We start from the raw sequence: 922,746 nt of genomic DNA, 5'->3' as shown, positions 1-922,746 counted from the left end.
GTGAAGATTTTGCTCAGCCATACCGGAGCAGGAACCCGGCGTCGTACCCGGGCGGCACCTCCGGGACCCGGCAACCACCCTGCCTGGCGGCCGGCCGGTGGCGAAGCATCAGGGCCGATCCGATCCCGAGCCGGACAGGACAAGCAGGCAGGCAGGCAGGCAGGCAGGTGGCTTGCCCGAGCCGGTGGGCAAGCCACCTGCCTGCGCCTTTCGGGGGCCGGGCAAGCCCACGGGCAAGCGTGTGCGAGGAAGGCGCATGGCATTGGCCTGAAGAGGAGAGGCGTCAGGACCGGAACGTTCTTCCTCGTTCGGGATCTCCACCCACCCGGACACACCGACCCGTCGTTACTGCGCGCGAGGGGCCGGTACGGACGGCGGGCTATCGCCGCGCCGGCCTGCAGCCGGACACCGCAACGACGGCCGGGGCGACCGGGGGCCGAGGGCACGGGCACGCACGACGAGCCGCCAGGCTCCGGCGGTCGCCGGTGCCCGGGATGGAGGTGGCCTCGGCGATGGCGGGTGGGTGGGTGGGTGGGTGGGTGGGGTCAGGGGGCGGCGAACAGGGTGGGGAAGGTGGGGGCCAGCCAGGGGCGGCGGCCCCAGGCGAGGACCTTGCCGCGGGTGAGGGCGGCGGTGGCGGTGTGGCGGCCCAGCGCGATGAGGAGGAAGGCCACCGGTTCGGTCAGGATCGTGCAGTCCGGGCGGCGCGGTGGTTGCGGGGTGACCACGGCGGCGCCGTCGGTGAAGGTCACCGCGAAGGCGCCGAGGCCGCGCACCCGTAGCCGGTAGCAGGCGCTGTGGCCGGCCGCGGCACGGGTGTCCACCACCCTGGGCATGGCGGTGCGCAGAAATGGCATCGTCAGCCCGGCGCGGTGGCGGTCGACCGGGTGCGGCCGCCCGAGGGCGACGGCGATGTCGTAGAGGTGGCCGAGCATGTGGGTCAGCAGGTAGGCGCCGAGGGTGTCCAGGTCCATCGGGCCGAGCGGGGTCAGTACCGGTTCGGTGCCGCTGCGCGGGCGGGCTGCGGTCGTGAACTCCCGTGCCCAGTAGGCGATCTCCCCGGCGAGGACGGCCGGGCGCCGCTCGGGCCGCTCGGCCAGTGAGGCCTGGTTCGCGGCGGCCAGCGAGCCGGCAGTGCCGTCCCCGTAGGGCCGCTCCTCGCCTGCGGCCAGGGCGGCCATCAGCTCGTTGGCCATCGCGAGGTGCGCGGCGGCCTCGGCGACCGTCCACTCGGCACCGGGTATCGGGATGTCGCCGTGGGCGCCGGCGAGCAGGGCGGGGGCCTCGTCGCCGACCGCGGCCACTGCCTCGAAGAGCGCGGTGCGTGCGGCACCGGCTGAGGGCTGGGGGAACGTCATGGTGGTGAAGACTGGCCCACCCTCACACTGCTGTCCAGACCTGCGGCCCGCAGCGCAGCGTGATGCCGCGCGGGGCGCCGGGGGCCCCGCGCCGTGCAACCGGGGCCCGCGCCGCTGGTGCGCGGCGCGGGGCGGGTGGGCGGGGGCGCGTTGCGGGCCGTGGGCGGGTCAGGACTGGCGGCGCAGGCGGCGGGCGAGCGGGAGCGCGGCGGTGCCGAGGGCGGCGGAGGCGGGCACCGTGTCGGCGGCGGGCTTGGCGGTGGTGTTCCCGGGGGCCTGGGCGGCGGCGACCTTGACGGTGCTGCCCTGGCTGCGGGTGGTGGTGCCGCGGAACGGGGTGGCGCCCCCGTTGACGAACAGGCACGGGTCGATCGAGGTCGCGCCCGGCGGCGTGGTCGCGTCGTAGGACACCCGCACCCGGGTCACCGTGGTCTTCCCGGCGCCGATGGAGGAGTCGCGGCCCTGCAGGTAGACGCCGGGCCTGTCGTCCGGGATCCCGTCGAAGACCTTCTCCGGCGTGGTTCAGCTGCCGTCCGCCTGGCGGACCTGGACGGTGGCGTGGGGTCGACGAACAGGACGTTGCCGAGGTTGGTGTACGCGGATGGGGTGGGGTTGGCCAGCACCGCGTCGAACTCGATCGGCGCCCCGCCGGCGATCGCCGTGGCGGGCACGTGGGCCAGCGAGCTGCCGATGGGGTCGACCGTGATCGTGCTGACCTGCTCGCCCAGGTTCTCCCCCCGGTTCCCGGCACGGTCAGGCGCGAGCTCAGGGTGATGGCGCGAAAGCCCCCGTTGCTCGCGCCGGCGTGCGCAAGGCCCATCGGGGCGCCGATGCGCACGTCCAGCTTCCCGCTCGTGCCGGCCGCGACCGCGGTGGCGCCGGTCATGCCGTGGCAGGTGGCCTGGTCACCGCCTGGGTAGAAGTCCAACGGGACCGACTTCCAGATGCCGTCCGCCGGGTCCTTGTAGTCGATCGTGATCGCGTGCGGCGGCGTGCCGGCCTCGGTGGAGGTCTGCAGCAGGAGCGCGTACGAGGTGTCCTCGGTGCCGGTGTTGGTGATGGTCTCGGTGAACGCGACCGGCTGCCCGGCGAAGCCGACCGCCGCCGGCGCCTGGACGCTCAGCGCCCCGGCCTGCGCGTCGTGCAGGGCCTGGGCGGAGGCCGTGGCAGCGGCGGTCGACGGCGCGACGGGAACGGCGGGCCGTCTGCGCCGGGAGGGCGAGCGAGCCAAACTCGGGGTTCGACTGCGCCGGAAAGGCTGGACGGATGACGTGTGTGAGCGAGTCGGTGAGCGGCCGGGACGCGCGCCTGTGAACCCTTGCGGTCCACGGGCGGAGCATCGCCCCGCCGGAAGGTGGCCCCCTTCCGCGCCTGTCATCTGACCAAGACGCGCAGCCCCGTCGGGTTGCAGAGGGATCCGAGAATTTTTTCGGACCCTCGAACCGGGGCGGGGCTGCTTCGTTCAGCCGGCGCCGGTGACCAGGGCGGTGGCGGCCTCGGTGAAGGCGCGCACGCGGGCGGCGGGGTCGCCGCCGCGGCGGATCAGGCCCCATTCGAGCGGCGGCGCGCCGTGCAGGGGGACGTAGGCGACATCCGGGCGCGGGTAGTAGCGCCGGGCGTGGGCCCCGACGGGCAGGACGCCCCGCCCGGCGGCGACCAGGGTCAGCGCCTCGGCGACGGTCTCGGCCGACGGGCCTGGTGCGGCGGCGTCGGCCGACGGGCCTGCCCGGTCCGCGGGTGGCGCTTCCACGGGGGCGCCGTCCGGCAGCCGTACCACCGGCACCGCCGCCAGGTCCCGGACCGAGGCGCCGTCCGGGCGGTCGAAGAGGTGCCCGGCGGGGACGGCGAGCATCCGGGCCTCGCGCACCAGGACCGGACCGGCGGCGATGCCCTGCCCCGGCGCGGACAGGGGCACGAGGGACAGGTCCACCTCGCCCTCGCGCAGCCAGCGGACCGTCTCCGTCATCCGCGCCTCCCGCAGCACCACCTCGCAGCCGGGCGCCCGCTCCCGGAACAACTCGACCACCCCGACGAGGAGTTGGCCGGCGGCGGCACCGGCGTAGGCGACCCGCAGCGTGCCGGACAGGCCCCGCCCGGCCTCCACGGCCCCCTGCAGCGCGGCCCCCACCGCCTCCCAGGCCGGCCCCAGCTCCTGCGCCAACCTGCGGCCGAGCGGCGTGAGTTCGACCCGGCGGCTGGTGCGCTCGAACAGCGCCGCCCCCACCCGCCGCTCCAGCTTGCGGATGGTCTGGCTCACGCGCGCGGTGGACACCCGCAGCCGCTCGGCGGTGCGCCCGAAGTGCAGCTCCTCCGCGAGTGCCAGGAACGCCTCCACCTCGTACCGCTCGATCACACGCCACCCCGTCGTTAAGCCCGAGTTCACGATCATTGCGCAGACGGCCGTTGTTCGCCAACGATCACGGCGGGAGAGTGGGGGACGTCGAAGCCGAACTCCCCCACCCCGCGGAGGACATCATGACCGCCCACCCCCTGCAGGCGCTGGCCGCGCAGCCCGGCGACACCGCCGCCGTCGTCGCCGAACTGCGCGACCGCGCCGAGATCACCGACGCCCTCCACCGCTTCGCCCTCGGCCAGGACCTGAAGGACCGCGAGCTGTTCGCCTCGGCCTTCACCGCCGACGCGGAACTGGACTTCCGCCCCGCCGCCGCCCGCTGGGGCGCCGAACCGCCCCTGATGACCGGCCGCGACACCATCGTCGACACCATCCTGGCCATGTTCACCGGCCGGGTGGACACCACCCACCAGGTCACCAACCCGCGCATCGCCGTCGACGGGGACACCGCCCGCCTCACCGCACTCGTCGAGGCCCAGCACCTGCTCACCGACGGCTCGGGCACCCACGCCCTGCTCAAGAACCCCTACACCGTCGATTTGGTCCGTGGCGACGGCGGCCGCTGGCTCGTCCACCGGATGCGCATCGACAACAGCTGGCTCACCGGCGACCCCACCGCCGTCTTCGGCGCCTGAACGGTGACCGGAAGCCGCGGTCGGCCGCCGGCTGCCGGCCCGTAGGAATCGGCGCGGCGCCGGCGGGACGGTGATCGCCGGCGACGGCGGCCGGTGACTGCGGCCGGGGCTGGGGAGCCTGCTCCGCCCGACTGATCCCGGGCGATAAGCGTACGATCCGTATCCCTGCAGGTCGGCGCGGTGTGTCTGACGAGCTGTGAGGTCCGCTCGGGCGGTGGCAGCGCTTGCGGGGGGTGACGGCGCATGGCTGTCTGAAGTCGTGGCGAGGCCGACCGGCGCCGCCGCTTCATTTCCTGGATATCCGTGGAGGATCTTTCCCATGCGTGCTCTCAAGCGTGTTCTGGCCGTCAGTGCTCTCACCGTCCCGCTCGTGATCGGCTGCGCCGGTCTGGCCTCGGCCCAGGAGGGCCTGGACGCGAACTTCGGCAAGGGCTACTTCACCGCGAACCAGAACGGCGCCGGCGTCGCGGCGGTCGAATCACACGTCGGCCCCGACGGCATCTCGCACGCCGACTTCTGGATCTTGGCCGACGACAACGGAGTCACCGGCTCGTTCACGGGTTCCGGCGCCACCTGGAACAACGGCTGACGAAACCGCGGCACCGGGCGGGCGGGAGCGGTCACCCGCCCTGCCCGACCAGGCGGCCAGGCCCCGGCGGGCGTCCTGAGGATTCCTCAGGACGCCCGCCGGGGCCCGTCTGCGGGGCGGCCGTGGGGTCGGCCACGGGGTCGGACCTTCAGACCTTCAGGCCGTGGCGGGTGACGTACCAGAAGTGGAAGGCGAACAGCCCGCCCAGCACCGCCAGCCACTGCAGCGAGTTCACCAGCGGCACCAGGTCCACCGGCAGAGTGGAGGCCAGGACCACCCGGATCACGGCGTCCACGGCGAACCCGAGGCCCCAGACCGCGGTCAGGGTCCGCAGGTGGCGGCGGAAGGCCGCGTCGTGGTCCCAGCGCCCCACCCACTCCTGGGCGCCCGCCTCGCCGATCTTGGCGGCGACGATCGAACGCGCCGCGGTCAGCATGAACGGGCGCTGCGTGGCCAGGGTGCCCAGCACCCAGATCCCGAGCACGCCGAACACCCAGCTGTCGCGCACCAGCAGCACCCGGGGGCTGCCGCTGACCATCGACATCAGCGCACCGACGACGATCATCAGCAGCGTGAAGACCGGCATCACCTCGATCCGGCGGCTGCGCACCATGCCGAGCACCAGCCACGGCACCAGCAGCAGGCTGCTGACCAGGAGCGCGGCCCACTGGCTGAGGCCCACGCCCTGCAGGACGTAGAAGCCGCCGAGCGGCAGCGCGAGTTCGAAGACCAGCGACTTGACCAGTGCGCGCTTGGCGGCGCGGGACTTGTGGGCCTTCTGGTCCGCGCCCGGTGCGGACGCGGCGGCCTGCGGGCCGGTCTCCCGGTCGGTGTCCTGCTGGGTGTCCTGTCCGACCTGCTTGTTCACGATCTCCCCCATCACGCTCGCCCCTCCCATGACTGCCTCTGCCCTGTCCTGTGTGACCTGCTGATCCGGGTGTGCCGCTACGGTTCGGCGCGGGTGGCCCGGTCGAAGGTGTCCGCGAGTTCGCGGCCGGCCTCGGCGACGTCGAAGGTCGGATCGCCCACCCAGCGCATCACCACGGCGTCGATCGCCCCGCGCAGCGCGACGAGCATCAGCCGGGGGTCGAACTCCCGGAACTCGCCCGCCTCCTGGGCTGCGCGGACGGCCTGCTCCTGGCTCTCCATCAGCTGCTGCACCGAGGCCTGGTAGCCCACGTTGGTCGGGTCGTCCCCGCCGAGGTTGGGCAGCACCTCGATCAGCGCCTTCAGGTGCTGGGGGCAGACCGTGAGCAGTTCGACGTTGGACTCGATGAACGCCCGCAGCCGCTCCCGTGCGCCCTCGGCCGCGCCGACCCTGGGCGCCATGAAGCCGGCGGTCACCCTGGTCACCTCGGCGACGACCTCGTGCATCAGGTCGTCCTTGCCGGCGAAGTGGTACGAGATCATCCCGGTGCTGCTCAGCCCGGCCTGCTTCGCGATCCGGCTGAACGAGGCCTTCGCGTAGCCCAGTTCGGCGACCACTTCGATGGCGGCCTGCACGATCTGCGCCCGGCGCCCCGTCTCGGTGAACGTCCGACCCATCCCCACGCCTCCTTGCCCCTGCGAGCAAGCTCTTGCTCGCCTGAGCAAGACTCTAGGGCAGTTTGCTCGCCTGAGCAAGAACTTGCCCGCGCGAGCAAAAATCTGGGCGTGCGGGGTGGTGCGGTGCAGTGCGGGGCTCGGGGTCGCAGTGGTGATACGCGGGGCGACCAGGGCGACCAGGGCGACCAGGGCGACCGTACGGCGAGGCGGAGGGCACGGCGGGGGGCGGAGGGCCGGGGGGAACGAGGAGGGCCGGGCGGGCGTGCGGGGATTCCGCGCGCCCGCCCGGCCCCCGGCCGGTGGCGTGTCAGGCGACCCGGCGCCACGCGCTCCAGCTGCCGTCCGCGGAGTGGAAGCGGGACCACAGGCCGCCGTCCGTGCCCTTCGCGCCGACCTCGAACTGGCCGAGGCCCACGTCGGAGGCGATGATGCCGACCCCGCCGACCAGGTAGCCGCCCAGGGACGACCAGGCACTCTTCTTGCCGGACGCGCTGCTCGAACGCGTCCACACGGCGTGGTCGGTTCCGATCACGAAGGCCTGCCGGCGGCCGTCCCGGTAGGCGTACTCCACGATGCCGGGCTGACCGTACTCGGCACCGCAGAGGTACTCGCCGCCCCAGGTGGGGCTGACGCAGTGCATCGGCTCCGCCACCGCGTCGGCGGGCGCCGCCGTCAGCGCGACACCGGCGAGAACGGCGGCCGCCACCGCCGTCTTGATCTTCTTCACGGGTACTCCTCAGTCGGTACGGACCGAAGCCGCCCGTCCGGCGGGCGGCCCCCTCACCTGAGGTGACGGGCGTCCGGAATCGACGGGTTCACCCGTGCCGCCGGCTGCGTGGGCAGGACGCGGGCGGGGCGGACGAGGGCGGCGAGGAGCGGGGGCAAGGCGGGACGGGGAGCGCGGTCCTGCCGCTTGACCCGCGCCGCACCCGCTCCCGCGAAGTGCGCCGGGATCACCAACTCCCCTTCTGCTGCCGCCCGTTCCAGCACCTTCAGCCGGCTGGCCGCCGCCCGGACCGGATCCAGGCAGAAGCAGCTGCTGCACGAGGGTGCTCCAGCTGCACGGGCGAGTGCATCAGGTCCCATTCCGCCCACCGCCGCGGGTCCGCCCCGCTGCTGGTGCGTGCCGCGGACCCGGCCGCCGGGTCGAAGAACGCCCGGTCCGCCGCCGGCATCCTCACTGCGCGCGCGGGACGAAACCTGCCAGGTCCAAGCTGATGATCGCATTCATGTCGGCTTCCTCTCGCCCCGCTCCGCCTGGGAGCACCCCGTTCACGGGCCGGTGGGGCGTCAGTTCCCCAGGGCGCGGGGGCCGGGGCACGACGGGCGAGGACGGGGGCTCGGGAGTGCGCCGGCCCAGCGGTGGAGGGCGGCTTCGAGGTCTGCGGCCGCGTCGGCGGTGCGGCCGGTGTCGCAGGCCCAGGCGACCACCCCGTCCGGGCGGACCAGCACGCCGGCCGGCGTCGCGGCACCCGGGTCGGCGACGGCGCTCACCCGCCCCTTCCAGGCCTCGGCGAGGCGGGCGAGCGCGCCGTCCGGGGTGCGGTCGAGCAGCAGGAAGCCGCCGCCGTGGCCGTGGTCGGCCAGCCGGGAGCCGTCCCCCAGCCACAGGTCGGGGGCGCAGCGGCCGACCAGGGGGTGGCTGCCGGGCAGGTCGACGCGCTGGGTGACGCCGGAGATCTGCTTGACGGCGTGGGTCGCGCCGTCCGGGGTGGCGAGCAGGTCGGCGAGGACCTGCCGCAGGGCGGCCGACGCGGCGTCCCCGCGCATCACTGCGGTCTGGGCCCGCGTCCAGTCCAGTACCCAGGCGCCCAGGGGGCGGCGTTCGGCGTCGTAGCTGTCGAGCAGCCCCTCGGGCGCCCATCCGGCGACCACGGCGCCGAGCTTCCAGCCCAGGTTCATCGCGTCGCCGACCCCGAGGTTGAGCCCCTGGCCGCCGAACGGCGAGTGCACGTGCGCGGCGTCGCCGGCCAGCAGCACGCGGCCCGACCGGTAGGCGGCGGCCTGGCGGGCGTTGTCGCTCCAGCGGGTCGCGGCGCCGCGCAGCGCGGTCAGCGTGACGTCGGTGCCCGAGACCCGGCGCAGGACGGCCTGCAGTTCGTCGAGGGTGACGGGTGTCGTACGGTCGGCGGGCGGGCGGGCGAACTCCACGGTGGCCACCCGCCCGGGCTGCGGCCCGCAGCGGTACGCGCCCCGGGCCGACCACGTCCATCCGTCGGCGAGCTTCTCCGGGTCGGCGATGTCGACGAGCGCCGCGTGTCCGGTGAGTTCGGGGTCGGTGCCGGGGAAGGCGATGCCCGCGAGGCGGCGTACGGTGCTGCGCCCGCCGTCGCAGCCGACCAGCCAGCGGCTGTGCACCGGGCCGGCGGTGGTGGTGGCGAGGACGGCGTCGCCGGTGTCCTCCAGCCCGGTGACCTCCACCCCGCGGCGCACCGGGACGCCGAGCCGTGCGACGTGGCCGGCCAGCAGTTCCTCCAGTTCGCGTTGCGGGACCATCCGCGCTGCGTCGACCGCGGTGTGCGCGGCGAGGTCGGGGTCGGTCCAGTCGACGAGGCCGGGGTCGAGGACCATCCCGGCGAAGTGCCCGGTGAAGCGCGGCTCGCCCGCCGGCCGGCCGGCACCGGGGCGCAGGCTGTCGGCACCGGGGCGGGGGCCGTCGGCCGGGTTCGCGAAGGGCCCCGTCCGGGCGAGCAGGTCCCGGTGCACCCGTTCGGCGGCGGGCAGCAGGCCGCGGCGGTCGAGCGCCTGGGCCGTCGGCACGTTGATCGCCCCCGCCTTCATGCCCGGGTCGGGCTCGGCCAGCCGTTCGAGCACCTGCACCCCCACCCCGCACAGCGCCAGTTCCGCGGCGAGCACCAGGCCCACCGGCCCGGCTCCGACCACGGTCACCTCCACGTCCGTGGCGGTGCCCGTAGCAGTGTCGGTGGCGGTGGCGGTGTCCGCGTGGTGGTTCATCGGCTTCATGACGAACAGTGTTCCATAAACGAACAGCGTTCACTACGGCTCGGCGGCAGCCCGGTGGAGGACGGGGAGGGGCCCGGGCCGGTGCCCCCTGCCGCCGGCTGCCGGGGCGGCGTCAGGCCCGGGCGGCGGCCTGGCGGGTGCGGCGGGCGAGGCGGTGGAGGCGCTGGACGGCGACGAAGCGGTGCATCCGGTCGGCCAGCGTCAGACGGTACTTGAGGCGCAGCTGGGTGTTCAGGCCGGCGAGGCGGTCGGGGCCGATGGCCCGGAGCAGTCGGCTGACGTGCTGCTGGTAGGTCTCGCGGTAGTCGCGGTCGCCGTCCGGGACGGTCCAGAAGAACATCGGGATCTCCTCGACCAGGCAGTTGCGGTCGTAGGCGCGCAGGTGGTCGGCGAACACCGGCTCGGGGCGGGCGAGCAGCCATTCGCGGACCAGTTCCATCGAGCGGACCCGGTCGATGAGGCCGCGCGGGTCGGTCCTCTTCTGGGTGATGGACAGGTCGCCGTCCTCGCGCACGCGCCAGTGGTAGATCGGGTCGGCGAGGACGTCGACGCGTTCGGCGAGGAAGTGGTGGGGCACGCTGACCGGCGCGTCCTCGTACAGGATGCCCTCGGGGTAGAGGATGCCCGCGGCGTCGAAGAAGGAGCGCCGGTAGACCTTGTTCCAGGCGGTGCGGTCGGTGACCAGGGCGGGCAGTTCGCTGACGTGGGTGCGCAGCCGGGTCTCGCGGAACGGGCGGCGGTGGGCGTGGGAGGGGGTGAGGCCGGTGGTGCGCAGGCGCATCGCGTTGCCGGTGGCGAAGTCGGATCCGGTCTCGTCCAGCGTGCCGATCATCAGCTCGTACGCGTGCGGGGGCAGGGTGTCGTCGCTGTCGACGAAGGCGAGGTAGGCGGTGCCGGGGGTGAGGTGGCGCCAGCCGGTGTTGCGGGCGGCGCCGAGGCCCTTGTTCTCCTGGCGGACCAGCCGGAAGCGCGGGTCACGGTCGGCGTAGGCCGCGGCGATGGCGGGGCCGTCGTCGGTCGAACCGTCGTCGACCATGACGCATTCGAAGTCCTCGAAGGTCTGGGCCGCGATCGAGTCCAGGCATTCCCGGAGGTAGCGCTCGACGTTGTAGATCGGGACGACGACGGACAGGCGCGGGGCCATCGGACGGCCTTTCGCTCAAGCGGCGGACGGGCCGGACGGACCGGGCGGGTGCGCGCCGCCGACGGCCGTCACCGGCAGTGGCCCGAATGTAGGGACAGCATACGGCTGTTGGGCGAACGCGCAGTGGCGTCGAGCCTGCCGGGCGGTGGAGCAGGCGTGTCCTGCGTCAACCGCACGGGAACGGCGTCAACCGCGTGTGAACGGCTTCGCCCGTGCGTGGGAGGCGTCTTCCTATAGTGGGCGCCATGACCGACCCGCGCCCCACCTCGGCCTTCCACGCGGCCAACGCCGACCCCGCGCTCACCGACCGGTTGACCGCCGCGCTGGACGTCCAGGCCGGCAATCCCGGTGTGCGGCGGCTGCGCGCGTGGGCGCACGAACGCCTCGCCGCGCGCCCCGGCGAGCGGGCGCTGGACGTCGGCTGCGGCACCGGCTCGGAGACCCGGGTGCTCGCGGCGGCGGTCGCCCCGGGCGGCACCGCGACCGGTCTCGAACCCCACCCGGGCCTGCGCGCGGTCGCCGAGCGGCGCGCCGCCGAGGCCGGCAGCCCGGCCCGTTTCCTGGACGGCGACGCGCTCGCGCTGGCGCTGCCCGATGCCGGGGTGGACGTGGTCTGGTGCGAGCGCGTCCTGCAGCACCTGGACGATCCGGAGCGGGCCGTCGCCGAGATCGCCCGGGTCCTGCGCCCGGGCGGGCGGGTCGCCCTGCTCGACACCGACTGGTCCACCTTCGTCCTGCACCCGGCCGCCCCGGAGGTCCGTCCCGCGCTGGCCTCGGTCGCCCGGGCCGCCGCCGCCACCCCGGACGCCGGGCGCAGCCTGGCGCTCTGGCTGGCCGGGGCGGGGCTGGCCGTCGACGAGCTCGGCGCCGACGTCCTCGTGCACGATCCGCGCACCGTCAGCCGGCCGATCGTCCAGGGGCTCGGCGCGGCGGCCCTCGGGCGGGGCCTGATCACCGAGGAGCAGCGCGAGCGGCTCCTCGCCGGCTTGGAGGCCGCGGCCGGACAGGGCGCCTTTCACCTGTCGGTGACGATGTTCGCCGTCGTCGCCCACCGGCCCGGCTGACCGGCCGTCCGCCCGGCCGGCCCCGCTGAGCGGCTGCCTTCCCGGCCCGAGGGGGCACGGGCCGGGCGGACGGGCCGGTGGGCGGAGGCGGTGGGCGGGCCGGTGTCAGAGCGGGTCCCCCAGCGGGCCGAACCTCTCCTCCAGGTTCTCGGCCCAGTGGGCGGCGAAGTCCGGCCGGGTGCCGTCGGTGTCGGTGAAGCCGTACTCCCGGTACAGGCCCCAGGTGGCCAGCGCCTTCCCGGTCTTGGCCATGACGTTCGGGTCGGCGGCCAGGGCGGCCACGGCCCGGCCCAGGTAGGCGGGGCTCTCGGAGTGGGCGAAGTCCGGGTCCTGTGCCGCGCCCTCGCGCCAGGTCTGCTCGGTGACGCCGAAGTGCTCCAGGACGGCCTCCGAGCGCAGGAAGCCCGGGGTGATCGCGAGGGCCGCGACGCCGTGCGGGGCGAGTTCGGCGGCCTGGGCGACGGCGAGGCGGATGACCGCCGACTTCGCCAGGTCGTAGAAGAAGGAGCCGCGGTAGCGGGCGGTGTTGCCGTCGGTGACCTCGACGACCAGGCCGCTCCCGCGGGCGACCATCAGCGGCAGCGCGTACCGGCTGGTGATCACATGGGTGTCCACCGCCTGGCGCAGCAGCCGCAGGCCGGTGTCGAGGTCCTGCTCCCACAGCGGGTGGTTCCAGTCGGTCAGCGGGTCCGCGCCCCAGACGGAGTTGACCAGGACGTCCAGGCGCCCGTCCTGGTCGGCCGCGATCCGCTCGACCAGGGCCCGGACCTCCTCGGGGCGGCTGTGGTCGGTGCGCACGGGGATGCCCAGGCCGCCGGCGCCGGTGATGCGGGCGGCGGTCTCCTCGATGGTCTCCGGGCGGTCCAGGTCGGAGCGGGCGCCCGTGCTGCTGCGGCCGGTGACGTACACCGTGGCGCCGGCCGCGCCGAGTTCGACGGCGATGCCGCGCCCTCCGCCCCGGGTGCCTCCGGCGACCAGGGCCACCTTTCCGGCCAGCGGGCGCGTGTCGGTCGTCATGAATCCTCCGGGGTGTCGGCGGGGAGCGGCTGGAGACGGGGCGAGGGGTGGGACGGGCGGCGGGGGGACGGCCGGTGGGGCGGGCGGTGGGGGGAGAGCGCGGCGTCGAGTTCCCGGCGCAGCCGCTGCCCGAGGGTGCCTTCGCGTTCGAGGGCCCAGGTCAGGCCCGCGCCGGCGGTGACCGCCTGCACGGTGCGGGTCAACGCCGGGACGTCCGTTGCAGCGCGCAGCTCTCCGGTGTCGGCGGCCTGCGCCAGCAGGTCGCCGATCGCCCGTGCCTGGGCGTGGTGGACGGCCAGCGCGCGCTCGTGGAGCTGCGGGTCGGCGAGGTCCGCGCACAGGAAGGCCAGGTGGTTGGCGAAGGCCTGCGGCGTGGCCAGCTGCGCCGTCGCCTCGGTCAGCAGCTCCGCCAGGGCGGCGAGGGCACCGTCGGGCGTGCGGCGCACCCGCCCGATCAGCTCGTCGGCGTCCCGGACGGACTGGTCGGCGAGCGCCAGGAGCAGCCCGCGCTTGGAGCCGAACCGCTGGACGAGGGTGCCCGGGACGACCCCGGCCTCGCCCGCCACGGCGGCCAGGGTGAGCCCGGCGGGCCCCACCCGGCCCATGACCCGTGCCGCCGCGCGCAGGATCACCACGTCGTCGACCCCTCGGGGGCGTCCCATCGTCGTCACCTCGTTAATAAATGGCTGTTCATTTATTAAACACCGGGCACCGGGCGGCGGGCAATGCAGGGGCAGGACAGGGACGGGCCAGGAGGCGGGACGGGGGCAGGCGGGGTGGTGAATTAACCCGGATGGAGTAGTTTTGTCGTGCTCCACCCGCCGTACCCTCGCTTCCAGCAGACCATCGAAGGACCGTGCGAGCGGGCCACCAGGCGATGAGGTGATGGACATGCAGCAACCGTTGAGCGGAGACGTGCCGGAGTCGGCTTCCGAGGTCCGGCGACAGCTCTACACCGGATCGGAGCGCCCCTTCGACCCGGAGGACCTCGTGATGGCGTCGGGCCGCGACGTCACCCCCGAGCGTGTCGCCTGGGCGAGGCAGCAGATCGAGCAGAAGGGCGCCGCCGCCCTGGAGCGCTACCTCCCCTGAACCCACCACCCCCGAAGGGCCCGGCCCGCCCGCCGGGCCCCCGGGCGGGCACCCACCGCGAGCGGGCATCCGGCCCCCGCGCCGCCGGCGCCGGGACCGGCCGCCGGCGCCAGGGTCGATTGTCAGTGCGAGTGGCGATGATGATGCCCATGAACGACGCCGCTCTGCTCACCCCCGGCGACTACGCCGACGCCGTCACCGCCGCCGTCCGGGCTGCCGCCGCCTACTACACCGACGGCGCCACCCCGCTCGGCGACGACGAGTACGACGCCCTGCTGCACACCATCGCGGCCTACGAGCAGGCGCACCCGGGCCAGGCGCTGCCGGACTCCCCCACCGGGAAGGTCGCCGGCGGCGCGGTCGAGGGCGACGTGCCGCACAGCGTGCCGATGCTGTCGCTGGACAACGTCTTCTCCGCCGAGGAACTCACCGACTGGGCGGCCGGGCTGGAGCGCCGCCTGGGCCGCCCGGTGGACGCCTGGTGCGTGGAGCCCAAGCTCGACGGCCTGGCCGTCGCCGCCCGCTACCGCGCCGGGCGCCTCCACCAACTGATCACCCGTGGCGACGGCCTCGCCGGCGAGGACATCAGCCACGCCGCGGACGCCGTCCTGGGCCTGCCCGCCGCGCTCGCCGAGCCCGTCGACGTCGAGCTGCGCGGCGAAGTCCTGCTCACCCGCGAGCAGTTCGAGCACGCCAACGAGGTGCGCACCGCGCACGGCGCCGTCCCCTTCGCCAACCCGCGCAACGGCGCCGCCGGCACCCTGCGCGCCAAGGACCGCCCGTACCGCGTCGAGCTGACCTTCTTCGGCTACGCCGCCGTGGGCCTGGACACCGCTGCGGGCCCGGACGGCGAGCTCACCCACAGCGCCCTCCTGGAGCGCCTGGCCGCGCTCGGGGCCAACACCGCCGCCACCACCGCCGCCCACCCGCTGCGCTGCGCCACGCTGGAGCAGGCGCAGCAGCGCATCGAGGAGATCGCCGCGCTGCGCCCGGCCCTGCCGTTCGGCATCGACGGCGTCGTGGTCAAGGCGGACGCCGCCGCCGACCAGCGCGACGCCGGTTCCGGCTCGCGCGCGCCGCGCTGGGCCGTCGCCCGCAAGCTCGCCGCCGAGCACAAGGTCACCCGGCTGCTCGACGTCGAGTGGAACGTGGGGCGCACCGGCATCATCGCCCCGCGCGCGGTCCTGGAACCCGTCGTCATCGACGGCGTCACCGTCACCTACGCCACCCTCCACAACCCCGCCGACATCACCCGACGCGGCCTCATGCTCGGCGACCGGGTCTTCGTCTACCGCGCCGGGGACGTCATCCCGCGCGTCGAGGCCCCGCTCGTCGAGGAGCGCACCGGCGACGAGCGTCCCATCGCCTTCCCCGAGTCCTGCCCCCGCTGCGGCGACGCCATCGACACCGGCGAGCAGCGCTGGCGCTGTGCCCGCGGGCGCAACTGCCAGGCCGTCGCCTCGGTGGTCTACGCGGCCGGCCGCGACCAGCTCGACATCGAGGGCCTGGGCGGCACCCGCGCCGTCCAGCTCGTCGAGTCCGGTCTGGTCGCCGACATCGCCGACCTGTTCTCGCTCACCCGCGAGCAGCTCCTCGGCCTGGAGCGCATGGGCGACACCAGTACCGACAACCTGCTCGCCGCGATCGAGACCGCCCGCAGCCGTCCGCTCAACCGGGTCTTCTGCGCGCTCGGGGTGCGCGGCACCGGGCGCACCATGTCCCGCCGCATCGCCGCCCACTTCGGCTCCATGGCCGCGATCCGCGCCGCCGACGCCGAGACGCTGGCCGCGGTGGACGGGATCGGGGCGGAGAAGGCCCGGGTCATCGTCGCCGAACTCGCCGACCTGGCACCGCTGTTGGACCGGCTCGCGGCCCGGGGCGTGGGCACCGCCGTCACCGCCCCGCAGGCGCCCGGCCCCGCAGGCGCCGGTGACGCTTCTGGCGGCGCTTCCGGCGAAGGCCCGACGCCGGCCGGGACGGCCGGGCCGCTCACGGGCGAGGCCGTCGTCGTCACCGGCAGCATGACCGGCCCGCTCGCCGCGCTGTCCCGCAACGAGATGAACGAGCTCGTCGAGCGCGCGGGCGGCAAGGCCTCCTCGTCCGTCTCCAAGCGCACCACCCTGCTCGTCGCCGGCGAGAAGGCCGGCTCCAAGCGGGCCAAGGCCGAGGAGCTCGGCATCCGGATCGTCACCCCCGACGAGTTCGCCGCCCTCGTCGCCGACCACCTGCCCCGGGGCTGACGGACGGCCACCCTGTCCCCGGCCCGGTTGACGCGGCGTCAGCCCGGCAGGCCGGGTCGGCGCAACCACGGGGAGGCCGGCGGGAACAGCGGGGCTCGGGGCGGAGGTCGGCCGGCCGGGTCATGGAGGGACCGGGGCCGTCTCCCGCGGGTGTCGGCCACATGCGCCTGGCCAGTGCCGCCAAGGCGTTCAACGGCGCGGTCGCGCTGCGCCTGGTGGACTGCGGACTGCTCGGGCTGGACGACACGCTCGCCGAGCGGCTGCCCGCGCTGCCCGCCGCCTGGGGCACGGTGACGCTGCGCCAGCTGCTGAACCACACCAGCGGTCTGCCGGACTACAGCGACGCGCCGCGGTTCGTCGACCTGATCCGCGCCGACCCGCACCACGTGTTCGACTCCCGCCGCCTCCTGGACTTCGTCGCCGGGCACACCGGCAACACCGCGGGCTACACCCAGCTGGGCGCGGGCACCCCGGACGGGCGCCGCAGCCTCACCGTCTCCGTCACCACGCAGGTCGACCAGGCGGGCAATCCGGACCTGCTGGCGCACCTGCGCGCGGTCGAGGAGGACTTCGTCTGCGCGCTGCCGGCCGACTGAGGACGCCTGAGGGGGCCGCAACGCCGCAGGGGCGGAAGTCGAATCGACTTCCGCCCCTGCGAATCGGAGCGCCGGGCCCGAATCGAACGAACCCCTCCCACTGAAAGTGGGCGTGCTACCGCTGCACCACCGACGCCTGCTCCGGCAGGTCCCCGACCGCTTTCGCGATCTTGTCCCGCCGACAGGAAGAACGTACCAGTCCATGATCGGAAGACGGAAATCGGCGGCCGGCCCGCTCCCGGCCGCCCCCCTGCCCGCCGTCGCACCGTCACCGCCCCCTTACGCTCTGGCAAGTCGCCGCAGGGCCGCCCGGCGCCGCCGGGGCCGGGCCCCGGCGGCGGGCCGCAGGAAGAACGCGCAGGAGGGAGTAGGGAGCGTGGGCGCGAGGACGGCGACTGTGTTCCGGGGCGAGGACGTGCCCGCGAAGGAACGGTTCGACTGCTGGCGGGAGCTGATCGGGCGGACCAGGGACAGCGAGATGACCAGTGCTCACGCCGACCACTTCGAGGCGGAGATGCGCCGGCTGGAGCTGGGGCCGGTGACCCTCCTGCGGTCCTCGTTCCCGCCCTCGCGCTTCCGGCGCACCGCCGCCATGGTGCGGCGTTCGGACCCGGGGGTGTACCACCTGACCCTGGTCCTCGACGGGGGCCTGTCGCTGGCGCGCGACGACCGCGAGCCCACCGCCGTGTTCGGCGCGGGAGAGCTGTACGTGCTCGACAGCTCCCAGCCCTACGACGTGCGGGGCCTCGGCGTGCGCACCGCCGGGCGGGGCCCGCGCCGGGTCGAAGCGGTGGGCGTCGACTTCCCCGTGTCCGCGCTGCCGCTGCCGCCCCACCGGCTGCACGACCTGATGGGACGCGGCTTCTCCGGGCGGGAGGGCACCTGCGCGCTGCTCACGGACTTCATCGTCGGCCTGGACCGGCAGGCCGCCCTCCTCGGACCGACCGAGACGCCCCGCCTGGGGACGGTGCTGGTCGACCTGGTGGCCGCCTGGCTGGCCCGGGAGCTGGACGCCGAGGCCGAAGTGCCGGACGACGCCCGCCAGCGCGCCCTGGTGGAGAACGTGCGGACCTACATCCGCCGCAACCTGCACGACCCCGAACTGACACCGGCCGTGATCGCCGCCGCCCACCACGTCTCCCTCAGCTACCTGCACCGCCTGTTCACCCAGCACTCCCAGGGCGAGACCGTCGCCGCCTGGATCCGCGGCCGGCGCCTCGACCAGGCCCGCCGCGACCTGGCCGACCCCGCGCTGCGCACCGTGCCCGTCCACGCGCTCGCCGCCCGCTGCGGCATCCCCCGCCCCTCCGACTTCAGCCGCGCCTTCCGCGCCGCGTACGGGCTCTCGCCCAGCGAGCACCGCCGCCGGGCGCTGTGCGAGCCCGCGCACGGGTAGCCGCGAACGGGTAGCCGGGCACGGGCGGACGGGCACGCACGGGCGGGTGGCCGGGCGCGGGTGAAGCCACGGTCGGTGGACGCATTGCCAAGGGAGTGTCGACGCAGTGCCAACACGACGGGGCCGCGGCCTGGCATCGTCCACGGGGGACGGGTCGGCGGCCCGGCACGCCACGGGGGAGCGTGCCGGGCCGCCGGTCTCGGTGCCCGGAGGCGGAGGCGGATCAGCCGCCGGCGGCCGGCGGCCTGCTCGCGGGGGCCTGTGCTGCGGCGTCCTCCCTGGCCCAGGCGCCGATGCCGAGGCGGCCGGTGGTGCCCAGGTCGAGTTCCGGGGTGACCATCACGGGAGCCGCACCGGGGGTGGCACGGACCCGGACGTAGGGGACGTTCACCGGGGTGCCGGCCTCGGTGGTGTTGCGCCACACCAGGGTGGCTCCGGCACCCTCGCCCGGGCGCAGCGCGATCTTCTGCGGCGGCTTGTCCGCGCCGGTGCCGGTGGCGATCTCGGCGCCGCCGGAGAGCAGTCGGACCCCGTCGACCGGCCGGTGCCCCTGGTCGAGGAGTTGCAGGGTCGGGTAGCCGTCGAGGGCCACCGTGGTGGTGCCGCAGTTGCGCAGGTGCAGGCCGACCACGCGCAGGCCCATGGCGGCGTCGCCCTGGTCCGCGTACAGGCGCAGGCCGGAGGGCGGGCAGGGGCCGTCGGGCCGGGGGGCTTCGGCGCTGGGGACGCTGCGGACCTTGAGGATCTTCACCTGCGGTGCGGTGCCCGGCTTGGCCGTTGCGGGGCCGGGGCCGGGTGCGGTCAGGTCGAGCCGTCCCTTCTCGGTGGCGCCGGGGGCCAGTGCCGTGACGGTCCGTGACAGGTTGCCCGGTCCGCTCGCCTGGTCCGGGGTCCGGGCGAACAGCACGGTGATGTCGGAGGGTTCGGCGCCGGGGTTGGTCACCTCGTACTCGGCGCAGGCCGGGCCGACGGCGGTGATCCGTACGCCGTCCTGGGCGGGGCCGGCCGGCTGCGGCGCCCCGCACGGCCCGGTGCTGCCGGAGGCCGTCGGGGCGCCGGCGGCCCCGGCCCGCGCGCTCGTCCCGCTCGTCCCGGCCGTCTGAGTGCCGCAGCCGGTGAGCAGGACGGCGGCGAGGGCGGCGACGGCGGTGGCGGCCGGGGCCGCCGGGGCGGGACGGCGGGCCGTCAGCGTTCTGGTGGGCTTCTCGAACTGGCGCATCGGCCGAGTCGATCACGCTTCGTGCCCGAACGGCTGTGAGCCGGGCCACTCCCCCTGCAACAGCTCTGCAATGGTCCGGGCCCGCCCCGGGGCGGGGCGGGCCGCTGAGGGCGGGCGCTAGGAGCGGTAGCGGTAGCGGATGCGGCCGCGGGTGAGGTCGTAGGGGCTGAGCTCCACGAGGACGCGGTCGTGCGGGAGGATCCTGATGTGGTTCTTGCGGACCTTGCCGCTGATGTGGGCGAGCACGGTGTGCCCGTTGGGGAGTTCGACCCGGAAGGTGGCGTTGCGCAGGCACTCGGTGACGGTGCCTTCGACTTCGATGCCGTCTGTTGTCTTGGTCATGTCTCTCACCTCTTCGTTCGTGGCGTGTCGGGGGTGCGGCGGGGTGTGGCGGGGTGCAGCGGTGGTGACGGTGCGTCAGGGGTGGACGAGTTCGAGGGTGGCGCCCGCGCGGCGGGCGCCGATGGCCTCGAACAGGGCGGTGGCGGCCGTGTTGGACTCCGCCACCTCGGCCCAGGCCGTGGCGGTGCCGTTGCGGTGCAGTTCGCCCAGGGCGTGGGCCAGCAGGGCCCGGGCGATGCCGCGGCGCTGGTGGTCGGCCCGTACGGCGAGCATCCCGATCCGGGGCTGGCGGGGCAGCGGCGCGATGCGCAGCAGCCCGACGTACCGGCCGTCCTGACGGGCCACCGCGTACTGCGAGGGGTCGAGCACGGTGGTACCGGCCGGGCGGGGAGGGATCTGGGCCGGCATGGCCGGCCAGCCGACGCCGGCCTCGACCTCGGCGTGGATGACGCGGTCGAGGTCGCGCAGCGGGCCTTCTTGGGCCTCACCGGCGGGCACGATGGTCACCCCTGCCGGGGGGCGTGCCGCGTCGAGGCCGGTGGCCTGCGGGTCGGTGGGCACGAGGTGGCCCCGCTCGCGGCGTACGGGCGTGAAGCCGGCCCGCTGCCAGGCGGCTGTCGTCTCGTGGTCGGCCTCGTCGGTGACGGCGTGCAGCGGGGCCGGCAGGTCGGCCGTCATCGTGGCGGCGATGCGGTCGAAGACCGCGTCGTGCCATGCGTCGATGCTGACGAACAGCCGGCCGTCGGGGCGGTGGGCGGCGTCGCCGTGGCCGACCACGTGGTCGTCCTGCACGGCGTGCCACTGGGTGTCCGAGAGTCGGGTGACCACGAGGGGGTGGCCGCCGGTGCCCGGGGTGGAAAGGGAAACGTTCATGGCGGTGCCTTTCGGGAGTGCCTGGTCTGAGGCGCTCCCGGGCGACACCTGAGTCAGTCGCCCGCCGTGGTGGAGAGGGGGAGCACCCACACGGATACAGCCTTCATGGGTCTCACCTCCTCGCGTCGTCTTCACGGCTGCGCTGACCGTAGCAGGCGCCGGTGCGCGGGCCCAAGCGATTTAACGGGCCCCGGGTGGGTCAGTAGCGCAGGGCGGCGGCGATCCGGCCGCTGTCGGCGAGGGTGTCGTCGGGGACGAAGGCGACCTTGGCGCCGGTGTCGAGGGCACGTTCGATCACCTCGTCGACGATGTCCTCGCGGACCCCGGGCCGGCCGGCCTCGTCGGGGACGAGGTGCTCGCCGTCGTCGCGGACGGTGGCGCGGTAGTTCTCCTCGACCAGCAGCCGTTCGACCCGGCCCTGGCCGGCGGCCTGCCAGACCTCGTCCAGGCCGGCCGCGTACGCCTTGCCGCCGCGGGCCCGGTCGAGCAGGGCGAGGGCGTCGGCGGCCTCGCGTTCGGCGTGGGCGCGCACGGCGGGTGCGACCACCTTGCGGACGGTCTCGGCGTCGGCCTGGGCGAGGCCGCCGTGCGGGATCTGCGCGGTGGCCTCCCGGGCGATCGGCCCGGCGGCGTCCAGCAGGGCCAGGGCGGCGGCCTCGCCGACCACGTACAGCGGGCGGGGGTCGTCGGCGAGCAGCTTGCCGAGCTCGGTCTCGGCCCGGCGCAGGAAGGTCTTGGTCTCCTCGTCGCGGAAGGTGCTGGGCGTGTCGCCGATGCGTTCCTGCCGTTCGGGGTCGGGGTTCTCGTTCACGCGCACCAGCGGGAAGCCGTTGCCGGTCCGCTCGGCGACCCGCTCCTCGGTGCCGCCCCACACCGCCACCCGGTCGGCGGCGATCGCGACCACCCAGTGGGGGCGCTCGGCGGCGTGGGCGGCGACCAGGTTGCGGGTGAGGAAGGTGTCGGACACGACCACCCGGGCGGGGGCGGTGCGCCCGAGTGACCAGACCTGGTGCTCGCCGGGAGCGGCGAGGATCGCCAGCCCGTCCTCGGCGTGTACCAGGTCGACTTCGGCCAGGGCCCGGTCGAGCTGTCCCAGCACGTCGATCCGGTCGGCGCGGGAGACGTCGGGGTCGGCCTGGACTCTCTCCTTCGCCTCGGCCAGCAGGTTGCGCAGCCGGACCGGGTCCTGCGCGTCGTCCGGCTCCCGGCGGTGGGTGGGCATCAGGATCGACACCGCCGGATAGGGCCGGGGCCGGCGCAGCTCGGCGAGGACGGCGGGGCTGAGGGCGGGGTGCATGGAGAGCCTTTCCGAGGGCGGGTTTTGGTCTTCTGTGCGTGGGCGCGCGGGGTCGGGGGGCCTGTCCTGACGCACTGGTCCCGAATTGTTCTCAATGTATCGATCTGAGGGGGTTATGGCGCCGCCGGGATCGGTGCCCGAGCCAGTCGGGCGAGTTAGTTGCATGAGCGGTCTATGGGCCTTGGCTGGTATTTTGCTTGATGGCTTATCCTGGGAGCGCAACCCTTCGGGAAGGAGGCGGCCCATGACCGCCACGGACCCCGCACTCACCGCGCTGGCCAGCGGCTGGGGCGCCCTGTCCCTGCTGCACGGCAGGATCGAGTCGCACATCGAGCGCGCCCTGCAGTCCCGGCACGGCCTGAGCGTGCGGGAGTACTCGCTGCTGGACGTGCTCAGCCGCCAGCACGACGGGGAGGGCGGGCACCTGCAGATGAAGCAGGTCGCCGACGCGGTCGTGCTCAGCCAGAGCGCCACGACCCGCCTGGTCACCCGCCTGGAGGACCGCGGCCTGCTGGCGCGCTACCTGTGCCCGACCGACCGGCGCGGCATCTACACCGACGTGAGCGAGGCCGGCCTGGAGCTGCTGGCGCAGGCCCGTCCGACCAATGACGCCGCCCTGCGCGAGGCGCTGGAGCAGGCCGCCGGCAACCCCGAGCTGGTCCCGCTGGTGCGGGCGGTGGAGGCCGTGGACGCCGCCTCCCCCCGGCGCTGACCCGGCCCCGCTCCCCGACTCCCCCGCTCCCCGACTCCCCCGCCGGCCGTCGCCGGCCACCGATCACCGACCGGGCCCGATCCCGTTCCGCCGCCACCGCGGCGCGGACGGGGTCGGGCCCGGTCGCATGTCCCGGCCCCCGCCGGCCATCCCCGCTTGGCCGCCCCCGCCGACCGACCCGACCCACGCGCGGCGCGTGCCCGCTACCAGCTTTTGCACTTATCGCGCGTCTGCAACTATTGTCTGAGCACGCAAGGCGCTCACTCAAGCAATCACAGAAGGGTCGGGCCCATGCCTCTCGCTCTCCTCGCCCTGGCCATCGGCGCATTCGGGATCGGGACCACCGAGTTCGTGATCATGGGCCTGCTGCCCCGGATCGCCGACGACTACGGCGTCTCCATCCCCCACGCCGGCCTGCTGGTCACCGGCTACGCGCTCGGCGTCGTCCTCGGCGCACCGCTGATGACCGTCCTCGGCACCCGGATCGGCCGCAAGACGATGCTGATGCTGCTGATGGGCCTGTTCACGGCCGGCAACCTGCTCTCCGCACTCGCGCCCGACCTCCCGCTGATGCTGGCCGGGCGCATCGTGGCCTCGCTCGCCCACGGCGCGTTCTTCGGCATCGGCTCCGTCGTCGCCGCCGACCTGGTCGCCCCCGAGAAGAAGGCCGGCGCCATCGCCACCATGTTCACCGGCCTCACCGTCGCCAACGTCGTCGGCGTCCCGCTGGGCACCTTCGTCGGCCAGGCCGTCGGCTGGCGCACCACCTTCGTCCTCGTCGCCTCGCTCGGCGTCGTCGGCCTGCTCGGCATCGCCCGCCTGGTGCCCGACCTGCCGCGCCCCGAGGGCGCCCGCCTGCGCCCGGAGCTCACCGCCTTCCGCAACCCGCAGGTCCTGCTCGCGATGGCGATGACCGTGCTCGGCTTCGGCGGCGTCTTCGCCTCGATCACCTACATCGCGCCGATGATGACCCACGTCGCCGGCTACTCCGACGGCGCCGTCACCTGGCTGCTGGTGCTGCTCGGCATCGGCATGTTCCTCGGCAACCTGCTCGGCGGCCGCTTCGCCGACCGCAGGCTGATGCCGATGCTGTACGCCTCGCTCGGCGGCCTGGCCCTCGTCCTGGCGCTGTTCACCCTCACCGCCCACGACAAGGTCCTCGCCGCCGTCACCCTCCTGCTCGCCGGCGCCCTCGGCTTCGCCACCGTCCCCCCGCTGCAGAAGCGGGTCCTGGACCAGGCCCACGGCGCCCCCACCCTGGCCTCGGCCGTCAACATCGGGGCGTTCAACCTCGGCAACGCGCTGGCCGCCTGGCTCGGCGGGGCCGTCATCTCCGCCGGCCTCGGCTACACCGCCCCGAACTGGGTCGGCGCCGCCCTCGCCGCCGCCGCCCTCGCCCTGGCCCTGTGGTCCGCCGCCCTGGAGCGCCGCACCCCCTCCCGGACGACCGCCCCCGCGGCCGCGGCGCCCGCCCCCGTTCCCGTCCACCACTGATCCGTTGCACTGACCGGCCCGCCGCACTGACCCGCCGCGCTGAATCCCCTCGCCGAATCCCCCTCCCGGAGAACCGCCATGAGCACCGCCACCGCCACCGCCCCGCTGACCACCGCCGACGCCGAGGCCCTGGTCGCGGCCGCCCGCACCGCCGCCGAGGCAGCCGGGGTCGCGGTCGCCGTCACCGTCCTGGACGCCGGCGGGCACCTGCTCGCCTTCCGCCGCGACGACCGCGCCGTCCTGATCTCCGGCGAGACCAGCACCCGCAAGGCCTACACCGCGCTCCAGCTGAACGCCCCCACCGCCGACCTGGTCGACCTGGTCAAGCCCGACGGTCCGTTCCACTCCCTGCCCACCGCGCTGGAGCGCCCCCTGCTGTTCATCGCCGGCGGCCTCCCCGTCCACCGCGACGGCCGCCTGATCGGCGCCCTCGGCATCGGCGGCGGCGCCCCCGAGCAGGACCACTCCTTCGCCACCGCCGCCCTGGCACAGCTCGGCTGACGCCCCGCCCCCGCCGGGCCGCCCCCGCCGCCGCCACGCTCCGCGCCTCGCCCGTACCGGGCAATTTCCGCCGCGTCCCGCGGCCGGTCGCGCGCGGGCGGGCGGCGGATGTGGCAGGCAGGAGGACGGCGGCCGCGCCCCGCAGCGGGCGCACGCACGGGCCGCCGTCCCCTGCGACCGAACGGAGCCCCCATGCGCCGACGCCACGGCGTCCTGCTGACCGCCGCCCTCCTGGCCCAGCTCGCCGCCGGGCCCTCCCACGCCGCCGCCCCCGCCGGGTGGGACCCGGCCGGCCAGTGCGGGGTGGTCCGCAGCGGCGACACCCCGCTCGGCGGCGCCGAGGTGACGCTCTACCAGGCCGGGGACGGCCGCGGCGCCGCCCCGCGCGTGCTGGCCCGCACCCGCAGCGCCGAGGACGGGCGCTTCACCCTCGACTACCGCCGCCCACGCGACCCGAACGCCGTCCTCTACGTGCTCGCCGACCTCGGGCCCGCCCCCACCCGCGCCCCGGCCGCACCGGAGCGCGCCCCGCAGGACCGGCCCCCGCGGCACGGCCCGGACGGCCCGGTCACCCTCGCCGCCGTGCTCAGCGGCGCCGGGGCCCCGCCCGAACTGGTCGTCAACGAGCGCACCACCGTCGCCGTCGCCTACGCCCTGGCCCGCTTCACCGGCCCCGCCGGCGTCTCCGGCACCCGCCCCGGACTGCAGAACGCCGCCGCCATCGCCCACAACCTGGCCGACACCGGCACCGGCGACATCGCCGCCCCGCTCGCCACCCCGCCCAACGGCGCCCTCACCTCGACCATGGCCGAGTTCAACACCCTGGCCAACCTGCTGGCCTCCTGCGTCACCGGCGACGCCTGCGACCAGCTGTTCGACCTGGCCCGCCGCCCCGGCCACGAGCGGCCCCGCGACACCCTGCGGGCCGCCGTGGACATCGCCCACGACCCCGGCCACAACGCCGCCGCCCTGTTCGCCCTCGCCGACACCACCCCCCGCTACCGGCCCGCGCTGCCCGCCGCCCCCGACGCCTGGACCGTCGCCCTGCGCTACGACGGCAACGGCCGGGAACTCGACGGCCCCGGCAACATCGCCTTCGACGCCGACGGCAACGCCTGGGTCAGCAACAACTACGGCTACGACGCCGACCCCGCCCACCCGGTCTGCGGCGGCCGCACCGTCCTGAAGTTCACCCCCACCGGCCACGACGCCCCCGGCGCCCCCTACACCGGCGGCGGCCTGTACGGGGCCGGCTTCGGCATCACCGTCGACGCCCGCGGCAGCGCCTGGGTCGCGAACTTCGGCTTCCAGGGCCGCGGCTGCCCGATCGACCCGACCGACCTCGAACGCAGCCTTTCCCAGTTCGCCCCCGACGGCACCCCGCTCTCCCCGCCCGAGGGCTGGCGCGGCCACGGCATCGCCCAGCCCCAGGGCATGGCCGCCGACCGCTCCGGAACCGTCTGGGCCGCCGACTGCGGCGGCGGCGGGGTGACCCGGATCCCGGACGGCGACGCCACCCGCGCCCGGGAGGTCCCCACCCCCGCACTGAGCAAGCCCTTCGGCGCCGCCGTCGACCCCGACGGGCGCCTGTGGGTCAGCGGCAACGGCAACGACAGCGTCCAGGTCCTGGGCCCCGACGGCACCGCCGAACGGACCGTCACCGGCGGCGGCCTGCGCCGCCCGCTGGCCCTCGCCACCGACAGCAAGGGCTACGCCTGGGTCAGCAACAGCGGCATCCTGCCCGTCCCCTGCGCCGACACCACCGCGGACAACCTCACCACCGCCGCCCTGGCCGGCGACACCGGCCCGCGCCCGGGCGCCTCCGTCACCCTGATCGCCCCCGACGGCACCCCCGCACCCGCACCCTTCACGGACGGCGGCCTGTTCCTGCCCTGGGGCATCGCCGTCGACGGCGACGACACCGTCTGGGTCGCCAACTTCGGCGGCCACCGCGTCGCCCGACTGTGCGGCACCGACCTCACCGCCTGCCCGCCCGGCCACCGCACCGGCCAGCCCCTCTCCCCGCCCGGCACCGGCTACTCCAGCGACGCACTGGAACGCAACACCGGCCTGCAGATCGACCCCTCCGGCAACGTCTGGCTGGCCAACAACTGGCGCACCGTCCCCGTCCAGACCAACCCCGGCGGCCACGAACTGGTCGTCCTGATCGGCGCCGCCGCCCCCGTCCGCACCCCCGCCCTCGGCGGCCCCGCCCAGCCCTGACCGAGCCCCCGTGCGCCCTGCCGGCCCCGGCCCGCCACGCCGGGGCCGGCAGGGCGACTACCCACCGGTACCCGTGGCCCGCCCCCGCCCCGCCGGGAACACTGCGCCGATCGGGCGCACCCGCGCGCGACACACCCGGGAGCCGTCCATGCCGCCGTCCGCCCGACCCGCCCCCTCGGCCACCGCACGCCCGGCCCGACGCGCCGCGCTGCGCCGCCTGGGCGAGTGGTGCGCACGCCACTCACTGATCGTCATCGTGCTGTGGATCGTCGCCCTGGCCGGCATCCAGGCCGCCAACAAGACGGTCGGCGGCACCTACTCGGACGACTTCTCCCTGCCCGGCACCCAGGCGCAGCAGGGCCGCGACGTGCTGCAGGCGCACGAGCCGGCCGCCGCGGGCACCAGCTCCCAGGTGGTGCTGCACGACGCCGCGCAGCTGCCCGGCTTCCAGGCGCAGATCACCCAGGCGCTCACCTCGCTCCAGCAGCTGCCGCACGTGATCGCGGTGCAGAGCCCGCTGCCGCCGCCGGGCCAGCCCCCGGCGCCGGGCGGTCCGCTGGCCGCCGACGGGCTGACCGGGTACATCACCGTCCGCTTCGACACCTCGCCGGCCCTGCTGGGCACCGACTACCTGACCGGGGTGGACGAGGCGGTCGCGCCGCTGCGCCAGGCCGGGGTGCAGGTGGAGTACGGCGGTCCGCTGGGCGAGCTGGCCCGGCCGGCGCCGGACGACCGGGCCAGCGAGGCGATCGGCTTCGCGGTGGCGGTCGTGGTGCTGCTGGTGGGCTTCGGCAGTCTCATCGCGGCCGGGCTGCCGCTGCTGACGGCGCTGTTCGCGGCGGTGGTGGGCCTGGGGGTGCTGGGGCTGATCGCGGCGCTGTCCACCTTCGCGACCGTCGCCCCGACCCTGGCGACGATGATCGGCATCGGGGTCGGCATCGACTACGCCCTGTTCCTGCTGACCCGCCACCGGCAGAACCTGATGGACGGCGTGGACCCGGTGGCCTCCGCCGGGCAGGCGGTGGCCACCAGCGGACGGGCGGTGCTGGTCTCCGGCTGCACGGTGATCATCGCGCTGTCCGGGCTGTCGGTGTCGGGCATCTCCTTCATGGCCAAGCTGGGCGCGGCGGCGGCCGTGACCGTGGTGTCGGCGGTGCTCGGCGCGCTCACCCTGCTGCCGGCGCTGATGGGGGTGATCGGGCGCCGGATGGACCGCTTCTGCGTGCGCCGCCCGATCGCCGAAGCCGGCGGCGCCGAGGGCGAGGGCGGCGCGGAGGCCGGCGGGACCTGGCACCGCTACGCCCGCCGGGTGGAGGCGCACCCCTGGCGCTTCCTGGTGGCCGGGGTGGTCGTGCTGGCGGTGCTGGCGATCCCGCTGTTGTCCATCCAGCTCGGCCACATCGGCGACGGCGCCGACTCCACCGACTTCACCGACCGGCGCGCCTACGACCTGATGTCCCAGGCCTTCGGCCCGGGCTCCAACGCGCCGCTGACGGTGGTCGTCGACCAGAGCGCGGTGCCCGCCGACGCCCGGGCCGGCCTGCAGACCTCGGTGCAGCAGGCCCTCACCACCCTGCCCGGCGCCGCCAGCAGCACCCCGCTGCAGACCAGCCCGGACGGCGCGGTACTGTTCGGCACCGTCATCCCGGCGGGCGCCCCGCAGGACCGCGCCACCACCGACCTGGTCAACCGCCTGGCGGACCACGTCCTGCCCGACGCGGTGAGCGGCAGCGGCGCGAAGACCTACGTCACCGGCAACACCGCGGCCCAGGTCGACTTCCTGGACATCGTCTCCAGCCGGCTGGTGCCGATCATCGCGGTGGTGGTCGGGCTGGCCTTCCTGATCATCCTGGCGGTCTTCCGCGGCCTGCTCGTCGCGGTCAAGGCCGCGGTGCTCAACCTGCTGTCCATCGCGGCCTCGTACGGGGTGGTGGTGGCGGTGTTCCAGTGGGGCTGGGGCGGGCCGGCGCTCGGCGTCGCGGGGAAGGTCCCGATCGAGAGCTACGTGCCGATGATGATGTTCGCGATCGTCTTCGGGCTGAGCATGGACTACGAGATCTTCCTGCTCTCGCGGGTGCACGAGGCCTGGCTGCGCACCGGGCGCAGCCAGGACGCGGTGGCACACGCGCTGGAGATCACCGCGCGGGTGATCACCTGCGCCGCGCTGATCATGGTCAGCGTCTTCGCGGCGTTCATCGTCAGCGACAACATCGTGATCAAGATCATGGGGCTGGGCCTGGCCGTGAGCGTGCTGGTGGACGCGACGATCGTGCGGCTGCTGCTGGTTCCGGCGGTGATGACCCTGCTGGGCTCGGCGGCCTGGTGGACGCCGCGCTTCCTGGACCGGATCCTGCCGCACATCGACGCGGAGGGCGAGGGCGAGAAGGCCTAGCGGGCCCAGCGGGTCGGCGGGGGTCGTCCGAGCCGTCGGGGCGGCCGGCCCGGCGCGGTGTCAGCATGCCGGTGCTCCGGCCGTGCGGCGGCCAGGGCCCGGGCGCTGTCGGCGAGTTCGGCGAGTGGGAGGTTACGACGGATGCGGGCGGAGTGGGGGTTGCCTGCGCGGCCGCTGAGCTGACATATCATCTGTTGATCTTGAAAGCTAGGAACGGGGTTTCGGCATGGTCGCGCGGATCGGCACCACCGCACGGGGATTGGGCATCGGTATGGCGGCGGTCGTCCTGGGAGGGGTGCTGAGCGCCTGCGGGTCCAGCCCGATCTCGGGCGACCTGGCCGCCGGCGCGCAGAAGTGGCCGGACTTCCGAACCGTGCTGTCCGACAAGGTCGCGCTGAAGCAGACCCTTCCGGGCCGGGCGGCCATGCCCGGCTGGGAGGTGCACCGCAACCGGGTCGCCACCGCGGAGGAGTCGGGCGACGAGTGTCCGGGCTGCAAGCTCGACGGCACCGCCGACTTCGAGGCCGGAGTCGTCACGGCCACCTTCAAGATCACCACCTTCGGCTCCTCGGGCGAGGCGAGCGCGTACCTCGCGAAGGCGGCCAAGGAGTTCGAGACGAAGGCCGGCACGTCCTCCAAGCTCTCGGTGCCGGCCACCGGGAACGAGACCGTCGCCTACAGCGGCACGTACCACGACAGCCCGCGCAACGTCGTCCTGATGCGGGTGGGCACCGCCTTCGCGGGCGTCATGCTTGAGGACTCCTCGGACGTGGCGCAGCTGCAGAAGATGGCGACGATGCTCGCCCGGCGCGTCGAGCAGGCCGCCGCCGGGCAGACCGTCGACGCCGCCCTGGGCGCCGGCTGATCCGGCGGGCCCTCGTGGGCGGGTGCCCCGTCAGCGGCGGCGTGCGGCGTGGATCGCGGCGCTGCCAGCGGCGGTCGCCCAGCCGAGGAAGGCCTGTCGGCCCGAGGTCGCCCAGGTCGGCCCCTGGGCTTCGTAGGAGCCCAGGGAGACGTGGTAGTCGCAGCCGGCGGCCGGTTCGCCGGCCAGGCGGACCTGGACGGTCGCCGACTCGGCGGGCATGGTCGCGGCGTTCGTCCAGTGGGCGCCGCCGTCGACGGAGTACTGCACCGGTGCCCGCCCGCAGTCGGAGGCGGCGTGGGCGGCGGGCGCCGTGACGGCGGCGGCCGCGGCGGTCAGGGCGAGGGCGGTGGGCGCGGACGAACGGCGCGGGCGCAGGCGGGGCGCCGGCGCGGGGGCGGGCGCGGACGGGTGAACCGCCCCGCCGTCCCGGGCGCCTGCTCGGGCCCGGCCCGCGGCACCGGCCCGCGGCGGTGGTGCTCCCCGGCCGCGGGCCTGCGGTCGTCGTCAGTGCAGGGGGTCCTTGAGATGGCGGGCGGCGGTGCGGATGGCGAGGGTGTAGGGGGCGTCCAGGGCGCGGGTGCGGGCGTCGAGTTCGGCGAAGGGCACCAGCGCCCGGTGGCTGTCGTCGGTGGCCTGGGTCCAGGCCGTCCAGGCGTTGTGGACGTCCTCGTCGGTGACCTGCTCGCCCTTGGCCTGGAGCAGGACGGCGTAGATCCGGAACAGGTCCTCCGAGCCCGTGGGAGGTCTCGCCTCCGAGGGCAGGCAGGAGCGGATGAGGTCGGCGATGGGATCGAGATGGCTCATGCGGCCAGTGTGCCGGTGACCAGGGTGCCGGTGAGCAGGATCAGGTGGGATGCCGCGAAGACCATCGGCACCGCCCGCTCGGTGGTGCCCAGTTCGGTGTAGTGCTTGCGCCAGCGGCCGCTGCGGGAGGCGTTTCTGAGGGTGTCCCACTCGTCGGTGTAGATCCGTGCCGCCAGCTGCTCCTCCAGGCCGTTGATGACCGTGAACTTGGCGGCGTTGAGGTCCCGGTAGCTGCGCAGCTGCATCCACCAGGCGCCGGAGAGGGTGAGGCCGGCCAGGGCGACGGCCGTCGGCACCCACCACGGGGACTCGGAGAGCTTGGGTATGCCGAATCCGATGAGGGTGACCAGGGCGGTCTGCACGGACAGGAAGTAGGTGTTGGCGGTGCCCCGGCGGGCGGAGACCCGGTCGGCCATCTCCACGGCGAGTTTGTAGAGCTCCAGCAGTTCGCCGGGATTGTTCGGCTGCGGCGAACGGTTCGGCTGCGGCGGGCGGCTGGGTTCGGGTGACTGGAGTGACTGGACCGGCAGCGGCGAGCGGTTCGGTTGCGGCGGCGTGGCCATCGCGGCTCCCTCGGGCGGGCGGGAGGGCGGGGACGAACCGTTCGGGTACGGTGCCGCCCCCGCCGACACTGACGCGACGTCACCTTCCCTGTGCGGGAGGGTTCTACCGGCCGGCCGGGGAAGCCGTGGCGGCAGCAGTTGCCGTCGCCGTGGCGGTGGCGGTGGCGGCAGCCGTGGCGGGTGGCAGGGCGTGCAGGGCCGCGAGGGCGTCCGACTCCCCCTCGGCGAACCCGTGGGCGCGGGCGGCCCGCAGTGCGGCGTCGAGGTGGCGCGCGGCCTCCTCGCGGTGGCCGGTGGCGGCCAGGGCGCGGCCGTACAGGGTCTGCAGCACGATGCGGCGGGCGGCGGGGAAGGAGTGCTCGGCCAGGGCCAGGGCGCGCGCGGCGTGCTGGGCGGCCTCCTCGGGGGCGCCGGCCTGAAGGCACGCGTGGGCCAGGTGCTGGCGGGCCAGGGCGACGAGGTCGGCGCGTGCGGCCCGCTCGGCGAGGACCAGGGCCCGGGCCAGCAGGCCGCGCACCCGGGCGGTGCGGCCGTGGCGGGCCAGGGCGACGGCCAGGTTCATCAGGGCGACGGCCTGCGCGGTGCCGTCCCCGGCCAGGGCGGCCAGGTCGGGGGCCCGTTCCAGGTGTGCCAGGGCCTGCTCGTGGTGGCCCTCCTCCAGCAGGACCCACCCCAGCAGCGCCCGGGCGCGGGACTGGGCGCCCGGGTCGCGGTCGGCCTCGGCGGCGGCCAGGCCGTGTTCGAGCAGCGGCGCCCAGCCGTCCCGGACCTGCCAGACGATCAGCGGCCACTGCAGCAGGACCAGGCGCCAGGCCCGGTCGTGCAGGCCCGCGGTGACCGCCGCCTCGACCGCGCCGCGCAGGGTGTCGCGCTCGGCGGCGTACCAGGCGAGCGCGCTCTCCCGGTCCGGGAAGGGGCGCACGTCGGCGGGGCGCCGGGTGCCGGGCGGCAGGGCGCAGCACGGTTCGCTGCCGGGTTCGGCGGCCTCGCAGGCGGTGATCAGGGTGCTCAGCAGGTGGTCGAGCAGGCGTGGCAGGACCTGGGTGTCGGCGGTGTCGGCGGGCAGGCTGCGGGCGTAGAGGCGGACCAGGTCGTGCAGGGTGTAGGCGTCGCGGCCGATCTCGACGAGGAGGTGGGCGGTGGCGAGTTGGGCCAGTGCTGCGGCGGCTTCGCTCCGGTGGCAGTCGGCGAGGGCGGCGGCGGTGCGGCTGTCGAGGGTGGTGCCGGTGTGCGCGCCCAGGCGGTGGAACATCCGGCGGGCGGGTTCGGACAGGTGCTGGACGGTGAGGGCGAGGGCGGCGGCGACGCTGGTGTCCTCGACTTCCAGGATTCCCAGCCGGCTGTGTTCGTCGGCCAGTTCGTCGGCGAGCAGGGCGAGGTCGCGGGAGGGTCCGGTGGCCAGGCGGGCGGCGGCCAGGCGCAGGGCGAGCGGCAGGCCGTCGCACAGGCCGGCCAGGCGGTGGGCGGCTTCGGGTTCGGCGGCGACGAGGTCGGCGCCGAGGGTGGCGGAGAGCAGGGTGACGGCCTGCGGGGGCGAGAGGTGGGTGAGCGGGACGGGGCGGGCGGCGTCGGAGGCGACCAGGCCGCCGAGGCGGTCGCGGCTGGTGACCAGGGTGACGCAGCCGTCGCCGTCGGGCAGCAGCGGGCGGACCTGGTCGGAGCGGCGGGCGTTGTCCAGGACGATGAGCATCCTGCGCTCGGCGGTCAGTTCGCGGTAGCGGGCTGCCATGGCCTCGGGGGTCGCGGGCATCTGCTCGGCGGGCAGGCCGAGGCCGAGGAGGAGTTCGCGCAGGACGGCGGGGGTGGAGCGTTCGGGCAGCGGGCTGTGGCCGCACAGGTCGACGAGGAGCCGGCCGTCGGGGAAGTCGGCCTGGCGGTGGTGGGCCCAGTACACGGCGAGGGTGGTCTTGCCGACTCCGGCGCCGCCGGTGAGCACGGCGATCGGTCCGGGGCCGGCGGTGGCGCGGTCGAGTGCGGCCAGGTCGTCCTGGCGGCCGGAGAAGCCGCGGGGGCGGCGGGGGAAGGGCCAGGGGGCGGCGGGGCGGGCGGGGGGTGATGGCGGCGCCTGGGCGGGCGCGGGCGCGGGGGCCTGGGCGGGGGCCTGGGCGGGGGCGGGCGTGGGGGTGGGTACGGGGGCCTGGGCGGTGGCGGGGTGCGGGTCGGGGACGAAGGCGAGGCCGCCGACGGTCGGCACCCGCGGCGGCGGCACCCGGTCGGGCCGCGGCGCGGCGGTGGTGCGCAGCAGGCAGTCGTGGGCGTCGACGAGTTCTTGGCCGGGGTCGATGCCCAGTTCGTCGGCGAGGGCGCGGCGGGTGCGGTGGAACCAGTCCAGTGCCTCCGAGCGGCGCCCGGCCCGGCCGAGGGCCAGCATGAGGGCGGCGACCAGGGGTTCGCGCAGCGGGTTCATGGTGGCTTCGGTGGACAGGACGCCGGCTGCGGCGCCGTGGTCGCCGAGTGCGCTGTGGGCGCGGGCCAGTTCCTCGACGGCGGCGAGGCGTTCCTCTTCCAGTGCGTGTGCGGCGCACTGCAGGGGCACGCTGGGGGCGGTGCCGGCGAGGGCGGGGCCGCGCCACAGGGCGAGTGCTTCGCGCAGGGCCTCGACGGCCTGGGCGGCGTCGGGCAGGGAGCGGGCGGTGCGGACGAGGTGTTCGAAGCGGTCGGTGTCGACCGCGAGTTCGGGGACGCGCAGCAGGTAGGCGCCGCCGTCGGTGACGAGTTCGACGCCGACGGCGGGGGCGTCGTGGTGGGCGAGCAGGGCGCGCAGGGCGGAGACGTGGTTGTGGATGACGGTGCGCGCGTGGCGGGGCGGTTCCTCGTCCCACAGCGTCTCGGTGAGGCGGTCCACGGTGACGGGTGCGCCGGGGTTGAGCAGCAGCATGGCCAGCAGGCTGCGGCGTTTGGCGGACCCGACCGGCAGCTCCCGGCCGTCCGTGGCCACGGCGGCCACCGAGCCCAGCAATCGGAAATCCACGACCTGCCCCTCGATTAATGCGACAAGCATATGACAGTAGGCGACTCGTCGATCACAGGGTGTCGTCCGGGCGACGCCCCGGTGACCGGCGGGCGGCGGACGGCCGCTCGTACGGACCGCTGCCGGCCCTTGCTCGTACGGGCCGCTGCCGCTGCCGGGCCGCCGTCGGCGGGCGGCCTCGGGGCAGAGCTTGCGCGAAGATCCGTCCCGGCCGCCAGCCGTCACGGGCAGTCAGGGACGCTGGAATGCCCGTACGGGCTCTGACCAGGGCGGATACCGGGCTCCTGGAACGCACGGCCGGGACGCGGGCGATTCGTCGGGACAGCCGGTGACCAACCACAATGATGCTTTTCGGAAATGACCCACAGAGAAAGCGAACCCCCACCATGGATCTCGGCGTGCGCTGGAAGCTGCACGGTGACGGGCGCACGCCCGCGCCGGGGGCGGTCGTCCGCCCCGACGAACGGCTCTCCTGGCCCCGCACGGTCGGACTGGGCGCCCAGCACGTCGTGGCGATGTTCGGCGCCAGCTTCGTGGCGCCCGTGCTGATGGGGCTCGACCCGAACCTCGCGATCATGATGTCCGGCGTGGCCACCGTGATCTTCCTGCTGGCCACCCGCGGCCGGGTGCCCAGCTACCTGGGCTGCTCGCTGTCCTTCGTCGGCGTGGCCGCGGTGATCCGGGCGCAGGGCGGCACCAGCGCGACGGTGACCGGCGCCGTGTTCGTGGTCGGCATCGCGCTGTTCCTGGTGGGCCTCGCCGTCCAGAAGTTCGGGGCGCGCATCATCCACGCGGCGATGCCGCCGGTCGTCACCGGCGCGGTCGTCATGCTGATCGGCTTCAATCTGGCCCCGGTGACGGCCTCGGTCTACTGGCCGCAGGACCAGTGGACGGCGCTGCTGGTGATGCTGTTCACCGGGCTGGCCGTGGTGGGCCTGCGCGGCTTCTGGTCACGGGTGGCGATCTTCCTCGGGCTGGTCTTCGGGTACGGGATCTCCTGGCTGTTCGACCGGATCTTCGGGAAGATCCACTCGGTGGACGCGAGCGGGCACCTGACCGACCACTGGCGCCTGGACCTGTCCGGCGTCGGCAAGGCGGACTGGGTCGGCCTGCCCACCCTGCACGGCCCGTCCTTCCAGTGGTCGGCGATCCTGGTCGCGCTGCCCGTGGTGATCGCCCTGGTCGCGGAGAACGCCGGGCACGTCAAGGCCGTCGGCGAGATGACCGGCACCGACCTGGACGACAAGCTCGGCACCGCGATCTCCGCCGACGGCGTCGCCTCGATGCTGTCCACCGCGGTCGGCGGCCCGCCGAACACCACGTACTCCGAGAACATCGGCGTCATGGCCGCCACCCGGGTCTACTCCACCGCCGCGTACTGGGCCGCCGCCGGCTTCGCGCTGCTGTTCGGCATCTGCCCCAAGTTCGGGGCCGTCGTCGCCGCGATCCCCGGCGGGGTGCTCGGCGGCATCACCGTCATCCTGTACGGAATGATCGGCCTGCTCGGCGCGCAGATCTGGACCAAGTCCGGGGTGGACCTGCGCAATCCGCTCAACCTGGTGCCGGCCGCGGCGGGCATCATCATCGGCATCGGCAACGTGACGATGAAGTTCACCGACACCTTCACCCTCAGCGGCATCGCGCTGGGCACCCTGGTCGTCATCACCGGCTACCACGCGCTGCGGGCGCTGGCGCCGGCGCACCTCAAGGTGCAGGAACCGCTGCTGGACGAGGGCACCTCCTCGTACGACGAGCAAGGCGAAGCCCGTAGCTGACGTCCGGTGAGGCGGACCGGCGGAAGTAGCCCAACGGGTTACTTCCGCCGGTCGTTCCGCCTGGTTCACGGGCCCGGCAGGTGGTCGAATCGCCGCGTACACCCACGATGCCCGTTCGGCGCCCATGCGGTGCCCGATTCGACCCGGGGAGAGGCATGTCCCTTCCGTCCGACCGCCGCAAGCTCGCCTACGGAGGCGTGGCCGTCACCGTGCTCGCCCTCTCCTGGGCCACCGTGACGCCCAGCAGCGCGGCGGGGCAGGTGCTGTGGACCCCGAGCACCGACAAGGGGGCGTCCTCCTTCGCCGCCGTACAGTGCGCCTCCGGCAACTTCAAGGTCGTGAACGACGCGGCCAAGGGCAAGGTGTGGCGGGCCCACCAGGCCGCCGGGCAGGAGCGCTGCGAGACGCTGAGCCCGGATTTGAAGAACGGTGACACGTTCTACCTGGGCTGGTCGTCCAAGGTGGACATCAAGGACGCCAACAGCCGCTACGTCTTCCAGCTCAAGTGCGACCCGAGCACGGACACGGCCAACCACCCGATCGAGATCGACGCGACCAACGGGCGGATCCGGCTGCAGGAGTGGGACACCAAGCACGTGTCGCACACGCTGTGGACCGCGCCGACCGCCAACGGGCAGTGGCACTCGTACGCGCTGAAGATCCGCCTGGGGCGCACGGACGGCACGATCGACTTCTGGTTCGACGGCAAGAAGCAGACCTTCACCACCGGGTCGGGGACCTTCAAGGGCACGACCTGGGACGGCAACCGGAACTACCTCAAGTGGGGCTCCTACCACGAGTCCACGGGGGACGCGACGAACACCTTCACCAGCCCGGTGATGGCGACGACGCTGGAGGCCGCGACCGCCGGCTCGTAGGGCGGCGCTTCGCCGACATGACGCAGGCCCGGACCGCGTGGGGGCGGTCCGGGCCTGCGGGCGTTTCAGATGTCGCCGAACTCGCCGCTGCGGACAGCGGAGACGAAGGACTTCCAGGCCTCGGCCGGGAAGACCAGGGCCGGGCCCTGGGGGTCCTTGGAGTCACGGACGGGCGCAAGGTCGGGGAAGTTGGGGGCCACCTCGACGCAAGACCCGCCGTTGTTGCTGTAGGAGGACTTGAACCACTGGGCGCCGGACAGGTCTACAGGGGGGATCATGACGTTCCTCTCACGCCTTGCTTGCGGATCATCTCCAGTGACGCAGCCTTCGACAGCGCTTCCACCTGGAGCTGATGGTAGTCCCGCTCCCAGGCCCGAGCAGTCTCGGTGTCTCGCGCGAGGAAGCCACGCAGCTGGCACTCCGAGTATGCCAGGAGCGTCCGATCCGCCAGAGTCAGCAGCGTGACCATCATGGTGAACGGCAGTTCCTCCGCGAGCGAGAACGGCGCCACCTGGATGGTGATGTTCGGACGGCTCGCGAGATCTTCGAGATGCGCCAGCTGTCGCGCCATCACCTTGGCCCCTCCCACGGTTCGCAGGAGAGCTCCTTCATCCAGGACGAAATGCAGGCGAGGCGCCGGCCTCCGATCAAGCAGCTTCTGACGGGCGGCAAGGAAGTCGAGTCGACCTGCGGCCTTTTCCTCGGTGATGCTGCCGCGTCGAACGGCTGCGGCCACGAAGGCCTCGGCATACTCCATCGTCTGGGCCAGACCAGGCACGATGCCCAGTTCGAAGTGGGAGATCCCCTGAGCCTTCGCCTCCTGCTGCGCGTACTCGGAAAACCCCTCCAGCAGCGACGACCCGCTGAGGCTCCAGTACGTCAGTTCCAGTGACCCACCGGCATCAAGGGCCCTGTCGGCACTGCGAACCCAGTCGAGCGTGGGACTGCGCGTCCCTCTTTCGAGGTTCGAAATCTGACTATCGCTCAGGTTCGTCAGCTCGCCGAGCCGGGTCTGCGTCAACCCCGCCGCCTTGCGCAACCTGCGCAGTTGAGCCCCGAACGCTTTGAGGGGTGAAGCCGATGGATCCAGCCGAGACTCACGCATCGTCAGACCTCCGCCGCGCGCGAATACCACAAGGGGAAACTGTCAAGTGGAAAAGCCTTCCGATAGTAAGGGCGATCACGCCATCATGGCTACACCCGGTGAACCGCCGGAAGCGCAGCGCAACCTACGGAGACCCCCATGCCTGACGCGCAGTACCCCTTCCCCTGCTTCCAACTCAACGAGGTGGTGCAGGACTTCAGCCGCCCCGAGGACGGGAAGCCGCGCGAGGGCGTCTTCGTGGAGGTGGAGTTCGGGAAGGCGATTCTCCGGCCGCTGGGAGCGAACGGTCCCGAGCGTCGGGTCGACCTGGGCGTGATCCGGTCGCTCGACCCGAGGGAGATCGCGCCCGGCACCTGCGGGAAGCCGCACCGTCGGCCGTTCGACGGGTGGCCGCTGTGACCGCCGTGGCCGCCGAATTCCTCACATCTGGAGCCGAGTTGAGCAAGACCCGCCTCATGAGCAGGCCCCCCGGGCGGCGATCCGTCCAGCAGGTCCTCGTCCTTCTCGAATACCCCGACGAGCCGGACGAGTTCTCCGCCCTCCTCGTCGACTCCGTCCACCGCAACGGGCTGTCCCTGCCCGGCGGCAGCGCCGAGCAGGACGAGCTGCCGCACCTCGCGGCCCGCCGGCACCTGGAGACGGCAACCGGGCTCGTCCTTTCCCTGCGCACCATCCTGTCGGTCGACTACGTTCCCGCCGCCGAATTCCCCGAAGGCCTCAACTTCGTGTACGCGGGCGGGATGATCACGCACCGGCAGGCCGAGGTCGTCCGCCGGCACCAGCCGCCGGACGGGATCCGCGGCCTCCACTGGGTGCCCCAGGGCCGGCTGCGCGACGCCATGACCGAGGACCAGTACCGGCGCGTCGAGGACGCCTGGGACGCCTGGGAACACGGCGCCGGACTCCCCCTCCTGGTACGGGGCGTCCCGGTCCCGGTCGGCTGAGGAAGCTGATCAAGACGACAGGGACAGGCCCGGACCGCGTGAACGCGGTCCGGGCCTTCGGTACGCCAGGGTCAGACGTCGCCGAACTCACCAGTGCGGACAGCGGCAATGAATGCCTCCCATGCCTGAGCTCGGAAGACCAGGGCCGGGCCGTTGGGGTCCTTGGAGTCACGAACCCTGCCCGGGTGCGCGTCATCCACCTCGATGCAGCCACCCCCGCCGTTGCTGTAGGTGCTCTTCCGCCACCCGGCTCCGGCCAGGTCTGCAGGAGGGATCATGGTGTTCCTCTCAGATGTCGCCGAACTCGCCGCTGCGAACAGCGGCAACGAACGATGCCCAGGCCTGCCCGTTCGGATCCTTGGAATCACGGACGGGCATCAACTCATGAAAACCGCGTGCGACTTCAAGGCAGTTGCCGCCCTGCTGGCTGTACGTCGACTTCACCCACGAAGCGGCAGCCAGGTCGAGCAGCCATGCGATTCCCTCCGAGCAGCGCGGTCACATCTCGGCTCCAGGGTAGAGCGGCGGCAGCACCCGAGGGGGGGCTGCCGCCGGATCCGACTGACGATTCGTCACTGTTCGACCGTGGCTGGGCCTCCCGCCCCGTCCACCCTTCACCCCGTGAGCTGGCCGAACTCCTCCTTGGCGTGGACACGGCCGGGCTCGATGATCGGCGGGGAGGCCTCGCCGGCTAGGCGAGGGATCGTGATTCAAGGGAGCGAAGATGCGCACGGGTGCGGAGAGCGCACTGGGGGACGGCGTCATGACGGGGAAGGACCGGTTCGAGCTCTGGCGGGACGCGCTGGCGAAGACGCGTGAGTGCGAAGCGACCAGCGCCCACGCGGACAGTTTCCAGGCGGAGTTGCGGTCGTCGGCGCTGGGGCAGGTGACCCTGCTGGGGACCTCGTTCCCGTCCGCGCGAGTCCGGCGGACCGAGCGCATGGTGCGCCGCTCGCACGGCCCTGAGCTGTACCACCTGACGTTCCTGACGGCAGGTAGCCAAGCGCTGCGGCACGGTGCGGACCGGACGGAGAAACACAGGTCGGGAGACCTGGTGTTCCTCGACTCTTCACACCCGTACGACGCCCGGTTGTTCGGTGGCGGCCCCGGCAAGCCCCGGATCGAGGGCGTGGGCGCCGACTTCCCGGTGTCGCTGCTGCCGATCCCTCCGCGGCTGCTGCGCGGCCTGCTCGGCCGGGGGCTGCCCGCTAGGGAGGGCTCGGGGGCGCTGCTCGCCCAGTTCCTGCTCGGCCTGGACCGGCAGGCCGACGTCCTGCAGCCGGCCGAGGCGGCCCGCCTGGGCACCGTCCTGGTCGACCTGACGGCGGCCTGGCTCGCCCGGGAACTCGACGCCGCCTCCCAGCTCCCGCCCGACGCCCGGCACCGGGCCCTGGTCGAGAACATCCGGGCCTTCATCCGGCACAACCTCCACGACCCCGCCCTGACCCCGGCCACGATCGCCGCCGCCCACCACATCTCCGTCAGCCACCTGCACCGCCTCTTCACCCAGCACTCCCAGGGCGAGACCGTCGCCGCCTGGATCCGCAGCCAACGGCTGAAGAAGGCCCACCGCGACCTGACCGACCCCGCGCTGCAGGACGTACCGGTCCACGTCATCGCCGCCCGCTGCGGCATGTTCCGCGCCTCCGAGTTCAGCCGCGCCTTCAAAACCGCCTACGGCCTCTCCCCCCGGGAACACCGCCACCGGGCCCGCTGCGAGCCCGGCGGCCAGTAAGCCGCGCAACGCACGGACCAGCGCGGCCGGGTGTCTCGTTCCCGGATGGCGCGAGCATGTACTCGTTCGGGTGAAGTGTCCGGTCGGCATGCGGAGTTCGGCGTAGCGGTGCCCTGCTATCGTCCGCCCTGTCCGCCACCCGGATTCTGGGAGTCTTCCTGTGAGTAGCGATGCCGTCGGCCGTCTTCCGCAGCGGGCTTTGCGGCTCGTCGTCACTGGCGGCGGAACCGGCGGTCACACCTATCCGGCGCTGACCGCGGTCCGCACGGCGCGGGCGAGGCTCGCCTCTGCGGGCCGGGCGCTGGACGTCCTGTGGGTGGGCACGGCGGACAGCCTGGAGTCCCGGGTTGCGGCGAGCGAAGGCATCGAGTTCGCTGCGGTTGCCACAGGGAAGATCCGACGCCACCGGAACCCGCTCAGGATGGTCTCTCCCGCGAACGTGCGGGACATGGCGCGGGTTCCGCTCGGGGTAGCGCAGGCCCGCGCCGTGGTCTCCCGCTTCGACCCCGACGTGGTACTGGCCACGGGCGGATACGTCGCCGTGCCGGTGGGCATCGCCGCTTCGCTGTGTCGTCGCCCGCTCGTCGTCCACGAGCAGACGGTGCGCCTGGGCCTGGCCAACCGGACGCTCGCGGGACGGGCTGCCCGCATCGCGGTGTCCTCCGAGTCCACCGTGCCGCTGCTGCCGGAGGCATCCCGGTCGATCGCGGTCGTCACCGGCAACCCGGTGCGGCCCGAGGTGCTGACCGGTGGTGCGGACAAGGCGGTCCAGGCGCTCGGGCTGCACGGGTTCCGCCGCGATCTGCCGACCGTCTACGTCACCGGTGGCGCCCAGGGCTCGGAGCAGATCAACGGACTGGTGGCGGACGTTCTGCCCTGGCTGCTGGCCGGCGCCAACGTGATCCACCAGTGCGGCCCGGCGCACGTCGAAGCCCTGCGGGCCCGCGCCGCGGCTCTTCCCTCGCAGCTGGCGTCCCGGTACCTGTTGACCGGGTTCGTCGGCCCCGAACTGCCGGACGTGCTCGCGCTGGCCGATGTCGTGGTCTCCCGCAGCGGGGCGGGCACGATCGCGGAGCTGACGGCGCTGGGCAAGGCCGCGGTCCTCGTTCCGCTCGCCAGTTCGGCCGGCAACGAGCAAGCCCACAACGCGAGCCACCTGCACGACGCCGGGGCGGCGATCGCGCTCCTCGGCGAGGTGACGGCGGGGCGCCTCCGTGAGGCGGTCGACCCGCTGCTGACCGACGCCGAGCGCCGTGGGGCCATGGCGGAGCGGGCGCGCGCTCACGGCCGTCCGGATGCCGCCGACCGGCTGGTGGACGTGCTCTTCTCCGCCGTCGCGCACTGACGCGCGACCACGGAGCAGGGCCCGAGGCACGGACGCGCCTCGGGCCCCGGTGTCCTCACGCCCCAAGCCGGCCGGTGGACGACTCGCGCGTCCAGTCGCCCCGGTCGCCGAGGGAGACGTTGTCCCGGCTGAAATGGGTCACCGCTCCTGTTGCCTCTTGCGGCCGGGGCACGATCTGGTCCAGGCGGGGCAGCGTGTCCGAGATGAGCAGCCGCCCGTGGCGCATACACCGGTCCCAGACGTCGCGTACCTCGTCCACGTCGGGCCAGATGGAGAAGACCGCCTCGGCGAGGATCGGGCCGGAGTCGATGCCCGCGTCGATGACGTGGATCGTGATGCCGTGCAAGTGCTCGCGGTTGCGCAGCGCCCAGTTGACCGGCCGCACCCCGCGGTAGCCGGGCAGGCGGCCGGGGTGACAGTTGATGATGTGACTGGTGGCGTCGATGAGCTCCGGACCGATGATCTTGTCGTAGAGGACACTGAAAACGAGGTCGCAGCGGCCCGGTTCCAGGTCCCGCCAGTCGCCCGAGCGGAGGATGCGGGCCTCGGGGTGGTGTTCGGCGGCGTGGTCGGACAGGCGGAGGTCCCAGTCCGGCTCGACCGCGTTCGGGATCACCGTGTCCAGGACGGTCCCGGGCAGCGCGGCGATCGTCTCGCAGGCGTGCGCGGCCAAGGCGCCCTTCCCAAGGACCGCCGCGCGCCTCACTGCCCGCCCCCGGTCGCGGCCTTGAGCGTGGCGGCGACGTGGCGCACGTCGTCGTCGGTCATGTGCTGGTGGAACGGCAGCGTCAGGATCTCCCGGCCGGCCTGCTCGGTGACGGGCAACACCCGGCGCCACGGGGCGAAGGCGGGTTGGAGGTGGTTGGGCGGGTAGTGGACGCCGACCGCGACACCTGCGGCGAGCATGCGCCGGAACACCTCCTCGCGGTCGGCGACCCGGACCACACACAGGTGCGGGACCGAGTGGTCCACGTCCACGTCCACCAGCCTCACGGCCGGCACGTCGCGCAGGGCGCAGCGGTAGGACCGCCACAGTTCCTGGCGGTTGACCTCGGTGGTCTTGAACTTAGGCAGTTGTGCCAGCCCGATCGCCGCGTTGAGCGAGGAGAGCTGGTACCGCAGCCCGAAGCCTTCCACGCGGTAGGAGGTGGCGGCCTGCCGTTGCGCCTGCGATGCGACGACGCCGAGCAGCCGTAGCTGGCGGACCGTGGCGGCTTCCGCCGGAGTGCGGGGGATGACCATGCCGCCCTGCCCGCACGTCAGGTTCTTGATCGGCCCGAAGGAGAAGCACGTCAGGTCGCCCGTGCTGCCGACCCGCACGGAGCCGCGGTAGGAGCCGAAGGCGTGGGCGGCGTCCTCGACGACGGCGATGTCCCGCCGGTCAAGCGTGTCGCGGATCTCGGTGAGGTCGACGGCCCGGCCGCCGTACAGGACCGGCATCACGGCCCGGGTGTCGGGGGTGATCGCTTCCATCACCGCGTCCGGCTCGATGCACAGGGTGCCCGGGTTCACCTCGATGAAGCGGGGCGCGGCGCCGCAGGCCAGAACGTCAGCGAGGGGACGATCACCTCATGGCCGGGGCCGACACCCGCGGCCAGGAGCGCGGTGTGCATCGCGGCGGTGCCGGAGGTGACGGCCACCGCGTCGGGCACGCCGAGGAACGCGGCGACTTTCCGCTCGAACTCCTCGGTGACCTGCGTGTGCCCGTACTGGCCGGCCTTCAGGACCCGGGCCACCGCGTCCGCCTCGCCTCCATAGAGGAACGGGGTCGCGTTGCGCCGGTACTCAGGGGTGGTGGGGTTCAACCCTTCTTCCTTCCGTCGTCGTTCGTCGCGGGGGTTCACACCGAGTGGTCGATGAGCTCGGGGGCCTTGGCGACCGGCTGGGCCGTGGACAGGAGCGGCGCCCACCGGTCGGGGTTACGGCGGTACCACTCGGCGGTCTCCGCGAGACCGTCCTCCAACCCGCGCTCGGGGCAGTAGCCGAGAGCGGCGACCTTCGACCAGTCCAGGGCGTAGCGCAGGTCGTTGGCGGCCCGGTCGGGGATGTACTCCACCCGATCCCACCCGGCATCGAACATCCGCAGCAGCAGGCCGGTCAGCTCCCTGCCGGTCAGGTCGGTGCCACCGCCGACGTTGTAGACCTCACCCGGGGTGCCGGCGCGCAGGACCACGTCGATGCCCTGGCAGTTGTCCTCGACGTGGAGCCAGTTGCGGACGTGCTGGCCGTTCCCGTGGAGAGTGAGCTTGTGGCCCTTCAGCAGGCGGGTGATGAACAGGGGGACGATCTTCTCGGGGTGTTGGCGCGGCCCGTAGTTGTTGGAGGAGCGGGTGACGCACACGGGCACGCCGAACGTCTGGAAGTAGGACAGCGCCACGAGGTCGCTGGCGGCCTTCGACGCGGCGTAGGGGACGCTGGGCCGCACCGGGTCCGTCTCGGCGGCCTGGCCGGTCAGGAGCGGCCCGTACACCTCGTCGGTGGACACGTGGACGAAGCGGCGGACACCTGCCTTCCTGGCGGCTTCCAGCAAGGTGTGGGTGCCCAGGACGTTGGTGGTCAGGAAGCTCCCGGTGTCGTGGAAGGAGCGGTCCACGTGCGACTCGGCGGCGAAGTGGACGATGGCGGCGTGCTCACGGGCGAGCCGGTCGACCAGCTGGGCGTCGCAGATGTCGCCGTGGACGAACGTCAGCTTGGGCGAGAGCATCGCCTCGCCCAGGTTCTCGACACTGCCCGCGTAGGTGAGGGCGTCGAGCACGGTCACCCGGGCCACGTCCTCGGCACGCAGCAGACGCCTGGCGAAATGCGAGCCGATAAAGCCCGCACCCCCGGTGATCAGCACTTCTTCCATGGCTGGACCCTTCCTGTCGACGGTGAGCAGGGGAGAACCAGCAAACGCCTCCGGGCGATGCCAAAGGGAGGGCTCACGATGGGGGCTCACAATCACGAAACCCCGTTCACAGGGCCAGGGTTGGGGATACGCTCCGGGGTTGGGATACGCTCAGGGGCCCGGGAGAGCGGCCCAGGGCAATGAGATCCGCCCCGGAATCCACCGGTCAGATCGGACACCCCAAGGGGTCGCCATGGCGCCACGCCGGGAACCGAACCACCGCCTCGCCCGGCTCATCGAGGACAGCAAGGCCAGCAACGCCGCCCTCGCCCACCGCGTCAACGAACTCGCCGCCCGCGCCGGCGTCAACCGCGCGTACACGCATACCTCGATCAGGAACTGGACCGTCCGCGCCATGGTCCCGGACGCGCCCGCACCTGCGCTTCTGGCCCTCGCGCTCAGCGAACGGCTCGGCCGTACGGTGTCACTCGAAGAGATGGGCATGGCCGACACGCCCGCACCCACCCTCGAAACCGGCTTGAATTTCCACAGAGACCCCGATCAGGCCCTCAACCTCGCGGCCGAGTATTGGAGCACTGTGGACCGCCGGAGCTTCGTCAAGGCCACCCCCTTCGCCCTCACCGCCTACGGCCCCGCAGCCATGCGCTGGATGGCCGTACCCGCCGACCCGCCCCGCGCCCGCGTCGCCGGCGCCCGCGTCGGCCACGCCGACATCCTCGAACTGCACACGGCCGCCGACGAGGCCCGCCGCTGGGACTCCAAGTACGGCGGCGGCAACTGGCGCGCCTCCATGGTCACCGACTGCCTCACCCGGCGCGCCGCCCCCCTGCTGCGCGGCACCTTCACCGACAGGATCGGTGCCCGGCTCTTCGCCGCCACCGCCGAACTCGCCCGCGTCGCCGCCTGGCACGACGTCGACATGGGCAACCACGCCAGCGCCCAGGCCCACTTCGTCCAGGCCCTGCGCCTCGCCCGGGCCTCCGGCGACCGGGCCGTCGGTTCGTACGTGCTCGCCACCATGGCCCTGCACGTCTACCTGTGCGGTTTCCCGCACGAGGCCGTCGACATGGCCGAAGGCGCCTATGAGTGCGCCAAGGATCACGCCCCTGTCCGCGTGCTTGCCTTCGCCAAGCTCGCCCAGGCCCGCGCCCACGGCCTCGTCGGCGACGCCCGCGCTGCGGCCGCCGCGCTCAGCCGGTGCGAGCACCTGGTCGATGCCGCCGACACCGACCCGCGCGACCCCGCCTGGCTGGCCTACCTGACCCGCGCCCGTGTCGCCGCCGACGCCACCGAAATCTACCGCGACCTCAATCTCCCGGCCGAGGCACTGCACTGGAACCAGCAGGCCACGGCCATGCCCGCCGCAGACTTCAGCCGCGCCGTCGGCATCCGCCAGACCGTCCTCGCCACCGCACACCTCCAGCAGCGCAACCTCGAACCCGGCCTCGAAGCCGGCGAGCGCGCACTCACCATCCTCAGCACCGTCCGCTCCACCCGAAGCCTCGGCTACCTGCGTACCCTCACCACCGCGCTCGGCCCTTGGCACACCGAACCCGACGTCGCCGACTTCCTCCACCGCGCCGACCGCGTCCTCGACGCCAGCTGACAACCGCCCCGCTTCACCCGGCGTGTGCGGGCTGCCGCTCGTCTTCGTACCGGCGAACTGCACCAGTTCGCGGCTGAAGCCCTGTCAATAAGGCTAGGACTAATGAGTAGATCGGCCTGACGCCGAATCACCGACCGGAAGAGAGCTCCGTGGAGAAGCCGCCCGCCCACTACCGCCAGCTTGCCGACGACCTGCGCACCGGCATCGTCAACGGCCTGTACCCGCCCGGCACGGTGCTGCCCAGGATCGCCGACCTCGCCGAGGAGTACGGCATCTCCAAGCAGACCGCCCGCGAGGCGATCGCCGTCCTCGAAGCCGAGGGCCTGGTCGAGGTCGTCCGCCGGCGCGGCACCGTCGTCCGGAGCCTTCCGCAGCGCCGGCGGCTCTCCCGCGTCCGGCAGGTGCTCCGGGACGAACGCGGCTACTACTTCGATCCCGCCGCCCAGCCCTGGGTCGCCCTGTGCCGGCCCACCATCGCCTGGGCGCCGCCGCCGCGCGATCTCTGCGCCGTGCTCGACCTCGCGCCCGATGCGGAGGTCCTGGTCCGGGACCGGCTCATGGGCTCCCCGGACGACCGCCGGCCCACCCAGCTCGCGACCAGCTACCTGCCCGCCGCCGTCGCGCGCGGCACCCGGCTCGCCCAGGCGGACACCGGCCCCGGCGGCATCTACGACGTCCTGGAACGCGAGCTCGGATACGGGCCGCTGGCCTGGCACGAGACCATCACCTCCCGCATGCCGACCCCGGAGGAGAGCGCCGCCCTCCACGTCCCCAAGGGCACGCCGCTGCTGCGGATCATCCGCATCACGACGGGCCCGGACGGCAGCGTCGTCGAGGTCAACGACACCCGCATGCGGGCCGACGAGTTCGAGATCGGCTACCCGATCACCCGTCACCCCACGGCGCAATGGGCCGGAGACCGCCCGGCCGATCCGACGGTGTAGCACGGCGGCGCCCGACGGGGCCCCACCGGCCCCGGTCCCCCGTTGATCGTTTTCGGCGCCTGTCCTGGGCGCGCTGGCCGAACTCCTCCTTGGCGTGGACACGGCCGGGCTCGAAGATGTCGGTGGGGAGGCCTCGCCGGCCCGGCGGGGGATCGTGATTCAAGGGGGGCGGAGATGCGCACGGGTGCGGAGGGCACGCTGGGGGACGGCGTCATGACGGCGCGGGATCGGTTCGAGCTCTGGCGGGACGTGATCAGAAGGACCCGGGAGTGCGAGGCGACCACCGCGCACGTCGACACCTTCACGGCGCAGGTGCGGTCGTCGGAGCTGGGGCAGGTGACCCTGCTGGGGACGTCGTTCCCGTCCGCGCGGTTCCTGCGGACCGAGCGCATGGTGCGCCGCTCGCACGGTCCTGAGCTGTACAACCTGACGTTCCTGACGGCGGGTGGCCACACGCTGCGGTGCGGCGCGGACCAGGCGGAGAAGTTCGAACCGGGAGACCTGTTGCTCCTCGGCCCTTCGGACCCGTACGACGGGCGGTACTTCGGTGGCGGCCCCGGCAAGCCCCTGGTCGAGGGCGTGGGCGCCGACTTCCCGGTGTCGCTGCTGCCGATCCCTCCGCGGCTGCTGCGCGGCCTGCTCGGCCGCAGGCTGTCCGGGCGGGAGGGGTCGGGTGCGCTGCTCGCGCAGTTCCTGCTCGGCCTGGACCGGCAGGCCGACGTCCTGCAGCCGGCCGAGGCGGCCCGCCTGGGCACCGTCCTGGTCGACCTGACGGCGGCCTGGCTCGCCCGGGAACTCGACGCCGCCTCCCAGCTCCCGCCCGACGCCCGGCACCGGGCCCTGGTCGAGAACATCCGGGCCTTCATCCGGCACAACCTCCACGACCCCGCCCTGACCCCGGCCACGATCGCCGCCGCCCACCACATCTCCGTCAGCCACCTGCACCGCCTGTTCACCCAGCACTCCCAGGGCGAGACCGTCGCCGCCTGGATCCGCAGCCAACGACTGCGCAAGGCCCACCGCGACCTGACCGACCCCGCGCTGCAGGACCTGCCCGTCCACGTCATCGCCGCCCGCTGCGGCATGTTCCGCGCCTCCGAGTTCAGCCGCGCCTTCAAAACCGCCTACGGCCTCTCCCCCCGGGAACACCGCCACCGGGCCCGGCACGAGCCCGGCGGCCAGTAAGCCGCGCAACGCACGGACCAGCGCGACCGGGTGGGCGCGACGGTCAGCCGGTGGTGGCGGCAGTGACGGCCTTGACGCCGCCGGCGCCGTGCAGTCGCAGGACCTGCTCGGCGCGCGTGACCTGACCTCGGTGTGAGCGCAACGGCGCGGGCCCGCGCCGTTGCGCTCCCGTGGACGCCCGTCACACCGACGGCGCCGGCAGGGGGCCTGGGGGTCTCACCGTGAGAAGGGTCACGCGGCGGGCGCCGGCGGGCCTGCGAACGGCGGTGGGGCCCGCGGGGACTGGGAAGGGCGTGGTTCGGCACGGGCGAAGGCCCTGTCCGGTTCGGGACTTTGGGCATGAATCCGGTCGACCTTCGGCCCGGTGGTGACCGGTGCGGGCCCGGGCAACCGTGGACGGTCGCCCGGTGTGATCGGGCGGTGGCGCCGTCCGAGGTGGGCGGCGTCGACCCTGCCGTCTACCCGGCGCACGGTGCGCGTGAAAAGCGCGGCCCCGTACGCTCCGGAGGACCCCCAGACCCATGTCCCGAACGATCGACAACGCCCCGTATACCGCCTTCCACCGCAGGCTGGCCCTCGCCTGCTCGGGAGGGCCACTGCTGGACGGCTACATCCTCAGCATCGTCGGCGTCGCCCTGATCGGCATGCGCCCCGATCTCGGCCTGTCCACCGCCGAGGTCAGCCTGATCGGCGCCGCCGCGCTGGTCGGCATGTTCGTCGGCGGCGCCCTGTTCGGCGTGCTGACCGACCGGATCGGCCGGGAGGTGATGTACACCGCCGACCTGCTCGTCATGGTCGCCTGCTCGGTGCTCTCCTTCTGGGTGGACGCGGTGTGGGCGATCACCCTGCTGCGCTTCGTCCTCGGCATGGCCGTGGCCGCCGACTACCCCATCGCGACCTCGCTGCTCGCCGAGTGGCTGCCCGCCAAGCACCGCGGCCGCCTGCTCGGCCAGCAGATCGTCGCCTGGTACGCCGGCTCGGTGCTCGCCTACGTGGTGGGCTACCTGTTCCTGGAGCTGGCAGGTCCCGGCAGCTGGCGGTGGATGCTGGCGAGCTCGACGGTGCTGTGCGCGGTCTTCCTGGTGATCCGGCGCGGCTCGCCGGAATCGCCGCGCTGGCTCGCCGCCAACGGGCGCGTCGGGGACGCGGTGCGCGTGGTCGAGAAGCACCTCGGGGTCCGGGTCGACGGCCGCGAACTGATGCCCGACCCCGCCGAGGCCGCACGACCCGGCGGGCTGCGCCTGCTGATGACCCCGCCCTACCGGCGCCGCACCCTGTTCTGCGGCCTGTTCTTCCTCTGCCAGGTCGGCCCGCTGTTCGCGATGCTCACCTTCGGCCCGCAGATCCTCTCCTCCTTCGGCATGCCCGGCGGCACCGTGATGGAGACCCTGGGCACCGGGCTGATCAGCCTGGTCTTCCTGCTCGGCTGCTACCCGGCGCTGCGCCTGATCGACAGCCGCGGCCGGCGCCCCGTCATCATCTGGTCCTTCGCGCTGATGACCGTGCCGCTGGCCCTGCTGGGCGTGTGGCCCACCGCCCCGGCCGCGATCGCCCTGCTGGCGCTGTGCGCGTACGCCTTCCTGTGCGGCGGGCCCAACGTGCTCGACTGGACGTATCCGAACGAGCTGTTCCCGACCGAGATCCGGGCGACCGCCGTGGGCGTGGCCACCTCGGTGAGCCGGATCGGCGCGGCGGTGGGCACCTACCTGCTGCCGCTGTCCCTGACAGGACTGGGCACCGGCCCGACGATGCTGATCGCCGCGGGCACCACGGCACTGGGCCTACTGGTGTGCGTGCTGTGGGCGGAGGAGACCCGCGGTACGGCGCTCGGCGCCTCGCCGGCTACCGCGCCCGCTCGTGCGGGCACGGCGCCGGGCGTCCCGGCGCAGCGGGTGCCGCAGCCGGTGCGCTGACGGCCGGTGCACTGACGGCGAATGCGCTGACGGCGAATGCGCTGACGGCGGGTGCGCTGACGGCGGATGTGCTGACGGCCGTCGTTTGACGCAGTGGCGGCGCCGCCCGGGAGTCCCGGGTGGCGCCGTCGTCGGTTCACCGGCCGTGGAGCGCCGCGCGCCCCGGTGCGGCACCCCCTTGCAAGTGTCCGGCGTGTGCAACTATCTTGATGGGCATAAGTTGCAGCTGCAATCAGTTGCGGGTGTATCCCCCGCGCCGGCGCCGGGGCAGCCACGAAGGAGATCCGATGAGCACCACTCTCTTCAGCCCGTACACCCTGCGGGAGCTGACCGTCCCCAACCGGATCTGGATGGCGGCGATGTGCCAGTACAGCGCCGCGCCCGACGGGGCGGCGGCCGGCGTGCCGACGGACTGGCACTTCACCCACCTGGCGGCGCGGGCCGCCGGCGGCACCGGGCTGATCATCACGGAGGCCACCGCCGTCAGCCCCGAGGGGCGCATCAGCCCGTACGACCTCGGGATCTGGAACGACGAGCAGGCCGCGGCGTTCCGCCGGATCACCGCCTTCCTGAAGTCGCAGGGCACCGTCGCCGCCATCCAGCTCGCCCACGCCGGGCGCAAGGCCTCCACCGAGCGGACCTGGGTGGAGCGCGGGCGCCCGCTGGCCGTGGACGAGGAGCACGGCTGGCAGCCGGTCGGCCCCGGCGCCGAGCCCTTCTCCCCCGCCCACAGCGCCCCGCAGGAACTGACCGAGGAGCAGATCGGCGAGATCGTCGGCGAGTTCGCCGACGCCGCCCGGCGCGCGCTGGAGGCCGGCTTCCAGGTCGCCGAGGTCCACGGCGCCCACGGCTACCTGATCCACCAGTTCCTCTCCCCGCACACCAACCGCCGCACCGACGGCTACGGCGGCTCCTTCGAGAACCGCATCCGCTTCGCGCTGGAGGTCGTCGACGCGGTGCGTGCGGTGTGGCCCGAGGACCTGCCCGTCTTCTTCCGCGTCTCCGCCACCGACTGGCTCACCGAGAACCCCGAGGACGGCCGCGAGGGCTGGACCTCGCAGGACACCGTGCGCCTCGCCAAGGAACTCCAGGCCCACGGCGTGGACCTGCTCGACGTCTCCACCGGCGGCATCGTCCCCGACGCCCGGATCGAGGCCGCGCCCGGCTTCCAGGTGCCCTTCGCCGAGGCCGTGCGCACCGAGGCCGGCCTGCCCGTGGCCGCCGTCGGCCTGATCACCGAGCCCGCCCAGGCCCAGGCCATCGTCGCCGGCGGCCGCGCCGACGCCGTCCTGCTCGGCCGCGAGCTGCTGCGCGACCCGTACTGGGCCCGCCGCGCCGCCGCCGCGCTCGACGGGGAGGTCCCCACCCCCGTCCAGTACCACCGCGCCTGACCCGCCGGCACCCCGGCCTTGTGGCACCCGTGCCCCCGCAACGCCGTACCCGGGCGGCGCGGGTGTCGGGCTTGAGTTGGAGCGCACTCCAAGTCCTACGGTTTTGCCGTGAGTCCCCGCCGGCCCGGCGGGGCTGAACGGGACGTGGCCGCCGGCAGGTGCGGCCGGGAGAGAGGGACCGCCATGAGCACGGCCGCGAACGACGCACAGGCCCGCCGGGAGCGCTTCGAGCACGGGCTGGAGGTGCTGGAGCGCATCGACGGCGAGGCCGGGGTCCGGGTGGTGGAATCGCTGGGCGACATCAGCCCCGAGCTCGGGCACCAGATCGTCGCCTGGGGCTTCGGGGAGATCTACAGCCGCCCGCAACTCGCGCCGCGCGACCGCCAGTTGGTCACCCTGGGGATGCTCACCGCGCTCGGCGGCTGCGAGCCCCAGCTGGAGGTCCACGTCAACGCCTCCCTGAACGTGGGGCTCACGCCCGAGGAGATCGTCGAGGCCCTGCTGCACTCCGCCGGCTACTGCGGGTTCCCCAAGGCGCTGAACGCGACCTTCGTCGCCAAGAAGGTGTTCGCCGAACGCGGCCTGCTGCCGGTCACGGGCGCCTGACGTCAACGGGATCTGCGGGGCGGGATCTGCGGGCGGGATCTGCGGGGCGGGATCTGCGGACGGAGGCTGCGGCGCCGGGGGTGGCCGGGAACCTTCCGGGGCGGGTGGGCGTCCGGGGAGGCGTACCCGTGTCCGGATCACCCGAGGAGCCCGTCGTGTCCGACTACCTGCCGCCGTCGCCTGCCGAGTCCTGGCTGCTGGGCGGGGTGACGGCCGTGCTGCAGGAGGGCATCGGGCAACAGCTCGGGTACTGGGTGGGGCCCGGCGGTGTGCTGAGCCATGACGACGGGAGCGGCAACGGCTGGCAGTTGGCCTGGCTGCCGGGCGGGCGGGCGGTGATCAGCGGGTTCGACGTGGACTACAGCACCGAGCGGGAGGTGGCGCAGCTGCTGGCGGGCGCGCCGCCGTGGGTGCCCGCGCCGGCGGAGCGGGCCGGGTTCTGCTTCTGGTGGGAGTCGGACGGCGGGGGCTGGCGGTGCGCGGCCGGTGCTTCGGATCCCGGGATGCGGCTGACCGGTTCGGTGGAGCACGTCGAGGAGCGTCTGGCCGACCGGGTCTGGGAGCGGATTCCGGAGCCGGACGAGGACGAGGACGAGTCGGAGGAGGAGGAGCTGGACGAGTGGGCGTACGTCGAGGGGTTCCACCGGCGGCTGGAGGAGTTGCTGGCCGCCGCCCGCGAGCAGCGGCTGACCGACGGTGAACTGGTGCCGGTCCTGGCCTTTCTGGCCGATCCGCAGGAGCAGCGGACGGCCGGCGCCCTGGCCCTCGCCGCTCAGGCCGGCTTCACCGCGGGAAGCCGCCTGCCGTGGGAGGCGGCCACGGCCTGACGACGCGGGTGCGCGGCCTGCGGTGCGCAGGAAGTCGGCGGGGCCGACTTCCTGCGCGCGGGCGGGTGCGGGGTCAGACGGTCGGGCGGGCGGGCGGTCCGGCCAGGAGGTCGGACTGGAGGGTGGCGACCTGGCGGAAGGGCGGGGTGGGGACGCCGTCGGGGTTGGTCATGGTGATGACGGCGAGAATGTCGGCGGCGCAGAGGTAGGCGACGCGGGCGGTGGGGTTGCCCTTGGGGCCGTTCGCCGTGGACTCCAGCGCGGTCAGGTCGACGCCGTCGACGGTGTCCCAGTCCTTGTGGGCGGTGGTCCTGGTGTCCGGGGCGGCCTTGGTGCGGCCCTTGGAGCGCAGGGAGGAGAAGGCGTCCCAGGACTCGGCCGCGGAGCCGAAGCGCAGCAGCCGGATCTGGGTGCGGGTGCCGTCGGAGGCCGTCCACTCCCGGACGGTGGCCGCGCGGCAGGCGTCTTCCAGGAGGAGTTCGCGCAGCTTGGCCGGGTCCTGCTGCTCGGCGAGGATCGCGTCGCAGGGCACCCAGTCGGCGAGGGCCGGGGCGGGCGCCGCGCCGGGATGGGGGGCTGCGGACGCCGCCGGGGAGGTGGCCGGGGATCCGGTCGGGGAGGCCGTCGGGGAGCCGGAGGCGGTGGCCTTCGGGGTGGGGGCCGGGAAGGACGGCGCGGTCATGGTGCCGCCGGCCTCCTTGGGGGCGGGCAGCAGCAGGTAGCGCAGGTCCGCGTAGTGGAGGGCCTTGCCCTTGCCGTCCGGGGCGGCCTTGCCGGAGGGCAGCGGGGGCAGCGTCAGCGGTGGGAAGGTGTAGCGGCCGTCGCCCGCGGTGGCCAGGCCCGGGATGTCGGTGCGCTCGGGGGCGGTGACGGCCAGGGCGGTGCCGGTGCCGGCCAGGGCGAACACCAGGGCGGCGCAGCTCCAGCGCACGGCGGCCTTGCGGCGCCGGGCCCGGCGGGCCTGCTGCTGCGCGAGTTCCTCGGGGGTGGGGGCGAAATCGGTGAACTCCACTGCCCCGATGGCCGGTTCGGGCGCCGGCGGGGTGGCCGGAGCCGTGGGCGGCTGGGGCGGGAGCGGGTCCGAGGCGGGCGGCGGCGGGGTGGCGTGGTCGGTCATGCGGACGCTCCCGGGCGGGCGAGGCGGTCGAGCTGCAGGGTGAAGAGGGCGACGATCTTGTCCTTGGGCAGCGGTGCCACGCCCTCGGCGTTCATGATGACCAGGAGGTCGCCCTCGGCGGCCGAGCACTCCAGGTAGTCGATCGGCGCGGACGGCGGCGCCGGCATCAGGTAGCAGTGCGCCTCGGGGTGGCCCGGGATGCTCGGGCCGATCCGGAAGAGGCCGGTGTCGCCGGTGAAGACCGCGGTGTACTCGTTGATCCGCTGCACTTCCTGCTGGTTGAACTGGCGCAGCTTCAGGCCGATCACCAGGTCGTCCCCGGTGGAGAGGTAGGTGCGCACGCCGGTGGCCTTGACGTGCAGGCCCTCCCAGTACGAGCGGAGCTTGTCGCGCTTGTCCTTGGGGATCTGCTGGAGTTCGGCGTCCAGCTCGGCGGACAGCTGCTCGCCGTTGAGCTCGGTGTCGTTGCCGTAGACACCGTCGTCCGGACCGGGCCGGTAGCCGGCCGGGACGGGCAGCAGCAGGTCGCGCAGCGAACCGAAGTGGCTGCCGTTGGACTTGGCGCCGTACGGGGTGGCGCTCGCGGTCGGGGTGGGCGCGGTGGAGGGGGCGGCGGCGGTGGCCGGGGCCGGGTCGTCGTACTGGGTCTTGATGATGCCGATGCCGATGGCCACGCCGACCAGCGCGGCCGCGGCCGTGGCGGCGCCCGCGCGCAGCAGGCGGCGGGAGCCGGGGGTGGCGGGGTCGGCGGGGTCGGGCGTGCCGGGCCCGGTGGCGGCGGGCTGCTCGGGGGCGGGCATCGACTCGGGCTCGGCGGCGGGCGCGGCCGGGGTCGCGGTCACGGTGTCGTCGTTCATACCAGGCGCTCCCATTGCCGCTTGGCGAGGTCCTTGAGGGTGGCGGAGTCCACCGGCTTGGGGCCGAAGACCTCGACGGTCATCTGCAGCGAGCCGCGCTTGGCAACGGCCTGGCCGTAGTAGTACTGATCGGTGCTCTCGGCCCAGTAGCGGGGCGAACTCTCCACCTTGTAGCCGCCGTTGGCGCCGTCGCCGGCGAAGGGCTCCCAGGTGTTGGACTTCGCCTGGTCGGAGTGGTCCGGCGCGAACTGCATCAGCGAGACGCGGTAGCGGACGTCGTCCTTCTTCCAGTCCACCTCGGCCGCGCGCCGGAAGCCGCGCGAGGTGAGGTCCTTGAACCGGAAGGCCGCGTCGCCGGCGCGCTCGGAGATCTCGCCGACCGAGATCCAGCTGGGCTTGTCCGGGTAGTCGGACCAGGGGGTGCTGCCCTCAGGGGCGGTGATCAGCAGCTTGGTCAGGTCGCCGTCGATGGCGAGCGGAGCGGGCTGCTCGGCGGCGTGCGCGGCCGGGTCGACCGCCTCCACCGGGTAGGACGGGCGGGCCACCTGCAGCGGCGGCAGCGGCGTGGGCGGGCGCTGGGCCTGCACGGCGTAGCCGACACCGGCGCCGGCCACGGTGCCCAGCACCAGGGCGTACGCGGCCAGCCGCACCGGGCGGGGGCGGCGCGGGGCGCGGGGTTCGCGGTCGGGGCCGGACTCCGGCAGGTCGCCCGGCCCGACGGGGCCGCCCGGTTCGACGGGGCTGCCCGGTTCGACGGGCTCGACGGGCGGCAGGGAGTCGGACGGAACAGCGGTGGGCGGAAGAGCGGCGGGCGGAACAGCGGTGGGCGGAAGAGCGGTGGGCGGTGCCGGGGGCTGTGGCGCAACGGCGGGCGCGGCGGGTACCGGCTCCGCGGGTTCGGTGGTCACGGAAGTGGCTCCAGAGGAGGAAGAGAAGGGTGGCGTCGGAGGACGGGCGCGGGGCTCAGCCGCCCGAGGCGAGCCAGTCGCGCTGGCGCTTCATCAGCTCGCTCAGCAGCGCCTTGTCCGGTGTCCCCTTCACGTCGACGTCGATCGTGTACTGGACGTCGCCCTGGCTGGCGATGCCGGTCATCGAGCCGGTGTACGCCTGCTGCTTGGGCTTCTTCAGGTAGCCGTGGGCGTCGGGGACGCCGTCGACGTCGATCGGGTCCAGCGACTTGATCTTGTAGCCCTTGACGAATTCGCTCGCCATCGCGGCGGAGCCGAAGTGCAGCAGGGTGACGGTCACCTCGGCCTTGCCGTCGGCGGTCCGGTACATCCGGCTGGCGCCCTCCCTGTAGCCGTAGGAGGCGAGGATGTCCTTGATGCCGTCCTGCTTGCCGAACAGGGCGGCGACGTCCTCGTCGCTCATCGTCATCCCGTCCGCGGGGCCGTAGGACTCGCCGCCGGCGGGGATCGGGAGCAGGAAGAAGCGCAGGTCGCCCTCGTGCTTGGCGCCGTTGACCGTGCCCTTGACGGTGCTGGCCGGCGCGGGCTCGGCCGGGACGGCGCTCGGCACCGGGACGGGCTCGGCGCTCGGCGACGCGCTCGCGGTGGCGCCGGTGCTCGCGCTCGCCGTCGGGGCGGCGGCGGGCGCGGGCGCTGCGGCCGGGCGGGCGGCGGGCTTGCCGACGGCGACGGTGACCGCGGCGCTGGCCGCCGTGACGGCGAGCAGGCCGGCGGTGGCCAGCGCGACGCCGACGGCGCGCGGCAGGCGGCGCGGGGCCGGCGGCTGCGGCTGGGGTTCGGCCTGCGGCTGGGGTTCGGCAGGTGCCTGTGGTTCGGCGGCGGCGCTCTCGTTCTCGGATTCGGGCTCGGGATCGGGCTCGGACAAGGGATTCCCCCCAGGGATAAGAATGCGGAATTCGCACGCGCGGGGCCCCTCGTGGGAACCACTCCCCCCGGCGGGTTCTCCGGACCGTCCGTCACGCGTGTCAGCAGGCATTATGAGAGCCCGCTGAGACCACTGCCAACCAAATCAATCACCACACTCTCGCCCAATGGTCGATGAATCGGACACGTCGTGATCCAACCGCAATCGGGCACGCCGAAAGGCCGTGGTCGCACCCGGGGCGGTCGGGAATCGGCTTTCGCGTCAATTCGCTTCGGCGGCGGTGGTGTTGCCGAAGGTGCGGCGGTAGGCGCCCGGGGTGGTGCCGAGGGCCGTGTGGAAGCGGCGGCGCAGGTTGACGGCGGAGGCCAGGCCGACGCGGGCGGCGACGGCCTCCACCGGCAGGGCGGTGCGCTCCAGCAGCACCCGGGCGGCGTCGATCCGGCGGGCCAGCAGCCACTGGCCGGGGCTGGTGCCGAGCTGCTCGGCGAAGCGGCGGGCCAGGGTGCGGCCGGACACCCCGGCGCGGGCGGCCAGGCCGTCCAGGGTCAGCCGCTCCCCCAGCCGCTCCTCGGCCCACTCCAGCAGCGGCGCCAGCGACTCGTCCGCCCGGGCCGCCGGCTGCGGGGCGTCGGCGTACTGCAGCTGGCTGCCTTCGCGGTGCGGGGGCAGCACCATGTGCCGGGCGACCCGGGCGGCGTAGGCGGCGCCGTGGTCGCGGCGCAGCAGGTGCAGGCACAGGTCGATGCCCGCGCCGGAGCCGGCGCTGGTGGCGACGTCGCCGTGGTCGACGTACAGGACGTTCCGGTCCACTCTCAACGCGGGGTATTCGGCGGCGAGTTGGGCGGTGCGGCCCCAGTGGGTGGTGGCGCTGCGGCCGTCGAGGAGTCCGGCCTGGGCGAGGACGAAGGCGCCGGTGCAGATGGAGACGATCCGGGCTCCGCGGGCGTGGGCGGTGCGCAGCGCGGCCAGGACGTCGCCCGGCACCGGGGAGCCGGGCGGCTGCCAGCCGGGGATGACGACGGTGTCGGCGTACTCCAGCGTTTGCAGGCCGTCCTCGACGAGCAGCGGGGCGCCGAGGGTGGTGGGCACCGGGCCGGGGGCCCGGGTGCAGAGAGCGAAGTCGTAGTGGGTGGGGAGCCCGGCCCGTTCGGTGCCGAAGACCTCGGCGGCGCAGGCGAGTTCGAAGGGGGACTGGGGTGCGCCGAGCAGGGCCACCACCCGGTGGCGGCGCCCGACGGGGGAGCTCTCGCGGGCTTCGGGGGCTTCGGGGGCTTCGGGGGCGGGGGGATCCGGGGCTGCGACGCTCATGGCAGGAATGTACCCGAGGATGTCTTTCCGGACTCTGGGGCGGCGGGTGCGGGGCGGCGACAGTGGGGGGCATGAACGGAAATGACGCAGGACTCAAGACGTCGGTGCTGGTGGACGAGGTGGAGGCGGTCGAGGTCGCGCCGGGGATCGTGCGGCGCCGGCTGACGGCCACCGGGTACGCGCGCGGCTGGCTGATCGACTTCGCGCCGGGCAGCCGGTGGCCGGAGGTGGACGTGCACGCCACCGAGGAGCGGTACTTCGTGCTGAGCGGCGAGGTGATCGAGGGCGAGGAGCGTCACCCGGCGGGCAGCTACGTCACCTTCGCGCCGGGCAGCCGGCACCGGCCGCGCACCGAGAGCGGGGCGCGGATGCTCGGGATCACGGTGGTGAACGCCTGATCCGGAAGGGCTCTTCGGCGGAAGGAAGCCCGCAAGGGCGGTCTGCCGTACCCGGAGTCCACGGACGTGCAGAAGCAGGTCATCACGGCGGCGAAGGGGACCGCCGAGCGGGCGTGGCGGCCTCGGTGTGGCGATCCCGCGCCGGGCACGGCCCGTTGAACGGGGAACCCGCCTCGGCGACCAGCGGTTCACGGGCGTCCGTGCCGCAGGCGCGGGAGGAATCCCCGTCCTCCAGGACGGGGAGGATGTCAGAGCCAGCCCTTGCGGGCTGCCTGGACGCCGGCCTGGAAGCGGGTGGTGGCGCCCAGGTGGGCGAGGAGGACGGAGACGCGGCGCACCACGGTGCGCCGGCCCAGGCCCAGGCGGCGGGCGATGGCGTCGTCGGTGGCGCCGGAGGCCATCAGGGTGAGGATGCGGCGGTCGCGGTCGTCGATGCGCAGGTCGACGCCGGCGACGCTGGCCGGGACCGCCAGGCGCCACAGGGTCTCGAAGACGGCGGTCAGGGCGTGCAGCAGGCTGGAGGGGCGCACCAGCAGGGAGACCACGCCGGGGCGGTCGTCGGCGGGCAGGGTGACGATGGCGAGGTCGTCGTCGCCGATGGCGAGTTTGAGCGGCGGCTCGTCCAGGGTGCGGGCCTGCTCCCCCGCCTCGACCATGCGGGCCATGTTGGGCCCGGCCACCGGGTCCTCGAAGGCGCAGCCCTGGTAGATCGCGCGGTAGACGACGCCTGCGGCCATCCGGCGGCGCTGCAGCACCTCCTGGTCGGCGTAGTGGGCGGGGCTGCCGGAGTACGGCGGCACGTCGATGACGCGCACCTGGTGACGGGCGGCCAGTTGCAGGCGGCGGCTGGCCGCGAGCACCTCGGCCGGGTCCTCGACCACGTCCAGGGCGCCGTAGCTGCCGGTGTCGCGGCGGGCGAAGCGGTAGAGGCGTTCCAGTTCGGCGCCGGCCCGGCGGGCGGTGGCCTGGCGCAGCGCGTCGCGCTGCAGGACCGTCTCGACGACCCGTCCGGGCGGCAGTGCCTCCCAGACGTGGTGGCGGTCGTCGGTGCTGCCGGCGGTGTCGACGGCGACCGCGATGCCTTCCTCCGCGAGGTCGCGCAGGACGGCCAGCACGGTGTCCTCGTCCAGGCCGGCGCTGTGTGCCAGGTCCGCGGCGAGGGCGCGTGGCCGTGCGACCAGGCAGCGGTAGACGCGGCCGCGTTCGGAGTCCGGATCCAGTACGTCGTGCATGGCGCCCCCCAAGTCGTCCCGCCCCCGGCCCCCGTCGGCCGTCCGCCGGTGCGCCCGGGCGTACCGGGTGGCCCGGGCGCGCCGGGTGGCGGCTGCGGGGAACCTACCCGGGCGGGTGGCGCACATGCGCCAGTGGCCCAGGTGCGTCGCCGGGCGCACTGGCGCGGGGGCGGGGCACGTGGCGAGAGTTGTCGATGTTCAGACAGGCGATGCGGGACGGTCCGTCAGGGCCGCCTGCGTCAGGGCCGTCCGTGCCAGGACCGCCTGCCGTCCGGACCGCCTGCCATCCGGACCGCCCGTCAGGACACCACGTCGGGACAACCCGTCGCGACCGACCCGTCGAAGGCCGAGGACGACCCCATGACCCCAGCCCGGCTCCTGCCCGCCCGGCCGCGGCGCGCCGCCCGTACGGCCGTCGCCGCCCTGGCCGCCGGCCTGCTCCTGCTCGCCGTGCCCGCGACCGGCGCCGCCGCCACGCCCTCCTCCGTGCCCGCGGCTGCCACTGCCGCCGGGGCCGAGCCCGCCGAGCCCGCCGGGCCGCCGCCGCTGACGGACGGTTTCGGGCTGACCCAGGTCGGCACCGCCACCGGCAGCGCCACCAACTTCGTCATCACCGTCACCACCCCCCAGGTCGCCGGCCGGCACACCATCCGGATCCTGCTGCCCGCCGACTACGCGCAGCACCCGCAGCGGCGCTACCCCGTGCTGTACTTCCTGCACGGCGCCTCGGACAACCCGAGCGATGCGGCGCTGGCCTACCCCGCGCTGACCGCCGCCCAGTCGATGATCACGGTCATCCCGGACGGCGGCCTGCGCGGCTGGTACACCGACTGGCTCGACCAGGGCAGCGCCGCCGGCGCGCAGAACTGGGAGACCTTCCACCTGGGCCAGGTCCTCCCGTTCGTCGAGGCGAACCTGCGCACCCGCACCGACCGCGCCCACCGGGCCGTCGGCGGCCTGTCCATGGGCGGCTTCGGCGCCCTGCACTACGCCCAGGACCGCCCCGAGCTGTTCGGCCAGGTCCTCAGCATGTCCGGCGCCAACGACCTGTCCACCGACGAGATGATCATGCGCGGCGCCGTCGTCGCGACCCTGACCAACGTCGGCACCGTGCTGTGCGGCCCCAGCGACGGCCACCCCTGCGGCTACGACTTCGGGCCCACCGTCTCCAGCGACGCCGTCTTCGGCACCCCGTACCCCGTGTTCAACGCCGACTGGCGCTGGAACGCCGCCGACCCGGCCTCCCGGCTGGGCCTGCTCGCCCACACCGGCATCGCCCTCTACACCGGCAACGGCAACGGCAACCCCGCCGACATGGAGTTCTGGGTCGAGGGCACCGCCAAGCGCGTCAAGGACCGCCTGGACGCCCTGCACCTGCCCTACCACTACGTCGACTACGGCGACGGCACCGGCTGGGGCGCCGACTGCCACGGCGGCCACACCGCAGGCTGCTGGGCCCAGGACCTCGTGGACTACGTGCCGCGCCTGGAGGCGGCCTTCGCCGCCGCGCCCTGAGGCCCGGGCCGCTCCGCTTCGCCATTCCCCGTTCCCCGTTCCCCGTTCCTCCGACGAAAGGACATCCCTCGTGCCCGCCACCGCCACCCCCGGCCGCACGGCGCCCTGGCTGCGCCTGCTCGCGGCCTTCCTGGTGACCTGTTGTGCCGCCCTGGGCCTGGCCGCCGCGCCCGCGCCCGCGCACGCCGCCGCGGCCGCCGCGTGTGCCACGCCGCAGCAGTGCCTGACCATCAAGTCGCTCAGCAACGGGCGCCAGCTCGACGTCCAGAACGGCAACACCGGCGACGGGGTCTACGTCGTCACCAACTCCGCGCCCGGCTACCACCAGTCCTGGCGGCTGAACGTCGACACCTCGGACTACACCTTCACCATCGTCAACAACGACACCGGCAAGTGCATCGACCTGGCGTCCTGGTTCACCCCGGGCCTGCGCCAGCAGACCTGCGCCGGGCAGGCCAGCCAGCGCTGGTTCCTGCAGCCCGCCCCCGGCGGCGGCGACGCGTTCATGATCCGCCACGCCGGCGACAACACCTGCCTGGACCTGCTGCTCGGCGCGCAGTACGACGACGCCTGGACCGACCAGTACACCTGCAACGGCACCGCCAACCAGCAGTGGGCCACCGGCTTCCCGGCAGCCGCCCGCGGCCTGGCACTCGACCACGCCGCCAAGCAGTGTCAGAAGGACCCCGGCTCCTGCTCCTGGGCCGTGAAGAGCGAGGCCCCGGCCGCACCACTGCCCCGGGTCTGCGTCTCCTCGGTCTGGTTCAACAACACCAGCAGCGCCGCCCAGCAGAACTTCGCGGTCACCACCATGAGCGGCTGGTCCAGCACCCTCGGCGGCCAGATCGGGACGAACATCGGCGGCGCGGCGCCCGGGGACGTCTTCAAGGCGGAGGTCTCCACCCAGGTCAACTACAGCAACGTCTGGCAGGGCTCGACCACCGTCAACAACAGCGTCACCGTCAACGTCCCGCCGCAGGAGTACGGCTGGGTCACCCTGGCCGAGCTCGCCCGCAAGGTCACCGGCACCTGGACCTTCGACGCCCGCGGCATCCCGTGGACCGCCGACGACACCATCACCATCCCGCTCACCTCCGACCCGAGCGGCGGCGCGACCCTCTACATCGCCAACACCAGCCCGACGTTCACCACCTGCGCCTGACGCATCGTCAGTTCACCGGCCGCCGCCCCTCGTTCCACCGGGGCGGCGGCCGTCCGCGTCCCCTCAGGCGGGCTGCCGCTCCCGGGCCAGGGCCTCGCGCGCGGCCAGGCGTCCGGCCACCCGGAAGGAGTGCTCGCGCGAGTCCACCTCGTGCACGAGCGTGAAATGCACCACCACCGCCAGCGCCACCGCCCGTCCCGGCGCCCGCTCGGCCAGCTCCTCGCGCACCCCCTCGGCCAGCGCCGCGTGGAACAGCGCCAGGTAGTGCGGATCGCAGTCGCCGCGCACCGTGGCGTCCGGCGCCACCTCCAGGCGCACGCCCGGCGCCCCGGGCTCGAAGTCCACGGTGACGATCGCCACGTCACAGGGGCAGCCGCTCTGGCGCACGTGGCGGGCCTGCACCGCGCGGATCGGGTGCGCCGGGAAGCTCTGCTCCGTGCCGGGGGTCATCGCGGTCAGGACCAGGTGATCTCGACGGAGGTGACCACCACGTCCTGCACCGGGCGCTCGCCCTCGGTGGGGGCGGCGGCGATCGCGTCCACCACGGCCTTGGAGGCGGCGTCGGCGACCTGGCCGAAGATGGTGTGCTTGCGGTTGAGGTGGGCCGGGGTGCCGACCGTGACGAAGAACTGCGAACCGTTGGTCCCCGGGCCGGAGTTGGCCATCGCCAGCAGGTACGGCCGGGTGAAGAACAGCTCCGGGTGGAACTCGTCGGCGAAGGCGTAGCCCGGGCCGCCGGTGCCGGTGCCGGTCGGGTCGCCGCCCTGGATCATGAAGCCGGCGACCACCCGGTGGAACAGCGTGCCGTCGTAGTACGGGCCGCTGCCCGGCTCCCCGGTGCGCGGATCGGTGTACTCGCGGGTGCCCTCGGCGAGTTCGACGAAGTTGCGGACCGTCTTCGGCGCGTGGAACGGGAACAGCTCCAGGCGGATCGGGCCCGCGGTGGTGTGCAGGGTGGCGAACCGGGCAGTGGCCACGGGGGACTCCTCGGGTACGGTCGGTGCGGTCGGTACGGTCGGTGCGGTCGGTACGGCTGGTGCGTGACCAGGTGATCGGCAACGGCATCCTGGCACAGCCGGTGAGTACGCGGCCGAACCGGGTGGAAGGATCCGCACGTCGGACCGTACGGGAACGTACGGAGGGCTTGCCGAGGCGCGCGAAGGGCCCGTGCAGGGCTCGCGGAGGAAGGGCAGGTGGCCGTGGTGGTCGGTGCGGTGCTGGTCGGGGTGCTGGTGCTGGTCCTCGCCGGGTGCGGGTGCGTGGTGTGGGCCGACCGGGGCGGGCCGCCCTGGGCGCGCGTGGTCGCGGACCTGACGATCCGTGCCGGGGAGGCGCTGCGCGGGTACCAGCGCAACCGGCGCCGCCACCGCGGTTCGGGCGGCGGGGGGAACTGAGGCGTGTCGCAGCACGAGCGGGATCGGGAGCGGGACCGGGAACGGGAGCAGGAACGGGAACGGGAGCAGGGACGGCTGCGGGCCGTCTTCGAGGCGGTGCTGGCCTCCGCCCTGGCCGGGCGCGGGGTGCCCACCTGCGTGGGCCTGGACATGGAGACCGAGGACGCGCTGTGGGCGATCGAGGTGGCCCGTCCCGACGTGTCGCCCGAGCTGGTCGCGGCGGCGCGGCGGGCCTTCGCCGGGCAGCTGGACGGCAGCAACTCGGCCCGGGAGCGGGAGCGGATCGCCCGCCGGTTCGCCGCGCCCGAGGGCTGACGGGCCGTCCCCGGCCCGTCCTCGCGCCACCGGGTTCGTGCCGGGTCCCACGCCCCGCTGACGGGGGCTCGGAGGCAGGCCCTAAGGTGTGGCGGATGAGCTTTCACCTGGTCGTCGGACACGGGCCCGCCGGGGCCGCCACCGCCCGCCTGCTGGCCGAACAGGGCCACGAGGTCCGGGTCGTCACCCGCTCCGGGCCGGGCGGCGGTGCGGTCCCGGCCGTCGAGGGTGTCGAGCACCTGGCCCTGGACGCGGGCGACCCGGCGGCGCTGGCCCGGGCCGCGCGCGGGGCCGTCGCCCTCCACGGCTGCGCCGCGCCGCCGCTGCCGCAGTGGGCGGCGCGCTGGCCGGCGCTGGTCTCCTCGCTGTGCGCGGCGGCCGAGGACAGCGGCGCGGTGCTGGTCATGCTCGGCAACCTGTACGGCTACGGGCCGCAGGCCGGCCCCGCCCGCCCGCTGACCGAGGACCTGGCGCCGGCCGCCGCCGGCCCCAAGGGGCGGGTGCGGGCGGCGGGTTGGGAGCAGGCGCGGGCGCTGCACGAGGCCGGGCGGATCCGGGCGGTGGAGGTGCGCGCCTCGGACTTCTTCGGCCCGGGCGTCACCGACGGGGGCCACCTGGCGGCGCGGGTGATGCCGAACGTGTTCAAGGGCCGCCCCGTCGCGGTGCTCGGCGATCCGGACGCCCCGCACAGCTGGACCTACCTGCCGGACGTGGCACGGGCGTTGGCCGAGGTCGCGGTCGAGGAGCGGGCCTGGGGCCGGGCCTGGCACGTGCCCACCGTGCCGGCCGCTTCCGTGCGCGCCATGGTCGGCCTGCTGGCCGCGGAGGCCGGCACCGGCCCGGTCGCGGTGCGCCGCCTGTCCCCCGTCCTGCTGGGCGCGGCGGGGCTGTTCTCCCCGCTGCTGCGCGAACTGCGGGAGGTGCGCTACCAGTTCGACCGGCCGTTCACCGTGGACTGCTCCGCCTACGAGGCGGCGTTCACGGTGCGGGCCACCCCGCTGCAGGAGCAGGTCGCGGCGACGGTCGCCTGGTGGCGCGAGCGCCTGCAGCCCTGAGCCCATGGCCCCCTGCTCAGTGCTTGAGCGAGTCCGCGCCCCGGTAGCCGGCCGGCACGCCCTCGATGAGGACGATGTCGGCCGCCATGTGCCGGGTGCGCAGCGGCAGGATCTCCCGGTAGGCGGGCGAGTCCCACCAGGCGCGGGCCCGCCCGTAGTCGGGGAACTCGATGACGATCGTGCCGCCGGTGCCCCATGTCCCCTCGACGCTCTCGTACCGGCCGCCGTGGACGATGAACCGCCCGCCGAAGGGGTCGAGGGTGGCGTCGATGCGCTCCAGGTACTCGACGATGTCGGGCCCGAAGTCGACCGAGTGGACCTGGGCGATCGCGTAGGCGCTCATGTGCTGCTCCTGGGTTCGTGGGTGCGGTGTTCGCTGTCTTCGACGGTAGGGGCCGGGGGTGGCGGGCGAATCCGTCACGTATCGGCAGGCCCTGCGTAGCGTCGTGCCTACCGTCCAGCGGAACGTCGGCACCATCCTCGGCGAGGCCGGCGTCCGCTCCCGCCGCGCACTGGTCACCTGGTGGTCGACCACCTGACCTTCAGAACGACTGTATGGGGCCACCTTTCCATGGGTGAATCCCCGCGGCGATCAAGCGCTTCTCCTCCCGCCAATTGAGGAACCTTGGCTCACGCGCCCCCCAGAGCGAGACCTCACCTATCGGGCACTCATCGAAGTCTTGCCGGAAGATACCGACCAGAAAGTCGACCATCCCGCATCCATAAATTCCCCAGCGAGCCTTCCCGCGATTGAACACGGCAACCGGCCACGAATCTGCAGGGGAGTCCGAGACCACCCAACACAAGAGGTCCGAACTGGGGTCGGCACCGGCACGGAGAGCTCGCCGTTGATCCGCCCGCCTCCATAGCCATCCACGAACTCCCGGTAGTCAGATGGGAACGCGAACCCGACCTCCCCGATGGACCGCTCCCACGGCGTTACGGCCGGCCGTTCGGTCGGTTCACCGAGGATCCGTGACAGGCGTGCGAGTTCCATGCCCACACCATATCCAGTGGTCCGAGGTGGTCAGTTTTCCGACGTACTGCCAACCTTGCGAGATGACCGCGCCTACGGCGCGTGGAGCTCAGGAACCCAGACGGGTGCAGAAGAATTCTGGAACGCCAGATCGCCCAGCTCGCCATCCTCGCCAGCAATTACCAAAAGAAGGAATTCCGCCATGCCCATGTCGTGCCGACTCCAGGCATCCGGAAAGCGCCCTCTGCGCCAGACTACGACAGGCCAGCGGTCCGGATCCTCCGCCTCCGTCAACCAGAAGCAGAAGTCGCCATTATAGTTTCCCGCCCACGCCAACAAGCCGCCGGCTTCAGGATAGATCCGGTACGGGCAGAGATCGGATGACTCTTCTCGCATAGCCCTGAACTGCGGACCGATATCCTCCGCGGTTCGCCGGACCATGGCGGCCATCCCGCCGTTCGCGGTCACCCCACCGGGACGCGGCAGCGGGTCGAGAACACCGAGGTCGCCTCGAACCTCCCCGGACCCGAAAGTCTCGATGAACTCCCGGTAGTCTGCGGGGAACCGAATTCCGACCAGCCCCAGGGAATCATCCCACGGCATCTCAGGAATTCCTTGCGGAACCACCCAGCCAGACAGTCGCACGAGCTCTCTCACCGCGTCACGCATGGGAATACCACCCGACAACCTCAGTAAGCCGCTTCAAGGTTGTGTCCACCCTTCTCGTTGTAGATCTCCCTCTCTGAATAATCGATGAGATCCCCCTTGGGATTCCAGACGTGAATCTCAAATCGATACCTGAAGGGAATCATGCTGCCCTGGTACAGGTAGTCCGGCACCACTGACATCTGCACAATATTATTGGCCAGCTGCTATTCACCATCGTCTGGACATCCGTCATCTTCCCGACATTTACAGGGGTGGTCCAGCACGGCGACAGGTTCGCCTGAACCCCTCTGCCGCCCAGGGCATCCGGAATCAGGTGACAGCTGTTGACCAGAAACTTCGTGTCCACCCCCGGAAAGAGCCGCTTGGCCCTCAGCTTGGCCTCGTCCATCCCAGGACTGTTGGGGTCGGCTCGGGTACCGTCCGCGGTCGCTCCGTACATGCACGCGGTAGCACCAAGGGCTTGTCCTCCTCTCCTGACCGGAGAGTAATAGGTCCACCCACCGGACGCACCGTTGTCGTCGGCATCGATCGGACGCCGGTTCAGGCAAGTGGGGCCGCCCTTCTCCTCCGGCCTGGTGTCCGGTGCGGTGCTCTGGTCCGGTTGGGGGCCGGGGGCCGGGGGCCGCGACGACGGTCGGGGTGACGTTGGGCTGGACCGTCAGCATGGCGGAGAGGTCGGCGGAGCTGTAGGAGGCCGCGATGACGGTGGGGGCCTGGTGGGGGTCCGGCGGGGTCCAGTCGAGCTGGTGCGCGGGGCGCTGGACGGCTGCCGCGGTCTTGTCGAACAGGGGCTTGGGGGGCTCGGGATGGAAGACGGCGGGGCGTACGGGTGAGGTGGGGCGGCGGCAGGTGGTGCACTTGCCCCCCGGCGACTGGGAGCTGCCGCGTCCGGCGGGCTTCCATTCCTGCTCGACCGGCTGGCCGCTAGGCTCGCCGGTGCCGGGGTCTCCTGTGGGAAGGGCGGGTGTGCGCATGCTCGGGTACGACGCGGACGGGTTCGTCCGGGGCGGGGTGCCGCACCGGGTGGTGGCCGGGGCGGTGCACTACTTCCGTGTCCACCCCGGGCTGTGGGAGGACCGGCTGCGCCGGGTGCGGGCGCTGGGGGTGAACACGGTGGACACCTATGTGCCGTGGAACTTCCACGAACTGCCGGGCGGGCGGGTCGACTTCACCGGGTGGCGGGATGTGGGGCGGTTCGTGCGGCTGGCCGGGGAGCTGGGCATGGACGTGATCCTGCGCCCCGGGCCGTACATCTGCGCGGAGTGGGAGTTCGGCGGGCTGCCGGCCCGGCTGCTGGCGGTGGACGGGCTGCGGCTGCGCTGCGCGGATCCGGCGTTCCTGGCCGAGGTGGACGGCTGGTTCGATGCGCTGGCGCCCGAACTGCTGCCGCTGCTGGCCAGCCGGGGCGGGCCGGTGGTGGCCGTGCAGGTGGAGAACGAGTACGGCAGTTACGGCGACGACACCTCCTACCTGCGCCACCTGCGCGACGGATGGGTGCGCCGCGGCGTGGACTGCCTGCTGTTCACCACCGACGGCGCCCACGACACCATGCAGCAGGGCGGCGCCCTGCCCGGCCACCTGGCCACCGCGACCTTCGGCTCACGCGCCCCCGAACGCCTGGCGGTGCTGCGCCGCCACCAGCCCCACGGGCCGCTGACCGCCATGGAGTTCTGGATCGGCTGGTTCGACCAGTGGGGCCTGCCCCACCACGTGCGCGACGCCCAGGAGAGCGCCGCCGCCCTGGACGAACTGCTCGCCACCGGCGCCTCCGTCAGCCTCTACATGGCGCACGGCGGCACCAACTTCGGCCTGTGGGCCGGCGCCAACCACAGCGGCGCCCACCCGCAGGACGCCGGCTACGAGCCGACCGTCACCAGCTACGACTACGACGCGCCGATCGGCGAGGCGGGCGAGCTGACCGAGAAGTTCCACGCGCTGCGCGAGGTCATCGGCCGCTACCTGCCGCCGGCGGACCCGGACCTGCCCGGCGCCGAACCGCCCGCTCCGCTGCCGCGGGTGGCGCCGCAGCGCCTGGAACGCGCCGACGGGCGGGCGGCGCTGCTGGCGAACCTGGACCCGCTGTCGCAGCCGGTGGAGCACGCCGCGCCGCTGCCCATGGAACGCCTCGGCCAGGACCGCGGCCTGATCCACTACCGCACCCGCGTGCCCGGGCCGCGCCCCGAACTTCCTTTGCGCATCGACGGGTTGGCTGACCGGGCGCAGGTGTTCGCCGACGGGCGAGCGCTGGGCGTGCTGGAACGCAACTCCCCCGGCGCGAGCCTGCCGCTGGCCACCGACGCCGGCGGGGTCACCCTGGACATCCTGGTCGAGGCCCTGGGCCGGGTGAACTACGGCCCGCAGATGGACGACCGCAAGGGCATCACCCGCGGCGTCTGGCACGGCGGCCAGCAACTGTTCGGCTGGCGGATCCGCCCGCTGCCGCTGACCGACCTGTCCGCACTGCGCTTCACCCACAGTGACGCGCAGACACGCGACGGGGAACCGGCGTTCCACCGCTTCACCGCCCGGCTCCCCTCCCCCGCCGACGCGTTCGTCGCCCTGCCCGGCTGGGGCCGCGGGCTGCTGTGGCTCAACGGCTTCCTGCTCGGCCGCTACTGCGCCGCCGGCCCCCAGCGCACCCTCTACGCCCCCGCACCCCTGTGGCGGGCGGGCGGCAACGAACTGGTCGTCCTCGAACTCGAACGGCACGGCCGGGCAGTGGAGTTGCGCGACCAGCCCGACCTCGGGCCGACCACGGCCGCGCCCAGCGCGCAGTACTGACCGCCGGGCGCGGCCGCTCAGTCCCACCCGTGGCGTTCGCGAGGGCGGCTCAGGCCCAGGGCAGGGACGCCCGGGTGCGCCAGTACGCCTCGGCGGGCTCGGCCATGGCGGCCAGGGCGGCGAGGTCCTGCGCGGTCAGCCGGGCCCGGGCGGCGGTGAGGTTGGAGGCGAGCTGGTCGAGGGTGGCGGCGCCGGACAGGACGACGTCGGCCCAGGGCTGGGCGGCGGCCGCGGCCAGGGCGAGGGCGTCGGGGGTGGTGGCGGTGCGGGCGGCCACGGCGCGCAGGGCGGCGGTGTCGGCTCCGGTGGCGTTGCGTCCGGCCAGGCGGCCGTTGGCCATGCCCTCCTTGACCACGACCAGCCAGCCGGCCTTGTGGGCCTCGGCGAGGGCGGGGGCGGCGGAGGTCTCCAGCACGTTCCAGGTGGCCTGGACGGCGGTGAACAGCGGGCGTCCTTCCACGGTGACGGCAAGGGCCTCGCGGATGGTGTCGCCCTGGGCGGGGCCGCTGGTGGACAGGCCCACCCGCACGCCCTCGGCGGCGAGGGCGGCCAGCCGCTCGTGCAGGGCCGGGTCGGTGAGGGCGGGGCTGGCGGGGACGACGGAGTGGACGAGGTAGACGTCCAGGCGCTCGCCGAGCAGGGCGCGGCTCTCGCGGATCTGACGGTCGTACACCGCCGTCGAGTGTTCCTTGACCTCGTGTGCGGCGACGCCGTCGCTGCGCCAGCCCGCCGTGTAGGTGTAGCCCCACTTGCTGGCGACCGTCACCTCGGGCGCCTCCTCGGGGTGGGCGTCCAGCCACTGGGCGAGGAACTCCTCGGCGCGGCCGTAGGAGCGGGCGGTGTCGAAGTAGCGCACTCCGGCGGCGTACGCGGCGTCGAGCAGGGCGTGGGTGCGCTCGCGCAGCGCCTCGACGGTGCGCTCGGCGGGCAGGTCCGCGTCGCGCCCGAGGGTGATGTAGCCGGGCCGGCCGACGGCGGCGGTGCCCAGGCCCAGCCGCGCGGGGTGCGGGCGGGCGGGGGCGGTGGCGGCGGGGTCGGTCGGCATGGCGTGGTCTCCTCGGGCGCGGCGGTGATCACCTGCGACTCTAGCCGCGGGGCGGCGGCCGCCGGCGGTCACGGGTTGCGCTCACGGCCGGTCAGCCGGCCGCGATCGCGGCGCGGATCCAGGGGGCGTAGGCGGGCACGTCGCTGTACGGGCCCGGGCGTGAGATGGTGCCGACCAGCTCCCTGACCCGCTACGCGGGAAACCCGATCCCTCCCCGGGGTAAAAGCCGGGGCATCCTCGGGTTACTCGGTGACGGCCTCTCGGGTCGGCCGATGCGGATGCGTCCGGCCGACCCGGGGGGCGGCCCGCCGGACCGTGTGGCCTGCGGGCCGCCGCGACCCGGGGCTGTCCCCCGCACCCGCCGCCGGGCTACCAGGGGGCCCGCAGGGTCTGCCCCCGCTCGGACACGGGAGCAGCGGTGCGGCCGGGGACCGCCGTGTGCCCGGGGGCCGCCGTGTGCCCGGGGGCCGTCGTGCGGCCGGGGGCCGTCGTGCGGCCGGGGGCCGTCGTGTGCCCGGGGGCCGTCGTGTGCGAGGACGAGGTGCGGACGGCCTGGACCGGCGCGGCGATCGGCACCCCGGCCGCACCGGCCGCCCGTGCGGTGCGCCCCGGTACGGTGGCCGGGGCGATCGCCTGGTCCAGCCGCAGGACGAAGTTGACGTAGTCGAGCGGCTTGCCCGGCCAGTGGCAGTCGTTGCTGGTGAGCAACTGGCTGCGGACGCCGTCGCGTTCGGTGAGCGGCCCGGGGGTGGTGCGCAGGTTCGGCTGCCAGCTGCGCCCCCACAGGTGGTGTTCCAGGGACAGCGTCCAGCTCTCCTCGTCCACGTCCAGCACCGCCCCTTCCCGCCCGGGGAGCACCCGGGCCCCGTACGGGCTGCGCACGACCGCCCGCTGGTCGAAGTCGGCGCTGCGGCCGACCACGGTGATCCGCCACGCGCCGTGGAACCTGAGCATGCCTGTCTCCTGACGCCGCGGCGCCCACTCCGGCAGAGGGCGCCCCTTCCACGTCTACGGCCACAGGCCACCCGCCGGCTCAGGCCGGCCGGCCCGGTACCTCTCACCCCCGGCGCCGATCGCCCGCGGCGCACCGGAAGTCGGCCCCGTCGACTTCCGGTGCGGCCCCGGCGGGGGGGGTCAGCGGTGGGCGGTGGCCAGGGAGCGGAGCTGGACGTGGACGGTGGCGGGTTCGGTGCCGGTGAGGGCGGCGACCTGGGCGGCGGACAGGTCGAGGACCAGGTGCAGCAGCAGGACGTCCTGTTGTGGGGCGGTGAGGTGGGCGACCGGGCCGAAGGGCTGCGGCCCGGCCAGGGTGCGCACGCGGCGCCGGACCGCCTGCCAGGCGCAGGCGGCCGGGCTCGCGGTGGCCAGGGCGTCGAGCCAGTGGCCGCCGAGTTCCTCGAAGGCGTCGCGGACGGCCAGGGGGGCGTCGGCGGGTGGCAGGAGCAGGGCGGCGTAGTCGAGGTAGTGGCGCAGGTGGAGGTCGTGCAGCGCCCACAGGCCCAGGTCCGCTCCGGGGGCGGCCGGTCGGTGTGGTGGTGTCGGCATGGTGGTGTCCCGAGGTGGCGCGGGTGGGTGCTGGTCCGCGGACGGAGCGCGGGTGTCGCGCTCCGTCCGCGGGCCCGGTCACACGGGCACCGGCGGGGTGTCGTCGGTGCCTTCGCGGCCCGGCGCGCCCGGGTGGCCGGGGTCGTCGGCCCGTTCGGCGGCCAGGCTGTTGCGCAGCGTCACCCACAGGCGGAACAGGATGTCCGTCGAGGTGCCGGCGCTGGAGGACTGCATGGCCCGGACGAACTCGGCGTGGTGCGTGCGCGAGTTGACCGGGACCGGGGTGCGGGCGTTGTTGGTGCGGTCCCAGGCCGCCGCCCACAGGGTGCGGCGGACCTCCCGGACCTCGCAGGCCTCCATGAAGGTGAGGAACACGGGTTTGTGCAGCGGGGCCTCGCCCTTGAGGACCAGGGCCAGGGTGCTGGAGGGCAGGCGTCTGCCCCTGGCACGGGCCCGGCGGTCCAGTTCCTTCAGGGAGGGCCAGTCGGCCTTGCGGCGCATCTCGTGCATCGCCCGTCGCAGGTCGGCGAAGGAGTCGACCTGTTCGGGGTCGACCCGCCGGGGTGCCCGCAGTCGCCGGGTCCCGGAGGGGCGGGGCACGTGGGCCCAGTAGTTGGCCTGGACCCATTTGCGCCGGGCGGTCTTGAGGTCGCCGCCGCATTCGCGGGTGACGGCCTCGACGACCTTCCAGCTCGGTACGGAGCGGCCGCTGGCGGCCCGTTGCAGGGTGGTGGCGTGGTAGTTGGTCCGAGCAGCGAGCTGACGGTAGGTCAGCTGCTCGCGTTCGCGTTGTTCTCGCAGCCAGGCGGCGAGTCGGCTCAGTGCCGGCTCGGTCGCCTCGATCGGCTTCTCCCGGCGTCCCATCGCAGGCAGGCGCTCCCCGCTAGGCCCGCTCCCGTCGCAGTCTGGCGGCCAGCAGCCAGGCGCCGGTGGCGAGTTCGAGGGCTGCTCCGGCCGACATGCCCGTCGCCACCAGGGCGGCCGCCAGGACGATCACCACGACGACCACGGCGGCCTCACCGGCGGCGGGCCGCCAGGGCAGGCGCGGTCGCGGTCGCGGGCGCACGGGGTTGGGGGAGCCGGCCGCACACTGGATGCGGGCACGCCTGTTCCGTTTCCTCGTCATCGAGGGGGTTCTCCTTATCACTGTCCACTCCAACGGAGGGGCACTTCGCGCGGTTGGCGTCGCACTGGGTGCCCGTAGGCGAACACTCTGTCAGGCATACGGGTGATTCCCAATCGGTTCGGTGAACATCGCGCAGATTGATGCGCGGCCGTCCCGGCCCCCGCCCGTGATCTCGTGAACGCCGTACCAGAAAGGGGCAGTTCAGCGATTTGAAACCGGATTTTGATGCGCCTTTGTGCAGCGTCCTCTTGTAAGCCCTCCGGGCCGGATGTGACGATTTGCAGCAGCGTCACCAGGACCTGCGGGTCCGGAACCCGGGGGGCGCTGTTCACTCCAACAAATCTCGGGAACATCGGCACGGGCCGTGTTGGCGCATGGGCCCGCCCGGACAGCAGAGACCGCCCGGCCCTGGTGGCCCGAGGCGGTCTCTCTGCGTTCCCGGAGACTGCGCGGCAGGCACCCGGCGCCACGGGCCGGCGGGAACCACCCGGCACACTGCACGGGAAGCCGGCGGGATCGACGTCCTGCGTGGCATGAACGTGAGCATCCGGTTCAGGTGGCGTCATGCGCCCTTGCACAGCACGCAAGCTTGACATGTACGTGTCACTGCGTCCGGTTCCCGTCAGGCCGATGGGCGACAGCCGGAAGGCCTTCCGGCGGTGCCGGCGGTCGACGAAAGTAGTGATCGCCGCCAGGGAAGCCCGACAGGGATCGGCCCGGACGGCAGCCGAACGGAGCGTCAACCGCGGGACGCCCCACCGGACCGGCACACCTCTCCCGTCAACGTCAGAAGGGCTCCGTCATGATCCGCACCCGTATCGCCCAGGCCGCCGCGGTCGCCGCCGTCTCGCTCACCGCCCTCCTGATGACCCCGGGCGTCTGCGCGGCCACCAGCGCCGCGGCCGCCAGCACCGCGGCCGTCTCCGGCTCCGACAGCCTCGGCTGGGGCGGCGTCACCACCCCCACCACGCCCACCTCCACCGACAGCCTCGGCTGGGGCGGCGTCACCCAGGCCAGCCTCGGCTGGGGCAGCTGAGCACGGGATGGACATCGTCTACGCCAGCCTGAAACGCCGGTGGCCCGGTGATGCGGCCGAGGCGGTCGGAGCGGCCGAGGCAGCCGCGGCCGTGGACGCCCTCTGGGCGCACGCCGAGCCCGCCGACGGCCTCCAGCACGCCAGCGCACAGCCCGCCGACGACCGGATCGACTTCCTGCTCTACCTGCTCAGCCGCGACTCGTCCGACTCGTCCGGCCTATCGGATTCGTCGGGCTCGTCGGGCTCGTCGGGCTCGCCGGGCTCGTCGGGTCGGCCCGATCGGGTCGACGCCGTCTGCCGCGCGCACAGCCTGATCGCCCGCAGCCACCGCACATCGCCGATGCTCCTGCGGTGCTACCTGCCCCCGGAGCCGCCGGAGGCCACGGACTGCACCGACCGGTGACCGCCGCGCCGGCTGCACCCGCCGCACGTATCGACTGACCCGCGCCGGAACCCCTGTGCCGACCGCCCCGCTCGCTCTCGCGGCCCCGCGCACGCAGGACCGACGACCGCTGCTCCTGCAGGGCAGCCGTCCACTCCCGACCCCGCCCCGGATGCCGGGACGCGGTGGCGGATTCCCCTCGGCCGACGCCGGCGCCGACGCGCCTCATCCCGCTCCATCCCGGTTCCAACCCGGCTCCACCCCTGCTCCATCCGCTCCATCCGCTCCCTCCGCACGCCCCGGCCTTCCCCGGTCGGCTGTTCCTGCAGGACAGCCGCCGCCGGAGACGGCCCGAGCGCCCGATCGGGCACCCCGCACGCCTCCGTGCACCCGCGCGTACCGACCTCCCGAGGATGATCTGTCATGACCATTACATTCACCCGTCTGAAGAAGTCCGCCGTCGCCATCGCCGTCGCAGCAACCGCCGTCACGGGCATGACTGCGGTCCCCGCCCACGCCGACACCGCCGGCAGCATCGTCGCTGCCGTCCAGAGCCAGATCAACCACGGCCCCGGCAGCGGTTACAGCAACGGCGCCGGGCAGACCAGCTCCGCCAACCTCCAGCCCTGGTGCGCCGACTTCGCCGGGTGGGCCTGGGCCCAGGGCGGCGGGGTCCAGCACCTGGGCGACCTGACCGACGGGGCCGCCAGCTTCTACGACTACGGCGTCAGGTACGGGACGCTGTCCAGCACCCCGCACCCCGGGGACGCGGTGGTCTACGACTACAACCCGGACCGGGACTGGGCCAGCCACGTCGCGATCGTCACCGCCGTCGGCAACGGCACCATGACCGTGACCGGCGGCAACGAGGGCCACAGCAGGTACCCGAACGGCATCGTCCAGCAGGAGTCCACGCCCAACTACTCGGTGGGCAGCGCCCCGTGGGGCCAGCGGATCAGCGGCTACATCTCCCCGGTCACGACCGGCAGTGGCGGCGGCACCGCGCCCGCCGTCCCGGCCAAGGCGATCCGCGGCGACAAGGGCACCGTGCTGGGCACGGACGGGACGTCGATGACGTTCACCCGCTCCGCCGCCAACGGCCACCTCCAGCTCACCTACCTGCCCTCCGGCGGCAAGTGGGCCACCGCCGACCTGACCAACACCGCCGGCACCCCCGTCTCCGCCGGCGGCCCCCCGGCCGCCTTCGTCCAGCAGAACGGCACCCTGGGCGCGGTCACCGCGAACGCCGCCAACGGCCACCTCCAGCTCACCTACCGCTCCGCCGGCGGCACCTGGGCCACCACCGACCTGACCGGCTACGTCGGCACCCCCGCCACCGACGGCACCTACAGCGTGATCACCGGCTCCGACGGCACCCTGGCGATCTACAGCCGCAACTACGCCGACGGCCACCTCCAGCTCACCTACCTGCCCACCAGCGGCGCCTGGGCCACCACCGACCTCACCGCCTACGCCGGCACCCCGGCCACCGCGGACAAGGCCCCGGCGGCCTTCGCCCTGCAGAACGGCACGATCGGCGCGATCACCACCGACTCCTCCAACGGCCACCTGCGCCTGACCTACCGCGCCCCCAGCGGCACCTGGGCCACCACCGACATGACCGGCTACGTCGGCACTCCCGCCACCGACGGCGCGGTCAGCGCCTTCACCGGCTCCGACGGCACCCTGGCGATCTACAGCCGCAACTCCGCCGACAGCCACCTCCAGCTCACCTACATCGCCAACAACAGCGGCACCTGGACCACCACCGACCTGACCACCTCCGTCGGCACCCCGGTCTCGGCCGGCTCCTCGCCCGCCCTGTTCCAGCAGGCCGACGGCACCCTGGGCATCGTCACCGCGAACGCGGCCAACGGCCACCTCCAGATGACCTACCGCCCCAGCAGCGGCGCCTGGAGCACCATCGACCTGACCGGCTACGCCGGCACCCCCGCCACCGACGGCGCCAACCTCAGCGCCGCCTTCAACCCCGACGGCACCCTGGTGCTCTACAGCCGCAACTACGCCGACGGCCACCTGCAGCTGACCTACCACCCCACCAACGGCGCCTGGGCCACCACCGACCTGACCGGGTTCGTCGGCACCCCCGCCGAGTAGCCCCTCCGTCCACGGACCACCAGGACTCCGACAGCCGGCCCCGACTCGACCGAGTCGGGGCCGCACCCGCATACCCCTCCGACGAATCCCGTCCGATCCCGTCCGATCCCCTCCTCCCGCACGCCCGGCCGCCGCGGTACCCGATGATGTCGGTGGGGATGCCCTGCCGACCGGCAGGGGGGAGGGGTGGAAAAGTGACCGCGGGGACGCAGAGCCCGGACCGGAGCGAGTACCGGGCCGGGCCGGACCAGTTCGACCAGTGGCGGGAGCTGGTCGGGCAGACACGGGTGTGCGATGCGACCAGCGCGCACGTCGACACCTTCACCGCACAGGCGCGACGCACCGCCCTGGGACCGGTGGCCCTGCTGGGGACCTCGTTCCCGTCGGCGCGCTTCCGCAGGACCGAGCGCATGATCCGAAGCTCCGACGAGGAGTTCTACCACCTGACGCTGCTGACGGCCGGCGCCAGCGCCCTGAGGCGCGGCAGGGACCAGAAGGAGCTGTTCGGGACCGGAGACCTGCAGCTGATCGACAGCTCGCACCCCTACGACGGGCGGTTCTTCGATGCCGACGGGTCCGGTGGCGGTGAGCCGCAGGTCGCCGGCGTGGGCATCGACCTGCCCGTGTCGCTGCTGTCGGTGTCCCCGGACCGGCTGCGCGACCTCCTGGGGCGGCGGCTTTCCGGACGTGAGGGGACGGGTGCGCTGCTGGCGGAGTTCCTGCTCGGGCTGGAGCGGCAGGCCGCTGTCCTGGGGGCCGACGAGAGGTACCGCCTGGGAACGGTCGCGCTCGACCTGGCAGCCGTGTGGCTGGCCCGGGAGCTCGACGTCGAGACGGCGGTGACGCCCGGCGCAAGGCAACGGGTCCTGGTGGAGAGCGTGCGGTCGTACGTGCGGCGCAACCTCCACGACCCCGGGCTGACACCGCCCGCGATCGCCGCCGCACACTACATCTCCGTCAGCTATCTGAACCGCCTGTTCGCCCGCCAGTCGCAGGGCGACACCGTCGCCGCGTGGATCCGGGCCCAGCGGCTGCGGGGAGCGAACCGTGACCTGGCGGACCCCGTGCAGCGCGCCGTACCGATCCACGCCATCGGTGCCCGCTGGGGCATCCCTCGCGCCTCGGACTTCAGCCGCGCCTTCAAAGCCGCGTACGGGCTCTCACCCCGCGAGCACCGGCAGCGGTCCCTGTCGGAATCCGAATCGGGATCAGGATCGGGATCGGGATCGGGATCGGGATCGGGGTCGGAGTTGGAGTCGGGGTCGGGGTCGGGGTCGGGGTCGGCGCAGGACTGATGGACCGTGGTCGGTGCCGTCACGGCCCGGCGGGACCGGGGCACGCGGTCGACCGGACGAAGGCCCCGGGCAAGCCCGCACTGCCCGTCAGGACCGAGGACGGGCGCGGTTCAGAGCCAGCCCTTCTGCGCGGCTTTGATACCCGCCTCGAATCGGCTGCCGGCGCCGAGCCGCTCCATGATCGAGGACATCTGGCGGCCGACGGTGCGGGAGGAGATGCCCAGGCGCTGGCCCGCGGCCTCATCGGTCAGACCGGAACCGAGCAGACGCAGGAGCTCACGCTCGGCAGGAGTGAGGCCGCTGCGCGGATCCTCGGGCACTACGGCGCCCAGCGGGACAGCCGTGCTCCAGGCCTGCTCGAAGAAGTCGAGGAGGGCGGTGAGGATGCCGGGCTCGGTGACGTACAGGGCGCCCTTGCGGTGGTCGGCGGGATCGATCGGAACCAGCGCCCGAGCGCGGTCGACGACGACCATGCGCTGGGGAATCGTGGGAGCGGTCCGAACCTCGCCGCCCAGGCCCAGTAACCAGTGGGCGTAGACGGCCACATGGGGCTGCTTGCGGACGGCGTCCTGGTAGAGGGTCCGTATCGTGATGTTGCGCCCGAGCGCATCGGCGTCGGCCGGGCGGCTGGCGTTCAGGTCCTCGGGCTCCTGAACGCCCGGCTGGCTGCTCAGGACCTCGGTGGTGGCGGTGCGGCCCAGCTCTTCGAGGCGGCTGTGGATGGCGTTCATGCCGAGGATCCGTTCACCGTGGGCCGAGGTGTGCTTGGCTCGGTCGGCGACCAGACGGGTGACGGCGACGCGCGAAGCGGCGAGCTTGGCCTGACGGGCTGCCAGTTCGGCCTCCTGCAGAGCGAGCATGCCGGCCAGACCTACCTCGGGGCTCACCGCCCGCATCCGTCCGGGATGCTCGGCGCAGGCCCGGACGAGGGTGAGCCGACTCAACTCGTCGAGGTGGTCGTGAACCTTCGACGGGGGCAGGGCGCAATGGGCGGCTATGTCGTCCAGGCCGTAGCCCGGATGGTCGAGCATGGCCTCGTACACAGCCGTCGCCTCGGCTGTCAGCCCCAGTACCTCCAACACGGACGTCCCCTCCCGACTCCGTCTGCCGGCCGCGTCGCACGCCACGCCCCCGGGTCCCGCTCGCCCCCTCGATGCGGGCCGCCGCTCGGCGCGTCCCGCCCGAACGGCACCGGACCGACTCGCAGCCACGGTCCGACACCCGCTTTGCGCAGAGAGCCTGTCAGGGCGCCACCCGATCGTGTTGTCGATGCGGGGACAGTTCCTTGGCCTTGCTGACACTCACCGGCGGGAATCCCATGACGACCGGCCGTGAGAGGGTGTTCTGCGAGTCCTCTCGACGCCGGCCATGATCAAGCCCTACCAGGGCAACCGGCACGCACGTGACCTGTGGAACCGTGCTCGGCCTCGGCCGATGGTGAAAGCCGCCCGACCCGAACCGGGTCTCTCGCAGGTGGCGTGGCGGCCGGCGCCGGTGGACGCAATCGACTGATCGGACTCCCCCGGCACCAACACCCGACCCTTGTACAGGAAGTCGGCGAGGTCGACTTCCTGTGCAGGGGTGGGGTGTTGGTCAGGGGCGGGCGGCCTGGGCTTCTTGGGTGGCGTGGGTGCGGCAGCGGTGGAGGGCGTACTTGAGGCGGGTGTCGGGGTTGGGGGTGGTGGTGAGGAGTTCACCGGCCTGGATGAGGGTGGTCCAGTACAGGGTGGGGTCGCCGGTGCGGGGCATGGGGCGGGCGGCGGTGAGGGAGAGGTAGGCGGTGATCAGGTTTCCGGTGGTGAACCAGCGGTGGAGGCCGTGCTGGTGGCCGGGGCGGATGCCGCCCATGGCGCCGACGGCGACCAGGAAGAGGTCGATGACGGCGAGTTCGGTGGGGGTGAGGGGTTTGGGGACGTCGAAGACGCCGAGGGCTTCGAGGAGTTCGCCGGTGTCGGCCTCGCTGTTCGGGCGGGGGCTGGCGAGCAGGGCGTCGTAGCAGTCGTTCAGGCGGCGGGCGGTTTCGGCGGCGGGGATGCCGAGGGCGGTGCAGACGGCGCGGGCGCAGCGCAGGGGTGCGCGGGTGCGGCGGGCGAGGGCGGCGTAGGCCTGGGCGGGGGTGGCGCCGGTGTCCAGGAGGTGTTTGGCGGTGAGGGCGATGCGCATCGGGGTGGGTGCTTTCAGGCGGCGTGGGCGGTGGCGGCGGTGGGGTGGCTGGGGGCGATGAGGGCCCAGACGAACTTGCCGATGCCGCCGGCGCGCGGGCAGCAGCCCCAGCGTTCGGCGAGCTCGCTGACGAGGAACAGGCCGCGCCCGTGCTCGTCGTCGGGCTGGGCGGTGTGGACGGTGGGGCTGCCGCTGCCGGCGTCGTGGACCTCCAGCCGCAGGCGGGAGTTGGCCATCGCGAAGCGGACCTCGATCAGGCGGTCGTCGGGGGCGTCGCTGTGCTGGACGGCGTTGGCGAACAGCTCGCCGAGCAGGAGTTCGGCGACGTCGCAGTAGCGGTCGCCGGCGGGCAGGGCGGCGAGGTAGGCCCGGAGCAAGTACCGCGCGAGGGGCGTGGATTCGGTCCGCGAGTCCAGGCGGGCGGCGAACGTGCGGGGGCGGGGGTGGCAGGTTACGAGCATGGCGAAGTACCCCGGGGAAAGTCAGGTGCGGATGAAGAGACTTGTCGCGCCACTTGTTCCTGCTGCGGCGCCATCCAGTGGTCGCGCGCTACGACACAACCATTTCCTCCAGATGAGATGCCTCCATGCACATGCACTTATGTACATGAGCAGTGGGCGGAAGAGTGCCTGACTCCTGTACATAAGTCAACCCGCCGCGAGAAGGATCTCGCGGCGGGTTGCGGGTAGTTGATTGCCGGTCAGTCGCGTGCGGGGAAGCGGTAGTCGAGAACGAACTGGTCGGCGGCCATGATGGTGTCGCACACCTCCACTACGCGGCCACCCGTGGCAATGGCATCGCGAACGAGGTGGATCACTGGCGCACCGGGGCTCAGGGCGAGCGCTTTGGTCTCGGGCTTGGTCGCGAGCCGGGCTCGCACGGACTCGGTGAACTCGGCGAGGGAGTGTCCGTGTTCTTCGAGGCGGGCGTAGATGCCGCCGCCGCCGGGGTTCTCGGCGAAGACTTCCGGGATGTCCTTGACGACATCCCACGGCAGGTATGACGTGGCCTCCTCGGTGGGTACCCCGTCGCGGAAGTACCGGCGCTTGCGGGCCAGTACCTGGGTGCCGGCTGGAAGACCCAGACGATCGGCGATCTCGGGAGGTGCTGCTGTGGGGCCCACGAACAGCACGGTCACGGACGGGATGCCGCCGGAGATCTCCGCCTCCGCGAGGTACGCGGCCTTGCCGGCTTCGCGATGGGTGCGGCGGAATCGGTCCGTGGACTTCCGCTGTACTGGTGGGCGGGAACGGACGAACGAGCCTCGACCGTGGTGCGTCTCGACGAGCTGAGCCGTTCGGAGTTCGGCGACAGCCTTGCGAACTGTGCCGGATGCGACCCCGTACCGCTGCATGAGCTCGGCCTCGCTCGGCACGACCACACCGGGAGGGAGAGCGCCCGACTTGATCTGCGCGGCAAGGTCAGCCGCGATCTGCAGGTACTTCGCTGTGGCCGACGAGGCCACCTCACCGTTCGCCATAGTCCTTCAGGGCTCCTATCCTCCTGCACATGAGTAACAGCGCCGGGAAGATCCAGTCAACGCCGCTCCACTCGGTGTCCGTCGCGGGGGTGGTGGTGCGCGAGGACGGGCGGGTGCTGGTGATTCGTCGGGCTGACAACGGGGCTTGGGAACCGCCGGGCGGGGTCCTGGAGTTGGCGGAGTCCGTTGAGGACGGCGTGCGTCGCGAGGTCTACGAGGAGACCGGGGTCAAGGTCGGCGTCGAGCGGCTGACCGGCGTCTACAAGAACATGAGCCGGGGGATCGTCGCCCTCGTCTTCCGCTGCCGACCGGAGAGCGAGGCGATGCGGCTCTCGGAAGAGTCGGTCGAGGTCGCTTGGCTCACACCGGCCGAGGTGTCCGAACGTATGGCCGAGGTCTATGCCGTGCGCGTCCTGGACGCGCTTCGGGGCGACAGCGCACCAAGTGTCCGGACCCATGACGGTCGACACCTGCTGTGACAAGGCGAAGGCCCCCATCGTGTGATGGGGGCCTTCGATGTCGCTCAGGCGATGGCGGTCTCGGGGGTCGGGGCTCGGGCGTCGATGACAGCCGCTCCCGTTGGCCAGGTGGACCGTGGTGCTCCGGGCGGCCTGGACGGTGGCCGGGGCCGCCAGGAACGATGCGCCGCACCGGCCGACAAACGATGGACGACGCGGCCGGGCCGCGTCGTCCATCGTTGGTTGACTGCCGTGGGGTGGCGGGGCCGGCACCCGGCCGGATGCCCGCCGACTCCCCGGGACACCGGCTGCTGCGACCACGGACGGTGACGTCCCGGGGCTCGGTACGCGGCCGGGTGCGGCCGTCGGCGGAGGTCCGCCGGCGGCCGCGGGTCGGCCGCTCAGCCGCTCAGCACTGGGGGCGGCGGCCGTGGTTGGCCCCGCGCCTGGCCCGGGCCTTCTTCTTGCGGCGGCGCTTCGACGACATGGCCACTCCTCTCGCAACCGGGGCACCCCCGGTCTTCCACCGTTCCACACCCGGCCCGGCCCGGCCCGTCGAGCGGCCCGGGCAGTGGCTGGGGGCCGTGGGGTCAGTGTTCAGGTGCGGGCGGCCAGGGCGGCGCGCCAGGCGGGGCTGTCGACGTAGTGGTTGTCGAAGCGCTCGCCGGAGGCGGCGATCGCCCCGGGTTCGGTCTCGCCGCGCATGACGCTGCCGAGCAGGCGCAGGTAGTCGAAACGGTCCATGCCGGGGGTGAACACGAACAGCACGTCGGCCTCGGCGCCCGGCGCGGCGGCGAAGGCGTGCGGGGTGTGCGGGGGCACGGCGAGGAAGTCGCCCTCGCCCAGGACGGTGGTCTCCTCGCCGACCAGCACCTCCAGCGAGCCGCCGATCACGAAGAACAGCTCCCAGGCCCGGGTGTGGAAGTGCGAGGGGGCGCCGGCGGCGCCGCGGGCGAAGCTGGAGCGGTAGACGGTGAAGCCGCCCTGGCCGGGGTCCGTCTCGGCGAGCAGGGTCATGGTGGAGCTGGGGTCGGCGCAGGTCTCGGCCTCGGCGCAGCGGGTCAGGACCGGGGCGGCGGCGCAGGCCTGGGCGGAGGTGGCGGGGGCGGGGTTCGTCGTCGTCATGTGATCAACCTACGGCCGGAAAGGCCCATGATCAGGTGGCAATCGGTGACCGTTTCCATGGGTCAATTCCCCCCAGTGCCCCGACGCCCCCGCTCCTCGCGCCTCAGCTCTCCCGCCCCCGCTCCCCCGCTCCCCTGTGTCCCCGCTCCCCCGTCCGGCGCCTCAGTCGGGCAGGTTCCCGTTGCCGCCCATGTTGGCCACCATGCGGCGCAGCACGTTGATGGTGGTGACGAAGTCGTCGGGGTCGATGCCTTCGTGGGCGCGTTCGTGGATGCGCAGGTTGCGGTCGCGGGCGCGCAGGCGTGCGGCTTCGCCGGCCTCGGTCAGGGTGAAGGCGCCGTCGGCGTCCTCGGTGAGCCAGCCGCGGGCGATCAGGTCGTCGTAGACGGTGTCGAAGGCGGTGTCCTGGTCGTCGTAGGGGGTGAGGCGCTGGGTGAGGGCCGTGCGGGTCCAGCCGCCGGGGCGGCCGGCCGCGTGGTTGAGCGTCCACCAGTGCGGCTGGGTCAGGCCTTCCACGGCGAGTTGCTCGCGCAGGGCGCCCACCACGCGGCGGTAGGTCTGCCCGCTCCAGGCGCCGATGGGCTGGGCGGCGATGACCTCCGGCGCGTACGTGTTGATCGTCGTCATGTCCTGTTCTCCTTCTGCCGGTCCGGTCCGGCCGCTGATCGCCTGGATGCGATCGACCGTAGGATCTCAAGCCGCCTTGAGGTCAAGGCCGCTCACGCCGGTCGGGCCGGCGCCGGACCCCGGTCCCGCCCGTCCGTTCAGACGCCCAGTGCGTTCCTGAGGTCCATCGCCCACATGCCTTCGCTGGTCTGCGGGACCGTCCGTCCCTCCTTGAGCATGGCCCGGCGAAGAGCGCTGTCCAGCTCCGAACTCCCGTGCTCCACACAGGCCTTGTGAAGCCTGACGAGGTGCTCGACGGGCGCGAAGGAGGCCACCGCCGTCAGCAGGGCCGAGCGCGCCTTTGCCTCCCCGCTCTCCCGGGAGAGGAAGTGGAAGAGGTCGACGGGCTTGCGCAGCCGGGCAAGCGCACGCTCGACGCTGGTGCTGTCGTACACCCGGCGCATCGCCTCGAACTCCTCGACGAGACGCATGACGTCCCGGACGGCGTAGCCCAGCACGGTCTGTTCGATGAGTCGTTCGGCTGCTTCGTCCTCGTCGGCGTCGCGCAGGTGGACGACCGCCGCGCAGATCCCCGCCAGGCCCCCCGGGCCGCCGCCCTCCCACACGGCCAGTTCGACATCCGTGGCGCACGAGAGCTGGTCGAGGGTTTCGACGGCCCGCTCCCGCAGCCTGAGCGCGGCCCTGGCCTGCCGGATCTGCTCTTCGAGCCGGGCTATGCGCTCAAGCGCGGCGTCCCGTTCCTCGGTCAGCATGCGGGCCTCCTCACGGCCGCGGGAGACCAGGTCCTCCAGGGCCTGCTCCGCGTCCTGGCGCCGGACGCGCTCGTCCTGGAGTTCCTGCTTGAGGTCGGCCAACTCCTGGACGGCCCGGGCGCGGTGGCGGTAGAGGTCCTCGCGGGCGGTGGCGAGCTCGAACTCGCGGGCCTGCAGCGGGCTCCGCTCGCACGCCGCCGCGTACATCAGCGCCCGGGTCTGCGCGACCTCCTGCGGCGAGACCTCCCCGCCCTCGCACGCGGCCGCCAGCCGGTGCAGCCGTTGCGCGATCTCGCGGCGGGGCACCTCCCGGCCGTTGAGGAACTTCGACAGCCGGGTCCGGTCGACGCGGATCCCGTCCCCGCTCAGCCGCTCGGCCAACTCCTGCGAGGACAGGCCGATCCGCTCCCGCAGCTCCCGCAGGCGCTGCGCGCAGCGCCGCTCCGGCTCCGACAGCCGTTCGTCCAGCGGGGCCAGCCCCCGCCGTACGGGCATCTGCTCCCGCGTCACGCACGCCCTCCTCGGTGTTGCACGGCCGGCATGGTGCGTCCGTTCGCCGCAAGTCGAGGTTGCGGCCTGCCGCAACTGCCGTGCAGGCCATTGTGCTGGGGGACGTACCGAGTTGTCCCGATCCCCGGAGATCCACGTGAGCCGACAGCAGCGTTCCGCCCGCCCGTTCCTGGAGTTGCGTGTGGGCGGGCTGCGCCTGACCCTGCAGTCCCGGCCCCGCCGCCTGCTCCTGCTGCTGGGCCCCGCGCTCAGCACCCTGGCCGGCGTCCTCGCCCTGCGCCGGTAGGAGCGGCCCCCGCCCGCTCCCCCTGCGGCCTCTCCCGGCAGGGCTGTGAACGCCTCCACCGCCGGCGCCGCACGCCGGCCCTTCCTCGTCGCCGTGTGGACGTGGCGGACAGGGGTGCCGCCGGGGCGCAGGGGGGTGAGGGCAATGTCGGGGCGGGCGGCGCGGGCGGCACGGGCGGCACGGGCGGCGCGGGCGGCGCGGGCGGCGAGGAAGGGGATCAGGGTGAGGCCCAACCCGGCGGCGACCAGGCCGAGTTCGGCGCTCCAGGCGGCGGCCGTGTCCTCGATGCGGGGCTGGAAGCCGCTGCGCAGGCAGGCCGCGAGGAGGGTGGCCTCGGCCTGGCGGTGGGCCGGCGGCAGGAAGGCCGGCACCGGGTCCTGCGGCAGCGGGTGCAGGGCGAACTTCTCGCTGTCGTAGGCGGCTTGCGCGTAGCAGGCGACGACCGCGAGGTCGATCGCGCCGTCGTCGAGCAGGTCCAGCAGGTGGGCCGAGAGGCCTTCGGTGAGGCTGATCGCGACCTGCGGGTGTGCGGTGCGGAAGGCGGCGGGGACGAGGGCGGCGTTGGCGCTGTCGAAGGCGCCCACCCGCAGGCACCCGGCGGTGAGTTCGGTGAGCGCGGCCAGGTCGCTGCGGGTGGCGCCGAGGCGTTCCGGCATCGCCTCGGCGTGCGGAAGCAGGGTGCGGCCGTGTCCGGTCAGGCGCACTGCGCGGGCCAGGCAGTCGAACAGCGCGGTACCCGACTCGCCTTCCCGGGTGGCGACCTGCCGGGAGATCGCGGACCGGGGGAACCGCTCCCCCGGCCGCGCCGACGGCCTCACCCGGGCCGCCCTCACCGTCACCCCCACCACCGGGGCCGCTCCCGGGGCCGCTCCCGGGGCCGCTCTCGGGGCCGCTCTCGGGGCCGGGGGCGTCACCGAGGCCGCCACGCCCGGCGGTTCGCCCCGGAGCCGGCGCCGGGCACCCGTGGATCGACATGTCCTCGATCGGCCCGCGGGCCGTCGCCGGGCTGCGGGCACAACGTCCGTACGGCGTCGCCCTGGTGGATGCGCCGGTGATCGGCAGTGCGGGACCGGCGGCCACCGGCGACCTGATGGTCCCCGCGGGCGGCAAGGACGCCGACCCGGACCGCGCGCAGCCCGTCCTGGAGCAGCGGGGCAGGGTGCGGCGCTGCGGCGCTGCGGCGGACAGGGTGCGGCGCTGCGGCGGGCCGGGGGCGGGGGCGGCGTGGAAGCTGGTGGTGGTGATCGGCGCGATCGTCGCCTCGGTGACGGTGGCCGGTGAAGTGCTGGCGATGGCCGGGGAGTTGGGCGCTTTGCAGGAGCCGGCCCGCGAGGTGCGGCCGGCGGATGCGCCGATCGCCGAGCAGGACCTGCCGGCGGTGGCGGGCTGCCTGCCCGGAAACCGGTAACTGCCCTGCCTGCCCGCACCGTTGGCAGCCGGACCGGTCGTCAACGCGGGCGCGGCGGACCCACCCGATCGTGGCCCGGGTTCGCGGCGGGCCGCGGGCGGGACGTAGCGTCGTCGCGGCAGGCGGTTCGCGGCCCCGGGGAGGAGTGGCGCGGGTGCGGGGTGGGCGGGTGCGGGGTGGTCGGGTGCGGGCTGCGCTGGCGGTGGTGCTGGCGGTGGTGGCGGCGGGCTGCGGGGGCTCCCCCGGCGGGGACGGGCAGGCGCAGCCGGCGGACGGCCGGCCGCTGGCGCTGGTGTACCGGGGGCCGGCAGCCTGCGAGGGCTGTCCGGAGGCGGCGCGCACGATGCTGGAGCACGGCGGGTTCGCGGTGCGCTACGTGGGGCCGCGGGAGCGGCTGCGGTTCGGCCCGTCCGCGCTGGCGGGCGTGGCGCTGTACGTGCAGCCCGGTGGCAGCAACGGGCAGGAGGTGAGCACCGCGTGGGAGCTGCTGGGGCGCGAGAGCGGCTTCTCCCCGGAGCTGGTGCGGGCCTATGTGCGCGGCGGCGGGCGGTACCTGGGGCTGTGCATGGGCGGTTACCTGGCCGGCGACCCGGGCTTCGACCTGCTGCCGGGCGACTCCGGGCAGTACGTGCGCTCGCCGGGCGCGAGCGTGAGCGACGAGCGGGACCGGCTGGTCGACGTGCTGTGGCGCGGGCGCCCGCAGCGGATGTACTTCCAGGACGGGCCGTACTTCGACGTCGACGGCCCCGGCACCCAGGTCCTCGCCCGCTACCCGGGCGGGCGCCCGGCCGTGGTCGTCGCCCCGTACGGTGCCGGGCGGGTGGCGGTCAGCGGCCCGCACCCGGAGGCCCCGGGCGACTGGTACCGCGACTACGGCCTGCCCGACGAGTCCGAGGCCGGCCTCGCCCTGGGCGAGGACCTGCTGCGCACCCTGACGGGCGAGGCCGCGCCCGGCGCGGCGCCGGCCCCCTCCCCCTGAGCCCGCACGGCCGCAACGGGCGGGCCGCAACGGGCGGGCCGCAACGGGCGGGCCGCAACGGGCGTGCGGAACGGGCGTGCCGCAACGGGCGGGCGCCGGCGACCCGGCCGCCGGGGGCGTTGTCCGTCAGGAACCAGCCGTCGAGGTCGCGGGCGAGCGCGGGGTCGTGGACGGTGGACCGGTCGTGGCAGCCGCCGAACGGGCGGCAGTGGCCCTGTTCGGGGCCGAACGCCGGGGCGGCGCACGGCGCAGTGCAGCCCGTCGGCGCCGACGGCCGGGGCGAAGCGGCGGGCGGGGGGGGTTTCTCGCATAGGGAGGTCCGGGCCTGAGGCACCCGGGCTTGCACCTGACGCGACGTGAGGAGGGATGCTCGTGCCATGCCCACCGAACAGACCTGGAAGGTCGGCCCGCTCGCCGAGGCCTGCGGCCTGACCGTACGCACCCTGCACCACTGGGACCGGATCGGCCTGCTCAGCCCCTCCCGGCGCACCGCCTCCGGCCACCGCGCCTACACCGAACAGGACGTCGTGCGCCTCTACCAGGTCCTCGCCCTGCGCCGCCTGGGCCTGGGCCTGGAGACCATCGCCACCTGCCTCGACGCCGGCATCGACCCCGTGCGGCTGGTGGGCGAGCACCTGGCCGCCACCGAGGCCTCCCTCACCGCCCTGCAGACCCTGCACGAACGCCTCGCCCACCTGCACGGCGAACTCACCGCCTCACGCACCCCCGACACCGCCGACCTGCTGCGCCTGGTCCGGGCCACCGGCGCCACCGGATCCACCGGCCCCGCCGCCCAGGAGGCCCTGCGCCGCCACCTCGACGACGACCAGCTGCACGCCCTCGCCGACCACGCCGCCGCCCTCGGCCCCGCCGCCCACTACCTGCTGGAGGTCGAATGGCCCCAGCTCTACCGGCGCGCCGAAGCCCTGCGCACCGCCGGCACCGCCCCCACCGACCCCCGGGTGCGGCGCATCGCCGAACGCCTCGACGAACTCGCCCGCCTCTTCAGCGGCGGCGACACCACCCTGTCGAGCGCCGTGCGCACCGCCTGGCGCGAGGACCCCGCCGCGATGTCCGGCGACCCCCATGCCCCCGCCGACGCCTGGGCCGCGCTGCGCACCTTCCTCGACCGGGCCCGCCAGGCCTCATGACCGCCACCGGCCCGCACACCGGCCCGCCCGAAGACCCGCCCGCCGCGATGCCCGCAGGAGCACCGATGATGCTCCGTCACCCGCACCCGCACCCGCACCCGGGCGCAGGCCTGGCCACCGTCTGGCCCGTCCTCGCCCCGGCGATCCTGGCCGCGGGGGCCGGGCTCCTGCCGTGGTCGGTGCTTGCCGCCCTCACGGTGGCCCAGGTCCTGCTGGCCTGCCTGCGCACCCACCGGCCGGGCCCCTGACCACTGACCACTGACCGCGCGCCGGCTGCCCCGGCCCGGCCCCACGGGGGTGGACCGGACCGGGGCGGTGGGCGGTCAGGCCGTGCGGGGCTGGTTGAAGCGCAGCATGTTGCCCGCCGGGTCGCGGAAGGCGCAGTCGCGCACGCCGTAGGGCTGGTCCATGGGTTCCTGGAGGACTTCGGCGCCGGCCGCGCGCAGGCGTTCGAAGGTGGCGTCGCAGTCGTCGGTACGGAAGATGACGCCGCGCAGCAGGCCCTTGGCGAGGAGTTCGGCGGCGGCCCGGCGGTCGTCCTGGGAGGCGTTGGGGTCGGCCAGCGGCGGCTCCAGCACGATCTCGACACCGGGCTGGTCGGGCGAGCCGACGGTGACCCAGCGCATGCCCTCGAAGCCGACGTCGTTGCGCACCTCGAAGCCGAGGACGTCGCGGTAGAAGGCGAGGGCCCGGTCGTGGTCGTCGACGGCGATGAAGCACTGCGCGAGTTCGATGCTCATGGGGCTCACGCTACGGGAGGGATCCCGCCGCTGGCTTGCGGGCGGCGCACCGGGCGGGTGCGGATCTTGGCGATGCAGGCGGGGATCGCGGCGCCGTCCTCGTGGTCGCGGGCCCGGTAGGCGCTGGGGCTCTCGCCGACGAGTTCGGCGAAGCGGGTACTGAAGGAGCCCAGCGACGTGCAGCCGACCGCCAGGCAGACCTCGGTGACGCTCAGGTCCCCGCGCCGCAGCAGCGCCTTGGCCCGCTCGATCCGGCGGGTCATCAGGTAGCTGTACGGGGTCTCGCCGTAGGCGGCGCGGAAGCTGCGGGAGAAGTGGCCGGGCGACATCAGCGCGGTGCGGGCGAGCGCCGGCACGTCGAGGGGCTGCGCGTAGTCGCGGTCCATCCGGTCGCGGGCCCGGCGCAGCCGCACGAGGTCGGCGACGGGCACCCGAACCGGGCGGGGCTCGGAGGTGGGGCGGGGCTCGGAGGCCGGGCGGGGCTCGGAGGCCGGGCGGGGCTCGGAGGCCGGGCGGGGCTCGGAGGCCGGGCGGGGCTCGGAGGCCGGGCGGGGCTCGGGGGCGGACACGCCTGCCACCGTACCCACCGGCGGTGACAGACGGGCCTCCCCGTCCGGCGCGGCCCGCCTGCGCCCGCCCCACCGCGCCGACCACCCCGGGGGACGGCCCGAGGGACGGCCCGGGGGACGGCCCGGCCGGCCGGGCGCAGGGGACAGCAGGGCACCGGGCGTCCTGGCCCTGCGCAGCCCCGTGGCAACCCGCCCGCGGCCGACCAGCACCGACCGGCACCGCCCGGCCCCCGCCCGGCCCCCGGCTGCGGGCCCGACCTGGGACGATCTAGGGTGCTGGCATGATCCCCACACCGATATCCGGCCCCACGGCGGCCTCCGATCCCGATCCGATATCCGACCCCGGCGAGGCGCTGCGGGTGCTGCTGGAGGGCAACGCCCGGTTCGTCGCGGGCAACCCGGAGCATCCCAACCAGGACGCCGGGCGCCGGGCCGCGCTCGCGCCGGCGCAGCGGCCGTTCGCGGTGCTGTTCGGCTGTTCGGACTCCCGCCTGGCCGCCGAGATCATCTTCGACCAGGGGCTCGGCGACCTGTTCGTGGTACGTACCGCCGGGCACGTGACGGGTGCGGAGGCGCTGGGCAGCATCGAGTACGGGGTGAGCGTGCTGGGCTGTGCGCTGGTGGTGGTGCTGGGGCACGACTCCTGTGGTGCGGTGGCGGCGGCGCTGGACTCGCTGGAGCAGGGGCGGATGCCGGGCGGCTTCGTGCGGGACGTGGTGGAGCGGGTGACGCCGAGCGTGCTGTCCGCGAAGGCGGCGGGCATCGAGGACCGGGACGCGATCGTGGACGAGCACATCCGTCAGACGGTGGACCTGCTGGTGGAGCGTTCCCAGGCGCTGGCGGCGAAGGTCGCCCAGGGCACGGTGGCGGTGGTGGGCCTGTCCTACCGGCTGCGTGACGGCCAGGCCCGTCAGGTCGCCGCCCGGGGACCGGTGAGCTGACAGGCCGACCGGTCCGTCAGCGGCGGGCGGCAGGCGGCGGGCGGCGGGGCGGCGGGTGGCGGGAACTGGATGTCCGATCCCCGCCAGCGCCGCCGGGCGGGCGGGGGCAGAGTCGGTGGCCGACGACAGTCCCCTCCCCCGACCCCCCAAGGACGGCAGTTCCCGTGCACAAGGTGACCGACCTCAAGGTCCTGTACTTCGGCACCCCGGTGGTGCTGATCGGCTCGCGCAACGAGGACGGCAGCGCCAACCTCGCGCCGATGTCCTCGGCGTGGTGGCTGGGGCAGTCCTGCGTGCTGGGGCTGGGCAACAGTTCCCAGACCTCGGCCAACCTGCGGCGCGAGGGCGAGTGCGTGCTGAACCTGCCCTCCTCGGCGCAGGTGGACGCCGTGGACGCCCTGGCGCTGCTGACCGCCAACCCGCGCATCGCCGAGTACCGGCTGCGCCAGGGCTACCGCCACGAGCGGGGCAAGTTCGCCGCGGCCGGGCTGACCGAGGTGGCGGGCGAGCTGGTGCGGGCACCGCGGGCGGCCGAGTGCCCGGTGCAGCTGGAGTGCCGGCTGGAGGCGGCGACGCCGATGGCGGGCAACGAGGGCTGTACGGCCTTCGAGGTCACGGTCGTGCGCGCGCACGTCGAGGAGAGCCTGATCGTGCCGGGCACCGGCCACTACGTGGACCCGCTCGGCTGGGACCCGCTGATCATGAAGTTCTGCGAGTTCTTCGGCGGCGGCCGGCGCCTGGCCCCCTCACGGCTGGCCCAGGGCTGGCGGATGCCCGGGCGGATGCCCGCGCCGGCCGGCACCCGGTGACAGCCGGCCACCGGTGACGGCCGGCACCCGGTGACGGCCGGCCACCGGCCGCCTGCGCCAAAGGGGCGGTCAGGGTGCGACGCTCTGCCCGCAGGAGTCGCACACCCGGGTGGCCGGCAGTTCCAGGAAGCAGTTCGGGCAGATCGCCGGCGGCCGCGGCGCAGCGGCCGCAGCCGAGACGGAGGCGGCGGCGTGCGCGGAGGTGCGGGTGGTGGTGGCGGCCGTCTTGCGCTGCAGTGCGGCGCGCAGGCGCGGGGCGAGGGCGGGGGTGCCGCCGTCGGCGGGCAGGTCGGCGCCGAAGTGCCGGTAGCAGGCCAGGCGGGCGGCGGCGGCGTGCTGTTCGCGGTCCATCTCCTGCGCGAGCGGCGGCTGTCCGGCCACCGCCAGCACCTCCTGGTAGCCGGCGCCGACCTTGCCGTCCGCCGCGTGGACCACCAGAGCCGTCAGCGGCGGGTCGCCGCGCCGGTGGGCTTCGAGGACCACCAGGGACAGGACCTTGCCGATCCAGTGCCGCTGGTTGACCCGGGTACGCACCCCGGAGGCCTCCTGGACCGCCTCGGCCAGGTCCGCGGAAGTGATCACCGCGTGGTAGCGGCGTGCCACCTCCACCAGAGCGGGGTAGGCCGCCCTGGTCCACACGATCTGTGCCTGGGAGGCGCTGACGGCCGCACCGTCCGACACCCGCCAGTAGCTGCGCTGCTGCTCCGTCATCCGCCCGCCCTGTCCGCCTCGTCCCAAGGCCCTGCCCAGAGCGAGGCTACCCGGCACCGGGACCGCACGGACGGCCGGGGCCCTGCCGGGCAGGTGCCGGGGCCCTGCCGGGAGGTGCCGGGGCCTGCCGGGAGGTGCCGGTGGCCTGCCGGTGGCCTGCCGGGAGGTGCGGGGGCTTGACTTCAAGTCCTGTTGAAGTTGTCGAATGGCGGGCGACCGCACCCGTACGGGCACGTCCGCGGTCGATGCCCCCGCCCGTACGGAACCCGGACCCGGGGCCGGGGCCGCCGTCTTTCGATCGTGCCGTCGGCGGCCCCGGCCCCCGGCCTTGTCCGGCACCCCGGGCGCCGAAGGGACGGCCGGCGGTCGCCGGCAAAAGCGCTCGCCCAGGGATGGGCGCGGCGCGGGCATGATCGGCCGGCGGGTCTTCCCCTGCTGCCGGCCGCCGTCGAGCGCGGCGGCGACACCACGGTCTTCGAAAGTGCTGGAGGACGCGCGCGGGTTCACCGACGAGGACGGCACCGCGCTGCCGGCGCCCGCCGCGTACGCCGGGCGCCCGGAGGCCGCCCGGGAGCTCGTCGTGCGCTGGGACGTCGACCCGGCCCGCCCCTGGGCCGGCGCCGTCGACCCCGTCACCTGGGCCGCCGGGAACGGCGCCTACCGGACCCTGGACGCGCCGCTGCCCCCCGTGCGCGACCCGCCGGACGCCGACAGCCCGCACCGGCGCACGCTGCGCATGGCCCTGGCCGCCCTGGCGGCCCGGGCCGGGGCGGTGCGGGCTGTCGGCGTTGTGGGCGGTCGTCACCGCTGTGGAGGCGAGGCTCGGTATCCACCACCCGCCGGACGAGCTGATGGCCCGCGCCCTGGTCCACGCCGACCCCGGCCACGACGACTGGCACGAGTCGCTGTGCCGGATCGCCTTTGCGCAGAGCCAGGAGATGTTCGACTGGGCCCGCGCGGCCGCCGAAGACACCCTCGACGACAGCAGCGACAGCGACAGCGACGGCGACAGCGGCAGCGACGACGACGACGGCGGCAACGACGGCGACGACGGCGACAGCAGCGGCAACGACGGCAGCGGCAGCGACGGCGGCAGCGACGCGGCAGCGACGGCGACAGCGGCAGCGACGACGGCGGCAGCAGCAGCGACAGCGACGGCAGCGGCAGCGACGGCGACGGCGGCGGGGCGCTGGGCCGTAGGCGCTTCGCGCTCGACGCGATCGACTTCCTGGGGTACGGCTTCAACCCCGAGGTCGAGGGCGAACCGCCGTACGCCCGGGAGGCAGCCGCGTTCCTGCGCCCGCTGCCGGCACCGAACGCGACCCGTACGCCCTGCGAGCCGCCGTCGTCTCCCCCTTCACCGGCTACCGGGATCGTCGGCAGTGCTCCGCCGTTCACAGCGGTGGTGAAGCCGACTTTCCCGCGTCAGCGGGTCAGAAAGAGCCGCTTCGCCGTCACGGCGCAACGGCGTCAGGTACCGCCGACGGGTCAGGTACCGCTGGACGGGCGGGAACGCAACCCTCGGGTTCGAAAGACCTGTGGAGACCAGGTAAGACCAGCGCAAGCGTCGGCACAGGTCGGTGAAGCAGGATAGCCACGGTCGTGCCGCACTCTGCGGCACGGGCCGCAATCCTCGGGCCTCAGCCCGAGGAGCGCGTCCATGCACGCGCGAGGACCGGCGGCCGTCCCGGCCCACGCCGGCCACCGCGCCCCGGACGTACACGGGGCCGTCGCCCGGGCGCTGCCCGCTCTCACGGCCCAGCGCCCCCACGCCTGGCCGCCCTGCTGCGCCTGGCCGACGACCCGGTGGAGCACATCCGGACGAGCGCGCTGCACGGCCTGGCCCGCTGCGACACCGACTCCCCGGCGCTACGCGCCGTGCTGGCGGCCCGCCTCGCGGACCCTCACGTCGACGCCCGTCTGGAAGCCGCCGCCGCGCTGGCCCTGCGCGGCGACGCACGCGGCACGGCGACCCTGGAGGAGATCCGGGCCGGCCTGAGGAACCACCGCAGCCCGGGCGCCGGGCGCCGGGAAGACCTCCACTACCAACTGCGCGCCCGCACCTCCGGTGCACGAGCAGCACCGGTGCATGAGCGGATGCCGGTGCGTGAGCGGATGCCGGTGTCCGGGCGGCACCCGGGCCCGGTCCCGGGGCCGTGTGCGGTGCCGGTGCGTGAGCGGATGCCGGTGCATGAGCAGCGCCGGTGCGTGAGCAGCGCCGGTGCGTGAGCGGATGCCGGTGTCCGGGCGGCACCTGGGCCCGGTCCCGGGGCCGTGTGCGGTGCCGGTGCGTGAGCGGATGCCGGTGCGTGAGCAGCGCCGGTGCGTGAGCGGGTGCCGGTGTCCGGGCGGCACCTGGGCCCGGTCCCGGGGCCGTGTGCGGTGCCCCGTCCCGGGGCCGTGTGCGGTGCCGGTACGTGAGCGGATGCCGGTGTCCGGGCGGCACCCGGGCCCGGTCCCGGGGCCGTATGCGGTGCCCCGTCCCGGGGCCGTGTGCGGTGCCGGTACGTGAGCGGATGCCGGTACGTGAGCGGGCGCCGGTGCATGAGCAGCACCGGTGCATGAGCGGATGCCGGTGCGTGAGCGGGTGCCCGGTGTCCGGGCGGCACCTGGGCCCGGGGCCGTGTGCGGTGCCCGGTCCCGGGGCCGTGTTCGGTGCCGGTGCGTGAGCGGGTGCTGGTGCGTGAGCGGATGCCGGTGCGTGAGCGGGTGCCGGTGTCCGGGCGGCACCTGGGCCCGGTCCCGGGGCCGTGTGCGGTGCCCCGTCCCGGGGCCGTGTGCGGTGGCCGGTCCCGGGTCAGCGGGTGGTGCTGCGGCGGCGCCCGTGTTGGGCGCGCCGGCCGGGGGGTGGGGTGGGGTCGGCGTTCCAGGCGGCGACGGGGTTGCCGAGCCAGCGGGTGGCGCCGGGGACGTTCTCGCCGCGCATGACGAGGGAGGCGGGGCCGACGCAGGCGCCGGCGCCCAGGGTGGCGTTGAGCAGGACGATGGAGTGCGGGCCGGTGGTGGAGCCGGCGCCGAGGTGCACGGGGCCCAGGCGCATGACGCGGTCGTGGAAGAGGTGGGTCTGCAGGACGGTGCCGCGGTTGACGCTGGCGCCGGCTTCGACGGTGACCAGATCGCTCTCGGGCAGCCAGTGGGTCTCGCACCACACGCCGCGCCCGATGCGGGCGCCGAGGCTGCGCAGCCACACGTTCAGGTAGGGGGTGCCGGTGATGGTGTGGCCGCCGAAGGGCATGGCGAGTTCCTCGACGAAGGTGTCGTAGAGCTCGTTGCGCCACACGAAGGTGGACCACAGGGGGTGTTCGGCGGGGCGGAAGCGTCCGACCAGCAGCCATTTGGCGGCGGTGGTGAGGGCGCAGGCGATGACGGCGGCGCCGATGAGGACGAGGCCGGCGCCGGCCAGGGCGGTGCCCAGGCCGTAGGCGTCGCGCAGTTCCTGCAGGACGGCGAGGACGAGGTCGCCCAGGAGGGCGGCGAGGATGACGGGCAGCAGCCGGCACGCTTCGACGCCGGCACGCGCCCACATCAGGCGCCGGGGCGGGTTGTAGGTGCGGGCGTCGGCGCCGCTGTCGGCGACGCGAGGCAGCGCGAAGGCGGGACGGCCGAGCCAGGAGGAGCCTTCGGGGGCGCCCTGGGGGGCGTCGGACAGGACGCCGACAAGGCAGTTCGCGGGCAGGTGGCGGCCGGGGCCGACGATGCCGGAGTTGCCGACGAAGGAACGGCGTCCGATGTGGGCGGGGCCCAGACGCAGCCAGTTGCCGCGCAGTTCGTAGGGGGCGATGAGGGTGTCGTCGGCGAGGAAAGCGCCGTCGTCGACGTGCATGAGGCCCGGCAGGGCCAGGACGGTGGAGGCTTCGACACGCCGGCCGATGCGGGCGCCGAGCAGGCGCAGCCACACGGGGGTGAACAAGCCGGCGTAGAAGGGGAACAGGGTGCGGCGGGCGGTGTCGCTGAGGCGGCTGACAGCCCAGGCGCAGAAGGCGACACGGCCGTCGGCGCGGTGGTGGCCGGGCGTCAGGGGCAGGGAGAACAGGCGCACGAGCAGCACTATGAGCGCGGCGTGGCACAGCAGGGTGAGAGCGGCGAGGGGAATGGTGGCGGGCAGGAGCTGCAGGAGGGCGTCGGCCAGGGTGCGGTCGGTGTCGATGAGGGGGTAGACGATGGCCAGGGCCGGCAGGGCGGAGATGACCGGGACGAGGCCCAGGAAGGCGAAAGCGGCACCGTAGGCGAGGTTCCAGGGATTGCGGGTACGCGCAGCGGGGGCGGGCTCGGCGGGCCAGCAGGCGCCGGGTCGGGCGGCGGGGCGGGCCGGGGAGCCGTGCCAGTGTTCGCCGGCAGGGACGGCGGCGGTGACGCAGGAGCCCGGGGCGATCTCGGCGCGGGCGCCGATACGGGCGCCGGGCATGAGGGTGGCACGGTGGCCGATACGGGCGCCTTCACCGACGTCGATGCGGCCCAGGTGGAGAGTGTCACCATCGAGCCACCAGCCGGCAATGTCGGCTTCGGGTTCCAGACAGCTGCCGGCACCCAGGCGGGCGAGGCCGGTGACAGGAGGCAGAGTGTGCAGGCGCACGCCCTCCCCGACCCGGCAACCCAGAGCACGGGCATAGCGCACCGCCCAAGGGGTACCGGCGAGCGCCGCGGTAGCAAACAGCGCGGTGTAGCGTTCGGCAGCCCACAGACGCAGATGGACATGACCACCACGGGGATGACTGCCAGGGCGGATACCGGCCGTGAAAACGCGGGCGCCGACGGCGGCGAGCAGGGTACGGCCGGGGGCACTGTAGAAGAGAACGAGACCGGCAGCAACGGGCCACCAGGAACTGTGCGGGGCCCAGGAAAGATGGTTACCGGTGAGATTGTCCAAAGCAATGAGCGCCAGGATCCAACGCAGCCCGGCAAGAGTGAACATGACCAAGAGCAGCAAGCTCTGCCAGACCACGGCAGTACGCGGGATACCGCGCACCGGGCGCCACCGCACACCGGCAGCCGGCTCACCATGCCCAGCCCGCCCGCCAGCCGTACCGGCAGTGCCGCGGGTGCCGGCAGTGCCGGCAGTGTCGGCGGTGCCGCCGAGGCCGGGGCCGGCGGTGCCGGCAGTGTCGCGGGTGCCGGCGGGACCGGCCGTTCCCGCGGTTCCCGCGGTGTCGGGGGTGTCGGGGGTGGTGGGGGGTGCGGTGGTGGGGGTGAGGGTGTCGAGATAGGCCGCGAGGTCGGCCAGGACCGGGTGGGCATACAGATCGGCGACAGAGACGCCGCCGTGACGGGTACGCAGCTCCGAGACAAGGCGGGCAGCGGTGAGGCTGGAACCACCGAGGACGAAGAAGTCATCACGGAGACCAGGCGCGCTACCCAGCAGCCGTTCCCACTGCGCGGCGAGCAGACCGGCAGTGCCGCCGAAACCGGGACCGGCCGTTCCCGCGGTTCCCGCGGCGGTGGCGGTGCCGCCGAGGCCGGGGGGTGCGGTGGTGGGGGTGAGGGTGTCGAGATAGGCCGCGAGGTCGGCCAGGACCGGGTGGGCATACAGATCGGCGACAGAGACGCCGCCGTGACGGGTACGCAGCTCCGAGACAAGGCGGGCAGCGGTAAGGCTGGAACCACCGAGGACGAAGAAGTCATCACGGAGACCAGGCGCGCTACCCAACAGCCGCTCCCACTGCGCGGCGAGCAGACCGGCAGTACCGCCGAAACCGGGACCAGCCGTTCCCGCGGATCCCGCGGCGGTGGCGGTGCCGGCGGTGTCGGGGGGCGCGGTGGTGGGGGTGAGGGTGTCGAGATAGGCCGCGAGGTCAGCCAGGACCGGGTGGGCATACAGATCGGCAACAGAGACGCCACCGTGACGGGTACGCAGCTCCGAGACAAGACGGGCAGCGGTAAGGCTGGAACCACCGAGGACGAAGAAGTCATCACGGAGACCAGGCGCGCTACCCAACAGCCGCTCCCACTGTCCGGCGAGCAGACCGGCAGTACCGCCGAAACCGAGACCGGCCGTTCCCGCGGCTCCGGCGGCGGTGGCGGTTCCGCCGAGGCCGGGACCAGCCGTTCCCGCAGTTCCGGCGGCGGTGGCGGTGCCGCCGAGGCCGGGACCGGCCGTTCCCGCAGTTCCGGCGGTGCCGCCGAGGCCGGGGCCGGTGGCGGTTCCGGCGGTGGCGGTGGTGGTGGTGGTGGCGGGGCCGGTGGTGGTGGTCAGGGGCCAGGGCAGAGCGGCGCGGTCGACTTTGCCGGAGGTGCGGGTGGGCAGGGAGTCGACGAGGGCGAGGACCGGGACCAGCGGGGCGGGCAGCTGTTCGAGGAGGTGGCGGCGGGCGGCGGCGAGGTCGGGGGTGGTGTGGGGGCGGGCGACGAGGTAGCCGACGAGCAGGTCGGCGCCGGCGGGGGTCTTGCGCACGGCGGCGGCCGCGGCCCGGATACCGGGCAGGGCCTGCAGGGCGGCGTCGATCTCGCCGAGCTCGATACGCCGGCCGCCGAGTTTGACCTGGTCGTCGGCACGGCCGAGAAAGACCAGGCCTTCGGGGTCGTTGCGCACCAGGTCGCCACTGCGGTAGACGCGCGGTGAGGACAGGGCAGGGTGGGCGCTGAACTTCTCGGCGTCCTTGACGGGGTCGAGGTAGCGGGCGGTACCGACGCCGGTGATCAGCAGTTCACCACTGCCGTACCAGGGCACGGGGTTTCCGGCCGGGTCCACGACGGCGATCTCCCAGCCGTCCAGAGGGGCACCGATGCGCACAGGACGGCCGGGCAGCAGACGGGCGGCAGTGGCGACGACAGTGGTCTCGGTAGGACCGTAGGTATTCCAGAACTCGCGGCCGCCGATGGCCAAACGCTCGACGAGTTCGGCCGGGCAGGCTTCACCGCCGACAATGATCAGACGCACCGCCTCCAGACATTCCTGCGGCCACAAGGCGAGCAGGGTAGGAACGGTGGACACCGCCGTGATACGCCGCTCCACCAGCCAGGGGCCGAGATCGCTGCCGGCTTTGACGAGAGAGCGCGGGGCAGGCACAAGGCAGGCGCCGTGACGCCACGCCAGCCACATCTCCTCACACGAGGCATCGAAAGCCACCGACAAACCGGCCAGGACACGATCACCAGGGCCCAAGGGGCGATGGCGCAGGAAAAGACGGGCCTCGGCATCGACGAAAGCAGCAGCGGCACGGTGAGTCACCGCGACACCCTTGGGACGGCCGGTCGTACCGGAAGTGAAGATGATCCAGGCATCGTCAGCGGGCGCAGGCCACGCCGGGCGCCCACCCGGACGAGCGCACCCCGCATCCAGGACAGCGTCCGCGCCCAGGACAGCACACACACCGGCATCCCGCCAGATCATCTCCGCGCGCTCGTCGGGATCCTCGGCATCCACCGGAACGTAAGCAGCGCCGCAGCGCAACACGGCAAGGATCGCGACGTACAGGCCGGCCGTACCCGAAGGGATACGCACACCCACGCGGTCACCACAACCGATACCACGGGCGGCAAGCGAAGCGGCCAGGACATCGACCCGGCGGAGCAGAGCACGATAGTCCAGCACGACCTCGCCGGTATCGAGCGCGAGCGCATCGGGATGGGCGTCAGCAGTAGCAGCAATGACATCGAACAAGCTACGCGGATGCGCGGGCCGCGACAACGGCCAGCCCGCCGCCTGACCCGGATACGGGCGGTCCAGCGTGCCCGGACCCGACAAGTCGTCACGTGCGTCCATCAGATGGGATTCCCTCGACTCCGGTCGTACCGACAGCACAAACAGACCGTGACAACAAGCGGCACACGCGTCACCGGACGGCAAACGCGCCCACCCACCATGACCCCACCGATGCCGCACCGGACGCAGCCAGCACACGATCACAGACAATTCTCATGAATCTGCACCGAACAACCCCGACAACAAAACAAACCGAACACCACCCCGGGTACCGCCGATCAACCCGCCGATGAAGCCCAAACACCCCACCACACGACACCACCCCAGCAAAACAAGGAGGGCGACGAACACCACCGCGCCCGGCACACTACCGACAACCAGGAAACGACAACCCCACCAAGGAGCTCACGGGTGTGGGCTTCACGCTCCCCGACCCCCGCGCGGACGCGGGCGCGGACACCAACACGGGGGCGGGCACGCAGGCGTGAGGCGGAACAGGCCCTGTCCCGGCGGGTAGGGGGGTGGGTGTCCGGTCGGTGGTCACCCGGTGGGGGTGGCGGGGCCGGGCAGTAGGATCGGCGGCGTTGCATTCCCGTACACCGCCGGTAGGAGGCTTTTCATGGCTCAGGTCACGCTGAAGGGGAACCCGGTCCAGGTCGGCGGCGCGCTGCCCGCCGCCGGCGCCCAGGCCCCCGCGTTCACGCTGGTCGGCGCCGGACTCGCGGACACCTCGCTCAAGGACTTCGCCGGACAGCGCAAGGTCCTCAACATCTTCCCCAGCATCGACACCCCCACCTGCGCCACCTCCGTGCGCACCTTCAACACCCAGGCCGCCGCCCTGGAGAACACCGTCGTGCTGTGCATCTCCGCCGACCTGCCCTTCGCCCAGGCCCGCTTCTGCGGCGCCGAGGGCCTGGACAACGTCAAGACCCTCTCCACCCTGCGCGGCCGCGACTTCCACGACACCTACGGCGTCGCCATCAACGACGGCCCCCTCGCCGGCCTCACCGCCCGCGCCGTCATCGTCCTCGACGAGAACGACACCGTCCTGCACACCGAACTCGTCCCCGAGATCGCCGACGAGCCCGACTACCAGGCCGCCCTCGCCGCCCTCAACTGACCCACCCCGCACCGACACCACAACGGCCCGCCCCCACACCACGGGAGCGGGCCGCCGTATTACCGGTCGGCGGCCGGTGAATGATTGTCAGGTCCTCGACATGGGAAGGGGGCGGGCCACAGGCCATTCACCCGGGAGGACGACACCCGTGCACCGCACTGCCGCCAGAACCACCACCGCGCTGCTCGCCGCCGCCCTGGCCGCGGCGCTCCTCGGCTCCGCCCCCGCCTGGGCCGCACCGGGCGACCGCGCGCCGACCGACCAGGCCGCCGACCTCGTGTCCGCCGGGGCGGCCACGCGTCCGGTGGAGGCCTTCGCCGAGGACGGCAGCATCTCCCGCGTCCAGGCCCCGGCCGTCTCACCCTTCCTCGCCGTCCGCCCCCAGGGCGTGGCCCCGGTGCAGGGGGACGGCGACGTGACGCCGCTGGTCCGCAACGGCGACCCGGCGACGAAGCTGGACGTGGTGGTGATCGGCGACGGCTACTCCGCGCAGGAGCAGGAGAAGTTCCGTACCGACGCGGCCGAGAAGTGGCGGGAGGTGACCGCCGTCGAGCCGTACGCGACGTACCGCGGGCTGTTCAACGTCTGGGCGGTGTCCGCCGTTTCGCCGGAGTCGGGGGTGACGGGGGATCCGGACCAGGCGACGGTGCGGCACACCGCGCTGGGCTCGTACTTCTGGTGCGACGGCGTGGAGCGCCTGCTCTGCGTGGACGAGAAGGCGGTCGAGCGGTACGCCGCCAAGGCCCCGCAGGCGGACCTGGTGCTCGTGGTGGCCAACAGCGCCAAGTACGGCGGCGCCGGCTACAACGACGTCAAGTCCCCGCTCGGCTACGAGGGCATCGCCACCGTGGCGGGCGGGAACGCGAAGTCCGGGCAGATCGCGGTGCACGAAACCGGCCACTCGCTGGGCAAGCTCGCCGACGAGTACGCCTACGACGGCCAGGGGACGTACCAGGGCGCGGAGCCGGCCGAGCCCAACATCAGTACGCTGACCGCCGACCGGATGCGGCAGCAGGGCAGCAAGTGGTCGCGCTGGCTCGGTCAGGCCACCCCGGACGGTGGCACGGTCGGCACGTACGAGGGCGGCGGCTACTACCCGACCGGGCTGTACCGGCCGACCGAGAACTCGATCATGCGCTCGCTGGGGCGGGAGTTCAACCTGCCCGGGCGCGAGGCGATGATCGCCGGTTTCTACCGCCACGCCACCCCGCTCACCAGCCCGACCGCCGAGGGCAGTTGGCTCACCGGCGCCGACCGCCTGGCCGTCGACCTGCCCGTGCCCGGCACCCGGCTGCGCTGGTACCTGGACGGGCGCGAGCTGGTCGCACTGCGCGACCGCACGGCGCTGGAGCTCGCCGACCTCAAGCTGACCGGGCCCCGCTGGCGGCCGCACCTGCTCACCGCCGTCGCCACCGACCCCACTCCGGACGTGGCCGACCCGGCGCTGCGGACGAACCTGACCGCGAGCCTGACCTGGCCGGTGACGCGCCAGGCGGGCTGATCCCCCGTCGCACGTCGCGTCGGAGCGGTGAGGCGGGGTACGGCTCGGGCCCGGCAGCGGTTGTGCTGCCGGGCCCGAGCCGTACCCCACCGATGCGCAGCCACCGTGCCGCCGGCGCCCCGCCGGCGCCCCGCCGGTGCGCCCGGTCAGTGCGGGCGGCGCTGCGACGGGACGACCGGCGGGCGGCGCCGCAGCGGCGCCAACTCGCGCTCCAGGGTGCGGACGTCCAGCGCGATGCGGGCCGCGATCTCCCGCGGGGTGGTGCCGAGGGGCATCCGGCGCGACCAGGAGCGGGGCTTGGCCGGGCCGTCCTGGACCATGTGGAAGTTGAGCCGCATCACGTCGGCCACGTCGACCAGGCTCACCAGGATCCGGGTGTCCGCGAGCTCGATGCTCACCTCGTTCCCGATGCAGGAGCAGGCCACCAGTCCCTCGATGTCCTCCTCGGCCAGGTACCTGGCCAGGGGGACCGCCCTTCCTCGGACCAGAAACGGACGTTCGACCGGATTCACCGGACCCGCCTCCTCCCCCAGCACGCGCAGGACGCCTCGGCCGCGGCGCATGCGCGCCGCGACGGACCGGGGCCCCCGCCCATGCTCCACCACATCCACGCCGGGCGCCAACTCGCTTTCCCGTCCGGTGAATTGGGTGAAGTCACCGACCCGGCGCACCGGCGCACGCCCCGGCGCACCCGGCCCGTGCCACTGGCCGGAGGCGGCCGCCCCGGTTCACGGAAGCGGCCGCCCCCCCGGTTCGGCGCGGACGGCTACCGCAGGACGCCGCGCACGGCCTCCGGGTCCGTCGGGGCGAGCCCGGCCGGCGGCGCGGCCTTGGCGGTCGCCGGCGGCGGGGTCACGTACACCGGCGCCGGATCGGCTTCGGGCGCGCAGGTCTTGGCGATCCGCCCCTTGCCCTGGGGCAGGCTGCCGTCGCGCAGATAGGCGGTGAAGGTGTCGTCCAGGCAGGCGTTGCCGTGGAAGAGGATCTCGTGGAAGCTGCCGCCGTTCTGGACGACGAGCCTGGAGCCGGGCAGCGCGTCGTGCATGGCGAGGCCGCCCTCGTACGGGGTGGCGGCGTCCTCGGTGGCCTGGAAGAGCAGCACGGGGGGCAGGCCCTTACCGGTGATCTTCAGCCGGCCGGCCGGGTTGCCCTGGTACGGCCAGAACATGCAGGCGGCGTTGTACCACATGTTGTTGTAGGTGTAGAAGGGCGCGACGGCGTCGACCTTCGCCTGGTCCTTCTTCCAGACCTCCCAGTCGCGCGGCCAGGCGTTCTCGGTGCACTGCGCCGCGTTGTAGGCCGGGAAGGCGCCGTCGTCGGCGCCCGGGGCCGCGTACCGGTTGTAGGCGATGTTCAGCGGGCGGGTGTCGTGCTGGGTGACGTACGCGGAGAGGACGGTGGCCATCCGGGGCCAGCGCAGGAAGTTGTAGCCGCCGCCGTAGAAGGTGTCCTCGAACTCGGCCGGGCCGATCCTGCCGGGGGCGGGGGCGGCGTCGACCGGGTCCTTGCGCAGGGCGTCCTCGACCTGGTGGTAGGCCTGCTCCACGGCGGCGGCGTCGGTGCCCAGGTGGTAGACGGAATCGGCTTTGGCGGTCCAGGCGGCGAAGGCGTCGAAGCGGCGCTGGTGTTCCTTGTCCTGCAGGATGTTGTGGTCGTACCAGCTGATGGTCGGTCCGACGATGCTGTCCAGCACCATCCGGCGCACGTGCGAGGGGAACAGCTGGCCGTAGGTGGAGCCGAGCGAGGTGCCCCAGGAGCCGCCGTAGAAGTTGATCTTCGGGACTCCGAGCGCCCGGCGGATGCTGTCCATGTCGCGGGCATTGTCGACGGTGCTCATGTGCGGCAGCAGCCAGGACCAGTCGGCCGCGCAGTCGGCGGCGTAGCCGGCTGCCTTCTTCAGCCAGACCTTGGAAGTGCCCTGGCTCACCTGGTAGTCGGGGCGCTCGCCGTCGAAGTAGTGGGCGTCGCAGACCACATGGGGGTCGCTGCCGTTGGTGCCGCGCGGGTCGAAGCCGATCCAGTCGTAGGTCGAGGCGACGTCCGCCGGGATCTGGCCGGAGATGTACGCGGGCATCCAGAGACCGGAGTCGCCGGGGCCGCCGGGGTTGAGCAGGATCGGGCCCTGCTGCTTGTCCTTGGGCGCGGTGGCGGGGAGCCGGTTCAGCTTGATGCTGATCTTCCGCCCGTGCGGGTCGGTGTAGTCGACCGGCACGTCGAGCATCGCGCACTGCAGCGCGGGGGCGGTGGCGTCGTTGCAGGAGCTCCAGACGAGCTTTCCCTGGCCGGTGTCCACCAGGTCGGTGGCGTCCGGCCCGGCGGCGGAGGCGGAGGTTCCGCCGAGGGCGGCGACGGCCGTGACGGCCGCGAACAGGGCGGTGGCTTTTCTCATGGAGAGCATGATGTGACATGTGCAATGGCACATCCAGGGGGTCGACCGGAATTTACCAAGCTTTGACCGCTTCGATTCGACTGCCGGATCTGACTGATCATCAGACTTCCACCTCTCTGGGGAAGTTGGACGTGCGCGTGCTCACGATCCGTGGCTAGCATCTGAAATGCATTCTGTTCGAGCGCTAATCGCCTGGGAGGGGCGGCGCCGGACGGACCCCGACAGGAGAGTTCATGCGCGTGTCCCACAAGCACGTCCACCCCGTCAGCGACCGCCCCACCGCGGCCGACCTCGCCCTGCCACCGGCGCTGCCCTACCCCGACGGCTGGTCCGCACTCGCCTTCTCCGCCGAGCTGCCGCCCGGCACCGTTCTCACCCGCCAACTCGCCGGTGAGGACGTCGTGTTGTACCGGATGCGGAACGGCCGACTGCGGGCCATCCGCCCGTACTGCCCGCACCTGGGCGCCCACCTCGGCCTGGCGGCGGTGGAAGACGACGACCTGGTCTGCCCCTTCCACCGCTTCGCCTTCGACGCCGACGGCCACTGCGTGCGCACCGGATACGGCACCCCGCCGCCGAAGGCCGCCCTGGCACAGCTGCCGGTGCGCGAGGTGAACGAGGCGGTCCTCGTCTGGCGCCACCACGACGGCCGGGAACCGGACTGGGAGGTCCCGTCCTGGCACGTCCTCGACGACGGCCGGCAGCCACTGCGCCACGCCTCCTTCGAGATGCCCGGCTACGCCCAGGACGTCATGGAGAACTCCTTCGACCTGGGCCACTTCGTCACCCTGCACGGTTGGCCCCAGGGCGAGTTGGCGGCGCCGGTGGAATTCGACGGCACCCGCTTCCACATCTCGATGCGGGTGCAGGAGACCTTCCCGCTGCTCGGCCTGCGGCAGGTCGACGTCGAGGTCGACGGGTACGGCCTCACCGCGCTGCACACCGACGTCCGCACGCCCTCGCTCGGCCTGGAGATCTGCTCGCTGGTGATGGCCACCCAGGTCGCCCCCGGCCGGATGCAGCTGCGGCAGGCGAGCCGCTTCGTCATGCGCGAGCCGGCCGGCCTGCCCCCGGTCCTCGCCCGCACCGTCAGCCGCGCGGTCACCGCGATGCTGGCCGGGCCGATGTTCAAGCGCAACCTGGAATTCACCGCCGCCGACTTCCCGATCTGGTCCACCAAGAAGTACCTGTCGCCGCCCAGGCTCGCCCCCGGCGACGGGCCGATCGGCGCGATGCGGCACTGGGCCCGGCAGTTCTACCCGCCGGACCAGCAGGCGCACCTCCCGGCGCCCTCGGCCTCGCTCACGGGCGAGAGTCGCAGTCCCAGCGGCGTCGCGCGCGGCTGAGCCAGGCAGCCGCCGCCCGGCGGGTCGGCCGGGCGGCACTACGGTGGGCCCATGGCCCGCTTCGTCCTGACCCGCCGTTCGCCGCTGCCGCCCGCCCGCTGCTGGGAGCGGCTGACCGCCTGGCCCCGGCACGGGGAGCGGGTGCCGTTCACCCGGGTCGGGGTGGCCCGGGGCACCGGCCGGGAGGCGGGCGACGTGGTCCTGGCCCGGACGGCCTTCGGGCCGCTGCGCTTCGACGATCCGATGGAGATCGTCGAACTGGTCGCGCCCGGGCCCGGACGCGACGGGCTCTGCCGACTGGTCAAGCGCGGCCGCCCGGTCCGCGGAGGGGCCGTGCTGCGCGTACGGGCGGTGGGCGGCGGCAGCGAGGTGGTCTGGGCGGAGGAGTTGCTGATCGCCGGGCTGCCGCGCTTCGCCGATCCGCTCGTCGCTGCCGTGGGCCGGCTCGTCTTCGGCCGGGTGCTGGAGCGGCTGTTGCGGCCGTAGCCGGAGCCGGTCTCGGGCCGGTCCGTCAGCGGTCCGCGAGGGCGCGGGCGACGGCGCGGGCGATCGGCTGGCCGGTGTGCGCCTCGAAGTAGCTGAACGCGGGGCTGGGGTTGACCTCGAAGCAGTAGACCTCGCCGTCGTCGCCCAGGAGCAGGTCGATGCCGGCGAAGTCCAGCCCTAGTCCCTCGGCCAGCAGCAGGCACCGCCCGGCCAGGTCCTCGGGCGGCTGCCACGCGGAGAGTTCGGCCCGGCCGCCGTCCTGGTGGGCGTAGCGGTAGTCCACCCGGTCGGTCCGGATCAGGGTCGCGAACAGCCGACCGGCCACGGTGTGCACCCGGAGGTTGGTGCCGGGGACGTAGCGCTGGAACTGCACCGGGCAGGAGCGGATGAGCGGCAGCCGGTCGAGCGCGGCCCGGTCGAGGATCCGGACGATCGAGCGGACGCTGCTGATCGACTTGTAGGCCAGCATGCCGTGGCGCGCCCTGAACTCGTGGACGAGTTCGGGGTCGTTGGTGACCAGGGTCTCCGGCACCCGGAACCCGGCCCGGGCGATCAGCTGGGCCTGGTACGGCTTCGACAGGTTGGACATGGTCGCGGTCGCCCGGTTCATCACGCGCCCCGGGGCCAGTTCGATCCAGGTGCCGACGGCCTGGTGCCAGCTCCGGCACCGGCGGACGGTCTCCTCGCCCGCCGCCCGTACCTCGGGCAGTACCCGCCAGTCCGTCAGCCGGGTGTAGATGCCGGTGACGGCGGCGAGGTCGACGGACGTGCCGTGGTCGAGCAGGTGCCCCCGGACCCCGGTTCCGCTCACCTCCAGCTCGAACGGCAGCTCCAGGAAGCGTCGTTGGTGGAGCATGGTGTGGGGCAGCCCGAGCTCGTCGAGCGCTGCGGTGACCCGGGCGATCGGCGACTCACTGGCGATGCCGCAGACGACGATCATCGGGGGCCCGGGGACAGCCCCTTGAGGTGGTCCAGCAGACGGTCGAGGAAGGCCTCGCCGCCGACCCGGAGGTCGGGCAGGGGGTCCGCCCCGCCGAAGACCGTCCGGTGGTTGCCGCCGTCGGGGGGCACGTCGGTGCCCGGCAGTTCGGGCCCCACCACGTCGATGCCCAGCAGTTCGGTGCCGGCCAGCCGGGCGAGCCGGGCGTACGCCTCCGGATCCTCGTCGGCGGGCGCGCCGCACACGTGCCCGCCGAGCACCAGCACGCGCCCGGTCACGGCGGCCGCCGCCCGTTGCGGGGCCTCCCCCGGTCGGTCGGTCAGCCGTAGTGGCGACACCACCAGCCCGGCCCGGGCCGCGAGCACGGTCCACTCCGCCGCCGAGCGCCAGGGCCCGTACAGGCCGCTCGCGGTGGGGCGGTTGACCGAGACCGGGGCGAGGCAGGTGAGCAGGCTGAGCAGCAGGGCGTTCAACTCCTCCTGCACGTAGCCGGCCTCGCCCCGGTCGTCCTTGGTTTCCCCCTCGGTGCCGGACAAGGTGTCGGACAAGGTGTCGGACACGGTGCCGGGCGGCGCGGGCCCGACGGCCACGCCGACCGCCCGATTGAGCACCCCGTCGACGTCATCGCTGGCCAGCACGCGCCCGTCGGGCAGGCCCACCTCGAAGCGGGCGCCGTACCGGTCGATGCGGTGCACCGTCCGCGGGGAGCCGACCAGGGCCTGTGGGGACAGCAGTTCCAGTGGCGCCAGCCCGCGCGCCCGCAGCCCGGCGTACGCCCACAGCGCCGCCCGGTCGCGCGGGTCGCAGAGCACGAGCCACATGCGGCGCCTACCCTTCGCCGGTGGGTCGATCGGTGGGTCGATCGGTGGGCCGAACGGCGGGCCGGTCGGTGAGCAGCGGACCGAACGGGGTCTGGAGGCGCGTGAGCAGGAGCGTCTTGTTCACGCTCACCGGCTCGTTGCAGTCCAGGACGAAGGGCTCCACGAGTGACGGCCCGTGGAAGGAGTCCTTGGTCACGGCCAGCACGAGCGCGTCGCAGGAGTTGGGCGCGACGCTGTCCGGGCGGCTCTTCAGGGAGTAGCCGGCCCCGAGGTCCGTCTTGACCGGGTCGGTGAAGATCAGCGGCCCGGTGCCGATGTTGGCGACGGGCACCGTGACGTCCGGGACGGCGAAGCCCACTTGCACCTCCACCTCGACCCTGGGCTCCATCACCAGCCGGGGGTGGGTCGCGTCCTGCACCGATCCCGCCGAGGTCCACACGAACCCGGGTTCCTCGGGGTCGGTGTTGATGACCCTCAGCTGCCAGGTGCGGGCGACGCCCAGGCCCGCCATGTCCACCTCCACGGTGAACACGTCGTCGGTGTCCCTGGTCCAAGAGGCCGTGGCCACCCGGTGTCCGGCCCCGTCGTTGACGGGCGCCGTCTCGGGAGCGGCCGGGACGGACGTGATCAGCCCCTTGTCCACCTTCAGTTCGAGGTCCGGCGCCCGGCCGCCCAGGGCCGCGCAGTTCGGCCCGATCGCCACCACCTGCAGGAACCACGGCGTCACCGTGGGGTCGACGAGGAAGGGGACCAGCCCGCCGGTGGCCTGGGACGCGAGCCTGAGCCGGCCGGTGTCAGGAAACATGTGGAACACGGGTTGCACGGTCACCGGCCCTGGCCCTCCCCCTCCCCCGGGTCCGGGTCCTCGTCGCGCAGGGCGCTCTCCGACAGGTCGGGGCGCAGCTCCGACCCGATGAAGTGGGCTTGCGAAGCGGCGGTGAGCACGACCTCGGGCGGGCCGTGGCCCTTGGTGATGTCTACTTCGTCCTTGTCGTCCTTGTGGTCCTTGTGCACGTTCTTGGTGTCCGCGTGGGTCTTGCCCACTTCGGTCCGGGTGAGTTGGAGCGTCTTCTCCGCGTTCACCGGGTCGTCGCAGGCCAGTACGAAGGTCGCGTGCTGCGGCGGCCCGGCCAAGGCACCCACGATGGGGGCCACTCCGAGCACGAGCGTGTCGCAGGCGTTGGGCGCGACGGTGTCCGGGCGGACCTTCAGGACGAAGCCGGCGCCGAGCTTTGTTCCGACCGGGTCGGTGAGGGTCAGTGGTCCGGGGCCGATGTTGGCGACGGGCACCGTGACGTCGTCCGGGGCGAAGCCCGAAACCGGTTTCGCCTCGACCGAGTTGGCCATGGCCAGCCGTGGCCGGGTGGCGTCCACCACGTCTCCGGCCGAGGTCCAGACGAACCCGAGCTCCTGAGGGTCGGTGTTGGTGAGCCTGAGCTGCCAGGTGTGGGCCACGCCCAGGCTGAGGATGTCCAGCTTCACGGTGAACACGTCGGTGTCGTCCCGGACCCAGGAGGCCTTGGCGACCGGGTTGCCGTTCCCGTCGGGGATGGTTGCCGTCTCGGGAGCGGGCGTGACGGCCGTGATCAGCCCCGTGTCCGCCCGGAGTTCGATGTCCGGTGCCCGGCCGCGCAGGGCCGCGCAGTTCGGGCCGATGGCCACCACGCGCAGGAACCAGGGGTTCACCGTGGGGTCGACGAGGAAGGGGACCAGCCCGCTGGTGGCCTGGGTCGTGAGCCTGAGCTGGCCGGTGGCGGGGAACATCTGGAACGTCGGTTGCATGATTGCCTTCTCTGGCTTCTGTCGGCCCGCGGGCTCTTCCGGGGTCGCGCCGGGTGTCCGCTCACCACGTCCCGAGCGGGACGATGTCGACGTACACCGGCCGGCCGGTGCCGTCCCCGGTCGCGGGGACGGGCTGGGTCTCGAACTCCCGGACGACGAGCCGCTGCGGCCGTGCTCCGGTGTCGGGGATGCTGATGACGCTGGTCTGGCCGAGCAGGGCCCGGCTGTCGGAGAGGGTGGTCCATCCGGAGACGCCGGCTGCCGCGGCCGCCGCGGTGTCCCGGACCTGCAGTTCGGTCCGGACGAGGTTGCCCGGGCCGCCGGGGCCGAGCCCGTCCAGGACGACGGTCGCCCGCCCGGCGGCGCGGGTGACGGACAGCCGCCGGTGCGGCGGGAGTTGGACGGGTTCGGTCAGCGCCACCGGCGACACGTCGGGGGCGTCGGTGACGGTGTACGGCTGGTAGCGGGCCAGGGCGAGCCGGACGAACGGGAAGTAGGAGGAGGCGACCAGCGGGGACAGGTCGAGGTCGGCGTACCAGCGGTCGCCCTGTGCGTCGAACTCGACCGGGTACAGCGCCGCGTCGAGCAGCCGTTGCACTTCCGGGAGGGTGACCTGGGCCCGGTCGGGTGCGCCGATCTGGTCGCGGGTGAGGACGCCCACCGGTGAGCCGGTGTCCCGGACCGGGTCGCGCCCGGCGACGCCGACGAAGCGCAGTGCCGCGTCGGGGGCCAGCCCGGTGGGGTAGGTGAGCACGGCCAGCACCTCGCCGTCGCCGGTGGCGAACCAGGGCCGGGCGAGGAAGACCCGCAGGCCGCCGCCCTGGCGGAGGCGGGTGAGGGTCTGCTGTCCGTCCACGGTCTGGCTCCAGCGGAAGGTGGGCATGGCGTACTGGAAGGCGGGGGCGGGGGGCCGGGCGGAGCTCGGCACGTCGGTGTCGGCGAGCGTTCCCCGGGCGAGGCAGGCGGCGGGGTCGGCCTTGAGGACGCGTCCGAAGCAGTCCTCGAAGCGCGAGACGGCCGTCACGGCGTAGCTCACCCGGTGGTGGCGGGTGTCGCCGAACTCCTGGCGGATGACCGGGAGCGCCTGCCGGGGCGGCAGGTGCTGCACCTCGTAGGAGCCGACGTGCGCCATCCGCCGGGTGACCGCCGGTGCGGCGGGCGGGGCGTCCTCGTGGTCGGTCCATTCGGCGTGGAGGTCGATCCGTCCGGTGCTGGCGATGTGCAGGGACAGCCCGTCCGTCCCGAGCACGGTGTCGTGGTCGCCGGCCTTGCGCTGGGCGGCCAGCTGCCCGGTCGGGTCGCTCAGCGGGCGTTGCACCGCGTGGACGAGGGTGACCGTGCGCGGCGGGGTGACCAGCCGGTTCCTGCCGAACACGATGTCCTGGAAAGTGGCCGGGTCCTGCGGGTCGACGCCCAGCCAGAGGGCGATGCCGAACAGCTGGACGTGCTTGTACGGCAGGCAGGACGGGATGTCGAAGGTCACCTGCTGGGCGGGGCCGAGGGCGACGGCCAGGTGCCGGGCGTCCAGCTGGCTGACCGTGCAGCCGGCCTGGGCGTCCGTGAGCCGTACGGAGGCCGTCTGGCGGTCCGGCCAGGCGCCCTGCCAGGCGGCGAGCACCGGCTGCCCGTACCGGGGGACGATCTCCCCGGGCCGACCGTTCGCCTCGATCGGCCGGGGCTGGGCGTTGAGGGCGATGAAGGCTCCGCTCGGGTCGGCCAGCCAGGGCAGCACGACCTCGGTCTCGGGCACGGTGACGTACGGCTGTGGCACGCCGGAGGCCGGGTCGGCCCCGATGACCTGTGCACCGGTGACGTCCCCGAGTTCGCGGTCCGCCCGTTTGGCGACCTCGAAGAGCCGCTTGACCTCCGCGGCGGGGGCGTCGGGGCCGAGGGCGGTGTCGAAGCCGCCGTCGTACTGCATCGCCAGGGCGAGGGAGCACTTGGGGGGCAGCAGGTGGCGCAGGTCGTAGGGGCGGTAGCCGTGGAGGGCCGCGTAGGCGCTCGGGGTCACGCCGCGGTCGCTGCGGATGACCATGCGGTCCTGGCCGTCGCCGTCCTCGAAGGGCCGGGTGGGGACCAGTTCGGGGGGTGACAGCGGCTCGTAGCGCAGGTAGGTGAGCTTGTCCGTCTGTGCCTCGGTGGGCCCGGCCTCGTCGGGGTGGAGCCCGCCGCCGGCGAGGTCGGCGATCCTGACCCGCAGCCAGTAGTCCTCGCCGAAGCGCAGGCTGGGCAGCGAGCCGGGGTCGCACTCCACCACCGCGTCGAGGGCCGGCGCCGCCCGGACCGGCATCGCGTCGCCGGTGGCCACGGTCCGCTCGGGTCTCGGGGCGACCTGACTCCAGCCGTCCCAGCGGGCCACCGTCTGGTGCAGGTACAGCGCGTCGTTCGGGCCGGCGCCGGTGGTGACCGGGCCGGGCCGCAGGTAGCCCTCGTCGAGCAGGCCGGCGGACGGCGCCGGGCCGAACGGCAGGCCGCCGATCGTGTAGTGCAGCCGGCGCCGGCAGAGTGAGCGCCACGGGCCGGTCGGGCCCTGGCGCACGTCCATCCGGTAGCCGCCGAGGAGGGCGTCCGCCGTGAGGGCGGTGGCGAGCAGGCCGGCGGGGGTCGCGCGCTGCTGGGCCCGCTGGAGCTGCTTGCGGTGCTCGTCCTCCCGGCCGCGGTCCACCAGCGCGAAGCCCGTGGAGTGCAGGGCGGGTAGTGCGCCGGGCGGGCTCGTCCGTCCGGCCGGGGCCGTGGCGCCGTCCGACTGGGCGGCGCTGACCAGGCGGAGGGCGGCGCCGTCCACGTCGAAGGTCATCACCTCGTAGCGGGCGTTGTGGGAGGGGGCCAGGCCGGCCCCGTCGATCGGCAGGAGTCCCTGGCTGAAGGCCGTGCCGGCCGGGCCGGCTCCGGGCGCGGGAACGAAGCGCGTCCCGGTGAGGGTGTAGGCGGTGGCCGGGGTGAGGTCGCACTGGGTGGCGGCGGTCCAGCCGGGGGGCGGGTTCGGGTCGGGGTTGGGCCAGTGCGGCACGGCGTGCAGTTCCGCCGGGCTCGTGGCGGTCGGGGTGAGCCGGGAGGCGGGCACGGCCAGGTCGATCAGCAGGCCGAGCGCCCGCAGCAGCACGGGGTGGTCGGCGAGGTGCACGACGGTGTCGTGGAACTCGCTCTCGGGTGCGGCCTCGGTGTGCCTGGTCAGCGGGGTGAAGCCGGCGCCGGTGCGCCGGTAGAAGGCGTAGGCCTGGGCGAGGGCGGGCTGGTCGGCGGGGGCCGGCACCGGCCCGCCGTCGAGCGTGCGCAGGCCGGTCTGCCACTGCTCGCTGATCGTCTGCAGGGCGGCCTGCAGCGCGGGGTCGTCCTCGGGCACGAGCCCCCGGTGCCCGGCCTGGGCGGCTTGGACGGCGTGGGCGGCGTGGGCCTGGGCGGTGGCGGTGTAGATGCCGCGGACCTCCGCACCGGCCGCCCCGGCAGGGAAGGCGCGGGTGTCGCGTCCGTCGTAGGAGGTGGCGTGGTAGGGCCGGACCAGCATGCCGGGGGTGAACAGGGCGTTCCAGGCAGCGAGTTGTTCGGCGGGGGTGAACCGGACGGTGGTCTTGTCGAGTGCGGTGTACGGCACCGGGACCGCCGGGATCGGCTGTTGGCCGCGCAGGATCCCGAGGCTGACGGCGGCGAGCCGCTGCGGCCAGCCCTGCATCCCGAAGCCCGCGACGGTGAGCCGGCCCGTGGCCGGCCCGAGCAGCCGCGGGGTCAGCAGGACCGACAGCAGGGCCATCGGCTCGGTCTGGCCGGCGGTCGGCGGCACCACCCGGCCGGACGGGATCACGGTCCAGACGAACTGGCGCTGCAGGCCGGTGGCGGACACGGGCGGGCAGGCCGCCGACGAGCGGCCGGAGGCGGAGCTGGGGTCGGTCGGGGAGGTCGGGCCGGAGGCGGTGCCGGGGTCGGTGGGGTCCATGGGTTCGCTCCCTAACTGCCCGCGAACGCCCGGCAGTAGGCCTGCCAGGGGAACGACGGCCCCTGCGGCCCGAGCGCGGTCTCCACCGACGACGCGGGGCCGGCGACCGCCGCCGCGGCCCCGCCCGGCCCGAGGGAGCCGGGGGAGCCGAGGGAGGACGACCCGCCGAAGCTCTTGTGGCACTCCAGCGTCACGGAGGTGGACCAGAAGGTGAGGTCGATCGTGACGACGAGCTTGGCCGATCCGCTCAACGTATTGGAATGACTGTCGTACGTCAGGCTGAGCGTCAGCTCGACCGAGACGGTGATCAGCCCCAGCAGCGAGACGCTGCCGCCGATCCGCAGGTACCCGGTGATCTCGCAGTCGCTGCCGCGCTGGGTGAAGACGACCCCGCCGAAGACGTGGACCTCCGCGGACGCGATGGTGAAGTCCATGACGATGGCGGCGCCGAACTCGATCCCGCCGGTGACCCGTTGCAGGCCGCTGTGCGCCCCGCCCGCGCTCAGCTCGACCTCCAGGTACCCGCCGCCGCCGAAGCCCGACACGGTGACCAGGAACGGCCGTTCGCGCGTGCCGAAGGCGAAGTCCACCAGGACGGGCTGGTTGGTCAGGGAGAGCGTGACGCCGATCTGCACGGTGAGGTTCTGCAGGCTGAACACCATCAGCCCGGAGCTGGGCACGGCGAGCGCGTACGAGGCCCTGACCTCGGTGGCCGACACGTCGATCCGCGGGCCGCCGCGCCCGGCCTGCGGGATCAGCTTGGCCAGCGTCGCCAGGAAGGACAGGTTCCCGTTGAGCCGGACGTCGGCCAGCTTGACGTCGAGGTTCAGGCTCTGGCCGGCGTCGGCGGTGAAGGTCACCGAGGTGAAGACCAGGGTGACCAGCGCGGCGTCGCCCCGCTGCGGGATCGCCAGGGTGAAGTCGTTGATCACGCCGGTGGCGTGCAGTCCGGGCTTGCCGGCGACGAGCCGGGACACCACTTCGAGGTCCACCGCCGAGGTGTTCCCGTGGTAGAACGGCGCGAAGTCCGTCAACAGCGGCTGGTGCCAGGTCAGTTTCGCCGACGGGTTGCCGCCGTCCTCGGTCCACAGCAGCTTCGGCTGGTCCTTGACGACGGAGATGATGTCGCGCAGCGGGACCACCCCGAACAGGGTCGCGTCCTCGGCGAAGAGCTTCTTCGGATCCGTCGGGAGCGCGTCGGCGACGGCCGGGCCGAGCGTGCGCGAGACCTTGGTCATCGTCAGGTTGGGGGCGGCCAGCGTTCCCGCCCGCGCCCCGGCCGCGCCGAAGTCGAGGGGCTTCGGTTCGAGGAGGTCGAGCAGGGTGTCGGCCGGCGGCGCCCCCGCCGGCGGGTCGAGCAGCGCCTTCGCGAACGTCGCCGGGACCGGCGGCATCGGGCCGAGGAGCTGGCGCACCGCGGGCAGGCCCACGTCCAGCCGCGTCACCTGCGGGTGGAAGCCCACGCCGGTGGGCACCGCCACCCCGAGGCCGCCGAAGGTCATCGACTGCACCTCCTGCACCGCGCCGTCGGCGGCCTGCGTCGGCGACACCATGGCCAGCGGGATGCGGCTGCCGACCTCGGAGACGGGCCGTCCCAGGCCCGCCAGGAACCCGGTACCGGGGCCGCGCCCGTACACCCCGTCGAGGGCCGCGGCGCAGCCGGCGCCGGTCGCCGCCTGCTCGGCGAACAGCAGCGGCAGGTGCAGTTCCACCCACGCGCCGCCCGCCCGGGCCTGCAGGGTGAACACGACGGGCCGGCCGCCGTCGGTCGGCCAGAAGCACCGCGCGGTGCAGGACGCCGGGTCGAGCGTGATCCAGGAGGCGATGTCCAGCTCGTCGGCCTGGCCCGGGCCGATCGTGACCTGCTGGAACGGGAATGCCCGCTCGTACGCGCCGCCCGCGCCGATGCCGTACTCGCGCACCGGCTCGGTGACGATCAGGAAGGATCGCCGGCGCAGCGCGGCCACGGCGGGGCCGGTCCGGTCGAAGTGCCGCTCGATCAGCTCCACGTAGGCCGCCCGGTGACCGAAGGGGAAGAGGGCGCCGGTGGCGGCGATCCGGACGTAGAAGTCCCGGCCCAGCGCGGCGTCATGGCTCCACTCCAGGTCGGGCCAGTGCGCGGCGGCGGTGAACCGGGCCCCGTAGGCGCTCAGGACCAGGCGGTCGACCGTCGGCGGCTGGTCCGGGTGCAGCGCCGCGGTCGCGACGATCTTGTCCAGCCAGGCGCCCAGCGGGGTGTTCGGGTCCGAGACGCCGGGCGCCACCCGGACGGGGTGCACCACCAGCGGGCGGCCGGGGCCAGGGCCGGGTCCGGGGCCGGGGCCGGGGCCGGAGAGCCGGCTGTGCCACAGCTCGACGCCGCCGCCCGTGCTCGCGGCGGGCAGCGTGCGGTGGGTGCACCCGGTGCCCTTGCCGAGGGTGAGCAGCAGGCGCCAGGGGAGTTCGAGGGTGGTCACCTCGGCGCCGGAGGAGGAGGACGGTTCGGTGACCAGGGTGAGGCGGTTCATCGCGTCGAGCAGGCCGTCCACGGTGAGCGTGACCCGGTCCTGGCCGCCGACGGCGAAGCAGAGGCGCGAGGGACCGGCGAGGTACCCCTGACTGGTCGAGGAGCCGGCGGCCGGGACCGTCTCGGCCAGGTGCTGCGCCGGGAACTCCGCGATCAGGCTGCCACCGCCGGCACCGGCCACCAGCTGGACGGAGCCGTCGGCTTGGACGTGCTCGGTGAGCCCGACGGTCCGCACGGTCAGGGTGACCAGGTCCTCCGGGCGCAGCACGGTGTAACCGGGGGAGGTGGCGGCCGCGCCGGCTGCGGTGCCCAGCAGGTCGATCAGCTGCCAGTCGGACCAGACGGTGTCGAACCAGCGGTGCATCAGGGCGGAACCGGCCCAGACGGCGAAGACGTCGGTGCGGCCGTGCCCGGCGTCCACGGCGGCCAGGGCGGGGCGGGCGGGGCCGTCGGCGGCTCCGGAGCTGAGGTCCCCGCCCAGGTTCTCCCAGAGGAGCGGCCCGGGGCCGGGGTGGGGGTCGAGCGCGCAGTGCCACAGACCGTCATCGCCGCCCAGGAAGACGTCGCGCTCCGTGGCCGCGAGACAGGTGAAGGACGCCCGACCCTGGTCGGGCAGGCTGCCCAGTTCCTCCCACTCCGCGGAGCGGCCGGCCGCCAACCGGCCACGGAACAGGCGGTGTTCGCGGGTGCCGTCCCGGGCGCGCTCCCGGGTGCCGACGACGAGGAGGTCCAGCCGGCCGGGGGCAGCCGACACCGCCGCCGAGAGCCCGGGGGTACAGCCCTCGGGGCGCAGTGGGAGCGGCCCGCTGACCGGGCGCCAGTGGACGAGCTCCCGTGCAGCGGCTTCGTCGGAGGCGTCTGCGAGGACATCGGCGAATACGTGGGGGTCGCCGGCCTGGGTCGCCGCGGCCGTGAGGCCCGTCGCCGGTCGCCCCTCGGTGAGCATCCCCCGCGACTCCCACTCCGGCCGGTGGTCGGACCGGTCCCCGGACCGGTCCCCGCCCGGCAGGCGGGTGTGCCAGAGCTCCCCGGCGGCGCTGAGGGCGAAGAGCTCGACCGGCCCGCCGTCCTCCGGCCTCGCCGAGGCCGCCGAAGTCGCCGACGCCGCCGAGGCCGCCGAGGCCGCGGCCAGCCAGTCGAAGTCCGGCGCTCCCGGTGCGGGCCAGGGACGCCCGAGGTCACGCCATGCGCTCCACGCCCCGTCGACCACCCGGGGGTCGAACACCCGGTGCCGTACCGTGCCGTCCGGTGCACCGACGAAGAGGTCGAGCCGTCCGGGCCCGGAGGAACAGACGGCCACGGCCGTGGCTGAGCGGTTCTGCATGGGTGCCCCCAGCAGGTGGACGGCGGCGATCGACGACGGCGACGCCCCGCGGGCCGGGATGACTCCTCCGGCCCTCAATTACGTTCAGCGTAGGCCTGCTTCGGTCACGGATCAACCGCTCGGCCGCCGGTCACACGGGGTGACAACGCCCAGGCGGGGACGGGGCGTTCGGCAGTGCGGCGCAGCGCCTTCGGGGGCCAGTGCGGCGCGGGACTTCCGCCGCGGGGTCAGTTCGGGAGCAGCGGCAGGCCATGGGCGGAGAGCACGGCGTTCGCGAACTCCGGGCGGTCGACGGGCAGGCCGTGGCGTCCGAAGAGGGCGAACAGCTCGGCGAGGGCGCGGGGTTCGAAGCCGCGTGGCGAATCGTCGTCGGTGACGGGGAGTTCGGCGAGGAGGGGGCCGCAGTTCCGGCCCGGACGGTCGGCCAGGCGCAGCCGGATCCGGACCGAGTGGGCGCCGTTCTCCGAGTCCTCGTCGAACTCCATGGACAGCCCCTGGATCTGCTGCCAGGGGTGGCGCTTGGCAACGAGCAGACGGACCATGACGAGGCCTTGCTCCTCCTCCCGGAGTCGGAAGGTGCGGGGCACGACGAGGGCCACTGCGGCGACGATCGCGGCGCTGATCAGCAGGGTCGCCGTCACGCCGGTGGCGCCGGTCTCGCTCAGGACGATCACGGCCCCCAGCGCCACCAGGCAGCCGCCCCCGACGGCGTTCCCCACGCGCCGTACGGGCGCCAGCCGTACCGTCGTCACCGTGCGTCCCCCGTTTCGCCGTCGTCCGCGTGTGCTCCCGCCCTCGCGGTTCCACCCTCGCGGTCCCGGCTCGCCCCGGACAAGCGCCGCCGCACAGCTGTGACGGCCCCGTGACGAAGCTCCGCTCCCCGACTGCGGACAGATAGCTCTGCGCCGACCGTTGACGGGACTTGAACAGACAGGTGAAATGTCACCCATCACATGCGACGCACGTCCCATCGATTTGAACGTTCAAACAGCACAGCAGAGCGCCGCCCGTCCACCCCAGCTCACCCGACCGGAAGAGGACCCCGCCATGCCGTCCCGCGCCGCCCGCTCCCGCGCCTTACCGTCCGGTCTCCTGCTGCTGGCCGTCCTCGCCGCCCAGGCCCTCGGCACCGGCCCGGCGCTCGCCGCCGGGGCGGACCGGACGGCCGACGGGGCACCGCTCGTGGACGGCGGCAGCTACCTCCTCGGCTCCGCCCTGGACGGCAGCTGCCTCGGCCCGCAGTACGACGGCGCCGCCGCCGGCACCCCGGTGGTCGGCGCGGACTGCGGGCGGCTGCTCAGCCGGCGCTGGCAGCTGCGCCGCACCGGCGGCGACTACCTCCTCGTCAACGCCGCCGACGGCCGCTGCCTCACCCTCGACGGGCCCGGCCGCCGCCCCGCCACCGCCGACTGCGGCACGTCCCCCGACGCCGAGCGCTTCACCGTCTCGCCCGCCCCGCAGGGCACTTACACCCTCACGGCCCGAGGCATCGACGCCTGCCTGAGCGCCCCGGGGAACACCACGCAGGGCACCGCTCAGGGTGCCGCGCACCACCGCTGCGACGCCCGCCCGGCCCACCGCTGGACGCTCACCCGCACCGAACCCCTCGTCCTCCCCAACCCCGGCTTGGAACAGGGCGCCGACGGCTGGACCTTCACCGAGCACACCGGCACCGCCACCAACAACCCGCACGGCGGCACCCGTCTCGCCTACCTCGACGCCGGCGCCGGCTACGCGGTGAGCCTGCGCACGACCGCCGTCACCGCGGGCAGCCACGACCTCTCCGCCTGGATCGCGACGGGCGGCCCCGGCGGCACCTTCTCGGTCAGCGTCAACGACACCGTGGTGCGCACCCTCACCCTCCCCGACCAGCCCGTCTACGCGAAGTACACCCTCCCCCGGATCCGCGTCGCCCCCGGGGACCGGCTCACCCTCACCATCGGCTCCGCGCCCGCCGGCTGGGTCAACGTGGACGACGCCGCCGTCGCCCCCTCCGCCCCCGCCGACCCGGTCGTCAGCTCCTCCGACCCCGAGGTCGTCGCCCTCTTCGACTGGGCGAAGACCAAGGCCAACAGCTGGGTGCAGCAGGCCGGCGCCACCGGCGTCCTGGACATGGACGAGAACCACCCCGGCGGCACCGGCACCATCACCTACGCCACCACCTACTGGGCCGGCTACCCCTTCCGATCCGCCTTCTACAGCCGCGACTTCGCCCACCAGCTGGTCGGTGCCCACCTGCTCGGCCTGGACGCCGAGAACAAGACCATGCTGCGCGGTTTCGCCGCCTCCGCCACCGAGGCCAACGGGCTCTACCCGGTCTGGGCGCTCGACTTCGACGCCCGGACGTACGGCGCCATCGACTACCGGGGCCCGAACCGGTTCGTCCGCGAGCTGCCCGCACCCTTCGAACTCGTCCAGAAGGCCGGCGAGGCCTACCGGTGGACCGGCGACCGCGACTACGCCGACGACCCGGCCCTCGGCGCCTACGTCCGCAACACCCTCGGCCCGTTCGTCACCCGCCACCCCGGCCCGCTGGACAACGGCGGCGTGCCGATCCCGCAGGCCACCAGCCGCAGCATCTTCGCCGGCACCGCCAGCTACGCCGAGAACGCCACCAGCACCTACGCCGAGGCCGGCGACGCGCTCGGCGCCCAGTACCAGGCCTACCTCGCCGCAGCCGGACTCGCCGAGGCCCGCGGCGACACCGCCTCCGCCACCGGCTACCGCAAGTCCGCCGAGGCGCTGCGCTCGTACGTGAACTCCACCTGGAGCGTGGACCGTCGGCAGCCCGGCGAGGTGGTGCACGGCTACGACACCACGGGCAGGCCGATCACCGGCTGGGGCTACGAGGCGAGCGTGCTGATGCCGGTCAAGCAGCTGCTCGACCCCGGGCCGCGCCGGGACGGCTTCCTCGCCGCCGTCGACGCCGCCGACTCCGGCCCGGAGCGCTCGGCCAACCTGGAGGCCTACACCTACCTGCCGGACGCCTTCTTCGCCAACCACGACGGCACCACCGCCTGGAAGTGGATGCGGTACGTCTACGAGAGCGTCGGCGCGCAGCACGCGAGCGGGCAGATGCTGAACGGCGACTACCCCGAGGTGCCGTTCACCCTGCTCTCCCAGACCGTCCAGGGCCTGCTCGGCGTCGACCCGGACGCCGCCGCCGGCACCCTCGTCACCGACTCCCGGCTGCCCGCCTCGATGGGCTGGCTCCAGGCGGCGGACATCCCGGTCGGCGGCGGCACGGTGACCGTCCGCCACGACGGCGGGCGGGCCAGCACCGTCACCAACACCGGGACGAGGACGCTCACCTGGGAGGCCCGCTTCCGCGGGGAGCACGCGCACCTCACCGTCGACGGCAAGTCGCGCGAGACCCGCACCAGGACCGTCGACGGCGTCACGTACACCTACGCCACCGTGCCCCTCGCCCCCGGCCACGCCGCGACCGCGGCCGTCACCGACTGAGCCCCGGCTCCGCCGCACGCCGCCATCCCACCGCTGACCCCCACACCGCACCACCCGCGGCCGGCCGGCCCCACCCGGCCGGCCGCGGCTCCCCCTCGATCGATCCGACGAATCGTCAGATCAGTAGAAGGCAACGCCCCCACACCCCGACAGGAGCGCGTTCATGCGCCGAACTCCCCGCCGCCTGGCGGCATCCCTGCTCTCACTCGCCCTCGCCACCGCCGGCCTCACCGCCGCCGGACTCGGCACCGCCGCCCCCGCCCACGCGCTCGGCAACGGCAACGCCCTCACCCCGCCGATGGGTTGGAACTCCTGGAACTCCCTGGGCACCGAGGTCACCCAGGAACAGGTCGTCCAGACCATCGACTTCATGGCCGCCAACGGGCTGGTCGCGGCCGGCTACGACACCGTCACCATCGACGACGGCTGGTCGCTCTGGCACCGCGACGGCCAGAGCACCGACCTGGTCCGCAACGCCGACGGCGGCCTGCAGCTCTACGACACCGCCGGGCACCCGGTCGGCGGCAGTGACGGCACCGGTAACGACCCCACCTCCGGCCACCTGATCCCGCGCCCCGACCACTTCCCCGACCGGGACGTCAACGGCCGTACCGTCAACGGGATCGCCTACCTCGCCCAGTACGCCCACAGCAGGGGCATGAAGTTCGGCCTCTACGCCACCGACACCTACCTGACCTGCCAGATGCATCCCGGCAGCCTCGGCCACGAGAGCACCGACGCGGCCGACTTCGTCGCCTGGGGCGTCGACTTCGTCAAGTACGACGACTGCCCGTACGGCCCGCCGATCACCGGCCCGGACGGCCACGACTACGGCACCCAGGGCGAGGGCAGGGAGCTGACCCGCTCCGTCTACGCCCGGGTGCAGACCTTCCAGCGCGCCCTCGACGCCGCCTCCGCCGCGCAGGGCCGCCCCAGGGTCACCCTCAGCGTCTCCGCCCAGCCCGTCCACACCGGCGTCCCCCCACTGCTCGCCGCCGACGACCCGGCCCGCACCGATCCGGTCGTCCAGGCCGCCGGGACGGCCCCCTTCCAGGCACCCGGCTACGCACCGACCGGCGTGTGGTGCGGCCAGGTCGCGAACCTGTGCCGGATCGGCGGCGACCGGGACAGCGAACTCGACGGCGTGCTCTGGAACGGGCAGTTGCAGACCGCGCTGCAGTACCCGGGCAACGTCCGCCCGGGCAGCTGGAACGACCTCGACATGTCCTTCACCGGCTGGCAGGACGTCTACGGCCTGTACGGCACCACCGACACCTGCCCCTGCCACAAGCCCTACACCGACGACGAGTCCCGCACCGAGACCTCCGTCCTCGCCATGCTCGCCGCGCCACTGATCTCCGGCGCCGACCTGCGCACCGCGGCGCAGTCCCGGCACAGCGCCGACGGCTCCACCTGGTCCACCGGGATCAACGCCGCGAGCCTGGCCATCCTCACCAACCGGGAGGTGATCGCCGTCGACCAGGACACCCTGGCCAGGCCCGCCACCCTGGTCGGCGAGCGGCCCGCCGACGGGCACGCACCGGTCGTGCTCAAGCGGCAGCTCGCCGACGGCTCCACCGCCGTCCTGCTGCTCAACCAGGACCCGTCCGCCGCCCGCACGGTGGGCACCGGCCTCGCCGAACTCGGGCTCCCCGGCACCGGTTACCGGGCCAAGGAGCTGTGGACGGGGGCCAGTTCGACCGTCGACGGGCCGCTCGCCGCCTCGCTGCCCCCGCACGGCGCGGCCCTGTACCGGCTCGCCGCGCAGCCGGCCGGCGGGGCCTCCGTCGTCGACGACGACCGGTACCACACGCTGAGCACCACGGGCGGCCTGGCGCTGAGCCTCTCCGGCTCCTGCGCCGCGCCGATCGCCTCGATCACGGACCTGGAAGCACCGCGCGGCGGGGACGCGGCGCAGCAGTGGACCTTCACCACCAACCCCGACGGCACCGTCCGGATCACCGACGGCTGCGACACCGCCACCCAGCACCACACCGTGCTCTCCGCCGGGGCCTCCGCCGGCAACAGCGCCTACCTGCTCGACCTCGCCCCGGGGAACCCGTGGCAGGAGTGGAAGGTGGCGCAGGACCGGGCCACCGGCACCCTCACCGTCACCAACGTCGCCACCGGCCTCGCTCTCGGCGCCGCCTCCACCGCCCCCGGCACGCCCGTCACCACCGACCCGCCCGCCGGGCAGAGCTGGACGCCCGGCTCCTGACCCGAGCCGCTGCGGGGCGCTGCCGCCCGCCGGCCTCCCGAACCGTCGGATCCGGACACCCCGGGAGGCCACACCCCGGGAGGGCACGCCCCGCACGGCCACGCACCGCACGGCCACGCACCGAACGCCCACGACCCTCGCGCCCACGCGCCGCGCTGACCGCCCGCTTTCGGCCCCGGATGTCCGGAAGGAGTGGCAGGCTTGGGGGCATGTGCGGCCGCTTCGTCTCCACCACCACGCCCCAGGACCTCGTCTCCCTGCTCGGAGAGCTCCGCTGGGATCCAGCCGAGACCTTCGCACCGAGCTGGAACGTCGCCCCGACCGACCCCGTCCCGGCCGTCCTGGAGCGCGTCGACCGGGAGACCGGCGAGCTGCTGCGCCAACTGCGCCCGCTCCGCTGGGGTCTGGTCCCGTCCTGGTCCAAGGACCCGTCCGGCGGCGCCCGCATGATCAACGCCCGCTCGGAGACCGTCGACACCAAGCCCGCCTTCCGCAAGGCCTTCACCGCCCGCCGCTGCGTCATCCCCGCCGACGGCTACTACGAGTGGCGCGAGGTCCCCGCCACCGCCGACCGCAAGAAGTACAAGCAGCCGTACTTCCTCAGCACCGGCGGCGTGATGCTGATGGCCGGCCTCTACGAGTTCTGGCGCGACCGCACCCGCCCCGACGACGACCCGCTCGCCTGGCTCGCCACCGCCACCGTCATCACCACCGACGCCACCGACAGCGCCGGCCGCATCCACGACCGCATGCCCCTCACCATCGCCCCCGACGACCTCCCCGCCTGGCTCTCCCCCGCCCACACCGATCCCGTCGAACTCCACCACCTGCTGCGCCGCCCCGCCGACGGCAGGATCCGCGTCCGCGCCGTCCCCCCGACCGTCAACAGCGTCCGCAACAACGGCCCCGACCTCCTCGCCGACGCCCCCGACCCCCTGGGCCTGGCGGACTGACCGCCCTTCACCCTCCGCTGACGCACCGTCCGCACAGCACGACCGCGGCGGGCGGGTCACCACCGGTCGGTGTGGCCGACTCACGCCGGCCGCGGCACCGGTCGCCCCAGCGGGAGGAGGTACTGGATCGGTTCCTCCAGGTCGTCCAGGCCGAGGAGTTCGTGGGCCAGGTCGTCCTGGAGGCCGCCGAGGGGGTGGTGCCGAGGCCGAAGGCGGCGGCGGTGAGGAGGAGGTTCTGGGCGAGGTGGCCGGCTTCGAGGAGGCCGAGGCGCAGGGCGCGCAGGCCGTAGCGGCGGCGGAGGTGACCGAGGTCGAGGTAGACGGCGAGGACGGCGGGGGCCTCGGTGATGTCGATGGCGTTCGGGTCGACGGCCGGGCGGGAGAGGTAGGAGGAGAGGGCCTTGAGGTCGTCGAGGGCGGGCGGCGGGCCGATCGGGCGCAGGCTGCGGTGTTCGGGCAGGCACTGGTAGGTGGCGGCGGGCAGGCCGTCCACGGCGAGGGCGACCGCGCGGATCCGGACGGTGTGCAGGGCGCCCGCGCTGGGGTACGGGCGGTGGCCGGTGCCGGGGTTCTCGGCGAAGGCGGACCAGAGCAGGCCGCCGAGGGCGCCGGCGGTGAGCGGGCCGGTCAGTGGGCCGCGGGTGGAGCGGCGGGTGTGCAGCGCGTCGGCGAGGGTGACGGCGGGCAGGGGGTCGGCGGGCAGCGGGAGGTCGCCGGGCCGGGGCTGCGGGGTGGGGGCGGGCGGGAGGTCGCGCAGCGTGCTGTCCTCGGTGCGGCCGATCTGGAACTTGCTGCGCTCCAGGTACTGGTGGTCCGGGGCGTGGTGGTCGGTGGGGAAGAAGGTGAACGGCCGGTCGGTCTCCAGCAGGGTGCGGGCGGCGAGGCGGCAGACCGCCCGTTCCTCGTCGGGGCCGACGCCGAGCCGGTTGAACAGCATGTGCAGCTGGGAGGCCCAGACCCAGCCGAGCCGTTCGGCGGAGTCGGCGGGTGCGGCGGCCCGCATCCGGGCGGCGGCCTCGGTGACGCGGGCGGCCCAGTCGCCGAGCCAGGGCGCGGCCGTGCCCGCGTCGAGGGCCGCGCGCAGGGTGTGGGCGCGCCCGGCCAGGGCCTGCCGTTGGCGGGCGAACACCGTGTTGACCCGGGTGTGGACGGCGGCGCCGGGCAGCGGCCGGTACTCGGTGACCCAGCGCCAGGAGGCGGCGTGGCGGCGCAGCCAGCGCGAGGCGGCGAGTTCGTCGAGGCCGAGGGCGTGCGCGGTGGTGTGGGCGAGGTCGAGGGCGAGCGGCAGGCGGCTGTCGGGGGCCGCGCCGAGGGCGTGCAGGGCGCTGACGGCGGTGCGGGTGGAGTGGGTGAAGACCTCCTCGGCGATCGGCAGCAGGGCCGGGCCGCCGTAGCGTTCGGTCTCGGGGTCGTACGGCACCTCGGTGACCTCGCCGTGGCCGGGTGTCCGGGGGCCGTCGAGGGGGTGCGGCGGGTGGCGAGGCGGGTGAGGTCGGCGGCGAGGCGGGCGGGAGCGGGAGCGGGTCCGGCGGCGCCTGGTGGACGGCCCGGGCTTCGGTAGCGGATCCGCAGGTGGGGGCCGCCTTCGCCGTAGCGGATGAAGAACCAGTCGGTGTCCGCGAGTCCGTCCATCAGCGGGGCGAGGTCGGCGGTGAGGAAGGCGTCCGTCTCCTGGCCGGGCAGCGGCAGCGCGAGGTGCAGGCTGTGCCAGCGGGCGGTCGGCACGGCGGGGGCGGTCGGCAGCTGGTGGGTCGTCATCATGCCCTTCAGGGGAACGGGTGCGGGTGCAGCGGTAGTTCGTCGTGGCGCAGGGGCTGCCGGGTGCGGCCGAGCCGGTGCGGGACCTCCAGCAGGCGCGGCAGGCCGCGGGTGCGGCGGTTGACGTGGCCGAAGGTCATCGGCAGGGTGCCGGGGACGACGACCTTGGCGCAGTGCAGGCCGAGCCGGTCGCGGACGCCGGGTTCGTCCTGGGTGACGACCAGGACCTCCAGGCCTTCGCCGGCGAGCCGGGCGACCGTGTGCTCCAGCAGCTCGGTCAGGTCGGTGACGGGGGCGGGGGTGCCGGGCAGGCGCTGCTGCCAGGGCACCGGGGGCGGGCCGGCGAAGAGGAAGTCCAGCCGGCCCTGCGCCTCGGGCAGGGCGTTGAGGCCGACGTGGTCCTCCAGGCTGACGACCAGGTCGGGTTGTTCCAGCATCGGCCGCAGGCGCTGCGGGTCGCGCGGGCCGCCGGGGGCGGTGGAGCGGTGCGGGGCTTCCTGGACGTTGGTGACCACCTCGGCGACGGCGGAGCGGATCGCCGTCAGGGGGTCGTGGTGGGCGCCGGCGGCGAGGAGGGTGCGGGGGGCGTCGGGGTGGCCGCCGCGGTGGCGGCAGAGGGCGATCACGGCGGGGATGCCGAGGTCGTTGGTGGCATCGAGCAGGGTGAGCCGGTAGCCGAACAGGCGGGCGCGCTCGGCGAGTTCGGCGACCTGCGGGTCCTCGGTGGGGACGGTGAGGCCGGGCAGCGGGGTGCGCGCGTACCAGGCCATCAGGAAGGCGTCGCGCTCGGCGACCTCGAACAGACCGTAGAGCGCGGCCTCCTGGGGGCTGTTGCCGAGCCCGCAGCCGTTGGAGGACTCGTAGACCACCCGGGGGTGGTCGCGGTCCGGCACGTCCCAGTAGGCGACGTGTTCGGGGACGGCGACCGGGCGGCGGTGGGTGAGCGACCAGCCGTGGACCCAGTCGAGTTCCAGGTCCGGGGTGTACGGGACGGTGGCGGCGGCGGGGTGCCCGTGGTGGGCGGGGTCGGGCAGGCCGAGCCGGGCGGGGTCGAGGACCGCGCCGGGGCCCGAGGCGCGTTCCAGCGCGGCGTAGGAGGCCCGCAGGACGGTGCGGCGCCCGAGCGGGCGCATCCCGGCGAAGCGCTCCACGGCCTCGAACAGTGCCACCCGCTCGCTGGAGCGGAAGTCCGCGGCCCGCCCGTACCCGCCGTCGTCGAGCGCACGGCCGTCGGTCACCCAGGCGGAGGTGAGGGCGAAGGCCGAGTCCTCGGTGCGGAACAGCCGGCGGACCGGGCCGAACCGCTCGTCGTACAGCTCGGCCCTCAACTGCGCTGCTTCCGTACGGTCGTTGGGGCCGCGCAGGACGGCCGGGTCGGGCAGCGGGCGGGGGGTGGCGGGCAGCCGGGCCGCTTCGGGCGTGTCGGCGGGCAGCGGGTGGCAGACCGGGCAGCCGCCGACGGGACGGACCCGGTGGGTGGACCAGGTGGCGCGGGCACCGTTCACGACGTGGACGACGGCTCCGGACGGGGCGGGTACGGGTTCGGCCGCGGCCGAGTCCGTTGCAGCTTCCGCCAGTTCGGCTGCGAGGGCGGCGACCGCCTCCTCGAAGGCCGGGGTGCCGGTGCCGGCGAGCGCCAGCTCCGGGCTCTGCCAGGGCACCCGGCCGCCGGCGGTGGCGAGCCGCTGGTACTCGGTGCAGGCGAGGCAGGCGGGCGTGCCGGGGTGCAGGACGGGGCCGACCAGGGTCAGGGCGCCGTCCTCGCGCACCGGCACCAGCCGGACCGGGTGGGCCAGGGCGTGGCGGCTGAGCCGGGCGGCCAGGCCGAGGGTCCACTCGGTGAGGTGGACGACGGCGGTGCCGGTGGTGGTGGCGAGGGCCTGGTCCGGGGTGAGGACGGGGAGCGCACTCATCGGCGGCCTCCGGTGGTGACGAGGGCCGTGAAGCCGCAGCCGTCCAGGGCGTTGGCGAGCTGACGGGCGGCAGCGGTGGCGACGGCGGTGGGCCGCCAGGGGGTGGTGCGCAGGCCGGTCAGCCGGCCCAGGGCGGCGCGCAGGTCCGCTTCGCGCTCGGCGATACCGGCGAGCCAGCGGTCCGTCGAGCCCTCGTCCGTCCAGGCGGCCGGGTGGCGGCCGGCCGCGGCGAGGGGGGCGGCCGAGCCGTCGAGGGCGGTGTGGTGGGTGGCGGCGAGGCCGTGGTCGCGGGCCAGCAGCCGGGTGAGGGCGACCAGGGCGGCGTGGGCGACCGCGTCGGCGGGGGTGGCCTCGACCGCGCGGGCCCCCTCGACGGAGGCCATGAACACTGCTGTGACGTCGAATTGACTGATCGTCAGTTCCGGTGGGCGGCCGAGCTGCCGGGCCAGGACGCCGCACCAGTGCGCGGCCTGCGGGTGCTCCTGCCAGGCCGCCTCGGCCACGGCCCGTCCTCGCGGCGCCGCCTGGGTGAGGACCGCCCGGCGCAGGGCCCGACCGAGGGCGTGGTCCCGGTCGGCGCCGACCGTCACCTCGGCTCCCCCAGCCGCGGCTCCCCCGTCCGCGGCGGCCAGGTGGAGTTCGGCGGAGCGGCAGGCGGCGGCCAGCCGGGCCAGGTCCGTCCGGACCGCGCCCGCGACCAGCAGGCCCGACGGCGTGCCGCACGAGACCAGGGCGGCGGGCAGCTGCGGCAGGGCGCCGGGGGCGGGTGCGTCGAGGACGCCCAGCCGGGGATCGCCGAGCGCCGTCACCCGGCGCAGCGCCTCGGCAAGGTCCTCGGGCGGCTGGTCGGCGCCGCCGGGGCCGGCGGCCCACGGGTGGTGCTCGGCGCGCGGCGGGCGTGCCTCGGCGATCAGGACGGCGGGGCGGCCGGCGAGCAGCCGCGGGTCGTCGGCCGGATCGCCCGGGTCCGGCAGGCCTCCGAGGGCGCAGAGCAGCCGCTGGGCGGCTGCGGCGGCGAGCAGGGCGGGGAGGGCGCCCGGCCCGGCCCCGGAGGCGCTGCCCAGCCGGGCCGCCAAGGCGGCGGCGTCCTCGCGGGTCCGGGCCGGGTCGGCGGGCTCGGTGACGAACCCGCCGTCCGCACCGCACTGCACCGCGACCGCGACCGCCGCCGCGACCGGCGGCTCTCCGGCCGAGGCGACCACCCGCCCGGCGGGCAGCGCGGGGTCGGCGACCACCACCGGTGCGGCCGTGCCGCCTCGGGCGAGGGCTCGGGCCACCGCGGCGGCCAACGGGCCGTCCGGGTCGGCGGCCGCCACCACCAGGCGGACGGCCGCGAGGGCCGCCGCCGTGTCGCCGGGCGCCTGCGCCACCGAGCCGGGCCAGGGCGGCAGCCGGTCGCCGTCCGGGTGGTCCACGATCAGGTCGTGCTCGCGCAGCCGGGCGGTGACGGTGGCCAGGGCCGCCGCCACCTTCGGCTCGGTGACGGGCAGCGTCGCGGAATCGGGGCCATGGGTGGTGCTCGGGGCGAGCCGGGCGGCGAGCAGCTTCCACAGCGCGGGGAGCGCCCGGCTGCCCTCCAGGGTCAGGCTGGTGCCGCGCCCGCGCAGGTGCAGCCCGTCCCGCAGCGGGGTCGCCGCCACCCCGGGGCGCAGGTGCGGCCGTACAGCACCGGATCCGACCTCCGCCTCCGCCTCCGCCTCCGCGGCCGGCTCGGCAGCGGTCACGCGGCGCCCTCCACCACGGCGATGACCTCGTCCACCCGGTCCTGCCACCGGTGCCCGGTGAGCGCGGGCACGCTGCGGACCACCAGGTGGGCGGCCAGGTAGCGCTCCACCGGTCGGATGTCGCAGATCGCGAGCAGCCGGTAGAGGCCGTTGGTGCAGGCCCGGTAGATCAGGTAGTCCGGGCGGGTCCACATCGTGCCGTCCGGGTCGGAGCGGTGCAGCAGCTGGTGGAACTCGCTGTAACGGGTGCGCAGTTCGGCGTTCCAGCGCTCGGCGGTGGTCCGGTCGCCGAGGGCGGCCGCGCGTTCCCGGTACTCGTCCCGGCTGCCGCTCAGGTCGGCCCCGGCTGCCAGCCGTCGCTCGGCCAGGCCCCAGGCCGTCGCCGACCAGTGCGCCCAGTCCCGTTCCCAGCCCTGCGCGCCGCCGTCGGTGATCCGGGCCACCAGGGCCGTGACCGTGTCGCCGACCCGCTCCCAGCGCTGCTCGAAGGCCGCCCGCAGACGGCCGTCCGGGTCCTCGTGGACCAGGAAGTCCTCCAGGTGGGAGACCATCGAGTAGTGCCCGCCGACCAGCCCTTCGGGGTGCGCGGTGGCGTGCGCGGCGAGCACCGCCACCACCAGCTGCACCCGCGCCTCGGGGGCGTCGCCGTGTGCGCCGAGGAAGTCGCACCCCGAGCCGAGAGCCGGGAGCCCCAGGCGCAGCAACTCGTCGCGCAGATCGGCGGATTCGGCCCCGAGCAGGGCCCGCAGGGACTGTTCGGCGGCCGGGTCCACGGGCTCCACCCGGACGGTGTTGTCCGGTACCAGCGGCCCGTACGGCGGCGCGATCAGCTCGACCCGCCCGGCGACGGCGGCCTCGGCCAGCAGCTGTTCGTCGGTCCGGTCCGCGACGGACGGGTGCTCCGCCACCCAGGCCCGGAACTGCTCGGCGGCCTGCTCGGCCGCGACAGCCACCCGCGCGGAGGGGCCGCGCAGCCGCAGCCGCAGGTGCGGCCCGTACCGCCAGTGCCGCTCCACGTGCGCCTCCAGCCCCTCGGCCGCCGCCCGGCGGGCCTGCGGCAGCACGGCTTCGCGCAGCGCGCGGGCCTTGACCGGCTGGTAGTACGTCAGGACCACATCGCAGGCGGTCACGGCCTCCGGGCCGTCGGCCGGGTCACTCATCGGGCGTCTCCTCGGAGGGTGCAGCGGCGGAACGGGCGAGAGTGGAACGGGCGAGAGTGGAACGGGCGAGAGCGGAACGGGCGGCCTCGGAACCGGCAGAAGCGGAACCGGCAGCCGCGGAACGGGCAGGAGCAGGACGGGAGCGGCCGGGGCGGTACGTCTCCACCACCGACTCGACCGCCCGCACCGGCACCGCCGCCCCCGCGACGGCCGGCAGCGCCTCCTCCAGCAGGACACCGTTCGGGTACCGGGTGAGCCACTTGGCGAGGTGGTGCAGGTGCAACGGGTTGCCGAGGTCGACGGGTTGGGGCTTGGGGGCGCGCAGGTGGGCCACGAAGGCGTCGGCCGGTGTGCCCGTGGTGGTGGCGCCCGGCACCGGGTGGAGGAAGAGCTGTTCGGGGAGGCCGAGCAGGGCGCGCCAGCGCGCGGCTGCGGCCGCCGGGACTCCCTCGGGCCCGGGGTCGGCGGCGAGGTCGGCGCGCAGGGCGTCGAGGACGCCGGCCGGCAGGTGCCAGCGGCGGCGGGCGAGGACGACGTGGCGGTGGCGCAGGCGCGGGGTGCGGGTGACGGTGCCACCGGGTGCGGTGACGGCGGTGCGGGGCAGGACGGGCCGGAAGTCGACCACGCCGTTGGGGTGGTCGGCGAGCAGCGGGGCCAGCCGCTGGGGCAGCATCAGCGGGGCGAGGAAGCCCAGGTAGAGGACGTCCAGCAGCTCGCCGGTGTCGCGCAGCCGGAAGCGGAGCTGGTCGGTGGCGAGGTCGTGGACGAGGTCGAGGTCGGCTTCGGCGAGGCTGGTCCAGCGCCGGTCGGGGCCGATCTCGTCGGCGAGCAGCAGGGGGTGGAGGTTGGCGTTGAAGCCGCCGACCGGCCGGATCTGGGCGGCGCGGGCGCCTTCGCCCAGGCCGCGCCGGATCTGCCGGGCGACGTCGGCGGCGGCCTGCGGTGTGGTGGCGTCGAGGAAGCGGCTGGTGAAGCGCCCCCAGCCGCCGTAGACGTGGTTGACGCACAACAGGCCGTCGGCAGCGTCGTGTTGGACGAACCAGGCGTAGCTGAGCGGGCGGGCGGCGGTCCAGTCGGGCAGCCTGGCGGCCAGGGCGCGGACCCGCTCGGCGGGGAGCACGAGTTCCCCGCCGGTCTCCGGCAGGGCGGAGAACTCCGTTCGCAGCAGGGTGAGTTCGTCCGGCATGGCGGTGTCGGCCCAGGCGTCGGCGATCTCGGCACCGAACTCCCAGGGGGTGGCGCACACTCCGCCGATGCCGTAGCGGGCGACGAAGCGGTCGCGGGCGGCCCGGCGCATCAGGTGGCCGTGGTCGAACAGCTCGGCCAGTGCGGTGAGTTCGGCGAGTGCGGTGCGGTCGGCCGCGCTCGGCCGGGGTTGCGGCGGCGCGGCGGCGTGGACGTCCTCGCTGAGGACGGTGAGCGGTGCGGCGTCGGCCGGGACGGGCCGGCCCGCGTCGGCCAGCAGCCGGCGCCAGGTGTCGGCGAGGGAGGCCAGCAGCGCGGGGCGGCGTTCACCCGGCTCCTCCGCCAACTGCTGGGTGAGTGTGTCGAGTCGGCCGATCAGGGTGACGAGGCGGGCGTCCTCCGGCCACTGGCGCAGCCAGGCGGCGAGGCTTCGCAGCGGCTGCCGGTCCTGCGGGTCGACCGGGTCGGCGGCCACCAGAAGCCGGGCAGCGAGTAGTTGGCCGACGAAGCGGTGCACCGCCGGGTCGTCGTCCGGGCGGCCGAGGGCGGTGGCGAGGCGGGCGGCGAGCCGGTCCGGGGTGTCCGGGGTGGCGGCGAGCTCGGCGAGCAGGGCCAGTTCGGGCCGCGCCGCCAGCTCGACCTCCTCCTCGCGGGTGACCAGGTAGCGACCGCCGGCGAAGACCACTTCGCTGCGCGCGTAGTGGGCGCGGCCGTCGGCGACGCGGGCGGCGCTGGCCATCCGGTGCGGCAGGGTACGGCTGCGCCGGGGGTCGTCGAGCAGGGCCTGGACGAGCGCGGCGACCAGCGTCCGGTTCTCCCGGACGACGGCGACCGCGCGCGGGGGCCCTGACTCCCCCGCCGGCTCGTCCGCCGGCTCGTCCGTCGGTTGGTCCGCCGAGTCCGCCGGGTGCCAGCCGACCGAGGTGAACCAGGAGAGCGGGCTGGTCTTGGCGGTGGCCCGCAGGGCGTGGCGCAGGACGGCGGCCTCCTCCTTGCGGGCCCGGCCGGACCGCTCCCCCGCCGTACCGGTGTCGTGCGCCGCGCGGGCGACCGCGCGCAGCAGGTCGGCGCTGGTGAGGGCGACGGCACGGGCGAAGGCGGGTTCGCGGCAGAGGCCGGCCAGGGCGGCGCGTTCGGCGGCGAGCGCGGGCGGGAGGGTGTCGGCGAGCGCGGCGAGCACCCGGGTGCGCCGCTGCCGCAGCTCCAGCCAGGCGGCGAGGTTCGGGACGCGCTGCGGCAGGTCGGCGAGCCGGTGGAGCAGCGCGGCGCGGGGCGGGCGCCCGTTGTGCAGGTCGCGGCGGAGCGGGAGCACGACCCGGCGGTGGAACTCCTCGTCGTGCCCGGCGCGGCTGGCGTAGAGGTCGTCGCAGAGGGCGGGCCGCAGGGCCGTGTCCGCGGCCTCGACGGCACCGAGTTCGGCCAGCAGGCTCCGGACCGTCGCCGAGGCGGCGGACTGCGCGGGCCGGGCGACCACGGTGGCGCGCACGAGCGCGTGGCGCGCGGTGGACGCTGCCGGCCCGGGCTCGGCCGCAACCGGCCCGGGCTCGGACGTCGGCTCTTCCCGAGCCCTGATCGGGGACGGGTCCGGGTACAGGACTCGCGGCAGGGCACGGTTCGGCATGGTCGTTCCCTCCGACGGGGCCTGGGACCTGGCGGGCTGGCTTGCTTGCTGACTTGCTGGCTTGCTGATGGACGGGATGACCCGGCGCGTCCGCGCGGACGCGCCGGGTCATCGGTGCTGGTGCGTCAGTGCCGGTACGTCGATTCCGGCACGTCACCGCCTACTTCAGTAGGGGTACACCGGCGGGTACGGCGTCGCGCAGGACGACGATCCGCAGGAGGACGAGCTGGGGGCGCCGGAGGCACCGGTCTCCGGCAGCGCGACGGTGTCGCGCAGCGCGGTGACGGTCAGCTCACCCAGGTCGAGGCCGTCAAGGGCGAGGATCGCATCGAGCGCGAGCTCGCTCTGGGCGTGGTCGGACACGGTGGTCTCCCGAGTTCTCGGACGGGAATTGCCGGACAGGATTTGCCCGACGCGGTGTCGGTACGTGCTCCCTGACGAGACGTCAGCCGATGGTGTCGACCATCACCTGCGGCTGCGCACAGGAGGACGAGGCCTGGCAGGAGCAGGAGCCCCAGGAGGCGCCGTTCTCCGGAAGCGCGACGGTGTCGCGCAGGGAGGTGACGGTCAGCTCGCTGAGGTCGAGGTCCTGGAGGTCGAGACCGGTCGTGGCGGCGGTACGGGACATGTCGGACATGGCGAACTCCCTTTGACGTGACAGGCGTTCCGGACGATCCGGGACGCGTCTGCGAAGCGGGTGTTGCGGGATGTGCCGGGCTCCCCCGTGGGCGCGCCTGACGCGGGTCACTCGGACCCCGGCGTCGCGCCGCCCTCCGGTGATTCTAGGCCGCGGGCAACCGCCGGCGGCATGGGCCGGACGGACATTGGCCGATTGTCCGCGTTCCGGCGGCGAATCGCCGTCGTTCGTCCAGCGACACGCGGGCGATCCGCCACAGACGTCCTGATTTCACCCCGGTCACCAGTTGCCCTTCCCAGTTGAACACTCCATCTGCATACGGAATTTGACGGCACGTCAGCTCCCGCGTGCGGCCGGGCCGCACCCGGGTTCGGCGGAGGCTCCTCAGCGCAGCGGCAGCAGCCCCGGCACCGGTCCCCCGCGTCGCGAGAGGCGGCGGAGGAAGGTGGTGACGCCGGGTGTTCCGACCGCCCACGCGCGTGCCTCGACGTCCGGCTGCCGGCCCGGGAGGACCGGTCGGTCCGGCGGGCCGCCGGCTCGGGTGAGCAGCAGGGCCGCCAGGTCCTCGGCGGCCGTCCAGTGGCGCTCGTCGCCGGTGGCGGTCGCGAGGTCGACCAGCAGGTCCCCGACGCCCGCCAGGCCGCAGCAGCGGAAGACCTGGGCGGTCCTCGGTGCGAGCGTGCGGCAGGTGTCGGCCGCCTCGACGGCGAGGGCGATCAGGTGCTCGTCGTCGTAGCGCAGACCGGCCTGGACCAGCAGGCTGCCGAGTCCGGCCAGCCCCCGGCACCAGGCGAGGTAGCGGCGGGTCGCGCCGGGGCGGCGGGCGGCGTCCACGATCCGGGGCAGGTCGGCGGCGAGGCCGTCGACGATCCGGCGGGCGGTGCGCTGTGACGCCTCGTCGGGCATGGCGAGCAGGAAGTGGGCGACGCCCGCGCGGCCGTGGGCGAAGCCCTCCGCGAGTGCGGCCGTGCCGGGGTTGGGCGGGTCCTCGGGGCCGTCCACCGGCCCGGTGGTCAGCCGTACGGCGCAGGCGGCGGCTGCCGCGCGGTGCCGGTCGCCGGCCGGGCCGACCGCCGGGGCGAGGGCCGCGAGCAGCAGGTGCCCGGTGCCGATCCCGGCGGCGCCGGCGATCTGGTCGGCGCCCTCGCCGGTGCCGGGCGGCGCCTCCGGAAGGCGGTGTTCGGGCACCGCCGCCGTTCCGAGGACGGCCGCCGCCTCGGCGAGGAACAGCTCGACGCCCGTACGGCCCTGGTAGAGCGAGCCGTCCAGCCGGTCGAGGGCCGGGTGGGTCGCGGTCCAGCGGGCCAGGTCGGCGGCGGCGGCCCGGGCGTCGGGGCGGTCCGGGTGCTGGAGGAGTTCGAGGCCGAGGCCGGCTCCGCCGTCGTAGAGCGAGAGCCGGGTGCGCGGCCGTTCCGCGCCCGGGCCGGCCGCGACCAGTTCGCGGGCCATCCGTACGCAGGTGGTGACGGTGTGGTCGAGGGCCGCGTCCAGCGGGGCCCGGGCCGGCCGCACCGGTCGGCTCCGCACGAGGCCCGGGCGCTCCACCGGGCGCTCCACCGGGTCCCGGTCCGTATGCGGCCCCCGGCCCCGGTCCGGGAGCGGACCACCGCCCCGCAGGCGGGCGGCCGCGGCGCGGCGCTCCGCCGGGTCGAAGCTCAGCAGCCCCTCGACCAGGTCCGCCATCCGCTGTCCGGCCGCCGGGAGGGCGGCGCGCAGGCAGGCCAGGGTCCGGTCGCGGCCGGTCGCCGGGTCCGGGTCGATCACCACGGGGTCGAGGCCGGTGAGGGCGTAGTGCAGGGTGGTCCCGAGCGCGTAGTAGTCCTCGGTGGGGTCCTCGCCGCCGGCGTCCGGCAGGCCGTAGCCGGCGGTGGCCCCGGGCGGGCGCTCGCCCGCCAGCGCGCTCACCCCGAAGTCGACCAGCGCGGCGCGGCCGTCCTGGTCGAGCACGACGTTCGCGGGCTTGAGATCGCACACCACCACGCCGCGCGCGTGCACCGCGTCCAGGATCCGCAGCAGCCCGCGCGCCAGCTCCCACCCGTCCTGCCCCTCCGCAGCCGCAGCTCCGACCGCCGGGTACGGTCCGGAGGTCAGCACGGTCCGTCGCAGGTCGCGATGCCCGCAGGCGCCGCTGACCAGGTACTCCTCGCTGCCGTGCCGGAAGTAGTCGACCAGCGGCGGCACTCCGGGGACGCCGGCCAGCGCGGCGAGCACCCGGCGTTCGTGCCGCAGCCGACCGCGCGCGTCGGTGCCGGTGCCGTCCTCGGCGACGAAGGCCCGGGCCTGTTTGACCACCACCTCGCGCCCGGTGGCGAGCTCGACCGCGCGGTAGACGTGGCCGCTCGGCGCGCGGGTGATGCCGGCGGTGATCCGGTAGCGCCCGTCGCCGACCCGGGTGGTAGCGGTTCGGACGGCGGCGCCGTGCGCCGTGAACGGGTCGTCCGCCCACGGGGGTTGGCGGTAGCGGGCCTCGGCCAGGCCCGGGAAGACCGTGCCGTCGGGGCCGGTCATTCCCCGCTCGGCCTCGTCCTCCGTCACCCGGAACGGCCCGTAGCGGTAGTGCACCGGGGCCTCCGGTCGGATCCGGCGGTCGCTCAAAACGCCGGGGCCGGCCCATCCGGTCAGTGCCTGTGCCAACTCCAGGCCCAGTGCGCGGAGTTCGTCCGGCCTCGGGTAGACCGTGACGGCCTTTCCCACGGCGGCGGCGCCGTGCCGGCCGCTGTTGAGCTCCTGCAGCACCGCGGCGCTGCGCGCGAACTTGAAGTCGCAGGTGCGGCGCAGCAGGATCGGGACCACGACGTCCAGCAGCCCGGCCAGGTCGCCGGGTCGGGTGGACACGTGCAGTTTCCAGCCGTGCGCCAGGGCCGGCATCCGCGGGTCCTGGTGGTACCACCACTGCCCGTCGGTGCGCAGTGGCCGGGGCGGGCCGGGCTCTGCGGCGGTCAGCGCCTCGACGCGGCGTCGAAGTGCCTCGGCGGAGCCGGGGTCGGGTCGTGTGCTCAAGGGGCCCTCCCCCGGGTCCGCTTCCTACGTCTTCCTGCCTACGAGCCGTCCTGGATCAGGCCGATCCCGGACGATCCGGCCGATCGGGCTGATCAGGCGTTGAACTCGCAGGGGAAGCGGGTCGGGACGTAGGTGACCCACGGGTCGGCGAGACAGGCGACGGGCGCGAGGTCCGCGTCGAACTCGTCCTCGAACACGATCGTGTCCTCGTCGATGTCCAGCAGTCCGGCGTCGCGGATGTCGGCTACCAGTGCGCTCATGGGGTTTCCTCCCAGTGATTCCGGTCGTTGGGTCCTGCGGTTGGCCGCTCATGCTGCCAGGCCCGACCGGCCCGCGACAGGACTCTGACGGATCTTCGAACCCGTCTACGACAGGAGGGTGGTTCCGTTTGTGGACGCCTTCTCCGCACGCCCTCACATACCGCCGGACCCCGCCATCACCACCGGCCCCTCCGGGCGTGTCCGACGATCCCGCCGGGCGCGCGAATTGTCAGACGCCCCGCAGACGGCGCTCCCGCAGTCGGCGTGCCCGCAGGTACTCGCGGCCGAGCAGCCGCAGGGCGGCGGGCTTGGACGGGCTCGCCGAGCGGCGGAGCAGGGCGCCCAGGTCGGCGCGGGCGGCGGCGCTGGTGAGTTCGTCCACGCCGACCATGCACCGCACCATCGGCCGGTGGACGGCGGGTACCAGGTCGACGACGGCCCCGGCCTCGGCGAGGGTGCGGTCGACCAGGTCGAGCTGCGCACCGAGCAGTGCCCGTACGGCGGGCAGGTCGCGGGCCTGTTCCAGGTCGGCCCGGGTGAGGCCGTGCGTAGTGAGCGTCTGCTCGGGGATGGTCAGCCGGCCGGCCGCCAGGTCCTCGGCGAGGTCGTTGACGAAGTCGAGCCGCTGGCTGGCGTCGATGAAGGTGCGGCAGCCGGCCCGGTAGGCGCTCTGGTCGCCGCCGGGGCCGAGCAGTGCGGCGACGACCATGAAGCCGGGCAGTGAGTAGCCGTCGACGTAGGCCTGGTAGTCCTGCTCGGTGGCGAAGCCGGTGAAGTCGAGGTCGGCCTCCGCCGCAGCGAGGAAGTCCAGGACCCGGTCCCGCAGGACGGGGTGCGCGTGGACGCTGTTCAGCAGGGGGCGCAGCTCGGGATCGTCGGTGCGGTCGGCGGCCAGGCTCTCGGTGACCTGCCGCTGCCAGCGGGTGGCGGCGGCCCGGCGCTGCGCGAGGGGGCCGCTGTCGAGCAGGGTGTCGGTGCGGTGCATGAAGGCGGCCGCGGCGATCACGTGCGGGACGGTCCGGTCGGGCAGCAGCAGGGCCGCGGCGAGCGTGACCTCGCGCTTGTAGCGGGTGACCTGCTGCCGTTGCCGGCCGTAGTCGGCCCGCAGTGTCGGGTCCTGCACGCCGGCCGCGTCCAGCGCCCGCTCCCACCTGCTCACTCGCTTCACCCAATCATCTGTTCGATTGGTGTCGAGCGTAGTCGGTGGGAGCCGGACGCTCCGCTTGAGCCCCCCGCCGCCGGGGGCACTCCGAGCGGGAAGGTCAGCCCCGAGCGGGGACGGTCAGCGCTGGCGGATCGTGGAGAACCCGCAGGCCGGCGTGCAGAGGGTGACGATGCCGCTGTAGCGGTAGGTGGTGCGGCCCTTGGTGACGCTGTGGACGGTGTGCTTCTCCCGCAGGTTCATCTCCCGGCAGCGCGGGCAGGCGGCGCCGACCGGCGTGCCCCAGGGGCGGTTCGGGTTCAGCTTGGTGTACGAGACCGCCATCAGGACGAGGGCGAGGCCGGCACCGCCGAAGCCGACGAACCGCCAGGTCCCGTTCGAGGACTCTCGACGGTCGATCATCTCGTCATAGGAGTAGGTGCCACCACCGCCGTGGTTGGACCAGATCCGGCACTCGCTGTTCCGGGTCATGGTCTGGCCGTCACAGGTCGGCGCGGAGTTCGGGTCCGACTTCCCGACCACCAGCGCCAGGAAGAGGCCGACCGCGGCCAGCAGGCCGAGGACGACCACGGCGGTGGTCCGGCTGCGGCCGGTGTGCAGGCGTTTGCGCTCGTTGTACGCCGTATCGATCACAGCCTGGGCCATGTTGCCCCCGTCGACCGCCACCACGTGTCTCCTGTTGTCCGTACGTCCGCACTGCTCGTCGTTCCGAGCCGCAATGCCCCTCGACGAGGGGAGTGCCACGAACCCACCACGATCGACACGCGGCCGCAGCCGACTTGTCAAACTTTGACCATTCAGTTTTCGGACGCGACCGAGGCCAGGTAGGCGGCCGCCTTCGCCGGGTCGAGGTACCACCGGTCCACGTCTGCCGGGTCGTTGAAGTTGTTGGCGAACCGGTCGGCCACGGCCTGGTACCGGCTCCCCGCGACGAAGAGGTCGAGCACGTGCGGGGGCGGCGGGGCGAGCATGGCGTTGCTCCAGGTGGTGACCGGGCCGGCGATCTCCCAGAAGGTGTCGAAGGCGGCCTGCTGGAAGTCCCGGTCGAAGGGCTTGTCGCCGTGGGCGAGGATCGCCGCCAGATAGACGGCCGCGCACTTGGCGGCGTTGTTGGCGCCCTGGCCGGTGATCGGGTCGTTGGTGACGACCACGTCCGCCACGCCCAACACGGCGACGCCGCCCGGCAGTTCGCCGACCGGACGGCGCACCACCGGGGTGAAGCGGCCGGCCAGGGTGGCGCCGGCGTCGGTGAGTTCGACGCCGGCCCGGGCCCGGTCGTACTCCCAAGGGGTGAAGGTCTTCATCAACTCCAGGGTCACCCGCAGGTGTTCGGCCGGGTCGCGCAGCCCGTCGAAGGCGTCCGCCGGGCCGCCCGGCACGGCCTCCCAGAGCAGGATGTCGCAGGGCCCCGACACGGTGAGGGCCGGCACCACGAACAGTTCGCCGATGCCGGGCACCGCGTTGCAGCGCACCGCCGGGAAGTCGTGCTCGGGGCGCGGCCCGAGCCCGTGCACGTAGGCGGCGGCCAGCGCGCGCTGCGGGCGGTCGTGCGGCGAGTGCGCGTGGTCGCGCTCGAACAGCGAGCCCAGCGCGCCCTTGCCGGAGGCCACCAGCACCAGGTCGTACGAGCCGGCCAGGTGCTCCACGTCGGCGGCGGTCACCTTGCGCAGCTCCACCCGGCCGCCGCGCCCGGCGAAGGTCTCCAGCCAGGTGGACATCTTCAGCCGCTGGTCGACGGACTGCGCGTAGGCGTCCAGCCGTCCGACCCAGTCGATCACCCGCGCCGCGTCCGGCCCGGTCACCGACAGCCCGACTCCCTCGATCCGGGGCGCCTCCTCGGCCCACAGGTCCAGGCCGAGCTCACGCTCGGTGCGCAGCGCGGAGTCGAACATGCACTGGCTGGACAGCACCTTCCCGGCGCGCACCTCCTCCGCACTGCGGTCCGTCAGCACCGTCACGTCGTAACCGTGGGACTGCAGTCCCAGGGCCAGTTGGAGTCCGGCCTGCCCGGCACCGACGATCAGAACTCTGCGCATCGCCCCTGCTCTCCTGGTGGTGCGTCACGACTCCACAGCCGGACCGCACTTCGCGACTGCCCGGTGGCCTGGATACCAGTCATCGGCGCGCCCGTCCACGGGCCGCACAGCGGACAGCGGAGAGTTCGAGGCCGGGTCGAGCCGGAGGCGGAGCTTCCGCTCACAGCCCGCACCGGCCGCCCCGCTCCGCGATCCCGGCTACCCGCCGGCCACCAGCTTGTCGCCCAACACGCTCCGCCGGTACAGCACTTGACGCCCGTCCCGAGCCCGGGCGAGCAGACCCGCGGCGTACAGGACGCGCAGGTGCTGGGAGACGGCGCTCGGCGTGACCCGCACCCGGCGGGCGATCTCGACGGTGGCGGTCGGCTCCTCCAGCAGCACCAGCAGCCGGGCCCGCGGCGCACCGAGCAGTGCTGCCAGCGCCTGCGGAGCGGCACCCGACCGGGAGCCGCCCCGCGGCGCGTCACCCGGCGGGGAGTCCCACAGGGTGGCCACGCCCCGGCTCGGGTAGACCAGGCTGGGCGGCTCCTCCGGACTGAGCGGCGGCGCGGGCTTGTGCGCGAACACGGACGGCATCAGCAACAGCCCCCGCCCCGCCGCCGCGACCCGGTGCCGGCTGATCATCCGGTCGACGTGCAGCACGCCTTCCCGCCACCGCAGGTCCGGGTGCATGTCGGCGAACAGCAGCCGGGCGCCGCCGAGCGCGAGCCGCCGGGCCCGGTACGTCATGTCCGCCTCCAGCACCAGCCGCATCCGCGGCCACTCCGGCTCGATCGCCGACCGCCAGTACCGGTGCAGCAGGTCGCAGATGCCGTCGCGCAGTGCGGCGACCGCGGCGTCGTCGCCGTCGACGGCCGCCCGCAGGGCCCCGGGCACCGGATCCGGCGCGTGCGTCAGCACCAGGTCGCGACGGACCAGCTCCGAGGAGGTCCGGCGCACGACGGCCAGCTCCTCCTCGAAGACCGGCGCGAAGCTCGTCGGAACGGGCGTCAGGTGGTCCGGGACGGTACGCCGGCGCGCCACCAGGGCCAGCAGCAGCTCGGTGTCGAGCGCCCCCAGCCGGCCGAGCGCCGACCGGCGCCACGGCAGGTGCAACGCCGCGAGCCCGGGGTCCTGCAGCACCCGCAGGCTCAGCACCGCCTCGTGCAGCGGCGACAGCGCGAACCGGGTGTCCGCGAGGTCCTCGACGCCGAGTTCGAAGCTGATCATGAAGCCCCACGCTACATCGATTGGCGGCGCCCCGCCGATGCCGTGCACTGACGCCATGACACCGACCGACCCGACACCGGCCGCCCCGGCACCGGCGACCACCAAAACCTCACCCACCCCCGTACGGGCGAACCGGTGACCCGCCGCCTGGTCCTGCTCCTCGCCGTCACCTGCGCCGTCGCGGTCGGCAACCTCTACTTCCCGCAGGCCGTCGGCCCGCTGATCGCCGCCGGACTGCACGTGCCGCCGGACGCGGCGACCCTCGTCGTGACCGCCACCCAGCTCGGGTACACCGGCGGGATCGTGCTCCTGGTGCCGCTCGGCGACCGGCTCCCCCACCGCCCGCTCCTGGTCACCCTGCTCTCCCTCACCGGCCTCGCCCTGCTCGCCGCGGGCTGCGCGCCGAACCTGCCCGTCCTGGTCGCGGCGAGCGCCGCCGTCGGCCTGACCACCGTCGCCGCCCAGATCGTCGGCACGCTGGCCGCCAACCTGACCTCCGCCGGCCGCCGGGGCGCGGTGATCGGCGCCCTGCTGAGCGGATCGACCGGCGGCATGCTGCTGGCCCGCACCTTCGGCGGCACCCTCGGCCAGTGGCTGGGCTGGCGGGCCCCGTACCTGGTCGCCGCCGCGCTCACCCTCCTCCTCGCCGCCGTCCTGGCCCGCACCGTCCCGGCCACCACCGCGACCTCCCGGCAGCCGTACCGGGCCCTGCTCGCCGAACCCCTGCGCCTGCTGCGCACCGAGCCGGACCTGCGCCGCTCCTGCATCTACCAGGCGAGCGTCTTCGCCGGCTTCTCCGCCGTCTGGACCTGCCTGGCCCTGCTGCTCACCGGTCCGCCGTACGACTTGGACGCCCGGGCCGTCGGCCTGCTCGCCCTGGTGGGCGCGGCGACCATGCTCTGCACTCCGTACGCCGGAAGGCTGGTGGACCGGCACGGCCCCGACCCGGTGAACCTGGTCTGCCTGCTCGGCGTCCTCGCCGCGGCCGCCGTCCTCGCGACGGGCAGCCACGGCGGTCCGCTCGGCCTGACCGCCCTGACCCTCGGCACCCTGCTGCTCGACGTGGCGATGCAGTGCGGCATGGTGGCCAACCAGACCCGGGTCGACACGCTCCGGCCGGAAGCCCGCGGCCGCCTCAGGAGCGCCTACATGACCTGCGCCTACCTGGGCGGCAGCACGGGCTCCTGGCTCGGCACCCGGGTCTGGACCCGCACCGGTTGGTGGGGCGTCTGCACCCTCCTGGCCCTCCTCACCATGCTCGCCCTGACCCGCCACCTCACCGCCACACCCCGCACCGCCCCGAGCACCCCCGAGGACCGTCAGCCGCCGCCCCGGACGAAGGGCCGCGCGTCCCCCCGCTCCCAGCAGGCCTGACCGGCGTCGACCGCGCCGCCGGGCCGACGCGCGAGGTGCCCGGCCGGGTGGGTCAACCCGTGATCAGGCGGCGGCCGGTGATCTCGTCGGGGCGGATCCGGACCCAGCGGGGGCGGTCGCCGCCGGCCCAGGGGGTGGCGCCGGGGAGGGCGGCCAGGCGTTGCAGTTCCTCGGGGTCGGTCACGTAGTGGGCCTGGCCGAGGACGAGGACGCTCCAGCCGCGCCCGAGGTACTCGTCGATGCGGTCGACCTCGAAGGAGACCGGGGCGGACTCGGCCGGGGCGGCGGCGTGGTGCTCGCCGGTGCGGAAGGCGAAGGACGCCCGGTCGACCACGTAGTTGACGGGCAGGACCACCGGCCCCGGCTCGACCGCCAGGCCGATCCGGCCGATGCCGTGGGTGCCGACGAGCTCCCAGCACTCGGCCTCGGTGAGGTTCTGCAGCCGGGGGTGCGGGCCGGGGCCGCCGTGGCCGGGCGGGGCGTCGGCGCGGCCGGTCAGCAGTTCGTCGCGGCTGCAGCCGAGGGCGGCGGCGATCCGCACGAACCCGCCCGGGTCGAAGTCGGGCCCGGCGTCGAGCAGGTGCCGCAGGTAGCGGGGGGCCATCGCGGCCCGGCGGGCCAGGTCGTCCTCGGTGATGCCCAGCCGGTCGCACCGTTCGGCGATCCGCTGAGCCACGGCGGCGGGGTCGGTGGTGTCGTGCACGGGGTGACTCCTCGGCTTGCCGGGGGGCGTTCGGGCCGGGTCCGGGCCGCGTCGGGGCGCAATCCGGTACGGGCCCGTCGAGTTGACCAGGGCGGACCCATCCAAGCGTCCGACCTGCGGCAAGTCGAGCAACGGCCCGGCCCCGTGCGTGTCGGTCGCCGCGTCCCCGTCCCCGCAGCTCAGTGCGGCGGCTCGTCGCCCGGCCCGGTGAGCTCCGCAGCGAGCGCGCGAAGGCTCTCGCGCAGCAGCCGCACCAGCGGGTCCTGTTCCCGGCGCGGGTGCCAGAGCAGGGTGACGAAGCGCTCGGCGGTCGGCTCGCCCCGGGTGAGTTCGTGGCCCGCCCGGACGGCGGCGGTGAGCGCGGCCCGGACCAGGCCGAGCGGGCACGGCGGCGGAGACGGCCACGAGCGCCCCGGAGCACGAACGGGCCGTCAGCCGCTAAGGGTCCGTCAAGACTCCCGTGCACACGCCTGTCCCGCTCGCCACCCCGGGCGCATACTGTCCTGCGCGGCTCGCACCGCGCGACAGGGCCACTCCGGTCCCGGCCCGGTTGCGCCGCGACGGGGGAGGTCGAAATCGTGACAGCTGTGGTGATCGTCGCCGTGCTGCTCCTGCTCTGGCTGGTGACCGGCGTGCGGGTGGTCCAGCAGTACGAGCGCGGTGTGGTGTTCCGGCTGGGGCGGGTGAGCGGCCGGGTCCGCGAGCCGGGCGTCACCCTCCTGCTGCCGGTGCTCGACCGGATGCGCAAGGTCAACGTCCAGGTCGTGACCATGCCGGTGCCCGCGCAGGAGGGCATCACCAAGGACAACGTCTCGGTGAGCGTCGACGCGGTGCTCTACTTCCGGGTGATCGACCCGGTCAAGGCCACCGTGGACGTGCAGAACTACGCCTTCGCCATGCTGCAGGTCGCCCAAACCTCGCTGCGCTCGATCATCGGCAAGAGCGAGCTGGACGACCTGCTCTCCGGCCGGGAGAACCTGCACCAGGGCCTGGAGGTCATGCTGGAGAGCCCGGCCACCGGCTGGGGCGTGCACATCGACCGGGTGGAGATCAAGGACGTCAGCCTGCCCGACTCGATGAAGCGCTCGATGGCCCGCCAGGCCGAGGCCGACCGCGAGCGCCGGGCCAGGATCATCACCGCCGACGGCGAGTTCCAGGCCGCCGCCAAGCTCGCCGAGGCGGCCGCAAAGATGAGCGACACCCCGGCAGCGATGCAGCTGCGGCTGCTGCAGACGGTGGTCGAGGTCGCGGCGGAGAAGAACTCGACGCTGGTGCTGCCGTTCCCGGTGGAGCTGCTGCGCTTCTTCGACGCCTCGACCGTCAGGATCGCCGCCGAAGGCTCTGGCGATGCGGGTGACGCAGCCGTCGAGGCCCCGGCCCAGGGGGCCGCCGTCCCCGCGCAGACCCCGGCCGACGGGAGCTGAGCCCACCACGCGGCCGGCCGGGACACCCACCCGATCCGGCCGCGTGCCCATAGGTCGTCCCTATGACCCCATAGACCGGAACCGACTACACCACCGTCCCACCTCCGGGTTGGCTGCAAGGGTCCAGACCACCTCCCGCTGCGCCCGACCGGAGGACCGTCCGCCATGACCCGCCCGATCAGAGTCGCGATCGTCGGAGCCGGCCCCGCCGGCATCTACGCCGCCGACGCCCTGCTGAAGTCCGACGCCGCCGGGACCCCCGGTGTCTCGATCGACCTGTTCGAGCGGATGCCCGCCCCGTTCGGCCTGATCCGCTACGGCGTCGCGCCCGACCACCCGCGCATCAAGGGCATCGTGACGGCCCTGCACCAGGTGCTCGACAAGCCGCAGGTCCGCCTGTTCGGCAACGTCGACTACCCGTCCGACCTCGCCCTGGACGACCTGCACCGGTTCTACGACGCCGTGGTGTTCGCCACCGGCGCGTCGGCCGACCGCGCGCTCGGCCTGCCCGGCATCGACCTGGACGGCTCGCACGGCGCGGCCGACTTCGTCTCCTGGTACGACGGGCACCCGGACGTGGACCGCGACTGGCCGCTGGAGGCAGAGAAGGTCGCCGTGCTCGGCGTCGGCAACGTCGCGCTGGACGTCGCCCGGATCCTCGCCAAGACCGCCGATGAGCTGCTGCCCACCGAGATCCCGCCGAACGTCCACGCGGGTCTGCGCCGCAACCGGGCCCGCGAGGTGCACGTCTTCGGCCGGCGCGGCCCGGCCCAGGCCAAGTTCAGCCCGATGGAGCTGCGCGAACTGGACCACTCCCCGACCATCGAGGTGGTCGTCGACCCCGAGGACATCGAGTACGACGCCGGTTCGATCGCCGAGCGCCGCGCGGTCAAGCACGTCGACCTGGTCGCGGCGACCCTGGAGAACTGGGCGATCCGCGACGTCGGGGACCGCCCGCACCGGGTCCACCTGCACTTCTTCGAGTCCCCGGTCGAGGTCCTGGGCGCGGACGGCCGGGTGGTCGGGCTGCGCACCGAGCGCACCGAGTACGACGGCACCGGCAACGTGCGCGGCACCGGCCGCTTCACCGACTGGGACGTCCAGGCGGTCTACCGGGCCGTCGGCTACTACTCCGACGAGCTGCCCAAGCTTCCCTTCGACCCGGTCTCGGGCACCGTCCCGCACGCGGCCGGCCGGGTGCTGGACGGCGACGGCTCGCACCGCACCGCGACGTACGTCACCGGCTGGATCAAGCGCGGCCCGGTCGGCCTGATCGGCCACACCAAGGGTGACGCCAACGAGACCGTCGCCTGCCTGCTGGACGACCACGCGGCCGGCCGCCTGCCGGGCGCCGCCGAGCCGGACCCGGCGGCGGTCGAGGAGCACCTGCGCGGACAGGGCGTGCGCTACACCACGTGGGCGGGCTGGCAGCTGCTCGACGCCCACGAGCGCGCGCTCGGCGAGGCCGAGGGCCGCGAGCGGGTCAAGGTCGTCGAACGCGAGGAGATGCTGCGCCACAGCGGGGCGTGAGCGCGGGCCGCTCCTCCACCGGCAGGGCCGGTCGTCCGCCCGACCGGGGCCGGACAGGCGTCACGGGCGGACGATCGGCAGCAGCACCTCGTCCACGATCTCCGCCGGATCGAGCTGCACCGCCTCCCCGCCGCACATCTTGATCCGGTACAGCATCAGCGCCGGCACCACGTCGGTGACCAGCGGGGTGACGGCCCCCGGGCGGACCTCGCCGCGGGCGGCGCCGCGGTCCAGTACCTCGGCGATCAGCGCCGTCGTCGGCTCGACCACCCGCTCCAGCACGATCGCCACGAAGGCGTGCGCCCGCCGGTGGTCGAGCTCGCTCATGATCGCCCGGACCGCCGCGCCCAGCTCGCTGAACATGGCCGTGCGCAGCCTTTCCACCACCGCCAGCAGGTCCCCCCGCAGGCTGCCGGTGTCGGGGGCCTGGCCGCCCGGCGGCAGGCTGGCCCGCAGCGCGTCCATGACCAGCTCCTCCTTGGAGGGCCAGCGGCGGTAGAGCGCGGCCTTCCCGGTCTGCGCCGCGGCGGCCACGCCCTCCATGGTCAGCCGGGCGTAACCGTCGGTGGTGAGCTGGTGGAGGACGGCCTCGTAGATGGCGCTCTCCAGCGCCTCGCCGCGCCGCCGCAGCGGCGTTGCGGCCACCGGTCCGCGCCCGGTGTCCGTGTCAGCGGTCATGGCTGTGCACCCTCTTCGACTCGCCCTTCCTCGATCACGGCGACGGCGTTCCCCTTCTCGCGCCACCACCTCCGATGTTAGTGAACGAATGCGTTCCGCTTCCAACCGCGCGCCCGCCGCCGAGTTGCGACGGGTGTTCGCTCGGATACGCTTCGAACAGGGGTTCCCACCGCCCGGTCGACGTCACACACCGCGACCGTGCTCCCACCCGGCGGGACCGGCCCGGGACCGTCGCCTCATGCGGACGGGGCGGCATCAGCGGTGGCATGGAGGAGCAGGTCGGAGCGCCCGGCCTGCGGAACCCACCGTGGAGGTCACCATGACCGACAGAACGGCCGGTGCGGCGCTGGTGGCGGCGGGCGCCGCCGCGGTCTTCGCCGCCGTGAGCCTCGCCGCGGCCGTCCGGGCCTGCAGGTGTCCGGTCGAGGGCGCCGCGGGCACCGAGCGCAGCCGCAGAGCGAAGCGGCACCTGCGCCCCGGGCCGGGCCCCGGCGGCGGCCCGCCCCGTCCGCCCCGCCCGCCGTGCCCCAACCCGCCCTTCTGCAACTGAACCGGTTCCGCTGCCCCTTCGATCCCCGCCCCCGGCCGTCCGCCCGACGCGCCGGGGGCGGGCGTCGTACGGGCCCCGGCCCGGGCCTCGACGCACGGGAGCCGCGCTCAACCGCACGCCGGTCGGCGCGGCAGCACCGCGTGCACCCGGGTACCGCGGCCGAGCGCGTCGACGGTGCAGCTGCCGCCGATCTCCGCAGCCCGCTCCGACATCGACCGCAGGCCCACCCCCGGGCGCGCCGGATCGCCGGGGCCCGGGCCCTGCCCGTCATCCTCGACCAGGAGTTCCAGCTGCTCGGCCTCCACTCGTACGCACACCGTGGCGCTGCGCGCCCGGGCGTGGCGCAGCACGTTGTTCAGTGCCTCCGCGGTGATCCGGTAGACGGCGACCTCGACGGCGGCGGGCAGGTCCGGCAGCGGATCCGGCTGGAGCCTGGCGGTGACGGTGAGGTCGGCGCCGCTGAAGGTCTCCGCGAGCCGGTCGAGCGCCCGGGACAGGCCGTAGTCGCCCAGGGCGGTCGGCCCGAGCCGGTCGGTGATCCGCCGGACCTCCCGGACGGCCGAGGCGAGGTCGTCGGCGACCCGCTCCAGCGCGCCGGAGAACTGCGCCGGGTCGTCCACCGCGGCCGCTCCCTGGAGCCGCAGCCGCAGTCCGGCCAGCATCGGGCCGAGGCCGTCGTGGATGTCGCGCCGCAGCTGGCGGCGCTCCTCCTCGCGGGCGGCGACGATCTGTTCGCGGCTGGCCCGCAGGTCCTCGGTCAGCCGGAGCGAGGCGACGGCGGGCGCGGCCTGGTCGGCGAGCGAGCGCAGGATGTCGCGGTCGCTCTCGTCGAGAGTCAGCTGGCCGGGGCGCGGGGCGACGGTGAGCCGGCCGATCTCGGCGCCGCGGTGGACCAGGGCGAAGCCCTCGCCACTGCCGGAGCGTTCCCCGACGGCAGCCAGCGGGCGTTCGCCGCCGCGGGTGGAGACGGTCAACGCCACGCCGGGCAGCCGGAGTTCGTCACTGACCGTGGCGCAGAGCACGGCCGGCACCTCCTGCGGGTCGACGGTCTGGCTGACCCGCCCGGCGAGGCTGCGCAGCACCTGGTACGGCTGCGCGCGCGAGCCGTAGTACCAGCGGTCGACCACGCCGGAGGCCCACTGGACGCCGCGGGGCAGGCCGGCCGCGAGCAGGAAGACGACGGCGATCAGCAACAGCGTCCCGGCGCCGCGCCGCCCGGGCATCAGCATGGTGGACAGCACGCAGGCCACCAGGACGAACACCACCACCAGCCCGGTCGCCACCAGCAGGCCGACCAGCACCCGGCGGGCCGCCAGGTCCAGCCGCCAGGAGCCGTCGCGCACGACGACGGCGGCCAGGGTGAGCGTCCACAGCGCGGAGGCGAAGGTGAAGGCGATGAACGCCGCGGTGCTCTGTCCGTCGAAGTAGTAGCCGAGTTCGGCGAAGTCCCACAGCAGGTAGACCCCGAGGCCGATCAGGACGTTCTGCCGGCGCCGCCGGGACACCCCGCGGGTGCGGGCGAGCGGGACCAGGATCACCAGGACGGTCAGGACGGCGAACACGATGAGCTGGGTGGCGTGCAGCCGGTCGTCGAACGTCCGCAGCCGGCTCGCGACGGTGCTGCCGGCCAGCGGGTTGGGCCGGCCGAAGACCGTGGGCTGGTAGACGTAGTAGCAGGCCTGGGGCAGGATCCACACGGCCACCGCGCCGATCGCGTACCACCACCGGCGGCTGGGCAGCGTCCCGTACGGCAGCCACAGCGGAAATGCGTGCCACAGCGGGCCGCTGACGGCGTAGCCGGCCGACACCAGGACCACCACGGCCCCGACCACGCCCGGATCGCCCACCTCGACCCAGACCGGGGTCTGGGCGGCGAGGGGGATGATCTGCGCCGCCCCGTACACGAGCAGCACCCAGCCGAGCTGGACGCCCGGGCGGTGGGCGTGCAGCAGCACCCCGCCGGCCACGGCGGCCAGCCCGGAGCCCAGGACCGCCAGGTGGTGGGCGGGCACCGTGATCCCGGGCGCGCCCAGGTGGCTCACCACGTAGCCCACCCACAGGCCCCCGGCCACCAGGCAGACGGCGGCGCACAGCCCGGCCAGGGCCAGCTGCCGTTCCGCCGGGCCGGACCGGGGCCGCCGCCGGGCTCTCCGCGCGCTCTCCGCCGCCATGACCGCCCTTTCCTCGCCGACGCCCCCACGGGATGGCAGCAGTGTCCTGCACCCGGTGTCCCGGGCACATGAGGCACCGGCCCCGGCGAGGCGCACCCCGACCGGACGGACGCCAGGACGGGCTCGCGACCGGTCGGGTCAGGTCAGGTCAGGTCACGTGCGGGTCAGCCGAGCGGGCGGCAGAGCAGGGCGTCCGGGACGCCGTAGTGCAGCCACCGCCAGGTGTAGGCGACGCCGGCCGCGTACTCACCGTCCGCGCACTGACCCTTGTAGGAGCCGGGCGCCCAGTCACTGGCGACCGAGCCTCCGTCGGCGGGCCGGTTGTCTCCGTGGTCGAACCAGAGGACCCGGCCGCCGGAGGGCAGCGGTCCGGCCGCGGGTGCGCAGAGCAGGGCGGCCATGGCGCCGCCGTGCACGCTGTAGCCGACGGCGAAGGTGCGCTCGGGGCACTGCAGCTTGTTGTAGCCGGAGGCCCAGTCGCCCTGGGTGACGTAGCGCTCGTCGGTGACGGTGGTCCAGTCGCCGGTGCCCGTGACGGGCTGGCCCGTGTCGCTGCACAGGCCCCGGCTGCTGCTGCGGCCGAGGGCGAGCAGGCGTTGGCCGTCCGGGCAGTTGCCCTTGCGGTTGCCGGGGCTCCAGTCCGGGAGGGCGAGCATCCGCCGCGAGACGTTCTGGTCGCCGTGGTCGAGGTCGAGCATGTTCCAGTGGGCGACCGGGGCGACGGGGCCGGTGAGTGCGGGGGCGTCGACCAGCTTGTGCCAGTCGGCGGCCCGCCAGTCGCCGGGGTCGCCGAGGCCGGTGCGCCGGCCGGCGGTGTCGTAGGAGAGCAGCGCCCAGCTGTCCAGGGGGCGGCCGCTCGCGTCGGCCCAGCCGACCAGCGGCCAGATGGCGAAGTCGGTGTCGTTGCGCGCCAGGAGGTCGGTGAAGGTGTCCAGCCAGGTCTGTTCCTTGGCGTCGGTGGAGCCGCGGCCGCCCGCGCCGAACTCGCTGATCCACACCGGGGCGGTGAAGTGCTGTCCGGTCCGGGTCACGAACAGTGCCTCGTCGTTGACGACCTGGGCGAGCTGGTCGGGGGTGAAGTCCTCGTAGCGGGGGTCGCTCGTCGCCCCCGGGCCGCTGCCCGCACCGGTGTTGGCCGGGCCGGTGTAGGCGTAGAAGTGCGCGGAGTACACCAGCTTGCCGGAGTCGATCAGGGTGTGGGAGAGGGTGCGGACCGGGGTGAGCATCGGCCGGCCGTGGCTGAACAGCGCGGCGGGGATGCCGTACCAGTTGATGCCCTCCATGACGACCAGCAGGTCCGGGTCGGCCTGCAGGATCCGGTTTCCGGCCTCCTCGAAGGCGGCGTACTCGTCGTGGGCGTCGCCCAGGCCCCAGTTGGGGTCGTCCCAGGTGTCGCGGCGGACCTCGTTGCGCAGGTCGGCGCCGACCACCCGCTTGTCGGCGCGGTAGCGGTTCGCCATGAAGACCCAGTCGTCCTCCCACTGCGCGGTGGACTGGCCGCTGTTCCAGCGCTCGTTGCCGTCCAGGCCGCAGCAGAAGCGGTAGCCGGTGGTGTGGTTGTTGAGGATGACCGCGAAGCCGTCGGCGGTGAGCGCCGCCACCACGGCGTCGTAGACCTGGAGCGGGGTGCGGCCGCGCAGTTGCGGGTTGGCGGCGACGGCGGAGTCCGGGACCGGGACGGTGTCGTGGATCATCGCGTTGGCGAAGGGCAGCCGGATGCTGTTGAGGCCCAGGTCGTGGAAGTCGGCCAGGAGCTGCGTCATCGGCACCCGGTCCAGGCCGAGCGGGATGTTGTGCGACACCTGCCCGGCCTGGTTGTTCGCCGGGTCGTTCGGGTCGCCGTTGCCCTCCCAGGTGCCTTGGGCCCCGGCCCAGTTGGCGGCCTTCAGCTTGAAGCGGTCGCCGTTCGCGTCCACGACGTACCGCCCGCGGGTGCTGAGCGGGCCGGTCCACGACGCGGCGAGCCGTTCGGCGGCGGGCCGGCCGGCCGTGACGGTGGCGGCCTGCGCCGCGGCGGTGCCGGAGCCGGCCGTCAGGACGGCGAGCACGGGCAGGCACGCGGCCAGGGCGAGCAGTCGCGTTCCGAGTCTCTTCATGGTCATCCCCGCGGTGGTGACGGTGGCTCGACAAGTCGGCGGGGACCGACCTTACGGGGCGGCAGCGGGCGTGGGAAGGGCACGGCGAAGGCCCGGTCGGCACAACCGGACCGGGTTTGACGCCCGTTCGGACTTCCACCACCCTTCCACTAATCGAATAGTGAAAGGGTACTTTGCCGATGCCCCTGGCCCCCTCCCCGCTCACTCCGCCCCGCCTCCGACCCCGCCCCGGCGCCGCCCGACAGCGACGAACGCGCCGCCTCCGACGGGCACTCAGCCACCCTGCCCTGCCGGCCTGGGGCCTGGCCGCGGGCTTCGCCGCGCTCTACGCCTGCGTCGGCGTCAACCGGCACCGACGCGGCCTCACCAAGGCCTACGACCTGGGCATCTTCGAACAGGCCATCCGGGCGTACGCGCACGGCCGGGCCCCGATCGTCCCGCTCAAGGGGCCCGGCTACCACCTGCTCGGGGACCACTTCCACCCGCTGGTCGCCACCCTCGCCCCCGCCTACCGGGCCTTCCCCACCCCGCTCACCCTGGTGGTCGCCCAGGCCCTGCTCATGGCCTCGGCCGTCGTCCCGCTCACCCGCTGGGCCCACGAGGTGGCCGGCCCGCGGGTCGCCCTGCTCGTCGGCTGCGCCACCGGGGCGTCCTGGGGGATCGTCCGGGCCGCGGCCGACGACTTCCACGAGATCGCGTTCGCCGTCCCGCTGCTCGCCTTCGCCGCCGTCGCGCTCGGCCGGCGCCGGCCGCTGACCGCCGCGCTCTGGTCGCTGCCGCTGCTGCTGGTCAAGGAGGACCTGGGGCTGACGGTCGCCGCCGTCGGCCTGCTGATCGCCCGGCAGGCCCGCCGGGGCCGGCGCAGTCCGCTGCCCGGGCTCGCCCTCGCCGCCGTCGGTACCGCCGCGACCGCGCTCACCGTGCTGGTCGTGCTCCCCGCGTTCAACACGGGCGGCGGCTTCGACTACTGGCAGCAGCTGGACGGCGGCGGGCACGCCCCGCTCTGGGCACTGCCCGTACGGCTGGCGTGGCCGCCGCTGAAGTGGCTGCTGCTCCTCCTGCTCGCCGCCACCGCCGGCTTCCTCGGCCTGCGCTCACCGCTCCTGCTGCTCTGCCTGCCCACCCTGGCCTGGCGGCTGCTCTCGGCCAACCCGCACTACTGGGGCGTCAGTTACCACTACAGCGCGGTGCTGATGCCGGTCGCGCTCGCCGCCCTGGTCGACGCCGTACGCCGCTCCGGCACCACACTCGGCGCCACGCCGGGCTCCGCCCGGACCCCTGTCCGGCTCCCCCGGCGCGCCCGGTACGCGCTCGCCACCACCGCCCTGGTGACGGCCGTGACGCTGCCGCTCTACCCGCTGCACGAGGTGGTGATGCCCGAGGCCTGGAGCACCCCGCCCCGGCTCCTCGCGACTCGGGCGGCACTGGACCGGATACCCGACGGCGCCACCGTGGCCGCCTCCAACCGGCTGGCGGCCCAGCTCACCAGTCGCACGGAGGTCACCCTGGTCTGCCGGGCCCCGCTCGGGCGCGGGCCCGAGTGGGTGGCCGTCGACCTGCGCGATCCGAGCGTGCAGTCCCCGTGCGCGCTCGCCGAGACCGTCCGCGTGCTCGCGGCGTACCACGAACTCGGCTACCGGAAGCGGGTCGACCAGGACGACCTGGTCCTGCTCGAACGCCCCTGACCAGCCCGCCTCCGATCAGTCCGCCCCTCCCGCCGGCCCCTCCCCCGTCCGGCTTGACCCGCGCGCCGCAGTGGGCCACCATTCCACTATTGAACTAGTGAAAGGTCGAAACGGGTGTGATCGAGTACCGCATCGAGCGGCGCAGCGGCGTCTCCACCTACCAGCAGATCGTGCAGCAGACCAAGCAGGCGCTGCGACTCGGCCTGCTGCAGCCCGGGGACAAGCTGCCGACCGCCCGGGAGGTGGTCGAGCAGACCGCGATCAACCCCAACACCGTGCTGAAGGCCTACCGCGAGCTCGAACGCGAAGGGCTGGTCGAGCCCCGCCCGGGGCTCGGCACCTTCGTCCGGCGCTCGCTCGCCCGGCCGGAGGCCGCGGCCGACGGGCCGCTGCGCGCGGACCTGGTCGGCTGGGTGGACCGGGCCCGGGAGGCCGGGCTGGAGCGCGAGGACATCGCCGCGCTGATGGCCTCCGTCCTGGAGCAGCGCTTCGACACCGGGGTCTCCCCGGCGACACCGAACTGAGAAACACTTGGGGGGACCGGGTGGAAGACCCGACAACCATGGCGCCTGCGCTGGAGGCCGTCGGCCTCGGCAGGCAGTACCGGAGCGGCTGGGCCCTGCGTGGCTGCGACTTCACCGTCCCGGCCGGGCGGATCTGCGGGGCGGTCGGCCCCAACGGCGCCGGCAAGAGCACCCTGCTCGCCCTCGCCGCCCACCAACTCGCCCCCACCGAGGGTGAGTTGCGGGTGCTCGGCGAGGCGTCCGACGGGCCGGAGCTGCGCGCCCGGGTGGCGTACGTGGCGCAGGACAAGCCGCTCTACCCTGGGCTCACCGTCGCCGAGACGCTGCGAATGGGCCGCGAGCTCAATCCGCACTGGGACGAGGAGACCGCCCAAGGGATCGTCGACCAGGGCGAGTTGCAACCCAGGGCACGTATCGGCTCGCTCTCCGGCGGCCAGCGCACCCGGGTCTCCCTCGCGCTGGCCCTCGGCAAGCTCCCCGACCTGCTGCTGCTCGACGAGCCGATGGCCGACCTCGACCCGCTCGCCCGGCACCAGCTCATGGGCACCCTGATGGCGACCGCCGCCGAGCGCGGCACCACCATCGTGCTGTCCTCGCACATCCTCCCCGAGCTGGACGGCGTCATCGACCACCTGCTGCTCGTCCAGCGCGGGCGGATCCGGCTGGCCGGCGACCTGGAGGAGATCCTGGACGGACACCGGCTGCTCACCGGGCCCGCCGAGGCCGCCGGGCTCCCGGCCGAGCAGGTGGTCGAGCAGCGCGTCGCCGGCCGCCGCGCCACAGCGCTGGTGCGCACCGAGGAGCCGCCGGACGGCCCGTGGGAGAGCGAACGGCCGAACCTGGAGGACCTGTTGCTGGGCTACCTGCGCGCACCGGCCGACCCCCGGCCCGACGCCGCCCCGACGAGCGGCCGGCACCGGACCGAGGAGGCCGCCGCATGAGCACGGACGCCCTGACCGACCGCTCCGCCGCTCCCGCCTCTGCGGACCGGCGCCCCGCCCCCGGGCTGCGCGGGCTGCTCTGGCTGGCGACCCGCCAGCACCGGGTGGTGCTGTGGACCCTGGCCGCCCTGCTCGTCCTGGTCGTGGCCGACCTGGCCTGGATCCACCTCGCCTGCCGGCACGTCACCGGCATCCTGCGGCGGACCGGCTGCTACAGCCCCGCGACCTGGTCCGACACCCGGTGCTGGACCCTCCTCGCGCCGATCGACCGGCCGAACTTCTGGTTCGTCTCCGTCCTCCAGCCCGCGGTCACCCTCGCCCCGCTGCTGTTCGGCGTCTTCATCGGCGCACCGCTGCTGGCCCAGGAGTACGAGCGCGGCACGATCCGGCTGATCCGCGCCCAGTCCGTCGGCCCGGTGCGCTGGCTGGCCGTCCGCCTGGCGGTGCCGGGCATCGCCGTGCTGGCCGTCTCCGGCGTGCTCGCCTCGCTGATGACCTGGGTGTGGTGGACGGACATCGTGCACGGCCCGGTCGCCTTCGACCCGCCGTTCCAGTCCTTCACCTACCCGGCCCTCGGGGTCGCGCCGATCGCCTGGTCGCTGTTCGCGCTGTCGCTGGGCGTCCTGGTCGGCCTGCTGCTGCGCCGGACGCTGCCCGCGATGTTCCTCACCGGCGCACTGATCGCGACCGCCCACGGCCTGTTCCGCTGGGCCCGGCCGTACTTCCACCCCGTCGTGGACGAGGTGGGCCCGGCGCCCGGCGCGCAGCCCCCCTACCTCCAGCCCGCCAACGCCTGGCTCGTCGACCGGGGCGTCATCCTGCCCGACGGCACCCGCGTGGACTCCGACGCGTGCATCCGCTCCCTCGGGGCCGGCGCCCGGTGCGAGGGGGCCACCGCCTCCTGGCTCCGGTACCACCCGGCCGACCACCTGGTGCCGATCCAACTCGTCGAGGCCGGCATCCTGGTGGCGCTCACCGTGGTCGTCCTGGTGGTCGTCTTCCGCCGGATCCGCGCCTGACGCCGACTCGGACGCCGGCCTCGAACTGCTGCCTCGAACTGCTGCCTGAGGGCCGGGGGTCAGGCCTTCTTGACCACGCTGGACTTGAGCTGCATGGCGCCGAAGCCCTCGATGCGGCAGTCGATGTCATGACCGTCCACGCCGTCGACCAGGCGGATGCCGCGGACCTTGGTGCCGGCCTTGATGCCGGAGGCACTGCCCTTGACCTTGAGGGCCTTGACGACGGTCACGGTGTCGCCGTCGCTGAGCACATTGCCGACGGCGTCCTTGACGACCCGCTCACCGGCCCCGGCGGTGTCGCCCTCGCCGCCCGCGGCGGGCGCCCACTCGTGGCCGCACTCCGGGCAGACCATGAGGGCGTCCATCTCGTAGGTGTACTCGCCGGCGCACTGCGGACAGGGGGGAAGGTTGTCGCTCATGTGATCAGGATATCCGCTCCCGGAGGCCGTTTCCCCTGCTCAGCGGGCACGGGGATGCGCAGCCCCGCCCTCCGGGAGGCGCCGGTCGCAGCCACTGCCGATACTGGGGCCGGACCCGAGGCGGCAGGGCTCCGCCCCGGACCGCCGCGGCACCGAGGAGGACGCCATGACCGGATCCGTGGTCGTCGGATTCGACGGCTCACCCGAGAGCCTGGCCGCCACCGAGTGGGCCGCCCGGGAGGCGGAGCGCCGCGGGCTGCGCCTGGACGTCCTCCAGGCCTGGCCCTGGCCGAAGCGGGACGTGGTCGGCAGCGACCAGAGCCACCGGCACGCCCTGGCGCGGCTGACCGGCCGCGAGGCCGAACTGCGCGCCCTGGTGACCGGGCTGGAGGTTGCCGGCTCCGCCGTGTCCGCCGACCCCGTCGAGGCGCTGGAGGAGGCCGCGCGCAGCGCCGCCGTGCTGGTGCTGGGCTCGCGCGGGCTGGGGACGCTGCGCGGCTTCCTGGTCGGCTCGGTGAGCCAGGAGGTGCTGCGCCGGGCCGTCTGCCCGGTGGTGCTGGTCCGGGCCGAGGCGGGTGAGGCGGCCGGGCCGGTGACGGTGGGCCTGGATCTGGCGCGCCCGGCGGACCCGGTGCTGGCCTTCGCCTTCGAGGCGGCCGCGCTGCGCTCGGCGCCCCTGCGGGTCGTCCACGTCTGGCCGCCGCCGGCCGGCACCGAGCACCTGTCGTACGGCGCCATCGGCGGGCTGGAGGGCGAGGTCTCCGCCCACGAGCGGGCCGATCTCAGCGAGGCCCTGGAGTCCTGGCGGGCCCGCCACCCCGAGGTGCAGGTGACGGCCGACCTGGTCCGGGGCAAAGCCGCCGTCGAGCTCGTGGACGCGGCGGCGACGGCCCGGCTGCTCGTCGTCGGCCGCCGCCTGCACCACCGGATGCCGCTGCTCCACCACCACCTCGGCCCGGTGGCGCACGCCGCGATCCACCACGCCCACTGCCCGGTCGCCGTCGTCCCGTACGGGTGACCCGGGCCGCCGCAAGCCCGTACGGCAGCCCGGTGCGGCAGCCCCGTACCGTCGGCCACCCCGCACCGTTATACGTTTAACGCCACCACCCGGACCACCCCGAGGAGCCCGCCATGGCCGATCACACCCGCGCCCACCTGCTCGCCGCGATCGACCTCTCGGGCCTCGCCCGCGCGCACGGCAACCACCCCTTCGGCGCACTGCTGACCGACCCGGCCGGGAACGTCCTGCTCACCGCCGAGAACACCGTGCTCATCGACCGCGACGTGACCGCCCACGCCGAGCTCAATCTGGTCCGGCAGGCCTCCCGCACCCTGGACCCGGCGCAGCTGACCGAGGCCACTCTGTACAGCAGCACCGAGCCGTGCGCGATGTGCGCCGGGGCGATCTACTGGAGCGGCATCCGCCGGGTCGTCTACGCGCTCTCCGCACCGCAGTTGAACGTCATCGCGGGGGCCGACCCGGACGAGCCGGTGCTCGACCTGCCGTGCCGCAAGGTCTTCGCGGCCGGCGGGAACACCGTGGAGGTGTCGGGGCCGGACCTCTTCGAGGAGGCCGCGGCGGTGCACGCGGGCTACTGGGCGCAGCCGACCGAGGACTGACACCCCGTGGAGTTACGGGTTGATGACAATAGGACAATAAGCACTGAAGAATAAGGGAAGGCTAGCCTTGCTAAGGCTAGCCTTCCCTTATGAACAGTCTGCTGTTGGCCGCGAACACGGCCGGATACACCGCGCCCCAGCTCTGGCGGGTCCTCACCAAAACCGGCTACTTCATCGGCCTCAGCGGCGCCATCGGCACCACCGTCACCTACGTCACCACGGTCCGACCCGCCCTGCGCCGCGCGGGCGGCACCGCCGACGCCGCGGTGCTGCGATCCAGATCGGCCACCCACCTCGCCTGGGCGGGCGTGGTGCTGCTGGTCGCCGGCTACTTCCAGCTCGCCGCGCGCGTCGCCCGGGCCGGCAAGGGCATGCCCTTCGAGGACGCCCTCGCACCCGGCCGGATCCTGGACTTCCTCCGGGCCCCGGCCGCCAAGGGTGCCTGGATCGCCCAGGGCACCGTCTACCTGGTCCAGAACCTGGTGCTCCTCGCCGCGGCCGCTGCGATGACCGCCCTGTTCCTCCCGGCCGTCCGGCGGCACACCGACCGCGTGGTCCGCGCCGTGCTGCCGGCTGTCCTCGCCGTCACCCTGATCGCCGCCGTCCCGACCACCGCCCCCGCCGACCGCGACCGCTGGCTCGACCTCGTCCTCGACCAGACCCACATCGTCTCCGGCACCGTCTGGCTCGGCGGCCTCGCCCTGCTCGTCGGGCTCGCCGGCACCCGCGGCCGCCTCGGCACCGACGCCGGCCTGCTGTGGGCCGACATCTGGCGCCGCTTCGGCCTCGTCGCGCTGGTCTGCGTCGGCGCCGTCCTCGTCTCCGGCCTGTGGCTCAGCTGGAAGCACGTCGGCGCGGTCTCCCAGCTGTGGACGACCGGCTACGGCCTCGCCCTGCTCGTCAAGCTCGCCCTGGTCCTCGGCCTGGTCACCGCCGGCGCCGTCAACCAGTTCTGGCTCATGCCCCGCATCGCCCGGGCCCGGCGCGCCGACGACACCGCCTCGCTGCGCCACCTCACGCTGCGCCACTTCCCCCTGGTCATCTGGGGCGAGGTCGTCCTCGGGGTCGCCGTCCTGGCGGTCGTGCCGTTCATCACCGGTTCCGCCCGCACCGAGGCCGGCAGCGCCAAGGCCGTCTCCTCGGGCAGTCTCTTCGCCGCCGGTGCCGCCATGGTCATCGCCCTCGCCGTCTCCCTCTACGCCACGGCCAAGGCCTCCGACGCGCTCGCCCGCCGCCCGTCGGCCACCCCGGCCGCGGCCTGACCCCACCCCGCGCGCGCCGCCGCTCCAGGCCCTCCGGAGCGGCGGCGCGCGCTTCGGCGTCCGCCCGGATGCGCCCGGCGCCGGGAGGTGGTCGACTCGACACGACGGGAAGTCTCGGGGGCTCACGGAGAGGAGCCGCACCGATGCCGAAGGTGTCCAAGCAGTCAGCACCGCAGGTCCAGGAGTTCGGCCCGGTGACCGACCGCCGTGCGGAGATGAACGGCTACACCGTCGAGTTCGTCTCCTTCGCGGCCGACGCCGACCTCGACGGCCCGCTGCAGGCGCTGCCCGACGGCGCCTGCCAGTGCCCGCACTGGGGCTACGTCATCGCCGGGCGCGTGCGCTTCGTGTCCGGGGACCAGGAGGAGGTGTACGAGACCGGTGACGCCTTCTACCAGCCGCCCGGGCACCGGCCGTACGTCGACGAGGGCACGGAGCTGCTGCAGTTCAGCCCGACCGCCGACCTCGCCCGCACCGAGCAGGCCATCATGGACTGGATGGGCCGCCAGCAGGGCGGTGCTCCCTAGCGTCTGTCCCTAAGGCGTGGCCGAGCGTTCCGGGTGGGTCAGGTTGGCCCCGTCGCGCGGGTCGAAGACGTGGATCCGCGCGGTGTCGATCCACAGCTCCAGCGGGCCGCCCTCGGCGGCGCGGGTCGCGGTGTTCAGGCGGGCGACGACGCGGTGTTCCTGCATGCCGGTGTCGGCCCGGCCCGAGTCGGCGGCGAGTTCGGCGAGTTCCTCGGTGGGCGCCGGTCCGCCCTCCTCCGCGAAGTGGACGAAGACGTCGGAGCCCACCGACTCGCGGACGTCCACGGTGACGGAGCAGGTGACCCCGCCGGGGTGCTCGACCAGGGCGGCGTCCTCGAAGTCCTCGGGGCGGATGCCGACGATCAGGTCGCGCGGGGCGTCCGCGCGCTCCAGGGCCCGCCGGGTGCGGTCATCCAGCGGCAGTTCACCCAGGGAGGTGCGCAGGGCGTTGTGCTCCAGTGCGGCGCCGAGGAAGTTCATGCCGGGCGAGCCGATGAACCCGGCGACGAAGAGGTTCACCGGCTCGTCGTAGAGGTGCTGGGGCGTGCCGACCTGCTGGACGACGCCGGCCCGCATGACGACGACCCGGTCGCCGAGCGTCATGGCCTCGACCTGGTCGTGGGTGACGTAGACGGTGGTGGTGCCCAGGCGGCGCTGGAGTGCGGCGATCTGGGTGCGCATCTGGACCCGGAGTTTGGCGTCGAGGTTGGACAGCGGCTCGTCCATCAGGAAGGCCTTGGGGTCGCGGACGATCGCCCGCCCCATCGCGACCCGCTGGCGCTGCCCGCCGGAGAGGTTGGCGGGTTTGCGGTCGAGGTGCTGCGTCAGGTCCAGGATCCGGGCGGCCTCCTCGACCTTGGCGGCGATGGTCGGCTTGTCGACCTTGGCCAGGCGCAGCGCGAAGCCCATGTTGTCGCGCACGCTCATGTGCGGGTAGAGGGCGTAGCTCTGGAAGACCATGGCGATGTCGCGGTCCTTGGGGGCGCGGTCGTTGACGACCTCTCCGGCGATCCGCAGGGTGCCTTCGGTGATGTCCTCCAGCCCGGCGATCATGTTGAGCGTGGTGGACTTGCCGCAGCCGGACGGCCCCACCAGGATCACGAACTCGCCGTCGGCGATGGTGAGGTTGACGTCGCGGACGGCGAGAGCGCCGTCGGGGTAGCGCTTGGTGATGCCGTCGAGGACGATCTCGGCCACGGTCCGCCTTCCTGGTGGGTCTCTGGTGGGTCTCAGCCCTTGACGGCGCCGGCGGTGAGCCCGGCGACGATGCGGCGTTGGAACAGCAGCACGAAGACCACGATCGGGATCGTGATGATCACGGCGGCGGCCGCGATCGAGCCGGTCGGCTGCTCGAACTGGGAGCTTCCGGTGAAGAAGGCGATGGCGGCCGGGACGGTCCGGGCCGACGTGGTGGAGGTCAGCGAGATCGCGAACAGGAAGTCGTTCCAGCAGAAGATGAAGACCAGGATGCCGGTCGTGAACACGCCGGGCGCCGCCAGCGGCGCGATGACCAGCCGGAACGCCTGCCAGGGGGTGGCGCCGTCGACCTTGGCGGCCTTCTCCAGGTCCCACGGGATCTCGCGGAAGAAGGCGGAGAGCGTGTAGATCGCCAGCGGCAGCGAGAAGGTCATGTACGGGATGATCAGCCCGAGCCAGGTGTCGAAGAGCCCGAGCACCCGCTCGATGTCGAACAGCGGCGAGACCAGCGAGATCGGCGGGAACATCGCGATCAGCAGGGACACCCCGATCAGCAGCCGCTTCCCGGGGAAGCGCAGCCGGGCCACCGCGTAGGCCGCCATGGTGCCGAGCACCACGGCGACGGTGGTGGCGATCACCGCGATCCCGATCGAGTTGACCAGGGCCCGGGTGAACTCCGAAGTCCGGAAGATGCCGCGGTAGTTGGCCCAGGTCCAGGTGCTCGGCACGAAGTCGCCGTCGGAGAGGGTGGCCGGGTCCTTGAAGGAGAGCGCCACGATCCACCACACCGGGAAGAGCGCGTAGAGGACGACGACCAGGTTGGCGACGCCCCAGCCGGTCAGCGTCCGGGCGCGGTGGGCGTTCATCGGCCCTCCGGTTCGGCGCCCGGCGCCGCCGCACCGAACAGCTTGACGAAGAGCACCGCGATGAGCGCCACGCAGACGAAGATCAGGACCGAGATCGCCGAGCCGATGCCCAGGTTGAGCGCGGTGAACAGGTTGTCGTAGCCGAGGATCGAGACGGAGCCGGTGCCGTTGGAGCCGCCGGTCAGCACGTAGATGTTGTCGAAGATCCGGAAGGCGTCCAGGGTTCGGAAGAGCAGGGCGACCAGGATCGCCGGTTTCATCAGCGGCAGGATCACCAGGCGCAGCCGCTGGCCGAAGGTGGCCCCGTCGACCATGGCCGCCCGGACCGTCTCCTCGGGCACCAGGGCCAGGCCCGCGAGCAGCAGCAGGGCCATGAACGGGGTGGTCTTCCAGACCTCGGCGAGGATGATCAGGCCGATGGCGGGCCACTGTTCGGTCAGCGGGGCGCTGCCCGCCGGCAGCAGGGCGGCCAGGTAGCCGGTGCCCGGTGTCCAGGCGTACTGCCAGGAGTAGGCGGCGACGACGGTCACGATCCCGTACGGCACCAGGACGGCGGTGCGGACGGTGCCGCGGCCGAAGACGGCGCGGTGCATCACCAGGGCGAGCGCCAGCCCGAGCACCAGCTCGACGGCCACCGACACCGCGGTGATCAGCACGGTGACGCCGAGCGCCTGCCACCAGTAGGTCGAGGTCAGCACCGCGCCGTAGTTGGCGAGCCCGACCCAGTGCGCCTGCTCGGGGAAGCGCAGGTCGTAGCGCTGCAGCGACAGGTAGACCGCGTAGCCGATCGGATAGGCGGTGACGGCGACCATCACGATCACCGCGGGGGCGCACAGCAGCAGGCCCAGTCGGCGCTCCTGGCGGGCGCCGCGCGAGGGCCCGGCGGGCCGCTGTACGGTCGTGCCGCGGGCTCCGGTGGTCGGTGTCACGGGATCAGCCCCTTCGAGCCGAGGGCGTCCTGGATCTGCCCGCGGAGGTCGGCCACGTCCTGCTCCGGGCGGATGGCCGCGGGCGGGGAGAGGGTGTGCGAGATGGCGATGGAGACGTTCTGGTAGGCCGGGGTCTGCGGCCGGATGCTCGCGGAGTCGAGGGCGGCGAGGACGTCGGCGGCGAACGGGTAGCTGCTGGTGAGTTCGGCCGCCTGGTAGAGGCTGCGCAGGGACGGCGGGAGTCCGCCCTTGAGCGCGTTGGTGAGCTGGTTGTCGCGGTCGCGCAGGCAGAGGGTGGCCTCGAAGGCGAGGTCGGGGTGCCGGCTGTAGGCGCCCACCGCGAGGTCGATGCCGCCGATGGTGACGCCGGCGGGGCGGCCGGGGGTCACCGCGGGGTAGGGCGCCCAGCGGAAGTGCGGGAAGAGCGTCGGCTGGTTGGCCTTCATCGAGGGGTAGACGAAGGGGTAGTTGAGTTCGAAGGCGGCGCTGCCGGACTCCATGGCGAGCCGGTTCTGGTCCTCCATCTGGTTCGGCAGCGAGGGGTCGGCGGCCACCGAGGTGGCCAGGTCGTGCATCACCGTGGCGGCCGCGACGGCCGGTGCCCCGAGCGCGGGCGCCTGCGCGTCGGGGGTGAGGATCGAGCCTCCGGCGCTGGCGACCAGGGTGTTGAACCAGACGGTCAGTCCCTCGTACTGGGCCCCCTGGATCTCCACCAGGTGCGGCTTGCCCTCGCGGGCCAGCTCCTGCGCCTTGGCCAGCATCTCGGCCCAGGTGGCGGGCGGGGTCGGCACCAGGTCGTCGCGGTACCAGAGCAGTTGGGTGTTGGAGTTGTACGGCACGGCGTACAGCCGGCCCCGCCAGGTGGCGGTGCGCACCGCCGCGTCGAGGGTGTCGGCGGTGCCCTGCTCGCGCATCGCGCCGGTCCACTCGCGGATCCAGCCGGCCTCGGCGAACTCGGCGGGCCAGGTGACGTCCAGGCCCAGGATGTCCACGTCGGCGTCGTGCGCGGCCATCCGGCGCACCAGTTGCTGGCGTTGGCCGTCCGCGCCGCGGGGGAGCTTGTTGTAGTGGATGGTGTAGCGCCCGCCGGACTGCTGCCCGCAGCGGTCGGCGGCCTGCTGGAGGGCCCCGGAGTCGTCGGGGAAGTTGTACCAGTTCAACGTCACCGCCCCGCCCTGCCCGCCGCCTCCGCAGCCCACCAGGGCGGAGGCGATCACGGCCAGCCCGGCGACGGCGCTCGCCCACCGCGAGCGAATTCTGGCGACCCTGGGCATCGTTCTCCCGTGGTGGGGGGCTGACCGGCCCCGCCGACCCTAGGGGGTGCGGCCCGCTGCCGTCTCCGGTCGCCGGCGTGCCGCGCCCCCCGTCAGCCGAACGGCCCAACCCGGGGTGCGCGGCCGCTCGGCTCAGTTGCAGACGCCGGAGACGGCGGACTGGGCGCCGTAGTCGTAGACGGTGGCGCAGATGTAGTGCTCCGGGCCGTCGTACCACCAGCCGGAGCCGGCGCCCCAGGTGTCGGAGATCCGCTTGCCGTGGTCCGTCAGGACGAACTCACAACCGGGGGGAGCGACCGTGGGGTTGAGCTCCTGTTCGTCGTGCCAGCCACCGTTGACGAAGTGCACCTGGATCTCCTGGTCGGCGGTGCAGTTCGCCGTCCTGATCCAGTGGTCGCCCTCGTTGGCGGCGGAGGCGGGCACGGACGAGGACAGCACGAGGAGGGCGCCGGCGCCGAGGGCGACGACGCCTGATCGCAAGGTCTTGTGACGGGACAGCACGAAGGGGTCCTCCCGGGTCGATGCATCAGGGTCCTCATGGGCGGCGGTGCACTGGACGTCGTCGCCGGGCAGCTTGCCCGGCCACTCCTGCGAGGCCGGCCAGTACGCGAGCCAACCCCACCCCGGCGGTGCGGGCCAGCCACAAACCGGCCACATGGGGCGGGCGCTGCGCCGGGCCCGGGTTCGCCTTACGGATTGCTGACACCCTTTCGTCGCGACGGTCCACGGGACGGCTTCGCCGGTAGCGTCCCGGCCATGAGGATTCTGGTCACCGGCGGCGCCGGGTTCATCGGTTCGGCCGTCGTGCGCGCTCTGGTCGCGGCGGGACACGAGGTCCGGGTACTGGACGCCCTGCTGCCCGCGGTCCACCCGTCGGGAGCGGCCCCTGACCTGCCGGTCGGTGTCGAGTTCCGGCACGGTGACGTCCGGGACGCGCAGACGGTGGAACACGCCCTGGCCGGGGTGGGCGCGGTCTGCCACCAGGCGGCGATGGTCGGACTCGGTCTCGACCTCGACGACGCGCCCGCGTACGTCGGCTGCAACGACCTCGGCACGGCGGTGCTCCTGTCCGCGATGACCCGTGCGGGGGTGCGGAACCTGGTCCTGGCCGGATCGATGGTGGTCTACGGCGAGGGACGGTACGCATGTCCGGAGCACGGGGGCGTGGCGCCCGGTCCACGGCGCCCGGCCGACCTCGACGCCGGCCGGTTCGAACCGCCCTGCCCGGTGTGCGGGGCTCCGCTCCGGCCGGGCCTGGTGGCGGAGGACGCGCCCGGCGATCCCCGGAACGTGTACGCCGCGACCAAGCTCGCCCAGGAGCACCTGGCCGCCGCCTGGGCCCGCGCGTGCGGCGGGTCCGTCCTGGCGCTGCGCTACCACAACGTCTACGGCCCGGGCATGCCGCGCGACACCCCGTACGCCGGGGTGGCCGCCCTGTTCCGTTCGGCGCTCGCCCGCGGCGAGGCCCCCCGGGTGTTCGAGGACGGCGGCCAGCGCCGGGACTTCGTCCACGTCGACGACGTCGCGGCGGCGAACCTGGCCGCCCTGGAGGACGTCCGCCGCAGGACACCGGGCCGTGCCCGGGCGTACAACGTCGGCAGCGGGGAGGTGCGCACGGTCGGCGAGATGGCCCGGGCCCTGGCCGACGCCTACGGCGGGCCGGCCCCGGTGGTGACGGGGCAGTACCGGCTCGGGGACGTCCGGCACATCACCGCCGACTCCTCCCGGCTGCGCGAGGAGCTGGGCTGGCGGGCGCGGGTGCCGTTCCGTGCCGGGATGACCGAGTTCGCCGCCGCGCCGCTACGGGCCTGACCAGGGGTCCCGGAGCCGGACAGGCCCTAGCCGCGCGCCGCCGGGAGCGCGATCTCGAAGCAGCAGCCTCCGGCGACGTTGCGCACCTCGGCGCGGCCCGCGTGGGCCTCGACGATGCCGCGGACGATGGCCAGCCCGAGCCCGGCTCCGCTGTCCCCGCCCTCGCCGGGATCGCGCCGCGGCGTCCGGGCGGCGGTGCCGCGCCAGCCGGTCTCGAACACGCGGGAGAGGTCCTGTTCGGGGATCCCCCCGCAGCCGTCGGTGACCGAGAGGACGATCTCGTCCACCTCCCGACGGGCCGAGACCGCGACGACGCCGTCCTCGGGCGTCGACCGGATCGCGTTGACGAGGAGGTTGCCGAGCACCCGGGTGATCTCGCGGCTGTCCACCTCGACCGGCTCCGCGGCGACCTGACGGCCCTCCAGGCGGACGCCGCGTTGGCGGGCCAGCGGGTGGGCGCCGGCCAGCGCGTCGTCGACCAGGTCGTAGACGGACACCCGGGACAGTGAGAGGGACAGGGCTCCCGCCTGGATGCGGGAGAGCTCGAAGAGGTCGTCGACCATCCCGGTGAGCCGCTCCACCTCGGCCCGGATCCGTCCGAGGTAGTGCTCCGGCTCGTCGGCCACTCCGTCCTCCAGGGCCTCGGCCATGGCGCGCAGCCCGGCGAGCGGGGTGCGCAGGTCGTGGGAGATCCAGGCGATCAGCTCGCGCCGTGACGCGTCCAGCGCCCGCGCCCGGCCGCGCGACTCGGCGAGCCGGGCGCTGGTGGCGGCGAGTTCCTCGCTGAGCTGGGCCAGTTCGAGCCCGAGCGGATGCTCCGGTGCGGTGAACCCGGAGTCGCTCCCGACGGTGCGGGCGGCGGCGGTCAGGGCGCGGCTGCCGGCCACGACCTGGCGTCCGAGCAGGGCGGCCGTGAGCAGCGAGACCACGGACGCCATGCCGAGGACGGTGATCACCACGCCGAGGTCGTGTCCGGACAGGAACATCGCCTGGGCGACGGCGAAGGTCCCGGAGGTGACGGCGAGGACGGTGACGACGGCGACGCAGAAGAGCGAGAGCGCCATCGAGCGCCGGCGCAGCAGCCGTACGGCGACCCAGCCGAGCAGGCCGGCCCCGGCGGCCCCGAGCCCGGCGAACAGGGCGATCAGCAGCAGGTCCTTCACGCGGGGCCGTCCTTCTCGTCCGTCACGGGGTCGTAGCGGTAGCCGACGCCCCAAACCGTGGTGATCAGCGACGGGGCGGCGGGGTCGTCCTCGATCTTCTCGCGCAGCCGGCGCACGTGGACGGTGACGGTGGACAGGTCGCCGAAGTCCCAGCCCCAGACCCGCTGCATCAGTTCCTGGCGGGGGAAGACCGTCCGGGGATGCCGGAGGAAGAACGCGAGCAGGTCGAACTCCCGGAGGGTGAGGAGCAGTTCGCTCCCCGCCCGGTGGGCCCGGCGGGCCTGCGGGTCCAGCGTGATGTCCCCGGATGCCAGCGGTCCGGGGGACGGGGACGACGCCGTGTGCGCTGCGGCGCGGGAGCGGCGCAGGACGGACTGGACGCGCAGGACGAGCTCCCGCGGGCTGAAGGGCTTGGTGACGTAGTCGTCCGCGCCCAGTTCCAGGCCGAGGATGCGGTCCGCCTCGTCGCCCTTGGCGGTGAGCAGGACCACCGGGAGGTCGGCGCCGTCCTCGGAGGCCCGCAGCCTGCGCAGGACCTCCAGACCGTCGATCCCGGGGAGCATGAGGTCGAGCACCAGGAGGTCGGGGCGGTGGGCGCGGGCCAGGGCGAGGCCCTGGGCGCCGTCACCGGCCCGGTCGACCCGGTGCCCGGCCCGGGTGAGGTAGCCGGCGACGACCTCGCTCACGGTGGGGTCGTCGTCGACCACCAGGATGCGGGCGGGGTCCGGTGGTCCGGCGGAAGCGGGGCTGTCGTTCACCTCGCCGAGGATACGAGCCGCGGCCACGGCCGGGAGCCGCGCCGGGGTCGACGTTCGTGTTCCGTAAGGTCGGCCGGCCCCGGCGGAACGCGACCGAGCCGACTGCCGCCCACCGACCGGCCGAACGGCCGACGTAGGAGTTTCGTAAGGGCGCGGTCCGGCCGCGCGGGCCCGCCCGCGCTTAGCGTGGCTGACGTGATCTCTCCCACTCCCCCCTTTCCCTTCGCCGACGTGATCCTGCCGTGCCTCGACGAGGCCGAGGCCCTGCCCTGGGTGCTGGGGCGGGTGCCCGCCGGCTGGCGGGCGATCGTCGTCGACAACGGTTCCCGCGACGGCTCGGCCGAGCTGGCGCGCTCGTTGGGCGCGACGGTCGTCGAGGAGCCGCAGCGCGGCTTCGGCGCCGCGTGCCACGCCGGTCTCCTCGCCGCGACCGCCGAGCTGGTCTGCTTCATGGACTGCGACGGCTCGCTGGACCCCGCCCAGCTGCCGCGGGTCGCCACGCCGGTCCTCGCCGGCTCGGCGGACCTGGTGCTCGGCCGGCGCCGCCCCGCGACCGCCGGGGCGTGGCCGTTGCACGCCCGCCTGGCCAACGCGGCCCTGGCCCACCGGCTGCGCGCGAGGACGGGGGCGCCACTGCACGACCTCGGCCCGATGCGGGCCGCCCACCGCGACCGGCTGCTGGCGCTGGGTGTGGGCGACCGCCGGTCCGGCTACCCGCTCGAAACGGTGCTGGCCGCAGCGGCGGCCGGGATGCGGATCGCCGAGACGCCCGTCGACTACCTGCCGCGCACGGGCCGCTCCAAGGTCACCGGCACCGTGCGCGGCACCCGGCAGGCCGTCCGCGACATGCGGGCCGTCCTGGCCGCACCGCCGCCGACCCTGCTGGTGATCGCCAAGTCGCCCGTCCCGGGCCGGGTCAAGACCCGCCTCACCCCGCCCTGCACGCCCGAGCAGGCGGCGGCACTGGCCGAGGCCGCCCTCACCGACACGCTCGCCGCCCTGACCCGGATGCCGGCCGGACGGCGGCTGCTCGTCCTGGACGGTGCCGTCGGCGACTGGCTGCCGCCCGGCTGGCAGGTCGTGCCGCAGTCGGACGGCGGGCTGGACGCCCGGCTCGCCGCCGCCTTCGCGCACGCCGCCCGGACCGCTCCGCAGGCGCCCGCCCTGCTGGTCGGCATGGACACCCCGCAGCTGGACGCCGCCCTCCTCGCCGAGGCCCTCTCCCCCGCGCGGCGCACGGGCGTCGACGCCTGGTACGGCCCGGCCGGCGACGGCGGGTTCTGGGCGCTCGGGCTGGCCAGGCCGACCGAACGACTGGCCGCACGGCTGCTCCTGGGCGTACCGATGTCCACACCGGAGACCGGACGGGCCCTGCTCGACCGGCTGGCGGCGGAGGACCTGACGGTCAGGCACCTCCCGGTGGTCACCGACGTGGACACCATCCGGGACGCGCGTCATGTCGCCGCCGAGGCTCCGGACAGCAGGTTCGCCACCTGCCTCCGGTCGATCGACAGCGCCCGGGAGGTGTCGCAGTGACCGTCACGACCGAGGCGTGGGTGGACGACCCGTTCGCCGAAGCCGTCCGCGCCGGGCGCGGCCCGCTGTGGCTGCGGGGCGAGGACGGCCGCCGGATCCCACTGGACGTCGAACGCTGGTGCGCACCCGCCGCGGGGGCCGACCACGGGCTGCTGCTGCGCTGCACCCGGCTGGCCGCGCCGGTGGTGGACCTCGGCTGCGGCCCCGGCCGCCTCGTCGCGGCCCTGCTCGCCCTGGGCGTGCCGGCCCTGGGCGTCGACGTCACCGGCGCGGCGGTGGCCCGCACCAGGAGGCTCGGCGGGCCCGCGTTGCACCGCTCGGTGTTCGACCGGCTGCCCGCGGAAGGGCGCTGGGGCGGCGCGCTGCTCGCCGACGGAAACCTCGGCATCGGCGGCGACCCGGGGCTGCTGCTCGCACGGAGCGCCGAAGTGCTCGCGCCGGGTGGCGTGTTGCTGGTCGAGGTCGAGCCGGGAGGGATCGACGAACGGATCACCGTCCGGGTCGAGGGGCCCGGCGGGCGGGTCGGGCCGCCCTTCGCCTGGGCCCGCTGCGGCGCGGCGGCCACCGCCCGGCGCGCCGACCGGGCCGGCCTCGTGGAGACCGAGCGCTGGTCCTCCCACGGCCGCCACTTCCTCGCCTTCCGGAAGGCGGCCCGTCCCCGCTGAGGCCCGTCCCCGCTGAGGAGCGGCCCGGGGGCGTGTCCGACCCGTTGGGTCCTCGGCGCCGGTTCGTCAGGATTCCGTCACTTCCCGGCGCCCACCGCAACCGCCGTCCGTGCCGTACGGCGGTGCCGCAGCAGCGGGACCAGGAGGACGACGCACAGCGCAGCTCCGTAGGACAGCTGCTGTGCCGTCTGGCCTCCCGTCAGGTAGAGCGCCTGCCCGGCGCACGGTACGGCCAGCCACTCCCAGCGGCCGTCGAGTGCGACCAGGGCGACCACCAGGAGCCCGTACCACGGGTAGGAGGGCGCGAGGAGCAGCAGCGCGGTGCCCGTCACCAGGAGTGCCCCGGACCACGGCCGCTGCGGGTCGCCCCTGCGCAGGACCCGAACGACCACCACGGCGAGGACCGCGGCCGCCGCCCACACCAGCAGGGGGTCGGGCAGCAGCAGTCGCAGCAGTCCGAACCGGTCGATGTGGCCCTGTTCGTAGCCCTCCTCCCGCAGGTAGCCCGGCAGGTAGCCCAGGACGGAGGTGCCGGAGGCCACCACGTACGGGAGGTAGGCCAGGGCGAAGGTGCCGAGCACGGAGACGACGAGCAGGAGGTCGTTGCGGGTCGGACGCCGGGCGGCCAGGCCCGACAGCGCACCGGGCAGGGCGAGGGCCGGCAGGAGCTTCGCCGCGACCGCACCGCCGAGCAGGAGGCCCCCGCGGAGCACGCGCCCGCGCGCCGCGCAGCCGAGCCCGGCGACCGTGAGCAGGGCTCCGAGGGTGTCCACGTGGGCGTCGTTGACCGCCCACACCGTCACCCCGGGGAACCACCCCCACAGCGCGGCCCGCCACTTCTCCCGCCCCACTGTGAGCAGGAGCCCGGTGGTGGCCACCGCCAGCACCGCCCCGCCGGCCTGCACCCCGCGCACCCCTCCGCCGACCGGGTGCACCGCGACGAACCACGCCTGCGCCACCGGCGGGTAGATGGTGTGCACGGCCGGCCGGTTGATCCGGGTGCAGTCCCCGTCGACCGTGCGACGCTCGTCCCAGCCCGCGCACCCGTCCCCCACCGGGAAAAGCCCCGGATCGCGCAACCGGGTCAGCGCCGGATCGTCCGGCGTGTGGGTGTACGGCGAGATCCCGGCCGCCTGGACCCGGCCGTCCCAGACGTAGCGGTAGGCGTCGTCGCTGCTGCGCGGCGGCGCCAGCAGCCCGACGGCGGCCACTGCGACGCCGCCGGCCAGGACCAGCGGCACGACCTGGCGGCCGGGCACCCTGCGCAGCAGCAGCACCGCGACGGCGAACAGGCCGACGTCGAGGAGGTACCAGCCGGTGAGTGCGAGGGCGCCGCACCGGGCAACGGTCAGCGCCAGGGCGGCGACCAGGGCCGCGAGGGCGAGGAGGCAGGGCAGGACGGTGCGGGAGATCACGTCGCCCACCCTCCCACCGGACCGCGCCTTCGCCGCGGGTGGCGAGGCCGGCGTTCGGAATCCGTAAGCACGTCGGACCACCGGCGGGAGGCGCCGGGGCGCTTCTATGGACGCGTGGAAACCGAACCCGCCGACTCCGGCACTCCGGCCCCCCGTCGCCGTCACGACCCGCCGCTGCCCGCTCCCCCGGCGTTCCTGCGCCGGGGGCCGTTCCGCGCGGGGACCTTCACCTCACCGCTGCACGAACCGCGCACCGTGGTCGTCGTCGGCCGCTGGCTGGGCGCGGCCCTGCTGATCTGCTTCCTGACCGGCCTGACCAGCCATCTGCTCCAGGACCCGCCCGGGTGGCTCGCGCCGCACCTGCCCGCACGGCCGGTGAACGGCTACCGGGTCACCCAGGGCCTGCACGTGATCAGCGGTCTGGCCGCGATCCCGCTCGCCGGCGCGAAGCTCTGGGCGGTCTACCCCCGGCTGTTCGAGTGGCCGCCGGCGCGCAGCGTGCTGCACGCCCTGGAGCGCCTCGGCATCGCCCTCCTCGTGGCGGCCGTCCTCCTGGAGCTGTTCACCGGCCTGCTGAACACCCTGCAGTGGTACCCGTGGCCGTTCCCGTTCCGCCAGACCCACTTCTGGCTGGGCTGGCTGGCGACCGGCGCACTGCTGGTCCACCTGTCCGTCAAGGCCCCGCTCATCGCCGCGCACTGGTGGCGCCGGGCCGTTCCCGCACTGGCGCAGCGCCGCGCGTTCCTGACCGCGACCACCGCCGCTGCCGGTGCGGTCACCCTCGTCACCGCCGGACAGAGCGTGCCCTGGCTGCGTGCCCTGGACCTGTTGGCACCGCGCCGCCCCGACCTCGGCCCCCAGGGACTGCCGGTGAACCGCACCGCCGCCCAGGCCGGCACGGTGACGGTGCCCGCCGACTGGCGGCTGCGGGTGGACGGGCCGCAGCCGTACCAGCTCACCCTCGCCGATCTCGACGAACTCCCGCAGCACTCGGTCGCGTTGCCGATCTCCTGCGTGGAGGGCTGGAGCGCCACCGCCCGGTGGACCGGGGTCCGGGTGGCCGAGTTGGTGCGACGGGCCGGAGCTCCGCCCGGTTCGGCGGTGCGGGTCACCTCGTTGGAGGCGGAGGGGCCGTACCGGGTGATGGAGATGCCCGCGCAGTACGTCGACGATCCGGCCAGTCTGCTCGCCCTGCGCGTCAACGGCGAGGTCCTGGCCGCGGACCACGGTTTCCCCGCACGCGTCATCGCGCCGAACCGGCCCGGTGTCCTGCAGACCAAGTGGGTCGCGCGCATCGAGGTGCTCGGATGACCGCCGGCATCCGCGCGCTGCTGCTGGCCGCGGGCCTCGCCGTGATCGGCTACGGCCTGTACGGGCTGCTCGGTGACCCGTACATCACCGACCCGACGGGCGTCCTGGTCTGGGCGATCGGCGGGCTGGTGGTCCACGACGGGCTGTGGGTGCCGCTGGTGTGCCTGCTGGGCGCGTTCCTGGCCCGCGGCGCCGTGCTGCGCGGCTGGCTGGTCGTCGCGGCGGCCGTCACCGCCGTCGGCCTTCCGGCCGTCCTGCGCGCCGACGACGACCACGGCAACCCGTCGGTGCTGCCGCTGCCGTACCTGCGCAACTGGCTGCTGGTGCTGGCCGCCACCGCCGGCGTCGCGCTGCTGGTCGCGTTCGTCGGACGGTGGCGGCACCGGGACCGGCACCGGGCGGTCAAGCGCCGGGTCCGGGCGGTCAAGCACCGGAACCGGGCGGTCAGGCGCCGGGCACCCCGGGCAGGCCGGTCGTGAGCCCGTCCAGGGCGTGCGGGCAGGGGCACTCACGCAGCAGCGGCAGCCGTTCCACCGCCTTGAACAGCACGGTGCGCAGCCGGTCGACGTTGCGGGCGAACTCCTTCAGCACCTCGCCGTGGGTGACGCCCGCACCGCTCTCCACGCCGGCGTCCAGATCGGTCACCAGGGCCACCGAGGTGTAGCAGAGCCCGAGTTCACGGGCGAGGACGGCTTCCGGATGGCCCGTCATGCCGACCACCGACCAGCCGTTGGCGGTGAACCAGCGGGACTCCGCGCGGGTGGAGAAGCGCGGGCCCTCGATCACCACCAGCGTGCCCCCGTCCACCGGCTCCCAGGCCGCGTCCCGGGCGGCCTCGGTCACCGCGTGCCGCCCTGCCGGGCAGTACGGATCGGCCATCGACACGTGCACCACCTCCGGCACCGTGCCGTCCGGCAGCGGCAGCCCGTCGTAGAAGGTCTGCGGGCGCCCCGAGGTCCGGTCGACGAACTGGTCGGGCACGAGCAGCGTGCCCGGCCCGTACTCCGGGCGCAGCCCGCCCACCGCGCAGGGCGCCACCACCTGCCGCACGCCCAGGGAGTGCAGCGCCCACAGGTTCGCGCGGTAGTTGATCCGGTGCGGGGGAATCCGGTGGCCGCGTCCGTGCCGGGGCATGAACGCGACCCGGCGCCCGGCCGCCTCCCCCACGAACACCACGTCGCTGGGCTCCCCGTACGGCGTGTCCACCTGCACCTCGGTCACCTCGTCCAGCAGCTCGTAGAGCCCGGAGCCGCCGATCACACCCACCTCGGCGCTCGGCAGGAGGTCCTGGTCGACCGTCATCCCGGTCCACCCTTCTTCTCGGGAACAACGTCCCGGCAACTGTAGGAACGGACCGCGCCGGAACCGGGACAGCGGGCCTTACGAATCGCGAACGTCCTCCCGCCCCGCCACGCCGGGCTGCCACTGTCCGAAAACAGACAGTTGTCGGTAATGAACGGTTGTGTTCCCTATCTTCCCGGGGCTACGGTCGGTGGTAGCGAACGAACTCCGTTCACCCACTGTCGTTCGACCCCACGCCATTGGGGGATCTGCCATGGCAACCTCACGCGCCCTGGCCCCGGCTCCGCCCGCGACCGCTCGTCGGGGCCAGCACCCAGGGGTAGCCCTCACCGTCATCGCGGCCACCCAGCTGATGGTCGTCCTGGACATCACGATCGTGAACATCGCCCTGCCGCACATCCAGCAGGCGCTGAAGTTCAACACCACCGACCTGTCCTGGGTCATCAACGCCTACACCCTGACCTTCGGCGGACTGCTGCTGCTCGGCGGCCGGGCGGGCGACATCCTCGGCCGGCGGCGGGTGTTCGTCGTCGGTGTCCTGCTGTTCGGCTTCGCCTCGCTGCTGGGCGGGGTCGCCCAGTCCTCCGCCTGGCTGCTGGCCGCGCGGGCCCTGCAGGGCGTGGGCGGCGCCATCGCCTCGCCGACGGCGCTCGCGCTGATCGCCACCAACTTCAAGGAGGGCCCCGAGCGCAACCGGGCCTTCGGCGTCTTCTCGGCGGTGGCCGGTGCGGGCGGCGCCATCGGGCTGCTGCTCGGCGGCATGCTGACGTCCTGGCTCTCCTGGCGCTGGGTGTTCTTCGTCAACGTGCCGATCGCCATCGCGATCGCCCTGCTGGCGCCGCTCTACATCAACGAGTCCGAGCAGCACCCCGGGCGCTTCGACCTCACCGGCGCCTTCACCGCCACGGCGGGCATGGTCTCCCTGGTGTACGGCTTCATCCGGGCCTCCGACCACGGCTGGACGGACGCCGTGACGCTGACCGCGTTCACCCTCGCCGTCGTGCTGCTGGCGGCCTTCCTGGTCAACGAGCGCCGCGTGCCGCAGCCGATCACCCCGCTGCACCTGTTCCGCGACCGCAACCGCTCCGGCGCGTACGGGCTGATGCTCTGCGTGGCCGCGGCGATGTTCAGCATCTTCTTCTTCATCACCCTGTTCGTGCAGGAGATCCTCGGCTTCAGCCCGTTGCGAGCCGGCTTCGCCTTCCTGCCGATCAGCGTGGCCATCATCGCCGCCGCCCAGTTCGCCGCCCGCAACCAACTGCGGTTCGGGCCCAAGCCGTTCCTGGTCACCGGCTCGGTCCTGGTGCTGGCCGGCGTCACCTGGGCGACCAGGATCGACCTGCACACCACCTACGTCGGCGGGATCCTCGGGCCGACCCTGCTGTTCGGCTTCGGCATGGGCTCGATCTTCGTCCCGGTGATGCTCACCACCGTCTCCCACGTCGCCCCGCACGAGACCGGCGCCGCCACCGGCATGCTCAACACCACTCAGCAGGTCGGCGGTTCGCTCGGCCTGTCGATCCTGGTCACGGTGTTCGGCACGGCCAGCCGCAACGAGGCCCGCCAGCAGGTCGGGGCGTTCCTGCGGCAGGCGACCCCGCAGCAGGCGCTGCAGTTCAAGGCGACCGGCAAGCTGCCGGCGCCGTACTCCTCGCAGGTGCTGGTGCACGGCATCGCCAGTGCCTTCCAGCTGGGCCTGGTCTTCGCGGGCCTCGCGGTGGTGATCGCCGCGCTCGTCATCAAGGTCCGCCGGCCACCGGTGCCGACCGGCGTCAGCCCTTCGGGGGACGGCACTTGACAGGGCGTCGGGGTGGACGGAAGAGTCCTATCAGCAATGGTTTTCATCTTCGATAACCATGCAATGGCGGCTGCGCCGACGGCCGCCCACCGAAGCCCACGCACCCCCGAAAGAGGACCCCCATGTCGCTCGACGTCTCCCCCGCCCTCCTCGCCCAGGCCCGGGAGGGCCGCGTCGACCAGGCCGACTTCCTCGACACCGTCCGCACCTCGCTCCCCTACGCCTACCAGGTCGTCGCCGGCCTCAGCACCGAACTCGCGGCCGGCGACGAGGAGTTCACCACCGACAACACCACGCCCAGCGACGACGAGCGCGCCCAGCTGCTGCGCGCGCTGGCCAGCAACGCCATCCGGGGCAGCCTGGAGGACCACTTCGGCGTGAAGCTCGCCTTCGTCAACTGCCACCGCGTCGCCGCCTTCCGCCCCGGCGCCGAGGACAGCGAGGCGTACCGCGAGTTCACCTCGCTGCACAACCAGATCCGCAACCAGAGCCCGGAGCTGCGCAGCTGCTGACGAGGACCGTACGACGGCCTTGACCGAGGCCGTACGGAAGGGTCCGCGCGAGGGTACGCACCCCGGCGCGGACCCCTCCGTACGTGGCGCCGTGTTGCGCGCCGTTGCGGGCCGGTGTCCGGATCGCCCGCCGATCTTGTCCGGGCGGGCGGGCGCCGCCTACGGTCGGGAGGCAGCACGCCGCCCGGCCCTCCGGGGCCGGCCCGCTCCCCGCCTCGCCCCTGCCTCACACCCGCCTCACACCCCGCGGAGCCGCCCACCATGTCGACGGAACCCCGCCCGCTGCGGAAGCTCGGCTTCCTGACCATCGGGCTCTTCGACGAGACGGACCCGCGCCCGGGCCACGAATCCACCCTCGACCTCATCACCCTCGGCGAACAGCTCGGCTTCGACAGCGCCTGGCTGCGCCACCGCCACCTCCAGTTCGGGATCTCCTCCCCCGTCGCCGTGCTCGCCGCCGCCACCCAGCGCACCAGCCGCATCGAGCTCGGCACCGCCGTCACCCCGCTCGGCTGGGAGAACCCGCTGCGGCTCGCCGAGGACCTGGCCACCGTGGACGTCCTGTCCGGCGGCCGGCTCAACCCCGGTTTCAGCGTCGGCCCGCCCGTCCACTACGAGAACGTGCGCGGCGCGCTGTACCCGGACACCGCCGACCACGAGGACTTCAGCCCCCGCCGCGCCGAACGGCTGCTGGCCCTCGTCCGCGGCGAGGACGCCTCCGACTTCGCCGGTACCGAGGGCATCGAGGTGTACTCCCGCCGGGTCCAGCCGCACTCCCCCGGCCTGGCCTCCCGGCTCTGGTACGGAGCCGGCAGCCTGCGCTCCGCCCGCTGGGCCGGGGAGCAGGGCCTCAACCTGCTCACCAGCAGCGTGGTCAAGGCGGAGCAGGACGGCCCGCTCGACTTCGCCGCGATCCAGGCCGGCCTCATCCACGCCTTCCGCGAGCGCCACCCCGACGGCGAGCGCGCCCGGGTCTCCCAGGGCCTGGTGGTCATCCCCACCGACACCGCCACCCCCGAGCAGCGCGCCAAGTACGAGGCGTACGCCCTCGCCCGTACCCCGCGCACCCGCTCCCCGCAGGGCCCGGCCCGACTGCTGTTCGCTCCCGACCTGGTCGGCACGACCGAGGAGCTGGTCGAGCGGCTGCACGCCCACGCCGGCTACCGGGAGGTCGACGAGGTCGCCTTCGCCCTGCCGTTCAGTTTCGAGCACCGGGACTACGTGCAGATCCTCACCGACCTCGCGACCCGCCTTGGCCCGGCCCTCGGCTGGCGCCCCGCCCCGACGCCCGGCGTGGGCTGACCGGTCGGCCCACCGGGCACCTGCGACCGGCTCCGGAGCATCCCCTGGTCAGATGAATAAGCGCTTGCTTAGAATCGGGCGCGTCGGGTTCCCGAACCGAGCCGAACGCGCCCCCAGGAGACGTCATGACCGCAGACACCGCAGACACCGGAGCCAACCGCCAGATCCGCCTCGCCCGCCGGCCGGTCGGGGAGGTGCGGGCGGAGGACTGGACGCACACCAGCGAGCCGGTCGGGGTGCCCGGGGACGGGGAGTTCCTGGGGCGGACGCGGTACGTCTCCCTGGACCCGGCGATGCGCGGATGGCTGGACGACCGGCCGTCCTACCTGCCGCCGGTGGGGCTGGGCGAGGTGATGCGGGCCGGCTCGGTGGTGGAGGTCATCGCCTCGAACCACCCGAAGTTCCGCGTCGGCGACCACGTCGTCGGGGCCTTCGGCGTGCAGGAGTACGCGGTGTCGGACGGCAAGGGCGCACTCGTGGTCGACCCCGCGCTCGCGCCGCTGTCCACCTACCTCGGCGCCCTCGGGATGCCCGGCATGACGGCCTACTTCGGACTGCTCGACGTCGGGGCGCTCAAGGAGGGCGAGACCGTGGTCGTCTCCGGCGCCGCCGGAGCGGTCGGCAGCATCGTCGGCCAGATCGCCAAGGTGAAGGGCTGCCGGGTGGTCGGCATCGCCGGCGGCCCCGAGAAGTGCGCGCTGCTCACCGAGGACCTGGGCTTCGACGCCGCCATCGACTACCGCGCCGAGGACGTCCGCAAGGCGCTGCGCACCCACGCCCCGGACGGCATCGACGTCTACTTCGACAACGTCGGCGGCCCGATCCTGGACGCCGCACTGACCCGGCTCGCCATGCACGCCCGGGTGGTGATCTGCGGCGCGATCAGCCAGTACAACAACGAGAGCGCCGTCCAGGGCCCGTCCAACTACCTGTCCCTGCTGGTGCGGCGAGCCCGGATGGAGGGCTTCGTGGTCTTCGACTACGCCCGCCGCTACGCGGAGGCCGCCGCCGAGATCGCGGGCTGGATCGGCGACGGCCGGATCAAGGTCAAGGAGCAGGTCGTGGAGGGCACGGTGGACGACTTCCCGGAGACCCTGCAGATGCTGTTCCGCGGCGAGAACACCGGCAAGCTGGTGCTCCGCCTGGGCTGACCGACGCCCTCCGGGCCCGGTGCGCGGGGCAGGGTGCCCGCGCACCGGTGCGGCACGACACGTGTCAGGGTCGATCGGCCGGCGCCGGCTGGGGCTCCGCGTCGAGCAGCCGCACCATGTGCAGCTTCGCGACGGCCAGTCCGTCCACCAGGACGGCCCTCGGCTCCCGGCCCCAGACCTCGAAGCCGCAGGCGGTGTAGAGCCGCAGCGCCGCCTCGTTGCCCTCCGAGACGGTCAGCAGCACCTGCCGCAGCCGCCCGTCCTCGGCGGCCGTCCGCAGCACCTCCCGCACCAGCGCGCGGCCGATCCCCCGCCCGCCGGCGGCGCGGGCCACCGCCATGCCGTACAGCGTGCCCTTGTGCCGCTCCTGGCCGCGCCGGGACACCTTCAGCCCGGCGGTGCCGACCAGGGCGCCGGTGTCGTCGAAGGCCCCGAGCAGGGCGCCCGGCCCCTGCTCGGCCTCGGCCAGGCGGGCGAGCGTCGCCGCCAACGGCTTGGCGCGCTCCTCGGCATGACCGGAGGTGAAGGCGGTGGGCGTCTCGCGCAGCGCCTCCAGTCGGAAGGCCCGGTACGGTTCGGCGTCCGCACGGCCCAGCGGGCGGATGGTGACGGTCGCCCGGGCGGTGATGTGCTCAGCCGAGGCGGACACGGGTGCACCTCGTCAGGTACGGCAGGGCGATGGCGTCCCGGCCCGCGAGGTCCGGGTGGGTGGCGAGCAGCTGCTCGACGTCGGCCAGCAGGCGGGCGCGTTCGGCTTCCGGCAGGGCGATGACGTAGCTGCGGGAGGCGACCATGTCGATGATCCCGGCCCGGGTGGTCTCGTGCTCCCAGCGGATCTCCAGCCGCTCGGGCGGGCCGAAGGGGGCCGGGAGCACGGGCTCGGTGTCGATCCGCTGCCGGGTCGACCGGTGCATCAGTGCGCCCAGTTCGGCGGCCCAGGGCTCGGATTCGTCCCGGACGTTCCACACCAGGGCGAGGGTTCCGCCGGGAGCGAGGACCCGGGCGATCTCGGGGACGGCGAGCGCCGGGTCGAACCAGTGCCAGGCCTGTGCCACCACGACCGCGTCCACGCTCCCGTCCGGCAGCGGGATGTGCTCCGCCGAGCCGGCCCGTACGGCCGCCTTGGGCACCGCCGCGGCCAGCTGGGCGCGCATGCCCGCGTCGGGCTCGACCGCCACCACCTCCAGGCCCGCGTCGACCAGCGGCCGGGTCAACTTGCCCGTCCCGGCGCCCAGATCGAGCACCTTGCGGGCCTGCCTGGGAACCGCCGAGCCGATCAGCGCCTGGGGGTAGCCCGGCCGCCCGTGCTGGTAGGAGGCGGCGGCGACCCCGAAGGACCGCGCCCGCAGCCGCTCCGCCCACCGCCGGGTCGCCCCCTGCCGGGTCATCCCGCAGGCCTGCCCGATCTCCTCCCAGGTGGCCTCCTGCCCGCGCCGCAGCTCCTCGACCAGCTCCGTCCGCCGCTCCTCCAGCGCCGCGACCACCTCCGACAGCCGACGAAGCCCCGCGATGCCGCCGGCACCGGCCACCTCCGCCGCCACCCGCCGACCAAGATCGTTCGTCTCCATGGCCCCGCACTGTAGGGGCAGTCGCAGCGCCCCGTCAACTGTCGTTGCTTCTGCAGGCAACAAATGTTGCCCACCACCTCACCCCATCCCCCGCACGGGTGATCATCGAGCCACCCCTTGACCGAGCACACCCGCCCTAGCACGAACTCCCGGCGGAACGCGGGGACTTGGGGCGGAAACCCTTCGCATGAGCGAATCCTGGCCGGGTTGGCGGTGCGGGGGCGGCGGGGCGAGAAGCCTGGTGCCGGACGGCGGACCGCCGCGAGCGGGACTGGTGTGCGAGATGTCGGTCATGTCCGGCAGGTCGCCACAAGTCGGTTGAGCGACAGTATTTTTGAGTCTCGGTCAGGAATGTCCTGAACTTGGCTATGCTGCAGCACCACGCCTCCGGAGCCGGTCGCCGTCCGTCCCCCTACTGTTCCGATCGTTTGAGGATTGCTGAATGCTTCGAGCTGGATCGTCACGCGCCAGACGGCGCCCCACGCCCCTGCTCGGCTGGCTGCTGCCGACCGCCGTGATGGCGGCGGCGGTGGCGGTCGCCGCGGCGGTGGTGTCCGCCGGGGCCCGGGCCGGGGTGCTGTGGTGCGGGGCGACGGGCACCGTGCTGGTGGCGGTGGTGGCCGCCGAGTCGGCGCGCCGGGGGCGTGCGCTGGGCGAGCTGCGCGAGCACCACACCCGGAAGGTGGAGGACCTGGAGCGCCGGCTGGCCGGACAGGAGGACGAACTCGACCGGCTGGCCAAGGTCGAGCTGCGCAGGGTGGTCGCCGGTGCCCGGTACGGGTACTCGATGGACATCCTGCTGCAGCCGATCCGGCAGGAGGACGCGCCCGTCTCCCCGCGGTTCCGCAAGTCCCTGGTGGCCGTCACCCGCGGCATCGCCACCGCCGTCGACGACGAGGTCAGCCGGCGCGACTCCGCCGAGCGCGCCTTCGTCAACATCTCCCGCCGGGTCCAGGCCATCATCCACCGGCAGGCCAAGGACCTGCGGGAGATGGAGGACCGGCACGGCAACGACCCGGCGGTCTTCGACGACCTGCTGCGCCTGGACCACGGCAACGCGCTGACCGGCCGCCTGGCCGACAGTATCGCCGTCCTGTCCGGCGCCCGCCCCGGCCGCCAGTGGAACCGGCCGATCGCGCTCTACAGCGTGCTGCGCGGCGGCATGTCCCGGATCCTGGAGTACCAGCGGGTCGACCTGCACCCGGTGACCCAGATCTCGGTCACCGGCCCGGCCGTCGAACCGCTGATCCACGCCGTCGCCGAACTGCTCGACAACGCCACCCGCTACTCCCCGCCGCACACCCACGTGCACCTGAGCGCCTCCGAGGTGCAGAGCGGGGTCGCGATCGAGATCGAGGACGGCGGCCTCGGCCTCACCGACGAGGCCACCGCCCGCGCCGAGCGCGCGATGCGCGAGGCCATGGTCTCCAAGGACTTCGACGACCTGACCGAGTCCCCCGGCTGGGCTTCGCCATCGTCGGCCGGCTCTGCCAGGCGTACGGCTTCCAGGTCTCGCTGCGCCGCTCCGCGTACGGCGGGGTGCGCGCGGTGCTGGTCGTACCGCAGGAACTGCTCACCACCGCTCCCCCGACCGGCCGGGCGCACGGCATCGGCGCCTTCTCCGGCCCGCGCCCGCTCCCGGCGAACTCGGCCCGGCACGCGGCACGGCCGTGGGGCGCCCGGACGACCTCGGCCGGGGTCGGGCCGTCGTACGGCTCGACCAACCCGTGGGGGTCCTCCGTCGCCGCGGGCGGGGACGACGAGGTGATCGTCACCGAGCGGACGGCCAACGGCCTGCCGCAGCGCCGCCGCCACGTGCCGATGGGCCGTTCCTTCGGCACACCGGCACGCGGCACCGCGCAGCCCGCCGGGCCGGCCGCGGGACCGGTGGCGGGCTCGACGGCGCACCCGGACCAACCGGCGTACCCGCCGCAACCGGCGCAACCGGCCCGCCCGGCCAAGGAGCCGAAGCAGCCGGGCCTGTGGCTGGAGGCGTTCATGGACGGCTACAAGGGCACCGGGACGTCCGCCGGCGGCAGCGGCCCGGCCACGGGTCCGACCGGACCCACCAGTGAAGAGACCGCAGGGAAGGGCGAGCAGTGATTCCGCACCGCAGCAACATGGACTGGATCCTCAACGACCTCGCGGACAGCGTCCCGTACGTACGCCACATCATCGTGCTGTCCGCCGACGGCCTGCGGATCGCCCAGTACGGGGCCGACCCGGACACCGCCGACCGCCTGGCCGCGGCCTGCGCCGGACTACAGAGCCTGGCCGCCGCCGTCGGGCACGAGTTCCCGCACGGCAACGGCGCGATGCGGCTGGTGGTGATCGAGGTGGACGGCGGCTACTTCTACCTGATGACGGCCGGGGACCGCGCCTACCTTGCGGTGCTCGCCGACGAGGGCGTGGACGCCGGTCTGGTCAGCCACCAGATGCGCGACCTGGTCGCCCGGATCGGCGAGCACCTGTCGACGCCGCCGCGCAACCCCGAGGTGGTCGCGTGAACCGGCCCCCGGCCCGATGCCTCGACGGCAGGGCGGGCACATGAACGAGCACAGTGAGGCGCTTGCATGACGGCAGACCAGGGCGGCTGGGACGGCCCCGAGCCCGACCGCCTGTACGTGATCACCCGCGGCCGCAGCGGGCCGTCCGGGCCGGGGGTCTTCGACCTGGTCACCCTGATCGTCTCCCGCGGCGAGCCGACCCCCGCCCTGCAGCCCGAGCACGCGGCGATCCTGCGGCTGTGCCGCTCCCCGCTCTCGGTGGCGGAGGTCTCCGCCTACCTGGAGCTGCCCACGAGCGTGGTCACCGTGCTGCTGGCGGACCTGCTCGACGACGGGCTGATCGAGGCCCGCGAAGCCGCCGTGCCCACGGCGGAACTCCCCGACCGTGCCCTGTTGGAGGCGGTGATCCATGGACTTCAGCGACTCTGACACGGTGGTCGGCCCGGACGGCGCGGACCTGCTGCCGGACTCCGTGACCACGGCGGTCAAGGTGGTGATCGTGGGCGGGTTCGGCGTCGGCAAGACGACGCTGGTCGGCTCGGTCAGCGAGATCCGCCCGCTGACCACCGAGGAGACCATGACCCAGGCCGGGGTCGGCGTGGACGACCCGACCGGGGTCGAGGCGAAGACCTCCACCACCGTGGCCATGGACTTCGGCCGGATCAGCATCAACGACCGGCTCGTGCTGTACGTCTTCGGCACGCCCGGGCAGGAGCGGTTCTGGTTCCTCTGGAACGGCCTGTTCGAGGGCGCCCTGGGCGCGGTGGTGCTGGTGGACACCCGCCGGCTGGAGGTCAGCTTCGAAGTGATCGGGCGGCTGGAGGAGCGCGGCGTGCCCTTCGTGGTGGCCGTCAACGGCTTCCCGGAGGCGCCGGCCGTCCCGGTCGTCGAGCTGCGCAGCGCGCTCGACCTGCCGCCCGAGGTGCCGATCGTCACCTGCGACGCGCGCAGCCGCGAGTCCAGCCGGGACACCCTGATGACGCTGATGCACTACCTGTACGAACTCGCCGCCCCGCGGGTCGGCTGACGCCCCGCCGACCACCCACATTCGCCAGCCCGAAACCGTCCCCCCTCCCCTTGACCGGAGACCCTGTGACCACCCCGTTCCCCGACGCCGCCTCCACCCCGCCGCCCGGCTGCCCGGCCCACGGCCGAGGCCCCGAACCGATCGGCCCGATCGGCCCCGGCGGCCTGCGGCGCCTCTACGGTCCGGACGCCGACGCGGACCCGGCGGGCCTCTACGAGAAGCTGCGCGCCGAGTACGGCGAGGTCGCCCCCGTCCTGCTGCACGGCGACCACCGGGCCTGGCTGATCCTCGGCCACGGCGCCAACATCACCGCGATGCGCGCCCCCTCGCTGTTCTCCCGGGACTCCCGTCTGTGGACGGCCTTCCGCACCGGCGAACTCCCGGTCGACTCCCCGCTGATGCCGGTGATCGCCTGGCAGCCGATCTGCGTCTTCGCGGACGGCGAGGAGCACCGCCGGCTGCGCGGAGCCGTGCTGGACGGCCTGAACCGTTTCGACCGGCGCGGCATCCGCCGCCACGTCCGGCGGTTCACCACCGACCTCGTCCAGGTCGTCGGGCCGACCGGCCGCGCCGAGCTGATCACCCAGTTCGCCGAGCACCTGCCGATGCTGGTGATGACCAAGCTGCTCGGCATGCCCGACGAGTACGGGCCCCAACTGGTGGACGCCGCCCGGGACCTGATGAAGGGCACCGAGACGGCGATCGCCAGCAACGAGTACGTGGTGGCCGGTCTGCGCCGGACCATCGCCATCAAGCGCGAGGACCCCGGCGACGACCTGACCAGCCACCTGCTGGCGCACCCGGCCGGGCTGACCGACGACGAGGTGATGGAGCACCTGCGGGTGGTGCTGCTCGCCGCCAACGAGACCACCGTCAACCTGATCGCCGACTCGCTGAAGATGGTGCTCACCGACCCGCGCTTCCGCGCCCACCTGTCCGGCGGCCAGATGACCCTGGGCGAGGCGCTGGACCAGGTGCTCTGGGACTCCCCGCCGATGTCGCTGGTGGCCGGCCGCTGGGCGACGGCCGACACCGAGCTCGGCGGCCAGCAGATCAAGGCCGGGGACCTGCTGCTGCTCGGGCTCGCGGCCGGCAACCTCGACCCAGTGGTGCGGCCCGACCCGACCGCCCCGCTGTACGGCAACCGCTCCCACCTGTCCTTCGGCGCCGGGCCGCACGAGTGCCCGGGCCAGGACATCGGGCGGCACGTCGCCGAGGCCGCCATCGACATCCTGCTCACCCTGCTGCCGGACGTGCGGCTCGCGGTGGAGGAGGAGGAACTGGTCTGGACCTCGTCCTGGATCTCGCGCCACCTGACGGCGCTGCCGGTGGAGTTCACCCCGCGCGACATCGACCCGGACCCGGTGTCGGTCGCCGAGGCGGAGCGGGCGGCCCAGCTGGCGGCAGAGGCGCAGCGGGCGGCGGACACCGCGCTGGCCGCCCGGATCGAGGCGGCCGGGGCCGCCGCCGGGACGGAGGGGGCCGGGGCCCCGACCGTCCCGGCGCAGCGGCGCCGCTGGTGGACCGTGCTGGCCGGCGTCTTCCGGCGCTGAGCGGTCCGCGTCCAGGGCCCCGGGGGCGCCGGCGGCGTCAGCCGTCGCGCCCGTCCCGCCCGTCGGTGCGGCGCCGGTACAGGGTGAAGGTGTCCCCCGGGGTGAGGTCGCCGTGCGGCCCGTCGAAGGTGTAGTAGGTGACCTTCATGGTGGTGGTGCCGCCGCGCCGGTCGCCGGGGTCGACCTCGAAGGCGGCGAAGCCGTGGGCGTGTTCGCGGTCCTGGACGGCCGCCCACGGCGCGTCCTCGGTGAGCCAGACCGACTCCCGGTAGGGCGCGCCCGGCTTGGGGTCCTCCAGGCCGACGACCACTCGGCCCTTGGGCTGCGGGAAGAGGTCGTCCTGAGTGGTGGCGGCGTTGCCGCCGGCGCCGATGATCATGTGGACGGTGCCCCGCCCGGTGTCGACCATGTCCTTGCGGGTGTCGGTCGGCACCGGGGTGCGGGTGTCGTTGGGCAGGGTGCCGCGGACGGGGTGGGAGCGCTCGTAGTAGTGCTCGTGGCCGCAGACCACCAGGTCGACCCCGTAGGCGTCGAACAGCTCGCCCCAGGTCTCGCGGATGCCGAGGTCGCTGCCGGCGCCGTGCATGGAGCTGGAGATCATCGGGTGGTGCATGCAGACCACGATCCAGTCGATCGCCCGGCTGCCCCGGGCAGCGCGCAGCTCGCGTTCCAGCCAGCGCTGTTGGGCGCCGCCGGAGTAGCCGCGCAGGTAGCGGTCGCCGGAGTTCTGGATGGCCACGTCGTCGTTGGCGAGGCTGATGAAGCGCACCGAGCCGACGGTGAAGGCGTACCACATGCCCCGGGTCTCCTCGTCGGAGGAGGCCGAGGAGTCGGGAAGGGAGAAGTAGGCCTGGTAGCCGAGGGCGCCGATCGGGCCGTTGCCGCCCTCGTTCTCGTGGTTGCCGACGCAGGGCATCCAGGGACGCAGCCGGGTGGAGCGGCTGTTGCTGATGAACCAGTCGGCCCAGGTCGCGGTGCGGCTCTGGCCGTGCCGGCCGGCGTAGGAGGAGTAGCAGAGGTCGCCGTTGACGAGGTTGAACAGCGGCCCGACGCGTTCGACGGCGGCGACGATGTCGGCGCTGGCCGAGGTGCCGACCTGGCTGCTCATGTACACCGGGTACTTGCCGAGCGGCGAGGGCATGCCGTCGGGGAAGTTGACCAGGCGCCGCAGGTTGGGGGCGGCCTGGTCGCCGAAGCTGGTGAAGGTGAACGGGGCCCGGCCGCGCGGCGCGGTGGTGAAGGTGCCCGTCTCGGGGGTCGCTCCGTCGTGGCCGGCGCTGTAGAGGTAGGTGGTGCCGGGGCGCAGGCCGGTGAGGCGGGCGTGGTGGACGTACACCTCGACCTTGTCGAGCGAGTCCCGGTAGGTGCGGGTCTCGGCCTGGACGACCCGGCCGAGGCCGCCGTCCGGTGAGCCGTAGCGCACCTGGGGGCGGCGGACGGACTGCGGGGTGAGCCAGGAGACGGTCATCTCGGTGCCGGCGTCGGTGCCGAACTGCAGGTGCAGGCCGGTCACTCCGGCCGTTCCGGCGCGGTGCGGGGTGGTCAGTAACAGCGGGCTGGTGGGGGCGTCGTCGGCCGGTCCGGCGGCCGCGGGTTGCGCGGCCGCCGTCGAGCCTGCTGCCACCAGGGCGGCGGCTCCGGCCGCCGAGGTGCCCTTGAGGATGGACCTGCGTGCAATGGTCATGGAAGCTCCGCCTGTCGAGTGGGGGGTTCGACGGGCAGTCACTTTAATGACATGTACGCGTAAAGACGATCGTTTCGACGAATCCGGCCGCAAGGAGACGGCGAGACACCCCTTAAAGCTTGCGGGCCAGCCCCCCGTACACCGAGACCTCCTCGTCGGCCAGGATCGGGGTCGCGGCGTCCCCGAGCTCCGGGTGCCAGCGGTTGATCAGGACCACGCCCGGCTCCTCCAGTTCCAGCCCGGCGAAGAAGCGCTCGACGCCCGCGTGCGAGCGGACGTGCACCTCGATCCCCGCCTCGGCGTAGCGGCGGGTGCCGATCGCGGCCCGGTCGGGCGAGGTGTCGGCGGTGCCGGCGGTCAGCGCCAGGAAGCTGCCGACGGGCAGGGCGTCCAGCAGCTTGCGGACGGGCGGGTGCGCGGCCTCGTCGGAGAGGAAGTGGACGATGTTGATCAGCGTCAGCGCGACCGGCTCGTTCAGGTCCAGGGTGGCGGCGACCGCCGGGTCGGCCAGGAACTGTTCGGGCTCGCGCAGGTCGCCCTGAACGTAGGCGGTGCGGCCCTCGGGGGTGCTGGAGAGCAGTGCGCGCGAGTGGGCGAGCACGATCGGGTCGTTGTCCACGTACACCACGCGGCACGCGGGGTCGACGGACTGGACGATCTCGTGCAGATTGGGCGCGGTGGGGATTCCGGTGCCGACGTCCAGGAACTGGCGGATGCCGTGCACCTCGGCGAGCCGGCGGACCATCCGGTGCATCACCGCGCGGGCGGCGGTGGCACCCGCGCGGGCGCCGGGCAGGTCGGCCAGGACGCGGTCGCCGACCTCGCGGTCCGCCGGGAAGTTCGTCTTCCCGCCGAGCAGGTAGTCGTAGACGCGGGCGGAGTGCGCCCGGTCGGTGCGCAGGTCGACCTGCGGCGGCTCCTCGAATCCGACGTCCGTCAGCCAGCTGTCCGCGGCATTGAACTCCGGTACGTCCTCGTCCGGCGCATTGGTGTCCACGCGCTCGCCCCTCCCCGTTCGGCGGTCTGTCCGGACCACTCAACCACAGCCGATGATCATCCGTCAGGCGGTTCCCGGTGAACGGCGGGCGCCGGTCTGCGCCTCCCGGACGGCGGCGGCGAAGGAGGGCACCTTGACGGCCGTCAGCAGGCCGAGGGCGGGGCCCAGGGTGCAGAGGGTGACGTACCCGGGGATCACGCCGAGCCAGTGCCGGCCGCTCAGCCACTCGGCGAGCAACGGGAAGGTGCCGCCGAACGCGGCGATGGTGGCCGCGTTGACCACCCCGAGCCCGACCGCCCGCACCTCGGTCGGGAACAGCAGCCCGGTGAAGACGTTGAGCGTGCCGAGCACCGTCGCCACCAGCATCCCGAGCAGGACGGCGACGACCTGGAACGGCAGCCAGCCCTGGCGCAGCCCGGCGAGCAGCAGCCCGACCAGCGGGATCGGCAGGGCGAACCCCAGCCGGGCGACGGGCAGCAGGCCGAAGCGGTCGGCGGCGGCGCCGGTGAGCAGCATGGTGGCCAGCACCACGCCGAGCACCACGGTCATGAAGGAGGCCGCCTGCTCCTTGTCGATCACGTGGTAGGCGGCAGCGTACTGCGGCAGGTAGACCAGCGCGAAGTAGTAACCGACCGTCCCGCCCAGGGTGTTGAGGAAGACGGTGAGCACCGCCCAGCGGTGTTCGCGGAGCATCCGCAGGAAGGGCGGGCGGGCCGCCGCCGCCGTCCGGGCCCGGGCGCGGTGGAATTCGGCACTCTCCGGCGCCCACCGGCGCACCCAGACGGCAGCCAGTCCGAGCAGCGCGGCCACCACGAAGCCCCAGCGCCAACCACCGTTCTCCAGGCCGGACTTGCCGATGGTGTGGATGAGCAGGGTGAGCACCCCGAAGGAGAGCAGCGAGCCGAGGATGATCCCGCCGTAGGAGACGGAGCTGAAGGCGAAGCGGTGCCGGGGCGGGGCGGTCTCGGTCACGTACGCGGCCACGCTCGGCGCCTCCCCGCCGAAGGCGAGCCCCTGCACCACCCGGGCGAGGACGGCCAGGACGGCCGCCCAGAGGCCGATCGCGCGCTGGCCGGGGACGGCGGCGATGCCCAGGCTGGCGGCGGCGATCACCGCCATGCCGAGACTCAGGGCGAAACGCCGCCCCCGGGTGTCGCTGAGCCGGCCGATCAGGTACGAGCCGACCGGCCGGGCCACGAAGCCCACCGCGAAGGTGACGTAGGCGCCGAGGACCCCGCTGATGCCGTGCTTGCCGTGGCCGAAGAGGTCCGCGGCGAAGTAGGGCGCGAGGACGGCGTAGATGTTCCAGTCGAAGGACTCGACCACCGAGCCCACCGTGGCCGCCGCCAACTCCCTGCGCCGGCCGCCGGTTTCCGGGCTGTCACGGAGCGGGGTGACCGCACTGCTTTCTGTCATGGCCCCAGCATGGCACCGTTCGGGGCGCGGCGGAATCGGTCGGCCCGGCATCGGCCGACGGCACCGGCCGGCCCGGCCCGGCCCAACTCCCGGGAATACCAATGTGACTGATGTGACCACCTGGTGATATTTGTGTGCGGTGCATTCCATGATCACCCACTCCTCGCGGCGCGCCCTGCCCGCCGCCGTCGCGGCCCTCACCGCCGCCGCCCTGCTGGCCGGCTGCACCGGCGGGAGCAGCGACAAGGCCGCGTCCACGACCGCCGCCACCGCCGCCACGCCGAGCGCGACCCCGACGCCCACCCCGACCGCCAAGCCCACCGGCGCCGCCGACCCGGCCCTCAAGGCCTTCTACGGCCAGCAACTCGCCTGGGCGGCCTGCCCGAAGGACCCGCAGAACGACGCGGACACCTCGGCCCTGCAGTGCGCCACCCTCAAGGTCCCGCTGGACTACACCGCGCCGGCCACCGGCACCCTGGACGTCGCCGTGGTGCGCAACCCCGCCACCAAGCCCGACCAGCGGATCGGCTCGCTGCTGCTCAACCCCGGCGGCCCGGGCGGCTCCGGCGTCCAGATGGTCACGTACGGCCCGAAACGCTTCGACGGCCCGCTGCACGACCGCTACGACCTCGTCGGCTTCGACCCGCGCGGCGTGGCCGGCACCAGCCCGCTCAAGTGCCTCGACGACCAGGCCAGGGACGACTGGCTCGACACCGACGCGCCCGGCGCCGACCACGGCAAGCAGCTCGCCGACGCCTGCCAGGCCAAGTACGCCCAGGTACTGCCCTTCGTCAGCACCCGCAACACCGCCCGGGACATGGACGTGCTGCGCGCCGCCCTCGGCGACCAGAAGCTCAGCTACCTCGGCATGTCCTACGGCACCTACCTCGGCTCGCTCTACGCCGAGGAGTTCCCGGACCGGGTCGGCCGGCTCGTCCTGGACGGCGCCACCTCGCCCTCCACGCCCCTGGTGCAGCACAACATCGAGCAGCAGGCCGGCTTCGAGCGGGCCCTGAAGGCCTTCGCCGCCGACTGCGTCACCAAGGACCCGTGCCCGCTCGGCACCGACGCCGGCGCCGCCCCGCAGAAGCTCGCCGACTTCCTCGACGGGCTCAAGGACAAGCCGCTGAAGACCACCAAGGGCCGCACCCTCACCTCCAGCGCGGCCTGGACCGGCGTCATCAGCCGGCTCTACGGCGGCGAGAAGGCCTGGAGCAGCCTGCGCAACTCCCTCGGCTGGGCCATGGTGCGTGGCAAGGGCGACGACCTGCTCGCCATCGCCGACGGCTACAACGGCCGTGACAAGGACGGCCGTTACGCGCCCTCCGCGGACGCCTACACCGCGATCCACTGCGCCGACGGCGCCACCGACGCCCCGGCCGGCGAGCAGCTGCAGGCCGCACTGACCGACCTTGCCGCCAAGGCCCCGCTGGTCAGCAAGCACGACCCGCTCGCGGCGCTGTTCGACCCGGACTGCCGGATCTGGCCGTTCCGCGCCACCGAGAAGCCGCACGTCATCACGTCGGCCGCCGCCGCGCCCATCGTGGTCGTCGGCAGCACCGGCGACCCGGCCACCCCGTACGCGTGGTCCGAGAAGCTCACCGCCGAGCTGGGCAACGCCGTCCTGCTCACCCGCGACGGCGAGGGCCACACCGCGTACGGCGCGAGCACGTGCATCCGCGCCTCGGTCGACGCCTTCCTGGTGGACGGAACCGTGCCGACGGCGGGGACGCACTGCCCGACGGACTGACCCGCGGCGCGCCAGGGCCTGCCCGGCAAGAGCCGCCGGACAGGCCCTGGCGAACGGTCCCGTGCACCCGGCCCGCCGGCCGGGTGCACGGGACCGCTGTGCGTCCGGTGTCCGGGGTCAGCCGCGCGGCAGGACCAGGGACTGCACGTCCGGCAGCTTGCGCCAGTCGCTGGAGACGATGCCGGCGTGCGCCTTGGCCAGCTGCTCGACGCGGGCCCGGGCCTGGTCGGCCGTCGGGTCGGTGCCGCTGATCTGCGGCGCGACGTTCTGGGCGTCCGTCATCACCAGCAGGTAGTGCGCGGCGTCGTACCACGCGGTGTCGATGCCGTTGACGTAGGTCGCGGCGTCGCCGTCGAAGACCACGAACCACGGGCGGATCGAGGTGTCCGCGCCGGTGTACTGGGCCCGCGGGTCGCCCGCCGTGGCGCCGAGCACCGACGGGAAGACCTGGGCCTGGCCGATCCGGCCCGCCGCCGCGAGGTCGCGCAGGTGGCGGCCGTACTCGACGTCGGTGTGCAGGGTGTCGAAGGGGTTGCTCAGCTCGACGGTGCCCGGGATCGCGTACAGCAGAACCTTCCCGGCCAGCGCCGAACGGCTCGGCCAGTTGCCCGCCCGCACGGCCTCGTCCAGGGTGGCGTAGGAGCCGCCGCCGGGCTTGGCCAGCAGGTCGGCCGGGCGCAGCACGGCGGAGCCGAGGTGCTGGGCTATCAGCGCGTCCAGCTGGTCCGGGCCCATCCCGAGGTTGGCGGAGAAGCCCGGCTTCAGCTCCAGCTTGATCACCAGCGGCCCGGCGGCCGGGTGCGCGGCGAGCCAGACCCGCACGTCGTCCAGGCAGTTCTCCAGGTTCTTGTTGGTGCCGCCGCTGTACAGCTGGGAGGGCGTGGTCGCGGCGGTGCAGTTGTTGCTGTTGCCGAGCGGGTTGGAGTGGCTGACCTTCCACTCCTTGGTCACGATGTTCGGCCAGAGGTCCAGCTCGATCATCCCGGTGCCGGTGTCCAACCCCTGGGCCAGGTACGGGAAGGCGGCCGGGTCGTAGGTGTTGTGCAGGCCGACGGTGGTGGCCGAGCCGAACGGCAGGTCGCCCGTGCCGCTCGCGGTGGCGCCCGCCGGTGCGGCGTCCGCGGGGACGGTGGCCAGCAGCGCGGCGGCGCCGGCGAGCAGGCCGGCGGCGAGGAATCCGGACAGGGTACGGCGTGCGGTCATTGGGAACCCCCCGAGGTTCGGAACGTGCCAGGGCGCCCTCTTCCGGGCGACCTGGCGAAGCATCGCCGACCAGGGCGTGCTTCGTGTGAAGAAGGCACGACAATAGCGTGACGGCTGAGCTGCTTCTCCCCCGCACCCCTCCCCTTCCGTCACCTGCGCTGCTTCCGCCACTTGCGCCCACCAACGGTGGTGACGGGATGTCACGGGATAGCGTGGGCGCGCGAACAGGGTGCGGTCCGTCCGCACCGAGGCGCCGAGCGACACGGAGGAAGCCGATGTCCCTGGTCCGGGTCCACAATTTCTCGATCTCCCTCGACGGCTACGGCACGGGCGAGGGGCAGAGCCTCGACTCGCCGTTCGGCCATGCCGCCGACCACCTGCACCGCTGGTTCTTCGACACCCGGACGTTCCGGCAGCTGCAGGGCCAGGAGGGCGGCGCCACCGGCGTGGACGACGCGATGGCCCGCACCTGGGGCGACGGCATCGGCGCCGAGATCATGGGCCGCAACAAGTTCGGCCCGCAGCGCGGCCCCTGGCAGGACGAGGAGTGGCAGGGCTGGTGGGGCCCCAACCCGCCGTTCCACACCCCGGTGTTCGTGCTCACCCACCACCCGCGCCCGAGCCTGGAGATGGACGGCGGCACGACCTTCCACTTCATCGACGCGACGCCCGAGGAGGCGCTGCGCCAGGCCCGGGAGGCGGCCGGCGGCAAGGACGTGCGGATCGGCGGCGGCCCGCGCACCGTCCGCGCCTTCCTGGAGGCCGACCTGATCGACCACCTGCACGTGGTCGTGGTGCCGATCGTGCTCGGCCGGGGCGAACCGCTCTGGGCGGGCCTCGAAGGGCTGGAGCAGCGCTTCACCACCGAGGCGGTGGCCTCCCCGAGCGGGGTCACCCACCTCACCTTCACCCGGCGGTAGCGGGCCGGGTCGCACGAAAGCCGAACGGCGGCCTCCCTGCGAGCTGCAGGGAGGTCGCCGTTCGGCGTTCCGGCCGGATCAGGGGCCGGCTGGAGCAGGGCCGGCCGGAGCAGGAGCCGCCGGAGCGGGGCTGCGCCGATCAGACCCGGTCGGCCGCGATCAGCACGTACTGGAACGAGCCGTCCTTGTAGGAGTTGATGAACGCCTCCTCGATGCCGGTCACCAGCGAGGTGGTGGCGCGCAGCTCCCAGTAGGGCAGGGTGTCCGGGGTCAGGTCGATGACGGCCTGCGGGACCAGGCGGTTGTCGGCCATCGCCCGCAGGTACTCGCGGCGGGAGTGGATGTTGCACTCGAAGTGGGCGTTGATCTGCGAGACCCACTTCGAGGGCTGCCCGTAACGCGGGTTCCAGCAGCCGGTGATGGTGACGTACCGGCCGCCGACGCTCAGCACCCGGGAGTGCTCGGCGAACAGGTCGTGCAGGTCGACGTACATGCTGGACTCGTTGTTCCAGGAGCCCGCGACCGAGCCGGTCTCGAAGGGCATGTCCAGCATGTTGGCGACCCGGGAGCGGACGGAGTCGCCGATGCCGAGCTCGGCGGCGCGCTTGTTGCCGAAGTCGGCCTGCTGGGTGGAGAGGGTCACGCCCTCCACCCGGCAACCGAAGCGCTGGTGGGCCATCACCATCGAGCCGCCGCGGCCGCAGCCGGCGTCGACCAGGAGGCCGTCGGCCGGGATGTCGCCGAGGTGGTCGAGCAGCACGTCGGCCTGGGCGGACTCCAGGCGGTGCAGCTCGGCGATCACCTTCTTCTCCCGCTCGCTGTCGGTCGGGTCGCCGATCGCGGCCTGGTCGATCTCGCCGATGCCGTAGTGGTGGTGGTAGAGGCCGTCGACGTCGCCCAGGCGAAGGTTGACCGGGCGAGCCTCGTGGTCCCAGTAGCGTGCGATGTCGCCCTGGTAGGGAGTCGCCGGGCCGGGGATGGACTTGCCGGCGGTGGTGATGTCGTCGGTCACGGACATGGATCTGCTCCAGAATTCTCACGCATGGTGGTCAGTTGGCGAGCAAAAAACGACTGCCGGGACGGATCGTCACCAGAAGTCGGGCAGGGTGTAACGGAAGGTGTTGGTCTGGTGCCAGTAGTGGTTGCCGTCGAGCCACGCGGACACCCCGCGCAGGAACCGGACGAGGGTCGGCACCGGACAGGCGACGGCCAGCGCGGCCGCCTCGGCCTCGAAGGCGTGCATCAGCTCGTTGTGGACCTCGACGGCCTTCAGGTAGCCCTCCTTGCGCGAAACGCCCTCGCGCTCGGAGATCACCACTGGCAGGTTCAGGTGCACCCCGGGGCTGGACAGCTCCTTGGTGTACGAGTACAGGTCGTTGACGATCGTGGTGGCGTTGCCGGCCAGCGCGATCACCCGTTGCATCGCGGGCAGCGCGTGCAGCTCGGCGGGCAGCTCGTAGCCGCCGACGGTGTCGGTGATCGTCGGGCAGGGGCGGAAGTTGTTGAACTGGCGCATCGCCAGGTACTCCCACACCTCCGGGATGTGGTCCGTCTCCGCCCAGGCGGCCTCGGCCAGGTACCCCATGTGCAACCGCGCCATGTCGTGCCGGAAGCGGTCCGCCTGGGAGGGCGTCGAGGCGCGGACGAAGTACTCCATCGCCGAGTGGTAGGCGCGCCGGGGCGCGTCCGCGGCGAGCGAGGCCTGCCAGGCCGGGTGGTACTCCGGCGTGGTGTGCAGCGCGTCCAGCGCGGTGTGCGCGAGCAGCAGGCGGCTGCCCAGACCGACGGGCGAGCCGCCGAGGTCCTCGCAGTAGCAGTCGTCCACCGCGTTCTCCGCCACCATCAGGCGGGCCGCGAGCATCAGGTGGTCGACGCTGGGCGCGTCGGGATGGCAGGCCACCATGTAGCGCCCGGTGGAGAAGCCGTCGAAGTCCTTCTCCCACTCCGGCGGGTAGAGCTCGATCTCGTCGATCGCCCAGGCCTTGATCTTCAGGCTGAGGGCCTCCACCCGGGCCGGGTCGGGCTCGGCGATCGGGTGGTGGTAGAGGCCGGGGATCGGGTCGCCGGCCTTGGGCTTGCCGCCGCTCGGCGGCGCGGAGGCCTCCGGCTGTACCGGCACGGTCGGCACGGCCGGGACGTTCGGCTGCGCCTGGACGGCCGGCTCGGGGGCGGGCGCCTCGGGCACCTCGGTCCGGGGCGTGAAGTGCAGGCCCGAGGTGCCGAGTCCGCTGGGCCCGCGCAGGATCCGGTCCAGGGCGGTGGTGTTCACGCGCTCACCACCGCGGCGGGCGCATGGTCGAGCGGCGTGTCCGCTCTGCCGCGCAGGGGCATGAAGCCTCCTCTGATAAGGATCGCAAGATATGACGGGTCGTCATCCCGTCTGCCACGAAGGGGATCTCCGAACGCGGGCCCCGTCTCGCTCGGTTCCCCACCGTAGGCGCGAAGCCGCGTTCCGGAACGCAACGGACGATCTTCTTAACCCGATAGGGTGAACGTTCATGCTGAGGGCGCCCGGGCGAGCCCCTGTCATGCATCGGTCTGCCCGCCTGCCGCGTCAACCTGGCGACCATTGCCCGTGTCCCGCACCCGCCACCCGCGTTGGGCCGGTCGTGGCAGCGACTGTTCGAAGACAAAAGAGCTCAACCGGCGGCCGGCTGCCACGTGTTGGTCACACCTTCGCCCCGTTCGAAGGGAGCGCGCAGTGGCAGCGATCTCGATGCCGGACTTCTCCCTTCCGTGGCCGGCCCGCCTCGACCCCCGTCCGGAGACGGCGCGGGCACACAGCCTGCTCCGGGTCCGCGCGATGGGAATGCTCGAACCCGTCTGGGACGAGCAGCGGTTCAGCGCGATGGACTTCGCGCTCTTCGCCGCGTGGACGCACCCCGACGCCACGCCCACAGGATGGACGGGGTGATCTTCCAGCGCGCCGCCGGTCCCGACCACGGACGTAAGGAGGAGAAGAATGGGGCGCGGCGCCGAGCGAGGATCGGGGCCAGGAAGGAAGAGCAGCGCATGGAGAGCCAGGCCCGCAGCCGCACCGCACTGGTCGAGCAGCTCATGGAGCGCTATCCCGACGTGCCGCGGGAGGCGGTGATCAAGGAGGACCTGCTGCGCGGCGGGATGGCCTTCGACGAGTCCGCGCTCAGCGGCAGCGCCGGCGCCGACGGGGGCGGCGAGGTCAAACCGAAGTCGTACTTCATCTTCTCCTTCGACCACCGCACCCTGCCCGAGCTGGGCGCTGCCGCGCTCAACCGGCCGCCGGAGGAGGTCGTACTGACCGGCGGGCCGTACGGGCTGCGCCGCACGGTGGTGTCGGTGCGGGTCAACCCGGACTCGCCGTACCGGGTCGGTGCCGGGGAGGACGGCACGCTGGGCCTCTACCTGGACGGCACGCGGATCGCCGATGTCGGCCTGCCGCCGATGCCGGACTACTACCGGCACACGCTGGCCAACGGGAAGTCGGTGATGGAGGTCGCCCCGACCATCCAGTGGGGATACCTGATCTACCTCACGGTGTTCCGGGTCTGCCAGTACTTCGGCGCCAAGGAGGAGTGCCAGTACTGCGACATCAACCACAACTGGCGTCAGCACAAGGCCGCCGGCCGCCCGTACACCGGGGTCAAGCCGGTGGAGGAGGTGCTGGAGGCGCTGGCGCTGATCGACGAGCACGACACCGCCCGGGCCTCCCGGGCGTACACCCTCACCGGCGGCGCGATCACCTCGCACGTCGGCGGCCGGGACGAGGCCGACTTCTACGGGCAGTACGCCAAGGCCATCGAGGAGCGCTTCCCCGGCCGCTGGATCGGCAAGGTGGTGGCGCAGGCGCTGCCACGTGAGGACGTCCAGCGTTTCCACGACTACGGCGTGCGGATCTACCACCCCAACTTCGAGGTGTGGGACAAGCGGCTCTTCGAGCTGTACTGCCCCGGCAAGGAGCGCTACGTCGGCCGCGACGAGTGGCACCGCCGGATCCTGGACTCCACCGAGGTGTTCGGCCCCGAGAAAGTGATCCCCAACTTCGTCGCGGGCGTGGAGATGGCCGAGCCCTTCGGCTTCGCCACGGTGGACGAGGCGATCGCCTCCACCGAGGAGGGACTGCGCTTCTTCATGTCCCACGGCGTGGTCCCGCGCTTCACCACCTGGTGCCCCGAGCCGACCACCCCGCTGGGCAGGGCCAACCCGCAGGGCGCGCCGCTGGAGTACCACATCCGGCTGCTGCAGACCTACCGCGCCACCCTGGAGGAGTTCGGCCTCTCCTCCCCGCCCGGCTACGGCCCGGCGGGCCCGGGGAAGGCGGTCTTCTCGGTCAGCTCCTTCATGGACTCGCTGCCCGCCTGACGCTACCGGGGATCGGGGCCGCCACCGCGACCGGCGGCGGCCCCGATCCCCGGACCGGTCAACCGACTGGCTGCGGGCGGACGGTGAGGATCTGCTCGGCGCGGCCGATCGGCCCGTGCTCGTCGTGCAGGACGGTGCTGGTGACGCCGTGGCCGGCCGGGCCGAAGCTGACCCTGGTGTCCAGGCCGGTCCAGCGGCCCTCGGGGCGGCGGAAGAGGTGGATCGTCAGGTCGGTGTTGGGGAACATCCACGCGGTGGGGCTCTGCCGGACGGCGATGCCGTTGGCGGTGTCCACCAGGGCGACGAAGGAGGCCTGCGGGCTGCTGGGCTCGCCGGCGACCAGCCCGACCGGGGTGGAGATCCAGGCGGCGGCCCGGCCGGGGGCGCGCTCGCGGCGGCGGACGTCGATCGAGGCGATGTAACCGCCGCCCCACAGCTCGCTCATCGCCCAGGGCTCGAACTCCTCGGGGGCCGGGATCGGTTCGTCGTGCGTCCCGGCGACGGCGGCGGTGTCGAGCTCTGCGAGGAACCACGCGCGGGCCCGGACGACGGCGCGCTCCCCGATCACCACGGTGGCCTCGACCAGCTCGATGGTGCGCCCGGGCCGGACGGTCTCCACCGTGATCTCGAACTCCTCCAGGGCGATCAGGCCGAGTATGTCGAAGCTGATCCGGGCCAGCGCCAGGCTGTCGCCGGTCTGTCGGCGGTCGGCCCCCTGGGAGTCGGCGCGGTGGCCGTCGGCGCGGTGGCAGTCGATGGCGTGGACGATCAGGCCGGCCAGCGGGCTGAAGTGCTGCTCGTCGGGGTGCCAGGCACCCTGGGCGTGCGGGGTGGGCTTGTAGCTGTGCTCGCCGGTGCGCTGGTAGTAGCTCTCGGGCGCGGTGGTGGGGGTGGTCACGGGCGCTTCTCCTCGGGCCGATCGTGGTGCGCCGGGCGGGGCGCCGACGGGTTGCGACGGCGCCCGACCTCGGCGTTCAGGATCGTAAGGGGCCGAACCGCCGCCCGGCCGTGGCGGTGACGCATCCCACACCCGGTGCGCCCTCGGACAGCGCGCGGGCAGCCGGCGGGCTGTCAGTGCGCGACGAGCGGGTAGTGGTCGGAGAGGTCGGTGTAGGTGTAGCTCTTGCCCCAACTGCTCACCGTCCAGGGCGTGCTGTGCACCCGGGCGACCTGGTTGGTGTACTGCTGGGGGCGGGCGTGGTCGGCGCGGTAGAGCACGTAGTCGAGGTCCTCCTTGGGCTCGCCCGGGTAGCGGTAGGCGGCGACCGAGTTGTCGGCGGTGTCGAAGGAGTACGGCCAGCCGGTGCGGGCGGAGGCCGGGGCGAGGTTGCCGTTGGTCAGCAGGGCCTGGTACTCGGAGCCGTGGGAGTCGATGTTGAGGTCGCCGGCGAGGACGATCGGCTCGTCGGCGGGGATCCGCTTGCCGTCCAGGAAGGTGCGCATGGCAGTGAGCTGCCTGGCCCGGATGTCCGCCGCCTGGCCGCTGGAGCAGCCCGAGTCGGTGGACTGCAGGTGGGTGCCGACCACGTGGGTGCGGCGGCCGTCGACGTCCAGCACCGCGTAGGCGAAGCCCTTGTTGGACCAGTAGTCCGAGCCGCAGGCGTCCTTGTAGACGTACTGCTCCTTGTGCAGGATCGGCCACTTGCTGAGCAGGGTGACCCCGCCGTCCTCGGGGGTGGTGGAGCTGTAGCTGCCGGAGGTGGCGTCCCAGCCGCTCGTGGACCGGCCGACCACGGGCGTGTGGTACGGGTAGGCGGCCGAGGCCTTGGCGACCAGTGCGTCGGAGGCCGCGTTGTCGAAGGCCTCCTCCAGGACGACCACGTCGTGGCCCTGGAAGAAGTCCGCCGCGGCGATGGCCTGCGCCCGGTACTGCTGGCCCCAGTTGGGGTAGAGGTTGGTGCTCATCAGGAAGACGTTGTAGGTGAGCACGTCGAGCGGGGGCGCGGTCGTTGGTGCGGTCTCGGCCGAGGCGGGGGCCGCGCCGAGCGTGGCGATCACGGTGGCGGCGGCACCGGCGGCGAGGGCACGGCGGACGGACGAGAGCGACATCTGGGCTCCGTGGGGTCGGGGGAACAGCGGGGAACAGCGGGGATGTGACGTGGACCCGCCGGACGACGGGATGGTACGTATCCAATGTGCTTGTCCGTACGGTCCGCAAGACCTCGGACGAGCACCGGGTGAACTCGCGGGTAACGTCGACGGTGACTCCACGTCAGCTTCACACCGGATCCACGGCCGGCCCGGGGCCGGGCCACCCGGGTTCCCAGCCGTCCGGGCCCGCCGTCACACTGTCGCAGGCACGGAAAGCGACAGCACCGAACGGGGGATCCATGGCCGGGAAGAAGAACGGGAAGAAGAAGCAGAAGCGACCGCTCGCGGAGGGGGTCGTCCGGCCCCCGAAACGGGTCCGCAGACGACCCGAGCCGAAGCTGTCGCCGCGGGCCGTCCGCCGCACGGCATGGCTGGTCGGGCTGCTCACTCCGGTGCTGATGATCGGACTGGCGGCGCTCGGTACCAACCCGGACTACGCGGTCCTCGGCGGCGTCCTCGCCTTCCTGGTGTTCGTCGCGGGCTTCCTCGGCCTGGGCCTCGTCCGGCCCAGCGGCTGGGTCATCTGGCCGGCCGTCCTGTTCGGGGTGCTGCTGCTGGTACTGCCGGTGTCGAGCCTCCGCGCGCAGATCATCGCCCATCGCGGGGTGGAGACCGAGGTGGTGGTCACCGCGGCCCACAGCTCCCGGGACAAGAGCGGGAGGGTGAGCTGGACCTGCGACATCCGCCGGGCCGACGGGCAGCCGCTGCCGCACGGCCAGGTCGGCGGCTTCGGCTGCTCGGCCCGGGCCAAGGACACCACCGAAACCGTACTGGTCGACCCGGCGGGCTGGGCCCCGCCCGCCCCCACGGACGAGGACCTCTCCTTCCGAGGCAGCGGCGTCTACGTCGTCGCCGTACTCGCCGCGCTGTGGGGCCTGCTCACTCTCGGCGCGGCCCGGCGCACGCTCCAGGAGCCGAACGCGACCGCGGGTCAGAAGGCCGACCGGGAAGGCAGGGTCGGTGCCAGGGCGGGCGGCAGGGGAGGCGGCCGGGGCGCCGTATGAAGCGCGTACACCCCCCTGTCGGGGCCCGGGGAGGCAGGCGTAGGGTGCGCGGTGTGAACGAACTGATCTTCCGGGGGAAGGACCTGTTCCGTCCCTCGTGGTCGAACCTCATTCCGGTGCTGCTGGTGCTCGGTCTCCAACTCGGCCTCGGTGCGTGGAAGCTCGGCCCCGTGGGCACGTTCTGGCTGGTCTTCGGGACCTTGGCGCTCGGCGTGCCGCTCTTCGTCATCAGCTGGCGCTCCTGGAGCCGGGTCGGCACCGACGGCATCACCATCAACTGGGGTGTCGGGCGCGGCCGTACCCACCCGTGGCACGAGGTCCGGTGGGTCGACGTGCGGGAGACCAAGGGCAACGGCTCGACCTCCTACGCGGCGCGGATCCATCTCACCCGCGGGCGGCGCCGCTCGCTGCCCGGCCTCCAGACCAGCGCGATCTACCCGGCCGTGGACTTCGACGTGAACTTCCAACGGCTGGTGAACTGGTGGGAGTTCAGCACGGACCCGACGCAGCGCAGCCGGCCGGGGAAGCAGCTGCGGGACCGGGTGACGCCCACGGTGTTCGGTGTGATCCTCGGGCTCGTGCTGTCCGCCGGGGTCATCGTCGTCGTCATCCTGCAGGGGCCGTAGCGCGGTCGGCGCGCCGGCCGGACAGCGATCGGCCCCGGCTCCCCGTGCGGGAGCCGGGGCCGACCTGTGTTCGGCCTGCCTGCGGCGAGGTCAGCGCTGCGGCGGGTACGGCTGCCCCTGCGGCGCCGGGTACGGCTGCTGCGGCGGGTACGGCTGGCCCTGCGGCGGGTAGGGCTGCTGGGACGGGTAGGGCTGGCCCTGCGGCGGCACGTACGGCTGGCCCTGCGGTGCCGGGTAGGGATGCTGGGGCGCTGGGTACGCCTGCTGCGGCGGGTAGGGCTGCCCCTGCGGCTGGGGGTAGGGCTGGCCCGGTGCCATCGGGTAGGCCTGCTGCAGGGGGTACGGCTGCCCCTGCGGCGCGAGTTCGAAGGGCTGCGAGCTCGGGTCGATCGACCCGGGCGGGAAGGCCGCGCTCAGCTGGTCCATCTCGGCCCGCCAGTAGCGGTGGATGTTCAGCCGGGTCGGCTTGGCCTCGCCGGGCAGCTGCAGGTACATCCGGCTCCAGAGGGAGGCCCGCTTGACCTGGCTGACCGGGAAGGCGTGGCGCGGGTAGACCGCGACCACGTCGCCGGGCCGGTTGGTCCAGCGGCTGGCCGTGTTGACGACCACCGAGCTGTTGGTGAGCGTCAGGAAGTAGAACCGGCGGGTCAGGGCGACGATCAGGCCGAGCAGCGGCACCTCGTCGAAGACCGCGTTGAGCCACGGGCTGGGGCCGGTCTCCACGTGCACGCACGCGATGAAGGCCTCCCCCGGTGGTGCCACCTGCGAGAGTTTCTCGATGACCTGGGCCTTCTGCTTCGCCCGGCGTATTGCCATGCTTTCGGTACCTCTTGCCCGTCGGGTCCGCCGACCTTGCTCGGCGGAAAAATCGGCTGAGGCTAGCAGGTGGTGACGAGGCCTTGAACAGCCCGTTTAGGCAAAGCTTTTGCCCCTTTTTCCCATCGCCGCCGGACGGTTAAAGCCTGGGACAAAAATTCGCGCGCAGCCTTGCCGATAATGTGATCAGATGTGTATGCACTGTGGCGCTGCGAGCCACAGGGGAGGAAAGGCCCGGTCGTCCGATCAGGCCCAGTCACACAGGAGTTGTGCACCATCAACACCGCCATCCGCCGGGCCGCCCGCGGTGCGATGCCCGTCGCCGTCACCGCTTCCGTCCTCGCCACCGGCCTCGCCGCCTGTGGCACCGTCGAACAGCTCTCCGCCGCCCAGAAGGTGTCCAAGGCCTTCGGCAAGGTCGGTGACGGCAAGTCGGCCGGCTTCAAGCTCTCCATCGACGCCACCCCCGAACAGATCCTCGCCTTCGACAAGGCCACCGGAGCCGGGAACAAGGGCCTCGTCGGCACGGCCACGGGCGGAAAGGGCGCCGGCCGCAAGGGCTCCGGCGGCGGGCTGGACGAGCAGAGCGCCAAGGCGATGTCCGGGCTCGCGCTCTCCGTCGCGATCTCCGCCGACAAGCCGCTCAAGGACATCGAGGCCTTCAAGAGCGCGGCGGGCTCCGGCGGCAGCAACGACCTGACGCTCGACAGGTCGGTGCGCGTCTCCTACGTGCTCTCCGACCGCAGCGGCACCGCGCTGCTGGAGTACCGCCAGGTCGACGCCAAGGGCTACCTGCACGTCGACGCCAAGGGCCTGGTCAAGCTGACCGGCGAGGACCCGTCCCAGGTGGACGCCGCCGGCAACGACCTGCCCGCCGACCTGGGCGCGGTCAAGGACGTGCTGGCCGGCAAGTGGGTCGCGCTCGACCTCCAGGAACTCGCCGACGCCGCGAAGAAGTCCGACGGCAGGAAGGCCGCGCCGAGCCCGGTGCCCAGCGCCGACCCGGAGGCCGCCAAGCAGCTGCTCAACTCGCTCAAGGACGTGCTCGGCCGCACCGTCACGTACGAGGACAAGGGCACCAAGGACGGCGCCGACCACATCTGGATGAGCGCTCCGGCCCGCCAGCTGGTGGACGAGCTGTTCAAGGCCGTCAGGCCGGTCGCGGACAAGTTCCCGCAGCAGTTGGGGAAGTTCCCGGCCCAGGCCCCGACCGACGTGCCGGACCGCAAGGTCGGCGTCGACCTCTACCTGAAGAACGGCGCCCTCTCCTCGGCCACCTTCGACCTCGCCCAGCTGCAGAGCAAGGTCGAGCCGGGCGTCAACTTCCCGGTGAAGCTCGCCTTCGACCAGTCGGCCCCGGACGTCCAGGCCCCGGCCGGCGCGACCAAGCTGACCAGCGACGACCTGATGAAGGCGGTGCTCGGCCTGGCCGCCGGCCCCGGCGCCGGCCTCGACCCCAAGGACGCGGGCGGCGCCCCGCCGCTCACCCCCGCGGCACCGCTGACCGACGCGCAGCTCAAGGAGCTCGCCAAGCTCGGCGTCCCGGAGGAGCAGGCGCGCGCCTTCAACACGCTCGGCATGACCTTCGAGGACATCAAGGAGATCGCGCAGGAGGGCTGATCCGCTCCTCTGCCCCGCTCCTCCGGGTCCGGCACGACCGGCCGACCGCCACCCGCGGTCGGCCGGTCGCATTTCCGGCCCGTTCTGCCCTTTCTCCGGCCGTACTCCGGCCTTGTCACACCCGCGTGCGGCGCCGGGCCGACAACTCGACCCGGCCGGAGCGGAGGTGGCTGCGGTGGCCGTCGGTGAACTCCAACCGCAGGCTGCGGTCGGCTTGGACGTCCACCACGACGGCGCTCTCGACGGCGGCGTAGGACGTCTCGCGGTATATCCACACCCGGTCCCCGACGTGGAACTCCGCCGTCTCCGAGACGATCACCGCGCTCACCTCCGCTCCGCTCCGGCCCCCGCACAGGGAGGTACGGACGGAACGCCCCTGCTGCTCAGGCGTGGGCGGCGGCGCAGTCGGGGTGGCCCCAGCTGCTGCCGACCTTGGTGATCTTGTCGCCCTTGGCGTACGGGCGGCTGCACGGGCAGGTCCCCGGGTAGCGGGCGGCCAGGGTGCGGGAGGTGCCGGTAGCGGTACCGGTACCGGTGCTGCGCGTCTTGGGGGCCTTGGGGGCCTTGGTGGCGGCCGCCGGGTCCGGTTCGGGCAGGTTCGCGGCGGTGCCCGAGGCGTCCTGCTGGGTGCGGGCGGCGTCGCTGGCGGCCTTGTCGGCGATGGCGTTCAGCGGGTCGCCGTCGACCTGGTGGGCCGGCACGTACACGAAGGTGACGTCCCGGCCCTCCAGCAGCGCGTCGATCGCCTGGATCAGCTCCTGGTTGGCGACCGGCTTGCCGGCCGCCGTCTTCCAGCCGTTGCGCTTCCAGCCCTTCAGCCACTTGGTCACCGAGTCGCGGGTGTAGGTGCTGTCCAGCCGGACCTCCAGCGGCACCGCCGGGTCCGTCGACGCCAACAGCCGCTGCAGCGCCGTCAGTTCGCCCACGTTGTTGGTGCTGTGCCCGAGCGCTCCGGACTCCCAGCGCTGGGGCGCCCCGGCGGCGTCCGCCACCACGTAGGCCCAGCCCGCCGGACCGGGGTTGCCCTTGGCTGCTCCGTCACACGCTGCAATGACTCGTTCGACCATGCCCCGATCATGCCTGCTCGGACCGGCCCGGGCCAAAGTCGCCCGGTCGCCCGATCGCCCAGGAGCGCCGAGCGGTGACGGCTCCCGGGGCGGGCTGCGCCGCACCCGGGGCGGCCTGGCAGGATCTCTCGCCATGGCATCCAGCGCGACACCCGGGACCTCCGGTCCCGGCCCAGCACCCAGCCCCCGGCAGCGGCGCGGCCGGGGGAAGAAGGACGACCTGCCCTGGCCGCGCCGCCCGCTGCTGACGGCCCTGTGGATCCCGGCCGCAGCCCTCCTGCTGCCGGTCGGCGGGGCGCTCGGCGCCTTCGGGCCGTGGCTGCTGCTGCCCTCCCTGGCGCTGGTCCTCACCGGGTTCGTCGGCCTGGTGTACGCCGTGTTCAGCCTCTGCCAGGTCGGCCCGCTGCGGTTGGCGGCCCTGGCGCTGCTGCTCGCCCCGGCGATCGGCGTGCCGCTGCTGAGCATGAGCACCGCCCAGGCCACCGTGCTCGGCCTGCACGGCGTCGCCCACCCGGGCACCGTCACCGGCGTGCGGGTCAGCCACGGCAAGACGACCACGTACAGCTGCGCCGTGCGCTACGCGGACGTCCCGGGGCGCGGCAGGTCGGTGCGGTGCGGTGCCTGGGACGCGGTGGGTGAGCAGGTCAGCGTCACCGAGGACCCCGACGGCCTGGTCGACCCGGAGTTCACCTCGGCCGCCACCGGCGGGCGCTTCGACCTCTCCCTCGTCGGGCTCTCCGACGTCACCCTCCTCGTCGTCGCGGGCTCGGCGGCCGGCCTCGGCGCCGCCGTCCATCTCCTCCGCGCCCACCGCGCCTCCTCGCTGCAGCCCCCGCAGCCGCCGTTCCCGCCACAGCCACAGCCACAGCCACAGCCACAGCCACAGCCACAGCCACCGAAACCGTTTGCCGGGTGAGCCGGGTACGGACGATCATCCCGACATGGAACCTCTGGAACACCCGCAGTCCGTGATCGTCCTGGACGGGCTGACCCTGCGCCGCTTCGCCGGCGAGGCCGACCTGCCCGAGCTGTTCGCGGTGATCGACGAATCGCTGGAGCACCTGCGACCGTGGATGCCCTGGGTCGCCGAGCACAGCCGCGCCACCACCGCCGAGTACCTGGCGACCAGGTCCGAGCAGTGGGAGAACGGCCGGGACCACGCCTACGCGATCGTGCTGGACGGTGCGATCGTGGGCGCCTGCGGGCTGTACCGGCGCGAGGGCAGCCCGGACGACGTCCGTGAGATCGGCTACTGGCTGCGCCCGTCCGCGACCGGGCGCGGTCTGGTGACCCGGGCCACGGCGGCCCTGGTCGACCAGGCCTTCCGCCTCCCCGGCGTGGAGTTCGTCGAGATCGTCCACGACGCGGCCAACCACGCGAGCGGCGCCGTCCCGGCCCGGCTCGGCTTCACCGAGCACCTGCGCCGCCCGCGCGAGGTGGCCGCCCCGGCCGAGAGCGGTGAGGAACTGGTCTGGCGGCTGACCCGCGCCCGGTGTGGGGCCTCGGCGGTGGCCGCGGGGTGACCCCGGCGGTCCGCGGCTGTGGGGGAGGCACGCGGACCGCCGGGCGCGCCCGGCCGGACGGGACGATCCGGCGGCGCCGGGGAACGGACGCTGCGAAGGCCTTGCCTCCGCGCGGAGCGCCCCTTTCGAACCCCGCTGCCCAGCCGCGGACCCTCACCCGCGACCTCGTGCGTCCGTTCCCACGCCTCGGAGACCTCCCTGGGCGAGCCCGATAACAATTTCTTCGGATCTCCCCACCGGCAGGTGAGTTGACGATCGATCCCCCGGACGGACCCTCGGCCCGGAGGCGCCCGCCCGGACGGCGGATCGGCGCGCTGGTCCAACGGCGCGCGGGTCCGCCGACACCCGGTCAGGAAGCTTGTACCGAAAGGTCCGTTTCCCCATACTTCCGGTCAGCGCCTGTCAGGGGCAGATCATCCGTCGTGCTCCCGGACGGCACCGGCCGGAATCCGCCCACCGCCTGACCGCGCCTCACGGCCCCCGACCCCCCGGGGGCCTCTCACTCCCGGAGGACATCGGTGAGGACCAAGCGCAGGACCCCCCGCCCCGGCACCGCTCGACGCCGCACCCGCCTGCTCGCCGTGGCCCTCGGCCTGCTGACCGCCACCGCGGTCGCCGTGCCGGGCGCCGCGGCCGCCCCCGGCCGCACCCCCACCCCGGTCCCCGCCCACGCCCCCGAACCCGAACGGCTCGCGGCGCTCAGCGACGCCGTCCTGAACGCCGAGGTCGACGGCAGCGCGTGGTACGTCGACCAGACCGCCGGACGCGTCGTGGTGACCGTCGACAGCACCGTGACCCCGGCCGGGCTCGCCAAGATCATGAGCGCCGCCGGCCCCGACTCGACCGCGCTGACCGTCCAGCGCGTCCCCGGGACGTTCACCCCACTGGTCGCCGCGGGCGACGCCGTCTACGGCGGCAAGTACCGCTGTTCGCTCGGCTTCAACGTGGTCAGCGGCTCGACCTACTACTTCCTCACCGCCGGACACTGCGGCAACGTCGCCCCCGACTGGTACACCGAGGCGGCCCACACCAACCGGATCGGGCCGACGGTCAGCTCGACCTTCCCGTCCCACGACTACGCGCTGGTCCGTTACGACAACAGCGCCCTGCTCCACCCCGGTGGCTTCACCTCCGCCCCGAACGCCGTGGTCGGCGAGTCGGTCAAGCGCACCGGCTCGACCACGGGCACGCACAGCGGCAAGGTCACCGGGCTCAACGCCACCGTCCGCTACACCGACGGCGGCACCGTGACCGGCCTGATCCAGACCAACGTCTGCGCCGAACCGGGCGACTCCGGCGGCCCGCTGTACGACGGCACCAAGGCGCTCGGCCTCACCTCGGGCGGCAGCGGCGACTGCACCTTCGGCGGGACGACCTTCTACCAGCCGGTGAACGCGGCGCTGGCCGCCTACGCCTCGTACGGGGTGAACGTCTACTGGGCCCTGTAGTCCTAGCTCGGACACCAGGGAGCAAGTAACCCACCGGTAGCTTTCAGGGCTTCGCGGCGGCGGTCTTGGGGTGCCGGTAAGAACCCTGTCACCAGCCGCAAACGAGCGGTCAGGGTTTCGTGACCGAGGTCCTCTTGGGCTGACGGGGGACGGTCTTGGTCTTGTCGAGGTGCCCGTACACCGTCGATCGCGGCACGCCGAACATGTCGGCGATCTGCTGGACGGTCTTCTCCCGCTCGTCGTAGAGCCGTTGGGCGAGCGCGGCCTGGTCGTCGGTGAGCCTGGGTCGGCGCCCGCCGACCCGGCCGCGGGCCCGCGCGGAGGCGAGCCCGTCGTTGGTGTTCGCCACGATCAGTTCGCGCTGGAGCTCGGCGAGCACGGACAGCATCCCGAACATCGCGCGGCCCTCCATCGTGGAGGTGTCAATGCCCTGCTCGATCACGTGCAGCCCGATCCCGCGCTCGCGCAGATCGGCGCCGAGGGTCACCAGGTGGAGCACGGAGCGGGAGAGCCGGTCGAGCCGGGTCACCTTCAGCGTGTCGCCCTCGCGCAGTAGTTGCATGACGAGGTCGAGCTTCGGACGGGACGCCTTCGCACCGCTGGCGACGTCGACATGGATGTTGTCGCGGTCCACGCCGTGGCGGAGAAGTGCGTCGATCTGATGATCGGGGTTCTGGTCGGCCGTCGATGTGCGGCAGTAGCCGATGAGCATGTGTCGGAATCTATCGGCCGGACCGTTCACCGACGTTGATTCCCGACGCGCGTTGCCGACACTGCCCACCTGCGGGTTCGTGATCACCGGGTCGAGTGTCGGCAGACGATCGTTTGTCGACACGCGCAGGAGGGGCGTGTACATGGAGCCGGACCGAGGTCCTGTCTCCTTCGGCCCGGCGGGGTGGCCATCGGCGGCCGAATCACGCGCGGATGATGCCCAGAACGCCACCCATGCGACCTGTGCGGCGTTGGAGACGACGGAGGCTCACTCACCATTCGTCAGCGATCCGGCCGCCGGGCTCGATACCAAAGCGACGTAGCCGCTTGGCCTCATCGGCTCGGCCTGCGCACTCCAGCGTCTCCGCTGCCCTTAGCAGGGCGCTGGTCTCGCCAACCTCGACCGCTCGCAGGTAGTAGGTGATCGCCTCCTCGATGCGGCCGGCATCCGCCAGCTCGACCGCGGCAACTCGGAATGCATCGGCGAACCCGGCCGCCGCTTGGGCCGCACACCACGTGATGGTTCTCTCCGTATGGGTCACCCACTCACCCCATTCCTGCCATCGGGCTGCCACGGTGTTCGCCTCAGGATTGTCTGCGTCGGCCAGGCCGCGCAGCCAAGCGATCGCTTCGTCGGTGCGGCCTGCCGAAGCCATGCGCTTGGCCGCGACTTCGAGGAGGTGGTTTTCACCGGCTTCGGCCGCTCGCTGGTAAAAGGCAGTCGCTTCGTCTACGCGGCCTGCGCAATTGAGCCGCTTCGCGGCCTCCCGCAGGGCTTCAATGTCACCGGTTTCGGCGGCTCGCCGATAGAGATCAGAGGCCTCGCCGATACGGCCGCTGTCCGCGAGTTGGCGGGCCGCCACCCGAAACGCGTCAGCGAACCCGGCCTCGCCTAGGCCGCGCAGCCAGGCGATCGCCTCATCGGTGCGGCCTGCGCGCTTCATCCGGTCCACTGCCTGCCACAGGGCCGGCCTGTAGCCGATTCCAGCCTCTCGCTGGTAACGCTGGTGGAGAGTGATCGCCTCCTCGGTTCGGCCGACCGCTGCCAGCCCCTCGGCCGCCTGCCGTAGATCGTCGGTGTCGCCGACTTCGGCCGCTCGGCGATAGAAGGCGATCGCTTCATCGATGCGCCCAGCGCTTGCGTGGTCACCCGCTGCGGTCAGCAAGCTGTAGGGATCGCCGGCTTCAGCTGCTTGCTGAAAGTAGTCGCTTGATTCCTTGAAACGGCCGTCGGTGAAGAGCCAGAGGGCTACGTTCCGCATGGCCGCGGCGTCACCATCCTTCACTGCCTGCTGATACCGATCTATCATCTTTTCGGCAGTGTCGTTCTCATACGTCTGCAATGCCTCCTCGGCCTCGGGATTGCCAGCGTTGGCTAGCTCGTGCAACCAGGCGATCAATTCATCGAACTGCCCTGCATGTACCAGCCGCACCACCGCCGCGCTGAAGGCGTAGCTGGACAAGTTGATGTCGTCGGACTGCTTGGCTGTCCGCTGGTAAAGGCTGATTGCTTCGTCGGTCCGGCCTATTCGGTCCAGCTGGTCTGCTGCCACCCGCATAGCGTCAGGGCTCCCGGCCTCTGCGGCAGGGGCGGCGAGCTCATAGGCATAGCGATGCAGACCGCGCTTCTCGGCTTCGCTTGCGAGCGAGGGGCGGTCATCAATGGGGGCATGTGCGGTGAGGGCATCCCAGAGCGCGGCCGGTGCCTGGGCGGTGCGGCGGGTAGTGCGGCCGTGCTGTTCGAGGTAGTCGGCGAGGCGGTAGTGAGGTTGGTCGGGGGTGGGCTGGCGGGGGCGTGGGCGGATACGGGTAAGAGGGCCGCGGATGCCGTGACATGGGGTGGCGGTGTAAGTGATGGCCTGGTCCAGCCAGTTCTCCCCGAGAGCGTCCCATTGGGTATCGGTGAGGTAGCCCGGGGCTGCTTCCTCAAGGAGGGCTTTGGGAAGGGCGAGGCCAGCGCCAAGACGGCGTGCGTCCATGGCGGCTTCGATCAGCGCCTTTGCTGGTGCGGGGCCATTGCGGTAGCGCTCCAGCAGGACGGGAGCGCCAGCAAGGTACTGCGTGATCCGCCCATCTTCGGCCTGCTCTCGGGCCTGGGCCAGTCGAGGGTCGGTGGCCGTCTTAGCGCGCAGGTCGTTCGCTCCTGGATCGATGAAAGCCTCGGGGACGAGGATGACCGTACTGCTGAGCAGCAGGGCCCGGGCCTGAGCGTGTGGATCGTCCTGGTCGGGCGTCGGAGGGGTAGCGAGTGTGGCCAGGTACTCCGGCCACACCGTGCCCAGGATGAGGACCGGGCTGCGGTCTGGATCACGTAGCAACTCGCGCAGTCCTGCGGCCACACGCTCACCAAGCGCGGAGGCGGAAGTTCGCAGGTAATGCTGGGCCTCGTTGAGCCAGACCACTGTGTGCGATCCGATCGCGTCGAGGGCGTCGGCGACAGCCTCGGGGCGGCCTGGGTCGAGGGGGTGCCACAGTCGCCAGTCGGCCGGGAGGATCTGAACGGCCTCCCAGCAGGCGCGAGTCTTTCCTGTCGATGACCCTCCGACCAAGAGCGCGAACCCGCTGTGACCGGCTGCAGCCCGCTGAACGGAGTCGCGCAGTCGCCCATCGTGTTCGCGCTCCACATACGGCGGCAGCACCGGCAGCTCAGCTTCCCCCGAGACGGCGATTGCCGGGTGTACCTCGAAGGCGAACGGATCGGTCAGCAGCTTGATCGACCGCCCCAATGGCTTCTGCCCTGGTGTGGGTCCGCTCTGCTTGGCCGGGCGTCCGCCCCGGCTGGGGTGCGCCTGCTTCCAGTCTGCGGCTCGCTGCTCCAGCCACCACGTCTCCGGTGGGACGCTGTGACCTCGTCGTTCTGCAGCGCTGCGCAGGTAGGCCAGCAGAAAACGGAATGGACGGCCGTCAGCCGGTGTGCTTGTGCCTCTGAGCCAGTCTGCGATCGAGGACGTGGTCAGCTTCACCGACGGGTCCTGACGGTCCGCTTGACGGATCAGCGTCGCGTACGTCGGCTTTCCCGCCTGCTCGTACAGCGTCCGCAAGCGCGCGGCGAATGACGGCATGGTCGTGCACCTTCCGCCCGGCCCCCCTTGCCGGACCGGAACGAACCGGAAACCTCCTTGTCCCCGGGTTGACCAGCATTGATGTCCTTCTTCCAGCATGCTCCCGATCGCCGGAAACCACACGGACCGGTGCCCTCGGCATCACCACGCCCGGACGGACGGTTCCGGCGGACAGAGCCTGGAGGTACCAAGATGAACCACAAGACTCACCTGACGCGCCGCGATCGGATGGCGTTGGCCCGTGCTGCACTCGTCGGCATCCTGGGCGGAGCTGCCCGGGCTGTCGTGGCCTGGCTGCTGATACAGCTCGGCCAGTAAATATGATCAAGGCTCGTACCTCCGAAAGGGGCGGTACGAGCCTTGATCAGCTTCGCGGCGCCATGGTGACCTCGATGGTCCGAGGCCGGGGCATAACGACTGGGACTCCCAGGTCGAGGCGCTTGTCCATTTCCAGGCGGAAGATGCCGTACGGGTTGATGTTCGACCAGAACAGCGCGGTCAGCCCGCGCCGGTCCTCGTCCGTGAGCTTCTTCGCCCAAGACGGTTCGGCGAGGACCTGCTGAAGCAGCAGGGTGTTGATGTACACGAGCGCGGACTGGAGCAGGTGCAGGGCGAGCATCGAGGTCTCGGCGTGCTCCTTGTCCGGGCCGGTCAGCGCGCCGTCCTTGCCGTAGTGCAGGACGGTGTTCGCACTGTTCCAGTTCTCCACGACCTGGAGCCCGCCGTGAATTTCGCGGCGCAGGCCGACGCTGGCGAGGTAGTCGCACGCGAAGATCGTGCGGACGGCGCGGCCGAGTTCTTCGAGCGCGGCGTAGGTGGGGTGCTTGGGGCCGCCGCGGGTGAAGCGCCGCAGCACCTGTTCGGCCTCGGCGGTGCCCAGGCGCAGGGCGGTGGCGTACTTGACCATCTGGTCGTACTGCTGCTCGACAAGGTCCCACTTGATGGCCCGGGTCAGGGAGGTGCCGAGCGCAGGCCACCCGGGCGGGTCGTCGTCCGGGCGGTACAGGCGGATGCTGCCGATGTTCTTCAGCCTCGGCAGGAGGCGGAAGTTGAGCAGCTCGGTGAAGGCGAACCCGACCACGCTTGCGCCGTGCGTGTCGACGTAGTTGGACTCGATTTCGGCGTCCGTGCAGTGCCGCAGCAGGCCTTCGATCATCGCCGCGACCTCGGAGGAGGAACAGCTCTTGAGCTGGGAGTAGATGCAGATGTTCTTGCGTTCCACGTGCCAGTAGATCATCACGCCGTTGCCGCCGTAGCGGGCGTGGTACTCGGTCATGAAGTTCGAGGACCACGAGCCGAACTTCTTCGAGTCCGAGGCGCACGCCGTGCCGCGGCCCCACCATGCGGCATCCCGGGCGGCGAAGGTGGCGTTCACCAGCCGGGTGACGGCGGCCCGGAGGTTATCGACGGTGATGAAGTGCCGGCGGACGTGCCGCAGCGCGGCCTCACTCTCACCGTGCTCGCCGGTCGCCACGATGGCGCGGATGCCCATGTTCGTGCCCAGCGCGAACAGCGCGAGCAACAGGCGGCGCTGGAGGGTGGCGTGGTCGATGCGCTCGTATGCGGCGACGGAGGCGAACTCGTCGGTGAAGCCGGTCGTGAAGTCGGCGTTCTTCAGCACGTCCAGGAGATCGAGGACGCCCCATCGGCGTAGGACTTCTTCCTTCAGGGCCGCCAGGCCGATGGGCTCGTCCAGCTTCTCCAGCTTCGGCACGGTGATCCACGGCTCGCCCTTGCGGGTGGTGACCTTCACCCCGCCCGCCGAGCCGTCCGCGAGCGCGGCGGACAGCCGGTCCAGGCCGTCGGTCATCCGCTGCTTCAGGCCGGTGATGAACTCGGCGGGGTCCTGGGGCTGGCGGATCGCGGCATAGTGCATGGTGCGGGTGGCCTCGAAGTCGCCGGGCAGGTCGTCCTCCGGGTTGCGCCAGCGCAGACCGCCCTCGATGTAGATCTCGCGGCGCCGGATCGCCTCCCGCAGTGCTACCAGGACGCACAGCTCGTACGGGATGCGTTCGACCTTGCCCTTGTCGTCGACGACCGCCTCGCGCCATTCCTTGCGCACGACGCCGTCCATCGGCACCTCGTCGGCGGCGTCGTAGAAGCGGATCTTGCCGTCGACCTCTGCGTACTTCTCCAGCAGCTTCATCGCGTCCATCACCGGCCGGTAGGCGGTGTTGTTGCACCTGAAGCCCAGCGTCCTCAGCAGCGGTGGCAGCATCTGCCGGTAATAGGAGCTGTACGAGGAGCGCAGGGTGGTACGGACCTTGGCCTTGAAGACCTTCTCATTCGCCTTGGCCTCGGCCACCAGGTCGCGCAGCGTCTTCTCCCCGACCACCGGGTACAGCGCCGTGCGCACCACCTCGTCCGGCTTGCCGATCGCCGCGTCGGCGAGCTTGAAGAGGATGCCCTCCTTGCCCCGGACCTTCTTGAGCTCCGCCGTCAGCTGCTTCTCCACCCGCCGCTCGGCACGAGCGTTGATCTTGTGGACCAGCGCCACCAGCAGCTCCACCAGCGCGTCCGTGATCTCCGCCTGGCGGGAGGAACACAGCGCCGCGAGCAGCGTGATCCGTACGTCCTTGGCGGTGTCGCGGAAGTCCGAGGGATACATCTTGATCGCCCGCGCCCGCCACGCGGCCACCATCTTCTCCGAGTAGTCTGCGAACATCCCCTCGGGAAGGCCGAGTTTGCGCACGTCGTTCAGCTTGGTGATCTCGGTCAGCAGCGAGTCCAGACCGACCGCGCCCGGGTCGCGCTTGAGCGAGGCCAGCAGGGCGGCGCCGTCCTCGTTGTCCTGAGTCACCAGCGCCAGCAAGCGGGCCGTGCCCACCTCGCCCAGGCGCTCGATGGTCCGCATGCAGAACGCCCGCTCCCACCGGTTGCGGGCTGCGACGAGCACCTTCTCCACACGGGTCCGGCCCGGCGGCTCGATCCGCTCGACACGGCACTGCACCAGCAGGGCCTCCCGCTGCCGGTCCTCGACCAGCTCGACCGGGCAGACCTCCGTCGCCATCCACTCCGTCAGCCGTTCCTCGTCCGCCACTGTCGACGGCCGGAACCCCAGTGCCTCGCGGATCTGCTTCCGGTGCCGCTTAGCGCTCGCCAGGTCGTACTTCGCGAGCTCGGCCGCTGGCATCTTGACCAGACCGGCGACGTACTCGACGGCGGGCTGCGGGAACTCCTCGATGAACTCCGGGAACCGGCCCTCGATCTCGAAGAACTTGAGCATCAGGCAGAAGCCGAGCCTGGTCGGGCCGGACTTGTTGGCCACCAGCTCCCAGTCGCCATCCACCAGCGTCCAGCACGCCACTACGTCTTCCGGCGACCACTCCTGTCGCACACCCGCCCCTTGCCGTCGAACCGTCGGTTCATCCGATCAACCCAACGAGGCGCCCCAGCAGCAGGAAACGGCAGGCCCAAGCCTCTCCGAACCTACCGGCGGGTTACTTGTTCCCTGGTGTCCGAGCTGGGACTACAGGGCCTACTGAGCGGTCCCCGAACCGACCGGCCGCCGGCCCGCTGCACGAAGCAGCGGGCCGGCGGCCGTGGTCGGGTCGGCCCCCCCGGGTGAGCCGTCAGCCCGCGTACACGTCCTCGACGTACCGCCCGCCCTCGATCAGCCCCTGGAGCCAGGCCTGGGCCCGCTGCTCGTCGGCCCCCGGCGTGCGCTGCCGGTACAGCTCGCGGAAGGCGGCCCGAACGCCCGGGGCCATCCGCCCGCCGTCGCCGCACACGTACACCTCGGCGCCCGCCGCGAGCAGGTCCCAGACCTCGGCCGCCTCGGCCGCGAGGCGGTCCTGCACGAAGCGCCGCCCGGCCTGCGGCCGCTCGCTGAAGGCGGGCCGCATCGAGACCGCGCCGGCCCGGTCGGCCGCCTCCAGCTCGGCCCGGTGCAGGTAGTCCGCGTCCGGGTCGTCGCAGCCGAAGTACAGCAGCGCCGGGGCCAGTTCGGCGCCCTCGGCGAGCAGGGCGCGGCGGTCGGCGACGGCGCCGCGGAAGGGCGCGAGGCCGGTGCCGGCCGCGATCATCACCACCGGGGTGCGGTGGGCGATCCGGAAGGCCTCCCGGCAGGGCTGGACCCGGGCCAGGACGGTGTCCCCGACGGCCAGCCGGGCCAGGTGGCCGGAGCCGGTGCCCCGGTAGGTGCCGCGGCCGGAGCGGGCCGGGGCGGCGAGCACGGAGACCATCAGGTCCACCTCGCCCGCCCCGCCGGTGGGCGAGGAGGAGATCGAGTAGTGCCGGGGCCGGATCGGCGGCAGCAGCTCCAGCAGCACCGGCCAGCCGAGCGCGCCCCGCAGGGCCGGGAAGTCCTCGATCAGGTCGAGCAGCGTGCGCGGGTCGTCCTCGGGCAGGGCGCGCAGGGCGGCCTGCTCGGGCGGGCAGGGGTTGTGGTCGGCCAGCGCGGCGCGCTGGGCGGTGCTCGGACGGTCCTGCAACTCGACGTGGTGGGTGAGGAGTTCGCGCACCGTCAGCGGCCGGTCGACGGCCAGGCCGGTGCGCCGGTGGGCCACGATGTTGAGCACCGTCTCCGGATCGGCGCCGAACAGCCCGGCCGCGCGCTCGACCAGGGCCGGGTCGTTGGCCGGCAGCACGGTGAGGTGGTCGGCGGTCCGGTAGCCGGTGCCCTCGGGCAGGGCGAGGCGGACCAGCCGCTTGACCCGGGGGTAGCCGGGGTCGGTCAGGCTGTCGACGGCGGTGACGGTCAGCTCGGTCATGCCGTGCCGGGCGGCCAGCGCGTCCAGCGGGCCGCCGGCCACCTCGGTCACCGTGTACGCGGCCTCCTGCTGCGGCCCGGCGGGGGCGTCGGCGTCCCCGTACCGCTCCAGCAGGGCGGTGCGCAGCGCCTCGGTGAACTGCCGTACGGTGCCGGACAGGTCGCCGGAGGCATCGGCCTCGGCACGGGCGAGCAGCCGGGTGCCGCCGAGGGCGGCGAGCCGGTCGTCGATCAGGGCGGGGATGCGCTGGTAGGTGGCGGCGTAGGTGCGGTCGCCGATGCCGAGCACCGCGTACTCGACACCGTCCGCGGCCCCGTCCGGCCGGCCCTCCTGCTGGAGGCGGCGGACGAAGGCGACCGCGTCGTCGGTGGGCTGCCCGTTGTACGAGGCGGCGGTGATCACCACCGGCCGGTCGGTGGGCAGGCCGTCCGCGTACGCGTCCAGCGGGGCGATCGCGGTGTCGCAGCCGAGGTCCGCGGCGACCTCCGCGAGCCGACGGCTGAACTCGCGGCAGGCGCCGTAGTTGGAGCCGTGCAGGAGCAGCAGCCCGGTGCCCTGGCGGACCCGCCCGGGGCGCTCGGCGATGGTTCCGCCCTGAACGTCGGTAACGGCCTGAGCGGCGGCGGCCGCGGGGGCGGGGGTGCGCCGGGCGAGGGCGAGGGTGAACTCGTCGGGCTTGATGGTGAGGGTCTGCTTGATGGTCAGCCGGTAGTCGGCGTGGTCGATCAGCCGGTAGCGGTGGACCAGCATGCCGAGCAGCATGGTCGCCTCGTGCAGCGCGAACTGCCGCCCGATGCAGGCGCGTTCGCCGGTGCCGAAGGGCTTGAAGGCGTGCGGGGAGCGGGCCGCCTCGGGCTCGTCGTCGAAGCGGGAGGGATCGAACAGCTCGGGGTTGTCGCCCCAGGCCGGGTCGCGGTGCAGCATCGGGGTCGACACGAATACCGTCTCCCCGGCGCGCAGCGGGATCCGGCCGCCGAGCAGGGTGTCCTCGCGGGCCTCGCGGCTGAAGGCGGGCGCCGTCGGCCAGAGCCGCAACGCCTCGTTGAGGACCTGGCGGGTGTACCGCAGCCGTCCGACGTCCTCGTAGGAGGGCTCCGGGTCGGCCTGATCGCCCCAGAGCTCGTCCACCTCCCGCTGCACCTGCCGCAGCACGGCCGGGTGCTTGACCAGGTAGTACAGGGCGAAGGAGAGCGCGCCGGAAGTGGTCTCGTGGCCGGCGATCAGGAAGGTGATCACCTGGTTGCGGATGTTCTCGGCGTCCAGCCGGGTGCCGTCGGAGGGGCGCACCGCGCCGAGCATCAGGCCGAGCAGGTCCTCGGCAGGGCCCTGGGCGCTCTCCCCCGCGCGGGCGGCGATCACCTCGTCCACCACGGCGGCCAGGTAGTCGGCGTCGGCCCGGAAGGCCGCGTCGCGCTCGCTGTGGTCCAGCTCCGGGTCGCGGGTGAGTCGGGTCATCGCCCAGTCCAGGCAGCGCACCATCGCCTCGACGAAGGGGTGCGGCTCGTCCCGGTCGAAGGAGCCGAAGTCGAAGCCGAAGCCGGCCAGCCCGATGGTGTCCAGGGTCATCCGGGTCATGTCGCCGGGCACGTCCACCGGCGCTCCGGCGGCGGAGCGGCCGTCCCAGGAGTCGATCAGTCGGCGGGCCACCCGCAGCATCACCGGGTGGTAGGTGCGCATCGAGCCGAGCGCGAAGGCGGGCATCAGGATGTCGTGCGCCCGCGCCCAGTTGGGCTCCTCGTTGTACGCCGTGAACAGGCCGTCGCCGGTGAACTGGCGGACGTTCTCCAGCGCGGGGCCGATCGACTTGGTGAACCGGGTCTCGTCGGCCAGCTCCTCCACCAGCTCCAGGCCGCTGACGATCAGGCTGTCCCGGCCGTGCAGCCGCTGGACGAAGGCCGGGCCGTGCTCTCTGGCCAGGTCCATGGTCCGCAGTGCCGGGACGGCGACGGGCGGCATGGCGGAGATGTCCACCAGGGGGACGGCCGGGGTCGCGGTGGCGGCTCCGGTTCCCGCTTCCGCCTCGACAGCGGTTTCGGCCCTCGCCTCGTTCCTCGCCTCGACAGCGGTTTCGGCCCTCGCCTCGTTCCTCGCCTCGGTCATGGTGTCGGTCATCGGTGGTGGTCCCTCCCACAGCAGGAAATGTGCGGCTCCCTCCACTCTCCGCCCACCGGGAGGGAGGCCCGCCCGCGGTCACTACATGATTGTGTAGTACCGGGGGCGTCCGCGGACTTGCCCACGGACCGTCAGCTCTGGTGCGCGCGGGCGCCACGGGGAGGAGAACCAGCGATGCGACCGACCGAGGAGTGCGGCCCCGTGCCGGAGGACCCGCAGCATGCCGTTGTGGTCTGGCGCAACCGGGCGCTGCGCCTGCTGGACCACGTGCCGCTGCCGATCGCGGTGGTCGAGTTCGGCGGCCGGACGCTGATCGTCAACCGGGCGATGGCGGCCGAATTCGGGCTGTTGCCGGGGCAGTTCCGCAGCCGTAAGATCCTGGAGTTCTTCACCCTCCGGGACAGCGACACCCTGCAGGCGCTCGCCGAGGCCGTCCGGCTGCACCGCCGCTCGCGGTACCCGGCCCGGGTGTCCTGGACGCCCGCCTGCGGCGGTGAGCGGCAGGGCGTGATGACCGTCGACCTGGTCAGCGACAGCCCGGAGCAGACCCCGAACCTGCTGCTCTCGCTGCACACCGTGGAGCCCGTCCCGGACGTCCCGCCGCCGCGCCCGCGGGCGGAGGCCAGCCCGGTCGAGGCGCGGATCCTCGCCGCGGCGGCCCGGGGCGCCACCACCGCGCAGATCGCCCGGGAGATCGGCCTCACCGCGGACGGGGTGAACTACCACCTCGCCCGGCTCTCCCGGCGCTGGCGGGTGCCCAACCGCACCGCCCTGGTCGCCCGCGCCTACGCCACCGGCGTCCTGGCCGCCGACACCTGGCCCCCGGAGCCCGCGGTGAGCTGATCACCCGTCAACCCACGCAGCGCAGGGCTGCCCACAGGTCGAGCCGGTCCTCCAGCGTCAGCAGGTTGCGCCCGGTCAGCTCCTCGATCCGCTTGATCCGGTAGTGCACCGTGTTGACGTGCAGGTGCAGCGCCTCCGCGGTCCGTGACCAGGAGGCGCTGTGGCGCAGGAAGGCGTCCAGGGTGTCCAGCAGGGAGACGGTGTTGGTCCGGTCGTGCTCGATGAGCGGTGCGAGGACCCGGCGTCGGAAGTCGGCGGTGATCTCGGCGGGCACCCCCCGCAGCAGCGTCTCCAGGGAGGTGATCCGAGAGCAGCGGCCGACCGCACCCGGCGGTTCGGTGTACAGGGCGTAGCGGGCCTGGACGAGGGCGGCCCTGAGGTCGTCGGCGGCGGGTTCGACGGTGGCGCCGATGCCCAGGCGCAGGCGCCGCCGGCTGGGGAGTACGGCTTCCAGGCGCGGGAGCAGGCGGTGCAGGGTCTGCGCGATCTGCTCCTCGGGGGCCGGGGAGAGGGCCACCGCGCCGCCCCGGCCGTCGGGGGCGGCGACGAAGGGGTCGGGCAGTTCGTGCAGCGCCTCGGCGAGTGCGGCGGCCGTCCAGGACTCGGGGAGGCCGTCGATCCGCGCGGCGACCGGGGTGAGCCGACGGCGGGCGGGGAGACCGGAGAGGGCGAGCCCGCGTTCGGCCTCGGTGTCGGCGCCGGAGTCGAGGAGTTCGATCAGCCGGGTGCCGGTGTGGCGCTGGGCGGTGGCGGTGGCCCGGGCGCGGGTGGCGAGCGGGGTGAGGAGTTCGGCCAGGCCGTGCAGCATGGTGGTCGCGGTGGGGCCGGGTTCGCTGTGGGGCTGCAGCAGCCAGCCGTCGAAGGGCGAGTCGCCGGGCAGGCCGACCGGGACGGGCGCCGTCGTGCTGCGCGCCGTCGTGCTGCGCGGTGAGGTCCGGGGCTCGGTCCAGGGCGTGGTCGGTGCCGAGGAGGCCAGGACCCGGCCGGCGCCGGTGGTCAGGGAGCAGTCGGGCAGTCCGAGGTCGGCCACGGCCCGTTCCAGGACTTCGTCCAGGGCGGCTTCGGCGCGGATGAGCCGGCTCAGGGCGCGGCGGGCGGCGGCGGGCAGGGCGGCCTTGCCCTCGTCGGTCGCCTGGAGGTCTCCCCACAGCCGCAGGTAGACGCGGTCAGTGACGGAGCGGAAGCTGATGCCGGCCGGGACGGACAGCAGGGGGATGCCGTGCCGGCGGCAGGCCTCGACCAGTTCGGGCGGGACGGTGCCGTGGGTGCCCTCCCCGGCGAGGAGGGCGGCGACCTCGGCGATGCGCAGCGCGTTGGCGAAGCGCATCGCCGCCTGGCCCTCGTCCGGCCGCCACCAGACGAGGCCGGAGAGGACGAGTTCGCCGCGCTGCAGGTAGCGCGCCGGGTCCTGGAGGTCGGTGGAGGTCACGCCGGTCACCTCGCGGTCGAGCAGGTGGGGGCCGGCCCAGGCGACCTCGATGTGGAGGTCGTCCAGCTCCAGGAGGTCTCCGACGATCATGCTGTGCTCCTTGTGCACCATGCGTGAGTGGGGTCTCGCACATGCGATGGCTGACGCGTGTCAGGCATCGTAAACACAAGGAGCATCGTACGGTTCTCCTCTTGTGGGATCACCTGAGCACGGGGTGTGCGAGGGGGGCGCGGTCCGGTGGTCCCGACAGTGGAACGCCGCCCGTCAGGGCGCCGCGACGTCCCGGCGGTGCGCGCCGAGCCGGCGGTGCGCGTCGAGCGCCCGCCAGACCTTGTCCCGCAGGAACGGCGCCTCGGTGAAGCGGATGCCGGTGGCGTCCCGCAGGGCGTTGGCGAAGGCGGGCGGCACCGGGTTGAACGGGCTCTCGGACATCGACTTGGCGCCCAGCGGCCCGATGGCGTCCGAGGTCTCCGAGAAGTGCACCTCGGTGCGCGGCACGTCCGCGAAGGCGGGCAGCCGGTAGCGGCGGAACGCGGCTGTGGTGACCTCGCCGCGGTCGTCGACCAGCACCTGCTCGAACAGCGTGGCCCCGAGCGCCTGGGCCACCCCGCCCTCGACCTGGCCCCGGCACTGCAGCGGATTCATCACCCGCCCGGCGTCGGCGCCGTGGACGCTGCGCAGGATCCGGATCTCGCCGGTGTCCGGGTCCACGGCGATCCGGAACCACTGGGAGTTGAACGCCACCGAGCGCGGCGAGCCGCCGAAGTGGCCGTCGGCGGCGAGTTCCACGCCCCGGCCGCGCGCCGCCTCGAACACCTCCTTGAGCGGCACCGTGCGCCCGTCGCAGTCCACCGCCTCGGCGGTGAGCCGCAGCAGGCTGCGCGGGGTGCGGGCGTACTCGGCGGTGAAGGAGAGGATCCGCTCGGCGAGCGCGTTGGCGGCCTTCATCACCGCCTTGCCCGCGACCACCGTGCCGGCCGAGCCGAAGGCGCCGGTGTCGTGGCGCACCAGGTCGGTGTCGGACTGCCGGATGGCGATCCGGTCGACGGTGGTGCCGAGCGCGCCCGCGGTGATCTGCTTGTGCACGGTGGTGGTGCCGTTGCCGAACTCCGCGGTGCCGACGGCGATGTCGTAGGTCCCGTCCTCCAGGAGCGTCACCCTGGCGTCGGCGATGTGCCCGCCGGGCGGGCCGCAGGCGATCGCCGCCATGGCGAAGCCCTGGCCCACCAGCCAGCCCTCGGGGGCGAGTCCGGCGCTGGTGTCGTTCGCGAGGGCGTCGCGGACGACCCCGAGGCACTGGTCGAGGCCGTAGGAGGCGATGTGCAGGTCCTCCTCCTCGCCGAGCGGGCCCTCCATGTGCTCGCCCGGGCCGATGACGTTCTTCTCCCGCAGCACCAGCGGGTCGATGCCCAGGCGGCGGGCGAGTTCGTCCATCGCCGACTCCACGGCGAAGGTGACCTGCCCGAGGCCGTAGCCGCGGAAGGCGCCGGCCGGCACGGCGTTGGTGTAGACGGAGTAGGCGTCGACCTTCTTGTGCGGCGCCCGGTAGACGCCCATCGACTCGCCGATGCTGTGGAACATCACCGCCGGCCCGTGGTTGCCGTACGCGCCGGTGTTGGCGACCACCCGGAACTGCAGGGCCGTCAGGGTGCCGTCGCTCCGGGCGCCCAGCTTGACGGTGATCGTGAACGGGTGCCGGGTGGTCGCGCCGTGGAACTGCTCGGCGCGGGTGAACTCCAGCTTGACCGGCCGGTGCAGCCGCAGCGCCGCCAGCACCGCGATGTCCTCGGTCAGCATCTCCTGCTTGCCGCCGAAGCCGCCGCCGACCCGGCCCGCCACGACCCGGACCTGCTCCATCGGCAGGTCGTACAGGTCGCACAGGGCGCGCCGGGTCAGGAAGGGCACCTGGGTGGAGGAGCGCACCACGATCCGCTCCCCCGCCGTCTCCGCGTCCTCTCCCACCGGTTCGAAGTAGACGACGCAGCCGTGCGTCTCCAGGCTGGCGTGCTGCACCCGCTGGGTCCGGAAGGTCTCCTCGTAGACCACGTCGGCCTCGGCGAAGCCCCGTACCACGTCGCCCAGTTCGCCGTGCGCCTCGCCGCAGACGTTGTCCTGCGCCCGGGCGATCCGGGACTCCGGGCCCTTGGGGTGGATCACCGGGGCGCCCGGCAGCATGGCCTCCTCCGGGTCCAGCACGTACGGCAGTTGCTCGTACGTGACGGCGATCCGGCGGCAGCCCTCCTCGGCGGCGCCCTCGCTCTCGGCGACCACGGCCGCCACCCGCTGGCCGACGAAGCGCACCACGTCGTCCAGCACCCGGGTGTCGTCCGGGTCCTCGGTCGGGTGCTCGTGCCGGGCCGAGGAGTACAGCTTCTGCGGCGCGTCCTCGTGGGTGAACACCGCGACCACGCCGGGCACCCGCAGGGCCGCCGAGGTGTCGATGGCGACGATCCGGGCGTGCGGGTGCGGCGAGCGCAGCAGCTTCAGGTGCAGCAGGCCCTCGACGTCGAGGTCGAAGGTGTAGCGGGCGGTGCCGGTCACCACCTGCGGCCCGGCGGGCGCCCCGAGGCTGCGGCCCACCGCCTGGCCGGCGCAGGGCCGTTCGGTGTGCCGGACCCCGCGCAGGGCGTCCTCGATCGCCCGGTAGCCGGTGCACCGGCACAGGTTGCCCTTCAGTGCCCGCGGCAGGTCGGCGAGGTGCTCCTCGTCGAAGGCGGAGGCCGTCATCAGCATGCCGGCCGTGCAGAAGCCGCACTGGAAGCCCTGGGCGTCCAGGAACTTCTGCTGCACCGGGTGGAGTTCGCCGCCCTCGGCGGCCAGCCCCTCGACGGTGGTGACGGCCCGGCCCTCGGCGCGCAGCGCCGGGTAGAGGCAGCTGTGCACCGGCTCGCCGTCCACCTGCACGGTGCAGGCGCCGCAGTCGCCCGCGTCGCAGCCCTTCTTGACCCCGAACCAGCCGCGCTCGCGCAGGTAGGTGCGCAGGCACTGGCCGGGGCGCGGCTCTGCGTCGAAGTCCTCGCCGTTGACCCGGATGGAGAAGCTCACCGTCCGTCCTCCTCGGTCGCTTCGTTCCGGTGCGCGATGGCGGCCGGCGTCTCGACCAGTTCGCGGCGCAGTTGCTCGGCCAGCCGGAAGGTCATGTGCCGCCGCCAGGCCGGGTGCCCGTGGATGTCGTCGTAGTACTCCTCCGGCGCGATCCGGTACGCGACGGCCTCGCGCACCGCCTCCGCATTCGGCGGCACCGGGAAGCGCAGCCGGATCGGGCGCACGGTGGAGGCCGTGACCGTCAGCACCAGCTCGCCGTCGAGCGGGTCGCGGGTGCCGATGAGCAGGGCGCCCGAGCGGCCGAGCCCGTAGAGGGAGGCCTGGCGGAAAGCGGTGCGCCGCTGCAGGGCCCGGGCGGGCAGCAGGATCGAGCGGAGCAGGTCGCCGGGGCGCAGGTCCTTCACCCCGGCGCCGGTGACGAAGGCCTCGACCGGCACCTGCCGCACGCCGCCGGTCTGGGAGAGCACGGTGCAGACGCCGTCCAGGGCGGCGGTCAGCGAGATCATCGGCCCGGCCGGCAGGCCGTTGCACAGGTTGCCGCCGACGGTGGCCATGTGCCAGATCTTCCACGAGGCCAGGAAGGCCCGGCAGCACTGCTCGAACAGCGGGGCCGCCGGGCGGTCCAGGCCGCGGGCGAAGCGGGACAGCTGGGCGATCGTGCAGGTCGCCGCGATCTCCAGGTCCCCGGCGGGGGTCAGCCGCACCGGCTCCCAGCCCATCCGGCTCAGGTCGATCAGCCGGCGCAGGTGCGGCTGCGGCTCGGAGAACAGGTAGGTCCCGCCGCCGAGCCAGGCGTCCCCCGGGCGCCACGTCCCGCGCTGCCGCGCGTCGCGCAGCTCCGTCACCGTGTTCAGGTCCACGTACCCTCACCGTCCTCGATTGATCGACACGGCGATTGAAGCAACGTCCGACCAGGCGGAACGAGTGGTCGCGCGCACCAGCCCCCGGCGCCCGGACTGGGTGATCGACCAGCGCATGGACATGGCGACCGGGCGGCGGGGCTCAGGACCCCGGGCGCCGGACGGCCTCGATGAAGCCCCGGCCGGAGGGGGCCGACAGCGGGCGGCCGTACACCTCCCCGACCTGGTCCAGGGTGGTGAGGCCGGTGGTCCAGCCGTGCCGGTCGAGCCACCCGTGGGTGTCGGGGCCCAGGCCGCCCTGCCAGAGCCCGGTGACGTGGGCGAGCGCCGGGTCCTGCGGCACGGCGCTCAGGTCGCCGCCCTTCTCCAGCAGCAGCCGGCTGCCCGGGGCGGCCAGGCCGGCGACCGCCGTGAGCAGCGCGGCGGCCTGCTCGGACGTGAGGTAGACCAGCAGCCCCTCGGCCAGCCAGGCCGAGCGGCGCGCGGGGTCGAAGCCGGCCCGGACCAGGCGGGCGGGCCAGTCCGGCTCCAGCAGGTCGGCGGGCAGGACGGTGCGCCGGCTCCTCGGCTCGGCGCCGAGCCCGGTCAGGACCTGCTCCTTGAAGGCCAGCACCGGCTCCAGGTCGAGTTCGAACACCCGGGTGCCGGCCGGCCAGTCCAGCCGGTGGGCGCGGGTGTCCAGGCCCGCCGCGAGCAGCACGACCTGGTCGGCGCCGGCGGCGAGGAGGCGGTCGTCGTAGTGGCGGGTACGCAGGATGCTGTGCACGACCAGGGCCTTGGCGAGGTCGCTGCCCGGGCCCCCGGTGGGCATCGGCACCCGGGCGGCGGTGACGAACGCGGCGGCGTACGGGTCGACGAAGAGCGGATCGGGTCGCGCGCTCTCGTAGGCCCGCACCCGGGCGACGGACAGGGCGGTGCGGGACACCGGGCTCAGCGGTTCGGAGGTCGACATGTCCGGCAATCTACTCGGCCCTTACCCGGCCGATTTCCACAACTGCGCTACAAGGCGTGCAGGTTGCTCCCGTGACGGGCCGCGTCCCTGAGATCATCCAGCCGGGGCACCGGGGAGGTGCCGGGGACGTGACCGATGGGGGTGCGGATGAACGCACGGATCGAGGACGCACGGATCGAGGACGCACGGCCGCCCGGCAGGTCCCGGCGGGTGGCCGGACTGGCCGCCCGGGTGCTGGCCCGGACCCTGCTGCTGGCGGCCGGCCTGGCCGTCGCCGCCGTCGGCTTCGGCTGGTTCGTCGACGCGCACCGCGAAACGGTCGCCTACCTCAGCGCACCCGCGTGCGGCAGCCCGGCCGCCGTGCCGGGAGCGCCCTGCACGGCCCACGAGACGGGCACGGTGAGGGCGAAGAGGATCGTCAACGGCAACGACGACACCGAGTACGAGCTGACCGTCGCCCGGGAGACGGTCACCGGCGGCTTCTTCGACGTCGGCGCGGCCTTCTACGAGGACGTCGCGGTCGGCACGTACGTGGACCTGACGGTGTGGAACGGCCGGGTGGCCGAGCTCTCCTACCACGGCCACCGCGCCCGGAACCCGGACACCCCCTGGCTGGCCTCCTTCCAGGTCGCCCTGGTGGTCGCCGCGGGTGCGACGCTCACCGTCTACGGTGTGGGCGGCCTGCGCCGGGACACCTGGAAGTTCCCGCTGATCGCGTACGGCTTCTTCGTGCTCGCCGCCTTCTTCGGCAGCCTCATCTTCGTGGGGGCGCAGTGGCCGCTCGCCCTCGTCCTCGGCATCCCCGTCGCCTGCTGGCTGTTGCTGACCGCCATGGTCACGGGGGCCAACCTGGCCGGCTGACGGGCCCGGGCCGTGACCGGCCGCCGGTGCGCGATGGGATACTGGACCGGACGATTCCGCGGGTGAGGGGTGGCGCATGAGCAGCAGACTGCGGGTGCTGCGGAAGCAGAACCGGCTCAGCCTGGAGGCGCTCGCCGAGCAGGCCGGTGTCACCAAGAGCTACCTCTCCAAGGTCGAGCGCGGCCTCGCCGACCCGTCGATCTCCACCGCGCTCAGGCTGGCCCGCGCGCTCGGAGTGGACGTCGGGCGGCTCTTCTCGGACGAGGTGGAGCCCGAACTCGTCACCGTGGTACGCGCCGAGGAGCGCACCCCGATCGCCGCCGGGGCCGGCCCCGGCGCCCCGCACTACGAGGGCATCGCGACCGGCCTCAGCGGCAAACAGATGGTGCCGTTCGTGATGTACCCGCCGACCGACGCGACCGGATCGCCGTACAAGTCCCACGACGGCGAGGAGTTCCTCTTCGTCCACGCGGGCACCGCGGAGCTGGAGTTCCCGGAGCGGACCGTACGGCTCGGCCCCGGGGACAGCGTCTACTTCAACTCGGCGCTCCCCCACCGCTGTCGGAGCACCGGCGCGGAGCCGGCCGAGATCCTGGTGGTCATCCACGACGATCCGGCCGGCCCCTCCGAGCGGGTGCCCACCCTGCCCTGAGGCCCGGCGGGGCCGACGGGGCCGACGGGGCCGACGTCCCCGGCTTCCGCCTGCGTGCGTGGCCGATGCGGTCACGTCGCCGGGACGGCACCCGCGTCGGCCAGCAGCCACGCCAGCTGCGCGGTGCCGTCCTCGTCCAGCGGCAGCAGCGGCCGCCGGGGCTCGCCGACGTCCAGGCCCTGCAGCGCCAGCCCCGCCTTGACGGTGGCCGGCAGCCCGCCGCCGAGCAGGAACTGCAGTACCGGCAGCTGGCGGTAGAACACCCGGCGGGCGGTGTCCGGGTCCCCGGCCAGTACCGCGCGGTACAGCTCCAGGGTGAGCTCCGGGATCACGCAGGGCGCCGCCGTACACCAGCCGGCCGCCCCGGCCGCGAAGGCCTCCAGTGCCAGCGGGTTGGAGCCGTTGTAGAACGGCAGTGCGCCGCCGGAGAGTTGGGCGAGGCGGTGCATCCGCTGGAGGTCGCCGCTGCTCTCCTTGACCATGGTGATGTTCTCCACCCGGTCGACCAGCCGGTGCAGCAGCTCGGGCGAGAGGTCGACCCCGGCGGTGGCCGGGTTGTTGTAGACCATCAGCGGGATGCCGATCGCCCCGGCGACCTCCTGGAAGTGCCGGGTGACCTCCCGCTCGTCCAGCCTCCAGTACGACAGCGGCAGCACCATCACCACGTCGGCGCCCACGTGTTCGGCGTAGCGGGCCCGGCGAACGGCGCCGGCGGTGGTGAGCTCGGCGATGCCGACCACGGTCGGCACCCGGCCGGCGACGGCGGCGACCGAGGCCTCGGCGGCGTCGTACCACTCCCGGTCCTCCAGGTAGGCGCTCTCGCCGGCGGATCCCAGCGGGGCGATCGCATGGCAGCCGGAGGCGACCAACCGGTCGATCAGCTCGGCGAGTCGGGCGAGGTCCGGACTGCCGTCGGTGCGGGAGAACGGGGTCACCGGGTAGGCGATGATCCCTTCGAGCGGGGTGTCGGTCATGTCAGCGTCCGTTCCGGTCGGAGGCGGGGGCGGAGGTGCCGGGGGTGGAGGTGCCGGTGGTGGAGGTGGTGCCGTCCAGCGCGTCGCCGTGGCCGGCTCGCAGGGCGCGGCGGGCGTAGTAGGCGAAGTTGGCCTGGCCGCGCTTGGGGGTGGAGATCCAGTCGTGCGCCTCTCGCGCCAGCAGGTCGGGGATCTCCCGGATCCTCCCGGCGGCGCTCGCCGACAACTGCAGCTGGGCGGCCCGTTCGAAGAGCAGCGCCAGGGTGCAGGCCTCCTCGACCGTGCCGGCCGCGACCAACTGCCCGTGGTGCGCCAGCAGGAGCGCCCGCTTGTCGCCGAGCGCGGCCGCGATGAGCTCGCCCTCCTCGTTGCCGACGGGGATGCCGGGCCACTTCTCCAGGAAGGCACAGTCCTGGTACAGCGGGCAGGTGTCCATGTGGGAGACGACCAGCGGGGTCTCCAGCATGGACAGCGCGGAGATGTGCAGCGGGTGGGTGTGGATGATGCAGTGGACGTCGGGGCGGGCGCGGTAGACCCAACTGTGGAACCGGTTGGCCGGGTTGGCCATCCCGTCGCCCTCCAGGACGTTCAGGTCCTCGTCCACCAGCAGCAGGTTGGTCTCGGTGATCTCGTCGAAGCCGAGCCCCAGGCGCTGGGTGTAGTACGTGCCCGGGCGCTCGGCGCGGGCGGTGATCTGCCCGGCCAGGCCGGAGTCGTGTCCTGCGTCGAACAGGATGCGGCAGGTCAGGGCGAGTTTCTGCCGTACCGTCCAGCCGCTGTCGGGGATCGCCTCCCGCATCCGGCGGTGGGCGAGGTCCACCAGTTCGCTCTTGTCCGCCTCGAATGTGTCGGTCATGCCGTGGCTCTCCTTCACGTCCCGGTGCTGACGGCCCCGCGCGGCGAGGACACGACATTCACCATAGGACACACCGTGTCCTGCGTCGACCGTCCCTCCGCTCGCGGGCACTCGGCAGGGACCGACGGCAGTGGCGGGAACGCCGACGGCCCCGCCGGACAGGCCCGATCGCCCGTCCGACGGGGCCGCGTGCCTCGTACGGTCCTGCCCGGCCTCGCCTACAGCCGTTCGGCCAGCGCCCGGTGGACGCGCCGCCAGGCGTCGGCCGTCGCGGCGTCGTCGTGGTCCGCCGGACGGTCGGCCGCGAAGCCGTGGCGGGCCCCCGCGTAGGTGACCAGCTCGTGGCCGACCCCGGCCTCGGTAAGCCGGCGCTCGGCCTGCTGCCACTCCTCCGGCGGGAGGATGTGGTCCAGCTCGCCGCAGAAGCCCAGCAGGTACACGCCGTTGGCCGCGATGCGCTCGGCCGTCTCCAGCGGCGGCACCGGGCCGACCAGCGGGAAGCCCGAGGTGAGCAGCCAGCCGGGGTAGAACACGGCGGCCAGCTCGAAGCGCAGCTCGGTGGCGGCGCGCACCGCGATGTGCCCGCCCATGCTCGTCCCGACGAAGGCCACCCCGTGCCCGTCGGCCAGTACCGTGGCCGCGGCCAGCGCCTCGGCGGCGTCGGCAACCAGTTCGTCGCGGTCCAGGGCGCGCATCAGCACCAGGCCGGCCTCCCGTTCCTCGGCGCTGTACCCGAGTTCGGTGCGGCGGGCGTTGCGCCAGTAGAAGTCCGGCGCCACCGCCACGTACCCGAGGCCCGCCAACTCGGCGCAGACGCCCCGGAGGTACGGGTTGACCCCGTACAGCTCGGAGCAGACCACCACCGCGCCGTGCACCTCGCCTTCCGGGCGGTGCACGTACGCCTCGATCCCGCCGGGCGTGCCCAGCTCCTGCCACTGGCCCGTCGTCTGACCCGTCGTCTGACCCGTCATCGGATTCCCCGTTACCCCGTCGATCGGCTGGAAAGTGTCGCTGCGCATCGTAGTACCGGCCTCCGCGCCCTCGGCTCCGGCTGGCTCCGGCTCCGGCTTCCGGACAAGGGCTTGGTATGAGCACGGCAAAGACTTCCCGCCGCCCCCTCCCCGCACCTGGACGGGCCGGCCGCCGGGCTGATGTGGTGTCGGGGCTCACCCGCACGTACGGACCTCCCACACCCTCACACTCGGGAGCAGACGCATGCGCACATCCTTCAAGGCCGCCGCCCACACCCTGGCCGCGCTGGCCCTGGCCGCCTTCGGCACCACCACGCTGGCCGGCGGCGCCCAGGCCCAACCCGCCCCCACGGCAGCCCACTTCGGCGCCAAGCCGCTCCACTCCGGGGCCGCCCAGCGGACGGCCGCGAGCGCCGGCAACACCCTGTCGGTCCGCTCCAGCGCCAGCCAGGGCGTGGTGTCCCCCACTCCGAAGGTGTACCTGGTCTTCTGGGGCTCGCAGTGGTCCTCCGACCCGGCCGGTGTGGCGCCCGACCTGCAGAAGATGTTCAACGGCCTCTACGGCAGCCAGGACACCTGGGGCACCGTCCTCGACCAGTACTGCGAGGGCGTCGCCAAGGGCACCACCACCTGCGGCACCAAGGGCACCCACGTCCAGCACCCGGCCTCCTCCCCGCTGGCCGGCGTCTGGTTCGACAACTCCGCCGCCGCACCCGGCAGTGCGACCGCCACCCAGCTCGCCGCCGAGGCCGGCAAGGCCGCCGCCCACTTCGGAAACACCACCCAGGCGCCCAACCTCAACGCCCAGTACGTGGTCGTCTCCGCCACCGGCACGCACCCGGACGGCTTCCCCAACTCCGGCTTCTGCGCCTGGCACGACAAGACGAGCAGCGCGTACGGCACCCTGGCCTACACCAACCTGCCGTACATCCCGGACCTCGGCGCCGGCGCCTGCACCACCTTCACGGACGGCCGCCTGCTCTCCGGCATCGAGTCCACCGAGACGCACGAGTACGCCGAGACCGTGACCGACTTCTGGCCCAGCATCGGCTGGAACGGCGGCGGCGGTGAGATCGGCGACGAGTGCGAGAACATGGACGCCTACGTCACCTTGAGCACCGGCACCTTCGACCTCCAGGGCCTCTGGTCCAACAGCGCCAACTCCTGCGTGACGCACGGCTAGCAGCACCTCCACAGGATGCCGGCCGGTGGCAACGGCGCCGCCGACCGGCACCCGGCCGGACCGATTCCTCCCGGCGGGCCCCGAGGGACGATAATGCGGGGCGGCCGACGGCCCTCGTGGCGCAGACTCAGGCCGAGCACTTTTCCGACCGGAGGATGGATTTCATGGCTGACCGGCCCCTGACGATGATGGCGGTCCACGCGCACCCCGACGACGAGGCCACCGGCACGGGCGGTGTCCTCGCCCGGTACGCGGCGGAGGGCATCCGTACGGTCCTCGTCACCTGTACCGACGGCGGCTGCGGCGACGGGCCGGGGGGCGTCAAGCCGGGCGACCCCGGGCACGATCCGGCGGCCGTCGCCGCCCTGCGCCGGCGGGAGCTGGAGGCGAGCTGCGAGATCCTGAAGGTCTCGCACCTGGAGCTCCTGGAGTACGCCGACTCCGGGATGATGGGCTGGGCGGCCAATGACGCGCCCGGGTCCTTCTGGCGCACCCCGGTGGCGGAGGGCGCCGCCCGCCTCGCCGAACTGCTGCGGCAGTACCGACCCGACGTGGTGGTGACCTACGACGAGAACGGCTTCTACGGCCACCCCGACCACATCCAGGCGAACCGCATCACGATGGCCGCCCTGGAGCTCACCGGGATGACGCCGAAGGTCTACTGGACGACGGCGCCGCGCTCGGCGATGCAGCGCTTCGGGGAGGTCATGCGCGAGCTCGGCGCGGACTGGGAGGAGCCGAACCCGGACTCGGAGCAGGACCCGGCGAAGGCCGCCGAGACGCCCGCGACGCCCGAGATGCCCGAGATCGGGCTGCCGGACGAGGAGATCACCACCTGGGTGGACACCACCGAGTTCGGCGGCCAGAAGTTCGACGCGCTGGCCGCGCACGCCAGCCAGGGCGAGAACATCTTCTTCCTGAAGATGGGCAAGGAGAGGTTCACCGAGCTGATGGGCGTGGAGACCTTCGTCCGGGTCCACGACACCACCGGCGCGGCCCTGCCCGAGAACGACCTGTTCGCCGGGCTGCGCTGAGCCGCCCCGTCGACCCGGGAACGGCACCCCCGGTCCCGGGCCGACGGTTTTCCGGGGCCCCGCTCCCCGACCGACGGCAGGCCGCTCAGGGGCGCGCGAGCCTGGCGGCCAGGTCGGCCAGGCCGAGCGAGCCCTGGGCGAGTACGCCCGTGTGCCAGGCCCGGAGGTCGAAGTCGGCGCCCAGCCGGTGCCGGGCCGCTTCCCGGCCGTCCAGCCAGGCCCGTTCGCCGAGCAGCGCCCAGCCCTCCTTGGGGTCACCCCGGCCGCGCGGCGGCGACACAGCGGGCGGCTCAGCCGTTGCCGAAGAAGCCGAGCGCGCCCACCGCGCAGACGCCGCCGGCGCCCATGAACACCGGGGTGAGCACCTTGATCTCCACCCAGCTGCCGGCTCGGAACCGTAGGCCCTTGGGCGGCCCGACCGGGTACCAGCGCTTGCGTCCGATGGGGATCGGCCACAGCACCGGGCAGCCGGAGACGGTCAGTGCGTCGCCGAGGCAGTGGACCAGGGCGCCGAGGGCGATCGGCAGCCCGATCCACAGGTACTCCTGGCCGGGCTGGTCGAACAGCCAGCCGGAGCCGTTGCCGGGCTGGTCCAGGACGTCGGCGAGCATCCACGCGCTGGTCGCGCCGAGCAGCCATACCAGGACGTCGCTGGAGACCCGGGCGTGACGCCAGAGCAGTCCCTCGATCGCGAGCACCATGTGGACGAACAGCACGGCCAGCACGCCCCAGCGGCCGCCGTACACGGCCACGGCTGCGGCGCCCGCCCCGCACAGCACGGCCCAGAGCCAGGTGTGGGTCAGCGTCCGGTGGCCGCCCGAGCGCCGGGGGTCGCCCTTGCCTCGGGTGGTCTTGTAGACGGCGTGGGACAGGTTGTCGATCACCTCGCAGAGCGCTCGGGAGACCGGCCCGAACGCCCGGGATATCGTGGCCGCCTTGTGGTCGAGGTCCGGCGCGAGCGCCGCACCCGCGCAGATCAGCGCCCCGGCGAGGAGGACCGGCCAGGGCATCGGCTCCCCCAGTCCGGCCGCCGCCGCTCCCACCGCCAGCCAGGCGGCCGCGCCTGACAAGGAATGCGCCGGTCCCATCATGTCCGTACACCCACCGATCCTTCAGTTGCGTCCCCGTCGCGAGGACCTGACATCACGGCAGCCTATCCGTCCAAGATCACCAACCGATCCGCAGGAGCGGCGGGCAGGCCGGCCCGCGGCGCGGACGGGCGCCGCGGGCCGGGAGGGCGGAGGTCAGCTAGCAGATCCCGCGGCTGTAGTCGAAGGTCGCGGCGTTCTGCGAGTACTGCCACTGCGGGGCGAGCAGCTGCTGGTCGAGCTGCGCCGCGGCGGTGCGGCTCTCCACGACGTAGCCGAAGTCCTCCAGCCAGGCCGGGTAGAGGTTCTTGGAGCCGATGAAGAAGGCGGAGCCGTCGACCGAGACCAGCTTGTGGTGCAGCGCGTAGGGGTGGCCGTCGGCCCAGGTCGAGGTCGGGGCGGCGCGGAACGGGGCGAGCTGGAGGTTGCTGCACATCGCCGACTTCGCCTGCGCCGGGTCGCCGAGGCGGGCGGTGAGGCGGGCCCGGAGGGTGTCGCTGATCTCGTTCAGGGACTTGATCTGCGAGTAGCCGCCGCTGCCGACGGTGCCCCGGTTACCCGGGTCGCTGACCACGATGCGCACCTTCACGCCGTCGGCGAGCTTGGCCGCGAGCAGGTCGAAGAGCCGGACGTCGTAGCGGGGCAGCGGTGGGCAGGTGCCGGTGACGTCCTGCTGGGAGATGTCGATGCGGCTGCCGGCGCTCGCGATCAGCGCGCGCAGGGCGGCCTCCTCCGGGTTGACCGTCTCGTAGTCGCGGTCGGCATTGGTGTTGTCGTGCAGGCCGATCGGCCCGCACTTGACGTCGTCGGCGGCAGGCACCGGGCCCGGGCGGTAGGCGGAGGCGGAGTCGGTGGCGCGGATCCCGACGCCCAGGCCACCGACGGCGATCACCGACTGGTCGCCGGTGGCGGGCACCCGGTCGGCCGGCGGGTTGCGGCGCTTCTCCAGGTCGGGGGTGCAGGCGGTGCCGCCGGTGGAGGCGTACCAGGCGGCCGAGAACGTCCCGGTGTTGCGGCAGGTCCAGTCCCACAGGGTGTCCAGGTACGCGCCGGCGGAGGCGGCGGCCGGGCCGTTCAGCGCGAGGTCGACGTCGGTGACCGGGTGGGCGGTGTCCAGGTAGTCGTTCTTCCAGTTGTTGATCCCACCGGTGATGACGCTCTGTCCGTCGACGACCAGCAGCTTGGAGTGGTTCCAGGAGAACGCCGTCTTGGCGGTGGTCATCGAGGCGACTTCGAGGGTGACCCGGCCGGCCGCGGGCCCGAGCTTGGCCACCAGCTCGTCCCGGTACTTCGACGGGAGCGCGGTGATGTTGTACAGCGGCGCGGCCCCGGCGAGGATCCGCACGTGCGGCGCGTTCCCGGCGGCCACCGAGGCCTTGAGGCCGTCCACGATGGCGTCCTGGAACGCGCCGTCCGGGAACGGCGCCAGGGTCGATATGTCGACGGTGCGGGTGGCGCGCGAGATGTTCTCGCGCATCTTGTCGAGCAGTCGGCGGGTGCCGGTGCGCTCGGTGCAGGACGGGTCGCCCCAGCAGCCGGGGGTCTGGAGCAGCCAGCCGCCCGGGTCGCCTGCCGGAGCGTCGAGCCGGTTGCCCGCCGTCCGCTGCCACACCGTTCCCGCCAGCCCGGGGGACACCTGACGCAGCGCCTGCTCCACCGCGTCCAGGTGCGGGGTGGCAGCGGCCGGCGGGGCCGGAGCCGGCGCGGGAGCGGGGACGGGGGCAGCCGACGCGGGTGCGGAGGGAAGCGCGCAGACGGCGGCGACGAGGGCCAGCGCGGGCCCGGCGAGACGGCGGCCGGAACCACGGGGGTGGTGCTCGAACACGAACGAATCCTTCATGAGAAAGCCGGGGAGGGTTCACCCGAACGGCACCATTTAATTACCTTGAGGTAACTTGATGCAACGTCAGGGCCCCACCGGGGCCGCACACGGCGGAACCCCCGCCCCTCAGTCCTCGCCCTCGACGTCGCCGGCGTCCGCGTCCGCGTCGCTGAGCCCGAGCCGCTGGTGCTCGATGTGGTAGACCACCTGGTCCAGCAGGGCCGCCACGTGGTTGTCGTAGAGCGCGTCGACGACCGAACGGCCCCGCCGCGCCCCGACGACCAGGCCGAGGTTGCGCAGCAGGCGCAGCCGGTGCGAGCAGGCGGACTGCTCCAGGCCGACCTCGGCGGCCAGTTCGGTGGCGGCACAGGGGCCTTCGCACAGCCGGGAGAGGATCAGCAGGCGGGACGGCAGTGGCGGCGGCGCTCTTCCTGGTCGCGCTGCCGCTCCAGCTCACCGGCGCCCCCGCCTGGGCCTGGGGCCCGCTGTACGCCCTGGCCTACGCCACCGGCGGCTGGGAGCCCGCCTGGGCGGGCCTGCTGGCACGACGCGAGAAGACCCTCGACGTCGACCTGCTGATGATCGTCGCCGCACTCGGCGCGGCCGCCGTCGGGCAGGTGATGGACGGCGCCCTGCTGATCGTCATCTTCGCCACCTCCGGCGCCCTGGAGGCGCTGGCCACCGCCCGTACCGCCGACTCGGTGCGCGGACTGCTCGACCTCGCCCCCGCCACCACGACCCGGCTGCGGCCGCCATCGTCACCGCGCTGACCCGGCTCACCGGCACCGCGCCGGTGCTCGTCACCGGCGACACCCCGCGCGCCGCCGCCCGGCTGGCCGCCGAGCTCGGGATCCCCGACGTCCGGGCCGGGCTGCTGCCGCAGGACAAGGTTTCCGCCATCCGCGAGCAGGAGCAGGCCGGACGCAAGGTGCTGGTCATCGGCGACGGCGTCAACGACGCCCCGGCGCTGGCCGCCGCCCACGCCGGGATCGCGATGGGCCGGGCCGGCTCGGACCTCGCCCTGGAGACCGCCGACGCGGTGATCGTCGGCGACGAGCTCGCCACCGTCCCCGCGGTTGTGGCGCTCTCCCGCCGGGCCCGTCGCCTCGTCGTCCAGAACCTCACGATCGCCTCGGTGTTCATCACGGCCCTGGTGCTCTGGGACCTGGTCGACGCCCTCCCGCTGCCGCTCGGCGTGCTCGGCCACGAGGGCTCCACCGTCCTCGTCGGCCTCAACGGCCTGCGGCTGCTGCGCGAGGCGGCCTGGACCGGGGCCCGCCCCTCGTCGGGTGCGGTCCCCAGGCCGTCGGTCCGTCAGCTGACGGCCGCCGTGGCAGCCGTGGCGGCGGTCACCGCGGCGATGGCTGCGATGGCGACGTGCATGTTCCGGATGGCCTGGCCGACGGAGTCGCCCGCCCAGTCGCCCGCGGCGATCTCCGCGAAGCGCATCTCGACCCGCTTGCGCGGGAGGTCGGGGAAGGCCAGGCCGTGCAGCCGGGCGGCGTGCAGCAGGGCTATCAGGGTCGCCGTGCGGACGTCCGGCGCCGCGTGGTGCCGGATCACCGAGGCCAGCCGCTCGCGCAGTTCCCGCTCCACGGAGCCGTCCGCCTCCGGGTAGCGGCGCACCGGGAAGAGGCCGAGCACCCGGTGGCGCTCCTCCACGACCAGACCGCGCTGGCACAGCCGCAGCACCGTGGCACGGACCGCGGTGGCGTGATCCCTGGTCAGCCACTCCGACGCCTTCGCCTTGCCGGGGGCCTTGCGCCCGATCCACTCCACGATCCGCTCCAGGCGCTCGTCCAGCAGCGGATCGCCGGTCGGGGTCGGGTCGGTGACGGCCAGCCGGCCCTCCTCCACCGCGATCCGCCCGGCCATCGCGAGGTCGGCGAGGAAGCTCCCCGCCACCGCCCATCCGGCGCTCGAACCGTCCTTCGCCACACCGGACTCGTCGTCCAGCGAGAGCAGCATCAGCTCCTCGGCGAGGGTGACGTGCATGTGCCATTTCCTTTCCCTGTACGGACCGGCCACCCCGCAGCGCCGCGACCGGCCGCCGAAACCCGGGTGTCCTCAGCCAGCAACGCCCGCACCACCGGCCCGGTTCCCGCCCACGCCAGGAAACATCAGGTGCGGGAACGTCAGGTACGGGAGCGTCACGTACGGGAACGTCACGTACGGGAACGTCAGGACGGCGGCGCCGTCTCCCGGTCCGCCGCGCCGACCGGCACGTCCGGGTGCCGGAACCACGACCCCTGGACCGCCCACTGCACCAGCATCAGCACCGCGCCCAGCAGCAGCGCGCCCAGCCCGATCACGGTGACCCCGCCGACCTCGCCGATGCCCGGCAGGTCGATCGAGGTGGCCCCGTAGTGCGGGTCGGCGTAGACGTCGAAGGCGCCGTAGGCGAAGAAGTACAGCAGCATCACGCCGCCGGCCAGCGGCAGCACGCCCTTGAACAGGAAGTCCCGGACGCTGCGGGTGAGCACTCGGCGGTAGTACCAGACGCAGGCGAAGCCGGTCAGCCCGTAGTAGAAGGCGATGCCGAGGCCGACGGAGGCGATCGAGTCGGCCAGGACGTTGCCGCTGATCGCGGTGAGCAGCACGTAGAAGGCGATCGAGACCAGGCCCATCGCGACCGTCGACCAGGTCGGGGTCTGGTGGCGCGGGTGCACCCGGGCGAAGCCGGCCGGGATGGCCCGGTGGGTGGCCATCGAGAAGGTGGTGCGGGCGGTGGGCAGGATGGTGGTCTGGGTGGAGGCGGCGGCCGAGGTCAGCACCATCAGGATGAGCAGCCGGCTGAGCACGGCGCCGATCCCGGTGGTGCCGAACACCGCGTCGCCGAGTCCGGAGAGCACGTCCCCCGAGTGGTCGGGGTTGCCGAGGCCGATGCCGTCCGTCCCGACCCCGGCGAAGGCCTGGGCGGAGGTGGCCACCAGGGCGTAGATGAGGAGCAGCAGCACGGTGGAGATGACCGCGGCCCGGCCCGGGGTGCGCGTCGAGTCGGCGGTCTCCTCGTTGACGGAGACGGCGGTGTCCCAGCCCCAGTAGATGAAGACGGCGGCGAGCATGCCGGCGGTGAACGCCGAGGTCGAGGGGATGTGGAACGGGTTGAACCAGGCGGCGGAGACCGGGATGGCGGTCGCGGGGGCGCCGGAGCCGTACGACTTGACCAGCGCGGTGACCGAGAAGACGACCAGCATGACCACCTCGACGGCCAGCAGCCAGCGCTGCAGGGCGGCGGAGAGTTCGATGCCGACGTAGCAGATCGCGGTCATCACGACGATCCACACCACGCCGGCCGTGGTGGTCCAGGCCTTGTCGTCGGCCAAGGAGTCGAGGCCGACCAGCCGGAACCCGTACACCCCGGCGATCTGGGCGAGGTTGGCCATCACGATGATGTCCGCGACGACGATCCCCCAGCCGCCCATCCAGCCGGTGCGGGGGCCGAAGGCCCGGGCGGCCCAGGTGAAGGTGGTGCCGCAGTCCGGGTCGGTGGCGTTCAACTCCTTGTAGGCGTAGGCGATCAGCAGCATCGGGACGAACGCCAGGATGGTGATGATCGGTGCCTGGAGGCCCACGCCGACCACGATGATGCCGAGGGTCGCGGCGAGGCTGTAGGCGGGGGCGGTGGAGGCGAGGCCGATGCAGACGGAGGACAGCAGTCCCAGGGCGCCTGTCTTGAGGCCCTTCTCGCCCGCACCGGAGCCGGTGGGGACGCCGGTCGGGGGGCTGGTCGGGGAGGCCGGCACGGATCCCACTCCCTTGGGTGCACGGCGGGGGCCGCGAGGACCGATGTGGTCGTCACAGCCTAGGGCCTGTCCGGCGGATCTTGTCGGATCAGCGCGCGGCGTCGGGCGCCCGGCAAGATCCGCCGGACAGGCCCTGACGCCGCCGGGGCGGGTCGGCCGTCCGGAGGAGCCCGGCCGGGCTCCTCCGGGGGTGGCCCCGCGGTTACTGCGGCGTGACGTAGGCGCCGGAGATCCCGCCGTCGACCAGGAAGGTGTTTGCGGTCATGAAGGAGGAGTCGTCCGAGGCGAGGAAAGCCACCGCGGCGGCGATCTCCTCGGGCTCGGCGAAGCGGCCGAGCGGGATGTGGACGAGCCGGCGGGCGGCCCGCTCCGGGTCCTTGGCGAAGAGCTCCTGCAGCAGCGGGGTGTTCACCGGGCCGGGGCACAGGGCGTTCACCCGGATGCCCTCGCGGGCGAACTGCACGCCCAGTTCGCGGGACATCGCGAGGACGCCACCCTTGGAGGCGCTGTAGGAGATCTGCGAGGTGGCCGCGCCCATCACGGCGACGAAGGAGGCGGTGTTGATGATCGAGCCCTTGCCCTGCCGCTGCATGTGCGGGATCGCGTACTTGCAGCACAGGTAGACGCTGGTGAGGTTGACCTCCTGGACGCGCTTCCAGGCGTCCAGGCCGGTGGTGAGGATGGAGTCGTCGTCCGGCGGGGAGATGCCGGCGTTGTTGAAGGCGATGTCGAGCCGGCCGTACTCGTCCACGGCTCGCTGGAAGAGCGCCTGCACCGCCTGCTCGTCGGTGACGTCGGCCTCCAGGAACAGGCCGCCGACCTCGTTGGCGGCCTTGGCGCCGGTCTCGGCGTCGAGGTCGACGCAGACCACCTTCGCGCCCTCGGCGGCGAACCTGCGGGCGGTGGCCAGGCCGATGCCGCTGCCCGCGCCGGTGATGACGGCCACCCGGCCGTCGAGTCGCTGGGTCATGCTGATCATTCCTCTCACTCTTCCGTGGAGATGAAGACGTTCTTGGTCTGGGTGAAGGCGTCCAGGGCGTCCGGGCCGAGCTCGCGGCCGAGGCCGGACTGCTTGAAGCCGCCGAAGGGCGTGGTGTAGCGGACCGAGGAGTGCGAGTTGACGGAGAGGTTGCCGGCCTCGACGCCGCGGGAGACGCGCAGCGCGCGGCCGATGTCCCTGGTCCAGACGGAGCCGGACAGCCCGTACTCGGTGGCGTTGGCGATCCGCAGGGCGTCCTGCTCGTCGCGGAACGGGACGACGGCGACGACCGGGCCGAAGATCTCCTCGGTGAAGGCGGGGTCGTCATGCCGTACCGGCGCGAGGACGGTCGGGGGATACCAGAAGCCGGGCCCCTCGGGGGCGGTGCCGCGGAGGGCCACGGCCGCGCCGTCGGGGACGTAGGAGGCGACCCGCTCCCGGTGGGCGGCGGAGATCAGCGGGCCCATCTCGGTCTTCTCGTCGGCCGGGTCGCCGACCCGCACGCCCCGGACGGCGGGCTCCAGCAGCGCCAGGAACTCCTCGAGCACCGACGCCTGGACCAGGATCCGGGAGCGGGCGCAGCAGTCCTGGCCGGCGTTGTCGAAGACGGCGTACGGGGCGGTGGCGGCGGCCTTGGCGAGGTCGGCGTCGGCGAAGACGATGTTGGCGCTCTTGCCGCCGAGTTCGAGGGTGACGGGTTTCACCTGGGCGGCGCAGCCCGCCATGATCTCCTTGCCGACCCGGGTCGAGCCGGTGAACACCACCTTGCGCACGTCGGGGTGGGTGACGAAGCGCTGTCCGACCACCGGGCCGCGTCCGGGCAGGATCTGCAGCACGCCTTCCGGGATCCCGGCCTGGAGGGCGAGTTCGCCGAGGCGCAGGGCGGTGAGTGGGGTGAGTTCGGCGGGTTTGACGATGACGGTGTTGCCGGCGGCCAGGGCCGGGGCGAGGGCCCAGGCGGCGATCGGCATCGGGAAGTTCCAGGGCACGATGACCCCGACGACGCCGATCGGCTCCTGGAAGGTGAGGTCGATGCCGCCGGCCACCGGGATCTGGCGGCCGAAGAGCCGCTCGGGGGCGGCGGCGTAGTACTCGATGACGTCGCGGGCGTTGCCGGCCTCCCAGCGGGCGTTGCCGATGGTGTGGCCGGCGTTGGCGACCTCCAGGGCGGCGAGGTGTTCGCGGTCGGCGTCGACGGCGGCGGCGAAGGCCCGCAGCAGTCGGGCCCGGTCGGCGGGGGCGACCGTGCGCCAGGTGTCGAAGGCGGCGCGGGCGCGGGCGATGGCGGCGTCGGTCTCGGCGAGGCCGGCCATTTCGACGGTGGTGATCACCTCCTCGGTGGCGGGGTTGACGACCTCGTGGAGGTCCGGTTCGGTCATCGGGCGGTCTCCCTCAGTGGACGGTGCGGTGGCCGGCGGTGATCAGGGCGTGGAACAGGCGGGGGTCGTCGGGGTCGGTCTCGGGGTGCCACTGGACACCCAACGCGAAGCGCCGGTCCGGCAGTTCGAGCGCCTCGACGGTTCCATCGGCACCTCGGGCGGTGACCTGCAGTCCGGTACCGAGCCGGTCGACGGCCTGGTGGTGGTAGCAGGAGACGTCGGCGGCCGGCCCGAGGACGGCGGCGAGCCGGCTGCCGTCCGTCACGGTGACGCGGTGGTGGACGAAGCGGGCGGGGACGTGCTGGTGGCTGTTGTCGGGCAGGTGCTGCAGCAGGGTGCCGCCGAGTTCGACGTTGAGCAGCTGCATGCCGCGGCAGATGCCGAGCAGTGGCAGGTCCCGGGCCAGGGCGGCGTGCAGCAGGCTGCTCTCCCAGTCGTCCCGGGGCCGGTGGGGCGGCCCGGTGCGCGGGTCGGCGGCGGCCGCGTAGCGGGCCGGGTCGACGTCCGGACCCCCGGCGAGGACGAGTCCGTCCAGGACGTCGAGCAGGTGGCCGACGCCTCCGGGTTGCGGGGGCAGCAGCACTGGCGTGCCGCCCGAGCGGGCCACGGCGTCGACGTAGGTCTGGGGCACGAGGGAGGCGCGCTGGTGCCAGACGGACCAGGCGGCGTCGTCCTGGTAACTGGTGATGCCGATCAGCGGCCGGCGGCGGCCGTCGCGTCCTGTCAGGTCGGTGCCGGTCACAGTCGCTCGAATCCGCGGCGCCGCTCCCAGTCGGTCACCGCCCGGTCGTAGGCGGCCAGTTCGGTGCGTCCGGCGTGGGTGTAGTGCCGCACGACGTCCTTGCCGAAGGCCTCGGTGGCGGCGGCGCTGCGTTCGAAGGCGTCGACCGCGTCGCGCAGGGTGGCGGGCACCCTGGGGGCCTGGGAGGCGTACGCGTTCCCGGTGAACTCCGGTTCGAGCTCCAGCTGTTGTTCGACGCCGTGCAGGCCGGCGGCGATCAGGGCGGCGACCGCGAGGTAGGGGTTGACGTCGCCGCCGGGGACGCGGTTCTCGAAGCGCAGCGACGGGCCGTGGCCGACCACGCGCAGGGCGCAGGTGCGGTTGTCGCGGCCCCAGGCGATGGCGGTGGGCGCGAAGCTGCCGGGCACGTAGCGCTTGTAGGAGTTGACGGTGGGAGCGAGCAGCAGGGCGAAGTCGGCGAGGCAGGCGAGTTGCCCGGCGAGGAAGTGCTCCATGGTGCGGGAGAAGCCGTGCGGGCGGTCGCCGGCGAACACCGGCGCGCCCTGCTCGTCGCGCAGGCTGAGGTGGATGTGGCAGGAGTTGCCCTCGCGCTCGTCGTACTTCGCCATGAAGGTGAGGCTGCAGCCCTCCTGGGCGGCGATCTCCTTGGCGCCGGTCTTGTAGACGGCGTGGTTGTCGCAGGTGGTGAGGGCGTCGGCGTACTTGAAGGCGATCTCGTGTTGGCCGAGGTTGCACTCGCCCTTGGCGGACTCGACGGTGAGGCCGGCGCCGGCCATGTCGTTGCGCAGCCGGCGCAGCAGGGGTTCGATCCGGCCGGTGCCGAGGATGGAGTAGTCGACGTTGTACTGGTTGACGGGGGTGAGGCGGGTGTAGTCCTTGTCCCAGGCCTGCTCGTAGCTGTCCCGGAAGACGATGAACTCCAGCTCGGTGGCGGCCTGGGCCTGCCAGCCGTAGCCGGCCAGCCGGTCCAGCTGGCGTTGCAGGATCTGGCGCGGGGAGACGGCGACGGGGGTGCCGTCGTGGTGGGTGACGTCGCACTGGACCATGACGGTGGCCGGGTGCCAGGGGACGGCTCGCAGGGTGGCGAGGTCGGGGCGCAGGGTCAGGTCGCCGTAGCCGCTCTCCCAGGAGGAGATGTCGTAGCCGTCGACGGTGTTCATGTCGATGTCGACGGCCAGCAGGTAGCCGCAGCCCTCGGCGGCGCCGGGCACGACGTCGGTCAGGAAGTACTCGGCGGCGACGCGTTTGCCCTGGAGGCGGCCCTGCATGTCGGTCATGGCGAGCACGACGGTGTCGACGGACCGGTCGGCGACGCGGGTGCGCAGCTCGTCGAGGGTGAGTCGGGGGCTGGTCATCGGGTCTCCAGTTCGGTGCCGGGAGTGGGCCGGGGGCTGGTCATCGGATCTCCGGTTCGGGGGCCGGGGCCTCGGGGGCGGACGGCACGGCGCCGGTGTGGGGCCCGGTGAACCAGTGGCGGGCGGAGACGAGCCACCACACGCCGGCGAAGCCGACCACGACGAGCACGGCGACGGGGGTGTAGTTGAAGCTCTCGGCGGTGATCGGGCTGGCGGTGGGCAGCATGAACAGGACGGTGATCACCGCCGTCCAGCCGACGGCGACCACGCCGATCGGCCGGCTCCACCGGCCCAGGTGCCAGGGGCCACGCGGGAAGTCCTCGCCCTGGCGCAGCCGCAGGTACACCGGGATGACGTAGGAGATGTACAGGCCGATGACGGAGATGGAGGTCACGGCGGTGTAGGCGGTGTTGTTCCAGAGCGCGGGCAGTCCGAGCAGCAGGGCGCCGCCGGTCGCCAGCCAGACCGCGTTGGTCGGGGTCTGGGTGCGCGGGGAGATGCGGTGCCACAGGCGGGAGCCGGGCAGCGCGCCGTCGCGGGAGAAGGCGTAGATCATGCGGGAGTTGGCGGTGACGGAGGCCATGCCGCAGAAGAACTGGGCGCCGATGACGATGAGCAGCAGGACCTGGGCGCCGCCGGAGCCGATCGCGTCGATGAAGATCTGTGCGGGCGGGACCTGGGTGTCGCTGTTCAGCGCGCCGTCGTAGTCGCGGATCGCGAAGGTGATGCCGAGCAGCAGGATCCAGCCCGCCACCAGGGAGACGGTGATGGCGTTGACGATGCCGCGCGGGCCGGAGCGGGCGGCGTCCTGGGTCTCCTCGGTCATGTGCGCGGAGGCGTCGTAGCCGGTGAGGGTGTACTGGGCCATCAGCAGGCCGAGCATCGCGACGTAGAGCTGGTTGTGGAAGCCGGTCTGGTTGACGAACTCGGTGAGGACGAAGGACACGGAGGCGTGCCGCTCGGGGAGGAACGCGAGCGCGCCCACGATGATCGCGACGCCGATCAGGTGCCACCACACGGACACGCTGTTGAGGACCGCGACGAGCCGTACCCCGAGGGTGTTGAGCAGGCCGTGCACCAGCAGGATGACCGCGAAGATCTCCATGGTGTGCTCGGGGGTGGCCGCGACGCCGAAGCGCAGGTCGAGGAAGGCGTTGGTGAAGAACGCGGCGCCGTAGTCGACGCCGGCGGTGACCGCGACCTGGCCGAGGAAGTTGAACCAGCCGGTGAACCAGCTCCAGGCCGGGCCGCGGGTGCGGGTCAGCTTGGCGGACCAGTAGTAGAGCCCGCCGGCCGTCGGGTAGCTGGAGCAGATCTCGGCCATGGCCAGCCCGACGCAGAGCGTGAGCAGCCCGACGACCGGCCAGCCCCAGACGATCAGGGCCGGGCCCCCGGTCTTCATGCCCGTCCCGTACAGGGTGAGGCAGCCGGAGAGGATCGAGACGATGGAGAAGGAGACGGCGAAGTTGGAGAAGCCCGACATCGAGCGGGCCAGTTCCTGGGTGTACCCCAGTTCGCGCAGCCGCTGTTCGTCGGCGGAAACGGGGGCGGTGTCCTCCGGAAACACGGCGGGGGCAGGGTGGTCGGGTGAGCGTGCGTCGGTCATGGGGCACCCCTGGGGGTAGAGGGCGTGCCGGGGGCACGCGGCCACGACGGCGTGGCGCGCTCGCTCCGGCGGGTTCGACGGTCGGACGGCTCTTCAATGGTCTGGAACCAGACCATTGGGTGGGTGAGCAGCATCGTTCCGGCTGGATCGGGGCCGCGTCAAGAGCGGAGCGGCAACAGGAGGCAACGTGTCCGGGAAACCGCATGTCGGTACGATTCCGGCGTGGACGTGGACGTGGACGAAGCGCGGGAACGGGCGCGGCCCGACTGGCAGGCCGACGCGATCCTGCGCCCGGTCCGGACCGGCAACGCCTTCGAGGAGACCGTCGAGCGGCTGCTCCAGGCGGTCAAGCTCGGCGTCTTCGGCTTCGGCGACCGGCTGCCCGCCGAACGGGACCTGGCCGCCCGGCTCGGCGTCAGCCGGGAGACCCTGCGCGAGGCGCTGCGCACCCTCCAGCAGGCCGGCTGCGTGGAATCCCGCCGCGGCCGCTACGGCGGCACCTTCGTCACCTACCGGATGCCCGCACCGGACGTCGCCGACCTGCGCCGCGCGGCCCGCGACCTCGGCGGCGCACTGGAGGACGCGCTGACCTACCGCCAGGTGCTGGAGGTCGGCGCCGCCGAGGCGGCCGCCCGCCGTCCGCTCTCCCCCGAGCAGCGGGCCCACCTGGAGGACCGGCTGACCGACCTGGAGGGCGCCCCCGCGGAGGAGTACCGCCGGCTGGACTCGCGCTTCCACCTCGCCATCGGCGAACTCACCGGCTCCCCCACCCTCGCCGCGGCCATCGCCGAGGCCAGGATGCGCCTCAACGACCTGCTCAACGCCATCCCCATGCTGGACCGCAACATCGCGCACGCCGCCGACCAGCACCGCGCCATGGTCCGGGCGATCCTCGCCGGCGACGGCGACGCCGCCCGCCGCGCCACCGAGGAACACCTCGCCGCCACCGCCGCCCTGTTGCGCGCCTTCCTGGCCTGAGGGAGGCCCCGGGACGTAGGGCACCCGCCAGGGTTCCGTCAACACCGGCCCCGCCACCGGCGCCGACCGGCTACCCTGGGCCGCTTGCCCGATCGACAACCGACCGAGGAGCCCAGCGCCGTGTCCGACAGCTTCGCGCACCTGCACGTCCACACCGAGTACTCGATGCTGGACGGAGCCGCGAAGAACGGAAAGCTCTTCGCCGAGGCGGAGAGACAGGGCATGCCCGCCATCGCGATGAGCGACCACGGCAACATGTTCGGCGCGTACGAGTTCTTCCACTCCGCCGCCAAGACGGGCGTCAAGCCGATCATCGGCATCGAGGCGTACGTCGCGCCGAGCTCGCGCTTCCTGAAGAAGCAGGTCTTCTGGTCCCCCGGCGGCCAGCGCCCGTCCGGCGCCGACGGCGAGGGCGGCAAGGACGTCTCCGGCGGCGGCCGCTACACCCACATGACGATGTGGGCGCAGAACGCCACCGGCCTGCGCAACCTCTTCAAGCTCTCCTCGCTCGCGTCGATGGAGGGCTACTACATGAAGCCCCGGATGGACCGCGAGCTGATCGCCGCCAACGCGACCGGCATCATCGCGACCACCGGCTGCCCCTCCGGCGAGGTGCAGACCCGGCTGCGCCTCGGCCAGTACGAGGAGGCGGTCAAGGCGGCCGGCGCCTACCAGGACATCTTCGGCAAGGAGAACTACTTCCTGGAACTGATGGACCACGGCCTCTCCATCGAGCAGGACGTCCGCGAGGACCTGCTGCGCCTCGCCAAGCAGCTGAACATCCCGCTGCTGGCCACCAACGACTCGCACTACGTGACCGCCGATCAGGCCGACGCCCACGACAGCCTGCTCTGCGTCGGCGTGGGCAAGAACAAGGACGACCCGAACCGCTTCAAGTTCCAGGGCACCGGCTACTACGTGAAGACCGCCGCCGAGATGCGCGAGCTCTTCCGCGAACTGCCCGAGGCCTGCGACAACACGCTCGCGATCGCCGAGCGGGTCGAGTCGTACGAGGAGGTCTTCACCTACGTCGACCGGATGCCCCAGTTCGACGTGCCCGAGGGCGAGACCCAGGCCTCCTACCTGCGCCAGAAGATCGCCGCCGGCCTGCAGCACCGCTACGGCGACAACCCCAGCCAGGAGGTGCTGGAGCGGATCGAGCTGGAGATGGGCGTGATCACCCCGATGGGGTTCGACGCCTACTTCCTCGTGGTCGCCGACATCTGCCAGTACGGCCGCGACAACGGCATCCCGGTGGGCCCCGGCCGAGGCTCGGCGGCCGGCTCGATGGTCGCCTACCTGACCGGCATCACCCAGCTGGACCCGCTGGAGCACGACCTGCTGTTCGAGCGCTTCCTCAACCCCGAGCGCATCAACCCCCCGGACGTCGACATCGACTTCGACGACCGCCAGCGCGACCAGATGGTCCGCTACGTGACCGAGAAGTACGGCGCCGCGTACACGGCCCAGGTGAACACCTTCGGCACGATCAAGGCCAAGGCCGCCGTGAAGGACGCCAACCGCATCCTCGGCTACCCGTTCTCGATGGGCGACCGCATCACCAAGGCGATGCCCCCGGACGTCATGGGCAAGGGCGTGCCGCTGGCCGACCTCTTCGACGAGAAGCACCCCCGCTACAACGAGGGCACCGAGATCCGGGCGCTGTACCAGAACGAACCGGACGTCAAGAAGATCATCGACACCGGGCGCGGCATCGAGGGGCTGATCCGCGGCACCGGCGTGCACGCCGCCGCCGTCATCCTCTCCTCCACCCCGCTGCTGGACCTGATCCCGCTGCACATGCGGGACAAGGACGGCGTGATCATCACCGGCTTCGACTACCCGTCCTGCGAAGCCATGGGCCTGATCAAGATGGACTTCCTGGGCCTGCGGAACCTGGGCATCATCGACCACTGCATCAAGATCGTGAAGGCCAACCGGGGCATCGACGTCGACATCGAGAAGATCCCGATCGACGACCCCACCACCTACCAGCTGCTCGCCCGCGGCGACACCCTCGGCGTCTTCCAGCTCGACGGCGGCCCCATGCGCGCCCTGCTCAAGCTGATGAAGCCCACCGAGTTCGCCGACATCTCCGCCGTCTCGGCGCTGTACCGGCCCGGCCCGATGGGCATGAACTCGCACACCAACTACGCGCTGCGCAAGAACGCCCAGCAGGAGATCATCCCGATCCACCCCGAGCTTGAGGAACCGCTCAAGGACGTCCTCGGCCCCACCTACGGCCTGATCGTCTACCAGGAGCAGGTCCAGCGCGCCGCCCAGGTGCTCGCCGGCTACTCGCTCGGCCAGGCCGACCTGCTCCGCCGGGCCATGGGCAAGAAGAAGAAGGAGGTCCTGGAGAAGGAGTTCGTCCCCTTCCACGCGGGCTGCAAGGAGCGCGGCTACTCCGACGAGGCCATCCAGGCGGTCTGGGACGTCCTGGTCCCGTTCGCCGGCTACGCGTTCAACAAGTCCCACTCCGCCGCGTACGGCCTGGTCTCGTACCAGACCGCCTACCTGAAGGCCAACTACCCGGCCGAGTACATGGCCGCGCTGCTCACCTCGGTCGCGGACGACAAGGACAAGATGGCCGTCTACCTGGCCGAGTGCCGGCAGATGGGCATCAAGATCCTCTCCCCCGACGTCAACGAGTCGGTCGTCGACTTCACCGCCGTCGGCAGCGACGTCCGCTTCGGCCTCAAGGCCGTCCGCAACGTCGGCGTGCCCGTCATCGAATCCCTCGTGAACACCCGCCAGGAGAACGGCAAGTACACCTCCTTCGCCGACTTCCTGGACAAGGTCGAGCTGGTGGTCTGCAACAAGCGCACCGTCGACTCCCTGGTCAAGGCCGGCGCCTTCGACTCCCTCGGGCACACCCGGCTCTCGCTCAGCACCGTCCACGAGAGCGCGATCGACGCCGTCACCGGCGTGAAGAAGCAGCAGGCCATCGGACAGGACGACCTCTTCGGCGCCCTCGACGGCGGCGACGGCGCCCCCGCCATCGGCCTCGACTTCCAGCTCACCGACAACGAGTGGCCCCGGCGCCAACTCCTCGCCCTGGAACGGGAGATGCTCGGTCTCTACGTCTCCAGCCACCCGCTGGACGGCGCCGAGCACATCCTCTCCCAGAACCGCGACACCTCGATCGCCGAACTCCTCGGCTCCGGCCGCTCCGAGGGCGAGGTCCGCCTCTCCGGCCTGATCACCGCCGTCGACCGCCGGATCAACAAGGCCGGCAACGCCTGGGCCATCATCACCCTCGCCGACCGCGACGGCTCCGTCGAGGTGTTGTTCTTCCCCGCGACCTACAACCTGATGGCCGAGCAGATGGTCGAGGACAACGTGATCTCGGTCCGCGGCCGCCTCAACGAACGCGACGGATCGCTGAGCATCTTCGGCCAGGAGATCACCACGCTCGACATCTCCTCCGCCGAGCTCGGCACCAAACCCCCGGTCCAGATCACCGTGCCCGCCTCCCGGATCACCCCCCAGGTGGTCGCCGAGCTCAAACTCGCCCTCCAGGCCCACCCCGGCGACGTCCCGGTCCGGCTGCTGACCACCAACTGGGACAAGAACACCCTCTACGAGCTCGGCTTCCTGGTGAACCCCGACAACGGGCTCGCCTCGGACGTCAAGACCCTCCTCGGCAACCGCGCCTGGGCCGGCACCACCGCCCGGTCCTGAGCCCTCCACACGGGAGCGGGAAGTCGGCCTGGCCGACTTCCCGCTCCCGTCGTTCCCGTCGTTTCCTCTCGTTCCCGTCAGCCCAGCCGGCCGACGTGCGCCAGCGCCCGCTTGAGCAGGATGCCCTGGCCGCCCGGCATCTCCTGCTGCACCAGCGGCGAGGCGGCCTCCTCCGGGCTGAACCAGACCAGGTCCAGCGCGTCCTGCCGGGGCCGGCAGTCCCCCGCCACCGGGACGACGTAGGCGAGCGAGACGGCGTGCTGCCGGGGGTCGTGGAACTCGGTGGCGCCCAAGGTCGGGAAGTACTCCGCAACGGTGAACGGCTGCAGCGAGGCCGGGATCCGGGGCAGCGCCACCGGCCCGAGGTCCTTCTCCAGGTGCCGCACCAGCGCGTCCCGGATCCGCTCGTGGTGCAGCACCCGGCCGGAGACCAGCGTGCGGCTGACCGTTCCGTCCGGGCCGATCCGCAACAGCAACCCGACCTGGGTGACCTCCCCCGCGGCATCGACGCGGACCGGAACGGCCTCGACGTAGAGGATCGGCATCTTCGCCCGGGTGGTTTCGAGCTCCTCGGGAGCGAGCCAGCCCGGCGTGGTTTCCGTGATGTCAGACACCCGTTGATCGTACGTTCCCGCCGGGACCGGTGGGGCGGGAGCCCCGCGTGCGGCATTCGGGTGAACCGGCCCGGTGTGACGCCACTGTGACGCCGGATCGGACGGCGCGGTGACAGACCGTCGTGAGACTGCGGGGGATCACTGACGAGAGGAGCGCCCATGCCCACCGCACCCACGTTCCCGGGCGTGTACGTCGAGGAGGTGCCAAGTGGTGTTCATCCGATCGTCGGTGTGCCCACCGCGATCGCAGCCTTCATCGGCTGGTTCCCACGCGGTCCGATGAACCGCGCGGAGGAGGTCCTCTCCTTCGCCGACGTCGAGCGGAAGTTCGGCGGCCTGCACCCCGACAGCGACACGTCCTTCGCACTCCAGCAGTACTTCCTCAACGGCGGCGCCCGGGCCCACGTGGTCCGCGTCGCCGCCCCGGGAAGCGGCAGCGACGCCCTCGGCACGGCCCACGCCGACGTCCCGCAACGCGGCGGCGCCGCCGCGTTCACCGTCACGGCCCGGGACGAGGGGAAGTGGGGCAACAACCTGCGCGTCCAGGTCCTCGCGGCGACCGAGTCCGACCGGTTCGACCTGGTGGTCAGCCTGCTGAGCGACGACACCGCCGACGCGACCGTCGCCCGCCAGGAGATCTACCAGGGACTGACCGCCGACAGCGCCAAGACCGCCGACCCCTTCTACGTCACGACGGCCGTCAACACGGCCTCCGAGCTGGTCACCGTGAGCTCCGTGGCCGGAAAGCCCGTCCCCAGCGGGCTCCTCTCCTCCCCCGTGGTCGATCCGTCCACGCTCCAGGCGGGCCCCCTGAACATCGACGTGACGATCGGCGGAGCCGGGGCCACCGCGAGGAAGATCACCTTCCCGGGCAAGCCGGACACCATCGAGACGCTGGCCGCGACCCTCCAGTCGGCGCTGCGGACCGCCGTGGCGAACAAGCCCGTCTGGTCCCAGGCCGTGGTTCGGGTGGTCCTCCCCGACACCGACCCCCACAGCCCCGACTTCGGCAAGAGCCGGCTCCAGATCCTGCCGGGTGCCGCCTCCGCCCTGCCCATCACCGTCGACAACATCGCCGGCGACAACACCGCGACCGATCTCGGCCTGAACGGCGTCACGTCCGAGCACGGCGCCGTCGTCCTAGCCGGCGGCGGCGACGGCGCCCACCCCGGCGCGGAGGAGCTGGTGGGCAGCGAAGTCGGCACGGGATCGGGCATGTTCGCCCTGGAGAACACCGACTTCACGCTCCTGAGCTTGCCCAGCCTCGGCAACCTGGCCGCCGCGGACAGCGACCGCTTCGCCCCCGACGCCTCGGACGACGCCGCGCGGGACGGCGACTACAGCAAGGCCGTCGGCAACGCGATCGCCTACTGCCGCCGCAAGCGCGCCCTGCTGCTGCTCGACCCGCCGAACACCATGCAGAGCCCGACCGCGCTGCGCAACTGGCTCCAGAAGCACAGCAACATCCGCGACGAGTACAGCGCCCTCTACTACCCCCGGCTCGACATCGCCGACCCCACCCGCCAGTACCGCACCCGCTCGTTCGGGCCGAGCGGCACGATCGCCGGCCTGATGGCCCGGATCGACGCGGCCCGCGGCGTCTGGAAGGCCCCCGCCGGGACGGAGGCCAAGCTGTTCGGCGTCCAGGACCTGGCCTACGACCTCACCGACCCGGAGAACGGCACCCTCAACCCGATCGCGGTCAACTGCCTGCGTACCTTCCCCGCCTACGGCCAGGTCTGCTGGGGCGCGCGGACCCTGGCCGGCGGCGACGCCTCCGCGACGGACTACAAGTACGTCCCGGTGCGGCGGCTGGCCAACTTCCTGGAGTCGAGCCTGCTGATCGGCCTCAAATGGGCCGTGTTCGAGCCCAACGACGAGCCGCTCTGGTCGCAGATCCGGCTGAACATCGGTTCGTTCCTGCACGGCCTGTTCGTGCAGGGGGCCTTCGCGGGGCGCACGCCGAAGGAGGCCTACCTCGTCCGGTGCGACGCCACCACCACGACGACCACGGACCAGGGGCTCGGCGTGGTGAACGTCCTGGTGGGCTTCGCGCCGGTGCGGCCCGCCGAGTTCGTGATCATCCGGGTCCAGCAGCTCGCCGGCCAGACGCAGAGTTGAGGGGAGCCCACTCATGGCCCAGTTCGCCGTCAACACCAACCGCTTCGACCCGTACAAGAACTTCAAGTTCAGGGTCAAGTGGGACGGCCGCTACGTCGCGGGCGTCAGCAAGGTGAGCAGTCTCAAACGCACCACCGAGGTGGTCGAGTTCCGCGAGGGCGGCGACCCGTCCAGCGCCCGCCGCTCACCCGGCCGCACCAAGTACGAGGCGATCACCCTCGAACGCGGGGTCACCCACGACCTGGAGTTCGAGGCGTGGGCCTCCAAGGTGTGGCAGCACGGCGCCGCCCTCGGCGCGGAGGTCAGCCTCGCGGACTTCCGCAAGGACATCGTGATCGAGCTCTACAACGAGGCCGGCCAACTCGTCATCGCCTACAACGTTTTCCGCTGTTGGGTGAGCGAGTACCAGTCGCTGCCGGACCTCGACGCCAACGCCAACGCGGTGGCCCTCGCCCACATCAAGCTGGAGAACGAGGGCTGGGAGCGGGATCCGGCCGTGGTCGAGCCCAAGGAGGTCTCGTTCTCCCTATGATCCCCGGACTCGGTATCGGCCCGGCGCGCCCGGTACAGCTGCGGCACGGCCTGGCGACGCGCCCCGCCACGGCGGCCACCGTCCGCGTGCTCACCGGCGCCGACGAGGCGGCCCTCGGCGGCGGGAACGGCCCCGGCGGCGAGCACTGGGTCACCCTGGTGCTCGCCACCGCGGTCGCGGAGCTCGGCGGCAGCCGCCCCGAGCCCGAGGAACTGCGGGCGCTCAGCGTCGGCGACCGCAACGCGCTGCTGCTCGCACTGGTGGCCTCGACGTACGGCTCGCTGGTCGAGTGGGTGCTCGACTGCCCGTCCTGCGGCGAGCGGCTGGACGCCGCCGTCGACCTGGTGGAGCTGCTGGGCGACGCGGCGCACGCCCCCGCCGCGCCCCGCCCGCCGGCGGGACTGCCCGCCTTCCGGCTGCCCACCGGCGCGGACCTGGAGGCACTGGCCGAACTGCTGCCGGCCGTACCGGGCCCCGCCGTCGGCGACCCGGCCGCCGACGATCCGGCCGAGCAGGCCCGACGGCTGCTGCTGGACCGCTGTGTGACGGCCTGGCACACCGTGGACGAGGCGACCGTCGCGGCCGTCGAGACCACCATGGCGGCCACCGACCCGCTCGCCGACATCGAGCTGCTGCTCTCCTGCGCCGCCTGCGCCGCCCCGGTGCCGGCCGTGCTCGACCCGGCGGCCGAGCTGGCCGCGCGGCTCACCCCGCACCGCCGGCTGATGACCGACGTCCACGCCCTCGCCCTCGCGTACGGCTGGACCGAGCCCGAGGTGCTGGCGCTGCCCGCACCGCGCCGGGCCGGCTACCTGACGCTGATCGCCGACGGCGAAGCCTGGGCGGGTGACCAGTGACGGCACCGGCCCCGACAGGGCTGCTGCGCCGCCTCGTCGCCCGCGCGATGACGGCCGGACCTGCCACCCCGAGCCCGGCACAGCCGCGGCCCGAGCCGGGCGCTCCGCTGCTGCCCAGCACCGCCGAGTCCCACCTGTCCTGGTTCGCCGCCCGGGCCGCGGCCGGCGCCCGTCTCCGGGCCGAGCGGGCACCCCGCCCGGCCGATCCGCCCGGGCCCGCGTCCTGGCCGCACGCCGACCAGGACGGGCCGGCGGCTGCACCCGCCGCTGTCCGGGAGTCGCGCGCCGAGGGCGGCGAGCGGCCGGTGCCCACAGCCCCGCACGCGTCGCCGTCCGGCGCTCCGGCGCCGCTCCGGCGGTCGGTACCGGCAGCCGGCCCCCAGAGCCTGCCGATCACACCGCTCCGGGTGGAGCGCCGTGCGCCGGCGGCGCAGCCGGACGGGCCCGGGCGAACCGCCGCCGAGCCCGAGGCGGAATCCCCGGCCCACCGGGCGCCGCGCCGCCGCACCCCGGGCGCCGACCCCGCGCCGAACGCCGGGCCGAGCCGGGAGCGCGGCCTCCGGCCGCAGGACCCCGGCCGCGCCGCCCGGCCGGTCGGTCCCGGGCCGTACCCCGACTGTCGGACCGCCGAGCAACCGGCCGCCGCCCCGCCGCTGCCGCCGGCGGTGGTGCTGCGCCCCCGCCCGGGCGACCCGCTGCCGAGCGCGTCTTCCCCGTCGGTGCCGGGCCGGGCAGGCCGGCGCAGCCGGGCCGCCGAGGCGCCCGCACCGGCCCCGGTGGTGGTCCGGATCGGCCGGGTGGAGCTGGTCGTGGCACCCGCCGCGGCGGCACCGGCCCCGGCCGCACCGGCTGCGCCGGCCGCCGCTCGGCACCCCGACCTGCTCGCCGCCCACCGTCGGCACGACGGGGGGTGGCCCGGATGAGCAACGCACTCGCCGTTCCGACCGTCACCGCCTCCCTGGTGACGCTTCTCCAGTCGCGCATCGACGCCGCGTCCGTCATGCCCCGCCCGACCGTCAAGGCCGGGACGCTGGCGGACGACACCAACCTGCCGCTGGTCGGGGTCCACCTGTACCGGACCGGCCGCAACGCCTCACTGGCCGCGGACGACCTGCCGACCCGCCCGCCGTACGGCGGTGCGCCGCGCGAGGTGCCGCGGACGGCGCTGGAGCTGCACTACCTGGTCACCTTCCGGGGCCAGAGCGCCTTCCAGAGCGAGCAGCTGCTGGCGCTGTGCGCGGCCGCCCTGCACGCCACCCCCGAGATCTTCCCGGCCCTGATCGAGCAGGCCGCCACGGACCACCCGGAGATCGCCAGGAACGACCTGGCCCGGGCCCGCGAACGGGTGCGGCTGCGCCCGGAGGAGCTGAGCATCGACGAGCTGACCCGGCTCTGGGCGCTCTACCAGCCCGGGGCCTTCGCCCTCAGCCTGGCGTTCGTCGCCGGGCCCGTCGTGGTGGAGTCCCCCGAGGCCGCGGGCACCGTGCTGCCAGTGCTGCGGACCGGCCTGGGCACCCGGGTGCTGAGCGGCCCCCGGCTGGACGTGGTGGCCGGACCGGAGGGCCCCGGCGCGCCGGTCCGGGCCGCCGCCCCGATGCCGGATCTGCGGCTGTTCGGTTCGGCCCTCGCGCCGCTTCCCGGCGAGACGCTCAAGGTGCTGGTCGACGGTGCCGCCGCCCCGGCCACGGTGGTCGACGCCGGGCAGCTGACCGTCCCGCTGACCGGGGTGCGGCCCGGCGAGCACACCGTGCAGGTCCAGCGCCTGACCGCGCCGCTCGACTCCACCGTCTCCCTGACCGCCCCGGCCCTGGCGAGCGCGCCCGTCGCGTTCACGGTCCTGCCGACCCTCGGCGCGGTGACCGCCACGCCCGCCCCGGGTGCGGGCGCCTACGACGGCACCCTCACCGCCGACGTCCTCCCGCCGCTCACCGGGTCGGAGCGGCGGGTGCGGCTGCTGCTCGACCGGGTGCGCCCGGACGCCACCGTGGCGCTCGCGCTCGACGTCACGCCCGCGCCGCAGGCCGCCCTCGGCGTCCGGCTGACGGCCGCGCCGCGCGGCGACTACCGGGTGACGCTGGAGGTCGACGGCGCCCGGAGCCTGCCGCCGCTCGACCTCCACGGACTGTTCCTGCCGCAGGAGGTGACCTTGTGACCACCGTCGGACACGAGCGGCCGGCCACCGCCGCCGACCCGGCCGACCCGCCGCCACAGGCCGCCCCGGGCGCCGTCTGGGCCCGGGACAACCAGCGGCACCTGGTGCTGCACGCCGAGGCCGTCGCCGCCCGGCTGGACGGCCGCCCGGCCGACGCCGAGCGGCCCGAGCGGGCCGCCGCGCTGCTGGCCGCCGAGGTGGCGGCGGACACCGGCACGCCGGTCGCGCTGCACCGGATCGCCCGGCTCTTCGGCCTCACCCGGTTCGAGCAGGACGTCCTGCTGGCCGCCGCCGCGCCCGAGCTCGGCCTGCCCTGCGCCACCGGCCCGGCGACCTTCTCCCGGGCGCTCGCCACCCTCCCGGACCCGCACTGGAGCGCGCTGCTGCCGGACGCGCCGCTGCGGCACTGGCGGCTGGCCGACCTGCCGCCGGAGCCCGCGCCCGGCCGGTACGGCGGCCTGGCCCAGCTGCCGCTCGCCGTGGACGAGCGGGTGCTGCACGCCCTGGTCGGGGCGGACACCCTGGACGAGCGGCTGCGCGGGAGGGCGCGGGCGGCCGAGGACCTCTGCCGACTGGCCCCCGGTCAGCTGGCGGCCGTCGGCCGGCTCGCCGCCCTGGTGGCGCCAGGGCCGGTCGGCCGGTCCGGGCCGGCCACGCTCCCCCGCCCGGTCTCGCTGGTCGGCGAGGACCGGCTGACCCGGCGCCAGGCCGCGGTGCAGGCGGCCCGCGCGCTGGGGCTGAGCACGCTGGTGACCGAGGCCGGGGACGTACCGCCCGACGCCCCCACCGCCGAGCTGTACGGGCGGCTGCTCGCCCGTGAGGCGGCGCTGGGCGGGCGGCTGCTGCTGATCGAGGCGCCGGACCGGCCGATCGGCCCGGGCCACGGCCCGGACGGGGATCCGGCGGCCTTCGCCGGACCGGCGCCGACGGTGCTGCGGCTGGCCGCGGACACGGGCTCGTACGGCGTGCCGGTGGTCCTCTCGCTCGCCGAGCCGCCGGCCTGCGCCACCGCGCAGCCCGTCCTGCGGCTGCCGGTCGCGGGCCCTGGCGAGCGGCGGGAGCTGTTCGCCGCCGCCCTGGCGGACTCGGGCCGGTCGGCCGGCCCGGCCGAGCTCGCCGAGCTGGCGCAGTGCACCCCGCTCACCCCGGCCGCGATCGCGCTGGGTGTCGAACGGGGCGTGCGGCTCGCCGCCCCCGGTTCGGGGGCCGTCCCGGTGGCGGACCTGGTGGCGGCCTGCCGGGCCGCCGACGAGCAGCCGCTGCACGGCCTGGCGCGGCTGTGCCGCCCCGGGCGCGGCCTCGACTCGCTGGTGCTGGCCGAGCCCGCCGAGCGGGCGCTGCGGGCGATGCTGGCGCAGGTCCGCCAGCGGGGCCGGGTGCACGACGAGTGGGGGCACCCCGGGCCGGGCGAGCGGGGCCTGGCGGTCACCGCCCTGTTCAGCGGGCCGAGCGGCACGGGCAAGACCACCGCGGCCGAGGCGGTGGCGGCCGAGCTCGGGCGCGACCTGGTCTGCGCCGACCTGGGCCAACTGGTCAGCAAGTACATCGGTGAGACCGAGAAGAACCTCTCCCGGCTGTTCGCCGCCGCCGAGGCGGGGGCGGTGCTGCTCTTCGACGAGGGCGAGTCGCTGTTCGGCCGGCGCACGGCCGTCCACGACAGCCGCGACCGGTACGCCAACCTGGAGGTCAGCTTCCTGCTGCAGCGGCTGGAGACCTTCGGCGGGATCTGCATCGTCACCACCAACACCCGGGAGGCGATGGACTCGGCGTTCCTGCGGCGGATGCGGTTCGTGGTCACCTTCCCCTTCCCGGACGCCGAGCAGCGGGCCCGGCTCTGGGAGCGGGCCTTCCCACCCGGTGTCCCGGTCGACGGGCTGGACCCGGCACGGCTGGCGCAGGTCGCCGTGGCGGGCGGCACGATCGCCCAACTCGCCCTGCACGCCGCGTTCCTGGCCGCCGACGCGGACGAGCCGGTACGGATGGCGCACGTGCGCGAGGCGGTGCGGATCGAGTGCGAGAAGCTGGAGCGCCCGCTGTCCCCGCACGAGTTGCGGGGGTGGGAATGAGTGTTCCGGCCGGGCCGTGGGCGGGCGGCGGCGCCACCGCGCCGATCGAGGTGGAGATCGAGCACCTGGTACTGCGCGGCGTGCGGGAGGCGGACGTGCCGCAGGTGCTGGAGGTCTTCCGCCGCCGGCTGGCGGAGCTGCTGGCCGATCCGGCGGCGCCGCGCACCCCGGTGACCGACGCCCGGGTGCCGGGCCCGGACGACCCGGAGTCCCCCGTCCGGGGCCCGGGCGGCGAGCGGCTGGGGCGGGAGCTGGCGGAGGCCGTGGCGAGGGCGGTGCGGCGATGACCTCCCCGTCCGCCGGCCCCGGCCTCGCCGGAGGGGGCCGGCCACTGGAGGCGGGCACCCGCGACCGACTGTCCGCCAACCTCCGGCACGACTTCACGCCCGTGCGGGTGCACACCGGCCCGGAGGCCGACGCCGCCGCCCGCGCCCTGGGGGCCCGCGCGTACACCGTCGGCCACGACGTCGTCTTCGCGCACGGCTCCTACGACCCGCTCACCGCCCCCGGCCGTGCGCTGATCGCCCATGAGCTCGCCCACGTCGCCCAGCACGGCGGCCGCGCGCACGCCCCGAACCTGCTCGCCGCGGGCGGCAACCACCTGCCCGCCGCTTCGGCCGCGTTGGAGCAGCAGGCCGAGCACGCCGCGGCACTGTCGGAGCGCCCGCTGCCGCCCGGCTGGTCCTGGCAGCGGGCGACCGCGCCCTTCCTCGGCCGGGCCGAGGAGAACCCGCCGCCCGCCACCGTCTGGCAGCCCTTCACCGTCACCTACGCGGGCCAGCAGCGCACCGTCGAGACGGTGCGGCAGCTGCCGGAGGACCCGACCGTCGTCCTGGTGGACCTGGGTGCCTTCGTCCTCCCCCGGGAGAAGGGCCCGTGGCAGAAGGAGTACCAGGCGCTGGCCGCGATGAACGCCAAGGACGGCGGGGCCCTGCAGGCCGTCACCGACGTCAGCGGCAGGTACATCCGGGCCGAACTGTGGGAGAGGCGCGCACCGACCGACGAACTGCGCGCGCTCTGGCTTCAGCGCGTCAAGTGGCCCGCGGAGCTGGCCCGCCAGTGGTGGTACGAGGCGGGCGGGAAGAAGCAGGACGCCGGGGAGTTCCGGCCGGCGTCGCAGGCCGACAAGACCCAGATCGACCACGTCATCGAGCTCCAGCTGGGCGGCACCAACCTGCCGAACAACCTCGCGCCGCACGACGCCAAGGACAACATGGCGAGCGGGCGCAGGATCTGGACCGATCTGCGCAACGCCGCGAGCCAGGTCGTCAAGGCGCTCAACCAGCAGAACCCCGACTTCAGGCCCCGCAGTCTGACCCTGCGCTTCTCCGACGTCGTCCAGCAGGGCACCTACGAGGCGCCGGCCCTGGAGACGCTGCCCGTCGCACCGGAGCAGCAGGACGCGGTGATCGCGAGGCGCCGCGGCCAGGCGGTGAACTCCCTCGCCGTGCACAACACCGCCCTGGCCGACCTGCAGGCCGGCAGCCGGCCGAACCAGGCCGACGTCGCCAGGCTGGAGAAGGCCTTCGCCGACCGGACTCCCTACCCGCTCTCGGCCGGGGCCGTCTCCCAGGTGCTGCGGGTGGCCCCCGAGATCCGGCCGACCGTACCGGACCCGATCGCCGGCGACCAGGCCAATGACGCGGCGCGCGAGCTGATCCCGGGCATGGGGCTGAAGTCGCTGCACCGGACCGTGGACCACCGCCACGACACCGTCACCGCGAACTTCGAGGACGTCCGGGCCGGCACCCGGCTCCCGTTGGCGGTCAGCCCGCTCAAGGGCGGCGGCGACTTCCTCCTGAACGTGGTGGACCCGGGCGCCGCTGGCCGGCTGGCTTTCCCTGACAAGGGCAAGCGGATCGAGTTCACGTACCCGTACCTGAGCACCGGCCACCTGGACCTGCGGATGGCCGAGGAGGGGCTGGTCGGCAAGGGCGCGATCACCCCGAGCATCCCGCTGCTGAACCGCAGGCCGATCGATGTCACCCTGGACAGCCAGGGGCTGCACGCCTCGGTGAGCCCGCCCCTGGACGCGCTCTCGCTGCCGCCGTTCAAGCTCACCGACACCTCGCTGGCGATCTCCCTCGGGCCGGGCTTCACGGCCGGCGGGCACCTGGGCTTCGAACTCGCCCGGGTCGTCACCGGCGACCTGAACGCGGAGGCGGACACCGCCGGGCTGTTCGCGACCGGCACGCTGCACGCCACCGTCCCCGGACTGGACCGGGCCGAGGCCAAGGTGAGGTACCGCCCGGACACCGGGGTGACCGGGCGGCTGGACCTGCGGGCCACGCCCCGCGCCGGGCTGGTGACCGGCGGCTCGGTGGTGGTCGACTTCGCGGGCGGCCGCTGGGGCGCGAGCGGGGAGGTCAACCTGTCGGTGCTGGGCACCCCGATCGACCTCAAGGTGGCCAGGCGCGGCGACCACCTGGTCTACACCGGGCACGGCACCGTCACCGTGCCCGGCCTGAACCCGTTCGACCTGCGGGCCTCCTACGACGGCGAGCGGGTCACCGGCTCGGGGCACACCACCTTCACCATCCTCGGCCTCGACGGCGAGATGGAACTCGGCTACGACGAGGGCCACTTCACCGGCAAGGGCTCGATCAAGCTCAAGCGCGACCGGGTGAGCGGGAAACTCGAAGCCGTCCTCGACCGGGAGGGGCGGATCTCGGGCAAGGGCGAGGTCGAGCTGCAGATCCGGCCCGGCCTGGTCGGCCGGGCCGCCGTGCTGCTCTCCCCCGACCAGCTGCTGCGGGTCGAGGGCGAGCTGCGCTTCCCGCCGTACCGGTTCCTGGAACCGCGGGGCAACCGCTACCAGATCTTCGACATCCCGTTCCCGGAGATCCCGCTCTTCGCCGTGCCGCTCGGCCCGGTCTCGCTCGGCCTGGTGGCGCAGCTGAGCGCCGCAGCGGCGTTCCGGTACAGCTTCGGGCCGGGCGAGATCAGGGACCTGGTGCTCTCGGCGGCCTTCAACCCGCTGGAGGCCGACACCGACCTGAAGGTCGGGGCCAAGGCCCGGCTGGTGCTCCCTGCCGAGGCGGGCCTGGAGCTGCGGTTGCGGGCGGCGGCCGGCCTCTCGGCGGGCGTGGCCAGCATCACCGGCGGCATCAGCGTCACCGGCGGGGTGCTGCTCAGGGGCGGGTTGAACGCGGAGGCGGAGCTGGTGTACGCCCGGAAGGTGCTGGCCTTCCACGCGCAGGCGCAGATCAAGGTACAGCCGGTGCTCACCCTCGCCATCACGGCGGACATCACGGCCAAGGCGCGGCTGCTGGGCGAGAAGAGCTGGCCGTACGAGCTCGCCGCCTACGCGTTCGACACCGGGCTGGAGTTCGGGCTGATCGCGCCGTTCGACTACGAGTCCGACAAGCCGCTGCGGCTGCCGGAGGCGAAGGACATCCAGTGGATCACCCCGAAGATCGACGTGTTGGCGCTGGCCGGGCAGATCACCGACCGGGTCCGCAGCGGGCTGAAGTTGTAGATGCACGGGATTGGGGTTGTCGATGAGCGAGTTTCCCGGCCGGCCGCGGCTCACCAAGGGGGCGCTGTTGGTGTTCGGGTCGGTCGCGCCCGTCCCGGTGCAGCTGATCGTGTTCCCGCTGAACCCGGACTCCCTCGCACGGCGCTTCGACCTGGGGCAGGCCGTCGGGGCGAAGCCGCCCGCCGGGGCGGGCGAGTCGCAGACTCCCGCGACCACGCCCGTCGAGACGCTGACCGTCTCGCTCGCGCTGGACGCCGCCGACCAGCTGGAGCACCCGGCCGCCAATCCGGTCACGGTGGTCAGCGGGCTGCTGCCGGTGATCTCGGCGATCGAGCAGCTGATCCACCCCTCCACCGTGCTGGCCAAGTTGACGAAGCTCCAGGCGGAGATCGGGCTGGCCGTCATCACGCCGCAGGGGCTGAACTGGACGGTGCTGGTCTGGGGCGCGGGGCGGGTGCTGCCGGTCAAGGTGGCCGGGCTGTCCGTCACCGAGCAGGCCTTCGACGCCAGGCTGAACCCGATCAGCGCCCGCGCGGAACTCCAGCTCACCACGCTCAGCCAGGACGAGCTCAAGGCCGCTCCCGTGTTCATCAGTGCGCTCGCCGACGTGCACGCGGTGGCCCGGGAGGTGTTCTCGGCCGTGAACACCGCGCAGTCCGCCGCGCAGGCGCCGTCCGTCCTTCCGCTCTGACCGCCCGCAGCCGCCCTACCCGTCCTTCGCAGGAGGCCCGATGTCCGACCCCGGAAGCCGCTACCGGGACGTCCCGTCGGCGGTGCACGTCGACGAGCGGGGCCGGGCCCGGCCGTGGGTGACCCTGCGGGTACCGCCGGCCACCGGCCCGACCGTCACCGGCGCGACCCGGCCGCACGACCGGCTGGACCTGCTCGCGTACCGGGCGTACGGCGACCCGGGTGCCTGGTGGCGGATCGTCGACGCCAACCCGGCCACCGCGTCCGCCGGCCCGGCGGCGGTGCTGGAGCCGCCCGGCACGCCGATCGAGCTGCCGCAGCCCGTCTCGCCGGAGGCGCTGTCGTGACGGCCGTGACCGTCGTCCTGCTGGTCGACAACGCCCCCGCCCCGGGCGAGGTCCTGGACGCGCTGCAGGAGCTGGTCGTCGAGACCACCCTGGACGCGCCCGGCACCTTCCGGCTGCGACTGGGCACCGGGCTGTCCCCGCGCGGCGAGTGGCCGCTGCTCGAAGCCGACCGGTTCACCGCCGGGCAGAGCGTGCGGATCGGAGCCGTCCTCGGCACCGTCCCCCTGCCGGTCTTCCTCTTCGCCGGGTACGCGGCGACCCGCTCCGTGGTGTACGGGGAGAACGCCGGGGACTCCTCGGTGGAGGTCGGCGGCCTCGACGCCACCGGCCTGATGAACCTCCAGGACCGCACCCAGGCCTGGCCCAACCTGCCGGACGCCGTGATCGCGGCCCAGATCTTCGCCGGCTACAAGCTCGTCCCCCAGGTCTCGCCGACCGGTCCGGTGCTGATCGAGCCCGAGGGCACCACGGTGCAGCGCGGCAGCGACATCCGCTTCCTGCGCCGGCTCGCCCGGCGCAACGGCTTCGAGGTGTTCACCCTGCCGCAGGCCAACACCGGCATCGAGGTCGGCCACTTCCACCAGGTCTCGGCCGAGGGCCTGCCGGTCGCCACGCTCGCCGTACGGGCCGGCAGCGCGAGCGGGGTCACCGACCTGCGGATCGGCCACGACATGCTGCGCGCCACCACCGTCACCGCGGACGCGATGGACCTGCGGCACAGCGGTCAGAGCGCCGAGGTGACGGCCGTCAGCTCCACCATCGGCGGCACCAGCGTGCTCTCCGGGCTGAGCCCGACCCCGGTCACCCGGCTCACCGGCACCGCCCTGACCGGCGCGGGGGACCTGCGCACCGCGGCCCAGGCCCTGGTCGACCGGGCGGCCCTGGCGATCGTCGCGGAGGGGACGGTGGACGCCTCGGTCGGACCGCTGCGCCCCGGCGACCCGATCCGGCTGGCCGGGGCGGGCCCCGCCTACAGCGGGCCGTGGCTGGTCCGCAAGGTCGTGCACCGGATCACCCCCAGGGCCTACAGCCAACGCTTCACCGCGGTGCGCAACGCGGTGGGCGATTCGGGACTGCTCGGCGCACTGGGAGGCTGAACGACCGTGCTGGACCACGCACTGCTGGCGATCGGGGCGAGCACCGACCGCTACTTCGGCAAGTACCGGGGGGAGGTCACCAGTGTCGACGACCCGCTGAAGTCGGGGCGGCTGAAGGCCAAGGTGCCCGAGGTGCTCGGCGACGTCGAGACCGGCTGGGCCCTGCCCTGCACCCCGTACGCGGGGCAGCGCTCGGGCCTGTACACCGTGCCGCCGGTCGGCTCCCCGCTCTGGGTCGAGTTCGAGGCCGGCGATCCGTCCCGCCCGATCTGGACCGGCTGCTGGTGGGGGCCGCTGGAGGCGCCCGGCGCGCCGACCTCGCCGCTGCCCAGCCCGGGCCGGCGCGAGCTGGTCAGCGAGACGGGCCTGACGGTGAGCCTGGACGACGACGGCCACACCCTGACGGTCAGCGACCTGACCGGACAGAACCTGCTGGAGATCAAGGCGGACTCCGGCCAGGTGACACTGCAGGCGCTCACCCAGGTCACCCTGGAGGCCCCGCTGGTCAGCCACGGGCGGCAGGCCGCCGAGCCGGCCGTCCTCGGCACCCAGCTGCTGAGCTACCTGACCCAGCTCGCCACGCTCGTCAACACCCACATCCACCCGGGCATGGTCGCCGGGCCGGTGCCCGTGGTGCCGACCCCGCCGGTCGCCCAGGTGCCGCCGCCCACACCGGCCCTGCTCAGCGTCAAGAACCTGGTGGAGTAGCGCAGATGACAGCAATCCGGCCTACGGCCCGTCCTCAAACCCCCGTCGTCCGGGAGCCGTCGTGACCGGGCCGCTCTCCTTCCCGCTGCGCGTCGACGGCACCGGGCGCACCGCGAGCGCCGACCCGGACCGGCACGTCCGCGAGCTGATCGAACTGGTGCTGCTGACCGAGCCGGGCGAGCGGGTGATGCGCCCGGACTTCGGCTGCGGGCTGCGCGCGCTCGTCTTCGCGCCGCTCGGGGACGTCCTGGCGACGGCCACCCAGGCGCTGATCAAGGCCCAGCTGCACACCTGGGCGGACGACCTGGTGGCCGTCGACCGGGTGGACACGGTGGCCCGCGAGGACGGCTCCCTGGTGGTCACCGTGGCCTACCGCCGCCGGGTCGACCGCGGCGCCGGCGTCGTCCAGGTGGTGGTGCCGGCATGACCGAGGCGATCCTGCCGCCCGACCCGCTCACCCGGCGCCGGGCCGAACTCCTGGTCGAGGAGGACCGGGGCAACGGCATCGACTACGTCGAGGTGGATGCAGCCGACCACAGCCGGCTCACCGTCGGCCTGCTGCGCGACCTGCCCGCCGGCGCGGACCCCTTCAAGCTGGTCAGCCGCCCCGACCAGGTGCTGGTCAAGGGCGGCGAGCGGATCCGCGGCATCCGGGTGGTGGCGGTCTCCGTCACCGACGCGCGGACCCTGCTGGTGCGCACCGACGAGCCGGGCGACTTCAGCCGGTACGAGCTGGAGCTGGCCGTCCCGGACCTCGACCCGGTGCTGCGCCGGATCGGCTTCTCCTTCATGGCCACCTGCCCCTCCGACCTGGACTGCCGCGCCCCCGGTCCCGGCCCGGCCGACCCGGGCGGGCCCGAACCGCTGCTCGACGTCACCGCCAAGGACTTCGCGGGCTTCCGCCGGATGCTGCTGGACCTCGCGGCCCAGCGCCACCCCTCGCTCTCCGACCGGCACCCGGCGGACCTCGCCGTCACCCTGCTCGAACTGCTGGCCTTCCACGCCGACCAGCTGTCCTACGCCCAGGACGCGGCCCTGCTGGAGGGCTACCTCGGGCTCGCCCGCCGCCGGGTGTCGGTGCGCCGGCACGTCCGACTGGTCGACTACGCGCTGCACCAGGGCCGCAACGCCGCCACCGCGGTGCACCTGGCCGTCACCGCGCCGATCAGCGTGCCGCGCGGCACCCGGCTGCTGACCACGATCCCGAACCCGCTGGCCGGCCAGACCGGCGCCCCGCCACCCGGGATCCGGACCGAACTGGTCGACGCCCGGGCACTGGCCACGCCCCCGCTGGACGGTTCGGTGGTGTTCGAGACCGCCCACAAGCTGACCGCCGATCCGCTCGGCAACACACTGCACCTGCACCACTGGGGCGAGGACAGCTACTGGCTCCCGGCCGGCGCCACCACCGCCTGGCTCTGGGCCGAGGACCCGGCGCACCCCGCGACCGCCGCCGAGCCGGTGCTGAAGGCCGGTGACCTGCTCGTCCTGGAGCAGGTCCGCTCGCCGCGCACGGGGCTGGCGGCCGACGCCGACCCGACCGCCCGCTGGGTCGTCCGGCTGACCGACGTCCAGCCCGGCAGCGACCCGGCGTACCTGCCCGCTGTCACCAAGGATCCCGACGGCCGGGTGCGGCTGACCGGGCGCACCCACGACGCCGACCCGCAACTGCCGCTGCTCGCCGTCCGGTGGGCCGCCGCCGAGGCGCCCGACCGGCCGGTCTGCGTCCGCGCCGTGCAGACCGACGGCGACGTGCTGGAGGACGTCTCGCTCGGCCGGGGCAACACCGTGCTGGCCGACCACGGCCTCACCGTCGACGGGATCGACGTCACCCCGGAGGGCTGGGACCCGACGGCCGCCGGGCCGCTCGGCGGGCCGCTCGACCCCCGGCTGCGGCTGCCGGACGCCCCGCTGACCCATCAGGCGGGCGCGCCGGACACCGAGCGGACCGACCTGTCCGGCGGGCCGCAGACGGCCGTCCCGTCCCTGACCGTCACCGCCCGGCCGCGCTCGGGCCCGCCCGAGGTGTACTCGCCGGTGCCGGACCTCTTCGACAGCGGGCCCAACGACCTGCACCTGGTCGTCGAGGTGGACGACACCGGGCACGGGCTGATCCGCTTCGGCCGGCCCCCGCTGGGGCGGCCGCCGCTGCAGGCCCAGACCTTCGAGGCCCGCTACCGGATCGGCAACGGCACGGCCGGCAACATCGGCGCCGAGGCGCTGGCGCACATCGTCCTGCCCGACGCCGACGCCAAGCGGGTGCAGACCGTCCGCAACCCCGTGCCGGCCACCGGCGGCACCGAGCCGGAGAGCATCGAGCACGCCCGGCGCCTCGCCCCCGACGCCTTCCGGGCCCGGCAGGAGCGCGCCGTCACCGAACAGGACGCCGTCGACGCCGTGTTGCGGCTGCCGGCCGTGCGCGCGGCGGTGGCCGCACTGCGCTGGACCGGCAGCTGGTACACCTGGCTGGTCTCCGTGCTGCCCGTCGATCCCACGGCGCTGGTGGACACCGGCGGCAGCCACCAGGAGCTCTCCACCGCCCTGCGGGCCGAGGTGGTGGCCGCCCTGGACGCCGTCCGGCTGGCCGGGCAGGACGTGGACGTCCGGCCGCCGCAGTTCGTCGCCGTCGAACTCGCGCTGCACGTGTGCGCCGCCCCGGGGCACAGCCGCGCCGTGCTGCGCCGCGCCGTACGGGACGCCCTGATCGCCGGGCGGCTGCCGGGCGGACGGGCGGGACTGCTCGCCGGGGCGGCGCTCGGCTTCGGGCGGCCGCTGCTGCTCGGCGAGGTGTACGCGGCGGTGGCCGCCGTCCCCGGGGTCGACTCGGTCAAGGCGCTGGCGCTGCGCCGCTACGACGCGCCCGACAACGGGGAACTCGCCGCCGGGCGCCTGGATGTGGCGCCCTGGCAGGTGCTGCGCCTGGACGACGACCCGAGCCTGCCGGAGCACGGCGTACTGCACCTGGAGATCGACGGAGGTACCCCTTGAGACCCCCCGGCACCTGCCCCGGCGGCCTGCCCGAGACGCCGCTGCCGGTCGACAACCCGGCGGGCCTGCCCGCGCTGCGCGCCCGGATCGGCGACTTCGCCTCGTTCCAGCGGACCATGCTGGAGCGGATCGCCGCGCAGCCCGAGCTCGCCGGGCTCACCACGCGGGACCAGGACGACCACGCGATCACGCTGCTGGAGCAGTGGGCCGCGCTCGGCGACGTCCTGACCTTCCATCAGGAGCGGTACGTCAACGAGCACTTCCTCGGCACCGCGGTGCTCGACGAGAGCGTGCACCGGCTGGTCGAGCTGATCGGCTACCGGCCGCGGCCGGGCGTCTCCGCCACCGCGACGCTCGCGTTCACGCTCGCCGCCGGCGCCGCGCTCACCGTGCCGGCCGGGTTCCCGGTGCAGAGCGTGCCGGGACCCGGCGAGCAGCCGCAGACCTTCGAGACGCTGGAGGGCTGCGCGGCCGACTGGCGGCTCAACGCCCTGCCCGCGTACGGGAAGCCGGTCGCGGTGGATCCGCTCGCCGGGGCCGAAGGCGCGCTGGTCCACCCCGCCGACGTGCCGCGCTGGGCCGGGGTGCTGCGGCCGGGCGACCCGATGCTGGTCGTGGTCGAGGGGCCGGAGTCGGCGCACGTCAAGATCGGCGGCTCCGGAACGCGGGAGACCGGCTCGGTCCTGCGCACCACCGTCGCCGCGCTGGACGCCGGGCCGGACGGGCTGCGGCTGCGGCTCGCCGCGCAGACCGCGGCAGCGGGCGCGGCCGCCTACCGGCCCGCGCGGTCCCTGCTGGTCAACGGGCACGACGTGCCGGACACCGCACCGCCGATCATGTCCAAGAACGGCGACAAGATCACCTGGGACGTCGGGAAGGCGAGCGAGGTGGAGATCGCGGCCGGTGCGCCGCTGCCGCTGGAGCGCAAGAACGAGTCGCTGGCCGTCGGGACGCCGCTGCTGGTGGTCGACCCCGGGGCGTTCACCCGCGTGGTCCGGGTGACGAAGACCGCGCCCGGCACCGAGCAGCTCCTCGGCGCCACCGGGCCGACCAGCCAGGTCGCCGAGGTGACCGTCGATCCCGAGCTGCCGAAGATCGCGGACCGCCGCAAGGTCCAGGTCGTCCAGCTCGACGGGGAGGCGGTCCGCTGGCTCGGCCTGGACCACCCGGACCGGCTCGGCAACGAGCTCTGGATCCCCGGCCTGGCGGTGGCCACCGCACCGCCGCCCCCGGCCGAGGCCGAGGCCAACGCAGGGGCGGCGGCCGACTCCGTGCAGGTGCTCGGCCCGCCCGGCACCGACCGGGCCGCGGCACCCGTGGTGGCCCCCGCCGACCTGCCCCGGGGCCGGCGGCTGGTGCTCGCGGCGCCCGGCGGGCGGGCCGTCGCCACCACCGTCCAGGGCGGCGTCCGGCTGGAACCGGCCGGGGCGGACCCGGCCGCCGGGGGTGTCCGGGCCGGCGACGCCTGCTACCTGGTGGTGCCGCTCGCCGCACAGCCCGAGGACACCGACCCGCTGGACGCCGCCGCCACCACCCTGCTGGGCAACGCCGCGACGGCGAGCCACGGCGTCACCGTCCCGCACGAGGTGCTCGGCTCCGGTGACGCCTCGTCCGCCTTCCAGCGCTTCGCCCTCGCCCACGGCCCGCTGACCCGGGTGCCCGCGGCCACCCCCGAGGGCTCCGTCACCGCCCTGACCGTACGGGTCGGCGGGCTCGCCTCCCGAGAGGTGCCGCAGCTGCTCGGCGCCGGGCCGGACCAGGTCGTGTACGAGCTGCGCACCGAGGCCGACGGCTCGACCGTCGTGCAGTACGGCGACGGGACGAACGGCGCCCGCCCGCGCAGCGGCGCCGGCAACGTCGTCGCCGACTACCGCTACGGCGCCGGGCTGGCCGGCCGGGTCGGCGCCGGCACCCTTACCCAACCGCTGCACCGGCTGCCCGGGCTCGACGCCGTGGCCAACCCGGCCGCCGCCCAGGGCGGCGCCGACCGGGAGGACGGCAGCGCCCTGCGCGAGCGGGCCCCCGGGACGGTACGGGTGCTCGGCCGGGCCGTCAGCGCGGCGGACTGCGCGGACCTGCTGGTCGCCACCGGCCAGGTGGCCAAGGCCCGGGCCGCCACCGTGTGGGACGGCCGCGGACTGCTGATCGCGGTGACGGTGGCCGGCCCCGCCGGCGGCACCTTCGACCCGGCCGGGCGTCGGCTGCTGGCCCGTACCGTCGCCTCGGCGAGCCCGCCCTACCGGCGGGTGGTGGTCCAGGACTTCACCCCGGTGCCGCTGGTGCTCGCCGTCACCGTCGCCCCGGGCCCGGCGGCCGAGGCCGAGACCGTGCTGGCCGGGGTGCGCGCCGCCCTGGCCGGGCGGCTCGGCTTCGACCGCACCGACCTCGCCCGCGCGCTGCACCTGTCCGACCTCTACCTCGCCGCCGCCGCGGTGCCGGGGGCGGCGACGGTCACCGTCACCCGCTTCGGCTTCGCCCGACCGCCCGGGACCCCGGACGCCGTCTGGGCGGCGTTCCTCGCCGACCACGGGGCCGACCCGGCCGACGGCGACCTGCCCGAGCGGCTGCGGCTCCTGGACGTCCGGGCCGGCGCGGGCGGCGGCGTGCTGCCGGCCGAACTGCCGGTGCTCGCCCCCGACCAGCTCACCGTCACCCTGGCGGCGGCGCCGCCCGCACCGACCACCGGCGGCCTGACATGACGCCCCCGCACCCGCCCGTACCGTCCCGGAGGTGGCTCACATGACCGCCGCAGACCAGCTCTACGCCCGGCTCCCGGCCGTCATCCGGGCCAGGGACGCCGAGGTCGGCGAGCCGCTGCGGGCCCTGCTGGCCGTCATCGGCGAGCAGGCCGACGCGCTCGCCGCCGACATCGCGCGCGGCTACGAGGACCACTTCATCGAGACCTGCCAGGACCAGTACGTCCCGTACCTGGCCCGACTGGTCGGCACCGTCCCGCTGTACGACGCCTCGACCGCGCAGGACGACGCCACCGCCCTGGTCGAGTTCGACGACCTGCGCGGCCCGCGCCTGCTCCCCTCCGCCGGGGCGAGCGCCCGCGCCGACGTGGCCCGGACCATCGCCGTACGGCGGCGCAAGGGGACCGTCTCGGCGCTCGCCGACGTCGCCCAGCACGCCTGCGGGTTCCCGGTGCGGCTGGTCGAGGGCCTCGCCCGGACGGCCTGGACCCAGCACCTGCGGCACACCCGGCCCGACCTCACCACCACCCGGCTGCCGACCCGGCTGGACAGCGCACTGGCCGGCACGCCCTTCGACCGCACCACCCGGCTGGTCGACGTGCGCCACCCGGACGGCCCGGTCGGCTGGTACCACCCGGCGCACGTGACCGTCGCCGTCCACCGCGAGCGCGCCGCCGCACTCCAGCGGGTGCCGGCCCGCGAGGCCGACCAGCCGTGGCGCTACCGGCTGGACCCGCTCGGCCTCGACCGCCCGCTGTTCACCCGGGGGAACCGCACCGCCGACCTGCCGCCCGGCCTCGAAGCCGCCGCCGTCCCGGCTCCGCTGCGCCCCGCCCTGTTCGAGGCCGACCTGCTCGCCCACCCCGACACCTCGGCGGCGGGCGGCCCGCTGCCCTCGCCCACCACGCTGTACGGCCCGGTCGGCGACCAGGCGAACGCCCCGGCGGCGAGCCTCGGCGTCTGGTTCGACGACCGCTTCGTCACTCCCACCGCCGACCCGGCCGACCTCGGGCAGGTCCACGCCACCGTGCTCAGCCGCCGGCTCGACCCGTGGCCGGCGGCCCGGCCGGACGGCGCGGTGCTCGCCGTCGACGTGCGCAACGGTCGGGTGGCGGTGGGCTCCGCCCTCCCGCTGCCCGCCGTGCTGCGCGGCTCCTTCTTCCACGGCGCGGCCGGGCTGGTCGGCGGCGGAGACTACGACCGCTCCGGCTGGCTCGCCGCCGGCGAACCCGACCAGCTGCTCACCGTCGCCGCCCATGACGCCGACCACACCACGCTGACCGACGCGCTGGCCGCCTGGGCCGCCGGCCCCGCCCGCCACACCGTCATCCAGGTCCTGGACAGCGAGGACTACGCGCTGCCCGCCGGAATCACCGTCACCGGGCGCAGCCTGGTCATCGAGGCGGCCGACCTGCAGCGGCCGGTGCTGCGCCCCGCGCCCGCCGACGGCACCCTCACCGTTCGCGGCGACGGCACGCTGACGCTGTCCGGGGTGGCGCTGGACGGCCGGATCGCCACCGGGCCGGCCCTCGCCCGGCTGCGGCTGCTGCACTGCACGCTGCTGCCCGGCGGTCCGCGCGACCAGACCGGCGCACCGGTCGCGGACGGGCCGAGCATCACGGTGGCCGGGCCCTCCCCCACGCTCCGGATCCAGCTCGCCTTCTGCCTGCTCGGGCCCGTCCTGCTGGACGCCCCGGCCGACGAGGTGCTGCTGCTGGACTCGGTGGTCGCCGCCGGCCCGGCCACCGGCACGGCCGGGGCCACCGAGGCCGTCGCGGGCGCCGGCGCGCCCGGGACCGGGCTGCGGGCCGAGCGGTCCACCTTCCTGGGCACCGTCGCCGCCCGGACGGTCGACGCGAGCGAATGCCTGTTCACCGCCCGGCTGGTGGCCGCCCGCACGCAGCAGGGCTGTCTGCGGTACAGCTACCTGCCGCCGGACGACCCGGCCCGCCCGGCCGAGGCCAGCCGCACGCCCCGCCGCTTCGCCTGCCAGCCCGACCTCGCCGTCGCCCGGGTGCTGGCCGCCGACCCCCAGGCCACCGGCGCCGCCCGCGCCGCCCTGGTGGACGCCGAGCAGCGCCGGGTGCGCCCGGTGCTGGTCTCCCGCCACTACGACGACCCGGGCTTCGCGGAGTTGGACCCGCGCTGTCCGGCGGAGATCGCCGCCGGCGCGGAGGACGGCAGCGAGATGGGCGCCTACTGCCACGTCAAGGAGCCCCAGCGGCTGGACAACCTGCGGCGGCGGCTGGACGAGTACCTGCCGGCGGGCATCACCGCCGGCATCACCGTCATCGTCTGACCGCCGCCGTCCTCCGGGAGCCCCGACGCATGTCGGGGAGCCCGCCCCGCGCCCGGCGCGTCCTCCGCGCGCGCCGGGCAACCGATGCAGCGATCTCGAAGGAGCCGTACATGCCGGGCGACTACACCCGCCTCAGCTTCGACCCAGCCGCGGACTACAGCCGGCCCCGGGCCGAACAGGGCCGGATGCTGCGGGACGCCTACCTCAACGAGCTGGCGGACGGCCTGGACCACCGCCTGCGGGCGCTCGCCCTGGACGTCCTCGGCCCGTGCACCGCGCCGCTCGACCTCGACACCGGCGGCGCCCCTGAGGCGACCGGGTTCCGGATCGAGGCCACCGCCGACGGCAAGTCCTTCACCATCGGCCTCGGCCGCCTCTACCTGCACGGCCTGGCTCTCGACAACCACGGCGAGGTCGGCCCGCAGGAGGGGCCGGGCCCGCACGTCGAGCCGGGGCTGCAGGACCTACGGGCCGCGGCACCCGTCCGGTACGCCGACCAGCCGTACCTGCCCAACCCGCCGGACCTGACGCCCGGCCGTCACCTGGTGTACGTCGAGGCCTGGGAGCGCGAGGTCACCGCGGTCGAACGGCCCGAGCTGATCGATCCCGCCATCGGCGTGGAGACCGACGCCCGGATGCAGACCGTCTGGCAGGTGAAGGTACTGCCGAAGGACGCCGACGACGTCGACTGCGGCACGGAGGACCCCGACATCCCGGGCTGGGTGGCGGCCACCGCGCCCTCGGCCGGCCGGCTCTCCACCAAGGGCGTGGCCGTCCCCGCCTCCACCGACCCGTGCAGCGTGCCGCCGGACGCCGACTACCTGGGCTGGGAGAACCGGCTCTACCGGGTCGAGGTGCACAACGACGGCATGCTCGCCCAGGCCGGCTTCAAGTGGGCCCGCGACAACGCGAGCGTGGCCGCCGCCGTGACCGACGTGGACGACACCCGCACGGTACTGACCGTCTCCCGGACGGGGCGCGACGACGTCCAGCGGATCCGGGAAGGCGCCTGGGTGGAGGTGCTGGACGACGACCGGGAGCTGTCCGGTACCCCCGGCTTCCTCGCCCGGGTGGTGACCGTCGACCGGCTCGACGACCCCACCCAGCAGGTGACGCTCTCGGCCGCGCTGCCGGCCGACCTCGACCCGGCCGACCACGGTCGGCGGACCAGGCTGCGGCAGTGGGACCACAGCGGCCCGCTCGTCGGCGCCGACGGAACCATTCCGGTCTCCGCCGCCACCGGCGGACTCGTACTGGAGGACGGCGTCCGGATCACCTTCTCCGACGCCCCGGCCGGCGGCACGCTGCGCACCGGCGACCACTGGACCTTCACCGCCCGCTCGGCCGACGGCCGGGTCGAGGAGCTGACGCAGGCACCCCCGCAGGGCCCGCACCGCTTCTACGGCCGGCTCGCCGTGATCGACCTCCCGAACGAGGTCACGGACTGCCGGGGCGTCTGGCCGCCGGCCTGCGCGGAGTGCGGGGACTGCACGGTCTGCGTGACCCCCGAGTCGCACGCCGACGGCACCCTGACCGTGCAACAGGCCGTCGACCGGGTGCGCAGGACCGGCGGGCGGGTCTGCCTGGCGGTGGGCCAGTACGAGCTCGACGAACCGGTGGTCCTGAACGGGGCCCAGTCGGTGACCCTCTCCGGGCACGGCTGGCTGACGGTGCTCCGGCACCGGGGAAGCGGGCCGGCGCTGGTGCTGCAGCGATGTCGCGGGGTGACGGTCAGCGATCTGGCGATCCTGGGCGATCCGGTCGAGCGTCCGACCGAGGGGGGCGGTGAGGGCGATGGGGGCGATGGGGGCGGTGGCGAGTTCCCCGCGATCGGCATCGCGGTGGCGGGCTCGGCCGGTGTCGACCTGCTCCGGTGCGCCATCGCCCGGACCAGCCTGCTGAGCAACGACGGGCCGCAGCTCCTGCAAGCCCTGATCACCGGACGGAACGTGTCCGACCGGGACGTGTCCCACCGGGGCGGGACCGAGGGCGGAGGGACGGGGCAGGGCGACGTCCAGGAGACCGCGATCGCGCTGTCCGGCCTGGTCGTGGGCCTCGCCGTACGCGACTGCGCACTGCTCGCCGATCTCGGCATCACGGCGGTCATCCGGCCGCGGGAGCGCGCCGCTGACGGCCCGCAGCCGCTCGGCGGAGGGGCGTTCCTGATGCTGGCCGGCTTCGAACTCACCGACTCACTGGTCTACGGGGTGGACGGCGGCCTGTTGCTGGACGAGCGCGTGCAGCTCTCCCTCGGCGCCACCCTGCGCGACAACCTGATCGTCGGCGACGGCGGCGCCGGCGTGATCTGGCAGGCCGAATCCCTGAACGCCGCCCTGACCATCCGGGACTGCCGGATCGACGGCGGCGGCGCCGGGATCGAACTCGCCGCGCCCACCAGCGAAATCCGCGACTGCGTGATCACCGCCCGTCCGGTCGGCGACCTCACCACGGGCGGGGGCCGCGACGTGCAGCAGCCCCCGCTCCGGCTGGACGGCACCGGGATCGCCCTCACCGCCCCCCGCCTGGCCGGGGTCCTGTCCGCGGTGTCGGTCACCGGCTGCACCCTGTCCACGGTGGGGCCCGCGATCGCCATGCAACTCGCGCAGCAGGACGTCGTGATCGCCGACAACCGGCTGGACGGCGGCACCGGGGGTGTCGTCATGCGGCCCGGGTCGAGCGGTTCACGGGTGGTCGTCCGCGGCAACGAGGTCACCCGGACCGAGCGGCCCGACTTCCCCTTCGAGCCGGGCCAGCCGATGGTCGGCGTCCTCCTGACCGGCGTGACCGACGGCGAGGTGCGCGGCAACCGCATCCACGACCTCTTCCCCGCGACCACCGAGCCGACCACGCTGATGGTCGTCGGCGTCTTCCCCCAGCAGTGCCGCTCCGTCACCGTGACGGACAACATCCTCGACGTGCGGCTCCCGGAAGGGGCGACGGCCCTACTCGTCGCCGGAGTGGTCGCCGTGACCAGCTCCGGCCGAGTCGAGGTGCTGGACAACGTCATCACCAGCGGCGGACGGCCCGACCGCAGCGCCGTCGGCCTCCTCGCCGTGCTGCTCTTCCTCGGCCGCGACCACATCGACACCACCCGCTTCCCGGCACCGGCCTCCCGGGAAACGCTCGACCCGGCAGGCGACGCCGCGACCTTGCTGGCCCGCCTCGGCGGCACCGGCTGGTACGCCGAGCTGAAGCACGGCCTGGCCTGGGTGACCCCCGCCCGGGTCTTCGCCCCGGACGCCTCCGTCCTGCCCGCCGCGACCATCCGGGGAAACCGGATCGAGGCGGACGGGGACTCCGTCGCCGTCCGGAGCGTCCTGGCCGGGCCACTGCTGGTCAACGACAACCTGATCCGCCGCACCGACCAGCACCCGGGTGACGCGAACCAGCGGGCCCTGCTGGACGGCTCCGCGGACAGCACGGTCGTCTCGGCGAACCACCTGGAGACGAGCGCCCTCACCGCCGTCCGGCTGGACGTCCCGGCCAACCGCGTGGCCGTCACCGGGAACGTCGTCAAGGGCGCGTTCCTGGTCGGCGGCCAGGCCCTGCAGCCGCCCTGGGCCGCGATCAACGTCGCGCTGTAGTGGCGCTCCCCGCGCGCACTCCCACGCGCACACTCCCCCCCGCAACGGAAGGACGGAAGGGCACCATGCACGACAGCACCACCGCACACCTCCGGCAGCTGTTCCGGCAGGAAGCCGACCGGATCGACGAGACCCTGGCGCGGCGCGTCGCGGAGCTGGAGGAACAGCTGGAACTCGCCCGGGAGATCGCCGCCGGTGCCAAGCGCGGGCCGCGGAAGGCGATCGCCGGACAGGCCCGGGACGCGGCCGCGGCGGCGCTGCGCGACGTCACGCGGCTCGCCGCGGACCGGCGGGAGGCATTGGCCCTGGCGGCCGAGGAGTTGGCCGCGCTGCTGCACCCGGAGGGGACCGGCGGGAGGCCGTCCGGGCCGTCCACAGCCGGGTGAGCTGCGCGTCCACCGGGGAACGGCGGGCCACCTCGTACGGGTCACCGCTCCTCGACGCGCGGCGGCGAGCGTTGACAGCGCGTCGGCCGACCGACAAGGTCGGCAGCGTCCGTCCGTGGGGAGCAACAGATGACGCCTGACCAGTCCGGGGCGTGCCTCCGGCCGCCCGGAGCCGACCTCCGACTGCTCGGTTGCTGGCAGCTCGCCCTGGGCGGTCGGACCGTCGAGCTGCCGCCCACCGCCCGCCGGATCCTCACCCTGCTGGCCCTGCGGGGACCGGTCGCCCGGGCGGCGGTCTCCTGCACGCTCTGGCCCGAGGCCGACGAGGGCGCGGCGGCCGGCCGGCTGCGCACCGCGCTGTGGCGGCTCTCCGCCGGTCAGCGGCTGGTCGAGACGCGCGGCGAGGTGCTGGCGCTCGCCGCGGCCGTCCGGGTGGACGTCCGGCGGATGGTCGCGGCCGCCCAGGCGCTGCGTGACGGCGGCGGGGCCGGGGTCGGGGCCGGGGCTGCGGTCGGGGCCGGCGTCGGGGCCGGGGAGCCGCCGGTGGAGCTGTTCACCCAGGACCTGCTGCCGAACTGGTACGAGGACTGGCTGGTGGTGGAACGGGAACGGGTCCGGCAGATCCGGCTGCACGCCCTGGAGGCCCTGTCCGCGCGGATGAGCCGCCAGAAGCGCTACGTGGAGGCGGTCGACGCCGCCCTGGTCGCCGTCCTGGCCGAGCCGCTGCGGGAGAGCTCGCACCGGGCGGTGATCCGGGCGCACCTGGCCGAGGGCAACGTGGCCGAGGCCGTCCGGCAGTACGAGACCTGCCGGGTGGCCCTGCGGGAGCAGCTGGGGGTCGAGCCCAGCGCCGAACTGGCCGGGCTGATGCCGTTGCGCACCCGCACCCTGCCCGCCCGGCGGAGTCCGACCCCGGCGCACTGACGCTCCTCGCGGGCGGTGGGTGGCCCGGGCCCGGGACCGGCCGTGGCCCTCCCGCCGGTCGGTGGGAGGGCCAGGGCGGTGACCCCGTCAGCGGGAGGCCGGGCGGGGCGTCGGACGGGAAGCCGGGCGGGAGGTCAGCGGTGTTGGAGGGACTTGACGTTGTCGCCGAAGGTCCAGCCCTTCGAGCCGTCCCAGTTGATCGACCAGGTCATCAGCCCCTTCAGCGAGCCGCCGAAGGCGTTCCACGACTGGCCGACCAGGCCCGGATCCAGGTAGCCGCCGCCGGCGCCGGGCTGGGCCGGCAGTCCGGGGACCTGCTTGTCGTAGGGCACCTTGACGGTGGTGCCCTGGATGGTCAGGCCGTTGTTGAGGCAGGTGGTCTGCGCGGTGAAGCCCTGGACGGTGCCGGCCTGGTAGGAGTCGCCGGAGCAGCCGTACATGCTGCCGTTGTAGTACTGCATGTTCAGCCACCACAGCTGCCCGTTGTCGGCGTACTTCTTGATGATCGGCAGGTAGGCGCCCCAGATCGACCCGTAGGTGACGCTGCCACCGGTCACGTACGCGGTCTCGGGGGCCATCGTCAGGCCGAAGCCCGCGGGCATCTGGGCCAGCACGCCGTCGATGATGCGGATCAGGTTGGCCTGGGAGGCGGACAGCGTGCCGATGCTGCCGCTTCCGGACAGGCCGGTCTCGATGTCGATGTCGATCCCGTCGAAGTTGTACTTCTTGAGGATCGGGACGACGGTCGCCACGAAGCGGTCGGCGACGGCGCTGGAGCTCAGGTCGATGCCCGCGGCGGCACCGCCGATCGACATCAGGACCGTGGCCCCGGCCGCCTTGGCCTGGCACATCTCGGCGGGGGTCGAGACCTTGACGTTGGCGTCCATGCCGTCCTGCCACTGGACGGTGCCGTCCGAGAGGATCACCGGGAAGGCGGCGTTGATGACGTTGTAGCCGTGCGCGGCGATCCGACTGTCCGTGATCGGTACCCAGCCCATGCCGGGGTGGACGCCGTTCGCGGCGCCGTCCCAGTTCTCCCAGTAGCCCTGCAGGACCTTGCCCGCGGGCTTGGGCTTGGTGGGGCAGGTGTCACCGGTCGGCGGGGTGGTGGGGGGTGTCGTGGGCGGGGTGGTGGGTGGGGTGGTGGGTGGGGTGGTGGGTGGGGTGGTGGGTGGGGTGGTCGGCGGGGTCGGCGTGGGGCTGCTGCCGCCGGGGCCGCTGAGCGAGACGTCGTCCGCGTAGTAGGTGGGCTGCCCGTACCAGCCGTGCAGGTAGACGGTCACCGAGGTGGTGTTCGGCCCGGTGGTGAAGCCGACGCTGAGTTGGCCGTACGACGGGCTGTTCGGCGTCCAGGTGGACGGCGTGCCGGTGATGCCGGTGCCCGTGGCGCCGAGGTAGACGTAGCTGCCCTGGACGTAGGCGCTCAGCGTGTACTGCGCGTTGGGCTGGACGCTGACGGTCTGGGTGCACTGGGCGGTGTCCGAGCCGGTCGGCGTGGCCTTGAGCGCGGAGGCGCCTGAGTGGACCGGACTGCCGACGGCCGTGCCGGAGCCGCCGGTACAGGCCCAGTCGGAGAGTCCGTTCTCGAAACCGGGGTTTGCCACCAGGTTGGTGGTGGCGGCCCCGGCGGTGACGGAGCCGACCACGGCGATGCCGGCGCCGATGACGGCGGCGGCGCTCACGGCGGCGAGGGTGCGCCTCAGGACGGTCGGCCCGGGCTCGGCTCGGCGGGACTCGCCCGGCGGGCGTGGGGTGTGTGACCTCCGACGGACCATGCTGTGCTCCCTTCCCGCCGGGCGTCATGGACATGACCGACGCGTGGGGGCGTGACGCCCGGCTCTGGGTGAGGTGGGGGGACATGTGGGGCTGTGCCGGACGGGATCGTAGGAGGGGTGGGCAGGCCCGTCAATAGGTCTGGACCAATTCGGTCCGGGGCCAAGTCCCGCTCCGCGCGTCGTCACCCGCCACCGTGCGTCGTCACACGAACCACACCCGACCCGCGCAGAAGCCTCGCGCCGACCGGGTGTCGCGAAGCGGTCCGGTGTGCGTACGCTCGCATCCAATCCGATCCGGCCCGGCATCCGGGCGGCGTGGCAGTCTCCGCCGGGATCCCGGTCATGCCGCACCTACGGAAAAGATCCGATGAGTTACTGCACCCCGTGTCGACGCCATCTCAACGGCGCGCTCTCCTGCCCCGGCTGCGGCCGGGCTGCCGGACCCGCTCCCGGGGAGACGGCGGACCCTCTCCCCGTACCAGCGGACGAGGCCCCGTCCCCCGAGTCTGCACCGCCCCGCCGGACGTCGGGGCGCTCGGCAGGGCGCTCGGCCCGGCGGCAGGGTGGCCGCGGCAAGGTCCTGGCGGCGTCGGCGGCCGGGCTGGTGGTCTGCGGGCTGGCCACCGTCCTGCTGGCCGGCGGCAGTTCGGACGGTGCGGTGGAGCCGGCCTCCGCGGACACCGGGCCACCCTCCCAGAGCGCCGCGGCCGCTCCCGGCGCCCCGACCGCACCGGCACCGGCCACCACCGCGGCCACCGCCACGGCTCGCCCGCAGCCGTCGGCCACCACCACCCGCCCCAAGCCGTCCGGCGGCACCGCCTCGGCCACGGCGTCCGTCCCGGTCCCGCCGACGCCTCGTCCGGCGGACCCGCCCGCGAAGCCCTCCCCGAGTCCGACCGGCCCGAACCCGCAGCCCTCCACCACCCGGCCGCCGACCACCCCGGTGGTCACTCCGACCTGTGACCGCTTCCTGTTCTGGTGCACCTGAGCGGCGCCGGCGAGGGGAGCAGCCCGTTCCGGCTCGGGCGCCGTCAGGCACGCGGGGTGAGGGCGGCGTGGACGGCGAGGAGGGTCAGGTAGCGGCGGTGGACGTCCTCGCGGTCCGACGGTTCGGTGATCGACTCGCGGCTGAGGCGTTCGATCATCTCGGCCTGGGCGAGGAGCACCTGACGCTGCTGCTCGGTCTTCGTCTCCGACATGATCTCCGCGAGGGCGTCGAGCTGGCGGATCAGGATGGCCGGCATGCCGGGGGCGGCCTGGCGGATCTTCTCGAAGGCGCGCTGGACCAGCCGTTCGTAGCTCACGGGAGCGGTCATCACCCGGATGTGTCCGCTCTCGTCCCGGTGGACCGGGTCGGGGTACCAGCGGGCGGCGATCCGGCACAGGCCCTCGCCGAGCCAGTCGACGCAGGTCAGGGCGGTGAAGGTGTCGTTCACGGCGGTGGACAGCGCCCGGATCGCGATCTCCACCAGCTGATCGACGGCGAAGGCGATGTCCTGGGCGAGCGTCCGGGTCGAGCCGGTGACGTGGGCGCGGGCGAACCGCCGGGCCACCTCGGACGCCGCCTCGGCGGGCCAGACCGTGGCGAGCTGGTGCCCCTGCACCAGGAAGTGCCCGGGCCGGTGGTCCAGCCGGATGACGGCGTCGAGGTCCGCCGCCATCCGGACCAGCGTGCGGTGCCGGACGAACTGCAGGTAGCCGCTGGCCGGCGCCGGAACGGCCGCGCCGGCGGTGTCGAGCCGGGCGTGCAGTTCGGCCGCCGACGGCCCGGTGGTGACCTCGTCGGCCCGGGCCGGTTCGCCCGCACCCGCCTCGATCGCCGCGGAGAGCTCCGCCGCGATGCTGGCGATGACCCTGGGCAGCTGGATGGAGGTGGCGATGTGGTGGATGAAGTAGATCAGGACGGCCAGGTCGGCCATCACCAGCACCATGCAGACCGTGATGGACAGGTGCGGGACGAGGTCGCCGTGCGAGCCCGGGCCGATGACGACCAGTGACAGGATCGCGAACACGAAGGTGCCGACGAAGGTGCCCAGGGTCAGCTGGGTGGTGCGGTCCCGGATGAAGGTGCGCAGCATGCGCGGGCCGAACTGGGTGGAGGCCAGGGTCAGGGTCACGATCATGATCGAGAACACCACGCCCACGACGGTGATCAGCGCCGCCGCGATGGCGGCGAGCGTCTGCCGGGCGGCGTCGGCGGTGCCGCTGATGACCCAGGACGGCAGGGTGACGTCCCCGCGGTAGGCGGCGCGGTCCAGGGACCAGGTGGCCACGAACAGCAGCGCGGCGAGCACGACCTCCAGGATCGGTACGACCCACAGGTTGGTCCGCAGCGCCTCGCGGCGCCACTGCGCCTCCAGGTGGACCCCACGGATCACGTCGCCCGCCTCCCGTCCCTGCGGGCCGCGGCGACCCTGCGGCCCGGCCCCGACCCGGGGCATTTCCACCCTAAGCACTCGGGCGCGCGGAGCCGAGTCGAGCGGCCGGACCGGCGCCACCAGGGCCGGGCCGGCCGGACCGGTCGACGGAACCGGTGGACGGAACCGGTCGACGGGTCAGACGGTCGACGGAACCGGTCGACGGGTCAGACGGTCGGCTTCCGCGGGGAGGCGGGCGCGCCGGCGACCAGGGCCGTGATCTCCTCGGCGAGGTGCGGGCCGAGCTCGCCCCAGCCCTCCTTGTAGCCGTAGACACCGGCCAGGGTGCGGGCCTCGTAGTCGCCGTTCATGATCTCGACGTCGTCGGCCGTGATGAGGGCCGGGTGGGCGACGCCGACGGCCGACGAGACCTTCATCAGCTCCCTGCGCAGGGTGCGCAGGTAGACGGCGGCCCTGGTCGCCTTCGAGATCGGGTCGAGGCCGTGGGCCAGCCACGGGTTCTGGGTCGCGATGCCGGTGGGGCACTTGTCGGTGTGGCACTTCTGGGCCTGGATGCAGCCGATCGACAGCATCGCCTCGCGGGCCACGTTGATCATGTCGACGCCCAGGGCGAAGGCGACCGCGGCGTTCTCGGGCAGGCCGAGCTTGCCGGAGCCGATGAAGGTCAGCTCGTCGGTCAGCCCCAGCTCGGCGAAGGTGCCGTAGACCCGGGAGAAGCCCATCCGGAACGGCAGCGACACCGAGTCGGCGAACATCCGCGGCGCCGCCCCGGTGCCGCCCTCGCCGCCGTCGATCGTCACGAAGTCGACGCCGCGGTCACCACGCGCCATGAGCGCGGCCAGCTCCTGCCAGAAGCCCATCTCCCCCACCGCGCTCTTGACCCCGACCGGCAGACCGGTCTCGGTGGCGAGCAGTTCGACGAAGTCGAGCATCGAGTCGACGTCGCCGAACGCGGTGTGCCGCGACGGGGAGGCGCAGTCCTTGCCGACGGGGATGCCACGGATCCCGGCGATCTCCGGGGTCACCTTCGCGCCCGGAAGCATCCCGCCCAGCCCGGGCTTGGCGCCCTGGGAGAGCTTGATCTCTATCGCCCTGACGGGTGCGCCGGCGACCACCTCCTTGAGCTTGTCGAGGTTGAAGCTGCCGTCCTCGTTGCGGCAGCCGAAGTACGCCGTGCCGAGCTGGAGGACGAGGTCACCGCCGTTGCGGTGGTGCGGCGAGAGGCCGCCCTCACCGGTGTTGTGCATCGCGCCCGCCAGCGCCGCGCCCTTGTTGAGCGCCGTGATGGCCGCGCCGGAGAGCGAGCCGAAGCTCATCGCCGAGATGTTCACCACGCTCGCCGGCCGGAAGGCCTTGGCCCGCCCGCGCGGGCCGCCCAGCACCTTGGCCGAGGGCAGCGGGGCCTGCGGGTCATGGGTGTCGGGCAGCGCGCCGGCGAAGGTGCGCTGCTTGACGTAGGCGTGCCCCTGTACGTGCTCGACGTCGACCTCGGTGCCGAACCCGAAGTAGTTGTTCTCCTCCTTCGCCGAGGCGTAGATCCAGCTGCGCTGGTCGCGGCTGAAGGGGCGCTCCTCCTCGTTGGAGGTCACGATGTACTGCCGCAGCTCCGGGCCGATCGTCTCCAGCAGGTACCGGGCGTGCCCGAGCACCGGGAAGTTCCGGAGCAGCGCGTGCCTCTTCTGGATGAGGTCGCGGGCAGCCAGGACCGCCACCGCTGTCGCGGCGGCCGCACCGATCTTCCGGGCTCGCATGGACGTTCCTCCTCGATGCACGACTCGACGAATGCTGAATGATCGTAGGAGGTCACCCGAACGGGGCTTCGGGCAGGGGGCGGGCCGGACGCGGGCCGGACGCGGCAAGGGCTGACGGCCGCCCGGACACGACCGACGGGCCGCCCGGAGGAGGCGGCCCGTCGGTCTGCGCGGTGTCGGTCGCGCGGTGTCGGTCTGCGCGGTGTCGGTCACGGGGCCAGGTCGGCCGGGCTCCGCCAGCTCACCGGACGGGCCCCGTCCGGCGGGCGGTCCACGACCTCCTGTCCGAAGATCCGGTTGATCGAACTGCCCCCGCTCCGCGCGATGTCGGCGCCGTACACGTGCAGCGAGACCGCACGTCCGGTGCCGCCGTTCGACACCCGGTGGATGTCCTCGTCGGGCGGCACCAGGAGCTGCACCCGGCCGGGAGAGCAGGTGGTGCGGGCGGACGGCACCAGCACCTTGCGGCCGGACCGGGGCAGCCGCCACAGCCGGTACGCCTCGTCCACCTCGACGCCCTCCACCACCCCCGACACGCACCAGGCGACGTGGTCGTGGATCGGGGTGGACTGCCCGGGCAGCCAGGTCAGGGCCACCACGGAGTGCGTCCGTCCGGCGTGCAGCAGCCGCTGTGCGTAGCCGTCGGTGTCACCGGTGCACAGGTCGTCGGGAACGATCAGCCCGGCGCGCAGGTACTTGCGCAGGGTGTCGGCGGTGAGCTGGGCGGTCAGCACGTCCGCGGCGGCGTAGCGCGTCAGGTCGGACAGGAACTCGTCGAGGTTGGAGCGCGGTTGCACGCTCTACCGCCCCACACCGGTGAGCGCGCGGACTTCGAGCTCCTTGAAGGTGAGTCCGTCCGTCTCCTCGTCGCGACGGCGGCGCCCGCCGGCCAGCGAACCGAGGACCGCGGCCGCGAACCCGATCGGGATCGAGATGACGCCCGGGTTCTGCAGCGGGACCGGGGCGGTGGTGGTGCAGGAGATCAGCGCCGTGGCGTTGCCGACCTGCTTGCTGGACGCCTCCACCCCGCAGTCCTTCGCCTGGCCGGCCGTCAACTTCACGGCGTGGACCGTGCCACTCGCGCCGCCCCAGCAGATCGGGGAGAGCAGCACCAGGCCGATCGAGCTGATCAGGCCCGCGTAGATGCCGCACTTGGCGCCGAAGGTGGTGAAGCGCTTCCAGAACAGGGTCAGCAGGATCGCCGGCAGGTTGGCCGAGGCCGCGATGGCGAAGGCCAGGGCCACCAGGAACGCCACGTTGAGGTCCCTGGCGAAGATCGACAGGGCGACCGCGACCGCGCCGATGACGACGGCGGCGATCTTCGCCGTGACCAGCTCCTGCCGCTCGGTGGCCTTGCCCTTGCGGATCACGCTGGCGTACAGGTCGTGGGCGAAGGAGGACGAGGAGGTCAGGGTGAGCCCGGCGACCACCGCGAGGATGGTGGCGAAGGCAACGGCCGCGATGAAGGCGAGCATCAGGGAGCCGCCGGTGGTGCCCGCGCCGCCGCCGAGGTGCTGGGCCAGCAGGGTGGCGGCGGTGTTGCCGGACGGGTCCTTCTCCTTGATCGTCGCCGTGCCGACCAGCGCGGCCGCGCCGAAGCCGAGCACCAGGGTCATCAGGTAGAAGACCCCGATGATGCCGATCGCCCAGTTCACCGACTTGCGCGCGTCGCGGCCGGTCGGGACGGTGTAGAAGCGGACCAGCACGTGCGGAAGGGCCGCGGTGCCCAGCACCAGGGCGGTGCCGAGGCTGACCAGGTCGAGCTTCGACCAGCCGTCGGTCGCCCCGTACTTCAGGCCGGGCTGGAGGAAGGCGTCGCCCTTCTTGGAGGCCGTGGCGGCGTCCCCGAGCAGGTGGCTGAGGTCGAACCCGTACTTCGCCAGCACCCAGAAGGTCATCACGGCCGCGCCGGCGATCAGCAGCACCGCCTTGACGATCTGCACCCAGGTGGTGCCCTTCATCCCGCCGACCACGACGTAGACGATCATCAGGGCACCGACCCCGACGATGGTCCAGATCTGCGCGGAGGCGCCCTTGACGTCGAGCAGCTGCCCCACGATCGTCGCCGCGCCGACCATCTGCGCGATCAGGTAGAAGATCGAGACCACGATGGTCGACACACCCGCCGCTGTGCGCATCGGCCCGCTGCGCAGCCGCGCGGCCAGCACGTCGGCCATGGTGAACCGGCCGGTGTTGCGCAGCAGTTCGGCGACCATCAGCAGCGCGACCAGCCACGCGACCAGGAACCCGATCGAGTAGAGGAAGCCGTCGTAGCCGTTGAGCGCGATGATCCCGGCGATGCCGAGGAAGGAGGCCGCGGACAGGTAGTCGCCCGAGATGGCGATCCCGTTCTGCAGCGCGGAGAACTGGCCGCCGCCGGTGTAGAAGCCGCCGGTACCGCGGGTGCTGCGCCGGGCCCAGAGGGTGATGACGAGGGTCACCGCCACCAGGGCGACGAACAGGCCGATGGTCAGGCCCTTGTTCGAGGCCGACTGGGCAGTGGACACGGTGAGTTGATGATGTGTCAGGTGGTGTGTCATGCCTGCTTCTCCGTCAGTTCCTGCAGTTCCTGGTCGCCGACGCGGCCGGCCGGGACGCGCGGACGGGACTGCGCCACGCTCCGCAGGGCCGCGGCCAGCGGGTCCAAGCGCCGTGCGGCGAACCGGCCGTAGGCCAGGGCGATGCCGAAGGTCGAGACGAACTGCAACAGTCCGAAGACCAGGGCCACGTTGATGCTCCCGACGACCTTGGTCGCCATGAAGCCGCGGGCGTAGGCCGAGCAGAGGACGTACGCCAGGAACCAGAGCAGGAACGCCGCCGTCACCGGGAACACGAACCTGCGGTAGGCGGCGCGCAACTCGGTGAAACGCGGATCGTCGCCGATCCAGGGTGTGTCACCGCGCGAGGAAGCGGCCGGGTCGATCATGGGAATCCTTCTGAGCAGTGCGGAACTTGCCGATGGCCCGACCGTAGAAGCCGCTGGTAGACAACCGATCAACGTGGCGCCACGGGGGCGGAGCGGTCGCTGCTCCGAGTGGAGCTCACGGGTGGTGGAGCGCGCCCGGTGCGCCCAGGCTGGGCAGGGCAATCCCCGTACGAACCGTGCAGCGGCGGCCGGGGGCACGCGGCGCCGCCCGTTCCGGGGGCGTGAGCGAGACGAGAGCGGATGATGAGACAAGGCGACCGTCCGAGGTACCGACCGTCCGTCTGCGGGGCAGGCGGGAACGGCAGGTCAGGACGAATAGCACGCACCGGGGTGGCGCTCGCCGCGGCCGGTCTGACCGTCCTGGGGGTGGCGGGGGCCGGCCCGACGCCGGCCGGTGCGGTGTCGCCGCCCGTCCGTGCTCCCCGGTCGGGGACGCCGGCGCGGTTCGTGCCCGGGCCCTGCCCGCGGACCTCCGAGCCGGTCCCCGGGCGCTGCGGGATGCTGGAGGTGCCGGAGAGCCGCGCCGACCGCGGCGGACGGACCATCCGGCTGGCCGTCGCGATCGTCCCGGCGGTCTCGGGGAAGCCGGCCGGGGATCCGGTGGTGTTCATGGAAGGGGGCCCCGGCGGCGACGCGTTCGGGAGCATCCCGTTCCTGGTCGCTTCCGGCGTGAACCACGACCGCGACCTGATCGTCATGGCCCAGCGCGGCACGCTCCACTCCCAGCCGGCCCTCCTCTGCCCGGAGATCGACCGGTTCACGGCGGAGGCCGTCGGGCTGCGCTACGACGCGCCGTCGACCGGGCGGCGGCTGGTGCGTGCGGCGAGGGAGTGCCGGGACCGTCTGGCGGCCGACGGGACCGACCTGGACGCCTACAACACGACCGAGAACGCCGCGGACTTCGCCGATCTGCGCAGGGCGCTGGGCATCGGGCGCTGGAACGTCTACGGGTACTCGTACGGGACCGAACTGGCCCTCACCTACCTGCGCCTGCACCCCGAGGGGATCCGCTCGGTGGCGATCGACTCGGTCGTGCCGCCGGACATCGTGAGCCTGCCGTGGACGTGGGACAGCGCCCGGGAGGGGATCGGGGCGGTCCTCGCGGCGTGTGCCGCCCAGCCCGTCTGCGGGCGCCGTTTCCCGGACCTCCCGGAGACGCTGACGGAGCAGACGAGGCGGCTGGAGGCGCACCCCCTGCGGCTGACGGCGCAACCGCCGTCGGGAGGGGACCCGGTGGAGGTCGTCCTCGACGGGGGCGCCCTGGTGAACCTGCTGGTCGCCAATGCGGTCAAGGCCGTCGACGTCCCCGCGGCGCTCGACGAACTCGCCCGGGGGAATCCGGAACGCTTCGCGCGGGCCCAGGCCGCGGGCGCGCGGACCGCCGTCGGCGAGACCGCCCACGGCCTGACGCAGTCGGTGGCCTGCAGCGAGTGGGTGCCGGGGTACACGCGGCGCGACCTGCTGGAGGCGGGCCGAGAGGCCTTCCCCGGGTGGCCGGACCGGGTGCTGGCCCAGGCGCCGCAGCTGCCCTTCGAGGACCGGGTGTGCCGGGCCTGGGACGTCGCGGACCGCACCGACGTCCAGCGGGTGGCCACTGTCAGCGACGTGCCGACGCTGGTCCTCTCCGGAACCTTCGACGCCAAGTCCGGGGCGGCCTGGGGGCCGTACGCGGCCCGGACGCTGTCCCGCTCCACCACCGTGCGGATCCCCGGCATCGGCCACTGGGTGGTTCCCCAATCCCCCTGCGCACAGCGCGTCCTGGCCTCCTTCCTGGCGGATCCGACCGCGCCGGACACCGCCTGCGCAGCCGGACTCGCCCCCAAACCGTTCACCATCACCCCTGAACCGGAGTCCGCATGATGTCCATCCGCCCGCCCCTGCGCCGACGCACCGCGCGACGGCTCCTGACCGCACTGGCCGGGGCCACCGCCGGCGTCCTCGTCACCGGCCTCGCCGTCGGCCCCGCCGCGGTGCCCGCCCGGGCCGGATCCGGCACCGAGGAACCCCTCGGCACGGCCCTCGGCTCAGCCCTCGGCACGGTCGCCCGGACGGTGGGTCACGCCCGCTACGAGCCGGGCCCCTGCCCGCGGACCGCCGACCCGGCCCCCGGGCTGCAGGGGGCCCGCTGCGGGAAGCTCACCGTGCCCGAGGACCGGGACCACCCCGAGGGGCGGAAGCTCACCCTCGGGGTCGCGATCGTGCCGGCCACGCACCGGACGGCCGACGACCCGATCGTCTGGCTGGCCGGCGGGCCCGGCGACGACGCGGTCTCCGAGATCCAACTGGCCCTCAACGGCCACCTGAACCACGACCGGGACGTGATCTTCATGTCCCAACGCGGGACCTACTCCGCCGACCCGCCGCTCACCTGCCCGAACATCGACGAGTTCAACGCCCGCGCCCTCGACCTCGCCTACGACGCGCGGTCCACCGGGCGCCTGCACGTCGAGGCGACCCGGGACTGCCGCGACGCGCTGGAGGGCCGCGGGGCCGACCTCGGGGCGTACAACGGCACCGAGAGCGCCGCCGACTACGCGGACCTGCGGGTGGCCCTGGGCATCGAGCAGTGGAACGTGTTCGGCATCTCCTACGGCACCGACCTGGCCCTGCTCTACATGCGGCTGCACCCGAAGGGCATCCGCTCGGTCGGCATCGACGGCGTCCTGCCGCCGTCCCTGGCGGGCGGGGCCGTCGGTTGGAAGGCCGCCCGCGAGGGCTTCGACGGCCTGTTCGACGCCTGCGCGGAGCAGACCGCCTGCGACGACCGCTACCCGGACCTGAAGGGCACCTTCACACGCCTCGTCCGGGAGCTGGAAGCCGAACCGGTCAGCACCACCGTCACCGTCCCGGGCCACCCCGAGCCGGTGAAGGTCGTGCTGGACGGCGGGGCCCTGGTGAACTGGCTGGTCTCCGCCACCCACCTGGCGGCCGGAGTACCCCGCTCCATCGACGAGTTGGCGCACGGCAACCCGAAGCGGGTCGCCGAACAGTGGGCGGGCGGCAAGCTCAGCCCGCAGGCCGTCGGGCGAACCTCCCACGGGCTCGCCTACGGCGTCTTCTGCAGCGAGTGGACGCCCTTCGAGAGTCAGGCCGAGGTGATCCGGGCCGGGCACCGCGCGTTCCCGTCCTTCCCCCGGTCGGTGGTGGCCAACGCCCCGCTGCTCGCCTTCCTCCACAAGGACTGCCGGGCCTGGGACGTTCCCGCGGCGCCGGACTCGGTCCGGGACGTGACCGACAGCGACATCCCGACCCTCGTGCTGTCCGGCGGGTTCGACGCCCAGACCGCACCGAGCAGCGGGCCGTACGCCGCCCGGACGCTCAGCCGGTCCACGGAGGTGACGGTCCCCTACGTCGCTCACGTGGTCTTCGCCGACTCGCCCTGCGCGCAGTCGATCACGCGGTCCTTCTTCGACGCTCCGACCGCCCCGGACACCGGTTGCCTCGCGGGTCTCAAACCTCCCGCGTTCGAGATCGCGCCGTAAGCGCGACCGGCGGACCGGCCTTCCGGTGAACGCCCTCGCCAGGCTGCGCGGCCACCGCTTCGTCCTCGCCGTCGTGCTGCTCGCCCTCGCCTGCGGGACGGGCATCACGCTCTACCTCGACGAGCGCGAAACCCGGCAGCAGATCCGGGCGCTCGCGGTGCCGAGCGCCGCCGACTGGGTCGAACTGAACGTCGCGTCCCAGGACTTCGACCCCGGGGGCGCTCAGCTGACGCTCTTCGTGGTGGCCGTTCCGCACGGCGGCCTGGCCCAGGGCCCCGGCTCGTCCGCCTTCACCCGCCAGGTGGAGATCACGGTCGGGGCGATCACCAGGACCGTCCTGCGCACGGCGCCCGGGGAGGTGACGGCACCTCAACTCGTGCAGGCCGGACTCTACGGCGGCACCGAGACCGACTACCCCTTCGACCGCTACCGGTTCACCGTCGGCTTCTCGGCCTCGGACGCCACCGGCGCCGTGCCCGTCGGCCTCGTCTTCGGTGACGCGGACCCGTTCTTCGCCGTCCACCCCACCGCCGAACACCCCACCGCCGACGGCCCGACCACCGGGACCGTGGTCCTGAACGCGCGGGCCACCCGGGCGCGCAGCACGCTGATCCTGGCCTGGTTCATGATCGCCGCGATGTGGGCACTCGCGCTGGCCGTCATGGGCGGCGCGGAGGTGCTGTACCGCGGCCGCCTGGGAATGGTGTGGCCCGCCCTCGGCTGGATGGCGGCGACGATGTTCGCGCTGATCGGCATGCGGAACGCCGCGCCGGGCGGACCGCCGATCGGCTCGCTGATCGACTACGTCGCGTTCTTCTGGGCCGAGGCGATCATCGCGACCAGCCTGACCGCCGCCGTGATCACCGGCACCCGCGTCGAGCGTCGGAAGCGCGGTGCGGAGGCGGCGCGGGCCGCGCGGGCGGAGCCGGGCGGGCCGGGGGAGCCGGGCGGGCCCTGAGACGGGTGCGGGGCCGGCCGGGCAGACTGCCGCTTGCCCGGGCCGGCGGTCGGTGTTCGAGTCGTGAGCGATTTGACTCCGCCGACGATCACCCCGCATAGTGCCCGCATGGCTGGTTACCTCGTTTCGCGCAGGCACGTTGACCTGCGCCGTGTGACGGCGATGAGCTGTCGCCCCAGCTGCTGACGCACGCCCTCTTCCGGCTCTGACGCCGGGCGTCCGCGTCTTTCTCTCGTTCTCTGTTCGGTTTCGCGTTCTGTTTCGCGTTCGGTTCGCGTTCTGTTTGTCGCCTTCCGCATCCGCACCGATCCGTGCGGCTGTGCGCTGCTGCCCGCCGCCCCCCGCCCCGCCCCGTTCCCGGGTGTCCGGGGCCCGGCCGGTCGGCGTGCTTCCCTTCACCATCACCAAGTCTGGAGCCTCCATGCGTCCGCGCCGGATTCTCGTCACCGCTCTCGCTGCTCTCGCCTCCCTCGCCTCGCTCACCGCCTGCGGCGGGACCTCCTCGGCGGCCAAGTCCTCCGACAATCCGTACCAGTTGTCGGTGCCGGGGACGATTCGCGTCGGCACCCTCTCGGATGCACCGCCGAACGTGTACCTCAAGGACGGCAAGTTCACCGGCTTCGACAACGACCTGTTCACCGCCGTCGCCGCCAAGACCGGCCTCAAGGTGGAGTTCGCCTCGACGGACTTCTCCTCCCTGCTGTCGCAGGTCGCCAACCACAAGTTCGACGTGGGCAGTTCGTCCATCACCGTGACCGAGGCCCGCAAGAAGACGGTGGACTTCACCAACGGGTACGACTTCGGGTACTTCGGGCTCGACGTCCCCGCCGGCTCGCCGATCACCGCCTTCGACCAGCTCGCCGGCAAGCGCGTCGTGGTCGTCCAGGGAACCGTCCAGGACGACTACGCCACCAAGAACAACCTCAACCCGGTGCGGGTGCCCGACTACAACGGCGCGCTGAACCAGCTCAAGGCCGGGACGGCCGAGGCCTGGATCTCGCCCGCGGAGATCGGCGAGAAGAGCGCACAGGACAGCGGCGGCAAGGTGGTCCTCGCGCAGAAGCAGCTCAGCCCCGCACCGACCGCCTTCGCCGTCGCCAAGGACCGCCCGCAGCTGCTCGCCGCGCTGAACAAGGCACTTGAGGAGGTGATCGCGGACGGCACGTGGACCCGCCTCCAGGAGCAGTACTACCCGGGCCGGCCGGTGCCGGACGGCTTCAAGCCCGGCAGCGGCACGACCGCATTCCCGCCGGTTCAGGCGGCGGCCCCGGCCACGGGCGCCGCACCGGCCGCCGCCTCCGCGACGCCCTGACCCACTCCCCCACCCACCGACACGACCCGGACGACAAGGAGGCCGACGTGGACCAGCTGGGCACGCTGGCGGAGACGTTCTTCGACTGGGGATCGATGCGCTCCGCGATCTCCGACCTGCTCACCACCGGCGTGCCCAACACGCTGATCCTCGCGGTGACTTCGGCAGTCATCGGCACGGTGCTGGGACTGCTGCTGGCCGTGGCCGGCATCGCCCGGACGCGCTGGCTGCGCTGGCCGGCCCGGGTCTACACCGACGTGTTCCGCGGTCTTCCGGCCGCGGTCACCATCCTGCTGATCGGTGTCGGGCTGGCCCCGCAGGGGATGCAGATCTGGGGCCCGGACCCCTACCCGCTGGGAGTCCTCGCGCTCTCCCTGATCGCCGCCGCCTACTTCGGCGAGATCTTCCGCTCCGGGATCCAGAGCGTGGAGGCCGGCCAGTTCGAGGCGGCCCGCGCGCTCGGCTTCTCGCACGCCGCGGCGCTGCGGCTGATCATCATTCCGCTCGGCGTCCGACGGGTGCTGCCGGCCTGGGTGAACCAGCTCATCGCCCTGATCAAGGACTCCAGCCTGATCTACTTCCTCGGCCTGACAGCCGATCAGCGCGACCTCTTCCGGATCGGCCAGGACTCCGCCGCCACCACCGGCAACGAGTCCGCGCTGGTGCTCGCCGGGCTGTTCTACCTCCTCCTCACCGTGCCGCTGACGCACCTGGTCAACGTGATCGACCGACGGCTCAGGAACGGACGGCAACTCAGGAACGGGCGCCGACCGCGGAACGAGCGGCGCGGGGACGGCGAACGGACCGCCGGGACGTCCGCCCCCGAGGCACCGTCGGTGCCCGGTTCCTCCCCCGCACCCGAAGGAGCGGCGCGTGTCTGACCCGCGACCCACCGACAGCGCGCCGACCGGCCCCCGCACCGGAACCGGCACCAGCACCGGGACCGGGACCGGGAGGACCTTCTCGCCGGTCAGCCTGGCCACTCGTGACCTCCACCTGTCCCTCGGCGGCACCCCGATCCTGCGCGGCGTGGACCTCGACGTCCCCAAGGGGCACACGCTCTCCGTCATCGGCCCGTCCGGCTCCGGCAAGTCCACGCTGCTGCGGACGGTCAACCGGCTGCTGGAGCCCGACCGCGGCGACGTCCTGCTGGACGGCGAGAGCGTCCTGCACCGCGACCCCGACCTGCTGCGCCGACAGGTGGGCATGGTCTTCCAGCAGTTCAACCTCTTCCCGCACCTGAGCGTCCTGCGCAACCTCACGCTTCCGCTCCGCAAGCTCCGGGGGCTCTCCCGTGAGGAGGCGACCGAGACCGCGCGCCGCCGGCTCGACCTCGTCGGACTGCGGCACAAGGCCGAGGTGCGCCCCGCGCGGCTGTCCGGCGGACAGCAGCAGCGGGTGGCGATCGCCCGCGCCCTGGTCATGGAGCCCCGGGTGATGCTCTTCGACGAGGTGACCTCCGCCTTGGACCCGGAACTCGTCAAGGGCGTGCTGTCCTTGCTGGCCGACCTCGGGCGCGAGGGCATGACCATGGTGGTGGTCACCCACGAGATGGGCTTCGCCCGCTCGGTGTCCGACGCCGTCGCCTTCATGGACGGCGGAGTGGTGGTCGAGTCCGGCCCGCCCGAGGCGGTCTTCGACGCACCGCGGAGCCCGCGGCTGCGGCAGTTCCTGTCGGACGTGCTCTGAGATGTGCCCTGACCGGGTCCCCGCCGCTCAGGACGGGGAGCGGCGGATCAGGACGGGGAATGGCGGATCAGGACGGGGAACGGCGGACGATCAGCATGTCCTGGGTGTGACCGATGGCGTAGCCGCCGTCGGGGCGGGTGAAGTGCTGCCGGACGTAGGCGGTCAGGGCGGCGCGGGTGGGGCGGGGGTCGAGGGCGGCGAGGTCGGCGACGTTGACCATGAACTCGGCGACGTCCACCGCCTCGGCGAGGTGGGGTGTGCGGTAGTGGAGGTCGAGGGTTTCGAGGGCGTAGTCGTGGGCCGGGTGGCGCTCGCGCAGGAGCTCGGCGAGGGGGCCAGGTCGTAGCGGACGCCGGTGAAGTGGCCGGCCATCCGCATGCAGGGGCTCTCGGGGTTCTGCAGGACGACCAGGAGGGTACCGCCGGGCGCCGTCCAGTCCAGGGCGCGGGTGGCGGTGGCCGGCCACTCCGGTTCGGGGACGTAGTAGAGCACGTGGGAGAGGTGGACGAGGTCGGCCGGCTCGGGCGGCCGGACCCGGTCGAGCCGGTCCGGGAGGACCAGGGCCTCGGGGCAGGTGGTGGCGAGCTTCTCGCGCATCGCCGCGCTGGGCTCGACCGCCACCGTACGGTCGAAGGAACGGGCCAGGTGGGCGGTGGTGCGGCCGTCGCCGGCACCGAGGTCCAGCAGGACCCGGCGGCGCGGCAGGGCGGCGACGAGTTCGCTCAACCGGGCGTGGGTGACGGGCTTTTCGTCCGTCCCGGCGAGGAAGAGTTCGAACGCCCGGCGGTAGTCGGCACTCGTCACGTCCAGTACGCGGACCGGGTCCGCGTCCCTCGTCCTCGTCTGCACCGGTGGCCTCCCTCTGACGACGTGTCGGGCGGGCACATTGCACCGTGTCGGCGGACGGTACGGGCGCAGGGACGTTCCTGCCCGCGTGTCGCCCGGTGGGCGCGTTCGGCGGGGCGAGCGGCGCGGCGGGCGGGTGGCGTGCGGCGCGCGGAGGGTGGGACTGCGGTTCCCAGGGAACGGCGTTCCCTTCCTGTGGCCTCGGCGCTCGCGAACGATCTACGGCATGACCACCACCTCCCCGGACCGTACGTCCGCCTCCCCCGCGCCCCCGGCCGGCGACGGGCAGCGCTTCCGCCCCACCGTCATCGCCGTCGCCTCCTCCGCGCTGATGCTGCCCTTCTCGGTGACCGGGGCTGCCGTGGCCCTGCCCGTCATGGCCGCCGATCTGGGCTCCTCGGTCGGCAGCGCGCAGTGGATGCTCAACGCCTTCAACATCGGCTTCGCCGCGCTGCCGCTCGCGGCCGGCAGCCTGGCCGACCGGTACGGGCGGCGGCGGATGCTGCTGGCCGGGATCGCCCTGGTCGGGGCGATGTCGCTGCTGGTCGCGCTCGCGCCGTCGATGGTGCTGGTCGACGCGGCCCGGCCCGTCCAGGGCTGCGGGGCGGCTGCGGTGCTCGCCTCGGGTGCGGCCGTGAGTGCGTCGAGCACCTCGCCGGACGGGCGGTCGGCGCGGCCCTGTTCCAGGCGCACGTAGTAGTCGGTGCTGAGTCCGACCAGTTCGGCGACCTCCTCCCGGCGCAGCCCCGGCACCCGTCGGCGCCCGGTCGCGGGCAGGCCCGCCTCGGCGGGCGACACCAGCGCCCGCCGGGCCCGAAGGTAGTCGCCGAGGCTGTTCGGGGGCATGATCGATTCGGCCATGTACCTCAGTATCGCCGCGCGTCCGGGGGTGTGGGGCGGCAGGACGGCCCGGGAGGTTATTCGGTGGCCCGGCCTGCGCGGACGCTCCTACAGTGTCCGCCGGATCACTGACGTTCACGGGAGCCGGACATGCGCGTGCACTACCCCCGGACTCCGCATCTGCCCTGGTCACCGGGTGCGGCGGCGGACGACGTACGGACCGGGGACCTCACCGCGCTGGCCGGTGCCGAGGTCGTCGTCACCGAGAAGCTCGACGGCGAGAACACCACCCTCTACCGCGACGGGCTGCACGCCCGCTCGCTGGACTCGGCCCACCACCCGTCCCGCGCCTGGGTGAAGGGTCTGCAGGGCCGGATCGGCGGGCGGATCCCGGACGGTTGGCGGATCTGCGGCGAGAACCTGTTCGCCCGGCACTCGATCCCGTACACCGATCTGGAGAGCTGGTTCTACGGCTTCTCGGTGTGGACGGACCGGGACCACTGCCTGGACTGGGACGACACCGTCCGCTTCCTGCGCCGCCTCGGCGTCCCGGCGCCGCGGGTGCTGTGGCGCGGCCGCTACGACGAACGGGCCCTGCGCGCCCTGCGGTCGGACCTGGACCTGGACCGGCAGGAGGGGTACGTCGTCCGGACCGTCCGGGGCTTCCCCCGGGCCGAGTTCGGCGAGCGGGTCGCCAAGTGGGTCCGCCCGCAGCACGTGCGCACCGACACGCACTGGATGCACGCCGCCGTGGCCGAGAACGAGCTCGGCCCGAACGCCGCACTCTGGTCCGTACGGTCCGGCGCACTACCCGAACTCCCCGCCCTGGCAGCCGCTTTGGGTCTGCCCGAACTCAGCTGCCCGCCCGCGGAGTCGGCGGAGGCCCTGGTGGAGGAGGTGGCCGAGGTCGCGGCCCGGCTGGACGAGCTCGGCCGCGGTGGGGACGCCCGGCTGGCCGGGGTGCTCGCCACGGCCCTGCGCACCGAACGCCGACCGTCGCTGGCCGCGCGGCTGGCCGGGCCGCTCGGCCTGCCGCTGGCCCGCCGGGTCGCCGACTTGGTCGGGCTGCATCCCGGCCTGCACCAGCCGTACCCGGACGAGGACCGCCGCGCCGGGCTGGTCCGGCTCTCCTGCGCCGCCGACCTCGGGGTGCTGCACGCCGTCGCCGCCGCGACCGCCCCCGGGCGGGCGGAGCGCGAGCAGGTCGCCTGGTCCGCGCTGCACGCCGAGGACGCCGGGCTGCTCGACGACTCACCGCAGGCCCCGCTCGCCCGGCTCCGCTCCGGCCTGCGCGAGGCGCTGGCAGACCTCGACCGGGACGCCGCCGACCGCTGCTGGGCGCAGGCCCGCGAGGCGTACGCGCTCGGCCGGATCTCCACCGCCGAGGAGGCGGTCGCGGCCACCTGGCGTCTGCGGGACGGCCGCTTCCCCCGGCTGGTCCACCTGAGCGGCCCCTCCGGCAGCGGCAAGAGCACCTTCGCAGCCGGGCTCGGCGGTGTGGGCGCCCGGATCAGCCTGGACGACCTGCGCGCCGCGCGGGGCTCGCGCGCCGACCAGCGCGACAACGCCGTGGTGCTGCGCGAGGGCCTGGCCCGGCTGGACGCCGCCCTCGCCGGGGCGGGCGGAAGCGGGCCGGACGGGAGCGGGGTTGGCGGCACCGGATATGGCGGCACCGGCTCGGGCGGCACCGGCTCGGGCGGGACCGGCCGGCCCGTCGTCGTCTGGGACGCCACCTCGCTCAACCGCCAACAGCGCTCCCAGGTCCACGCCGTCGCCCAGCGCCGCGACGCCCTGATCACCCAGGTGGTGCTGGTCGTCGACGAGGACGAACTGCTGCGCCGCAACGTCGTACGGCCGCACCCGGTGCCGGCCGACGTGCTCCGCGCGCAGCTCCACCGCTTCAGCCCGCCCTACCCCGGCCAGGCGCACCGCACCTGGTACGTCGGCGCCGGTGGCACCGTGGAAGACACGGCGGGCACGCTCGACGCCGAGGAGGACTGATGCGTCCCATCGAACAGATCTGCCAGCGCATCCGCTGGGACGCCCGCTTCGACCCGACCCGGTTCACCCTGGGCGTGCGCCAGCGCGACGACCGCCACGAGCGCGTCCCGCTGGAGGCCTTCGCCGCCTCCGGCGACATCCCCTGGCACCGGGTGCGGTGGGTCGAGGCCGACGGCGTCGTGGTCTGGGACCGCGACTCGGGCGTGGACCTGCTCGACACCACCGAGGCCGGGCGCCGCACCCGTCCGCGCCGCCTGCGCTCGCCCTTCTTCACGGCGACGGCCCCGCACGCCTGGCGCCCGGACGGCGGCTGGCGGGCTGTCGACGCCGGGGATGCCGGTGCTGCCGGTGACGCCGCCGGGGCCCGGACCGTACCGGGCGCGGCCGAGGCGGCGGTGAACCTGCGCGTGGTCACCTGGAACACCCTGTGGGACCGCTACGACGCCGACCGGATCGCCACCGCCCGTCGCCGCCCGCTGCTCCTCGCCGCCCTGGCGGCCGCCGACGCCGACGTGATCGCCCTGCAGGAGGTCGAGCCGGGCCTGGTCGCCCTGCTGCTGGACGCACCCTGGGTCCGCGCCGGGTACACGCTCGGCACCGATCCGCTCGGGCGGGACGTCGACGAGCACGGCCTGCTGCTGCTCAGCCGGCTGCCGGTGCTGGAGGCCGGGCGGCACGCACTGGGCCCGCACAAAGCCGTCACCGCGATCACCGTCCAGGCCGCCGGGGCGCCGCTGACCGTTGCCGCCGTCCACCTCAGCAGCGACCACTCGACGGACGGCCCGGCCCGCCGTGCGGCCGAACTCGCCCGGCTGGCCGAGGGATTGGCCGGCGTCGAGGGCGAGCTCCTGCTGCTCGGCGACTTCAACGACGCCCGCTCCGGACCCGCCGGTCCGGCCGCCGCGCTCGGCCTGCGGGACACCTGGACGCAGGTGCACGGCCCGTCCGACGACACCCCCACCTTCGATCCGACGGCCAACCCGCTCGCCGCGGTCTCCTCGCTCACCGGCCGCCCGGGCCGCATCGACCGCGTCCTGTACCGCGCCGACGCCACCGGCAGCGACGGCGACGGCCTCGGGAGCGAAGGCCTCCGGGTCACCGCCGCCGTACTGCTCGGCGACCGGCCGACCGCCGACGGGCTGCACCCCTCCGACCACTACGGCGTGGCGGTGGACCTCGCCCTCGGCGGAGCGAGCGCGGCCTCGGCCTCGGCCGCCGGTGAAACGCCGGACGTCCTCGACGCCGCGCCCACCGCCCGCACCGCCGTCGCCTGGCTGCCGCCCGAGGAGCTGTGGCCGCCGATCCAGCGGCTGCGCGCCGCGCACGACCCGCAGCTGCACCGCTGGCCGCCGCACGTCAACCTGCTGTTCGGCTTCGTCCCGGAGGCCGAGTTCGACCGCGCGCTGCCGCTGCTGGGCGCGGCCGCCGCCGAGGTGTCCCCGTTCACCGCGCGGCTGGACGGCGTGCACACCTTCGGCCACCGCGAGGACGCCACCGTCTGGCTGGACCCGGCCGCCGCCTCCGCCGAGCCCTGGGCGGCGCTGCGGCATGCGCTGGAACCCCGCTTCCCCCGCTGCCGTGGCCGCGCGGAGGGCTTCACCCCGCACCTGACCCTGGGGCGCAGCACCGACCCGCAGCGGGTGGCCGCCGACTGTGCGGCCCGGCTCACCGGGCTCTCGGCCCGGGTGGGCGAGCTGGTGGTGCTCTCCCGCCGGGGCTCCGAGCCGATGCGGCCGCGCGCGGTGATCGCATTGGGGAGCGGCGAGGTGCGCCAGGTACCCGAGGAGTCCACCGTCTCGACTCGACCCGAGCCCGGTCCACGCACGGCTGCCGCTGCAGGCTTGGCCGAGCGGATCGCCTCGGCGCTGCCGGACGGCTCGGTCCGGGTCGTCGGCTCGCGGCGGCTCGGCTGCCAACTGGAGGGCGCCGACCTGGACTTGGTCGCGGCTCTGCCCGGCCCGGGCGACCTGCCCGGCGTCCGCGCCCGGGTGGCAGCCGCCCTGCCGGACGCCCGGCAGTTGCGGGAGGTGCGCGGCGCCCGAGTACCGGGGCTGCGGTTGGAGGCGGACGGCCTCTCCGTCGACCTCGTGGTCGTCTTCACCGGCTCGCTCGACCCGGCCCAAGCCGTCGCCCGCCGTGGCGAGTTGGGCGAAGCGGAGGCCATTGCGCTGAGCGCGGTCACGGACGCCGAGGCGATCCTGGCGGCACTCGGCGACCGGCACGACCGCTTCGTCCGGCTGGCCCGCCAGGTCAAATCCTGGGCCCGGGCGCGCGGCCTGGACTCCGCCCCGTTCGGCCAACTCCCCTCGCTCGCCTGGTCGGTGCTGGCCGCACGGACGGTCCTGGACGCCGAGGACACGGGCGGCGGTGACACCGGCGGCGACCTGTTCCGGCAGTTCACCGAGACCTGGGCGGACTGGGACTGGCGCCAACCGATCTCCCTCACAGGTGACCCGGTGCTCGATCATCCGGTGGGCGATCATCCGGTGGTCGATCACCAGGATTCGCTCGCCGTCCTCACTCCCTCCTCCCCCGTCCGCAGCTGCACCACTCAGGTCGGCGCCGACACCCGCGACCTGCTCGCCGAGGAGCTCTACCGCGCCTGGGAGCTCGCCACGGAGAGCGCCGACCCCTGGCCCGCCCTGCTCGCCCCTCCCCCGCTCCACCGCCGCCGTGCCTCCTGGGCCGTGGTCGCCGCCCAGGAGGAGTCCGTCGGCCTGGTCCGCGGCCGCCTCCGCGCCCTGCTGGCCGCCCTGGAGGAGGCCGGCGGCACCCACCTGCACGCCTGGCCCCACCCCTACCGGACGCCCGACGGCCGTACCCACTTCCCCATCGGCCTCGGCCCCGCACCACTCACCGCAGACCGACTCGCCCCGATCGCCACCGCCTGGTCGCGCCACCTACCCGGCGTCCACGTCCAACACCTCGACGGAGGCGCGGTCCCGACCCTCACCCGCTGAACTCCCGCTCCAACCCGGACTCCTGGACATCCGCGGGCAGATTTCGCCACGGCGACCGGCACCGACACCTCCCGGAAGCCCCCTTCCCGTTCGCCGACCACGCCTGATTCCACCTCGCCACCAGGCCAATCGCAGCAGATTGGCCCGGGACAGCGGGCCCGACGCAGGTTAGTCTCGGGCGAAGTCGATCAACGGAGAACCCGCATGCACCCCGAACTCGCCTCCGATCTCGCGCGGTTGCCCGAACTCCTGGAGGAGACCCGGCAGCAGGCCCTCGCCTTCCTCGACGGCCTCGACGAGCGCCCCGTCGTCCCGCAGGCGGCCCCGCCCCGCGGCGGAGCCCTCGGGCCAACGGCGTTCGAGGAGGCGGGCGGCGGCCTGCGGGCGGCGTTGGCGGAGTTCGGCGAGCGGTGGGAACCCCGGCTGTCGGCGAGTGCCGGGCCGCGGTACTTCGGATTCGTGACCGGCGGTGCGACTCCGGCGGCGCTGGCGGGTGACTGGCTGACCGCCACCTTCGACCAGAACTCCAACTCCTCGCTGGACCCGACCGGTCAGCACCTGGAGCGCGAGACGGTCGGCTGGCTGCGCGAGCTGTTCGGGCTGTCGGAGGCGCACCACGGGACCTTCGTGAGCGGCGCGACGATGTCGACCACGGTCGGGCTGGCGATCGCCCGCGAGTGGCTGGGCGAGCGGCTCGGCGTGGACGTCGCCGAGGACGGGGCGGCCGCGCTGGGCCGGGTCCGGGTGCTGTCAGGCAGCGCGCACTCCAGCGTCTCCAAGGCGCTGTCGGTACTGGGCCTGGGCCGAACGGCGCTGCGGGCGGTGCCCGTCCTGCCCGGCGGCCGGGAGGCGGTGGACGTGGCGGCCCTGGAGCGGGAGCTGGCCGCGGCGGACGGGCCGTGCATCGTGGTGGCCAACGCGGGCACCGTCAACACCGTGGACTTCGACGACCTGCGCGCCATCGCCGGTCTGCGCGAGCGGTACGGGTTCTGGCTGCACGTGGACGCCGCGTTCGGGGCCTTCGCCGCGCTGACGCCGGAGCACGCGGAGCTGGTGGCCGGCCTGGACCTCGCCGACTCGGTCTGCATCGACCTGCACAAGTGGCTCAACGTGCCCTACGACAGCGCCGTGCAGTTCACCCGCCGCCCCGACCTGCAGGCCCGGGTCTTCCAGAACGCCGCCGCCTACCTCGGCCCGCTGAGCGAGCGCCCCGACCTGGTCCACCTCACCCCGGAGAACTCCCACCGGCTGCGCGCCCTCGCCGCCTGGTTCACGCTGCGCGCGTACGGCCGCTCCGGCCACCGGGAGATCGTGGAGCGCTGTGTGGCGGGCGCTCGGGCGTTCGGCGCGGCGGTCGAGCGGATCGACGGTCTGTGCCTGCTCGCCCCGGTCCGGCTGAACGTGGTCTGCTTCACCCTGGAGACGGACCCGACGCCGGAGCTCCTTACCGCGCTCGCCGCCGAGCTCGCCGAGGAGGCCTTCGTCACTCCCACCCGCTACGCCGGTCGGCCCGCGCTGCGCGCGGCGTTCAGCAACTGGCGCACCACCGAGGCGGATGTCCGGCGGGCTTCGGAGGCGCTGGCACAGGCCGTCCGGAAGCTGACCGCCTGACTCTCTGACCGGTCCGAGCGGCCTGACCGCCGCTCAGGGCCACGCCCTCACCTGACGAGGCGACCCGGTCAGCTCCGAGAAAGCTCCGTGTCAGCTCCGGTCGTGGTCCCCCGTCGCGCCGTCGATCAACTCCCGCAGGATGTCCAGGTGTCCGGCGTGCCGGGCGGTCTCCGTGGTCATGTGGATCAGCACCCAGCGCAGCGAGACGGTGTTGCCCGACCAGGACGTCCCGAGGTCGTCCAGGGCGAGCTCCCGGATCACCTCGTCGGCCCCGGCCCGTGCCCGGGCGTAGAACGCGAGGACGTCGGCCGTCGACTCGTGCGGTTCCACCCGCATGTCGGACGAGTCGTCGGCCTCGATGTCGAACGGGAGCGGCCCCATCTCCCGCCCGAACGTCCCCCGGAACCATCCGAGTTCGGCACCGCCGAGGTGCTTCACCAGCCCCAGCAGGTTCGTCCCCGACGGCGTCATCGGCCGGCGCAGCTGCTCGTCGTCCAGGCCCTCCAGCTTCCACAGCACCGCATCGCGGTGCCGGTCCAGCGCCGCCTGGAGGCTTTCCTTCTCCTCACCCGTGAAGGGCACTCGTTTGCTCATGCGCGGACCGTACCAGCCACCACTGACATCGCCGCCCAGGACGGCCGGTCGTGGGCGGCCCTCCGCGCAACACACCTGCCGCGCCTTGACCTTCACACCGGTGTGAAGGCCGATGATGCTCCCATGACCGCCACATCTTTCGACCCGTACGCGCTGCTCGCGCAGAGCCGCCTGGGCATCCTCGCCACCATCAAGGCGGACGGCCGGCCCCAACTCTCCCCCGTCCTGCCGTTCTACGACCGCGAGACGAACAGCATCCTGGTCTCCACCAGGGACGGCCTGGCCAAGACGGCCAACCTGCGCCGCGACCCCCGGGTCAGCCTGGAGGTGACCTCGCCGGACGGACGGTCCTGGGTCACCGCCGAGGGCGTCGCCACCCTGACCGGACCGGGCAGCGACCCGGAAGGCCCGGAGGTCGAGGCGCTGGTCGACTACTACCGCCGCGCGGCCGGGGAGCACCCCGACTGGGCGGAGTACCGCGAGGCGATGGTCTCCGACCGCCGGGTGCTCCTCACCATCCCGGTCGACCACGTGTACGGCACCCGCATCTGAGCTCCGATCACTTCGGGCCTCCCGAGAGGCGGCCGAGGCGGGAGCCCGAGCGGCGGGGCCCGAGCCGGCGGGGCCGGGGCGGCGGGCGCGGTTCAGCGCAGCGTTGCGGTGACCACCGTGGCGTCCAGGTCCTCATGCCGGCCCTCCACCGCCGCCAGCCCGGCCGCCCGGGTGACCGCCAGGGCCGTCGGCGCCTGCCGCTCGCTGGTCTCGAACAACAGTGACCCGCCCGGCGCGAGCCACTGCGGCGCCTCGGCGACCACCCGGCGCAGCACGTCCAGGCCGTCCGCACCGCCGTCCAGGGCGGGCCTGGCCTCGTGCAGCCGCGCCTCGGGCGGCAGCAGGGCGAGGTCGCCGGTCGGGACGTACGGGACGTTGGCGATCAGCACGTCCACCCGCCCGCGCAGTGCGGCGGGCAGGGCGGCGAACAGGTCGCCCTGGTACACCCGCGCCCCGGTCCCGGCCAGGTTGCGGCGGGCGCAGCGGACCGCGCCCGGGTCGATGTCGGCGGCGTGCAGTTCGATCGGGTGCGCGGCCCCGGCCGCCACGGCGGCGCCCAGGGCGCCGCTGCCGCAGCACAGGTCGAGCACCACCGTGCCGGGCCCGCCGGGCCCGCCGGGCCCGTCCGGCAGGCCCCGCAGTCGCAGGGTCGGCGGGCCGGTCAGCGCGGTCGCGGCGGCGGCCAGGAACTCGCTGCGTCGGCGCGGGACGAAGACCCCGGGGTCGACGGCGATCCGCAGACCGGCGAACTCGGCCCAGCCGACGACGTGTTCGAGCGGATGGCCGGCGCCGCGGGCACGGACCATGGCGGCCAGTTCGGCGGGCGTGGAGGCGGCGGTGAGCAGGATCCGCGCCTCGTCCTCGGCGAACACGCAACCGGCGGCGCGCAGGCGGGAGATCACGGTGGAGCGGAGGGCGGCGGAGGAGAAGACCGGCAAGAGAACCCCTCAGGAAAGACGGGAGGAGACGGACGAAGGAGGAGGAACGACTCCGTCAGGGCTCCCGCAAGGGCCGACACCGCGTCGGCGCGCCACCCACGCTACGCGCGTGGGGCGCCCGCACGGCCGCGCTCCGGGAGCGCCCGCTCGGACATTCCGTTCACGGGTCTCACCTCCCTCAAGTCGCGGTCATCATCGGCTCCGACCACCCTACCGCACCGCCGGGCGGGGATGATCAGACAATCCCATCAACGCCTTGGCGGCCCGATCAGCCCACGCCGACCCGCGCCCGCGACCGCCTCCCCGACCCCGGTTGCGCGTCCGACGTCGACTGCCCCTCGGCCTGCGGCTCCCCCGACTCCGCGACCGGCGCCTCACCGTGCTCCCCGCCGTCCTCCTCGCCGTCCTCCCGGCCGGACGGCTCCGCCGCCCGGGTCGCCGCGACCTCCGCGGCCACCTGGGCGCCACGCGTCGGACCCATCTGCAGCGAACCGAGCACGCCCGGCACCGCGATGCTCGGCATCAGGTGCTGGAACAGACCGGACACCCGCAGCTCCAGGTCCGCCCGGCCGCAGAGCTTCTGGGACTGGATCTGAACTCCCGTCCACGCCGCGATGATCAGCCACGCGGTGTCCGCCGGGACCACGTGCGGCAGCAGTTCCCCGCGTTCGCCGGCCGCGACGAGCAGCGTCTCCATCCGGCTGATCCATCCCGGGATCGCGCCGCCGCCGAGGTCACCGGAGACGTCCTGCCCGAGCGACAGCCGGGCGCCCGCGCTCAGCAGCGGGTCACGAGGCATCAGGTGCGCGACGACCATCCCGGTGTCCACGAACTCCTGGAGCTTGCAGTTCCGTTCGGGGACTCCGTCCTGGGCGAACTGCTCCTCCACCACGCCCTGCGCAAGCTCCCGCTTGGACGCGAAGTGGAAGTAGACCGCACCCCGCGTCACACCGGCCCGGGAGACCACCTCACCGATGGTCGCCCCCTCGTACCCGAACTCGTCGAAGACCGCGGCCGCCGCCTCCAGGATCAGCCGCCGTGTCCGGATCGCCCGCTCCTGCCGTACCACCGCAACCACCCCACCCTGAGCCCCGGGAAAACCAAACCAAACACCCCGTATCTTAGCTGCGCCGCGCCCGCAAGCGACAAGGCGCGATCGGCGAATCGCCTGGTCACTCCCTATCCGCTGCCCATCACGCCGGAGCTTTCCCCTCAAAGAAACCGAACGATCGGTTTCATATCTACTCCGAGCAGACCTGAGCCTTCGCCGTGGCGGCGTTGCGGCGGGTCTCCCGAAGGTGGGTGTCGACGTACCGGGTGAGGATCGCCGGGTCCTCCGCTTCGTCGGCCTGGAAACTGACGCTGCGCAGGAGGCTGACGTCGCCGAGGGCGACGCCCTCGCGGGCGAGGACGAAGACCAGGGTCAGAAAGGCGGCACGGGCGTTGCCGTCGTCGAAGGGGTGGAAGAAGCAGACGTCGAGGTAGGCACGCGCGGCGCGGGCGATCAGCGGGAGCGGCCGTCCGCCTGCCTCGCCGAGAGCGCCGCCGGCAACCCCGGCCGCGCTCTCGGCGAGGCAGGCGTCGAGGCGGGCCCGGGTGTCGGGGGCGATGCCGTACCGCTCCCGGCCGCCCTTGGCGAAGGCGGGCAAGGTGCGGAACGGCGGCGGCTGCGGGGTGCCCAGGACGTGCTGCTGCCAGCCGCGGAGCAGTTCGACGTCGAGCACCGCTCCGCGCGCGGCGTCCGCGCGGAGCCGGGCGAGGGCCGCGAGCAGGCCGTCTGCGCGGGCGGCGTCGACGGCCCGGTCGAAGGCCTCGACGGACTCGGCGGCGCCGTCGCGCGTCGGGATCACCGGCCCGCCCCCGGCGTCGGCCGAAGGCTCCGGCCAGGCGACGGCCGCGCGCACGGCGAGCCAGCGCTCCAGGTGGTCCGGCAGGTCGGCGGCGGGCCGGTCGCCGTCAAGGTGGGACGGCTGCAGGGAGGCGGCAAGCCGCTCCGCGACGTCCTCGACCACGACGGTGTCGGGGCTGGTCCAGCTGCTGAACCGCCCGTCGGTCGCCTGCCCGGCCAACTCGTCAGCGACGTCGGAGGCGACGCCCCAGCGGTCGAGGAACCAGGTGAGCACCTGGCGGCAGTGCCCGTACCAGCCGCTGCCGCCTCCCGTGCGGTCCGCGACGTGCCGGATCAGGTCCCGGGCGGCGTGCTGCCACAGGATCCGCTGATCCGCGAGGACAGCCGGGTCCAGGGGGTGCGCGTCGAAGAGTTCGGCCAGGCTCTCCAGCCACTGGCGCCACTCGCGGACCGCCGCGACGACCCGCTCCAGGGTCTCCTCGGGGGTCGAGACCGAGTGTGTCGGGCAGCACCAGCTCGCAACCGGCCCGCCGTCGAAGTCCCCTTCGCCAACCGCCCAGCGCCACCCGACGATCCAGCGGCCGTAGTGCTCCGCGAGCGCGTACGACATGGCGTCGGCCCAGGGCCGGGCGACGTTCCGGCTCCAGGCGAGCCGCACGGAGATGTCCGCGGAGCTGTCCTCCGGCACTCCGACCCCGCAGGGCACCCGCCGAGCCGGTCCGAGTCCGTGCACCACCTGCTCGACCGACCCGCCGTCGAACGGGTGACGGGCCGGGTCCACTTCGCCCCAGCTCAGCTTGTGGGGGGCCAGTTCCAGAATCACCGGCCAAGCCTGCCACACCGCCTTGGCGCCGGTTCACACCATTTCGCCAGGGGGCGGGGGCGGGGGTCGAGGGGGAGCAGCAGAGCAGCGCGACCGGACTTCCTCAACCGAACGGTTGAACATGCAGGCGGGGCGGCGTAGCGTTGTCCTCAACCAATCGGTTGAGGATGAACAGGGGTGCATGGTGGCTGTCGACCAGCTGTCCCGGGCTTTCGTGGCCCTGGCGGATCCGACCCGCCGGGACATCGTGGCCCGGCTGTCGGTCCGGGACGCGACCGTCGGTGAGCTGGCGGAGTCCTATGCGATGTCCATGCAGGCCGTGTCCAAGCACCTGAAGGTGCTGGAGGAGGCCGGGCTGGTGAGCCGCAGCCGGGACGGGCAGCGCCGGCCGTGCCACCTGGAACCGCAGGTGTTCGACTTGATGACGACCTGGATCGAGCGGTACCGGCGGCAGGCCGAGGAGCGGTTCAGCCGCCTGGACGCCCTCCTCGCGGACCTCGCCGAGGCCGAGGCCGAGTCCGAGGCCGTATCCGAGGTCGAGTCCCAGACCGAATCCGAGGTCGAGTCCGGCAGCGACATGGACAGCGACCGAACCGAACGCACCGAAGGCGAACACGAGCACAACGAAGGAGTCCCGTCATGACGTCCACCACCGGCCGTGAGACCCGGATCGAGGCGGACCCGCAGCTGCCCACCATCCGGATCGTCCGCGAGTTCGACGCCCCGCAGGAGCGGGTGTTCCGGGCCTGGATCGAGCCCGAGCTGGTCGCCCAGTGGCTCGGGCCGCAGGACCTCGACATGAAGATCGACACCTGGGAGGCCCGCACCGGCGGGCGCTACCGCTACTCGATGCACCGCGAGGGGCAGGAGGTCGCCGCCTTCTACGGTTCCTTCCACGAAGTCCGGCCGACCACCCGGCTCGTCCAGACCTTCACCTTCGAGGGCGTGCCGGACGGCGTCTCGCTGGACACCGCGACCTTCGAGCCGGCCGGAGAAGGACGTACCCGCGTCACCGTGCTGTCGGTGGTCGACAGCCTGGCGGCCCGGGACGCCATCCTGGCCAGCGGGATGGAGCACGGGGTGGTCGAGGGCTACCGCAAGCTGGACGCCCTGCTCGCGGGCTCCTGACGCACCCGGTCACCCACCGCCCCCGGCAGGCCCGGGGGTCAGCGCGGGCCCGGCGGTTCAGCACGGGCCGGGGCGCCGAGGCGGCTCAGGGCAGCACGGCCACCGCCTCCACCTCCACCAGCTGGTCCGAGTACCCGAGGACCGAGACCCCGAGCAGGGTGCTGGGCGCGTCGTGCTCCGCCATGTACGCGCGGTAGACGTCCCACACCTTCACCAGGTCCGCCTGGTCGCTGGAGGCCACGTACACCGTGGTGCGGGCGATGTCGGTGAGCCCGGCGCCCGCCTCCTCCAGCACCGTTATCAGGTTGCGCATGACCTGATGGGCCTGCCCCTCGTAGTCGCCGACGGCGACCGTCCCGCCGTCCTCGTCGAGCGGGCAGGCCCCGGCCAGCCAGAGCGAGCGGGCCGGGGCGTCGACCACCGCCCCGTAGGCGTAGTCGACGGCCGGGGTCAGCCGTGTGCTGCGGATCAGCTTGACGGCGCTGCTCATGAGGTCCTCCGATGGCCAGACCGAACGTTCGCGCCCATCGTTGGCCCCGCCTGAACAACCGTCAAACGATTTACCCGCGAACTTCCCGCCGTTCCAGGGCCCGTGCGCCCACGATTCACCGTTGCGGGTGATGGCGCACCGCCCGGCCGGGACGGAACCCTGGTGCCCGTCCGCATGCCTCCGTCTCGACCGCCGCCCGGGAGCCGCCTCATGGAAGCACGACCGACCGCCCGTGACCACGACCATGGCCATGGCCAGGAGCAGGACCGCTGTCAGGACCTCGGCGTCGGACGGCGCCGCATGCTCGGCCTCGCGCTCGGGGCCGGGCTGGTCCCGGCACTCGCCCCGGCGGCACACGCGACACCCGCCGCGACGCCCGCCAGGACCGCGTCACCGACCGACGCCCTCGGCCTGCGGGTCGCCGCCGTCGCGGAGGCCCAGCTCGGCGTGCCCTACGCCTGGGGCGGCGGTGACCGCCTCGGCGCGAGCCTCGGGTTCTGCGACGAGGAGAACGGCTACCTCAACGGCGTGTGCCTGGGCGAGAAGACGGTCGGCTTCGACTGCAGCGGCCTGTCGCTCTACTGCTGGTACCGGGCCAGCCAAGGCACCGTCGAGCTGGGTCACTACACCGTCGCCCAGTTCAACCGCAGCGCCCCGGTGGCGCGCGATGCGCTCGCCCCGGGCGACCTGCTGTTCTTCTCCCGCCCCGACGCGCCGCTGCACCACGTCGGGATCCACGTCGGCGACGGCGCGATGATCCACGCCGAGCGCACCGGGACACTGGTGGCCCGCGTCGAGAACGTGCTCGAAATCCCGCGCTGGGCGGGTGAGTTCGCGGGCGCCCGGCGTCCCGGGCAACCCATCTCCTGAGTGCCCGGGCCACTGGGCAGCCGAGGAGCTGAGCCCCCCCGGGGCTCACAGCCCGCTGCGCCGCTCCCCCAGCCCCTGGTGGAGCCGCAACAGCAGTGACTGCAGCACCCGCCGCTCCCCCTCGTCGAGCGGCGCCAGCACCTGGTCCTGCACCTCCCGTGCCTGCGCGTCGAGTTCGGCGAGCAGCGCCCGACCGGCGTCGGTGATCGAGACCGAGACCCGCCGCCGGTCGGCCCGGTCCCTGGCTCGGTCCACGTGGCCGGCGGCGGCGAGCTGGTCGACGACCTTGGCCAGGTCGCTCGGGTCGATGCCCAGCCGACGCACCAGGTCCCGCTGGGCCTGCGGGCCGAAGTCGGCGAGCGAGGCCAACACCGCCATGTCCCGGAGCCGCAGGCCGCGTTCGCCCAGCCGCTCGGCGAACCGGCCGCGCGCCGCCTTGCCGACCCGGGAGAGCAGATAGGTGCTCAGGTCCAGCAGGGTCGGTGGGAGATCGGCGACCGGGGCATCGGGGGCCGGGGTCTCGGCGGGCGGGGTCTCGGAGCTCATGGCGGAATTCTAGGGACTCTCCCTATAGTGGGTCTCGACCCACTAATTCCGGGCCAAGCCGACCGACCCCAGGAGTTCGACCGTGGACGCCCCGTACCCCCGCCTGCTCGTCACCCGCTTCGCCGAGTGCTTCGCCTTCTACTGCGCAGTCCTCCCGCCGCTCACCGGCGCCACCCTGGTCAAGGGCGCGCCCGAGGGCCCGTACGCCAACTGGGACGTCGCCGACCAGGCCGCCCTGGTGCTCTACGACCGCGCCGCGATGGCCGCCACCCTCGGCACCACGGACCGGCCGGCCCTCCCCGCCGCACCCGCGCAGGACGCCGCGATGCTGGTCTTCCGCGTGGACGAGGTGGACGCCGCCCTCGACCTCTGCCTGCGCCACGGCGGCACCCTGGCCGTCGCGGCGACCGACCGCCCGGAGTGGGGGCCGAACCTGCGCAGCGCCCATCTGCGCGACCCCGACGGCCACCTGATCGAGCTGCAGTCCTACTGACCGCCGGGCACCAGGCCCGACGGTCAGCGGCGGACTGCAGCGGGCCGGATCAGGCCTCGGCGCCGTCCTCCCACAGCTCGGCGCTGCACGCGGCCACCAGCGAGCCGATCCTCGCCCACGCCTCCTCGGCCGCCAGCGGCTCCAGCCGCCGGCCGTCCCGCAGCCGCAGCGCGACCCGGTCGTCCACGGCCTCCTTGGCACCGATCACCGCCTGGTAGGGCACCAGCCGGGCCTCCCGGATCCGGGCGCCGAGGGTGCCGTGCTCGGGCCCGGTGACCTCGGCACGCAGCCCCAGGTCGAGGCAGCGCTGCCGGAGCCGTTCGGCCTGTGGCACCTCGGCCTCAGAGATCGGCACCAGGACGACCTGGACCGGCGCGAGCCAAACCGGGAACGCGCCGCCGTACAGCTCTATGAGGTGGGCGACCACACGCTCGACGCTGCCGATCACGCTGCGGTGCACCATCACCGGGCGGTGCTTGGCTCCGTCCGGGCCGATGTAGTGCAGGTTGAACCGCTCGGGCTGGTGGAAGTCGATCTGCACGGTGGAGAGGGTGAACTCCCGCCCGGCGCCGTCGGCGATCTGCACGTCGATCTTGGGCCCGTAGAACGCGGCCTCGCCCTCCGCGGCCTCGAACGGCACCCCGGAGCGCTCCAGCACGTCGGTGAGCAGCGCGGTGGCACGCTCCCAAAGGGCCGGGTCCGCCACGTACTTGCCGCCCCCGCCGGGCAGCGAGAGCCGGTAGCGGACGGGTACGACGCCGAGCGCCCGGTGCGCCTCGCGGATCAACTCCAGTGCGGCGACAGCCTCGTCGGCGGCCTGCTCCGGGGTGCAGAACACGTGCGCGTCGTTCAGCTGGATCGCCCGGACCCTGGTCAGCCCGCCCAGCACACCGGACAGTTCGGAGCGGTACATGCCGCCCAACTCTGCCATCCGCAGTGGCAGTTCACGGTAGCTGTGGGAGCGGGAGCGGAAGATCAGCGCGTGGTGCGGACAGAGGCTGGGCCGCAGCACCATCTCCTCCGAGCCCAGTTGCATGGGCGGGTACATGTCGTCGCGGTAGTGCGCCCAGTGGCCGGAGATCTCGTACAGCTCGCGCTTGCCGAGCACCGGGGAGTAGACGTGACGGTAGCCGGCCCGGCGCTCGGCGCCGCGGATGAACTCCTCCAGGGTGTGCCGGATCGCGGCGCCGCCGGGCAGCCAGTACGGCAGGCCGGAGCCCATCAGCGGATCGGTGTCGAAGAGGTCGAGTTCGCGGCCGAGCCTGCGGTGGTCATGGGCGGGGAGCTCGTGCGCGCGGCCGTCGGCCGGAGCGTCGTCGTTCAGCGGGCCGTCGGCCGGCGCACCGTCGTTCAACGGGCCGTCGATCAGGAGGTGTTCGTTCATCGGTGTGGTCTCCACTCGGATTCGCGGGCGAGTGGGTCCGGGAACGGCGAAGCCCCGGGGCACTCGCCCCGGGGCTTCGAACTGGCTCAACGGTCAGCGCGCCGGGACTCTCTCCGGCGTCGTCGTGACGAGTGCAGCGCGCTTCATGTGTGCCACGGTAGCAGGTCCACGGCAGCCCTGTTGATCTTTTTTCGGCGACTTCCGGCGACTTTCGGCGACTTTCGGCGACCTCTGCCGGTGATCCCCGCCCGCCGGCTCAGTGCAGCACCGCGCACCCGCGCGCACCGAGCGCGTCCAGCAGCCGCACGGAGGGCCGCACCTCGTTCCACCGCAGGTCGAGCTTCTCCAGCGCGGGCAGTGCGGTCGGTTCGGCCAGCCAGTGCGGCAGTTCGGTGATCCGGTTGCCGCGCAGGTCGAGGCGGCGCAGCTGCGGCAGCCCGGCGAGTACCGCCGGGACCTCGGCGAGGGCGTTCTCCCTCAGCTCCAGCTCACGCAGCTCGGCGAGCCGCGCCACGGAGTCCGGCAGACCGGTCAACTCGTTGCCCCGGAGCCAGAGTTCGCGCAATGCGCCGAGCTCGCCGATCGTCCCGGGCAGCGCGCCGAGCCGGTTGTGCTGCGCGCGGAGTTCGACCAGTGAGGCCATCCCGCCGATGGCGGCGGGCAGTTCGGTGAGCCGGTTCTCGCCGGCGTTGAGGTAGCGCAGCGCGGTGAGCCGCCCGAGGGAGTCGGGCAGGGCGGTGAGCTCGTTGTCGTGGAGGTAGAGGAAGTCGCCGAGCCCGGTGAGGTCTCCCAGCTCGGCGGGCAGCGCGGCGATCCGGTTGTGCCCGAGGTCGAGGGTCCGCAGCCCGGTCAACCGACCGATGGCTGTGGAGAGTTCGGAAATTCCGGTCTCGGCGAGGATGAGCACGGTGAGGTCGGTGCGGTCCCACACTTCGGCCGGCACCTCCCCGAGCGGCTGCCGCCAGAGGTTCAGCACCACGTCGTCCGTCACCGTACGGCTACTGACCGGGCGTCGGACGGACCGGGTGCTTGCTCATGATCGAGACCCGGTTGAAGGAGTTGATGGTGATCGCCACCCAGATCACCGCCGAGATCTCCGCGTCGTTCAGCGCCTCGCGCGCGGCGCCGTACGCGGTCTCCTGCGCGGCCGCGTCGGCCGGGTGGGTGGTCGCCTCGGCGAGCGCGAGTGCGGCGCGCTCCCGGGCGGTGAACAGCTCGGTGTCGCGCCAGGCCGGGAGGACGCCCAGCCGCTGGGTGGTCTCGCCCTCGCGCAGCGCGGCCCTGGTGTGCACGTTCAGGCAGTAGGCGCAGCCGTTGATCTGCGACACCCGGAGGTTGACGAGCTCCACCAGCCGACGGTCCAGCCCGGCCTCCGCCGCGGCCTCGCGCGCCGCCTCGGCGGCCGCCGTCAGCGCCTTGAACGCCTGGGGGCTCTGCTTGTCGATGAACACCCGCCGGTCCGCCGGGACCACTGTCACGTCACTCACCTGGACTCCTTAGGCTGATCACTGTCGCCCGCCACTCTGCCATGGCATAGTAGTTGAATATCGAACTACTTGTCCATGGGAGGACCGACCGTGAGCACCGCCGAGACCGACCTCACCGAGCCGAACGCCGCCGCTGCCCCACGGGTGGAGGTCCTGCCCGCCCGGGACGTCCCGCTCGGCGGCCCCCGCGCGATGACCGTCCGACGGACGCTTCCGCAACGCTCCCGCACCCTCATCGGCGCCTGGTGCTTCGTGGACCACTACGGGCCCGACGACGTCGCGGGCACCGGCGGCATGGACGTCGCCCCGCACCCGCACACCGGGCTGCAGACCGTCAGCTGGCTGTTCACCGGCGAGATCGAGCACCGGGACAGCCACGGCGTGCACGCGTACGTCCGCCCGGGCGAGGTGAACCTGATGACCTCCGGCCACGGCATCGCCCACTCCGAGGTCTCCACCCCGGACACCACCGTCCTGCACGGCGTCCAGCTCTGGATCGCCCTGCCCGCGGAACACCTGCACACCGCCCGCGACTTCCACCACCACGCGCCCGCCCCGGTCGCCCTGGACGGCGGCGGCGAGGCCCGGGTCTTCCTCGGCACCCTCGCCGGGGACACCTCCCCCGTTCCCACCTTCACCCCGCTGCTCGGCGCCGAGATCCACCTGCGCCCGCACGCCACCGTCACCCTCGACGTCGACCCCGCCTTCGAACACGGCCTCCTCGTCGACCACGGCGACATCCGCCTCGCCGGCACCCCGCTGCGGCGCGCCGAACTCGGCTACCTCGCCCCCGGCCCCACCACCATCACCCTCACCAACACCACCGACGACGACGCCCGCGCCGTGCTGCTGGGCGGCACGCCCTTCGAGGAGCAGATCATCATGTGGTGGAACTTCGTCGGGCGTTCTCACGAAGACGTTACCCGAGCCCGCGAGGAATGGATGAGCTCCGCGAACCCCGACCGCTTCGGCGCCGTCGAGGGCTACCCGGGCGACCGCCTGCCGGCTCCGGAGCTTCCGTCGATTCCGCTGAAGGCACGCGGCCGGGCGCGCTGACCTGCGGTAACGCTCCTTCCGAACATTCCGGGGCCCGCTTCCGCCGACTCGGAGGGCCGGACCCCGGCCGGTCGCACACGGGGTGAACGAGGGGCCGCGCCGAGCACCGGAACGATGCCGGCGGAAGGCTCGTCGAGTCTCAGGTCTGAGCGCGTCTTACAGCGTCTGGTCGGGTCGATGCTGACCCCTTGCTGACTTTCCTGACGGATCGTCAAATTTGTGGTCCAGCGGTAACCGACAGGTCTGGCGCCCAAGGCTGTTCGGATGTGCCGCCCAAGCGGATCTCCTCCGGGCGCGCTGGGTCGAACGGGGATCCGTTGAGCACCTCCTGGGCCTGCCCCAGTGCCCCCTCCAGCCGGTTGCGCAGGACGTCGGGCAGGGCGGCCGAGCCCAGTGCGCACGCGGCGAGAGCCCGTTCGAGTGCCGCGCCCTGGATCGGGTCGATACGGCGTCGGACGCCCTCGTGGGTGAGGAGGTCGCGCAGCGCATAGCCGTCGCCGGATGCACCCGTTCGGCTGGTCAGGTGAGCGAGGAGGTTTCGGGCGGCGGGCGTGTCCGGATCGGCGGCGTCGAGGGCGGTCGGCGCCAGGCGGGTGGTGAAGACGGCCAGGCCCTCGTCCGGTTCGACGGCGAGGCTGTGGCCGATCGCCCGGTCGGTTGCCCGCGGATCGCCGGGGTGGCACAGCGCGGTGAGCACCGCGGTGACCGCGTGCTCCCACGGGTCGCCCGGCTCGGTGTCCTGCAGCAGCGCGAGGGCGCCGGGCAAGTCGCCGGCGGTGGCGCACGCGAGGACGGCACCTGGCGGCCGTCGAGAAGGCGCCGGCCGATGCCGCGGTGTTCCTCGATGTGGCGCAGGGCCTCGGTCCAGCGGCCGGCGGCGGTGAGGGCGCGGGTGCCGTCGGCGATCACGACCCGCCACAGCCACGCCCGCACCTCGGCGCGCTGCTCGTCCGTCTCCGTCAGCGCGGCGGGGACGTCCTCACCCAGCGCGGCCACCTGCACCGCGTCGAAACCGGCCCGGACGGCGCCCGCAGCGTCCAGCGCGGCCGGCACTCCCGCCCCTGGACCCTCCACCACCCCGTCCTCGCCCTCGACTTCGTCGAGGACCTCCTCCTCGACATCCGCCAGCGCGACACCGAGGCCAGCCGATGAGCACGTCCCACCCAGGCGCCACCACAGCTCGACCAGTCAGTGACCGCGATCAGGCTCCTGGCGGAGCAAGTTGTGGGGTAAGGAGTCCTTACCCCGCCCCCGCCCCGAAGGGGGCGGAGGCTCCCCGGTCGTTGGCAGACCCAGAGGGGCCTGCCGCCGACCGGGGAGTCGGCCCAGGGGTGCCGACGAAGGAGGAGAAGCAGCAGACCCAGCCGACCGCCGAAGCCCCCAGTGCTGCCACCCGCCGACGCCTGCGCCAGAGCGTGCCGCGCACCAACCGCATCTGCCCGCGATTCAGCGACCCCGAGTGGTCCCTCCTGCAGCGCGCCGCCGCCCGAGCCCAACTCACCCCCGGCGGCTACACCGCAGCCGCCGCCGTGGCCGCCGCCGCGAGCAGCGACCCCAGCGCGGCCATCGCCGACTACCGGCGCGGCATCCAGGAACTGATGGAGTCCAACCGCCAGCTCGGCGCGGTGGGCAACAACCTCAACCAGGTAGCGCACTTCCTCAACGCCGGCGGCCAGGCGGGCGCCGACCTGCGCCTCCTCCTGGCCCGCGTCGAAGCCTCCATCGACGCGGTCGACGACGCGGTCAACTGGCTGGTCCGCCGGTGATCCCCAAGCTCCGCACCGGCACCGACCGCTCCTTCCCCCTCACCTACTACCTCTTCGGCCCAGGCAAACACGAGGAACACACCGACCAGCACCTCGTCGCCTCCTGGAACGGCTTCGCACCCGACCCCGGCCCCAACCCGGAACGGCGCCAAGTCGCCAAGCGCGCCAACCAACTCGACCAGCCCGTCAAGGCCCTCGGCAAGCAGGCCCCGGTCACCAGGATCTGGCACTGCTCCGTCCGTACCGCCCCCGGTGACCGCCACCTTGACGACGCCGAGTGGGCCACCATCGCCCGCCGCATCGTCCACGCCACCGGCATCGCCCCCGAAGGCGACACCGCCGCCTGTCGCTGGGTCGCCGTCCGCCACGCACCCGACCACATCCACTCCGTCACGGTGCCCGCACCATGGACCAGGCCACCCTGCATCTCCTGCCGCCATCCGAGGACCTGCGCCGTCAAGCCGCGCTGAGCCAATCTGCCGCCGCCCGCCTGTTGCGGTGCGATTGACCAACCCTGCGCCGACACCACCTTTGCCTGCCGCTCATGGCCCGCGGAGCCTGCGATGACGCTCGCATTCCCGGCTGCAGGCCGCGGCCCACTGATCGGGAGTCTGTGCAGCGGGTACGGCGGTCTCGACCTGGGGGTGCTGGCCTCGTTCGGCGGCTCCGTCCTCTGGCACGCCGAGAGCGAACCCGGCCCGTCCGCGATCCTGTCCCGCCACTGGCCCGGTGTGCCGAACCTGGGCGACATCACCACCATCGACTGGGCTGACGTTCCGCGGGTGTGCGTCCTCACGGCAGGCTTCCCCTGTCAAAGACGTCTCGGTCGCCGGCCGCCGCGCCGGGCTCAACCCTGAAACCCGATCCGGTCTTTGGCTGCACGTGGCCCGCGCCGTCGAGGCCCTGCGCCCGCACCTCCTGGTGGTCGAGAAATGTACGAGGCCTGCTCACCTCCCCGGCCGTCGCCGCCTCCGCTGGCGACGTGGAACGCTGCCCCTGGTGTCTGGGAGACGACCCAACCCAAAATCCGACCAGTTCGCTGAATCCCGGAGGGCTGAGACAACGAACCCGCTGGCCCTGGAGGCAGCAACTGCCAGTTACCAGCGGGTTCGCACGGTACTCGAGGATCCGGCGCCTGCAGCAGACATCCGTCGGGGAGGTTGCCAACCATTCCAATTCGGCGTGTAGCCAGGCGGGGGCCAGTGCTCTGAATGGCCTGGGTAGGTCCACTGACGGCCCACCCATTCGCATTCCGGGATCGCGCCTTCCCAGTCGTCGGTGCACCGGTCGGCCCAGGCCCGACCTACCATGACTGGCCGGGTCACCACGTCGCCGCCAGCGACCTCCTGGACCCGCACGACCAGACCGAGCCCGTTGGCTCCGGGGTTCCCTCGCGGACCGTAGGACACATTGATCACCCCGCAGTCATGAGCGTGCGCAAGGAACCGTTCCAGGTCGGCTGGGACGCAGGCGGTCAACTCCCTTCCCCATAGCGTCACCTGGGGTCCGTGGACCGCGTCGACCGCGACGCAGAAGAGCCGGCCGCCGACGAAGTAGGCGTACACGGCAGGCTCCGCGGGCCCCGTGCCGAACTCCACGCCCAGGGTCTCCGGAAACGATGGGTCAGCCTGGAACCGACGCACCTCGGTCATGCCCAGCAGTACTGCTGCGACCTCCGTGACACGCATGCCGAAGCACAACGGCCCGACGCCTTCCAGGGGCATCAGTTCCCAGTCCACCGGCGCCGGCTCCGTTACAGCACTCCGAGGCTCTGCTTCCGCCATCTGCTCACCCGTCCCCGCTCGCACCGGGCCACCTCGATCCCCGGCGCTCGACATCACCGTGGCATTACACCAGGCGCAAGATCGTTTGGGGAACTGCGGGCAGAGCCAAATTCAGTCCGCGGCGAAGACAGGGCCCGAAGCCACCACAGCCTTGGCTCAGCCCGGATGTACAGCTCACGGCGCGATGGGGTCGGGACGGAACTGGGCGGGGTGAGCTGCGCGAAAGTAGTGCATCGCGGTATTCGGCGCGATGCCGAAGGCTCTGATGAGGTGGATCGGGTCGGCGGTGTGCTTGGCCTCGTCGAGGATCCGGTCGGCCCGCAGCGCGGATGCTCGTACGCCAATTGACATGAAAGGCTTCTTGGTTGACAGGTCCGACAGCGCAGCGTTGCTGTCGTTCACAGCGGTCTGGCGACTGAGCAAAAGGTGGGGGTTGGTCGTGGAGGGCCATCGGGCGGATCGCTCGGCGAGCCACGTTCTCAGCAGGCAGGGAAGTCGTCGCTTATCAACGCGGGTGTCCTGCCCGCGTTGGCTGAGGGAGCGATCCCGGGCAGCGACCGTTGGCTGCCCCTGTGCGCCCGCCCGGGCCAGGACCTTCTCACAGAGCTGGAGAGCGCAGGGCTGCCAGGTGCCGCCGCCGACGGCCTGGTTGCAGCAGCCGAGTCCCGCCTGGCTGCCGAGCCCGATTACGACCATCTTCTGCTGGTGATCGACCAGTTCGAGGAACTCCTCACACAGCCTGTCCTCGACTCGCACCAGCGTGCCGACGACAGGCGTCTACGGGCGGTAGACCAGCTCGTGGAGCTGGGCGGCTCTTCCGCCGCTGTCACTGTGCTCTTGGTCATGCGCAATGACTTCTATGCGCCGCTCGATGCCCTAGCTGTATTGACCACGGAGGTTGGTGACGGGGCTCACGGCGTGGTGATCTTGAAATGAGTGAGGGCCTTCTGGCTCGGTGTGGATTGCGACATCTGCACCGGCTCCCAGAAAGGCCCTCATGCCACACCGTAACGCACCGTTGACCGAGACCGGACGCCTGCGCCTGGCCCGCTGCGTCGTCGAGGACGGCTGGCCACTGCGGCGGGCGGCCGAGCGCTTCCAGGTCTCACCGACCACGGCCAAGCGCTGGGCCGACCGCTACCGCGCCCACGGCGAGGCGGGCATGAGCGACCGCTCCAGCCGCCCGCACCGCAGCCCCCGCCGGTTGCCGTCCCGCACCGAGCGGCGGATCGTCAAGGTCCGCGTCCTGCGCCGCTGGGGACCGGCCCGCATCGCCTACCTGCTGCGACTCAACCCGGCCACCGTGCACCGGGTCCTGACCCGCTACCGGCTCGCCCGACTCGCGCACCTCGACCGCGCCACCGCTCGCCCGGTGCGGCGCTACGAACGCGCCGCACCGGGCGAGCTGGTCCACGTCGACATCAAGAAGCTCGGCAACATCCCAGACGGCGGCGGCCACAGGTCCCTGGGCCGCCAGGCCGGCCGCAGGACTCGCTCCGGGGCCGGCTACAGCTACCTGCACAACGCCGTCGACGACCACTCCCGCCTGGCCTACAGCGAGATCCTGCCCGACGAACGCAAGGACACCGCCGCCGCATTCCGGGCCCGGGCGAACGCCTTCTTCGCCCGGGCCGGGATCACCGTCCAGCGGGTGATGACCGACAACGGCGCCTGCTACAAGTCACACGCCTGGCGCGATGCCCTCGCCGCCGAGGGCATCGCACACAAGCGAACCCGGCCCTACCGGCCGCAGACCAACGGCAAGGTCGAACGCTTCAACCGCACCCTGCTCGACGAGTGGGCCTACGCACGGCCCTACCGCACCGAACAGGAACGCCGCGACGCCTACCTGGCCTGGCTCCACACCTACAATCACCACCGCGGACACACCGCACTCGCAGGCAAGCCACCCGCCAGCCGCATCCCCAACCTCACGGGACAGAACACCTAGGGCCGCATCACACTAGCTCGTTCGAGTGAGGAAAGTACTTGATCACCCCGTGTGCGCAGCCTGGGCGATAGACCGGTCCGGTGACGAACATGGGCATGCTCGATGAGCAGATGAGGTTTTCGGCCGGCAGGGTCGGTGCGCTCTGGGAAGGGGCACCTCCGGCCTCGGAGTTCGCCACCGTTCTGGGCGCCCGGACGGTGCGCCCGCTATCGGTGCCTGTCGTGGGGCCGGTGGGCAGCGGTCGCGCTCCGGTGTGCGTGGACCTCCTGCACTACCGGCAGTCGGCGACGGAGGCGTTGCGTGGGCTGGCCCGGTCCCGCACCACAGCGGAGTTGCTCGATTCGGCGCACCTGATGTGGTGCGGCCCGTCCTGCCGCGAGACCGTGGCGTGCACGTTTCTGCACTACCCCAGGAGCACTCCAGCGCCATCGGTCCCCCGTTCGGCGCGGTCCCGGTACAACAAGGACACTGCGAACCTGTTTCTCCTCATGGGAGGTGGCGGCTACGAGGCGGGTACCTCGAAGTCCCACGAGGCGAACCTCTGGCCTCTCCTCCGAGCCGTCGTGGCCAGGGTCGATGCCGGAGAAGGAACGAGGATCGACTATTCCGACTGGGCGAAGAAGGGCGACACCACGGCCGCGGAGGTGGTGGCCTACGCCTGCCGGGACACCCTTCAGTGGATGGCCACCTGGTGCGGCGAGCGGTACGCGAGCCAGCCGGCCGTCCTGCACTACGTCGCCCTGAGCACGATCTGCGACGACATCTGCATCCCGCCGTTGGACCTGGTGCGCGGCGACTTCCGCATGTACGGCCGTTCGGCCGCCGACGTCGTCGCCGCCATGGACGAGCAGGGCTGGGGGCACGACGCGGTGCACGCGCTGCTCGCCCTGGTCCGGGAGTACTTCTTCCAGTACGTCGAGAAACTCGACCACGCCCCCACCAACGGGCAGGTCGGCCTGCACGCCCAGCTCAACGACTCCCCGTCGGCATGGGACGCCAGCGTCTACCGGATGAACTCCGCCAACAACTACGGCTGCAGCATCGGGCTGGCCCGCATCTGCGACACCGGCCCCGCCTCGTTCAGCTGGCTGATGGACAGTTCCATCGCCGACGCCATCTCCATGGACCTGGCCAAGTCCGCCCTGGACGTCTATCGCCTTGATGTCCACCAGCCCACCGCCAACCAGCAGTTGGCGTCCCGGCGGCAGAGGGCCTACCACTCGATCTACCTCGATCTGATCGATGACCTGGTGGCGAGCGGGGCGCACGACAGTCTGGTGCACTACGGCCGCGCCGGCCTGCTGTACGTGCCGATCATGGAGCGCTACCACGAACGCCGCCTCGGCAGCCGCGTCCCCGTGCAGCCGGCCGTGTCCGCACAGCTGAGCAGCCTGTTCGGCGACGAGCCCGTGGACCCGTCGACCGAGCAGCGCTACCAGGCCCAGCGCGCCACCGCGGCCACCGGGACACAACCGGTCCTGGGCGGGCCCACTGGCCTGGGCACCTCCGCGGCCAGGATGTTCCCTCGCGGCAACACGCCGCCGCGAGGCACTGCCTGACCGGCCACCGCCGGGCGCCCAGGCCCGGCTCGTCGGGTACGCCTACTCCGGCTCGCCGACGAGGGCCTGGCCCCGGCCGACCGGCTGGCGGCACTGCGCGGGGCGATGGCCTCGACGGACGCCGAGGACGGGAATGGGGCGCGGTGGCAGCAGGAGCTGTTCGCAGCGATGCTCACACGGGACGTCGCGATACTCACCCACTTTGCGGTGCTTGAGGGGCGAGTGGTCCTTGGTGGTCTGGTTGACCTGCTCGGTGACGCGGTAGACGTCGTCGGCGACGATGTTGGTGAGGTTCACGGCGAAGGCCTCCCCGTTGCGCAGACCGCAGCCGCTCATCAGGTCGACCACCAGGCGGAAGGTGTCGTCGCCGGCGGCGCGTATCGCCTGGAGCTCGGCCTGGGAGGGGATGACGGCGCGCTTCGGGTCGTACTGGGGCGGCTTGACGCCGTCGAACGGGTTCTCGTCGTAGAGGCCGAGGCGGTGGGCGTCGAGGAGGATCGCCTTGAGCTTGTCGAAGGCGTTGGACTGGGTGGCCAGGCCGACACCGTTGCGCTCCATGGTCCGGATGAAGGCCTCGACGACCTTGTGGTCGAAGGTACCCATCCGCCGGCTGCGGAAGGCCGGGTAGAGGTGGTGCTCCAGCAGCGAATCGGGGTGCCGGAGGGAGCCGCGCCGAGGTGACGCTGGCTGGCCCTCCACTCCTCCACGTAAGGCCCGAACTGCATCGGCCCGTACTTCTGGATCCGCTCCGCCTTGCGCTGGCTCTGCGGGGCGTTCTTCCGGGCCTGGTACACCTCGGCGAGCCGGGCCTTCACCTTGTCCTGGGCGGAGAAGCCCGACTCCTCGGTCTGCTTCCCGGCCGCGTTGCGGTACCGGATCTTGTACTCGTGCGGGCACCGGCTCCACCTCGACTCAGGGTGCTCGCACTCCTTGAAGACGGTGCCCATGCCGCGACGGACGACGTCGACCTGCACGGTGGCACGATCCGCCTCACCCCCACACCTGCCGCCGACCCCGAGGCAACGGCACAGGCTAGGGCGTTCGAGTCGAGGCCGAAGCCGACCAGGGCGGATGAGGAGGCGAGGGCACCGGCGGCGAGGGCGACAACGGCCTCGATCGCCCTGTGTAGGTAATGGTCGCGGCGACCAGCGGCCGTATTCAGCGGGCGAGTGCGTCGCGGCGGGCCAGCGAGGGGCCGAGGGACATGGCGAGCTGGGTGGCCATGGTCAGCAGCAGTCCTTCGCCTCGGCGTCCGGGCAGGTGCGGTCGGTCTCCACGGCGACCGCGGCGGTGCGCAGGTCGTCCAGGGCGTGGCCGAGGCGAGGGTCGGCGAGTTCGTCACGGGTGCGGCGCCCGTCGGGCACGGTGATCACGAGGCCGCAGTCGCGCAGGCAGGCCAGGTGGTCCGACAGCCGGGTGCGCGAGACGCCGAGCAGGTCGGCAAGGGCTGCCAGCCCCTCTGGGGTACTGGCGACCGGGATCACGTCACCCCCGGAACGCCCCTCATCGATCTCGTGCGTGTCGGGGTGGCGACGCGCAGTCCACCCCACCCGATTGGTCGGTGGTCGCTCCCGCGAGCGCCGGGACGACCACCGACGGGGTTGGCGGTGGTGCGCAACGGTCACGCGCCTCCTTGTGGCGCGGGATTCTGCAGGTTCCGGACCTGGTCGTCGTACGCGGCGAGCAGTTGTTCCAACTGCTGGAGCGACTCGGCGGGTATGTCGGGGGGTGCGGCCTCGACCACGTAACGGGCGGCGGCGGTCAGGGCGGCCAGCTCGTACGCGTGGAAGGTGGCGCGCAGCACCGTGGGCCGCACCCGTTCCAGCTGCATTACGCCGCCTTGGACCGGACGTAGTCGGTGACCTGGGCCAGCTCGGCGGCGAACTGGTCGTAGTCCTCCTGCATGCCGTTGATGTAGGCGCTCCAGCCGAGGCTGGCCTTGGCGTAGTGGACGGCCTCCTGGATCTCCTCGTCCGTTGCTCCGAAGAGCTTCGCGGCCTCGGTGTGGAACAGGCTGCAGTACTTGCACTTCGTCTCGGCGTGCAGCCCGACGCCTATCAGTTCCTTGTACTTGTTCGGGATCAGCGTCTCCCCGAGCTCGATCCGCTTGAAGATCTCCCACTCCGGGCCGAGCAGCTCGGTGGGGATCTTGCTGAAGAAGTGTGGGACGAGGCCCAGCGTCTCCTTGATGTCGGCCTCGATCTCGCCGCGGTTGATCGCGGTGGCCATGGCGATCTCCTCCATCCCGGGCTTCGCATGCCCAGTCCAGCCCAGCCGACGCGGACCGCAGGCTGCCGGAGGCCGGACCCTGCCGCCCGCATGCCGCGTATTCACCAGGAAGATGCGCCCTCTTCCCGTCGTTCCCGACAGTCGCGGACGACGGCGTGCCCTCCTTTCCAGGATGTCAGCCGCGATGGTCGTTGACCACCGCTCGAAAGGAGCGCCAGGTCGCCGAGCGCGATGCTCCCGACTCCCGAGGATGCCCTTGGCACCCGTGTCCGGGGACGCATCTGTCGAGGCCGGCACCGCTCGGTCGCCATGCACCAGGGACCGTGGCGAAGGAGTCCGTGTCGTGGTTCGGCTGCGGTGACAGCAGCCGGCCGGGGGCGGTCGACCACGTTCCGCCCGGAAGACGCAGGACAGATCGGTTCGGGCCGCAGGCGAACCGACCGTGCGGAAGCCTCCGCCGTACCGGCTCCAGCCTGCCACCGTACGTGAGGTCTCACGACGCCCGACGGTCGCCGCCGACACCGGCCTGGTCATCCCGCAGGGGGCAACCACGCTCGCGTACCTTCCGGATCCGTGCCATTGGCCGACGCATCTGCGCAACACGACACGGGTTGGACTGGGTGACGCCGTGGTCACCCGTCACGTTTCACCGTCGTTCGGCTCGCCGGTACAAGCGGCGCAGATGCCGACGAGTTCGACTGTGCGGTGGACGTCGGTGAAGCCGGACTGGGCGACGATCCTCTCTGCCCAGTGCTCGACCGGGTCGAACTCCCTCACGAGGCTGTGGCCGCAGCGGCGGCAGATGAGGTAGTGCCGGTGGTCGGTGCCGGGACGGTGGCGGTACAGGCGCTCGCCGGAGTCGTCGCGGATGACGTCCGCGAGCCCGGCGGCGGCGAGGACGGCGAGGGTCCGATAGACGGTGGACAGGCCGACCGCGGCCCCCGCCGAGACCATCCTGATGTGCAGGAGCTGGGCGCTGTCGGGGTACGGCCGCGCTGAGTGTCAGTCCGGCCCACATCTCCAGGACGGCGAGCGCCGCGGAGAGGGCCAGGGCCCGGTACGGACGGTCGGTCAGGCGCAGGGCGGTACCGGCGGGTGCGGCGAGCAGGCCCAGGAGCAGCAGGGAGCCGACCGCCTGGGTGGCCTCGGCGGCACAGGCTCCGACCAGGGCGAGGAAACCGAGGCCGAGCGCGCCCGTCCGCACCCCGCGCGCGGTGGCGACAGCCTCGTCGAGGGTGGCGAACAGCAGCGGCCGGGCGATCAACAGGGCGGCTGCGCTGACCGCCACGGCGACCAGGACGGCCATCGCGGTCTGGGCGCCGCTCAGGCCGTAGATGGAGCCGAACAGGACGCTGATGCCCGCGTTGCCCTGGGTGGTGGAGAGGTGGGTGGTGTCGAGGGTGAGGAAGAAGGTGCCGAGGCCGAGGATCCAGGAGAACAGGGTGCCGATGACGACGTCGTCGGGCCGTCCCCGCCGGCCGAGGAGGCCGAGCAGCAGGGCGACGCCGACGGTCGCGGCGAACAGCCCGAGCCGCAGGTCGTACCCGCCGGCGAGAGCGGCCATCGCGCCGGTGAAGGCGACGTGGCTGAGGGTGTCGCCGGTGAAGGTCTGGGCACGCAGGACGAGGAAGTAGCCGACCAGTCCGGAGGCGAGGGCGATCGCGGTGCCGGCCAGCAGGGTTCGCCATCGTCGCGACGATCGGCGCGGTGCTGCCCAACGGGCCCGGACGCCGCACCTTCGAAGTGACGGTCTCCGTCCTCGCGGCGACCCAGTTCGCCCTGCACCTTGCTCTGGAGTGACTGTCCGGCCCTGCCCGGGCCATCGCCGTGACGAGCGTGGCCCCGCCCGACCAAGGCCCGGGGATCGAGGCGTATCTGTGCACCGGCGAGAACGTGACCCACGGCCATGCGGCGATGCAGATGCCCGCCGCCATGCCCACGGACATGGACATGGGGCCCACGGCCCGCTCGGTGTTCAGCCCACCGGCACGGGCCGGACCGCGGGCGGGGACAGCTCCGGAGCCCCGGGAGGAACGGGGACGGGCGCGAACCTCGCGTCCTGCTGCGCCTGGAGTTCCTTCTTCCGCTCGGGGCTGGTGGAGGGCAGACGCTGCTCCTCGCGGGGTGCGCACCCGGGCTCGGCTGAGGTGTCAGGATCGATTCGTGCGCCGGAGGGGTGCGCTGTCGTCGTCGAGCCGGTCCAGGAAGCCGGCCAGGACGTCGGTGACCTCCTCCAGGCTGCGGGCGCTGAAGAGCACCGGCTGATAGCCGGAGATGGTGTACTCGGTGGCGAGCACGGCGTCGATGTCGAGCGGGCGGATGCGGCAGCGGTGGAGCTGACGCATCTCGCCGTAGGAGGAGAGCAGGGCCGCGCCGTAGGCCCTGGGCCTGCCGTGCTCCTCAAGTACCCCGTACTCCAGGGTGAACCAGTACACGTCGCTGATCATCTGCAGCACGTCCGGATTGTCGATCCGCATCGCCGCCCGCCCGACAAGCCGGTACAGGTCGGCGAACCGCGGGTCCGCGAGATGGATGCCGTGGCCGAGGACGTCGTGGATGACATCGGGCTCCGGCGTGAACAACGGCACCGCCGGGTGGCGGACGAACTGCACCGCGTGGAAGTACCCGTGGGCCATGGAACCGAGGAACCGCCTGTTGGCGACCACACCCCCCGCCAGGGTGAAGTCGAAGCCGGTCAGGGCCCGCAGGCGCGCACCGACCTCCGTGTGCTGCGGGATCCGGTCGGCCGGGAGCGGGGCCCGCTCCCTGGCCTCCAGAGCCGCCCGGCAAGCGTGCTCGGCCTGCGCCGCCCACACCGCCCGGTGAACCCTGCGCCACGTCTGGTGCTCGGCCGGGCTGTAGGCGACCGGCGGCGACGGGTTGCCCACCCTGTGGTCGCGAGCCGGCGCGGCGATCGCCTGCCGGCGCCGTAGGTAGGCCGGATCGGCGAACCCCGGATGCACCGAGGCCGCGCCGAGCCGACCGTCGGCCGCGATCGGGGTACGGAACTGATTGTCGGTCACGAACCGATGCTGCCACCGACGAGCACCGGTGAAGCGGGCACACGGCGGTGGGCCTTCGCGTCGGATCCAACCGCTGCGGGCCCGGGTGTGTCCTCGATTCAGCCGCCGTCGGTGGTGAGGGGGATGCGCAGGCTGACCCGGTAGCCGCCTTCGGCGGTCGGGCCGGACTCAAGGGTGCCGTGCAGGATCTCGGCGCGCCGTTGGTCGAGCTGGCAGCCACCCAACTGCTGACCCCGGCCGCCCGCTGACCCGACAAGCCGTACGCAGGGCCGCGTGGTGCTGTTCCGGCACCGTGCGGCCCTGCGTCGCTTGCGGGATCAGTCGACCAGGCCGTCGCTGCCACGGCCATCGTCATCACCAAGGAAACACCAGGGAGTTCCTCATGACCTGCTTCGTCGACCCCTCGCACGGCGCCGGCACCACGGGGGGGCCGGCTCAGGGGCCGGTCTGACGGCCTTTGGGGGCGGCCGCTCAGGGCGCCGGGCGGGGCGCCCCGACGGTCCGCAGTTCCGGGCGCTTCGCGACCCTTCCGTCGCCGGAGGAGCGCCCGCGCAGGCGGCGCATCAGCCACGGTCCGAGGAAGGTGCCGATCCAGGCGGCCTCCTGGGCGGCTCGCCGAGGGAGCCCCGCTGCCGGGAGCGGTGGCAGCGGCTCGGCCCACCCGCGGTCGCTGCCGGGCAGCGCGAGCGTGTCGGCCGCCGCGGCGGCGATCCCGGCGTGGCCGAGCGGGCTGGCGTGCAGCCGGTCCGCGCTCCACATGCGCGGATCGGTCGTCACCTCGTGCGGGAAGAAGTCGACGACCGCGACGCCGCGGTGGTCGGCCGTGGCCCGGATGCGCGCGTTGAGGTCCAGGAGCCGGGGTCGCAGCCCGCGGGCCAGTGGCGCGATCCGGCCGATGTCGGGGAAGGTGAAGGTGAGCACCCGCGCCCCGGTGGCCGTGAAGGCGGCGAACATCGCGTCCAGCTCCGCCACCACCTCGCCCGCGTCGAAGCCCGGCCGCATCAGGTCGTTCATCCCGGCGACCACGGTGACCAGGTCCGGTCGCAGCGCGGGGGCAGGGGCGAGCTGTTCGGCCCGCACCTGGCCGGCGAGTCGGCCGCGCACGGCGAGGTTGGCGTAGAGCAGGCCGGGTTCGTGCCCGGCGATCGTCTCGGCCAATCGGTCCGCCCAGCCGCGCCATCCGGCCGCCTCGTCACCGTCGCCCAGGCCCTCGGTCTGGCTGTCCCCGACCGCGACGTAGCGGCGGAATCCCGTGGTCGCGATCATGCCACGGACCCACCCAGCGCCTCGGCGGTGATCCGCTCGAACTGCGCCCCCATCGCCGCGGCGAGCGCCTGCGCGCCGGAGAGGGGGCGGACCATCACCGTCAACTCGTCGATCAGGCCGTCCTCGTCGACGTGGAGGAAGTCGCAGCCGTGCACCTCGCGACCGTCGACGGTGGCCTTGAAGACGAACGCGTGGTCGCGGCCGCCGTCGTCGTTGATCTCGCGGACGTAGTGGAAGTCCTCGAAGACCCGTCCGGCACCGCGCAGGATCGCGGCGGTCATGGCCTTGCCCGGGTAGGGCTTGAAGACGACGGGGCTGGTGAAGACGACGTCCTCGGCCAGGAGGGCCTCGATGGCGTCGTGGTCGCCGGCCTCGACGGCTACGCGGAAGGGGTGCACGTGGGCTCCATAGTCAACAAATTGAATAGCTCCTGCGTGAGCCTAGTCGCGCGATCCGGGCGATGTCGAGGATGCACCGAGGCGCCGACCTCTGCTCGCCGCGCCGGCCCGCCACCCGAGCGCGCCCACCCCGGCCGGCCCATGGGGGGCCGCGCTGCCCACGACCGCGGGTGTCCCAGTGGCTCACCCCCAGGGCTGGGCGACCAGCCAGCTGGTGTCGGCGGCCCAGCTGGCACTGCTGTCCCAGCTGTTGGAGCCGCCGTTGCTCGCGATGTAGGCCGTGTGGTTGTAGTGCCGGAGGTACTTCGTCGGGAAGTTGACGGACTGGAAGGAGGTGCCGGTCCCGCTGTTGCCCGTGGTGGGGCAGAACGTGGCGTCCTTCGCGAACGAGCTGTTGCCGGTGTCCGCGTTCAGGTAGAGCTGGTAGTTGGAGTGGTGCAGGAACTGCCCGGGGTTGTTGGCGGACTCGAAGGACAGGCAGGAGCTGTTGGCCAGGCCGGCGCGGACGATCCAGGTGGCGTCGGCCTTGTCGGTGGCGGAGCTGGAGGAGTTCGTGCCGGAGATGACGACCTTGTTGTCGGCGTCGTCGTGGCGCAGGTAGTGCGAGGTGCAGCAGGGCGCGGTGGTGGCCTGCAGGGAGATCCGGGAGCCGGGGGTCAGCGTGCCGGTGCCGGTCGAGCCGCTGTGGTAACCGGCGGCGGTGATGTTGGCCTGGACGGCGTTCTCGGTGGCGTCCGAGGGGTAACCGGAGGTCATGACGCCCTCGTAGAAGGTGCCGGCGCCGGTGTTGCTGTTGTCACCGCCGATGCCGAGGATGATCGCGCCCTGCTTCTTCATCGGGTTGTAGCCGCCGGCGGTGGGGCGTGTGCCGTTGTAGAAGGTGGACAGGCCGCCCGACTGGGCGTCGCCCCCGCGCAGGGCCCACTGGTTCGGGCCGCCCTTGAGCATGGCGGTCAGGAACCGGTTGGTGACGGTGGGGTCGTTGGCGTTGAAGCCGCGGTTGACCCGGAGAACAGGCCGTTCTCCAGGTCGGCCATGACCCAGGGACCGTTGCCGCTGCCCCAGCCCCAGCCCTTGCTGGTGCCGAAGTAGAGGGCCTCCATGGTGCCGTTGCCGTCATCGTTGCCGGTCGTCTCGGCGTTGCCGTAGTCGAAGCAGCAGCCGCCGTTGACGTGCGTGCCGTCGAGGATGGCGTACATGCCCTCGGGCTGGTCGCCGGTCGCGATGCCGTTGGTGTGGTTGTTCCGGTAGCCCGTCCCGGGGGCGACGTAGACGCCGTACGCCTTGTGCCCGCCGACGGTGACCGGCGCCTCGACGGCGTTGGCCAGGTTGTCGTTCCCGCCGTCGGCTGGCCCGGGCCAGTGGCCCCTGAGCGCCTGGGTGAGGTGGTTGCCCTTGCCGGACTGGTCGTAGAGGACGGTGATGACGCAACTGGTGCCGGCACAGAAGGAGTCCTGCGCGGCGGCGTCGGCGTAGCCGCCGGTGCTCAGCAGGCCGATGTCCCTGGTCGCGTTGTCGGAGGCGCGCCTGACCTGGTACAGCGGTCCGTTGTACGCCCCGTACAGGGCCCGGGTGGTGCTGTGCGCGGCCACGCACGGCGTGCCACCGGCGCGGTAGAGGTCGCACGGCCCCTGGGTGGCCGCCTGCGACGTCCCGGCCGCGGCGGTGAGCAGGCCGGCGGCGAGCACGGTGGTGGTGCCGGCCGCCAGGAACGCCCGTCGCAGGCGCCGCATCCACGGTTTGATCATGAGGAGCTCCTTCACGGGGTGGGTGAGGTGAGCGTGGACGAACGTCCCGGTGTCCGGCCGTGCGGGCGGCGCGGGTGGCCCGGACGTCACCGGGACGCTGCGGCTTCGGCCTTGTTCGGCACGGGCCCGGCAGGAGACCCGGCACCAGGCCCGGCAGGGGACCCGGCGCGGGGCTGCCGGTCAGCTCCAGGGGGCGGCCGCGAGCCAGGTGGTGTCCTGGGCCCAGGACGACGGGTTGTCCCAGGCGTCGGCACCGCCGTCGCTCGCGAGGTAGCCGGCGAGGCGGTAGTGGCGGACGTACTTGGCCGGGTAGTTGAAGGACTGGAGCGAGTACCCCGTGCCGCCGTTTCCGGGCTGGGCGCAGAAGGTGGCGTCGGCGGCGAACTGGCTGGTGCCGGCGTTCGGCTGGAGGTGGAGCTGGAACGCGTAGTGCCTGAGGTAGCTGCCGGGTGTGTCGGCCGACTCGAAGGAGACGCAGCCGCTGTTCGCCAGGCCGGCCCGGACGATCCAGGTCGCGCTGCCCTTGTCGGTGGCGGAACTGGCGGAGGTCACCGGCGCGATCACCACCTTGTCGTCGCTGGTGTCGTGCCGCAGGTAGTCGCCGGTGCAGCAGGTGGTGGTGGCCCGGAGCGACACCTTCGCGCCGGGGGTGAAGGGGATGGTGGTGCGGTAGCCGGCCGCGGCGATGTTGGCCTGGACCGCGGTGTCGGTGGCGTCCGAGGGGTAGCCCTTGACCATGGCGCCCTCGTAGAAGGTGCCCGCGCTCGCGTTGCGGTTGGTCTGGCAGCAGTCGCCGCCACTGCCGAGGATGACGGCGCCCTGCTTGTGCATCGGGCTCCATCCGCTGGGCAGTGAGCCGCTGTAGAGCTGGGTCAGGCCCCCGGACTGGGCGTCGGCGCCCTTGAGTGCCAGCCGGGTGGTGCCGTCGTTCTTGAGCATCGCGGTGACGAAGCGACTGGTCTGCGAAACCTGGCCGGGGTTCCACGCCTTGCTGCCACCGGAGAACAGGCCGTTCTCCAGGTCCGCCTGCACCCACGGTCCGGTGCCGGTGCAGCCGCCGAACCAGCACTCCGTGCCGAAGTTGATCGCGTCCATGGCGCCGTTGCCGTCGGCCTTGTGGTCGATCTCCGTGTTGCCGTAGTCGAAGCAACAGCCGTTGTTGACGTGGGTGCCGCTGGTGACCATGTACTCGCCCTCGGGCGCGCTGCCGGTCGGCACTCCCCCGGCGGCGCTGTAGGCGAAGTAGCTGTTGCCGGGGTTGATGTAGAGCGCGTACGCCTTGTGGCCGCCGACGCTCAGCGCTTCCGTGTTCGCGACGGCCGCCGTGTCGGCGCCGCCGGTCCCGCCGGTCCCCTGGTAGACCAGGGTGTTGCCGTCACCGGTCTGGTCGTAGACGCGGGTGATGGTGCAGGTGGTGCCCGCGCAGAAGGAGTCCTGCGCCGCGGCGTCGGCAACGCCTCCGGCGGACAGCACCCGGACGTCCTGCAGCGTGCCGTCCGAGGCCCGCCGTACCTGGTACAGCGGGCCGTTGTACGCGCCGTACAGGGCCCGGGTGGTGCTGTGCGCCGCAACGCACGGCGTTCCGCCGGCGGCGTAGACGTCGCACGGGCCCTGGGTGGCGGCCCCGGAGGCGGTGACCGCGCCGGTGAGCAGGCCGGCGACGAGCAGAGCGGTCGTTCCGGCTGCCAGCAGCGCCCGCCGGGCGCGGCGCAGCCACGATGGTGTGGTCATGAACGAACTCCTTCGCGGGTGGGGGGAAGGAAGAACGCGTCCAATATTGTTAGCGCTAACAATTTATGGCCGAAAAGGCGGCATGCAGGGCGACGATGACACCCCTGCCGTGCTGCGCCGACCATCACTATGGCCAGGAGCCGAGACACCGTCAAGGCTTCGCACTGTTAACGCTCACATGAAGACCCGCCCGTCGGGTAGCCGGCCCGTCGGGCAGCCGGCCCGCCGAGTGCCGCAGCCGAACGCGTGGGAGCCCGGCCGGGCCCCTCCCCCGGCCGGGCTCACACGTGCACGGGTCAGGCCAGGGCGGTCAGGCCTTACCGGTCAGACGCCAGATCTGGTTCTTCTTGGTGCTCAGCACGCTCGCGGGGTCGCAGGTCCACTGGTGGACGAGGGCTCCCGCCGCGGTCGAGACCCCGCTGACGTCGACGCACTTGCCGCTGTGCACCGCGACGAGCTGGTAGTCCTGGCTGCTGCCCAGCGCGGTGACCGGCTGCAGCGTGAACATCTGGTTCGTCCCGCCGCTGCAGGTCCACTGGATGACGGCGGCTCCGTCGGTCGTGGAAGCTCCCGAGACGTCCAGGCACTTGCCGCTGTACTCGTCGACCACGGTGTAGGTGTTCGCCCTGCCGGCGACCGGCTTGAGGTCCAGCATCTGCTGGTAGCCGCCCTCGCAGAGGTACTGCTGGTACTGCGTGGCGTCGGTGGTGCTGAGGTTGGTGTCGTCCAGGCACTGGCCGCTGTGCTGTGCCACCGCGACGGTGGAGACGGTCGTGTTGGACGGTGGCAGCAGCGTGACGGTGTAGCCGTCCGCGGCGTCCGTCCACGGCACGCTCACCGAGGCCGAGTTGTCGGCCACGGTCAGCGTCCGGTCGGAGACCGTCACCGGCCCCGTCACCGCGCCGCCGCCGTTGTTCGGTATGCGCTGGACGACCGCGCGCACCCGGCCGTTCTCCACCACCGAGGTGGTGTCGAGGCGGTTGAGGTTGAGGGTGACGTTGCCGGTGTTGCCGTTGTCGCCCAGCAGGATCTTCGCGTTGCGCGCGGTGTTGTCCTTGGTCGCCAGCCCGTCGGTGTTGGTACCGGGCGTGAGGTTCACGATGTTTCCGGTCTGGGAGCCGTAGTACCGGTAGAGGAACCACTCGCCCTTCGGCAGGTACTGACCGGAGCTGTTCTTGGTGAGCAGGTTGGCCGCGTAGTCGTGCAGGCCGGGGCCCCCTCCCCAGTTGGAGCGCAGGCCGTCGGCGCCGGCCCGCTCCAGGCGGCTGATGAACCAGCCGCCGCCACCGGGGTTCTGCTGCTCCAGCCCGGCGTACTCGTTGATCTGGTACGGGCGGGAGTTGGTCAGGCCCGCGGCGGCGAGGGTCGCGTTGGCGTTGCCGACGGCCGGAACGGGGTCGTGCGGGATGGCGTGCCAACTGTAGATGTCAGGGGCGGAGTTGGTGGCCTTCACGTGGTTCAGGTAGGCGGTCCACCAGGTATTGGACGCAGCGGGCGGATTCGCCGTGCTGGGGCCGACGATGAGCTGCCCGGGGAGGTTGGCCCGCACGGCGGCGTGGAACCGCGACCACATCTGCAGGTACTGGCTCTGGGACCGGCCCCAGAAGCCGCTGAGGTCCGGCTCGTTCCACAGGTCCCACTCCACCGTCATGTTGTTGGCCTTGACGTCGGAGATCAGCTGGTTGACGAAGTTGTCGAACTGCGTCCAGTTGCCGTTGTCGCCGGGGAAGCCCTGGCTGGTGGTGCCGTCGGCGCCCCACAGGTCGTGCGGCAGGATGACGAACGTGCCGCCGAGGGCGACGGTGCGCCTGTACTGGGCGAGGGTGGCGTTCCAGCGGGTCTGGTAGTCGGCGAGGCTGGTGGCGTAGCCGCCACCGTTGAGCTGCGCGCCGCCGGCCCGCTCGAAGTGCCACTTGATGTCCTTGAAGAAGTGGTCCGGCGGCTGCGAGCCGTCGGGGGTCAGCCCGTAGATCATGCCCGAGGCACGGTAGTTGGGGGCGCCCCCGGCGGCGGAGAAGTCGACGGCGACGGCGGTGTCGGCGGCCGGTGACGGCGCGGCGGACACCAGGTTCGCGGCCAGTGCGGCCAGCAGGACGGCGACGGTCGAAGCGGCTCGTCGTCCGGTGCGGGTCGTCGGCCTCGGAGGTGTGGTGGGTGACCTCATGGTGCGGCTCCTCTGGATGGGAGTGCGGTGAAGGTGCCGGGACCGGAGCGGTCCCGGAGCTGCGGAGGCGGCCGGTCAGCGGCTGTCGCGGTGTGCGTGTGCCTCGGCGAGGAGGAGGTAGCTGCTGGCGGTCCAGGTGTAGGCGCGGTCACGCAGGCCTTCGCCGGTGAGGGCGTCGAAGTTCTCGGCGAAGCCGGAGTTCTCGCACAGGGCGCGGAAGCGGGCACTGATCTCGTCGGCCAGGTCCACGTGCCCCGCGCGGCGCAGGCCGTCCTCGATCAGGACGGTGGCGGGTGCCCAGATCGGTCCGCGCCAGTAGCCGTCGGACTGGTAGTGGGGTGAGTCGGGCCGCTCGGTGGCCGGCCCGTGGGCGGTCAGATGGGTCTCGATGTGGGCGGCCAGCCGGGTGCTGATCCCGGTGGGCAGGTGCTCGCCGAGGACGACGGGCATCAGGTCCAACAGGCTCAGGCTGGTGGTGCCCGCGCCGGTGTGCGGGGACCGGGCCTGGAAGCGTTCGCCCGTCCACAGTTCCCGGATGACGGCGGCCTGGAGGGCTTCTGCCGAGTGCGCCCAGGCGGCGGCTTCGTCGGCACGGTCGAGCTCGGTGGCCAGATCGGCGAGTTCACGCAGCTGCAGGATCAGGAAGGCGGAGAGGTCGGCGGTGATCCGCAGGCGTCCGGGGTCGAAGGTGGTGGCGTTGTCCCAGCCGCTGTCGTTGCCGTGCTGGTAGTGCGGCAGCGTCTGGCCGGGAGCGCGCCTGGAATCGAGCCAGAACCTGGTCCACCGTTCGAGGCGGTGGTACACCTCGCTGAGTTCGGTGCGGCTCGGCGGGCGCGGCAGGCGTCCTCGCAGGTGGCGCAGGGCCCAGCCGTGGATGGGGGGTTTGACGAAGTTGTGGAGGATCTCGGAGTGGGTCACGGAGTCGGGCAGTGCGCCGCTCTCGTCCTGGTGGTCGAACATGATCCGGAACTGGTCCCACGCCAGCTCCGGCGCTCCGGGGGCCAGGGCGAGGGCGTTGAAGCAGTGGTCCCAGCTCCAGACCTTGTCCATCCAGTGTTTGGACATCAGGACGGCGGGGCGTTGGAGGAACCCGGCCGGTGCCACCGTCGCGGACCACAGCACGTAGGCGGCGAGTTCGGCGGCCGGCGTGTCCGGGGTGCGCCAGGGAGTGACGGCATCGGCGAACTCGGTGAACACCCGGGCGGCCCGCTCGACCGCCCGCTCGTGCGTGTCCGACGGGACGTAGGGCGGTCGCGCGGTGTCGAGTTCCTCGACGGCCGCCTCCCACGGGAGGTCACCGTCGCCGGTCACCGTCAGCCCGCGGTCGGCCTCGCCGAGGGATTCGACACCGCGGACGTCCGTCGCCCTCCCGGCGAGCACGGTGATGCGGTAGCGACGGCCGGACTCGTAGGACGTGAAGACGTGGGAGCCGTCGAGCGGGTCCTGGTAGAAGTACGTGCCGCTGAACGGCGTGAGCCGGTCGGCCGAGGCGCAGATCCGCAGGCCCAGGCCGGTGCCGCGCAGCCGCAGGGTGTCGGCCGACTGGTAGGTCATCTCGATGTGCCCGTCCGGCCCGTCCGGCCCGGTCCAGGTCAGCTGCCCTGCGGTGGCGGTCCAGCGCGTCTCGACCCGCTCGCCGTGCGTGCCTGCGACGGGAACGAAGCGCAGGACGGGGTGCATGCCGTTCTGGTGGGAGACCAGGTGCAGGTCCCGGGAGCGGACGTGCTCGGAGGTCACGGGTGAGACGCCGAACCAGGAGCCGTGGCTGCTGAAGGGGATGTGGTGGATGTTGAAGGCCGGGCCGGTCGGGGCGTCGGTCATCGCAAGCTGCTCGTTTCTGGTGAGGGGCGCGTTCTGCCGGCCGTGCGGCGGCCGTGCGGCGGGCCGGGTTCGCGGATCTGCCGACGGGCCGGGCTTCCGGGGACGGGAGGTACCGGCCGGCATCAGTCCTTGACGGCTCCGGCGGTGACGCCGGCGGCGACGTGGCGCTGGGCCAGGACGAGGATCACTGCGGTGGGGATCGAGGCGACCACGGCGGTGGCCATGATGGCGTTCCACTGCTGGTTGTTGTTGCCGATGTAGTGGTAGATCCCCAGCGTGATCGGCTGGTGGGCGCCCCCGCCGTCCAGGGTGCCGGCGAAGACGAAGTCGGACCAGGACCAGAGGAACGCGAACAAGGAGACGGTGACGACCGCGTTGCGGCTCATCGGCAGGACGATCGACCAGAAGGTCCGCACGGCTCCCGCGCCGTCGGTCCGGGCGGCCTGCAGCAGTTCACCCGGGATGCCGTCCATGAACGCCGTGAAGATCAGCACGGCGAACGGGACGGCGATCGTGGAGTCGGCGACGATCAGGCCCGGCACCGATTGCAGCAGCCCGAACGTGAGGTAGATGGTGTAGAAGCCCATCGCCATGATGATGCCGGGGACCATCTGCGCGGCCAGCAGGACGAAGCCGAGGACGCCGCCGCCTCGCGGGCGCAGCTTGGCCAGCGCGTAGCCGGCCGGTGCGGCGAGGGCCACGGTGAGCCCGACGGTACCGAGGGCGATGACCAGACTGGTGCCCAGATAGGGCAGTTGCTGGTCCAGGACCGCCCGGTAGCCCGCCAGCGTGCCGTGGAGCGGGAACCAGTCCGGCGGGGACTTGCGCATGTCCTGGTCGCGGGTGAAGGAGACGTTCAGCATCCAGTAGACCGGGAACAGCATCAGTGCGGTGAGCAGGACGCCGATCGCGGTCTTCCACCAGGAGGTGTGTCGTCTGGTCATGACTCCTGCTGCTTTCGCTGGACGCGGATGTAGACCATGCCGAAGAACAGGGCGATCAGGACCAGCAGGTTTCCGACGGCGGCACCGTGGCCGAAGGCCGGCAGCGCGTTCCCGAAGCCGAGGCGGTAGGACCAGGTCGCCAGCGTGGTGGAGGAGTCGACCGGGCCGCCCCTGGTCATGATCCAGATGATGTCGAAGACCTTGAGGGTGTAGATCAGACCCAGGAGCAGGGTGATCGCCGATACCGGGCGCAGCAGCGGGAAGGTGACGTGCCGGAAGCGCTGCCAGGCGTTCGCCCCGTCCAGGGCGGCGGCCTCGTAGAGGGCGGCCGGAATGCTCTGCAGACCGCTGTACAGGACCACCAGGTTGAACGGGATCCCGATCCAGATGTTCGCGATCACCACCGACGCCAGGGACCAGCTCGGGGAGGTGAGCCAGTTGACCGGACCGATGCCCACCGCGTGCAGGGCGGCGTTGACGACGCCGGAGCCGCTGTTGAGCATCCACGACCAGGTGGAGGCGGACACGATCAGCGGCAGTAGCCAGGGCACCAGGAACAGGGCGCGCAGCGTGGCCGCCAGGCGGAACTGCTGGGTGAAGAAGACCGCGAGGGCCAGACCGATCCCGTACTGCAGCAGCAGACTGGCGGCGGTGAACACCACCGTGTGCGTCAGCGCGGGCAGGAACGTGGGGTCGTCCAGGACCGCGCGGTAGTTCGCCAGTCCGGTGAAGGGGGCATCGCCGTTCACGAACGAGCGCACCGTGTAGTTGCGCAGGCTCAGGTCGATGTTGCGGTAGAGGGGGTAGGCGTAGAACACGCCGAGGTAGATCACCACCGGGGTCAGGAATCCCCAGGCGGCCCACTGCTGGGACCGGGAGCGGGACCTGGTGCGTTCGGTACCGGGGCGTTCGGTACCGGGGCGTCCGGTGCCGGTGCGTTCGTTGCCGGTGCGCCCGCGGGGTGGCACCGCGGTGGCCGGCCCGGCCCCGTCGCGCACGGAGCGGGCCACCGGTGTCTGCGCTGTGTCGTTCATGGGCGGGTCCTGTCGTCCTCGCGGCCGGCGGTCCTACTTGGCAGCGGCCGACTGCGCCGCGGACAGCGCGGCCTGCGGCGACGTGGACCCGGTCAGGGCGGCCTGGACCGATGTCCACAACTGCTCGGAGATCTTCGGGTACTTGGTGCCCAGGTCGTCGCCGGTACGGCCCTTGGCGCCCTTGACCGCGTCGATCCACGGCTTCAGGTCCTGGTCCCCGGCGGCCTGCTTGTCCTGCACCGCGGGGGTGGGGGCGATGTAGGACAGCGTGGTGTCGGTGGCGTAGGAGTTGTCCGCGCTGGTCAGGCAGGACACCACCGTGTTCGAGACGCCGTAGCGGTCCGTCTTCTTCTGGACCGGGACGGTGACGAACTCGCCGCCGGTCGGGGCCGGGGCGGTGCCCCCGGTCATGCCGGGGACCGGGATGACCCCGTACTCGAAGCCGGCCTTCTTGGCGTTGGCCAGCTGCCAGGTGCCGTTCTCCGCGAAGGCGAACTCACCGGTGGCGAACTCCTGCCAGCTGGTGGTCTGGGTGTTGTTGATGACCGAGTTGGGGGCCAGGCCTTGCTTGACCCAGTCGGTCCACAGCGACAGCGCGGAAGCGGCCTGGGCGGAGTCCAGGTGCGTCAGCTGCGCACCGGATCCCCAGAACCACGGGAGGAACTGGAAGCTCCCCTCCTCGGTGCCGATCCCGGCGAAGGTGATGCCCTTCCTGCCCGCGGCCTTGACCTTGGTGAGGGCCGCGGTCAGCGACGCCCAGTCCCTGATCGAGGCGGCGTCCACGCCGGCGGCCGTCAGGACCGCCTTGTTGTAGTACAGCGCCAGGGTGTTCGCGCCGATGGGGGTGCCGAAGGTCTCGCCGCCGCTCTGGCCGGCGGCGAGCAGGTTGGGTGACACCGCCGAGGTGTCGATCCTGTTCTCCTTGGTCGAGCTCAGCACGCCGGCCTCGGCGAGTGTGGAGACCGCCGGGTTGTCGACGATCAGCACGTCCGGGGAGTTGCCCTGCTGGGCCGCGAGGAGTTCCTTGGTGGTCAGGTCGCTGGTGTCGAAGGCGGTCCGCTTGATCTGCACACCGGCCTGGGCACCGCAGGTGTCCAGCAGCTTGGCCCAGGCGGAACCGGCGTCGAACTGCGGGTACGGATCCCAGACGGTGTAGCTCCCGCCGGCGGAGTCGCCTCCCCCGCCGGCGGCGCCCGTCCCGGACGAGGACGAGCACGCGGTGGCGGCGGTGGCGAGGACGACGGCGGCGAGCGCGGCGACGGTGAGCCGCCGACCTGTGGATCTGTTCATGACACCGAACCCTTCGGTCTTGCGGAGGCACTGAGGGGGGTGGAGGCAGGGCGACGGGGAGGCCGTCTCCGTGTTACGGCCTGATGTCGAATCGATTGCGCGAATCGGTTCGACAGGAACATAGGACCGGCCCCTGGGGCCGTCAATAGCCCGGGTGAACATCCGTCACCTCGGTGCGGCCGACCGGAACACGAGCCGACTCCCCGCAACCCTGGCGTGCGGGTTGCGACAAGGGGAGGAAGCGCACTACCGTCTACCGAATCGGTTCGACAACGGCGACACGTGTGGACCGCCACCGACATCACCAGGCCACGGCCACCCATCTCCATGAGGACAACGATGAACATCGGGGAGATCGCCAGCCGGGCGGGCGTCTCGCGGAGCACCGTCTCCTACGCACTCAGTGGCAAGCGCCCGGTCTCGGACGCCACCCGCAGGCGCATCCAGGACGTCATCGACGAGCTCGGCTACCGGCCCAACGCCGCCGCCCGCGCGCTGAAGGAGGGCCGGACCCGGACCATCGGCCTGGTGATCCCTCCGGCCAGCCGACACCTGACCCACATGCAGCTGGGTTTCGTGGCCAGCGTGGTCGAAGCTGCCGCCCGTGCCGACCTTGACGTCCTGCTCTCCCCCTCCGGGGGCGACCACGACCGGTCGTTCGAGCGCCTTCTGTCCGGAGGGCGCGTCGACGGGGTGATCCTCATGGAGATCCGCCTGGAGGACTCCCGGGTCCGCAGACTTCAGCAGGCAGGGCTGCCGTTCGTCGGCATCGGACACACCGCCCGCGCCCACGAGATGTGCTGGATCGACGTCGACTACACCACCGTGATCAACCGGTGCGTCCACCACCTCGCGGACCTGGGCCACACCCGGATCGCGCTGATCAACCGTTCCGTCGAACTCATGGCAGCCGGCTACGGGCCGGGCCACCGGGCTCGCGACGGCTTCACCGAGGCCGTCACGCTGCGCGGCATCCAGGGCATCGACCTGGAGTGCGGGGACGACGCGGCCGCCGGACTGGAATGCGCCACCCGGCTCCTGCGCGACCACCCCGACATCACCGCGGTCGCGACGATCAACGAAGCCGCGCTGCCCGGCTTCCAGCGGGGCCTGGAGGAGGCCGGCCGCACGGTGCCGAGGGACTTCTCCATCACCGGCGTCGTCGGCCGGACCTGGGCCGAGGAGTTCCGCCCGCCGCTCACCGCCGCGGACGTACCGGCCCAGGACATCGGCACCAAGGCCATGGACCTCCTGCTCGAACGCATGGCCGATCCCACCGCCCCCTCCGCAACATCCTGCTGACCCCGCCGGTCTCCCTGCGCGGCAGTACCGGCCCCGCCCCGTCCGCGCAGCCCGGTGGCGGCTTCTGACCCGGACGCGCAACAGGACGAGGGACCCCGGCCGGCGCGCGGACGGGGTCCCTCAAGGCGTTGAGCATCGGCTCCCGGCTGGAGCGGGCGGGTCAGCGCTGCAGGGTGAGCACGCCCGGCCGGTACGGCAGTTGGATGTAGGGAGCGCCGTCCGAGGAGGGGTTCCTGCCCTGGTAGAGGAGCTGCAGGTTGCAGGGGTCGACGGTCATGGTCTGGTCGGGGTTGTTGCGGACCAGGTCACCGTGGCTGATGTCGTTGGTCCAGGTGGCACCGCTGTTGGCCAGGCCGGCGAAGGGGTTGTTCGCGGTGGCGGCCTGCGCCGTCCAGGAGCCGTTCAGGCTGGTGGCGGTGAACGAGCGGAAGTAGCGGTGCTCGTTCGCGTCCCGGGCCTCGACGATCATGAGGTACTGGTTCTGGCCCTGGACCTTGTAGACCTGGGGCGCCTCGAACAGGTTCTGCACCGTGTCGCTCATGACCGTGGTGTACGAGGAGCCGAAGTTGCCGGGGAAGTTCCCGATCGGCATGCTCGCGCGGTAGATGCTGCCGTTGTCACCGGCGAAGAACAGGTACATGTTCTGGTCGTCGGCGATCAGGGTCGGGTCGATCGGGGCACCGGTGGGGAGGCTGCCGGTGAACAGCGCCTGCGGCGCGGACCAGCCGTTGGGGTTGGTCGGGTCGCTGGACGTGCGGTAGGTGAAGGGCCAGGCGGTACCCCACCCCAGCGAGGCCAGCACCCAGGTGTTCTTGGGCGCGAAGTAGAACAGCTGGGGCGCCACCGCGGACGAGGACATCACGGTCTGGCCGGCCGAGGCCATGTCCGACCAGTTCGTGAAGGGAGCGAATCCCATCGACTTCCACGACGCCCCGTCGGAGTAGGTCGCGTAGACCAGGTGCTTGCCGTTGTAGACCACGTCGGTGAAGTCCTTCAGCGCGGCACCCCCGTTCACCGGCTGCGCCAGCGGACCGGTCGAGCTCCACCGGTACGTCGACGGGAGAGCACAGGTGGTGCCGCCCGTCCCGGACAGGCCGGTCCACTGCTGGTTGCTGCCTCCGGTGCAGTTCCAGAGCTGCACCGCCGTGCCGTTGGCCGTACCGGCGCCCGACACGTCCAGGCACAGCCCGGACTCCACGCCCACCACCGAGCCGTCGGCGTTCACCCGCCACTGCTGGTTCGCAGCGCCGGTGCAGGACCAGATCTCCACCCGGGTGCCGGCCGCGGTGGCGTGGCCCGGAACGTCCAGGCACTTGTTGCCGTACACCGTCAGCTGGTTGGCGGACGTCACCGTCCACTGCTGGTTGGTCCCGCCCGAGCAGTCCCAGATCTGCAGGAGGGTTCCGTCGTTCTGACTGGCGTTCGGCACGTCGAGACACCGGCCGGAACCCGCACCGCGCAGGGCGCCGCTGGTGGCCGCCTGAGCCGGGGCTGCGACGAGCATCGCCGCCAGTGCCGCCACGGTGACAACCACGGCCGTCAACACCACAGACGCAGGTCTGCGGTTGGAACCTTGTCGGTGCATCGAGATCTCCCTTGTGAACAGGTGGAGCTGCCGGCCGGCGTTTCTGTCGGCTTTGGCGCGCGTGGCAATCCGGCGGCGCGCGCCGGGGGTCGTGATCGGCCGACGTGGAAGCCGCCCGGCAGGGGCGCCCCTACTGCGGAGGCCCGAATGTTAACGCTAACAATTCAGGCCTCGGAGCGACTGCTGCGCGATGGCCATCATCGTTGGGCCACTGCGGCGTTGCGTCAAGTTTTCTGTCATGTAAAACGTGAGCGATCACAAGAACTTCACGCGGCGCGCGCTGACCGGTCGGCGCCACGGGAGGACCAGCGGGGTGGGGAACGGCGTGGACGGCAACACGGACGCCGCCCACGCCGTTGCCTCCGGCGGCCGACCTCCGGCCCCGGTCGGGGCGGCACTCAGAGCGCCGTGAAGGTCCACAGCAGGTTGGAGCTGCTGTTGTAGGTCCACTGCTTGGTGACGGAGCCGGACGCGACGCTGCCGCCGCCGTCGAGGACCAGACCGGTGGTGCGGTTGGCGATCGAGTACCCGTACCCGCCCCGGGGGATGATCTTCCACTGTTGGTTGGTGCCGCCGTTCCACGGGGCCTGCCGGGCGGCGGAGCCGTCGGCGGTGGCGCCCCAGCCGTCGGCGACCATGCCGTTGGTGCGGTTGACCAGCTTGTAGTAGCCGCCGCCCACGTCGACGGCCTGCCACTGGAGGTTGCTGCTGCCGTCCCAGGTCCACTGCTTGAGGTCGGAACCGGAGTCGACCTTGCCGCCGCCGTCCAGGGCGAGGCCGTCGGTGACGTTGGTGAGCCGGAAGTACGTCGACGGGTTGAACTGGACCTTCAGCGAGGTGATCTGGTCGTTGTTGCCGGTGGCCCTGAGGTCGGGGTTGTCGGCGGTGAAGGTCCAGGCGGTTCCGGTGAAGTTGTCCGCCGAGTAGCCGATGACCTGGAAGCCGGGGGACGTACGGAGGGAGGAGATGGCGGCCGCGCCCACACCGGCCGCGGTCAGGTCGGCCGCGGTGTACTCGCCCACGTTCAACGCCGCGGAGGCGCCGGTGTAGTTGACGTCCTTGAAGGCGACGGCGCCGGCCGGCGGCAGCACGACCGGGATGGTGCCCGAGAAGGAGAGCTTCAGGACGTACGCGTACGCGCCGTACGGCGCGGAGGACGGCAGGGTGACCGTCAGGCCGGAGGGGCTCTGCACCGGTGCGGGCAGGTCGATGGTGGTTCCGCCGGTGGAGCCGAGCAGCTTCACCGAGGTCAGCGACGAGAGGTTGATCCGGTCCGAGCCGAGGGTCTTGATCGTGAGTGAACTGCCGGGCCAGCCGAGGACGGTGGCGTACAGGACGGTGCCGGCCTTGTTGCGGGTGAAGCGGATGTCCTGGGGAGTGCCGGCCGTCGGGTTGGTGAAGGAGCCACCGCCCATCTTCGTCGGGCCCTCGCCGTAGACCGTCCAGGCGCGGGTCGAGTAGATCGACTCGCCGAAGCGCTTCAGGTGGTCTCCGATGCCGAGCAGGACGTCCTTCTGCGCCTGGGGGATGGTGCCGTCGGCCATCGGCGCGATGTTCAGCAGGACGTTGCCGTTCTTGCTGACCCGGTCGATGAACGAGTGCAGCATCTGCTGGATGCTGTAGTAGCCGATGCCCTGCGTGTAGCACCAGCTGCTGCTGGAGATGCTGTCGTCGGTCAGCCAGTACGGGGTGGTGAGGTCCGCCGGGCCGCCGCGCTCGTAGTCGAAGATCTCGCCCTTGTTGTCGAAGCCGTCCTTGTAGGTGGCGACGACCTCACGGCCCCAGGAGTTGGCCTGGTTGTAGTAGTACGAAAGGAAGTCGAGGCGCTGCGCCTCGTCGACTGCGTTCAGGTCGAAGTCCTGCCAGAGGACGTCCGGCTGGGCGCGGTCGACGACCTCCTTCAGCTTGTCGTACCAGAGCTGGTTCTCCTGCGACCTGTCCAGCTGCCCGTAGAGCTTCTTGAGGCTCGGGTCCGACTGCGCCGGGACGCTCTCGTAGTAGCCGTTGAAGTTGAAGGCGTGGTGCATGGCCACCAGCAGCTTGAGGTTCTTGGCGCGGATCGCCGTGGCGAACAGCTGCAGCAGGTTCAGCTTCGGGCCCTTGGCGAACGAGTTCCACTCGTTGACCTGGCTGTCCCACATGGAGAAGCCGTCGTGGTGCTCGGCGACCGGTCCGGCGAACTTGGCGCCGGCGTCGACGAACAGTTGCGCCCACTCGTCGGGGTCGAAGTTCCCGCCCGCGGACTTCAGCTTCGGCGCGAACTGCACGGTGTTGCCCGCGAGGTCCTTCGCCCCGTTGATGAAGTTGTGGTAGGGCCAGTCCGCCGGCTGGCCGTAGGTCGCGATGTGGTGCTGGTTGGCCGGGCTGCCGGCCTTGTACATGTTCCGCGGGTACCACTCGCTCTGGTACGCGGGAACGCTGAAGACCCCCCAGTGGAAGTAGATCCCGAACTTCGCGTCCTGGAACCACTCCGGAGCCGCCGGGTGCTGGTCGACCGAGTTCCAGTCGGGAGTGTAGGTGCTCGGTGCCGCCTGTGCGACGCCGGCCGCGAGGCCGCCGCCGGCCATGGCAGCCGCAGCCACACCTGCGGCTGCGGAGAGGAACTGACGTCGGTTCAGTGAACTCGCCATGAGGACATCCCTGGGCTGGGGGGACGGAGAGAACGGGCCGGACCGGGGGCACGTACGACGCGCACACGCGCACACCCCTGGGGCGCCGGGAGGTTACGCACGAAGGTCGTCCATGTAACGCCCTGAAGTCAACGGGCGTGCAGCGATTGATGGGATTTTTCTTCCCGGCCGGTCACACCGCCCCCGTCGAACTGGCCCATTGTCCTTGCGATTTGGCTCGGCACCTGGACATCGTCCCCGCTGCCGCCTATACATACATCCCATCTCTCCGATGCGGCGGCCCACCGCAGCTGCCGCCCGGCACAACTCTCTCCCGCTCAAAGGGACCAGCGCGAGGAAGTACCGATGAGACTCAGAACCGCACTCTGCTCCGCCGTCTCGGCCCTGTCCGCCCTGGCTCTGCTCAGCGCCTGCAGCAGTACCTCGGGCACCTCAGCCGGGTCGGGCGACGCGCCGCTGGTCGGCGTCGACTACCCGCGTTCGGACACCGACTTCTGGAACTCGTACATCAGGTACACGCCCGGGTACGCCGGCCAGGTGGGCCTGTCGCTGAAGACGACGAACTCGCAGAACGACGTGGCCAAGCTGACCGCCAACGCGCAGACCTTCATCAGCCAGGGGGTGAAGGGGCTCGCGATGGCGCCGCAGGACACCGCCGCCGTCGCGCCGACGCTGGCGCAGCTGGAGGCGAAGAAGATCCCCGTCGTCACCATCGACACCCGCCCCGACAGCGGCAAGGTGTTCATGGTGGTGCGGGCCGACAACCGCGCCTACGGCGAGAAGGCCTGTCAGTTCCTCGGCACGAAGCTGAAGGGCCAGGGCAAGGTCGTCATGCTGGAGGGTGGCCTGGACTCCATCAACGGCCGGGACCGCACCGAGGCGTTCAACGACTGCATGAAGAAGAACTACCCCGGCATCAAGGTGTTCGGCGAGGCCACCAACTGGGACGGCGCGGTCGCCGCACAGAAGCTCCAGACGGACCTGACCGCCAACCCGGACATCAAGGGCGTCTACATGGAGTCCAGCTTCGCCCTGGCCGGCACGCTCCAGGTCCTCAAGCAGAAGGGCCTGCTGGTCGACCCGTCGGACGAGAAGCACGTCTTCGTCGTGTCCAACGACGGCATCCCCGAGGAGCTCAAGTCGATCGCGGCGGGCAGGATCGACGCCACCGTCTCCCAGCCGGCCGACCTGTACGCCAAGTACGCGCTGCAGTACCTGAAGGCCGCCATCGACGGGAAGACCTTCCAGCCCGGCAAGACCGACCACGACAGCACCATCATCCAGGTCCGGCCGGGTCTGCTTGAGGACCAGCTCTCCGCTCCCCTGGTCACCCTCGACGGCGCCACCTTCGGCGGTGTTCCCAGCGTCAGGAGCGACGACCCCTCCCTGTGGGGCAACAACCACGGCTGACCTGCCCGGTCAGGACCCAACAACTAACGATGGCAAGGAGGTTGTGATGAGCGACGGGCAGCGAGCAGTCAGCCCCGCGCCCGCCCCTGCGGGCGGTGGACGGTCCCGGACGGGCCCACCCGTCGTCGAGGCGACGGGCATAGTCAAGCGATTCGGTCCGACGGTGGCCCTCGACGGCGCCCGGATCACCATCAGGGCCGGCGAGACCCACGCGCTCGTCGGCCGCAACGGGGCCGGCAAGTCGACACTCGTGTCGGTCCTCACCGGCCTGCAGGCCCCCGACGAGGGAACGGTCGCCTTCGGCGGCAGCCCCGCGCCGCGGTTGGCCGACCGAGACGCCTGGCGACAGCGGGTGGCCTGCGTGTACCAGAAGTCCACGATCATCCCCACCCTGACCGTCGCCGAGAACCTCTTCCTCAACCGCCACGAACACGGGCGTGGCCGGCTCATCAGCTGGCAGGGAGTGCGCCGGCGAGCGAAGGACCTGCTGTCGACCTGGTCGGTGGACGTCGACCCGCAGACCCCGGCCGGCGATCTGACCGTGGAACAGCGGCAGTTCGTGGAGATCGCCCGGGCACTGTCGTTCGGCGCCCGGTTCATCATCCTGGACGAGCCGACTGCCCAGCTGGACGGCGCGGCCATCACCCGCCTCTTCGACCGGATCCGCGACTTGCAGCGCCAGGGCGTGACCTTCCTGTTCATCAGTCACCATCTCCAGGAGGTCTACGACATCTGCGACATGGTGACGGTGTTCCGCGACGCCCGGCACGTCGTGACCGCGCCGGTCACGGGACTCCCCCGCACCGAACTGGTCGCGGCGATGACCGGCGAGGCGGCGGGCGACCGGCCGGAGGTGCGGTCGAGCAGCCTCGACCGCACCGGCGTGCCGGCCCTGTCCGTACGGGCGCTGGGCAGCGGCGCTGCCTACGGTGATGTCACCTTCGAGGTGGGCGCCGGGGAGATCGTCGGACTCGCGGGTGCCGCCGGCAGCGGTCGTACCGAGGTCGCCGAGACCGTCGTGGGACTGCGGGCGGCCCGGGCGGGAGAGGTGGCGATCGCCGGGCGGCGGCCCCGGCCCGGCAGCGTTCCCGCCGCGCTCGCCGCGGGTGCCGGGTTCGTCCCGCAGGACCGGCACCACCAGGGATTCGTGCCCGACATGTCGATCGCCGACAACGCCACGCTGTCCGTGCCGCACAGGCTCGGCCGGAACGGATTCCTCAGCCGTGCACGGCGGGACCGGCTCGCCGGCGACATGATCGAGAAGCTCGCAATCAAGACGCCCGGCCCCGGGCTGCCCGTCTCCGCGCTCTCGGGCGGCAACCAGCAGAAGGTCGTCATGGCCCGGGCACTGGCGGACGACCCCCGCCTGCTGGTGCTGATCAATCCGACCGCGGGGGTGGACGTGCGCTCCAAGGAGTTCCTCCTCGGCAAGGTCGAGGAGACGGCGCGGACCGGCACGGGCGTGCTCATCGCCTCCGACGAACTCGACGACCTGCGCATGTGCGACCGGGTCCTGGTGATGTTCCAGGGCCGCGTGACCTCGGAGATGGCCCGCGGCTGGCACGACCACGAGCTCGTGGCCGCGATGGAAGGAGTGGACCTCGATGCCTGAAACCGTCCTCGCGGACGCGGCCGCCGGGGCCGTGGGGCCCAAGCCCGCGCGCACGGCGCTGCTCGGCGGCCGGATACCCCTGGCCCGACTGCGCGACCTCGCCCTCGTCCCCGCGATCGTCGTCATCGCGATCGTCGGGCAGATCGTCAACCCCGTGTTCCTGCAGGCCGACAACCTCGTCAACGTCCTGCAGACCATGTCCGAGATGGCCCTGCTGGTCCTCGCCCAGACGATGATCCTGATCGTCAAGAAGATGGACCTGTCCCTGGAGTCCACGATGGGCCTCGCGCCCGGCATCGCGGCCTGGCTGGTCGTCCCGGCCGGTGCGGGACACGGGCTCGGCCTGCTTCCCGGCGCCTGGGCGGTTCCCGTCACCCTGGCCGTCGGCGTACTCGTCGGCGTGATCAACTCGCTGCTGATCATCCGCTTCGGCCTCAACGGCTTCATCGTCACCCTCGGCATGCTCATCGTCCTGCGCGGCATCCTCACCGGCGTCTCCGGCGGCCAGACCTTCTTCCAGCTGCCGGAGTCGATGCTCTACCTCGGCACCGCCGAGTGGTTCGGGATGCCCGCCTCCATCTGGACCTGCCTGGCCCTGTTCGCGATCGCGATCGTGGTGCTCGGCTGGACCGGCTTCGGTCGCTCCCTCTACGCCATCGGCGGCAACATCGACGCTTCGAAGGCCGCCGGCATCCGTACCGACCGGGTGCTGTGGATCGTGATCGTCAGCGGCAGCGCACTCGCCGCCCTGGCCGGGCTGATGCTGTCCGGACGCCTGGCCTCGGTCGCCTCCGCCCAGGGCAACGGCTACATCTTCACCGTCTTCGCCGCCGCCGTCATCGGCGGGATCAGCCTCAACGGCGGCAAGGGCACCATGTTCGGCGCGTTCTGCGGCATCCTGCTGCTCTTCATGATCCAGAACGTGCTCACGCTGGCGGGCGTCCCCGCCCAGTGGATCGGCGCCCTCAACGGCCTGATCATCCTGATCGCCCTCGCCATCTCCCGCATCACCGGCGGCAAGGTCCAGGAGTGACCCTCGCGGCCGTCGCCGCCCGCCCGCCGTCGCGCTCACGCCCCGCCCGTGGGGCCGAAACCCTTGCCCCTCCCAGGAGTTGCCGCCATGCCCTCGTCCGCCCGCATCACCTCGCTGGACGTCCTGGACGTCCGCTTCCCCACCTCCGAGCACCTGGACGGCTCGGACGCGATGAACCCCGAGCCCGACTACTCCGCGGCCTACGTGATGCTGCGCACCGACGCCGGCGACGGACTGGAAGGCCACGCCCTCGCCTTCACCACCGGACGCGGCAACGACGTCCAGGCCGCCGCCATCGCGGCCCTCGCCCCGTACGTGGTCGGCCTGTCCGTGGAGGAGGTCTGCGCCGACCTCGGAAAGTTCGCCCGCACTCTCGTCCATGACCCCCAACTGCGGTGGCTCGGACCGGAGAAGGGTGCCATCCACATGGCCACCGGAGCCGTGGTCAACGCAGCCTGGGACCTCGCCGCCAAGCGTGCCGGCCGGCCCGTCTGGCGCTTCCTCGCCGCGATGTCCCCCGAGGACCTGGTCGCCCAGGTCGACTTCCGCTGGCTCAGCGACGCCCTCACCCCCGAGGAGGCGCTCGGGATCCTCCGTCGCGCCGAGCCCGGCCGTCAGGAGCGCATCGCCCGCCTGCTGGAGAGCGGCTACCCCGCCTACACCACCACCCCCGGCTGGCTCGGCTACTCCGACGAGAAACTGACCCGCCTCGCCCACGAGGCCGTCGCCGACGGCTTCACCCAGATCAAGCTGAAGGTCGGCGCGGACCTGGCGGACGACGTGCGGCGCATGCGTGCCGCCCGAGCGGCGGTCGGACCGGACGTCCGCATCGCCGTCGACGCCAACCAGAGATGGGACGTGGCACCCGCGATCGACTGGATGCGCGCCCTCGCCCCCTACGGCCCGTACTGGATCGAGGAGCCCACCTCCCCCGACGACATCCTCGGCCACGCCGCCGTCCGCGAGGCTCTGGGCCCCATCAAGGTCGCCACCGGCGAGCACGTCGCCAACCGGGTCGTGTTCAAGCAGCTGCTGCAGGCCGGCGCCGTGGACATCGTGCAGATCGACGCCGCCCGGGTCGGCGGCGTCAACGAGAACCTCGCGATCCTCCTGCTGGCCGCGAAGTTCGGGGTGCCGGTCTGCCCGCACGCCGGGGGCGTGGGGCTGTGCGAGATGGTCCAGCACCTGTCGATGTTCGACTACGTGGCCGTCTCCGGCACCACCGAGGACCGGGTCATCGAGTACGTCGACCACCTGCACGAACACTTCGTCGACCCGGTCCGCGTCTCCGGTGGCCGCTATCTCGCGCCGACCCTGCCCGGGCTGAGCGCACAGATGCACCCGGGCTCGCTCAAGGAGTACGCCTACCCCGACGGCCCGGTCTGGACGGCCCGGCTCTGACGCCCAGGTCCTCGCCTTCCCGTACAGCCGTCCCAGTATCATCAACGTCACTTCGAGAACGGGCCCGGAAGGAGTGCGCGGTGTCTCTGACGGACAAGGCCATCGCGCAGATCCGCGAGCTGATCCGCAGCGGAGCGCTGCCACCGGGTTCGAAGCTCCCGCCGGAGGCCGAGCTGGCCGCCCAGCTCGGCCTCTCCCGCAACCTGGCCCGGGAGGCCGTGAAGGCATTGGCCGTCGCCCGGGTCCTGGAAGTCCGGCGGGGCGACGGCACGTACGTGACCAGCCTGCAGCCGAGCCTGCTCCTGGAAGGACTCGGCGGCGCGGTGGAGCTGCTGCAGGGCGATTCCGCCGCGGTGCAGGACCTCATCGAGGTACGGCGGCTCCTGGAGCCGGTCGCCACCGCGCTGGCCGCCACCCGGATCTCCGACGAGCAGCTGGCCGAGGTGGAACGGCACCTGGACGCCATGCGCGACGCCCGTGACGACGTGGAACGGCTCAACGCCCATGATGCCGCGTTCCACCGCGCCGTCATCGCGGCCACGGGCAACGAGACCCTGGTCACGGTCCTGGAGGGCATCTCCGGGCGTACGCTGCGCGCCCGCACCTGGCGCGGTGTGGTCGACGCCCAGGCCTCGGACCGGACCATCGCCGAGCACGAGGCGATCTTCCGGGCACTGTCGATCCGCGACGCCTCCCTCAGCCAGGCCGCCGCGTTGATGCACGTCAGCAACACCGCGCTGTGGCTGAGCGAGCACCTGCGGACGGGAGAAGCCCTCCCCGTGGATCAGGCCACGACGAGCACCTGATCGCGGTCCGGCGTTGCGGCCCTCGGTTTCCCGTTCGGCAGCGAGAGCCGGAAGACCTTGCGCCACGCGGAGAACACCTGCTTCGGCAGCGGCCCGGTGACGTACTCCAGCTCGTACTTCTCGAACAGCGCGCGCACCTTCACCGCGACCTCGGCGTACCGGTTGCTCGGCAGGTCGGGGAACAGGTGGTGCTCGATCTGGTGCGACAGGTTGCCGGTCATGAAGTGCATGGCCCTGCTGCCGCTGATGTTCGCCGACCCCATCATCTGGCGCAGGTACCACTGGCCGCGCGTCTCGCCCTTGATCGACTGACGCTCGAAGACCTGCACCCCCTCGGGGAAGTGCCCGCACATGATCACCGAGTGGGTCCAGATGTTGCGGACCAGGTTCGCGGTGAAGGTGGCGGCGAGCGTGGTGAGGAAGGACGGGCCCGACAGCAGCGGGTGGATCACGTAGTCCTTGAGCACCTGCTTGCGGATCTTGCGGCCCACGGCCCTGGCCCGCGCGCGGAACTCCGGGTCCTTGCGGCGGCGCTTGCTCAGGTTCTTGCCGAGCTCCAGGTCGTACGCGGCGATGCCGTACTCGAAGAAGCAGGCGTTGATGAAGTTCCACAGCGGCTGGCCGAGGTGGAACGGGTGCCACTTCTGGTCCTCGTCGACGCGCATGATGCCGTAGCCGAGGTCGTTGTCCTTGCCGATCACGTTGGTGTACGTGTGGTGCAGCTCGTTGTGCGAGTGCTTCCACTGATCGGACGGCGAGACGTGGTCCCACTCCCAGCTGGTGGAGTGGATCTTCGGGTCCCGCATCCAGTCCCACTGGCCGTGCAGGACGTTGTGGCCGATCTCCATGTTGTCCATGATCTTCGCCACGGACAGGCCGGCGGTGCCGAGCAGCCACGCGGGCGGGAAGAGCGAGAACAGCAGCACGCCCCTGCTGGCCAGCTCCAGCTTGCGCTGGGCCGATATGACCTTGCGGATGTAGGCAGCGTCCTTCTCGCCGCGGGCGGCGATGACCTCGTCGCGGATCGCGTCCAGCTCGCGGCCGAGCTCCTCGATCTGCGCCTCGGTCAGGTGGACGGTGGGGTCGATGGCGGTCAAGGTGCTCCTACCGTTCGATCTCGCAGGGGCCCGCCGCGGCGGACACGCAGGTCTGGATGAGGACGCCCGGCTCGGCCTCGGTGATCTCGCCGCTGCGCAGGTCACGGACGGCGCCCGCCTTGAGCGGCGAGACGCAGCCGAAGCAGATGCCCATGCGACACCCGGAGGGCATGAGCACGCCGGCCTCCTCGCCGATGTCCAGCAGCGGCGTTGCGCCGTCCGCAACGACGGTCCTGCCGGTGGCACCGAACGTGACCTCCCCGCCGTCCCCGGCGACGACGACGCTCGGGCGGAAGCGCTCGGTGTGCAGGCGCTCGTGGACGCCGTTCTCGTTCCAGTGCTTCTCTGCGGCGTCGAGCAGGCCCGCGGGACCGCAGGCCCAGGTCTCGCGCTCGGCCCAGTCGGGCACGAGTTCGTCGAGACGGGCGATGTCGAGCCTGCCGTCCGTGGCGGTGTGCACCTCGACGAGGCGCAGTTTCCCGTCCGCGACCAGGCCGTGCAGCTCGGTGCGGAAGAGCACGTCCTGCGGCTGTGGGGCGAGGTGGACCATGACGACGTCGTCGAACTCGGTGTCGCGCAGCATGCCCATCACCGGCGTGATGCCGCTGCCGGCCGTCAGGTAGAGCACCTTGGCGGGCTTGGCCCGCGGCAGGACGAAGTCACCGGACGCCTGGTCGAGCTGGATCAGCGTGCCCGGTGTCGCCCGGCGGACCAGGTGGTTGCTGACCTTGCCGTCCGGGACGGCCTTCACGGTGATCGTGACGCGGCCGTCCCGGCGGTCTGTCGGCGAGGTGATCGAGTAGGCACGCCACAGGCGCCGCCCGTCGACGTCGACCCCGATCCGCAGGTACTGCCCGGCCGTGTGGCCGCGCCAGCCCCGTCCCGGCCTGATCACGAGGGTCGCGGCGTCGCCCGTCTCGGGGTGCACGGCCTCGATGCGCCCCCGCAGGTCGGCGCCCGCGCGCAGCGGGCTGACCAGGTCGAGGTAGTCCGAGGGCAGCAGCGGCGTTGTGGCCATCTCCAGCAGTTTCCACGCCCTGCTGCGGAGTCTTGCACGCGTCATGACTCCAGCTTGCGGCGCTCCGGGGCGTAAAGTCCTGACCGTAGGACGTGAAACTGCTCGGCTGAATTGTTCGCAGGAAACAAAAACGTGAGCCATGCAATCCGGAGGGCCAGCGGACTGGCCCTGGATGAGACGACGGTCACAGCACTCAGGGCCGCGCTGACGACCACCGCCGACGAGGTCGTCCAGGCGATCATCGACGAGGTCCCTCCCTATGCCAATGCCCTTTCGGGCCCCATGGGCGGCACCATCCGCCGGGCCGTCCGCACTGCTCTGGGGCACTACCTGGACCTGGCGAGCGGGAACGCCACAGGCGGCGACGCCGGTGACGCGGCCTACGAGCTGGGTCGCGGCGAGGTGCGCGACGGCCGTTCGATGGACGCCCTGCTCAGCGCCTACCGCGTCGGCGCCCGCGTGGCCTGGCGATGCCTGGCGGCGGGAGCCGTACCCGCGGGTCTGCCCGCCGCCGAGGTCGCCAAGTTCGCCGAGCTGACCTTCGCCTACATCGACGAGCTCTCCGCCGCGAGCGCCGCGGGCCACGCCGACGAACTGGCCGCCCGGGGCAGGGCCCACGAGCGCCATCTGGAACACCTGGCCCGCGACCTCCTCGCCGGCGCCAACCCGGACGTACTGATGGCCTCTGCCCAACGGGCCGGATGGCAGCCGCCGGTTTCGCTGACCGTGGTCCTGCTGCCCGCGGTCCAGGCCCGGCCTGCCTACCGCGCGCTCGACCCGAGCACCCTGATCCTCGACGATCTGCCGGACGCCACCGGTGTGCTGCTCGTTCCCGATGCCGACCGATCGCGCCTCCTGCGGCAGCTGACCGACCGCACCGCCGTGGTCGGGCCGACCCGGCCGTGGACCCGTGCGTCCGCCTCGTACGCACGAGCCGTACGCGCGCGCTCCCTCTCCGCTGACATCCGCGACACCGAGGACCACCTGCCCGAGCTGGTGCTGAGCGCCGACGCGGACGCGTTCGCGGACCTGCGTGCCCGAGCCCTCGCACCGTTGCGGACCTTGCCCGACGCGACCGCGCAGCGGTTGGAGGAGACGCTACGGGCGTGGCTGCTGCACCAGGGCAGGCGGGAGGAGGTGGCGGCGGCGTTGTTCGTCCATCCCCAGACAGTCCGCTACCGGATGTCGCAGCTGCGGGAGCTGTTTCCGGATCTGGCGTCGCCACACCGGGTCCTTGAGCTGACCTTGGCCGTCGGTCTTCGGGTCAGCTGACGCGGTACTTTCGACCAACCACCGGGCCCCCCGGGAACCTGACGCGCCGTCATCAACCCTTCTGCGTCTGTTCCTGGCCATGGGATGTTCAGTGCGAGGGCGAACGTGCTATCTCTTGGAGTGCACTCCGTCGGGCGGGGGTGCGGAACCGACCCGCCGACGAAGGTAGCCCGAACCGGCGGACGGGCCGGACAAGGGCATGTGTGAGCGCTGACCGAACTCCCTGACGGAACGAACGGGCGCGTGCATCCCATCCCCCGAACGAGGACGAATTGACTGAGGCGAATCTCGTCGTGCTGTCGGCCGGTGGTACGGCCCTCGCGCTCGACGCCACCGGACTTGAGCTGCCCCGGGTGCTGCACTGGGGCGTCGATCCCGGCTTCCGCGCCGACGACGCCGCGCAGGTACTCGACGCCATGGGCCGAACCTCGCGCCACCAGACCGGCAGCCTGATGCCCTCTCAGGGGCGGGGCTGGGGCTGGTTCGGACGTCCGGCCCTCGCCGGGCACCGAGACGGCCGGGTCCGCCCGACACGCTTCGAGCTCGCCGAACCGCTCGCCGTACGCGCCCAGGACGGCCGGGGCGGCACCATCCACGTGCGGGCCCTGGACCCCGGCGCGGGGCTCGCGCTGGACACCGAGCTGCAGATGACGGAACAGGGCGTGGTGCGGCTGCGCCACACCCTGACCAACACGGCGACGGACACCTACACCCTGGACGTGCTGGCGTGCGTGCTGCCGATCCCCGCCCACGCCGCGGAACTGCTGGACTTCGCCGGCCGCTGGGCCCGTGAGCGCTCCCCGCAGCGCTCCCCGCTGCGGCAGGGCATCTGGTCGAGGGAGAACCGGCGCGGCCGCACGGGCTTCGACGCCGGGCTGCTGCTCGCCGGCAGCGAGGGCTTCGGCTTCCGGCACGGCGAGGTCTGGGGCGTGCACCCCGCGTGGAGCGGCAACCACGTCCAGTACGCGGAGCGGCTGCCCGACGGGACGACGGTCCTCGGCGGCGGCGAACTGCTGGACGCCGGTGAGATCCGGCTGGCGGCGGGCGAGTCCTACCGGACCCCGTGGGTGTACTTCGCGACCTCCGGCACGGGTCTGGACGGAATCAGCCGAGGGTTCCACGACATGCTCCGGGCCCGGCCTCAGCACCCGGCCACCGCCCGGCCGGTCACCATGAACATCTGGGAGGCGGTCTACTTCGACCACGACCCCGCACGGGTACGCGCCCTCGCGACCACCGCGGCGGCGGTCGGCGTGGAACGCTTCGTCGTGGACGACGGCTGGTTCCGGCACCGCCGCCACGACCGGGCCGGCCTCGGCGACTGGTACGTCGACGAGAAGGTGTGGCCCGACGGACTCCGCCCGCTCGCCGACCACGTCCACGGGCTCGGCATGCAGTTCGGCCTCTGGTTCGAGCCCGAGATGGTCAACCCCGACTCCGACCTGGCCCGCGCCCACCCCGACTGGCTCCTCGCCGACCCCGACCGCCTCCCCTTCGAGCAGCGCAGCCAGCACGTCCTGGACGTCGCGCACCCCGACGCCCACGCCTACCTGCTGGAGCGGATCAGCACCCTCGTCGGGGACGTGGGCATCGACTACATCAAGTGGGACCACAACCGCGACCTCGCCGACGCCGTCCACGACGGCCGACCCGGCGTGCACGCGCAGACCACGGCCGTCTACCGGCTCCTGGACGAACTGCGCGGCCGCCACCCCGGGCTGGAGATCGAGTCCTGCTCCTCCGGCGGGGCCCGCGCCGACCTCGGCATCCTCGAACGCACCGACCGGATCTGGGGATCGGACAACATCGACCCGATCGAACGCCAGGCCATCCAGCGCTGGACCGGGCTGCTCCTGCCCCACGAGCTGATCGGCTCCCACATCGGCTCCGCCCCCGCGCACATCAGCCACCGCGACACCACGCTCGCCTTCCGCTGCGCCACCGCCCTGTTCGGACACGCCGGCATCGAATCCGACCTCTCGACCTGGTCGCAGGACGACCTGACCGCGCTCACCGCGTGGGTCGACGCCTACAAGCAGCTGCGCCCGCTGCTGCACGGCGGCGACGTCGTCCGCACCGACCACCCCGACCCGGCCGCCTGGGTGCACGGCGTCGTCTCGCGGGACCGGACCCATGCCGTCTTCGCGTACGTCCAGCTGGAGACCTCCGTCGCCGAGAACGGCGCGCCGGTACGCCTCCCGGGTCTGGACCCCGAGAGCCACTACGTCCTGCGGGTGCGCCCCGAACTCTCCTCCCCCGAGCACACCTGGCCCGCCTGGGCACGACGGGCGGGCGCACTCACCCTCACCGGCCGGTACCTGACCCAGGTCGGCCTGGCGGCCCCGGGCCTGGCCAACCAGCCCGGGCAGGCCTTGGTGGTCGAGGCGCAGGCGCAGGCGCAGGCGTCGGCCTCGCAGACGTAGCCCTCCGCCCACCGCCGGGCTCCCCGCCCCCTCACCCGAACTGGAGAAATCAGCCCGGACAGGACCCGGACGGCTTGAATCGCTTGTCCGGGCCCTGCGTCCGCCGAACCCGAATCCACCGGCTGATCGCCGCGATCCGCAGACTCACGTGATGATCACCGGGAGTTCGGAACAGCCCCTGTCAGCCCTGCTTCGGGCAGTTCTTCTCCGGCGTGACACGTTCCGGGTCCGGCCGGTAGTTCTGGATGAAATTGGAATTCTTCTGGACGGCGACGGGCAGGCTGCCCCGGAACGCGGCCTCCCAGCCCTCCAGCAGGAAATCGTGCAGCGCGGTGAACATCTTGACGCAGTTCACCGGATCCTTCAGGCTGTCCTTGGGCAGGCCGATCCCGTACTCGGTGGGGTCTCCGAGGTTGATGTCCGGTCGGACTTCCAGCTTTCCGTTGCTCTGGTCCGCGTATCCGTAGAGGATCACGGTGTCGGTGAACATCGCGTCGTAGTTCCCGTCGAGCAGCTTCTTCGCGCAATCCGAATAGTCGTCCTCCGTGACCACCGTTCCGATCGTCGGCTTCGCGGAAGCCGGCAGACCGCCTTTCGCGGTGCAGAGCCGGGTCGAGCTCTTGATGTCGGCCGTCGTCTTGATCTTCGAGTCGGCGCGGACCAGGATGGCCTGCGGCGTCGCCATGTAGGGCCCGAGGAAGTCGACGAGATTTCGACGGTAGTCCGTCATGGAGTAGGTGGCAATGACGAATTGGACATCGCGGTTGACGAGCTTGCTGTCACGCTCGCCGGACGGCACGTCGACCCGGTCGAAGCTGAAGTTCAGCTCCTTCTCCTTGCCCAGGAAATCGGCCACGGAGTTGTCGAATCCGGCCGCCTTGTAGCCGACGGTCTGAGTCCATCCAGGTTGATCGTTCTTCATGCCGATGTAGATGTGCACCCGCTTCTTCGAGCCGAAGAGCGGGAGGGATCCCGGAGGTCTGGACGGCTCCGGCGCGGCTTCGGAGTCGAGCACCGCGGGTGAGCGGCTCGCCGCAGAGGTTCCCGTGGGATCGGACGGACCGCCCGTGTCGCCCTGGCAGGACACGAGCGGCAGGACGGCCGCCAGAACCATGCACATGCCGATCCGGTGTCGATTCACGGCTGCTCCTTCAAGAGCGAGATGGAGTCGGACATGACCGCCTCGTCGTAGCCCAACACGAGAACGCAGTTCGAGGGGACCCCTGCCAGGCGGATCACCGGGTGAGCCAGATTCGTCGGCGCCCCGAGGTCGATGATCGTGGGCTGCCCCGGGACGAGGGGGACCTCCGGCGAGTTGGCGGAGGCACCCACCGTGAGCGTGGCCTGGTGAAGACAGTCGTTGACGTTACCCTGTGGATTTCGGAGGGATACGGTCAGCGCCAGGTAGCGCCCCGCACGACTTGCCTCGAAGGCCGGCCGGGCGGAGTTGTCCGTGGCCGTCATCTGGACAGCAGGAGGGGTCTTCAGGCTCTCGACCTGCTGCTTCTCGGGAGCTTTCGCCGCCCAGAAGGCCGCTGCTGCGGCGAGGACCACAGAGGCGGGAATCACACCCCAGTAGATCGCTTTCTTCTTCCGCCTCTCGGAGGGGCTCCACGGGATCGCTCCGGGGACATAGATCCAAGCGGGGGCGCTTTTCCCGGACTTCGACTTGTAGCTGACCTCATGGAACAGGCGCCAGGGGCCGTCACTGATCTTGACGTCCGCGTACACTCGGTCGCTCACCGCCACGGCGATGTTCTCGGGTGCCCCCTGGAGGCTGTCCCTGAGCTGAGTGCAGTCCCGCATGTCCCCGACCCGGTGCGCCTCGCCCAGCCAGCCGTTCGGCCCCAAAGGGAGGGCTGCGTTGTCGATCGCGATCCGTATCCGCAGCGGCTCGTCCCCCGAGATTCTGTTGTGATTTTCCAGTTGCTCACCCAGAGCGAGGATGAAATCGATGGCCAGCTTGGCTCCGTCGACCTGCTGGCCGGCTATTCTCCAGGTCAGCGAGTCGCCCTCGGCCTGAATATTTCCGGCCGCCTTCTCCGCCTCGTAGTCGAAGTGAAGCCCGATGTGTGCAGCGGCTGATCCGATGGAGTCCCGGAGGGTCCGCTGCCACTCCGCCTGAGCCGCCCCACTCACCTGCCGCCTGTAGTCCTTGATGTCGCTCGATATGACGTAGTAGTGATTGACATTCCCACTGTTCATGACCGTCCCGGCGTGCCCGTGCCAAAAAAATTCAGGTTGCCGCAGGCATGTGCCGACCCCCCGACACTCGAGTGCGGGCCTCATCTTGCCAGGGCGACGCCGCCGGCAACAGTGATGTTGCATCAAACCCGCCTCGCCCCAGTAGAGTTCGGGGAGGGGCGAGCGGGGAGGGTGTCGTATGGCGACAAGTGCGGCCGGGGGAAGCGGGAACGGAAGCGAGCGCGGGGCCGAACTGGCGAGGATATTGCTCACCGAGACCCGCGAGGAACTGGCCAAGGCCGACCAGAAGGCGAACCTGCTGCTCGCGGCCCTGGGGGTGGCGCTGGCGGCGTTGGCCGGCGCGCTGAGTTCCGGGAACTATGACCCGCTCATGTCGGAATGGTGGGCCGGGCTGGCCTTTTTCGGCGCCTGCGCATGCGGGGTGGCCGCACTGGTGCTGTTCGCCGGTGCCGTGATGCCCCGGGTAGGGACCGGTGACAGGAGGACGGTGCACTACTTCGGCGATGTCGCGGCCGGCGCACGGCCGCTCGACGAAGTCCGCTCAACGGTCGAGCAGACCGATCTGATGGAGCGGGACCTGTCCCAGTTCTCGATCCTCTCCCGCACGGTCGTGGCGAAGTACCGCTATATCCGGCTCGGCATGTACCTCAGCGCCGGCTTCATGGGGTTCGTGCTGGTGAGTGCGGTCGGCACGGCCCTTCGTTGAGCCCGAGTCCACGAGCCCGAATCCACCGGTCTGATCCGAGGGTGATCGCTCCGTGGTGGCCGTCCGGCGGCGCGGTCGCCGACACCCGCCGCAGCGACCAGCACCGTGGCGGGAGAGCTCGCACGGCCGTTGCTCCCTCCGTCAGGCCTCGGACGGTGTGAGCCGGGCCGCGACGTCGGCGCCTTCCCGGGCGAAGACCGGGATGCGCTCCAGCGGGGCCTCGGCGTCGAGCGTCGTTCCGCCATCCAGCACGCGGCCGGTGGCCGGGTCGCGCCAGCGGGTGCCGGAGGGCAGGTACACCCGGCGGGCCCGGACACCGGCCTCGTACACGGGTGCCACCAGCAGGTCGGGGCCGAGCAGGAACTGGTCGTCCACCTCCCAGGCGCGTCCGTCCTCGGGGAAGTCGAAGAACAGCGGGCGCATGGGCGGGGCGCCGGTGCGGTGGGCGTCCTCGGACAGGCTGTGCAGGTACGGGCGCAGGCGTTCGCGCAGCGACAGGTGGTCACGCAGGATGCCGTACGCCTGCTCCCCGTACGACCAGACCTCGTTCGGCCCGCCGGTCATGTCCGTGGCGAAGGCGGGGTGGTTGGGTTCGCGGTCCCCGTGCAGCCGCATGACCGGGCTGAAGGTGCCGTACTGGAACCATCGGATCAGCAGCTCACGGTAGGCCGGATCGTCCGGGTCGCCGCCGAAGAAGCCGCCGATGTCGGTGTTCCACCACGGGATGCCGCTCATCGCGACGTTCAGCCCGGCCCTGATCTGGCGCCCGAGGGAGTCGAAGGTCGTGGGGATGTCACCGGACCACAACAGGGCCCCGTGCTTCTGGCTGCCCGCCCAGGCGGACCGCACCAGGGACAGCGGCCGGTCCTCGCCCTCCGCGCGCAGGCCGTCGGCCACCGCGCGGGCGTGCTCCAGCGGGTAGAGGTTCGCGGCCTCGGCGGCGGGCCCGGCCGCGTAGACGGCGCGCTCGGCGAGGTCCGGGGGAACGTCGGGTTCGCAGGCGTCCAGCCAGAAGCAGGCCACGCCCAGCGAACGGTAGTTGTCGTTCAGTTGCTGCCACAGCGCGGCGCGCGCTCCGGGGTGGGTGGCGTCGTAGTAGGCCATCGGGCGGATCAGCGCTTCCCCGCCGTACCGGGACGGCCACGGGAAGGTGAGCAGACCGCCGCCGGTGTCCCGGACGAGGTGTCCGGACGAGCGCAGCGCGTCGTACGCGTCGCTGTCGGGCTCGACGGTGGGCCACACCGAGACGGCGAGCTTCACGCCGAGGTCCGACAGTTCCTTGACCATGGCGGCGGGGTCGGGCCACTCGCTCTCCTCGAAGCGCCAGTCGCCCATCCTCGGCCAGTGGAAGAAGTCGCAGACGATGACGGACAGCGGAAGTCCGCGTTCCTTGTACTCCCGGGCCACGGTGAGGAGTTCGTCCTGGGTGCGGTAGCGAAGCTTCGACTGCCAGAAGCCCGAGGCCCATGCGGGCAGCAGGGGCGGGCGGCCGGTGGCCCGGGTGTAGGAGTCCAGGATCCGGGCCGGGGTGTCACCGGCGGTGATCCAGTAGTCGATGCGCCCGCCGCCGTCGGCGGTCCACCGGGTGGTGTCGGCGCCCAGTTCGACGCGGCCGGTGGCGGGGTTGTTCCAGAGCAGTCCGTAGCCGCGCGAGGAGTGCAGGAAGGGGACGGCGGCGACGGTGTTGCGCTGGACGAGGTCGATCACACAGCCCTTCTGGTCCAGGCGCCCGTGCAGGTGCTGCCCCAGGCCGTGCAGCCGCTCACCGTCGTAGGCCTCGAAGGACTGCTCCGTCCGGCCGCCGGCCGCGTGGACGCGGGAGCCGGTGTGGAGCGCGTGCGGGCTGCGCTCGGCGAGGAGTTCGCGGCCCGAGACGGCGTGGCGGAATCTCAGCCGGCCGTCCGCCGAGGCCTCGACGGCGATGCTGCCGTTGACCAGGCGGGCACTGCCGTCCTCCGACACGGACACTTCGGCGTGCGGGGTGGGCCGCGGATTCTCCAGCGCACCGGGGGCGGTGGGGTCGATGGTCCCGGACGAGGCCCGCACCCGGACGGCGTCCGGTCCCCAGGGCTCGATGCGGAGGATCTCTGCGGCGGTGTGCCGTTCCAGGGCGCCCGTACGGATGCTGTAGGACAAGGGTCGGTTCCTCTGCTCCTGGGGTCGGTCGGGTGGTGTCACTGCCGGTTTCCGGCTCCTCCGGCGCGAGCCGGGCCCGCCACCGCCGGCGAGGCGGTGGCGGGCCGGTGTGCGGTGGTGCTGCCCCGGTGGATCAGCCCCAGGGCTGGGCGATCAGCCAGCTGGTGTCGGCGGCCCAGCTGGCACTGCTGTCCCAGCTGTTGGAGCCGCCGTTGCTCGCGATGTAGGCCGTGTAGTTGTAGTGCCGGAGGTACTTCGTCGGGAAGTTGACGGACTGGAAGGAGGTGCCGGTCCCGCTGTTGCCCGCGGTGGGGCAGAACGTGGCGTCCTGGGCGAAGGAGCCGACGCCGTTGTCGAAGTCCAGGTAGAGCTCGTAGTTGTAGTGGTGCAGGAACTGCCCGGGGTTGTTGGCGGACTCGAAGGACAGGCAGGAGCTGTTGGCCAGGCCGGCGCGGACGATCCAGGTGGCGTCGGCCTTGTCGGTGGCGGAGCTGGAGGAGTTCGTGCCGGAGATGACGACCTTGTTGTCGGCGTCGTCGTGGCGCAGGTAGTGCGAGGTGCAGCAGGGCGCCGTGGTGGCCTGCAGGGAGATCCGGGAGCCGGGCGTCAGCGTGCCGGTGCCGGTCGAGCCGCTGTGGTAACCGGCGGCGGTGATGTTGGCCTGGACGGCGTTCTCGGTGGCGTCCGACGGGTAGCCCTGGGTCATGACCCCTTCGTAGAAGGTGCCTTGGGCCCCCTTGCTGTTGTCACCGCCGATGCCGAGGATGATCGCGCCTTCCTTGTGCATCGGGTTGTAGCCGGTGGCGTTGGGGCGCACACCGTTGTAGAAGGTGGACAGGCCGCCCGCCTGGGCGTCGCCCCCGCGCAGGGCCCACTGGTTCGGCCCGCCCTTGAGCATGGCGGTCAGGAACCGGTTGGTGACGGTGGGGTCGTTGGCGTTGTAGCGGGGGTTGACGCCGGAGAACAGGCCGTTCTCCTGGTCGGCCATCACCCACGGGCCGGAACCGCTGCCCGAGCCCCAGACCTTGTTGTTGCCGAAGTAGAGGGCCTCCATGTGGCCGTTGCCGGTGTCCAGGTTGTTGGTCTCGGCGTTGCCGTAGTCGAAGCAGCAGCCGCCGTTGAAGTGTGTGCCGTCGAAGATGGCGTACATGCCCTCGGGCTGGTCGCCGGTGGCGATGCCGTTGGTGTGGTTGTTGCGGTAGCCGGTCCCTGGGGCGACGTAGACGCCGTACGCCTTGTGCCCGCCGACGGTGACCGGCGCCTCGACGGCGTTGGCGAGGTTGTCCGGCCCGCCGGCCGCCCCGCCGGCCGGCGCCTGGGTGAGGTGGTTGCCCTTGCCGGACTGGTCGTAGAGGACGGTGATGACGCAACTGGTGCCGGCGCAGAAGGAGTCCTGCGCGGCGGCGTCGGCGTAGCCGCCGGCGCTCAGCAGGCCGATGTCCCTGGTCGCGTTGTCGGAGGCGCGCCTGACCTGGTACAGCGGGCCGTTGTACGCGCCGTACAGGGCCCGGGTGGTGCTGTGCGCGGCCACGCAGGGCGTGTTGCCGGCGGCGTAGAGGTCGCACGGCCCCTGGGTGGCCGCCTGCGACGTCCCGGCCGCGGCGGTGAGCAGGCCGGCGGCGAGCGCGGCGGTCGCACCGACTGCGAGGAGGGCCCGCCTGGCCCTGCGGATCGACGATTTGATCATGAAGAACTCCTTCACGGGGTGGGTGTGGAGTGAGCGGTCCGGTTCGGCTCCGTCCGTGGCCACCGGACCCGGCTCGGGGTGCCGCCCGTCAGGTCCAGGGGCGGCTCCCGAGTTTTGTTAGCGCTAACAATTCCGGCCGGGAAGAGGCGCGCGTGAGGACGGCACGGACACCTCCCGTGCCGCAACGGGCATCACTATGGCCAGCCGTCAGGACACCGTCAAGACATCGCGCATGGACGGACGGTCCCTCGGGGTAGCGGTCGAGGTCACGCGCCACGGCTTGCGGTGGCGCGTGACCTCGCGTCGGGGCCGGGCTCAGGCCGAGTAGGGCAGTTCGGCTTCCCGGGTGCCGGCCGGGCTGACGTGCAGCGCGCCGTCCGGGCCGCCGATCCGCACCTGCCAGGCGTGCGGGCTGTCGGTGGTCACCCGGATCCGGTCGCCGGTGCGGCGCAGGTGGAAGCGGGCGCTCTCGCCGGGGCCGTCGCTGCGCGGGATCAGCACGGTGCGCTCGGCGCCGTCGGCGAAGGCGTGCACCCGCAGTTCGACGCCCTCGGCCCAGGCGGAGACCGGGCGCTGGTCGTCCGCCCCGAGCGGGATGACGGAGTCGGGGCGGGCGAGCAGCGGCAGGGTGTGGAAGCCGTGCTGTTCGCGCACCCAGCGCGGGCCGGTGACCTGATCGCCCGTGAGGACGTTGGTCCACACCCCCTCGGGCACGTAGTACTCGACCGTGCCGTCCTCGGTGAAGACGGGCGCGACGAGCAGGTCGTCGCCGAGCAGGTACTGCCGGTCGAGCTTGGCGGCGGCCGGGTCGTCGGGGAACTCCAGCACCATCGCGCGCATCACCGGCACACCGGTGGCGTGCGCCTGCTGGGCGGCCCGCTGGAGGTAGGGCGCGAGCCGGTGCTTGAGCAGGGTGAACTCGCGGGTGACCTCGACCGCCTCGTCACCGAACTCCCACGGCACCCGGTACGACTTGCTGCCGTGCAGCCGGCTGTGCGAGGAGAGCAGGCCGAACTGGGTCCAGCGCTTGAAGACGGCCGGGGTCGGGGTGCCCTCGAAGCCGCCGATGTCGTGGCTCCAGAAGCCGAAGCCGGACAGGCCGAGGGAGAGCCCCCCGCGCAGCGACTCCGCCATGGCGTTGAAGTGCGACTCGCAGTCGCCGCCCCAGTGCACCGGGTACTGCTGGCCGCCCGCGGTCGCGGAGCGGGCGAACAGCAGCGCCTCCCCGTCCCCGCGCTCCTCGCGGAGCAGTTCGAACACCGCCCGGTTGTACAGCTGCGTGTAGTAGTTGTGCATCCGCTCGGGGTCGGAACCGTCGTGCCAGACCACGTCGGTGGGGATGCGCTCGCCGAAGTCGGTCTTGAAGCAGTCGACACCGACGTCCAGCAGGGCGCGCAGCTTGTCGGTGTACCAGGCGGTGGCGGCGGGGTTGGTGAAGTCCACCAGGGCCATGCCCGGCTGCCACAGGTCCCACTGCCACACGCTGCCGTCCGGGCGCCGCACCAGGTGGCCCTCGCGCATGCCCTCGGCGAACAGCTCGGACTTCTGGGCGATGTACGGATTGATCCACAGGCAGATGCGCAGCCCCTGCTCCTTGAGCCTGGCGAGCATGCCGGCCGGATCCGGGAAGGTGTCCGGGTCCCAGCGGAAGTCGCTCCACTGGTACCCGCGCATCCAGAAGCAGTCGAAGTGGAACACGCTCAGCGGGATGCCGCGTTCGGCCATGCCGCCGACGAAGCGGTTGACGGTGGCCTCGTCGTACTCGGTGGTGAAGGAGGTGGTCAGCCACAGGCCGAGCGCCCAGGCCGGGGGCAGCGCCGGGCGGCCGGTGAGCGCGGTGTAGCGTTCCAGGATCGCCTTGGGGCTCGGGCCGTGGACGACGAAGTACTCCAGCGACTGGTCCTCGACGCTGAACTGCACCTGGCCGACGGACTCGGAGCCGACCTCGTAGCCGACCTTGCCGGGGTGGTTGACGAAGACGCCGTAGCCCCGGTTGGTCAGGTGGAACGGGACGTTCTTGTAGGCCTGTTCACTGCTGGTGCCGCCGTCCGCCTGCCAGATGTCCACCACCTGGCCGTTGCGGACGAACGGGGTGAACCGCTCTCCCAGGCCGTAGACCAGCTCGCCGACGCCCAGCGAGAGCTGTCCGAGCATGTGGTGCCGGCCGTCGGCATCGGTGACGAAACCGGTGCCTCGCTCCCCCACCGAGGTGAGCACCCGGTCGCCGACGCGGAACTCCAGCTGCCAGGGCCGGGAGGTGTCCACCCGCAGCGTCAGTTCGCCCGCGCAGAGCTCCACGACGTCGCCGTCCCGGCGCACCTTCCCGCTGCCCTGCTCGGCGCCGGGCAGCGCGAACTCGGGGCCGCCCCGCACCGAACCGGCGTGGTGGGTGGTGCGCACCCCGATCACACCCTCGGCGGGGGACCAGCACTCCACGGTCAGCAGCGGGCTGTTGAGCGTGTCACCGCGGCCGCGCACGTGCTTCACGGGCGCGTAGAGGGTCATCCGGTCCTCGCCGGTGCGGACGTCGGCGACCTCGGCGGCGTAGCGCGCGGTGACGCCCGGGCGCATCAGCCAGTAGCCGTCGGTGAACTTCATCGGGCGGTTTCCTCCGTCCGCGCGCGGTGCGCGGTGATCAGGCCCCGGTACCAGTGGTAGCTGTCCTTGGGGGTTCGGGTCAGGGTTGCGTAGTCGACGTGGACCAGGCCGAAGCGCTGCGCGTAACCGCGGGCCCACTCGAAGTTGTCCAGCAGGGACCAGAGGTAGTAGCCGCGCGCGTCGACGCCGGCTGCGATGGCGTCGGCGACGGCGCCGAGGTGGCGGGCCAGGTAGTCGATCCGTTCCGGGTCGTGGACCCGGCCGTCGGGGGTGACGCTGTCCGTCTCGGCGGAGCCGTTCTCGGTGATCCAGACCGGCGGCAGCTGTGGGTAGCGGGAGTGGAGTCCGGTCAGAAGCTCGGTGAACGCGGACGGGACGACGGGCCAGCCCATGGTGGTGAGCCGGGTGCCGTACGGGTCGGACTCCTCGACGCCGATGTCCGTGGCGGTGCGCCGTTCGGGGTCGGCCTGGCGGTGCGGGGCGGCCGCGATGGTGACCGGCCGGTAGAAGTTGATGCCGACGAAGTCCAGCGGCTCGCCGATCAGTTGCAGGTCCCCCGGGCGTCGCCACGGGCCGTCCGCGAGCCCCGCCCAGGTCTCGGCCTCGTGCTCGGGGTAGCGCCCGGCGAACAGCGGCTCGGTCCAGACCTCGTTGTGCAGGACCTCGGCCCGGCGCAGGGCGGCAAGGTCCTCGGGCCGGTCCGCGGCGGCGTGCAGCCGGTCGAGGTTGAGCGTGATGCCGACCTCACGGGCGCCGGCGGCGCGCAGCTCCCGGACGGCCAGGCCGTGGGCGACCAGCAGGTGGTGGGCGGCCGCCAGGGCGCCGCGGCCCTCCCGGGCACCGGGCGCGTGCCGGCCCTCGGCGTAGCCGACGAAGGCGGAGCAGAACGGCTCGTTGAGGGTGATCCAGCGCTCGACCCGGTCCCCGTAGCGGTCGGCGGCGACGTTCGCGTACTCGGCGAATGCCTCGGCGGTCTCCCGCACGCGCCAGCCGCCCCCCGTGGCGGAGCCGCTGTTCGACGGGGTCTCCAGGGCCTGGGGCAGGTCCCAGTGGTACAGGGTGGCGGTGGGTGCGATCCCGGCGGCCAGCAGTTCGTCGATCAGCCGGTCGTAGAAGTCCAGGCCCTTGGGGTTGACCGGGCCGGTGCCGCCGGGCAGCAGGCGTGACCAGGAGATCGAGAAGCGGTAGTCGTCGATGCCGAGTCCGCGCAGCAGGGCGACGTCCTCGGGGTAGCGGTGGTAGTGGTCGCAGGCGGTGTCGCCGGTGGCGCCGTCGAGGGTGCGGCCCGGGCTGTGGCTGAAGGTGTCCCAGATGGAGGGGCCGCGCCCGTCCTCGTCGTGGGCGCCCTCGATCTGGTAGGCGGCGGTGGCGGCGCCGAAGCGGAAGCCGGCAGGCAGGTCCGGGAAGGCCGGGGAGGTCACGGGTGTCCCGGCGCCGGAGGGCACGGTGCTCACTGCTCCGGTGCCAGCCCGCGCTCGCGCAGCCAGGCCAGCTGGACGGGCGGGTTGGAGCCGCAGCCGCCGGCGTGGTCGGCGAACGGCCACACCGTCATGGTGCGGTCCTCGCCCGCGTAGTGGTTGAAGGCGGCGTAGACCGTCCGGGGCGGGCAGACCGGGTCCATCAGGCCGACGCTGAACAGGGCCGGGGCGGTGGCCCGCTGGGCGAAGTGGACGCCGTCGAAGTAGGCGAGGGTGGCGAAGGTCGGCTGCACGCGCTCCCGACTGTGCCAGCGCAGGTAGCTGACGAGCTCTTGGTAGGGGCCGTCCAGGGAGGTCTGCGCGCCCTCGCGGTAGTGGCACAGGAACGGGACGTCCGGCAGCACGGCGGCCACCCGGTCCCCGCTGAGCCCGGCGACGGCGAGGGACAGGCCGCCGCCCTGGCTGCCGCCGGCCACGACGATCCGGTCGGCGTCGAGACCGGGCAGCTGCGCGACGGCGTCGACGGCGCGCACGCAGTCGGTCATCAGCCGCCGGTAGTAGTGGTTCTCGGGGGAGTCGATGCCCTTGGTCATGAAGCCCCCGACCCACTGGGTGCCGTCGCCCGTGCCCCGGTCCGGGGTGTCGTGGCCCTGGCCCCTGCTGTCGACCACGAGCTGGGCGTAGCCGGCGGCGGACCAGAACAGGTGCTCGGTGGGCAACCCGCGACCGCCGCTGTACCCCTGGTAGCCGACGACGACGGGCAGCGGCCCGTCCACCCCGCGCGGTCGCAGCAGCCAGGCGGCCACCGGCTCGCCGTTCCAGCCGGGGAAGCGCACGTCGTCGACCTCGACGGTGCGCAGGCCGTACTGCGCGGTGACGCGTTCGGCCTTGACCGCGCCGCCGGGCGAGCGGGCCTCGGCGAGGGTGCGCCGCCAGAACTCGTCGAAGTCCTGCGGGGCGATCGACTCGGGCCGGTAGCCGGCGAGTTCGTCTGCACCGAAGTCGGTGACGGGCATGGGGGATTCCTCCGGGTGTTGCGAGTTCGAGGTGAGGTGGCGGGGCGTGAGGAGCGACCTGCTGGCCGCCTCCGGGCGGCTGGTGACGGTGGGTCGGCGCCCGGGTGACGGGCGCGATCGGCTGGGCGATGAGCCGGTCCGGAACGGGTGGCGGCCCGTCGCCCCTCCGGACGGGCCGCCGGACAGGCTCTAGTCGGCCGCGCCGAAGCGGAACTCGGTGAGCCGGAAGTCGCCGTGCAGGGTCAGGCTCACGTCGTGCACGCCGTCGAGCGCGGCGGCGAGTTCGACGGTGGTGCCCGTCCAGGCGTAGCGGTCACCGGTCACGGGCACGGCGATGTCGGCCAGCAGCCGCGCGCCGACCCGGACCTCCAGCCGGGCAGCGCCGTTCGCGTCGTCCGCGCGGGCGGTCTCGACTTCGACCCGGACGGCCCCCGACACGTCCGAGGCGCGGAACAGGAGCGTCGCGGGCTGCCCCGGATCGGTGGGCGTGACGGCGTCGCCGTCGGCGCGGGTGGCGTCGACGATGGTGATGTCCGTGTGGTCGTCGAAGTCGACGGCCCGGACGCTCCGTCCGACCACGGCGCGGGCAGCGGGCGCCGCCCCGGTCACGGTGAGCGGCGTGACGAGGACCTCGTCCTCGGCCGACCGCGCCACGACGACCTGGTAGGCGCCGGGGTCGACGGCGAAGGCGCCCGTGGCGACGTCCCAGTGGGCGAACCGCTCGGCCGGCAGTCGGAACGTCAGTTCGCGGGTCTCCCCCGGCTCCAGGCGGACCTTGCGGAAGTCGGCCAGGCGCAGCCGCGGCGCCGCGTAGCGGGCGTCCAGGGCCCGGACGTAGATCTGGACGACGTCGCCACCGGATCGCCGGCCGCGGTTCTGCACGGTGACGGTGAGGTCGACCGCGCCGTCCTGGCCGATCGACGGCTGCGACAGTCGCGGGTCGCGGTAGGCGATGTCGGTGTAGGACAGCCCGTGGCCAAAGGGGTAGAGGGCGGCGCCCTGGTGGTACTGGTAGGTCCAGCCCGCCTTGATGATGTCGTAGTCGAGCGGGGCGGGCAGCGGGTCGTCGCCCCGGTACCAGGTCTGCGGCAGCCGGCCGGTGGGCTCGGCCTCGCCGAGCAGCACGGCGGCCAGCGCGTGTCCTGTTTCCTGCCCGCCGTGGGAGGTCCACACCACGGCGGGCAGGTGCTCGTCGGCCCAGTCGACGGCGTAGGGGTAGCTGCTCATCAGCACCAGTGCCGTCTGCGGGCGGGCTTCGGCGACGGCGCGCAGCAGGGCCTCCTGGCCCTCGGGCAGGCGGATGTCGGCGCGGTCCTCGGTCTCGCGGCCGTTGATCATCGGGTGGTTGCCGAGGACGACGACGGCGGCGTCAGCCGTCGCGGCGGCTTCGCGCGCCTCGGCGCGGCCGTCGTGCAGCAGCTCGCGCTGCCAGCGCTCGGCGGCGTCCGGGGTCTCGGCGGTGACCGTCACGCGGCCGTCGGTCGGATCCACGGCGGCGTAGCGGCCGGTGAACACGTTACGCAGCAGCACGGTGTCCTCGCCGGCCGGTTCGAGGCGGAAGGTCTCCTTGACGAACCAGGCCTTGATGACGTCCTGGTCGGCGGCCAGGCCCTCGTCGTCCTGGAGGGTCAGGTAGCGGCCGGTGTCGACGGCGCGCAGCGTGGAGGCGCCGCCGCCCCAGTCGGTCACGTCGAAGGAGGTCTTGCCGAGCCGGTCACCAGTGGTGCGCGAGCGCAGGGCGATCCGGTCGCAGCCCTCCACCCGAACGATCTCTCCGCCGTGCGGGGCGAGGGCCGCGGCGAGGCCGGTGGCCAGGCCGACCCGGTACGGCATGGTGCCGCTGTACCAGTCCTCGAAGAGCGCGTCGGCGAGCGGGCCGATGACGGCGATCCGCGGTGCGCGGGCGGGGTCGAGCGGCAGCAGGCCGTCGTTCTTGAGCAGGACGGCCGACTCGACCGCGGCCTTCCGGGCCAGCACGCGGTGCTCGGCGCAGTCGATCACCTCCGGGCCGATGGCGGCGTACGGGTCCAGCTCGGGGTCGAACTCGCCGAGGCGCAAGCGCACTTCGAGCTGACGGCGGACGGCGCGGTCCACGTCGGCCTCCTCGATCAGGCCGCGTTCCAGCGCCTCGCGCAGTCGGCCGACCACGGTCTCGGTGTCCTCGCCGTGGTCGGTGAAGCTGTCGATGCCGGCCTTGAGCGCGGCCGCGTGGGACTCGGCGTGGTCGTCGAAGTAGTGCTCCGGGTCGACCAGGTTGGAGGGGGCCTCGGCGTCGCTGACCACGAACAGCTCGTGCCCGGTCGGCCGGACCCAGCGGCGCAGCTCCGCCTCGATCAGCGGACTCACGTGGCAGGGGCGGCCGTTGACCAGGTTGTAGGCGGCCATCGCGCCGGTCGCGGCGCCCGAGGCGATGACGGGCCGGAAGGCGGCGAGGTCGTACTCCTGGAGCACGCGCGGGCGCAGGGCGGAGGAGGTGGTGCAGCGGTCGTCCTCGTTGTTGTAGGCGAGGAAGTGCTTGAGCACCGGGGCGGCCCGCAGGTAGCCCGGGTGATCGCCGGTCAGGCCCCGGCAGAACGCCCCACCGATGCGCGCGGTGTGGACCGGGTCCTCGGAGTAGCCCTCCTCGTTGCGGCCCCAGCGCGGGTCGCGCAGCAGGTTGAGCACGGGGGCCCAGGCCTGGAGGGAGTTGGGCCCGCGCTCGGGGCTGCCGACGGCCGGCGGGCGGTGGTGGTGGAAGGCCCGCAGTTCGGTGGAGACCGCCTCGCCGACCTCGCGCACCAGGTCCTCGTCCCAGCTGGCGCCGAGGCCGACGGCCTGTGGGAAGACGGTCGCCACCCCCAGCCAGGAGACGCCGTGCAGGCCCTCGCTGCCGGTGCGGAAGGCGGCGACTCCCAGGCGGGGGACGGCCGGCGAGTACTGGTGCAGCATCGCAAGCCGTTCGTCGATCGTGAGCCGGTTCAGCAGGTCGTCGACGCGCTCCCGCAGGGGAAGCGTGGGATTGCGGAAACCGGGCAGACCGGTAGCGGAGTCGGGCACGGAACTCACGTGGAACACCCCTCGGCGGGTTCGACTCGGAGATCGTTGATCGAAGCGCTTCGACGCTGACACGCGCCATCGACCGTGTCAACTCCCCAGAACACAAACGACTTTGGATTTGTTCACCCTCTTGCTCAACCTGTAACGCGTCGTTAGTGTCACCGAAACATCCAAGCGCTTCGACGCTTCGACGCTCTTTGACGCTTGGGCCGCGCTTCGACGGAGAGGGGCTACGCCACCATGAGATCCGGATTGAACCGCAGGAGCTTTCTGACCACCGCCGCCACGGTCGCGGGGGCCGCCGCGATGGCGCCCCTGCTGTCCGCCTGCGGCGGCGGATCGACCAAGAAGGGCGGGGCGAACAGCAGGGAGGGTCTGAAGGCCGCCCTGCCGACCTACCTGCCGAACCCCAACGCGGTCAAGCCGGACATGGCCCCCGTCCAAGGCGCAGGCGACGTCGCGACCGATCCGGCCTACCTCTCCTACCCGGCCTCCCCGCCCACCAGCGTCTCCGGCGTCCCGGGCAAGGGCGGCAGCTACACGGCGGTCACCCCGCTGTGGGGCACGGCCCCACCGGTCGGCAACTCCTTCTACCAGGCGATGAGCAAGGCGCTCGGGGTCGAGCTGACCATGAAGCCGGCGGACGGGATCAACTACAACACCATCGTCCCCACGATGACCGCCGCCGAGAAGCTGCCGGACTGGATCAACCTGCCCTCCTGGTGGAACGCCAACTTCAACACCGGCGGGCTGACCGGCTCCCAGCTCGCGGACCTGACCCCCTACCTGTCCGGCGACAACATCAAGAAGTACCCCAACCTGGCCGCCCTGCCCACCGGTGCCTGGCAGATGGGGATCTGGGGCGACAAGCTCTACGGGATCCCCTGCTTCTCCAGCAGCTTCGGCATGCCCGGTGCCACCTTCTACCGCCGGGACATCCTCGAAGCCCGGGGGATCACGGCCGACCAGATCAAGTCCGCCGACGACCTGATGAACCTCGGCAAGGAACTGACCGACGCCAAACGGGGCGTGTGGGCCTTCGACGACGTGTGGACCTACCTCCAGTTCACCTGGAACGTCCCCATGAACTGGCGGATCGACAACGGCAAACTGGTCCACATGTTCGAGACCCAGGAGTTCCTGGAGGCCGTCGACTGGCACTACCGCCTGGCCAACTCGGGCTACATGCACCCGGACACGCTCGCCGGCGACGTCTCCAACGGAGCCACCCGCTTCTACAGCGGCAAGTGCCTCATCGGAGGCGGCGGACTGGGCGCCTGGAACCTGTCCGACCACCAGTCCGGCGTCGCCGCGGACCCGAACTACCGGCGCGGCGCGCTCAACTGCATCACCCCCGACGGCAAGGGCACACCGGTGACCTACACGGGCTCCAGCGCCAGCATGCTCAGCTACCTCAACGCCAAGCTGAAGCCCGCGCAGATCGAGGAACTGCTCGCCGTCGCGAACTACCTCGCCGCCCCCTACGGCACGGCCGAGTACACCCTGGTCACCTACGGGGTCGAGGGCGTCCACCACACCCGGGTGAACGGCACACCGACCTTCACCGACGAGGGCAAGAAGGACGTCCAGGCGACGACCTACCCGTTCCTGGCCGCCGCCCCCTCCGTGATCAGCAACCCCGGCGGCGAGCAGGTCACCAGGGACTACGCGGCCTGGTCCGGCGCCAACGTCAAGTACCTCACCAAGCCGGCCTTCTGGAACATGAACTTCAGCATGCCGTCGGCGATCGCCACCGCCTGGGCAGCGCAGAGCGTCAACGACACCCTCAAGGACTGCTACCACGGCAAGAAGAAGGTCTCCGAGTTGCAGGACGCCATCGCCGGCTGGCGCTCCGGCCCCGGGGAACGGCTCAAGCAGTGGATGACCGACAACGTCCTCGACAAGTACGGCTCCGGTCAGTGAGCACCGCGGCCCCCAAGCGCCCGGCCCGCCCCGCGCGGCTCAACTGGCGGATCAGGCTGCGGCGCGACAAGTCGCTCCTGCTGATGACGGTTCCCGCGGTCGCCCTGCTCCTGGTGTTCAACTACGTGCCGCTGTTCGGCATCGTCACCGCCTTCCAGGAGTACGACCCGCTGGTCGGGGTCTGGCACAGCGAATGGGTCGGCTTCGACCAGTTCCAGCAGCTGTTCGGCGACCCGGCGTTCTGGGCCTCGATGCAGAACACGCTGTACCTGAGCTTCGTCCAGCTGATCCTCTTCTTCCCCGTCCCGATCGCCCTGGCCCTGCTGCTCAACTCGGTGGTCAGCGAGCGGATCCGCAACTTCTTCCAGTCCGTGGTCTACCTGCCGCACTTCTTCTCCTGGGTGCTGGCGGTCACGATCTTCCAGCAGATGCTCGGCGGCGCCGGCGTGCTCAACCAGTTCCTGCGCCAGCACGACATCGGCACCTGGGACATCATGACCAACCCGCACACCTTCGCCCTGCTGGTCACCTCCCAGGCGATCTGGAAGGAGGCGGGCTGGGGGATCATCGTCTTCCTCGCCGCGCTGAGCGCCATCAACAGCGAGCTGTACGAAGCCGCGGCCGCCGACGGCGCCGGCCGGTTGCGGCGGATGTGGCACATCACGCTGCCGGGCCTGCGCGGAGTGATCGTGCTGATGCTGGTCCTGCGCCTCGGCAACGCGCTGTCCGTCGGCTTCGAGCAGTTCCTGGTCCAGCGCGACGCGGTCGGCCACGAGGCCGCCGACGTCCTGGACACCTTCTCCTTCTACTACGGCATCGCCACCGGCGGCTACAGCTACGGCGCGGCGGCCGGGCTCTTCAAGAGCGTGGTCTCCCTCCTGCTCATCTGGGGTGCCAACAAGCTGGCGCACGCCTTCGGCGAGGACGGGCTGTACCGGAAATGACGAACGCACTCACCATCGGTTCCCGCCGCGAGAAGCGCCGCACGGCGGCGGCCACCCGGCGCCGGGCCCGCTCCGCCCGCCCGCCCTGGGAGGAGCCACCGACGGCCGTCGGCCAGGCGGCCAAGGGGCTCACGCTCGGCGGGACGCTCGCCGTCATCCTGGTCCCGCTCTGGATCATCGTCCTGACCAGCTTCTCCACCCCCGGCGCCATCAACCGGGCCGGCGGGCTGGTGATCTGGCCGGACGGCCTGACCACCGAGACGTACCGCCAGATGCTCAGCGACCCGACGATCGTCACCGCGCTGGGGGTGAGCCTGGGCATCACCGTGGCCGGCACCGCGCTGTCCATGGCCGTGTCCGTCCTGTGCGCCTACGGCCTCTCCCGGCCGCGCTCCCTCGGACACCGCTTCGTCCTGCTGCTGCTGATCGTCACGATGTTCGTCGGCGGCGGCCTGATCCCGAGCTTCCTGGTCGTCACCGGCCTCGGCGGCTACGGCCAGTGGTGGGCGCTGATCCTGCCGGGTGCCGTCTCCGTCTTCAACATCCTGGTGCTGCGCGCCTTCTACCAGGAGACCTCCTCCGAGCTGATCGACGCGGCCCGGATGGACGGCGCCGGGGACTGGCGCATCCTGTGGTCCGTCGTCCTGCCCACCTCGCGCGCCGTCACCGCCGTCACCGCGCTGTTCTACGCCGTCGGGTACTGGAACTCCTTCTTCAACGTCATGCTCTACATGCCGACGGACAGTCAGAAGTGGCCGCTGCAGTACGTGCTGCTCACCTACGTCAACCGGGCCAACGGCCTCCCCGGCTCCCTCAACTCGGGCTTCGGGAACAGCCACACCCAGACCGCACCGCTGTCCCTGCAGATGGCGGTCGTGGTCCTCACCCTGGTACCACTGGTGATCGTGTACCCGTTCGTACAGAAGCACCTGCGCACCGGCGTCCTCACCGGCGCGATCAAGGGCTGAGCCGTCCGCACCGGCCCGGAGCGCCCCGACCGGACCGGGAACACGCCCTCAACGGAACCGACACGAAGGAATCCCAACGATGGTGACACTCGCCGATGTGGCCAGGCACGCCGGCGTCTCGTCCAGCACGGTCAGCTACGCCCTCAGCGGCAAGCGCCCGATCTCCGACGAGACCAGGACCCGCATCGAGAGGGCCATCACCGACCTCGGCTACCACCCGCATGCGGGTGCCCGGGCCCTGGCCGGCAAGCGCTCGCACATCATCGCCCTGGTGGTACCGCTCCACCCCGAGGTGCACGTGCCCACCATGATGGAGATCGCCATCGCCGTCACCGTCGCCGCCCGCGAACACGGCTACGACGTCCTGCTGCTCACCAACGACGAAGGGCCCGAAGGCGTCCGCCGGGTCGCCGCCACCGGACTCGCCGACGGCGTCATCCTCATGGACGTCCGCCTCGACGACGACCGCATCCCGGTGCTGCGCGCCCAGGACATCCCGGCCGCCCTCATCGGCCTGCCCGACGACCCCACCGGACTCTCCTGCGTCGACCACGACTTCGCCACCGCCGGCGCCCTGTGCGCCGACCACCTCGCCGACCTCGGCCACCGCGACGTCGCCTTCATCGGCTACAGCAGCGGCGTCTACCGGCGCCACGCCGGCTACGCCGAGCGCACCCTGAAGGGCTTCCGCGCCCGCGCCGAGCGGCGCGGCCTGCGCTTCCTCCACCGGCCCTGCGAGGGCACGTACGAGAGCACCGCCGGCACCCTGGCCCGCGTCCTGGCCGACCGGCCCGACACCACCGGGTTCGTCGTCCAGAACGAGGCGGCGATCGGCCCGCTGCTGAGCCTGCTGCGCGCCAGCGGCCGGACCGTGCCGGAGGACGCCTCCGTCATCGCCATCTGCCCGAACCCGATGGCCGAGCAGCACTCACCCCGGCTCACCTCCGTGACCAGCCCGAAGAAGGACCTCGGGCAGGTCGCCGTCGAGCAGGTCATGGCGAGGATCGCCGCGACCGCCGCGGGCGACGTGCCGCAGGACCAGCTCCTGCTGATGCCCCCGGAACTGGTGGTCCGCGAGAGCACCGCCCCGGCCCCGCCCCGCAGTTGACACCACTCACGGAAGGACGGCTCCCCCGATGGAGCTGCAACGGCTCACCGACCGCCTCGGCGGCCTCGCCTTCGGCGGGGACTACAACCCCGAACAGTGGGACGCCGAAGTGTGGAAGCAGGACGACGAACTGATGCGCCGGGCGCGCGTCAACCTCGCCACCGTCGGCGTCTTCTCCTGGGCCCTGATGGAGCCCGAAGAAGGCCGCTACGAGTTCGACTGGCTCGACGCCCACCTCGACCGGCTCCACGCGGCCGGCGTCGCCGTCGACCTGGCCACCCCCACCGCCTCCCCACCGCCGTGGTTCACCCTGGCCCACCCGGACGCCCTGACCATCCGCCCCGACGGCACCCACCTGACCCACGGCAGCCGGGACACCTACTGCCTCACCTCCCCCGCCTACCGCCGGGCCGCCCGCCGCATCGCCGCCGCCCTCGCCGAACGCTACGGCGACCACCCGGCGCTGGCCCTGTGGCACGTCCACAACGAGTACGTCACCCCTGCCACTGCGACCACACCGCCGCCGCGTTCCGGGTCTGGCTGCGCGCCCGCCACGGCTCCCTGGACGCCCTCAACGAGGCCTGGGGGACGGCGTTCTGGAGCCAGCACTACACCTCGTGGGAGCAGGTCCTCCCGCCCCGCACCACCCAGTGGCACCACAACCCCGGCCACGTCCTGGACTACAGCCGCTTCTGGTCCGACGAGACCCTCGCCGCCTACCGCGAGCAGCGCGACGCGATCCGCGCCCACAGCGACCGGCCGGTGACGACCAACCTCATGGTGCCCGACTACCAGAACCTGGACCTGTGGGCGTTTGGCCGCGAGGTCGACCTGGTCTCCGTCAACCACTACCCCAGCGCACCCGGCATCGACGCCGCCGCCCACGCCGCCTTCGACGCCGACCGGGCCCGCTCCTTCGCCGGCGGCGCCCCCTGGCTGCTGATGGAATCGGGCACCAACACCGTCTACGCCGGCGACCGCATCCTCCCCAAGGAGCCGGGCGACATCCTTCGCCACTCACTCGTCCACATCGCCCGCGGCTCGGAGGGCGCACTGTTCTTCCAGTGGCGCCAGTCCCGGGCCGGCGCCGAGACGTGGCACTCGGCGATGGTCCCGCACGCCGGGCCCGACAGCCGCACCTTCCGCGAGATCACGGCGGCCGGCGAGTCCATCGCCCGGCTCGGCGAGCTCGCCGGCTCCACCGTCCGGGCCGACGTCGCCGTGCTGCACGACTCCGACGCCTGGTGGGCGTTGAACGTCGACGGCCTCCCGTCCGGCGAGCTCGCCTACCACCCCGCGCTGCGCCGCGCTCACCGGGCCCTGTGGGACGCCGGATTGACGGTCGACTTCGCCCACCCCGAGCACGACCTGAACCGCTACCGGGTCGTCCTCGCCCCCGCCCTGTTCCTGCTCACCGACGCGGGCGCCGAGAACCTGCGCCGCTACGTCGCGGGCGGCGGCACCCTGCTGATCCAGCACTTCGGCGGCATCGTCGACGAGCACCTGCACGCCCGGCTCGGCGGCTACCCGGCCGCACCGCTGCGCGAGGCGCTGGGCATCCGGGTCGAAGAGCACCGCCCGCTGGCGCAGGGCGAGGAGATCACGCTCTCCGACGGCTCGACGGGCTCCTCCTGGAGCGAGTCCCTGCGCACCGAAGGCGCCGAGGCGGTCGCCGCCTACACGCACGGCATGCTCGCCAGCCGCCCGGCGCTCACCCGGCACACCTTCGGCTCCGGCCACGGCTGGTACCTGTCCACCCGCCTGGACGACGCGGGCTACACCGCCCTGGTCGGCCGGCTGCTCACGGAGGCCGGGGTCGGCCCGGACCTGCCCGGCCTGCCGGCCGGCGTCGAGGCCGTCACCCGGCACGCCCCGGACGGCCGCGCCTGGCACGTCCTGATCAACCACCTCGACGAACCCGTCCCGCTGCCGCGGCCCGGTCACGACCTGCTCACCGGCGGCCCCGTGAGCCGGCTGCCCGCCGGCGGCTGCGCCGTCCTGCGCGCGTTGTGAACGCTCACTGAGCTCCCGCCTCATCCCGGAAGGCCACCATGAGCGACCCGCACGAGACGATCCGCTGGGGCCACGACGCCCTGGAACTGGAGATCACCCTGGGCGAGCACGACACTCCGCGCCTGACCCGGATCGGTGCCCCCGGCGAGAAGACCACCGCCCCCCGCCCCGCCGTACCGCTGCCGCTGGTGGAGGTGACGACCGCCGCTCTCGGCCGCTACTGGTCGGGCCGGCACCTCGTCAACACCGTTCTCGGCGGGCGCCTGCGCCACCGCGCGCACCGGGCGACCCGGGACGGCGACTGGCACGTGCTCACCGTCGAACTCCACGACCCGGAGACCGGTTTGACCGCCGAGGCGGTCTACCGCTCCCCGGCCGGCCTGCCGGTGCTGCGCAGCGAGGTGCTGCTGCGAAACGAAGGGACGGCGACGCTGCACCTGGAGTCGGTCGCCTCGCTCGTGGCGGGCTGCCTCACCGGGGGCGACCCGGTGGATCTGGACGACGCCGACCTGCTGTGGGCGGAGAACGAGTGGTTCGCCGAATGCCGCTGGCAGCGCCAGCCGCTGCGGGTGTCCTCGCCCGAACGGAGCGGCCGCTTCCACACCACCTCCGGCCGCAGCACCCGCGTCGTGGCCGGTCAGGGCGTGTGGTCCAGCTGCGGCCACCTGCCGATGGGCGGCCTGACGGACCGCGCGTCCGGCCGTACCTGGCTGTGGCAGATCGAGCACAACGGCGGCGGCTGGCGCTGGGAGTGCGGGGTGCGCGACGACACCGCGTACGCGGCGCTGTACGGCCCGAACGACGCCGACCACGGCTGGCGCCACCCGCTGGAGCCGGGCGCCGAGTTCCGTACCGTGCCGGTGGCGCTCGCACTGGCCACGGACGGCGGCCCGGACGGGGCCTTCGCCGCCCTGACCCGCTACCGCCGGGCCACCCGACGCCCGCACCCCGACCACCGGCGGCTGCCGGTGATCTTCAACGACTACATGAACTGCCTGATGGGCGATCCGACCACCGAGAAGCTACTGCCCCTGGTCGACGCCGCCGCCGAGGCCGGCGCGGAGTACTTCGTCGTCGACGCCGGCTGGTACGACGACGGCGGCACCTGGTGGAGCTCCGTCGGGGCCTGGGAGCCGTCGGCCTCCCGGTTCCCCGGGCCGAAGGGGATCCACGAGGTCCTGGACCGGATCCGGGAGCGGGGCATGGTCCCCGGCCTGTGGCTGGAGCCGGAGGCGGTCGGCGTGGACAGCCCGGTCTCCGGATCCCTGCCGGAGGAGGCGTTCTTCCGCCGCGACGGGCGGCGCGTCGAGGAAGGCGGCGGCCGGTACCACCTGGATCTGCGACACCCCGCCGCCCGCGCCCACCTGGACCGCGTGGTGGACCGCCTGGTCGGCGAATGGGGCGTCGGCTACCTGAAGCTCGACCACAACACCGACCCGGGCTCCGGCACCAGCAGCCACCCGGGAGAGGCACCGGCGGCCGGCCTGCTCGGCCACAACCGGGCCCACCTCGCCTGGCTCGACGGCATCCTGGACCGGCACCCGGACCTGGTGATCGAGAACTGCGCCTCCGGCGGCATGCGGATGGACCACGCCCTGCTCTCCCGGCTCCAGCTGCAGTCCACCAGCGACCAGCAGGACCTGCTGCGCTACGCGCCGATCGCGGCGTCGGCCCCCACCGCCGTCACGCCCGAGCAGGGCGCCGTCTGGGCCTACCCGCTGCCCGGGGACTCCCCCGACGAGGTCGCCCTGACCATGGCCAACGCGCTCCTCGGCCGCATCCACCTCTCCGGTCGGCTCACCGAACTGTCCTCGCAGGCCAGGGACTTGGTGCACGAGGCGGTAGCCGTCCACAAGGCGATCCGCGCCGACCTGCCGCAGGCGCTGCCCGCCTGGCCGCTCGGCCTCCCGGGCTGGGAGGACCCGTGGATCGCCCTGGCCCTGCACACCCCGGCCACCACCTACCTCACCGCCTGGCGCCGCTCCGGCGAGGAGAACGTCAGGGAGCTCGGTCTGCCCCACCTGGCCGGCGCCGAGGTCCGCGTCGAGGTGCTCTACCCGGCATCCAGCCAGGCCCGCGCCCTCTGGCACCCGGACACCGCCGAACTCACCCTGACCCTGCCGGCGGCCCCGTCCGCCGTCCTGCTGCGCCTCACCAGGAATCCGACCGGGAGGGATTGACGATGCCCCAGGTGTCCGCGCGCGGCCCACCGCGCCGGCCCGCATCCACACGGAACACGCTTCGCGTCCGGGCCCGACCCAGGCAGCCGCACCGGGCTCCTGCCGTCCAGAACGCGGGAGTTCGTTTCCCCCACTCGAACGCCACGCACCCCCACCCCACTGGAAGGACGCAGTGAAATGGTCAGCCCATTCGTGTCATGATCACGTCATAGCCGCCGCGGCGGCCCTGTCTCTCGCGGTCACCGGCGCGATCGCCGTCGCGGGGCCGCACGCCGCCGCCGCACCGCCCGCCGTCACCGCGAGCACCCTGTCGGTGTCGGTCGACGCCGCCCCGCAGCTCGCCACCGCTCCCGCCGAGGTGTCCTACAACGCCTCCGTCCCGCAGGGCGGCAGCGTCCAGTGGGCCTTCAAGGCCACCTGGTCCGGCAGTGACGCCAACCCCTCCGCCTTCCGGTTCAACGGCGCCCCCTGCGCGATCGGCTGAACCCGATGAGCCGGTGGTGCCCCGGGCCCCGGACCTCTCCAGGGCCAAGGGCCCGGGGCACCACCCCCGACCCGCACCCCCGAAAGGAACCGACCACGTGTCAGACCAGCCCCAGCCGACCGGCCCCCTCCCCAACCCGGTGATCCCCGGATTCCACCCGGACCCGAGCGTCTGCCGCGTGGGCGACGACTACTACCTCGTCTGCTCCAGCTTCGAGTACTTCCCCGGCATCCCCGTCTTCCACAGCCGCGACCTGTTCCACTGGACCCAGATCGGCAACGCCCTCGACCGGCCGAGCCAGCTGCGCCTGCCGCGCGAGTCCCCGTCCTCCGGCGGTATCTACGCCCCGACGCTGCGCCACCACGACGGCCGCTTCTGGCTGATCGTCACCAACGTCAGCGGCGACGGCAACCTGCTCTTCACCGCCACCGACCCGGCAGGCCCCTGGTCCGACCCGATCCGGCTGCCCGGCGTCCACGGCATCGACCCGGACCTCGCCTGGGACGAGGACGGCACCTGCTGGTGCACCGTCGCCGGCGTCTCCCAGGTCCGCCTCGACCCGGCCACCGGCGAGACCATCGGCGAGCCGCAGCGGATCTGGTCCGGCGCGCCCGGCGCCACCGCCCCCGAGGCCCCGCACCTGTACCGGATCGGCGCGTACTGGTACCTGATGATCGCCGAGGGCGGCACCGAGCGCGGCCACGCCGTCTCCATCGCCCGCGGCCCCTCGCCCTCGGGCCCGTTCGAGCCGTGCCCGGCCAACCCGGTGCTGACCCACCGCGGCATCGACAGTCCCATCCAGAACACCGGGCACGCCGACCTCGTCCAGGCCCCCGACGGCTCCTGGTGGATGGTGCTGCTCGCCGTCCGGCCGCGCGGCGGCACCCCCGCCTGGTACGTGCTCGGCCGGGAGACCTTCCTCGCCCCGGTCGCGTGGGTGGACGGCTGGCCGGTGGTCGGCCCGCTCACCACCGAACTGCCCACCCCCTCCTGGCCGTTGCACCCCGCGCCCGCAGTCCCCGCCCGGGACGACTTCGACCAGGCCGAGCTCCACCCCCAGTGGATCTCGGTGCGCGAGCGCCCCGAGCACCTGTGCACCACGAAGGAGCGCTCCGGCTGGCTCACCCTGCGCGCCGCGGGCGCCTCCCTGGACGAGAACGACGTGGTGTTCGTCGGCCGGCGCCAGCAGCACCTCGGCTGCCGGGCCCGCACCCTGATCGACCCCGCCGGGGGCCGCGGCGGCCTCGCCGTCCGCATGGACGAGGACCACCACTACGAGATCGAGGCGGCCGACGGCGAGGTGAAGGTCCTCGCCCGGATCGGCTCGCTGCGCACCGAGGTCGCCTCCCGTCCGGTGCCCTCCGGAGCCGTGGTGCTCGGTGTCGACGTCGTCCCCCGGCCGACGCGCGGCCCGCGCACCGGCCCCGACGACGTCATCCTCGGCGTCGAGGAGCCCGACGGCACCTTCGCCGTGCTCGCCGCCCTCGACGGGCGCTACCTCTCCACCGAGGTGGCCGGCGGCTTCACCGGCCGGGTCATCGGCATGTACGCCGCCGAAGGCACCGTCCACTTCGACCGGTTCGACTACGAGCCGCTCCTCCTTCCCTGACCACCCGTCAGGGGATTCCCCACCCGTTCACCCGAAAGGGACATGCCGTGAACGACGAACAGCAGACCGCCCGCCCACTCGCCCGCCGGCTCCACCGGACGGCCGGCCTCGTGGTGGCCCTGGTCACCACCGGCGCCCTCTGCGGCGGCACCGCCGTCGCCGCCCCCGCCGACCGGGCCCCGTCCACGGCCGAGGCCGCCGGGCTCAGGGTCCCCGACAACCCGATGGCCGCAGTCGCCCAGATGCAGCCCAGCTGGAACCTCGGCAACACCCTCGACGCGATCCCCGACGAGACCTCCTGGGGCAATCCCCTCACCACCAAGGCGACGTTCGACGGCCTCAAGGCCCAGGGCTTCCGCAGCGTCCGGATCCCCGTCACCTGGTACCCGCACCAGTCCGCGACCGCCCCGTACACCATCGACCCGGTGTGGATGAAGCGGGTGAAGCAGGTGGTCGACCTCGCCCTGGAGGACGGCCTCTACGTCGAGATCAACGTCCACCACGACTCGTGGCAGTGGATCAAGTACATGTCCACCGACCACGACAACATCGTGGCCCGGTTCGACTCCACCTGGCAGCAGATCGCCACCGCGTTCAAGGACGAGCCGCGCACGCTGCTCATGGAGAGCATCAACGAACCGCAGTTCGACGCCGCGACCGACGCCCAGAAGACCCAGTACCTGCGGGAACTCAACACCTCGTTCCACAGCATCGTGCGCAACTCCGGCGGCAGGAACAAGGACCGCCTGCTCGTCCTGCCCTCGGAGGAAACCAACAACGCCCAGCACTGGCTGGACGACCTGTCCACCACGATGAGCTCGCTGAACGACCGCAACCTGGTCGCCACCGTGCACTACTACAGCTGGTACCCCTTCAGCGTGAACATCGCGAACGACCCGACGTACGACGCCAAGGCCCAGTCGGACCTCACCGAGGGCTTCGCCCGCGTGCACGACACCTTCGTCGCCAAGGGCATCCCCGTCTACCTCGGCGAGTACGGCCTGCTCACCTCGCCCTACTCCGGCGTGGTCGAGCGCGGCGAGATGCTCAAGTACTTCGAGCACGTCAACTACGAGGCGCGGCGCAACGGCATGACCTCCGCCGTCTGGGACGCCTACAACGACTTCCTGAACCGTTCCACCATGCAGTGGATGGTCCCCGAGATGAAGGCCCTGATCCAGAGCTCCTGGCGGACCCGCTCGGGCACCGCCTCCACCGACAACCTCTTCGTGCCGAAGTCCGGCCCCATCGCCGCGCAGACCATCACCCTGAACCGCAACGGCCTCTGGTTCGCCGGGCTCTGGCAGGGCGACCGCCCGCTGATCCCCTTCATGGACTACACCCTCGACGACGACAAGCTCACCCTGACCGCCGACGCCCTCACCCGCCTCGCCGGAGACCGCGCCGCCGGCGTCAACGCCACCCTCGAAGTCCGGTACTCCGACGGCGTCCCGTGGAAGCTCTTCGTGCGCTCGTACGACAAGCCGACCATGGCCAACGCCACCGGGACGCTCGACGGGCTCACCATCCCCACCCGGTTCAACGGCGCCCTGATGGCCAACGTCCAGTCCACCTACGCCGACGGCACAGCGGCCGGCCCCGCGTCCTGGACCACCTACCAGTCGTTCGACAACCTCCGTGCCGACTACGGCGCCGACACCACCACTCTCAAGCCCGACTACGTCAAGTCCCTCAAGGACGGCGTCCCGGCGACGTTCACCTTCCGCTTCTGGACCGGCGACACCGTCACCTACACCGTCACCAGGACCGGTGACACCGTCACCGGCACCGCCTCCTGACCCCTGTTCCTCCCCGCCCCGGCTGCCGCCCCCGGCAGCCGGGGTTCCCACACGTCCCGAGGTGCACCCGTGTTCCCGCTGCCCCCGCGCGTCCCCGCGGCGGCCTCTCGGCCGACGACCGGGGCGGATCCGCTGCCGGCACTCCGGTCGAAGCGGATGCCCCCGTCCCGCACCGCCCTGGCGGTAGCCGCCCGAGCCCGGCGGGCGCTACCGCCGGGTCGGCCGCTGCATCACGGGGTGGTGGCTACGGGTGGGTGTTCTTGGTGGTGGGCTGGGTCTTCTGGTTGTAGAGCTCCTTGCCGTCCGCGTTGTAGGCGTGGACGTAGGGGGTCGGGGGGTGGGCGTTGGCGTCGGGGCCGGTGGAGATGGCCGCGGTGTAGGCGAAGGCGCCGTCTGCCATGACGGCCGGGTACTGGGTCGGGTCGTCGCCGTAGCTGATGGTGACCTTGGCGACCTCGGGTGTGTAGTGTCCGGCGCCCAGCGAGAGGTACTGCCCGGCACCGGTCGGGGTGCTGAAGCTGTCGAAGAACGAGATCAGGTGGCCGGTGCCCCACAGGCGGTCGTTGATGAACGTCGCGGGGACGGAGGTGCTGTGGCCCTTGTGGCCCTTCGACTCGCACTGCACGTACTGACCGGCGGAGTCGACGGCGATGACCACGCCGTCGGTGTCCGAGGAGGCGACGGGAGTGCGGACCGCGATCACCGCGTGGTACCGCGGCGCGTCGGACCCCAGGCAGGAACCCAGGATCCCGGCGACGGCCCCCGCATCGATCGGGGCCGTCGCCGTGCTGGTCACCGTGAAAGCCGCCGGGGTGGCCGTCACACCGGTAGCGGTCGAGCCGCTGCCGGAGGCCGGCGCGGTGGCGGGCTTGCTCTGGGCCGTGGGCGTGGCCGTGCGGGTGGAGGTGGGGGTGGGGGTGGAGGTGCCGGTTGCGGCCGTGGCCATTCCTCCCGCGGTCGCGATGGCCGCGGCGGCGACGGGGGCGGCGATGAGCATGATCGGGCGGATACGCATGAATCCGTGTCCTTTCCTGCGGGCGTCCGGTTGACGCCGGCTCCCCTGTACGCCTCCCGACGCCCGTCAGGTCACACCTCGCACACGTGATCCAGGTCATAGGCCGTGGGTGCAACCTCGGGACGGCGCCCGTGCGTACAGGGCGGGAGGCTTCACCCAGGACGCACGGCTTCACCGCCGCGGCCGAGTGGTGCCTCCTCGCGGGCCGCCTGTGCCGCGAGCTGACGGACAGTCCCGGAGGAGAGGCCCTTGATGACGCCACAGGAGTTCGACGCGTTCTACGCGGCGTCCTTCTCCCGCCTGACCGGGCAGCTCTACGCGCTCACCGGCAACTGGTCCGAAGCACAGGACGTGGTCCAGGAAGCCTTCATCCGGGCGTGGGACCGAAGGCGCAGCTTCGACCCGAACAGCGCCCCGGAGGCATGGATCCGGACCACCGCCCGGCGGCTGGCCCTGTCCCGCTGGCGACGCCTGGCCCGGGGCCTGCAGTTGGCCGCCGGCTACCACCACCGCCAAGCACCACCCACCGTCGAGCCGCCCACCGAGGAGCACCTGATGGTGGTGGCCGCGCTCCGCGAGCTGCCCGACGCGCAGCGGAGCGCCCTGGTCCTGCACCACATGTGCGACCTCTCCGTCGAGCAGGTCGCGGCCGAGACCGGCGCCAGCGTCAGCGCTGTCAAGAGCCGCCTCGCCCGCGGCCGGGCCGCGCTCGCGGCCGAACTCGCCGACCGGGCCCCGACCAGCGAGGAAGGAAAGCTCCGTGTCTGACCACGACCACGACACCCTCGGCGACCGGCTGCGGCTGCTCGGCACGCAGGTCCCCGCACCGATCCTGCCCGCTGCGGAGATCCGCCGACGCGCCGACCGGCGCCGCCACCGCCGGCGCGCCCTGGGCGCGACCGCGGCCTGCACGGCGGCAGCCCTGTGCCTGGCCCTCCCGTCCGCGCTGCACTCGCCGGGACCACAACCCTCACCGGAACCGCCGCAAGGAGCAGCCACCACAGCCGCTTCCTCCGCGTCGGCTTCACCCCGCCCCCCGGCGGCTTTCACGGTGACCAGCACGGCGACGGCCCCGATCGATGCGGGGGCCGTCGCCGGGATCCTGGGTTCCTGCCTGGGGTCCGACGCGCCGCGGTACCACGCGGTGATCGCGGTCCGCACTCCCGTCGCCTCCTCGGACACCGACGGCGTGGTCATCGCCGTCGACTCCGCCGGTCAGTACGTGCAGTGCGAGTCGAAGGGCCACAAGGGCCACAGCACCTCCGTCCCCGCGACGTTCATCAACGACCGCCTGTGGGGCACCGGCCACCTGATCTCGTTCTTCGACAGCTTCAGCACCCCGACCGGTGCCGGGCAGTACCTCTCGCTGGGCGCCGGACACTACACACCCGAGGTCGCCAAGGTCACCATCAGCTACGGCGACGACCCGACCCAGTACCCGGCCGTCATGGCAGACGGCGCCTTCGCCTACACCGCGGCCATCTCCACCGGCCCCGACGCCAACGCCCACCCCCCGACCCCCTACGTCCACGCCTACAACGCGGACGGCAAGGAGCTCTACAACCAGAAGACCCAGCCCACCACCAAGAACACCCACCCGTAGCCACCACCCCAGGCATCCCGTGGTGCAGCAGCCGACCCGGCGGTAAAGCCTCGGGTCGGCGGCTCGCGTCAGACGAGGGCGTAGGCCTCGGCCTGGCGGTCGATGAGGTGCGGGGTGATGCCGGCGAGGACCAGTCGCTGGTAGGGCGCGCTCTCGCGGTGGGCGGCCAGCGCGTTCTCGTCCTCGTACTCGGCGAAGACGACGAAGGCGCCTTGGTCCCGCAGGGAGCGGACCACCCGGAAGGAGAGCACGCCGGGCTCGGTGAGCGCGGCCTCGGTGACGGCGGGGAGCAGGTCGGCGACGTGCTGCTCGGCGCCGGTGTCGGCGAGCCAGTCGGTGATCACGACGAGGGACACGGAGGGTCCTTCCGGGTGGTGCGGGACGGTCCTGGTGAGGGGCGGTTCGGGCGGAGGGGTCAGGGGACGGTGACGACGATCTTGCCGCGGGTGTGGCCGGCGGCGTTGAGGCGCTGGGCGTCGGCCGCCTGCTCCAGCGGGAACGTCGCCGCGACCTCGACGGTGAGCCGGCCGCTCTCGACGAGGTCGGTCAGGGCGGTGAGGTCGGCGGCGTCGGGGCGCACGAAGACGTAGTGGCCGCCGAGGCCGAGGACGGCGCCGTCGGCGACGGAGGCGAGGCGGCCGCCTTCGGCGAGCAGCTCCGGCGAGATCCGGAGGGCTTCGCCGCCCACCAGGTCGAGTACGGCGTCGACGCCCTCCGGCGCCAGCGCGCGGACGCGGTCGGCCAGGCCGTCGCCGTAGGCCACCGGCTCGGCGCCGAGGGTGCGCAGGTAGTCGTGGTTGCGCTCGCTCGCGGTGCCGATCACCCGGGCACCGAGGGCGACGGCGATCTGGACGGCGAGTGAGCCGACCCCGCCGGCGGCCGCGTGGACCAGGACGGTGTCGCCCGGCTTGACTTCCAGGGCTCGGGTCAGCGCCTGGTAGGCGGTGAGGCCCGCCAGGGGCAGGCCGGCGGCCTGGGCGAAGTCGAGGTTGGCGGGCTTGCGGGCGACGGTGCGCACGGGCGCGGCGACGTACTCGGCGAAGGTGCCGCGGCGCACCATGTCCTCGCGGACGTAGCCGATCACCTCGTCGCCCGGCGTGAACTCGGTGACTCCGACGCCGACCCGCTCCACGACACCGGAGACGTCCCAGCCCGGGATCACGGGGAAGACCACGTCCATGGCGGCGTCGAGGTAACCGGCCTGGATCTTCCAGTCGACCGGGTTGACCGAGGCCGCCGCCACGCGGACCAGGACGGAGTCCGGGCCGAGCTTGGGCTCGGGCACGTCCCCGTACTCCAGGACGTCCGGTCCGCCGTAGCTGCGGTAGGTGATGGCCTTCATGGGTGGTGCTCCTCGCAAGAAGTATTGACTCACTCGATGGTTCATCCCATTAAGTAATACCGAAACGGTAGGACTGAACAGTTGAGGATGTCAAGTAATTCTCCGCAGCGCGCTTCCGGGCAGCGCGAACCGCCCGGCCACGCGTGGTGGCCGGGCGGCGACGATGGTCAAGGGCGCCTCACGGTCAGCGCCGGCGGGCGGTGACCAGGCGCTGCAGGACGATGAAGACGAACAGCAGGGCGCCGATGACGATCCGGGTCCACCAGGAGCTGAGGGTGCCCTGGAAGCTGATCACGGTCTGGATCAGGCCGAGCACCAGCACGCCGAGCAGGGTGCCCAGCACGTAGCCGGAGCCGCCGGTCAGCAGGGTGCCGCCGATGACGACCGCGGCGATCGCGTCGAGTTCCAGGCCCACCGCGTGCAGGCCGTAGCCGGACAGCATGTAGAAGGTGAGCAGGACGCCGCCGAGTGCGGAGCAGAAGCCGCTGATCGCGTAGACGGTGGTCTTGGTGCGCTGCACCGGCAGGCCCATCAGCAGCGCGGACTGCTCGCTGCCGCCGAGCGCGTACACGTTGCGGCCGAGCCGGGTGTAGTGCAGGACCACGAATCCGGCGGCGACCACCAGCAGGGCGACCAGCGCGCTCGGCGAGACGAACAGGTCACCGAGCGGGATCCGGGTCTGCGCCATGGCGGTGTACTGCGGGTCGGTGATGGAGATCGACTCGACGCTGATCGTGTAGCACAGGCCGCGGGCCAGGAACATGCCGGCCAGGGTGACGATGAACGGCTGGATCTCGAACACGTGGATGATCCAGCCCATCAACCAGCCTCCCGCGGTGCCCATCAGCAGGACCAGCGGGATCACCAGCAACGGCGGCCAGCCGTGCTGTTCGACCAGCCAGGCGGAGACCATGGTGGACAGCGCCACCACTGCGCCGACCGACAGGTCGATGCCGCCGGTCAGCACGACGAAGGTCATGCCGACCGCGACGACCAGCAGGAAGGCGTTGTCGATCAGCAGGTTGAGCACGACCTGGCCGGAGAAGAAGCCGTCGTACTGCGCCGAGCCGACGCCGAACATCGACACCAGCAGGACCGCGGTGACCAGCAGCGGGATCTGGCCGCGCAGGCGGGTCAGCAGGGCATTGGCGTTCATGCGCCGACCTCCCGGTTGGTGCGGGCCGCGGTGTGCGACCCGGTGTTGCGCCGGGTCCGCGTGCCACGGGCGGCCAGCTTGGCTCGGAACTTGGGCGACTGGACGAGGCAGACCGCGATCACGACGAACGCCTTGAACACCAGGGTGGTCTCCGGCGGGATGCCGATGGTGTAGACGGTGGTGGAGAGGGTCTGGATGATGAGCGCGCCCAGCACGGTGCCGCCGATCGAGAACCGGCCGCCGTTCAGCGAGGTCCCGCCGAGCACCACCGCGAGGATGGCGTCCAGCTCGATCCACAGCCCGGCGTTGTTGCCGTCGGCGGCCGAGACGTTGGAGGACACCATCAGGCCGGCCAGCGCCGCGCACAGCGCGCTGAACACGTAGACCAGGGCCACCAGGCGCATCGCCCGGATGCCGACCAGCCGGCTGGCCACGGGGTTGCCGCCGACGGACTCCAGCAGCAGCCCGAGCGCGGTGGAGCGGGTCAGCAGCACGGTGGCCAGCACCACGAGGGCGCTGAGCAGGATCGCGAACGGCATGGTCAGCCAGTAGCCGCCGCCGATCATCTTGTACGGGTCGCTGGTGACGGTGATGATCTGGCCGTCGGTGATCAGCTGGGCCACACCGCGTCCGGCGACCATCAGGATCAGGGTGGCGATGATCGGCTGGACGCCGACCCTGGCCACCAGCAGCCCGTTGACCGTGCCGAGCACCAGGGCGGTGCCCAGCGCGATGCCGAGGGCGGTCAGCACGGTGCCGAGGCCGCCCGGGTCGGACGACTCGCTGATGTGCAGGCAGGCCAGGGCGCCGGAGATCGCGACGGTGGAACCGACCGACAGGTCGATGCCGCCGGTGGCGATCACCAGGGTCATGCCCAGGGACACCAGGATCAACGGGGCGCCGAAGTGCAGGATGTCGATCAGGGAGCCGTAGAGGTGGCCGCCCTGGACGTGGACGGCGAAGAAGTCGGGGGTGAAGGCGAGGTTGGCGACCAGGAGCACGACCAGCACCGCGGCCGGCCAGAACAACCGGGACCTGGTCACCGCCTTCACCGGGCTCGCCGCCGCCGTTGCCGTACTCACTGGTGCGCTCCGCTCGCGATGGTGGCCATGACGCGCTCCGGGGTGAGCGCGCCGTCGTTGTCGAGCTGGGCGACCATCCGGTGGTCGCGCAGCACGCCGATCCGGTGGCTGAGCCGCAGCACCTCCTCCAGTTCGGCGGAGATGAACAGGACCGCCATGCCGTCCTCGGCGAGGTTCGCCACCAGCTTCTGGATCTCGGCCTTGGCCCCGATGTCGATGCCCCGGGTGGGTTCGTCGAGGATCAGCAGCTTGGGGTCCGTGATCAGCCAGCGGGCGAGCAGCACCTTCTGCTGGTTGCCGCCGCTGAGGTTGCGCACCAGCGCCTCGGGGTTGCCGGGGCGGATGTCCAGCGCGCGGATCCAGCGCAGCGCGTACTCGTCCTGCGCGGAGCGCGACAGCGGGCGGATCCAGCCGCGGGAGGCCTGGAGCGCGAGCACGATGTTCTCGCGGACGGTCAGCTCGCCGACCAGGCCCTCGGTCTTGCGGTTCTCGGAGCAGAACGCGATGCCGTGGGCGATCGCGTCACGCGGGCTGCGCAGCGCGGTGACGGCGCCCTCGATCCGCAGGGTGCCGCCGTCGCTCTGGTCGGCGCCGAACAGCAGCCTGGCGGCCTCGGTCCGTCCGGAGCCCAGCAGCCCGGCCAGGCCGATCACTTCGCCGGGCCGGATGTCCAGGTCGTACGGCTCGACGGCTCCGCGCCGGGTCAGCCCGTCGGCCTCCAGGAACGCCGCCCCGCCCTGAGCCGGCGCGGTGCGTTCGCGCCGCTTGCCGCCGCCGAGCTGGTCGAGTCCGGCGAGTTCGGCGCCGATCATCCGGGAGACGAGTTCGACCTGGTTCAGCTCGCTGGTCAGGTACTCGCCTTCCAGTCGGCCGTTGCGCAGCACGGTCATCCGGTCGCAGATCTCGTAGATCTGGTCGAGGAAGTGCGAGACGAACAGGATCGCCACGCCCTGGTCGCGCAACCGCCGCATGACGGCGAAGAGTTGGCGCACCTCGTCGCGGTCCAGGCTGGAGGTCGGCTCGTCCAGGATCAGCACCTTGGCGGAGACGTCCACCGCGCGGACGATCGCCACCAGCTGCTGGACGGCGATGGAGTAGCTGTTCAGCGGTGCGCTGACGTCGATGTCCAGGTCCAGCTCGCGGACCAGCTCGGCGGCCCGGCGGCGCATCTCGGCCCAGTTGATCAGGCCGAACCGGCGGGGTTCGCGCCCGATGAAGATGTTCTCCGCGACCGACAGGTTCGGGCAGAGGTTCACCTCCTGGTAGACCGTGCTGATGCCGGCCTCCTGTGCCTGCAGCGGCCCGGCGACCCGCACCGGCTCGCCGGCCAGCGCCACTTCGCCGCCGTCCGACTGGTAGACGCCGGTGAGCACCTTGATCAGCGTGGACTTCCCGGCGCCGTTCTCCCCCATCAGGGCGTGCACCTCGCCGGGGAAGAGCCGGAAGTCGACCCCGTCCAGCGCCACCACCCCGGGGAACTCCTTGCGGATCCCCCGGACTTCCAGGACCGGTTGCTGCCGCACCCCGGTTCTCCTCTCGTGTTTCCCGGGCACCTCGTGCCTCCCGGGCCTTTCGCGTCTCCCGGACGCGTCCCGCCCTCGGGCGGTCCGGTCCGGACCGTGCGGGGCCTGAGCACAGGAACGGCCCCGCACGGTCGGGGTGGGTCAGTACTGACGGTTCGGCAGGGCCGCGGTGGCCTGCTCGGGGGTGAAGGTGCCCTCCTCCGTCTTGATCCGGCGCGGAACCTGCTCACCCGCCTTGACCTTCTTCGCCAGGTCCATCAGCTGGTCGCCGAGCAGCGGGTTGCACTCGACATCGAAGTTGATCTTTCCCTGGCTCATGGCGGTGAAGGCGTCCTTGACGCCGTCCACCGAGACGATCTTGATGTCGGTGCCCGGCTTCTTGCCGGCCTCCTCGATCGCCTGGATCGCGCCGAGCGCCATGTCGTCGTTGTGCGCGTACAGCACGTCGATCTTCGGCTGGGACTTCAGGAAGGCCTGCATGACCTCCTTGCCCTTGGCGCGGGTGAAGTCGCCGGTCTGCGAGGCGACCACCTTGAACTTGGGCTCGCCCTTGACGGCGTCCGCGAAGCCGGACTTGCGGTCGTTGGCCGGCGCCGAACCGGTGGTGCCCTCCAGCTGGACGACGTTCACGTCACCGCTGGCGGCCGCGTACTCCTTGACCAGCCAGTCGCCGGCCTTCTTGCCCTCCTCGACGAAGTCCGAGCCGAGGAAGGAGGCGTAGAGCGACTCGTCCTTGGAGTCCACCGCCCGGTCGGTCAGGATGACCGGGATGTGCGCGTCCTTGGCCTCCTTCAGGACGGTGTCCCAACCCGACTCCACCACCGGCGAGAAGGCGATCACGTCGACCTTCTGCTGGATGAACGAGCGGATCGCCTTGATCTGGTTCTCCTGCTTCTGCTGCGCGTCGGAGAACTTCAGCTCGATGCCGGCCTTCTTCGCCGCCTCCTGGATCGACTTGGTGTTGGCGGTGCGCCAACCGCTCTCCGCGCCGACCTGCGAGAAGCCCACGACGAGCTTGTGGCCGGAACCCTGGCCGGCCGAGCCTCCGCCGCCGGAACCACAGGCGGCGAGGACGGCGACCATCGCACCGGCAACCAGGACCGACGCAACTCTCTTGGACATGTGGGGACTTCCTCTCGGGATCGTCGATCGCACGGACGGCGGCAACGGCCCGCGTTCACGGGGTGGGGCGAAACGACTGGGGGGCGAGGTGCGGCCCGGGGGCGGCGCGACACCATCTCGTCCAGCGGGGCGCGGTGGTGACGCTGTTGCACTTGAGACGAGATTGTTAGCGCTAACAATCGGGTCGACAAGACCCGCCCCCGCCCGTTATCCAATCTTGACCTGCGGCGCGACGAGGCCCTGGCCAATTTCCGGTCTGTTACGGCCTCTTGACGCCCCGATGGCCGGGCCGGCTTCATGTCGACGATGGGAGCGCTCCCATTCACCGGGCTCCCCTGCTCCGGCTCCTGAGCGCCACCGCGTTCGCCCCGGCTGCGCGGCTGCCCGCCGCACCGTGACGGTGCGGCGGGCAGGCCTGTTCCCGGAGCCGGCCGGGGGGCGGGAACGGGCGGCGGCGGGACCTCGTCACGGCCGACCGGTCACAGCCGGGCGCGCGGGGAGTCACTCGCCCGGTGTCATCCCAGCTTCCACTGCTGGTTGCTGCCGCCGCTGCAGGTCCACAGCTGGACCGGCGTGCCGTCGCCGGTGGCCAGACCGGCCACGTCCAGGCAGAGCCCCGACTGCACCCCGGTGACGGTGCCGTTCGGGTTCAGCTGCCACTGCTGGTTGGCCTGGCCGTTGCAGGACCAGACGATCGCCTTGGTGCCGGGGCTGGTGCCGTGCGCCTCGGCGTCCAGGCACAGCGTGCTGCCGCCCACCGTCACGGTCAGCTGGTTCGACGCCGTACGGGTCCAGGTCTGGTTCGCACCGCCGTTGCACGGGTAGATCTGCTGCTGCGTGCCGAGCGTCGTGCCGTTCGCGTCGGTGAGGCACTTGCCCGCGGCCACCGCCTTCAGCGCACCGGTCGTGCCGCCGCCGGACGTCCCCCCGTCCAGGCCCATGAAGTGGACGGCAGTGGCCGCCATGGCCGTACCCTGCACCGGCAGTTGGTGCCCGGCCCCGGCGATGCTGTACGCCTCGACCTGGGTGACGCCGGCGCTGTTGTCGTACCGGGTGCGGTTCCAGTTCGCGGCGGGGGTGTCGGTGGCCGAGGGGGTCTGGCTCACGCCGAGGACGTCGGTCCACTCCTTGATCTCTTCACCGAGGTTGTTGTGGCTGAGGGTGGTGTCGGCGGTCCCGTGCCACAGCTGCACCCGCGGACGCGGACCGGTGTAGCCGCGATCGGCACCACGCACCAGATTGCCCCATTGCTGCGGAGTCATGGAGACCTGCCCCTGGGCGCAGGGGCCGTTCCAGCCGCGGACGGTGCCGGTGTAGAAGCAGTGGTACGGCACGCCCATGAACGCCGCGCCCGCCTTGAACACGTCGGGGTAGTCGGCGAGCATCACGTTCGTCATCATCCCGCCCGACGACTCCCCGGTCACGTACACGGCGTCGGCGTTGCCGCCGTAGTGCTGCTCCGCGTAGGTGATCATCGACATCAGCCCGACCGGGTCACTGCCGCCGTTGCGGGTCAGCGCCTGGTCGGAGGAGACGTCCCAGCAGCTCCCGCTGGGGTTCGTCGAGGGGTAGATGACGAGGAACCCGTACCGGTCGGCCAGCGACCCGAAGTCGGTGCTGGAGTACATGTAGGGCCCGGTCCCCTGGCACCCGTGCAGGGCCAGCAGGATCGGCGGGTTGGGCCTGACGTTGTTCGGCACGTACAGGTGCATCAGCAGCCCGGTCGGGTTGGTGCCGAAGTTCGTGATCTGGGTCAGCGACGCGGCGGCGGCCTGCGGGGCCGCCTGCAGGCTCAGGCCGACCGCGAGGCCGACCGCGGCGAGCAGGCCCAGTAAGCGGGACGTCAACGAGCGGAAGCGGAACACGGGATCTCTCCGTTCGAGTGTGTCGTGGGTGGGAAGGAGGTCCTGGGCGCCACCACCTGCGGTGCCACCACCCGCGGTGCCACCGGGTACGGCCGCCACCGCGGAGGAACCTCCACCGGTACTCGGGTCAGGCGGAGTGGAACGTCGGGTGCAGGCGCCGGGTGTGGTCCAGGACGCGGACCGGCCCCTCCAGTCGGACGGTCGCGGTGAGCCGGATGTCGGTACTGGAGGCGGCGACGCGCAGCTCCAACTCCCCCGGCTCGACGATGCGTCGCCCGTCGCGTCCGGTGAAGGACGCGAGGTCCGCCGGGACGACGACCCGCAGCCGGGTCTGCGTGCCCGCGGCGAGGGTGACCCGCCGGTAGCCGATCAGCCGCTGCACCGGCTGGACCACGCTGGCGACCGGGTCGTGCAGGTAGAGCTGGACGGTCTCGCTGCCGGTCCGGTCGCCGGTGTTGCGCAGGGTGAAGGCGAGGCCGACCGCCCCGTCGGTCGCGGCGGTCGCCTGCTCCACCTCCAGGTCGGTCCAGGCGAAGGTCGTGTAGCCGATGCCGTGCCCGAACCCGAACGCCGGGGTGGGGTCGGTGCTGGACACCTCGCTCGGACCGGCCAGTCGGGCGGCGAGGTAGGTGGAGGGCTGGACGCCCGGGCGGGCCGGGATGCTGACGGGCAGCCGGCCCGAGGGGTCGGTCCGTCCGCTGAGCACGGCGGCGACCGCCTCGGTGCCGGCCTCGCCCGGGAAGAAGGTCTGCACCAGGGCCGCCGCCTCGGTCACCGCGCGCCCCAGCGCGTAGGGACGGCCGGCCAGCAGCACCGGCACGACCGGCGTGCCGGTGTCCAGCAGGGCGTCGAGCAACTGCTGCTGCACGCCGGGCAGTTGCAGGGACTCGGCGTCGCAGCCCTCGCCGCTGGTGCCGCGCCCGAACAAGCCGGCCCGGTCGCCCAGGGCGACGATCGCGACATCGGCGCTCCGGGCCGCCTCGACGGCCTCGGCGAAGCCGGAGGTGTCGGCCCCGTCGATGCTCGCCCCGGCCACGGTCCGGAGCTCGCTGCCGGGGAACTCCGCCGCCAGCGCCTGTCGCAGCGTCCGCAGTTCGATGCCGATCGGGACGTCGGGGTGCTGGCCGCCGACGTGCACCGGGAAGGCGTAGCAGCCGAGCACCGAGGTCGGGGTGTCGGAGTTGGGGCCGATCAGCGCGATCCGGCGGGGGTGGCGCAGCGGCAGGGTGCCGTCGTTGCGCAGCAGCACCACGGCCTGCTCGGCGATCTCCCGGGCCAGGGCGCGGTTCTCCGGGCCGTCCAGGTCGACCGAGCCGCGCAGCCTGGCCGGGTCGTCGAGCGGGCGGCCGGAGAGCGCCGCCGGGACGGCGTCCCAGTCCCCGTCCAGCAGGCCGAGTTGGGCCTTCTGCACCAGCACCCGGCGCAGCGCCCGGTCGACCAGCGCCTCGGACACCGTCCCGTCCTCGACGGCGCGCAGCAGCGGCTCGCCGAAGGTCTTGACCGTCGGCAGCTCCACGTCCACGCCACTGGCCAGGGCGAGGGCCGCCGCCTCGGCCCAGTCCCCGGCGACGCCGTGCAACAGCTTGAGGAAGGCGATGCCGAAGTAGTCGGCGACCACCGTCCCCTCGAAGCCCCAGGTGTCGCGCAGCAGCCCGGTGAGCAGCGCCTCGTCGGCGGCCGAGGGGACGCCGTCGGTGTCGGTGTAGGCGTGCATGACCGACCGGGGGCGGCCCTCGCGCACCGCCATCTCGAAGGGCGGGAGGATCACGTCGGCGCGTTCGCGGGTGCCCATGCCCACGGGGGCGAGGTTGCGTCCGGCGCGCGAGGCGGAGTAGCCGGCGAAGTGCTTGAGCGTGGCCACGATCCCGGCGGACTCCAGGCCCTGGACGTAGGCGGTGGCCACCGTGCCGACCAGGTAGGGGTCTTCGCCGATGGTCTCCTCGACCCGGCCCCAGCGGGCGTCGCGGACGACGTCGAGGACGGGGGCCAGGCCCTGGTGGATGCCGACCGCGCGCAGGTCGCGCCCGATGGCGGCGGCCATCCGCCGGATCAGGTCCGGATCGAAGGTGGCGCCCCAGGAGAGCGGCACCGGGTAGGCGGTGGCGCCCCAGGCGGCGAACCCGGCCAGGCACTCCTCGTGCGCGAGGGCGGGGATGCCGAACCGGTTGGCGGCGGCGATGCGCTGCTGGCTGCGGGCGAGCGAGAGCGCGCCCAGCGCCGGGTCGACCGGTGCCGTGCCGAAGGGCCGGGTCAACTGGCCGAGTCCGGACGGGAGCAGGTCGTCGAGGTCGGGTGCCTCCTCCATGTCGTGTTGGTGCGGGGCGACGTCGCCGCCCTCGTCGGAGGCGCCGACCCAGACGCCGACGAGCTGGGCCAGTTTCTCCGGCAGCGTCATCTCGGCGATCAGGGCGTGCGCGCGTTCCTCGGGGCTGAGCGCGCGGTCGCGCCAGCGGTCGGTCGGTTCAGCGGACGGGGCGGCGAGGTTCATGGTGCCGGTCACTTCCCTCCGACGCCCATGAGGCCCTGGACCAAGGCACGTCGGGCGAACAGGTAGACGACGAAGACGGGGAGCATCGACAGCACGACGGCGCTCAGCAGCCCGGGCACGTCGACGCCGTGCTCGGTCTGGAAGTCGTACAGGCCGAGGGTGATGACCTTGGTGCTCTCCGACTGGGTGAGGATCAGCGGGAACAGGAAGCCGTTCCACGCCTGCAGGGCGGCGAAGACCACGACGGACGACAGGCCGCCCCTGGACAGCGGCAGCACCAGCTGCCAGAAGACCCGCCACGGCGAGGCGCCGTCCATGGCCATGGCCTCGTAGAGCTCGCCGGAGATGTCCCGCATGGCGCCAGTGAGGACCAGCGTGCACACCGGCAGGCAGAACGCGGCGGTGGGCAGGATGACGCCGATCAGGTGGTCGTAGAGGCCGGCCTTGCTGATGACGTAGAACATCGGCACGATCACGGCCTGCGCCGGGATCGCCAGCCCCAGCAGGAAGATCCGGAAGACCGTGCCGATGGTCCGGCCCCGGGCCCGCACGATGGCGTAGGCGAGCGGGGGCACCACGAGCAGCACGATGGCGACCACGCTCACGGTGACCACGAGCGTGTTGAGGAAGTCCCGGCCGAAGCCGTTGGAGAAGTCGTCGAGGTAGTTCTGCAGGGTCAGCTCGGAGGGGAAGGTGAGCGGGCCCTGCGAGGAGTAGTCGGAGCGGGTCCGGAACGTGGAGATCAGCAGGACGTACAGCGGGAAGCCCACCAGGGCCAGCCAGACCAGCGAGCCGAGCCCGGCGAGGTGGTTGGGGCGCCGGCGCATCACAGTCCCTCCGTGGTGCTGCGCATCCGGTCGTAGCCGGACAGGCGCACGACGGCGAGCGAGATCAGCGTGGCGGCCACCACGAGGACCAGGGCGATCGCCGAGCCCGCGCCGAAGTCGAAGCTCTTGAAGGCCTGTTGGTACATGTAGTAGGCGCTGTTGGTGGTGTCGGTGCCGGGACCGCCCTGGGTGAGGATGAGGACGGTGTCGAAGGTGGTGAGTCCGCCGACCACCATCAGGATCACCGAGGTGATGGCGGTGTTCCGCAGCTGCGGAAGGGTGATGTGGAAGAACTGCCGCACCTTGCCCGCGCCGTCGATCGACGCGGCCTGGTAGAGCACCTGCGGGATCGCCCGGGCGCCGCCCTGGTAGAGCAGGGCGTGCATGGGCGTCCACTGCCACATGCCGACGAAGGTGAGCACCGCGATGGCGCTTCCCTGACTTCCCATCAGGTTGCCGTCGCCGAACAGCCATTCCAGTTCCGATGGCACGCCGAAGTTGGGATCCAGGATGGCGCGCCAGACCACCGAGACCGCGGTCGCGGACAGCAGCAGCGGGACGAAGAAGATCGCGGACAGCACGGCGCGGTTGCGCTGGTGACCGGCCGCCCACACGCCCAGCAGGAGGCTCACCGGGGTCTGCACGACCACGCCGGCCGCGGTCAGCAGCAGGGTCAGCCAGACGCTCTGCGTCATCACCGGGTCGTGCAGCAGCCTGGTCCAGTTGGCGAGGCCGTTGAACCGGGGGGCGTCGACGCCGTTCCAGCTGGTGAAGGAGAGCACCGCCACCAGCACCAGCGGCACGATCGCGAACAGCAGGAAGAACACCGTCGCGGGTACGGCCCAGACGAGGCCCGGGCGGGTCACCCCGACGCCGGACCGGCTCGCCGCCCGGGGCGGGGAACCGGTCCGGCGCCCCGCCGACGGCGGCCGGACGCGGACACGAAGGAGGAAGCACTCATGGCGGTTCCCCTCAGGAGGCGGGCAGGGCCTGCATGGCCTTGGCGAAGCCGTCCACGTCGAGCTTGCCGTCGAAGAACTGCTGGACGGCGGTGTGGATCGGCGCGTTGGCGGCCGGCGGGTACGCCTGGTCCCAGGACAGCTGGAACGAGGGGGCGGCCTTGACCAGGTCGTACTGGTACTTCGAGTAGTCGGGGTTGGCCGCGGTGCCGAGGAACTGCTCGGTGTTGGTGGTGGTCGGCAGGTTGCCGATCGCCAGCTGTGCCTTCACGAACTCGTCGGAGTACATGAGTTTCAGGAAGGCGGCCGCCGCCTCGGGGTGCTTGCTCTTCTTCAGCACCGAGTAGAAGTTGTTGGTGTTGCCGACCACGTTGGCCGGGTCGCCCTTGCCGCCGGGGATGCCGGGGAACCCGCCGTACCCGAGGGCGCCCTTGGCGAAGTCGGGGTTGGCGTCCTGCTGGGTGGCGTACTCCCAGGAGCCCATCAGCTCGAAGGCCGCCTTGCCCTTGGCGAGCAGGGCCGGGGAGCCGCCGTCGGTGAACTTGACCGAGTCGAAGTTCGAGCCGAACGCGCCGGCGTCGACCAGCTGCTTGAGCATGCCCAGGGCCTTCTTGGCGTCCTCGCTCTCCCAGGCGCCCTTGTCGCCGGACAGCGCCTTCTGGAACAGCTCGGGGCCCGCGACGCGGTCGAAGACGTACTCGTACCACATCAGGGTCGGCCACTGGTCACCACCGCCGAGGGCGAACGGGGTGACGCCCTTGGCCTTGAGCACCCGGACGGCGTCGAGCAGGTCGTCCCAGGTCTTCGGGACGCCCAGGCCGGCGTCGGCCAGCACCTTCTTGTTGTGGAACAGCAGCACGGGCTGGGTGCCGCGCATCGGGATGCCGTAGGACTTGCCGTCGATCACCGCGGTGTTGAACACCGAGGACAGGAAGTTGCTCTTCAGCCCCGGGTCCGCGGCGATCATGTCGTCCAACGGGAGCAGTAGGCCGGACTTCACGTAGGGCTGGATGCTGCCGCCGCCCCAGTTGAAGAAGACGTCCGGCGCCTGCGGGGTGTTGATGACGGTGTTGAGCTTGGCCTGGTAGTCCGCGCCGGGGATGGTGTCCAGGACGGCCTTGACCTTCGAGGTCTTGTTGAAGGTCTCGACCAGTTGCTTCTCGACCTTGTTGCTGGCGTCCCCGTAGACCAGCACGTGGATCGTGCCGGAGTCCCCGCCGGCGGAGGACCCGCCACTGCCGCAGGCGGTCATCCCCACCATGGCCGCGGCCAGACCGAGCGCACCGACTAACGTGCGTCGCTTCATCAGCAGTCTCCTAAAGTTTCGATCCGCTTCTCGAAATCCACGCTGCGCCGGACGCTAGGTTGCGGAGACGTTTCGGGTCAATCCCTCGTACCGAGGGTTACTGAAGCGTGATGCGTCAACTGCCCTGCGCCGCCCGTGTCCTATGCTGCGTCCATGGAAAAGGGCGATGAACTGGGGCGGGTGACGCTGGCCGACATCGCGCGCGAGGCCGAGGTCTCCGTTTCGACGGTTTCGAAGGTCCTCAACGGCCGCACCGATGTCTCGGCGCCCACCCGTGTCCGCGTCGAGCGGATCCTGCGCGCCCACGACTACCGGCGCGCCGCGCGCAGCAGTGCCGAGGCGCCCCTGGTCGAGATCGTCTTCCACGAGCTCGACAGCCTCTGGGCGATGGAACTCCTGCGCGGCGTCGAGGCCGTGGCGAGCGAGCACGGCGCCGCCATGGTGGTCACCCGCAGCGGTTCACGCCACGCCCCGGGAGCGGAGTGGATCGAGGCGGTGTTGCGCCGGCGCCCCCTCGGAGTCGTCCTGGTCTTCTCCAGCCTGCCGCCCGAGCTGAAGCGCCAACTGCGGGCGCGGTCCATCCCGTTCGTGATCATCGACCCGGCCGGCAACCCCGATCCGGACGTGCCCTCGGTGGGCTCGGCGAACTGGGCCGGCGGTCTCGCCGCCACCCGGCACCTGATCGAACTCGGCCACCGGCGCATCGCCATCGTCACCGGCCCCGCGGACACCCTCTGCTCGCTGGCCCGACTGGACGGCTACCGCTCGGCGATGTCCATGGCCGGCCTACGGGTCGACCCCACCCTGACCGCCTTCGGCGATTTCCACGCGGAGGGCGGATTCGCCCGCGCCAAGCGGTTGTTGGAGCTCCCGAAGCCGCCTACCGCGATCTTCGCCGGCAGCGACCTGCAGGCGCTCGGCGTCATGGAGGCCGCCCGGGTCTGCGGCCTGCGCGTGCCCGAGGACCTGTCCGTCGTCGGCTACGACGACCTGGACATCGCCCAGTGGAGCAGCCCCGCACTGACCACCGTCCGCCAACCCCTGCGCGAGATGGGCGAACAGGCGACCCGCCTGATCCTCGCCCTGCGCACCGGGGAGGCCCCGGCGACACCCACCCGGCTCGAACTCTCGACCACCCTGGTGGTGCGCTCCAGCACCGTGCCGCCCGGCCGGCGCTGAGCCGGGCACGGTCCGGCCGGGCGCCGAGCCGGTACGGCCCGGGCCTTCCCGGCGGCTTCGGCCCCGAAACTTTCGAAACGCCGGCCCTGCCGCCGGACCTGCCCGTGGACCCCCTGCGCTCCCCGCCACCAGGGCCGACGCCGCCCAATGTCCCCATTTGCCGGGGCGAGACCGGGGCGAACCTGTCGAAGTTTTGACCGAAAGCGTTGACAGCCTCTCGGACGCGGGCCAACACTGTCGCCGTCGACAAGTCCGAACTGCGGCCTCGGATCGGGGTCGTGTTCGCCAAACCACCGTCGGGTCACCGGCGTTGGTGACCGGTCGACTCCGTGCACCGCCTTCGCGACGCCGTCGGGCACCTCCTGACGACGCGCATCGCCTTGCCTGAGGGTCCGCCTGGACATGTCGGTCAGGGCGCGCCTGCGCGTGAATTGTTAGCGCTCACAGGCGTGTCGACACGTCAGGACGATCCCTCCCGTCGGGACGAAGCGCCGGCCCCCACCGGCGCGGAGGCCGTTCCCCACCCAAAGGAGCACGATCCGTCATGTCATGGCTCACTCAAAAGAAACGTCCCCGCAACGTCCTGACGGCAGCCGCCTGCCTCGCCGTCAGCTCGGTCACGGTCATCGCCGCGAGCCCCATGGCCCACGGCGCCGGGGCGAGCACGCTGGGCGCGGCGGCGGCCGGCAGCGGCCGCTACTTCGGCACCGCGGTGGCCGCGGGCAGGCTCGGAGACTCGACGTACTCCACCATCCTCGACCGGGAGTTCAACACGATCACCCCGGAGAACGAGATGAAGTGGGACAGCACCGAACCCTCCCGGGGATCGTTCAACTTCGGCCCCGGCGACACGATCGTCAACCACGCCGCCGCACACGGCCAGAAGATGCGCGGCCACACCCTGGTCTGGCACTCCCAACTGCCCGGCTGGGTCAAGTCCATCAACGACGCCGGCACCCTGCGCGGCGTGATGAACAACCACATCACCCAGGAAGCCACCCACTACAAGGGGAAGATCTACGCCTGGGACGTGGTCAACGAGGCCTTCGCCGACGACGGCAGCGGCCGCCACCGCAGCTCCGTCTTCCAGAACCTGCTGGGCGACGGCTTCATCGAGGAGGCGTTCCGCACCGCGCGCGCCGCCGACCCCGGTGCCAAGCTCTGCTACAACGACTACAACATCGAGAACTGGTCCGACGCCAAGACCCAGGGCGTCTACCGCATGGTCAAGGACTTCAAGTCCCGCGGCGTACCCATCGACTGCGTCGGCTTCCAGAGCCACTTCGGCAACGGCGGCGCCCCGGCGAGCTTCCGCACCACCCTGGCCAACTTCGCCGCGCTCGGCGTCGACGTCCAGCTCACCGAACTCGACATCGCCCAGGCTCCCGCCAACGCCTACGCCGACACCGTCCGGGCCTGCCTCGACACCGCCCGCTGCACCGGCATCACCGTGTGGGGCATCCGCGACAGCGACTCCTGGCGCAGCGGCGAGAACCCGCTGCTGTTCGACAACAACGGCAACAAGAAAGCCGCCTACGGCGCGGTACTCACCGCCCTGAACGGGAGCAGCGGCGGCACCCCGAGCGGAGACATCGTCTCCGGCGCTGCCTACACGCTCTCCGGCGCAGCCGCCGGGCGCGTCCTCGACGAGCCCGCGGGACAGAACGGCAACGGCACCCCGCTCCAGGTCTGGGACTCCAGCGGCGCCGCCAACCAGCAGTGGCGGGCCGACCGCAACAACGACGGCACCTACACCCTCACCAACCTCGCCAGCGGCCGGGTCCTGGACGAGCCGGGCGGCCAGACGGGCAACGGCACGAGGCTGCAGGTCTGGGACGCCAACGGCGGTGCCAATCAGCACTGGAAGGCCGCCCGCAACGGAGACGGCACCTACACCCTGACCAACGCCGCCAGCGGCCGCGCCCTGGAGACCCCCGGCGGGCAGACCGCCAACGGCACGGCCGTCCAGGTCTGGGACTCCACCGGCAGCGCCAACCAGCACTGGAGCTTCAAGTGAGGCGCCCGCGGGTGTCCCGCCCGCGGCTGTCCGTGATGCTCACCGCCGTGGTCGCAGCCGTGGCGGCCCTGGCGGCGATGCTCGTCGCCGGCCCGGCGGCCCAGGCGGCCACCAGCGGTGCCCTGCGCGGTGTCGGCTCCGGCCGGTGTCTCGACGTGCGGAACGCCAGTCAGAGCGACGGCGCGTCCCTGCAGATCCACGACTGCTCGAACGGGACCAACCAGCTGTGGACGGCCACGTCCGCCAACCAGCTGACCGTCTATGGCAACAAGTGCCTCGACGTCCCCGGCCACGCCACCACGGCCGGCACCCGGGTGCAGATCTGGACCTGCAGCGGCGGCGCCAACCAGCAGTGGCGAGTGAACGCCGACGGCACGGTGGTCGGCGTGGAGTCCGGACTCTGCCTGGACGTCGCGGGCGCCGGCACCGCCAACGGCACGGCGGTGCAGATCTGGACGTGCAACGGCGGCAGCAACCAGAACTGGACCGGCCTGTCCCCGTCCCCGCCGGGCGGCACCTGCGCCCTGCCGTCGACCTACCGCTGGTCCTCGTCCGGCGCGCTGGCCCAGCCGGCCAACGGGTGGGCGTCGGTGAAGGACTTCACCGACGTGGTGTACAACGGCAAGCACCTGGTCTACGCCTCGAACGTGAACGGCTCCTCGTACGGCTCGATGGCCTTCGCCCCGTTCACCAACTGGTCGGACATGGCGTCGGCCCCCCAGACCGGGATGAACCAGGCCGCGGTGGCACCCACGCTGTTCTACTTCGCGCCCAAGAACATCTGGGTGCTGGCCTACCAGTGGGGTGCGTGGCCGTTCATCTACCGCACCTCCAGCGACCCGACGAACCCCAACGGCTGGTCCGCGCCGCAGCCGCTGTTCACCGGCTCCATCCCCAACTCCGGTACCGGCCCGATCGACCAGACCCTGATCGGCGACGACCAGAACATGTACCTGTTCTTCGCCGGTGACAACGGCAGCATCTACCGGGCGAGCATGCCGATCGGGAACTTCCCGGGCAACTTCGGCTCCTCGTACACCACCGTCATGACCGACACCGTGAAGAACCTCTTCGAGGCACCGCAGGTCTACAAGGTCAAGGACCGGAACCAGTACCTCATGATCGTCGAGGCCCGCGGCGCCAACGAGCAGCGCTACTTCCGCTCCTTCACCGCCACCAGCCTGGGCGGCACCTGGACCCCGCAGGCCGCGAGCGAGAACTCCCCCTTCGCCGGCAAGGCCAACAGCGGCGCCACCTGGACCGACGACATCAGCCACGGCGACCTCGTCCGCAACAACCCCGACCAGACCATGACCATCGACCCCTGCAACCTCCAACTCCTCTACCAGGGCAAGTCCCCCACCGCCACCGGCCCCTACGACCAGCTCCCCTGGCGCCCGGGCCTGCTCACCCTCCAGCGCTGAGCCCTCCCAGCTCCGCCACGGGGAACCCCCAGCCGATCACGGCTGGGGGTTCCCTCCCCGTGAACAGACCAGGGGACGATCGGGGGGCCTCCTGACGGGCCCGTCAGGAGGACTTCCGCACCACCAGCTCGGTCGGCAGCACCAGCCGGGACGGCTCCGCGCCGCCATCGCCGGCGATCTGCCGCAGCAGGAGTCCGGCCATCGTGCGACCCATCTGCTCGATCGGCTGGCGGACGGTGGTCAGCGGCGGGTCGAGGTGGCGGGCCACCGGCGAGTCGTCGACGCCCACCAGCGCGACGTCACCGGGCACGTCCAGGCCCCTGGCCCGCAGGACGGCGAGGGCGCCCACTGCCATCAGGTCGGAGGCGGCGAACACCGCGTCCAGGTCGGGGCACCGCGCCAGCAGCTCGCGCATCGCCCGGCGGCCGCCGTCCTCCGTGAAGTCCCCCGTGGCGACGAGGTGTTCGTCCCCGGGCAGTCCGGCCGCGGCCAGCCCCGCACGGTACCCGGCGAGCCGGCCCTGGGCGGCGTCCATGTCGAGCGGGCCGGTGATGGTGGCGATGCGGCGCCGCCCGCGCCCGGCCAGGTGCTCCACGGCCGAGCGGCCGGCGCCCACGTTGTCGGAGTCGACATACGCCACCGGCTCCTGCGGCGAGCGCCGCCCGTTGAGCACGGCCGGTAGGCCCAGCGCGCGCACCTGGTCCGGCAGCGGGTCGTCCCGGTGGACGGAGACCAGCAGCACCCCGTCCACCCGCTGGGCGGCGAGGTACTGCTCGAAGCGCTGCCGCTCCTGCTCGGTACGGATCAGCGTGAGCAGCAACTGCTTGTCCGCCGCGCCCAGTTCGGCGCTCACGCCACGGATGATGTCCAGGAAGTAAGGCTCCGCGAACAGCCGCGCCTCGGCCTCGGGCACGACCAGCGCGACCGCGTCGGTCCGGCTGCCGGCCAGGGCCCGGGCCGCCCGGTCGGGCACGTAGCCGAGCTCCGCGATGGCCCGGCCCACCGCCTCCCTCGCCCGGTCGCTCACCCGCGACGAGCCGTTGATCACCCGGGACACCGTGCCCCGACCGACCCCGGCCCGGGCAGCGACCTCCTCCAGCGTCGGTCTTCCGGTCTGCCGTCCGCCCACCGCCACGCCCCCTCCCGCCCTCGGTCTCCCGCCGGCTCGGCTGCGCATCCTAAGACTTGATCCGTCATTCACCAAGGGGTGAGCTGCGGACTGTGCCTCGGCGAACAGGTGCCGCTGCACCCCGTTCCACACCTCGTCGGCCATGTGCATGGCCAGGGCTTTGGAGGCGTGGTGCTTGAGGTGCCCCGAGTCTTCCAGGCGCTTGTACGCGCACCGCTTTGCTGAACAGCTCTGAGATCGCCGGAACCCGGTGCCGCCACGTCGCATCCCTGATCGGGAGGGAGGTGGCGTCGAGCTGCCAACAGCGGGGCGGCCGAGGGCAATTCGGCGTCTTCCCTTGACACCGGATCAGCTGAGGCAGGAACCTTCCGCGTGTGACGTGGGAGCGCTCCCACGTGTGCCGTCGGCTCGTCGTCAGGAGCAACCCGTGTCCCTTCCCCCCGACCGCCCGCTCCCCCAGGCCCCGTCCCAGGACGCCGCGCTGCCCCGCTTCCCGGCCGGCTTCCTCTGGGGCTCGGCCACCTCCGCCTACCAGGTGGAGGGTGCCACCACCGAGGACGGCCGCACCGCCTCGATCTGGGACACCTTCTGCCGCACCCCCGGCAAGGTCTTCCAGGGCCACACCGGCGACGTCGCGGTCGACCACTACCACCGCTTCCGCGAGGACGTCCGGCTGATGGCCGAGCTCGGACTGACCGCCTACCGCTTCTCCGTCTCCTGGCCGCGCGTCCAGCCCGCCGGCCGCGGCCCGGCCTCCCAGCGGGGCCTGGACTTCTACCGCCGCCTCGCCGACGAACTGCTCGCCGCCGGGATCACACCCGTCGCCACGCTCTACCACTGGGACCTCCCGCAGGAACTGGAGTCGGCCGGTGGCTGGCCCGAGCGCGCGACCGCCGAGCGGTTCGCCGAGTACGCCGCGCTGACGGGCGAGGCCCTCGGCGACCGGATCGGTCAGTGGACCACCCTCAACGAGCCCTGGTGCAGCGCCTTCCTCGGCTACGGGTCCGGCGTCCACGCCCCCGGCCGGACCGACCCGGTGGACGCCCTGCGGGCCGCCCACCACCTCAACCTCGGTCACGGCCTGGCCGTCACGGCGCTGCGCGGTGTGCTGCCCGCCGGGGCCCAGCTGTCCGTGTCGCTCAACCTGCACGTCCTGCGCCCGCTCACCGCCTCCGACGCCGACCGGGACGCGGTGCGCCGCATCGACGCCGTCGGCAACCGGGTGTTCCTCGGCCCGATGCTGGAGGGCGCCTACCCGGAGGACCTGCTGGCCGACACGGCCCACCTCACCGACTGGGCCTTCGTCCGGGCGGGCGACGAGAAGGAGATCCACCAGCCGCCGGACTGGCTGGGCGTCAACTACTACACGCCCACTGTCGTCTCCGCGACCGCCGAGGGCAGCGCCCCCGCCCGCGAGGACGGCCACGGCGGCGGCACCGCCTCGCCCTGGCCGGGGGCGGACCTGGTCGGGTTCCACCCGGCCCCGGGCGAGCGGACCGCGATGGGCTGGACCGTCGACCCCTCCGGTCTGCACCAGCTGCTGGCCGGCCTCGCCCAGCGGTACCCGCAGCTGCCGCTGGTGGTCACCGAGAACGGTGCCGCCTACCCCGACGAGGTCGGCGCGGACGGCACGGTCGAGGACCCGGACCGCACCGCCTACCTCCACGGCCACCTGGCGGCCGTCCACCGCGCCCTGGCCGACGGCGCCGACGTGCGCGGCTACTTCGCCTGGTCGCTGCTGGACAACTTCGAGTGGGCGTACGGCTACGACAAGCGCTTCGGCCTGGTCCACGTCGACTACTCCACCCTGGTCCGCACCCCGAAGGCCAGCGCCCGCTGGTACACCCGGGTGGCCCGCAGCGGCGAGCTGCACCCGCCGTCCGCGCCACCGAGCGGTGACGCCGCCCGACCCACGGAGCGCGACCACCCGTGAACCGCCTCCGGCCACTGCGCCGCGTCCCCGTGCGGGGCCCGCACCGGGGCGCCGTGCGGTGGCGCGGCGCAGTGGTCCGGTCGGCCGTCGGCTCGGAGCGCCTTGCGTCCACCGGGTGGGCAGCGCGTACGGTTGGCCCGCACCGACCGGCCGTGACCTGGCGCTTGCGGTCGGTTTGCGTGTCCCGTCACCGTCGCCTGCAAGGAGCAGACCCCTGAGTACGTCGTTCGCGGAAGCACTGTCCATCGGGTTGCTGGCGCTGGTGCTGGTCTGCGCGGTGGTACGGCCCTGGGGGTGGCCGGAGGCGGTGGTCGCGGTTCCCGCGGCCGGGCTGGTGGTCGCCACCGGCGCGATCTCGCCGGCGCACGCGGTGGCCGAGGCGGAGCGGCTCGGGCCGGTGATCGGCTTCCTCGCCGCCGTCCTGGTGCTGGCGCAGCTGTGCGACGACGAGGGCCTGTTCCGCGCCTGCGGGGCGTGGATGGCGCGGACGTCCGCCGGAAGCCCGCGACGGTTGCTGGCGCAGGTGTTCGTGGTCGCCTCGGTGGTCACGGCGGTGCTCAGCCTGGACGCGACCGTGGTGCTGCTGACGCCGGTGGTGTTCGTGACGGCGGCCCGGCTGGGCGCCCGGCCCAGGCCGCACGTCTACGCCTGCACCCATCTGTCGAACACGGCCTCGCTGCTGCTGCCGGTCTCCAACCTCACCAACCTGCTGGCCTTCGCCGCCAGCGGGCTGAGCTTCACCCGGTTCGCCGCGCTGATGGCACTGCCGTGGCTGGCGGCCATCGCCGTCGAGTACGCGGTGCTGCGCCGGTTCTTCGCCGCCGACCTGGAGGCGGGCGCCCCGGCTGGGGACGCGGTGACGGCACCGGAGATGCCGCTGTTCGCGCTCGTCACCGTGATCTGCACACTCGCCGGGTTCGTCCTCACCTCGGTCATCGGTATCGATCCGGCCTGGGCGGCGCTGGCCGGAGCCCTCGCGCTGGCCGGGCGGGCGCTGGTGCAGCGGCGCACCACCCCGTTGGCGATCGTGCGCTCGGCCGCGGTGCCGTTCCTGGCCTTCGTGCTGGCGCTCGGCATCGTGGTCCGGGCCGTCGTCGACAACGGGCTGGCGTCCGCGCTCGGACACCTCGTCCCGCACGGCACCTCACTGGCCGCGCTGCTCGGCACGGCGGCGCTGGCGGCGGTGCTGGCGAACGTCATCAACAACCTGCCCGCCACCCTGGTGCTGTTGCCGTTGGCCGTCCCGTCCGGCGCCGGGGCGGTGCTGGCGGTCCTGCTCGGGGTGAACATCGGCCCCAACCTCACCTACGCCGGCTCGCTGGCCACCCTGTTGTGGCGGCGCATCGTCCGCGAGCACGACACCGACATCGGCCTGGGCGAGTTCACCCGGCTCGGGCTGCTCGTCGTGCCCGCCGCCCTGGTCGTGTCCGTGGTGGCACTGTGGGGGTCGCTGCAGCTCTTCTGAGCAGGACGTCCGAGCCAGGACTTCCGAGCAGGTCCGCCGGGTACCAGGATCACCCGGACCATGAGGAGGATGAGCCCGTGACCGTCGTCGTCTGGATCACCGAAGGCACCTGGCCCGCCTGTGTGGACGCCGCCCGCGCGCACGCGCCGCAGGACGCGGAGCTCGTCCTGCTCCACGTCAGCGGCCAGGAGGTGCCGGGTGTCGCGCACGGCGCCTTCGCCGGCCTGCTCGGCCGCGGGCACCGCGAGCGGGACCCGGGCACCCGGGTGGAGGCCCTGGCGGCGGTCTCCGCCCGGCAGCTCCTGGACGCCGCGGCCGGGCGCCTGGGCCGACCGTGTACCCGCACGGAGCGCACCGGGCGGGTCGAGCGCGAGGTCGTCGCGGCCGCCGAGGGCGCCGAACTGCTGATCCTCGCGCGCGACGGCGACCGCACCCGCCTCGGGCCGCACAGTCTCGGCCCCGCGACCCGTTTCGTGGTCGATCACGCGCCCTGTCCCGTGCTGCTGGTCTGGCCGGAACCGGCACCCGGCACCGCGACCATCCCTTCCCCGCCTGACCGGCCGTAGTGGCGCCCTCGGTCGGTGGCCGTCAGTAGCCGTAGATCATCTTGTAGGCGACCTCGGGCAGGAACTGTCCGGCGCTCGATCCGGCTCCCGTGCCGCAGTTGCCGTCGGACTCACCCGGCGCCTTGATCCACAGCAGCATCTCGGCGCCGCCGCCCCACTGCGTGGGCGTGCCGATCCTGCGCCCGGCCGGGTTGCACCAGGCGCCGTCGGATCCGTTGCCGTTGCGGCTGGTGTCGACGACGAACGGCTTGGTGAACCCCTTCATCGACTGCAGGGATGCGTTGACGGCGTTGCCGTACGCGGTGTTCTGCGCGGTGGTGACGAAGTTGGAGACGTTCAGCGAGAACCCGTGGGCTCCGCTCACCCCGGCGTCGACCAGGTGCCGGGCCATGGTGTCGGCGCTCAGCCAGGCGGGGTTGCCGGCGTCCAGGTAGAGCCGGGTGTTCGGGGCCTTGGCGGCGAACTGCGTGATGGCGTTGCGCAGCATCGCGTTGCGCTGGGCGATCTGGGCGGCGCTCATGCAGCTCTCGTCGCCGAGCGAGTCGGGTTCGAGCACGACCACCGCCGGCCTGTTGCCGATGCCACTGGCGAAGGCGGCGATCCAGGTGGCGTAGTCGGCGGGGCTGCCCGCGCCGCCGCCGGACTGGCCGGCGCAGATGTCCCGGTCGGGGATGTTGTAGGCCACCAGGATCGGCAGTTTGCCCTTGGCGGCGGCCGCGCCGACGTAGGCCCCGGTCGCCGTCCCGATGGCACCGCTCCAGTTGCCGAACCAGCGCGCCGTCGGCACGTTGGCGATCGACGCCTGGATCGCGGGGGCGCGGCCGTCGGCGCGGTTGGCGTTGACCCACTGCTGCGCGCTGGAGTCCGGGTCCACGTAGAAGCCGTCGGTCAGGGTGGGGACGGGCGCGACGGCGAGGGCGGTCGAGGGCTGGGCCACGACCGCCAGGGCGGTCAGTACGGGGGCCAGGAGCAGGGAGAGTCGGCGGATCGGTCGGTTCACGGGAGGGGTTCCTTCGCTTCGGGGGGTGGGGCCGGAGGGAGGTCGTGGGGGTGACGGTCGGATGCGGTCGGCCGGCGGGGTGGACCGGGGTGGGCCGCATCGTTCGAATGTTTCGAGCGCGTTACCGAATGTTGTGGGCAACCTAGAGCCGGACTGATGGCCCGTCAAGGGTTCCTGCGGGGATCCGCCCCTGCCCGTCGGCGGGCCGGCATCCGTGCGGTACGGTCGCCCGCGGCTGCGCTACGACAGCCACCCACGACGGAGTTCGCCCAGCAGGGGCAGTGCAGGAGGAACCCGTGGACAGAGCGGCCACGCTCGCCGAGATCGCGCAGGAGGCAGGGGTCTCCGCACCGACTGTTTCGAAAGTCCTGAACGGGCGCGCCGATGTCGCCCAGGCCACCCGGGAGCGGGTGGAGGAACTGCTGCACCGGCACGGCTACCGGCGGCGCGGCAACCGGCAGGCGAGCCCGCTGCTGGAGCTGGTCTTCCACGAGCTGGAGAGCGCCTGGGCGGTGGAGGTGATCCGCGGCGTCGAGAACGCGGTCCGCGAGGAGGGGCTGAGCATCGTGCTCTCCGAGTCCGCCGAGCGGCACGGCCCCGGCCAGTCCTGGGTGGACGGGGTGCTCGCCCGCCGCCCCACCGGCGTGGTGCTGGTGCTCTCCGACCTGGACCGCTCGCTGCGCGAACAACTCGCGCGCCGGGACATCCCGTTCGTGGTGATGGACCCGGCCGGCGACCCGGGCCAGGACGTGCCCGCCGTCGGCACCACCAACTGGGACGGCGGCCTCGCCGCCACCCGGCACCTGCTCGACCTCGGCCACCGCCGGATCGGCCTGATCGGCGGCCCCGCCCGGATGATGTGCAGCCGGGCCCGGACCGACGGCTACCGGGCGGCGCTCGACATGGCGGGCATCCCGTACGACCCGGAGTTGGTCCGCGAAGGCGACTTCCACCACGAGTCCGGACACCGGCTCGGCCTGGATCTCCTGGCCCTGCGGGACCGGCCTACCGCCGTGTTCGCCGGCAACGACCTGCAGGCGCTCGGCCTGTACGAGGCCGCCCGGGAACGGGGACTGCGCATCCCGGAGGACCTTGCCGTGGTCGGCTTCGACGACCTGCCGCTGGCCCGCTGGGTGGGCCCGCCGCTGACCACGGTGCGCCAGCCGCTGACCGAGATGGCCGAGACGGCGACCCGCCTGGTGATCGACCTGGCCCGCGGGGTGCGGCCCGGCACGCTGCGGGTGGACCTGGCCACCAGCCTGGTCGTGCGCAGCAGCACTGCCCCGCCGCGCCCGCCGCGAACGGTGGACGGGCCGTAGGGTCCGTTTCGCAGGTCTTTCGGCAGCACGCGGATCGACGCCCGCGCCCGGGCCCCGCAGGCGTGCGCGGGGCCCGGGCGCGGGCTTGGGCGTGGGCGTGGGCGGGTGCCCCGCTCAGCTGCCCGGGTTCACCGTCGGGAACAGCTGGGCGAAGGTGTCGAAGGCGGTGGCGATGTCCGCCTCGGCCCAGAACCGGTGGTAGGTGAAGCTCGGCGCGGCGCCCCCGTCGAGGTAGCTCTGCACCTTGGACCACTGCGGGTCGCCGGTGTACCAGGGGCGGATGGACAGGAAGGTGTTGCTCGCCGAACTGATCTTGGTGCCGTCCGGGTACGTGCCGCTCCAGCCGGGCGGCACGTACAGCCCCGCGTGGGTGGTCGGCGAGTACGCCTGGGTGAAGCGGCTGTAGTCGGTGCGGGTCTCGGCGGCCGAGTAGCCCAGGCTGTCGGCGTACTTGGCGTGCAGGGTGTCCAGGATGTTCTGGGCGAACTTCCGGGCACCGGCGCTACCGGACTTGGCCGCGTAGTACGCGAGGGTCTTGGCGAGCGAGCCGGCCACGCCGACGTCGGTGGCGGTGCCGCTCGCGGTGACGTGGAGGCCCGCGTTGCCGCCGGGGCTGGTGGAGCTCCAGGTGTCGGGGGCACCGGTCCAGGAGAGCTTGTCGGGCGTGGTCAGGGTGCCGGTGGCGGGGTCCGCCTTGGAGACGGACATCGCCCAGGGGATCCACTTGTCGAGGATGGCCTTCGCCCGGGTGTCGCCGGTGGCGTAGTAGTACTCGGCGAACCGCTCCATCGACCAGGTCTGGAAGCCGAACCACTGGTTGGACGCCGGGTCGTGGTACTCGGGCTGCCAGTCGTAGTACAGGCCGTAGAAGGTCGGGTCGCCGGCGGGCGGTGCCGCGTCGTCGCCGTAGTTCCCGCCCCAGCTGTTGGTGGCGCCGCCGGCGATGCCGCCCTCGGTGGACTGCAGCCACTGGAAGAACTGGAGCTGCTTGTCCAGGCTGCCCGCCCAGTCGGTGGCACCGCTCGGCGAGAGCGGTTTCAGCCCGGGGTCGTTGGCGAGGACCCAGGCGGCCATCGGGTTCTGGTAGCCCTGGTGGGCGGCGGAGCCGGAGATCCGCCAGGACCAGCTGCCGTCGGCGGCCCCGCCCCAGGCGAAGTACCAGGTGAGCAGGCCGAGTTGCTCGTTCGCCTTGGACGTCCCGCCCGGGCAGCTGGTGGAGCCGAGGCAGTTTCCCGCCTGCTTGAAGTACTTGTCGTAGAGCGAGTAGCGCAGGTAGTCGCCGAGCTTGGCGGCCTTGGCGAGGGTCGCGGTGATGGCCGCGCTCTTGCCCTGCGACTTCGCGAACTGCTCCGCCCAGTAGGCGGCCTGGACCAGCCGGGCGTCCGCGTCGGGTGCGTCGGTGTACTTGTACTGCTTGCTGTAGTTCCCGCCGCCGTCGTTGTACAGGCTGAGGAAGCCGGAGCTGCTGCTGCCGTACTTGAACACGTCGCAGTCGGGCTGCGGAACCGTCTCCCAGACCGACTCCTCCGGGCCGCGCTGGAAGGTGTTGATGAAGCTGGGCTTGCTGGTGCCGTCCTCGCACTGCCCGAAGCCGTACTTGTTGTCGGTGTCGAGCAGCCAGGCCGGGGCGTACACGTCCGGGGTGCCGTAGGTGCTGTTCAGCTCGCCGGAGAGCGGGTCGGTGCCGACCGGCACGCTGCTGTTCAACTTGACCGGGTACTGGTCGGGTTGGGCCTTCTCGGCGCCGTAGGTGCCGGGCTTGGCCGGGTTGTAGGTGCTCTGGCCGGGCTGCTGGGTGTGACTGGGAATCAGGTACGTCTCCAGGTTCGTCCAGGCGTTGTTGAAGGGCGTCCAGTCGCCGGTGACCCGTCCGTAGTCGGCCTCCAGCCACAGCCAGTAGCTGTAGGTCTCGGAGGTGGTCTCGTGGCCGTAGTCGGGAGCCTCCACGATCAGCGTCTCGACCGAGTGGTACGGGATGCCCTGGGGGCTGAAGTACCCGTTCGCAGGGTTCTTGATCTTGCTGTAGAGGTCCAGGAAGTACTGGTCGTAGCCCGAGCTCTTCGCCGCCTCGGTCACCGTGACGGCGCCGGAGCCGAAGCCGGTCGCGGAGGCGGTGAAGGTGGCGGTGCCGCCGACCTGGGCGGCGTCGGTGCCGGCCGCGACGGTGACGGTCTGCGGGACGTTCCAGTTGGCGGGGGTGAAGGTGAGGGAGGCACCGGAGGTGACGCTGAGGTCCGGGTCGCTGCCCGACCGGGCCACCGTCACCTTGGTGTCGGCGCTCGGCGCCTGGGAGAGCGCGACGGTGAAGGTGCCGCTGCTCCCCTGCTGGACGGCGAGCGTAGCCGGGCTGACCAGGACGCTCGCACCGGCCACCTTGATCGCGACCGGAGCGGAGGTCGTGGTCGCCCCGGCGTCGTCGGTGGCGACGGCGGTGACCGAGTAGTCGCCCGCCGCCACGTTCGCCCAGTCGGCGCTGTAGGGCGCGGTGCCGGTGCTGCCGATCAGGGTGTTGCTGCCGGCCCCGGTCGAGGCGTAGAAGTCGACCTTCGCGACGGTGCCGTCCGCGTCGGCCGCCGTGGCGGCCAGCTTCACGGTGGAGCCCGGGGTGAAGGTCTGCCCGGCGGCCGGGGAGGTGAGCGAGACGGTCGGGGCCTGGTTGGCACCGCGGCAGGGGGTGCCGTTGAGGGTGAAGGTGGTGGGGGCGGTGTTGGGGCCGGTGTAGGAGAAGTTGGCGCTGGTGGTGTAGCCGGTGCCGGGGTTGATGGTGGGGGCGTAGGAGGGGTTGGTGACGGTGACGGTGTGTCCGGTCTGGGTCCAGGTGCCGTTCCAGCCGTTCTGGAGGGTCTGGTTGCCGGGGTAGGTGTAGCCGAGGGTCCAGCCGTTGATGGGGGTGGTGCCGGTGTCGGTGATGGTGAGGTTGGCGGTGAAGCCGCTGCCCCAGTCGTTGCCGACCGCGTACGTCACGTTGCAGGAAAGACCGGTGGCGGGGGCCGCCGAGGCGGTGGGCACGGTGAGGGCGCCGCCCGCCGCGCCGGTCAGGGCCAGCGCGGTGGCCGTCGCGGTGATGGTGAGCCGGTTGCCCCTGGCCCGCAGGGTGTTGCGTCGCATGCGCGTCCTCCAGATGGGTGGGGTTCCGCCGCGCGGGTGGGGAGGCGCGGCGGACGGAGGTGTGGCGACATCGTGGGGTGGCGTGCCCGGCTTGGGAAGCGCCCGTCGGGCTCGGCAGCGCCGCCCGACGGGTCCACCGGAGGGGAGCACGGCGGCGACCAGCACGGACCCCCGGTCCCGGGGTGGCGGGCCGCCCGGCTCGACGGCGTGTAAGTTACAGCGGCTTGTGGGAGCGCTCCCGCATCTATTGACGGCGTTTCTCACACCCTGGCTTGATGTGAAGGGGATCGCGGCGCCCCGACTGGGCGCGTTCCCACCCGATTTCCGCGATCCGTTCCGCGCGCCCGTTCCGCGAACCCGTTCCGCGATCTCCCGTTCCGCGAACCCGTCAGGACTCCCCACCCAGCCGAAAGGACCCGGACGTGTCCCATCCCGTCCTGCGTCGCCTGCGCACGGCAGCGGCCGCCACGCTGCTCGGCGCCACCGGCCTGCTGCCGAACATCGGAGCCGCCACCCCTGCCCACGCCGCTCCCGCCCCCGCGGCCGGCATCCACGTCACCAACCCGTTCGCCGGTGCGACCGGCTACCTCAACCCCGACTTCGCCACCGAGGTCAAGGCCCAGGCCACCGCCGACGGCGGCGCGCTGGGCGCACTCGAAACCCAGGTCGCCGCCAACCCCACCGCCGTCTGGATGGACCACATCGGCGCGATCGCCGGCGACGCCACCCACCTCGGCCTCCAGGCCCACCTGGACCACGCGCTCGCCCAGCAACAGCAGTCCGGCGCACCGGTCGTCTTCCAGGTCGTCATCTACGACCTGCCGGGGCGGGACTGCGCCGCCATCGCCTCCAACGGCGAACTCCCCGCCACAGCCGCCGGGTTGACCACCTACCAGACGCAGTACGTCGACCCGATCGCGGCCGTCCTGGCCAACCCGAAGTACGCCGGCCTCCGGGTGGCGGCCATCATCGAGCCGGACTCGCTGCCCAACGCCGTCACCAACCAGTCCAAGCCGACCTGCGCCACCGCCACCCCGTACTACGAGACGGGCATCGAGTACGCCCTCAACAAGCTGCACGCGATCCCCAACGTGTACAACTACCTGGATATCGGCCACGCGGGCTGGCTCGGCTGGTCCACCAACATGGTGCCGGCGGGCAAGGAGTACGCCAAGGTCGCCCAGGCCACCACCGCCGGGTTCGCCAGCATCGACGGCTTCATCAGCGACACCGCCAACACCACGCCGCTCACCGAGCCGTTCCTCACCGACCCGGAGCTCACGGTCGGCGGACAGCCGCTCAAGTCGGCCAACTTCTACCAGTACAACCCCGCGTTCGACGAGTACCACTACGACACCGCGATGTACTCCACCCTGGTGTCCAACGGGTTCCCGAGCACCATCGGCATGCTGGTCGACACCTCGCGCAACGGCTGGGGCGGCCCGGCCCGGCCCACTGCGCTCAACTCCTCCCCCACCACGGTGGACGCGTACGTCGCGGCCAACCGGGTCGACCGCAAGCCCTTCCGCGGCGACTGGTGCAACGTCAACGGCGCGGGCATCGGCGCCCGTCCGCAGTCCCAGCCGTACGGCGCGGGCAGCCCGATCATCGCGTTCCTGTGGGTCAAGCCGCCGGGTGAGTCGGACGGCGACTACCCGGACGCCACCCACCCGCACGGCGACCCGCACTGCGACCCCAACGGCACCCAGACCGACGGGAACGGCAACACCTACCCCACCGACTCCATGCCCGACGGCAACGTCCCGGCCGGACAGTGGTTCCCCGCGCAGTTCCGGCAGCTGGTGCAGAACGCCTACCCGGCGTTCGGCAGCACCGGCGGCGGCACCGGCCCGACCGCGCCGGGCGCCCTGACCGTCACCGGCACCACCAGCAGCAGCGTCTCGCTCGGCTGGACGGCGTCCACCGACCCGGCCGGCGTGACCGGCTACACGGTGTACCGCAACGGCGCCAAGGTCGCCACCGTGACCGGCACCAGCTACACCGACTCCGGGCTCTCGCCCGCCACCGCGTACCAGTACACCGTCACCGCGCAGGACGCGGCCGGGAACGTCTCCCCCGCCTCCGCAGCGGTGACCGCCACCACGGCGACCTCGGGCGGTGGCAGCAGCAGCGGCTGCTCCGCCACCTACGCGGTCGCCAACGACTGGGGCAGCGGCTTCACGGCCAACGTGACCGTCACCAACACCGGCACCGCGGCTACCAAGTCCTGGACCGTCACCTGGAGTTGGGCCGGTAACCAGCAGATCACCAACAGCTGGAACGCCACCACCGCCCAGAGCGGCAGCGCGGTCACGGCCACCAGCCAGTCGTACAACGGCGCGCTGGCGCCGAACGCCACCACCAGCTTCGGCTTCCAGGCGACCTCCGCGGGCGGCAACACCGCTCCGTCGCTGACCTGCACCGCGAGCTGACCTCACCCGGCCGGGGCCGCACCGGCGGCCCCGGCCCCCACCCCGGCCCCGGCCCACCCCCGAGGAGCTCGGCATGCCCGGAACCGCACCTCCCCGTACCACCGCCGCCCTGGCGGCCGCCACCGCCGCGTGCGCCGCCCTGGCCGTACTCCCCCTCGCCGCCTCGGCGGCCCCCGCCACCGGTCTTTCCTGCAACGTGACGTACGCCGTCGGCAACGACTGGGGCAGCGGCTTCACCGCCAACCTCACCATCACCGACACCGGCACCACCCCCATCAACGGCTGGACCCTCGGCTACACCTACCCCGGCAACCAGACCCTCCAGAACGGCTGGAACGGCACCTGGACCCAGACCGGATACACCGTCACCGTCACCAACCCCTCCTACGCCCCCACCATCAACCCCGGCACCGGCTACACCACCAGCGCCAACTTCTCCTACACCGGCCCCAACACCGCCCCCACCACCTTCACCCTCAACGGCACCCCCTGCGGGCCGCAGTCGACCCCCTCGCCGAGCCCCACCCCCACCCCGACCCCCACTCCGCCGCCGAGCGGCCCGGCCCCGGCCGTGCACGTCTCGGGCAGCACGCTGGCGAAGGCCGACGGCACCCCGATCACCCTGCACGGGGTCAACCGCTCCGGCGCCGAGTTCATGTGCGTCCAGGGCCACGGCATCTTCGACGGCCCGGCCGACCAGGCCTCCGTCACCGCGATGAAGTCCTGGCGCGTCAACGCCGTCCGCGTCCCGCTCAACGAGGACTGCTGGCTCGGCCACCCCAACGTCGACCCCGCCTACGCCGGCCAGGCCTACATCGACGCGGTGCGCGGCTACGTCGACCTGCTGCACCGCAACGGCCTGGTGGCGATCCTCGACCTGCACTGGACCGACGGCGCGTACACCGGCCCGTCCGCGGGCTGCTCCGACGCCGACGCCACCTGCCAGAAACCGATGCCGGACGCCGCCGGCGCGCTCCCGTTCTGGACCTCGGTCGCGCGGACCTTCAAGGGCGACGACGCGACCGTCTTCGACCTGTTCAACGAGCCGTACCCGTCACGCGCCACCGGGAGCGAGGACAGCGGCTGGGCCTGCTGGCGGGACGGCGGCAGCTGCCCGGGGATCGGCTTCCGAGTCGCCGGCATGCAGGCGATGGTCGACGCAGTGCGCTCGACCGGCGCGGACAACGTCCTGATGCTGGGCGGTCTGGAGTACGCCAACGACCTCACCCGGTGGGCCGCTTACCAGCCGGCCGATCCCCTGCACAACCTGGCCGCGTCCTGGCACTCGTACAACTTCAACAGCTGCAGCACCGGCTCCTGCTGGGACGCGCAGATCGGCCCGCTGGCAACCCAGGTGCCCGTCGTGGCCGGCGAGTTGGGCGAGAACGACTGCGCGCACGGCTATCTGGACACCCTGCTGCCGTGGCTGGACCGGCACGGCGTCTCCTATCTCGCCTGGACCTGGAACATCTGGGACTGCAGCAGCGGCCCGGCGCTGATCAGCTCCTACGACGGCACGCCGACGGCCTTCGGCGCCGGCTACCGCGCCCACCTGACCGACCTGACCGACCTGACCGGCCTGACCGACCTGACCGGCTCAGGGCGTCGGATCCCTTGACGCGGGTCGTTCAACCGACCAAGCTGACACACGTGGTGGCCTGCTGTGGGGCGCAGGTCCGGGGTGCGGTTCCCGTGTCGAGGATCGATCCAGGACGGCCTCCGTGTCCCAGCCCTTCCCGAGCACCGACCCCGCTCCGACCCTGGCCGAGGTAGCCCGCCGGGCCGGTGTCTCCATCGCGACCGCCTCCCGCGTGCTGAACCGTTCCGCCCGGGTCTCCGCCGAGGTGGCGGCCCGGGTGGAACGGGCGGCGCGCGAGTTGGCGTACGTCCGCCGCCGGGCAGCCAGTGCCCGGGGGACGGGCGTGGTGGCCGTCGTGGTCTTCGCCGATCCGCTGCAGTACCACGCGGACACCTTCCCGGTCCGGCTGCTGACCGGGCTTCGGCGCTCCCTGCCGGGCGCGGAGCGGGAGTTGGCCGTCTTCACGGTGCCCAGGCGCTCCCGGCGGCCGCCGCTGGTGCGCTACCTGTGCGGCGGCCACGTCGACGGCGTGCTGCTGGTCGGCCCCTGGGGGGACACCGCGCTCATCCGGCTGCTGCACGCCGCCCGGGTCCCCGTGGTGGCGCTGGGCCGGCCGCCGGAGCCGGGCACGGTGGCGTTCGTGGACGCGGACAACCTCACCGGCGCCAGGGAGGCGGTACGGCGGCTGTGCGCATCCGGGCGGCGGACGGTGGCCACCATCGCCGGGCCGCCGGACACCGCCGCCGGGGCGGACCGGCTGGCCGGCTACCACCAGGCGATGGCCGGGTCGGCCGCGGTCCGGCCCGCCGTGGCGTACGGCGACTTCAGCAGCGCCTCCGCTGAGCACGCGATGCAGTGGCTGCTGGACCAGCGCCCCGAGCTGGACGCCGTGTTCGCCGCCTCCGACCAGATGGCCGCGGGAGCCCTCAGGACCCTGCGCCGGCACGGCCTGCGGGTGCCCGAGGACGTGGCGCTGATCGGCTTCGACGACGCCCCCGTCGCGGCGCGCTGCCGCCCGGGGCTGACCACCGTGCGCCAACCGGTGGAGGAACTCGGAGCCCGCGCCCTGGAGTTGCTGCTGCGCAACCCGGCACCATGCGAATCGGTGGTGCTCCCCACCCGGCTGGTCGTCCGGGCTTCGGGGTGAACGCGCCCGGCACCTCCCCCGTCCTCGGCACCGGACAGGCCCTTGTGGGTTCACCAGCCCCCGCTATAGTGCGGGCACGCCCCATCGCCGCTCCCGAGGACGCCCGGGCCGGCCGGGGTTGACATTTGTCATCTCGGGCTGGTGACGGGGCGGCACTGCCGAGCGCCGTCACCGGCCGGGAGTCTGGTGACCATGGAGACGACACAGGCGGTGCTGACGGCCGAAAGCCTGCGGTACCGGTACGGAGAGACGGTGGCGCTGGACGGCGTGGACCTGCGGGTCGACCCGGGAGAGTGCGTCGCGCTGCTCGGACCCAACGGGGCCGGCAAGTCGACGCTGGTGATGCTCGCGGTCGGGCTGCTCGCACCGCAGCAGGGCACCGTGCGGATCCTGGGCGGCGATCCGCGCCGCGCGAAGACCCGCCGGCACCTGGGCGTGGCGCAGCAGACCCTGGGATTCCCGAGCACGCTGACCGTCAGCGAGCTGGTGGGCGGCGCCGCCGTCCGCGGCGGGCTGCGGGCCGCGGCGGCCGGCCCGGTCCTGGCGGAACTCGGGCTCACCGAGCTGGCGCGCAGACGGGCGTCGAAACTCTCCGGCGGCCAGAAGCAACGCGTGCAGCTGGCGATGGCCCTGGTCACCGACCCGGCCCTGCTGGTGCTGGACGAACCGACGGTCGGCCTGGACACGCAGGCCCGGCGGCACTTCTGGCAGATCCTGGCCCAACGCCGGGCGCAGGGCACCGCCGTGCTGGTGACCACGCACCTGATCGAGGAGTCGGGCACGGTCGCGGACCGGGTGGTGGTGCTCGACCGCGGTCGGATCCTGGCGGACGCTCCGCCGCAGGAGCTCGTCTCCCGGTTGCCGGACCGCACGGTGACCGTCCGCACCGCCCTCGACCCGGACGGACTGGAGCGGCTGCCGGGCGTGCTCCGGGTCGGCCGGGAACGCGATCTGGTGACGATCCAGACCCGTTCGCCGGAGCAGCTGCTGCGCCTGCTGCTGGAACAGGATCCGGAGTTGTCGGAACTGCGGGTGCAGGACGTCGGTCTGGCGGAGGCCGTGGTCGCACTGACCGACCACCGTGAGCCGTCGGAGAACCCCCGGGAAGGCAGGGCGGCATGAGCGTGCTGATGGGACGGGTCTTCCTTGGCGAGCTGCGGGACGAACTCCGCTCGATCGTGCGGGAACCCACCTCGTTATTCTTCGGCGTCCTGATGCCGGTCGGGTTCTTCGTGCTGTTCAACCTGCTGTACGGGCACGACGCCGTGCAGGGCCTCTCGGCCGGTACGGCGATGGTGGCCACGTTCGGCACCTACGGCGTGATCACGGTGGCTTCGCTGCAGCCGGGGGTCGGGGTCGCCCAGGACCGGGACCTGGGCTGGCTGCGCATGAAGCGGGTGTCCGCGGTGCCGATCTGGATCAGCCTCGCAGCCAAGGCCACCGCCGCGCTCCTCTACGGGGTGGGCGTGCTGGTGCTGATGGGGGTGGCGGCCGCGGCGTTCGGCACGCTCCACGCCTCGCCCTGGGCGCTGGCGCGGGTGGCGCTGGTGCTCCTGCTCGGCAGCGTCCCGTTCACGCTGTTCAGCGTGGCGGTCGGTTTCCGGTTCCGCCCGGGTGCGGCGATCGCGCTGCTCAACGCGGTGCTGTTCCCGCTGGCGGTGCTGTCCGGGTTGTGGATCCCGATCCGGCTGCTGCCCTCGGCCGTGCGGGAGATCGCCGAGTTCCTGCCCACCTACCACCTCGCCCAACTCGGGCTCGCCCAGCTCGGTGACGGCACCGCGCTGATCCATGTGCTCGCCCTGGTGGTCACCACGGTGGTGGCGGCCGGTGCGGCGGCGACCTCCTACCGGCACGCGCGGCTGTGACGCCCATGCGACCCGGCCCGACCATCGGAACCGACCTGGACGAGACGTGAACACGAGCGACTTCGACGGCACCGCCGCCCGGTCCGTGGCCGAGCGGCTGCGGACCTGGGAGTGGATCTACCTCGGCTACCTGCTGTTCCTGCCGGCGCAGCCGTACTTCTCGCCGGACCCGGCGTGGTGGGAGTGGCCGCTGACGATCACGGTGTGCGCGGCCACGGTCCTGCTGTACGCGCTGGCCCTGCTGCGGGGCCCGTCCGGGTGGAACCTCTGGGCGTCGCTGGTCCCGATGGCCGTGCTCGGCGCGCTGGCCACGCCGTTCAACGCCGCCGCGAGCGTGCTGTTCATCTACGCCGCGGCCGCCGCGGGCAACGCGCTGCCGTGGCCCGTCGCGCGGCGGTGGTTCACCGCGCTGACCGTCCTGGACTGCGTCACGGCGCTGCTGTCGCAGGTGCCGCTCCTCTACCGGCTGCTGGGCTTCGCGTCGGCGCTCGTCATGGTCTGGGTGGTCGGGCTGCTCGAACTCCAGCAGCGCGACCGTCGGCAGGAGCTGGAGAACCAGCGGCTGCGGACCTCGCAGGTCGAACTGCTCGCGACGCTGGCGGAGCGCGAACGGATCGCGCGTGACCTGCACGACCTGCTCGGGCATTCGCTGACCGCCGTGGTGATGCGCGCCCAGCTCACCAAGGAGCTGGTGCTCGCCGATCCGCAGCGGGCGCGCGCCGAGGCCGAAGAGATCGAGCGCAACGCGCGGGAGGCGCTGGCCGCGGTGCGCAGCACGGTCACCGGCTGGCGGCGGACCAGCATCCGCGCGGAGCTGGAGGTGGCCCGGCGTACGCTGGCCGGGACCGGGGTGGCCCTGCAGGTGAGCTGCGCGGAGGAGCCGGCCCTGGTCGCGGCGACCGAGCACGAACTGGGGCTGGCGCTGCGGGAGGCGGTGACGAACGTGGCCCGGCACGCGCGGGCCTCCACCTGCCGCATCGGGCTGGACACGGACGGGGAAAGGGTGCGCTTGGTGATCGCGGACGACGGGATCGGCGGCGACGCCGCGGAGGGCACGGGGCTGACCGGGCTCCGGGAGCGGGTCGCGCGCCTCGGCGGCGCGGTGCAGCGCTCCGGGTCGGCGGGGACGACGCTGACCATCACGGTGCCGAAGGCGGTGGCCGGATGATCCGGGTGGTGCTGGCCGAGGACCAGGGCATGGTGCTGGGCGCGTTCGCGTCCCTGCTGGACCTCCAGGCGGACATCACGGTGGTGGCGACCGCGACCAACGGCGACGACGCCCTCCTCGCGGTGCGCGAGCACCGGCCGGACGTGCTGGTGACCGACATCGAGATGCCCGGCCGTACCGGTCTCGACCTGGCCGTGGAGCTGAACCGGCTGGGCGACCCGACCCGGGTGCTGATCGTGACCACGTTCGCGCGCAGCGGCTACCTGCGGCGCGCGGTGGATGCGGGGGTGGCCGGGTACGTGCTCAAGGACGCGCCGATCGGTGAGCTGGCGGCGGCGCTGCGCCGGGTGCACGCGGGCGAGCGGGTGGTCGCGCCCGAACTGGCGGTGGCCGCCTGGGACGCGGCCGATCCGCTGACGGAGCGGGAACGCGAGCTGCTGCGGGCGGTCGCCGAGGGGGCCGGCAATGCCGCGATCGCGGCGCGCCTGTGCCTGGCCGAGGGGACCGTCCGCAACTACCTGTCCAGTGCGATGGCCAAGTTGGGTGCGCGCAACCGGACCGAGGCGGCCACGATCGCGCGCACCCGCGGCTGGCTCTGAACGCGGGTGCGCGAGCCGGTCACAGGCGGCCGCCGCTGTCGACGAAACCGATCAGGTCCTCGATCCGGCCCATCGCGGTCACGCCGTGGACGTCCTCGACGGCCCGGGAGACCACGTGGCAGATCAGGTTGCGTTCCAGCTCGCCGATGCCGATCCGGTTCATGGTGAGGTAGAGCCAGTTGAGGACGACCCGGTACTGCTTGAAGGTGTTCCAGCCGCCGAGTTGGTCGGCCGCCGGGCGGTGGCTGCCGAGCGCCCGGTGGAACGGGCTGCGGTCCGACCAGGCGCTCCAGCTCGAACCCCAGTCCTCCGGCTCGCCGTTCGGGTCGGTGTCGAGCGCCAGCCCGCCGGTGCCGATCAGCCCGTCGGCCTGGTTGCGGTAGCGGAGCAGGGTGTCGAGGAGGGCGCTGAACGGCACGACCTCGTGGTGGTCCGCGGCGCCGGTGATCTCGACGACCCGCTGCCGGAAGGTCTCGGCGTTGGCCTCGTAGATCCCGTCGAAGCGTTCGCGCAGGCCGTCGGGCATCTTCGCCAGGAAGGCGTCGGCGTGCCCGCGGTAGGACATGTAGCCGTAGGTCACCGGCGGGAGGAACCGGTTCGCCGCCGCGATGAACAGGTCCACCGCGAGCGCCATCTTCGAGCCGCCGCCGCGGATCCAGTCGAGGACGTCGAACACGAGGTCGTTGGTGTCGACGTAGTAGTCGGCGAGCAGGTCTGCCGCGGCCGGGCTGCCGAGCACGTGCTCGCGCCGGTCGTGGGGCTCGGTCTCGACGGTGTTGTTCGGCGCCCACGGAGTCAGCAGCCCGCGTTCGCACTCCTGCGCGGCCAGCCGGACGTGCTGGGCGTGGGCCGCCCCCTCGTCGAGGACGACCGTCGACGGATGCGCCCGCAGGTAGGGCTCCAACACGCCGGCCACGGCCGGTGCGACGACCTCGTCGAAGACCTCGGGGCTCGCCTGGATCGGGATGCGGACGTGCGGCCCGCGCCGCCAGTGCGGCTGGAAGTACACCCGCTGCACCGAAGGGGCCACCCGCGCGATGAACGGGCGGACCGCGTCGAGCAGCAGAGCGGTGCGGTCGTGCTCGTGGTGGAACACGTTCACGGTCCGCCACGGGGTCTCGGTCATTCCTGGTCTCCTCGGCAGTTGAGCTCGATGACGTACTCGGTCACTCTCGGCACCTTCTGGTGGTCGAGGAGTGCGGTCTCGGGCCCGGGCGTGACCTCCTGGAACACGGCCGCGCTCGCCGGATCCCTGGCCAGTCGCTCGAAGGCCAGGACGAGCGGCGGCGAGCCGATGTCGACGTACACCGGCTTGCGGCTGCGGTCGCCCGCGAACGGACCGGCCCCGGAGGCGCCGGTCCGCAGCACGGACACGAAGAACCGCAGGGGGAGGCCGTGTTCGGTCAGCCAGGCCGTCAGCGCGAGCAGGAAGTCCGCGTCGGACTGGCCGGCCGCGCGGCGCGGCAGTGTGCCCGGCTGCGCCACCCAGGTGGCCCGCCGCAGTACCACGCGTCCGATGCTCAGCCGCGGCGCGTGCAGGAGGCGGCCCTGCCCGGTTCCGGCGCTCGCGTCGTGCTGGAGCGGCTGGTCGGGCCGCAGCAGCAGGGGGTTCTCGCCGAACGCCTCGATCAGCAGCGCCATCACCGGCGGGAGCTGCCGCTCGTAGGACAGTCCGCCGTGGACCGGACGGACGATCGATCCGCCGTCGAACAAGGCCGGCAGTCCGTCGCCGTCCACGCCGACCGTCAGCCGGGCGGGTGGCGGGTAGTCGAGCCGGTCCGGCAGGGCCGGTTCGCGCTGGTTGAGCGAGGTGGCGAGGGTCTGGGTGAACTCGGCGTACGTCGGTGCGCCCGGGTGCACCACGTCGACCGGGAGCGGGTCGTCGGAGAGGTGGCGCAGCAGTCGGCGCAGCTGCGAACGGGCCCGGCCGAAGCCGGAGTTCACCGCGTTGACGATCAGCTCCTCGCCGTCGCGCTGGGCGTAGACGGCGACCGAGCCGACCGGGCGCACCCAGGCCGGCAGCGTGGCGAGCACCTTCTCGATCCGCTGACGGTCCGGCATCGCGCGCCGGACCTCGGCGATCAGGTCCACCAGCCGGCGCACCTCCGGGACCGGGCCGGCCGCGAGGGTCGCGGCCGGGGTCGGGTCGAAGGCGATCGCGGCGGGGTGCAGCCGTCGGACCTCGTCGCCGTCGCGGAGGAGGTCCGCGTAGAAGCGGTCGAACGGGACTCGCGCCCCAGTGCCGTAGTGCTCGCGGACGAACGCGGCGACCGCCAGTTTGAACGGCAGCGTGCAGTCGAAGACCGCGAGCAGCCGGCAGGCGAGGGCCAGGTCGTCCAGGGCCTCCTGCCAGGACGGCAGGCCCGCCTCGACCACGGTTCCGGGGATGACCGACTGCTCGGTCACCACGTCCCGCAGTTTGCCCGTGATGCCGAGGCCGTTCAGCTGCTCGTGGAGCGCCTGCCCGAGCAGGACGCGGTCGGCTCCCTGCGCGCCGGCGTACGACCGCAGTTGCTCCCGGACCGGGGCCAGGGCGGGGATCCGCTCGGCCAACTGCCGTATCGGATCGATGCCGTGGTCGTCGAAGTCCGGCTGGAGCAGGAGCAGTCCGCTCGCGAGGAGTGAGCGCAGGTACCCGGCCGTCTGCTCCGGCGGCGCGGGGAAGCCCGCCGCCAGCGCGGCGAGGGTCGGACGGCCGGCGGCGGCGCGCAGGCAGTGCCGCAGCGGTGGGGTCAGCGGCAGGGTGAGGAGGTCCTCCGCCGGTGCCGGGCCGAGGAAGCGGACGGTGTCGGCTTCCAGGCGCGCGCTGGGGTTGACCCGGACCGTCGGCTCGGTCGCGGCGGCGGCCAGCGGGGTGAGGACCGACAGGTCGAGTTCGACGATCGAGCGCGCCGGCTCGGTCGCGGCCCAGTGCAGGGCCGGACCGTCCGGGACGAACCGGCCGAGGCCGCCGGCGGTGAAGGTGCTGAACGGGCTGGTCTTGACGGCGGCGCGCGCGGCGTAGCCGGCCAGCCGGATCAACTCCGCCCGCCCGGGCCGCCGTCGGAGCACCGTGTGCAGGGTGGGGCTGGCGTGGGCGAGGCCCTGGTCGAACCGGGGGTCCGCACCGATCTCGCGCAGGGCCGCGTCGACGGCCCTGGTGGCTTCGGCCAGTACGGTCGGCAGCTGTGCGCGGTCGGCGCGGTACCGGCCCAGCTTTCGGCCGAACTCGGCGATGTCCGCGGTGAGTTCGACGCCGAGGGCCGAGGCGACCGGCGGTTCGGCGAGCAGCCGGGCCGGATCGCGCAGCTGGTGGACCGTCCGGCGCAGCGCGACCAGCCGGGGCTTGGCCGCTGGGTCGGGCAGCGCGCCGATCACGGCGTGGCAGCGGTCGGACAGCGCGGCGGCGTCGGCGGTCAGTTCGGCCGCCGTGCGGGAGAGCGCGACCAGCTCGCGCCGCAGCCGGTGGTCGACCAGGCGGTCGACCACGTCCGCGGGCAGGCCTGCGACGCGTACTGCGAAGGTGGTGGCGTGGGCGGTCATGGGAACGGGTGGGGGTGGGGGTTCAGGTCGGCCTCGGTCAGCGGGCGCGGCGCGTGGCCGAGCCGGTGGGGCACCTCCCGCAGCCGGGGCAGCCCGGCGGTGCGCCGGTTGCGGTGGCCGAAGGTCATGGACAGGGCGCCGGGCACGATCACCTTGACGCAGTGCAGGTCGGCGGCCCGGTGCAGGGGGGAGGTCTGGTCGACGACCACGACGTCCATGCCGCCGGCCAGCATCCGGTCGACGGCCTCGGTCAGGTCGTCCCGCAGGTCGGTGTTGAGCGGCCAGGGGTTGCTGGCGATCACCTCGTCCCAGCCGGTCAGGCGGTCGCCGTCGAGCAGGAAGGAGAAGCGGTCGAACGCCTCGGGCGTCGCGTTGGCCAGCGAGTGGTCGGTCATGATCCGCACGAGTTCGGGGTCGGCGGCCATCCGCCGGGCCCGTTCGGCCTCGGCCGGGTACCTGGCCTGTTCCTGTTCGACGATCGGCGCCAGCTCGCCGAGGGCGGTGAGCACGGCGGCGACCGGGTCCAGCGCGGAGCCGCTGGTGCAGACGACCTTCGGTCGGGTGCCGTCGCCGGTGGTGTCCTGGGCGAGGACCCAGAACGCGCGGATCCCCTCGGTCAGGGTGATGTCGAAGGCCCGCGCCCGGCACCCGGTGCGCTCGATGCGTTCCACGAGCAGCCGGATGCGCGGGTCCGGTGCCCGGGCGAGGTCCACCTCGGGGACGGGCAGCCTGGCGTACCAGGTCATCAGGAACGCGTCGCGCTCCACGACTTCGAGGATCCCGTGCAGGACCGCCTCCTCGACGCAGCCGCCGAGCGCACAGCCGTTGGAGATCTCGAAGGTGAACGGCTTGTCCGCCCGGGCCCCGGGCTGGAACTGCGTCCGGTAGTAGGCGTGGGTCTCCGGCACGAGCACCGGCCGGGCCCGGCCGAAGGAGTAGGCCCACACCCAGGACACCACGGCGTCCTCGGTGAACGGCTGGTGGGCGCAGTCCGGTTCCAGGTAGCGCTCCGGGGCGAGCAGGCCGAGCGAGCGCGGGTCCAGGGCGTCCCCGGCGAGTTCCGCGTAGCTGCCGCGCACGACGGTCCGCTTGCCCCAGGGCCACTGGCCGCCGAGCCGTTCCAGTGCCTCGGCGACCGCGGTGGCCCGGCTGGAGGCGAAGTCCCGGGTGCGTCCGAACCCCGCCTCGCCCCGGTAGCCGTACTCGGCCAGGACCGATTCGGTCAGCGGGACCATCGAGTCGCGCATGCCGCGCGGCGGGGCGACCACCCCGGTCTCGGCGTCCACGTAGAGCTCGGTCAGCCGGGACTCGGAGAGTTCGCGGATCCGGCTGGAGCGGGCCCGGGGCTTGGGCCGGGCGGCGGGCACGATCACGGCCCGTTCCGCGGTGTCCTCGGGCAGTGCGCCGCAGACCGCGCACAGCGGGTCCGGGAGGAACGCGTGCCGGGTCAGCGACAGGTCGCGCAGGTCGAGGTACCAGCAGCAGTCCGCGGCGATGCCGGAGTGCAGCACCTCGCACACGGCCTCGGCGGCGAAGCCGGACAGCCAGCCGGACGGGCTGGTCGCGATCCGGTCGTCCGCGCGCAGTTCGGCCGTCCAGGGCGTGCGTTCGGGCGCGGCGGCCCGCCAGGTCTGCACGCACCAGGCGCAGCCGCGCTCGCCGGGCCGGACCAGCGGGCCGATCACCACCCGGTCGAGTTCGGTCCACACCGGCAGCCACGGCTCGCCCCGGTCGTGCGCCGCGGTCCAGTCGCCGGTGTCCCAGCCGTCGCGCGCCACCACCAGCATCGAGGGTGGGCGCCGGGCGATGGCGTCGGCCAGCAGGCCCTCACCGAGGACGGTGTCGCTCACGAGTGTGGTCCCCCTCACCAGGTCAGCCGGAACTCGGGGCGCAGCCCGGCGGGGTGCTCGGTGCCCAGTTGCGCCACCAGCAGGCTGCGCTTGCGCCCGTCCAGGCCGAACCAGGCGTCCAGCAGGTGGGTGAGCACGTCGTTCTGGATCCGGCCGGCCACGTCGACGGCCGCGGCGGCGAGGCAGGCCCGGTGCAGTGCGGCGCCGGCGGCGGCCTGCTGCACGCGGTACCAGCGGGGGCCGAACCGCTCCTCGGCCGCCTCGGCGTCGCCCACCGGCAGCAGCCACAGGTTCGCCGTGCGGGCGCCCTGCTGGGTGAGCGCGGCCAGCGCGGCTTCGCGCAGCCGCCGGCGCGGGTCGCCCTCGGAGACCAGCTCCAGGCAGTGCTCGTCGGGAAGGTAGCGGTACGCGCCGTCCGGGACGCCGGCCACGTCGGCGATGACGCAGTAGAACTCGACCAGGTTGGCCGGCAGGTCCCAGCGTTCCTGCCGCCCGTAGGCGGTGAGGATCGTGGCCAGCCTGCCGATCGGCAGGGTCTCGCCCTTGAAGCCGCGCATCGCCGCGTGGCGGGTCCGCGTGCCGGCGCGCAGGTCCACGGCCGCGTGCGGCAGGGCGATCCGCCCGACCTCCCCGGCGGGCGCCTCCCCGGCGGGCGCCTCTCCGGCGGGCGCGGACGGCAGTGGTTGCGGGGCGGGCCGGCTCTGCCGGAGCACGGACGCGTGCGCGGCGAGGGCGCGCGGGAAGGCGGCCAGCGAGGGGCCCTCGAACGCGGCGGGCACCGGGGCGACCAGTTCGACGACGGCGTGCACCCCTTCCGCCCTCGGGTCGAGCCCCAGCAGTTCGGTGAGGTCGGCGTCGGGGAAGCACAGCCGGGCCGTGGCGTCCTCGTCGGCCCCGACCACGAGCGCCTGGGCCACCTGGATGCCGGCCTCCAGGCAGGCGAGCCGGTAGTACATCTCGCCGTACTTGGCGGCCAGCCGCCAGAAGACGCTGGTGTGCACCAGGACGGTGGTGGCCGGGCGGGATGCCACCCGGCCCAGGTAGTCGCCCGACCGCAGGCGCACCAGCTCGTGCCGGGCCGGGTCGTAGTAGTGGACGCCGGTCGGGGCCTCGGAGTCGGGTCCGGCGATCACGTACCACTCGGCGCTGTACCGGGCGCCCCCCGACGGCGTCGGACGCCGGGTCACCAGCCACTGCAGCGGATCGTCGTCCGGGATGGCCTCGAAGCTGTCGGTGAACGGCAGCATGTCCAGCGGGGTCAGCCACTGGGACCGGGTGATGCCGCCGAGCTCGGCGAGCAGCCCGCCCAGCCGGTGCGCGGACTTCTCGGGCGGCCAGGGCAGCGGGTGCCGTGGTGCGCCCGGGTAGCTCTTGACCAGTCGGGGCGGGTACGCCTCCGGGTTCGCCACCTCGGTCGGCGTGTGCACGCTCTCCTGGTAGCGGGTCGCCTCGTCGCTCATGGGGGTCACACCGCGCACAGGTCGAAGGCGGTCCTGGTCAGCAGCAGCCGCAGGTGGGACTCCTGGGCCAGGCTGATGCCGAGGCGGTTGCACATCAGGTGGGTGCAGCGCTCCACGATCAGCTGCGGGACCAGGTGGTTGATGTGCTGCAGCACGTCGGCCGGGGCCTCGAAGTCGGGGTAGGCGTCCAGCCGGCCCAGCAACTCCAGCTCCACCAGGGTGTCGTTGGCCTCGCGCACGGTCCGCAGCCAGCTGCCGGCCACCGACGCGTCCGGCAGCGCCACTCCCCTGGTCGCCGCCCACACCTGCTCCAGGGAGGCGCGCAGCTGGGGCTTGTTGGCCTCGAAGTGCCGCTCGAAGTCCGGCGCTCCCAGCAGTTCGGCCGCGGTGCCGCCGCTCTCGACCATGAACCGTGCCTGGTAGGCGAGTTCGGGCAGGATGCCGGTGAAGACCGTACGGTTGGCGGCCAGCATGGCGAAGGCGTCCATGGCGCGCTGCCCCGGGGTCCGGCCGCGGGCGATCAGTTCGAGCGCCAGCACGCTGGACGCCATGAACTGCTTCTCGACGGCTTCCAGGGACCGACCGGTGCCGAACGCCGCGGTCTCGGGGACGTAGTCGATGAACGCGACCGAGTTGTCCGGGTGCAGCACCGCGTCGTAGTCGGCCATCCGCTCCAGGGCGGCGAGTCCGGCCGCGGACTCGGCGTAGGCCTGTTCGGTCAGCGTGGACGTCGACGGCAGGGTGCGGTAGAGCTCCGCGGCTGACTCCTCGATGACCGAGCGGACCTCCTGTACGTGCTCCGGCCGGGTGCGCAACCGCACGCGGACGTGCGGGCCGCCCTCCCAGTAGCGGAGGAAGAAGAAGCCGTCCACCAGTCCGGCCCGGCCCAGCCGCTCGACGGCGGGCTTCACGGCGCCGACGATCACGGCGTCCTGGTCGCCGTGGTAGAAGAGGTGGGCGCTGACCCATGTGTGCGCAGACACCACCTCAGGCACCTCAGGCATCTCGGTCGTCTCGGACAGCTCGCGCGTGTCAGGCATCTCGGACGTGTCAGGCATAGGTGACTCCGGGCTCGTTCAGTTCCACGATGTACTCCGCCACGTGCTCGCCGCGGACCTGGCCGGGATCCGGCAGCATCTCGCTGATCTGCACGATCGCGTTCGGCTCGGCGAGCCGGCGTTCCAAACCGAGCAGCAGCAGCATGCTCGCGAAATCCACGTAGTTCGGTTTGGTGTCGTTGCTCGGCCCCCGGCCGTTCCCGCCCCCGCCCAGGGCGGCCGGGTCGAGGACGGTGACGAAGCACCGCTCGGGGATGCCGTGTTCGGCCAGCCAGGCGGCCGTCCGCAGCATCCAGGCCGCGCCGGTCTCGGCGTCGGCCCGTCGGGGCAGCCGGTCCGCGCGGGTCATCCACATGGCGCGGCGCAGCACCACGTTGCCCACCATCAGCCGGGGCAGGTGGCGCACGCCGTCGTCCGTGCGCGGGTCGGCGGTCATCCTGAGCTCGGTGTGCGCACCGAACCAGGTGTTGGACTCGCCGAAGGCCTCGATCATGAACCGTGCGGCGGGCGGCAGCAGCCGGTCGGCGCCGAGGCCGGGGTGCACCGGGCAGATCCGTCTGCCCAGCCGCCGCGACACCAGCGCGAGCAGCCCGTCCTCGCCGCACTCCACGTGGAGGTCGTTGACCGGGAGCCGGTCCTCGTCCGCGCGCGTGCTGCGCACACCGGGGTAGTCGACGACCAGCCGCACTCCCGGCTTCCTGACGTTGACGGCGGAGCGGGCCACGGCCTCGAACTCGGCGAAGAGCACGCCGTCGTGCTCCGCGGCCGGCCCCGGTTCGTCCGGGACGCCGGCGTGCAGGTCGAGCACGTCCATGATCTGCCGGACCCGGTTGCGGCCGCGGCCGAAGCCGCATCCGATGCTGTTGACCACCAGTTCCGGGCCGTGCGCGGCGTCGGCGAGCTGGCAGTAGACCGCGAGCGAGGTCGGTGTGCGGACCCACTCCGGCCATTCCCCGGCCAGCTTGCGCACCTCCTCGGGGTCGACGCGGACCACGCCGTCCCGGTCGGGCGTCCGCTCGCCCAGCAGGCGCTTTCCGGCGGTGCGCAGGCGGTGCAGCTCGCGCACGGCCTCGACCGGGCTGTCGGCGTCGGCGAACCGGCTGTGCGCCAGGCGCGAGCCGCGCCCGGCCGGGCCCGGGACGGCGGCGGACTGCTCGGCCAGGACGTCCCGGTAGAAAACCAGCAGCGGGATCTGCGCGCCGGCCGGGTACCTGCTCCGGAACAGCGAGCCGAGCGTGAGCTTGAACGGCAGGTCGGGACCGATCAGGCCGAGCAGGGTGCGCACCGCGTCGAGGTCGTCCAGCAGCGGTCGCCAGCTCTCCCGGTCCAGCACGGCTGCCGTTCCGGGGTGCACCGCGTTCTCGTAGAAGCTGTACCGGCCGAACTCCTGGGCCATCTTCGGGTTGTGGGCGTGGGCGTGGTCGCCGACCTCGCGCAGTGCGGTGTCCAGGGTGCGGACCACGGCGTCGCGGACGGCGACCCGGTCGCCGGGTTCGGTGATCGTCGGGTAGCTCGACAGCGCCTCGGCCAGCTCCTGCAGGGTCCGGTCCAGCCGTTCCAGACCGGGTCGGCGGCGCCGGTGCAGCCAGGCGCGCAGGTCGGCGACCGGGTCCGCGGACTGGTCGGCGAGCGGCGGGACCAGCTCCAGCAGGCCCAGCGTCACCAGCCGGCGCAGGAACACGTCGACCTGGTTCCCCTCGGCCGCCAGGGCCAGCAGCGTGCCCCGCAGGTCGTCGAAGGTGCTCCCGTCCGCGGCCAGTTGCAGCACCCGGCGCAGGGTCGGGGTGAGTGCGAGGCCGTGCACGTACTCGCCCGGCCGGCGGCCCAGGAACAGCAGGGCGCCGTCGAAGACCGTGGCGCTGGGGTTGATCCGGATCCGGCAGCCGCCGAGGAGCTCCGGGCGTTCGCCGACGGCCCGCGCGATCCGGTGCAGCGATCCGACGCTGACCTCGGTCGCGGTCACCGCGGCGGGCCGCCCCGCGGCCGGTCGCCCGGCCGGCTCGACGATCTCCTCGGCCCGGCCCCAGGCGGCCAGGCCACTGCTGGTGAACGTGGAGTACGGGCTGGTCTTCGCCGCGGAACGGGCCAGGTACTGCGCCAGGCGCAGCACGGTCTGGCGCTGCGGTGCGCGGCCGGTGTCGAACCACTTCCGCAGGGCCAGGAACACGTCCGGGTTGGCGTGCACGAGGCCGAGTTGGAAGGCGGGCAGCCGAGCGGCTTCGAGCAGGGCCTCGTAGCTCGCGGCCCAGTCCTGTTCGAGGTGCTCCGGCAGTGCCGCCATGAGGCGGTCGCGCTCGGCGACCCGTGCCGTCCACGCCCGGACCGGGGCCGCCAGGTCGGCGGGGACGTCGGCCAGCCGTGCCGGGTCGACCCGGCGGCCGCGGTGCACGGCCCTGCGCACGGCGACGAGCCGGGCCTTGAGCACGCCGTCTCCGGTGGCACCGATCGCCGTGTGCAGCAGCCTCGACAGCTCGTCGGCCTCGGCGGCGATCTCGGCGCGCAGCGGCACCAGCGCGGTGGCGGTGCGCCAGCTCCGTGTGCACCGCAGTCCCTCCAGGGCGGCGACCGGGCTGCCGGCGAGGCGGACCACGGCGGCCGGGCCGGGCACGTACCGGGCCGGCTCGGAGCCGGCGTCCCTCGGTGCGTCCCGCTGTGCGTCCGTCATTCCGCCGCCTCCGGCTCGACGGGCACGATCACGCGGCCGCCCGGTCCGGTCCTGGCCAGCAGGATCTGGAAGAGCGGGGAGTGGCGTGGCTCGGTGAGTCCGAGCGCCGTGCGCACGCCCTCGGCGTGGTAGGCGTTGACGATCCGGCCGGAGAGGCCCTGTGCGGCGGCGGCGACGCACACGCGGTGCGCGAGCAGTCCGGCCTCCTGGTTGAGCACCCGGTAGCCGCGGTCGCCGAAGGTGTCGAAGGCCCAGTCGCGGTCGACGACGAGATGGATGACGGCGTTCATGTCCTTGAAGACCGGGCCGGGGATGGTGACGCGTTCGATCGCGGTGACGGCGTCCGGGCCGGGGTCGGCCGGGCCGACCGGGTGCAGTGCGCCGGTGTGCCGGTCGAGCCGGTAGCAGCCGGCCGGTACGCCGGTGAGGTCACCGACGGTCAGGAAGACCTCCACTGGCACCGGTGCGCCCGCCGGGACGGCGTCGCTGCTGACCCCCGTGCGGAGCCGGGCCAGTCGCGCCCACAGTTCGAGGCCGTCGACCTGCGAGGCGACCGGCCGGAAGATGCCGGGACCGGAGTCGCGGGCTCGCAGCACCTCCGCCAGGTTCACCTCCGGCACCTCGGTCGCGGGCAGGGCGAGCGGCTCGGCACCGAGTACGGCAGGTACAACTGGATCCGGCGGTTCGGCCGTCGCGAAACCCGCGGTGTCGGTGCGGAAGGACGCGCGGTTGACCGCCGTCAGCCGCGGACAGGCCTGCACGACGTCCAGTCCGCTGCGGACCACGGACGGCTCGATCGGGTCGATGGTCGCGGCCAGTGCCGCCGCCGTCTCCGTGCCCTCGCGGCGCCGGATTCCGGCCTCGGCAGCTGCACCGGTGCCGGCGAGGTGGAGCGGCAGGACCACGAGCGCCGGCTCCTCGTCGGGGTCGAGCCCCAGCAGCTTGTTCACCGGCTCGTCCAGGAACTGGTGGTGCACGTGTGCCCGCAGCCCCATGGGCCGCGCGACCAGGTCGAGGTTCCCGGTGAGCAGACCGGCCTCCTGGGTGCACAGCCGGTAGGCGTAGTCGCGGTAGATGTAGGCGGCCTTGGAGAACAGCCCGGAGAGCACGAACACGGCCTCCGGCAGCTCCCCCGCGGTGCCGGTCGCCCTGGACAGCAGCTGTCGGTGGTCCCCTTCGCGCAGCAGCACCAGCGCGTGGTGCGGGGCGTCGTAGTGGTAGACGCCGTCGGCCAGGCACACGTACAGCTGGATGGCGAACAGGCAGCGTGCGGATGCGACCATCCGGTGGTAGGGCCAGGTCCCGTTGGTGTCGAACTCCTGCCGGGAGATGCCGTAGCCGTAGTGCAGCAGCGTCGACAGCGCCGACGCGTCGAACGCCTCGACGCCGCCCAGCTCCCTGGGCACCCTGGTGGTCAGCGGGCGCCGGGGCCGGCCGCGGTAGATCTTGAACTTCAGCGGCTCGTCCGGGTTGGCGTACTCCGACTGCCGGGTCTCCATCGCCTCGGCGAGGTCCTCCAGGCTGACCCGCAGGAACTCCCGGCCGACGCCGGCCCCGTGCCGGCTCAGGTCTGAATCGTTCACGGTCGCCTCGATCACGGGAAGGGATGCGGGTGCGGATTGCGCACCTCGGGCAGCCTGGGCAGCCCGGTCACCCGCCGCGCCGCGTGTCCGAAGGTCATCGGCACCGAACCCGGTGCCATCACCTTGACGCATCTGAAGCCTCCCGCTGTCTGTTCCATGGAGGTGGTGTCGACGGCGACGACGTCCAGGCCGGCCGCGGCGAAACGCCGCACGGCCTCGTCGAGGTCCGCACCGATGTCGGCGTTGCTCGGCCAGTGCCAGCGTTGGAGTCCCTGCTGCCAGGTCGATGTCACCGGGTCGTCGAGCAGGAAGGAGTACCGGTCGAAGGTGGCCGGGTCGGCCGCGCAGAGCAGGTGGTCGGCCATCGACACGACGTCGTCCGGGTGCTCGGCCAGGTGCCGGGCCCGCTCGCTCCACTGCGGGTCGAGCGCGAGGACGGTCACGTACTCGACGGTCTGGCTCAGTTCGTGCAGCGCGGCCAGGATCGCCTCGGCCGGACGCAGCCCGCTGCCGCCGGTCGACACGGCCCTGGGCCGTCCGGTGCCGCTGACGTCCTCGGCGAGGGTCCAGAACGACGGGATCCCGTGGTCCTGTGTGGTGTCGAAGACGTGCACCCGGTACCCCTGGCGCTCGATGCGTTCGGCCACCAAGGGGATCCGGCGGTCGGGGACCGTGGCGAGGTCGATCCGGGGCAGCGGGGTCCGCCCGTACCAGGCCATCAGGAAGGCGTCGCGTTCGGCGACTTCGAGGACACCGTGCAGCACGGCCTCCTCGTAGCAGCCGCCGAGCGCGAAGCCGCTGGAGATCTCGCAGGCGAACCGGCGCTCGCCGTCGGGCATCGGCGCCCGGTAGTAGACGAAGCTCTCCGGTACCAGCACCGGCCGGTCGCGGCCGAAGGAGTAGCCCCACACCCAGTCGGTCGGCGCGTCCTCGGTGAACTCCCGGTAGGGGAAGTCCGGGACCAGGAACCGGTCGTCGGGGTACAGGCCGAGCGTGCGGGGATCGATCGCGGTGTCGGCCACGTCGGCGTAGCCGGCCCGGACGCCGGTCCGTTTGGCCGGCCCGTACCCGGCGAGCCGTTCCAGCGACTCGGCCACCGCGATGGACCACGCGGACGCGAAGTCCCGGGTGCGGCCGTAGCCGGCCGGCTCGGTCGAGGCGCCGGGCACGGCCAGGACGGCCCCGGTGAACGGGAAGGCGTGCCGGGTGTAGGAGGTGACCGAGGGGATCAGGCCGCTCTGCGCGTCGACGTAGGTCGCCCGCAGTGCGTCCTGGTCCAGCGGGCGCAGGCGGCTCGACCCGGGCGACGGCTTGGGCCGCGCGTGACGGACGGGCTTCGCGCCCTGCTCGGTGTCGGCCGGGAGCACCGAACACGCCGGACAGTGCGGATCGGTGAGGAAGGAGTGGCGGGACAGGGCGAGCGTGGCCGTGTCGACGATCCAGAACCGCTGCGCCCCGGGCCGGGCCGAGGCCAGCCCGGCGACGGTGTCGGCCAGGAAGCTGGGCAGGTCCCGGTCGGGTGCCGCGGCGAGCGTCCCGGTGGCCGTCCCGGCGGCCATCTCGGCGGTGCGTTCGGTGGAGGCCGAGGCGGCGCGTCGGGTGCGCAGGCACTCCGGGCAGCCCGGCGCCCACGGCCCGACGACCACCTGCTGCGGTTCGCGGAGCACCTGCGGCTGGTCAGCCATGGACGACCACGGCACGCGCCACGAACGGACACAGCCGGGCCAGGGCGGCATCGTGGTCCAGCGGGACCGCGACCACCCGGCCGCCCTCCCCCGCCAGCCTGCCCACGACCTCGTCCAGGGTCACCGAACGGAGCGGCGCCGCGGCCGTACCCGGGGCGGCCGTACCCGGGGCGGCGGGCCCGCGCAGGTGCGCGGGCAGCTCGGGCACGGGCGCCGGCGCGTAGCCGGGCTGGTCGGTGGCCCGGGCCTGGTAGGCGAGCAGCGTCCGCTCCAGCCCCTGCTCCAGCGCCACGGCGGCGTCCAGGTCGCTCACGTACGCGACCGTGCCCGCCAGGGTCGTGAACGCGAACGTGGGCAGCCCGACCAGTTCGGACAGGTCGTGGACCTGGTACGACTGGCCGACGATCTCCAGCAGCTTCCGGTAGCGCTCACCGCGCGGGGTCAGCTCCGCGGCGGCCGGGTCCAGCCGCGGCAGCGGTCCGGTCGCGGTCGCCAGTGCCGCGGCCACGGTGTCGTTGGCCGCTGCGACCACCGCGGCGCGGACGGCGTCGGACCAGTCGTTCCCGGAGGCCGCGGTCCGCGCGGGGAAGACCTCCGCGGCGTCGACCGCGACCGGTTCACCGGTCAGCACGTCCAGGCCGTGCAGCCGGTCGCCCTTGCGGGAGTCGACCATGACGGCCGCGTAGCGCTCGACCGCCTGCCGGACCGCCCGCTGGCGGGACTCGACCACGCTCTCGCCGCAACCGTGGACGGGGAACGGACCGCCGGCCAGGCCGACCGGGTCGGAGACCACGACCTCGCTGACGAACAGCGGCAGTTGTTCGTAGTCGCGCTCGGTGACCTCGGCGAAGACACCGGTCCGCGGGTCGACGAACTCCACCGCACGGCGGGCCAGTTCCTCGTCGTCGACGGGCGCCGCGGCCGCCAGGGCGGCGAGCCGTGCCGGGTCGTCGGGAACCACGGGCAGGGCGAGCGGGTGCGGCAGGAACGCGTGCTTCGAGGTCTCCAGCGTCTCCAGGTCGAACCGGACCAGGTGGTCGGCCCCGGCGCCCTCGTCGATGCCGGTGAGGTGGCGGAAGGCCGCGAAGCACAGCTGGTTGGCGACCAGTGCGACGGTGGGGCCGCGCAGGAACTCGCTCGGGGCCGCCTCGGGGTGGTCCCGCAGATCCGCGCCGGCCAGGTCGGGTGTGAGCGCGAACAGTCGACGCCATGCCGAGTCCCAGGCGGTGGCGTCGTCGCTGCTGCCGATCACCGGGCCGACCCAGGCCTCGTCACCCGAGACGACCGCCTGGGCGAATGCGGCCCCCGCGGCGACCGCGGCGGCGGGCAGCCGCCGGGCGCGGTCGATCATCGGCCGGTCGGCGACGTGCAGCACCATGGCGGCGCCCGCGGTCACCCGGTCGAGCCGCTGGGCGTCGGCGTCCAGGTAGACGATCCGCTGCTCCGGGTCCTGCGCCCGGGACGCGTCCAGGTGCTCCGCGACGCGGTCACGGTCGAACGGCGACTCGCCGAACGGCGCGAGCGGGACCGTGCGCACACCGGCGCGCAGCTGCGAGTGGGCCAGGGCCTGCAGCAGCGGGCCGGATCCGGCCAGCACGACGGGGCTCTCTCGGTAGGTCTCGAAGCGCAGCTCGGGTGAGTCGGTGAAGTACTCGATGAAGGAGATGTTGGCCGCGTAGGTGGCGGCCAGCTCGCCGGACAGCGTGTGCGGACGGTCGTCCAGCACGTTCTTGACGTACCCCTTGGCGAGCAGGAGCGTGATCAGTTTCGCCACCGCGGCGCGGCTCGGCTCCGGCACGACGGCGCACAGTTCGCCGAGCGTCCTGGTGCCGTCCAGCATCGGCGCGATCCGCTGGATGAACTCGTAGGTCGACGCGCCCTTGAGCATCGACCCGCCCAGGTTGCTGCGGATGTACGCACCCTCCGGAACGCGCATGACGTAGACGTCCCCGCGCAGTCGCGGCCGTACCCGCTCGACATCGACTCCCATGACCACCGCTTCTTTGCGAACTCATTGATGACTGGCCAGCAGGAAGGACCGAGAGCCACCCGGTCCCCTTTGATGAACACGCACCGGCTAGAGCACATGTGCTGGGGGATCAGCACCGGATCAGGTGCAGGAGCAGCACGGACAGCAGCAGCAGCAGCTGCTGGCGCCGCCGGAAGCGGACAGCTCCGTGAGGCCGTAGCCGGCGGTCACCGAAGCGGGCACCACCTCGCCCAGGTCCACCAGCTCGAAGGCGCTGTCCTCCAGCACCAGGTTGTCGAAGTCCTCCATGTCTTTCACCTCCTCCGCCGATCTCGTGTCACAAGCGCGTGTGTCGTGGCCGAGCACCGGATCAGGTGCAGGAGCAGCACGGGCAGCAGCAGCAGCAGCTGCTGGCGCCGCCGGAAGCGGACAGCTCCGTGAGGCCGTAGCCGGCGGTCACCGAAGCAGGCACCACCTCGCCCAGGTCCACCAGCTCGAAGGCGCTGTCCTCCAGCACCAGGTTGTCGAAGTCCTCCATGTCTTTCACCTCCCTTCCGTCGTCAGGTCGATGCGGCCCACACCCACATCGGGGCCGCCACCGAGGGTCAGAGTGCTTTCACCTCCGGCAGGACCCGGTCGCAGAAGAGCTCCAGGGTCTGCCGAGCTTCGGGGAGCGGCATCGCGCCGAAATCGACCTGCCAGAGGATCTGGTCGACGCCGCCGATGGACTCGTTGAAGGCGCGGATGCGGTCGACGACCGTGGCCGGCGATCCGACGATCGCGCCGCCCTCGGTGTAGAGCTTGCGCGGCTGCATGCCGCGCAGCATCCAGCCGAACCCGGAGTAGCCGCGGTAGGCGGTGGACTCCCTCCGGTCCCACGGGCTCACGGCCTCCGCCCACACGTCCAGGTAACGGCGCAGGTAGGTCTCGGCGATCTCGGCCGCGCGCTCGTCGGTCTCCGCGACCACCAGCGGCAGGCTGGCCGTGACCCGGGGCCGCAGCCCGGAACCGCCGTGCGCCGCCTCGAAGGCGTCGCGGTAGAGGGTCAGCTGGTCGCGGAACTCGTGCGGCGAGATCATCGGCGTGATCAGCAGCCCCAGTCCCTCCGTGCCCAGCCAGCCGAAGCTCTCCGGCGTGCGCACCGCGGCGCCCCACATCGGCGGGTGCGGTTGCTGGGTGGGCCGCGGCAGTCCGGTCACGTCGCGGTAGGAGAAGAACGGGGTCTGTTCGCTGACCTTCTCCTCGGTCCAGATCCGCCGCACCGCGCGGATGGTCTCGCGGAACCGGTCGACGCTCTCGTCCATCTCCACGCCCAGGGCGTCGAATTCGTCCGGCAGGTACGCCCGGGCGAACCCCACGTCGAGCCGGCCACCGCTGATCGCGTCCACCTGCGCGGCTTCCGCCGCCAACTGGATCGGGTGGTGGAAGACCGGGAGGACGCATCCGGTGATCAGCCTGACCGAGCTCGTCCGAGCGGCCACCGCGGACAGGAAGCCCAGCGGGCTGGGGCAGTAGCCGCCGTAGTGGTGGAGATAGTGCTCGGTCATCTTGACCGAATCCAGACCACCCGCCTCCGCCTGGACCGACAACTCCAGCGCATCGCTGAAATAGGCCTGCGGAGTTTTCGTCTCCGGAGTGCAGTCAGGAAGAAAAGAAAGCCCGAAGCGCACCGATACCACTCTCCCCATAACAGCCGGATTTCCACCAGATGAATCCCGGGGGTTCGTCACCCGAGCACTCCGAGGCCTGTCGGCACGCCACCGGGTGTTTCGCCGCTGACGCTACATCGGGCCCCCAGGGCCGTCAATGACGACCTGCATTCGCGGTCCAGCCTCAAATAAAGCTCAAATGGCACCGGTATCCCCGGGGATACCTACGGTGCCGGGAGTGCGTTATTGACGGCACTGCCCGGCGCTGGAAATGTTGGCAGCCGCCGGCAGCCCGAATAGCCGGGGCCTTACGCCGACGTGAACGGCACAGGAAAACGGACGGGTAGTCATGACCTCCACCATCGACACGAACGACGCCGCCCACGTCGGCGAGCAGCCGGCACCGGTGCCCGACGGGCGCAGGGCCGTCCAGCTCGTCGAGTTCACCGCGATGCAGGGGGTCCGGTACAGCATCACGCTCGGCTACCTCAAGGCGACCGCGGTCGCCGACCCCGTCCTCGACGCGGCCTGCGACTTCGAGATCAACGTGCGCGAGCAGAGCGGCGGGGAGCAGGCCACGAAGGAGCTGCTCGACACCTGGGACGAGCCGTTCGTCGTCGCCCTGACCGTGTTCTTCTGGAACCGCGCCCAGTCCCTGGAGCTGGCCCGCCAGGTCAAGGAGCGCTGGCCGAACTGCCGCGTCGTGGTCGGCGGCAACGACGTCAGCTACCAGCAGGAGCCGCTGTTCGCCGAGGCACCCTGGCTGGACGTACTGGTGCACGGCGAGGGCGAACTGCGCTTTCGCGACCTGCTGCACGCCTTCCTGACCGACCGGGACCTCGCCGCGGTTCCCGGCATCAGCTACTGGCGCGACGGCTCGGTGGTGACCACGCCGGACGCGGAGCGCATCACCGACCTCGACCGGGTCGTCTCGCCGATCCTCACCCCGGTGTACTCCGATGAGGAGATCACCGGTTCGTCCATGATCGTCTACGAGACCAACCGGGGCTGCCCGTACGGGTGCGCCTTCTGCTACTGGGGCGGCGCGACCAACTCCAAGGTCCGCCAGTTCGACCTGGAGCGGATCTTCGCCGAGCTGGACCGGCTGATCCGGCTGATGCCCATGGACGCGACGCTGTTCATCGCGGACGCCAACTTCGGCATCCTGGCCCGCGACCGGCAGATCGCCGAGCACATCGTGGAGCTCAGCCGGCGCCACGGCAAGCGCCTGATCGTCAGCACCAACTGGGCGAAGAACGGCAACGAGCGCATCGTGGAGATCGCGAGCATGCTCCACGCCGCCGAGCTGACCGGCGCGATCACGCTGTCCGCACAGTCCTTCGACGCGGACGTCCTGAAGATCGCCAACCGCGCCAACATCCGCACCGACCACTACCGCCGGCTGCTGTCCCGCTTCCGCGAACTCGACGTGCCCACCTACACCGACCTGATCTGGGGCCTGCCCGGCGAGACCTTCGACTCGTACCTCGACGGCATCGAGGAGGTGCTGACCGCAGGCGGATCCCCGGTGATCTATCCGCTGCTGCTGCTGAACAACACCGACTACTCGCGCGAGGCCTTCCAGGACGAGCACGCCCTGCGGACGCGCTGGATGCCCGCCGACATCACCAACCCCGAACTCGTCGCCGACGTCGTCGTCGGGCACTCCGCCATGACGGCCGAGGAGTGGGTGCGCGGCATGGAGTTCCGGGTGTCCATGACGCTCTTCCAGAAGATCCTGCTGCGCTGCGCACTGCGCGTCCTCCACGCGACCACGGGCGTCCGCATGGTCGAACTGTGCCGGTACCTGTGGTCGTTCCTGCTGGACGACTGCACCGACCCGTTCCTGCGGGCCGTCGCCCGCGACGTCGCCGTCGTCTACCGGGACCCGTCCGCCCTGGACATGGCGCTGCTGAAGACCGTCATCGGCAACCAGGCCGTGGTGCCCGAGGAGGTGCACTACCAGGCGCTGCTGTGCCGGGCCGTGCGCACCGAACGCGCCACCGCCGATCTGCTCCACGCAGCCGTCGACCACCTGTGCAGCCGGCTGGCCGGCTCCGGGTTCGAGGTCGACCGCGTCCTGGTCGACAGCGCGCTGACCCTCGACCTCGCGGCGACGACGATCCTGCGCGCGAGTCTGCGTGGTGACCTGGTCGAGGCGGAGTTCGCCGTCCCGCGGCGGGGCTGGGACCTGCTCGTCGCGGCCGGCGACGTGCCGTCGAGCCTCGACACGAGCAACCAGGGGAACACCGTGCGCGGCACGGTGTGGGCGCCGCCACGCTGGGTCCACTACCCGATCAGCGTCTATGCGCTGTCCATCTGGCACGGTACTGGCCGGCCGCTGTACGACCTGCTGTTCGCGCTCCCGGACCAGCTGCCGAACCAGCTGCCGACCGTCGCGTGACCGCGGGGCACCCGGCGGGTTCCGGTCATGTCCGGGTCCGGGCCCGCCGGGAATTGACAGGCCCTCATCACCATGAACATCATGGGCACATCACACGCATCGCATATCTTGCGTACATCACGTGCATCATGCGCATCACGTACATCACGCACAGCCTGGGACACTCGCATCCTCCCAAGGCTGCAGCCGTGTCCCGTGGATGTTGGGGGACCATGACCACCGAAAACCCCGTCTGTTGCTCCGATGGCGCCGCCCGCCCGATCCTCGACCAGATCACCGACAAGTGGTCGATGACGGTCATGGCGGTGCTCGACGAGCCCCGGCGGTTCAACGAGATCAAGCGCCGCATCGACGGCGTGACCCAGCGGGTCCTGACCCAGACCCTGCGCCGTCTGGAGCGCAATGGGATGATCATGCGCCGGGTGCTGCCCACCTCGCCCGTCGGGGTCGAGTACTCCCTCACGCCACTCGGCGAGTCCCTGTGCGAGCCGTTCGGCCGGCTGTACGCCTGGGCCCTCGCCAACACGGAGGAGATCCGGGCGCATCAAGCGGACTACGACCGGCGGACGCACGGCTGCCGAAGCCAGGAGCCTTCCGTGCCAAGGGAGTTCGAGACCTCGGAGCGCTCCTGAGGTGGGGCGACGGGCGCACGGCTCCGACGCCCGGCTGCCGGGAAACCCGCACTTCTGCGGCAGTTGAGGACTCCTCGCGACTGATTGCGCGTCACTTCTCGGTGCACCGGCTCCGATCCGTACCTGCGCGAAGAATTGAAAACATCACAACGGGCCCTCACGGCGGCTCAGGACCGACCGGTTGCGCGCCTGGCGCACTATCCGGCGGGGAAGTGACGGGCGAGGAAGCCGTTGCGGAACCTGCCCGCCGGATCGAACTCTGCCAGCAGCCTCCGGAAGTCCTCCCACCGCGGGTAGGAATCCCGGATCGCCTCGGGCGCCGTGCGGAAGACCTTGCCCCAGTGCGGGCGGGCGGCGAAGGCGGACAGCGCCTGCTCGACCGCCTCGACCGCGTCCGCCACGGCCACCGGATCGGGGTGCCAGGTGAAGTGGAAGGCGACGCAGTCGCGTTGGTAGGCGGGGCTGAGCCAGAGCGCGTCGGCCGCCACCGTGCGGATCTCACCGATCTGCAGGGCCGGCGCGATCCGCTCCCGGACGGCGTCCAGCGCGTCGAACGCGGCGACGGCGTCGGTGCGGGCGACGAAGTACTCGGACTGCAGTTCGTCGCCGCTGCTCGGCGTGAAGTCCGGCCGGAAATGCGGGAGCCGGGTGTGCCACCGGCCCGGAACGCCCAGCTGTCCCGTGCAGGGTTCGGGCGGACACCCCGGCACGGGATGGCGCGGGCCGTCGGCGAGCACCGCGCCGAGCCAGGCCCCGGGGGCGTCGGGGCCTCCCCGCTGCTTGAGCCAGACCTGGTCGATCCGGTCCGTCCGCCAGCCCGTGAAGAGGCTGACGCTGTACGCCGCCGCCATGATCTCGTCGAACCGTTCGCGCAGCACGGCCGTCGGCAGGCCCTCGTAGACCCACTGCCGGACCTCGAACGCCGGCACCACGTCCAGGGTCAGCCGGGTGACCACGCCGAGGGCGCCCAGGGCCACGACCGACCCGGGGAACTCCGCGGCGCCCCGCTCGATCGTCACCAGGGCGCCGTCCGCCGTGACCAGCTCGACGGCGCGCACCGCCGTGGCGAGGCAGCCGTTGGCGCTCCCCGAGCCGTGCGTGCCGGTGGCACACGCGCCCGCCACCGAGATGTGCGGCAGCGACCCGAGGTTGTGCAGCGCGAGCCCCACCCGGTCCAGCACCCCGGCGACTTCGCCGAACCGCATCCCGGCGCTGACCGTGACCGTGCCGGCCCGCTCGTCCGGCTCGACCACCCGGGGCAGGCCGGCGACGGACACCAGGTCGCCCGTGGTGTCGGCGATCGCGTTGAACGAGTGCCCCGTCCCGAGGACCCGCACGGACCGGGCGCCCGCGACGATCCGCCGCAACTCGGCCACGGAGCGCGGCTCGTGGAACCGCTCGGCCCTGAACGTGATGTTCCCGGCCCAGTTGGTCGCGGCGACGGTCATTGGGTTGTGCCTCCTCGGTCTCGGGAGCACGCGGTCCGTTCGGCAGCGCACGGGGTGTGCTCAGCAGCGCACAGGAGTGCTCAGCAGCGGGTCAACCGCACCGCGAGACCGTCGTGGGAGTACAGCGGCCTCACCTCGTACCCGTCCGCGTCGACGGTGATGCTGCCGAACTCGCCTTGCAGCGTACGCCCGTTGAGCAGCGGCAGCACCACGTCCTCGTCCGGGTCGAGGGTGTCCGGCAGTTGCAGGAGGAGCTGGGTGCCCCGGCCGAGCGTCACCCGGCCCGCGACCGTCAGTGCCGGGGAGTGGCAGTGGTACAGCGTCAGCTCCAGGCCCGTCCCGGCGGCCTGGAGGAGGTCGCCGTGCACCCGGACGGCACCCCGCTCGGCGTCCACCCGCAGCGTGCCGCCGCGGACCTGGACGCTGCCTCGTCCGAGGGCGTCGCGGGACCCGGCCACCAGGACTCCGCCCGCCACCACGGTGGCACCGGTGTAGCGGTTGGTGCCGGTCAGGGTCAGCGTCCCGGTGCCGCGCTTGGTGAGACCGCCGGGGCCGGCGATGTCGTTCTGCCACGCGTCCGCCGCACAGAACCCGCCGTCGGCGGCGTTCAGCTCCACCGTCACGTCCCGCTCGAACGCGCCGTAGCCGTCGGCCGCCGCGAACAGGTTGAGCCGGCCCCACATCTCCGGGCCGTCCAGCAGGACGTAGCCGGAGGGCAGGGCCGTGGTGCGCAGCACCTCGCGGCGCTGGGCGGCGTCCAGGTAGGGCAGGCGGGTCTCCAGCAGGACCTCGGCGCCCTTGGGGACGGTCATCGGGACGTCCCGGCCGCTGCGGCGCAGGACGTACGTCAGCTTCGGCGTGACCTGCTCGGCGTTGGCCTCGCGGTCGGCGTACGGGTCCTCGGCCGAGGTGGCCCGGTGGGCGTAGGCGTACAGGGTGTCGGCGGTGCTGCCGGTCTTCGACCGGAAGTACGCGGCGGCCTGGCTGCGGGCGGCGGCCTTGAGGGTGGCGTTGCGCGGGTCGGCGAGGGTGGCGGCGGCGAGCGCGGTGGCGAGCGTGCGGCCGCCGATGACGTCGAGCGGGGAGTGCATCCCGGACATGATCCGGGTGTGGCTGAGCTCGAACGCCCGGGCGATCAGCTCCTGGAAGCGCTCGGGCACCGCGTAGGCCAGGGCCAGCGCGGACAGGTGGAAGGCGTTGGTGTGACCGCTCACGAAGCCGCCGTCGTCCGCCGGGGAGTTGCTGCGCTGGCGCAGCAGCTGCGGGGCGACCACGACGTCCGAGGCGTAGACCGGGTAGCCGAGGGCGTCGGTGGCGCCGGTGTCGACCACCGCGCTGTCCTCGTTCATCCGCCACGGGCGCGGGTAGCGGTAGGCGTACTTGGCCGGGTTGCCGGAGGCGTACGGTCCGCGCAGCGTGTTGACCAGGGTGACCACCTGCCCCAGCTCCGAGTCGACGGCCCCGGGGCCGATCGCGGACCCGGCGGGCGCGCCGGCCGGGACGGCGTCGTCGATCTTCGCGGGCGGGGTGGAGTCGGGCGCGGTGGTGATCGAGGTGACGGCCCGGGCACCGGTGCGGTACAGGTCGGCGAGCGGGCCCAGGCCGGCGATGACGGCGTAGCCCTGGTGCTGGCGGTCGTAGATGAACGCCTCCTTGGCCTGGTCCGCCGTGCGCTCGGTGGTGATCTCCACGCAGTAGCGCACGTTGGCGCGCAGCACGTCGGCCATCAGCGGCGAACCGTCGTTCCAGGACGTGCCGGTGTGCCAGATCCGGTTCATCCCGGTGAGGATGCGCACCGCGGCGTTCCCCTCCGGGGTGAGGTCGGCCATCGTGTTGGTGGCGTAGGAGTCCACGAAGGCCGCGCCCGGGACGGGGCCGACGGGTGCCGCGGCGGCCCGCTGCGGGGCGGCCAGCAGGCTCACGGCGGTGGGCGCGGTGAGGAGGCCGACCGAGGTGGCTGCGGAACTGCGCAGGAAGCGGCGGCGGTTCAGGGTGGGCTGCTCGTACATTGCTGGTCTTCCTGCTGTGGTGTGCCGGGCGGGCGGAGCGGTGTGCGGGAGGGAGAACGCAGGTCCCCGGCCCGGGTGGCGGCCCGGGCCGGGGACGTGAGGGGCGGTCAGCGACGGGTGAACAGGAAGCCGAGCTTGTCGACCTCGTCGCCGGCGCGTCCGTGGAACCCGGCGAACTGCCAGCCGTCGGGCGCGGTGCGGGTCACGCAGTCGGAGGTGGTGGTGCCGCCGGCCAGGGACCGGCCCAGGTTGGTGCTGAACGAGGCGTAGAAGATCCGGGTGTGCCCGTTGTAGGAGCCCTGGCAGAGGGTGGCCGCGCTCACGTACTCGCCGCTGCCCAGGGTGAGCGAGGAGGCGGTGCCGCCGGAGCCGCCGTGGGTGAGGGTGGTGCCGTCGGCGAGGGTCAGGCCGACCTGGTCGACCCGGCTGCCGGCCCGCAGGCTGACCGTGGCGGCCCGGGCGCCGGCCGGGATGCGGTCGATGTCGTCGTAGAAGTCGCCGTGCGGGCCGCCGAACTGATCGCTCGCCAGGTACGCCTGGTTCCGGCTCCAGCTGAAGCCGACGGCGACCGGGTCGTGGTCGGAGAGCATCTTTCCGGCGCCGTCCAGGAAGTCGGCGTGCTTGTTGGCGTACGAGGTCGCGGTCAGCGAGACGAGCGGGCTGCTGCGGTACAGGACCTTGTCGACGATCTCGCAGGTGTCGGTGGGCGCGTTCTGGTCGCACAGCAGCGGGTCGGCGCCGCGGGTCGGCGCCACGCCGCCGCGCTTCAGCTGCACCCACGCGTCGGTCAGCCGGTTGTCGGCGGCGAAGGCGGCGATGGTGTCGTCGGCGCGGGTGTAGCGCGTGTTGGTGTCCCCCATCACGACGACGGCGTTCCCGGCCGAGTGGGTCCTGACGTAGCCGGTGAGCTGCGCCAGGTTGGCGGCGCGGGCGGCCTCGTCGCCGGGCTCGGTGCCCGCGTTCGCGTGGAGGTTGTAGAAGTCCACGTAGACGCCCTCGGCCAGCCGGGTCCGCATGAAGGTGAACCCCTTGGGCGTGAGGCAGTCACCGGAGTCCAGCTGACAGTCGTTCCACTTGACCCGCTCGAAGTCGTCGGTGTCGTAGGCGAGGGCGGACAGGGTGTTGAGGCCGCTGCCGATGCCCGCCCCGCCGCTGGTCGCCGTGCGGTTGGGGTGGGAGTCGGCGGCGTACAGCGCGGCGTGGTAGTTGAAGTCCTCCTGGACGTGCACGACGTCGTACGGGGCGAGCCGGCTGCCGATGGCGGTGGTGCTGCTCTGCCGCTCGGTCGAGGAGCTGTTCACCACCTGCGGCAGGCCGGCGACGTTGTACGTCAGCACGGAGAAGGCCCCTCCCGCGGCGGCGGCGTGCGCGGCCGGCGCACCGACCAGGCCGGCGAGCGCGGTGGCCGCGCCGAGCGCGCCCGTGAGGACGGCGCGGACGAAGGGATGGCGGTGGCGGGGCTTGGACATCGGTGCTCCGTTCGGAGGACGGCCGCGGGGATCCGGTGCCCCGGAGCGTATGAGCGAACAATGAGCGCGTCAACACGGCCGACAGACCGCCATGACGCTTCTGACCTGCAGTTTTACGATGCCATGCCAGGTTCTGCACAAAGATTCTGTTAGCGTTAACAGACTGTTCGTGGTGCGGCCGGACTCGGGAGCGCGCGCCCCGGAGGGCGGACCTAGGCTGTAGCCAGGCGCCGGGGTCACTCCGGCCTGCACGGCTGCCCGGACGGAGGCGCGCGTGGAGACGACCGGCGAGCAGGACGCACCCACCGCCGTTGTCACGGTCGGCCCGGACTGCGTGGTGACCGGCTGGAGCGCGGGCGGGGTGCTGTTGCTGGGCTGGTCGGCGGAGGAGACCGTCGGCCGGCCCGTGGCCGACCTGCTGGTCGATCCCCCGCCCGGATTCCCCGGGAGCGACGGCGTCGGACCCACCGGCCTGATCACGCTGCGTCACCGGGACGGTTCCACGCTGGACGCCGTGGTGACGGCCCAACCCCTGCGCGACGCCGACGGCCGGACCCTGAACCGGGTGGTGACCTTCCAGCGCTGGGACCGCCGCCCCGTGATCGCCGACCGGGCCTTCGAGCAGAGCCCCTTCGCCCTCGGCGTCTACGACCCCGACCTGCGGTTCCTCTGGGTGAACGCCGCCGCGTGCCGGGTGATCGCGCACACCGAGGAGCAGCTGCGCGGTGAGATGTACCGCGAGCTGTTCCCCGAGCTGGAGGGCGTCCCGTACACCGACAAGCTCTCCGAGGTGGCCAGGACGGGCGTGCCCGCGCGTCTCATCACGATCTTCAAGCCGCTCGGCAGCGCCTACGCGAACGCCTGGGCCACCAGCATCTGGCCGGTCCGGGACGCCGAGGGCACGGTGCGCGCGGTCGCCAACTGGGGCTTCGACATGAGCGCCGAGTACTGGGCCCGCCAGCGCCTGCTCATCCTCAACGAGGCCACCCGGGGCATCGGCCGCACCCTGGACGTGGTCAGCACCGCCCGGGAGCTGGCCGAAACCCCGGTGCCGGGCTTCGCCGACCTGGTCACCGTCGACCTCTTCGACGAGGTGCTGCGCGCAGAGGAACCGCCCGCCTCCGCCGCGGTCGCCGCCGGCGGCACCGTCACGCTCATCCGCGCCGCCCGGCACAGCGCGAAGCAGGCCCCCGAAGGATCCCCGGGACCGGCGGGGCCGGTCGGCTACGCGCCCGGTTCCGTCGTCGCCCGCTGCATGTCCACCGGCCGGTCCCTGGTGCAGCTCGCCGGCGAGCCCGACGAAGGCGGCGAATGGGCCTTCGGTCCCGGTCTGGCCGCCGACCCCGCCCACTGGCCGCCGGGACTCCCGCTGATCGACCGGTCCATCGCCGCGCAGGGGTTCACCGGCAAGATCACCGTGCCGCTGCTGGCGCGCGGCGCCGTGCTCGGCGTCGTGGCGTTCGCCCGCCGCGACCGGCCCGAGGCCTTCACCGCCGACGACCTGATCCTCGCCGAGGAACTGGCCGCCAAGGCCGCCGTCGCCATCGACAACTCCCGCCGGTACTCGCGCGAGCACACGACCGCGCTGACCCTCCAGCGCAGCCTGCTGCCGCAGCGCCTGCCGCGTCAGGAGGCGATCGAGGTCGCCTCCGGCTACCTGCCCGCCGGGGCCGGCGCGGGCGTGGGCGGCGACTGGTTCGACGTCATCCCGCTGTCCGGCGCCCGGGTCGCCCTGGTCGTCGGCGACGTCGTCGGGCACGGCCTGCACGCCTCCGCCAGCATGGGCCGGCTGCGCACGGCCGTCCGCACCCTGGCGGACGTGGACCTGCCGCCGGACGAGCTGCTGACCCACCTGGACGACCTGGTGCTCCACCTCCCCGACGACTCCCGGCCCGAGGACGGTTTCGAGTCGACCGGCGAGGCCGGGGCTACCTGCCTGTACGCCGTGTACGACCCGGTCTCCCGCCGCTGCGCCATGGCGAGCGCGGGCCATCCGCTGCCATTGGTGATCGCGCCGGACGGCGCCCGTACCCCGGTCGAGGCACGGTCGGGGCCCCCGCTCGGCGTCGGTGGGCTGCCGTTCGAGGCGGTCGAGGTCGAACTGCCCGAGGGCAGTCTGCTCGCCCTCTACACCGACGGACTGGTGGAGAGCCGCGAGCGCGACGCCGAGCAGGGCGCCGCCGACCTGCTCCGGGTCCTGAGCGAACCGGCCGCCTCGCTGGAGGCGCTCTGCGACACCGCGATGAAGGCCATGCTCCCGGAGCACCGCACCGACGACGCGGCCCTGCTGCTCGCCCGTACCCGGGCGCTGGACCCGGACCACGTCGCCGGCTGGGAGATCGAGCCCGACTTCGAGCAGGTGGCCCGTGCCAGGCGGCTGGCAGCCGACCAACTGGCCGTCTGGGGCCTGGAGGAGACGGCCTTCGTCACCGAACTGGTCGTCAGCGAGCTCGTCACCAACGCGATCAAGTACGGCCGGCCGCCCATCCGGCTGCGGCTGATCCGCAACACCGCGCTGATCTGCGAGGTCTCCGACGGCAGCGCCACCGCCCCGCACCTGCGCCGGGCGCGTGCCTTCGACGAGGGCGGCCGCGGCCTGATGCTGGTCGCCCAGCTCACCCAGCGCTGGGGCACCCGGCACGCCACCGACGGCAAGACCATCTGGTGCGCGCAGACCATCGAGTCGACCTGACACCCGGACCGGCCCTGAGCCGTGCAGACCGCCGGCCCGCACGCGGGGTGGCCCGCCCGGGGGGATCCCGGGCGGGCCTGGACGGCGGGCGGTCTCGCGGGCCGTCGGCCGCGGTGCCTTCGGGCCGTCAGGCCGAGTGGTGGCGGCCCTTGACCTGCACCAGCGGCGGGGGCCAGCTCGCGGGGATGTCGTCGGTGCGCGGCGCGTACAGCCGCAGGGTCACCGAGAAGTTCCCGCTGGTCGGGATGGGGAGCCAGTTGGCCGTCTGCAGGGCGGCGTCGGCGGGCGGTTCGGCCTGGACGTACAGGGTGGTCGCTCCCGTGACCGGATCGGCCAGGGGCGGGGTGTAGTGGCCGATGGCGTAGATGTCGTCGGGGTTCTCGACGAGGAAGCTGTCGGAGTCGTAGGCGGTCAGCGACCAGAACGCGTCGACGGGCGGCAGTTGGCCGGCGGGGAAGGTCAGGGTGTAGCGGAGCGGAGCTCCGGTGCTGTCGGCCGCCGCGCCGCTGATGCTGGGGTAGAGGGCGTCTTCGGGGAGGTTGGCGCCGAGCCCGATCGCGGCGATGTAGGCACGCTGGAGGTAGTGGAGGCCGTAGTACCCGATGTCGGTCCTGGTGAAGGTCCAGCCGTTGACCGGCTCGGAGGCCTTGTGGTTCTTGATCAGGACGAGGCCGTGGTTCTTGGCCAGCTCCAGCCGCTCGTCGGAGGGCAGCTTGGCGGGGTCGTACGGGAAGACGCCCAGGTCCCGGAGGGCGGCGGACATCCAGGGGTCCTGCGGGTTGAGCGGTGTGCGGGTCAGCAGGGCGGCGAGTTCCTTGAAGAACTCGGGGCCGCTCATCGTGACGTTGAGCTGGTCGGAGGGCGGTGCGGTGGGCAGGTCGGGGTCGTAGGTACCGTCCGGAGGGTCGTAGCTGCCGTCGTTGGGCCACGCGCTGACCGGCAACAGCCGCATCAGGTCCTGGTAGCCGTTGACGGTCTGGATCTCGGCCTGGCTGTCGTCGAACACCTCCGTGCGGCCGAGCAGCCAGACCGTGTTGGTCGGCATCGGCAACTGATGGACGCCGTCCGGCAGTTCGCCCTGCCAGTCGGGGCCGGTCAGCGCGTAGGAGTAGACCTCGGCACCCGTGGCCGGGTCGGTGACCGGCGCTGCGAGCGGGTTGATGCTGCTCGGGTCGCCGACGACGTTCGTCCACGCGTCCAGGATCTCCATCAGCCAGTAGCGGCCCTCGTCCATGACCGGCACCTCAAGCACCATCGGCTCGGCCGTCAGGTCCAGCCAGGCCTGCGTGTACAGGGTGTCGACGTTGGGCCGGACCACCTCCTTCGTCTCCGGCGTGGCCAGCGCGGCGTGTTGGAGGAGCTGGTTCGTCGGCGCCGCCGACGAGCTCACCTCCACGGTGTTGGTCTCCAGGCGGCGGGTCAGCTCCATCAGGACCAGCGGGTATCCGAAGACGTACACCTCCGTTGCCATGCTCGCCGGGTCCTTCGCGGAGTCGGGCGTCGTTGAGGCCATGCCATCGTCCCTTCTGGGCGGTCGGAGCGCCGACGCTACCGTCCGCATCCGGGGCGTCACAGGTGTAGAACAAGCCATCCGTGGAGGTTCCCCCTCAATCGGAATGTTCTGATTCCCCTGCGCCGAACGGAAGTTGATGGTCCGTCACTCACGCAGGTGGAGAGACGGTGATGGTGGCCCGGTGGGTTCGGCGATCCACTGGCAGGCACCCGCCGACGCCCACCGCATCATCCCGACCGGCGAACCGTCGTCAGGACGGCCGACCGGGCGAGGCTCGCCTGTCGATACGCGCACTGCGGGGGCGGCCACCCGGACGTCGGAAGGCCGCCCCCGCAGCGGGTTGGGGTGCTGTTTACTTGAGAAGATCAGATGACCAGGAAGGCAAGACCGTGCCCGTCACCGATGAGGCGATCGAGAAGATCAAGGCCATGATCGTGAGCGGCGAGCTCCGTCCCGGCGCGCGCCTCCCGAAGGAGGCCGACCTCGCGGAGCGGCTCGGCCTGTCCCGCAACTCCCTGCGGGAGGCGGTCAAGGCCCTTTCGCTGATCCGCGTGCTCGACGTGCGCCAGGGCGACGGCACGTACGTGACCAGCCTGGAGCCCGAAATCCTGCTGGACACCCTCGGGTTCGTCGTCGACTTCCACCAGGACGACACGGTGCTGGAGTTCCTGGAGGTCCGACGCATCCTGGAGCCCGCCGCCGCCGCGATGGCCGCCCGGGTCATGCCGGACGAGGAGATCGCCGCCCTGGGTGAGGTGCTGGCGAGCCTGGACGCGAACGCGTCGCTGGAGGAACACATCGCCAACGACCTGGAGTTCCACCGCAGGATCGCGGCCGGGTCGGGCAACACCGTGCTCTGCTCGCTGATCGACGGCCTGTCCGGACCCACCTTGCGGGCCCGGGTCTGGCGCGGGCTGACCGAGGAGAACGCAGTGACCGACACCCACCGGCAGCACCGCGCGATCCTCGACGCGATCGCCGGCCGCCGCCCGGAACTCGCCCACTCCTGGGCCACCGTGCACGTCGCCGGGGTCGAGCAGTGGCTCCGCGGCACCCTCGGCGAAGCGGGATCGCCGCTCGGCTGACGGGAGTGGCGTGGGCCCCGCGCCCTACGCCGGCGGGCACCATCCCTGTCCCGACACTCCGTGGGCCGGCATCTCCCTCGGCTGGGGCTGGCAGTCGGCGGCCAACGCCGAAGGCAACAACAGCATCAGCTTCAACCGGCTCGGCAACGTGATGAACCGGCTCTGCGACTCCGCCGGCATCTACCACCTCTCGAACGACCCGGGCACGGTGCTCAACGGCAACTACATCCACGACGTGGTGCGGAGCCCGGCCGCCTGCGGCTCGCCGGTGCACGGCATCTACCTGGACGAGGGCTCGGACGGCATGACCGTCTCGAACAACGTGCTGTCGCACACCGACGGGTTCATCAACCAGAACCGCAACGGCTGCCACATCACCCTCACCGACAACACGACGTCCGGCGGCCCGGTGATCAAGGCCTCCGGCCTCGAATCCGCGTACCAGTGGCTGGCCGCGACACCCAACCTCGCCGCCGACGAGCCGGCGTCCTCGTCCTCCGTCGTCGGCTCCGGCTGGGAGGCCTCGAAGGCCGTCGACAACAACGCCTCGACCGGCTGGTCTCCGACCGGGAGCGACACCTCCGCCTGGTGGCAGGTAGACCTCGGCAGGTCCTACCAGCTCGGCCAGTTCGCACTGACCACCCGTCAGGACGTGGACCAGCCCGAGACCCGCGGCAACTTCGAGGTCCGCCAGGCCTTCCGCTACGTCCGCGTCGCCAAGACCGACGGCTCGTACTTCTTCCTCGCCGACTTCAGCGTGCAGCAGGCGGGCGGGGCACTGGCGGCCGCGACCGGAGCGCCGACCACCGACCCGTCGACCTTGTACACGATCAAGAACGTCAACAGCGGGCAGATCATGGACGTGTCCGGCCGGTCCACCGCCGACGGCGCGAGCGTCATCCAGTGGCCGAGCAACGGCGGCGCCAACCAGCAGTGGAACATCGTCCGGGTCAGGGTTGAGCACAGCGCCTGCCTCGCCTCCTGCAGAATACGGCCCTGGTGCTCGGCGTCTCCAACCACCCCCGCCCCCGTGACGATCAAGGACGCCGGCAGGTCACTCGATCTGGGTGGCTCGTGATCCTCGCGATCCTGCTGCCGGTCCGCACGATGCGTAGTCGTCAACGGGGTGGTTGCTCGGCTCCGCTCGTCGGCCACTCGGTTTGCTGGTGCGGAACTTCCACCGGGAAGTGAATGGGGCTGAGCAGGTATTGCGTCCGCTCGGGGCTGGGCGGGTTGGCCAATCTTGGCGCGATGGCCTTCCTCAGGTCGCTGATCATCTCCGTCAGTTCCGTCGGGCTGAGCCAGAGGGCATGCTGCCGGTAGCCCACCTGGTCGACTACGGGGTCTGCCTCTTCGCGGTCGAGGTAGGCGTTGAACTCGGCCAGGAGAGCGGTCATCGCCGTGGCGAACGCCTGCCGATGCTCCTCGGGGGCGAGCGCGCGGACCACCTCGGCGCCGATGACGGCCCGCTCCTGGCACAGCCGGTAGTGCCGTTCCACCGCCCCACGCACCTTGTGTTCCTCGGCCACCTCCAGGATCCCGCCGCCGACCAGCAGATCGATGTGCCGGTAGACGGTGGCCTTGGAGGCTTCCGGGATTCGCGCGCACAGCTGAGCGGTGGTCAGCAACCGTCCACCGCCCATCGCATGCACGATCCGCAGCCGGATGGGATGGGCCAGCAGTTTCAGGGAGTCCACATCCAAACCTTCTCACAACTGCTACCGTTCTCAATTATGCGAATGGATGGGAATGGGGTGCTGGAGATGGCGCGCGGCTTCGCCGCGCTGCTGCGGGCAGAGTGTTTCGACCAGATCGTGGAGCTCTTCGCGCCCCCGCTGCGGGCTGCGGTCTCCCCTGAGGCGCTGCGGCTGACCTGGGCGGCCGAGGCCGCCGGGCACGGCGGGATCCAGGCGGTCCAGGAGCCGGAGATCGAGGACGGCGGGACGGACCCGGTCCGGGTACGCATCGCGATCACCTGCGCCGACGGGAGCTTCACCGTGGTCACGTCGGTCGGTCGCGACGGTCTGCTGCACGGGCTGCGACTCGATCCGTACGGTGGCGCCGTGTGGCATCCGCCGCACTACGCGCAGGAGGACCGGTTCGCCGAGCGGGAAGTCCTGCTCGGTACCGGGCCGCTCGCGGTGCCGGGCACGCTCACCCTGCCTGCCGGCGGCGGCCCGTGGCCCGCCGCGGTCCTGCTCGCCGGCGGCGGGCCGTTCGACCGGGACGAGAGCATCGGCCCGAACAAGCCGCTCAAGGACCTCGCCTGGGGTCTCGCCTCCCGTCAGGTGGCCGTGCTGCGCTTCGACAAGCCGACCTTCGCGCATCCCGGCCGCTTGCCCGCCGACTTCACCATGACCGACGAGTACCTGCCGCCCGCCCTCGCCGCCGTTCAACTGCTGCGGCAGCAGCCCGAGGTGGACCCCTGCCGGATCCATCTGCTCGGCCACAGCATGGGAGGCAAGGCGGCGCCTCGGATCGCCGCCGCCGATCCGTCGATCGCGGGCCTGGTGATGCTCGCCGCAGACGCGCAGCCGATGCACCAGGCGGCCGTCCGGGTGGCCCGCTATCTCGCGGACCTCACTCCCGGCCCGAGTGCCGAACGGGCGGTGGCCGCGCTCGCCCGGCAGGCCGAGTTGGTGGCGGGCCCCGCACTCACTCCCAACACAGCGCCGGAACTCCTGCCCCTGGGACTCTCCGCCGCCTACTGGCTCGACCTGCGTGCCTACGACCCAGTGGCCACGGCGGCCGCACTGGCCTGCCCGATGCTGATCCTGCAGGGCGGGCGGGACTATCAGGTGACCGTCGCCGACGATCTGGAACTCTGGCAGCGGGCTCTGGCACACCATCCCAAGGTAGCCATCCGGGTCCACCAGGACGCCAACCACCTCTTCCTGCCCGGCAGTGGCCATCCGACCCCAGCCGAGTACGCCAGGCCGGGGCACGTCGACCCGGCGGTGGTCGACGAGATCGCGACCTGGCTGGCACGACACTGAGGGAGGTCAAGTCACCGCCTGTTCACCCTGCCCCAGCCGGAAACGCCCTCAAGCCGCAGCGCGACGCGCATCAGCGCTCCTCCTGCGGGGTGGGGACGCCCGGCGGCAGCAGCCCGCTCTCCTTGAGCTCCGCCCAGAGCGTGTCCGGGACGCGGTGGCAGAGCATGGCGGCGGCGTCCCGGACCTCGGTGGCGTTGCGGGTGCCGACGAGCACCGAGGCGACGGCGGGGTGCCCGAACGGGAAGCGGAGCGCTGCGGCACGTAGCGGCACGCTGTGGTTCTCGCACACGGCTTTCAACCGCAGTGCCCGGTCGAGGAGTTCGTCGGGTGCGGTGGCGTAGTCGAAGGTGGCGCCGGGCTTCGGGTCGGCGAGCAGGCCGGAGTTGAAGACCCCGCCCATGACGACGCCGACGCCGTGCTCGGCGGCGAGCGGCAGCAGTTCGGCGAGGCCGCGCTGGTCGAGCAGGCTGTAGCGGCCGGCCAGCAGGACGGCGTCGATGTCGGTCTCGCGGACGAACCGGGTGGGCAGCTCGGCCTGGTTCATGCCGACGCCGATCGCGCCGAGCAGGCCTTCGGCGCGCAGCCGTTCCAGTTCCGGGTACGCCTCGGTGAGGGCCTGCTCCGCGTGGTCGTCGGGGTCGTGCAGGTAGACGATGTCGATCCGGTCCAGGCCGAGCCGTTCCAGGCTGTCCTCGATCGAGCGGCGCACGCCCACGGCGCTGAAGTCCCAGACCCGTTGGTGGGTGGCGGGCACGGCGAATCCGTCGGCGAGGTCGTCGCCGTGGGGTTCGGGGGCCGGGCGCAGCAGTCGGCCGGCCTTGGTGGAGATCGTGTACTCGCCGCGGGGGCGACCCCGCAGAGCCTGTCCGAGCCGCCGCTCGGACAGGCCCAGTCCGTAGTGCGGGGCGGTGTCGAAGTAGCGCACGCCCGAGTCCCAGGCGGCGTCGACGGCCTCCCGCGCCTGCTCGTCCGTGACCGGTGTGAACAGGTTGCCGATGCCCGCCGCTCCGAAGGCGAGCTCGCTGACCGCCACCGTGCTCCGGCCCAGCGGCCGCAGGCGGGGGCTCACCGGGTGGCCTCCGCCCGCAGGCGCAGGTTGGCCATGCCGCCGTCGACCTGCAGGACCGTCCCGGTGGTGCTTGCGGCGGCCGGGGAGGCGAGGTAGGCGATGGCGGCGGCCACCTCCTCGGGGGTGACCAGGCGACCGTGGGGCTGGCGGGCGTTCAGGGCGGCGCGTTCGGCGGCGGGGTCGTCGGCGGCGTCCAGCAACCGGCCGACCCAGGGGGTGTCCACGGTGCCGGGGCTGACGCAGTTGAATCGGATGCCCTCGCGGACGTGGTCGGCTGCCATGGACAGGGTCAGGGCCAGGACCGCGCCCTTGCTGGCCGCGTACAGCGCGCGCTGCGGCAGACCCGTCGTGATCACGATCGAGCCGAGGGTGACCACCGAGGCGTGGGCGGAGCGGCGCAGGTGGGGCAGGGCGGCCCGGGTGGTGCGGACGACGCCGAGCAGGTTGACGTCCAGGACGCGCTGCCACTGCTCGTCCGGATTGTCCTCCACGGTGCCGAGGGCGCCGATCCCGGCGTTGTTGACCAGGACGTCGATCCCGCCGAGCGCCTTGGCCGCGGCGTCGACCGCCGCGCGCACGGAGGCGTCGTCGCCGACGTCGGCGGTGAGGCCCAGCAGCGGCTCCTTCACCGTCTCCGGGTCGAGGTCGAGGACGGCCACCCGCGCGCCGCGCTCCGCGAGCAGCGTGGCGGTGGCCAGGCCGATCCCGGACGCGCCGCCGGTGACCACGGCCGAGAGGCCTGCGAGGTCCTTCGTCGTCATACGGGTGCCTTTCACGCGTGGACGAAGGTCTGGCGCTGGGCGCCGAGGCCGTCGATGGACAGCTCGACGGTGTCGCCCGCACGCAGGTAGGGGGTGCCGGGCAGACCGAGGGCCACGCCGGCCGGGGTGCCGGTGTTGATGACGTCGCCCGGGCGCAGCACCATGAACCGGCTCAGGTACCAGACCAGGTAGGCGACGTCGAAGACCATGTTCTTGGTGTCGCCGCTCTGCCTCGTCCGACCGTTGACGGCCAGGTGCAGGCCGAGCGCCCGCGGGTCGCCCGCCTCGTCGGGGGTGACCAGCCAGGGGCCGAGGGGGTTGAAGGTCTCGCAGGACTTGCCGAGGTCCCACTGCGCGGAGTACTCCAGCTGGAACTCCCGCTCCGAGACGTCGTTGCTGATCGAGTACCCCGCGATGTGCGCCGGTGCCACGTCCGGGCTCGCCAGGTAGCGGGCCTCGCGGCCGATCACCACCGCGAGTTCCACCTCCCAGTCGGTCTTCACCGAGCCGCGCGGGATCAGCACCGGGTCGTACGGGCCGACCACGGTGGACGGGTCCTTCAGGAACACCACCGGCCGCTCGGGGACGGCGGCGCCGGTCTCCTCGGCGTGGTCGCGGTAGTTGAGGCCGATGCACACCACCTTGCCCGGCCGGGCGACCGGTGCCCCGACCCGCGCACCGGCGGTGTCCAGCGCGGGCAGCGAGCCCTCGGCCAGGGCCGCCCGGACCCGGTCGATCCCGCCGGAGGCGAGGAACTCCCCGTCGATGTCACCGGTCAGCTCCGACAGCGCGAACACCCGGCCGTCCTCGGCGAGGACCGCCGGGATCTCCGATCCCGTGTCGCCGATCCGAAGCAGTTTCAAGAGGACTCCCAACTGGACAGCGGAACAGGGGTGGTCAACGGCCCAGCCACCCGCCGTCGACGGGCAGGACGGTGCCGTGGACGTAGGCGGCGGCGTCCGAGGCCAGGAAGACGGTGGCGCCGGCCAGGTCGTCGGCCCCGCCCCAGCGACCGGCCGGGATCCGCTCCAGGATCGCCGCGTTGCGGACCGGATCGGCCCGCAACGGCGCGGTGTTGTCCGTGGCGATGTAGCCCGGTGCGATGGCGTTGACGTTGACGCCGCGCCCGGCCCACTCGTTGGCCAGCGCCTTGGTCAGACCGGCGACGCCGTGCTTGGCGGCGGTGTACCCGGGGATCGTGATGCCGCCCTGGAAGCTGAGCAGCGAGGCCGTGAAGATGACCTTCCCCCGGCCCCGGGCCGCCATCGCGCCGCCCACCGCCCGGGCCAGCGCGAACTGTGCGCTCAGGTTGACCTGGAGCACCAGGTCCCAGTCCTCGTCCGGGTGTTCGGCGGCGGGGGCACGGCGGATGGTGCCCGCGTTGTTGACCAGGATGTCCACCGGCCGCTCGCGGCCCGCGAGGTCCGTGCCCAGGGCGCGCACCGCGTCCGGGTCGGCGAAGTCGGTGCGCAGCGCCTCGAAGGTGCGGCCGGCGGCCAGGACGTCCTTCTCGACCTCGCTGCCGGTCTCCTCCAGGTTGGCGCTGACGCCGATGACGTCCGCGCCGGCTTCGGCCAGGGCGCGGGCCATGGCCCGGCCGATGCCCCGCCGGGCGCCGGTGACGACCGCGAGCCTGCCGGTCAGGTCGAAGGCGTTCACGCTGGGACCTCCTGGGTGTCGCCGGTGCAGTCCACCAGGATCTTCATCACGTCGCCGCCGCCCTCCAGGGCCTCGAAGGCCGCGGGCGCCTCGGTGAGTGGCACGACCTTGCTGATCAGCCGATCGGTCGGGATCGTGCCGTCGGCGACCAGTGCCACCGCCCGCTCGAAGTCGGAGCGGTCGTACAACCGGGCTCCCACCAGGGTGAGTTCACGCCAGAAGAAGCGGTGCAGGTTCACCTCGCGGGGCCGGGGGTGGATCGCCACCAGGCACAGCCTGCCGCGCACCCCCAGGACCTCGACCGCGGTGTCGACCCCGGCCGCCGCGCCGGACACCTCGAAGGCGACGTCCGCGCCGGCGCCGTCGGTCCACTGCCGGACCGCCTCGGGTACGTCCTCGGCGGCCGGGTCCCAGGTGGCGAGGCCCGACTCCTCGGCCTGCTTCCGCCGGTGGGCACTCGGCTCCACCACGCGAACCTCGGCCCCGGCCGACCGCGCGACCAGCGCGATCAGGATCCCGACCGGACCGCCGCCCACGACGACGACCCGCTCCCCCGCCAGTACCTGGGCCCGCCCGACGTCGTGCACGGCCACGGCGGTGGGCTCCACCAGCGCGGCCCGGTCCAGCGGGAGGGAGTCCGGCAGCCGGACGAGCGTGTCGGCGGGGACCGTCCAGCGCTGCTGCATCGCACCGGGCGAGTCGATGCCGATGAAGTCCAGGTTCTGGCAGACGTGCCGGTGGCCGCTCCGGCAGGCCGGACAGCTGTCGTCCCAGCGCAGCGGCATGACCGTCACCGCGTCCCCGGGCTGCCAACCCTCCACCCCGGCGCCGACCCGCACCACGCGGCCGGACATCTCGTGGCCGAGGACGGCCGGGGCGGCGACCCGGGCGTCCATGTCGCCGTGGAAGATGTGCAGGTCGGTGCCGCAGATCCCGACGTACGCGGGAGCCAGCAGCACCTCGCCGGGGCCGGGCTCGGACGGTTCGACCGGAGCGGTGTCCAGCGTGCGGGCGGCCGTGTATCGCACAGCAAGCGTCATCGTGGTTCCCGGGTCCCTTCGGAACGGGTGGGGTTCGGTGCGGGTGGGTTCGGTGCCGGTGGGGGTTCGGTGCAAGTGGGTCAGGTACGGGCGAGGCGGTAGAAGGTGGTCGCGGTGCCCGCGAGGATCGCCGAGGTCTCCTCGGCGGAGCACCCGTCGAGCAGTTCGTCCACGGTGGCGGCCCAGCGGTTCCAGCCGCCCGCGAGGTTCGCCACCGGCCAGTCCGAGCCGAACATCAGCCGGTCGGCGCCGAAGGCGCTCAGCAGGACGTCCCAGACGGGGCGGAGGTCGGCGGTGGTCCAGGTGTCGTGGTCGGCCTCGGTGATCAGTCCGGACACCTTGCAGACCACCTGGGGGTGCCCGGCCAGCTGCCGCAACCGACCTTCCCAGTCCCCCAGTTCGCCGCCGGCGATGTCCGGCTTGCCGGCGTGGTCGAGGACCTGGGGCAGCTCCGGGAAGCGTTCGGCGAGCCGGATCGCCTGGTCGAGCTGATGGCTGCGGACGAGCACGTCGTAGCCCAGCCCGCGGTCCCCGAGCGCCGCCAACCCGCGCTCGACGTCGGGGCGTTGCAGCCAGTGCGGGTCCGACTCGCCCTGGACCAGGTGCCGCAGCGACCGGAGGTGTCCGCCGCCCGGTCCGGCGAGCAGCCGGTCGAGCTCGTCGCCGATCGCGGGGGACCTGAGGTCCGCCCAGCCGACCACGGCGTCGATCAGCGGGTCCTGGGCGGCGAGCGCGAGCAGGTCCGCGGTCTCGGGCACGTCCGGGATGCACTGCACGACGACCGTGCCGTGCAGCCGGCGTCCGGCCACCTCCCGGGTGGCGGTGGCGCGCAGGTCATCGGGGGTGAACGTGCGGCGGATCGAGGTGAGATCGGGGTCGTCGAGCCAGGCTTGCGGGCGCCGGTCGAGGTCCCACAGGTGGTGGTGGGCGTCGATGAGTCCCGGGGGTGGCGGGGTGGTCACGGGAGGCTCCGGTTCGGGTGGTCGGTCCGGTGCGGGTCTGGTCAGCCGGCGGTGTGCTCGCCGGGTTCGCCCAGGTGCCAGACCTCGGCGAGTTCGGTCCATTGGCGGGAGTCGCCGCGGTCGGGCCAGGGCTCCTGGCAGGGGTCGGTGAGCTTCCACCATTCCTGGGTCACCGGGTCGGCCTCCAGTTCCGCGATGTCGGCGTCGAAGTCCTCGCCGTGGTACTCGAAGTAGGCGAACAGCACGTCGCCGTGGAGGTAGATGCTGTAGTTGCGGATCCGCGCCCGGTGGAGGGCCGCCTCGACTCCGGGCCAGACGGCGGAGTGGAGTTCGAGGTACTTCTCCCGGTGCTCGGGGCGGAGCCTGATGGTCTGGGCGAAGCGCCTCATGCAGATTCCTCCGATGTTTGGACGTTCGACACCTCGACCGAGGCACCGAAGGGCGAACGATAGCCGGGGGTCCGGGTGCGCAGCTCCAGCCGGAGCGTCAGCCGGATCCGGGTGGAGGCGGGCATCCGCACCGTCAGGTAGGCGTCATGGCAGGTGGCTTCCGACTCGCCGACCACCGGCTCGGTGTGGCCGTAGTCGTACATGTCGCCGATCCAGCCCTCGTCCGCACACGTCGTGTACCGGACCGAGGTGATGCTGTGCTCCGCGAAGGCGCCCGCCTGAAGGATAATGGTCCGATCTTTGTCTGGCGAGAGGTTCACCAACTCGACCATGGTCGCCTCGGGGTCGATGGAGGTGACCAGGGCGGCCACGTCCTGCGGCAGCCCCGCGCGGCGGGCCTCGGCGTCGTGGTAGCGCAGCCGGGCCTGCTGGAGGCCGCCGTTGTAGAGCACCTGGGGGCCGCCCCAGGTCAGCTGGACGAGGGCTTCGGTGGCCACCGGGTTGCACTGCTGCCACACGTGGATGTCGGCCTCCTCCACCTCCAGGTCGCGGTAACGCTCGATCCGCCGCAGCCGGTGGCGGACCTGCGCCTGGGCGGCGGCGAGGATCCGCTCGGGGTAGCCGGGGTCGTCACCGGCGAGGAAGGCGAACTAGGGCCTGTCCGGCGGATCTTGCCGGGCGCACGACGCCGGATCATCCCGCCTGGACGCACGCCCGAATCGTCCAAGTACACCCAGTACGAGGGCGATTCGGGCGCACGCCCAGACGGGCGCGAAGTGGGGGTACCTCCCGGCCGAAGGCTGGGGGAGCCGCGCGCTGATCCGACAAGATCCGCCGGACAGGCCCTAGGCCTTCTCGTGCCCGGACTCCTCCTTGGCCCGGAACGGGCGCACCGTGCTCCAGTCGAGCTCGTCCGCTTCGCGCAGTCGCTCGATGCGGGCGCGGTCGGTGTCCGAGGCGGTGTGGTGCCACAGCGCCATCGGCACCGGCAGGGTGACCGGGTTGTAGTCGAACCAGCCCGAGTCGTTGCGCCGGAACGGGAGGTGGAGCGTCGGCCGGTCGCGGTCCGGGCCGAGTTCGACCGCCCACTTGGACGGCAGGCTGGAGTCCGCCTCGGCGAAGGGCATCACCTTCGCCCGGGAGATGATCTCGTCGAGCGAGGTGCCGACCATCGCGAGGTAGTCGTCCTCCCCGGTGCTCACCGCGGCGGCGAGCGCCGCCACGCAGGCCGCGTGGCCCACGCTGTGCCAGCCGTGCGGCCAGGACCAGCCGTAGTGGCCGCCGTACCAGCGTCCTTCGAGCCGGCTGCCGACGACCCCGTCCGGGCCGACGTTGTCCGGGATGAGACCGCCGTTCGCCTCGGTGCGCTCCCGCCAGGCGCCGACGTAGTCGACGATCCAGTCGCGGTAGCGCTGCTCGCCGGACAGGATCCAGGCCGCCCTCGGGGGATTAATTAGCCGCCCTATCGAAAGGTTCGTCAAGAGTTCTCACAACCTCATTCGGAACGACTTCCGACGGGTGGCCGACTCGTGGTGGCGCTAACACGAGGCAATTCATCGCATTTGTCCGAGACGAACTCGGCTTGGCTCTTGCGCGAGTTCTTGTGGATCCAACCGCACGGGTTACAGCGTATGGAGGTGTACGGGGCGGTCGTGGTCGACCACGACTGACCACTGACCTGACCACTGACCGCGCGCGGAGCAGGCCCGGGCGCGCCGGGCCTCCCGCTCCCGGCCCCGGGTCAGCCGACCGGCAGCAGCGTGGGGTCCGCCATGATCCGGCGGACCGTGGTCTGCGCCGCGCCCAGCACGGGCCCGCGCCGACCCAGGGCGGACGGGCGCAGCGCCTCCGGCGCCCAGGGCCGGACGGTGACCCGCTCGCCGAGTTCGGCCCGGACCGGCGGCAGCAGCCACTCGGCCAGTTCGGCGTAGGTGCCGCCGAGGACGAGGCCGTCCGGGTCGATGAGGTCGACGGCGGAGGCGAGGGCGAGGCCCAGGGCCCGGCCCGCGCGGTCCAGCGCCGCCAGGGTCGGCGCATGTCCGGCGGCGGCCCGATCGGCCAGCAGGGCGACCGGGTCGCCGGCCTCCGCGGGACCGGCCGCGCCCGGGCCGTGCTGCGCGAGGCCGGCCTCGCGCAGCACGGCCGCCTGGCCCGCGTACTGCTCCAGGCAGCCGCGCGCGCCGCAGGCGCACCGGACGCCGTCCGGATGGACGGGGACGTGGCCGAGCTCGCCGGCGAAGCCGCGGGCGCCGCGGAACAACCGCCCGTCGATGACCAGGGCGGCCCCGATCCCGGCGTCCGCGGAGACGTGCACGAAGGTCTGCTCGGCCTGCTCGGCGTTCCAGTACTCGGCCAGCGCCCCGAGATTGGCCTCGTTCTCCGGCTCGGGCACGGTGCCGGGGTCGGACCAGTGGTCGGCGATGCGGACGGTGTGCCAGCCGAGGTTGGGCGCGCGTTCGACCCGCCCGGCCGGTCCGTTCGGCACCACCCCGGGCACGGCCAGGACCCGGCCCTCGACACGCAGTCCGAGGTCGCGGGCCTCGGCCTCCGCCTCGGCGGCCAGGGCGGCGGTCTCCGCCAGGACCTGCTCTGCCGGTCGGCCGGCGTTGGCCCGGTCCACCCGGCGCCAGACCCGGGGTTCGCCGCGCAGGTCCACGACGCACGCGCCGAGGTGCGTGACGCCGATCTCCAGACCGAGGCCGGCCGGGCCCCGGTCGCGCACCGACAGCGCACGCCCGGGGCGGCCGACCCGTCCGTCGGGCGCGGTCTCCGCCTCGGTCAGCGCACCCCGTCCGATCAGTTCGTCGACCAGCGAGGAGACGGCCGCCCTGGTCAGTCCGACCCGGCCGGCGACGTCGGCGCGGGACAGCGGCCGGGCGAGCGGGTCGTGAGCGCTGACCGCGCCGAGGACCACCGAGAGGTTGCGCCGCCGCATGTCCTGTTGCGACGCGGGCCCGCCGCCCTGGCTGTTCCTCGCTGTGCCGACCACTGTCACGCGCGCCCCCTCCTACCGGTCCCCGGCCGGGGCTCCCTGCAAGGCCCCGGCCCGACGCAGGGTATCGCCGATCCGTTCGAGCGCGGCCGCGTCCCGGGCCACGGGCTCCAGCACCGGGCCGTCGGCGGTGCGCCAACGGCGTGCCACCGCGTCGGCGGGCTCGCCGGTGAGCAGGGCGGCGGCCTGGGCGGCGGCGCCGAGCGCGACCAGTTCCCGGGCGTCGGGCACCCGGACGGCCCGGCCGGAGAGCCGCAGCACGGTCCGCTGCCAGGTGCGGCCGCGGGCGCCGCCGCCGATCAGCAGCAGCGGTTCGTCGCCCGCCGGGTCCGTGCCGCTCGCGCGCAGCACGCCGTCCAGGGCGGCGAGCAGGGCGTGGGCGGCGCCGTCGTAGGCGGCCTGGAGCAGCTGCCCGGGGGTGGTGTCGTGGCGCAGCCCGTGGACCAGGCCGGAGGCGCCCGGGAGGTCCGGGGTGCGCTCGCCGTCCAGGTAGGGCAGGACGACGACGGTGCCGCCGTCCTCGACCTCCTCGCGCCCGCGTCCGAGCAGGGCGGCGAAGCGGTCGACGGCGAGGGTGCAGTTGAGCGTGCAGGCGAGCGGCAGCCAGCCGCCGAGGGCGTCGGCGAAGCCCGCGACGGTGCCGCTCGGGTCCGTCGGCCGCTTCCGGCCGACGGCGTAGACCGTCCCGGAGGTGCCGAGGCTGAGCACCGGCTGCCCGGGCCGCAGGCCCAGCCCGAGGGCGGCGGCCATGTTGTCGCCGGTTCCGGCGGCCACCGGGATCCCCGGGCGCAGCGCCGTCCCCGGGCGGACGGCGCCGGCCGGCGCGCCCGGTGTGAGGACCTGCGGGAGCAGGGCCGGGTCGAGGCCGATGCGGTCGAGGACGTCCTTGTCGTAGCCGTCCGGCCCCCACCAGCCGGTTCCGGAGGCGTCGCCCCGGTCGGTGACGGCCTCTCCGGTCAGCCGTTCGGTGAGGAAGTCGTGCGGCAGGCGGACGGCGGTGACGCGCTCGGCGGCGGCGGGCTCGTGGGCGCGCAGCCAGGCCCACTTGGGGGCGGTGAAGGCGGCGGTGGGGACGCTGCCGGTGCGGTCGGCGAGTTCCGCCGCGCCGATGGCGGCCCGCAGCTCGGCGGCCTGGGGGGCGGAGCGGACGTCGTTCCAGAGCAGGGCGGGGCGGACGGGTGCGCCGGTCGCGTCGAGGGTGACCAGCCCGTGCTGCTGGCCGCCGATCGAGACGGCGGCCGCGCGCCCGGCCCAGCCCGTCGCCGCGGTGGCCTCCTCGAACGCCCGCCACCACTGCTCCGGGTCGCTCTCCCGGCCGGCTCCCTCGCTGACGGTGTGCGGGGCGCGGCCCTCGCCCAGGACCGCGCCCGTGTCGAGATCGACGGCGAGGGCCTTGGTGGACTGGGTCGAGCTGTCGACGCCGATCACGACACGCTGCTCAGCCATGCGTTCCTCCGATGGGGTTCCTTCTGACGTCCCGGCATACTAATTTGTTGAGAGCCCTGACAAACACCCTTCCGCACCGATCCGGAGCCGTGCCATGTCCAGCGACCCGCTCGTCCCCACCCCCGCGCACAAGTTCACCTTCGGCCTGTGGACCGTCGGCTGGCAGGGGCGCGACCCCTTCGGCGACGCGACCCGTCCCGCCCTCGACCCGGTCGAGACCGTGCAGCGGCTCGCCGGGCTCGGCGCCTACGGCGTCACCTTCCACGACGACGACCTGATCCCCTTCGGCGCGGACGACGCCACCCGCGAGGAGACCGTCAAGCGCTTCCGCGCCGCGCTGGACGCCGCCGGGCTGAAGGTCCCGATGGCGACCACCAACCTGTTCACCCACCCCGTCTTCAAGGACGGCGCCTTCACCGCCAACGACCGCGACGTGCGCCGCTACGCGCTGCGCAAGACCATCCGCAACATCGACCTGGCCGCGGAGCTCGGCGCCTCCGTCTACGTGGCCTGGGGCGGTCGCGAGGGCGCGGAGTCCGGCGCCGCCAAGGACGTGCGCACCGCGCTGGACCGGCTGAAGGAGGCCTTCGACCTGCTCGGCGAGTACGTCGAGCAGCAGGGCTACGACCTGCGGTTCGCGATCGAGCCCAAGCCCAACGAGCCGCGCGGCGACATCCTGCTGCCCACCGTCGGCCACGCCCTGGCGTTCATCAACGCGTTGGAGCGGCCCGAGCGGGTCGGCCTCAACCCGGAGGTGGGCCACGAGCAGATGGCCGGGCTCAACTTCCCGCACGGCATCGCCCAGGCCCTGTGGCACGACAAGCTGTTCCACATCGACCTCAACGGCCAGTCCGGCATCAAGTACGACCAGGACCTGCGCTTCGGCGCGGGAGACCTCCGGCAGGCCTTCTGGCTGGTCGACCTGCTGGAGTCGGCCGGCTACGACGGCCCGCGCCACTTCGACTTCAAGCCGCCGCGCACCGAGGACTTCGACGGCGTCTGGGCCTCGGCGGCCGGCTGCATGCGCAACTACCTGCTGCTGGCCGAGCGCTCGCGCGCCTTCCGGGCCGACCCGGAGGTGCAGGCCGCCCTCGCCGCCTCCCGGCTGCCCGAACTGGCCCTGCCCACGGCCGGGGACGGCCTGGCCGGCCTGCTCGCCGACCGTTCCGCCTTCGAGGAGTTCGACGTCGAGGCCACCGCCCGGCGCGGCATGGCCTTCGAGCAGCTGGACCAGCTCGCCCTCGAACACCTCCTCGGCGCGCGCTGAGCGACAACGCGAAGGGGGCGGCGGGCCCCGTCCGGCCCACCGCCCCCCGTTCACCGCCCGCCGGCGGGTCCGCTACTCCGCCGAGCAGCAGTAGACCGTCGTCGAGCGGAACTCCTCCCCCGGGCGCAGGACGGTGGAGGGGTACTCGGGGCGGTTGGGCGAGTCCGGGAAGTGCTGCGTCTCCAGCGCGATGCCCGCGTAGGCCCGGTACGGGCGGCCGGAGCGGCCGGTCAGCGAGCCGTCGAAGTGGTTCCCGGTGTAGACCTGCAGCCCCGGTTCCGTGGTGAGGCACTCCACCCGCCGGCCGCTGGCCGGGTGGCTCAGCACGGCGACCCTGCGGAACCCGTTCCCGTCGAGCACCCAGTTGTGGTCGAAGCCCGCGCCGGCCTGGCGCAGCTGCGGGTCCGGGCCGTCGACCAGGTCTCCGATCCGTCGGGCCTCGCGCAGGTCGAAGGGCGTGTCGGCGACCGGGGCGACCGGGCCGGTCGGGATCAGCTCCCCGTCGACCGGCAGGTACCCGGGGGCCTCCACCCGGAGCAGGTGGTCGAGCACCGTTCCGCTGCCCTCGCCGGCCAGGTTGAAGTACGCGTGGTTGGTGAGGTTGACGACGGTCGGGGCGTCCGTGGTCGCCCGGTAGCCGATCCAGAGCGCACCGGCCGGGTCGAGCAGGTACGTCACCTCGGCGGTGAGCGCCCCGGGGAAGCCCTGGTCGCCGTCGGGGCTGTGCAGCCGCAGGCGCACTCCGGCCCGCCTGCCCTCCCGGACGGGGACCCCGTCCCAGAGCCGGGTGGCGAAGCCGTCCGTTCCGCCGTGCAGGGTGTGGCCGGTGGGCTGGGTCACCAGCCGGTGCGTCGTCCCGTCGATCGGCAGCCGGCCGTCGGCGATCCGGTTGGCGTAGCGGCCGACCGTGGCGCCGAGGTAGGCGGCCTCGCCGAGCAGGTCCTCGACGCCGTCGCAGCCGAGGACGACGTTCGCCCGCCTTCCGTGCCGGTCCGGCGTGTGCAGGGCCTGGAGGCGGGCGCCCAGGTCGAGCACCTCCGCCGTCAGGCCCTCCGGTGAGCCGATCGTCCAGCGGGTGACGGTCCGGCCGTCCGGCAGGGTGGCGGCGACCTCCTGGCTGACCGTCAGTTCGCCCGGGGACACGAGTGCGTCGCTCGGCACGGGGTTTCTCCGTTCTTGCGGGGCCGGTGGAGGACGGGCGGCGCCTGCCGGGCCGGCGGGCAGCGTCGGCCCGGCAGGGGTCTCACAGGCCCTGGGCGAGCCGGTGGTAGGCCTGGTTCCAGCGCAGTTCCTTGGTGAACCGGCGGATGTTCGTGTCGTCGTCGATCACCAGCAGTTCCACGCCGATCATCTCGGCGAGGTCCTCCAGTTCCTCGACCCCGAGCGCGCCGGAGAGCACGGTGTGGTGCGGTGCGCCGGCCGTCAGCCAGGCCTCGGTGGAGGTGTGCAGGTCCGGGCGCGGCTTCCAGACGGCGCGGGCGACGGGCAGGTTGGGCAGCGGCGCCGGCGGCTCGACCACGTCGACCTCGTTGGCGACCAGCCGGAAGCGGTCCCCGAGGTCCGCCAGGCCGACCACCACGGCGGGGCCGGGCGCGGCGTCGAAGACCAGCCGGACCGGGTCCTCGCGACCGCCGATGGAGAGCGGGTGGATCTCGCAGGAGGGGGTGGCCGCGGCGATGCTCGGGCAGACCTCCAGCATGTGGGCGCCGAGGATCAGCTCGCGGCCGAACTCCAGGTGGTAGGTGTAGTCCTCCATGAAGGAGGTGCCGCCGGGCAGTCCGGTGGCGGCCGCCTTGAGGGTGCGCAGCAGGGTGGCGGTCTTCCAGTCGCCCTCGCCGCCGAAGCCGTAGCCGTCGGCCATCAGCCGCTGCACGGCGAGGCCGGGCAGCTGGCGCAGTCCGCCGAGGTCCTCGAAGTTGGTGGTGAAGGCCCGGAAGCCGCCCTGCTCCAGGAAGCCGCGCAGGCCGAGTTCGATCCGCGCGGCGTAGCGCAGCGACTCGTGGCGCTCCCCGCCGGCCCGCAGCTCGGGCACCAGGCGGTAGCGGTCCTCGTACTCCTTGACCAGTGCGGTGACGTCGCCGTCTTCCGTCGCGTCCACGGCGGCGACGAGGTCGTTGACGCCGTAGGTGTTGACGGAGACGCCGAAGCGCAGCTGGGCCTCGACCTTGTCGCCCTCGGTGACGGCGACGTCGCGCATGTTGTCGCCGAAGCGGGCGAGCTTGAGGTCGCGCAGTTCGGCGCGGCCGACGGCGGCGCGGGCCCAGGTGGCGACCCGGCCGGAGACGGCCGGGTCGCTGACGTGTCCGGCGACGGTCTTGCGGGGCACGCCGAGGCGGGACTGGATGTAGCCGAACTCGCGGTCGCCGTGGGCGGCCTGGTTCAGGTTCATGAAGTCCATGTCGATGGTCTGCCAGGGCAGTTCGACATCGGCCTGGGTGTGCAGGTGGAGCAGCGGCTTCTGCAGGGCGTCCAGGCCGGCGATCCACATCTTCGCCGGGGAGAAGGTGTGCATCCAGGCGATCAGGCCGATGCAGTCGTCGGCGGAGTTGGCGTCCAGGCAGATCCGGCGGATCGCCGCGGCGTCGGTGAGGACGGGCTTCCAGACGACCTCGACCGGCAGGAGGAGGTCCCGGTTCAGGGCTTCGGCGATCCGCTGGGACTGCTCGGCGACCTGGCGCAGCGTGTCCTCGCCGTAGAGCCCTTGGCTGCCGGTCAGGAACCAGACCCGGCGGCCGGGCAGTGGCTTCTTCATGGGGTGGCTCCTCACCGGCCCTGGGGCTGGCCGTAGACGTTCTGGTAGCGGAAGTTGAGGCTGTCGATGTCCGCCTGGGCGATCGGCAGGGGCTCGCCGAGCTGGCGGGAGAGGTGGACGGTGCGGGCGACGTCCTCGCACATCACGGCGGCCTTCACGGCGGCCTTGGCGTCCTTGCCGATGGTGAACACGCCGTGGTTCTGCATCAGGACGGCGGGTGAGCGGTGGCCCTTGAGGGTGTCCACGATGCCCCGGCCGATCGAGTCGTCGCCGATCAGGGCGAACGGGCCGACCGGGATCTCGGCGCCGAACTCGTCGGCCATCGCGGTGAGCACGCAGGGGACGGCCTCGCCGCGGGCCGCCCAGGCGCAGGCGTAGGTGGAGTGGGTGTGGACCACTCCGCCGACCTCGGGCAGGTGGCGGTAGACGTAGGCGTGCGCGGCGGTGTCGGAGGAGGGCGCGTGTTCGCCCTCGACGACGTTGCCGTCCAGATCGCAGACGATCATGTTCTGCGGCGTCAGTTCCTCGTAGGAGACGCCGCTGGGCTTGATCACCAGCAGGTCCTCGCCGGGGACGCGCGCGGAGACGTTGCCGGCGGTCCAGACCACCAGGTTGTAGCGGACCAGCTCCTGGTGCAGGTCGCTGACCTGGCGGCGGATCAGGTCGATGGTCGCTTCGGTCGCGTTCACAAGGCCTCGCTCGGGGTGGTGAGGGCGGCGTTCCGGATGTCACGCAGGCGGTGCAGGAGCTTGTCGGCGCCGAGGCCGAAGTGGTCGTGCAGGGCGCGGTACTCGGCGAAGAGCCGGTCGTACACGTCGGCGGCGGCCGGGTCGGGCCGGTAGGCGCCCTGCTGCAGCCGGCCCATGGCCTCGGACGCGGTCCGTACGTCGGGGTACGCCCCGGCGGCGACGGCCGCGTGGATCGCCGAGCCGAGTGCGGGGCCCTGCTCCGACTCGGCGACGGAGACCGGGCGGCGCAGCACGTCGGCGTAGATCTGCATCAGCAGGGCGTTCTTCTTGAGGCCGCCGGTGACGATGAACTCGGTGACGGGGACGCCGCCGCGCTCCAGGGCTTCCACGATGACGCGGGTGCCGAAGGCGGTGGCCTCCAGCAGGGCCCGGTAGACCTCCTCGGGGCGGGTGGCCAGGGTGAGGCCGACGATCACGCCGGACAGGTGGTGGTCGACCAGGGTGGAGCGGTTGCCGTTCATCCAGTCGAGCGCCACCAGGCCGTGCGCGCCGACGGGTTGGGCGGCGGCCTTGCGGGTGAGCAGCTTGTGCAGGTCCCCGCCGTCGGCCTCGGCCTCGGCCAGGTAGTCGGCGGGCACGCCCTGGCGCAGCCACCAGGCGAAGATGTCGCCGACGGCGCTCTGGCCGGCCTCGTAGCCGTAGGAGCCGGCGACGATGCCGTCCTCGACCACGCCGCAGATGCCGGGGACGTCGGCGAGCGTCGCCCCGTTGACGACGTGGCAGGTGGAGGTGCCCATGATGGCGAGGAGCCGGCCGTTGTCGACGGCGCGGGCGGCCGGGGCGGCGACGTGGGCGTCGACGTTGCCGGCGGCGACCGCGATGCCCTCGGGCAGGCCGGTCCACTCGGCGGCCTCCGCGGTGAGCGAGCCGACCCGGGAGCCGAGCGGGGAGAGCGGGTGTTCCAGGCGGGTGCGGGCGAAGTCGGCGAAGTCCGGGTGGAGCGCGGCGAGGTAGTCCTCGCTCGGGTAACTCCCGTCCTGGTGGATGCCCTTGTAGCCGGCCGTGCAGGTGTTGCGGCTCTCGGCGCCGGTGAGCTGCCAGACGATCCAGTCGGCGGCCTCGATCCAGCGGGCGGTCGCGGCGTAGACCGCCGGGTCCTCCTCCAGGACCTGGAGGGCCTTGGCGTACTGCCACTCGGCGGAGATCCGGCCGCCGTAGCGGGAGATCCACTTCTCGCCGCGGGCGTGGGCCAGGGCGTTGATCCGGTCGGCCTGGCCCTGGGCGGCGTGGTGCTTCCAGAGCTTGGGCCAGGCGTGCGGGCGGGTCGCCCAGGAAGGCGTCTCGGCGAGCGGGGTGCCGTCGGCGAGCACCGGCAGGACGGTGCAGGCGGTGAAGTCGGTGGCGATGCCGATGACCTGCGCCGGGTCGACGCCGGCGGCGGCGATCGCGGCCGGCACGGCGGTGCGCAGCACCTCGCGCCAGTCCCCGGGGTGCTGCAGCGCCCAGTCGGGCGGGAGCGCCCGGCCGGTGCCGGGCAGTTCGCGCTCGATGACGGCGTGCGGGTAGTCGTGGACGGCGGTGCCCACCTCCTCGCCGTCCCGCACCCGGACTACCACGGCGCGGCCGGAGAGGGTGCCGAAGTCGATGCCGACGACGTAGCGGTCCGGCTCGGGGGCGGCAGGATTGACGGTCACGTGCTCATCCTTCGTACGGGGGAACGGCGTTGACGCCGTGAACAGATGGTGTCGCCCGTCGCCGGTGTGGTCCGTGACCGGGGCAGGGGGGAGCACACCGGCGACAGGCTCCGTTCCGCTACCTCTCCCTCATGAAGGGCGGAACGAGGGGCCACCGGCCGAGCGCTGGGAAGCGGGTGTCAGCGCTCGGCCGGCGGAGTTGGGAGGCGTCTCTGTTAACGCTCACAGGGATTGTTAACGCTAACAACACCCATGTCAAGAGAAGTTCCCTGGTCGAGCAGCCACCTGCGGAGCGAGGGGGTGGGGGGTCAGGAGCGCGGCGGCTAAACCCGTCGGCAGCGCCGTCGGCGGCCCCGACGGCCGTTCAACGCCCGGAGACGGGGGCCGCGCTGCGCCGCAGCACCATCTCCGGAGTGATCTGCACATGGGCCGGGGAGGGCGCAGTGCCCTCCAGCGCCCCGACGAGCATCTCCAGGGCCCGTCGGCCGAGTTCGGCGAAGTCCTGCCGCATGGTGGTCAGCGGCGGGGTGAAGTAGGCGGCCTCCGGGATGTCGTCGAAGCCGACCACGCTGATCTCCTCCGGGACCGACCGGCGGGCCTCGTTCAGCGCGCGCAGCAGCCCGAGCGCCATGTGGTCGTTGGCGCAGAACACGGCGGTGACGTCGCGCAGTTCCAGCAGCCGCAGCCCCGCCTGGTAGCCCGAGCGCGCGCTCCAGTCGCCGCGCTGCACCTCCGGCACGGGGGCTCCGGCCGCCAGCAGCGTGCGGCGCCACCCTTCCTCGCGGTCCTGGCTCTCCAGCCAGTTGGCCGGCCCGGCCACGTGGTGCACGGTGCGGTGGCCCAGGTCGAGCAGGTGCCCGGTGGCCTCTCCGGCACCGAAGCGGTTGCTCACCGACACCATGGGCACCTGGCTCTGGTTGCCCGAGCCGACCGCGACCACCGGCACCGAGCTGGAGAGCCGGGCCACCGCGCTGACGGAGGAGGTCTGCGGCGCGATCACCACGACGCCCTCCACCCCCTGGTCGCGCAGCCGGTCGACGGCCTCCTGGACCGAACGGCCGTCCAGCGAACGCAGACTGGACACGCTCACGAAGTACCCGGCGCTGCGCGCGGCCTGTTCGATGCCGTCCAGCATCGAGGCCGGCCCGTAGAGCGTCGACTCGAAGCTGACCACGCCGAGGGTCTGCGAGCGGCGGGTGACCAGGGCGCGGGCGGCGGAGTTGGGCCGGTAGTCCAGCTCCCGGATGGCGGCCAGCACCCGGTCCCTGGTGTCCGGCCGGACGTGCGGGGCGCCGTTGAGCACCCGGGACACCGTCTGATGGGACACCCCCGCCAGTTTCGCCACGTCCGCCATCACTGGCTGGCGCTGTTCCGTCCCGGCGTTCTCGGTTCCCACGCGTAGTCCCCTCCTCGGCTGCCGACCACAGTACGCGACCGGGTCCGGGCCGATCCGTCACCCTCGGTCCATCGGGCGGCTACCTTCTTACCAGCCGTTCACGCCGGCCACATGTGGCCATTGCGGTAGGTGAGCGCTCACCGGTTCGCCCGAACCGCCAAATGGAGCCGGTCCGGACGTCGCGGACCCGCTTGCTCCCGACACTCCGACGCCTTCCCGGCCGTTGACCGGATCACACCGTCGGAGGCCGGGTCACACCGTCGAGGGCGGGGGCCGAGGGCCGCATACCCACTCCGGGCCCGACCGGAACCCGGCGTTCACCGACGATTCACCGCGCCCTCGCCTCCCGGACCCCGGCCGGACCTCCCGTTCGGGTGGAGTGCGTCCAGCCGCACCGGGTGCAGGGCACCGGCCGCACACCGCTATCCAACAGTGATCCAAGGGCTCTTGACGCCACCCTTGTTAGCGTTAACACTTCATTTCACGCCAGGCCAGAGCTACTGCCGCCCCGACGTTCCACAGCGCGAGGGAGCGCTCCGGCCGGCCCGCTCGACCGCTCCCGGCCGCCCAGCAGGGGCGCCGGACCCGGTCGCGGAACATCACTGGAGGAACTGTGCGGAAGATTTCGGCGGGCCTCGTCGCCGCGGGCCTGGTGCTCTCGCTGGCGGCATGCGGCCAGAGCGCCAACGGTGCCGGTGACGGCCCCGCCAAGGGCGACGCCAAGGGTGGTCTGGTCGGCATCGCGATGCCGACCAAGTCGTCGGAGCGCTGGATCAACGACGGCAACAACATGGTCAAGGAGTTCCAGGCCAAGGGCTACAAGACCGACCTGCAGTACGGCGACAACGTGGTGGAGAACCAGGTCTCCCAGGTGGAGAACATGATCACCAAGGGCGCCAAGCTGCTGGTGATCGCGGCCATCGACGGTTCCTCCCTGACCAACGTGCTGCAGAAGGCCGCCGACGCCCACATCCCGGTGATCTCCTACGACCGGCTGATCAAGGGCACGGCCAACGTCGACTACTACGCGACCTTCGACAACTACAAGGTCGGCGTCCTCCAGGGCAGCTACATCGCCGACAAGCTCGGCCTCAAGGACGGCAAGGGCCCGTTCAACATCGAGCTGTTCGCCGGTTCGCCGGACGACAACAACGCCACCTTCTTCTTCAACGGCGCGATGAGCGTCCTCAAGCCGTACCTCGACCAGAAGAAGCTGGTCGTGCAGAGCGGGCAGACCGAGTTCAACCAGGTCGCCACGCTGCGCTGGGACGGCGGTGTCGCCCAGTCCCGGATGGACAACCTGCTGAGCAAGGCCTACACCTCCGCCCACGTCGACGCCGTGCTCTCCCCGTACGACGGCATCTCGATCGGCATCCTCTCCTCGCTCAAGGGCGTCGGCTACGGCACCGCCAAGTCGCTGCCCGTCGTCACGGGCCAGGACGGCGAGCTGGCCTCGGTGAAGTCGATCATCGCGGGCGAGCAGACCCAGACCGTCTACAAGGACACCCGCCAACTCGCGAAGGCCGCCGTCCAGATGGGCGACGCGGTGCTGACCGGCGGGAAGCCCGAGGTCAACGACACCAGCCAGTACAACAACGGCGTGAAGACCGTTCCGGCGCAGCTGCTCCAGCCGGTCAGCGTCGACAAGGACAACTACCAGAAGGTCCTGGTCGACAGCGGTCAGTACACCGCGGACCAGCTCAAGTAGCCCGCGGGGCCCGGTCGACGGGCCCCGCGCCGAACCGGCGGTGCGGAACCCCGGGCCCCACGGACCGGGGCCCACGGAACCCGGGCTCCCCGGAGCCCGGGGCCACCTCTCCCCCACTGCACCGCCCCGAACGATACGGACGCACACCCATGGCTGGACCCGTTCTCGAAATGCGGTCGATCAGCAAGTCGTTCCCCGGCGTCAAGGCGCTCTCCGAGGTCAACCTGACCGTCGCCGCCGGCGAGGTGCACGCCATCTGCGGCGAGAACGGCGCCGGCAAGTCCACCCTGATGAAGGTGCTCAGCGGCGTGTACCCGCACGGCGCCTACGAGGGCGAGATCCTCTTCGAGGGCGAGCCCTGCCGGTTCAGGGACATCCGGGCCAGCGAGCAGCGCGGCATCGTCATCATCCACCAGGAACTGGCGCTGGTGCCGTACTTGTCCATCGCCGAGAACGTCTTCCTCGGCAACGAGCACGCCTCGCGCGGCATCGTCAGCTGGCACCGGACGCTCACCCACGCCGCCGAACTGCTGCGCCAGGTCGGTCTCGACGAGAGCCCGCACACCCGGATCGCCGACCTCGGCGTGGGCAAGCAGCAGCTGGTCGAGATCGCCAAGGCGCTGGCCAAGAAGGTCAAGCTGCTCATCCTGGACGAGCCGACCGCGGCGCTGAACGACGAGGACAGCCGCAAGCTGCTCGACCTGATCCTCGAACTCAAGGCGCAGGGCATCTCCTGCATCATCATCTCGCACAAGCTGAACGAGATCGCCCGGGTCGCGGACTCCGTGACCATCCTGCGCGACGGGCGGACCATCGAGACCATCGCGATCGGCCCCGGGGGCATCTCCGAGGACCGGATCATCCGTGGCATGGTCGGCCGCGACCTGGAGCACCGCTACCCCGAACGCACCCCCGAGATCGGCGAGGTCGCCTTCGAGGTCGAGGACTGGAGCGTGCGGCACCCGATCGACCAGCAGCGCATGGTGGTCGACGGCGCCTCGCTGAACGTGCGACGCGGTGAGATCGTCGGCATCGCCGGCCTGATGGGCGCCGGCCGCACGGAACTCGCGATGAGCGTCTTCGGCCGCTCGTACGGGCGGTGGGCAGCGGGCCGGGTACGGCTGCACGGCCGGGAGATCCGCACCCGGACGGTGCCCGAGGCGATCGGGCACGGCATCGCGTACGTCACCGAGGACCGCAAGCAGCTCGGCCTCAACCTGATCGATGACATCAGCCGGAACATCTCGCTGAGCGCGCTCGGCAAGGTCGCCCGCTACGGCCGGGTCGACCGGCACGCGGAGACCAAGGTCGCCGAATCGTTCCGGCGCACCATGAACATCAAGGCACCGACGGTGTTCACCCGGACCGGCACGCTCAGCGGCGGCAACCAGCAGAAGGTCGTCCTCAGCAAGTGGATCTTCGCCGAGCCGGAGGTGCTGATCCTCGACGAGCCCACCCGCGGCATCGACATCGGCGCCAAGGCGGAGATCTACACGGTCATCGCCGAGTTGGCCGCCCAGGGCAAGGCCGTGCTCGTCATCTCGTCCGAACTCCCCGAACTCCTGGGCCTGTGCGACCGGATCTACACCATGGCCGAAGGCCGGATCACCGGCGAGGTCGCCCGTGCCGACGCCACCCAGGAATCCCTCATGCGGCTCATGACCATGAGCACCGCATCCAGCAACGAGCAGGTGTGAGGCATGGCCCAGACCGAGATCATCCCGGATTCGTCCCCGAAGGCCCCGCAGGCCGGCCAGGGCACCTCCCTCGGCGGCGTGCTGGCCCGCGCGTTGCGCGGCAACGTGCGCCAGTACGGCATGCTGGTCGCCCTCGCGCTGATCGTGCTGCTGTTCCAGATCTGGACGGACGGCATCCTGCTCCAGCCGCTCAACATCACCAACCTGATCCAGCAGAACGGCTACATCCTCATCCTGGCGATCGGGATGATGATCGTCATCATCGCCGGGCACATCGACCTCTCGGTCGGCTCGCTGGCCGCCTTCGTCGGGGCCGCCGCCGCGGTGATGATGGTCAAGCAGCACCTGCCGTGGCCCGTGGCGATGCTGGTCGCGCTGGTGATCGGCGCCCTCGCCGGCGCCTGGCAGGGCTTCTGGATCGCCTACCTCGGGATCCCGTCCTTCATCGTCACCCTGGCGGGCATGCTGCTGTTCCGCGGCGGCACCCAGATCCTGCTCCAGGGCCAGTCGGTGGCGCCGTTCCCCAAGGGCTTCCAGAGCATCAGCAGCGGCTTCCTCCCCGAGGTCGGACCGCACACCAACTACCACAACCTCACCCTGCTGATCGGTCTCGGCGTGCTGGCCGTCGCGGTCCTCCAGGAGGTGCGCGGCCGGCGGCAGACCGCCTCGTACGGACTGGAGGTGCTCCCGCTCCCGCTGTTCCTGACCAAGCTCGCCGTGATCACCGCGGCCGTGGTCGCCTTCACCCTGCTGCTGGCCAGCTACCACGGCGTGCCGATCGTGCTGCTGATCCTCGGCGGGCTGCTGGTCGGCTTCGGCTACCTGATGCGCAACTCGATCATCGGGCGGCACACCTACGCCATCGGCGGCAACGAGGCGGCTGCCAAGCTGTCGGGTGTGAAGAGCAAGCGGGTCGTCTTCCTCGCCTTCACCAACATGGGCGTCCTCGCGGCGCTGGCCGGACTGGTCTTCGCCGCGCGGCTCAACGCCGGCACGCCGCAGGCCGGCATCAACTTCGAGCTGGAGGCGATCGCCGCCGCCTTCATCGGCGGCGCCTCCGCCAGCGGCGGTGTGGGCACCGTGATGGGCGCGATCATCGGCGGCCTGGTGCTCGGCGTTCTGAACAACGGCATGTCGTTGGTGGGCGTCGGCACCGACTACCAGCAGGTGATCAAGGGCCTGGTGCTGCTCGCGGCCGTCGGCTTCGACGTCTACAACAAGCGCCGGGCCGGTTCCTGACCCGGACCGGTCGTGCACCGGTAGTACGAGGACGGGCGCGGTGTTCCCAACACCGCGCCCGTCCTGCCGTGTCCGGGGTCAGCGGGCCAGCAGCACCAGGACGAGCACGACCAGGGCCGGCACGGTCTGCACGAACAGGATCTTCCGGGAGGACGTCACCGCGCCGAACAGGCCGGCGACGGCGACGCAGGACGTGAAGAAGACCCGCGTCTGGAACCCGACCGGGTCGGCGGCGAACGCGCCCCAGAGCAGCCCGGCCGCCAGGAAGCCGTTGTACAGGCCCTGGTTGGCGGCCAGCGCCTTGGTCGAGACCGCGAACTCCGCGGAGGTGCCGAAGGAGGCCCGGGCCCGCGGAGTCGTCCAGAGGAACATCTCCAGGACCAGGATGTAGACGTGCAGGAGGGCGAGCGCGACAACCGCAATCACGGCAACTGTGGACATGGCGGGCATGTTACGCGTCAGCGCGAGCCCGAAGCGGGCAGGGCCGGAGTGCGGGTGAAGCGTGGACCGGCATTTTGTTCAGGCCCTGTCCTTACCGTCAAGTCCGGGCCCGGGCCGCGTGAACCGCGATCGAGACCACCAGCTGCCGGGGGCGGCGGACGTGGACGAGGAGCGAGTCGGCGAGCTCCCGGACCCGGCGGCCCGCCGTCCCCGAGGCGGCCCGCCGTCCGTCGCCGTCGGACCGTTCGGGACCCTGGAGACGGTGGACACGTCCAGGCCCAGTTGGTCGGCGATCACCCTCAGCGTCACCGGGCGGCTCTCGACACCCACGACCGACTCCTTCTCCTCCACGACCGCCCATTGCGCGCGACCACCGCACCGGCTCCGCACGACGGCCGCCCGGGGCCGGGACGCACCTCGAAAAAAGTTCCCCCGGAACGCGGCAACCCTTCTGCCGGCGGCGGCAACTGACGGGTGGCACCGAGGGCGAGGCGCCCACGGGGCCCACCGCCCCCACGGCGCCTCGAAGAAAAAACCCGTGCCGGAGCGGCAACCTTTCCGGCTCCGGCGACCACTGGTCAGCGCAACGTCGAGTCGATCCACCGAGGTCGACCTACCGAAACGGACGCGAATGAAGGCAACGAAGCACGCCGCCCCACCGCCGAACCGCAGGCGCGGGCTGGTCCTGGGCATACCGCTGGCGCTGGTCGCGGTCGGGGTCCTGGTCTGCCTGGCCTTCGCCCTCCTGCCGGGCGGCGGGGGCGGCACCGGCGCCGCGGAGCCGGCCGCCGCCTCCGTCGCGGCCACCGAGCCGAGCACACCGGCCGCCACCGGTGCCCTGACCGATCCCACGCCCTCGGCGGCCTCGCCGTCGGCCGCCGGCGCCACGCCCTCGGCCACCGTCACCCCGTCGCCGTCCGCCACCCCCACGCCGAAGCCGTCCGCTCCCGGCGCCACGACCGCCGGCAGGGCAGGAACGTCCCCATCGACCGCCCAGGCCGCCGCCGACGGTGCCGGCTCCGGCTCCGGCTCCGGCTCCGGCTCCGCGCAGACCACGGCGTCCCTGGCCGGGCGGATCAAGCCCGGGACGAACTACCAGGGCGTCGCGACCTCCTACGACGCCGCCGACGGCAACGGCGCCTGCTCGTTCGGCCCGTCCGCCGACCTCATGGTCGCGGCGATGAACCACACCGACTACGAGACGTCCAGGGCCTGCGGGGCGACCGTGCTGGTCCGCGCCGCCAACGGGGCGAGCATCACGGTGCGGATCGTCAACGAGTGCCCGCTGCCCTGCGCTCCGGGCCAACTCGATCTCAGCCACGAGGCCTTCGCCAAGCTGGCCGACCTCTCGGTGGGCCGCCTCCCGATCACCTGGACGGAGCTGAGCCCCGGCTCGGCGCCCGCCGCCGTGTCGATCCGGTACAAGACCGGGTCCAGCCAGTGGTGGTGCGGAATCCAGGCGATCGGTCACCGGAATCCGGTGGCGACCCTGGAGGTCCGGGCCGGAGGCGGCTGGCGGCAGCTGACCCGCACCGACTACAACTACTTCCTCTCCCCCGACGGCAGCGGGTGCGGCGGATCGATCAGGGTCACCGACGTCTACGGGGAGCAACTGACCGTCGACGGGCTCGCGGTGAAGCCGGACGTCGTCCAACCCACCCACGTCCAGTTCGCCCGGCATTGATCGCGCCGCTCGCCCGCCGCTCGGCGGTGGTCCCGCTCCGGGGCGACCACCGTCCCGGCCCGGATCCGGGCACTGCTAGGCTCACGCCTATTGTTAACGCTCACATTGCAGGGAGAGGGCGACCGGGGGAAATGCTCCTCGATGACACGTCCGCGGAGTTCCACGACTTCTTCGAACGCCATTACGCCGAACTCGCCCGCTTCGCCCACCTCCTGACCGGCGAAGCGGACGCAGCCGACGACCTCGCCGCGGACGCCCTGATCGCCCTGTGGCAACGCTGGGACCGCCTCCGCGCGGCCGACCACCCGATCGCCTACGCCCGCGGGGTGGTCGCCAACATGGCCCGGGCCCGGATCCGCAGCGCGGTCCGCGAACGGCGCCGGGTCCTGCTCTTCTGGTCCCGCGCCCCCGAGAGAACCGACGGCACGGACGTACCCGCCGTGCTGGACGTCCGTGCGGCGCTGGCCCGGCTGCCGTTCCGCAAGCGGGCGTGCGTGGTGCTGCGTCACGCCTTCGACCTCTCGGAGAAGGAGACCGCCGCGGCGCTGGGCGTCTCGGTCGGTACGGTGAAGAGCCAGACCTCGAAGGGCATGGCCGAACTGCAGCGCGTCCTCGGGGCACGTGCGGTCGGCGAACTGGCGACAGGAAGGAGGAAATAACGGTGAACGACCACATCACCCGGCAGCTGCGCGAGGCCGCCGAAGCCCATCAGCCCGACCGCGCACGGATCCTGGCCCGCGTCGAACGCGGCGCGGCCGGCCCTCCCGTCCGCCACCGCACCCCGCCGTTCGCGCGGTCCTGGCCCAGGGCCGTCCTCGGCGGCCTCGCCGCCGCCGGCATCCTGGCGACCGGCGGCCTCGCCGTCGCCGCCATCGTCGGGACGCAGGCGCCGTCGGACACCGTCACCACCGCTCCGGCCGCGCCCTCCCCGACGGCCGCCGAGACGGCCACCCCGTCGCCGGCCCGGCCGGCTCCCCCCGTCTCCGCCGCCCCGGCGCCCACGGCCGCGCCGACCACCGCGGCTCCGACGAGCCCGCGACCGACGCCCACGGCGAGCGGCCGGCCCCAGAACGGTCCGCTGTGGTCGGACGGTTCGGTCGACCCGCACACCACGATCTACTGGGGCCAGGACAACCTGGTGCTCAAGACCACCCAGCCGCTCACCTCGCTCACCGTCGAGATGCGCGTCGCCCAGACCGGCGAGGTCCGGGACACCGGCAAGTGGCACACGCTTCCGGGCGACGACTTCACCGTCACCGTCCAGGAGTCCGGCGGCGCGCTGGTGTACCGCTGGGTCCTCAAGCCGGGCCGCACGGTGCCGGTCGGGCAGTACGAGTTCGCCGACCAGTTCAACCACGCCACCGGCGCGCGCAGCACGGCCGGCGACAGCTACCGCGTCGACGCGCAGTCGGCCGGCGGCCCGGCCTCGGTCTGGGGGGACATCGGCCCGACGAGGTGACGCCCGGGAGCGCCCGGCGGCAACGCCCGGGGAATCCGTCGTGGATTCCCCGGGCGTTGCCGCATCACAAACAATTCACCGTTCTCCCGCATTCGGAATGATCTCCGGGAGATCGTCAACGGTTCTGCCAAGACAGTTAACATATTGTTTACGGAATTTCGGAACTCCCCGACATGACAACTCGTCAGGATTCATGAGAGTCCCAAGAGGGCGTCAAAGCAGGGAAAGGAACGGGCAATGTCTCCGGTCACGAGGATGGTCGGCGCCGTCGCCGTGACCCTCGTGGCCGTGCTGGGCCTGCTGGCGCTGTCCCAGTCGGTGGCCGCGTTCACCCGGGAGAGCAACTGCCGGTCCGTGGCCGCGGAGGCGAAGCTCGTCGAGGAGACGGCACCTCCCGAGATCGCGCCAGGTCTCTGCTCGCCCCGGGCCCGGACCGTCGAAGTCCCGCGCCGGCGGCCCGAGTTGATCCCGGCCCTGCTCGACGACGCTCCGGCCGTCACCCACCCGTCCCCGGCCGGTGACCCCGAGGCGCCGCACGGGGCGCTCAGACGGTGCAGAGCGGCGGCCCTCCAGGTGTTCCGCTGCTGATCGGCGCCGATCGCGCCCGCACGCTCGTCGACGGCAGCGGACCCCGACTGTGCCGCCCCCGCACCCGGCGATTCACGACGGCTCACGGCAGTGATTTTCCCTGCCACCGCCGCCGCGCTCCGTGCTGCCTTCTTCCGCATCGAGCGGGCTCGAACCCGAAGTCTCATTCCGACACGACTCCGAAAGGACCGAGGCATCGACATGCAAGCATTCATCGACCACGCCCGCACCTTCCGCCGCCGTGCCGCGCAGGACTCGGACGCCTTCGGGCGACTGGCTGCCGGTCAGAACCCGCAGGCGCTGTTCATCACCTGCTCGGACTCCCGCGTCATCCCCGCCGCCGTCACCGGCGCCCGGCCCGGGGACCTCTTCGAGATGCGGACCGCCGGCAACATCGTCCCGCCGTACCGGCCGGACGTCCCGTCCGCCGAGGCCGCGACCATCGAGTACGCCGTCGAGGTCCTGGAGATCGCCGACATCGTGGTGTGCGGCCACTCGCACTGCGGCGCGGTGGGCGCCGTCGTACGGGGCGACGACCTCACCGGCGTGCCCGCGGTGCGCGACTGGCTCGCCGACGGCACCGCGCTGACGCCGGACGGGGAACCGAGCCACGACCTGGCCGGCCCGGTCCAACGCCACGTCCTGGACCAGCTCCAGAGGCTGCGCACCCACCCGAGCGTCGCGCGCCGGATCGACGAGGGGCGGCTCGGACTGCACGGCTGGTTCTACGAGGTGCACACCGGCGCGGTCCACACCCACCGCCCCGGCACCGACGTCTTCCTGCCGCTGTGACGCCGCGACCCGCCGTGAAACGGCGACCAGCCGTGAACCCCCGGCCCGCTGTGGACCCGCGGCCGGCCACCCCCGAACGTCCCCGGATGAGGGCTCCCATGCGCTTTCCCGCACTCAAGTACGACCTGACCGCCTCGCTCGTCGTCTTCCTCGTCGCGCTCCCGCTGTGCGTCGGCGTCGCCGTCGCCTCGGGCGTACCCGCCGAACTCGGCCTGATCACCGGCATCGTCGGCGGCCTGGTGACCGGTGCGCTGCCCGGCAGCAGCCTCCAGGTCAGCGGCCCGGCCGCCGGGCTGACCGTCCTGGTCGCCGAGACCGTGCAGCGGTTCGGACTCCCGGCGCTGGGCGTCGTGGTCGCCGCCACCGGCCTGCTCCAACTGCTGCTGGGCGCGCTGCGCTGGGGCCGGTGGTTCCGTGCCATCTCCGTCGCCGTGGTCGAGGGCATGCTGGCCGGCATCGGCCTGGTGATCATCGCCGGCCAGCTCTACGCGATGGCCGACCGGCCGGCGCCCGCGAGCGGGATCGACAAGCTCCTCGGCCTGCCCGGCCTCCTCGCCCGGCTCGTCTCCTCACCGGCCGCCGGCCTCTCCTTCGCGATCGGCGCCGGCACCATCGCCGTGATCGTGCTGTGGCAGCGGCTCCCGGCCAGGCTGAGGGTCGTCCCGGGCGCGCTGGTGGCCGTCCTGCTCGCCACCGCCGCGGCCTGGCTGCTCCCCCGTCCGGTGAAGAAGGTCGAGGTCAAGGGCCTGCTGGAGGCCGTCCAGCCGCCGGGCAGCGGCGTGCTCGACCAGGTCACCCCGGCGCTGCTGGTCACGATCCTGGCCTTCACCCTGGTCGCCTCCGCCGAGAGCCTGTTCAGTGCGGCGGCCGTCGACCGGCTCCACGACGGGCCGCGCACCGACTACGACAAGGAGCTCATGGCCCAGGGGGCGGGCAACACCCTCTGCGGCGTCCTCGGCGCCCTGCCGATGACCGCGGTCATCGTCCGCAGCGCCGCCAACGTGCAGGCCGGCGCCAGGACCAAAGCGTCCCGCGTGCTGCACGGCGGATGGCTGCTGCTCTTCGCCGCCCTGCTCCCGGCCGCCCTCGGCGTCATCCCGGTCGCGGCGCTCGCGGGTGTGCTGGTGCACGCCGGGTTCAAGCTCCTGCCGTTCAAGCAGCTCGGACCGCTGTGGCGCGAGCACCGCTCCGAAGCGCTCGTCCTCGCGGCCACCGCGGTGGCCATCGTCACGGTCAACATGTTCGAGGGCGTGCTGATCGGTCTGGGCCTGTCGATCGTCAAGACCGCCTGGGAGACGTCCCGGCTGCACGTGGAGACGGAGGAGCTGCCCACCGGCACCATCCGGGTCCGGCTGACGGGCAACGCCACCTTCCTCCGCTTGCCCAAGCTCCTCGACGCCCTGGAGGCCCTGCCGACCGACCGCGTCCTGGAGCTGGACCTCTCGGAGCTGCGCCATCTCGACCACGCCTGCCAGACCGCGCTGACCACCTGGGTCGAGCGCCACAACGCGAGCGCCCCCGAGGCCGTCCGGCTGATACCCGCCCTGGCCGGCCGGGCCTGATCCCGGCACCGCCGGGCCCGGTCCTTCGGAGGACACGACTCGGCGGACACGACGGGGCGCCCGCTCGAACGAGCGGGCGCCCCACGCCGGTTCGGATTCCGGCCGGTCGGCTGGTCCGGGAGCCGCCCGACAGCCGACGGGTCAGACGGCGGCCGGCTGCTTCACGGCGACGGCGGAGGCCGCAGCCGGCTCGGCGGCGGGCTTGCGCATCCCCTTGAGCAGCACCACCACCGCCGTGGTGACGGCCGTGCCCGCCGCGACCGCGACCAGGTACAGGAAGGGGCTGCCGATCAGCGGGAGCACCCAGATCCCGCCGTGCGGGGCCCGCAGGGTGGAGCCGAAGGCCATCGTCAGGCCGCCGGCGGTCATGCTGCCGGCGATGCCCGCCGGGATGACCCGCAGCGGGTCGGCCGCCGCGAACGGGATCGCGCCCTCGGTGATGAAGGAGGCACCGAGCACCCAGGCGGCCTTGCCGTTCTCCCGCTCGTCGGGGGTGAACAGCCTGCGCCGGACGACGGTCGCCAGGGCCATGCCGAGCGGCGGGGTCATGCCGGCGGCCATCACGGCGGCCATCACCTTGAGGCTGCCGGCGTCCGGGGTGGTCCCGGCGGTGGTGAGCGCACCGGCCGCGAAGGTGTAGGCGACCTTGTTGAGCGGACCGCCCATGTCGAAGGCCATCATGGCGCCGAGCAGCGCGCCGAGCAGGATCGCGTTGGAGCCGGAGAGGCCGTTCAGCCAGTCGGTCAGGCCGCTCATCGCCGAGGCGATCGGCGAGCCGACCACCACGAACATCAGGAAGCCGACCGCCGCCACCGACAGCAGCGGGATCACCACGACCGGCATGATGCCCCTGATCGCCCGGGGCACGTTCCAGCGGATCATCCACAGCACCAGGAAGCCCGCGGCCAGGCCCGACACGATGCCGCCGAGGAAGCCCGCGCCGACCGCCACCGAGACGGCGCCACCGGCGATGCCGGCGGCCAGTGCCGCCCGGTCCGCGATCGCCCAGGCGATGTACCCGGAGAGGACCGGGACCAGGAAGCCGAAGGAGGTCTTGCCGGTCTGGAACAGCATCGCCGCCCAGCTGTGCGAGGAGGTCCAGTCGAAGTGGCCCAGCACGGAGGGCGCGGAGGCGATCTGGTAGCCGCCGATGGCGAAGGCGAGCGCGATCAGCAGACCGCCGGCCGCGACGAACGGGATCATGTAGCTGACGCCCGTCATCAGGTAGGTGCGCAGCCGCTGGGCCCAGTGCTCGCCCGTCGGTGCGGCCACCGGGGCGGCCGGGGCAGTGGCGGGACGTGCGCCGCCGGCGTCGGCCACCAGCCCGGCGGCCTGGGCGATCAGCTCGTCGGCGCGGTTGACGCCGGCCTTGACACCCACGTCCACGGTCGGCTTGCCGGCGAAGCGGGCTCGGTCCCGGATCTCGACGTCATGGGCGAAGATCACCGCATCGGCTGCCGCGATCACCTCGGGGGCGAGCGGCGTCGTCCCGGCCGAGCCCTGGGTCTCGACCTGGATCCGGGCGCCCGCCCGGGCGGCGGCCAGCTCCAGGGCCTTGGCGGCCATGTAGGTGTGGGCGATGCCGGTCGGGCAGGAGGTCACGGCGACCAGCCGCAGCCCGCTGTCGGCGGAAGCAGGCTCCGCGGCGGCGGCCGGCTCCGGAGCGGTGGCCGGCGGTTCCTCGCCGTTGATCCTCGCCGCGACCGCGCTCGGGCTCTCGGCGTCGCGCAGGGCGCCGGTGAAGGTGGGGTCCATGAGCCGGCGGGCCAGCGCGGCGAGGATCTGCAGGTGGGTGTCGTCCGCACCGGCCGGTGCCGCGATCATGAATACCAGGTCGGCGGGCCGTCCGTCCGGGGCGTCGAAGTCCACTCCCCTGGCGCTGCGGCCGAAGGCCAGGGACGGCTGCGTGACGTGGGGTGATCTGCAGTGCGGGATACCGATCCCGTCGCCCATCCCGGTCGGGGCCTGGGCCTCGCGGGCGGCGATGTCGGCGAGGAAGCCGTCGAGGTCGGTGACCCGGCCCTCGGCGACCAGCCGCTGGGCGAGGGCGCGCAGCGCTTCGTTCTTCTCCTCGGGGGCGAGGTAGAGGTCAACGAGTGCGGGTGTGATCAGTCCGCTGGTGTCGCTCATCGTGTCGGTCCTTCGACTGGTTCCTGACAGTGTCCCTTGCCCCCGGGTATGTGCGCCCTTCCCGTCCCACACGGTCGGGCGGTGCGGTCTCCGGCGCGGGACGCCGGAGACCGTTTCTCAACCGCGGAGCGGTCGTTCGAGCGGGAGGTCCGCCGTCACGACCACCGCGGCCGGGTCCAGATCGGCCGGGGTCGGCATGACGCTCCCCGGCAGTTGTACGGCGGCGGCGCCGTGCGCCAGCGCCGCGGCGAGCGCCCCGGGGCCGGTGCCGCCGGCGCCGAGGAAGCCCGCGAGGGAGGCGTCGCCCGCGCCCACGTCGCTGCGGACGGCGGCTACCGGCGCGCTGCCGTACCAGCTGCCCTCCTCGGCGATCAGCAGCATTCCGTCCGCACCGAGGCTGGCGAGGACCTGCTGGGCGCCGCGTTCGCGCAGTTCCACGGCTGCGGCCACGGCGTCGCCGACGGTGTGGACCGGGCGGCCCACGGCCTCGGCGAGTTCCTCCCGGTTGGGCTTGACCACGTCGGGGCGGGCCGAGAGCGCGGCCAGCAGCGCGGGGCCGGAGGTGTCCAGGGCGATCCGGGCGCCGCCCGAGTGCACCTGGGCGACCACCTCGGCGTACCACTCGGGTGCCAGTCCGCGCGGCAGGCTGCCGCAGCAGGCGAGCCAGTCCACGTCGTTGCCGGCGCCCCGTCCGCTCTTCTGGGCGTCGCGGACGAGCGCCAACAGTGCGGCCGACTCGGCGGCGCTGAGCTCGGGGCCCACCGCGTTGATCTTCGTGAGGCTGCCGCCGTCCTCGGCGATCGAGACGTTGATCCTGGTGTCGCCCGCGATCGCGACCGCGCCGACCTCGATGCCCTGGCGGCGCAGCAGGTCGGCGAGCAGTTGCCCCGAGAGGCCGCCCAGGGGGAGGAGGGCGCTGGTGCGGTGGCCGGCGGCGGTGAGCGCGCGGGAGACGTTGACGCCCTTGCCGCCCGGGTCGAGCCGGTCGTGCGCGGCCCGGTTGACCTCGCCCGGGACGAGGACGCCCAGTTCGTAGGTGCGGTCGAGGCTGGGGTTGGGGGTGATGGTGACGATCATGCGCGGATGACTTCCGGTCCGTGGTTCTCGATCTCGGCGGTCTGCTCGTCGGTCAGCCCGGTGTCCGTGACCAGCACGTCCACCTGGTCCAGCGAGCCGAAGCGAGCGAAGTGGCGGGCGCCGTACTTGGAGGAGTCGGCCACCAGGACCACCCGCCGGGCGCCGGTGAGCATGGCCCGTTTGACGGCCGCCTCGGCGAGGTCCGGGGTGGAGAGGCCGCCCTCCGGGGAGAAGCCGTTGGTGGCGACCACCGCGACGTCCGCGTGGATGTCGGCCAGGTCGCGCAGTGCCCAGGCATCGACGGCGGCCTGGGTGCGGTGCCGCAGCCGGCCGCCGATCAGGTGGAGGGCGAGTCCGCGGTGGTCGGCCAGCCGGGCGGCGACCGGGAGGGCGTTGGTGACGACGGTGAGCGTGCAGTCGGCGGGCAGCAGGCCGGCGAGGCGGGAGACGGTCGTCCCGGCGTCCAGGATGACGCTGCCCTCGCTGGGCAGCAGGGCCAGGGCCGCCTTGGCGATGCGCTCCTTCTCGGCCGCGGCCGTGGAGTCGCGCTCGGCCAGGCCGGGCTCCAGGTGGAGGGCGCCGGCGGGCAGCGCGCCGCCGTGCACCCGGTGCAGCAGGCCGGCCCGGTCGAGGGCGCTCAGGTCACGCCGGATGGTCTCCTGTGTGACGCCGAAGTCCTCGGCCAGCGTCGGCACGTCCACCCTGCCCTGTTCCTGGGCGAGGCGGAGGATCTCTTGCTGCCGCTCGGGTGCGTACATGTGGGTTTGGGTCCGTTTCATGTCTGTTCACGCTTGGTTCAGGCCGACCATACGCCTTCCGGCCGGAAAAGCAAGAGGTCGGACGGGCTTTCGCGGGCATCTTCGGGGATCTTTGAATTTGCCCGAATGTGTTGACACCGCTCGGCGATCGGACGTAGAACCAATCGAAACAACACGCCAACGGGCGTGAAACCACGGTCGGTCCCGGCCCCCGCCACTGCCCCCGTACCGCCGGAGGCCGGTTCCGACCACGGCGGCCCGCGCTCCACCCCTTCGCGCGGGCCGCCGTACCCCTCCCCCGTCGACCCGGCTCCCACCCGGGTCGGCGGCTCCTCATCCACTCCTCCAAGGACCTCCCATGCACTCGATCCAGGTCACCGTCGGCTCCAGCAGCGGCCTGCACGCCCGCCCGGCCTCGCTGTTCGTCCAGGCCGCCGCCCGTCAGCCGGCCAAGGTCACCGTCGGCCGCCCGGGCCAGGCCCCGGTCGACGCCCGCAGCCTGCTCTCCGTGCTCGCCCTCGCGGCCGGCCACGGCGAGACCCTGGAGCTCACCGCGGTCGGTGAGCAGGCCGAGGACTCGCTGACGGCGCTCGCCGAGCTGCTCGCCACCGACCTCGACGCAGCGGCATGAGCGGTCCGATCCGCGGGATCGGCGTCGGCACCGGCAGCGCGGCGGGCCCGGTCGCCCGGATGGCGCCCGCACCCGCGCTGCCCGCCCCGAGGGCCGTCACCGACCCGGCGGCCGAGGCGGCAGCGGTCCGCGCCGCCCTCGCCGCGGTCGTCACCGACCTGACGGAGCGGGCCGCGCGCGTGCACGGCCCCGGCTCCGACGTGCTCGCCGCGCAGGCCATGATGGCCGCCGACCCGGTCCTCGCCGACGAGGCGGCCGCCCTGGTCGAACGGGGCACCGACGGCGCCCACGCGCTCGCCGGTGCCTTCGACGGCTTCCGCGCCGCGCTGGCCGCCGCCGGCGGTCACTTCGCGGAACGCACCGCCGACCTGGACGACCTGCGCGACCGCGCGGTGGCGCACCTGCTCGGCCTGCCCGTGCCCGGCCTGCCCGACCCGGGACACCCGTACGTCCTGGTCGCCGAGGACCTGGCGCCCGCCGACACGGCGCTGCTCGACCCCGCCCGGGTGCTGGCCCTGGTCACCGTCCGCGGCGGGCCGACCAGCCACACCGCGATCCTCGCCAAGGCGCTCGGCGTGCCCGCGGTGGTCGGCTGCGCCGGCGCCGTGGAGCTGTCGGACGGCCGGCCCGTCCTGGTGCACGGCGCGGACGGCCTGGTCGAGCCGGACCCGAGCCCGGAGGCGGTCGAGCGGGCCGCCGAACGGGAGCGCCGCCGCCACGAGCTGGCGGCCGGGGTCCGTGGGCCGGGCCGTACGGCGGACGGCCGTCCGGTCGCGCTGCTGGTCAACCTCGGTGCGCCGCACGAGATGGCCGGCGCGGCCGCCGCCGACGCCGAGGGCGTGGGCCTGTTCCGCACCGAGTTCCTCTTCCTGGACCGTACCGAGGCACCCGGTCGCGCCGAACAGGCCGCCGCCTACCGGAAGGTCTTCGCGGCCTTCGCCGGCCGCCGGGTGGTCGTCCGCACCCTCGACGCGGGCGCGGACAAACCGCTGCCCTTCGCCACGGCCGCCGACGAGGAGAACCCGGCCCTGGGCGTGCGCGGCCTGCGGACGGCCGTCCGCGACCCCGGGCTGCTGGAGACCCAGCTCGCCGCGATCGCCGAGGCCGCCGAGGCCGAGACCGCGCAGGTCTGGGTGATGGCCCCGATGGTGTCCGTCCCGCGCGAGGCCGCCGAGTTCACCGCCCGGGTCCGCGCGCACGGCCTGCCGGTGGCCGGCGCGATGATCGAGGTCCCGGCGGCCGCCCTGCGCGCCGACCGCTTGGCCGAGGTCTGCGACTTCTTCAGCGTCGGCACCAACGACCTGGCGCAGTACGCCTTCGCGGCCGACCGCACGCTCGGCTCCCTGGCCGAACTGCTCGACCCGTGGCAGCCCGCCCTGCTCATGCTGGTCGCAGCCGCCGCGCGCTCTGCGGCCGCGCACGGCCGTCCGATCGGCGTGTGCGGAGAGGCCGCCGCCGACCCGGCGCTCGCCCTGGTGCTGGTCGGTCTCGGGATCACCAGCCTGTCGGCCGCGCCCGCCGCGCTCCCCGAGGTGCGGGCGGCGCTGGCCGCCCACACCCTCGCGCAGTGCCGCGAACTCGCCGAGCTGGCCCTGCACGCCGAGGACGCCGCCGAGGCCCGCGGCAAGGTCCGGTCGAGGATCACCGCAGGTCGGTGAGGAGCCGCCCCGGGGGTGGCACGCGACCGCACCGGCGCTTCGGTGCGGTCGCGTGCCACCCCCGGGGCGCTGTCGGATGCGCTACGGCGCTGCGGGGAGGCTGCCGGTCAGCCGTCGGTTCGGGCCAGCCGGCTGCGGACGGCGTCCAGGGTGTTCGCGATGAGGAGGGACTGCGCGAGGGGGACGAGGTGGGCCGCGGTGTCGCCGTGCACGGCGGAGTCCACCGACTCGACCATGAGCCGGTAGGGGTTCTGGGACGGGTAGTGGCGGTGGGGTCCTCCGCCGGTGGTGGTGAGCGTGCTGGGGGCGGAGCCGGCGCAGAAGGCCGGCGGGGTGAGGGTGATCGAACCGTCCGTGCCGGTGGTGGTGAAGGTCTCGGACATCCCGCCGACGAGCGAGCAGCCGATCTCGGCCGTGCCCCGGTCGGGGAACTCCAGCAGGAAGCGGGTGGCCGAGTCGGCGGAGCCGGGTCGCCAGTGGTCCTGTTCGGCCCGGACGACCTTCGGCGTGCGCCAGCCGAAGGCGGCGAGGGCGGCGGAGACGGCGTAGTAGCCGACGTCGTAGAGGGCGCCGCCGCCGAGCGCGGCGTCGAGGCGGTAGTTGCCGGGGGCGGGGGCGAGGCCGTCGAAGCGGGCGGTGACGGTGTGGACGGTGCCGATCGCGCCGCGGGTGACCAGGTCTTCGAGGTCCCGGGTGCGCGGGTGCCAGCGGTTCCAGGCGGCTTCGACGAGCAGCCGTCCGGTGGCGCGGGCCGTGGCGGTCATCGCGGCGACCTCGGCGGCGGTCAGTCCGAGCGGCTTCTCGCACAGCACGTGCTTGCCCGCGCGCAGGGCGCGCTCCACCCACGGGCGGTGGGCGCTGTTGTGGAGCGCGACGTAGACGATGTCCACGGCCGGGTCGTCCAGCAGCTCGCCGTAGTCGGTGTACACCCGGGCCGGGTCGAGGGCCCGGGCCCGCCCCGGATCGGTGGCGGCGACGGCGTGCAGGCGCGCTCGTTCGGCCGCGTGGACGGCGGGCGCGAGGCTGTTGGCGGCGATCGAACCGGCGCCCAGGAATCCCCAGTTGGCCATGGTCAGCCTTCTTCCAGGGCCGTGGCCGTAGCCGCCGTGGCCGTTGCCGGGGCCGTCGCGGTGACGGTGGCGGCGGCCAGGTCCAGGACGAGGGAGCTCCAGCCGAAGGAGCGCGCACCGTGCCCGACCGCGTCCTCCGGGCCGTAGCACTCCCGGGTGGTGTCCGAGGCCGCGACGAGCGCGCAGCTGCGCGCCGCGAGCGTGTCGGCCTCGGCCCGGTAGCCGCGTCGGCGCAGGCCCCAGTACAGGTACCAGTTGAGGTTGATCCAGCTGGAGCCGCGGAAGATGGCCCCGGTGCGGAAGGTGGGGTCGTACGAGGGCTCGGTGGCGGCGACGCTGGGCACCGGGTAGGGACGCCAGAACTCCCGTTCGTTCAGCAGGTGTTGCTCGATGACCCGGCGGGCGGCGGATTCCGGCACCGAGTCGAGGAGGACGGGCAGCAGCGAGCTGGCGGTGAGGATCTCGTTGCGCTTGCCGGCGACCAGGTCGAGGTCGTGGAAGGCGCCGCTGGTCTCGTCCCAGCAGTGCCGCATCAGGGCGGCGCCGATCGCCTCGGACTGCGCGGCCAGCCGGTCCGCGGTGCGCCCGTTCGATCCGGTCGTCCGCACCAGCCGTGCCAGGCAGGCCAGTCCGTCCGCGTAGACCGTGTTGACGAGCACGTCGTTCCAGACGAACAGCCGCCGGTCGCGCAGCGGGGTCTCCGGTGTACGGGTGGGCGCGGAGTAGGCCGTGATCAGCGAGCGCATCGCGCCGTGCCAGGCGGCGTGCACGGCATCCTCGGCGGCCGACTCGATGCCGAGGGCGCCGTCGTACTTGGGGCTGCTGTCCAGTCCGGACTCGTCGGGCTGGTAGATCTCCAGCAGGCCGGTGCCGGGGCTGGTGCGGTGCTCCCCGAGCCAGCCGAAGAAGGCGAGCGTCGGCGGCAGGACGCGGCGCAGCCACAGGTCGTCACCGGTGGCCCGGTACACCCGCTCGACGGCGCGGGCCACCACGGGCGGTGCGATGGTGACGGACCGCCACCCCTCCCAGAGGTCGATCCTGAAGTCCTCGGTGGCACGTGGGCGCAGGTCGTCCTGCCAGAGGACCATGTGCGGCAGGAAGCCGGTCGGGGTGACCGCGCTGAGCAGGGAGCGCAGTTCGTCCCGGGCCCGGCGGGTGTCGACGTGGGTGAGGGCGATGGCGTGGAAGCTGCTGTCCCAGGCCCACTGGAAGGGGTAGCTGTCCGGGGAGGGGCAGGTGAAGTCGTAGTGGCGCTGGGCCGCCCGGGAGAATCCGGTGCGGTGGTTGCGGGCCAGGGTGTCGCGGGCCCGGGCGGAGCTCTCAGTGACGGACATGCGGGGTGACTCCCGAGGGGGACACGTCGACGGGGGCCGGGCGCCGTCGCCCGGTGGCGAGCAGTGCTGCGGCGAGGGGCAGCAGGAGGCCGGCGAGGCCGAAGGCCGAGCGCACGCCGAGACGGTCGGACAGCGTGCCCAGCAGCAGGGGCGCGAGCATGATGCAGGTGCTGACCGCGAGTTGGACACGGGCGGTGGCCTGGTCGGTGCGGCCGGGTGCCGCGCTCACCGCGAGCGAGAGGGTCAGCGGGAAGAGGTTGGCGACCCCCAGACCGCCGAGGACCAGGCCCAGCAGGGCGACCCAGGTGGTGGAGGCGAGCCACAGGGCGAGGAACCCGGTGGCGGCGACGGTCAGCGAGCCGGCCACCAGGGCTGCCGAGCGGGCGGCGCGGGCACCGGCCGTCAGCCGGCTCCCCGCCAGCCGACCGACCAGTTCGCCTCCGTAGAACAGGGCCAGGGCCGCGGATGCCTGACTGTCCGTCAAATGAGCGGTGTCGGTCAGCAGGGGCGCGGCGTAGTAGGCGAGGCAGAACTCGAAGCCCACGACCAGGCCGCACAGGGCGGCGCGGAGCGGGAACGAGCCGCTCGGGCGGTCGGCCTGCGCGGGCTCCGGAGCGGTGCCGGTGGGCGGGGCCGTGCCGGCGGAGGGCGTGGCGTTCGGGCGCAGCGGCTCCGCGCGCAGCGCCGGGTACAGGGCGGCGAGCGCGAGGGCCGGCAGCACCAGGCACCAGTTCCAGGCGGCCCCGGCACTCTCCAGGCCGCTGATGACCAGCGGCGCGGCGAGGGCGCTGACGCTAGCGGCGGCGTTGGCCTCGACCAGGGCCCGCGCCCGCAGCGACTCGTGCCCGCCGTGGTGCTCGGCGAGCACCGCCAGGGCCGTGGTCTGCAGCAGGGCCCCGCCGATCCCGCCCAGCACCGCCGCGGCGAGGGTGACGGTGGCCGAGAGTCCGGTCGCCAGGAGGAGCGATCCCAGGGCCAGGGCCGCGAGTGCGGACCAGAAGAGCACCCGGTGGTCCAGGCGCGTGCGCAGCCGGCGGAACAGGAGGTTGGTGAGCATCGCGCCGGCGGCGAAGGCGGTGGAGTGCAGGCTCATCAGCGCGTAGGACAGCCGCAGGTCCTGACGCAGGAGCGGCAGCAGCGGGCCGAGCGCGTAGAGGACGTAGGCGTAGACGGCCAGGCCGCCGTAGGCCGTGGCGGTCAGCCGGTCCCGGACGAAGGCCGGGGGCCCCTGGTCCCGGGTGACCGGCACCGAGGCGCCGGTCACCCCGGTATCCCGGCCTGCTCGGCGAAGTCCTCGGCGGAGGCGGTGGCGGCCGTGGCGGCGGTGGCGGCGGAGGCCGTGGGGGTGGTGACGGCGGGGATGGTCGCGGCGGCCGTGCGGCGCACGTGGTCGAGGAGGACGGACGGCGCCAGCAGCGAGGTCTTCATCGACGCGCCCCGGCCGTACCCGGTGAACGCCTCGCGGACGGCGGCCTCGTCGTCCAGGCAGGCCCGGGTGGTGATCAGCGGGGCGGGGTCGACCAGGCCGGACTCGACCAGCCGCAGGGCCACGGCGGTGACGTGCGCGGAGCGGGCCATCGGGAACGAGCGGACGTCGAAGGGGGTGGAGAGCAGCTTCAGGCCCTTGGCCAGGATCATCCAGGTGTTCAGCCGCTGCGGGACGGCCGTCGCGCCGTAGATGACGTACGAGCCGCCGGGGCGCAGCAGGCCCATCGCGATCTCCCGGATGTCCTTGTCCGGGGCGTCGTCCCGCCCGGCCGTGCGGGCCGGCGCCGCGATGTGCGGCAGGGCGTCGAACACGTAGTCCGCGTAGTGGTCGTGGTGCTCGCGCACATACGCTTCGAGCTCCGCCGCCTGGGTGTCGGTGTTGAAGGCGTGGGAGGCGCCGTGCCGCAGTGCGACGTCCATCCGGTCGCCGTTGCGGTCCAGCACGGTGATCGAGCCCGCGCCGAGGTGGCGGTGGAGCACCTGGACGGCCAGCTGGGCGCTGGGGCCGCAGCCGAGGACGACGCAGGTGTCGCCGGGCTTGGGCGGGTTGAGCAGCAGGGAGCGCAGGACGGAGGTCAGCGGCTCGATCACGGAGGCCAGGTCCGAGGGCACGTGCGGCGGCAGGACCACCGCCGCGGCCTGGTCGGCGTCGTAGAAGTTCCGCCCGGTGTACCAGGACGTCTCCACGCCGCGCCGGCCCGGGAAGAGCGGCCGCAGTGCCCGGTACTCGGCCATCCCGCCGAAGTCGGTCTGCCCCCAGTAGGTGACCCGGTCACCCGGTCGCACGTCGTCCCGGAGCCGTTTGCCGACCTCGACCACCCTTCCCACGTATTCGTGCCCGGGAATGATCGGCCAGTCCTCGGCGAAGAGGTGGCCGCGGAAGTAGGAGACGTCGGTCGAGCAGATCGAGACCGCCTCGGTCTGCAGCAGGATTTCGTCCTCGCGACATTCCGGATCGGGCACGAGGGTTCGGTTGATTTCTCCGGGAGCGGTCATGAGGTACGCGTACACGGTTTTTCCCTCCACGCATTCATGTGATTCCACCGCTGGCACCGGCGGGCCGGATCGCCCGCCGGTCGTTGCAGTCCCCCGTCGGAAATTCCTTCCGCGCGGTCGGGTCGGAGTTCTTTTCCGGAGTCGGAGTCTTTCAGGAGCAGGCGTCTTCAGGAGCCGGAGTCCTTTTCAGGACTCGGAGTTCTTTTCAGGAGTCGACTTCGAAGGCGACGTCCAGGGCGTACCGGTCGCCGACGTACCGGGTCTCGGTGAGTTCCAGGGGGCGCTCGTCCTGGTCCATGATCAGTCGCTCCTCGACGAGCAGGGCGGTGCCCGGAGCCACCGCGAGCAGCTCCGCCTCCCGCTCGCCGGCCGTCGCGGCCCTGATGGACGAGTGTCCGCGGGTCGGCGTCCGGCCGAGCCCGGCGAGCGTCTCGTGCATCGAGGCCGTCCGGAAGTCGATCTCCAGCAGGGCGGCGAGGTCGTCGGGGAACACCGCCCGCTCCAGTGCGGTCGGCACCCCGTCGGCCAGCCGGACCCGGTCGACCTCCACGACCTGGGCCGCCCTGCGCAGCCGGAGCCGGTGGACCTCCTCCGGCAGGGCCGGCCGGAGTTCCGCCGAAATCAGCTGCGAGGAGGGCTTGCGGCCTTGTCTGCGCATTTCCTCGCTGAATCGGACCAGGTTTTCCGCGCGACGGTGCGTCGGCGGTTCCGCAACGAATGTCCCGCGCCCGGACACCCGGTAGACCAGACCTTCCGTGACGAGCCGTTGAACGGCCGCCCGTGCGGTCATGCGGCTCACCCCGAATTCCTCGCACAGTTCCGACTCCGAGGGGAGCGGGTCATGCGGTCGGTGTTTGGCGATCCGATTCCGGAGCGCCTGCTCGATCCGGTGGTACCTGGGCGCGAAATCCGTTTCCAAAAGGGGGCCTCCGAAATTGAGAGTACGCCGTCTAGCTGTCTAGTCAACCAGCGTAGACCAGCACAGAGCCGGACATTCCGCGGCGAAAGACACCAAGGGCAAGAGGCGTGCAGGGTGATCCTCGTCACATCGGGGCCGGGTGCGCGGCGGCCGCCACCTCCCGTCTGCCTGTATAGACAGCTAGACAGGCAGGGGCTACCGTCGGACCGTCCGCGCGGTCGCGCCCCGAGCGCGGTGCGACGCACAACGCCTCACCCCTAGGACAGGCTCATGGACTCCACCGGCATCGACGTCCGACAGCTCGCCAAGATGATCGACCACTCCCTCCTGCGGCCCGAACTCACCACCACCGAGGTCCTGCACGGCTGCGAACTCGCCGCGGTCTACGACGTCGCCTCGGTCTGCGTGCGCCCCGCGGACGTCACCCTCGCGGTCAAGGCGCTCGCCGGCACCGCGGTCGCCGTCGGCACCGTCATCGGCTTCCCGCACGGCGGCACCACCACGACGGCCAAGGCAGGCGAGGCCGCCGACGCCCTGGCGGCGGGTGCGACCGAACTCGACCTGGTGCTCAACATCGGCCTGCTGCGCAGCGGCGAGGACGACGCGGTGCGGCAGGACATCGCCGCGGTCGTGGACACTGCGGGGGGCGCCGCCCTCACCAAGGTGATCTTCGAGAACGCCTACCTCGACGAGGACGCCAAACTGCGCGCCTGCCGACTCAGCACACTGGCGGGCGCGGACTACGTGAAGACCTCGACCGGCTTCGCGCCCGGTGGCGCCACCCTGGAGGACGTCCGGCTGATGCGGGCGAACGTCCCCGCGCACATGAGGGTCAAGGCCGCGGGCGGGGTGCGCACCCTGGACCGCATGCTGGAGTTCGTGGCCGCCGGCGCCGAACGCTTCGGCGCGACCGCCACCGCCGCCATCCTGGACGACCTGGCGGCCCGCCGGTCCGCCTCCTGACCCACGGGACGGCGTGGGCCATCGCGTGGGTCGGCAACCGACCCGGCGGCGCCGGCGGGCGCTTCGTGAGAGGGTCACGCCATGGAACAGCGCGTACTCGGCCGTACCGGCCGTCCCGTCTCGATCGTCGGACTCGGCACCTGGCAGCTCGGTGCGGATTGGGGGGACGTCCGGGAGGAGGACGCCCTGGCCGTACTGGAGGCCTCCGTGGAGGCGGGGGTCACGCTCTTCGACACTGCCGACGTCTACGGCGACGGCCGCAGCGAGCGGCTGATCGGCCGCTTCCTGAAGGAGCGCCCGGACGCGGAGGTGTTCGTCGCCACCAAGTTCGGCCGCCGGGTCGAGCAGCGGCCCGAGCACTACCACCTCGCCAACTTCCGTGCCTGGGCGGACCGTTCGCGGGCCAACCTGGGCGTGGAGCGGCTGGACCTGGTGCAGCTGCACTGCCCGCCGACACCCGTCTACTCCTCGGACGAGGTGTTCGACGCCCTGGACACCCTGGTGGCGGAGGAGCGGATCGCCGCCTACGGGGTCAGCGTGGAGACCTGCGCGGAGGCGCTGACCGCGATCGCCCGCCCGGGCGTCGCGAGCGTGCAGATCATCCTGAACGCGTTCCGGCTCAAGCCGCTGGAGCGCGTGCTGCCCGCCGCCGAGGCGGCCGGGGTCGCGATCCTGGCACGGGTGCCGCTCGCCTCGGGGCTGCTCTCGGGCCGCTACACCGAGCGGACCGTCTTCGCCCCGGACGACCACCGCACCTACAACCGTCACGGCGAGGCCTTCGACCAGGGCGAGACCTTCTCCGGGGTGGACTTCGCGACGGGCGTCGAGGCGGCCCGGGAGTTCGCCGCACTCGCCCCCGAGGGCGCGACCCCGGCGCAGGCAGCGCTGCGCTGGGTCGTCCAGCAGCCCGGGGTGACGACGGTGATCCCCGGCGCCCGCAACGTAGCGCAGGCCCGGTCCAACGCCGAGGCCGCCGCGCTGGAGCCCCTGCCCGCGGCCACCCTCGACGCGGTGCGGGACCTGTACGACCGCCGCATCCGGCCGCAGGTGCACGACCGCTGGTAGCCGTGGGCGGGGCTGCGACAGGGCCAAGGGGGTGTCCCCTAGGACCGACTCCTCGGATCCTGCCGGGCACCCAGCGTACGGGGGGCGCACGTCCGGCGCGCGACGCTGTTCGCGCGCCCCCTTTGTTTGTTCAAATGCCTTACCAGGAAGCCGAGTCGGGTAGTTTGGGCACCCCGGATGAACACATTCCACGGATGGGGATCATGGTGGACACCAACGGCAGGGCAGTGATCGAAACCGAGCCCATCGGCAGCCTTCCGCGGCCTGCCGAACTGCTCACGGCCATGGCCGACCACGCGGCCGGCCGGATCGGGGACGCCGAGCTCGCCGCCGCCCAGGACAGTGCCGTTGCGGACACCATCCGCCGCCTGGAGGAGATCGGCTCACCGGTCGTCACCGACGGCGAGCAGTCCAAGCCCAGCTTCGCCACCTATCCGCTGACCGGCCTGGACCAGCTGGCCCGCGACGGCGTCGTCATCCCCTTCGCCGACGGGCACCAGCGCCAGCTGCCCCGCCTGACCGGCGGGCCGCTGCGCTACGGCGTCCACGCCGACCAGTACCTGCGGGCGGCGCAGCGGCACGCGACCGTACCGGTGAAGCAGGCCGTCATCGCGCCCTCGGCGCTCAGCCTGCTCTACCCGGCGGACGGCATCGACGGCTACCCGCGCGAGGCCTTCCTGGCCGACCTCACCGCCGAGGCCGAGGCCGACATCCGCGGCTGTCTGGACGCCGGCGCGCACCGCGTCCAGATCGACTTCACCGAGGCCCGCCTCGCCCTGAAGCTCGACCCGAGCGGCGGCCTGCTGGGGCAGTTCATCGAGCTCAACAACCAGGTCCTGGACCGCTTCACCCCCGCCGAACAGGCCCGGATCGGCGTGCACACCTGCCCCGGCGGCGACCAGGACTCCACCCACAGCCTCGACGTCGACTACAAGGCCCTGCTCCCCGAACTGCTCCGGCTCCGGGTCGGCGCGTTCTACGTGCAGCTCGCCAGCGAGCCCGACCAGGACGTCGTGCTCTCCGTCCTCGCCCAGCACCTTCCCCCGCAGGCGCGGATCTTCATCGGGGTCACCGACCCGATCGACCCGCGGGTGGAGACGGTCGAGCAGGTCCGCGACCGTGTCCTGGCCGCGGCCCGGCACCTGCCCGTCGAGCGGCTGGGCACCTGCGACGACTGCGGGTTCTCCCCGTTCGCCGACGACACCTCCACCTCTCGCGAGACCGCCTTCGCCAAGATCCGCGCCCGCGTCGAGGGCACGGCCCTGGCCGCCGCCGCACTCGGCATCTAGGCCGCACCGCCCCGGGGCGCCCGTGCCGTGCCTGCACGGGCGCCCGCGGTCACCGTCCGTACGACGGACCGCCGGGGAAATACCGTGGCCGGGGCTCTGCCACGGTGATAACCATGTGACATGCTACATGGCGCTCAGATCACCCTTCGGGCCCGGCAGGAAGCCGACCTCCCCGTGTTCCAGGCCGAGTTGTACGACGATGTCGCCACCCGCTCACGGGCCGACAACCGGCCCTGGCGGCCCGTCCCGCCGGGCTCGGCGCAGTCGCCCTACGCGGTCACCGGGCCGTCCGACGAGTCGGCGTGCTTCTCCGTGGTGGTGACGGCCTCCGGGGAGCTGGCCGGTGAGGCCCTGCTGTGGGGCATCGACACCCACAACCGCAACGCCCACCTGGGCATCGCGCTGCGGCCGGGCCACCGGGGGCGCGGGCTCGCGACGGACGTCCTGCGGGTGCTGTGCCACTACGGCTTCCCGGTGCTCGGCCTGCGCCGGCTGCAGCTGGAAACCCTCGCGGACAACACGCCGATGCTCCGGGCCGCCGCCGCAGCCGGGTTCACCGTCGAGGGGACGCTGCGCCGATCGGCCTGGGTGTGCGGGGAGTTCGCCGACCAGGTGGTACTCGGGCTGCTGGCCGAGGAGTGGCGGGGATAGGCCGGGCGAGAACGCGCCGACGCCGCGCCGTCGACCGGGGGGTCCGGTCGATGGCGCGGCGTTGGCCGGCCGTTCCGCAGGTCAGCGACGTCGAGGAGAGCGTCTGCGCTGCCGGCGGTCCGCTCAGAAGGCGGAGTTGGCGAACCACAGCTCCAGCAGCTGCTCGTCGCCGGTCACGGCGACCTCGGCTGCCGAGCGGTCGAGGCGGCCGTAGAGGAGGAACAGCAGGTCGGCGGCGTTGGCCGAGACCGTGGCGTCGGCAGCCGGCTCGGCCGCCGCAGCACCGCTCTCCAGGCCGAAGCCGTCGGGGCGCAGGCGCACCAGCCAGTCGCCGTCCCCGTCGGTGCGGGTGAAGCGGATCGTCCGGTTCTCGCCGCGCAGTTCGGCCGTCCCCGGAGCGAAGAAGGCCGCGTACGGCAGGTTCGTCAGGAACTCGTCCACTCCGTCCGCGGCGAGCGCCGGGTCGAGCTCGGGCTGCAGGCCCAGCGCGAGTTCGGCGTCGACGCGGTGGACGAGGGTTTCGAAGAGCATCCGGCGCACCCAGAACCGGGCGTGCTGGTCGGCGCCCCACGCCCACATCGGCGCATCAAGGTCGGTGTCCGAGAAGGTCGCGTCGGCCTCGGCCGCGGACTCGGCGAGCCACGCCGGGTAGTCCTGCGTCCGCTCGGGGAGCTTCAGTTCGACGTCCCGGCTGGTGGGCGGCGCCTGGATGCGCCGACGGAGCAGGACGGTGAACCAGCGCTGGACGCTGCCCGCGTGGCGGACGAGGTCGGCGAGGGTCCAACCGGGACAGCTGGGGACCGGGATCGCCGGATCGGCGGCCCGCACCGCGGCGACGAACCTGGCGGTTTCGGCGGAGACGGCGGCGACGTGCTCGTTCGGGGTCATGGACGGGCGCTCCAGGGCAGGACGGAAGGACGGGACGAAAGGACGGGACGGAAGGAGGGGGAAGAAAAAGGCCGGACTCAACCCAGCGGCTTGTCGACCACGGCCTTGAGGTGGCTGAACGTGTCGATCGAGTACTCGCCGTGGTAGCGCCCCATGCCGCTCTCGCCGACGCCGCCGAAGGGCAGGTCCGGCATCGCCAGGTGCGAGACCGGCAGGCCGAAGGTGAGCGCGCCGGAGGAGGTCTCCTCGGCCAGCCGCCGCTTGGTGTCCGCGGACTCGGTGAAGGCGTACAGGGCGAGCGGCTTGTCGCGCTCGTTGATGAAGGCGATCGCCGCGTCGAGGTCGGGGACGGCCAGCACGGGCAGGATCGGGCCGAAGATCTCGGCGCTCATCACCGGGGCGGTCTCGGGGACGTCGGCGAGGACGGTCGGGGCGAGGTAGCGCGCCTCGCGGTCGTGTTCGCCTCCGACGACGGTCCGCCCGCCGTCCAGCAGCGCGGTGAGCCGGTCGAAGTGGCGCTCGTTGACGATCCGCCCGTACTCGCTGTTCTCGGCCGGGTTGTCGCCGAACAACTCCCGCACCGCGTCGGCGAGTTCCTTCTCCAGGCCGGGCGCGGCGTCGCCGACGGCGAGGACGTAGTCGGGGGCGACGCAGGTCTGGCCGGCGTTGAGGAACTTGCCCTGGGCGATCCGCCGGGCGGTGACGGCGAGGTCGGCGCCGGGCTCGACCACGACCGGGCTCTTGCCGCCGAGTTCCAGGGTGACCGGGGTCAGGTGCTTGGCGGCGGCGGTCATGACGATCCGTCCGACCGCCCCGTTGCCGGTGTAGAAGATGTGGTCGAAGCGCTGCTCCAGCAGGGCGGTGGTCTCCGGGACGGCGCCCTCGACCACCGCGACCGCCTCCTCGCCGAGGTAGCGCGGCAGCAGTTCGGCGATGGCCGCGGAGGTCGCGGGGGCGAGCTCGCTGGGCTTGACCAGGGCGGTGTTCCCGGCGGCGAGGGCGCCGACCAGCGGGGCCAGGGCGAGCTGGAGCGGGTAGTTCCAGGGCGCGATGATCAGCACCACACCGAGCGGGTCGCGGACGACCCGGGCTTCGGCGGGGTGGAAGACCTCCGGCACGGCGGCCGGCCGCGGCTCCAGCCACTGCGGCAAGTGAGCCACGGTGTGGTCGAGTTCGCGGATGGTGAAGCCGATCTCGGTGCGGTAGGCCTCGGTGACGCTCTTGCCGAGGTCGGCGTGCAGGGCCTGCTGGAACGCCTCGGCCTGCTCGGTGAGCATGGTGCGCAGGGCGGCCAGCTTGTCCAGCCGCCAGGCGAGCGGCCTGGTCCGGCCGGTGGTGAACTCGGCCCGCAGGCGGGCGACCACAGAAGGGATGCTGTCGTTCATGAGGCTCTCGCGGTCTTGAGGCGTGATTGGCGCTTGACACATGGAACTTTCACCACATGAAGCAATAGCGACCCTAGGGATGAAAGGTTGAGTTTGTCAAGCATCCGCCCGCCCCGGACACCCCGCCCGCCCCGGACACCCCGGACTACGCCGCGCCGCTGACGCCGGGGGCGACGAACCGCCGGTGGAGCGGGTGGAACTCGACCGTCGGCTCACCGGTGATGCCCGCCTTCCCGATCTCGGGTGCCAGCCGGTCGGCGAAGAAGGCCTCGAAGGCCTGCTGGGACTCCCACACGTCGGTCACGTTCAGGCCGTCCCCGTCGAACCAGGCCACGTGCAGGTGGCCACCCGCCGGCGCGACGTCCTCCCAGCGCACCGCGTCACGCACCACGTCGTACTGCTCCGGGGTCGTCCCGGCCCAATGCATCGACATCACCACGGCCATGGCCCTGCTCCTTCGCGCTCACACGCCCATCACGGGGCTCGACCCCCACACCTCAAGCCAACTCCCGCTCCCCTCCCGCCGCACCCCGGGGACCGTCAGCCGCCCGCGGTCAGGGACGCCCGCAGCCCGGCCAGCTCCGCCGCGTAGTCGGCCCCGGCCGCGCCGGTCACGGTGAACTCGGCCTCGACCAGGGCCACCGCGTGGCGTTCGTGCACCTCGCGCAGGCGGGTCAGACCGGTGAGCAGCGCGAGGGCACCGGCCTCACCCTGCGCGTCCCGGTGGGTACGGGCGATGAGCACCGCGGTGTACAGGCCCTCGGCGAGGGCGTCCAGGTCCGTCGCCGGGTACAGCATGCTGGGGCGGGAGTGGGTGCCGTAGCGGAACGCCTCGCGCAGGTACCAGTACCGGATGGTGGCGATCCGGTCGGCCCGGGTGTCGGCGAAGAGGCCGGTGTGGTCGGCGAGCCGGGCCCGGACCTTGGCGAGGATGCGCCGCCCGTACGCCCGGTCGGTGGCCGGTTCGCCGGGCGAGCCGGGTGCGCCGAGCAAACCGGGCAGCCCGGCCGGCCCGCGCCACAGGATCCGCTGCCGGTGCACCTCGGAGTCCAACGGCCAGGCAGCCGCCGCCTCCTCCGGCAATCCGTCCGTGCCGCTCGACTCCGCGGCCGCCGCGAACTCGCACAGCAGCCGGGAGACGTAGAACTCGGGAAAGCTGCCGATCTCGGATCCGTGGGCCGGCGGCATGCGTTCCAGGTCCGCCAGGGAGGCGATCAACGGGTGCCGCGCCGCGTGCCGCAGGGTGTCCAGGACCTGAGCCTGGAGGTCCGAGTCGGGGACGGGCCAGGTGCCGGTGCCGGCCACCGGGTCGCCGCCCAGCTCGCGCGCCCGGCGCAGCAACTCCCCTGCGGTGCTGCGCACCTGCTGCGGATCGACGTCGAAGCCCATCCGGTAGTAGTCGGCCACGCCAGGGCCGAGGTCGAAGAAGGCGTCCGGGTTCGGGTGGACGCAGACGTACCCGGCGTCGGGCTCCTCGCCCGTGTCGTACGGGGCCAGCCGGGTCGCGAGGGCGGTCGCGATGACCTGGTGGCCCGCTGCGGTCGGGTGGCAGTAGTCGACGAAGTCGGCAGGCTTCAGCAGCTCCGCCAGGTCGAGGACGTCGACATTCGGGTCCGCCGCGAGGGCCGCCGTCTGCTCGCGGTAGGCGCTCTTCACCCGGTAGAGGTTCGTGTCCCCTTCGAGCGCGAGGTGCGCGTAGTGGCCGGCCTCCCGGTGGTCGCCGCGGCGGGCCAGGATGCGGCTGAGGTTGTAGGCCGCGATCGCACCGAGCGGGGTCCGTTCCTGCGCCGTCCGCCGAAGGATCTCGGCGGCCTCGGCGGCGGCGCCCCGGCGGTCGAGCAGGACGGCGAGGTTGTTCAGGGCGATGGGCCGGACGAACGAGCCGGTCGTCGCCGCCTTCCGGTAGCGGCGCCCGGCCGTGTCGAGGTCGCCGCGCTCGTGGGCGCCGAGGGCCGCGAGCAGTTCCCGTGCCTCCGGCCCGGAGCCGGTGGCGAGGTCGGCCACCCGCCAGTCCAGGCCGACGATCCTGGTGAACGGGGCGTGGGCGCCCATCAGCCCCGGAGGGAACCGCTCGTTGGCGACCGGGTTGACCAGGATCACCCGGGTGCCCCGCTGCCGCGCGCGGTCGGTGATGGCCTCCAGGTTGCGGCGGAAGTCCCGGACGGTGGTGGCGATGGCCGGCGCGGTCTCCTCCTCGGCCAGCACCAGCTGTTCGCGCGGCCGGATCCGGACCACCGGCTGCGGTACGGGGCGCTCGGGCGCTCGGCGGAACAGGTCCCGCCGACGGTGGTACGCGCCCTTGTAACGCGCCGACCGGGCCGCCTCGTTGTTGCCCAGGTAGACGATCAGGACGTCCCAGCGCTGCCGGGACAGCGTCCGCAGGTAGTACCGGGCCGCGTCGGCGCTGGTGAATCCGGGGATGGCGTGGTTCTCGATCCGGTGCCGGCCGCGCAGCCGTTCCGCGAGCAGGCCCGGATGGACGACCTGCGGAGCGCCGATGCCCGCACTGCTGGAGTCACCGAGGACCAGGATGCGCACGTCGGACCTCCTCCACCACGACCCCTCTCCTCGACACGAACGGCCTCCTCGACCGCGTCGGACCACGTCGGACCCCCTCGGTCACGACGGCCCGCTCGACCACGACCGGCCTGACCGACCACGACTCACCCACCGGCGTTGACCTCCAGGGCCCGCGCCACGACCGCCCGGAGCACCGCCTCGCAGGCCTCCCGGTCCGCCGCCTCGACCAGGGCCCGGCCCGCACCGGCCAGGGCGCTCTCCCGCATGCCCGGCAGCGGTTCGCCGTACGGGACGCCCAGCTCCACCTGCAGGACTCCCGGTATCGCGAGGAGGTCCTCGGGCCCGAGCCGGTTGCACCGGCCGGGCACGGTGGGCAGGTGGGTGAAGCCGAAGGAGCGGTCCGTGGTGGCCCGGAACTCGGTGGGGTCGCCGGTGACCGTCTGCACAGATGCCCCGAAGAGGTCGATGCCCAGCGCGTGCCGGGCCAGGTGCTTGATCCAGCTCCCGCCGGGCCTGGCCGCCAGTTCCCCGGCGGTGAACCGGCCGGGGCCGCCGAAGGCCTCGAAGTGGAACGCGGCGTCGGTCAGCCCGAGCGCCCGCAGCGCGGCGAGGGTGAGTTCGGCGGCCTCCCGCTGGAGGCCCGGGTGGGCCCGGTGCGGGAAGGTGGCGGTCGCGATCGGACGGTCGTCCCTGGTCTCGATCACCGGGGCCAGGTACTTCGAGACCAGCAGGGCCTCCAGCCGGCCTCGGCGCACCACGCCGTCGAAGTGCCACTCGTCGCCCCGGTTGTACTCCTCGACCACGAGGTCGTCGAGGCTGTCGTCGTCCCGGGCCAGGTCCCGGATCACGCTCGCCAGGCTGCGCAGGTCCGGGGCGACGGCACAGCCGCGGGTGCCCGCCGAGCTGACCGGTTTGACGACCAGCGGCCCGGTGAGCCCCTGCGCCACGGCCAGGGCGACGGCCCGTTCCGGTTCGGCCGCGGTGTGCGGGGCCAGCACCCAGTTCGCCGTGGGTACGCCCGCCGCCCGCCACGCGGCCTTCTGGACCGCCTTGTCCCGGCAGTGCAGGGCGACGTCGGGGTCGAGCGCGCGGGCGCCCAGAGCGGCGCCGAGGAGCGCCGCCGGGACGACCGCGAACTCGGCGATGGTGGCCACCGCGTCCGCCTCGGCCGGACCGGTGCGGGCCAGCGCGGCGAGCATCGCCTCGGTGGAGCCGTAGGAGTCGACCTGGACGCACGCCGTCACCCGGTCCCGCAGGGCGGCGGCGCGCCCCGCCTCCCAGGGCTCGTGCAGCACCGTGACGCGGTGCCCCGCGGCGGTGAGTGCCGGCAGCGGTTCGGCGCGGGCGCCCAGCAGCACGATCCGCATCGGCCTCACCCCAGGCCGCCCGACAGGTCGCCCGACAGGTCGCCCGCCGGGTCGCCCGCCGGGTCGCTCGTCAGGTCGCCGAGGATCGCTGCCATGTCCTCGTAGGTGCCCTGCACGCCCTCGACGTCCCCGAGCCGGTGATGCTCCAGCCGGATCGCGCCGAGGTGGCGCGCCTCGTAGACGCGCCCGCGCCACTGCGCCTCGGCGGAACCGTCCGGAGCGCCGTACCCGTCGGCGTCCCAGAACGCGTCCCGCTCGGTGCCGGGCTTGGCGTGGGCCATCCGGATGGTCCAGTCCGCGGCCGGGTCGCCCCACAGGGTGCGGTCGAGGTCGAGGACTCCGCTGACGGTCGGTTCGGGGGCGTCCTCGACGAGCATGACGTTCACGATCCACAGGTCGCCGGCCAGCAGGCGGGGTTCGGTGATCCGGTCCAGGACCTCGCTGCGCTCGGCCGCGACGGCGGCGACCTTGCGCAGGTCGGCCGAGTCCAGTCCGGCCCCGTCCAGGTCGGCTGCGATGTCCGCCAGCGACGCGGCGACCGCCTGGCTCCACCGCGCGTACCCGGGCCCGTTCACCGGCCCGAAGTGCGGGCCGCGCACGGCGTGGACCTGCCTGGTGATGGCCCCGAGCCGGCGGAAGAAGCCCGTCCAGGACTCCCGCGGGTACGCGATGAGCCCGCGCGGGCCGAAGGCCGCCGCGCCGTCGAGCAGGGTCTGCACCATCCAGTCCCGGCCGATCAGTTCGTGCGACCAGTCGGCCGCGATCACCTTCGGCATCAGCGAGGCGATCGGCGACAGCCAGGGCAGGCTGGCGTACTCGTTGCGCATCAGCTGCCGCTCGGACCGGAACTGCCGGGCGGGCTCCGGCGCGACGCGCAGCACCACCGGCCGGTCCTGCCCGGTGACGGTCAGCCGGTAGGTGTTGTTGTACATCCCGCCGTCCAGTTCGACGGCCGAGACCACCCGGGCGTCGAGGCCGAAGACCCGTGCGCAGACGGCCTGGATCTCCCCCGCGCCGACCGACTGCTGGAAGGCCCCGGCCGGGCGTTCGACGGTCCGCAGTTCCATGGCGCTCTCCCCTGTTCGACGGTGCGTCGGGTGCCCGGTCATCCGAGGTAGTCCTCGCGGCCCCCGTCACGCCGGGTGTCCAGCGTGAAGCAGTGGAATCCTCCCCCGAACAGGCGCCGGTGCCGGTGCCGGACCGGCACCGTGGTGAAGCCCGCGCTGTCGAGGGTCTTGCGCAGTCCGGGGCAGTCCTGGTTGACCAGGACGGTGTCCGGGTCGAGCGACAGCACGTTGAGGTCGATGTACGGGCTGGTGAGGACCAGGTCGCGCTCGTCGTAGCTGGGGAACGCGCCGGGGTCCGGTTCCGGCGGCACGATGAACTTCCAGGACTGCAGCGGCTCGGGCAGCAGTTCGCGGATGCCGTCGTGGCGGGCCAGGAAGACGCCGGGCCGCAGGGCCAGCAGCATGCTGTCGATGTGGTTGTCCGCCATCCGGTGCACCCGGTGGATGGTGAAGCGGCCCTCCACGTGGCGCTCCAGCCAGTCGACCGCCATCCGGTGGTTCTCGGTGGCGATGTTGACCACCAGGTCGCGGCCCAGCCGCAGCACCTGGGCACCGTCCAGGATCATCTCGAACCCGACGTCGTACGGCGACGGTTGGGGATCGGAGATCGGCTCGGTCGGCCCGCCGAGCGTGGTGGTGGCGTGCCGCGCGTACGAGAGGTCGAAGGAGAGGTCGGTCAGGACCGGGCGCGGCATGGTCGTCCACCGGGCACCGGCCCGGTGGTAGCGGCTGAACACCGGCGCGAGCAGCCTGGTCTCCAGGTACCGGGAGCGGATGGCCGGCGGGGTCTCGATGATCTCGTCGCCGAGGATCAGGGTGTTGTCCCGGATGTTCAGGGCCGGGGTGGGGGCGGCCTGCCAGCCCAGGCCTGCGATCGGGGCCGCGTCCGGCGGCAGCGGCAGCGGGCGGTGCACCCGGACGCCGGCCTGCCGCAGCGTGTCGGCCAACGCCTCGACGTCCTCGTGGAGTTCCTCGGTGTACCGCCGCCGGATGCGCCAGCTCTCCACCGCGGGGTCGTCGGCGACGGCCAGCCGGGGGTAGGCCCAGTCGGAGCGGAACCCGGTCAGGTTCTCGTGGTGGAACAGCTCGAAGGTGACGTCGCGGTCGTGCGACAGGTAGTTCTCCGCCGAGCCGACGATGATCTCGCGCAGCGGGGTGAAATCGTCGTAGGTGTGCAGTTGCAAAGGAGTTCTCTCTCTTCCTCGGCTGGTCTTCGAGCGGCTGAACGGCGACCCTTAGTCCGGTAAAGCGGAGGCCAAGTCTGCGCTTTCCTCCTTTCCCTACCCGGTTTCCTGTCCGGCTTCCCGCCCGGTTTCCCGGTCCGGCCTCCGGGGGTTAATCCCGCCGGAATTCCCGCTCCAGTTTCCGGTGGATTTCCCGGCGGTCCCGTTCGCTCTCGTAGACGATGCAGAACATGACCGCCATCGGCACGACCGGCAGCGAAACGATGACACCGGTCCGGCTCACCGGGTCGTAGCGGCAGCCGATCCGGTCGCAGACCCGGAGGAATTCCGCGATTCCGTCGATGCGCCAGCTCGCCGGCGCGAGGCACTGCGCCACGGAACGCAGCGGTTCCTTGTCGACGCCGACGATGCCCTGGGCGATCGCCCAGTAGACCGGCGTCGCGCCGGACACCCGCGCATTGACCTCGGTGAAGACGAAGTTCCCGTCCTCGGTGAGCACCGCGTCGGCGGACAGCGGCCCGCGGTAGCCGATCGATCGGTACGTCTCGGCGAGCTTCCGGCCCGCCGCCACCAGGCGCTCCCGGACGGGGTCGGCGATCGGACGGTAGGGGATGATCTCGTTGGCGAGCCTTCGGTCCACGTACTCCAGGGCTCCCACCGCGAGCAGATCGACCTGCGCATCGCGGACGTCGAACTCGGCGTACACGGTCTCGGCCCGCGGCTGGAACTCCTCGACCACGACCGCCGAGCTGCCTCCGGCCGAGGCCCATTCCCACCGCTGCGCCCAGTAGTCCCGTACGCCCTCGGGGCCGGGCGCGAGCCGGTGGAGGTAGCGGGCGCCGGCGTGGCCGACCGCCGGCTCGCGGTCGCTGCCGTCGCCGCCACTGCCACCGTCGTGGTCGCGCAGCACGAGCTCGTTCCCGGAGGCGGCGGCATTGCGCGCCTGCTTCACCATGACCGCCCCGGACCGGCCGGGGTCGTCCAGCAGCGCGGTCATCGCGAACACCGCCTCCTCGGCGGTCTGGCAGACCTCGCCGGCCGCCGTCGGCGCCCCGCAGGCGGCCGCCAGCGCCCGGAAGTTCGCCTTGCTGTTCGTCAGGTTGGCGCCGTCCTGGGCGAAGAACCCGGCCGCCGGGAACCGGTCGGACAGGCCCAGTCGCGCGGCGAACCGGGACACGTACGGGGAGGGCCACAGCGCCACGATCTCCGTCACCTCGCCGAGCCCGCCGGCCACCCGGGCGAGGAAGGCCTCGTCGAGGAGGCTGCGCGGGTCGATGCACCGGTCGCCGAACCTGCCGGGGGGCGGCACGTGGATGCCCAACGAGGAGGGGTCGACGCCGGTCAGCCCGGCCAGGTGCCCGAGGAACGCGGCGTCGGGTGCACACGGGAGGACGACCGTGTCGCCGTCGCCGGCGAGCCACAGGATCCGCTGGGCCCAGGCGCGGTGGTCCGTCCGGGGGAAGACGAGGTCGTCATCCGAGTTTCCAATGAGAATTCTCAAGCGGATTCACCTTCCCTGAGCGGGGGGTGGGGTCCGGAGTCCGGACCCCACCCGGATTCTCATGATCAGTAGTCGTAGCTCATGGCGAACCCCCCTCTCCCGGGAATGCGACGGATCCGCGCCCGGGCCGGACACGGACATATGTGCGCCGTCCGCGCAATGGCAGCCGAAATCGACTCCCCCACCTCGAACAAGCCCGGTCACGCTAACTCATGCCCACGACAACAACAAGACTTTCGCCCGGGACAATACCCGGGGCACACTCAATAGCCTCGACGTGATGCGCATCACATCGACCGGGGCGAGTGCGGAGTTTCACCTCCCCACCGCTGGGAATGGATTGCCCCCGGAGCCGGCACTGACTTCCACCGGCGAAATCCCTTTCCCAGGTGCGAAGCGCCCGATTCGCCCGCAATCCTGTCGCGACCGCCCACAAGAGTGTGGAACTGGAAACGCCATGAGCCCCCCACCGAACCCCCCGCCGCCCGCCCGCCTGCCGGAGAAGGGACGGAATCCGCTCCGCCGACCCGCTTTCCGCTGGTTCTTCGCCGGCCGGGTCGTCTCCGTCATGGGCGGCACGATGACGCCGGTGGCACTGGCCTTCGCCGTGCTCCAACTGACCGGCAGGCCCGAGGACCTGAGCCTCGTCCTCACCTCCGCGATGGTGCCGATGGTGGCGCTGATCATCCTCGGCGGCGGGGTCGCCGACCGGCTGCGCCGGGACACCCTGCTGCGCCTCACCAGCCTCGGGTCCGGACTGGCCCAGGCGGCCGTCGCCCTGTGCGTGTTCACCGGCCGGCCCATCGGGTACCTGATGGCACTGGCCTTCGTCAACGGCGCCCTGCAGGCCTTCAACGGCCCGGCGATGAGCGGCATCGTGCCCCAACTCGTGGACGCCGAAAGCCTCCAGCAGGCGAACTCGCTGCTCGCGACCTCGCGCAACGCCGCCGCCGTCCTCGGCCCCACCCTGGGGGGCGTCCTGGTGGCCACCGTCGGCGGCGGCTGGGCGATCGCCATCGACGCGGCGTCCTTCTTCGTCTGCGCCGCCTGCCTGACCCGGGTCTCGCTGCCCGACCGGGCGGCCCGGCCCGACGGTCGCCTGCTGCACGAACTGCGCCTGGGCTGGACGTACTTCAGGTCCACCTCGTGGATCTGGTCGGTCACGGCGGCCTTCACCGTGATCAACGCCGTCCAGATGGGCGTCTGGCAGGTGCTCGGTCCCGTGATCGCCAAGCAGGGCATCGGGCCGGGGCCGTGGGGCGCGGTGCTCAGCGCCAAGGCCGTCGGCCTGCTGCTGATGAGCGCCGTCCTGATCAAGCTGACGGTGCGCCGACCGCTCGTCACCGGCCTGGTCTGGATGTCCGTGGCGGCGGCGCCGCTCATCCTGCTGGGGGCCGGATCGGACGCCTGGTGGCTGGGCGTCGGCGCGTTCGTCGCCGGCCTGGGCACCGGGTTCATGGGCGTCGTCTGGGACACCATGCGCCACCAGCACATCCCCCCGGAGATGATGTCGCGCGCCACCTCCTACGACGACTTCGGCTCCTTCGCCGCCATCCCCGTCGGACAGTTGGCCGTGATCCCGCTGGCCACCCTGTTCGGCACCACCCGAGTCGCGCTCGTCGGCGGACTGCTCCTCCTGGTGGTCGCCCTGCTGCCGATCACCCTGGTCTCGGTCCGCCGGCTGGGCGTCGACGCCGAGCCGTCCGACTCCCCGGCACCGGAACGCGCCGCCGTCACCGGAGGCTCGGGCGGATGAGGAAGCCACCTGCACCGAACCAGGTCCAGCTCCTCACCCCGCAGATGGCGGTGTACGACGAGTTCGACGATCCGGCTCACCGCAACTACCAGCCGTACCTGATGTACTTCCACCGGACCGACTTCCGGTCCCCCGTGGTCAACACCGACCGGCTGGGATTCCGCCTCTCGCACGGGAGCGCGGCGGTCGCCTCGGTCGCCCACCGGCGCCCGACGGGGCGGGTGAACCTGGTCGCCGGGGCGTCCATCGGCTTCGGCATCGGCGCCGGCCGGGACGAGGCCACCATCCCGTCCCGGCTCTGGTCCCGCTACGCGCCCTCGACGCCGTGGCTGAACTTCGGCGCGGTCCGGTACAACCCGGCCCAGGAGGTCCTGCTCTACCTGCTGCACCGCCACCTGCTCCCCGAGCTGGGCGAGGTGCTGGTGTTCTCCGGCTTCAACGCCCTGCACCTGGCCCGGCTGCCGGCCCGGCAGCAGAACGAGCACGGCGCCTTCTACCTCTGCGGCGAGTACTACGAGCAGATGGACGCGCTGCGGGCGCGGCACGTCGGCCGGTTCGGGTTCGGCCGCCGCCGCCCCCGTACCGCCCCTGCCGGACCTGCCGTACCCCCCGGATCCCCCGGACCGACCGGACCGGGGGCCGACGCCGAGGAGGAGCCGCCGACCCTCGCCCGGACGATCGCCACCGCCGTCGACCTCACCGCCCGTCACCTGGCCTCCTGGCAGCAGCTGCTCGCCGGCACCGGCGCACGGCTCACCTACGTCCTCCACCCGCCGGCGACCTGGCTGCGCGAGCAGCCGGCCCCTCAGGAGCGCCTGCTCTTCGCCGACCAGGACCGCACCTCACGCCGCGGCAGCTGGGACGCCCGGTACGGCGCCCTGTCCTCGATGGAGACCGGAGCCTCCTTCTCCGCCGCCATGCGCCGCGCCTGCGCCCGGATCCGGGTGGACTTCCTGGACCTGACCCCGCTGCTCCGGGCCGAGGCCACCGAACACGACTGGCTCTACATCGACCGCGGCCACATGACCGACCGGGGCTACGACCTGACCAGTCGGGTCGTCGCCGACGAACTCGGGCTCCGCTGAGCGCGGTTGCCGTCCCGCCACCCCTCACGAGAGGAACGCCATGACGAAGATCATCCGGGCGCTGTCCGCCCTCCTGCGCAGGCTCGGGCCGCGCAGGGCGAAGCGGAGGGACGACGACTCCATCTACCCGCTGTTCTGACCGCTCCCACCCGTACGGCAGCCCTGCCTCGATCAGGAGAACGCCCATGCCCGATCCGGTACTCGGTATATCGGCCTTCTATCACGACAGTGCCGCGGCACTGACCTCCGACGGGACCGTGCTGGCAGCCGCCCAGGAGGAGCGGTTCAGCCGGCACCGGCACGACTCGGCGTTCCCTGCCCGGGCGGTGGAGTACTGCCTGGACGAGGGCGGCCTGCGCCTGGACGACGTCTCGGCGGTCGCCTACTACGAGGACCCGCAACTGAAGTTCCGGCGGGTGCTGGCGACCTTCGCCGGGGCCGCCCCGTACGGCTTCGCCTCCTTCCGCTCCACACTGCCGCAGTGGCTGTCCTGGAAGCGGCGGGCCACCGAGGTGGTCCACCGGGAACTGGCCGCGCTCGGTGCGGGAGCGGTGCCGCCGATCGTCTGCCGCCGCCACCACGAGTCCCACGCGGCCTCGGCCTTCCTGCCCAGTCCGTACGAGTCCGCCGCGGTGCTCTGCATCGACGGGGTCGGCGAGTGGGCGACGACCACGATCTGGCACGGCCGGGACCGCGAGCTCCGCCAGGTCGCCGAGATCGCCTTCCCCCACTCGCTGGGCATGCTGTACTCCGCGTTCACCTACTTCTGCGGATTCAAGGTGGACTCCGGGGAGTACAAGCTGATGGGCCTGGCGCCCTACGGGAAGCCGCGGTACGCCCCGCTGATCCGCGAGAAGCTGATCGACGTCCGGGCGGACGGCTCGTTCCGCCTCGACCTGGGGTACTTCGAGTACCTGCGCGGGCGGGTCATGACCGGCAAGCGGTTCGAGAAGCTCTTCGGCGGGCCCCGCCGACAGCCCGAAGGGCCGCTCACGGAACGCGAGTTCGACCTGGCCGCCTCCGTCCAGCAGGTCACCGAGGACGTCGTCCTGAAGCTGGCGGGCACCGCCCGGCGGCTGACCGGGGAGAGCCGGCTCTGCCTGGCCGGCGGGGTGGCGCTCAACTGCGTGGCCAACGGCAGGCTCGCCGACCGGCGGGTGTTCGAGGAGATCTGGGTCCAGCCCGCGGCGGGCGACGCGGGCGGGGCCCTCGGCGCCGCGCTCGCGGTCGGCGTGGCGCGGGGAGCACCGCGCCCGCACCTCGGCACCGGGACCGGTCGTAGTTCCGGCAGTGGCACCGGCAGCAGCACCGTGACCGGCACCGGCACGGACGCGATGGCGGGAGCCCTGCTCGGCCCCTCGTACAGCGACCGGCAGATCGCCGACTACCTCGACGGCGAGGGCATACCGCACCACCGGCTGACCGACGAGCAGCTGGTCGAGCAGGTCGCCGCGCAGCTCGCCGCCGGGCAGGTCGTCGGATGGTTCCAGGGGCGGATGGAGTTCGGGCCCAGGGCGCTGGGCAACCGGTCGATCCTCGGCGACCCCCGCAACCCGGCCATGCAGTCGGAGATGAACCTGAAGATCAAGTTCCGCGAGTCGTTCCGGCCCTTCGCGCCGGCCGTCCTCGCCGCGGACGCCAAGGACCACTTCCAGCTCAACCAGGACAGCCCCTACATGCTGCTGGTGGCCTCGCTCGCCCCGGCGCAGCAGCTCGACCCCGCCGATGCGGACGCCGGCCTGACGGGGCTGGACCTGCTCCGGGTGCGGCGCTCCACGCTGCCGGCCGTCACCCACGTCGACCTGTCGGCCCGGGTGCAGACCGTCGACGAGCACACCAATCCCGCCTTCCACGCGCTCCTCTCGGCGTTCAAGGGCCTGACGGGATGCCCGGTCCTCGTGAACACCTCGTTCAACGTCCGCGGCGAGCCGATCGTCAACACCCCGGCCGAGGCGTACGCCTGCTTCATGCGCACCGGCATCGACGTCCTCGCGCTCGGCCGCTTCCTCCTCCTCAAGGGCGAGCAGCCGCCATGGCGCGAGGACGGCGAGTGGCGCGAAGCCATCCCGCTGGACTGACCGGCCGGCCCGACCCCAACCACCACCGGAGGACGCTTCCGTGCGCAGGCTCCTGCTGTTCGTCGTCTACTTCCTCGTCGTCACGCCGGTCGGCCTCGTCGGGCGCCTGGTCCGCGATCCGCTGCGCCGCTCCCGCGGTCCGCGGGTGCGCAGCTACTGGACTCCCCTCCCGCCTGTCCGATCCCCCGACCGATTCCCCGACCGGTCCCCCCGCCGGTCCTCCGCCCGCAGCCGCGGCTGATCCCCCGACGGACCGTCCGACCAAGGAGAACCGGTGCCAGAACACCTCCCCTACGATCCGCTGGATCCATCGACCCTCCACGACCCCTATCCGGTCTACGCCCGGCTCCGCCGACACGCTCCCGTCCACTGGCACGAAGCCCTCGACTGCTGGGTGCTGACCCGCTACGACGACTGCCTGGCCGTGGTCCACGACCACGAGCGCTTCGCCCGCGACCGCCGCCGGGTCGGTGCGGAGCTGCCGGCCGCGTTGGAGAGCCTGCAGACCCTGGACCCGCCGGAGCAGATCCCGCTGCGACGGCTGTACCTGGCGGCCCTGCGGCGGTTCGACGCCACCGCGCTGCGACAGCACTTCGGGCAGCGGCTGTCGGCCCTGCTGACCGCCCTGCTGACGGCACCGCAGGCGGCGCTGCCCGAAACGACCGACGGCGCGCCCGGGTTCGACTTCGTGCCGTCGGTGGCGGTGCCGCTCTCCCTCCTGGTGAGCTGCGAACTGCTCGGGGTCCCCGCGCCGGACCCGGCCGGGTTCGCCGAGGACGCCGACGCCATCGTGCTCGCCATGGACGCCCACCGGGCCCCGGAGGTCTACCGGCGCGGTGCCGAGGCACGGGCGCGGCTCGACCGGTTGATCGGCTCCTGGCTGCGCGACCCGGTACCCGGCAGCCTGCTGTCCCACGTCCTCGATCCGGCCGCGGCGGGCGACATCCCGGAGCACCACATCCACCACACCGTGCGCGTCATGCTGATGAGCGGCTACATGGCGATGTCCTCGTGCATGGGCAACCTCGTCGCCGCGCTGCTCTCCCACCCGACGGCGGCGCAGCAGTTGCGGGACCGTCGCCTGCTGCGCACCGGCGTGGACGAGTTGCTGAGGTTCGACAGCCCGGTCACCGGGACGACGCGCTTCGCCACCGTCGACGTGACGGTCGGCGGCCGGTCGATCCGGCGCGGTGACGGCGTCCTCTGCCTGTACGCCGCCGCCAACCACGACCCGGACCGGTTCCCGAAGCCGGACGAGCTGGTGCTCGACCGCACCCCGAACGACCACTTCGGCTACAGCTGGGGCACCCACGCCTGCATCGGCCGGGCCGTCGCCCAGGGCCTGCTGGAGGACCTGGTCACCGCCGTCGTCTCGCTGCCCCGCCCGCTGAAGCTCGCCGCCGCCCCGGTGCGGCGGCCCACCGCCACCCTGCGCGGACTGAGCTCGCTGCCCGTGACCGTCCGGTGAGCGGTCCCCTGGACGGTCCGGTGAACGGCCCGGACGTCGACGTGCTGATCGTGGGGGCCGGGCCGGTGGGGCTGGCCCTGGCGTACGAACTCCGGTTGCACGACGTGACGGTGCTGGTCGTCGACGGTGCGGGGCGGGTCGGCCCGGTGCGCAGCATGGGGCTGCACCCGCGCACCCTGGCCATGCTCGACCGCCGGGGCCTGCTGGAGGACTTCCGGAAGGCGCAGGCCGGGGAGCCCGATCTGGCCCGGTTCCGCGGCGGCTACGCGGGCATCTTCCTGCTCGGGCAGGACGATCCGGCCGCCGAGCAGCCGCACGGCCTGGGCATGTCACGCGAGTTCATCCGCACCGTGTACCGCCACCGGCTGGCCGTACCGGACGAACCGGTCCGCTACCACTGCGAGTTCGTCGACTACACGGAGACCGCGGACGGGCTCATCGTCCGGCTCGACGGCACCCCCGGGACCGACGGAACCACCGGCACCGGCGCCCCGGAGCTGATCAGGACGCGCTACCTCGTCGGGTGCGACGGCGGCGGCAGCCTCGTGCGCCGCCGGGCCGGCATCGGCTTCCCCGGCACCGAGGCCTCGGTCACGGCCCGACTCGGCATGATCCGCATCGAGGTGGATCCGCCCGTCGAGATGGGCTGGCGCCGCACCCCCTCGGGGTGGATCGCCGGCCTGCCGTTCGGCCGGATCATGACCTACGAATGGGAGCCGCCGCCCGATCCGGAGCTGCCCATGACGACCGCCGAGCTGCAGGCGAGCATCGAGCGCGTCCTGGGCCGGTCCGTCACCGTCACCGAGCACGACCCGGGCACGATGTCCCGGTTCGGCGACAGCGCGCGGCAGGCCGAACGGTACCGGCACGGCCGGGTGTTCCTGGCCGGCGACGCCGCCCACATCCACCTGCCGGTCGGCGGGCAGGGCGTCAACCTCGGCCTGCAGGACGCCATGAACCTGGGCTGGAAGCTGGCCGCGGCCTGCCAGGGCTGGGCCCCGCCCGGCCTGTTGGACAGCTACCACGCCGAACGGCACCCGGTCGGGGCCGCCGTCGTCCAGAACACCCGGGCGCAGAGCGCCCTGATGCGGCCCGGGCCGCAGACCGACGCGCTGCGCGAACTGTTCGGCCGGCTGCTCACCGACTTCGCGGCCGTCAACGCGATGATCAGCGAACAGATCACCGGTGTGGGCCTCCGCTACCCGGCCGGGCCCGGCGACCATCCCGCCGTCGGGTCCTTCCCCGAGGACCGCCCGCTGACGGTCGCCGGCCGGCCGACCCGACTGGTTGAGTTGCTCCACCCCGCGCGCGGCCTGCTGCTGGAGTGCCGTGCGACCCCGGGGCTGGCGCCGGCCGCGGAGCCGTGGTCCGGCCGGGTGCGCCACCTGCGCGTGGAGGCACAGGATCCGCTCCCCGCCGCCGTGCTGCTGCGCCCCGACGGCTTCGTCGCCTGGGCCACCGACCGGCCGCTCGTCGTCGGGGAGGACGTCGAGGCCCTGCGGACCGCGCTCTCCCGCTGGTTCGGCGAGCCGCCGGTGCCGGGCACCGCCGCGGCGTCCTCACGGGGAGCGGCCAGGTGACCGGACCGGAGGGCAGGACCGCGGTGGTCACCGGCGCCGGCCGGGGCATCGGCCGCGCCATCGCACTGCGGCTCGCAGCCGAGGGCGCAGTGGTCGCCGTGCACTACGGCACCGACGAGTCGGCGGCCGCGGAGACGGTCCGCCGGATCCGCGCCGCCGGAGGCCGGGCCTTCGCGGTCCGGGCGCGGTTCGGCGAGCCTGGCGACGCCCGGACGCTCTGGGCGGGCGTGGACGCCGGGCTCGCCGCGCTGGGGCTGGCCGGCGGCGTCGACATCCTGGTCAACAACGCGGGCGTCACCTCCGGCGACCTCCGCGCCACCACGCCCGAGGAGTTCGACCGGGTGTTCGCGGTGAACGTCAAGGCCCCGTTCTTCGTCGTACGCGAGGGCCTGGACCGGCTGCGCGAGGACGGACGGATCGTCAACGTCTCCTCGGTTGCCACCCGCGTCGCCTATCCGCAGCGGATGGTCTACGCGATGACCAAGGGAGCGCTGGAGACCTTCGGCCTGGCTCTGGCGAAGGAGCTGGGTCCACGCGGGATCACCGTCAACACCGTCTCCCCCGGCGTGATCGAGACCGACCTGACCGAGGCGGCCCTCCGCGACGCCGCCGCCCGGGCTCGCACCGCCGCGTGGTCGGTCTTCGACCGCGTCGGCCGGACGGCCGACGTCACCGCCGTCGTCGCGTTCCTCGTCTCCCGCGAAGCGGGCTGGGTGACCGGCCAGGTCATCGACGCCAGCGGGGGCCTGGGGCTCTGAGCCCGTCCGTCGCCACCCACCCCGCCGGGGGTCGGCGCTCGCGGGTCAGGGGCAGTGCTTCCAGGCGAGGTGGTAGACGGTGTCGATGTCGCCGTCCGTCGAGTCCATGGTCATGAAGCTGGTGGTGCGGGTCGGGTCCGAGCTGCCGGGGCTGACCCGCAGCTCGGTGTTGATGTTGAAGTTCCGCTCCTCGCCGCAGGGGGCGAAGACCAGGGCCTGGACGTCGACGGTGTCGGTCGCCTGCCAGTTGTCGTCCTTCGGGCCGTCGAAGCGGTGGTTCTGGTAGGAGGTGTCGGGCAGGCCCTGGAAGTAGTAGCCGGCCCGCTGGGTGCCGCCGGCGCCCTTCTCCAGGTGGGCGTAGCCGCGGTAGTCGGCGGAGGCGATCGCGTAGGTGAAGCCCTGCGGGACGTGCACCCGCAGGTTGAGCTGGCAGTTCTTCCGGAAGTCGGTCGGCTTCGACCCCAGCCCCACCTGGGCGAGGTAGCTGCTGTACGTGACGGTGAAGGCGGTGTTGTCCGGGGAGACGGCCACGGCGGCCGTTCCCGCCGGACAGCCGGAGCCGTTGACCGTCGCGACGTCGATGACGATCCGGTCCGGCGGGGTCGGGAGCGAGTCGAGGCCGAAGGCCGACGGGCCGGACAGCGTGGCGGCGGCGACGGCCGCGGCGGCCAGCGCACGGAGCAGCATGGGCTTCCCCTTCGAACGTGCACGGAGTCGGAGGCGGCGCGGCGGGGTCCGAGCCCGTCGGACGCCGGCCCCGACTTGACATGCCTATGTCAGCACATCGGGGAACCGCTGCCTAGCCACGCGACACCGAAAGGCAAGCCCCCTGGCCCCGGCCGCCACACGGCCGAACTCCGGCCCCGGGAGACCGAGTTCGGCGGCCCGCGGCGGACAACCGCGAACCGCCCGAACTCGCCGCTGCAGGCCGTCAGCCGTACAGCGCCACCCTGGGCTGGATCGTCCCCGGCCCCGCCTTGAGGACGGTGAGCCGGTAGTACTGGGTCAAGGTGTGGTGGCTGTGCAGGACCAGCTTCGCCCGGGTGAGGTCGGTGTACAGCGTGCCGGTCTGGCTCGCCAGCCGCACCGGCGTCCAGTGGCCGCCGCTCAGCACCTCCAGCTTGACGTCCGCCGGCGCCAGGAAGGGCCCCTGGTCCGGTGACTCGACCAGGATCTGCGGCGCGATCGTCCGGTCCGCCCCCGAGTCGTTGCGGTAGGTGACCGTGATCCGGTGCGCCAGGTGGTCGGACGGCAGCGGACGGGCCGCCAGGTCCACGAAGGAGGTCGGCGCGGCCGCGGCCACCGCCTGCGGGGCGGAGGCCACCGTGGCCGCGGTGGCGGGCGCCGTGAACGCGGCGGCCGGCAGCGCTGCCAGGGCGGCCAGGGCCAGCGCCCGGTGGAGGAACTTCCTGGTGGGCATGGCGCCTCCTCGAATCGGCGGACGGTCGCCCCCGGTCCCGGACCGTACCCGTCCACCCTGCACTCCGACGGCCCACCGCGCATCCGCGCCGGACCGCCACCTCCTCGCGGGGCCCGCAGCAGCCGGCTCCGGGCTGCATCGTGGCAGCCCCGAAGAACCCGGTAGATTCACCCCCACACCACCGATGACCAGGGAGTCTTCGTGCCCGACCGGCCCAGCCTGCTGTACGTGACCGACCTCGCCTACCCGGCCCGAGGGCGCCGCTACGGCGACGAGGACGTCCTCCTGACCTCCCGCCTCCGGGAGTGGTTCGACCTCGCCCTCTGCCACCCGCTCGACGCCCTGGCCCTGATGGAGCGCTTCGACGCGGTCGTGGTGCGCAACAGCGGACCGGTGCTGCACTACCGGGAGGAGTACGCCCGCTTCCGCGCCCGGGCCCTGGCCGACGGCGTGCGGGTCTACAACCCGCTGACCGGGCGCGGGGACATGGCCGGGAAGCAGTACCTGCTGGACCTGACCGAGGCCGGCGAACCGGTCATCCCCACCGTCGACCGCCCGCAGGACCTCCCCCGGCTGCCCGCCGCCGACGCCTACGCGGTCAAGCCCAAGGAGGGCGCCGACAGCATAGGCCTGCGCTTCCTCCCCCGCGCGGAGCTGGACGGTCTCGACTGGGGCGGAGTGCTGGTCCAGCCACGGATCGACTTCCGGTACGAGGTCTCGTTCTACTTCGTGGACGACGCCTTCCAGTACGCCCTGTACGCGCCCGACCCGGCCCGGCGCTGGGTGCTGGAACCGTACGAGCCGGGCGCGGCCGATCTCGCGTTCGCGCGGCGCTTCGTCGACTGGAACACGCTCGACCACGGGATCCAGCGGGTGGACGCCTGCCGGGCGCCGGACGGGCGCCTGCTCATGGTCGAACTGGAGGACCTCAATCCCTACCTGTCCCTCGATCTGGTCCCCGAGGCGACACGGGAGCGCTTCGTCCGGGCCATGGCCGACTCGCTGCACCGCTTCCTGGCCTGACCACGGGGGCCACGACAGCAGGCTCCCGGGCCTCAGCGCCAGGGGACTCCCCCGACGAAGTCCTTCAGGGCGTCCATCCGGGTCCGCCGGCCGGGCGGGTAGCGGCGCAGCGCGCGCTCGGCCCGTTGCGAGCCCGGCCGGTAGCGCCAGCGGGCCCACGGCGAGTCCGGTTTGGCCAGGCGCAGGCAGGCGACCAGGGCGACCAGCGGCACCAGCAGCCCGATCACCCCGAGCGCCGTCTTGCCCTTGAGGATCGCCCCGACGGTGAACACCAGGTCGATCAGCAGCACCACGGCGAACTCCAGGTGGGCGGTGGCGCCCTGGCCGGTGTCGGCGAACGGGTTGACCCCGGCCACCAGCAGCAGGCCGACCGCCACCGCCAGGAACGCCGCGTCGACGGACTTTCGGCCCTCCCGCGTCCAGTAGACGTCCTTCAGGTGCAGCCAGAGCGCGTACTCGTCGAGGGTGAGCGCGGCACCGGTGCCGAACAGCGCGGCCAGGATCTGCGCCCCGGGGGTGTCCGGCCGGTAGGCGAACTCCATCGCGCCGGCCACCAGCATCGCGAGGATCCCGTACACCTGGTGGTGGACGTGGGTGCCGCCGACCTCGACGTTGCGGAAGGGCCCGCGGCCGGCCCGGATCAGCCGGGTGATCACCCGGGTGCCCACGAAGGTGAGCACGAACGCGCCGACCATCCACAGGCCGATGCCGTGGTTGGGCACGGTGACGACCACCTCGACGTCGGCGGAGCGCACGGTCGCGGTGCCCGGTCAGTCGCCGCGCGCGGGCCCGCCGCGCGGGTGGCACCCGCCGGACCGCCCGTCCCGCCACGACCTGCTCTGCTCCGGCACCGCGCACCTCCGACCCGGCAAGACCGGGCAAGACCGGGCAAGACCCCGCAAGACCCGGTCTGACCCGGCCTGACCCGCTCTGACCTGGCCTGATCCCACCTGTTCCGGCAGCCCCGGCCGGTCCGGGGCCATCTCGCTCAGCGTATCCGGATCCGGCCCACCGAGCCGGTCGGCCGATCCGGAGCAGCACCCCCGCCCGCACCGCCCGCGCCGCCCGTCGGCTCACCGGCGCGCAGGGGTGAAGTCCGGCAGGCGCTCCAGGCTTTCGGCGACGGCCGCGAAGCCGTACTCCAGCATCCGCTGCTCGTAGCGCTCGACGGCGGCCGGGAGTTCGGCCTCGCCCCGCTGGACGGCGGTGAGCGAGCGGGCGAGCAGCGCGGCGTCCCGCAGGGCGGTGTTGGCGCCCTGGCCGCCGCTGGGCGGCATGACGTGGATCGCGTCCCCGAGCAGGGTGACCCGGCGGCTGCCGCCCCAGTGCGGCACCGGCTCGGCGTAACGGACCGTCAATGGAGAGCTGTTGACGACGTCGGCCGCGCGGACCAGGTCCACGAGGTCCGGGTGCCAGCCGTCGAGCAGGGCGAGCAGGTCGCCGCGGACGGCCTCCCAGGGCCGTGGCCCGGCGGGCAGGTCGTCGGTGGGCATCACCACCCAGCGCAGGTAGTCGCCGGTGTCGGGCAGCCGGACGTCGGGCGCGAGTTCGGCGGCCGCGAGCCGCGGCGGCCGGCGGAACTCCATGCGGCCGAGCAGCATGCTCGCGCCGGGGCCGTGCACGACGGTGCCGAAGCCCGGGACGAGCGCGGCGAACCGCTCGGTGAGCGGGGTGCGCCCGAGGACGGCGTGGCCGGGGAGGGTGACCGCCTCGGCGCCGGGCAGCAGTTGGCGGCGCACCGCCGAGCCCACGCCGTCCGCGCCGACCAGCAGGTCGCCGACGGCGCTGCCGCCGTCCCCGAAGTGCGCCTCGACCGTGCCGTCCGCCCGCTCGGTGTAGCCGACCACGGGCTTGCCGAACTCGACGCGGTCGCCGAGCCCGGCCAGCAGCAGTCGGCGCAGCACGTACCGGTCGGCGGCCGTGCCCTCGTCCGCGCGGCCGAGGCTGCGGACCTCCCCGAGCAGGTGGTCCACGGCCCGCCGTTCGCCCGCCATCGGCCCGGAGACGGCCGCCAGCAGGGCGTGCAGCCGCTCCGGCAGGCAGGCGTTCAGGGCTGCCAGGCCGTGCCCGTTCAGGGCGATCCGGAAGCCCTGGTAGCGACTGTCCGGCCCGTCCTCCCGCTCGTGGACCCGGACGTCCACACCGGCCCGCAGCAGCCCGTGCGCCAGGCAGAGCCCACCGAGTCCGGCCCCGGCCACCAGTACCTTCATGTCCGCTCCCCTGTCCCTCTCCGTGTTCGTCCCCCGTCGAGGTCGAGCCTGCCGCAGGCAGCCGACCCGGTGTCAGTGAGTTCTGTCGCCGGACCCGCATGACAAACGTCACCGGCGACGGCCGGAGGAGGCGCGGAGCGCACGGCCCGTACCATGGCGACCTTCGGAACGACGGTGTGTGGAGAGGAACGAAACACGTGCGCGGGGGCGAGCTGGTGGGCGGTCTGGGGCGGTTGGTCGGAGCGGCGGCCGGAGCGGCGGCGGGGGCCGCGGCCGAGTTGGGCGAGGCCGGGCGGCAGGCCGTGCTGCGGGGCGGTCGGGCGGCGGCGGGCGGGCGCTGGGCGCTCACGGCCCTCGGCTCCGTCCCGCCGCCGTCCGTTCCCGCCACCGACCCGTGGAAGCTGTCGGTGGGCACCCTGATCGGCCGCCACCCGCGGACGCCGACTGTGGTGCACAAGCTGCTCGGCCTCCTCGACGGCCTCGGCGCCGTCCACCTGGGGCCGACGGAGGTCGGTTTCGACGGCGAGGAGATCGCCTGGGACAAGGTCGTGGAGATCCGCACCCGCAACGCCTTCGAGGTGCTCACCACGACCGCCCTGGAGCAGGAGGTGGACCGGGTCCGCGAGTTCCTGCCGCCGGTGCCCGGCCGCAAGTGGGTCGTCACCAAGGCCGGCGAGGCACTGGCCACCATCGTCCTCGCCGCCCTCGAACGCGGCTCGGTCGACCAGCGCCTGGACGAGCTGACCGTCCCGGCGCGGATCGTCCACCGCGGTCTGCTCGGGCGCCCGCGGACCCTGGACGCGGGCGTGTTCGCCGCCGCCGTACTGGTCGTCACCGCCCAGGCCGGCGAAAGCCTGGTCGCCACCGCCCGCAAGCGCGGCATCCCCGTACTGCCCGCCGAGCCCGCCACCGAACCGGGCCGGGCCGGGCACGTCGCCACGCTGCGCGAACGCACCGACTCCGTCGCCCGGTTGCTGGGCCGCATCGAGCAGAGCGGCCCGCAAGCGCCGGAGGCCGTGGAGACGGCCGAGCGGCCGCGCCTGTCGCTCGACAAGACCGCGGGCGAGGACGGCCGGGCGCTGCAGGATTGATCCCCGCAGCATTAATCCCTGCAGGTCGGAGCCGCCCTCGGTTACTCTCCCGCCCATGACTTGGCTGCCTGCGGATTTCGTCCATCCCGTCCACGTCCCGCTGCCGGGCGGCGGCTACCACCTGCGTCCGATCTCCGGGGCCGACACCGAGCTCGACTACCCGGCGGTGATGGGCTCCCGGGAACGGCTCTGGGCCATCTACGGCGAGGCCTGGGGCTGGCCCGCCGCCACCATGACGTACCAGCAGGACCTGGACGACCTGGTCCGGCACGAGCGGGAGATCGCCGCTCACGTGTCGTTCAACTACGCGCTGTTCGACGCGGCGGAGACGGCCCTGCTCGGCTGCGTCTACATCGACCCGCCGCAGAAGGCCGGTTCGGACGCCGAGATCTCCTGGTGGGTGGTGGACGACCGGGTCGGCACCGAGTTGGAGCGGGCCCTGGACTCGCTCGTCCCCACCTGGATCGCCGAGGAGTGGCCCTTCCGGCGGCCCTGCCTGATCGGCAGCGAGGTCTCCTGGCAGGAGTGGCTGGCCCGGCCCGCGGCCGCCGGTGCGTAGGCCCGGACAGGCCCTGGAGGCCTGAACGCGCCTGGCCGGCCCGGGATGCGGCCGGCCAGGCGAACACGGACGTCCCGACGCTCGACCGGCTGTGCGGGTCCTGATCCGTCAGCGCTCCTGCAGGTCCGGGACGACCTCGCGCAGGCGGTCGGCGCCGATCGCGCCGGCCCGCAGCAGGACGGGCACCTCGCCGGTGATGTCCACGATCGAGGAGGGCACGGCGGCCGCCGTGGGGCCGCCGTCGAGGTAGACGGCCACCGAATCGCCCAGCATGCCCTGGGCGGCGTCGCAGTCCTGCGGGGAGTCGTGGCCGGTCAGGTTGGCGCTGGAGACGGCCAACGGCCCGGTGGCGTCCAGCAGTTCGATGGCGACGGAGTGCGCGGGCATCCGCACGGCGACCGTCCCGCGGGTCTCTCCGAGGTCCAGCTCGACCGAGGCCAGGTGACGGGCGACCAGGGTCAGTCCGCCCGGCCAGAACGCGGCGACGAGTTCGCGCGCCCGCGCCGTCACCTCGACCAGGCCGTCGAGGGCGTCCGGGGAGCCGACCAGCACCGGCGAGGGCATGTTCCGGCCCCGCCCCTTGGCCGCCAGCAGGCGGGCGACCGCCTCCGGGGAGAAGGCGTCCGCACCCACTCCGTACACCGTGTCCGTGGGCAGCACGACGAGTTCGCCGCGGCGCACCGCCGCCACGGCCTCGCGCAGCCCGGCTGCGCGCTCGGACGGGTCCGAGCAGTCAAAACGACGAGTCATCAGGGATCTCCACCAGCGGGCGATCGGCCCGCACCGTTCATCCGGCCCGGCCACCTCACCGACCGGGCACGACCTGGTCAGACTACCGGGCCGGGCGCCGCTCCCCCGCCGGGCCCTCACCGGGCGGCCCTCCTCCGCCGGTCGGGTGGAACGGGAGCGGTCGTCACCCAGCGTGCCCGCGCCGGGAGCGGACGGCGGCGGGCGGACGTAGGTTGCGGACATGACCAGTGACGAGACGATCCCGGCCGTGGGAGTGCGCCCGCTGGACGAGGTGTTCGCTGCGATCGACACCGCCAACCGACGGCCCCGGCCGTGGACGGGCTTCGAGCACGGCGTACTGGGGGCCTACCGGTGGGCGGCCGGCGCTCAGGTCGCCGCGCCCGTCACCGCCGTCGCCGCGGTCGGCGCGAACGGTCCGTGCCGCGCGCAGCTGCTGGCCGAGTGCCAGGCCGCCGCGGTGGGCCTGCGCCGGGCGCTGGCGCAGGAGGCCGACCACATGTACGTCCTCGGGGCCCACCAGGCGCTGGCCTGGCTCTGCGGGCTGCACGAGGACTGCCCCTGACGAGGCCCCCCTCACCGCCGGTGACGGCCGCCCTGGCGACGGGGCGGCGGCGCCGGACGCGACGCGGGGAGGAAGAGCCGGGCCAGCTCGCGGCCCAGGTTCACGCCGATGGCCAGGGCCATCGCCATCGCCGCGGCGCGCCCGATGCCGCTCAGCCCCGTCTCGGGCTGGCCCCGGACGAAGGCGAGCATCCCGAAGTACAGCACCGATCCGGGCAGCAGCGGCCCCAGCGCCGCCGTGACGTGCGGCAGCGCGGAGCTTCCCCGGCACCGGGCCATCAGCTGGCCGGACAGGCCGACCAGCCCGGCGGCGAGGCCGGTGGCCAGGATCGGCTCGACGCCGGCGTTGGCCAGCACCCCGTACGTCGTCCAGCCGGCCGCGCTGTTCAGCATGACCGCGGGCAGCGTGCCCAGCTCGGTGTTCAGCAGCACCGCGAACGCGAGGGTGAGCAGCACGGCCGCGGCGAGCTGCAGCGGCGGGTTCACCGCTGCCGCCGGGACGTCCTGGGCGGCCAGGTCCGCGCCGTTGTTGACGCCGACGTAGAGCACCGTCATCACCCCGATCACCACGCCGGCCATCAGGTAGAGCGCTTCGAGCAGGCGCGCGGCGGCGGTGAGGTAGAAGCCGGCCAGGCCGTCCTGGGCCGCGGCGACCATCGGCCAGCCCGGCAGCAGGGCGAACAGCCCGCCGGTGATCACCACCGATCCGCGCAGGTGCAGGCCGTTGAAGGAGAGCAGGATGCCGATCACGGCGGCCGGGGCCGCGGCCACCACGAACTGGTAGAAGGGCGGGAGGTCGTGGCGCGCCACCAGCGCCGAGAGCCGGTCGCCCGCCAGGGCCGCGACGACGGCGCTGGCGAACACCAGCCAGGCCCGGGCGTCGGTGCGGCCGCCGACCAGCAGCGTCGCGGCCCCGGCCAGCAGGCCGCAGCAGAGCAGGAGGACCCGGACGGAGTAGCGGCGGTCGCGCCGGTGCACGGCCACCAGGCGGTCATGGGCGTCGCGGACGGCGATCCCGCCCGCCGTGATCTCGGTGACCAGCCGGAAGACCGCGGCCAGCCGCGCGTAGTCCCCGGCCGGGCGGCGGACCGAGCACTCGGCCGTCAGCGGCGGCCCGGAGGAGCCCGGCTGATAGGAGATCGACACCCGGGTGAAGGTGACCTGCGGGTCGCAGGGATGGACCCGGTAGGCCCGGGCGACGGCGAGCATGGCCGCCTCGACGTCCTCCGCGGCCTCGCCGCTGGCCAGCAGCAGTTCGCCCACCAGCAGCGCGAGTTCCAGGACCCGAGCCGGCTCGGCGGTTCCGGGCGGCTCCGCGCCGGAGGGGGCCGGCGCCAGCCGGCGGTCGGCGGTGGGGGTGCGCAGCAGCGGCAGCATCCGGTCGGGCCAGGGGGCCTCGGCGTCGCCGTCGGCGGGCCCCGGCCGGTCGCCGTCGATGGGGACCTCGGGTGCCGGGGCCTGCTGCGGCACGCGCTCGGACCGCCTCGGACGGTCTTGCGGACCGGCAGGCGCGCCGAGCTCATCCTGTTCCGACATCGCGACTCCCTGACCCCACCCCCTTCCACCCTCTGCCGCTGATCAACTACCCGGAGTGATGGTTCCATGAACGCCCGACACCCCCGCTCACCCTCCCGAAACGGAGTGCGACAGGCCGTACACGCCCCATTCCCGGGCCGACAGGCTGCGGGACTGCGACGAGGGTTTCGAGCTCGGCCCGGCGGCCGGGCCGGCCGGAATCGAGGCCGCCCTCCTCGGCTGACGGGCCGTCGGCCGTCCGACGCACTCGAACCGTTCGGAAGCCGCAGGGCTCCGCCTCGGACCGCCCCGATTTACCTTGTGTTCACGTGTACATGCAAATAGCGTTCACCTCGCTTGTCTAGCTTCATGCCGCCCCGCCGCCGGAGATCCACCAGGTGGGGCACCTGATTCCGACACACCTGACCCGATGTTCGAGGTACACCCCATGCACGCAGTACCCGCCCGCACCCGGTGGCTGCGCCACGGCGCCGCCCTGGCCGGCGCGGTCTCGCTGACCGCCTTCGCCGGCGCGCCCGCGGCCTTCGCCGCCGACGGCCCGCAGACCGCCACCCCGATCAAGCACCTGGTGGTGATATTCCAGGAGAACGTCTCCTTCGACCACTACTTCGGCACCTACCCGAACGCGGCCAACACCGCCGACGACAAGGTGAAGTTCACCGCCAAGCCGGGCACTCCGAAGGTCGACGGCCTCTCCGACGACCTGCTCCACCACAACCCGAACGGGACCAACCCGAAGCGGCTGAGCCCCGCCCAGGCCGTCACCTGCGACCAGGACCACACCTACAAGGACGAACAACTCGCCTTCGACGGCGGCAAGATGGACAAGTTCGTCGAGCACACGGACGTCGAGAACTGCAAGGCGCCGATGTTCACCCAGCCCGGGCTGGTGATGGACTACTACGACGGCAACACCGTCACCGCCTACTGGAACTACGCCCAGCGCTTCGCGATGAGCGACAACTTCTTCGGCACCAACTACGGTCCCTCCACCCCGGGCGCGCTCAACCTGGTCACCGGCCAGACCCACGGCGGCTACCCGGTCGACCCGAAGACCGGCCAGAAGACCACCGACGCCTACGTGGTGTCCTCCCCGGACGCCAACGGCGTCGGCACCGTCATCAACGACCCCGACCCGGGCTACGACGACTGCTCCAACCCCCAGCACAACCAGCTGGTGATGACCGGTCGCAACGTCGGCGACCTGCTCAACGACAAGGGCGTCAGCTGGGGCTGGTTCCAGGGCGGCTTCAAGCCGACCGGCGACAAGGACGGCAAGGCCGTCTGCGGGGCCGCCCACGCCAACATCGTCGGCGCCCAGCAGACCGACTACAACCCGCACCACGAGCCCTTCCAGTACTACAAGTCCACGGCCAACCCGAAGCACCTGGCTCCCAAGGACGCGGACGAGATCGGCCACGCCGGCCAGGCCAACCACCAGTACGACCTGACCGACTTCGACACCGCCCTGCAGCACGGCAACCTCCCCGCCGTCAGCTACCTCAAGGCCGCCAACTACCAGGACGGCCACGCGGGGTACTCCGACCCGCTGGACGAGCAGCACTTCGTCGTGGACACCGTGAACAAGCTGCAGAAGTCCAAGGACTGGGCCTCCACCGCCGTCGTCATCGCCTACGACGACTCCGACGGCTGGTACGACCACAAGTTCGCCGAGCCCGTCAACGGCTCCCGCGACGCCGCCAACGACAGCCTCGACGGCGCCGGCCAGTGCGGCAAGGACGCCGGCTGGGGCGGCTACGCCGACCGCTGCGGCTACGGCCCGCGACTGCCGCTGATGGTCCTCTCGCCGTACGCGAAGGCCAACTTCGTGGACCACGCCCAGACCGACCAGACCTCGCTGCTGCGCTTCGTCGAGGACAACTGGAAGACCGGCCGGATCGGCGACGCCTCCTTCGACGAGCACGCCGGCTCCATCGAGGGCATGTTCGACTTCAAGAACCCGCAGCCGGCGACCCTCGTACTCGACCCGACCACCGGCCAGCCGGCCGGCGCGGCCACCCCGACCGGTCCCGCCACCTCCTCCGGCGGCTCCTCCGCCGCCCCGGCCGGCCCGGCCGACGGCTCCGGCAGCGCCGTCGCGGCGCCCAGCAGCAGCGCGACCGGCCCGGCCCTGGCCGTGACCGGCGCGGACTCCGGCACCCTGCCGATCGCGGCCGCGGCCGTGGGGCTGCTGGCGGTCGGCGGGGGCGCGGTGTTCCTCGCCCGCCGCAGGCGCGGCCGCCGCGCCTGACAGCCCGCCCGGCGCGCACCCGACGCACCGACACACCTGACGCAACCGGCACCGCCGGGCCCTCCCCCGGGCCCGGCGGTGCCCGCCTGTCGGGGGTCGTTCGCCGGGGTCCAGCGGTGAGGGCAGCCGGCCACAACCATCCCACCGGGCCCGGCCCGGTGGCCGACCGGGAGCCGCCGCGGTTGCATGGACTGACCGAGCCCCAGCGATCCGGAGGTAGCGCCGTGTACGAGATGTGGGCCGAGCACGACCCGGCGGTGTCCCCGCCCGCCGTCGTGTGGCACGTGGTGGCGAAGGACGACTCGACGTCATCGCTGTGCGGACGGTTCCTCGAACCGTCCCAGCGGGTCATCCCGGCGGGGGACGGCGCCGACCCCGCAGGGCCGGACCGGTACTGCGACCCCTGCCTGGTCACCGTGCGCGAGGCCCTGGCGGCCAGTGCCGGCTAGCGGCGGTCCGGAACGACCTCCGGCCCGACCTCCGGCGCGGTCTCCGGCACGACCTCCCCGGCGGGCCGTACCGCTCGGCAGCCGCCGTCCCCGGGCGGCACCGGGGCGAACCGGCCCCGGGCCGGCCCGGGGGCGGCGGGCGCCGTCCGCCGAACGGGTGCCCTCCGGGCTGCGGACGGCGGCCGGCTACACCTGGCGGCTGGGGCTGCTCGGCCTCGGCGCCTACCTGGTCGTCGACGTGCTCGCCCGGCTCGAAGTGCCGGTCGTCGCGCTGTTCGTGGCGCTGGTGATCACCTCGGTGCTGCGCCCGCTGGTCGACCTCTGCGCCCGGCTCACGCCCCGCTCGCTCGCCGTCGCGCTGGCCCTGCTCTGCTCCGTCGCGGTCGTCGCCGGGGTGCTGACGCTGGTCGGCACGACCGTCGCCGCGGAGTGGGGCCGGCTGAGCGACGAGCTGCGCGGCGGCCTCGGCCGGATCGACCACTGGCTCACCGGCGCCCCCTTCCACCTGCGCCCGGGCACCGTCACCGACCTGCGGGCCAAGATCGGCGCCTTCATCTCCTCCCACCGCTCGACCCTGGTCAGCACCGCGCTCAGCGGCGCCGGCCGGGTCGTCGAACTGGTCACCGGGCTGGCGCTCGCCGTGTTCTGCTCGGTGTTCTTCCTGCACTCCGGCGACCGGATGTGGACCTGGGCCCAACGGCAGCTCCCGGGCGACAGCCGTACCGTCTGGGACCGCACCGGCCGCGCGGCCTGGCGGACCTTCGCCGGCTACACCCGCGGCGTGCTGATCGTGGCGGCCAGCAACGCCGCGCTGGTCGGCATCGCGCTGGCCGTCCTGCGGGTGCCGCTGGTCCTGCCGCTGATGGTGCTGGAGTTCGTGGCGGCGCTCATCCCGCTGATCGGCTCGCCGATCGCCCTGGCCGTCGCGTCCGTGGTCGCCCTGGCCGCCCGCGGGCCGGTGACCGCGCTGCTGGTGCTCGCCCTGATCGTGATCATCGGCCAGATCGAGGGCCACCTGCTGCACCCACTGGTGCTCGGCTGGTCCGTGCGGATCCACCCGGTGGTCATCGCCCTGTCGGTGGCCGGCGGTGCCGTACTGGCGGGCATCCTGGGCGCGGTGGTGGCCGTGCCGGTGGTCTCCGTCGCCTGGGCGGTGCTCGGCGAGCTCCGCGCCCAGGACGACGGCGGTGACCAGGACCGGGGGCGGGGGGACCAGCGCCAGGGGGGTGACCAGGACCGGGGGTGACCAGGGCCGGAGCGGCCTGGCAGGATGCCGATGACCGACGTCGGAGACACGACACCCCGGACGACCGAAGGGCCCCCCACCGTGACCACTTCCGCCAGCACCGTCGTCGAGCGCGCCGACGACCGGAACCGGTACGAGATCCTCGTGGACGGCGAGCTCGCCGGCTTCACCGAGTACCGGGACCACGAGGAGCAGCGCGTCTTCTACCACACCGAGATCGACGAGGCCTTCGCTGGCCGGGGCCTCGCCTCCGTCCTCGTCCAGGAGGCGCTCACCGACGTGCGCGCCGCCGGGAAGCGGATCGTGCCGGTCTGCCCGTACGTCGCCAAGTTCCTCCTCAAGCACGAGGAGTTCGGCGACCTCACCGACCCGGTGACCTCCGAGGTCGAGGCCTGGCTGCGCACCCAGCTGTCCTGACCCAGGGCCTGTCCGGCCGTGCCCCGCCGAGCGACTGCTCGACGGGGCACGGCCCGGCCCGTCCGGGCGCCGGGTGCGGTACCGGTTCCGGTGTCAGGCCCGGCGCCGGTTCCGGTTCCGGTGCGTCACATGTTGATCATGTGCCCGGCGAGGCCGTGGATGGCCTCCTTGACGGCCTCGCCCAGGGTCGGGTGGGCGTGCACGTTGCGGGCGACCTCGTGGACGGTCAGGTCCCACTGCTGGGCCAGCGTCAGCTCCGGCAGCAGCTCGGTGACCTCGGGGCCGATCAGGTGGGCGCCGAGCAGCTCGCCGTACTTGTTGTCGCTGATGACCTTGACGAAGCCGATCGGGTGGCCGAGGCCGTGCGCCTTGCCGTTTGCGGTGAACGGGAACTTGGCGACCTTGACGTCGTAGCCCAGCTCGCGGGCCTGCGCCTCGGTGTAGCCGAAGGAGGCGATCTGCGGCTGGCAGTAGGTGGCGCGCGGGATCATGGCGAAGTCGACCTCCATGGTCTCCGCCCCGCCGATGGTCTCGGCGGCGATCACGGCCATCGTCTCGGCGGCGTGCGCGAGCATCAGCTTGGCCGTCACGTCGCCGATCGCGAAGATGTGGTCGACGCTGGTGCGGCCGCGGCCGTCCACCGCGATGGCGTTGCGGTCGGTCAGCTTGACCCCGGTGTTCTCCAGGCCGTAGCCGTTGACGCGCGGCGCGAAGCCGATCGCCTGGAGCACCTTGTCGGCCTCCAGCACCTTCTGCTCGCCGTCCTTGGTGACGGTGACGCGGACCTTGGCGTTCGGGTCGCTGTCGTCGATCGACTCGACCCGGGTGGAGGTCAGCACCTCGATGCCCAGCTTGCGGTACTGCTTGGCGAGTTCGGTGGAGACCTCGACGTCCTCCAGCGGCACCACGCGGTCCAGGAACTCGACGATGGTGACCTTCACGCCGTAGTTGTGCAGCACGTACGCGAACTCGACGCCGATCGCACCGGCGCCCGCGATGATGATGCTCTCCGGCAGCTGCTCCGTGAGGATCTGCTCCTCGTAGGTGACCACGCGGTCGCTCAGGCTGGTGCCGGGCAGCAGGCGGGTGGTGGCGCCGGCCGCGATGATGCAGTGGTCGAAGGTGACCACGTCGAAGCCGCCGCCGCTGAGCGCGACCTGGAGGGTGTGGTCGTCGACGAAGGTGCCCCAGCCGTCGTACTCGGTGATGCCGTTCTTCTTCATCAGGTAGTGGACGCCCTTGACCCGGCCGTCGGCCACCGAGCGGCTACGGCGGAACGCCTCGCCGAAGTCGAAGGTCACCTGGCCCTCGACCTTGATGCCGAAGGTCTTGGCCTCCTTGGTGAAGATGTGGGCCAGCTCGGCGTTGCGCAGCAGGGCCTTGGAGGGGATGCAGCCGACGTTGAGGCAGACGCCACCCCAGTACTTGGCCTCGATGACGGCGACCTTCAGGCCCAGCTGTGCCGAGCGGACGGCGGCGGTGTAGCCGCCGGGGCCCGCGCCGAGGACGACGACGTCGTAGTGCGTGCTCATGTTGCTGACTCCTCCGAGGGTGTCACGGTCTCGTGATCTCGGTCCCATGGTGGCAGGACCGCGCTCAGCGCACCCACCGGGTCTCGGCGGAAGCGCTCCGCGCGACCGTACAGGCCCCGGGGCCGGATTGTCAGGGGTCTCCGCTACGGTGACCGCACCGGCGCCCACCAGGGGCGATGACGGAGGGGAGGGAGGAGCGGATGGCTGCACCACGTACGGCGGCAGGCGGTGCGTGTACGGCGGGCGGGTGGGCCCGCCGCCCGAGGACGGCAGCGGGCCCACCCGGGCGTCAGGCCGTCACCCCGTGGGCGTGGCCGCTCACCCCGGTCCCGGTCGGTGCCTGAGCGGCCGGTGCCGGAGCGGCCGGGCGCTGGGCCGGTACGGGCTGCTGCAGCGAGGAGAGGTCCCAGGCGTACGTGCCGACGGCGTGGGCGATCACGTCGATGTTGACGTCGAAGGCGTCCATGTCGATGTTGGCCAGGTCGTCGCAGGCCTTGTGGTAGCAGGAGTCATAGGCGCTGCCCGGCGTGCCGCCGTAACGGTCCGCCTGCTCGGGGGACTTGATCTTCTCGGCGCCGGTGTCGGTGCCGCCCGCCGGGATGCCCGCGTCGATGAACGGACCGTAGTCGGAGCGGCCGTCGAAGGCGGTCGGGTCGTGCGGCAGGCCGAGGCCGTCCAGGTAGCCGGTGATGTCCCGCTCGATCTGTGCCGAGCCCGCGGGGCCGGCACCGCCGCCGGCGCTGCCGGAGCCGTTGTAGACGAACTGCGCGTAGTTGGGGGATGCGATCATGTCGAAGTTGAGGTAGAGCCGGATCTTCTTCCGATCCGCTTCGGAGAGTGAGTTCACGTACGCCTCGGAGCCCTTGAGGCCGAACTCCTCGGCGGACCACCAGGCGAATCTGACCTTGTTCTTCACCGGGTGGACGCCGAGGTTCTGCGCGACCTCAAGGATGCCGGCCGAGCCGGAGCCGTTGTCGTTGATGCCGGGGCCGGCCGGGACGGAGTCCAGGTGCGCGCCGACCATCACGGTGTTGTCCGGGTCGCCGCCGCGGGTCTCCGCGATGATGTTCCAGGTCTTGCGCGGCTCCATGAAGGTGCGGATGTCGAGGGTCACCCGGACGGGCCCGGTGGCGGCCTCGGCGGCCAGTGCCTCGCCCGCGGCCTTGGTGATCCCGCCGGTCGGGACCTTCCCGGCCGTCGGGTCCCCGAGGGTGCCGTTGAGGTCGCCGTCGGCGTTGTTGTAGATGAGCGCGCCGGTCGCGCCCGCCGCTGCGGCGGCGGCCTGCTTCTGGGCGAAGCTGCACCCGCCGCGCCGGATAAGCGCGATCCTGCCGGCGAACGCGCCCGCCGGGTAGTCGGTGGCTGCGCAGCCGGTGGTGGCGCCGACCGGGACGACGGCCAACTCGGCGGTGAGGCCCGCGTCCGGGCCGCCCACCGAGTAGGTCATGGCGATCACCGGCACCGACTCGGCCTTCGGGGACAGCACGTCGAGGCGCTGCGCACGGGCTTCGAAGAAGGTGTACTCGAACTCCTGCTTGGAGACCTTGAGTCCGGCCCGCCGGGCCTGCTCGTAGACGTACTGCGCGGACTGGTCGTGCCCCTTCGAACCGGCCACCCGGGTACCGCCGTTGCGGTCGGCGATCCGCTGCAGCGCGGCCAGGGTGTCGTGGGCGGTCTCGGCGTCGCTGGCCTCGACCAACCGGGCGGCCAACCGGGCCGCCTTGCGTGCCGGATCCGGGTCGGCGGCGGCGCTCCCCGCACCGGCCAGCAGTAACGGTGCGACCAGCGCGGCCACGGTCAGTGCGGCGCCCGCGGTGCGCCGGGTGACGGCGGTGCGCGGGCGCGGTCCGGGGGTGGGACGGTCCAGCGGGGTGGGGCGGTCGAACGGGGTGGGGCGGTCGAACGGGGAGGTCGAGCGACGGCTGCGCAACTTCAAGGCGACTCCTTCCGACGGGCCGTGAACTCCCGATTTGACAGGACCGGAATCGCGTTGCCAAGCCCGCCGCACGCCCTGCGGGATGCGCGTCGGGGGATGCGCGGTGATATTGGAGGGGTGGGGCCGTCTCATCCGGGAGTGTGACCACATGTCCATGATGGATAAGCTCAAGAGCCTGCTGAAGGGCCATGAGGAGCAGGCCGACAAGGCCGTCGACAAGGCGGGAGACGCCGTCGACGAACGCACCCAGAGCAAGTACAGCGGCCAGGTGGACGCGACTCAGGAACAGCTGAAGAACCAGTTCCGCGACGAGCCGCCGCAGTAGCCGACCGCCGTCGGGCCGCGACCCGACCCGCTCCCCTGCCCGCTGCCCCGGTCCGGCCGTTCGGCCGGGCCGGGGTTCAGCTTTCCGGCACCGTGCGCTCGGGGGCCGTGTCCTCGCCGGCGCCGCAGTTCTCGCATTCCCCCGGCCCGGGCCACTCGCGCAGCCGCCCGCACTCCGGGCACACCCGGTCCAGCCGACAGGCCGACTCGCCGCCTTCGTCCATGCCCCGATTCTGCCCGGGCGCCCGCGGAGGAGGCGAGTAGACACTGTCTACGACCGACTGGTAGACAGTGTCCATGACCGATGACGACAGGGACCTCCGGGCCCGACTGGTGGCCGCCGGCGTCGAACTGGTGGCCACCGGCGGCGTCCAGGCGCTCGGGCTGCGCGAGATCGCCCGCCACGCCGGGGTCTCGCACGGCGCCCCCCGCCGCTACTTCCCGACCCACCGCGAACTGCTCGCCGCCATCGCCCGGCACGGCTTCGGCCGGCTCACCGACACCCTGGCCGGCGCCGACGCACTCGCCGCCGCCACCGGCGCCGACGCCCGCACCCGCATCGACGCACTCGCCCGCGCCTACCTCGGCTTCGCCGCCGCCAACCCCGGCATGTTCGAGCTGATGTTCCGCCACGACCTGCTGGAGGGCAGCGGAACGGACCTGCGCCGGACCTCGATGCCGCTGTTCCTGACCTTCGCCGGCCTCGTCTCCGAGGTCCACCCGCAGCACGACGACCCGACCGCCGCCACCGCCGCCCTCTGGTCCAACCTCCACGGCCTCGCCCAACTCCGCGCCTGGGGCAGCCTGCAGCTCATCACCGGCAGCGAGGACATCGAACCGCTGCTGCGCGCCGTCCTGGACACCCACCTCGGCATCCTGGACACCGACCTCGGCCGGGCCGCCCGGTGACGGCGCGCCGCCACCAACGGCTCACCCTGACCGCGAGCATCACCGGCGCCGTCCTGGTCGCCCTCGACGGCACGGTGCTGACCGTCGCCCGCCCCGTCCTCCAGCACGACCTGCACGCCTCCGTCGCGGCCGTCCAGTGGGCCGGCTCCGGGTACCTCGTCACCGTCGCCGCCCTGCTGGTCTTTGCCGGCCGGCTGGGCGACCGGTACGGGCACCGGCGGGTCTTCGCCCTCGGGGTGGCGGGATTCGCGGCGAGCTCCGCCGGGATCGCGTTCGCGCCCGGCATCGGCTGGGTGATCGCCCTGCGCGTGGTCCAGGGCGTGGCGGGCGCCCTGCTGCAGCCGGCCACCCTCGGCATGCTGCGCGCCGTCTGGCCCGCGGACCGCCTGTCCGGCGCGATCGCCGTGCGCACCGCCGCGATCGCGCTCGCGAGTGCGGCCGGGCCGCTGGTCGGCGGCGCGCTCACCGCGCACTTCGGCTGGCGGTCGGTCTTCGTGCTCGGCGTCCTGCCCGCCGCGGCCGCCCTCCTGTCGGCCCTCGCCGTGCCCTCCGCAGTCGCGCACCCCGGGAGCTCCGCGCGCGACGGCGGTTCGGCTCGCGACGGCGGTCTGGACCTGCCGGGCGCGGCCCTGCTCGCACTCGCCCTGGCCGGCCTCGTGCACACGCTGATCGGTCTGCCGGACACGGGCTGGTCGGCGACGACGTTCCTCGGCCTGGTGGCGGCCGGGTTCCTCGCCCTGGCGCTGGCCCGGCACGAGCGGCGCACCGCTCACCCGCTGCTGCCGCCCTCCCTGCTGCGCTCACCGACGGTCGCGGCGCCGCTCGGCGTCCTGCTGGCCGCCTCGGCGGCGCTCCAAGGCGTGCTGTTCCCGGCCACCTACTACCTGCAGGACGTCCTGGGGCTCGACGCCTTCCGGAGCGGTTTGCGGGCGGCCCCGCTCGCGGTGGCGATGATTCTCTCCGCGGTCGGGGCGGCCCGGCTGGCGAAACGTCACGGCGAGCGCGCCGTCGTGCTGTCGGGGATGGGCCTGCTCACCACGGGCGTCCTGCTCACCGCCCGGCTCGGGCCCGGTACCGGGACGTTCGCGATCGCCGTCTGCTTCCTGCTGCTCGGTACCGGCTTCGGCGCGGTGATGGCCACGGCCACCGCAGCGGTGGTGCGGGGCGCGTCCACCGCCGAGGCGGGCGTCGCGGGCGGGCTGCAGCAGACCGTGATGAACATCGGCCCGGCCGTGGGCATCGCCCTCGCCACCACCACGGCCGGACGGGCGGATCCCGGCGCGGCACTGGCGCCCGCCGCCCTGGCGATGGCCGCGGTGGCCGCAGCGGGGACGCTGCTCGCGGCACGGCTGCCGGGCCGGGACGGTGCGGGGCTGCCGGGCCGCGCCGGTGTGCCGGCGCCGGAGTCCGCCCCGCGCCGGTGATGCCGCGCCGGCCGGGACGTCCGCGCCGTACGCCGGTGGGACGTCCCGGCCGGCGGACAGCCGCTGGGGCCCCGGGCGTTCGGCCTCGACCACCTGCCGCACCGGGCCGAGCGGGGTCGCCTCGGCGTCTCCACCTGCGTCACGAAGGCGAGTTGGGGAGGGTTGCGACGCGGTACGTCATTCGACCGGCCGAAGTGCCCGTGCCGCGTCCCCCTGTGCCTGTTCCTGCGCCTGTTCCTGCGCCTCTGCCTGCGAGTGCGCCGGTGGCTGCGCCTGTGCCGACGGCCGCGGGCGGCGGGTGAGGAGCGCGAGCAGCGCGAGCTGCACGGCAGCACCGGCGGCCGGTCCGAGCCAGACGCCCGAGATCCCGAGTGGCCCCGACAGGGCTGCGGAGGCGGCGAGTTGGACGCCGAGCCCGAGCAGGACGGAGAGCACCAGCGGACGGCCGGCCCCCGCCCCCTGGTGGACCCCGCCGAGGGCCACCACCAGGGCGTACGCGAGCAGGTAGAGCGCCGCCATCCGCAGGAAGCCGACGGACTGCGCGGCCACCGCCCGGTCGTCGGTGAACAGCGCGGTCAGCGGGGCGGCGAGCGCCGCGGACAGCAGTGCCGCCACCGCACCGAGGCCTGCGGCGAGGCGTCCGGTGTCGCGGCGCAGGGTCCGCAGCGCGGCGCCGTCTCCGGCGCCGGTGAGGCGGGCCGCCTCGATCGCGCCGGCCTGGCGCAGCGCGTAGAAGGCCATGGTGACGACGAGCAAGATGCGGTAGCCGACCCCGTACCCGGCGACCGCCGCGACGCCGAAGCCCGCGACGAGCCCGAGTTGGGCGGTGCCGACGGCCATCCGGGCGGTGAAGTCCAGGCCGAACGGTGCTCCCGCGCGCAGGATCCGGGCCGCGGCGCCGCCCACTCCCCCGGTTCCGAACACTCCTCTGGCGCTGCCGTCGGCCGGCTGCCACGGGCGGCGGCGCCGCAGCAGCCGCAGGGTGACGGCGAGGGCGATCGCGCGTGACAGGGCCAGGGCCAGTGCGGCGCCCGGGACGCCGAGGGCTGGCAGCGGGCCGGAGCCGAGGATGAGCAGGGGGTCGAGGGCGAGCAGCAGAGCGTTGGAGAGCAGGGCGATCCGCATCGGGGTGCGGGTGTCGCCCGTGCCCTTGAACAGTTCGTCGGCGACGCGCTGTGCGAAGAACAGGGCGAAGGCCGGGAAGGCCACGGTGAAGTACTCGGCGGCGCGGGTGGCGGCCTCGCCGTCCAGGAAGGCGCCCGCCAGCCGGTCCCGCAGCAGGAAGCCGGGCACGGCGAGCGCGAGGCTGCCCGCGGCGCAGAGCCGCCAGGCTGCCCGGGTGGTGCGGGCGGCCTCGGCGGGGTCGTCTGCGCCGAGGCCGCGGGCGAGCCGGACGCTGGTCCCGGAGGCGACCACCAGGACGAGCCCGAGGAGCAGGTTCTCGACGGTGCCGGCCAGTGTGACGGCGGCGACCGCGGCCCCGCCGAGGCCGGCCACCCAGAGCGTGCCGATGACCGAGGCGACCACCCCTGAGAGCAGTTCCGCGTAGACGGGTACGGCCAGCGCCGTGAGTCGGGGCAGATGCCCGCGCATGTTTCCTCCCCTGATCCGGCTGTTCCCCCGCCTTGGGCGCGACCGTGCCCGGTCCCGAACGGCAGCCTCGAATAGAGATACCTCGCTTCGAGGCACATCGACAAGAGGTAACATGACCCCGGCACCAGGCGCACACGACCCGGCACACGTCACCGGGCGCAGTAACGGGGCGCACGTCACCGCGCGCACCACACGGGGCGCACTCCGACGGAAGGGCTTCGACCGTGCTGACCCTCGCGATCCTCGGCTTCCTGTACGACCAGCCGCTGCACGGCTACGAGCTGAAGTCCCGGATCACCGGCCTGACCGGCCACGTCCGCCCGGTCAGCGACGGCGCGCTCTACCCCGCCATCGCCCGGCTGGAGAAGTCCGGCCTGCTGTCCCGCCGCACCGAGCCCGGCACCGGTGCCGCACCGCGCCAGACCCTGGAGCTGACCGGGGAGGGCCGGGCCGAGCTGCTGCGACGGCTGGCCGACCCGGAACAGGCCGAGATCACCGACCAGATCCGCTTCTTCACCCTCGCCGCATTCCTCCACCACCTCGCCGACCCGCCCCGGCAGGCCGCCGTCCTGCGCCGCCGACTGGCCTTCCTGACCGCGCCCAGCAGCTTCTTCTACGACGGCGACGGCCATCCGGTCACCGCGGAGCGCGAGCCGAACCCCTTCCGGCGCGGCATGCTGCTGGTCGCGCGCGCCTCCTCGACGGCCGAGCGGAGCTGGCTGACCGGAACCATCGCGGACCTGGAACGGCTCACCCCTCCCGGCGCAGCGGACTGACCCGTCCGACCCGAACGGCACGGGGGCGGGCCGTCGGAATCCGGCCCTTCCGGTCCTGGTTCCACCGGGCCCCGGCGTGGCTATGATGATCCGCCTCACGTCCTCGGCGTCCCCTCCGCGGCGTGACCCGCCACCGCGCCCCGCCGTCCCCCTGGAGGCCGCCGTGCCCAATGCCGAGACCTCAGCCGCCCGCCCCGCACCGGTGAAGCGGGACGATATCCCCGGTTGGTTCTTCAGTCTGGACCGGGCCGCGTTCGGGCACCTGCTGTCCGCCCAGAGCGCGGCCGGCGTCACCGGCGACATCCTGGAGCTCGGCAGCTACCTGGGCCGCAGCGCCGTCCTGCTCGGCGACCACCTGCAGCCGGGCGAGCGGCTGACGGTCTGCGACCTGTTCGACTCCGAGGCGGGCGACGCGGACAACGCCGCCGAGATGGCCATGTCCTACCGGAAGACCCTCACCCGCAGCGCCTTCGAGGCCAACTACCTCGCCTTCCACCGCGAGTTGCCCGAGATCGTGCAGGCGCCCACCTCGGTGCTGGCCGACGGCCGGATCCCGGCGGGCAGCTGCCGGTTCGTCCACGTCGACGCCTCCCACCTGTACGAGCACGTCGCCGGGGACATCGCCGTCGCCCGGTCCGCGCTCGCCGAGGACGGCCTGGTCGCCCTGGACGACTACCGCTCCGAACACACCCCCGGCGTCTCGGCCGCGGTCTGGGAGGCGGTCTTCACCGGCGGGCTGCGGCCGGTCCTGCTCACCCCGATGAAGTTCTACGGCACCTGGGGCGACGCCGCGGCCGTCCGGGAGGTCCTGCTGCGGCGGGACTGGCGGGCCGGGGGCTACACCGTGGACGAGGACACCATCGCCGGATCGGCCGTGGTGCGCCTCAACTACCAGGTCAAGCCGCCGGTCGAGCGCTCGACCTCGCGCCGGCTGGCGCTGGACCTGCTGCCGCCGGTCGCCACCAGGGCGACCCGCCGGATGCTCCGGACACTGCGCGAGCGGCGCGCCGCACCGCCGGTGCCGAACGCCTGAGCCGAGCCGAGCCACGGCATGCCATCGGCCCGGCCCTCAGCCCAGTGCGCGCACCGCGTCCAGCACGTCCGGGCCCAGCTCCGGGTCGGCGTCCTCGGGCAGGCTGACGGACAGCCGGGTGACCAGGCCCGCGTACCGGCGGTGGATCTCCCGGGCGGCCTCCTCGACCGGCCCGGACACCGCGAAGGTGTCGAAGACCTCGTCGTCGATCAGCGCGGCCATCTCCGCCCAGCGCCCGCGCACCGAGTGGGCGTGCAGCTCCTCCTGCAGCCCCTCCCAGCCGTGCTGCGCCAGCACCGGGCGGTAGGCCGGCGTCGAGGCGTAGAACGCGAGCCGCTCACGGGTCGCGGCCCGGTTGGCCGCCAGCTCCTCCTCGGTGCGCCCGGTCGCGGTGAGCACGTTGCCGACCACCTCGAACGGCCGCTCCGTCCACCCGGCCCCCTCCGCCTCGGCCCGCGCCCGCTCCTCGGTCAGGCCGGGCAGCACCTGCTCGGCCAGGTACGCGGTGGAGGTGAACGGGTGGCTCAGGAAGCCGTCGGCCACCGCACCGGCGGTGCGGGTCATCAGCGGTCCGACGCCCGCCAGCAGGATCCTCGGCACCCCGGACGGCACGGGGTCGGGCGAGAAGACCGGCGTCATCACCGTGTGGGTGTAGAACTCGCCCCGGAAGCGCAGCCGTTCACCGGTCTGCCAGCTGTGCCAGATCGCCCGCACCGCGTGCACGTACTCGCGCATCCGGGCGGCCGGACGGTCCCAGGGCATCCCGAAGCGCTTCTCGATGTGCGGCTTGACCTGCGAGCCCAGCCCGATGACGGCCCGTCCGCCGGAGGCCGCGTGCAGCCCCCAGGCCTGGTAGGCCAGGGTCATCGGGGTACGGGCGAAGGCCACGGCGATGCCGGTGGCCAGTTCGATCCGCGAGGTCCGGTCGGCGGCGCGGGCGAGCTGGAGGAACGGGTCGTAGGCGGTCTCGGCGACCACCAGCCGGTCCATGCCCCGGCGTTCGGCCTGCTCGGCCGCGTCCAGGATCCCCGCCGGGTGCCCGGAGGCGGTGGCGTCGAGGCGGAAGGCGGCGGGACGCGGGTCGGCGGGGCGCGGGTCGGCGGGTCGGTCCATGGCGGTGCTCCTGGTCACGGGCTGCGGTGCTACCCCGGTAGCCTGCCACGCCGCCCGCCCCGCCCTGTGCCTACCGCTACCGACCCGTGCGGCCCGCCCCCGTCAGCCGCTCCCCCCGGCCGCGAACAGCCGGTCCAGGTACCGGTCGACGGCGGTGAGCGCGGCGGCCGGCTCGACCACGTCCAGCTCCAGCAGCGTGGTGAACCCGCTGAGCGCGAGCAGCAGGTCCGTCTCCACGGCCGGGTCGCGGTCGGCCGCGATCAGCCCGTCGGCGATCGCCTGCCGGACCACCTGCTCCACCGTCGCCCGCCCCTGCAGCAGCCCGTCCCGCGCCCGCGCGTGGACCTGCTCGTCGTGCAGCGCCTCCAGGACGTAGGCGGCGCTCATCCGGCTGGTCGCGCGCGCGTCGGCGTGCAGGGGCAGCAGCTCGACCAGCATCACCCGCAGCACCTCGCGCGGGTGCGGCGGGTCCCCCAGCTCCCCCAGCGCCCGGCCGACCCGCAGCGCGGTCTGCTCGCCGGCGAAGTCCATCGCGAAGGTGAGCATCGCCGCGCGGGAGGTGAAGTAGTGCTGGAGCTGTCCGAGCGAGATGCCCGCCTCCTGGGCGACCTCGCGCATGGTCAGGTGCGTGGCGCCGCGCCGCTCCACCACCCGCCACAGCGCCCGCGCGATCGTCTCGCGGCGCTCCCGGTGGTCCACCTGCCTGGGCATCGCCTGCCACTCCTCCGAGCCTGTTCCACATCCGTCCCGGAGCAGTTTCCCATACGCTTGACATAATACAACTGACCTATAACGCTGGTGGCATTCCGAGGGAGGAGACTCCACATGCTCGTCCATCCCGTCGCCCACACCACCGAGGGAACCGTCCGCGGCCTCCTGGACCGGGGGCTCGCGGTCTTCCGCGGCATCCGCTACGCCCAGCCGCCGGTCGGACCGCTCCGCTTCGCCGCCCCCGTCCCTCCCGAGCCCTGGGACGGCGTCCGCGAGGCCTTCGAGTTCGGCCCGACCGTCCCGCAGTCCGGCCCGTTGCCCGCCGAAGCGGCCGAGGGCAGCCGGGGCACCGACTGGCTCACGCTCAACGTCTGCACCCCCCACCCCGACCGGACCGGGCTGCCGGTGCTGGTCTGGATCCACGGCGGCGGCTACATGTCCGGCACCGCCGCAGACCCGCTGTACGACCCGGTCGAGCTGGCCCGGCACGGGCTGGTCGTGGTGAGCATCAACTACCGCGTGGGCGCGGAGGGTTTCGCCCTGCTGGAGGGCGCCCCGGCCAACCGGGCCTTCCTCGACCAGATCGCCGCCCTGGAGTGGGTGCAGCGCAACATCGCCCGGTTCGGCGGCGATCCCGACCGGGTGACCATCGCCGGGCAGTCCGCCGGCGCCGGGTCGGTCGCCGCGCTACTGACCATGGACAAGGCACGCGGGCTGTTCCGGCGGGCCATCGCCCACAGCGTCCCGGGCAACCTCTGCACCCCGGCCCTGGCCGCCGAGGTCACCGCCGAGCTCGCGAAGCTGGTCGGCACCGCCCCCACGGCCGCCGCCCTGGCCGAGGTCGCCCCCTGGACCCTGGCCGCGGCGGTCACCGACCTCGGCGCCGAACTCCCCCGGCACCTCGCGCGCTGGGGACGGTTGGCACAGGCCGGCATCGCCACCGTCCCGGTGGTCGACGGCGAGGTCCTGCCCGGCGCGCCCTGGTCCGTCCTGGCCTCCGGCCGGGTGGCGGGCGTCGACCTGCTGGTCGGTCACACCCGCGACGAGTTCCGCCTGTTCGGCGTCCTCAGCGGCCGGCACGGCACCTTCACCGACGAGGAGGCCGGCCTCGCGCTGGACCTGCTCGCCCCGGCGCCGTCCGGGCCGGACCGGTACCGCGCCGCGCACCCGGGGGCCACCGCCTCGGACCTGCTGGAGACGGTCAGCTCCGACGCCCTCTTCCGGATGCCCTCGCTCCGACTGGCCGAGGCCAACTCCGCCGCCGGCGGCACCTCGTACCTGGTCGAACTCGCCTACCCGGCCCCCGCGATGGGCGGCCTGTTCGGCGCCTGCCACGGCCTCGACGTCCCGCTGGCGTTCGGCAGCCTGGACAGCCCGATCGGCCGGCACTTCCTGGGCGAGCCGCCCGCCCCGGAGGCCGTCCGGCTCTCCCGGGAGCTGCAGCAGGGCTGGGTCCGGTTCGTCACCACCGGCGACCCGGGCTGGGCCGCCTTCGACCCGGAGCAGCAGCTCACCCGGGTCCTGGACGCCCGCTCGGAGACCGTCCGCTACCCCGAGCAGGCCTCCCGCGAGATCTGGGCCGGGCACCCGCTGACCGCCTACGACCTCGGCTGACGGCGGCACGGCGGCAGGCCCCGTCCGCGCCCGCGCGGGCTGCGCGACCGGGGACGGGGCCTGCTCCTGACCGGTCCCGGGCGGCCCCTGCCACGGCCGCCGGCGGGTGTCTCGGGTCTTTGCCGGGTCCGCGACGCGGGCACGGTGCCGTACGGCTAGATCGCCAGGTCGCGGCGGTCCAGGAACCGGAACGCCGCCAGCAGGCCGAGCAGCCCGACGCCGGTCAGGACGCCCAGCGCCGCCCACGGCACACCGCCGTGGCCGAGCACGTCGCCCGGGGCGTAGTAGTGGAACGGGCTGAGGTAGCGCAGCGGCCGGGCCGGGGACCACGCCAGGGCCACGAAGTTGAGCGCGAAGCCGACCGCGCCGAAGACGACGGCCGCGCCGACCACGTACGCCCGCCGCCGGCTGACGGCGGACACCGCCAGCACCGGCCCGGTCAGGCAGAACGCGAGGGCGCAGCCGAGCAGGCCGGCGGTGAACACCGCGCTCTCCGGGACTGCCTCGCGCAGCTTCGGCGAGAAGGCGACGCCGAGCGCGACGGTGAGGGTGGCGGCGGCGTTGAGCGCCACCGAGGCCGCGATCAGGGCACCGGCCCGTTCGGCGAGCAGTCGGCGCCGGGAGACCGGGCGGGTCATCAGCAGCTCGATGGTGCCGGACTCGACGTCGGAGGCGACGGCGGCGGCACCGAGCGAGCCGATGACGGTGAGCTGGAGGGCGATCCAGAACGGGTGGGTGAGCCCGGCGCCGAGCAGGCCGGGGTAGCTGGCGATGGAGACGTCGCCGTTGGAGCCGCTGAACGCCCGGAACGCGCCGGGCGGGTTGCGGCGGGCGGCGCCGAACAGGTCGCCGGGCGGGACGGTTCCGGCGATCACCACGATCAGGGTCTCGAAGACGACCACGCCCAGCAGCAGGGAGAGCAGCATCCGGCGGCGCCGGTGCAGGGCGAGCCAGACCAGTGGGAGGCGGCGGCTGACGGTGCTCGGGGTCACGGGCGCTCCTCGGTGGCGGTATCCGGTCGGCGATCCTCCGTCGGGAGGGGAAGCTCCGTCGGCAGCCGGTCGTCGTTCGAGCGGTAGAGGTCGAGGAAGGCCTCGTCCAGTCCGGCCTCCTCCACGGTCAGGTCGGCCACCGGCAGTTGGGCCAGCAGGGTGCGGACGGCCGGGACCACCTCGTCCGGCGGCACCAGCAGCTCGACCCGGGGGCCGTCCCAGCGCGGGGACCACCGTTCGGCGGCGCCGAGCGGGCGGGCGCCCAGCCCGTCGGCGAAGAGCAGCCGGACCCGGCGGGCCCGAGCCTGGCGCAGTTCGGCCACCGAGCGGACGGTCACCAGCCGGCCGTGGCGCACGATGGCGACCCGGCCGCAGGTCCGCTGCACCTCGGGCAGCACGTGGCTGGAGAGCAGGACGGTCCGCCCGGCCGCGGTCTCCTCGGCGAGCAGTTCGTAGAAGGTCTCCTGGACCAGCGGGTCCAGCCCCTCGCTCGGCTCGTCCAGCACCACCACGGGCGGCCGGTGCTGGAGCGACTGGACGAGCCCGAGCTTCTGCTTCATGCCGCGCGAGTACTCCCCCACCGGGCGGGCCAGGTCGGCCCGGGAGAGGGTCAGCCGCTCGCACAGTTCGCGTTGGCGCGGGACTGGGGCGCCCTGGAGGGCGGCGAGCAGGTCGAGGGTCTGCTGACCGGTGAGTTCGGGGTAGAGGCGCAGTTCCCCCGGCAGGTAGCCGATCGAGGGGGCGAGCCGGCGGTGGTCGGCCACCGGGTCCAGGCCGAGCACCCGGACCTGTCCGTCGCTGGGGCTGAGCAGGCCGACCAGGCAGCGCAGGGTGGTGGTCTTTCCGGCGCCGTTGGGGCCGAGCAGGCCGAACACCTCCCCGGCCGCGACGGACACGTCCAGCTGCTCGATGCCGACCGTGTCGCCGTAGCGCTTGGTGAGCGAGCGCAGCTCGATCACCGGGCCGGTGCCGTCCTCCGGCCCGTGGGGGTCGCCGTTCCCGGGCATGACCACCTCCTGCTCCTGGTGCTTGGTACGGGCGTACGTGCGCATGGGCGTACGTGCGAATGCGTGAATGGGCGTGCTGCGGCGGATGCGTACGGCGCGTCCGACATCAAAGCGCGGCCGGCCGGGCGAGTCGAGGGACGCGGCCGGGTCGGTTTCCGGCGGGAGGGACAGGTCCGGGCCGGGCGGCCGCTCAGCCCTTGCAGACGCCCAGCGGCACCAGGCGGGCGACCTGCCGGGCCAGCCCGGCGGCCTCGGTGACGGCGGCCACCGCGTCGACGTCCTTGTACGCCTCGGGCGTCTCCTCGGCCAGGGCCCGCCACGAGGCGGGGCGGACGGCTATGCCGCGCGCCTCCAGGTCGCTCTTGAGGCGTTCGCCGCGCACCGTGCGCAGCGCCTGGTGCCGGCTCAGCACCCGCCCGGCGCCGTGGCAGGCGGAGCGGAAGGCCTCGTTGCCGGGCAGGCCGACCATGACGTACGAGGCGGTGCCCATCGTGCCCGGGACCAGCACCGGCTGCCCGGCCGCGGCCAGGTCGTCGGGCAGGTCGGGGTCGCCGGGCGGCAGGGCGCGGGTGGCGCCCTTGCGGTGGACGCAGAGCGTCCGGGGCACGCCGTCCACCTCGTGGGTCTCCAGCTTGGCGAGGTTGTGCGAGACGTCGTAGACCAGTTCCAGGCCGATGCCGAGCGCGGTCGCGAAGGCGCGGCGGGCGGCCTCGGAGAGCAGTTGGCGGTTGGCCCGGCCGTAGTTGGCGGCGGCGGTCATCGCGCCGAGGTAGGCGCGGCCGCGCGCGGAGTCGACCGGGGTGCAGGCGAGTTGGCGGTCCGGGAGGTCGATCCGGTAGCGGTGCAGTTCGCGGTCCATGGCGCGGACGTGGTCGGTGCAGATCTGGTGGCCGAGGCCGCGCGAACCGCAGTGGATCATGACGCAGACCTGGCCGGGCCGCAGGCCGAACGCGGCCGCGGTCCGTTCGTCGTGGACCCGGTCGACGGCCTGCACCTCCAGGAAGTGGTTGGCCGAGCCGAGGCTGCCGACCTGCTGCAGTCCCCGTTCGACGGCCCGGGTGCTCACCTCGCCGGGGGCCGCGCCCTCCAGCACCCCGCGGTCCTCGCAGCGCTCCAGGTCGCGCGGGACGCCGTGGCCGTGCTCGACGGCGTAGCGCGCGCCGCCGAGCAGGAGGTCGTCCAGCTCCTCCGGTCCGGACAGCTGCCACAGGCCGCCGCGGCCCAGGCCGCGCGGGACGGTCCTGTCCAGCAGGTCCATCAGGCGGCGGATCCGCTCGGGGTCGAGTTCGTCGCGCTGGACGCCGGCGGCGAGCAGGCGGACTCCGCAGGAGATGTCGAAGCCGACGCCCCCGGGCGAGACCACCCCGCCCCGGTCGACGTCGGTGGCGGCGACCCCGCCGATCGGGAAGCCGTAGCCCCAGTGCACGTCGGGCATCGCGTAGGAGGCGCGGACGATCCCGGGCAGTGTCGCCACGTTCGCCACCTGCTCCAGCGCCTTGTCCCCGACGGCCTGGGGCAGCAGCGCACTGCTGGCGAACACCACGCCGGGCACCCGCATCGGCGGGCGCGGCTCGATCCGCCAGCGGTGGCGGCCGGCCTCGGTCAGTGCGATCTCCACCTCGCTCACCTCGCCCGCCCCGTTCGTGTGCTCGTGGTATTCGTGGCTGTTCGTTCGTCTGCTCAGACGTCCACGGTGACCCGGCACGTCCAGCCGTCCGGCCCGGCCCGCAGGTCCAGGTCGTGCAGCGAGACGGCCTTCGGGACGGCGCCGACCAGGGCGGCGGTGGCGGCGTCGGCCATCCGGAAGCGGACCGCCACCGTCCGGGCGCCGTCCAGCCCCTCGATCCGGCCGATCGCCATCGCGACCGGCAGTTGGCCGTCGGCGTCCATCCGGTAGATGACCTCCTCCAGGACGCCCACCAGCAGGTCCGTGTCGCTCACCGCGACGACGGTGCAGCCGCGCTCGCCGACGATCCGCGCGCCGCTCAGGTCGGCGAAGCTGTCGACCACGGCACGCACCAGCTCGCCGATGCAGCCCTCGGCCGTCGGCGCCCAGGCTTCCACCCGCAGGTCCGCCGTGTGCGGCACGCTCCGGTAACCGCTGCCGGACCGGTCCGCGGGCTCGCGTCCGTCCACGGGCGACGCCTCCCGCACCCGTTGTCGTCTTCCTTCCAGCCTCGTCCCGCGGACGGGCCGGGGGCAAGTGCGGCCGGGCTCGGCCCCCCGGAGGGCGCTCCCGGGGGCCCGGTCGGGCCCCGGCAAGAAACCCCTTACCGCGGGGCGGCCACCGAGGCGAGGTAGGCGGCGGTCAGCTCGGGGGTGGCCAGCCAGGCGGCGTGGTCGCTCGGTTCGGCGTAGGTGTTGGCGAGGCGGCGGGCGACCTCCTCGTGCTCGGCGGCGGCCGCGAAGACGCCCTGCAGGTGGTCCGGCATGGTCAGCATCGAGGTGGTGAACTCGACGGTGTGGCGGGCGTGCTGCTGCCAGAACCGTTCCGCGGTGCGGCACATCCAGTCGGCCGTGAACGGGGCGTCGCCGTGCTCGACGACGGCCCGCCGGTAGGCGTCGGCCGCGCGGGCGGCGCTGTTGGCGCCCTGCCCGGTGATCGGATCGTTCACCACCACCGTGTCGCCGAGGCCCAGGACGTGGACGGTGTCCACGCCGGAGCCCAGCTCGGCCACCGTGCGCCGGACGGTCGGGGTGACCGCCCCGAAGAGCCCGGCCCCCGCGTCGGTCGGCTCGGCCTGCGCCCAGAACTCCGCCTCCCAGGGCAGGTACTCGCCCAACAGTGCGCGGATCCGGGCCAGTTGGACGTCCGGCGGCGGGGCATCGCCGAACACGTCCAGCGGGCTGCCGGGCACCGCCTCCCAGAGCAGGATCGCGCAGGGGCCGGAGAGCGTGAGGGCCGGCTGCAGGTACAGCTCGCCGAGGCCGGGCAGGGCGTGCATCCGCGCCCGGGGCTCGGCGGCCGGGTCGGGCGACCCGACACCGTGCGCGTACAGGCAGGACAGCGCCCGCTGCGGCCGGTCGAACGGCGAGCGGCCAGGGTCGCGGGCGAAGACCCCGTCCGGTCCGCCGCGCCCGGCGGCGACCACGGTCAGCTCGTGCCGGCGGGCCAGCTCGTACAGGCCGTCCCGGTCCAGCGAGCGGTACTCGACCCGGGCGCCGCGCTCGGCCAGCAGTTCCAGCCAGCCAGCCAGCTTGAGCCGCTGGTCGACCGACTGGGCGGGCTCGTCGAGCGTCATGGTGAATTCCAGCGCCCGCACGGCCGGCGGCGCCGCCAGTACGGCCTCGACCGAGGAGACCGCCGGGGCCCGGTCCGCCCAGAGGTCCAGCCCGGCCGCCGCCTCGATCCGCAGCGCCGGGCCGAACATCGCCTGGGTGGACAGCACCCGCCCGCCGCGCACCTGCTCCGGGGTGCGCTCGGCGACCAGCGTCACCTCGTACCCGTCCGCCTGCAGCCCGAGCGCGAGCTGCAGACCGGCCTGGCCCGCTCCGACGACGGCGATCCGGCGCAATGCTGCCTCCCGATGCTCTGTTGACGGCCCGTCATACACGGCCCCGGTCATGCAGGACAGTAGCCCAGCGGGCGGGGCGCGGTCACCGGTACGGACACCGAACGGGCCGTCGGACAGGCCGTCGGAGGGGGTAGGCCGGTGCGGGCCGGGCGGGGCTCAGCCGGGCAGGTGGGCGGTGAGCGCCCGGACGACCTCCTCGGTGCGGTCCGCCAGGTAGAAGTGCCCGCCGGGGAAGACCTGCAGGTCGAAGTCGCCGGTGGTGTGCCGCTCCCACTGGGCGACCTGCTCGACGGTGGCGTTCGGGTCGGCGTCCCCGACCAGGCCGGTGATCGGCACCGACACGGTCGCGTCCGGTGTGCAGCCGTACGTCTCGATGGCCGTGTAGTCGGCCCGCAGGGCGGGCAGCACCAGCTCGCGCAGCCCGTCGACGGTGAGGATCCGCTCGTCCGTGCCGCCCAGGCTGACGACCTCCGCCAGCAGCTCGTCGTCCGGCAGCTTGTGCACCGAGCTGTCCCGGGTCAGCGAGGGCGCGCGGCCGGCCGAGACGAGAAGCCGCTCGGGCCCCTTCACCTCGTCGCGTTCGAAGCGCCGGACCGTCTCGAAGGCGACGGCCGAGCCCATGCTGTGGCCGAAGAAGGTCAGCGGACGGTCCGTCCAGTCCTGCAGCTCCCGGTAGAGCTCGTCGGCGAGGCCCGCCACCGAGCTGATCGGCTGCTCCAGGAACCGGTTCTGCCGGCCCGGGTACTGGACGGTGAGCACATCGGCGTACGGGGCCAGCGCGTTGGCGTACTCCAGGTAGTAGCTGGCGGAGCCGCCGGCGTGCGGGAAGATCACGACCCGGGCGGGCGCGGAGTCGGACGGGTTGAACCGGCGGAACCACGGGCTGTCGACGGCAGCGCTGCTGGGCATGCGGGGTGTGACCTCTCTCCGTGACGGACTCTGCTGCCTCCAGTCTGTCAGCGCGGGCGCGGCCGCGGGGTGTTGTGGTGATCACGCGGACCCCTCCGGTGTGTGCCGGCCCCTGCCGGTCGGTCAGCGCGTCGCGTTTTCGGCGCCGAACTCCACCGACCGGGCGCGGGAGCGGGAGACGGCGTCCAGCAGCAGCACGGACGAGGCCTCGGGCGTCGGCAGCGGCCCGCCGGACCGCACGTGCCGGGTGAAGGCGGCCAACAGCCGCTCCAGGCCCCGGCGGTGGCGGGCGAACACCCGGGCCTTGGCGTGCCGTCCGCGGGCCCGCTGGCCGTCGAGCGCGGTGGCGGCGCCGACGTCCAGCAGCACCAGGTGCAGTTCGCGGCCCCGGCGGGCCGCCTCGCGGGCCAGCCAGCGCCGCATCCAGGCGCGGCTGCCGCAGTCGTGCACCAGCAGCGGCCCGCCGCGCCGCACCGAGGAGCGCAGCAGCCGGAAGTGCTCCAGCCGCGCCCACGGCCGGTAGACCGCGTACGGCAGGGCGGCCGGCATCACCGCCTCGCAGGCCTCGTGCACCGTGCGCGGGTCGACGGTGCGCACCCGCGCCGCCCCGGACCAGCGGCGCAACAGGGTGCTCTTCCCGGCGCCGGGCAGCCCGGACACCACCACCACGGCGTCCGCCGGGTACGCCGCCACGAACTCCGCCCCGGCCTCGCCCCGCAGGTCGACCACCCCGCGCGGCGCCACCACCGCATCCACGCTGCTGCCCACCGGCCCCCCGTTCACGTCCGAGCGGGAACCCTAACAACAACGCCCGGCCGCGCGCTCGCCGACGGCCGGCGACCGCCGATGACTGCTGCCGACCGCTGCTGACCACCGGCTGCCGCCTCGTGACCGCCGGTGCGCGTGGGGCGGCGGCGCACCGCCGTGCACCCCAGGGGAACCCGTCCACTAGGCTGACGCACCGTCAAACAGGAGGCAGGCCATGGCTGGAGCGGGTCCGACGTACACCGGGCTGGTGCTGGAGGGGCTGGCCCGGGATCCGGGGCGAGTGGCGATCCGCTCCGGGAGCGACGCGCTGACCGGGCAGGACTGCCTGGACGCGGTGCACCGGCTGGCCCGGGCGCTGGAGCGGGCCGGGCTGGGGCGCGGGGACGGGGTGACGGTGCTGGCCGGGAACCGGCCGGAGGCACTGCTGGTGCGCCTGGCCGCGAACCTGCTGGGCTGCCGGGTGGCGATGCCGTACCCGGACGCACCGCCGGCGGAGCAGGTGGCGCTGACGGATTTCGCCGGGACGGATGCGCTGGTCTTCGACCCCCGGCGCTGCTCGGCCGCGGCGGCCGGGATCGCGCACGCCCTGCCCGGGGCCGTCCTGTTCGCCCTCGGCCCGGCGCCGTTCGGGCTCGGCACGGACCTCCTGGAGGCCGCCGCCGACTGCTCCCCCGCCGCCTTCGAACCGCAGTACCGGCCCGAGGACGTGATGGCGGTGCGGTTCACCGGCGGCACCACCGGACGGCCGAAGGGCGTGCTGCGCCGGTTCGCCCGGCCGCCGCGCCCGGCGCTGCTGTCCGCCTCGACGTTCCTGCTGTGCACCCCGCTCTGCCACGGCGGCGGGAGCTCGGCGGACCTGGCGCTGGCGGCGGGCGGCACGGTGGTGCTGCAGGACGGGTTCGACGCGGGGGCCGTGCTGGCGGCGGTCGAGCGGTACCGGGTGACCCGGACGTACCTGCCGCCGCACCTGCTCTACCGGCTGCTGGACCATCCGCTGCTGTCGGCGACGGACACCGGCAGCCTGCGCCGCGTCGGCTACACCGGCTGCCCTCCCTCGCCCCGCCGGCTGGCCGAGGCGACCCGCCGGCTGGGCCGGGTGCTGCACCAGACGTACAGCCTGACGGAGTGCGGGCCGGTCGCCCGGCTGAGCCCGGACGAGCACCTGGACCCGCGGCTGCTGACCACCGCGGGCCGCCCGTACCCGGACACCGGGGTGCGCGTCCTGGACGGGGACGGCACGGAGCTGCCGCCGGGCCGGACCGGGGAGCTCTGGGTCCGCACGCCGACGGCGATGGCCGGGTACTGGCGCGATCCGGAGCTGACCGCGCGGGTGCTGCGGGACGGCTGGCTGGACACCGGCGACCTGGGCAGCCTGGACGCGGCCGGCTACCTCACGGTGGCGGGCCGGCGGGATCCGATGGCGATCGTCGAGGGGCACAATGTGTTCCCCCGCGAGATCGAGGAGCCACTGCGCACCCACCCGGACGTCCGCGAGGCGGTGATGTTCACGACCGCCGACCCGGACCGGCTGGAGCGGGTGCACGCCGCGGTGGCCCTGGCCCCCGGCTCCCGGACGACCGCGGAGCAGCTACGGCGCTGGAGCCGGGAACACGGGCACGCCCGGTGCACCCCGGACACGGTCCTCCTGCTGCCCGCGATCCCGCTGACCGGCCTCGGGAAGCCGGACGTCGCCGTACTGCGCGCCCTGGTGGCCGCCGCCGAGGCCGGGCGGACCGACGGCGGGACCGGGCGGGCCCCCGCCGTCGCAGGGGCGCGCGACGGGGTGTGACGCGCCCTGCCAGTGCTTCGAGCGCCCATGCGGGCGACCTCTCGCGCGGCCCCCGGCGGGAAGAACCGTCCGTGGGCACTCGACCGTGCGGGCCGACCTGCCGATACATCCCGCGGCGAGGTACCCCGCACCGTCCCCAGGAGGCACTACCTTGACCTGGCTACGCGTCCTGACCGCACTGGGCATCCTCGCCGTGGCGGCCAGTGCCCTGCTCGTCTTCGCCCTCTGCACCGCCACCGCCCGCGGCGAGCGCGCCGCGCGGGAGGAGCCGCCGCCCGACCTGCGGACGGACGCCGAGGGCAGCGGCCTCTTCCAGCGGATGGGCGGCGGCGACAGCTGACGCTGCACCAGCCGCTCCGCCCGCACCACTCGCGCCGCCCAGGCCTCCCGAGCCGGCTCAGTGCCCGGCGATGTCGTCCGGCCGGACCTCGATGTGGTCGGCCGCGAGGTCGACCGCCACCCGGTGCTCCATGCCGAGCGCCTCCAGGAACTTCACCGGCAACTGCACCCGCCCGGTGCGGTCCAGCATCACGTACTCGCGCTCGTTGACCGACTCCTCGCCGTGCTCGTCCGTGACGGTACGGCGCAACACCTCGCTGCTGGTCCGCCCGTCCCGGATGGCGACCGTGCGGCGCACCTCGCCGGCGACCATCGGGTCGTGGGTGACGATGACGACCGTCGCGCCGAGTTCCCGGTTGACGGTGCGGAAGGACTCGAAGATCACTCCCGCGGTCTCGGAGTCCAGCTCGCCGGTGGGCTCGTCCGCGAGCAGCACCGGCGGGTTGTTGGCCATCGCCACCGCGATCGCCACCCGCTGCTGCTGACCGCCGGAGAGCTCGTCCGGGCGCCGGTGGGCGAGCGCGCCGATCTCCAGCGCCTCCATCAACTCGGCCACCCGGGCCGCCTGCCGCTTCGCCCCGCCGGTGCTCGACCGGCGGCCGCGCAACTGCATCGGCAGGGCGATGTTCTCGGCGGCGGTGAGGAAGGGCAGCAGGTTGCGGGCCGTCTGCTGCCAGATGAAGCCGACCACCTCACGGCGGTAGCGCAGCCGCTCCCTGGCGGACATCTCCAGCAGGTCGCAGCCGGCCACGGTGGCCGTGCCGGCGGTCGGCACGTCCAGCCCGGCGAGGATGGTGAGCAGGGTGGACTTGCCGCTGCCGGAGGCTCCGACCAGGGCGACCAGGTCGCCCTGCTGGATGGTCAGTTCCAGCCCCTGGAGGGCCTGGACCTCGACGCCCTCGGCGCTGAAGATCCGGACCAGCCGGTCACAGACGATGGCCGCGCCCTCGCCGTACGCCTTGGGCGCGGCGGCCGCGAGCGCCCGCTGCCGGAGTTCCTGCAGGCTGGGGGCCTCGACGACCGTCTGCCCCTGGGGGGTGCTGTTCACCGCTCGTCTCCTGTCTCGACTGTCTGCTTCGTCCCGCACTGCCTCGTCCGGCGCTGCCTCATCCCGCTGCTCCCACCGCTCCCCGCCGCCACGGCACCGCCACGGCCCGCCCGGCTCCTGCACCCGGCTTCCGCGTCATTGCCGCTCCCCCGCGCGCAGTTCGGTGGCGATCTGGCGCCGGCCGGCGATGAGTGTCTCCAGCACCACGACGAGGCCGACCAGCAGGGCCAGGCCCGCCGTGGGCAGCAGCACCGGCAGCAGCGCCGGGGCGAGCACGTCGCCGACCCTGGCGCCGACCAGGGTGGAGATGTCGAAGGCCGAACCGAGCAGTCCGACGGCCGCCGTGGCGACCAGGCCGCCTCCGACGGCTGCCGCCAGGGCCTGCGGCATCGCCTCGGCGACGATCAGCGCCAGCCCCTGCCGGGGGCGCAGGCCCATGGTCCGCAGCCGGGCGAGCACGGCCGTGCGCTCGGGCGCGGCCCGGAACAGCGTCAGCAGGACGGCCAGCACGGCGAATCCGGCGCCGGCCGCGGCCGCGTACCAGAACAGCCGTCCGGCGGCGTGCTGCAGCGGGTCGTCGGCGAGCGCGGCCGAGGTTTCCCGGCTGCTGCGCACGTTGTACCCGGCGGGCAGCCCGTGGGTGCCCCGGCCGCCGGCCGCGGCCTCGTCCGCGAGCCGCTTGGCGAGGCCGGTCGGCTGGGTCAGGCCCTTCTCCCGCAGGGTCGTCCTGACCTGCTCGGGGTCGAGGTCGCCGACCGCGAACCAGCTGTTCACCTGCACCTTCTCCGGCAGGCGTTCGGCCGCGGGCCCGGCGGCCACCACGACGAACGGCAGGCCCGGGTCCGGCAGCGCCGGGGTGGCGTCGACGATCCCGGCGACGCTGGTGCGCAGCTCGTTGCCGTTGGGCGTGCGCACCTTGGCGGCGCCGGTGCTCAGCCGCTTGACCAGGTCGCTGCTGAACAGTGCGGGCAGCGGGGTGTCCGGGCCGCCGGGAGTGCCCGCGAGCTTCGCCGGGTCGAACTCGCCGATCCCGAGCGTGCGGGCGATCTCGGCGTACGCCTTCGGCTCGACGACCACCAGGGAGGCCCGGGTGTAGTCCTGGTCGCCGCCGATGAAGGTGGCCTTCGGCTCCACCCACGCCGCGGTCGCGGCGCGGGTGCCCGGCAACTCGCCGGCCGCCTTGGTGAACTCCTCCGAGAGCTTCCCGTACGCGGGGATGGTGACGGAGACGTCGCCGCCAGCCATGACCTGCGCGGCGCGCGTCCGGCTCTGCTCCACCGTGTCGAGCACGGTGGCGCCGAATCCCGTCGTGGTGACGGCGATCAGCAGCGCGAGCAGCGGCAGCACGGACGGGCTCCGGCGGCCCGAGGAGTCCCGGGCGGCCCGGGCCAGACCCAGGAAGGCGACCAGACCACGGCCGCGGCCGGCCAGCGCCGCCAGCCGGCCGACCACCAGCGGCTCGATCCGGGCGAGCAGCAGGCCACCGGTCACCGCGAGCAGCAGCGGGGCGGCGACCAGCAGCGGGTCTGGAGCGGCGCCGGCCTGTCCGACGCCGCGGCGCCGCACCTCGACCACGGCCGCGACGGTGACCGCCAGGACGACGAGCTCGCCGACCAGCCGGCGCCGGCCGCCGCCGGCCCGCTCGCGCGACCACAGCAGCGCGGCCCGGGCGGGGAAGGCCAGCAGCGCGAGCAGCGTCGCGGCGAGGGCCGCGAGCACCGCGTCGCCCCACCGCGGGGTCGGCAGCAGGACCAGGGCGAGCGCGGTCGCGAGCACGGCGGCGGGCAGGACCGTCACCAGGCCCTCGCCGAGCAGGCGCCGCAGCACGCCGAGGAGCGAGCCGCCGCGGGCCCGCAGCAGCCGGATCTCGGCGATGCGCCGGTCGGTGGTGAGCGCGGCGGCCAGGAACAGCACCACCGCGGCGACGCCGGCGACCCCGGCGGGGCCGATCCCGCTGAGCGGCCGCGCGGCCTGGAGGCGGGTGTCCGCGCTGGTCAGGATGGAGCTCAGCAGCGCGGAGGTGTGCAGGTCGGCGCGGCCGGTCACCCGACCGAGGAGCGCGGCGTCGGGCCCGGAGACGAAGGAGTTGAGGGTGCTGCGGGTCCGGTCGAGCTGGTCCGCGCGCAGCGCGGCGACGTCGACGGGCAGCCGCCAGAAGTCGTCGACCGTCCAGCCCCAGGTGGCCAGCGTGCGCAGGCTCCCGCCGTCGAGGAAGCCGGTGGTCTTCAGGAAGTCGTTGCCGTTGTTCCCGGCCTGGAAGCAGGCGCGGTCCGGGCAGCCGATGTCCTCCCAGTACGGGTCGCGCGGGTCGTTGACCCGGTAGAAGCCGGTCACCACGCTGACCAGCGGCTTGCCGGTCACGTCGGCACCGTTGTCGACGTGGTCGCCGAGCTTGATGCCGATGGCCTCGGCGGCCTGCCGGCTCACCACGATCGGCAGCGGGGCACCGGGGTCCGCGGCGCCCGGCCAGGCCCCCTCGACCAGCGTCACCCGGTCGGCGAGGCCCTGCAGGTAGACCAGGGAGAGGCCCGGCGGGTTGCGGTCGCCGACCCGGGTGTAGTTCGGGTTGTTCATCGGCCCGTAGCCCGTGCTGCGGGCACCGTGGGCCTGTCCGGCAACGGCCAGCGGCAGCTTCGCACCGACCCGCTCCAGGAGCACCTTCTGGACGGTGTCGAGGACGGGGCCGGCGTCCTCCGGCCTGAGCCTGGACGTGGTCTGCAGGCTGGTCGCGGTGAGGCCGCGCTGGCTCACGAAATCCCGCAGCGCCGCGTCCGCGCCCCGGTCGGCCAGCCGGGGGAAGGCCGCCGCCAGGAAGATCGTGACGAACGCGAGGGCCGCCATGAGCAGGGCTGCGAGCGGGTTCGCGCCCAAGCGGGTGCGGACCCAGCGTGCGGGGCGGTGGTCGTCCCGGTGGTTGCGACGGTCGTTGCGGTGGTGGTTGCGGTGGTGGTTGCGCTGGTTCCGGTGCGCGGACACGGGGGTGTCGGCCTTGGTGGTCACATCTCCTCCACGAGGCGCAGCCGGGAGGCCACGTTTCGACCGCGGCGTCCGATCAGGAAGGCCGACAGCAGCGGGACAACGGCGATCGCGAGCGTGAGCAGCAGGACCTGACCCACCGGCAACCGGATCACTGCCTCGGGCAGCGGCCGCCTGGCGGCGGAGGTCAGCACCATGAACGGCACGATCAGGTGGACGAGCAGGGCTCCGAGGACGACGCCGACGACGCTGGCGAGCCCGATCAGCAGGCCGTACTCGGCCGTGGTCGCGCGTCGCACCACCCGGCGGGGTGCGCCCAGGGCGAGCAGCAGGGCGGAGTCCTGGGTGCGTTGCCGGGCGGAACCGGCCACGGCGGCGCCGAAGCCGATCGCCGCGAGCACGGCGGTGGCGACCGCGATCGCCATCAGCGCGCTCTGCGGGGCGGCCCCGACCGGGTCGCCGAGGAGGCGTTCGGAGGCCTCGTCGTAGACCTGGACGTCCTGGCCCCCGGGGGCGGAACGCAGGGCGGCGGCGGCCTCGGCCGGAGTGCGGTCGCCGGGGCCGGAGGCGGGCAGCCACCATTCGGCGCGGCCGGACAGCGAGCGGCCGTCCTCGGCCAGCAGCCGGGCGGTGGTGGCCAGGTCGATGACCAGCGCGTCGCGGCCGGCCACCGGTACGGCCTCGACCACACCGGTGATCTTGACCGAGAGGGTGGTGCCGGAGACCGGCACCCGGATGGTGTCGCCGACCGAGGCGCCGACCATTGCGAGGTAGCCGCGGGTGGCGACGCCGGACAGGATCGACGGCGCCGCCGCTACGGACGGGCCGGCCGGGCCGACGACGGTCCGCAGGGACTCTCCGGTGCCGTCCGCGAAGACGTAGCTGACGCTCAGCAGCCGGTCGTCCTGCGCCGGGCCGGGAGCGACGACGGCCGTGGGCTTCCCGTTCGTGGGCCGGGGCAGCGCGGCGGCCTTCCAGGACAGGCCGGCCGGCACCGCGACGGGGGCGGCCGCCCCGTCGGCGGTGTCGGAGACGGCCAGCCGGTGGATGGTGAGCTCGCCGGCGGCCCGGTCGCTGAAGCTCACCGTCGCCCCGACCACGCTGAGCGGGGTGGCGGCCGAGCCCGCCGGGGCGCCGGTGAGGTCGCTCAGCGAGGCCGAGGCGAGCAGGTCACCGCTGATCGGGAGGCCGGCGAAGGGGGCCTTGTGGATGTAGCCGAAGCGGTCCCGCAGCAGGAGCGTCACCTCGGGAGGGGACTGCCTCAGGGACCGGCCACCGATCACGACCTGCTGTGCGTCGAACTCCTGGCGGATGGAGAGGTCGGCGTCGATCCGCAGCGGGTGGCCGGGCAGCGGGACCTCGGTCTGCGCCCCCTCGGCGGCGGGGGCGACCGGGGCGGCGGGCGCAGCGGGGGCAGCCGGGCTGGGCGGGGCGGCCAGGGGGGCGAAGAGCTCCTGGCGCGTCTTCCCTGCCAGCAGGTCCTCGCGGACCGGGACGCGGTCGGCGAGCGCGGTGGTGTCCGTGGCGAGCATCTGCCCGGTGCCACCCGGCAGCGCCTGCTCCCAGCGCACCACCTGGAGCAGCCGGTCCCCGCCCGGCAGGGCGCCGTAGCGGCCGCCCTGGCCCATCAGCGGGCTGTTCGCGGCGGAGATGCGCAGGCCACCCGCCGTGTCGAAGGAGGCCCGGTCGCGCTGGGAGGCGGTCCAGGTGGCGTGCTGGCCGAGGGCGAGCACGCCGGTGGCCACCGCCAGGACGAGCAGCAGCACCGGGCCGTTGGCGCGGGCCGGCTGACGGGCCAGCTGCCAGCCGACCATGGCCGGGCCGAGGCCGCGCCCCCTCGCGGCCACCCGTGAGCCCAGGACCGCGGCGAGCGGCAGCAGGCGCAGCACGATCAAGGTGCCCGCGCAGAGCGCGAGGGTGGGGGTGGCGACCAGCAGCGGGTCGATGCCGAGTTCCCCGGAGGAGTCGGCGGACAGCCCGCCCCCGTACTGGTCGAGCTGCTGGTAGGCGAGGACGGCCAGCACCAGCACGGCGAGGTCGCCGCCGTTGCGCGCCACGCCGGAGACCAGGGCCTGACGGCGACCGGTCCTGCGGCGCAGGGCGGCTCCGGCGCCGCGCAGCAGGCTCGGCACGGCGGCCAGCACCACGGAGGCGAGGGCGCAGACCAGTGCGACGGGCCACAGCGTCCAGCCGATGCCGGTGTCCAGGGTCACCCGGTGGGCCCGGCCGAGGCCGCCCAGGACGTGGACCAGGGTCGGGGTGAGCAGGGGCGCGAAGACCGCCGCGGGGGCGGCGAGCAGCAGCAGCTCCAGGGCGGTGAAGCCGCCGAGGCGGGTCCCGGAGGCGCCGCGGGCGGCGAGCAGTTCGTTCTCCCGCTCCTGGCGGGCCGCGATCAGGCGGACGACGAGCAGCAGGGCGGCCGCGGCGAGCACGGCCAGCTGCAGGGCGCCGATCAGCAGGGTGGACCGGGCGACCACCATTCCGGCCGTCAATTCTTTGATGACGTCGGAGAGTTCGGTGTTCACGCCGAGGGACGCGGTCTTCCGTGCGTCGTCCGTCAGGGCCTGGACGCGGTTGCCGAGCGCCTGGGCGGTGGCCTGGTCGACGGTCGCGAAGTCGGCGTCGAGCAGCCAGCCGCGGCTGCTCTGGGTCAGGCCGCCCGTGCTGAAGGCGCTCTGGTCGACCATCATCGGGCCGTAGGTGGTGAAGCCGCCGGTCTCGACCTCGTGGCCGCCGACCGGGTCGATCCGCCAGTACGGGTCGAACGGGTCGAGCGCCTGGTAGACGCCGGTGACACGGACGGTCAGCGGCTTGCCGTCGAGCCGGTCGACGAGCGGTACGTCGGCGGGCAGGGCCTGCCCGGTCAGACCGAGGCGCGGCAGCACGGCCTGGGGGACGGCGACTTGGGGAGCGGCGGACCGGACGGGACCGGCGACGGCAGCGGGCCAGGCGCCGGCGACCAGTCGGGTCCGGCCGCGGTCGACGTCGGCGAGGACCGTCAGGTCCGCCTTGTCCCCGGTGGCCCGAGCCGCCGTACCCTCGGTGCCGGCCGTGCCCGCCGTGCCCGTTGTGCCGGCGACCGGCAGGCCGTAGGAGCGGCTGCGCAGCAGGCTGTCGGTGCGCACGGGCAGCTCGCCGAAGAGCTTCTGACGGTAGGCGGCGAGCGCCGCCTCGTCCTTCTCCCGCTGGTCCGCGCCGTGTTCGGCGGTCACCACCACCGTGGTCCGGAGATGGCCGGGTCCTTGGAGCGCCTGCCGCAGGCCTGCCTGACCGACGCCGCTGTTGAAGGTCACCAGGGCGGTCAGCACCGCCGTGGCGATCAGCACCGTCAGCAGGACGGCAGCAGCCAGCGGCAGTCGCCCGCGCAGTCTGCGCACGACGAAGCCGAGCATCGAGTTCCTCCCCCGTGACTACGTCCCCGGTAGCGTCAACCGGTCCCGCTCACCGATCCGACCCGGGCACAAATCGGCCACAGATGGACACTTCGAGAGCACACCGGCGCATGGATCACCGGCATTCGATCACCGGATAGCGGACGATGCTGTCAGAAAGCATCCAGGAACGGAAGGGACTTGCGCGAATCAAGTAACCAGTGAGCAAATTCCTTTCATTGGATAACATCCCGCCGGGGATGCCCCGTTGAAATGCCATGCACACTTCACAAATCCGGCTCCACCGCTCTCCCTTGGCCGACGAACTCCGCCCTCTCGTTTTCTCCCCGGGAACGTGAACCAGCGGAGCTCGCGTATCCGTAGAGATCGAAGGGAACCGGCTCACCACGCCCACAGGGGGACGCCGCATGACACCGGATCAGGCCGCAACCGCCGCCGGCTCAGCCACCAGCCCGGCCGCGGCCGGGACCACGGCCACCGAGCCGATGGTCACCGTGACCGACCTCCGACGCAGCTTCGGCACCGGCGAGCGGACCGTGCACGCCCTGCGCGGCATCTCCTTCACCGTCGGCCGCGGCGAACTCACCGCCCTCAAGGGCCGGTCCGGCTCCGGCAAGACGACCCTGCTCAATCTGGTCGGCGGCCTGGACTCCCCGACCGGCGGCAGCATCGCCATCGACGGCACCGAACTCGGCGGACTGAACGAGGACGGCCGACTCGCCCTGCGTCGGGAGCGGATCGGTTTCGTCTTCCAGTCCTTCGGGCTGATCCCGATGCTCACCGCCGCGGAGAACGTCGGCGTGCCGATGCGACTGCGCAAGGTCGATTCCGCCGAGCGCGAGGAACGCACCCACGCCCTGCTGGCGTTGGTCGGCCTGGCCGACCACGCCAACCAGCGCCCCGGCGAGCTCTCCGGCGGCCAGCAGCAGCGCGTGGCCATCGCCCGCGCCCTGGCCAACGAACCCGGCCTGATCATCGCCGACGAGCCCACCGGTCAGCTGGACTCCGAGACCGGCCGCTCGATCATGGAGCTGCTGCGCGCGGTGGTGCGCAGCGAGGGCGTCACGGTGCTGGTCGCCACCCACGACCCGACGCTGATGGGGCTCGCCGACCGCGTGATCGAGCTCCGGGACGGGCGGGTCATCGAGGAGCAGGCCGAACAGGCCGCATAGCGGGAGCGGGCGCGGGGGTCGGAAATGGCGGGGATGCGGGGATGCCATCCCGCATCCCCGCATCCCCGCCATTTCCGCTGAGAAGTACCGGCCGTGATCTCCGTCGAACTTCCCGACTCCATTGTCAGTGGCATCGGCTATGGTCGCCGACGACTGGGGGGAATCCACTGCACAGGAGGTTCGATGACGATCTTCTGCCGCATTGTCCGGGCGATCCGCACATTCGGCCGGAAAGCACGATCGCGGTGGCCGGCGAGGCCGCCGACCACCACGACTGTTGGCTCGTCCGTCAGGCGCCCGGAGGCCGGCCCGTCAGACCGCCGGGAAGATCTCCGCGTCCGGCTTCAGCAGCTGGCCGGGCTTCGGCGCGGTGCCGTCCACCAGGTAGCGGGTGACCAGCTCGTTCAGCGCCTTGCTGCGGCCGACGGCGCAGTGCTCGATCGAGTCGACGCTGACCAGCACCGCGTTGCCCAGCTCCTGCTGCATCCGCTGGGCGAACTTGTACTGGGTGGCCGGGTCGTAGAGGTTGCCGATCACCATCACGGTGTTGGAGGTCTTCTTGTTCCACGGGCCGGAGAAGCGCTCGGCGTCCCGGGCCGGGGCCGGCCAGCTCGCGCACGCGGGCGCGTCGAAGGCCTGGTAGCGGCCGAAGGTCGGAGACTCCTGCTCCCAGCTCTTGGCCACGTTCGCGAACACCCGGTCGTTCGACGGGTACGGCTTGTCCTGGCAGTTGACGCCCAGGTAGGAGTCGTCGGCGGTGTACTCGGAGTCGGCCGGGGCCTCCCGCAGGGCCCGCGGGACGTCCACCGAGAGGACGTTGGCGTCCTCGTCCGCGACGTTCGCCTTCGGGGCCAGCAGGGTGGCGGCGTTCGGCTTCTGCAGCGCCTGGTAGGTCGCCTGCAGCGACTTGGCCAGCGGGGCCAGCTTGGCCTGCGAGTACAGGGCGCTGGCGACCTCGCTGGTGAAGCTGCTCAGCGTCACCTTGGAGCCGTTCGCCAGCGTGATCGGGCTGGTCCGCAGGTGGTCGCGGAGCTGGTCGAACTTGGCCCGGGTGTCGCCCTCGCCGAAGGCGCAGCGCGGGGCGCCGGCGGCCTGGCAGCGCTTCAGGAACTCGTCCAGGGCCAGCTCGAAGCCGCCCGCGCGCTGGCGGTCGTACTCCAGGCCGTTGTGCAGGCGCAGGTTGGGGTCGACGTTGCCGTCGATGATGATCGCCCGGACCTTGTTCGGGTACATGTTGGCGTACGTCGAACCGATCAGGGTGCCGTAGGAGAACCCGGCGAAGCTGAGCTGGGAGTCACCGACGGCGCGGCGCATCCGGTCCAGGTCGCGCACCACGTTGATGGTCGACATGTGCTCGATCAGCGGGCCGGCGTTCTTGCTGCAGGCGTCGGTGTAGTCCTGGTCCGCGTCCAGCGTCTCGTTGACCTCGGCCTTGGTGACCGGCACGCCGACCATGCGGTTGTTGACCGCGTCGGCGTCCTCCTGGGTCTTGAAGCACTTGAGCGGGTTGCTCCGGGCCACGCCGCGCGGGTCGAAGCCGATCAGGTCGAACTTGGACTGCACCTCGGGGCCGAAACGGCTGGTCGTCGCCCACAGGTAGCCACTGCCGCCCGGGCCGCCAGGGTTGAGGAAGAGCGAACCGATCCGCTTCGACGGATCGCTCGCCCGCCGCCGCATCATGGCGATGCCGATCTTCTCACCCGACGGATTGTCGTAGTCCAGCGGCACGGGGTAGACGGCGCAGTCGTAAATGCCCGGGTCCGGCTTGCTCGGATCGGGGTTGCACGGGGTCCAGGCGACAGGGTCGACCTTCGCCTCGGCCAGGCTCGGGGCCTGGTCCACCGGGGCCGCCGAGGCAGCGACGGCGGAACCGGTGACAAGGGCGAGGGCGCAGGTGACTGCTCCGGCCAACGTGGATATGCGGGACAAGGAACCTCCTCCGTACTGAAAAGGGCGGCCCCAGCCTGTCAGCCGGAGAACTCCGTGTGAAGACCTCGGTGCAGCGGAAATTCTCCGCGGACGATTCTGTGCACGGCGGAATATTCTGTTAATGAACCGACTTGACGGTTCATTGCCCTGAGGTTTCGCCAGATTTCGCCCCTTCGCAGGCCATTCCCCCGAAGCCCGGCCGGCGCCGGCTCGACGCCCGACCGACGGCGGGCCGGCAGCCGGAGCGCGTCTTCACTCCGCGATCGGCTGCGAGAGATTGTCCTCGGCGACCACCTGGTAGACCGTGTTCAGGGTCGGCGGGCCGACGAGGTGCTTGATCCGCTCGAAGCGACGCTCCTCGACCGGGGCGAGCCGCTCCATCCAGGCCTGCATGGACTCCGGACCGTGATCGCCCTCGATCAGCGCGATGGTGATGATCTCCCGCGAGTCCTCCAGGGCGGTGGCACTGATCACCCGGGTGCGGGGGTCGTCCGGAAACACCTCGTCCGGGATCCAGGCCTTGCGGAACTCCCCGTACTCCACACCCTCGTTGAGCTTGCGCACCATGACGGCGACGAGCTGCATGACGTCCTCCCCAGCATGTTTCTTGCAGTGCAAGAAGTTGACGTCGAGTATTGTTTTCTTGCACTGCAAGAGTTGTCAAGACCGCGGTGGAACCGCCCCGGTGACACCCGGGGCTCAGGAGGAGCAGATGCCGAGCCGACGCACACGCCCGAGGTCGGGCCTGACCCGCGAGAAGATCATCGACGCCGCTCTCGCCTACGTGGACGAGCACGGCCTCGCCGCGCTCTCCAACCGCAAGCTCGGCGCGGCCCTCGGCGTCGAGGGCATGACTCTCTACTACTACGTCCCCAGCAAGGCCGCCCTGCTCGACGGCATGGTCGAGCGCCTGCTGGAGCTGTCGGCCGGGGCCCTCTTCGCCGAGCCCGAGGGGCCGTGGACCGAGGTCGTCCGGGAGTTCGCGGTCGAGCTGCGCCGCCTCCTGCTCGCCCACCCCGCCATGCTCACCGTCCTGGCCACCCGCCCGGCCGCCACCCCGGCCGCCCTCGCCCTACTGGAACGCGGCATCGCCGTGCTCCACGACGGCGGTGTCCCGCTCGGTGACGCGCTCGACGTGCTCAACTCCGTGGTCCGGTGGACCATCGGGCACACCCTCGGCGAGGTCGGGGAGACGCCCCACCACGAGGGCACCGAGCCCCGACCCGAACAGTTCGCCGCCCTGGACCAGACCGCCTACCCCCACCTCGCCCGCGCCTTCGCCACCGGCGAGGGCCTCGACTCCGAGCAGTGCTTCCACCGCACGCTCCGCATCCTGCTCGCCGGCTACGCCGCCGAGTTGGCTCATGCCGAGCACGGAGGCCCATGACGGGTACGCGGCCGGCCGCCCGGCCTGGACACCAGAGGCCGGGAGGCACCCGCCCGCCGATCCGGGAGAAGGGGACCGAGCCGGCAGCCAGGAGGCCTTCGGCGGCCGGACCACCGCCGAGCCGCGCGCCAGGTCCACCGAACAGGGCACCGGCCTTCCCCCGACCGGCCATGCCCTAACCGGCACTCGCCCCGCGCAGGGCGGCCGCCACCAGCCCCTCGATCTCGTCCGCCTCCGGCTCCCCTTCGCCCACCAGCCGGTCGAAGACCAGACCGTCCACGCAGGCGAGTAGCGTGCCGGTCCGGCCGTCCGGGTCCGGCACGCCCCGTTCGGCCAGGAAGGCACGGACGGCGGCGCGTCCCGCGTTCTCACGCGGGACGAGGATCTCCCGCAGCTCGGGATCGCGCACGCTCTCCACCGCACACGCGTACCGGGCGAGCGAGCGCCGCCGCCCCTCGCCGGTCAGCCGGTGCCGCATCAGCGCGCGGATTCCGTCGGCCAGTTCCTCCGCCGAGCGGACGGGCACCTGCTCCCCCATCGTCTGCAGCTCGCCCTGGTCCAGCTCCACGAGCCGCCGCACCAGCGCGGTGAGCAGCGCCTGCCGGGTCCGCAGGTAGGCCGAGGTGGTCCCCACCGGCAGCCCCGCCGCCGCATCCACCGCCCGGTGGGTCAGCCCGCGCACCCCCAGGTCCGCCAGCACCCCGATCGCCGCGTCCGCCAGCACCGTCCGCCGGTCCGGCCGCCCCTGCTCCTCATCTCGCCGCATCCCCCCTTTCTACCGGCACCATCCCCGCCACCGGGAAACCGGCCCGGGAGCGGCAGGCCGGTGGACGCCCGGGCCGAAGACCCGCCTGCCCGACGCCGACCACCACCGCTGCCACCACCACCCGCCCCCGGGCGGACGGCCGCCGATAAGCCCGTAGTACGCTCCCCCCACAGCACCTTCTACAGCTGTAGAAAAACAGCGCGGCAACACGGGAGGACCGGGCATGAGCAGCAACAGCGCGGTGGTGGTCGGCGGCGGGATCGGCGGGCTGGCGACCGCGATCGGACTCCGGCTGGCGGGCTGGGAGGTGACGGTGGTCGAGCGGGCAGCCGTCCTGGACGATGCGGGCGCCGGCATCTCGCTGGCCGCCAACGGGATGCGCGCGCTCGCCGCGCTGGGGGTCGGCGAGGCGATCGAGGTGGCCGCGCGCCGCCAGTACACCGGGGGCACCCGGACCCCCGACGGCCGTCGGCTCGCGGTGATGGACGGGGCGGCGCTGGAGCGGGAGCTGGGCGCGCCGATCGTCGGCATCCCGCGCGCCGCCCTGCACCGGATCCTGCGCGACGCCCTGCCCGCCGAGTCCCTGGTGATCGGCGCCGAGGTGACCGAGGTCGACACCACCGACCCGTCCCGGGTCCGGGTCCGCCACGGCGACACCGTCCTGGACGCCGACCTCGTCGTGGCGGCCGACGGCATCAACAGCCGCCTCCGACGCCTCCTCTTCCCCGCTCACCCCGGCCCGGCGTACAGCGGCTCGACGGTCCTGCGGGCGATCACCGAGCGCCCGGTCGACGGCCTGACAGCGGACTTCGAGCTCACCTGGGGCCACGGCGCCGAGTTCGGCCACATCGCCTTCCCGGACGGCACGGCCGAGTGGCACGCCGTCCTCAACGCCCCGGCCGGGGTCCGCTACCGCGATCCGCTGACCGAGGTCCGCCGCCGCTTCGCGCGCTGGCACGACCCGATCCCCGCACTGCTGGCCGCCACCCGCCCGGAGGCGGTGCTGCACCACGACGTCAACGTGCTGGCCACCCCGCTGCCCTCCTTCGTCGCGGGCCGGATCGCCCTGCTCGGGGACGCGGCGCACGCCATGACGCCGCACCTCGGCCAGGGCGCCTGCCAGGCCCTGGAGGACGCGGTGACCCTGGCGGCGGCGCTCGCCGGGGCGCGGACGGTCGAGGCCGCGCTCGCCGAGTACGACGCGACCCGACGGCCGCGCAGCCAGACCGTCGCCCGGGACGCCCGCCGGGCCGGCCGGATGGGCCAGCAGCTGGCCAACCCCCTGGCGGTCGGGCTGCGCAACGTCGCGATCCGGCTCACCCCGCCCGGCGTGATGGTCCGGACCGTCCTGAAGCACGCCGACTGGGCGCCGCCCCGGATCGCTCCCCGGGCCGCCTAGGAACTGTCCGGCCGATCATATGACTGTCGCCTGATCTGCTTGGCCGGCGCCTGCACCGACCCACCCCCGGCACCAGCCGCGCCAAAGGGGGAAAAGACAACGCGCCCTGGTGGGACCAGCCGACCTCCAGGAGTCGGCTGCGTTCGTCGCCGGTCATCAGTCGCATGGTGATCCGGGTGGCCGGGCATTCCACGGGGCGTTTCCCCTTTCCCGGGTTCGTTCGGGCCGGGACGGCCGCAGGCTGTCCCGGCCCGTGCGTGTGTGGTGTCCGGCGCGTCCGGCGGTACCGAGTGGGGCGGCGCACCGAGTCAGAAGATCCGGCCGCCGTAGAACGCGTCGTAGTACGGCCCGAACCGTCGGCGGGCGTCGTAGTCACCGTCCGGCGCGCCGTCCGGGCCGTCGTCGTCGAGGTCGGGGCTGTTCTTGATCTCGTCCCGGGACCGGTCGACGTAGACCTTCTGCTCGGCGATCTCGATCCGCGTCACGGTGCCGGCCGGGAGCAGCACGCGCCGGCCGAAGATCCACGGGCCGGTGTCGACGACGAGGTACTGCTCGCCGACCGCCTCGGACAGCTTGTCGACCTTGCCGATCGGACCGTCGACGGCCTCCACGTGGAAGCCGATGAGGTCGGTGCCGGCCGAGTGCCCGGCGACGGTGCGGAACTCCCAGATGTCACGGCGCTCGTTCATGACTGCCTCCGTTCGTCTCATCACGGGCCGGGCCCAGGTCGTACGGGCCCGGCTGGTCGTGACGGGTCGGTTGCCCCGGATGCCGCGCTTCATGCCGACGGATCCGGGAACCGCCCGCGGCGCCCGGCGTCCGGGCGTCCGGCGTCCGGGCCTTCAGGCGGACGACGCCGGTCCCGCGGCGGCGCGCTCGACGTGGTGCTTGAAGTCGTTCAGGTCGTCGATGACGCGGCGGTCGACGAAGCCGAGCGCCTCGACGAGGTGCTCCCAGAGCCCGTGCGGCTCGATCTCCAGCTGGAGCATGACGCGGGTGGTCCGGTCGTCTACCCGGTGGAAGGTGACGACGCCGCTGTGGCGCACCGGGCCGGTCCCGCCGTCCCAGGCGACCCGCTCGCCCTCCACGACCTCGGTGGTCACGGCCTCGAACTCCCGGCGGCCGCCGGCCGTCACGACCACCCAACTGCTGTTCCCGGGCCCGGACACGTCGACGCTCACCACGCCGCGCATGAACTGCGGGAACTCCTCGCACCGCACCCAGCGCTCGTAGACCTCGCCGCGCGGCGCCGCTATCTCGACCGACTCCTCGATCCGTCCCATGCCGTCCTCCTCCTCGGCCTCCGGCCCTCGCTCCCCCGACGCCGCCGGGATGGCGGCCCACGGATGCCCGGGTTCCCCGTTCCCCGCCCGGCATGCACCGTGCGCGGCGCGCCCGCTACGGTCCGTCCGCGATTCGCCCGCCCGGCGCCCGGCGAGCCTCGTTCGGGCACCCGGAGGGCCAACTTGAGCCGGACGGATCGGCGAGTCTGGACAACGAGCCGGACGAGGCCGGGTGCACATCGACTGGGACATCTCGGTGGACTCCACGATGGCCTGACCTTCGGCCGGGCCCTGGACCTCCTCCAACACCTCATCGCCACCTGGACCGGCCACGGCCCCACCTGCCGACAACCCGCCCCGTGGCAGCCCTACGACACCACCTGGCAAAGCACTACCAGGAGAGAGCCGGGGCCCGTCCCGGCGGGGCGCCCGCCGCCCTGGACCGAGCCCAGGGCGGCGGGCGTCCGGCTCGGCGTCGAGGAGCACGCGAATCCGTCGCCCGAGCCGCGAAATGGCCGAAACACCGGGCCTGCCACCCGAAGGGAGCAGTATTCGCTGTGGCATGGATCACGATCCGGGATTCGACCTGACGATCCGTCAATTCGACTGATGTTCCGTCACATCAATTCCACAAGACTGTAGTTGTCACCTGACAACGTGTCAGATTCGGTCACTCTTCGCCGAGTTGGGTCGAAATTCGCCCCGTACGCCGTCCGTCACCCGGGGCTACCATCGGTCAGGTTGTCCGCTCCGGCCCCGGAGTGGGGTCACCCGGTTACGGCGAGTGCTCCCACCGCCCCCAAGGGCCGGGCATCGATCGGGACCGGGGCGAGGACGAGGAGCGCAGGCGCTGCCATGACAGCTGAACCGAGTCAGCGGACCGAACCGGACCAGCCGACGGAACCGCTCCAGCCGACCGAACCGAGCCGGCCGGCGGAGCCCAGCCGTCCGACCGCAGCGGCCCTGTTCCCGGGCCGTCCGGCCGCCGCACCGCGCACCCTGGTCGACGTGCTGGACGCCACCGTGCGCGCCCACCCCGACGAGCCCGCCCTGGACGACGGCCGCACCGTGCTCAGCTACCGCGCGCTGGCCGCCGAGGTCGCCCGGCTGCGCCGCCGACTGGCCTCCGCCGGGATCGGCCCGGGCGACCGGGTGGGCGTGCGCGTGCCCTCCGGCACCAACGACCTGTACGTCTCGATCCTGGCCGTGCTCGCCGCCGGGGCCGCCTACGTCCCGGTGGACGCGGAGGACCCGGACGAGCGCGCCGAGCTGGTCTTCGGCGAGGCCGGCGTCGCCGCCGTGCTCGGCGCCGGGTGCACCCTCGGCACGGCCACCGAACGCCAGACCCTCACCGGACGCCAGGCCGCCGCCGAGCACCGCCCCACCCCCGCCGACGACGCCTGGATCATCTTCACCTCCGGATCCACCGGCAAGCCCAAGGGCGTCGCCGTCACCCACCGCAACGCCGCCGCCTTCGTGGACGCCGAGGCCGCGCTCTTCCTCCAGGAGGAGCCGATCGGCCCGGGCGACCGGGTGATGGCCGGACTGTCGGTGGCCTTCGACGCCTCCTGCGAGGAGATGTGGCTGGCCTGGCGGCACGGCGCCTGCCTGGTGCCCGTCCCCCGTTCCCAGGTGCGCAGCGGCGCCGACCTCGGCCCGTGGCTGGCCGAGCAGGAGATCACCGTGGTCTCCACCGTGCCGACCCTGGCCGCGCTGTGGCCGGCCGAGGCGCTCAACGAGGTGCGGCTGCTGATCTTCGGCGGCGAGGCCTGCCCGCCCGAGCTGGTGCAGCGCCTGGTCACCGAGGGCCGCGAGGTCTGGAACACCTACGGCCCGACCGAGGCCACCGTGGTCGCCTGCGCCGCCCTGCTGACCGGCGAGGGCCCGGTGCGGATCGGCCTGCCGCTGGACGGCTGGGACCTCGCCGTGGTGGACGAGGCCGGCGAGCCGGTCGCCCCCGGCGGCACCGGCCAGCTGGTGATCGGCGGGGTGGGCCTGGCCCGCTACCTCGACCCGGAGAAGGACGCCGAGAAGTACGCCCCGCTGCCCTCGCTGGGCTGGGAGCGCGCCTACCGCAGCGGTGACCTGGTCCAGGCCGACCCGGCGGGCCTGCTGTTCCTCGGCCGAACCGACGAGCAGATCAAGCTGGGCGGCCGCCGGATCGAACTCGGCGAGGTCGACGCGGCGCTGCAGGCCCTGCCCGGTGTGGCGGGCGCGGCCGCGGCCGTCCGCACCGCCCGCGGCGGCAACCAGCTGCTGGTCGGCTACCTGGTGGCCCAGGAGGACTTCGACCGCGAGCAGGCCGTCGAGCGGCTGCGCGCCGAACTGCCCGCCGCCCTCGTCCCGCTGCTCGCCGCCGTCGACACGCTGCCCACCCGCACCTCCGGCAAGGTCGACCGGGCGGCCCTGCCCTGGCCGCTGCCCGAGCTGGAGGCCGCGGGCCCGAGCGAGCAGCTGTACGGCACCGAGGCCTGGCTGGCCGAACAGTGGGCCGAGATCCTCGGCGTCAAGGTCGGCGGCCCGCGCGACGACTTCTTCGCGGTCGGCGGCGGCAGCCTGGCCGCCGCCCGACTCACCACCCTGCTGCGCACCCGCTACCCGAACGCGGCCGTGCTGGACATCTACCAGCACCCGACGCTGCGCAAGCTGGCCCGGCACCTGGAGAGCACCGCCGCCGACGGCGTCGAGGCCCGGACCGTCTCCCTGGTGCCGACCAGGGCCAAGCTGCTGCAGCTGCTCCTGCTGGTCCCGCTGTTCACCGTGGTCGGCCTGCGCTGGACGGTCGCCCTGCTGGCGGCCGGCAACCTGCTCGCCCACCTCGGGAACCACCCGTGGGCGCCCGCCGCCTCCTGGTGGTGGGTGGGCGCGGGGGCGCTCGCGCTGTACACCCCGGCGGGCCGGCTGGCGGTCTCGGCGGGCGGCGCCCGGCTGCTGCTGCGCGGTCTTCGCCCGGGCAGCCACCCACGCGGCGGCGCCGTCCACCTGCGGCTCTGGGCGGCCGAGCGGCTCGCCGAGCTCAGCGGCGCGACCTCGCTGTCCGGCGCCTGGCTGGTGCGATACGCCCGCGCGCTGGGCTGCAAGGTGGCACCCGAGGTGGACCTGCACTCGCTCCCGCCGGTCACCGGGCTGCTGAAGCTGGGCCGCGGCTGCGCGGTCGAGGCCGAGGTGGACCTGTGCGGCTACTGGCTGGACGGCGACCGGCTCCTGATCGGCCAGGTCAAGGTCGGTTCCGGCGCCGTGGTCGGCACCCGCTCGACGCTGCTGCCCGGCGCCCGGGTCGGCAAGCGCGCCCAGGTGGTGGCCGGTTCCACCGTCACCGGCCAGGTCCCGACCGGCCAGCGCTGGGGCGGCGCGCCCGCCGCCAAACTGGGCCGCGCCGAGCGCGCCTGGCCCAAGGAGCGCCCCCGGCGCCGGGCCCGCTGGGCGGCGATGTACGGCGCCGGCGGTGCCGTGCTCGGCCTGCTCCCGGCGCTGCCCGCCCTCGCCGCCCTCGCCGTACTTTCCCGCTTCGTCCACCAGGGCGACCAGCTCGGCCCGGCGCTCGGCGGGGCCCTGCTCGGCCTGCTGCCCGCGACCCTGGCGTACGGCGCGGTGTACGCAGCTCAGCTGCTCGCCCTGGTCCGGCTGCTGAGTGTCGGCCTGGTGCCCGGGGTGCATCCGCTGCACGGCCGGGTCGGCTGGCAGGCGTGGATGGTCACCCAGCTGATGGACCGGGCCCGGGAGGTGCTGTTCCCGCTGTACGCCGGACTGGTCACCCCGCTGTGGCTGCGGGCGCTCGGGATGCGGGTCGGCCGGGGCTCCGAGGTGTCGACGGTGCTGGCGCTGCCCAGCCTGACCACGGTCGGTGACGGCGCGTTCCTGGCCGACGACACCCTGATGGCGCCGTACGAGCTGGGCGGCGGCTGGGTGCGGCTCGGCGAGGCGAAGGTCGGCGACCGGGCGTTCCTGGGCAACTCGGGGATGACCGCGCCGGGCCGCTCGGTGCCCAAGCGCGGCCTGGTGGGCGTGCTGTCGGCGACGCCGGCGAAGGCGAAGAAGGGCGGCTCGTACCTGGGCATGCCGCCGATGCGGCTGCCGCGCTCGGCGGACCAGGCCGACCAGAGCCTGACGTACGAGCCGCCGGCCCGGCTGCTGTGGGCGCGCGGGCTGGTCGAGCTGGGCCGGGTGGTGCCGGTGCTGGCCTCGGGCGCGCTGGGCCTGTTGACGGTGGCGGCGCTGTCCTGGCTGGCCGCGGGCTCGCCGCTGGGCGCCGCGCTGCTGTCGGGTGCGGTGCTGCTGGCGGCCGGCGCGGTGGCCTGCCTGGTGGCGGTGGCGGCGAAGTGGCTGCTGGTCGGACGCTTCCGGGCGGTGGAGCACCCGCTGTGGAGCGGCTTCGTGTGGCGCAACGAGCTGGCGGACACCTTCGTGGAGATGCTGGCGGTGCCGTGGCTGGTCGGCGCGGTGCCGGGCACGCCGGTGCTGAACCTGTGGCTGCGGGCGCTCGGCGCCGAGGTCGGGCACGGGGTCTGGTGCGAGAGCTACTGGCTGCCGGAGGCGGACCTGGTCACCCTGGGTGACGGGGTGAGCATCAACCGGGGCTGCGTCGTGCAGACCCACCTCTTCCACGACCGGATCATGCGGATGGATACTGTGGTCCTCCGCGAGGGCGCCACCCTGGGCCCGGGCGGGATCGTGCTGCCCGGCAGCACGGTGGGCGCGCGCAGCACGCTGGGCCCGGCCTCGCTGGTGATGCGTGCCGAGTCCGTCCCCGCCGACACCCGGTGGCTGGGCAACCCCATCGAGGCGTGGCAGGTCACGTCATGACCACGCCGAGCAGCACCACCCCGACCAGCAGCACCATCCCGACGAGCAGCACCACCCCGACCAGCAGTCGTCCCGGCCCGCAGGAAGCGCACGTCCCCGTGAAGCCCAAGCACGCCCCGGCCGCCGCCGGCGCCCCGGACCCGTACTTCCCGAACAGCGGTGACCACCGCTACCGGGTGCACCGCTACGAGCTGGCGCTGGACTACCGGCCCGGGCCCAACCGGCTGGCCGGCTCGGCCCGGCTGAGCGCGGTGACGGACGCGGCCCTGGCCGAGTTCGCGCTCGACCTCGCCGAATTCCGGATCGGCCGGGTGCTGGTCGACGGCCGGGCCGCCCGCTACACCCACCGCGGCGGCAAGCTGCGGATCCGTCCGGCGAAGGCGCTCTCGGCGGGCGCGGCCTTCACCGTCGAAGTGCACTACACCGGCAACCCGCGCCCGGTGCGCAGCCCGTGGGGCGGCCTGGGCTGGGAGGAGCTGACCGAGGGTGCGCTGGTGGCCAGCCAGCCGGTCGGCGCGCCGTCCTGGTTCCCCTGCAACGACCGGCCCGCCGACAAGGCGACCTACCAGCTGGCGGTCACCACGCCCTCCCCGTTCACGGTCGTGGCGAGCGGCCGGCTGCTGACCCGCACCACCCGCGCGTCCAGCACCACCTGGGTGTACGAGCAGAGCGCGCCGACCCCGACGTACCTGGTGACGGTGTCGATCGGGCACTACCGGGCGGTGCCGCTGGCCGCGCGCCCGGCCGTGCCGCAGACCGGGTACGTGCCGGAGCGCCTGGCCACCGGCTTCGCCCGGGACTTCTCCCGGCAGCCGGAGATGGCGGCGTACTTCGGCGAGGTGTTCGGGCCGTACCCGTTCGGCGAGTACGCGGTGGTCGTCGCGGACGAGGAGCTGGACGTCCCGGTGGAGGCGCAGGGCGTCGCCACCTTCGGCACCAACCACCTCGGCGGCGGCTGGGAGCGCGAGCGGCTGATCGCCCACGAGCTGGCCCACCAGTGGTTCGGCAACAGCGTCACGATCGCGAACTGGCGGCACATCTGGCTCAACGAGGGCTTCGCCAAGTACGCGGAGTGGCTCTGGTCGGAGCACACCGGCGGCCCCGGGGCGGCGGTGCACGCCGCCGCCGCGCACCACCTCCTGGCCGGGCTGCCGCAGGACCTGAACCTCGGCGACCCGGGCCGGAAGCTGATGTTCGACGACCGGCTGTACCAGCGCGGCGGCCTGCTCGTGCACGCGCTGCGGCGGGCGCTCGGCGACGAGGCCTTCTTCGCGATGCTGCGGGACTGGACGAGCATCCACCGGCACGGCGTCGTCGACACCGCCGACCTGCGGGCGCACGCCGCCCGTTACACCCCGGCGCCGCTCGGCCCGCTCTTCGAGGCCTGGCTGGAACGGCCGGAGCTGCCGCCGCTGCCGTAACTGCCGTAGCTGCCACCGCCGGGGCTGACGGGGCCACCGGGCCGAGGGGTCGTCACCCCGCGAGAAAATCGGCCCGGGCCCGGCGCCGGGCTGGACTACTGTCCGTCCACATGTCGATGAGTTTCGAAGACCACATGACCGACCTGCCCGCGGACCTGCTCCCCACCACCCGCCGCGCCCTGCTGCACCGGATCGCCGTCGCCCAGTCCGAGGCCCGTACGCCCTCGCTCGTCGCCGGCCTGGTGCGGGACGGGCGACCGGTGTGGAGCGGCGCCCGCAGCATGGTCGACGGCCACGCGCCCACCCCGGACGTCCAGTACCGGATCGGCTCGATCACCAAGACCTTCGTCGCGGTGCTGGTGCTGCGGCTGCGCGACGAGGGCCTGCTCGACCTCGCCGACCCGCTCTCCCGCCACCTGCCCGGCACCCCGGCCGACGGCGCGACCATCGCCCAGCTGCTCTCGCACTCCGCCGGGCTCGCCGCCGAGACCCCCGGCCCGTGGTGGGAGCGGACGGAGGGCTCGCTGCGGCCCCGCCTCGACGACCTCCTGGAGGCCGAACGCCCGCTCAAGCACCCGGTCGGACGGCGCCACCACTACTCCAACCCCGGCTACGCGCTGCTCGGTGCCCTGGTGGAGAAGCTGCGCGGGGAGCCCTGGGGCGAGGTGCTGCGCCGGGAGGTGCTGGCCCCGCTCGGCATGGACCGCACCACGCTGCTGCCCGCGCTCCCGCACGCCGGGGGCTTCGCCGTCCACCCGTGGGCGGACGTCATGCAGCCGGAACCGCTCACCGACACCGGTCTGATGGGCCCGGCCGGCCAACTCTGGTCCACCGGCGCCGACCTGGCCCGGTGGGCCGTCTTCCTCGCCGCCGGGGACGACAAGGTGCTGTCCGCCGACACCCTCGCCGAGATGCGCCGCCCCGCCGTCGCCCCGGACGACGCCGAGTGGACCAACACCTTCGGCCTCGGCCTGCAACTGCGCCGCCACGAGGGCCGGTTGCTGTACGGACACACCGGCTCGATGCCGGGGTTCACGGCCGCCCTGTGGATCAGCGAGGCCGACGGCCTGGCCGCGTTCACCCTGGCCAACGCCACCAGCGGCGTCAACGCCGCCCTGGCGGCCGAGTTGATCGCGCTCACCGCCGCGCACGAGCCCCGGCTGCCCGCGCCCTGGCGGCCGCTGCCCGAGGTGGACCCGGAGCTGACGGCGCTGACCGGCCCCTGGTACTGGGGCGCCGCGCCGAACGTCCTGCGGCTGCGGGCCGACCGCGTCCTGGAGCTCGCCCCGCTCTCCGGCGCCGGCCGGGGCTCGCGCTTCCGCCCCGAGGCGGACGGCACCTGGATCGGCCTGGACAACTACTACGCCGGGGAGACCCTGCGGGTGGTCCGCACCGCCGACGGCACGGTCGGCCACCTCGACATCGGCTCCTTCGTCTACACCCGCGAACCGTACGGCCCGGAGGCCGCCGTCCCGGGCGGCCTCGACCCGGAGGGCTGGCGGGCGTACTAGCTTCCCGAACCGGGACGGGGCCTGACCCGGACCGGACGGGAGCGGGACGGGACAACGGGGCGGGGGCGTGCGGTGCATCCGCACGCCCCCGTTGTCCACCCCCTGCGAACGAGCGCCCGGTGCCAGGCAGATGACCGGCAGGCCACGGGTGGTCCCATTCAACAGGTGCACATCTGCGCTCCGCCGTGCCGCAACGTGGATGCCAACCGACTCGGAGAGACATACCTCGACCGGTTCGCGTCCACGCCCAACCGCCTGCGGACCGGGACGGTGCCCTGGCGATCCACGGCACCGCCGATCGTGCTGCCCTGGAGGGTCCGCCATGACCACCGTCCCCACGTACGCTCCGTCCGCAGTCGCCCCCACCCACGACGCCCCGGCGGTCCCCGCCCCCCGCCCCGCCGCCCCGACCCCGGCCGCGACCCCGACCGCGGCGCCCGCCGCCTACACCGTCTCCCTCGCCCGCGACGAGGACGAGGTCCGGGCCGCCCAGCGGCTGCGCCACCAGGTGTTCGCCGCCGAGCTGGGCGCCGTCCTGCACAGCCCCGTCGCCGGCCTGGACATCGACGCCCTCGACGAGTACTGCGACCACCTGTTGGTCCGCGAGGGCGAGCACGGCACCGTCGTCGGCACCTACCGGCTGCTGCGCCCCGCGGCCGCCCGGCGGGCCGGACGGCTGTACTCGGAGGGCGAGTTCGACCTCTCCGCCCTGGCGCCCGTCCGCCCCGGCCTGGTCGAGCTCGGGCGCTCCTGCATCCACCCGGACCATCGGGGCAACGGCGCCGTCATCAACCTGATGTGGGGCGGCATCGCCCGCTACCTCGCCGACACCGGCAACACCTGGGTCGGCGGCTGCTGCTCGATCGGCCTGGAGGACGGCGGCGCCACCGCCGCCCGGGTCTGGGACACCGTCAGCGCCAAGCACCTCGCCCCCGAGGAGTACCGGGTCACCCCGCACCGCCGCTGGGACGCCACCGGCGTGCCGCGCGCCGAGCGCGGCGCCCTGCCGCCCCTGCTCCGCGGCTACCTGCGGCTCGGCGCCTGGGTCTGCGGCGAGCCCGCATACGACCCGGACTTCGACTGCGCCGACCTGTACGTGCTGCTGTCGCTGGAGCGCACCGACCCGCGCTACCTGCGGCACTTCCTCTCCGGGCTGCCGGGCCTGGGCGCCGCCTCGTGAGCGTCTGGCTGCCGACGGCGCCCTGCCGGCCCGAGACCTGCCTGGCCGAACCGTCGCCCGAGGTCTCCCACCCCCGGCGGGTGCTGCGGCTGACGGCCTGTCTGGCGGCCGTCCTGGCCGGCGTCGTGCTCAGCCTCCCCGCCCGGCTGCTCCCGCAGGGCGGCCGGGACCGGCTGGTCCGGCTCTGGGCGCGCCTCGTGCTGCGCACCCTCGGGGTGACCGTCCAGCTCACCGGGTCGGGCGGCGGCCCGGGCGGCGGCGGGGTGCTCGTGGTGGCCAACCACGTGTCCTGGCTGGACATCCCGCTGCTCGCGGCCGGTCGGCCGGGCCGGTCGCTGGCCAAGACGGAGGTCCGGCAGTGGCCGGTGCTCGGGCGGCTGGTCGCCTGGGGCGGCACCGTCTTCCTGGACCGCGACCGACTGCGGACGCTGCCGGACACGGTGGCGGCGGTGGCCGAGGTGCTGCGCTCCGGGCACCCGGTGATCGTCTTCCCGGAGGGCTCGACCTGGTGCGGGCGGGAGAGCGGCCGGTTCCGGCCCGCACTGTTCCAGGCCGCGGTGGCGGCGGGCGCCTTCGTCCAGCCGGTGACGATCCGCTACCGACTGGCCGACGGGCGCCCGACCAGCGTCCCCGCCTTCATCGGGGACGACGGGCTGCTCACCTCGCTCGCCCGGGTGGTCGCGGCGCGCGGGCTGGTCGCCGAGGTGACCTTCCTGCCGCCGATCCCACCGCCCACCCCACAGCCCACCCGGGCCGGCGCCCGGCGTGAGCTCGCCCGCGCGGCGCAGGCGGCGGTCGAGGGGATCCACTGACCGGCCGCCACCACGGCGGCCACCACGGCGGTCGGTCAGGCTCGGCGGGCCGTACGGGCGGGCGCGCCTCGGCCCGCTCCGTCGGCTCCACCGACCCCGCCGACCTTCTCGATTCCGCCCGCTGCGGCGGCCGCGGGCCGGCGGCGCCGGACGGCGGGGCGACCGGCCTGGTCCCGCCGAGCAGGACGGCGACCAGGACGGCGGAGACCCCGACCAGGTGCCGATCGCCTCGGCGCGCTCGCGTTCGTCGGTGAAGACGTGACGCAGCAGGGCGAGGCCGCCCGGGGTGAGCAGCGCGGCGCCGACGCCCTGGAGCATCCGGGCGCCGGCCAGCATGCCGATCGCCCCGGCGAGCGCGGCGACGGCGGAGCCGAGCGTGGACAGGGCGAGGCCGAGGCGGAACAGCCGGGTGCGGCGCTGACCACCTACCTGCTGAGCTCCTTCGGAGCTCCTTTGTCCAGGGCTTCGTCCTGCAGGAACAGTCGCCGATCTCGGCCACCGAGGCCCGGGCGCCAGCCGCCTGGAGGGCCGGCACCGGATCGTTCGTACCAGTGAGCCGTTCGCGTGAACCGCCTACGATACGAAGCATGATCGCCTATGCCCCAGCCGCCCTGTTCTTCCTGTTGTTCGGAGTCGGGGTACTGCGCGACCGTCGCCAGTTCAGCAACGCCGTCCTCCTCGGCATCGCCGTCTCGCTGCTCTCCCTCGCCCTGCTCGCCGAACTCCGCAAGGCGCCCACCCTGGTGGTGGAGATCGTGGCGGCGGCCATCTTCCTGCTGCCGGCCGTCGGCACGCTGGCCCTGATCTGGTTCCTGCTCTCCAACGGCATGACCATGATCCGCAAGGAGGGCATGCGGCCGGCCAACCTGCTGTCGCTGCTCGCCGGGCTCGGCATCATCGCCGTCAACGTGCTGCTGCTCGCCGCCCTCGTGACCGGCTCCCGGCGACTGGCCGTCCTGGCGGGCACCGCCCTTCTGGTGGTCCTCTACGTCTCCTTCCTCTTCGTCTGCTTCGTCGGCTACGCCTTCCTCTACGGCCGCCACCGGCCGCGCCGGGACGTGGACTTCGTGGTCGTGCTCGGCTCCGGACTGATCGGCGGCGAGCGCGTCCCGCCGCTGCTGGCCAGCCGGCTCAACCGGGGCCGCGAGGTGTACGAGCAGCAGGCCGCGCGCGGCAACCCGCCGGTGCTGATCACCTCGGGCGGCCAGGGCCCGGACGAGAAGCTGCCGGAGTCCCACGCGATGGCCGACTACCTGGTCGAACGCGGCTTCCCGGCCGAGCACATCGAGCGGGAGGACCGCTCGCGCACCACCGAGGAGAACCTGCTCCTCAGCAAGGCGATCATGGAGCGGGCCAAGCCCGGCTACCGCTGCGTCGTGGTCACCAACAACTTCCACGCCTTCCGGGCCGCACTGATGGCCCGCAAGACCGGCGTCAACGGACACGTCTTCGGCTCGCCCACCGCCAGGTACTACTGGCCGAGCGCGACCATCCGCGAGTTCGCGGCGGTGTTCCTCTCCCACAAGCTCGTCAACTTCGGGATCTGCGGCCTGCTCGCGTTCTTCGGGCTGCTCGCGGCCCTCTGAACCTCCCTGCCCACGCCTCCGGGTTCACCGCGTTCAGCAGTGCATCGCGTTCACCGCGTTCACCGCGTTCACCGCGTTCGACCGGCCTCGCGCCCCGGTCGCCGAGGCGGCCGGGGCCGCCCCGTCAGACCGCCGGGCGGGGCGTCAGGATCGCGCAGGTGGTGGTGGCGTGCGCGTAGAGCTTGCCGTCCGCCACCCCGACCACCCGCGCCTCGGCGGTCGCCATCGTCCGGCCCAGGTGCAGCACCTCTCCCTCGCAGCGCACCGGCTCCGAGTCCGCGAACAGCGGGCGCAGCATGTGGACGTTCAACTGCGTGGTCGTGTAGCCCACCCCGGCCGGCAGCCTGCTCAGCACGGCGCAACCGAGCGCCGAGTCGAGCAGGGTGGCCAGGTACCCGCCGTGCACGGTGTTCATCGGGTTCTGCAGGTGGTCGCCGAGGTGGCCCTCGAACACCGCCGTTCCCGGCTTCACCTCGATCAGGTGGAAGCCCATGGTGCTGCAGATCGAGGGCTCGGGGATGCGCCCGGCGATCCACTCCAGCAGGATCTCCTCCCCGGTCAGGTGGGTGTACTCGGCGATCGGCGGACCGGCCGTCCAGGTGTGGGTCCGGGTGCGCTGCTCCAGGCCGGCCGAAGGTTGCTGCTCGCCGGAGTCGATCTCAGAAGTCGTCATGGGATCAACCTGCCCGGTCCGCTGACAGGTCTCAAGTGCCCTACGGGGCACGGCCGTATGGTGCTCCGCGCCATGCCCGGGCGGTGGGCCTCGGATGACCACCACATGGCTCAGCGGTGCGCGGCGCGCCACGCTGCACGGCATCCGCCCCCACTCCTCCCCCACCCAGGAGTCTCGATGCCTCTGCGCCCCGTCGCCGCCGCGCTGTTGACGGCCGCCGCCCTGGCGGTCGCCACCGCCGCGCCCGTACCGGCCACCGCTGCCATCACAGCCGCCGCCCCCGGCGCCCCCGCTGCGGGTACCGCCGCCGTCACCGACACCCCGAGCGGTACCTTCCAGCAGGTCACCGGCTTCGGCGCCAACCCGGGCAACCTCGCGATGTACACCTACACCCCCGCCGGACTGCCGGGCGGCGCTCCCCTGGTGGTGGCACTGCACGGCTGCGTGCAGAGCGCCACCGACTACTACCGCAACTCCGGCTGGACCAAGTTCGCCGACCAGTACGGCTTCGCGGTGGTGTTCCCGCAGACCGGCAGCGCCAACAACAGCCTCTCCTGCTTCAGCTGGTTCGACGCGGGCAAGGACGCCCGGGGCGTCGGCGAGGCGGAGTCGGTCGCCGAGATGGTGACCAAGGCGAAGGCTCTGTACGGTTCGGACGCCCAGCGGGTGTTCGTCACCGGGCTCTCGGCCGGTGGCGGGATGGCCGCCGACCTGCTGGCCGACTACCCCGATGTGTTCGCCGGCGGGGCGATCGACTCCGGCCTGCCCGCCCACTGCGCCACCACCCAGAGCGCCGCCTCCGGCTGCCAGAACACCGACCAGGGGCTCACCCCGGCGCAGTGGGGCGACAAGGTCCGGGCCGCGTACCCGGGCTACACCGGGTCGTGGCCCCGGGTGGCGATCTGGCAGGGCAGCGCCGACACCACCGTCCGGCCGGTGAACGCGACCGAACTGCGCGACCAGTGGACGAACGTCCAGGGCGTCGACCGCCGGCCGACCGGCACCCGGAGCCTTCCTGGCAGTACCACCCAGGAGCTCTACGCCGACGCGTCCGGGCGGCCCGCCGTGGCGCTGTTCACGGTCAGCGGGATGGGCCACGGACTGGCCGTCCACCCGGGCTCCGGCACCGACCAGTGCGGGGCGACCGGCGCCTACTTCCTCGACACGATCTGCTCCAGCTACTACACCGCGCAGTTCTGGGGCCTCGACGGCGGTACCGGGCCCACCTCCCCCGGCCTGCCCGCCCCGAGCGGGCTGACCGCGACGCCGACCGCTGCCACCTCCGTCTCCCTCGGCTGGCAGTCCGTCAGCGGCGCGGCCTCCTACCGGGTCTACCGCGACGGCACTCAGGTCGGCAGTGCCACCGGCACGGCCTTCACCGACACCGGACTCACCGCCGGCACCACGTACGGCTACACCGTGGCGGCCGTCGACGCCTCCGGCACGGTGGGCGCCCGGTCCGCGACGGTCACGGCGACCACCCCGGGCGGCGCTCCCCAGTGCTTCACCGCCAGCAACTACGACCAGGTCCTGGCCGGCCGCGCCACCCAGAGCGGTGGACTGGCCTACGCCCTCGGCTCGGGCCAGAACATGGGGCTCTGGAACACCTTCGTCACCCACACCCTGAAGCAGACCGGCCCCCGCTACTACGTGCTCGCCGACAGCCAGTGCTGACCGGCGGCCGGCCGGGCAAGGACCTGCCAGGCCGGAACCGACCGAGCGACGGCCCAACGGCGTAGCGACGCCCCGCCGACGGCTCACCCCACCCCCTCCCCCGACCTGATCCCGGCGAACAGGTCGGTCTCGACGGCTCCCGCACCGGCCGCCCCACCGACCGCAGGCGCAGGCACCAGGCTCCGGGCCAGGTGGTAGTCCTCGGTCGGCCAGACCTCGCGCTCGATGTCCCGCGGGTGGGCCATGAACGCGTCGCCCGGCTGGACCTGGGTGGCGTGCGCCAGCATCGCCGCGTCCCGTACGACGAACTGCTCGGCGCACGGTATCCGGGTGGTGGTGGCCAGAGCGGGCGGGGTGTCGGGCCATCCGGCGAGCAACTCGCCCATGCCGGAGGGCACCCCGCGCTGCGTCATGGCGTCGTGGAGGGTCTGGAACCAGGCCCGGGAGAGCGCCAGGTGGTAGTAGAGCTTGGACGCCTGCCAGGGCTCGCCCGCCTCGGGGTAGCGCGCCGGGTCGGCGGCGGCCTCGAAGGCCTCGACGGTGACCTGGTGGGTCATCACGTGGTCGGGGTGCGGGTACCCGCCGGTCTCGTCGTAGGTGACCACCACCTGCGGGCGGAACTCCCGGATCAGTGCGACCAGCGGCGCCGCCGCGACCTCGACCGGCTGGGCGGCGAAGCAGCCCTCCGGCACCGGTTCGTCCGGACCGGGCATTCCGGAGTCGACGAAGCCGAGGAAGTGCTGGCGCACTCCGAGGATCTCGCGGGCGGCCGCCATCTCCTCTCGCCGGATCCGGGCGATGTCGGCCCGGACCTCGGGCCGGTCCAGGGCCGGGTTGAGCACCGAGCCGCGCTCGCCGCCGGTGCAGGTGGCGACCAGGACCTCCACGCCCTCGGCGGCGTACCGGGCGAGGGTGGCCCCGCCCTTGCTGGACTCGTCGTCGGGGTGCGCGTGCACGGTGAGCAGGCGCAGGCCGCCGGGGTGCTTGGTGAACATGGATACCTCCGTGGTTGTCATCGGATGATTCGGTCGTTCGATGGGTCCGTTTCGAGGCTTCGCCGGCTGGACGCCTGCGGGCCGACGGCCGGTCAGGCCGCGTTCTTACGGGTGTTCGGGTAGAGCCAGGCGGGCGCGATCGCCAGCGCGGACAGCGCCAGCACCCACCAGAACGTCTCGCCGAACGCCGCGCCCGGCTGCTCCGGCCGGCCGTACTGCGCCTGCTGGAGGACCAGCGTCAGCACCGCCGTGCCGAGCGCCCCGCCGACCCGGTTCAGCACGTTCACCGCACCGGCCGCCGCCGGCACCTGGGCCTTTTCGACGCTCCCGTACACCGCCGCCAGGCCGGGGATCGCGATGATCCCCATGCCCGCGCCGCGCAGCGCCAGCGAGCCGGCGATCAGCCAGTCGGCCGGGTCGGAACCGCTGCCCAGCTGGGTGAAGGCGAGCGTGCCGACCAGGGAGCAGGCGATGCCGATCATGATCAGCGGCCGCGGCGCGAAGCGGTCGGTTATTCGGGCCGCCAGCATCGCGGTCACCGCCGTGCCGAGGGCCTGCGGCGCCAGCAGCAGCCCGGCCTCCACCGCCCCGGCGTGCCTCTGCTGCTGGTAGTAGAGCGGCACCAGGAACATCGAGCTGTAGAGCACGGCGCCCTGGAGGAAGCTGTTCGCCGTCGCCACGGCGAAGCCGCGCCGGGCGAACAGCCACAGGTCGATCAGCGGTGTCCGGGCACCGCCGCGGGCCACCCGCAAGGCGTGCCCACCGTAGAGCGCCACCAGCACCGCACCGGCCACAAGGGCGACCCAGCCGGCCGTTCCACCGTCAGCGACCGTCGAGAGCCCGTAGAGCAGCGCGGTCAGGCCGGGCGAGAGCAGCGCCAGGCCGGTCGCGTCCAGCCGGGGCCCCGGCCCGTCCGAGGCTTCGTCGGCCGGCAGCCAGCGGGCCGCCAGCAGCAGGGTCAGCAGCCCGACCGGCACGTTCAGCAGGAACATCCAGCGCCAGTCGAGGTGCTCCAGCACCAGCCCGCCGAGGATCGGCCCCAGGACGGGGGCCAGGCTGATCGGGAGCATGAGGGTGCCCATCACCCGCCCGACCCTGGACGGCCCGGCCGCCTGTACCATGATCGCCTGGCCGAGCGGCTGGACCATGCCGCCGCCGATCCCCTGCAGCACCCGGAAGGCGATCAGACTGCCCGTCGACCAGGCCAGGCCGCACAGCGCCGATCCGAGCACGAACAGGACGACCGAGGCGAGCCACGCCCGCCGGGCCCCGAAGCGGCCGGCCGCCCAGCCCGAGAGCGGCATGGTCAGCGAGATCGCCAGCAGGTACCCCGTGGCCACCCACTGCACCGCCCCGAGCGAGCTGTGCAGATCCCGGGCGACGGAGTCGATGCCGACGTTGACGATCGTGGCGTCGAGCAGCGCGAGCACCGGGCCCAGCGCGAGCACCGCGCCCATCTTCCACAGGCCCGGCGGAATCGCCTCCGGACTCCCGGCCGGGACTTCCCCTCGCCGGCCCTTCGCGGTGGCTTCCGTGGTCATGCGCCCTCCCCTGTGACATCCCGTGAACCGCCCGTGCAGCGGCCCCTCCGGCGGCCTCCCCGGCCGCCCGAGAAGAACTTAGGACGAACCCAGTGATTAGGTCAAGCATAATTCCTGTGCTCGACCCAGTGGACTGCGCTAGGCTCCCGCCATGACCGAGACCGGGACAACGCCGAACCTGCGCGAGCTCAACAAGCGCCGCACCCGCGAGGCGATCTCGCACGCCGCCACCAGGCTCTTCATCGAGCAGGGCTTCGACCGGACGACCATCGCCGAGGTCGCGGCCGCCGCGGGCGTCGCCAAGATGACCGTCACCAACCACTTCCCGCGCAAGGAGGACCTCTTCTTCGACCTGCACGAGGAGATCGTCGGCCGGCTCGCCCGGGCCGTCGCCGCACGCGCCCCGGGCGAGTCCGCCCTGGCCGCGCTGCGCCGCGACTGCCTGGCCGGGATCGACCGGCACGACCCCAGGCTCGGCTTCTCCGGCCCGGCCTTCGCCCGCACGGTCGCGGACAGCCCCGCCCTGACCGCCCGCCTGCGCGAGCTGCACGAGCAGGGCGAGACGGCCCTCGCCGCAGCCCTGGCCGAGGCCGTGCACGAGAGACCCGTCGGCTTCGAGTGCCGGGTCGCCGCCGCACTGCTCGCCGCCGTCGACCGGGCGCTGGTCGCCGAGGTGTTCCGCCGCACCCTGGCCGACGAGGACCACGCCGCGATCGCCGCCGCGGTACGGCCCTCGGCGATCAGCGCCTACGACCGCCTGGAGGGTGCCCTGGGAGGCTTCGCCGTGCGGGAGGCCTGACGGCCGGCCCGTCCTTGGCGCCTTGACGAAAGGTTGGCCTGCTCATGGCAGAACGTTGGCGATCACCGCCCCTATGGTCGGCGCATGCCCTCACAGCCCATCAGGCCCACCGCTCTGCCGGTCCTGCCGTACCGCAAGCCCACCCGGGGCCGGGACTACTGGGTCATCAACGACGTCCTGCCCGATCCGGACGCCGTCCGCGAGCGCTGCCTGGCACGCGGCGACTGGACCGAGGGCTACCCCTACCGGCCCGAGGCCTGGCCCGGCCTGCGCACCATGCCGGGCCTGGAGCCCGAGGAGCTGGCCCGCGTCGAGGCCCTGGTCCGCAAGGCCACCGGCGCCTCCCGGCTCTGGGTCCAGGGCACCCCGGACGGCGGCACGCTCAACCACAACTGCGTCCAGGTCGTCGGCGCCGGAGAGTCGGAGTCCCGCCCGCACACCGACTCCCGCGCGCTCTGCCGCTACGCCGCCGTGCTCTACCTCAGCCCGGGCGCGCCCAAGGACGCCGGCACCAGCTTCTACCGCCAGCAGTTCCCCGGCGGCCGCCTCGGCGGCAACCTGGTCAACGCCCCGCACAACAACCTGGTCGAGGCGCTCGGCACCCGCCGCGTGCCCGCCGACCACTTCGTCGAGGACATCCGGGTCCCCAACCGCTACAACCAGCTGCTGCTCTACCACGCCAACCTGATCCACAGCGCCACCACCTACTACGGCGACGAGCTGGCGCAGCGCCGGATGACGGCCGTCTTCTTCTGGATGGCCTGACGCTCCCGCCTCACCCCGTCACCCCGTCACCCCGGCACCGGCCCCGTCCTCTCCAGCCCCCGGCCCCCGGCCCCGCCCCGACGCTCAGCCCGCCCCGACGTGGGCCAGGCTCGCCCGGGTCAGCGCCGCCGCCAGCCGCGCCAGGTCCTTCGCCGCGACCGTCCCCGCCAGGTCCTCCGGGCTCCCCGGGAGACCGAGCACCCGGGCCTCCTCCAGCACCCGCTCGTCGAAGAACGGCCGCAGCGAGGGCCAGACCGCCTGCGCCTCGCGGCGGAAGATCCCCGCCCCGACCGGCCCGATCCGGGGGAACTCCCGCAACAGAGCTCCGATCCGCTCCGGATCGCCCCCGGCCTCGTCCCGCAACCGCCGCAGGTCGCCGTGCCAGCGGTCGAGCAGCAGCTCGGCTCCCTGGCCGAGCGCGGTGGCGGTGCTCTCGTCGTAGCGCACGTAGTGGGCCCGGCCGAACGCGGCGATCAGCGTGCCGCGCCGGGCGTCCGCCATCGCGCGCGGCGTCCGCAGGCCGGCCGCCGACAGCTCCCGGGCCGCCGCCGTGGCGATGTCCGCACTGATCCGCACCGAACACAGGACGGTCAGGACGAGCAGCCGGTAGAGCGGCGAGGGCTTGTCCCGCAGTGTGATTCCGGCTTCCTCCGCATACGTGCGGCCGAACCTGTCCAGCAGCTCGGAAACGGTGGGTTCCATGACCTCCACCTCCTCCACCCACGCTTGCCCGGATTCAGGCCGCCCGCACCCGGGGACGCTCGCGACATGAACCAGCCCGCCACCACGCCCCACACCCCCGGCTCCGGCCGCGCCCCCGACGCCGCCCCCGTGCCGCCCACGGAGCGGATCCGCCCCGACTGGGCCGCGATCGACCAACTGCCCACCCCCGAGCTGCTCCGCCTGATGAACGCCGAGGACCGCGCCGTGCCCGCCGCCGTCGCCGGGCAGCTGGAGCGGATCGCCGCCGTGGTGGACGCGGTGGCCGCCCGGATGGCACGCGGCGGTCGGCTGGTCTACGCCGGCGCGGGGTCGGCCGGGCGGCTCGGTGTGCTGGACGCCGCGGAGTGCCCGCCGACCTTCGGCACCGATCCGGCGCTGGTCGTGGGCCTGATCGCGGGCGGCCGGACGGCCGTCACGGAGGCCGTCGAGGGCGCCGAGGACCGCTCCGACCTCGCCGAGGCCGACGTGGCCGCGCTCGGCCTCACCGCCGCCGACACGCTGGTCGGCGTCTCCGCGTCCGGCCGGACGCCGTACGCGGTGGCGGCCGTCCGGGCCGCGCGGGCCACCGGTGCGCTGACGGTCGGCCTGGCGTGCAACCGCGGTTCGGCGCTGGTGGCCGCCGCCGAGCTGGGCATCGAGGTGGAGGTCGGCCCCGAGGTGCTGGCCGGGTCGACGCGGCTCAAGGCGGGCACCGCACAGAAGCTGGTGCTCAACATGCTGTCCACGGCCGTGATGGTCCGCCTCGGCCGGACGTACGGAAATCTGATGGTCGACGTCCGGGCCACCAACGCCAAACTGCGCGAGCGCGCCCGCCGGATCGTCGCCGAGGCCACCGGCGCTGACGAGGAGGCCGTCCGCCACGCCCTCACCGCGACCGACGGCCGGGCGAAGGAGGCGGTCCTCGTCCTGCTCGCCGATGTGGACGCGCCCACCGCCGCCCGCCTCCTCACCGCCGCGGACGGCCACCTGCGCGACGCCCTACACGCAACGCGGGACACAACACCGCACCCGTCTCCACACGAAGCACCGCGCACAGCACCACGTACCGCCGACGGCCGCTGACCCGGTCGAGGCCACCCACGCAGGATCACACCCCGCGGGATCATCCCCGATCCAGCCGCAACCGGTCCGCCGTCACGACCTCGCCCGGACGCGGGAAGTCCAGTTCCACCGAGGCCGGGGCGAGCTCCAGCGAGGTCGCGAGCCCCCGGCCCGCAAGCTCTCAGCCCCCGTCCCCCACCCCGCGACCCTCGACCGACCCCTCACACCGTGAGCGCCCGCGACGATGCCCGGATCGGCGCCGGGAGTTCGGTGCTCCCCCGCAGGTAGCGGTCGACCGCGGCGGCCGCCGCCCGTCCCTCGGCGATCGCCCAGACGATCAGCGACTGCCCGCGCCCGGCGTCGCCCGCGACGAACACACCCTCCGTCGTGGTGGCGAAGCCGTCGTCCCTGGCGAGCGTGCCCTCCGGGCCGGTGGCGAGGCCGAGTTGGGCGAAGAGCCGCTGGTCCGGCTCCGGCCCGGTGAAGCCCAGGGCGAGCAGCACGAGTTGCGCCGGCAGGCGCTGCTCGGTGCCCGCCCGCGGGCTGCGGTCGGCGGGTTCGGCCTCGGCGAAGCGGACGGCGGCGAGCCGGCCATCCGGGCCCGGTTCGAAGGCCACGGTGGCCGCCGCGAACAGCCGGGGCCCGGCCCCGACGGCACCGGACTCCTCGTGCGAGGTGGTCTCCCGGTACACCTTGGGGTGGACGGGCCAGGGCTGCCCGGGCGCCCGACGCTCGGGCGGGCGCGGGTTGATGTCCAACTGGGTGACCGAGGCGGCGTGCTGGCGCAGCGCCGTCCCCAGGCAGTCGGCCGCGGTGTCCCCGCCACCGACGATCACTACGTGGCGGCCCTCGGCGGAGACCGGTGAGACCGGGCAGTCGCCCTCGTCCACCCGGTTCGCCCAGGTCAGGTACTCCATCGCCGGGTGCACCCCGGGCAGTTCGCGCCCGGCCACCGGCAGCTCCCGGCAGGCGGTGGCGCCGACCGCGACGACCAACGCGTCGTACCCGGCCCGCAGTTCCTCGCCCGCGACGTCCCGGCCGATCCACACCCCGGTGCAGAACGTCGTGCCCTCGGCCCGCAGCTGGTCGAGCCGCCGCTCCAGCCGGTGCTTCTCCAACCGGAACGGCGGGATGCCGTAGCGCAGCAGCCCGCCGGGGCGGTCGGCTCGTTCGTACACCGTGGTGGCGTGCCCGGCCCGGGTCAGCTGCTGGGCGGCGGCCAGCCCGGCCGGACCGGATCCGATCACCGCGACCCGCCCGCCACCACCACGCCCGCCACCGCCGGACCCATCACCACCACGCCCGCCACCGCCCGGCCGTCCCCCGCCGCCCCGCTCGGCCGGCCGCGGACCGTCCCACCCCTCCTCCCAGGCCCGGTCCGCAATGGCCAGCTCCACGTTCTTGATGGCCACCGCCGCCCCGTCGATCGCCAGGACACAGGCGCTCTCGCAGGGCGCCGGGCAGAGCCGCCCGGTGAACTCCGGGAAGTTGTTGGTCGCCAGCAGCCGGTCCGCCGCGGCCCGCCAGTCCCCGGCCGCCACCAGCCGGTTCCACTCCGGCACGAGGTTCCCGAGCGGGCAGGCGCTGTGGCAGAACGGCAGCCCGCAGTCCATGCACCGCTCCGCCTGCCCGCCCACCATCGGCAGCAGCTCCCCGGGCCGGTACACCTCCCGCCGGTCCGCCAGCCGTTCCCGCGCGTCCCGCCGCGCCCGCTCCGCGCGCGGGGTGGTGAGGAACGCCATCTGGTCTGGAAAGGCCTTCCGGTCTGCCATCACGGCCTCCGGCAGGACGTGCCGACACGGACCGGGCGGTCCGCCCGACGGCCGCGGCAGCGGGTGGCCGCCGGCGCCGTACGCCCGGTGTGGCCACGGTACGCCCACGGAGCAGCGCGCGAAAGCGGCGGCCGGACGAGCCCGCCGGGGCAGCCGCAGGAGCCCGCCAGGACAGCCGTACGAGACCGCCGGGACGACCCGCGGCCCCGCCGGTAACCGCCGTGAGCACGCCAGGGAGAATCCTCGTCATGACCCACACCGTGCTGATCGCCGAGGACGACCGGGCCATCCGCGACTCGCTCGGCCGCGCGCTGATGCTGCAGGGCTACCGGGTGCGGATCGCCGCGAACGGTACCCAGACCCTGGCCGTCCTCGCCGAGCAACGCCCGGACGTCCTGGTGCTCGACGTGATGATGCCCGAGCCGGACGGGCTGGAGGTCTGCCGCCGGCTGCGCGAGGCCGGCGACCGCACCCCGGTGCTGATGCTCACCGCCCGGGTCGAGGTCCCGGACCGGATCGCCGGTCTGGACGCCGGGGCCGACGACTACCTGGTCAAGCCCTTCGACGTGGAGGAGCTGTTCGCCCGGCTGCGCGCCCTGCTGCGCCGCAACCCGCCCGCCCCCGCCGCCGAGGTCCTTGCCGTCGCCGACCTGCGGATCGAGCCGCCCGCCCGGCGGGCCTGGCGCGCCGGGGAGGAGCTCGAACTCTCCCGCACCGAGTTCGACCTGCTGGAGCTGCTGGCCCGGCACGCCGGAGCCGTCCTCGACCAGGCGACCCTGTACGAGCGGATCTGGGGGTACGACTTCGGCCCGGGTTCGAAGAACCTCGCCGTCTTCATCGGCTACCTGCGCCGCAAGCTCGACCGCCCCGGTCTGCCCCCGCTGATCCACACCGTCCGCGGCGTCGGCTACACGCTGCGCCGCCAGTGACCGGCCCGGCGGCGCCCCGGAGCCCGCGCCTGCCGCGCACCGGGCTGCGCACCACCCTCTCGCTCGCCTTCGCCGCGATGGCGGCGCTGGTCGCGGTGGTGATCGGCCTGCTCGGCTACCGCGCGGCTGCCCACCTGATCCGCGACGACGAGACGGACGACTTCACCTCGGCCGTACGGGCGGTGAGCGGCCAGGTCGAGCGCGAGAGGCTGTACCCGGGGGACTTCAGCAGCCCGAGCGGACTGGGCGAGCAGCTGCTGCACCCGATCCGGGTCACCGCGCAGCCCCTGGACAGCGACGGGGTCGTCCTCCCGGGCAGCGCCCACCTCGACGTCCCGACCACGGCGGCCGACCGCGAGCTCGCCCGCGCCGACACCCCCGCCCGGACGGTGACGGACATGCGCCGGCTCGGCCGCAACACCTGCCGGGTGGGCGTGGTCTCGCTCGGCGGCGGCCGCGGCGCCGTCCAGATCGTGCAGCAACTCGGCGACATCGAGGAGCTGTTGGAGAAGCTGCGCCGGCAGATGGTGGCCGTGGTGGCCGCCGTCGTGCTGATCGGGGGTTCGGCCGGCTGGCTGCTCGCCGGACGGATCACCGGCCGGCTGGTCCGACTCACCGACGCGGCCGAACTGGTCGCCGCCAGCGGGCGGTTGGATGTCCCGGTGCCCGCTGCCGGGACGGACGAGGTGGGCCGGCTCGGCCGCGCCTTCGACCGGATGCTGGTCCGGCTCGCCACCGCCAAGGAGAACCAGCGCCGTCTGGTCCAGGACGCCGGGCACGAGCTGCGCACCCCGCTGACCAGCCTGCGCACCAACCTCTCGGTGCTGCCCGCCCTGGACCGGCTGCCGCCCTCGGAGCGCGCTGCGCTGATGGCCGATCTGGCAGAGGAAGCACGGGAGTTGACCCAACTGGTGGAGGAGCTGGTGGCGCTCGCGGCGGACCGCAAGGCGGACGGGGAACCGGTCGAGGTGGTGCTGGCCGAGCTGGTCCAGCGGGCCGCCGCACAGGCCCGGCGGCGCAGTGACCGGGAGATCACCGTGGACGCGGACGACACCGTCGTCACCGCCCACCCGGACGCGCTGGCCCGCGCGGTGGGCAACCTGCTGGACAACGCCGCCAAGTTCGACCCGGCCGGGACGGGCCCGATCGAGATAGTGGTGCGCGGCCCCCGGGTGGAGGTGCGCGACCGCGGCCCGGGCATCGAGGAGGCCGATCTCGACCGGGTCTTCGACCGCTTCTACCGGGCCACCGCCGCCCGCAGCCTGCCCGGTTCGGGGCTGGGCCTGGCGATCGTGCACGAGGTCGCCCGCTCGCACGGCGGCACCGCCTTCGCCGCCAACCGGGAGGGCGGCGGAGCGGCCATCGGCTTCACCCTCGGCCCCTGACCCTCGCGGACGCGCGCACGAACAGACGCCCGAGCAGACACCCGAGCAGGCCATGAGCAGACACGGCGGGCCCGGTACGCAGCAACGCGCCGGGCCCGCCCGCACATCACCTCAGCACATCACCTCAGCACGTCAGCACGTCAGACGGCCGCCAGCAGCCCCCGCCCGAGCCAGTCGGCGTTGTCCTTCACGCCCGGCAGGACGAAGAAGTACCCGCCGCCGGTCGGCGAGATGTAGTCCACCAGCGGCTCGCCGATGAGCCGGGTCTGGCTGGCCTCGAACTGCCGCACCACGTCCTGCTGGTAGCAGCAGAACACCAGCCCCATGTCCAGGTTGCCCGCCGCGTCGACGCCCCGGTCGTAGTTGAAGCCCCGGCGCAGGATGCGGGAGGCGTCGGTGTCGGCAGTGCGCGGGTTGGCGAGCCGGATGTGCGCGTCGAGCGGGATCGCCGTGCCGTCCGGGTCCTTGGCGTAGTCCGGCGCGTCGGTCTCCTGACGGCCGTCCAGCGGCGCGCCGGTGTCGCGGCGGCGGCCGAACATCTTCTCCTGCTCGCTGAGTTTGACGCGGTCCCAGAACTCGATCAGCATCCGGATGATCCGGATCACCTGGTAGCTGCCGCCGGTCGCCCAGGCGGGCTCGCCCTGCCCGTCGGTGACCCAGACCAGCCGGTCCATCTCGCGCGAGGAGGTGGTGTCCGGGTTGACGATGCCGTCCTTGAAGCCGAGCAGGTTGCGCTGGGCTCCGTCCGGGCGGGACTGGTTCTGGAAGCCGTCGATCCGCCAGAGGATCTGCATCGCGCCCCGGGTGTGCCGGGTGATGTCGCGCAGCGCGTGCAGCACGGTGTCCTGGCGGTCGGCGCAGATCTGCAGCGAGAGGTCGCCGTGCAGTTCGGCGGCCTGCAGGTTGTCGTTGGGGAAGGTCTTCATCGGCGCCAGCTTGGCCGGTTTGGCCTTGGCCAGTCCGTAGCGGTCGTCGAAGAGCGAGGCGCCGACGCCGACGGTGACGGTCAGGTTGTCGGTGGGGACGGTCGGCCCGAGGATGCCGCTGTCCGAGGGCGGCGCGCCGACGCCGAGGTCCGGCGGGGTGCCGCCGGCGGTGAGGAAGCGGATCCGCTCGGTCAGGATCCTGAGGAGTTCTTCGAGGCCCTTGCGGTCCTGGGCGATCACCTGGCAGGAGACGAAGGCCGCGTGGCCGGGGGCGGGGGTGGTGATGCCGGCTTGGTGGTCGCCGTGGAACGACACCGCGCCGCTCTTGGCCTGGTGGCCGTCCCCGGCGGCGGCCGGACCGGCGCCGAGGGTGAAGGCGCCGCCGGCGAGCACGGCCGCTCCGGCGCCCGCCCCGAGCGCGGCCCGGACGAACCCGCGCCGGGCCGGCCCGGCCGGGCACCCGCCCTGCGCAGCGGAAGCTTCGGCCGGGTCGGCGGCGGAGTGCGGGAAGGGGCAGGAGCCGGCGGCTGCGGTGTGGTCGGTCATCAGGCGGCCTTCCGGACTTCGAGCAGGGCGGGGATGGGGGCGAGGTCTTCGAGCAGCTGTCCGGTGGCGCCGTTGATCCGGCGGCGGCCGTCGGCGGGGAGCCGGTCGACCGGGGTCCAGCCCTCGGGCGTACGGGCGGCGGCGACGAGGTCCCCGAGCCGCTTCATCCCGGCGTTCACCCGGACCAGGACCTGCGGGTCGCGTTCGTCGAGCAGCGGCTGCAGCAGCGTCAGCAGCTCCTGGGTGCCGGCCAGGTTGGCCTGGGCGGTGGCCAGGTTGGTGCCGCTGCCCATGTCGGTGTCGCCGGTGAGCTCGAACTGGAGGGTGTTCTCCAGGATCTCGTGGGCGCGCAGCGGCAGGTCGCCCGGCGCGAAGTCCTGGGTGGGGAAGTCGTGCACCAGCTTGGCGACGTTCTGCGCCAGCTCGTCGGCGACGGGCGTCAGGTCGGCGGCGGACTGGCCGTGCCAGAGACCGTACTCCAGCCGCAGGAAGCCGGTGAAGCCCTTGTCCTGGTACTTGTCGGCGAGGCCGTCCGCGCGCCCGTCGATCTTGCCGTCGAGGTCGGCGAAGGTGCCGTAGGCGGCGCCCAGCGAGGCGTACTGCAGGTGCGCGGCGAGCCAGTCGGCCTTGGCGGCGGCGAGGTCGCCGGAGTGCACGTCGGTCTGCAGCTTCTGGGTCTGCGTCATGAGGGTCGTCAGGCCCTGGGTGACGTAGTCCTTGTAGGCGTCGAGCGGGCCCTTGAGGTCGTCTTCGGAGACGGGCTTGACGGCCTTGACCTCGCTGCCGCCGGTGATGTGCACGGCAGCTGAGGTGACGGCGTTCCCGCCGGTGGGCACGCAGCGCCAGGCGTAGTCCCCGGAGCCGATGGTGGCGGTCAGGGCCCGGGTGGTGCCGGGTGCCAGGCCTTCGATCTCGCCGTAGACCGCGCCGGTGCCCGGGTTCACCAGGTACACCTCGGACACCTTGTCACCGGTGTTGTGCATCTGGAACACCTGCTGGCCGGGCTGCGGGGCGGCGAAGCCCTTTCCGCAGTCCTGCTCGGAGACGGACACGGTGGCGGCGCTGTCCTGCTTGCCGTCGCCGACCGCGATCACGGCCCCGGCCAGCACCACCGGCACGGCGACCAGCGCGGTCGGCAGCACCCAGCGCGGACGGCCCGAACGCCCCGCCCCGTCCCCGCCCTTCACCTCAGCCGGACCCGAACCCGAACCCGAACCCGACGCCGGCGCCGGCGCCGAAGCGGGCACCGCACCACCCCGCACACCCTCGACGAACATCGTCATCACCACGCCCAGGTACGCGACGTACCCCACCACCTGCAGGACCGTCATGGTGACGGTCAGGTTGAGCGTCCCCTGGACGAGCGTGGCGTACCAGGACGAGGCGTCCAGCTGCCCGCTCAGGTCGAAGGCGTACGTGCCCCCGCCGCCGACCAGGCCGGACTCCTGCAGGTCGCGCAGCCCGTAGCCGAGCACGCCCGCCGCGACGACGATCAGACCGGCGCCGGTGACGGTGAAGAACCGGGTGAGGTTCATCTTCAGCGCGCGCCGGTACAGGCCCCAGCAGAGCGCGGTGGCGAGCACCAGGCCGACGGCCGCGCCGATCAGCGGCCCGGTGGTCTCCCCGGCGGTGCGCACGTTCGTCCACAGGAAGAGGGAAGTCTCCAGGCCCTCGCGGGCGACCGCCAGGAAGCTGGTGAGGACCAGCGCGCCGGCGCCGATCGCCAGCGAGGCCTGGACCTTCTCCTTCAGTTCGGCGGAGAGGGTGCGCGCCGAGCGCCGCATCCAGAACACCATCGCGGTGACGAAGCAGACGGCGATCAGGCTGAGCACGCCGCCGAACGCCTCCTGGGCGTGGCCGGAGAGGTTGGCCGCGGTGAAGGTGAGCACCGCGCCGAAGCTCAGGCTGAGTGCGAGGGCCGCCGCGACGCCCGTCCACACCTGGGGCAGCCGGGCCTTCTGGTCCGCCCGGACCAGTGTGGCGATCAGGATCGACACGATCAGTCCGGCTTCCAGGCCCTCGCGCAGCCCGATCAGGAAGCTGGGAAACGCCTCATCCCACATGCAGCGGGCTCCTCCCCCGGGGCGTCCCGGGTCGTCACCGGTCCTCGCTCCGCCGCGGTGGCGGTGGAGCGGCAAGCCGAACGCCCCGGACGTCGTGGTCCAGGGCGCTTCGGATTAGCTTAGGCAAACCTTAGAGCCGCGCTGGTCAACTGCACCCCTACGCAAGGTAAGGGTTCGGTATGGGAACCCCCGGGTGCCCCCCGAAACCGCGCGTCAGCGCGGCCCACCCGGGCACTGCCGACCGCGCGGGCGACGCGTCAACCCCACCACTGCTCCGGCACCGGCTCCGGTTCGGCCGGGACCGTCACCGGTTCGGCGGAGCGCACCAGCAGATCGCCGGCCTCCGTCTCGCCGACCAGGTACCCGCACTCGCGCAGCACGAGGGCGGCCGCGCCACTCAGCGCCGCCCGCGCCTCCCGGGTGGGCGGCCCGTCCGGCTCCGCGCCCGGCGTCCAGCCGACCACCACGCCCTCGGGGTGATGGCCGATCCGCAGCGGCGAGAGGCCCGGTGCGGTGTCGAACCCGGCGCGGGCCAGGGCCTCGGTGACGTGCTCGAACAGTTCACGGTGATCCACCATTGGCGCAGCGTAGGCCGTGGGTCGTGCGACTCCCGGACGCGGCGCGCGCCGAAACGGTTCAGCGGCACCCGAGCGCAGCATCGCCCACCGTTGGGCCGACCGGCGGCCAGCCGATCGGGCGTCAGGAACCCCCGTCCGGCCCGACACGAGCGGCCGGACGGACCGATGGACGTGCACAGTCGGCCCCCTGCCGACAGCATGACAGAGTAAGCGCTCCATCACCCTGAGCAACGGGTCCAGCAGACCGCCCGGTCCGCGCGCCGGTCCGGCCGGCGGACCCGTATCGAGAGGTCCCATGATCACAACACTTCGCCGGCCGGGGTTCCCGCCGGCGGGTCTCCAGCACGCCGCGCCGAGGACGCCGGGGAGCCCGTCGTGAGAACCGACCAGCAGTCGCAGCCGGGACCGGTGACCAGCACGCGCGCCCAGCCCGCGAACAAGGCCGAGGCGCTGGCCGACTGGACCGACGGCCGGCTCGGCATCTACGCCTTGGCCAAGTCCAATCTGCGCAAGATCTTCCCGGACCACTGGTCCTTCATGCTGGGCGAGGTCGCGCTCTACACCTTCGTCATCATCATCCTGACGGGCGTCTGGCTGACCCTCTTCTTCAACCCGAGCATGGGCGAGGTCGTCTACGACGGCAGCTACGTCCCGCTCAAGGGCATCCCGATGTCCGAGGCCTACGCGTCCACGATGAGGATCAGCTTCGAGGTGCGCGGCGGCCTGCTGATGCGCCAGATCCACCACTGGGCCGCGATCGTCTTCATCGCCTCGATGTTCACGCACATGCTGCGCGTCTTCTTCACCGGCGCGTTCCGCAAGCCCCGCGAGATCAACTGGATCTTCGGGGCGCTGCTGCTGTTCCTCGGCATGTTCGACGGCTTCATGGGCTACTCGCTGCCGGACGACCTGCTCTCCGGCACCGGCATCCGCTTCATGGAGGGCGCGATCCTCGCCATCCCGATCGTCGGCACGTACCTGCAGTTCTTCATGTTCGGCGGCGAATTCCCCGGGCAGGACATCATCCCGCGACTGTTCACCGTCCACATCCTGCTGATCCCGGGGGTCATGCTCGGGCTCCTGGTGGCCCACCTGATCCTGGTCTTCTACCACAAGCACACCCAGTTCGCCGGGCCCGGCCGGACCAACCAGAACGTGGTCGGCATGCCGCTTATGCCGGTCTACATGGCCAAGGCGGGCGGCTTCTTCTTCCTGGTCTTCGGCGTGGTCGCGGCGATGTCGGCGATCGCCACGGTCAACCCGATCTGGGCGTACGGCCCGTACCGGCCCGACCAGGTCTCCACGGACGCCCAGCCGGACTGGTACATGGGCTTCTCCGAAGGCCTGATCCGCGTGATGCCCGGCTGGGAGATCAGCGTCTGGGGCGGCCACACCCTGAACCTCGGGGTGTTCATCCCGCTGATGGTCTTCCCGCTCGTGCTGCTGCTCATCTGGTGCTGGCCGTTCCTGGAGGCCTGGGTCACCGGGGACCGCGGGGAGCACCACATCGCCGACCGGCCGCGCAACGCCCCGGTCCGTACGGCCTTCGGCGCGGCCTGGGTCAGCCTCTACCTGATCCTGCTGGCCGGCGGCGGCAACGACCTGCTGGCCACCCACTTCCACCTCTCGATCAACGCGATCACCTACGCGGTGCGGGCCGGCTTCTTCGCCCTGCCGGTGATCGTCTTCGTGATCACCAAGCGGTGGTGCCTGGGCCTCCAGCGGCGGGACAAGGAGAAGGTGCTGCACGGCCGGGAGACCGGTGTCATCAAGCGGCTCCAGCACGGCGAGTTCATCGAGATCCACGAGCCGCTGCCGCAGGCCCGGCTGCACACCCTCACGGCACACGACCAGCCGCAGCCGACGGTGCTGCCGCCCGAGGTGGACGAGAACGGCGTGGTCCGCAAGGCCGGGCTGCTGACCCGCGCGCGGGTCAAGCTGTCCCGCGGCTTCTACGGGCAGGACAGCCAGATCGCCAAGCCCACCGCGGAGGAGCACACCGAGGTCACCAGCGGCCACGGCCACCACTGATCCCGCCTCCGGGCACGACGAGGGCCCGCCGCGCCGTTGCCGGCGCGGCGGGCCCTCAGCCGTGTTCCGGGTGCGGCCTCAGCTGCGCAGGGCGGCCGGGACGACCGCGAACAGCGCGGCCGCCAGGGTGACGGAGAGGCAGAGCGCGGCCCAGCGGGTACAGAACCGGCGGCACTCGCTGCGGTAGCGGGCGGCCAGTCGGCGACAGCGCTCGACGGCGCGGTCCACGACCTCCTCGGCGTACCGCAGCCGGTCGGCGGTGTAGGCCAGTTCCAGGCTCTCCCGCTCGGCGTCGGGCAGCCAGGGGAACTGCCCGGCGAAGGCCCGGGCGTCCCGCTCGGCCGCCGCGACCTCCGCCTCCCAGGCCAGGTAGCCCTCGATCCGGGCGAACTCCGCCCGGGAACCGGCCCGGCCGCCGCTCCCGGCCGGCCGGCCCCGGCGCGGGTTCCGCGCTCTCGGCGGACGCTGTCTGCCACCCATGACCGCTCCTCGTCTGCCGTCGGGCCGTCGGGCCCTCCGGCCGCAAAAAACCTGCGGGGACGGGCCCCTGCGCGGATGCGCCGCGCGACCAGGCAACTACTATCAGCGACGAACCGCAGGTGGCAGGCGGCTCGCCACCGGCCCGTACGGCCGAAAAAACTTGCGTGCCGCGCACTCTTGCGCGTCACGCATTTTTTGGTGAGAGTAGTGGCCATGACGACGGATCGGCCCGGTCTGCGGGAACGGAAGAAGGCCGCGACGCGGGAGGCACTGAGCTGGGCGGCGCTGCGCCTGGCCGTGGAACGGGGGCTGGAGAACGTCCGGGTGGAGGACATCGCGGCCGCGGCCGGAGTTTCCCCGCGCACCTACAACAACTACTTCTCCAGCAAGGCCGAGGCGATCGTCTTCCGGCACCGCGACCGGGTCCTGCAGGCCGCCGAGGCACTGCGGGCCCGCCCGGCGGAGGAGCCGCTGTGGGAGGCGCTGACCCGCGCCCTCGCCGCACCCTTCGACGGCGCGACCGAGGATCCCGACCCGCAGTGGGTCGCCGCCGTACGGCTGCTGCTGCGCGAACCCGCGCTCCAGGCCGAGCTGGTCCGCGGCAGCGCCGCGACCCGGGCCGAGCTGGCGGCGGCGGTCGCCGCCCGGACCGGGACCGACGCCGACCGGGACCTCTACCCGAAACTGGTCGCCTCGGCCGCGCTCTCCGCGCTGCAGGTCGCCAACGAGCACTACCTGACCGCCGACCCGGTGGTTCCGTTCCTGCCGGTGTTCACCGAGGCACTCCGCCAACTCACGGCCGGGCTGCCCGATCCGTCGGCGCACTGAACTCGCTTCGTCCAAGGGGGATTCGACATGGTCAACGATGTCGTCATCGTCGGCGCCGGCCCGGTCGGGCTGTTCCTGGCCTGCGAACTGGCGCTGGCCGGGGTCCGGCCGGAGGTGCTGGACCGGCTGCCCGCGCGCTCGGGCGCGCAGAAGGCCAACGGGCTGGTCGGGCAAGTGATCCGGCTGCTCGACCACCGTGGCCTCCACCAGCCGATCAGCGGCGCCCCGGGCGCGCCGCAGCCCGTGCCGCGCTTCGTGTTCGGCGCCTTCCCGCTGGAACTGCACCGGCTCGACCCCAACCCGCTGTACGCCGTACCGGTGCCCCAGCACCGGATCGAGGAGGTCCTGGAGCAGCGCGCCCGCGAACTGGGCGTCACCGTGCGCCGCGGCTGTGAGGTCACCGGGTTCACCCAGGACCCGTCCGGGGTGACGGTCGACTACCAGGACCCCGACGGCGAGGGGCAGTTGCACGCCCGCTACCTGGTCGGCGCGGACGGCGGCCGCAGCACCGTCCGCAAGCTCGCCGGCATCGGCTTCCCCGGCGTCACCTCGCCCGACCCGGTCTCGCGGATCGCCCACGTGCGGCCGCCCGAGGGCGCCCGGCTCACCGAGGACGGCGACGTCCTGCTGCCCGGCTGCCCGATCCCGTTCCGCCCCTTCACCCACACCCGCACCGAGCACGGCGTGTTCGTCCTCGCGCCCTTCAACCCGGAGGCCGTCATGGTCGCCACCATGGAGTGGGGCGGCCCGCCGGCCGACGAGGAGACACCGCTCACCCTGGACGAACTGCGCGCCAGCATCCGCCGGGTGACCGGCGCCGACCTGGAACTCGTCCCCGCCCCGACGGCCGGCCCCTTCACTCCTCGCCGCCAGGCCGGCCACAACACCCGGCTCGCCGAGCGCTACCGGCAGGGCCGCGTCCTGTTGGTCGGCGACGCCGCGCACGTGCACGCCGCGACCGGCGGCCCGGGCCTCAACCTCGGCCTGCAGGACGCCGCCAACCTCGGCTGGAAGCTCGCCGCCGAACTGCGGGGGTGGGCCCCACCTGGCCTCCTGGACAGCTACCACCGCGAACGGCACCCGATCGGCGAGCGGGTCTTCATGCACTCGCAGGCCCAACTGGCCCTGATGGCCCCCGGCCCCGGCACCACGGCCCTGCGCGCCCTGTTCGGCGAACTGCTGTCCCACGAGGACAACCTCGGACGGATCGCCGCACTGATGGCCGGCAGCGACATCCGCTACGACACCGACTGCCCGCACCCGCTCGCCGGGCGCTTCGCACCGGACCTCGCGCTCAGCACCGCCAACGGGCCCGTCCGACTCGCCGAACTCACCCGTGGCGGACGCCCGTTGCTGCTCGACCTCACCGGCGGGCAGGACCCGGACCACGCGGCGGGCTGGACGGACCGGGTGGACGCCGTGGCCGCCGACTGCGCCGAGCCCCCGGCCGGCGCCCTGCTGCTGCGCCCGGACGGCTACGTGGTCTGGGCCTCGGCCGTCGGCGAACCGGACCCGGACGGGCTGAGGCGGGCGCTGCGCACCTGGTTCGGCGACCCCCGCGCCTGAGGTCGCCCCGGTCACCCTGTCCGCCGACGGGATCGGGACGTGGGGACGTGCGCCACCGGTTCCCCCGCGTCCGACGCTCCGTCAACTAGGGTCGTCGCCGGCACGTCCGGCAGGGGCGGGCCTCCACCTGACGAAACGGGGAAACGGTGCGGATCGGAATCATCGGCACGGGCATGGTCGGGCAGAAGCTGGGGAGCAAGCTGGTCGCGCTCGGCCACCAGGTGACGCTGGGCTCCCGGAGCAAGGACAACGAGAAGGGGTCGGCCTGGGCCGGACAGGCCGGCCCCGACGCCCACGCCGGGACCTTCGCCGACGCGGCCGCCTTCGGCGAGGTGGTGCTCAACGCCACCGGCGGGACGGTCGCGCTGGAGGCGCTGCGGGCCGCCGGAGCGGAAAACCTCGCGGGGAAGCTGCTGATCGACGTCTCCAACCCGCTGGTGTTCGCCCCGGACGGCCAGGTGACCCTCGACCCGGTGAACACCGACAGTGTCGGCGAGCGGATCCAGCGCGAGTTCCCCGCGGCCCGGGTGGTCAAGGCGCTCAACACCGTCAACTGCGAGCTGATGGTGGAGCCGGGCCGGCTGACCGGCGAGCACAACCTCTTCGTCGCCGGGAACGACGCGGCCGCCAAGGCCGAGACCGTCGCACTGCTCGGCGAGTTCGGCTGGCCGGCCGAGTGGATCATCGACCTCGGGGACGTCTCGGCCGCCCGGGCGATGGAGATGCTGATGCCGTTCTGGCTCCGGATGATGCGGCACTTCGGCGACGCCGAGTTCAACTACTCCTTCCGCCGCCCCGCGTGACGCGGCCGGGTCCGGCGGGCGGCGCGGGCCGCCGCCGGGCCCCGGGCGGGTGGGAGCCCGCCCGGGGGGTGGGGGAGAATGGACCCATGTCCCGACGTCCTTCCGCGCCCCGCGCCGCCGCTCCCCGGCTGCTGCCCTCCTCCCCCTGCCCGTGCGGCCTGCCCGCCGCCTACGGCGACTGCTGCGGCCGGCTGCACCGCGGCCAGGCGGCGGCCGGCACCGCCGAGGCCCTGATGCGCTCCCGGTTCAGCGCCTTCGCCGCCCAGGACGAGGCGTACCTGCTGCGCACCTGGCACCCGGACACCCGGCCCGCCGAGGTCGGCTTCGACCCGGCGCTGCGCTGGACACGGCTGGAGGTGGTCTCCACCAGCGAGGGCGGGGCGTTCCACGCGGAGGGCACGGTCGCGTTCCGGGCGTACTGGACGGAGGGCCGCGAGGAGGGCGTGCTCACCGAGCACAGCCGCTTCGTGCGGCACGAGGGCGCCTGGGTGTACCTGGACGCCCTCTCGCTCGGCTGAGCAGCCCTACAGGTAGTCGTCCAGCCGGCCCAGGGTGAAGCCGGCCGCGGTGACGTCGTTGACGACCTTGCGCAGCAGGTCCGGCATGGTCGCCTTCCAGATGTCGGGGCCGCGGAAGTGGGTGAGGATGATGTCGCCCGGGTGGAGTTGGCGGTCGTCGTAGCGCCACTCCATGTGGTCCGGGAAGGCCTCCTCGTTCCACAGCGGCACCGCCTCCACCCCGCAGGAGGCCGCCGCGCGCAGCGTGTCGTCGTTGTACTCGCCGTACGGCGGCCGGAACAGCCGGGGGCGGACGCCGATCTGCTGCTCCAGCTGGTCCTGCTGGTTGCAGATCTCCTGGCGCTGGGTCTCGTAGTCCAGGACCTTCAGGTTGCGGTGGTTGATCGTGTGGTTGTTGATCTCCACGCCCTGGGCGTGCATGTCGCGGAAGTACCCGTAGTTCTCGCGGACGAGGTAGTCGGAGACGAAGGCGCTGAACGGGACGCCCAGTTCCTCGGCCATCCGGGAGAACTCCGGGTTCTTCTCGGCGCCGTCGTCGACGGTGAGGAAGACCACCTTGTCGTCGGTCGGCACCCGGTAGACCACGGGCGGGCGGCCTTCGGCGAGCTTGACGCCCTGCACGGGGGTGAGCTGGGCCCTGGTCGCCGGGCGCGGCAGGGCCTTCAGCGGGGGACGGTCCACGCCCCACCGCTGGGCGGTCTCCAGGGCGGCCCTGGCGTTGGCCTCCTGACGGGAGACCGCCTCGCTGCTGGTCTCCTCCTCCTGCCGGGCCAGGCCGGGCAGGAGCGGTGGCGCGGCGGCGGGGGCCGCGCCCGCCCTGGCCGGCTCCGCCTTGACCGGGGCCGCCTTCGGACCGGCTGAACCGGCGGGGCCGGCCGGACCGGCGCAGCCGGCGACCACGGCGGAGAGGCAGACGGCGGCCAGCAGAGCGGTCCGTGCACCGCCCCGGCGCTGCTGACTCCCCCTCAAACCCCCGTTAATCTGACAAGCTGATGGTCTGTCCATAGCTGCACTGCTCCCCCGCCGTGCACCCCCGCCAATCCCCTCGTCACCCACCCGGGGCAACGGCACGCCGGACGCCTTGCCGTTCCTTTGCCATCCGCGCCCGTCGACCGGCTGCACCGGCGGCTCGCGCCGCCCGAAAATCGATTGCGGCGCGCTGACCAGCGCGTCGATCATGCGCGCATGACGAACAACGCGCCCCGCCGCCCCGACCTCTGGACGGTCACCCCGGCCGATGTGACCACGCCCGAGGCCCTGGAACTGCTGCGCGAGTACTACTACGACGTGGCCAACCGCTACTACCGCCTGCACCTCGGCCGGGAGGGCAGCCCCGAACAACTGGAAGCCGGGCTGGCCGACTCCCCCAGCGACCACCTCGCCGCCCCCGACGGCCAGTTCCTGATCGGCCGTCACGACGGCACCGCCCACGCCTGTGCCGGGCTCCGCCGGCTCGACGCCACCACCGTCGAGCTGACCCGCGTCTACGTCCGCCCCGAACTGCGCGGCACCGGCGGCGGCGCCCGCCTGCTCGCCGCCGTCGACGAGGCGGCCCGCACCCTCGGCGCCGAGCGGATCGTCCTCGACACCCGTCTCGACCTGGTCGAGGCCCGCGCGCTCTACCTCCGCAACGGCTACCGGGAGATCCCCGCCTACAACGGCGGCCCGTACGCCGAGATCTGGTACGGCAAGGAGCTCACCACCCTTGTTCAGCCGGTGAGTTGATCCCGCGGGTGGTGCGCCGGCCCGCCGGCCTACACCGCGCCGGTGCGGGCCTCCCGGCCGTCCGTCAGGGCAGCCGCCAGCTCGGCCGCGGAGGGCGGGTTGGCGCCCGGGCGGGCGACGGTCAAGGCGGCGGCCGTCACCGCGTGGGTGAGGCAGGTCGGGAGGTCGGCGCCGCTCGCGCGGGCGTCCAGCAGGGCGGCCATGAAGGAGTCCCCGGCCCCCACGGTGTCCGCGACCGGCACCGGGACGGCCGGGGCCTGCGCACGTCCGCCCTCGGCGGTGCGGGCGAACGCGCCCCCGGCGCCCAGGGTCACTGCGACCACGGAGGGCCCGAGCGACAGCCAGCGTTCGGCGACCGCCTCCGGCCGCTCGCCCGGGTAGAGCCAGGCCAGGTCCTCGTCACTCGCCTTGACCAGGTCGCTCAGCGCCACACAGCGCTCGACCCGACGGACCGCCGCCGCCCGCTCCCCCATCAGCGCGGGGCGCACATTGGGGTCGTAGCTGACCGGCGTCCGCCCGCGCCACCGCTCCACCAGCGCCAGCACCGCCGCCGCGCCCGGCTCGGTGACCGCGCCGATCGAGCCCAGGTGGATCGCGGCGGGCGCCTCGGCGAGCTCCGTCGGCGGGAGCGTCCAGCCGATGTCGAAGGTGTAGCGGGCCCGGCCCTCGCCGTCCAGCCGCACCACGGCCGAGGGCGTGCGGGCGACCTCCGCGGCCCGGACCAGCACACCCGCCGACTCCAGGTGCGAGCGGATCAGCCGGCCGTTGGCGTCCCGCCCCAGCTCGGTGAGCAGCACAGCCGGGCGGCCCAGCCGCGCGAGGCCGTACGCGACGTTCGCGGGGCTGCCGCCGGGGTGCACCCGGTCCGGGACGCCATCCGAACGGACGATGTCGGCCACGCACTCACCGATCACCAGAACGGGCGGAACGGGGCTGGTCACGGCGGCTCCTGGCATCCGGTACGCGGGCGTGCTCTCGGTCGCCAGCCTACGGGGTGCGCCGGACGAGGGACCCCGGGCGGGGCGTGCCGGACGAGGGGCGCCGGGGCCGGTGCGCCCGGGCAAAAAAGTACGGCCGCCGGACCTGGCCAGATCCGGCAGCCGTGGCTCGTCCGTCAGGGGACGAAGCACTTCCGACAGTAGGGGGCGGGCGGGGGGCGCGCCATCACCGTGAGCCGTCCGGGGGACGACGGTGTGTTGTCGGGCCGGGGACCGGGCGGATCGTGCCCTCGCCGGGCCGGTGGGAGGGGCGGCCGAGGCGGCCGGGGCAGGGGTGGCGCGGGGCTCCGGGACGCTCTGAGGGCGCCGCTGGGACTGCCTGTGCACGCCCCGGCGCGCCGGTTTGCGTCCGACCGCCCCGTGTGCGCCCCTGACCGGCAGGGGCGGGTGGGGCCATGGTGGTTCCCACGGCCCGCCCGCCGCCCGGCCTGAGTCCCGGTCGGCTCGCGGGCCGTCCAACGTTCTCGCGTCCTCCCGCGTCTTCTCACGCCTTCGCCCGCGGCCGGCGCCGTAACCCTTCCGGCGCAGTCTCGTTGGACCGGCCATGAAGAAGCGCAGCATGCTCGCCGTCGCCTCGCTCGCCGTGGGCGTCTTGGCCTCCCTCACCGCGCCGAGTGCGCACGCCAGCGCCGTCGGCGGGCAGGAGGGCCTGCCCGGACCGCTGAGCACCGCGCCGGACCTGGTGCCGGGCCAGGTCGGCGACGCGGGCGGTGTCGTCGGGCAGGCCACCGGTTTCGTGACCGGCTCGGCGGACGGGCTGGTCGCGGTCACGCCGGCCTGAGGAAGCGCCTCGGGCCCGGGACAGGGCCCCGCTCAGGACATCGGCGCTCCGAGGTCCTGGGTCCAGTAGGGGGTGCCGGCCGGGTTGGTCGCGAGACCGACGCCGACGTCCTTGAAGCCGCAGTCGAGCATGTTGGACTGGTGGATGCCGCCGTCCATCCAGCGGGCGAAGACCGCGGCCGGGGCGGTCGGACCCCGGTCGAGGTTCTCGCCCCACTGGGACCAGCGGTAGCCGGCGGCGGTGATCCGGGCGTCGGTGCGGACGCCGTCCGGGTTCACGTGGTCGAAGAAGCCCCGGGTGGCCATGTCCTCGGAGTGCTTCTGGGCGGCGGTGTGCAGCCGGGGGTCGATCCGCAGCGGGGCGCAACCGGCCTTGGCGCGCTCGGCGTTGACCAGGTCGACCAGCTGGCGCTCCGGGCTGGGCACCGGAGCTGCCGTGACCGTACGGGTCGGGGTCGGCGAGGCCGTGGGCGTGGGCGTCGGCATCGGGGTCTCCGTGGGCGTCGGTGTCGCCACGGGCGTGGGGACGGTCGCCACCGGGGCGGCGACGACCGTCGGGGTGTCCAGGACGGCGGCCGGCGCACTGGGCTCCGGCGCCGCCTCCTGCGGCGCCTCGGTGTGCTGCGGCCAGACCAGCGCGAGGGTGGTCACCGCGACCGCGGCAGCCGCGCCGCTCGCCAGGACGGCCTTGCGGGCGGCGGTGCCGGCCCACCCGCCGTGTCCTCCCGCACCTCCGGCGCTTCCCGCACCGGCGTGCGCACCGGCTCCGGCGCCCGAGCCCGTACCCAGGCCGGCTCCGGTGCCGGCCCCGGCGGCGCTCTGGGCCGCGACGGTGGCCGCGGTGTGCTGGAAGTGCAGCAGCAGGGGCGAGTCGAGCGGGATCGGGACCAGGACGAGGCCGGCCAGCAGCCCTTCGGCCGGGAACAGGTCGCGGCCGAGGCCGTCGCAGGAGGCGCAGCTGCGGATGTGACGGGCGATGCGCTTGCGCCAGACCGAGTTCGGGGTGCCGTCGAAGCCGGTGGTGACCTCGGTCAGTCCGGGGCAGCGGGGGTAGGCGCCGAGCGCGCGGACGACGACGCGGCCGGCTTCGAGCTGCTTCTTCATCCGCTGGACGCGGACGGCGGTGTGCTGCGGGCTCAGGTCGAGGGCTTCGGCGAGTTCGGCGCGGGTGAGTTCGCCGGCGGCCTCCATCCACCACAGGGCGAGCAGTTCACGGTCGTCGGGGTCGAGCCAGCGGGTGGCTTCGGCGACCTCGCGGCGCTGGCCGGAGAGGCCCAGGCGCAGGATGGTGAGGTCGGTGAAGTCGGCCCGCGGGTCGGCGACCTCCCAGGTCTCGTCCAGCCCGCCGACGGTCGGCTGCTGCTGGCCGGCCGCGTGCCGGCGGCGGACCTGGTTCATGGTGATGGCGACCAGCCAGGAGCGGAACGACTCCGGGTCGCGGAGCCCGTCCAGCCCGTCCAGGGCGCGGATCATGGTCTCCTGCGCGACGTCGTCCACGTCGGCGTGGCCGCCGAGGGCGCGGCCGGCCACGTTGTAGACGAGCGGCAGCCAGGCGGCGACCAGCGCCTCCTGGGCCTGCCGGTCGCCTGCCTGCGCCGCGAGTACCAGGGTCGTTCCGGCCCTGTTCTGCACATCAGCGTTCATGGTCCGCACTCCGAATTGCCGTGTTTCCGTCCGCCGCTGCCTCCTCGGAGACCCGTGGGGAGTGATCAGATAACAACAATGTGCGCGGAATCGGAAAATCGGCCCGGTTCGGCGGCCGGATCGGGGCGCCGGCACGGGCGGGAGAGCGGTCGGGGGTCGGGAGTGGGGTCAGGGGCGGGGCTCGTCCGAGGGCGGGTCAGGCCGGAGCAGCGAACACCTGGGTCCACCACGGGCCGCCGGAACCGGTCCGCACGCCGACACCGAGCTGCTTGAACGCGCAGTTCAGGATGTTGGCGCGGTGGCCGGGGCTGTTCATCCACGCGTCCATGACGTCGGCCGGATCCTTCTGGCCGCGGGCGATGTTCTCGCCCCAGGTGCTCCAGCGGTAGCCGGTGGCCTCGATCCGGTGGTCGGCGTGGAAGCCCTCGGGGCTGGCGTGGTCGAAGTAGTTGCGGTCGGCCATGTCGTCGCTGTGCGACTGGGCCGCGCTCGCCAGCCGGGGCTCGGCGCTGACCGGTCCGCAACCGGCCTTGGCGCGCTCGGTGTTGACCAGGTCCACCACCTGCTGGGCGTACGAGGGGGACGCGCCGCCGCCTACCGGGGTGGGCGACGCGCCGGCGGTCCGCCGGGCGGTGGTCGGGGCCGCGGCGGCGGTCCGGGTTGCGCTCGCGGTCGCCTTGGCGGCGGCGTCGGAGGCGCCCGGGGACGGGGTGGCGCTCGCCGCGGCCGTCGGGGAGGCCGGGGCGGTGGCGGACGGGGTGGCCGCGGCGCTCGCGGCGGCGGCCGGGTCCGTCGACGCCGGACCGTCCGACGGCACCGGGGCGGCCGGGGCGGCGACCCCGGCGCCCGGCACCTGGATGCCCTCGTGCGTCCCGACCTCGGCGGCGATCAGCGCGTCGGCCGCCAGCGCCTGGCCCACGACGTCCCGGTCGGTCTGCTTGCCGCCGTACGCCGCGTACCCGGCACCCGCCAGCGCGGCGATCAGCCCGGTGCCCGCCACCGCCGCGACCACCGCGGTGACCGGCACCAGGGCGCCGCGCCGCCGCGCCCGACGCCCCCGGCCGGCGTGCCGCTCGGCGGCCCGCCGTGCGGCCCGGCCACCGGCGCGGCCGTGGGCTGCGCCCGGACCGTCGTCGCCTCCGCTCGCCGGGAGGATGGTCGTCCTGTCGTCGCTGTTCACGTGGTCACGCTTTCTGTTTCCGGGCCGGCTGGTCGGGTGCCGACACCTGGGAGACCCCCCGGCGGCGCGCCGATAACAGAAAGTCCGAACGAATGTCCGGCGGCTCGGTCACGGCCTCAGGATGACAGCGCGTCCGGCGCCATGTCGTAGGTGAGGAACGCCGTCCGGGTGGCGACCTGGTCGTACTTGCCGCGGGCCCGGTAGTTGGTCTCGGAGGTGATCCAGCGCACGGTGTTCCAGCCGCGCTCGGCGGCGATCTCCCGCAGCCGCGCCAGCAGCAGGTCCACCGCGCCGCCGCCGCGCACCTGCGGCGCCACGAAGAGGTCGTCCAGGAAGCAGCCGACCGCCCCGTGCAGCGGCCGGGAGAACGGCCGGTAGTGGGCCAGCCCGACCGGGCGCCCCTCGCCGTCCCGGACCAGCAGCCCGGCCAGCTCATGGGCCGGATCCATGAGCCAGGACCAGACCAGCTCGGCCTTCCCCTCCGGACCCGGATTTCGGTAGAACTCGCAGTACCTGTCGAAGAGTTCACGCCAGGCGGCGAAGTCGCCGGCCTCGGGCGCGCCGACGCTCCAGCGGGCGGTGGGGGTGTCGCTCATCTCGGTCTCCCTCAGGGTCAGGACGTCGTGATGGCCTCAGCATGACGCCCCGTCGGCCCCCGGCCGATCTCCACCCCGGCCAACAACGGCAGCCCCGTACTCCACTCCGGCACCTGGCCGCCAGGGCCTGCCGCCGCACGGACGGGTACGGGCCTGCGCCCAGCATGCGGGGCCGCGGTGCGCGGGACGAGCGGAGGAGGAGGCGGCGGTACCGCGCCCGGGGGCGGTCAGGGCGTGCGGCGGGTGGGGTGGGCGCGGATGCTGGGGGTGGAGGAGGTGGTGTGGTGGCGGGGCTGTGGCGGTTGGCGGTGGTGTCCCGGGAGGTGGCGGCGGAGCCGGGGCGGCGGGCGAAGACGGGGTTGTTGGCCGGGTGCCTGCGGGAGTTGGGGCCCGTGGAGGGGCCGGCGGCGGTGGCGCTGCTGTCCGGGGAGTCGCAGCGGTTGCGGACGGGGATCGGGCCGGCGGCGCTGCGCGGGTTGCCCGGGCCGGCGGCGGAGCCTTCGCTCGGGGTGCGGGAGGTGGAACGCGAGCTGGAGCGGATCGCGGGGGTGCACGGGGCCGGGGCGCAGGCGGAGCGGCGACGGCTGCTGGACGGGCTGTTCGTGCGGGCGACCGCGGTGGAGCAGGGCTTCCTGCGGGCGGTGCTGGTCGGGGACCTGCGGCAGGGGGCGCTGGACGCGGTGGTCGGGGACGCCGTGGCGCAGGCGGCGGGGGTGCCCGCGGCGGCGGTGCGACGGGCGCTGATGTTCCGGGGTTCGGCGCGGGCGGTGGCGGAGGCGGCGCTGACCGGCGGGGAGGCAGCGTTGGCGGCGTTCCGGCTGGAGGTGGGGCGGGCGGTGCGCCCGATGCTGGCCGCCTCCGCGCCGGACGTGGCCTCGGCGCTGGAGCGCACCGGTCCGGCCGCGCTGGAGTGGAAGCTGGACGGGATCCGGGTGCAGGTGCACCGGGACGGGAACGAGGTCGCGGTGTTCACCCGCAGCCTGGACGACATCACCGCGCGCGTGCCCGAGGTGGCCGAGGCCGCGCTCGCCCTGCCGCTGCGCTCGGCGGTGCTGGACGGCGAGGCGATCGCGCTCGGCCCGGACGGGCGGCCGCGCCCGTTCCAGGAGACCGCCGCGCGCACCGCCTCGCGGCGCGATCCGCAGCGGTTGCGCGCCGAAGTCCCGCTCGACGCCTACTTCTTCGACCTGCTGCACCGCGACGGCGAGGACCTGGTGGACCGTCCGGGGCGGGAGCGCTGGGCGGCGCTGGCCGAGGTGGTCCCGCCGCGCCTGCGGGTGGCCCGCACCGAGACCGGGGACCACGAGCGGGCGCTGGCCTTCTTCCGCGACACGCTGGCGCTCGGCCACGAGGGTGTCCTCGTCAAGGACCCGGCGGCCGGGTACGCGGCCGGGCGGCGCGGAATCGGCTGGATCAAGGTGAAGCCCCGGCTGACGCTCGACCTGGTCGTGCTGGCCGCCGAATGGGGCAGCGGGCGGCGGCGCGGCTTCCTCAGCAACCTGCACCTGGGCGCCCGGGCGGCGGGCGAGCCGGGGCTCGGCCCGTGGGTGATGCTCGGCAAGACCTTCAAGGGCCTCACCGACGCGACGCTCGCCTGGCAGACGGCGGAACTGCTGGCCCGGGAGACCGAGCGGGACGACTGGACGGTGCGGGTCCGCCCGGAACTGGTGGTCGAGATCGCCTTCGACGGCCTGCAGCGCAGCTCCCGCTACCCCGCCGGGCTCGCCCTGCGGTTCGCCCGGGTGGTGCGCTACCGGCCGGACAAGGGCGCCGCCGAGGCCGACACCGTCGCGACCGTACGGGAGATCGCCGCCGCCGAGGGGCTGTGAGGGGGCCGTGGGGGCCGTGAGCGGGGCCGTTTGGCGGGGTGGCGTCAATTCAAACCTCCTCGCACCGCCCGAATGCTGCGACGGGGACGTTATCGGCCATTCTCGACAATCCCGCCACCGCCCACTCCGTGGACGGAGCAGCGGCGGTTAGGTTGGCAATGACAACGAGAGGCCGCCGCCGGCCGCCGGCGGCGCACTGGCGAGAGGTGCCCGACCATGCAGGTGAGCGTCGACCGGGACCGCTGCTGCAGCTCCGGAATGTGCGTCACGAACGTTCCCGAGGTCTTCGACCAGGACGATCGGGACAGCCTGGTGAGACTCCGTCAAACCACCTTCAGGCCCGAGCAGTTCGCCGACCTTCGGCTGGCCGCCGAGCTCTGCCCGGGCGGCGCGATCACCGTCACCGAGGACGAGCCCGCCACGGTCGCGGACTGAAGCACCACCACCGACACCCCCACCCGGAGAGCACCGCCACGCAAGGAGACCCCACCTTGACGAGCACACCCACCGCCCCCGCCGTCCCGATGCCGGCCCCGCACTCGGCCGGCTGCCCGTTCGCCCCGCCGCCCGCCTACACCGAGGCGGCCGCCGCCGGCACCATGACCCGGGCCGTCCTGCCCGGGGGCGAGTCCTGCTGGCTGGCCACCGGCTACGCCGAGGTCCGCACCATCCTGTCCGACCGCCGCTTCAGCGCGGACGTGCGCCACCCGAACTTCCCGCTGCTGCTGCCCGGCCGCCGGGAGGTCATCGCCAAGAACCCGAGCTTCCTGCGGCTGGACGACCCCGAGCACGCCCGGCTGCGCCGGATGGTCACCGGGGACTTCCTGGTCAAGCGGGTCGAGGCGATGCGCCCGGACATCCAGCAGATCGTCGACGAGACGCTGGACCGGATGACCGAGGGCCGTACCGAGGCCGACCTGGTCGCCGACTTCGCGCTGCCCGTCCCCTCGCTGGTGATCTGCCTGCTGCTCGGAGTCCCGTACGAGGACCGCGAGTTCTTCCAGAGCATCAGCCGGACGCTGCTCAGCAACACCGGCACGATCGAGGGGCTCCAGAAGGCCCAGGAGGAGCTGCTGCAGTACCTGGAGGGGCTGACGGCCCGCAAGCGGGAGCGGCCGGAGGACGACATCCTCAGCCGGCTCGCCGCCCGGGACGACCTCACCCTGCGCGAGGCCGCCAACACCGGCATCCTGCTGCTGATCGCCGGGCACGAGACCACCGCGAACATGATCTCGCTCTCCACCGCCCTGCTCCTGGACCGGCCCGAGCAGGTCGCCAGGCTGGCCGACCCGGCCGCGGTGCCCGGCGCGGTGGAGGAACTGCTGCGCCACCTCACCATCGTCCACACCGGGCTGCCCCGGGTGGCCCTGGAGGACGTGGAGCTGGGCGGGACGACGGTCAAGGCCGGGGAGGGCGTGATCGCGATGCTCTCCACCGCCAACCGGGACGAGGCGGTGTTCGGCGGCGCCGGCCACCGGCCCGTCGAGGAGGTGGACCTGGACCGGGACGCCCGGCGGCACCTGGCCTTCGGCTTCGGCGTGCACCAGTGCCTCGGCCAGCCGCTGGCCCGGGCCGAGCTGCAGATCGCCCTGGCCACCCTGTTCCGCCGGCTGCCCGGGCTGCGGCTGAGCAGGCCCGGCGAGGAGCCGGCGTTCCGGACGGACTCGTTCATCTACGGCATGCGGTCGCTGTCCGTCACCTGGTGACCCCACCCTGGATGACCACCGGGTGCCGGCCCGCGACGCGGCGGCACCCGGTGGTCATCCAGGCGGAGATCCGGCCGTGGTCCGGCGCTGGTCCGGCGGTCACGCAGTGGTCACCCGGCTGGCCCCGGCGCCGGGGCGGGGGCAGGCTGGAAGGGCGAAAGAGCCACCCGGTCCCGCCGCGCCCGCGCCCGGCGCGCCCGGACCGACCGAGGAGACGGAGCCCGCGATGACCGACATGAGCGAACGGTTCGAGGTGAGCACCGACAGCGACGACGACGTCCGCGCCGCCGACCCCGAGGAAGGCATCACGTCGATGCAGAACCTGCACGCGCAGGACACCTCCCAGGCGGAGGGCGACGCGATGCTGGACGAACCCGGCAAACTCGACTGACCGTCCGCCGACCACTGACGTCCGTACTCGACCGCCCGGTGGGACCGGGCGGTCGCCGCGACCGCAGGTGTCGCTGCTCCGGCGGCGGCTCACCGGCGGGGGAGGATAGGCGCATGACCGAACACGACCAAGGCAATCAGCAGGCCCGGCCGCCCGCAGACCCGCGCGCGTCGTGGGCGACCTGGACCACGCAGTCGATCATCAGCGGCCCGGGAGGGGTCACCACCAGCGAGGTCGGCCCGATCTCCGGCGACCTCACCGTGCACACCACCTGGGTGGACGGCGAGGCGCGGCTGACCGTGCAGTACACCGGCGCCCTGGACTGGTACACGGTGGCCGGCAGCCCGGTGCCGGCGGCCGACGAGACCACCGCGCGGGCCATCCACCAGGCGATGGTGAACGGGGTCAAGGCGGGCCGGGGCGCGGGCGCCCCGACGCCGCCGGCGCCCTGACCAGGGCCCGTCCTACGTCGCGTCCCCGGGCTCCGGCGTGTCCCCGGGCTCCGGCAGTCTCCCGCCCTTCACCACCGGCGCGGCCGCGGCCCAGTAGGCGCGGTCCGCCGGCGGGCGGGAGCGCAGGTCCACCCGGACCTCCTCGGCCAGCCGGCGGGTTTCACGCCGGTTCATCGTGGCGCCGATGCCGGCGCCGACCAGCAGCGGCATCAGCGCGGGCAGGTGGCGCAGCGAGCTGCGGGTGAGGCGGCGGCGCACCTGCTGGCGCACCTCCGCGCCGATGGCCAGCGCGGCGAAGCCGGCGGGCCGGACCAGCAGCGTCGCGTCGATCCCGCGGCGGTTGGCCCATGCGCCGAGGTAGGCCCCCGCCCGCTGGGTGACACTGCCCTGCGCGGGGAAGCCGTAGACCTCGTGCAGCTCGGCGATCAGCTTGATCTCCACGGCTGCCACAGCGAGCGTCTCGGCCGCGATCTCCACCGGCATCGCGGGCGGCACCGGCATCATCGCCGCCGCGCCGACACCTGCCCCGAGCGCGCCGGAGGCCCGGACGGCGCCGGTGACCAGCAGGTCGGCCAACTGCTCCGGGGAGGCCGCGCCCGGGTGCTGGGCCCGCAGGGTGGCGAGGCCTCGCACCGGGATCCGCGGGGCGGCCTGCACCAGCTGCTCGGCGAGGGCTTTGCCGCCGTACGCGGCGCCCCGGGCGGTGGCCCGCCCGCCGTGGCCGAGCAGCCGGGCGGCGTGCAGCACCACGGCGCGGCCGCGGCCCTCCCGCTGCCCGGCGCGGGCGGCGAGCGGGCCGCCGCGCCCGGGCTGCTCGGGGTGCTCGGACTCCTCGACGAGTTCGGCGAGCTGCTCGCCCAGGTCCGGTTCGGGGGTCGGCCGGGAACGCCCCGGCCTGCGGAAGACTGCCATGGGGATCACGTACCCCCTGGGCCGGCGGGCTACGCGGTGACCGCCGCCGAGTCGGTGACCTCCACCCCGTGCCAGAAGGCCACCCGGCCGCGCACGTGCTCGGCCTCGGGCTTCGGGTCGGCGTAGAACCAGACGGCGTCCGGGTTGGTCTGCCCGTCGACCTCCAGGGTGTAGTAGCCCGCGGTGCCCTTCCAGCTGCACACCGTGGTCGTCTCGGAGGGCCGCAGGTACTCCGCGCGGACCGACTCGACCGGGAAGTAGTGGTTGCCCTCGACGACGATGGTGTCCTCGCTCTCGGCGATGACGACGCCCTGCCAACTCGCTGTGATCATGTGGAGATTGTGCCCGAGGCGGGCGCGCCGTGGCCAGCAGTTCGTCGGGGCAGCGGTGCGTCAGGGCAGCGGGTGCGCGTGGACCGGCAGGTGCGGGGTCTGGTGGCCGCCGCTGGCGAGCATCCGGACCTCGCCGGAGTCGCTGATCTCGGCGCGGACGATGCCGCTCTCGTCCTCGTACACCGGGTGGCCGCCGGGGCCGGTCGCGCTGGTCCGGGTGACCACCACGACGTCCTGCGGGGCCTGGGTGCCGGGGGTGCCGGGGAAGGTGAGGGCGTAACGATTGGCGGGGTTCATCTCCTGCTCCCTGCTCCCTGCTGTCCGCGTCCGACGGCGCTACCCGGCCGCCTCGACGACCTCGACGGCCCGGGGGTGCGAGCCGCGGACCTCCAGCTCTCCGAGCAGCCGGGCGGTGGCCTCGGCGATCGCGTCCACGGCCCGGTCGAAGGCCTCCCGGTTGTGCGCCGCCGGGGCGCGGAACCCGGAGACCTTGCGGACGTACTGCAACGCGGCGGCGTGGAAGTCGTCCTCGTCGGCGTCGGGCGTGACGGGCGGTCGCAGCGTCTTGATGTTGCGGCACATGCCCCCAGTCTCGCGCGCGCAGGCCCCGCTGGCGACCCCCGGTCGTCACGCCGACCTCACGGGGCGGCAATCCGACCGGATGAGGATGCCGGACGAACGAATTCGTCCGCCGGGCGCTCCCCCGGGGCCCGCCGCCCCGGTCAGTTCCCGGTGATCTCCCGGTGGGCGCCGGCCAGCAGCTGGTAGCCCTCGCCGTTGGCCTTGATGCCCGTCCGTTCGTCCTCGCTCAGCTCGCGGCGGACCTTGGCCGGGACGCCCGCGACCAGCGAGCCGGGCGGGACGACCATGCCCTGCGGGACCACCGCGCCGGCCGCGACCAGCGAGCCGGCGCCGATCCGGGCGCCGTTCAGCACGGTGGCGTTCATCCCCACCAGCACGTCGTCCTCGACCGTGCAGCCGTGCAGCACCGCGTTGTGGCCCACCGAGATCCGCTCGCCGACCACCAGCGGGAAGCCGGGGTCGGCGTGCAGGGTGCAGTTGTCCTGGATGTTGCTGCCCGCGCCGACGCTGATGGACTCGGCGTCCCCGCGGAGCACCGCGCCGTACCAGACGCTCGCGCCCGCGCCGACGGTCACGTCCCCCACCACCACGGCGTTCGGCGCGACGAAGGCACTCGGGTCGACGGCGGGCACCCGGCCCCCGACTGCGGCGATCAGCGGCTCTGCCATGTCTCGTCCTCCTGGTGATGGTCGGCCGCACGCCCGTGCGACCCGCCGGTCAGCGTAGGGGGTCGGTGGCGGGCGCGGCCGTCCCGGGCTGGGGGCCGCACAGTGCCGTCGTGATCACCTTGGTCCAGGCGGCGTAGGCAGCCTGCTGGTCCGGTACGTCGTAGAGGGTGGTGCTGCCGGCGAACTGGCGCCTGCCGTCCGCGGAGCCGAGCATCATCGTGACGTAGCTGGGGAAACCGCCGGCGTGGCCCCAGAAGGTGCCGCAGGGGGTGTCCACCCGCTGGAGGCCGAGGCCGTAGTACCGGCCCGCGCCGTGGTCGGTGGTCTGCTGCATGGCGGCGAGTTCGGCCGGGTGCAGCAGGCGGCCGCCGAGCAGGGCCGCGAGGAAGGTGGTCAGGTCGGCGGTGGTGGAGATGCCGGCGCCGGAGGATCCCGCCATCGAGGGGTTGAGCAGGGTGACGTCGACCGGGCCGGTGTCCGTCTTCTCGTAGCCGTGGGCGTGCGGGCCGGGGACGACGGGCGAGTCGGCGGGCATCCAGGTGCTGGTCAGGCCGAGCGGGCGGATGATCCGGCGGGTCACCTCCTCGTTCCAGCTGCGGCCGGTGAGCTTCTCGATGATCATGCCGATCAGGACGTAGTTGGTGTTGGAGTACTGCCAGTCCGCGCCGGGCCGGAACGCGGGCGGGTACCGGCGGGAGATGTCGACCAGGTCCTTGAGGCCGTAGTGCCTGAAGCGACCGCCGTCGAGCCATTCCGGGCGCCGGTCGTCGAAGGCCGGGTCCTGGGTGTAGTCGGCGACGCCGCTGGTGTGGTCGAGCAGCTGCCGGACGGTGATCTCGGTGCTGTTCGGGACGATGCCCGGCAGCAGGCACTCCAGCCGGTCGTCGAGGTCCAGCCGGTGCTCGCCGACGAGCTGGAGCAGCGTGGTGGAGACGAAGGTCTTGGTGGCGCTGCCGATCCGGAAGGTGCCGCGCGGGTCGGCGGGCTCACCGGTGGTGAGGTCGGCGACGCCGGTGGCGTTGCGCCAGACCAGCCGGCCGTCCTGGCGGACGGCGGCGAGGGCGGAGGTCGAGTAGCCCGGGTCGGTCATCCCGGCCAGGGCGGCGTCGGCGGCCTTCCAGTCGTCGTGGCTGCCGGGGCTGTCGGGGGCGGCGACGCGGACGGCGGTGCGGCCGCGGGGATCGTCGCAGCCGGCGGCGGCCGGGCGGTCGGCGCCCTGGGCGACGGCGGCGGCGAGGTCGGCCGGAGCGAGCGCGGAGAGCAGGCCCGCTGCCACGGCGACCGCGACGGCGACACGCAGGACCGGGCGGCGGGGCCCGGCGGTCGGGGTGGTCGGGGTGGTCATGCCGTCCTCCCGGGTCGGGATGATGGTGGTCAACTCGACTCCGGGGTCGAGCTCCTGACACCATGCCAGACCTTCGGGGGGCGGTCGTCCACCCTGCGGCCGGTCCGTGACCCCGACGCGCCCCGGAGCCGTACCCCGAGACGGTTCGGGGTACGGCTCCGGGGGTCGGATCGGGCAGGGCCGGTCAGGCGAGCGGGGCGTGCTTGCGCAACACCTCGATGAAGGCGCGCAGCCACGCCGGGTGGTCGGGCCACGCGCGAGCCGAGACGACCACGCCGTCCACCACGGCCTCGCCGTCGACGAACTCGGCGCCGGCGGCCTTGATGTCCGGGGCCAGCGCCGGGTAGGCGGAGGTGCGACGGCCGTCCAGGGCACCGGCGGCGGCGGCGATCAGCGGGCCGTGGCAGATCTGCGCGACGGGCTTGTCCGCGGCGAAGAAGTGCTGCGCGATCCGCTGCACGTCCGGGTCGTTGCGCAGGTACTCGGGGGCGCGGCCGCCGGGGATGACCAGGGCCACGTAGTCGGCCGGGTCGACGTCGGCGAGGGCGAGGTCGGCGGGCCAGGTGTAGCCGGGCTTCTCGGTGTAGGTGTCGTAGCCGTCGACGAAGTCGTGCACCACGAACTGCAGGCGCTTCTTGGTCGGGGCCGCGATGTCGACCTGGTAGCCCTCCTCGCGCAACCGCTGGTACGGGTAGAACACCTCCAGCGACTCGGCGGCGTCCCCGGTGACGAGCAGGATCTTCGATGTCATCGCCGACATCCCTCCACGTGGTCGAGCCTCAGGTCCGTTGTGGGCGCCGGGCGTTGGCGGTCGGCCGGGGCCCGGTCCAACCTCCCGTACCCGCCGCACGGTTGGCAACAGGGCGCACCGGGCGTACGGCGGCGCATATGGAGGCATGCGCGCCGGTTGCGCGGAGAGTGCGCCGGGCAGCCCGCCCGGCTGCGGCTCCCGGCGGGGCGCGGCCTAGACTCCTGCTGCCCACGACCTACCGCCACCCGGAGGAACCCATGCCGGACCGCACCACCTACCTCGTCCTCCCCGGCTACGAGAACTCGGGCCCCGAGCACTGGCAGACCCGCTGGGAGGCCGCCGAGCCGGAGACCTTCCGCCGGGTCGAGCAGGCGGACTGGGACCACCCGGAGCGGGAGGACTGGGTGGCCCGGGTGGACGCGGCGGTGGCGGCGGCCGCCGCCGAGGGCGAGGTGGTGCTGGTCGCCCACAGCCTGGGCTGCATCACGGCCGCGCGGTGGGTGGCCACCGCCCCCGCCGAGCGGACCGCCGCCGTGCGGGGCGCGCTGCTGGTCGCCCCGGCCGACATCGACACCGCCGAGGTCCCGGAGCTGGTGGACTTCCGGCCGGTGGCGCTGGAGCCGTTCCCGTTCCCGACCGTGGTGGTCTCCTCGACCGACGACCCGTGGGTCTCCCCCGAGCGGGCCCGCGCCTTCGCCGCGGCCTGGGGTTCCCGCTACATCGAGCCGGGTGCCTTCGGGCACCTCAACTCGGCTTCCGGACTGGGCGACTGGCCGGAGGGCCGCAAGCTGCTCGCCGAGCTGTGACACCGTGAACGGGGGGACGATGGACAAGCGGAGGTCACGGACCAGGCGCATCGTGGTCCGGCTGCTGGCGGCCTGCGGACTGGCCGCCGTCCTGCTGTACACCGAGGGGCAGTGGGAGAGCCGCTCGGGCGGGCGGATGGTGGTCGCCGACCTGCTCAACCGGCCGGAGCTGCTGCTGGGGGCGGCGCTGGGCGCGCTGATCGCGGCCGCCTGGCTGGGCGACCTGCGCGCCGCGGCGCTGCGGACGGCCACCCGGACGGTCACGGTGACCGCCGGGGTGGTGTTCGTGCTCGGGGTGCTGGCCGCACACAAGGTCGCGGCGGCCGAGACCCGCAGCCGGGAGACGGCACCGGCCGGGACCGAGCGGGCGCTGGTGGTGGTGCACCGCTCGTACGCCACCGGGCCGGCGCCGGGCGAGCACTGGCAGGTGCTGCTGGAGACCGGCGAGGGCTGGTCGGCGCGGCGCTGGTCGCTGGCGGACATCGGCGGGGGTGCGGACGACGCGCGGCTGGTGGAGGCGAGTTGGACCGGCCGGGAGCAGATCACCGTGGTGACGGACTCCTACCGGCGGGTGTTCAACCTCGACCAGGACAGCGGCGAGCCGGTCGAGGCCCGGTAGGGCCGCAGGCGTGTCGGGTGCGTGGCCGCGCGCAGGAAGTCGGCCGGGCCGACTTCCCGCGCGGCGGGTGCACGGCTGTCGGGGGCTCAGTCCGGTTTGACGACGGCGGTCGCCCTGAAGCCGCAGCACTGGAGTTCGCGGACGGGTGCGACGGTCGTCCGGCTGATCACGTCACCGTGCAGGGTGCCCGTGGTGTCGACCGCGTCGGCGATGACGCCGATGCCGACCTGTCCGCCGGTGATGACGTTGTGATGGGTCGCGCCGTCGCCGTCCTGGATGGCCACGCCGAAGAGGCGGTTGTCGGTGAGGACGTTCGCGGTGATCCGGCAGCAGTTCGGAGCGGCGAACTGGTAGATGCCGATGTCCGCACCGGAGACGTGGTTGCCGGTGATGCTGGTGCCGGCCGGGGTGAAGCCGGCGAAGATGCCGCCGGACTGCAGGTCGTTGATCGGGTCCGGGCCGCAACCGGGGGCGGTGCAGACCGAGTCGGCCACGGTGTTGCCCGTCACCGTCGCGACCGCCTCCCCGATGGCGATGCCGAACTGCTCGACCGGGATCTGTGCGCCGCCCGTGATCTCACTGTCCAGCACGGTGACCCGGGTGGGCGGGACGGCCCCTGGAGGGCCCGCCAGGTTGATGCCGTCGAACTGGTAGCGGGCGATCCGGACCCCGCTCACCCGGCCGAAGGCGGTGCTGCCCTCGGCGCCCTCGACCTGGACGAACGGCGGCAGGCCGTAGACGACGCCCCGGCCGCCCGCCTGGTCGGCGGGGCAGGACGGAGGGGGCTGCATGTCCGTGACCCGGACGTCCGCGAGGTCGAGGGTGGCGGCCTGCAGCGCGGTGATGCCGCCGACCTCGGGACCGCACGGGATCGGCCCGGACACGGTGAAGCCGACCATCCGTACGTGTGCGCCGTGGGCGACCCGCACGACGGCGCCCACCGGCTGGCCGGTGCGGGTGTTGGTGCCGAAGGTGGTGAGCGTCGCCGGCGCCTTGACGGTCGGCGCGTCGGCACCCACGAGTTCGAGGTCCTTGCCGCTGACGACCACCTGCTCGGTGTACGTGCCGCCCTGGACGACGACGGTGCTGCCGGAGGCGGCCGCGTCCACGGCGGCCTGGATCGTCGGGAAGTCACGGGGGACCAGCAGCGTCGGGGAGGCGGGAGCGGCGGTCGCCGCTCCCGCCACGGGGCCCAGGGTCATGGCGCCCAGGGCGGCGAGGACTGCCAGGCAGGCGAGGACGCAGCGCGTCCTGGCTCTGGCCGACCGGTTCATAGGGGCTCCCAATCTGCGAGGGGCGGGCTCCGCCCCACGCTAGGTCGGGGTCTCGGGGGCAGCCATCTCGTGGCTCCATCGGGCGGCGCACCGATCGGGTGACGCTCCGCCCGGTGCTCGCACCGATCAGGGGGGCGCGCAGACGGGTGCGGCCCCGCGCGAGTACGGGTACTCGGGCGGGGCCGTCAGGAGGAGTTCACCGGTCCCCCGGGCTCACTGGTCCTCGGGGTCCGCCGGGGTGGAGGGGGCGGAGCGGCCGGTGGTGTCGGTGCCGCGCGGCCGGCCGGTGTTCCCGTTGGTGCCCGGGCCGCCCGTGGCCGGGGCGCCGGTGCAGGTGACCGAGCTCGGGGAGCCGCCGGCGGTGGTGCAGTTGGGGTCGCGCTTGGGAGGGTCCGGGATGTAGACGGTGGCGAAGTCCTTCTCAGGCAAGTCCCGGACGGCGTCGCTCATCGCCTGCTGCCAGATCGGCCCCGGGCCGGTCGCGCCGAACACCTCGGCCTGGTACTTGCCGCCGATCCGGATGTTGCGCATCGGCACCTTGGTGCCCGGGCTGCCGAGCCAGACCGAGCCGGCCAGGTTGCCCGTGTAGCCGGTGAACCAGGCCGACTTCTTCTCGTCCGTGGTACCGGTCTTGCCCGCGATCTGGCGGCGGTCGTCCAGGCCGAGGTCGCGCGCGGTGCCGCCCTTCTCGGTCACCCCGAGCAGCACGGTGTTGATCACGTCGGCGGTGTCCTCGGACATCGCCTGGCTGCACCGGGCCGGCGGCACCGGCACGTCCTTGCCGTCCACCGTGCTGATCCGGCTGATCGCCACCGGCGCGCAGTAGGTCCCGCGGGCGGCGAAGGTCGCGTACACGTTGGCCATGGTCAGCGGGCTGACCTCCTGGGTGCCGAGGCCGAGCGCGGGCACCTCCTGCAGCGGCGAGCCGTCCGCCTTGCCGGCCACGCCCAGCTTGTCGGCCATCTGCTTGACCGCGCAGAGCCCGATCTCCTGCTCCATCTGCACGAAGTAGGTGTTCACGGAGAGCGCCATCGCCTGCTTGAGCTCGTACGGGCCCTTCTCCTTCTCGGACTCGTTGGGGATCGTCCCGCCCGTCTTGCCCTTGCTGAGGTTCTTCCAGGTGCCGTCGCAGGTCTTCATCGTCGGCCAGTCCATGCGGTTGGGCGAGTCGTAGCGCTGGGTGGACGGCAGGCCGGCCTCCAGGGCGGCGGCGGCCACGATCGGCTTGAAGTTGGAGCCGGGCTGGAAGCCGATGCCACCCCCCATCGCCGCGTCCACGTTGTAGTTGACGACGGTCTCGTTCTTCTCCTTGGCCAGGCCGTACGGGCGGGTCTGCGCCATCGCCAGGATGTCGCCGGTGCCGGGCTCGACCATCGTCATCGCCGCGGAGACCGGGTCGGTGACGAACACCTGGGTGGAGACGGCGTTCTGGGCGGCGGCCTGCTTGTCCGGGTCCAGGGTGGTGTAGATGTTCAGGCCGCCGGTGTCCCACAGCTTCTTGCGCTCGGCCGCGCTCTTGCCGAAGGCCGGGTCCTGCTTGACCACGTGCCGCACGTAGTCGCAGAAGAAGCCCATGCCGGCCTTGGCGGTGATGCAACCGTTCTGCGGGTCCCGGTAGTTGAGGCCGAGCGGGGCGGCCTTGGCCTCCTTGGCCTGCGCCGCGGTGATGTGCTTGCTCTCCACCATCTTGTCGAGGACGGTGTCGCGGCGCTTCTGCGCGGCCACCGGGTGCAGCTTCGGGTCGTACTGCGACGGGTTCTGCACCAGCCCTGCGAGCATCGCCGCCTCGGGCAGGGTGAGGTCCTTGGCGTCCTTGCTGAAGTAGCGCTGGGAGGCGGCCTGGATGCCGTAGGCCTGGTGGCCGTAGAAGGTGATGTTGAGGTAGTTGGTGAGGATCTGCTCCTTGGTCAGGTCCTCCTCCAGCTTGATGGCGTACCGGAGTTCCTGGATCTTGCGGCCGAGCGTCTTGCGCTGCGCCTCGCGCACCGCCTCCGGGTCGTCGCCGGCCTTCTCCACGTTGACGTTCTTGACGTACTGCTGGGTCAGGGTGGAGGCGCCCTGCACGGTGGCGCCGCTCTCGGCGTTCTTGGTGACGGCCCGCAGGATGCCCTTGAGGTCGACGGCGCCGTGCTCGTAGAAGCGGGCGTCCTCGATGTCCACCTGCGCCTGGCGGATCAGCGGGGACATCTGCTCGGCGGTGAGGACGGTGCGGTCGCGCTCGTAGACCTTGGCGATCAGGCCGCCCTTGGCGTCGAAGATCTGGGTGGCCTGGGTGAGCGGCGGAGTCTTGAAGTCGTCGGGGATGTTCTCGAAGCCCTCGGCGCCGCTCTTGGCGCCGAGCCCGACCGCGCCGGCCGCCGGGAGGACCACGCCCGCCAACAGGACCCCGCCGAGCACGCTGGCACCGAGGAACTTGGCCGCGTGGCCCAGCAATCCGAGCGGAGTCTCACGGCGCCTCGGGCGGGGCACCCAGGTGTCGCCCGGATCCGGGGCGGGTATGCGGCTCTTCGGTGACATAGATCGAACATTACGGCCGTGAACACCCTGCGTGGGGCGGGTGTTGGCGAAGGATTGTCACAAAATCGCGACAGATTCGACTCATTCACGAGGGTCGAACGGACGTGCACGCAGGAGCAAGGGCCGTTCGTCCACGGCCTGTTGCCCCCGCGTGCCGCGTGGCGCCCCCGGCCGGCACTCCTCACCGGTACTCCGAACCGGTACTCGGAGAACGCTCAGTGGGCGCTCACTCCGCCGGGCAGAAGACGTCCTGGGCCGGGCGCCGACCGGTGACCAGGTAGTCCGTCACCACCGCGTCGCCGCAGGCGTTCCCGTTGGCGCGGTAGACGTCGTGGCCGCCGGAGTCCACCGTCACCATCCGGGCCCGGTCCCCGAACGCGGCGCGCAGCTTGAGCGCGCCCCGGTACGGGGTGGCGACGTCCCGCAGGTTCTGGGCCAGCAGGACGTTCGCCGGGCCGCGGTCGGTCACCGGCACGGCCGGCTCGGCGGGCGCGAACGGCCAGAAGGCGCAGGGCATCACGTTCACCGGCATGCCCGCGGTGAGCGGGTGGGCGGCCCGGTCGGCGGCGACGTCCTTGGCGTACCCGGCCGGGTCGGCGGGCCACGTGACGTCGTTGCACAGGGTGCCGACCGAGACCGCGACGGTGTTCTGCACGGCCGGCACGGCCTGCTCGGGCAGCGCCGCCGGGGCGGGCAGCGGGCGGCGGCCGAGGCCCGCCAGCATCAGCCGGGCCAGGTCGGGGAACTTGGCGTCCGCGTACAGGCTCTGCAGCATGGTCTCGCGCAGCACGTTGCCGTTCAGCTCGGCCGGATCGGCGCCCGGCCAGGGCAGCGGCGTGCGGTCGAGGCGGGTGGCGAGGTCGAGGAAGAGCGGGCGGACCTCCTCGGGGGTGTCCGCGACCCGGTCCGGATTGCCGGGCGCGGAGGCCCACGTGGCGAAGTCGGGGAACCGGTCCTCGACGCCCTGGCCGAAGGCGGCGAGCCAGTTGCGCTCCACCCGGGTCGGGTCCGGGTTGTCGTTGCTGTCCAGCACGATCCGGTCGGTCCGCTCGGGGAACATGGTGGCGTAGACGGCGCCTGGGTAGGTCCCGTACGAGGTGCCCCAGGCGGAGAGGCGGCGCTCGCCGAGGGCCCGGCGGAGGCTGTCGATGTCGCGGGCCTCGTTGGCGGTGGAGATGCTGCGCAGCACCGGGCCGCCGTTGCGGGCGCAGGTCTCGGCGATGCGGCGCTCGTAGGCGAGGTTCCCGTCGATCGAGCCGTCGGCGGCCGGCCAGGGGCGCAGCTTGACCATCGCCAGGTCGGAGCGGTCGAGCTCGCAGCTGACCGGGGTGGAGCGGCCGACGCCGCGCGGGTCGAAGCCGACCAGGTCGAAGCGGTCGAGCACGGACTGCGGGAGGCGCTTGGCGGCGTTGCCGGGGATGTCCAGGCCGGAACCGCCCGGTCCGCCGGGGATGGTGAGCAGGACGCCGTGGCGCAGGCTCGGCTTCGCGGCGGGGATGCGGGAGATCGCGAGCGTGATCTGCTCGCCGTGCGGGTCGCGGTAGTCCAGCGGGACGGTGACGGTGGCGCACTGTTGGCGCGGGTCGGCGTTCCCCTCGCAGGCGGACCAGGCGAGGCGGTCCTTGGCCGGGTTCGGTGCGTCGGCGGCGGCAGGCAGAGCGGTCAGCGCGGTGACGGCGAGGGCGGCGGCCGCGGTGGCGGCGGCTGCGGTGATCGTGTTCTTCGGCATGCCCAAGAGTCTGCCGGGGCAGGGGACTTGGACCCATCCGGGCAGCGGGCCGGTCGGGGGTGGGGTAATCCCCCGCCCGCCGGGTGGAGGCCGCATCCGGGTGCGGCCTCCGGCGGGTGGGAGCGTCTGGACGGGACGTCAGAGGCCGAGCACGGCCGGGTCGGAGGCGAGGGCGCGCAGCGGCTCGCGCGGGTCGGCGACCAGCCGGCGTTCGGCCAGGTCGAGGATGCCGCCGACCCCGGTGATCTCGGCGGCCAGCACGCCGTCCTCGCGGACCAGCCGCTGCACCACCTGGAAGGTCTTGCCGTCGCGCCAGGCGAACGAGCAGCTGACGTCCACCGAGTCGCCCGCGCGCAGCTCCCGCAGGTACTTGACCGTGGTCTCCAGGACGACCGGGCCCACGCCCTTCGCGACCAGGTCGGCCTGGCGGATCCCGGCCGCCTGCAGGTACTCCCAGCGGGCGTGCTCGGCGTACTGGAGGTAGACGGCCTGGTTGAGGTGGCCCTGCGTGTCGGTCTCGTACCCGCGGACGGTGATGCGGGTGGTGAAGTCCTGATCGTTCATGCCCCGCACGGTACTCCGGGCGGCGGGGCGCCACCTCGTGTCCTGCGTCACCCCCGGGACGTCACCCCGATGCGTCGCTGCGGGACGTCACTGCGGGACGTCACTGCGGGACGTCACTGCACGACGTCGCTCCGGCAGTGCGGCCGGCAGCGGCGCCTTCGATCCCCGGATCGGGCGACGGGACGTTCAGCGGAGGGTGAGGATGCGGGGGCCGTCCTCGGTGATGGCCACCGTGTGCTCGACGTGCGCGGCCCGGCTGCCGTCACTGGTGCGCAGGGTCCAGCCGTCCGGGTCGGTGCGGTACTGGTCCCGGCCGCCGGCGATCAGCATCGGCTCGATGGCCAGCACCAGGCCCGGGCGCAGCGGGTAACCCCGGCCCGGGCGGCCCTCGTTGGGCACGTGCGGGTCCTCGTGCATGCTGCGGCCGATGCCGTGCCCGCCGTAGCCTTCCGGCATGCCGTAGCGCCCGGCGCGGGCGACGGTGCCGATGGCGTGGGCGATGTCGCCGATCCGGTTGCCGACCACGGCGGCGGCGATGCCGGCCTCCAGGGCGCGCCGGGTGTCCTCGATCAGGGCGGTGTCCTCGGGGCGGGCGGTGCCGACGGTGAAGCTGACGGCGGCGTCACCGGCCCAACCGTCCAGGACCGCACCGCAGTCGATGCTCACCAGGTCACCGTCGCGCAGCCGGTAGCCGTCCGGGATGCCGTGCACGACGGCGTCGTTGACGGAGGCGCAGATGACGGCGGGGAACGGGACGGGCGCGAAGGACGGCCGGTAGCCGAGGAACGGCGATCCCGCCCCGGCCGCCGTCAGCACGCCCCGCGCCACCTCGTCCAATTCCAACAGGCTGACTCCGACGGCCGCCGCCTCCTCCGCGGCGGCCAGCGCGTCGGCCACCACCCGCCCGGCTTCGCGCATCGCGTCGAGGGCGGCGTCCGACTTGAGTTCGACCATGGTCAATCACTCCCCTGGATCCAATTCTTATACCGGTATTTGTATCACGGTCGATGGTGTTAAATCACCACCCGGCAGGACCGGCGAAGGGTCGCCTTCGGGGAGGGACGCGGCGGCCGCACGCTGCCGACCAGGGAATTTGTGGCGCTCGGTCGGCTCGCGATCCGCTAGTGTTCGGCGGCGCAAGCTGATGATCTGACTGCAAGGAATCCACGTGACGACCCCGCCGACCGCCCCCGTCGACGAAACCCCGACCCCTGCCGAACCGCTCGCCCAGGAGCCCTGGGGTGCCGGACGCCCCGCCCCCGCCGAGCCCTCGCGGCTCCGCCGGATCGGCCGCCGCGTCGGAGGGCCGCTCCTGCTGGTCGCGCTGATCATCGGCGGCCTGGTCGTCGCCGGGATGGCTGGCAAGTCCGACCCGGAGGCCGCGAAGGCCGGTGACTGCGTGCACGACCTCGGCGGCGGCGGGTCCAAGCCGAAGATGGAGATCGTGGACTGCACCAAGGCCACCGCCGACTTCAAGGTCACCAAGGTCGTCCACGACGGCGACGCCAAGCACGCGTGCGACTCGGAGCCGGAGGAGGTCTTCGGCTCCTACAGCGAGGAGCGCCGCAGCACCATCGTCGTCCTCTGCCTGGCCCTCAACGCCGACCGGCCCGGCGGCCCGGCCCCGCTGCCCAGCTGGCCCGCGCTGTAGAGAGACGAGGCCCTAGACTCGACCCCATGGTGAGGACTCCACTGACCCCGTGGGAACGCGAGCGTGGGGAGCGCTTCGGGGCGCTGCTGCGCGAGGCGCGTGGTGAGCGCAGCATGGTCGAGGTGGCGGCGGTGGCCGGTGTCTCGGCGGAGACGCTGCGCAAGATCGAGACGGGCCGGGCGCCGACGCCGTCCTTCTTCACCATCGCGGCGCTGGCCTTCGCGCTGGACCTGTCCCTGGACGAGCTGGCCGGCGCCTGTGCGCTGCCGGAGGACGGCGAGCACGGCGCAGCACTCTCGGCTTGACGGGCGACGGCCCGCCCTGCGCACGCGGCGCGGGGCGGGCCGTCGGCCTGACCAGGGGTCCGGCGGGTCAGCCGACCGAGCTGTTGTAGTTCTCGATCGCCGGCTGCAGTTCCTTGGCCGCGTCGGCCAGCGCCTGCTGGGCCGTCTTGCCGCCCGCGATGGTCTGCTCGATCGCGGTCTCCACGCCCTTGCGGGCCTGCGGCATCACGCCGAGCAGGCAGCCGGCCGTGGCCGAAGTGGGCTTGGTGGCCTTCAGCTGGTCGATCGCGGTCTGGAACTGCGGGTACTTGGCCACCCACTCCTTGTCCTTGGGGTCGTCCAGGGACTTCCGGTTGACCGGGAAGTAGCCGGTGCCGGTGTGCCAGGCGGCCTGCTGCTCGGGCGCCGTCACGAACTTCTCGAACTCCCAGGCGGCACGCTTCTCGGCGTCGGAGTGGCCGGGGCCGCTGATCCACAGCGAGGCGCCGCCGATCACCGGGCCGCCCTGGTCGGCGGCGGTGACCTTCGGGAAGGCCGCGGTGCCGACGCCGAACTTCGCGGCCTCGGTGTAGCCGCGCAGCACGCCGGTGGACTCCAGGTGCATGGCGACCGTGCCGGCCTTGAAAGCGGCCTGGGCGTCGTCGGTGGTGCGGCCGGTGTTGGCCGCGTAGCCGCCCTTGACCAGGTCGGCCCACCACTGGACGATCTGCGCGCCCTGGGCGGAGTCGAACACGACCTTGCCCGCCTTGTTGCTGCGGCCGTTGTCGTTGTCGCAGTACATGGTGCCGGACTCGGCCAGCAGCTGCTCGACGAACCAGCCGTAGATGGCGGCGCCGAAGCCGTACCGGACGGTCTTGCCGTCGGCGTCCTTCTTCGTCAGCTTCTTCGCCAGCTCGCCCAGCTCGTTGAGGTCCTTGGGCGGCTGGGCCGGGTCGAGGCCGGCCTCCTTGAAGGCGTCGGTGTTCAGGTAGAGCAGCGGCATCGAGGAGTTGAACGGCATCGACTGGAGCTTGCCGCCGACCGAGTAGTAGTTGCGGATGTTGGCGTCCAGGTCGTCCAGCGGGTAGCCGTCCTTGTCGGCGAAGGCCTGCGCCGGGACGGTCTGCCTGGAGTCGATCATGAACCGGGTGCCGATGTCGTAGACCTGGACCAGCGCGGGGGTGCCCTTCTGCTGCACCGCCGCCTTGTACTTGGTCACCAGCTCGTCGTACTTGCCCTGGAACTGGGCCTTGACCTCGATCTTGCCCTGGTGCGCGGCGTTGAACTGGTCGACCAGCCCGGTCAGCACCTCGGCGTTCTTGCCGGTCATCGAGTGCCAGAACTCGACACCGGTCACGCCCGAGGCCTGGTCGAGCGCCTGGGCGCCGGGCGCAGCGGCGTCGGAGGAGCCACCGGAGGCCGAACCGGAGTCACCGGAGGAGCTGCAGGCGGTCAGAGTCAGGCCGGCCACCAGCAGGGCCGCGAGCGCGCGTGCACTCTTCTTCACGAGGGTTCTCTCTCTGTGGGGAGGGACGGGCCGGGGGGAGCGGGTCAGCGGACGGCGCCCGCGGTGAGCGGTCAGCGGACGGCGCCCGCGGTCAGGCCGCGGACGATGAACCGCTGACCGAAGACCACCAGGGCGAGGGTGGGCAGCAGGGAGAGCACGACACCGGCCAGGATCAGCCCCGGGTCGGCCATCTCCGAATCGCGCAGCGAGGTGAGACCGATCTGCAGGGTCTGCATGTTCGCCGTGCGAGTGATGATCAGCGGCCAGAAGTACTGGTTCCAGGCGGACAGGAAGACGTAGATCGACAGCGCCGCCAGCGCCGGCTTGTTCAGCGGGACGACGATCCGCCACAGGAAGCGCCAGTGGCCGGCGCCGTCGATCCGGGCGGCGTCGCGCAGTTCGCCGGGCAGCTGACGGAAGGCCTGGCGCAGCATGAAGGTGCCGAAGCCGGAGGCGAGGAAGGGCAGCACCAGGCCGAAGTAGGTGTTGCCGAGCCCCCAGCCGGACAGCGTCAGGTAGTTGGGGATGATGATCGCCTCCCACGGGACCATCAGCGTCGCCAGGAACACCCCGAACACCGCGGCCCGCGCCTTCAGCGGCAGGAAGACGAAGGCGTACGCGGCGAGGACCGAGGTGAACAGCTGGGCGAGGGTGATGGCGGTGGCCGTGATCGCCGAGTTGGCGTACTGGCGGGCCAGCGGGATCGCGTCCACGGCGCCGGAGAAGTTCCGGCCGGTGACCGTGTGCGGCACCAACGCGGGTGGGTAGGAGGAGAGTTCGGACGGGCCCATGAAGGCGCCGGCGACCGCGTAGTACACCGGGAAGGCGACGGTGACGAGGGCGACGGCGAGCAGCAGGTAGACGGCGGCGCGGCCGAGCAGGTCCCGCGGGGAGCGCCCGGCGAGGGCGCGGGTGCGCGGGCGGGGTGCTTTCGACGCCTCGGGCGCCTCGGCTTCGGTGGCGATCGTGGTCATGCGTAGTGCACCTTCCGCTCCAGGACGCCGAACTGGACGGCCGTGCAGGCGAGGACGACCACGAGCAGCACCACGGCCTGGGCGCTCGCGGTGCCGAAGTCGCTGGAGCCGTAGGCGAAGGCCTTCTCGTAGACGGAGTAGACGAGGGTCCGGGTGGAGCCGTCCGGCCCGCCCTTGGTGAGGATGTGGATCTGGCCGAAGCTCTGCAGCGCGTGGACGGTGGAGACCACGGTGAGGAAGAACAGGTTCGGGCCGAGCATCGGGACGGTGATCGAACGGGCCAGCCGCAGGCCCGACGCGCCGTCGATGCGGGCCGCTTCGACGATCTCCCCCGGGATCGACCCGATGCCGGCGGAGAGCACCAGCACGTTGTAGCCGAGGTTCATCCAGACCGTGGTGACGGCCACCGAGACCAGCGCGTAGTGGGAGTCGGTCAGCCAGCCGACCGGGCCGAGGCCGACGTGCGAGAGCAGGCCGTTGAGCACCCCGCTGGCGGGGTTGAAGAACACCGCGAAGACCACCGAGGCGCTGGCCACGGAGAACGCGAACGGCAGCGCGAAGGCGGAGCGCAGCAGCCGTACGCCGCGGATCCGGTTCTCCAGGAGCAGCACCAGCACCAGCGCACCGAGCACCCCGGGGACCACGGTGAGCAGCGTGAACAGCGCCGTGGTGACGAGGGTTCGGCGGAAGTCCGCCGAGGTGAGCAGGTCGGTGTAGTGCTTGAACCCGACGTAGCGGGAGGGCGCGCCGAAGAGGTCGTTGGCGTGTCCGCTCAGGTAGATCGTCCGCCCCAGCGGGTAGCCGATGAAGAGGACGAAGACCACCAGGGAGGGCAGCAGGAAGGCCCAGGCGAGCCCGTGTTCGCCCCAGCGGCCCCGCCGGGGTGCTGGTGGGCGGGGGCCCACCCGGGGCCCGGCGTGCGGTGCGGTCGGCATGGGGTGCGCGTCCGCCTTTCGTGATGTCGGTTCCGGCCGAAACCGTGTCTTGCCCACACGACGCGATGGGAACCCCGGGGTGATCGGCGGGTGTCACCGGGATTACGCGTTCGCGTCAGATCCGGCCGATCGTGCCCGGCCGGGCTCCCTGCCGGGCCCGGGCGGTCGCCGCGCCGTCGGCAGGGGGCCGTACGGTGCGCGGGTGGACGAAACGGAATTCGGCATCCGGGCCGCAAATGGCCGAAACCCTGCGCATGCCCGGACGGCGGAACGGGGCGTGCGCAAGGTTTCGGCGGGTCGTCAGGTGACGGCCGGCGGTCAGCTACCTGGTGGTCAGGCGGTGCCCGGTGGTCAGGCGGTGACGCCGCCGTCCAGGACCAGGTCGGCGCCGACGGTGAAGGCCGCCTCGGAGGAGGCGAGGTAGAGGACGGCGGCGGCGATCTCCTCGACCGCGCCCGCCCGGCCGACCGGGAGGTCCGCCCTCATCCGCTCGGCCTTGTCGGCGGCGTTCTCGCCGGGGCGGGTGGACATGGGGGTGTCCACCGGGCCTGGGCTCACCGTGTTGATCCGCACGCCCTCGCGGATGTGGTCGAGGGCGGCGGCCCTGGAGAGCGCGGTGACGGCGGCCTTGCTGGCGGCGTAGGCGCCGACGCCCGCGAGCCGCTTGTGGGCGCCGAGGTTGGAGGAGACGTTGACGATCGCGCCGCCGCCGTTCGCCCGCAGGTGGCCGATCTGGTGCTTCATCGCGAGCAGGGTGCCGGTGACGTTGATGTCGAACACCCGCTGGAAGTCGGCCTCGTCGATCTCGGCGACCGGGCCGGCGGCGCCGAACACGCCGGCGTTGTTGACGGCGACGTCCAGGCCGCCGAAGGCCTCGACGGTCTCGCGGACCAGCCGGGCGGCATCCTGGCCGTTCGTCACGTCGCCGGTCAGTGCGACCGCCTTGCCGCCGGCCTGCTCGATCAGCTCGACGGTCTCGGCGAGCGGGGCGGCACTGCGGCCGGCGACCGCGACCCGGGCACCCTCCTGGGCGAAGGCGAGCGCGATGGCCCGGCCTATGCCGCTGCCGCCGCCGGTGACCAGGACGGACTTGTCGGCGAAACGCGTGGTCATGGGCTGAACTCCTTGATTCGAGTGGTGCGTTCTGGTGCAGAGGTGGTGCGTTCCGGGGCTGTGGTGGTGCCCGGTGGTGCGGTGGTGGTCGTTCGGGGCAGTGCGGCGACCGCGACGGCGGTGAGCGCGAGCCCGGCGGCGGCAGCGGCGAAGGCCGCCGCGTAGCCGCCGACGATGGTGGGGCGGGTGGCGGCGAGCGCCATCAGGGCGGCCAGTCCGGCGGTGGGGCCGAGCTCCATGGCCGTGTTGAACACCCCGGCGGCCAGGCCGGTCCGTTCGGGGGCGACCCCGCCGGTGGCGAGGACGGCCGCTCCGGCGAAGGCCGCGGCGGCTCCGGCGGGCAGCAGGAGCAGCCCGGGCAGCAGCCCGAGGGCGTACCCGCTGTCGGGGGTGAGGCCGGCCAGCAGGCCGGTTCCGGCGCCCGCCACGGCGAGCCCGCCGGCGGTGACCGGCCCGGGCCCGTACCGGACGGTCAGCGGGCCGGACAGGCGCCCGGACAGCAGCAGGACGGCCGCGTACGGCAGGAAGGCGGCGGAGGTGGCGGCGGCGCTCCAGCCGCGCACCTGCTGGAGGTAGAGCGAGAGCAGGACGAAGGTCAGCGCGGTGCCGGCGGCGGTGGCCATGACGGCGACGAGCGCGGTGGCACGGTGCCGGTCGGCGAGGAAGCCGGGTGGCAGCAGCGGGTCGGTGGCGCGGCGTTCGGCGGCGGCGAAGGCGAGCAGCAGGGCCAGTCCGGCGAGCAGCGGTCCGTACGTCCCGGGGTCGGCCCAGCCGCGGTCGGTGGACCCGACCAGGCCGTAACTCGCCGCGCAGACACCGGCGGTGGCGAGGGCCGCGCCGAGCAGGTCCGGGGCCGGGCGGCGGCCGGAGGGCTCGGCGGCGGGCAGGGCGCCGGAGCGGGCGAGGCCGGCGAGGGCGACCAGGACGGGCACCGCGAACAGCCAGCGCCAGGACACCGCGGCGGCGACCGCGCCCGACAGCACGCTGCCGACGGTGGCGCCGAGTACCGAGAGTCCGCCCCAGGTGGCCATCGCCCTGCGGTAGGCGGCGGGTCGGGGGTACAGCACCCGGACCACGGCGACCGCGGCCGGGGCGGTGAGGGCGGCGCCGGCGCCCTGGACGAGGCGGCCGGCGAGCAGGACGGGGTAGCCGGGTGCGAGGGCGCAGACGATCGAGGCGGCGGCGAGCAGGGTGAGGCCCGCCCGCAGGGTCCGACGTCCCCCGTGCCGGTCGGTCAGCCGGCCACCGAGGAGTAACAGGGCGCTGAAGGTGAGTCCGTAGGAGGCGCTCAGCAGCAGCACGCCGGACGGGCCGAGCCCGAACTCCCGGGCCACCAGCGGCAACGGCACGGTGAGGATCGTGATGGTGAGGATCAGCACCGCCTGGATGACGCCCAGCAGTGCGAAGCCGGACCGGCCCGCCGTGGTGACGCTCATGAGAAGCCCCCCTCTCCTTATAATGACCGTTCGGTCCAGAATCGCGACAGCGATGCAGACCCGTCGACCGGATCGGCCGTCAGTCCCGCTCCAGCAGCGTCAGCGCCTGTTCGGCGGCGTCCCCCACCCGGGCCGCGCCGTCGGCGGTCTTGCCCATCACCCGCATGCCCTGCAGCAGCACCAGCAGCAACCGGGCGAGCGCCCGGGGCTCCCGACCGACGGGCAGTTCGCCCTGCGCCTCGGCGCGCACCAGGGCGGCAGTCAGCACCGTCTCCAGGTGGCCGAGGCTGGCGGCCACCCGGCGGGCTGCCGAAGGGTCGTGCGGAGCGAGCTCGACGGCGGTGTTGGTGACGAAGCAGCCGCGCTCCCTCCCCTCCCCCGCCGACTGCGCCGCGTACCGCCGCACCAGCGCCCGTACGGCCGGCAGCACCGGGCCGGGCTGGGACAGCTCCGCCAGCAGCCCCGGGTCGACCTGCTCGGCGTAGCGCTCCAGGGCGCGCAGGTAGAGCTCGTGCTTGCTGCCGAAGGTGGCGTAGATGCTGGCCCGGCCGATGCCCAGCCCCTCGACCAGGTCAGCCATCGAGGTGGCCTCGTAGCCCCGGCGCCAGAACAGCTCCAGGGCCGCCTGCAACGCCGCGTCCGGGTCGAATTCCTTCGTTCGCGCCATGACGCAGACGCTAGCGCTTTCGAGATCGATCGGTCAAGAAAAGCCTTGGGTTCGGCCGCGGCATCGACGAACTTGACGGCTTATGACGACTTCTGACAGTCCATTGACAATTAAACAAAACGAAGCCTAGCCTTACCGCCTCGTCCCCCCTCCCTGCTCGCCCAGGAGGCGCTTCCCCATGTCCTCGAACGTCCTCACCACCCCCCGCCAGGCCGTCGAGGCCGCCAGGCCACTGGTCCTGACGGCCTTTCGGATCGTCATCGGCCTGCTCTTCGCCTGCCACGGCGCCGCCTCGCTCTTCGGCGTCCTCGGCGGGGCCAAGGGCGGCGGCACCGTCCCGGTCGGCCAGTGGCCCGGCTGGTGGGCGGCACTGATCCAGCTGGTCGGCGGTGTCCTGGTGCTGCTCGGCGCCGGCACCAGGACGGCCGCCCTGCTCTGCTCCGGCTCGATGGCCTACGCCTACTTCACCGTCCACCAGGAGCACGCACTGCTCCCGCTGCAGAACGGCGGCGAGGCCTCGGTGCTGTTCTGCTGGGCCTTCCTCGCCATCGCGGTGCTCGGCTCCGGCCCGTACGCCCTGGACCGGCTGCTCAGCCGCGAGTCGGCGGCCGCGACGGCCGAACCGGCAGAAGCGGCCGCGCAGCCGACCTCGGCGGGCTGAGCTCAGCCCTGGCCGGGCCCAACCCTCGATCGGCTCGGCCCTCGCCGGGCTCAGCCCTCGGCCAGGTGCCGCTCGACCGAGGCGACCTTGGCGGTGAGGCCGTCGGTGACCCCGGCCCGGTCGTCGATCTTGATGACCGTGCTGACCCGGTTGCTGTGCGCCTTCACCGCCTCGATCGCCGCCCGGATCACCGGCATCACCTCGTCCCACTCCCCCTCGATGCTGGTGAACATCGCATCGGTACGGTTCGGCAGTCCGCTCGCCCGGACCACCCGGACGGCGGCGGCCACCGCCTCGCCCACGTCCTCGCCGATCCCCAGCGGGGTCACCGAAAAGGCTGCGATCACGGCTCTGCGCTCCTTGTTGTCGACGGCACTGGTCGCCGGTCCGGGCACTCTCTCCCGAACCGGCGACCAGGCTAGACGGACCGGCCCTGCGGGCCGTCAGACCACCGAGGGCAGCGGCGGGTCGACGGCCAGCGGTGCGGTGGAGCGGGCCCGGTGCTGGTCGGCCCAGGTGGCGAGGGCGAGCGTGCAGGCGTGGTCCAGGTGGCGCAGCCCGGACCAGTCCAGTTCGACCGGCCGGTCGTCCGGCAGCCGCTCCAGGGTGTCCAGCAGCCGGGGCAGCCGCAGGAAGGTGGCGTTGCCGCTCAGCCGGACCCGGTGCAGCGCCTCGCCGGTCGGCAGCGTCAGCTCCTCCACCGCGATCTGCAGGTGTGAGGTCTGCCAGGCGGACTTGGCCACCGCCAGGCCGACACCGATCAGCACCCCCTCGAACAGGTCGGTGGCGATGATCGCCACCGCCGTCACCACCAGCACCAGCGCCTCGCCCCGGTGCTCCCGGCAGAGCGCGGCCATCCGGCGCAGCGGCACGAGCTTGGCGCCGGCGTGGACCAGGACGGCGGCCAGTGCGGTCAGCGGGACGAAACCGAGCGAGCCGGGCAGCAGCGCGGTGAACAGCAGCAGCCAGACGCCGTGCAGGAGGCGGGAGGCCTTGGTCCGGGCGCCGGCCTGGACGTTGGTGGCGCTGCGGACGATCACCGCGGTCATCGGCAGCGCGCCGAGCAGTCCGCAGACCGCGTTGCCGACGCCCTGGGCGGTGAGTTCGCGGTCGTAGTCGGTGCGCGGGCCGTGGTGCATCCGGTCGACGGCGGCGGCGCTGAACAGCGTCTCGGCGGAGGCGATCAGGGTGAAGGCGACGACCGTGCCGAGCCCGGCGGCGCCGGCCAGGGCGGTCAGGGCGTCGCGGTCGGGCGGCTGCACGATGTCGAGCAGCCCGGCCACCCGGACCCGGGCCACCGGCAGGTCCGCGACGGCGGTGACGGCGGCGGCCAGCCCGACGGCGGCCAGCGGCGCGGGGACGGCGCGGGCGGCGCGCTCGGGCAGGTACTTCCAGCCGACCAGCACCAGCAGGGTGCCGAGGCCGAGGGCGACCGCGCTCGGGGTGGCCGCGGCGCTGAGGACGTCCGTCAGCAGGGCGGGCAGTCCGGTGATCTTCTCCGGCCCGGTCGCGGGGGCGCGGCGGTCGGCGAGGGCGTAGAGCTGGCCGAACACCAGGGTCAGTCCGATGCCGGCCAGCATGCCGTGCACCACCGAGGCGGACATCGCCCGGAACCAGCGGCCGAGCCGCAGCGCGCCCATCGCCAGCTGGAGCAGGCCGGTGGCGAGCACCAGCAGGCCGAGCGCGCCGACGCCGAAGCGCTGGACGGCGTCGGCGACCAGGACGGTCAGCCCGGCGGCGGGCCCGCTGACCTGCAGGCTGCTGCCGGGCAGAGCGCCGACCACCAGGCCGCCGACGATGCCGGTGACCAGGCCGAGTTCGGCCGGGACACCTGAGGCGACGGCCACCCCGACGCAGAGCGGGAGGGCGACCAGGAAGACCACGAGCGAGGCGGGCAGGTCGTGGCGCCAGGGGACGGCGCGCAGCGCGGCGAGAGCGGGCCGGGGCCGGCCCGGCGGGCCGTTCTTGCGGGGGCGGCCCGGCGGGCTCTCGCTCCGGTGGGAGGGCCGGCTCACCCGGTCACCGCCGGGGGTCGGGCAGGGGTACAGCAGCGCATGGGGACGTTCCTTCCGCGCGCCCGACGCCGCGGGCACGCCGTTGCAGGGCGGAGGCTGCAGGGCGGGAGGGAGACGGAGGGGTGGCGGGGGCGGGAGCAGGGGACCGCGGTGCCGCGGGACGGCGGCGGGTGTCGGGTCGGTGCGGTCAGGGGTGGGTCCCCGCTCGGGTGCGGCGGACCGGGCCCGCTGGTCCTGGACGGGCCGCCGGCGACGTTCCCCCCGTTGCCCGGCGCTCCCAAACCCCCCTGCCGCGGCCTCAGTTGGACGTCACAGGCCCGGCGTGCCACCGACGGTACCCAGGGCGGCGAGGCGGGCCAACCTCGGGCACCGTCCCTTCACGGGCACTGCACACCGGGCACGCTTCCCGCTGCGGAGCGTCCGCTTCCCCCCGTACACCTGCACGAACATCGCCTGTTCGTACGGGTTCCTCCTGGTCGAGCCGCCAATTCCACCCCGGCGCGGACTGACACATTCTGTTGAAGTCCCCCTTGACGCCCCGACGGAGCCCGCCCTACCTTGTTTCCACATACAGAAACCGTTCTTCCGTATGGTGGAATTCAGGAGATGAGCCCTCCGAGCCACTGCGGGCCGACGCAGGAGAGACCCGATGCCTCGTATGACAGCCGCCCGCGCGGCCGTGGAGATCCTCAAGCTCGAAGGCGTTGAGGTCGCGTTCGGCGTGCCGGGCGCAGCCATCAACCCGTTCTACGCCGCCCTCAAGGCCTCCGGCGGCATCAGGCACACGCTCGCCCGGCACGTCGAGGGCGCCTCGCACATGGCCGAGGGCTACACCCGGGCCGCGGCCGGCAACATCGGGGTCTGCATCGGCACCTCGGGCCCGGCCGGCACCGACATGATCACCGGCCTGTACTCGGCGATCGCCGACTCCATCCCGATCCTGTGCATCACCGGCCAGGCGCCCGTCGCCCGGCTGCACAAGGAGGACTTCCAGGCCGTCGACATCGCCTCGATCGCCAAGCCCGTCACCAAGGCCGCCACCACCGTGCTGGAGGCCGCGCAGGTCCCCGGCGTGTTCCAGCAGGCCTTCCACCTGATGCGCTCCGGCCGGCCGGGCCCGGTCCTGATCGACCTGCCGATCGACGTCCAGCTCACCGAGATCGACTTCGACCCCGAGGCCTACCAGCCGCTCCCGGTCTACAAGCCGGCCGCCAACCGGATCCAGATCGAGAAGGCCATCGCGCTGCTCCAGGAGTCGGAGCGCCCGCTGATCGTGGCCGGCGGCGGCGTCATCAACGCCGACGCCTCCGCGCTGCTGCTGGAGTTCGCCGAGCTCACCGGCGTCCCGGTGGTCCCGACCCTGATGGGCTGGGGCATCGTCCCGGACGACCACGCGCTGAACGCCGGCATGGTCGGCCTGCAGACCTCGCACCGCTACGGCAACGAGAACTTCCTCGCCTCCGACTTCGTCCTCGGCATCGGCAACCGCTGGGCCAACCGCCACACCGGCGGCCTGGACGTCTACACCGCGGGCCGCACGTTCGTCCACGTCGACATCGAGCCCACCCAGATCGGCAAGATCTTCGCCCCGGCGCTCGGCATCGCCTCCGACGCCAAGGCCGCGCTGGAGCTGTTCGTCCAGGTCGCCAAGGAGCTCAAGGCCGCCGGGCAGCTCAAGGACCGCAGCGCGTGGGCCGCCTCCACCCAGGAGCGCAAGGCCACCCTGCAGCGCCGCACCCACTTCGACAACGTGCCGCTCAAGCCGCAGCGCGTCTACGAGGAGATGAACCGGGCGTTCGGGCCGGAGACCCGCTACGTCACCACCATCGGCCTCTCCCAGATCGCCGGCGCCCAGATGCTGCACGTCTACAAGCCGCGGCACTGGATCAACTGCGGCCAGGCCGGCCCGCTCGGCTGGACCATCCCGGCCGCGCTGGGCGTCGCCACCGCCGACCCCGAGGGCCAGGTCGTCGCGCTCTCCGGCGACTACGACTTCCAGTTCATGATCGAGGAGCTGGCGGTCGGCGCCCAGCACCGCATCCCGTACGTCCACGTGCTGGTGAACAACTCCTACCTGGGCCTGATCCGCCAGGCGCAGCGCAACTTCGACATCGACTTCCAGGTCAAGCTGGAGTTCGAGAACATCAACTCGCCGGAGCTGGGCGTCTACGGCGTGGACCACGTCAAGGTCGCCGAGGGCCTGGGCTGCAAGGCGATCCGGGTCACCGAGCCGGAGGGCCTGCTGCCGGCCTTCGAGGAGGCCAAGAAGCTGGCCGCCGAGTTCCGGGTGCCGGTCGTGGTCGAGGCGATCCTGGAGCGGGTCACCAACATCTCGATGAGCGGCAACGACATCGACAAGGTCAACGAGTTCGAGGAGCTCGCGACCCTCCCCGAGCACGCGCCGACGGCCATCAAGCCGCTCGCGCTCTGACCAGGTCAGAGGGGGCGTACGAGCCGCTCCGTACGCCCCCTCTGACCGGGAACACCGGCGGCACCGGCACGGTTGAGCCGTCCGGGGCCGCTACCGTGTGCCCGGGCGAAGACCCGCTGCCGACCTGCCGAAAGGACCACCACCGTGAGCCTGTACGACATCCCCCTGCGCACCCTCGCCGGCGAGCCGACCTCGTTGGCCGAGTACAAGGGCAAGGCCCTGCTGATCGTCAACGTCGCCTCCAAGTGCGGTCTGACCCCGCAGTACGCCGGGCTGGAGCGGCTGCAGGAGCGCTACGCCGGGCGGGGCTTCACCGTGCTGGGCTTCCCCTGCAACCAGTTCGCCGGGCAGGAGCCGGGCAGCGCCGAGGAGATCCAGACGTTCTGCTCCACCACCTACGGCGTGACCTTCCCGCTGTTCGAGAAGATCGACGTCAACGGTGACGACCGGCACCCGCTCTACCAGCAGCTGACGCAGGTCGCCGACGCCGAGGGCGAGGCCGGGGACGTCTCCTGGAACTTCGAGAAGTTCCTGATCTCCCCGGACGGCACCGTCGCCGCCCGCATCCGCCCCCGGGTCGACCCGGAGTCGGACGAGCTGGTCGCCGCCCTGGAGGCCGTCCTCCCGGCCTGACGCCACAGCCTCCCCAAGGCCCGGAGCGCACCCCGCGCTCCGGGCCTTCGCACGCGCTCCCGTCCCCCTCGGGATGTTGCGGACACGCACGACGCGCACCTAGCGTGGGCCTCCGTTGATCCACTTCCTGCGGAAAGGCCCACCTGATGATCCGTCACGTCAGAACGGCGGCACGCACGCTGCTCGCGGCCGGCTTACTCGTCACCGGCGCGCTCGTCGGCGCACCACCGACGAGCGCCGCCGCCGCGGCACCGACGACCCTGCCCGCGTCCGACTACACCCTCACCGCGGACTACCACCAGTTCGACGCGCTCGACTCGGCCCTGGTCTCCACGCTGGGCACCTCGGCCGTGCACACGGTGATGGAGCACGCGAACCACGACCGGCAGGCACTCCCCTCGTCCTTCTCCGTCGCCGGCCTGTCCACCGGCTTCCGGTTCGACGACGGCGACAACTCCGACTGCCAGAGCGTCCCCCAGGGCATCACCACCAGCCGGGACGCCGTGGGCACCGCCGACAGCGGTAACTACGACGGCCACCAGCTCGTGCTGGTGAGCTGGTACACCAAGGACGGCTGCGACGGCGCCCAGCAGCGCAGCCGGATCACCCTGGTCGACTGGGACGCCACCTATCCCAACGCCTACCGCAAGGTCCTCCTCGTCGAGCCGACCGGCACCACGGCCGCCCCGGACTTCAAGGACATCCCGATCCACGCCGGCGGCGTCTCCTGGTACGGCGACTACCTCTACGTCGCCGACACCGGGCGCGGCATGCGCGTCTTCGACCTGCGGAAGATCCTCAACACCTCCACCGGCGGCACCTCCGACCAGATCGGCCGCCAGTCCGACGGCGCCTACTACGCCCACAACTACGCCTACGTGCTGCCCCAGGTCGGCACGGTCACGGCACGGACGACCAGCACCGACAAGCTGGTCTGGTCCTCGGTCTCGCTCGACCGGGTCAGCAAGTCGATCGTGATGGCCGAGTACACCTGCCAGTCCGGCTGCACCGACTACCCGAACCGCCCGCCGAGGGCGGTCCGCTTCCCGTTCGCCTCCGGCGCGACGACCTTCGCCGCGACGACGACCGCCGGCCAGGCCCTCCAACTGCCCTGGTACAACCTCAACGGCGTGGCCTCCCACAACGGCCGCTGGTGGTTCAACTCCTCGGGGCAGAAGAAGCTCTACTACTGGACCCCGACCGCCGGGCCCGCCACCTTCGCCTGGGTGAGCGGCGGCGAGAGCATCTCCTACTGGGAGGACGCCACCGGCCCCGACCTGCTGTGGTCGCTGCAGGAGACCACGGGCGGACGCAACGTCTTCGCCGTCACCCAGTCCACCTACGGCGGCGGCTGAGCACCGGAGCCATCCCGTGCTGCGCGGGCCCCGACCGGAAGCCGGTCGGGGCCCGCGCCCTTCGCTCACGGCAGCAACAGCCGCGTCCCCGGCGGGAGTTCGCCGTCCCGGGCGGCGTCGTGCAGGTGGGCCAGCAGGGTGGCGCGCAGGGCTTCGGCGGCCCGGGTGAGCGGCACCTCGTGGCCGTGCGCGACGGCGATCGTCCGGCCCAGGCCCGGCCCGGCGAAGGGGGTGACCGCGAGGCCCGAGCGGGCGGCCACCATGCCGGGCACCACCGCGGGCCCGATCCCGGCCCGGACGAAGCCCAGCACCGCGTCCATCTCGCCGCCCTCCACCGCGAACTCCGGCTCGAACCCGGCCGCCCGGCAGGCCGCCAGCGTCGCCTCGCGGACGTCGTAGCCCTCCCGGAACATCACCAGCGGCCGCCCCCGCAGCTCCGCCACCCGCGCCCTGCGCCGGGCCCGCCGCTCGGTGGAGACCAATGGGGAGACCAACACCAGCTCCTCGTGCAGGAGCTCGGTGACGGCGAGGGCGGGCGCCTGCTCCCCGCTCGGCGGGGTGATGATCAGCGCGAGGTCCAGCTCCCCGGCCGCCAGCGAGCGGACCAGGTCGCGCGAGCCGCCCTCGCGGACCACCAGTGCCACGCCCGGGTAGCGGTCCCGGAAGACCCGCAGCACGTCCGGCACCAGGCTGGTGCACAGGCTCGGCGGCGCGCCCAGCCGCACCCGGCCGCGGCGCAGCTGCACCGTCTCCTGGACGGCCAGCCGGGCGCTCTCGGTGTCCGCGAGGATGCGCCGGGCCAGCGGCAACAAGGCGTCCCCGGCGTCGGTGAGGGCGATGTTGCCCCGGGTGCGGTGGAACAATTCGGCGCCCAACTCCCGTTCCAGCGAACGGATCTGCTGCGAGAGGGACGGCTGTGCCACATGCGCTGCCTCGGCCGCCCGGGTGAAGTGGCGGGTCTCGGCGACGGCCAGGAAGTAGCGGAGTTGCTGGAGCTGCACAGGGCCAGGTTAATCCGCTTCGATAGCCGGTGCCTATCGCCGCGAGCCGCAGCATGTCTTGGACGCACCCCGGCGGCCGTCCCTACCGTTGCCGACATGACAACCGCGACGCGGACGGGCCGGCATCCGTCCACCCTGGCGACCCTGTGGCGGTCGACCGTCGGCAAGAAGGCGGTCATGGCCGTCACCGGACTGGTCATGCTGCTGTACCTGGTCGCGCACATGCTGGGCAACCTCAAGGTCTTCTTCGGCCCCGACGACATCAACGGCTACGCGGCCTGGCTGCGCACCATCGGCCAGCCGTTCCTGGGCCACGAGTGGTTCCTGTGGATCGCCCGGCTCGGCCTGCTGGCCGCCGTCGTGCTGCACGGCGTCTCCGCGTACCAGCTGAGCCGCCGCGACCTGGCCGCCCGGCCGAGCAGGTACGTGCACCGGCGCCGGCGCGCCGACTACGCGACCCGGACCATGCGCTGGGGCGGGGTGATCCTGGGGCTGTTCATCGTCTGGCACATCCTGGACCTCACCACGCTCACCGTGAACCCGGTCGCCGAGCACGGGCACGTCTACCAGAACGTGGTGGGCACCTTCGGCCGCTGGTACAGCGACGTGTTCTACATCCTCGCGGTGGTGGCCCTCGGCTTCCACATCCGGCACGGCTTCTGGAGCGCCGCCCAGACCCTCGGCGCCAACAACGCCCGCCGCGACAGGGCGCTGAAGCTGGCCGCCAACGGCCTGGCGCTGCTGCTGACCGTGGGCTTCCTGTCCGTCCCCGTGGCCGTGATGACCGGAGTGGTGAAGTGAGCTACCTGGACTACTCGGTCGGCGAGCCCGTCGCCGACACCAAGGCCCCCGGCGGGCCGATCGAACAGCGCTGGGACCAGCGCCGGTTCGACGCCAAGCTGGTCAACCCGGCCAACCGGCGCAAGCACACCGTGATCGTGGTCGGCACCGGCCTGGCCGGCGGCGCGGCCGGTGCGACCCTCGCCGAACAGGGCTACCACGTCGTCCAGTTCTGCTTCCAGGACTCCCCGCGGCGCGCCCACTCCATCGCCGCCCAGGGCGGCATCAACGCGGCCAAGAACTACCGCAACGACGGCGACTCCGTCCGCCGGCTGTTCTACGACACCGTCAAGGGCGGCGACTTCCGCGCCCGCGAGTCCAACGTGCACCGGCTCGCCCAGGTGTCGGTGGAGATCATCGACCAGTGCGTGGCCCAGGGCGTCCCCTTCGCCCGCGAGTACGGCGGCCTGCTGGACACCCGCTCCTTCGGCGGCGTACAGGTCTCCCGCACCTTCTACGCCCGCGGCCAGACCGGGCAGCAGCTGCTGCTCGGCGCCTACCAGGCGCTGTCCCGGCAGATCGCCGCCGGGAACGTGGAGATCCACCCGCGCACCGAGATGCTGGACCTGCTGGTCGTCGACGGCCGGGCCCGCGGCATCGTCGCCCGCGACCTCGTCACCGGCGAGATCCGCTCGTACACCGCGGACGCCGTCGTCCTGGCCACCGGCGGCTACGGCAACGTCTTCTACCTCTCCACCAACGCCAAGAACTCCAACGCCACCGCGATCTGGCGGGCGCACCGGCGCGGCGCGTACTTCGCCAACCCGTGCTTCACCCAGATCCACCCGACCTGCATCCCGCGCTCGGGCGACCACCAGTCCAAGCTCACCCTGATGAGCGAGTCGCTGCGCAACGACGGCCGGATCTGGGTGCCCAAGGCCCAGGGCGACACCCGGCCGCCGGCCGAGATCCCCGAGCAGGAGCGGGACTACTACCTGGAGCGGATCTACCCCTCCTTCGGCAACCTGGTGCCGCGCGACATCGCCTCCCGGGCCGCCAAGAACGTCTGCGACGAGGGCCGCGGCGTCGGCCCCGGCGGCCAGGGCGTCTACCTGGACTTCGCCGACGCGATCCGCCGGCTGGGCCGGGACGCCGTCGAGGCCAAGTACGGCAACCTCTTCGAGATGTACGAGCGGATCACCGCCGAGGACCCGTACCGGGTGCCGATGCGGATCTACCCGGCGATCCACTACACGATGGGCGGGCTCTGGGTCGACTACGACCTGCAGACCACCGTCCCGGGCCTGTTCGCGGTCGGCGAGGCCAACTTCTCCGACCACGGCGCCAACCGGCTCGGCGCCAGCGCCCTGATGCAGGGCCTGGCCGACGGCTACTTCGTGCTGCCGCCCACGCTCAACGACTACCTGGCCCGCAACCCGCTGCCCGCCGTGCCCGCCGACCACCCGGTGCTCACCGAGGTGGCGGCCGAGGCCGAGGACCGGCTCAACCTGATCCTCGCGGTGAACGGCGACCGCACCCCGGACTCCTTCCACCGCGAACTGGGCGAACTGCTCTGGGCCGAGTGCGGCATGGCCCGCGACGCGGCCGGGCTGACCCGGGCGCTGGAGCGGATCCCGCAGCTGCGCGAGGAGTTCTGGCGCCGGATCAAGGTGCCCGGCAGCGGGCAGGAGCTCAACCAGTCGCTGGAGAAGGCCAACCGGCTCGTCGACTACTTCGAACTGGCCGAGCTGATGTGCCTGGACGCGCTGCACCGCGCCGAGTCCTGCGGCGGCCACTTCCGCACCGAGAGCCAGACCCCCGACGGCGAGGCCGCCCGGCGCGACGAGGACTACTCCTACGCCGCCGCCTGGGAGTTCACCGGCACCGGCGAGGCACCCGTCCTGCACCGCGAGGCCCTCGACTTCGCGTACGTCCACCCCACCCAGCGGAGCTACGCATGAACCTCACCCTGCGCATCTGGCGCCAGGCGGGCCCGGACGCCCCCGGGTCGATGACCACCTACCAGGTCGGCGGGATCAGCCCGGACATGTCCTTCCTGGAGATGCTCGACACCCTCAACGAGGAGCTGATCACCCGGGGCGACCAGCCCGTCGCCTTCGACCACGACTGCCGCGAGGGCATCTGCGGCGCCTGCGGCATGGTCATCAACGGCCAGGCGCACGGCCCGGAACGGACCACCACCTGCCAGCTGCACATGCGGCACTTCCGGGACGGCGACACCATCGACGTCGAGCCCTGGCGGGCGGCGGCCTTCCCGGTGGTCAAGGACCTGGTGGTGGACCGCACCGCCTTCGACCGGATCATCGGCTCCGGCGGCTACATCACCGCTCCGACCGGCAGCGCCCCCGAGGCGCATGCCACCCCCGTGCCCAAGGAGGCCGCCGACACCGCCTTCGAGCACGCCGAGTGCATCGGCTGCGGCGCCTGCGTGGCGGCCTGCCCCAACGGTTCGGCGATGCTCTTCACCTCCGCCAAGGTGGTCCACCTCAACGTGCTCCCGCAGGGCGCGCCCGAACGGGCCTCCCGGGTACGGGACATGGTCGCGGCCATGGACGCCGAGGGCTTCGGCGGCTGCACCAACACCGGCGAGTGCGCCACGGCCTGCCCCAAGGGCATCCCGCTGCCCAGCATCGCGGCGATGAACCGGGAGTTCCTGCGGGCCGCCCGTGGTTGACGCCTCCCGCGGGTGACATCTCGACGCTCGTTCGCTTCCGTCGATGGACGACCTGAGGGCGTGCGCGCGGGCATCTCGCGCTCCCCGTAAGGGTGGTGGATCGCCGCGTGCAGTGCTTCCTGACGGGAAATCGCGCTACGGTGGTCCTCCGCCACGGAAGGACGGCATATGCCCGAGGTTCAGTCCTGCGCCGGCTGCGGCGGGTCCGGGGGGACCCAGAAGACCGAGGCCACGGTCGAGCTGGACGAGGAAGGAAGCATGGTGCCCAGGATCCACGAGTTCTGGTCGCCCTGCGGTCGGTGCCACGGATCCGGGACGGTGATCGTCGGATGAGGTTGGTCTTCGAGTGCGTCGAGTGCGGTGGGCACTACCTGCCGCCCGAGAGCATGGTGTACCCGGACGGGCCGGCCTCGCCGCTCTGGTGCACCGCCTGCCAGCGCGCCCAGCAGGCGGCCGGGGTCGCGGAGGACCCGCTGCACGCCCGGGTCGCGCTGGCCGCCGCCCGGGCCGCGCTCGCCCGCCGGGCCGCCGAAGCGGTCGAGCCTGTTGCGCGCCCCGACGTCCGCCCGTCCCGCCCCCCGCTCTCCCGCCGGGCCCGGTCCGGCCCGGGCGGGGTGCGCAGCAGGCTGGGCTGACTCGCTGTCATTCCGCAGAGTGGTTTGGTTTCCGGAACTGACGCCACGTCATACATGATGTGGCGCAAACGACTTGTGCCGGATCCGGTGCGCTGGTTCATTGGTCGTCGCGCGTTTCCGCAGCCTCGGGGAGAGCACCATGCAGCCGACCGATCCCACCCACCGCACCGACTCCGGCCGGACCGGCCACATCCCGTACGTTCCGCCACCACCCGGCGGGCCGCCGACACCGCCGCCGTTCGGTCCGCTGCCACCCGCCGTCCCGCCACCGCCCGCCCCCGGCGCCTCCGCCGACGGCTCGGCCAGCATCCGGGTCGCGGTCACCAACCGCATCCTCTGGGTCGGACAGGCGGCGTACCCGCTGGCCAACGTCGCCCGGGTCGGCACCACCCTGATCGTGCCCGGCCGACGCCGCGCGCTGCTACGACTGCTCGGCTTCACCCTGGCCGTCATCGTGCTCGCGTACGTGAGCTCGCTGGCCACCCGCAGCTCGTCGAGCCTGTACGACGGCGGTTCGTCCTCGGACTCCGGGGCCGGTCCGGTCCTCGGCGCGGTGATCACCGTGGCGGTCTACTTCCTGATCTTCACGTGGCCGGTGCTGCGACGACCCGACCTGCACGTGCTGACCGTGGACACTGCGGGCCCGCCGACCGCGGTGCTGGCCTGGCGCATCCCGCAGCCCGCGTTCGAGCTCCAGGCCACCATCACCCGCGCGATCGAGAACCCGCAGGCCGAGTTCCAGCAGATCGTCCAGAGCATCAGCGTCGACCTACGGCAGTACCAGTTCGGCGACAGTGTCAACATCTACGGCGGCCAGGGGAACACGGGGGTCAGCAAGTGAACGACGAGCGTCCGAACATCCAGTACGGCGACCGGGTCACCATCCACGGCGGCAGCGGGAACATCGGCGTCCAGCACAACACCGGCCCGGGCGCCGGCCAGGCCCTGCCGCCGGAGGTCGTCGCGCTCTTCGCCCGGCTCGCCGCGGTGGTCACCGAGCTGGCCCGGGACGGCCGGCTCCAGGAGGCGGACCGGCAGAGTCTGGCCGATTCCCTGCCGGTGCTGACCAGCCCCGCCACCGAGGAGCCGAGGAGGCGGCGCAACACCCTGCTCCTGCTGGCCGGTGTGGCCCAGAGCCTCGGCGAGGCCGCCGCGCCCGCACTGGGGCTGGCGAACCAGCTCCTCGCCCTGCTCAGCGGCTGACCGACCGGCCGCCGCCCGGAGCCAGACGCGGGCGGCGGGCAGCGGACGGCGGGGCCCATGCCGACCGGACCGCCGAAGTCGTGCAGCACCAGGGGCGACCTGGGCCTCCAGCTTGTCCACGTGGCCCTGCAGGCTGGTCGGCGGCGGTCCGCCCGAGCCGGAGCAGGGTCAGAACAGCGCCTCCTGGGTGTCCGGCTCCGGCGGACGGACCCGCTCCTGCAGGGCCAGACCCTCGGACGGGCGGCCGGAGACGGGCGTGAGCGTCCAGCCGGTGAGCCGCCGGGTGTCCAGCAGCAGCGGGCCGGAGCCGTCCGCCTGGTCCAGGAAGAGGTGCTTGCCGATCGGCGCCCGCAGCCGGCCCGCCACCACCGCGCCGTCGGCCAGCCCGGCGATCTCCCGGTAGGCCTCCGGGGCGCCGCCGGCCAGGCCGTAGCGCTCCACGTGGTCGACCACCGGTCGGTCCGCCAGCCGTTCCACGGCGTGGCCCTCCAGCAGCCAGTGCGCCTGGGCACGGGCCGCGGTCAGCACCGTACGGCGGTGCGCCGCATCGCCGTGCGACCACCAGTGCTCGGTCTTCAGCCGGGACTTGAACCGCTCGCGGGCCAGGCCCGAGGCTGCGACGGTGAGTTCGGCGCGGCGCACGGCGGGCAGGCCGCCCCGGGCGGTGAACGCGTAGGCCAGCGCGCCCTGTTCGAGCAGCCGGCTGTCGCCGCGCTGCTCCGCCGTCAGGCCGACCTTCAGCAGGCCCTCGCCGAACCAGGCGAGGTACAGCAGGTAGGTGCGGCCGTCGTCGAGGATCTGGTCCCGCGCTAGGGCGAGGCCGCGGTCCACGCTCTGGCAGGCCGGGCACTGCGTCGGGCCGCCGTCCGGATCGATCACCGCGTGGTGCGGGCAGGGGGTGCGCTCCGTCGCCCCGGCCAGCCAGGCACCCGTGCACCGGCGTGGGCCGTGCAGCAGCCAGCCGACCTCGACGCCCGGCTCCACCGCACGCTCGTGCACCCGGGCACCGGACACGGCCCCGAGCAGGGCACGGCCCTCGTGCCAGCTCAGCCCGGTGGACATCCACCCCGCACGCTGCGCCCCGATCGTCACGCCTCTCCCTCGCGTCGAGCCCGTCGAAGGGATCGAGGCTACCCCGGGGCACTGACAGCGCGGGGCGCCTAGACCGGGTTGCCGACCCAGGGCAAGTCCCGCTCGCCCGTCGTGAAGGCCCCGTAGGTGTTGCCCGTGTCCGAGCCGTAGGCGGTCGGTGCGCTGTTTCCGCTGGGCCAGTCCGCGTGGGCCGTACCGGCTGTCGGGACGGCGATCGCGGCGGCTGCGGCGGCGGCCACGGCGAGGCGGCGAAGGGCGGTGTGCTTCATGAACTCTCCCCCGGAAGCAGGTGTGTTGGCGATCCTCACCTACCCCGGTGCGGGTGTCCACTCCCTTCGTGGGAAGCGCAGGTCGCGGCGGGTTCACCGGGCGTTCTATTGTGGCCGTCGCGCGACAGCGCGGTGACGTGAAGGGGTGGACGGTGGCGGGGCGGCGGAACAGCGGGGTGCTGGCGATCTGGGCGGAGGCGCAGCGGCAGCAGCAGCGCCGGGAGGAGGCCCGCTGGCGCGCCGAGGCGGCGGAGCTGAGGCGGCACGAGCGCGCGCAGCGGGAGGCGCAGCGGGCGGCCGCCCGCAACGAGCGGGAGGCGAAGGCGGCCTACCAGCAGTCGCGGGAGGCGGAGGCGGCCCAGCGGACGGCCGAACTGGACGCCAGGGTCGAGGAGTTGCGCGGTCTGCTGGCCGCCGGTCTGGCGGCGCCCGCCTTCGGGCCGCAGGTGCTGCTGGCCCCGCGCCCGGTGGCGCCCTTCGATCCGGGCCCGCTGGGTGTGGCCGTCGCGATGCCGGACCAGCGCGATCCGAAGTACTACGTCACCCCGCCGGACGCCGCCCAGGCCCGTAACGCGGGTGTGCGGCGCCAGTACGAGCAGTACCTCGCCCAGGCCCGGGCCGAGTTCGAGCGGGACTGGTACGCCGCGCAGGCGCGCGAGGCGGACCGCCAGCAGCGGCTGGCCGCCTACCACCAGGAGTACCTGGCGTGGGCGGACCGCGTCCGCCGCGAGGAGGCGGAGCGCGGGGCCGGGACGGAGGAGTTGCTGCGGCGCCTGCGGGCGGGTGAACCGGAGGCCGTCCAGGAGTACTTCACGGCGGGCCTGTACGCCTCGGCGGCCTGGCCGGAGGGTTTCCCGCACGCCCTGGAGGCGGCCTGGGACGCGGCGAACCGGGAGCTGGTGGTGAACTGGGAGCTGCCGGGCCCGGACGTGGTGCCGGCGGCGGCCCGGGTGCGGTACGTGAAGTCGGACGACCGCGAGGCGGAGGTGGCCCGCCCGGCTGCGGAGCGCAAGGCGCTGTACCGGGAGGTGCTGGCGCAGTCGGCGCTGCGGGTGGCGGCGGAGCTGTTCCGGGCGGACCGGGACGGCCTGCTGGACTCGGTGGTGCTGAACGGTTTCGTGCGGGGCATCGATCCGGCGACGGGCCGGGAGGCGGAGCGCTTCCTGTCCACCCTGACCGCCTCCCGCGCGGACTTCGCCGCCCTGGCGCTGGACCGGGTGGCGCCGGTGGAGTGCCTGCTGGGCCTGGGCGGCAAGCTGTCCTCGCGCCCGGAGCGGCTGGACGAGGTGAAGCCGGGCCGGCTGCCGGAGCAGGTGGGCGGCAGTGTGGCGGGGCAGGGCGGGGAGGGCGATCCGGACCTCTTCGAGATGGACCCGATCGAGTTCGAGGAGCTGATCGCCGAGCTGTTCCGGCTGCGCGGGTTCCGGGTGATGACCACGGCCCGCAGCGGCGACGTCGGCGTGGACGTGGTGGCCGAGGACCTGGACCCGGTGACGGGCGGCAAGATCGTCATCCAGGCGAAGCGGTACCGGAAGACCGTGCCGCCGACGGCCGTGCGCGACCTGGAGTCGACCGTGCGCCACCACGGCGCGATCAAGGGCATCCTCGTCACCACGGCGGGCTTCGGCCGGGGCTCGTACACCTACATCGAGGGCAAGCCGCTGACACTGGTGACCGGCCCGGAGCTGGTGGACCTGCTGGCCGAGCAGGGCCTGCGCGGGCGCCTGGGCGGCGGTGCGCCGGTCTCCGAGAAGCCGCAGCAGGCGCCGGAGGCGGACGCGCAGAGCGCCCTGACCGTCAGCTGGCAGAGCCGTGCCGCCACCGGGGGCGCGGTGGAGCTGGACGTGACGGCCTTCCTGTGCGCGGGCGGCCGGGTGCTGAGCGACGAGCACTTCGTCTTCTTCAACAACCCGCAGGACCCGGACGGCGCCGCGCGCCTCCACCCGACGCGCTCGGTGCCGGGCGAGCCGGTCCGGGAGGCCCGGCTGAGCGTCGACCTTCGCCGGCTGCCGGCGGCCGTCGAGGAGGTGGTGGTCGCGGTCTCCACCGAGGAGGAGGGGCCCGCGCCTCTGCCGCTCGGCCAGGTGTACGGGCTGGCGGTGGACGCGTCGTACGGTCCGGGCGCGGACGGGCCTGCGCGCTGGCCGGGCGCCAACGGGGGCGTGCCGGACTCGGCGATGGTGCTGGGCGCGTTCCGGCGGGCGCAGGGCGGCTGGCGGTTCGAGCCGTCGGGCCGTGCGGTGGCGGACGGCCTGGCGGGGCTGGCGACTGCCTTCGGCGTCTCCGTGGAGTAGGAAGGACCTCGGTCCTCCGGGCACGTCATACCTGAGGAGGAGACGGGCCCCCGCCGCACCATCGGGTCGGCGGGGGCCGTCCGTCTGTTCGGCATACGCATCGTGCTGTCACCTCTTGGAAGGATGAAGCGGTAGGAATATCCGATTCATCCTCCAGGAGACCTCCGTGACGTTCCCCGCAACCGCCGTCCGCACCGGCCGGGCGGCCGCCCGCGCCACCGGCCTGAACAAGGTCTACGGGGAGGGGGAGACCCGCGTCGTCGCCCTCGACAACGTCAGCGTGGCCTTCCCCCAGGGCGAGTTCACCGCCATCATGGGCCCCTCCGGCTCCGGCAAGTCCACCCTCATGCACTGCATGGCCGGCCTCGACACCGTCAGCTCCGGCTCCTCCACCATCGGCGACACCGAACTCGTCGGCCTCAAGGACAAGCAACTCACCCAACTGCGCCGCGACCACATCGGCTTCGTCTTCCAGGCCTTCAACCTGCTCCCCACCCTGACCGCCCTGGAGAACATCACCCTCCCCATGGACATCGCCGGCCGCAAGGTCGACCAGGCCTGGCTCGACCGCGTCGTCGACACCGTCGGCCTCTCCGGCCGCCTCAGCCACCGCCCCTCCCAGCTCTCCGGCGGCCAGCAGCAACGCGTCGCCTGCGCCCGCGCCCTCGCCGGCAAGCCCGACATCGTCTTCGCCGACGAACCCACCGGCAACCTCGACTCCCGCTCCGGCGCCGAGATCCTCTCCTTCCTGCGCAACTCCGTGCGCGAACTCGGCCAGACCGTCGTCATGGTCACCCACGACCCCGTCGCCGCCTCCTACGCCGACCGCGTCGTCTTCCTCGCCGACGGCCGCATCGTCGACGAACTCCACACCCCCACCGCCGACACCGTCCTGGACCGCATGCGCCGCTTCGACGCCAAGGGCCGCACCAGCTGAAGGCCCGGCCGACGCCGCACGCCCGGCCGACCGGCCCCGACGCCACCCGTCCCCCGAGCACCCCAGGACTGACACCCCCTCATGTTCCGCACCGCACTGCGCAACGTGCTCGCCCACAAGGGCCGACTGCTGATGACGACGCTCGCCGTCATGCTCGGCACCGCCTTCGTGGCCGGCACCCTGATCTTCTCCGACACCCTCGGCGACGGTCTGAGGACCCAGAACTCCAAGAGCTACACCGACATCGCCGTCACCGTCAGCGACCGCGAGGCCGGCAGCCGCGGCTATGACCACGGCGGCCGGGCCACCACCGGCCCGGCCCTCACCGAGGAGACCCGCACCAAGGTCGCCGCGCTGCCCGGCGCCGCCGAGGTGCGCGGCGTGGTCAGCGGCTTCGCCGGCATCGCCGACAAGAAGGGCGCGCTGATCGGCAACGGCTTCTCCACCACCGGCGCCAACTACGTCCCGGGCGCCGACGGCACCGACCCGCGCTACCCGCTGGCCTCCGGCCGGGGCCCGAAGAACGCCACCGAGATCGCCCTCGACACCAGGACCGCCGAGAAGGGCGGATACCGGGTCGGCGACACCGTCCGGGTCGCCGTCAACGGCCCGGTGATGGAACTCAAGCTCACCGGCACCCTGCACACCAACGACCCGCGCGTCACGGCTGGCGGCTCCCTGGCCGCCTTCGACACCGCCACCGCCCAGCAGCTCTACCTGAGCCCGGGCCGCTTCGCCGAGCTGGACGTCAAGGCCAGGCCGGGCACCGACGACACCGCGCTGCTCGCCGCCGTCAAGCAGGCCGTCCCGCAGGGCGACACCATCGAGTCCAGGACCGGCCGCGAGCTCGCCGCCGAGCAGGACCGGATGATCAAGCAGAGCACCCGGGCCCTGAGCACCTTCCTGATGGGCTTCGCGGGCATCGCGCTGTTCGTCGGGATCTTCATCATCGCCAACACCTTCACCATGCTGGTCGCCCAGCGCACCAAGGAACTGGCCCTGCTGCGCGCGGTCGGCGCCACCCGCCGCCAGATCACCCGCTCGGTGCTGATCGAGGCGCTGCTGGTCGGCCTGACCGCGTCGGTGGCCGGCCTGCTGGCCGGCGTCGGGATCGCCGTCGGCCTCCGGGCCTTCCTCAACGGCCCGATGGAGGCCAACCTGCCGGACGGCCCGCTGATCATCGCGCCGGGCACGGTGACCGCCGCGATCGCGGTCGGCGTGCTGGTGACGGTGCTGGCCGCCTGGCTGCCCGCCCGCCGGGCCTCCCGGATCGCGCCGGTGGCGGCGATGAGCTCGGTCGAGCAGCCCGCCACCCAGAAGAGCCTGGTGCTGCGCAACACCTTCGGCCTGCTGTTCGCGCTGGCCGGTGCCACCGGGCTGGCCGCCGGCGTGGCCGGCAAGGAGGTCAAGCTGGTCGGCCTCGGCGCGGGCGCGCTGCTGATCGGCGTGTTCGTCCTCACCCCGCTGCTGTCCCGGCCGCTGATCGCGCTGTTCGCCCCGCTGCTGCGCGCGCTGTACGGCACCGCGGGCAAGCTGGCCAAGGAGAACGCGATCCGCAACCCGCGCCGCACCGCCGCCACGGCCTCGGCGCTGACCATCGGCGTCACCCTGATCACCTCGCTGACGGTGATCGGCGCCTCGGTGAACAAGGCCGTGGAAGACGCTGCCGCGAACGACCTCAAGGCCGACTACGCGGTCACGATGGAGAACTACTCGATGCTCGCCCCCGAGGCGGCCGCCCAGATCGCCAAGGCGCCCGGCGTCGCCGCGACGAGCGTGGTGCGCAGCGTCCCGGTGGAGACGGGCGCGGACGGTTCGGACCGCGAGTGGCTGACCGCCGTCGACGCCACCATCGACAAGCTGGTCACCGTCAAGGTCAAGGAGGGCAGCGCGGACGCCCTCAAGCAGGGCAAGCTGATGGTGAACGCGGGCACCTCCGGGCAGAGCCGCTACCGGCTCGGCGAGACCCTCGCCGTCACCTACCCGGACGGCAGCAAGGGCTCACTGACCGTCGGCGCCGTCATCGAGCCCAACTCGGTGCTGGCCGGGGTCGTCGCCCCCGACGCCGTGGTCGGCCCGCACGCGCTGCCCGGCTCCGGGCTGGACAAGGTCCTGGTCAAGGGCGCGAACGGCCCGACCGGGGAACTGAAGCAGGCGCTGCGCGACGCGACCGGCGGCAACCCGCTGATCGCGGTCAAGGGCGAGAAGGACATCAAGGCGGAGAACCGCCGGATGCTCAACGGGCTCCTGAACATGATGTACGGGCTGCTCGGCATGTCCGTGGTCATCGCGGTGCTCGGGGTGGTCAACACCATGGCGATGTCGGTGTTCGAGCGCCGCCGGGAGATCGGCATGCTGCGGGCGATCGGCCTGGACCGGCTCGGCATCCGCCGGATGGTCCGGCTGGAGTCGCTGCTGATCGCGCTGTTCGGCGGACTGGTCGGGGTCGGCCTCGGCATCCTGGTCGCCTGGGCGGGCGTCCGCACGCTGGCCGACGACCTCAAGGGCATCAGCACCGTGGTGCCGCCGCTCCAGGTCGCCTGCTTCCTGCTCGCGGCCGCCGTGATCGGCCTGCTGGCCGCCCTCTGGCCGGCCCACAAGGCGGCCAAGCTGGACATCCTGGGCGCGATCAAGAGCGAGTAGTACGCGGTTCCGCCGAGACGGCGTAACCCCTCGGTTCCACCCCGCGGAGCCCCGCACGGTCCCGACCGTGCGGGGCTCCGCCGCGTCCCACACTGTTTCAACACAATCGTGAGACAGCGCGAAGGGCCTGTGAGACAGCAATCCGCCCAGGTCAGAGCGGTTGCCGGGTTAGCGTTACGGCGTTCCGGGCGGCACCCTGCCGGGTTTCCCGCCGCCCATTCTTTCCCCCGGGGAGTCATTCATGAAGAAGTTCTTCACCGCCCTCGCCGTGGCCGCCACGGCCGCCGGCTCCGTGGTCGCGCTGGCGCCCACCGCCTCGGCCTCCGGCTGCGTGTCCAACTGGATCCGGAGCGAGGGCGCCACGACGAACAACATCACGGTCGTCACCAAGGCCAACTCGCCCTGCCACGACGTCAACGTCTCCTGGTCGTACAACCCGCAGGGCGAGTTCTCCGGCTACACCGGCGTCTACCGGCGGCCCGGCGGCTCGTGGACCCCGGCCTCGCGCGGGTACGTGCAGATGTTCAACGGCTACCACGACATCAACGACTCGTACTTCGCCCTGATCACCGACGTGGCCCCCGGCACCCAGTTCGGCATTCTGAGCCGCAACCCGGGCGACCAGGTCACGGTCGTCCACTGACGCCGTCCGTGGCCCCGCCCGACTCCGGGCGGGGCCACGGTGCCGCTCGCTCCCCCGGTCCCGTCCGCCTCCTCCGCCGGAGTCCTCCGCCCATGCCCCGCGTCCACCGGCCTTCGCGCCGCTCCACCGCCTCGCACCCTGCGGCGGCGGGACTGCTCTGCGCCGTGCTGGCCCTGACCGCCGGGTGCTCGGCCGCCGACCCGGGCCCCGCCGCCCCGTCCGCCCCGTCCGCCGTGTCCGCCCCGCCGCCCGCCGCCGCGCCGGCCGCGGTGGCCTACGGGCTGCCGCCGGACCTCACCCCCGTGCTGCTGCCGGCCTCCGGCCCGGACACCCGGCTCACCCAGGGGCTCGACGGCTTCACCAGCCTGGTCCGGGAGCGCGCGACGCGCGCCTGCCTGGACGCCGCCCGCGTCCGGGTGCCCGACGCCCCGCCCCCGATGTTCATCCGGCAGTTCGAGATCCCCGACCTGGCCCACATCGCCCGACACGGCTTCAGCGCCAGCACCGTCCCGGACACCACCGCGCCGGCTCCGGCCGCCACGTCCGCCGATCCCGCGGTCCAGCGGCGCTGCGACCAGGAGGGCGCGAAGGCCGCCGGCGACCTGCAGTCCGGCTACGGGCCGCTGCAGTCCCGGTGGTTCAGCGGCCTCGCCGCGGTGGAACAGGACGCCGCCGTGCTCGCCGCCCGGCGAGGGCTGCCGGACTGCCTGTCCGCGCAGGGCGTCCGGGCCGACAGCGAGCAGCACTTCTTCGACCAGGTGGACCGCACCCTCCAGGGCGCCGCGACCGATCAGGCCGCGAGCGCCGAGGACCGCCGCCTGGGCGCGGCCTACGCCACCTGCATGCAGCCGGTCGAGGCGGCCCGCGAGCCGCTGCGGGCCGCGCTGCGGGAATCCTTCGTCCGGGAGCACGCGGCCGAGCTGGCCCAGGTGCGGGACGCCCTGCCCGGGCGGATCGCCGAGCTGGAGCGGCGCTACTCGATCCGCTTCGCCGCCCCCACCGAGGACTGACCCGCCGAGGACCGACCGGTCGAGGACTGGCCGGTCGACACCCCGCCCCGCCCCGGGCCCGGATACGCCACCGCCCCGTCCGGCGGGAGGCCGGACGGGGCGGGGCGGGGTGCGAGGGGGCGGGCCGGTCAGGCGGCCGGCTTGGCCGCGACGGGCTTCGCCTTGCCCCCGAGGAGGTTGAAGAAGACGGCCAGCGTGGGGACCAGGTAGAGCAGCCAGACCACCAGCTGCAGCACCGTCGGGTCGGGCTGGAAGTTGAACACGCCCTTCAGCAGCGTGCCGTACCAGCTGTCCTTGGGGATGGTGCTGGAGATGTCGAAGGCCACGCTGTGCAGGCCGGGCAGCCAGCCGGCCTCCTGGAGGTCGTGCACGCCGTAGGCGAGCACTCCGGCCGCGACCACGACCAGCATGGCGCCGGTCCAGGTGAAGAACTTGGCCAGGTTGATCTTCAGCGCGCCCCGGTAGAACAGCCAGCCGAGCACCACCGAGGTGAGCAGGCCGAGCGCAGCGCCGATCAGCGGGTTCCAGCCGTCGTCGGTGGCCTGTACCGCGGACCAGATGAACAGTGCGGTCTCCAGTCCCTCACGGCCGACGGCCAGGAAGGAGGTGACCACCAGGGCCGTGGTGCCCATCGCGAGGGCCGCGTCCAGCTTGCCGTGCAGTTCGGTCTTCAGGTGCCGGGCGGTGCGCCGCATCCAGAACACCATCCAGGTCACCAGGCCGACCGAGATGATCGACAGCGAGCCGCCGAGCGCCTCCTGGGCCTCGAAGGTGAGCTGCGAGGAGCCGAACTGCAGCACCGCGCCGAAGGCCATCGAGAGCACCACGGCCGCGCCGACGCCGAGCCAGACCGGCGGCAGCTTGTCCTTGCGGTCGGTCTTGACCAGGTAGGCGATCAGGATGCAGACGACCAGGCTGGCTTCGAGGCCTTCGCGCAGGCCGATCAGGTAGTTGCCGAACACGCGGGCTCCTGGGGGTGAGGTGGTACGGGGGGAATCTGGCGGGTCAGCCGAACAGGGCCTGGCCCCACCACTCCCCCGGCTTGCGCACGCCCGCCGGGCAGGCGAAGTGGGCGGAGCCGACGTGCTGGATGTACTCGTTGAGCTTGTCGCTCGACGCCAGGCGGGTCTGCAGCGGCACGAAGGCCTTGCGGGTGTCGCGCTGGTAGGCGAGGAAGAACAGGCCGGCGTCCAGGCGGCCGAGGCCGTCGGTGCCGTCGGTGAAGGAGAAGCCGCGGCGCAGGATCATCAGGCCGCTGTTGGCGTCCGGGTGGGCGAGGGCGACGTGCGAGTCGGCGGGCATCGCCTTGAGGTCGGGCGCGTCGTGCTCCTTGGCCTTGCCGTACGGGGCGCCCTCGCCCTTGGTGCGGCCGAAGACGTCCTCCTGCTCCTTGAGCGAGGTGCGGTCCCAGGTCTCGATGTGCATCCGGATCCGCCGGGCGACGAGGTAGGAGCCGCCGGTCATCCACTCCGGGCCGTCGCCGGGGGCCGCCCAGACGTGGTCGGCCAGCTTGCCGGTGTCGGTGCCCGCGATGTTGTGGGTGCCGTCCTTGAAGCCCATCAGGTTGCGCGGGGTCTGCGCGTCCGGGGTGGTGGAGGAGGTCTTGCCGAAGCCGAGCTGGGACCAGCGGATGTTGACGGTGCCCATGCCGATGCGGGCCAGGTTGCGGATCGCGTGCACGGCGACCTGCGGGTCGTCGGCGCAGGCCTGGATGCAGAGGTCGCCGCCGCTGCGGTTCGGGTCGAGCTTGTCGCCCTTGAAGGCCGGCAGGTCGATCAGGGCGTCGGGGCGCTTGGCCTTGAGGCCGAAGCGGTCCACGCCGTCCTTCTCGAACAGGCTGGGGCCGAAGCCGATGGTGAGGGTGAGCCGGGAGGCGGGCAGGCCCAGGGCCTCGCCGGTGTCGTCCGGGGGCGCCTCGGGCAGGCCGGTGGCGGCGCCGGTGCCGACCTCGCGGCCGCCGGTCATCGCCGCGGCCGCCTTGGTCCACTCCTTGAGCAGCTTGACCAGGGACTCCCGGGTCGCCTTGTCGGAGACGTCGAAGGCGGCGAAGTGCAGCCGGTCCTGGACCGGGGTGGCGATGCCGGCCTGGTTCTCGCCGTAGAACGGCACCTCGGCGCCGGCCGGGGCGGCGGCCGCCGGGGCGGGGTCGTCCTGGCGGGTGGCGGCGGCGACCGAGCCGACGGCGGCGGCGCCGAGCGCGACGCCCGCGCCGGCCCAGCCGATGACGGCGCGTCGGCTGACCGCGCTCCTGGTCGCGGTGGCGTCGGCGGCGGCCGGCGTCTCGTTCTGCTGCTGCTCGTGCTGGGCGTCCATCGGCGGGCGGGCCCTTCTCTGTACTGACTCACGGAGGCCGTGGCGGCCGGTGTCGGGCCGCCACGGCGTCGGTGGGGTGGGTGGAACGGGAAGCGGTGGTCGGTTACTTGGCGACCACGGCGGCGGCCAGCTTCGACAGCGGCTCGCCCAGCGAGTTGACCGCGTCGGAGAAGGTCTTGCGCTCGGCCTCGGTGACCTTGTCGTACGGGGTGAAGGTGCCGTCGGCCTGCTTGTACTTGGCGAGCAGGGCGTTGATGGCGGCGAACTCGGAGTCCAGGGTCTTGGACAGGTCCGCGTCCTTCTCGGCGGCGACCGGCTTCAGCAGCTCGTAGGCCTTCTGCGCGCCCTCGACATTGGCCTGGAAGTCGGCCAGGTCGGTGTGGCTGTAGCGGTCCTCCTCGCCGGTGATCTTGTTGGTGGCGACCTCGTCCAGCAGTTCCTTGGCACCGTTGGCCATGCTGGTCGCGGTGATCTCGGCGGCGGGGATCTTCTTCTGCCAGTCCGTGAGGTCGGCGACCAGCTGGTCGGCGAGCTTCTTCTCGTCGTCACCGATCTTGGCGTCGGCCCAGAGCGACTTCTCCAGCTTGTGCCAGCCGGTCCACTGCTGGCCGGCCTCGACCTTGTCCTCGCGGGTGTCGGTCTTGGGGTCGACGTCGCCGAAGCTCTCGGCGACCGGCTCGGTGCGCTCCCAGCCGGTGCGCGAGGGCGCGTACAGCGACTTGGCCTTCTCCAGGTCGCCGGCCTTGATCGCGTCGGCGAAGGCCTGGACGGCCGGGATGGTGGCGTCGGCCTGCTGCTGGGCGTACGTGCGGTAGGCGTCGACGGCGGCGGTCAGGCGCGGGTCGGCCGGGGCGGCGCTGCCGCCCTCGCCGGTCACGGTGATCTTCTGGCGGATGCCGTCGCCGACCATGCCGGGCTTGCAGGCGATCTCGTACGAGCCGGCCTTGATCTCGGCGTTGATGCTGGCCTTGGTGCCGGGGCCGATGTTCTCGCGCTCGGTGACGATCTTGTCGCCGTCGCCGTAGACGTAGACCTCGGTGGTCTTGGAGCCCTTGTTGCTGATGTCCAGCACCACGTGCCCGGCCGGGAAGCTGGTCTTGGAGACCTCGCACGCGGTGTCGGTGGCGTTCACCTTGACGGCGTCGGAGGAGCCTGCCTTGTCGTCCTTCTTGGACGAGCAGCCGGCCAGGGTTGCGGTCGCCACGGCGAGGGTGAGCAGCGCGGCTGCGGTGGAACGGCGACGGGCGGACATGCGGGCTCCAACGGAAAAGGGCATGGGTGTGCCTGGGCTGGTAGGGGGACCGGCGGGCCGGCGCCCCTGAATTAGCTAAGGCATACCTTACGTATGGACGCCACGGCGTCCACACCCACCCCCTGAACCGTTATCGACCCGGTGTGCGGCGGGCGGCGGCGCGGGCCGTCCAGCGGCCCTCGTGCCGGCTGATCCGGATCGGGTGGCCGAAGGTCTCGCTGATCAGTGCGGTGGTCATCACCTCGTCCACCGGCCCGGCCGCCACGCACTCGCCGCCGCGCAGCAGCAGGGCGTGGGTGGTGCTCTCGGGCAACTCCTCCAGGTGGTGGGTGACCAGCACGCTGGCCAGCTCCGGGTGCTGGTGGCGCAGCAGGTCCAGGCTGTCGAGCAGCAGCTCGCGGGCGGTGAGGTCCAGGCCGGTGGCGGGCTCGTCGAGCAGCAGCAGCCGGGGGCTGGGCATCAGGGCGCGGGCGATCAGGGCCCGGCCGCGCTCGCCCTGGGACAGGGTGGTCCACGGGGCCTCGGCCATCGCGGTCATGCCGAGCGTCCCGATCAGTTGTTCGGCCCGCTCCAGTGCCTCCGGGCCGGGCTTGCGGTGCCACTCCGGCTCGATGGTGTTGGTGTGCCCGGTGAGCACCACCTCGCGCACGGTCAGTGGCGAGCGCAGCGGGTGGCGCGGGTTGACGTGCCCGAGGTGGGCGCGCAGCTCGCGGACGTCGACCCGGCCGAGCCGGTGGCCGAGCACGTCCACCTCGCCGCGGGTGGGGTGGGAGACCGCGCCGAGCAGGGCGAGCAGCGTGGACTTGCCCGCGCCGTTGGGGCCGAGCAGCGCCCAGTGCTGGCCGGGCCGGATCTCCAGGCTGATCGCGCGCAGCAGGTGCCGGCCGTCGCGCACGACGTCCACGTCCTTGGTACGAAGCAGCGGGCCGTCCAGGGGCTGGCTCATGGGTGGCGGGTCTCCGATCACGGCACCGGACGGGCCCGGCGCGGCCGTCCGCGTGCAGAGTACAACCGTCGGTCGGGACGGGTGCGGGGCGTCCGAGGGGCGGACGTGCCAGAACCCTGTTGCGCTGCGGGAGTTGGGAGGAGGATGGTGCCCTTTCCGGCGGGGACGAGGGGGGAGACTCGATGACTGCGGAGACGACGGCGGACGGGGAGCGGGCGGGCGGGGAGCGGGCCGGCGGCACGCTCCACGGGCTGATCGAGCGGCACGCCCGCCGCACGCCCACGGCGGTGGCGGTGCGCTGCGGCGAACAGGAGCTGACGTACGGGCAGTTGGACGAGCGGGCGGAGCGGCTGGCCGCCGTGCTGGCCGAGCGCGGGCTGGCCCCGGGCGGGCGGGCGGCGGTCGCGCTGGGCCGGGGCACCGCGGTGTACGTGGCGCTGCTGGCCGTGCTGAAGGCCGGGGCCGCGTACGTCCCGGTGGAGCCGACCGCGCCCGACGCGCTGCTGCGGCACGTGCTGGCGGACGCGGCGCCGGACGTGGTGGTCACCGAGGAGGCCCACCGGATCCGGCTGGCGGACGCGGTCGGGGCGCAGGTCGCACCGGTGGCACGGGTGGCGCAGCTGGTCTGCGTGGACACGGCCGCGCCCGCACGGGCGCCGTTCGCCCCGCCGGAGGTCGGCCCGTCCGACCTGGCCTGCGTCTTCTACACCTCCGGGTCCACCGGCCTGCCCGCCGGAGCGCTGGTCGAGCACCGCAACCTGCTGGCCGCGTACGAGGGTTGGCGCGAGGTGTACGGCCTGTCGGCCGAGGACCGGATCCTGCAGACGGCGAGCCTGGAGTTCGACGTCTTCACCGCCGACTGGGTGCGCGCGCTGTGCACCGGCGCGACGCTGGTGGTCACCCCGTTCAACCTCACCCTGGACCGCACCGCCGACCTCGGGGCGCTGCCCGCCCTGGTCGCCGCCGAGCGGATCACCGTGCTGGAACTGAACGTGCGCACCGCGCGCCGGCTGACCGCCCTGCTCGCCGCCGGCGGCGGGGGCGTGCCCGGGGTGCGGCTGCTCACCGTGGGCGCCGAGAAGTGGTACCTGGACGAGCAGTTGGGCCTGCAGCGGCTGCTCGGCGAGGGCACCAGGGTGCTGAACGTGTACGGGCTGGCCGAGGCCACCGTGGACAGCACCTACTTCGACGCGCAGGGCACCGCAGCCGCGGAGGGCGCCGAGCGGGTCTCGCTGGTCGGCCGGCCCTTCCCCGGCACCCGGGTGTACGTGCTGGGGCCGGACGGCACTCCCGTCGAGCACGGGACGACCGGCGAGATCGCGATCGGCGGCGCGGGGCTGACCCGCGGCTACCTCGGCCGGCCGGCGGACACCGCCCGCCGCTTCGTCCGGGCGGACTTCGACCCGGACGGGCGGGTGCTGCTGACCGGCGACCTCGGGGTGTTGCGGGCGGACGGCGTGCTGGAGTTCACCGCGCGGGCCGCGAACGTGCTCGGGCCGGTCCCGCACGCCCGGAAGGCGTCGGTGGTCTCCCGGGTGGTGGCGGCGGCCCGGGCCGAGGGCCTGCTGCGCGCCCACCCGGCGGTGCGGGAGGCCGTCGTGGTGGAGGTGGACGTGCGGCCCGGGCAGCGCAGGGAGGTCGGCTACGCGGTGACGGATCCGGCGGCGGACGGCGCGGACGGCTGGTCGCTCTCGCAGTACCTGACGGCGGAGCTGCCGGCCGGGGAGGTGCCCGCGGCGGTCGTCCCGTTGCCGGAGCTGCCGCGCACCCGGGCGGGCAAGCTGGACCGCGCGGCCCTGCCGCTGCCGGCCCCGCCGCAGCACGCCGCCCCGGCCCGCTCGGGCAAGGCCGGGTCCCGGCCGGCCGGATCCCGCAAGGGCGGCGGCAAGGCCGGGGGCGGGGGTGGCGCGGAGGGCCCGACGAGTTGCTTCGCGGTGGCCGTGGTGGTGCTCGGGGCGTTCTTCGCCTGGGTCACCACCGACTTCTTCTTCCCCGGTTCGACGGACCTCTCGGGGGTGCCCGCCGGCTACCACCTCGGCTTCGATCTGCTCTACCTGTGCGAGAACCTCGCCTTCGGCGCGGGGGCGGCCTTCCTGCTCTTCGGCCTCCCGGCGGTGCTGCGGCAGGGCCGCTCGCTCGGGCTGTCCGTCTGCACTTACGTGGCGGTGGTCTGGCTGCTCGCCTCCTGGTGGCCGCAGGACAACCTCTACCGGCTCACCGACCCCACGGACTGGTCCCGCGAGACGACGATGGTCCTGGTCTTCAACATCCCGCTGATGCTGGCGGCGACCGTCGTGGTGGTCTTCCTGCTGAGCAGGCCGCGCGCCGGGAAGGGCTGACCGGCGCTCACCTCAGGGCCTCGAACATCCCCGCCAGCCCCTGGTTCGCGGCCGCGATCAGCGCCTCGGCCGCGTCCAGCGCCTCGGTGTCGGGCCCGGCCAGGGCGAGGCCGACGACGGGCTCCGGCTCGTGGCAGGCGGTCGGGATCAGCGGCAGCAGGGTGACGCCGAGGCGGGCGCAGCGCGGCCGCAGCCGCTCCAGGTGGTCGTGCAGCGCCGCCGGGGCCAGCCGGGCGCCGAGCGGCATCCCGTCCAGGGTGCGGACCAGGTGGCCGGGGCCGCGCACCCGGTCGAGACGGGCGCGCAGGACGAAGGCGACGGCCGGGCCGGTGAGCCGCAGGTTGATCTCGGTGGGGGCGAGCCGGCGCTGCCGGTCGGTGACGAAGTCGACGTCGTACCAGCCGCGGTAGCCCTCGGCGGCCAGCCGCTCGCCCACGGCCAGGGCGAACCCGCGGGCCGTCTCGGCGGCGTCCCTGGGCACCGCGCCGGGCCCGACGGTGACGCCCTGGTAGCGGGTGCCGGCCACGTCCATGACGCCCGCGCCGACCGGGTGGACGGTGCCGTCCGGGCCGACCACGGCGTCGTAGGTGAGGTCACGCAGCCGGGCGGCCGGGCCCGGGTCGACGTACTCCTCCAGCAGCAACTCGCCCTCGGGCGGCAGGACCTCGGCCCGCACCAGGCGCCGCAGCAGGGCCCCGCCGCCGCCCGCGGCGAACAGTTCGGCGGGCTCGACCACCACGGTGCCGTAGCCGCCGACGCCGTACGGGCTCTTCAGCACGGTGGTCCGGCCGCGGGCGGCGCGGGCGGTGAGCCGGCGGGCGGCCCGGCGGCGGCCGTCCGCGCGTTCCTGCTGCGGGACGGTGATCCCGGGGTGTCCGGGGGCGAGGGCGGTGAACAGGCCGTGGGCGGCGGCCTTGGACTCGTAGCGGCGTACGGCGGCCAGCTCGGGCCCCTCGCCCTGCGCGGCGTTGCGGCCCCAACCGACCACCGGGTGGCCGGAGTCGGCGATCCGGGCGGCCAGCGCGGGGCGGGCGGCGAGCGCCTCGGCCACCGTCCGGTCGGGCGCCACCCCGCTGTGCACCTCGACCGGGCCCCAGGCCAACTCCCGGGCCAGCCAGTCGGTCCACTCGGGGGCGACCTCGCCGGGCAGCACCAGCAGGGCCGGTTCGGGGCTGTAGCAGACGGCCAGGCAGGCGTAGTGGTGCGCCTGCCGCAGCCGGCGCAGGCGCTGGGCCGCGTCCATGCCGCTCGGGAAGAACTGCGCGTTGAAGTCCGCGACGTCGCCCACGTGGACCGCCGCCCGGCCGCCGGTCCAGGCCCCCACCCATCCGTCCATGGGGCGGAAGCCTAGGGCCTGGGGGCGTCGGGCGGGGCAGCGATGGTGCTATCCGTCCATCACGACGGCACTGTGGACGCCTTGTTAACTTCCGATCATTTTTGACAGTCCAAGGACACAACTTGGCAAAGTTATGACCTTTCCCCTAGCTGGACGTGACTGATCGCCGTCAATCTCTGAGCCAGCTCCTTTCCCTGCAGCTAACCCCCACTGGAGTTCAGAGTGACCCCCACGTCCTCCTTCCGCCGTGCCCGCGTGGCCGCGGCCGCCGCCGTCGTCGCCGCCGCCCTCGCCGGTGCGACCGTCCCCGCCGCCACCGCCTCCGCCGCCACCGACCCGCGCGAGGCCGCGATATCCCAGGCCCGCGCCAACGTCGCCCACAACACCTCGGTGTTCGGCTTCGGCACCGGCCAGGACCTCGTGGTCAAGGACGTCGTGATCGACGCCGACGGCACCTCGCACGTCCGCTTCGACCGCACCTACCAGGGCCTTCCCGTCGTCGGCGGCGACCTGGTCGTCCACCAGGACGCCAAGGGCCGGCTCAAGGACACCTCCCGCGCGGCCGCCCACGACGCCGCCGTGAAGTCCACCGTCCCCAAGGTGCCCGCCCAGTCCGGCGCCGCCAATGCGCTCTCCGCCGCCCCCGGCGTCCAGGACGCCGTCAGCACCCCCGAACTGGTCGTCTGGGCCGCCGACGGCACGCCCCGGCTCGCCTGGCGCACCACCGTCGAGGGCACCGGCGAGCACGGCCAGCCGGCCGGCCGGATCGTCGTCACCGACGCCACCACCGGCGAGCAGATCGAGGCCTACGACGCCGAGCACCAGGCCACCGGCACCGGCAACTCCGAGTACACCGGCACGGTCAGCATCGACACCACCGCCACCTCCGGCGGCTACACCCTGACCGACCCGATCCGCGGCACCGTCACCAAGGACGCCCACAACCTCTCCTCCAGCTCGGTCAAGGCGACCTCCGGCACCGCGTTCACCAGCACCACCAACGTCTGGGGCGACGGCAAGAAGTTCTCCACCGACCGCTCCACCGCGGCCGTCGACGCCCACGCCAACACCGCCTGGACGTACGACTACTACAAGAACACCTTCGGCCGGAACGGCATCAAGAACGACGGCAAGGGCGCCACCGTCTTCGTCCACGTCGGCACCAACTGGGACAACGCCCAGTGGTCCGACAGCTGCTTCTGCATGATGACCGGCGACGGCAACGGCACCACCGACCCCGAGCAGGTCGACCTCGACACCATGGGCCACGAGATGACCCACGGCGTCACCAGCGCCACCGCCAACCTGCGCTACAGCGGCGAGTCCGGCGGCCTCAACGAGTCCACCAGCGACATCTTCGGCACCATGGTGGAGTGGTACGCCAACAACAAGGTGGACACCCCCGACTACCTCTTCAGCGACCAGTCCACCCCGCCGTGGCTGCGCCGCTTCGACAAGCCCTCGCTGGACGGCTCCTCGGCGGACTGCTGGAGCAGCTCGGTCGGCCGCCTGGACGTGCACAACTCCTCGGGCGTCGGCAACCACTGGTTCTACCTGGCCAGTGAGGGCAGCGGCAGCAAGACCATCAACGGCTTCACCTACAACAGCCCCACCTGCAACAACTCCACGGTGACCGGCATCGGCAACCAGAAGGTCGCCAAGATCTGGTACCGCGCACTGACCGTCTACATGACCTCCACCACCAACTACAAGGGCGCCCGCGCCGCCTCGCTGAGCGCGGCCAAGGACCTCTACGGCCTCAACAGCACCGAGTACAAGGCCGTCGCGGCGGCCTGGAGCGGCGTCAACGTCAACTGACGTACGGCCGCTCGTGGTCGAGCCCTCAGAAGGTGAACCCGACGTGGCAGTGGTCGTGGTGGGTGTCGTCGGTGAAGAACCGGTTCCCGGCCCCCGGGATTGCCACCGGCCCGCCCACGTTGTACGAACCGGCCGCGGCCGCGTCCCGCATGAAGGACTCGACCAGCTGCCGGGGCGTGGCCGGGTCCACCACGGCCATGCCGTCGATCCGCCAGACGTCGAAGGCCCGGCCCAGCGGATGGTCGCTGGGCCGGGACGTCCCGAACACGTCCAACGGGTGGCCGGTCCGCACCACGCTCACCGACAGCGTGTACGGGCCGGCCAACCGCAGCATCGCCTCCGGCACGCTGTCGTGGACGGTACCGCTGCGCAGGTCGGCCGCCGCCTCGGGCGGCAGCTCGATCCGCGGCTCGGCCAGCACCCGGGCCACCGCCGAGGTCGGCGCCGCGGCGGCCGGGCCGGCGACCCCCGGGTGCAGCTCGGTGACGGTCCAGCGCGGCTCGGCCCGGCTCAGCCGGACGTCCACCGTGGTGCCGCCCTCGGCCACCGAACCGTCCGGGCCCCGGGTCCACTGCCGGCACACCACCAGCACGCTCGCCGAATCGGCGAGGATCCCGCCGTACTGGGCGACGACCACCTCCAGGCTCGCCTCCGGCGCCGCCGGGGCCAGCGGACCCGCCTGGTCGGCCAGCGCGGGCGGCAGCCCGAGCGCCGCCACCCGGGCCCGGGCCGGCTCCACGCCCTGGCCGCCGGGCGGCCAGGCGCCGAGCGCGGCGACCAGTTCGACGGCGCGGCGCTTGACGTCGGGTTGGATCTCGGCCGGGCCGGGCTGCCAGAGCGGCGGCTCGGGCAGCGGGGTGGGGGTTTGCGTCGGGGTGGGCGTGGGCGTCCGGGTGCCCGGTGGTTCGGGCGTCGGCGGGCTCGGACTCGTGCCCGCCGACCGCGGGTTGCCCCCGCTCGTACACCCCGCCGCGCCCAGCAGCAGCGCCGCCGCGCCCGCCCGCAGCACCCCGCGCCGGTCCGCGGTCGGTCGTCCGCCGTCTGCGCCGTCTCCGCTCGTCACGGGGTCAGTATGCGGCCCGCTCCGGCACGACAGCCGGACGTCGCGGTCAGGCCGCGGCGGTCCCCCCGTCACGTGCAGCGCTCGCCCGCGGCACCAGGACCAGCCCGAGCAGGCAGCCCACCAGCAGGCCGGCGCCGTGGTTGTTGCGCAGCGCACAGAGGAACACGGCGGCCGCCGGGACGAGCAGGAGGTACCAGTGCGCCTTCAGTCCGGGGCCGGGCACGGTTCCGCGCACGTTCCCGCGCAGCAGGCAGACGACGGCCAGGGCGCCCAGCAGACCGCAGACGGCCACCGAGTCGCCGCCGCCGCGCGGCGACCAGCCGGCCAGGCTCACCACGTGGGCGAGGACGCCACTGACCAGGAAGACGGCCAGGGTCCGCCACCACCCCAGGACGGTCTCGGCGACGGCCCCGATCACCAGCAGGGCCGGCAGGTTGAACGCGATCTGGCCGAGGCCCGAGGACTGCACCAGCAGCGCCGTCCCCGCCCGCCACCACTGCCCGTCGGACAGCGCACCCGGCTGCCGCATCAGGTCGTCCACCGCGGCGGGCACGGCGTACTGGACGACGGCCATCACCGCCATCACCGCGAACAGCGCGATCGTGACCCAGGGCCGACGCGCCAGGGCGCCGCGGACGACGGCAAGCACCTCGCCCGGCCCGCCGGCCGCCGCTCCACCGACTGCCGCGCCACCGGCTCCCGCGCCACCGCCCGCCGGACCGTCGGGGCCGGCCCCGGCCACCACCAGCGTCCGCAGGCCCACGCCGACCACCACAGCCGCGCTCGCGTACAACCCGATCTCGTGCGGCGACATCGCCGACCCCCCCGTCAGAACGGACCCGGGCGACTCCCGCCCCGTCACCGCCCCATCGTCCCAGGTCGGACCGGAACCACCTATTCCTGCTCGCGCTCCGGGGGCCGCAGGGCGTAGCCGGCCTCGGTCCGCTCGATCCAGGACGGCCGGCCGAGCTTCAACCTCAGGACCGAGATGGGGTACCTGAGCTCCACCGGGTTGAGCAGGACGCCCCAGACCCGCAGGAGGATCGTGTCCGGCGCGTGCACGCCCTCGCCCAGCTCGATCAGGCCGCGCAGCAACTTGGCGTCCTGGCGGGTGAGTTGTGCCTCGCGGCCGTCCACGGTGGCGGTCCGGGCGTCGAGGTCGAGGACGAGGCGGCCGTCGAAGGCGGTCAGGGTGCCTTGCGTGGCGTCCGTGCCGTTCGTGTTCTCCGTGCTCGTCGTGCCCTTCGTGCCCTTCGTGCCCTTCGTGCTGTCGCCGTTCACGCCGGGCAGCCTAACCGGCGGCTCCGGGCGGCGACCAGGCCGCGGTCCAACCGGCCAGCTCCGCCGGGCGGTTGGTGATGATGCCGTCCACACCGGCGTCCGCGAGGGCCTTCCAGCGGGCGGGCTGGTCGACCGTCCAGACGTTGACGGCGATCCCGGCGGCGTGCAGGTCCGCGAGGGCTCCGGGGCGGGCGGAGAGTGCTTCGTCCGAGGGGTTGTAGGCGGCCAGGCCGAGTTCGCGGGCGGTGGCGACCGGGTCGGCGTCCAGGGCGGAGCGCAGCAGGCCGAGCGGCAGTTCGGGGGCCAGTTCGCGGGTGTGGCGCAGAGCGTCCACCTCGAAGCTCTGGACGAAGACCCGGTCGGTCATGCCGTGGTCGCGGACCTCGCGGACGATCCGGGCGACCTCGTCGCGGGTGTGCGGTCCCTTGATCTCCAGCAGCAGCTTGCCGCCCCGGGTGCGCAGGTCCTCCAGCTGGGCGGCGAGGGTGGGCAGCCGGGTGCCCGCGTAGGCCGGGGCGAACCAGGAGCCTGCGTCCAGTGCGTCGAGCTGGGCGGCGGTCAGGTCGCGGATCCGGCCGGTGCCATTGGTGGTGCGGTCCACGGTCTCGTCGTGCAGGACGTAGGGGACGCCGTCCTTGCTGGGCTGCACGTCGTCCTCGATCCACGCGGCGCCGGCCCGGCGGGCCACCTCGTCGGACACCAGGGTGTTCTCGGGGGCGGCGGAGGAGGCGCCGCGGTGGGCGAAGACGGTCGGCGGCGCACCGGCCGGCCGGAGCCACCCGCCGGTCGCGGCTGCCGCCTGCGGGACCTGCTGCGGGGCCGATTGCGGGACCGCCGACCGTACGGGGGCGCCGGTGAGCGCCACCGTGCCGAAGGCGGCCGCGAGCAGGGCGGCGACGAGGGCGCTCCGGCGGGGGCGGGGGTGCCGGCTGGGTGTCATGTATCGAACGCTACGGACGTCGGCCGGATCCGGCCAGACGACACCGGGCCGCCCGGCCGACATTACGGTAGGCGGACGAACACATCGTCATCTCTCCCCCAGCGGCGCCAGCAGCGCCTCCGCCGACGCCGTCCGTGCGTACAGCACCGAGCGCCCCGCCCGGTGGGCGCTGACCAGGTGCGCGTCCCGCAGGGCCGTCAGGTACTGGGAGACCGCCGAAGCGGAGAGCCCGGTGCGCTGCGCGAGTTCGGTCGTGGAGGCCGGGGCCACGAGCTCCGTCAGCAGCCGGGCGCGGGAGCGGCCGAGGACGGCGGCCAGCGCCTCGGTGCCCGCCACCGGGGCGGTCGTGGTCCACAGGCTGCCGATGCCGCGGGCCGGGTACGCCAGCTGCAGCGGGTCGGGCGGGACGAGGCGGGTGTAGAGCGCGGGCCCGGTGAAGGCGGACGGGACGAGCAGCAGGCCCGCCCCGGCGGTGCGGCCCGGCAGCGGGCGGGTGCGGTGACGCAGCCGCAGGGTGTCCTCGGTCCAGCGGAGTTCGGTGTGCAGGTCGTTCAGGGCGTGCGCCGCGCCGTGTTCGGCGGCCTGGCGGGCGCGGTGCAGCACGTCCGCATCCAGGACGGCGCGGATCCGCGCCCAGTACGGGGCGAGCGCGAGTTCCCAGTACGCCTCGACCGCTTCGGTGAGCCGGCCGAGCCCTGCGGCCGGGTCTGTGTACAGGGCGCGCAGCCGGGGGCCGAGGCCGCCGCGGCCCTCCTGACGCCGGTCGTCCTGCAGCCGGTCGAGCTCGCGGCGGACCTGCCCGGTCGGGGTGGCCCGGATCGCGGCCAGCTCCTCATCCAGGGTGGGGGCGGGCCCGGCGGGCGTGGGGTTGAGGAAGTCCGGCACGTACCCGGCGGGCGGGACCAGCTCGGCGAGCAGGGCGTACGCCGGGCCGAGCGTCGCCAGCCGTGGCCGCACCTGCTCCGCCCAGGGGCGGTGGACGGGGTGGGCGAGCCCCGAGCCCAGCAGCCGCAGGCTCGGGCCGACCTCCCACATCGGGCAGACGGCGAAGCGCATCCGCGCCAGGTCACCCGCCGTGAACAGCAGTTCGGCCGCCAAGCCCGCACCCCCGTGGATTCAGACATGTTCGAATCATTGGCGGTCAGGCTAGTTCATTGCCGATCATGATCGACATGACTTCGGAGACCACCCCCACCGCCCCCGTAACCACCACCCCCGTGACCGCCGCCACCCCCGTGACCGCCGCCGCCTCCGGCACCTGGACGCTCGGCGACCGCACCGTCCACCGCATCGGCTTCGGCACGATGCGCCTGCCGCAGACCGGCCCGGCGCTCGTCCCGCACGCCGTCCCGCGCGACCGCGAGCAGGCCCTGCGGGTGCTGCGCCGCGCGGTCGAACTCGGCGTCAACCACATCGACACCGCCGCCTTCTACTTCTCCCGGCTCCGCTCCGCCAACGAGCTGATCAACCGGGCGCTCGCGCCGTACGGCGACGACCTGGTGATCGCCACCAAGGTCGGCCCGGCCCGCGGCCTCGACGGCGAGTGGGCGGAGCACGCCCGCACCCCCGAGCGGCTGCGCGCCCAGGTCGAGCAGAACCTGCGCGAGCTCGGCCGCGACCACCTCGACCTGGTCAACCTGCGGATCCACGGCACCGACTCCGTCGCCGAACGCTTCGGCGCCCTCGCCGAGTTGCGGCAGGCCGGGCTGATCCGCCACCTCGGCCTCTCCAACGTCCGCCCGCACCAGCTCGCCGAGGCGCAGGCCATCGCCCCCGTGGTGTGCGTGCAGAACCCGTACGGCATCGGCGCCTCGCCCGAACAGGACGAGCTGCTGCGGCTCTGCGGCGAGCAGGGCATCGCCTTCGTCCCCTTCTACGCGATCGCCGGCGCGGGGCGGGAGGGCGGCGCGAGCGGCGCGAGCGAGGCCGAACCCACGCAGGTACGGGCGGTGGCCGAGGCCCGCGGGATCAGCACCGCGCAGGTGCGGCTGGCCTGGACGCTGCACCGGGGCCCACACGTCCTGGCCATCCCCGGCACCGGCGACGTGGCGCACCTGGAGGACAACATCGCCGCCGGCGAACTGCGGCTGACCGCCGAGGAACTGGCCCTGCTGGACGAGGCCCACGCCGGCTGAACCGACACCGACCGGTCGGGCCCACGCCGACCGAGCCGGAACCGGCCGAGGCTCGTGGTGCGTCGCTCCGGGACGACAAGGCACCGATGATCGCCGAGGAGTCCCGGGGCATGACCGACCACGCCACCCGCTACCTCTACCTGGCCCGCCACGGCGAGGCCGCGCACACCGAGGGCGGCGGGCTGACCGCCGCCGGGCGCCGGCAGGCCACCCTGCTGGGCCGGCGGCTGGCGGGCCGGCCGATCACGGCGGTGCACCACGGCCCGCTGCCCCGGGCCGCCGAGACCGCGCGGCTGGTCGCGGAGCAGTTGGACGGCGTGCTCCCGACGGTGTGCGAGGAGGCCGGGGACTACCTGCCGTACCTGCCCGAGCGGGCCGAACTTCCCGAGGACAGTGCGGAGTTCCTGCTGGATTTCCTGTCGCACGCCACCCCGGAGGAGTGCGCGAGCGGTGCGGTGCTGGCGCCGCGCGCGGTCGAGCGGTTCACCGGGCCGGTGGCGGGCGGCGAGGAGCGGCACGAACTGGTCGTCACCCACGCCTTCCTGGTCGGCTGGCTGGTCCGGCACGCCCTGGACGCCCCGGCCTGGCGCTGGCTCGGCCTCAACGTCGCCAACGCGGGCCTGACGGTGCTGCGGTACGCCCCCGGCCGGCCACCGTCCGTCCTGCTGCTGAACGACCAGGGCCACCTGCCCGAGGAGCTGCGCTGGACCGGATTCCCGGCCGCACTGCGCTTTTGACGCCTGCCGGCGCCTGTTCGAGGCCTGTTCGAGGCCTGCTGACTCCTGTTGGCGCCTGCCGAGACCTTGTCCACGCCCCGTCGACAAAAATATGCAGACCGGTCTACTATCGCCGCATGGGAGTCAAGGGCGAGGAGACCCGGGCCCGGCTGATCGCCGGCACCAGGGAACTGATCGAGGCACAGGGCTACTTCGGGACGGGCCTGAACCGGATCGTGGCCGGCACCGGCGCACCGCGCGGCTCGCTCTACTTCCACTTCCCCGGCGGCAAGGACCAGTTGGTGGCGGCCGCCCTCACCGAGGCCGGCCAGGAGGTCGAGGCACTGATCGCCGCCCTGGCCGCCGAGGGCGCCGACACCGCCACCCTCGCCGACCGCCTCATCGAGGCCTTCGCCGAGCGCCTGGCGCAGTCCGACTACGCCAGCGGCTGCCCGATCGCGACCGTCGCCCTGGAGACGGCGGGCACCAACGAGGCGCTGCGGACCGTCTGCGCCGAGGTGTACGCGAGCTGGCAGCAGGTCCTGACCGCCCGCCTGGAGGCTGAAGGCTTCGGCCCGGCCGAGGCCGAGACCGCCGCCGGCCAGACCCTCGCCCTGCTGGAGGGCGCCGTCCTGCTCGCCTCCGTCCGACGCAGCCGCGAGCCCCTGGACCACGCCCGGCACGCCGTCCGGCACCTGCTCGGCATCAAGTAGCGGCACGGGGCCGACGGGCGCGCCGCACACCGAGCGGCGCACCCGTCCTCGTGCGCCCAAAAAATATGCAGACCGGTCTACTGATTCCCGACTCCTGGAGTACCGCATGGCGCCCCTCCCACCCCGCACCCCGCCCCGCACCCTCGTCCTCGGCGCCACCGGCTTCCTCGGCCGCTGGCTCCTCCTCGAACTCCTCTTCCGCGGCGAGCCCGTGGCCGCCGCCGTCCGCGACAGCGACCGCGCGGCCGCCCTCCGCCACTGGCTGCGCGCCCACGACGCCGACGACGCCGCCCTGACCACCGTCGCCGCCGACCTCACCCGCCCCGGCCTCGGCCTCTCCCCCGAGGACGACGCCCGGCTCACCGAGGTCCGCGACGTCCACAACCTCGCCGCCCGCTACGACTTCGGCCTCACCCGCGCCCAGGCCGAGCCCGCCAACGTCCACGGCGCCCTGCACGCACTGGAGTGGTCCGCGACCCGTCCCCGGCTGCGCCGCCTGGTCCACCTGTCCGGCTACCGGGTCGGCCGCGACCCCCAGCCGCGCCATCCGCTGGACGAGCGCGCCACCGCCGCCCTCTACACCCGCCTCGGCGCGTACGAGGCGTCCAAGCAACTCGGCGACGCCGCCGTCCGCGTCACCGCACCCCGCCTCGGCGTCCCCCTCACCACCGTCAACCCGAGCAGCGTGATCGGCCACTCGCGCACCGGCGAGGCCGGCCAGTACCTCGGCCTGGCCCAGCTGGTCCGCCGGCTCCACCGCGGCCGCCTCCCCCTGCTGCCCGGCACCCGGCGCACCTTCCTGCCCGTCGTCACCGTCGACCACCTGGCCCGTTTCCTCGCCGTCGTGCCCGACCACGACCGCGCCCCCGTCCAGGCCCACACCGTCCTCGACCCCGACACCCCCCTCCTCCCCGAGCTGATCGCCCTCCTCGCCACCCACCTCGGCGTCCGCCCACCCCGCGGCCTGGTCCCCGTCCCGCTCGTCCGCCGTCTCCCCCGCGCCCTCACCGGCGCCGACCCGGAGACCCTCACCTTCCTCTCCGAGGACCGCTACGACACCACCTCCGCCGACCACCTCAGCGCCGCAGCCGGCCTCACCCAGCCACCCGTCGCCCCCGCCCTCACCCGCTGGGCCACCCGCCTGGTCGAGGAGGACTTCGGCACGAAGTGAGGCTGCTCCCGGACCTTGCGCAGGAAGTCGGCCCGCCCGACTTCCTGCGCATCAGTTCCCACAGCCACTGCTTCGTCCACTCCGTCGGCGACGACAACGCCGTGGATCAGCCGAGCTGCGGCATGACCGCGGACGCGATCCACTGCATCGCCCGTTCCACGTGGTCAGCCGCCACGGGAAGCCACAGGGTGCAGACGGCGAGACCCGATTCCGCGAGCTTCCCCAAAGCGTCGACGACGGTCGCCGCGGTGGGCGCAAGGCCGCCGAGGGGCTGCCCCGGCGGCGGGACGACCGCAGGAATCCCGGGAGGCGTGAGGAACACGGCCGAAGCGAGCGTCAGACGGTCGGCTCGCTCTTCGGTTTCGGCGAGCTCACGGAGACGGCGCCGTACGTCGGCGAGGTCCGCGGCGTCGACGCCGGTGCCGTACCAGCCGTCGCCGAACCGCAGTGCGCGGCGCAGCGCGGCGTCACTGTGGCCGCCGACCCACACCGGCGGGCCGCCTCGGGTCACCGGCGGCACCCCCAGGCGGGCCGCGCGCAAGGTCGTGAACGGCCCCTCGAAGTCGGCGGGACGATTCGTCCACAGGGCCCTGGCGGCTGCGAGATGGTCGTCGGTGCGGGCGCCTCGTTCTCGGGAGGGCACGCCGACGGCCTCGAACTCGTCAGGGTTCCACCCGGTGCCGACGCCCAGGATCAGGCGGCCGCCGGACACGACGTCCAGCGTGGCCGCCTGGTTGGCGAGCACCAGCGCCGGATAGTACGGCGCGACGAGCACGGACGTCAGCAACCGCAGGCGGGTCGTCGCACCGGCGACGGCCGAGAGCAGGACGAGCGGGTCGGTGTCGAGACCGAATCCGCTGTCCAGGAGGCGGTTGCCGACTGCCACGTGGTCGAAGCCCAGCTGCTCGGCCTGCGAGGCGGCACGGAGCACGGCCGTTCCGTCCTCGACCGGCCAGCGTGGCTGGAGCGAGACACCGAGGCGCAACACGGACATGAGAAGGGCCTTTCAGTGGCGGTCCGGTGGACTGACACCACACCCAACACCCTTGCCACACCGGTTCATCCACGGAAGGGAGCGCGAACTTCCGCCGGCATCGGGCCGGATCCACGGCAACCCCTCGCTCGTCAGCCGGTTCGGGGATCGTACGCCTCCAGCACGATCGGCCGGATATCGTCCGTGTCCCCCAGGCGGTGGGCGAGCAGGCCGTACATGTCGTCGAGCTTGCCCCTGCTCAGGTAGACCTTCCGCCCGGTGACCATCAGCTCCGGCCTTACGAAGCGCACGAGGTGCGTGGCGAACGCCTCCAGTTCCCTCGCCGTGTCGGGAGGCAGGGCGACCGGGCAGGGCTGCCGGGGCGCGTCGCCGGCCGCGATCCGGCCGAGCCAGTCGGCCACGGCCTCGACCTCCCCCGGCGGCACGCCGAGGGCCGCCGCGCAGCGCCGCAGGTCCGGCAGCACGACCTGCTGCGTCTCCTCGGACCGCTCCACCTGCTCCGGAACCGCCGCCCCGGGCGCCACGGTGATGAAGTTCGCGACCTGCGCCTGGACGGCGACCCGGGCCGTCACGTCCGACATCTCGTTGTGGACGCCCCCGCCCGAAGCCTGCACCCCGAACTCCTCTGTGGCAGCGACGTGTTGGACCGCACCACCGAACGTACCGGATCTCAGCCGGGAAGTTCGAACACCAGCGAGGTCCAGTGCACCCCGGCACGGCCGTGCAGGTCGGGCCGGTGGCCGTGGTGCAGGAGGCGCAGGCCGCAGGCGGCGGCGAGGTCGGTGGTGTGCTCGGGCGGGAGGTCGACCATGTGGCGGCCGGGTGGGACGGGGCCGTGGCGGACGGTGAGGGCGAGGCGGCCGCCGGGGGTGAGGAGAGCGGCGAGTTTGGCCATCGCGGGCGGGCGTTCGGCGGGGGTCAGGTGCATCCACACCGCGGTGAGCAGCACGAGGTCGTAGCGCTCGCCCTCGGCGCGGAGCAGCGGGAGCCCGGGCAGCGCGTCCGCGATCCAGCGGAGGTCCACGCCGGGGTGCAACCGTGCGCCGACGGCGCGGAGTTCGGGGGTCGGTTCGACGGCCACCACCCGGTGGCCGAGCGCGGCGAGGGCGGCGGCATCGCGGCCGGTGCCGGCGCCGATGTCGAGGACGGCGGCGGGTGGCGCCGGGTAGTGGTGCAGCAGTTCGCGGTGGACCTCGGCGAAGCTCACGCTCTCGTACTGGACGGCGAGTTGTTCGGCCTCTTCGCCGTAGCCCGCCGTGCCGGCCGGGAAGGCCGGGATGGCCGTGCCGGCCGGGAAGGCCGGGGTGGTCACTCGGCCTCCCGGACGACCACCGCGTCCCCGGCGGCGGCCGCCGCAGCGAAGAAGTCCCGTAGTTCGCGCAGGTCGTTGACGACGGCGGCGGCCCAGGCCTCGGACCAGGGCGTCGGGTAGCCGAGGTCCTCGACGGTGCGGGCGAGCACGGTGTCCTGTTGCCGGACCAGTTCGCCGAGCGCCGAGCCGCGCAGGAAGGCGGAGGCCGCCGTGACCTGTTCGGGGCGCAGCACCGGCATCGCGGTGCCGGGTTCGCGCCGCGCCCCGCCGTAGACGGGGAGCCGGGCGGCCGGGTCGGGGTGCAGGCCGTTCTCGGTGAGCGCGAGTTCCATCAGGACGGCGGTTCGCCGGACGCCGAGGGCGAGCCCGGCGGCGGCCATCCGGTCGTACCGGCCGTCGCGGTGCCGGGGCACGAGGTCGCCCAGTTCCGCGGCCGAACAGCTGTCCAGGGCCTGCCCGGGCAGACGACACCAGAAGTGATCCACACTCACCCGCTCAGCCTAACGGTGCCGGGACTACTGCGGAGCCTGCGTTCAGGCCTCGCCGGGGTGCCAGGCGGGCCACTCCCAGGGGCGGTCGGCCCACTGGACCCGTTGGGGGTCGTGCGGGTCGAGGTCGGGGAAGAGCTGGTGGACGCGCGGCTCGAACTCCTCCGGTGCGAGCGGCTCCCAGCCGTGGCCCTCGAAGTGGACGAGGCGGTAGCGGCTGTCGGTCCGGAACTCGGCCACCTCGACCAGGGGCGCGGACGTGCTGTTGGTCTCCATGACCCCAAGCATGTGGTGCGGTGGCAATCAGCGCCCGCTCAGACCCCTCTTCCGGGTCATGTCCCGGCGTCGGCGCGCTCGTTGAGCACCGGAAAGGTACGCCGGGGGGCCGCGGGAAGGACGAGCAGATGACTGGGCAGCCCACCGGAGGGCAGTGGCAGTGGCCGCGGGACGCGTGGCAGCCGCCTCCCGTCCCGATGACTCCTCCGCCTCCGCCGCCCCCACTGGCCCGGCCGCCGCGGCGTTCGCGCAAGGCCTGGGCGGCCGCGGCGGTCGGGACGGGTGCGGTGCTGGCGTCGGTCCTGGTGATGTGCGGGCCGGGCTCGGGTGACGACCTGCAGGTGACGGCGATGCCGGGGGCCTCCCCGTCCGTCTCGGACCCGGCCTCCGGCCCGGCCTCGGACCCGGCCGCTCGGCTGCTGCCGGTCTCCCCGCCGCCCGCCACGCCCGCGCCCTCGCCCCTGCCGGCCCCCGTCCCGGCCTCCGGCGCCACGGGCGGGCCGGGTGACGCGAAGACGGCGGAGACCGCGGCCCCCACGCCCGAGGCCGGGGTGGCGGACGCCCAGCACGGCTCTGCGAGTGCGCGGCCGAGGCCAGGCCACAGCCCGCACGCCACGGCACCGGCCCACGGGGCGTCGGGCGCGCCCGCCCCGGGTGGCCCGGGGGCGGGCGCGGCGATGCCGGGCGTCGGCCCGGGCACCATCTGCGACCAGGCCGAACGCGTCGGCCGCTGGCCGGCCGGCTCGGAGCAGGCCCGGCTCTGCCGCGGCGTCTACGGCTGAGCCGCCGAAGCACCGGAAGCCCCCCACTAGAAACCGCCGGACGCCCCGAGCACCCCCTGGTCCAGCCGGGGCGCCAGCACCCGCGCCAGGGTGTCGGTGATGTGCCCGGTGTCCCGGTACAGCACGACGCCCTCCAGCACGGCCGGGCAGGAGGGCCCGGTGCCGGGGCAGAGCAGCGGGCCGAGGTCGAGGGTCCGGACGCCGTACCGGGCGGCGAGTCCGCCGTCGAGCATCGGGTCGGGCTCGAAGGCGGTGTCGCGCGGGAAGGAGCAGGCGTCGGAGCGCCCGTCGGAGGCGGCCAGGCAGGTCGGGATGTCCTTGCCGGGCATCGGGGTGTCGCCGAGGTAGGCGAGCGGGGTGCCGAGCGCGGTGAGCCGGTCGAGGGTGCGGGTCCAGCCCTCGGTGCGTTCCTCCTGGCTGCCGTAGCGGTTGAGGCCGGCCATCAGGACCAGGCGCGGCTTGGGCCCGGTGGCGAGCCGGGTGAGGGTGTTCTCGCGCCAGCGGTCGCATTCGTCGAAGGTTCGGCCGAGGACGGTGTTGCGCACGGTGAGGGTGGCCAGCGGGCAGCCGGGCTTGACGAGGACTTCCAGCGCCCAGTGCCGCTGGTCGGCCATGGCGAGGGCGGCGGATATCCACTGGCCGGCGTGGGAGTCGCCGAGCAGCACGATCCGGTCGGGGCTGTGCTCGGTGCCGAAGAGGCAGCGGGGGCTGCTGTCGGCGTTGAGCGGGATCTCGCAGCCCTTGCCGGGCGGGAAGTCCTGCCGGGCGCGGGCGAGCGGGGGTGTGAGGGCGAGCACCCGGGTGCCGGGGGCGAGCAGGCCTGGGCCGTCGGCGGCTCCGGCGGGGGCGGCCGTGGGTCCGGCGGGGGCGTCGCCGAGGGCGCGTACGGTGCCGCCGCCGAGGGTGAGGGCGGCGATCAGCGGGATGGCGAGGGCGCTGGCGCCGACCGCGAGCCCGCGCCGGGGCGCCGGGCTGCTGCCGTACCGCAGCGGCTGTTCGACCAGCCGCAGGGTGAGCCAGGCGGGCAGCGCGCTCGCCGCCGTGAGCGCGACCAGGACGGGCCAGGGCAGGGCGCCGTACCGGGCCTGGGCGATGGTCAGCACCGGCCAGTGCCAGAGGTACCAGGTGTAGGAGAGGCGCCCGGCGGCACGCAGCGGACGGGTGGCGAGCAGGCGTCCGGCGTCGACGGCGCGCAGCGGGCCGTGTCCGGCGAGCAGGACGGCGGCGGTGCCGAGGACGGGCAGCAGGGCGGCGGCGCCGGGGAACGGCGTGTCGCGGTCGTAGCGGGCGATCGGGGCGAGGACGGCGGCCAGGCCGAGCCAGCCGAGCAGCCGCAGTGCCCACCGGACCCACGGCACCGGGCTCCGTTCGGTACGGGGGCCGAGCGCGCCGCCGGCGAGGGCCGCACAGGCGCCCGCCGCGAACTCCCAGAGCCGGCTGCCGGTGGAGAAGTAGGCGAGCGGCGCCGAGGTGTGGGTCCAGCGCAGGCAGAGCAGCAGCGAGAGGGCGCCGATGGTGACGGTTGCGAGGGTGATCGCGAGGGTGCGGAGCCGCCCGTGCAGATGGCGGGCGAGGCCGAGCAGCAGGATGCCCCAGAGCAGGTAGAACTGGTTCTCCACGCCGAGTGACCAGAAGTGCTGCAGCGGGCTGGGGTCGCGGTCGGCGGCCAGGTAGTCGGTCTGCTGGCCGACGAAGCGCCAGTTGGCGTACTGGCCGGCGACGGCGATCAGGTCGCGGGCGAGGTCGGTGCCGCGCAGCGGGTCGAGCAGCGCGCCGCCGGCGGCGGCGGTGGCGACCAGGACGGTGGCGGCGGCGGGCAGGATGCGCCGGGCCCGGCGGGCGGCGAAGTCCCACAGGCCGAGCGGTCGGGCGAGCAGCAGCCCGGTGATCAGGTAGCCGGAGATGACGAAGAAGATGTCGACGCCGACGTAGCCGCCGGTCAGGCCGGGTACGGCGGCGTGGAAGGCGAGGACGGACAGCACGGCGATGCCGCGCAGCCCCTCGATGTCGGGGCGGAAGGCGGTGCGCCGGCGGGGTGGCCCGCTCTCGGCGACGGTGGCGCCAGTGACGGCGGTGGCGGCGGTGGCGGCGGTGGCGACGGTGGCGGCGGTGGCGCCCTTCGGGGCGGCCGGTTCTCGGTCCACCCGGACGACCTCGGGCAGCAGGTCGTCGGCGGTGGCCGTGGCGGGTCGGGACGGTGCGTTCGAAGGCGGGACGGCCGTTGACACGGCGGCGCTCCTTGCAGGCTGGCAGCGGTGGTCGGGCCGCCGGGCCGATGGGGCGGCCGGGCGGAGTCCGCGCCGGTGGGGCGACGCGCAGTTGAACTCAACAGACGGAATGAAAGCGCGACTTGACGGAACGTCAGAAGATCAGCGGATCGGCCCAGCCCGACGCCAGCAGCCCGCAGAGCAGCAGCACGGCGGTGACGGCGACGGCTTCGGCCCGTCCGAACCCGAGGTTCGAGCGGCCCCGGGCGGGCGCGGCGATCTCTCCGACAGCGGCGCCCTTGCCGCCGTCGGCCCCCTTGCCGCCGTTCGCACTCTTGCCGCCGTTCGCACCGTTCAGGAGCGGCCACAGGGCCCTGATCAGCGGGATCATGGTGTACGCGGTGAGCGCCAGCAGTGCGGCGAGCGCCCAGTACGGCCGCCAACCGTGCAGCAGTGCGGCCCGGACGAGTCCGGCGGCGCCCGCGAGGACGACGAATCCGAGCCAGCCGACCCCGATCCGGGCGACGGCACGGGCGAGTGAACTGCCGCCCGACACGGCGCCGGTGGGCACCCAGTCGGCGGAGCGGCGGCGCAGCGCGTGCGCGATGGCGACGATGTGGCAGAGCCCGCCCAGGAGTTGGACCCGGGTGACCTCGAAGCGCCAGCGGGTGCGGGACATCGCGGGCAGCAGCACCAGGGCGACCCAGATCGGCGGCAGGAAGGGGAGCACCTGCCAGGGGGCGATCTCGGCGGGCCGGAAGAACAGCATGATCAGGGCGGGCAGCGGTACGGCGAAGACGTTCACGGCACTGGTGACGTAGCCGAGGATGCCGTTCCAGAAGCAGAGCCGGGCGGACTTCGACAGCGGACCGCGCCGGAAGCCGGGGTCGCGGACGAGGGCGAGGGAGCCGAGGCACCAGCGGTACTGCTGGCTGATGAAGGCGGGCAGGCCGGTGGGCGACATGCCCTTGGCGACCAGCGCGGGCACGTAGCGGGTGGCCCAGCCGGCGCGGGCGAGGGCGAGGCCGGTGTAGAGGTCCTCACTGTGGTCGATCTCGGCGAAGCCGCCGATCCGCTGCAGGGCGGCGCGCCGGTAGAGGGCGTTGGTGCCGCAGCAGACGGTGCCGTCCTGGGCGTCCCGGGAGGGCTGGATCCAGCGGTAGAAGATCTCCTGGGTGGCTCCGGCGGCGCGTTCGAGCCAGGACATGTCGGCGTCGGTGTCGAAGCACTGCGGACTCTGGACGATGCCGACCCCGGGGTTGTCGAGGTAGGGCACCAGGTGGTGCAGGAAGTCGGGGCGGGGGCAGAAGTCGGCGTCGAGGACGGCGATGATCTCACCGCTGCCCTCGGCCAGCCCGTGGTTGAGGTTGCCGGCCTTCTTGAAGCGGCCGCGGTCGGGGCGGGCGCGGTACTGGAAGCCGTAGGACTCGGCGAGTCGGCGGACCTCGGGGCGGTCGGCGTCGTCGAGGACGAGGACGGTGAGTTCGCCGGGCCAGCGGACGGCGGCGGTGTGGCGGTAGGCGTTGTCCAGGACGGCCAGCGGTTCGCCGGCGGTGGGCAGCAGGAGGTCCACGCCGGGGTGGTGGGCGGGCTGCCAGGCGCGCATCAGCAGGTCGTGCGAGTCGCGGGTGTAGCGGCGGGCGCGTTGGCCGTCGGTGAGCGAGAGCAGCCAGGTGGCCGCGTTGAGGACGGTGAGCAGGAGGAAGGGCCAGAGCAGTGGCTTGCTGAGGGCGAACAAGCCGAGGGTGGCGGTGGCTCCCGCGTAGGAGAGGGTGGCGCAGAGCAGCACCCAGCGGCGCTGCGGGCCGAAGTACCAGTAGAGCTCCTCGTCGTCGGGCGGGCGGGGCAGTCGGAGGTCGGGGTCCGGGGGCGTCGGGCGCGGACCGGCGTCGGGCGCGGGCATGGCGGTGCCATGGAGTGCGGGCATGCGGAAATGGCCCCCCTGGGCAGCGGACGGAACGTGGCCGTTCGCCCTCAGCTTCTCACATTGGCCTAGACCAATCGTGAACGAGGTATGACATCTCCGCATCGCCCCAGCTCGGCGACTTGACGCCGGATCACCTCCCGGAACCGAGCCGCACCAGCCCTGACCGACGCCTCCGACCGACGCTCCGACCGACGCCTCCGACCGGCCCCTCCGACCGGCCCCTCCGACCGGCCCGTCAGGAGGCCTTCAGCTCCTTGCTCAGGTGCTCGAACCGGAGGTCCGGCCGCAGTGGGATGCCGAAGCGCTCGTCGCCGTACGGGAAGGGGCTGAAGGCGCCGGTCCGCCGGTAGCCGCGCCGCTCGTACCAGGCGATCAGGTCGGCGCGCTGCGTGATCACCGCCATCTCCATCGCGCCGACGCCCCACTCCTGGCCGGCCACCCGCTCCGCCTCCGCCAGCACGGCCCGGCCGACCCCGCCGCCCTGCAGGCCGGGGCGCACCGAGAACATGCCGAAGTAGGCCTTCCCTCCGCGCCGCTCCAGCTGGCAGCAGGCGACCAGTTCGCCGTCGCGCTCGGCCAGCAGCACCAGCACCCCGGGGTTGCCGATGGCCTCGGTGAGGGCCTGCGGGTCGGTCCGCTGCCCGCCGAGCAGGTCGGCCTCGGTGGTCCAGCCGACCCGGCTGGCGTCGCCCCGGTAGGCGGACTCGACCAGCTCGACCAGCGCCGGGACGTCGGCGGGCGTGGCGGGGCGGAAGGCGGGCTCCCCGATGGGCCGGGCGGTGCCGGTGGCGTTGTCGATCATGGCTGGTCCTCTCCTCCGTGCCGGGTGCCGCCCGTACGGCAGGCACCTCGGCATCGTGTCACAGCCCGCGGCCCGCCCCCGGGGCCGCCGATCGGCGAAGACCACCGGGAGGGCCGGGACGGCCAGGACGGTCAGGACGCGCAGGACCGGCAGAACCAGCAGGACCGGCAACCCGCGTTGCCGGTGGTGGCGGTCCGGCACCTGGGGCGCCGGTTCAGGATGTGGTCCGAGATGCCTGGCGCTGCTGGCGGGTACATGGCTACTCTGCCGTACGGCCGGGCCAACCCCCGGTCGTACCAGGCCTCTTGGGCCGCACGCGCACACCGGATCAGACCCGTCCGTACCGGATCAGAGGAGTGCACATGCCCCGCTCTTCCCGCGCCGCCCGCACCGCCTGCGCCACCGGGCCCGACAGACCGGCCCGCCCCCGCCGCCTGCCCGTCCGGTCTGTCCTGTCCGTCCTCTCCGCGCTCGCCACCACCGCGCTGGTCGCCGGCGCAGCCGCCCCAGCCGCCTCCGCCTCCCCCATCGCCCCGACCGTCGAGGGCCGACCCGGCTTCCACCCCGACCGCGACTTCGCCGGCTCCACCGTCGCCGCCCACGAGGGCCGCGGCGCCGCGCCCCTCGCCTCCCTCGCGGTCACCCAGACCCCCGGGCTGGACGTCGCCAGCTACCAGGGCAACGTCAACTGGTCCTCGGCGGCGGCCAACGGCGCCCGCTTCGCCTACGTCAAGGCCACCGAGGGCACCGGCTACACCAACCCGTACTTCGCCCAGCAGTACAACGGCTCCTACAACTCCGGCCTGATCCGCGGCGCCTACCACTTCGCGCTGCCGAACAGCTCCTCCGGCGCCACCCAGGCCAACTACTTCGTCGACCACGGCGGCGGCTGGTCCGCCGACGGCAGGACCCTGCCGCCGGCCCTGGACATCGAGTACAACCCCTACGGCGCCACCTGCTACGGCCTGAGCCAGAGCGCCATGGTCAGCTGGATCCGCTCCTTCAGCGACACCGTCCACTCGCGCACCGGCCGCTACCCCACCATCTACACCACCACCAACTGGTGGACCCAGTGCACCGGCAACTACGGCGGCTTCGGCGCCACCAACCCGCTCTGGATAGCCCGTTACGCCTCCACCGTCGGCACCCTGCCGAACGGCTGGGGCTACCAGACCTTCTGGCAGTACGCGGACTCCGGCACCTTCCCCGGTGACCAGGACTACTTCAACGGCGCGACCGACCGGCTGAGCGCCCTCGCCCTGGGCTGACGGCGCTGACGGCGCTGACGGAACCGACAGCGCCCACGGACACGACGGTCGGTGCGGGGGCCGCCGCGGCGGTCCCCGCACCGACCGGTGCGGACCGAAGAGAACCGAACAGGAGCGGGTCTACAGCGCCTTGAGGCCGTCCAGCAGCTGCTGCCCGCCGGGGCTGCCGAGGCCGGTGCACGGATCCCAGCCGGGCCCGGAGGCGTAGGCGCCGTTGCTGCCCTGGGTGACGTCCCGCAGGACGCCCGTCGCGAACTTCGCGTACAGCAGCGGGTTCAGGAAGCCGACCGGGGCGCCGAGCCCCTCGTTGATCCGGGCCAGCAGGGCGGACCACATCGGGGCGGACGCGCTGGTGCCTCCGACCACGCCGAAGTGCACGCCGTCCACGCTCGGGACGACCACACCCGTCACCGGGTCGGCGAGGGCGGAGACGTCCGGGTCGCCGCGGCCCGCCGCGAACGGCGGGTTGACGGACGGCGGGACGTGGGCGTCATTCTGGTAGGGCGGCACCGGGAAGACGGCGCTGATGCCGCCGCCCGTGCGGCGGCCGGGGCCGTCGTCCCAGACGGTCTCGACGATCGCCCCGTGGTTCAGCACCAGCCGGGTGCCGCCGATGCCGAGCACGTGCGGGCTGGAGGACGGGAAGTCGGCGTGGGCGCGCTCGTCGAGGACGTCGTCGCGGGAGCCGTCGTCGCCCGAGGCGCAGCAGATGCTGATGTTCTTCTCCGCCGCGTTGGCGAAGGCCGCGTCGGCCCGGGCGACCGCTGCCGCGGTCCACCGGCTGCCGAGCACCGGTTCGGAGTTTCCGTAGCTTCCGGAGATCACCGAGGGCCGGTTGACGGTGTCGTTGACGATCCTGGTGATCACCTTGACCCAGCCCTGTTCGGTGAACTTGCTGAAGTACACGACGATCTTCGCCTTGGGCGCGAGGGCACCGACGACCGCCAGGTCGAGCATGATCTCGCCGCTGGAGTCGGGCGAGTCGGGGTCGGAATCCTGGCCCGGGTCGTTGCCCGTGCTGCCGACACCCGGGATCACGACGTTGCTGATGTCCGGCATGGGCAGATTCAGGACGTTGACGAAGTAGTTCCGCAGTGCGTCGATCGAGTAGCCCCCGGAGGGGACGCCCGGTGGCGTCTCCCCGTTAAAGGCGAGCACGGCGATGCACTGCCCGGCGCCGTCGGTGCCGGCGGGGTAGGCGTACGGGGCCTCCAGGTCCGTCGGGAAGAAGGTGCCCGGCGGCTTCTGCAGCGTGGTGTGCGCCGCCTTCGCGATACCGTTGGCGGCCCGCCGGAGCAGCAGGCGGTCGCCGATCGGCCGGTCGTCCAGGCCGAACACGCAGGTGACGATGTCGCGCAGGTCCGCGGGTACGTGGATCTGGCCTTCCCGGCCACGGTAGACCCGGGGTCGGTCGTTGGCGTCCCGGTAGCGGTAGCGGGCCAGGGTGACCCGGAAGGCGTTCGCGACGTCCTCGGTGGTCCCGGTCAGGTCGATGCTCCGGGCCGCCGCGTTCTCGTCGGAGACGGCGAGCCGGTGCTCGGCGGCGAAGGCCTCGACGGCCTTCAGGTCGGTGTCGCGCCAGCGGTGGGTGGCGGCGTACTCCTCGTCGGTGGGGACGGTGCGGCGGGTCGGCGGCTGCAGCGCCAGCTCGTACACGTTCGGCCGCTCGGGCGCAGCGGGGTCGCGCCGCAGGTAGACGGTGACGGTGAGGGGAGCCCGTGGGTCGGCCGGGCCGATGACCCGCGCTCCGCGGAGCGGAACGCGGGAGCTGTCCGGCAGCGCCACGTAGGGGGTGGTCGGGGTCGACATGATCGCTCCAGCGGTCGGGGGTTCAGCGCCGGGAGCCTCGCGACGGTGGGTCGTGTGCTTTCGACTGCTTTCGGCTGTCCGTGGACGGCGGACATTTATGCCGTATACGGACAGCGTCCGCCGCACGGCGCGCGCAGTCAAGGGGCGCCGCCCCCGGCCGAAAACGGGGGCGGCGCCTTCAGGAGCTTCGGTTGCTGCGGTGCTCAGGTACTCGGGTGCTGCGGTGCTCAGGTACTCAGGTGCTCAGGTACTCGGGTGCTCAGCCCTCGATGCGGTGCTGGCTCCAGAAGGAGGTCAGGTCGACGGTGGTGGCGGCCTGGGCCGCGGCCTTGAACTCGGCGGTGGTGGACACCCCGTACCAGTGCGCCTGCGCGTAGCTGCGCAGCAGCGTGGTCATCGCGGTGTCGCCGATCGTGCGGCGCAGGTCGTGCAGGGCGCACTTGCCGTAGCCGTAGACCACGGTGGAGTAGCGGGAGGAGTTGGCGTCCCAGTACGCCATCGAGTTGGTGATCTTCTCCGCCGACGAGGCCCAGGAGACGCTGTTCCAGCAGCCGTTGCCGGTCTTGCCGAGGGCCAGATCGGTGGCGTAGTCGGTGAAGGCCTCGTCCAGCCAGGGGCCGTTGTACTCGTCGTCGCCCACGATGCCGTACCACCACTGGTGGCCGATCTCGTGGGTCAGCGCCGTGGTGCTGACCAGGTCGAGGACAAAGCCCGGGTACTCCATGCCGCCGAACCAGAAGTTGTTGTCGATCACCGCGTCCAGTTCGCCGTACGGGTAGGCGCCGAAGCGCTGGGCGTGGGCGTCGACCGCGGAGGTCGCGGTGGAGAGCATCGACTTGGCGTCCGCCGCGCTGATCCCGGCCACCGAGTAGACGTTGACCTTCACCCCGGCCTGCGAGGTGCCGGAGACCACGGTGAACGGCCCGGCACCCCAGGCGAAGTCGCGCACCTTGCTCGCGGTCGCCTTGGTCACGGTCCGCCCGGCCGTGCCGGGGGTGTCCACCGAGGTGCCGGTCGCGGGGACGAGCAGGCTCGTCGGGTGGTCGAGGGTGACGGTGAAGTCCGCGGCCACCGAGTAGAAGGACTCGCCGTTGTTGGTGTACGGGTCGAGGTGCCAGCCGGCCGCGTCGCGGATCGCCAGGACGGGCAGGGCGTTGCCGAGGAAGTTGAACGCCCCGTCGCGGCCGAAGCGGTCGGCGCCGCTCGGCACGGTGATGCCGAGGTCGAAGCCGACGGTTCCGCTCTGGCCCTGCGCGAGCGGCGCCGGCAGGGTGATCTTGAGCGCGGTGCAGTTCACCGAGAGCGGGGCGGGCGTGCCGCCGGTCACGTTGGTCACCGTGATCGGGGTGCTGGGGCAGCTGCCGTGCCAGTTGTCCCAGAGCCGTAGGTAGACCTCGTTCAGCGCGGTGGGCGAGGCGTTGGTGAAGGTCACGCTCTCGTGCCCGGTCCAACTGCCGCCGGAGGCGTCGCTGGTGAGGTTGACGGTGTAGCCGGGCGCGGCCGGGGTGCGGGTCGGGTCGCCGGGCTGGGGCGGGGTGGTGCCGCCGGAGGCGTCCAGGGTGACGTCGTCCAGCACGAAGCTGGTCTGCAGGCTGGAGTCCTCCGTCCCGGTGAAGGCGAGCGTCGCGGTCTGTCCGGCGAAGGCGGAGACGTCGACGGTCTTGTGCACGTACCCGTCGCGGGCGTCCAGGTTGGAGTAGGTGGCCAGGGTGGTGGAGCCGAGTTTGACGGTCAGTTTGTCGTAGGCCGTGCTGGTGGTCGTCTCGGCGGTGTCGACGTGCAGCCAGAACCCGAGCGTGGCGGTGCCGCACCCCGCGGGGAGGGCGACGGACTGCGAGAGCGTGTCGGCGTGGGTGGAGCCGTAGCCGTCGAGCCAGGCGTAGGAGCCGCCGGAGTGCGCGCTCTGGCCGGTGTCGGAGGTGATCGCGCCGCTCGGCGCCGTCCAGGGCGAACTGCCTGACTCGAAACCGCCGTTGGCCACCACCTGGGTGGCTGTGCAGTCCGCGGCGCTCGCCACATTGGGGGTGGCGAGCGCCGTGAGGCCGGCCGCCGCGAACAGCGCGGCGCCGGTCAGGGCATGCAGGAGTCTTCTCATCGGAACCTCTCGTGGGGAGCGGGCCGGGAGCAGCAGCGTGACAGCAAACCCGCGCCTTTGAAAGGGTCATGCCAGCGCACCGGCCTCCACCTCCGAGGGGCCGTACACGCAGGATCAGCGCGGGTCGACCAGCTCCGGGGCGAAGACCGTGCCCAGCGGCTCCGGACCGATGTACTGCTGGCAGTTGCAGCGCCGCGCCTCGTACTGCAGCGGGCGGCGGTCGGCGTCCCAGGCGGTCGGGGCCTCGACGTCCTCGTGGCAGCGGCCCTGCTTGTCGTGCTTGGCCAGGTGGTGGGTGCAGCCGCAGACCGGCTCCGGCGCGCGGTTGGACGCCTCCAGCGCGGCCTGCCGGCGCTCGGTCGCGGCCAGCAGCTCCATCTTCCGCTCGTGCCGCACCTTCAACGCCTGCCGGGCGTCCTTGACGATCCACCCGCTGCCGTACAGGACGACGGGCAGCACCCACCACATGTTGAGCACCTGGTCCACTGACTCTCCCCCGATCGGGCCGATACCAGCCGCTGATCATACTGCTGACCAGCACTTACCTGGCCCCCGCCGAACGACGGGCCGCAACGGACGACCGGGAGCGGCAGCTCGGCGGGCGGCCGGGAGCGGCGCCTCAACGGACGACCGGCAGCACCGCCTCCGAGCTGCGCCCGGTCGCCGCCTCGATGAAGGCCACCGGGTCCGCGACCTCGGCCAGCAGCGCGCGGGTCGCGTGCAGGGCGGCGTCGGCGGGCGGCGGGCCGCCGACGGCCGCGATCAGGTCGAGGAGGTGGACGGTCGCCTCCATCAGCGCCACCTCGCCGAGCGCGCCGACCGTCACGCTGCCGAGCAGCGGGTGCGCCACCGTCATGCTCGGCGGCAGGTCCGCGAGGCCGGCCAGGGCGGCCGGGCCCTCGACCCCGAACCGGGCGATCAGCAGGGCGGGTTCGAGCGAACCGGCGGACTGCTTCGCCGCCTCGGCGACCTGCCCGGCCGCGGTGTGCGCGATGCCGCCCGGCCGGTTGTAGGCCCGTAGGATCCCGGCGCCGCTGGTCACCTCGGCCGGCCCGGCCAGGACGGCCGCGCGCAGCCCGGCGAACATCTCCGGCATCGGCGCCACGTGTGCGTACAGCTCCCGGACGGTCCACGCGGGCAGCCGGGTCGGCCGGTCCCAGTCCTCGGCGTCCAGGGCCGCGCCGCGCTCCGCCCAGGAGGACCAGGCCTGCGTCAACAGCTCGCGCACGGAGTCGTTCTGACTGTCCATCGGCTCTCCTCGGGGCCTTCGATCACAGGACGGCCCCCACGCTACCCGGCGCCCCGCGAAAAGCAGTTGCCGTCGCCGCGGCCCGGCCGCCAGGATCGGCCCATGACCGACTCCCCCGCCCGCCCGCTGCCCGTGACCTCCGCCGCCCGCCCGGCCGCGGGTCAGCAGCAGCCCGGCCGGCCCCGGAGGCGCGACGCCGCCCGCGCGTGAGGGCCGCCCTGGTCGCGGGGCTGCTCGCCGGGTTCGGCGTCGCCGTCCCGGTGGGCGCCGTCGGGGCCTACCTGGTCGCCCTCACCGCCCGGACCTCGCTGCGCACCGGCGCCTGCGCCGCACTCGGCGTGGCCACCGCCGACGGGCTGTACGCCCTGCTCGCGGCGGCGGGCGGCACCGGCCTCGCACCCCTGCTCGCACCGTTCGCCGGGCCGCTGCGGATCGCCTCTGCCGTGGTCCTGCTGGCCCTGGCCGCCCGCACGGCCCGCTCCGCGCTGCGCAGCAGCCGCCCGGGGGCCGCCGCGACGCCGGAGCGGGAACCGCCCTCCCCCGCCCGGGCGTTCCTCACCCTGCTCGGGATCACCCTGCTGAACCCGCTCACCGTGCTCTACTTCGCCGCACTGGTCCTCGGCAGCGGGGCCCGGGAGGGTGCGGCCTCCGACGCCCTGGCCCGGGCGGTGTTCGCGGCCGCCGCGTTCGCCGCCTCGGCCGGCTGGCAGCTGCTGCTCGCCTCCGGCGGCGCGCTGCTGGGCCGGGCGTTGACCGGGCCGCGCGGCCGACTACTCACCGCACTCGGTTCCTCCACCCTGGTCGCCGGGCTCGCCGTCCGGCTGCTGGTCGGCTGACCAGCGAGTTCGCCGCCTCGGCCGATCGAAAGCGGCTCACCCGTTTACGCCCGATTCATACCTTGTATCCTGGTTCTGTATCCGCTGCGTGACATCCGCTGCATCACACCCACCGCTGCCTCCTGAGGAGTGCGGACATGGTCGAACGGGACGGCACCGAGAAGCGGGGCCGGCTGAACCGCCCGCTGGTCCTCGCCGCCGCCGTGGCGCTGGTCGACCGCGAGGGCCTGAGCGCACTGACCATGCGCCGGCTGGCCACCGAGCTGGGCGTCGAGTCGATGGCCCTGTACCGCTACACCCCGGGCAAGGAAGCCCTGCTGGACGGCCTGATCGAGGCCTACTTCACCGAGGTCAACGACCGGCTGCGGACCAGCGCCGACGCCGCCCGCGAGCCCGGCTGGCGCCAGGAGCTGCGCCGGATCGCCCAGGCCTTCGCCGCCGCCGCGCACGCCCACCCCGAGATCCTGCCGCTGGTCGCGACCCGGCCGCTGAGCGTCCCGATGACCCGCCGCCCGGCGCCGGTGCTCGAACTCACCGAGCACATCCTCGCCGTGCTCGGCCGGGCCGGTTTCGACGACGCCACCGCGCTGACCGTCTACCGCACCTTCGTCGCCTGGAACCTCGGCTGCCTGCTGGTGGACAAGCGCCAGGTGGTCGACAACCCGGAGGAGCCGGACCCCGCGCTGCGGCTGGGCCTGCACCGGCTGCCCGCCGCCGAGTACCCGCGGCTGCGCGCCCTGGTGCCCCGCTTCGCCGACTTCGACGACGAGGCGGAGATGCTCAGTGGCCTGGAGGCCCTGCTGGACGGGATGCCTTCGCCGCCCCTTGACGCCTTCTACGGCGGCGACGCATCCTGAGGATACGAGGTACACGTCGGACATATCCGCCCAGATCGGCACCGCCGAGCAAGCCCCGGAGTACTTCCGAGCACTCCCCGAGGACCCGCTCGCCGAAGCACTCCCCCGAGGACCAGCTCCCCCGAGCACTCCCCGAAGCGCCGGCGGCGCCCGGAAGAAGTCCCCCATGTCCGCCGTTCCGAACGAAGCACCCCACGACGACATCCTGCGCCTGCACGTCATCGCCGAAGACCGCGAGACCCTGCGCACCCTGCTCCACGAGACCCGTCCCGACGTCGGCGGACGCCCGCACGTCGAGGCGGACGGCCGTATCGGCATCGACGTCTACGCCCCGGCCTCCGAGATCCCGGCCCTCGAACGCGAGGGCGTCACGGTCACCCGGACCGGCAACGCCAGCGAGGCCGGACGCGCCGCCCAGGCCGAGGTCGGCACCGGCGACCGGTTCGCCGCCGCCGACGCCGTCCCGCACGGCCTGGCCGCCAAGCTCGCCGGCTGACCCGGGAGGCCCGCCATGCCGTACCTGAACATCACCGAGGTCGAGTCCGCCGTGACCAGCCTGGCCACCGCCTACCCCGGGCTCACCGAACTCATCACCCTGCCCGAGCCCTCCTGGGAGGGCCGCACCGCCCACGCCCTGAAGATCGGCGCCCCCGCCGGCATCCCCAAGCCGTGCGTGATGATGATCGGCGGCGTCCATGCCCGTGAGTGGGGCAGCTGCGAGATCCTCGTCCACCTCGCCGCCGACCTGCTGGAGGCCCACCAGAACGGCACCGGCCTCGGCTACCACGACACCACCTTCACCGCCGACCAGGTGCTGAGCCTGCTCCGCCGCCTGGACCTGGTGATCTTCCCGCTGGTCAATCCGGACGGCCGGCTCTACAGCCAGACCGTCAAGCCGATGTGGCGCAAGAACCGCAACCCGCACAACAACGGCAGCCAGTCGGACCCGGCCTGCGTCGGCGTCGACCTCAACCGCAACTACGACTTCCTCTTCGACTTCACCACCGCCTTCGACCCGAACGCACACCCCCAGGTGTCGACCAACCCCTGCGACCGGTACGTCTACGCCGGCCCGAGCGCGTTCTCCGAGCCGGAGACCCGCAACGTCCGCTGGCTGCTCGACCGGTTCCCGCGGACCCGGTGGTTCGTCGACGTGCACAGCTACTCCAAGGACATGCTCTACAACTGGGGCGACGACGAGAACCAGTCGGTCGACCCCGCCATGAACTTCCGCAACCACGCGTTCGACGGCAAGCGCGGCCTGCCCGGCGACCTCACGTACGCCGAGTACATCCCCAAGGGCGACGAGGACGCCGCCGTGCTGCTCGCCGAGGCGTTCTGCCTGGGCGTCCACGGCGTGCGCGGCGTGACGTACAAGCCGATGTCCGGCTTCCACCTCTACCCGACCAGCGGGACCAGCGACGACTACGTCTACTCCCGGCACTTCGTCAACCCGGACCGGGAGAAGGTGCTCGGCTTCACCGTCGAGTGGGGCACCGCGTTCCACCCGCCGTGGGCGGAGATGCAGGAGATCGTCCTCGAAGTGGACGCCGGGCTGGTGCAGTTCTGCCTGGCCGCCGCCTGAACACCCCCGAACCGAACACCCCCGAAGCCACAGTGCCCGACAGCTGGGCGCCCGCCACGATCGACCGTGGCGGGCGCCCGGGCGCGAGAAGCGCTGCGTGGCGACGTGAAAAGCGCTAGGCGGCGCGGTGGAAGAAGAACGGGTCGATGGACGGTGGCACCGTGGTGAACGCGTCCAGGGCGAGCAGTTGGTGGGTGGTGAAGTTGGCGTTGCGCTGGTACGTCACGCCCACCGGGAAGTTGGCCCGGTCCGGGGTGTTGTTGCCGGCGAAGATCCCGTAGAAGTCCTTCCCTACCGCGACCATCCGGATGTAGTCGCCGAGGTACGGCAGTTGCCTCCCGGCCGGCGGGACGTCGCCTGGGGCCTGGTGCAGCACGTGGCTCTCCACCGTCGCGAAGCCGTCACCGGTCAGCTCCAGCACCGTCGACCACTGGTTGTCGGCCAGCCGCTGGTAGACCAGGCCGACCAGCCCGTCGGAGTTGACCGCCCACGACGGGTTCTTGCCGCCGACCACGTCCGGGCGCGCCGCCGACCAGGTGTGCCCCCCGTCCTTCGAGTGGCGGGTGTGCAGCACGTAGTCGGTGGGGGCGGTTCCGCCGAGGTTGTCGCAGTAGGCGATCCACACGCTGTCGGAGTCCGTCGGGTCCACCCCGATCGACAGGTCGGCGCCGGTGCGTTCCTGGCCCAGCGTCCGCTGCTTGGAGTTGAACCGGACCTTCCGGCCGGTGACCACGCGCTGGCCGACCTCGCCGTCGGCCGAGTCCAGCAGGTCCTCGAAGGGCTTCGCTCCGATGCCGCCCCGGTCGTCGCGGGCGACCACGACGTCGAAGGTCATCTGGGCCTTGTCCACGGGGTCTTCGGCGGTGAAGCTCTGGAACGCGACGTAGACCGTGCCGTCCGGGTGCGCCGCGATCCGCACCGGCGGCCCGTCGAAGAGCGTGCCGGGGCGCCGGTCGAGCCGGACGGGGCCGAACCCGGCCGGAGCCGGCCCGGTGCGGGCGTCTCCCGAGACGTCCACGGTGGCGCTCCCCGTCGGCGAGGCGGCGTCGTTGTTGCCGACGTACACCCGGTCGCTGTCGTGGCCGTTCACCGAGACGGTGATGGCGACCACCCAGGGCTGGTCCACGTCGCTGCGGTCGACGAGCACGCTCATCGGCGTGGCCGAGGTGATCGTCGGTGCGCGCAGGATCTGCAGGTCGCCGGTCAGCCCGTTGAGGATTCCGGTGTAGAGCTGACCGCCCTGCGAGGCGAAGCCGACGCTGATGTCCCCGGTGCCGAGGCCCCCGTTGCCCGGGACGACCGGGTTCAGCACCCACGTGTTCCCGCCGTCGGTCGAGACGTACACGGGGGCGAAGGGGCTGCCCAGCGGGGCGGCGGTGAATGCCGTCGCGACGATCTCGTTCGGGTTCTCCGGGTTGACCGCGATGCTGGGCTCATTGTCCAGCTTCGTTTCGCCGCTCAGCGACTTGGGGGTGATGTCGACGACCTTGATGGTGGGCATCTGGGCTCACCTCCGTTCCCTTAGGTCGGCGAGCTTCTGGGCGGGCTGGTAGTCGTCGGCGTCGAGCAGTCGGTACGGCGCGTGCGCGGCCAGCTCGCCGGACGTCCCGTGCAGCAGCCACAGGCCCGGCTGTCCGGGCAGCGGCTTGGGCACGTGGCGCCAGCGGACGTCCTCGCTGCTCGGGTAGAGGACGCTGATCCGCCCGGGTTCGACAGCGCCGGCCTCGACGTGCGAGACGTCGAGCGTGGCACGCCACCAGTGCGGGGCGTGCTCGGAGTACGACGGCAGGCCCAGGTCCTCCAGGCCGGCCACGGTGGCGACGACGACGGCGTCCGCCTCCGCGGCGTGCGCGGCCAGGTCCTGGTTGCGGATCTCCCGTTGCACCGCGGAGAACGGCAGTTCGTCGGCCGTGGTGGCGGCGAGCGAAACGTGCCGCTGGACGGTCTCGGCCGGCAGCCGGCCGACCTCGGTGACGCCCAGGGTCTCGCCGAAGACCAGGCCCTGGGTGAAGAACGCCCTCGTGTCGCCGACGGCCAACAGGTCGTCGTCCGGGGCCAGTTGGACGGTGACCTCGCTGCCCGCGAGCTGCCGGAAGGCCTCGGGCGCGTGCAGCACCTGGTCCACCCGGACCACGGTCGTGCGTTCGTTGCGGGCGTCGGCCGGGAAGGCCGCGAGCGAGGTGCCGCCGACCCTGGTGACCGTGCCCACGAAGCTCAGTGGAGCCTTCCGGACGAGTTCGGTCAGCCGCTCGGGGGCGACACCGGGTGATGATGTGTCAGACATGACGGTCCTCCTCGCCCGTCAGCGGGCGGCACGGGCCGAGGACGGGCGCGCCCGGCGCCACTCGATCCGGGCGCCGAGCAGGCAGGCGGCGGTGACGGCGGCCGCCAGCGCGACCACCAGCCATTCCGCTGCGCCGCTGCCGGCGTCCGGGTCGATGCCGATGAGCGTCTCGATCCACTGCGGCCACACCAGGGTGAGCAGGAACAGCAGTCCGGACAGCCCGCCGAGGGCCGTCTCCAGCCAGAAGCGGCGCCGGACCGGACGCGATTGCCGGAAGGGCATCACTGCGCCACCCCTTCTCCAACCGCCCGGGCCGCGCCGTGACGCAGCGCGCGCCGTTCCCGTGCCGCCGCGCCGTGGCGGCGGCACGACCCGGCCGGGCCGGCCCGGGTCGGGGGTCGCTCCCCGTCGGCGCCGCCGGTCGGGGGCGTGGTCGCCGTGGGAGGTGGTTCTGCTTCGATCCGCAGTGTCGGAGGCTGCGGTGGGAGTGCGCCGGGGAGGGGCCCGCGGTGTCGGGGTTTCGCTGCCACCCTGCGTGCCGGTCCCTGCGCTGTACGCCTACGAGGCACACGTACTTCGTATACGAGTCTGCTCGCACTCCGTGGACAGGTCAAGGGCGGTCCGGGCCGCCCGCCCCCGCCGCCCCCGCGCCCCTGGGCTCAGACCCGGGCGCCGAGCATCCGCAGCACCAGCTCGCCGTATCTGCGGCCCAGCTCCTCCGGGGCCTCGGTCGAGCGGTCGGTGTACCAGCGGGAGACGTCGATGCCCAGCGAGGTGACCGCGCGGGCCGCCGTGCGCACCTCCGAGACCTGGAACTCCCCGGCCGCAGCGCCCTCCTCGATCAGCGCGCTGACCTCGCGCTCGATGTCCAGGCGCAGCGCCGCGACCACCGCGTAGGCGTCCTCGGGCAGGGCGTGCAGCTCGTAGTTGACCACCCGGCCGACCGTACGGGCCCGGGCGTGCCAGGCGGTGAACTGCTCGACCAGCCGCCGCATCCGCTCCGCCGGGCCGCCCTCGCCGGCCGCGGCCGCCCGGACCAGGGCGAGCGTGGCGGCGTGCCCGGCCTGGCTGATCTCGGCGAGCAGTGCGGCCTTCGACTGGTAGTGGATGTACAGCGCGGCCGGGCTCATCCCGGCGGCGGTGGCGATGTCCCGGGTGGTGGTGGCGTGGAAGCCGCGCTCCGCGAACGACTCGGCGGCGGCCTGGAGCAGCCGGTACGCCGCCTCGGGGCGGGTGTCGGCGCCGGGCAGGGTCGGCCAGAGGTCGGCGATCGGAGTGCTGGTCATGGCGCCATCCTCGCAGAGAAGTCGTGCCGGAACTCGTACAGGCTTTCTCGTCGGCGGCCCGGCGGACGCGGGCGGCCTGTTGACAGGCTCCCGCACCGACACCATGCTGAGCAAGCGCTTAGTCAGCACGTCACACGTCACACCGGCGGTCGCCGAGGTCGCCCGGCGGCCGCACACGTCATACGGGCGGTCGCAGACGAGATCCCCGTGGGAAAGGCAGGACGCTCCGTGGTGCACTCCTTCAAGGGCCGGGTGGCCGTCGTCACCGGATCGAGCCGGGGCATCGGCCTGGGCATCGCGAGCGAGCTGGTCGCCCGCGGCGCCAAGGTCTGCCTCACCGCCCGCAACCCCGAGCCGCTGGCCGAGGCCGTCCGGGACCTGGGCGGCCCCGACAACGCGATCGCCGTGGCGGGCAAGGCCGACGATCCGGCCCACCAGGAGGAGGCCGTCGCCCGCACCCTGGAGGCCTTCGGACGGCTCGACCACCTGGTCAACAACACCGGCATCAACCCGGTGTACGGCCCGGTCCTGGACACCGACGAGGCCGCCGCCGCCAAGATCTTCGCCGTCAACGTGCTCGGCCCGCTGGCCTGGACCCGCCGCGCGCACGCCGCGTGGATGGGCGAGCACGGCGGCTCGATCGTCAACGTCGCCTCCGTCGCCGGCATCCGCGCCTCCGCCGGGATCGGCATGTACGGCGTCAGCAAGGCCGCGCTGATCCGGCTCACCACCGAGCTCGGTGCCGAGCTGGGCCCGCAGGGCATCCGGGTCAACGCCGTCGCCCCCGCCGTGGTCAAGACCAAGTTCGCCGAGGCGCTGTACGAGGGCCGCGAGGAGAAGGTCGCCGCCGCGTACCCGCTCGGCCGGCTCGGCGTCCCCGAGGACGTCGCGGGCGCCGTCGCCTTCCTGCTCTCCCCGGACTCCGGCTGGATCACCGGCCAGACCCTCGTCGTCGACGGCGGAGTCACCCTCGGCGGTGGGATGTGACGGCCGGGGCGTTCGCCGACCGGTTCGCCGGCCAGGGCGTGGTGGTGACCGGCGCCGGCCGGGGCATCGGGGCCGCGCTCGCCCGGGCCTTCGCGGCCGCCGGGGCCCGGGTGGTGGTCAACGACCTGGACGCCGAGGCCGCCCACGCCGTCGCCAAGGACTGCTCCGGTACCGCCCTGCCCGGGGACGCCGCCTCCGCCGAGGGCCTGGCCGCCCTGGTCGGGCAGGCCCGCGCCGCCCTGGGCGAGATCGACGTGTGGTGCGCCAACGCGGGCGTCGCCCCGGTCGGCGGGGCCGACGCGCCCGCCGCCGCCTGGGAGAGCGCCTGGGAGGTCAACGTGCTCGCGCACGTCCGGGCCGCCGACCTGCTGCTCCCCCGCTGGCTGGAGCGCGGCGAGGGCCGCTTCCTGGCCACCGTCTCCGCCGCCGGGCTGCTCACCATGCTCGGGTCGGCCCCGTACGCGGTCAGCAAGCACGGCGCGCTCGCCTTCGCCGAATGGCTCTCCGCGACCTACCGCCACCGGGGCGTCCGGGTGCACGCGCTCTGCCCGCAGGGCGTGCGCACCGACATGCTCGCCTCGACCGGCGCCGTCGGCGAGGCGCTGCTGGCGCCGACCGCGCTGGACCCGGAGGACGTCGCCGAGGCCACGCTGGCCGCCCTGGGCGAGGAGCGCTTCCTGATCCTTCCGCACCCCGAGGTCGCCGAGTACTACCGGGTCCGGGCCACCGAACCGGACCGCTGGATCGCCGGGATGAACCGGCTCCAGCAGGGGCTGGAGAAGGGTGCGGCGCTGTGAGGGCCTGGCAGGTGGGAGAGCTCGGCGAGCCGGCCGCGGTGATGCGGCTCGCCGAGGACGTCGCACGGCCGGTCGCCGGCCCGGGGCAGCTGCTGGTCCGGGTGCGGGCCGCCGCCGTCAACTTCCCGGACGCGCTGATGGTCCGCGGGCAGTACCAGGTCCGCCCGCCGCTGCCGTTCACCCCCGGGGTGGAGCTGTGCGGCGAGGTCGCGGACGGGCCCCGGCGGGGCGAGCGGCTGATCGGCAACCCGCTGCTGCCGCAGGGCGCCTTCGCCGAGTACGCACTGCTGGACGCCGCGGCCGCGTTCCCCGCGCCCGAGGCGCTGGACGACGCCGAGGCGGCGGCGCTGCACATCGGCTACCAGACCGCCTGGTTCGCGCTGCACCGCCGGGCCCGGCTTCGGGCCGGGGAGACCCTGCTGGTGCACGCGGCGGCCGGCGGTGTCGGCAGCGCGGCGCTCCAGCTCGGCCGGGCCGCCGGAGCCCGGGTGATCGCGGTGGTCGGCGGCCCGGCGAAGGCGGAGGCGGCCCGGGCGCTCGGCGCCGACGTGGTGGTGGCCCGTACGGAGCGGGACTTCGTCGCCGCCGTCAAGGAGGCCACCGGCGGGCGCGGCGCGGACGTGGTCTTCGACCCGGTCGGCGGCGCGGCCTACACCGGCTCCACCAAGTGCGTCGCCTTCGAGGGCCGGATCGTGGTGGTCGGCTTCGCCGCCGGGCAGATCCCGGCACCGGCGCTCAACCACGCCCTGGTGAAGAACTACTCGATCCTCGGCCTGCACTGGGGCCTGTACAACACTCAGGACCCACAGGCCGTCCGCGCCGCGCACGAGGAGCTGACCAAGCTCGCCGACCAGGGCGCCGTCCGGCCCCTGGTCAGCGCCCGGGTGCCGCTGGCCGGCGCGGCCGACGCCGTCCAGCGGGTCGCCGACGGGCTGAGCACCGGCCGGATCGCCGTCCTGGGCGACTAGGGCCTGTCCCCCGGACAGGCCCTGGACGCGCCCCCTGCCGCAGCCGGGAAAACCGGCTGCGGCAGGGGAATCGCGGCTGCCAGGATGCCGGGATGACAACCTTTTCCGCTGCCCGCGACGCGCTGGAGGGCCTGGCCCTCGGGGACGGCTTCGGGGAGCGCTGGTTTCCCCTCTTCCGATCGCCGAAGGACGCGTTCGAGCAGATCCGGGCCCGGCGGACGCCGGAGGAAGGCCCCTGGCACTGGACCGACGACACCGCGATGGCGCTGTCGGTGTACGGGGTCCTCACCGCCTACGACGCTGTGCACCAGGACCGCCTCGCCCAGGCCTTCGGGGCCGGCTACCGGGCCGACACCGGCCGCGGCTACGGGCACGGCATGCACCTGCTGCTCCCCAAGCTGGCCGAGGAGCCCGGGAGTTGGCGCACCGCGGCGCGCGAGCTGTTCGACGGCCAGGGCAGCCTCGGCAACGGCGCGGCGATGCGGGTCGCCCCGCTGGGCGCCTGGTTCCACACCGACCTGGACGAGGCGGCCGAACAGGCGGCCCTGTCGGCCGAGGTGACGCACGCGCACCCCGAGGGCGTCGCCGGGGCGGTCGCGGTCGCCCTGGCGGCGGCGCTCGCCGCCCGCGCCCGACCTTCTGCACCACGCTCCGGGCCCGCCCCCGCGGGGCCCGAGCTGCTGGCCGAGGTCGCCGCCCGCACCCCGGAGGGCGCCGTCCGCAACGGGCTGCACCGCGCCGCCGAGCTGCCCGCGGGCACCGAGCCCTGGCGGGCGGCCGACCTGCTCGGCAACGGGCAGAAGATCCGGGCGAGCGACACCGTCCCCTTCGCCCTGTGGTCCGCCGCGCACCACCTGGACAGTCTCACCGACGCCCTGTGGACGACGGCGGAGGGCCTGGGCGACGTGGACACCACCTGCGCCATCACCGGCGGCGTGGTCGCCGCCCGCACCGGCCTGGCCGACGTGCCGCCGTCCTGGCTGGCCTGCCGCGAGCCGCTGCCGGACTGGGTCGCCCGGGCTGACGCGGAGGCGGCACGTTAGCGGGCGTCCGGGCTCCCGGCGGCGATGACCTCCAGGGCCGGGCGGGGCTCGCGGCCGAGCAGGGCCGCGAGGTCGCCCGGCCCGCCGGGGCCGGCCAGGAAGCCGTGGGCGATCGCCGAGTAGGTGCCGACCACCATCGGCACCTGGAAGTCCGGCGCGTCCGAGGCCGCCATCGCCGTCCGGGCGTCGGCGAGCCGGCCCGGGCGGTACTCGGCGCCGAGCGCCCCGGCCACCTCCGCGCCGCCCAGGGCCCGCTCGCCCACCAACTCGTAGGTCCGGCCGGCGTGTTCGGCGGGCGCCAGGGCGACGCTGGCCGCCACCTCGGCGAGGTCCGCCCGGGCCACCGCCGCCAGCTTTCCGTCGCCGAGCGGCGCGGTGATCACCCCGTCCGGGCCGGGCGCGGCGATCGCGCCCAGCAGTTCGGCGTACAGGCCGTTGCGCAGCACCGTCCAGCGCAGGCTCGGCGACTCGCGCAGGCGCCGCTCGGTCCAGCGGTGGGCGAGGGCGTACGGCAGGTGGTCGCCGTCGCCGGACAGGCTGGTGTAGACGACGTGCTCGACGCCCGCCCGCTCCGCCGCCGCGATCGCCGCGCCGTGCCGGGCGATGACCACGTCGTCCTCGGCGGCGCCGGCCGAGATCAGCAGCAGGGTCCGGACGCCCTCGAACGCGGCGTCCAGCGTCTGCGGCCGGTCGAAGTCCACCAGCCGGGCGGGCACCCCGGCCGGCACCCGCTCCGGGGTGCGCGAGCCGGCCACGACCTCCTCCCGGCCGGCCAGGCGCTCCAGCACGAGCGTGCCCAGACCTCCGTTGACACCGGTGACGAGCAGCATGAACGTTCCTCCAAAGGTGGTCGGATGGCCGACGGTCGGCGACCTGACCATCCTCGATAGCCTGGGCGTTCGGCATAAGGAGGCACTTTCATGTCAGCAGGGCACAGCGCGGTAACCACCTCCCGACCGGTGGTCTGGTGCGAGGACGGCGTGGACTGCGGGATCCGCGACCTGCTGGACCGCCTGGGCGACAAGTGGTCGGTCCTCACCATCGTCGAACTCGCCCAGGGCGTACGGCGGTTCCGCGAGCTGCAGCGGGCGCTGCCGGGGATCTCGCAGCGGATGCTGACCCTGACGGTGCGGCGCCTGGAGCGGGACGGCCTGGTGTCCCGGACCGTCCATCCGACCGTCCCGCCGCAGGTGGAGTACGAGTTGACCCCGCTCGGCCACAGCCTGACGCACCTGGTGCGGGCGATGGCCGACTGGTCCTACGACCACCACGACGCGATCGTCACCTCACGTCACGCGTGGGACGAGGCCAACCCGGGCTCGGAGATCAGGTAGCAGCCTTCCTGGCCTTCCCGACCTCCCCGGCCTCAACCGGCCTCAGCCGGTGACCTCGACCGTCACCTCGTAGCTGCCCTGCTCGGGCGGGCACTGCAGGGCCTCGCCGCAGATGGTGCGGGTGGCGGTCAGCCGGGCGGTGCCGGGGGCGTGGGCGGTGAAGGTGGTGGTGACGGTGCCGCAGCCGCCGCCGGGGCGGCAGGAGGGGGACGGGGCGGTGGTCGGGGTGCCGCTCGGTGCGAGGACGTCGGGGGCGGAGCTGGTCGCGGCGGACCAGTAGGTGCTGTGCAGGCCGACCGAGACGGTCGAGCCGACGGCCGCCTTCACGGTGGTGTGGTCGGCGTGTTCGTCCACCGTCACCACCGCCGGGCTGGGGACGGCCGGGCTGCTCGGGACGGCCGGGCTGAGGGTGGTGGTCGCCGACGGGCCCGTTCCGGTGAAGGCGCAGCCGGTCAGGGCGAGCAGGGCGGCGGCCAGCGCCAGGACGGCGGATCTTCTCGGGTTCACGGTGGTCACGGTGGTTCCTTTTGCCGTTGTGCGAGCGGTGCCGGTTGGACGTTCCGGCAGCCGATTCGGATCCCCCCTGTCCCCCCGACAGAAAAACGGCACCGGGGCGGGCGCTGGGCCCACCCCGGTGCGTTGTGGCGTCGTGATCGTCAGGAGACGGTCACGTCGTCGTAGTAGGTGTAGGTCGGGTCACCCGGGTAGTTGTCGTCGTGGTTGCTCAGGGTGAGGGTGTAGGAGTGGCCCGGGGTGACGGTCGCCGTCTTGTTGGTCCAGGTGCCGGTGGTGGTGCAGGTCTTGGCGAGGACCGTGGTGGTCGTGCCGGTGGTGTTGTCCTTCAGGGTGGCGGTGGCCCAGTCGTAGGTGACGGTGTCGTCGCAGGTGTTGCTGTACCAGAAGGACACCTTGCTGGAGCCGGTCGGCGCGGTGAAGGTCTGGGCGATCGAGGAGTCCCCGGTCGGGTTGGTGGAGCCGACCATGGCGCCGTAGCTGCCGGTGTGGGCGGCGCCGGTGGTGGCGGAGGTGCTGCCGGCGGCGGTCCAGCCGGTCAGGCTGCCGGCCTCGAAGCCGCCGTTGGTGACGGCGTTGCCGCCGCCTCCGGTGGTGGACTCGGTCCAGCTGAAGCTGGTGCTGCCGGCGGCGCCGGTGGTGTCGGTCGCGGTGACCGTGACGCTGGTGGTGCCGGCGGCGGTCGGGGTGCCGGAGATCAGGCCGGTCGAGGAGTTGATCGACAGGCCGGCCGGCAGGCCGGTGGCCGAGTAGGTGAGGGTCTGGCCGGAGGCCGAGTCGGTGGCCGCGATCTGCAGGCTGGCGGCGGTGCCGACGGTGCCGGACTGGTTGCCCGGGTTGGTGACGGTGACCGTGTTGCCGTGGGTCAGGATGGTGTGCGAGATCGCGCAGGAGTTGGTGTCGTTGGACCAGCTGGCCTGCTCGGCGTAGCTGCCGAAGGAGCCGAAGGAGATGTTGGCGGCGCCGCCGGTGCTGCCGGGCCTGATCCAGGCGCACTCGTCGGAGTTCTCCTGGCCGTTGTAGCTGCTGCCCGAGACGTGGTTGGTCCAGCCGCCGGCCGGGTTCTGGTCGGACATCATCTCGTGCCACTCGTGGCCGAGGGTCATCGTCCAACCGTCCAGCGTGCCGGGCGAGTTGACGAAGCCGACGCCGCAGTTGGCGCCCGCGTCGATGTTGTACGGCTGGTTGGAGAAGGCGATGTCGCCGTAGGGCGAGCTCGCCGCACCGCCGGTGAGGGTGGTGTCGCCGTTCCAGTCGTGCCAGGCGCAGTACCCGGTGGTCGGGTTCTGGTAGTCGTCCGGGTTGGTGCCGTGCGGCGACAGGACGATGTAGTACGCGTCCCGGTTGGCGGCGGCGGTGGTGTTGCCGAAGTGGCCGGCGGCCTTGACGGCCTCCTGGGCGAGCTGGTTGCCGGTGGCCTGGCTCGGCGAGGCGGCGGCGTTGTCGTACCAGACGCCGGACAGGACGCCGCCGCTCTGGTACGGGATGAAGTTGGCGTTGGAGGGGCAGCTGACGGCGCCGGTGGCGACGTTGGGGCCGTCGCACCACTGGGTCAGGTCGGCGGACCAGGTCTCGCCGTTGGTGCCGATGCCCTTGAACATCTGCTGGGTGGCGCCGGCCGCGCCGGCCGAGTCGCCGGAGAACTTGGCGTTCCCGTTGGCGTCGGTGGTCTGGGTGCCCCACTGGTTGCCGTAGAAGATCAGGTAGACCTTGGAGTGCCCGCTCTGCACGCCGATGCCGTCGACCCCGCCGCCGTAGGACAGGGTCTGCTGGCCGGTGGCCGCGGCCTGGTTGTGCTCGGCGAGCCACTTCTTGTAGTTCTCGTGCTGGGACATGCCGGGTACCGCGCCGTGCCGGTAGGGGTGGCCGGTCTGCGGGCTCCAGGGGTTGAACTCGTTGCCGGCGCTGCCCGTCGAGCCGGAGATGTCCTGCGCGGAGGCCGGGCCGGCCACGCCGGCCAGGCCGGCGGCGGCGAGCGCGAGCGACGCCATGCCGGTGAGCGCTGCGTACTTCGCGCGTCGGATCCTTCGGGAGTGACCCATGGGTGAGGGTGCCCTCTCTGCTGCCGATCGTCCGCGGCTTCGGGGTGCCGCGGACGATCCCTTTGTGGGGAAGGGATGGCGGCGGATTCCGACGGGGAGTCGACTCCGGTTCGGATTCTTCCGTACACCCGGAAATTGACTGCCCGTCGGTTTTTCGCTGCCTGGGCATGAAGGAAATCAGAGCTGATGAACACTGGTCAACGGCGAAGGGTAAGGAATGATTAAGGAGGGCGTCCGTGCAGGCAAAGGCACCCCCGGAGGAAGGAAAACAACGCGCGTAGCCATTCACTGAATACGGATCGGAATACTGTTCCGCATTCCCCGCAACCCCCTCCGGCCCACCTTTCCCTGACGGAATTTCACCGGCCGACCCGCCCCGGCCCCGGGGCAAAAGGTCGCCCGATCGCTAGCGCTCGTAGGACATTTCCGGGAAGCGCGGCGAGGGCCCGTCCAGCAGGTGGTCGTCGTGGCCGCGCAGCCAGCGGTCGAAGAAGGAGGCGACGTACGAGCGGGTGGCGAGTTCGGCGCGGCCGGGCCGGATGGTGCCGACGTCCGCGCGCAGCTGGTCCGGGGTGAGCGCGCCCTGTCGGGCGAGTTGGGGCAGCAGGGACTGGCCGTCGGTGTAGGAGCCGTGCCGGGAGCCTTCGAGGGTGAGGTCGGCGTGCCAGCCGGTGCTGTGCTGCCAGAGGGCGTCCCAGCCGGGCTGCTGGTGGTAGCTGCCGGAGTCGTCGCTGCGGGTGCCCATCAGCAGGAAGGGCCGGTCCAGGCCGTCCTCGGCGACGCTGGGCAGCTGGACGCCGGTGTGGCCGTCCGGGCCGGGGAAGTGCATTTGGCCGTCCAGGTTGATCCCGGCCGTGATCCGCCGGTCGTCGTGCATGGTCTGGAGGGCGGTGAAGCCGCCCGCCGAGTGGCCGACCATGCCGATCCGGTTCAGGTCGAGCGCCCCGGCCACGCCGCTCGGCAGGTCCGCCCTGGTGCCCAGCCCGGCCAGCTGGTCCAGCACGAAGCGGGTGTCGTCCACTCGCGTGGCCATGAGCTTGCGCAGCACGGCGCCGATGTCCAGGTCCGGCTGGCCGAGCATGCCGGGGAGCACGGAGGTGGCCAGTTCGCCGTCGGGGAAGGCGACTTCGGAGGCCTCGTAGGTGTGGTCGACGGTGACCACGACGTAGCCGCGCGAGACCAGGTCCTCGACGAGCGCCGTCCCCCAGGTGCGCGGGTCGCCCAGGCCGGGCGAGTAGAGCACCACCGGGCGCGGGCCGCCGGGCAGGGCGGGGGCGTCCGCGCGGGCGTGGGTGCGGATCGCCGACCAGTCGGTGCGGCCCGGCGCCGTGCCGTAGTTGATCAGACCGACACCGGCGGGCCCGCCGAAGTGCTCTCCGGCGGCGGGCGCCATGTACGGCACGCTGTCGGTGGGCCCGGCCGGGCGGGCGGTCGGGTACCAGAGGCTGACCATCAGTTCGCGCCGGCGCCCGGGCTGCCACGGGTCCTCCCGGGCGGCATCGGTCAGGCGCAGCGCGGTGGTCCCGATCGGGTACGGCCCGCTCGGCTCCGGCAGCCACGCCCGCGCCTGCTTCCCGGTGTTGCCGCCCTCCGGCGCCGCCGCCACCGCCCCGGGCGCACCGACCGCGCCGCCCAGCACCGCCGTCGCCGCCAACAGGACCGCCGCCACGGCCCGTCCCCCACTGCCCATGTTCTGTCTCCTCGTTTCCGATCGGTCGGACACGCAGGACACTACGGGTGGGGACGTGCCGCAGCCGTCATACCGGGGAGCCAACCGGCCCCTGGATACCCAGGTATGACACCCCTAGTACTTCCGTCACCTCCGGTACTGCTTCAGCTCCCGGCGGGCCAGCGAGCGCTTGTGCACCTCGTCCGGGCCGTCGGCCAGCCGCAGGGTCCGGTTGCCCGCCCAGAGCTGGGCGAGCGGGGTGTCCTGGCTGACACCGGCGGCGCCGTGGGCCTGGACGGCCTTGTCCAGGATCCACTCGACGGTACGCGGGGTGGCGATCTTGATCGCCTGGATCTCGGTGTGCGCGCCCCGGTTGCCGACGGTGTCCATCAGCCAGGCGGTCTTGAGCACCAGCAGCCGCAGCTGCTCGATGCGGACCCGGGACTCGGCGATCCAGTCCTGGACCACGCCCTGCTCGGCGAGCGGCTTGCCGAAGGCGACCCGCTCCCCCGCCCGGCGGCACATCAGCTCCAGCGCCCGCTCGGCGATGCCGATGGCGCGCATGCAGTGGTGGATCCGGCCCGGGCCCAGCCGGGCCTGGGCGATGGCGAAGCCCGTCCCCTCCTCGCCGATCAGGTTGCCTACCGGGACGCGGACGTCCTCGAACAGCACCTCGGCGTGGCCGCCGTGGTCGGCGTCGTCGTAGCCGAAGACCGTCATGCCGCGCTTGACGGTGACGCCGGGGGTGTCGCGCGGGACGAGCACCATGCTCTGCTGGCGGTGCGGCTCGGCGGCCGGGTCGGTCTTGCCCATCACGATGAGGATCCGGCACTGCGGGTTCATCGCCCCGGTGATGTACCACTTGCGGCCGTTGATCACGTACTCGTCGCCGTCCCGCTCGATCCGGGTGGCGATGTTGGTGGCGTCCGAGGAGGCCACCTCGGGCTCGGTCATCGCGAAGGCGGAGCGGATCTCGGCGTCCAGCAGGGGCCGCAGCCAGCGCTCGCGCTGCTCGGCGCTGCCGAACTGGGCGAGCAGCTCCATGTTGCCGGTGTCGGGGGCCGCGCAGTTGAGCGCGGCCGGGGCCAACTGCGGGCTGCGGCCGGTGATTTCGGCGAGCGGAGCGTACTGCAGGTTGGTCAGGCCGGCGCCGTGCTCGCCCGGGAAGCCGTGCTGGTCCACGAAGAAGAGGTTCCACAGCCCCTGCTTGCGCGCCTCCGCCTGCAGGTCGGCGACGATCGGGGGGACGGCCCAGCGCTCGCGGGCCGGGTCGGCGAGCTGTTCGGCGAGGACGGCCTCGGCCGGGTGGACGTGCGCGTCCATGAAGGCGAGCAGCTGCTCGCGGAGTTCGTTCGTCCGGGCGTCGTACGCGAAGTCCATCGGTCAGTTCTCCTTGAGGGTGCTCAGGCCGTGCCGGGCGAGGATCGGGGCCATCTCGCCCGCGCGCTCGAAGCCCGCGCCCAGGGTGCGGCCCTGCTGGAAGCGGTAGTGGATGCCCTCGGCGACGGCGGCCAGCTTGAAGGACGCGAAGGCGACGTACCAGTCCAGGTCGGCGGCCTGCCGGCCGGTCGACTCGGCGTAGTGCGCGACCAGTTCGTCGGCCTTGGGGAAGCCGGGGGCGGTCATCGCGGAGGGGATGATGCCCCCGCCGACGCCGGCCAGCTCGGTGTACATCACCAGCAGGCCGATGTCGGTGAGCGGGTCGCCCAGGGTGGACATCTCCCAGTCGAGGACGGCGGTGATGGTGTCGCTCCCGTCCGCGTTCTCGTTCACCAGGACGTTGTCCAGCCGGTAGTCCCCGTGCACGAGGGCGGGCGCGGGCGAGGCCGGCAGCCGCTCGGCGAGCGCGGCGTGCAGCCGGTCGAGCTGGGGCAGGTCACGGCTGCGGGAGGCGGCGAGCTGCTTGGACCAGCGGCGCAGCTGGCGCTCCAGGTACCCCTCGGGGTGCCCGAAGTCGGCGAGGCCGACGGCCGCCGGGTCGATCCGGTGCAGCTCGGCCAGGGTCTCGACCAGCTGCCGCCCGAGCGCGGCGACCCGCTGCGCACCGAGCGCGGCCAGCGGCGCGGCGTCCCGGTGCGCGGTGCCGGTCACGTGCTCCATGAGGTACCAGGGCGCACCGAGCACGTCCTCGCCCTGGTCGAGCAGCAGCATCCCGGGGACCGGAACCCCGGTGCCGCGCAGCGCCGACATCACCCGGTACTCCCGCCCCATGTCGTGCGCGGTCGCGAGCACGTGCCCCAGCGGCGGCCGGCGCAGCACCCAGCGGGAGACCCCGTCGGACAGGACGTAGGTCAGGTTCGAGCGGCCCCCCTCGATCAGCTCGGCCCGCAGCGGCCCCTGAACGACCCCGGGTAGCTCCCGCTCCAGGTGGGCGCGCAGCCGCGCCAGGTCCACCCCGGGCGGGGCGGCGGGGGTCTCGGACATCGGGCGGCTCCTCGGAAGTCGATTCGGTTCCGTCTCGTTGACTAAGCGCTTGCTTAGAATCCAGCGGAGCCACCCCTCCTGTCAATGGAACGACCCCCCGAGCCACCCGGCTCGGAGGGTCGTCGGGGAGCATCGCCGGCTACTGCTTTGCTCTTCGGCGAGGTGTCGAGGGTGCTACGACCGCTGCTCCCAGGTGGTGCGGAGGAGGTCGTACTCGACCTCGCCGTGTTCGGATCCCGGGATCGCGTCGGGCCAGTCTCCGGTGAAGCTCCGGAGGAAGGACAGGCCCGACTTCTCCATCACCCGCCGGGACCGGGTGTTCACCGCCATCGTGTTCGCGGTGACCCGCTGGACCCCGAGGTCCGTGAAGGCCTTGTCGATCAGCGCCCGCGCCCCCTCGGTGGCGTAGCCCCTGCCCCAGGCGGAGCGATTCAGCCGGTAACCGAGCTCGACCTCCAGCGGGCCGTCCTCGGTGAGCGGGCGCAGCTCGAACCAGCCGAGGAAGGTGCCGGTGGCCTTCTCCTCGGCGGCCCAGAAGCCGCGGGTGCCGATGGACGGGTGGTCGTGGAGCAGCCGCGGCAGGGTACGGGCCCGGATCGCCTCGCGGGTCGTCGGCTTGCCGCCGTTGATGAAGCGCATGACCTCGGGGTCGCTGTCCAGGGCGAACAGGCCGTCGACGTCGGCTTCGGTGTCGGCGAACGGGCGCAGCACGAGCCGCCCGGTTTCCAGGAAGACAGGCATCCCGTGATCATCACCGCCGGGCGAATACGCCCGCCACCGAATAACGCGCGCCCCCGGGGTTGACGGAGCGCCAGTCGAACGGTCCCCGCCCGCGCGCCCGGGGGCCGAAGCGCCGGGGCTGACCTGAGCGGGGTCGCCGTCGACGGCGACGGCCTGCCCGGAGGCGGCACAGAGCAGCAGCACCAGCAGTGCCGGCAGTGCCGCGGCCCATCGCCGCCGGATTCGGTGCGACACTCCGAGGCCTACCGGACCGGCGCCCGCCGAGCCGGGTGCCCGACGCCACGGCCACGCCGAACGACCGTCAGAATGGGCGCCATGAGGTTGATCCACACCGTGCTCGGCGCGCTGCTGCTCCTGATGGTCGTCGGCAGCATCCTGCGCACGCTGGTCGTCCCGCGAGGGCTCTACTCGTCCCTGGTGAACCGGCTCTGGGCGGTGCTGCGGACGGTGCTGCGGCTCTCCGCCGCGCCGATCGGCGGCTACCGCGCACAGGACCGGGCGCTGACCTGGCTGGCGCCGCTGGTCCTGCTGGGCATGCTCACGGTCTGGCTCAGCGGGATGCTGCTCGCGTACACCCTGCTGCTGCACGGCACCTCGGAGTTCAGCTGGACGATCGCCATCCGGGAGGCCGGCTCCAGCCTCTTCACCCTCGGCTTCGCGAGCGGCGAGCGGCTGCAGCTGTCCGCGATCGACTTCATGGCCGCGGCCAGCGGCCCCCTGGTGATCGCCCTGCAGATCTCCTACCTGCCCACCCTCTACGCCGCGTACCAGCGGCGCGAGACCGAGGTGACCCTGCTCCAGTCCCGGGCCGGCGAACCCGCCTGGGGCCCCGAACTGCTGGCCCGCCAGTCCCTGGTCGACACCGAGACCGCGCTTCCCCAGCTCTACCGGGACTGGGAACGCCTGGCCGCCGACATCGGCGAGAGCCACTCCAACTACCCGGTGCTGCTCTCCTTCCGATCCCCGCAGCCGAACCGCAGCTGGGTGGTCGGCCTGATCGCCGTGATGGACGCCGCGGCCATGCACCTCGCCCTGTGCCCGCGCTCGGCCCCGCCCGAGGCCCGGCTGGTGCTGCGCGCCGGGTTCACCGCGATGCGCGACATCGCCCGGTCACTGCGCATCGACTTCGACCCGGACCCGGACCCGGACGTGCCGATCCGCCTGACCTACGCCGAGTACCTGGGCGCCGTCGCGATGATCAGCGCGGCCGGCTTCCCCCGCGAACGCCCGGTCGAGGACGCCTGGCCGCACTTCCACGGCTGGCGCGTCAACTACGAGGCCGTGGCGTACGAGCTGGCGCGCCGTAGCGACGCCGTCCCCGCCCTGTGGACCGGCCCGCGCGACTTCCGAGCCGCCGTCATCCCCCCGGCCCGCCCCACCGACCGCCGCCCGGGCCCGGCCCGGCCTCCCCTACCGCCGACCTGACCGGGCGGGGCACCGAAGTGCCCCGCCCGGCGTCGTGTCACCCCGCTGTCACCACGCGCGGAGTCGCCCCTCGCGGAACGCTCAGGCCTCCACCGGTCCGCCGACGGCCAGCGAGCGCTCGGCCGCGGCGAGGATCTCCACCACCCGCAGGCCGAAGTCCGCCCCGCAGGGGTGCGGCTCACCGGAGGCCGCGGCGGACTGCAGGGCGCCCAGCGCCCGGTGCAGGGCCGCGAGCGGGCCCTCGCCGCGCTCCGGTAGGTGGACCACGCCGTGCTCGCCGCGCAGTTCCATGCCCGTCCCGCCCGCCGCGGCCGGCGCGGTCAGGCTGAGCGCCAGCGTGCTGGACGCGCCGCCCGAGTGCCGCAGCACCAGGTGTACGGCGTCCAGCGGGCCCGCCACCGCCGTCACCTGGGTCACGTCGCCCAGCACCGGCAGCAGGACGGACAGCGCGTGCGGGCCGACGTCCCACAGCGAGCCCTTCTCCTGGCGCCACGGCGAGGCCGCGTACGGGCTGGAGCTGCCCGGCGCGAACACCGAGCCCAGCCAGTCCGAGCGGCCGGTGTACCAGCCGCCCAGCGCCGCCTGCTCCTCGATCCACGGGATCTGCGGGCCGCCGAAGCGCACCGTGAAGAACACCACCGAGGCGACCCCGTGCTTGCTGACCGCCTCGGCCACGGCCGCGGCGTCCGGCACGGTCAGCGCGACCGGCTTGTCCAGCAGCAGGTGGCAGCCGGCCTCGGCGGCCCGGACCGCGAGGCCCGGCTGCACGGACGGGGGCAGCGCGATGGAGACCGCGTCCACCTCGGCCAGCAGACGGTCGAGGTCCGCGTACCCGGGCACGCCGTGCGCCGCGCCCAGCGCCTCGGCGGCCTCCGGGCACCGGCCCCAGACGCCGGCGAACTCCATCCCGGGGTGTTCGGCCAGCACGGGCGCGTGCACCCGCTCCGCCCAGGGGCCGGTGCCCAGCAGTCCGATCCGCACGTTGTCTCCGTTCCTCGTCTTTCCTTGGTTCTGCCCCGGCCGGTTCTGCCCCGGACGGTTCAGCCCCGGACGGTTCAGCCCCGGACGGCTCAGCCCTGGACGCGGGCGAGCGTGAACCCGTCGTAGCCCTTGCTGCCGACCGTCTGCACCGAGGTCGCGGTGACCCTCGGCTCGGCCGCGATCAGCTCGTGCACGGCCCGGGTGCCGAGCACCGCCGGGTCGGTGCTGTCCGGGTCGGCGACGGCGCCGCCGCGCACCACGTTGTCGACGATGATCAGCGAGCCCGGCCGGGTCAGCTGGAGCGCCCGGCGGAAGTACTCGGGGTTGCTCGGCTTGTCCGCGTCGATGAAGACCAGGTCGAAGGGCTCGACGTCTTGCTCCACCAGCGCCGCCAGCGAGTCGGCGGCCCGGCCGACCCGCACCTCGGCGACGCCCGCCAGCCCGGCGGCGGCCAGGTTGCCCCGGGCGACCTCGGCGTACCGGGGGTCGATCTCCAGCGTGACCAGGGTGCCGTCGGCGGGCAGCGCCCGGGCCAGCCAGATCGCGCTGTAGCCGCCGAGCGTGCCGACCTCCAGGATGCGCTTGGCGCCCTGGGTGAGCGCCAGCAGGTGGAGCAGCTTGCCCTGGTTGGGGGCCACCGCGATCTTCGGCAGTCCGGCCGCGTCTGCGGCGGCCTGCGCGCCCTCCAGGGCCGGGTCGTGCCCGACCAGCTGCTCGGAGAAGTACGCGTCCACGGCATCCCAGGTCGGCTGTGACGACATCGGGCCCTCCAGAGTGCAAGATCGACAGGTACTCCGCCGATGCTACTCCGAGGGCCCGATGACTCCGGGGCGGCCGTCAGCCGCGCCCGGTCAGTCCGGTGTCACCGCAGTCCCACTCCGTCGTCACTCCGCGACCGGAGCCTTCACCGCAGCGGCGGCGGCCGCGGCGGCCTCCTCCGCCTCGATCCGGGCGTGCGTCTTCGCGGCCCGGCGCTTCATGATCCAGGCCGAGAGCCCGCCGATCACCACGGCCGCGGCCAGACCGGCCCAGGAGAAGCGGGCCAGCCACGGCTCGATGCTCTTGCCCACCTTGTAGACCAGCAGCGTCGTGCCGCCGGCCCAGACCACGCCGCCCAGCACGTTGGCGATCAGGAACTTCCAGTACGGCATCTTCAGCGCACCCGCCAGCGGACCGGCGAAGATGCGCAGCAGGGCGATGAACCGGCCGAAGAAGACCGCCCACATGCCCCACTTCTGGAAGGAGCGCTCGGCGGTGGCCAGGTGGGAGGGGCCGAAGTGCTTGGGGAACTTGCGTCCCAGCTTCTCGAAGAGCGGCTTGCCCCCCTTGCGCCCGATCGAGTAGCCGATCGAGTCGCCGATGATGGCGCCGGCGACCGCGCAGGCCGCGACGCCCCACGGGCTCACCACGCCCTTGACGGCCATGAGCGACGCCGTGACCAGGGCGATCTCGCCGGGCAACGGGATGCCCAGGGACTCGATGCCGATGATCAGACCGACGACGGCGTACACCGCGGTCGGCGGAATGCCCTCGATCCAGGCGTCGATGTGCAAGGCCAGTACCTCCGTGGCAGGAGCAGGACGGGCCCGGCTCCGTGGAGCCGCGGGCCCGTCCCGTCAGTTGTGGTCCGATGGCGACACCCAGGCCGCGCCCCCTCAGGGCAGCCTAACGTGCCGGGCGGCCTGTCCCCCCGGCCGATCACCTGTGGTTACGACGTACGCCCCCGGGCGATGGTTCCAGTTCGAGCGGCCTTTCTTCAAGAATAGGCAAAGTCGCCCGGTGCCACTCTCAGCTCGCAGCGCTCAGCGCTCGGCGAACCGCAGGGCGACCACCGACGGCCGCCCCTTCACCCGGCGTGCGAGCGGCAGCAGGGCGCGCAGCGCTCCGCGCCCGCCCTCCGGGTAGACCTCGCGCACGTCGGTGACCGCCGGGTGCGCGGTGGCCAGCTTGCCGCGCTCGTCCGCGTCCATCCCGAACGGCATCGGCGGCGCCTGGTAGTGGCGGTTCTTCAGCTTGCCCTCGACGGCCCGGCGGCTGAACCAGCGCGGCACCGTGTCGAACACCAGCGAGCCGCCGGGGAAGCGCTCGGCACAGGCCGCGATCAGCGCCCGGACCTCCTCCGGCCGCAGGTACATCAGCAGGCCCTCGGCGCTGATCAGCACGCCGTTGGCCGGGTCCACGCCGTCCATCCAGCCCGGGTCGGTGGCCGAGTGGGCGAGGATCCGGTGCCGCTCGTCCGGCGGCAGCAGCCGCTCGCGCAGCGCGGCCGTCTCCGGCAGGTCCACCGACAGCCAGGTCGACCGCCCGTTGTCGACCCGCCAGGCCTGCGTCTCCAGCCCGTCCCCGAGCCCGACCACGGTGCCGCGCGGGCAGCGCTCCAGGAAGTCGGTCACCTCGCGGTCGAAGCAGGCCGCGCGCAGCGCCTGCAGCTGGCTGACCAGCGCGTTGCTCCCGAAGCGCGCCTCGAAGGGGAAGTCGATCCGGTCCACCAGCTCGACCGCCTTCGGATCCGCCAGCACGGTGTCCGGCCGCCGGGCTTCCACCGCCCGGTGCCACAGCGTCCACAGCGCCGTCTCCGGCACCGCTCCCAGCTCGGGCCGCTCCGCGCCGTCAGTCATCGCTCGCTCCTTCGACGTGCTCCCCGCTCGGGCATGAACCCGCCGATTCTGACACCCCGTCCGGGCCGCCCGATCCGCCGACGCGCCGGGCCTCCGCCGGCACGGGAAGTCGGACCGGCCGACTTCCCGTGCCCCGCTCGGCACCGCTGCGAGCCGACACGTCTCAGCCGACGCTGAAGGCGCCGTCCGGTGGGGGCGGGGAGTCGGTGGCGTCCGCGTCCGTGACCGGGGCCGTACGGCCGACCAGCTCCGTCAGGTCCTCCTCCGCCACCAGCCGGGCCGGGAAGATGTCGCCCGCGAACAGCCGGGCGAGCTCCGCCGCCGGAAGCGGCGCCGTCGAACCGGCCAGCAGCACGTTGCCGTACCGGCGCCCGCGCAGCACGGAGGCCTCCGCGACCAGGCAGACGTACGGGAACACCGCCCGTACCGTCGCCGCCTGCGCCCTGGCGAAGGCCAGCGGCGGGCCGTCCGCCAGGTTGGCCGCGTAGCAGCCGCCCTCGCGCAGCACGGCCGCCGCCAGGCGGACGAACTCCACCGAGGTCAGGTGCGCCGGGGTGCGGGAGCCGTGGAAGACGTCCGCGATCACCAAGTCCCGCGAGCCCGCGGGGAGTTCGGCGAGGGCAGCGCGGGCGTCCCCGACCGTCGCGGCGATCCCCGCACCGTCCGGATCCGGGCCCGGCCAGGGCAGGTGCTCGGCGACCAGCTCCAGCAGCGGGCCGTCCACCTCCACCACCCGCTGCCGCGAGCCGGGCCGGGTCGCGGCCAGGTAGCGGGGCAGGGTCAGCGCGCCGCCGCCCAGGTGCAGCACGTCCAGCGGCTGTTCGGCGGGGGCCAGCGCGTCGGCCAGGTGGCCGAGGCGCCGGGTGTACTCGAACTCCAGGTGCGTCGGGTCGGCGAGGTCGACGTACGACTGCGGGGTGCCGTCCAGGGTGAGCAGCCAGCCGCCGTCCCGGTCGAGGTCCGGCATCAGCTTGGCGAAGCCGAGGTCGGTCCGACGACCGACCGGCACCGGCTCGTCCGGCACCGGCCCGTCGTGCACCGGCTCGTCCGCCGCCGCGCCGTCCGTCACGCGCTCTCCCCGACCGGCCGCACGTCCAGGTACGCCGCGAGCCAGCGGTCCAGCTCGGCGAAGACCTGGGTGCGGGCGTTCTCGCCGGAGAGCACCAGGTCGTGCATGCCGCCCTCGATCCGGACGATCGTCACGTGCCGGCCCAGCCGCGGCCCCTGCGCCGCGATGTCGTCGGCGCGCAGCACGCCGTCGGCGTGGTGCAGGGCGTTGTGCCACTTGGTGGTGGCGATGGACCGGGTGGAGGCCATCAGCAGCACCGGTACGTCGATGCCCACCCCGCGCCGCAGCCGCCGGTGCCCCTGGTGGATCGCCGACAGCCAGCCCGCGAACAGCGGGAAGCCCTCGGCGGGCTTCAGGGTGAGGTCGAAGTCCCACTCGCCCTTGTGGTCCTTGTGCAGGCTGTGGGTGTAGTGCGGGTTCAGCGACGACGGCAGGACGCGGGTCGGCGCCAGCCGCGCGATCGCCGTCACCACCGGCCCGCCGGCCGTCCGGACCGCCGGTGCGGCCGGCATCGACAGGAACGGACTGTTCAGGAAGAGCCCGTCCACCACCCCGCGCCCGGCCCGGCGACCCGCCCACAGCGCCCCGACCAGGCCGCCGGTGGAGTGCCCGTTCAGCAGCAGCTGCCGGTGCCCGTCCACCTCGCGGATGATCCGCACCGCCTCGTCGATCTCCTCGTCGTACTCCACGAGGTCCCGGACGAAGTTCGGCGACTGGTGCGGCCGCAGCGACCGCCCGTACTTGCGCAGGTCGAGCGCGTAGAAGGAGAACCCGAGCGCGACGAAGTGGTCCGCCAGATTGGTCTGGAAGAAGTAGTCGTTGTACCCGTGGATGTAGAGCACCGCCCGCTCCGCCCCGGGCACCACCCGCCGGACGAGCGTCGCGCACACCTCCCCCTCGGCGTCCGACCGCAGTGCAAGCTCCGCCGCCTCGTAGGGCGCCCCCAGGATGTCTTCCCGAAACTCCATGGGCCTGACTGTACTGGCTCGGCCGTCTCCGGCCACGGCAGCGATGACCTGGCGCGATGTGATGCTCGCAATGCTTTCGGCGGCGGGCCGCCACGGTGACCACCGGTGGCGGACTCCCCGTGCGCCCCGGCACTCCCCGTGCGCCTGCTGTGCGCCGGGGCTCGTGTGGAACGCTTCCCGGACGGACCAGGCGAGTTGGGGAGTCTGCATGCAGCACGGGCACAGCGATCCGTCGCTCTACCGGTCGGCCGCGGAGGCGATCGCCGCGCCGCCGGAGAGGCTGGCGTACGTCGCGGGGTTCGACCGGGCGGGGCAGCGGCCGGACGCGTTGCTCACGGTCGACACTGATCCGGCGTCGGCGAGCTACGGGAAGGTGCTCAACTTCGCCGAACTGCCCACCCTGGGCGACGAGTTGCACCACTTCGGGTGGAACGCCTGCTCCAGCGCGCTGGCGCACGCCTGCCACGAGAACCCGGAGCGGCGCTACCTGCTGCTGCCCGGGCTGCGCTCCTCCCGGCTGCACGTGATGGACACCCGGCCGGATCCGGTGCGGCCCCGGCTGGTCAAGACCGTCGAGGCGGACGAGCTGGCCGCCAAGGCCGGTTACTCGCGCCCGCACACCCTGCACTGCGGCCCGGACGGCGTCTTCCTCTCCTGCCTGGGCTCCGGTGAGGGCTCCGACGGGCCGGGCGGGGTGGCGATCCTCGACCACACGAGCTTCGACGTGCTACGCGCCTGGGAGACCGAGCGCGGGCCGCAGCACCTCGCGTACGACGTGTGGTGGCACCTGGGCACCAACGTGGGGGTGACCAGCGAGTGGGGCACCCCGTGGATGGTCGAGGAGGGGGTGGTGCCGGAGCTGCTGCTGGGCCGCAAGTACGGGCACGCCCTGCACTTCTGGGAGCTGGACTCCGGCCGGCACCTCCAGCGGGTCGACCTCGGCGACCAGTACCAGATGGTGCTGGAGCTGCGCCCGGCGCACGACCCGCAGGCGGAGTGGGGGTTCGCCGGGGTGGTGGCGAACGTGGAGGACCTCTCCTCCTCGGTCTGGCTCTGGTACCGGGACGGGGCGGCGTTCACCGTGCGCAAGGTGATCGAGATCCCGGCCGAGCCGGCCAAGCCGGAGGACCTGCCGCCGGCCCTGCAGCCGTTCGGTGCGGTGCCGCCGCTGGTCACCGACATCAACCTGTCGGTGGACGACCGCTGGCTGTACGTGTCGGCCTGGGGCACCGGCGAGTTGTTCCGGTTCGACGTCTCGGACCCGTTCCACCCCCGGCTCGCCTCCTCGGTGCGGCTCGGCGGCGTGACCGCCCGCACGCCCCACCCGGCCGACCCGGGGCGGCCGTTGAGCGGGGCGCCGCAGATGGTGGAGATCAGTCGGGACGGCCGGCGGCTGTACCTCACCAACTCCCTCTACGGCGCCTGGGACGACCAGTTCTACCCGGGTGGGATCGAGCCGTGGATGGTCAAGCTGGACGCCGACCCGGTGTCCGGCGGGTTGAGCATCGACGAGCGCTTCTTCCCGCACGGCGCCGACTTCCGGGGCCTGCGCGTCCACCAGACCCATCTCGCGGGCGGCGACGCCTCCTCGGACTCGTACTGCTTCCGCTGAGCCGTCACCGGTGCAGCGCCCGGTCGTACCGGACGTCGGCCCCTCCTGAGCCGCGCTCCCGACCCCGCCCGGCGCGCGCCGCTACCGGGCCTGTTCGGCGGCGGACGACCCGGCCGACTCCTCGGCCGCCGCGGCCCGGAACTCGGTGGCGGCCCAACTGGCCAGCAGGCGCAGCGATTCGGCGGAGGTCGAGCCCGGTTCGGCGTGGTAGGTGACCAGCACCTGGTCGGCGTCCCCGGCCGGGCGCAGCGTCTCGTACTGCAGGCTGAGCCGGCCGACCACCGGGTGGTGCAGCCGTTTGGTGCCGTGGCCCTTGTCCTGGATCCCGTGGGCGGCCCAGAGTCGCCTGAACTCCGCGCTCTTGAGGGAGAGTTCGCCGATCAGCGAGGCGAGCCTGGGGTCGTCCGGGTCGCGTCCGGCGTCCAGGCGCAGCATCCCGACGACGTCGGAGGCCTTGCCCTCCCAGTCCACGTACAGCTCCTGGGCGCCCGGGTCGAGGAAGAGGTGCCAGGCCATGTTGCGCTGCTCGGGCGGCATCACGGCGAAGTCGCCGAGCAGGGCGGTGCCGAGCCGGTTCCAGGCGATGATGTCGAGGCGCCGGCCGAGGACGTACGCGGGCACGCCCTCCATCGCGTCGAGGAGTTGCTGCAGTTCGGGGCGGATCCGCTGCACCCGGGTGGCGGCCCGGCCGGGGCGGCGGCGGGCGGGCTTGGTGAGCCGGCCGAGGTGGTCGCGTTCGGCGGCGGTAAGCCGCAGCACCCGGGCGATGGCGTCCAGCACGGCCGTGGAGACGTTCTCGCCGTGGCCCTGTTCGAGCCGGGTGTAGTAGGCGGTGCTGACTCCGGCGAGCTGGGCCAGCTCCTCGCGGCGCAGCCCGGGCACCCGGCGCCGGGTGGTGGTGTCGGGCAGACCCACGTCCTCGGGCCTCAGCCGGGCGCGGCGGGATCGGAGGAACTCGCTGAGTTCGGTGCGCTGGTCCATGTCTGCAGTATGCGGGCGATCGGCTGCCCGGCGGCGGGCGAGGGTGATACCGCCGTGCGTACGTTGCGGGGTCCTACGTTCGGCCCGCCTAGGTCCGCCGCTCGTACGATGATCTCTGGTCTGGTTGCCCCGATCGTCCCGGCGCAGCCTTGGGGCATGACGAACGAGACGACGAACGAGACCAACCCGACGAGCACGACGAGCACGACGAGCACCACCCGCACCGTCGCCGCCTACGCGGCGCAGCAGCCCGACGCCCCGCTGGCGAAGACCACGGTCACCCGCCGGGCCGTGGGCGAGCAGGACATCGTGATCGACATCAAGTACTCCGGCATCTGCCACTCCGACATCCACCAGGTCGGCGAGGACTGGGGCACCGGTATCTTCCCGATGGTCCCGGGCCACGAGATCGCGGGCGTGGTCTCCGAGGTCGGCCCCGGTGTCACCCGCTGGAAGGTCGGCGACCGCGTCGGCGTCGGCTGCTTCGTCGACTCCTGCCGCGAGTGCGACAACTGCCGCGCCGGCCTCCAGCAGTACTGCACCGGCGAGGGCGGCGCCGTCTTCACCTACAACAGCACGGGCAAGGACGGCCTGCCGACGTACGGCGGCTACTCGGCGGAGCTGGTGGTGGACGAGGCGTACGCGCTTCGGATCCCCGACAACCTGCCGCTGGACGCCGCCGCGCCGCTGCTGTGCGCGGGCATCACGCTCTACTCGCCGCTGGCGCACTGGGGCGCCGGCCCGGGCAAGAAGGTCGCGATCGTGGGCCTCGGCGGCCTCGGGCACATGGGCGTGCAGCTCGCCCACGCGATGGGTGCGGAGGTCACCGTGCTCAGCCAGTCACTGCGCAAGCGCGAGGACGGCCTGAAGCTCGGTGCCGACCACTACCGCGCCACCTCGGACCCGGCGACCTTCGCCGAGCTCGCGGGCAGCTTCGACCTGATCGTCAACACCGTCTCGGCCGACCTCGACCTCAGTGCCTACCTGCAGCTGCTGCGGGTCGACGGCACCATGGTGCAGGTCGGTGCGCCGGAGAAGCCGGTCTCGGTCAACGCGCACGCGCTGCTCATCGGGCGCCGCTCGCTGGCCGGTTCGATGATCGGCGGACTGCCGGAGACCCAGGAGATGCTGGACTTCTGCGGTGAGCACGGCATCACCGCCGAGATCGAGCTGATCGCGGCCGAGCAGATCAACGAGGCGTACCGGCGGGTGCTGGACGGCGACGTCCGGTTCCGCTTCGTGATCGACGCCTCGACCATCTGATCGGCCTTGTCCGCCTTACCCCAGGGCCTGTCCTGGGGAACCCGCCCCGCGTCCCGGTGCTCTCCCGTCACCGGAACGCGGGGCGGAGCTCGTCAGGCGCCGGCGGTCCTGGCCGACCGCCGTTCCTCGCGGCGGTCCAGCCGCCGCTGCCGGCCCGGGCGCAGCGGCTGGTCGGGCACCCACCCGAAGGTGAGGCAGGCGCCGACCACCCCGAGCAGCATCCCGATCAGGAAGCCGCCCAGGTTGGAGGTGACCCAGCTGCCCAGCGAGGCCAGGACGGCGAGGATGGAGTAGAACAGCCGCTGCGCCGGGTTGAACAGGATCAGCAGGCCGCACAGCACCATCACCGCCGGTACCAGGTACCCGGCCAGCCCTTCCATCCCGATGTGCAGGATGACGGGCAGCGGGGCCTTCAGCGTGAACAGGATCTCGGCGCCGCCGAGCGCCACCAGCAGCCCGCCCCAGAACGGTCGCCGGCCCCGCCAGTCGCGCTTGGCCGGGCGGGCGGCGGGCCCGGTGGCGGGAGTCTGGGCGACGGCTCCGGGTGCGGCGGCCGTCCCCTGGGCCGCCACCTCCGCGGCCCCGGTCGAGGCCCCCGTCGCGCCGCTCCCGTCGGCTCCGGCCGCCGGCTCCGGTACGGACTCCGTCATGCTCAGCAGCCCGTGGAGCTGAAGCTCAGCCGCAGGTTGGGCAGTTTGAACCCGACGGCGGTGCTCGCGTAGTTGTGCTGGTTCACCTTCGTGATCTTGACGGTGTCGGCCTGCTGCCCGAAGACGCCCGGGTTGCCCTTGCCGACCGGTCCGGCCTTGGTGTACGTGCTGGCGTCGCCGCCGATCTCGATGTTGGTGAACTCCGCGGAGTCACCGGTCAGCAGATCGGAGTCGGTGGTGAGGTTGGTGGCGGTGACGGGGGTGCCGCGGTCGCCCGCGTGGATCACCAGGTTGACGCCGCCCAGGTCGACGCTCTGGCACAGGTTGGTGATCTCGGCGCTCCTGATCGCCGACACCGCGACCAGCACCTGGCCGCCGGTGGAGCCGGCGTTGGGGCTGTCCGGGATCATCGAGTCCAGGGCGCCGAACTGGGCGAAGCCGTCGCCCTTCAGTTCGTCGGCGGTGATGGTGAACGGCATGCCGGAGATGGAGAACTGGGCGGCGAGCACGCCCTGGGCGGTGAGCGCCATCAGGACGCCCCCGGCCGCGATGGCCGGGACGGCCATCAGGACGGTGCGCTTCAGCCGTACCCGGCCTCTTCTCGGCGCGGTCGGCGCCTGCTCGGTCTCGGCCGCCGCAGCGGCGTCCTCGGACATGGCCATGTGTGCTCCCTGTGGGTGGATTGGGTGTGCAGGCACTGGCACGTTGCCCTGGCGCGGACAGCGTCCCGCGGCCCGGCCGGGTCCTTCCGTCCCTCGGCAGCGGGGCGGATCCGGTCGGCACGCGGTGAGTAACTGGGAAGCTACTGCCCGGTATTGGCCGGGTCAATACGGGTGCACGAAGGATCTTCACCAATCCCCGAGCCGGCCCCCGAACCGCTCCCTGACCCGAGCTCCGGCCCGAGCTCCGGCCCGATTCCCGACCCGAGCCCCGACCCGAGCCGTGCGGCCGCCTCCGCCGGGCCGAGGAACGGTGCCAGGCAGAACAGGCTCAACACCGGTAGCAGGTCCGGTAGTTGCTCGGTCCGCCCGGAGTCGACCCAGCGGTGGAGCGCGCTGTAGACGCCGCCCACCACGGCGTCCACGAGTTCCTGCACCGCGACCCCGCCCGGGAGTTGGGGAACCTCGGCGAAGAACGCCCGGAACTTCCTGAGGAGTTGCTCGCGCTCCCGCCGCCCGGCCCGGCCGACCGCCTCCACCTCGATCACCGCCATGGTGGCGAACGCCGGTGTCCCGGCGAGGAGTTGCAGCAGCACGCCGAGCGATCTGCGGATTCCCAGGCACCAGTCGGATTCGGTCGCGAAGGCCGCCGACATCCGCCGGATCACCACCCCGGTGCCGTACCGGTGCGCGGCCAAGAAGGCGTCCTCCTTGCCGTCGAACAGCTCGTAGAAGACCGGCCTGGTCACCCCCGCCGCGCGGCAGATGTCGCTCACCGTCGCATGCTGGTAGCCGCGTTCGGCGACGGTCTGCACCAGCCCGTCCAGCAGCCGCTCGCGCTGGGTCGCGGCCACCACGCCCGCGGGCAGCCGGCGCGGGCCGGGCTTGATCGACCGGGCGGGATCGCGGCCGGTCCGCGCACCCGGCAGCAGGACCACGTCGGCACTCCGGAGGTAGTTCCGTTCCATCACCAACTCCTGTGTCCTGTATTGACATTGACGTAACGCCGGGTTTACAACACTGGCAGGTTTCCAACCGGTGGGCGAGCAGGCCCCCACCGGGCCGACCTCCAGGGGCTCCCACGCCCGGGCGAGCCGCCCGGACCACGGGACCACGGCGCATTTGCCGGCCCGCGGCGGTGGCAGCCGCCGCATCTCCGTACCGCACGAGCGGGCCCGTGGCGCCGGGCCCGTCCGTACCCGCGGCGCGCCCGTACCCGCGGCCCCGCCGGAGCCCCCGGTACGCCATGCACCTCCCCCGTCGTGCACACCACCACACCCGCACACGGGGATTCCCCCACCCGTCCCCCGGACGGAGAGAGGTACCCTCATGCGCATCCGCCGCACCCTCGCCACCGCCACCCTGGCCGCCCTCGCCCTCACCGGCGCGGCCGTGGCACCCGCCGAGGCCGCCTCCGCCGTACTGACCACCGGAAGCCCCAGCGGCCCGGCCGTCGCCGTCGGCGACGTCCTGACCGCCAACCTGGTCTCCGGCAGCTACGCGACCTTCTACAGCAGTGCCACCGGCACGAGCGGCATCAAGTGTGCCGCCTCCTCCTTCTCGGCGACGGTGACCGCCAACCCGGCCGCCCCGGGCAGCGCCGTCGAGCAGCTCAACACCCAGACCTTCGGCTCCTGCACCTCCAACGTCCTCGGCGTCACGGGCGTCAAGAGCATCACCGTCACCAACCTGCCGTACACCAACACGGTCAGCGACGGCCCGGGCAGCCCGGTCAAGCTCACCCCCGGCGCGGCCGGCACCATGGGGACCACTGTGGTGCTCAGCACCATCCTGGGCAGCGTCACCTGCAACTACCAGAACTCCACCGGGATCAACGGCACCACCTCCAACACCGGCAACACCATCGGCTTCTCGGCCCAGCCGTTCGCCCTGGCCTCCGGCCCGGGCCTGTGCTTCTCCACGGGCTACTTCAGCGCCACCTACGGCCCGGTCACCGACAGCTCCGTCGCCGGCAACCCGGTCCTCGTCGTCAACTGACGCACCCGGCCCACCGCAACGTCCGGTCCCAACGGCGTACGGCACCGGCACAACGCCGTACGCCGCTCCCCCGTGCCCACCGACGCCGCCGCCACCCCCGAGACACCGAAGTGACCGGCCGGTAGGGTGGCGCCGCACGGACACGGCGACGCGGAGACGGGGCAGGCGGATGACCAGCGGCAGCAACGGGAACGGCGACGGCACGGGCTTCTTCACCTCGGTCACGGACGCCGCCGAACGGCTCGCCGCCACCGGCTACCTCGCCTCCACCGCCGTGGCCACCACCGTCTTCCTCGCCGACCGGCTCGGCAAGCCGCTGCTCGTCGAGGGCCCCGCCGGCGTCGGCAAGACCGAACTCGCCAAGGCCCTGGCCGAGATCGGCCGCGCCCGGCTGGTCCGCCTCCAGTGCTACGAGGGCATCGACGAGGCCCGCGCGCTCTACGAGTGGAACCACGCCAAGCAGTTGCTGCGGATCACCGCCGGCCGCGACCAGGGCTGGGAGGAGGCCCGCACCGACATCTTCGGCGAGGAGTTCCTGCTCACCCGCCCGCTGCTCACCGCCATCCGCGGCGAGGAGCCGACGGTGCTGCTCATCGACGAGATGGACAAGGCCGACGTGGAGGTGGAGGCGCTGCTCCTGGAGGTGCTCAGCGACTTCCAGGTCACCGTCCCCGAACTCGGCACCATCACCGCGACCCGCCGGCCCCTCGTCCTGCTCACCTCCAACGCCACCCGCGAACTCTCCGAGGCCCTGCGCCGCCGCTGCCTCTTCCTCCATCTCGACTACCCGGAAGCCGAGTTGGAGCGCCGGATCGTCCGGCTCAAGGTGCCCGGCCTGGACGACGCCCTCGCCGAGTCGGTGGTCCGGATCGTCGGCGCGCTGCGCGCGATGGACCTGCGCAAGGCCCCGTCCGTCGCCGAGACCATCGACTGGGCCCGCACCCTGCTGGCCCTCGGCGCCGACACCCTGGACGAGGCGGTCGTCCGCGACACCCTCGGGGTGATCCTCAAGCACCAGGACGACGTCCGCAAGGCCGCCCACAGGCTGACCCTCGCATGACCGCCCGGGCCTCCGCCGACACCGCGGCCCCCAACGACACCCGCGCCCGCGCCGACACCGCGGCCCGCCTCACCGGTCTGGTCCGCGCCCTGCGCGGGCACGGCCTGCGGATCGGCCCGGCCGAGACGGTGGACGCCGCCGCCGTCCTGGACGTCCTCGGCTTCACCGACCGCGAACAGGTGCGGGCCGGCCTGGCCGCCGCCCTGCTGCGCTCCGACGGACAGCGGACCGTCTTCGACGCGACCTTCGACCTGTTCTTCCCGCTCGGCGTCGGCACCCCCGAAGCCGTCCGCGCCGACCCGCCGCCGGTCCCCGACGACCCCGAGCCACCGCGCTTCGGCCGCCCGGACCCGCTCCGCGACGACCTGCGCGACCGCCTCGCCGCCGCCCTCGCCGCCGACGACCGCGCCGCCCAGGCCCGGCTGGCCGGCGAGGTGGTGGAGGCCTTCGGCCGCTACGGCACGGGCAGCACGCCCGGCTCCGACGGCTGGTCCGCCCAGCAGGCGCTCGGCCGGCTCTCCCCGGAGACCCTGCTCGCCCGGATCCTGGCCACCCTGCGCGAACGTCCCGGCACCGCGGACGGCGCCGAGCGCGACCTCTTCGACCGCGACCTCTCCGACCGCGTCCTCGCCGACGAGATCCGCCGCCGCATCCGCGACTTCCGCGCCCTCGTCGCCGGCGAGGCCCGCCGCCGGGTCGCCGAACTGCGCGGCCCCGAGCGGATCGCCGAACGCGCCGTCGCCCCCACCCCCGACCGGATCGACTTCCTCTACGCCGGCCGCGACCAGCTCGCCGAACTGCGCCGCACCGTCCACCCGCTGGCGCGCAAGCTCGCCACCCGCCTGGCCGCCCGTCGCCGCCGCGCCGCCCGCGGGCAGATCGACCTGCGCCGCACCCTGCGCCGCTCGCTCACCACCGGCGGGGTCCCGCTGCGCCCGGCGTACCGGCTGCGCCGCCCCGCCAGGCCGGAGCTGGTGCTGCTGTGCGACGTCTCCGGCTCGGTGGCGGGGTTCGCCGACTTCACCATGCTGCTGGTCCAGGCGATGAGCGAACAGTTCAGCAAGGTCCGGGTGTTCGCCTTCGTCAACCGCACCGCCGAGGTCACCGACCTGCTCCGCCACGGCGACGACCCCGCCCGCCTGGCCGCCCGGATCCTCAGCGAGGCCAAGGTCATGGGCTACCACGGCAACAGCGACTACGGCTCCGCCCTGGGCGACTTCGCCGACCACCACCTGGACGCCGTCGGCCCCCGCACCTGTGTCCTGATCCTCGGCGACGCCCGCACCAACCACCGCGACCCCAACCTGGACGCCCTGCGCCGGATCGACGTCCGGGCCCGCCGGGTCTTCTGGCTCAACCCCGAACAGCCCGCGCTCTGGCCCACCGGCGACTCCGCCGCCCTCGCCTACGCCGGCGTCGTCGAGATGCACCCCTGCCGCAACGCCCACCGCCTCGGCGAGCTGATCACCCGCCTCCTGCCGGTGTAGCCCCCGGGCGGCCGGAGCGCCGGCCGCCCGAGGAACCCGGCTGTCAGTCCAGCGACTTCAGGAAGCCCAGCAGCGCCTCGTTGACCTCGGCCGGCCGCTCCTGCTGCGTCCAGTGCCCGGTGTCCGGCAGCCGGACGTGCCCGCGCAGCTTCGGCAGCCGGCCCAGCAGGTGGGTCAGCACCTCGGGCGGCACGATCGCGTTCACCAGGTCCTGCTCGCCCACGATGAACAGCGCCGGCACCTCGACCGTCAACCCGGTGAAGGCGGCGAGCAGTTCGGCGTTGCGGTCGAGGTTGCGGTACCAGTTCAGCCCACCGGTGAAGGCGCGCTCGCCGTGCCTGTCGTACTCGGCCGTGAAGGCGTCGAGGTCGGCGTCGGTGAGCCAGTCCGGCAGCCGCTCCGGCTCCGGGATGGTGTCCAGCAGCTTCCCGCCCGCGGGGACGATCCACGGCCGCGGCACACCGTCCGGCTGCTTGCCGGACAGGATCCGGCGCAGGCTGGACTTCACGTCGGCGGCCAGCTCGGCGTCGGCGCGGCCGGGCTCCTGGAAGTAGATCTGGTAGAAGCCCTCGCCGAAGGCCGCCCGGGCGGCCTGCAGCGGCGGCGGCCCGCCGACCGGCAGCGGTGGCACGCTCAGCCCGGCGACGCCGCGCACCAGGTCGGGGCGCAGCGCGGCGGTGGCCCAGGCGACCGGGGCGCCCCAGTCGTGGCCGATCACGACCGCCTGCTCCTCGCCCAGCGCGCGGATCAGCGCGGTCACGTCGCCGACCAGGTGCAGCAGGCTGTACGCGTCCACGTTCTCGGGCTGCTCGCTGCGGGCGTAGCCGCGCTGGTCGGGCGCCACCACCCGGTAGCCGGCCGCGGCCAGCGGCGCGAACTGGTGCCGCCAGGAGTACCAGCTCTCCGGGAAGCCGTGCAGCAGCAGGACCAGCGGCCCCTCCCCCTGCTCGGCGAGGTGCAGCCGCACCCCGTTCACCTCGATCTCGCTGTGCTTGATCGCCTCGTACGCCACGGAACTCCCCATTCGGTAAGGAACATCGGCAAGGAACACACGTCCGTATCCGTACGTGCCCAGCCGACCGGCCCCGGAACCCCGGGGCGCGCGGGCCGTCCGGCCCGTCCGGCCCGTGAAGCAGCCGAGGCCGCCCCGGGAATCCGGGACGGCCTCGGCCTCACAGCGTACTGACGGGTCGTCAGTTCACCGTGTAGCTGTACGGGATCGCCGCGAGCACCGAACCGGTGGTGCCCAGGACGTTGTTGGCGGTGGCCACCCCGGTCGGGCCGGACACCAGGTACAGCACGCCCTTGACCGTGCTGCCCTTCGGGCCGGTCGGGGTCAGCGTGACCTGCAGCGAGCCGGTGGCGCCGGGGGCGACGGTCACCGGGTTGGCGGCCTGGGCCGAGGCGTTCACCGAGGCGGCGTACGGGTCACCGGTGCTGGAGGCCAGCGCCGGGTCGAAGGCCTGGGTGTGGGCGGTCGCCGTGATGGTGGTGGTGCCGGTCGGGGCGCCACCGTTGCCGAACGGGCCGATCTGCTGGACGAAGGTGCTCCAGTTGCCCGGGACGATCGGCTGCTCGGCGGTGCCGTTGTCGGTCACCACCGAGACGGCGGAGCCGTTCTGGGCCTTCTTCAGGTCGCCGAACAGGTCCGGCGAGCCGGTGGTGCCGCTGATCTCGATCTGGGCCGGCGTCGAGGACGCCGCGACGGCCTTGAGCTGGTCGGTGCCCGGCGGCACCAGGAAGCCCGGCACCGAGGAGCTGAGGCTCAGCGGCAGGTTGAGCGTGGCCGAGGTGCCCTGCGGCACCAGCGGCACGTCCACCCGGCGGTCGAGGCGGCCGTCGGCCGCGATCTTCTGGGTGGCGACGGTGTTGTTGGTGTAGTTCACCTGGACGGTGACCGGCTTGCCGGCCGCCAGCTTGGTGTGCGCGTCGTTCGGCAGGCCGGCCGCGGTGGCCTGGTTCTGGTTGAACGCGACGGTGCCGGTGAAGTCCTGGGCGAGCTGCTGGCCGCTGACCGGGCCGAGCACGTTCAGGACGAACCGCCAGCGGCCGGCGGCCGGGTTGACGGTGGTGGCGGAGACGCCGGCCGCGGAGCCGGTCAGGTTGCCCTGGGCGTCGAACAGGCCGTTGCCCTCGATGTCGATCGGGGTGCCGTTCGGGCTGATCAGCGCGCCCTGCATGAGCAGGTTGGAGTCCTTGCCGACGGTGACGCCGACCCGCAGGTCCTTCTGGCCCTTCGGGACGTCGAAGCCGTAGGTGAAGCTCTGCGTCGGCGAGGCGCTGCGGCCGTTGCCACCGGTGATGGTGCCGGTGAAGGTGCCCTTGTCCTGGGTGACCGGGACGAGGCTGCGCAGCACGACCGGGACGCTGGTGGTGTTGCCGTTCGAGCTGGAGACGACGATCGCCTCGCTGGAGTCACCGCTGGTCGCCGGGGTGGTCAGCTGGACCTTGAGGGTCTTGGTCTGACCGGGCTGCAGCTCGGTGCTGCTCGGGCTGACGGCGCCCGCCGGCACCGCGCGCTGGGTGGCGGTGCCCAGCTGGACCGGGCCGGTGAAGCCCTTGCCCGCCGGGGTGTAGAGGACCGCGGTCCACTCGCCGGCCACCGGGTGCGGGACGTCGACCAGGCCGAAGTCGGCCGGGGTGGCGCCGCCCTGCGGACGGGTGTTGGTCTCGAAGCGGCCCGACGGGTCGAGCAGCGTCATGCGGACCACCGGGCCGTTGGTGACCGGGTTGGGCGCACCGTGCCAGGCGATCGAGGCCGCCAGGCGGTCGGCGCCGGCCGGCACCGTGAACTTGACCTGCTTCTGCACCCAGTCCGTGCCGTTGGTGGCGTACTTGAAGGTGTCCTTCGAGGACGCGTCCAGCTGGACGGTCTGCTGGTTGCTGGACTGCGGGGCGAAGTTGCGGGTCGCGGCGCTCACCGTCTGCGGCTCGTCACTGGTGTTGGTGACGGAGACGTCGGTGGTGTGGGTCGAGCCGGGGGCGCCGGCGATGTCGACCTGGCCGGTGTTGACCACGACGGTCCGGGCGCCCTCGGTGCCGTCGCCGTCGTCGTAGCCGCGGGCGGCCTCGACGGCGGCCCGGACGTTCAGCAGGCCCGCGCCCTGCTCCTCGGCCGGGACGCCGAGGTCGCTGGCGGTGCCGGTGAGGAACTTCTTCACCAACGCCGGGGTGGGCGAGTCGCCGCCGTGGGTGTCGCGGTAGGCCTGGATGACCAGGGCCGCGGCGCCGGTGACGAACGGGGCGGCCTGGCTGGTGCCGCCGAAGGGCTGGATCCCCGAGGGCTGGCCGTTGTAGCCGGTGCACTCGGTGTACTTGGTGACGTCGGGGGTGCACAGCGCCCAGTCCGACTCGCCCGGCGCGACCAGGTCGACCGTGCGGCCGGCTTGGGTGAAGCCGCCCGAGGACAGCGCGGAGATGCGGCTGTTGTTCCAGGTCTTGTTGGAGAACTGGGAGGCCGCGTAACCGGTCTGCTGGTAGTTCTGGTTGTCGGTGGAGGCGCCGACCGAGATCACGTACGGGTCGGTCGACGGCGTGCCGATGGTGCCGCTGATGCCGGCGTCGCCGGAGGAGACGGCAACGGTGACACCGGCCTTGACGGCCTGCTCGTTGAAGAGCGAGATGGTGTCGTGCGCGCCGCTGTCCGGAGTGACGTTGCCGCCGAAGGACTCGTTCAGGACGTCCACGTGGGCGACCCGCACCGCGTAGTCGATCGACTGCAGGATCGACGAGTTGGACATCAGCTCGCCGCCGGCCTTCAGGGCGACCAGGTCGGCGTCCGGGGCGAGGCCGCGGATGCGGATGTTGCAGCCGGCCGGGAGCGGGTGCGAGGCGTTGACGAACTTCGAGACGTCGTAGGTCTGGCGGCCCTGGGCGATGACCGCCGAGGCGTCGCCGAAGGCCTCGGCCGCGCCGGTCGGCGCGTCCCAGCCGTCGCCTGCGAAGTCCTTGTAGTCGACCACGGCGTGCGAGCCGTCGGCCCGGATGAAGTCCGGGTTGTTGGGGTCGAGGCCGTCCGCGATGTAGGCGACCTTGACGCCCTTGCCGGTCGCCAGGTTCTCCACGCCGGGGTTGCCGTTGCCGGTGTAGGCCCGGACCGAGTACAGGCCCTCCGGCTCCAGCAGGGGCTTGCTCGGGTCGGAGGGGCAGACCGTGTTGGTCGCGTTCTCCTCGGCGCCCTGGCCGTTGCTGCCCGTAACGGCCTGCGCGGTGGCGGCCTTGGGCGCCTTCGCGCCGGAGGCGGCCGCGGTGTCGGCGGCGTCCTTGGCGGTCTTGGCCTTGCCGGCCGGGGCGACCTGGACCTGGGTGTCGGCCACCACGGAGGAGACGGCCGGGTCGGCCTGCAGCTGGGCGCGCAGGGCGGGGCTGACCGTGGCCGAGAAGGCGTTGCCGACCACGAAGCTCTTGATGTTGGTGCCGCCACCGGCCTTGACCTTGTTCAGCAGCGGCGCCTGGGAGTCGGCGGTCTTCTGCTGGCGGGCGCCCAGGTGGCCGTGGTCGGCCGGGGCGTCCGCTATCTGGTCCTTCAGGATCACGATCACCGGCACCGGGGTCCCGTCCGCGGACGCCTGGGCGTTCTGCGGGTCCGGGGTCGGGGCTGCATTGGCGCCGGTCCCGAAGCTCAGGACCATGGACGCGGCGGTGACCGTGACGGCAGCTGCTAGCTGGGTTTTCCGCCAGCCGATCATGGACATCCTTTCGTCTGATGAATGGCTGACGCAATCCAACGCACCTGAACGCGATCACGACAAGGGGGTAAATCCCCATCAGAAAGTAAAGTTGACCATCACTCAGTAAAATTCACGGCGGAAATCGGACCGAATCCACATCTTTCAGCCGATCGGCCCTGCGCCACCCCGACCGCCCCCGCGCCGGCGATTCCGGTGGCGAACTCCGGACACTGGCGAAAACCCGCCACCGGTCGGCCGCTTTGTCGACACCACGACATTCCCTTCCCGCGTCGTCTCCGTCGGAAACGAGGTCCCGCGCCAGAAACGGGGCCCGCACGGGAAACGAGGCCCCGCGCCGGGTTCAGTACCCGGCCAGCCGCTCCTGAACGTCCGCCAGGTCCTCGGCGGTCGGCGCATCGTCCTGGGTCAGCCGGTGACGCCAGTACCCGGTGAAGTCGACGGAAGGCTTCGGCACCCCACGCTCCTCGACCAGGTGGCGGCGCAGCGCCCGGACCGCGCCGGCCTCCCCGGCCAGCCAGGCGAACGGCGTGCCGGCCGGCAGCTCGGCGGCCCGCACCGCCCCGACCAGCGCCGCCCCGGGGGCGGCGCCGTCCCGGTGCAGCCAGTGCACGGCGAGCTCGGCGCGGCTCTCCAGCGGCTGCCGCTCCGCCTCGTCCGCGACCTCGACGTACGCGAGCGCCCGCACCCCGGCGGGCAGCGCCCCGACCAGCGTGGCGAGCGCGGGCAGCGCCGTCTCGTCCCCGGCCAGCAGCACCCAGTCGGCCGCCGCGGCGGCCTCGGCGAACGGGACGGGCGGGGCGTACAGCGCCGAGGGGCCGACCATCCCGAGCCGGTCCCCCGGTGCGGCGCGCAGCGCCCAGGTGGCGGCCGGCCCGGTGTCGCCGTGCAGCACGAAGTCGATCTCGACCAGCCGGGTGCCGGGGCGCCGGCGGCGCAGGGTGAAGCTGCGCATCAGGGGCCGCTCGGCTTCGGGGATCGCCAGGTAGGCCCGGTACCAGCCCATCGGGTCGTCCTGCACCGCGGGCAGCACCGGCTCGGCCTGCCCGGGGCGCGGGAAGCAGAGCTTGAGCTGCTGGTCGGGCGCGCTGCCGACGGTGTCGGCCAGTGCCTCGGCCGCGAAGGTGATCCGGGCGGTGCGCGGAGTGATCCGGCGCGTCTCCACGACCTCGACGAAGGTGACGGGCAGTGTCATCGCGAAACCCCTTCGATTGGTAACCTTACGGCATAAAGAGTTGCCGTGGGGGCGATACTTTACGCCATAAGGAGATGCCGGGATGACCGTCTACGCCGGACAGGGCGACGCCCGCCGCTCGCTCGCCCTGCTGTGGGGCGCACCCGAGGAACCGCGCACCGGGCGCAGTGGCCCCAAACCGGGCCTGAGTGTGGACGCGATCGTCTCCGCCGGAATCGCGGTGGCCGACAGCGAGGGCATGGACGCGCTGTCGATGCGGGCCGTGGGCGAACGACTCGGCCGCACCGCCATGGCGCTCTACACGTACGTCCCGGGCAAGGCCGAGCTGCTCGACCTGATGCACGACCGCGCCCTCGCCGAACTCGCCGAACTCGCCGAACCACCCGTCGAATCGCCTGTCGGACCGCCCGCGGAACCGCCCGCCGGACCGGTCGCGCCCGAGGAGTGGCGGGCGGCCGTCACCGCCTGGGCCGAGGCCCTGTACGCCTGCTACCTGCGCCACCCCTGGGTGCTCCGGATCTCGCAGGCCCGCCCCGTCCTCGGCCCGGCCGAACTCGCCGCGATGGAGACCCTGTTGCGCGCCCTGAAGCCCGCCGGGCTGGACCCGCAGCGGCTGCGCGGCGCGGTCACCGCGCTCTGGCAGTTCGTCCGCGGCCTGGCCGCCACCGCCGCCGAGACCCGCGCCGCGGCCGCCGCCACCGGCGTCTCCGACGAGGACTGGTGGATCGCCCGATCCACCCGACTGGCCGAGCTGGCACCGGACTTCGCGTCGCGCTTCCCGCTGCTCACCGGCCTGCAGGGCGCCACCGGCGGCGCCCCCGAGGCCGGCCGGCGGGAGGCGTTCCGCACCGGCCTCGCCGTCCTGCTCGACGGCGTGGCGGCGACGGCGGCCGCTCCGCCCGCCTCCGCCTGACCGGCGGCTGAGCCTGACGCGCGTCAGTCGGACCGGCGGGCCTTCCGGCGGCGCAGCGCGAGAGTGGGCCGGGGCGCGCGGAAACGAAACTGTAATGCTTGCGTGAAAAGTCGTCAGGCGTAAAGCCTTCCCCAAGCCCCGGTCTATCTGGCATGTTTCCTTCAATTCCCGTGCGATCCCCGCGCTCCCCCTCTCGCACGGACCGAATCGGAGGACACGTGTCACCCCTGATATCCCGGCGGCTCGGCCGCCCGGCCGCGGCGCTCGCCGTGCTCTCGGCCATGGCGCTCGCCATCCCCACGGCGTCGGCGACCGCCGCTCCCACGACCACCACCCCCACCGTCCCCGGCGGCGTCTCGGCGCCCGCCGCCCCGGCGGCTGCCGCTCCGGCCGCGGGCAGCGCGGCCGGGTGGACGGCCGGCACCCGGGCCTACCTGGTGATCAGCGCCCCCGCCGACGTCGCCGCCGCCAAGGCCGCCGTGGCCGCGAAGGGCGGTACGGTCTTCGCCAGTTACGACGCGATCGGTGTCGTCGTCGCCCACTCGACCGCCACCGGGTTCGCCGCCGCGCTGCGGACCGTCGCCGGCATCCAGCAGGTGGGGGCGACCCGCACCTCCGACGTGCCGGCCGACGCCTACAGCCCGGCCCTGCCGGCCAATCCCGCGCAGGCGGCCACCACGCTCACCGAGTCCAACCGCTGGGACATGACCCAGATCAAGGCCGACCAGGCCTGGAACGTGACCACCGGCTCCCCGTCCGTCAAGGTCGGCGTGCTCGACACCGGCGTGGACGACCAGCACCAGGACCTCGCGCCGAACTTCGACGCCGCCGACTCGGTCTCCTGCGCGTACGGCAAGCCCGACACCCGCAGCGGCGCCTGGCGCGACGTGGACACCCACGGCACCCACGTCGCCGGCACCATAGCGGCCGCGAAGAACGGCAAGGGCGTCATCGGCGTCGCGCCGGGCGTGAAGATCGCCTCGGTCCGGATCGCCGAGCCGACCAGCACCCTCTTCTACCCCGAGAACACGGTCTGCGGCTTCGTCTGGGCCGGCGACCACGGCTTCAAGGTCACCAACAACAGCTACTACACCGACCCCTGGCAGTTCAACTGCCCGGACGACCTCGACCAGGCGGCCATCATCGAGGGCGTCAAGCGCGCCCAGGAGTACGCCGAGGGCAAGGGCTCGCTGCAGGTCGCCGCGGCCGGCAACGCCGACTACGACCTGGCGAACAAGACCACCGACACCGAGAGCCCGGACGACTCCACCAAGGTCACCCGGACCATCGGCAACGCCTGCCTCGACATCCCCACCGAACTGCCCGGCGTGGTGACCGTCGCCGCCACGGGCAGCGGCAGCGGCAAGGCCTCCTACTCCAACTTCGGCCGGGGCGTCATCGACGTCGCGGCGCCCGGCGGCGACGGCGCGACCGGCGTCTACTCGACCCTGCCCGGCGGCAAGTACGGGACCAAGAGCGGCACTTCGATGGCCTCCCCGCACGTCACCGGGGTGGCCGCGCTGATCGCGAGCACCGACCCGACGCTCACCCCGGCCGACATCCGGGCCCGCCTGGCGGCCCAGGCCAACGACCTGGCCTGCCCCGCCTCGGACAGCCGCTGCACCGGCACCACCGCCGTCAACTCCTTCTTCGGCGAGGGCCAGGTCGACGCGCTGAAGGCGGTCGGCGGCGCCACCCCGCCCACCGGGAAGTACTTCGAGAACCTCACCGACGTGGCGATCCCCGACAACACCACGGTGGAGAGCCCGATCACCGTCACCGGCGTCACCGGCAACGCGCCCACGACGCTCAAGGTCGGCGTGGACATCAAGCACACCTACCGCGGTGACCTGGTCCTCTCCCTCGTCGCCCCCGACGGCACGGTCTACCTCCTGGAGGACTTTCCGAACAACGACAGCACCGACAACGTCGCCAAGACCTACACCGTCAACGCCGGCGCGAGCGCGGCCAACGGCACCTGGAAGCTCCGGGTGAAGGACGGTGCCTCCGGCGACACCGGCACGATCGACGCCTGGAACCTCACCTTCTGACCCCGCCGCACCACCCCGCCGCACCACTCCGTCGATCCCCGCCGTCGATCCCCGCCGTCAGCCCCGCCGGGCGGCGGGGATCGCCAGCAGGACGCCGAGCACCAGCAGGGTGGCGTACCCGACGGTCTCGTGGCCGTCCGGCACCAGGAGACGGACGAAGCCGAACAGCCGGAAGCCCCCGAGCCAACCGGAGAGCAGGCCGGAGGCGCCGCCGAGGATCAGGACGAAACCGAGGTAGCCGAGCAGCGTCTTCATACCCCCGAGCCTAGGAATCCGCCACCGCCCGGACATCCGACTTTCGGCGCGACCGGGCACCACCAAAGTCGTGCCCGAGGACGAGCCCCCGCGGCACCGGACGGAGTAGCAGGCACGGCGGCCCGGCGGCCGCCCGGGTACGTTCGCCGTGTGCCTCCCAAGCGCGTGCAGCAGAAGTCCCCGTACGTCACCAGGGCCGCGGCCGGCGCCGCCGCCACGGCGCTGGTGCTCGCCGTCGGCACCCCGATCGCCCTCGCGGCCCTCGAACAGGACGCCGCCGGCCCGGTCGGCGGGGAGCGGCTGGCCCGCCCGGACGTCCAGGTCGCGCCCCTGCCCGGGGCCCCCGCCCTGCCCTCCGCACTGTCCGGCCGCTCCTGGCTGGTCGCCGACGCCACCACCGGCGAGGTGCTCGCCGCCCGCAACGCCCATCTGCAACTGCCCCCGGCCAGCACCCTGAAGATGCTGTTCGCGGACACCGTCATGCCCAAGTTCGACCGCTCGCTGGAGCACCAGGTCACCCCGGCCGAGCTCGCCAACCTCGGCGCGGGCAGCAGCCTGGTCGGCGTCAAGGAGAACCTGCCGTACCGGGTCGAGGACCTGTGGCGGGGCGTCTTCCTCAGCTCCGGCAACGACGCCGTCCACGTCCTCGCCCACATGAACGGCGGCATCGCCCAGACCGTCGCCGAGATGCAGGCCCGCGCCGGCACCTTGCAGGCCAAGGACACCAAGGTCGTCTCCCCCGACGGCTACGACATGGACGGCCAGGTCTCCTCCGCCTACGACCTCACGCTGTTCGCCCGCGCCGGGCTGCGCAACGCCGACTTCCGCTCCTACTGCGCCACCCGCACCGCGCGCTTCCCCGGCGGGCTGGACCAGCTCACCGGTCAGCGCACCAGCTTCGACATCGCCAACACCGACCGGCTGCTCGGCAAGTACCCGGGCCTGATCGGCGTCAAGAACGGCTACACCACCAACGCGGGCGCCACCTTCACCGGCGCCGCCGAACGCGACGGCCGCACCCTGCTGGTGACGGTGATGCACCCCGAGGCGCAGGGCAAGGTCTACGACGAGGCCGCCAGCCTGCTCGACTGGGGCTTCGCGGCGGCCGGAAAGGTCCAGCCGGTCGGGCAGCTGGTCGAGGACACCGCCCCGCCGGCCTCCGCCGCGGCGTCCTCCTCGGCCTCCGCGAAGGCCTCTTCGGCCCCGGAGGCGGCAGCCGCCTCCCAGCTTCCCCCGTGGGGCCGGCCGCCCGTCGCCAGTGGTGACACCCCGGGCCTCGCCCCGGCCCTCTGGACGGGCGCCGTCCTGGCCACCGCACTCGCCGCCTGGGCCACCGCCCACGCCGGCGCCCGCCGCCGGGCCGCCGCCGCACCCGCCGTGACCGTCTCCGCCCCCCAGCGTGGCGGTGCGCGCGCCGCGGGCGGCTCCAGCGGCGTCGGCGGCCGCAGCCACCGCCGCCTCGCCCGCCGCGCCCGCGCCCTGGTCCACTCGGCCCGCTCGACCCGCTCCGTACGCACCCGTCAGCACCGCTGACCGGAGCCGGCCGCCGTGGACTCCGGCTGCCCGGGCCGTTTCCGGTGACGTCCGTACCACCGTGAGACCCCTAGAATTCCGCCCATGACCACGCCCGACCCCTCCGCCGCCGACCGGCTCGCCCGGATCGTCCGGCTCTCCTCCGGGAGCTACCTGCTCGTCACCACGTACAAGAAGGACGGCACCGCCGTGCCGACCCCGGTATGGGTGGTCCGGGACGGGGAGGCGCTCGGCATCTGGACCGTCACGGACTCCTGGAAGGTCAAGCGGATCCGCAACCGGGCCGAGGTGCTGGTCGGCCCGTGCCACGTCAAGGGCCGCCCGACCGGCGAGCAGTACCCGGCGACGGCCGAGATCCTCGGCCCCGAGCGCACCGCCGCCTACCGCACGCTGCTGCGCCAGAAGTACGGCCTGATGGGCGTGCTGACGCTGCTCGGCAGCCGGCTGCGGCGCGGCGAGCGCGGCACCGTCGGGATCCGCATCACGCTCAGCTGAGGCCGACGGACGCGGCTGCCCGTCGCCGGTACGGCTCGGGGCGGCCCGGGGTGGCACGCTTGGCGGTCATGGGAGAGAACGAGGCCGTCCCGCCCCTGCTGGTGGTGGACGGTGCGAACGTGGTCGGCTCGGTGCCGGACGGCTGGTGGCGGGACCGGCGGGGCGCCGCCGAGCGGCTGCGGGACGCGCTGGTCGCCGTCGCCGCCCGGGGCGTGCCGGACCACCCGGGCCCGCTGGAGGTGGTCCTGGTGGTGGAGGGCGCGGCCCGGGGCGTCGCCGGGCTGCCCGAGGTGCGGGTGGTCGAGGCGAGCGGCAGCGGGGACGACCGGATCGTGGAGCTGGTCCGGGCCGCCCGCGCCGACGACCCGGAGCGGGCCTGCCTGGTGGTCACCGCCGACCGCGAACTGCGCGGCCGGGTCGGCGCGTTGGGCGCCGCCGTCACGGGCCCGCGGAGCGTCCGGCGCTGAACCGGGACCGACCGCCCGTCGCGGCCGGCGGCTCGTCGCGGCCGTCCATCCCGGCGCGTGCCGTCACCGCGCCGCCGTCGCGACGATCCTGCGCTTCTTCGTCCGCTGCATGGTTCCCCCATGTCTGTTCACGCGTCCATGTGTTGCTGCCCCCGTGCCGCTCTTCGACACAGAAAGCACACGAAGCGATCGTAGGCGGCGAACCGACGGCACGGGGCGCCGCCCGCGGGATCTCCGACCTCAGGAGGACGTCGGAACGTACGGGAACCAACCGCGCTGCCCGTCCGACTGCTGGTGGGTGAGTGCGAAGTCGCCGGGAGTCCGGCCGTTGAGTGTGCTGGCGGGGTTCGCCCTGCTGCTGGTGGTGGTGTTCGTGGTCGCCTACGGGGTGGGCCGACAGGTGGGGCCGGTGGCGCCCGGGCTGCGGCCGGGCACCGGGGGCGCGGAGTCGCCGGGGATGGGCGGGCACGACATGGGCGGGATGCGATGAGCGCGGTCGCGGGGCCCGGTGCCGACGCCGGCGCCCTGGTGTCCACCGATCTGGCGGTCGGCGGGATGACCTGCGCGGCGTGCGTGGGCCGGGTCGAGAAGCGGCTGGCCCGGATCGACGGGGTGACGGCCGGGGTGAACCTGGCCACCGGCCGGGCCCGGGTGCTGCACCCGGGCGAGGTGCCGGTCGCCGAGCTCGTGGCCGCGGTCGAGCGGGCGGGCTACACCGCCGAGCCGGTGGCCGCCGGGGCACCGGTCGGTCCGGGCGAGGAGGAGGGGCCGGACGAGCGGTGGCGGCTGCTGGTGACCGCCCTGCCGGCCGTGCCGGTGCTGCTCCTGTCCATGGTGCCCGCCCTGCAGTTCACCGCCTGGCAGTGGGTCTGCTTCGCGCTGGCCGTCCCGGTGGTGACCTGGGGGTCGGCTGCCTTCCACCGCCGGGCATGGCAGGGCCTGCGGCACGCGGCGGCGACCATGGACACCCTGGTCAGCCTGGGCGTGGTGGCCTCCTTCGGCTGGTCGGCGTACGCGCTGGTGTTCGGCGGGGCCGGGGATCCGGGCATGCGGATGCCGTTCTCGCTGACGGCCGACGGCGGCGGCGCGGCGCACGTGTACCTGGAGGCGGCCGTCGGGGTGCCGCTGTTCGTGCTCGCCGGGCGGCTGCTGGAGGGCCGGGTGCGCCGGCGCAGCGGTTCGGCGCTGCGGGCGCTGGCCGAGCTGGGCGCCAAGCAGGTGTGCCTGCGCGGGGCGGACGGCGAGGAGCGTCTGGTGTCGATCGAACTGCTGCTGCCCGGGCAGGAGTTCGTGGTGCGGCCGGGCGAACGGGTGGCCACCGACGGGGTGGTGGTGGAGGGCGGTTCGGCGCTCGACCTGAGTCTGCTGACCGGGGAGAGCGTGCCGGTCGAGGTCGGCCCCGGGGACGTCGTGGCGGGTGCCACGGTGAACGTCGGCGGCGCGCTGGTGGTCCGGGCCACGGCCGTCGGCGCGGACACCCAACTGGCCCGGATCACCGCCCTGGTGGCGGAGGCCCAGGCCGGCAAGGCGCGGGCGCAGCGGCTCGCGGACGCGGTGGCCGGGGTGTTCGTGCCCTGCGTGCTCGCGGTCGCGGCCGCCGTGCTCGGCTTCTGGCTGGGCGCGGACGCGGCCCCACAGGCGGCGGTCACGGCCGCCGTCGCGGTGCTGGTGGTGGCCTGCCCGTGCGCGCTCGGGCTGGCCACGCCGACGGCGCTGCTGGCCGCGACCGGGCGGGGCGCCGAGCTGGGCGTGCTGGTGCGCGGCCCGGAGGTGCTGGAGAGCCTGCGCCGGGTGGACACCGTGGTGATGGACAAGACCGGCACGCTGACCACCGGACGGATGGAACTGGCGGCGGTGACGGCGGCCGACGGCTTCGCGGCGGACGAGGCGCTGCGGCTCGCCGGGGCGGTCGAGCACCGCTCCGAGCACCCGATCGGCCGGGCGGTCGCGGTGGCGGCCCGGGAGCGCTGCGGGGCCCTGCCGGCCGTGGACGGCTTCGCGGCGGTCGCCGGGTTCGGGGTGTCCGGGACGGTCGAGGGCCGGGCCGTCCGGGTGGTCCGGCCGGACGGGGCCGAGCTGCCCCCGGCGCTGGCCGGGGCGGTGGCGCAGGCGGGTGAGGCGGGCCGTACCGCCGTCGTGGTCGAGCTGGACGAGCGGGCGGCGGCCGTGCTGGCGGTCGGCGACACGCTGCGCTCGGGCAGTTGGCGGGCGGTGCACCGGCTGCGCGGGCTGGGCCTGGAGACCGTGCTGCTGACCGGGGACGGCCCCGGCGCGGCCCGGGCGGTGGCGGCCGAACTCGGCATCGGGCAGGTGCACGCCTCGGCCTCGCCCGAGCGCAAGGCCGAGGTGGTGGCCGAACTGCGGGCCGCCGGACGGACCGTGGCGGTGGTCGGCGACGGGGTCAACGACGCGGTCGCCCTCGCCTCGGCGGACCTCGGGGTGGCGCTGGCCTCGGGCAGCGATGCGGCGATCGGCGCGGCCGGGCTGACCCTGGTGCGCGGTGACATCGAGGCGGTGGTGGACGCCGTGCGGCTGGCCCGGCAGACCCTCGGGACGATCCGGGCCAACCTGCTGTGGGCCTTCGGGTACAACCTGGTGCTGATCCCGCTGGCGGCGGTCGGGCTGCTCAACCCGATGCTGGCGGCGGTGGCGATGTCGCTCAGTTCGCTGCTCGTGGTCGGCAACAGCCTGCGGCTGCGCACCTGGGAGCCGGGGCGCGGGGGATCCCCGGTGCACGGGAAGGGGGCCCGGCGATGAGCGGGCTGGAACGGCTGAAGGTGGTCGGCCCGCCGGTCGGCGCGGCGGCGCTGGCGCTGGTGCTGCTCACCGGGTGGACGGCGTTCGGCGGGGCCGGCCGCTCCCGCCCGGTGGAGGCCGGGCCCGGCTGGGTGCTGCTGCCGACGGCGGGCGCGGCCTCGGCCACCGCGGCCTTCTTCACGGTCCGCAACCCCGGCGACATACCGGACGAACTGACCGGCGCCAGCTGGGAGTTCGGCGGGCACATCATCCCCAAGCGGCACCTGCACCAGGGCGCGGCGGGCAGCTGGGAGCCGGTGGCCGCACTGCCCGTACCGGGCCGTGGCGAGCTGGTGATGTCCCCGGAGGACGCGGACCTGATGATCCCCGCCCCGCCGCCGCTGCGGGCCGGCCAGTGGGTGGAGTTCACCCTCACCTTCCGCCACAGCCCGCAACTGCGGCTCAGGGCGCAGGTGTTGGCCCCGGCCGACCGGCCGCGCTGAACCCGTGCGGGGCCGACCCGCAGAACGGCGTGACCCGGCCCCTCGGCCGGGTCACGCAGGCGGCTCGATGCATCCGACGGCTGCGGGATCTCACCCGGTCAGCCGGCCAAGGATCTCGCGGGCCTCGCCCTCCGTGCACCGGGCGTTCAGGCAGTAGTCGGCCCACTCCGCCGCCTGCTCGAAGGAGGAGTCCACGGCGATGCGGGCCGTGGCGGCGGGGACGTCCAGGAGGGTGCGGCGCAGCTGGACGTCCGGGCCGAGCAGGGCCCAGTGGGCGCCCGGTCTGCCGTACGGCATGCCGATGCTGCCGGGGTTCACGACGAGACGGCCGGCCGCGAGGCGGGTGAAGGGCATGTGCGTGTGCCCGCAGACGACCGTGGTGACGTCGGGGTCGACGCCGGCGAACGCCTGCGCCCATCGTTCGGGGGGACTGTCGACCAGGAGGACCTCCTCGTCGTCGCGCGGGGTGGCGTGGCAGAACAGCACCGTGCCGAGCCCCTCGACCGGGAGGGTGACCGAGGTCGGCAGCCGTTCGAGGAGGTCGACCTGGTCCTCGCGCAGGCCGCGTGTGGCCGAGGGGCCGATCGGATCGGGGATGGAGTCCCGCAACCCGCGCCGGTACTCGACCAGTTCACGGTCGGCGTTGCCCCGGATCCAGACCGCCCGGTCGCCGAGGCCTGTCAGCAGGTCCAACACCGCGGCGGGCTGCGGTCCGCACGCGATGTCGCCCGTGAGGACGATGAGGTCCGCAGCTCGGACATCGGGTTCCGCGAGGACCGCCTCGACGGCCGGCAGCACACCGTGGATGTCGGAGAGGACTGCTACGCGCTTCACCATGACGTCGAGTATCCCGTGGTGCACCGACGTGGCGGGTCGGCATGACAGGGATCGGGTGGGGTCGGGGTCCTGACCGCTTCCGAGGATGCGTGCCGCGCCCGGCGGGCGGCAGGGTCGCATGCCCGGGGGGCGCAGGACCGTTGGTCACCTCACGGGTGCGGGACGACGGCGACCGGCGCTTCGGCGTGGTGCAGCACGGCGTGCGCGACCCGGCCGAGGCGGGGGCCGAGGTCGAACGAGCGGTGGCGCCGGCCGACCACGACCAGTGAGGCCCCGGCCGAGGCCTCGACCAGCGCGCGGGCCGCGCCCAGCCGGACGTCCTCCACCACGGCGACCTGCGGGTGCCGCTCGCGCGGCCCGGCCAGGGCGAGCGAGAGCAGCTTCGCCTCCAGGGCCTCCGACTGCTCGACCTCGGCCGCCGGGACGGCGCCGCCCGCGTAGCCGAACAGCGGCGGCAGCTCCCAGCCGTGCACCGCCCGTACCCGGGCACCGCGCAGCGCGGCCTCACGGAAGGCGAAGGCCAGCACCTCCTCCTCCGGGGCGTGGGCGTCGACCCCGACCACCACCTCGCCCGCACCGCCCGCGCCGTCCGCCGCTTCGACGGCTTCCCGGACCACGATCACCGGCACGCCGCTGCGCCCGGCCACGGACATGCTGACCGAGCCGAGCAGCAGCCCGGTGAAGCCGCCCCGCCCGCGCGAGCCGAGCACCAGCAGCTCGGCGTCCGCGGCGGCGGCCACCAGGCCGTCGATCGGGGAGTCGAGCACCGCGTCGGTCTGCACGGCCAGCTCGGGGTGGCGCGCGCGGACGGCCTCGGCCGCCTCGGCCAGGGTCCGTTGGGCGGCCTCGGGCAGGTCGTCCGGCTCCGCGTAGGAGGACACGCCGTCGGTCAGCCACGGCCACGCGTGCACCAGGCGCAGCGACGCGCCACGGCGCACCGCCTCCGCTGCCGCCCACCGGGCGGCGGCGGTGCTCTGCGGTGATCCGTCCACTCCGGCCAGCACGGTCGACCTCAGCTCGCTCCGCTCGCTCATCGCGTTCCTCCACGGTCCGGCAGTCAGGCAGTTCGGCTTTTCGGCTGTTCGGCGGCGGGACGCACTGACGCCCCGTCCGCTCCTCCCCCACCCTGGCAGTCCCGACCGGCCCGGCGACAGGGGCCGCAGGGCCCTCGGCCACGGGACGAAAGGCCCGTCGGGGGAGCCTACGGCCGACCCCGCCGTGCACCCGGCCGACACGTGGGCACTACCGTTCACAGGGCGATCCCGCTGGTCGGACGGCTCCTTGGCCGGACCGCGCCGGCGGTCGGGTCCGGTCGGGGCAGGCCGGTCGGGCAGGTCACGAGGAGGACAGCGGTGGGCGGAGCGGACGGCAGCGCGGCGGGCGGCGGCGCGCGGATGCCCCGGCTGCGCCTGGACGAGCTGTTGGAGGAGCTCCAGTGGCGGATCGACGCGGCGCGCGGCACGCAGAACCGGGTGCACCACCTGCTGGAGGCGGTGCTCGCGGTCGGCCGCGAGCTGGACCTCGCCCAGGCGCTGCACCGGATCGTCGAGGCGGCGGTCGACCTGGTGGACGCCCGTTACGGCGCGCTGGGGGTGATCGGGCCGGACGGGCATTCGCTGTCGCAGTTCCTGACGGTGGGTCTGTCCGCCGAGGAGATCGCCGGGATCGGGCCGCCGCCCGCCGGCCGGGGCATCCTGGGCGAACTGATCCGTGAGCCGAAGCCGCTGCGCTGCCCAGTGTTGTCGGACCACCCGGCCTCGGCGGGCTTCCCGCCGAACCACCCGCCGATGCACACCTTCCTGGGGGTGCCGGTGCGGGTGCACGGCGAGGTGTTCGGCAACCTCTACCTGACCGACAAGCGCGGCGGGCTGGACTTCGACGAGGACGACGAGGCGGTGATCGCCACCCTGGCGGTCGCGGCCGGGGTGGCGATCGACAACGCCCGGCTGTACGAGGAGGCGCAGCTGCGCCAGCGCTGGCTGCGGGCGAGCACCGAGATCACCCGCAGTCTGCTGTCGGGCGCGCCGCGCCTGGAGGTGGTGGAGCTGATCGCCCGGCGGGCCCGGGAGATCGCGGGCGCCGAGCTGGCGGACGTGTCGGTGGCGCTGGCCGGCCCGGAGGAGCGGGCCGAGGAGCTGGCCGTCGAGGTCGCGCTGGGCGGCACCCCGTCCGCGCGGCTGGGGGTGACGGTGCCGGTGGACGGCACGCTGTCCGGCGCGGCGTACGCCTCCGGTTCGCCGGTCACCAGCGAGGAGCTGGCCTGCGACGCCCGGTTCCCGGCCGGCCCGGCGGGCCGCTTCGACGGGCTGGGCGCGGCGGTGGCCGTGCCGCTGGGGACCGGCACCGGGTACGGGCGGGGCGTGCTGCTGCTGGCCCGGGCGCAGGGGCAGCCGGCCTTCGGCCCGGAGGAGACCGGCCCGCTGCTGGGCTTCGCCGACCAGGCCGCGCTCGCCCTGGAATTGGCCGAACGGCGGCGTGATGCCGAGCAGTTGACCCTGCTGGAGGACCGCGACCGGATCGCCCGCGATCTGCACGACCTGGCGATCCAGCGGCTGTTCGCGACCGGCATGACGCTGCAGAGCGCGGGTCGGCTGATCGAGAGCCCGGCCGCCGCGGACCGGGTGGCCCGGGCGGTCGCGGACCTGGACGAGACCATCAAGATCATCCGCTCGACCATCTTCGGCCTGCGCGCCCACAGCGAACCCGACCACGGCCTGCGCGCCCGCGCCACCCGGGCCGTCACCGAGGCGCAGGGCCCGCTCGGCTTCGCACCCCGGCTGAGCATGGAGGGCCTGCTGGACACCGACGTGCCGCAGGAACTGGCCGCGCACGTGGTGGCCGTCCTGGCCGAAGCCCTCAGCAACGCCGCCCGGCACGCCCGCGCCTCCCGGGTCGAGGTGACGCTGCGCGCCCTAGCCGGGCGGGTGGCGCTGACCGTCACGGACGACGGCGTGGGCGTGCCCGAGGGCGGGCGCCGCAGCGGGCTACGCAACCTCGCCGAACGCGCCGACCAGGTCGGCGGCGCCTTCACCGTGACCCCGGCCGACGGCGGCGGCACCCGGCTGACCTGGGAGGCCCCGGTCGGCTCCTGAGCGGCCACCGTACGCGGGGAACTCCGCCGCGCCACGACACCGTACGGCCGGACCACCGCCCGCCCCTGGCGTCGAGCGTGAGGACGGCCGGTGTCCTGGTCAGCCCGAGTCGGCCGCAGGTCAGACACGCCCTGACGCCCGGCGCAGCTCGGTGGCGATCAGGGCGGCCTGGACCCGCCGCTCGACGCCGAGCTTGGCGAGCAGCCGCGACACGTGGTTCTTCACCGTCTTCTCGGCGAGGTAGAGGCGCTCGCCGATCTGCCGGTTGGTCAGGCCCTCGCCGATCAGGGCCAGCACCTCCTGCTCGCGCGTGGTCAGTGCGGGCCCGGTGGTGACCGGCCGGGCGGGTTCGGCGTCGCTGCGCAGCCGGTCGAGCAGGCGGGTGGCCGCGGCAGGATCGAGCATGGAGCGGCCGGAGGCGACGGTGCGGACGGCGGCGACCAGGTCGGTGCCGCTGATCTGCTTGAGCACGTACCCGGCGGCGCCCGCCATCACGGCGTCCAGCAGCGCCTCCTCGTCGTCGAAGGAGGTGAGCATCAGGCAGGCCAACCCGGGCATCTGCGAGCGCAGTTCACGGCAGACGGTGACGCCGTCGCCGTCGCCCAGCCGGACGTCCAGCACGGCGACGTCGGGCCGCAGCGCGGGCACCCGGACGAGCGCCTGCTCGGCGGTCGCCGCCTCGCCGACCACCTCCAGGTCCGGTTCGCCCCCCAGCAGGTCGTGCACCCCGCGGCGGACCACCTCGTGGTCGTCCAGCAGGAAGACCCGGACCGGTGCCGGGGCCCCGGCACCCTCCGTCTTGGTCGCCATCGTGCGGCTCCACCTTCGTCACCCCCGCGCACTCCCGGCGGGGCCCCAGGGCATCATCGCCCACCGGACGGCCGGGCCCCAGGGCCGAACGGCCCCATTGCGCCCGCTCACTTCCCCGCCCGACAGCAGGGTCGCGACCGCGCCGAGCGCGACCCCTCAGCCCCTCAGCCCCTCAGCCCCTCAGCCCCTCAGCCCCTCAGCCCCTCAGCCGGGCGATCTGCCCACGCTCCAGCGCCACGTACACGCTGCCGTCCGGAGTGACGGCGATGCCGTGCGGCTCGGCGCCCTCGCCCGGGAGCGGGTGGCCGTCGAGCCGCCCGTCCGGGGTGAGCACCCCGATCCGGCCGGCGCCCCACTCGGTGAACCAGAGCCGGCCGTCCGGCCCCGCCGTGATCGCGTGCGGCCTGGCCGCCCGGTCGGCCAGCGGGTACTCCGTCACCTCGCCGTCCACGGTGATCCGCCCGACCAGCCCGCCGCCGATGCCGACGTACCAGAGCGCCCCGTCCGCCCCGGCGGTGATCCCGACCGGCGCACTGCCCCCGGTGGGCAGGCGGTGGACGGTCACCTCGCCCTGGAGGCTGATCCGCGCGATCGCGTCCGCCTGGTTGAGCGCGCACCACAGCGCACCGTCCGGCCCGGCGGTGATGTGCCCCGGGAAGGCCCCGGCCAGCGGGATCGGGTACTCCGTCACCTCCCCGTCCACGGTGATCCGCCCGACCCGGCCGGCGTTCACCTCGGTGAACCAGAGCGCGCCGTCCGGCCCGGCGGTGATCCCGCACGGCCCGCAGTCCACCGCCGACAGCGCGTACGAGGACGCCTCGCCGTCCACCGTGATCCGCCCGATCCGACCGGAGTTCATCTCGGCGAACCAGAGCGCCCCGTCCGGCCCGGCGGTGATCACCGACGGTCCGCACCTGGTCGACCGGAGGCCGAAGCGCTCGACCGTCCCGTCCGCTGCCAGCCGCCCGATCTCCCCGGCGTGGATGAGGGTGAACCACACACCGCCGTCGGGCCCCACGGCCACCCCGTACGGCCCCGCGCCCGCCTCGGACACCTCGAACAGTTCCACCCGCACCCCTCCAGAGCTATCGCGACTTCCGTCGCATTAGCGATGCTCCCATGCCGGCCGCACCGAGGGCAACCGCCTTATCCGCGCGCGCCCGCCCGCCCCCGCAGCACCGAGACCACGCCCATGCCCGCCGCGCAGACCGGGACGGCCAGCAGGGCGCCGATGATGCCGGCGATGCCGGAGCCCGCGACCACCGCGACCATGACGGTGGCCGGGTGCAGCTCGACCGTGCGGCTCTGGATGACCGGCTGCAGGATGTTCCCCTCGATCATCTGCACCGTGAGCACCACCCCGAGCACCCACAGGGCGGTGCCGAGCCCGCCGTCGGCCAGCGCCACCAGCACCGCCGCCGTGCCGGACAGGAAGGCCCCGACGAACGGGATGTACGCCCCCATGAAGACCAGCGCACCCAGCCCCGGGGCGCCGGGGACACCCAGCGCGACCAGGCCGATGGTGATGAAGCCCGCGTCGATCAGGGCGATCAGGGTGGTGCCGCGCATGAAGCCGGCCATCGCCTCGAAGGCGCGCTCGGCGCAGGCGATGACGGTCTCGGCGCTGCGGCCGGGCAGGTAGGAGCGGATGGCGTCGCCGGTGCGGTGGCCGTCCCGGAGGAAGAAGAACACCAGGGCGAGGGCCAGCACCCCGCCGGTGACCAGCTGGGTGAGCAGGCCGAGCCCGGACAGCACGCCGTTCGTCAGGGTGGAGACCAGCGAGTTGGTCTCGCCCTTGGCGTTGTCCAGGCCGTGCCGGATCTTCGCCCCGACCGGCCCCAGCCACTCGGACAGCCGCTGACCGGACTCCTGGAGCGAGGTGGCGATCTGCGGGGCGCTGTGCACCAGGGAGTTGACCAGCAGGGCGATCACCCCGCCGACCGCGACCACCAGCACCGCGCAGGTCAGCCCGGCCGCCAGGCTGCGGCTCACGCCCCGCCGCACCAGCCAGGGCACCACCGGGTACAGCAGCGAGGCGCCGAGCAGTGCGAGGACCAGCGGCACCGTCGCCGCCCGCAACTCGACCAGCGCGAAGACCACCAGCGAGGCGACGGCGATCAGCAGGATCACCGCCGCCGACCAGGCGGCCGCCTGGCGCAGTGCGGGCGGCAGCATCAGGTACGGCCTGCGCTGGTCGGGCTGTCCACCGGGCGGGCGCTCCACCGACACGGTCACCTCCGCCGGGGGTCGTCTGGTCCGAACCGACCCAGCTCAGCAGAGCGCCCCGCGACGCGCCCGTCGAGCCACCGCCAAGCACCCGAACGGCCTACTGCACCTGCCCGGCCTGCTTCGCCTGCTTGACGGCGGCCTACTCGCCGGCCTCGATCCGTACGGTCCCGCCGCCGCCCGCGAAGGCCCGCACCCGCTCCGCCTCGGCCTCCGCCGCCTGCCGGTCGGCCCGCCGCAGCGGCGCGAACGGCCGGACCAGGACGTCCTGCTCCCCCGTCAGCTGCCAGGAGCCGGCGACCAGCCCGTCCACCAGCAGCGTCCCGAGCACGATCCCGTTCTGGGTCATGACCCGCCCCCGGTACTCCTCGGGCAGCACCCGGGTGCGGTCCGCGTGCGAGAGCAGCAGGTTGTCGAACGGCGCGACCAGCCGCACCGGCGCCGGGGTGGCCTCGTCCGGACGGGGTGCCTCCGGAAGGTCGTACAGCAGCCGGCCCTGCTCGTCACGGAAGGTCAGCAGCTGTGGCGCGAGCCGCCCGACCACCGGAGCGAGCCGGCTGAGCCCGCACCATTTCTGCAGGTCGGCGACGGTGGCCGGCCCGAAGGCGGCGAGGTAGCGCAGGACGAGATCGTCCGGCGAGGGCGCCGGGTCGAGCGGGCGGCCGAGCCAGGCCTCGGCGGTGGTGTGCGCGGCCGGACCGCCGCGCCCCCACAGTCCGCGCGGCGGCACCTGCACCAGCGGCAGGAGGCAGCGGGCGGCCTGGGCGAGCGCGGCCGGGTCCCGTTCCGGGCGGGTCGCCGCGAGCAGCGCGCCGAGCTGCTGGAAGCTGCGCGGCTCCGCCTCGACCAGGGCGCGGGCCTCGGTGGCCAGCGCGTCGAGGTCGAGCCCGGCGAGCCGCTTGCCGTAGGTGGTGCGCAGCGCCTGGTCGAGTACGGGCTGGAGCAGCGGGCGCAGCGTCAGGCAGTCCTCGGCGGTGACGAGGTGGATGGTGCCGCGCTGGAGGGCGATCCGGACCGCCGCCCGCTGCTCGATGAGGGTGCTCAGCCGGTCGGGGGTGAAGCCGTCGAGGCGGGCGAGCAGCCCGAGGTAGGGCGGCTGGGGTGCGGCCTGGGCCTGGAGTCCGCCGAGGTGGTGGATCAGTGCGGCGGGTGCCAGGCGGGTACGGGCGAGCAGGTGCTGGCGGGCCAGCAGGGCCCGTCCGAGCGCCCGCCGTCCCAGCACGGGCTCGGTCACCGGCGGCCGTCCAGCACCGAGCGCAGGACGCCGATCCGGTTGGTGGTGATGGAGGCGACGCCGGTGTCCCGCAGCCGGCGCATGGTGCGGCGCAGGTCGGCGGTCCAGGTGGAGACCGCGAGCCCGGCGTCCGCGGCGGCCGCAGCGAACTCGGGGGTGACGAGCCCGAAGGGCGGGTTGAGGTAGCGCGGGCGCAGGTCGTCCAGCAGGGCGCGGACGGGCAGCCTGGGCTGCTTCCAGGTGAGGGCGATCTCGGCGTCGGGGGTCAGCTCGCGTACGGCGAGCATGGCGGTGACCGGGCCGCAGAAGGCGACCTGTGCCTCGGCGCCGAGCCCGGTGACGGCGTCCCAGGTGGCGGCGGCGGGCCCGGGTTCGTCCAGGTCGATCAGCAGCCGGCGGCCTTGGACGGCGGTCACGGCCTTGATCGCCTCGGCGAGGGTGGGGACGGCGAGCGGGCCCTGCCGGAGTTCGTCGAGCTGTTCGGCGGTGACCCGGTCGATGCTGCGCGGGTCTCCCCAGAGCCGTTCCAGGGTGCGGTCGTGCAGCAGGACGGGCACCTGGTCGCGGGTGAGCTGGACGTCCACCTCGACGGCGTCGGCGCCGGCGGCGAGCGCGGACTCGATGGAGGCCAGGGTGTTCTCGCGGTGGCGGTACGGGTCGCCCCGGTGGGCGACGGCCAGTACGCGGGGGCTGCGGTCGGTGCTCATCGGATCGTCCGGGCCTCTCGTTCGGTTCCGGGACTCGTCGGGCCCGGGTCTCGTTCGGTTCCGGGACTCGTCGGGCCCGGGTCTCGTTCGGTTCCGGGACTGTCGGTTCCGGACTCGTCGGTGGGGCGTCAGCGCCGTTCGATCATCACGTTGGTGGATTTGATGACCGCGGTGGCGGGTGCACCGGGGACCAGGTTCAGCTCCTCCGCGGACTCCCGGCTGATCAGCGACACCACCCGGAACGGCCCGGCCTGGATCTCCACCTGGGCGGCCACGTCGCCGAGCACCACGTGGGTGACGATGCCCGGAAAGCGGTTGCGCGCCGAGGACGGGCGGCCCTCGGCCTCGGCGTTCTCCGGCCGGGCCAGCTCCCGGGCGAAAGCGGCGAGCTCGGCACCGGGGATGATCCGGTGGCCGTGCTCATCCCGCGCCGCGGCGACCCGCCCGGCGTCCACCCAGCGCCGCATGGTGTCGGCGCTGACGCCGAGCAGGGCCGCGGCCTCGCCGATGCGGTACGGGTTGGCGGGCGCCTCGGGCCGGTCCATGGGCGACTCCTGACGGTGGTTCGAGGGACTTCGGTCTCGGTGGTGCGCGCCCCCCGGCCGCCATCCTGCCGTACCGGGGACGGCGGTGGAAAAGCAGGGAGAACGAAAGCTGCTAGAACTCGCCGAAGAGGTCGCGCCGCACCGCGTCCCCGGCGGTCAGCACCGCCCCGGCGAGGACCGCGCCGCCGCCGGCCGTACCGGCCCGCACCTCGGTGCTCAGCGGGGAGAGCCGGGCCAGCCGCCGTTCGACCCGGCCGGCCAGTTCGGCGCCGCCGGCCCGGCCGATCTCGCCGCCGAGCACCACGCAGCCGGGGTCGAGCACCACGCAGACGCCGGCCGCGCCGATGGCGATCCGCTCGGCCAGCTCGTCCAGGAAGCGTCCGCCCGCCCCGCCGGCCTGCGCCGCGCGGACGACGGCCTCGGCGGCGAGAGCGTCGCCGGCCGGGTCGGCGGGCAGCCCGTGGGCACGGGCCAGTGCGCAGATCGCCGCGCTGCCGACCAGGTCGTGGAAGCCGCCCTCGCAGCTGTCGGCGCTGGGGAGGCCGACGGTGCCGGGGACGGGCAGGAAGCAGATCTCGCCGGTGCCGCCGGAGAAGCCGCGGCGCAGCCGCCCGTCCAGGATGACGGCGGCGCCGACGCTGTGGCCGAGCCACATCAGCACGAAGGTGTCGCGGTCGCGGGCGGCGCCGACCCGGTGCTCGGCCCGTCCGGCGAGGTTGACCTCGTTCTCCAGGATCACCTCGGTGCCGGGCAGCCCGCGCAGTTCGGCGAGGAGTTCGGCGTGCCAGGCGGGGAGGTTGCCGGTGCTCTGCAGCCGTCCGGTGGCCGGGTCGACCAGTCCGGGGGCGCCGACCGCGACGGTGTGCAGCCGTTCGACCCCGGCGCCGCGCGCGGTCCGCAGGAGGGTGGCGGTGAGCTCCGCGGCGGTCCCGGGGGCGCCGTCGCCCTCGACCGGGACCTCGGCGGTGGCGAGGGTGCGTCCGGCCAGGTCGGCGACGACCATGCTGACGCCGCCGGAGCGGACGTCGAAGGCGGCGATGTGCGCGCGGGAGGCGACGAGGGCGTAGAGCCGGGCGTTGGGGCCGCGCCGCTGTTCGCCGCGTTCGCCGACGACGGCCACCAGGCCGGTGCGCTGGAGGCGTTCGAGCAGGTCGGCGACGGTCGGCCTGGACAGGCCGGTGAGGTCGCGCAGCTCGGTCGCGGTCAGGGGGCCCTGTTCGAGCAGGAGGTTGAGCGCCAACCGGTCGTTGATCGCCCGGGCGGTGCTCGGCGTGGCCGTACGCGCGGTGGTCATGGCCGCTCATCCTTCCATTCCGGCCGCCCTGTTTCTATCAGGGTCCCTTCCTGATAGTTTATCGAACCGTCCGGCCGTGCACCCCGGACGAGACCGCGCAGCCCAGGGACGGCTGCGCTTGACTGCCAGCAGGGCCATCCACCGGGCACCGTCGCGCCCCGCACCGCGCGACCGGGAGGGAACGCCGATGAACCGGACCACCGCACCACCGCCGGAACCACTGACCGCCCCGCGCCGGGCCCGGGCGAGCATCGCCGTGGTCTTCGCCGTGCACGGCGCCGTCAGCGGCAGCTTCGTCACCCGTATCCCGTGGATCCAGGACCGCCTCGACCTCTCCGCCGGCCAGCTCGGCCTGGCCCTGGTCATGCCCGCCATCGGCTCCTCCCTCGCCATGCCGCTGTCCGGCCGCCTCGTCCACCGCCACGGCGGGCGGGCGGCCGTGCGCGGGCTGATCTCGCTCTGGTGCCTGGCGCTCGCCCTGCCCGCGCTCGCCCCCTCCCTGCCGACCCTCTGCGCGGCACTGCTCGTGTACGGGGCCGCGGCCGGGATGGCGGACGTCGCGATGAACGCGCAGGGCGTGGAGATCGAGGAACGGCTGGGCCGCTCGATCATGTCCGGCCTGCACGGGATGTGGAGCGCCGGCGGCCTGCTCGCCTCCGGCTTCGGCATCCTCGCCGCCCACCTGGACCTCGACGCCCGGCTCCAGCTGGCCGTCACCGCCCTGGTCCTGCTCGCGCTCGCCCAGCCGGTCTGCCGCGGCCTGCCGGACCTGCGGCCGCCGGCGGACGCGGAGGAGCCGCCGCGCTTCGCCCTGCCGCCGCGCAGTTCGCTGATGATCGGCCTGGTCGGCTTCTGCGCGGTCTTCGCCGAGGGCGCCTCGATGGACTGGAGCGGCGTCTACCTGCGGGACGTCACCGGCTCCTCGGCCACCGTCGCCGCCGCCTCGTACACCGCCTTCGCGCTCACCATGGCGGTCAGCCGCCTCGCCGGGGACGCCGCGGTCCGCCGCCTCGGCGCCGTCCGCACCACTCGGATCGGCGGCGCCGTCGCCACCGCCGGCGGCCTGCTGGTGGTCGCCGCCGACCGCCCGGCGCTCGCCATCCCCGGCTTCGCGCTGATCGGCATCGGCATCGCCGTCATCGTCCCGCTCGCCTTCGCCGCGGCCGGACGGATCGGCGGCAACGCCAGCCAGGCCATCGCGGGCGTCGCCACCGTCACCTACACCTCCGGCCTGGTCGCCCCCGCGGTCATCGGCACCCTCGCCCAGGCCACCTCGCTGACCGTCTCCTTCGGGCTGGTCACCACCCTCGCCTTCGCCCTGGTGCTGAGCGCCGGAGCCCTGCGCCTGTCCGAACGGACCTCGACCGGACGGAACTCCGGTGCGCAGAACTCCTCCGAAGGGAAGTCCGCCGGCGGGAACGTGACCGCAGCGGAATTCGGCGAGCCGCCGAACCCGCTCCCCCACCTGCTCGCGCCCACCCCCGAGGGCCGGTTCCGGCACGACAACCCGCAGAACGACCCGTACAGCTGAGCGGACGGGCCGTCCAGACCGTGCAGGGGCGGGCGGCGGGGCACCCCGGCGCACCGGTTACGCTCGGGCGGTGTCCGAGCCCGATGCCGCCCCCGCACCATCCGCCGCGCCGCGTTCGCCCTGGTGGCGGTTGGCGCTGCTGATCGTCCTGCTCGTCGCGGCGGCCGGCTCGCTGCTGCTGTGGAGCCCGACCGAGCTGCTGTCCGGAGGGCTCGCAAACCGGCTGCCCGGGTACTGGTTCGGACCGCTGTTCGCCCTGGTGTACGCGGTGGGCACGCTCGCCTTCGTCCCCCGGCCGGCCCTGAACGCGGCGGCCGGGCTGCTGCTCGGCATCCAGCAGGGCGTGGCACTGGCCGTCCTCGGCACCACGCTGGGGGCGGCGCTGGCCTTCGCGCTCGGCCGGGGCCTGGGGCGGGAGGCGCTGCGCCCGTACCTGCGCGGCAAGGTGCTGGGCGCCCTGGACCGGCGCTTCACCGAGCAGGGCTTCCGCAGCGTGCTGGTGCTGCGGCTGCTGCCCGGCATGCCGTTCCAGGCGGCCAACTACGGCGCGGCCTTCTCCGGCGTTCGCTTCACGCCCTTCCTGCTCGCCACCGCGATCGGCGTGGTGCCGACCACGGCGGTGTACGTCACGGCGGCGGCCAGCGCGGACCGCCCGGGCTCGGCGGCGTTCCTGCTGTCGGCCGGCGTGATCGCCCTGCTCGGCGTGGGCACCGTGGTCGGCCTCTGGCGGACGGCGCGGAACCGCCGCCGGGCCGCGGCCGGCTGAGACCGGACGGCCGGTCCCGGAACACGGCCGGTCCCGGAAATCGATCGCGCCCGTACCCGCCCCGGGGCCAGGATGGCCCGCATGACCGAACTCGACCCGCGGGTGGACCCGCCGATGGCCGTCGACGAGACCGCCACCCTCACCGCCTTCCTCGACTACCACCGCAGCACTCTCGCGCTCAAGTGCGCGGGGCTGACCGACGACCAGCTGCGGCTGCGCTCCGTCCCGCCGTCCGGCCTCTCGCTGCTCGGCCTGGTCCGGCACATGGCCGAGGTGGAGCGGTACTGGTTCCAGGGCGTCCTGCTCGGCGAGGAGATCGCCACCGGCCACTACTGGACCCAGGCCGAGCCGGACGCCGACTTCGACGGCGTCGACACCGCCGACGTCGCGGCCGACTTCGCCACCTGGCGCGCCGAGGTCGAGGCCTCCCGCCGCGCGGCCGCCGGTCTGCCGCTGGAGACCGTCGGCAAGCGGCCGCGCCGCGGCCGGGAAGTGACGCTCCGCTGGATCCTCGCCCACATGGTCGAGGAGTACGCGCGGCACAACGGCCACGCCGATCTTCTGCGCGAGTTGGTGGACGGCTCGACCGGCGAGTGAGCGGCCGGGCAAAATCGTTTCCGCATCGTTGACAGAAGGTCAATTGCGCGGTGGCCGCTACCGATATGGTCTACGCGCGCAACCGTACGGCGCCGAGCCGCGTCTGCTGGTTTTGCCTGGGTCCGCCCGGGTTTCCGGCGCGGCGCGACTCCTACGGGGGCCGCGAGCGGGCACGGGACCGGTGAACAGTGCGATACTCGGACAGTTCCGACGAGTGGATGACGTGTCAAAAACGACACGCACCCCCGGGGGACCAGGACGGGACGAGACAGGGAGGCGCGGCATGGGAGCACTTCGCGACGAGCACCACAACGGGTGGCTGATGCCCTCGGGGAACTACCCGGCCGCGGTGTACGACGACGAGTGGGTCGATCAGGAGACGGTTCCGTCCGTCGCCGCGCCCGCGAAGATCGTCTCCCTGCGGCCGACGGGCTTCGAGGCGGCCCGCACGGTCGGCGAGCACATCCGGGCGAGCATCCCGGTGGTCATGGACCTCACGGAGATGGAGGAGGCCGAGGCCAAGCGCATGGTCGACTTCGCCTCCGGGCTGATCTTCGGCACCCGGGGCGGCATCGAGCGGATCGCCCGCCGGGTCTTCCTGCTCACCCCGGCCGACGTCGAGGTCATGGTGATCGACCGGCCGCTCGACGAGACCGGCTTCTACAACCAGAGCTGAGCCCGGCCCGCGGCCAGGCCGCGGCACACGGCACCCCGACCGGGGACGGCACCCGCCGTCCCCGGTTTTTGCTGCCCGACCTCCGAAGGCTGCTACATCATCTGAGACTCGGAAAATAATTCTGAGACATCCATGTCTCATCTGAGCTAAACTCGGCTCATGGCCACCGACCGCGACACCGTCCTCGAAGCCGCCGTCGGCGTGCTCTCCCGCCGTCCGACCGCGCACCTGGACGAGATCGCGCGCGCCGCCGGCATCAGCCGCGCCACGCTGCACCGGCTCTTCCCGGGCCGCGAGGCGCTGATCCGCGAGGTCGGCATGCTCGGCCTGCGCCGCTTCGCCGCCGCGCTGGACACCGCCGGGGTCGAGCACGGCGACGCCGAGGCCGCGCTGCGCCGCCTGGTGGACGCCGCCGTCCCGGACGCCGCGCTCTGCGCCTTCCTGGCCGGCGAGAACCAGCTCTACGAGAACGACGACATCAACGACCTCTGGGAGCTCCAGATCGCCCGGCTGCACGCGCTGTTCCTTCGCGGCCAGCAGCAGGGCGCGTTCCGCATCGAGCTGAGCGCCGCCTGGCTGAGCGAGGCCTTCTTCGACCTCGTCGCCGGCGTCGGCTGGTCGATCCAGGACGGCCGGCTCGCCCCGCGCGACGCCGCCTTCTCGCTCACCGAGCTCTTCCTCGGCGGCGCCCTGCGCAGACCGACCACCGCCGCCCCCGCCACCGACCTCCCCCCGGCCCACAGCACCTCGGCCCACAGCCAGGACACCGATACGCCATGACCACCCTGACCGCCCGCCAGCGCTGGACCGGCCTCGCCGTCCTCGTCCTGGCCGTGACCGTGGTCGCCCTCGACGCGACCGTCCTCTCCCTCGCCATCCCGTCGATCAGCGAGACGCTGCGCCCCAGCGGCACCCAGCTGCTCTGGATCGGCGACTCCTACTCCTTCGTGCTGGCCGGCCTGCTGGTCAGCATGGGCGCGCTGAGCGACCGAATAGGCCGCAAGCGGCTGCTGCTGGCCGGCTCGGCCGCCTTCGGCGCCGCCTCGCTGCTGGCTGCCTACGCGCCGGGCCCGGGCTGGCTGATCCTGGCCCGTGCGCTGCTCGGCGTGGCCGGGGCGACGATCATGCCGTCCACCCTGTCGCTGATCCGCGGCCTCTTCCCGGACGACCGGGAGCGGGCCACCGCGATCGGCATCTGGGGTGCGGCCGCCACCGCCGGCGCCGCGCTCGGGCCGGTGGTCGGCGGGGCGCTGCTGGAGCACTTCTGGTGGGGTTCGGTGTTCCTGATGAACATCCCGGTGCTGCTCCTGCTGCTGGTCCTCGGCGCCTGGCTGCTGCCGGAGTCCAAGGACCCGAAGCCGGGCCGCTGGGACGTGCTGAGCGTCGTCCTGTCGATGGCCGGGGTGATCGGCACGGTGTACGCGGTGAAGGAGGCCGCCGCGCACGGCGTCGGCCGCTGGGACGTCCCGGTCGCCTTCGTGCTGGGCGCGGCCGCGCTGACCGTCTTCGTCCGCCGCCAGCTGCGGCTGGAGACCCCGCTGCTCGACGTCCGGCTGTTCCGCGACCGGCGGTTCACCGCGGCGGTCTCGGCCTCGCTGGTCTCCCTGGTCGGACTCTCCGGCGTGATCTTCGTGGTCTCGCAGTACCTGCAGCTGGTCCGCGGCTACCAGCCGCTCCAGGCGGGCCTGGCCGAGCTGCCGGCCTTCGCGGGCTCGGTGGCCGGCGGTCTGCTCACCGCCCGGGTGGCCCGGCGCTTCGGCGCCCGCACGGCGCTGACGGCCTGTCTGCTGGCGATGGGTCTGGGCATCGGCGTGCTCGGCTGGCTGGAGCAGGACACCACCTACCTGCTGCTGGCCGCCTCCTTCCTGCTGGTCGGGACGGCCGAGGGCGTGGTCTACACGCTCGGCGCCGACCTGGTGCTGAGCGCCGCGCCGGCCGAGAAGGCCGGGGCGGCCTCGGCGGTCTCGGAGACGGCGTACGAGCTGGGCACCGCGCTCGGCATCGCCCTGGTCGGTTCGGTGGTCGGCTCGATCTACGCGAACGGGCTGTCCGTCCCGGCCGGGACGGACCCGGCGGTGGCCGCCCGGGCCGGCGAGTCGCTGGGCTCGGCCGTCGAGGCGGCGCAGGGGCTGCCGTCGGAGGTGGCGCAGCCGCTGCTGGCGAGCGCGAAGGAGGGCTTCGTCAGCGGCATGAACACCGCCGGGCTGCTGGCCGCCGTCCTGCTGGTCGGCGCGGCGCTGACGGCCTGGCGGCTGCTGCGCGGGCTGTCCGGGCGGGACGCGGCTGCCGAGGCCGCCGAGGCCGCCGCGGCGCCCGCGGAGCAGACCCAGGAGCAGGTCCACGCGTGACCCGCTCCCGGGCCCGCCCTACGGAAATGCCGGAACGGCCGTTCTCCTGAGGAGAACGGCCGTTCCGGCATTTCCGGCCGGTGCGTCGCCTACTTCGCCCCGAAGGGCAGCTCCAGCTCGGCCCAGACCACCTTGCCGTCCCGGGTGAGCCGGCTGCCCCAGCGCTGGGCCAGCTCGCTGACCAGGAACATCCCGCGCCCGCCCTCGTCCTGCTCGGCGAACGGGCGCAGCTGCGGGGTCTGGCCGCCGGCGTCGGAGACCTCGACGGTGAGCACCCGGTCGCGGAACAGCCGCAGTCGGCGCGGGGCGTCGGCGTGCAGCAGGGCGTTCGTGACCAGCTCGCTGACCAGCAGCTCGGCGTAGTCGGTGAGCGCGGACAGGCCCCAGGCCTCCAGGGTGGCGCGGGTGAACCGGCGGGCCCGGCCGGGCAGCCGCCCGCCGCCGCTGAGCGGGAGGGTGGCGATCCGGTCGGCGGGCAGCGGCAGCACCCGCGCCATGATCATCGCGATGTCGTCCTCGGTGCCGTCGGTGACCAGCGCGGCGAGGACGGCGTCGGCGCTCTCCTCCAGGGTCCGGCCGGGCCCGGCGAGGGTGCGGGCGAGCAGGTCGATCCCGGCGTCCAGGTCCTGGCCGCGCCGCTCGACCAGGCCGTCGGTGTAGAGCGCGACCATGCCGCCCTCGGGGATGGTGAACTCGATCGACTCGAAGGCGACCCCGCCGACGCCCAGCGGCACCCCCGGCGGCACGTCGACCCGCTCGGCGCTGCCGTCGGGGGCGATCCGGACCGGCGGCAGGTGCCCGGCCGAGGCGACCTGGACGGTGCGCTCCAGCGGGTCGTAGACCGCGCAGATGCAGGTGGCGAACTGGCCCTCGCCGATTCCCGAGGCGGTCTCGTCCAGCCGGGTGAGGACCTGCTCGGGCGGCATGTCGAGGGTGGCGAGGGTCCGGGCGACGGTGCGCAGCTGGCCCATCGTGGCGGCGGCGCGGATGCCGTGGCCCATCACGTCGCCGACCACCAGGGCGACCCGCCCGCAGGACAGCGGGACCACGTCGAACCAGTCGCCGCCGACCTCGCTGACCACGCTGCTGGGCAGGTAGCGGTAGGCGATCTCCAGGCCGAGGGTGCGGTGCACCTCCTGCGGCAGCAGGCTGCGCTGCAGGGTCAGGGCGGTCTCCCGCTCGCGCCGGTAGAGCCGCGCGTTGTCCAGGGCGAGCGCAGTGCGGGCGACCAGCTCCTCGGCGAGGGCGACGTCGGCGGCGGTGAACGGCTCGGGGTTGCGCATCCTGATGAACTCGGAACCGCCGAGCACCATGCCGCGGGCGGTGATCGGCACCATCAGGTAGGAGTGGATGCCCGCCGCCATCCCGGGGGCCACCCGGTCGTCGCTGGAGACCAGTCCGCGCAGCACCTCCTCGTTCACATGGGCCCGCAGCAGCGGCTTCCCGCTGCGCAGGCACTGGGTGTAGCTGCGGTCGGGGGCGTACTCGGAGGTCTCGCCGACCACGTCCACGGCATGGGCGAGACCGGACTCGTAGGACTCCCCGACGGCGACGGCGCGCAGGGTGACGGGCCGGTCGGTGGGGATCGCGGTGGGTTCGGCGCCGCGCAGCACCGGCTCCAGCAGGTCGACGGTGGCGAAGTCGGCGAACCGGGGGACGACGGCCTCGATCAGTTCCTCGGCGGTGCGCTGGAGGTCGAGGGTGGTGCCGATCCGTGCCGTGGCCTCGGCGATGGTGGCGAGGCGTTCCTGGGCCCGGGCGGCGCGGGCCTCGGCCTGGGCGCGTTCGGTGACGTCGATGATCGAGGAACAGACGCCGAACACCCGGCCGGTGGAGTCCTCCAGCCGGAAGTAGGAGGCGGACCAGGCGCGGTCCCGCTTGGGGTCGCCGGGGACGCGGCCGTGCGAGCGGGCGTCCACGACCGGCTTGCCGGTCTTCAGCACCTGTCTCATGGTCTGTTCGATCTCGGTGCCGTTGATGCCGGGCAGTACCGCGGATATCCGGCGGCCGAGGTGGGCGGCGACCGGAACGCCGTTCATCCGGGCGAGCGACTCGTTGATCCGGATGTAGCGCAGGTCGGTGTCGTAGACCGCCATGCCTATCGGCGAGCGGCCGAAGATGCCGTCCAGCACCGCCAGGTCGGCTTCGACGGCGTGCAGGGCGCGGGTGTCGGAGGCGGTGGCGAGCAGCAGCAGGGTGCCGGCCGGTCCGGCGATCGGGTAGGTGCGGAACTCCAGGTCGACCGTGTGGCCGTCGCGGTGGCGGACCGGGAAGACGCCGGACCAGCCGGTGCCGCTCATGATCCGTTCGAAGAGGCCGAGCACCTCGGTGCGGTCGCCGCCGTCGGTGAGCAGCTGGGCGGCGTAGCTGCCGACGGCCTCCTCGGTGGTGTAGCCGAGCAGGGCCTCGGCGTCCTCGCTCCAGTGCAGGATCAGTCCGTCGTGCTGGAGCAGGGCCGTCGCGAGCGGGACGAGCCGGTGGCCTTCGGGGCGCGCGCCTTCCGGGCGGCGGCCCGGTGCCGGGCCGGCGGCGTCGGTCGCGTCCCACTCGTGTCCGTGCATGATCAGGCAGCACCCCGGTTCGGCTCGTGCCCGGCCGGGTGGGCCTCGCGGTCCGTGCCGGCCGGGGTTCTTCTCCAGACTGCACGGACATCGGCCGCCGGGCGACCCCTTGGTCAGGGCTTGTCCGGCCGCTCCGGGTGTACGGGCGTCATGGGCGTACCGGCCGCAGCGTACTCTCCAGAACGCCCGCCCACTGCCGGATCACTCCGGATCGTCGGAGGCTGTCGTCGGTGAGCAGGTTGGCCAGGCCGAGTCCGCGGGCGAGGTCCAGGGTGGCCTGCACGGATTCCCGCACGCCCGGGTGGCTCTCGTCGGCGTCCAGGAACTCCACGGCGGCCCGGTGGGCCTCCCGGCCGACGTGGCCCTCCAGGGCGACGATCCGCTCGCGCAGGCCCTCCTCGGTGGCGGCGGCGGTCCACAGGTGCAGGGCGGCGCGGAACAGCGGGCCGGTGTAGAGGCGGACGATCATGTCGACCACGGCCCGGGTGCGGTCGGGGCCGGCGGCCGGCAGCTCGTCCGCGTGGGCGCGGACGGCTGCCAGCCGCTCGGCGGTGACGTGCTCGACGGCCGCGGTGAACAGGTCCTCGCGGGTCGGGAAGTGGTGCTGGGCGGCGCCCCGGGAGACGCCGGCGCGCTCGGCGACCACGGTGACGGTGGAACCGTTCCAGCCGAGTTCGGCCAGGCACTCCACGGCCGCCGCGAGCAGCCGGGCCCTGGTCGCGCGGCTGCGGTCCTGCCGGGGGGTGCGGGCGGCGGGGTGGCTGGTCATGGCTGCGGGCGGCTCCTGTTCCGGTGCGGGCGCGGCGGGCCGGTCCCCCGCGGCGGGTCGATCCTCACAGACGGGCGCCGGCCGCCGTCCGCCGGGGGCGTGCCCGCTCGGGTGCGTACTCAGAGGCGGGTGCGCGCTCAGTCGGCGGTGGCGCGCAGGGCCTCGCGGTCGCGCAGTTCGCGGCGGAGGATCTTGCCGGCCGCGGACTTGGGGACGGCGTCGACGAACTCCACCGCGCGGACCTTCTTGTACGGGGCGACCAGCCCGGCGACGTACCCGGTGACCTCCTCGGCGGTCAGCCCGCTGCCCGGGGCGCGGACCACGAAGGCCTTGGGACACTCGCCGCCCTCGGCGTCGGTCACGCCGATCACGGCGGCGTCGGCGATCTGCGGGTGCCCGAGCAGGACGGCCTCCAGCTCGGCGGGGGCGACCTGGTAGCCCTTGTACTTGATCAGCTCCTTGACCCGGTCGACGATGTGCAGGTAGCCGCGCTCGTCCACGTAGCCGACGTCGCCGGTGTGCAGCCAGCCCTCGGCGTCGATCACGGCCGCGGTCTCGGAGGGGCGGCCGAGGTAGCCCTTCATCACCTGGGGGCCGCGGATCAGCAGCTCACCGCGCTCGCCGGGCCCGAGGTCGTCGCCGGAGCCGTCCAGGGCGGCGATCCGCAGCTCGGTGGAGGGGACCATCCGGCCGACCGAGCCGCGCGAGGGGGCGTCGTCCGTCGGCGAGACCACGTGGGTGACCGGGGAGAGCTCGGTCATGCCGTAGCCCTGGAGCAGGTGCGGCAGGCCGAGGCGCCGGGCGCAGGCGTCGGCGAGCGCGTGGTCCAGCGGGGCGGCCGCACACAGCAGGTACTTGACGGAGGAGAGGTCGAAGCGGTCCACGGCCGGGTGCTTGGCCAGGGCGAGCGCGATCGGCGGGGCCACGAACAGGGCTTGCACCCGGTGCTCCTCGACGGCACGGCAGAACTGCTCCAGGTCGAAGCGGGGCAGCACGACCACTGTGGCACCGCAGCGCAGCGGCTGGTTGAGCAGCGCGGCCAGGCCGTAGATGTGGAAGAACGGCAGGACGGCGAGCACCCGCTCGCCCTCGGTGGGGCGGTAGAGGGCATCGACCTGGGCGAGGTTGGTGGCGATCGAGCGGTGGGTGAGCATCACGCCCTTGGGCAGGCCGGTGGTGCCGCTGGAGTAGGGCAGCACGGCGACGTCCTCGCCGGGGTCGATGACGACCTCGGGGGCGGGGCCGGGGGCGGCGAGCAGGTCGGCGAGCGAGCGGTGGCCCTCGGCGCCGTCCAGGACGAGGATCTCGGTGAGCGGGTGGCCCTGGTCGGCGAGCAGGTCGGCGGCGGTGCGGGCGGCGGGCAGGAACGGGGAGACGGTGATCAGCCGGCGGGCGCCGCTGTCGCGCAGCTGGCCGGCCAGCTCGGTGGGCGTGGCCAGCGAGGAGACGGTCGTCACGGTGGCACCGGCCCGGGTGGCGCCGTAGTACGCCATCGGGTAGGCGATCGAGTTGGGGCTGAAGAGGGCGAGGACGTCGCCCCGGCGCACGCCTGACTCGGCGAGCCCGGCGGCGACCCGCTCGACGCCGGCGGCGAGCTGCGCGTAGCTGACCTGCTCGCCGGTGAGGCCGTCGATCAGGGCCGGTCGGTCGCCGTGGCGGGCCGCGGCGCCGAGCACCGCCTCGTGGACCGGAAGGTCGACCACTGGGACGTCCGGGAATTCGCTTCGGAACACCAAGGTAAGCCTCCAGTAAGGAAGTTGACGCGACAACAAAACCTGGGGTGGGTCGGTGCGAGGCGCGTTCAGGAGCATACGGACAGTCAGGGGGGAAGGCTGGGCCATTGTGAGGAACCGGGGGCGGAGCGCGCGTGGCACAGTTGCTCCGGGGGGCGCCCGCCCGGACGGTGTAGCACCATGGCCGCCCGTCCCCGGGTGCGGCCCCGACCCTGGAGCACCCACCGTGAAACCCGTCTCCCCTCCCCTGCCACCGGCCCGGCGACTGCTCGCCGCCACCGGCGCCGCCCTCGCGCTCACCCTCGGCGTGGCCCCGGCCGCGCTGGCCGCGCCGGGCGACAACGGCGACGTCAAGATCCACGAGAGCACCACCCCGGTCACCGACCAGAGCGACCAGCCCAAGGTCTGCGTCTTCTACCTGGACGCCTTCAACTTCGACACCGTCCAGCAGGTCAACTGGACGATCTCGCAGCAGCCGCCGACCGGCACCGCCCAGGTGCTGGCCGGATCGATCACCCTGGTGAACGGCACCGGGAACACCGGCAACCTCACCCTGCCGGAAGGGCACTACAAGCTCGAATGGACGTTCGTGGGTGAGAACGGCGCCGCGAAGCAGAAGGTCTTCGACGTCTCCTGCCCCACCTCGTCGCCCTCGCCCTCGCCCTCGCCCACCAACTCGCCGTCGCCGACCTCCTCCCCGTCGCCCAGCCACTCCCCCAGCCACTCGCCCAAGCCCGGCCCGCACGGCGGCGTGGGCACCGGTGGCGGCGGCACCTCCGGACCCGATGCCGCCCAGGTCGTGGGCGGCCTCGCGCTGGTCGTCGGCGCGGGCGGCATCGCGATCCGCGCGATGCGGCGCCGTCCCGGGCGCAATGCCGAGTCCTGACCGTCCGCACCGCGCGCCGCGCGGCGGCCCCCTCCCCTGGCGGGCGGGGGTCGCCGCGCTGGCGCTCGCGATGTGCGGCGTCTGGCTGGTCCACGACGGCGCCGCCGGCCGGCACGGGCCGCCGCTGCCGCCCGCGCCCTCGGTGGCCGCCGGCTCGCCCGCTGCCGCAACGTCGGTGACTGCACCGGCCGCCGCGCCCACACCGCCCCCGGTGCCCGCTGCCCCGCCGATGCCGGCCTCGGCGCCCACCAGGATCCGGATCCCCTCGATCCAGGTCGACGCCCCGGTGACCGGCCTCGGCCTGACCGCCGCGCGGCAGCTGGCCACCCCGCCGATGGACCAGCGCAACCTCACCGGCTGGTACCGGGACGGCACCGCGCCCGGGGCCGCCGGGAACGCCATCGTCGTCGGGCACGCCGACAACCGCAGCGGGCCGGCGGTCTTCTACCGGCTCGGGCTGCTGCGCCCGGGCGACCCGATCGAGGTGGCCCGCAAGGACCGCCACACCGCGGTGTTCACCGTGGACTCCGTCCGGGTCTTCCCGAAGGCGGACTTCCCGGACGCCCTGGTGTACGAGGCACGCATCCCCGACCGGGCCGAGCTGCGGCTGATCACCTGCGGCGGGAAGTTCGACCGGAAGACCGGGTACGAGTCCAACACCGTCGTCTTCGCCCACCTGTCCTCGGCGCGGTGAATCAGTACGACTTCGGCAGGCCGAGGGTGTGCTGGGCGACGTAGTTGAGCACCATCTCGCGGCTGACCGGGGCGACCCGGCCGACCCGGGTGGCGGCCAGCAGCGCGCCCAGCCCGTACTCCTGGGTGAGGCCGTTGCCGCCGAGGGTCTGCACCGCCTGGTCGACCGTCCGGGCGGCGGCCTCGCCGGCGGCGTACTTGGCCATGTTGGCGGCCTCCCCGGCGGCGAGGTCCTCGCCCGAGTCGTAGAGCAGCCCGGCCTTCTGGGTCATCAGCCGGGCCAGCTCGATCTCCACCGCGCACTGGGCCAGCGGGTGGGCCAGCCCCTGGTGGGCGCCGATCGGGGTGGACCAGACGGTGCGGGTCTTCGCGTACTCGACGGCCTTGCCGAGGGCCTGCCGGGCGAGGCCCAGCGAGAAGGCGGCGGTGAGGATCCGCTCCGGGTTGAGGCCCGCGAACAGCTGGAGCAGGCCCGCGTTCTCGTCGCCGACCAGGGCCTCGGCGGGCAGCCGCACGTCGTCCAGGAAGACCTGGAACTGCTTCTCGGGAGCGACGAGTTCCATCGGGATCGGCCGGTACTCGAAGCCGGGGGTGTCGCGCTGGACGACGAACAGGCAGGGCTTCAGCTTCCCGGTTCGTGCGTCCTCGGTGCGGGCGACGAAAAGGACGGCATCGGAGTGGTCGATGCCGGAGACGAACACCTTGCGGCCGGTCAGCAGCCAGTCCCCGCCGTCGCGGCGGGCGACAGTGGATATCCGGTGCGTGTTGGAGCCGGCGTCCGGCTCGGTGATGCCGAAGGCCATCTTGCGGCTGCCGTCGGCCAGCCCGGGCAGCCAGCGCTGCTTCTGCTCCTCGGTGCCGTAGCGGGCGATCACCGTGCCGCAGATCGCCGGGGAGACGATGAGCAGCAGCAACGGGCAGCCGGCGGTGCCGAGTTCTTCGAGCACGATGGCGAGGTCGGTGATGCCGCCGCCCCCGCCGCCGTATTCGGCGGGCAGGTTGACGCCGAGGTAGCCGGCCTTGCCGGCTTCCGCCCACAGTTCGTCGGCGGGCTCGCCGGCCCGGGCCTTGGCGAGGTAGTAGGCGGATCCGTAGCGGCGGCCGAGGTCGCCGACGGCCTGGCGCAGGGCGCGGCGTTCGGGGGTTTCGAGGAGCTGACTGCCGATGGCGGACATGCGGGGTCCTTCCTCAGGGCTCTCGGGGGCGGGCTCAGGCTTCTTGGGGGGCTTGCTCGGGCTGCTTCGGGGCTTCTCGGGGGGACTTGACGACGGCGAGCAGGGTGCCGAGTTCGACCTGCCGGCCGGGGATCGCACGCAGTTCGACCAGGACGCCGTCCGCGGGAGCGGTGACGCGGTGCTCCATCTTCATCGCCTCCAGCACCAGCAGCGGCTGGCCGGCGGTGACGGTGTCGCCGACGGCGGCGGTGGTGCGCACCACGGTGCCGGGCATCGGGGCGAGCAGTTCACCGGGAGCGGTGCGGACGGTGGGGTCGGGGAAGCGCGGCAGGGCGGTGAGCGCGGTGCTGCCGAACGGAGTGTCGACGTACACCCGGTCGCCGTAACGGGCGACGGTGTACGGGCGTTGGACCTCGCCCTCGCGCAGGATGACCAAGTCGGGCTGGGCGTCCACGAGTTCGACGTCCGGGTGGTCATCGGCCTGCAGGCCGGTGCGGGTCAGGCGGTAGCGGACCTCCGACTCGCCGCCGTCCTCCGTCCGGTAGCGCTTGAGCTGCGGCTGGGAGGGCAGGTTGCGCCAGCCGGACGGCAGGGCGGTGCGGCGGGCGGCGGCGTCGGCGAGGGCGGCAGCCAGGGCGGCGCGGCCGGCGCTCTTGGCGTCGGGGGCGGTGAGCTCGGCCGCGTGCTCGGCGAGGAAGCCGGTGTGCAGGCGTTCGGCCCGGAAGTCCGGATGCCGCAGCGCACGGACCAGCAACTCCCGGTTGGTGGCGGGCCCGTGGACCCGCGTCCGAGCGAGCACGTCGGCCAGCCGGCGGGCGGCGGCGGCGCGGGTCGGGGCCCGGACGATCACCTTGGCGAGCATCGCGTCGTAGTGCGGGCTGATCTCGCTGCCGGACTCGACGCCGGAGTCCAGCCGGACCGCGCCGTCGGTGAACTCCTCGTGCTGGACGGCGAGTTCTAGCCGGTGCAGGGTGCCGGTGGCGGGCCGCCAGTCCCTGGCCGGGTCCTCCGCGTACAGCCGGGCCTCGATCGCGTGGCCGCTGGTCGGCGGCGGGGTGGGCCCGGGCAGCTTCTCCCCTTCGGCGACGGCGAGTTGGAACGCGACCAGGTCCAGTCCGGTGACCGCCTCGGTGACCGGGTGCTCGACCTGGAGGCGGGTGTTCATCTCCAGGAAGAAGAACCGGCCGTCCTCGGTGAGCAGGAACTCGGCGGTGCCGACGCCGACGTAGCCGATCGCCCGGGCGGCAGTCACCGCCGCCGCGTGCAACTCGGCCCGTACGTCCGCCGACAGGCCGGGGGCGGGCGCCTCCTCGATCACCTTCTGGTGGCGCCGCTGCAGCGAGCAGTCGCGGTCGCCGACCGCCCAGACCGTACCGTGCGCGTCGGCCAGCAGCTGGACCTCGACGTGCCGCCCGGTGGGCAGGTAGCGCTCGCAGAACACCTCGTCCGAGCCGAAGGCCTTGGCCGCCTCGGCGCGGGCCGCGGCCAGCTCGCCGGGCAGCTCCGCGAGGCTGCGGACGACCCGCATGCCCCGGCCGCCGCCGCCCGCCGCGGCCTTCACCAGGATCGGCAGATCGGCCTCGGTCGGCTCGGCGAGCGCACCCAGCACGGGCACCCCGGCCTCGGCCATCAGCTGCTTGGCAGCCGTCTTGGAGCCCATCGCGGCGATCGCGGCCGGTGGCGGCCCGACCCAGACCAGGCCCGCGTCCAGCACGGCCTGCGCGAACTCGGCGTTCTCGGACAGGAATCCGTACCCGGGGTGGACGGCGTCCGCACCGGCCGCGAGCGCGGCGCGGACGATCAGGTCGGCCCGCAGGTAGGTGTCGGCGGGCGCGGCGCCGGGCAGCCGGACGGCGCCGTCGGCCTCCCGCACGTGCGGGGCGCCGGCGTCCGGGTCGGAGTGGACGGCGGTGGTCGCGATGCCGAGCTCCCGGCAGGTGCGGAAGACCCGGCGGGCGATCTCGCCCCGGTTGGCGACCAGCAGGTTGCCGATCATGGTCGTGGAAGTCATCGGTGGCTCCATCACAGGGGCTCGCTCAAGGACGGAAGACGCCGTAGCCGCGCGCGCCCTCGACCGGCGCGTTGTGGACCGCGGACAGGCACAGGCCGAGCACCGTACGGGTGTCGCGCGGGTCGATCACGCCGTCGTCGTAGAGCCGTCCGGACAGGAACACCGGCAGCGACTCGGACTCGATCTGCTGCTCGACCATGGCCCGGATCGCCGCGTCCGCGTCCTCGTCGTACGGCTGCCCCTTCGCCGCGGCCGACTGGCGGGCGACGATCGACAGCACCCCGGCGAGCTGCTGCGGGCCCATCACCGCGGACTTGGCGCTCGGCCAGGAGAACAGGAACCGCGGTTCGAACGCCCGCCCGCACATGCCGTAGTGGCCGGCGCCGTAGGAGGCACCCATCAGCACGGACAGGTGCGGGACCGTGGAGTTGGCGACAGCGTTGATCATCATCGCGCCGTGCTTGATGATGCCGCCCTGTTCGTAGTCCTTGCCGACCATGTAGCCGGTGGTGTTGTGCAGGAACAGCAGCGGAGTGTTCCGCTGGTTCGCCAACTGGATGAACTGGGCGGCCTTCTGGGACTCCTGGCTGAACAGCACGCCCTGCGCGTTGGCCAGGATGCCGACCGGGTAGCCGTGGATCCGGGCCCAGCCGGTGGCCAGGCTGGTGCCGTACAGCGGCTTGACCTCGTCGAAGTCGGAGCCGTCGACGATCCGGGCGATCACCTCGCGCGGGTCGAAGGGCACCTTGAGGTCGCCGGGGACGATGCCGAGCAGCTCCTCCTCGTCGTACTTCGGCGGCTCGGCGGACCGGTCCGGGGACGGGCCCGGCTTGCGGTGGTCCAGCCGGGCGACGATCCGGCGGGCGATCCGCAGCGCGTCCGCCTCGTCCACCGCGAAGTGGTCGGCCAGGCCGGAGGTGCGGGCGTGCATCTCGGCGCCGCCCAGCGACTCGTCGTCGGCCTCCTCGCCGGTGGCCATCTTCACCAGCGGCGGGCCGCCGAGGAACACCTTGGCGCGCTCCTTGACCAGCACGGTGTGGTCGGACATGCCGGGCACGTACGCGCCGCCGGCCGTCGAGTTGCCGAACACCACGGCCACGGTGGGGATGCCGGCGGCGGACAGCCGGGTGAGGTCGCGGAACAGGGCGCCGCCGGGGATGAAGATCTCCTTCTGGCTGGGCAGGTCGGCGCCGCCCGACTCGACCAGGTTCACCAGCGGAAGGCGGTTGTGCAGCGCGATCTCGTTGGCGCGCAGCGCCTTGCGCAGCGTCCACGGGTTGCTGGCGCCGCCGCGCACGGTGGGGTCGTTGGCGGTGATCACGCACTCGACGCCCTCGATCACGCCGATCCCGGTGACCAGCGCGGCACCCACCGGGTAGTCGCTGCCCCAGGCGGCCAGCGGGGACAGCTCCAGGAACGGCGAGTCCGGGTCGACCAGCAGCTCGATCCGGTCGCGGGCCGGCAGCTTGCCGCGCTTGCGGTGGCGCTCCAGGTACCGGGGGCCGCCGCCGGCCAGTGCCTTGGCGTGCTCGGCGTCCAGGTCGGCGAGCTTGGCGAGCATCGCGGCGCGGTGCTCGGCGTGCTCGGGCCCGGCCGGATCGATGCGGGTGGGCAGGACGGTCACGGCTGGGCCTCCGGGCTGTCGGGGAGCGCGGTCGGGCTGTCTGGGGGCGCGGTCGGGGGTTCTGGGGCGCGGCCGGAGAGCGGACGGGCGGGACCGGAGGGTCGAGGAGTGCGGTCGGGAGGTCGAGGTGGCGGGAGCGCAGCCACTCGCCGAGGGCCTTGGCCTGCGGGTCGAAGCGGTGCCGGGCGGCGACACCCTCGCCGAGCAGGCCGGTGATCGTGAAGTTCACCGCGCGCAGGTTCGGCAGCAGGTGCCGGGTGACGGGCAACTCCGCTGCCTCGGGTAGGAGTTCGCGCAGCACCTCGACCGTGAGGGCGTGCGCGAGCCAGCGCCAGCCGTCCTCGGTGCGGGCCCAGACGCCGAGGTTGGCGTCGCCGCCCTTGTCGCCGCTGCGGGCGCCGGCGAGCAGGCCGAGCGGGGCGCGGCGGGTCGGGCCGGCGGGGAGCGGTTCGGGCAACTCGTGCACCACGTCCAGGGGTTGGGCGGCGAGCGGCGCGGCCGGGACGGCCGGGACGGAGATCCGGCGGCCGTCCGGCAGGGCGGCGGTGTGCTCGACGGCCTTGGCGTCGACGGATACGGCGGTGAACACCCCGTACGGCGCGCCCGGCCCGGGCGGGGCGGTGAGGTGGAAGCCTGGGTAGCCCGACAGCCCCAACTCCACGGCGGCTTTGCTGAGTTCGCGTCCGACCTTGGCCGAATCCCGGTCCCGCGCGGTCAGCCGCAGGAGGGCGGAGGCGGACTCCTCGTCCGGGGCGTCCGGGTGGTCGGTGCGGGCGAGCGTCCAGCGCAGTTCGGCGGGGCGGGCCGCGACCGGCAGGGCCTCGGCGAACTGCTGCTGCACCAGGGCGGCCTTGGCCTCGATGTCCAGGCCGGTGAGGACGAAGACCACCTCGTTGTGGTGGCCGCCGAGCCGGTTGAGGCCCACCTTCAGGGTGGGCGGCGGGGCCTCGCCCCGGACGCCGTCGATCCGGACCCGGTCGGGGCCGTCCGCGGTGAGCCGGACGGTGTCCAGCCGGGCGGTGACGTCCGGGCCGAGGTAGTGCGATCCGCAGGTCTCGTAAAGGAGTTGGGCGGTGACGGTGCCGAGGGTGACGACGCCGCCGGTGCCCGGGTGCTTGGTGATCACGCTTGAGCCGTCGGCGTGCAGTTCGGCGATCGGGAAGCCGGGGCGGGTCACGTCGTGCTCGCGGAAGAAGGCGTAGTTGCCGCCGGTCGCCTGGGCGCCGCACTCCAGGACGTGACCGGCGACCACCGCGCCGGCGAGGGCGTCGAGGTCGTCGGGCGTCCAGCCGAAGCGGGCGATCCCGGGGCCGGCGACCAGAGCCGCATCGGTGACCCGGCCGGTGACCACCACGTCCGCACCCCCGGCCAGGCAGGCCGCGATGCCGAACCCGCCGAGGTAGGCGTTGGCGGCCAACAAGCCGTCGGGCAGGCCGAGTTCGTCCCTACGCGGCAGCAGGTCGTCGCCCTCGACGTGGGCGACGGCCGCCTCGACGCCCAGCCGCTGGGCCAGTTCGCGCAGTTCGTCGGCGAGCCGGGCCGGGTTGAGGCCGCCCGCGTTCACCACGACCTTCACGTCGCGCTCGCGGGCCAGGCCCAGGCACTCCTCCATCTGCCGCAGGAACGTCCGGGCGTAGCCGAGCGAGGGGTCCTTTAGCCGGTCCCGCGCCAGGATCAGCATGGTCAGCTCGGCCAGGTAGTCCCCGGTGAGCACGTCCAGCGGCCCGCCGGTGAGCATCTCCCGCACCGCCGAGAAGCGGTCCCCGTAGAACCCCGAGGCATTGCCGATCCGCAGTACCGCGCCCTCGCGCACCAATACGCCTCCCCTGCCGGTGAGTTGGCGACGGCCCCGCACCGGGCGCCGTCGGGCAGCAGCGTGGCACTGCCCCGGGAAAAAAGCAATCATGCCTGCTTGTTTTTCGGTCATCCCGGCAGGGCTGTCCTTTCACCACGGTGTGACGTGTGGTTCACCCTGCCCTACCGTCCACCCAGCGCGAGTCCGGCCTCGAAAGCGGTGATCGCCAGGTGGACGCGGTCCCGGGCCTTGAGCTTGGCGACCAAGGCGCGCGACATGGGTCTTCGCCGTCGCCACGCTGATCACCAACCGCTCGGCTATCTCACCGTTCGACAGTCCCCGTCCGACCAGTGCCGGCACCTCGCGCTCCCGGTCGGTGATCCTCGCGATGAGGCTTGAGTCCGCAGCGGCCTCGGTGTCCGGTGCGGGGACCGCGGGGGTGGTGGAGGTTCCGGCGAAGTCGGCGACCAGCCGTCGGGTGACGCTCGGCGCGATCAACGCGTCGCCGGCCGCCACCACGCGGATCGCGTCCAGGACCGCGTCCAGGGCCATGCTCTTGAGCAGGAATCCGCCGGCGCGCAGAGCGCCGTAGACGTACTCGTCGTCGTCGAAGGTCGTCAGCACCAGCACCTTGGGCGGGTCCAGCTCGGCGGTCGCGAGCGAGGTGAGCGTCACGCGCGGGTCCTCGTACGCGGGTGAGAGGACCACCAGCGGATGCTTGCCGCGCTGCGGCCGCGCCGTCGAAGGCGTGCGTGGTCACCGGTGTGGCCGACGGTGTGGTCGTGGCGGCGAACCCGGTGCCGGTTCCGGTGACGAGGGCGGCGAGCGCCAGCGCCGAGACAGCGCTGATACGGCGAGTGCGTTTCATGGGCTCGACGCCAGGTTCCGCAGCTCCGTGTCGAATCGGCCCACGGATGCAAACATTCCGGTGTCGTTCGTAGCCTCCGCGAGGTACCGGAGCCATCCGGAGTCATCCCCCGGGATGATGTCGTGCGGAGCGGGGCTCCCTTCGCCGGCCCGAACCACGGACCCGACCTCCGACTATGACTTCCCGTCACACGACGGACCCCGTGGCGTCGAAATTCGCATGCGGCTCGCCAGGGGATGTGCCACTCTCCGGCGCATGCCAGCTCGTAACCGCAGACTGCCGCGCCACCTGTCGTGGCCGCTCACGCCGACGGACCTCCGCACGGTGCTCGGCGAAACCCTGATGGACGAGGTCCACCTCTGCTTCGACGAGCCTCCTCAGCACGACGGCACGCTCCTGCGGGCCACCTGGAACCCCTCGATCACCTCGAACTACGGGTACAACCGGTTTCCCGCCGAGCAGTCGCGGGTGCGGATCGCCATCACCCCGCTGCCGGCCGGCGAACGGGCCCACGCCCGCGGCCTCCTGCGGGAGCAGGCACTCCCCGAGCTCCGGGAGTGGGTGGATCGGGCGGGGAGGGCGCCCGAGTGGTGGGTCCTGACCCGCCACAGCGTCTCCTGGCGCGTCACGGGCCAGGAGGTGGCCCGCCGCGAGGACTACCAGCCGTACCCGCAGGCCGGATCCGGCTGAGACGGGCCTCCCCATCAGAGGCTTCCGGTGGCGGGCGACCCGGAGCCGGTTCGCGGTCGAAGATCATTTGGCGGTAGGGTCGATTCGCAACACGGCGCGAAGCAAAGGGGAGCTCAGTGGCGCGGGTTGCGGTGATAGGTGCGGGTATCAGCGGGTTGGCGACGGCCGTCATGCTCGGCAGGCGGGGCCATGCGGTCACGGTGTTCGAGCAGGAGACCCGGCAGGCCGGGGAGGACCTGAACCGGGACTTCCACCATTGGAACCGGCCCCGCGTCCCGCAGGCCGTCCAGCCGCACTCGTTCCTCGCACCCGTGCGCTCGGTGCTGCGTGCCGAGGCCCCCGACGTCTACGCGGACCTGCTGGCGCTCGGAGCCCGGGAGTACCACGACTTCGACTGGTTCGGCGAGCATCCGCCGTACCGGGCCGGCGACGAGGACCTGGTGACCCTGCGCACCCGCCGCATCGTGCTGGAGGCCGCCCTGACCACCGCCGTCCGGCGGGAACCCACCGTCGAGGTGCGGCGCGGCTGCCGGGTGCGCGCCCTCACCTTCGAGGAGGGCCGCCCGGCCCGGGTCACCGGCGTGCAGGTGAGCGGCGGGGAGACGGGCCGCGGGCAGGCAGACGACGGGCAGACGGGCCACGGGGAGGCGGGCGAGCAGACCCACCGGGCGGACCTCGTCGTCGACGCCTCCGGCCGGCGCTCGCCCGTCCCCGCCTGGCTGGTCGAGGCCGGCTGCCGCCCGCCCGTGGTGGAGAGCCACCGCGCCGGGATCGCCTACCTGTGCCGCTGGTACCGCCTGCGGGCCGACGGCCCGCGCGACCCCGGCCAGGTGCAGAACGGCTCGGCCGCAGCGTTCGCGCTGGCCGGCGTCTTCCCGTCCGACAACGACACCTTCGCGGTCAACCTGGTGCTCTCCACCGCTGACCCGACCCGCGGCGCGCTCACCGACCCCGCCGTGTTCGAGGCCGCCGCCCGCCGCTTCCCGGCCACCGCCGCCTGGCTCGCCCTGGCTCCCGAGCCGCGCTCGCCCGTCCTGGCGATGGCCGGTCTGGACAACCGCTGGACCTCCTTCGCCGACGGCCAGGGCCCGGTCGTCACCGGCCTCGTCAACGCCGGGGACAGCCTCGTCCACACCAACCCCACCCTGGGCCACGGCGTGGCCCTCGGCATGCGCGCCGCCCAGCACATCGCCGTCCACGTCGACCGGATCGCCGCGGACCCCGCCGGCTACCACGCCTGGACGAACCGGGCCCTGCGCCCGCTGTTCGACGCCCAGGTCGCGGCCGACCGCGCCAACGAGCAACGCCTCACCGAGGATTCGCCGCTCCCGGACCGCCGGGCCGCCGCCCTGGCCGCCTGCGCCCTCGACGACCCGGTGGTCATGCGGGCCCGCGCCCAGGTGCGCCACCTCGTACGGCCCGCCGACGCCGCCTACGGCACCGACGAGGTGGACCGCCACGTCACCGCCTGGCTGGACGCCCGCCCGGACTTCGTACCCCGGCACGACGGCCCGACCCGACAGCAGTGGGAAGCACTCGTCCGGGCCTGAGCCGCCCCCACCGGGCCGCTGTCGCCCGCCGGGCGCCTCCCGCGAAAGGTCGGGCCTCCCACGAAACGTCGGAGAGACCGATCAGGATTCGAGAAGCGCCCGGCCCGGACCCGCGCCTAGCGTTGCAGTCATGAACGACATCACCATTCACTGGACCTTCCTCCCGCACACCGACCCCGAGGCCTCCCTCGCCTTCTACCGCGACCTGCTCGGCTTCGAGGTCCGCAACGACGTCGGCGGCGGCCCGATGCGCTGGATCACCGTCGGCCCGGCCGGCCAGCCCGGCGTCTCCCTCGTGCTGGAGCCGCCGGCCGCCGACCCCGGGATCACCGAGGACGAGCGCAAGACGATCACCGACATGATGGCCAAGGGCACCTACGCCCGGCTCGTCCTCGGCACCCCCGACCTGGACGGCCTCTTCGACCGGCTGAAGTCCGGCGGCGCCGAGCTGGTGCAGGAGCCGACCGAGCAGCCGTGGGGCGCGCGCGACTGCGCCTTCCGCGACCCGGCGGGCAACCTGATCCGCTTCAACGAGGTGCGCTGAGCCGCCCCCGGCCTCAGCCGAGCAAGCCCACCGGGCCCGCCCCCGCGGAACCGGCCGGACCGGACCGGATCCCGTTCGATTCTGGTTGGATCGAAGGGAACCACCGCCGACCGTGACCGCGGGGACGGGCCCGCCCGATCGACAGGGAGAGACCAGACCATGCCCAAGAGGACGGACGCGCACCCGGCCGCGCCGCACGCCGCCGACAGCCACGACCTGATCCGCGTCCACGGCGCGCGCGAGAACAACCTCAAGGACGTCAGCGTCGACATCCCCAAGCGCCGGCTGACCGTGTTCACCGGCGTGTCCGGCTCGGGCAAGAGCTCGCTGGTCTTCGACACCGTCGCCGCCGAGTCCCAGCGGCTGATCAACGAGACGTACAGCGCCTTCGTCCAGGGCTTCATGCCCACCCTGGCCCGCCCCGAGGTGGACGTCCTCGAAGGCCTGACCACCGCGATCATCGTCGACCAGCAGCGGATGGGCGCCGACCCGCGCTCCACCGTCGGCACCGCCACCGACGCCAACGCGATGCTGCGCATCCTCTTCAGCCGCCTCGGCACCCCGCACATCGGCTCCCCCAAGGCCTTCTCCTTCAACGTCCCCTCGATCAGCGGGGCGGGCGCCGTCACCGTCGAACGCGCGGGCAGGACGGTCAAGGAGCGGCGCAGCTTCAGCATCACCGGTGGCATGTGCCCGCGCTGCGAGGGCCGCGGCAGCGTCTCCGACATCGACCTCACCCAGCTCTACGACGACAGCAAGTCGATCTCCGAGGGCGCGATCACCATCCCCGGCTGGAAGACCGACAGCTGGTGGACGGTCGGCGTCTACGCCAACTCCGGCTTCCTCGACCCCGACAAGCCGATCCGCAAGTACACCAAGAAGGAGCTGCAGGACTTCCTGTACCGGGAGCCGACCAAGGTCAAGGTCAACGGCGTCAACCTCACCTACGAGGGCCTGATCCCCAAGATCCAGAAGTCGATGCTCGCCAAGGACAAGGACGCGCTGCAGCCGCACATCCGGGCCTTCGTGGAGCGGGCCGTCACCTTCACCTCCTGCCCCGACTGCGGGGGCACCCGGCTCAGCGAGGCCGCCCGCTCCTCCCGGATCGCGGGAGTCAGCATCGCCGACGCCTGCGCGATGCAGATCAGCGACCTCGCCGACTGGGTCCGCGGGCTCGACGAACCCTCGGTGACGCCGCTGCTCACCACCCTGCGCCAGACCCTCGACTCCTTCGTGGAGATCGGCCTCGGCTACCTCTCACTGGACCGCCCCTCCGGCACGCTCTCCGGCGGCGAGGCGCAGCGGGTCAAGATGATCCGCCACCTCGGCTCCTCGCTCACCGACACCACGTACGTCTTCGACGAGCCCACCACCGGCCTGCACCCGCACGACATCGACCGGATGAACAAGCTGCTGCTGCGCCTGCGGGACAAGGGCAACACCGTGCTGGTGGTGGAGCACAAGCCGCAGACCATCGCGATCGCCGACCACGTGGTCGACCTCGGTCCGGGCGCCGGTACGGCCGGCGGCCAGGTCTGCTACGAGGGCGACGTCGAGGGGCTGCGCGGCAGCGGCACCGTCACCGGGCGCCACCTGGGCGACCGGGCGCCGCTGCGGGAGGCGGTGCGCAAGCCCACCGGGGTGCTGGAGATCCGGGGCGCCGACACCCACAACCTGCGGAACGTGGACGTGGACGTGCCGCTCGGGGTGCTCACGGTGGTGACCGGGGTGGCCGGCTCCGGCAAGAGCTCGCTGATCCACGGGTCGATCCCGCCCGGCGAGGGCGTGGTCTCGGTCGACCAGGGGGCGATCAAGGGCTCCCGGCGCAGCAACCCGGCCACCTACACCGGGCTGCTCGACCCGATCCGCAAGGCCTTCGCCAAGGCCAACGACGTCAAGCCGGCCCTGTTCAGCGCCAACTCCGAGGGCGCCTGCCCGACCTGCAACGGCGCCGGCGTGGTCTACACCGACCTGGCGATGATGGCCGGGGTGGCCACCACCTGCGAGGACTGCGAGGGCAAGCGGTACCAACCCGCGGTGCTGGAGTACCGGCTGGGCGGCCGGGACATCGCCGAGGTGCTGGCGATGTCGGTGACCGAGGCCGAGGAGTTCTTCGGCTCGGGCGAGGCCGGGCTGCCGGCCGCGCACCGGATCCTGGAGCGGCTGGCGGACGTCGGGCTCGGCTACGTCAGCCTCGGCCAGCCGCTCACCACGCTCTCCGGCGGCGAGCGGCAGCGGCTCAAGCTGGCCACCCACATGGCCGACAAGGGCGGCGTCTACGTGCTGGACGAGCCGACCACCGGGCTGCACCTGGCCGACGTCGAGCAGCTGCTCGGGCTGCTGGACCGGCTGGTCGAGTCCGGCAAGTCGGTCATCGTGATCGAGCACCACCCGGCGGTGATGGCGCACGCCGACTGGATCATCGACCTCGGCCCGGGCGCCGGCCACGACGGCGGGCGGGTGGTCTTCGAGGGCACCCCGACCGACCTGGTCGCCGCCCGCTCGACCCTGACCGGCAAGGCCCTGGCGGAGTACGTCGGTTAGCGGATTCCCGAGCGCTGGGGGCGTCAGTCCAGCGGGAGGGCCATCTCCAGGATCCGCGCCGAGGCGTCCAGCACGTACGGCGTCTCTCCCCCGGTGTACGCGAACCCGCGCCGCTGGTAGAAGGCGGCGGCGCGGGGGTTCGCCTCGTGCACCCCGAGCAGCATCCGCGCGGCGCCCCGGCCGCGGGCCCAGGCGAGCACCGCGTCCAGCAGGGCGTCCGCGACGCCGCGTGCGCGGCCGCGGTGCTCGGGGGCGACCCAGACGCCGATCAGGTCGACGGCGTCGGCCTGCCCCTTGCTCGGGACGGACAGCATCGTGCCGACCCACTCCCCGTCGGGGGCCACCGCGACCAGGCCGATCTTGTCGGGCTCGTTGACCCAGTTCGTCCGGGCCCGCCAGTTGCCCTCGCCCTGGTAGCTCGCGTACTCGTGGGTCTCGCCGAACGCCAGTGGCGTGTCGAGGAGTTGGGCCAGCCGGACCTTCCGCAGCAGCTGCCAGTCCTCGCGGCCGATCCGCTCGATCCGGTACTCCATCGTCTCCCCCGTCGCCCGAGCCGTCGCCCGAGCCGTCGTACGAGCCGCACGAGCCGCACGAGCCGCACGAGCCGCACGAGCCGTCGTACGAGCCGCCGTACGGCACTGCCTCCGCCTCCGGCGGTCACCGGCGGCGGAGGCAGCATAACCGCAGCTCGGGTCAGGGCTTGATGCGGACCACCTGCGGGTCGTGGTCGCTCGCCTGCTGGGCGAACTCCGCGTTGATGTGCACCACGTCGTACTTGGCGTAGCCGACCTCGGGGCTGACCAGGATGTGGTCCAGCACCTGGGAGTTGCCCTGGTAGACGTACGAGTACTGCTCGGTCTCCGGCAGTTCGTTCACCAGGTCGCGCAGCACGCCGTCCTTGGTGAGCGCGGCCAGGGCGGGCGAGAACTGGTAGTCGTTGAAGTCGCCGAGCGAGACGACCCTGGCCTCCTTGTCGGCGGCCAGCAGCTTGGCGACGAAGGCCTGCTCGACGGTGGCCTGCTTGATCCGCTGCACCTCGGAGCTGCGGGTCGGGGCCTGGAAGCGGCTGTCGATGCCCTGGTCGCCGCCCTTGCTGTTGAGGTGGTTGGCGATGACGAAGACCTTCTGGCCGCGGAAGACGAACTGGCCGACCAGCGGCTTGCGGCTGTTGGTCCAGGCCTCGTCGTTCGGCTCGATCCGGCCGGGCGAGGCGGTCAGGGCGGTGGCGGCGCCGGTGCCGGTCACGCCGACGGCGGTGGTGGCGTCGCCGCCCGCGATGTCGGTGAAGGAGACCCGCTGCGGGTTGAACAGGAAGACCTGGCGGATGTTGCCGCCGGGCTCGCCGCCGTCCTTGCCGTCCTGCGGGGCGATGGAGCGCCAGTCGTAGGCCGGGCCGCCGGCCGCCTTGATGGCCGCGATGAACTTGGCGACGGTCTGGCTCGCGTCGACGGTGCCGTCGTTCTTGGCACCGTTGTTGTCCTGGATCTCCTCCAGGGCGACGATGTCGGGCGAGCGCAGGTTGGTGACGACGCCCTGGGCCAGCTCGGCGAACTTGCTGTCCGGGTTGTTCGGGGCGAGGTTCTCCACGTTGTAGGTGGCGAGGGTGAGTTCGCGCTCGCCGGCCTGGGCGGTGACCTCGCGCTGGAGGTGGTTGTCCTTCAGCGTGCCCACGGTGCCGGCGACCAGGGTGTAGCCGCCGAACTGGTTGTAGTCCAGCGGGCCGGTGGTGGTGCCGGTCAGCTCGTCGCCGACGTTGGCCACCGGGAACGGCTGCTGGGAGGCCGGCGCCTGCTGCTGCACCATCAGACGGCCGACGTTGGGCTCGCGGTAGGACTCGTAGAGCACGCCGCCGCGCTTGCTGCGCTGGTCCTGGCGGTCGGCGGCGACCCACAGCTCGTTGTACTTGTCGGTCGCCTGGACCACCCGGACGTCCTTGACCTGGACGAGCATGCCCTCCAGGGACTCGTAGAAGTCGAGGGCGTACTTCTCCGGGTCGAGCTTCACGGCGTCGATGGTGCCGTCCGGGCCGGCCGCCGGGGTGTAGGTGCCGGGGATGTTGCGGGTGTCCACGACGACCGGGGCGGGCAGCGGGTTGCCGGAGGACAGGACCGTGACGGCCGGGGCGGAGATCTCGGTGACGGACTGCGAGCCGCCGGAGTAGCCGGGGTAGTACTCGGTGACCTTGCCGCTCACCAGCACCGAGTCGCCGGTCTTCACGGTCGGGTTGCCGCCGGTGAAGACGAAGATGCCCTCGCTGGTGGCCGGGTCCGCGTCCGGGTTCGGGTCCTGGAGCCAGAAGCCCTTGGAGCTGCCGTACGCGCGGACGCCGGTGACGATGCCGGGCACACCGGTGACGGGCTTGCCGGCCTGCGGGGATATCCGGGTGGTGCCCTGGATGTCGTGGATCCGCAGCGGGCCGGTCTCGGTCGGGGCGGGGGTCGCGGCGGCGCCGGCGGCGTTCGCCACGGGCAGCGGGACGAGCACGAGCGAGGCGGCCAGCGAGGCCGGGATCAGAGCGGCGCGCAGCAGGGCTCTGCGGGGGCGGGGAGCGGAAGCGGTGGTCACCGGGGCAGGACTCCTAGCTCCGTCGTGCGGCACGGTCGTGGCACGGCGGTCCGGGCGGAGGCGCGCTTCGAGCGCGCTACTCGCGTAGAGGAAGAGCAGGGGACGGACGCCCGCCCCCCGCGGCGCCCCTAAGATACGCGCGTAGAAAATGCCCCGACAAGACCTCGTCGGTGAACTGTCGGTTCCGCCCCGGTGACTTGACGGACGGTCAATCCGCCCAGCTCACAGGCTTCTCACAGGGCGCTCCCAGCGGACGCCCAGGAATCCCCGATCCGCTCCACCACCAGCTCGCACAGCTCGTGGGTGCGCAGCGCGTCGTGGGCGTCCAAGGTCCGCCCGGCGCGGACGGCGTCCAGGAAGGCGAGGACGCACTGCTCGATGCCGCGCTGGCGGGCGACCGGCACCCAGTCGCCGCGGCGCCGCACGGTCGGCTGGCCGCGGTGGTCGATCACCTCGGCCAGGTTGTGCACCGCGCGCTTGGAGTCGCCGCCGGAGACCTCCAGCACCTCCTCGGTCGAGCCGGAGACCCGGTTCATGATGCCCAGCGCGGTGAACCCCTCCCCGCCGAGGGTGAGCACCACGTGCTCGACCAGGCCGTCCCGCGTACGGGACCGGACGTCCACGTGCTCGATCTCGCCGGGGACGAGGAAGCGCAGCGTGTCCACGACGTGGATGAAGTCGTCGTAGACCAGGGTGCGGGCGGCTTCGGGCAGGCCCTCGCGGTTCTTCTGCAGCACGATCAGGTCGCGCGGGCGCTCCTTGGCCTGCACGTAGCCGGGCGCGTGGCGGCGGTTGAAGCCGACCATCAGCGAGCGGCCGGTGCGGTCGGCGAGGTCGACCAGGCGGCGGGCGCCGTCCACGGTGTGGTCGAGCGGCTTGTCCACGTAGACGTCCACCCCGGCGGTGAGCAGCTGCTCGACGATCGGCACGTGCTGGTCGGTGGCGGCGTGCACGAACGCGGCCCGGATGCCGCTGCCGATCAGCGCGCCGAGGTCGGTGAACCGCTTGCCCTCCCCGACCCGGTACGCCTCACCGATCCGCCCCAGCTTCGCCCCGTCCCGGGTCATCAACCGCAGGTCGAGCCCGGGCAGCGCGGCGAGCACGGGCAGGTACGCCTTCTGCGCGATGTCACCGAGCCCGATGACCCCGACCGGGAGGTGGCCCTCAGGAACAGCGGTCGAACTCATCGGATTCTCCATACGCACGCCGACAGCATCGCCCCCACCCTATGCACAGCCCCGCACCCCACCAACCTTTCGCCTGCGCTCCCTGCTCGCCGCCCGGCCCCCGGCCCGGCGGGCCGCCGAACGGCGCCGACCCGACCGGGCGTTCCGGCGCCGCCGTCGTGCCCGGGCTTCCGCCCCGGACACCCCGGACACCCCGGAGGCCACTGACCGGCCGCAGCCATCATGCCCACGTGCGCTGCGGGCGTCGGAGGCCGACGGCCCGGAGAGGGCCCGCTCAGGCGAGCGCCCATCGGAACGTGTGCTCGCGGCTGAGCCGGAGGACGTCGGCGGTGAGGCCGGGGTGGGTGCTCGCCGGGTGGGCCGGGACGGGCCGGGCGTCCGGGCCGATGAGCAGACCGGTCCGTCCGTCCAGCGAGGGGTCGGTGGCGGCGAACACCGAGGAGCGGGCGGCCTCGGAGGCGGGCCCGGCCGTCGAGCGCTCGAAGCGCCTGCGGACCAGCGGCCACAGCAGGCGCAGGCCGGGAGAGACGATCCTCGGCGAGGTCATGGTGCCGTTGGTCATGCTGGTGGCGGCGCCGCCCGGGTCGGCCGCGAAGACGCTGACGCCGCTGCCGCGCAGGCGGTCGGCCAGGTCCAGCGTGTAGGCGAGGTTGGCCAGTTTGGCCCGGCCGTACCAGTGGAAGCCGTAGTAGCCGCCCGGGGGTTCGACGGCGTCGAAGGTGCGCTTGGCCAGGGCGACCGCGCCGGAGCTCACGTTCACTATCCGGCTCGGCCCGCCGGCCCGGAGCTGGTCCAGGAGCAGCTCCGTGAGCAGGTACGGCGAGAGGTGGTTGACGGCGAAGGTGGCCTCGATGCCGTCCACGGTCCGCTGCCGCTGGGCGAACATCGCGCCGACGTTGTTGACCAGGACGGTCAGCGGGCCCACGACGGCCAGGTCGAGGGCGAGGCGCCGCACGTCACCGAGCGAGGACAGGTCGGCCGCGATGAACCTCGGCCGGCTCCCCGTCGCCACGGCCGAGATCCGGTCCACGGCGCCCTGGCCCCGTTCCTCGTCGCGGCCGATCACGGTGACGGCGTACCCGCGCTCCGCGAGGCCCAGCGCCGTTTCGAGTCCGATACCGCCCGTCGCGGCGGTCACCACTGCCTGGCGTTCCATCAGCTTCGCCCCTTCTCCCCTGCGGCGCATTAACCGGATGACTATCCGGTTGGAGTCCCACACGCTAGCACGAACGGATACCTATCCGGTTAGCCGGTCGCGACGGCGGGTGGACGCCACGGTAGGCAGCGCCCGATCCGCCGTACAGCGGCAACAGCCCTGCCGGGCAAGGATGTTCGCGATCTGTAAGATCCGGCGACGGCCGCGGCGCAGCCCGACGTCACCTGGACGGTCGGCGCCGCTCGCGCGCCCGACCTCCGTCACCGAGCCGGGTCAGCGCGGGGGACGCAGCCCCTCGACGAGGACACCGAGGTAGGTCTCGACCCGCGCGGGGCTCTGGTCGCCGCTCCGCAGCGCGTGCTCGATCCCGCAGAGCAGTCGGCGCACGTCACCGGGCCCGATGTCGCCGCGGACGGCGCCGGCCAGCCGGGCCCGGTCGAGCAGGCTCGCGACGGCCCCGTCCAGTTCGGCCTTCAGGGCGGAGGTCTGTGCCTCGGCATCGCTCGCGGATTCGAGAACGGCCCCCAGACCGTCGTCGCGCAGCGCCATGAGGAGCGTGGAGCGCAGCAGTCGGCGCAGCCCCTTGGAGGGATCCTCCAGGTCGGCGGCGGCGAGGGCTTCGTCGACCAGCCCCCGGAACCGCTCCACCAACAGCGCCTCGCGCAGCGCCTGCGGGTTGGGGAAGTGCCGGTAGACGGTTCCGACCCCGACCCCGGCCAGCCGGGCGATGACGTTGAGCTGCAGGGAGTCGTCCCCGGCGGCCAGTTGCTCCCTGGCGACGCGCAGCACCAGCGCCCGGTTCCGCGCGGCGTCCGCCCGCAGCACCGGGCCCCGTCCCTCGTTCGCCGTCACGGACCCAGCATACGCAGCCCGGTCACGTCGCCGTTCGGCCGTACGTGGCCCGCCGGTGGCGCCCCGTTGCCGCGCTCGGCGGCGGGACCCCCGCACCGGCAGCACCGGTGCTCCCGCCGCTTCGGGCCTCAGGCGGCCAGCAGGGACTCCGCGATGGTGCGGGCCCGCCAGGCGGCGTCCGGCGTGCCCTCGCGCAGCGCGGTGACGATGGCGCCGTCCATCAGGAGGGCGAACTGCTTGGCCCGGTCGGCGGGTTGGGGAATGTCCGCGTCCCGCATGAGCTGCTCGACCAGCTCGATGACGCGCCGTTTGTGCAACGCCGCCATCTCGCGGGCCGGGCTGGCGCGGTCGGCGATCTCGGTCATGGTGTTGATGGCGACGCAGCCCCGGTAGTCCTCGGCGGCGAACCGTTCGGCGAGGGCGTCGAAGACGTTGAGCGGGTGGCCGCCGTGGGCCGCGACCCGCTCGGAGAGCCAGGCCCGCCACCGGGCGTCGCGGCCTTCCAGGACGGCCGTCACCAACGCCTCCTTGCCGGCGAAGTGCCGGTAGAAGGAGGCCCGGCCCACACCGGACTCGGCGAGGATACGCTCCACCCCGACCGAGTGGATCCCGTTGGCGTAGAAGAGGGTCTCTGCCGTGCTCAGCAGGCGCGCCCGTGCGTTGACTGCCATGGAAAGCGATCCTAGCCGCTCTTGACGCCAAACGGCACCGATCGGTACCGTCTTCGACGTCAGAACGGAACCGATCGGTACCGTTTCGGGGACAGTCGCACAGCGGGGGGACGTATGAACGAGGACTGGGCCGAGGCCTCCGTCGAACTGGTCGACGGCTACGAGGTGCTGGGCTCCGATGGCTGGATGGTCTCCTCGGTGCCCCGCGCGCTGGTGGCGTTCCAGGGCGGTTTCGTCAAGCTGCGGATCCCCGACACCGGCAGGGTGCAGGTGGTCTCCGCCCCGGCCGTCCGTCTGATCACCCTCACGAAGGCGTGGTGACCCCGGTGGTCGGATGACCCGACCGCCATCCCATGGACCTGCGGCTGCACGGCCGCCCGGGCCGGGACGCCACGCCACCTGCACACGGCGCGGCCGCCCGACCCGGGACGCCGCGCAGCCGCACAACCGTTTCCGGGTGCCCGGGCCCGTCTCACCGGAGCCAGGGCCTGTCCGGCGGATCTTGCCGGGCGCACGACGCCGGACAGGCCCTACGCGCTCGCGGCCGCCGCGTCGGCGAGGGCGTCCAGGACCGGGCGGATCAGCGGGTGGCCGTCGGCGCCCGCCCGGACGGCGGCGAAGACCCGGCGGGTGGCCAGCTCGCTGTCGACCGGGCGCACCGCCACCCGGGAGAGGTCGACCCCGCGCAGCGCCGAGCGCGGCACCAGGGCCACCCCGGCCCCCGCCGAGGCGAGCGCCACGACCGCCCGGAAGTCGTCCGAGGAGTGCAGCAGGCGCGGCTGGAACCCGGCGTGCTCGCAGGCCAGCAGGACCACGTCGTGGCAGGGGTTGCCCGGGTAGGGCCCGATCCACGGCTCGTCGGCGAGCTCGGCGACCGCGAGCGGACCGTCCTCGGCGGCCAGCCGGTGGTCCAGCGGCAGGACGGCCTCGAAGGGCTCGGCGTACAGCGGCACCCGGGTGAGGCGGGCATCGTCGGCCCGCGGGGCACCGCGGTACTCGACGGCCACCGCGAGGTCGGCCCGGCTCTCCAGGACCATCGGCAGGCTGGCGTCGCCCTCGGCGTCCAGCACCTTGAGCCGCACCCCCGGCGCCCGCTCGGCGAGCAGACCGATGGCGGGCGCGAGCACCAGTGCGATGCCGGTGGCGAAGGAGGCGACGGTGACCTCGCCGGAGACGCCCGCCCGGTACGCGGCCAGGTCGGCCTCGGCGCGCTCCAGCTGGGCGAGCACGACGTCCGCGTGGCCGAGCAGGATCTCCCCGGCGGCGGTCAGCCGCACGCCCCGGCCCTCTCGGGCGAGCAGGTGGTGCCCGGTCTCCTGCTCCAGGGCGGCCAGCTGCTGGGAGACCGCGGAGGGGGTCAGGTAGAGGGCGGCCGCCGCGGCGGTCACCGTGCGGTGGTCCGCCACGGCCCGCAGGGTCCGCAGCCGTCGTGCGTCGATCACAGCCCCAATTCTGCCAGCGCGCGGGAGCGGACCGGACGGGCTCCGGGCCTGCGAGGTTTCGGCCGGAGGTACCACCGGTGGCGTATTTCCGGACGAGATCGCTTCACTTCGTTGACCGCCGGGCCGTACGACGCTTGGCTCGTGCCCAGCCGGACCGCGGGGGTCGTGGGTCAGGCACAGCCTCGAACACCACCTGTGATCCGTCATCTGGGGAGGATGATCCATGACCACCGCACGCACCCGCCGTCGGCTGGCCCGCACCGCCTGCGTCCTGGCCACCGTGACCGCGGTCGGCGCCGTGATGCCCGCCGCCGAGGCCCGGCCGCCCAAGGGCGACACCGCCCGGGTCAGCGAGGGGCCCAAGGGCGAGGCGCTGAACGGCGACTCCTACGGCCTCGGGGTGAGCTCCGACGGCCGCTCGGTGCTGTTCAGCTCGACCGCGACCGGCCTCGCCCCCGGTCACGCCGACGGCTCGGAGGGCCTCTACGTCAAGGACCTCCGCAACGGGCACGTCGAGCAGGTCGACCTGGCCGACGACGGCTCCCGGCTGGACGCGGGCGTCGCCGACGGCACGATCAGCGGCGACGGCCGGTACGTGGCGTTCAGCACCGCCGCGACCAACGTGGTGCCCGGGCAGCAGAAGCACGCGGCCGACGTCTTCGTCCACGACCGGTGGACCGGCCGCACCGAGCTGATCAGCGCCGGCACCGGCCCGACGACCGACGACCAGTCGATCCGCCGGGCGAGCAACCCCAGCCTGAGCTGGGACGGCCGCTACGTGGCCTTCGCCTCCGACCGCACCGACCTCGGGGCGACGGTCAAGCGCGGCAAGGCGAACGTCTACGTCACCGACCGCTGGACCCACACCACCCGCCTGATCACGGTCGGCGCCGACGGCACGCCGGCCGACCAGCACTCCTCCGTGCCGAGCCTGAGCGCGGACGGGCAGACCGTCGGCTTCACCTCGCGGGCGAGCAACCTGCTCCCGTCCGCGGAGGAGCCCGCAGAGAGCTCCGTCGGCTCCTCGCCCACCGACCCGACCGACGACGCCACCGCCCCCGGCGCCCGGCCCCGGCTGGCGGTGCCCCGGTTCTACCCCTACTACGTCTGGGACGCCCGCACCGGCCGGATCAGCGGCGCCAGCTACGACGAGACCGGGGCCTTCCGCCCCACCGGCCAGGACGGCCGGATCAGCCCGGACGGCCGCTACGCCGTGTACAGCGTCCCCCAGCCCGGCGGGCGGCCCGGCTCGCACGGGGTCCACCTGGTGGTCTACGCCCGCGAGTTGGCCACCGGCGCCGTCACCCAGGTCAGCACCCCGCTCGCCGGCACCACGACGAACCTCTCCTCCTACGAGCCCGTCACGACCTACGACGGCCGGTGGGTGTACTTCACCTCCGACGTCGAGACCCTGGTGCCGGACGACACCAACCAGCAGTCGGACGTCTTCCGCCGCGACCTGTGGACCGGACGCACCGAGCGGGTGAGCCTCACCCAGGACGGATCCCAGAGCACGGCCTCGTCGTTCACCCCGTCCGTGGACGCCTTCGGGGACACCGTGGTCTTCGACGCCACCGACGGCGACCTCGTCCCGGGCGACACCAACAACGTCACGGACGTCTTCCGGCGTCGTCTCTGACGGCCTGACGGGCCGCCGGCCTGACCAGACGGCTCACACGGTCCGACTCCCGTGCGGAATACGGTGGTTGACGTATTTTCCGCCGAGATCACCCCCGGCCGTTGACCACCGCCCCTCCCGGCGATTGGCTCTCCCCGAGCCCGTCGCCGGGAGGGAGCCCGGCGCAGGGGCGATCACAGGGGAGGACAACCCGCCCATGACACCCAACACCCGTACCGCCCGCACCCGTTGGTTCGCCGGCGGCGGCAGCGTCCTGGCGGCCGTCGCCGTGCTCGCCGCGACCGCCGCCCCCGCCCAGGCCGACCCGGCGCCGCGCGGCACCGTCCGGGTCAGCGTCGGGCTGGACGGCGCCGCGCCGAACAACCAGTCGCAGAGCCACGGGGTGAGCGCCGACGGCCGCTACGCCCTGTTCACCTCCTGGGCCACCAACCTGGTGGAGCAGCCCGCCAAGAGCGGCCGCGACGCCTACGTCCGCGACCTGCGCACCGGCCGCACCGAGCGGGTCAACCTGGCCGACGACGGCTCGGCGCTGAACGGCTTCACCGACTACGTCGCGATCAACGCCGACGGCCGCTACGTGGCCTTCGAGAGCGACGCCGACAACGTGCTGCCCGGCATGCAGGTGCAGGGCCGCACCGAGGTGTACCTGCGCGACCGCAGGACCGGCCGCACCGAACTGGTCAGCGGCGGGCTCACCAGCGCCGACACCGACCGGTTCCACGCCTCGTACGCACCCTCGATCAGCGCCGACGGCCGCTACGTGGCCTTCGTGTCCTCCCGGACCGACCTCGTCCCGGCCCTGCCCGGCGGTGTCGGCGACGGCGCCGACGCCCCGTCGCTCACCAGGCCGTACACCTGGGACTACAACATCTACGTCCTCGACCGCCGGACCGGAACGACCCGACTGGTCTCCCTGGGCGCGGACGGCAGGCCGGGCGACAGCATGTCCCTCAACCCGACCATCAGCGCGGACGGCCGCACCATCGGCTTCACCTCCTTCGCCGGGAACCTGCTGCCGGCCGCCCGGACCCCCGCCCGCGCCGAGACCGCCCTCGCCTCCCCGGGCGCACGTGTCGCCGATGTCGAGCAGGCCCCCGGCACCGCGTCCGCCCTGCCCCGCAACGCCCGGCAGGGCCAGGCGAAGGCGAACCTGGCCCGGCCGACGACCGGCGCCTACTACACCTACGACGTGCACTCCGGCCGCATCGCCGCCGCGAGCCTGGACCTCGACGGCAAGCTCGGCTCCGCGAGCTTCGACGCGACGATCAGCCCCGACGGGCGGCGCGCGGTCTACGCCCTGCCCGAGCCCGGCGGCTCGACCAACGGCCACCGGTACCACCTGGTGCTGTACGTCCGGGACCTCAGGAAGGGCACCGTGACGAAGGTCAGCGGCGGCCTGCCCGGCACCACCTCGGTCGGCACCTCCGACCACGGCAGCGTCACCGCCGACAACCGCTGGATCTACTTCTCCTCCGCCGCCGACAACCTGGTGCCCGGCCCGCAGCACCCGGGCTGGGACGTCTACCGCCAGGACCTGCGTACCGGCCGCACCGAGCGGGTCGCCACCGCGCCGGACGGCTCGCTCGGCAACGGCTCCTCGGTCGACCCCTTCGTGGACGCCCACGGCCGCACGGTGGTCTTCGGCTCGACCAGCGGCAACCTGGTCGCCGGCTCCGCGGGCCCGGCGGCCGGCGACTACCAGGTCTTCGCCCGCAACACCCGGCACCTCGGCGACGACCAGGGCGAGGACCAGGACGAGAACGGGGACCCGAACGAGGACTGATCCGGCCCGCCCCGGAAACCGCGGACGGGGGCGGGACGTCGGCCGGGCCGGCGTCCCGCCCCCGCAGCGGGAGGGTGGGGCAGGTGGTTGGTGAGCCGTGCGGCGCGGGCGCAGTGAAGTGCCCGTGCCGCACGGCGTTCGTGAGCCCGTGGGCCGGTCCGGTTCCGAGCGGTCCGGCCCACGGGCAGTTCGGTGCGGGCCCCTGCCGGGCCCGTCGGGGGTGCTACTTCAGCGCGGCGCGGGCGTCCACGAAGGCGGCGACGGCGCGCTCGACGTCCTCGGTGGAGTGCGCCGCGGACAGCTGCACCCGGATCCGGGCCTGGCCCATCGGGACGACCGGGTACGAGAAGCCGATCACGTACACGCCGCGCTCCAGCAGCAGTTCGGCGAGCCGGCCGGCCTCGGCCGCGTCGCCGATCATCACCGGGGCGATCGGGTGGTCGCCGGGCAGGATCTCGAACCCGGCCTCGGTCATCTTCGTGCGGAACAGCGTGGTGTTGGCCGCCAGCTTCTCGCGCAGCTCGGTGGAGCGCTCGACCAGGTCGAGCACCTTCAGCGAGGCGGCCGCGATGACCGGGGCCAGCGAGTTGGAGAACAGGTACGGGCGGGAGCGCTGGCGCAGCAGCGCGACGATCTCCCGGCGGGCGGCGACGTAGCCGCCGGAGGCGCCGCCGAGGGCCTTGCCGAGGGTGCCGGTGATGATGTCCACTCGGTCCATCACGCCGTGCAGTTCGGGGGTGCCGCGGCCGCCCGCGCCGACGAAGCCGACGGCGTGCGAGTCGTCCACCATGACCATCGCGCCGTAGCGCTCGGCCAGGTCGCAGATCTCCGGCAGGGGGGCGACGTAGCCGTCCATGGAGAAGACGCCGTCGGTGACGATCAGGCGGCGGCGGGCGTCCTGGGTGTCCTGGAGCTGCTTCTCCAGGTCGGCCATGTCGCGGTTGGCGTAGCGGTGGCGGCGGGCCTTGCTGAGCCGGATGCCGTCGATGATGCTGGCGTGGTTGAGCGCGTCGGAGATGACGGCATCGCGGTCGTCCAGCAGGGTCTCGAAGACACCGCCGTTGGCGTCGAAGCAGGAGGAGTAGAGGATCGTGTCCTCCTGGCCGAGGAAGGCCGAGAGGCGGTCCTCCAGCTCCTTGTGGACGTCCTGGGTGCCGCAGATGAAGCGGACCGAGGCCATGCCGTAGCCCCAGCGGTCCAGGGCGTCCTTGGCCGCGGCCAGCACCTCGGGGTGGTCCGCCAGGCCGAGGTAGTTGTTGGCGCAGAAGTTCAGCACCTCGCCGGGCTTGCCGCCGCCGGTGACGGTGACGGCGGCGCTCTGCGGGGTCCCGATGACCCGCTCGGGCTTGAACAGGCCGGCCTCGCGGATCTCGTCGAGGGTGGTGGCGATGTCGGCGCGCACGTTGTCGAACACAACAGGCTCCTTTGGCGTCGGCGGGGTGGCTCAGGCGGTCCAGTCGAGGATGATCTTGCCGCAGTTGCCGCCCGCGGCGTCGTCGAAGGCGGCCTCGAAGTCGGTGGCGGCGTAGCGGCCGGTGATCACCGGGCTGAGGTCCAGGCCGCCCTCCAGCAGCACGGACATCGCGTACCAGGTCTCGAACATCTCGCGGCCGTAGATGCCCTTGATGGTGATCATCGAGGTGACGATGCGCGCCCAGTCGACGGCGAAGTCGTCGGCCGGCAGGCCGAGCATGGCGATCTTCCCGCCGTGGGTCATGTTGGCGATCATCGACTGCATCGCCTCGGGGCGGCCGGACATCTCCAGGCCGACGTCGAAGCCCTCGCGCAGGCCGAGCTTCTGCTGGCCCTCCTCGATGGTGTGCTCGGCGACGTTGAGCGCCAGCGTCACACCGACCTCGCGGGCCAGGTCGAGGCGGTACGGGGAGACGTCGGTGATCATCACGTTGCGGGCGCCGGCGTGCTTGGCGACGGCGGCGGCCATGATGCCGATCGGGCCGGCGCCGGTGACCAGCACGTCCTCGCCGACCAGCGGGAAGGACAGTGCGGTGTGCACGGCGTTGCCGAAGGGGTCGAAGATCGCGGCCACGTCCAGGTCGACCGGCACCCGGTGCACCCAGACGTTGGAGGCGGGCAGCGCCACGTACTCGGCGAAGGCGCCGTCCCGGTTGACGCCCAGGCCGACGGTGTTGCGGCACAGGTGGCGGCGGCCGGCCAGGCAGTTGCGGCACTTGCCGCAGACCAGGTGGCCCTCACCGCTGACCAGGTCGCCGATCGCGATGTCCGCGACGCCGGCGCCGATCTCGGCGACCTCACCGACGAACTCGTGGCCGATCGTCATCGGGGTCTTGATGGTCTGCTGCGCCCAGCCGTCCCACTTGCGGATGTGCAGGTCGGTGCCGCAGATGCCGGTCCGCAGCACCTTGATCAGCACCTCGCCGGGGCCGATCTCGGGCTTCGGGACGTCGATCATCCAGAGGCCGGGCTCGGCCTTCTGCTTGACGAGTGCCTTCACGGGCGACGGCTCCTGACGTGCGGGGGGACGGCCTTCGAGGGTCGGGCAGGCCGAGGCGGCCCGGTTCGGCCGTTCCTGACGGGCGCACTCCGGGCAGGCAGAAATCTGCCTGGTGGGAGGGGGTGCGGTCCATCGAGGAATTCTTAAGGGCGGCCACAGCTGGGCTAAACGATCGTGCCCGAGCAGCGGTCGGGGGCGGTTGCGGCGTGCCGGGGCTCACCCGGTCGGCCGAGCGCGGGGCACCGGTGGGGACACCAACCGTCCGCCGCGCGCCGGTACTTGACAACACGCCGCGAGCGGGACCGGGCCACTCGGGTGGGCCTTGGGTCCGTTCGGGCCAGCCCGGCCGTCACCGGCGCGCGGGGGTTCGAGGGCGGTGCTTACGGTGGCGACGGTCCCCCCGTGGCCCCGTGGAGCAGGCGCTCCGGGGCCCTTCGCCGCTTCGCCGCAGAGAGGCGCCCCGCCCCATGACCCACACCCGACGGCCCCGCCCGGCCGCTCCCCGCTCCGCCCGGCTGGCCGCAGGAGCCGCCCTCGCGCTGACCGGCCTGCTGGCCGCCACCGCCTGCTCCGGCGACTCGACCACCCGGCAGGCCGCCGACCCGGCGGTCACCGCCGAACCGGCCGCGCTCAGCCCGTCCGCGAGCCCCGGCACCTCGGGGAGCGCGTCCTCGAACGCGGTGGTGCCGCTGACCTCCGCCGTCACCGCCAAGCTGGACGCCGCGATCCAGCGGGTGCTCAGCCAGAACGGCGTCCCCGGCATCTCGGTCGGGATCATCACCCCGAGCGGCACCTACCAGAAGGCCTTCGGCGTCGCCGACAAGACCACCAAGGCGCCGATGGACGTCGGGATGTACACCCGCATCGGCAGCGAGAGCAAGACCTTCACCGCGACCGCCGTCCTGCGCCTGGTGGACCAGGGCAAGGTGGGGCTGGACGACCCGATCTCCAAGTACGTGGACGGCGTCCCCGGCGGCGACGGGATCACCGTCCGCGAGCTCGGCGAGATGCGCAGCGGGCTGTTCCCGTACAGCTCCGACCCGGACTTCGTGAGCACGCTGATCAACGACCCGAACCACGTGTTCACCCCGGACCAGCTGCTCGCCTACGGCTACAAGCACCCCGCCGTGTCCCCGCCCGGCACCGAGTACCAGTACAACAACAGCAACTACATCCTGCTGGGCAAGCTGATCGAGAAGGTCGGCGGGCAGTCGGCCGGCGACTTCCTCAAGGCCCAGGTGTTCACGCCGGCCTCGCTGGGCAAGACCAGCTTCCCCACGGACTCGGCCCTCCCCGACCCGCACCCCCGCGGCTACACCAACCAGACGCCCGACGGGTCGGTCCAGGACGCCACCAACTGGAACCCGTCCTGGGCGTGGACCGCCGGGGCCGTCATCACCACCCTCGCCGACCTGGAGAGCTGGGCGAAGACCATGGCCACCGGCGCCATCATCAGCCCGGCCACCCAGGCCGAGCGGATGAAGCTCCTGCCGACCCCGGACCCTGGCGTCACCTACGGCTTCGGGGTGTTCAACAACGCCGGCTGGATCGGCCACAACGGCTCGATGCCGGGCTACGAGAGCGTGGCGGTGTACATGCCGGAGGCCCAGGCCACCATGGTGCTGCTGCTGAACACCGATGTGATCTCCCAGGGCCAGGAGCCGTCCACCCTGTTCGCCAACGAGATCACCAAGATCATCTCGCCGAACAACGTCTACGCCCTCCCGGCGGAGACCGCCCCGCCGTCGGCCTCGGGTTCGCCGTCGGCCCCGGCCTCGGGCTCCCCCTCGGGCCTGCCCTCGGCCACCGTCTCCGGCAGCGGTACGCCCTCGCTCCCGACGGGCAACAGCTCCAGCACCGTGCGGGCCTGACCACCACCACGGCACGACGCGAGGGGCCCGACCCGGTTCGACCGGGTCGGGCCCCTCGCCTCGTGCCGTCAGATCCCCAGCACCTTGCCGAGGTCGTAGGAGACCGGCTCCTCCAACTGCTCGTACGTGCAGCTCTCCGGGGTGCGGTCCGGCCGCCAGCGGCGGAACTGCGCGGTGTGCCGGAAGCGGGTGCCCTCCATGTGGTCGTACGCCACCTCGACCACCCGCTCCGGGCGCAGCGCGATCCAGGAGAGGTCCTTGCCGCCCGTCCAGCGGCTGACCGCGCCGGGCAGCCGGCCCTCGGCGTGCGCAGCCTCCTCCGCCCAGGCCCCCCACGGGTGCCGGGAGAGGTCGTCCATCCTGAGCGGGGCCAGCTCCTCGGCCAGTTCGCGGCGGCGGGCCATCGGGAAGGCCGCGCAGACCCCGACGTGCTGGAGCCTGCCGTCCGCGTCGTGGATGCCGAGCAGCAGCGAGCCGACGACCGGGCCGCTCTTGTGCTCGCGGTAGCCGGCCACCACGCAGTCGGCGGTGCGCTCGTGCTTGATCTTGAACATGGTCCGCTCCCCCGGCCGGTACGGCTGGTCCAGCGGCTTGGCCACCACCCCGTCCAGCCCGGCGCCCTCGTACTCGGCGAACCAGGTCTGCGCGAGGCCTCGGTCGGTGGAGGCGGGGGCGGTGAAGACCGGGTCGGCGGCGTCGGCGAGCGCGGCCTCCAGGGCCGGGCGGCGCACCGACAGCGGTTCGTCCAGCAGGGAGTCGTCGCCGAGGGCGAGCAGGTCGAAGGCGACGAAGGAGGCCGGCGTCCGTTCCGCGAGCAGCTTCACCCGGCTCGCGGCGGGGTGGATGCGCTCCAGCAGCTCCTCGAAACGCAGCCGGCCCTCGCGGACGATCACCACCTCGCCGTCCAGCACGCAGCGCGGCGGCAGCTCCCGCTGCAGGGCCTCGACCAGTTCGGGGAAGTACCTGGTCAGCGGTTTGCCGGTGCGGCTGCCGAGCTCCACCTCGGCGCCGTCGCGGAACACGATGGTGCGAAAGCCGTCCCACTTGGCCTCGTACTGCATCCCGGGCGGGATCTTGGCCACCGACTTGGCGAGCATCGGCGCCACCGGCGGCATCACGGGCAGGTCCATGGTCCCAGCCTCGGGCCAACCGGCTCGGGGCGCGCGGCGGCCGTACGGCGCTTAGCGTGAGGGGCATGGGCTCAGCCGTGGAACTGGAAGTCGCCGGGCGCACCGTCCGGCTGTCGAACCCGGACAAGGTGTACTACCCCGAGCGCGGCTTCACCAAGCTGGACGTCGCGCAGTACTACCTGGCCGTCGCCGAGGGGGTGCTGCGCGGCCTGCGCGACCGGCCCACCACCCTGCAGCGCTTCCCGGACGGCGTGGACGGCGAGTTCTTCTACCAGAAGCGGGCCCCCAAGGGGCTGCCGGACTGGCTGCCCACCGCCCGCATCAACTTCCCCAGCGGCCGCTCCGCCGACGAGATCTGCCCCACCGAGCCGGCCGCCGTCCTGTGGGCGGCCAACCTCGGCTGCCTCACCTTCCACCCCTGGCCGGTGCGGCGCGCCGACACCGACCACGTCGACGAACTGCGCATCGACCTCGACCCGCAGCCCGGCACCGACTTCCACGACGCCGTCCGCGCCGCCCACGAACTGCGCGCCCTCCTGGAGGAGTACGGGCTGCGCGGCTGGCCCAAGTCCTCCGGCGGGCGCGGCCTGCACGTGTACGTGCCGCTGGCGCCCGAATGGACCTTCACCGACGGACGACACGCGGTGATCGCGCTCGGGCGCGTCCTGGAGCAGCGGATGCCGGGGAAGGTCACCACCGCGTGGTGGAAGGAGGAACGCGGCGAGCGGATCTTCGTCGACTACAACCAGATGGCCCGCGACCGCACCATCGCCTCCGCGTACTCGCTGCGCGCCCGGCCCCGCGCCACCGCCTCCGCCCCGCTGCGCTGGGAGGAGCTGGACGACGCCTCCCCCGAGGACTTCGACCTGCGGACCGTCCCCGCCCGGTTCGCCGAACTCGGCGACCTGAATGCCGGGATGGACGGCGAGGCGTACCGGCTGGAAGGCCTGCTGGAGCTCTACGAGAAGCAGGTGCACGACGAGGGCCTCGGCGAACTCCCCTACCCGCCCGACCACCCCAAGGCGGCGGGCGAGCCGACCAGGGTCCAGCCGAGCCGGGCGAAGAACAGGCCGTAGGCTGGCGCCTTCGACGGACCGGCGACGGGCTGGGAGGGGACGCGTGATGGGCGCTCGGGGGCTGGCGGAGATCCTGGCGGACGCGGCGGGCGGGGTGTTCCCGCCGCCGGACGGGTCGGTGACGGTGGTGCCGCAGGCCTCGCCGCGCGACGTCGGGGTGGTGTCCTTCGCGGCGCACGCGGTCGTCTTCACCGACCAGGACCCTGCCTGGGTGCGCGCGGCGCTGGCCGCCGACCCCGGCGACCCGCTGTCCGCGCCGCTCTGCCCGCCGTTCCTGACCGCCTTCGCCGAGCGCACCGGGCGGGTGGTCAACAACATCGACCTGCTGTCGGTCGCCGGCCGTCTGCCGGGCGGGCCGCCGCTGCCGCTGGCGGAGGTGCAGGACCGGGAGCACCCCCGGGTGGTCCGCGCCCTGTGCTACCGCGAGGACGTCCGGGTGTTCACCACCGACGGCGGCACTCTGATCCTCGGGCGCGGGGTGGCCGGGCGCTGGGAGTGCGCCATCGAGGTCGAGCCGCGGGCCGCCGGCCGGGGCCTCGGCCGTGCCCTGGCCACCGCCGCCCGCCACCTGCTGCCGGAGGGCGCCGCCGTCTGGGCCCAGCAGGCCCCCGGCAACGCCCCCAGCGTCCGCGCCTTCCAGGCCGCCGGCTACCGCCCGGTCGGCGCGGAGGCGCTGCTGGTGGTGGGGCAGCCGTAGGGCGGTCTGCTCGGGCGGACCAGGTCTCGCCGGACGGCCCGGACAGGCCCTAACCGTGCCGGGCGCCCGTCGGGGCCAGGGCGGCGATGATCCGGACCGCGTCGGCGATCTGGCCGTCCGTCAGGTCGCCGCGGGCCGTGAGCCGCAGGCGGGAGATGCCGTCCGGGACGGACGGCGGGCGGAAGCAGCCCACCGCGAGGCCCGCACGGCGGCAGTCGGCGGCCCAGGCGACGGCGGCCTCCGGGCCGGGGGCCCGCACCGAGACCACCGCCGCCTCCGGCTCGCAGGCGTGCAGGCCGACGGCGGTGAGCTGCCGGGCGAGGGTGCGGGCGACCTCGCGGGCGCGCTCGGCCCGGGCGGGCTCGGCGCGCAGCAGGCGCAGCGCGGCGAGGGCGGCGCCGGCGGCGGCCGGGGCGAGGCCGGTGTCGAAGATGAAGGTGCGGGCGGTCTCGGTGAGGTGTCGGATCACCCGGCGCGGGCCGAGGACGGCGCCGCCCTGGGAGCCGAGCGACTTGGAGAGAGTGGCGGTGGCGACGGTGTCCGGCCGCCCGGCGAGCCCGGCCGCCGCGAGGGCGCCGGTGCCGCCGGGGCCGAGCACGCCCAGTCCGTGCGCGTCGTCCACCAGGAGGGCCGCGCCGTGCGCGCGGGCGGCCTCGGAGAGGGCGGGCAGCGGGGCGGCGTCGCCGTCCACCGAGAACACCGAGTCGGTGACGACCAGCGCCCGCCGCTGGGACCGCCCGGCGAGCACTTCGGCCACCGCCGCCGGGTCGCTGTGCGGGGCGCGGTGGACGTCGGCGCGGGAGAGCCGACAGCCGTCGATCAGCGAGGCGTGGTTGTAGGCGTCGGAGACGATCAGGGTGTCCGGGTCGGTGAGCGCGGTGAGCGCGGCGAGGTTGGCCGTGTACCCGGAGGAGAACACCAGCGCCGCCTCGGCCCCGCAGAACTCGGCCAGCTCCTGCTCCAGTTCGGTGTGCAGCGCGGTCGTCCCGGTCACCAGCCGCGAGCCCGTCGACCCGCCGCCCCACCGCAGTGCGGCGTCCGCCGCGGCCTGCGCCACCACCGGATGCCTGGTCAGCCCCAGGTAGTCGTTCCCCGCGAGGTCCAGCACCGGGTCCTCCGCCGCCCGGCTGCGCAGCGTCCGCGTCAGCCCGGCGTCGGCACGCAGCGCGGCGGCCTCGTCGAGCCAGTCGAAGACGCTCTCGGGCGCGAGGACGGACGGGCGCGGTTCGGACGCGAGGGGGTGGCTCATGACCGGCACTCTGGCACGGTCGTCGCCGGCCGGGCAATGTGCCGCTCGGCACAGCTTTGGGGGGCACATCGTGGCGAATCCCCGCTTGATTCACTTGGATTTAACCTGTATTCCACTTTCAACTCACCCAAACCTCTGATTGCGCAAAAAATTCATCACGCTCTTGCAAAGACCGGGGGAAGTCGTCCTCACCCGTTCGCTACGCTCCTTGTCGATCTTCAACCGGGGGGAATGAGAAGTGGCGGACCTCGAATTCGAGCGCCGGATGAATCCGTGGCTGTTCGACGCCAACGGGAACCTGACCGCGGACGCGAAGAAGCAGTTCCCGGACCTGGCCGGGGCCAACGACGCCCCGGTCTCGCTGGGCGGCGGCCAGACCGTCAAGGCGAACCCGGCGGTGCTCCAGCAGGCGGCGCAGAACGCCTTCGCCCTGCGCGACTCGGTCAAGACCGAACTGTCCCAGCCCGGCGAGCACGTCAACGCGGCGGCCGGCGCGCTCAAGGGGTGGTCCCTCGGCACCGGGCTCACGGGCCTGTGGATGACGTGGTCCGCCCAGGCGGAAGGCCTGCGCAGCAGCATCGAGGACATCGGCAACCGGCTCCAGAGCACCTCGCAGAGCTACGCCAAGACCGAGTCGGACGTCAGCGCCGGCTTCCAGCAGGGTGCGAAGGCCTGACGGCCGCGCGAAGCAGGGACACGACGAAGACATGGTGACGTTCAACCAGCTCCAGCAGGTCGACCTCGGCAGCCTCGGTTCGGCGGCGGGCGACTTCGAAACCCTCGTCCGCAACTGGGACCTCACCCGGCGGATGCAGAACGAGGTCATCGGCACCGTCCAGCAGTCCGGCTGGCACGGAGACGCCGCGGGCCTCGCCACCGCCAAGCTCACCTGGGGCCGCGACCAGATCCACGCCGCCTTCGAGGAGGCCTCGGGCGTTGCCAGGACCCTCCGCGACGCCCACGACGAGATCACCGCCGCCAAGAAGGACCTCGACACGGCTGTGCACAACGCCACCGCCGACGGCCTCACCGTCGACGGCGAGGGCGCGGTGCACTGGCCGCCGCCCACGACGCAGGAGGACAAGCGCGACCCCGAGTACGCCAAGAGCTGGAAGGCCAAGGCCGAGACCGCCGCGAAGGCCATCGGCGACGCCCTCGACCGCGCCACCGAGGCCGACATCGCCGCCACCAACGCCCTGGGCACCGACACCGGCAGCGACAGCGGCACGTTCAACGCCACCCCGGTCGGCGGCATCCCGGAGGAGGAGGCCAAGGAGGCCACCTACATCCTCGGCCTCGGAGCCAACGCCGGCGACGCCCAGCTCCAGCACCTCCAGAGCATCCTGGACCACCACAACGGCGACCCTCGCTTCGCGACCTCCTTCTACGGCAAGCAGGACCCGGCGACCTTCCTCGCCCAGTACGGCGCGATGGCGCAGAGCGCGGACTACGGCGGCAGTTCCGCCCGCAGCGCCGCGGTCAAGGGCATCCAGAAGGACCTGGGCCTCACCCTCGCCACCGCGACCGACTCCAAGCAGGTGCCACACGTCTCCGACGACTGGGAGACCAGGCTGCGCGCCGCCGGCGCCAAGCAGATCCCCGTCCCCGCGGGCGCCGACCCCGCCCACAGCCCGTACGGCTACCAGATCCTGGCCAACGTCCTGCGGAACGGGAAGTACGACGCGCACTTCCTCGACCCGATCGCCGAGCACGTGACCCAGCTGACCAACGAGAACCCGATGCGCTGGGAGGCGGCCTCCAAGGCCACGTACCCGTTCACCGAGCTCAAGTTCATCGGCGTGCCCGACAAGGACGGCAACATCCGGGGCATCAACCCGATGTCCTCGATCCTGGACGCGCTCGGGCACAGCCCGGAGGCGGCCACCAAGTTCTTCCACGACGCGCCGACCACCTACAACCCGGACGGCACGGTCAAGAGCACCGGCGGGGAGAACACCTACCTCAAGATGCTCACCGACAGCGGCTCCCGCTCCCTGCTGCTCGACCAGCAGTACCCGCCGCGACCGAACCCGGGCACCGCCGACCCCTTCGACGTCACCTCCCTCGGCCACGCCCTGGAGGCCGCGACCACGGGTAGGGCGTGGGACGACGTGCACGGCAAGTTCCCGCAGCACACGGCGGACATGAAGTCCGTCATGCAGCAGGTCGTGAACAGGTTCGGTACCGGCGACGGTCCGGACCTCCTCAACGGCGGACAGTTCGCGAACCTCAACGGCAGCCTCGGCAACATGACCGCCAACTACATCGGCGACGTCCAGGACTCGCTGGAAGGGGCGGGCGGCACGTCGAAGCTCCTCGACCAGGGCGCCGTGACGCGCCTGGTCGGCACGCTCGGCCGGAACCCGGACGCCTACGCGGCGATCGCCGCCGGGCAGCAGGCCTACACCACGGCCCAGATCCAGGACGTCTTCGCCCATCCCGAGCTGCACAAGGACATGGCCATGGCGGTCGAGAACCTCGCCAAGCCGGCCGGCCAGGTCAACGGCCTGATCACCAGCGCGATGGTCGACGAGGTGTACAACAAGCACGCCGCCAGCGACGCCGAGTACAACGCCGCGATCGACACCAAACGGGAACTCGCCGGCCAGCTCTGGTCGTTCGCCGGTGACGCGTTGAAGGAGCGGGCACCGCTGATCGGCGAGGGCGTCGACAACGTGGCCAACCAGATCATGGACAACGTCGCCGCCGGCTACAAGGTGGACACCCACAACGCCGCGAGCGACGAGGCCGTTGCGGCGAAGCAGAACGCCGAGACCAACGCTCAGCAGGCGATCGTCAACGCGGTCCGCGACGCCGGGCGCACCGCAGGCGTCGACCCCAACTACCTCGACGACGTGGCCCGCCGGGCCGCCCAGGAGGAGAACACCGGCTACACCAGCGGCAGGGACAGCTTCGGCACGGCCTTCCGCAAGTAGGACCGGCATCCGGAAGAGCCGTACCTCCCACCACGACCGAGAGTGTTGAGACATGGTTGACGTCGCCCACATCATCCCGCCGTCCCCGGACGACCCGCCCCGGCGGCCGTCCCGGGTCCGCCCCTGGCACGCCGCCGTCGCCCTCGTGGTGGCGGCGGCGGTGGGCGGCGGGCTCTACGTGTGGAAGCCCTGGCAGTCGGTCGATGTCCCGGCCAGTGCGTGCTGGGGGCTCCTCACCGGCGACCAGATCAGGCCCCTGGTCGGCGCGGACGGCCAGGCCCACGAGATCTCTTCGGGAGGCGACCTGTCAGGGGGCAGCCAGACGGTGCGGTGCGGGGTGGCGTGGCGCCCCGCCTCCGGTGAGTTCGCCGTGGAGATCGAGGTCACGCAGGTGCTGGAGTCCACCTACCAGTCGGAGGTCCGATCGATGACCTCCGCCGTGGCCGCGAACAACGGGACGACGACGCTCGACCTCGGCACCGGGACGAGCGGCTGGATCTATCGCGGCGCCGCGCCACGCGTGCTCTTCCGGTGCGACAGCCATCGGCAGTCACCCGCGGACAACGTCTACCGCGAGATCGTCGTCTCCGGCGCCACCACGCTGTCGGGACGGCCGACCCGGGAGGTCGTCCAGGACTATGCCGACCTCGCGCTGCGTACCGCCCGGGAGGTCGTCCGCCAGGAGGGCTGCCCCGACGTCCACCTGGTCGAGCGTGCCCCCGTCGTCCCCGCCAAGTGACCCCGGGCTTTGCCCGGGGTGGCGGCGAGCAGGCAAGATAGCCGGGTGACCCTCCTTGATCTGATGCCGAAGCCCGCCACGCCCGATGCGCTGTACGAGACGTTCGCAGCCTGGGCGGAGGAACGGGGGATCACGCTGTACCCGGCGCAGGAGGAGGCGCTGATCGAGCTGGTCTCGGGGAACAACGTGATCCTGGCGACGCCGACCGGCTCGGGGAAGAGCCTGGTGGCCGCGGGGGCGCACTTCGCCGCGTTGGCGGAGGGGCAGCGGACGTTCTACACCGCGCCGATCAAGGCGCTGGTGTCGGAGAAGTTCTTCGACCTGGTCAAGATGTTCGGCACCGAGCAGGTCGGCATGATGACCGGCGACGCGAGCGTGAACCCGACGGCGCCGATCATCTGCTGCACCGCCGAGGTGCTGGCCCAGATCGCGCTGCGGGACGGCGCGCGGGCGGACATCGGCCAGGTGGTCATGGACGAGTTCCACTTCTACGCGGAGCCGGACCGCGGCTGGGCCTGGCAGGTGCCGCTGCTGGAGCTGCCGCAGGCGCAGTTCCTGCTGATGTCGGCGACGCTCGGCGACGTGCGCCGCTTCGAGGAGGACCTGACCCGTCGGACGGGCCGTCCGACGACCGTGGTGCGCAACGCGACCCGCCCGGTGCCGCTCTTCTACGACTACCGCCGCACCAATATGCACGACACGCTGGAGGAGCTGCTGCAGACCGGCCAGGCGCCGGTCTACGTCGTGCACTTCACGCAGAAGGAGGCGGTGGAGCGGGCGCAGTCGCTGATGAGCATCAACATGTGCTCGAAGGCGGAGAAGGAAGCCATCTCCGACCTGATCGGCAACTTCCGCTTCACCACCAAGTTCGGCCGCAACCTGTCCCGTTTCGTGCGTCACGGCATCGGCGTGCACCACGCGGGCATGCTGCCGAAGTACCGTCGGCTGGTCGAACGCCTCGCCCAGGCGGGCCTGTTGAAGGTGATCTGCGGGACCGACACGCTCGGCGTCGGCGTCAACGTGCCGATCCGCACGGTGCTGTTCACCGCGCTGTCCAAGTACGACGGACAGCGCGTGCGCATCCTGCGCGCCCGTGAGTTCCACCAGATCGCCGGCCGGGCGGGCCGGGCCGGCTTCGACACCGTCGGCCAGGTGGTGGCGCAGGCGCCGGAGCACGTGATCGAGAACGACAAGGCGATCGCCAAGGCCGGGGACGACCCGAAGAAGAAGCGCAAGGTGGTGCGCAAGAAGGCGCCGGAGGGCTTCGTCGGCTGGTCGGAGGAGACCTTCGAGCGGCTGATCGCCGCCGATCCGGAGCCGCTGGTCTCCCGGTTCAAGGTCAGCCACGCGATGCTGCTGTCGGTGATCGGCCGCCCGGGCAACGCCTTCGAGGCGATGCGCAAGCTGCTGACCGACAACCACGAGGACAAGACCGCGCAGCGCCGGCACATCCGCACGGCCATCGCCATCTACCGTTCGCTGCTGGAGGGCGGCGTGGTGGAGCGGCTGCCGGAGCCGGACGCCGAGGGCCGCATCGTCCGGCTCACCCTGGACCTGCAGGAGAACTTCGCGCTCAACCAGCCGCTGTCCACCTTCGCGCTGGCCGCCTTCGAACTCCTCGACCCGACCTCGCCCTCGTACGCCATGGACGTGATCTCCGTCGTCGAGGCGACCCTGGACGACCCGCGCCAGATCCTCGCCTCGCAGCAGAACAAGGCGCGCGGGGAGGCCGTCGGCGAGATGAAGCGCGACGGCATCGAGTACGAGGAGCGGATGGAGCGGCTCCAGGAGATCACCTACCCGAAGCCGCTGGAGGAACTGCTCACCCACGCCTACGAGGTGTACCGCCGGGCGCACCCCTGGATCGGCGACCACCAGCTGCAGCCGAAGTCGGTGGTCCGCGACCTGTACGAGCGGGCGATGACCTTCTCGGACTACGTCGGCTTCTACGAGCTGGCCCGCACCGAGGGCATCGTGCTGCGCTACCTGGCCGGTGCGTACAAGGCGCTGGAGCAGACCGTCCCCGAGGACGTGAAGACGGACGACCTCAAGGACGTCATCGCCTGGCTGGGCGAGCTGGTCCGCCAGGTCGACTCCAGCCTGCTGGACGAGTGGGAGCAGCTGGCCAACCCGACCGAGGCCGCCACGGCGGAGGTCACGCTGGACGACAAGCCGGCGCCGGTCACCGCGAACGCGCGCGCCTTCCGGGTGCTGGTGCGCAACGAGATGTTCCGCCGGGTCGAGCTGTGCGCGCTGGAGCACTGGGACGAACTCGGTGAGCTGGACGGCGAGTACGGCTGGGACGCGGACCGCTGGGCGGACGCCATGGACGGGTACTGGGACGAGTACGACGACCTCGGCACCGGCCCGGACGCCCGCGGCCCGAAGATGCTGATCATCGAGGAGGAGGACTCCGCCTGGAAGGTCCGACAGATCTTCGACGACCCGGAGGGCGACCACGACTGGGGCATCAGCGCCGAGGTGGACCTGTTCGGTTCGGACGAGGAGGGCCGGGCGGTGCTGCGGGTGACCGCGGTGGACCGGCTGGGCGGCTGACCGGGCGTCAATCACGGTGAGGGGGCTCGGCGTTGCCGGGCCCCCTCGGGCGTTCACCGCCGGGGTTTCGCATCCGGCGGTCCTACATCCAGGGGCCTGACATCCAGGGGTCCTGCATCCAGCCGTCTGGCGTCCAGCCGTCCTACATCCAGACGAACGGCGAGCCGGCCGCGTAGGAGAGCGCACGGGTGGCCTCGTCCAGCATCTGCTCGGTGCTGGGCGTCGTGGCGGTGGGCGTCGGGCCGGTCGCGGCCGGCGCGCCCGCGCCGGTCGGGGTGCCGGGTGCCGTGCGGCCGTCGCCGGTGCGGGAGCTGGTGACGGTCACGTAGTGCCCGACCGCCTCGACCCGCGCCTCGCCGACCGCCTTCGCGGCGCCGGCGGGCTGGGCGGGGGCGATGGTGGTGTCCGCGAGGATGAAGGCGACCGAACCGGGCTTGGCCCGCAGGGCGTCGGCGGCCTTGGCGGCGGAGGCCTGGTCGGGGAAGCGCAGCAGGGTGACGCTGCTGAGGACGGGGCGGTCCTGGCCGGTGAAGCTGACGGTCAGGTAGGCCTGGCAGCCGGATTCCTTCAGCGGGTCCTGGGTGCGGTCCTGCAGTACCTCGGCGCAGTTCTCGCCCTGCCGGGCGCCGTTGCGCCGCGCCTTGTAGGCGCCGACCTCGACGGGCCGCTGGGCGGGGAAGATGTTGTCGACGTTGAGGGCTTCGGGGTCGGTGCGCGGCGGCGCGGAGCCGACCACGGGCGGCGTCTTGGTCGAGTCCTTGGTGGACGGGCCGAGCCCGGGTATGTAGTCGCCGGGCATCGGGCGGCTGATGAGCCATCCGCCGGCGGCGACCACGCCGACCATGACGATCCAGCCCGCCGCCCGGCGGCCCGTCAGCCGTCGGCCCCGCCTGCGGCCCGGGGCTCCGGCGGCCGTCCCGCCGGTGTCGGCGCCCCCGCCGGTCCGCTGTCCTGCCTGGCCTTCCCGGCCTTCTCCCGGAGTCGGGGTGCGCTCCCCCTGCGTGGTCATGGCGCAGATTCTAAGCACCGCCCGGGTGGTCTGGATCACTGGGTCGGGGGTTGTCGATCTTCACCCTGCGCCCCCTCGGACCGACCGGATACCTACCCGCCGGTAACCGCCTCCCCCGGCCACCGTCAAGCGCGTGACCAGCGCCGACGCCGTGAGCTTCGACACTGTGGCAATCGGCACATCCTCACGCCGATCTTCTGGCGGGTTTGCTCTGGCGCCGCTCGATCACCACCAGGCAGGATCACCCCATGGATCTGCTCGATACCCTCACCGCCAAGGGCCTGCGCGGCGAAGTCCCGACCCGCGAGGAGGCCCTGGCCGTCCTCGCCACCACCGACGACGAGCTGCTCGACGTGGTCGCCGCGGCCGGCAAGGTGCGCCGCCGCTGGTTCGGCCGCCGGGTCAAGCTCAACTACCTGGTGAACCTGAAGAGCGGGCTCTGCCCGGAGGACTGCTCGTACTGTTCGCAGCGGCTCGGGTCCAAGGCCGAGATCCTCAAGTACACGTGGCTCAAGCCGGACCAGGCCGCCGACGCGGCCCGCGCCGGGGTGGCCGGCGGCGCCAAGCGGGTCTGCCTGGTGGCCAGCGGCCGCGGCCCGACGGACCGCGACATCGACCGGGTCACCGACACGATGGCCGCCATCAAGGAGGCCGACCCCCAGGTCGAGATCTGCGTCTGCCTCGGCCTGCTCTCCGACAACCAGGCGGAACGCCTCAAGGCGGCGGGCGCCGACGCGTACAACCACAACCTCAACACCTCCGAGGGCACCTACGGGACCATCACCAGCACCCACACCTACGCGGACCGGGTGGACACCGTGCAGAAGGCGCACGGTGCGGGCCTGTCCGCCTGCTCCGGCCTGATCGCCGGCATGGGCGAGAGCGACGAGGACCTGGTCGACGTGGTCTTCGCGCTGCGCGAGCTGGGCTCGGACTCCGTCCCGGTCAACTTCCTGATCCCCTTCGAGGGCACCCCGCTCGCCAAGGAGTGGAACCTCACCCCGCAGCGCTGCCTGCGCATCCTGGCGATGGTCCGCTTCGTCAACCCGGACACCGAGGTGCGGATCGCCGGCGGCCGCGAGGTGCACCTGCGCTCGATGCAGCCGCTCGGCCTGCACATCGCCAACTCCATCTTCCTCGGCGACTACCTGACCAGCGAGGGCCAGGCCGGGCAGGCCGACCTCGACATGATCAAGGACGCCGGCTTCGAGGTCGAGGGGGCCGGCGAGGCCACCCTGCCGCGCCACCGCGCCGACCTCGCCGAGGCCGCCCAGGCGGCCCACGCCGGTGGCGGCTGCGGCAGCGCGGCCTCGGCCTCGGCCTGTGGCAGCGGCGGCGGCTGCGGCCCGTGCGGCGGGCACGCGCACGCCGCGCCCGCGTCGGCCGCGTCGGCCGCGTCGGCCGCGTCGGTCGCGTCGGTCGAAGAGGCCACGGAGGCCGCAGAGGGCGGCGAGCTGCGCAGCGACCTGGTCAAGGTCCGCCGCCGCGGCGCCGGCACCGAACTCGCCCCCAACGCCTGACCGTTCCACCACTCAGGAGAGTCGCCCACCATGCCCCAGCTGTCCGCGGACACGCTGCTCACCCTCGACCGCGCCCACGTCTGGCACCCGTACGGGCCGATGCCCGGCACCGTCACGCCGTACGTGGTCGAGTCCGCCTCGGGCGTCCGGCTGCGCCTGGCCGAGCCCGTCGCGGGCGGGCGGCGCGAGCTGGTCGACGGGATGTCGTCCTGGTGGGCGGCGATCCACGGCTACCGGCACCCCGTCCTGGACGAGGCGGTGCGCGAGCAGCTGGGGCGGATGAGCCACGTGATGTTCGGCGGGCTCACCCACGAGCCCGCCGTCCGGCTGGCCGCCAGGCTGGTCGAGATCACCCCGGAGCCGCTGCAGCACGTCTTCCTCGCCGACTCGGGCTCGGTCGCGGTCGAGGTCGCGATGAAGATGTGCCTGCAGTACTGGCAGTCCACCGGGCGGCCGCAGAAGCGCCGGCTGCTGACCTGGCGCGGCGGCTACCACGGCGACACCTTCCACCCGATGTCGGTCTGCGACCCGGACGGAGGGATGCACCACCTGTGGGGCGGGGTGCTGCCCGGGCAGCTCTTCGCGCCGCAGCCGCCGGCCGGGTTCGACGCCCCGCTCGACGCCGAATACGCGGCCCGCTTCGAGGAGTTGATGGCGCGTCACGCGGACGAGCTGGCCGCCGTCATCGTCGAACCGGTGGTCCAGGGCGCGGGCGGGATGCAGTTCCACTCCCCCGCCTACCTGCGGATGCTGCGCGAACTCTGCGACCGCCACGGCGTGTTGCTGGTCTTCGACGAGATCGCCACCGGATTCGGCCGCAGCGGCGCCCTGTTCGCCGCCGACCACGCGGGCGTCTCGCCGGACGTGATGTGCCTCGGCAAGGCCCTCACCGGCGGCTACCTGACCCTGGCCGCCGCGCTGTGCACCGGCGAGATCGCCGACGGGATCAGCCGCGGCGAGATGCCGGTGCTCGCGCACGGCCCGACGTTCATGGGCAACCCGCTGGCCTGCGCCGCCGCCAACGCCTCGCTGGACCTGCTGCTCGGGCAGGACTGGGCGGTGGAGGTCAAGCGGATCGAGGGCGGGCTGCGCGACGGCCTCGCGGCGGCCGCGAGCCTGCCGGGCGTGCACGACGTACGGGTCCAAGGGGCCATCGGCGTCGTCCAGTTGGACCACCCGGTGGACGTGCCGGCGGCGACCGAGGCCGCCGCCCGCGAGGGCGTCTGGGTGCGGCCCTTCCGGGACCTGATCTACACCATGCCCCCCTATGTGACGGAGGACGCGGACGTGGCACGGATCGCCGCCGCCGTGACCGCCGCGGCGGTGGCGGGATGAGCGCGCAGGACCGGGGGACGACCTCGCACGACGATGCCGGGACGGCGGCCCGCATCCTGTTCGTGACGGGGACCAACACCGACGTCGGCAAGACCGTCGCCACTGCGGCCCTCGCCTCGGCGGCGCTGCGCGCGGGCCGGAAGGTCGCCGTCCTCAAGCCGGGGCAGACCGGTGTGACCGACGAGGGGCCCGGCGACGCGGCCGAAGTCCGGCGCCTCACCGGCGCCTTGACGGATGACCAGCTGACGATCCGTGAACTCGCCCGCTACCCCGATCCGCTGGCGCCCGACACCGCCGCGCGGCGGTCCGGACTGCCGTACCTCTCCCCCGCCGACGTGGTGTCCGAGGTCGCCGAACTCGCCGCCGGCCACGACCTGGTCCTGGTCGAGGGCGCGGGCGGCCTGCTGGTCCGCTACGACGACGAGGGCCGCACCCTCGCCGACCAGGCCCGGGCCGTCCTCGACGCCGGGCTGCCGGCCGAGGTCCTGCTGATCGCCTCGGCGGGGCTCGGCACGCTCAACATCGTCGCCCTCACCGCGGAGGCGCTGGCGGCCCGACGGCTCCCCCTCACCGGTGTCGTGGTCGGCTCCTGGCCCGCAGCCCCCGGCCTGGCCGAACGCTGCAACCTGGCCGACCTGCCGCGCTCGGCCGGGGCCCCGCTGCTCGGCGCCCTGCCGGAACGGGCAGGGCAGGCCGAGGACTTCGCCGCCCTCGCCGCCGCCTCGCTCGCCCCCGAACTGGGCGGCAGTTGGGACGCGGAGCACTTCGCCCACGTCCATCGGCCCGAACCCACCCCGCTTCGCTCGAAGGTGTGATCTCCGTCCGAAGCATGGCCATGGGTGCCGGTGGCTGAATACCGTTCCTTCCATGACAGACGGGCTGACCGTGGACGAGGCCCTGCGGGCCTTGGCCGCCCTGGAGGCGGCGTGGAAGGACGACGACGAGGCACTGTCCGCCCTTGCGGCGGGCAGCACCGGTGAACAGCCGTTGCCGGCGCTGGTCGCCGCGTACGGCGAGCACGCGATGGACACCCTGATGGCGCTCGCCTTCGGCCTGCGCTCCAGCATGAGCGACGAGGAGATCGCCGAGATCTCCGACGCGGTCAGCTCCAACATCGGAGCGAGGATGAGCGCCCTGCTCACCCAGACCCTCAAGGCCTGGGGCGCCGTCGCCGCCCCCGACGACCTCGGCGTCACCAAGATCATCGCCCATACGGTGATCGACGCGATGCGGGCCGTCACCGAGGACCCGAGCAAGACCGAAGTCCTGCCGCTCCTCGCGACCTTCCGCAGCTACGCCCTCAACGGCGTTTGAGAACCGGCCACTTCGGCGCGGGCTCCGAGAACCCCCTTGGATCCCGCGCTGGTTGCCGCGCCGGCACCCACGTCTACCCGCCGACAGGGTGCGCATGCGAGCCGCCTTGGTGTGTAATCACGCTGAGCCGGAATGCACGGGGCGAGGGGAGAGCCTGGTGGACGAGCTGCAGCCGACCGACCCGCGGCAGGTGGGGCGGTACCGGATCACCGGGCTGCTGGGCGCCGGCGGGATGGGCCGGGTCTACCTCGGGCAGTCGCCCAGCGGGCGGGCGGTCGCGGTGAAGGTGGTCCGGCCCGAACTCGCTCAGGACCCGGAGTTCCGCCGCAGGTTCGCCCGCGAGGTGGCCTCCGCCCGGCGGGTCAACGGCTTCTTCACCGCCGCCGTGGTCGACGCCGACCCCGAGGGCGCGACCCCCTGGCTCGCCACCGCCTACGTCCCCGGCATGCCCCTGGACCAGGCCATAGCCACCCACGGCCCCTGGCCGGTGGACTCCGTACGGGCGCTCGGCGCGGGCCTCGCCGAGGCGCTGGAGGCCGTCCACGCCGCCGACCTGGTCCACCGCGACCTCAAGCCCTCCAACGTCCTGCTCGCCCCGGACGGCCCCCGGGTGGTCGACTTCGGCATCTCGGTGGCCGCCGAAGCCACCGCGCTCACCCGCACCGGGATGATCGTCGGCACCCCCGGCTTCATGGCCCCCGAACAGCTCACCGGAGCGCCCGTCACCCCCGCCACCGACGTGTTCGCCCTCGGCGCCGTGCTGGCCTACGCGGCCACCGGCACCGGCCCGTTCGGCACCGGCTCGGCCCAGGCCCTCAACTTCCGCATCGCGTACGAGGAACCGGACCTCTCGCAGCTACCGCAGGGGCTGGAGATCATCGCCCGCTGCCTGGCCAAGGACCCCGCACAGCGGCCGACGGTGACCGCCCTCATCCAGGAACTCGCCCTGGTGACGGTCGAGAACCGGACACCCACCGAGGTCGACGCCCCGCAGCCGACGGCCTGGCTCCCCACCCCCGTCGCCCGCGCCCTGCCCGGCACGGCGATCGCCCCGCCGAGCGCAGCCGCGCCGACGCCCGCTCTTCCGCCGGCCCGTCGGCCCTCCGTCCTCCCCTTCTGGCTGGCCATCGCGGCCCTGGCCCTCGCCATGTTCCTTCCGCCCACGGTGGGGTCGTCGGTCGCCATCACGAGCATGGCCCGGGGCTCCTGGCCGTACGTCGCAGCCGCCGCCTTCGGCTCCGCCACCTGTGCGACAGCGCTCTACTTCGCGCGCCGCGGACGCACGCGCCCCGTCCCGCGCTGGCCCCGGTACCTGCACGGTGTTGCGGCGGTCGTCAACACCGCGATCATCGTCCTCTTCTTCAGCATGCTGGCAAGCCGCCACGGCATCGGCACGATCAGCTCCGGCGTGTACACCTACCTGTTCGGAGCCGCGTGCCTCGTCTACGGCCTCGTCCGCTTCCCCTCCTCGAAGCGGACCACGCCCACGGTGTAGGCCGCCCGTCTCAGAGTTGGGATCTCAGGACGTCGAACTCGCAGCCCGGCGAGTTCGGGTCGAAGCCGTGCTCGATCAGCCAGCGGACCGCCAGCAGGCTGCGCAGGGACCACCAGGCGCGGATCACGTCGAGGTCGACATCGGTGCCGTAGCCGGCGAGGACGTCGCCGAGGTGTTCCTGGTGCCCGAGGGTCAGGACGGCGAGGTCGAAGAGGGCGTCGCCCCGGCTCGCTTCGGACCAGTCGATCACGCCGGTGACCTCGTCACCGGCGACAAAGATGTGGGCGACCTGCAGGTCCCCGTGGATGAACGCCGGTGTCCACGGGCGCAGCGCACGCCCGGCGATGCGGCGGTTGCGGGTGACCAGGTCGGCCGGGAGCACGTCGTTCGCCAGGAGCCAGGCGCATTCGTCGTCGAGGCCCGAGGCGAGCTCGTCAACACTCCGACCGGGCCAGGGCGGCAGCGGCGCGTCGTGCAGCCTCCGGACGGCGGCTCCGGCTGCCGCCCACGCCGCGGGCGAGGCGGTCGACGGCTCGCCGAGGCGGCCGAGCGCCGTGCCGGGGAGAGCGGCGAGTGCGAGCACGGGCGGTTTGCGCCACAGGACTTCGGGGGTCGGGACCGGTGCCAGGGCCATCGCCTCGACCTCGATGTCGGTGCGGGCCTGGTCGGCGTCGACCTTCAGGAACACGTCGCCGACGCGGAGGGTCGCGCGCTCGTTGTGGGCGACGACGAGCTCGACTTCTTCCATGGCGACCATTGTCGCGGGGACGACCGCCGGAGTCGCGCGGGTTTAACGCGGCGCGGGCTTCGAGGTTCTCGAAGCCCGCGCTGGTGGCTAGGGCCGTGTCCTTATCCACCCTGCGGCGAGGGCGAATCCGCCCGTTGATGCGGTCAGGAAGATGAGGACGAAGGCGAGCGCCGTCGCGGAGGTGGGGACACCCTCGGGGATCGCGAGGAGGACGGCACCCGCGATCACGAGCCCCCCGACGACGATGACGCCGGCGCCGACTACGGCCGCATACCTCTGCGGAGGACGACGACCAGCCGCTCGATGACGTCCGGCCGGGCGGCCCCGAGGTCGATCAGGACGACGCCGGTGGCCTTCGCCGAGCGCCAGTCGATACCCAGGGAGGGGAGTTTGACGTCGGCGGCGCTCAGGACGGCCTGGAGGTCGTCGAGGATGTCCGCGGCGGTGCGACGGTCCTCGGCCGTCATTTTGTCGATCATGCTGCTCATGAGGCATCTCACAGTTCGGTGTTCGTGATCCAGCGCGGTTCGGTCTCCCACTCCACGCCGCCGGTGAGCGGCCGGAGGAAGGCGAACCCGTGCTGCCACCCCATGAAGGCGGCCCAGCACCCCGAGCGGACGTCGAAGACCCGCTCCCCGATGGTGGAGGGCCGGTAGGGGGAGGACGGCGGCGCCACCCTCCGGGCGGTCGGCGCCGCCGGGGCGATGGAATTGGCGCTCAGTCGCGCCTCGGGCACGGCATCCCCGCACTGCGGACACCGGCAGGGCGGGAAGTTCCGCCGCAAGATAAGGCTTTCGGGAGATTGTGCGTTCGTCATATCCACTGAATAGCTCCTCTCTGTTGAGATCCCCTCACCAAGAGTGGCCAGCCGTGGCTAGCATCGGAAGGAATTCACTTTGACAGCACGTTCTGTGGAATTGGGTGATCACCGTGCCCCAGCAGGAACTTGACCCCATCTCATCCCCCAACGCCGCCATCGGCGTCCAGCTTCGACGCTTCCGCATAGCACGGGGGCTCACGCAGGTTCAGCTCGGAAAGCTGATCAACTACAGCGACTCGCTCATCTCCATGATCGAGAACGGCGACCGTCCCGCTCCGCTGAACCTCCTCAGGCGGGCCGACAAGGTGCTCGACACCTGCGGAGCGCTTGAACTCCTGTACTGGAGCACGAAGAGCAGCACGCTGATCGGCGGATTCCCCGCCTACATCGAACACGAGACCAAAGCCTCGGCGTTCAAGATCTACGAGCTGAACGTCATTCCCGGGCTGCTCCAGACCCGGGGCTACGCCTCCGCGCTCATCAACGCCTCGGCCAGACGAGGTGAAGTCCCCGAAGACAAGGCCATCGAACGGCTGAATGTCCGGATGGCGCGGCAGGCCATGCTGTACCGAGAACCCGCTCCCTCAGTCCACATCGTCATGGAGGAGAGCTGCCTGCGGCCCGTTGGCGGCCCCTTCGTCATGGCCGAACAGCTTCGTCGGCTGGAGAGCGTGGCCGGCCTGCCGCACGTCATGCTGCAGATCGCCCCGTCCAGCCTCGGCGAAAACCTCCCCGCGAGCAAGGCGTTCACGCTCCTGACCGCCCCGGACGGGACATGGATGGCCTACCTGGAAACCCTCCAGCGGGGCTATGTCGAACGAGACGACAAGGACAAGATCCGCTCCCTGGCGGAGGCTTACGATTGGCTCCAGGCCCAAGCGCTGTCATGTGCGGACTCTCTGATGCTCATCCGCACCCGTCTCAAGGAGTTCCACGCCATGTTCCCCATCGCGACGGTGAAGCCCACCTCCTGGCTGAAGTCCTCGTACAGCGACGGCGGTGGCCAGTGCGTCGAGGTCGCGCCAGGACTCCCGGGTGTCCTTCCCGTCCGCGACAGCAAGGACCCCCACGGCCCGCAGCTCGCCTTTGGCACGGACGCCTGGCGGTCGTTCATCGCCGGAATCAAGGCCGACGAGTTCGGCACCGTCTGATCTGCTCATCTACCAACTAGGGGAGATTCCTTGCGATTACCCGATCGCCCGAATCCACTCAGCTTCTCCTTACTCGGCGCGCTGCGGGTGCAGCACGCCGACACTGCCATCGAACTGGGTGCGCCACGGCAGCGGGCCGTTCTGGCCGCTCTTCTCCTGCGGCCGAACTCGGTGGTCACAGTCGATGAGCTGATCGTCGACCTGTGGGGCGAGCAACCGCCCGGGTCTCCCACCGTCACCCTCCGCTCCTACATCTCCCAACTGCGCAAACTGCTGGAGCCCGCCCGCGAATCCCCCATCGTCCTGGTCTCCCAGGCGGGTGGCTACCGTCTTGCAATCGACCCCTCTCACGTGGACGTCTGGCAGGTCAAGCAGCTCCGCGAGCTCGCGGGCAGGCACTCCGTCGAGCAGCCTCAACAGGCTCGACATCACCTCCATGAAGCCCTCTCGCTCTGGAGCGGCGAACCGCTCCTCGGCCTGCCCGGGCCCCTCATGCAGCGCGAGCGCGACCGGCTCTCGGAACTCCGCCTCACCCTTCTCGAAGAACGCCTCGCCCTCGACGTCACCCTCGCCGCCCCCTCCGAACTCCTCCCCGAGCTGCAAGTCCTCGCCGCGGACCACCCCTTCCGGGAACGCCTCCAGGGCCTGCTCATCCGCGCCCTGCACCGCCAATCCCGCACTGACGAGGCCCGCGCCGTCTACGACGCCCTCCACACCCGCCTCGTCGAACACCTTGGCATCGAGCCCGGCCCCGAACTCGCCGCCCTGCGGGCCGAATTGGACGAGCAGGACCAACTCCCCCCAGAGCTCCCGCACTTCACCGGCCGACACGACCACGTCGCCCGCATCCACCAGGCCCTGACCGGCCAAACCCGCCCCGGCCTCAGCCTGGTGACCGTCACCGGCATGGCCGGAGTCGGAAAGACCACCCTCGCCGTGCAGGCCGCCCACACCCTGCGCCCGGACTTTCCCGACGGCCGTCTCCACGCGGACCTCCGCGGCGCCGACCTGGTGCCCGCCAGCCCGTCCGACATCCTCGCGGACTTCCTCACCACCCTCGGCGTGCGCCCCGAGGCCGTCCCCAAGGACCTCCCCGGCCGGTCCGCACTGTTCCGGACCACCACCGCCGACAAACGGCTGCTGCTCCTCCTCGACAACGCCCGCGACGACGCCCAGGTCCAGCCACTCCTCCCCGGCTCCCCCGACTGCGCGGTGCTCGTCACCAGCCGCACGATGCTCAGCAGCGTGCCGTCCGTCCTGCACCTCGCCCTGGACGTGTTCAGCAAGGACGAAGCGATCAGCCTGCTCGACTCGGTCATCGGCACGGCACGCCGGGCCGCCCAGAACGACCAGGCCGAGCTGCTGGTCGAGGCCTGCGGCCGGCTCCCGCTCGCGGTACGGATCGCCGCAGCCCAACTCGTCTCGGCGCCCCACCGACCGATCGGTGATCTCGTCCGGCGCCTGGCCGACGACCGCGTGGGCATCACCGCGCTGCGCACCCGGACCGTCGCCATCGAGCAGGTCTTCGAGCTCGGCTACCTGCTGCTCGAACCGCCCCTGGCCACCGCCTTCCGCAAACTCTCCTGGGTGGAGCCGGACATCGGCCTGGCGTCGGCGGCCGCCGTCCTGGGGCTGCCCGACGACCAGGCGGAGCGCCTGGCGGAGTCGCTGGTGGACCAGGCGCTCCTGGAGTCGACGGCCCCCGGCCGCTACCGCTTCCACGACCTGGTCCGCGCCTTCGCCCGCCGGACGTCGCTGCGGCGCGGCCCTGCCGAACGCGCCGCCGCTCGCCAACGCCTGCTGACCCTGCTGCTCGGCCGGGCCCGTACGGCCTTCGCCCTCGCCGTCCCCGGCGACCCGGTGGCCGAGGTCTTCGGCGGGGCGCTGCCTGCCCGCCCGGTCTTCAAGGATCTGCCGCACGCCCGCCGGTGGGCGCGAACCGATACCCCCGCAGCGATCGCCCTCGCGGCCGCCGTCGCCACGGACGCGAGAGCGAACGCGAACGCGCCCACCGCGCCGACGCCCGATACGGCTGAAGCGACCGAGACGGCCGAACTACGCTCCGCCATCGACCTCCTGATCGCCCTGAGCCCGCTCGGCCTCGGCGCCTTCGGCGGCCGCGCGGAGGAGGCGGCCCGGCTGCTGATCGCCGCCGCGGTCGAGCGCGGCGACCGTGCCGCGGAGGGCCGTTCCCGCTTCCTCCTGGGAACCGTTCTGCTGGCCCGGGCCCGGCTCGACGAGGCGGGCGACCAGGCCCGCAGGGCGGCACGGGCCTGCCAGGAGGCGGGCGACCGGGCCGTGCTCCGGCAGGCCCTGAACGACCTGGGCCTGATCGCCCAGGCCGAGGGGCGGCACGAGGAGGCGATCGCCGCCTTCGACGAGTCGGCGGCTCTCGCCCGCCGACTCGGCCACCGCTCGGGCGAGGTGGCGAGCACCGCGAACGCGGCCCTGTCCCGGATCCGCAGCGGCCACGCCGCCGAGGCGGCGGCCACCTGCCGGCGGCTCCTCGCCGAACCCGCAGACAACCCCACCGCCACCGCCGACGCCGGGATGACCGCGTACGTGCACTACGTCCTCGGCCTCGCCTACCAGGTGCTGGACCGGCTCGACGACGCCGCGGCGCAGCTGCGCTCCTGCATCGACCGCGCCGGCCCGGCCGGGGACCTGGACCGCGAGTCGGCTGCCCGGAGCCGGCTGGCGGACGTCCTGCGGCTGCTCGGACGGGTGGACGAGGCCGTGCAGCACGCGGAGCGGGCCCTGGCTCTCGCAACGAAGGGTGGGCGACAGCGCGAACGCGCCCTCGCCCACCTGGTGTTGGCCAACGCGATGACGGCCCGCGGTGATCACGCGGCCGCGCGGCAGCACGAGGAGCAGGCGCACCTGCTGCTCGGCCCGCAGAGCGCTGGGGAGTCCGCCGTCGCAACGCTGCTGCCGACCGCACCGACCGAGCCGGCCGCCACCGCCCGGCCCGTCACACCCCCTGAGGCTTGACGACGACGAGGCCGGTCCCGTTCCAGACGATCTTCCCGGACAGGCACTGCACGTCCTCCGACCCGCCGCAGACCTGGCTCGGCGGCGTGGTCGGCGTGCCGTGCCGCACGGGATCCCCCGTGCCCAGGGCGAAGGCGCCCACCCCCGCGGCCAGCACGGCCGCCCCGGCAACCACCGCGCGGACACCAAACGTTCGTAACACTGCTGACGCTCCTTGCTTTCCTGCCTGACCGGACGACCACATGCTCACAGCAGCCGGTAGACAGCCGATCAACACCCCGATCCCCCCGCTCCGACCCCTGCGGCGCCTCCCCTGCGGCGCCTCAGCGCCCTTCCCGGACCAGGAACGGCCCGGAATTCCACTGCAGGGCCGCCGGCCCGCCGGTGGGCCAGTCGTGGTCCAGGCGGCGGCGGTCCCGGCCGAGGGCGCCGAGGTCCAGGGGGTGGAGGGCGCCGGTGACCAGGCCGGTGGCCTCGGCGGCGGTGAGCGGCATGACCGTCACGTACTGGGCGTCGTCGCCGCCCATCCAGTCGATGAACTCGGTGAAGATCCAGACGAACCGCTGCGAGCAGTCCCGGCAGCGCCGGACGGCGACGGAGAAGTGCGAGCCGTCCACGACCTCGGCCTCGTGCTCGAACCGCTCCCGCTGCCCCCGCCACACGGCCTGCGCGTCCTCTCCGTAACACTTCGCGCAGCCGAACTCCATCATCGGCCTTCTCATCGGTCGACTCCTGTTCCGCCTGTTCCGCGACGTCCCGTCGCGGCCCATGATGCCCGGAGATGCCGACACCGGCGCCGAGTATCGGCGTTGCGCCGGTCACCCGCCGGGCGGTGTCCCGGTCCGCCGAGAGATGACCGACCCGCCGTTCCCGCCCTGCCACCGACCGGCGCCGCCCGCCCACGGAACGCCCGTACGCAGGTGGAACCCGGTACCGGGCCCGCCGACGCCCCGCTTCTCCCGGATCCCGGGCACCCCGACCTTCGCCGTCGCGGCGCCCGATCGGGCGGCGCCCCCGCCGGAGAACAATTCACGGCCCGTTTTCGTACCGTTCGTGCACAGGGGTGGGTGGGATCGGCGGAGGCAGGTTGACGGACGGACCCGCCGACGCCCCACCGGCCGTTACGCGACGGTCAGCGAGGGCTCCGGGTTGTCCAGCAGGAGGTCGTGGCCGACGTCGGTGAGGGTGTGGCGGACCTGCTTGCCCTGGCGCCTCGTGACGATCAGCCCGGCTGCGCGCAGGGCGGCGGCGTGGGCGGAGGCGGAGGGCGGGGTGACGCCGAGCTGCCGGGCGAGTTCGGTGGTGGAGCAGGGGCCGCCCGCGATGGTGCGCAGGACGCGGGCCCGGGCGGGGCCGAGGACGGCGGCGAGGCCGTCGGCGACCGGCGGCCGGGCGGGTGGCTCGGCGGCGGGGGCGGCGAGCGGGTGCAGCAGCAGGCTCTGGCGGTCCGGCCCGGCCAGCAGGCTGATGCCCTGCTGGACGAAGTAGTTGGGCCGCAGCTCCAGCCCTCGGCCGCCCAGCTCGAAGGAGCCCTCCAGCTCGCCGAGGGTGCACTCCAGCACCCCCTCCTCCCGCCAAACCGCCTTCGGGTGGATCGAGTCGAGCATCGCGCCGATCCCGGCGCGGGCGACGGTGCGGGCCCGCTCGGCGATGTCGGCCTCCAGGGCGCGGCGGATGTCGGGCCAGTCGGGGGCGAGGCAGGTGCGGAACAGTGCCCAGGCGCCGTCGCTGACCTCGCGCAGGCCCCGGGTGCCGTCATCGCGCAACCGGGCGAGGGCGGTGGGGAGTTCGGGCTCGCTGCCGAACATCGCGACGTCCTCCTCGACGGCCCGCTGCGGGACGGCGAGGAGCGCGTCGAGCTCGTCGGTCAGCTGCCGGCGGACGGCGTCGAGGTCGGCCACCATGAAGTCGGGGACGCCGATCGGACTCGCGTTGACCACGTCGAGGAAGCGCCTGGCCTGGTGGGGCACGTGCCGACGGGCATCCCGCCACCAGCGCTCGCTGCGCGACCCGACGCTCTGGTGCACGCCCACCCGGGCCGAACCGGCCATCAGGTGGTCGAGCGGCGAGATGACGAACCGGGTCTTCGCCAGGTCCGCGACCCCGAACCTCAGTGCGATCACGAACCTACCTCCGGCTCCTCACAGCCGCCCTGACCTGGCGCGTTCTTGACTATTAGGCCCAGAGGCTAATGCATGGCCATTCGGCCGCCGCGGTTGGCATGCTCTCCCGGGTCGGCAGTGCGGACGCCCGCTCCGGCCCCCACCACGAGGGGAGTGGGGGCCGGAGCAGGTGTCCGGAGCGCGCCGCGCGAGCCGGCACGGCGGGCGTCCATTCGGTATACCGAACGACTCTCCGAATGCCGAACGGCTCCGCTCAGTGCTCCTGGTCCAGTACGGACCGCCCGGCAGCCGGGGACCCCGCCGGGTCGGTGAGGTGCAGGCGCTGGTCGGCGCGGTACTGCAGGAGCAGGACGGAGCGGACCGTCCCGCCGCCCAGGGCCGTGTACGAGTGCGGCAGGGCGGCGTCGAAGCCGATGTAGTCGCCCGGGCCGAGCTCGACCTCGCGGCGGCCCGCCCGGACCCGCAGCCGGCCGGACTGGACGATGGTGTGCTCGGTGCCGATGTGCCCGCCGGAGATCTGGGTGCCGTCAGTGCGCACCTGCTGGTCGTAGACCTCGAACACCGCGTCCCCGGACTCGATCCGGCGCAGGGGCCGCAGGTCGACGCCGCGGCCGCTCAGCACCTCGGCCTCGGCCGCCCGCACCACCGTCACCTCGTCGGCCGGCCGCGCCTCCACCAGGTCGGAGATCGGCACGCCGAGCACCCGGGAGAGGCCGAGCACGGTCTCCAGGGTCGGGTTGCCGGCGCCGGACTCCAGCTGGGAGAGCGTCGCCTTGCCGATCCCGGCCCGCCGGGACAGTTCGGACAGCGACAGCCCGAGCTGCGCCCGGACCCGCTTCAGGTTGGCGGCGAGGACGCCCCGGACGGATTCACCGGCATCGTTCACGCTCGACCTCTTCTCTCCCGACACTGTTCGATATACCGTACGGTACGCACGCCGACGGACGGGGCAGCGTAACGAACCACCTCGCCTCCCCCACCCTCACCAGGAGACCGAAGTGACCGAGCCCGCCGAGCCCACCGCCACCATCAAGTACCGGAAGAACGGCCTCACTCGCGGCGTGACGGACGAACTCGCCGCGCACATGAAGCAGGGCTGGGCCGACACCGAGCGCACCGCCCTGGAGCCGATCCCGCAGGCCGGGCACACCGCCCGCCGCCGGGCCGAGCTGTCCGCCGCCTTCCCCGGCGAGCTGCTGGTGATCCCGGCCGGCAATCCCAAGGTGCGGGCCAACGACACCGACTACCCGTTCCGGCCCTCCTCCGACTACGTCTACCTGACCGGCGACCAGTCCCAGGACGCCGTCCTGGTGCTGGAGCCCGCCGGCGCGAGCGGCCACACCGCCGTGCTGTACCTGCGCAACCGCTCCGACATCGAGAGCGGCGAGTTCTGGCTGGACGGCCACGGCGAGCTGTGGGACGGCCGCCGCAACAGCCTCACCGAGAGCGAGCAGCTGCTCGGCCTGCCCTGCCGGGACGTTCGCACCATCCACGCCGACCTGCGCGCGGGCGAAGGCCCGGTGCGGGTGCTGCGCCGCCACGACGCAGCTGTGGAGCAGTCCCTCGAAAGTCGGGCGGAGGCCGGGCGGGACGAGGAGTTCGAGGTCTTCCTGTCCGGACTGCGCCTGGTGAAGGACGAGTTCGAGATCGCCGAGCTGCGCTTCGCCTGCGACGCCACTGCCCGCGGCTTCGAGGACGTGGTGCGGGTGCTCGGCACCGACTCCGAGACGCCGGAGCGGCTGATCGAGGGCACCTTCTTCGTCCGGGCCCGGATCGAGGGCAACGACGTGGGCTACGGCACCATCGCCGCGGCCGGCCCGCACGCCACCACCCTGCACTGGGTGCGCAACAACGGCCACGCCAAGCCCGGCGACCTGTTGCTGCTGGACGCGGGCGTGGAGACCAACGAGCTCTACACCGCCGACATCACCCGCACCCTCCCGGTCAGCGGCCGCTTCACCGCTCTCCAGCGCAAGGTCTACGACGCCGTGTTCGCCGCCCAGGAGGCCGGCATCGCCGCCGTCCGGCCGGGCGCCGACTTCCGCGACTTCCACCACGCCGCCCAGCGCGAGCTCGCCGAACACCTCACCGCCTGGGGCCTGTTCGGCGACCTGACCGCCGACAAGGTGTACGAGCTGGGCCTGCACCGCCGCTTCACCCTGGCCGGAACCGGCCACATGCTGGGCATCGACGTCCACGACTGCGCCCACTCCCTCACCGAGCTGCACGTGGACGGCCCGCTGAAGCCGGGCATGGTGCTGACCGTCGAGCCGGGCATCTACTTCCAGCCGAACGACCTGACGGTGCCGGAGGAGTACCGCGGCATCGGCGTGCGGATCGAGGACGACATCCTGGTCACCGAGGACGGCAACGAGAACCTGTCCGCCGCCCTCCCCCGCCGCTCCGACGAGGTCGAGGCCTGGCTGGCCGACCTGCGCGGCTGACCACCCGACCAAGGATGCGGCACCCGGGGACACTGCCCCGGGTGCCGCACCGACGTGGCGGACGGGGACCTGGACACCGCCTACCGGAATTCTTCGACTCCTTGAAGGGCAACCGCCCGAAGACGGGCGCACCCCGGCTCAAGTCCCGCAAGGACACCCGGCAGGCGATCCGGTTCACCGCCAACGCGCGCTGGAAGATCACGCGCCGGGACCGGGACCGGCAGGCTCAGGCGGGCAGCGGCTTGACCCAACGGCTCCACTGCGGCTGCGGCTCGTACCCGGCGGACTGCCAGGTGCGGTGGCCCAGCGCGTTGTCGTCCAGCACCATGGCGTCGGCGCGGCGGCCGCCGAGCGCGGCGAAGCGCTCCTCGGCGGCGGCCAGCAGGGCGGCGCCGATGCCGCGGCGGCGGTGCCCGGGGTCGACGGCGAGGCGGTAGAGGTGGCAGCGCCAGCCGTCCCAGCCGGCGATCACGGTGCCGAGCAGAGCCGTCGGATCATCCGCCGGGGTGGCGACGATCAGGCACTCCGGGTCGCGGGCGAGCAGGGCGGCGACGCCCGCCTCGTCGTCCGTGATGCTGGTGCCCTTGGCGGCCCGGGCCCAGAGGGCGAGCAGGGCAGGGATCTCCTCGGGGGTGGCGGGGCGCAGGGCGAGCTGGTCGGTCGGGGCTGTCTGGTCGGTCATGCCCGCCTGTCTAGCAGTCGCCGCCAGGCCGCCGCCGGGAATTCCGCCCCGTGAACGAGCCCGGCCCCGAACAAGCCCCGTCGTCAGCCGAGGCGCCACACCGTGGTGGTCTTGATAGCGGTGTCCTCCAGGTCGGCGACGACCGGCACCTGGTACGCCGCCAGTGCCGTGAACCGGTCCCGGGGCAGGTAGGCCCGGCCCGGGTCTCCGACGATGACGGTGGCGCCGCGCGCGGCGGCCCGCTCCAGGAAGGGCAGGAAACGGGCGGCCATGGCCCGTTCGTAGAAGACGTCGCCCGCGAGCACGACCTCGGCCGGGGCGCCGTCCCCGTCCACCAGGTCCACCAGGGAGCCCTCCACCCGGACCCCGTTGGCCTCGGCGTTGAGGCCGATCGCGGTGACCGCGTAGGGGTCGATCTCGGCCGCGCGCACGGACGCCGCCCCGCGCAGCGCGGCGGCCACCCCGACCAGTCCGGAGCCGGCCGCGATGTCCAACACCGCACGGCCCGCCACCAGTTCGGGGTGGTCCAGCACGTAGCGGGTGACGGCCACCCCGCCCGCCCAGGCGAAGGCCCAGAACGGCGGCGCCAGCCCGATCTCGCCGCGCATCCGCTCCGTGGCCTCCCACAGGGCGATGGCGTCCTCGGCCATGTGCAGGCTGATCTCGGGGACGAAGGGGACGGGCGTCAGCTCGGTCTCGCGCCGGATGAAGGCGAGGTCCTCGGCCGGTTGAAGAGTGCGCAGCTCGTTCGGCATGCCCGCAGCATAGGGCCAGGTGGGGCGTGTTCGGATCCGCCGTAGGGCCGGGTGGGGCGTGCCGGCGCCCGCCCGGCGGCCATCCGGTGTGCTCACGCCCGCCCGGCGGCCGTCCGGTGCACTCAGGCCCGTCCGGCGGCCTTCTGGGTGCGCCGGGCCAGCGAGTCGACCACGACGGCGGCGAGCAGCACCGCGCCGGTGATCATGAACTGGATGGCGTTGCTCAGCCCCTCGATGTTCATCCCGGACTGGATGGAGCCGATCACCAGCGCGCCGAGCAGCGCCGACCAGGTCTTGCCGCGCCCGCCGAACAGGCTGGTGCCACCGATGACGGCCGCCGCGATGGCGTTCATCAGCAGGTTGCCGCCGCCGGAGGTCTGGCTGGCGGACTGGATCTGCGCGGCCAGGAAGAGGCCGCCGACCGCCGCCATGGTGGAGCAGATGGTGAAGACGCTGATCCGGATCCAGGACAGGTTGATGCCGGCGCGCCGGGCGCCCTCGATGTTGCCGCCGAGCGCGAACACCTGCCGGCCGTACGAGGTGCGGCGCAGCACGAAGTCCAGCACGACGATGAAGATCAGGAAGATCAGCAGCGCGAGCGGCAGCCCCTTGTACTGGTTGAGCGTGTAGGCGGCCAGGAAGGCGACGATCGCCAGCAGCACGGTGCGCACCACGATGTCGGTGACCGGCCTGGACGGGACGCCCGCGGCCTGGCGCCGGCGGGCGTCGACCAGGGATGCGAGCAGGAACAGCAGGACACCGACGGCGGCCGCCCCGTAGGCGGCGATCTGCTGGCCGTAGATGGTGCTGTAGAGCCTGGACACGATGTCCTTGCCGGAGAGGTTCACGGTGCCGCTGGCGCCGAGGATCTGCAGCATCAGACCGTTCCAGCCGAGGTTACCGGCGAGGGTGACGACGAAGGCCGGGACGCCGACCTTGGCGAAGAAGATGCCCTGGATCGCGCCGACGATCGCGCCACCGACGATCGCGGTGATCAGCGCGACCCACTCGTTGACGCCGTTGGTCACGTTCAGCACCGCGTAGATCGCCGCGCACAGGCCGCTGACCGAGCCGACCGAGAGGTCGATCTCGCCAAGCAGCAGCACGAAGACCACGCCGATCGCGATCATGCCGGTGCCGACGATCTGCTGGGACAGGTTGGAGAGGTTCTGCGCGGACAGGAAGCTGCTGTTGAGGCTGCCGAACACCGCCCAGATCACGATCAGGGCCAGCACCACGGGCAGCGAGCCCAGTTCGCCGCTGCGCATCCGGCGGCGGAACTCGCCCAGGTAGCCCTTGATGCCCTCCTGGCGGACGATCAGCCGGGGGTCGACCGCGGGCGTGGCCTCGGGGGCCACCGGGACGGGGGCATTGACGCCGCCGGTGGGCATGCTGTCCTCGGGCAGCCGGGTGTGGGGGCGCTCGGGTTCGCCGCCGGGGGCGCTCCCGGGGGTGTGGTCGCTCACGGGGAACCCTCCTGGCCACGGGCCTTCCGGCGGGTCACGGCGTTGTCCGTGGCCCCGGTGATGGCCGAGATGATCTCTTCCTGGTTGGTGTAGCGCTTGTCGAAGACGCCGTTGTTGCGCCCGAGGCGCAGCACCGCGATGGTGTCGGCGACGGCCATCACGTCCGCCATGTTGTGGCTGATCAGGAGCACCCCGTGGTCCTGATCGCGCAGCCGCTCGACCAGGTCGAGCACCTGGGCGGTCTGCTCGACGCCCAGGGCCGCGGTCGGTTCGTCCAGCATCACGATCTTGGGCGAGCCGATCAGCGCGCGGGCGATCGCGACGACCTGGCGCTGGCCGCCGGAGAGCGAGGCGACCGGGATCCGCACGCTGGGGATGCGGATGGAGAGGGTGTCCAGCAGCGCCCGGGAGCGCTTCTCCATGGCGACCTCGTCGAGGATGGTGAAGCGCCGGATCTCGCGGCCGAGGAAGAGGTTCCCGACCACGTCGAGGTTGTCGCAGAGTGCGAGGTCCTGGTAGACGGTGGCGATGCCCAACTGCTGGGCCTCCTGCGGCCGGTGGATGGTCACCGGCCTGCCCTGCCACTCGATGACGCCGTCGTCGGGCTGGTGCACCCCGGCGATCGACTTGACCAGGGTCGACTTGCCGGCGCCGTTGTCGCCGACCAGGGCCACCACCTCGCCCGCGTGCACCTCCAGTTCGATGTCGGTGAGCGCCTGGACGGCGCCGAACCGTTTGGAGACCCCTCGCAGGGCCAGTACGGTCTCGCCTGCCACGGTGACCAACTCCCTTGCCCCGCCTCGGTCGTGGAGGCGGGGCCTGTTCGGGTTGAGAGGGGGTTGAGAGGGGGCGCCGGCTATTCGAGGCCGGCGGCCTTGCACGCGTCGGCGAAGTCCGGCGTGCAGATCTGGGCGACGGTGTAGAGGCCGTCCTTGACCACCGTGTCCTTGACGTTGTTCTTGTCGACCACGATCGGGGTGATCAGGTTGGCCGGCACCTTGTGGCCGCTCCCGTTGGTCACCGTCGTCGGCGCAAGGCTGGAGTCGAGGGGCTTGCCGCCGGCGAGCGCGACGGCCATCCTGGCGGCGACGTCGGTCTCCGGCTTGAACGGCTTGTAGATCGTCATGGTCTGGGTGCCGGCCAGGATCCGCTGGATGGCGTCGAGTTGGGCGTCCTGGCCGGTGAGCGGGACGCTCAGGCCGGCGGCCTTCAGCGCGGTGGCGATGCCCGCGGCCATGCCGTCGTTGGCGGAGTAGACGCCGACCACGTTGTTCGCGCCGATCGCGGTGATGGCCGCCGAGGCTTCCTGGTTGGCGTTGTTCGGATCCCAGTTCGGGGTGTCGTACTCCTTGCCGATCTTCAGCTTCCCGTCGATCGCGCTGTGCGCACCGGCCTTGAAGTCGGCCGCGTTCGGGTCGGTGGGCGAGCCGTTGATCATGATGATCGAGCCGGCGTTCGCCTTGTCGCCCACCGCCGCCACCAGAGCCTTGCCCTGCAGCTCACCGACCTTGTGGTTGTCGAAGGACACGTAGGCGTCGGCCGGGCCCTGGGCGAGCCGGTCGTAGGCCAGCACCTTGACGCCCGCGTCGTGGGCCTTCTGGACGGAGGACTGGATCGACTTGGCATCCACCGCGTCCAGGATCAGCACCTTGTCGCCCTTGGTGAGGGCGGTGTCCACCTGGGTCTGCTGGAGCGTCGCGTCCTGGTTGGCGTTGTAGTAGTCGATCTGCGCCTGCGGCGCCAGCTCCTTGATCCGCTGCTCGATCAACGGCCGGTCGAACTGCTCGTAGCGGGTGGTCTTGCTCTCCGGCAGCAGCAGACCGATCCGGACGGCTCCCACGGAGGCGCCGCCGCTAGCGTTCGCACTGCCCGAGGAACCGCCGCCGGACGACTGCTTGGCGCTGCCGCACGAAGCCGCGCCCAGACCCAGGGAAACCACGGCGGTGACCGCGAGGACGCGGCGTAGCCCGATGCTCATGAGGAAGCCTCTCCGGTTGAGTCCACCCCCTTGCCCTCCGAGTCTGGGAAGGATCGGCCGCGCCCACGATCCCGGTGAGCCGAACGGGTAGGAGGAATGACCGGAGCGGGCGCCTGCCCCACTCGTCCGACAGCGGGTCAGCCGCCCTCCTCGCGCAGCGGTCAGCCGCGCTCGTCCACCACCCGCTTGATCTTCCCGACCGAGCGCTCCAGGGTGTACGGGTCGACCACCTCGGCCGTGACCGTCACCCCGATCCCGTCCTTCACCGCCCGGACGATCGCCGCCCGCGCCGCCTCCCGGCGCTGCGCGGAGGCCTCCGGCCGGGCCTCGACCCGGACGGCCATCCGGTCCAGCCGCCCCTCCCGGGTGAGCCGCAGCTGGAAGTGCGGCGCGACGTCCGGGGTGCGCAGCAGGATCTCCTCGATCTGGGTCGGGAAGAGGTTCACCCCGCGCAGGATGATCATGTCGTCGCTGCGCCCGGTGACCTTCTCCATCCGCCGGAAGGCCGGCCGGGCGGTGCCGGGCAGCAGGCGGCTGAGGTCGCGGGTGCGGTAGCGGACGATCGGCAGCGCCTCCTTGGTGAGCGAGGTGAAGACCAGTTCGCCGCCCTCGCCGTCGGGGAGCACCTCGTCGCCGAGGGGGTCGACGACCTCCGGGTAGAAGTGGTCCTCCCAGATGTGAAGCCCGTCCTTGGTCTCCACGCACTCCTGCGCGATGCCCGGGCCGACGACCTCGGAGAGGCCGTAGATGTCGACGGCGTGCAGGTCGAGGCGGTCCTCGATCTCGCGCCGCATCTCCTCCGTCCAGGGCTCGGCGCCGAAGATGCCCACCTGGAGCGAGGTGGTGCGCGGGTCGATGCTCTGCTTCTCGAACTCGTCCAGCAGGGTGAGCAGGTAGGACGGGGTGACCATGATGATCTCGGGCTCGAAGTCCAGGATCAGCTGCACCTGCCGGGCCGTCATGCCGCCGGAGGCGGGGATGACGGTGCAGCCGGCCCGCTCGGCGCCGTAGTGCGCGCCCAGGCCGCCGGTGAACAGCCCGTAGCCGTAGGCGATGTGCACCTTGTGGCCGGGCCGGCCGCCGGCCGCGCGGATCGAGCGGGCGACGACGTCGGCCCACATGGAGAGGTCGTTGTCGGTGTAGCCGACCACGGTCGGGCGGCCGGTGGTGCCGCTGGAGGCGTGGATCCGGCGGACCTGCTCCATCGGGACGGCGAACATGCCGAAGGGGTAGGCCTCGCGCAGGTCGGCCTTGGTGGTGAAGGGGAAGCGGGCGAGGTCCGCGAGCGTGCGGCAGTCCTCGGGGCGGACGCCGGCCGCGTCGAACTTGCGGCGGTAGAGCTCGACGTTGTCGTAGGCGTGCCGCAGGGTGGCCCGCAGCCGGGTGAGCTGGTGGGCGCGCAGCTCGTCCGGGCCCATCCGCTCGCCGGCGTCCAGGAGCGCGGGCGGGATCGGCTCCCCGAGGTGCCGGGGCGGGACGGGTGCGGTGCCGGTCATCGTCGCTCCTTCGCTGCTCGGCCGTTCCGGAGCCGCCTGCGGTCGGCCGTTCCGGAGTGCCTGCGGTGGGCCGTTCCGGAGCACCTACCGATCGTTCGGTCAGGCGCACTCAGGCCCAAGTAATCCAGGACCCGTACCGAGTGTCAAGGGATCGCGCAGCAGTTCCGGAATGCGAAGTTCCGACACCTTCGCGCCGACTTCGTCCCACCCGTTTGGCTGGCCGATATGAAAATCATTACAGAATTTTGACCCGGGGGCGGCCTCCCCCGACCCGACCGCATGGTTCAGTAGTTCGGTTTCTCCCCCGCACTCGAAAGTGAAAACCGTGCCCACGACTCCCGCCCTGGTCAGCGCGCTGCGCGAGCTCGGCGACCGGCCCGCCGTCGTCGCCGACGGGCGCGCGATCAGCGGCATCGGCCTGCTGCTCGGCGTCTCCCCGCCCGGCGGCCTCCCGCGAGCACTCGCCGAACGCGTCGCCCAGCACGCCGCCCTCGCCCCCTCCGCCGCCCGAGCCGCCGAACAGCGGCTGCGCTACTGGGCCGGCGTCCTCGGCCCGCCGCCGATCCGGCACACCGTGCTGCACCCCGTCACCGAGCTCGCCGTCGAACTCGCCCTCGCCACCCTGCTCGCCGGCGGCACCGTCCACTGCGGCGACCCCGACCAGCAGCCCGACCGGCAGCTCGCCGCCGTCGCCGCCCACGGCACCACCCACCTCAGCCTGCCCTCCGCCCTGCTCTGGCGCCTCAGCCGGCAGCCCGACCTCGCCGGCCACGACCTCGGCGCGCTGCGCCTCGTCCTGCACGTCGGCCCCGAACCCCGGCAGGAGGACGTGTACGCCGCCGTCGACGCGCTCGGCGCCGTCCTCGCCCACGTCCGCGCCCCGGACAGCAACGCCGAAACCGCCGACCGCCGACTGCGCGCCGCCGCCGACGCCGCCACGGCCGCCGCCTGGAAGCACAGCATCGGCATCACCGCCGACCAGGTCCACGACTTCGGCACCCACCTCGACCGGGCCGTCCTCCGCGCCCTGCTGCACGCCCTCCAGCAGCGCGGCGTCCTCACCGACCCCGAACGCGGACACTCCGAGGCCGAGATCCTGGCCACCGCCATGGTCGCCCCCGCCCAGCGCCCCCGGGTCAGCCGCTGGCTGGACGCGCTCGCCCGGCACGGCCTGATCACCCGCCACGACGGCGGCGCCCAGGGCCCGCTCCACGCCGGCGGGCCCGAACTCGGCGCCGCCGAAGCCCGCGACGCCTGGCGCCCCGCCGTCGAGGCCTGGGCCGACGGCCTCGGCCCGGCCGCCCCGCTCGACCGGGTACGGCGCGGCGCGCTGCAGCTGCCCCGGCTGATCACCGGTGAGGCGACGCCCCACCCCGCCTCCGCCCCGGTCCGCTGGTACGCCGCCCGCGGCTACCTCGGCGCCGCCCTCGGCACCCTGGTCCGCGCCACCGCCGAGGCCCACACCGGGCCGGCGCCGCTGCGCGTCCTCGAACTCGACCCGGAGGGCGCCGACACCACCGTCAGCCGGGCCCTCGCCGCTCGGCCCCGCCCCAACGCCGAACACCACCCCTCCCCCGACGGCGGGCGCTACGACCTCGTCGTCGCCGCCGCTACCCGGCCGCCGCAGGAGGAGTCCGCGGCGCTCGTCCCGCTGCTCGCCCCCGGCGGCCGGCTGCTGTTGCTCGCGCCGACGGCCGAACAGCTCGACCTGCTGATCACCGGGCCCGCCCGGCCTCAGCACTGCGCCCGTCCGGAGGAGCAGTGGCGGGCCGCCCTCACCGCGGCGGGCTGCCCGACCGTCCTGGCCCTGCCTGAGGACGGGCACCCGATGGGGCTGCTGGGGCAGCGGCTGTTCGCGGCCCGGGTGGACTGAGCGCCGGTCGGCGCTTCCGGGGGTCGGCGCGGTGGGCCGGGTCCGTGTCCGGCCCCGGCCCGGTATCGGTCCCGGGGCATCCGTGGACGTGCGGTGAATCCCGGGTCACGCACGGCCACCCGGTCCGTACCATTTCGATACCGAAGCCTGGATGAGCTGCGAGGATCCTCGCCGCCCGGGCCCGCCCACGGGTAGGCTCCGCTTGTCCTCCGGCCCTCGCGCAGGCGGCCCCCGCCGCCCGTGCCGCGTTCCGGGGACACACCCCCGCGGGCCATTCGGTGGGCACCGCGCACTCGACACCGCGCGCCAGGGCAGTCGCGCGAACGGCGAAGGGCATCGCATTGGCGGATCGGCTCACCGGAGGAGACTCCTCGCTGCTGCGGCGGATCAACGCGGCGGTCACGCTCCGGGCGCTGCGGGACGGCCACGCCGTGACCCTCACCCAACTCGTCGGCGAGACCGGGCTCTCCCGCCCGACCGTCGAGGGCGTGATCGAGGGCCTGGTCGAGACCGGTCTGGTCGCCGAGGTCGAGCAGCCCCGGGAGGACGGCCAGCCGGGGCCCGGCCGCCGCGGCCGCCCGGCACGCTGGTTCCGCTTCCGCGCCGAGGCCGGGCACATCCTCGGCATCGAGATCGGCGTGCACGACATCCGGGTCATCCTGGCCGACCTCACCGGCGAGGTGGTGGGCAGTCACTTCAAGCCGGTGGACGAGACCCTGGAGGCCGAGGACCGGCTCACCGCCGTCCGCACCGCCGTCGCCGAGGTGCTGAGGAAGGCCGGCATCTCCCGCGACAACCTCTGGGCCGTCGGCATCGGCACCCCCGGCATCGTGGACCGCGAAGGCACCATCCGGCTCGGCACCGCGATGCCCGGCTGGACCGGCCTCGACCTCGGCGCCCGGCTGCGGCGCTCCTTCCGCTGCCCGGTCCTGATCGAGAACGACGCCAACCTGGCCGCCATCGCCGAACACTGGCAGGGCTCGGCCGTCGGCGCCGACGACGTCGTCTTCGTGATGGCCGGCCTCAGCCCGGGCGCCGGCTCCCTCATCAACGGCCGGCTGCACCGCGGTTACGGCGGTGCAGCCGGCGAGATCGGCGCCCTCCACCTGCTCGGCCAGGAGGTCACCCCCGAACGCCTGCTGTCCACCACCGGCAAGCCGCTCAACCCGCTGGACGAGGCCGCCGTCGCCCGCGTCCTGCGGCTGGCCCGGGAGGGCGACGAGGTCGCCAAGGTCGCCATGGACCGCTTCCTCACCCGCCTCGTCCAGGGCGTCGCCGCGCTCGTCCTGGCCATCGACCCGCAGCTGGTGGTCATCGGCGGCTGGGCGGCCGGCCTCGGCGGGGTCCTGGACCCGCTGCGCGAACGCCTCGCCCAGTTCACGCTGCGCGCCCCCGAAGTCGCCCTGGCGGCACTGGGGTCGGAGGTGGTGGCGATGGGCGCCCTGCGGGTGGCCCTGGACCACGTCGAGGACCAGCTCTTCGCGGTGGACCCGCCCCGGGCCTGAGCCCCTTCTCCGTCCCCCTCGCGGCTCCGACGACGAAGGCCCGGACGCCACTCGGGCGTCCGGGCCTCGTCCTGAGGGTTTCCGGGGGTGGTTTCCGGCGGGTGGTTTCCGGCGGGTGGTTTCCGGCGGGTGGTTCTTTCCCGCAGGTGGTTCAGGAGGCGCGGACCTCGGTGGTCGCGGCGGTCGCGGTGACCGGGGTGACCTCCACCAGGCCGGCCTCGCCGAAGGTCAGCTTGCAGGTGTCCGCGCGGTAGGTGGAGACGGCGAGCGCCACCAGGCGGCCGGCGGCGGCGTACTGAGTGGTCATGACCAGGACCGGGGAGCCGGGCGGGCGCTCCAGGAGGGCGGCCTCCTCGGCCTCGGCGACGCCGAGCTCGACCGAGCGCGACTCACCGTCCACCTCCAGGCGCTCCAGCTGGCGCAGCACCGAGCGGGCGCGGTCGCTCTCGGCGCGGAACCCGGGCAGGTGCGGCAGCGCGGCAGCGGGGACGTGCAGCGACTCGGTGGCCATCGCGCGTCCCTCCACCAGACGGACCCGGCGGACGGTGTGCACGGTGGCGCCCTCGGCGATGCCGAGGCCCTTCGCCAGCTGCGCGGAGGCCGGGGCGGTGGTGCAGTCGACCGTGCGCCAGGCCTGGCTGCGGGCGGTGCCGGGCCAGCCCTCCTCCTGCCGGTTGACCGGGACGCCGACCCGTGGGGCGGCGATCAGGGTGCCGATCCCCCGGCGGCGCACCAGGCGGCCCTCCAGCTCCAGCTGGTCGAGCGCCTGCCGCAGCGTCGCCCGGGCGACACCGAAGCGGGCGGCCAGCTCACGCTCGTTGGGCAGGACCTGACCGATGGAGAACTCCGAGTCGATGGCCCGCAGCAGCACGGTGCGCAGGTGCCAGTACTTCGGCTCCGGCACCGCAGAAAGCTGTCCTGTCGTCCCCACCGCGTCCTCCACCTGTTGTTCTGTCCGCCCTGCGACCAGGAGGGCGGATCCCGGGGCCCGCTGTCCGCTGTTGCGGCAGGTGGGAGAGCGAGCCTTTATCCGTCCTTCTTTATTAAAGGTCCTTGCAGTAAGCGACCCTAGGGGCTCCCTCCGGAGATGGTCAAGACCAATGGCGCGGCCTGATGCGACCGCCGCACATATTCATGCCGCGTTCACGACAGCTCGTGTCAGCCACTGTCAACACCTGCCACCGGTCGACCCGCACCGCGCGTCACGATTCGGGTCGGGTACGGCCAGTCGGTAGGCTGCCCGAGTGATCGTGGTGACGAGTGTGAACGTGAACGGAATCCGGGCCGCAGCCAGGAAGGGCTTCGTCGAATGGCTGGCCGGCACCGAGGCGGACGTGATCTGCCTCCAGGAGGTGCGCTCCGAACCCGAGCAACTGCCCGTCGAACTGCGTGACCTGGACGGCTGGCACGCGGTCTGGGCCCCCTCCGTCACCAAGGGCCGGGCCGGCGTCGCCATCCTGTCCCGGGCGGAGCCGCAACGCACCGCGATCGGATTCGGATCCGAGGAATTCGACAATTCGGGCAGGTACGTCGAAATCGACCTGCCCGGACTGACCATCGCCAGCCTCTACCTCCCCTCCGGCGAAGTCGGCACCGAGCGCCAGGACGAAAAGGAACGCTTCATGGCGGAATTCCTCGTCCACCTCGACGCCCTGCGCACCCGCGCCGCCGCCGACGGCCGAGAGGTCGTCGTCTGCGGCGACTGGAACATCGCCCACCGCCCCGAGGACCTCAAGAACTGGAAGTCCAACCAGAAGTCCGCCGGCTTCCTCCCCGAAGAACGCGCCTGGCTCTCCCGCGTCTACGACGAGGCCGGCTACGTCGACGTCGTCCGCACCCTCCACCCCGACCGCACCGGCCCCTACACCTGGTGGTCCTACCGCGGCCGCGCCTTCGACAACGACTCGGGCTGGAGGATCGACCTAGTTGTCTCTACTAGAAACCTCGCTGAGAAATGCGTCGAGGCCTACGTCGAACGAGCAGCTTCCCACGCCGAACGCTGGTCAGACCACGCGCCCGTCACAGCGGTATTCGATCTGCACAACTAGTCCGCAGAGAGGGGTAGTTCAACAGAATCAAGAGGCGGCCCCGACGCGGGGCATTCCACACGTCGGGGCTGCCTCTCGGCAGCAAATACGCCAGCGGCGAAGGAAGTCGCACGGCACTCCCGGAGTGGATTTTTCAACAAAGCGATTTACGTGACCCTGCTTCCACAAGCGAAGCACCCGTCCGCCCCAGATCAGCTCCCCCGACGATCCAGATCCGAACATCCCTCTAGATATGGCCACCGCCCGCAACCCCTTGACCCCCAGTCAGGAAGGGCTCCCTATTCCTGCCCTCCCCGGCGTCACCCGGATCAGGCTGCCCCCAGCTCCACCGCCCTGCTGCGACAGGATCAGCGGCGAAGGTCTCTCACCTCCACTCGAACCACCGCGCCTCACGGCGCACCCACGACCTGCGCCACACCGCGGCCAGCATCATGATCGCCGCCGACATCCCCGTCGCCGTCGTCTCCAAGACGATGCGCCACTCCACCCTCGCCATCACCATCAACCTCTACGGCCACCTCCTCAAGGACTCCGCCGGCGAAGCCGTCAAGGCGCTCTCCGCCGCCCTCGACCACGCGGACGCCCAGGCAGCCCGCCAGACGGACCCCGCCGTCGGTCGCAACTTCGGACAGGCGGCGTGAGCAGGGCGGGACCCACCAGTGCGCCGGGCAGCGTAGACATGAGCTGCCCGGCGGTGTCTGGGGCACGGGATCGACCGATCTCCCGTCGTCTACCAGGTCAGGGGCAGTTGCACGGGGATTCCGGAGGTCGTCTCCACTCGCGCGACCAGGTCGGTCGGGATCGGCACATCGAGCCGTACTGCGGCCGGTGTGTAGAGGTCCGTCTCGATCTCAGGTGTCGTGAGGGACACGAGGAGGTCGTAGGAGGCTGACTGGCCGACGCGGTCGGATCTGTTGCGGGACTTCCACCAACCACCGGTCGGGTAGACCGCCAGGGCTCCGCGGTCGGCGAGTCCGGCCGCGGTGCCGCGCCAGATGTCGGCGGGCAGGGAGCCGCGGTTGCGGTTCTCGGAGCCGACGAGCCAGGCCTTGTCACCCTCGAACTTTCCGGGGTGGTCATTCCGTCGTCCTCGGCCTGTGCGTCCTTCCCGATCCGTGTTTCGAAGTCGGCCAGGTTCTCCACGCCCTTGATCGCGAACCGCAGCCGGTGGGACGCGTAGGTGTGCTGGCCGAGGACGCCCTGCCGGCCGGGATGCCCGCAGAGCAGTCGCCACCGGACGCCGGTAAAGGCGGTCCTCCACCGAACCATGACACGCGGCCCCGCCGCAGAAAAAGGCCGTTCCCCGCATTCCTGCGGGGAACGGCCTTCCGGCCTGCATGAGCGTAGCGCCGACCGGGGCAGCAGGATCTGAATCTGCACCCCCCTGACCCCCATTCACCCTGTGATCTTTCCCGCCGAAAAGGCGGACATTTTTTCGATCACGGGTCGCAGAGCCAGGGATCCTGCCTCAGTGATCTGCATATTCGCCTCCTCGCGATCGTCCTACCGGTAACTTCTCCCGGCACTTTCGAGGATACTCCTTACTGCGAGAATTCGATCCCACCATGCACATAAGTTAATTTTTGAAAATTCCTCCGCGTGGCGTTTGACCAGAAATTCCACTCGAGAGATTTCCTGCGCCTCGCCTCACAGTCGCAGGATCCACCCTGGCCGAGGTGTCGCGAAGTGCCGGTGAGTCGTACGCCGATCCGCGTGGGCCCAGGCGATGAAGTCGGCCGACGGAGAGGACCGCTACGGGCAGACCGGGGTGCGTGGCGGAGTTCGAGACGAAGGTCGACCAGCGGCGACCCATCGATGCTCACCCCGCCCATCGACCACCCTGCTCACCCCGCCCATCGACCACCTCTGCTCACCCCGGAGGGCGGGGCTGCGGCCGGAGTACGGTGGAAGAGCGCACCGTCCACGAGCTGCAGACTTCTGCGTCGTCCTGGCGGTAGCACGAGGCCGTCCACGAACGAGCCCGAGGCAGGTGTCTCGACATGACCGCGACCCCCGATCCCACCGCCACCCAGCCACCTGGGCCGGGGCCGACGGTCCGCCTGTCACTGACACCCGAGGGCGCCACGCGCGGCCGGCTGGACGGAGCATGGTGGCCGCGCTCGCACGATCTCCTGCGCGAGCTGCCCCCGCTGGCGGCAGCACTGGACCCCACGTGGGGGAAGGTCACCCGTGTCACCGTGAATCCGACGCACTGGCCGGTCATCCCCCGACGCGTCCAGGTCGCAGGCCACGTCATCCACGTCGGGTGGTTCGAACAGGAGCAGGACGCGGACGAGGTGATCGTGTGCTCCTTCACCCCTCTACGCCTGGAGCTCCTGGTGATTCCCCCGGAGGCCGAAGCCTCCGCCGCCGAGTGGCTGATGACAGCGGCGTCCGACCCGGCCAACACGCGCACCGGCACCGACCTCCTGACAGCCGCGGGCGCGCCGACCGCAGACCCGCGGGCAGACGGGTGACTCCGTTCACCAACGGACACACCACACCGACCATCGTCGGCCCCGGCCCTCCTCCCCCGGCCGGCTGCGGGCTGCTCCGGCTACTTGCGTGACCACTCGGTCCTGGCCTGGGGCTCGCCGACCGTGTGCTGCCCCTCCCGGACCCGGACCCTGATCGCCGACCGGTGGCCGTACCGAGTCGCCCTGCCGGCACACCGGGCAGATGGCGGCGGCACACGCCGGAGGGAGAATGGGAAGTACCCACCGACATCGGAGGTTGCCGATGTTCGAAGCGGCTGACATCCGGGAATGGCGCGGCCCTCGACGCGGTGGATGCCGACCGCCACAAGATCGGCACGCTGGAACCCGTCTACGTCGACACCGCGACGGATCGGCCGGCGCTCGCCACCGTCACGGTCGGGCTGCCCACACGCCGCCGCCTGGTCTTTGTTCACGAGCGGTGACCGCCGCCTGGCACTCCGATACCCGCGCACGCATCGAAGGAGCCCGAACGATGGCACTGGTCCTGTTCCTGATCATCCTGGCGATCGTGCTCGGCATCGTCGGCGTGGCCATCCACGGCCTGATCTACCTGCTGTTCATCGGCATTGCCGTACTGATCATCGCCGTGGCCATTTCCGCTGTCCGGTTCCGGCACGGCGGCCGCTCCTCCAACCGCTGAGACCCGCCGGTAGTCCGCCAGTACGGGGGACCGCTTCGCAGTAGGTGCCTGCGACACGCCGAGTCGGGGCCGCCGGTCGGAACCGGGTGAGGCGAGCGAGGCACGGCCCTGCGCTCCGAGCACGAGACAGCCTGCGTGCGCCTTGCCCCCGGCAGGGGACGCCATGCGTAACACTGTGTGCCGTGTCGGATACGAGTCGAGGCGGCGAGGGCGGCGCACCGAGCCCCGACGCCCTGCTTTCGGCGCTCGGTGCGGAGCAGCTCGGGGTGTTGCGCCGGGTGGGGCTTGAGTGGGGTCGGGTTGCCGGGGATCCGCAGGCATGGCGGCATGCGCTGCCGGTGGATCCGGATCTCGGTCGTTATCCCGCTCCTTCGGAGATCCTGCCGGTCCGCTTCGGTCGTTTCGTGCGGGTCGCCGCGGTTGGCGGAGGACCGCCTGCGGTTGAGGCGACCAGCGAGGACACACGGACTTCCCGGCTCGGCCGGGTCGGTACCGGGGTGCGACACGTGGTGCTCGGGGCTCCGCTGAGGAGCACCGCGATCGCGCATGAGCGGATGCGCAAGCTGGTGGCGTTGCCGGTGCTTTCCGCCGACGCGCTCTCCTCGGTCGCGTACGGGCCCGAGGCGATGCTCGGCGTCCTCGTCCTGGCTGGTGCTGCGGGTTTGCGGTACTCGGTGCCGATCGCCGTGACGATCGTCTTCCTGATGCTCGCGGTCGGGGTGTCGTACCGTCAGACGATCCGGGCGTATCCGCACGGCGGCGGTTCGTACATCGTCGCCACCGCCAACCTCGGCCGCGTTCCCGGGTTGGCGGCCGCTGCCGGACTGATGACCGACTACATTCTCACGGTCGCGGTCTCGATCGCCTCCGGCATGGCGGCGATCACCTCGGCGATCCCCTCCCTCCAAGGCGACGTCGTGCCGATCGGCGTCGCCGTGATCGCCGTGCTGCTCGCCGGGAACCTCCGCGGTGTGCGGCAGGCGGGTGCACTGTTCGCCGCGCCGACCTACGCCTTCGTGATCGCGCTTCTGGCACTCGTCACCGTGGGTCTGTCCGACGCGGTCGGCCGCGGTTTCCACCCGGCGGCGACACCACAGCTGACCGCGACCGAGGGCGTCAGCCTGCTTCTGGTCCTGCGTGCCTTCGCCTCGGGTTCGACGGCGATGACAGGCATCGAGGCGATCTCCAACGCGGTGCCGGCCTTCCAGCCGACCGAGTGGCGCAATGCCCGCACGACACTGACCTGGATGGTCGGCCTGCTCGTCGCACTGTTCGCCGGCACGGTCACACTCGTCCACCTCGACGGCATCGTCCCGAACTCACGGGAGACGGTCCTGTCGCAGCTCGCCCATCGCACCTTCGGCTCGGGCTTCGGCTACGTGTTCACCCAGGCCTCCACCGCCGCGATCCTGCTCCTCGCGGCCAACACCGCCTACAACGACTTCCCCCGCGTCCTGTTCCTGCTGGCCCGTGACAGCCAGGCACCGAGGATCTTCTTGCGACTGGGCGACCGTCTGGCCTTCAGCAACGGGATCATCCTGCTCTCGGTCGCCGCGGCCGCCATCTACGCGGCGTTCGGCGGCAAGACCGGCCCTCTGATCCCGCTCTATGCCGTCGGCGTCTTCCTCGCCTTCACTCTGTCGCAGACCGGCATGGTCGTTCACTGGTGGCGCCTGCGCGACCGCCACTGGCGCAAGAGCCTCGCCTTCAACGCCACCGGCGCCCTGCTCTCGGCGGTCGTCCTCATCACCGCCGGCATCACCAAGTTCACCGAGGGCGCCTGGTTCGCCGTGCTCACGGTGGGACTGTTCGTCCTGGTCACGACACGCATCCGGCACCACTACGACACGGTCGGCGCGGCGACCGCCCTGCATCCGCATGCCGTCGAAGTCCCCAGCCGTACGGTCACACCGCCGAGTTCGGAGGAGCGCACGGCACGAGGCACCGCACGGACACCCGGCACCGCGCCCGGAGCAACGTTCGAGACCACGGCTGAAGCCGAGAGCGAGGAGACTCCCGAGGAGATCCACCCCCTGTCGATCGTGCCGATCGCCACCCTGGACCAGGCCGGCATGCGGGCCCTCGCCTACGCCGCCTCGCTCCAGCAGCCGGTCCTCGCGCTCCACATCAGCTCCAGCGCGGACGAGGCCCAACGCTTCCGCGCGTACTGGAACCTGTGGGGCGACCACCTACCCCTGAAGATCGTCCTCTCCCCCTATCGCGCGATCGTCGCACCGCTGGTCAACTACATCGAGTCGCTGCACCACCAGCGCCCGGACCTCACCTTGACCGTCATCCTCCCGGAGATCGTCGTACGGCACTGGCGCCACCGCCTCCTGCACAACCGTCTCGCGGCCAGGCTACGGAGAGCGCTGCGCCCCCTGCCGAAGGTCGTCGTCACGACCGTCCCGTTCCACGTGTAGCACAGCGGCGGCGCCGAGCACCCGAGGTGTCAAAACGGGGCGGTCGTACGAGCGACGACGCGACCCTGTTCCTGATCGAGTGGCGCTGAGACGCCCGCACCCCCGCCGCGGCTCTCCCGAGCGGCCGGATCGGTCCGGCGCGGGCGGAGTACCGTGGAGATGTCGGGGCGGCCCGAGCCGCCGCGCCCTGAGGGGCGGGTCTCGCTCAGCGGGCTCAGCCCGCGTCCACGGACAGGTGGCGAGCCATGTCGGACGAAGCCGGTGCCTCGCACCACGGGCTTCTGCCGGACCGGTTCCGGCAGGCCGCGCAGCCGGGGACGGTCCTGCTGCGCCTGGAGACCACCCAGTCACGCGAAGGTGCGCTCGACGGCGCGTGGTGGCCCCATTCACGGGACATCCGCGCAGAACTTCCCGGTCTGGTCAGGGCGTTGACCGAACACCTCGGGCCCATCGCGAGCGTCGGCCTGGACACGGAAGCCTGGGACGACATCCCGGCCCGCCTGGTCGTCGACGGCCGGTCGGTGCACATCGACCGGTACCCGGTCGGCGATGACACCGTGATCATCACGCGGGGCGACCGCGATCACTTCAGCCTGCTCGTCGTCCCCCCGCAGGCGAGCCAGGAAGCGGCCCTGGCCGCGATGGCCCGCGCGGTCGAGGCCGACGGAACCGACTCCGCGCGGCAGATCCTCATCGCCACCGGCACCGGTCTCGAGCCACCGGCCGAAGCGTCCTGAGGGACAGCCTCGTGGGCCGGGCTCCTCGGGCAGACAGGAAAGGCGGGACGCAGAGATGTCCGTCTACGTGAAACTCTCGGCCGACGCCCGGGCACCGGCGGAGCCGTCGAAGGGACCGCTGGACCTGCAGTACGAGGACCACACGGACGACGGCGTCACCTTCGAGTACGACCTGCACCCGAGCGGCGCACTGCGCGTCCTGCGGGTCTTCGAGGACACGCCACACCGGATCGAGGCGTGCTTCAGCCCCGGAGCGTGGCTCCAGGTCGCGGGCACCTACCTGCGAAGCGGCTCCGAGTACTGACGGCGATCCGGTTCAGAGCGAACCGCAGGCCCTCGGCGGCGGTTGCCCGGCTGTCAGCGGTGCGCGAATGGGCCCCCGTGCCGGAACCGGACGGCGGAGCACGACCTCTCCTCGCCGACCTTCCCCGCGGCTACGCGCCCTTGTTCGGCCGCGCCGACGCCACCGCGGCTTGACTCGGACCAGGCGATGGCCGTCACCAGTACCGTGCGTCGCCCAACGGGCAGCACCGCGCATTCGCAGCGGCCACCACGCCAGGTGCAGGGTCGACCTGAACGCCTGGTCGGGCAGGGTCGCGAGTGCGTTCTGGTGGGAGTCACCTCTACCCGTGGACGCTGGATGGGAGGGCGGTGTCGAGGGCGTCGCGCAGGGCGTACAGGTCGGCGATGGTGGCCAGTTCGGCGAAGCGGGCCAGCAGCCGGCGGACGGTTCGGTTGCCGCCGCCGCGCAGCGGCGATTACCTCACACCCGGATGCTGCAAAATCTATGCTTGCTGGAGCAGACATTCCTTGCGGACGGGTCTAATGTTTCTCTCGTAGACAGGAGTCGGCGATACCGGCCAGACACGGCCCGCAGGGATCAGGGGCCGCCACCAGCGGTACCTAGCACTACGCAATTCAGTGAGAGCAGTACCAGCAGTACGAAAGTGACAGTTCAGTACAGAGGATGAATGGAGGGCGCAAGCGCCATCAGGATCGCCCGGGCCGTGAACACTCACCCGGGCGGACACCGCAGACCCCAACGCAAGGACGGTGGTTTCCGGTCACGCATACGCGATCCCCGCACACCCCCGGGGCAGTGCGGAAGTAACAGGACCGGCCAACGCCGGTAGGTAGATGGCGTTGTTACCCTTCGGGGCCCCGGAACCGACACGGCCCCGGGGCCCCTCGACGCGTTCTCCCCGAGAACCAGAGAGGTGCAGTGACTACAACGACCAGCTCCAACACACCCGACAAACTCGACGACGACTACCCCGCCTACACCATGGGCCGCGCCGCCGAGATGACCGGCACCACCCCCCGGTTACCTACGAGCCCTCGGCGAACACCGCCTCATCACCCCACTGCGCTCCGACGGCGCACACCGCCGCTACGCCCGCTACCAATTGCGCATCGCCATGCGCGCCCGCGACCTCGTCAACCAGGGCAGCTGGCTCGGGCCCCGGAGCCGTCGCACCGGGACCCCCGGATGTGCGGGGTTGCGCCGTCCGTTCCAGCGCGGTGTGCCCACGGGCGGCCGGTGCGGCAGCTTCCCACTCAAAGCCGGCCTTCCGGCACGGATCCAGGACCCGCCGATGGCCTCACCGTCCGCGCGCTGAGAGCACCCGGACGCCGTCGCCTTCGCCATCGAGCCGGACACGTTCACCGACCCGGCTGGGCAGGCCACGCACCGAAGCGCCGTGCATCTCCGTCCACGCACGTGTACCCGCCGTTCCAGCTCAGCCGGTTCCCCGCCGGGCGGCCAGCGGTGAGACGATGAAGAAGCGGCTACCGTGCCGCCGGCCATCGCACCTCGAAACGAGGGATGATCATGGTCAAGGTCCTTTTGGTGCTGTTGTGCCTGGTCCTGCCGTTCCTGGCAGTGCTGATCAAGGACGGGCCGAGCATGAAGGTGCTCTGGGCCTTCCTCCTCCAGCTGTGCGGCCACGTGCCCGGGGTCATCTACGGCATCTACCAGGTGGTGAAGGACTGAGGCCCCGCCCCGAACACAGGTACTCCGCACGCCGGGTTGGCACCCATGTCACGACACGAGAACGAACACCGGCACACAAGCACAGCTGACGAGACCAGGCCCGCCACCCGTGGCGCCGGCCCAGCCGAGAGCCCGACCGACCTGCCCACGAGGTCGTGGTGGGGAGTCCTGAAACGCACCACCAAACAGTTCAAGGCCGACAGCCTCAGCGACGCCGCAGCCGCGCTCACCTACCACGGCCTGCTGGCGATCTTCCCCGCCCTGCTCGCGCTGGTGTCGATCCTGGGGCTGATCGGCAGCTCCGCCACCAAACCGCTGCTCGACCACATTCGTGACCTCGGCCCCGGGTCCGCCCGCCAGATCCTCACCACCGTCGTGCAGCAACTCCAGAACGCCCAGGGCAAGGCAGGCATCGCACTGGCCATCGGAATCATCCTCGCCCTGTGGTCCGCCTCCGGCTACACCGCGGCCTTCATGCGCGCCGCCAACCACGTCTACGGCATCGACGAAGGCCGCCCACTCTGGAAGACCCTGCCCACACGACTCGCCCTGACCATCGTCCTCGTCGTGCTCCTCGCCCTCACCGCTACCGGTGTCGTCTTCACCGGCACCCTGGCCACCAAGACAGGGAAGATCCTCGGAGTCAGCGAAAACGCCGTACAGGTCTGGGGCATCGCCAAATGGCCGATCCTCGTCATCATCGTCACTGCGATGGTCACCCTGCTCTACTGGGCCGCGCCCAACGCCAAACGACCGAAGCTGCGCTGGATCCTGCCCGGAAGCCTGGTCGCCGTAGCCTTGTGGATCATCGCCTCCGGCGCGTTCGCCCTCTACGTCGCCAACTTCAGCAGCCTCAACAGCACCTACGGCAGCATCGGAGCCGTGATCCTCTTCCTCCTCTGGCTGTGGGTCTCCAACGTCGCGATCCTGCTGGGCCTGGAGTTCAACTTCGAGCTGGAACGCGGACGCGCGATCGAAGCCGGTCACCCACCCGAGGAAGAGCCCCACCCCGAACCCCGCGACACCCGCAAACCACCGCCCGACACCCCACACCATCACGACAGACCCAGTCGCTGAGTGCCCGAGGGCGTGTCCAGTGGCCGTCGATCAGGTCCCCGGTCTGCCGCGACGGCAGCATCCGAGCGGTGATCATCCGCGAGTGGCCCGAGACGATCACCAGGGCCGGCGGGCGGCCGGACTGGCCGTAGCCGAGCCGCCTGATCGAATCCGCGTACCGCATCGGCCGAGCCCTCCACGAACTCTGGTTCGCTGCCGCGGCCGAAGTCACTGCCGATACCTCCGGCCACGACCCCGTCCACGTCGTCCAGGAACCCCCACCCTCGTCCTCGGCCTCATCGACGCCCCCCCGAGGCCGTCACCGGCCTGGTGCGCCACGCCCTGCACGTCACCGACGGCCTCCTGCTCGACCCCGACGCCCTGCGCGAGCAGCTCGACGAGCATCTTCATCAGGATCGACGGGGAGCAGAAGTACCTCTGGCGGGCCGTCGACGCCGACGGCAACGTGCTCGACCTCCTGGTCCAGAACCGCCGTGACAAGGCCGCGGCCAGGCGTTTCTTCCGCAGACTCCTCAAGGAGACCGGGTTCGTGCCGCGGGTCGTCGTCGCCGACAAGCTCCGCTCCTACGGCGCCGCCGACCGCGAGGTGATGCCCTCGGTGGAGCACCGCTCACACAAAGGACTGAACAACTGGACAGAGAACTCGCACCAGCCGACCAGGCAACGCGAACGCGCGATGAAGCGCTTCCGCAGCGTCGGCGGAGCCCAGAGGTTCCTGACCGCCCTCAGCGGCATCTCACCCCACTTCCGACCGGGCCGCCACAACCGCACCGCACCCGACCACCACCACGCCCTGACGCCCCGCCAGACGCCTGCACCCCCAACAACGTGACAGTGCCCTACATAGCGCTACCACCGATGACGAAACAGAGCCGGTCGCCGTACAGACCCCATCACACCAGCAGGAGACCACCACACCGTTCCGCGCCGTCCTTCATCGCGATCAGGTTGGCCTGCACGTAGGAGATGTTGTTCCTGGAGTGCCAGTCGGTCGGGTAGTAGGTGACCAGCCGTGAGCTCTGGAACCTGGCCTGGATCTCCGGCACGAAGGCACGGTACTGGTTGTCGGTGTAGTACCAGAACGAGTTCTCGTTGTAGTAGGCGACATGTGTCGGGTCCTGGTACGCGCCCCTGCCGTCCGAGCTGGGCGTCAGGGTGAGGAGCATACCGCCCGGTGCCAGCAGTCGGTAGAGCTCGTTGATCAGCGGGACCTTCGCGGACACGTGCTCCAGGAAGTCCACCGCGCGGAGCAGGCCGACCGAGTCGTCCGGGAGGTCCAGTTTCCCGGGCAGGGTCGCGACGATGTCGACGCCTTCCCCGGGGTGCTGGTCCACACCCAGGTAACCGGGCGGCTTGCGATGCGCGGCGCCGAGGTCCAGCGCGAGCAGTCCGCGCCGCTTGGTCCAGGCGAGCGCGTTGGCCTCGATGTACTTGTCGTACAGCGCGACGGTCTCGCGCTGGATGTGCGCGTTGATCTCCGTGTCGCGCTGGGTGTTGTCGGCGTGCATCCGCTGGAGGTAGAGGCAGCGGGGGATCCGGTGGAAGTCGCCCGCCTGGAACAGACGGCACATCAGGTCCTGGTCGTCCAGCACCACGCGCGTGGCGTCGTACCCGCCAACCTGGTGGTAGACGTCCCTGCGGAACGCGCGCACATGGTTGGGGGCGTACCAGATGTACGAGACGTTGTGCGGCGTCGGCGCCATGGACACGGCCTGCAGAAGCCGCCGGCCGTCGACGTCCACCTCCTCGTACTGCCAGCCGTTCGCCTCGTTGAACCGCGTGTCGTCCCGGCGTCCGTCCTCGGTGACCTGAGCGGTGTGGCTGTAGACGAAGACGACGTCGGGGTTCTCGTCGAAGGCCCGCGCCAGTTCCGCCAGGCAGTCCTTCGTCAGCAGGTCGTCATGGTCGAGCTCCACGAGGATTTCTCCTCGAGCCAGTTCGCAAGCGCGCCGCTTGGCCGCGCCGACCCCCCGGATGTCGTCCGCGATCTCCACCCGGACACGGTCGTCGGGGTGTTCCGGCCGCCATCGCGCGCCGCTGTTGAGGAGCACGATCCACTCCCAGTCGGAGTGCGTCTGCGCCTGCAGGGTCGCGAGGCAGTCGTCCAGGAAGCGCGGCCGGTGGCTGGGGGTGAAAACCGAGAACTTCGGCGTGCAGGGAGAAGTCATCTGCTGGTACCTGCCTGAGGGACTGTCGGTTGCGGTGTCGGTGCTGCGCTCGCGGCATCTCGGAAGCGTTCCGGCACGAGCGGCTGAAGCGACGGGTCGGCGTGGACGGCGCGCCCGAAGGCGTCCTTGGCCTCGCTGTCGCTGCCCTTCTTCGCCAGGGCCTGCCCAAGGTGGAGGTAGGCCGTGGACGCCTTCGGGTCGGCACTCACGACGTGCTGCAGGATCGCGATCGCCTGATCGGTGTCGTTCGATTCGAGCAGGAGCGCCTTGTTGTAAAGGGCCGACTCGAAATCCGGATCGATCTTCAGAGAATTGTCGTAATCCGAGAGGGCCTCGGCCGTCCTGTTGTCGTCCTGGGCGATGACGCCGAGGTTGTACCAGGCGAGTTTGTTGGCAGGATCCAGCTTCAGAACCTGCCTGAAGCTTTCCGTCGCCGCAAGGAAATCGTGGCTTTCCCCTTGCCTGATACCTGCTTGGAGCGCCACCCCCGCCTCGGAGGCGTTTGCAGCCGTGGACACCGTGGGCGCCGACGCGGGTCTGGCCGTGGGGTGCTCGCTGGACAGCTCGACCCAACCGGCCGCCATATTTGCGACTACGACCGTCACGGCGAGTCCCGTCCACAACCGCACTCGTTTCTTCACTGCGCTTTACCTCTTGGATCTGGTGAGAGCGAAGGAGACGGCCACCAACAGGAGGCGAGAACGTGGAGCCAAACGGACGCTATCGCTCGAGGAGCGGGCGCTGTGGCACCGGCGCGCCGTAGCCGCGGGCCGACTGCCCGCGGCTACGGCGCCATGGGCACGGCGCGTACACCGCGACCAAGCCAGCGGCCCTCACGCCCTGCAGATCGCGTAAACGGTGGTGGTGGTGGATACGCCAACGCCGCCTCCGATTTGTGCCTGATAGCCGGTGGGAGGCGAACCGATTGGATAGGCAGCACCCTGGAGGGGGAAATACAGTCCGGTTAGTGTGTTGAAGTTATACGCGCCGCCACCGGTGGCAAATTTGCCGGCGGGACACAAAACGGTGTTGAGAGTTGTGCCACTTTGAGGGCCGGCAAGCGTACTGGTCACGACGACGCTCTGTGTCCCAACGTCCCCTTGAGCCCCCTGGAAGCCCTGGGGGCCCTGCGCGCCAGTGCTGCCCTGGAAGCCCTGCGCGCCGGTGCTGCCCTGGAAGCCCTGGGTTCCCTGCGCACCCGTGCTGCCCTGGGCGCCGGTGTTGCCTTGGAAGCCCTGGGTGCCCTGGGCGCCGGTACCGCCCTGAGCCCCCTGAGTCCCCGGGTCGCCCTGACTTCCCTGGGTGCCTGTGCCGCCCTGGCTGCCCTGCGCGCCTTGCGCGCCGGTGCCGCCCTGCGTGCCCTGAGTGCCCTGCGTGCCCTGGTTGCCTTGGCTGCCTTGGCTGCCTTGGGCGCCCGCACCACCCTGGAAGCCTTGAGTTCCCTGGTTTCCTTGGCTGCCCTGCGCGCCGGTGCCGCCCTGGAGGCCCTGCGCGCCCTGAGCGCCGGTACCGCCCTGGAAACCCTGGGCACCGGTGTTGCCTTGCGCTCCTTGCGCGCCGGTGCCGCCCTGAGCGCCGGTACCGCCCTGGGTGCCCTGGGCGCCGATATCACCCTGAGCCCCCTGAGTCCCCTGAGTCCCCTGGACACCCTGCGTCCCCTGGGCGCCGGTACCGCCCTGCGCGCCCGTGCTGCCCTGAGGGCCGGGTCCACCCTGGTTGCCTTGGCTGCCGGTGCTCCCCTGGAAGCCCTGGACACCCTGCGTCCCCTGGAACCCCTGAGCACCCGTGCCGCCCTGAGCGCCCTGAGCCCCGAGGCCACCCTGATTGCCCTGAGGGCCCTGGGTGCCGGTGCTGCCCTGGGTGCCCTGGGTGCCCTGGGCACCCGTGCCGCCCTGGAAGCCCTGCGCTCCTTGAGCCCCGGCGCCCCCTTGGAAGCCCTGGTTACCCTGCGTGCCGACGCTGCCTTGCGCGCCGGTGCCGCCCTGCGTGCCCTGCGCACCTTGGGTGCCAGTACCACCCTGGAAACCTTGGGCACCCTGCGTGCCGGCGCCGCCCTGGAAACCTTGGGCACCCTGCGTACCGGCGCCGCCCTGGAAACCTTGCGTGCCCTGACTGCCCTGACTGCCCTGGCTCCCTTGGCTGCCCTGGACGCCCTGGACGCCCTGGACGCCCTGGACCCCCTGGAACCCCTGGACACCCTGAGCACCCGTGCCGCCCTGGAAACCCTGAGAGCCCTGAGCGCCCTGAGCGCCGGTGCCACCCTGGCTGCCCTGGCTGCCGGTGCTCCCTTGGAAGCCCTGGACACCCTGCGTCCCCTGGGCGCCGGTACCGCCCTGCGCCCCCGTGCCGCCCTGAGCGCCCTGAGCCCCGGGGCCACCCTGATTGCCCTGGGTCCCCTGAGCCCCGGTGCTGCCCTGACTGCCCTGGTTGCCCTGCGCGCCCGTGCCGCCCTGGAACCCCTGGACACCCTGAGCACCCGTGCCGCCCTGGAGACCCTGAGAGCCCTGAGAGCCCTGAGAGCCCTGAGTACCCTGCGTCCCCGTGCCGCCCTGGGCCCCGGCGTTGCCCTGGCTGCCCTGGCTGCCCTGGCTGCCCTGCGCGCCGACGCCACCCTGGAAGCCCTGCGTGCCCTGCGCGCCCGTACCGCCCTGGAAGCCCTGGGCGCCGGTGCTGCCTTGGAAGCCCTGCGCCCCAGGGCCGCCTTGCGCGCCCTGCACGCCCTGCGTGCCGGTGCTGCCCTGGGCGCCCTGGGCGCCGGTGCCGCCTCCAACACCCTGGCTGCCCTGGCTTCCCTGAGCGCCCTGGGCGCCCGTACCGCCCTGGAAGCCCTGGGCGCCGGTGCTGCCTTGGAAGCCCTGGGTGCCCTGGCCACCTTGACTGCCCTGGGCGCCCGTACCGCCCTGGAAGCCCTGGGCGCCCTGATTGCCCTGCGCGCCGGTGCTGCCCTGGAATCCCTGGATGCCCTGGGCGCCCTGGTCACCCTGATTGCCTTGAGCGCCGGTGCTGCCCTGAGTGCCTTGGCTCCCGATACCACCTTGGGCGCCTTGGAAACCTTGGCTGCCCTGAGCTCCGGTGCCGCCTTGCGTGCCCTGTGCGCCCTGAGTCCCGGTCTCGCCCTGGTTCCCCTGCGCGCCCTGGGCGCCAGTGCTGCCTTGAAAACCTTGCGCGCCCTGGTCGCCCTGGCTGCCCTGCGCCCCCGTGCCACCCTGACTGCCCTGAGCACCGGTGCCACCCTGAACCCCCTGGACGCCGGTGTTGCCCTGAGGGCCCTGCACACCCGTGCTGCCCTGAGCGCCCTGCGCACCCGTGCTGCCCTGAGCACCCTGCGCACCCGTACCACCCTGGCAGCCGACACAGGTACCCGAAGGACCCTGGGCACCCTGCGCCCCGGTGCTCCCCTGAAAGCCCTGCGCCCCGGTGTTGCCCTGCGCACCCTGAGCACCGGTCACACCCTGGACACCCTGACCGCCCGTGCCACCCTGGAACCCCTGGCTCCCGGTACCACCCTGAACGCCCTGATTGCCCTGGCCGCCCTGGACACCGGTGTCGCCCTGGCTGCCCTGCGCGCCGGTATCGCCCTGGAAGCCCTGGGAGCCCTGGCTCCCCTGAGCACCGGTGCTCCCCTGGTTGCCCTGGCTGCCGGTACCACCCTGCGCGCCCTGGGCCCCCGAACCACCCTGGCTCCCCTGCGAACCCGCCACCCCCTGGCTCCCCTGCGAACCCGCCACGCCCTGGAAACCCTGCGAACCGATGCCGCCCTGGCTGCCCTGGCTGCCGGTGCCGCCCTGGCTGCCCTGGTTCCCCTGTGTACCCGTACTGCCCTGGAACCCCTGCGAGCCCTGGTCGCCCTGGCTCCCCTGCGCACCGGCACCACCCTGGAAACCCTGCGAGCCGGTCCCGCCTTGGAAGCCCTGCGTACCGCTGCCGCCTTGATTCCCCTGGGCGCCCGCGCCGCCCTGGGTGCCCTGGGTGCCCTGGGCACCCGTGCCGCCCTGCAAGCCCTGCGAGCCCGGGCCGCCCTGACTGCCCTGCACACCGGCACCGCCCTGGAAGCCCTGAGTCCCGGTGGCGCCCTGCGTGCCCTGGCTGCCCTGCGCGCCGGCACCGCCCTGGGCACCGTTCCCACCCTGACTGCCCTGCGCGCCGGCCTCGCCTTGGGCGCCCTGCACCCCAGGGCCGCCCTGCAAGCCCTGGGAGCCCTGGGCGCCCGCGCCGCCTTGGGCTCCGGTACTGCCCTGGGCGCCCTGGACTCCGGCCCCACCTTGACTGCCCTGGCTGCCGGTACCGCCCTGGTTTCCCTGCGTACCTTGGGTTCCGGTCCCGCCCTGAGACCCTTGGGCACCGATGTCGCCCTGATTGCCCTGGGCGCCAGCGGCGCCCTGGCTGCCCTGCGCGCCGGCTCCGCCGAGCGATCCCTGTGTGCCCTGGGTGCCTTGGCTGCCCTGCATCCCCTGGCTGCCCTGCGCCCCCGTGCCACCCTGAAAGCCCTGCGCGCCCTGCGCGCCGGCGGTGCCCTGACTGCCCTGGCTGCCGGTGCTCCCTTGGAAGCCCTGGACACCCTGCGTGCCCTGCGCACCAGCGGTGCCCTGGCTGCCCTGCGCCCCCGTGCCGCCCTGAAAGCCCTGCGCGCCCTGGGGCCCCTGGTCCCCTTGGTCCCCTTGGTCCCCCTGGGGACCCTGTGGCCCCTCGTCTCCCTGAGGCCCCTGTGGCCCCTGGTCCCCCTGTGGTCCTTGGGAACCATGGTGCCCGTGGTGCCCATGAGATTCGCCGCCGTCGCCATGATCCCCGGCCCCGCCGCCGTTCTCAGGGGGACCACCGCCGTCATCGCCGGGTTCCGCGCCGCCGTTGAGCATCGCTCGTGTGCGAGGGGTGAACGCGGCGCTCAGGGCGCCATTCGGGCCGGGCACTGAGTGAACGTAACCAACGACGGACTTCTCGATCGCGCCGGCGTCGGACGCCGACGGTGAGGACAGGCTGACAGCCAGGGCGAGAGCGCTCATTGCGGAGAGCATCGTGGCCGTCTTAACCCACGACCTGCGAAGAGACTTACGGTTCATTCTCGAGCCTCCGGAAGAACTCAAAGCAAACACGCAGAAGTGCACCAACCAGGGGGTGCTGAGGGATGAACCACACCGTTCGTCAGGCCGTATAAGTATGTGATCAAACGTTTTCACCTATACCAAATTCGCCCTGCTTCGCCGCTTTTTCACCCCAATAGCCACGACGTCACGGGCCCGCGCGACCTCACCGCCCCGAGGGCTCGTGGCGCGTCAAGCCGCTTCTCGGCCGCACACGATCCCATGACAGCCGATCAGCTCTCCGGGGAAGCCGGCGTGTGACTTCGAGACTCCAGTTCGCCACCGGCCGCGGAGTCAGAACCACCTCACAGGTCGCAGGTGGTCGTGGTGGCCACCTGCGCCAGGCCACCTCACGGGCGCCGACGCTCCCCGCCGCACAGGCAACGCCCCCGATCGCCTCGCCGCTGCCCACGGGCGCCTCCTCAGGCACCGACCAAGCGGGATCGCACCCGGCTCCGCGGCTGCGATCGGCGCGCGATCGGTCCGGCAACGTGCCTCTTGCCGGACCAACGCGACACTTGAAGCAAGCCTCACTGCCCCAGCGCAGAAGGCACTCCCGCGCGTACAGCTCCCGACATGGGTCCGCTGACCGCGCCTGTGGCAGTGCGCCACCGGGGCAGCGACCTGCCCTACGAGGAGGCGACTCCGACCGGGAAGAAGCCGACGGTGACGGTGGCGGTGACGGCGTTGGTAGCCGTGTCGATCACCGACACCGTGCCGTCCCATTCGTCGGTGACGTAGGCGTGCGTCCCGTCCGGGGTGACGGCGACTCCGAACGGACCGTTGCCGACGGCGACGGTGGCGGTGACCGCGTTGGCGGCGGTGCCGATCACCGACACCGTGCCGTCGAAGAGGTTGGTGACGTAGGCGTGCGTCCCGTCCGGGGTGACGGCGACTCCTTGCGGACCGTTGCCGACGGTGACGGTGGCGGTGACGGCGTTGGTGGCCGTGTCGATCACCGACACCGTGCCATCCCCGCTGTTGGACACGTAGGCGTGCGTCCCGTCCGGGGTGACAGCGACTCCATGCGGGCTGTTGCCGACGGTGACGGTGGCGGTGACGGCATTGGCGGCCGTGTCGATCACCGACACCGTGCCGTCCCATTCGTCGGTGACGTAGGCGTGCGTCCCGTCCGGGGTGACAGCGACTCCATGCGGGCTGTTGCCGACGGTGACGGTGGCGGTGACGGCATTGGCGGCCGTGTCGATCACCGACACCGTGCCGTCCCATTCGTCGGTGACGTAGGCGTGCGTCCCGTCCGGGGTGACAGCGACTCCGAACGGGCCGCTGCCGACGGCGACGGTGGCGGTGACGGCATTGGCGGCCGTGTCGATCACCGACACCGTGCCGTCCCATTCGTCGGTGACGTAGGCGTGCGTCCCGTCCGGGGTGACGGCGACTCCTTGCGGACCGTCGCCGACGGCGACGGTGGCGGTGACCGCGTCGGTGGCCGTGTCGATCACCGACACCGTGCCGTCGAAGAGGTTGGTGACGTAGGCATGGTGCGGCGATGCGGCACAGGCCGGGCGGGTGATCGTGTCAGTGTCCAGTGAGACCGCGGCGGTGCGGGCCAGCGTCCGACCGTCCACTGTCACGCCCGTCGTGACGGTGATCGACGCCTGCGCCAGAACGCTTCCCCGCAGCGTGGAACTGGTTCCAAGTGTCGCGGAGCTGCCGACCTGCCAGAAGACGTTGCATGCCTGCGCGCCGTTGACGAGGTCGACACTGCTCGCCGATGCCGTGGTCAGCGTGGACGCGGCCTTGAAGATGAACACGGCGTTCGGGTCGCCCTGGGCGTCCAGCGTCAGCGTTCCGGTGATCCCGAACGTGCCCGCCGCGGAGTCGTACACGCCGGGGGTCTTGGTGGTGCCGCCGAGTTCCGTGGGAACGGTGGCGGTGGCCGGGCGCGCCGCGGCGTCGTTGTAGGCGGCCGTCAGATCGTTCTGAGCCTGCACCGCGGCAGCATCGGCGACGTGTTGGGTGCCGTTCACCCGCCCGGGAGGAAACCCGGTCACCGAAGTGCCCGGGCTCAGTCCGAGGTCGCCGTTGATCACGGTGGCGCCGGTATTGGTGACGGTCGACGCGGCGAGAACCGCAAAGCCGGCGGCGGTACCCAGTGAGACGGGCGGCGTGACCACCCTCGCGCCCGCGTTCGCGTTCGTGCTCAGGGGTCCGACCACACCGATCAGGACGCTGGTCACGCACGTGAGAACCAACGCCGCCGGCCTGGATCGACCAGCGATCCTGCGGACGGCGCCTGTGATGCCTCGTGTCGTCATGGGCTTCCTTTCGTGCAGACCTACATCAGCGGGGATCCTTTCGCCGATCACGGTCGCACACGAACGACATCAATCCCGCGACGCTCACAGACGCTGGCGGAACTGATTGCCATTCACCCGCCTGGAGGCGTCGGAAACAAGTTCGACGATGAAACGATGAGTGGAATCACTACCACCCGGGAGCGCGCCGTACCCCAGGCAGGTGGCGTACGAAGGCAGCAGCCCCCTTTCCAGTGCCTCGGCCAGCGACGGTGCCATCGCATCCCTGGCTGAGAGCAGCGGCTCCCCGACCGGCCACGCAATGCCCAACTCCGGGTCCACCGGGTGCACCGCGTGCTCGCCGGCCGGCCGGTACGCCGTCGAGCACAGATGACTGATCGTGGCGTCAGAGGCGAGTGCACAGAAGCCGTGGGTCGTGTCCCATGAAGTGGTGTAGTGGTCGTAGGCAAACGGTCATGAAGTAGGCGGGAGTTCGCTCCGGTTGGGCTCGTTGGGGTAGATCTTCTCCATGCTGGCCTCGGGTAGGTAGCGGCGGGGGAAGGCGATCCATTCGTCGTGCATCTCGAAGAGCACCGCGGTGACCAGCCGTAGGAGCGCGTCGTCGTTGGGGAAGACCTGGACGACGTCGGTGCGGCGCTTGATCTCGCGGTTGATCCGCTCCAGCGGGTTGGTGGACTGGATCTTCTTCCAATGGCGCTCGGGGAAGGCCGCGAAAGCGGTCAGGTCGTCCTTGGCCTCCAGGAGCATCTGGCTGACCTTGGGGAACTGCTTGCCGAGCATCTCGGCGACGGTGTCCAGCTGGGCACGGACCGCGGCTTCGCACTCCGGTCAGGCCGCGTTCGCGCAGGGAGCGCAGGAACTCGGCCCAGAACACCTCGGTCTCGCTGTCGCCGACCATCAGACCCAGGACTTCCCGGCCGCCGTCCTCGGTGATGCCGGTGGCCACGACCACGGCCCGGGAGACGATCTGGTGGTTCACGCGGGCCTTGCAGTAGGTCGCGTCCAGGTAGACGTAGGGGAAGCGGGTGTGGTCGAGCGGCCGGGTCCGGAAGGCGGTCAGCTGGTCATCCAGATCGGCGCAGATGCGCGAGACCTCGCTCTTGGAGATGCCGGTGTCCGCGCCGAGGGCTTTGACCAGGTCGTCGACCGAGCGGGTGAACACGCCCAGCACGTAGGCCTCCATGATGACCGCGTAGAGGGCCTGGTCGATGCGGCGCCGGCGTTCCGGCAGGCTGAGGAAGAAGCTTCCCGAGCGGACTTTGGGAACGGTCAGCTCCAGGTCGCCGGCCTGCGTGGTCAGGGTCTTGTCGCGATGGCCGTTGCGCCAGGTGGTGCGAGTCTCCGTGTGCTCGCCGGGCTCGGCGCCGATCCGGGCGGTGGCTTCGGCCTCGATCAGCTCCTGCAGGAGCCGCTGGGCGAGGCTCCTGATCAACTCGATTCCGTCCGCCGTACGCAGTGACTCCATGAGGCGGAGTAGGTCAGACTGGGACAAGGCCATAGCGCACCTCTCACTCAACGAGCATGCCTACTCGGAGAGTTGCGCGATGGCTCCTTTCCGACCAGGGGTTACGTCAAGATCCCTGCTACACCGCTCGGCGGGACGTCATCAAGCCGTGTCCCACTCCCTCCGACAGATAGACCGCGCGCCGCTCGACCGCGTCCAGCCGGATTCCTTCCCATTGACCGAAGTTGGGCGGACTGACCCGCAGGTCGACCACCACGTCCAGCACCGCACCGCCCACGCAGGTCACGTACTTCGCCTGCCCGGGCGGCACATCCGCGAAGTGGATGCCGCGCACCACGCCCTGGGCGGACACCGAGAGGATCCGTCATCCCCCGACCACCCACGCCCGAACGCCGAACCTGGACCCCCGACGAAGCGGTCCGCTTCCACCAGGTGCGGATAGTGATCTTCCGGACGGTGTGTCGTCTTGAGCATGTCGTCGCCATGTGGTTCTGACGTGCCTCGCGCACCGTCCCTCACGCTCTGCCGCCACGCCCGACCAGGCAGCGACTCTTGGTCCCAGGATCACCCGATTGGGAGAAGGGGAAGCTCATGGGACAGCGTGCGCGGCGGGGCCTGGTCTACCGGGGGTGCGGTTGTACGGACGGGCACGGGAAGCAGTTGGGTCCGTGGTGTGTGCGATAGGTGGAGGAGGCGGGTCACGGGCCGTGGACGTAACTCGGCCCCGTCCGTCCAGTCGGTGCTCCGAATCAAGTACCCCGTGCCGGTCTCCCCTGGCCGGTCATGGCTGCCTCGACTGAGGTCGAGTTCCTGCGCGATGTCGTGGATCCGGGGGCGGCGCGATAGCAGGACAGCTGGGATCGGTCGGGCGGACTGCGTAGCCCTGGCACTTGCTGCACCAGTCGTAGCCGTCGTCGTCGAGCAGGTCGGCGACCGTCAGCAGGGCGTCGCTGGCGACGACGCCGCGTTCCCGGGAGTTCAGGCAGAACGGGGAGCGTCTCTCGCCTTGGACCCGGGGATTGGCGTTCGTCGTGTAGACCTGCACGTCGGCGAGGACGCCGGGCGGGATTCCGCTGCCGCCGCCGTGCCATCGGGGGCCTCGAACGGCTGGAGCTCTAGGTCCTCGGTCGAGCAGCGCCTTGAGCGGATCAACGCCGAGCCTCTGGCGGGCCTGGGTCAGTGCGGAACCGGTCGGAGGGGTGTATCCATTGCGGCGGCACGGGCGGTGCAGACCTGTCAGGAGGCTGCCCATGACCGAGCGATATCCCGACGGGCACGAGCTGCCATACCCACTGAACAGGCACATCGCCAGGACGAAAGACACCGCAACCCTGGCCGCCGCCCCGGACCGGACCTGCCTGGTCGTCACCGCAGACGACCGCCCCCGCCGCGCCCGGGACTCTGCCCCGGGCGCAGCGGGGGCTCGGAGTGCGCGGCGCGCGCACGGTCCGGCGCCGGCTCCGTATCGCTGGCGCCGGTTCACTCTCCCGTCCGGCACCACCCGGTCAGGAGCCGCTCCTCATCGGCCGGGCCTGCTCGAAGCGCAGGTACCGTTCGACCGACCGGGCCAGCACCTCGTTGCCGCCGGCGGTGACCACGCGGTCCCACCAGGCACCGTAGATCCGGTCGAAGCGGTAGCCACCGAGTAGTTCGCCGGCGGCGCGCACGGCGTCGGGGCGCTCGGGGACGTGGTTGGCGTAGCTGTACATGATGCTGACCCACCGGGGGTCCGGGCCGACGTTGACGATGTCGCCGGTGAAGAGCGCGCCCTGGCCGGCGCTCCAGTGCATGACCGTGCTGCCCGGGAAGTGGACGCCCGGGTTGATCAGCGTCAGCTCGTCGGTCAGCCGGTGGGTCCGCCCGCTCCAGAAGCGCAGGGCGGGGTCGGGGCGGCCCACCCACTGCCGGTCGGCCTCGTGCAGGTACACGGGGGCGTCGAAAGCGTGCGCCCAGTCGACCATGGCGGAGTAGAAATGCGGGTGGCTGATGGCGATCGCGGTGATGCCGCCGAGTTCCCGCACTTCGGTGACGACCGCGTCGTCGAGGTAGGGCACGCAGTCCCAGAGCACGTTGCCGGCGGCGGTGCGCAGCAGCAGGGCGCGCTGGCCAATGGCGAAATCGGGGGTGCTGCCGATGCCGAGGATGTCCGGGCCCTGTTCCTCGAAGCGGCCCCGGTGGCCGTCGGCTCGCAGCTCGGCCAGGCTGGTCCACTGCTGGCCGTCGCGTCCGACGTACTGGCGCTCGTCCAGGCAGACCGGGCAGTCGGGGCGCGGGGCGGCGAACTGGGTGCCGCAGGTGCGGCAGACGGGCAGCGTGGTGCCGGTGAGGTCAGCCACGGTCGCCTCCGGTCAGCTCGGTCAGGACGTACGGGCGGCTGGGCCGCCAGCCGAGTTCGGCGAGGGCGCGTCGGCCGGAGACCACCTGGTTCAGGCCCAGGGCCTCGGCGAACGGGCCGCCCACGGCCTCGGCGGCCTGCTCCATCGGCCAGGGCTCGGCCCGGCCGGTGCCACCCGCGGCGATGTCGGCGGCTGCGGCGAGTGCCGCGACCGGCACCGCTTCGTGCGCCACGCCGTGCAGCACGCTGCCCGCGTCGGCCTTTGTCGCCGCCAGTACGAAGAGTTCGGCGAGGTCGTCCACGTGCACCATCGGCCAGCGGCTCGCGGCCGAGCCGACGTACCGGCCGGTGCCGTGCTCGCGTGCCCAGTCGGTCATCAGGCCGGGTATGCCGCCACCGCGGCCGTACACGATGCCGGGCCGCACGACGACCGCGCGCACGTCCTCGGCGACCTCGGCCAGCACCCGCTGCTCGATCCGCGGGCGGTAGCCGACGATGGCGATGGCGTTGGTGGGCGCGTCCTCGTCGAGGGGCGCGTCGCCGGTGGCGCCGAGCACCCAGACGCCGCTGGTGTAGACGAAGGGGCGGCCGGTGCCGCGCAGCGGGGCGGCGAGCGCCTCGATGACGGCGGTGTCGACGTCGGCGTCGCCGCTCGGGGGAGCCAGGTGGATCACGGCTTCGATCTCGGAGGTCACCGCACCGGCCAGCGAGGCCGCGTCGGCGGTGTCGCCGACCAGCTGGGCGTGCCAGGCCCGGCCGGCCTGCGGCTCGGCGTCACGGGTGAGCGCGACGACCTGGTGGCCGGCGGCGGTGAGGTGCTCGGTGACGGCGGAGCCGATGTACCCGGTGGCACCGGTGAGCAGAACCTTCATGACGTTCCTTTCTTGAGAGCGAGACGTCAGGTCTCGCTCGATGGGATGGTGATGTGCTTCGAAGCTGCGCGGTGTGCGCAGGGTTTCGCCTCAGGGATTGGTCATGTGTCCGGCCGGGCCGTGCGCGGCTTCCTCGACCGCCTCGCCCAGGGGCGGATGGGCGTGCACGCTGCGGGCCGCCTCGTGGGCGGTGAGCTCTCACCACTCAGCGAGCGTCAGCGCGGTCGCGTCGGGCCCGATCAGGTGGGCGCCGATGATCGCCGATGCGCCGTTCCTGCTTTCCGATCATCCGGCTGACCCGAGTCCGACCGGGCCGGACGGCAGAACGCTGCCGAGTACTGGCCGGCTAGCCGGCGCGGCCCCGGCTGAGCCTCCTCGGCTCGGCGGTCTCGCAGCGTGCGGGCGGCACGGCTTCGGCCGTCGTGGTGTACACCGCCTCGGCCGGTAGCCGCTGCTCCAGGGCGAGCAGCATGACGGCCCCCGCGGTCGAGCTCGCCGTCAGCACCAGCCAGGGCAGCCGGCCGTCGACGGCCAGCAGGCCGGTGAACAGTGACGGCGCCAGGGTCTGGGACAGCGCCCAGGACAGCTGGTAGGTGGCCAGGTAGCGGCCGCGCGCCTCGGCGGGAGCGGCGCTCACCGAGAGCGCGCCCGCGCTCGGGCTGTGCACCAGTTCACCGATCGTGTACAGGACCAGCAGCCCGACCAGGCCGGCCATCACGCCCTGGCGGGGCATGCCGCCCAACAGGGCGTAGCCGAGGAACGCGGTGGCGAAGACCAGGGCGCCGACCGCGGCCACCCGCGTACGCCGGGCGAAGCGCCGGCCGAGCCTGCCAACCGGCACGCCGGCGAACGCGCAGAGCGCGGTGTTGACCGCGAACAGCGGACCGGCCACCGAGGCGGGCAGGTCGAACTGGCTCACGGCGTACACCGGCAGCAGCACGCTGAGCGCCGAATAACCCAGGGCGATCAGGAAGTTGGCCAGGGTGAGCCCTGCGTACGGGCGATCGCGCAGGACGGTGCGGTAGCCGGCCGGTTGTCGGGCGGTTGCGGGGCGGAGCGAGTGGGGGGTCCTGATCCGCAGCGCGAACAGTGCCGCGACGAAGAAGGTGGCCGCGTTCAGCCAGGCGACCGCCAGGAAGCCGTGGTCCCCGCCGAGTTGGACCAGTCCGGCCGCGAGTAGACCGCCGGCGCCGAGGCCGGCGTTGTTCACGCTCCGGGCGAGTGCCATCAGCCGGTCCCGGTGCTCCCCCTGGGCGAGCTCGCCGATCAGGGCCTGCTGGGTCGCGGGGAACGCCTGGGCGCCGGCCGCGGTGAGGGTGGCGACCAGGGCGAAGACCGGCAGGGTGGTGCCGAGTGGGAAGGCCAGGAAGCCGAGGCCGCGGACCAGGTAGAGCGCCAGCCGCACCCGCCGGGCACCGAACCGGTCGACGGCCCAGCCGCCGACCGGCATGGCGCCCATCGCCAGCAGTCCGGCGACGGTCAGGACGGTGCCGATCGTCGGCAGTGGCAGTCCGGTGATCCGCTGGAAGAAGACCAGGCTGAACGGCACGTACATGCCGGTGCCCACTGCGTCCACCAGCATCCCGGCGATCAGGTTCCGCTCGCCGGGCACCCGGTGGTCCTTCGTCTTCATACCCTCTCCCCGACTGCAGGGTGCGGGGCGGACACGTGCTGCCTTCCCCGGCCGACCCTGTCGCGCAGCAGCTCCGCGGCCGCCGTCGCCCCGCCGGTGCGGACGGTGTCGGCCACGGCAGCCGCTCGTACGCGGGTCCCGGGGTTCAGGGCCGTCTTGAGTGCGGCCGACAGGGACTCGTAGGTCAGGGTCGGACCGTCGTGTGCCACGCCGATGCCCAGCTCGGCCACCCGGCCCGCCCAGTACGGCTGGTCCGCCATCTGCGGTACCACCACCTGCGGCGCGCCGGCCCGGGCGGCCGTCGTCGTGGTGCCCGCGCCACCGTGGTGCACGACGGCGGCGACCCGGGTGAACAGTGCCTGCTGGTTGACCTCGCCGACGGCGAAGCAGTCGTCCCGGTCGTCGGTCAGGGTCAGGTCGGCCCAGCCGCGGGAGAGGAGGACCCGCCGGCCCTGCGCGCGGACCGCCTCGACGGCCGTCCGGGCGACGCTCTGCGCGTCGTGGACGGGCATGCTGCCGAAGCCCACGTACACCGGGGGTGCGCCGGCGTCCAGGAACGCCCCCAGGTCGGCCGGGAGCGGGCGGTCGTCCGGCCGGATCCATGCGCCGGTCTGCACCACGTCGAGGTCGGCCGGCTGCGGCCACGGGCTCAGGGTCGGGTCGGCCGCCAGCCACGGGCGATCGGTGAAGACGTGGTCGCGGACGTTCTCCACCGAGGGCAGGCCGATCGCGGCCCGGTGGGTGTTGATCGCCTCGCCGAACAGCGCGTTCATGTGCTCGGTGTTCAGGTCCCACAGCACCCGGTTGTCGGTCACCTCCGGCGGGAGCGGCCGGCCCGGCCACGCGAGCGGCGGGTGGTGCGGCGACGGCAGGTAGGTCGGGAAGTAGGCGACGAACACGTAGGGGACGCCCAGCTTCTCGGCCACCGACCGCGCGGCGGCTGCGGCCGGGATCAAGCCGGTCGCCACGACGACGTCGCATCCCTCGGCCACCGCGGCGGCGGATTCGTACGTCTCGGCGACCATCCGGGCCGCACGCTCGGACAGGCTCTCCGCCGGCAGCGGCTTCCCCGTCCCGGTCACGGCCCCGGTCGCCATCGCGCGCAGCGACCGGCCGAGCGGCACCAGGGGGATGCCGGCACCGTCCAGCAACTCCGCGAAGTCCGGCGGAGCGCACACCTGCACTTCCGCGCCGAGCGCCCGCAGTTCCGCCCCGAGCCCGAGCATCGGCTCGACGTCCCCTCGCGAACCGTACGCCACCAACAACACACGCATTTCAGGATTTCCTTTGCTTTCCATGGATTTCGGCCCCGGCCGGCGTGGCGTCGCCCGCGCTCTTGCCGTAGCCGAGGGACTCGACGATCCGGCCGTCCTGCACGAGGATGAGGTTCACGCCGCGGACGGAGTCGGTGGGTTCGTCACCGAAGTAGTACCGCCAGCGGACCGTGGCCCGTTCACCGGTGACGACGACGGCTTCCGACTCGAACCGGCCCGCGCGGTCCTCGGCGAGGGCCCGGCAGAACTCCAGGCACTCGGCGCGCCCTTCGTAGCGGGCTCCGTCGGGGGCCGGCCCCCTCGCCTCCATCACGCAGTCGTCGGCGATCAGCTCGGCGAGTGGCGAGGTGTCATGGTCGAGGAAGACCCGGTTGAAACGGTGGACGACCTCGGCCGTGGTACGGAACGACATGCCGCACCTCTCAGCAGTCCCACGAACGGTCGGTCACGGGTTCTCCTCGCGAGGCTCGGCCGCCGCGTCCGCGGTGACAGGGCCGGGGATCGCGTGTTCCGCGGCCCGGCTGACCTTCTCCCACGCCGCCCAGGTGGCCATGCGGGTGCGGACGATGTCGAACGCGAGGTCGTAGACCATGCTGCCGAGGAGGAGGCGCAGCGGTGGCTCGTCGCTGTCGACCAGCTTGAGCAGCGCGGCCGCGGCGAGCTTCGGGTCGCTGTCGACCGAGCCCTCGGCGAACTGCTTGGCCAACTCCTCCCGCAGCGGCGCGTACGCCTCCAGGGGGCTCGTGTTGCGCATGGCGGTGTAGAGGTCCGTCCAGTAGCCGCCGGGCTGGACGATGGTCAGCTTGACTCCGAAGCCGGCGGCTTCCGCGGCCAGGGCTTCGCTGAGCCCCTCCAGGGCGAACTTGCTGGCGCTGTAGAGACCGGTGCTGGGGAAGCCGCCCAGGGCGGCGATGCTGGAGACCTGCACGAGGTGCCCGGAGCCCTGTTCACGCAGGACCGGCATGACGGCCTGGGAGACCCAGAGGGCGCCGAAGAAGTTGGTGTCCAGTTGGGCCCGGGCCTCGGCCTCGGTGAACTCCTCGACCATGCCCATCGACAGCATTCCGGCGTTATTGACGACGATGTCGAGCCGACCGAAGTGGGCGATCGCCTCGGCGACGGCGGCGAACACCGCGTCGCGGTCGGTCACGTCCAGCCCGAGGGGCAGCACCCGTCCGGGGTGGGCGGCCGCCAGTTCGTCGAGCGGGGCCGTGGTGCGGGCGGCGACCGCGACGCGGTCGCCTGCGGTCAGCGCCGCCTCGGCGAAGGCGCGGCCGAGGCCCCGGCTGGCGCCGGTGATGAACCAGACGCGGCTCGTGGTGTCGGCTGAGACGTGCATGTGCGGCACTCCTGTCTGAGGGACGAGACGCCCGGGGCTCGGTCCGCCGGGGTCTCGGGTGTGGGAGTTTCGGGTGCGTGTGTCGGTGCGTGCGCAGGCGTGTCCGGTCCGCCGGTCAGCTCCTGCGCGCGCTCCATACGGCGAGGGAGGTGAGGAGGGTGAAGAGGGCCCCGGTCGTCAGGGCGGCGTTGACGAAGAGGTGGGTGGCGACGATTCCACCGAGGAGGGCGCCGAGTGCGATGGCGAGGTTGTAGACGGAGGTGTTCAGGGCGGTGGCCGCCTCGGTCGATTCGGGTGCGGCCTTGAGGATCCAGGTCTGGACGGCGACCGGTACGCCGCCGAAGGCCAGCCCCCATGCCATCAGCAGGAGCGCGCCGCTGACCGGGGTGCGACCGGCGAGGGGGAAGAGCCCGAGGACGACGGTCAGCACGCCGCCGATGGTGATGATGGTCGCGCTGATGTTCCGCTCCGCAGCCGCGCCGGCGAGGAAGTTGCCGAGGATGCCAGCGACGCCGAAGCCGAGCAGCAGCGGGCCGATCATCGCCTCGTCGATCCCGGAGGTGGCCTGGAGGATCGGGCTGACGAAGGTGAAGGCGGCGAAGTGACCGCCGACCAGGAGAAAGGTGGCGAGGACGCCGGCTCGTACCACGGGGTGGCGGAACTGCTGCGGCAGCGTACGCAGCTGAACGACCTGCTGGGCGGGCATGGGAGGCAGCAGGAGGAGCAGGGCCACCAGCACGAGGAGACCCAGTGCGCCCGCGGCCACGAACGCCGCCCGCCAGTCCGCGAGCCCGCCGATCAGCGTCCCGGCCGGTACGCCCAGGACGTTGGCGGCCGTCGCGCCGCCGAAGACGATCGAAATGGCCCGGGGGATGGAGCGCTCCGGCACCAACCGCACGGCGAGACCTGCGGCGAGTGCCCAGAAGCCGCCGATGCTGATGCCGACGAGGAAGCGCGAACCCAGCAGGACGGCGAAGTTGGGTGCCAGTGCTGTCAGGCCGTTGGCCAGCACCATGAGGGTGATCAGGCCGATCAGGGCGACCCGCCGGTCGAGGTGCCGGATCGCCACCGGGAGCAGCGGTGCCGTGACGGAGGCGACCAGGCCGGGCACGGTCACCATCAGTCCAGCGGTCCCCTCGGAGACGTCCATCGCGCTGCCGATGAAGGGGAGCAGCCCGACGGGCAGGGACTCGACGGTCACCAGCGCGAACGTTCCGACCGCCATCGCGACGACGGCGAGCCACCTGGTGAGGGGTGTTCGCTCACCGGCGTCGGTGGTGCAAACGGTCGCGGAATCGACGATGGTCATGGTGGTACTCCGGTCTGTAGGGCTGATCGGCCGCTGACGGATCTTGATCACGGCGAGGTCGGGCCGGATGACCACGATGGACTCGGCTTCGTAGGTGACGGTCGGCGGCTGACGGGTCGTGCCGGGCAGAGCTCGGTGGGCGAAGGCGCAGATCTCTCCCAGGCCGGTCAGCGGGTCGCGTCCTAACGGGACAGCTCCGTGAACGCGTCCGGCAGGCCGTTTCGCCGGGCGTGCACGACCTGGGCAACGAGGGTGACGACGGCGCGCATCTCCTCCTGTGAAACGGTGACGCCGGCGGCGAGGGGCTTCATGAGGGTGTCCTTCCTGGGGGTGCGGGTGTGCCGGGCGCCCTGGGACAACAGCTGGTCTCCCGTCAGGCACGCTGTCGGCGGCCGCAGGCGGGCCTCCTGGCGGTGCGGTGTCACCGGTACGGGCGCCGCACCGCCCGCGGACCACCGCGCGGCGGTTCCGGCCGCTGTCGATCTTCCAACTCTCCACCGCGCCCATCAATGTCGAAGATCAGTAAGATCCGATAACTGAGACTTATGACGGGGGCGGCACAGGTGGAAATACGCGACATCGAGATCTTTCTGACGTTGGCCGAGGAACTGCACTTCGGCAGGGCGGCCGCCCGGTTGCACCTCACGCAGGCTCGTGTCAGCCAGGTGATCGGACGCCAGGAGCGAAGACTGGGAGGCCTGTTGTTCGACCGTTCCAACCGCCGCCAGATCCGCCTGACCCCGCTCGGCCAGCAGCTCCGCAGCGACCTGCGGCCGGTCTACGCGAACCTGCGCGACAGCCTCGAACGCGCCCGGATGGCCAGCCGCGGCAAGACCGCACGCCTGCGCGTCGGCATGCTGCCGTTCAACGTGCCCGACATGTACCCCTACTGGGAGACCTTCCGCTCCCGTCATCCCCAGTGGGAACTGCAGCTGCGCCGGGCGCCTTACCTCGACCCGTTCGCCAGGCTGCGCGAGGGCGACATGGACGTCTTCCTCACCTGGCTGCCCGTCGACGAGCCCGATCTCACCGTCGGCCCCATCCTCTTCCGCGACCCCCGCGTCCTGGCCGTCGCCGCAGACCACGAGCTCGCCGAACGGCACTCCGTCCCGTTCGAGGCCCTGGCCGACTTCGCCCATGCCATGCCACCCGACATGCCCGACTACTGGGAAGACGCCTACCTGTCGTTCCACACGGCCCGGGGGAAGCCGATCGAACGCGTCGAACAGGTCACCAACGCCGACGAACTGATCCACCTCGTCAGCACCGGCGAGATCGTTCACCCCTTCCCCTCCCACGTCACCCGCTACTGGTCCATGTCCCACGTCCGCTTCATTCCCGTCCCCGACATGGGGACGATTCCCTACGCCCTGGTGTGGCGCAGGGACGGAGAGAACGAACTCGTCCGGGCCCTCGCCCAGACCGTCCGCGACATCGGCGTCCTGCACTTCTGACGCCGCCCGCGTGCAACCGTCGCCACCCGTACCCGGGCTTCGGCCTGCCGCAGTGTCGAGCTGGTGCGCCAGCAGGTGTCGAGGTCGGAGGCGATCCGCAGCAGGGTGGCGGTGCGCAGGCTGCGGTCGTCCGGCGCGCAGGCCATCGCCAGGCCACAGGCCGCGTCCCGCAGCGCGAGCGGGCGCAGGCAGGTCGCCACCGGCCGGGGCACCGTGCCGTCGGGGCCGGACGGGGCGGCGAGCAGCACCGGGCGGGCCGCCACGGCGACGCCGGACACCGCCGTCGCAGCGCCCACGGCCCTGGGCAGGGGGCGGTTCATCGCGGCTGCCTCCGTCGGCGGTCGGTGGGGACCTGTCCGGTGATGTTGCGTGCCATGTTGCCGAAGACCACCGAGTGGAACGGGGCGACCGACCACCAGTAGACGTGTCCGGCGAGCCCGTGCGGGTGGAACAGGGCGCGCTGGCGGTAGTGGGTGCCGCCGTTGCCGTCCGGGGCCACCGAGATTTCCAGCCAGGCGAGTCCGGGCAGCCGCATCTCGGCGCGCAGCCTCAGCAGCCGCCCGGAGTCGACCTCCTCGACCCGCCAGAAGTCCAGCGGATCGCCGACCCGCAGCCGGGCCGGGTCGCGGCGGCCGCGGCGCAGCCCGATGCCGCCGACCAGGCGGTCGAGCCGGCCGCGCACCGCCCAGGCGAGCGGGAAGGAGTACCAGCCGTTGTCGCCGCCGATCCCCTCCACCACCCGCCACACGGTCTCGGGCGGGGCGGGCACCCGGAGTTCCTGCACGTCCTGGTAGAGGCTGCCGCCGGCCCAGTCGGGGTCGGTGGGCAGCGGGTCGCTGGGGGCACCGGGCAGGCTGGCCGAGGACCAGTGGGTGGAGACCTCGGCGTCGCGGATCCGGCGCAGCGCCAGCTCGACGGCACGGTCGAAGCCCACCGGGCCGTCGGGCGGGTCGGGCGAATACAGGGCGATGTCGCGTTCGGAGCAGACCACTTCATGGCGCAGCGATTCGACGAGCGGCCGGGCGATGGAGTTCGGCACGGGGGTGACCAGACCCACCCAGTGGCTGGAGAGCCAGGGGGTGAGCAGCGGCGTCGGCAGGATCAGCCGGGGCGGCAGGGCGGCCACCCGGGCGTAGCCCTGCATCATCTGCCGGTAGGTCAGGATGTCGGGGCCGCCGAGGTCGAAGCTCCGGTTCACCTCGGGCGGCAGGTCGGCGACCGCCACCAGGTGGCGCAGCACGTCACGGACCGCGATCGGCTGGATCCGGGTGTTCACCCAGCGCGGGGTGACCATCACCGGGAGCCGCTCGGTGAGGTAGCGGAGCATCTCGAAGGAGGCCGATCCGGAGCCGATGATCACCGCCGCCCGGAGTTCGGCGGTCGGCACGCCGCTGTCGCGCAGCTGCTGCCCGACCTCGGCACGCGAGCGCAGGTGCGGCGAGAGCCGGGCCAGCGGGACGCCGCGCGGGACGAGCCCGCCCAGATAGACGATCCGGCGCACCCCGGCGGCCCGGGCGGCGGCACCGAAGTCCCGGGCGGCCTGCCGGTCGGTGGCCTCGAACCCGGGCCCGGTGCCCAGCGAGTGGACCAGGTAGTAGGCGACGTCCACGCCGTCCAGCGCCCCGGCGAGCGTCTCGGGCCGGGTGACGTCGCCGCGCGCGGCCTCCACCCGGGCCCGCCACGGCTGGTCGCGCAGCCGTCCCGGGTCTCGGGCCAGGCAGCGCACCCGGTGGCCGGCGGCGAGCAGTTCGGGCACCAGGCGGCCGCCGATGTAGCCGGTGGCGCCGGTGACCAGGCAGGTGAGCGGTGCTGTCATGGCGGCCTCCCGGTCAGTCCAGGGCTCGGGCGGTACGGAGTCGGGCCGACAGGTCCTCCGGCGCGATCAGGGGGGCCGGGTAGTCGGGGGCGAGCAGCCACGGCCGGTGGATCGACAGTCCCGGCAGGTGGGCGAGTTCGGGCACCCAGCGGCGGACGTACGCGCCGTCCGGGTCGTACCGGTCGGCCTGTCGGAGCGGGTTGAGCACCCGGTTGGGCCGGGTGTCGGTGCCCGTGCCGGCGACCCACTGCCAGTTCAGCTGGTTGTTCGCCAGATCGCCGTCCACCAGCAGCTCCAGGAAGTGCGCGGCGCCGATCCGCCAGTCCTGGTGCAGCGTCTTGACCAGGAAGCTCGCCGTCAGCAGCCGGGCCCGGTTGTGCATCCAGCCCTCGTGGGCGAGCTGGCGCATGCCCGCGTCGACGATCGGGTAGCCGGTGCGGCCCTCGCGCCAGGCCGTGGCCTCGCGCTCGTCCCGGTGCCACCGGTCCTCACGGGTGCGGTAGTCCTGATGGGCCGCGTCCGGACGGGCGGCGAGCACCTGGTGGTGGAAGTCCCGCCAGGCCAACTGCCGGACGAAGCCCGCCGCCCCCTCGCCGCCGTGCTTCGACGCCAGGGCCGCCAGCTCGTTGGCCGACAGGCAGCCGAAGTGCAGGTACGGGGAGAGCCGGGAGGTGCCGTCGGCGGCGAGCGCGTCGTGCAGGTCGGCGTAGGAGTCGATGTCCCAGCGCCGCCGGAGCTCACGGGCCGCCGTCTCGCCGCCCTCTGGCAGGGCGGGCGACACCGGCTTGGCCGTCGGCAGTGCGACACCGTCGATGCCGTCGGGAGTGGACAGCTTCCGCGGCGCACCCAGCACCGACCGGCGCGGCGCCTGCTGCCAGGCCCGGTGGTACGGGGTGAAGACCGCGTAGTGGTCCCGCCCGGCCGGAGTGACCAGGCCCGGCGGGAGCACGGTCAGCACCCCGTCGTGCACGTGCAGCCGGCCGCCGAGCCGCTCCCGCAGCCGGGCCTCGCGCCGCCGGGCGAACGCGCTGACGCCCGCCGCCACGTGCACCGTGTCGGCGCCGGCCTCGGCGGCCACCCGGGCGGCCTGCCCCGCCGGGTCGCCCCGGCGGACCACCAGCCGAGCGCCGATCCGGCGCAGCGAGGCGTCCAGGTCCGCCAGGCACTCGGCGAGGAACGCCTGCCGGTTGGACGCGGCGAAACCGACCGCCTCCACGGCCGGGTCCAGGACGAACAGCGGGACGACCTGGTCCGCCGCCCGGGAGGCGGCGTGCAGGACCGGATTGTCGTGCAGTCTCAGGTCCTGGGTGAACAGAGCGACAGAGACGGTCATCGGTGTTCCTCGGGGGGTTCGTCGGGTGCTCTGATCGGTGCGTCGGGCCCGCCCTCGGGCGTCTGCCCGGATGTTCGGAGCCCACCCGCGTACCGGATTGCGCCGGTTCAACCGGTGCTCAAAACGATGCACAATGGATGCGAGTCGCCCGCATCGATACGGCCGCCGCACAGTGACAGCGTGACTCAGACCACCTGCGAACGGCCTCTCGCGCAGCCCGGCGCCCCGGCACCTGCGGCGAGTCCGGTCGACCTGATGGCAGCGGTCGCCCGCGGCGACCAGGACGCGCTCGCCGAGCTGTACCCGACGCTCGCCCCCGCCGTGTACGGGATCGCGCTGCGGACGCTGCGCAACCCCGCCCTCGCGGAGGAGGTGACCCAGGAGGTGCTCCTGGAGGTCTGGCGCACCGCCGCCGGTTACCGGCCCGACCGGGGCGCCGTGCTGCCCTGGGTGCTCACCATCGCCCACCGCCGTGCCGTCGACCGGGTCCGCGCCACCCGGGCCGCCCACGACCGGGAGGTACGGGTCGCCCTGCGCGAGCAGCCGGAGAGCACACCCTCCCGTTGGACGCGGTGGCGGCCGGGCTCACCGGCCGCACCTTGCCGTTCCGGATGCTGGGCGCGGCCGTCCCGCCCCGGGCGCTGCTGGACGCCGTGCGCCGGCTCGGCCCCGGCGCCGTGATGCTCTGGTCGCAGAGCCCGCACACCACCGACCCCGAGCTGGTCCGGCAGGTCGTCCGCACCGCCTGGGGCGCCCGCGGATCCCGCAACCGCGCCCTGGTCCTCGTCACCGGCCCCGGCTGGCGCCGCTCCGACCACCCGGAGGGCATCGCGGGCCCGCTCACCCTGCTGAGCGCCCTCGACCTGCTGGAGCAGGCCGTGACCGGCTGACGCCCCCGTTCGATGATCACCGCCCTCCGCTGTGGCGCACGGCCTCGGAGGTGACCGGGTCAGGCTCAGGCGTGCGCCCGCCGCCGAGCCGATCCGACGATCTCCCACTCCTTCGAGACCGCACTGCTCGAACCGGCGCAAGCGTCGTGCTGCCCACGGGGTACGAGGCCGTCGAGGCCTACGCCGAACGCGCCGCCACCCACGCCGAGCGCTGGAGCGACCAGGTGACCACCGTCTTCGACCTTGAACCACTCCTGGAGCACCGACGGGAAGGGGGCCACCGGGCCGGGGCGCTGTCCAGGGGCGCGTCAGGTGAGGACGAGCTCCTTGGCGCGCTGGTACTCGTCCTCGGTGATGTCGCCGTGGTTCTTGAGCTCGGCGAGCCGCGCCAGTTCGGCGACGTGGTCGGTGGGCGCGGCGGTGGTGCCGGCGGCGTCCCGGATGTAGGTGCGGAACTCCTGCTCCGCCTCGGCCGCCTCCTGGTACTCGCGCTTCCCCATGCCCTTGCCCCTGGCGATCAAGTAGACGAACACACCGAGGAACGGCAGGACGAGCACGAACACGCTCCAGCCGGCCTTGGCCCAGCCGCTCAGGGCGTCGTCCCGGAAGAGGTCGCCGAAGACTCGGAACAGGAGGAAGAACCACATGATCCACAGGAAGATCCACATGGTCGTGAAGAAGATGTTGAGCAACGGGTAGTCCACCGGGGGCCTCCTGACATCGATGGTCTGCCCCGAACGCCGTGGCAGACGCGGTCTATTGCCGGTGTACCGGGCTGCGGCCCGGCGGGGCATCACCCGCGCCGGGTGAGTTCCGCGCCCGGGGCGGCTCCGCAGCGGCGGGGCTATTCTTGCGACTGATGGGCGGAGCGGAGCGCGCACAGCGGCGACGGCCCGGCCTGGGCGACCTGCTGAGGACGGTCCGGGCGGACCCTGCCCGCATGCCCGAGCGGCTGGCCGCCTTCACGGTGGAGTTCCTGGGCCCCCAGGCGGCCGACACGGTGGTGCGGGCGCGCGAAGCGGAACGAACCGGGACCCCGCGGGGCGAGAGCGTCGAGGCGGTGATCGGGCGGGGCGTGCGCCGCTCCGTGGTGGAAGGCTCGTTCCTCGGCGGTCCCTTCGTGCTCCTGCTGCCGGTCGCGTTCATCGGCGCACTGCTCGCCCAGCTGCGGATGGTGTTGGAGCTGGGCGCCCTGGCCGGCCGCGATCCGTGTGACCAGGAGGCGGCGGTGGAGATCCTGCTGGTGCAGGGCGTCCATCCGACGCGTGCGGAGGCCAGGGCGGCCCTGCGGGAGGCGTCCCGGGGTCCGGTCGACGAGGGCGGCAAGGGCTCCTGGTTCGACGTCGTCCGTCGGCAGGCCTACCTGATCGGCCTGTTGGCCCCGGACGACCCGGCCCGGAGCCGGATCCGCAAGTGGCTCGGCTGGGCCGGCATCGGGGCCCTGCTGGTCATCGGAACGGTGGTGCCGTTCGTCTGGGTGCCCGCCTGCGGCGAGATGTATCGTCGCGCCACCGACCGGCTCGCGGACCGTACCCTCGCCCTGCTCGGGTCGGAGGGCGGCGGGCCCGTGCCGGTCCGGGACCGTGACCGTGACCGTGACCGGTCCGTGCTGCGCCCCGGCCTGCTCCTGGTCGTGCTGCGGACCGTGGGGGCGTGCGCGGCGACGGTGGGCGGGGTGCTCGTGGTGCTGCTCACCGGAGCTCGGGTCGCCGGCAACTCCTGGCTCGCCGTGTTCCTCGTCCTGCTGGGTGCGGGCGCGGTGGTGGCCGGCTGGCACTGGCTGCGCTCCCGCCACTGAGCACCCGGCTGCGTCCGCCCCCCCCGATTCACACGGTCAGATCAGCCGCAGTTCACGGGCCCGCCGGACGGCCCTGCGGCGCCCGGAGACCGCGAGCTTCCGGTTGATGCTCTTGAGGTGCGTCTTGACCGTGTTCACCGAGAGGAACAGTTCGGCGGCGATCTCCTCGGTGGAGAGCAGCCGTGCGGCGCTCTCCAGGACCTCGATCTCCCGGTCGCTCAACGGCTCGACGGGCGGGTCCGGGACCGCGTCGTCTCCGCCCGCCGCCGGCGGCCCCGGGAGGAGGTCGGGGGGCAGCCAGTCGTGGTCGTCCACCGGCGCCGGCCGGGCCCGTAGCAGCTGCCGCAGCCACGGCCCGGCCTCCCGGAACGGTCGGACCACCTGCTCGGACCTGGCGACCGTGAGGGCGCGGGTGAGCAGCCGCCGGGCGCCGGCCTCGTCACCCAGGGCCGCTGCGACCTGTGCCCTGGCCAGCAACACCCGGGCGGTGACCGCCGGCCCGTGGCAGTCACGGTCGGGGATCGCGTCCAGGGCCCGGCGGGCGCTCGGGCCGTCCCCGGCCGCGAGATGGACACGGGCCGCCGCGACGGCGCAGTCCGGGCCCCCGGCACCGTCGCGGTCCAGCACCGCCAGGGCGGCGGCCGGATCGCCGTCGGCGAGGTGCGCGGCCGAACCGACCACGGCCGCGCCCTCCGTCACCCAGGCCGGCAGTGGTCCGGCCGCCGGAGGACGGCCGTCGTCCACCCGGTCGAGCGTGTCCAGGGCTGCCCGGGCCCGGCCGTCGGCCAGCAGGATTCTCGCCCGGACGATCGCCAGGACGGCGGCGACCGCCGGATCGTGCCGGGCCGCGGCCGACCCGGCCGCCCGGTCGAGCGCCGCGCGGGCCGTCGGCAGGTCGTCCCGGTCGACGGCGAGCATGGCGAGCACCAGCTGACCGACGCCGGTGCGGGAGACCGGCGGCAAGCCGGCGAGTTCGGCTTCGGCCGTGGCCCTCCGAAGACGGGCCTCCGACCGCCCCGGCCGCCCGTCCAGCAGGTCGATCAGGGCGAGGCAGGCCAGCGCCTCGTGGCGCGGACCGGCCGTTGTGGCCCCCGCGGGCGTCCTCGCTGCCGCCGCGAGCGCCGCACTCGCGGCGCCGAGACTGCCTTCCCAGAGCAGCGCCGAGCCGAGGTCGTTCAGCCGCAGCGTGGACAGCTCCGGGTGCCCCGCCACCAGGGCCTTCGGTACCGATTCCTCCAGCCGCTCGGCCTGTTCGGCGGCAGCCCGGGCCTGGTCGGCCGAGCCGGCCAGCCGAGCCGCCAGCACCCGCAGTTGGGCCAGGGTGAACAGGGCCGCCGGGTCGTCCTCGCCCTGGTGTTCGGCGAGCAGTGCCTCCGCGCGCCGGAGGTGTTCGGCACCCTTGTCCACGTCGTGCCGGGTGAGGTCACAGGCCGCCCGGACCAGTTCGGCGGCCGGCCCCTGGGCCTCGGGGGCCATCGTGGCGAACAGCCGGTCCAACCGCTCCGCATCCCGGCCGGTGAACAGCCGCCCGATGGCCAGTTGATCGACCACCTGAGACGCGGCGAACTCCCAGTCACCGGCCGCCGCGGCGTGCGGAAGCGCCTCCGTCAGCTGCCCCGCCCCGGCCAGCCACCGGGCGGCCTTGCGGTGGAGTTCCCGTTCCAGCCCCGGGCTCCGGGCTCCCAGGTGGATGCGCAGGATCTCGGAGAACAGCGGGTGGCACCGGTACCAGGAGTGTCCGACGGGCTCCACGAAGGCGTTGGCCCGGGAGAGGGCGGCCAGGGTCCGCGCGCCGTCCGGGCGACCGGTCAGGGCGTCGGCGAGGTCCGGGTGGATCCGGTCCAGGACGCTCGTCCGCAGGAGGAGGTCCTGGGTCTCGACCGGTTGGGTGTCGAGGACCTCGGCGAGCAGGAAGTCCGCGACCGTGCTCTGCCCGGCCTCGAACTCCGCCAGGTACGCCGCGGGATCGGCGGCGCCCTGGGCGGCCAGTGCCGACAGCCGCAGGCCGGCGGCCCAGCCGCCGGTCCGCTCGGTCAGCGCGCGCACGTTCCCGGCGGACAGCGCGAGCCCGTGCCGGCGCAGCAGCACGGAGGCCTCCTCGGGCCGGAAGGCGAGGTCGGCGGCCCTGATCTCGGTCACGCTGCCGGACGCCCGGTAGCGGTGGATCGGCAGGAGCGGCTCCGTCCGGCTGAGCAGGGCCAGGCGCAGACCGGCACCCGCGTGGCCGAGCAGGAAGTGCAGACCGGAGGCCACCTCCGCGGAGGACACCTGCTCGAACTCGTCGAGCACGAGGATCACGGGCTCGTCCCGGACGCTCAGGTGGGCGGCCAGCCGGGCCAGCAGGGAGTGGTCGACCTCGTTGGCCCGGGCCGGACTGCCGATGCCGGCCGGCAGGGCGACGCCGTGGTACCGGAGCGCTTCCAGCAGGTAGGCCCAGAAGACCCCCGGCGCGTTGTCCTCGTGCTCGACGGTGAGCCAGACCGCCGGACCGGGCAGTCGCGCCGTGGCCACCCAGTCGGCGACGAACAGGGTCTTCCCGGCACCCGCCGGTCCGCTCACCAACAGCAGGGACGTCGGCAGGCCGTCGCCGAGCCGGTCGACCAGGCGCTGCCGGCGAACGAAGGTCTCCGGCGTCGCGGGCACCGCGAACCGCGCCGCGAGCACCGGGTCGCCGCCGGGTATCCGGGACGACGGCCCAGCGTCACCGCGGAAACCGTCCACCAGGTGGCCCCCGTCCTGGCCGCTGGGCTGGAGGCCATGGTCGTCACCTCGGGGGAGTCATGGCGCGCCGACAACGCGGATGTCTGACGACTCCCATCGTTTCCGACTTCCTCCGGCTCGGCAAAGGGGGCGGGCGGTCCCGTTCAGGGGGCCGCCCGGCCTTCGTGCCTTCTAGCCGTCGTCCTCCCCGGTCGGCTCGGGGGTGCCCAGGAGCCTGGCCAGCCGGCCCTGGCCGGCCACCACGTAGCCGATGCCGATGCCGAGCGTGACGGCAGTGAACACCACGATCAGCCAGCTGAGCAGGGTGAAGACCAGTCCGAGCGGGCCGAACTGGGTGATGCTGCGGTTCAGCGAGCGGGGAACGTAGAGCTTCGACACCCAGGCGAGCGCGGTCAGGCCGGCACTGGTCAGCACGGCCCCCGGGATCAACGGGAGCCAGGAGACCCGCCCGCCGAGCAGAAGGTGCTGCGTCCACAGCCAGAGCAGACCGGCCGTGATCAGGTAGAGGACGACCCCGAGGGCCTCGCCCGCGCCGAATCCGCTCCGCACCTTTCCCTGGAGGACCAGGGCAACGATCCACACCAGCAGCCAGGCGAGCCACCGCCACGCCGCCAACCGCCCGGAAAGGTGGGGCAGGTGCCAGGTTCGCTCGCACAGGCGCTGCAGGATGCGGCTGCAACTCGTGGCCGAGAGCACGGTCACCAGGATGCCGATGCCGCCGAAGGCGTCCGTGGTCGCCTCCCGGCCGACAGGCTGGAGCGCCCGCTTGACGTCGTCGAGCGAGCTGCCCTGGAGGCCGAGTACGGTCCGCAGCGAGTCGGCGGCGCTGCTGCGCGCCTCCTGGGGCAGGAAGGCGGCCAGCACGAACAGCACCGGGATGGCCGTCAGGAACGCCTGCGCGGCGAGCCGGGTGGCGGTGTCCAGGACGTGGATGTGGATCAGCTGGGCCGCCAGCCGACGCAGGAACGGCGCGTCGCGCAGGTCGGCCGTGCGCCCCCGTAGCCAGGCTGACCTGGCGCGGAACCGGTCAGTGCGGGTCGGCTCACCACGCTGCTGCGCCACTCCGCTCTCCCTCGGTCGATGCCGGCGGCCGGGCCGCCGAGTCGCGGCCCGTCGCCGGTCGCCGGCCGCCCGGGTCCGGGGCGGCGGGCCGGCCACCGTCCCAGCCTGGCCGACGGGGCGCCGGGCGGCACCCCGGGCGGTCCGCCGTTCGGCGCAACCGGCGTGGCCGGCGCAGCCCGTCCCGGCGCGGGGGGTGTTCAGCTCCCCGGCCAGCGGAGCGCCTCCGGCTCGGGCAGCCGGCGGAGCTCCATGACGTGCAACCCGAGCGCCTGGAACCGGCTGAGCAGGCCGTAGAGGTGGGCCTCGTCCGTGACGGGGCCGAACAGCAACGTCTGGTCCGGAACGAAGACGCTCTCCAGCTCCGGAAAGGCCTCGCGGACGGTCAGTCCTGACATCGCCCCGGCGATACGGAACTCGTAGCGCATGGGGTCCTTCTCTCACGTGCTGTGCCGGGCCTCACCGGCCCCGGCCGGTGCCGGCGGGGGCGCGGTGGAAGTCCGGTCGCGCGGCAGGAACAGTGCGGCGCAGAGACCGATGAGGCCGCAGAGCGCGAGGGCTGCCATGGCCGCCGCATAGCTGTTCCGGGTGAGTTCGGAGACCAGGATCGTTCCGGCGACTGCGGTGCCGATCGAGGAGCCGAGGTTGGAGACGCTGCGGGAGAGGCCGGAGATCTCGCCCTGACGGCTGTCGGGGAAGGCGGACTGCACGATGTTGACGGAGGGGGTGAGCATCAGGCCGATGCCCAGTCCGATCAGCAGCAGTCCGGGGGTGAACGCCCAGACGGAGTCGACGGCCCGCACCAGCAGCAGGAGCACGACGATGCCGACGGTGGTGAGGGCGAAGCCCGTGATGATCAGGGAGCGCTGGGACCGTCGCTCGGCCAGGCGTTCGGCGGCGAGCGAGGTCGCGAGCAGTCCGAGCGTCGCGGAGGTGAACACCGCTCCGGTGGAGATGGCGTTGTAGCCGCGGACGACCTGGAGGTAGGCACCGACAGTGAACGACACGCCCATCAGCACGAGCCATTGGGCGTTCTGGGTGACCAGGCCCAGGTTCGAGGTGCGGTTGTGGAAGAGGCTGGAGGCCAGCAGGGGTTCGCGACCGGTGTCCTCCAGGCGGCGGATCCAACGGAAGAAGCCGCCCAGCACCGCGGCTCCGGCCAGCAGGAGGGCGATCATCAGCCAGGTGTTGTTGTCCGCGGCGAGGATGCCGGTGACCAGCAGGATCAGTCCGCCGGCTGACAGGACGGCGCCGACGGTGTCGAAGGGCCGGGTGCGGTCGGCGGGGAGCGGGTCCTCCAGTTTGCGGGTGAGGAACACGATCACGGCCACGATCACGACCTGGAAGCCGAAGTTGGCACGCCAGTTGATCGCCGTGGTGAGCAGGCCGCCGAGCAGCGGACCGGCTGCCGCGCCGACACCGCCCAGGGCCATGATGGTGCCGAAGGCGCGTGCCCGGGCGGCGGTACCGGTGAACAGCAGCGTGGTCAGGATGTAGACCGGGGGGATCAGCAAGGCCGTTCCGACGCCTTCGAGGATCGAGTTGCCGACGATCAGGACGCCGAGTCCGGGCGCGACGGCGCTGAGCAGGGCTCCGACGCCGTAGGTGACGAGACCGACCCTCAGGCAGAGCTTGCGGCCCCAGCGGTCGGTCAGCTTGCCGCCGGGAATCATCAGCGCGGCCATCACCAACAGGAAGACGGTGATGACCACTTGGACGCCCTGGACGCTGGTGTCGAGGTCCGCGCTGATGTCGTTGATCATCACGTTCATGCTGGAGCCGGCGAAACTGCAGATGAACTGGGCCAGCGCCAGCGGGATCAGGACACTGCGCCCGGTCGCGGCGGGGGCGGCGATCGTGCCGGTCATGCCGGGTTTCCTTTCCTGGGGAGGTCACCTGGTACGCGGGGCGGGTGGACCCGCCCCGTGCACCACGTGTCCTCACGCGTCCCGAAGGCCCGTCTCGGCCTCGGATTGCGGCAGGCTCAGGCAGCCCCGTGGCGGTCGAGCTCCTGGTCGAGGGCGAGGGCCGCATCGATGAGTGCGAGATGGGTGAAGGCCTGCGGGAAGTTGCCCAGTTGCTCACCGGAGGGGCCGATCTCCTCGGCGAACAGGCCGACGTGGTTGGCGTAGGTGAGCATCTTGTCGAACGCGTAGCGGGCCTGGTCGATCCGGCCGGCCCGGGCCAGCGCCTCGACGTAGAGGAAGGTGCAGAGGTTGAAGGTGCCTTCGGAGCCGCTCAGTCCGTCGGGGGACGCGGCCGGGTCGTAGCGGTAGACCAGGCTGTCCTCGACGAGTTCCTGGTCCATCGCGTCCAGGGTGGAGAGCCAGTCCGGATCGGTGGGGGAGATGAATCCGACCTTGGGCATGAGCAGCAGGGAGGCGTCCAGGACCTCGGTCGAGTAGTGCTGGGTGAAGGCCTCGCGTTTGGGACTCCATCCGCGCTGCACGATCTGGCGCAGGATGTCGTCGCGTTCCGCGCTCCAGCGCCCCAGGTCGGCGGGGCGGGCGAACTTCCGGGCGATGCGGACGGCGCGGTCGAAGGCCACCCAGCACATCAGGCGGCTGTAGGTGAAGTCCTGGCGCCCGCCCCGGGTCTCCCAGATGCCCTCGTCCGGGCGGTCCCACTGCTCGCTCAGCCAGTCCACGAGCCGGCGGAACGCGTCCCAGCCGCGCAGGGCCCCCATGTCGCTCTCGTCCGCGGTGAACGCGTAGGCGGCTTCGCCGTAGATGTCGAGTTGGAGCTGGTCGGCGGCGGCGTTCCCGGCGCGAACGGGGTAGGAGCCGCGATAGCCCTCCCAATGGGTGAGGGACTCCTCGGTCAGGTGCGGGTCACCGTCGATGCGGTACATGATCTGGAGCCGTTCCCGCTCGGCTGCGGAGGCCTCGATCCGGTCCCGGACCCACCGGCGGAAGGCCAGCGCCTCGTCGCGGAAGCCGAGGCTGATCAGGGTGTGGACGGACAGCGAGGCGTCCCGGATCCAGGTGTAGCGGTAGTCCCAGTTCCGCTCGCCGCCGATCTGTTCCGGCAGCCCCATCGTTGCGGCGGCGATCAGGGCGCCGGTCGGATGGTAGCTGAGCAGCTTCAGCGTGATTGCCGAGCGCTCCACCATGGACTGCCAACGCCCCTGGTAGGTGGAGGACTTGAGCCACCCGTACCAGAACTGCCGGCAGCCGTCGAAAGCGGCCAGCGCGGCTGCGCCGCCCGGTGCGGCGGGCGGAGCGGCCCCCGGGGCCTGGGTGGTGAGGACCACGGTGGCCATCTCCCCCGCGTCCAGCGTGAACCGCGCGGTGACGTCGGAACCGTCCGCGCGGAGCACGACCTGGTCGGTGGCCTGGACGTGCAGTTCCTGGCCGGGACCCTGCAGCACCGCGCTGCGTTCGTCCGGCAGGGAGAGCCGGTGGGTGGCCCGGCCGTAGTCGAAGCGGGGCCGGCACTCCAGCACGAAGGGCAGCCGTCCGCGCACCACCCGGGCCGTGCGCAGGATTTGGTGCCGGTCGCTCGGTGACGGCGAGGTGTCGGGGAGCATGAAGTCGACGACCTCGGCCACGCCCTGCGGGGCGAGGAAGCGGGTCATCAGGATGGCCGTACCGGCCAGGTAGAGCTGCTTCACCGTGGCTTCCGGCACCTCGTCCCGGTCGACCGCGAGCCGGCACCGGCCGCCGTTGGCGTGGTCCAGCAGGGAGGCGAAGAAACTGGGTGAGTCGAAGCGGGGGGTGCACCACCAGTCGAGGTCGCCATCGGTGGAGACCAGGGCGGCGGTCTGCAGGTCGCCGATGACCCCGTGCTCGGCGATCGGAGGATACGGAATCACGATGTGCTCCCCGGTGGATTAGGGAAACGGATGGGCGGGGGAACGGCCACGACGGTCACGGGCCTTCACGGTCACGGTACGAACGGCGTACGGGAGGCGGATCACCCGGTCGGGGTGAGAGGCGGCGCCGGGCGGCAGGGCTCCGCGCGGGCCGTGGGCGGCGTTGCGGCGGGCGGCGACGGGGCCCGCTCACCTGCCGGAGGGAGGCGGCGCGCCGGGGAACGGGCGATCATGGGCTGAGCCGGGTTCAACGGCCGTCCCCGGCCGGGGACGGGAGGAGGCGCCTCGTGTCCACGCCCCGCAGCCGTCCCCCCACCGCGCGCGGGCCGGCCCCGGAGGGAACCGCCCACCGGACGGACTACGCCGGAGCGGTCTACGGTTCGATGCTGGCCGCCTCCGTGATCGCGGCCTCCGGAGTGCACGAAACCCGCCCGCGGCTGTCGCTCATCGTGCTGCTGGTGGTCACCGGGCTGGTCTTCTGGGTCGCCCACGTCTACGCCCACCTGGCAGGAGAGCGCGAGGTCGGCCGCCGGGTCCGGTGGAGCCGGGTGCGGGAGGTCGGCCGGGAGGAGTGGCCGCTCGTCGAGGCGTCGGCGCTGCCGGCCCTGGCGGTGTTGGTCAGCCCCTGGCTCGGGACGAGCAACAGCGCCTGGCTGGCCCTCGGCGTCGCCGTGGCGCAGCAGGTGGGCTGGGCGACCCTGGGCGCCCGTCGGGCCGGTGTCCCCACCGGCCAGGTGGTCGTCGAGGGCGTGGTGAACCTCCTGCTGGGCCTGATCATCGTGGCGGCCAAGGTGGCGGTCGGACACTGATCCGGCCGACGGGTCCCGGGGGATCCGATCCGGATGCGGTGGTGCCCCGTCCCGACGCCGGACCGGGACGGGGCACCACCGCGCGGACGGCGGCCGGCGCCGGCGGCGTCAGCCGGCGAGGAGCCGCTGCTTCTGCGTGGCGAACTCCTCCTCGGTGAGGACTCCCTGGTCCTTCAGCTGCGCCAACTGCTGCAGCTGGGCGATTCGGTCCTCCATGCTCGGTGCCGCAGGCGCGGCCGGGGCCGGTGCCGGTGCCGGGGGCGGGGGCGGGGGCGGGGGCGCCGCTTCGGCCTCCATGTCCTGCTGGGCCCAGCGGCCCGCCTGACGGCGGGAGACCCGGTTGGACACGGCGGTCGCCGTGCCGGCGACGACGGCGGTGCGCGCGATACCGCGCAGCAGTCCAGGCATGTCTCGTCTCTCCTTCTCTCCGCGGCTGTGCCGTGCGCGCCGTCAGCCGGCGGGGGACGGTCCGGGAACGGAGCCGTACGTGGGGTCCGCCGCGGCGATGCCCTCCAGGTCGTCCAGCGATTGCAGCAGGTCCGGCAGGGGTATCCGGCCGCTGGCGACGACCCGGGCGCCGCCCCGGCGCAAGGCCGTGGCGAACGGCGCGGCCCAGGTGTTCTCGTAGATCAGTACCCCGGCCGAGTTCCCGGGCTCAAGGACTCCGGCGGCCTCCGCCAGGTCGTCGGCGCCGACCAGACCCGAGCCGACTCCCTCGAAGACGGCCAGGTCCAGTCGACCGTCACCGTCGAAGTCGGCCAGTTCCATCGCCGCGACGGTGCCGTCGGCGTCCTTGCGCACGAACGCGAAGTCCAGGATGCGGATCACACCCCGGTCCACCAGGTCGATCAGCAGCGGCAGCCCTTCCCCGGTCATGCGGTTTCCGGGGAACTCGACCACCAGGTAGTCGACGGGCCCGGTCTCGACGAGGTCGTCATCGGCCATGGCGATACTCCTTCCACGTGGTGTCGGTCGCCCGGCCCACGGGCCCGGGCACTGGTTCGACGGTTCGACGGTTCGACGGTTCGACGGTTCGACGGTTCGACGGTTCGACCCTAGGGACGGCCGTCCCCCTGCGGATCACCTGCCCGGGGTGAGAACAGCCGATTCCCTCGTCGGTGTCTCGGGACGCGGGCCGCCGGGCGTCACCACGTCGCGGGGCTTCCTGCTCCGGGCGGCCCAGCCCGGCGTGCCGAGTGGCCGCCGGAGCGGAGTGAATGGGGAACAGCGGTGATCCGGCCGCGTGCCGAACCCTGGAGGACCGTTGAACGGGCCAGTGGCACCCCCTCCGTCCGAGCCCCCCTCCGAAACACCGGACACCGGGGGACCTCCGTCGGAGCCGCGTCACCGCTCCCGGGCCGTGGGCATCGTCATGAGCACCGTCTCGGCCGTGCTGATCACGCTGGCCTGCATCCTGGTGCCGGTCTCGCTGCTCACCGTCTGGGTCCACGACATCGCCCTGGACACCGACCGGTACGTCTCGACGGTCGCGCCGCTGGCCACTGATCCCGCCATCCAGGACGCCGCGGTCAAGCGGATCAGCCAGGCGGTGGACGTGAAGGTGGACGGCTCGGCGGTCGCCTCCGACCTGGCCGGGTGGCTGGAGTCCCAGGGGCTGCCGCCCAGGGCCGCGGCCGCCGTCAAGTCACTCGGTCCCAAACTCGACGACGCGGTCGACCAGGTGGTGACCAAGGTCGCGACCGGGGTGGTGCAGAGCGACGCCTTCCCCACCGTCTGGACGCAGGCGAACCGCTCCGCGCACGCGGCCGTGGTCCAGGCCCTCACCGGAGAGGGCCGCGGCGCCGTCGGGGTCGAGGACGGCACCGTCACCCTCGACCTCGGGGCGGTCGTCGACGGGCTCAAGGAGCAACTGGTGGCCGCGGGCCTCACGCCGGCCGAGAAGATTCCGGACGTGAACAAGCAACTGGTGCTGTTCCAGTCCGACAAACTGGCGAAGATCCGCGGCGGGGCGCACGCCCTGGACGTGGTGGGCAACTGGATGCCGGTGATCACCGTGCTGGTCGGCGCGGCCGGCGTGCTGCTGGCGCGGCGCCGGCGCCGGGCGCTGGTCACCACGGCCCTGGGCGCGGCCGGTGCCTGCCTCGTGGTGGCGATCGCCCTGGTGATCGCCCGCCACTACTACCTCGACCACCTGCCGCGCGCCGTGCAGTCCCCGGCCGCCGCGGCGGCCGTCTTCGACACGCTGCTGCACTTCCTGCGGATCAGCCTGCGCACCGCGATCGTGCTGGGTGTGGTGGTGGCGCTCGGGGCCTACCTCTCCGGTGCGGGGCGGCTGCCGCGCGCCGTCCGCGGTCGGGCCGACCGCGTCGCGGACTCCGCCGCCCGCTGGGGCGGCTCCCACGGCGTGACCACCGGCCGGGCCGGTACCTGGACCGATGCCCACCGCCGCGGTCTCGCCCTCGCGGTGGTCCTGGTCCTGGCTCTGGTGTTCGCCCTGTGGAACCACCCGACCGTGCTGACAGTGCTGCTGCTCGTCCTGGTCCTCCTCGCGGTGCTGGCCGTACTGGCGCTGCTTGCCGCCTCCGGGCGGCACGGGGGCCGGGCGCCCCAGGACAGGACGCAGGCCCGGCCCTACCGTGGACCTTAGGGCGACTGCCGAGTTCGGTGACTCCACCGCGTCGCCCGTGACCGGGGCCGGCCCCCACGGCTCGTCCGCACCGGATCGCAAGCCGGACGGGTGCACCCTCCCCGGTGTCCCTCCCGCCGCGCGGCGGTCGCCAACGAAGGAGTCAACGTCATGAGCAGCAGTGTCACCGGAGCCGGCCGCACCGGCCAGGAACCCGAACGGCGGCGCTTCGCAACCGGGTGGACCGTCTTCGCCGCGATCATGCTGATCGCCGGCGGCACCATGGCGATCTTCCAGGGGATCTCCGCCATCCTCAAGGACGAGCTGATCGTCGTCACCCGCCACTACGTGTACTCGATGAACACCTCGGGGTGGGGATGGGTCCACCTCATCCTCGGGATCGTCGTCGTCCTGGCGGGTGTGGCCCTGTTCAGCGGGGCCGCATGGGCGCGGGTCGTCGGTGTCCTCATCGCCGGACTGAGCATGATCGCCAACTTCCTGTGGCTGCCCTACTACCCGTTCTGGGCCTTGGTGCTGATCGCGATCGACGCCTTCGTCATCTGGGCGCTGTGCGTCGGCACGACCAGGACGGCGGACGTGCCGGTCCCGGAGCCGCCAGTCCCGCCCGCGGCCACCGCAGCCGGCGACGGCGGGTCGGTCAGGTAGCCGTCCGACCGGTGACGGCCCGGACGGTCCGACGGGAGCCGGACCGTCCGCGGACCCGGGGGACCGGTCAGGCGAGGGTCTGGCAGAGGTTCTCCACCTGATGCTGGACCAGCACCTCGACCTGCTGGTCCGAGTGCACGAGCAGCACCGCGCCTCCGCTGAACACGTAGTCGCCGACCGCGTGGTACGGGTTTCCGGGGTGAACCTTGGCGGAGATGTGCGAAGACCGCGGAACGTCCCACAGCGTGCTGCCGTCCGGCAGGCGGTATTCGGTGGCTCGACCGCTCTGGTCTCGGTCGACCTGGGCGCCGGTGTCCACGTTGGTGTACCGCAGGATCAGCGGCCCTCGCCAGAGGACCTTCTCGGGAGAGCCGTCAGGGTAGCGGGCGACGGTCTTGGTCTCCTCCTGGTCGAGCAGGTCGGTGATGTGCAGGTGGAACGGGCAGAGCGTCCCGGCGGGCGCGTCGTAGTCCTGGCCGTGGTACGGCTGCCAGCCGTCATCGCCGTCGGCCTGCGCGGCCGGGGCCGCCGACATGAGGACGGCCGTCGCCAGGACCGCGGCGAGGGCGGCCGGTCGGGTGAGGTACGGCGGCATGCGCATGGACGCCTCCTGGGTGTCGGGTCGGGACCGAACGGCCGCCTGGAAGCCCACTGCCGCCGCGGCCGTGCACTGGGTATCGTCGGACCGGGGCGGCGCCGGCGCGACGCTTTCGGCCTGAGCCGAAAGCCCGGGCACGCCGGGAGGGGCGGAGCGTGGTGCTGCGGATCCACTTCACGGCCGAGGACCTGCTCGGCACCCGGTTCGCGGACGGGCCCGCGCCACTGCTGGAGCTCGAACTGACCGTCGCCATGCTGCAACGGCCCGGCGTGGACCCCGCGTTCGCCCGGCGAAACCGCCTGCTCGGCGCCGCGGCCTCCCGTTCCGTCGTGCCACTGACCGAGCTGGTCCCGGCGACCGGTGCGGGTCCGTTCTTCCTCGATCCGCTCAGTGTCGACCTGGAGCACGGGCTGGAGTTGGTTCGTTCGTCGACCAACGAGGTGGTTCGCAGCGAGCTCGACCGCATCTGCCGCAACGGACTGCCCGTCACCCCGCTGATGCGGGGCCTGGCGAACGCGGACCGGCAGGCCTGGCGGTACCTGGAGGACAGCCTGCGCACCTCCCACTCGGCGCTGATCGACGCGGTCTGGCCGAGGCTGCGCACCGGCTTCGACATCGACCTCGCCTGGCGCGGGCAGGTGCAGCGCGAGCAGGGGCTGCGCGGGATGCTTGCCGGCCTCTATCCGGGCAGCCGATGGCGCGGCAGCACGCTGGAGATCGCGGTGGCCAGGCAGCTGGACTTCCGCCTGGAAGGCGGCGGCGTCCTGCTGCTGCCGTCCGCGCAGTGGACCGGGGAACCACTGTGCGGACCTCTGCCGGACGGACCGCTGCTGCTCGTCTACCCGGCGCTCACCCCGCTGCCCCACCTTCCCGAGGAGGCACCGGCGCCGGGGGCGGCGCCGGAGGAACCGGTGGCAGCACTGCTCGGCCGGACCCGCTCAGCGGTCCTCCGGCTGACGCTGCGCGAGCCGACCACCAGTCAGCTGGCCCGTGAGCTCGGCATTTCGGTGGCCAGCGCCTCCGAGCACACCCGGACGCTGCGGCGGGCCGGGCTGGTGAGCACGGTACGGGCCGGTCGGGCGGTGCGCCACAGCTGCACACCGCTCGGCCATCGGCTGCTCGCCGCGGCGCAGTTCCCCGCGCCGCCGCCCCTGCCCGACCGCGCAGGGGCGGCGGTGACGGCAAGCCGTGCTGTGGCCGGCCCGTGAGGCAAAATCCCCGCCCACCCCACGCCGAGCGCTGGTCCGACCATGCGCCCGTCACCGCAGAATTCGATTGCGGCGACAACCGACCTGCCGGCAGCCGCGCTTGAGCCGCGCCGGATTGCGGCGCAGGCCCCGGACGTGCTCCCCCAGCACCCGGCGGCCGGTCGGGTCGAGCCGGAAGTCCGCGCAGGCGGACGCGGGGGCGTCCGCCCCACGGTCGGTCGGTCACGGGGCCCAGGCGTCGGCCGCGGGCGGCTCGGGCTCCTCGTCGTCCTCGTCGTCCCCCTTCGCCCGGACGTCCGGGGGCGTGGGAGCGGTGATGTTCCGCTGCTCCGAGGACCGCTCCCGGGTCTGCTCGTCGATCTGCGGAGCCTCGACCTGCGGGGTCCCGGGCTGCGGGGTCCCGGGCTGCGGGGTCCCTGGCTGCGGGGTCCCGGGCTGAAGGGTGTCGTTCCGGTCGGGCACGCTCATGGCGAACTCCTTCCTCGTGGGGATCGGCCGGGAGAGCCGTCAGGGCGACCGTCCCGGGCCGTTGGACGGCGTCGGCAAACGGTGTCGGCACACGGTGACGGCCAACCTCGGCGGGTCAGTCCGAACCGCCCCGCCCGGTCACGAAGTCCCGAGCGCGGTCGACCAGGCCGGCGCCCGCGGCGATCAGCTTGTTGTCGGGGGCGTTCGGGTGGGGCCTGGTGGGCGCGAGCTTCTTGGCCCGCCGGACCTGCTCCCCGAGCTCGTCGAGCCGCTCCGGCGGGCAGGCTTCGGCCAGGGCGGGGAACAGGTTCCGCTCCTCGTCCTGGACGTGCGCCGTGACCTCGGAGACCACCCGGTCGACCAGGACGTCGAATCGCGCGTCGCCGCAGTCCACGCCTTCGAGTTGCTTGAGGAGACGCTCCACGATCTCGTGGTCGGCGATCTCCTTGTCCGCGAGGGCGTCACCGCCGGGGACGTGTTCGCGCACCGCCGGGTACAGGTGCTGTTCCTCGGCCACCGAGTGGCGGACCAGCTCGATGGTGAACCGTTCGGCGATCTCCCCCCGCCGTTCGTCGCCCGCCGGCAGCGCCTGGACGCGGGCGAACAGCTCCTCCACCTCCCGGTGGTCCGTCATCAGCTCGATGATCACATTGCCGCCGTGTCCCATGGGCTTTGCTCCCGTTCTCGGAGTGGATGGAATGGCGTGCCCGGCCCGGGGCCGGGCACCGCCGCCCTCGCGTGTCCCCGACTTCCGCGAAGGTATGCCGGCGCCGGGCGGAAACGGATCGAACGGATCAGCCGCCGCCGTCCGGTTCAGGAACCGTTCTCCGGTCCTGGACCGTCGTCCCGCTCGTCCGAGCCGAGCCGACGGGCCCGGCCGGGCTCGACGGTGGTCGCGTCCCCCTGCTCCTGCGAGGGAGCCTCGGCGGGGTCCTCGGACCCGTGTGGCCCGTGTGGCCCGTCCTCCCGGCCGCCGGCCTTCCCGACCGGCCCCGGTGCGCGGGGATCGGGGCTGTCGTCCTGCGGATCGTGGTGCAGCGGCACGCCGCCCGCACCGCCCTGGGGGATCTCGTCCACGACTGCCTCCTCGTCTCGTGGCGCGTACGCCGGTCGCTTCCTCGCCTCGCGCGTGCCCGGCCCGCGGCGGGCCAATCCGGGCCGGCGCCGCGGGCTCACTCGGGGCCGGTCGGCAGCGGCACCGGGTCTTCGGGGGCCGGTCCGGGCCGGGCCTGCCAGATGCCGACCCTTCCGCTGGAAGCCCCCGCGGCCGGGGCCGCCCCGACGTCTCCCCGGCGGGCACCCGGCCAAACGCGCCCCGCCGGGAGGTGTAGCGGTGTCGGCCCGGGGCATCCGCCCGGCACGTCCCGGTTACGGAAACGACCACCGGGACGGCCAACGTCATCAAGAGGCAGGGTCGGCGATGCGCGCCACGACGGCGGGTCCACCGGTGAGGCAGGACCGGACGATTGCCCCCGCGCAAAACGGGCTGGCGCCCCCGTTCAACCGCTCCCGCCGTCGGACGGAGACCGCCATGAACGGTGCCGAAGGGTTCCCCAGCCGGCTGTGCGCCGAACACCGGGCCATCGAGGCTCTGCTCCGGCAGCTGGACCGGATCACCACCCGCCGCGGCACCGACGACGAGGCGCTGCGCCTGCTGGACGCGCTGCGCCGGCTCCTCGAACCGCACCTGGCGGCCGAGGAGGACCACCTGTACCCGCTGGCCCGCCGCGCCCTGCCGAACGGCGAAGCGCTCGCGGACGCGGCCGTCCACACCCACACGGCGATCCGCCGGCTGCTCGACCGGGCGGACGACGGCCGCCTCACCCCCACCGAACGGCGCCACGCGATGTCCGTGCTGGTCGTCGTGGTCCGCTCCCATCTGCGCGGGGAGGAGGAGCAGTTGTTCCCCGCCCTGCGGGTCGGCGGCGCGCCGGAGGACTTGCGCCGGTGCGAACGCCGGATGCGCGAGGCGCGGGCGCCGCGGGCGGGCGGCCCGGTCTGGGGGCTGCCTCCCGGGGCCGGGGCGATCGCCGCGCTGCGGGACGGCGTCAGCGGGCACCGTACGTCCGGCGACCGGCACTCGCCGTAGGGCGCGGCCCGCGCCGCGGGAACGGTTCACGCTCCGTTCGCCGCAGGCCGTTTGACACTCCCCGGCTCGGCAACCCGCAGAGGTATGGCGTACCTAGGAGAACCCGTCCCGACCGTCCCGCAGCCGCGTCCGTCCGACCACCGTGACCGGCCCGGCCCGTGGCTGTTCGACCACCGCGGCGCGGACGCCGCCGGCGCCCCGGCGGGCGCGGTGCTGTTCGGCCGGGACGGGACGCTGCTCCAGGACGTCTCCTGCAACGGCGACCCCGCCATGGTCCACCCGATGGCGGGCGTCCGGGCCGCGCTCGCGGCGCTGCGCGCGGCCGGCTTCGCGCTCGGCGTGGTGAGCAACCAGCCGGGCGTGGCCCGCGGTCTGATCGGGCTTGACCAGGTCGAGGCCGTCCAGGCGCGTGCCGAGACCCTGTTGGGCCCGCTCGACGTCTGGGCGGTCTGTCCGCACGGCTCGCACGAGGACTGCGGCTGCCGGATGCCGGCTCCGGCGCTGGTGACGGCCGCCTGCCGGGCGCTCGGTCTGCCGCCCGCACGGGTCACCGTGATCGGGTGCAGCGACGAGGTGGCGACCGCCGCGATGGCGGCCGGGGCCCACGCGATCCGGCTGCCCGTGGCCGCGCCGCGGACGAACACCGGCTGCCCGCCGTGCACCCTGACCATCTGCCGGACCGCGGACGATCCCGAGCTGGCCGCCGACCTGCTGCTCCGGCGCTGAACTCCCCCGTGACACCCCGCCCCCGCTCCGACTCCAGGACGGAGAACGCACGATGACCGTGAACCCCGGCCCCCCCGAGTACCGCCCCCACACTCCCCCCGCCGGCGAGCCGCGCGGGCCCGGGCTCGGCCCCGCGCCGGCGTCCGACGACCGGGACGCCGGGGCCGGCGGGCGTGTTCGCCCGGACGCCGAGCCCGACGACCGAGCCCCTGAGGCCCCCGAGGCACCGAAGGCCGACGCGCCCGGCACCCGCGACGCCAAGGACGCCGCGCTGGACGCCTTCCGCGCCCCCGACCCGGACGGGGCGCTCACCACCGACCAGGGGGTGCGGATCGACGACACCGACAACTCCCTGACCGTCGGCGACCGCGGCCCCACCCTGCTGGAGGACTTCCAGCTGCGCGAGAAGCTCACCCGCTTCGACCACGAGCGCATCCCGGAGCGGGTGGTGCACGCCCGCGGCGCCGGCGCGTACGGCTTCTTCGAACCGTACGCGTCGCTGGCCGAGTTCACCTGCGCCGACTTCCTCCAGGAGCCCGGCCGCCGCACCCCCGTGTTCGTCCGCTTCTCGACCGTGCAGGGCCCGCGCGGCTCCGCCGACACCGTGCGCGACGTCCGCGGCTTCGCCACCAAGTTCTACACCCGGCACGGCAATTACGACCTGGTGGGCAACAACATTCCGGTGTTCTTCATCCAGGACGCCGTCAAGTTCCCGGACTTCGTCCACGCGGTGAAGCCCGAGCCGCCGAACGAGATCCCGACCGGCGCCTCCGCCCACGACACCTTCTGGGACTTCTGCTCGCTGCAGCCCGAGTCCACCCACATGCTGATGTGGGTGATGTCCGACCGGGCCATCCCGCGCAGCTACCGGATGATGCAGGGCTTCGGCGTGCACACCTTCCGGCTGGTGAACGCGGACGGGCGCGGCACCTTCGTGAAGTTCCACTGGCGCCCGCTGCTCGGGGTCTGCTCGCAGGTCTGGGACGAGGCGCAGATCACGGCGGGCCGCGACCCCGACTTCCACCGCCGGGACCTGTGGGAGGCCATCGCGGCCGGGGACTTCCCCGAGTACGAGCTCGGCGTCCAACTGATCCCGGAGCAGGACGAGTTCGCCTACCCCTTCGACCTGCTGGACCCGACCAAGCTGGTCCCGGAGGAGCTGGTGCCGGTCCGTCCGGTCGGCCGGATGGTCCTGGACCGCAACCCGCAGAACTTCTTCGCCGAGACCGAGCAGGTCGCCTTCCACACCGCCAACATCGTCCCCGGCATCGATTTCACCAACGACCCGCTGCTGCAGGGCCGCAACTTCTCCTACCTCGACACCCAGCTGATCCGCCTGGGCGGCCCCAACTTCCCGCAGCTGCCCGTCAACCGGCCGCTGGCCGAGGTGCGGAACAACCACCGCGACGGCTACGGCCAGCAGGTCGTCCACCCCGGCACCAGCTACGCGCCCAACTCCGTCGGCGGCGGCTGCCCGGCGGCGATGGGCGGCGGCCGACTGCCCGAGGGCGTCTTCGAGCACTATCAGGAGCGGATCGACGGCGCCGCGATCCGCCGCCGCAGCCCCAGCTTCGCCGACCACTACGGCCAGGCCGCGCTGTTCTGGCGCAGCATGGCCGACTGGGAGCAGCGGCACATCGTCGAGGCCTTCTCCTTCGAGCTGGGGAAGGTCGGGGGGCCGGAGGTGCGCCGCCGGATGGTCGGCAACCTGGTGCAGGTCGACCTCGGGCTGGCGGCGGAGGTCGCCCGGCGGATCGGCCTCCCCGAGCCCGAAGCCGAGCCCGAAGCCGAGCCGGAACCCTCGGCCGGGGCCGGGGCCGCATCGGAGTCCGCAGCCGGAGCCGGGCCGCAGGTCTCCCCCGCGCTGAGCCTGGACAACCTGCGGGCCCCCGGCATCCGCACCCGCAAGGTCGCGGTCCTGACCGCCCCGGGGGTGGCCGGCGAGCAGGTGCGGGCCGCGCGCGAGCAGCTGGGCGCGCAGGGCGCCACGGTGGAGGTGCTGGCCGCGCAGGGCGGCCACGTGCTCGCCGCCGACGGCACGCAGCTGCCGGTGGACCGCGCGCTGCCCACCACGGCCTCGGTGCTGTACGACGCGCTGGTGGTCCCGGACGGCTGCGAGCGGACGCTGCCCGCCGATCCGGACGCCGTCCGCTTCCTCACCGAGTCGCTGCGGCACGGGAAGCCGGTCGCACTGCTCGGCTCGGGCGTGGAGCTCTCCCGGACGGCCGGCTTCGGCGACCCGGGCGGGCTGGCCGGCGTCACCGTGCACGGGGGCGAGGAGCCGCTCGGGCCGTCCCTGTGGGAGGGGTTCGCCGGGATGATCGAGCAGCACCGCTTCCCGTCCCGTTAGGGGCGTGTCCGGCGGCGGCCGTGCGGGCGCACGGCCGCCGCCGGACACATCGCCGGGCACACTGCTCAGCCCGAGCCGACGGCCGCGACGCCTCTGCGCAGCGCCGTGTCGATGCCGCGCAGGAAGTGCTCCAGGTCGTCCGGGTTGCGCGAGGTGAGCAGCCGCCAGCCGTTGGCGTCGTCGGTGACCAGCGGCTCGTCCGCCCAGGTCGCGCCGGCGTTCGCGAGGTCGGTGCGCAGCGACGGGAAGGAGGTGAGCCGCTTGCCGTACGCGACGCCCGCCTCGGCCAGCAGCCACGGTCCGTGACAGATCGCGGCGACCGGGCGGCCCGAGGTGGTGAAGGCGAGCACCGTGTCGACGGCCTCCTGGCGCATGCGGAGGCTGTCGGCGTTGAGCGTGCCGCCGGGGATGAGCAGCAGGTCGTACTCGGCGGGGTCGATCTCGTCGAGGGTGAGGGTGGGCCGCACGGTCTCGCCGGGCTCCTTGTCCCGGACGAGGGTGCGGATGTCGTCCCGGTCGGGCGCGGCGATGTCGACCTCCACGCCGTCGTCACGCAGGTGCCGTACGGGGACGAGGAGTTCGTCCTGTTCGACGCCGTCGTTCATCACGATCGCCAGGACCTTGGTCTGCCGGGTCATGTTTCCTCCTGGTCGGTTTCTCGGCGACGGGCACCGGCGGGGTGCACCGGTGCCCGTCACCCGCGGACCAGGGCGGGTACCCGGTGGCCGGACGGCCATGCGGACGGCCCGGGTCCGATCCGCTCCGGGGCGTGTCCTGCAGGTGCCCCTCCCGCAGGCGTCGGGACGTTTCGACACCGCCTGCGCGGCAAGACGCCCGTCATGCGGATCCACCTGATTCCGGGCCCCCGTACCGCGGCTCACCGCCCCGGGCCCGGACTTCATGACCTCGGGGGCGCCGCTGTCGCCCCGCCCTCCCCCGTCCCGGGGCGGTGAGCCGCTATGCCCGGGAACACCTCTCGGCCCGCCCTCCCCACCGTCGGGGTGGAGGAGGAGTTCCTGCTGGTCGACCGGCGCACCCGGCTGCTCGCCGAACGCGCGCCGCAGGTCATCGCCGACGCCAGGAGCGAGTTGGGCGCGCAGGTGCAGGCCGAGTTCTTCGCCGTCCAGGTCGAGGTGTGCACCCTGCCCGCCACCCGGCTCACCGAGCTGCGCGCCGATCTGCTCCACCTGCGCTCGGTGGTCGCCGCCGCGGCGGCCGAGGCCGGCTGCCTGCTGGTCGCCTCGGGCACACCGGTGCTGCAGGACCCGCGTCCGGGCCGGGTCACCGACGATCCGCGCTACCGGAACATGGCGGCCCGCTACGAGGGCGTGGTCGACGGCTACGCCGGCGCGCTCTGCGGCTGCCACGTCCACCTGGGCACGGTGAGCCGCGGACGGGCGCTGGCGCTGGGCAACCACCTGCGCCCCTGGCTGCCGGTCGTCCAGGCGATCGCGGTCAACTCCCCCTTCACGGACGGCCGGGACAGCGGCTTCGCGAGCTGGCGCACCGTCCGGTGGGCGCGCTGGCCCACCGTCGGCCCGGCCCCGGTGCTGGACGAGGAGCAGTACGAGGCCCTGGTGGCCGACCTGGTGCGCTCCGGCGTACTGCTCGACCGGCGGATGGTCTACTGGTACGCCCGGCCGTCGGAGCACGTCCCGACGCTGGAGGTACGGGTCGCCGACGTCAACGCCGACCTCCGGACCGTCCTGCTGCTCGCGGCGCTGCTGCGCGGGCTCAGCGCCGTCCTGCTGGAGGAGATCGACGAGGGCCGACCGGCCCCGGCCTGCCCGGCCGGACTGGTCCGCGCCGCCCACTGGCAGGCCGCCCGCAGCGGGCTGTCCGGGGACGGCGTCGACCCGCGCACCGGACGGTACGCCCCGATGGCCGCGCTGGCCGACCGCCTCCTCGAACGGGCCACCCCGGGCCTGGCCGCCGCCGGTGACCTGACCGCGGTCGAGACCGCCCTCACCCGGATCCACCGGCACGGCACCGGCGCCGACCGCCAGCGGCGCTCCCTGCGCCGCCACGGCCGGCTGACCGCTGTGGTCGACGAGCTCGCGGCCCTCACCCTCGCGGTGCCCTGAGGCGGTCGCGGCCGTGGACCCGGCGGAAGCACTGCGGCGGATCGCCTTCCTTCCGCGGCGGCACCTGGGCGCATCCGGGTGCCGCCGCACCGCCGCTTCGCCTCACGGCACCGGCAGTTCCCGTCGGGTGCGCAGGGGGCCGGTGAGGAGGAGCAGGGCGCAGAGCGCGTTGCCCGTGTACAGCAGCCACAGGGCGCCCCGGTCGCCGAGGACGGTGCCCAGGGTTCCCCCGAGGAGGCTGCCGATCGGAATCGTCCCGTACATCACGAAGCGGATGCTGGAGCTCACCCTGCCGAGCATGTCCGGGGGGCAGTAGGCCTGACGGAAGCTCACGATGATCACGTTTCCGGCGACGACCCCGGTCATCAGGCAGAAGTCGCCGACCAGGAAGGCCAGTAGGCCCGTGCCGTCCGTGGTGAGCGGGATCAGCAGTCCGAACGGGCCGCTGCAGAAGGCGCAGAGGATGACCGCACGGGCGGTGCCGAACCGGCGGGCCAGGCGGGGCGAGATCACTGCGCCCAGGACACCGCCGAGGCCGGTCAGGGCGATCAGGACGCCGATGACACCGCCGCCGACGCCGACCGTCCGGCTGAGGAAGACGATCGCCAGGCACTGGGCGCCGGCCAGGAACAGGTTCATCGCCGCGTCGCACGCCAGGATCGTCCGCAGGAACGGGTCCCGGGCGAGGAACGCGATGCCCTCCCGGATCTCGGCGGCCAGGGACCGGTCGGCTCCCGCCCGCTCCTCGCGGCCGGGCGGGCTCTCGCGAGCTCGGATCCGGGTGAGCAGCACGGCCGAGATCAGGAAGCTCAGGCCGTCGGCGAGGAAGCCCAGGGCCGCGTTCGCCGTCTGGGCCAGCACGCCGCCCGCCCCCGGGGCCGCGACCTCGGCGGCGGACTCGCTGGTCTGGAGCTTGGCGTTGCCGTCCGCCAGTTCCTCCTGCGGCAGGAGGGCGGGGACGTACGCGCTGTAGGCCGCGCGGAAGAACACGTCGGCGGTGCCGGACAGGAGGGCGACGAGAAGGAGTTGACCGGTCGTGAGCAGGCCCAGCCAGTGCGCCGCCGTCAGGGAGAACATCAGCACCGCCGACACCGTGTTGCACACGATCATCACCGGTCGGCGTCTCATCCGGTCGGTCCAGGCCCCTACGGGCAGGCCGAGCAGAAGCCACGGCACCCAGGCCGCGGCGCCCAGCAGGCCCATGGTGAAGGAGCCTGCGTCCAGTGTGTTCACCGCGATCAACGGCAGGAGCACGCGGGTGGTCGCGCTGCCGAACTGGCTGACGGACTCGCCGGCCCACAGGAGGCGGAAGTCGCGCCGGCGCAGGGCGCGGGGTGTCGTACTCGTCGTGGTGCTCGTCGTCGTGCTCGTCGGCGTACTCGTCGGCGTGCTCATCGACGGGCCACGCCTTCGCCCAGGAGCGCGGCGATCTGCGAGGCCGGTTTCGCGGCCATCATCTCGCCGTGCGTGCACGGTGCCTCGTGGTGGTCGATGCGGCCCGAGGTGTAGGGCTGCCAGGTCCCGGGCCCCGGTGCGTCGGCCTCGTGCGCGGCGCCGACGAGCGTGAGGTCACCCCGGAAGACGCCCGGACGGTGGGCCGCTGCCAGCGTGTCGTGATGGACGTACGCCTCCCCCAGCGCGGCGATGGTCCCCTCGTCGAAGGCCGCCAGCGGGCCGTCCGCCGTCCGGGCCGCGCGGAGGAGGTCGGTGAGGGTCATCGGGGCGAACCCCGTTGCGCAGGACGGCTCCTGTGCCGGGTAGCCGAGCGAGTCCAGCAGGTCCCGCAGGGGGTCCGCCGCGGCCGAGCCGGTCTGTGGCTGCGTCCCGGTGGCCGGGTAGCCGTCCAGGAGCACGAGCTGCGCCACGTCCTCGCCGTCCGTCTGGAGCCGCACCGCCACCGCGTGGGCGACCAGCGCGCCGAACGACCAGCCCAGGAGGTGGTAGGGGCCGCTCGGCTGGACCGTGCGGATCAGGGTGGCGTAGTCGTCGGCCATCTCCGCGACGCTCGCGGGCTGCGACCCCGGCTCGCCGAGACCACGGGCCTGCAGCGCGTGGACGGGCCGTTCCGGATCGAGGTGGTCGAGGAGGGCCCGGTACACCCAGCCGGTGCCGGCGCCCGGGTGGACACAGAACAGGGCGGGCTCGCCGTCGGCGCCGGACCGCAGGGTGACGAGGGGGGCGAGCGCGTCGTCCGTACCGCCGGGCTCCGTGGTGCCACGCTCCGGTACGCGGGCGGCGAGGCCCGCGACGGTGGGGGCCGCGAAGAGGTCCTGGACACCCAGGTCCTCGCCGAGGGCCTTCCGGACCCGGGACATCAGCCGGGCTGCCAGCAGGGAGTGTCCGCCGAGGTCGAAGAAGCCGTCCTCGGCGCCGACGGAGTCGTGGGGCAGGCCCAGCGCTTCGGCGAACAGGCCCGCAAGGACCTCCTCCCGCCGGGTCAGGGGTGCCCGTCGCGCCGCTCCCGCCGTGTGGGCCGGATCCGGTGCGGGCAGCGCCGTCCGGTCGAGCTTGTCGTTGGGCGTGCGCGGGAAAGCGTCGAGCACGACGACCGCGGACGGGACCATGTGGGCCGGCAGGGCCCCGGCCACGTGGGCGCGCAGCGCGGAGGGCTCCACCGCGGCACCGTCCTGGGCCGGGACCACGTACCCGACCAGCCGCTTGCCGCCGCCCGGACCGTCGGACCGCAGGGTCACGGCGGCCTGGGCGATGCCGGGGGCGGCTGCGAGCACCGCCTCGACCTCACCGAGTTCGACGCGGAAGCCGCGGATCTTCACCTGGTCGTCGGTGCGGCCGAGGTACTCCAGCCGCCCTTCGCGGTCCCAGCGCACCAGGTCGCCCGTGCGGTACATCCGGGCGCCCTCCTCGAACGGGCACGCCACGAACCGCTGGGCCGTCAGCCCCGGCCTGCGGTGGTAGCCCCGCGCCAGTCCGGCGCCCGCCAGGTACAGCTCGCCCCGCACGCCCGGCGCCACCGGGCGAAGCGCCGCGTCGAGGACGTACGCGCGGGTGTTGGCGACGGGGCCGCCCACCAGGGGGTGTTCGCTGCGGGCGGTGTCCCACCACAGGGCGTCGACCGTGCACTCGGTGGGGCCGTAGAGGTTGTGGCAGCGCATTCCCGGCGTGCCGCGCAGCCGGCTCCAGAGCTGTTCGTCGGCTGCTTCGCCGCCGATGAGCAGCATCCGCGGCGGGGCGTCGAGCAGGCCTTCCGCCACCAGTTGGGCGGCGTGGGTGGGGGTCACGTCGACGACGTCGAGAGCTGCGTCGCCGATGTGCCGGACGAAGGCTGCGGCGTCACGTCGGACGTCGTCGCCGATGAGGTGCAGTTCGTGCCCGGCGACCATCCACATCAGGGCGTCCCAAGCGGCGTCGAACGACAGGGCGGCGGTGAGTGCCACCCGCAACTGCCTCGTGTCGTCGGCTCGTTCGGCGGCCGGGATGGTGTGGGCGCGATGGAAGGCGTGGAGGTTGCGCAGGGCCGCGTGGTCGACGACGACGCCCTTGGGGCGGCCGGTGGAGCCGGAGGTGTACACCAGGTACGCGGCGTCGGCGGGGCGGGGCGTGCGGGCGGGGCTCTCGCAGGGCTCGGCCGCGGTCGCGTTCCGGTCGTCGATGAGGAGGAGGGGGATGTGCGGGGCCGCGTCCAGCGGGAGCCGGTGGGTGGTTTCGCGGTCGGTGACCAGGAGCGCCGGGGCGCAGTCGGTCAGGATGTGGGCGATCCGCTCGGCGGGGTGGTCCGGGTCGACGAACACGAACGCCGCGCCCGCCTTGAGGACGGCCAGCAGGGCGCACACGGCTGCGGGCGAGCGGGGCAGGGCGAGCGCGACCACCTGCTCGGGGCGCGCGCCGGCCCGGGCGAGGCGGTGGGCCAGACGGTTCGACCGGGCATCGAGCTCGGCGAAGGTGATCTTCGTGGCGCCGTGCACGAGGGCGGTGGCCTGCGGGGTGCGGGCGCACTGGGCCTCGAACAGTTCGGGGAGGGTCGCGGGCGGCACCGGCAGCGCGGTGTCGTTCCACTGCGTCAGCAGACGCTGCCGGTCGGCCCGCGTCAGGGGGTCGGCCGCGCCGACGGGCCGGTCGGGTTGCGCCGCGAGCAGGTGCAGCACCCGTTCCAGGGCGGCGGCGATGTCCTGGGCCGTGGTGTGGTCGAACAGTTCGGCCGCGAATTCCAGGAAGCCGCCGATCCCTGCGGGGGTACCGTCGGCGGCGCGGCGTTCCCGGACGTCGACGGTCAGGTCGAACTGCGCGACGTCGAAGCGGAAGGGTTCACTGCGGACGTCGAGTCCGGCGAGTTCGAGCGCGGCGTCCTCGGCGCCGTCCTGCACCTGGAGCAGGATCTGGAAGAGGGGGTGGCGGGCGAGGGAGCGTTCGGGGTTGAGCGCCTCGACGACCCGCTCGAAGGGGACGTCCTGGTTCTCGTACGCGGTGAGGTCGGCCTCGCGTACGCGGCGGAGGAGTTCGCCGAACGTGGGGTCGCCGGAGACGTCGGTGCGCAGCACCAGGGTGTTGACGAAGAAGCCGACCAGGTCGTCCAGTGCCTCGTCCGAGCGGCCCGCGACCACGGTGCCGATCGGGAGGTCGGTGCCCGCACCGAGGCGGGACAGGAGGACGGCCAGGCCCGCCTGGAGCACCATGAACAGGGTGCAGCCGTGTTCCCGGGCCAGGCCCAGCAGCCGCGCGTGCAGGTCGGCGTCCAGTTCCACCGGCACCGAGCCTCCCGCGAAGGTCGCCGTCGCCGGACGGGGCCGGTCATAGGGCAGGGCGAGTTCCGCCGGTGCGGCGGCCAGCTCCTCGCGCCAGAAGGCGAGCTGGCGTGAGACCAGGCTTTCCCGGTCGTCCTCCTCGCCCAGGACCTGCCGCTGCCACAGGGTGTAGTCCGCGTACTGCACCGGAAGCGGCGACCAGTCGGGGTCGTGTCCCTCGGTCCGGGCCCGGTAGGCGTCGGCCATGTCACGGAAGAGAGGCTCCCAGGACCAGCCGTCGAGTGCGATGTGGTGGACCACCAGCACCAGCACCCACTCGTCCGCGCCGACGGCCAGGAGCGCCGCGCGCACGGGCGGGCGCCCGGCCAGGTCGAAGGGACGGGCCACCAGGGCGTCGAGGGCCTCGGCGGTGCCCTCGGGGCCGCACGGCACGACGTCGAGGGGTATCGCGACGTCGGCCGGCAGCACCTGCTGGTAGGGCTCGCCGTCCTGTTCCGGGAACACCGTCCGCAGTCCTTCGTGGCGGGCGATGACGTCGGCGAGGGCCCGGGACAGCGCGTGAGTGTCCAGGCGGCCGCGCAGCCGCAGGGCGAACGGGCAGTGGTAGCCGGTGCCCTGGCCCGCGCGGCTCAGGAACCACAGCCGGCGCTGGGCGGGCGACAGGGGCAGGGTGTCCGGGCGGTCCGCGGCCGGGGTCAGGGCCGGGCGGGCGCGGCCCGGGCCGTCGAGGTCGCCGAGGCGGGCGGCGAGCCCGGCCACGGTGGGGTGCTGGAAGAGGTCCCGGATGCCGAGCTCGCCGCCGAGGGTCGCACGGATGCGGGAGAGCAGGCGGGTGGCCAACAGGGAGTGCCCGCCGAGGTCGAAGAAGCCGTCGTCGGCGCCGATGGCGGACAGGCCGAGCACCTGAGCGAAGAGTTCCGCCAGGATCTCCTCGCGGGGGCCGCGCGGCCCCCGCGAGGAGATCTGCGCGGTGAAGTCCGGCGCGGGCAGCGCGGCGCGGTCCAGCTTCCCGTTGCGGTTCATCGGAAGCGTCTCCAGGGCCACGATGGCCGAGGGCACCAGGTGGTCGGGCAGGCCGGCGGCGAGCCGCTTGCGCAGGGCGCCGGCCTCCACGGTGCGGCCCGCTGCCGCGGTCACGTACGCCACCAGGCGCTTTCCGCCGGGGCCGGTGTCCCGGGCGATCACCGCGGCCTGGGCCACCTCGGGGCAGCCGCGCAGCGCGGCCTCCACCTCGCCGGGTTCGATCCGGAAGCCCCGGATCTTGACCTGGTCGTCCGCGCGTCCCAGGTATTCGAGGCGGCCCTCGCGGTCCCAGCGGACCAGGTCACCCGTACGGTACATGCGGCCGCCGGCCTCGAAGGGGCAGGCGACGAAGCGTTGCGCGGTGAGCGAGGGGCGGTCGAGGTAGCCGCGGGCCAGGCTCGGGCCGGCCAGGTACAGCTCGCCGGGTACGCCGGGGGCGACCGGGCGCAGCCGGTCGTCGAGCACGTAGGCGCGGGTGTTGGCGATCGGTCGTCCCACCAGCGGCTGCTCGCTGTGGGCCGCGTCCCACCACAGGGTGTCGACGCTGCACTCGGTGGGGCCGTAGAGGTTGTGGCACAGCATCCCGTCGGCCTCGCGGACCCGGGTCCACAGGGCTGCGCCCGCCGCTTCACCGCCCAGCAGCAGCACCTGGGGTCGGTGTGCGGGGTCGTCCAGCAGTCCCTCCTCGACCAGTTGCTCGGCGTAGGTCGGGGTGACGTCGAGGGCGTCGATGCCTGCGCGGGCGATGTGCCGGACCAGGGCGGCGGCGTCGCGGCGGGTGTCGTCGTCGATCAGGTGGAGTTCGTGGCCCGCGACCATCCAGAGCAGGCCCTCCCAGGAGGTGTCGAAGGAGAGCGCGGCGGTGAGTGCCATGCGCATCCTGCGGCCGTCGCCGATCTCCTGTGCGCGGGAGATGACGCCGGCTCGGTGGAAGGCGTACAGGTTGCGCAGTCCGGCATGGTCGATCACCACGCCCTTGGGTTCGCCGGTGGATCCGGAGGTGTGGATGACGTAGGCGGCGCTGTGAGGGTGGATCTCGCGGCCGAGGGGTGTGTCCGGGTAGTGGCCGGGGGCGTCGGCGAGGACGTGGGTGGCGCCGGTGTCGGGGAGGGTCGCCGTGGTGGCGAGGTCCGTGACGACGGTGGTCGTGGTGCGCAGCAGGCGGGCGATGCGCTCGGGCGGGTAGTCGGTGTCGACCGGGACGAACGCGGCGCCGGCCTTGAGTACGGCGAGGAGTGCGATCACCGAGACGGCGGAGCGGGGCAGGGCCAGCGCGACGCGGTGCTCGGGGCCGACCCCGTGGTCGGCGAGGCGGTGCGCCAGGGTGTTGGCGCGTGCGTCGAGTTCGGCGAAGCTCAGGGCGGTGTCCTGGAAGACCAGGGCGGTTGCGTCGGGGGTGCGGGCGGCCTGCGCCTCGAACAGCTCCGGGAGGGTCTGCGGCGGGACGGGGGCCGCGGTGTCGTTCCACTGGATCAGGACCTGCTCGCGCTGTTCGGCGGAGAGCGGGTCGACGTGGGAGAGCGGCACGCCGGGGTCGGCGGCCAGGCGCTCCAGTACGCGGGCGAGGCCGGCCGCCAGGTCCGTGGCCGTCTCGCGGTCGAAGAGGTCCGTCGCGTACTCCAGTGCTCCGGTGACCCCGGCCGGGGTGCCGTCGCTGTCCGTCTGCTCGTGGAAGTCCACCGTCAGGTCGAACTTGGCGATGTCCCAGCCGACCGGCTGCTCGGCGCAGCGCGTGCCGGGCAGGGTGAACGCCGGGTCGTGTCCGCTCTCCAGCGTCATCATCACCTGGAAGAGGGGGTGGCGGGCGAGGGAGCGTTCGGGGTTGACGGCACCGACGACCCGCTCGAAGGGGACGTCCTGGTTCTCGAAGGCGGCGAGGTCGGCCTCGCGTACGCGGTGGAGGAGTTCGGTGAAGGCGGGGTCGCCGGAGACGTCGGTGCGCAGCACCAGGGTGTTGACGAAGAAGCCGACCAGGTCGTCCAGTGCCTCGTCCGAGCGGCCCGCGACGACCGTGCCGACGGGGATGTCGGTGCCTGCACCGAGGCGGGACAGGAGGACCGCCAGGCCCGCCTGGAGCACCATGAACAGGGTGCAGCCGTGGTCCCGGGCCAGGCCCAGCAGCCGCGCGTGCAGGTCGGCGGGCAGGGTGACGGGGACCGATCCTCCGGTGAAGCTCGACGTGGCCGGCCTGGGCCGGTCGTGGGGCAGGGCGAGTTCTGCGGGGGCTCCTGCCAGCTCCTTCTTCCAGAAGTCGAGTTGGCCGGTGATCAGGCTGTCCGGGTCGTCCTCCTCCCCCAGGACCTGCCGCTGCCACAGCGTGTAGTCGGTGTACTGCACCGGCAGCGGCTCGAAGTCGGGCGCCCGGCCCTCGTGCCGGGCCGCGTAGGCGGCCGTCAGGTCACCGAGCAGGGGCGCCCACGACCAGCCGTCCGTCGCGATGTGGTGCACCACCAGCAGCAGCACCCATTCGTCGCCGCCCAGGTCGAACAGCCTTGCTCGAAGCGGGAGTTCGGCGGTGAGGTCGAAGACGTGCCCGGCCTCCTCGGCGAGGGCGGGCGCGAGGCCGGCCTCCGTCGCCGGGGTGACCCGAAGGTGCGGGAGGCGGTCCGACACCTGCTGAACGGGCTCTCCGTCGGCCTCGGGGAACACGGTTCGCAGCACGTGGTGGCGGGCGGCGAGGTCGCCGAGCGCCGCGTCGAGGGCGGCCACGTCGAGCGGGCCGTGCAGTCGGGTGGCCAGCGGGCAGTTGTAGGCCGAGCCGGTCTCGCCCATCTGGTTGAGGAACCACAGCCGCCGCTGGGCGAACGAAACGGGAAACACAGGACCTCCTGGGTCGTGCGGGTGTACGACGTGCGGGTGTGCGACGGGCGGGTTCAGGACTTGGTGGGGCGCAGTGCGGGGCGCGCCAGGGGTGCGGCGGCCAGTCGGGCGGCGGTGGTGGCCGGCGTGGGGTTCTGGAACAGGTCGCGGATCTTCAGCTCGCGGCCCAGCTCCGCCCGTATCCGGCTGATGAGGCGGGTCACCAGCAGCGAGTGGCCGCCGAGGGCGAAGAAGTTGTCGTCGGGGCCGACCGACTCCTTGCCGAGCACCTGCGCGTACAGCTCGCGGACCCGCTGTTCGGTCCCGTCGCCGGTGTCCGGTGCGGCCGCGTTCTCGGACGGCCGGTCCTGGGCGGGGTGCGGCAGTCGCGCGAGCGTGCCCACCGGCTGCCCGGGGTCGGCCGCGAGGTGCCGCAGCACGGCGGCCAGCTCCTGCGCGATCCGCTCGGCGGTCCGGTGGTCGAACAGTTCGGTGGCGTAGGTGAGTTCGCCGGTGAGGCCGAGCGGGCTGCCGTCCGCCGCGCGCTGTTCGCCGAGGTCGAGGCCCAGGTCGAACTTCGACACCTGCCACTCGACGGGGTGCGCCTGTGCGTCGAGGCCTGCCAGTCGGGGCAGGGCCGGGGGCTCGTTCTGCACCTGGAGCAGCACCTGGAAGAGGGGGTGGCGGGCCAGGGAGCGTTCGGGGTTGAGGTCGACCACGACCCGTTCGAAGGGCACGTCCTGGTGCTCGTAGGCGGCGAGGTCGGTCTCCCGCACCCGGTGCAGGAGGTCGGTGAAGGTGGGATCGCCGGAGACGTCGGTGCGCAGCACGAGGGTGTTGACGAAGAAGCCGACGAGGTTGTCCAGTGCCTCGTCCGAGCGGCCCGCGACCACGGTGCCGATGGGGATGTCGGTGCCCGCGCCCAGGCGCGACAGCAGAACCGCGAGGCCGGCCTGGAGCGCCATGAACAGGGTGCAGCCGTGCTGCCGGGCGAGTTCCAGCAGGCGGGCGTGGAGGTCCGCGTCGAGCTCCACCGGGACGGAGCCGCCCGCGAAGCTCGCCACGGCCGGCCGGGGCCGGTCGTGGGGCAGGGCCAACTCGGCCGGGGCAGCGGCCAGTTCCTTCTTCCAGAAGTCCAGTTGGCGGCGGATCAGGCTGTTCGGGTCGTGCTCCGCCCCGAGCAGCTCGCGTTGCCACAGGGTGTAGTCGCTGTACTGCACCGGGAGCGGCTCGAAGTCGGGCGCGTGGCCTTCACGCCGGGCGGCGTAGGCGGTCGCCAGGTCGCCCAGCAGGGGCGCCCAGGACCAGCCGTCGGTGGCGATGTGGTGCACCACCAGCACCAGCACCCATGCGTCGCCGCCCAGTTCGAAGAGCCGGGCGTGCAGGGGCAGGTCCTGCGCGAGGTCGAAGTGGTGGCCCACCGCCTCGCGTACGGCCCCGGGCAGGTCCGCCTCGGTGAGGCGCTCGCACCGCAGCGTCACCGGTACCTGTGCCGCGGTGCGCAGCCGGATCCGGGGTTCCCCGTCGATCTCGTCGAACAGGGTCCGCAGCACCTCGTGGCGGGCGATGAGATCGCCGAGTGCCGCGGTCAGGGCGGCCACGTCCAGCGGGCCGTGCAGCCGGTAGGCGAAGGGGACGTTGTGATCCGCCGACTGCTCCTGCGCCTGCTGGGCGAACCACAGCCGGTGCTGGGCGAAGGACAGCGGGGGCTCCTGCGCCCACGGTGTCCGGCGCAGTGACGGCCGGGCCTGCCCGGCGCGGCCCGCCAGCTCGGCCAGCGCGGCGACGGTCTGCGCCCGGAAGACGTCCCGCAGCGACAGTTCGACGCCCAGGGCCGTGCGGACGCGGCTGACCAGCCTGGTCGCGAGCAGGGAGTGGCCGCCCAGGTCGAAGAAGCCGGCGTCGGCGGCGACGGTGTCGAGGCCCAGGAGCTCGGCGAAGAGACCCGCCAGGATCTCCTCCCGGGGGTTGCGCGGCGGGCGGCCGCCTGCGGTGGACGGCGCGGGTTCGGGCAGGGCCCGGTAGTCCACCTTGCCGTTGACGGTCAGCGGCAGGTCGTCCAGGACGACGATGTGCGCGGGGATCATGTAGTCCGGCAGCAGGCCGGCGAGGCGGGCGCGCACGTCGGACCGGGACGTTGCGCCGACCACGTAGCCGACCAGCCGCTTCTCGCCGTCCCCGGCCGCCCGGGCGGTGACCACGGCCTGGCGTACGCCCGGGCAGGCGGCGAGCGCGGCCTCGACCTCGCCCGGCTCGACCCGGAAGCCGCGGACCTTCACCTGCTCGTCGGCCCGGCCGAGGAATTCCAGCAGGCCGTCCGTCCGCAGGCGGGCCAGGTCGCCGGTGCGGTACATCCGGGTCCCGGGTGCGCCGAAGGGGTCGGCGACGAATCGCTGTGCGGTCGCGGCCGGCCGCCGGTGGTAGCCGCGCGCCACTCCGGCACCGGCGACGTACAGCTCGCCGGGGGTGCCGGGCGGCACCGGGCGCAGCCGGTCGTCGAGCACGTGGACGCGGGTGTCGTCCAGCGGCCGGCCGATCGGCACCGGGCCGTCGGCGTGGCCGGTGACGAGGTGGGAGGTCGCGCAGAGGGTCACCTCGGTCGGGCCGTACAGGTGGCGGATGGCCGTGGCCGGGCAGGCGGCCTGCACCGCCCGTACCGCGGCGGGGCTGACCACGTCGCCGCCGGTCAGCACCTCGCGCACGGTGGCCAGGATGCCGGGGTGCTCCTCGGCGACCACCCGGAACAGTCCGGCGGTGAGGTGGACGGCCGTGATCCGCTCGTCGCGGATGAGTGCACCGAGTGCGGCGACGGTGAGGTCGCCCTCGGGGGCGACGACCACCTGCCAGCCGGACAGGAGGGCCACCCACAGCTCGTAGTCGGCGATGTCGAAGGCGTGCGGGGCGTGGAACAGCACGCGCTGGGGTCCACCGGTGTGCCAGCCGCGGTCCGCGACCAGGTCCAGGACGTCCCGGTGGGTGACGGCGACGCCCTTGGGTTCGCCGGTGGAGCCCGAGGTGTGCATGAGGTAGGCCAGCTGGTCGGGTCGGCACCGCGCCGGCGGGGCGGCGGGGTCGCCGTCGCCGGTTCCGGCCGCGCCGTCGGCTTCGGCTCCGTTCACCAGGACGGTCTGCCCGCAGTCGAGTCCCAGCCGGTGGAACCGCTCGTCCACCAGCAGGACCGGGCAGCCGGCGTCGTCGAGGATCCGCTGGATGCGCGGGGCGGGGTGTCCGGTGTGCAGCGGTACGTAGGCGCCGCCGACCTTGAGGACGGCCAGCATCGCCACGACCACGTCGGGGGAACGCCCCATCAGCACGCCGACCGGGGTCTCGGTGCCGACACCGATCCGGGTCAGCCGGTGCGCGAGCCGGTTCGCGCGCTCGTCGAGCTCGCGGTACGTCAGCTCGACCGGTCCGGCCTTGAGCGCGACGTCGTCAGGGGTGCGGGCCGCCTGGCGGGTGAACGCCAGGTGGACTCCCGCGGGGGCATCCGGGCGCGAGGGCGCGGCGGCCGGCCGCTCCCCGACCAGCCGGGTGTGCTCCCCGGGCAGCAGCAGCTCCAGCTCCGACACCCGTGCGCGCGGCCGGGAGACCGCCGACTCCAGGACCGTGCGCAGCCGTGCGCCGAGGGTGCGGACGGTGTCGCGGTCGAAGAGCTCGGTGCGGTACTTGGCCACGGCGCGCAGCCCGCCCGCCGGGCCGTGCTCCTCGGTGAACTGGAACGCGAGGTCGAACTCGGCCTCGGTGATGTCGACTTCGGTGGTGTCGGCGGTGAGCCCGGCCAGCTCCACGGCGGCCGTGGACGCCGCGCGCCGCAGGGTCAGCGCCACCTGGAAGAGGGGGTGACGGGCCAGCGAGCGGCGCGGGTTCACCGCCTCGACGACCTGTTCGAAGGGCACGTCCTGGTGGGCGAACGCGGCCAGGTCGGTCTCCCGTACCCGGCGCAGCAGCTCGCCGAAGGCGGGGTCGCCCGAGACGTCGGTGCGCAGGACCAGGGTGTTGACGAAGAAGCCGACCAGGTCGTCCAGCGCCTCGTCCGAGCGGCCCGCGGCCACCGTTCCCAGCGGGATGTCCGTGCCCGCGCCGAGGCGGGACAGCAGCACCGCGAGCGCCGCCTGGAGCACCATGAACAGGGTGCAGCCGTGTTCCCGTGCCAGCGCTTCGAGCTCGCCGGTGAGTGCGGCGTCCAGGTCGAAGGCGACCGCGTCGCCCGCCGGGCCGGCCACCGCCGGGCGGGGGCGGTCGGTGGGCAGTGCCAGCTCCTCGGGCAGCCCGGACAGCGCCTCGCGCCAGTGGGCGAGCTGCTCCTGCGCCACGCCCTCCAGCAGGTCCCGCTGCCAGAGCGTGTAGTCGGCGTACTGCACCGGCAGCGGTGCGCGGTCCGGCTCCCGGCCCTCCCGCCGGGTCGCGTACGCCGCCGCGAGGTCGCCGAGCAGCGGTCCCCAGGACTCGCCGTCGGTGGCGATGTGGTGGAGCGCCAGGACCAGGGTGTGCTCGTCGGCTCCGGCCGTCAGCAGGGCGGCACGGACCGGGGCGGCCACGGCCAGGTCGAAGGCGCGGCCCGCGACCTCGGCGACGTCGGCCCGGGCAGCGTCGAGGATCTCCAGCTCCAACGGGGCCGCGGGCAGCACGCGCTGGCACGGCTCGCCGCCCACCTCCGGGTAGACGGTGCGCAGGATCTCGTGCCGTTCGGCGAGGTCGGCCAGCGCCGCGCGCAGCGCGGGCACGTCGACCGGGCCGCTGAGCCGGGCGGCCACCGCGCTGTGGTAGGCGGGGTTCGGCCCGTCGAGGCGGTCCAGGAACCACAGCCGCCGCTGGGCGGCGGACAGCGGCAGCCGGGCGGGGCGTTGCGCGGGCCGCAGCGCCGGGCGGGCGCCGCCCGCGCCGCCGAGGCGGGCGGCGAGGCCCGCGACCGTGGGGGTGTTGAAGACCTCGCGGACCCCCAGTTCCACGCCGAGGGCGCCGCGCACCTGGGTCACCAGGCGCATGGCCAGCAGGGAGTGGCCGCCCAGGTCGAAGAAGTCGTCGTCCACGCCGATTTCGGGCAGGCCCAGCACCGCGGCGAACAGGCCTGCCAGGACTTCTTCGTGGGCGGTGCGCCCGGTGCGGCCGCCCGTGCGGTGGCCGGGTGCGGGCAGGGCCCGTCGGTCGAGCTTCCCGTTCGGCGTCACCGGCAGGGCGTCGAGGACGACCACCGCCGGCACCATGTGCTCCGGCAGCACGGCGGCCAGGGCGAGGCGCAGCGCGGCGGGCGTCGGGTCGGCGCCCGTGGCGGGCACCACGTAGGCGACCAGCCGAGGATCGCCCGGCCGGTCCTCGCGGACGACGACGGCCGCGTGGGCGACGCCCTCGCAGCCCGCGGCGGCGTTCTGCACCTCGCCGAGCTCGATCCGGAAGCCGCGGATCTTCACCTGGTCGTCGGTGCGTCCCAGGTATTCCAGGACGCCGTCCGGGCGCCAGCGCACCAGGTCACCGGTGCGGTACATGCGCTCGCCCGGCGCGAAGGGGCAGGCCACGAACCGCTCGGCGGTCAGGCCGGGCCGGCCGAGGTAGCCGCGGGCCAGCTGGACGCCGGCTAGGTAGAGCTCACCGGCCGTGCCGGGCGCGGCCGGTTCGAGGCGGCCGTCGAGCACGTACGCACGGGTGTTGGCGGCGGGCCGTCCGATCGGGACGGGGCCGGGGCCGGGCCGGCAGGCCCACAGGGTGACGTCGACGGCGGCCTCGGTCGGGCCGTAGAGGTTGTGGAGCTCGGTGTCCGGGAGGGTGCGGAAGAACGTCTCCTGGGTGTGCGGGGAGAGCGCTTCGCCGCTGCTGATCACCCGGCGCAGCGAGCGGGCCCGCGACGCGTCCGGCCCGCTGAGGAACGCGTCCAGCATGGACGGCACGAAGTGCGCGGTGGTGACGGACTCGCGTTCGATCAGCTCGGCCAGGTACGACGGGTCCTGGTGGCCGTCGGGCCGGGCCACCACCAGGGTGGCGCCGGTCAGCAGCGGCCAGAAGAACTCCCACACCGACACGTCGAAGCCGCACGGCGTCTTCTGCAGCACGCGGTCGTCGGGACCGAGCCGATAGGTGCGCTGCATCCACTCCAGCCGGTTGACGATGGCCTCGTGGGAGACGAGGGCGCCCTTGGGGCGGCCGGTGGAGCCCGATGTGAAGATGGCGTAGGCGGGGTGGCGGGGGTCGAGGACGGGCCGGGGAGCGGGCTCGGCCTCGGGGAGCGGCGCGTCCAGGCGCAGGGTCGGCGTTCCCGGCGCCTGCCAGCCGGAACTCAGCAGCAGTGCCGGAGCGGCGTCCGCCATGATGCCGAGGTTGCGCGCCTCGGGCTGGCCGAGGTCGACGGGCAGGTACGCGGCGCCGGCCTTGAGCACGGCGCACAGGGCGACGATCAGGTCCAGGGAGCGCGGCAGCGCGACTGCGACCAGGCTCTCCGGCCCGATGCCGCGGGCGGTCAGCACGGACGCCAGGCGGCCGGCGCGCTCGTCGAGCGCGCGGTAGCTCAGGTGCTGCCCCTCGAAGACGACGGCGGTGGCTTCGGGGGTGCGGGCGACCTGGGCCTCGATCAGTTCGGGCAGGGCCTGGGCGGGGAAGTCGGCGGCCGTGTCGTTCCAGTCCACGAGGACGCGGCCGCGCTCCTGGGCGGTGAGGGTGTCGAGGGCGCTGACCGGGGCGTCGGGGTCGGCCGCCCACCGCTCCAGCAGCCGTACCAGCCGGGCGCCGAGTTCCGCCGTCCGCTCGCGGTCGAGCAGTTCGGCGTGGTGGCTGAGCCTGAGCCCGAGTGAGGCGCCCGGCTCGACGACCAGGGTGAGCGGGAAGTGCGTGGTGTCCCGGAACCGGATCCGCGCGTCCAGGTCGACGCCCGGCAGGTCGAGCGCGTAGTCGCTCATCGGGAAGTTCTCGAAGACCAGGTTCGTGTCGAAGAGGGCGGCCGGGGAACCGGCCAGGCGCTGGAGCTCGGTCAGTCCGAGGTGGTCGTGGTCGGCCAGGTCGGCGCGCTGGTGCTGCAGCGCCCGGCAGGTCTCGCGCAGCGGGGCGGATCCGTCGATCCGGGCGCGCACCGGCACGGTGTTGATGAGCATGCCGATCATCCGGTCGGAGCCGGCCAGTTCCGCGGGCCGGCCGCTGACCGTGCAGCCGAACACGACGTCGTCGTGGCCGGTGCTGCGCGCGAGCAGGACGGCCCAGGCACCCTGGATCACGCTGGTGAGCAGCAGGCCGCACTCCCGGGCCCGGGCGGTCAGGGCCGCCGTCTGCTGCTCGTCCAGGTGCAGGACCACGTCCTCCGGGGTGGCCCCGGGCGACACCTGGCCGCCCGGAGCGAGCCGGGTGGGCTGGTCGAGACCGGCCAGTACGGTGCGCCAGGCCTGCTCGGCCGCCGGGCGGTCGCGCTGCGCCAGATGGGTCAGGTAGGTGCGGTACGGCCGGACGGGCGGCAGTTCACCGTTCCCGTAGAGGGTGAACAGTTCGCGGAAGAGCAGTCCGAACGACCAGCCGTCCAGCAGCAGGTGATGGGCGGTCACCAGGAGCCGGTGCCGTGTGGCGCCGAGCCTGACGAGGGTGAAGCGCAGCAGCGGCGGGCGGCGACTGTCCACGCCCAGGGCCCAGTCCTGCTCGGTCAGTTCGGCGGCGCGGGCCTCGGCGGCCGGTGCGTCGAGGCCGCCGAGGTCGTGCTCCTGCCAGGCCAGCGGCATGTCACGGCGGACCACCTGGACGGGGTCGCCGTTCCTGCGGTGGGTGAAGGCGACCCGGAGGTTGGCGTGGCGGCGCACCAGGGCGTCGGCGGCCTCCTTGAGCCGGTCCGGGTCGAGCGCGCCGTCCAGGTCGACGGTGAACTGCGCGATGTAGAGGTGCCTGGACTCCGGGTCGTACCCGGAGTGGAAGAGCATGCCCTCCTGCAGCGGGGAGAGCGGCAGGACGTCCTCGATCGCCGGCTGGCTGGTGTTCATGGGGTGGGTTCGCTTTCTGGAGTGCGTCAGAGGACGTCGAGGGTCAGAGGACGTCGAGGGAGGCTGCGAGGTCGTCCAGCTCGTCCTGGTCGATCGTGGAGAGCGTGAGATCGGCGGCGACCGCGGCGCCGGCGTCCGGGCGGTCGGCGTGGGCGACGAGGGCGGCGAGCATCCGGAACCAGGACTCGGCGAGTGCGCGTACCTGCGGCTCGTCGAGGACGCCCGGCGCCCAGGCCCAGACGGCGTGCAGGACGGGCCCGTCCGCCGAGTCGAGGACGAACGCGTTGACCTCGACGGGGTGCGCCATGGGCATGCCGGGGCCGGGGGCGTCCAGCCGGGCACCGTACTCGGGCAGCAGCTGCCAGTCGGCGTCGGCCGCGGCGCCGAAGCGGCCGAGGTAGTTGAAGCCGAGCTGCGCCGGGTCCGTGGCGGCCAGCACCTGGCGGGCGTACGGGTCGAGGTGGCGCAGCAGACCGTAGCCGAGCCCCTTGCGGGGGATCGCGCGCAGCTGTTCCTTCGTCCTCCGCAGGGCGAGGGCGATGGTGGGGCCGCCGTGCGCGGCGTCGGGTGCGTCCAGTCCGTCCAGCGTGAAGCGGGTGGGGAAGAGGGTGGTGAACCAGCCGACCGTGCGGGAGAGGTCGGCCTCGGCGGGGATCTCCTCGCGGCCGTGCCCCTCCAGGTCCACCAGGAGGCTCGGCCCGCAGACCGGCCAGCGGGCCAGGGCGAGTGCGAGGCCGGTCAGCAGCAGCTCGTTGGTGTCCGCGCCCAGCCTCTCGGGCACCGACGTCAGCAGCGGTCCGACCGTGGCGGCGGGAAGGCTCAGGGCGAGGTGTGCGGCCAGGTCCTCGTGGTCGCGGGCCGGGTCGAGGGGGCGGCGGCCCAGGGTGTCGGCTCCCGGGCGCAGCACCTCGCTCCAGTACGGGAGTTCGGCGGCGCTCCGGTCGTCGGCGGCTTCCGCCGCGAGCAGTTCGGACCAGCGCCGGAAGGAGGTGGGCACGGGGTCGAGGCGTGGCGCGCGGCCGGCTGTGACCGCCGCCCATGCCTGCGCCAGGTCGCCGGTCAGCACCCGCCAGGAGATGCCGTCGACGACCAGGTGGTTGACGACGAGGGCGAGGCAGCCGGGCCGGGCCGGGCCCGCGTCGAACCAGACGGCCTGGAGGAGCACGCCGTCGGCGGTCGACAGGCGGTCCCGGGCCGCGTGCACCTCCCGTTCCACCTCGCCGGCCCGTTCCACCTCGCCGGCGGTGTCCGCGCCGTCCGTGCGGACCCGCAGGAGGCAGTCCTCGGCCCGGACGGTGCCGGCCGCCCGGGTGTGCGGCACTCCGTCGACCGTGTGCAGCCGGAGCATGTCGTGCCGGTCGAGGACGGCCTGCAGCACCGAGTGGGCGGCCTCCTCGGTCAGTTCCGCCGGGGTGCGCACCACCAGGAACTGGTAGTAGCTGTCGGCCGGTCCGCCGCGCTCGCGCAGCCAGTGCATGATCGGTGTCGGCCGGATCGGCCCGATGCCGTCGTCCTGGCCGCTCCGGCGGGCGGGGGCCAGCGGTCGGGCGGTGGCGGCCAGCGAGGCCACGTCCGGCTGGGTCAGCACGTCGCGGACGGTGAGGGCCAGTCCGGCCCGGCGGGCGGCACCGACGACCTGGACGGCGATGATGCTGTCGCCGCCGAGCCGGACGAAGCCGTCCTGCGGCCGGACCTGCGGTATCGCGAACAGGTCCGCCAGTACGCCGCACAGGATCTGCTCCGGCGTCGTCACGTCGTTCTCCATCGTTGTCTGCCTCGTTCTCGCTCGTTCTCGTTCTGTCGCGGGCCGGTCAGGCGGTGCGGACCGTGCCGAACAGCGTGCGCAGCCGGGCCCGGTCGACCTTTCCGTTCGCGGTCACCGGCAGTTCCTGCAGGGCGTGGAAGTGCTTGGGCACCATGTACGCGGGCAGGTGCGCGGCGCAGTGCGCGGCGAGCAGTTCGGGCTGCGTGCCGTCGGCCGTGGTCGGGGTGTATGCGGCGGCGAGCCGGCGGGAGCCGGCGACCTCCACGGCCACCACCACGGCGCGGCGCACGCCCGGCAGCGCGTTGAGGACCGCTTCGACCTCGCCGGGCTCGACGCGGTAGCCGTTCACCTTGAGCTGGTCGTCGGCTCGGGCCACGAAGTGGAAGTCGGTGCCGTCGAAGCGGACCAGGTCGCCGGTGGCGTAGCAGCGGCGCGCCGTGCCGTCCTCGTGCGGCAGGGTGCGGAACCTGGCGTCGGTGAGCTCCTGGTCGCCGAGGTAGCCGAGGCCTACGCTGTCGCCGGCGACGATCAGTTCGCCCTCCTCGCCCGGGGCGAAGGGCCGCAGTGCGCCGTCCGCGTGGCGGAGCAGTTCCGCTCCGGCGACCGCGCGTCCGATCGGCGGGTGGTCGGGCCAGTCGGCGGCCTGGTGGGGCGTCAGCCGGTGCTGGGTGACGACGTGGGTCTCGCTGGGCCCGTACTCGTTGACCAGGGTGATGCCGCCCGACGCGCAGAAGCTGCGCACCTCGGCGTTGACGACCAGGCGTTCGCCCGCCACGGCGATCTCCCGCAGGTCGGGCATCGCGTCCGGTTCGAACGCGGCGGCCGTGGCCAGCGCGTGCAGGCCGACCACCGGCAGGAAGAGCCGGGCCACCCGGTGCTCGCGGATCAGGTCCATCAGCGTGAAGGGGTCCTGGCGCTGGTGGTCGTCCACGACGACCAGCCGGGCTCCGGCGAGCCAGGTGGCGACGAGTTCCTCGTATCCCACGTCGAAGCCGATGGACGCCGCCTGGAGGGTGTGCGGCGGGCGGTCGTAGGACCAGTGCCGGAGGTGCCAGTCGCCGAGGGCGGCCAGGACTCCCGGCGGCACGGCCACCGACTTGGGCTCGCCGGTGGATCCCGAGGTGGGGATGACGTAGCCGACCGGTCCTTCGCGGGGTACCTCCAGCGGGTTGCCGCGCACCTCGTCGACGGTGTGCTCGCTGCCGCCCGGGCCGGTCGGCCCGGCGTCGTCGGCGCGCAGCACGAGGTCGCTGAACCGGGTGATCTTCGCGGCCCGGGGCGCGGGCATGCCGGGGTCGACGCAGACCACGCCGGCCCCGGCCCGCCAGGCGCCGAGCACGGCGGCGCAGCGTGCCCAGGACCGGTGGCCGTGGACGGCGACGACGTGGCCCGGTCCCAGGCCGCGGGCGGCGAGGCCGCCGGCGATCTCGGCGGACAGCCGGTCGAGTTCGGCGTAGGTGTGCCGGACGCCGCGGTCGACGACCGCCACCGAGGCATGGTGGCGGCGGACGGCGGCGAGCAGGGGGCGGATGAGCGACCGCCGTGAACCGCTCGCTTCGGTGTACATGCAAGTCCCTTCTCGGGTCGTGTCCGTCGCGGGCTCAGGCACCCGGCGTCGAGGTGCACTCGGCGACCAGGGCAGCCAGCCGGTCCAGCCCCGTCTCGATCTGGTCGGGGGTCAAGGAGCTGCAGGACAGGCGTAGTTGGCGGTGGGTGCGGTCGTTGTCACTGAAGTGGCGCATCGGGGTGAAGAGCACGCCGTGCCGTACGGCGGCGTGTTCGAGCAGTTCGTCGGTGACGGGGAACGGCACGGTGAGCACCACGAAGAAGCCGCCCGCGGGGGTGTTCCAGCGCACCCCGGGCAGTTCGGCGAAGCGTCGGTGCAGGCCCTGGAGGAGTCGGCCGAGGTTGCGCCGGTAGATGCCGATCTGGCGCCGGTTGGCGTGCAGCAGGCTGCCGCCGTGTTCCAGCAGCATGCCTCCCACCAGGGCCTGGCTCACCGGTGAGGTGTTGACGGTGACCATGCTCTTGGCCCGCGACAGCTCGTCGGCGAGCAGGGTCTCCTCCGAGCCCACGACGCGCTGGTCCGCCACGGCGAATCCCACCCGGGCGCCGGGGAAGCAGGTCTTCGCCAGCGACCCGAGGTAGACCACGCGCTGCCCGGTGTCGAGCGCCTTCAGCGTCGGGGGCCTGCCGCTCTCGGCTGCCCGGAAGTAGCCGTAGGGGTTGTCCTCCAGGAGCAGGATGTCCTCCTGGGCGGCGATCTCCAGCAGCCGGTGACGGGTCCGCACGTCCATGGAGTGGCCGCTGGGGTTGGAGAAGTCGGGCACCAGGTACAGCGCCCGGGGCCGCTCACCCGCCGCGCGGACCTCCCGGATCCGCTCCAGCACGTCCTCGGGGCGGACACCCCGGGGGCCTTCGTGGACCGGCCGCACGGGCAGGTCCACCAGCCGGGCGGCGCCGGTCAGGCCGACGTAGGTGGGGTCCACCGCGAGCACGACGTCACGGTCGGTTGCGCGCAGGGCGCGCAGCACCAGCCACAGGGCCTCCTGGGCGCCCACGGTGACCACGATGGCCTCCGGGTCCACGGTGATGCCCTCGTCCCGTTCGAGCTGACGGGCGATGAGTTCGTGGACGATTCCCTTGGTGCGGCCGTACTGGAACAGCTCCCGCCGCACCCGGGCCTCGTCGTAGCCCTTGTGCTCGGCCAGGTGGCGGCAGTAGGTGTCGAGGTAGCGGTGCAGATCGGCCGGGTCGAAGAGGTCCTCGGTGGGCCGGCCGGGGGCGAAGGAGACCGCCTCGGGGAAGCGCCCGGCCACCTCGTTGAGGAAGTTCATCGACAGCAGGGCCGGGTCGGCGAGCGAGGCGTGCAGATCCGCGCGGTCCAGCACCACGGCTGCGGTCATCGGGCCGCCCCCCGGACCGAGAGCCACGGTGCGTCGGCCGGGCCGGTGCAGCCGGACAGCTCCAGGGCGGAGTGCAGCTCGGTGCGCAGCAGGCGCAGGACCCGCCTCACCCCCTTCTCGCCGTCGGCGGCCAGGCCCCACAGGACGGGGCGGCCCAGCAGGACGCCGCTCGCGCCGAGTGCCAGGGCCTTCAGGACGTCGGTGCCGCCGCGGATCCCGCTGTCCAGCAGCACCTGGCAGCGGGCGGGGACGGCTTCGCGTACGGCGGGCAGCATGTCCACGCTGGCCACCGCGCCGTCCAGTTGGCGGCCGCCGTGGTTGGAGACGACGACGGCGTCGGCGCCGACGGAGGCCGCGGTGGCGGCGTCGCCCGGATCGAGGATCCCCTTGACGATCAGGGGCAGCCGCGTCTCGCCGCGGAGCCGGGCGAGATCGTCCCAGCCCAGGGAGCGGGCGAAGGTCTCGGCCGTGTGTTGCGCCACGGCCGAGACACCGGGCTGCCGCTCCCGGGCCCGGCGGGTACCGGCCGGGTCGAGGTGGACGGCCGCCACGTCGGTGGGCAGCGCGAAGCCGTTGCGCAGGTCGCGCAGCCGCCGGCCCATCGAGGGCACGTCCACGGTGACCATCAGCGCCGCGCAGCCGGCTTCCTCGGCGCGCCGGACCAGCTCCGTGGTGGCCGCCGGGTCCTGCTGGCAGTAGAGCTGGAACCAGGTGGTGCCGCCCAGCGCGGTGACGGCCTCGACCGGTTGGCTGCTCAGCGTGCTCACGGTGAACGGCACGCCCGCGGCCGCGGCCGCGCGGGCGGTGGCGAGTTCGCCCTCGGGGTGGACCAGCCGCTGGTACGCCATCGGTGCGACGGCGACCGGCAGGGCCGCGCGGGCGCCGAGGAGTTCGGCCTCGGTGTCGCTGACCGCCGCGCCGGCGAGGACCCGGGGCACGATCCCGATCCGGTCCAGTGCGGAGCGGTTGGCGGCCAGGGTCAGTTCCTCGCCGCTGCCGCCTTCGATGAAGTCCCAGACCTCCCGGGGCAGTGTCCGGCGGGCGAGTTCGGCGAACTCCTCCAGCCGTACGGGGTCGCGGCCCGTGCCGTGAGCGCTCACCGCGGCACCGCCCCGGTGCTCAGGCGCTCCGCCTCGACGGCTTCGTACAGCGCCTTGATGTTGCCGTTGCCGAAGGTGCGGGCGCCGAAGCGCTCGATCACCTCGTGGAACAGCGTGCGCCTCGGATGGGTGGAGCGGGTGAAGATCTGGAACAGCTGGCCGTCGTGGTCCTCGTCGACCAGGACGCTGATCCCCTGCAGCTCGGAGGTGCTGTGCCGGGTCAGTTCGAGGCGGTCGGCGAGCATCGTGTAGTAGGCGTCGGGGACGCTCAGGAACTCGACGCCGCGCTCGCGCAGCGTGCCGACGGCCCGGACGATGTCGCGGGAGGCGAAGGCCACGTGCTGGACGCCGGCGCCGCCGTGTTCGGCCAGGAAGCGGTCGATCTGGCCGGGCTCGGCGCTCGTGTCGGGCTCTATCAGGGTCAGGGTGACCTCGCCGCAGGCGCTCTGCACCACCTTGGAGTCCATGGCCTGGGCACCGACCCTGATCAGCTCCTGGAAGATCATGCGGAAGCCGAGCACCTGCGTGTAGAAGTCCACCGTGCGCTCCAGTTCCCCGGACGGCAGGCAGACGGCGAAGTGGTCGATTTCCTCCAGGAGTTCGTCGTCGCGGTCCTGCGCGGCGTCCGGCAGCCCGGTGAAGCCCGGCGGGATTGCGGTGGGCCCGGGATCGACGAGCGTGTGCACCACGTCGCCGAATCCGGCCAGCACCGCCGTGGTCCGGCCGTCGGGGTGGCGGCGCGGCACCGCGAGCGGCACCGCCCCGCGGGAGACCGCCTCGTCGAAGACGGCGGGTACGTCGGCCACGGTCAGCGCGATGTCGGCGACGCCGTCGCCGTGCGCCAGGACGTAGCCGGCTCCCGGGTGGTGCGGCGAGCGTGCCTGGGTGAGGACGAGGACGATGCGGCCCTGGCGCAGTGCGAGGGAGCTCGCCTCGGCGGATGAGGCGCGGGCCACCGGGCGGAAGCCGTAGCGGTCGGTCAGCTCGGCCGCGGCCGAGTCGACGTCGGCGACGTGGAATTCGACATGGCTGATGCCGAATGCGGGAGAGAAGGTCATGGTTGGGCCGTTCGTCAGAGGGCGGCGGTGGCGGGAGACGTGAGCGAGGCGATCCGGGTCGGAAGGTCGCGCCAGGTCTCGGGCGTGTAGAAGTGACCTCCCGGCAGGACGTCGTGGCGGAACGCACCGCTGGTCAGGCCCGCCCAGCGGGAGGCGACGTCGTCCCCGATCACCGGGTCCCGGTCGCCGGAGAACACCTGGAGCGGCACGTCGATCCGGGTCCCCGGGGTGTAGCGGAAGGTGTCCCGGGCGCACAGGTCGGCACGCATCAACTCCACTGCCATCTCGGTGAGTTCGGGTTCATCGAGGACGTGCTCTGGCAGCAGGCCGTGGGTGCGCATCCAGTCGAGCAGCTCGTCGTCGCGCTGCCCCTGGGCCAGGAAGCGGTCCCGGTCGGTCACCCCCCGGTCCGGGGCGTTGCAGGCGGAGACGACCAGGGCCTGTGGCGCGGGGACGCCCGCCGCCGCGAGCCGGGCGGTGACGTCGAAGGCCATCCAGCCGCCCATGCTGTGGCCGAACAGGACGTACGGTCCCTGCGCCGCGACCGAGGCGACGCCCTGCGCGGCGTCCGCGGCGAGCTCGGTCCAGGTCTGCGCGTACTCCTCGGCGAAGCGGCCTTCGCGCCCCGGGTAGCAGATCGCCACCAGGTCCACGTCGTGCGGCAGCGCCGGGATCCAGGAGTGGTAGGTCGCGGTGCCGCCGCCGCAGAAGCCGAGGCACACCAGGGTGCGGGCCGGGTCACGGCTGTGCTTCAGGCGCACCACGGTGGTGTCCGGGGCGCTCACGAGACCGCCCCCGCACGGACCGACTCCGCGTGGCGGGCCAGGTCGCTCAGGCGGGGGAACCGGTAGACGTCCTTGGTCCGCAGCACGATCCCGGCCTCCCGCTTGAGGCGGGAGACCACCCGCAGCGCCACCAGCGAGTGGCCGCCGAGGGCGAAGAAGTTCTCGTCCGCGTGGACGGTTTCGCGGCCGAGCACATCGGCCCAGACGTCGGCGATCAGCCGTTCGAGCTCGGTCCGGAGAGGCTGGGCGGCGGTGTTCGGCACCGACGTGACGGCGGGCAGCGCGGCGGTGTCCACCTTGCCGTTCGGGGTCAGGGGCAGCACGTCCATCCGCACGAGGACGGACGGTACGAGGTGCCCGGGCAGCGTGGCGGCACAGTGGGCACGCAGTTCCTCACCGCTCACCCTCCCTCCCGGTGCCTCGACGTAGTAGGCCGCGAGGAAGGTGTCCCCGTCCGGGCCCGAGCGCGGCGCGGCAACGGCCGCGGTGACGTGGGGGTGCGCGCGCAGCCGGTCCTCCAACTCGCCGGGCTCCACCCGGAACCCACGGATCTTGACCTGGCGGTCGGTGCGGCCGAGGAACTCCAGTGCGCCGTCCGGCCGGCGCCGGACCTCGTCCCCCGTGCGGTACATCCGGGTGCCGTCGGCGGCGAACGGATCCGCGACGAACCGCTCGGCGGTCAGTCCCGGCCGTCCGACGTACCCGACGGCCACGGCCGGACCCGCCAGGTACAGCTCTCCCCTGGTGGCGGGCCTGAGCGCGCCGTCGAGCACATGGGCGCGCACGTGGGCCAGGCCGGCGCCGAGGCGTGGGGCGTCCCCGGTGATGCGGGTCGCGGTGGCGTCGACGGTGCATTCGGTCGGGCCGTAGAGGTTCCACGCCTCCGGCGACTCCGACCGGGCCAGCGACCGCCACAGCTGCTCGGGCACCGGCTCGCCGCCGAGCAGCAGCCGCAGGGCCCGGCCGGGCCGCAGCCGCGGACCGATCAGCTGCCAGTGGGACGGGGTGGAGTCGAGGTCCGTCACGGCGTGCTCGTCGAGCAGCGCGTCCAGCCGGCCGGGGTCGGTGCGGTCCTCGTCGGTCAGGACGACCAGGGTGTCCCCCCGGCAGACCCTGACCCACTGCTGCACGGACGCGTCGAAGGACAGGCTGGCGTTCCATCCGACCACCCGGTGCCCGGTGGGGTAGACGCCGCGCTCCTCCAGGCCCGCCACCAGTGCGGCGACACCCGCGTGCGCGACCTCCACCCCCTTGGGACGTCCGGTCGACCCGGAGGTGTAGATGACGTACGCCGGGGCGGACGAGTCACCCACGGCCTCCTCCGGCTCCTCGTCCGGCCGGCCCGGCTGGTGGGGGCTCAGCACCGGCAGGCCGTCCGCCCACGGGGGCCGGCCGGTGTCCGAGATCACCGCGCGCAGTCCGGCGTCGGCCGCGACGAAGGCGAGCCGGTCATCGGGGTACGCCGGATCGAGCGGCACGTAGGCGGCGCCCGCCCGCCAGACGGCCAGGGGGGCCACGACCCAGTCCGTTCCCCTGGGCACGCTCACCCCCACCCGGTCGCCAGGGCCGACGCCGAGCGCGCGCAGCGCCCCGGCCAGCCGGGCCGTGCGCTCGCCCAGTTCGGCGAAGGTGAGGGTCCCGTCGGCGCCGTGCACGGCGGCCCGGTCCGGGAACGACCGGGCGCTCTGCACGAACCGGCGCACCAGGGCCTGCGGGTCAGCCATGGGACACCGCCGTGGCGGCGGTCGCGCGCGGGGCGACGATCGGTGCGCAGTCGTACACCGAGACCGGCTCGCCCATGGCGACCACGATCCGGCGCTCGCCCCGGAAGGGGTCGCGGGCGTGCGCGGTCAGGACGTTGTCGACCAGCAGGAGGTCGCCCGGCTGCCAGGCGCGGCGCACGGTGGCGTTCTCGTACGCGGTGTTGATGCTCTCCAGGTCCGCCGCCGTGAGCGGGATGCCGTCGTCGATCCCGGTGTCGAACGGAAGCCCGTCCGGCCCGAGTTCGTCCAACAGGACTTCGCGGATCTCGTCGTCCAGGGAGAACCGGCTCCAGAACGCCAGGTGGTTGAACCACACGTCCTCTCCGGTGTGCGGGTGCCGGACGACCCCGGGCCGCAGCTGGCTGGTGCGCAGCCGGCCGTCCGCATCCCAGGCGCAGGAGATGTGGTTCTCTGCGCAGTACTTCTCGACCTGCTCGGGGGACTCCGTCCCGAACGCGGACTGCCAGGCGACCGAGAGGCTTTCCGAGTAGGTGCGGGTCAGGATCCAGCCGGACGCGCGCATCCGCTCGACCAGCTCGGCCGGAAGGGTGCGCAGCACCTCGCGGCAGTCGGCGACCGGGGTGGCGCCGCCCTCCTCGGGCGCGGTCAGGCAGCCGAAGAGCAGCAGCCCCGGGAAGGTCAGGGTGTAGCTGTTCTCGTTGTGCGGCCTGATCGCCTGTCCGGCGGGCAGGTCCGTGGAGGAGAAGACACCGCCGCCGAAGTCGCTGCGCGGAGTGGCCTTCTCCCGGTACGGGGTCGCCCGCGGGATCAGCTCGTCGCGGACCAGGGCGAAGTCCTCCACGCTGCGGACCGGCAGCCCGCGCAGGTACACCGCCCCGTGACGGTGCAGTCCGGCCCGCAGGTCGTCGTGGTGGTCCGCGAGCCAGGCGCGGGCTTCGGCCGCGTCGGCCAGCTCGGGTGCCTGGACGGTGGCGGGGGCACCCGGTTCCGTGCGCCAGTCGAGGGCGCCGCCCCGGGGGGCTCCGCTCACCGGTGAGCTGTCCGTCGGT

The 922,746-nt window shown here is 73.2% G+C and carries 771 protein-coding genes, 1 tRNA gene and 24 pseudogenes; 356 read left to right on the top strand and 440 right to left on the bottom strand.

Features of this window, described 5'->3' with window-relative positions; all coding sequences use genetic code 11:
* Positions 1–545: 545 nt before the first annotated feature.
* The 3 genes from BX285_RS23520 to BX285_RS23505 all read right to left on the bottom strand — a co-directional run bounded on the left by BX285_RS23520 (position 546) and on the right by BX285_RS23505 (position 3,711).
* Positions 546–1,358 (bottom strand): maleylpyruvate isomerase family mycothiol-dependent enzyme, encoded by an 813-nt coding sequence (locus BX285_RS23520; RefSeq protein ID WP_121177103.1) that lies wholly within the window; start codon positions 1,356–1,358, stop codon positions 546–548.
* A gap of 168 nt (positions 1,359–1,526) precedes the next feature.
* A complete protein-coding gene (locus BX285_RS23515; protein ID WP_121177100.1) occupies positions 1,527–1,784 on the bottom strand; it encodes a hypothetical protein in 258 nt (85 codons plus the stop codon).
* A gap of 1,036 nt (positions 1,785–2,820) precedes the next feature.
* The gene (locus tag BX285_RS23505) at positions 2,821–3,711 is read right to left on the bottom strand and encodes a LysR family transcriptional regulator (protein ID WP_121177095.1); all 891 of its coding nucleotides are present in this window, start codon (positions 3,709–3,711) and stop codon (positions 2,821–2,823) included.
* A 122-nt stretch (positions 3,712–3,833) separates the two neighbouring features.
* On the opposite strand from BX285_RS23505, the gene BX285_RS23500 reads away from it, so the two are divergent.
* Complete coding sequence (locus tag BX285_RS23500) at positions 3,834–4,346, top strand: nuclear transport factor 2 family protein (RefSeq protein WP_121177878.1); 513 nt, start codon at positions 3,834–3,836, stop codon at positions 4,344–4,346.
* Between the two features lie 319 nt (positions 4,347–4,665).
* Positions 4,666–4,935 (top strand): hypothetical protein, encoded by a 270-nt coding sequence (locus tag BX285_RS23495; protein ID WP_097234450.1) that lies wholly within the window; start codon positions 4,666–4,668, stop codon positions 4,933–4,935.
* A 148-nt stretch (positions 4,936–5,083) separates the two neighbouring features.
* Here BX285_RS23495 and BX285_RS23490 read toward each other — a convergent pair whose 3' ends face one another.
* The 5 genes from BX285_RS23490 to BX285_RS23465 all read right to left on the bottom strand — a co-directional run bounded on the left by BX285_RS23490 (position 5,084) and on the right by BX285_RS23465 (position 10,588).
* Positions 5,084–5,815: a VC0807 family protein gene (locus tag BX285_RS23490; RefSeq protein ID WP_179852631.1), complete on the bottom strand. Its 732-nt coding sequence runs from the start codon at positions 5,813–5,815 to the stop codon at positions 5,084–5,086.
* 65 nt (positions 5,816–5,880) lie between these two features.
* Entirely contained in the window at positions 5,881–6,480 is a 600-nt protein-coding gene (locus tag BX285_RS23485; RefSeq protein ID WP_097234451.1) for a TetR/AcrR family transcriptional regulator, read from the bottom strand.
* A gap of 307 nt (positions 6,481–6,787) precedes the next feature.
* Positions 6,788–7,207, bottom strand: coding sequence for a hypothetical protein (locus tag BX285_RS23480; protein WP_121177092.1), 420 nt, complete (start codon positions 7,205–7,207; stop codon positions 6,788–6,790).
* A 563-nt stretch (positions 7,208–7,770) separates the two neighbouring features.
* Entirely contained in the window at positions 7,771–9,435 is a 1,665-nt protein-coding gene (locus BX285_RS23470) for an FAD-dependent monooxygenase (RefSeq protein WP_121177876.1), read from the bottom strand.
* A gap of 121 nt (positions 9,436–9,556) precedes the next feature.
* On the bottom strand, positions 9,557–10,588 hold the full coding sequence (locus tag BX285_RS23465) for a glycosyltransferase (RefSeq protein ID WP_097234453.1): 1,032 nt from the start codon (positions 10,586–10,588) through the stop codon (positions 9,557–9,559).
* Positions 10,589–10,833: 245 nt separating this feature from the next.
* Here BX285_RS23465 and BX285_RS23460 point away from each other — a divergent pair, with 245 nt between their 5' ends.
* Positions 10,834–11,652 (top strand): methyltransferase domain-containing protein, encoded by an 819-nt coding sequence (locus tag BX285_RS23460; RefSeq protein WP_097234454.1) that lies wholly within the window; start codon positions 10,834–10,836, stop codon positions 11,650–11,652.
* 105 nt (positions 11,653–11,757) lie between these two features.
* Here the strand turns inward: BX285_RS23460 and BX285_RS23455 are convergent, their stop codons facing one another.
* On the bottom strand, positions 11,758–12,669 hold the full coding sequence (locus BX285_RS23455; RefSeq protein ID WP_121177089.1) for an SDR family oxidoreductase: 912 nt from the start codon (positions 12,667–12,669) through the stop codon (positions 11,758–11,760).
* Positions 12,666–13,331: a TetR/AcrR family transcriptional regulator gene (locus BX285_RS23450; RefSeq protein ID WP_121177087.1), complete on the bottom strand. Its 666-nt coding sequence runs from the start codon at positions 13,329–13,331 to the stop codon at positions 12,666–12,668. The genes BX285_RS23455 and BX285_RS23450 overlap by 4 nt, the downstream gene beginning before the upstream one ends.
* 229 nt (positions 13,332–13,560) lie before the next feature.
* Here BX285_RS23450 and BX285_RS23445 point away from each other — a divergent pair, with 229 nt between their 5' ends.
* The 3 genes from BX285_RS23445 (at position 13,561) to BX285_RS23435 (ending at position 16,597) form a co-directional block, all read left to right on the top strand.
* On the top strand, positions 13,561–13,761 hold the full coding sequence (locus BX285_RS23445; protein WP_097239728.1) for a hypothetical protein: 201 nt from the start codon (positions 13,561–13,563) through the stop codon (positions 13,759–13,761).
* Positions 13,762–13,901: 140 nt separating this feature from the next.
* On the top strand, positions 13,902–16,001 hold the full coding sequence (gene ligA, locus BX285_RS23440) for an NAD-dependent DNA ligase LigA (RefSeq protein WP_398901001.1): 2,100 nt from the start codon (positions 13,902–13,904) through the stop codon (positions 15,999–16,001).
* Positions 15,998–16,597, top strand: coding sequence for a serine hydrolase (locus BX285_RS23435; RefSeq protein WP_398900999.1), 600 nt, complete (start codon positions 15,998–16,000; stop codon positions 16,595–16,597). Before ligA ends, BX285_RS23435 begins: the two co-directional genes overlap by 4 nt.
* Positions 16,598–16,664: 67 nt before the next feature.
* On the opposite strand, the gene BX285_RS23430 is transcribed toward BX285_RS23435, so the two are convergent.
* A tRNA-Glu gene (locus tag BX285_RS23430) sits at positions 16,665–16,733 on the bottom strand.
* Between the two features lie 240 nt (positions 16,734–16,973).
* Between BX285_RS23430 and BX285_RS23425 the strand changes: the two genes are divergently transcribed.
* Complete coding sequence (locus tag BX285_RS23425) at positions 16,974–17,993, top strand: AraC family transcriptional regulator (protein WP_259470656.1); 1,020 nt, start codon at positions 16,974–16,976, stop codon at positions 17,991–17,993.
* 223 nt (positions 17,994–18,216) lie between these two features.
* Here the strand turns inward: BX285_RS23425 and BX285_RS23420 are convergent, their stop codons facing one another.
* The 4 genes from BX285_RS23420 to BX285_RS23405 all read right to left on the bottom strand — a co-directional run bounded on the left by BX285_RS23420 (position 18,217) and on the right by BX285_RS23405 (position 21,724).
* Positions 18,217–19,212: a DUF4232 domain-containing protein gene (locus tag BX285_RS23420; RefSeq protein WP_121177081.1), complete on the bottom strand. Its 996-nt coding sequence runs from the start codon at positions 19,210–19,212 to the stop codon at positions 18,217–18,219.
* Positions 19,213–19,329: 117 nt separating this feature from the next.
* Positions 19,330–19,554 (bottom strand): translation initiation factor IF-1, encoded by a 225-nt coding sequence (infA, locus tag BX285_RS23415; RefSeq protein WP_097234458.1) that lies wholly within the window; start codon positions 19,552–19,554, stop codon positions 19,330–19,332.
* Positions 19,555–19,629: 75 nt separating this feature from the next.
* On the bottom strand, positions 19,630–20,427 hold the full coding sequence (locus BX285_RS23410) for a GNAT family N-acetyltransferase (protein WP_097234459.1): 798 nt from the start codon (positions 20,425–20,427) through the stop codon (positions 19,630–19,632).
* Between the two features lie 199 nt (positions 20,428–20,626).
* A complete protein-coding gene (locus BX285_RS23405; RefSeq protein WP_121177078.1) occupies positions 20,627–21,724 on the bottom strand; it encodes a chemotaxis protein in 1,098 nt (365 codons plus the stop codon).
* A 244-nt stretch (positions 21,725–21,968) separates the two neighbouring features.
* On the opposite strand from BX285_RS23405, the gene BX285_RS23400 reads away from it, so the two are divergent.
* The 6 genes from BX285_RS23400 (at position 21,969) to BX285_RS23375 (ending at position 29,911) form a co-directional block, all read left to right on the top strand.
* The gene (locus tag BX285_RS23400; protein ID WP_097234461.1) at positions 21,969–22,436 is read left to right on the top strand and encodes a MarR family winged helix-turn-helix transcriptional regulator; all 468 of its coding nucleotides are present in this window, start codon (positions 21,969–21,971) and stop codon (positions 22,434–22,436) included.
* 291 nt (positions 22,437–22,727) lie between these two features.
* Positions 22,728–23,930 (top strand): MFS transporter, encoded by a 1,203-nt coding sequence (locus BX285_RS23395; protein WP_097234462.1) that lies wholly within the window; start codon positions 22,728–22,730, stop codon positions 23,928–23,930.
* A 78-nt stretch (positions 23,931–24,008) separates the two neighbouring features.
* Positions 24,009–24,431, top strand: coding sequence for a heme-binding protein (locus BX285_RS23390; RefSeq protein WP_121177075.1), 423 nt, complete (start codon positions 24,009–24,011; stop codon positions 24,429–24,431).
* Between the two features lie 192 nt (positions 24,432–24,623).
* The gene (locus BX285_RS23385) at positions 24,624–26,654 is read left to right on the top strand and encodes an NHL repeat-containing protein (RefSeq protein WP_121177073.1); all 2,031 of its coding nucleotides are present in this window, start codon (positions 24,624–24,626) and stop codon (positions 26,652–26,654) included.
* 148 nt (positions 26,655–26,802) lie between these two features.
* A complete protein-coding gene (locus tag BX285_RS23380; protein WP_121177071.1) occupies positions 26,803–29,046 on the top strand; it encodes an MMPL family transporter in 2,244 nt (747 codons plus the stop codon).
* 226 nt (positions 29,047–29,272) lie between these two features.
* Entirely contained in the window at positions 29,273–29,911 is a 639-nt protein-coding gene (locus tag BX285_RS23375) for a hypothetical protein (protein ID WP_097234465.1), read from the top strand.
* A 30-nt stretch (positions 29,912–29,941) separates the two neighbouring features.
* Here the strand turns inward: BX285_RS23375 and BX285_RS23370 are convergent, their stop codons facing one another.
* The 4 genes from BX285_RS23370 to BX285_RS23350 form a co-directional block, all read right to left on the bottom strand.
* Positions 29,942–30,178, bottom strand: a complete 237-nt coding sequence (locus BX285_RS23370; protein ID WP_147465221.1) for a hypothetical protein — start codon at positions 30,176–30,178, stop codon at positions 29,942–29,944.
* A 237-nt stretch (positions 30,179–30,415) separates the two neighbouring features.
* The gene (locus tag BX285_RS23360) at positions 30,416–30,715 is read right to left on the bottom strand and encodes a hypothetical protein (protein WP_097234468.1); all 300 of its coding nucleotides are present in this window, start codon (positions 30,713–30,715) and stop codon (positions 30,416–30,418) included.
* On the bottom strand, positions 30,712–31,278 hold the full coding sequence (locus BX285_RS23355; RefSeq protein WP_218893045.1) for a hypothetical protein: 567 nt from the start codon (positions 31,276–31,278) through the stop codon (positions 30,712–30,714). The genes BX285_RS23360 and BX285_RS23355 overlap by 4 nt, the downstream gene beginning before the upstream one ends.
* A gap of 103 nt (positions 31,279–31,381) precedes the next feature.
* Positions 31,382–34,249 carry an AfsR/SARP family transcriptional regulator gene (locus BX285_RS23350; protein ID WP_121177066.1) on the bottom strand — a complete coding sequence of 956 codons (2,868 nt, stop codon included), beginning with the start codon at positions 34,247–34,249 and terminating at the stop codon, positions 31,382–31,384.
* Between the two features lie 386 nt (positions 34,250–34,635).
* Between BX285_RS23350 and BX285_RS23345 the strand changes: the two genes are divergently transcribed.
* Complete coding sequence (locus BX285_RS23345) at positions 34,636–36,024, top strand: uracil-xanthine permease family protein (protein WP_121177064.1); 1,389 nt, start codon at positions 34,636–34,638, stop codon at positions 36,022–36,024.
* Positions 36,025–36,179: 155 nt separating this feature from the next.
* Positions 36,180–36,902: a heparin lyase I family protein gene (locus BX285_RS23340; RefSeq protein ID WP_097234471.1), complete on the top strand. Its 723-nt coding sequence runs from the start codon at positions 36,180–36,182 to the stop codon at positions 36,900–36,902.
* A 65-nt stretch (positions 36,903–36,967) separates the two neighbouring features.
* On the opposite strand, the gene BX285_RS23335 is transcribed toward BX285_RS23340, so the two are convergent.
* Both BX285_RS23335 and BX285_RS23330 read right to left on the bottom strand, forming a co-directional pair.
* Positions 36,968–37,180, bottom strand: a complete 213-nt coding sequence (locus BX285_RS23335) for a DUF397 domain-containing protein (RefSeq protein ID WP_121177062.1) — start codon at positions 37,178–37,180, stop codon at positions 36,968–36,970.
* Positions 37,177–38,007 (bottom strand): helix-turn-helix transcriptional regulator, encoded by an 831-nt coding sequence (locus BX285_RS23330; RefSeq protein WP_121177059.1) that lies wholly within the window; start codon positions 38,005–38,007, stop codon positions 37,177–37,179. The genes BX285_RS23335 and BX285_RS23330 overlap by 4 nt, the downstream gene beginning before the upstream one ends.
* Before the next feature lie 138 nt (positions 38,008–38,145).
* Between BX285_RS23330 and BX285_RS23325 the strand changes: the two genes are divergently transcribed.
* Positions 38,146–38,406 (top strand): hypothetical protein, encoded by a 261-nt coding sequence (locus BX285_RS23325; RefSeq protein WP_097234474.1) that lies wholly within the window; start codon positions 38,146–38,148, stop codon positions 38,404–38,406.
* A gap of 56 nt (positions 38,407–38,462) precedes the next feature.
* A complete protein-coding gene (locus BX285_RS23320; protein ID WP_147465220.1) occupies positions 38,463–38,951 on the top strand; it encodes an NUDIX domain-containing protein in 489 nt (162 codons plus the stop codon).
* 71 nt (positions 38,952–39,022) lie between these two features.
* Here the strand turns inward: BX285_RS23320 and BX285_RS23315 are convergent, their stop codons facing one another.
* The gene (locus tag BX285_RS23315; RefSeq protein ID WP_121177054.1) at positions 39,023–39,229 is read right to left on the bottom strand and encodes a DUF397 domain-containing protein; all 207 of its coding nucleotides are present in this window, start codon (positions 39,227–39,229) and stop codon (positions 39,023–39,025) included.
* Between the two features lie 10 nt (positions 39,230–39,239).
* A complete protein-coding gene (locus BX285_RS23310; protein WP_259470654.1) occupies positions 39,240–39,395 on the bottom strand; it encodes a DUF397 domain-containing protein in 156 nt (51 codons plus the stop codon).
* 280 nt (positions 39,396–39,675) lie between these two features.
* On the opposite strand from BX285_RS23310, the gene BX285_RS23305 reads away from it, so the two are divergent.
* Both BX285_RS23305 and BX285_RS23300 read left to right on the top strand, forming a co-directional pair.
* Positions 39,676–40,686, top strand: coding sequence for a helix-turn-helix domain-containing protein (locus tag BX285_RS23305; protein WP_259470653.1), 1,011 nt, complete (start codon positions 39,676–39,678; stop codon positions 40,684–40,686).
* A 199-nt stretch (positions 40,687–40,885) separates the two neighbouring features.
* On the top strand, positions 40,886–42,031 hold the full coding sequence (locus BX285_RS23300) for a glycosyltransferase (protein ID WP_121177049.1): 1,146 nt from the start codon (positions 40,886–40,888) through the stop codon (positions 42,029–42,031).
* Between the two features lie 55 nt (positions 42,032–42,086).
* Here the strand turns inward: BX285_RS23300 and BX285_RS23295 are convergent, their stop codons facing one another.
* From BX285_RS23295 to rfbB, 3 genes and pseudogenes are all read right to left on the bottom strand, one after another.
* Positions 42,087–42,704 (bottom strand): formyltransferase family protein, encoded by a 618-nt coding sequence (locus tag BX285_RS23295; protein ID WP_257032199.1) that lies wholly within the window; start codon positions 42,702–42,704, stop codon positions 42,087–42,089.
* 29 nt (positions 42,705–42,733) lie between these two features.
* Positions 42,734–43,767 (bottom strand): annotated as a pseudogene (locus BX285_RS23290) (DegT/DnrJ/EryC1/StrS family aminotransferase).
* 104 nt (positions 43,768–43,871) lie between these two features.
* Entirely contained in the window at positions 43,872–44,879 is a 1,008-nt protein-coding gene (rfbB, locus tag BX285_RS23285; protein ID WP_097234480.1) for a dTDP-glucose 4,6-dehydratase, read from the bottom strand.
* Between the two features lie 232 nt (positions 44,880–45,111).
* Between rfbB and BX285_RS23280 the strand changes: the two genes are divergently transcribed.
* From BX285_RS23280 to BX285_RS23250, 7 genes are all read left to right on the top strand, one after another.
* On the top strand, positions 45,112–46,485 hold the full coding sequence (locus BX285_RS23280; RefSeq protein ID WP_097234481.1) for a sporulation protein: 1,374 nt from the start codon (positions 45,112–45,114) through the stop codon (positions 46,483–46,485).
* A gap of 149 nt (positions 46,486–46,634) precedes the next feature.
* Positions 46,635–47,429 (top strand): GntR family transcriptional regulator, encoded by a 795-nt coding sequence (locus BX285_RS23275; RefSeq protein ID WP_097234482.1) that lies wholly within the window; start codon positions 46,635–46,637, stop codon positions 47,427–47,429.
* Between the two features lie 174 nt (positions 47,430–47,603).
* On the top strand, positions 47,604–48,614 hold the full coding sequence (locus tag BX285_RS23270) for an AraC family transcriptional regulator (RefSeq protein WP_121177046.1): 1,011 nt from the start codon (positions 47,604–47,606) through the stop codon (positions 48,612–48,614).
* A gap of 521 nt (positions 48,615–49,135) precedes the next feature.
* Positions 49,136–50,527, top strand: a complete 1,392-nt coding sequence (locus tag BX285_RS23265; RefSeq protein ID WP_121177044.1) for an MFS transporter — start codon at positions 49,136–49,138, stop codon at positions 50,525–50,527.
* A gap of 287 nt (positions 50,528–50,814) precedes the next feature.
* Positions 50,815–51,918: an NADH:flavin oxidoreductase/NADH oxidase gene (locus tag BX285_RS23260; protein ID WP_121177042.1), complete on the top strand. Its 1,104-nt coding sequence runs from the start codon at positions 50,815–50,817 to the stop codon at positions 51,916–51,918.
* A gap of 183 nt (positions 51,919–52,101) precedes the next feature.
* The gene (locus tag BX285_RS23255) at positions 52,102–52,524 is read left to right on the top strand and encodes a carboxymuconolactone decarboxylase family protein (RefSeq protein WP_097234485.1); all 423 of its coding nucleotides are present in this window, start codon (positions 52,102–52,104) and stop codon (positions 52,522–52,524) included.
* 128 nt (positions 52,525–52,652) lie between these two features.
* Positions 52,653–53,351 carry a hypothetical protein gene (locus tag BX285_RS23250; RefSeq protein ID WP_183107152.1) on the top strand — a complete coding sequence of 233 codons (699 nt, stop codon included), beginning with the start codon at positions 52,653–52,655 and terminating at the stop codon, positions 53,349–53,351.
* Between the two features lie 73 nt (positions 53,352–53,424).
* Here the strand turns inward: BX285_RS23250 and BX285_RS23245 are convergent, their stop codons facing one another.
* The 5 genes from BX285_RS23245 to BX285_RS23225 form a co-directional block, all read right to left on the bottom strand.
* A complete protein-coding gene (locus BX285_RS23245) occupies positions 53,425–54,468 on the bottom strand; it encodes a hypothetical protein (RefSeq protein WP_121177037.1) in 1,044 nt (347 codons plus the stop codon).
* Positions 54,465–55,325 (bottom strand): hypothetical protein, encoded by an 861-nt coding sequence (locus tag BX285_RS37500; RefSeq protein ID WP_183107151.1) that lies wholly within the window; start codon positions 55,323–55,325, stop codon positions 54,465–54,467. Before BX285_RS37500 ends, BX285_RS23245 begins: the two co-directional genes overlap by 4 nt.
* The gene (locus BX285_RS23235) at positions 55,322–56,233 is read right to left on the bottom strand and encodes a hypothetical protein (protein ID WP_121177034.1); all 912 of its coding nucleotides are present in this window, start codon (positions 56,231–56,233) and stop codon (positions 55,322–55,324) included. Before BX285_RS23235 ends, BX285_RS37500 begins: the two co-directional genes overlap by 4 nt.
* Positions 56,234–56,288: 55 nt before the next feature.
* Entirely contained in the window at positions 56,289–57,158 is an 870-nt protein-coding gene (locus BX285_RS23230; protein ID WP_097234490.1) for a hypothetical protein, read from the bottom strand.
* A 261-nt stretch (positions 57,159–57,419) separates the two neighbouring features.
* Positions 57,420–58,376 carry a helix-turn-helix domain-containing protein gene (locus tag BX285_RS23225; protein ID WP_259470745.1) on the bottom strand — a complete coding sequence of 319 codons (957 nt, stop codon included), beginning with the start codon at positions 58,374–58,376 and terminating at the stop codon, positions 57,420–57,422.
* Positions 58,377–58,537: 161 nt separating this feature from the next.
* Between BX285_RS23225 and BX285_RS23220 the strand changes: the two genes are divergently transcribed.
* A complete protein-coding gene (locus BX285_RS23220; RefSeq protein WP_097234492.1) occupies positions 58,538–58,864 on the top strand; it encodes a cupin domain-containing protein in 327 nt (108 codons plus the stop codon).
* A 248-nt stretch (positions 58,865–59,112) separates the two neighbouring features.
* On the opposite strand, the gene BX285_RS23215 is transcribed toward BX285_RS23220, so the two are convergent.
* Positions 59,113–60,096 (bottom strand): TrmB family transcriptional regulator, encoded by a 984-nt coding sequence (locus BX285_RS23215; RefSeq protein WP_097234493.1) that lies wholly within the window; start codon positions 60,094–60,096, stop codon positions 59,113–59,115.
* 360 nt (positions 60,097–60,456) lie between these two features.
* On the opposite strand from BX285_RS23215, the gene BX285_RS23210 reads away from it, so the two are divergent.
* Both BX285_RS23210 and BX285_RS23205 read left to right on the top strand, forming a co-directional pair.
* Positions 60,457–61,611 carry an alpha/beta hydrolase family protein gene (locus BX285_RS23210; RefSeq protein WP_121177029.1) on the top strand — a complete coding sequence of 385 codons (1,155 nt, stop codon included), beginning with the start codon at positions 60,457–60,459 and terminating at the stop codon, positions 61,609–61,611.
* Positions 61,612–61,681: 70 nt separating this feature from the next.
* Positions 61,682–62,773: an RICIN domain-containing protein gene (locus BX285_RS23205; RefSeq protein WP_121177026.1), complete on the top strand. Its 1,092-nt coding sequence runs from the start codon at positions 61,682–61,684 to the stop codon at positions 62,771–62,773.
* 63 nt (positions 62,774–62,836) lie between these two features.
* Here BX285_RS23205 and BX285_RS23200 read toward each other — a convergent pair whose 3' ends face one another.
* Together BX285_RS23200 and BX285_RS23195 are read right to left on the bottom strand one after the other, a co-directional pair.
* Positions 62,837–63,223, bottom strand: a complete 387-nt coding sequence (locus BX285_RS23200) for a hypothetical protein (RefSeq protein ID WP_220783935.1) — start codon at positions 63,221–63,223, stop codon at positions 62,837–62,839.
* A 5-nt stretch (positions 63,224–63,228) separates the two neighbouring features.
* Entirely contained in the window at positions 63,229–63,750 is a 522-nt protein-coding gene (locus tag BX285_RS23195; RefSeq protein WP_097234496.1) for a peptidylprolyl isomerase, read from the bottom strand.
* Positions 63,751–63,966: 216 nt separating this feature from the next.
* On the opposite strand from BX285_RS23195, the gene BX285_RS23190 reads away from it, so the two are divergent.
* The 3 genes from BX285_RS23190 (at position 63,967) to BX285_RS23180 (ending at position 65,537) form a co-directional block, all read left to right on the top strand.
* The gene (locus BX285_RS23190; protein WP_373560449.1) at positions 63,967–64,167 is read left to right on the top strand and encodes a hypothetical protein; all 201 of its coding nucleotides are present in this window, start codon (positions 63,967–63,969) and stop codon (positions 64,165–64,167) included.
* Between the two features lie 3 nt (positions 64,168–64,170).
* Positions 64,171–64,482 (top strand): hypothetical protein, encoded by a 312-nt coding sequence (locus BX285_RS23185; RefSeq protein ID WP_121177024.1) that lies wholly within the window; start codon positions 64,171–64,173, stop codon positions 64,480–64,482.
* A 95-nt stretch (positions 64,483–64,577) separates the two neighbouring features.
* On the top strand, positions 64,578–65,537 hold the full coding sequence (locus BX285_RS23180; RefSeq protein WP_121177021.1) for an NAD-dependent epimerase/dehydratase family protein: 960 nt from the start codon (positions 64,578–64,580) through the stop codon (positions 65,535–65,537).
* 16 nt (positions 65,538–65,553) lie between these two features.
* On the opposite strand, the gene BX285_RS23175 is transcribed toward BX285_RS23180, so the two are convergent.
* The 3 genes from BX285_RS23175 to BX285_RS37495 form a co-directional block, all read right to left on the bottom strand.
* Positions 65,554–65,880, bottom strand: a complete 327-nt coding sequence (locus BX285_RS23175; RefSeq protein ID WP_097234498.1) for a DUF1330 domain-containing protein — start codon at positions 65,878–65,880, stop codon at positions 65,554–65,556.
* Positions 65,881–66,606: 726 nt separating this feature from the next.
* Positions 66,607–67,182 carry a hypothetical protein gene (locus tag BX285_RS23170; RefSeq protein WP_147465219.1) on the bottom strand — a complete coding sequence of 192 codons (576 nt, stop codon included), beginning with the start codon at positions 67,180–67,182 and terminating at the stop codon, positions 66,607–66,609.
* A 20-nt stretch (positions 67,183–67,202) separates the two neighbouring features.
* Positions 67,203–67,361 (bottom strand): hypothetical protein, encoded by a 159-nt coding sequence (locus BX285_RS37495; protein ID WP_183107150.1) that lies wholly within the window; start codon positions 67,359–67,361, stop codon positions 67,203–67,205.
* 793 nt (positions 67,362–68,154) lie between these two features.
* Between BX285_RS37495 and BX285_RS23165 the strand changes: the two genes are divergently transcribed.
* Complete coding sequence (locus BX285_RS23165) at positions 68,155–69,963, top strand: beta-galactosidase family protein (protein ID WP_121177865.1); 1,809 nt, start codon at positions 68,155–68,157, stop codon at positions 69,961–69,963.
* Positions 69,964–70,012: 49 nt separating this feature from the next.
* Here the strand turns inward: BX285_RS23165 and BX285_RS23160 are convergent, their stop codons facing one another.
* The 5 genes from BX285_RS23160 to BX285_RS36885 form a co-directional block, all read right to left on the bottom strand.
* Positions 70,013–71,008 (bottom strand): aldo/keto reductase, encoded by a 996-nt coding sequence (locus BX285_RS23160; protein WP_121177016.1) that lies wholly within the window; start codon positions 71,006–71,008, stop codon positions 70,013–70,015.
* Positions 71,009–71,377: 369 nt separating this feature from the next.
* A complete protein-coding gene (locus BX285_RS23155) occupies positions 71,378–71,962 on the bottom strand; it encodes a hypothetical protein (RefSeq protein WP_121177014.1) in 585 nt (194 codons plus the stop codon).
* Between the two features lie 180 nt (positions 71,963–72,142).
* A complete protein-coding gene (locus tag BX285_RS23150) occupies positions 72,143–72,553 on the bottom strand; it encodes a sigma factor-like helix-turn-helix DNA-binding protein (protein ID WP_097234504.1) in 411 nt (136 codons plus the stop codon).
* 78 nt (positions 72,554–72,631) lie between these two features.
* The gene (locus BX285_RS23145) at positions 72,632–73,417 is read right to left on the bottom strand and encodes a helix-turn-helix transcriptional regulator (protein WP_097234505.1); all 786 of its coding nucleotides are present in this window, start codon (positions 73,415–73,417) and stop codon (positions 72,632–72,634) included.
* 19 nt (positions 73,418–73,436) lie between these two features.
* The gene (locus BX285_RS36885; protein WP_147465218.1) at positions 73,437–73,679 is read right to left on the bottom strand and encodes a hypothetical protein; all 243 of its coding nucleotides are present in this window, start codon (positions 73,677–73,679) and stop codon (positions 73,437–73,439) included.
* Between the two features lie 802 nt (positions 73,680–74,481).
* Between BX285_RS36885 and BX285_RS37490 the strand changes: the two genes are divergently transcribed.
* The 4 genes from BX285_RS37490 (at position 74,482) to BX285_RS23125 (ending at position 78,510) form a co-directional block, all read left to right on the top strand.
* The gene (locus BX285_RS37490; protein ID WP_183107149.1) at positions 74,482–74,715 is read left to right on the top strand and encodes a hypothetical protein; all 234 of its coding nucleotides are present in this window, start codon (positions 74,482–74,484) and stop codon (positions 74,713–74,715) included.
* A 7-nt stretch (positions 74,716–74,722) separates the two neighbouring features.
* Positions 74,723–75,118 carry a hypothetical protein gene (locus BX285_RS37485; protein WP_183107148.1) on the top strand — a complete coding sequence of 132 codons (396 nt, stop codon included), beginning with the start codon at positions 74,723–74,725 and terminating at the stop codon, positions 75,116–75,118.
* A 402-nt stretch (positions 75,119–75,520) separates the two neighbouring features.
* Positions 75,521–77,215 (top strand): CHAP domain-containing protein, encoded by a 1,695-nt coding sequence (locus tag BX285_RS39295; RefSeq protein ID WP_121177007.1) that lies wholly within the window; start codon positions 75,521–75,523, stop codon positions 77,213–77,215.
* Positions 77,216–77,409: 194 nt separating this feature from the next.
* Positions 77,410–78,510: a helix-turn-helix domain-containing protein gene (locus tag BX285_RS23125; RefSeq protein ID WP_259470652.1), complete on the top strand. Its 1,101-nt coding sequence runs from the start codon at positions 77,410–77,412 to the stop codon at positions 78,508–78,510.
* A 110-nt stretch (positions 78,511–78,620) separates the two neighbouring features.
* Here BX285_RS23125 and BX285_RS23120 read toward each other — a convergent pair whose 3' ends face one another.
* The 4 genes from BX285_RS23120 to BX285_RS23105 form a co-directional block, all read right to left on the bottom strand.
* Complete coding sequence (locus BX285_RS23120) at positions 78,621–79,592, bottom strand: LuxR C-terminal-related transcriptional regulator (RefSeq protein ID WP_097239722.1); 972 nt, start codon at positions 79,590–79,592, stop codon at positions 78,621–78,623.
* Between the two features lie 511 nt (positions 79,593–80,103).
* A complete protein-coding gene (locus BX285_RS23115; RefSeq protein WP_121177004.1) occupies positions 80,104–80,673 on the bottom strand; it encodes a hypothetical protein in 570 nt (189 codons plus the stop codon).
* A gap of 14 nt (positions 80,674–80,687) precedes the next feature.
* The gene (locus BX285_RS23110) at positions 80,688–81,134 is read right to left on the bottom strand and encodes an ATP-binding protein (protein ID WP_121177002.1); all 447 of its coding nucleotides are present in this window, start codon (positions 81,132–81,134) and stop codon (positions 80,688–80,690) included.
* 239 nt (positions 81,135–81,373) lie between these two features.
* Positions 81,374–82,153, bottom strand: coding sequence for a GntR family transcriptional regulator (locus tag BX285_RS23105; protein WP_121176999.1), 780 nt, complete (start codon positions 82,151–82,153; stop codon positions 81,374–81,376).
* 17 nt (positions 82,154–82,170) lie between these two features.
* Here BX285_RS23105 and BX285_RS23100 point away from each other — a divergent pair, with 17 nt between their 5' ends.
* Positions 82,171–82,632, top strand: a complete 462-nt coding sequence (locus tag BX285_RS23100; RefSeq protein ID WP_121176997.1) for an NUDIX hydrolase — start codon at positions 82,171–82,173, stop codon at positions 82,630–82,632.
* Positions 82,633–83,208: 576 nt separating this feature from the next.
* Here the strand turns inward: BX285_RS23100 and BX285_RS23095 are convergent.
* The 3 genes from BX285_RS23095 to BX285_RS38605 all read right to left on the bottom strand — a co-directional run bounded on the left by BX285_RS23095 (position 83,209) and on the right by BX285_RS38605 (position 86,729).
* Entirely contained in the window at positions 83,209–83,736 is a 528-nt protein-coding gene (locus BX285_RS23095) for a cupin domain-containing protein (protein WP_121176995.1), read from the bottom strand.
* 162 nt (positions 83,737–83,898) lie between these two features.
* The gene (locus BX285_RS23090) at positions 83,899–84,363 is read right to left on the bottom strand and encodes a MarR family winged helix-turn-helix transcriptional regulator (RefSeq protein ID WP_097234517.1); all 465 of its coding nucleotides are present in this window, start codon (positions 84,361–84,363) and stop codon (positions 83,899–83,901) included.
* Positions 84,364–84,500: 137 nt separating this feature from the next.
* Complete coding sequence (locus BX285_RS38605; protein ID WP_147465217.1) at positions 84,501–86,729, bottom strand: LysR substrate-binding domain-containing protein; 2,229 nt, start codon at positions 86,727–86,729, stop codon at positions 84,501–84,503.
* On the opposite strand from BX285_RS38605, the gene BX285_RS38600 reads away from it, so the two are divergent.
* From BX285_RS38600 to BX285_RS23065, 4 genes are all read left to right on the top strand, one after another.
* Positions 86,615–87,319, top strand: coding sequence for an NAD(P)-binding domain-containing protein (locus BX285_RS38600; protein WP_257032979.1), 705 nt, complete (start codon positions 86,615–86,617; stop codon positions 87,317–87,319). The two genes, BX285_RS38605 and BX285_RS38600, sit on opposite strands and share 115 nt — an antisense overlap.
* A gap of 184 nt (positions 87,320–87,503) precedes the next feature.
* Complete coding sequence (locus tag BX285_RS23075) at positions 87,504–88,298, top strand: BPL-N domain-containing protein (RefSeq protein WP_183107147.1); 795 nt, start codon at positions 87,504–87,506, stop codon at positions 88,296–88,298.
* A 377-nt stretch (positions 88,299–88,675) separates the two neighbouring features.
* Positions 88,676–89,449, top strand: coding sequence for a MerR family transcriptional regulator (locus BX285_RS23070; protein WP_121176990.1), 774 nt, complete (start codon positions 88,676–88,678; stop codon positions 89,447–89,449).
* A 65-nt stretch (positions 89,450–89,514) separates the two neighbouring features.
* On the top strand, positions 89,515–89,697 hold the full coding sequence (locus tag BX285_RS23065; RefSeq protein ID WP_121176987.1) for a hypothetical protein: 183 nt from the start codon (positions 89,515–89,517) through the stop codon (positions 89,695–89,697).
* 75 nt (positions 89,698–89,772) lie between these two features.
* On the opposite strand, the gene BX285_RS23060 is transcribed toward BX285_RS23065, so the two are convergent.
* Complete coding sequence (locus BX285_RS23060; RefSeq protein ID WP_121176984.1) at positions 89,773–90,189, bottom strand: VOC family protein; 417 nt, start codon at positions 90,187–90,189, stop codon at positions 89,773–89,775.
* A 5-nt stretch (positions 90,190–90,194) separates the two neighbouring features.
* A complete protein-coding gene (locus BX285_RS23055) occupies positions 90,195–90,575 on the bottom strand; it encodes a helix-turn-helix transcriptional regulator (RefSeq protein ID WP_218893151.1) in 381 nt (126 codons plus the stop codon).
* A 464-nt stretch (positions 90,576–91,039) separates the two neighbouring features.
* Between BX285_RS23055 and BX285_RS23050 the strand changes: the two genes are divergently transcribed.
* Positions 91,040–91,699: a carbonic anhydrase gene (locus BX285_RS23050; RefSeq protein WP_121176982.1), complete on the top strand. Its 660-nt coding sequence runs from the start codon at positions 91,040–91,042 to the stop codon at positions 91,697–91,699.
* A 164-nt stretch (positions 91,700–91,863) separates the two neighbouring features.
* The gene (locus BX285_RS23045; protein ID WP_097234526.1) at positions 91,864–92,508 is read left to right on the top strand and encodes a flavin reductase family protein; all 645 of its coding nucleotides are present in this window, start codon (positions 91,864–91,866) and stop codon (positions 92,506–92,508) included.
* 69 nt (positions 92,509–92,577) lie between these two features.
* On the opposite strand, the gene BX285_RS23040 is transcribed toward BX285_RS23045, so the two are convergent.
* Positions 92,578–93,219 (bottom strand): hypothetical protein, encoded by a 642-nt coding sequence (locus tag BX285_RS23040; protein WP_257032203.1) that lies wholly within the window; start codon positions 93,217–93,219, stop codon positions 92,578–92,580.
* A gap of 1,806 nt (positions 93,220–95,025) precedes the next feature.
* Between BX285_RS23040 and BX285_RS23035 the strand changes: the two genes are divergently transcribed.
* Complete coding sequence (locus tag BX285_RS23035; protein ID WP_121176979.1) at positions 95,026–95,448, top strand: hypothetical protein; 423 nt, start codon at positions 95,026–95,028, stop codon at positions 95,446–95,448.
* 568 nt (positions 95,449–96,016) lie between these two features.
* On the opposite strand, the gene BX285_RS38595 is transcribed toward BX285_RS23035, so the two are convergent.
* The gene (locus tag BX285_RS38595; protein WP_259470650.1) at positions 96,017–100,918 is read right to left on the bottom strand and encodes a Pls/PosA family non-ribosomal peptide synthetase; all 4,902 of its coding nucleotides are present in this window, start codon (positions 100,916–100,918) and stop codon (positions 96,017–96,019) included.
* 559 nt (positions 100,919–101,477) lie between these two features.
* Here BX285_RS38595 and tpx point away from each other — a divergent pair.
* Together tpx and BX285_RS23010 are read left to right on the top strand one after the other, a co-directional pair.
* Positions 101,478–101,978, top strand: a complete 501-nt coding sequence (gene tpx, locus BX285_RS23015) for a thiol peroxidase (protein ID WP_097234559.1) — start codon at positions 101,478–101,480, stop codon at positions 101,976–101,978.
* Between the two features lie 148 nt (positions 101,979–102,126).
* Entirely contained in the window at positions 102,127–103,479 is a 1,353-nt protein-coding gene (locus BX285_RS23010; RefSeq protein ID WP_259470648.1) for a M64 family metallopeptidase, read from the top strand.
* A gap of 146 nt (positions 103,480–103,625) precedes the next feature.
* On the opposite strand, the gene BX285_RS23005 is transcribed toward BX285_RS23010, so the two are convergent.
* Together BX285_RS23005 and BX285_RS23000 are read right to left on the bottom strand one after the other, a co-directional pair.
* Complete coding sequence (locus BX285_RS23005; RefSeq protein WP_143685881.1) at positions 103,626–103,991, bottom strand: hypothetical protein; 366 nt, start codon at positions 103,989–103,991, stop codon at positions 103,626–103,628.
* Positions 103,992–104,245: 254 nt separating this feature from the next.
* Positions 104,246–105,868, bottom strand: coding sequence for an alpha/beta hydrolase (locus tag BX285_RS23000; RefSeq protein WP_121177857.1), 1,623 nt, complete (start codon positions 105,866–105,868; stop codon positions 104,246–104,248).
* A gap of 233 nt (positions 105,869–106,101) precedes the next feature.
* Between BX285_RS23000 and BX285_RS22995 the strand changes: the two genes are divergently transcribed.
* Together BX285_RS22995 and BX285_RS22990 are read left to right on the top strand one after the other, a co-directional pair.
* Complete coding sequence (locus BX285_RS22995) at positions 106,102–107,214, top strand: Rieske 2Fe-2S domain-containing protein (RefSeq protein ID WP_121176974.1); 1,113 nt, start codon at positions 106,102–106,104, stop codon at positions 107,212–107,214.
* A 51-nt stretch (positions 107,215–107,265) separates the two neighbouring features.
* On the top strand, positions 107,266–107,700 hold the full coding sequence (locus BX285_RS22990) for an Immediate-early protein 2 (RefSeq protein ID WP_097239713.1): 435 nt from the start codon (positions 107,266–107,268) through the stop codon (positions 107,698–107,700).
* 25 nt (positions 107,701–107,725) lie between these two features.
* On the opposite strand, the gene BX285_RS22985 is transcribed toward BX285_RS22990, so the two are convergent.
* The 7 genes from BX285_RS22985 to BX285_RS22955 all read right to left on the bottom strand — a co-directional run bounded on the left by BX285_RS22985 (position 107,726) and on the right by BX285_RS22955 (position 119,756).
* Positions 107,726–108,640 carry a RimK family alpha-L-glutamate ligase gene (locus BX285_RS22985; protein WP_121176971.1) on the bottom strand — a complete coding sequence of 305 codons (915 nt, stop codon included), beginning with the start codon at positions 108,638–108,640 and terminating at the stop codon, positions 107,726–107,728.
* Positions 108,637–109,461 carry a hypothetical protein gene (locus BX285_RS22980; RefSeq protein ID WP_121176969.1) on the bottom strand — a complete coding sequence of 275 codons (825 nt, stop codon included), beginning with the start codon at positions 109,459–109,461 and terminating at the stop codon, positions 108,637–108,639. The genes BX285_RS22985 and BX285_RS22980 overlap by 4 nt, the downstream gene beginning before the upstream one ends.
* Positions 109,462–109,468: 7 nt before the next feature.
* The gene (locus BX285_RS22975; RefSeq protein WP_147465216.1) at positions 109,469–110,266 is read right to left on the bottom strand and encodes a hypothetical protein; all 798 of its coding nucleotides are present in this window, start codon (positions 110,264–110,266) and stop codon (positions 109,469–109,471) included.
* 20 nt (positions 110,267–110,286) lie between these two features.
* A complete protein-coding gene (locus tag BX285_RS22970) occupies positions 110,287–111,243 on the bottom strand; it encodes a hypothetical protein (RefSeq protein ID WP_147465215.1) in 957 nt (318 codons plus the stop codon).
* Positions 111,244–111,304: 61 nt separating this feature from the next.
* Positions 111,305–115,174: a hypothetical protein gene (locus BX285_RS22965; protein ID WP_259470647.1), complete on the bottom strand. Its 3,870-nt coding sequence runs from the start codon at positions 115,172–115,174 to the stop codon at positions 111,305–111,307.
* An 11-nt stretch (positions 115,175–115,185) separates the two neighbouring features.
* The gene (locus BX285_RS22960) at positions 115,186–119,082 is read right to left on the bottom strand and encodes a hypothetical protein (protein WP_259470646.1); all 3,897 of its coding nucleotides are present in this window, start codon (positions 119,080–119,082) and stop codon (positions 115,186–115,188) included.
* Positions 119,083–119,231: 149 nt separating this feature from the next.
* Positions 119,232–119,756 (bottom strand): hypothetical protein, encoded by a 525-nt coding sequence (locus BX285_RS22955; RefSeq protein ID WP_147465214.1) that lies wholly within the window; start codon positions 119,754–119,756, stop codon positions 119,232–119,234.
* A gap of 295 nt (positions 119,757–120,051) precedes the next feature.
* Here BX285_RS22955 and BX285_RS39290 point away from each other — a divergent pair, with 295 nt between their 5' ends.
* The 3 genes from BX285_RS39290 to BX285_RS22940 all read left to right on the top strand — a co-directional run bounded on the left by BX285_RS39290 (position 120,052) and on the right by BX285_RS22940 (position 125,640).
* Complete coding sequence (locus BX285_RS39290; protein WP_183107146.1) at positions 120,052–122,469, top strand: RICIN domain-containing protein; 2,418 nt, start codon at positions 120,052–120,054, stop codon at positions 122,467–122,469.
* A 163-nt stretch (positions 122,470–122,632) separates the two neighbouring features.
* On the top strand, positions 122,633–124,687 hold the full coding sequence (locus BX285_RS22945; RefSeq protein ID WP_121176954.1) for an alpha-galactosidase: 2,055 nt from the start codon (positions 122,633–122,635) through the stop codon (positions 124,685–124,687).
* Positions 124,688–124,896: 209 nt separating this feature from the next.
* Complete coding sequence (locus tag BX285_RS22940) at positions 124,897–125,640, top strand: SOS response-associated peptidase (protein ID WP_121176951.1); 744 nt, start codon at positions 124,897–124,899, stop codon at positions 125,638–125,640.
* Positions 125,641–125,647: 7 nt separating this feature from the next.
* Here the strand turns inward: BX285_RS22940 and BX285_RS38585 are convergent, their stop codons facing one another.
* The 14 genes and pseudogenes from BX285_RS38585 to BX285_RS22880 all read right to left on the bottom strand — a co-directional run bounded on the left by BX285_RS38585 (position 125,648) and on the right by BX285_RS22880 (position 143,305).
* A complete protein-coding gene (locus tag BX285_RS38585; protein WP_259470645.1) occupies positions 125,648–127,060 on the bottom strand; it encodes a thiopeptide-type bacteriocin biosynthesis protein in 1,413 nt (470 codons plus the stop codon).
* Positions 127,061–127,236: 176 nt separating this feature from the next.
* Positions 127,237–127,398 (bottom strand): annotated as a pseudogene (locus tag BX285_RS38580) (hypothetical protein); the annotation flags it as partial.
* An 8-nt stretch (positions 127,399–127,406) separates the two neighbouring features.
* Complete coding sequence (locus tag BX285_RS22930; protein WP_121176948.1) at positions 127,407–129,311, bottom strand: TOMM precursor leader peptide-binding protein; 1,905 nt, start codon at positions 129,309–129,311, stop codon at positions 127,407–127,409.
* Positions 129,308–131,035, bottom strand: a complete 1,728-nt coding sequence (locus BX285_RS22925; RefSeq protein WP_121176946.1) for a hypothetical protein — start codon at positions 131,033–131,035, stop codon at positions 129,308–129,310. Before BX285_RS22925 ends, BX285_RS22930 begins: the two co-directional genes overlap by 4 nt.
* The gene (locus BX285_RS22920) at positions 131,032–132,195 is read right to left on the bottom strand and encodes a lantibiotic dehydratase C-terminal domain-containing protein (protein WP_121176943.1); all 1,164 of its coding nucleotides are present in this window, start codon (positions 132,193–132,195) and stop codon (positions 131,032–131,034) included. The genes BX285_RS22925 and BX285_RS22920 overlap by 4 nt, the downstream gene beginning before the upstream one ends.
* Positions 132,188–135,001 (bottom strand): lantibiotic dehydratase, encoded by a 2,814-nt coding sequence (locus tag BX285_RS22915; RefSeq protein WP_121176941.1) that lies wholly within the window; start codon positions 134,999–135,001, stop codon positions 132,188–132,190. Before BX285_RS22915 ends, BX285_RS22920 begins: the two co-directional genes overlap by 8 nt.
* Positions 135,002–135,166: 165 nt before the next feature.
* On the bottom strand, positions 135,167–135,364 hold the full coding sequence (locus BX285_RS22910; RefSeq protein WP_257032972.1) for a thiazolylpeptide-type bacteriocin: 198 nt from the start codon (positions 135,362–135,364) through the stop codon (positions 135,167–135,169).
* Between the two features lie 82 nt (positions 135,365–135,446).
* A complete protein-coding gene (locus BX285_RS22905; protein WP_257032971.1) occupies positions 135,447–135,638 on the bottom strand; it encodes a thiazolylpeptide-type bacteriocin in 192 nt (63 codons plus the stop codon).
* 384 nt (positions 135,639–136,022) lie between these two features.
* Positions 136,023–138,638, bottom strand: coding sequence for a class IV lanthionine synthetase LanL (gene lanL / locus BX285_RS22900; RefSeq protein ID WP_220783933.1), 2,616 nt, complete (start codon positions 138,636–138,638; stop codon positions 136,023–136,025).
* A 92-nt stretch (positions 138,639–138,730) separates the two neighbouring features.
* Positions 138,731–138,898 carry an SflA family class IV lanthipeptide gene (locus BX285_RS37480; RefSeq protein ID WP_179853008.1) on the bottom strand — a complete coding sequence of 56 codons (168 nt, stop codon included), beginning with the start codon at positions 138,896–138,898 and terminating at the stop codon, positions 138,731–138,733.
* A 229-nt stretch (positions 138,899–139,127) separates the two neighbouring features.
* Complete coding sequence (locus BX285_RS22895; RefSeq protein WP_121176935.1) at positions 139,128–140,057, bottom strand: squalene/phytoene synthase family protein; 930 nt, start codon at positions 140,055–140,057, stop codon at positions 139,128–139,130.
* A gap of 123 nt (positions 140,058–140,180) precedes the next feature.
* Positions 140,181–140,726, bottom strand: a complete 546-nt coding sequence (locus BX285_RS22890) for a hypothetical protein (protein WP_097239698.1) — start codon at positions 140,724–140,726, stop codon at positions 140,181–140,183.
* 131 nt (positions 140,727–140,857) lie between these two features.
* A complete protein-coding gene (locus BX285_RS22885) occupies positions 140,858–142,096 on the bottom strand; it encodes a styrene monooxygenase/indole monooxygenase family protein (RefSeq protein WP_097239697.1) in 1,239 nt (412 codons plus the stop codon).
* 198 nt (positions 142,097–142,294) lie between these two features.
* On the bottom strand, positions 142,295–143,305 hold the full coding sequence (locus BX285_RS22880) for an ArsR family transcriptional regulator (RefSeq protein ID WP_121176930.1): 1,011 nt from the start codon (positions 143,303–143,305) through the stop codon (positions 142,295–142,297).
* A gap of 135 nt (positions 143,306–143,440) precedes the next feature.
* Here BX285_RS22880 and BX285_RS22875 point away from each other — a divergent pair, with 135 nt between their 5' ends.
* Complete coding sequence (locus tag BX285_RS22875) at positions 143,441–144,679, top strand: MFS transporter (RefSeq protein WP_183107145.1); 1,239 nt, start codon at positions 143,441–143,443, stop codon at positions 144,677–144,679.
* A 52-nt stretch (positions 144,680–144,731) separates the two neighbouring features.
* Here the strand turns inward: BX285_RS22875 and BX285_RS22870 are convergent, their stop codons facing one another.
* Positions 144,732–145,382 (bottom strand): pyridoxamine 5'-phosphate oxidase family protein, encoded by a 651-nt coding sequence (locus tag BX285_RS22870; protein ID WP_097239695.1) that lies wholly within the window; start codon positions 145,380–145,382, stop codon positions 144,732–144,734.
* A 578-nt stretch (positions 145,383–145,960) separates the two neighbouring features.
* Here BX285_RS22870 and BX285_RS22865 point away from each other — a divergent pair.
* Both BX285_RS22865 and BX285_RS22860 read left to right on the top strand, forming a co-directional pair.
* On the top strand, positions 145,961–146,806 hold the full coding sequence (locus tag BX285_RS22865) for a slipin family protein (protein ID WP_310794229.1): 846 nt from the start codon (positions 145,961–145,963) through the stop codon (positions 146,804–146,806).
* 165 nt (positions 146,807–146,971) lie between these two features.
* The gene (locus tag BX285_RS22860; protein WP_121176928.1) at positions 146,972–148,336 is read left to right on the top strand and encodes an FAD-dependent oxidoreductase; all 1,365 of its coding nucleotides are present in this window, start codon (positions 146,972–146,974) and stop codon (positions 148,334–148,336) included.
* 60 nt (positions 148,337–148,396) lie between these two features.
* On the opposite strand, the gene BX285_RS22855 is transcribed toward BX285_RS22860, so the two are convergent.
* Entirely contained in the window at positions 148,397–149,014 is a 618-nt protein-coding gene (locus BX285_RS22855) for a TetR-like C-terminal domain-containing protein (protein WP_097239693.1), read from the bottom strand.
* 319 nt (positions 149,015–149,333) lie between these two features.
* Here BX285_RS22855 and BX285_RS22850 point away from each other — a divergent pair, with 319 nt between their 5' ends.
* The gene (locus BX285_RS22850) at positions 149,334–149,564 is read left to right on the top strand and encodes a hypothetical protein (RefSeq protein ID WP_147465213.1); all 231 of its coding nucleotides are present in this window, start codon (positions 149,334–149,336) and stop codon (positions 149,562–149,564) included.
* A 107-nt stretch (positions 149,565–149,671) separates the two neighbouring features.
* On the opposite strand, the gene BX285_RS22845 is transcribed toward BX285_RS22850, so the two are convergent.
* Both BX285_RS22845 and BX285_RS22840 read right to left on the bottom strand, forming a co-directional pair.
* Entirely contained in the window at positions 149,672–151,735 is a 2,064-nt protein-coding gene (locus tag BX285_RS22845) for a sensor histidine kinase (protein ID WP_121176923.1), read from the bottom strand.
* Between the two features lie 164 nt (positions 151,736–151,899).
* Positions 151,900–153,837 carry a glycoside hydrolase family 5 protein gene (locus BX285_RS22840; protein ID WP_398900840.1) on the bottom strand — a complete coding sequence of 646 codons (1,938 nt, stop codon included), beginning with the start codon at positions 153,835–153,837 and terminating at the stop codon, positions 151,900–151,902.
* A gap of 173 nt (positions 153,838–154,010) precedes the next feature.
* On the opposite strand from BX285_RS22840, the gene BX285_RS22835 reads away from it, so the two are divergent.
* The 4 genes from BX285_RS22835 (at position 154,011) to BX285_RS22820 (ending at position 158,000) form a co-directional block, all read left to right on the top strand.
* Positions 154,011–155,516, top strand: coding sequence for a DUF2079 domain-containing protein (locus BX285_RS22835; RefSeq protein WP_121176920.1), 1,506 nt, complete (start codon positions 154,011–154,013; stop codon positions 155,514–155,516).
* A gap of 116 nt (positions 155,517–155,632) precedes the next feature.
* Positions 155,633–156,040: a GntR family transcriptional regulator gene (locus tag BX285_RS22830; protein WP_097239689.1), complete on the top strand. Its 408-nt coding sequence runs from the start codon at positions 155,633–155,635 to the stop codon at positions 156,038–156,040.
* Positions 156,041–156,078: 38 nt separating this feature from the next.
* Positions 156,079–156,981 (top strand): ATP-binding cassette domain-containing protein, encoded by a 903-nt coding sequence (locus BX285_RS22825; RefSeq protein ID WP_121176918.1) that lies wholly within the window; start codon positions 156,079–156,081, stop codon positions 156,979–156,981.
* Positions 156,978–158,000 (top strand): hypothetical protein, encoded by a 1,023-nt coding sequence (locus tag BX285_RS22820; protein WP_121176915.1) that lies wholly within the window; start codon positions 156,978–156,980, stop codon positions 157,998–158,000. Before BX285_RS22825 ends, BX285_RS22820 begins: the two co-directional genes overlap by 4 nt.
* A gap of 59 nt (positions 158,001–158,059) precedes the next feature.
* Here BX285_RS22820 and BX285_RS22815 read toward each other — a convergent pair whose 3' ends face one another.
* Positions 158,060–158,419, bottom strand: a complete 360-nt coding sequence (locus BX285_RS22815) for a zinc ribbon domain-containing protein YjdM (protein ID WP_097239686.1) — start codon at positions 158,417–158,419, stop codon at positions 158,060–158,062.
* 166 nt (positions 158,420–158,585) lie between these two features.
* Between BX285_RS22815 and BX285_RS22810 the strand changes: the two genes are divergently transcribed.
* From BX285_RS22810 to BX285_RS22795, 4 genes are all read left to right on the top strand, one after another.
* Positions 158,586–159,437: a universal stress protein gene (locus tag BX285_RS22810; RefSeq protein ID WP_121176913.1), complete on the top strand. Its 852-nt coding sequence runs from the start codon at positions 158,586–158,588 to the stop codon at positions 159,435–159,437.
* A gap of 113 nt (positions 159,438–159,550) precedes the next feature.
* Positions 159,551–160,039 carry a nucleoside deaminase gene (locus BX285_RS22805; RefSeq protein ID WP_121176910.1) on the top strand — a complete coding sequence of 163 codons (489 nt, stop codon included), beginning with the start codon at positions 159,551–159,553 and terminating at the stop codon, positions 160,037–160,039.
* 89 nt (positions 160,040–160,128) lie between these two features.
* Positions 160,129–161,301 (top strand): CopD family protein, encoded by a 1,173-nt coding sequence (locus BX285_RS22800; protein WP_121176907.1) that lies wholly within the window; start codon positions 160,129–160,131, stop codon positions 161,299–161,301.
* 143 nt (positions 161,302–161,444) lie between these two features.
* Complete coding sequence (locus tag BX285_RS22795; RefSeq protein WP_097239682.1) at positions 161,445–161,828, top strand: cupin domain-containing protein; 384 nt, start codon at positions 161,445–161,447, stop codon at positions 161,826–161,828.
* A gap of 9 nt (positions 161,829–161,837) precedes the next feature.
* Here BX285_RS22795 and BX285_RS22790 read toward each other — a convergent pair whose 3' ends face one another.
* The 5 genes from BX285_RS22790 to BX285_RS22770 all read right to left on the bottom strand — a co-directional run bounded on the left by BX285_RS22790 (position 161,838) and on the right by BX285_RS22770 (position 166,595).
* Positions 161,838–163,025, bottom strand: a complete 1,188-nt coding sequence (locus tag BX285_RS22790) for an ABC transporter ATP-binding protein (RefSeq protein WP_097239681.1) — start codon at positions 163,023–163,025, stop codon at positions 161,838–161,840.
* A gap of 32 nt (positions 163,026–163,057) precedes the next feature.
* Positions 163,058–163,891, bottom strand: coding sequence for a carbohydrate ABC transporter permease (locus tag BX285_RS22785; RefSeq protein ID WP_097239680.1), 834 nt, complete (start codon positions 163,889–163,891; stop codon positions 163,058–163,060).
* Positions 163,888–164,820 carry a carbohydrate ABC transporter permease gene (locus BX285_RS22780; RefSeq protein ID WP_183107144.1) on the bottom strand — a complete coding sequence of 311 codons (933 nt, stop codon included), beginning with the start codon at positions 164,818–164,820 and terminating at the stop codon, positions 163,888–163,890. Before BX285_RS22780 ends, BX285_RS22785 begins: the two co-directional genes overlap by 4 nt.
* Positions 164,817–166,094: an ABC transporter substrate-binding protein gene (locus BX285_RS22775; protein ID WP_097239679.1), complete on the bottom strand. Its 1,278-nt coding sequence runs from the start codon at positions 166,092–166,094 to the stop codon at positions 164,817–164,819. Before BX285_RS22775 ends, BX285_RS22780 begins: the two co-directional genes overlap by 4 nt.
* A 132-nt stretch (positions 166,095–166,226) precedes the next feature.
* Entirely contained in the window at positions 166,227–166,595 is a 369-nt protein-coding gene (locus tag BX285_RS22770) for a hypothetical protein (protein WP_121176905.1), read from the bottom strand.
* A 255-nt stretch (positions 166,596–166,850) separates the two neighbouring features.
* Between BX285_RS22770 and BX285_RS22765 the strand changes: the two genes are divergently transcribed.
* Complete coding sequence (locus BX285_RS22765; RefSeq protein WP_121176902.1) at positions 166,851–167,906, top strand: NAD-dependent epimerase/dehydratase family protein; 1,056 nt, start codon at positions 166,851–166,853, stop codon at positions 167,904–167,906.
* A gap of 26 nt (positions 167,907–167,932) precedes the next feature.
* Here BX285_RS22765 and BX285_RS22760 read toward each other — a convergent pair whose 3' ends face one another.
* Complete coding sequence (locus BX285_RS22760) at positions 167,933–169,069, bottom strand: sensor histidine kinase KdpD (protein WP_097239677.1); 1,137 nt, start codon at positions 169,067–169,069, stop codon at positions 167,933–167,935.
* Positions 169,066–169,827: a response regulator transcription factor gene (locus BX285_RS22755; protein WP_257032970.1), complete on the bottom strand. Its 762-nt coding sequence runs from the start codon at positions 169,825–169,827 to the stop codon at positions 169,066–169,068. The genes BX285_RS22760 and BX285_RS22755 overlap by 4 nt, the downstream gene beginning before the upstream one ends.
* Positions 169,828–170,013: 186 nt before the next feature.
* Here BX285_RS22755 and BX285_RS37935 point away from each other — a divergent pair.
* The 3 genes and pseudogenes from BX285_RS37935 to BX285_RS22745 form a co-directional block, all read left to right on the top strand.
* A pseudogene (locus tag BX285_RS37935) lies at positions 170,014–170,736 on the top strand (glycosyltransferase family 2 protein); the annotation flags it as partial.
* A gap of 99 nt (positions 170,737–170,835) precedes the next feature.
* Positions 170,836–171,363, top strand: a complete 528-nt coding sequence (locus BX285_RS37930; protein WP_257033166.1) for a DUF2064 domain-containing protein — start codon at positions 170,836–170,838, stop codon at positions 171,361–171,363.
* Entirely contained in the window at positions 171,360–172,028 is a 669-nt protein-coding gene (locus tag BX285_RS22745) for a class I SAM-dependent methyltransferase (RefSeq protein ID WP_121176897.1), read from the top strand. The genes BX285_RS37930 and BX285_RS22745 overlap by 4 nt, the downstream gene beginning before the upstream one ends.
* 77 nt (positions 172,029–172,105) lie before the next feature.
* Here the strand turns inward: BX285_RS22745 and BX285_RS22740 are convergent, their stop codons facing one another.
* On the bottom strand, positions 172,106–173,443 hold the full coding sequence (locus BX285_RS22740) for a glycosyltransferase 87 family protein (protein WP_121177841.1): 1,338 nt from the start codon (positions 173,441–173,443) through the stop codon (positions 172,106–172,108).
* A 195-nt stretch (positions 173,444–173,638) separates the two neighbouring features.
* On the opposite strand from BX285_RS22740, the gene BX285_RS22735 reads away from it, so the two are divergent.
* Positions 173,639–174,754 (top strand): molybdopterin-dependent oxidoreductase, encoded by a 1,116-nt coding sequence (locus BX285_RS22735; protein WP_220783968.1) that lies wholly within the window; start codon positions 173,639–173,641, stop codon positions 174,752–174,754.
* Positions 174,751–175,233: a hypothetical protein gene (locus tag BX285_RS22730; RefSeq protein ID WP_121176894.1), complete on the top strand. Its 483-nt coding sequence runs from the start codon at positions 174,751–174,753 to the stop codon at positions 175,231–175,233. Before BX285_RS22735 ends, BX285_RS22730 begins: the two co-directional genes overlap by 4 nt.
* Here BX285_RS22730 and BX285_RS22725 read toward each other — a convergent pair.
* Positions 175,199–176,056: an S-methyl-5'-thioadenosine phosphorylase gene (locus tag BX285_RS22725; protein ID WP_121176892.1), complete on the bottom strand. Its 858-nt coding sequence runs from the start codon at positions 176,054–176,056 to the stop codon at positions 175,199–175,201. The genes BX285_RS22730 and BX285_RS22725 overlap by 35 nt on opposite strands.
* A 253-nt stretch (positions 176,057–176,309) precedes the next feature.
* Here BX285_RS22725 and BX285_RS22720 point away from each other — a divergent pair, with 253 nt between their 5' ends.
* From BX285_RS22720 to BX285_RS22705, 4 genes are all read left to right on the top strand, one after another.
* Entirely contained in the window at positions 176,310–177,854 is a 1,545-nt protein-coding gene (locus BX285_RS22720; protein WP_121176889.1) for an MFS transporter, read from the top strand.
* Positions 177,855–177,976: 122 nt separating this feature from the next.
* On the top strand, positions 177,977–178,366 hold the full coding sequence (locus BX285_RS22715; RefSeq protein ID WP_097239669.1) for an SCO5389 family protein: 390 nt from the start codon (positions 177,977–177,979) through the stop codon (positions 178,364–178,366).
* Between the two features lie 261 nt (positions 178,367–178,627).
* Positions 178,628–179,668 (top strand): LLM class flavin-dependent oxidoreductase, encoded by a 1,041-nt coding sequence (locus BX285_RS22710; RefSeq protein ID WP_097239668.1) that lies wholly within the window; start codon positions 178,628–178,630, stop codon positions 179,666–179,668.
* 125 nt (positions 179,669–179,793) lie between these two features.
* Positions 179,794–180,819: an NADP-dependent oxidoreductase gene (locus BX285_RS22705; protein ID WP_183107143.1), complete on the top strand. Its 1,026-nt coding sequence runs from the start codon at positions 179,794–179,796 to the stop codon at positions 180,817–180,819.
* Between the two features lie 64 nt (positions 180,820–180,883).
* On the opposite strand, the gene BX285_RS22700 is transcribed toward BX285_RS22705, so the two are convergent.
* Both BX285_RS22700 and BX285_RS22695 read right to left on the bottom strand, forming a co-directional pair.
* Positions 180,884–181,468, bottom strand: coding sequence for a GNAT family N-acetyltransferase (locus tag BX285_RS22700; RefSeq protein ID WP_121176886.1), 585 nt, complete (start codon positions 181,466–181,468; stop codon positions 180,884–180,886).
* Positions 181,452–182,387, bottom strand: a complete 936-nt coding sequence (locus tag BX285_RS22695; protein ID WP_121176884.1) for a class I SAM-dependent methyltransferase — start codon at positions 182,385–182,387, stop codon at positions 181,452–181,454. The genes BX285_RS22700 and BX285_RS22695 overlap by 17 nt, the downstream gene beginning before the upstream one ends.
* Before the next feature lie 442 nt (positions 182,388–182,829).
* Between BX285_RS22695 and BX285_RS22690 the strand changes: the two genes are divergently transcribed.
* The 6 genes from BX285_RS22690 to BX285_RS22670 all read left to right on the top strand — a co-directional run bounded on the left by BX285_RS22690 (position 182,830) and on the right by BX285_RS22670 (position 187,474).
* The gene (locus BX285_RS22690) at positions 182,830–184,155 is read left to right on the top strand and encodes an ATP-binding protein (RefSeq protein ID WP_259470644.1); all 1,326 of its coding nucleotides are present in this window, start codon (positions 182,830–182,832) and stop codon (positions 184,153–184,155) included.
* On the top strand, positions 184,152–184,490 hold the full coding sequence (locus BX285_RS38575) for a hypothetical protein (RefSeq protein WP_259470643.1): 339 nt from the start codon (positions 184,152–184,154) through the stop codon (positions 184,488–184,490). Before BX285_RS22690 ends, BX285_RS38575 begins: the two co-directional genes overlap by 4 nt.
* Positions 184,491–184,507: 17 nt before the next feature.
* A complete protein-coding gene (locus BX285_RS22685) occupies positions 184,508–184,894 on the top strand; it encodes a roadblock/LC7 domain-containing protein (protein WP_179853003.1) in 387 nt (128 codons plus the stop codon).
* 66 nt (positions 184,895–184,960) lie between these two features.
* A complete protein-coding gene (locus BX285_RS22680; RefSeq protein WP_097239662.1) occupies positions 184,961–185,323 on the top strand; it encodes a DUF742 domain-containing protein in 363 nt (120 codons plus the stop codon).
* Complete coding sequence (locus BX285_RS22675; protein WP_097239661.1) at positions 185,304–185,921, top strand: ATP/GTP-binding protein; 618 nt, start codon at positions 185,304–185,306, stop codon at positions 185,919–185,921. The genes BX285_RS22680 and BX285_RS22675 overlap by 20 nt, the downstream gene beginning before the upstream one ends.
* Positions 185,922–185,986: 65 nt before the next feature.
* The gene (locus BX285_RS22670; protein ID WP_121176881.1) at positions 185,987–187,474 is read left to right on the top strand and encodes a cytochrome P450; all 1,488 of its coding nucleotides are present in this window, start codon (positions 185,987–185,989) and stop codon (positions 187,472–187,474) included.
* Between the two features lie 37 nt (positions 187,475–187,511).
* Here BX285_RS22670 and BX285_RS22665 read toward each other — a convergent pair whose 3' ends face one another.
* The 3 genes from BX285_RS22665 to BX285_RS22655 all read right to left on the bottom strand — a co-directional run bounded on the left by BX285_RS22665 (position 187,512) and on the right by BX285_RS22655 (position 191,571).
* Positions 187,512–189,158, bottom strand: coding sequence for a metallophosphoesterase family protein (locus BX285_RS22665; protein ID WP_121176879.1), 1,647 nt, complete (start codon positions 189,156–189,158; stop codon positions 187,512–187,514).
* A gap of 112 nt (positions 189,159–189,270) precedes the next feature.
* Positions 189,271–190,098: an SAM-dependent methyltransferase gene (locus tag BX285_RS22660; RefSeq protein ID WP_097240518.1), complete on the bottom strand. Its 828-nt coding sequence runs from the start codon at positions 190,096–190,098 to the stop codon at positions 189,271–189,273.
* A 120-nt stretch (positions 190,099–190,218) separates the two neighbouring features.
* Entirely contained in the window at positions 190,219–191,571 is a 1,353-nt protein-coding gene (locus BX285_RS22655; RefSeq protein ID WP_183107142.1) for an MFS transporter, read from the bottom strand.
* A gap of 148 nt (positions 191,572–191,719) precedes the next feature.
* Here BX285_RS22655 and BX285_RS22650 point away from each other — a divergent pair, with 148 nt between their 5' ends.
* Positions 191,720–193,321: an alpha/beta hydrolase gene (locus BX285_RS22650; protein WP_121176874.1), complete on the top strand. Its 1,602-nt coding sequence runs from the start codon at positions 191,720–191,722 to the stop codon at positions 193,319–193,321.
* Positions 193,322–193,438: 117 nt separating this feature from the next.
* On the opposite strand, the gene BX285_RS22645 is transcribed toward BX285_RS22650, so the two are convergent.
* Positions 193,439–194,524, bottom strand: coding sequence for a phosphatidylinositol-specific phospholipase C domain-containing protein (locus BX285_RS22645; protein ID WP_097239656.1), 1,086 nt, complete (start codon positions 194,522–194,524; stop codon positions 193,439–193,441).
* Between the two features lie 275 nt (positions 194,525–194,799).
* On the opposite strand from BX285_RS22645, the gene BX285_RS22640 reads away from it, so the two are divergent.
* Positions 194,800–195,444, top strand: coding sequence for a dihydrofolate reductase family protein (locus tag BX285_RS22640; RefSeq protein WP_097239655.1), 645 nt, complete (start codon positions 194,800–194,802; stop codon positions 195,442–195,444).
* Positions 195,445–195,583: 139 nt separating this feature from the next.
* Here BX285_RS22640 and BX285_RS22635 read toward each other — a convergent pair whose 3' ends face one another.
* Positions 195,584–196,462 carry a geranyl diphosphate 2-C-methyltransferase gene (locus tag BX285_RS22635; RefSeq protein ID WP_097239654.1) on the bottom strand — a complete coding sequence of 293 codons (879 nt, stop codon included), beginning with the start codon at positions 196,460–196,462 and terminating at the stop codon, positions 195,584–195,586.
* Positions 196,463–196,531: 69 nt separating this feature from the next.
* Positions 196,532–197,713: a family 2 encapsulin nanocompartment cargo protein terpene cyclase gene (locus BX285_RS22630; RefSeq protein WP_398900825.1), complete on the bottom strand. Its 1,182-nt coding sequence runs from the start codon at positions 197,711–197,713 to the stop codon at positions 196,532–196,534.
* 432 nt (positions 197,714–198,145) lie between these two features.
* Here BX285_RS22630 and BX285_RS22625 point away from each other — a divergent pair, with 432 nt between their 5' ends.
* Positions 198,146–198,358, top strand: a complete 213-nt coding sequence (locus BX285_RS22625) for a hypothetical protein (RefSeq protein WP_097239652.1) — start codon at positions 198,146–198,148, stop codon at positions 198,356–198,358.
* 98 nt (positions 198,359–198,456) lie between these two features.
* A complete protein-coding gene (locus tag BX285_RS22620) occupies positions 198,457–199,782 on the top strand; it encodes a radical SAM protein (protein ID WP_097239651.1) in 1,326 nt (441 codons plus the stop codon).
* A gap of 58 nt (positions 199,783–199,840) precedes the next feature.
* On the opposite strand, the gene BX285_RS22615 is transcribed toward BX285_RS22620, so the two are convergent.
* Positions 199,841–200,680 carry a thioesterase family protein gene (locus BX285_RS22615; RefSeq protein ID WP_097239650.1) on the bottom strand — a complete coding sequence of 280 codons (840 nt, stop codon included), beginning with the start codon at positions 200,678–200,680 and terminating at the stop codon, positions 199,841–199,843.
* A gap of 173 nt (positions 200,681–200,853) precedes the next feature.
* Positions 200,854–201,831, bottom strand: a complete 978-nt coding sequence (sph, locus tag BX285_RS22610; RefSeq protein WP_097239649.1) for a sphingomyelin phosphodiesterase — start codon at positions 201,829–201,831, stop codon at positions 200,854–200,856.
* Positions 201,832–202,112: 281 nt separating this feature from the next.
* Here sph and BX285_RS22605 point away from each other — a divergent pair, with 281 nt between their 5' ends.
* Both BX285_RS22605 and BX285_RS22600 read left to right on the top strand, forming a co-directional pair.
* A complete protein-coding gene (locus BX285_RS22605) occupies positions 202,113–202,877 on the top strand; it encodes a hypothetical protein (RefSeq protein WP_121176872.1) in 765 nt (254 codons plus the stop codon).
* 53 nt (positions 202,878–202,930) lie between these two features.
* On the top strand, positions 202,931–203,503 hold the full coding sequence (locus BX285_RS22600) for a PH domain-containing protein (RefSeq protein WP_121176869.1): 573 nt from the start codon (positions 202,931–202,933) through the stop codon (positions 203,501–203,503).
* A 90-nt stretch (positions 203,504–203,593) separates the two neighbouring features.
* Here BX285_RS22600 and BX285_RS37475 read toward each other — a convergent pair whose 3' ends face one another.
* On the bottom strand, positions 203,594–204,319 hold the full coding sequence (locus BX285_RS37475; RefSeq protein ID WP_183107141.1) for a hypothetical protein: 726 nt from the start codon (positions 204,317–204,319) through the stop codon (positions 203,594–203,596).
* A 267-nt stretch (positions 204,320–204,586) separates the two neighbouring features.
* Here BX285_RS37475 and BX285_RS22590 point away from each other — a divergent pair, with 267 nt between their 5' ends.
* Positions 204,587–205,939, top strand: a complete 1,353-nt coding sequence (locus tag BX285_RS22590) for a hypothetical protein (RefSeq protein ID WP_097239646.1) — start codon at positions 204,587–204,589, stop codon at positions 205,937–205,939.
* A gap of 115 nt (positions 205,940–206,054) precedes the next feature.
* On the opposite strand, the gene BX285_RS22585 is transcribed toward BX285_RS22590, so the two are convergent.
* Both BX285_RS22585 and BX285_RS22580 read right to left on the bottom strand, forming a co-directional pair.
* Positions 206,055–206,267 (bottom strand): hypothetical protein, encoded by a 213-nt coding sequence (locus tag BX285_RS22585; RefSeq protein WP_097239645.1) that lies wholly within the window; start codon positions 206,265–206,267, stop codon positions 206,055–206,057.
* 55 nt (positions 206,268–206,322) lie between these two features.
* A complete protein-coding gene (locus BX285_RS22580) occupies positions 206,323–207,006 on the bottom strand; it encodes a ribonuclease H (RefSeq protein WP_097239644.1) in 684 nt (227 codons plus the stop codon).
* A gap of 133 nt (positions 207,007–207,139) precedes the next feature.
* Here BX285_RS22580 and BX285_RS22575 point away from each other — a divergent pair, with 133 nt between their 5' ends.
* From BX285_RS22575 to BX285_RS22565, 3 genes are all read left to right on the top strand, one after another.
* Positions 207,140–207,922 carry a hypothetical protein gene (locus tag BX285_RS22575; protein ID WP_121176867.1) on the top strand — a complete coding sequence of 261 codons (783 nt, stop codon included), beginning with the start codon at positions 207,140–207,142 and terminating at the stop codon, positions 207,920–207,922.
* 25 nt (positions 207,923–207,947) lie between these two features.
* Complete coding sequence (locus tag BX285_RS22570; RefSeq protein ID WP_121176864.1) at positions 207,948–208,529, top strand: GNAT family N-acetyltransferase; 582 nt, start codon at positions 207,948–207,950, stop codon at positions 208,527–208,529.
* 518 nt (positions 208,530–209,047) lie between these two features.
* Positions 209,048–209,977, top strand: coding sequence for a S1 family peptidase (locus BX285_RS22565; RefSeq protein WP_121176862.1), 930 nt, complete (start codon positions 209,048–209,050; stop codon positions 209,975–209,977).
* Between the two features lie 109 nt (positions 209,978–210,086).
* Here the strand turns inward: BX285_RS22565 and BX285_RS22560 are convergent, their stop codons facing one another.
* The 4 genes from BX285_RS22560 to BX285_RS22545 form a co-directional block, all read right to left on the bottom strand.
* Entirely contained in the window at positions 210,087–210,689 is a 603-nt protein-coding gene (locus BX285_RS22560) for a recombinase family protein (protein ID WP_121176859.1), read from the bottom strand.
* 271 nt (positions 210,690–210,960) lie between these two features.
* Complete coding sequence (locus BX285_RS22555) at positions 210,961–213,750, bottom strand: tetratricopeptide repeat protein (protein ID WP_183107140.1); 2,790 nt, start codon at positions 213,748–213,750, stop codon at positions 210,961–210,963.
* A 364-nt stretch (positions 213,751–214,114) separates the two neighbouring features.
* Complete coding sequence (locus BX285_RS22550) at positions 214,115–217,087, bottom strand: Tn3 family transposase (RefSeq protein WP_121176854.1); 2,973 nt, start codon at positions 217,085–217,087, stop codon at positions 214,115–214,117.
* Positions 217,088–217,322: 235 nt separating this feature from the next.
* Entirely contained in the window at positions 217,323–220,418 is a 3,096-nt protein-coding gene (locus tag BX285_RS22545) for a bifunctional cytochrome P450/NADPH--P450 reductase (protein WP_121177832.1), read from the bottom strand.
* 330 nt (positions 220,419–220,748) lie between these two features.
* Here BX285_RS22545 and BX285_RS22540 point away from each other — a divergent pair, with 330 nt between their 5' ends.
* The gene (locus BX285_RS22540; protein WP_121176851.1) at positions 220,749–221,417 is read left to right on the top strand and encodes a LuxR C-terminal-related transcriptional regulator; all 669 of its coding nucleotides are present in this window, start codon (positions 220,749–220,751) and stop codon (positions 221,415–221,417) included.
* A gap of 7 nt (positions 221,418–221,424) precedes the next feature.
* On the opposite strand, the gene BX285_RS22535 is transcribed toward BX285_RS22540, so the two are convergent.
* The 4 genes from BX285_RS22535 to BX285_RS22520 form a co-directional block, all read right to left on the bottom strand.
* Positions 221,425–222,936 (bottom strand): PucR family transcriptional regulator, encoded by a 1,512-nt coding sequence (locus BX285_RS22535; RefSeq protein ID WP_183107139.1) that lies wholly within the window; start codon positions 222,934–222,936, stop codon positions 221,425–221,427.
* A 174-nt stretch (positions 222,937–223,110) separates the two neighbouring features.
* Positions 223,111–225,891: a molybdopterin-dependent oxidoreductase gene (locus BX285_RS22530; protein WP_121176846.1), complete on the bottom strand. Its 2,781-nt coding sequence runs from the start codon at positions 225,889–225,891 to the stop codon at positions 223,111–223,113.
* Positions 225,888–226,751 (bottom strand): xanthine dehydrogenase family protein subunit M, encoded by an 864-nt coding sequence (locus BX285_RS22525; RefSeq protein ID WP_097239637.1) that lies wholly within the window; start codon positions 226,749–226,751, stop codon positions 225,888–225,890. Before BX285_RS22525 ends, BX285_RS22530 begins: the two co-directional genes overlap by 4 nt.
* A 142-nt stretch (positions 226,752–226,893) precedes the next feature.
* Positions 226,894–227,703, bottom strand: coding sequence for an SAM-dependent methyltransferase (locus tag BX285_RS22520; RefSeq protein WP_121176844.1), 810 nt, complete (start codon positions 227,701–227,703; stop codon positions 226,894–226,896).
* A 147-nt stretch (positions 227,704–227,850) separates the two neighbouring features.
* Between BX285_RS22520 and BX285_RS22515 the strand changes: the two genes are divergently transcribed.
* Both BX285_RS22515 and BX285_RS22510 read left to right on the top strand, forming a co-directional pair.
* Entirely contained in the window at positions 227,851–228,564 is a 714-nt protein-coding gene (locus BX285_RS22515; protein WP_147465210.1) for a hypothetical protein, read from the top strand.
* 76 nt (positions 228,565–228,640) lie between these two features.
* Entirely contained in the window at positions 228,641–229,216 is a 576-nt protein-coding gene (locus tag BX285_RS22510) for a helix-turn-helix domain-containing protein (protein WP_121176838.1), read from the top strand.
* 71 nt (positions 229,217–229,287) lie between these two features.
* Here the strand turns inward: BX285_RS22510 and BX285_RS22505 are convergent, their stop codons facing one another.
* The 3 genes from BX285_RS22505 to BX285_RS22495 all read right to left on the bottom strand — a co-directional run bounded on the left by BX285_RS22505 (position 229,288) and on the right by BX285_RS22495 (position 232,017).
* Positions 229,288–230,190, bottom strand: coding sequence for a dihydrodipicolinate synthase family protein (locus BX285_RS22505; protein WP_121176836.1), 903 nt, complete (start codon positions 230,188–230,190; stop codon positions 229,288–229,290).
* A 1-nt stretch (position 230,191) separates the two neighbouring features.
* On the bottom strand, positions 230,192–231,046 hold the full coding sequence (locus BX285_RS22500) for an aldolase (RefSeq protein WP_121176833.1): 855 nt from the start codon (positions 231,044–231,046) through the stop codon (positions 230,192–230,194).
* A gap of 218 nt (positions 231,047–231,264) precedes the next feature.
* Positions 231,265–232,017, bottom strand: a complete 753-nt coding sequence (locus tag BX285_RS22495) for a dienelactone hydrolase family protein (RefSeq protein ID WP_183107138.1) — start codon at positions 232,015–232,017, stop codon at positions 231,265–231,267.
* Between the two features lie 244 nt (positions 232,018–232,261).
* On the opposite strand from BX285_RS22495, the gene BX285_RS22490 reads away from it, so the two are divergent.
* A complete protein-coding gene (locus BX285_RS22490) occupies positions 232,262–233,200 on the top strand; it encodes a hypothetical protein (protein ID WP_097239632.1) in 939 nt (312 codons plus the stop codon).
* Positions 233,201–233,364: 164 nt separating this feature from the next.
* Entirely contained in the window at positions 233,365–234,234 is an 870-nt protein-coding gene (locus tag BX285_RS22485; protein WP_121176828.1) for a PIG-L family deacetylase, read from the top strand.
* A gap of 85 nt (positions 234,235–234,319) precedes the next feature.
* Here the strand turns inward: BX285_RS22485 and BX285_RS22480 are convergent, their stop codons facing one another.
* The 4 genes and pseudogenes from BX285_RS22480 to BX285_RS22465 form a co-directional block, all read right to left on the bottom strand.
* Positions 234,320–234,514 carry a DUF885 family protein gene (locus BX285_RS22480; RefSeq protein WP_121176826.1) on the bottom strand — a complete coding sequence of 65 codons (195 nt, stop codon included), beginning with the start codon at positions 234,512–234,514 and terminating at the stop codon, positions 234,320–234,322.
* A 10-nt stretch (positions 234,515–234,524) separates the two neighbouring features.
* Complete coding sequence (locus BX285_RS22475; protein WP_097239629.1) at positions 234,525–235,325, bottom strand: metal-dependent hydrolase; 801 nt, start codon at positions 235,323–235,325, stop codon at positions 234,525–234,527.
* A gap of 157 nt (positions 235,326–235,482) precedes the next feature.
* Positions 235,483–237,147 (bottom strand): phospholipase D-like domain-containing protein, encoded by a 1,665-nt coding sequence (locus tag BX285_RS22470; protein ID WP_259470642.1) that lies wholly within the window; start codon positions 237,145–237,147, stop codon positions 235,483–235,485.
* A 123-nt stretch (positions 237,148–237,270) separates the two neighbouring features.
* A pseudogene (locus BX285_RS22465) lies at positions 237,271–237,555 on the bottom strand (ArsR/SmtB family transcription factor); the annotation flags it as partial.
* Here BX285_RS22465 and BX285_RS22460 point away from each other — a divergent pair.
* Positions 237,459–238,435 (top strand): annotated as a pseudogene (locus BX285_RS22460) (HAD-IC family P-type ATPase); the annotation flags it as partial. The pseudogenes BX285_RS22465 and BX285_RS22460 overlap by 97 nt on opposite strands.
* 23 nt (positions 238,436–238,458) lie before the next feature.
* On the opposite strand, the gene BX285_RS22455 reads toward BX285_RS22460, so the two are convergent.
* From BX285_RS22455 to BX285_RS22425, 7 genes are all read right to left on the bottom strand, one after another.
* Positions 238,459–239,139 (bottom strand): GPP34 family phosphoprotein, encoded by a 681-nt coding sequence (locus BX285_RS22455; protein ID WP_121176818.1) that lies wholly within the window; start codon positions 239,137–239,139, stop codon positions 238,459–238,461.
* Between the two features lie 185 nt (positions 239,140–239,324).
* Positions 239,325–240,890 carry an APC family permease gene (locus BX285_RS22450; protein ID WP_121176815.1) on the bottom strand — a complete coding sequence of 522 codons (1,566 nt, stop codon included), beginning with the start codon at positions 240,888–240,890 and terminating at the stop codon, positions 239,325–239,327.
* 202 nt (positions 240,891–241,092) lie between these two features.
* Positions 241,093–241,860: a 3-oxoacyl-ACP reductase gene (locus tag BX285_RS22445; RefSeq protein ID WP_097240514.1), complete on the bottom strand. Its 768-nt coding sequence runs from the start codon at positions 241,858–241,860 to the stop codon at positions 241,093–241,095.
* Positions 241,861–241,874: 14 nt separating this feature from the next.
* Complete coding sequence (locus BX285_RS22440) at positions 241,875–243,248, bottom strand: aldehyde dehydrogenase (protein WP_121176813.1); 1,374 nt, start codon at positions 243,246–243,248, stop codon at positions 241,875–241,877.
* Between the two features lie 13 nt (positions 243,249–243,261).
* A complete protein-coding gene (locus BX285_RS22435) occupies positions 243,262–243,990 on the bottom strand; it encodes a gamma-glutamyl-gamma-aminobutyrate hydrolase family protein (protein ID WP_220783931.1) in 729 nt (242 codons plus the stop codon).
* Positions 243,987–245,345 (bottom strand): glutamine synthetase family protein, encoded by a 1,359-nt coding sequence (locus BX285_RS22430; RefSeq protein WP_121176810.1) that lies wholly within the window; start codon positions 245,343–245,345, stop codon positions 243,987–243,989. The genes BX285_RS22435 and BX285_RS22430 overlap by 4 nt, the downstream gene beginning before the upstream one ends.
* Before the next feature lie 40 nt (positions 245,346–245,385).
* Positions 245,386–246,951, bottom strand: a complete 1,566-nt coding sequence (locus tag BX285_RS22425) for an amino acid permease (protein ID WP_373560541.1) — start codon at positions 246,949–246,951, stop codon at positions 245,386–245,388.
* Positions 246,952–247,173: 222 nt separating this feature from the next.
* Here BX285_RS22425 and BX285_RS22420 point away from each other — a divergent pair, with 222 nt between their 5' ends.
* Together BX285_RS22420 and dnaE are read left to right on the top strand one after the other, a co-directional pair.
* On the top strand, positions 247,174–247,929 hold the full coding sequence (locus tag BX285_RS22420; protein ID WP_259470641.1) for a FadR/GntR family transcriptional regulator: 756 nt from the start codon (positions 247,174–247,176) through the stop codon (positions 247,927–247,929).
* Between the two features lie 120 nt (positions 247,930–248,049).
* Positions 248,050–251,613, top strand: a complete 3,564-nt coding sequence (gene dnaE, locus BX285_RS22415; RefSeq protein WP_121176805.1) for a DNA polymerase III subunit alpha — start codon at positions 248,050–248,052, stop codon at positions 251,611–251,613.
* A 77-nt stretch (positions 251,614–251,690) separates the two neighbouring features.
* Here the strand turns inward: dnaE and BX285_RS22410 are convergent, their stop codons facing one another.
* Entirely contained in the window at positions 251,691–252,218 is a 528-nt protein-coding gene (locus BX285_RS22410) for an NUDIX hydrolase family protein (protein ID WP_121177826.1), read from the bottom strand.
* A gap of 168 nt (positions 252,219–252,386) precedes the next feature.
* On the opposite strand from BX285_RS22410, the gene BX285_RS22405 reads away from it, so the two are divergent.
* The 19 genes from BX285_RS22405 (at position 252,387) to BX285_RS22315 (ending at position 279,152) form a co-directional block, all read left to right on the top strand.
* Positions 252,387–254,348, top strand: coding sequence for a phage tail sheath C-terminal domain-containing protein (locus BX285_RS22405; RefSeq protein WP_121176802.1), 1,962 nt, complete (start codon positions 252,387–252,389; stop codon positions 254,346–254,348).
* Between the two features lie 13 nt (positions 254,349–254,361).
* A complete protein-coding gene (locus tag BX285_RS22400) occupies positions 254,362–254,880 on the top strand; it encodes a phage tail protein (protein ID WP_121176799.1) in 519 nt (172 codons plus the stop codon).
* Entirely contained in the window at positions 254,877–255,737 is an 861-nt protein-coding gene (locus BX285_RS22395; protein ID WP_121176797.1) for a hypothetical protein, read from the top strand. The genes BX285_RS22400 and BX285_RS22395 overlap by 4 nt, the downstream gene beginning before the upstream one ends.
* Positions 255,734–256,660, top strand: coding sequence for a hypothetical protein (locus BX285_RS22390; protein WP_121176795.1), 927 nt, complete (start codon positions 255,734–255,736; stop codon positions 256,658–256,660). The genes BX285_RS22395 and BX285_RS22390 overlap by 4 nt, the downstream gene beginning before the upstream one ends.
* Entirely contained in the window at positions 256,657–257,889 is a 1,233-nt protein-coding gene (locus BX285_RS22385) for a Pvc16 family protein (protein WP_147465208.1), read from the top strand. The genes BX285_RS22390 and BX285_RS22385 overlap by 4 nt, the downstream gene beginning before the upstream one ends.
* Entirely contained in the window at positions 257,886–259,955 is a 2,070-nt protein-coding gene (locus BX285_RS22380; RefSeq protein ID WP_121176790.1) for an ATP-binding protein, read from the top strand. The genes BX285_RS22385 and BX285_RS22380 overlap by 4 nt, the downstream gene beginning before the upstream one ends.
* A complete protein-coding gene (locus BX285_RS22375) occupies positions 259,952–260,242 on the top strand; it encodes a hypothetical protein (protein WP_097239617.1) in 291 nt (96 codons plus the stop codon). Before BX285_RS22380 ends, BX285_RS22375 begins: the two co-directional genes overlap by 4 nt.
* Positions 260,239–263,433 (top strand): DUF4157 domain-containing protein, encoded by a 3,195-nt coding sequence (locus BX285_RS22370; RefSeq protein WP_121176788.1) that lies wholly within the window; start codon positions 260,239–260,241, stop codon positions 263,431–263,433. Before BX285_RS22375 ends, BX285_RS22370 begins: the two co-directional genes overlap by 4 nt.
* Before the next feature lie 22 nt (positions 263,434–263,455).
* Complete coding sequence (locus tag BX285_RS22365; protein WP_097239615.1) at positions 263,456–264,124, top strand: hypothetical protein; 669 nt, start codon at positions 263,456–263,458, stop codon at positions 264,122–264,124.
* A 40-nt stretch (positions 264,125–264,164) separates the two neighbouring features.
* Entirely contained in the window at positions 264,165–264,470 is a 306-nt protein-coding gene (locus BX285_RS22360; protein WP_097239614.1) for a tail protein X, read from the top strand.
* Positions 264,467–265,567: a phage late control D family protein gene (locus tag BX285_RS22355; protein WP_121176785.1), complete on the top strand. Its 1,101-nt coding sequence runs from the start codon at positions 264,467–264,469 to the stop codon at positions 265,565–265,567. Before BX285_RS22360 ends, BX285_RS22355 begins: the two co-directional genes overlap by 4 nt.
* 6 nt (positions 265,568–265,573) lie before the next feature.
* Positions 265,574–266,275, top strand: coding sequence for a phage baseplate assembly protein V (locus BX285_RS22350; RefSeq protein WP_097239612.1), 702 nt, complete (start codon positions 265,574–265,576; stop codon positions 266,273–266,275).
* A 61-nt stretch (positions 266,276–266,336) separates the two neighbouring features.
* Entirely contained in the window at positions 266,337–266,702 is a 366-nt protein-coding gene (locus BX285_RS22345; RefSeq protein ID WP_097239611.1) for a GPW/gp25 family protein, read from the top strand.
* Positions 266,699–269,263, top strand: coding sequence for a baseplate J/gp47 family protein (locus BX285_RS22340; RefSeq protein ID WP_121176783.1), 2,565 nt, complete (start codon positions 266,699–266,701; stop codon positions 269,261–269,263). The genes BX285_RS22345 and BX285_RS22340 overlap by 4 nt, the downstream gene beginning before the upstream one ends.
* Positions 269,260–271,962 (top strand): baseplate J/gp47 family protein, encoded by a 2,703-nt coding sequence (locus BX285_RS22335; RefSeq protein ID WP_121176780.1) that lies wholly within the window; start codon positions 269,260–269,262, stop codon positions 271,960–271,962. The genes BX285_RS22340 and BX285_RS22335 overlap by 4 nt, the downstream gene beginning before the upstream one ends.
* Before the next feature lie 40 nt (positions 271,963–272,002).
* Entirely contained in the window at positions 272,003–274,258 is a 2,256-nt protein-coding gene (locus BX285_RS39285; protein ID WP_121176778.1) for a hypothetical protein, read from the top strand.
* 110 nt (positions 274,259–274,368) lie between these two features.
* Positions 274,369–277,842 (top strand): DUF6519 domain-containing protein, encoded by a 3,474-nt coding sequence (locus BX285_RS22325; RefSeq protein WP_121176775.1) that lies wholly within the window; start codon positions 274,369–274,371, stop codon positions 277,840–277,842.
* Positions 277,843–277,907: 65 nt separating this feature from the next.
* Complete coding sequence (locus BX285_RS22320) at positions 277,908–278,228, top strand: hypothetical protein (protein WP_097239606.1); 321 nt, start codon at positions 277,908–277,910, stop codon at positions 278,226–278,228.
* Positions 278,229–278,357: 129 nt separating this feature from the next.
* Complete coding sequence (locus tag BX285_RS22315; RefSeq protein ID WP_097239605.1) at positions 278,358–279,152, top strand: BTAD domain-containing putative transcriptional regulator; 795 nt, start codon at positions 278,358–278,360, stop codon at positions 279,150–279,152.
* Positions 279,153–279,286: 134 nt separating this feature from the next.
* Here BX285_RS22315 and BX285_RS39525 read toward each other — a convergent pair whose 3' ends face one another.
* Complete coding sequence (locus BX285_RS39525; RefSeq protein ID WP_259470639.1) at positions 279,287–280,834, bottom strand: carbohydrate binding domain-containing protein; 1,548 nt, start codon at positions 280,832–280,834, stop codon at positions 279,287–279,289.
* Positions 280,835–281,294: 460 nt separating this feature from the next.
* On the opposite strand from BX285_RS39525, the gene BX285_RS22305 reads away from it, so the two are divergent.
* Positions 281,295–281,915, top strand: a complete 621-nt coding sequence (locus BX285_RS22305) for a hypothetical protein (protein ID WP_121176770.1) — start codon at positions 281,295–281,297, stop codon at positions 281,913–281,915.
* Between the two features lie 43 nt (positions 281,916–281,958).
* On the opposite strand, the gene BX285_RS22300 is transcribed toward BX285_RS22305, so the two are convergent.
* From BX285_RS22300 to BX285_RS22280, 5 genes are all read right to left on the bottom strand, one after another.
* Positions 281,959–283,305, bottom strand: coding sequence for a DUF2254 domain-containing protein (locus BX285_RS22300; RefSeq protein ID WP_220783930.1), 1,347 nt, complete (start codon positions 283,303–283,305; stop codon positions 281,959–281,961).
* A 206-nt stretch (positions 283,306–283,511) separates the two neighbouring features.
* A complete protein-coding gene (locus BX285_RS22295; RefSeq protein WP_097239603.1) occupies positions 283,512–285,056 on the bottom strand; it encodes an FMN-binding glutamate synthase family protein in 1,545 nt (514 codons plus the stop codon).
* A 209-nt stretch (positions 285,057–285,265) separates the two neighbouring features.
* Positions 285,266–285,853 (bottom strand): cysteine dioxygenase family protein, encoded by a 588-nt coding sequence (locus BX285_RS22290; protein ID WP_121176767.1) that lies wholly within the window; start codon positions 285,851–285,853, stop codon positions 285,266–285,268.
* A 3-nt stretch (positions 285,854–285,856) separates the two neighbouring features.
* The gene (locus tag BX285_RS22285) at positions 285,857–287,596 is read right to left on the bottom strand and encodes a cation acetate symporter (RefSeq protein WP_121176765.1); all 1,740 of its coding nucleotides are present in this window, start codon (positions 287,594–287,596) and stop codon (positions 285,857–285,859) included.
* The gene (locus tag BX285_RS22280; protein ID WP_121176763.1) at positions 287,593–287,982 is read right to left on the bottom strand and encodes a DUF485 domain-containing protein; all 390 of its coding nucleotides are present in this window, start codon (positions 287,980–287,982) and stop codon (positions 287,593–287,595) included. The genes BX285_RS22285 and BX285_RS22280 overlap by 4 nt, the downstream gene beginning before the upstream one ends.
* 498 nt (positions 287,983–288,480) lie before the next feature.
* On the opposite strand from BX285_RS22280, the gene BX285_RS22275 reads away from it, so the two are divergent.
* The 6 genes from BX285_RS22275 (at position 288,481) to BX285_RS22250 (ending at position 295,423) form a co-directional block, all read left to right on the top strand.
* The gene (locus BX285_RS22275; protein WP_121177821.1) at positions 288,481–289,842 is read left to right on the top strand and encodes an alpha/beta fold hydrolase; all 1,362 of its coding nucleotides are present in this window, start codon (positions 288,481–288,483) and stop codon (positions 289,840–289,842) included.
* The gene (locus tag BX285_RS22270) at positions 289,842–291,464 is read left to right on the top strand and encodes an alpha/beta fold hydrolase (protein ID WP_121176760.1); all 1,623 of its coding nucleotides are present in this window, start codon (positions 289,842–289,844) and stop codon (positions 291,462–291,464) included. Before BX285_RS22275 ends, BX285_RS22270 begins: the two co-directional genes overlap by 1 nt.
* A gap of 25 nt (positions 291,465–291,489) precedes the next feature.
* A complete protein-coding gene (locus BX285_RS22265) occupies positions 291,490–292,422 on the top strand; it encodes a DUF4436 family protein (protein ID WP_121176758.1) in 933 nt (310 codons plus the stop codon).
* Positions 292,423–292,843: 421 nt separating this feature from the next.
* The gene (locus tag BX285_RS22260; RefSeq protein ID WP_121176755.1) at positions 292,844–293,734 is read left to right on the top strand and encodes an ABC transporter substrate-binding protein; all 891 of its coding nucleotides are present in this window, start codon (positions 292,844–292,846) and stop codon (positions 293,732–293,734) included.
* Between the two features lie 47 nt (positions 293,735–293,781).
* Positions 293,782–294,615 (top strand): amino acid ABC transporter permease, encoded by an 834-nt coding sequence (locus BX285_RS22255; RefSeq protein ID WP_121176754.1) that lies wholly within the window; start codon positions 293,782–293,784, stop codon positions 294,613–294,615.
* Positions 294,608–295,423, top strand: a complete 816-nt coding sequence (locus BX285_RS22250; RefSeq protein ID WP_121176751.1) for an amino acid ABC transporter ATP-binding protein — start codon at positions 294,608–294,610, stop codon at positions 295,421–295,423. Before BX285_RS22255 ends, BX285_RS22250 begins: the two co-directional genes overlap by 8 nt.
* Before the next feature lie 67 nt (positions 295,424–295,490).
* Here the strand turns inward: BX285_RS22250 and BX285_RS37470 are convergent, their stop codons facing one another.
* Both BX285_RS37470 and BX285_RS22245 read right to left on the bottom strand, forming a co-directional pair.
* Positions 295,491–295,643: a hypothetical protein gene (locus tag BX285_RS37470; RefSeq protein WP_183107137.1), complete on the bottom strand. Its 153-nt coding sequence runs from the start codon at positions 295,641–295,643 to the stop codon at positions 295,491–295,493.
* Positions 295,586–296,272, bottom strand: a complete 687-nt coding sequence (locus BX285_RS22245; protein WP_183107136.1) for a trans-aconitate 2-methyltransferase — start codon at positions 296,270–296,272, stop codon at positions 295,586–295,588. The genes BX285_RS37470 and BX285_RS22245 overlap by 58 nt, the downstream gene beginning before the upstream one ends.
* 223 nt (positions 296,273–296,495) lie before the next feature.
* Here BX285_RS22245 and BX285_RS22240 point away from each other — a divergent pair, with 223 nt between their 5' ends.
* Positions 296,496–296,966, top strand: a complete 471-nt coding sequence (locus BX285_RS22240; protein WP_310794228.1) for an MFS transporter — start codon at positions 296,496–296,498, stop codon at positions 296,964–296,966.
* On the opposite strand, the pseudogene BX285_RS22235 reads toward BX285_RS22240, so the two are convergent.
* Positions 296,876–297,130 (bottom strand): annotated as a pseudogene (locus tag BX285_RS22235) (helix-turn-helix domain-containing protein); the annotation flags it as partial. The gene BX285_RS22240 and the pseudogene BX285_RS22235 overlap by 91 nt on opposite strands.
* Before the next feature lie 129 nt (positions 297,131–297,259).
* Here BX285_RS22235 and BX285_RS22230 point away from each other — a divergent pair.
* The 3 genes from BX285_RS22230 to BX285_RS22220 all read left to right on the top strand — a co-directional run bounded on the left by BX285_RS22230 (position 297,260) and on the right by BX285_RS22220 (position 303,681).
* Positions 297,260–299,110: an RNA ligase family protein gene (locus BX285_RS22230; protein ID WP_121176746.1), complete on the top strand. Its 1,851-nt coding sequence runs from the start codon at positions 297,260–297,262 to the stop codon at positions 299,108–299,110.
* Positions 299,110–302,070: a poly(A) polymerase gene (locus BX285_RS22225; protein WP_121176744.1), complete on the top strand. Its 2,961-nt coding sequence runs from the start codon at positions 299,110–299,112 to the stop codon at positions 302,068–302,070. The genes BX285_RS22230 and BX285_RS22225 overlap by 1 nt, the downstream gene beginning before the upstream one ends.
* Positions 302,071–302,274: 204 nt before the next feature.
* Complete coding sequence (locus BX285_RS22220) at positions 302,275–303,681, top strand: pyridoxal-dependent decarboxylase (protein ID WP_121176741.1); 1,407 nt, start codon at positions 302,275–302,277, stop codon at positions 303,679–303,681.
* 90 nt (positions 303,682–303,771) lie between these two features.
* On the opposite strand, the gene BX285_RS22215 is transcribed toward BX285_RS22220, so the two are convergent.
* A complete protein-coding gene (locus BX285_RS22215) occupies positions 303,772–304,275 on the bottom strand; it encodes a DinB family protein (protein ID WP_097239590.1) in 504 nt (167 codons plus the stop codon).
* Positions 304,276–304,398: 123 nt separating this feature from the next.
* On the opposite strand from BX285_RS22215, the gene BX285_RS22210 reads away from it, so the two are divergent.
* On the top strand, positions 304,399–304,827 hold the full coding sequence (locus tag BX285_RS22210; RefSeq protein ID WP_121176739.1) for a PPOX class F420-dependent oxidoreductase: 429 nt from the start codon (positions 304,399–304,401) through the stop codon (positions 304,825–304,827).
* A 92-nt stretch (positions 304,828–304,919) separates the two neighbouring features.
* Here BX285_RS22210 and BX285_RS22205 read toward each other — a convergent pair whose 3' ends face one another.
* The 3 genes from BX285_RS22205 to BX285_RS22195 all read right to left on the bottom strand — a co-directional run bounded on the left by BX285_RS22205 (position 304,920) and on the right by BX285_RS22195 (position 308,437).
* On the bottom strand, positions 304,920–305,765 hold the full coding sequence (locus BX285_RS22205; RefSeq protein ID WP_121176736.1) for a putative protein N(5)-glutamine methyltransferase: 846 nt from the start codon (positions 305,763–305,765) through the stop codon (positions 304,920–304,922).
* A 268-nt stretch (positions 305,766–306,033) separates the two neighbouring features.
* On the bottom strand, positions 306,034–306,834 hold the full coding sequence (locus BX285_RS22200; protein ID WP_121176734.1) for a ScbR family autoregulator-binding transcription factor: 801 nt from the start codon (positions 306,832–306,834) through the stop codon (positions 306,034–306,036).
* A gap of 172 nt (positions 306,835–307,006) precedes the next feature.
* Positions 307,007–308,437, bottom strand: coding sequence for a Fic family protein (locus tag BX285_RS22195; RefSeq protein ID WP_121176731.1), 1,431 nt, complete (start codon positions 308,435–308,437; stop codon positions 307,007–307,009).
* A gap of 181 nt (positions 308,438–308,618) precedes the next feature.
* Here BX285_RS22195 and BX285_RS22190 point away from each other — a divergent pair, with 181 nt between their 5' ends.
* Positions 308,619–309,080 carry a helix-turn-helix transcriptional regulator gene (locus BX285_RS22190; protein ID WP_121176728.1) on the top strand — a complete coding sequence of 154 codons (462 nt, stop codon included), beginning with the start codon at positions 308,619–308,621 and terminating at the stop codon, positions 309,078–309,080.
* On the top strand, positions 309,077–309,565 hold the full coding sequence (locus BX285_RS22185; RefSeq protein ID WP_121176726.1) for an SRPBCC family protein: 489 nt from the start codon (positions 309,077–309,079) through the stop codon (positions 309,563–309,565). Before BX285_RS22190 ends, BX285_RS22185 begins: the two co-directional genes overlap by 4 nt.
* An 85-nt stretch (positions 309,566–309,650) precedes the next feature.
* Here BX285_RS22185 and BX285_RS22180 read toward each other — a convergent pair whose 3' ends face one another.
* The gene (locus BX285_RS22180; RefSeq protein ID WP_097239583.1) at positions 309,651–310,055 is read right to left on the bottom strand and encodes a RidA family protein; all 405 of its coding nucleotides are present in this window, start codon (positions 310,053–310,055) and stop codon (positions 309,651–309,653) included.
* Positions 310,056–310,265: 210 nt separating this feature from the next.
* Between BX285_RS22180 and BX285_RS22175 the strand changes: the two genes are divergently transcribed.
* Positions 310,266–310,925 carry a C40 family peptidase gene (locus BX285_RS22175; protein ID WP_218893144.1) on the top strand — a complete coding sequence of 220 codons (660 nt, stop codon included), beginning with the start codon at positions 310,266–310,268 and terminating at the stop codon, positions 310,923–310,925.
* Positions 310,926–310,970: 45 nt separating this feature from the next.
* Here BX285_RS22175 and BX285_RS22170 read toward each other — a convergent pair whose 3' ends face one another.
* Positions 310,971–311,471, bottom strand: a complete 501-nt coding sequence (locus tag BX285_RS22170; protein ID WP_183107135.1) for a MarR family winged helix-turn-helix transcriptional regulator — start codon at positions 311,469–311,471, stop codon at positions 310,971–310,973.
* Positions 311,472–311,553: 82 nt separating this feature from the next.
* On the opposite strand from BX285_RS22170, the gene BX285_RS22165 reads away from it, so the two are divergent.
* Positions 311,554–311,964 carry a VOC family protein gene (locus BX285_RS22165; protein WP_121176723.1) on the top strand — a complete coding sequence of 137 codons (411 nt, stop codon included), beginning with the start codon at positions 311,554–311,556 and terminating at the stop codon, positions 311,962–311,964.
* 49 nt (positions 311,965–312,013) lie between these two features.
* On the opposite strand, the gene thrS is transcribed toward BX285_RS22165, so the two are convergent.
* From thrS to BX285_RS22150, 3 genes are all read right to left on the bottom strand, one after another.
* Entirely contained in the window at positions 312,014–313,348 is a 1,335-nt protein-coding gene (gene thrS / locus BX285_RS22160; protein WP_121176721.1) for a threonine--tRNA ligase, read from the bottom strand.
* 256 nt (positions 313,349–313,604) lie between these two features.
* Positions 313,605–314,339 (bottom strand): leucine-rich repeat domain-containing protein, encoded by a 735-nt coding sequence (locus tag BX285_RS22155; RefSeq protein WP_259470637.1) that lies wholly within the window; start codon positions 314,337–314,339, stop codon positions 313,605–313,607.
* Between the two features lie 7 nt (positions 314,340–314,346).
* The gene (locus BX285_RS22150) at positions 314,347–314,835 is read right to left on the bottom strand and encodes a carboxymuconolactone decarboxylase family protein (protein ID WP_097239580.1); all 489 of its coding nucleotides are present in this window, start codon (positions 314,833–314,835) and stop codon (positions 314,347–314,349) included.
* Between the two features lie 75 nt (positions 314,836–314,910).
* On the opposite strand from BX285_RS22150, the gene BX285_RS22145 reads away from it, so the two are divergent.
* Complete coding sequence (locus BX285_RS22145; protein WP_121176719.1) at positions 314,911–315,891, top strand: pirin family protein; 981 nt, start codon at positions 314,911–314,913, stop codon at positions 315,889–315,891.
* Between the two features lie 211 nt (positions 315,892–316,102).
* Here the strand turns inward: BX285_RS22145 and BX285_RS22140 are convergent, their stop codons facing one another.
* Positions 316,103–316,657 carry a hypothetical protein gene (locus BX285_RS22140; protein ID WP_121176716.1) on the bottom strand — a complete coding sequence of 185 codons (555 nt, stop codon included), beginning with the start codon at positions 316,655–316,657 and terminating at the stop codon, positions 316,103–316,105.
* A 68-nt stretch (positions 316,658–316,725) separates the two neighbouring features.
* Between BX285_RS22140 and BX285_RS22135 the strand changes: the two genes are divergently transcribed.
* The 4 genes from BX285_RS22135 to BX285_RS38565 all read left to right on the top strand — a co-directional run bounded on the left by BX285_RS22135 (position 316,726) and on the right by BX285_RS38565 (position 318,514).
* On the top strand, positions 316,726–317,043 hold the full coding sequence (locus tag BX285_RS22135) for a hypothetical protein (RefSeq protein ID WP_259470634.1): 318 nt from the start codon (positions 316,726–316,728) through the stop codon (positions 317,041–317,043).
* Between the two features lie 179 nt (positions 317,044–317,222).
* Complete coding sequence (locus tag BX285_RS22130; RefSeq protein ID WP_257032960.1) at positions 317,223–317,657, top strand: MobC family plasmid mobilization relaxosome protein; 435 nt, start codon at positions 317,223–317,225, stop codon at positions 317,655–317,657.
* Positions 317,654–318,127: a hypothetical protein gene (locus BX285_RS22125; protein WP_121176714.1), complete on the top strand. Its 474-nt coding sequence runs from the start codon at positions 317,654–317,656 to the stop codon at positions 318,125–318,127. Before BX285_RS22130 ends, BX285_RS22125 begins: the two co-directional genes overlap by 4 nt.
* A 93-nt stretch (positions 318,128–318,220) precedes the next feature.
* Positions 318,221–318,514 carry a DNA cytosine methyltransferase gene (locus BX285_RS38565; RefSeq protein ID WP_259470633.1) on the top strand — a complete coding sequence of 98 codons (294 nt, stop codon included), beginning with the start codon at positions 318,221–318,223 and terminating at the stop codon, positions 318,512–318,514.
* 1,101 nt (positions 318,515–319,615) lie between these two features.
* Here the strand turns inward: BX285_RS38565 and BX285_RS22115 are convergent.
* On the bottom strand, positions 319,616–319,843 hold the full coding sequence (locus BX285_RS22115; protein ID WP_121176712.1) for a hypothetical protein: 228 nt from the start codon (positions 319,841–319,843) through the stop codon (positions 319,616–319,618).
* Between the two features lie 24 nt (positions 319,844–319,867).
* Between BX285_RS22115 and BX285_RS22110 the strand changes: the two genes are divergently transcribed.
* The 3 genes from BX285_RS22110 (at position 319,868) to BX285_RS22100 (ending at position 322,951) form a co-directional block, all read left to right on the top strand.
* Positions 319,868–320,377, top strand: coding sequence for a hypothetical protein (locus BX285_RS22110; protein WP_398900789.1), 510 nt, complete (start codon positions 319,868–319,870; stop codon positions 320,375–320,377).
* 61 nt (positions 320,378–320,438) lie between these two features.
* Entirely contained in the window at positions 320,439–321,392 is a 954-nt protein-coding gene (locus BX285_RS22105) for an IS481 family transposase (RefSeq protein WP_121176706.1), read from the top strand.
* A gap of 563 nt (positions 321,393–321,955) precedes the next feature.
* Positions 321,956–322,951, top strand: coding sequence for a hypothetical protein (locus tag BX285_RS22100; RefSeq protein WP_147465207.1), 996 nt, complete (start codon positions 321,956–321,958; stop codon positions 322,949–322,951).
* A gap of 42 nt (positions 322,952–322,993) precedes the next feature.
* Here the strand turns inward: BX285_RS22100 and BX285_RS22095 are convergent, their stop codons facing one another.
* The 18 genes and pseudogenes from BX285_RS22095 to BX285_RS22015 form a co-directional block, all read right to left on the bottom strand.
* The gene (locus BX285_RS22095; protein ID WP_183107134.1) at positions 322,994–323,650 is read right to left on the bottom strand and encodes a hypothetical protein; all 657 of its coding nucleotides are present in this window, start codon (positions 323,648–323,650) and stop codon (positions 322,994–322,996) included.
* Between the two features lie 343 nt (positions 323,651–323,993).
* Positions 323,994–324,109 (bottom strand): annotated as a pseudogene (locus BX285_RS38560) (cation transporter); the annotation flags it as partial.
* A 68-nt stretch (positions 324,110–324,177) separates the two neighbouring features.
* A pseudogene (locus BX285_RS22085) lies at positions 324,178–324,405 on the bottom strand (winged helix-turn-helix domain-containing protein); the annotation flags it as partial.
* 167 nt (positions 324,406–324,572) lie between these two features.
* Positions 324,573–324,782: a hypothetical protein gene (locus BX285_RS22080; protein ID WP_097239572.1), complete on the bottom strand. Its 210-nt coding sequence runs from the start codon at positions 324,780–324,782 to the stop codon at positions 324,573–324,575.
* A complete protein-coding gene (locus BX285_RS37465; protein ID WP_179852994.1) occupies positions 324,782–325,180 on the bottom strand; it encodes a carboxymuconolactone decarboxylase family protein in 399 nt (132 codons plus the stop codon). The genes BX285_RS22080 and BX285_RS37465 overlap by 1 nt, the downstream gene beginning before the upstream one ends.
* Before the next feature lie 639 nt (positions 325,181–325,819).
* Positions 325,820–326,134, bottom strand: coding sequence for a transcriptional repressor (locus BX285_RS38555; RefSeq protein WP_257032959.1), 315 nt, complete (start codon positions 326,132–326,134; stop codon positions 325,820–325,822).
* A gap of 91 nt (positions 326,135–326,225) precedes the next feature.
* Positions 326,226–326,822, bottom strand: a pseudogene (locus BX285_RS38550) (metal ABC transporter permease); the annotation flags it as partial.
* Positions 326,823–327,330: 508 nt separating this feature from the next.
* Positions 327,331–328,203, bottom strand: coding sequence for a phenylalanine 4-monooxygenase (locus BX285_RS22060; protein WP_121176692.1), 873 nt, complete (start codon positions 328,201–328,203; stop codon positions 327,331–327,333).
* 98 nt (positions 328,204–328,301) lie between these two features.
* A complete protein-coding gene (locus BX285_RS38540) occupies positions 328,302–328,427 on the bottom strand; it encodes a hypothetical protein (RefSeq protein WP_259470747.1) in 126 nt (41 codons plus the stop codon).
* A 247-nt stretch (positions 328,428–328,674) separates the two neighbouring features.
* The gene (locus tag BX285_RS22055; RefSeq protein WP_121176689.1) at positions 328,675–329,469 is read right to left on the bottom strand and encodes an SGNH/GDSL hydrolase family protein; all 795 of its coding nucleotides are present in this window, start codon (positions 329,467–329,469) and stop codon (positions 328,675–328,677) included.
* Positions 329,466–329,867, bottom strand: a complete 402-nt coding sequence (locus tag BX285_RS22050; protein ID WP_097239566.1) for a nuclear transport factor 2 family protein — start codon at positions 329,865–329,867, stop codon at positions 329,466–329,468. Before BX285_RS22050 ends, BX285_RS22055 begins: the two co-directional genes overlap by 4 nt.
* 183 nt (positions 329,868–330,050) lie before the next feature.
* Positions 330,051–331,615 (bottom strand): annotated as a pseudogene (locus BX285_RS39270) (alpha-L-arabinofuranosidase B).
* Between the two features lie 180 nt (positions 331,616–331,795).
* Positions 331,796–333,346 (bottom strand): alpha-L-arabinofuranosidase B, encoded by a 1,551-nt coding sequence (locus BX285_RS22040; RefSeq protein ID WP_183107133.1) that lies wholly within the window; start codon positions 333,344–333,346, stop codon positions 331,796–331,798.
* Between the two features lie 310 nt (positions 333,347–333,656).
* Positions 333,657–335,510 carry an RICIN domain-containing protein gene (locus tag BX285_RS22035; protein ID WP_121176687.1) on the bottom strand — a complete coding sequence of 618 codons (1,854 nt, stop codon included), beginning with the start codon at positions 335,508–335,510 and terminating at the stop codon, positions 333,657–333,659.
* Positions 335,511–335,585: 75 nt separating this feature from the next.
* On the bottom strand, positions 335,586–337,331 hold the full coding sequence (locus BX285_RS22030) for an amylo-alpha-1,6-glucosidase (RefSeq protein ID WP_121176684.1): 1,746 nt from the start codon (positions 337,329–337,331) through the stop codon (positions 335,586–335,588).
* Positions 337,332–337,453: 122 nt separating this feature from the next.
* Complete coding sequence (locus BX285_RS22025) at positions 337,454–338,275, bottom strand: carbohydrate ABC transporter permease (protein ID WP_121176682.1); 822 nt, start codon at positions 338,273–338,275, stop codon at positions 337,454–337,456.
* Positions 338,272–339,309 (bottom strand): carbohydrate ABC transporter permease, encoded by a 1,038-nt coding sequence (locus tag BX285_RS22020; protein ID WP_183107132.1) that lies wholly within the window; start codon positions 339,307–339,309, stop codon positions 338,272–338,274. The genes BX285_RS22025 and BX285_RS22020 overlap by 4 nt, the downstream gene beginning before the upstream one ends.
* 33 nt (positions 339,310–339,342) lie before the next feature.
* Positions 339,343–340,599, bottom strand: coding sequence for an extracellular solute-binding protein (locus BX285_RS22015; RefSeq protein WP_121176679.1), 1,257 nt, complete (start codon positions 340,597–340,599; stop codon positions 339,343–339,345).
* A 339-nt stretch (positions 340,600–340,938) separates the two neighbouring features.
* Here BX285_RS22015 and BX285_RS22010 point away from each other — a divergent pair, with 339 nt between their 5' ends.
* Complete coding sequence (locus tag BX285_RS22010; protein WP_310794227.1) at positions 340,939–341,901, top strand: LacI family DNA-binding transcriptional regulator; 963 nt, start codon at positions 340,939–340,941, stop codon at positions 341,899–341,901.
* Between the two features lie 160 nt (positions 341,902–342,061).
* On the opposite strand, the gene BX285_RS22005 is transcribed toward BX285_RS22010, so the two are convergent.
* A complete protein-coding gene (locus BX285_RS22005) occupies positions 342,062–343,486 on the bottom strand; it encodes a non-reducing end alpha-L-arabinofuranosidase family hydrolase (RefSeq protein WP_121176676.1) in 1,425 nt (474 codons plus the stop codon).
* A 398-nt stretch (positions 343,487–343,884) separates the two neighbouring features.
* Positions 343,885–346,116: an alpha-L-fucosidase gene (locus BX285_RS22000; RefSeq protein ID WP_121176674.1), complete on the bottom strand. Its 2,232-nt coding sequence runs from the start codon at positions 346,114–346,116 to the stop codon at positions 343,885–343,887.
* 345 nt (positions 346,117–346,461) lie between these two features.
* Between BX285_RS22000 and BX285_RS21995 the strand changes: the two genes are divergently transcribed.
* From BX285_RS21995 to BX285_RS21975, 5 genes are all read left to right on the top strand, one after another.
* Entirely contained in the window at positions 346,462–347,526 is a 1,065-nt protein-coding gene (locus BX285_RS21995; RefSeq protein ID WP_121176670.1) for a sugar ABC transporter substrate-binding protein, read from the top strand.
* A 46-nt stretch (positions 347,527–347,572) separates the two neighbouring features.
* Positions 347,573–349,138: a sugar ABC transporter ATP-binding protein gene (locus BX285_RS21990; RefSeq protein ID WP_121176667.1), complete on the top strand. Its 1,566-nt coding sequence runs from the start codon at positions 347,573–347,575 to the stop codon at positions 349,136–349,138.
* Positions 349,131–350,171: an ABC transporter permease gene (locus BX285_RS21985; RefSeq protein WP_097239555.1), complete on the top strand. Its 1,041-nt coding sequence runs from the start codon at positions 349,131–349,133 to the stop codon at positions 350,169–350,171. The genes BX285_RS21990 and BX285_RS21985 overlap by 8 nt, the downstream gene beginning before the upstream one ends.
* An 87-nt stretch (positions 350,172–350,258) precedes the next feature.
* A complete protein-coding gene (locus tag BX285_RS21980) occupies positions 350,259–351,572 on the top strand; it encodes an enolase C-terminal domain-like protein (protein ID WP_121176666.1) in 1,314 nt (437 codons plus the stop codon).
* An 80-nt stretch (positions 351,573–351,652) separates the two neighbouring features.
* Positions 351,653–352,378, top strand: a complete 726-nt coding sequence (locus tag BX285_RS21975) for a FadR/GntR family transcriptional regulator (RefSeq protein WP_121176663.1) — start codon at positions 351,653–351,655, stop codon at positions 352,376–352,378.
* On the opposite strand, the gene BX285_RS21970 is transcribed toward BX285_RS21975, so the two are convergent.
* Positions 352,357–353,475: an acyl-CoA desaturase gene (locus BX285_RS21970; RefSeq protein ID WP_121176661.1), complete on the bottom strand. Its 1,119-nt coding sequence runs from the start codon at positions 353,473–353,475 to the stop codon at positions 352,357–352,359. The genes BX285_RS21975 and BX285_RS21970 overlap by 22 nt on opposite strands.
* A gap of 7 nt (positions 353,476–353,482) precedes the next feature.
* Positions 353,483–354,538, bottom strand: a complete 1,056-nt coding sequence (locus BX285_RS21965; RefSeq protein ID WP_121176659.1) for a ferredoxin reductase — start codon at positions 354,536–354,538, stop codon at positions 353,483–353,485.
* Positions 354,539–354,625: 87 nt separating this feature from the next.
* Between BX285_RS21965 and BX285_RS21960 the strand changes: the two genes are divergently transcribed.
* Positions 354,626–355,765, top strand: a complete 1,140-nt coding sequence (locus BX285_RS21960; RefSeq protein WP_121176656.1) for a CdaR family transcriptional regulator — start codon at positions 354,626–354,628, stop codon at positions 355,763–355,765.
* A 272-nt stretch (positions 355,766–356,037) separates the two neighbouring features.
* Complete coding sequence (locus tag BX285_RS21955; RefSeq protein ID WP_121176653.1) at positions 356,038–358,188, top strand: alpha-galactosidase; 2,151 nt, start codon at positions 356,038–356,040, stop codon at positions 358,186–358,188.
* Positions 358,189–358,369: 181 nt separating this feature from the next.
* On the opposite strand, the gene BX285_RS21950 is transcribed toward BX285_RS21955, so the two are convergent.
* A complete protein-coding gene (locus tag BX285_RS21950; protein WP_147465206.1) occupies positions 358,370–359,329 on the bottom strand; it encodes a transporter substrate-binding domain-containing protein in 960 nt (319 codons plus the stop codon).
* Positions 359,326–360,393: a hypothetical protein gene (locus BX285_RS21945; RefSeq protein WP_121176648.1), complete on the bottom strand. Its 1,068-nt coding sequence runs from the start codon at positions 360,391–360,393 to the stop codon at positions 359,326–359,328. Before BX285_RS21945 ends, BX285_RS21950 begins: the two co-directional genes overlap by 4 nt.
* A gap of 178 nt (positions 360,394–360,571) precedes the next feature.
* Here BX285_RS21945 and BX285_RS21940 point away from each other — a divergent pair, with 178 nt between their 5' ends.
* The gene (locus BX285_RS21940; RefSeq protein WP_121176646.1) at positions 360,572–361,099 is read left to right on the top strand and encodes a Pycsar system effector family protein; all 528 of its coding nucleotides are present in this window, start codon (positions 360,572–360,574) and stop codon (positions 361,097–361,099) included.
* Positions 361,100–361,240: 141 nt separating this feature from the next.
* On the opposite strand, the gene BX285_RS21935 is transcribed toward BX285_RS21940, so the two are convergent.
* The 6 genes from BX285_RS21935 to BX285_RS21905 all read right to left on the bottom strand — a co-directional run bounded on the left by BX285_RS21935 (position 361,241) and on the right by BX285_RS21905 (position 372,999).
* Positions 361,241–363,235 (bottom strand): TIM-barrel domain-containing protein, encoded by a 1,995-nt coding sequence (locus BX285_RS21935; protein ID WP_121176643.1) that lies wholly within the window; start codon positions 363,233–363,235, stop codon positions 361,241–361,243.
* A 133-nt stretch (positions 363,236–363,368) separates the two neighbouring features.
* Entirely contained in the window at positions 363,369–364,922 is a 1,554-nt protein-coding gene (locus BX285_RS21930; RefSeq protein WP_121177805.1) for an alpha-L-arabinofuranosidase B, read from the bottom strand.
* 315 nt (positions 364,923–365,237) lie between these two features.
* Positions 365,238–367,520, bottom strand: coding sequence for an alpha-xylosidase (gene yicI / locus BX285_RS21925; protein WP_121176641.1), 2,283 nt, complete (start codon positions 367,518–367,520; stop codon positions 365,238–365,240).
* A complete protein-coding gene (locus BX285_RS21920) occupies positions 367,517–368,974 on the bottom strand; it encodes a GH1 family beta-glucosidase (RefSeq protein ID WP_398900771.1) in 1,458 nt (485 codons plus the stop codon). The genes yicI and BX285_RS21920 overlap by 4 nt, the downstream gene beginning before the upstream one ends.
* Positions 368,971–369,954 (bottom strand): acetylxylan esterase, encoded by a 984-nt coding sequence (locus BX285_RS21915; protein ID WP_121176638.1) that lies wholly within the window; start codon positions 369,952–369,954, stop codon positions 368,971–368,973. The genes BX285_RS21920 and BX285_RS21915 overlap by 4 nt, the downstream gene beginning before the upstream one ends.
* A gap of 189 nt (positions 369,955–370,143) precedes the next feature.
* Positions 370,144–372,999 carry a glycoside hydrolase family 3 protein gene (locus tag BX285_RS21905; RefSeq protein WP_310794226.1) on the bottom strand — a complete coding sequence of 952 codons (2,856 nt, stop codon included), beginning with the start codon at positions 372,997–372,999 and terminating at the stop codon, positions 370,144–370,146.
* A 231-nt stretch (positions 373,000–373,230) separates the two neighbouring features.
* Here BX285_RS21905 and BX285_RS21900 point away from each other — a divergent pair, with 231 nt between their 5' ends.
* From BX285_RS21900 to BX285_RS21860, 9 genes and pseudogenes are all read left to right on the top strand, one after another.
* On the top strand, positions 373,231–374,913 hold the full coding sequence (locus BX285_RS21900) for a hypothetical protein (RefSeq protein ID WP_147465205.1): 1,683 nt from the start codon (positions 373,231–373,233) through the stop codon (positions 374,911–374,913).
* Positions 374,868–375,857, top strand: coding sequence for an ABC transporter permease (locus BX285_RS21895; RefSeq protein ID WP_398900768.1), 990 nt, complete (start codon positions 374,868–374,870; stop codon positions 375,855–375,857). The genes BX285_RS21900 and BX285_RS21895 overlap by 46 nt, the downstream gene beginning before the upstream one ends.
* Positions 375,854–376,825, top strand: coding sequence for a carbohydrate ABC transporter permease (locus BX285_RS21890; protein ID WP_121176630.1), 972 nt, complete (start codon positions 375,854–375,856; stop codon positions 376,823–376,825). The genes BX285_RS21895 and BX285_RS21890 overlap by 4 nt, the downstream gene beginning before the upstream one ends.
* 79 nt (positions 376,826–376,904) lie before the next feature.
* Positions 376,905–377,933, top strand: a complete 1,029-nt coding sequence (locus BX285_RS21885; protein ID WP_097239542.1) for a LacI family DNA-binding transcriptional regulator — start codon at positions 376,905–376,907, stop codon at positions 377,931–377,933.
* 28 nt (positions 377,934–377,961) lie between these two features.
* Positions 377,962–379,946: pseudogene (locus BX285_RS39520) on the top strand (beta-galactosidase).
* 38 nt (positions 379,947–379,984) lie between these two features.
* Positions 379,985–382,126: an alpha-galactosidase gene (locus tag BX285_RS21875; RefSeq protein ID WP_121176628.1), complete on the top strand. Its 2,142-nt coding sequence runs from the start codon at positions 379,985–379,987 to the stop codon at positions 382,124–382,126.
* 172 nt (positions 382,127–382,298) lie between these two features.
* Positions 382,299–382,610, top strand: coding sequence for a cellulose binding domain-containing protein (locus tag BX285_RS37460; protein WP_179852991.1), 312 nt, complete (start codon positions 382,299–382,301; stop codon positions 382,608–382,610).
* A 97-nt stretch (positions 382,611–382,707) separates the two neighbouring features.
* Positions 382,708–384,219 carry a glycoside hydrolase family 43 protein gene (locus tag BX285_RS21865; protein WP_121176621.1) on the top strand — a complete coding sequence of 504 codons (1,512 nt, stop codon included), beginning with the start codon at positions 382,708–382,710 and terminating at the stop codon, positions 384,217–384,219.
* 47 nt (positions 384,220–384,266) lie between these two features.
* Positions 384,267–386,018, top strand: coding sequence for a cellulase family glycosylhydrolase (locus tag BX285_RS21860; protein WP_121176619.1), 1,752 nt, complete (start codon positions 384,267–384,269; stop codon positions 386,016–386,018).
* Between the two features lie 244 nt (positions 386,019–386,262).
* Here BX285_RS21860 and BX285_RS37455 read toward each other — a convergent pair whose 3' ends face one another.
* Entirely contained in the window at positions 386,263–387,033 is a 771-nt protein-coding gene (locus BX285_RS37455) for a hypothetical protein (RefSeq protein WP_183107131.1), read from the bottom strand.
* A gap of 252 nt (positions 387,034–387,285) precedes the next feature.
* Between BX285_RS37455 and BX285_RS21840 the strand changes: the two genes are divergently transcribed.
* Both BX285_RS21840 and BX285_RS21835 read left to right on the top strand, forming a co-directional pair.
* The gene (locus BX285_RS21840) at positions 387,286–387,801 is read left to right on the top strand and encodes a SigE family RNA polymerase sigma factor (RefSeq protein WP_097239536.1); all 516 of its coding nucleotides are present in this window, start codon (positions 387,286–387,288) and stop codon (positions 387,799–387,801) included.
* Positions 387,794–388,636 (top strand): hypothetical protein, encoded by an 843-nt coding sequence (locus tag BX285_RS21835; protein ID WP_121176614.1) that lies wholly within the window; start codon positions 387,794–387,796, stop codon positions 388,634–388,636. Before BX285_RS21840 ends, BX285_RS21835 begins: the two co-directional genes overlap by 8 nt.
* Before the next feature lie 68 nt (positions 388,637–388,704).
* Here BX285_RS21835 and BX285_RS21830 read toward each other — a convergent pair whose 3' ends face one another.
* The 11 genes from BX285_RS21830 to BX285_RS21780 form a co-directional block, all read right to left on the bottom strand.
* Positions 388,705–388,992 carry an antibiotic biosynthesis monooxygenase family protein gene (locus tag BX285_RS21830; protein WP_179852990.1) on the bottom strand — a complete coding sequence of 96 codons (288 nt, stop codon included), beginning with the start codon at positions 388,990–388,992 and terminating at the stop codon, positions 388,705–388,707.
* A gap of 59 nt (positions 388,993–389,051) precedes the next feature.
* Positions 389,052–389,978: an NADP-dependent oxidoreductase gene (locus BX285_RS21825; protein ID WP_121176608.1), complete on the bottom strand. Its 927-nt coding sequence runs from the start codon at positions 389,976–389,978 to the stop codon at positions 389,052–389,054.
* Between the two features lie 184 nt (positions 389,979–390,162).
* Entirely contained in the window at positions 390,163–391,134 is a 972-nt protein-coding gene (yjfF, locus tag BX285_RS21820) for a galactofuranose ABC transporter, permease protein YjfF (RefSeq protein ID WP_179852989.1), read from the bottom strand.
* Positions 391,131–392,216, bottom strand: coding sequence for an ABC transporter permease (locus BX285_RS21815; RefSeq protein ID WP_097239532.1), 1,086 nt, complete (start codon positions 392,214–392,216; stop codon positions 391,131–391,133). The genes yjfF and BX285_RS21815 overlap by 4 nt, the downstream gene beginning before the upstream one ends.
* Positions 392,213–393,739 (bottom strand): sugar ABC transporter ATP-binding protein, encoded by a 1,527-nt coding sequence (locus BX285_RS21810; protein ID WP_121176606.1) that lies wholly within the window; start codon positions 393,737–393,739, stop codon positions 392,213–392,215. Before BX285_RS21810 ends, BX285_RS21815 begins: the two co-directional genes overlap by 4 nt.
* A 141-nt stretch (positions 393,740–393,880) precedes the next feature.
* Complete coding sequence (locus BX285_RS21805; protein ID WP_097239530.1) at positions 393,881–394,861, bottom strand: ABC transporter substrate-binding protein; 981 nt, start codon at positions 394,859–394,861, stop codon at positions 393,881–393,883.
* 515 nt (positions 394,862–395,376) lie between these two features.
* Positions 395,377–396,726 (bottom strand): PHB depolymerase family esterase, encoded by a 1,350-nt coding sequence (locus tag BX285_RS21800; protein ID WP_121176603.1) that lies wholly within the window; start codon positions 396,724–396,726, stop codon positions 395,377–395,379.
* A gap of 127 nt (positions 396,727–396,853) precedes the next feature.
* Positions 396,854–399,214 (bottom strand): glycoside hydrolase family 3 N-terminal domain-containing protein, encoded by a 2,361-nt coding sequence (locus BX285_RS21795; RefSeq protein WP_121177795.1) that lies wholly within the window; start codon positions 399,212–399,214, stop codon positions 396,854–396,856.
* Positions 399,215–399,222: 8 nt separating this feature from the next.
* Complete coding sequence (locus tag BX285_RS21790) at positions 399,223–400,041, bottom strand: carbohydrate ABC transporter permease (RefSeq protein ID WP_097239528.1); 819 nt, start codon at positions 400,039–400,041, stop codon at positions 399,223–399,225.
* Positions 400,041–400,907 carry a carbohydrate ABC transporter permease gene (locus BX285_RS21785; RefSeq protein ID WP_121176601.1) on the bottom strand — a complete coding sequence of 289 codons (867 nt, stop codon included), beginning with the start codon at positions 400,905–400,907 and terminating at the stop codon, positions 400,041–400,043. The genes BX285_RS21790 and BX285_RS21785 overlap by 1 nt, the downstream gene beginning before the upstream one ends.
* Positions 400,908–401,013: 106 nt before the next feature.
* Positions 401,014–402,306: an ABC transporter substrate-binding protein gene (locus tag BX285_RS21780; protein ID WP_121176598.1), complete on the bottom strand. Its 1,293-nt coding sequence runs from the start codon at positions 402,304–402,306 to the stop codon at positions 401,014–401,016.
* Positions 402,307–402,459: 153 nt separating this feature from the next.
* Here BX285_RS21780 and BX285_RS21775 point away from each other — a divergent pair, with 153 nt between their 5' ends.
* From BX285_RS21775 to BX285_RS21765, 3 genes are all read left to right on the top strand, one after another.
* Positions 402,460–403,485: a LacI family DNA-binding transcriptional regulator gene (locus BX285_RS21775; protein WP_121176596.1), complete on the top strand. Its 1,026-nt coding sequence runs from the start codon at positions 402,460–402,462 to the stop codon at positions 403,483–403,485.
* A 544-nt stretch (positions 403,486–404,029) separates the two neighbouring features.
* Positions 404,030–405,502, top strand: a complete 1,473-nt coding sequence (locus BX285_RS21770) for an endo-1,4-beta-xylanase (protein WP_121176592.1) — start codon at positions 404,030–404,032, stop codon at positions 405,500–405,502.
* Between the two features lie 35 nt (positions 405,503–405,537).
* Positions 405,538–406,926: a non-reducing end alpha-L-arabinofuranosidase family hydrolase gene (locus tag BX285_RS21765; protein WP_398900992.1), complete on the top strand. Its 1,389-nt coding sequence runs from the start codon at positions 405,538–405,540 to the stop codon at positions 406,924–406,926.
* 103 nt (positions 406,927–407,029) lie between these two features.
* Here the strand turns inward: BX285_RS21765 and BX285_RS21760 are convergent, their stop codons facing one another.
* Positions 407,030–408,061, bottom strand: a complete 1,032-nt coding sequence (locus BX285_RS21760; protein ID WP_097239523.1) for a LacI family DNA-binding transcriptional regulator — start codon at positions 408,059–408,061, stop codon at positions 407,030–407,032.
* 475 nt (positions 408,062–408,536) lie between these two features.
* Between BX285_RS21760 and BX285_RS21755 the strand changes: the two genes are divergently transcribed.
* The 3 genes from BX285_RS21755 to BX285_RS21745 all read left to right on the top strand — a co-directional run bounded on the left by BX285_RS21755 (position 408,537) and on the right by BX285_RS21745 (position 412,019).
* Positions 408,537–409,988 (top strand): GH1 family beta-glucosidase, encoded by a 1,452-nt coding sequence (locus tag BX285_RS21755; RefSeq protein WP_097240494.1) that lies wholly within the window; start codon positions 408,537–408,539, stop codon positions 409,986–409,988.
* 214 nt (positions 409,989–410,202) lie between these two features.
* Positions 410,203–411,453: an arsenic transporter gene (locus BX285_RS21750; protein ID WP_121177792.1), complete on the top strand. Its 1,251-nt coding sequence runs from the start codon at positions 410,203–410,205 to the stop codon at positions 411,451–411,453.
* 77 nt (positions 411,454–411,530) lie between these two features.
* Complete coding sequence (locus tag BX285_RS21745; protein ID WP_097239522.1) at positions 411,531–412,019, top strand: universal stress protein; 489 nt, start codon at positions 411,531–411,533, stop codon at positions 412,017–412,019.
* Between the two features lie 22 nt (positions 412,020–412,041).
* On the opposite strand, the gene BX285_RS21740 is transcribed toward BX285_RS21745, so the two are convergent.
* Positions 412,042–413,019 (bottom strand): glycoside hydrolase family 6 protein, encoded by a 978-nt coding sequence (locus BX285_RS21740; RefSeq protein WP_121176587.1) that lies wholly within the window; start codon positions 413,017–413,019, stop codon positions 412,042–412,044.
* A gap of 296 nt (positions 413,020–413,315) precedes the next feature.
* Here BX285_RS21740 and BX285_RS21735 point away from each other — a divergent pair, with 296 nt between their 5' ends.
* Positions 413,316–414,338: a LacI family DNA-binding transcriptional regulator gene (locus BX285_RS21735; RefSeq protein WP_259470629.1), complete on the top strand. Its 1,023-nt coding sequence runs from the start codon at positions 413,316–413,318 to the stop codon at positions 414,336–414,338.
* A 114-nt stretch (positions 414,339–414,452) separates the two neighbouring features.
* On the opposite strand, the gene BX285_RS21730 is transcribed toward BX285_RS21735, so the two are convergent.
* The gene (locus tag BX285_RS21730) at positions 414,453–417,446 is read right to left on the bottom strand and encodes a glycoside hydrolase family 48 protein (RefSeq protein WP_121176582.1); all 2,994 of its coding nucleotides are present in this window, start codon (positions 417,444–417,446) and stop codon (positions 414,453–414,455) included.
* 422 nt (positions 417,447–417,868) lie between these two features.
* Between BX285_RS21730 and BX285_RS39255 the strand changes: the two genes are divergently transcribed.
* The 7 genes from BX285_RS39255 (at position 417,869) to BX285_RS21695 (ending at position 426,236) form a co-directional block, all read left to right on the top strand.
* Positions 417,869–419,878 carry a glycoside hydrolase family 6 protein gene (locus BX285_RS39255; protein ID WP_121176580.1) on the top strand — a complete coding sequence of 670 codons (2,010 nt, stop codon included), beginning with the start codon at positions 417,869–417,871 and terminating at the stop codon, positions 419,876–419,878.
* A 73-nt stretch (positions 419,879–419,951) separates the two neighbouring features.
* Positions 419,952–421,496, top strand: a complete 1,545-nt coding sequence (locus tag BX285_RS21720; RefSeq protein ID WP_121176577.1) for a cellulase family glycosylhydrolase — start codon at positions 419,952–419,954, stop codon at positions 421,494–421,496.
* A gap of 103 nt (positions 421,497–421,599) precedes the next feature.
* Positions 421,600–422,604, top strand: a complete 1,005-nt coding sequence (locus BX285_RS21715) for a LacI family DNA-binding transcriptional regulator (RefSeq protein WP_097239517.1) — start codon at positions 421,600–421,602, stop codon at positions 422,602–422,604.
* 192 nt (positions 422,605–422,796) lie between these two features.
* Complete coding sequence (locus BX285_RS21710; protein WP_121176574.1) at positions 422,797–423,726, top strand: ABC transporter ATP-binding protein; 930 nt, start codon at positions 422,797–422,799, stop codon at positions 423,724–423,726.
* A complete protein-coding gene (locus BX285_RS21705; RefSeq protein WP_218893143.1) occupies positions 423,723–424,469 on the top strand; it encodes an ABC transporter permease in 747 nt (248 codons plus the stop codon). The genes BX285_RS21710 and BX285_RS21705 overlap by 4 nt, the downstream gene beginning before the upstream one ends.
* 46 nt (positions 424,470–424,515) lie before the next feature.
* On the top strand, positions 424,516–425,637 hold the full coding sequence (locus BX285_RS21700; RefSeq protein WP_183107129.1) for a sensor histidine kinase: 1,122 nt from the start codon (positions 424,516–424,518) through the stop codon (positions 425,635–425,637).
* The gene (locus BX285_RS21695; protein ID WP_097239514.1) at positions 425,634–426,236 is read left to right on the top strand and encodes a response regulator transcription factor; all 603 of its coding nucleotides are present in this window, start codon (positions 425,634–425,636) and stop codon (positions 426,234–426,236) included. Before BX285_RS21700 ends, BX285_RS21695 begins: the two co-directional genes overlap by 4 nt.
* A gap of 19 nt (positions 426,237–426,255) precedes the next feature.
* Here BX285_RS21695 and BX285_RS21690 read toward each other — a convergent pair whose 3' ends face one another.
* The 12 genes from BX285_RS21690 to BX285_RS21635 all read right to left on the bottom strand — a co-directional run bounded on the left by BX285_RS21690 (position 426,256) and on the right by BX285_RS21635 (position 443,698).
* On the bottom strand, positions 426,256–427,362 hold the full coding sequence (locus BX285_RS21690; protein WP_121176569.1) for a thiopeptide maturation pyridine synthase: 1,107 nt from the start codon (positions 427,360–427,362) through the stop codon (positions 426,256–426,258).
* Entirely contained in the window at positions 427,359–429,758 is a 2,400-nt protein-coding gene (locus BX285_RS21685) for a lantibiotic dehydratase (protein WP_121176567.1), read from the bottom strand. Before BX285_RS21685 ends, BX285_RS21690 begins: the two co-directional genes overlap by 4 nt.
* Positions 429,755–431,608, bottom strand: coding sequence for a TOMM precursor leader peptide-binding protein (locus BX285_RS21680; protein ID WP_121176565.1), 1,854 nt, complete (start codon positions 431,606–431,608; stop codon positions 429,755–429,757). Before BX285_RS21680 ends, BX285_RS21685 begins: the two co-directional genes overlap by 4 nt.
* 14 nt (positions 431,609–431,622) lie before the next feature.
* Positions 431,623–433,068 (bottom strand): nitroreductase family protein, encoded by a 1,446-nt coding sequence (locus tag BX285_RS21675; RefSeq protein ID WP_121176562.1) that lies wholly within the window; start codon positions 433,066–433,068, stop codon positions 431,623–431,625.
* A 5-nt stretch (positions 433,069–433,073) separates the two neighbouring features.
* On the bottom strand, positions 433,074–434,051 hold the full coding sequence (locus BX285_RS21670) for a thiopeptide-type bacteriocin biosynthesis protein (RefSeq protein WP_179852986.1): 978 nt from the start codon (positions 434,049–434,051) through the stop codon (positions 433,074–433,076).
* A gap of 67 nt (positions 434,052–434,118) precedes the next feature.
* Positions 434,119–436,791 (bottom strand): lantibiotic dehydratase, encoded by a 2,673-nt coding sequence (locus BX285_RS21665; RefSeq protein WP_121176559.1) that lies wholly within the window; start codon positions 436,789–436,791, stop codon positions 434,119–434,121.
* A complete protein-coding gene (locus BX285_RS21660) occupies positions 436,788–438,374 on the bottom strand; it encodes a SagB family peptide dehydrogenase (RefSeq protein ID WP_183107128.1) in 1,587 nt (528 codons plus the stop codon). Before BX285_RS21660 ends, BX285_RS21665 begins: the two co-directional genes overlap by 4 nt.
* Before the next feature lie 11 nt (positions 438,375–438,385).
* Complete coding sequence (locus BX285_RS21655; RefSeq protein ID WP_183107127.1) at positions 438,386–440,059, bottom strand: TOMM precursor leader peptide-binding protein; 1,674 nt, start codon at positions 440,057–440,059, stop codon at positions 438,386–438,388.
* Positions 440,052–442,049, bottom strand: a complete 1,998-nt coding sequence (locus BX285_RS21650) for a hypothetical protein (protein ID WP_121176550.1) — start codon at positions 442,047–442,049, stop codon at positions 440,052–440,054. Before BX285_RS21650 ends, BX285_RS21655 begins: the two co-directional genes overlap by 8 nt.
* Positions 442,050–442,169: 120 nt before the next feature.
* A complete protein-coding gene (locus tag BX285_RS21645) occupies positions 442,170–442,337 on the bottom strand; it encodes a thiomuracin/GE37468 family thiazolyl RiPP peptide (RefSeq protein WP_097239504.1) in 168 nt (55 codons plus the stop codon).
* Between the two features lie 61 nt (positions 442,338–442,398).
* Complete coding sequence (locus BX285_RS21640; RefSeq protein ID WP_097239504.1) at positions 442,399–442,566, bottom strand: thiomuracin/GE37468 family thiazolyl RiPP peptide; 168 nt, start codon at positions 442,564–442,566, stop codon at positions 442,399–442,401.
* 67 nt (positions 442,567–442,633) lie between these two features.
* The gene (locus BX285_RS21635; RefSeq protein ID WP_097239503.1) at positions 442,634–443,698 is read right to left on the bottom strand and encodes an LLM class flavin-dependent oxidoreductase; all 1,065 of its coding nucleotides are present in this window, start codon (positions 443,696–443,698) and stop codon (positions 442,634–442,636) included.
* Positions 443,699–444,026: 328 nt separating this feature from the next.
* On the opposite strand from BX285_RS21635, the gene BX285_RS21630 reads away from it, so the two are divergent.
* Complete coding sequence (locus tag BX285_RS21630; RefSeq protein WP_121176547.1) at positions 444,027–446,081, top strand: radical SAM protein; 2,055 nt, start codon at positions 444,027–444,029, stop codon at positions 446,079–446,081.
* A 212-nt stretch (positions 446,082–446,293) separates the two neighbouring features.
* Complete coding sequence (locus BX285_RS21625; RefSeq protein WP_097239501.1) at positions 446,294–446,713, top strand: helix-turn-helix domain-containing protein; 420 nt, start codon at positions 446,294–446,296, stop codon at positions 446,711–446,713.
* 197 nt (positions 446,714–446,910) lie between these two features.
* Here the strand turns inward: BX285_RS21625 and BX285_RS21620 are convergent, their stop codons facing one another.
* The 3 genes from BX285_RS21620 to BX285_RS21610 form a co-directional block, all read right to left on the bottom strand.
* Positions 446,911–448,161, bottom strand: coding sequence for an FAD-binding protein (locus BX285_RS21620; protein ID WP_121176545.1), 1,251 nt, complete (start codon positions 448,159–448,161; stop codon positions 446,911–446,913).
* Between the two features lie 80 nt (positions 448,162–448,241).
* Positions 448,242–450,170, bottom strand: coding sequence for a phosphatase PAP2 family protein (locus BX285_RS21615; protein WP_121176542.1), 1,929 nt, complete (start codon positions 450,168–450,170; stop codon positions 448,242–448,244).
* Between the two features lie 107 nt (positions 450,171–450,277).
* On the bottom strand, positions 450,278–451,639 hold the full coding sequence (locus BX285_RS21610) for a jacalin-like lectin (protein WP_121176540.1): 1,362 nt from the start codon (positions 451,637–451,639) through the stop codon (positions 450,278–450,280).
* Positions 451,640–451,913: 274 nt separating this feature from the next.
* Between BX285_RS21610 and BX285_RS21605 the strand changes: the two genes are divergently transcribed.
* Positions 451,914–454,331, top strand: coding sequence for a SpoIIE family protein phosphatase (locus BX285_RS21605; RefSeq protein ID WP_121176538.1), 2,418 nt, complete (start codon positions 451,914–451,916; stop codon positions 454,329–454,331).
* Positions 454,332–454,458: 127 nt separating this feature from the next.
* Here the strand turns inward: BX285_RS21605 and BX285_RS21600 are convergent, their stop codons facing one another.
* Complete coding sequence (locus BX285_RS21600) at positions 454,459–455,802, bottom strand: DUF1254 domain-containing protein (RefSeq protein WP_183107126.1); 1,344 nt, start codon at positions 455,800–455,802, stop codon at positions 454,459–454,461.
* 431 nt (positions 455,803–456,233) lie between these two features.
* On the opposite strand from BX285_RS21600, the gene BX285_RS21595 reads away from it, so the two are divergent.
* A complete protein-coding gene (locus BX285_RS21595; protein WP_097239495.1) occupies positions 456,234–456,929 on the top strand; it encodes a FadR/GntR family transcriptional regulator in 696 nt (231 codons plus the stop codon).
* A 10-nt stretch (positions 456,930–456,939) separates the two neighbouring features.
* Positions 456,940–458,007 (top strand): RICIN domain-containing protein, encoded by a 1,068-nt coding sequence (locus BX285_RS21590; protein WP_259470628.1) that lies wholly within the window; start codon positions 456,940–456,942, stop codon positions 458,005–458,007.
* A 40-nt stretch (positions 458,008–458,047) separates the two neighbouring features.
* Here the strand turns inward: BX285_RS21590 and BX285_RS21585 are convergent, their stop codons facing one another.
* The gene (locus BX285_RS21585; protein WP_121176533.1) at positions 458,048–458,626 is read right to left on the bottom strand and encodes a helix-turn-helix domain-containing protein; all 579 of its coding nucleotides are present in this window, start codon (positions 458,624–458,626) and stop codon (positions 458,048–458,050) included.
* A 42-nt stretch (positions 458,627–458,668) separates the two neighbouring features.
* Here BX285_RS21585 and BX285_RS21580 point away from each other — a divergent pair, with 42 nt between their 5' ends.
* On the top strand, positions 458,669–459,925 hold the full coding sequence (locus tag BX285_RS21580; RefSeq protein ID WP_259470627.1) for a S9 family peptidase: 1,257 nt from the start codon (positions 458,669–458,671) through the stop codon (positions 459,923–459,925).
* 70 nt (positions 459,926–459,995) lie between these two features.
* On the opposite strand, the gene BX285_RS21575 is transcribed toward BX285_RS21580, so the two are convergent.
* From BX285_RS21575 to xylB, 11 genes and pseudogenes are all read right to left on the bottom strand, one after another.
* On the bottom strand, positions 459,996–460,994 hold the full coding sequence (locus BX285_RS21575; protein ID WP_259470626.1) for an aldo/keto reductase: 999 nt from the start codon (positions 460,992–460,994) through the stop codon (positions 459,996–459,998).
* On the bottom strand, positions 460,991–461,755 hold the full coding sequence (locus BX285_RS21570) for an SDR family NAD(P)-dependent oxidoreductase (RefSeq protein WP_121176528.1): 765 nt from the start codon (positions 461,753–461,755) through the stop codon (positions 460,991–460,993). The genes BX285_RS21575 and BX285_RS21570 overlap by 4 nt, the downstream gene beginning before the upstream one ends.
* Positions 461,756–461,766: 11 nt before the next feature.
* Positions 461,767–462,618, bottom strand: coding sequence for a fumarylacetoacetate hydrolase family protein (locus BX285_RS21565; protein WP_097239491.1), 852 nt, complete (start codon positions 462,616–462,618; stop codon positions 461,767–461,769).
* 34 nt (positions 462,619–462,652) lie between these two features.
* A complete protein-coding gene (locus tag BX285_RS21560) occupies positions 462,653–463,414 on the bottom strand; it encodes an SDR family oxidoreductase (RefSeq protein ID WP_121176525.1) in 762 nt (253 codons plus the stop codon).
* Positions 463,411–464,454 (bottom strand): zinc-binding dehydrogenase, encoded by a 1,044-nt coding sequence (locus tag BX285_RS21555; protein WP_121176523.1) that lies wholly within the window; start codon positions 464,452–464,454, stop codon positions 463,411–463,413. The genes BX285_RS21560 and BX285_RS21555 overlap by 4 nt, the downstream gene beginning before the upstream one ends.
* Positions 464,455–464,534: 80 nt before the next feature.
* On the bottom strand, positions 464,535–465,416 hold the full coding sequence (locus BX285_RS21550; RefSeq protein WP_259470625.1) for an amidohydrolase: 882 nt from the start codon (positions 465,414–465,416) through the stop codon (positions 464,535–464,537).
* Positions 465,417–465,457: 41 nt separating this feature from the next.
* A complete protein-coding gene (locus tag BX285_RS21545) occupies positions 465,458–465,805 on the bottom strand; it encodes an L-rhamnose mutarotase (RefSeq protein WP_097239487.1) in 348 nt (115 codons plus the stop codon).
* A pseudogene (locus BX285_RS21540) lies at positions 465,802–466,455 on the bottom strand (hypothetical protein); the annotation flags it as partial. The gene BX285_RS21545 and the pseudogene BX285_RS21540, both read right to left, overlap by 4 nt.
* Before the next feature lie 111 nt (positions 466,456–466,566).
* A pseudogene (locus tag BX285_RS21535) lies at positions 466,567–467,241 on the bottom strand (hypothetical protein); the annotation flags it as partial.
* 305 nt (positions 467,242–467,546) lie between these two features.
* Entirely contained in the window at positions 467,547–468,740 is a 1,194-nt protein-coding gene (locus BX285_RS21530; RefSeq protein WP_121176517.1) for an ROK family transcriptional regulator, read from the bottom strand.
* Positions 468,741–468,812: 72 nt separating this feature from the next.
* On the bottom strand, positions 468,813–470,243 hold the full coding sequence (gene xylB / locus BX285_RS21525) for a xylulokinase (RefSeq protein ID WP_121176515.1): 1,431 nt from the start codon (positions 470,241–470,243) through the stop codon (positions 468,813–468,815).
* A gap of 94 nt (positions 470,244–470,337) precedes the next feature.
* On the opposite strand from xylB, the gene xylA reads away from it, so the two are divergent.
* Positions 470,338–471,510, top strand: coding sequence for a xylose isomerase (gene xylA, locus BX285_RS21520; protein WP_121176512.1), 1,173 nt, complete (start codon positions 470,338–470,340; stop codon positions 471,508–471,510).
* Between the two features lie 72 nt (positions 471,511–471,582).
* Here xylA and BX285_RS21515 read toward each other — a convergent pair whose 3' ends face one another.
* From BX285_RS21515 to BX285_RS21495, 5 genes are all read right to left on the bottom strand, one after another.
* Entirely contained in the window at positions 471,583–472,671 is a 1,089-nt protein-coding gene (locus BX285_RS21515; protein WP_257032950.1) for an aldose epimerase family protein, read from the bottom strand.
* An 82-nt stretch (positions 472,672–472,753) separates the two neighbouring features.
* The gene (araA, locus tag BX285_RS21510; RefSeq protein ID WP_121176510.1) at positions 472,754–474,262 is read right to left on the bottom strand and encodes an L-arabinose isomerase; all 1,509 of its coding nucleotides are present in this window, start codon (positions 474,260–474,262) and stop codon (positions 472,754–472,756) included.
* Positions 474,263–474,273: 11 nt separating this feature from the next.
* Positions 474,274–474,951 (bottom strand): L-ribulose-5-phosphate 4-epimerase, encoded by a 678-nt coding sequence (locus BX285_RS21505; RefSeq protein WP_218893142.1) that lies wholly within the window; start codon positions 474,949–474,951, stop codon positions 474,274–474,276.
* Positions 474,948–476,645, bottom strand: coding sequence for a ribulokinase (locus BX285_RS21500; protein ID WP_259470624.1), 1,698 nt, complete (start codon positions 476,643–476,645; stop codon positions 474,948–474,950). The genes BX285_RS21505 and BX285_RS21500 overlap by 4 nt, the downstream gene beginning before the upstream one ends.
* Positions 476,646–477,009: 364 nt before the next feature.
* A complete protein-coding gene (locus BX285_RS21495; RefSeq protein WP_257032948.1) occupies positions 477,010–478,041 on the bottom strand; it encodes a LacI family DNA-binding transcriptional regulator in 1,032 nt (343 codons plus the stop codon).
* Positions 478,042–478,654: 613 nt separating this feature from the next.
* Between BX285_RS21495 and chvE the strand changes: the two genes are divergently transcribed.
* The 3 genes from chvE to mmsB all read left to right on the top strand — a co-directional run bounded on the left by chvE (position 478,655) and on the right by mmsB (position 482,685).
* Entirely contained in the window at positions 478,655–479,749 is a 1,095-nt protein-coding gene (chvE, locus tag BX285_RS21490; protein ID WP_097239482.1) for a multiple monosaccharide ABC transporter substrate-binding protein, read from the top strand.
* Positions 479,750–479,898: 149 nt separating this feature from the next.
* Positions 479,899–481,446 carry a multiple monosaccharide ABC transporter ATP-binding protein gene (gene mmsA / locus BX285_RS21485; RefSeq protein WP_097239481.1) on the top strand — a complete coding sequence of 516 codons (1,548 nt, stop codon included), beginning with the start codon at positions 479,899–479,901 and terminating at the stop codon, positions 481,444–481,446.
* A 3-nt stretch (positions 481,447–481,449) separates the two neighbouring features.
* Positions 481,450–482,685 carry a multiple monosaccharide ABC transporter permease gene (gene mmsB / locus BX285_RS21480; protein ID WP_097239480.1) on the top strand — a complete coding sequence of 412 codons (1,236 nt, stop codon included), beginning with the start codon at positions 481,450–481,452 and terminating at the stop codon, positions 482,683–482,685.
* A gap of 78 nt (positions 482,686–482,763) precedes the next feature.
* Here mmsB and BX285_RS21475 read toward each other — a convergent pair whose 3' ends face one another.
* The gene (locus BX285_RS21475; protein WP_121177783.1) at positions 482,764–483,126 is read right to left on the bottom strand and encodes a DUF1304 domain-containing protein; all 363 of its coding nucleotides are present in this window, start codon (positions 483,124–483,126) and stop codon (positions 482,764–482,766) included.
* Positions 483,127–483,757: 631 nt separating this feature from the next.
* On the opposite strand from BX285_RS21475, the gene BX285_RS21470 reads away from it, so the two are divergent.
* The 6 genes from BX285_RS21470 to BX285_RS21445 all read left to right on the top strand — a co-directional run bounded on the left by BX285_RS21470 (position 483,758) and on the right by BX285_RS21445 (position 489,211).
* Positions 483,758–484,810: an expansin EXLX1 family cellulose-binding protein gene (locus tag BX285_RS21470; protein WP_121176507.1), complete on the top strand. Its 1,053-nt coding sequence runs from the start codon at positions 483,758–483,760 to the stop codon at positions 484,808–484,810.
* A gap of 131 nt (positions 484,811–484,941) precedes the next feature.
* Complete coding sequence (locus BX285_RS21465; protein WP_121176504.1) at positions 484,942–485,469, top strand: SigE family RNA polymerase sigma factor; 528 nt, start codon at positions 484,942–484,944, stop codon at positions 485,467–485,469.
* Positions 485,470–485,471: 2 nt separating this feature from the next.
* Complete coding sequence (locus BX285_RS21460) at positions 485,472–486,269, top strand: hypothetical protein (RefSeq protein ID WP_097239477.1); 798 nt, start codon at positions 485,472–485,474, stop codon at positions 486,267–486,269.
* A gap of 237 nt (positions 486,270–486,506) precedes the next feature.
* Entirely contained in the window at positions 486,507–486,857 is a 351-nt protein-coding gene (locus tag BX285_RS21455) for a hypothetical protein (protein WP_143685870.1), read from the top strand.
* Positions 486,858–487,058: 201 nt separating this feature from the next.
* Positions 487,059–487,649 (top strand): carbonic anhydrase, encoded by a 591-nt coding sequence (locus tag BX285_RS21450; protein ID WP_097239475.1) that lies wholly within the window; start codon positions 487,059–487,061, stop codon positions 487,647–487,649.
* A 98-nt stretch (positions 487,650–487,747) separates the two neighbouring features.
* Positions 487,748–489,211 (top strand): SulP family inorganic anion transporter, encoded by a 1,464-nt coding sequence (locus tag BX285_RS21445; RefSeq protein ID WP_259470622.1) that lies wholly within the window; start codon positions 487,748–487,750, stop codon positions 489,209–489,211.
* Positions 489,212–489,352: 141 nt separating this feature from the next.
* Here BX285_RS21445 and BX285_RS21440 read toward each other — a convergent pair whose 3' ends face one another.
* The 3 genes from BX285_RS21440 to BX285_RS21430 form a co-directional block, all read right to left on the bottom strand.
* Complete coding sequence (locus BX285_RS21440) at positions 489,353–491,341, bottom strand: fructose-specific PTS transporter subunit EIIC (RefSeq protein ID WP_121176499.1); 1,989 nt, start codon at positions 491,339–491,341, stop codon at positions 489,353–489,355.
* Between the two features lie 117 nt (positions 491,342–491,458).
* Positions 491,459–492,418, bottom strand: a complete 960-nt coding sequence (gene pfkB, locus BX285_RS21435; RefSeq protein ID WP_097239472.1) for a 1-phosphofructokinase — start codon at positions 492,416–492,418, stop codon at positions 491,459–491,461.
* Complete coding sequence (locus BX285_RS21430) at positions 492,415–493,176, bottom strand: DeoR/GlpR family DNA-binding transcription regulator (protein WP_097239471.1); 762 nt, start codon at positions 493,174–493,176, stop codon at positions 492,415–492,417. Before BX285_RS21430 ends, pfkB begins: the two co-directional genes overlap by 4 nt.
* Before the next feature lie 358 nt (positions 493,177–493,534).
* On the opposite strand from BX285_RS21430, the gene BX285_RS21425 reads away from it, so the two are divergent.
* Positions 493,535–493,807, top strand: coding sequence for an HPr family phosphocarrier protein (locus BX285_RS21425; RefSeq protein ID WP_097239470.1), 273 nt, complete (start codon positions 493,535–493,537; stop codon positions 493,805–493,807).
* Positions 493,804–495,465, top strand: coding sequence for a phosphoenolpyruvate--protein phosphotransferase (gene ptsP / locus BX285_RS21420; RefSeq protein WP_121176497.1), 1,662 nt, complete (start codon positions 493,804–493,806; stop codon positions 495,463–495,465). The genes BX285_RS21425 and ptsP overlap by 4 nt, the downstream gene beginning before the upstream one ends.
* Before the next feature lie 107 nt (positions 495,466–495,572).
* Here the strand turns inward: ptsP and BX285_RS21415 are convergent, their stop codons facing one another.
* The 6 genes and pseudogenes from BX285_RS21415 to BX285_RS39515 all read right to left on the bottom strand — a co-directional run.
* Positions 495,573–496,535, bottom strand: coding sequence for a Gfo/Idh/MocA family protein (locus BX285_RS21415; RefSeq protein ID WP_121176494.1), 963 nt, complete (start codon positions 496,533–496,535; stop codon positions 495,573–495,575).
* Between the two features lie 2 nt (positions 496,536–496,537).
* Positions 496,538–497,869: an amylo-alpha-1,6-glucosidase gene (locus BX285_RS21410; protein WP_121176492.1), complete on the bottom strand. Its 1,332-nt coding sequence runs from the start codon at positions 497,867–497,869 to the stop codon at positions 496,538–496,540.
* A complete protein-coding gene (locus BX285_RS21405; protein WP_121176489.1) occupies positions 497,856–499,133 on the bottom strand; it encodes a sugar MFS transporter in 1,278 nt (425 codons plus the stop codon). The genes BX285_RS21410 and BX285_RS21405 overlap by 14 nt, the downstream gene beginning before the upstream one ends.
* On the bottom strand, positions 499,130–500,320 hold the full coding sequence (locus tag BX285_RS21400; RefSeq protein ID WP_220783929.1) for a zinc-binding dehydrogenase: 1,191 nt from the start codon (positions 500,318–500,320) through the stop codon (positions 499,130–499,132). Before BX285_RS21400 ends, BX285_RS21405 begins: the two co-directional genes overlap by 4 nt.
* Before the next feature lie 238 nt (positions 500,321–500,558).
* Positions 500,559–501,011 carry a GntR family transcriptional regulator gene (locus BX285_RS38510; protein ID WP_257032946.1) on the bottom strand — a complete coding sequence of 151 codons (453 nt, stop codon included), beginning with the start codon at positions 501,009–501,011 and terminating at the stop codon, positions 500,559–500,561.
* Between the two features lie 66 nt (positions 501,012–501,077).
* Positions 501,078–501,272 (bottom strand): annotated as a pseudogene (locus tag BX285_RS39515) (GntR family transcriptional regulator); the annotation flags it as partial.
* Positions 501,273–501,542: 270 nt separating this feature from the next.
* Between BX285_RS39515 and deoC the strand changes: the two are divergent.
* From deoC to BX285_RS21375, 4 genes are all read left to right on the top strand, one after another.
* On the top strand, positions 501,543–502,235 hold the full coding sequence (gene deoC, locus BX285_RS21390) for a deoxyribose-phosphate aldolase (protein WP_121176484.1): 693 nt from the start codon (positions 501,543–501,545) through the stop codon (positions 502,233–502,235).
* Positions 502,236–502,316: 81 nt separating this feature from the next.
* Positions 502,317–503,300, top strand: a complete 984-nt coding sequence (locus BX285_RS21385) for an aldo/keto reductase (RefSeq protein ID WP_121176482.1) — start codon at positions 502,317–502,319, stop codon at positions 503,298–503,300.
* Between the two features lie 203 nt (positions 503,301–503,503).
* Positions 503,504–504,589, top strand: coding sequence for a cobalamin-independent methionine synthase II family protein (locus BX285_RS21380; RefSeq protein ID WP_121177780.1), 1,086 nt, complete (start codon positions 503,504–503,506; stop codon positions 504,587–504,589).
* A gap of 120 nt (positions 504,590–504,709) precedes the next feature.
* Positions 504,710–505,240, top strand: coding sequence for a GNAT family N-acetyltransferase (locus tag BX285_RS21375; protein WP_097239461.1), 531 nt, complete (start codon positions 504,710–504,712; stop codon positions 505,238–505,240).
* Positions 505,241–505,363: 123 nt separating this feature from the next.
* On the opposite strand, the gene BX285_RS21370 is transcribed toward BX285_RS21375, so the two are convergent.
* From BX285_RS21370 to BX285_RS21335, 8 genes are all read right to left on the bottom strand, one after another.
* Positions 505,364–506,128: a maleylpyruvate isomerase family mycothiol-dependent enzyme gene (locus tag BX285_RS21370; protein ID WP_121176479.1), complete on the bottom strand. Its 765-nt coding sequence runs from the start codon at positions 506,126–506,128 to the stop codon at positions 505,364–505,366.
* Between the two features lie 77 nt (positions 506,129–506,205).
* Positions 506,206–507,513, bottom strand: coding sequence for an aldehyde dehydrogenase family protein (locus BX285_RS21365; protein WP_218893140.1), 1,308 nt, complete (start codon positions 507,511–507,513; stop codon positions 506,206–506,208).
* Positions 507,514–507,658: 145 nt separating this feature from the next.
* Positions 507,659–507,958 (bottom strand): hypothetical protein, encoded by a 300-nt coding sequence (locus tag BX285_RS21360; RefSeq protein WP_179852982.1) that lies wholly within the window; start codon positions 507,956–507,958, stop codon positions 507,659–507,661.
* 95 nt (positions 507,959–508,053) lie between these two features.
* A complete protein-coding gene (locus BX285_RS21355; protein WP_183107125.1) occupies positions 508,054–510,051 on the bottom strand; it encodes a GDSL-type esterase/lipase family protein in 1,998 nt (665 codons plus the stop codon).
* Positions 510,052–510,176: 125 nt separating this feature from the next.
* Positions 510,177–511,400 (bottom strand): acetyl-CoA carboxylase biotin carboxylase subunit family protein, encoded by a 1,224-nt coding sequence (locus tag BX285_RS21350; protein ID WP_121176474.1) that lies wholly within the window; start codon positions 511,398–511,400, stop codon positions 510,177–510,179.
* 5 nt (positions 511,401–511,405) lie between these two features.
* Complete coding sequence (locus BX285_RS21345) at positions 511,406–512,467, bottom strand: phosphotransferase family protein (RefSeq protein WP_121176472.1); 1,062 nt, start codon at positions 512,465–512,467, stop codon at positions 511,406–511,408.
* Between the two features lie 38 nt (positions 512,468–512,505).
* The gene (locus BX285_RS21340) at positions 512,506–513,651 is read right to left on the bottom strand and encodes a glycine amidinotransferase (RefSeq protein ID WP_097239455.1); all 1,146 of its coding nucleotides are present in this window, start codon (positions 513,649–513,651) and stop codon (positions 512,506–512,508) included.
* A 151-nt stretch (positions 513,652–513,802) separates the two neighbouring features.
* Positions 513,803–515,152 (bottom strand): hypothetical protein, encoded by a 1,350-nt coding sequence (locus tag BX285_RS21335; RefSeq protein ID WP_121176469.1) that lies wholly within the window; start codon positions 515,150–515,152, stop codon positions 513,803–513,805.
* Positions 515,153–515,609: 457 nt separating this feature from the next.
* Between BX285_RS21335 and BX285_RS21330 the strand changes: the two genes are divergently transcribed.
* The 7 genes from BX285_RS21330 to BX285_RS21300 all read left to right on the top strand — a co-directional run bounded on the left by BX285_RS21330 (position 515,610) and on the right by BX285_RS21300 (position 523,877).
* Complete coding sequence (locus BX285_RS21330; protein WP_183107124.1) at positions 515,610–516,908, top strand: MFS transporter; 1,299 nt, start codon at positions 515,610–515,612, stop codon at positions 516,906–516,908.
* Positions 516,905–517,993, top strand: coding sequence for an Inducer of phenazine A (locus tag BX285_RS37450; protein ID WP_259470621.1), 1,089 nt, complete (start codon positions 516,905–516,907; stop codon positions 517,991–517,993). The genes BX285_RS21330 and BX285_RS37450 overlap by 4 nt, the downstream gene beginning before the upstream one ends.
* 185 nt (positions 517,994–518,178) lie before the next feature.
* The gene (locus BX285_RS21320) at positions 518,179–520,071 is read left to right on the top strand and encodes a carbamoyltransferase N-terminal domain-containing protein (protein ID WP_121176464.1); all 1,893 of its coding nucleotides are present in this window, start codon (positions 518,179–518,181) and stop codon (positions 520,069–520,071) included.
* A 40-nt stretch (positions 520,072–520,111) separates the two neighbouring features.
* A complete protein-coding gene (locus tag BX285_RS21315) occupies positions 520,112–520,312 on the top strand; it encodes a hypothetical protein (protein WP_121176461.1) in 201 nt (66 codons plus the stop codon).
* A 33-nt stretch (positions 520,313–520,345) separates the two neighbouring features.
* Positions 520,346–521,539 (top strand): cytochrome P450, encoded by a 1,194-nt coding sequence (locus tag BX285_RS21310; protein WP_121176459.1) that lies wholly within the window; start codon positions 520,346–520,348, stop codon positions 521,537–521,539.
* Positions 521,536–523,119 carry an FAD-dependent monooxygenase gene (locus BX285_RS21305; RefSeq protein ID WP_259470620.1) on the top strand — a complete coding sequence of 528 codons (1,584 nt, stop codon included), beginning with the start codon at positions 521,536–521,538 and terminating at the stop codon, positions 523,117–523,119. Before BX285_RS21310 ends, BX285_RS21305 begins: the two co-directional genes overlap by 4 nt.
* Complete coding sequence (locus BX285_RS21300; protein ID WP_121176457.1) at positions 523,116–523,877, top strand: SDR family oxidoreductase; 762 nt, start codon at positions 523,116–523,118, stop codon at positions 523,875–523,877. Before BX285_RS21305 ends, BX285_RS21300 begins: the two co-directional genes overlap by 4 nt.
* 45 nt (positions 523,878–523,922) lie before the next feature.
* Here BX285_RS21300 and BX285_RS21295 read toward each other — a convergent pair whose 3' ends face one another.
* Both BX285_RS21295 and BX285_RS21290 read right to left on the bottom strand, forming a co-directional pair.
* Positions 523,923–524,564 (bottom strand): DUF4360 domain-containing protein, encoded by a 642-nt coding sequence (locus BX285_RS21295; RefSeq protein WP_121176454.1) that lies wholly within the window; start codon positions 524,562–524,564, stop codon positions 523,923–523,925.
* A gap of 244 nt (positions 524,565–524,808) precedes the next feature.
* Positions 524,809–525,297, bottom strand: a complete 489-nt coding sequence (locus BX285_RS21290; protein WP_183107123.1) for a hypothetical protein — start codon at positions 525,295–525,297, stop codon at positions 524,809–524,811.
* 201 nt (positions 525,298–525,498) lie between these two features.
* Between BX285_RS21290 and BX285_RS21285 the strand changes: the two genes are divergently transcribed.
* Positions 525,499–526,320 carry a hypothetical protein gene (locus BX285_RS21285; protein WP_121176452.1) on the top strand — a complete coding sequence of 274 codons (822 nt, stop codon included), beginning with the start codon at positions 525,499–525,501 and terminating at the stop codon, positions 526,318–526,320.
* Positions 526,321–526,352: 32 nt separating this feature from the next.
* On the opposite strand, the gene BX285_RS21280 is transcribed toward BX285_RS21285, so the two are convergent.
* Complete coding sequence (locus BX285_RS21280) at positions 526,353–527,075, bottom strand: hypothetical protein (protein ID WP_259470619.1); 723 nt, start codon at positions 527,073–527,075, stop codon at positions 526,353–526,355.
* A 318-nt stretch (positions 527,076–527,393) separates the two neighbouring features.
* Entirely contained in the window at positions 527,394–528,530 is a 1,137-nt protein-coding gene (locus BX285_RS21275) for an NAD(P)/FAD-dependent oxidoreductase (protein WP_220783928.1), read from the bottom strand.
* A 197-nt stretch (positions 528,531–528,727) separates the two neighbouring features.
* Between BX285_RS21275 and BX285_RS21270 the strand changes: the two genes are divergently transcribed.
* Together BX285_RS21270 and BX285_RS21265 are read left to right on the top strand one after the other, a co-directional pair.
* On the top strand, positions 528,728–529,621 hold the full coding sequence (locus BX285_RS21270) for a hypothetical protein (protein WP_121176449.1): 894 nt from the start codon (positions 528,728–528,730) through the stop codon (positions 529,619–529,621).
* A 55-nt stretch (positions 529,622–529,676) separates the two neighbouring features.
* Positions 529,677–530,180 carry a GNAT family N-acetyltransferase gene (locus BX285_RS21265; RefSeq protein WP_097239440.1) on the top strand — a complete coding sequence of 168 codons (504 nt, stop codon included), beginning with the start codon at positions 529,677–529,679 and terminating at the stop codon, positions 530,178–530,180.
* Positions 530,181–530,288: 108 nt separating this feature from the next.
* On the opposite strand, the gene BX285_RS21260 is transcribed toward BX285_RS21265, so the two are convergent.
* Complete coding sequence (locus BX285_RS21260) at positions 530,289–530,930, bottom strand: L-threonylcarbamoyladenylate synthase (RefSeq protein WP_097239439.1); 642 nt, start codon at positions 530,928–530,930, stop codon at positions 530,289–530,291.
* Between the two features lie 220 nt (positions 530,931–531,150).
* Between BX285_RS21260 and BX285_RS21255 the strand changes: the two genes are divergently transcribed.
* Positions 531,151–531,492, top strand: coding sequence for a hypothetical protein (locus tag BX285_RS21255; RefSeq protein ID WP_097239438.1), 342 nt, complete (start codon positions 531,151–531,153; stop codon positions 531,490–531,492).
* Between the two features lie 11 nt (positions 531,493–531,503).
* On the opposite strand, the gene BX285_RS21250 is transcribed toward BX285_RS21255, so the two are convergent.
* Positions 531,504–532,961 (bottom strand): threonine/serine exporter ThrE family protein, encoded by a 1,458-nt coding sequence (locus BX285_RS21250; RefSeq protein ID WP_259470618.1) that lies wholly within the window; start codon positions 532,959–532,961, stop codon positions 531,504–531,506.
* A gap of 493 nt (positions 532,962–533,454) precedes the next feature.
* Between BX285_RS21250 and BX285_RS21245 the strand changes: the two genes are divergently transcribed.
* From BX285_RS21245 to BX285_RS21230, 4 genes are all read left to right on the top strand, one after another.
* Positions 533,455–535,278 (top strand): phospholipase C, encoded by a 1,824-nt coding sequence (locus BX285_RS21245; protein ID WP_183107122.1) that lies wholly within the window; start codon positions 533,455–533,457, stop codon positions 535,276–535,278.
* A 224-nt stretch (positions 535,279–535,502) separates the two neighbouring features.
* A complete protein-coding gene (locus BX285_RS21240; RefSeq protein ID WP_097239435.1) occupies positions 535,503–535,727 on the top strand; it encodes a hypothetical protein in 225 nt (74 codons plus the stop codon).
* 157 nt (positions 535,728–535,884) lie between these two features.
* The gene (locus BX285_RS21235) at positions 535,885–536,973 is read left to right on the top strand and encodes an AI-2E family transporter (protein ID WP_259470617.1); all 1,089 of its coding nucleotides are present in this window, start codon (positions 535,885–535,887) and stop codon (positions 536,971–536,973) included.
* A gap of 81 nt (positions 536,974–537,054) precedes the next feature.
* Entirely contained in the window at positions 537,055–537,390 is a 336-nt protein-coding gene (locus BX285_RS21230) for a GNAT family N-acetyltransferase (RefSeq protein ID WP_257032942.1), read from the top strand.
* A gap of 125 nt (positions 537,391–537,515) precedes the next feature.
* On the opposite strand, the gene lpdA is transcribed toward BX285_RS21230, so the two are convergent.
* Positions 537,516–538,922, bottom strand: a complete 1,407-nt coding sequence (lpdA, locus tag BX285_RS21225) for a dihydrolipoyl dehydrogenase (RefSeq protein ID WP_097239432.1) — start codon at positions 538,920–538,922, stop codon at positions 537,516–537,518.
* 289 nt (positions 538,923–539,211) lie between these two features.
* Positions 539,212–540,723: a M28 family metallopeptidase gene (locus tag BX285_RS21220; protein WP_398900988.1), complete on the bottom strand. Its 1,512-nt coding sequence runs from the start codon at positions 540,721–540,723 to the stop codon at positions 539,212–539,214.
* A gap of 283 nt (positions 540,724–541,006) precedes the next feature.
* On the opposite strand from BX285_RS21220, the gene BX285_RS21215 reads away from it, so the two are divergent.
* On the top strand, positions 541,007–541,183 hold the full coding sequence (locus BX285_RS21215) for an antitoxin (protein WP_097239430.1): 177 nt from the start codon (positions 541,007–541,009) through the stop codon (positions 541,181–541,183).
* 76 nt (positions 541,184–541,259) lie between these two features.
* Here the strand turns inward: BX285_RS21215 and BX285_RS37445 are convergent, their stop codons facing one another.
* The gene (locus tag BX285_RS37445; protein ID WP_183107121.1) at positions 541,260–541,406 is read right to left on the bottom strand and encodes a hypothetical protein; all 147 of its coding nucleotides are present in this window, start codon (positions 541,404–541,406) and stop codon (positions 541,260–541,262) included.
* 73 nt (positions 541,407–541,479) lie between these two features.
* On the opposite strand from BX285_RS37445, the gene BX285_RS21205 reads away from it, so the two are divergent.
* Both BX285_RS21205 and BX285_RS21200 read left to right on the top strand, forming a co-directional pair.
* Complete coding sequence (locus BX285_RS21205; protein WP_097239428.1) at positions 541,480–542,091, top strand: TetR/AcrR family transcriptional regulator; 612 nt, start codon at positions 541,480–541,482, stop codon at positions 542,089–542,091.
* Positions 542,088–543,515 (top strand): MFS transporter, encoded by a 1,428-nt coding sequence (locus BX285_RS21200; RefSeq protein WP_097239427.1) that lies wholly within the window; start codon positions 542,088–542,090, stop codon positions 543,513–543,515. The genes BX285_RS21205 and BX285_RS21200 overlap by 4 nt, the downstream gene beginning before the upstream one ends.
* A gap of 177 nt (positions 543,516–543,692) precedes the next feature.
* On the opposite strand, the gene BX285_RS21195 is transcribed toward BX285_RS21200, so the two are convergent.
* Complete coding sequence (locus tag BX285_RS21195; RefSeq protein ID WP_183107120.1) at positions 543,693–545,108, bottom strand: MATE family efflux transporter; 1,416 nt, start codon at positions 545,106–545,108, stop codon at positions 543,693–543,695.
* 224 nt (positions 545,109–545,332) lie between these two features.
* Here BX285_RS21195 and BX285_RS21190 point away from each other — a divergent pair, with 224 nt between their 5' ends.
* Both BX285_RS21190 and BX285_RS21185 read left to right on the top strand, forming a co-directional pair.
* The gene (locus BX285_RS21190) at positions 545,333–545,884 is read left to right on the top strand and encodes a PadR family transcriptional regulator (protein ID WP_121176427.1); all 552 of its coding nucleotides are present in this window, start codon (positions 545,333–545,335) and stop codon (positions 545,882–545,884) included.
* A 163-nt stretch (positions 545,885–546,047) separates the two neighbouring features.
* A complete protein-coding gene (locus BX285_RS21185; RefSeq protein ID WP_259470615.1) occupies positions 546,048–546,917 on the top strand; it encodes a class I SAM-dependent methyltransferase in 870 nt (289 codons plus the stop codon).
* 36 nt (positions 546,918–546,953) lie between these two features.
* Here the strand turns inward: BX285_RS21185 and BX285_RS21180 are convergent, their stop codons facing one another.
* A complete protein-coding gene (locus tag BX285_RS21180; protein ID WP_097239424.1) occupies positions 546,954–548,030 on the bottom strand; it encodes a TIGR03617 family F420-dependent LLM class oxidoreductase in 1,077 nt (358 codons plus the stop codon).
* A gap of 102 nt (positions 548,031–548,132) precedes the next feature.
* The gene (locus BX285_RS21175) at positions 548,133–548,741 is read right to left on the bottom strand and encodes a TetR/AcrR family transcriptional regulator (RefSeq protein WP_097239423.1); all 609 of its coding nucleotides are present in this window, start codon (positions 548,739–548,741) and stop codon (positions 548,133–548,135) included.
* Positions 548,742–548,855: 114 nt separating this feature from the next.
* Between BX285_RS21175 and BX285_RS21170 the strand changes: the two genes are divergently transcribed.
* Complete coding sequence (locus tag BX285_RS21170) at positions 548,856–550,355, top strand: carboxylesterase/lipase family protein (RefSeq protein ID WP_097239422.1); 1,500 nt, start codon at positions 548,856–548,858, stop codon at positions 550,353–550,355.
* Positions 550,356–550,510: 155 nt separating this feature from the next.
* Here the strand turns inward: BX285_RS21170 and BX285_RS21165 are convergent, their stop codons facing one another.
* The 7 genes from BX285_RS21165 to BX285_RS21135 all read right to left on the bottom strand — a co-directional run bounded on the left by BX285_RS21165 (position 550,511) and on the right by BX285_RS21135 (position 557,546).
* Positions 550,511–551,347 (bottom strand): ABC transporter permease, encoded by an 837-nt coding sequence (locus BX285_RS21165; protein ID WP_097239421.1) that lies wholly within the window; start codon positions 551,345–551,347, stop codon positions 550,511–550,513.
* Entirely contained in the window at positions 551,344–552,399 is a 1,056-nt protein-coding gene (locus BX285_RS21160) for an ABC transporter ATP-binding protein (RefSeq protein ID WP_121176424.1), read from the bottom strand. Before BX285_RS21160 ends, BX285_RS21165 begins: the two co-directional genes overlap by 4 nt.
* Positions 552,400–552,544: 145 nt before the next feature.
* Complete coding sequence (locus tag BX285_RS21155; protein WP_306458901.1) at positions 552,545–553,972, bottom strand: RtcB family protein; 1,428 nt, start codon at positions 553,970–553,972, stop codon at positions 552,545–552,547.
* A 62-nt stretch (positions 553,973–554,034) separates the two neighbouring features.
* A complete protein-coding gene (locus tag BX285_RS21150) occupies positions 554,035–554,490 on the bottom strand; it encodes an archease (RefSeq protein WP_097240478.1) in 456 nt (151 codons plus the stop codon).
* A gap of 134 nt (positions 554,491–554,624) precedes the next feature.
* A complete protein-coding gene (locus BX285_RS21145; protein WP_121176422.1) occupies positions 554,625–555,869 on the bottom strand; it encodes a styrene monooxygenase/indole monooxygenase family protein in 1,245 nt (414 codons plus the stop codon).
* Positions 555,870–556,025: 156 nt separating this feature from the next.
* On the bottom strand, positions 556,026–556,778 hold the full coding sequence (locus tag BX285_RS21140; protein WP_121176419.1) for a thioesterase II family protein: 753 nt from the start codon (positions 556,776–556,778) through the stop codon (positions 556,026–556,028).
* Between the two features lie 123 nt (positions 556,779–556,901).
* Complete coding sequence (locus tag BX285_RS21135) at positions 556,902–557,546, bottom strand: ATP-binding protein (protein WP_259470614.1); 645 nt, start codon at positions 557,544–557,546, stop codon at positions 556,902–556,904.
* A 214-nt stretch (positions 557,547–557,760) separates the two neighbouring features.
* On the opposite strand from BX285_RS21135, the gene BX285_RS21130 reads away from it, so the two are divergent.
* Together BX285_RS21130 and BX285_RS21125 are read left to right on the top strand one after the other, a co-directional pair.
* A complete protein-coding gene (locus BX285_RS21130; RefSeq protein ID WP_121176414.1) occupies positions 557,761–559,335 on the top strand; it encodes an AMP-binding protein in 1,575 nt (524 codons plus the stop codon).
* Positions 559,336–559,486: 151 nt separating this feature from the next.
* A complete protein-coding gene (locus BX285_RS21125) occupies positions 559,487–559,675 on the top strand; it encodes a hypothetical protein (RefSeq protein ID WP_121176412.1) in 189 nt (62 codons plus the stop codon).
* A 57-nt stretch (positions 559,676–559,732) separates the two neighbouring features.
* Here BX285_RS21125 and BX285_RS21120 read toward each other — a convergent pair whose 3' ends face one another.
* The 3 genes from BX285_RS21120 to BX285_RS21110 form a co-directional block, all read right to left on the bottom strand.
* The gene (locus BX285_RS21120) at positions 559,733–560,722 is read right to left on the bottom strand and encodes an ABC transporter ATP-binding protein (RefSeq protein WP_097239415.1); all 990 of its coding nucleotides are present in this window, start codon (positions 560,720–560,722) and stop codon (positions 559,733–559,735) included.
* Positions 560,723–560,857: 135 nt separating this feature from the next.
* Positions 560,858–563,722 (bottom strand): hypothetical protein, encoded by a 2,865-nt coding sequence (locus BX285_RS21115; protein ID WP_121176409.1) that lies wholly within the window; start codon positions 563,720–563,722, stop codon positions 560,858–560,860.
* A complete protein-coding gene (locus tag BX285_RS21110; RefSeq protein ID WP_121176406.1) occupies positions 563,719–567,090 on the bottom strand; it encodes an FtsX-like permease family protein in 3,372 nt (1,123 codons plus the stop codon). Before BX285_RS21110 ends, BX285_RS21115 begins: the two co-directional genes overlap by 4 nt.
* Before the next feature lie 407 nt (positions 567,091–567,497).
* On the opposite strand from BX285_RS21110, the gene BX285_RS21105 reads away from it, so the two are divergent.
* Positions 567,498–568,262 carry an ABC transporter ATP-binding protein gene (locus tag BX285_RS21105; protein WP_121176404.1) on the top strand — a complete coding sequence of 255 codons (765 nt, stop codon included), beginning with the start codon at positions 567,498–567,500 and terminating at the stop codon, positions 568,260–568,262.
* A gap of 312 nt (positions 568,263–568,574) precedes the next feature.
* On the opposite strand, the gene BX285_RS21100 is transcribed toward BX285_RS21105, so the two are convergent.
* Together BX285_RS21100 and BX285_RS21095 are read right to left on the bottom strand one after the other, a co-directional pair.
* Positions 568,575–570,191: an alpha/beta hydrolase gene (locus BX285_RS21100; RefSeq protein WP_220783927.1), complete on the bottom strand. Its 1,617-nt coding sequence runs from the start codon at positions 570,189–570,191 to the stop codon at positions 568,575–568,577.
* Between the two features lie 252 nt (positions 570,192–570,443).
* Entirely contained in the window at positions 570,444–570,776 is a 333-nt protein-coding gene (locus tag BX285_RS21095) for a hypothetical protein (RefSeq protein ID WP_179852972.1), read from the bottom strand.
* A gap of 127 nt (positions 570,777–570,903) precedes the next feature.
* Here BX285_RS21095 and BX285_RS21090 point away from each other — a divergent pair, with 127 nt between their 5' ends.
* Entirely contained in the window at positions 570,904–571,578 is a 675-nt protein-coding gene (locus tag BX285_RS21090) for a TetR/AcrR family transcriptional regulator C-terminal domain-containing protein (RefSeq protein WP_183107119.1), read from the top strand.
* A 175-nt stretch (positions 571,579–571,753) separates the two neighbouring features.
* Here the strand turns inward: BX285_RS21090 and BX285_RS21085 are convergent, their stop codons facing one another.
* Positions 571,754–572,344 (bottom strand): TetR/AcrR family transcriptional regulator, encoded by a 591-nt coding sequence (locus BX285_RS21085; protein ID WP_097239407.1) that lies wholly within the window; start codon positions 572,342–572,344, stop codon positions 571,754–571,756.
* 223 nt (positions 572,345–572,567) lie between these two features.
* Between BX285_RS21085 and BX285_RS21080 the strand changes: the two genes are divergently transcribed.
* Positions 572,568–573,743 (top strand): FAD-dependent monooxygenase, encoded by a 1,176-nt coding sequence (locus BX285_RS21080; protein ID WP_121176398.1) that lies wholly within the window; start codon positions 572,568–572,570, stop codon positions 573,741–573,743.
* A 308-nt stretch (positions 573,744–574,051) separates the two neighbouring features.
* On the opposite strand, the gene BX285_RS21075 is transcribed toward BX285_RS21080, so the two are convergent.
* Complete coding sequence (locus BX285_RS21075) at positions 574,052–574,432, bottom strand: PRC-barrel domain containing protein (RefSeq protein ID WP_121176396.1); 381 nt, start codon at positions 574,430–574,432, stop codon at positions 574,052–574,054.
* Positions 574,433–574,585: 153 nt separating this feature from the next.
* The gene (locus BX285_RS21070; protein ID WP_121176394.1) at positions 574,586–575,026 is read right to left on the bottom strand and encodes an SRPBCC family protein; all 441 of its coding nucleotides are present in this window, start codon (positions 575,024–575,026) and stop codon (positions 574,586–574,588) included.
* A gap of 855 nt (positions 575,027–575,881) precedes the next feature.
* Here BX285_RS21070 and BX285_RS21065 point away from each other — a divergent pair.
* From BX285_RS21065 to BX285_RS21045, 5 genes are all read left to right on the top strand, one after another.
* The gene (locus BX285_RS21065) at positions 575,882–579,829 is read left to right on the top strand and encodes a Pls/PosA family non-ribosomal peptide synthetase (RefSeq protein WP_121176391.1); all 3,948 of its coding nucleotides are present in this window, start codon (positions 575,882–575,884) and stop codon (positions 579,827–579,829) included.
* A complete protein-coding gene (locus BX285_RS21060) occupies positions 579,826–581,250 on the top strand; it encodes a M1 family metallopeptidase (protein ID WP_121176389.1) in 1,425 nt (474 codons plus the stop codon). The genes BX285_RS21065 and BX285_RS21060 overlap by 4 nt, the downstream gene beginning before the upstream one ends.
* Positions 581,251–581,366: 116 nt before the next feature.
* Complete coding sequence (locus BX285_RS21055; RefSeq protein WP_259470613.1) at positions 581,367–582,761, top strand: serine hydrolase; 1,395 nt, start codon at positions 581,367–581,369, stop codon at positions 582,759–582,761.
* Between the two features lie 322 nt (positions 582,762–583,083).
* Positions 583,084–583,941 (top strand): GNAT family N-acetyltransferase, encoded by an 858-nt coding sequence (locus BX285_RS21050; RefSeq protein WP_121176384.1) that lies wholly within the window; start codon positions 583,084–583,086, stop codon positions 583,939–583,941.
* The gene (locus BX285_RS21045; protein WP_121176381.1) at positions 583,938–584,753 is read left to right on the top strand and encodes a 1-acyl-sn-glycerol-3-phosphate acyltransferase; all 816 of its coding nucleotides are present in this window, start codon (positions 583,938–583,940) and stop codon (positions 584,751–584,753) included. Before BX285_RS21050 ends, BX285_RS21045 begins: the two co-directional genes overlap by 4 nt.
* 219 nt (positions 584,754–584,972) lie before the next feature.
* Here BX285_RS21045 and BX285_RS39510 read toward each other — a convergent pair.
* A pseudogene (locus tag BX285_RS39510) lies at positions 584,973–585,158 on the bottom strand (MFS transporter); the annotation flags it as partial.
* A 182-nt stretch (positions 585,159–585,340) separates the two neighbouring features.
* Here BX285_RS39510 and BX285_RS21035 point away from each other — a divergent pair.
* Positions 585,341–586,339 carry a YdcF family protein gene (locus tag BX285_RS21035; protein WP_121176379.1) on the top strand — a complete coding sequence of 333 codons (999 nt, stop codon included), beginning with the start codon at positions 585,341–585,343 and terminating at the stop codon, positions 586,337–586,339.
* A gap of 124 nt (positions 586,340–586,463) precedes the next feature.
* On the opposite strand, the gene BX285_RS21030 is transcribed toward BX285_RS21035, so the two are convergent.
* Positions 586,464–587,012 (bottom strand): PaaI family thioesterase, encoded by a 549-nt coding sequence (locus BX285_RS21030; RefSeq protein ID WP_097239397.1) that lies wholly within the window; start codon positions 587,010–587,012, stop codon positions 586,464–586,466.
* 177 nt (positions 587,013–587,189) lie between these two features.
* Here BX285_RS21030 and BX285_RS21025 point away from each other — a divergent pair, with 177 nt between their 5' ends.
* Positions 587,190–588,686 carry a PHB depolymerase family esterase gene (locus BX285_RS21025; RefSeq protein WP_121176376.1) on the top strand — a complete coding sequence of 499 codons (1,497 nt, stop codon included), beginning with the start codon at positions 587,190–587,192 and terminating at the stop codon, positions 588,684–588,686.
* 83 nt (positions 588,687–588,769) lie between these two features.
* On the opposite strand, the gene mca is transcribed toward BX285_RS21025, so the two are convergent.
* Both mca and BX285_RS21015 read right to left on the bottom strand, forming a co-directional pair.
* Complete coding sequence (gene mca / locus BX285_RS21020) at positions 588,770–589,681, bottom strand: mycothiol conjugate amidase Mca (protein WP_121176374.1); 912 nt, start codon at positions 589,679–589,681, stop codon at positions 588,770–588,772.
* A 92-nt stretch (positions 589,682–589,773) separates the two neighbouring features.
* The gene (locus BX285_RS21015; protein WP_121176371.1) at positions 589,774–591,222 is read right to left on the bottom strand and encodes an MDR family MFS transporter; all 1,449 of its coding nucleotides are present in this window, start codon (positions 591,220–591,222) and stop codon (positions 589,774–589,776) included.
* 151 nt (positions 591,223–591,373) lie between these two features.
* On the opposite strand from BX285_RS21015, the gene BX285_RS21010 reads away from it, so the two are divergent.
* Both BX285_RS21010 and BX285_RS21005 read left to right on the top strand, forming a co-directional pair.
* Entirely contained in the window at positions 591,374–592,021 is a 648-nt protein-coding gene (locus tag BX285_RS21010) for a TetR/AcrR family transcriptional regulator (RefSeq protein WP_097239393.1), read from the top strand.
* An 84-nt stretch (positions 592,022–592,105) separates the two neighbouring features.
* Positions 592,106–592,786, top strand: coding sequence for a DUF6445 family protein (locus tag BX285_RS21005; protein WP_097239392.1), 681 nt, complete (start codon positions 592,106–592,108; stop codon positions 592,784–592,786).
* 84 nt (positions 592,787–592,870) lie between these two features.
* On the opposite strand, the gene BX285_RS21000 is transcribed toward BX285_RS21005, so the two are convergent.
* Positions 592,871–593,488, bottom strand: coding sequence for an endonuclease (locus BX285_RS21000; RefSeq protein ID WP_121176368.1), 618 nt, complete (start codon positions 593,486–593,488; stop codon positions 592,871–592,873).
* A 66-nt stretch (positions 593,489–593,554) separates the two neighbouring features.
* Between BX285_RS21000 and murQ the strand changes: the two genes are divergently transcribed.
* Entirely contained in the window at positions 593,555–594,571 is a 1,017-nt protein-coding gene (murQ, locus tag BX285_RS20995) for an N-acetylmuramic acid 6-phosphate etherase (RefSeq protein WP_121176365.1), read from the top strand.
* A gap of 200 nt (positions 594,572–594,771) precedes the next feature.
* On the opposite strand, the gene BX285_RS20990 is transcribed toward murQ, so the two are convergent.
* A complete protein-coding gene (locus BX285_RS20990) occupies positions 594,772–596,322 on the bottom strand; it encodes a glutamate synthase subunit beta (protein ID WP_259470612.1) in 1,551 nt (516 codons plus the stop codon).
* Between the two features lie 248 nt (positions 596,323–596,570).
* On the opposite strand from BX285_RS20990, the gene BX285_RS20985 reads away from it, so the two are divergent.
* Both BX285_RS20985 and BX285_RS20980 read left to right on the top strand, forming a co-directional pair.
* Positions 596,571–597,251 carry a response regulator transcription factor gene (locus BX285_RS20985; RefSeq protein WP_097239388.1) on the top strand — a complete coding sequence of 227 codons (681 nt, stop codon included), beginning with the start codon at positions 596,571–596,573 and terminating at the stop codon, positions 597,249–597,251.
* Positions 597,248–598,636, top strand: coding sequence for an ATP-binding protein (locus tag BX285_RS20980; RefSeq protein ID WP_259470611.1), 1,389 nt, complete (start codon positions 597,248–597,250; stop codon positions 598,634–598,636). The genes BX285_RS20985 and BX285_RS20980 overlap by 4 nt, the downstream gene beginning before the upstream one ends.
* Before the next feature lie 140 nt (positions 598,637–598,776).
* On the opposite strand, the gene efeB (BX285_RS20975) is transcribed toward BX285_RS20980, so the two are convergent.
* From efeB (BX285_RS20975) to BX285_RS20965, 3 genes are all read right to left on the bottom strand, one after another.
* Positions 598,777–600,108: an iron uptake transporter deferrochelatase/peroxidase subunit gene (gene efeB, locus BX285_RS20975; protein WP_121176359.1), complete on the bottom strand. Its 1,332-nt coding sequence runs from the start codon at positions 600,106–600,108 to the stop codon at positions 598,777–598,779.
* Entirely contained in the window at positions 600,108–602,171 is a 2,064-nt protein-coding gene (efeU, locus tag BX285_RS20970; RefSeq protein ID WP_121176357.1) for an iron uptake transporter permease EfeU, read from the bottom strand. Before efeU (BX285_RS20970) ends, efeB (BX285_RS20975) begins: the two co-directional genes overlap by 1 nt.
* Before the next feature lie 257 nt (positions 602,172–602,428).
* Positions 602,429–602,749 carry a hypothetical protein gene (locus BX285_RS20965; RefSeq protein ID WP_097239385.1) on the bottom strand — a complete coding sequence of 107 codons (321 nt, stop codon included), beginning with the start codon at positions 602,747–602,749 and terminating at the stop codon, positions 602,429–602,431.
* Positions 602,750–603,157: 408 nt separating this feature from the next.
* Here BX285_RS20965 and BX285_RS20960 point away from each other — a divergent pair, with 408 nt between their 5' ends.
* Positions 603,158–604,780: a cytochrome bc complex cytochrome b subunit gene (locus BX285_RS20960; RefSeq protein WP_097240474.1), complete on the top strand. Its 1,623-nt coding sequence runs from the start codon at positions 603,158–603,160 to the stop codon at positions 604,778–604,780.
* Between the two features lie 78 nt (positions 604,781–604,858).
* Here the strand turns inward: BX285_RS20960 and BX285_RS20955 are convergent, their stop codons facing one another.
* A complete protein-coding gene (locus tag BX285_RS20955) occupies positions 604,859–605,260 on the bottom strand; it encodes a cytochrome C oxidase subunit I (RefSeq protein ID WP_097239384.1) in 402 nt (133 codons plus the stop codon).
* 213 nt (positions 605,261–605,473) lie between these two features.
* Between BX285_RS20955 and BX285_RS20950 the strand changes: the two genes are divergently transcribed.
* The 4 genes from BX285_RS20950 to BX285_RS20935 all read left to right on the top strand — a co-directional run bounded on the left by BX285_RS20950 (position 605,474) and on the right by BX285_RS20935 (position 608,975).
* Positions 605,474–606,088: a TetR family transcriptional regulator gene (locus tag BX285_RS20950; RefSeq protein WP_121176354.1), complete on the top strand. Its 615-nt coding sequence runs from the start codon at positions 605,474–605,476 to the stop codon at positions 606,086–606,088.
* A 27-nt stretch (positions 606,089–606,115) separates the two neighbouring features.
* Positions 606,116–607,654 carry an FAD-dependent monooxygenase gene (locus BX285_RS20945; protein ID WP_121176352.1) on the top strand — a complete coding sequence of 513 codons (1,539 nt, stop codon included), beginning with the start codon at positions 606,116–606,118 and terminating at the stop codon, positions 607,652–607,654.
* Positions 607,655–607,800: 146 nt separating this feature from the next.
* Positions 607,801–608,457 carry an NADPH-dependent F420 reductase gene (locus BX285_RS20940; protein WP_121176349.1) on the top strand — a complete coding sequence of 219 codons (657 nt, stop codon included), beginning with the start codon at positions 607,801–607,803 and terminating at the stop codon, positions 608,455–608,457.
* An 86-nt stretch (positions 608,458–608,543) separates the two neighbouring features.
* Positions 608,544–608,975 (top strand): YchJ family protein, encoded by a 432-nt coding sequence (locus BX285_RS20935; protein ID WP_097239380.1) that lies wholly within the window; start codon positions 608,544–608,546, stop codon positions 608,973–608,975.
* A 6-nt stretch (positions 608,976–608,981) separates the two neighbouring features.
* Here BX285_RS20935 and BX285_RS20930 read toward each other — a convergent pair whose 3' ends face one another.
* Complete coding sequence (locus BX285_RS20930; RefSeq protein WP_259470610.1) at positions 608,982–609,944, bottom strand: polysaccharide deacetylase family protein; 963 nt, start codon at positions 609,942–609,944, stop codon at positions 608,982–608,984.
* A 216-nt stretch (positions 609,945–610,160) separates the two neighbouring features.
* Here BX285_RS20930 and BX285_RS20925 point away from each other — a divergent pair, with 216 nt between their 5' ends.
* Complete coding sequence (locus tag BX285_RS20925; RefSeq protein WP_121176347.1) at positions 610,161–610,700, top strand: GNAT family N-acetyltransferase; 540 nt, start codon at positions 610,161–610,163, stop codon at positions 610,698–610,700.
* Positions 610,701–610,729: 29 nt separating this feature from the next.
* On the opposite strand, the gene BX285_RS20920 is transcribed toward BX285_RS20925, so the two are convergent.
* On the bottom strand, positions 610,730–611,641 hold the full coding sequence (locus BX285_RS20920; protein ID WP_259470609.1) for a carbohydrate kinase: 912 nt from the start codon (positions 611,639–611,641) through the stop codon (positions 610,730–610,732).
* Positions 611,642–612,242: 601 nt separating this feature from the next.
* On the opposite strand from BX285_RS20920, the gene BX285_RS20915 reads away from it, so the two are divergent.
* Entirely contained in the window at positions 612,243–612,479 is a 237-nt protein-coding gene (locus BX285_RS20915) for a hypothetical protein (RefSeq protein WP_097239377.1), read from the top strand.
* A gap of 32 nt (positions 612,480–612,511) precedes the next feature.
* On the opposite strand, the gene BX285_RS20910 is transcribed toward BX285_RS20915, so the two are convergent.
* From BX285_RS20910 to BX285_RS20900, 3 genes are all read right to left on the bottom strand, one after another.
* Entirely contained in the window at positions 612,512–614,122 is a 1,611-nt protein-coding gene (locus tag BX285_RS20910) for a sigma-70 family RNA polymerase sigma factor (RefSeq protein WP_121177757.1), read from the bottom strand.
* Positions 614,123–614,318: 196 nt separating this feature from the next.
* On the bottom strand, positions 614,319–615,302 hold the full coding sequence (locus BX285_RS20905; protein WP_121176341.1) for a CAP domain-containing protein: 984 nt from the start codon (positions 615,300–615,302) through the stop codon (positions 614,319–614,321).
* A gap of 116 nt (positions 615,303–615,418) precedes the next feature.
* On the bottom strand, positions 615,419–615,898 hold the full coding sequence (locus BX285_RS20900; RefSeq protein WP_121176339.1) for a GNAT family N-acetyltransferase: 480 nt from the start codon (positions 615,896–615,898) through the stop codon (positions 615,419–615,421).
* Positions 615,899–616,179: 281 nt separating this feature from the next.
* On the opposite strand from BX285_RS20900, the gene BX285_RS20895 reads away from it, so the two are divergent.
* The 5 genes from BX285_RS20895 to BX285_RS20880 all read left to right on the top strand — a co-directional run bounded on the left by BX285_RS20895 (position 616,180) and on the right by BX285_RS20880 (position 620,276).
* Complete coding sequence (locus BX285_RS20895) at positions 616,180–617,727, top strand: ATP-dependent DNA ligase (RefSeq protein WP_259470608.1); 1,548 nt, start codon at positions 616,180–616,182, stop codon at positions 617,725–617,727.
* Positions 617,728–617,943: 216 nt separating this feature from the next.
* Entirely contained in the window at positions 617,944–618,162 is a 219-nt protein-coding gene (locus BX285_RS20890; RefSeq protein ID WP_097239373.1) for a ferredoxin, read from the top strand.
* Between the two features lie 89 nt (positions 618,163–618,251).
* Positions 618,252–619,433, top strand: coding sequence for a cytochrome P450 (locus tag BX285_RS20885; RefSeq protein ID WP_121177755.1), 1,182 nt, complete (start codon positions 618,252–618,254; stop codon positions 619,431–619,433).
* A 226-nt stretch (positions 619,434–619,659) separates the two neighbouring features.
* On the top strand, positions 619,660–619,824 hold the full coding sequence (locus BX285_RS37440; protein WP_179852969.1) for a hypothetical protein: 165 nt from the start codon (positions 619,660–619,662) through the stop codon (positions 619,822–619,824).
* Between the two features lie 113 nt (positions 619,825–619,937).
* On the top strand, positions 619,938–620,276 hold the full coding sequence (locus tag BX285_RS20880; RefSeq protein ID WP_097239372.1) for a hypothetical protein: 339 nt from the start codon (positions 619,938–619,940) through the stop codon (positions 620,274–620,276).
* Positions 620,277–620,288: 12 nt separating this feature from the next.
* On the opposite strand, the gene BX285_RS20875 is transcribed toward BX285_RS20880, so the two are convergent.
* The 7 genes from BX285_RS20875 to BX285_RS20845 form a co-directional block, all read right to left on the bottom strand.
* Positions 620,289–621,188: a hypothetical protein gene (locus BX285_RS20875; protein WP_097239371.1), complete on the bottom strand. Its 900-nt coding sequence runs from the start codon at positions 621,186–621,188 to the stop codon at positions 620,289–620,291.
* A 29-nt stretch (positions 621,189–621,217) separates the two neighbouring features.
* Positions 621,218–621,520 (bottom strand): DUF427 domain-containing protein, encoded by a 303-nt coding sequence (locus tag BX285_RS20870; RefSeq protein WP_097239370.1) that lies wholly within the window; start codon positions 621,518–621,520, stop codon positions 621,218–621,220.
* A 60-nt stretch (positions 621,521–621,580) separates the two neighbouring features.
* On the bottom strand, positions 621,581–621,817 hold the full coding sequence (locus BX285_RS20865; RefSeq protein WP_097239369.1) for a DUF6296 family protein: 237 nt from the start codon (positions 621,815–621,817) through the stop codon (positions 621,581–621,583).
* A gap of 39 nt (positions 621,818–621,856) precedes the next feature.
* Entirely contained in the window at positions 621,857–622,102 is a 246-nt protein-coding gene (locus BX285_RS20860) for a DUF2277 domain-containing protein (RefSeq protein WP_121176334.1), read from the bottom strand.
* Positions 622,103–622,242: 140 nt separating this feature from the next.
* Positions 622,243–622,770: a gamma carbonic anhydrase family protein gene (locus tag BX285_RS20855; protein WP_121176331.1), complete on the bottom strand. Its 528-nt coding sequence runs from the start codon at positions 622,768–622,770 to the stop codon at positions 622,243–622,245.
* Positions 622,771–622,819: 49 nt separating this feature from the next.
* Positions 622,820–624,148, bottom strand: coding sequence for a serine hydrolase (locus BX285_RS20850; protein WP_121176328.1), 1,329 nt, complete (start codon positions 624,146–624,148; stop codon positions 622,820–622,822).
* A gap of 151 nt (positions 624,149–624,299) precedes the next feature.
* On the bottom strand, positions 624,300–624,866 hold the full coding sequence (locus BX285_RS20845) for a DJ-1/PfpI family protein (RefSeq protein ID WP_097239365.1): 567 nt from the start codon (positions 624,864–624,866) through the stop codon (positions 624,300–624,302).
* Positions 624,867–625,123: 257 nt separating this feature from the next.
* On the opposite strand from BX285_RS20845, the gene BX285_RS20840 reads away from it, so the two are divergent.
* Together BX285_RS20840 and BX285_RS20835 are read left to right on the top strand one after the other, a co-directional pair.
* Positions 625,124–625,672 carry an alpha/beta hydrolase gene (locus BX285_RS20840; RefSeq protein WP_097239364.1) on the top strand — a complete coding sequence of 183 codons (549 nt, stop codon included), beginning with the start codon at positions 625,124–625,126 and terminating at the stop codon, positions 625,670–625,672.
* A gap of 19 nt (positions 625,673–625,691) precedes the next feature.
* Positions 625,692–626,291 (top strand): hypothetical protein, encoded by a 600-nt coding sequence (locus BX285_RS20835; protein ID WP_143685866.1) that lies wholly within the window; start codon positions 625,692–625,694, stop codon positions 626,289–626,291.
* Between the two features lie 86 nt (positions 626,292–626,377).
* On the opposite strand, the gene BX285_RS20830 is transcribed toward BX285_RS20835, so the two are convergent.
* From BX285_RS20830 to map, 5 genes are all read right to left on the bottom strand, one after another.
* Complete coding sequence (locus BX285_RS20830; RefSeq protein ID WP_121176326.1) at positions 626,378–627,565, bottom strand: right-handed parallel beta-helix repeat-containing protein; 1,188 nt, start codon at positions 627,563–627,565, stop codon at positions 626,378–626,380.
* 213 nt (positions 627,566–627,778) lie between these two features.
* Positions 627,779–630,082 carry a transglycosylase domain-containing protein gene (locus BX285_RS20825; RefSeq protein ID WP_121176323.1) on the bottom strand — a complete coding sequence of 768 codons (2,304 nt, stop codon included), beginning with the start codon at positions 630,080–630,082 and terminating at the stop codon, positions 627,779–627,781.
* A 226-nt stretch (positions 630,083–630,308) separates the two neighbouring features.
* Entirely contained in the window at positions 630,309–631,811 is a 1,503-nt protein-coding gene (locus BX285_RS20820; RefSeq protein ID WP_121177753.1) for an alpha/beta hydrolase, read from the bottom strand.
* 138 nt (positions 631,812–631,949) lie between these two features.
* Entirely contained in the window at positions 631,950–632,375 is a 426-nt protein-coding gene (locus BX285_RS20815; protein ID WP_097239360.1) for a thioesterase family protein, read from the bottom strand.
* Positions 632,376–632,561: 186 nt separating this feature from the next.
* A complete protein-coding gene (gene map, locus BX285_RS20810; protein ID WP_121176321.1) occupies positions 632,562–633,329 on the bottom strand; it encodes a type I methionyl aminopeptidase in 768 nt (255 codons plus the stop codon).
* 214 nt (positions 633,330–633,543) lie between these two features.
* Here map and BX285_RS20805 point away from each other — a divergent pair, with 214 nt between their 5' ends.
* Positions 633,544–634,026: a hypothetical protein gene (locus BX285_RS20805; RefSeq protein ID WP_097239358.1), complete on the top strand. Its 483-nt coding sequence runs from the start codon at positions 633,544–633,546 to the stop codon at positions 634,024–634,026.
* A gap of 26 nt (positions 634,027–634,052) precedes the next feature.
* Positions 634,053–634,331: a helix-turn-helix domain-containing protein gene (locus BX285_RS20800; protein ID WP_097239357.1), complete on the top strand. Its 279-nt coding sequence runs from the start codon at positions 634,053–634,055 to the stop codon at positions 634,329–634,331.
* 67 nt (positions 634,332–634,398) lie between these two features.
* Here BX285_RS20800 and BX285_RS20795 read toward each other — a convergent pair whose 3' ends face one another.
* The 6 genes from BX285_RS20795 to BX285_RS20770 form a co-directional block, all read right to left on the bottom strand.
* Positions 634,399–635,796 (bottom strand): ABC transporter substrate-binding protein, encoded by a 1,398-nt coding sequence (locus BX285_RS20795; RefSeq protein WP_218893137.1) that lies wholly within the window; start codon positions 635,794–635,796, stop codon positions 634,399–634,401.
* Positions 635,797–635,867: 71 nt separating this feature from the next.
* A complete protein-coding gene (locus BX285_RS20790; protein ID WP_097239356.1) occupies positions 635,868–636,770 on the bottom strand; it encodes a carbohydrate ABC transporter permease in 903 nt (300 codons plus the stop codon).
* Positions 636,767–637,705 carry a carbohydrate ABC transporter permease gene (locus BX285_RS20785; protein ID WP_121176317.1) on the bottom strand — a complete coding sequence of 313 codons (939 nt, stop codon included), beginning with the start codon at positions 637,703–637,705 and terminating at the stop codon, positions 636,767–636,769. Before BX285_RS20785 ends, BX285_RS20790 begins: the two co-directional genes overlap by 4 nt.
* 351 nt (positions 637,706–638,056) lie before the next feature.
* Complete coding sequence (locus tag BX285_RS20780; RefSeq protein ID WP_121176315.1) at positions 638,057–638,818, bottom strand: SDR family NAD(P)-dependent oxidoreductase; 762 nt, start codon at positions 638,816–638,818, stop codon at positions 638,057–638,059.
* Positions 638,815–640,254, bottom strand: coding sequence for an MFS transporter (locus BX285_RS20775; protein ID WP_121176312.1), 1,440 nt, complete (start codon positions 640,252–640,254; stop codon positions 638,815–638,817). Before BX285_RS20775 ends, BX285_RS20780 begins: the two co-directional genes overlap by 4 nt.
* A gap of 79 nt (positions 640,255–640,333) precedes the next feature.
* The gene (locus tag BX285_RS20770; RefSeq protein WP_097239353.1) at positions 640,334–640,921 is read right to left on the bottom strand and encodes a TetR/AcrR family transcriptional regulator; all 588 of its coding nucleotides are present in this window, start codon (positions 640,919–640,921) and stop codon (positions 640,334–640,336) included.
* Between the two features lie 178 nt (positions 640,922–641,099).
* Between BX285_RS20770 and BX285_RS20765 the strand changes: the two genes are divergently transcribed.
* Positions 641,100–641,582, top strand: a complete 483-nt coding sequence (locus BX285_RS20765) for a DoxX family protein (protein ID WP_121176309.1) — start codon at positions 641,100–641,102, stop codon at positions 641,580–641,582.
* A 50-nt stretch (positions 641,583–641,632) separates the two neighbouring features.
* Here BX285_RS20765 and BX285_RS20760 read toward each other — a convergent pair whose 3' ends face one another.
* Positions 641,633–641,929: an MTH1187 family thiamine-binding protein gene (locus BX285_RS20760; RefSeq protein WP_121176307.1), complete on the bottom strand. Its 297-nt coding sequence runs from the start codon at positions 641,927–641,929 to the stop codon at positions 641,633–641,635.
* 96 nt (positions 641,930–642,025) lie between these two features.
* On the bottom strand, positions 642,026–643,597 hold the full coding sequence (locus tag BX285_RS20755; protein ID WP_121176303.1) for a SulP family inorganic anion transporter: 1,572 nt from the start codon (positions 643,595–643,597) through the stop codon (positions 642,026–642,028).
* 649 nt (positions 643,598–644,246) lie between these two features.
* On the opposite strand from BX285_RS20755, the gene gcl reads away from it, so the two are divergent.
* The 3 genes from gcl to BX285_RS20740 all read left to right on the top strand — a co-directional run bounded on the left by gcl (position 644,247) and on the right by BX285_RS20740 (position 648,016).
* Positions 644,247–646,028, top strand: a complete 1,782-nt coding sequence (gene gcl / locus BX285_RS20750; protein WP_121176300.1) for a glyoxylate carboligase — start codon at positions 644,247–644,249, stop codon at positions 646,026–646,028.
* Between the two features lie 144 nt (positions 646,029–646,172).
* Positions 646,173–646,661 carry a glutathione peroxidase gene (locus BX285_RS20745; RefSeq protein ID WP_097239348.1) on the top strand — a complete coding sequence of 163 codons (489 nt, stop codon included), beginning with the start codon at positions 646,173–646,175 and terminating at the stop codon, positions 646,659–646,661.
* A 146-nt stretch (positions 646,662–646,807) separates the two neighbouring features.
* Positions 646,808–648,016 carry a hypothetical protein gene (locus BX285_RS20740; RefSeq protein WP_121176298.1) on the top strand — a complete coding sequence of 403 codons (1,209 nt, stop codon included), beginning with the start codon at positions 646,808–646,810 and terminating at the stop codon, positions 648,014–648,016.
* A 65-nt stretch (positions 648,017–648,081) separates the two neighbouring features.
* Here BX285_RS20740 and BX285_RS20735 read toward each other — a convergent pair whose 3' ends face one another.
* Positions 648,082–649,017 (bottom strand): LysR family transcriptional regulator, encoded by a 936-nt coding sequence (locus BX285_RS20735; protein WP_121176295.1) that lies wholly within the window; start codon positions 649,015–649,017, stop codon positions 648,082–648,084.
* Between the two features lie 96 nt (positions 649,018–649,113).
* Between BX285_RS20735 and BX285_RS20730 the strand changes: the two genes are divergently transcribed.
* The 6 genes from BX285_RS20730 to BX285_RS20705 all read left to right on the top strand — a co-directional run bounded on the left by BX285_RS20730 (position 649,114) and on the right by BX285_RS20705 (position 654,330).
* The gene (locus BX285_RS20730; RefSeq protein ID WP_121176293.1) at positions 649,114–649,818 is read left to right on the top strand and encodes a succinate dehydrogenase cytochrome b subunit; all 705 of its coding nucleotides are present in this window, start codon (positions 649,114–649,116) and stop codon (positions 649,816–649,818) included.
* The gene (locus tag BX285_RS20725) at positions 649,815–651,758 is read left to right on the top strand and encodes a fumarate reductase/succinate dehydrogenase flavoprotein subunit (RefSeq protein WP_121176290.1); all 1,944 of its coding nucleotides are present in this window, start codon (positions 649,815–649,817) and stop codon (positions 651,756–651,758) included. Before BX285_RS20730 ends, BX285_RS20725 begins: the two co-directional genes overlap by 4 nt.
* Complete coding sequence (locus BX285_RS20720; RefSeq protein WP_097239343.1) at positions 651,755–652,492, top strand: succinate dehydrogenase/fumarate reductase iron-sulfur subunit; 738 nt, start codon at positions 651,755–651,757, stop codon at positions 652,490–652,492. The genes BX285_RS20725 and BX285_RS20720 overlap by 4 nt, the downstream gene beginning before the upstream one ends.
* A 329-nt stretch (positions 652,493–652,821) precedes the next feature.
* Positions 652,822–653,127 carry a hypothetical protein gene (locus BX285_RS20715; RefSeq protein WP_147465203.1) on the top strand — a complete coding sequence of 102 codons (306 nt, stop codon included), beginning with the start codon at positions 652,822–652,824 and terminating at the stop codon, positions 653,125–653,127.
* A gap of 139 nt (positions 653,128–653,266) precedes the next feature.
* Positions 653,267–653,968, top strand: coding sequence for a DUF6232 family protein (locus BX285_RS20710; protein WP_097239341.1), 702 nt, complete (start codon positions 653,267–653,269; stop codon positions 653,966–653,968).
* A complete protein-coding gene (locus BX285_RS20705; protein ID WP_097239340.1) occupies positions 653,965–654,330 on the top strand; it encodes a hypothetical protein in 366 nt (121 codons plus the stop codon). The genes BX285_RS20710 and BX285_RS20705 overlap by 4 nt, the downstream gene beginning before the upstream one ends.
* A 168-nt stretch (positions 654,331–654,498) precedes the next feature.
* On the opposite strand, the gene BX285_RS20700 is transcribed toward BX285_RS20705, so the two are convergent.
* Positions 654,499–655,422, bottom strand: a complete 924-nt coding sequence (locus tag BX285_RS20700; RefSeq protein WP_147465202.1) for a DUF2797 domain-containing protein — start codon at positions 655,420–655,422, stop codon at positions 654,499–654,501.
* A gap of 68 nt (positions 655,423–655,490) precedes the next feature.
* Positions 655,491–655,691 carry a hypothetical protein gene (locus tag BX285_RS20695; RefSeq protein ID WP_097239338.1) on the bottom strand — a complete coding sequence of 67 codons (201 nt, stop codon included), beginning with the start codon at positions 655,689–655,691 and terminating at the stop codon, positions 655,491–655,493.
* 152 nt (positions 655,692–655,843) lie between these two features.
* Here BX285_RS20695 and BX285_RS20690 point away from each other — a divergent pair, with 152 nt between their 5' ends.
* The 5 genes from BX285_RS20690 (at position 655,844) to BX285_RS20670 (ending at position 663,218) form a co-directional block, all read left to right on the top strand.
* Positions 655,844–657,985 carry a restriction endonuclease gene (locus tag BX285_RS20690; RefSeq protein ID WP_147465201.1) on the top strand — a complete coding sequence of 714 codons (2,142 nt, stop codon included), beginning with the start codon at positions 655,844–655,846 and terminating at the stop codon, positions 657,983–657,985.
* Between the two features lie 166 nt (positions 657,986–658,151).
* Positions 658,152–658,922, top strand: coding sequence for an ABC transporter ATP-binding protein (locus BX285_RS20685; protein WP_097239336.1), 771 nt, complete (start codon positions 658,152–658,154; stop codon positions 658,920–658,922).
* 81 nt (positions 658,923–659,003) lie between these two features.
* On the top strand, positions 659,004–661,565 hold the full coding sequence (locus BX285_RS20680; protein ID WP_121176282.1) for an ABC transporter permease: 2,562 nt from the start codon (positions 659,004–659,006) through the stop codon (positions 661,563–661,565).
* A 241-nt stretch (positions 661,566–661,806) separates the two neighbouring features.
* Entirely contained in the window at positions 661,807–662,208 is a 402-nt protein-coding gene (locus BX285_RS20675; RefSeq protein WP_097239334.1) for a hypothetical protein, read from the top strand.
* A 92-nt stretch (positions 662,209–662,300) separates the two neighbouring features.
* Positions 662,301–663,218 (top strand): hypothetical protein, encoded by a 918-nt coding sequence (locus BX285_RS20670; protein ID WP_121176280.1) that lies wholly within the window; start codon positions 662,301–662,303, stop codon positions 663,216–663,218.
* Positions 663,219–663,346: 128 nt separating this feature from the next.
* Here BX285_RS20670 and efeU (BX285_RS20665) read toward each other — a convergent pair whose 3' ends face one another.
* The 4 genes from efeU (BX285_RS20665) to BX285_RS20650 all read right to left on the bottom strand — a co-directional run bounded on the left by efeU (BX285_RS20665) (position 663,347) and on the right by BX285_RS20650 (position 667,729).
* A complete protein-coding gene (gene efeU, locus BX285_RS20665; RefSeq protein WP_097239332.1) occupies positions 663,347–664,180 on the bottom strand; it encodes an iron uptake transporter permease EfeU in 834 nt (277 codons plus the stop codon).
* A 43-nt stretch (positions 664,181–664,223) separates the two neighbouring features.
* Complete coding sequence (efeB, locus tag BX285_RS20660; protein WP_121176277.1) at positions 664,224–665,531, bottom strand: iron uptake transporter deferrochelatase/peroxidase subunit; 1,308 nt, start codon at positions 665,529–665,531, stop codon at positions 664,224–664,226.
* A 103-nt stretch (positions 665,532–665,634) separates the two neighbouring features.
* Entirely contained in the window at positions 665,635–666,783 is a 1,149-nt protein-coding gene (gene efeO, locus BX285_RS20655; RefSeq protein ID WP_097239330.1) for an iron uptake system protein EfeO, read from the bottom strand.
* A 130-nt stretch (positions 666,784–666,913) separates the two neighbouring features.
* A complete protein-coding gene (locus tag BX285_RS20650) occupies positions 666,914–667,729 on the bottom strand; it encodes an ABC transporter ATP-binding protein (protein WP_121176274.1) in 816 nt (271 codons plus the stop codon).
* Between the two features lie 182 nt (positions 667,730–667,911).
* Here BX285_RS20650 and BX285_RS20645 point away from each other — a divergent pair, with 182 nt between their 5' ends.
* Entirely contained in the window at positions 667,912–670,068 is a 2,157-nt protein-coding gene (locus BX285_RS20645; protein ID WP_121176271.1) for an amino acid adenylation domain-containing protein, read from the top strand.
* A gap of 7 nt (positions 670,069–670,075) precedes the next feature.
* Here BX285_RS20645 and BX285_RS20640 read toward each other — a convergent pair whose 3' ends face one another.
* The gene (locus tag BX285_RS20640) at positions 670,076–671,404 is read right to left on the bottom strand and encodes a hypothetical protein (protein WP_147465200.1); all 1,329 of its coding nucleotides are present in this window, start codon (positions 671,402–671,404) and stop codon (positions 670,076–670,078) included.
* Between the two features lie 222 nt (positions 671,405–671,626).
* On the opposite strand from BX285_RS20640, the gene BX285_RS20635 reads away from it, so the two are divergent.
* Positions 671,627–673,222 carry a M4 family metallopeptidase gene (locus BX285_RS20635; protein WP_097239326.1) on the top strand — a complete coding sequence of 532 codons (1,596 nt, stop codon included), beginning with the start codon at positions 671,627–671,629 and terminating at the stop codon, positions 673,220–673,222.
* Positions 673,223–673,247: 25 nt separating this feature from the next.
* On the opposite strand, the gene BX285_RS20630 is transcribed toward BX285_RS20635, so the two are convergent.
* The 5 genes from BX285_RS20630 to BX285_RS20610 all read right to left on the bottom strand — a co-directional run bounded on the left by BX285_RS20630 (position 673,248) and on the right by BX285_RS20610 (position 677,604).
* The gene (locus BX285_RS20630) at positions 673,248–674,285 is read right to left on the bottom strand and encodes a hypothetical protein (protein ID WP_259470607.1); all 1,038 of its coding nucleotides are present in this window, start codon (positions 674,283–674,285) and stop codon (positions 673,248–673,250) included.
* A 46-nt stretch (positions 674,286–674,331) separates the two neighbouring features.
* Positions 674,332–675,099 carry a rhomboid family intramembrane serine protease gene (locus BX285_RS20625; RefSeq protein ID WP_097239325.1) on the bottom strand — a complete coding sequence of 256 codons (768 nt, stop codon included), beginning with the start codon at positions 675,097–675,099 and terminating at the stop codon, positions 674,332–674,334.
* 80 nt (positions 675,100–675,179) lie between these two features.
* Entirely contained in the window at positions 675,180–675,566 is a 387-nt protein-coding gene (locus BX285_RS20620; RefSeq protein WP_121176266.1) for a response regulator transcription factor, read from the bottom strand.
* 10 nt (positions 675,567–675,576) lie between these two features.
* A complete protein-coding gene (locus BX285_RS20615; RefSeq protein ID WP_220783926.1) occupies positions 675,577–676,506 on the bottom strand; it encodes a glycerophosphodiester phosphodiesterase family protein in 930 nt (309 codons plus the stop codon).
* An 87-nt stretch (positions 676,507–676,593) separates the two neighbouring features.
* Positions 676,594–677,604, bottom strand: a complete 1,011-nt coding sequence (locus BX285_RS20610; RefSeq protein ID WP_257032931.1) for a winged helix-turn-helix domain-containing protein — start codon at positions 677,602–677,604, stop codon at positions 676,594–676,596.
* 74 nt (positions 677,605–677,678) lie between these two features.
* Between BX285_RS20610 and BX285_RS20605 the strand changes: the two genes are divergently transcribed.
* From BX285_RS20605 to BX285_RS20590, 4 genes are all read left to right on the top strand, one after another.
* A complete protein-coding gene (locus BX285_RS20605; RefSeq protein WP_183107118.1) occupies positions 677,679–678,641 on the top strand; it encodes an oxidoreductase in 963 nt (320 codons plus the stop codon).
* Between the two features lie 110 nt (positions 678,642–678,751).
* Positions 678,752–679,378 carry a histidine phosphatase family protein gene (locus BX285_RS20600; protein ID WP_121177743.1) on the top strand — a complete coding sequence of 209 codons (627 nt, stop codon included), beginning with the start codon at positions 678,752–678,754 and terminating at the stop codon, positions 679,376–679,378.
* Positions 679,379–679,494: 116 nt separating this feature from the next.
* Positions 679,495–680,070 carry a TetR/AcrR family transcriptional regulator gene (locus BX285_RS20595; RefSeq protein WP_097239322.1) on the top strand — a complete coding sequence of 192 codons (576 nt, stop codon included), beginning with the start codon at positions 679,495–679,497 and terminating at the stop codon, positions 680,068–680,070.
* A 106-nt stretch (positions 680,071–680,176) separates the two neighbouring features.
* Entirely contained in the window at positions 680,177–681,241 is a 1,065-nt protein-coding gene (locus tag BX285_RS20590) for an SDR family oxidoreductase (protein ID WP_121176260.1), read from the top strand.
* A 106-nt stretch (positions 681,242–681,347) separates the two neighbouring features.
* Here the strand turns inward: BX285_RS20590 and BX285_RS20585 are convergent, their stop codons facing one another.
* The 5 genes from BX285_RS20585 to BX285_RS20565 form a co-directional block, all read right to left on the bottom strand.
* Positions 681,348–682,235 carry a TIGR03619 family F420-dependent LLM class oxidoreductase gene (locus BX285_RS20585; RefSeq protein ID WP_310794225.1) on the bottom strand — a complete coding sequence of 296 codons (888 nt, stop codon included), beginning with the start codon at positions 682,233–682,235 and terminating at the stop codon, positions 681,348–681,350.
* A 131-nt stretch (positions 682,236–682,366) separates the two neighbouring features.
* Positions 682,367–682,849, bottom strand: coding sequence for a hypothetical protein (locus BX285_RS20580; RefSeq protein WP_121176258.1), 483 nt, complete (start codon positions 682,847–682,849; stop codon positions 682,367–682,369).
* A gap of 56 nt (positions 682,850–682,905) precedes the next feature.
* The gene (locus tag BX285_RS20575) at positions 682,906–683,547 is read right to left on the bottom strand and encodes a bifunctional 2-polyprenyl-6-hydroxyphenol methylase/3-demethylubiquinol 3-O-methyltransferase UbiG (RefSeq protein ID WP_121176255.1); all 642 of its coding nucleotides are present in this window, start codon (positions 683,545–683,547) and stop codon (positions 682,906–682,908) included.
* Positions 683,544–684,038 (bottom strand): hypothetical protein, encoded by a 495-nt coding sequence (locus tag BX285_RS20570; protein WP_143685861.1) that lies wholly within the window; start codon positions 684,036–684,038, stop codon positions 683,544–683,546. The genes BX285_RS20575 and BX285_RS20570 overlap by 4 nt, the downstream gene beginning before the upstream one ends.
* A gap of 42 nt (positions 684,039–684,080) precedes the next feature.
* On the bottom strand, positions 684,081–684,311 hold the full coding sequence (locus tag BX285_RS20565) for a hypothetical protein (RefSeq protein WP_097239318.1): 231 nt from the start codon (positions 684,309–684,311) through the stop codon (positions 684,081–684,083).
* Positions 684,312–684,439: 128 nt separating this feature from the next.
* On the opposite strand from BX285_RS20565, the gene BX285_RS20560 reads away from it, so the two are divergent.
* The gene (locus BX285_RS20560) at positions 684,440–685,093 is read left to right on the top strand and encodes a hypothetical protein (RefSeq protein WP_147465199.1); all 654 of its coding nucleotides are present in this window, start codon (positions 684,440–684,442) and stop codon (positions 685,091–685,093) included.
* Between the two features lie 26 nt (positions 685,094–685,119).
* Here the strand turns inward: BX285_RS20560 and BX285_RS20555 are convergent, their stop codons facing one another.
* The 3 genes from BX285_RS20555 to BX285_RS20545 form a co-directional block, all read right to left on the bottom strand.
* Positions 685,120–687,321, bottom strand: coding sequence for an acyltransferase family protein (locus tag BX285_RS20555; protein WP_220783925.1), 2,202 nt, complete (start codon positions 687,319–687,321; stop codon positions 685,120–685,122).
* 133 nt (positions 687,322–687,454) lie between these two features.
* Entirely contained in the window at positions 687,455–689,227 is a 1,773-nt protein-coding gene (locus BX285_RS20550; RefSeq protein ID WP_310794224.1) for a glycosyltransferase family 2 protein, read from the bottom strand.
* Between the two features lie 235 nt (positions 689,228–689,462).
* Positions 689,463–690,029, bottom strand: coding sequence for a GNAT family N-acetyltransferase (locus tag BX285_RS20545; RefSeq protein WP_121176250.1), 567 nt, complete (start codon positions 690,027–690,029; stop codon positions 689,463–689,465).
* A gap of 362 nt (positions 690,030–690,391) precedes the next feature.
* Here BX285_RS20545 and BX285_RS20540 point away from each other — a divergent pair, with 362 nt between their 5' ends.
* Positions 690,392–691,297 (top strand): lysozyme, encoded by a 906-nt coding sequence (locus BX285_RS20540; protein ID WP_121176247.1) that lies wholly within the window; start codon positions 690,392–690,394, stop codon positions 691,295–691,297.
* A gap of 120 nt (positions 691,298–691,417) precedes the next feature.
* Here the strand turns inward: BX285_RS20540 and BX285_RS20535 are convergent, their stop codons facing one another.
* The 4 genes from BX285_RS20535 to BX285_RS20520 form a co-directional block, all read right to left on the bottom strand.
* Entirely contained in the window at positions 691,418–693,106 is a 1,689-nt protein-coding gene (locus tag BX285_RS20535) for a protease pro-enzyme activation domain-containing protein (RefSeq protein ID WP_121176245.1), read from the bottom strand.
* 259 nt (positions 693,107–693,365) lie between these two features.
* On the bottom strand, positions 693,366–695,201 hold the full coding sequence (locus tag BX285_RS20530; RefSeq protein ID WP_121176242.1) for a M1 family aminopeptidase: 1,836 nt from the start codon (positions 695,199–695,201) through the stop codon (positions 693,366–693,368).
* 114 nt (positions 695,202–695,315) lie between these two features.
* On the bottom strand, positions 695,316–695,669 hold the full coding sequence (locus BX285_RS20525) for a hypothetical protein (RefSeq protein WP_097240459.1): 354 nt from the start codon (positions 695,667–695,669) through the stop codon (positions 695,316–695,318).
* Positions 695,670–695,820: 151 nt separating this feature from the next.
* Positions 695,821–696,450 (bottom strand): maleylpyruvate isomerase N-terminal domain-containing protein, encoded by a 630-nt coding sequence (locus tag BX285_RS20520; RefSeq protein ID WP_121176240.1) that lies wholly within the window; start codon positions 696,448–696,450, stop codon positions 695,821–695,823.
* A 206-nt stretch (positions 696,451–696,656) separates the two neighbouring features.
* Between BX285_RS20520 and BX285_RS20515 the strand changes: the two genes are divergently transcribed.
* The 4 genes from BX285_RS20515 to BX285_RS20500 all read left to right on the top strand — a co-directional run bounded on the left by BX285_RS20515 (position 696,657) and on the right by BX285_RS20500 (position 699,728).
* Positions 696,657–697,286: a LysE family transporter gene (locus tag BX285_RS20515; RefSeq protein ID WP_121176237.1), complete on the top strand. Its 630-nt coding sequence runs from the start codon at positions 696,657–696,659 to the stop codon at positions 697,284–697,286.
* Between the two features lie 137 nt (positions 697,287–697,423).
* A complete protein-coding gene (locus BX285_RS20510) occupies positions 697,424–698,143 on the top strand; it encodes a TetR/AcrR family transcriptional regulator (RefSeq protein WP_097239310.1) in 720 nt (239 codons plus the stop codon).
* A gap of 166 nt (positions 698,144–698,309) precedes the next feature.
* Positions 698,310–698,639: a hypothetical protein gene (locus BX285_RS20505; RefSeq protein ID WP_097239309.1), complete on the top strand. Its 330-nt coding sequence runs from the start codon at positions 698,310–698,312 to the stop codon at positions 698,637–698,639.
* 15 nt (positions 698,640–698,654) lie between these two features.
* Positions 698,655–699,728: a M14 family metallopeptidase gene (locus BX285_RS20500; protein ID WP_097239308.1), complete on the top strand. Its 1,074-nt coding sequence runs from the start codon at positions 698,655–698,657 to the stop codon at positions 699,726–699,728.
* Positions 699,729–699,843: 115 nt separating this feature from the next.
* Here the strand turns inward: BX285_RS20500 and BX285_RS20495 are convergent, their stop codons facing one another.
* The 4 genes from BX285_RS20495 to BX285_RS20480 form a co-directional block, all read right to left on the bottom strand.
* Positions 699,844–701,229, bottom strand: a complete 1,386-nt coding sequence (locus BX285_RS20495) for a hypothetical protein (protein WP_121176234.1) — start codon at positions 701,227–701,229, stop codon at positions 699,844–699,846.
* A gap of 6 nt (positions 701,230–701,235) precedes the next feature.
* A complete protein-coding gene (locus BX285_RS20490; protein WP_147465198.1) occupies positions 701,236–702,012 on the bottom strand; it encodes a hypothetical protein in 777 nt (258 codons plus the stop codon).
* An 18-nt stretch (positions 702,013–702,030) separates the two neighbouring features.
* Positions 702,031–702,294 (bottom strand): ABC transporter permease, encoded by a 264-nt coding sequence (locus BX285_RS20485; protein ID WP_097239305.1) that lies wholly within the window; start codon positions 702,292–702,294, stop codon positions 702,031–702,033.
* Between the two features lie 377 nt (positions 702,295–702,671).
* A complete protein-coding gene (locus BX285_RS20480; protein WP_097239304.1) occupies positions 702,672–703,298 on the bottom strand; it encodes a TetR/AcrR family transcriptional regulator in 627 nt (208 codons plus the stop codon).
* A 228-nt stretch (positions 703,299–703,526) separates the two neighbouring features.
* Between BX285_RS20480 and BX285_RS20475 the strand changes: the two genes are divergently transcribed.
* The 4 genes from BX285_RS20475 to BX285_RS20460 all read left to right on the top strand — a co-directional run bounded on the left by BX285_RS20475 (position 703,527) and on the right by BX285_RS20460 (position 707,093).
* Positions 703,527–704,285 carry an SDR family oxidoreductase gene (locus tag BX285_RS20475; RefSeq protein WP_220783961.1) on the top strand — a complete coding sequence of 253 codons (759 nt, stop codon included), beginning with the start codon at positions 703,527–703,529 and terminating at the stop codon, positions 704,283–704,285.
* Entirely contained in the window at positions 704,282–705,082 is an 801-nt protein-coding gene (locus tag BX285_RS20470) for an SDR family oxidoreductase (protein ID WP_097239303.1), read from the top strand. Before BX285_RS20475 ends, BX285_RS20470 begins: the two co-directional genes overlap by 4 nt.
* A gap of 11 nt (positions 705,083–705,093) precedes the next feature.
* Positions 705,094–706,050 (top strand): NADPH:quinone oxidoreductase family protein, encoded by a 957-nt coding sequence (locus tag BX285_RS20465; protein WP_183107191.1) that lies wholly within the window; start codon positions 705,094–705,096, stop codon positions 706,048–706,050.
* Positions 706,051–706,142: 92 nt separating this feature from the next.
* On the top strand, positions 706,143–707,093 hold the full coding sequence (locus BX285_RS20460) for an ADP-ribosylglycohydrolase family protein (protein WP_121176226.1): 951 nt from the start codon (positions 706,143–706,145) through the stop codon (positions 707,091–707,093).
* Here BX285_RS20460 and BX285_RS20455 read toward each other — a convergent pair.
* Positions 707,090–707,923, bottom strand: a complete 834-nt coding sequence (locus tag BX285_RS20455) for an NAD(P)H-binding protein (RefSeq protein WP_121176224.1) — start codon at positions 707,921–707,923, stop codon at positions 707,090–707,092. The genes BX285_RS20460 and BX285_RS20455 overlap by 4 nt on opposite strands.
* Before the next feature lie 90 nt (positions 707,924–708,013).
* On the opposite strand from BX285_RS20455, the gene BX285_RS20450 reads away from it, so the two are divergent.
* Positions 708,014–708,427, top strand: a complete 414-nt coding sequence (locus tag BX285_RS20450; protein WP_121176221.1) for a helix-turn-helix domain-containing protein — start codon at positions 708,014–708,016, stop codon at positions 708,425–708,427.
* A 42-nt stretch (positions 708,428–708,469) separates the two neighbouring features.
* Here the strand turns inward: BX285_RS20450 and BX285_RS20445 are convergent, their stop codons facing one another.
* The 6 genes from BX285_RS20445 to BX285_RS20420 all read right to left on the bottom strand — a co-directional run bounded on the left by BX285_RS20445 (position 708,470) and on the right by BX285_RS20420 (position 715,816).
* Positions 708,470–708,943 (bottom strand): hypothetical protein, encoded by a 474-nt coding sequence (locus BX285_RS20445; protein ID WP_121176219.1) that lies wholly within the window; start codon positions 708,941–708,943, stop codon positions 708,470–708,472.
* 140 nt (positions 708,944–709,083) lie between these two features.
* Complete coding sequence (locus tag BX285_RS37925; protein WP_259470605.1) at positions 709,084–710,931, bottom strand: putative Ig domain-containing protein; 1,848 nt, start codon at positions 710,929–710,931, stop codon at positions 709,084–709,086.
* A 457-nt stretch (positions 710,932–711,388) separates the two neighbouring features.
* On the bottom strand, positions 711,389–712,672 hold the full coding sequence (locus tag BX285_RS20435) for an esterase (protein WP_121176216.1): 1,284 nt from the start codon (positions 712,670–712,672) through the stop codon (positions 711,389–711,391).
* Between the two features lie 126 nt (positions 712,673–712,798).
* Positions 712,799–714,031, bottom strand: coding sequence for an acyl-CoA dehydrogenase family protein (locus BX285_RS20430; RefSeq protein ID WP_121176214.1), 1,233 nt, complete (start codon positions 714,029–714,031; stop codon positions 712,799–712,801).
* Positions 714,032–714,034: 3 nt separating this feature from the next.
* Entirely contained in the window at positions 714,035–715,075 is a 1,041-nt protein-coding gene (locus BX285_RS20425) for a phosphotransferase family protein (RefSeq protein WP_121176212.1), read from the bottom strand.
* Positions 715,076–715,249: 174 nt separating this feature from the next.
* The gene (locus BX285_RS20420) at positions 715,250–715,816 is read right to left on the bottom strand and encodes a GNAT family N-acetyltransferase (RefSeq protein ID WP_097239293.1); all 567 of its coding nucleotides are present in this window, start codon (positions 715,814–715,816) and stop codon (positions 715,250–715,252) included.
* Positions 715,817–716,131: 315 nt separating this feature from the next.
* Between BX285_RS20420 and BX285_RS20415 the strand changes: the two genes are divergently transcribed.
* A complete protein-coding gene (locus BX285_RS20415; protein WP_097240457.1) occupies positions 716,132–717,241 on the top strand; it encodes a hypothetical protein in 1,110 nt (369 codons plus the stop codon).
* 81 nt (positions 717,242–717,322) lie between these two features.
* On the opposite strand, the gene BX285_RS20410 is transcribed toward BX285_RS20415, so the two are convergent.
* The 6 genes from BX285_RS20410 to BX285_RS20385 all read right to left on the bottom strand — a co-directional run bounded on the left by BX285_RS20410 (position 717,323) and on the right by BX285_RS20385 (position 722,877).
* Positions 717,323–718,222 (bottom strand): Gfo/Idh/MocA family protein, encoded by a 900-nt coding sequence (locus BX285_RS20410; protein WP_121176209.1) that lies wholly within the window; start codon positions 718,220–718,222, stop codon positions 717,323–717,325.
* Between the two features lie 89 nt (positions 718,223–718,311).
* Positions 718,312–718,983, bottom strand: a complete 672-nt coding sequence (locus BX285_RS20405) for an O-methyltransferase (protein ID WP_121176206.1) — start codon at positions 718,981–718,983, stop codon at positions 718,312–718,314.
* 123 nt (positions 718,984–719,106) lie between these two features.
* Positions 719,107–719,775, bottom strand: a complete 669-nt coding sequence (locus BX285_RS20400; RefSeq protein ID WP_097239289.1) for a DedA family protein — start codon at positions 719,773–719,775, stop codon at positions 719,107–719,109.
* Between the two features lie 249 nt (positions 719,776–720,024).
* Positions 720,025–720,840 (bottom strand): class I SAM-dependent methyltransferase, encoded by an 816-nt coding sequence (locus BX285_RS20395; protein WP_121176204.1) that lies wholly within the window; start codon positions 720,838–720,840, stop codon positions 720,025–720,027.
* 163 nt (positions 720,841–721,003) lie between these two features.
* Entirely contained in the window at positions 721,004–721,807 is an 804-nt protein-coding gene (locus BX285_RS20390) for a spermidine synthase (protein ID WP_121177732.1), read from the bottom strand.
* A 98-nt stretch (positions 721,808–721,905) separates the two neighbouring features.
* The gene (locus BX285_RS20385; protein WP_121176201.1) at positions 721,906–722,877 is read right to left on the bottom strand and encodes an alpha/beta hydrolase; all 972 of its coding nucleotides are present in this window, start codon (positions 722,875–722,877) and stop codon (positions 721,906–721,908) included.
* Positions 722,878–723,085: 208 nt separating this feature from the next.
* Here BX285_RS20385 and BX285_RS20380 point away from each other — a divergent pair, with 208 nt between their 5' ends.
* The gene (locus tag BX285_RS20380) at positions 723,086–724,489 is read left to right on the top strand and encodes a selenium-binding protein SBP56-related protein (RefSeq protein WP_121176199.1); all 1,404 of its coding nucleotides are present in this window, start codon (positions 723,086–723,088) and stop codon (positions 724,487–724,489) included.
* Between the two features lie 81 nt (positions 724,490–724,570).
* Here the strand turns inward: BX285_RS20380 and BX285_RS20375 are convergent, their stop codons facing one another.
* Entirely contained in the window at positions 724,571–725,470 is a 900-nt protein-coding gene (locus BX285_RS20375) for a helix-turn-helix domain-containing protein (RefSeq protein WP_097239285.1), read from the bottom strand.
* A 156-nt stretch (positions 725,471–725,626) separates the two neighbouring features.
* Between BX285_RS20375 and BX285_RS20370 the strand changes: the two genes are divergently transcribed.
* On the top strand, positions 725,627–726,733 hold the full coding sequence (locus tag BX285_RS20370; RefSeq protein ID WP_097239284.1) for an NAD(P)-dependent alcohol dehydrogenase: 1,107 nt from the start codon (positions 725,627–725,629) through the stop codon (positions 726,731–726,733).
* Between the two features lie 92 nt (positions 726,734–726,825).
* On the opposite strand, the gene BX285_RS20365 is transcribed toward BX285_RS20370, so the two are convergent.
* The 3 genes from BX285_RS20365 to BX285_RS20355 form a co-directional block, all read right to left on the bottom strand.
* Positions 726,826–727,305, bottom strand: coding sequence for a DUF6114 domain-containing protein (locus BX285_RS20365; protein ID WP_121177729.1), 480 nt, complete (start codon positions 727,303–727,305; stop codon positions 726,826–726,828).
* A gap of 80 nt (positions 727,306–727,385) precedes the next feature.
* Positions 727,386–728,045 (bottom strand): DUF6230 family protein, encoded by a 660-nt coding sequence (locus tag BX285_RS20360; protein WP_097239283.1) that lies wholly within the window; start codon positions 728,043–728,045, stop codon positions 727,386–727,388.
* A 140-nt stretch (positions 728,046–728,185) separates the two neighbouring features.
* Entirely contained in the window at positions 728,186–729,010 is an 825-nt protein-coding gene (locus BX285_RS20355) for a TetR/AcrR family transcriptional regulator (protein ID WP_121176196.1), read from the bottom strand.
* 361 nt (positions 729,011–729,371) lie between these two features.
* Between BX285_RS20355 and BX285_RS20350 the strand changes: the two genes are divergently transcribed.
* From BX285_RS20350 to BX285_RS20340, 3 genes are all read left to right on the top strand, one after another.
* Positions 729,372–730,040: a Tat pathway signal sequence domain protein gene (locus tag BX285_RS20350; RefSeq protein WP_097239282.1), complete on the top strand. Its 669-nt coding sequence runs from the start codon at positions 729,372–729,374 to the stop codon at positions 730,038–730,040.
* Positions 730,041–730,209: 169 nt separating this feature from the next.
* Complete coding sequence (locus BX285_RS20345; RefSeq protein WP_121176193.1) at positions 730,210–731,100, top strand: MoxR family ATPase; 891 nt, start codon at positions 730,210–730,212, stop codon at positions 731,098–731,100.
* Positions 731,097–732,587 (top strand): VWA domain-containing protein, encoded by a 1,491-nt coding sequence (locus BX285_RS20340; protein ID WP_097239280.1) that lies wholly within the window; start codon positions 731,097–731,099, stop codon positions 732,585–732,587. Before BX285_RS20345 ends, BX285_RS20340 begins: the two co-directional genes overlap by 4 nt.
* Positions 732,588–732,630: 43 nt before the next feature.
* Here BX285_RS20340 and BX285_RS20335 read toward each other — a convergent pair whose 3' ends face one another.
* Complete coding sequence (locus BX285_RS20335) at positions 732,631–733,611, bottom strand: alpha/beta fold hydrolase (RefSeq protein ID WP_097239279.1); 981 nt, start codon at positions 733,609–733,611, stop codon at positions 732,631–732,633.
* A gap of 169 nt (positions 733,612–733,780) precedes the next feature.
* Positions 733,781–737,218, bottom strand: coding sequence for a S8 family serine peptidase (locus tag BX285_RS20330; protein ID WP_259470603.1), 3,438 nt, complete (start codon positions 737,216–737,218; stop codon positions 733,781–733,783).
* Here BX285_RS20330 and BX285_RS37430 point away from each other — a divergent pair.
* Positions 737,217–737,384 (top strand): hypothetical protein, encoded by a 168-nt coding sequence (locus tag BX285_RS37430; protein WP_179852629.1) that lies wholly within the window; start codon positions 737,217–737,219, stop codon positions 737,382–737,384. The genes BX285_RS20330 and BX285_RS37430 overlap by 2 nt on opposite strands.
* A gap of 234 nt (positions 737,385–737,618) precedes the next feature.
* Here the strand turns inward: BX285_RS37430 and BX285_RS20325 are convergent, their stop codons facing one another.
* Positions 737,619–738,470 carry a siderophore-interacting protein gene (locus tag BX285_RS20325; protein WP_121176188.1) on the bottom strand — a complete coding sequence of 284 codons (852 nt, stop codon included), beginning with the start codon at positions 738,468–738,470 and terminating at the stop codon, positions 737,619–737,621.
* 82 nt (positions 738,471–738,552) lie between these two features.
* Between BX285_RS20325 and BX285_RS20320 the strand changes: the two genes are divergently transcribed.
* Positions 738,553–739,383 (top strand): TetR/AcrR family transcriptional regulator, encoded by an 831-nt coding sequence (locus BX285_RS20320; protein ID WP_121176185.1) that lies wholly within the window; start codon positions 738,553–738,555, stop codon positions 739,381–739,383.
* A 269-nt stretch (positions 739,384–739,652) separates the two neighbouring features.
* Positions 739,653–741,434, top strand: a complete 1,782-nt coding sequence (locus tag BX285_RS20315; protein ID WP_398900984.1) for a S8 family peptidase — start codon at positions 739,653–739,655, stop codon at positions 741,432–741,434.
* A 57-nt stretch (positions 741,435–741,491) separates the two neighbouring features.
* On the opposite strand, the gene BX285_RS20310 is transcribed toward BX285_RS20315, so the two are convergent.
* Positions 741,492–741,689, bottom strand: a complete 198-nt coding sequence (locus BX285_RS20310; RefSeq protein WP_097239275.1) for a hypothetical protein — start codon at positions 741,687–741,689, stop codon at positions 741,492–741,494.
* 150 nt (positions 741,690–741,839) lie between these two features.
* Here BX285_RS20310 and BX285_RS20305 point away from each other — a divergent pair, with 150 nt between their 5' ends.
* The 6 genes from BX285_RS20305 (at position 741,840) to BX285_RS20280 (ending at position 747,423) form a co-directional block, all read left to right on the top strand.
* A complete protein-coding gene (locus tag BX285_RS20305) occupies positions 741,840–743,222 on the top strand; it encodes a D-alanyl-D-alanine carboxypeptidase family protein (protein WP_398900658.1) in 1,383 nt (460 codons plus the stop codon).
* Between the two features lie 84 nt (positions 743,223–743,306).
* The gene (locus BX285_RS20300) at positions 743,307–743,717 is read left to right on the top strand and encodes a PPOX class F420-dependent oxidoreductase (protein ID WP_121176183.1); all 411 of its coding nucleotides are present in this window, start codon (positions 743,307–743,309) and stop codon (positions 743,715–743,717) included.
* Between the two features lie 68 nt (positions 743,718–743,785).
* Positions 743,786–744,184, top strand: a complete 399-nt coding sequence (locus tag BX285_RS20295; protein WP_097239273.1) for an NTP pyrophosphohydrolase — start codon at positions 743,786–743,788, stop codon at positions 744,182–744,184.
* A gap of 328 nt (positions 744,185–744,512) precedes the next feature.
* Positions 744,513–744,674, top strand: a complete 162-nt coding sequence (locus BX285_RS20290; RefSeq protein WP_259470601.1) for a hypothetical protein — start codon at positions 744,513–744,515, stop codon at positions 744,672–744,674.
* A complete protein-coding gene (locus BX285_RS20285) occupies positions 744,671–746,941 on the top strand; it encodes a cation-translocating P-type ATPase (protein WP_121176178.1) in 2,271 nt (756 codons plus the stop codon). Before BX285_RS20290 ends, BX285_RS20285 begins: the two co-directional genes overlap by 4 nt.
* A complete protein-coding gene (locus BX285_RS20280) occupies positions 746,938–747,423 on the top strand; it encodes a copper chaperone PCu(A)C (RefSeq protein WP_121176175.1) in 486 nt (161 codons plus the stop codon). The genes BX285_RS20285 and BX285_RS20280 overlap by 4 nt, the downstream gene beginning before the upstream one ends.
* A gap of 90 nt (positions 747,424–747,513) precedes the next feature.
* On the opposite strand, the gene BX285_RS20275 is transcribed toward BX285_RS20280, so the two are convergent.
* The gene (locus BX285_RS20275) at positions 747,514–748,260 is read right to left on the bottom strand and encodes a metallophosphoesterase (protein WP_121176173.1); all 747 of its coding nucleotides are present in this window, start codon (positions 748,258–748,260) and stop codon (positions 747,514–747,516) included.
* A gap of 149 nt (positions 748,261–748,409) precedes the next feature.
* Positions 748,410–749,294 (bottom strand): universal stress protein, encoded by an 885-nt coding sequence (locus tag BX285_RS20270; RefSeq protein ID WP_259470600.1) that lies wholly within the window; start codon positions 749,292–749,294, stop codon positions 748,410–748,412.
* A 360-nt stretch (positions 749,295–749,654) separates the two neighbouring features.
* Here BX285_RS20270 and BX285_RS20265 point away from each other — a divergent pair, with 360 nt between their 5' ends.
* Positions 749,655–751,352 carry a GAF domain-containing protein gene (locus tag BX285_RS20265; protein ID WP_121177719.1) on the top strand — a complete coding sequence of 566 codons (1,698 nt, stop codon included), beginning with the start codon at positions 749,655–749,657 and terminating at the stop codon, positions 751,350–751,352.
* Between the two features lie 120 nt (positions 751,353–751,472).
* Here BX285_RS20265 and BX285_RS20260 read toward each other — a convergent pair whose 3' ends face one another.
* The 7 genes from BX285_RS20260 to BX285_RS20230 all read right to left on the bottom strand — a co-directional run bounded on the left by BX285_RS20260 (position 751,473) and on the right by BX285_RS20230 (position 758,168).
* Positions 751,473–752,162: a response regulator transcription factor gene (locus BX285_RS20260; protein ID WP_121176170.1), complete on the bottom strand. Its 690-nt coding sequence runs from the start codon at positions 752,160–752,162 to the stop codon at positions 751,473–751,475.
* A 196-nt stretch (positions 752,163–752,358) separates the two neighbouring features.
* Positions 752,359–753,231: a virginiamycin B lyase gene (locus tag BX285_RS20255; RefSeq protein WP_310794223.1), complete on the bottom strand. Its 873-nt coding sequence runs from the start codon at positions 753,229–753,231 to the stop codon at positions 752,359–752,361.
* A 77-nt stretch (positions 753,232–753,308) separates the two neighbouring features.
* Positions 753,309–754,391: an AI-2E family transporter gene (locus BX285_RS20250; RefSeq protein WP_259470599.1), complete on the bottom strand. Its 1,083-nt coding sequence runs from the start codon at positions 754,389–754,391 to the stop codon at positions 753,309–753,311.
* A 139-nt stretch (positions 754,392–754,530) separates the two neighbouring features.
* Positions 754,531–755,622 carry a winged helix DNA-binding domain-containing protein gene (locus BX285_RS20245; RefSeq protein WP_121176165.1) on the bottom strand — a complete coding sequence of 364 codons (1,092 nt, stop codon included), beginning with the start codon at positions 755,620–755,622 and terminating at the stop codon, positions 754,531–754,533.
* On the bottom strand, positions 755,619–756,329 hold the full coding sequence (locus tag BX285_RS20240; RefSeq protein WP_097239265.1) for a glycerophosphodiester phosphodiesterase: 711 nt from the start codon (positions 756,327–756,329) through the stop codon (positions 755,619–755,621). Before BX285_RS20240 ends, BX285_RS20245 begins: the two co-directional genes overlap by 4 nt.
* Before the next feature lie 128 nt (positions 756,330–756,457).
* Positions 756,458–756,874, bottom strand: a complete 417-nt coding sequence (locus BX285_RS20235; protein WP_179852968.1) for a molybdopterin-binding protein — start codon at positions 756,872–756,874, stop codon at positions 756,458–756,460.
* Positions 756,875–756,986: 112 nt separating this feature from the next.
* Positions 756,987–758,168: an ROK family transcriptional regulator gene (locus tag BX285_RS20230; RefSeq protein WP_121176162.1), complete on the bottom strand. Its 1,182-nt coding sequence runs from the start codon at positions 758,166–758,168 to the stop codon at positions 756,987–756,989.
* Positions 758,169–758,355: 187 nt separating this feature from the next.
* Here BX285_RS20230 and BX285_RS20225 point away from each other — a divergent pair, with 187 nt between their 5' ends.
* The 6 genes from BX285_RS20225 to BX285_RS20200 all read left to right on the top strand — a co-directional run bounded on the left by BX285_RS20225 (position 758,356) and on the right by BX285_RS20200 (position 764,086).
* Positions 758,356–759,699 carry an MFS transporter gene (locus BX285_RS20225; RefSeq protein ID WP_121176160.1) on the top strand — a complete coding sequence of 448 codons (1,344 nt, stop codon included), beginning with the start codon at positions 758,356–758,358 and terminating at the stop codon, positions 759,697–759,699.
* A 70-nt stretch (positions 759,700–759,769) separates the two neighbouring features.
* Positions 759,770–760,465: a TVP38/TMEM64 family protein gene (locus tag BX285_RS20220; RefSeq protein ID WP_121176157.1), complete on the top strand. Its 696-nt coding sequence runs from the start codon at positions 759,770–759,772 to the stop codon at positions 760,463–760,465.
* An 81-nt stretch (positions 760,466–760,546) separates the two neighbouring features.
* The gene (locus BX285_RS20215; RefSeq protein ID WP_121176154.1) at positions 760,547–761,062 is read left to right on the top strand and encodes a DinB family protein; all 516 of its coding nucleotides are present in this window, start codon (positions 760,547–760,549) and stop codon (positions 761,060–761,062) included.
* A 283-nt stretch (positions 761,063–761,345) separates the two neighbouring features.
* Entirely contained in the window at positions 761,346–761,738 is a 393-nt protein-coding gene (locus BX285_RS20210; RefSeq protein WP_097239260.1) for a cell division protein SepF, read from the top strand.
* A gap of 159 nt (positions 761,739–761,897) precedes the next feature.
* On the top strand, positions 761,898–762,518 hold the full coding sequence (locus BX285_RS20205; RefSeq protein WP_121176152.1) for a TetR/AcrR family transcriptional regulator: 621 nt from the start codon (positions 761,898–761,900) through the stop codon (positions 762,516–762,518).
* Positions 762,515–764,086: an MFS transporter gene (locus BX285_RS20200; RefSeq protein WP_121176149.1), complete on the top strand. Its 1,572-nt coding sequence runs from the start codon at positions 762,515–762,517 to the stop codon at positions 764,084–764,086. The genes BX285_RS20205 and BX285_RS20200 overlap by 4 nt, the downstream gene beginning before the upstream one ends.
* Positions 764,087–764,175: 89 nt before the next feature.
* Here the strand turns inward: BX285_RS20200 and BX285_RS20195 are convergent, their stop codons facing one another.
* From BX285_RS20195 to BX285_RS20185, 3 genes are all read right to left on the bottom strand, one after another.
* Positions 764,176–766,647 (bottom strand): SpoIIE family protein phosphatase, encoded by a 2,472-nt coding sequence (locus BX285_RS20195; protein ID WP_121176147.1) that lies wholly within the window; start codon positions 766,645–766,647, stop codon positions 764,176–764,178.
* A gap of 148 nt (positions 766,648–766,795) precedes the next feature.
* On the bottom strand, positions 766,796–767,416 hold the full coding sequence (locus BX285_RS20190) for a TetR/AcrR family transcriptional regulator (protein ID WP_097239256.1): 621 nt from the start codon (positions 767,414–767,416) through the stop codon (positions 766,796–766,798).
* Between the two features lie 137 nt (positions 767,417–767,553).
* Entirely contained in the window at positions 767,554–769,152 is a 1,599-nt protein-coding gene (locus tag BX285_RS20185) for a 4-coumarate--CoA ligase family protein (RefSeq protein ID WP_183107117.1), read from the bottom strand.
* A gap of 223 nt (positions 769,153–769,375) precedes the next feature.
* On the opposite strand from BX285_RS20185, the gene BX285_RS20180 reads away from it, so the two are divergent.
* Entirely contained in the window at positions 769,376–770,035 is a 660-nt protein-coding gene (locus tag BX285_RS20180; RefSeq protein ID WP_259470598.1) for a hypothetical protein, read from the top strand.
* On the top strand, positions 770,022–770,729 hold the full coding sequence (locus BX285_RS20175) for a class F sortase (protein ID WP_097239254.1): 708 nt from the start codon (positions 770,022–770,024) through the stop codon (positions 770,727–770,729). Before BX285_RS20180 ends, BX285_RS20175 begins: the two co-directional genes overlap by 14 nt.
* A gap of 1 nt (position 770,730) precedes the next feature.
* Here the strand turns inward: BX285_RS20175 and BX285_RS20170 are convergent, their stop codons facing one another.
* From BX285_RS20170 to BX285_RS37920, 5 genes and pseudogenes are all read right to left on the bottom strand, one after another.
* Positions 770,731–771,903 carry an acyl-CoA dehydrogenase family protein gene (locus tag BX285_RS20170; protein ID WP_121176140.1) on the bottom strand — a complete coding sequence of 391 codons (1,173 nt, stop codon included), beginning with the start codon at positions 771,901–771,903 and terminating at the stop codon, positions 770,731–770,733.
* Positions 771,904–771,937: 34 nt separating this feature from the next.
* Positions 771,938–773,914 carry a biotin carboxylase N-terminal domain-containing protein gene (locus tag BX285_RS20165; RefSeq protein WP_259470597.1) on the bottom strand — a complete coding sequence of 659 codons (1,977 nt, stop codon included), beginning with the start codon at positions 773,912–773,914 and terminating at the stop codon, positions 771,938–771,940.
* A gap of 25 nt (positions 773,915–773,939) precedes the next feature.
* On the bottom strand, positions 773,940–775,538 hold the full coding sequence (locus tag BX285_RS20160) for an acyl-CoA carboxylase subunit beta (protein WP_121176137.1): 1,599 nt from the start codon (positions 775,536–775,538) through the stop codon (positions 773,940–773,942).
* Between the two features lie 103 nt (positions 775,539–775,641).
* A pseudogene (locus BX285_RS20155) lies at positions 775,642–777,276 on the bottom strand (acyclic terpene utilization AtuA family protein); the annotation flags it as partial.
* Between the two features lie 239 nt (positions 777,277–777,515).
* Positions 777,516–777,978 (bottom strand): annotated as a pseudogene (locus BX285_RS37920) (LuxR C-terminal-related transcriptional regulator); the annotation flags it as partial.
* 478 nt (positions 777,979–778,456) lie between these two features.
* Between BX285_RS37920 and BX285_RS20145 the strand changes: the two are divergent.
* From BX285_RS20145 to BX285_RS20130, 4 genes are all read left to right on the top strand, one after another.
* Positions 778,457–778,891: a hypothetical protein gene (locus tag BX285_RS20145; RefSeq protein ID WP_147465197.1), complete on the top strand. Its 435-nt coding sequence runs from the start codon at positions 778,457–778,459 to the stop codon at positions 778,889–778,891.
* A gap of 116 nt (positions 778,892–779,007) precedes the next feature.
* Positions 779,008–780,441 (top strand): FAD-dependent oxidoreductase, encoded by a 1,434-nt coding sequence (locus BX285_RS20140; protein ID WP_121176132.1) that lies wholly within the window; start codon positions 779,008–779,010, stop codon positions 780,439–780,441.
* Positions 780,442–780,571: 130 nt separating this feature from the next.
* The gene (locus BX285_RS20135) at positions 780,572–780,985 is read left to right on the top strand and encodes a VOC family protein (RefSeq protein ID WP_097239248.1); all 414 of its coding nucleotides are present in this window, start codon (positions 780,572–780,574) and stop codon (positions 780,983–780,985) included.
* Between the two features lie 159 nt (positions 780,986–781,144).
* Positions 781,145–783,529 carry an excinuclease ABC subunit UvrA gene (locus BX285_RS20130; protein ID WP_121176129.1) on the top strand — a complete coding sequence of 795 codons (2,385 nt, stop codon included), beginning with the start codon at positions 781,145–781,147 and terminating at the stop codon, positions 783,527–783,529.
* 23 nt (positions 783,530–783,552) lie between these two features.
* Here BX285_RS20130 and BX285_RS20125 read toward each other — a convergent pair whose 3' ends face one another.
* The 6 genes from BX285_RS20125 to BX285_RS20100 all read right to left on the bottom strand — a co-directional run bounded on the left by BX285_RS20125 (position 783,553) and on the right by BX285_RS20100 (position 789,960).
* Positions 783,553–784,062: a GNAT family N-acetyltransferase gene (locus tag BX285_RS20125; RefSeq protein ID WP_097239246.1), complete on the bottom strand. Its 510-nt coding sequence runs from the start codon at positions 784,060–784,062 to the stop codon at positions 783,553–783,555.
* Between the two features lie 160 nt (positions 784,063–784,222).
* Positions 784,223–786,094: an endonuclease/exonuclease/phosphatase family protein gene (locus tag BX285_RS20120; RefSeq protein ID WP_097239245.1), complete on the bottom strand. Its 1,872-nt coding sequence runs from the start codon at positions 786,092–786,094 to the stop codon at positions 784,223–784,225.
* Between the two features lie 233 nt (positions 786,095–786,327).
* Positions 786,328–787,281, bottom strand: a complete 954-nt coding sequence (locus tag BX285_RS20115) for a Gfo/Idh/MocA family protein (RefSeq protein ID WP_097239244.1) — start codon at positions 787,279–787,281, stop codon at positions 786,328–786,330.
* A 274-nt stretch (positions 787,282–787,555) separates the two neighbouring features.
* Positions 787,556–788,437 carry an SDR family NAD(P)-dependent oxidoreductase gene (locus tag BX285_RS20110; RefSeq protein ID WP_121176127.1) on the bottom strand — a complete coding sequence of 294 codons (882 nt, stop codon included), beginning with the start codon at positions 788,435–788,437 and terminating at the stop codon, positions 787,556–787,558.
* A gap of 273 nt (positions 788,438–788,710) precedes the next feature.
* Positions 788,711–789,289 carry a TetR/AcrR family transcriptional regulator gene (locus tag BX285_RS20105; RefSeq protein WP_259470596.1) on the bottom strand — a complete coding sequence of 193 codons (579 nt, stop codon included), beginning with the start codon at positions 789,287–789,289 and terminating at the stop codon, positions 788,711–788,713.
* Between the two features lie 128 nt (positions 789,290–789,417).
* A complete protein-coding gene (locus BX285_RS20100; RefSeq protein ID WP_097239242.1) occupies positions 789,418–789,960 on the bottom strand; it encodes a TetR/AcrR family transcriptional regulator in 543 nt (180 codons plus the stop codon).
* Positions 789,961–790,074: 114 nt separating this feature from the next.
* On the opposite strand from BX285_RS20100, the gene BX285_RS20095 reads away from it, so the two are divergent.
* Positions 790,075–790,281: a hypothetical protein gene (locus BX285_RS20095; RefSeq protein ID WP_097239241.1), complete on the top strand. Its 207-nt coding sequence runs from the start codon at positions 790,075–790,077 to the stop codon at positions 790,279–790,281.
* Between the two features lie 209 nt (positions 790,282–790,490).
* Here BX285_RS20095 and BX285_RS20090 read toward each other — a convergent pair whose 3' ends face one another.
* On the bottom strand, positions 790,491–791,402 hold the full coding sequence (locus BX285_RS20090; protein ID WP_097239240.1) for a LysR family transcriptional regulator: 912 nt from the start codon (positions 791,400–791,402) through the stop codon (positions 790,491–790,493).
* 223 nt (positions 791,403–791,625) lie between these two features.
* Here BX285_RS20090 and BX285_RS20085 point away from each other — a divergent pair, with 223 nt between their 5' ends.
* Positions 791,626–793,041 carry a PD40 domain-containing protein gene (locus tag BX285_RS20085; RefSeq protein WP_121176123.1) on the top strand — a complete coding sequence of 472 codons (1,416 nt, stop codon included), beginning with the start codon at positions 791,626–791,628 and terminating at the stop codon, positions 793,039–793,041.
* A 196-nt stretch (positions 793,042–793,237) separates the two neighbouring features.
* Positions 793,238–794,824 carry a PD40 domain-containing protein gene (locus BX285_RS20080; RefSeq protein WP_121176120.1) on the top strand — a complete coding sequence of 529 codons (1,587 nt, stop codon included), beginning with the start codon at positions 793,238–793,240 and terminating at the stop codon, positions 794,822–794,824.
* Between the two features lie 223 nt (positions 794,825–795,047).
* Here BX285_RS20080 and BX285_RS20075 read toward each other — a convergent pair whose 3' ends face one another.
* Complete coding sequence (locus tag BX285_RS20075) at positions 795,048–796,238, bottom strand: glycine C-acetyltransferase (RefSeq protein WP_121176118.1); 1,191 nt, start codon at positions 796,236–796,238, stop codon at positions 795,048–795,050.
* Between the two features lie 30 nt (positions 796,239–796,268).
* On the bottom strand, positions 796,269–797,297 hold the full coding sequence (gene tdh, locus BX285_RS20070; RefSeq protein WP_097239236.1) for an L-threonine 3-dehydrogenase: 1,029 nt from the start codon (positions 797,295–797,297) through the stop codon (positions 796,269–796,271).
* Between the two features lie 467 nt (positions 797,298–797,764).
* Here tdh and BX285_RS20065 point away from each other — a divergent pair, with 467 nt between their 5' ends.
* Complete coding sequence (locus BX285_RS20065) at positions 797,765–799,168, top strand: serine hydrolase (protein WP_097239235.1); 1,404 nt, start codon at positions 797,765–797,767, stop codon at positions 799,166–799,168.
* 68 nt (positions 799,169–799,236) lie between these two features.
* Here the strand turns inward: BX285_RS20065 and BX285_RS20060 are convergent, their stop codons facing one another.
* A complete protein-coding gene (locus BX285_RS20060; RefSeq protein WP_097239234.1) occupies positions 799,237–800,298 on the bottom strand; it encodes an ATP-dependent DNA ligase in 1,062 nt (353 codons plus the stop codon).
* Positions 800,299–800,363: 65 nt separating this feature from the next.
* Here BX285_RS20060 and ligD point away from each other — a divergent pair, with 65 nt between their 5' ends.
* Together ligD and BX285_RS20050 are read left to right on the top strand one after the other, a co-directional pair.
* On the top strand, positions 800,364–801,374 hold the full coding sequence (ligD, locus tag BX285_RS20055) for a non-homologous end-joining DNA ligase (RefSeq protein WP_259470595.1): 1,011 nt from the start codon (positions 800,364–800,366) through the stop codon (positions 801,372–801,374).
* A gap of 46 nt (positions 801,375–801,420) precedes the next feature.
* Positions 801,421–802,071, top strand: a complete 651-nt coding sequence (locus tag BX285_RS20050) for a GNAT family N-acetyltransferase (RefSeq protein ID WP_097239233.1) — start codon at positions 801,421–801,423, stop codon at positions 802,069–802,071.
* 49 nt (positions 802,072–802,120) lie between these two features.
* Here BX285_RS20050 and BX285_RS20045 read toward each other — a convergent pair whose 3' ends face one another.
* On the bottom strand, positions 802,121–803,320 hold the full coding sequence (locus BX285_RS20045; RefSeq protein WP_121176115.1) for an 8-amino-7-oxononanoate synthase: 1,200 nt from the start codon (positions 803,318–803,320) through the stop codon (positions 802,121–802,123).
* A 238-nt stretch (positions 803,321–803,558) separates the two neighbouring features.
* On the opposite strand from BX285_RS20045, the gene BX285_RS20040 reads away from it, so the two are divergent.
* The 4 genes from BX285_RS20040 (at position 803,559) to BX285_RS20025 (ending at position 809,551) form a co-directional block, all read left to right on the top strand.
* Positions 803,559–803,996, top strand: a complete 438-nt coding sequence (locus BX285_RS20040) for a WXG100 family type VII secretion target (RefSeq protein WP_097239232.1) — start codon at positions 803,559–803,561, stop codon at positions 803,994–803,996.
* Between the two features lie 31 nt (positions 803,997–804,027).
* The gene (locus BX285_RS20035; protein ID WP_121176113.1) at positions 804,028–806,256 is read left to right on the top strand and encodes a hypothetical protein; all 2,229 of its coding nucleotides are present in this window, start codon (positions 804,028–804,030) and stop codon (positions 806,254–806,256) included.
* A gap of 52 nt (positions 806,257–806,308) precedes the next feature.
* Positions 806,309–806,995, top strand: a complete 687-nt coding sequence (locus BX285_RS20030) for a hypothetical protein (protein ID WP_097239230.1) — start codon at positions 806,309–806,311, stop codon at positions 806,993–806,995.
* A 63-nt stretch (positions 806,996–807,058) separates the two neighbouring features.
* Complete coding sequence (locus tag BX285_RS20025) at positions 807,059–809,551, top strand: RNA helicase (protein WP_373560577.1); 2,493 nt, start codon at positions 807,059–807,061, stop codon at positions 809,549–809,551.
* A gap of 142 nt (positions 809,552–809,693) precedes the next feature.
* Here BX285_RS20025 and BX285_RS20020 read toward each other — a convergent pair whose 3' ends face one another.
* Positions 809,694–810,560, bottom strand: a complete 867-nt coding sequence (locus BX285_RS20020) for a hypothetical protein (protein ID WP_143685858.1) — start codon at positions 810,558–810,560, stop codon at positions 809,694–809,696.
* 248 nt (positions 810,561–810,808) lie between these two features.
* On the opposite strand from BX285_RS20020, the gene bioB reads away from it, so the two are divergent.
* The 5 genes from bioB (at position 810,809) to BX285_RS39245 (ending at position 816,224) form a co-directional block, all read left to right on the top strand.
* Entirely contained in the window at positions 810,809–812,080 is a 1,272-nt protein-coding gene (gene bioB, locus BX285_RS20015; protein WP_121176110.1) for a biotin synthase BioB, read from the top strand.
* A gap of 30 nt (positions 812,081–812,110) precedes the next feature.
* The gene (locus BX285_RS20010) at positions 812,111–813,415 is read left to right on the top strand and encodes an adenosylmethionine--8-amino-7-oxononanoate transaminase (protein ID WP_097239226.1); all 1,305 of its coding nucleotides are present in this window, start codon (positions 812,111–812,113) and stop codon (positions 813,413–813,415) included.
* Positions 813,412–814,230 (top strand): dethiobiotin synthase, encoded by an 819-nt coding sequence (gene bioD / locus BX285_RS20005; protein WP_121176107.1) that lies wholly within the window; start codon positions 813,412–813,414, stop codon positions 814,228–814,230. Before BX285_RS20010 ends, bioD begins: the two co-directional genes overlap by 4 nt.
* 52 nt (positions 814,231–814,282) lie before the next feature.
* Positions 814,283–814,729, top strand: coding sequence for a hypothetical protein (locus tag BX285_RS20000; RefSeq protein WP_097239224.1), 447 nt, complete (start codon positions 814,283–814,285; stop codon positions 814,727–814,729).
* Between the two features lie 157 nt (positions 814,730–814,886).
* Positions 814,887–816,224, top strand: a complete 1,338-nt coding sequence (locus BX285_RS39245; protein ID WP_310794222.1) for a serine/threonine-protein kinase — start codon at positions 814,887–814,889, stop codon at positions 816,222–816,224.
* A 10-nt stretch (positions 816,225–816,234) separates the two neighbouring features.
* Here BX285_RS39245 and BX285_RS19990 read toward each other — a convergent pair whose 3' ends face one another.
* The 3 genes from BX285_RS19990 to BX285_RS19980 all read right to left on the bottom strand — a co-directional run bounded on the left by BX285_RS19990 (position 816,235) and on the right by BX285_RS19980 (position 817,708).
* A complete protein-coding gene (locus tag BX285_RS19990; RefSeq protein ID WP_121177702.1) occupies positions 816,235–816,972 on the bottom strand; it encodes a phosphotransferase family protein in 738 nt (245 codons plus the stop codon).
* Positions 816,973–817,232: 260 nt separating this feature from the next.
* Complete coding sequence (locus tag BX285_RS37425) at positions 817,233–817,460, bottom strand: hypothetical protein (RefSeq protein WP_183107116.1); 228 nt, start codon at positions 817,458–817,460, stop codon at positions 817,233–817,235.
* 8 nt (positions 817,461–817,468) lie between these two features.
* Entirely contained in the window at positions 817,469–817,708 is a 240-nt protein-coding gene (locus BX285_RS19980; protein WP_121176102.1) for a hypothetical protein, read from the bottom strand.
* Between the two features lie 185 nt (positions 817,709–817,893).
* On the opposite strand from BX285_RS19980, the gene BX285_RS19975 reads away from it, so the two are divergent.
* Positions 817,894–818,943: a Scr1 family TA system antitoxin-like transcriptional regulator gene (locus tag BX285_RS19975; protein WP_121176090.1), complete on the top strand. Its 1,050-nt coding sequence runs from the start codon at positions 817,894–817,896 to the stop codon at positions 818,941–818,943.
* Positions 818,944–819,030: 87 nt separating this feature from the next.
* The gene (locus tag BX285_RS19970) at positions 819,031–821,934 is read left to right on the top strand and encodes a BTAD domain-containing putative transcriptional regulator (protein WP_259470735.1); all 2,904 of its coding nucleotides are present in this window, start codon (positions 819,031–819,033) and stop codon (positions 821,932–821,934) included.
* Here BX285_RS19970 and BX285_RS19965 read toward each other — a convergent pair.
* The 4 genes from BX285_RS19965 to BX285_RS19950 all read right to left on the bottom strand — a co-directional run bounded on the left by BX285_RS19965 (position 821,915) and on the right by BX285_RS19950 (position 824,943).
* A complete protein-coding gene (locus tag BX285_RS19965) occupies positions 821,915–822,136 on the bottom strand; it encodes a hypothetical protein (protein ID WP_121176085.1) in 222 nt (73 codons plus the stop codon). The two genes, BX285_RS19970 and BX285_RS19965, sit on opposite strands and share 20 nt — an antisense overlap.
* A gap of 121 nt (positions 822,137–822,257) precedes the next feature.
* The gene (locus BX285_RS19960; protein ID WP_218893134.1) at positions 822,258–822,656 is read right to left on the bottom strand and encodes a hypothetical protein; all 399 of its coding nucleotides are present in this window, start codon (positions 822,654–822,656) and stop codon (positions 822,258–822,260) included.
* Between the two features lie 399 nt (positions 822,657–823,055).
* The gene (locus BX285_RS19955) at positions 823,056–824,057 is read right to left on the bottom strand and encodes a helix-turn-helix transcriptional regulator (RefSeq protein WP_097239220.1); all 1,002 of its coding nucleotides are present in this window, start codon (positions 824,055–824,057) and stop codon (positions 823,056–823,058) included.
* Between the two features lie 253 nt (positions 824,058–824,310).
* Positions 824,311–824,943 carry a helix-turn-helix domain-containing protein gene (locus tag BX285_RS19950; RefSeq protein ID WP_097239219.1) on the bottom strand — a complete coding sequence of 211 codons (633 nt, stop codon included), beginning with the start codon at positions 824,941–824,943 and terminating at the stop codon, positions 824,311–824,313.
* Between the two features lie 112 nt (positions 824,944–825,055).
* On the opposite strand from BX285_RS19950, the gene BX285_RS19945 reads away from it, so the two are divergent.
* Complete coding sequence (locus BX285_RS19945) at positions 825,056–826,501, top strand: aminopeptidase P family protein (protein ID WP_259470594.1); 1,446 nt, start codon at positions 825,056–825,058, stop codon at positions 826,499–826,501.
* A 226-nt stretch (positions 826,502–826,727) separates the two neighbouring features.
* Here BX285_RS19945 and BX285_RS19940 read toward each other — a convergent pair whose 3' ends face one another.
* From BX285_RS19940 to paaK, 6 genes are all read right to left on the bottom strand, one after another.
* Positions 826,728–827,183, bottom strand: a complete 456-nt coding sequence (locus BX285_RS19940) for a GNAT family N-acetyltransferase (protein WP_097239218.1) — start codon at positions 827,181–827,183, stop codon at positions 826,728–826,730.
* Positions 827,184–827,266: 83 nt separating this feature from the next.
* Positions 827,267–827,938, bottom strand: a complete 672-nt coding sequence (locus tag BX285_RS19935; protein WP_097239217.1) for a methyltransferase — start codon at positions 827,936–827,938, stop codon at positions 827,267–827,269.
* A gap of 122 nt (positions 827,939–828,060) precedes the next feature.
* Positions 828,061–829,329 (bottom strand): sugar ABC transporter permease, encoded by a 1,269-nt coding sequence (locus tag BX285_RS19930; protein WP_097240441.1) that lies wholly within the window; start codon positions 829,327–829,329, stop codon positions 828,061–828,063.
* A 71-nt stretch (positions 829,330–829,400) separates the two neighbouring features.
* A complete protein-coding gene (locus BX285_RS19925) occupies positions 829,401–830,180 on the bottom strand; it encodes an ATP-binding cassette domain-containing protein (RefSeq protein WP_373560535.1) in 780 nt (259 codons plus the stop codon).
* 80 nt (positions 830,181–830,260) lie between these two features.
* Positions 830,261–831,382, bottom strand: a complete 1,122-nt coding sequence (locus BX285_RS19920) for a sugar ABC transporter substrate-binding protein (RefSeq protein ID WP_097239215.1) — start codon at positions 831,380–831,382, stop codon at positions 830,261–830,263.
* Between the two features lie 161 nt (positions 831,383–831,543).
* Positions 831,544–832,878, bottom strand: coding sequence for a phenylacetate--CoA ligase PaaK (paaK, locus tag BX285_RS19915; protein ID WP_121176082.1), 1,335 nt, complete (start codon positions 832,876–832,878; stop codon positions 831,544–831,546).
* A gap of 325 nt (positions 832,879–833,203) precedes the next feature.
* On the opposite strand from paaK, the gene BX285_RS19910 reads away from it, so the two are divergent.
* Together BX285_RS19910 and BX285_RS19905 are read left to right on the top strand one after the other, a co-directional pair.
* Complete coding sequence (locus BX285_RS19910) at positions 833,204–834,751, top strand: hypothetical protein (RefSeq protein WP_121176079.1); 1,548 nt, start codon at positions 833,204–833,206, stop codon at positions 834,749–834,751.
* 341 nt (positions 834,752–835,092) lie between these two features.
* Complete coding sequence (locus BX285_RS19905) at positions 835,093–836,256, top strand: ROK family protein (RefSeq protein WP_097239212.1); 1,164 nt, start codon at positions 835,093–835,095, stop codon at positions 836,254–836,256.
* A gap of 151 nt (positions 836,257–836,407) precedes the next feature.
* Here BX285_RS19905 and BX285_RS19900 read toward each other — a convergent pair whose 3' ends face one another.
* Positions 836,408–837,187, bottom strand: coding sequence for a GntR family transcriptional regulator (locus tag BX285_RS19900; RefSeq protein ID WP_121177698.1), 780 nt, complete (start codon positions 837,185–837,187; stop codon positions 836,408–836,410).
* Positions 837,188–837,500: 313 nt separating this feature from the next.
* On the opposite strand from BX285_RS19900, the gene BX285_RS19895 reads away from it, so the two are divergent.
* From BX285_RS19895 to BX285_RS19840, 12 genes and pseudogenes are all read left to right on the top strand, one after another.
* Positions 837,501–838,304 carry an exodeoxyribonuclease III gene (locus tag BX285_RS19895; protein ID WP_121176077.1) on the top strand — a complete coding sequence of 268 codons (804 nt, stop codon included), beginning with the start codon at positions 837,501–837,503 and terminating at the stop codon, positions 838,302–838,304.
* A gap of 284 nt (positions 838,305–838,588) precedes the next feature.
* Entirely contained in the window at positions 838,589–838,945 is a 357-nt protein-coding gene (locus tag BX285_RS38505) for a tyrosine-type recombinase/integrase (RefSeq protein WP_257033152.1), read from the top strand.
* A gap of 1,359 nt (positions 838,946–840,304) precedes the next feature.
* Positions 840,305–840,781: a DUF5994 family protein gene (locus BX285_RS19885; RefSeq protein ID WP_097239209.1), complete on the top strand. Its 477-nt coding sequence runs from the start codon at positions 840,305–840,307 to the stop codon at positions 840,779–840,781.
* A 262-nt stretch (positions 840,782–841,043) separates the two neighbouring features.
* Positions 841,044–841,212: pseudogene (locus BX285_RS19880) on the top strand (PRC-barrel domain-containing protein); the annotation flags it as partial.
* Between the two features lie 62 nt (positions 841,213–841,274).
* Positions 841,275–841,442: a DUF2207 domain-containing protein gene (locus tag BX285_RS36875; RefSeq protein ID WP_143685857.1), complete on the top strand. Its 168-nt coding sequence runs from the start codon at positions 841,275–841,277 to the stop codon at positions 841,440–841,442.
* 554 nt (positions 841,443–841,996) lie between these two features.
* Complete coding sequence (locus tag BX285_RS19875; RefSeq protein WP_257033151.1) at positions 841,997–843,865, top strand: APC family permease; 1,869 nt, start codon at positions 841,997–841,999, stop codon at positions 843,863–843,865.
* A 245-nt stretch (positions 843,866–844,110) separates the two neighbouring features.
* Positions 844,111–844,602: a DUF5994 family protein gene (locus BX285_RS19870; protein WP_097239208.1), complete on the top strand. Its 492-nt coding sequence runs from the start codon at positions 844,111–844,113 to the stop codon at positions 844,600–844,602.
* A gap of 55 nt (positions 844,603–844,657) precedes the next feature.
* Positions 844,658–844,906, top strand: coding sequence for a hypothetical protein (locus BX285_RS19865; protein WP_097239207.1), 249 nt, complete (start codon positions 844,658–844,660; stop codon positions 844,904–844,906).
* A gap of 918 nt (positions 844,907–845,824) precedes the next feature.
* Positions 845,825–846,053 (top strand): annotated as a pseudogene (locus tag BX285_RS38500) (MerR family transcriptional regulator); the annotation flags it as partial.
* Positions 846,054–846,433: 380 nt separating this feature from the next.
* Positions 846,434–846,595: a YqaE/Pmp3 family membrane protein gene (locus BX285_RS19855; protein WP_183107115.1), complete on the top strand. Its 162-nt coding sequence runs from the start codon at positions 846,434–846,436 to the stop codon at positions 846,593–846,595.
* A 45-nt stretch (positions 846,596–846,640) separates the two neighbouring features.
* The gene (locus BX285_RS19850) at positions 846,641–847,672 is read left to right on the top strand and encodes a YihY/virulence factor BrkB family protein (RefSeq protein WP_121176071.1); all 1,032 of its coding nucleotides are present in this window, start codon (positions 846,641–846,643) and stop codon (positions 847,670–847,672) included.
* 382 nt (positions 847,673–848,054) lie between these two features.
* A pseudogene (locus BX285_RS19840) lies at positions 848,055–848,504 on the top strand (transposase); the annotation flags it as partial.
* A 61-nt stretch (positions 848,505–848,565) separates the two neighbouring features.
* Here the strand turns inward: BX285_RS19840 and BX285_RS19835 are convergent.
* Together BX285_RS19835 and BX285_RS19830 are read right to left on the bottom strand one after the other, a co-directional pair.
* Positions 848,566–849,840: a glycosyltransferase gene (locus BX285_RS19835; RefSeq protein ID WP_097239203.1), complete on the bottom strand. Its 1,275-nt coding sequence runs from the start codon at positions 849,838–849,840 to the stop codon at positions 848,566–848,568.
* Complete coding sequence (locus BX285_RS19830) at positions 849,837–850,481, bottom strand: tetratricopeptide repeat protein (protein ID WP_147465196.1); 645 nt, start codon at positions 850,479–850,481, stop codon at positions 849,837–849,839. The genes BX285_RS19835 and BX285_RS19830 overlap by 4 nt, the downstream gene beginning before the upstream one ends.
* Before the next feature lie 459 nt (positions 850,482–850,940).
* Here BX285_RS19830 and BX285_RS37915 point away from each other — a divergent pair, with 459 nt between their 5' ends.
* Positions 850,941–854,750 carry a glutamate-rich protein 5 gene (locus BX285_RS37915; protein ID WP_220783923.1) on the top strand — a complete coding sequence of 1,270 codons (3,810 nt, stop codon included), beginning with the start codon at positions 850,941–850,943 and terminating at the stop codon, positions 854,748–854,750.
* A 797-nt stretch (positions 854,751–855,547) separates the two neighbouring features.
* Here BX285_RS37915 and BX285_RS19815 read toward each other — a convergent pair.
* The 14 genes and pseudogenes from BX285_RS19815 to BX285_RS38490 form a co-directional block, all read right to left on the bottom strand.
* Positions 855,548–857,056 carry an ice-binding family protein gene (locus BX285_RS19815; protein WP_259470734.1) on the bottom strand — a complete coding sequence of 503 codons (1,509 nt, stop codon included), beginning with the start codon at positions 857,054–857,056 and terminating at the stop codon, positions 855,548–855,550.
* A gap of 225 nt (positions 857,057–857,281) precedes the next feature.
* Positions 857,282–857,602 (bottom strand): annotated as a pseudogene (locus tag BX285_RS19810) (dTDP-4-dehydrorhamnose 3,5-epimerase family protein); the annotation flags it as partial.
* Between the two features lie 48 nt (positions 857,603–857,650).
* A pseudogene (locus tag BX285_RS19805) lies at positions 857,651–858,695 on the bottom strand (IS256 family transposase).
* Positions 858,696–858,801: 106 nt separating this feature from the next.
* A pseudogene (locus BX285_RS19800) lies at positions 858,802–859,020 on the bottom strand (dTDP-4-dehydrorhamnose 3,5-epimerase family protein); the annotation flags it as partial.
* 423 nt (positions 859,021–859,443) lie between these two features.
* On the bottom strand, positions 859,444–860,031 hold the full coding sequence (locus tag BX285_RS39505) for a transposase domain-containing protein (RefSeq protein ID WP_373560534.1): 588 nt from the start codon (positions 860,029–860,031) through the stop codon (positions 859,444–859,446).
* 136 nt (positions 860,032–860,167) lie between these two features.
* Entirely contained in the window at positions 860,168–860,998 is an 831-nt protein-coding gene (locus BX285_RS19790) for an MBL fold metallo-hydrolase (protein WP_097239196.1), read from the bottom strand.
* Positions 860,991–861,869 (bottom strand): NAD-dependent epimerase/dehydratase family protein, encoded by an 879-nt coding sequence (locus tag BX285_RS19785; protein WP_097239195.1) that lies wholly within the window; start codon positions 861,867–861,869, stop codon positions 860,991–860,993. Before BX285_RS19785 ends, BX285_RS19790 begins: the two co-directional genes overlap by 8 nt.
* 90 nt (positions 861,870–861,959) lie before the next feature.
* A pseudogene (locus BX285_RS38495) lies at positions 861,960–862,127 on the bottom strand (dihydrolipoyl dehydrogenase); the annotation flags it as partial.
* An 88-nt stretch (positions 862,128–862,215) separates the two neighbouring features.
* Positions 862,216–863,502: an MFS transporter gene (locus BX285_RS19775; protein ID WP_121176056.1), complete on the bottom strand. Its 1,287-nt coding sequence runs from the start codon at positions 863,500–863,502 to the stop codon at positions 862,216–862,218.
* Positions 863,499–864,776, bottom strand: coding sequence for a glycosyltransferase (locus BX285_RS19770; protein WP_097239193.1), 1,278 nt, complete (start codon positions 864,774–864,776; stop codon positions 863,499–863,501). Before BX285_RS19770 ends, BX285_RS19775 begins: the two co-directional genes overlap by 4 nt.
* A gap of 1 nt (position 864,777) precedes the next feature.
* Complete coding sequence (locus BX285_RS19765) at positions 864,778–865,188, bottom strand: nuclear transport factor 2 family protein (protein ID WP_097239192.1); 411 nt, start codon at positions 865,186–865,188, stop codon at positions 864,778–864,780.
* 33 nt (positions 865,189–865,221) lie between these two features.
* Positions 865,222–866,115 (bottom strand): SDR family NAD(P)-dependent oxidoreductase, encoded by an 894-nt coding sequence (locus BX285_RS19760; RefSeq protein WP_121176052.1) that lies wholly within the window; start codon positions 866,113–866,115, stop codon positions 865,222–865,224.
* Positions 866,116–866,230: 115 nt separating this feature from the next.
* Entirely contained in the window at positions 866,231–867,424 is a 1,194-nt protein-coding gene (locus BX285_RS19755) for an MFS transporter (RefSeq protein ID WP_121176050.1), read from the bottom strand.
* A 182-nt stretch (positions 867,425–867,606) separates the two neighbouring features.
* Positions 867,607–867,735, bottom strand: coding sequence for a hypothetical protein (locus BX285_RS38490; protein ID WP_259470591.1), 129 nt, complete (start codon positions 867,733–867,735; stop codon positions 867,607–867,609).
* Positions 867,736–867,987: 252 nt separating this feature from the next.
* Between BX285_RS38490 and BX285_RS19745 the strand changes: the two genes are divergently transcribed.
* Positions 867,988–868,878, top strand: a complete 891-nt coding sequence (locus BX285_RS19745; protein ID WP_097239189.1) for a LysR family transcriptional regulator — start codon at positions 867,988–867,990, stop codon at positions 868,876–868,878.
* On the opposite strand, the gene BX285_RS19740 is transcribed toward BX285_RS19745, so the two are convergent.
* From BX285_RS19740 to BX285_RS19730, 3 genes are read right to left on the bottom strand one after another with little or no spacing between them, the layout of a single operon-like run.
* Complete coding sequence (locus BX285_RS19740) at positions 868,788–869,198, bottom strand: hypothetical protein (protein WP_121176043.1); 411 nt, start codon at positions 869,196–869,198, stop codon at positions 868,788–868,790. The two genes, BX285_RS19745 and BX285_RS19740, sit on opposite strands and share 91 nt — an antisense overlap.
* Positions 869,195–870,694 carry an SDR family oxidoreductase gene (locus tag BX285_RS19735; RefSeq protein WP_121176041.1) on the bottom strand — a complete coding sequence of 500 codons (1,500 nt, stop codon included), beginning with the start codon at positions 870,692–870,694 and terminating at the stop codon, positions 869,195–869,197. Before BX285_RS19735 ends, BX285_RS19740 begins: the two co-directional genes overlap by 4 nt.
* 13 nt (positions 870,695–870,707) lie before the next feature.
* On the bottom strand, positions 870,708–872,027 hold the full coding sequence (locus BX285_RS19730) for a deoxyribodipyrimidine photo-lyase (protein WP_121176038.1): 1,320 nt from the start codon (positions 872,025–872,027) through the stop codon (positions 870,708–870,710).
* A 180-nt stretch (positions 872,028–872,207) separates the two neighbouring features.
* On the opposite strand from BX285_RS19730, the gene BX285_RS19725 reads away from it, so the two are divergent.
* Together BX285_RS19725 and BX285_RS19720 are read left to right on the top strand one after the other, a co-directional pair.
* The gene (locus BX285_RS19725; RefSeq protein WP_257032916.1) at positions 872,208–872,708 is read left to right on the top strand and encodes a sigma factor; all 501 of its coding nucleotides are present in this window, start codon (positions 872,208–872,210) and stop codon (positions 872,706–872,708) included.
* Positions 872,639–872,917 (top strand): hypothetical protein, encoded by a 279-nt coding sequence (locus tag BX285_RS19720; RefSeq protein WP_121176036.1) that lies wholly within the window; start codon positions 872,639–872,641, stop codon positions 872,915–872,917. The genes BX285_RS19725 and BX285_RS19720 overlap by 70 nt, the downstream gene beginning before the upstream one ends.
* A gap of 308 nt (positions 872,918–873,225) precedes the next feature.
* Here BX285_RS19720 and BX285_RS19715 read toward each other — a convergent pair whose 3' ends face one another.
* Positions 873,226–873,621 carry an SHOCT domain-containing protein gene (locus BX285_RS19715; protein WP_257032915.1) on the bottom strand — a complete coding sequence of 132 codons (396 nt, stop codon included), beginning with the start codon at positions 873,619–873,621 and terminating at the stop codon, positions 873,226–873,228.
* A gap of 236 nt (positions 873,622–873,857) precedes the next feature.
* On the opposite strand from BX285_RS19715, the gene BX285_RS19710 reads away from it, so the two are divergent.
* Positions 873,858–874,715, top strand: coding sequence for a hypothetical protein (locus BX285_RS19710; protein ID WP_121176034.1), 858 nt, complete (start codon positions 873,858–873,860; stop codon positions 874,713–874,715).
* A gap of 36 nt (positions 874,716–874,751) precedes the next feature.
* Here BX285_RS19710 and BX285_RS19705 read toward each other — a convergent pair whose 3' ends face one another.
* The 5 genes from BX285_RS19705 to BX285_RS19685 all read right to left on the bottom strand — a co-directional run bounded on the left by BX285_RS19705 (position 874,752) and on the right by BX285_RS19685 (position 882,309).
* Complete coding sequence (locus BX285_RS19705; RefSeq protein WP_121176031.1) at positions 874,752–877,436, bottom strand: LuxR C-terminal-related transcriptional regulator; 2,685 nt, start codon at positions 877,434–877,436, stop codon at positions 874,752–874,754.
* Between the two features lie 171 nt (positions 877,437–877,607).
* Positions 877,608–878,498, bottom strand: a complete 891-nt coding sequence (locus BX285_RS19700) for a YhjD/YihY/BrkB family envelope integrity protein (RefSeq protein WP_097239180.1) — start codon at positions 878,496–878,498, stop codon at positions 877,608–877,610.
* 197 nt (positions 878,499–878,695) lie between these two features.
* On the bottom strand, positions 878,696–878,923 hold the full coding sequence (locus BX285_RS19695; RefSeq protein ID WP_121176029.1) for a hypothetical protein: 228 nt from the start codon (positions 878,921–878,923) through the stop codon (positions 878,696–878,698).
* A gap of 12 nt (positions 878,924–878,935) precedes the next feature.
* The gene (locus BX285_RS19690) at positions 878,936–880,363 is read right to left on the bottom strand and encodes an MFS transporter (protein ID WP_097239178.1); all 1,428 of its coding nucleotides are present in this window, start codon (positions 880,361–880,363) and stop codon (positions 878,936–878,938) included.
* Positions 880,364–880,479: 116 nt separating this feature from the next.
* Entirely contained in the window at positions 880,480–882,309 is a 1,830-nt protein-coding gene (locus tag BX285_RS19685) for a glycoside hydrolase family 15 protein (protein WP_121176026.1), read from the bottom strand.
* A 287-nt stretch (positions 882,310–882,596) separates the two neighbouring features.
* On the opposite strand from BX285_RS19685, the gene BX285_RS19680 reads away from it, so the two are divergent.
* The gene (locus BX285_RS19680; protein ID WP_097239176.1) at positions 882,597–883,118 is read left to right on the top strand and encodes a hypothetical protein; all 522 of its coding nucleotides are present in this window, start codon (positions 882,597–882,599) and stop codon (positions 883,116–883,118) included.
* Positions 883,119–883,226: 108 nt separating this feature from the next.
* Here the strand turns inward: BX285_RS19680 and BX285_RS19675 are convergent, their stop codons facing one another.
* On the bottom strand, positions 883,227–883,526 hold the full coding sequence (locus BX285_RS19675) for an SHOCT domain-containing protein (RefSeq protein WP_121176024.1): 300 nt from the start codon (positions 883,524–883,526) through the stop codon (positions 883,227–883,229).
* Positions 883,527–883,568: 42 nt separating this feature from the next.
* Positions 883,569–884,063, bottom strand: a complete 495-nt coding sequence (locus tag BX285_RS19670; protein WP_097239174.1) for a DUF6325 family protein — start codon at positions 884,061–884,063, stop codon at positions 883,569–883,571.
* Positions 884,064–884,490: 427 nt separating this feature from the next.
* Here BX285_RS19670 and BX285_RS19665 point away from each other — a divergent pair, with 427 nt between their 5' ends.
* A complete protein-coding gene (locus tag BX285_RS19665; protein ID WP_121177695.1) occupies positions 884,491–885,726 on the top strand; it encodes a hypothetical protein in 1,236 nt (411 codons plus the stop codon).
* A gap of 150 nt (positions 885,727–885,876) precedes the next feature.
* Positions 885,877–886,371 (top strand): hypothetical protein, encoded by a 495-nt coding sequence (locus tag BX285_RS19660; RefSeq protein WP_257032913.1) that lies wholly within the window; start codon positions 885,877–885,879, stop codon positions 886,369–886,371.
* Positions 886,372–886,438: 67 nt separating this feature from the next.
* Here the strand turns inward: BX285_RS19660 and BX285_RS19655 are convergent, their stop codons facing one another.
* Positions 886,439–886,972 (bottom strand): hypothetical protein, encoded by a 534-nt coding sequence (locus BX285_RS19655; RefSeq protein ID WP_097239173.1) that lies wholly within the window; start codon positions 886,970–886,972, stop codon positions 886,439–886,441.
* 152 nt (positions 886,973–887,124) lie between these two features.
* Between BX285_RS19655 and BX285_RS19650 the strand changes: the two genes are divergently transcribed.
* A complete protein-coding gene (locus BX285_RS19650; RefSeq protein WP_121176022.1) occupies positions 887,125–888,177 on the top strand; it encodes a helix-turn-helix transcriptional regulator in 1,053 nt (350 codons plus the stop codon).
* 222 nt (positions 888,178–888,399) lie between these two features.
* Here the strand turns inward: BX285_RS19650 and BX285_RS19645 are convergent, their stop codons facing one another.
* From BX285_RS19645 to BX285_RS19635, 3 genes are all read right to left on the bottom strand, one after another.
* A complete protein-coding gene (locus BX285_RS19645; RefSeq protein ID WP_121176019.1) occupies positions 888,400–888,645 on the bottom strand; it encodes a hypothetical protein in 246 nt (81 codons plus the stop codon).
* A gap of 115 nt (positions 888,646–888,760) precedes the next feature.
* The gene (locus BX285_RS19640) at positions 888,761–889,312 is read right to left on the bottom strand and encodes a hemerythrin domain-containing protein (protein WP_097239170.1); all 552 of its coding nucleotides are present in this window, start codon (positions 889,310–889,312) and stop codon (positions 888,761–888,763) included.
* Positions 889,313–889,458: 146 nt separating this feature from the next.
* Positions 889,459–889,722, bottom strand: coding sequence for a hypothetical protein (locus BX285_RS19635; RefSeq protein WP_121176017.1), 264 nt, complete (start codon positions 889,720–889,722; stop codon positions 889,459–889,461).
* Positions 889,723–890,176: 454 nt separating this feature from the next.
* Between BX285_RS19635 and BX285_RS19630 the strand changes: the two genes are divergently transcribed.
* The 3 genes from BX285_RS19630 to BX285_RS19620 all read left to right on the top strand — a co-directional run bounded on the left by BX285_RS19630 (position 890,177) and on the right by BX285_RS19620 (position 893,810).
* Complete coding sequence (locus tag BX285_RS19630) at positions 890,177–890,734, top strand: hemerythrin domain-containing protein (RefSeq protein WP_183107112.1); 558 nt, start codon at positions 890,177–890,179, stop codon at positions 890,732–890,734.
* Between the two features lie 84 nt (positions 890,735–890,818).
* Entirely contained in the window at positions 890,819–891,460 is a 642-nt protein-coding gene (locus BX285_RS19625) for an HAD-IIIA family hydrolase (RefSeq protein WP_121176012.1), read from the top strand.
* Positions 891,461–891,512: 52 nt separating this feature from the next.
* On the top strand, positions 891,513–893,810 hold the full coding sequence (locus tag BX285_RS19620; RefSeq protein ID WP_121176009.1) for a catalase: 2,298 nt from the start codon (positions 891,513–891,515) through the stop codon (positions 893,808–893,810).
* A 65-nt stretch (positions 893,811–893,875) separates the two neighbouring features.
* Here BX285_RS19620 and BX285_RS19615 read toward each other — a convergent pair whose 3' ends face one another.
* Positions 893,876–894,448 carry a type 1 glutamine amidotransferase domain-containing protein gene (locus BX285_RS19615; protein ID WP_121176007.1) on the bottom strand — a complete coding sequence of 191 codons (573 nt, stop codon included), beginning with the start codon at positions 894,446–894,448 and terminating at the stop codon, positions 893,876–893,878.
* Positions 894,449–894,769: 321 nt separating this feature from the next.
* On the opposite strand from BX285_RS19615, the gene BX285_RS19610 reads away from it, so the two are divergent.
* Positions 894,770–895,894, top strand: coding sequence for a glutamate--cysteine ligase (locus BX285_RS19610; protein WP_121176004.1), 1,125 nt, complete (start codon positions 894,770–894,772; stop codon positions 895,892–895,894).
* 102 nt (positions 895,895–895,996) lie between these two features.
* On the opposite strand, the gene BX285_RS19605 is transcribed toward BX285_RS19610, so the two are convergent.
* Genes BX285_RS19605 through BX285_RS19555 form a run of 11 tightly spaced genes read right to left on the bottom strand, consistent with a single transcriptional unit; the run spans position 895,997 to position 922,727 of the window.
* A complete protein-coding gene (locus BX285_RS19605) occupies positions 895,997–897,289 on the bottom strand; it encodes an MFS transporter (RefSeq protein ID WP_121176002.1) in 1,293 nt (430 codons plus the stop codon).
* Positions 897,286–904,437: a non-ribosomal peptide synthetase gene (locus tag BX285_RS19600; RefSeq protein WP_121176000.1), complete on the bottom strand. Its 7,152-nt coding sequence runs from the start codon at positions 904,435–904,437 to the stop codon at positions 897,286–897,288. Before BX285_RS19600 ends, BX285_RS19605 begins: the two co-directional genes overlap by 4 nt.
* A 53-nt stretch (positions 904,438–904,490) precedes the next feature.
* Positions 904,491–912,359 carry an amino acid adenylation domain-containing protein gene (locus BX285_RS19595; RefSeq protein ID WP_121175997.1) on the bottom strand — a complete coding sequence of 2,623 codons (7,869 nt, stop codon included), beginning with the start codon at positions 912,357–912,359 and terminating at the stop codon, positions 904,491–904,493.
* A 43-nt stretch (positions 912,360–912,402) separates the two neighbouring features.
* Positions 912,403–914,124 (bottom strand): condensation domain-containing protein, encoded by a 1,722-nt coding sequence (locus tag BX285_RS19590; protein WP_121175995.1) that lies wholly within the window; start codon positions 914,122–914,124, stop codon positions 912,403–912,405.
* Positions 914,125–914,170: 46 nt separating this feature from the next.
* Positions 914,171–915,691 carry an AMP-binding protein gene (locus BX285_RS19585; RefSeq protein WP_121175992.1) on the bottom strand — a complete coding sequence of 507 codons (1,521 nt, stop codon included), beginning with the start codon at positions 915,689–915,691 and terminating at the stop codon, positions 914,171–914,173.
* Positions 915,692–915,725: 34 nt separating this feature from the next.
* Complete coding sequence (locus BX285_RS19580; protein WP_121177693.1) at positions 915,726–917,030, bottom strand: PLP-dependent aminotransferase family protein; 1,305 nt, start codon at positions 917,028–917,030, stop codon at positions 915,726–915,728.
* Positions 917,027–918,130 carry an alpha-hydroxy acid oxidase gene (locus BX285_RS19575; protein ID WP_121175990.1) on the bottom strand — a complete coding sequence of 368 codons (1,104 nt, stop codon included), beginning with the start codon at positions 918,128–918,130 and terminating at the stop codon, positions 917,027–917,029. Before BX285_RS19575 ends, BX285_RS19580 begins: the two co-directional genes overlap by 4 nt.
* Positions 918,127–919,188, bottom strand: a complete 1,062-nt coding sequence (hppD, locus tag BX285_RS19570) for a 4-hydroxyphenylpyruvate dioxygenase (RefSeq protein ID WP_121175987.1) — start codon at positions 919,186–919,188, stop codon at positions 918,127–918,129. Before hppD ends, BX285_RS19575 begins: the two co-directional genes overlap by 4 nt.
* Positions 919,189–919,202: 14 nt before the next feature.
* Positions 919,203–919,973 (bottom strand): thioesterase II family protein, encoded by a 771-nt coding sequence (locus BX285_RS19565; protein WP_097239158.1) that lies wholly within the window; start codon positions 919,971–919,973, stop codon positions 919,203–919,205.
* Positions 919,970–921,697, bottom strand: a complete 1,728-nt coding sequence (locus tag BX285_RS19560; RefSeq protein ID WP_121175985.1) for a non-ribosomal peptide synthetase — start codon at positions 921,695–921,697, stop codon at positions 919,970–919,972. The genes BX285_RS19565 and BX285_RS19560 overlap by 4 nt, the downstream gene beginning before the upstream one ends.
* Positions 921,690–922,727 (bottom strand): TauD/TfdA family dioxygenase, encoded by a 1,038-nt coding sequence (locus tag BX285_RS19555; protein ID WP_121177690.1) that lies wholly within the window; start codon positions 922,725–922,727, stop codon positions 921,690–921,692. Before BX285_RS19555 ends, BX285_RS19560 begins: the two co-directional genes overlap by 8 nt.
* Between the last annotated feature and the right edge of the window lie 19 nt (positions 922,728–922,746).

The sequence above is a fragment of the Streptomyces sp. 1114.5 genome (assembly GCF_003635085.1).
Classification (GTDB): Bacteria; Actinomycetota; Actinomycetes; order Streptomycetales; family Streptomycetaceae; genus Kitasatospora.
The sequence above is the reverse complement of the archived record's forward strand: the minus strand, read 5'-3'. Positions and strand labels throughout refer to the sequence as shown.

Coding starts and splice junctions, on each gene's coding strand:
- BX285_RS23520 (WP_121177103.1), bottom strand. CDS start 1,358: ATGACGTTCCCCCAGCCCTCAGCCGGTGCCGCACGCACCGCGCTCTTC.
- BX285_RS23500 (WP_121177878.1), top strand. CDS start 3,834: ATGACCGCCCACCCCCTGCAGGCGCTGGCCGCGCAGCCCGGCGACACC.
- BX285_RS23495 (WP_097234450.1), top strand. CDS start 4,666: ATGCGTGCTCTCAAGCGTGTTCTGGCCGTCAGTGCTCTCACCGTCCCG.
- BX285_RS23490 (WP_179852631.1), bottom strand. CDS start 5,815: ATGGGGGAGATCGTGAACAAGCAGGTCGGACAGGACACCCAGCAGGAC.
- BX285_RS23485 (WP_097234451.1), bottom strand. CDS start 6,480: ATGGGTCGGACGTTCACCGAGACGGGGCGCCGGGCGCAGATCGTGCAG.
- BX285_RS23470 (WP_121177876.1), bottom strand. CDS start 9,435: ATGAACCACCACGCGGACACCGCCACCGCCACCGACACTGCTACGGGC.
- BX285_RS23465 (WP_097234453.1), bottom strand. CDS start 10,588: ATGGCCCCGCGCCTGTCCGTCGTCGTCCCGATCTACAACGTCGAGCGC.
- BX285_RS23460 (WP_097234454.1), top strand. CDS start 10,834: ATGACCGACCCGCGCCCCACCTCGGCCTTCCACGCGGCCAACGCCGAC.
- BX285_RS23455 (WP_121177089.1), bottom strand. CDS start 12,669: ATGACGACCGACACGCGCCCGCTGGCCGGAAAGGTGGCCCTGGTCGCC.
- BX285_RS23450 (WP_121177087.1), bottom strand. CDS start 13,331: ATGGGACGCCCCCGAGGGGTCGACGACGTGGTGATCCTGCGCGCGGCG.
- BX285_RS23445 (WP_097239728.1), top strand. CDS start 13,561: ATGCAGCAACCGTTGAGCGGAGACGTGCCGGAGTCGGCTTCCGAGGTC.
- ligA (WP_398901001.1), top strand. CDS start 13,902: ATGATGCCCATGAACGACGCCGCTCTGCTCACCCCCGGCGACTACGCC.
- BX285_RS23420 (WP_121177081.1), bottom strand. CDS start 19,212: ATGCGCCAGTTCGAGAAGCCCACCAGAACGCTGACGGCCCGCCGTCCC.
- infA (WP_097234458.1), bottom strand. CDS start 19,554: ATGACCAAGACAACAGACGGCATCGAAGTCGAAGGCACCGTCACCGAG.
- BX285_RS23410 (WP_097234459.1), bottom strand. CDS start 20,427: ATGAACGTTTCCCTTTCCACCCCGGGCACCGGCGGCCACCCCCTCGTG.
- BX285_RS23405 (WP_121177078.1), bottom strand. CDS start 21,724: ATGCACCCCGCCCTCAGCCCCGCCGTCCTCGCCGAGCTGCGCCGGCCC.
- BX285_RS23400 (WP_097234461.1), top strand. CDS start 21,969: ATGACCGCCACGGACCCCGCACTCACCGCGCTGGCCAGCGGCTGGGGC.
- BX285_RS23395 (WP_097234462.1), top strand. CDS start 22,728: ATGCCTCTCGCTCTCCTCGCCCTGGCCATCGGCGCATTCGGGATCGGG.
- BX285_RS23390 (WP_121177075.1), top strand. CDS start 24,009: ATGAGCACCGCCACCGCCACCGCCCCGCTGACCACCGCCGACGCCGAG.
- BX285_RS23385 (WP_121177073.1), top strand. CDS start 24,624: ATGCGCCGACGCCACGGCGTCCTGCTGACCGCCGCCCTCCTGGCCCAG.
- BX285_RS23380 (WP_121177071.1), top strand. CDS start 26,803: ATGCCGCCGTCCGCCCGACCCGCCCCCTCGGCCACCGCACGCCCGGCC.
- BX285_RS23375 (WP_097234465.1), top strand. CDS start 29,273: ATGGTCGCGCGGATCGGCACCACCGCACGGGGATTGGGCATCGGTATG.
- BX285_RS23360 (WP_097234468.1), bottom strand. CDS start 30,715: ATGAGCCATCTCGATCCCATCGCCGACCTCATCCGCTCCTGCCTGCCC.
- BX285_RS23355 (WP_218893045.1), bottom strand. CDS start 31,278: ATGGCCACGCCGCCGCAACCGAACCGCTCGCCGCTGCCGGTCCAGTCA.
- BX285_RS23345 (WP_121177064.1), top strand. CDS start 34,636: ATGGATCTCGGCGTGCGCTGGAAGCTGCACGGTGACGGGCGCACGCCC.
- BX285_RS23340 (WP_097234471.1), top strand. CDS start 36,180: ATGTCCCTTCCGTCCGACCGCCGCAAGCTCGCCTACGGAGGCGTGGCC.
- BX285_RS23335 (WP_121177062.1), bottom strand. CDS start 37,180: ATGATCCCCCCTGTAGACCTGTCCGGCGCCCAGTGGTTCAAGTCCTCC.
- BX285_RS23330 (WP_121177059.1), bottom strand. CDS start 38,007: ATGCGTGAGTCTCGGCTGGATCCATCGGCTTCACCCCTCAAAGCGTTC.
- BX285_RS23325 (WP_097234474.1), top strand. CDS start 38,146: ATGCCTGACGCGCAGTACCCCTTCCCCTGCTTCCAACTCAACGAGGTG.
- BX285_RS23320 (WP_147465220.1), top strand. CDS start 38,463: ATGAGCAGGCCCCCCGGGCGGCGATCCGTCCAGCAGGTCCTCGTCCTT.
- BX285_RS23315 (WP_121177054.1), bottom strand. CDS start 39,229: ATGATCCCTCCTGCAGACCTGGCCGGAGCCGGGTGGCGGAAGAGCACC.
- BX285_RS23305 (WP_259470653.1), top strand. CDS start 39,676: ATGCGCACGGGTGCGGAGAGCGCACTGGGGGACGGCGTCATGACGGGG.
- rfbB (WP_097234480.1), bottom strand. CDS start 44,879: ATGGAAGAAGTGCTGATCACCGGGGGTGCGGGCTTTATCGGCTCGCAT.
- BX285_RS23280 (WP_097234481.1), top strand. CDS start 45,112: ATGGCGCCACGCCGGGAACCGAACCACCGCCTCGCCCGGCTCATCGAG.
- BX285_RS23270 (WP_121177046.1), top strand. CDS start 47,604: ATGCGCACGGGTGCGGAGGGCACGCTGGGGGACGGCGTCATGACGGCG.
- BX285_RS23265 (WP_121177044.1), top strand. CDS start 49,136: ATGTCCCGAACGATCGACAACGCCCCGTATACCGCCTTCCACCGCAGG.
- BX285_RS23260 (WP_121177042.1), top strand. CDS start 50,815: ATGAGCACCACTCTCTTCAGCCCGTACACCCTGCGGGAGCTGACCGTC.
- BX285_RS23255 (WP_097234485.1), top strand. CDS start 52,102: ATGAGCACGGCCGCGAACGACGCACAGGCCCGCCGGGAGCGCTTCGAG.
- BX285_RS23245 (WP_121177037.1), bottom strand. CDS start 54,468: ATGACCGACCACGCCACCCCGCCGCCGCCCGCCTCGGACCCGCTCCCG.
- BX285_RS37500 (WP_183107151.1), bottom strand. CDS start 55,325: ATGAACGACGACACCGTGACCGCGACCCCGGCCGCGCCCGCCGCCGAG.
- BX285_RS23220 (WP_097234492.1), top strand. CDS start 58,538: ATGAACGGAAATGACGCAGGACTCAAGACGTCGGTGCTGGTGGACGAG.
- BX285_RS23215 (WP_097234493.1), bottom strand. CDS start 60,096: ATGCACGACGTACTGGATCCGGACTCCGAACGCGGCCGCGTCTACCGC.
- BX285_RS23210 (WP_121177029.1), top strand. CDS start 60,457: ATGACCCCAGCCCGGCTCCTGCCCGCCCGGCCGCGGCGCGCCGCCCGT.
- BX285_RS23200 (WP_220783935.1), bottom strand. CDS start 63,223: ATGACCCCCGGCACGGAGCAGAGCTTCCCGGCGCACCCGATCCGCGCG.
- BX285_RS23180 (WP_121177021.1), top strand. CDS start 64,578: ATGAGCTTTCACCTGGTCGTCGGACACGGGCCCGCCGGGGCCGCCACC.
- BX285_RS23175 (WP_097234498.1), bottom strand. CDS start 65,880: ATGAGCGCCTACGCGATCGCCCAGGTCCACTCGGTCGACTTCGGGCCC.
- BX285_RS23170 (WP_147465219.1), bottom strand. CDS start 67,182: ATGCGTGACGCGGTGAGAGAGCTCGTGCGACTGTCTGGCTGGGTGGTT.
- BX285_RS37495 (WP_183107150.1), bottom strand. CDS start 67,361: ATGTCAGTGGTGCCGGACTACCTGTACCAGGGCAGCATGATTCCCTTC.
- BX285_RS23165 (WP_121177865.1), top strand. CDS start 68,155: ATGCTCGGGTACGACGCGGACGGGTTCGTCCGGGGCGGGGTGCCGCAC.
- BX285_RS23160 (WP_121177016.1), bottom strand. CDS start 71,008: ATGCCGACCGACCCCGCCGCCACCGCCCCCGCCCGCCCGCACCCCGCG.
- BX285_RS23155 (WP_121177014.1), bottom strand. CDS start 71,962: ATGCTCAGGTTCCACGGCGCGTGGCGGATCACCGTGGTCGGCCGCAGC.
- BX285_RS23150 (WP_097234504.1), bottom strand. CDS start 72,553: ATGCCGACACCACCACACCGACCGGCCGCCCCCGGAGCGGACCTGGGC.
- BX285_RS23145 (WP_097234505.1), bottom strand. CDS start 73,417: ATGGGACGCCGGGAGAAGCCGATCGAGGCGACCGAGCCGGCACTGAGC.
- BX285_RS36885 (WP_147465218.1), bottom strand. CDS start 73,679: ATGACGAGGAAACGGAACAGGCGTGCCCGCATCCAGTGTGCGGCCGGC.
- BX285_RS37490 (WP_183107149.1), top strand. CDS start 74,482: ATGATCCGCACCCGTATCGCCCAGGCCGCCGCGGTCGCCGCCGTCTCG.
- BX285_RS37485 (WP_183107148.1), top strand. CDS start 74,723: ATGGACATCGTCTACGCCAGCCTGAAACGCCGGTGGCCCGGTGATGCG.
- BX285_RS39295 (WP_121177007.1), top strand. CDS start 75,521: ATGACCATTACATTCACCCGTCTGAAGAAGTCCGCCGTCGCCATCGCC.
- BX285_RS23115 (WP_121177004.1), bottom strand. CDS start 80,673: ATGCGCATCGCCCTCACCGCCAAACACCTCCTGGACACCGGCGCCACC.
- BX285_RS23110 (WP_121177002.1), bottom strand. CDS start 81,134: ATGCTCGTAACCTGCCACCCCCGCCCCCGCACGTTCGCCGCCCGCCTG.
- BX285_RS23105 (WP_121176999.1), bottom strand. CDS start 82,153: ATGGCGAACGGTGAGGTGGCCTCGTCGGCCACAGCGAAGTACCTGCAG.
- BX285_RS23095 (WP_121176995.1), bottom strand. CDS start 83,736: ATGACGACGACGAACCCCGCCCCCGCCACCTCCGCCCAGGCCTGCGCC.
- BX285_RS23090 (WP_097234517.1), bottom strand. CDS start 84,363: ATGACGACGATCAACACGTACGCGCCGGAGGTCATCGCCGCCCAGCCC.
- BX285_RS23070 (WP_121176990.1), top strand. CDS start 88,676: ATGCCCACCGAACAGACCTGGAAGGTCGGCCCGCTCGCCGAGGCCTGC.
- BX285_RS23065 (WP_121176987.1), top strand. CDS start 89,515: ATGATGCTCCGTCACCCGCACCCGCACCCGCACCCGGGCGCAGGCCTG.
- BX285_RS23060 (WP_121176984.1), bottom strand. CDS start 90,189: ATGAGCATCGAACTCGCGCAGTGCTTCATCGCCGTCGACGACCACGAC.
- BX285_RS23055 (WP_218893151.1), bottom strand. CDS start 90,575: ATGGACCGCGACTACGCGCAGCCCCTCGACGTGCCGGCGCTCGCCCGC.
- BX285_RS23050 (WP_121176982.1), top strand. CDS start 91,040: ATGATCCCCACACCGATATCCGGCCCCACGGCGGCCTCCGATCCCGAT.
- BX285_RS23040 (WP_257032203.1), bottom strand. CDS start 93,219: ATGACGGAGCAGCAGCGCAGCTACTGGCGGGTGTCGGACGGTGCGGCC.
- BX285_RS38595 (WP_259470650.1), bottom strand. CDS start 100,918: ATGGACGCACGTGACGACTTGTCGGGTCCGGGCACGCTGGACCGCCCG.
- tpx (WP_097234559.1), top strand. CDS start 101,478: ATGGCTCAGGTCACGCTGAAGGGGAACCCGGTCCAGGTCGGCGGCGCG.
- BX285_RS23000 (WP_121177857.1), bottom strand. CDS start 105,868: ATGAGAAAAGCCACCGCCCTGTTCGCGGCCGTCACGGCCGTCGCCGCC.
- BX285_RS22995 (WP_121176974.1), top strand. CDS start 106,102: ATGCGCGTGTCCCACAAGCACGTCCACCCCGTCAGCGACCGCCCCACC.
- BX285_RS22990 (WP_097239713.1), top strand. CDS start 107,266: ATGGCCCGCTTCGTCCTGACCCGCCGTTCGCCGCTGCCGCCCGCCCGC.
- BX285_RS22985 (WP_121176971.1), bottom strand. CDS start 108,640: ATGATCGTCGTCTGCGGCATCGCCAGTGAGTCGCCGATCGCCCGGGTC.
- BX285_RS22980 (WP_121176969.1), bottom strand. CDS start 109,461: ATGTGGCTCGTGCTCTGCGACCCGCGCGACCGGGCGGCGCTGTGGGCG.
- BX285_RS22975 (WP_147465216.1), bottom strand. CDS start 110,266: ATGTTTCCTGACACCGGCCGGCTCAGGCTCGCGTCCCAGGCCACCGGC.
- BX285_RS22970 (WP_147465215.1), bottom strand. CDS start 111,243: ATGCAACCGACGTTCCAGATGTTCCCCGCCACCGGCCAGCTCAGGCTC.
- BX285_RS22965 (WP_259470647.1), bottom strand. CDS start 115,174: ATGGACCCCACCGACCCCGGCACCGCCTCCGGCCCGACCTCCCCGACC.
- BX285_RS39290 (WP_183107146.1), top strand. CDS start 120,052: ATGCCGTCCCGCGCCGCCCGCTCCCGCGCCTTACCGTCCGGTCTCCTG.
- BX285_RS22945 (WP_121176954.1), top strand. CDS start 122,633: ATGCGCCGAACTCCCCGCCGCCTGGCGGCATCCCTGCTCTCACTCGCC.
- BX285_RS22940 (WP_121176951.1), top strand. CDS start 124,897: ATGTGCGGCCGCTTCGTCTCCACCACCACGCCCCAGGACCTCGTCTCC.
- BX285_RS22930 (WP_121176948.1), bottom strand. CDS start 129,311: ATGAGTGCGCTCCCCGTCCTCACCCCGGACCAGGCCCTCGCCACCACC.
- BX285_RS22920 (WP_121176943.1), bottom strand. CDS start 132,195: ATGAGTGACCCGGCCGACGGCCCGGAGGCCGTGACCGCCTGCGATGTG.
- BX285_RS22915 (WP_121176941.1), bottom strand. CDS start 135,001: ATGCCGAACCGTGCCCTGCCGCGAGTCCTGTACCCGGACCCGTCCCCG.
- BX285_RS22905 (WP_257032971.1), bottom strand. CDS start 135,638: ATGTCCGACATGTCCCGTACCGCCGCCACGACCGGTCTCGACCTCCAG.
- BX285_RS37480 (WP_179853008.1), bottom strand. CDS start 138,898: ATGAGCGCACTGGTAGCCGACATCCGCGACGCCGGACTGCTGGACATC.
- BX285_RS22885 (WP_097239697.1), bottom strand. CDS start 142,096: ATGCGCAGAGTTCTGATCGTCGGTGCCGGGCAGGCCGGACTCCAACTG.
- BX285_RS22880 (WP_121176930.1), bottom strand. CDS start 143,305: ATGATCAGCTTCGAACTCGGCGTCGAGGACCTCGCGGACACCCGGTTC.
- BX285_RS22860 (WP_121176928.1), top strand. CDS start 146,972: ATGACCCGCCCGATCAGAGTCGCGATCGTCGGAGCCGGCCCCGCCGGC.
- BX285_RS22855 (WP_097239693.1), bottom strand. CDS start 149,014: ATGACCGCTGACACGGACACCGGGCGCGGACCGGTGGCCGCAACGCCG.
- BX285_RS22850 (WP_147465213.1), top strand. CDS start 149,334: ATGACCGACAGAACGGCCGGTGCGGCGCTGGTGGCGGCGGGCGCCGCC.
- BX285_RS22845 (WP_121176923.1), bottom strand. CDS start 151,735: ATGGCGGCGGAGAGCGCGCGGAGAGCCCGGCGGCGGCCCCGGTCCGGC.
- BX285_RS22840 (WP_398900840.1), bottom strand. CDS start 153,837: ATGACCATGAAGAGACTCGGAACGCGACTGCTCGCCCTGGCCGCGTGC.
- BX285_RS22835 (WP_121176920.1), top strand. CDS start 154,011: ATGCCCCTGGCCCCCTCCCCGCTCACTCCGCCCCGCCTCCGACCCCGC.
- BX285_RS22825 (WP_121176918.1), top strand. CDS start 156,079: ATGGCGCCTGCGCTGGAGGCCGTCGGCCTCGGCAGGCAGTACCGGAGC.
- BX285_RS22820 (WP_121176915.1), top strand. CDS start 156,978: ATGAGCACGGACGCCCTGACCGACCGCTCCGCCGCTCCCGCCTCTGCG.
- BX285_RS22815 (WP_097239686.1), bottom strand. CDS start 158,419: ATGAGCGACAACCTTCCCCCCTGTCCGCAGTGCGCCGGCGAGTACACC.
- BX285_RS22810 (WP_121176913.1), top strand. CDS start 158,586: ATGACCGGATCCGTGGTCGTCGGATTCGACGGCTCACCCGAGAGCCTG.
- BX285_RS22805 (WP_121176910.1), top strand. CDS start 159,551: ATGGCCGATCACACCCGCGCCCACCTGCTCGCCGCGATCGACCTCTCG.
- BX285_RS22800 (WP_121176907.1), top strand. CDS start 160,129: ATGAACAGTCTGCTGTTGGCCGCGAACACGGCCGGATACACCGCGCCC.
- BX285_RS22795 (WP_097239682.1), top strand. CDS start 161,445: ATGCCGAAGGTGTCCAAGCAGTCAGCACCGCAGGTCCAGGAGTTCGGC.
- BX285_RS22785 (WP_097239680.1), bottom strand. CDS start 163,891: ATGAACGCCCACCGCGCCCGGACGCTGACCGGCTGGGGCGTCGCCAAC.
- BX285_RS22775 (WP_097239679.1), bottom strand. CDS start 166,094: ATGCCCAGGGTCGCCAGAATTCGCTCGCGGTGGGCGAGCGCCGTCGCC.
- BX285_RS22765 (WP_121176902.1), top strand. CDS start 166,851: ATGAGGATTCTGGTCACCGGCGGCGCCGGGTTCATCGGTTCGGCCGTC.
- BX285_RS37930 (WP_257033166.1), top strand. CDS start 170,836: ATGCCGGCCGGACGGCGGCTGCTCGTCCTGGACGGTGCCGTCGGCGAC.
- BX285_RS22730 (WP_121176894.1), top strand. CDS start 174,751: ATGACCGCCGGCATCCGCGCGCTGCTGCTGGCCGCGGGCCTCGCCGTG.
- BX285_RS22725 (WP_121176892.1), bottom strand. CDS start 176,056: ATGACGGTCGACCAGGACCTCCTGCCGAGCGCCGAGGTGGGTGTGATC.
- BX285_RS22720 (WP_121176889.1), top strand. CDS start 176,310: ATGGCAACCTCACGCGCCCTGGCCCCGGCTCCGCCCGCGACCGCTCGT.
- BX285_RS22715 (WP_097239669.1), top strand. CDS start 177,977: ATGTCGCTCGACGTCTCCCCCGCCCTCCTCGCCCAGGCCCGGGAGGGC.
- BX285_RS22710 (WP_097239668.1), top strand. CDS start 178,628: ATGTCGACGGAACCCCGCCCGCTGCGGAAGCTCGGCTTCCTGACCATC.
- BX285_RS22705 (WP_183107143.1), top strand. CDS start 179,794: ATGACCGCAGACACCGCAGACACCGGAGCCAACCGCCAGATCCGCCTC.
- BX285_RS22695 (WP_121176884.1), bottom strand. CDS start 182,387: ATGGAGACGAACGATCTTGGTCGGCGGGTGGCGGCGGAGGTGGCCGGT.
- BX285_RS22690 (WP_259470644.1), top strand. CDS start 182,830: ATGCTTCGAGCTGGATCGTCACGCGCCAGACGGCGCCCCACGCCCCTG.
- BX285_RS22685 (WP_179853003.1), top strand. CDS start 184,508: ATGGACTGGATCCTCAACGACCTCGCGGACAGCGTCCCGTACGTACGC.
- BX285_RS22680 (WP_097239662.1), top strand. CDS start 184,961: ATGACGGCAGACCAGGGCGGCTGGGACGGCCCCGAGCCCGACCGCCTG.
- BX285_RS22675 (WP_097239661.1), top strand. CDS start 185,304: ATGGACTTCAGCGACTCTGACACGGTGGTCGGCCCGGACGGCGCGGAC.
- BX285_RS22665 (WP_121176879.1), bottom strand. CDS start 189,158: ATGACCATTGCACGCAGGTCCATCCTCAAGGGCACCTCGGCGGCCGGA.
- BX285_RS22655 (WP_183107142.1), bottom strand. CDS start 191,571: ATGACAGAAAGCAGTGCGGTCACCCCGCTCCGTGACAGCCCGGAAACC.
- BX285_RS22650 (WP_121176874.1), top strand. CDS start 191,720: ATGATCACCCACTCCTCGCGGCGCGCCCTGCCCGCCGCCGTCGCGGCC.
- BX285_RS22645 (WP_097239656.1), bottom strand. CDS start 194,524: ATGACCGCACGCCGTACCCTGTCCGGATTCCTCGCCGCCGGCCTGCTC.
- BX285_RS22640 (WP_097239655.1), top strand. CDS start 194,800: ATGTCCCTGGTCCGGGTCCACAATTTCTCGATCTCCCTCGACGGCTAC.
- BX285_RS22635 (WP_097239654.1), bottom strand. CDS start 196,462: ATGTCCGTGACCGACGACATCACCACCGCCGGCAAGTCCATCCCCGGC.
- BX285_RS22620 (WP_097239651.1), top strand. CDS start 198,457: ATGGAGAGCCAGGCCCGCAGCCGCACCGCACTGGTCGAGCAGCTCATG.
- sph (WP_097239649.1), bottom strand. CDS start 201,831: ATGTCGCTCTCGTCCGTCCGCCGTGCCCTCGCCGCCGGTGCCGCCGCC.
- BX285_RS22605 (WP_121176872.1), top strand. CDS start 202,113: ATGGCCGGGAAGAAGAACGGGAAGAAGAAGCAGAAGCGACCGCTCGCG.
- BX285_RS37475 (WP_183107141.1), bottom strand. CDS start 204,319: ATGGCAATACGCCGGGCGAAGCAGAAGGCCCAGGTCATCGAGAAACTC.
- BX285_RS22580 (WP_097239644.1), bottom strand. CDS start 207,006: ATGGTCGAACGAGTCATTGCAGCGTGTGACGGAGCAGCCAAGGGCAAC.
- BX285_RS22575 (WP_121176867.1), top strand. CDS start 207,140: ATGGCATCCAGCGCGACACCCGGGACCTCCGGTCCCGGCCCAGCACCC.
- BX285_RS22570 (WP_121176864.1), top strand. CDS start 207,948: ATGGAACCTCTGGAACACCCGCAGTCCGTGATCGTCCTGGACGGGCTG.
- BX285_RS22560 (WP_121176859.1), bottom strand. CDS start 210,689: ATGCTCATCGGCTACTGCCGCACATCGACGGCCGACCAGAACCCCGAT.
- BX285_RS22555 (WP_183107140.1), bottom strand. CDS start 213,750: ATGCCGTCATTCGCCGCGCGCTTGCGGACGCTGTACGAGCAGGCGGGA.
- BX285_RS22545 (WP_121177832.1), bottom strand. CDS start 220,418: ATGCCGCCCGTCGCCGTCCCGGCACTGCGGACCATGGACCTGGCCAGA.
- BX285_RS22540 (WP_121176851.1), top strand. CDS start 220,749: ATGCGACCGACCGAGGAGTGCGGCCCCGTGCCGGAGGACCCGCAGCAT.
- BX285_RS22535 (WP_183107139.1), bottom strand. CDS start 222,936: ATGATCGTCGGAGACCTCCTGGAGCTGGACGACCTCCACATCGAGGTC.
- BX285_RS22520 (WP_121176844.1), bottom strand. CDS start 227,703: ATGTCGACCTCCGAACCGCTGAGCCCGGTGTCCCGCACCGCCCTGTCC.
- BX285_RS22515 (WP_147465210.1), top strand. CDS start 227,851: ATGAACGCACGGATCGAGGACGCACGGATCGAGGACGCACGGCCGCCC.
- BX285_RS22510 (WP_121176838.1), top strand. CDS start 228,641: ATGAGCAGCAGACTGCGGGTGCTGCGGAAGCAGAACCGGCTCAGCCTG.
- BX285_RS22505 (WP_121176836.1), bottom strand. CDS start 230,190: ATGACCGACACCCCGCTCGAAGGGATCATCGCCTACCCGGTGACCCCG.
- BX285_RS22500 (WP_121176833.1), bottom strand. CDS start 231,046: ATGACCGACACATTCGAGGCGGACAAGAGCGAACTGGTGGACCTCGCC.
- BX285_RS22495 (WP_183107138.1), bottom strand. CDS start 232,017: ATGACGGGTCAGACGACGGGTCAGACGACGGGCCAGTGGCAGGAGCTG.
- BX285_RS22490 (WP_097239632.1), top strand. CDS start 232,262: ATGCGCACATCCTTCAAGGCCGCCGCCCACACCCTGGCCGCGCTGGCC.
- BX285_RS22485 (WP_121176828.1), top strand. CDS start 233,365: ATGGCTGACCGGCCCCTGACGATGATGGCGGTCCACGCGCACCCCGAC.
- BX285_RS22475 (WP_097239629.1), bottom strand. CDS start 235,325: ATGATGGGACCGGCGCATTCCTTGTCAGGCGCGGCCGCCTGGCTGGCG.
- BX285_RS22455 (WP_121176818.1), bottom strand. CDS start 239,139: ATGCACGTCACCCTCGCCGAGGAGCTGATGCTGCTCTCGCTGGACGAC.
- BX285_RS22445 (WP_097240514.1), bottom strand. CDS start 241,860: ATGACCCAGCGACTCGACGGCCGGGTGGCCGTCATCACCGGCGCGGGC.
- BX285_RS22440 (WP_121176813.1), bottom strand. CDS start 243,248: ATGACCGAACCGGACCTCCACGAGGTCGTCAACCCCGCCACCGAGGAG.
- BX285_RS22430 (WP_121176810.1), bottom strand. CDS start 245,345: ATGACCAGCCCCCGACTCACCCTCGACGAGCTGCGCACCCGCGTCGCC.
- BX285_RS22425 (WP_373560541.1), bottom strand. CDS start 246,951: ATGACCGACGCACGCTCACCCGACCACCCTGCCCCCGCCGTGTTTCCG.
- BX285_RS22405 (WP_121176802.1), top strand. CDS start 252,387: ATGCCCACCGCACCCACGTTCCCGGGCGTGTACGTCGAGGAGGTGCCA.
- BX285_RS22400 (WP_121176799.1), top strand. CDS start 254,362: ATGGCCCAGTTCGCCGTCAACACCAACCGCTTCGACCCGTACAAGAAC.
- BX285_RS22395 (WP_121176797.1), top strand. CDS start 254,877: ATGATCCCCGGACTCGGTATCGGCCCGGCGCGCCCGGTACAGCTGCGG.
- BX285_RS22385 (WP_147465208.1), top strand. CDS start 256,657: ATGAGCAACGCACTCGCCGTTCCGACCGTCACCGCCTCCCTGGTGACG.
- BX285_RS22375 (WP_097239617.1), top strand. CDS start 259,952: ATGAGTGTTCCGGCCGGGCCGTGGGCGGGCGGCGGCGCCACCGCGCCG.
- BX285_RS22370 (WP_121176788.1), top strand. CDS start 260,239: ATGACCTCCCCGTCCGCCGGCCCCGGCCTCGCCGGAGGGGGCCGGCCA.
- BX285_RS22365 (WP_097239615.1), top strand. CDS start 263,456: ATGAGCGAGTTTCCCGGCCGGCCGCGGCTCACCAAGGGGGCGCTGTTG.
- BX285_RS22360 (WP_097239614.1), top strand. CDS start 264,165: ATGTCCGACCCCGGAAGCCGCTACCGGGACGTCCCGTCGGCGGTGCAC.
- BX285_RS22340 (WP_121176783.1), top strand. CDS start 266,699: ATGACCGAGGCGATCCTGCCGCCCGACCCGCTCACCCGGCGCCGGGCC.
- BX285_RS39285 (WP_121176778.1), top strand. CDS start 272,003: ATGACCGCCGCAGACCAGCTCTACGCCCGGCTCCCGGCCGTCATCCGG.
- BX285_RS22325 (WP_121176775.1), top strand. CDS start 274,369: ATGCCGGGCGACTACACCCGCCTCAGCTTCGACCCAGCCGCGGACTAC.
- BX285_RS22320 (WP_097239606.1), top strand. CDS start 277,908: ATGCACGACAGCACCACCGCACACCTCCGGCAGCTGTTCCGGCAGGAA.
- BX285_RS22315 (WP_097239605.1), top strand. CDS start 278,358: ATGACGCCTGACCAGTCCGGGGCGTGCCTCCGGCCGCCCGGAGCCGAC.
- BX285_RS22305 (WP_121176770.1), top strand. CDS start 281,295: ATGAGTTACTGCACCCCGTGTCGACGCCATCTCAACGGCGCGCTCTCC.
- BX285_RS22295 (WP_097239603.1), bottom strand. CDS start 285,056: ATGCGAGCCCGGAAGATCGGTGCGGCCGCCGCGACAGCGGTGGCGGTC.
- BX285_RS22285 (WP_121176765.1), bottom strand. CDS start 287,596: ATGACACACCACCTGACACATCATCAACTCACCGTGTCCACTGCCCAG.
- BX285_RS22280 (WP_121176763.1), bottom strand. CDS start 287,982: ATGATCGACCCGGCCGCTTCCTCGCGCGGTGACACACCCTGGATCGGC.
- BX285_RS22275 (WP_121177821.1), top strand. CDS start 288,481: ATGCTGGAGGTGCCGGAGAGCCGCGCCGACCGCGGCGGACGGACCATC.
- BX285_RS22270 (WP_121176760.1), top strand. CDS start 289,842: ATGTCCATCCGCCCGCCCCTGCGCCGACGCACCGCGCGACGGCTCCTG.
- BX285_RS22260 (WP_121176755.1), top strand. CDS start 292,844: ATGCGTCCGCGCCGGATTCTCGTCACCGCTCTCGCTGCTCTCGCCTCC.
- BX285_RS37470 (WP_183107137.1), bottom strand. CDS start 295,643: ATGGTCAACGTCGCCGACCTCGCCGCCCTCGACCCCCGCCCCACCCGC.
- BX285_RS22240 (WP_310794228.1), top strand. CDS start 296,496: ATGACCACCACCTCCCCGGACCGTACGTCCGCCTCCCCCGCGCCCCCG.
- BX285_RS22230 (WP_121176746.1), top strand. CDS start 297,260: ATGCGCGTGCACTACCCCCGGACTCCGCATCTGCCCTGGTCACCGGGT.
- BX285_RS22225 (WP_121176744.1), top strand. CDS start 299,110: ATGCGTCCCATCGAACAGATCTGCCAGCGCATCCGCTGGGACGCCCGC.
- BX285_RS22220 (WP_121176741.1), top strand. CDS start 302,275: ATGCACCCCGAACTCGCCTCCGATCTCGCGCGGTTGCCCGAACTCCTG.
- BX285_RS22215 (WP_097239590.1), bottom strand. CDS start 304,275: ATGAGCAAACGAGTGCCCTTCACGGGTGAGGAGAAGGAAAGCCTCCAG.
- BX285_RS22210 (WP_121176739.1), top strand. CDS start 304,399: ATGACCGCCACATCTTTCGACCCGTACGCGCTGCTCGCGCAGAGCCGC.
- BX285_RS22190 (WP_121176728.1), top strand. CDS start 308,619: ATGGTGGCTGTCGACCAGCTGTCCCGGGCTTTCGTGGCCCTGGCGGAT.
- BX285_RS22185 (WP_121176726.1), top strand. CDS start 309,077: ATGACGTCCACCACCGGCCGTGAGACCCGGATCGAGGCGGACCCGCAG.
- BX285_RS22180 (WP_097239583.1), bottom strand. CDS start 310,055: ATGAGCAGCGCCGTCAAGCTGATCCGCAGCACACGGCTGACCCCGGCC.
- BX285_RS22175 (WP_218893144.1), top strand. CDS start 310,266: ATGGAAGCACGACCGACCGCCCGTGACCACGACCATGGCCATGGCCAG.
- BX285_RS22170 (WP_183107135.1), bottom strand. CDS start 311,471: ATGAGCTCCGAGACCCCGCCCGCCGAGACCCCGGCCCCCGATGCCCCG.
- thrS (WP_121176721.1), bottom strand. CDS start 313,348: ATGAACGAACACCTCCTGATCGACGGCCCGTTGAACGACGGTGCGCCG.
- BX285_RS22145 (WP_121176719.1), top strand. CDS start 314,911: ATGGGAGGACCGACCGTGAGCACCGCCGAGACCGACCTCACCGAGCCG.
- BX285_RS38565 (WP_259470633.1), top strand. CDS start 318,221: ATGACGCTCGCATTCCCGGCTGCAGGCCGCGGCCCACTGATCGGGAGT.
- BX285_RS22105 (WP_121176706.1), top strand. CDS start 320,439: ATGCCACACCGTAACGCACCGTTGACCGAGACCGGACGCCTGCGCCTG.
- BX285_RS22080 (WP_097239572.1), bottom strand. CDS start 324,782: ATGCAGCTGGAACGGGTGCGGCCCACGGTGCTGCGCGCCACCTTCCAC.
- BX285_RS37465 (WP_179852994.1), bottom strand. CDS start 325,180: ATGGCCACCGCGATCAACCGCGGCGAGATCGAGGCCGACATCAAGGAG.
- BX285_RS38555 (WP_257032959.1), bottom strand. CDS start 326,134: ATGGTCTCGGCGGGGGCCGCGGTCGGCCTGTCCACCGTCTATCGGACC.
- BX285_RS22055 (WP_121176689.1), bottom strand. CDS start 329,469: ATGATCGCGACCACGGGATTCCGCCGCTACGTCGCGGTCGGGGACAGC.
- BX285_RS22040 (WP_183107133.1), bottom strand. CDS start 333,346: ATGACCACACCATCGTGGCTGCGCCGCGCCCGGCGGGCGCTGCTGGCA.
- BX285_RS22035 (WP_121176687.1), bottom strand. CDS start 335,510: ATGAGGTCACCCACCACACCTCCGAGGCCGACGACCCGCACCGGACGA.
- BX285_RS22030 (WP_121176684.1), bottom strand. CDS start 337,331: ATGACCGACGCCCCGACCGGCCCGGCCTTCAACATCCACCACATCCCC.
- BX285_RS22025 (WP_121176682.1), bottom strand. CDS start 338,275: ATGACCAGACGACACACCTCCTGGTGGAAGACCGCGATCGGCGTCCTG.
- BX285_RS22020 (WP_183107132.1), bottom strand. CDS start 339,309: ATGAACGACACAGCGCAGACACCGGTGGCCCGCTCCGTGCGCGACGGG.
- BX285_RS22015 (WP_121176679.1), bottom strand. CDS start 340,599: ATGAACAGATCCACAGGTCGGCGGCTCACCGTCGCCGCGCTCGCCGCC.
- BX285_RS22010 (WP_310794227.1), top strand. CDS start 340,939: ATGAACATCGGGGAGATCGCCAGCCGGGCGGGCGTCTCGCGGAGCACC.
- BX285_RS22005 (WP_121176676.1), bottom strand. CDS start 343,486: ATGCACCGACAAGGTTCCAACCGCAGACCTGCGTCTGTGGTGTTGACG.
- BX285_RS22000 (WP_121176674.1), bottom strand. CDS start 346,116: ATGGCGAGTTCACTGAACCGACGTCAGTTCCTCTCCGCAGCCGCAGGT.
- BX285_RS21995 (WP_121176670.1), top strand. CDS start 346,462: ATGAGACTCAGAACCGCACTCTGCTCCGCCGTCTCGGCCCTGTCCGCC.
- BX285_RS21990 (WP_121176667.1), top strand. CDS start 347,573: ATGAGCGACGGGCAGCGAGCAGTCAGCCCCGCGCCCGCCCCTGCGGGC.
- BX285_RS21985 (WP_097239555.1), top strand. CDS start 349,131: ATGCCTGAAACCGTCCTCGCGGACGCGGCCGCCGGGGCCGTGGGGCCC.
- BX285_RS21980 (WP_121176666.1), top strand. CDS start 350,259: ATGCCCTCGTCCGCCCGCATCACCTCGCTGGACGTCCTGGACGTCCGC.
- BX285_RS21965 (WP_121176659.1), bottom strand. CDS start 354,538: ATGACGCGTGCAAGACTCCGCAGCAGGGCGTGGAAACTGCTGGAGATG.
- BX285_RS21945 (WP_121176648.1), bottom strand. CDS start 360,393: ATGAACAGTGGGAATGTCAATCACTACTACGTCATATCGAGCGACATC.
- BX285_RS21940 (WP_121176646.1), top strand. CDS start 360,572: ATGGCGACAAGTGCGGCCGGGGGAAGCGGGAACGGAAGCGAGCGCGGG.
- BX285_RS21930 (WP_121177805.1), bottom strand. CDS start 364,922: ATGATCAAATCGTCGATCCGCAGGGCCAGGCGGGCCCTCCTCGCAGTC.
- yicI (WP_121176641.1), bottom strand. CDS start 367,520: ATGAAGTTCACCGACGGCTACTGGCTGATGCGCCCGGGCGTCACCGCG.
- BX285_RS21915 (WP_121176638.1), bottom strand. CDS start 369,954: ATGCCCGTCACCGACTTCGGTGCAGACGAACTCGCCGGCTACCGGCCC.
- BX285_RS21900 (WP_147465205.1), top strand. CDS start 373,231: ATGAGATCCGGATTGAACCGCAGGAGCTTTCTGACCACCGCCGCCACG.
- BX285_RS21890 (WP_121176630.1), top strand. CDS start 375,854: ATGACGAACGCACTCACCATCGGTTCCCGCCGCGAGAAGCGCCGCACG.
- BX285_RS21885 (WP_097239542.1), top strand. CDS start 376,905: ATGGTGACACTCGCCGATGTGGCCAGGCACGCCGGCGTCTCGTCCAGC.
- BX285_RS21875 (WP_121176628.1), top strand. CDS start 379,985: ATGAGCGACCCGCACGAGACGATCCGCTGGGGCCACGACGCCCTGGAA.
- BX285_RS37455 (WP_183107131.1), bottom strand. CDS start 387,033: ATGCGTATCCGCCCGATCATGCTCATCGCCGCCCCCGTCGCCGCCGCG.
- BX285_RS21840 (WP_097239536.1), top strand. CDS start 387,286: ATGACGCCACAGGAGTTCGACGCGTTCTACGCGGCGTCCTTCTCCCGC.
- BX285_RS21825 (WP_121176608.1), bottom strand. CDS start 389,978: ATGAAGGCCATCACCTACCGCAGCTACGGCGGACCGGACGTCCTGGAG.
- yjfF (WP_179852989.1), bottom strand. CDS start 391,134: ATGAACGCCAATGCCCTGCTGACCCGCCTGCGCGGCCAGATCCCGCTG.
- BX285_RS21805 (WP_097239530.1), bottom strand. CDS start 394,861: ATGTCCAAGAGAGTTGCGTCGGTCCTGGTTGCCGGTGCGATGGTCGCC.
- BX285_RS21795 (WP_121177795.1), bottom strand. CDS start 399,214: ATGAACCTCGCCGCCCCGTCCGCTGAACCGACCGACCGCTGGCGCGAC.
- BX285_RS21790 (WP_097239528.1), bottom strand. CDS start 400,041: ATGCGCCGGCGCCCCAACCACCTCGCCGGGCTCGGCTCGCTGGTCTGG.
- BX285_RS21780 (WP_121176598.1), bottom strand. CDS start 402,306: ATGAAGCGACGCACGTTAGTCGGTGCGCTCGGTCTGGCCGCGGCCATG.
- BX285_RS21775 (WP_121176596.1), top strand. CDS start 402,460: ATGGAAAAGGGCGATGAACTGGGGCGGGTGACGCTGGCCGACATCGCG.
- BX285_RS21770 (WP_121176592.1), top strand. CDS start 404,030: ATGTCATGGCTCACTCAAAAGAAACGTCCCCGCAACGTCCTGACGGCA.
- BX285_RS21765 (WP_398900992.1), top strand. CDS start 405,538: ATGCTCACCGCCGTGGTCGCAGCCGTGGCGGCCCTGGCGGCGATGCTC.
- BX285_RS21730 (WP_121176582.1), bottom strand. CDS start 417,446: ATGCGACGCAACACCCTGCGGGCCAGGGGCAACCGGCTCACCATCACC.
- BX285_RS21720 (WP_121176577.1), top strand. CDS start 419,952: ATGCCCGGAACCGCACCTCCCCGTACCACCGCCGCCCTGGCGGCCGCC.
- BX285_RS21710 (WP_121176574.1), top strand. CDS start 422,797: ATGGAGACGACACAGGCGGTGCTGACGGCCGAAAGCCTGCGGTACCGG.
- BX285_RS21705 (WP_218893143.1), top strand. CDS start 423,723: ATGAGCGTGCTGATGGGACGGGTCTTCCTTGGCGAGCTGCGGGACGAA.
- BX285_RS21695 (WP_097239514.1), top strand. CDS start 425,634: ATGATCCGGGTGGTGCTGGCCGAGGACCAGGGCATGGTGCTGGGCGCG.
- BX285_RS21690 (WP_121176569.1), bottom strand. CDS start 427,362: ATGACCGAGACCCCGTGGCGGACCGTGAACGTGTTCCACCACGAGCAC.
- BX285_RS21685 (WP_121176567.1), bottom strand. CDS start 429,758: ATGACCGCCCACGCCACCACCTTCGCAGTACGCGTCGCAGGCCTGCCC.
- BX285_RS21675 (WP_121176562.1), bottom strand. CDS start 433,068: ATGAGCGACGAGGCGACCCGCTACCAGGAGAGCGTGCACACGCCGACC.
- BX285_RS21665 (WP_121176559.1), bottom strand. CDS start 436,791: ATGACGGACGCACAGCGGGACGCACCGAGGGACGCCGGCTCCGAGCCG.
- BX285_RS21655 (WP_183107127.1), bottom strand. CDS start 440,059: ATGGCTGACCAGCCGCAGGTGCTCCGCGAACCGCAGCAGGTGGTCGTC.
- BX285_RS21650 (WP_121176550.1), bottom strand. CDS start 442,049: ATGGGAGTCGATGTCGAGCGGGTACGGCCGCGACTGCGCGGGGACGTC.
- BX285_RS21645 (WP_097239504.1), bottom strand. CDS start 442,337: ATGGAGGACTTCGACAACCTGGTGCTGGAGGACAGCGCCTTCGAGCTG.
- BX285_RS21640 (WP_097239504.1), bottom strand. CDS start 442,566: ATGGAGGACTTCGACAACCTGGTGCTGGAGGACAGCGCCTTCGAGCTG.
- BX285_RS21630 (WP_121176547.1), top strand. CDS start 444,027: ATGACCTCCACCATCGACACGAACGACGCCGCCCACGTCGGCGAGCAG.
- BX285_RS21625 (WP_097239501.1), top strand. CDS start 446,294: ATGACCACCGAAAACCCCGTCTGTTGCTCCGATGGCGCCGCCCGCCCG.
- BX285_RS21620 (WP_121176545.1), bottom strand. CDS start 448,161: ATGACCGTCGCCGCGACCAACTGGGCCGGGAACATCACGTTCAGGGCC.
- BX285_RS21615 (WP_121176542.1), bottom strand. CDS start 450,170: ATGTACGAGCAGCCCACCCTGAACCGCCGCCGCTTCCTGCGCAGTTCC.
- BX285_RS21610 (WP_121176540.1), bottom strand. CDS start 451,639: ATGTCCAAGCCCCGCCACCGCCATCCCTTCGTCCGCGCCGTCCTCACG.
- BX285_RS21600 (WP_183107126.1), bottom strand. CDS start 455,802: ATGGCAACGGAGGTGTACGTCTTCGGATACCCGCTGGTCCTGATGGAG.
- BX285_RS21580 (WP_259470627.1), top strand. CDS start 458,669: ATGGATGGGAATGGGGTGCTGGAGATGGCGCGCGGCTTCGCCGCGCTG.
- BX285_RS21570 (WP_121176528.1), bottom strand. CDS start 461,755: ATGACGACGAAGGACCTCGCAGGCCTCTCGGCCGTGGTCACCGGCGGC.
- BX285_RS21555 (WP_121176523.1), bottom strand. CDS start 464,454: ATGACGCTTGCTGTGCGATACACGGCCGCCCGCACGCTGGACACCGCT.
- BX285_RS21545 (WP_097239487.1), bottom strand. CDS start 465,805: ATGAGGCGCTTCGCCCAGACCATCAGGCTCCGCCCCGAGCACCGGGAG.
- BX285_RS21530 (WP_121176517.1), bottom strand. CDS start 468,740: ATGCGGCGGCGCAACCTCTCGGTGGTCCTCGGCGCGGTCAGCGCTCAC.
- xylB (WP_121176515.1), bottom strand. CDS start 470,243: ATGGCTGAGCAGCGTGTCGTGATCGGCGTCGACAGCTCGACCCAGTCC.
- xylA (WP_121176512.1), top strand. CDS start 470,338: ATGTCCAGCGACCCGCTCGTCCCCACCCCCGCGCACAAGTTCACCTTC.
- araA (WP_121176510.1), bottom strand. CDS start 474,262: ATGAAGAAGCCACTGCCCGGCCGCCGGGTCTGGTTCCTGACCGGCAGC.
- mmsA (WP_097239481.1), top strand. CDS start 479,899: ATGGCTGGACCCGTTCTCGAAATGCGGTCGATCAGCAAGTCGTTCCCC.
- mmsB (WP_097239480.1), top strand. CDS start 481,450: ATGGCCCAGACCGAGATCATCCCGGATTCGTCCCCGAAGGCCCCGCAG.
- BX285_RS21475 (WP_121177783.1), bottom strand. CDS start 483,126: ATGTCCACAGTTGCCGTGATTGCGGTTGTCGCGCTCGCCCTCCTGCAC.
- BX285_RS21470 (WP_121176507.1), top strand. CDS start 483,758: ATGAAGGCAACGAAGCACGCCGCCCCACCGCCGAACCGCAGGCGCGGG.
- BX285_RS21465 (WP_121176504.1), top strand. CDS start 484,942: ATGCTCCTCGATGACACGTCCGCGGAGTTCCACGACTTCTTCGAACGC.
- BX285_RS21455 (WP_143685870.1), top strand. CDS start 486,507: ATGTCTCCGGTCACGAGGATGGTCGGCGCCGTCGCCGTGACCCTCGTG.
- BX285_RS21450 (WP_097239475.1), top strand. CDS start 487,059: ATGCAAGCATTCATCGACCACGCCCGCACCTTCCGCCGCCGTGCCGCG.
- BX285_RS21445 (WP_259470622.1), top strand. CDS start 487,748: ATGCGCTTTCCCGCACTCAAGTACGACCTGACCGCCTCGCTCGTCGTC.
- BX285_RS21440 (WP_121176499.1), bottom strand. CDS start 491,341: ATGAGCGACACCAGCGGACTGATCACACCCGCACTCGTTGACCTCTAC.
- pfkB (WP_097239472.1), bottom strand. CDS start 492,418: ATGATCGTCACCATCACCCCCAACCCCAGCCTCGACCGCACCTACGAA.
- BX285_RS21430 (WP_097239471.1), bottom strand. CDS start 493,176: ATGTACGCACCCGAGCGGCAGCAAGAGATCCTCCGCCTCGCCCAGGAA.
- BX285_RS21425 (WP_097239470.1), top strand. CDS start 493,535: ATGCACTCGATCCAGGTCACCGTCGGCTCCAGCAGCGGCCTGCACGCC.
- ptsP (WP_121176497.1), top strand. CDS start 493,804: ATGAGCGGTCCGATCCGCGGGATCGGCGTCGGCACCGGCAGCGCGGCG.
- BX285_RS21415 (WP_121176494.1), bottom strand. CDS start 496,535: ATGGCCAACTGGGGATTCCTGGGCGCCGGTTCGATCGCCGCCAACAGC.
- BX285_RS21410 (WP_121176492.1), bottom strand. CDS start 497,869: ATGTCCGTCACTGAGAGCTCCGCCCGGGCCCGCGACACCCTGGCCCGC.
- BX285_RS38510 (WP_257032946.1), bottom strand. CDS start 501,011: ATGCGCAGACAAGGCCGCAAGCCCTCCTCGCAGCTGATTTCGGCGGAA.
- deoC (WP_121176484.1), top strand. CDS start 501,543: ATGGACTCCACCGGCATCGACGTCCGACAGCTCGCCAAGATGATCGAC.
- BX285_RS21385 (WP_121176482.1), top strand. CDS start 502,317: ATGGAACAGCGCGTACTCGGCCGTACCGGCCGTCCCGTCTCGATCGTC.
- BX285_RS21380 (WP_121177780.1), top strand. CDS start 503,504: ATGGTGGACACCAACGGCAGGGCAGTGATCGAAACCGAGCCCATCGGC.
- BX285_RS21375 (WP_097239461.1), top strand. CDS start 504,710: ATGCTACATGGCGCTCAGATCACCCTTCGGGCCCGGCAGGAAGCCGAC.
- BX285_RS21370 (WP_121176479.1), bottom strand. CDS start 506,128: ATGACCCCGAACGAGCACGTCGCCGCCGTCTCCGCCGAAACCGCCAGG.
- BX285_RS21365 (WP_218893140.1), bottom strand. CDS start 507,513: ATGAACGACAGCATCCCTTCTGTGGTCGCCCGCCTGCGGGCCGAGTTC.
- BX285_RS21360 (WP_179852982.1), bottom strand. CDS start 507,958: ATGGCCGTGGTGATGTCGATGCATTGGGCCGGGACGACCCCGGAGCAG.
- BX285_RS21350 (WP_121176474.1), bottom strand. CDS start 511,400: ATGCGGATCGTGCTGCTGGGCGCCCGCGCCGAACCGCTGCCGGCACTC.
- BX285_RS21345 (WP_121176472.1), bottom strand. CDS start 512,467: ATGGAACTGCGGACCGTCGAACGCCCGGCCGGGGCCTTCCAGCAGTCG.
- BX285_RS21330 (WP_183107124.1), top strand. CDS start 515,610: ATGAGCCCCCCACCGAACCCCCCGCCGCCCGCCCGCCTGCCGGAGAAG.
- BX285_RS37450 (WP_259470621.1), top strand. CDS start 516,905: ATGAGGAAGCCACCTGCACCGAACCAGGTCCAGCTCCTCACCCCGCAG.
- BX285_RS21320 (WP_121176464.1), top strand. CDS start 518,179: ATGCCCGATCCGGTACTCGGTATATCGGCCTTCTATCACGACAGTGCC.
- BX285_RS21295 (WP_121176454.1), bottom strand. CDS start 524,564: ATGCTGCTCCGTGCGCTGGCCGCCGCGGCCGTCGCCGCCGCCACGCTG.
- BX285_RS21290 (WP_183107123.1), bottom strand. CDS start 525,297: ATGCCCACCAGGAAGTTCCTCCACCGGGCGCTGGCCCTGGCCGCCCTG.
- BX285_RS21275 (WP_220783928.1), bottom strand. CDS start 528,530: ATGAAGGTACTGGTGGCCGGGGCCGGACTCGGTGGGCTCTGCCTGGCG.
- BX285_RS21265 (WP_097239440.1), top strand. CDS start 529,677: ATGACTTGGCTGCCTGCGGATTTCGTCCATCCCGTCCACGTCCCGCTG.
- BX285_RS21260 (WP_097239439.1), bottom strand. CDS start 530,930: ATGACTCGTCGTTTTGACTGCTCGGACCCGTCCGAGCGCGCAGCCGGG.
- BX285_RS21255 (WP_097239438.1), top strand. CDS start 531,151: ATGACCAGTGACGAGACGATCCCGGCCGTGGGAGTGCGCCCGCTGGAC.
- BX285_RS21245 (WP_183107122.1), top strand. CDS start 533,455: ATGCACGCAGTACCCGCCCGCACCCGGTGGCTGCGCCACGGCGCCGCC.
- lpdA (WP_097239432.1), bottom strand. CDS start 538,922: ATGAGCACGCACTACGACGTCGTCGTCCTCGGCGCGGGCCCCGGCGGC.
- BX285_RS21215 (WP_097239430.1), top strand. CDS start 541,007: ATGTCCATGATGGATAAGCTCAAGAGCCTGCTGAAGGGCCATGAGGAG.
- BX285_RS37445 (WP_183107121.1), bottom strand. CDS start 541,406: ATGGACGAAGGCGGCGAGTCGGCCTGTCGGCTGGACCGGGTGTGCCCG.
- BX285_RS21205 (WP_097239428.1), top strand. CDS start 541,480: ATGACCGATGACGACAGGGACCTCCGGGCCCGACTGGTGGCCGCCGGC.
- BX285_RS21195 (WP_183107120.1), bottom strand. CDS start 545,108: ATGCGCGGGCATCTGCCCCGACTCACGGCGCTGGCCGTACCCGTCTAC.
- BX285_RS21180 (WP_097239424.1), bottom strand. CDS start 548,030: ATGGACCGACCCGCCGACCCGCGCCCCGCCGACCCGCGTCCCGCCGCC.
- BX285_RS21175 (WP_097239423.1), bottom strand. CDS start 548,741: ATGCCCAGGCAGGTGGACCACCGGGAGCGCCGCGAGACGATCGCGCGG.
- BX285_RS21170 (WP_097239422.1), top strand. CDS start 548,856: ATGCTCGTCCATCCCGTCGCCCACACCACCGAGGGAACCGTCCGCGGC.
- BX285_RS21160 (WP_121176424.1), bottom strand. CDS start 552,399: ATGCGCACGTACGCCCGTACCAAGCACCAGGAGCAGGAGGTGGTCATG.
- BX285_RS21140 (WP_121176419.1), bottom strand. CDS start 556,778: ATGCCCAGCAGCGCTGCCGTCGACAGCCCGTGGTTCCGCCGGTTCAAC.
- BX285_RS21130 (WP_121176414.1), top strand. CDS start 557,761: ATGGCTGGAGCGGGTCCGACGTACACCGGGCTGGTGCTGGAGGGGCTG.
- BX285_RS21110 (WP_121176406.1), bottom strand. CDS start 567,090: ATGCTCGGCTTCGTCGTGCGCAGACTGCGCGGGCGACTGCCGCTGGCT.
- BX285_RS21105 (WP_121176404.1), top strand. CDS start 567,498: ATGACACCGGATCAGGCCGCAACCGCCGCCGGCTCAGCCACCAGCCCG.
- BX285_RS21095 (WP_179852972.1), bottom strand. CDS start 570,776: ATGCAGCTCGTCGCCGTCATGGTGCGCAAGCTCAACGAGGGTGTGGAG.
- BX285_RS21090 (WP_183107119.1), top strand. CDS start 570,904: ATGCCGAGCCGACGCACACGCCCGAGGTCGGGCCTGACCCGCGAGAAG.
- BX285_RS21085 (WP_097239407.1), bottom strand. CDS start 572,344: ATGCGGCGAGATGAGGAGCAGGGGCGGCCGGACCGGCGGACGGTGCTG.
- BX285_RS21080 (WP_121176398.1), top strand. CDS start 572,568: ATGAGCAGCAACAGCGCGGTGGTGGTCGGCGGCGGGATCGGCGGGCTG.
- BX285_RS21075 (WP_121176396.1), bottom strand. CDS start 574,432: ATGAACGAGCGCCGTGACATCTGGGAGTTCCGCACCGTCGCCGGGCAC.
- BX285_RS21070 (WP_121176394.1), bottom strand. CDS start 575,026: ATGGGACGGATCGAGGAGTCGGTCGAGATAGCGGCGCCGCGCGGCGAG.
- BX285_RS21065 (WP_121176391.1), top strand. CDS start 575,882: ATGACAGCTGAACCGAGTCAGCGGACCGAACCGGACCAGCCGACGGAA.
- BX285_RS21060 (WP_121176389.1), top strand. CDS start 579,826: ATGACCACGCCGAGCAGCACCACCCCGACCAGCAGCACCATCCCGACG.
- BX285_RS21055 (WP_259470613.1), top strand. CDS start 581,367: ATGAGTTTCGAAGACCACATGACCGACCTGCCCGCGGACCTGCTCCCC.
- BX285_RS21050 (WP_121176384.1), top strand. CDS start 583,084: ATGACCACCGTCCCCACGTACGCTCCGTCCGCAGTCGCCCCCACCCAC.
- BX285_RS21035 (WP_121176379.1), top strand. CDS start 585,341: ATGATCGCCTATGCCCCAGCCGCCCTGTTCTTCCTGTTGTTCGGAGTC.
- BX285_RS21030 (WP_097239397.1), bottom strand. CDS start 587,012: ATGACGACTTCTGAGATCGACTCCGGCGAGCAGCAACCTTCGGCCGGC.
- BX285_RS21025 (WP_121176376.1), top strand. CDS start 587,190: ATGCCTCTGCGCCCCGTCGCCGCCGCGCTGTTGACGGCCGCCGCCCTG.
- mca (WP_121176374.1), bottom strand. CDS start 589,681: ATGTTCACCAAGCACCCCGGCGGCCTGCGCCTGCTCACCGTGCACGCG.
- BX285_RS21015 (WP_121176371.1), bottom strand. CDS start 591,222: ATGACCACGGAAGCCACCGCGAAGGGCCGGCGAGGGGAAGTCCCGGCC.
- BX285_RS21010 (WP_097239393.1), top strand. CDS start 591,374: ATGACCGAGACCGGGACAACGCCGAACCTGCGCGAGCTCAACAAGCGC.
- BX285_RS21005 (WP_097239392.1), top strand. CDS start 592,106: ATGCCCTCACAGCCCATCAGGCCCACCGCTCTGCCGGTCCTGCCGTAC.
- BX285_RS21000 (WP_121176368.1), bottom strand. CDS start 593,488: ATGGAACCCACCGTTTCCGAGCTGCTGGACAGGTTCGGCCGCACGTAT.
- murQ (WP_121176365.1), top strand. CDS start 593,555: ATGAACCAGCCCGCCACCACGCCCCACACCCCCGGCTCCGGCCGCGCC.
- BX285_RS20990 (WP_259470612.1), bottom strand. CDS start 596,322: ATGGCAGACCGGAAGGCCTTTCCAGACCAGATGGCGTTCCTCACCACC.
- BX285_RS20985 (WP_097239388.1), top strand. CDS start 596,571: ATGACCCACACCGTGCTGATCGCCGAGGACGACCGGGCCATCCGCGAC.
- efeB (WP_121176359.1), bottom strand. CDS start 600,108: ATGACCGACCACACCGCAGCCGCCGGCTCCTGCCCCTTCCCGCACTCC.
- efeU (WP_121176357.1), bottom strand. CDS start 602,171: ATGTGGGATGAGGCGTTTCCCAGCTTCCTGATCGGGCTGCGCGAGGGC.
- BX285_RS20965 (WP_097239385.1), bottom strand. CDS start 602,749: ATGGTGGATCACCGTGAACTGTTCGAGCACGTCACCGAGGCCCTGGCC.
- BX285_RS20955 (WP_097239384.1), bottom strand. CDS start 605,260: ATGGGTGGCAGACAGCGTCCGCCGAGAGCGCGGAACCCGCGCCGGGGC.
- BX285_RS20950 (WP_121176354.1), top strand. CDS start 605,474: ATGACGACGGATCGGCCCGGTCTGCGGGAACGGAAGAAGGCCGCGACG.
- BX285_RS20945 (WP_121176352.1), top strand. CDS start 606,116: ATGGTCAACGATGTCGTCATCGTCGGCGCCGGCCCGGTCGGGCTGTTC.
- BX285_RS20935 (WP_097239380.1), top strand. CDS start 608,544: ATGTCCCGACGTCCTTCCGCGCCCCGCGCCGCCGCTCCCCGGCTGCTG.
- BX285_RS20925 (WP_121176347.1), top strand. CDS start 610,161: ATGACGAACAACGCGCCCCGCCGCCCCGACCTCTGGACGGTCACCCCG.
- BX285_RS20915 (WP_097239377.1), top strand. CDS start 612,243: ATGAAGAAGCGCAGCATGCTCGCCGTCGCCTCGCTCGCCGTGGGCGTC.
- BX285_RS20910 (WP_121177757.1), bottom strand. CDS start 614,122: ATGAACGCTGATGTGCAGAACAGGGCCGGAACGACCCTGGTACTCGCG.
- BX285_RS20900 (WP_121176339.1), bottom strand. CDS start 615,898: ATGAGCGACACCCCCACCGCCCGCTGGAGCGTCGGCGCGCCCGAGGCC.
- BX285_RS20890 (WP_097239373.1), top strand. CDS start 617,944: ATGCAGGTGAGCGTCGACCGGGACCGCTGCTGCAGCTCCGGAATGTGC.
- BX285_RS20885 (WP_121177755.1), top strand. CDS start 618,252: ATGCCGGCCCCGCACTCGGCCGGCTGCCCGTTCGCCCCGCCGCCCGCC.
- BX285_RS37440 (WP_179852969.1), top strand. CDS start 619,660: ATGACCGACATGAGCGAACGGTTCGAGGTGAGCACCGACAGCGACGAC.
- BX285_RS20880 (WP_097239372.1), top strand. CDS start 619,938: ATGACCGAACACGACCAAGGCAATCAGCAGGCCCGGCCGCCCGCAGAC.
- BX285_RS20875 (WP_097239371.1), bottom strand. CDS start 621,188: ATGGCAGTCTTCCGCAGGCCGGGGCGTTCCCGGCCGACCCCCGAACCG.
- BX285_RS20870 (WP_097239370.1), bottom strand. CDS start 621,520: ATGATCACAGCGAGTTGGCAGGGCGTCGTCATCGCCGAGAGCGAGGAC.
- BX285_RS20865 (WP_097239369.1), bottom strand. CDS start 621,817: ATGAACCCCGCCAATCGTTACGCCCTCACCTTCCCCGGCACCCCCGGC.
- BX285_RS20860 (WP_121176334.1), bottom strand. CDS start 622,102: ATGTGCCGCAACATCAAGACGCTGCGACCGCCCGTCACGCCCGACGCC.
- BX285_RS20855 (WP_121176331.1), bottom strand. CDS start 622,770: ATGGCAGAGCCGCTGATCGCCGCAGTCGGGGGCCGGGTGCCCGCCGTC.
- BX285_RS20845 (WP_097239365.1), bottom strand. CDS start 624,866: ATGACATCGAAGATCCTGCTCGTCACCGGGGACGCCGCCGAGTCGCTG.
- BX285_RS20840 (WP_097239364.1), top strand. CDS start 625,124: ATGCCGGACCGCACCACCTACCTCGTCCTCCCCGGCTACGAGAACTCG.
- BX285_RS20835 (WP_143685866.1), top strand. CDS start 625,692: ATGGACAAGCGGAGGTCACGGACCAGGCGCATCGTGGTCCGGCTGCTG.
- BX285_RS20830 (WP_121176326.1), bottom strand. CDS start 627,565: ATGAACCGGTCGGCCAGAGCCAGGACGCGCTGCGTCCTCGCCTGCCTG.
- BX285_RS20825 (WP_121176323.1), bottom strand. CDS start 630,082: ATGTCACCGAAGAGCCGCATACCCGCCCCGGATCCGGGCGACACCTGG.
- BX285_RS20820 (WP_121177753.1), bottom strand. CDS start 631,811: ATGCCGAAGAACACGATCACCGCAGCCGCCGCCACCGCGGCCGCCGCC.
- BX285_RS20815 (WP_097239360.1), bottom strand. CDS start 632,375: ATGAACGATCAGGACTTCACCACCCGCATCACCGTCCGCGGGTACGAG.
- map (WP_121176321.1), bottom strand. CDS start 633,329: ATGGTCGAACTCAAGTCGGACGCCGCCCTCGACGCGATGCGCGAAGCC.
- BX285_RS20800 (WP_097239357.1), top strand. CDS start 634,053: ATGGTGAGGACTCCACTGACCCCGTGGGAACGCGAGCGTGGGGAGCGC.
- BX285_RS20790 (WP_097239356.1), bottom strand. CDS start 636,770: ATGACCACGATCGCCACCGAAGCCGAGGCGCCCGAGGCGTCGAAAGCA.
- BX285_RS20785 (WP_121176317.1), bottom strand. CDS start 637,705: ATGCCGACCGCACCGCACGCCGGGCCCCGGGTGGGCCCCCGCCCACCA.
- BX285_RS20780 (WP_121176315.1), bottom strand. CDS start 638,818: ATGACCACGCGTTTCGCCGACAAGTCCGTCCTGGTCACCGGCGGCGGC.
- BX285_RS20775 (WP_121176312.1), bottom strand. CDS start 640,254: ATGAGCGTCACCACGGCGGGCCGGTCCGGCTTCGCACTGCTGGGCGTC.
- BX285_RS20770 (WP_097239353.1), bottom strand. CDS start 640,921: ATGGCGCGAACGAAGGAATTCGACCCGGACGCGGCGTTGCAGGCGGCC.
- BX285_RS20765 (WP_121176309.1), top strand. CDS start 641,100: ATGTCCTCGAACGTCCTCACCACCCCCCGCCAGGCCGTCGAGGCCGCC.
- gcl (WP_121176300.1), top strand. CDS start 644,247: ATGCCTCGTATGACAGCCGCCCGCGCGGCCGTGGAGATCCTCAAGCTC.
- BX285_RS20740 (WP_121176298.1), top strand. CDS start 646,808: ATGATCCGTCACGTCAGAACGGCGGCACGCACGCTGCTCGCGGCCGGC.
- BX285_RS20730 (WP_121176293.1), top strand. CDS start 649,114: ATGACAACCGCGACGCGGACGGGCCGGCATCCGTCCACCCTGGCGACC.
- BX285_RS20720 (WP_097239343.1), top strand. CDS start 651,755: ATGAACCTCACCCTGCGCATCTGGCGCCAGGCGGGCCCGGACGCCCCC.
- BX285_RS20715 (WP_147465203.1), top strand. CDS start 652,822: ATGAGGTTGGTCTTCGAGTGCGTCGAGTGCGGTGGGCACTACCTGCCG.
- BX285_RS20710 (WP_097239341.1), top strand. CDS start 653,267: ATGCAGCCGACCGATCCCACCCACCGCACCGACTCCGGCCGGACCGGC.
- BX285_RS20695 (WP_097239338.1), bottom strand. CDS start 655,691: ATGAAGCACACCGCCCTTCGCCGCCTCGCCGTGGCCGCCGCCGCAGCC.
- BX285_RS20680 (WP_121176282.1), top strand. CDS start 659,004: ATGTTCCGCACCGCACTGCGCAACGTGCTCGCCCACAAGGGCCGACTG.
- BX285_RS20675 (WP_097239334.1), top strand. CDS start 661,807: ATGAAGAAGTTCTTCACCGCCCTCGCCGTGGCCGCCACGGCCGCCGGC.
- BX285_RS20670 (WP_121176280.1), top strand. CDS start 662,301: ATGCCCCGCGTCCACCGGCCTTCGCGCCGCTCCACCGCCTCGCACCCT.
- efeB (WP_121176277.1), bottom strand. CDS start 665,531: ATGGACGCCCAGCACGAGCAGCAGCAGAACGAGACGCCGGCCGCCGCC.
- efeO (WP_097239330.1), bottom strand. CDS start 666,783: ATGTCCGCCCGTCGCCGTTCCACCGCAGCCGCGCTGCTCACCCTCGCC.
- BX285_RS20650 (WP_121176274.1), bottom strand. CDS start 667,729: ATGAGCCAGCCCCTGGACGGCCCGCTGCTTCGTACCAAGGACGTGGAC.
- BX285_RS20645 (WP_121176271.1), top strand. CDS start 667,912: ATGACTGCGGAGACGACGGCGGACGGGGAGCGGGCGGGCGGGGAGCGG.
- BX285_RS20640 (WP_147465200.1), bottom strand. CDS start 671,404: ATGGACGGATGGGTGGGGGCCTGGACCGGCGGCCGGGCGGCGGTCCAC.
- BX285_RS20625 (WP_097239325.1), bottom strand. CDS start 675,099: ATGTCGCCGCACGAGATCGGGTTGTACGCGAGCGCGGCTGTGGTGGTC.
- BX285_RS20615 (WP_220783926.1), bottom strand. CDS start 676,506: ATGACACCCAGCCGGCACCCCCGCCCCCGCCGGAGCGCCCTCGTCGCC.
- BX285_RS20605 (WP_183107118.1), top strand. CDS start 677,679: ATGACTTCGGAGACCACCCCCACCGCCCCCGTAACCACCACCCCCGTG.
- BX285_RS20600 (WP_121177743.1), top strand. CDS start 678,752: ATGACCGACCACGCCACCCGCTACCTCTACCTGGCCCGCCACGGCGAG.
- BX285_RS20595 (WP_097239322.1), top strand. CDS start 679,495: ATGGGAGTCAAGGGCGAGGAGACCCGGGCCCGGCTGATCGCCGGCACC.
- BX285_RS20590 (WP_121176260.1), top strand. CDS start 680,177: ATGGCGCCCCTCCCACCCCGCACCCCGCCCCGCACCCTCGTCCTCGGC.
- BX285_RS20585 (WP_310794225.1), bottom strand. CDS start 682,235: ATGTCCGTGTTGCGCCTCGGTGTCTCGCTCCAGCCACGCTGGCCGGTC.
- BX285_RS20565 (WP_097239318.1), bottom strand. CDS start 684,311: ATGGAGACCAACAGCACGTCCGCGCCCCTGGTCGAGGTGGCCGAGTTC.
- BX285_RS20560 (WP_147465199.1), top strand. CDS start 684,440: ATGACTGGGCAGCCCACCGGAGGGCAGTGGCAGTGGCCGCGGGACGCG.
- BX285_RS20550 (WP_310794224.1), bottom strand. CDS start 689,227: ATGCCCGCACTCCATGGCACCGCCATGCCCGCGCCCGACGCCGGTCCG.
- BX285_RS20545 (WP_121176250.1), bottom strand. CDS start 690,029: ATGATCGACAACGCCACCGGCACCGCCCGGCCCATCGGGGAGCCCGCC.
- BX285_RS20540 (WP_121176247.1), top strand. CDS start 690,392: ATGCCCCGCTCTTCCCGCGCCGCCCGCACCGCCTGCGCCACCGGGCCC.
- BX285_RS20535 (WP_121176245.1), bottom strand. CDS start 693,106: ATGTCGACCCCGACCACCCCCTACGTGGCGCTGCCGGACAGCTCCCGC.
- BX285_RS20530 (WP_121176242.1), bottom strand. CDS start 695,201: ATGAGAAGACTCCTGCATGCCCTGACCGGCGCCGCGCTGTTCGCGGCG.
- BX285_RS20525 (WP_097240459.1), bottom strand. CDS start 695,669: ATGTGGTGGGTGCTGCCCGTCGTCCTGTACGGCAGCGGGTGGATCGTC.
- BX285_RS20520 (WP_121176240.1), bottom strand. CDS start 696,450: ATGGACAGTCAGAACGACTCCGTGCGCGAGCTGTTGACGCAGGCCTGG.
- BX285_RS20510 (WP_097239310.1), top strand. CDS start 697,424: ATGGTCGAACGGGACGGCACCGAGAAGCGGGGCCGGCTGAACCGCCCG.
- BX285_RS20505 (WP_097239309.1), top strand. CDS start 698,310: ATGTCCGCCGTTCCGAACGAAGCACCCCACGACGACATCCTGCGCCTG.
- BX285_RS20500 (WP_097239308.1), top strand. CDS start 698,655: ATGCCGTACCTGAACATCACCGAGGTCGAGTCCGCCGTGACCAGCCTG.
- BX285_RS20495 (WP_121176234.1), bottom strand. CDS start 701,229: ATGCCCACCATCAAGGTCGTCGACATCACCCCCAAGTCGCTGAGCGGC.
- BX285_RS20490 (WP_147465198.1), bottom strand. CDS start 702,012: ATGTCTGACACATCATCACCCGGTGTCGCCCCCGAGCGGCTGACCGAA.
- BX285_RS20485 (WP_097239305.1), bottom strand. CDS start 702,294: ATGCCCTTCCGGCAATCGCGTCCGGTCCGGCGCCGCTTCTGGCTGGAG.
- BX285_RS20480 (WP_097239304.1), bottom strand. CDS start 703,298: ATGACCAGCACTCCGATCGCCGACCTCTGGCCGACCCTGCCCGGCGCC.
- BX285_RS20460 (WP_121176226.1), top strand. CDS start 706,143: ATGACAACCTTTTCCGCTGCCCGCGACGCGCTGGAGGGCCTGGCCCTC.
- BX285_RS20455 (WP_121176224.1), bottom strand. CDS start 707,923: ATGCTGCTCGTCACCGGTGTCAACGGAGGTCTGGGCACGCTCGTGCTG.
- BX285_RS20450 (WP_121176221.1), top strand. CDS start 708,014: ATGTCAGCAGGGCACAGCGCGGTAACCACCTCCCGACCGGTGGTCTGG.
- BX285_RS37925 (WP_259470605.1), bottom strand. CDS start 710,931: ATGGCGTCGCTCGCGCTCGCCGCCGCCGGCCTGGCCGGCGTGGCCGGC.
- BX285_RS20435 (WP_121176216.1), bottom strand. CDS start 712,672: ATGGGCAGTGGGGGACGGGCCGTGGCGGCGGTCCTGTTGGCGGCGACG.
- BX285_RS20430 (WP_121176214.1), bottom strand. CDS start 714,031: ATGGACTTCGCGTACGACGCCCGGACGAACGAACTCCGCGAGCAGCTG.
- BX285_RS20425 (WP_121176212.1), bottom strand. CDS start 715,075: ATGTCCGAGACCCCCGCCGCCCCGCCCGGGGTGGACCTGGCGCGGCTG.
- BX285_RS20420 (WP_097239293.1), bottom strand. CDS start 715,816: ATGCCTGTCTTCCTGGAAACCGGGCGGCTCGTGCTGCGCCCGTTCGCC.
- BX285_RS20415 (WP_097240457.1), top strand. CDS start 716,132: ATGAGGTTGATCCACACCGTGCTCGGCGCGCTGCTGCTCCTGATGGTC.
- BX285_RS20405 (WP_121176206.1), bottom strand. CDS start 718,983: ATGTCGTCACAGCCGACCTGGGATGCCGTGGACGCGTACTTCTCCGAG.
- BX285_RS20395 (WP_121176204.1), bottom strand. CDS start 720,840: ATGACTGACGGCGCGGAGCGGCCCGAGCTGGGAGCGGTGCCGGAGACG.
- BX285_RS20390 (WP_121177732.1), bottom strand. CDS start 721,807: ATGCCGGACCTCGACCGGGACGGCGGCTGGCTGCTCACCCTGGACGGC.
- BX285_RS20385 (WP_121176201.1), bottom strand. CDS start 722,877: ATGGAGTTTCGGGAAGACATCCTGGGGGCGCCCTACGAGGCGGCGGAG.
- BX285_RS20380 (WP_121176199.1), top strand. CDS start 723,086: ATGCAGCACGGGCACAGCGATCCGTCGCTCTACCGGTCGGCCGCGGAG.
- BX285_RS20375 (WP_097239285.1), bottom strand. CDS start 725,470: ATGGACCAGCGCACCGAACTCAGCGAGTTCCTCCGATCCCGCCGCGCC.
- BX285_RS20370 (WP_097239284.1), top strand. CDS start 725,627: ATGACGAACGAGACGACGAACGAGACCAACCCGACGAGCACGACGAGC.
- BX285_RS20360 (WP_097239283.1), bottom strand. CDS start 728,045: ATGGCCATGTCCGAGGACGCCGCTGCGGCGGCCGAGACCGAGCAGGCG.
- BX285_RS20355 (WP_121176196.1), bottom strand. CDS start 729,010: ATGGAACGGAACTACCTCCGGAGTGCCGACGTGGTCCTGCTGCCGGGT.
- BX285_RS20350 (WP_097239282.1), top strand. CDS start 729,372: ATGCGCATCCGCCGCACCCTCGCCACCGCCACCCTGGCCGCCCTCGCC.
- BX285_RS20345 (WP_121176193.1), top strand. CDS start 730,210: ATGACCAGCGGCAGCAACGGGAACGGCGACGGCACGGGCTTCTTCACC.
- BX285_RS20340 (WP_097239280.1), top strand. CDS start 731,097: ATGACCGCCCGGGCCTCCGCCGACACCGCGGCCCCCAACGACACCCGC.
- BX285_RS20335 (WP_097239279.1), bottom strand. CDS start 733,611: ATGGGGAGTTCCGTGGCGTACGAGGCGATCAAGCACAGCGAGATCGAG.
- BX285_RS37430 (WP_179852629.1), top strand. CDS start 737,217: ATGGACGCGGCGGTGACCGTGACGGCAGCTGCTAGCTGGGTTTTCCGC.
- BX285_RS20330 (WP_259470603.1), bottom strand. CDS start 737,218: ATGGTCCTGAGCTTCGGGACCGGCGCCAATGCAGCCCCGACCCCGGAC.
- BX285_RS20325 (WP_121176188.1), bottom strand. CDS start 738,470: ATGACACTGCCCGTCACCTTCGTCGAGGTCGTGGAGACGCGCCGGATC.
- BX285_RS20320 (WP_121176185.1), top strand. CDS start 738,553: ATGACCGTCTACGCCGGACAGGGCGACGCCCGCCGCTCGCTCGCCCTG.
- BX285_RS20310 (WP_097239275.1), bottom strand. CDS start 741,689: ATGAAGACGCTGCTCGGCTACCTCGGTTTCGTCCTGATCCTCGGCGGC.
- BX285_RS20300 (WP_121176183.1), top strand. CDS start 743,307: ATGACCACGCCCGACCCCTCCGCCGCCGACCGGCTCGCCCGGATCGTC.
- BX285_RS20295 (WP_097239273.1), top strand. CDS start 743,786: ATGGGAGAGAACGAGGCCGTCCCGCCCCTGCTGGTGGTGGACGGTGCG.
- BX285_RS20285 (WP_121176178.1), top strand. CDS start 744,671: ATGAGCGCGGTCGCGGGGCCCGGTGCCGACGCCGGCGCCCTGGTGTCC.
- BX285_RS20280 (WP_121176175.1), top strand. CDS start 746,938: ATGAGCGGGCTGGAACGGCTGAAGGTGGTCGGCCCGCCGGTCGGCGCG.
- BX285_RS20275 (WP_121176173.1), bottom strand. CDS start 748,260: ATGGTGAAGCGCGTAGCAGTCCTCTCCGACATCCACGGTGTGCTGCCG.
- BX285_RS20270 (WP_259470600.1), bottom strand. CDS start 749,294: ATGAGCGAGCGGAGCGAGCTGAGGTCGACCGTGCTGGCCGGAGTGGAC.
- BX285_RS20265 (WP_121177719.1), top strand. CDS start 749,655: ATGCCCCGGCTGCGCCTGGACGAGCTGTTGGAGGAGCTCCAGTGGCGG.
- BX285_RS20260 (WP_121176170.1), bottom strand. CDS start 752,162: ATGGCGACCAAGACGGAGGGTGCCGGGGCCCCGGCACCGGTCCGGGTC.
- BX285_RS20240 (WP_097239265.1), bottom strand. CDS start 756,329: ATGAGCACCGACCGCAGCCCCCGCGTACTGGCCGTCGCCCACCGGGGC.
- BX285_RS20235 (WP_179852968.1), bottom strand. CDS start 756,874: ATGGACCGGCCCGAGGCGCCCGCCAACCCGTACCGCATCGGCGAGGCC.
- BX285_RS20230 (WP_121176162.1), bottom strand. CDS start 758,168: ATGACCACCGCGCGTACGGCCACGCCGAGCACCGCCCGGGCGATCAAC.
- BX285_RS20225 (WP_121176160.1), top strand. CDS start 758,356: ATGAACCGGACCACCGCACCACCGCCGGAACCACTGACCGCCCCGCGC.
- BX285_RS20215 (WP_121176154.1), top strand. CDS start 760,547: ATGACCGAACTCGACCCGCGGGTGGACCCGCCGATGGCCGTCGACGAG.
- BX285_RS20210 (WP_097239260.1), top strand. CDS start 761,346: ATGGGAGCACTTCGCGACGAGCACCACAACGGGTGGCTGATGCCCTCG.
- BX285_RS20205 (WP_121176152.1), top strand. CDS start 761,898: ATGGCCACCGACCGCGACACCGTCCTCGAAGCCGCCGTCGGCGTGCTC.
- BX285_RS20200 (WP_121176149.1), top strand. CDS start 762,515: ATGACCACCCTGACCGCCCGCCAGCGCTGGACCGGCCTCGCCGTCCTC.
- BX285_RS20195 (WP_121176147.1), bottom strand. CDS start 766,647: ATGCACGGACACGAGTGGGACGCGACCGACGCCGCCGGCCCGGCACCG.
- BX285_RS20190 (WP_097239256.1), bottom strand. CDS start 767,416: ATGACCAGCCACCCCGCCGCCCGCACCCCCCGGCAGGACCGCAGCCGC.
- BX285_RS20175 (WP_097239254.1), top strand. CDS start 770,022: ATGCCGAGTCCTGACCGTCCGCACCGCGCGCCGCGCGGCGGCCCCCTC.
- BX285_RS20170 (WP_121176140.1), bottom strand. CDS start 771,903: ATGTCCGCCATCGGCAGTCAGCTCCTCGAAACCCCCGAACGCCGCGCC.
- BX285_RS20165 (WP_259470597.1), bottom strand. CDS start 773,914: ATGACTTCCACGACCATGATCGGCAACCTGCTGGTCGCCAACCGGGGC.
- BX285_RS20145 (WP_147465197.1), top strand. CDS start 778,457: ATGCCAGCTCGTAACCGCAGACTGCCGCGCCACCTGTCGTGGCCGCTC.
- BX285_RS20135 (WP_097239248.1), top strand. CDS start 780,572: ATGAACGACATCACCATTCACTGGACCTTCCTCCCGCACACCGACCCC.
- BX285_RS20130 (WP_121176129.1), top strand. CDS start 781,145: ATGCCCAAGAGGACGGACGCGCACCCGGCCGCGCCGCACGCCGCCGAC.
- BX285_RS20125 (WP_097239246.1), bottom strand. CDS start 784,062: ATGGAGTACCGGATCGAGCGGATCGGCCGCGAGGACTGGCAGCTGCTG.
- BX285_RS20115 (WP_097239244.1), bottom strand. CDS start 787,281: ATGAGTTCGACCGCTGTTCCTGAGGGCCACCTCCCGGTCGGGGTCATC.
- BX285_RS20110 (WP_121176127.1), bottom strand. CDS start 788,437: ATGGAACGCCAGGCAGTGGTGACCGCCGCGACGGGCGGTATCGGACTC.
- BX285_RS20100 (WP_097239242.1), bottom strand. CDS start 789,960: ATGGCAGTCAACGCACGGGCGCGCCTGCTGAGCACGGCAGAGACCCTC.
- BX285_RS20095 (WP_097239241.1), top strand. CDS start 790,075: ATGAACGAGGACTGGGCCGAGGCCTCCGTCGAACTGGTCGACGGCTAC.
- BX285_RS20085 (WP_121176123.1), top strand. CDS start 791,626: ATGACCACCGCACGCACCCGCCGTCGGCTGGCCCGCACCGCCTGCGTC.
- BX285_RS20080 (WP_121176120.1), top strand. CDS start 793,238: ATGACACCCAACACCCGTACCGCCCGCACCCGTTGGTTCGCCGGCGGC.
- BX285_RS20065 (WP_097239235.1), top strand. CDS start 797,765: ATGACCCACACCCGACGGCCCCGCCCGGCCGCTCCCCGCTCCGCCCGG.
- BX285_RS20060 (WP_097239234.1), bottom strand. CDS start 800,298: ATGGACCTGCCCGTGATGCCGCCGGTGGCGCCGATGCTCGCCAAGTCG.
- ligD (WP_259470595.1), top strand. CDS start 800,364: ATGGGCTCAGCCGTGGAACTGGAAGTCGCCGGGCGCACCGTCCGGCTG.
- BX285_RS20050 (WP_097239233.1), top strand. CDS start 801,421: ATGGGCGCTCGGGGGCTGGCGGAGATCCTGGCGGACGCGGCGGGCGGG.
- BX285_RS20045 (WP_121176115.1), bottom strand. CDS start 803,320: ATGAGCCACCCCCTCGCGTCCGAACCGCGCCCGTCCGTCCTCGCGCCC.
- BX285_RS20035 (WP_121176113.1), top strand. CDS start 804,028: ATGGTGACGTTCAACCAGCTCCAGCAGGTCGACCTCGGCAGCCTCGGT.
- BX285_RS20030 (WP_097239230.1), top strand. CDS start 806,309: ATGGTTGACGTCGCCCACATCATCCCGCCGTCCCCGGACGACCCGCCC.
- BX285_RS20025 (WP_373560577.1), top strand. CDS start 807,059: ATGCCGAAGCCCGCCACGCCCGATGCGCTGTACGAGACGTTCGCAGCC.
- BX285_RS20020 (WP_143685858.1), bottom strand. CDS start 810,560: ATGACCACGCAGGGGGAGCGCACCCCGACTCCGGGAGAAGGCCGGGAA.
- bioB (WP_121176110.1), top strand. CDS start 810,809: ATGGATCTGCTCGATACCCTCACCGCCAAGGGCCTGCGCGGCGAAGTC.
- BX285_RS20010 (WP_097239226.1), top strand. CDS start 812,111: ATGCCCCAGCTGTCCGCGGACACGCTGCTCACCCTCGACCGCGCCCAC.
- bioD (WP_121176107.1), top strand. CDS start 813,412: ATGAGCGCGCAGGACCGGGGGACGACCTCGCACGACGATGCCGGGACG.
- BX285_RS20000 (WP_097239224.1), top strand. CDS start 814,283: ATGACAGACGGGCTGACCGTGGACGAGGCCCTGCGGGCCTTGGCCGCC.
- BX285_RS19990 (WP_121177702.1), bottom strand. CDS start 816,972: ATGGAAGAAGTCGAGCTCGTCGTCGCCCACAACGAGCGCGCGACCCTC.
- BX285_RS37425 (WP_183107116.1), bottom strand. CDS start 817,460: ATGAGCAGCATGATCGACAAAATGACGGCCGAGGACCGTCGCACCGCC.
- BX285_RS19960 (WP_218893134.1), bottom strand. CDS start 822,656: ATGAGAAGGCCGATGATGGAGTTCGGCTGCGCGAAGTGTTACGGAGAG.
- BX285_RS19940 (WP_097239218.1), bottom strand. CDS start 827,183: ATGACCGACCAGACAGCCCCGACCGACCAGCTCGCCCTGCGCCCCGCC.
- BX285_RS19935 (WP_097239217.1), bottom strand. CDS start 827,938: ATGCCGAACGAGCTGCGCACTCTTCAACCGGCCGAGGACCTCGCCTTC.
- BX285_RS19930 (WP_097240441.1), bottom strand. CDS start 829,329: ATGCCCACCGGCGGCGTCAATGCCCCCGTCCCGGTGGCCCCCGAGGCC.
- BX285_RS19920 (WP_097239215.1), bottom strand. CDS start 831,382: ATGAGCATCGGGCTACGCCGCGTCCTCGCGGTCACCGCCGTGGTTTCC.
- paaK (WP_121176082.1), bottom strand. CDS start 832,878: ATGACCGGCACCGCACCCGTCCCGCCCCGGCACCTCGGGGAGCCGATC.
- BX285_RS19885 (WP_097239209.1), top strand. CDS start 840,305: ATGACCGCGACCCCCGATCCCACCGCCACCCAGCCACCTGGGCCGGGG.
- BX285_RS36875 (WP_143685857.1), top strand. CDS start 841,275: ATGGCACTGGTCCTGTTCCTGATCATCCTGGCGATCGTGCTCGGCATC.
- BX285_RS19875 (WP_257033151.1), top strand. CDS start 841,997: ATGCGCAAGCTGGTGGCGTTGCCGGTGCTTTCCGCCGACGCGCTCTCC.
- BX285_RS19870 (WP_097239208.1), top strand. CDS start 844,111: ATGTCGGACGAAGCCGGTGCCTCGCACCACGGGCTTCTGCCGGACCGG.
- BX285_RS19865 (WP_097239207.1), top strand. CDS start 844,658: ATGTCCGTCTACGTGAAACTCTCGGCCGACGCCCGGGCACCGGCGGAG.
- BX285_RS19855 (WP_183107115.1), top strand. CDS start 846,434: ATGGTCAAGGTCCTTTTGGTGCTGTTGTGCCTGGTCCTGCCGTTCCTG.
- BX285_RS19850 (WP_121176071.1), top strand. CDS start 846,641: ATGTCACGACACGAGAACGAACACCGGCACACAAGCACAGCTGACGAG.
- BX285_RS19835 (WP_097239203.1), bottom strand. CDS start 849,840: ATGACTTCTCCCTGCACGCCGAAGTTCTCGGTTTTCACCCCCAGCCAC.
- BX285_RS19785 (WP_097239195.1), bottom strand. CDS start 861,869: ATGAAGGTTCTGCTCACCGGTGCCACCGGGTACATCGGCTCCGCCGTC.
- BX285_RS19775 (WP_121176056.1), bottom strand. CDS start 863,502: ATGAAGACGAAGGACCACCGGGTGCCCGGCGAGCGGAACCTGATCGCC.
- BX285_RS19770 (WP_097239193.1), bottom strand. CDS start 864,776: ATGCGTGTGTTGTTGGTGGCGTACGGTTCGCGAGGGGACGTCGAGCCG.
- BX285_RS19765 (WP_097239192.1), bottom strand. CDS start 865,188: ATGTCGTTCCGTACCACGGCCGAGGTCGTCCACCGTTTCAACCGGGTC.
- BX285_RS19760 (WP_121176052.1), bottom strand. CDS start 866,115: ATGCACGTCTCAGCCGACACCACGAGCCGCGTCTGGTTCATCACCGGC.
- BX285_RS19755 (WP_121176050.1), bottom strand. CDS start 867,424: ATGACCATCGTCGATTCCGCGACCGTTTGCACCACCGACGCCGGTGAG.
- BX285_RS38490 (WP_259470591.1), bottom strand. CDS start 867,735: ATGAAGCCCCTCGCCGCCGGCGTCACCGTTTCACAGGAGGAGATGCGC.
- BX285_RS19740 (WP_121176043.1), bottom strand. CDS start 869,198: ATGAACCGCCCCCTGCCCAGGGCCGTGGGCGCTGCGACGGCGGTGTCC.
- BX285_RS19735 (WP_121176041.1), bottom strand. CDS start 870,694: ATGACAGCACCGCTCACCTGCCTGGTCACCGGCGCCACCGGCTACATC.
- BX285_RS19730 (WP_121176038.1), bottom strand. CDS start 872,027: ATGACCGTCTCTGTCGCTCTGTTCACCCAGGACCTGAGACTGCACGAC.
- BX285_RS19720 (WP_121176036.1), top strand. CDS start 872,639: ATGCTGGGCGCGGCCGTCCCGCCCCGGGCGCTGCTGGACGCCGTGCGC.
- BX285_RS19710 (WP_121176034.1), top strand. CDS start 873,858: ATGCCCGAGCGGCTGGCCGCCTTCACGGTGGAGTTCCTGGGCCCCCAG.
- BX285_RS19695 (WP_121176029.1), bottom strand. CDS start 878,923: ATGCGCTACGAGTTCCGTATCGCCGGGGCGATGTCAGGACTGACCGTC.
- BX285_RS19690 (WP_097239178.1), bottom strand. CDS start 880,363: ATGACCGGCACGATCGCCGCCCCCGCCGCGACCGGGCGCAGTGTCCTG.
- BX285_RS19675 (WP_121176024.1), bottom strand. CDS start 883,526: ATGCCTGGACTGCTGCGCGGTATCGCGCGCACCGCCGTCGTCGCCGGC.
- BX285_RS19670 (WP_097239174.1), bottom strand. CDS start 884,063: ATGGCCGATGACGACCTCGTCGAGACCGGGCCCGTCGACTACCTGGTG.
- BX285_RS19665 (WP_121177695.1), top strand. CDS start 884,491: ATGAGCACCGTCTCGGCCGTGCTGATCACGCTGGCCTGCATCCTGGTG.
- BX285_RS19660 (WP_257032913.1), top strand. CDS start 885,877: ATGAGCAGCAGTGTCACCGGAGCCGGCCGCACCGGCCAGGAACCCGAA.
- BX285_RS19655 (WP_097239173.1), bottom strand. CDS start 886,972: ATGCGCATGCCGCCGTACCTCACCCGACCGGCCGCCCTCGCCGCGGTC.
- BX285_RS19645 (WP_121176019.1), bottom strand. CDS start 888,645: ATGAGCGTGCCCGACCGGAACGACACCCTTCAGCCCGGGACCCCGCAG.
- BX285_RS19640 (WP_097239170.1), bottom strand. CDS start 889,312: ATGGGACACGGCGGCAATGTGATCATCGAGCTGATGACGGACCACCGG.
- BX285_RS19630 (WP_183107112.1), top strand. CDS start 890,177: ATGAACGGTGCCGAAGGGTTCCCCAGCCGGCTGTGCGCCGAACACCGG.
- BX285_RS19625 (WP_121176012.1), top strand. CDS start 890,819: ATGGCGTACCTAGGAGAACCCGTCCCGACCGTCCCGCAGCCGCGTCCG.
- BX285_RS19620 (WP_121176009.1), top strand. CDS start 891,513: ATGACCGTGAACCCCGGCCCCCCCGAGTACCGCCCCCACACTCCCCCC.
- BX285_RS19615 (WP_121176007.1), bottom strand. CDS start 894,448: ATGACCCGGCAGACCAAGGTCCTGGCGATCGTGATGAACGACGGCGTC.
- BX285_RS19610 (WP_121176004.1), top strand. CDS start 894,770: ATGCCCGGGAACACCTCTCGGCCCGCCCTCCCCACCGTCGGGGTGGAG.
- BX285_RS19605 (WP_121176002.1), bottom strand. CDS start 897,289: ATGAGCACGCCGACGAGTACGCCGACGAGCACGACGACGAGCACCACG.
- BX285_RS19595 (WP_121175997.1), bottom strand. CDS start 912,359: ATGAACACCAGCCAGCCGGCGATCGAGGACGTCCTGCCGCTCTCCCCG.
- BX285_RS19590 (WP_121175995.1), bottom strand. CDS start 914,124: ATGGAGAACGACGTGACGACGCCGGAGCAGATCCTGTGCGGCGTACTG.
- BX285_RS19585 (WP_121175992.1), bottom strand. CDS start 915,691: ATGTACACCGAAGCGAGCGGTTCACGGCGGTCGCTCATCCGCCCCCTG.
- BX285_RS19580 (WP_121177693.1), bottom strand. CDS start 917,030: ATGACCGCAGCCGTGGTGCTGGACCGCGCGGATCTGCACGCCTCGCTC.
- hppD (WP_121175987.1), bottom strand. CDS start 919,188: ATGACCTTCTCTCCCGCATTCGGCATCAGCCATGTCGAATTCCACGTC.
- BX285_RS19560 (WP_121175985.1), bottom strand. CDS start 921,697: ATGGCTGACCCGCAGGCCCTGGTGCGCCGGTTCGTGCAGAGCGCCCGG.